The organism is Phaeobacter sp. JH20_02 (genome assembly GCF_048056915.1).
GTDB lineage: Bacteria > Pseudomonadota > Alphaproteobacteria > Rhodobacterales > Rhodobacteraceae > Phaeobacter > Phaeobacter bryozoorum.
Map to the genome: position 1 here is coordinate 1 of NZ_JAYMVP010000028.1, position 837,421 is coordinate 837,421.

Sequence of the window (837,421 nt, forward strand, 5' to 3'; positions counted from 1 at the left end):
TCCACAGCTATTGACCATTGACGCGGCGGCGGAGGAATTGGGTGTACCTAAAGGATCGCTAAAAACCGCCGCCCAAGAGCATGGGTTCCTCGTCAAGATGGGCCGTGCCACTCGCATTGATAGAAACGATTTTCCGAAATTGGTGAAAGCATGCCAAGACCAAGCAAGGGCGCCCGCCTGCACAAATTCAAACACCGGCCGTACTGGTACATCCGGGACACCGGAAGGCCAGACCAGTCAACGGGCTGCACAAGCCGCGCAGATGCTGAAAAAGCGCTCGCTGCCTACATCGCGACCAAAGGACGGGAAGGTTCTGCGAATGAGCCCGCCAACGTAACCTGTGGGGAGGTTCTCGCAATCTACGCTGAGGAATATGCCCCGACCGTCGCGGCGCCAGAGAGGGTCGGATATGCGATCGATGCCCTGATCCCATTTTGGGATGGGCTGAAACTGAGCCATGTGAAGGGCGAAACGTGTAGGCGGTACGCAAAGACCCGAAAGAAGGTTGTCAAACGTGATCCGGACACCAAAGAACCCATCGAATACGCTCCTATCTCGCCAGGGACAGTGCGCCGTGAGTTAGGAGTTCTGCAACGGGCTATCAACTACGCCCATGCTGAGGGCTATATTACTTCTGCACCAGCCGTCACACTGCCGGGTAAGCCAGAGGCGACTGAACGCTGGCTGTCCCGTGATGAGGCTGCCAAGCTTCTCTGGGCGGCCTACCGGGGCCACAAGGCTTCCCACCTCGCCCGTTTTATCCTGATTGCGATCTACACTGGAACTCGCAAGGACGCCATTTTGCGGATGGGTTTTGAGCCAAACACCGTTGGAGGTTGGTTTGATCTGGACCGGGGCATCATGTTCAGGCGCAGTGATTCAGAGCGGCAAACCAACAAGCGGCGCACACCAGCACGCATCCCCCGCCAGCTGGCGGCCCACCTGAGGCGCTGGCGTGATAGCGGAAGCAAGTGGGCTGTCGAATATCAGGGCGCACGTGTCGGCGACATAAAGCGAGCCTTTGCAAAAGCCGTGCAATCCGCCGATGTTACCCCTTGTTCCCCACATACGTTAAAACACACTGCGATCACCTGGGCGCTTCAAAACGGTGCAAGTGTCTGGGATGCTGCCGGTTTCTTTGCGACCAGCGCCGAGACCATCGAAAAAGTTTATGGGCACCATTCGCCACACCACCAAGAAAGCGTCCTGCGTGCCGTAGAGCGGCGTTAGTTTCTGTTACGCGTAACAGTTACATCCATTTCGAACACATCCAGACTGTAAACAAAACGTAGGCAAAACGGGAATAAAACATGAATACTGGCTCTGGCGCTGCCCTCCGAAGGCAGAGGCCAGAGGTTCGAATCCTCTCAGGTGCGCCATCTCTCACACCATATTTCGCATATGCAACGATGCCGCTGGCGACTGTGTGCTGTGCTTGTGTTGCGCGGGCTGTGTGGCAAGGGCTTGCCGGTCCAAGGGCCATAAGTGGACGCTGTTGCGCCCTCGCACTATTATTGGTTAATCCCGACAAATCCGGGGCGGGAGAGAGCGGCCTGCGTCCATTCAGGAATGGTTTTACCCGTGGGTCGCTCGTTTTAGCGCCAATCGGGACGCCGCAGCCCCGCGCCAGACAGCTTGCGAAACAACTGGATTTCCAGGCAAAAAAAGAGGCCAGACCAGTGGTCTGACCTCTTATAGCTTGTATGGGCGGCGAGTCAGGCGCGACGGCGACGGCTGCCGGCGCGACCACCACGACCGCGGCTTTCCTCGCCCTCTTTTGCGGGCTCTTTGTTGGCCTTGATCCATTCACCACCGTGAGGATCGTTGTTGGTCAGCAGGTTGGCGGCGCGGATCGCTTCCATCTCCTTGCCCGGACGTGGCTTGGTGGATCCAAGACCGAACATCTGAACAAAGGCCTCGTCTTCCATGCCCTCGGGCAGGATGATCCCGGCGGCCTCCACTTCGGCTCTCTTTTCGGCAATCTTCTTCTGGGTTACCGGCAGTGCCACCGGGTTCATGATCGCAGAGGTCATCCCCGCGCCCATCGCCATCGGCAGGAAAGCATTATTGATGCCGTGACGGTTCGGCAGGCCAAAGGAGACGTTCGAGGCACCACAGGTGGTGTTCACGCCCAGTTCTTCGCGCAGACGGCGAACCAGTGCAAAGACCTGCTGGCCTGCGGTCGCCATCGCGCCAATCGGCATCACCAGCGGGTCAACCACGATGTCATGCGCAGGAATGCCGAAATCTGCGGCGCGCTCGACGATCTTCTTGGCGACGGCAAAGCGGACGTCGGGATCTTCGGAGATGCCGGTGTCGTCGTTGGAAATGGCCACGACCGGCACGTTGTACTTTTTGACCAGCGGCAGCACGTGCTCCAGGCGCTCTTCTTCGCCGGTGACCGAGTTCAGCAGCGGACGGCCCTCGGCGGCCTGCAGACCGGCTTCAAGCGCGCCGGGCACCGAGGAGTCGATGCAGAGCGGCGTGTCGGTAAGACCTTGCACCAGCTGGACGATCTTGGTCATCAGCGGCGGCTCGGTCTCGTTCGGGTTCGGGTTGGAGTTGTAGACAACGCCCGCGTTGATATCGAGGATGTTGGCGCCGGCCATCACCTGCGCAATCGCGTCTTGTTCAACGGTGGAGAAATCGCCGGCTTCCAACTCGGCCGCGAGTTTCTTGCGGCCTGTGGGGTTGATCCGTTCGCCGATCACACAGAACGGCTCATCAAATCCCAGGATTGCGGTTTTTGTCTTAGATTCTACGACGGTACGGGTCATTTTTTATCCTTGGGAATTGACCGGCTGCGCTGCTGCGCCGCCGTTGTTGATGGCCCAGGTGGCGTTGGTCTTGATGCCACCCAGCGGGAAGAAATGCACATTGGTGATGTTGAAATCGGGGTTGGCGGCCTTGTGGGCAGCCAGCTCGGCAATCACATCTGTCGGCTCATAGGGCAGCAGCAGCTTGGAGACATCCATCGCGCGCTTTTGCAGCACCTTGAGGGACGGACCAACACCGCAGGCGATGGCGAATTTGATCAGCGTCTGCAGTTTGGCCGGGCCGGCAATGCCGATATGGATCGGTAGATCTACGCCTGCAGCCTTGATGCTGTCGGCCCATTCGATGATCGGCTTCGCCTCAAAGGCGAACTGGGTTGCCAGCGCCATCTTCGCATCGGTGCGTTCGGAGAATTTCTGTTTCCACAGAAGCGCATCCGAGACGTTCTTCATGCTGCCGTCAGGATCGATATCCTTGTTGCCTTCGGGGTGGCCCGCAACATGCAGATTGGTGAACCCGGCCTTGTCGAACAATCCGGTTTCCAAGAGCTGCATGGAGCTGTCAAAGGCACCATGAGGTTTGGCAACACCACCGGCCAGCAGCAGCGCCTGCTTGACATCGGCCTCCCCCTGATAGCGGGCGATCCAGTCGGCCAGCGTGGCTTCGTCCTGGATGATCCGCGCGGGAAAATGCGGCATCACCGGGTAGCCTTCGGCATTGAGCCGCTTGGCGGTTTCCACCATTTCCTCGATCGGCGTACCTTCGATATGGGCGATGTAGACGCGGGTGCCTGCGGGCAGCAGATCGCGGAAGCTCTCGACCTTGGCCGCGGTGCGGGGCATCACCTCGATCGAGTAGTTTTCCAGAAAGGCCTCGACCTCGGGGCTGCTGGGCTGCGCTACGCCAGCATCGCGTTTCTTGAAGTTCAACAAAGCCATCGTGGCCTCCCAAAAAGATGTCAGGCTCATGCCCATCCGTCGTTAGCGATCAGTGTCTTGAGCCGGTCCTGATCATAATCCGCTTCCAGACGCTTGGCCTCGGCCTCGGCGATATCGGCCGGTTCACCATCCATGGCGTAGGGCGCAGCCTTGCGCCATTCCGCGAGATAGGCGTCGGCGTCCTTCGCGTTCACCTTCATTGCCGCACGGTCGATGGCTTGTTCAAACCGCTCTTCCAATTGGCGTTTGGCCCCGCGACGGCCTTTGCCGACGATGATCTGTGCTGGGATGTCGCGCCAATATACGATGGTGACGTCGGGCATTGCCTGAGCTTCCTTTGCGTCTGTGTAGTTGCGTTTCTAGTGTGGCATCGCCGGGCGCGTTCGTCGGATTTCGACCTGACATTGGTTCTGAGCGACCTTTTCCGGGTCGCTTCTGGATAGCAACGGCGGGCCGGGCTGGCTACCGGGCAGCGCCCTCATAATATTCAACAGCTTTATGAATTTGATCGGCAAAGCGCTCAAAACCGTTCAAGAAACGTCAATTCGTCAATCGGCAAATCGTCATCGGGGCATTCGGGCCACCTTGCACGTGGCGGTCAGCCCACATATGCTTGGATCAACACGATTATCGGAGGGCGTGAATCATGGCGCCCAGGCGTTCCAAAGGTGCGGGCGCATTTCCCCGAGTGGTAGAGAGCCCTGCACCGGCCCGCCCAGATCCTGATGCGCTCTATGCGGCGCTCGATCTGGGGACAAATAGCTGCCGGATGCTGATTGCCCAACCCAAGGGCAGCGGCTTCCATGTGGTGGACAGCTTTTCAAAATCGGTGCAGCTTGGCGCCGGTTTGGAGCGGACCGGGCGCTTGTCGCGCGCGTCGATGGCGCGCACTATCCAGGCTCTGCGTATCTGTCAGCAAAAGCTCAAACGTAACCGGGTGAAACGGATGCGGCTGGTCGCGACTGAGGCCTGTCGTCGGGCGAAGAACGCGCGAGAGTTCATTCGTCAGGTGCGCCGCGAGACCGGTCTGACGCTGGAGATCATCCAACCCGAGGAAGAAGCGCGTCTGGCAGTGATTTCCTGCGCGCCGTTGGTGTCGACCAAGACGGATCAGCTGCTGGTGGTCGATATTGGCGGCGGCTCCACCGAACTGGTCTGGATCGACATCTCCTCGATCCCGCGCCGCGACCGGCCATCCGCCATCATGCGGCTGCACGCAGGGTTTCATCCCGTTGAAAGCCCCTTTCCCGCGGCCAAGGTTGTTGACTGGATCTCAGTACCACTTGGGGTCGCGACGCTGCGCGATCAGTTCCACGACGTCGAGGATGACGCGGCCCGTTTTGCCCTGATGAGCTGGTTCTTTGAAGAGAACCTCGCCGATTTTGCGCCCTATAAGGACGAGCAGACCCGACAGGGCTTTCAGATCGTTGGCACCTCTGGCACCGTCACCACCGTTGCCGCCTCGCATCTGGGGCTGAAACGCTATGACCGGACCAAGGTGGACGGGCTGCGCATGACCAGCGATCAGATTGACAAGGTTATCCGCTCTTATTTAGAACTCGGCCCTCAGGGGCGCCGCAGCGACCCGCGTATTGGCGAAGACCGTCAGGCGCTGATCATGTCGGGGGCGGCAATTCTACAGGCGCTCTTGCGGTGCTGGCCGACGGACAGGTTGTCCGTTGCGGACCGGGGCCTGCGCGAAGGCCTGCTTTATGCACAGATGAGCGCCGACGGCGTTCTGGAAGACGGGCCGTTCTGACGGCCACACACAGGATATGAGCGTCCGACAGTTGGCCCCGATGCGGCCACGGACGACAGGGAACAGCAAATATGGCAAAGACACCCACGGGAAAAACACCCACTGGCAAGAACACCTCCGGGCGCGGACAGCGTGACCTGAAGGTCAAGGTCAAGACTGCCCGTGGGCGTAAACTCAGCTCCACCCGCTGGTTGCAGCGGCAGTTGAACGACCCTTATGTGAAACGCGCCCAGGCAGAAGGCTACCGTGGGCGCGCGGCCTATAAGATCATGGAAGTCGACGATAAATTCCGCTTCCTTGTGAATGGCGCGCGGGTGGTCGATCTGGGCTGCGCCCCGGGCGGCTGGGCGCAGGTAGCGGTGAAGCGGATCAATGCGCTGGGGGAAAAGCCGGGTAAGGCTGTAGGCCGCATCATCGGCGTTGATCTGCAGGAGGTCGAGCCGCTGGCGGGTGCCGAGTTCCACCAGCTGGATTTCATGGACGAAGGGGCCGACGACAAGGTCAAGGAATGGCTTGGTGGCAAGGCAGATGTGGTGATGTCGGATATGGCAGCTGCCAGTTCCGGTCACAAGCAGACCGACCATTTGCGGATTATCTCGCTTTGTGAAACCGCGGCCTATTTTGCCTTCGACGTTCTGGAAGAAGGCGGTACCTTCGTGGCCAAGGTATTGGCCGGCGGGGCCGAGGGTGATCTGCAAAAGCTGCTGAAGCAGAAATTCACCAAGGTTTTCCACGTCAAACCGCCATCGTCACGTTCGGACAGTTCGGAAAAATTCGTGGTTGCAACCGGGTTTCGCGGTGAGCCTTCGGATGCGTCTGACGATTGATCTCTAACCGGGCTGTGGCCGGGCGCATGGCAACCGCCGCCCTGCCCCGGCTTTCAGGTCTGGGCGATCAGCTCCCGCGCTGAGCGGTGCTGGAAAACGACCGCAGCGCCAGCGCCTGCAAGGCGATGGTTTCCAGTGAGGTGCCTTCAGCGCGCAGCGTCACGCGCGGGCTGTCCTTCTCGATGCAATGAGGCGCCGCGACAGGCTGTTTCAGCAGGCGTTGCACCAATTGGCGGGGCGGAAGTTTGCTTTGCAAAAGACGCATCTGTTCCTCGTACCGTATGAACGTTCGGGCTGTTCTCATCGAAGAATAGACCGGCCACTGGGCCAGCATCGTGGCTCAATTGTGGCAGAACTGCCTTATTGTTGCGATTTTCGAAACAATTTCACTTCAGGCACGGGCTGGTGCACTCGGACGGTTGCAAACGCCTGCGACAGGTCAGGAGGTTGGATGCAGCAGCACCCCGTTGAGTTCCGCGCCAAGGATCAGAATGGCTGAGTTCAGATAGAGAAAGATCAGCGCCGCCATAGCCCCCGCCAGCCCTGCATAGGTGGCCGAATAGGCCGCAAAACTGCTGATGTAGATGGCAAAGGCGAGGCCGGCCGCCCACCACAGCACCACTGTCAGCAGCACCCCCGGCAGCACCTGTGAGAGCCGGTGACGCTTCGCCGGGAGCAGCATGTGGAAGGCAAACACAGCAACGAGCGGGATCACCGCAACCAGAACCCCGTTCAGACCGCCCTCCCAGTTGCCTCTCAGCGGGACTTGCGGGAAGAAACTGGCCAGATGGCGCGCATAAAGCGGCAGGATCAGCTCAAACACCGCCGCCGCCATAATGCCCGCGCCCCCCAGGATCACCAGACCAATGCACAGGCCCCGGGTCTTCCAGAACGGCCTGGTATCGCGTTCATGATAGGCCTGCACCATTGCCAGACGCACCGCATCCACCCCGTTGGAGGCAAAGTAGATAGCGATGACACCACCCAGCGTGACCACCCCGGTGGAAGATGTGGCAAGCACCGAGTAGACCTCCCGCACGATGGGATCCGAGACGCTTTCCGGCCAGGAGCCAAAGACCAGCTCCACCAGGTTTTCCAGATCAACCCCGCCCGACAGTGACCCCGCCACCGCACCGGTGAGCGCCACGGTAAAAAGGATAAAGGGAAACAAGGCGAGCATCAGTGACATGGCGATATGGCTGCTCAGCACCCAGCCGTTCTTGTCGTTGAACCGCTTGGCGGCCAGATACAACGCATAGGCGCCGGGTTTCACATAGGGTCGCATGCTCATGGCCTGACGGTCTCATAGCTCGCGTCTAAAAACCAGCCCTTTCAGGGAGATATAGCCAAGCCCATCCGCCGGATGTAGGTTTGGCCAGAAGATATGCGACAGGGAGCGCGGCGATGGCCTGGATTGCGATAAGCACATCGGCAGTGCTGATGATGTGGGTGCTTGCGGGTCTGGCCTCTCTGAAGGCGGCCCGCACCGCCCGCACGCCGCAAGGGGCTATCGGCTGGGTGGTATTTTTGCTGTCCGCTCCGCTTGTGGCGCTGCCGCTCTATCTGTTTTTCGGGCAACGCCGGTTTTCGAGGTATCGCGCCACCCGGCGCGAGGCGGAGCGGGTCCTGAACGCGCTGCGCGTCTACTCAGATCTTCACACACAGGACCGCGATCAACTGGCCGCGAACCAGGCCCCCTTCGAACGGCTGGCCGGTTATCCGGTTTGCCGGGGCAACGGGTTTGAGCTGCTCAAAAACGGCGCTGAAATCGCCGATACGATTATCGAGGCCATTGATGCGGCAGAGGATTACGTTCTGGTCCATTTCTACATCGTGCGCGATGACAAGATCGGACAGCGGTTCAAGACCGCCTTGCTTGACGCACGCGCGCGCGGCGTTGCTGTCTGGTTCATGACGGATGCGGTGGGCAGTCACGGGCTGTCAAACCGATACCGCGAGGCGTTGGAGGCGGCAGGTGTCAATCAGGTTGACCCCAGCACCCGCCCCGGCCCGAAACATCGGTTTCACCTGAACTTCAGGAACCATCGCAAGACGGTCATCGTCGACGGGCGTGTCGGCTTTACGGGCGGAATGAATATCGGCGATGAATACATGGGGCGCGACCCGACCTTTGGCGCTTGGCGCGATACGCAGGTGCGGTTGACCGGCCCGGTCGTGCAGCAGCTACAGCTGGGCTATGCGGAGGATTGGTTCTGGTTGACCGAGGATCCGATCCTTGACCTGCTGACCTGGGACTGCGCCCCGGTTGAGGGCACAGGCAAACCCGCGCTGGTGGTCGAAACCGGGCCGGGAGACAGTACGATCAACGGCTCGATGCTGTATTTCTCTGCCATCTCCGCAGCGCGTTCCCGGATCTGGCTTGCCTCGCCTTATTTCGTGCCGGATCAGGATGTTGTGGCTGCGTTGAAGAACGCTGCCATGCGCGGGGTCGATGTGCGCATCCTCTTGCCCGAGACTGCGGATCATTACGCACCCTGGCTGGCTGCCTACGCTTATTTTGACGACCTGCGCGAGGTTGGTGTCAAAATCTATCGGTATCAGGCCGGATTTGTGCACCAGAAGGTTTTTGTCGTGGATGATACCATTGCGGCGGTGGGCACGATGAACCTCGACAACCGTTCTTTCCGGCTGAATTTTGAGAGTATGGCGCTGTGCTTTGATGCGGAAACGGCAGAACAGGTGGCGCAGATGCTGGATGAGGACATGGCATCGTCAATGCTGCTGGAGACGGATCTGGACGCGCAACCGGTGACCATCCGCTTTGGTGCGCCTGTCGCGCGCCTGCTGGCGCCAATCCTATAGGGCACCATGCCGGAGGCGACGGGTCAGCGTACTCTCACCGGCGCGGTATCTTCCAGCAGAAACACCTCTCGCAATGCAGCCACCAGAAACGCCGTGCTGATGCCAAAGGCAAAGAGCCCGGTAACCGCGCCGAACGCGGCAAAGATCCGCATCCCCTCGCCAAGGACGATATCGCCGTAGCCGAGGGTGGTATAGGTCGCGAGCGAGAAATAAATCGCAGTATTCCAGTCACCTATGGCACCAGAGAAAATCAGCGCCGTGGCCCAGATCCAGACCTGCAGCGTATGGGCAAAGACGATCAGCCCGATCGCAACCGCCAGCACTGCGCTCATCTGCACAAAGCGCCGCCCACGTTGCAGCACGCCAAGCCGTCTGCGCAGAACATGGATGCAGAACACCAGCAATCCAGCCTCCACGACAAGGCAGATCCCGAGGTACAGGCTGCCGAGCAGCAGCTGCTGGATGAGTGTCATATCCCTGCCCTCATTCGTTGACCTTGCGCCGATGGATCTGTCGATCAGCCGCGATCGGCTCGGCTCACGGCTCCGATTTTGGCGCAGTCTACGAAATCAGCGCTGCGACATGCAATCGCGATAGTACTGTTTGACCAGCCGCTTGCGCTGCGCCTCGGGCGTGTTGAAGTAATCATCGCGGTCCTCGGCTTCGGAACCGCTGCGTGATCTCGCGCGGCGCAGCTTGCCCTCCTGCACACTGATCCCGATCCGAACTGTCCCGGAGAAAGTGATCCCGGCGCGATCATTGCCCAGCCGCAGACCGTCAGGGGCATCACTGCGCGGCGCGCCGGCGTAGGCCTCCGCCCGGCTGCGGCAGAGCGCTTCGCGGCTGCCGGACGCCGTTTGCGCCACGGCGACCTCCGTCAGCGGGACCGCTGCCAGAGCGGCCAGAATGGCAGGTGCCAGACCTCGCGATGACCAGCGGAATGGCAGTGAGAACAGCGACATGGCGTAGCCTTTGTTGAGCCCAACCCCATTATTGCATGGGCAAGCTTCAAATGGGGCCTACATCAGGGCGCGTCAATGTTATCTGTTGTCTTGGGCCGGGATCCCCGGAAAGGTCAGCCTGCAAGATCAGCCTGTCTGGTCGCGGGATGTATCGCGGCGCAGTCGGACAAACCATAACAACCGCAAAAGGTTATACGCCGATGCTAATCATTGAGGAGGTCAGCAAGTCCTATTCGGGGCCGTCCGGCGCTGTTCCGGTTTTGGACCGTGTCTCGCTGGATCTGGCCGCCGGGTGCAGCCTCGCACTCACCGGAGACAGCGGATCCGGCAAAAGCACGTTGCTGCATCTGGCGGCCGCGCTGGATCAGTTCGACCGCGGCCGCATAGTGGTGGATGATGTGTCCCTCGCCGGGCTGGATGACACCGGGCGCGCGGCGCTGCGGCGACGACATGTGTCCCTTGTGTTTCAGCAGTTCAACCTGATCCCGGCCCTGACCGTTGGTCAGAACATCAGCCTGCATGCCCGGCTGGCCGACACGGTTGATGCCCCTTGGATCGAGGCATTGACCCGTCGGCTGGGGCTGGCCGAACTACAGGGGCGCTACCCCGAACAGCTGTCTGGCGGACAGCAGCAGCGGGTCGCTATTGCCCGCGCGCTGGCGCTGCGCCCAAAGCTGCTGCTGGCGGATGAGCCGACCGGTAATCTGGACGAAACGTCAAGTGCTTCGGTCATGGAGCTGATGCTGGATCTCGTGCGGGAAACTGGCGCGGCGCTGCTGCTCGTCACCCATTCGCAGGCCATTGCGGGCTTGCTAGACAGGCAAATCCACCTCAGCAATGGCCGCCTGCGTGAGGCCGGGACATGAGAGCGGCTGCATTCTCCGCGATCCTGTCTCACTGGCGCCAGCACCCGCTGCAATTGGCCATGCTGATCACCGGTCTTGCGCTGGCCACCGCGCTCTGGTCTGCGGTGCAGGCGATCAATGCCGAGGCGCGTGCAAGCTATGCCGAAGCCGCAGCGCGCATCTCCCCATCCGGACAAAGCTATCTCGTGAATCCAGTGGGAGATATTAATATTTCCCAATATGTTGCGCTGCGACGTGAAGGTTGGCAGCTCTCGCCGATACTGATCGGTTACCTCACAAACCAACAAAAAGGCCCCGACCGAAGGCGCCTTGAGATGGTGGGCATTGATATCCTCTCGCATCCGATGATGGAACGGCTGAGCGAAGCCGGAACCGCGACGGAATCCGACGGCGACACATCCGTGGCGCTTTCCCCGGCGGATCTGCTGCTGGCACCCGGTCACCTGTTCTTGCATCCCGAGACGGATATGACCGGCCTCGATCTTGATCTGCCTCCGACAACGCGCAGCACAGCGGTCCCCCGAGACGTTTTGATCAGTGACATAGCGACTGCGGCGCGACTGCTCGCGCGACCGGATGCGATCAGCCGCCTGATGGTGCTGGATGCGCAACCCGGCGGGCTCAGATCGCTGGGCGAACTGGTACCTGACCTGCGTTTGCAGAGCGCATCAACCGGCGCGGATACGGCGCAGCTCACCCGCAGTTTTCACCTCAACCTCACCGCCTTTGGGCTGCTGTCCTTTGCGGTGGGCCTGTTCATCGTACAGGGCACCATCGCATTGGGGGTTGAGCAGAGACGCGGCATGTTCCGCAGCCTGCGCAGTTTAGGGTTACCGCTCAACACTCTGGTCTGGCTTGTTTTTGCTGAACTATTGGCAATCACGCTTGTGGCGGCGTTGCTTGGCCTGATCCTTGGCTATCTGATCGCGGCGGCTCTCCTTCCCGGTGTCAGCGCAACCCTTTCGGGGCTGTATGGCGCCTCGGTCGATGGCAGCCTGAACCTTCGTCCGGGCTGGGTGCTTTCTGGCCTTGCGATGGCCTTGGCAGGCATGATGCTGGCCGGTGGTCAAAGCTGGTACAGCCTGTCGCGATTGCCCATTCTTGCAGCGCCAGCTGCAACCGCGCGCGGTCAGCAGGCGCTGCGTGGCCATCGGCTCTCTGCTGCGACCGGTGCGCTGATGGTGCTGGCGGCGGCAGCAATACCGGTGCTGTTCGACGGGCTGCTGGCTGGCTTTGTCTTTCTCGGCTGTCTGATGCTGGGGGCCGCGCTGCTGCTGCCGCTGGCGCTATCGCGGCTGGCCTTGGTCGGAACCCGAATGGCGCGTGGCCCGGTGACGCTCTGGTTATGGGCGGACATGCGCGCGCAGCTGCCGGGTCTGTCGCTGGCGCTGATGGCACTCCTTCTGGCGCTGGCGACAAATATCGGTGTTGGCACAATGGTTTCCAGCTTTCGCCTCACCTTCCTTGGCTGGTTAGATCAACGGCTGGCCTCAGAGCTCTATATGACGCTTCCGCGCGACGAGATGGCCGATGAGGTGCTGCCCTGGCTGGCGGAGAGGGGCATCCGCGCCCTCCCAATCCGCCACAGTGATGAGCGCTACAGCGGCGCCCCGATGGACGTTTACGGTGTGGTCGATGATGCCACCTATCGCGACAACTGGCCGCTGTTGCAGGCCGACGCAACCGTCTGGCAGCAGGTGGCCGACGGCAGCGGTGCGCTGATCAACGAACAGCTGGCGCGCCGTGGCGACCTGGAAACCGGAGATCTGCTGCAGATTGCACCGGATTGGAACATGCGGATAGCAGGCGTCTATTCCGACTATGGCAACCCCAACCCGCAGGCGATTGTCGGTCTCGCCACCCTGCTGGAGCATCGCCCGCTGATCGAGAATCGCCGTTTCGGCCTGCGTCTGCCGGTTGAGGACGTGGCGCGCCTGCGCCGTCAGCTGCAACAGGATTTCGATCTGCCGCCCAGTGCCTTCATCGACCAGAGCGCGCTTAAACGGCAGTCGCTGGCGATTTTTGACCGTACTTTTGTCGTGACCGGAGCGCTGAACCTGCTGACTTTCGGCGTCGCTGGCTTTGCAATGCTGACCAGCCTGCTGACGCTCTGGAGTCAACGTCTGCCGCAGCTGGCGCCGATCTGGGCGATGGGGCTGACACGCCGTCAACTGGCCAGATATGAACTTCTGCGCAGCGTGATCCTGGCCGGGCTGACGGCCCTGCTTGCCCTGCCTCTCGGCCTGCTGCTGGGCTGGGCATTGCTCGCGGTTGTCAATGTCGAAGCCTTCGGCTGGCGCCTGCCGATGTTTCTGTTTCCGCTGGACTGGCTAAGGCTGTTCCTGATGGCGCTGGCGGCGGCCGCGCTGGCGGCGGCCCTGCCGGCACGGCGGCTGTCAAAGCTGAAACCCGCCGATCTGCTGAGGGTCTTTGCCAATGAACGCTAAGCCTGCTCTCCAAGCGATTTTCTGCGGCCTTGTCGCGGTGCTGGTGCTGGTCATCCGGCTTGCCGGTCCGGCTGCGGCGCAGGGGTATGCCGGGCTCGGAACCGAGGTGGACGGGTTTGCAGTACCTGCACGCGGCACCCAGCTGATTTTTCCGCGTGATCACGGCGCCCACCCCGAGTTCCGCATCGAGTGGTGGTATCTGACCGCCAATCTGACCGGAGATGACGGGCGTGACTACGGGGTTCAGTGGACGCTGTTCCGGTCTGCCCTGCAACCGGGTGATGCCCGTTCGATGCCGACCGCATCCGCCTGGGAAGACCCCCAGATCTGGATGGGCCACGCCGGTCTGACGACGCCCGACGCCCATTTTCACGCCGAGCGGCTGGCGCGGGGTGGCATTGGGCAGGCCGGTGTCACCACCGCTCCGTTTGAGGCCTATATCGACGATTGGTTCATGCGCGGCCGCGATGCCGGTCTGGATGCGCTGAGCCTGCGCGCGACCGGGCAGGATTTTCGCTATGATCTCTCTCTCACAGCCAATGGTCCCTTGGTCTTGCAGGGGGATGGCGGCTATTCGGTGAAATCGGCGGATGGACAGGCCAGCTACTATTATTCCCAGCCGCACTATCAGCTGAGCGGCACATTGCAGCTGCCCGGCGGCCCGGTGCAGGTGACCGGAGAAGGCTGGCTGGACCGTGAATGGTCAAGCCAGCCCCTGTCTGAGGATCAGAGCGGCTGGGACTGGTTTTCGCTGCGCTTTGATAGTGGCGAAAAGCTGATGGGGTTTCAGTTGCGGGGCAGCAGCCTGTTCACCTCAGGCACATGGATCGCAGCCGATGGCACGCCCTCTCCGCTGGAGCCGGGGCATCTTCAGGCGACGCCGCGCGGGCTGACACAGGTTGCCGGTCGCGCGGTCCCAACGGAGTGGAACCTGCGCCTGCCCGAACGCAGCCTCGATATCGAAGTCACCGCGCTGAACCCGCAGGCCTGGATGGCGATGTCCTTTCCCTATTGGGAGGGACCGGTGCGGATCACCGGCAGCCACAGCGGTAAGGGATATCTGGAGATGACAGGTTACGCGCCGCCTCCCGACTAAAGGCAGACCGGGCGCATGGGCGACGGAAAAAGGGGCGCCCGATCGGGCGCCCCTTAAATACGGAGATATGCGGTTAGAATGCCTGCGGATCAGCGCACCACATAGACCGAACAGGTGGAATGGCGGATCACCCGCGCCGCATTGGGTCCCAGCAGATAATCCGACAGCTCCGGCTTATGCGCGCCGATCACGATCAGATCGGTTCCCGCCTTGTCCGCGACCTTCAGGATTTCCTGATAGGCTTTGCCGGTGGCCACCAGATGCCGCACCTTGGCGTTGCGTTCGGCGCCGAGGACCTCCTCGCAGAGTTTGCCCAGATGATCTGCGGTTTCCTTTACCGCGCGTTCATGGTGGTGCTCTTCGAAGAACCCCGAGACCCAGCTTTCGCCAAAATCGGGCAGCACATTGACGACATCCAGCTGCGCGCCATCCAGATCGGCCAGTCGGGCCGCCTCTGCCAGCACCTTGCGGTCCGTCGTGTCGCCGTTCAGTTCCAGCGCGCAGAGAACAGATTTACTCATGCCATAGCCTCCTCTTTGCGGGCACGGCCCGTCTGCATCAGGGCAACAAGCCCCAGCAGCAGCAGCGCCGGGATAAAGATCAGCTCCTTGGGCAGCTGATCCGACGGCACCTGCACCGAGGTCAAGGATACCGGGTCATCCAGATAGAAATCAAACCCGTCCAGCATCGGCTGCGCCGGGGTGCCGAACATCGGCTCTTCCAGTTTGACAATGCCGTCTTCTTCCAGCGGCAGCAGTCCGAACTGATCGAGGCTTGTCTGCCCGCCCTCTGCGCCGACGGTCAGAACCAAAGTGGTTTCGGTCATCTCGCCAGTGTCGAAATCGGGACCCGCCACTTTCACGCGCACTTCGGTGCCTTCGGGGACATCGTCGAGCGCGGTGACCAGTTCGGCCGGCTCCACCTGCGTGAACGGCGGCTGGATGTAATCCATGAAGAAGCCGGGACGGAAGATTGCAAAGGCAATCGCCACCAGCGCCACGCTTTCATAGATCCGGCTGCGGGTCAGGAAATATCCCATGGTGCCGGCAGTAAAGACAAGGATTGCAATGGTGGCGGTCACCGCAACCAGTATCCCCTCGGCCCAGGTGACATCAATCAGCAGAAGATCGGTGTTGAAGATGAACACAAACGGCAGCGCCACGGTGCGCAGGCTGTAGAAGAAGGCGATGAAGCCGGTACGGATCGCATCGCCCCCGGAGACAGCCGCCGCGGCAAAGCTCGCAAGGCCCACAGGCGGTGTCACATCCGCCATGATGCCGAAGTAGAACACAAATAGATGCACCGCGATCAGCGGCACGATCAGACCGGATTGCGCCCCCAGTTCCACCACAACGCCCGCCATCAGCGAGCTGACAACGATGTAGTTCGCCGTCGTGGGCAAACCCATGCCGAGGATCAGGGACAACAGCCCTACCATCACCAGCATCAGGATCAGGTTGCCGCCCGACAGGAACTCAACCAGATCGGCCATGACCTGACCAACGCCGGTGAGGGTCACCGTGCCTACGATCACGCCGGCTGTTGCTGTTGCCAGCGCGATACCGATCATGTTGCGCGCACCATCTACCATGCCGTGCCACAGGTCGTTGAGCCCATCCATGAAGTTGTGCAGCAGGTTGCTCTGTCCGCGGAACAGCGCCTTCAGCGGTTTCTGGGTGAGCAGGATCACGAATAGCAAGGCGGTCGCCCAGAAAGCCGACAGTCCCGGCGATTTCTGTTCGATCATCAGGAAGTAGACCAGCACGATGATCGGCAGCAGGTAATGCAGACCGGCCTTGTAGATCTCGCCAACCTCGGGCAGTTCGATGTCCTTGGCGTTGGGGTCATCGGGTTCAAGGTCGGGAACCTGCGCTGCCATATAGACCAGCGCGACATAGACCAATGCAACCAGACAGGTGATGATCAGGCCGGCTGCGCTTGGAGCGACGGCTTCGATCGCATCAACCGGGAATTGGGTGCCATAGCACAGCCCCGCAAACACCAGGAAGAAGCTCAGCATCCCCAGCGCCGTGCGCATCAGGTTTACTTCGCGGTTGCCCAGGGTCGGCATCTTCCGCTTTACCGCTTCCAGATGCACGATGTAGATCAGCGCGATATAGGAGATCGTCGCCGGCAGGAACGCATGGGTGATCACCTCGACATAAGAAATACCGACATATTCCACCATGAGAAACGCAGCCGCGCCCATAACCGGCGGCATGATCTGGCCATTGACAGAGGAGGCAACCTCTACCGAACCGGCCTGCTCCGAGGTGAAGCCAACCCGCTTCATCAGCGGAATGGTGAAGGTCCCGGTGGTCACGACATTGGCAATCGAGGAGCCGGAGATCAGACCGGTTGCGGCCGAGCCGACCACCGCCGCCTTTGCCGGGCCGCCGCGCAGGTGACCAAGCGCGCCAAAGGCCATCTTGATAAAGTAATTGCCCGCACCCGCCTTATCCAGAAGTGCACCGAACAGCACGAAGAGAAACACGAATTTCGTCGACACCCCCAGCGCGATGCCAAACACACCTTCCGAGGTGATCCACATCTGCTCCATCGCGCGGTCCAGCGATGCGCCTTTCCAGCGGATCACATCGGGGACCAGCTCGGATGAGCCGAAGAAAACATACAGCAGGAACACAGAGGCCACGATTGCCATCGCCGGGCCAAGGGCGCGGCGCGCGCCCTCAAACAGCAGCACAAGACCGATCGCAGCAAAGACCGTGTCGATGTCATCACCCTTGCCACCGGCATTCACGATCTTCTCGTAGAAGATATAGCCATAAAGTGCGGTAAATGTGCCCATCAGCGCCAGGATCCAGTCCTGAACCGGGATCCGGTCCGTCGGGCTGCTCTTCAGCGCGGGATAGGCCGCATAGGCGAGAAAAATGGCAAAGGCCAGATGGATCTGGCGCGCATTGTTTACGACGCTGCCCGGTAGCACGAGATTGGCAACCGGAGAGGCCAGCAGCACCTGAAAGACCGACCAGATGCAGGCCACAATGGCCAGGAACAGCCCTACGCTGCCAATCGGGTTGCGGGCGCCGGAGTCTGATGAGGCAACAAGAGCCTGAAGCTCTTCCTCCGACAGCGGACCTTTGCCCTGTGTTTCACTTGTCATGATGGTTCCCCTCGAAAGCTCGTACCGCTTGGGTGCAGGTACTGCTCCACTTGTTCTTGACACCCCGGTCAGCGGACGTGGAGACCGCAGGTGCAAAACGGGGCGCCATGGCGCCCCGTTCGATCAATCGGTCTGGTTATTCAACCCAGCCCTGTTCTTTGTAGTACTTCGCCGCGCCGGGATGCAGCGGTGCGGACAGGCCCGCAGTTGCCATTTCCTCAGGCTTCAGGTTGGCGAAGGCCGGGTGCAGTTTTTTGAAGTCTTCGAAGTTTTCAAAGACCGCTTTCACCACGGTGTAGACCGCCTCGTCCGAGACCTGATCAGAGGTCACGAAGGTCGCGCCAACGCCGAATGTGCTCACATCCGCGTCGGAGCCACGGTACATGCCGCCGGGAATGGTTGCAGTCCGGTAGAAGGAGTTGTCAGCGATCAGCTTTTCAACCGCTTCGCCATCCACGGTCACCAGGACGGAGTCGCAGGCGGTGGTGGCTTCCTGGATCGAGCCGGAGGGGTGGCCAACGGTGTAGACCATGGCGTCGATCTGGTTGTCGCAGAGCGCTGCGGATTGTTCGGCGGCCTTCAGCTCGGTTGCTAGCGCAAAGCTGTCCATGCCCCAGCCTTTGGCTTCCAGCAGCACTTCCATGGTGCCGCGCTGACCGGAACCGGGGTTGCCGATGTTGACGCGCTTGCCCTGGAGGTCGTCGAAATTGGTGATGCCGGCATCGGCACGCGCCACAACGGTAAAGGGCTCCGGGTGAACGGAGAACACGGCACGCAGACCTTCAAAGGCGCCCTGCTCTTCGAATTTGGAGGTGCCGTTATAGGCGTGGTACTGCCAGTCGGACTGCGCCACACCGAATTCCAGCTCACCATCACGGATGGTGTTGATGTTGTAGACGGAGCCACCGGTGGATTCCACGGAGCAGCGGATACCGTGCTCTTTGCGGGTCTTGTTGACCAGACGGCAGATCGCGCCACCGGTCGGGTAGTACACGCCGGTCACACCGCCGGTACCGATTGTGATGAATTCTTCTGCCATCGCGGCAGGTGCCATGAAGGCGGTAGCCACAAGGGCGCTAACGGCCAGCTTGGTGTTGGTCATATGTAGTGTTCTCCCACGTTTTTGTCTTCGAAACCGTAGAGCCGCACACGGCGCGGCTGGGGTCGTTGAACCCTTGGGGACATGTAGACGCCAGGTGTGTTTTGTCGCGCGTTCTGGCAACAATTTCCGGCAGGTCCAGCGGTTAAAGCGTTTCAGGCGCATCAGACCAAGTCAAGGCTTACGATCTGCCCGTGGTCCCGCAGGCACGAGGTTTCAGCGTATCTGATACCAATCCCGGAATATTCCCCCGCATCCACATCCATTGGATTCGGCGCACTGTGGCAGATTGTCACACCTATGTGCAACCCAACTTCGCCATTCAAACCCCTTTGATGACGATATTTTCTAGAAGATTTCTGGAATTGCCGCCGCCATAAAAGACTGGATCCGACACCGCAAGGGGCAAAAGCGTAATACCCTCCCCGTTTATGTGCCCCTGCCACCTAAGCGTGCCTTCGGTCGTTGCCCGGTGCGGTATGTGAACATCACTGCCGATTGTGCTTTGCGAGCGTGAGATTTCACGCCTATGTCCGAAACCGGCTGCGATGGCGGCTTGCCGAAGACTGCGCAAGGACGCAAGATACCGCAGAGCGCACCGCCTTGGCCCGCGGCCAGGCATATGCGTCGAGACAGCCCGCAGCGCATTCCATGCCCCGGACATCCGGACCCACCCATCAGCCACCTGCAGCAGGCCAGCAAAAGGACAGTCCCAATGAACTATCACCGACCAACCAGCTTTGCCGAAGCGGCGGAGCTGGCGGCTTCAGCATCGGGAGTTACCCGTGTTCTGGCCGGCGGCACCGATGTGCTGGTGCAGATGCGCGCCGATATCGTCACGCCGGATACGCTGATCGACATCAAGGCGATTGATGGCGTCCGCGACATCCGCAAGGAAAGCGATGGCAGCTGGACCATCGGCGCCGCGGTGGCCGGAGCCGAAATGTCCGAACATGATGACCTGTCCGCCGCATGGCCGGGCGTGGTCGAGGCGATGGACCTGATCGGATCCACCCAGGTTCAGGGCCGGGCCACGCTTGTCGGCAACCTCTGCAATGCCTCCCCTGCCGCCGACAGCGTGCCGGCTATGGTTGCGGCAGGTGCATCGGTCAGCATCACCGGACCTGACGGCAATCGCCGCGCCGCGGTCGTGGATATTCCGGCAGCTCCCGGCAAGACCACGCTGAAGCCCGGCGAGTTGATCACGGCGGTGCATCTGCCGCCCGCCGTGCCCGGTCAGGGCGACGCCTATCTGCGGTTTATCCCGCGAACCGAGATGGACATCGCCGTGGTCGGCTGTGGTGTCTGGCTTCGGCTGGAGGGCGACACCGTCGCGGATGCCCGCGTTGCCCTCGGAGCTGTCGCGCCCACGGTACTGCTGGTGCAGGCCTGTGCCGATGCCCTGATCGGCTCCAGGCTGGACGACGCGGCCTTGGGGCGACTGGCCACCGCTGCCTCTGATGCCTGCTCACCGATCACCGACAAACGCGGCACCATTGCCTTTCGCACGCAGGTGGCGGGCGTAATGGCCCGCCGCGCCGCAGAAACCGCCTATGCCCGCGCCAAGGGAGACAAAGCATGAGCACGAAGATCCACGTCTCGGCCACCGTCAACGGCGATGCCGTCGATTACCTCTGCGATCCGCGCGAAACGCTGCTTGATGTGCTGCGCGACCGTTTGAACCTTACCGGTGCCAAGGAAGGCTGCGGCACCGGCGACTGTGGCGCCTGTTCGATCACTCTCAACGGGCGGCTGGTCTGTTCCTGTCTGGTGCTCGGCGTCGAAGCCGCAGGCCAGGAAATCGCCACCGTCGAAGGCATCGCTGCTGGCGAAACACTGCATCCGCTGCAACAGAAGTTCATCGACCACGCCGCGCTGCAATGCGGTATCTGCACGCCGGGCATTCTGGTCGCGGCCAAGGCGCTGCTGGAGAAGAACCCCGACCCCAGCGAGACCGAAGTGCGCTATTGGCTGGCGGGCAATCTGTGCCGCTGTACCGGCTATGACAAGATCATTCGCGCCGTCATGGACGCGGCGGCAGAGATGCGGGAGGCATCATAATGGCTCTGGATCAACGCAAGACCGATTTCACCCAGGTGGGCACCCGTCCCAACCGCCCCGATGGTCTGGACAAGGTCACGGGCAAGGCGCGCTTTGGCGCCGATATCACGGCACCGGGAATGCTCTTCGGGGCCATCCTGCGCAGCCCTCACGCCCATGCCCGGATCAAACATATCGACACCAGCAAGGCCGAGGCGCTGAGCGATGTGAAGGCGATTGTCACCCGTGCCGATTTCTCGGACGCCATCAAACCCGCGCCGGGGCTGGAAGGCGAACAATGGAATGTGCTGGAAAACGTGATGGCGGGCGATACCGCGCTCTATGATGGCCATGCCATCGCGGCTGTGGCAGCCACCTCGGCCCTCGCCGCACGTGACGCGCTGAAGCTGATCGAGGTCGAGTATGAGGTGCTGCCCCATGTGACCGATGTCGATAAGGCGATGGCCAAGGATGCACCGGTGATCCGCGAGGGCGCTGCCGATTACTCTGTGCCGGAGGGGATGCACCCAAACGTGGTGCGCTACCACGAAAGCGGCCATGGCGATGTCGAGGCGGGCTTTGCCAAGGCCGATCTGGTGGTCGAGGAGCATTTTGTCACCGAGGCCACGCATCAGGGCTATATCGAACCCCATGCCTGCCTTGCCCAGCTGGGACAGGACGGCAAGGGTGAACTGTGGTGCTGTACGCAGGGCCACTGGTATGTGCAGAAGAACTGCGCGGCGCTGTTGGGGATTGAGACATCGCAGCTGCGCGTCACCGCCTCGGAAATCGGCGGTGGCTTTGGCGGCAAGACCACGGTGTTCATCGAACCTGTCGCACTGGCCCTGTCGCGCAAGTCCAATCGCCCGGTCAAACTGGTGATGAGCCGCCCCGAGGTGTTCCGCGCCACCGGCCCCACCGCCTCGACCTCCATGGATATCAAGATCGGCATGACCGCTGATGGTATCATTACCGCAGCACAGGGCACCTTCCGCCTACAGGGCGGTGCCTTTCCGGGTGCGCCTGCGGATATGACCGCAATGTGTGCCTTTGCGCCCTATGATCTGAAGAACGTCCAGCAGATTGGCTATGACGTCATGAGCAACCGCCCCAAACAGGCGGCCTATCGCGCGCCCGGCTCTCCGATGGCGGCTTATGCGGTGGAATCTGTGATTGACGAGCTCTGCCGTAAACTGGATCTCGACCCAATCGAAGTGCGCTTGAAAAATGCCGCGCGCGAGGGCACCAAAGCCTCCTACGGGCCAAAGTTCGAACGTATTGGTCTGGTCGAAACGCTGGAGGCCGCCAAGGCACATCCGCACTACAGTGCCCCGCTGAAACCCGGTCAGGGGCGCGGGATCTCCTGCGGCTTCTGGTTTAACCATGGTGGCGAAACCTCGGTGTCATTGTCGCTGTCAGAGGATGGCACCTGTCAGATTTCTGTTGGCACGCCCGATATCGGCGGCTCCCGCGCCTCCATGGCGCTGATGGCGGCAGAGGTTCTGGGCATTCCCTATGAGAGCATCCGCGTCACCATCGCCGATACTGCCACGCTTGGTTATAATGACGTCTCCCACGGCAGCCGGGTGACCTATGCCAGCGGCCTTGCCACGATCAAGGCGGCAGAGGATGCCGTGGCCAAGCTCAGCAAACGCGCCGCGGCCAAATGGGGTATCCCCGAGGATGCTGTGAAATGGGAGGACGGCCATGCCGTGCCCTCCGGTCCCAATGCGGGCAACTTCGACCCGATGCCGCTGGCGGAGATTACCCGCGACATGGGCAAGACCGGTGGACCGATCTCGGGCCATTTCGAGGCGACGCCCGAAGGGGCCGGCGTCTCCTTTGCCACCCATATCGTCGATGCGGAGGTGGATCCCGAAACCGGCAAGACCGCTGTGACGCGCTATACGGTCATTCAGGATGCGGGCAAGGCGATCCATCCCACCTATGTCGAAGGTCAGTTTCAGGGCGGTGCCGCACAGGGCATCGGCTGGGCGCTGAATGAGGAATATATCTACGGCGAGGACGGGCGGTTGCAGAATGCAGTATTCCTCGACTATCGGATCCCCGTCGCCTCGGACCTGCCAATGATCGACACGGTGATTGTCGAGGTGCCGAACCCCGGTCATCCCTTCGGCGTGCGCGGTGTCGGCGAAACCTCGATCTGTCCGCCTCTCGCGGCCATCGCCAATGCAGTCTCTGCGGCGGCGGGGGTGCGGTTGCATGCGCTGCCGATGTCGCCACCACGGATTCTGGCCGCCCTGGATCAGCAGCGCGCCAAGACGGGCTGAGGCGCCGCAATGGCACCTGAGTACAGCGCCACAGGTCAGGGCGCGGGCACGCCGCGCCTGACCGTACACCTCTGGTCGGGCCTGCGACGGTTTGCAGATGGGCAGGACGCTGTGGAGGTTCAGGCCACCACAATCGGCGCGATGATCGCAGCGCTCAAATCTGCCTATCCCGCACTTGCACCGGCTCTCGACGCAGGCGTATCCGTTGCCGTGGACGGCCGGATCATTGCTGCCAGTCTTGATGAACCGCTCCGGCCCCAGAATGAAATCTACCTCATGCAGAGGTTGCGCGGCGGCTAGCTGCGCAAGAGGATTGCACTTTACCGCCAATGCGCTAGGACGGCATCAGCGGCGGCGCTGGGCCAGCCATCAACGGAGGACACCGCAGTGAAGGTCAACGGCACACATTATCGCTCGCTCTGGTGGGACGAGGATCAATCGGTTCTGATGATTATCGACCAGCGTTGGCTGCCCCATGAGTTTCGCATTCAGCCGGTTGCAACACTGGATGATTTCGCGACCGCCATCGTCGAGATGCGGGTGCGTGGCGCGCCGCTGATCGGAGCCACCGCTGCCTATGGCATGGCGCTGGCGGCCGAGCTTGATCCTTCGGACGGTGCGCTGGAGGCCGCTTGGGAGCAGCTCAATGCGACCCGCCCCACTGCGATCAACCTGCGCTGGGCGCTAAACCGCTGCATGGAGGTCCTGAGTCCCCTGCCCGAGGATGAGCGTGCTGACGCCGCACTGAAACTGGCCCATGCAATCGCCGATGAGGATGTTGAAATCAACCGGCGCATCGGCACTTACGGGCTGACCCTGATCCGTGAGATCGCACAGAAGAAACCCGCAGGTGAGCCGGTGCGGCTGCTCACCCATTGCAATGCAGGCTGGATCGCCACGGTTGACTGGGGCACCGCCACCAGCCCGATGTATCAGGCCCATGATGCCGGAATTCCGATCCATGTCTGGGTCGATGAGACCCGCCCGCGCAATCAGGGCGCGCTGACCGCCTGGGAACTGGGCAGCCATGGTATTAGCCACAGCTACATCACCGACAATGCCGGCGGTCATCTGATGCAGCACGGACAGGTCGACCTGGTGATCACCGGCACCGACCGCACCACGCGTCAGGGTGATGTCTGCAACAAGATCGGCACCTATCTGAAGGCACTGGCAGCCCATGACAACGGGGTGCCCTTCTATGTCGCCCTGCCCTCGCCGACCATCGACTGGACGGTGACCGATGGCGTTGCCGAGATCCCAATCGAGGACCGCGACAGCCGCGAGGTAAGCCATGTGCAGGGCGTGCTTGATAGCGGCGACATCGGGCTTGCGCGTGTGACACCGGACGGCACGGTCTGCGGCAACCCGGCCTTTGACGTGACCCCCAATCGGCTGGTCACCGGGCTGATCACAGAGCGCGGCATCTGCGATGCCTCTGCCGACGGGCTGGCGGCGCTGTTCCCCGATCTTATCCGCAAGGCCGGGTGACCGCGCCATGATCAGACCCGCCCCGGATGACAGCCGCGCCCTGCGTCAGTCCATCATTGATGCTTGCCTGGAGATGAACCGGACCGGCATCAATCAGGGCACCTCCGGCAATATCTCCCTGCGGATCGCCGGGGGTGACATGCTGATCACCCCGTCCGGCATCCCTTATGAGGCGATGAGCCCGGAGATGATCGTCCGAATGCCGCTTGCGGGCGGGCCTGATCCCGAGGATGCACAGCCGGCCCCGTCGTCGGAGTGGCAGTTTCATCAGGCGCTGCTTGCGGCGAGGCCGGAGGCGATGGCGGTCGTCCATGCCCATCCGGCGCATTGCTGCGCTCTCGCCGTGAACCACATGACGATCCCGGCCTGCCACTATATGGTCGCGGCCTTTGGCGGAGATGACGTGCCGCTGGCGGATTACGCGCTGTTCGGTACGGCTGAATTGTCGGATCATGTCGTCCACGCCATGGCCGACCGCCACGCCTGCCTGATGGCAAACCATGGGGCCCTTGTGACCGGTGATACGCTGGCGCGGGCGATGTGGCGCATGGTGGAGCTGGAGAGTTTGGCGCGGACGTACATACTGGCCCGCAGCATCGGCACACCAAAACTGCTAAGCACGGCGCAGATGGAGGAGGCGCTTGCTGCCTTCGCCACCTACGGGCTGAAACAGGCCTGACCAGCCGAGTCGCCATTGCGCGATAATCGAACATCTTCCCGGCCCGGTCGAACGACCAGCGGGCAAGATGACCGCTGTCACGCCATTCCTCCCAGTTAGATGGCAGTTTTTGGGCCTTCGTCCGTCTTATCCCGGAAACGGGCGTAAATTCCCTTGCGTTAGCGCAAAAGATACGACCTCATATCAGGGAATTAGGAAGAAATATGACTGACCCTCTGATTTTCGACGGCCACAACGATGTTTTGCTGCGATTGCACAATCGCGATATTTCATCCGGCGTGGACGGGTTCCAAGGCAACGGCGGGCGCCAGATTGATCTGGCCAAAGCGCGCACGGGCGGCTTTGGCGGCGGCTTCTTTGCGATCTATATTCCGGATGGCCACAGTCTGGATAGCGAAGACGAGATGATGGCAGACAGCTATGATATGCCGCTGTCGGCGGCGATCAGCTGGCCCGATGCCGCCCCTGTCGCGCTGTCGCAGGCGTCCCTGCTGTTTCAGCTGGAAAGCGACGGCGCGCTGAAGGTCTGCCGCACAACCGAAGATATTCGCGACTGCCTCTCGACCGGGATGATGGCGGCGGTGCTGCATATGGAGGGCGCGGAGGCAATTGATCCGGATTTCCACATGCTCGACCTGCTTTATCAGGCCGGGCTTCGCTCAATCGGTCCGGTGTGGAGCCGCCCGACAAGGTTCGGCCATGGCGTGCCCTTCCGGTTTCCGGGATCACCCGATACCGGTCCGGGGCTGACGGAGGATGGCAAACGGCTGATCCGGCGCTGCAATGATCTGGGTGTTATGATCGACCTGTCGCATCTGAACGAGGCCGGTTTCTGGGATGTGGCCAGGCTGAGCGCAGCGCCGCTGGTGGCCACCCATTCCAATGCCCATGCGCTGACGCCGCACAGCCGCAACCTCACCGACCGCCAGCTGCACGCGATCCGCGACAGTGACGGGATGGTCGGCCTGAACTTTGCGGTCGCCTTTCTGCGCGAAGATGGCCGGATGGACGAAAACACCCCGATTGACCGGATGCTGCGCCATATCGACCACCTGATCAGCCAGCTCGGCGAGGATCGGGTTGGTTTCGGCTCGGATTTCGACGGGGCCACCGTGCCGCGGGAGATCAGGACCGTTGCAGGCCTGCCCGCGCTTCGCGCCGCTCTGCGTCACCACGGTGTGGATGAGACGTTGATGAAAAAACTATGTCACGACAACTGGCTGCGGGTTCTGGATGCCACCTGGCGCAGCCCGAAAACGGAGGCGCGCAGCTGACCGGTGCGCGCTCCGGTTCAGACCCACACAACAACAAGACGCTGACAACAGCGCGATATTCCAAGATCAAAAACACAATAGGGAGTTAAAGATGAAAACCATTCATACCCTTCTTGGCACCGCCGCGCTGGGGCTGGCGATTGGCCTCACTCCGATGGCGACCATGGCTGAGACGCCCGCCAATATGCTGGTTATTGCCAACCGCATTGACGATATCACCACGCTGGATCCGGCGCAGAGCTTTGAATTTGCGGGTGCCGATGTGATCCGCAACATCTATGGCAAGCTGGTCAACTTTGACCCCTCCGATCTGGATGCAGGCTATCAGCCCGATCTGGCCGAAAGCTGGACAGTCTCCGAGGATGGCCGCACCATCACCTTTACCATGCGCGAAGGCGTGACCTTCCAGTCCGGCAACCCGGTCCGGGCCGAGGATGCGGCGTTTTCGCTGAAGCGCGCGGTCATTCTGAACAAGACGCCGTCCTTCATCATCACGCAGTTTGGCTTTACGCCCGAAAACGTCGATGAAACCATCAAGGTTGATGGCAATACGCTGTCTATCACCACCGACAAACGCTATGCGACCTCCTTTGTTCTGAACTGCCTCACGGCGACCATCGGCGCCATCGTCGACAAGGAACTGGTCATGGCCAATGAGGTCGATGGCGATATGGGCAACAATTGGCTGACCACCAATTCGGCAGGCTCCGGCCCCTACAGCCTGGCCAGCTGGAAGCCGAAGGAAAGTGTCACCCTGAGCGCAAACCCCTCGTATTATGGCGGTGAGCCAGAAATGAAGCGCGTCATCGTGCGCCACGTTCAGGAAAGCGCAACCCAGCGCCTGATGCTGGAACGCGGTGATATCGATGTGGCCCGCGATCTGACGCCCTCGGATGTGGACGGTCTGGCCGGTGTTGAGGGTGTCGAGGTGCTGCGCGAAATGCGCGGCCGCCTGATGTATGTCTCCTTCAACCAGAAACACCCGGAACTGTCGAAGCCGCAGGTCCGTCAGGCGCTGAAATATCTCATCGACTATGACGGTATGGAAAACAGCTTCCTGAAGAACTGGTATGTCGGCCACCAGAACTTCCTGCCGAAGACCTATCTGGGCGCTGTGGACGAAAACCCCTTCTCGCTCGATGTCGAAAAGGCCAAGGCGCTGCTGGCAGAGGCCGGTGTCGAAAATCTGGAGCTGACCGTCGGCGTACGCGAAGCGCAGGAACGGCTGGAAATTGCACAGTCGTTGCAAAACACCTTTGCACAGGCCGGGATCACGCTGAACCTTGAGGTTGGCACTGGCAAACAGATCCTGGGCAAATACCGCGCACGCGAGTTGGATATCTATCTGGGCGCATGGGGCCCGGACTATCCTGATCCGCATACCAATGCGGGGACCTTTGCCTATAACCCGGATAACTCGGACGAAGCCAATGCAACCGGTCTTCTGGCCTGGCGCAACGGCTGGGACACCGGCGGGCTGACGGAAAAGGTTGCCGCCGCCGTGGTCGAGGGCGACACCGACAAGCGCGCCGAGATGTACCACGAAATTCAGGCAGAGTTCCGCGACACAGCCCCCTTTGCCATCATGTTCCAGCTGATCGAACAGGCTGGCATGGCCGACAATGTCGAAGGGCTGAGCCTCGGCGGGGCGATCACCTCTGTCGCCTACTGGGACGTGACCAAGTAAAATGGCGAATTTCGCAACAGAAACGGAGCGGCGGCCCTGGCTGCCCCTCCCCCCTTGGGCGCGCGGCACACTGGTGACGCTGTCGTCCATCGCAGTCACCATGCTGGGCCTCTTGTTCGTGACCTTCCTGATTGGTCGGGTGATGCCCATTGATCCGGTGCTGGCCATCGTGGGGGAACGCGCCACCGAGGAGCAGTATAATGCCGCCTACCGTGAGCTGGGTCTGGACCGGTCGCTGGCTATTCAGTTTTTCTACTATGTCACCGATGTGCTGCGCGGTGATTTCGGAACCTCGCTGCTGACCGCGCGGGATGTCTCCTCCGATATCGCACGCGTGTTTCCGGCGACCTTTGAACTTGCCACTATTGGCATTCTCTTTGGCTGCATTCTGGGCGTGCCGCTGGGGGTCATCGCCGCCGTACGCCGGGGCAGCTGGATCGACCAGATTGCCCGCGTGATTGCACTTGTGGGCTATTCCATGCCGATCTTCTGGCTCGGCCTGATGGGGCTCTTGCTGTTCTACGGCATTCTGGGCTGGGTCGGCGGCCCCGGACGTCAGGGTATTTTCTACGAGGATATGATCCCGTCGGTCACAGGCATGATCCTGGTGGACTCGCTGATTGCAGGTGATTGGGGCGCGTTTCGCGACGCGTTTTCTCATATCGTGCTGCCCGCCGCGCTGCTCGGCTATTACAGCCTTGCCTATATCAGCCGCATGACGCGCTCGTTCATGCTCGAACAGCTCTCGGCGGAATATATCACCACCGCCCGCGTCAAAGGCATGAGTGAATGGGCCGTGGTCTGGACGCACGCATTTCGCAATATCCGCGTGCAGCTGATCACCGTGATCGCCCTCAGCTATGCCAATCTGCTTGAGGGATCGGTTCTGACCGAAATCATCTTTTCCTGGCCGGGGATCGGCAGCTATATCACCACCGCACTTTTGTCGGCTGACATGAATGCGGTACTGGGCGGTACAGTTGTTGTGGGGCTCGTGTTCATCTGCCTCAATATCTTCTCCGATCTTCTCTACAAAGTCTTTGATCCGAGGTCGAAATGAGCCTGTCATCGCAAACCCCGGCCCCTCAGCAGGGCCTGCGCGCCTGGCTGCTGACCGACACGCCGAGATCGCGGCGTCAGGCCCGGCTGGCGGCGCTCTATCAGGGCTGGCTGTCGCTCAAGCAGAACCATATGGCGATGGTCGGGCTGGCCATCCTGATTTTGTTGATCTCCATCGCGCTGCTGGCGCCGATGATCGCGCCCCATGACCCATATGTGCAGAATCTCGCCAATCGGCTGCAACCGTTGGGCAGCGAGGGGCATATTCTGGGCACGGATTCCCTTGGTCGTGATATCCTCAGCCGGTTGATCCATGGTGCCCGCATCACCCTCTATATCGTGGCGCTGGTGGCGCTGATTGCACCGGTTGCGGGCCTTCTTGTTGGCACCGTCTCCGGCTACGTCGGCGGCTGGGCCGATATCATTCTGATGCGGATCACCGATATTTTCCTGGCGTTTCCACGGCTGGTGCTGGCGCTGGCCTTTGTCGCTGCTCTTGGCGCCGGGATTGAAAACGCGGTACTGGCGATCTCGCTCACTGCCTGGCCGCCCTATGCACGGATGGCGCGGGCCGAGACACTGACGATCCGCTCCTCCGACTATATCAGCGCGATCCGCCTGCAAGGCGCAGGCCCGCTCAGGATCATCATCAAACATATCTGGCCACTCTGCATCTCCTCGCTGATCGTTCGGGTGACGCTCGATATGGCAGGCATCATTCTGGCCGCCGCCGGTCTGGGCTTCCTCGGCCTTGGCGCCCAGCCACCAAGCCCGGAATGGGGCGCGATGATCTCCGAAGGGCGCCGGTTCATCCTCGATCACTGGTGGGTGGCCACCATGCCCGGTCTTGCCATTTTTGCCGTTTCGCTGGCGTTCAACCTGCTCGGAGATGGCCTGCGCGACGTATTGGACCCAAAGGACAGCGCCTCATGAGCCCGCTTCTGGATATCGAAAACCTCTGGGTGCGATTTCCCACCCGCAATGGCATCTTTGACGCAGTGCGCGGTGTGTCCTTCTCGCTCGGCCGTGAACGGCTCGGCATCGTTGGGGAAAGCGGCTCCGGCAAGTCAATGACCGGTCGCGCCATCCTACGACTGATCCGGCCTCCCGGCATCGTCGAAGCGGATCACATCAATCTGCACGGCGAGAACCTGCTGGCAAAATCGGAGCGCGAGATGCGCAAGGTTCGCGGCGAACAGATCTCCATGGTGATGCAGGATCCCAAATTCTCGCTCAACCCGGTGATGACCATCGGCGATCAACTGATCGAAGCCCACCGCCTGCACAGCAAATCCACCAAGACCGAGGCCTATGCCAAGGCCTTGGAAATGCTGGAGGCTGTGTCGATCCGCGACCCGGAGCGCGTGATGACCGCCTACCCGCATGAGATGTCGGGTGGCATGGGGCAACGGATCATGATTGCCATGATGCTGATCCCAAACCCGGAAATCCTGATCGCGGATGAGCCGACCTCGGCGCTGGATGTCTCGGTGCAGGGACAGGTGCTGTCGATCATGGATCGGCTGGTGAAGGAACGCGGCATGGGGCTGATCTTTATCAGCCACGATCTCAATCTGGTGTCGCAGTTCTGTGATCGGGTGCTGATCATGTATGCAGGCCGCATCGTCGAGGTCTGCGACGCCGATCAGCTGCACGAAGCGCAGCACCCTTATACACGAGGTCTGCTCGGCAGCCTGCCCCGATTTGATGCTCCGCGTCCTCGGCTTGAGGTGCTGCAACGTGATCCCGCCTGGCGGGATGCGCCCAGCGTGGAGGGTCGCAGATGACAATGGCGCTGGAAATCAATAACTTAAACGTCTATTTCGGCGACCGTGGCGCATTGGTCCATGCCGTGAAATCGGCGTCTCTGGCGGTCGAGATCGGCGCCAGTTTCGGCCTCGTCGGCGAAAGCGGCTCAGGAAAATCCACTATCCTGAAAGCCATCACCGGTCTCGCGCCGCAGTGGAATGGTGAGATATCGGTTGAGGGCAAACGGCTTGGACCGACCCGTGACCGCGCATTTTACAAGACCGTTCAGATGGTGTTTCAGGATCCCTATGCCTCGCTGCACCCGCGTCAATCCGTGGATCAGGTGCTGTCGGAGACACTGCATCTGCACGGGTTCCGCGACATCGATGCACGGGTGGAACAGCTGCTGCAGGATGTCGGCCTTGGGCCGTCGTTCCGCTTTCGCTATCCGCACCAGCTGTCCGGTGGTCAGCGGCAGCGCGTCGCCATCGCCCGCGCGCTGGCCCCACGGCCGGATATCCTGCTGCTGGACGAGCCGACCTCGGCGCTGGATGTCTCGGTACAAGCGGAGATCCTGAACCTTCTCAGCGATTTACGTGCCGCGCATGGGCTGACCTTTGTGATGGTGTCTCATGACCTCGCGGTCGTTGCGCATATGTGTGATGCGGCGGCGGTGATGCAGCATGGCGAGATTGTAGAGGTGCTCAGCATTGATGCCATGCGCGCCGGGCAGACACAGCACCCCTATACACAAACGCTGCTGCGGGCCTCCGCCAATCGGGTGGCCTGAAATGGGGCTGTCAGGGGTCTGACAGAGAGCTGCCAAGCGGGCGACGCCCCTCGGAATGCGCCGCGCACGGGACGGTAACCTGAGATTAAGGCCAAGATAGTAGGCTTGACGCGCGTTTGAACAAGGATGCGTGTCATGGTGGCCACGCCGACCCCCTATTCGCTGTCCGGACCGGGTCCGGGGATGACGGTTGCGACCGTCTCCTCTGGTGTCCTGCATGGCGTGACCTACCCAAAGGTTGGCGGCCAGACCGTCCAGCTGGGCGAACTCCTCGGCGCGCTCAGCCATGCGCTTGATCTTACAGAAGGCCAGCCAGAGGGTCATTGCGTAAGATGCTGCTGGATCGGCATGCAGGTCGCCGATTACCTCGATCTGTCGCAGGAGGATCGCGCTGATCTCTACTTTACCCTGCTTCTGAAGGATCTCGGCTGTAGCTCTAACGCCGCCCGCATCTGCGCGCTCTACCGCACGGATGATCTGACCTTCAAACGCAATTTCAAATTCGTAGACGGAACCACCCGGCAGAAGCTCGAATTTGTCCTGCGCCATACCGGCCAGGGCGACAGCCGGTTGAAGCGGTTGAAAACAGTGACCGGCGTGATTGGCCGCAGCGGCAGTCTGGCGACTGAGCTGATCCAGACCCGCTGCGATCGCGGCGCGGAGATCGCCCGGCTGATGCGGTTCTCCGAACAGGTCGCAGAAGGGATCGCAGGGCTGGACGAGCATTGGAACGGCGGCGGCCACCCGGCCGGCATCAGCGGTGACGAGATTCCGCTGTTCTCGCGCATTGCGCTGATGGCTCAGGTCACCGATGTGTTCACGCTGCAGATGGGCTCAAAAGCCGCCGCTACCGAGCTGGAGGAGCGTGCCGGAAGCTGGTTCGATCCCGATCTTGTTCCAGTGTTTACCCGGGTGATCCGGTCCCCCGGTTTCTATGACGCATTGACCAGCAGTCGACTGGAAGCGAGCGTGTTCTCGGATCGCTCCGCCCGGGCGACCCTCACGGTTGATGAAACCTATCTCGATGAAATTTCCTACGCTTTTTCAAAGGTTATCGACGCAAAAAGCCCCTTTACCTACGGCCATTCCGAACGGGTCGCCCATTACACGGACATGATCTGTGAACAGTTGGGCCATGATCTGGTGCATCGTCGCTGGATGGTGCGGGCCGGACTTCTGCATGATTTGGGAAAGCTGGGGGTATCCAATGCAATCCTCGACAAACCGGGCAAGCTTACGGAGGAAGAGTTCGCCTGCATGAAGCTGCATCCCGTGCTGGGACACGACGTTCTGCGGCGGATTTCAGTCTTTGAAGACGTGGCGGAGGTGGCAGCGGCCCATCATGAACGGCTCGATGGGAAAGGCTACCCGCATGGGCTTGCAGCCGCCGATCTCACCACCGACATGCGCGTGCTGACGGTTGCTGACATCTTTGACGCGCTGACCGCGGACCGGCCCTATCGCTCGGCACTGCCGCTGGAAAAGGCCTTTGAGATAATGGATGATATGCAGGGAACGGCCATAGATCCGGCGATATATCACGCCCTGAAGGATGCCATAGCCGCCAGCCCCTGGCCTGCCCGCGAAGAGCGGCCATTCTCACCAAAACTCTAGCGCCCCAGATGCTTATCTGGGGTTTGTCAGCAGTCCACCGGATGCAGGCAAAACGGCGCTGGAGACAACAAAAAAGCAGAGAGGCAGCAATCGCGCTCTCTGCTTTTCATGGTACCCAAGGCCGGACTCGAACCGGCACGCCCGCAAAGGCGGGGGATTTTGAATTCCGAAGTTATTCTTCAAAATCAAGGTGGTTGTACTCAGGAAAAGCTGGGCGGCGTCGATGTGATGCCGTCCGGTACCCAACCCCGAAACACACCAATTTGTGCATCAGTGCGGCCCGGTCAGCTCTGCGATATCCTTCAGCTTCCCGGCATTGCATCGGGCGGTCGCGCGCCAACCATAGGTCAGCTCTATCAGCCCGCCCTCTGATCGTGCGCCCTTCACCGGTTCAGAGCAGGGCGTGGTCAGCTCAGCCGGTATCGGGCGCTCGACATAGACAGGCACCGGTTCGGGCTGGCTACAGGCGGTCAAAAGCATCGCCGAGAAAATCAGACAGTGGCGCATCATACCCCTCCATTTCGCGCAGGCGGCGCAGGTCCGCATCCAGTTGGCGCTGTTCGCTCTGCATCCGCTTGATGTGGGCGTCCAACACATCAGCCGCCTGCCGCGCATCCTCGACCTGCCGTTCGGTGACCCAAAGGCGGCGCTTGGCTGCGTCCAGTTCGTCCTGTACCGCGGCACGGCGCCCGGACTGCCACCAGCCCCAGCCAGTTGCGGCCAGGGCGGCGATAAGGGCAGTGATGGTCAGAGCGTTGCGGATCACCCGTTCACCGCCTTGAGGCACATCGAGCGCTCGCTGATCCGGCGGTTGGTGAGACCCCGCAGCACACGACCCCCGGCTCGGTTCCAGCGCGGCAGTTCTTTGCAGGCACCGACCAGATCCCCGGCGTTGGCCTTGCGCACGAGCGTTGACCGACAGGCCGCCCCTGCCCCGACATTGTAGGTCCAGGACAGAAACGCGATCTTGGCGCCGGTCGGAACATCGGCCTTCAGACAGCGGTCCAGCTGGGCCTCATAGCTGCGGAGTTCCAACGCGAACATCGCGTCACACTCTGCTTTGCTGTAGCTATCTCCGGGGGCCACGCCTTTGGTTTCGCCGTAGCAGACGGTCCAGACGCCCACGGCATCGCGATATGCCTCCGTCCGAAGGCCTTCCCACCCGCCGATGAATGCGGTCGCCAGAGCAGCACTTGCTGCGGCTCCCATGACTGTTTTGCGCGCCTTACCCACGGTAGGCACCCCACTGGGTCATAACCCGGGCCACGGCAGTCAAACCGGCCAGCGCAATCATCAAGCCGGAATAGATCTGAGACGGGATCCCGGCCTCGAAGAACGGCAGAACCGCCTGAACCACGCTGAGAGCGATCATCAGGTAGAGGCCCCACATGGACCAAGCTTCGAGGGCAATCTTTTGCCAATCGTGCGTCAGTTTCATTTTCTTCCTCTGGTGGTGCGCTAACGGGTGCGCTTGTGAACTTGTGCAATCATTGGGTGTTGGGTAGAGGTCACAAATGCCCGGAGTATTTTCCCGATCGACCGATCAGATTATTGAGCTGAAAAACCCGCTGCTGGTGCCGTGGACGGATGCCACGCGTTCCGAACGATCTGCCACAGTGTTCGGTGCTGACGGGACGCTGTGTTCTGAGGCGGTGTCGTGGAAGGAACCAGGTGAAGCGCGCTCTGCCCTTCCTGACGTCCTGCCAGATCCCGCAACGCACTTGGCTGGCCGCTACCTGTTCGGGGGGATATTGCAGCCCCACTTCGGCCACACCCTCGCGGAAAGCACCGGGCGGCTATGGGCGCTCGATCAGGCAGGCGATATTGACGGCATCCTGTTCTTTGCGCGGGACGTGAAAGCAGCGCGGCCCCGTTTGATAAATCCGGCCAAGGCGGTGTTGGAGACTTTTACGCAAGGGCGCCGTGTTGAGATCGTGACGGAACCTGCGACGGTTGATCAGCTGGTGATCCCGGAACAGGGCTTCGGCCTAAAGGACATGGCCGCTGGAACGCCGGAGTTCGCCGCCTTTGTCGATCGCGGGGTACGCCTGCCCTCCAACCCGCAGCGCAAGATCTACATTTCCCGCAGTCGCTTCCCAAAAAACGGCCGGTTCCTGTTCGAGGATCGTATCGAGCAGTATCTGGCGGCAGAGGGCTATCTGATCTTTCACCCCCAAGAACACAGCATGAGTGAACAGATCGAGGCCTACCGCACGGCAAGTCATGTGGTCGCCAGCGATTGCTCAGCGATGTTTCTGGCGGGGTTCGCTGTGCCGCGGGGCTGTCAGGTCGGGATCATCAATCGACGGCTCATTGGCGCCACCTACAGCCTGGAGCAGATGTTTCGCCTGCTGGCCGGGTGCGAGGTGTTTCCCTTCCGGCAGATCGTGCGTCAGTGGTGCCAGGTCGGTGCGGAGGACAACCCGCTAAAAGATCTGTCGTTGCTGGACATGACCGCGCTGTCGGAGGGGCTGCGCAGCGCGGGGTTCATATCGGGCACAGATTGGCCCCAGCCGTCCGACACCGAGATCAAAGATGAGGTCAGCTTTTGGTCTCGCGATTTCGGGAAGCAGTTCCGCGAAAAGGACTTGGCACGAGCCGAGCGGTAGAGATGAGGTGAGACGTGGCGAAACTGATCCTGCACATCGGTCACAGAAAAACCGGATCCAGCGCTATCCAAAGCTGGTTGGCCGTCAATGGCGCCAAACTCAGGGACGCGGGCTTTGCTTACCCGGAACACGGATCGTTTGGTGAGGCCCAGAAAGGGCACGTGACGCAAGGCAATGGCCGATTGATCTTTGATCCTGGCTTCACGCTGAAAACAGACACGCTGCTATCCAACGAGGGGCTGTTTATGACGCTCTCGCAAGACGGCGCACTGGACGAGATGATCAGTCGACGTGCACCGGATCTGCATGTGGTCCTGTATACGCGGAATGTCTTTGAATACTTGGTGTCGTCATGGGGGCAGAAGGTGAAGACCGCCGGCCTTCCTGAGGATCTCGACAGCTACCTACTGGGCTACGAGGATGATCACTACAGCACGATCCCGTTTTGGATCAACGCGGCGGCATCGGACGGGTTCAAACTCAGCATCAGGAACTATTCCGCCCGCAAGAGCGATATCATCCGCGACTTCCTTACCACTTGCTTTGGCCCGGAATTTGCGACGTCAGCGAATGTGTCGGACGTGAGGTCGCCGGTGAACCGGTCCCTCACTGAATCCGAGACCCAAGTGCAGCTGCTATTCAACCGATACATGGGCAAGCGCTCGCGGCGGCTGATCAGCTACCCGCTTGTGCATGAACTGCCTGATATCCGTGCTGGCAAGGCGGTGTTTTCAGAAGCGGCCTATGATGCCGTGCGCGGCCAGATCTCCGGCACCATCGCTGAGGTGAACGAGTTTGTCGCGGAAGAAGACCGGATCGAGATTGAGCCGTACGAGAAATATGCGCCTGCTGATGCTGCGCCCAACAACACCGTTACCCTGACCCACGATCAGCTTGAAGTGATCATCCGCAACGTCTGCGCTCACATGGCCGACCGGAGCCTTGGTGTCGAGGATGCAGATGTTTTGCGGGATGTGGCCATGATGTTTGAAAAAGGTGGGACGCCTGATCTGGTACAAGCCGCTGACCTGATGGCGCTGGCAGAACGAGCGCGGCCCAATGGCGGGTTTATCCGCAAGAAAGCCGCGCAATTTAGGAACATGCTTGGCCGTTACCGGGGCTGAGCGCTAGGGATACCAGCGCGTTTCGGTCGCCCACAGTGGGTGGCACCGATGGAAGACAACCACATTAGACATTTCGAGTTGTTCGGCTGTCAGTTGTACCAGCCAAGGCCCGAACTCGAATACACCCGCTCCGCGATCCCGAGTGCCTTCCTCGAATGTGATGGCTGCGACCGTGCCTATCTCGGTGCGAAATTCGATACCAGAGAAAGTGCAATCCCGCAGTTTCACACTGCGCCCTGTTATCCTCACATAAGTTGGGCCGCTGGGTGTGATCTTATCAAAGCTGGTTTCGCCTGCCACAGGGAAAAGGTAGCCTTCGACCTGCCCACCGACAGCTGACCCAAACACAGCAACGGCCATAGCAAAGGCGGCGATGAGCGCGTTCTTAGTCAATGCTGAACCCTCCTTTGAGCGCATACGCGATCGCACCCATGATCATCGCGCCGACAACAAGCCTGACCAGCCACCGGAGGATATCTTCGATTGAATCGAGGCGCTTCTCCACATTGGTGCGATGGACCTCATCCACGGCGTTGCTCATCTCAAGCGCTTGCAATCGACGTTCGATGACACGTCGCCATTCATCTTCGGTCATGCGCCACCTTGCTGCTTGATGATTGCTGTGAGGTCCATGGTTAGGGCCGAGTGAACACTATCGGTTGCAAATAGTCCGAACCCGTAAGGCCGCTGACCTGCCATTCTGTTGTCCATGATAGGTTATCGCCACTGCTCTGGAAAAAGACCTCTGCGGGTGCGTAGGCAGTTTGAGGGCACGCCCAAACAAACTCGTTAATTGACAGAGGGGTTTGGAAGTCCCACCCGATCATACCTCGGCTGTTCGCGACGGGGCTGTCAGGTACGGTATTTGTGTATTGAGCAATCCACTGAGAAGATCCGCTCGCGTCGAAGGCGTTTTCGTACACGAAAGACGAGCCTAGCTCAGAAGAAGCAAACCCGCGCGCTGTGGCTAAACTGGGGTCGGTTAAATCAGCGCCACCGGCAGTCCCGCGCAACTCGAGATTTGATGCGCGGACGCCACTGTTATCTGCTGCGGATGTCATCGCGCCGGATACGACACGCCAATATCTAGCCGGAGTACCACCCCCGCCCTGGCTCGCCGCAGCCAACAACGCCCTTCGTTTTAACAGCGCCATACCAGCCCCCTATGTTGCCGCCACGGCTTTGGATGCCGTGATGACTGTGATCCCGTCCTGATACTCAAACATCAGCTCGGTACGATCCCAGAAGGTGCCAGCGGGGATGGCAGTCGCGCCCGCGCCGCCGTAATCTGTTTCCGACCAATACATCGTGCCGCGCACCGTCAGAGTGAGGTTGTGCAGATGGCCGTCGACCAGCAGCAGCCGACACACCTCACCATTGTTGATCGCGCTCATGTTGAAGCTGACATCCCCGGTTTTCACGATCTTGACGGAAATACCGTTGGTCCGATCCCAAACATGAGCGCCGGAAAACGAGGACAAGTCTTCGATTGTCGATCGCGCGTGTCCGTCCGCACCGTCCACAAGCAAGCCGCCTCCGTTTGATGCCTGTAGCAAGGGCGTATTGTTCCCATCGTTGGTCCCGTCAGGAGACCTGCCACGCAACACGATCCCGGCGACAGGATCGGCGACGGTGCCAACAGTCGCGTCTGCCGCGTTGTTCTTCCCGGGCGAAAGATTTCCGCTGCCGTCGACAACCCAATCGCCTAAATTGGTGCCGCCATCCAAGTCGGAGAGGTCAACGGTGAGATTATCACCCACGGATCGGCTGACGGTCAGGACATTTGTCGCGGCATCAAACGTCAGGCCATCTGCAACACCATCAGATCCGCCGCCTCCACCTCCGCCATAATTTGCCACAGCAACGTATTTATCCAGAACATCGACCCACAGGAATTCCGTGATCTGGAACGCCCCCGCCCCGATGGTCAAAGGCCCCACACAAAGTGGACTGTTCACCACGTCGATCTTTGTGCCGGCATCCGAGCTTAGGCAGGCCAGCCAGAAACGCCGCGCTTCCATCTTCTCCACAGTCAGGGTGCAGGCGTATCCGGCAGTGTTGACGTAATACAGGCAGTCTTGTTGCGGGGTGAAGTTGTGCGGCTCATCAGGCAGCCGGATCGTGGAATCAACACCAACGGGATATTCGCCGGAATATGAAGCGGCAGCACGAAGCAGAGAGGCCATCGCCCGCGGATCAGGCTCAAGCGAGGCACTGAATAGGTCGCCGTTGCGCATTTGGTGGCTGTTGTTCACATCCTGCGCCGCGCCATATGGCCCCTCAGGCCCGCCGGTGCTGATGAACTCGACAGGTACGCCGCGCAGTTCGTCGTCGGCATTCCGGTTGTTGGCGGCATGGACGCGAATTTGGAGCTCTTTCTGGCCGGTTGCCGCGTCATAGTAAACGCTCTCGACCCATACCGGACCTTCAAGGCTGTTCGAAGTTGCATCCAGATCCAGAGTGGTCACGTAGGTCCATGCGCCGTTGATGGGGTCAGTGGCTGAGTGGATCTCGATATCCCGGTTTCTGCTGTTCTTGATGCACATGTACCACGTGCCGTCTTGTGCCTGCATAAGATCAGGCTCCAGCATCGGCGTCGTGCTTGCCCCAACATTCATGGCAATCGGCGGGCCGACCACCATGGCCTGCGCGCCGGGTGTACTGGTGATGCTCAGCACCTCGCAGATATGCGGGCGCATTGTCACCGGGGTGCCGTTTGTTGGCTCATCAGGCAGCTGCGTTCCGAGGCTGGCCGTCATCCATACCGCATCGCCGATATTGTGGAAACGAGGCCCCCAAATAACGCCGACAGGCTGTGCAGCGCCGGGGATTGTGGTCCCTCGGACGCCCCCGTACTGGTTGCTGCCCGTAATCTGACAGTTGATGATTTCAGGCTCGCCTAGACCGTTCATGAAGTAGAACGAGAAGTCATAGGGTTCCCCGTCGCCAGCCGTCACCGGCACCATGAACTGCCCTTCCTGCCGTGACCAGAACGGCTGCGCATCTCGCCCGCCTGTTTTCGCCCCACCAGCCCCGCGCGGAATCGGGAATTGGTTCAGACGCCGCATGATGCTGCTGTCCCGACCGATGAAAAGCTGCTGCTCCGTCTCCGTCTGGTTTTTGAAGAATGTTCCCACGAAAAGGTTATCCGGGAAGTCTCCTAAGAGGCGCAGACCGTCGACACCGAACCGCCAAAACGCGCTCTCAAGGCCCGTCGCCGTGGCATCAATCGTATAGCTCTGACCATAGCAGGACACCCACTGACCGTCGCGCAGATCGCCCCGCAGGATCGCGGCGCGCAGCTTGTAGATATCGGAGAACTCCGGCCCGATCTCGAACGCTTTGACCCCGCCAGCGGTCACAATATCCGGGTCAGTCTCAGTGGGATGGGCAACGATGTAACGGGTGTTCTCAGTTTCCGGTGAAAGGATCGTGCCAACGGTGTAGCTCTCAGTCGGATCAGCCAATAGTGCCTGACCGGTGCGAAACGCCTTGATCATGGTCAGTTCGTCGTCTGGCACCCCCGCATCACGCGGCTCGACCAGCTGGATACCTGTTCCTTCAGCATTGATTGCCAGAACCTTGCCAGCCGTCAGTGGAACCGGGTCGATGGCTTTGAAGAAGCGAAGGCTCCGGCGGCTGTTGCGGAACAGCTCAGCCAGAACCGACCAGATCCGCCCCAGTTCGACATTGAACTTCTGAACGAGTTGACCGCTGTTCAGGTAATTCTGCTGGCGCCAAGGTGTGAGCGCACCATCAATGATAATGATTGAGCCTTCGCCCAAGGGGGCATCGAACGTGAGCGTCGCGTTGTCGTCAAACCCGTCGTTGAAACTGGTTGAGAGCGTCCAATCCTCCCGCGGCGCATCATTGACGTAGACAGCCAGCCCGTCTGTATCGAACAGACGGAAATCGAGATCAAACGGGCCCGCGCTCGCAGAGGCCAGTGTGATGGTCGTGGAACGATCGGATTTTGCAACGGTAGCCATGAGCGAGACTTTGCCCGCCATGACTGCCTAACAAATGCACATGTGGCTTTAGGAGAGCCGGAGAGCCGTCACACGAGCGCCATAGGTTGCTCCGGCGACGCTTCCATTGGTGGTGTTGTAGAACTTGAACGACACGGTGTTGGCGGCTGAAATCCAAGCCTGACATGTCAGACCATGCGCCAGTTCGCCCGTGAGCGCCCACACCAGCTGATCCGTGACTGCCGCATCCGCAAGGGTTGCTGTCACAACCTCAGAGGCACCTGCTGCAATCGAGATAGGCGAAAGGCTCACCTCGCCATGCAGTACGCTCTCTAGCGTGGCCCCGCCATCAAATCCAATGGTAGCGTCGAGAGCAGTGAGGTTCTCAATCTCGCTTGTGCCGAAATTGTGGTCGCCGCCGTCCTTGGCAACGCCTTTGAGCAGCGTCGAACGCTTGGCTTTTTTGCTGGGGTTGGTGCCGGCGGAAACGTCGTAGATCACCAGCTCGTCATTGTCGCTGATATCTGCCTCTGAAAGCTCGTTTAGCCCTGTGATCTCTGTTGACATGGTGACCTCATTGAATGACGCGACAATCCGTCAGGACGCCGCGCCACCCAATGCACATCAGCCACCGAGAATACCTGAGATATCTGGGGCGCGGTCAGGCGTCGGGCTTCCGGGCATCCACCACGAGGAGTTTCCGTCCCGGTTTTCACGCGCTTGAGCCCGTTTCTTGATCTTGGCCGCGCTTTCAGGATCCAAGAGCATCTGCAACTGATCCCATAGCAACCGGTCCATGGCAGGGCCGATAGCCGGGGTCTGCCCCATTGGCGTATATCTGCGCCCGATATCCGTGAGTTCCTTGGCAAAGTTGGTGTCTTGGCCTGTTGCAAACTCCCAGGCGTTTTTGATGGTCAGGTTCCAGACGTCACCAATAGTCTGCGGGACCGGACCCGCGACATAGGCCGGGAAGCCCCCTCCCCAAGACGCCTGACCTGTCGACACAATATCGCCGATGATACCTAAACCGCCGCCCTTGAGAGTCGCCTTCCCCCAGAATGCCGGACTGGTCATATCCATCGGATCATTGCCTTTGATGATCTCGCTCAGCTGGAGAGCAATCCCGCCCATGACGGTTGCTCCAGCAGCAAGGTTCATCGCATACCCAATTTTACCGCTGAGCGTTGGCTGAGCCATCGTGCGCCGGAACTGGTTGACGGTGAATGTCATCGCAAAGCTCTTGAACATCAGACCTGATTTCCAGATCTCGTAAGGCAATGTTCCTGGGGGCAAGTCTGTCGAGCCTGGGTCCAGCATCCCTCGCGCCAAGAGGCTCTGGGTGGGTACGGCGAACTCAGTCTGTTCCTCGATCATGCCTTGGACTTTGAAGAAGATCTCGTCAGCTCGATCGCGGGGAAGGTCCGTGGCTTCTCGCCAGTACAGCGGATCAACAAAGGTGGCACCATTTCCGGCAGTGAACATCGCCTCTGGGGCAGTCAGCGCGCCCCATTCGCCTTCTGTCAGCCCGGAATCCCGCAGGAATTTCCCAATCGGATGATCAATATCGGCGAGTTTCTTTCCCGCCTGCCCCGCCATCACTCCGCCCATCTCCCACTGGAATGCCATACGAGCGGAATCGGTCCAGCCAGAAAGCCCCTGAATGCGCATCGAGGCGCTGGAAAGGCGCTCTGCGATCTCTGAGGGCGGAACCTCGCTCTGGAACCGTGCCAAGGCAATACCGGGATCTGCCAGCGTGTCCGCTACCCAATGCGCGCGCAGTGCCTCTCCTCCTGATAGTTCGTTGGCCATGATCTCAACATGCCGGCGCATGACATTGGTTGGGCTTGCGCCGACAGCTTGGGCCGCCAACCGCATAGTGTTCAGGTCCGAGACCGAAGAGATGATTGCGCGATCGAGAAATGCCGACGTCATCACGTGGCGGGCGCTGCTCATGAAAGTCGACACATAGTCCTGAAACAGAGTCTCTGGCATTCCGCCGCCGCTCTCGACTGCGAACATGCGTCGCGCATGGTTACCGTTGCCTTCGACCTTCTGTGGGTCCAGCCCTTCGTCACGTGCGCGCTTCATCGCCAGCTGCTGCTGGTACTCGACACCGAGGCCAGGGTTTGGCCCAAACTCGCGCATCGCCACAATATCCCGGCTCATCTTGTGGACATGCCCCATCAGGCTCTTGAACGGATCACCCGTGCCGTATGCCTTGTTGTAGGCGATCCAGTCGTCAGAGGTTTTGAAATGCAGGACACGGCTTTCCGCGCGGCGCCGGTAGAGCGCAGAACCCTTTGGTCGCCCATAGACGGCCTCACGGCTTTCACGGCCATAGGCGATATTGTCGTAGATCTCGCGAAGGAAACGCTCCTGAGTTTTCAGATCCGGCGCCGGTCCACCTTCGGCCTGAAACGGACGGCCGGTCAGGTGATCTTCGATGCGTGTCCACTCGATGCCCTGATGGATATCTGAAAACCATCGGTCGAACCCAGCCTTCGTGACAGCGCGACGGCTGTGGCTATGAGGGATGCCGTAGTTGTCCAGCTTGCCGATAATGCCACCGGCCTCGTTGAACATGAGCCGCATATCCTCCAGCGCCTCACCCACGCCTTTTGCCAGCGCTGCCGCCGCAGCATCGCCAGTGCTTTCCCCATGCAGCTCAGCCAAGAGGTTCCGCATTTGAGCCGGTTTGGTCACATTGCCCAACAGGTCACGGTGATGATCTCGAAGGAATGAGGCCAGACGCCCGTTGAAGCGACGAACGAGGCCTCGCGCCTTGTAATCCAGATCCTCGACGGTGCGGGTTTGGTGCTTGGCCAGATCCGGGGCCGAAGATACGCCTTGCTGGAGCTTTCGGTTATTCGCCATTTTCGCCTGAAAAACGTGACGTGTCTCGCCCGCCTCGCGCCGGAATGCCTCTTTCACATCTTCTGCTGCCATTGCCTCGGCATTGTTGCGACTATGGCCTTGGCGCTCGTACCGGTCCCGCAGATCCTCCCACATCCGCTGGGCGCGCTCGCCGCGTTCACGATCAGCACTGCCCTCGTCAATGGCGTCCTTTACACAATCCCAGAAACTCATGTTTCCCCTCCAGGTGCCATGCCACAAAGATCAATACGGCTGCTGAATTGGTCGCCCTCGTCCAGATAATCCAAGACGTCCTGATCAGTCCGCAACACACGGCCATCCTCGGTCAACATATCAACCACGGTCGGCCCGTTTGACTCGATCTCATCACGGAACGAAGACGCGACATTTTGCTGAATAGTGCGGGCTTCCGGGCTGGCAGGATCATCGAACATATCAGTCTGGGCCCGCGCTCCCAGATCGAAAAGCCCATTATCGGCAGCGGCATCGCCACCGCGCATCGGCGCGCCCTGCCGTGCCTCAAGTTGTTGGCGTTGGCTTAGCGGCTCGATGCCGGTGGCGACGACTTGCTCCCCGGCGGCTGTTTGCTCTGTTCGAGTTTCTGGAGGATCTTCTGTCCGCGTTCCGCTCGTGCCTTCTGTGCCGGTGTCGCTGTTGGATCGTCCAGCACCGTCTGTGCCTTGTCCATCATTGCGCGGCGCCTCGGGCGCATCTGGGAAGGGGATTTCATCAAAGGCGTCCTCTGGCAGCGGTGCAGTGGCGAGCTCAATCTCGCGTTCTGCGATACGTTCTACCAGATATTCAGCCTCGCCACCACGGGTTTGCAGTTGATCAAGGATTTCGGCCCGCTCCTCCTTTGTAAGGAAGGTCAGACCGTTGCGTTCCAGATACCTGTCGAGGTCTTGCTCAATCTCCAAGCCCGCGTTGTTGCCGTGGACAAACTCATATTCATTGAGATCAACGAACATCCCGCCTTCGGCCTCAGCACCGGCGGTGTAGTCATCAGCGGGGTTGCCATCACCTTCCCGCAGATAAGCCTCCAGATCCGCCTCTCTTGCCTCGACCTCGGCCCGGGACTGCAACCAGCTGCTGTCCCGATCAAGATCTCGACCAAGCACTTCAAGGAAACCATCCCGATCCAGATATGGTGAGCCTCGCTGAGTGCCTGTAGCCTCAATGATGCCTGGGAATTCTGCCTCCAGCTCATCAGCCACCAGATTGTCGAAATCCTTGCGGCCGTTGCGAGAGAACAGACCGGGCATTGTCTTCGGCGTGATGCCGCTAGCCCGCAATTCATCTGCGGCCATACCCTCTGGATGAATTTGGAGGTTTTCCCCGCCACCCTTGTGATTGTCGCGAAGAAACTGCGCCAGGGGTCGGGCCGCACTCCGGTCCGCTGCCCTTGCCTCATCGACAGCTGATTGCAGACCAGAGAGAAGATCAGGCTCTTCCTGTGGCGCTGATGGGGCAGCATCTTGGATCAGCGGGGGGCGTTTCGGGTTAATCGGGTTTTCCAGCAAGTACGGTGCCGCCTGCGCCTCGTCTTGCAACTGCCGGATCTGTTCGAATGGCTGCGGTGTGTCGCTGGTCAGAATGTCCTCGACCTGATCAACCATCGCCCGTGCGCTAAATTCGTCATAGCCGGGGATTTCTGGCACCCGGTTGCGCATCTGGAAATAGCTGATGCCACGGGCACCACCCTCAACCAGCCCTCCAAGGGCACCACCAGCCACAGCGGCGAGGCTCAGCTGGGTCACAACATCAGGATCCGGGATATCCAGCCGCTCCGCCATTTCGAACTGTGACGGCAGAAATGCGGCTTCAGCTGCGGTGTTGATCATCGCTTCCTGACCAATCGTCCGCCAAATCGAACCGCCACCACCGCCCAGGGCAAGAAAGGGAAGGTTTTTCACATCCGCGGTGATCCCGATCATGCTGCCTAGAAAGCTGACGACGCCAGATCCGCCAGGCATCATATCCAGCGTTGCGCGCGCATCCTCGTATTCGGCCTGAAGCTCCGCATTCGCCTCTGCGGTGATCACGTCATCCGAGAATTCAACATCTGCCCAGGCTTCGGGTTGATCAGCTGACGCCTCGCCAGCCAGCTCAAACACTACTGCCTCCATGTAGTCAGGCATATGAGACGGGCGCCGGTCCATCATCCGCGTGAATATTGAAATCGACTGCTCAGATATGCCCTGATCCCGCGCGCGTTGCTCTATCGCTTCGGCACCAAGACGATCAGCCAGCTCCCAGCCCTTTGATGCACGGGTTTTCACCGTCGTTCTGCGGGCGATGAAATTGGCATCGTTTTCAAGACTGGCCACGGTGATAGCGGCGCCAAGGCCATCTGAGAAACCTGACGCCAGATCAACGTCGTCGTTTCTGGCTTTGATGGTCGGCGCTTCAGTCGGCTGGTTGAGAAAGAAGGTCACTCGCTGGCCTCCATGAACTTTTGGAGATCAAAGATCAGAACGTTCCCATTGCCATCCTCAACATCCAGCTTTGCCGCGCCGTTGGTGACCTCCAGACGATACAGGTTTCCGCCAATCGAGACAGGGCGCACCATGTCGTTGTCGACGTACCTGCTGGGGATCGGTTGGCCGTTGATGCGCGGACGGAAGTCAACGGCGGGCATATCCGCCGTTCTCTGTTCTGCTGCCGTGACTGCTTCTTCAATGCTTCCATAGGACGGCAAGCCCTTACGAGTGATCGGGTCGATTGCTTGGCCGCTACCAAAAGCGGCCTCTAGCGCAGCATCATCGCCAAGGATTGTCCCACCCTCTCCGACTGTCGGGACATTGTAGAACCGCCCGTCCGGCCCCTGTTCGGTTATTGTCTTTTCGGAGTACGTTTCGCCGTTGTGGTACCAGATCGGACGCCCGTCCTGGGTCGTCGTGCCGGAATTCAATGGGCCACTTCTAGCTGCTGATGCGAGCCACAGAGCAGATGCATTGCTTTCCTCGGGAAGACCTCCAAACAGGGCTGCTCCGAGCAGCGCCATTCCACCGCCAAAGCTGCCATCGGTAGGGCTGCCGCCGAGAGCCAAACGCAGCGCACTGTCCACTTTCTTGCCAGCAACTCCTACCGGTAGGAGCGTCTGGTGCCCCATGACGGCCTGAACACCACCCGTGACCTCGCCACGCTTGTTTTTCGATTGTCCAAGAACGGTCTGGATCGACTGTTTCATGAGATCGCTTGCGGCATCGGAGGTCGGGTCGATCCCCTGAGCCTGAGAAGCGTAGAGAGCCTTGGCCGCTTCCATCAATTCCGCCTGTGCTTCTATCCCGCCTGAGATACCCTGAAATGCTGTAGCAACCTGGCCGTCAAAAGCTGTAATACTGTCCGATTTCGGCGGCAGTTGAACCATGTTTTCGGCGATCATTTGCTGACCTTGGAGAATAGCTTGCGCCACTTCGGGCCGCCCCCCTAAAGCCTGCATTTTGCCCGCGAACATCGTCACTCGGTCGCCGCCGATTTCATCGAACACACGAACTGCATCCTGCCCGAACCCGGCAACAATCGCCCCTGACATCGCAGCCACGATTGCCGGGTCCGTGCCCTTGCCCATCAGCACACCCAGCTGATTGGCTTCTTCCTCGCTCAGAAATGAATTGGTGTCCGTGTATCCAGCAGCACGTAGCCGGTTCATGTATTCCCGCCGCGCAGAAAGAGCGTCCACGAATTTTCCGGGATCCTCTGGTGTCAGGTCCGGGAGCGGCGGCGGCGGCGTTTCCAGAACTTCGGAGGCACGTTTGACAGGATCATCGGCCCAAGCCTTCCGGTTTTCCTTCGCCATTTTTGCAGCTGCATCGGCAACGTCGATTTCCCATTTTTCGCCAACTGGCCCCTCCATGATACGGGCGATTTCTTGCGCCTGCTGATCCGGTGTCATTTGCAGAAACCCAGGGGTGTTGTCCCTGAGAGCCACGAATGCCTTTGCCTCACGGGCCAGTTCCGGGTGTGCCGCCACAGCTGCCGGGTCAGACAGGATTTCCTCCCCTTCGGCCTGACGCCCTGCCTTGGCGGCGTCAGTAATCAGGTTGAGAGTGTCTTTGACCTCGCTGTTGCGGGCATCTCTCCGCCGCTTAATTAGCGCCTGAGCCGTATCCTCAGCCTTGAGGAACACATTTGCGGATTGCTCTGGGGTCCACGCTACGCCCGGTAGTGCCTCGCGGGCCTGTAATACGTTGTCCAGACGCCGCTGAGCGGCATCAATCTCAGATGGGTCGCCGGAAGCAATTGCCTCCGCATATTCGCCAGACCAACGCTCCATCAACGCACGGGACGAATTGTTGGCGCGCGCCCGGGTCTCGGTGTGCTTTGCGTCCATGATACCGAGACTGGTTTTGCGGGCAGCATCTGAAAGGACATCCCGCAGATCGCCGGCTACCTCTGGTGCGGCTCCTTTGACCACCTCATCAATGTAGGCCTGCGCGGCCTCTGTATAGCCCTCAGGGTCGTACTCGTACTGGTTGCCTATATCGTTCAGCGCAATGGACGCCTGATTGATGGTTTCAGCTTGATATGCAACACGAGCAGCGGCGTCATGTGCCTGAAGGATGGGGCCTGCATAGGGTGAGAACCTGCGTAGCTGAACTGAGCCGTCGCGCGCTCTGATCGAGACGCCGGTTTCGCCCCCTGCCAAAGCTTCATCACCCTTGCCGCCCCTCAGTGCTGCAACGAAGCGATCGCCATACCCCCCAACAGTTGTACCGAGAACATCTTTGCGCTCCTCTTTTCCTACGCCGCCGGGACCGGCAAACCATGCCTGAGCCGCACCTCTTTCTCCGTATTTTGCGACATAGCCACCGAACCGATGATCAAAAATCTGATCTTGAATTTCCCCTTTGGAGAGAAACTCATCGGCGGAGACCTCTCGGCCTAAAGCAGCCTTAGACCACGGGCCAATGTTGGCCTCCATAATCTGGTATCGGCCTAGCGCGCGACCCAGTTTCGGATGTGTGGGACCGATCGCCTGATAATCGCCACTACCTCGGCTTTCGATCGACGCAATCGCATCACGGTAGTTACCGCCCTGCAACCGGTCATCACCGCCTCCGCCGGAAACTGACCCGTTCCCGAAGTCCTGACGCGCGCGTTGGCGCCCCAGCTCTTTTCCCTCGCGTTCCATCTGCTCGACGGCAACTGGTGCTGTCCGGTCGTAGAGGTCATTCAACCCATCTGCCAAAACGCGGAAAGTCGCGCCTCCATCTGGCGCGACCTGTCGAAACTGAGAGATTGGATTGCTGCGAACGATCTTCTTGATTTGAGCCATTATCCGCCACCTCGGTTTGTTCGGTAATCGTGGAGGTCAAAAAGCGATCCACCCGCTTTAAAGCCCCCCTTCCAAAGGGATGCGCGCGCTGCACTCCCTGCATTACGTCCGCGCAGGCTCCAATCAGCGGCCTCCGAATTGCGGTTGCCAAAACCAACCCTGCGCTCGCTGTCTCGGACACGGCGCAACTCGTTCACCACCTCAAGGGTGCCGACATTGGGCCGTTGTTGGTTCGCCCCGAAGGTTGCCCGCATTGAGCCCAATTCGCCGTCCAGGCCTTCCCTGTGGCCGGTGTCCTCCTGCAAGGCGCGTGTCCGCCCGATGTATGAATTGATGCGCGCGTGTTCCTGCTCACCCTTTGCCTGCTGATAGCCAGCGAGACCTGTGGCACCCGCTGATGCAGCGCTAAGCGCCAGTGTTGCTGATACTGGATCCATTACGCTTGCACCCTCTGACCTGTGGCCAGCACCCGAAATGGGCCGGGCCGACGTTTTGCCACCTGAATGAACGGGTGATCTCTGTTGCCGTAAATCGCGAAACGCCTGATCTCAGTCCGCGGCGTGGGAGGCTTGTCAAGGTCGTCACCAATCCGATACGCCTGCACCGTCTTGGTCTTGCTGTTGCAAGTGACCTCGTAGCTGAGGGTGCCCTGGACTGAGACGATGAATTGCAGGACGCGCGCGGTCAGCGTTCCGATCCGAGGACTCTCAATGCTCTCAACTGGCCAAGGCGCCAGCTCACATTCGAAATTGAAGCCGATCTGGCGTTCACCAACAACGGAAGCGCCGGGATCTACCGTGCCGTCGGGCTGAACCACGAAGTCGCCGAAATCCCACCCCTCAGCATAATAGGAGATGGTTTCACCGATCAGATGGGCCGCTGATGGGGATGAGACGATGATGGTTTCACCGTTCGCGGTGAGGTTCTGACCATTTACGGTCAGCAACTGTGCATCGGTCGTGTCATCGGTCGTGGTCGCGCAATCAAGGAATGCGTCGTCAGAAAAGCGCTCCAGAAAGCGTGATGTTGTGCCGCCGACGTCGCGGTCAACGATGGCCCAATAGCCGCCAAAAAGCGGGGCAACATTGACGAAACGGCCATTTGTGACCCACGGGGCAAAGCCCACTGCCTCATCCCTGATGCTCTGCTGCCAGGACACCGCCGCGACTGTGCCGTCTGCGTTGACCACAAACATGAATTTTTCCGCAGCTGGAGAGCGAAGAGCGGGGCCACAGAGCGCGCGCGGTGTTTTGATTAGGTGATCATGATAGGTGGTCATCCGTTTGACCGACCATTTCAGATACACGTTACCATCCAGAAATGCGGCGGAGATCCCCTCGCCCGACGCATCCACAAACATGATGCCGTCTTCGACCTTCACGGGTTTGATCTCATTGCAGCCGGTGTCATCCACCAGAACCGGGTTGAAGGTGCTAGGAGAAATCACCCCGTTGTCCCGCGCCGGCACATTGTAGACACCACTGTCCGAGAACAGGATCAGGTCACCCATATTGACGGCATGAAGCCACCGGGGCGCGCCATCGCCGACCTGCCGCAGGATTGCGTCATCATCCTTGGCGCCTACGTTCCAGTCCTCGATCCGTCGTGTAGAGGACAGGCCAACCGCGTCAGGGACTTGCGGAAAATCGAGAAACACCAGCCGCCCGGCGACCTGCCCGGCAGACCCAGGGTAGCCCCGCAACGGAGACATCAGCGGTTCATCCCAAACGGGTGAGGGAAATGGCGCTGCATCCGCCTTTGTCGTGATCACCGACGCTCCAGCAGGGCCAGACAATTCCTCGCCCACGTCTGGCCCTTCAAAGAACGTGGTGGTGACCACCTGAAGCAGGTTCCCATTGAACCCGACGATCAGCCCCTGAAAATTGGTATCATTGCCGGTCACCGCTTCGCCGACGCGAAACACGGTTGCATCGTCAACGCCGATTTCGAAGCTGGGGGGCAGCTGGCTCACCACCGTGCCCCTCAGCACTGAGGCATTCGTGCGACCGGTGATTTCGATTTCACGTGAACCGTAGCGGATGCGCTGGCCGATGTAGGCATTGGTCCAGATCGGCTTTGCAGCCCGGATGGTGATATTTCCGGTTGCAGCTGAGGGCTGGATTGGCGCGTCTTGCACATACGCCCAATACGGCTGCGCAAGCTCCCCGCCCGCAGTTTCTGTGAACGCAAAATCCGAGAACGCCCATGCGCCGTCGTCATATGAAAGGATCCAGACCCCATCGGTTCTGTGGCCTAAAACGACCTTGTTCCGAAACGGGCTGATCCAGACCTCTTTGCCGACCGTCCAAGGGACAGGAGAAACCGTGTGGACCAAGTCCGCGCGGTCATCCACGATCTCAAGAGAGTCGTCGTTGACGATAAGGCCGAACCGCAGACCGCTTTCCGGCCGGATCTCCTCGACATTTTCGGCTGTGCTGAGCATCCGTTCAAAGAAGGTGCCGGGGCGAGCCTCAGCTGTACGAGATGCCAACCCCTTCATGTTCAACGCCGACCGGACCGACTGCTGGCGCAGCTCCAGATCATCACCTTCAAGGAAATCCTCGCGGACCTCCATATAGGTGAAGCTCCGCTGCATGATTGTCTGTTTCAGCCTAGCCACGGCGACCTCTCCGGGCCAACGCGATCGGGCCTTTCTTGTAGGGCGGTTGAGCCGAGCGGGCCTTTGATGAATTGGTACGCGCCCGCTGGAAGTAGGTTTCCGCCTCTTGCTCCAGCACCGCGGCGTCTCCGTATTCTTCCTTGATCGCGCGGGAAATCACCGCCTCCAGTTTCTTCTGGACGCCCCGAGAAAAGTTGGCCGACCAGAGATCTTGCCCAGGGGCATCGACATACTCGATCACGCACCCATCAGGGCTGTTGAGATAGACATAGGCGCCATCCTGAACCCATGGGACTTCGACGCGGCCGCAGGTTGGATCTTGCAGCCAGAGGCGGCGCACGTGCAGTGCGTCGGATGGGATCAAGAAGCCGTCATCATACCCGAAGAGGCCATCTTTTCGGGTGATCAGCGTGGCCTGCTTCCTGGTGAAATAGTAGTTTCCATCCTCCAGCTCAGACTCAACGATACCCGGCCAGTTGCGGGCAAGGGTCTGAAATTCAAGAGAGCCGTCATTCTCGACAACGATCTCCTCCTGCCCTTGGGCCAAGAGCGCGGCATTCATGATTTCGAGCATGGAATATTGGTGCGACATGGGCGGATATTCCGCATCGCCTGTCGGCCACCAAATGCACAATTGCAAAAGGGGCCACCAAAAGGCAGCCCCTCGCATGATCCTCCTGACCTTTGGAGGAGTTCAGAAGTGGAGGATCAATCCTCGTCGTCGAGGATCTCCACTTCATCAAGCTTCCGCTCGATGAGTTCGATCACCTCGGAACGCTTCATCTGTTTTTGGGTTTTCACCCCCAGGTTCAGCATCATGACCTTGAGCTCCTGCATCGAAAGATCAGACAGGTCAGTTTCTACCTTCACCTTCTGCGGCTCTTGATCGGGCAGGATCCGATACATGCCACCAGATTGCCGGATGTTCTCCAAGGCTGTTTGATATGAAACCTCAAGGGCGCCAGCAGCCTTGATCGCTTTGAAGTTCTCGCGCTGTTCACTGTGGGTCGCGGCTTCCCCCTTCGCGCGCCAGTCGGGGTTGGAGCCAATTTTGACCATCTTGGGCATTGCTTAAAACTCCTTCGAAATATGGGCGCCAAACCCAATAGACGGCGACGTTCCCGACACATCCAAGTGCAGGTCGATGTACTGGAACTGCATCCGGTTTTTCTCAGACCGAGCGCGCATCACCAGCTGGTCTCCAGCAACCGTGTCCACGGTCTCAACCGGTACGGTGCCTGCATCACCGAGTTCCAATGTGTCGAGGATCACACCGTCAGAACGATCAGCCTGGTTGGACCCAATCAGGCGATAGGTATAGGATTCGTTACCTGCCGAAACCTTGCAGCTTTCGATGTTGATCACGCAGATGAAATCCGTGGCGGCCGCGCCACCTTGGTCCCACTGAACACCGATATAGCCATCAGCGGTTACAGCTGCTTCACCAAGCTCACGCTTGATAAGACCTGGGGCCGCGTCGATTGCGAACATTTTCATCGTCATCATTCTGCTCCTTATTTCACGATAGGCGCATTTGCGATGGAAGAGAGACGCAGAGCGCCGAAGGGATCCTCCACAGTCATGCCGACGTCATGCTCGATGTTTGTCCGGTACCAGACACCACCCTCGGTGAGGCCCATATCTTGGACTTCCATCGGGCTTTGTTCGATGGCGCAAACACCCGTTTCATCAAAGCGAACCGGATAGATCGAAGAAGTAGCAGCAGCGCCGCCGCCGAACCCGACCTCATTGAAGGGCAGGAATTCGCCAAACTTTGAGACGCCATATCCGGTGAAAATACGGATGCCGCGGTAATAGACCTGCTCTTCGCCAAATTCCTGCGGCTTGACCTGAATATATCCGCCAACATTGGTGTCACGCTGGGCGGCCGGGAAGCGGTCCTTGATTGCTTTTGGCATGATCAGCGCGTTACAGCCTTCGACCAAACCAATCGCACGGTCCAGCTGAGAGAGAGACAGCGCGCCGCCGCCTGAAGCCTGAGAGTTTGCAACGACACGGCTCATGTAGTTGCTGCCATCTACCGAGGCGCTACCGGTTCCAACGGGGCGCAGGCGCGCCTTGAGGCCGGTAAACTCACGCGGCTGCGACTGGTTGTCACCAAACATGAAAGTATTGGCCCAGATCGACGCCTTCTTTTTGATCTGCATCCGCTCTTCAGTGGAGCGACGGTCGGTGCCGTGACGGGCGATCAGGCGGCGATCAACATCAATGTTGCCCGCAATTGGGTAGGTTTGTTCTACCCGATCAACCAGCAGACCGTAGCCAGCGGTAGGTTCTTCGTTCAGAGCGCGAAAGCCCATATTCTCAGGAAGGGACGCTTCTTCCTGATAGCGATATGCGCCGGATGGTGCAGATTTGAAGGGGATAACGCCCATGAAATCGACTGCTTCAGGAAACAGCTCGATGGTTGCGCGGACCTTCAGATCCTCTTGCCCCTTTGCGTATTCGGGAAGGGTGTGAACAGTCATTCAGAGGTCTCCTGGTTACTTTTCGGCCTGCTGATTGGCCATTTTCAACCGCTCAAACGGAGACATGTTTTCGGTGTCTGCGCCTGTTGGTTGGGCGGGAGTAGTTGAGGGGCCGCGCGGGCGGAGCAATGTCTCAAGGGCTTTGACTCCTGCGGCGGTGGTAGTGGCGGCTTTCAAAGCGCTGGCCTGATCGGCCGGCAGTTTTGAATCGATGGCTCGGGAAATGTTTGAGATGCGAGCGTCAGCACTCGGACCCAATGATTTATGTTCAGAGATCGAGGCTGAGTAGATCTTGGAAAACTCGGTGGCCTGATATTTTGCCAGCACACTGAGCAAATCCCCGGCAGCGCTTTTGGGTAGGTTGTGCTTGTGCATCATGCCGCCCAGCTCCTCAAAAACTGGGGCAAGATCCGGATCGTCTGTCTTCAGCTCGAACTTGAAATCATCGGGCAATTCCAGTTCGCCAAAGTCGATTTCGTCGGGTACGGCGAATTCGTATCCTGTGGCATCCTCAGGAACGTCGGCCAAGGCTTCCTGATGGATGGCTTGCGCGGACGCCATCTCTTCGTAATGAGCGCCGAAACCCTCGAAGTCAGGACCGCCGTCGCCGCGAAACTGTTCAGGAATGAATGAAAAGTCAGGTTGAGCCGACGAGGGCGCCCCCGCTGGCGGATCACCGGCAGGCGGGTTTCCGGCCGGAGGATCACCCGCGGGGGCGCCCTCGTCGGCTGGTGCCAGTGTCGGTCGAATGTGCTTCCAATGCTGCATCAATTTCATCGCTCAAGATCCTCCTAAGATCGAGAGGAATAAAACTTTGAGCGTTGCTTGCAGCCAATGCACCTAGATCATTGTCCACAGGAAATGTTCGTTCTAGGGTGGATTTTTCCAGCAATTCCAGAACTATAGCACCTTCATCGGTTCGAAATACTGCACGAACCGCTTGAACGGCTTCGCTGGCAAGATCTCTGCGGCCGAGACGAAGCAGCATGTTGATGTAGTCGATGATCGGCCCAGGCTCACTGATCCTGCGTGGTAGTACCATCTGCGGGCCCCTCCTTCAATACAGTCAACTCATCACCAGAAACTCGGATATGGTTCCTAAGAGTTGCTGGAACGTCGACATACTCACCCATCGCTTCACCGAAGACTGCAAATCCGGTGTCCAGATTTGACTTCGAAACCATCACTTTGTCTTGGTTCTGGGCTTTTTGAAGCGGCGAAACCGGTTGAACTGAGATGACGTCCTCGTTGTGGGTTAGCTCGGCATCCAGCTTACCGTCATCCACAGCGATTTTTTCAACGCGCTGGATGAAGGGGAGAAAGAACTCTTTCCACAGAGGTGCAGAGGGCTTTCCGATCCGCACCTGAACCCTGCGCCGCTCGTCAATCCACTGCGACGCTGTGGGCGGGGTATCGCCGCGCTGACGCGGGCCATCTTGGTAAAACCTCTCGCGAAGACGCTCTTCCAGGCGGTCTTCAGAGAAGAACCCCATATCGAGGTTCACGCCGCGCTGAAGTTCAAAAATCTGCTCTCTGGTGAACCCTCTTGCCGCAGGATAGGCACGGCCTGCTTCAACACCCTCCGACATATCAATGAACCCGTCGTCAGCATAGATCAGCGTGTTCTTAAGGGATTGATCAAGCCCATCCAACACGGCTTCATCCACGGCATTGTAGACCCGCATATCTGGGAGTGCTTTCCAGCCAGGCCCGCGCCCCCAAGGGCGCTTTGGTTGCGGATTAAAGCGCCCGACGAGCAATGGGCAGGACCCGGCCAGCGGGCCAAGTTCGATAGCGGTAGGCGGTGAAACCCGATTTCCATCAATGGTCACTTCGCATCGCCACCTTGGGTTTCCGGGATCTTCCCAGTCGACCCAGAACCCCCAGCACACCTTGCACATCGCACCAGGCTTTTTGATCTTGTCCTTCAGCTTCGGCTGTTCCAACGAAATATCTTCCCACCCATTGAACAACGCGGGAAGTGTGGACGCGGCAACCATTTTCTCTCTGAAACGGTCCAAGATCCCGAGATGGCCTTGAACAATCAGAAGTTCGTCAGGGGGCACAGTTTCTACAAACAGAGGCTGAGCGAGATGCCCCTTTTCCACCCACATCGCGACGGTGCCATGGTTCGCCTCGAACATAACCTGAGGTGAAATGTCATTGTAGTTCGAGCCTTGGATCAGATCAAAGATCGTCTCTTCCCGCTCTGAGACCAACTCCAACACCTGCTTTGCGGCATCCTCTGGCACCGGCGCGGTGACAAGGTAATCCGTCCATCGTGTCTCTGAGGGCGTGAAGTATGTGACGAGATCAGATGCAAAGTCCGTCGCCAGTTCTTCAGGTAGAGAGATAAAGGTCTCCGGCTCGTCTTCAGTTACAGAGAAGGGTGTCCGCGAGAAGTCCTTCTCACGACCAGGGCAGATGAAGGAGTAGATCTCCTCGATCAACGGCCGCGCTGCATCCCGCCATTTCTTGGCAGCAGCGTATCGGGTACTGAATTCTTTTGTCGGTTTGAATTGTGCTGACAAGGGTTCACCGTTCCCGGTTGGGCTTGGTCACAGCCTTGGGTTGGGGTGTCGGCGTCCCGCCTGTACCGGGCCGCCCAAACATTGAGAGGGATTGCAGGCCATAGACGCCACCAAGATCTGTGGTCAGACCTTCAGCGGTGCCCTGGGCGGCGCGGCGGTTTTCCAGAAGAGAAATACGACGATCACGGGTGCGCGCCTTCCGATCCTCTGGATTTTCCTTGTTCGACTTCATGGATCACCTCTGCATTGCACTGCTGCAAAATCCGGCGAAACCCGTCTGGCGTATATGCACGTTTGCCGATCAGCGCGGCACATTGGGTGACACAGTTCATGGGACCGTGAATTGGAACCGCGAACTCGGCGGGCTCATAGGTCATCCGGTAGATGATCGAAGATCGCTGGTATCGCTCGGCGAGAAGCTGATTTACCTCGTCATGCAAGTGGGTGATTTTGAGATTGGTGAGGTGCCGTCCCGGGTCGAAGAAGAACCACGTTTCGTCAATGGTGAACCCGAATGCCTCGACGTGGCCAAAGGCGGATGACCACTTCTCGGCGCCGGTCAGCAGTTCGCGCAACGTCGCTGGCCGGTGAAACGCGAAGTAGATCTTAGCGACGTCCACGGCGAAGGCTCACTTTGCGCTTTTTCACGGGGGATGGCCGAGGTTTCTCGCGCGTCGGGTTCTGGATTAATGCGAAACCTTCGCCGCCGCCGATCAGTGCGTTCTCAACCGCCTCTGCGATGTGGGAGTATCCATTTTTGACGGGCCGTGGTGAATACATGCCGGCAACCCCTTTGATTTTGGCGTAGTGGTAACCGCCCGCCAACGCGCGCTTGACCATCAGGCAGCTCTTGTTCACCAGAAATCCGTTGCGCCTGTCGAGGACGCTTTCCACGGTGGATCGCCGTGTGTCGGGATCATTGTCCGAGGTCGACGGCAGGATTTCCATTCCCAGATTGAAGAATACGTCGCCCGCGGTGATCTCACTGGCCTGAGTTCGATCCAGCATCCGCGGATCCCCCCAGAACTCGGCACCCATGCCGGGATATTTCTGAGAGAGATGGCGGCGAACGCGGGGGGCAAAGAGTGCGGCGCTCTCGTTGTCACCGATCAGCTCTGATAGTACCCGCCAGCAGCCGTTGACGTTCTGAAGAAATGCGGCCGCAGGATCCCGGCCCCCATCCAGTCCTACGATGATGGGTAATCCCGGCACCGGTTCGTGATCCCGGTCATGGACGTGATCAACCTCCGAAAACGTTGGGTAGACGGCCTTGCCGTGAAGATGGAGGCCGACCTTGTTGAGAACGCGTCGATCAATCCAGCTTTTCTTTTTCCCTTGGATCTTCTCCATATAGGTTTCGCGCAACCATCGCTGGTTTTCGGCCAGAGGGTTCGGCTCATAAACCGGCTTGCCCTCGACCATTTTCTCCAGCAACCCGGGCGGCTGCACCAAGAACGACCAGTTTTCCGGTTTCTCGTAGGCGCGGGCTTCATCCTCGGTCATCTCAGGCGGCAGGGGAATGTCACCGCGCATGTATGGCACCCAGTGGCCTTCGACCGGGGCGTTCATGTCCATCCAGCCACCAAACCACGTCGCACCGGCGCCGTTTTTCATCGACGGGTAGCGGCCACAACGGGACAGCAGTTCATCAATCACCTCTTTCTCGGTGAACTGACCTTCGTTCTTGAAAAAACCGGTGATCTCGTAGGAGGCGCAGACCTGTTCGGCCACATCTGCATCCGGGATCGCAAGGAAAATCACCTCGCAGTCCACTTTGGTGCCGTCATTGGAAGGATGATCGCGGCGCAGATGGTGGTTCATCGGTTCCGATCGAATGAACTGGCCCCAGATATCCTCGGGAAACCAATCCAGCCATGTCTTCACCGTGGTTTCCCGCAATTCCTTGTAAGTCTCGCGGGTGATGATCCAGCGCGTACGGCGCACATTGTCGTAATCAGGCTCTTGCTCACAGGCCAGCGCCCAGATCTTGTGGCAAGAAGCCGTGGAAGTGCCGGATCCAATCGGGCCCTGCACATTACAAAAGCGGTCCCGGTTCCAGAAGAACTCATTCAGGACCGCTCCATCAGGCTCGTATAAGAAATTGCCGCGCTCTGTGACCCGTAGCATGATCCCTCCTTTGGTCAGGAGGGAAGATCACCCTTCACGCAAGCCTCTCAGATGCACCCGCAAGTTCAGCCTGTCGGAACCACAACCCCATTCACCACCGCAGCCGATCCTTCCGACAGCAAAACCCGCTCAGCATTCTCATATCGCAGCCCAAGCCAACCCATCTCAGCCTTAGCCTGGCGCGAGGTCATCGACTTCTTCCGCAACGCCGCCAGCAACACCACAGCATCCGGCCGCAACATATCCGCACCCTTTGGGGACTTCTCAGGTTTCGGTGCCACAGCACGTTTCGCAATCGGCGGCATTTTTGCCTTCACCGGAGTATCCAATCCCAGCTTTTCAGCCACCGCATCCGCAACAAACTCGGTCCGCTCACCACGCTTCGGAAAACGACGATCGACCTCCGCAATCAATTCCTCGTCCAGGCGAAATGAAAAAATTTTCGTGGGCATGTCCAAACCTCCAAGGTGTATTACAAACCCAGCTGTAAGGATCAGTTTTTGTATTACAGATGCACCGTGTAATACAGTTTGCAGCCCCATTGTATTACAAGCACCAAACAAGAGTGGGCCGCGTGAGAGGGGGTGGACTACAGCATTTCGCGCGCGCGTTTTTACCCCCCACCCCCTTATAAACAACGCCCCCCGCCCCGATCCTGTCTGACCATCATGCCCCCTGTGCAGGTGCAGAAACTTGGCTGGTACTCATCGGCGCGAGTAACCAAAGGTTCGCATTGCCTTTATTTATATAGCTATTCGCCATCTTCTGCGGGGGATTGGGTATCTCCTCCGGCCCGTATTACAACCACTTCCTGATCTGGGCGGGCGTATTCGTAGCCGGTCGGAGCCTGATTATTGACCTGAACTGCCACATTTACGGCGTTTCCTTTGCTCTCGCCCCTGAGAAACTCCACCATTCTCGCCCTTACAGCGTCTGACTTGCTGGTGTCCAAAAGTTCCCTTGCGACCTCTAAGGCTCTGGCTTTGTGTATCTTTTCGAGTTCTTCAACCTCTTGAACGTATTCTTGTTTCATTGTGAGCATGAGCGCACGGACGTGAGGTTGCTTGATTGCTTTGAAGATAGAGGACAGGGCCATACCCGAGCGCTCCGCGCATTCGGCCCATGTGTATCCTTTTCTTATCCGCATGGAGAGGACTTCACGGGTTCTTTTAGTGACCCTGCGGCGTTGCACGGGAGTTACTGGCTCTTTGGTGGCCTTGTCGATTGGTGCGGGTGTGTTCATGTGGTGAGGGTATCCACAGGGGAAGGGCTGCGCCCTATGCACTTGTGGAGGTGTTGACGTGGTGTGTGGGGGTGTTGATGATACCGGAGAGCGCGGACAGCAGGGACATAGCGAGGAGACCCGCCCTGCATCGGGCCAGATGGGCTGATCACCATTTGCCGCGCCCAATCCTTACCCTGGGCAAAGAGAAAGGGGCCTTGCGGCCCCCTGTGGTGTCTTGCTGTTGGTGTGTGTCAGGTCAGGAAGATCTTGACCACGGCCACAATAGCAAGCGTGATCGAGGCCCCCACGACCAGCGGGTAAAGCACCGTTTCGCGGTTGATTTTGGCGGTTTCCGCCATCAGCTTGGCAATCCGCGCTTGTGTCTCTGCGTTTTCCAAATCGTCGCCATTCATTGCTTGATCAGTCATATCATACCTCAGTGATGCACGACGGCCAAGCCGCCATGAGTTTCCGCCAGTTCGTCGGCATAGGCAGCGGCCACGGCGTGGCAGCTAATCCGGCGGCTTTTGTGCATGGCGAAGCTGGCCCCGCAGATGGTGTTCCGTTGCAGGTATACGCGGAAGCTCTGCCCCTGCTCTTCGATATGAACGGCGAAGGCGGCGGCGGTGTTGTACGGGCTGGGCATCAGATCATCCCCCTGCTCAAATCGCGGTTCAGTTCGCGCGCGCGGCGCAGCAGGTGGCAGATTTCGACGCGTTCAGCATATGAGAGGATCGGGCGGCCGATCTGGTAGCGGCGCATTTCCCCCGCTCGGTTCAGAAGGCTTGCGACCTTACAACGGGTTGTATTGCGAGTGATTGCCATAGGTCTGTTTTCCTTTCGTGTTGGTGGTGCCGGGGTTCCGTCCCGGCATGACCTCAATCTAGGAAACTTCTTTTCCTTTTGCAACCCTATATAGTCCGTTTAATTTCCTTATTGGGGTTGATTGCGCAATCCCTCTTTCCTATATTGAGTGCATCGGAGGCGACCGGAACTCGCCTCAATCTGAACCACGAGAGGAAAAGCCAAATGACCACCGTCAACACAGATATCGCGCCACGCGCTACCATTACCCAGCTTGTCGGGATCCGGGATCGCGCACTAAGGCGCTATGAGGCGCTGCTGAGAGAGGCACGGGAAATCAACACCCTGATTACCACACTGAACCAAGAGAGCCACAGGCTGCCGACTATCACCACCACGATTAACCGCAGCGGATACAGCAGCGATACGTCGGTTGAGAGCTACCGGAAAAGCTTGGACGCTGGTGCATGGGATCACCTTATGGACAAAACCGAGCTTCGCGACCTGATGAGCGCGAACCAAAAAGCAGATCTGCGTAAGCAACTGTCCGAAGATCCGCCAGAGTTCACACTGGAGGCAGCGATTGCCACCTTCGAAGATATGCGAGGCCGCGCAGGGGAGATATTCCGGCAGGGTCTGATTGATGTGTTTGAAGCGCTTCCCCGCGACTTCCGCAGTCACGACGGGTTCAAGATTGGCGGACGCTGCGTCATGACCGGCGCGGTTTCATGGTGGAGTGGGCGCGCAAGCTGGCAATACTGCACCTACAACGACCGACGGAGCCAACTTGGCGACCTTGACCGCACCTTTCACTGTCTGGCCGGTAAAGAATGGTCCCTTAACGCAGCTGACGTTGCCGCCAAGGCTATGAAGGATGGCGAAACCGAGGTTGAAACCGAGTTCTTCCGGCTCCGCTGGTTTCAAAATGGCAACGTTCATGTGTGGTTCATCAACAAGAACACGACCCGCGATGCCAACAAGCTTCTTGCCGAGCACTACGGCGCGAAACTTGGCAAGATGCACCTTCATCCTGACCAACGCGCCGCCTGACCCATCTGTGACGCGCCCAGCAATGGGCGCGCATCACATGGGACGGAACCCCATGAAGCCACCACGACGAAAGGCGACGACATGAAGAACTGGCACGAATTTGCATCTGAGATCGAAGACAACGACAACTCAACCAGAGCCGCACGGGCCTTGAGAGCTATCTATCCGGCCTATGACGACGACACCGCAGCTACGGCGGTACGCGACGTGCTGACCGACCTGCGGCACCTGTGTGATCTGATGGGCTGGGATTTCGCTCAAATGGATAAGGAAGCCCACCGAGGCTATCAGGTTGAACTCTCCGATTGCGGCGGTCCAGCTGTAAACCCCGCCTTTTCTTCCGCCATCGAGCGCGACCTACAATGACCCAACTTTTCGACACCGAGGAAACCCCGGAGGGCACACAGGCGCTTCTTCCCGGCGTGGAGCCCATCACCACACGGGACCGGCTGCACCGGGCCCAGGAACGCCCCTTGAGCGGAGGCAACGCGCCTTGCGACGTCGGCCTATTTGACGACTCGGCCAAACAGCTTGATATGCTGGATCTGATTTGATGGATAAGGTGCCCTGCACCCCCTCTTTCGAGGCGGAACGGGTGCAGGGCGATTGCCACGAAAGGAACGAGGCCTTGACCAATTACACGGAAATCACTGCCGAGGAAAGGTTTACCGCGCTCGACCAGATGGCAACTCAACTGTTCGGAACCGCGCGCTGGAAAACTGAATTCGCCAATCGCTATGACTTGACCCGGCAGGCAGTTGGTGAATGGAGCCGCAAGGGCGCACCGGTCTGGGCTTGTGTGGCGCTGGCCGATGCTCTGGCCGCGCAGAACTGGCAGCGGGTCCGAGACGTTGTGAACGCCGAAACGGAATAGTCACCGCCCGGAGCGGCGCCGGTTCTCCAGCCGGAAACGCTTTTGCCGCGGGCCTTGCTTTCCTCGGCTTTCGGCCACCACGCGGCGGGTGTAGGTCGGCAGGTCGCGCGGTCTCAACACCAGCTCAAACCCCAGTGAATTCGCCCACTCGATCAGGATCTGCGCGTTAGGCACCTTCGACGGCTGGTCTTTTTCCATCTTGGCGAGGTGGTCACCCGACATACCTGATACCTCCTCGACCTCGCGAATGGTCAATCCCAGCCCCTCACGGCGCGCGCGCAGGATCTCGCGGATATCGTCATATTCCGCAATATCACGGTCCAACAGGTCACGACGCTTGCCGGGATCCACCCTTGGAATTGGCTTGCCCTGGGCCAACTTGGCGCGCAGCCCGCAGCCCTGAGAGGGACACTTGCATATCGCGTGGTCCTCGGTGACGGTCTCGATATGCCAACCCGCTTCTTCCAGCGCTTTCAGAAACTTAGTGTCCATCCTGACCCGCTCGCTTGATCTCGTTGATCATGTATTTCTTGAGGTTGATGATGTGGTAGAACATGGCGCCTTGATTGCCACCTTTGCCCTGCATCGCCATGACCGCCGCGCGCTCCTCCTCGGCCACACGCTCGACCTCCTCCACAGTTGTGCAGGCGCTCAGGCGTTCCTTGATGCGGTTTGCTTCAGCGAACATCAGAACATCCTCTCCTGCCCGTCATCCAGATCCCAGAACCGGTTGGTGCCCATATCGCAGGCGACTTTGACGCTGCCGATCTCGCCCATCCGGGCCTTGCCGATGATGATTTCCGCCATGTCCTTCCACTGCGCATATTCTTCCTCCCAATCCGCCCGGTCGGATGGATCTTTGGGCGGTGTGCAACGTGGGGGTGTCAGGAAATATTGAGGCCGGAAGACGAACAGCACATTGTCAGGCGCGTTTTCCAGATCACCGGAACCCCGCAAATGGGCCAGACTGGGCCGCGCGTCCGACCATTTGTCCCATTTCTCCAGCTTGCCCAACGTCCGGTCCACCTGTGCCAGCGCCAGCACATGCACATCCAATTGTTTGGCCACGTTTTTGAGGTCGTTCGCGATCTGAGAAAGGCGCTCAAAGCTGGTTTTCTCACGTCCGCGCATCAGCTGGATGTAGTCGATGATCAGCAGCTTGAAGCCACGAAACTTGCCCTCAGGCTGCCATTTGTGCTTCAGCTTTTTACCCTCTGACAGGACGGCCGGCACATCGCGCACCCGGCCAGAGAATATTTCGAGAGGCAGGCCTTGCAGCTTCACCGCTGCCTCAACCACCTTGTCGAAAGAGGCCTGAGACATTGGTTTGTCGTAGGTGTCGTAGTTCAGGCCGCTCTCGATGCTGTTGATCCGGTTGCACAGATCCTCTTCAGGCATTTCCAAAGTGACAAACCCGACGCCATAACCCTCTTTCGCCGCTGAATGCGCGATATGCAGCGCCAGCGCGGTCTTACCCATCGAGGTTTGCCCTCCCAGGATCGTGTAGCGCTTGGGGGCCAGTGTCACCTTGTCGTCAAGCGCGCGGAGACCCGTTGGAACGCCAATCAGGTTGCCCTTCTTGATCTCGTGCAGTTGGTCGATGGAACGCATCTGGGCCTTGGAAAACGACATGGTGCGTGGATCAGCTGACGTCTCCGCCCGGTCCATCAGCAGCAGTTCCACTTCGGATGCCACGTCGTTTGCGGAGCGGCCACTCCGCAGATCACCCGATAGCTCGTCAAACCGGCCAGCCATAGTCCGACGTTGATGCATCTCGGACAGCATCAGCGCGTATTCCTTGACCGCAAAGCCACCGACAGAAGCCCCCATGAGGCTTCGCAGGTAAGCTGCGCCGCCCAGCTCCGCAAATCCGTCGTGATAGACCATATCTGCGGCCAAGGTAGTGGGCGTCACGATGTGATCGCCTTCCATCCTGCCAGCAAAATTCTGCCAGATATCGGCATGAACAGGGTCCGCGAAATGCTCTTGCTTGGTGATACCGCTGATCTCGTGGAACCGGTCATTGTTCGCCAGCAATGCGCCCAAGAGCTGCTGCTCTGCCTCGATCGACTGAACCGCCGATATCTCGTTATTCTGCTGGTTCATCCCGCCGCCTTCCGAAACTTGGAAAGCCAATAAGCGGCCACCTCATCAGGCGCCCCGTTTTCCGTCAACGAGGGTGGACAGCGGCCATCCGACAGCGCGTTCTGCTGGGCTGCGCTCAGATCCTCCCAGCGGAACCCCTGCCCGCCAGCGCGCACAAACGGCTCCCACCCTGGCTGACGCAACCACGGCAGCGGTCCCTTCAGAAATTGTGGATCCCTGACCGAGGCGATGTAGGCCTTGGTAGCCTCGTTCAGCGCGCGGGGCGATATCTTCTCAGCCTTCGGGTGCTTGCCCGTACAGGCCTGCCGGTAGACCTTGAGGCAATCAGCCTTGCCCGCCTTTCGCGCGTGGCTTGGCCAGATCTCTCCCCAGAATTCGTCAAACGCTGAATCGATATCTGCCAGATCGTTCTTAGCCTTCGGCGTTTCGGCTTTCTGATCCGTTTCATTCTCTGCTGAGAAAAGATCATCAGCCCCCCCTGGGGGTTTGGGGGTTTGTTTTATATCTGGTTTTATATCTGGTAATGGTTCGCCCTCAGGGGCAATTGTCTCTGCCCTTTTGGGCAAATGCAGTTGTACCAATTGGGCAAATGCATCAGAGCATTTCGGTAGTGCATACCACTTCGTCCGGTCGCGCGCATCGGCATTGAAATTGCCGCTGTCCAGAAGTTGCTTTTCCTCCAGCTTTTCCAGGGCCAGACGAACTTGTTTGGGCGTCAGGTACGGAAACAGGTCGCCGAATTCCTTAACACTGTTGTAGGTCCATACATTGCCGTCGCGGACATTTCGGCCTTTCACCGCATTGCGCTCACACCAGAACATGATGTTCTGAAATATCACTGCGGCATTCAGACCAACCAAACCGGCGATTTTCGGGTCAAAACTGTGCCGGCTCACTGGAAGAACCTCATACCCGATGCTGCGATTAGGTTAGCTCTTTTGTCAGTCATCGCTCGTTCCTCTCGTTCCGCCTGGGCAGGGCTTCCAACCCCGTTTGCCCAAGAATTCTCTTGCCTTGAGTGGTCCAGACTTCCCCGCCCGGCTTCAGGATTGTCACCACGAAACCTGTTGGCGTGACCCCGAGGGCGTATCGCGTGCGCCCGTCAGGAAGCTGGAAGAAATAAATGCTCAGGAACTGATCGCCCCGGATCGTTCCCACAAACCGCGCCACGGCCTCGTCCTGCTCCAGGATCGCGTAGTGCAACCCGCGCAGTAGGACGCCCGGGCAGACACCGGGGCACCGCTCCAAAGCTCTCTGCATCGCGTGTGTCGGGAGCATTAGAACAATCCCCCCACCGGCTTTGCCTGATAGCTCCGACAAAACGTCGCGCAGGCCCAATCCCATGTGGCAGCTGCATCGGCAGCGTCAGGATCATTGTCGACGTCCCAGCCCATCGCCATGCAGCGTCGGATCACGACGTCCTTGATCGCCGCCTTCTTCGCCTTGTCGGACTTCAGATGGGGGAAATCTCTTGTGGTCAGCGCCTTGCCGACGAAGTGCTTGCGGACTGTTCCGCTATGGGCAGCCTCAAACTTGACCCCACGGTTCCAGCAGACGGCCTCCACACAGCCAAACAGTTTGATCAGGAAGGCAGAGGCGTTCTTTCCCCCAATGGCCGCCTCACCCACCACCAAATCAGGCTTGTGGTGGACAATGAGGCCCTGCGTCATCTTAAGGGCTTGGGAGAGCCGTCTGCCCTGAGACCCCTCGCCCAAACTCACAGACCATGCCCTGGGGTCTGCGCCGGATGAACCGACGCAGATACCCGTTGTGCTGGCGATATCGAGTGCCAGGATCTTCATGCGACCAAACCAGAGAGGATCGCGGTGGTGCTGAGCAGCTTGGCCTTGGTTGACAGGGCCGAGAACAGATCCTTCTCAACCTGACGTGCTTTCATCCGGGCAAACTGTTCACGCTCGAAACGCTTGGCGCTCTCCAAGGCGGCAATACGCTGGGCCGGGTTGTCGGTTGCGAACCCGCTCATGCTGCGCCGCCTTGATCAAAGTCGATGGGGGTTTCGCCCTCGCCCTGCCCGAACGGAACAACCGTGTCATCACCCATGGCCTCATCGACCTCAGCGTTGAACTCGGCCGTCTCCGGGTCTTCTGGCTCGGACTGTTCAGCGGGTGCGTTGTCTGGCGCTTCTTCTGGTGCCTCGGACGGCCCTTCCAGGTTCATTTCACCCGAACCCTGACCCGCGACAAACGCTTCAACCATCGGCAAGCCTGTATTCAGAGAGCGGATGATATCCATCGCCTTGGCCTGACCATCCGCCTTGTCGTTGGTTTTCATGATCTGCCGCAGCCATGCGAACGCCTTAGAATTCAGCGACGTGCTGTCCAGAAACTGCCCAATCTGCTGCCGGGTTTCGCCAGCTGAGGACGCGCGCTTCCCATCCTCGGCGTTGAACTCAGCGATCTTGCCGATCAGTTGATCATGCTCGATATCCGGTCCGTTCATCGCGACACGGACCTTCTTTCCTTCGTCTGCCATCATGGCCTCCTACGAAACGACAGGGCACCGCGCCCCGCCTTTGAAAAACTTGAGAAATTGAGAAATGCCGCGCAGAGTGATCCCGTTTGAAACGGAGGGATTTGAATGCGTGGATTTGTAGTGTGTGGATTGCTGCTGGCTGGGTGCGTTGAACCGCAGGAAACGGAACACGGATGTCCAATTCGATACACGGAACTGGGCCGCGCCTTCACCCGCGCCTGTATCGCTGAATACGAAGCGGAAAAGGCGAGGCTGCAAGGCCGAACAGTCACCGAGTGCTATGAGACCGCAAGCGGAATGACTTGCGTTTCTGGCTGAATCCAAAGACTTGAAGTGCGCGCCGGATGTACCAGACCCGACGCGCACAGCCACATCGTCACAATGGAGAACACCGACGACATGGAACCCGAAGAGATCAAGTTTAAGGTCAGACATTTCTTCACTCCGCCCTTGTAATGTGTTCAGTCTGAACACACCTTTGATGTTCAACACCGGGAGTTAAGCCGCTGCCTCATCGCTTCTCATTTTCGCAAGATGCTCATAAGACAGGTCGATTTGTCTGCGTTGAGCTTCTGTCACGAGTTCAACGTCGCGATCTGCGGGAAAGAAGTTTCTCCGCTTCCACGTGTTGACCGTGCTCTTCGAGACATCGAAAAAACGACCGAAGGCCGCAGGGCCGCCAAAGCTGTAGATTATGTCAGATACGGTACGCATGACTCCATATAGTTTTCAAATTGAATACCAGTCAAGCCCAATCAATTTGAGGCCTACCGATCTGGGGCCTCGAAGGCAGTATGCCGACATGTCAGATCACACCACACCACCCCGCAAGTTACAGCAGGTCGATAGAGACGCGTTCCGACTGCGATTGAACTATATCCGGGAGCGTACAGGCCTGTCGGGTAAGGATTTTGCCGAGTCGATCGGCATATCAAAATCCAACTACTCACAGGTCGAAAAAGGAAACCGGATGTTAACCGTCGATCAGATCTACAATATTTTTGTGATCTATGGTGTTCCTATGGAATACTTGATCGCAGGTCAGGAGACAAACCTACCCGAAAAGTTCAGAATCAATCTCTAGGGGGCTTCTGAGTGCAGTTGCCCGCCAGCAATATTCGGTAGACACGCTCCAGCGGCAAGCCTCGCTGTAACGCCCTCAAGAGCAAGTCAATTTTCTCACACTCAGTCATAAGAATCCCCAGGGTAAATTCATTTCATCTACAGATAGAACTCGGAAACCATAACGCACGTATTCTATTTGAATACTTTTTTCTTGACGGTGTTCAAAATGAATACTAACTTGACCTCAACACACGAGGTGAAGCATGGCGAACACAACCAAAGACAACGGAGGCAGCCCTGTACTGGCGGTGACCAATGGTCCGCTGGTTGAGGACTGCCTCTGCCCACACTGCCAAGACACTGGCCTGACCTACGAGGGCAACGGCCACCGGATGATCGGCTACCCGTTTGCGGAAAAGCACGTCTCCGTTTCCTGCTCATGCGCGATCGGTCAGCTTCTGGACGCTCTGGAACCCGGCGCCATTGAACGTGAACGTGAGGCCATCGCTATTGCAGATGACCTGATGCGGGAGGCAACGGCATGAGCGCTCACACCTCAATCATCGAGCAAGCCCGTCAACTGGCGGCAGGCCCAGAGGCCATCGAACTGGCTGAACAGGCTGGCTACATCGACGGATTTCAGTCGGGCATCCGGTCAGAGCGCCGCTACGAGAAGATCAAAGACGTTGGCGATACCGTCGCTTGGAGTGCTCTCGCTTTCTGCGCTGGCCTCGCTGTTGGCCTGCTGATCCTGGCCCCACCTTTCTAATCACTCCCCGCGCTACCCGAGGGCCCCCATCCCTGCCTCTTAGCGCGCAACTCGGCGGGCGGTTCGCCACCCACTCACGGAACGGCACTTTTGCCGCCCGCCACCTTTCTTTTGCGAGGACGATATGACCGAAACGACAACCACCGAACTGACGAAGATCCCCGAGAAAGCTCAGATCCCCCAGTATTTTGGCAAGGAAGGTGGGATTGAGGAGCTCGTGACGCTCATCGAGACAGAGGTTTCTGCTGTCCACTGTGACTACTCAACCGACAAAGGACGCAAGGCTGCCCGAAGCTTGGCGGCGAAGGTGTCACGGTCAAAGACGCTGATCGATGCTGTCGGAAAGGAGATGACAGAGGACTGGCGTGAAAAGACCAAGAAGGTGAACGATCAACGCAAGGTAGCCACCAGTCGCCTTGACGAGTTGCGGGACAAAATCAAAGCGCCGGCCGACGAATTTGAGGCAAAAGAAGCCGAGCGGGTTAAGGCTCATATGCTGGCTTTGGACAAGTTTTCACTTGAGGCTCTCTCCTCTCACGACAGTTCAGCTGAGTTGCAGGCCAAGATCGACCTTATCGAAGCCACTGAGATCAGCTCCGACTGGGAAGAATTCGAAGGTGATGCGCGCCAGCAAAAGGCCGCTGCACTGGACAAGTATCGTGATGATCTGGCCATTGCTCAGGCCCGCGAGGCTCAGGAAGCCGAACTTGAGCAGCTGCGCGCCGAAAAGGCCGAACGCGAACGCAAAGAGGCCGAGGAACAAGCGGCCCGTCAGCGTGAGCAGGAAGAGCGTGAAGCCAAAGATCGTGCTCATGAAGAAGCCGAACGCGCGCGGATTGCAGCTGAGAAACGAGCCGAACAGGAAAAAGCCGATGCCGAAGCGCGCCATCAGCAGGAACTGAAAGAGGCTAAGGATGCCGCGGATAAAGCTGCGGCCGCCGAACGCAAGCGGATCGAGGACGAGAAGCGCGCCGCCGAAGAAGCCGAGGCGCAGCGCAAGGCTGACGCCGACCACCGCAAAGCGATTACTGCGGAAATCGTGGCTTCAATCACCAAGGTTCAGCCCCGCTCCTACGAACATCTGATTGAATTGATGATCGACGGCAAGATCCCCCATGTGAAGGTGGCGGTCTGATGACCTTCGATGTTCGCACACTGGCTCCAGGCGAATTAATAAGGGAACCCGGTTTCTACAATATTCCCTTGGATGTGCACCATGGTCAGCCTTGCGATGGCCCTAGCGTCACCAGCGGCATTTTGCGCCGTATGGAGCTGGAATACCCAGGTGATGTGTGGGCATTCCACCAGTTGAACAAAGAGCGGATCTGGGAGAGGGAGGACACAGACGCTCTGCGCCTTGGTCGCGCTATGGCAGCCTATGTGGAGGGCGGAGAGGATGAGGTGGATCGTCACTTTTATGTTCTCCCAGATAACCGCCCCAACCGCCCGACCCGCGCTCAGCTGACTGCCATCAAAGAAGGGCGTGGAAGCCAGTCAGGCAATCGCTCCGTCGCTTTCTGGCGCGAGGTGGATCAAGACCCTCGTGACAAGATAACCGAAAATCAAATGCAGATGATCCGCGACATGGGCAAGGCCCTCGCCATCGATCCAATGGCGGTTTCGCTTCTGGGAGGAATGCCAGAGATTACGATGGCTTGGAAGGATCCGGCGACTGATCTTTGGTGTCTCGCCCGTCCCGATCAGGTCTCAGAAGATGGCTACGCAGGCGACTATAAGAAGATCAGCCCTCAAGGTGCGCCCTTCGACAAAGATCTCTGCTATCGCGCGATCCGCAAGCACCGCTACGACATGCAGATGGGCTTTGCCCATGAAGGGTACGAGGTCCTGACCGGCAACCAGCCTGAGGCAGTGGGTCTCATATTTCAGTCAGACCGACGGCCACACTTTTGTATCCCAGTCGAGATCCCTGAGGAGGAGGTGTCGATTGGCCGTTTTTACAATCACAAAAACCTCCGTCGTTTTCGCGAATGTCTGGACAGCGGCCACTGGCAGGAACCCGGGGAACACCCAGGCATCTTCCGTTGGTCGGATGATGAGCGCGAGAGAATTCTCGAAGAGATGAACACAGCAGGAACAGCACCATGAACGACAAACCATTGACCAACACCGCCCCTATTGAAGAGCGCATCGAAGGGTCGTTCGACAAAAGCGCGATGGCTCTCACAGAGGTTTCCAGCAGTGTCGGTGGATTGACCTTTAAGGATATGGGTCAAGTCATGGAGTTCTCTAAACTTATGTCCGTCTCTCGCCAAGCCGTTCCAAAACACCTGCGCGGTCAGCCGGGCGCCTGCATGGCCGTTTCGTTGCAGGCCCTTAACTGGCGTATGGACCCGTTTGCCGTCGCAAACAAATCCTATTCGGTCAATGATCGCATCGTCTACGAGGCTCAGTTGATCCAAGCGGTGATTGAGCAACGTGCGCCGATCAAAGGGCGCCTCAAGGGTGATTTCATTGGCGAAGGCGCAAAGCGACAGTGTCGCCTTTGGTGTCTGTCAGAAGAAGATGGCGAGCGGATCGAGTACACTTCCCCTGAGATCGGCAGCATCACCACCAAGAATAGCCCGCTCTGGAAGTCCGACCCTGATCAGCAGCTTTGGTATTACAGCGCTCGCGCCATGTGCCGACGCCATTTCCCAGATGTGCTTTTGGGTGTCTACGAGAAAGAGGAAATTGCCCACGCACCTGAGCTCCGGGACGTGACACCTAAGGAGGGCGGGTTTGCTGCGCGCGCCCAGGCCGCGCGCCGTCAGGACAGTCCTCCCGAAGAAAATCACGACACCCAAGGCAAACCCCTCGACGGCGAAATCCTCCCCGCCGATGAGGATGCGGCCCCTGTCGAGCAGGAGCAGCAGGAGGACGGTGGCACCACAGAGAGAACGTTTGAACACGACGAAGGTGCCACCGCCTTCACCCAAGGCAAGACCGCCTCAGATTGCCCGCACGAGGACGATCCTCAGCGGACCAATTGGATGGCTGGCTGGAACGAGGCCTACAACGCAGCTGAACAGGAAGGCGGTGAAGCATGAGCGATCCTACTGAAACTCATATTGAACTGGAGCAACAGCGGCGCCGAGACGAACGCACACACGAGTTGCGTATGACGGGTGTAATTGCAATCACAATCCTACTGTCGCTACTCCTGATGGGCTCGTGCGCTCAGAATATCTGGAGCTGAACTATGAGCGGCTTCATCACCCCGGAACAGGCCCGAAAGCTGGCCTGTCCCCTCGCCCGCGTCCACGGTGACGGGGATCAAGGCAAATGCCGTGCGGAAAAGTGCATCATTTGGCGTTGGTTGCCTCACTCCGCAGAAGATCCGCGGTTCCTCAGCGCCATCAAGCGCGAGGAAGCCGTGCTGGCCCAGCTGAAAGCGGACGAGACCGGACAGAAGGCCAAGCCTCAGCACCTGTACCACAAGAAGGCCGTGGCAAATGTCATGCGTGATCCTGAGGCCTACGGGGTGGAGGTGGAGTCTCAGCATGGATACTGCGGCTTAGGCGGGAGACCGGAGCAGTGACCCAGCGCGGCATGTCAGACGAGCAGTTGCTCAATGCGCTGCATCTGCGGGACCATGACGGCCTGACCTGTGGAGAACTCGCACAACGGTTCAGGGTTTCTCGTGGTTCTATGATCGGTGCGATGTATCGCATCGACCAAGACACTGACAGGAGCGATCCAGACGGCAACAAAAACGGCGGCATGAAGCCGAAGTGGTGGAAGCGATGATCCAGCACCGCCCCCATCTTCTCCCAAAGATCCGTTCTGAGGGTATCATGGATGCCGCAGAAGGTGCGCCTTGCACCCTTCGGATTGCGTCGTTCGTTCCCGGCCGCAGATGTGCCGGCCATGAGACCACAGTCGGCTGTCACCTCCCGATTTGGGGCAAGGGCAAAAGCACCAAGGTCACAGACATGGGGGTCGCTTTCGGCTGTTCCGCCTGCCACGCAATCATCGACGGTGTTGATCAGGAAGCGCTTCGCTATCTGGAGAAGAAGTTTGGCGCCGCGATGATGACCCGGATGCTCCACGGGCTCACCGAAACCCACGCGCTGCTGATCGACCATGGCGTGATCGTCATCCCTGATGCGGTGATCGTATGAGTGATCTGCCCGAACTGTTTCGAGAGATGGCCAGGGCCCTGCCCTACGCTCTCGCCATTTGTATCGCCGCCGCTCTGATCGTCGCCGCGTCAGCCGCAGCATCTTACTTTTAAACCCGCCCTGGCCTTGATCCGTGAGTGAGCCAGGGCGGGAGAAAGGGGCCGATGTGCCCCCCCTTTGATGGAGAGAGATATGCCCAACGGAGACGGAATAACAAACTTTCACTGGCTTGAACACGCAACGGGCAATGGCGTTGCATGGTCCATGATCGGCATCCCAGCTGCTCTGGCGTGGGTCGCAGCTGCGCTCTGCTGGTTCCTTGAGCCGCGAATTGCCGCCGAGGTCTCACCTCTGGCGTGGGCGATGTGGGCCGCGCTTGGCTGGTATGGACTGCTGTTCATTATCTTTGGCGGCTGGCTGGCCCTGCTTGCCATCGCCGCAGCCCATTAACCCACCCAGCCCCGGAGGCACCATGGCCACACTGCATCTGCCCTTGAAGGGCGAATATTTCGATCAGATCAAGAGCGGCGAGAAGGTCGAGGAATACCGGCTGGCTACGCCCTTCTGGACCAAGCGGATCGAGGGTCGTGAATATGACGGGATCGAACTCGCCAAGGGATACCCGCCGAAAGGCGACACCAGCCGCCGGATCACGCGCCCATGGCGCGGCTATCGCAAGACCACAATCACGCATCCGCATTTTGGCCCCGATCCGGTCGAGGTCTATGCGATCCGCGTCAACCCATAAATCCCCGGAGAATGAAATGACCGAAGCCGCCACTTCGATACGCCACCACATCAAGGGACTGGTTCACGCCCAGTCCGAGCTTATCCAGATGCTTGATCACCTCGACCAGCACGGCAAAGTTCTGCGCGGCAAAGGCGGACGGGTGGCCGAAAGTTTGCGTGAAATTGCCGCCGATCTTGATCTCGACATGGCGGCGGCTCCCGCCTTCCCCGATTAATCCACCTAACCCCGAAGGAGAAATACCCATGTTCGGAATTTTGAAGTCAGCAGTGAAGGCGGCTAGCGCCGTGGTGGATGTGCCGGTCTCGGTGGCGGCTGATGTCGTCACTCTGGGCGGCGCACTGACGGACAAGGACAAGCCCTACACCGCCGAGGCTGCAGAGCGCCTCGTCAAGAACGTCAAAGACATGTCGGACCCCGAGTCCTGAAAACGCCGGAGACCGCATGGCACCCCAGAAGCCCCGCTTCAATGACCGGATCATCAAGGATGGATTTCCCGATGGCTGGCACGTTCAAGACAGGCTGGATAGCAATGAAGCCCTGCTTATCCGCAAGTCCGATTTTGCCTTTGGCGGGTCGCTTTGCATCTGTACTCGTCCGCGCGCAATGCCAACCGACGAATGGCTGACCACGGCGAAGATCATCGCGCACGGCTTTGATGCTGAGAACGACAAGCGGGCCGAGGCGTTTAGCGCCGCGAACCGCGCCGAAACCTGAATCAAACAATCCCCGGGAGACTGACATGGCCGAAAACAGCGGCATCGAATGGACGACCCACACCTTCAATCCTTGGACCGGTTGCACCGCAGTAAGCGCCGCCTGTGATCACTGCTACGCCGAGGGTTGGGCAAAGCGTAGTGGTCATGTTCAGTGGGGGCCTCATGGTGAGCGTCGTCGCACAAAGACTTGGGGCGCCCCTCTGAAGTGGGATTGTATAGCCGGAGAAACCGGCACTCGTGTTCGTGTGTTCTGTGCAAGTTTAGCCGACGTGTTCGACAACCATAGAAGTATCAAGCCTGAGTGGCGGCAAGAGCTATGGGAGCTGATCCGCATCACGCCGAATATCGACTGGCTATTACTGACGAAGCGCCCACAGAATATCAAAAAGATGCTCCCTGCTGGCTGGGGTGATGGGTGGCCGAATGTCTGGCTAGGCACCACTGTAGAGAACCAAGTCGAGGCGGAGCGCCGCATTCCCGCTCTGCTGAATATCCCTGCGAAAGTCCGCTTCCTGTCCTGCGAACCTATGCTTGGACCTGTGCAGCTTGATCGGATCTGTCAAAGCGATGCAAAAGATCGCGCAGCTTACGAGCGTGGCGAGGTCGAGAGCATTCCTGGCCATTATATCAACGCACTAGAAGGTATCGCTTGGGATGACGAGAACGGCACCTTGAATGGTGAGGTCTTTGACTGCGATCTCAACGATGGCCCGCGGGTCAATTGGGTGATCTGCGGCGGCGAAAGCGGCCCGGGCTCTCGGCCTATGCACCGCGACTGGGCGCGCAGCCTGCGAGATCAATGTGCAAGAGCAGGCACTGGCTTCCATTTCAAGCAATGGGGAGACTGGCTGCCTGGCCCAGGTTTCGCATGTCCCGACGATTTGCCTAAGGACGGTTGGCATCACTTTGACCCGGATTGTTCCGCCAAACGCGTCGGGAAGAAAAAGGCCGGTCGTAGTCTGGACGGCCGTGAATGGAACGGCAGCCCTCAGTTCAACAACAGCGACAATTGAAAGGAACAGCACCATGACCCATCCCGTTGACACACACGTAGGCAAACGCATCCGGCACCGTCGCTGGCTCATCGGCATGACGCAGCAGCAGCTGGCGGATCTATCCGGCGTCAAGTTCCAGCAGATCCAGAAATACGAGACCGGCGCCAACCGGGTTAGCGCTTCCCGCCTTTGGCAAATCGCGGATGCCCTTGGTGTGGCGATCAGTTTCTTCTTTGAGGGGCTGACCGACGCCGCGCATCCGACAGGCGATGAGGGTAACACCCCAAATGATCTGATGGGCGACAAGGAAGCAATGGATCTCGTGCGGTCCTACTACGCGATCCCCGAGAACCAGCGCCGTCGTTTGTTCGATCTGGCGCGCGTGCTCAGCGACGTTGCTTGAGCCTCTGAACGGAGAACACACATGACTGACACAAGCAAAGAGGCGCGGCATCAAGACGCCGCTCGGAACCTCATCCTTAATCGCGCTATTAATGATTTGGAGCAGATTATCAACAATCACGACCCAGAGACAGACGTCCCGATCAAAGACGGTGCCTGGGATCGCCTCGACAGGCTTGCTTGTGAAATCGAGTGCCGAGAACGCGACGCCCTCCGCGCCCAGCTACAGGCGGCACGGGAAGTTATCGGGCGGGCAGGCCGTCACGCCGACGTCATCCGCGGGGCGGTCGAAAGCAACCAAGTTGTGGATAAGGACGTGCACGGGGTTGCGAAAATGATCCGCGATTACTGCCGCACCGCCCTCAAGTCCACCAGCACTGAGGGGGAAGGGTGATGGCTTATGCCCTAGAAAACGAATGTCGCGCCGCAGGGCTAGACCCAAAAGAGGTCTACCGTATCGCCGCCCGCATTGACCAAGCGGCGCGCGATGCCCGCAAATTGGGGTTGGAAGTGTTTGGCGGTTCAACGTCTGGGACCCTCAGAATTATAACTGCTGGCCCCCCTCTTGTTGTCGCCGAAATGAACAGTGGCGCTTGGAATGGCGGCGATGGAGCTACTCATACAGGGGATGACGGGCTGACATACGGGGAATATTGACATGACCGACCTGATTAAAGCAGCGGATGCGCTGGCGGAGGAAATAGAGATCCGTCTCGAAAATGGCTGTGAAATTTGCAACGGCGATTGCAGCGTGGCAAACCCACCTGTGCAAAGCTGTCCGCAACAGCGCCGCTTGCAACGCCTCACCGCCTACCGCCAAGCCCGTGAAAGCGCGGATGGGGTGAAGGTAGCGAGGAAAGCGATGGGGTTAATGCTAGAGGGAATTAGGAAAGGCGGACTTGACACTGAGATGGGCCACCACCTCATTGACGATATTTTTTATCCAGCAATTGACTCGTACATCAAAGCAGCACTGGAGGATTGAGGATGGAAGCACAGGACTTCATCCACCATGCGCGCGCGGAGACAATGCTCGAGGACTTCGCGCGTCTTCGTAAAGCGATCCGCACTGATCACGACATCGAAGCCGCAGATCGCGCGCTAGACAAGTGCGAGCGCTGGTTTGCCTGCATCAACCCGAACCCTAAAGAATACGCTCTGAATAAGGAAGTGGAGAGGCTGCGGGATATCTGCCGAATGGCCCTGCCGTTGATCCGGGCAGCCAACCTCGAGGAAGTAACTGAGACCCGCGACTGGCACGAGATCGAAAGTAGGATCGCGGCCGCCTTGGCTAAGGAGAACACCTGATCCATGAGTGTGCAGTCTCTTTTCGTGAAGGAAGCGGAAGTTGCAAAACTCCTCGGCCATGACGTGAAGTGGCTGAGGGCGAATTCTACCACGCTTGAAGCGCAATACGGCCTGCCGGAGATTGATCCGGCTATCGGTCTAAGACACCGTGAGGCAATTGAGGAATGGGCGCGCGAACGCAACACCAGAAAGGCGAAGTCGCGACCAGGGCGGTTACAATCAACCAACCAAGAGGATCAAAATGGGTTTTGATAAAAGCGTCTGGGACGATAGCGATCCCAGCTATGCGCCTTGCATCAAGCACCGCAAAGACCGCGGGACTTACTTCTGGCGCCCTCCGAAAAAGTATCTGGATGCAGGGTATGCGGTGAAGACATACGCCCTGCCCGGCTGCAAAGGCGATGGACTTGATCATGATCGAGCCCGCCAGTGCCGCGCGCTCACCCGCGAAATGCTGGAATGGTACGACGGAGAGACCAACGGCCGGCAACCCGGAACATGGGGCTGGCTTATTGCTCGATACAAGCACGACCAGTTCAGCGGGATCCACGAGGTCCGTCCAACCACACGTGCGGATTACCTCAAGGCGCTGGCCAGGGTGGAGAACGCCATCAGCAATGTCCTCATCGAGGAGACCAACTACGAGCGCATGATGACGTGGCGCCGGTCGATGCAAGAGAAGGGGCGATCAGTCCACTACATCAAGAAGTGGTTCACGCATTGGGGTCTCGTCAATTCCCACGGGATCAAGATCGGCGAGACGAAATGCCGTGAACTCAAGATCATCCGCGAGGAAATGCGTCTCAAGAACCCGGCCAGCCGCAGCACTTGTATCTCGCGTGATCAGGTGAATGCGGTCGTTGCCGAAGCCGACAAGCGTGGGCAATGCCATGTCTCACTGTCGGTCCTAATCCGGTTCGAGTTCATGTTGCGCGGTGTCGATGTTGTCGGCCAATGGGAAGACGTCAACGGTCGTGAGGGCGGCATTCAGGACGGTGGCAAGATGTGGGTCGACGGCCTGACCTGGGATATGATTTCTCAGGATCTTTCCAGCCTCACCAAGGTGATCAGCAAAACCCGTGACAGCCTGCCCGAACCCTACGTCTACGATCTGAGGAACACCCCCGACATTCAGCGACGGCTGTCGGAGGTTCCAAAAGAGCGTCGGCGCGGGCCGGTCATCACCCTGCCCAACGGTCGGCCACCAAAGAACGGTGTGGTTACACGAGCCTTCAAACAGATCATCCGAGACCTGAAGCTGCCGGAGGAACTTCAGATCCGAGACACACGGGCTGGCGGGATCTCTGAGGCCAAGGGAATGGTTGATCCGTACAGCCTGAGGGATGCTGCACAACACACTCAGGTGACCACAACAGACCGTTATGCGCGGAACCGATCCGAGACTGCGAACAAGGTGGTTTTTATGAGGAACGGAGGCACATGAAGGAACTCTTTAACTACACCCCTGAAACTGGAGAGTTGAAGTGGCGTAGGCGTCCAATCTCGATGTTCAAAACGCTGCACAGTCAGAATGTATGGAACTCCCAAAATGCTGGTAAGGCAATTTTGAAACCAAGCGTTCGCGTATCGGGAAGATCATACAGGACTGCACGTATCGTCTGGTATTTCATCCATGGATTGTACCCTAAATCACATGTCGATTTCATAAATGGAGACCCCTTAGACTTCAGGGAAGATAACTTAGTGCTACGCAGCGCCAGTGATCTTGCTGAGAAGCGCAACTTACCGGCACACAGTACATCCGGCATAAAGGGTGTTTACTATTGCAGGCGTCGTAATAAGTGGCGGGCTCACATCAAGAAGCACGGCAGAAAGATCGCTCTGGGAGACTACGAAAAAAAGGAGGATGCGGTAGCTGCCCGCTTGCTCGCTGAGCAGGAGATATTTGGTACGGGTGGTGGGAATCGAACCCACAATTCCTTTCGGAAACCGGATTTTGAATCCGGCGCGTCTACCAATTCCGCCACACCCGCACATAGGATTCTTACTACCGAGTAACCGCGCCGAGTAACCGCGAGTACCAACAGACCAAGAAACCTATAAAACTCAATACTATACAGTGCATCCACAAGAGATTTTGAATCCCCTGCGTCTACCATTCCGCCACTTGGGCCTCTGCCCCGTTCCTACCCAAGCCAAAGGCCGAGGTCCATAGGCAAATCGCGCGGCTGGCGGCAAAAAAACATCTGCCTGCCGACGGCTGTGCAGCGGGCAACCATCGTGGTTGACCTGCTCATCCCGACGTGGCACCGCTCAGGGCGGATTGCCAGGGAGAGCTTCACAGGATGCTGCGTGCGCTATATCACCGAACGATGGCCTTGGCCGACCACCCAAAGGCGCTGTGGTGGCTGGCCGGCGTTGCCTTCATCGAAAGCTCGGTCTTTCCCATCCCGCCGGATGTTCTGATGATCCCGATGATCCTCGCGCGCCCATCACGTGCCTGGCTGGTTGCGCTGGTGGCTCTGGTCGCCTCCGTGGCTGGCGGATTGCTCGGCTACGCCATTGGCGCATTTTTCTACGACAGCATCGGCCAGCCGGTGCTGGCCGCGATGGGCAAGGCAGATGCCATGGCTGAATTCAACAGCCGCTTCAATGATTTTGGGTTCTGGGCGGTGCTGATCGCCGGGATCACGCCTTTTCCGTATAAGGTCATCACAATCATGTCAGGCTGGACCGGGATGCCAATCGCAACCTTCGTTGTGACCTCCATTCTGGCCCGTGCGCTGCGGTTTTTTGTGGTTGCGGGCTTGCTGTGGCAGTTTGGCGCGCCGATCCGCGATTTCATCGAACGTCGGCTGGGGCTTGTCTTTACGGTCTTTGTGGTGTTGTTGTTCGGCGGGTTTCTTGCAGTGAAGGTATTGTAAACATGAGCCGAATTCTCATCCTGATTGCCAGCGCCGGATCTGCTGCACTGCTGCTTGGTGCCTTTGGATTTCAATACATCGGCGAGATGGCCCCCTGCAAACTGTGCATCTGGCAGCGCTATCCGCATGGCGCAGCTGTCGTCATCGGTGCTCTGGCACTGGCGGTACCGCTGCTGATCCTGCCCTACCTTGGCGCGCTGGCCGCGCTGGCGACTGCCGCCATCGGTGCCTATCATACCGGGGTTGAGCGTGGCTGGTGGGAAGGTCCGAACTCCTGCACCTCCGGCCCGATCGGCAATCTGAGCTCCGAAGATCTGATGCAGCAGATCATGTCGGCACCGCTCGTGCGCTGCGACGAGGTCCCGTGGGAGCTGTTCAGCCTGTCGATGGCCAGCTGGAATGCGATTGCCTCGCTGCTGCTGGCGGTGATCTGGATTGCCGCAGCCAACCACATGCGCAAGAACCGGATCTGATCCCGACGCAGCCAGTCACCGGGAGCCGATGCACAGAGCCCCGGCCGCAGCTCTCCACGCGGCGATCTATCCTTTTCAGCTGTCTTTCTTTGTGGCGAGCAGAAGATTGGTCTCGCTGCTGACCACACCTTCAAAGGTACGGATCTTTGCCAGCGCGGCATCCAACGTTTCCAGCGTTTCGGTGCCCAGCTCGACGATCAGGTCCCAGCGTCCGTTGGTGGTATGGATCGCCCGCACCTCGGGCAGCCCCTGAAGCTGGCGGGTGATGCGGCTGGTGCCGCGCCCCTCGATACCGATCATCATAAGACCGCGAACCGGGTCGCGCAGCACATCCTCTTTCAGCACTACGGAAAAGCCAAGGATATCGCCCTTGGTCTGCAGCCGCTCGATCCGTGCCCGGACGGTGGTCCGCGACAGGTTCAGCTGCAAGGCAAGATCGGAGAGTGAGGCGCGTGCGTTATGGCGCAGGGCGGCAATCAGCCGTTCATCCGTTTTGTCCAATCTGATCTCCATCTTGACGATTTGCCCTACTATATGAGCGAAATGATTGCTGGATTCCACCTCAAATCGGAGCTTTCTAAGAGTATTCACTTTTCGCAGAGGAGATATGCGCGTGACATCCAAGACCTGTATTCTGATCGGCGCTCCCGTAGACAGTGGCAAGCGGCGTGCAGGGTGCCTGATGGGGCCGGATGCCTATCGCACCGCCGGTCTGGGACGTGCCATCGAAAGCCTGGGTCACAAGGTGATTGATCAGGGCAACCTGCGTCCGGCCAGCCATGAGGCCGACACCAATGACGGTCTTGTCTTTGCCCGCAATGAAACCATTGGCTGGACCAACCGCCTGATCCGCGCTGCGGAAGAAGCGATGAAGGACGGCCTGCCGATTTTCCTGGGCGGAGACCATTCCCTGTCGCTCGGATCCGTTGTCGGTGTTGCCAACCACGCCGCCAAGGAAGGCCGTCCGCAATTCGTGCTGTGGCTCGACGCCCATACAGATTTCCACACGCCGGCCACCTCCGACAGTGGCAACCTGCATGGCACGCCGGTGGGGTATTTCACCGGCCGTCCGGATTTTGCGGGCTTTCCGAAGGTGCAGAACCCGGTGCCGCAGGAAAACGTCTGTATGATCGGTCTACGGTCGGTCGACACCCCGGAGCGGCTTGCGCTGGAGGCGAGCAACATTCATCGTCACGACATGCGCGAGATTGACGAGAACGGCATTGCAGGTCCGCTCTCGGCCTTTCTCAACCGCGTGGCCGAGGCCAACGGCATGTTGCACGTCTCGCTGGATGTCGATTTCCTCGACCCCTCCGTGGCGCCGGCTGTCGGCACCACCGTCCCCGGCGGCGCAACTGTCCGTGAGGGGCATCTGGTCTGCGAGATGCTGCATGATTCCGGGTTGATGACCTCGCTCGATCTGGTCGAGCTGAACCCGTTTCTGGACGAACGCGGGCGCACGGCCCATCTGATGGTCGATCTCTGTGCCTCAGCCCTGGGTCGGCGCGTGTTTGATCGTCCGACGCGAAGCTATCAATGAGCCAGCATCAGGCTGCGCCCGCCGAGTACGGCACGCCCCTGCGGCGCGCCATTCCAACAACTGAAACCGCTGGCGGGTCAATGCGCTGCATGCTGGCAGGCATCCACCTTAGCCCCCGTGAAAGGACCCGGTCATGACCCAACCTTCGGACAAGGCGCTTGTGCCTTTTGTAAGCGTCGACAACATGATGCGCCTCATTCACTCGATCGGTATCGACACCGTGATGAGGGACCTCGCCGATTACATCGAAGAGGATTTCAAACGCTGGGAGCTGTTTGACAAGACGCCGCGGGTTGCCAGCCATTCCGACGTCGGCGTGATCGAGCTGATGCCGACCTCTGATGGCGAAGCCTATGGCTTCAAATACGTCAACGGCCATCCGAAGAACACCTCAGAGGGGTTGCAGACGGTGACCGCCTTTGGCCTGCTCGCCGATGTCTACACAGGCTATCCCGTGCTGCTGACCGAGATGACCATCCTGACCGCGCTGCGTACTGCCGCGACCTCTGCGATGGTTGCAAAACATCTGGCCCCGAAGGGCGCCACAACAATGGCGATGATTGGCAATGGCGCGCAGTCGGAGTTCCAGTCGCTCGCCATGCAGGCAATCTGCGGGCTGAAATCGGTTCGCCTCTACGATATCGACCCGGCGGCGACCGCGAAATGTGCCGCCAACCTTGCTGGCAGCGGCCTCACCGTGGTGTCCTGCGCAACCCCCGAAGAAGCGATTGAAGGCGCGCAGATCCTGACCACCTGCACCGCTGACAAGCAATATGCCACCATCCTCACTGACAACATGGTCGGCAGCGGCGTCCATATCAACGCCATCGGCGGTGATTGCCCCGGCAAAACCGAATTGGCACCGGGTATCCTGACCCGCTCCGATGTCTTTGTGGAATTCCCGCCGCAAACCCGCGTCGAGGGCGAGATCCAGCAGATGCCGGAGGATTTTGAGGTGACGGAACTCTGGCAGGTGATCCTTGGCCAGAAACCCGGTCGCCGGGATGACAAGCAGATCACCCTGTTTGACAGTGTCGGCTTTGCAATCGAGGATTTCTCGGCCCTGCGCTACATCCGCGACCGGATCAAGGACACGGATTTCTTTTTGGAGCTGGACATGCTCGCCGACCCGGACGACCCGCGCGATCTCTTCGGCATGGTGCAGCGCGCCAAGGGCTGAAATCGGGATCTTCTCTCGCAGCTATTCTAAGGAAAAAGGCCCCGCCTGTCCGGTCGGGGCCTTAGTTTATTTTTGAACGACTGATGAGATTCAGCTGTCCAGTTCGCTATCCCAATAGAGAAAATCCATCCAGGTTTGATGCAATTCAGGCTTCGGACGGGGCAGACGGCGGGCGATGGCATCCAGCTCATGCGGACTGGGGGCAAAGGGTTTGCGGCGCAGTTTCAGTCCGACCTGCTGCGGTTTCAGGTTGCCCTTGCGCAGATTATCGGCGCTGCAACAGGCCACGATATTGGTCCAGGACGAGGCCCCGCCCTTGCTGCGAGGGATCACGTGATCAAACGTCAGATCCTTCGCCGCAAAGCGCTTGCCACAATACTGACAGCAGAATTCATCACGCAGAAAGACATTATAGCGGGTAAAGGCCACTTTCTTGCGCTTGCGATACCGCTTGAGGGCGACCACGGCGGGAACTTCAAAGGAGGCAGAGGCCGAATGAACCGCCACATCTTCGTAGGTTTTGACCTGTATGACCCGCTCCTGATGGACGGCGACAAAAGCATCCTGCCAATTGCAGACGGATAGCGGCGCCCAGCTGAGTGGCTGCATATCCGCGTTCAGAATCAATGTTCTGAGATTACCAACGGCGACGGTCATACTGCACCTCCTCGTTTCAACAGCGGTGGCCTGCGCCCGGACCAACGCCGTTGACCAGGGCGGCGCAGCAGTCTGTTTCCAGCCTGCCGGATCGTCCCGGTATTGAAAAAAACAAAAGCGCGTGGAGCCCACGCGCTTGTCTTCAAATCAGGTTTCTTGCTGCCAGTGCTCCGCAGGGATACCGACAGATGGCACGGGTAAGGCCAGACAGGTATTCGCAGCCCGATCTGCGGCCGCGTCCTCACCCCGGTGTCATTCTGCGGCGCAACAGGACCACGGATTGCAGTCCGCGCCGGAGGCGCGACATATGCTGTGATCTCTTGCTGATGGATCTGCATGTTCTGCAACGGCTCAACCGCCCTGTCTGCCTGCGTTTCGACACCAGAGCGGGGAGCCCGCCCCTGCTTTGATTTAACTATATATCGTGTCAGTCAGCTGGCAAGCCCCCATTATCAATGATCGCAACGGGGCACTGACCTCGCTTCGCCTCAAGCGGTAGGATGATTCCGTGACAGCGGCATGACAGCTGCTGGCGGGTCGGCGGTCGCGAAATCCCCTATGCGAAAACACTGTCGGCAACGCCGCTGCCCTTGCCAGCCTGCCGGGGGCTGCCTATTGCAGACTGATGACCAGATTGATCCGTTTCAACAAACCCTTCGATGTTTTGCCCCAGTTCACCGACCGCGGCAGCGAGGGCAGCCCGCGCGCCACGCTGAGCGACTGGATTGACCTGCCCGGTGTCTATCCCGCCGGGCGACTGGATCGCGACAGCGAGGGGTTGATGCTGCTGACCGACCAGGGCCGCTTGCAGGCGTGGATCTCGGATCCGCAGCACAAGATGCCGAAAACCTATTGGGTGCAGGTCGAGGGGACACCGGATGCGGCCGCCATTCAGGCGCTTGCAGAGGGTGTTGAGCTGAAAGATGGGCTGACCCGACCAGCCAAGGCCGCATTGATCGACGAACCGGAGGGAATCTGGGCGCGGACCCCACCAATCCGGGTGCGCAAATCCGTACCCGACAGCTGGATCGCCCTCACCCTTCGCGAAGGCCGCAACCGGCAGGTACGGCGGATGACAGCGGCAGTGGGCCATCCGACACTGCGCCTGATCCGGGCGGCCATCGGCATCTGGACTCTTGACGGGCTCAGCCCCGGCACCTGGGAAGATCTGGAGGTGCCCAGCATCCCCGGTCCGCCAAAACCCAAACCCGCCCCGAACCGGCAGGCGATTGCCCGGCGCAAGGCGGTAGGCGCAAAAACAACCCCGTCAGACCCGCAAAAGCCGCCCCGCAAACCACGAAAGCCGCGCAAGCGCTAGGCTGCACGGCTTTCGACGGCGTTTTGTCTGGCAAACCGCTCTGGCGGATCAGAGGCTCAGCTTGTCGCGCATGAAGGCCAGCGCCACGCTCAGACCGTCGGGCGCGATGCCGTGGCCTGTGCCCTTCATGATATGGGCAAAGACGTCCTGAAATCCGGCCTCCCCCAGAGCTTCAGCTGCCTCTGGCAGAGATTGCGGCGGCACCACGTCATCGGCGTCGCCATGCACCAGCAATACCGGCATCTTCGAGACAACTTCGTCCTTCAGCGTTTCGGGCGACAGCAGCCGGCCGGAGAAGGCAACGATTCCAGCCACCGCATCTTCGCGACGCGGGGCCACATGCAGGCTCATCATGGTGCCCTGGGAGAATCCAAACAGCACCACCTGTTCCGGCAGCACATCCTCATCCACCATCAGCGCATCCAGAAAGGCATTCAGATCTTCGATGGAGGCCATCATGCCGCGCATCGATTCCTCTTCGGAGGAGCCGTCGATCCAAGGGATCGGGAACCACTGGAAACCAAAGGGCGTGCCTGCGCAGCGCTCCGGGGCGTCCGGGGCCACAAACAGCGTATCAGGCAGATGTTCCCCCAACGGGTCCGCCAGCCCCAGCAGATCGGCCCCATTGGCGCCATAGCCATGCAGAAACACCACCACAGATCGGGTCTGCCCCGACAGGGGCGCCTTGCGTTCAGCTGTCAATACTCGTGTCATCGGATCCCTTCCCTGTCCTTTGCCACCCGGTAATAGGCCCAGAGCACGCGCGCCGCAACCGACCGCCAGGGTGACCAGACTTCAGCTATGCGGCGCATCTCGGCGGGTTTTGGCCGCTGCGGCAGATCGAGCAGGATCCGCGCACCCTCTTGCAGGGCCAGATCACCATGGGCAAAGACATCCGCTCGACCAAGCGAAAACATCGCATAGATCTCTGCGGTCCATGTGCCAATACCAGACACTTGCGTCAGGATTTTGATCACCTCGGCATCGGGGAGCTGGCGCAGCGCGTCAAAATCAAGTCCCGCTGCCGCAAGAGCATGGGCATAGCGGATCTTCTGACGGCTGAGGCCAACCGCGCGCAGGTCGTCCTCGCTGGCGGCGGAAACAGCAGGCGCAGTGTCCAACCCGGCTCCGACCATCCGGCCCCAGATCGCATTGGCGGAGGCAACGCTCACCTGCTGACTGACAATCGCGCTGAGCAGTTCGGCAAAACCCTCCGGTTTGCGGCGCAGCGGCAGGGGCCCGCAGAGGTCGATCGCGCGGGCAAAGCGCGGGTCGCTTGCGGCCAGCCATTGGGCGCCCTCACGCACACAGGCATCGCTGGTGATGATCCGCCCGATTGCGGCCGACCGGGCGTCACCGCCAAACTGACCGACCGGAGTTTGCGATCCTGTCATTCTACGGCTCCTTTGCGTCTTTTTCGCGCGCATAGCGCACCGATGCAGCATCAATCTTGCCCTGTCGGATTTTCGGGGATACGCATCTGCCATGACAGACAGCCTCCCCCTCCCCGACGACCGCATCGCCAAGCGCAATGTTGTCATTCTCGTGCTCGCGCAGGCCTTTCTGGGTGCGCAGATGCCGATGATCTTCACCATTGGTGGTCTCGCAGGTCAATCGCTTGCCAGCAATGCCTGTTTCGCAACGCTGCCGATTTCGCTGATTGTGGCCGGTTCCATGCTGGCGGCAACGCCGATTTCGGCGATCATGCAGCGCTACGGACGTAAGGCGGGGTTCTTTGTTGGCGCCGCTGGTGGCACATTGGGTGGGGTCATCGGGGCTTATGGGCTCTACCTCGGCTCGTTTCCGATCTTTCTCCTCGGCAGTTTCCTCACCGGCATCTACATGAGTGCACAGGGATTTTACCGTTTTGCCGCCACCGATACCGCCTCTGATGCGTTCCGGCCCAAGGCAATTTCCTATGTGATGGCTGGCGGTCTGCTCTCCGCGATCATCGGCCCGCAGATCGTGAAGGCGACAAGCCAGGCCTTTGTGATCCCTTTCCTTGGCACCTATATGGCCGTGGTCGCCGTCAATGTGCTGGGCGCAGTCCTGTTCCTGTTCCTGAAAATCCCGAAACCGCCGGTTCCCAGCGAAGATGCGCCCCGGGGGCGCAGCCGGATGGAGCTGTTGCGCAACCCCACCATCGCGGTTGCAGTGATCTGCGCCATGGTGTCCTACGCGCTAATGAACCTGGTGATGACGTCGACACCGCTGGCCGTTGTTGGCTGCGGCTTCAGCGAAGGCAGCGCGGCGGATGTCGTCACCGCCCATGTGCTGGCGATGTATGTACCGTCCTTCTTTACCGGGCATCTGATCGCGCGTTTCGGTGTCGAAAAAATCGTCGGCGCGGGCCTTGTGATCCTGGGCGGAGCTGGCGCTGTTGCCCTGCAAGGCGTTGATCTGGAAAATTTCTTTGTCGCGCTGGTCCTGCTGGGTATCGGTTGGAACTTTGGCTTCATCGGCGCAACCACGATGCTGGCGGGTGCTCATGAAAGCTATGAACGCGGCCGGATGCAGGGGCTCAACGATCTGCTGGTCTTTGGCGGTGTCACCTTTGCCTCGCTGGCTTCGGGCGGGTTGATGAATTGCTCTGGCGGCAGCCCGGTCGAAGGCTGGACCGCAGTCAATATGGCGATGGCACCCTTCTTGGTGCTGGCGGGCGGCGCGCTGTTGTGGTTGGTGCTGAAACCGCGTCCTGTTCACGGTCACTGATCTCCGGCGAGCCGAGACCGCACGACATGAAAAGACGCCTGACGGGGAGCCGCAGGCGTCTTTCTTATCTGGTCCTATCCGGCGTCTGATGCCTTACCATCGCCCGGTGGAGACCCGGTAGATCAGGCTGGCACGGCGGCGGAACTCACTGGTGCCCAGGGTCCCGTCGGCCACCCGCCGAGGCTCGGTCACCGCCTGTTGCAGGATCGCGCTGGCCTGCCAGCCCGGCAGCAGTGCGGGCAAGGCGGATTTTGCGATTGCAGCACGATTGGAGCGAGCGTCCTTCAGCGCTGCAAGACCGCTCTCCGCCAGCGCGCGCACCCCCTCCGGCGTGCCATCCAGCAGCGGGACGCGTTTCTCGGCAACCAGCTTAGGAATTGCCCGCAGCCAGTTGGCGACGCCCACGCCATAGGCGAAGCGGCGCACAAGCGTCTCATCCCGCGCGCCCAGTGTCGCCGCTGCCATCCACATGAGTGCGCCCGTCGTCTTGTCGATGTGATCCGCCAGCGCTGCCTCATCCTCGAAGGGGTCGCGGTAGATGTCCCAGCGCCGCGCCTCTGCCATGGCATCAATATGCACCGCAAGGTCAGGCCGCAGCACCGCCCCCAGTGGCGTTGCGACGTAATGCCGTCGCACCGGGCCACCGGCCGCAATCTCTGTCCCGACATCGCGCCACCACTGCACGCGCATCTCGGCAATCATCGACTCCGCCGAGGCCCAGGGCGCCCGCGCCAGCTCAAGGTTGAAGGCGTAGAGCGTAAACAGCGCCGCCCGCGCTTCAACCGGCGCAGCCATCACCGTGGCAAAGCGATCCGGGTCGCCCTTTTGCACCAGATCGGCGCAGGCGGTCACATCATCGTCAAATGCAAGCATCAAGCCGCGCCGCCCGCCGTGTCAGTGTCCCGCAGCAGCTTCCAGCGGATCGCATCCAGCAGCGCTTCAAAGGAGGCGTCGATTATGTTGGCACTGACGCCGACCGTCGACCAGCGCCGCCCCTTGCTGTCTTCGCTGTCGATAATGACCCGCGTGACAGCCTCGGTGCCGCCCTGGGTGATCCGCACCTTGAAATCGACCAGCCGCATGTCATCCAGCGCCTTGGAATACTGGCCGAGATCCTTGGTCAGCGCTTTTGCCAGCGCGTTGACCGGCCCGCGGTCGCTGCCGGTCTCATCGAGGGATTCACTGACCGATAACAGCTTCTGGCCGTCCACTTTCACAACAACAACCGCCTCGGAGAGCGACACCATGCGGTTGTATTTGTTCTTGCGCCGCTCGACCGTCACCTTGTACCGCTTCACCTCAAAGAAACCGGGCAATTGCCCCAGTTCCTCGCGCGCAAGGATCTCAAACGAGGCCTGCGCGGTATCATAGGAATAGCCCTCGGCCTCACGGGTTTTGATCCGCTCCAGAATACGCGCGAGGGCCGGGTTGCCGGTCTCGACGCTCAGGCCCGCCTCGGACAGGCGCCGGCGCAGGTTCGACTGACCTGCCTGATTGGACATCGGGATGATGCGCGTATTGCCGACCAGCGCCGGGTCGATATGCTCATAGGTGCTTGGATCTTTCAGGATCGCGCTGGCATGCAGCCCCGCCTTATGCGCAAAGGCCGACGCCCCGACATAGGCGGCCTGTTTCGTCGGCACCCGGTTCAGGATCTCGTCCAGCATCCGGCTGAGCGCCGTCAGAGTGCTCAGGGCCTCCCGGCTGACACCGATGTCATAGCGATCGGCATAGGGCTGCTTCAACAACAGCGTCGGGATCAGCGTTGTCAGATTGGCATTGCCGCAGCGCTCGCCCAGACCGTTGAGCGTGCCCTGAATCTGCCGCGCCCCGGCGTCGACTGCCGCCAGCGAACAGGCCACCGCATTTTCGGTGTCATTATGGGTGTGGATCCCCAGACGCTCCCCCGGCAACCCTGCCGCGATCACCTCCTTGACGATGCGGCCCACATCCGCCGGAAGGGTGCCGCCGTTGGTGTCACAGAGCACAACCCAACGCGCGCCGGCCTCAAGCGCTGTGCGACAGGCCGCAAGCGCATAGTCCGGATTGTCCCGGTATCCGTCAAAGAAATGTTCGGCATCAAACAGCGCCTCGCGCCCCTCGGCCACCAGATGGGCGACGGAGGCGCGGATATTGTCGAGGTTTTCCTCAAGATCGATCCCCAGCGCATGGGTCACGTGGTAATCATGGCTCTTGCCGACCAGACAGACCGCGGCGGTGCCGGCGTTCAGCACCGCCGCCAGCACATCATCATTTGCCGCCGAACGCCCGGACCGTTTGGTCATGCCAAAAGCGGTCATGGTGGCCCGCGTTCTGGGGGCGGTTTCAAAGAAGCCGCTGTCCGTCGGATTGGCCCCCGGCCAGCCGCCTTCGATGTAATCCACCCCAAGCCCATCCAGTGCGGTTGCGATCCGAACTTTCTCAGCGGTGGAAAACTGCACGCCCTGCGTCTGCTGCCCGTCCCGCAAGGTGGTGTCATAAAGGTAAAGACGGTCTTTGGTCATGGCTGGCCTCATGGCTTGGCAAAGTATGGTCGTTGCCCCGTCATGAGGGCCTCTGCTGTCTGTTGGATCTGCCGCAGGCGGGCCCGGCGCCCACCTGCGAGGATCCGTATCGGGGGCTAGATCGCGCTGAGTTTTTCGGGGTCGAAATCCGGCCCCGGCACCAGCTGGACCCCCTCCTTGGACATCCGCACCTCGACGCCTGCGGTAAGATAGGCGGTCTTCAACCGGTCGACCTCGGCGAAATCCTTGGTTTTCATTGCGATCTCTCGAGCCTCGAAAAGCGCTTTTTCATAGGCGCTTAAATCAATATCTTCACCTGCCGCCCAGGCCCCCATCTCATCACTCAGCAAGCCCATCAGTTCGGCCGATGCAAGTAGATCCGCCGCGGCACCAGCCGAGGCCAGCCTGTGCAACTCCGCAAGCGCACCCGCTGTATTCAGATCGTCCGACAGCGCCTCCAGAACCGCGGCAGCAGCGGTGGGCGCGGGCTCGATGCCCGCGGTCAGCGCCCGCCATTTGCGCAGCGTTGCCTCCGCTTCCTTTGCCTTCTTGTCGGTCCAATCCATCGGTTTTCGATAATGGGTTTGCAGGAATACAAGGCGGATCACCTCGCCCGGATAGCCCTGATCCAACAGGTCGCGCACGGTGAAGAAGTTGCCCAGTGATTTGGACATCTTCTTGCCCTCGACCTGCAACATCTCATTGTGCAGCCAGATTTTTGCAAAATCGCCCTCGGGATGGGCGCAGCAGCTTTGCGCAATTTCATTCTCGTGATGCGGGAACATCAGATCATTGCCGCCACCGTGAATGTCGAAACTCGCGCCAAACAGCTCGTGGCTCATGGCGGAGCATTCGATATGCCAACCCGGGCGCCCCCGCCCCCAGGGGCTGTCCCAACCCGGCAACTCATCGGTGGAGGGCTTCCACAGTACGAAATCCATCGGATCGCGCTTGTTATCCGCCACTTCAACCCGCGCGCCTGCGATCATGTCATCCACTGAGCGACCGGAGAGCGCGCCGTAGTCCCTGTAGCTCTTGACCGAGAACAACACATGGCCTGCCCCGTCGGCATAGGCATGGCCCTTGGCAATCAGCGCTTCGATCATGTCAATCATCTGCGGGATATAGGCGGTTGCGCGCGGCATATGATCCGGCTCCAGCGCGCCCAGTTCAGCCATATCCGCCAGATACCAGCTGATGGTTTCCTCAGTCCGCTGCTGCACCAGCTCTTCCAGCGTACCCGGCGCACCTGCTTCCTTGCGCGCCAGAGCGGTTGCGTTGATCTTGTCGTCCACATCAGTGAAGTTGCGCGCGTAACTCACGTGGTTTGCGCCATAGATATGACGCAACAGACGATAGAGCACATCGAACACCACGACAGGGCGCGCATTGCCCAGGTGGGCGCGATCATAGACCGTCGGCCCGCAGAGATAGAGGCGTACATCGTCGGGATTGATCGGGTTCAGCACCTCTTTGCCGCGGGTGCGTGTGTTGTGCAGCTTGATCGTCGTCATCACAAATCCTTCGTCTGACCGGAACGCAAGGGCGCCTCAGGCCAATCTCCCAACGGGTGCCGCAGATCAGCGGCGCGCAGCGCGGGCTTAGCAACTTGTTCAAAAGAAGGGAACGACAGAAACCAGCCCGCTGAGTTTTTCAGCAGGTAATGCAGCAGGTAATAATGTTGCACAGCCGGTTCATGGGATTTGCATAACACAAGGCAGTAGCTCCGCCAAGCCTGCAAATCGACCACAGGAGGACACCGCGGGTACGGGGCGATCCGGGCGGGGTATCTGCACATGAAAACGGCGCGCCCACCGAAATGGACGCGCCGCTATCATCCCCGGGGGGATAACATCAGAACTGGTAAGAGGCGCGCAGCGACACGGTGGTCGCATCGGCGCTGATGCCGGTGCTGCCCAGGTTGTCGAAGTCATGCTCCAGAACTTCGCCGCCGACGGTCCATTGATCGGTGACACGATAGGCCACGCCAATGCCGTAGAATTCACCGGTTTCATCACCGACGGAGGTATCAACCTGCGCCACACCGCCGGTCACATAGGCCAGCACCGGGCCGAAATCATAGCCGGCCTTGACCTTGCCGCGCATCACCGAGTCCACAGTGGCAGCGCCGCCGCCCAGATCCACATCGGTGGCGTCATAGTCGATTTCCCCACCCAGCACGAAGCGGCCGAAGTCATAGTTGTAACCGGCATGAACACCGTAAGAGACGTCATCTCCCGACAGGCCATTGCTGGTGTCTGCGTCCAGCTGCCCAATTTGGCCACCGATATAGGCACCGGTCCAGTCACCACCGTCATTGGCAACCACAACGGGCGGTGCGGCAGGTGCTGGTGCCACGACGGGCTCTTCCAGATTGCCGGCAAAGGCCGGAGTGCTCAGTGCGGCGGCGATAGCGGCCATGGATACGATACGAGTCATCTCGACTTCTCCTTGTCTGTCTTTCGACATCTGTCTTTGCTTGGACGCGCTACTCTCGCGTCTGCCTCACCTAAAGAAGATTGCCGGCCGCTTTGTTCCAGCCCCCTGCGGATTTTTTGGAGATCTTGCGCGCCTATTGGCCCAAAATCAGGGCTCAGGGCAGGTTCCTGCCGATAGGATTGAGGCGCGGATCTGCCGACTGGCAAGACTGCGCCCGCCCAACCGCCAACGGGCCAATTGCCGCTCATGCCCGAAAAGGCGTCATCCTGATCGACAAGGGTGGATTTTGCCGCGCCGAACCTGACGAGATCAGGAACCGCCGCGGCGCGGAAACACGATGGGCGTGGTGCGGCGGGTGTCAGCCGCTAGAATTGAAATGACGCGCGGATCGACAGGATATCACGCGCTGGTGCCTGAAGCGCCGCGCCGTCATTGGCGTCCTGATGCAGGTATTCACCGCTCAACCGCAGCGCCCGGTTGAGAGAATAGCTGACGCCCAGCCCGTAGACCGCGCCATTGTCGCTGTCTGTCGCTGTTTCGCGACGTGCTGATCCGATGGTGACATAGCCCAGTGTTTCGCCCATGTCATATCCGGCCCGCAGCTTGATCCGGTGTGTCTGATCCTCTGCCAGGCTGTCGCCTGCCCCACCGCTACGATCAACCTCGACCTCTCCCCCCAGGATGACGCGGCCAAAGTCGTGATCATACCCCAGATGCAGACCGGGCGCGCTGGTGGTGGTGCCGTCAGACGCGACACCGGTCACCCGAGCCATGGAGGCACCCAGAAAGAACCCGCTCCAATCGCCAGCGCCAACCGGCCCCGCCACCCCGATGCCCAGCACCAGACCAGCGGCTGCCCCACGCCACAGATGGCCAGAACCATCCGACCGGCGTGCCGGACCCGCTGACAGGCGGTTCTTCAACGTGGTGCGTAATATGGCCGGTATCATCGGCGCTGCCCTTTTCTGGCTGCGCGCTGCTTCAGCGCGCGTGACGACCCATCTGCGACCAGTATCCTCCAGAATGTTTAACACTCGGTTCAGTATGATCCTGTCTTGAGATTGCCCGAAATCGCGCCTTTGGTGCAGATGAAAACCGCATCGTAATCTCATTGATTAATTAGATTTTTTCCAAACCCGCTCGCAGCTGCCAGCGGTCGGGAATTCCAGACCTGCGTGAAATTTCTGTCGCAAATTTCACATTGGTCGCAAATGGAACAGAATCGCCCCCCTTCTGTGCAACGATGTCCAGAGTGAAGCGGAGTGTCGACATGACAGGCATCCAGATGGAACCACAGTCAGGCGAGCGATGGATCATCAGCCTGATCGGCCGCACGATCGGGGCGGCTCGCGGACGTGCGGCACGGGGGCGGCCACAGCGGATCTGAACCCATCAGATCCGACCCCAAAACCTGAGAGACCCCAATGACAGATCAATCGAACTCCCCTCGTGCGGCCCGTAGCGGCGGACGCGCTGCCCGTCGTGCCGCCCGTGCCGCGCCGCTTGCCGATCACCTGCGCCCGGTCCGCCCCGGACTGGAAGGCGGGCAGTACCGCCCCCTCAGCGATGCCGGCGTCGAACGCATTCATCAGGCGGCCCTGGACGCGCTGGAACAGATCGGGCTGGCAGATGCACCACCAACCGGTGTGGCCTATCTGACAGCCGCAGGATGTATCCAGGGCGAGGACGGCCGCATCCGGTTTCCGCGCGCTCTGGTGGAAGATACAATTCGCAACGCCAATCGCAGTGTGACCCTCTATGGTCGCGACCCGAAGAACGACCTGCATCTCTCTGGCAACAAAGTACATTATGGCACTGCGGGTGCGGCCGTCCATCTGGTCGAGATCGACGGGCGAAACTACCGCGAATGCACCGTTCAGGATCTGCACGATGCCGCCCGTATCTGCGACAGGATGGACAATATCCACTTCCTGCAACGGCCCATGGTGGCGCGCGATATCACCGATAACCTCGAGATGGATCTGAACACTATCTACGCCTGCTGCTCCGGCACGACCAAACATGTGGGGACGTCGTTCTCGGATCCCGCCTTTGTTGCGCCGGCGATGGAGATGCTGCACATGATCGCGGGCGGAGAGGCGGCCTGGCGCGAACGGCCTTTTGTCTCCAATTCCAACTGCTTTGTTGTGCCGCCAATGAAATTCGCCACCGAAAGCTGTCAGGCGATGGAGGCCGTGATCCTTGCAGGTATGCCGGTTCTGCTGCTGTCTGCCGGACAGGCCGGCGCCACCGCGCCTGCGCCGATAGCCGGCGCCATTGTTCAGGCGGTTGCCGAATGCCTCGCCGGGCTGGTTTACGTCAACGCGGTAAAGCCCGGCGCGCCCGCGATTTTTGGAACCTGGCCCTTTGTCTCCGACCTGCGCACCGGCGCGATGTCCGGCGGCTCCGGCGAACAGGCACTGCTATCGGCGGGCTGTGCACAGATGCACGCCTTCTACGGGCTGCCCGGTGGCGCAGCAGCGGGTATTGCCGATGCCAAGATGCCGGATATGCAGGCCGGCTGGGAGCAGATGTGCTCCAACGTTCTGGCCGGATTGTCAGGACTGAACATGGTTTACGAGGCCGCCGGAATGCACGCCTCTCTGCTCGGCTTCTGTCTGGAGTCGCTGATCCTCGGGGATGATCTGATCGGGCAGGCCCTGCGCTGCGTCCGCGGCATCGAGGTTGACGAAGATTCGGTCAGCCTGGAGACAATCCGCGCCACCTGTATGGGCGGGCCTGGGCATTATCTGGGGTCGGACCAGACATTGGGACGTATGCAGACCGACTATATCTACCCGGCTCTGGCCGATCGCACATCGCCAAAGGAATGGGTGGAGATCGACAAACCTGATCTCGTGGCCAAGGCCATTGCGCGCAAGCTCGAGATCCTCGCGGAGCCATCGCAGGCACAGTTCGATCCGGTTCTGGACAAGGCGATACGTGAGCAGTTCAACATTCACCTGCCCCGCTAAGCCATTGAGATAGTTGACGGGCAAAGGCCGATTTGCCCGTCACCCCATGCCTTGGATTACAGCGCCTTCAGACGCTGCCGCAGATACTCAAGCCAGCCGCGCAGCGTGGTGCTGCGGGCAAATTTCCGGGCGACGTAGCGCAGTTCCTTCTGTCGCAGCGCCTTGCTGACAGAGGCACTGACCTGCCCGTCGTGCATGCGATTGGCAATGATGGTCCCCTGCACAATGACCGGGTCGCCGTAGGTGTCCCACAACCGTTTATACAGGTCGACATCCATCAGCCAGATCAGCTGTTCGTCAAACTCCAGCGCCGAAGCGCGGCGCATTGCGAGCACCGAGGGGCTTGAGACGGTATTCTTGCCAAAATGCAAACGCGCGCTCAGACGGGGCACCATCGGGCGCAGGATGCTGCTGCCATCCCGCGTCACACCAGAGCCGCAAAGACACCAGTCAGCGCCCTGCCCCATTGCATCATGAATATGGGACAATCCATTGGAATCAATAATCAAATCATCCTGAAACAACACTTTGATCACCTCACCCGTGGCATGGGCCATAGCGTTGTTCACATTGGCGGAGGCCTGCCGCAGCCCCTCGCGGTTCCACAGATGCGTGATCGACAGACGATCCTCGTAGGATCGACAAACATCCTCTACCGCGGTGTCATCGGATTGATCGGAGACGACGATATCAAAGTCGGTAAAACTCTGATTGCAAAGGTGCTCAAAGGAGTCCTGAAGGTAGCGCGCACCGTCGCCGCCCATTGCGTAGGCCGGAATGCAGAGGGTGATGGCGGGCATGTCAGGCTCCTTGGCCGGGGGTTTTGCCCTGCCTAGCAAAGCCAGATCACAAGTCCAAGCCGCGGCAGCGCCTAGACGCCCAGATAGCGGTCTTTCAAGTCGGGCGTCAGCGCGGCCATGCCGCCGGTCCAGACGGTCACCCCCTTGTTCAGGATCACCGCGCGATCCGCCACGGCCGCCAGTTCGCGCAGGGTCTTGTCCACCACCAGGATTGCAAGGCCGCTATCGCGTTTCAGTCGGGCAATGGCGGCCCAGATCTCCTGACGGACCACCGGGGCCAGACCTTCGGTTGCCTCATCCAGTATCAATAGTCTTGGGTTGATCATCAGCGCGCGTCCGATGGCCAGCATCTGCTGCTCTCCGCCCGACAGGGAGGACGCCGTCTGATCGCGACGCTCCGCCAAACGGGGGAAAAGATCCGCAACCATGGAAAAATCCCATGGGCCCGGACGCGCCGCGGCGGTCAGGTTCTCCTCCACTGTCAGCGGTGCAAAGCATCGCCGCCCCTCCGGCACCAGACCAACGCCGAGCCTTGCAATTTTGTGCGATGGCAGTTTGCGCAGGTTCTGTCCGGCGAAGGACAGCGTCCCGTCGCTTGCGGGCAACATTCCACAGATGGTCTTGATCGTGGTTGATTTGCCCATCCCATTGCGCCCCATCAGCGCGACAACCTCACCTTCGCCGATCTCCAGATCGACCCCAAACAAGGCCTGAGACGGACCATAAGAGGCCGTGACGTTCTTAAGCGATAACAGCGTCATACCGCCTCCTCCTCACCCAGATATGCGCGGCGGACTTCGGGGTGGTTGCGGATCTCATCGGTGGTGCCGGTTGCGATCACCTCTCCGTAGACCAGGACGCTGATCCGATCAGCAAGCGCAAAAACCGCATCCATATCGTGTTCCACCAACAGGATTGGCGCCTCCTGTCGCAGCTGGTCGAGAAACCCGGTAAGCGCCTGTGATCCGCCAGCGCCAAGCCCGGCCATGGGTTCATCCATCAAAAACAGCTTAGGCGCCATGGTGAGCGCAACGGCCACCTCCAGCTGGCGGCGCTGCCCATGAGAGAGATCTGCCGTGCGCCGCGCTGCCTCATTGCTCAGTCCGACACGGTCCAATGCGTGCTCTGCCTGTGCCACCAGCGCCTTGTCCTTCATGACATTGCCCAGGAACCGGAACACGCCGCCCCGCGCGCCCAATGCGCCAAGCACCGCGTTTTGCAGCACCGTGAACTCCATCGCGAGGGCCGAAATCTGAAAGGTCCGGCCCAGCCCCATCCGCGCCCGCGCCACGCGATCCAGTTCGTCAACCGGCTGGCCTAGCAGGGTGATTGATCCGCTATCCGGTCGAAGTTCACCGGATATCTGTTTGATAAGTGTGGATTTCCCTGCTCCATTTGGACCGATCAGCGCATGAATTTCCCCCGCCCGAAGATCAAGCGATATGTTCTTGCTCGCCTGCAATGCGCCGAAGGATTTGCTGAGATTGCTGACCTTCAGAACCTGCTCTGACCTCTGCACCTCAGTCATGGGCGACCTCCCGTCCGCTGATTGCGCCGATCACGCCGCCGCGGGCATATAGCACGATGATGAGCAACAGACCGCCAAGGTAGATCTGCCAATAATCGCTGATCCCGCCGAGGAAGTGTTCAAGCAGGATGAACAGCGCCGCGCCGATGACCGGACCAAACAGGCGGCCAACCCCGCCGATGATGACAAAGATCATGATCTCGCCGCTGGTGTGCCAGCTGAGCATGGTCGGGCTGACAAAGCGGTTCAGATCCGCAAATAGCGCCCCCGCCAGACCGGTGATCGCGCCAGAGATGACAAAAGCCGTCAGCCGCAGTTTGTAGGGCGTAATCCCGACCGTCTCCACCCGCGCCTCGCATTGCCGCGCAGCTGCCAGCGCCAGACCAAAAGGCGCCCGCGCCAGACGCGACGCAAACCACAGCGCAGCACATAAGATCACATAGCAGACCAGAAAGAACTGCAATGGAACCAATGTGTTGAGGCCGGGGAATTCATTGCGCACCCAGATCGACAGACCATCCTCGCCACCATAGGCGGTCCAGCTGATGGCGAAGTAATACAGCATCTGACCAAAGGCCAAGGTGATCATGATGAAATAGACACCCGATGTGCGCAGGCTAAGCGCACCAATGACCAATGCAGCAAAGGCACTGACAAGAACCGCGACCAGCCAAATGACCGGCATCTGGTTGGTGCCTTCTATCAGCATCGGCCACTGTACCAGCGGCTCGTAGTTCTGCGCATGGGCGGCAAGGATCCCCATCGCATAGCCGCCAATTCCAAAGAACGCCGCGTGGCCCAGGCTGACCAGCCCGCCGATGCCAAGTGCGATGTTCAACCCGACGCCTGCCAGCGCCAGGATTGCCACCTTGGTGGCGAGCGTGATCACAAAGGGGTCGCCGGCGAAATGCGCCCAGAGCGGAATTCCCAACAGCAGCAGGATCACCGCCGCGTTCAACAGTTTTTCGTGCGCCATCAATGCTGTCCCCCATATAGACCGGATGGGCGCACCAACAGGATTGCGGCCATCAGGATGTAGATCAGCATCGACGCAAGCGATGCTCCGATGGATGTCGCGCTTGCAGGTTCCATGAACAGGCCAAAGAACTGCGGCAGGAACACCCCGCCAAGTGTATCCGTCAGCCCGACGAGAAGCGCGCCGACCAGCGCCCCCTTGATCGAGCCGATGCCGCCAATGACAATCACCACAAAGGCCAGGATCAGCACGGGCTCTCCCATGCCGACCTGGACCGACTGGATGGCCCCGACCAATGCGCCGGCGAGGCCCGCAAGCGCTGCCCCAAGCGCGAAGACCAGCGTGTAGAGCTTTGAAATATCTACACCAAGTGCGGCGATCATCTCGCGATCATTCTCACCTGCACGGATCTGAATGCCGATGCGCGTGCGCGCGATCAGCCAGAACAGACCAGCCGCCACCACCAGCCCGATCAGGATGATCGTCAGCCGGTAGAGTGGATATTGAATACCGCCCGGCAGGGTGACGGGCCCCGACAGGTAGCTCGGCACATCGAGGAACAGTGGAAAGGAGCCAAAGACCCAGCGTGTGCCTTCGGAAAATATGAGGATCAGCGCAAAGGTCGCCAGCACCTGATCCAGATGATCCCGATCATAAAGCTTGCGGATCACCAGAAGTTCGACCAGCGCGCCGGCGGCTGCGGCGGCAGCGAGACTGGCCACCAGCGCAAGCACAAAGGAACCGGTCCAGCCCGCGACAATGGCAGCGGCAAAGGCGCCAACCATATAAAGCGCACCATGCGCCAGATTGATCAGCCCCATGACGCCGAAGACCAGCGTCAGGCCAGCCGCCATGAGGAAGAGCATCACCCCGAACTGCAATCCGTTCAGGATCTGCTCCAATATTAGAATGAGGGACATGTGACAGTTCCACCAAGGCAGAGGCAGCGTGCCTCCGCAACAACTGGGTTTGTGATATGCGGGCCGGTGTCCTCCACTGGCCCGCATCACTCAGATGGTTTTACATCTTGCAGTCTGCCGCATAGGCGTCGGCGTGATTTTCCAGACCTGTTGCGATGATCTTGTTGGTGTAGACATCGCCTTCCTGAATGACTTCACGAACATAAATGTTCTGGATCGGGTGATGGTTGTCGCCGAATTTGAAATCTCCCCGGACGGAATCGAACTCTGCCGCCTTCAGCGCGGCGCGGAATGCGTCTTTGTCATCGACACTTGCCTTGTCCAGCGCGCTCAGGATGAGGTTGGCAGTGTCATAGCCCTGGCTTGCATAGAGCGACGGCAGACGCTCGTATTTCTGCTGAAAGGCCGCAACAAAGGCCGTGTTGGCTGGGTTGTCGAGATCCTTGTTCCACTGCGAGGTGTTCTTGATCCCAAGCGCGGCGCCGCCGACTGCCTGCAGGATCCCCTGATCAAAGCTGAAGGCCGGACCTACAACGGGCAGATCGACACCGCTGTCGGCGTATTGCTTGAGGAATGAAATCCCCATGCCACCGGGCAGGAAGAAATAGACGCTGTCGGCACCGGATGCGCGGATCTGGGCAATCTCTGCGGCATAGTCGGTCTGGCCAAGCTTGGTGTAGGTCTCGCCCGCCAATTCGCCTTTATACATGCGCTTGTAGCCGGTCAGCGCGTCCTGACCTGCGGGGTAATTCGGGGCGAGGATGTAGCTGTTTTTCAGGCCCGCGTCATTGGCATAGGCACCTGCTGCCTCGTGCAGGTTGTCATTCTGCCAGGCGACGTTGAAATAATTCTCATGGCAGCGCTTGCCCGCCAATGCGGAGGGGCCTGCATTGGGCGACAGGTAGAACACGCCCTGAGCCGTCGCCGCGGGCACCACTGCCATTGCAAGGTTGGACCAGATGATCCCGGTCATGATGTCAACCTTTTCGGACTGGATCATGCGGTCGGCGATCTGTACGGCGCTTTCTGGTTTGCGCTGATCATCCTCGATGACCACCTCAATGTCGTCGCGGCCGGCCTGTTCCATTGCCAGCATGAAGCCGTCGCGCACGTCGACACCCAGTCCAGCACCACCGCCGGATAGCGTTGTGATCATGCCAATCTTTGTCTCGGCGCCGGCGGCCAAGGCCAGCGTCGAAACCGCTGCGGCAAGCGCCATGGTCTTAAGTGTCGTCATTGGTCCATCTCCCTGATCTATCTGAGCAATGAAGGTCACTTCTGTGGTGACTCTTCGCTGCTTACTCTTTCCGATTGGACCGCGCGGCGCCAGCATTTTGCGGGAATGTATGGCATTGCCACGATGACAGCGGTCAGCATATGGCTGCCGTCCAGATCCCCGCACACCCATCGGGCTGCGCTCCGTCCACCGGCCGTTGCACCGGCCGCTTTGGCAAGCCTAGGCCGAAGTGGATATTTATTTCAAGATTAAAATATCTAACCTTAAAACTTACGGGAGCTGACGCGCCTCCTGACGTGACACGTCCATGCAAGCGAGGTATTCGTTCCGCCCTTGGGGAGAAGGCCTGTGGTCAGCGCAGGCGCCCCGCCCCCGCATTGCCATGAATACAGGCTGTTGAACCGCCCGATAAGAACGGCTGAATACAACCCTGTCAGGCAATTCACTCAACCGGCCTTGCGTCTCCGCCCGTTTGGTAAGGCATTATATTCAGCGGTGGAATCCATTGCACCTAGATCCGCAAGCAGAGCCGCTACCATGACGATTGACGCCAGGTATCAGAAGATGTGGAGCCATCATTTGCAGCGACATTGCGGGATTAACGCCCCTTGCGGTGCAAGTGTCAGCCGGAGCTGAGCTGACGCAGTTGCTTTGGCGCGGGTTCTGGGGCGGTGCAGCTGTTGCGCTGCCGTTCCAACCCGTCTGTATAGCGCTTCACCAGTTCGATCTGGAAGCGAATCTCATGGACACGATCCGCAAGCTGCCGGCTGAGCGAGCCGATTGCGGTTTCGGCATCGACCAGACCCGCCTCGGTCGCCGAAAGGACATTCAGCAATGGCAGCGCAAGATCGGTGAGCACCTGTGCGCTCACCTCACGCGTCAGATCTTCAAGCCCGGCACCAAAGCCCACGTCGGGGCGGAACGCATAGCCAATACCGCCAAGGCTGATCCGGAACCTGATAATAATGGACTGGCTGCCGTCATCGTCGACCGTTGTCAGGATATGCGCCCCGGCAAGGACGAGCCCCGGAACTTCAAGTATCAGCGAGGGCAGCGATATCACCTGTGTGTCGCCCGACAGCATCTTAACGCAGTCGTTCAACCCCTCGGCGATCGAGTCGCAAAAGACGTCCTCCAGCGCCAGTGATTTGACGAAGGATGTGCGATTGCGGAATGTCGGGCTGACCACTTCGCAAGAGCGGACAAAGGGCAGCTGCCCCTTCTGAGCCATAAGGTTCACGATGAACCTGCGCTGATCCTCTCCAGCATCCATATTGTCAGTCATGGCAACAACGTTCATTACACCCAACCTGTATAACTGGAGATGTCTTTAATATGTAGTTAGGAGTAGTTTACAAACCGTTTAAGCAGCGTAGTTTGGAGTAACATTCCACGTCAAGCTTTATACAACCATTAATTGCATTGTGTTGCCTCCTCGATTGCTCAACCGTGACGGTAGACACATCGTCCGGTCAAAACCACAGTCCGATCGGGATTTGCCATGGACCTGACATCGATCTAGAGGATAAGAGGTTTACATAAGGTAGACGATAGGCACGCATATGACAACGCAAACGAAGAATGACCTGACAATCATCGGAATCGGGTCGTCCGCTGGTGGACTGGAAGCCATCCGAGAGCTCGTCGCGACTCTCCCGGTGGATGCGCCTGCCGCCTATGTTGTTGTGCAACACATGTCACCACACCACAAAAGCCTGATGACCGAGCTGGTGGCGCGGCAGACCCAGCTGAAAGTTGGCACCATCGAAAACGGCACCGTGCCGGAAGCGAATGTCGTGTATATCACGCCGCCCAAAAGCGATGTCATCTTCTCCGAAGGCCGTCTGCATCTCTTGCAGGATCCGAATGCCGAACCCGGCACCCCGCGCCCCTCGGTCGACCGCTTTCTGGTCAGCCTGGCGGAGCAGAACGGCGACAACTCTATGGCGATCATCCTGTCCGGCACCGGCAGCGATGGGGCCTATGGTGTGCAGGCCATCCGCGAGGCCGGCGGCATCACCATTGCACAGGACGCCGAAAGCGCGAAATACGACGGCATGCCGGTAGCAGCGGTGCAGACCGGCTGCGTTGATCTGGTGCTGCGGCCGCAGGATATTGGCACCAATCTACAGAAGATCCTTTCCTCGCCGCGTGACTTTTCCTCGTTTCGCCACGAAAACAGTCTGAGGGATTCACCGGTTTCGGATCTGTTGCAGATCCTTCTTGCGCGCACCCGCGTCGATTTCCGCGACTACAAGCAGACAACAATCAGCCGTCGTATCGAGCGGCGGATGATCGCCCTGGGGATCGAAACCCAGGAGGAATACACGCAGTTCTGCCGCAACAACCCCCATGCGGTGGATGCGCTGTTCAAGGATCTCCTGATCTCCGTCACCCGGTTCTTTCGTGATCGCGAGGAATTCGAGCTTCTGAAGACTCTGCTGCCGCAGTTGATCAAGGATCGCGGCCCCGGCCCCCTGCGGATCTGGGTTGCGGGTTGCGCCACCGGCGAGGAAGCCTATTCCATCGCCATGGTCGTGTCAGAGGCGCTCGGCAATCCGACCAACCAGCTGAAGTCACGGGTCCAGATCTTTGCCACGGATATCGACAAGGACGCGCTGAAGACGGCCCGTAAGGGAGTCTATAGCCTCGCCGCACTCAACGACATCCCCTCGGAGCTGGCTGACAAATACCTTATCCGGCAGACCGATGGTGTCCGGGTGGTCGATAATCTGCGCAATGCGGTTCTGTTTTCGGACCACAACGTCTGCCAGGACCCGCCATTTCAGAAGGTGGACCTGATCTGCTGTCGGAACCTACTGATCTATTTTGGCAATCCGCTTCAGCAAAAGGTCATGTCGCGCTTCCACTACGCGATGTCACCGCATGGTCTGCTGTTCCTCGGCACCGCAGAAAGCGTCGCCGGATCGGATGAGCTGTTTGTGCAGGACCGCTCAGCCAGTCATGTCTATCGCAAACGCTCCCTGCGTGCCCATCAGTCGCAGCAGCCCTATAACATGCCGTCGATCCCGATGATGGTGCAGCGTCCAACCATCAAGCCGCCATCGCAGCAGGCGCCATCAACCGATCGCCAGCTGTTCGAGGCGCTGGCGCAGTCGCTGGGCAAGAATTCCCTGCTGGTGACCGAAGATTTCTCCATCGCGCGTGTCTATGGCTCGGTCAGCCAGTTCATTGAGGTGAATGAGACCAGTTCGCTGCGGATGCACCTTGATCTGCTGCGCAGCCCGCTGCGCGAAGAAGCCCGCAGCCTGATCACCATCGCGTTGAAGAACGGCTCCCATAAGGGCGGTGTCCGCCACCTTCTTGCCGAGACTGACGATGAGGAAATCCGGCTCGACGTCTACCCGATCGTGGCCAAGGAGATCAGCGAACGTGCAGCGCTGGTGGTGTTCACCCCGGTGACCGTAGACCGGTCCAAGATCGATCAGGCTCCGTTCGTCGGCGAGGAAGGTGACGCGACATTTGAGCGGATCCGCAATCTGGAGAATGAGGTTGCAACCACCCGCGAAGCACTGCAGCAGACCATCGAGGAGCTTGAAACCTCGAATGAGGAGCTGCAATCGCTGAACGAAGAACTGCAATCCACCAATGAAGAGTTGCAGGCCACCAACGAAGAGTTGGAAACCTCCAACGAGGAGCTCCAGTCCACCAACGAGGAGCTGATCACCGTCAACGAGGAATTGCAGGTGACGGCGTCCGAGCTGAGCGGACGCACCGGCGAGCTGATTTCTGTGCTCGAAAGCACGCCCTTGGCGATCGTTGTTGCCGACAGCGCGCTTCAGATCACTCAGGCGACTTTGGCGGCGACCCGGATGTTCAACATCCGGCGGCCCATCTCCAGCCCGCACATCAGCCAATGCGCCCTGCCCGAAGGATTCCCGATCCTGGCGCCGATCTGTAGCGAGGCGCTGCGCCTTGGCCAGACCGTCACCGAGGAATTCACTTCGCGCGGCACCCGTATCCGGCTGACCTGCTCGCCCTACTTCGATGTCAACGGGCAGATCCTTGGCGTCACCATGGTGGTGTCGGAATTCCCCGGCATGGCGCATGAGATGGAGATGATCCTCGACAATTCGAAACTGCTGTTGCTGAACCGGACCCGCAGCGGTGAAATCCTGCGCATCAGTGAGGCCTATGCTGAGCTGCTGGGCCTCAGCCGTGACAAGGCATTGTCGAAAAATGTGTTTTCACTCATCAAAGACAATGACGCGGGCAAGGAGATGTTCGAGCAGGACGACGCGGTCCTGGACGAGCCCGAAGGCTTTGACAGTGAATTGCGTCAGGTGACACTGGCCGATGGCGGCGAAGAGCGCTGGATCAACATGGACCGGCATCGCTTCCCGCACCATATCACCGGAGAGCCGACGGTTTTCACCATCGGCACCGATGTCACCGAAACCGTCGAGGCCCGCCAGCGCGCCGAGGCGCTGCTGGCACAGGCCGAACTGGTACAGGAGATGGTCGGGATCGGTTTCTGGTCCATCGATTCCGGTTCTCAGGCCCCTTATTGGTCACCGAAGGTCTATGAGATCCACGGTGTGACGCCAGAGAACTATGTGCCGGATATCGACAGCGCGATTGCCTTCTTCCATCCCGATGATCGCGAGGACGTCAAACGCAATGTCGCCGAAGCCATCGAAAGCGGTGAAGGCTTCCGCTTTGTCAAACGCCTGATCCGCAAGGACGGCGTCGAGATTCGCGTCGAAAGCAAAGGCATGGCGATCCGCGATGACAACGGGGACGTCACCAAACTGGTCGGCATCTTTCGCGAGGTCGATGCCGACGCCAGCTGACGGCAGTTCATGACACGCCCGCAGAGCCAATCACCGGCTCTTGGCGTCGTGGCCACACCATCTGCGACGAAAAGATCAAAAGCCCGGAGCGCATCTTGCGGTCCGGGCTTTGTGTTATCCAAATCAACACCGGCTTTTCGTGAAGGATGCTGCGTATTCCTCAGCGGCGGTTGTGGGCCCGCTTTGACCGTTTCTGCGCTCCGTCCCAAAGCCCGTTATCCGGCAGAACCCTGTCGTTCTTCAGGCAGCCGGTGTAAAGTCCATCGTCCAGTTGGTTTCCCATGTGGTTCCATCGTCGGTTGAAAACGCCTGCTCCCATCGCGGCACCGGCCCTTTTTTCCAAAGAAATCTGACTATTATAGGCTGCCCATTCAACACGTCATTGGCGCGAAATTCGCCGATATCTCCTGTGAATGCACCTTTTACCGGCGTATCAAGCATGTGGGGTGATCTACCGTCGAGCCACCAGATTGCCCACACCCCTGAACCAGGATCGAAGCTTCGCAACGCAATCGCGCGATAAGGCTGCCCAGGAAACCCGACAAAGTTGTCTTCAATATTTCCATTGCCTGCAAGAATTGGCTGAGTTTGCGAAAGGCCATCGAAAACCTCCCAATCATCGCAGCCGGTTAGCCGCTCCTTCAAGCGTCTGTGCTTTACAGTCCAAGACCCGAACATGAAGTCAAAATCATTCTCAACAGCGGTTGTCGCCGTGGGGTCGCGATCGGTGTGCATGGTGTCTCCCTTATCTTTCGTGACAAGAGTGCTTATGAACGACATAACATGACACTTCGTGTCATGTTTTTGAAAGAGCAGATGAAATCTTCGCGTTTACTGTCAATTTTGTTGCTTCTCCAAACCCGCGGCCTGATGACGGCACAGCAATTGGCCGATGAGTTTGAGGTCAGCTTGCGCACGATCCACAGGGACATCGATCAGCTGAGCTATGCAGGTGTTCCGGTTTTCGCCGAGCGGGGACGAGGCGGCGGGTATCGGTTGATGGATGGATACCAGACCCGTTTGACAGGCCTTGATGCGGATGAAGCACGCAGCCTGCTGCTGGCCGGGCTTGGTTCCGCATTGGATGATCTGGGTTTGCTGAAAGCTGCGAGCCAAACAGAGCTAAAAATCATGGCTTCGCTTTCTGGTCCCGCGCGCGATCAGGCCGTTGTTGTTTCCGAGCGGTTTTTGTTGGATCCGCAGGGTTGGTATCGAAAGAAGGACACTGCTCCATTTGTGTCTGAGGTTGCCTCTGCGGTGTGGAATGAACGGCGACTGTCGATAGAATACGAGAGCTGGAAAGGCGTCGTGGACCGCGTTGTATCGCCCCTGGCGATTGTCCTGAAAGCCGGTAACTGGTATCTCGTTGCGCTCGTCGAAACCCCACGTGTCTACAAGATTGCAAATATCCGGAGTATCAAGGTTCTTGACGACACGTTCTCACGCCCGACGACTTTTGATATCAGCGCCTTTTGGAACAGCTGGATCGCAGATTTCGAGCACCGGCTGAAGTCTCAATCCGTTGCACTTCATGTCAGTTCAACAGGCCTGCGCATGTTGAACGAAATGGGTTTTGCACCGCAGTCCCCTGCTCTGATCCCGAAACGAAAAGGATGGTTCTGCGTAAACGTACAAATGGAGGTTGGCGTAAAGGCCATCCGTGACGTTCTATCTCTGGGTGCTGAGGCCGAGGTCCATGGACCAGCCGCATTTCGCGAAGAGGTGATCGCTGAGGCCCGCAAAGTTATCGATCTATACGTATCGTGATTTCGCCGAAGCCCACGTAGTGCAGATAGGGGGCACCCTATGCCACGGCACCGAACTCCCGCTTGGCCCGCCTGCCGACCTTCAGCACATACGGCTCCCGAAGATTACTTCGGGAGCCGTTTTGTATTGGCCTCAAAATACCAGCGGGCGGTGGCGGGGCCTGCGCGATGGGATGCGCCGGGGCGCACGGATGGCTGCCGCTTTCCTACCTTTGCCAATCGGTCAGGGCTGGCGCTGCATTGGGTCGAGGTTGCTATACGACCTTCAGCCGTCTGCCTGCGGTCAGCCCATCGGCCGCTTCGGTGATCGCCTGCGCATCAATGCCGAAGTGGCGATAGAGATCGGCGATGGTGCCGGTCTGACCGAAATGCTCGACCCCCAGCGGAATGCTCTGATGGCCCTGCACACTGCCCAGCCAGCTCAGCGTCGCCGGGTGGCCGTCGATCACCGTGATCAGTTTACAGTGACGCGGCAGCTCCGCCAGCAATGCCTCGACATGGCTTTGTGCCTGCGGCACACCGCGCGCCCGGGCCCGCTGCGCAGCAGTCCAGCCTGCGTTCAGCCGGTCGGCCGAGGTCACCGCCAGAACGCCGACATCGCGGCGTCCCTCGCCGATGGCGGCAGCGGCCTTGATCGCCTCCGGCGCAACCGCCCCCTGATAGGCAATCACCACATCGCAGTTCGGCCCCGGCTGCTTCAGCCAATAGGCGCCATCAATCGCGCCCTGACGGAAGGCGTCATCAACCCGCTTGCCCGGCTGTTCAATCGGGTTGGTGGTCAGGCGCAGATAGACCGAACCGCCGGTCTCATCCCGGAGCCAGGTGCGTTCATCCGGATCGCCCTCGCCGTCGCGCTGAAGATAATCAAAGGCCCATTCCATGATCACCGCCAGCTCATCCACAAAAGCCGGCTCAAAGGCGGCCAGCCCGTCCTGGCTCATCCCGATGAGGGGTGAGCCGATGGATTGATGCGCACCGCCCTCCGGCGCCAGGGTCACGCCGGAAGGCGTGCCCACGATCATGAAGCGGGCATCCTGATAACAGGCGTAGTTCAGCGCATCGAGGCCACGCGCCACAAAGGGATCATAGACCGTGCCGATAGGGATCAGCCGCTTGCCAAACAGCGATTGCGACAGGCCGGCAGCCCCCAGCAGCAGGAACAGGTTCATTTCGGCGATGCCCAGCTCGATATGCTGGCCTTCTGGCGTGAACTCCCACTTCGCGGTTGAGGGGATATTGTGTTCGATAAAGGCATCCGCCTGCGCCTTATGTGCGAAGAGCTTGCGCCGGTTCACCCAGGGGCCAAGGTTCGTGGTCCCCGTCACATCCGGCGACATGGTCACAATGCGCGCGGCAAGGTCGCTGTCACCTTTGGAGAGATCATCGAGGATCTTGCCAAAGCCCATCTGGGTCGACATCTCGCGGTCGGTTTTCACCTCGACTGTCGGCACCGGCAGGCGGGCATCGTGATAACGCCGCGCCCCTTTTGCAAAAAACGGCACCTGATCCAGAAAACTCTGCAATGCAGCGGGGTTCTGCACGGTCGCAAAGGGCTCCCACTCCTGCCCCTCGGCAACCCCCATATAGCGCTGCCATTCGGCCATCTGGGTCTTGTTCATCAGCCCGCCGTGATTGTCCTTGTGGCCGGCAATGGGTGTGCCCCAGCCCTTGACCGTATAGGCGAGGAAACAGACCGGGCGGTCATGGTCGATGGCGGCAAATGTCTCGGCCATGGTCGCAACGCAGTTGCCGCCGAGGTTCTCCATCAAGGCTGCCAGCTCTGCATCGGAGCGGCGCTCGATCAGCGCGCTGACGTCGCCCTGATCGCCCAGATCATCCAGCAGATGCTGACGCCAGACAGCACCACCCATGAAGGTCAGCGCCGAATAGGTCTGATTGGGACAGTCATCAATCCACTGGCGTAGCTTGTCACCGCCCGGCTCCTCAAAGGCGGCGCGCTGCAAGGCGCCGTATTTCACCTTTACCACATCCCAGCCGAAGGCGTCGAAGATCTTCTCGATCCGCTGAAACAGCCCTTCGCGCACGATCCCATCCAGCGACTGGCGATTATAGTCGATGATCCACCAGGTGTTGCGCAGGTCGTTCTTCCATCCCTCCTGAAGGCATTCGTAAACATTGCCCTCGTCCAGTTCGGCATCGCCGACAAGCGCGACCATCCGCCCCTTTGGCGCATCGGATCCCCAGGATTTCGCGGTAACATAATCCTGGACCATCGACGCAAAGGAAGTGATCGCCACCCCAAGCCCCACGGAGCCGGTGGAGAAATCCACGTCATCAATATCCTTCGTGCGGCTCGGATAGCTCTGCACGCCACCAAAGCCCCGGAAGTTTTCCATCTTCTCGCGGGTCTGGTTGCCCATCAGATACTGGATCGCATGAAAGATCGGCGAGGCATGGGGTTTCACCGCCACCCGGTCCTCTGGCCGCAGCGCGCTGAAGTAGAGCGCGGTCATGATCGACACCATAGAAGCCGAGCTGGCCTGATGACCGCCAACCTTGATGCCGTCCGCCTTGGGGCGCAGGTGGTTGGCGTTGTGGATCATCCAGTGGGACAGCCACAATAGCCGCTGCTCGATCGTCTTGAGCGTTTCGGAGGAAGGTATCGGCGCGGCCACTGAAGAGGTCATGGGTCAACTCATTGATTAGGTGAAGATACTCTCCCTCCCGCACGAATGCGGAGGGGACCTGTCAAATCTGGCGGAATGAAACACCCCACCAGGGGCCGCCATACTCAGGCGGCGGCGTAAGCGTTATGCGAGGACAGCGCCTGCATCAGATCGTCGATGATATCATCGACACCTTCAAGCCCAACTGACATCCGCAGCAGCCCCTCGGCAATGCCATGTTCTGCACGCTCTTCGGGGGTATAGGTCGAATGGGTCATGCTGGCCGGGTGCTGGATCAGCGTTTCGGCGTCGCCCAGCGACACCGCGCGCTGGACCAGCTCCAGCCGGTTCATCATGGCGATACCGCCAGCCTTGCCACCAACAACCTCAAAGGGGATCATCCCGCCAAAGCCCGACATCTGCCGCGCGGCCAGTTCATTCTGTGCAAAGCCGTCAAGGCCAGGGTAATAGACCCGCTCCACCGCCGGGTGGGATTGCAGCGCCTCAGCCACCTTGCGGGCGGATTTGCAGTGACGCTCCATCCGCAGTTCAAGCGTCTTCAAACCGCGCATCAACAGCATCGCACTAAAGGGTGACATCACCGCACCGGTCATATCCTTCAGCCCGACAAGACGGATCTGGGTGACGTCCTCCTTTGAGCCGACAACCAGACCGGCGATCACATCGCCATGGCCGCTGATGAATTTCGTTGCCGAATGCACCACGATATCGGCGCCCAGTTCGATCGGGCGTGTGATCACCGGCGTGGCAAAGGTGTTGTCGACAACCACCTTTGCGCCAGCTTTATGCGCGATCTCGGAAATCGCCGCGATGTCGATCAGGCGATTGTTGGGATTTGCCGGGGTTTCGAAATAGACCAGTTTGGTTTTCGGGCTGATCGCCTCTGCCAGATTTGAGGGATCTGTCATATCGACCAGACGCACATTGACGCCAAATCGTGGCAGCCCGTGGGTCATGAAGGAAAACGTGCAGCCATATAGTGTCTTGTCTAGGATGATTTCATCCCCGGCCGCTAGAAACGACCACAGGGTCGAGGTGATTGCGCCCATGCCGGAAGCGGTCGCAAGCCCGGCTTCGCCGCCCTCAAGATTGGCGATGCGCTGCTCCAGATGGTCAAGTGTCGGGTTGGAAATGCGGCTGTAGAAATGCCCCTCGCGCTCACCGGTGAACATCTCGCCGCCCGCCTCAGCGGAGTCGAAGGTAAAGGTCGAGGTCAGATAAAGCGGCGGGTTCAACGCCCCCTGCTGCGACTGCGAGTCATAGCCATGGTGGATTGCACGTGTCGAAAAGCTGGAGTCGGTCTTTTTCATGAAAATCACCCTAATGTGTTTCCAGCATCTTAGGATGGTCAGCTGGGCGATTAGTTGCTAATTTACCTTCAGACAGAATAAGGATTGGCATAATATGCCAGAGAAGCCAAAATTGGACGCGACGGACAGACGCATCATACGGGCCTTGCAACGCAATGGGCGGATGACGAATCTCGATCTCGCGGCGGAGGTCAACCTCTCGCCCTCTCCCTGCCTGCGCCGGCTGCGCATTCTTGAAAGCAGCAATGTCATTCAGGGCTATAGCATCGACGTTGATGCCAAGGTCTATGGCCTGCCGGTCACGGTCTTTGTGCGGGTCAGCCTGGAGAACCATACCGAAAGCGTGGTGGCCAACTTTGAACGCCAGATCCGTGGCACGCCTGAGGTTCTGGAATGTTTCGTGATGACTGGCCTTGCCGATTATCTGCTGCGTGTGGTGGTGGCCGATCTGGAAGATTACGAACGCTTCGTACGCGCGCGCCTGCATCCCATCGGCGGCATCAGTTCGATTGACACCAGTTTCGTCTACGGTGTGGTGAAAAAGACCGCCGTCTACCCTGAGGTTGATAGCTCTCAAAGCTGATCATCCGGCAGGGTGCCCATTTCGCAGATAGCTGGCAAAGATGCGCAAACCGCCGGTCTACATTCTTTAAAAATCGCGACCGTTCGATATACTGCCCCCCTACTGGCGGCAGGACATCATCCATGCAAAGGCCCATCCCAACAACGTTTCCAAAGATCTCGACGCGACTGACAGCTTTCGCCTTTGCCGATGTGGCAGACTACACACGGCATATGGAGATCAGCACAACTGAGACTGTCCGTCGCTGGTGCGAGCTGCGCGACACCGTGCTGCTGGATGAGCTGAAACGCTATGGCGGCGTGCGTCGGTCGGATGCCGGGGATGCGCTTCTGGTCGAATTCACCAGCGCCACGGATGCCGTGCTCTGGGCGATGGCTGTTCAGGATCGGTTGCGCCAGCAGGTCACCGAAGAGAACCCGATGGAAATCCGTATCGGTGTCAATATCGACGATGTGATCGACGATGAGGGGACAGTGCAGTCCGACGGTGTTGTCATCGCCTCGCGCATTCATCAGCTCGCCAATCCGGGCACCGTGGTGGTCACCAAAATGGTCCGCGATATCGTCCGCGGGAAGCTGTCGCTCAGGTTTCACGACCTCGGCGCGCCGCTGTTGAAGAATATTGACCGGCCCGTCCACGTCTATCAGGTCCTCAGCAGCAGCGGCGACAGTGTTCTGCTACATCCTCATGCTGACTGGAAAAACCGCCCGACGCTGGCGGTCCTGCCGTTTCAGGATCGCGGTGCGCAGGCCGAGGAACAGTATTTCGGCGATGGCATCACCGAGGAGATCATCTCCGGCGTCTCCCGCAGCCGCACCATGTTCGTCATGGCGCGCACCTCGACGCTGCAATTCCGCAGTAGCAAGGAAAACCCTGCCAAGATCGGCCGCAATCTGGGCGTCGCCTATCTGCTGACCGGCTCCGTCGACCAGCATGGCGACCAGCTCCGCATCTTTGTCGAATTGATGGATGTTCTGCGCAACCGGGCGATCTGGGCCCAGACCTATCGCGGTGACCTGCAGGATCTTTTTGCCTTTCAGGATGAAATCGCCTCCAGCATTCTGGCCATGCTGGAACCCAAGGTGCTGTCGACCGAGGCGGAGCATATCAGCGCACGCAGCACAGAGAGCCTGGACGCCTATAAATGTGTCCTGCGGGCGCTGGCGCGGCTCTATCAGCTGGATGACTACAGCTATGAAGAGGCCATCGCTCTGTTGAAGCGTGCCGTGTCTCTCGACCCTAATTACCCCCAGGCTCACGCCTATCTGGCCTGGTGCATGAATTTCTTTCTGGCAGAAGGGTATTCCCACAACCCGCGCGACGATATTCTGACCATGATCAACCATTCCCGCCGCGCGGTCGAGCTGGACCCTGATGACGCGCTGACCCTGTCGATCCGCGCCCATGTGCTCAGCCTGCATGAGAACAGTCCCGAGGATGCGCTGGAACTCTTCGAGGATGCGCTGGCCCATAACATGAACCTGCCGCTGGCCTGGGGGCTGAGTGCGACGACATATGCCTATCTTGGCGACGGCGCCGAGGCCCGTGAACGGTTGCTCAATGTCTGGCGACTGGCGCCCTATGATCCGTTGAGCTTCTTCTTCCTGACTGCTGCGGGCCTTGCTGAATTTGTCGATGGCAACATGCCTGAAGCGATCCGGTTCCTGAAGAACGCCCGCCGCAACAAACCGCGGTTCATGGCCAGCCTCCGGCTGCTCGCCGCCGCCTTTGCGCTCAGCGGGCAGACCGAGAGCGCCCGCAAGGTGGGCCGAGAAATAATCGAACTGGATCCGGGATTTTCGGTATCGAAATTTGCGACCTGGTATCCGCTGAAATCAAAGGAAGCCCTGGGTCGTCTGACCGATGGTCTGACACGCGCAGGGCTGCCTGATTAGGATTTGGAACAACAATGATCGGGGCAACCCGACAAGCAGGAAGGACATCAAGAGGCAGACCGGCAGAGCACCAACACGCGCAGTCACACAGTTTGTTTTTAACACGTATTCAACGGTTTAAGGGGGATTACTGATGGCTGGACATGGCAACTCGCAAGCGTCGTCGAACGGGCTTGGTCTGGGACTTGGGCTCGGTCTTGGTTTGGGCAATGGTCTTGGGCTTGGCAACGGCCTCGGCTTGGGCAATGGTCTGGGGCTGGGTAACGGCCTGGGATTAGGACTTGGCAACGGGCTGGGTTTGGGCGCAGGTCAAGGACTTGGCCTGGGTCTCGGCAATGGTCTGGGCCTCGGCAACGGTCTGGGGCTTGGCGCGGGTCTGGGATTAGGGATTGAGGATAACGGCTATCTTCTGGGCAATGGCGCAGACGTCGGCATCGGCATTCTGCGCAGCTACTACGCAACGCCCAAAGAGCTGGGACTTCTGCCCTGGACGCTGGATTTCAGCCCGGACAACAACGGTGGCGATCCCTTCCCGCTGTCGATGATCATCACACCCTATCAGATCCCAAAGGACAAAGGCACACCGCCGCAACCGCAATACCCTATCGCGCTGGAATGGATCACCGAGGACTGGGATCCTGCTCTGCGGTTCTGGGCGCTGCCATTTGACCCGAACCTCGGGGAATGGCTGCGGGCGGCGGACAGATCCGAACCCGGCACCATGGCAGCACTGGAATTCGCATCGCAATACCAGAACTGGCATCCCGCCCATGTCGGCGACCGCTGGCTGGAACAAAACGATCTGCGCTGGCGCTATGTCCAAACCGGAACCCCAACGGACTCTCAGGACGCCGCCAAGGAGGCCTTTGAGATCATCGTCGCCGAGCTGGAAGTGCTCAAGATGTATATGGAGGATGATCGTCAGCAATATATGGTCGAATGCGACATTCAGGCCGATGGCCTGCCGGCCTATCTGATCCATTTTTTGGGGGCCAACAGCTTTGATCACCCCTTCACGCTGAAGCTTATTGATCTGGGACTGGCGGTCGGCAATGTCGCCTATATGAGCTACAAAGCCCATTACAAGCGGGTCCGCCCCTCAATTCTGCGTCCGGGGCTAACCGTGCCATTTGGTCCGCCTGCCCATCCTGCCTTTCCCAGCGGCCACGCCTTTCTCGCCCATTTCCTGTCGCTGCTACTGCTGGAGGTTCCGGGCATCGCACAGCGATTTGGCGTGGTGAGGGGCTATGAGTCCGATGGCACGGGAACCAATATCCAGATCCCGGCAGGCACTCTGATGCGCAAGCCGACCTATGACGATCTGCTTGGCACCAACGTTATCGCCTCGCCGCTGCTGACCATGGCCAACCGGATCGCGGTGAACCGCGAGCGGATCGGCGTGCACTACCCGTCGGATTCAACCGCGGGCCGCCATATCGCGGCGGGGATCTGGTATTGCATGATGGACCGCGCGCCGGTTGATCCGAACGCCGGGCCAGTCCCTTGGGCACATCTCAATGTTCCGACGCTGCACCGTATCCTTGACAAGGCCAAGACAGAATGGCCGACACCGTGGGTTTCGGGCGAAATCGCCTGAGCTCCGGGACCTCTTGGCTTCCGACCCTAGCCGATCATGTGCAGGCCCAGATTGTTGTCACAGGCGACCAGATCGACAAGGGCCTGCACCGTCTGTGGCGGGGTTTCGCCTGCGCCGATCTGCGGCGCCAGTCCCGCTGCGGGGTCGGTGTTGGCGCGGTCATTCACATGGGTCAGCTCATAGAAAAACACCAGCTGCAGCCCTGCGGGTGCTGCATTGCGCGTATCTTTACAGAGCTGCGTGATCTGCTGCGCGTCATTCTGCGTCAGATCCGATGCTGCCTGCTGATCCGGGCCGATGTCACAAGGCCCCAGCGCAAGCGGATGCGGACTCCAGAGGATGCTTCGGTCCATAATCTGCGAGATCGGTTTATCGTTCAGGACCCAGCCGCCCCAGACGCGCAGCCCTGCACCCTGCGCCGCGACCGTTCCCCGGTTACCGAGATCCGGCACCGGTCCCGGCATCACCCAATCAGCATCCTGCGCCCAGTGCAGCGAGACCGGCAGATAGCTGCCGCGCCCCACTGTCACCGGGCCATCACCAGTTGGAAAAACATCGGCGCGGCGATCGAGGATGTAGATATCCACCACCGGGGCCGCTCCTGCCTTGCTGCTGATCTTCTCCGGGTTCGCCGGAAACATGCCCATGGTTTCAAAGGCCCATCGTGTCACCTTGTGCGAGGTTGCCGGCTGCCACTCCGCCCCGCCTCTGGGCAGCGGAACCAACGCCGGGGCACCCCAGCCTGCGGCTTCCATCCCAACCTCCAGCATTTCAGCGCGCGACGGCGATTGCGCCAGACCTGCCATTGCCTGCAGCAGCAGATACAGCGTCATATCGGAGGCGCGGGTGCGTTGCCCCCAATCGGCGTCGCTCCCTGCCAGCGTATCGCCGCCAAGCGCGCGGTAAAGCAGGAAACATGACGACGACAGGATCTGCTCCGTCAGATAGGCCTTATGCTCGGTGCCGGACTTGGGCGGATCCTCAACAACCGAGCGGTTCAGCAGACCGTACCAGCCCCAGCCCATGGCCGGGGTGCGATCATGCCGCCGTGGCGCAAAGACAAACGGGAAGGTCCAGCCCCGCATCCGTGCATCGCCCGGATAGGCCGGGCTGGACAGATCCGACAACGGGTCAAAGAAAACCGCCGCCAGGGAATCGCCGGCGCTATGGGCGAAATCGAACTCAAGCTGCCCGATCCGCGCCGCCAGCAGGTAATGACCGAATTCATGCAGCATCCAGCGCCCGCTGCTGGCGATGCCCAGCGGCTCCAGCTGGCTATCTGGCGTCCCCGGCTTGACCCTGGCCCAGCGGTTGAGATTGGCCAGCGCCAGATGCATGTCGATGCTCGGCTTGCTCTGCTGGGCGGCATCTGGAGCCACGTCGTAACGCACCTGCGCGTTGATTGTCCGACCGCTTCTGCCGGGTCCGGGCACGATGCCCGAGCGGTAATGCACGGCCAGCGGTCCGTCCGCCGTCGCAACATAGGCATCCGGTGCCAAACCCAGCCCGCTCATGCTGTCAAAGAACACCGTGCTATGCCAATAGGCGCTGATTGCGGTGGACAGGTTGCGGCGTGGCGGCACATCTGACACATCCATCGGCGGCAGCGGCTTGGGCAGATCGCCGTGACCATCACCCGGCACAAAACGCGGGCAATTGCGCACCACATAGGCCGGTCGCTGCATCTTCATCCCCAGATCCAGCTTAATCGCGCGATTTTCGCGGAACAGGTCAAGGATCTTGTCCGGCCGCGTGGGGCGCCGCCAGGACAAGGGCGGCGCCGGGTGCCCGCGCCAATCCGGTGGCGGCACCGGGAACACCCGCACAAATGGCTCCAGCTCCGGCACCCGGGGGCCACCACCTGCCACTGCATGGCTCACCAGCGGCACCCGCGTCACCGACACAACTTCGACGCTGTTCTGAGCGAGGTCCTGTAACCGCAGACGCACCGTCAGCCGATAGCTGAGCGGCGCGCCGCGCGTTGTCTCCTGCCCGCGCGCCAGCAGGACCAGCGTCATCTCCCAGGCCCCCGCAGCGACATTGTCCTGTTCCGCCGAAAACTGGATATCCTGCAACAACAGCGACCGCGCCTCCACCCCCGCCTGTTTGGCGATAGTTTCCTCAAGCATCGACATCATGCGCGGCGCTGATACGACCGGGGGCGCGGCGCCGCCCGTGTCGCTGTCCGCAGTATCATCGGTGGTCGATGCCGTCGGCAAATCGCCGGTATCCGTAGCGGCCTGCGGTTCGGCCGTTGCAGGATCATCTGCAGCCTGAAACCCGATCGGAACGCTTGACAATGACTGCGCCAACCGGCTCAGAATGGACTGTTTTTCGTCAGCACTGCTGTTGGCCAGGATCGCCGACAGCGCGCGATTTGCACCGCCTGGGAATTCAGCTGTCAGACCGCGGATGATCAGATCAAAGCCGTGTGTTGTCTGGCGCACCTCAACCGGCACCCGAAATCCTGCTGAGGGAAACCGCATCAGGAACGACGAGAGCAATGGGTTCTCGATCCCCTCGGTCGCGACCAGGATCACGGTGCCCGGCATCGCGCCCTTCGGATTGCGTGACATGTTCCAACTGGCAATCTGCCCTTTCAACCGGGTCGACGGCCCATCAATTTCCGGCCAGATATCGCACCAGTGAAGCAGGCTTCCAGCGGAGGCGACACCTGCAATCAGGTCCAGCATCGGGTCCGCCGCGCCCAGAGGCGGAGTTGTCGCGTTCACATAGGCTCTCAGGTGTTTCAGATAGTCGGCCGCCGCGCCGGTCAGCGCAGCCAGATTGATCGGCCCGTCAGCCGCCCCGGCGGTGGCCTCTGCGACATAAGGGGCCGTCGGATGTGAAATCAGCCGCGACGGGCGGCGCGAACCCGGATACTGGCGCTCGTACCGCAGCCAGGCCTTCACCGTGCTGCTGGCAAGATTTGCCGACGGCGGCCAACGTCCCGGAAATGTCACTTTCGCCATGTCGTCCCCCTTCGAGCACACGCCCTTGGCGATGCTCTGTCTGTGTCAAAATTATCGCTCGACACCCTCAGGGATGGCCCATTTGCGGGGGAACACCGCCGCACTCAGCCGCGCGGTCCCGCCTCTTCGGCTCTGGTATTTTCGATCTCGTCTCTCCTGCTGAGATTGGCTTGTCCAGCCGCGTCTCCCGACACCCGCAGCGCCGGTCGCTTTGCAAGATCGAAAGATCCCCATCCGGTAAGCCTACCACAGTTTCGATGCGGAAAGTAGCCGCGCGGCAGCACGCCCCGTATCGCCGGACGACGGAATATTGATGGCCATCACGCGGCGCAGACCGCCAATCGCCCCAGCCCCGCCACGGCCAAAAACCCTGCGCGATCGAGCTGTCAAAAAAATTGAGGCGAGGGCATTTTTTCTCTGGACGCGCCAGAATGCACGCCATATATCAGCCCCACATTCCGGCGTAGCTCAGCGGTAGAGCAGTTGACTGTTAATCAATTGGTCGTAGGTTCGATCCCTACCGCCGGAGCCAAAGTTTCCAAGGGCTTAGCGTTCATTCGCTAAGCCCTTATTTGGTTGATGTCGGGATTTTTTACGGTGTCATCGCGTCGATATTTCGCGATAATGTCGGCCGCCCTGCGACGCCCGGCGCAGGTACAGTCCGGGCCGAGCGGGGCTCACCAATGTCCGGGCCAAGGCGCTGCACTAGCGGCAGATGGATGGGTGATCGGACCGGTTTTTTTCAGGTGCGCACCGTGCTCAGGACAACAGCGGTGTCGGCAATTGTTTCAGCCCTGACACATGGCCCAACTGCAAGGCGCCCATGGGCAACAGACAGGCCTGAAGCGCGTGGTAGATATCCGGCTTGCCGGTAAAAATCGTCTGGGTCACCTGCCCCGCCTGGTCAATCTCGGGATACCAGCCACCGCGCTCTTCATCAATGAAATGGGCCTGTGCAAAGCTCCAGAGGCGGCGATACCACAGCTCGTCCTCGGCCCGGGCGTCCAGCCTGATCAAAGCGGCAACCGCGCCGATGGCCTCGGTTACCGGCCACCAGAAGCGGTTGGTCATCGCAACCTTACCCTCAAAGTCAAGCGTATAGGCAAATCCGCCATCCGGCAGCCAGGCGTCCGCCAGGGCCCGCTCGATCAGCTTCCGGGCGCGGCATGGAACGCCTGGATCCTGCCGTCCGGCCAGATCCCAGTGCTGCAACAGCAGCCGCCCCATCTCAAAGGAATGGCCCGGCGTGGTGCCCGCAGGCCGAAACATCGGATCACCGGCATAGGGGCGATCAATCTGCCACTCCTCGGTATAATGCTCTGGCAGTCTCCAGCCGTCCTGCCCGGCGATATCACCGACAAAAAAAGCCAGAATATGCCCCGCTCGCTCGAGGAACATCGACTCGCCGGTGGCTTCGTAGGCTGTCAGCAGCGCCTCGACCCCGTGCATATTGGCGTTCATGCCGCGATAGGATGAAAACGGCGTCCAGTCCCGGTTCCATTCATCAGCAAAGCGCTGCGCCTGCGGTTCCCAGAATCTGTGGTCCAGCACCTCGGCGACATCCGACAGCAACGCATCCGCACCTGGATGCCCGGCCAGCTTGGCAGTTGAGGCCGCCAGCAGCACGAAGACATGCCCATAGGCCAGTTTGCGATCATCAGCGACCGTGTCGCCCTTCATCGCCCAAAGATACCCGCCATGGACGGGATCGCGATGATGACTGTTGAGATAGGCGATGCCATGGTCAATGATCCGGTCGGCACCGGCATAGCCGCAGATATGCGCCAGCCCGTAGGAATGCACCATACGCGTGGTTGTGTGCAGCTCCTGTGTGTTGTCCGGCAATGGCTGACCGGCGGCATCAAGGGTATGGAAGCCCGGTCCCTTGCCCAGACTCGCAGAAAAGAAACCCAGTTGCCGGCGAGCATCCGCTATCAGAAAAGCGCGGTGATCCGGGTCGTCCAGCCAGAAACCGGCTGCATCCAGCGCTCCGGCAGGGTTCGGCGTGACCATGGCTACTCTCCTTTGTGTCGCACGTCAGGCAGCGGGCCGGATGGCCCTGCCATTTGCGTTGAAGATATGAGCATTCTGCCGCTGCACCCGCAATCCCAGCCGATCCCCGTTTCGGACCGGGATATTGCCATGTTTGCGCACGAGAAGCGGCCCCAGCCCATCGACATTGGCATAGATGTTTGTGTCCGATCCCAGACGTTCAACCACATCTGCAACCGCAGTCAGATCCCCCTCACCCGGTGCCACCACATCCAGATGCTCCGGTCGGATGCCCAGATCCACAGCTGCGGCGGTGTCGCGCAGATGATCCAGTGTAAGCATCATGCCATTGCGGGCCATCACCCCGCTATCGGCCCCGGATACCGGCAATATGTTCATCGTGGGAGAGCCGATGAACTGCGCCACGAACTTATTGGCGGGCCGCTCATAGAGATCGAGCGGCGAGCCGACCTGCTGAATATCGCCTCCATTCAACACCACAATGCGGTCCGCCAGCGTCAGCGCCTCGACCTGATCATGGGTCACATAGATCATCGTGGCGCCCAGTTGCTTGTGCAGCCGAGCAATCTCCAGCCGCATCTCCACACGCAGCGCCGCGTCCAGATTGGACAGCGGCTCATCAAACAGGAACGCGCGCGGATCACGGATGATGGCGCGCCCCATGGCAACGCGCTGGCGCTGCCCGCCCGATAGCGCCTTGGGCAAGCGATCCACCAGTTTCGACAGGCCTAGGGTTTCGGCGGCCTTGGCGACGCGCGATCTGCGCTCCTCTGCCGGTTCCTTGCGGATCTCCATGGAAAACCCCATGTTCCGCGCCACATCCATATGCGGATAAAGCGCGTAGGACTGGAACACCATGGCAATGTCGCGATCCCGTGGCCGCACGTCATTCATGCGCTGCCCGTCGATCTCGAAGTCGCCAGACGTGATCGGCTCCAGCCCTGCGATCATCCGCAGAAGGGTAGATTTGCCGCAGCCTGATGGCCCGACCAGAACGATAAATTCACCGTCCTGAATATCAAGATTGATATCGCGCAGCACCTCAACAGCGCCATAGCGTTTCGCAACATCTCTGAGTTCGATCCGTGCCATGATCCGGCCCCCTATCCTTTGACCGCGCCGGACGTGAGGCCCTGCACCAGGTAGCGTTGTATGAAAATGAAGAACAGGCAGCTTGGCACCAGCGCCAGCACGCCAGCCGCCATCATCTGCCCCCAGTCCACCGAGAATTTCGACACGAAGGTCAGCAGCCCGACCGGGAAGGTCATCGCGTCATTTTTTGAGATCAGCATCAGCGCAAACAGCAGCTCGGACCAGGCGGCGGTAAAGACAAAACCAAGCGTCGCCCCCAGCCCCGGCAGGGTCAGCGGAAACACCACCGTGCGCAGCGCCTGAAACCGGGTGCAGCCATCCATCATCGCGGCCTCTTCCAGATCCTTTGGGATCCCGTCAAAGAAGGATTGCATGAGGAAGGTCGCAAATGGGATGTTGAAGGCGGTGTAGACCACGATCAGCGAGGTGAGCGAGTTCAGCAGGCCCAGATCAGCCACGATCTTGTAGATCGGCGCGATGATCATCAGCAGCGGGAACATCTGGGTGATCAGCATCACACCGATGATGATCCGCTTGCCCGCAAAGACAAATCGCGAGAAGGCATAGCCCGCCCCGGCTGCAATCAGCGTGGTGAAGAACGCCGTGCCGAGCGAGACTGTCAGAGAGTTGCGGAAATAGGCCAGGAACTCGGTCTCAAACAGCACGGTGGCGAAATTCTCGAACGTCACTGCACTGGGCAGCATCCGCGTGCCCTCGGAAAAGATCAGCGCATCGGGCGTAACGGCGATTTTCATCAGCCAGTAGAGCGGAAACAGCGCAAAGCCGAGATAGAATGCGATGGCGGCATATTTCCCAAGCGCCAGCGCTGGATGACGTCTGGATGAACGCGCGATATTAGCCATGGTGATCCTCAGATCTTGACCAGCCGTCTGCGCATCCACAGCAGGATGACAGCATAGGCCAGAAGGATGATCAGCAGCGCCACCGCAATGGTCGAGGCATAGCCGAAGTCCAGTTTGCGGAACGCGGTGGTAAAGATGTAGGTGGACAGGATCTGCGTTGAATTGGCCGGACCACCCCCGGTCATCACAAAGATCAGATCGGCAAAATTGGCGATCCAGATGGTGCGCAGCATCACCGTGATGGCAATCATCGGCGCCAGGAACGGTAGGGTGATCTTGGTAAAGCTCTGCCACGCGCTGGCGCCGTCGATTTCGGCAGCCTCGTACAGCTCACCCGGAATGGACTGCAGCGCAGCCAGCAGCGTGATGGCGAAAAACGGCACGCCAAACCAGATATTGGCGGTGATCGGCCCCCAGATCGCCAGATCAGGATCACCCAGGATATTGTAGGGCTCCGACAGCACCCCAAGCGCGGCCAGCCAGTGCGGGATCGGTCCGATCACCGGGTTGAACAGCCAGGCCCATGTCAGGGCTGACAGAAAGGTCGGCACCGCCCAGGGCAGAAACACCAGCGCTTGAAACAGCTTCTTACCAAAGAACTGCGTGTTCAGCAGCATCGCCAGCCCCAGCCCGAGAAAGAACTGAAAGAAGATCGACCAGAACGTCCAGAAGAAGGTGTTCTCAAGCGCGATCCAGAATTTGCGATCCGTCCAGAGCTTTTGATAGTTTTCAAACCCGACCCAGCCAGTGTCGAAAGGATTCAGCAGTTCAATGGCCTGAAACGAGTAGGACACCCCAATCACCAGCGGCATCAGCATGACGCTGCCGATCAACAGGATCATCGGCGACAGGTAGAGAAACGGCTCCACCATATAGTGCCAGTAGAGCGAGCGCCGTGCCCCGGTTCCCCCGGGCACGACGTTTTTTTGGGCGCGCGCAATCACTGCTTTGCCTGCCATTTCGCATATTCGCCGGTCAGGAAATCCGCCCATTCATCGGCCAGATCCTGTGCGCTGCGCTGACCAAGAAGCGCTTCCTGGCTGGTTTCCAGAACCACGGTGCTTGCAAAATAGCCCCATTTCTCCAGAAAGGTCGGCATGGTGGTCGGCTCATACTGCTCACCGTTCAACTCCTTGAACCAGCCTGCAAATTGCTCGGTCTGGAAATAGGGGTCCTGATCGGCGCCCTTATGGACCGGGATCACACCAACTCGCTTGGCCCAGGTGCCATTGGCCTCAGGTGCAGACAGCGCCGCCACCAGATCAAAGGCCTCGTCCTCATGCTTGGTCGCATTGAAGATCGACCAGCCTGCAAAACCGATGGTCGGGAATGCCTTGCCGGAGGGGCCGACAGGCATCGGGATCACCGCAAAATCCTCGGCTGGCATCCGCTCCGAAATCGCGATCAGCGCGTCAGGATCCTGATCGAGGAAAGCGCAGGTGCCAGAATAGAAACCGGCGACGATCTCATTGAAGCCCCAGCTGACCGCATCCTTCGGGGCATAGCCCTTCTGGTAGAGATCAAGCATGAACTGGATGCCCTCGACCGAGCCTGGCTCATTCATGCGGCTCTTGCCATCATCGGTGAAGAAGTCATTGGTGCCGTTCATCGCAGCCGCCATCATCACCCAGCCGTTGGTGCCACCCGGACCACCGCGCAGGCAGTAGCCTGATTTGCCGTCCAGTTCCGATACCGCAGCCGATGCCGCCATGAAGTCTTCCATGGTTTCGGGCGGTTCGACACCGGCTTCGGCCAGCAGTTTCTTGTTGTAGAACATCGCGCGCAGGTAGAACCCGTAGGGGATCATGTAGAGATCACCCGCCTGGCTGCCCATTGCAATCGTCTTGTCTGTCAGCGTTGCGCCATGCTCCCAGTCGGCGACATGATCGGCGAGGCTTGCCAGCTGGCCGGAGCCTGCATAAAGCGCCTGCCAGGTGTCGGGCATTTCGACAACATCGGGGATATCGCCGCCGGCAACCATGGTCGCCAGCTTCTCAAACGCCTGCCCCCACGGCAGGCTGATGATTTCGACGGAAACATCGGGATGGGCGGCCTCGTAGCCGTCAACGATGCTCTGCAGCACCTTGGTGCGTTCCGGGCTGGTGATCACCTCAACCAGCTTGAGCGTCGTCTCCGCGTAGGCGGCGCTGCCCATCAGCATGGCCGCCGTCGTGATCCCTGTCAGAATTTTTTTCATGTTGTCCTTCCCCTTGTCGTGTGACGGTACACACGGCCCTGTCAGACCGTGCTAGTCGCGAGGGCGGATGTGATATCCGCCCACAGGTCCTCGGCCTCCTCCAGCCCGAGGTTCAGCCGAACGAGGTTCGGCGAAACTCCAAAACGTTGCATCGAGTTCTCTTCGCCGATCTGCGCAAGCCCGACGCGGGCCGGCAGGATCAGGCTTTCAAATCCACCCCAGCTGACGCCCAGCCGGAAATGGGTCAGCGCGTTGGCAAATGCCGGGATATCCACGCTGTCATCAAATTCGACCGACATCAGACCGGACCGCCCGGTGAGACCCGGCACGTCGTTTGGGCCCGGAGAATGCACCCGGCGCACCTGCGGCAAGGCCGAAAGACGGTCGATAAAGAGCGTCGCCGTGGCCTCGTGCTGGCGCATCCGCACCGCCAGCGTGCGCAGGCCTCGGGTCAGCAGAAACGCCTCGAACGGCGCCAGCTTGCCACCCAGCAACGGCAACGTGAGATCACGGATCCGGTCGATATTCGCCTGCGAAGACACCACCACCCCCGCCACGGTATCGGAATGGCCGGAGATATATTTCGATGCTGAATGCAAAACGATATCAATGCCTTGGGTCAGGGGTTTTTGAAACACAGGGCTGGCCCAGGAATTGTCGATCATCGTCAGCACGCCATGCCGTTTTGCATGGGCTGCAACCTTCATGAGGTTCAGAGGCTGGAACACCACCGAGCTGGGGCTTTCCAGATAGGCCAGCCGCACGCCCTTGAGCAGGTCCGGCTCCTCTTCCAGCTGCCTCGGCGCGTAATAGTCGATTTCAACCCCAAAGGGCCGCAACAGCCGTTCCATGAAACGATAGCTGTCGGGGTAGACATGTTCGACGCAGGCAATCCTGTCACCCGGTTTCACAAAGGCAAGAAGCGTCGAGGAAATCGCCGCCATCCCGGAGGCAAATCCGCAGGCCGCCTCGCCCTGCTCGGCCTTGGCCATCAACCCCTCAAAGGCCGCCACCGTCGGGTTCTGGACCCTTGTGTATATCGCCGTATCGCTGCGCCCGGCCATGCGATCTTCAAACGCTTCGTAGCTGTCAAAACTGAACAGCGATGTTTGTACTATCGGCGGGGTGATCGCGCCGTTGCGATCCTCCAGAACAGCCGCCATCAACGTGGCCAGGCCCAGGTCCTCAGTCATCATGTCCCTCCACCATCGCCTGCATCGACTCGCGGATCTCCGCTTCGACCATGTCGAGAATGCGCTCCATCACTTTCATCGCCTCCTCCTCATTGCCCGCGACCACCGCTTCGGCCAGCGGCAGGTGCAGCGGGATCGAGGATTCCCCCAGATGCGGCTTGCCGAATGGCGCCTCGTAGACCTCGTTGAATCCATGCTGGATCTGCTGGATCAGCTGACCGAACAACGGGTTGCCGCAGGCCTCCTGCAGGGCTTCGTGAAACCGGTAATCGGAGGCGCGCCAGTCCTCTCCGGCACCGTGAATCGCGATCAGCTCGGTCACGCGGCCCATGATGATACGGGCGCTTTGCGGGGTGATGTTGCGGGTTGCCAGGCGGACGGTTTCCAGTTCCAGCGGGCGCCGAACCGCATGGGTTCGCATAAGGCTCTCGGCCTCCAGCTTGACCATCACCGGCAGATGGATGGCATTTGACACCACCTCCGTCGCCAGTCGCGTCCCGGCCTTCTTGTTGCGGGTCACGATGCCCATGTTCTGCCAGGCGGTCAGCGCCTCGCGCACCTTGGACCGGCCTACGCCCAGCTGACGGGCGATCTCCACTTCTGGCGGCAGGCGATCGCCCACACCCAGCCCGTCAGCCTCGATCATGCGGATCAGCGCTTCAAGGACATCCCGGCTAGTGCTGCGCGCCGGAAGCGGCGCCATGTGATGGGCTGTCTGGTTCGGATCACGCGCTGCCATGCTGTGCCTTTCATGCGATCTGGCGCTGGCCAGACCCGGTTCCTGTCACAGCATGGCAATAATGTCGGACATTATCAACAGTATTGTCGGACATTATATAAACGCGAATATTCAATGCGTTACAAAGACATGTTAAGGCACCACGCAGAGATCGGAGCCGGATCGGAACAGACGCTCTTGCAAATCAACCGGCCCCTGCTGACGTCGATTCGATCCATCTGCCGCGCCGAATACGGCCCGAATAAACCACCCGGGCACCTGCCGCACATCGGGCCAAAACCGCTTGCACCGGCATTGAGTTCCAATCACTCTGCGAAAATCCTGGCGAGGATTTGTCTGCGCCAAGCGGTCCCGTCAGATGTCCCAAGCCGATACGGGCCCGCCAGATTTGAGACCTCAGTTTCTACCGTAAAAAGGATTTCGCGTGCCCGTAACCAGCCCTCACCCGACCCGTCCGTCTTCCCGGTTCCGGCTGCGCACGCCATGGCGCGCGGTTGCGGCGATGTTTGTGCTGAACGGCGCCCTGTTTGGGATCTGGGCGTCGCGCATCCCGGCCGTCGCCGACAGCCACGAGCTGACGCCCGGCGCGCTGGGGTTGCTGCTGTTGCTAATGGCTGCAGGCGCGATCCTCTCCTTCCCGCTTGCCGGACGGGCGGCAGATCGGATGGGGGCCGCCCATGTCACCCGCCGGGTGGCGCTGGCCTATGTCCTCGGGCTGGTGCTGCTGGCGCTGGCGCCGAGCCTGCCGCTGCTGGCGGCCGCGCTCTTTGTCTTTGGTGCCGCCCATGGCAGCATGGACGTAGCGATGAACGCATGGGCAAGTGAGGTGGAGAAACGTGCCGGACGGCCGATGATGTCGTCCTTTCACGCGATGTTCAGCCTTGGGGCCGGGCTTGGTGCGCTGTCTGGCTACGGCGCGGCCTCCGTCGGGGCAGAAATCCCGCTGCATTTCCTGCTCGCCGGGGGGATCGCAGCGCTTCTGACGCTCTCTGTCGCACAGATCCCCTGGACTGCCGACCCCGCCCCCAAGAATCCGATGACAAAACCATCGCTTCTGCCCCGTGGACCGCTGGTTGCGGTGGGATTTGTCGCCTTTTGCGGAGCCGTTGGCGAAGGCGCGATGGCCGACTGGAGCGCGATCTTTCTGGTGCTGACGACGGGCGCCAGCGAAGCGGATGCCGCGCTTGGATTTGCCGTTTTCTCGGTCGCTATGGTGGCAATGCGGCTGATCGGCGATCTTGTGGTCGCGCGGCTTGGGGCCGTCAGCGCCGCGCGCATGGCCGGTGCCAGCGCCTGTCTTGGCGCATTGATCGCGGTGGTGTTTGGCAGCTACGCTGCTGCCATGATTGGCTTTGCCCTGATGGGTATCGGCTATGCGCTGGTCATGCCGCTCGCCTTCAGCCGCGCGGCCAGTGATCCCGAACTTCCCGCAGGCGCTGCCATCGCCAGCGTCGCGACATTCGGCTACGGCGGCATCCTGATCGGCCCACCCATGATCGGCATTACCGCCGAGTTGCTGTCGCTGCCTGCCGCCTTTGTGATCCTTGCAGTGCTTTCAGCGTTTATCGTTATATTTTCAAGGGTTCTAAAACGCAGCTAAACCAAGCTCCGGACCAAAAAAGAAAAAAGGGAGGCACTGTGGCCTCCCCCTCCCAGGTGCACGGATCAGGTGGTTCTTGTTACCGCCCGAGGTTGTTGCCTGTGTCCCGATCCGTGTCGGGGTGAGCGCACCCACCCCGGGTTTCCGACCGGCGCGACAGCATCGCCGCGACGGTCACAGTCCAATTCCATCAGCACTCAGCTACAGCCAGAGGTGCCGCCGCAGGTGTTGCATTTCATGCAGGTGCCATTGCGCACCAGCGTGTAATTTCCGCAATCGCCGCAGGCCTCGCCCTCGTAGCCCTGCATCTTGGCTTTGGTGCGGGCATCCATGCCGCCGGACGCGGCAGGCGCAACGGCTGATGTCTCAGGTACCAGCGACTGCAAGGCAGCGACCGGATCGCCCCCGATGTTGGCCAGCAGCTCCGTCTGCCCGCCCTGCAATACGACCAGTTCCTGCGGCAGACGCTTACGCAGATAGCCGGTGGAGGAAATCTGTTTCAGCACCTCCAGCGACCGCGTCGCAGCGGTTTCGCTCAGTTCCGAGAGATTGGAGACACCCTCTTCCTCGCCCCGGCCCAGATCGTCAAAGCTGGCGCCTTCCGGTTTGACATGAGCCAGATCGGTCCGATCGAGATAGCTGACCGCCAGCTCACGGAACACATAGTCCAGAATGGAGGTCGCATTCTTGATCGAGTCATTACCCTGCACCATGCCCGCGGGCTCAAACTTGGTGAAGGTGAAGGCGTCGACAAACTCCTCCAGCGGCACGCCATATTGCAGGCCAACCGATACCGCGATGGCGAAATTGTTCATCATCGCCCGGAAACCGGCACCTTCCTTGTGCATGTCGATGAAGATCTCGCCAAGGTTGCCATCCTCATATTCGCCGGTGCGCAGGTACACTTTATGGCCGCCAACCACCGCCTTCTGGGTATAGCCCTTACGGCGCTGCGGCATCTTGGTACGATGCGATTTCACGATTTCCTTGATGACCACCTTCTCGACGATCTTCTCGGCAAGGGTGATGGCCTTTTCCTGCTGCGACCCGCTTTCGAGAATTTCGGCCGCCTCATCGTCGTCCTCAACAAGTGCCGCCGCCAGCGGCTGGCTCAGCTTGGAGCCGTCGCGGTACAGCGCATTGGCCTTCACCCCCAGCGACCAGCTGAGTTCATAGGCCTTCTGGCAATCCTCGATGGTGGCGTCATTGGGCATATTGATGGTCTTGGAGATTGCACCGGAGATAAAGCTCTGGGCTGCGGCCATCATCAGGATATGGCTATCAACCCCCAGATAACGCTTGCCTTTCTTGCCACAAGGATTGGCGCAATCAAAGATGTGATAGTGCTCTTCCTTCAGATGCGGCGCACCTTCCAGCGTCATGGATCCGCAGACATGGTCATTCGCCGCCTCGATATCGCGCTTGCTGAAGCCCAGATGGCGCAGAAGGTCAAAGGTCGGATCGTTCAGCTTTGTCGTCGGGATGCCCAGAACACCGGTGCAGAAATCCTCGCCCAGCGTCCACTGATTGAACACAAAGCGGATATCAAAGGCCGACTCCAGCGCCGCATCGACCTTCGCAAGCTCATTGGGGCCAAAGCCGTGACCGGCCAGCGAGGTGTGATTGATTCCCGGCGCATTGCCGATGGTGCCATGGCCCACGGCATAGGAGACGATCTCTTCGATCTGGGCCGGGGAATAGCCCAGCCCCTCCAGCGCGGCGGGGACCGAGCGGTTGATGATCTTGAAATAACCGCCGCCGGCCAGCTTCTTGAACTTCACCAGCGCAAAGTCCGGCTCGATCCCGGTGGTGTCGCAATCCATGACCAGGCCAATGGTGCCGGTTGGGGCCACCACGGTGGCCTGCGCATTGCGGAACCCGTGACGTTCGCCCAGCTCCAGCGCCTCGTCCCAGCTGCTCATCGCCAGTTCCGCCAGACGCGGGTCCGGGCAGTTGGCACTGTCAAGCGGCACCGGCTTCACGGCCAAGCCTTCGTAGCCGTCGACCGCGCCGTGCGCGGCTGCGCGATGGTTGCGGATCACCCGCAGCATGTCGCTTGCGTTTTGCTCGTAGCGGGCAAACGGCCCCAGCTCGGAGGCCATCTCGGCGGAGGTGGCATAGGACACGCCGGTCATGATCGCGGTCAGCGCACCGCAAAGCGCGCGCCCTTCGGCGCTGTCATAGCCGTAGCCCATGTTCATCAGCAGGCCGCCGATATTGGCATAGCCAAGACCCAGCGTGCGGAAATCATAGGAACGCTGCGCGATTTCCTTGGACGGGAACTGCGCCATCATCACCGAGATTTCCAGCGTCACCGTCCACAGACGGCAGGCGTGCATGTAATCCTCGGCCTGGAACACCCCGTCCTTGAGGAAGGTCAGCAGGTTCAGAGACGCGAGATTACAGGCGGTATCGTCCAGGAACATATATTCCGAACAAGGGTTTGAGCCGCGAATCTCACCGTCGGAGGGGCATGTGTGCCACTCGTTCACTGTGTCGTGGAACTGGATGCCCGGATCCGCGCAGGCCCAGGCCGCATGACCGACCTTTTCCCACAGATCCCGTGCCTTCACGGTTTTGGCGACCTTGCCATCGACCCGGTTGATCAGCTGCCAGTCGGCGTCCTTCTTCACCGCATGAAGGAAGGCGTTGGTGACCCGGATCGAGTTGTTGGAGTTCTGACCGGAAACCGAATTATAGGCGTCGCTGTCCCAGTCGGTGTCATAGGTCGGGAATTCAATCGAGGTATGCCCCTGCTTGGCATAGTCCAGCACGCGCTTCACATAGGTCTCGGGGATGGCGACCTTCTTGGCTTCGCGGATTGCCTTTTTCAGCCCATCGTTGACGGCCGGATCATAGGCGTCAGCCTCGGCCCCGTCCCAGCTGCGAATGGCCTCGAAGAGACCGTTCAGCATCTTCTCGTGCATCTTGGAGCCTGCGACGATGGAGGCCACCTTCTGCTCTTCGATCACTTTCCAGTCGATGAACTGTTCGATATCCGGGTGATCTGCATCGACGATCACCATCTTGGCGGCGCGACGGGTGGTGCCACCGGATTTGATCGCCCCGGCTGCCCGGTCACCGATCTTGAGGAAGCCCATCAGGCCAGAGGATTTGCCACCGCCGGATAGCGGTTCGCCTTCGCCGCGCAGATGGCTGAAATTGGTGCCGGTGCCGGAGCCATATTTGAACAACCGCGCCTCACGAACCCAAAGATCCATGATGCCGCCGTCCTGCACCAGATCGTCAGAGACCGACTGGATAAAGCAGGCATGGGGCTGCGGGTGCTCATAGGCGCTGTCAGATTTGGTCAGCTGGCCGGTTTTGTAATCGACATAATGGTGCCCCTGTGCCGGGCCGTCGATGCCATAGGCCCAATGCAGACCGGTGTTGAACCACTGCGGGCTGTTCGGCGCGGCGCGTTGGGTCGCCAGCATATAGCGCATCTCGTCGAAATAGGCGCTCGCGTCTTCCTCGGTTGAGAAATAGCCGCCTTTCCAGCCCCAGTAGCACCAGGCGCCGGCCAGACGGTCGAACACCTGTTTGGAGGAGGTCTCGCCGCCAAATTCCACATCATCACCGGCCGGAACCGAGCGCCATAGGAACTCGGGCACGCCTTTTTCACGGAGCTTTTTCAGTTTGCTCGGGACACCGGCTTTACGGAAATATTTCTGCGCAATCACATCGCTGGCGACCTGGCTCCAGCCCGCCGGAACCTCGACGCCCTCAAGACGAAACACAATGGTGCCGTCTGGATTGCGGATCTCCGACGTTGCAGGGACAAAGTCCAGATCGGCATATGCGTCCTGCCCAGATTTTGTAAATTTCCGTTCAATCTTCATGCCATCTGCCTCTTTTTTGCAGTCCCACTGTCACAAATCACGCCTTTTGGCCGACGCGTCTCTTCTCGTTCTTCGCCGCAAAACACCCTGCTGCGCACCTCACATAAGATGCGTGCCAGGGCCGAGGCCCCATATCCGCCAGCGCTAAATGCTTTGCTTGGTCTGGTGTAGCACCGGGTGAAATCCACCATATTTTGTGCTGCATCATCCGACGTACACAATTTGACGTATTCAGGCATATGGGGTCAACGGCATTTTTAGGCTTTCGTAACCATCTTTTTCGTTGACGATAGCTTAATGGTCTGCGGTCGATCACGAAGCTGCGATTCAGAGTTGATCACTTTACCTGGCACGGTCCCAAGAGCCCCATCCATCCGACGCGATAAATCCCCTTGCGGAGAGGGGCTTGCCGCATGTCACGCCGCAGCAACGGCAGCAGCGGACTCTTCTGAAACAGAAATCACTCAACCAGGCCGAGGGTTGAAAAAATGAAATACACGCCCTCCAGATAGAAGGCGTGCCGAGGTGTTTTTTTTCCCTGTTGGCACGAAGCGTAAAAGGAAATCGACGCCAACGCGCGTCAGTTGGTTAAGCAACCCTTAACAGACATAGCGAGACGCCTGATTTGGTCATAATTTGGAAACCAGTCCGAATCTCCTCAGCGAGCCCTCAGGGACTGAACAGCGCCCCTGCCCGTCCGCGGATGACGGATCTGCGCCCCCATCGGATCGGTCAGCTGGAACGCGAAACGCCGACAGCCCTGTGACAGGCATGTCGGCGTCTACGTCACATCCAGATGGATGAAATGGTCGGGGCGGCGAGATTCGAACTCACGACCCCCTGTACCCAAAACAGGTGCGCTACCAGACTGCGCCACGCCCCGGACCGTGCGCCTTCCTAGCGTTGCCGATCTGATTTGAAAAGCCCTAACAGGGCCAAATTGCGCCTGTCGTTGAAAAAACTTCATGGCGCAGCTGGGTGCCGACTGAAATCCCATAAAGCGCGGCAAGACCGCCGTTGATTTCCAGCACGGCATAGACGTTGTCACCACCCGGAATCGGCGTCAGGTCCCCGGGAATGGCGCGATGGTGAATATGGCGCACCGTGCCGCTGCTGTCGACAAACAGCATGTCCAGCGGAATGAGCGTATTCTTCATCCAGAAGCTGGCGCGCTGCGGCGCCTCATAGACAAACAACATGCCATTGCCACGCGCCATATGGGGCCGGTGCATCAACCCCTGCGCGCGTGTTTCTATGGTATCTGCGATTTCTACAGAGAACTGCGCCTGCCCCCAGGGGCCGCGCAGGCTGACCAGATCATGGCGGCAGGCCTCTTCGGCCTGCACCGCCCCGGCCGCCACAATCGCAGCGACCGACATAATAGAGAGAGCGGCGGCTCTGGCTCCTGTTGTCATCCTGTCTGACAATCGGGTCCAGGCGCGCCGCATCACCTTAGTCCTGCTTTTCCAGAAGCGCCGCTTCCCAGGCCAGCACCTCGACCGCCATGCGGCCGCGTTTGCCGTCGATCACCCGCATCCCAAGCGCCTCCCCCGGTTGCAGTTCCGACAGACCCGACTGGCGCAGAACCTCGACATGAAGAAACACGTCTTCGTCGCGGCCAAACACATTGGCAAAACCAAAGCCCTTGCCTTTGTCGAACCATTTCACCCGCGCGGGTACCAGTGGCTCGGCGCTCAGCGTCTCGGCATCAATCTCCGCGAAATCGCTCAGAACTGGACTGTCGTCGCGAACCGGCGGCGTGATCGACAGGACTTCCACCGCCTGAACACCACGCTCGGTGCGATGCGTCACCAGTTCAACCTCGGCCCCGTCCGCGATGGAACTCTGGCCGAAGTTACGCAGCACGTTCACATGCAGCAGGATATCTGGTCCGCCCTCATCAGAGACGACAAATCCGAACCCTTTGGTCGGATCGAACCATTTCACCAGCCCGCGTATTTGCTGCAGACTGCTCAAGTCTTCTGCCACTGCTGTAGTCCACCGTGTTCTTCAGTTTTTAACCAGTAGGTGATGCTCTATTCTCGGTTCTGAGTTCAAGCCAAAAACGGACACCAATATCACAATTCTGCTATTTTCCGATAGTGACCTAAGGGCACAACCGCTCCACCGTCCAAAGCGCTTCGGGTGTTTCGCGCCGCCAGACAAAGCGATCATGCAGACGAAACGCGCCATCGGCCCAGAACTCGATCTCAAGCGGCGTCAGGCGGTAACCGCCCCAGAACGGCGGGCGCTCGGGATTTGACCCTTTGGTGGCTGTGACCTTGGCCACCTCCGCCATCAGAGCACCCCGGCTCGACAAGGGGCGCGACTGCGCCGAGGCCCAGGCCCCCAGTCGGCTCTTGAGGGACCGGGATTTGTAATAGGCATCGGCCTGCGGGCCGTTCTCGCGACTGATGATCCCGCGCGCGCGCATCTGGCGTCGCAGCGATTTCCAATGCATGACAAACGCCGCCTTGCCAGCGCCATCCAGCTCCTGCGCCTTGGCGCTTTCGTAATTGGTATAAAAGACAAAGGCTGCGTCCTCGATCTCTTTCAGCAGGACCATCCGGCAATTGGGCAACCCATCGGCATCCACCGTCGACAACGCAATCGCATTGGGATCGTTGATCTCGCTCTCTTCCGCCTCGCTCAGCCAGCTGCGCGCGATGGCAAAGGGATCCTCCCCCGCAAAGATACCGCTGCGATCGGACATGGCGCACCTCTTGGACTGTTATTATATGGGTCTGGCTGGCGCGATAATGCGCATGGCTGACAGCAACCTAGGCCGAGACAGGTCAAACGACAAGAGACAGCGCTCTTGAAGCGCCTCGCCTGACAGACTAAACGTCGTCTAATTCGAATATCACAGGCGGAGAACCTGCATGTCTAGTCAACTGATGGCCGGCAAACGTGGCCTCATCATGGGCCTTGCCAATGATAAATCCATCGCGTGGGGCATTGCCAAAGCCTGCGCCGACGCCGGCGCCGAGCTTGCGTTTTCCTACCAGGGCGATGCCCTGAAGAAACGCGTCGACCCGCTGGCGGCGCAGCTTGGCAGCGATATCGTCCTGCCCTGCGATGTGGCCGATGAGGGCTCCGTTGATGCGCTGTTTGCAGCGCTGGAAGAAAAATGGGGCAAACTGGACTTTCTGGTGCACGCCATCGGCTTTTCCGACAAGAACGAGCTGCGCGGTCGCTATGTCGACACCACCCGTGGCAACTTTCAGATGACCATGGATATCTCGGTCTACTCCTTCACATCGGTGATGCAGCGCGCCGAGAAGATGATGTCCGAGGGCGGCAGCGCGGTCACACTGACCTATTACGGCGCCGAACAGGTGATGCCACATTATAATGTCATGGGTGTCGCCAAGGCCGCGCTCGAAGCATCGGTCAAATACCTTGCCGAAGATCTGGGCAAGGACGGCATCCGCGTCAATGCGATCTCTGCCGGACCGATCAAGACGCTGGCCGCCTCGGGCATTGGTGATTTCCGCTACATCATGAAATGGAACGAATATAATTCGCCGCTGCGCCGCAACGTGACCATTGATGACGTGGGCAAATCCGCGCTTTATCTGCTGTCGGATCTGTCCTCCGGCGTGACCGGCGAGAATCTGCACGTGGATGCCGGCTATCACGTCGTCGGGATGAAGGCGGTTGACGCCCCTGACATCGATGCGGCAACCGGGCGCAAATAAACACGGGTCCAGCAGATGCTGCGCGCATCTGCACCACAGAGAATGACACAGCAGGCGCGCGGCCCACGCGCGCCTCTTCCAATGACAGGGACCCACCATGACACTCGCCGCTTTTACCGCTTCCGTCCTCCTGTGCCTGATGGCCGCCATCAGCCCCGGCCCCGCCGTTCTGATGGCTGCGCGCGTTGGCCTGGCCCATGGCTGGCGCAGTGGTCTGGCGCTGGCGATTGGCATCGGTGCGGGTGCGGTGTTCTGGGCCTCCGCCGCGCTCTTCGGGCTGAACCTGCTGTTTGACTATGCCCCCTTCCTGCTGACCCTGCTGAAAATCGGCGGCGCCATGTTCCTGATCTACATGGCCTGGAACATGTGGCGCCATGCCAGTGAACCGATGTCGCAGGACAGTGACGCCCAATTGCCGCAGACTGCTTTTGCGGCCTTCCGTCTTGGGATCTTCACCCAGCTGGCCAACCCCAAGCCGGCCGCCTTTTTCGGCGCCGTTTTTGTCGGCACCGTTCCCGAAGGCAGCAGCAGCCTGGCCCTTGCCGCGCTGCTCACCTGCATCTTTCTGGGTGAAGTCACTTGGAACACCCTCGTGGCCCGTATCTTCTCCTTTGAGAAAACGCGCCGCGGGTATATCAATCTGAAACATGTGATCGACCGGGTCTTTGGTGGTCTGCTGGCCGCCCTCGGCGTCAAGATCGCCGCCCTCTGAGGGCAGATGCACGATCCCGGACGCCAGACCCTAACAGGAGCATCAAAAACATGACCGATCGTCTGCCTCATGAAAAAGGCTTTCATATTTCCTGGGACCAGCTGCACCGCGACAGCCGCGCACTGGCGTGGCGTCTGGACGGGCAAGGCCCCGACGAAGGCGCCTGGCGTGCCGTTGTCGCCATCACCCGTGGCGGCATGGCTCCGGCCATGATCGTCAGCCGCGAACTGGATATCCGCATCGTCGACACGATCGGGGTGAAATCCTATCATCATCAGGATCAGGGACAGGCCGAGGTGCTGAAAGCCCCCGACGCCGAACTGATGGGCAACGGTGAAGGCGTGCTGATCATCGACGATCTGGTCGACAGCGGCAAAACTCTGGAACTGGTGCGCCAGATGTATCCCAAGGCGCATTTTGCCACCGTCTATGCCAAACCCAAAGGTCGGCCGATGGTCGATACCTTCATCACCGAGGTGAGCCAGGACACCTGGATCTTCTTCCCCTGGGATATGGCGCTGCAATATGTCGAACCCTATCGCGGGACCGACTGATCATCGACCGACGGATCACCAACCGTCACACAACGCATGGAAAGACGCACCTTCGGGGGCGTCTTTTTTCGTTTCCGCGCCGGGGATCTGCTGGGATTTTTCCGGCGCAGGTCAAACCCCCTTGCAAAACCGGCGCAGTTGCGGCGGAGTGGCCAAAGCGCGCCATGGCTCTGGCCGGTGACGCGCCGACGCAAGACAGGACACCCGATGCCACAGGCCCGTTTTCCCCACGCCCGCACCAAAGACACCTTTGTCTCGCCCATTGTCGATTCCCGGCGCTGGTTGGAGGGGCTGAACCTGCCTGCTGACATGCCGCTCCTTAATCTCAGTCAGGCGGCGCCTGCGGACCCGCCCCCCGAGGGGCTGCGCCGCGCCATCGCCGAGGCCGCCCTTGGCGACGACAGCAGCCACCTTTACGGGGCGGTACTGGGCCGGGACAGCCTGCGCGCCGCGCTCGCCGCAAAAATGGGCCGCCACTATGCGGCCGACCTCACGGCGGGTGATGTCGCCATCACCTCCGGCTGCAATCAGGCCTTTGCCGCGACCATCGCGGCGCTTTGTGGTGAGGGTGATCAGGTCATTCTCCCGACCCCCTGGTATTTCAATCACAAAATGTGGCTCGACATGCAGGGGGTCGAAAGCTGCCCGCTGCCGGTCGGCGCAGCCATGCTGCCCTGCCCGGATGCCGCTGCAAAGCTGATCACCGACCGGACCCGCGCCATCGTTCTGGTCACACCGAACAATCCCTGCGGGGTCGAATATCCCGGCGGTCTGGTACAGCGGTTCTATGATCTTGCCCGTGCCCATGGTCTTGCCTTGATCGTGGATGAGACCTACCGCGACTTTGACAGCCGGGATGGCCCACCCCATGGGCTGTTTCAGGATCCCGGCTGGTCCGACACGCTGATCCACCTCTATTCTTTCTCCAAGGCCTATCGGCTCACCGGGCACCGGCTGGGTGCCGTGGCCGCGCATCGCGATCACCTGCAGGAGATGGAGAAGTTCCTCGACACCGTCACCATATGCCCGGCGCAGCTTGGTCAGGTCGGCGCGCTCTGGGGGCTGGAAAACCTCGACGACTGGCTCGCCGCAGAGCGTCAGGAACTGCTGCGCCGCCGCGCTGCCATCGAGTCCGGGTTTGCGCCGCTGGCGGCGCGTGGCTGGCAGCTGCTCGGTTGTGGCGCCTATTTCGCCTATGTGGCCCACCCGTTTGACCAGCACAGCGACCCGCTGGCCCGGCGTCTGGTAAAAGAGGCAGGTATCCTGATGCTACCCGGCAGCATGTTCACGCCCAAGGGTGATCCATCGGGCGCGCAGCAATTCCGCATCGCCTTTGCCAATGTCGACACATCCGGCATCCGGACCCTGTTCGACCGGCTGGCAAACTGGGCCCCGTGAGCTGAGGCCTCCGCAATCTCACCCTCTCACCCGCTCTGAACGCAGGCACAGATCAGTCGTCCCTTGCCCCTTTCAAGGTGGCAGCGTATTCAGAGCCTCGACATTTCAGCATTCCCGGCTGCCCCGTGCAGTCCGGCGACCGGCAATACGAGGACATCATGGCTGCAGGCATGAAAAAACTATCAAATACATTTGTCTGGATCCTGATGGGGATGCTGATCATCGGCCTCGCCGGCTTTGGTGCGGTCAATTTCACCGGATCGGTGAACTCGGTTGCGGTGGTCGGAGATCAGGAGGTCTCGGTCGATGACTACGCCCGCGAATTGCAGCGCGAACAGCGCGCGCTGGAGGCCCAGACCGGCCAGCGCATTCCTATCGCGCAGATGACAGCGCTTGGTCTTGATCGCGTGGTACTGGGACGGTTGATCGCCATCGCCGCACTCGATCAGGAAAGCAGCAATCTGGGCCTGTCCATCGGCGATCAGAACCTGTTCGACGAAATCAGCCGGATCCCGGCGTTCCAGGACGGCAGCGGCGCCTTCAATCGCGACACCTATCAATATGCGCTGGACAATATCGGCCTGAGCGAAGCCGCCTTCGAGGCCGACCTGCGTCGCGAATCCGCCCGCACCCTGGTGCAGGGTGCGATCATGGCAGGCACCGAAATGCCCGACACGCTGCGCGACACGCTCACCAGCTATGTCGGCGCCCGTCGCAGCTTTGACTGGCTGCCGGTCAGCCCCGACAGCCTCGCCCTGACGGCCGTCGACCCCAGCGAAGAAGAGCTGCGCAGCTTCTACGAGGCGCATATCGATCGCTTCACCCTGCCCCGCACCAAGGTCATCACCTACGCCGCCCTGCGCCCCGATGCGCTGGTTGACGAAATCGAGATCGACACCGCCGCGCTGGAACAGCTGTTCAACGAGCGCAGCAATGAATATCAGGTGCCCGAGCGCCGTCTGGTGGAACGTCTGGTCTTTGCCAACACCGAAGCGGCCGCCAGCGCCAAGGCGCAGCTCGACATCAATGGCAGCACGTTTGAAGCACTGGTCGCCGATCGCGGTCTCAGCCTGCAGGACGTGGATCTGGGCGATGTGACCATGGGCGACCTCGGCGGCGCCGGACAGGACGTCTTTGCCGCGCAGGTCGGCGATGTGGTTGGCCCGCTCGACAGCGATCTCGGCCCGGCCCTGTTCCGCGTCAATGGCCGTCTTGAGGCACGCGTGACCAGCCTTGATGATGTCAAGGACGAGCTGCGCGCCGAGCTTGCAACCGACCGCGCCCGCCGAGTGATCGAAACCCGCGCCGAGGACATCAACGACATGCTCGCCGGTGGTGCCACGCTGGAAGAGCTGGTCAACGAACCCGGCATGGAGCTGGGCAAGATCGACTGGCACAACGGCAGCACCGATGGCATCGCCGCCTATGACGGGTTCCGCACCGCCGCTGCCGCTGTCAGCACCGAAGATTTCCCCGAGGTCGACTTCCTCGAAGATGGCAGCCTCTTTGCCATCCGCCTGGATGAACAGCTTGAGCCACGCCCCGAACCCTTTGCAGAAGCTCAGGACAAACTGCGCGCCGCGTGGCAGGAGCAGCGCCTTCAGGATGCCACCGTCGCCGAAGCCGAGCGTCTGGCAGACCTGCTGAAGAGCGGCGATGCGCTGCCCGAGGGCGTTGAGCTTACATCCGAAACCGGCCTCACCCGCGCCGCCTATATCGACGCAGCCCCGCAGTCGCTGATGGCCCGAGTCTTTGATCTGGCCGAAGGCGAGGTCGCCGTGGTCAGCGATGAAAGTGCTACTGTTGTGGTGCGCCTCACCGAAACCCTGCCGGTGGCCGACACGCCTGAGATGGCTGCGCTGGCCGAGGCGATGGGCACCCAGCTGGATCAGGCGCTTGCTCAGGCCCTGTTCGAAGCCTTCGTGCAGGACGCCCAGACCCGCGCCGCGCCGCGCATCGACCCGCAGGCGCTCAATGCCGTGCAGGCCAACTTCCAGTAATCAAGGCAGATCCAGATGGCCCTGACCCCCGATTTCGAGACCTTTGCCAAAGCCTATGAGGCCGGTGAAAACCAGGTTGTCTACACCCGGCTTGCCGCCGACCTCGACACGCCGGTGTCGCTGATGCTGAAGCTGACAGGCGCCCAGAAAGACGCCTTCATGCTGGAGTCCGTCACCGGCGGTGAGGTGCGTGGGCGCTATTCGATCATTGGCATGAAACCGGATCTGGTCTGGCGTTGCCACGGGGAGCGCTCGGCCCTGAACCGCTCGGCGCGGTTTGATGCAGATGATTTCACCGCTCAGGACGGCAACCCGATGGACAATCTGCGGGCGCTGATCGCCGAAAGCAGGATCGAGCTGCCCGATGACCTGCCGCAGGCGGCGGCCGGTCTTTTTGGCTATCTCGGCTATGACATGATCCGGCTGGTCGAACATCTGCCGAACGTGAACCCGGATCCGCTTGGCCTCCCCGATGCGCTGATGCTGCGCCCCTCGGTGATCGCCGTGCTCGACGGGGTCAAGGGCGAGGTCACAGTGGTCTCCCCCGCATGGGCCAGCGAAGGCCAGTCGGCCAAGGCCGCCTATGCCCAGGCTGCCGAGCGGGTGATGGACGCGATGCGCGATCTGGAACGTGCCATGCCCGCCGAGAGCCGCGACCTTGGCGACGCCGACGAGGTTGCGCCCCCGGTGAGCAATTTCACCAAAGAGGGCTATATGGCCGCGGTGGAGAAGGCCAAGGACTACATCCGCGCCGGTGACATCTTCCAGGTGGTGCCGGCACAGCGCTGGACACAGGCCTTCCCGCAGCCGCCTTTCGCGCTTTACCGCTCCCTGCGCCGCACCAACCCCTCGCCCTTCATGTTCTACTTCAACTTCGGCGGTTTCCAGGTGGTCGGTGCCAGCCCCGAAATCCTGGTCCGCGTCTTCGGGCAGGAGGTCACCATCCGCCCGATCGCCGGCACCCGCCCGCGCGGCGCCACGCCCGAGGAAGACAAGGCGCTGGAACTGGATCTGCTGGCCGACAAGAAAGAGCTGGCAGAGCACCTGATGCTGCTGGACCTCGGGCGCAACGACACCGGCCGGGTGGCGAAGATCGGCACCGTGCGCCCCACCGAAAAATTCATCATCGAACGCTACAGCCACGTGATGCACATCGTCTCCAACGTCGTGGGCGAGCTGGCGGAGGACAAGGACGCGCTGGATGCCTTCTTTGCCGGCATGCCCGCAGGCACCGTCTCCGGCGCGCCAAAGGTGCGCGCGATGGAAATCATCGACGAACTGGAGCCGGAAAAACGCGGCATCTACGGCGGCGGTGTCGGCTATTTCTCGGCCGGCGGCGACATGGACATGTGCATCGCGCTGCGCACCGCCATCGTCAAGGACCAGACCCTTTACATCCAGGCCGGCGGCGGCGTTGTCTATGACAGCGACCCGGAGGCGGAATATATGGAGACCGTCCATAAATCCAACGCGATCCGCCGTGCCGCCGCAGATGCGGCCCGCTTTACCGGCAACGGCAACGGCTAGGCGCGGACAGAACCGCAGCCCCCGAGTTTCTGCGCGCCCGGCATCTCATGCGCGCGGCATCTCGGCCGCCTGTCATCTTTCCCAAAATACTCTCGCCGAAGGCAAAAAAGGCGTCCCTCGTTCAGAGGGGCGCCTTTTTTACGCGGGCTCAGCCCGGCGCGCCGATCACTCGGCCTGCACCTGCGCCCGCAGCGAGGCCGACACCGGCGCCAGCGCCACCCGGTTGGCACGATCCTGAAGCCCCCAGATCAACAGCGCCGAAATCGTATCCGGCTGTACCCGACCCAGCATGATCACCGCACCTTCCTGCCCGGCGCGGAAGGCAGCCTGATCCAGAAACCGGCGAATGGCCCGGGGATCCTGTCCGGCGCCATCGAAATCACGGAAGACCACACCGGCCGGCACCCCCTCACGCAGCGCCAGTTTCTGCACGGTATTCAGACCGGCATCCTGCGTCACCATCCCGTAGCCCATCGCGCCAAGCGCCGTGGCCATCTGATCGGCCAGCGGGCGGTTGCCCTGAAACCCGGTCTCGACCCCTTCCAGCACGGCGACAGCCTCCGGCAGGGTCTCCAGCCAGACCTGCAAGGCTGTTTCGGCATCCTGTGGCCCCGCATCGCGCGGCAAATCCGCCACCACCATGACCTCGAAACCAGCCGCGCGATGGCGGGCCATCTTGGCTGCGGCCTCGGGATCTTCGGGATCCAGCGCAAAGGTCAGCGGATAGGGGAAATCCTGCAAGGCTTCGGCGCCAATGGCCTCCGCATCGTCAATCAGGACAATCGACATCAGCGCGCGCCCGTCCTCCGGGGTAAAGGGCTGGGCATTCTGCTCAAACGGCACCCCGGCGGATGGCGTCGCAATCTGGCTGCCAGCGGCAGGGGCCTTGGCGTCATCGCGTTCGGTCAGCGGGCGCACCGGCGTGCCGATCTGCGGACGGCCAGCACTCTCAGAGGCTGAAGCGGATGGTTCTGGCGTGGAATTGGTGGTCGGCAGATCCGCAATCCGCCGCGTCGCTGGCGCCGTCGATGCTGCTGACCCGGTTCCGGCACTTTCTGGCTGGCCGACGCTTTCTGGCTGCGAAGGCTTGGCCTGGGCATCACTGGCCGCTGGCTGAGTGCCCACCTGCGCTGGTCCGGCGCGGCCGGGCGCCGGCAGTACAGGTGTCGGTGTCGGCCCGGGGGCTGCCCCAAGCGCCGGACCTGACGCCCCGCCCGTGGCTGGGCTGCTCAGCACCGGATCACCGGTTGTAATATTCGGCACCGGCAGACGGCTGGCGGCTGCGCTACCGCTTGGCTCCTCGTCGCTGGGTGCAGCTGTTGCCGCGGTGCGGCTGTCGCCACCCGGATTGGCCTCAGTGCCCTGATCCGGGGTGGAGGCCAGCCGGGCTGGGGCTTCGCTTGCTGCCGCAGGCACCGGCGGCTGCGCCGGATCCGACACCACGACAAGCCTCTGCTCCTGGCTGGGCGCATTGGGGGCCGGCAAGGCCTCAACTGGGGTAACAGGCGCATCGCGCCCGACATCAATGGCAGGCGCGCCGACACCGCCCGGAGCAGCACGGGTGCCGCTCCCCAGTTCGGTGCCAACCTCAGGACGTTCCGCCGGACCCGTATCGGCATCGGCCAGCGCCGCCAGATCATCGCCCACGACCTGCGGATCCAATGCGGCGGGCGGTGCCTCCACCAGATCTGGATCGGTGCCGCCACCGTCAACCGGCGTTTCCGCCGCCGGAGCCTGCACGACGCTGCGCGCCGGTTCAGCCACGCTGACCTCGACCGATTTGGGCAACGGCACCGACAGCGACCACACCACGGCGCCGCCTGCGGCCACCAAGGCCCCGAAACTCACGCCTCCAAGAAACCCTCGCATCTCTGTCCTGCCTCTCGTTGCCTTCTGGAACCGGTCGCATTCTGTCGGTCAAGCCGCCCCAACACCCCGTGGCCCGATTGGCCTGGCCGCTGCTGGTGATGTGCACTTGACGCTGCCGCGCAACCCTGAACATGTATGTCGCGACCACTATACTGCGGCGCGGCCCCGGCCCGCCAGCCCTTAAACGAGCCCCGCGACTATGCTGCTGCTGATCGACAACTACGACTCCTTTACCTACAACCTCGTGCATTATCTGGGCGAATTGGGCGCTGATGTGCAGGTCCATCGCAATGATGCGCTGAACGTACAGGATGCGATGGCGATGAACCCCGCCGGCATCCTGTTGTCGCCTGGGCCCTGCGACCCCGATCAGGCCGGCATCTGCCTGGCCCTTACCGAAGCCGCCGCCGAAACCCGGACCCCGCTGATGGGCGTCTGCCTTGGCCACCAGACCATCGGTCAGGCCTTTGGCGGCAAGGTCGTGCGCTGCAAGGACATCGTTCACGGCAAGATGGGCACCATGCACCACAACAACACCGGACTATTTGCCGGTCTGCCCTCCCCCTTTGAGGCGACACGCTATCATTCGCTGGTGGTGGAGCGCGACAGCCTGCCGGACAGTCTGGAGATCACCGCAGAGCTGGAAGATGGCACCATCATGGGGCTACAGCACAAGACTCTGCCGATCCACGGCGTCCAGTTCCACCCGGAATCCATCGCCTCCGAACACGGCCATGCGCTGCTCAAGAATTTCCTCGACGTGATGAAGGTGCCCGCATGAGCAATCAGATGAAGCCGCTGATCGACGCCGCTGCGGATCGCCCTCTCAGCCGGGCCGAAGCAGAGGCCGCCTTTACCCATCTGTTCGAAGGCAATGCCACGCCCAGTCAGATGGGCGGCCTGCTGATGGCCTTGCGCACCCGTGGCGAGACGGTCGATGAATACGCCGCCGCCGCCGCCGTCATGCGCGCCAAATGCAATCCCGTGGTGGCACCTGCGGGCGCGATGGACATTGTCGGCACCGGCGGTGACGGCAAGGGAACGCTCAATATCTCCACCGCCACCGCCTTTGTCGTGGCCGGTGCCGGAACCGTTGTCGCGAAACATGGCAATCGCAACCTGTCGTCAAAATCCGGCGCTGCGGATGCGCTTGGCCAGATGGGCATCAATGTCATGGTCGGCCCGAAAGTGGCCGAACAGGCGCTGCGCGAAGCAGGCATCTGCTTCATGATGGCGCCGATGCATCATCCGGCCATCGCCCATGTCATGCCCACCCGGCAGGAGCTGGGCACGCGCACGATCTTCAACATTCTCGGCCCGCTTACCAACCCGGCCGGTGTCAAACGCCAGCTCACCGGCGCCTTCAGCCGCGATCTGATCCGCCCGATGGCCGAAACCCTCGGGCAGCTGGGATCCGAACAGGCCTGGCTGGTGCATGGCTCCGACGGCACCGATGAGCTGACCATCACCGGCATCAGCTGGGTTGCGGCACTGAACCCAGGTGGCAATGTCACCGAAATGGAGATCCACCCCGAGGACGCAGGCCTGCCGGTTCATCCGTTTGAGGCAATCGTCGGCGGCACACCCGAAGACAACGCAAAGGCGTTTGAGGCGCTGTTGTCAGGCGAAGCATCCGCCTACCGGGACGCGGTGTTGTTGAACTCTGCCGCCGCCCTGCTGGTGGCAGGCGCCGCGGATGATCTCAGAACCGGCGTCGAAATGGCGCGCAGCAGCATCGACAGCGGCGCCGCACGGGGCAAGATTGAGGCGGTCGCGCGGATCACCACAGCAGCCGCTGACAGCAAATGACCCCAGACCTCCCCGTTCCGGGTGGCTGGGGTGACCTGCCGTTTTTTGCCAATGATTATGCAAGCATCGCCAAGGCGGTGGCGGATGACCCACGTCAGATCCTGCCGCCCGTGGCGCAGCGGCTGGCGGCGCTGGAACTGACGCCGCCCGACCGCACCCGCGTTGTCATCCTCGGTCAGGATCCCTATCCGACGCCGGGTCATGCTCATGGTCTGGCCTTCTCGGTGGAGCCGGATGTCCGCCCCTTACCGCGCTCCTTGAACAATATTTTCAAGGAGTTAAGTGCTGACCTTGGTGTCGAGAAACCCAATGGCGACCTGCGCGGATGGGCCCGTCAGGGTGTCTTGCTGCTCAATACCGTGCTCAGCGTGCCCACAGGTGAGGCCAACGGCCACAAGCATCTGGGCTGGCAGGCGCTGGCCGATCAGGTGCTGGCCCGGAGCAGTCAGCGCCCGACGGCCTACATATTATGGGGTAAACAGGCCCAAGGGCTTGAAAAACATATTCAACCGGGCGATCACCTTATTCTGAGGACGGCCCATCCTTCACCCCTCTCGGCGCGCCGCGGCTTTTTCGGATCGCGCCCGTTTTCGGCGGTGAACAGCTGGCTGGCCCAACGCGGGCAGCCGCAGATTGATTGGAACGCGTGACCGGAGGCGTCAAGATGACTGAAACTGTGCTGGACAAGATCAAGGCCTACAAGCTGGAAGAGGTCGCCGCCGACAAGGCCGCCAAACCGCTTGAGACGGTCGAGGCCGAGGCCCGTGAAGCCGATCCGGTGCGCGGCTTTGCCAAGGCGTTGATGGCGGCCGGCCGTCAGGGTTATGGGCTGATCGCCGAGATCAAAAAAGCCAGCCCCTCCAAAGGCTTGATCCGCGAAGACTTCGATCCCGCAACCCTCGCCAAAGCCTATGAGGACGGCGGCGCAACTTGCCTGTCCGTGCTGACTGACACACCCAGTTTTCAGGGGGCAAAGCCGTTTTTGCCAGCGGCCCGCAATGCCTGCGCCCTGCCGGTGCTGCGCAAGGACTTCATGTATGATACCTATCAGGTGGCCGAGGCCCGTGCCCTTGGCGCCGATTGCATCCTGATCATCCTCGCTTCCGTCTCCGACATGCAGGCCGCCGAACTGGAGGCCGCTGCCTTTGAATGGGATATGGATGTGCTGCTTGAGGTTCATGACGAGGAAGAGCTGGACCGCGCCTGCAAGCTGAAATCGCCTCTCCTCGGCATCAACAACCGCAATCTCAAGACCTTCGACACCACGCTCGACACCACGCGCACCCTGTCGCGGCTGGTGCCTGCGGATCGCACCATCGTCTGTGAAAGCGGTCTTGCGACGCCCCAGGATCTCTCCGACATGGCGCGGTACGGCGCCCGCAGTTTCCTGATCGGCGAAAGCCTGATGCGCCAGGCGGATGTGACCGCCGCAACCCGTGATATCCTCGCAAACCCGCTGATGCCGGGGGCCATGTGATGGCGCTTACACATTTCGACGGCAAGGGCGATGCCCATATGGTCGACGTCTCCGACAAGGCGGTGACGGCACGGATCGCCACCGCCGAAGGCCACATAAGCATGGCGCGCGAAACCTTTGATATCATTTCGGAAGGTCGGGCAAAGAAAGGCGACGTTCTGAGTGTTGCCCGGCTGGCAGGCATCATGGGCGCCAAGAAAACGCCCGATCTGATCCCGCTCTGCCACCCGCTTCCGGTGACCAAAGTTGCCGTCGAACTGTCGCTCGATCCGGACCTGCCGGGGGTGCGCGTGGAAGCCACCGTAAAAACCACGGGCCAGACCGGCGTCGAGATGGAGGCGCTTACGGCTGTCTCCACCGCCGCGCTCACCGTCTATGACATGGCCAAGGCGGTGGATAAGGCGATGCAGATCGGCGGCATTCGCGTAACATTGAAAGACGGCGGGAAATCAGGCCGTTACGAGGCGTAGATGATCTCAGTATCCGAGGCCCTCGATACAGTTCTGAAACTGGTGTCCCCGATGCGGGTCGAAACGGTGCCGCTGCGCGCCGCAGCCGGTCGCGTTCTGGCGGCGCCGGTCTCGGCCAATCGCGACCAGCCGCCCTTCGCTGCCTCCGCGATGGACGGCTATGCGGTAAAGGCCGCCGAGGTTGAGCGTGACGCCATGTTCAAGGTGATCGGAGAAAGCGCCGCCGGTCATGGCTTCAAGGGCCGCGTCGGCCCCGGTCAGGCGGTCCGTATCTTTACCGGAGCGCCAGTGCCCGAAGGCGCTGATTTTGTGGTTATCCAAGAGGATACAAGCCGCACCGGATCCCTGATCACGATCTCGGATCATCCGGGGCCCGGCAACAATATCCGTCCCAAGGGCGGCGATTTTCAGCTCGGCAGCACGATCACGGCGCCGCGTCTGCTGTCGTCTGCCGATATCGCGCTGCTGGCCGCGATGAACATCGCCGAGGTGCCGGTGCATGTACGTCCGACCGTTGCCCTGATCTCGACCGGCGATGAACTGGTGCTCCCCGGCGATACGCCCGGCCCCGACCAGATCATCGCGTCCAACACCTTTGGCCTCGATGCGCTGCTCACGGCGGCTGGCGCCCGCGTCCGCATTCTGCCAATCGCCCGCGATACCGAAGGCAGCCTGCGCATGGCCCTGGATCTGGCCCGCGAGGCGAATCTGATCGTGACCATTGGCGGGGCCTCGGTGGGCGATCATGATCTGGTTGCCGGGGTGACCGAAAGCCTGGGTATGGCGCGCGCCTTCTACAAGGTTGCGATGCGCCCGGGAAAGCCGCTGATGGCCGGGACACTAGGCCGGTCCGCCATGGTCGGCCTGCCGGGAAATCCCGTGTCTGCAATGGTTTGCGGCCATGTCTTCCTGTTACCGATGCTGCGCGCCATGCAGGGGCTCCCGCCCCATGGTCCGCAACCGGCCGAGGCCCCCCTAGCGCAGGACCTGCCGGCCAACGGCCCGCGTACCCATTACATGCGGGCGCGGCTCAGCGCGGCGGAGCTGCATGTGTTTGACGATCAGGACAGCGCCCGGCTGACATTGCTTGCCGAGGCCAACGCGCTTGCCATCCGTCCCGCCAATGATCCGCCCCGCGCCAAGGGCACGATGCTTGCCTACCTTCCGATCTGATCGGATACGGCGATGCACGCCGGCGGATTTCACTTTGCCAACAATTCAGCATCAATTCGGCTGCGTTTGACAGGTTTCATGCGACATGCCGTTGACACAAAACGGGAACATGCGTAGAACAAAGCGAAACATCGAGCGGCTGAGAGGGATGTCATGCTGACGAAGAAGCAACTGGACTTGCTGGATTTCATCAACACACGTCTGCAAAAGGATGGCGTCCCCCCAAGTTTTGACGAGATGAAGGTGGCGCTTGACCTGCGCTCGAAATCGGGCATCCACCGGCTGATAACCGCTTTGGAAGAACGCGGATTTATCCGCCGCCTCGCACATCGTGCCCGCGCGATCGAGATCATCCGCCTGCCGGACAGCCTCGGCAGCGCCCAGCAGATGACAGAGGCAGCGCCATCCGAACCGGCCAATCAGGTCTCCGCCCCGGCAATGATCGCCGCGATGGAGCTGCCCGTGATGGGTCGCATCGCCGCCGGTGTCCCGATTGAGGCGATTAACCAGGTCTCCCATCAGGTCGCGGTCCCGGCCTCCATGCTGTCAGCCCAGGGGCAGCATTTCGCGCTGGAGGTCCGTGGTGATTCAATGATCGAAGCCGGCATCAATGATGGCGATATCGTTGTCATCCGCGAAACCTCCGTGGCTGACAATGGCGATGTGGTGGTTGCGCTGGTCGATGGACAGGAAGCCACGCTGAAACGCATCTACCGCAAAGGCAGCACCATTGCGCTGGAGGCGGCAAACCCGGCCTATGAGACCCGCCAGTATCCGCAGGATCAGGTAAAGGTGCAGGGCCGCCTTGTCGGACTCATCCGCACCTATTGACCAGAGGGGCGCCCTCGAAGATTACCCGCCCCAAGAAACACGCCTTTGAAAGAGGCTGTCGAGGATTATCACCTGTCGCGCTGTGGAGTATGGCTCCACAGTCGGTCACCAACCACGTCGCTCGCCGAGATCCAGCGCCCGTCCGGTTGCAGTTGCACACTGCCAAGGGTGCGCAGGCTATCAGCATCAAACACCCTGCAGCCCCCTACCGGTGACAGTGGGGTAGCGCTGACCAGCACCGCGTCCGCCGAGCAATCGCTCAGCGCTTCTGCGGCCGCCTTGCCAATCACGTGGATCAGCTGCTGATCAGAGATCGCGAGATACGCCGACACCGATTTGCCCGCAACGCTGGGCGCCGCCACCGCGATCCGCTGCCACAGCAGCGCACGCTCGGCCTGGGTTAGCAGGCTGCCGTCGTTCTCCGCCCATCGCTCGGCCGCATAGCCATGCCCCTTTGCGCGGGACAAGGCGCGGCCCTGCGCTGTCATCACGCCAACCAGCCCACCATTTGGCGCGATCAGGACCACGGGTCGGGGATGTCCGTACCAGAGCCCCGCTACCGCCAGCAGAACCGGCAGACCAACCCAGCGCAGCCGCCCGCGCCAGAGGGCAAGCAGCAGCGCGCCGAGGGCAACCAGCGGCAACACCACGGCGGGCGGCATCTGGACCGCACCCTGCGCGCCCTCCAGTCCGGCCACCCAATTGGCAACCGACAGGATCCAGCGGATGCCGAGGTCCATCAGCGCCAACCCGACACCGGATGCCCCGACCGGTGCGAGGCAGAGCGCCAGCACCGCCGCAGGAACCACCAGCAACCCCATAACCGGCACCGCCAGAACATTGGCCAGCAACCCGTAGTGAGACAGCATATTGAAATGCGCCGCCCCAAAGGGCGCCGTGGCAACGCCCGCAACCAGGGACGACAGCACCACCCCACCCACCATCCGCAGCCAGCGCGCGCCACCCGGCGCAACGTGATCCCGCAGCGCGCCGAAGACGACCACCAGCGCCGTTGTCGCCGCAAAACTCATCTGAAACCCGGGGCCAAGCAGGCTTTCCGGGCGGATCGCCAGGATCACCAGTGCCGCAAGCGCCACCGCCCGCAGCGACAGGGCGCGCCGATCCAGCAGCACCGCGCCCAGCATCATCGCAACCATGACATAGGCACGGGTACTGGCCACCTGCATGCCTGACAGCAGCAGGTAGGCGCTCGCCGCAAGCAGCGCAGCAACCGCGGCCAATTTCTTGGCGTTTACCCGCTGCGCATAGGCCGGAACCAGCGCCATCAGCAGCCGCAGGCCGCCAAAGACGACGCCCGCCAGAAGCCCCATGTGCAGCCCTGAAATTGCCAGCAGATGTGCAAGGTTGCTGGCTCTAAGCGCCTCCAGTTCCACCTGCGGGATGGCAGAGCGATCCCCGGTGGTGATGGCCGCGGCAAAGCCACCTGTGGCTTTCGGCATCTGGTCACGGATACGGTCGGAAATCCGCTGTCTCAGCTGCTGTACGGGCAGATCAGACCGGCTCGGCTGAACGCGCAGAACCGGCACCCGGGTATAGCCAACAGCCCCCAGACGCTGAAACCAGGCGTGCCTGCGAAAATCAAAGCCATGGGGCTCCACCGGTCCCTGCGGCGGCATCAGATGTGCGGTGGTCATGACCCGGTCGCCGATACCCGGCAGCGCGGCCCCGACCGGCAGTGACAGCCGCACCCGTGCCGGAGTGGCCCCAGCCGCCAGACGGTCCAGCACAGGCTGATCGAGGGTGATGCGCAGCCGGTCCCGGGCGGAGCGATCTATCGCGATTACCCGCCCTTCGACCGGGCCGTAATAGCGAAAGCTCAGCACCGGGGCAGCAACCGAATGGGCGCGCATCCCGGCGGCAGCAAAGCCGAGCGCGATCGTCACAATCGCCCAGCCCAGAAACACCAGCCCGTCCTGCCGGTCACCACGCCGCAACAGCAGCGCCCCACCCAGCGCAACGCCGCCCAGGCCGAAATAGTGAACCGCCACAGGTTCAAACCGCAGAGAAAAGAAAAAACCGATCCCGGTGCCGAACAGGACCGGCACCCAGGGAAACAGCTCCCCGCGCTGGGATTGCAGCAGACTGTCAAGAATGCCCAGGGCGCGCATGCTTGCTCCTTGCCTTCTGGCTCGGTAGACAGGCGACAAAACTACCCTTTCCATGGTTTCCAAAAGGTAAATCACCCCCATGTCCAAACCGGTCGTCACCCGTTTCGCCCCCTCTCCCACCGGCTATCTGCATATCGGTGGTGCGCGCACCGCGCTGTTCAACTGGCTTTATGCCCGTGGGCGCGGCGGCAAATTCCTGCTGCGTATCGAGGACACCGACCGCGAGCGCTCCAACCCCGAGGCGACCGCCGCCATTCTGCAGGGCATGGCCTGGCTGGGTCTGGATCACGATGGCGAGGTGGTCAGCCAGTTCGAAGGCGCCGAACGTCATGCCGCCGTTGCGCGTGAACTGCTTGAGGCGGGCAAGGCCTATAAGTGCTTTGCAACGCAGGACGAAATTGCCGCGTTCCGCGACCAGGCCAAGGCCGAGGGCAAATCGACGCTCTATCGCTCGCCGTGGCGTGACGCCGATTCCAGCAGCCATCCCGATGCGCCCTATGTGATCCGCATCAAGGCGCCGCAGCAGGGCAGCACCGTCATCCGAGACGAGGTTCAGGGCGATGTCACCATCAAGAACGAGCAGCTTGACGATATGATCCTGCTGCGCTCGGATGGGACGCCCGTCTACATGCTGGCCGTGGTGGTGGATGATCACGATATGGGCGTCACGCATGTCATCCGGGGCGATGACCACCTCAACAATGCCGCGCGCCAGATGATGATCTACGAAGCCATGGGCTGGGATGTTCCGGTCTGGGCCCATATCCCGCTGATCCATGGCCCTGATGGCAAGAAACTGTCCAAACGCCACGGCGCCCTCGGCGCGCAGGAATACCAGGCGATGGGCTATCCGGCTGCGGGCATGCGCAACTATCTGGCGCGTCTCGGCTGGAGCCATGGCGATGACGAATTTTTTACGGATGAGCAGGCCCGTGACTGGTTCGACCTTGACGGTATCGGCAAAAGCCCGGCACGATTTGACACCAAGAAGCTCGAAAACCTCTGTGGTCAGCACATTGCGATCAGCGATGATGCTGCGCTGCGGAATGAGCTGCAGGCCTATCTTGCCGCTGCTGGCAAGCCACAGTTAAATGACGTTCAGTCAAACGATCTTGAACGTGCGATGTATTGCCTCAAGGACCGAGCCAAGACTTTTCCGGAGCTGCTTGAAAAGGCTCATTTTATTCTGGCTTCACGCCCGCTCGATCTCGACGAGAAGGCGGCGAAGGCCCTGGCATCTGTATCCGACGGTATACTGAGTGAATTGACGCCGCAGCTGCAAAATGCTAGCTGGTCCCGAGACGATCTGGAGGCGCTTCTGAATACATTTGCAGAAGCACGGGATACCAAGTTCGGCAAACTGGCAGGCCCGTTGCGGGCAGCGCTGGCAGGCCGTGCGGTAACACCTTCAGTTTTCGATATGATGCTGATTCTGGGCCGGGACGAAACACTGGCCCGACTCGCCGACGTTGCCGACTGACCCCATCGTTAACCGCTGGGTAAGCCGGTACAGCTATGACCTCACCTGCGCGGTTGCCGTGCAGGTGCTGCCTGCACAAGGCGGGGGCCTCCCCCGCTTTCGCGCCTGTATCAGGAAGGGACATCTATGACCGATACAAAGAAAACCGCCCAGCTCAGCCTGAATGGCGAAACTTACGAGCTTCCCATTTTTTCGCCGACGACCGGGCCCGATGTTCTTGATATCCGCAAGCTCTACAGCCAGGCCGGTGTGTTCACCTATGATCCCGGTTTCACCTCGACCGCAAGCTGCGACAGCACGATCACCTATATCGACGGCGGCAAGGGTGAGCTGCTGCACCGCGGCTATCCGATCGACCAGCTGGCATCCAAATCGCACCACCTCGAAGTCTGCTACCTGCTGCTTTATGGTGAACTGCCGACCGCAGCCCAGCTGGAAGATTTCGAGACCCGCGTGACCCGTCACACCATGGTGCATGAACAGATGCACAACTTCTTCCGTGGCTTCCGCCGCGACGCGCATCCGATGGCAACCCTGGTGGGTGTTGTGGGTGCAATGTCGGCTTTCTATCACGACTCCACCGACATCAATGACCCCTGGCAGCGTGAAGTGGCCGCGATCCGCCTGATCGCCAAACTGCCCACCATTGCTGCGATGGCCTATAAATATTCCATCGGCCAGCCGTTTGTGTATCCGCGCAACGATCTGGATTACGCGGCCAACTTCCTGCACATGTGTTTCTCGGTTCCGGCAGAGGAATATCACGTCGACCCGATCCTCGCCCGCGCGATGGACCGGATCTTCATTCTGCACGCCGATCACGAGCAGAACGCGTCGACCTCGACCGTGCGTCTGGCGTCATCGTCCGGCGCGAACCCCTTTGCCTGTATCGCTGCGGGCATCGCCTGCCTCTGGGGTCCGGCCCACGGCGGCGCCAACCAGGCCTGCCTGGAAATGCTGAAGGAAATCGGCTCCGTTGACCGGATCCCCGAATTCATCGAACGCGCCAAGGACAAGAACGATCCGTTCCGTCTGATGGGCTTTGGCCATCGGGTCTACAAGAACACCGATCCGCGCGCCAAGGTGCTGAAACAGTCCGCCGATGAGGTTCTGGAGCTGCTGGGCGTTGAAAACAACCCGCTGCTGCAGGTCGCCAAGGAACTGGAGCGCACTGCGCTCAACGATGAGTATTTCATCGAGAAGAAACTGTTCCCGAACGTCGATTTCTACTCCGGCATCATCCTTGAGGCGATGGGCTTCCCGACCTCGATGTTCACACCGATCTTCGCGCTGTCGCGCACCGTCGGCTGGATTTCGCAGTGGAAAGAAATGATCGCGGATCCGCAGAACAAAATCGGTCGCCCGCGCCAGCTCTACCTCGGCGAAACCGCCCGCGATTACGTCGACATCGAAAAGCGCTGACCGGCAGCCGGTCTGCCCAGACCTCGCTGACCATCACAGATATGTGCCCTGCCTCCTAGGAGGCAGGGCTTTTTCATGGCGCCGACCTTGCAACCCCCAAGGCGCGCGCCCGCGCCGCAGCGTAACACAGCTTTAGATTGCAGGTCCGCGCCTTTCGGATAGGTCAACAATCAAAAGGTTAGGTCCGGGATGTTTCCAATGCAGAAACCTGGTTAACCCTTTTCATCGCATTTTACTCAACTACGAAGGGTTTCGATTGACGAAATATGACCTCGGCAATAGGCATAATCGCAATTGTTAATTAAACCTTAACGGGAGACGCACCGTGCTAATGCTTATGACAATGTTGGGGGTCGGCCTGCTGGCGGGTGTGATCATCAACGATTCCGACGATTCAGACAGCAATGACTCCAACGCAGATGAAAGCGGTAACGAGGAAAACGCGACCGTGATCGAGGGCAGCGAGGGTGCCGACCTGCTGTTCGGCACCACCGGCAGCGAAAACCTGCTTGGCGGTGAGGGTGACGACAACATCGACGCACGCGGCGGTCCCGATACGATCGAAGGCGGCGCAGGCGACGACCGGCTGGACGGTGGCTCGGCAAATGACAACGTCTTTGGTGGCGATGGTGATGACACTCTCATCGGTGGCAATGGCGATGATTTCATGCGCGGCAATGCCGGTGACGACACGCTGATTGACACCCGCGGCGCGGATCATCTGGTCGGCGGTCAGGGCAATGACCTGATCATCGCCGCAGGCATTCTGGACGAAGGCGCCTATGAAGACATCGTTCAGGGCCGCGAGACGCCGACCTCCGCAGCCGAGGTCAACGCCCTGCTGAACTTTGACTACACGGCCGATCAGGACGCTGCTGGCGATACCATCAATGCCGGTGCCGGTGACGACTCCGTGCTCTTTGGTCTCAACGATACGGTGACCGGTGGCAGCGGCAACGACAGCTTCGAAACCGGAGCCTGGCTGACCGAGGATGAACAGGCGACCATTACCGATTTCACGGCGGATGATGACCGGGTGGTCTATTACTACGACGAAACCGAAGACGAGCCGGAGCTGGAGGTGATCACCCGCGCAAATGAGGACGGCGGCACCGATGCCTATCTCGTTGCAGACGGCGAGGAGGTTGTGCGCCTGATCAATGCCGGTGCCAGCTTCAACCTGGCCGAACATGTCGCCCTGGTGGCCCGCAGCAGCTGACCAGGTGATCTGCCGGGCCGGGTCAATTGATCCGGCCCGGTCCGGCAGGACCCTTGGCGCAAAAAGAAACCCGCCCCCGCGCAGTCGATGCGCATCAGGGGCGGGTTTTGCATTTCAGGAACGGCATCAGCCGATCACGGATTGCACCGTCTTAGCGGCCTTCGAACTTCGCGGGGCGTTTTTCCATAAAAGCGGTGACCCCTTCCATGAAGTCCCGGGTCTTGCCGCATTGGCCTTGCAGATGGGCCTCCTCAGACAGCTGCTCCGGCAGGCTGTTGCCATAGCCATCGCGGATCGCGCTCTTGATCGCGCCGAACGCACGGGTCGGGCCATTCGCCAGATAGGCCGCACGGGCGCGCCAATGGGCGTCAAATTCGGCGTCGGGAATGGCTTCCCAGATCATGCCCCAGTCGCTCGCCTGTTTGGCGGAGATCTTATCGGCGAACAGCGCGGCCCCCATTGCCTTGGCCATGCCCATCTGGCGCGGCATGAACCAGGTGCCGCCGGCATCCGGCATCAGGCCAATACGGGCAAAGGCCTGCATGAAATAAGCGCTCTCGGTGGCGATCACCACATCGGCGGCCAGCGCCAGATTGGCCCCCGCACCCGCAGCCGGGCCGTTTACCGCGGCAATGGTGGGCACCGGGCAGTTATAGATCGCCTCCAGCATCGGGGTGTATTCATCCCGCAGCGTCCGCTCCAGATCCAGCTTGCCCTGGCTTGCGGCGTCGGACAGATCCTGCCCCGAACAGAATGACACGCCGGAACCGGTCAGGACCACCGCACGGGCCTCTTTGCCCGCGCGCTGCATCGCATGGGTGATCTCCGCCCGCGTCAGACCGGTCAGCGCGTTCATCTTGGCGGGTCGGTTCAGCGTCACAACGGCCAAGCCGTCTTCCAGCGAGAACAGAATTTCCTTGTAATCCATCAAAGGGCCTCGTGGTTAAAGGTTTTTCGCAGACTTGCCTATGCAAGCCCGCAGGAAAAGGCAAACGCCGCGTAACCTCTTACTGCAAAACCACCCGCGGGGGGGCTCTGGCCGGCGCTGTGCCGCTGCGGTTGTATGGGCGGTCCAATCGCCCCCCCCCCGCGCGGCACGTCTTGGAGGCTCAGTCTTTCAGGATGCGATCGAGCTGCGCACGTTCCTGCGCGCTAAGGCTGTCGGCGCCGGGGTCCTCCGCCTCCGGCGTGCGGCTGCGGGCGCGGATATAGCCCCCGGCCAGCAGCAGCGCCATCACCAGCATCAGCGGACCGGCGGCATAAAGCAGCCAGTTGGCACCGTTTGCACGCGGGCTGAGCAACACATATTCGCCGTAGCGCTCCACGATGAAGGCCATCGCCTCGGCGTCGCTGTCACCGGCCACCAGCCGCTCGCGCACCAGCAGGCGCAGATCACGGGCCAGATCGGCATTGCTTTCGTCGATATTCTCGTTGCGGCAGACCAGACAGCGCAGATCCTTCGACAGCTCACGCGCGCGACCTTCCAGAACCGGATCATCAAGAATTTCGTCAGGTTCAACCGCCAGCGCCGGGGTGCCGGTGGCAACCATCGGAGCCAACAGCGTCAACGCCAGCAACAGCCGGGCAAGAAACAGCCGTGTCATTCGGCGGGCACTCCTTCACGCGGGGCGCGGCGCGCCCCTGCCGCAACGCGGAAACGACGGTCAGTCAGACTCAGCAGACCACCCAAGGCCATCAACAGGCAGCCACCCCAGATCCAGTTCGCCAGCGGTTTGATATAGGTCCGTACCGTCCAGCCACCATTGGCCTGCTGGTCGCCGATCACCACATAGAGATCGCGCAGGAACCGGTAGTCTATCGCCGCCTCGGTGGTCGGCATCCGCGACACCGGATACTCACGCTTCTCCGGGTTCAGCAGCGCCACAAACCGCCCTGCCCGGGTCACTTCGATATCCGCCATGGTGCTGAAATAATTCGGCCCCTGCACCCGGCGCACGGCCTGCAGCTCCAGCGTATAGGCGCCGACGTCGAAGGGCCGGTTCACCTCGGCCACGCGAATGTCTTCGTCCTGCCAGGCGGTCAGCCCGGCGATGGCAAAGATGGTGACACCCAGACCGGCATGGGCCAGCGCCTTGCCCCAATCCGCACGCGGCAGGCGCAACAGACGCTGCCAGCGCCCGGTCGCGCTGCCCCGCAGCCAGAGGTCAGCAAAGGCGCCAACCACGATCCACACCCCGAGGAACAGCCCGATCGGACCCAGACCGGACCGGCCGGTCTGCATCGCCCAGGCCAGCACGCCAAACGCCACCGCCAGCGCAAAGACAAAACGCAGCCGCCAGGCCGTGCGCGCCAGAAGGCCGCGTTTCCACGGCAGCATCGCACCCACCGGCAGGATCGCGCCGAGCACCACCATGAAGGGGGTGAAGGCAGCGTTGAAGAACGGCGGACCCACACTCAGCTTGCGATCAAAGGCCATCTCCGCCACCACCGGCCAGAGCGTGCCGAAGAAGACGACAAAACAGCTCACCGCCAGCAGGATGTTATTGGCCACCAGCGCGGTCTCGCGGCTGACGAGGCCAAAGACCCCCTTGGCCTGCATCGCCTGCGCACGCAGCGCAAACAGCAGCAGCGCGCCACCGGTGAAAATCGCCAGAATATAGAGGATGAACACCCCGCGCTCCGGGTCGCTGGCAAAAGCATGGACCGAGGTCAGCAAGCCGGATCGCACGATAAACGTGCCAATCAGCGAAAAGCCAAAGGCAAGAATGGCCAGCAGGATGGTCCAGCTTTTCAGGGCTTCGCGCTTTTCCACCACGATGGCGGAATGCAGCAGCGCTGCCGCCAGCAGCCAGGGCATGAAGGAGGCATTTTCCACCGGATCCCAGAACCAGAAGCCGCCCCAGCCCAGCTCGTAATAGGCCCACCAGGACCCCAGCGCGATACCGATGGTGAGAAAGATCCAGGCCGCCAAGGTCCAGGGCCTGACCCAGCGCCCCCACGCGGCGTCAATCCGCCCCTCGATCAGCGCCGCCACGGCAAAGGAAAACGCCATGCTCAGGCCGACATAGCCGAGGTAGAGGAACGGCGGATGAAAGGCGAGACCGGGGTCCTGCAACAAGGGGTTCAGCCCCTGCCCGTCAAACGGCGGCACCGCAAGGCGCAGGAACGGGTTTGAGGTAAACAGGATGAAGGCAAAGAACGCCACGCCAATCGCCGCCTGTACTGACAGCACCCGGGCCTTCAGCGTTGGCGGCAGGCCATTGCCAAAGACCGAGGCCACGGCGCCAAACAGGCTGACAATCAGCACCCAGAGCAGCATCGACCCTTCGTGATTGCCCCAGGTGCCGGAGATTTTGTAAAGCATCGGCTTGGCGGAATGGCTGTTCAGCGCCACCAGCCGCAGCGAGAAATCTGACGTGATAAAGGCCCACATCAACGCCCCAAAGGAAAAGGCGGTAAAGAAGAACTGCGCCTGCGCCGCAGGCTCGGCCACCGACATCCAGCCGGGCCAGCGGAAATGGGCGCCAACCAAAGGCACCACCATCTGCACGGTGGCAATCACAAAGGCAAGGATGAGGGCGAAGTGACCGAGTTCTGTAATCATAGCCTATCTATAGGGCGATCCGGCAAGGCCGCCAATCGCAATCGGCGCGTCCTCACGCCGCAGTGTGCGCTGTTCTGAGGGCACAGGCATCGCGTGCATCATCCCTGTCACCTGGCTGCTCGGGAGAGGGCCATCCAGTCCTCCAGCGCTGGATTTTCAACGAGATCATAATCACTTGCGTCGACATCACCATGCAGCACCGGTGAGTTTGCCGATGCCGGGGCCTGAGGGTCGGCGCGGCGCAGCGCGTCGATCCGGGCGACATTCGCCGCGACCGCTGGAACCTGCGCGAGGCTTTCGGCGATCTCGCGCTGGAACCCCTGGCTTTTGAGCTGCTGGCGTGCCCCGAAATAGAAGGAGACGATCACGCCCAGCAACCACCACAGCGGCTCCGGGACCAGCGCCAGCCCCTGCATTCGGGCCGCAAACCACACGGGATCCACCATCGCCGAGCCGAGCAGCGCCAGCGTCGACAGCGCCAGCAAGGGCCGCGGCAGCCGGTTCAGCCCGTCCATCCAGCGATCGAACCAGCCTCGGGGCGCGCTGCCGCCGCCACGGGCAAATTCCGCCGCCAGCTGGGCCAGCGCATCCGCGCGGCGCGCCTGATCCCGCTCCGCACCGGCTTCGGCGTTCTCGCGAAACACCTCCAGCGTTTCGACAACGACATTCCGCTCCCGGCCGAACAGGCCCCGCAGCACATCCGCAATCAGCCCCATGTCGCCACCCGTGCCTGAAATTCTGCCGGGCTGAGGTGATATTGCGGCGAGATGAAGCTTTCGGCCCGCAGGATCCAGCCACCCTTGCCGCCCTTGCGGGTTCGGGCATATTTGCGGCTGGCCGGACGCCGGTCGGCAATGCGAAAGTAATAGTTCCGCCGGGCCACGCCATAGGCGTCCCGCAGCGCAACGCGGCCGATCTTGGCCGCCGCGCGGGCCGCCGTGGCGGTCTGCGGGCCGATCCGCCCATCCACGGCCAGCTCATAGCCCATCTGCACCAGCAGGCGCTGCAAAATCCGCACCGCATTGGCGCCGGCATTTACATACATGTCAAAGACCGAGGGCTGAAGCACCTCCGGCAGCGCCGCAATCCGGGGCCGGTCGAAGTAATGCCGGATGTAGAGATCCACCGCCTGCGCCTCGCTGACAGCCGCAACATCCGCCTTGTCGATGTCCCCATCGCCGGTCAGATCCATGCCGAGGCGCTGGAGCGTGCCGAGGGTTACACCGTGTTTGGTGGCGCCGCCGGGATCATCCGGGTCGTCCACATAGCCGCCTTCGCGGGCAATGATTTCCTGAGCGATGGCTTTGATGTCCTGCATGGGTCAGTCCCTTTGATTGGTTCGGGACACCAGCATGACAATGAAAAATGAGCGCACCCGGACCTCGGCGCGCGCTCGGATCGCAACACCCGATCCGAGCGCGTGATCGGGTGTCAAGACAACTGGAGGATCAGCTCTCCGGGGCCTGATACACGCCTTGTTCCTTTAGCGCGTCCATGACCTCTTTCGGCATATAGGTCTCATCATGTTTGGCAAGTATTTCAGAGGCTTCAAACACGCCATTGATGTAGCGACCGGTGCCGACCATACCCTGGTTCTCAGAGAACAGATCCGGCAGCACACCGGTATAGGTGACCGGGACCGAGGCGCCGCCATCCGTCACCACAAAGCGCAGCGTCTCGCCCTGACCACGCACGATGCTGCCCTCCTCGACCAGCCCGCCGATGCGAAAGACCTCGCTTGCCTCCGGTGGCGCCGCAATCACCTGGCTGGGCGAGCGGAAGAAATTGATGCCGTCGCGCATGGCGTAGCCAATCAACGCCGTCGCCACCACCAGCGCCACAGTTGTGAGCGCGATGATCTGGATACGGCGTTGTTTCTTCAGTGACTTCATCGGAGCCTCTTGGGTGCGGTCCGGCGCCGGAGGGCGCCAGACAATCGGGTATCAGGGGAACAGCGGCGCCATCATCAGCCCCGTGGTTTCCTCTTCACCTAACATCAGGTTGGCGTTCTGCAAGGCTTGCCCGCTGCTACCTTTTGTCAGGTTATCAAGTGCCGCAACGATGATGGCGCGGCCTTCGATGCGGTCTGCAGCGACCCCGATGTGGCAGAAGTTGGAGCCACGGATATGCCGCGTGGAGGGCGCCTCACCAAAGGGCAGCAGCTCGATGAAGGGCTCATCCGCATAAGCGCTGGCAAAGGTCTGATGGATCGTCTGCGCGTTCCCTTTGACATAGACGGTGGCAAGAATGCCGCGGTTGGCCGGCACCAGATGCGGGGTGAACTGCACCTTGACCGGGCGGCCTGCGATCTTGGAAAACTCCTGGTCAAACTCGCCCAGATGGCGGTGCGTGCCACCGATGGCATAGCCGTGGTACCCTTCGCTCAGCTCGGCGTGCAGCAGGTTTTCCTTCAGGCTGCGGCCAGCGCCGGAAACGGCGCACTTCAGGTCCAGAATGATGTCATCGAGATCAATCACCCCGGCCGCGATCAGCGGGCGCAGCGCAAACTGGCCAGTGGCCGCATTACAGCCGGTGCCGGCCACCAGCCGCGCGGATCTGATTTCCTCGCGGTAGAATTCGGTCAGGCCATAGACCGCCTCTTTCTGCTGCGCCAGCGCGGCATGGGGGTTGCCGTACCATTTTTCATATTCCGCAGGATCGCGCAGCCGGAAATCCGCCGACAGATCCACGATCTTCAGATCCTGCGGCAGGGCGGCAATCACGTCCTGGCTGGTCTTATGCGGCAGCGCGCAGAAACACAGGTCAATACCCGCAAAGTCGATTTCGTCAATCTTGCAGAGCACCGGCAGATCCATATGGCGCAGATGCGGGAACACCTCGGCCATGGTCATGCCTGCCTTACGGTCGGCAGAGAGGGCGGCAATTTCGATCATGGGGTGCTGATCAATCAGCCGCACCAGTTCAGCGCCGGTGTAACCGGAGGCGCCCAGAATAGCTACTTTATGGGTCATCATGGACCTCTTTGAAACAAGGGAAGAACGAGATGCCGCGTCGAGATTGCGGCAGTGATAGCAAAGACGGTGGTGACCAGAGTTGCGGCAGATCAAACAATCGCCGAAATCCGCTCACCGGCGCGGCTCAGGCCGCCTGAAAGATCATCTCTCGTCGCAAGAACTGCGTGGCGCGATCGCTGACGCGGCTCGGCACACCGGTGGTGTAGAACCCGCCCTGCCCCGCGCCCATCATATGGGGATGACGCTCCAGATAGTCGGCAAGGCTCTCGGCCACCAGTTTGCCCTGGCTGAACACCTGAACCTCGTCGCCCAGAGCCGCCTGAAAGATATCTTCCATCAGCGGGTAATGGGTGCAGCCAAGGATCGCCGCCTGCGGCTGTGGCATCTTGCGCTTCAGCGCATCGACATGGCTGCGCACCAGCGCCTCGGCAAGGATCATGTCGCCGTCTTCGATGGCATCCACAACACCACCGCAGGCCTGCGCCTCGACATCGACGCCGATGGCGCGAAACGCCAGTTCACGCTGGAACGCGCGGCTGGAGACGGTGGCGGGCGTTGCAAACAGCGCGACATGTTTCACCGCAACTTCGCGCGGCGGCGAATTGTCGCCCCACTGCCGCTCGGTCAGCGCTTCGATGAGAGGGACAAACACACCCAGCACGCGCTTGCCCGCGGGCAGCCCGCCTTCCTGCATCCGGCGCAGCGCCGCCGCCGAGGCGGTGTTGCAGGCCAGAATGACCAGATCGCAGCCCTTGGACCACATGTCTTCAACTGCGGCCTTGGTCAGCTGGTAAATGTCTTCGGCATCGCGCACGCCATAGGGCGCATGGGCGCTGTCCGCGTAGTAGAGGAAGTCCACATCCGGCAGCCGCTCCTGCGCGGCATTCAGAACCGTCAGCCCGCCAAGGCCGGAATCAAAGATACCTACAGCCATCTGTCTCTCTCGCTCACCGCTCAGGCGCGGTGTTTCTCCTCAAACTCATACCCATAGTCATAGGATTTGAGTGGTTTCGGAGACAGCTCATACGTGGCTTTGCGCAGGAAATCCATCATTGCTTTTGCGTCACCTGCCAGCGGATCGAGGATCTCGCGCCCGATCGGGCTGCCGATGGCGACCCGGACCGGCGTATCCACCCGTTTGCGAAACTCCTTGATCAACAGGCCCATACGCAGAGTCGGGTGGACATGGCTGGCGATCTGGAACAGCCGGGAGGTATGCCCGTCGAAGTAGATCGGCACCACAACCGCGCGGGATTTGGCGATCATCCGCGCAGTAAAGCCACGCCAGACCGGATCCATCGGCGGCACCATCGGCCGCAGAAAGGGCCGCGCGGCGGTGGACACCGTGCCGCCCGGAAAGATGCCGATCGCGCCGCCCTGACCCAGATAGTCCAGCGCGGTCTTGCGGGTCTCCAGATTGGTCTTTAGTGCCGCCTTGGTTTCGGCAAAATCAATCGGCAGGATAACGCGGGACAGATCGTCGGCCTTGCGAAACACCTGATGCGCCAGAATGCGGAAATCGCCCCGCGCCTCGGACAGGATATGCCCCAGCATCAGACCATCCAGAATACCGTAGGGATGATTGGCGATCACCACCACCGGCTGATCCTTCGGGATATTGGCAAGCGTACCTCCCAGCAGCTCCAGCTGCAGCCCGTAGCGGTCGCGCATGACAGTCCAGAAGCTCTGCCCGGCGGCGACATCCGCCTCATAGCCTTCGGCACGTTTGATCAGCTGTAGCCGCCCGGTGGCATTCTCCATCACCCGGATCATCGCCCGTCCGGGCCGGGTCTGGGCGGAATTTGCATAAGAGAGATCTCGTGCGCTTCGTATCGCTTCACGTCGTGATCCAGTGTCTCTGGCATAACTGTTCATGTTGCCGGGCGTGCTGCGGATGGACGACATAGCGAACCTCGTGGTCTCAGTCTCTGGTTTACGCAAGGGCAGCGAAGCCCCCGCTCCGGCTATAGGGCCTGTGCCCCGGTCTACACAACCAGGGTAACGGCGATGCGACAGCGGGTTGGCAATCTGTGTCTTTCCGGTTCCAGATCCCCCGGATCAACGACAAAGGGCGCCCCCGATCCGACCGGTGGCGCCCTTCCGAAGTGGTCTGGCCCAAGTGGCTCGGCCAGAACGACCGCCAGCAGCGGCCCGCGTTATTCCGCGGCCGTCTTCAACTCGCTGCCGCCCTGACGCAATGCGGCCAGCAGCTCCTCGCGGCGTTTGGCGGCCTTGGTCTCGTTGGCCTGTTTCACCGGACCAAAGCCGCGGATTTCCAGCGGCAATTCCGCCAGCGCAATCAGCGGTGCCATGATCTCAGGCGATGCCTTGGGCAGCCATTCCTTCATGTCGGCCTCATACTGGCTGATCAGCGCCCGCTCCATTTTGCGCTCGGCGGTATAGCCAAACACATCCAGCGGCGTGCCGCGCAGACCTTTGAACTTTGCCAACAGCCGCAGCCAGCGTTCCAGACCCGGACCAAACTTGCGCTTTTTCGGGCGCCCGTTCGGATCGGTGCCAGTCAGCATCGGCGGCGCGAGGTTGTAGGAGATCTTCAGATCGCCCTCGAACTCGGCCTCGGCTTTCTCACGGCTCGACAGCAACAGCCGCGCCACCTCATATTCATCCTTGTAGGACAACAGTTTGTGGTAGCCCTTGGCCACAGCTTCCTTCAGCGCTTTGTCAGAAATGCCGTCCAGCATCCTGCCATAGCGCTTGGCCAGACGCGGCCCCTGATAATCGACCAGCTGGGCACTGCGGAAAGCGATCTGATCCTCCAATGTCTTGGGCAGTTCGACCACATTGGGGGCGATCAGCTTCTGCACCTCCTGCGGATATTGCACCGCCCAGCGACCGATATCAAAGGCGCGCAGATTGCGCTCAACCGCAGCCCCATTGAGGGTGATCGCCTCGCGGATGGCCTCCAGGCTGATCGGCAGCAGACCGCGCTGCCAGGCGGCGCCAAAGATCATCATGTTGGAGAAGATCGAGTCGCCCATGCTGGCGCGCGCCAGTTCGGAGGCGTCAAAAAGATCCAGACGATCCCGCAGACGGGCCTCAAGCGCGACCTGAAGCCGATCACTCGGGATCTGGAAATCCGTGTCGCGGGTGAAATCACCGGTGATGATCTCATGGCTGTTCACCACCGCACCGCTCTTGCCGGTTTTCATCAACCCGATGGTTTTTGCCCCGGCAGACACAACCAGATCGCCGCCGATCAGCGCATCACATTCGCCAGTGGCCACGCGGATGGCGCTGATGTCTTCGGGCCTGTTGGCAATGCGGCAGTGGATATGCACCGCGCCGCCTTTCTGGGCGAGACCGGCCATCTCCATCATGCCAGCGCCCTTGCCATCAATCTGCGCGGCCTGCGCCAGCACGGCACCGATGGTGACAACGCCGGTGCCACCGACGCCGGTGATCACCACGTTGTGGGTGCCATTGATGCTCGGCAGCTCAGGCGTGGGCAGGTCCGGCAGGTCTAGTGCGGCGGTCGGCTCCTTGCGGATCTTTGCCCCTTCGATGGTCAGGAATGACGGGCAGAAGCCTTTGACGCAGCTGAAATCCTTGTTGCAGGACGATTGATCAATGGCGCGTTTGCGGCCCAGTTCGGTTTCCTTCGGCACGATGGAGACGCAGTTCGATTGCACCCCGCAGTCACCGCAGCCCTCGCAGACGTCGGAGTTGATGAACACGCGCATGTCGGGATCGGGGAACAGGCCCTTCTTGCGACGGCGGCGTTTTTCGGCGGCGCAGGTCTGAATGTAGATGATGGCGGAGACGCCTTCGACCTTCTCAAACTCCTTCTGTACCACCATCAGCTCCGCACGCTCATGCATCCGCATACCTGCCGGGAACAGCTTGGCGTCGACGTCTTCCTTTTCGTCATAGACCACCGCGATGGTTTTCACGCCCATCGCCGTCAGCTCATGCGCGATCTGCTGGGCGGTCAGCCCGCCCTCGGCCTCTTGTCCGCCGGTCATGGCGACCGCGTCATTATAGAGGATCTTGAAGGTGATATTGGTGCCTTCGGCCAGCGCCGCGCGAATGGCCTGCACGCCGGAGTGGTTGTAGGTGCCGTCGCCAAGGTTCTGGAACACGTGCTTGCGGTTGGAGAACGGCGCCTCGCCGACCCAGTTCACGCCCTCGCCGCCCATATGGGTGAAGCCGGTGGTCTCGCGGTCCATCCACTGCACCATGAAATGACAGCCAATCCCGGCATAGGCGCGGGAGCCATCCGGCAGCTTGGTCGAGGAGTTATGCGGACAACCCGAGCAGAAATAGGGCAGACGGGCAGCGATTTCCTCGGCATTGTCGGCACGCTTCGCCTCATCCAGCGCCGAGAGACCAGCACGGATCGCCTCGGTCTCGCGGCCCTCTTCGATCAGGATCTGGCCGAGTTTCTCGGCAATCATGATCGGGTCGAGCGCATATTTCGTCGGGAACAGCTCGTCGCGGTGCATCCCGCCTGCGCCGCCCTTGTACCAGCCGTAGACGCGGCGGCCCTTGCGCTCGTCAAACAGGGCTTCCTTGATCTGGATCTCGATCAGCTTGCGCTTTTCCTCGACCACAACGATCAGGTCCAGATCTTCGGCCCAGGCGTTGAACCCCTTCATGTCCAGAGGCCAGGTCTGGCCAACCTTATAGGTTGTAATCCCCAGCCGTTCGGCCATGGTCTCGTCGATGTTGAGCAGCGACATCGCGTGGACCAGATCCAGCCAGTTCTTGCCCGCCGCGACAAAGCCGATCTTGGCGCCCGGCTTGCCCCACATGCGCTTGTCCATCTTGTTGGCGTGGCTGAAAGCCTCCGCCGCAAAGCGCTTGTAGTCGATGATCCGGTTTTCCTGACGGAAACGGTCATCATCCAGACGAATGTTCAGGCCATCGGCCGGCATGTCGAACTCCGGCGTGACCAGCTGCATACGGTCCGGGTTGCCATCGACGACCGATGTCACCTCGATCGTGTCCTTCATGGTTTTCAGACCAACCCACAGCCCCGAAAAGCGGCTGAGCGCAATGCCGTAGATCCCGTAATCAAGGATTTCCTGCACGCCAGCCGGGCTGACGATGGGCAGGTAACAATCCATCAGCGACCATTCCGACTGATGCAGCACGGTGGAGCTTTCGCCGGTGTGGTCATCGCCCATCGCCATCAACACGCCGCCATATTTCGACGAGCCGGCCATATTGGCATGGCGGATGGCATCGCCAGAGCGATCGACCCCCGGCCCCTTGCCGTACCACAGGCCAAAAACGCCGTCATATTTGCCCTCGCCACGCACCTCGGCCTGCTGGGCACCCCAAAGGGCGGTCACGGCGAGATCCTCGTTCAGACCGAATTGAAAGGTGACATCGCTTGCGGTCAGATGTTTTTCCGCCCGCTTCATCTGCATGTCGACAGCGCCAAGCGGCGAGCCGCGATAGCCTGTCACCAGACCAGCCGTATTCAGCCCCGCCGCCTTATCCCGGTGTTTCTGCATCAGCATCAGACGCACCAGCGCCTGGGTGCCATTCAGCATCACCGGTGATTTTGTCAGATCGAATTTGTCGTTCAGAGAAATCTTCTGCGTGCTCATCCTGGGCCTCCCCAACCTCGATTAGCTTGCACTGCTTGGCGATATATTAGGTCATAATTGCTGACCTGTATACTGTTTTCTGCCGGAATATGTTTCTGACCGCCCTATCAAATTGAAAGTTTCGATACATTTCATATAGGCTACATCAGAGGCATCGAAAGTGACGGGTATGGATTGGGATAAGCTTAGAATATTTCACGCGGTGGCGGACGCAGGCAGCCTCACCCATGCAGGCGACAAGCTGAACCTGTCGCAATCGGCAGTCAGCCGACAGATTCGCGCATTGGAAGAGAGTCTGAGCTCGACGCTGTTTCACCGCCACGCGCGGGGGTTGATTCTCACCGAACAGGGGGAGCTGCTGTTTGACGCGACGAAATCGATGTCAAAACGGCTGGAAGCCGCCTCTGCCCGCATTCGCGACAGCGAGGAAGAGGTGTTTGGCGAATTGCGCGTTACCACCACCTTTGGCTTCGGCACCCTGTGGCTGGCGCCGCGCCTGACCAAGCTTTATGAACATTACCCCGATCTCAAGATCGACCTGATGCTGGAGGAGCGGGTTCTTGACCTACCCATGCGCGAGGCCGATGTGGCGATCCGCATGAAGGAGCCGAGCCAGGCCGACCTGATCCGCAAGCGGCTGATGACGGTGCAGATGAAGCTTTATGCTTCCCGTGCATATGTCGAACGCAACGGCGCGCCGGAACAGGCGGAGGATATCGCAGATCACCGGCTGATCTGCCAGAACCCGCGCTCGGCGCAGGTTGGCTCCGCTGCGGTCCTGGTACAGAAACTGATGACCTATAACCCCTCTTCGCTGCTCACCGTGAACAATTACTTCGGTGTCTTGCAGGGCGTTATCCACGATCTGGGCATTGGCGTTCTGCCCGATTACGTGACCGAGGACTTCCCGGATCTGGTGCCGGTGCTTCAGGAAGAGGATACCAGCGACGTGCCGGTCTACCTCGCCTACCCGGAAGAATTGCGCCACTCCCGGCGGATTTCCGCATTCCGCGATTTCGTCCAGAATGAGATTATTGCACATCGCAAGCACATGAAAGAACTGGGCAAAATCTAGCCAGACCCGAGCCATGCGCACAGCGCATAGCGGCCTTGCCATTTTCCAGGTCTGTTAACTCTTGATCGAGGCGCGCTGCCCCCCTAAATCACATCTCGAAGGCAGCGACGCTGTCGCCCTTCATACCTCCCTGTTGGACTTCGGCCGAGCTTAGTGCTCGGCCTTTTTTTTGGTTCAAACGTCGACGGCGTGATCCGTAGGACTGGCCGCCGGATCAAGGCATCGCTCGGCGTTATCCTTACGTTCGGCACTCACAGGCCGACTGGCAATGACTGGTCTGCATGTAGCGTCGCCAGCGACCCGCCTGCCGTCAACGGGCCTGCCGCCGCGCGCGATATTCAGGCAGCACATTTCCCCGGAACGCCGCAATTTTCACCGCAGCTGCTGGAAATCCGATCAGCCTGTGCAGATCACCGCCGATATGCCGATCACCCCCATCATCGCGCGAAAAAACTCAGGAACCTTTTGTCGGTCTCCTCCGTTGAGCAGCCAGAACGCAAGACAAATGCAACTGACTTGAAGGAGAGCCACTATGCTCCGCATGACCTCTATCGCCGCCCTGATCGCAATGACCGGCGCCGCCAGCGCCGAGGTGCTGACCGAAAACGCCACCCCGAACGATGCGGGCGAGACCTTTCTTGAAGAAAACATGGAATTCATGGGTGCCCCCGTGGTTGACGTCAACGGTGTCTTCCTGGGCAAAGTTGTTGAGGTCGGCACCGAGCCGGGCCCTGACCGCAAGATCCTGGTGGAGTTCCGCGACAGCTTCTCCGACAAGCTGAGCGGCATGCGCTTCACGCTGGACGGCATGTGGGAAACCGATGGCGTGCTGCGCATGGGTCAGACCACGGGCGAGTTGCGCACCATGCTGGAAACCTTTGCCAGCGAAAACCCTGAGAAACTTACCGACGGTTCCGTTCTGAACTGATCGCCACCGTCTGAGGGTCACGCCCCGCAGCAGCGCGGGACCGGGGACCATCACAAGGTCAGAGCCGTCGTGGCTCTGGCCTTTTTCATGGGATCTGGCGCGTCGCCCGCACCGTGATGCGCGCCCCGCCGTGCCGAAATCCGCAGCATTGGCACGGCCAGGCCGGCCGCCGCCTGCAAGTCTGCGCTTTTTCCTTCCCCCTTGGCCCTGCTTGCCCTAAAAGGCGCGCAATCGCAGCCATTGGGGACGTTTACGGATGCAAGAACCCGCCATCACGCCTGAACTGATTGCCAACCACGGGCTGAAGCCCGAGGAATATGATCTGATCCTCGACATCATCGGGCGGGAGCCAACCTTCACGGAGCTGGGGATTTTCTCCGCGATGTGGAACGAGCACTGTTCTTATAAGTCCTCCAAGAAATGGCTGCGCACCCTGCCGACCGAAGGCCCCCAGGTGATCTGCGGCCCCGGCGAGAACGCAGGCATCGTGGACATTGGCGACGGCGATGCCGTTGTTTTCAAAATGGAAAGCCACAACCACCCCTCTTACATCGAGCCCTACCAGGGCGCGGCGACCGGGGTTGGCGGCATTCTGCGCGACGTCTTTACCATGGGTGCACGCCCCATCGCGTCAATGAACGCGCTGTCCTTTGGCGAACCCTCCCACCACAAGACCCGGCGACTGGTCAACGGCGTGGTTGAGGGCATCGGCGGCTATGGCAACTGCTTTGGCGTGCCATGCGTCGGTGGTGAAGTGCGCTTCCACCCCGCCTATAACGGCAACTGCCTTGTGAACGCCTTTGCCGCCGGTCTGGCCAAGACCGACGCCATTTTCTACTCCGCCGCCTCGGGCGTTGGTATGCCGGTGGTCTATCTCGGTGCCAAGACCGGTCGCGACGGCGTTGGCGGTGCCACCATGGCCTCGGCGGAATTTGACGACACTATCGAAGAAAAACGCCCCACCGTGCAGGTCGGCGACCCCTTCACCGAAAAACGCCTGATGGAAGCCACGCTGGAGCTGATGCAGACCGGCGCGGTGATCTCCATTCAGGACATGGGCGCCGCGGGCCTCACCTGCTCTGCCGTGGAAATGGGCGACAAGGGCAAACTGGGCGTCCGTCTGGATCTCGAAAACGTGCCGCAGCGCGAAGAGAACATGACCGCCTACGAGATGATGCTGTCGGAATCCCAGGAACGGATGCTGATGGTGCTGAAGCCGGAGCTGGAAGCCGAGGCGCGTGCAGTGTTCGAAAAATGGGATCTCGATTTTGCCATCGTCGGCGAAACCATCGCCGAGGACCGCTTCCTGATCATGCACAACGGCGAAGTGAAGGCCGATCTGGTGCTGTCGAAACTGTCCTCCACCGCGCCGGAATACGACCGCCCCTGGGTGGAAACTCCCGCGCCCGAGGCGCTGAGTGATGCCGATGTGCCGACCATTGATCCGATCGACGGGCTAAAGGCGCTGATCTCCAGCCCGAACTATGCCGGCAAGCAGTGGGTCTATGAACAATACGACACCACGGTGATGGGCGACACCGCCCGCCGCCCGGGCGCAGGTTCCGGCATCGTGCGGGTCCATGGCACCGACAAACAGCTGGCCTTCACCTCCGACGTGACGCCGCGCTACGTCAAGGCAAACCCCTATGAGGGCGGCAAACAGGCGGTGGCCGAGGCCTACCGCAACCTGACCGCTGTCGGCGCCAAACCCCTGGCCACCACCGACAACCTGAACTTCGGCAACCCCGAAAAGCCCGAGATCATGGGCCAGTTCGTCGGCGCGATCAAAGGCATCGGCGAGGCTGTGGCTGCGCTGGACATGCCGATCGTCTCCGGCAACGTGTCGCTCTATAATGAAACCGACGGTCAGGGCATCTTGCCCACCCCGACGATTGGCGCCGTTGGCCTGATCGCGGCAGGCGAAGAGGCCATCACCGGCGAAGTTCGCGACGGACATATCGCGCTGTTGATCGGCGAAACCATCGGCCATCTGGGCCAGTCGGCGCTGCTGGCGGAGGTTTTCAACCGCGAGGACGGCGACGCACCGGCAGTGGATCTGGAAGCGGAAAAGCGCAATGGCGAGTTCATCCGCGCCAACCGTGAGCTGATCAAGGCCTGCACCGATCTGGGCGATGGCGGTCTGGCGCTGGCGGCGTTTGAGCTGGCCGAAGCGGCCGGTGTTGGCGTCCAGCTCGACGCAGGCGACACCCCGACGGTTTTTGGCGAGGATCAGGCGCGCTACCTCGTGGCCTGCAACTTCGATCAGGCCGAGGCCCTGATGATGGCCGCAGGTCAGGCCGGTGTCACCATCACCACCGTCGGCAAATTCGGCGGCGACATGGTGAAAATCGGCGGCTCCGAAGCGCCACTGGCCGAGTTGGCAGACATCTTCCGCAGCAGCTTCGCTGCTGCCGTTGCCTGAGCGCAGGCCGCGTTGGGGCATGGTCCTCGACACGATGATACCGGGTGGGATGGCATCGCCGTCCCACCCATTTTTTTGATGTCTCGCAGGTGACCCCATGCCCCTGTCCGGCCAAACTCCTGATATCGACCTCCCCGAACTGACAGCAGATTGCAGCCGCTGCGCCGCGCTCTGCTGTGTGGCCTACCCGTTTGAGGAGGACGAGGATTTCGCGATCCTGAAGGAGACCGACACCCCCTGCCCCAACCTCTCGCCGCAGTGTTTCTCCTGCTCTATCCACGAGGATCTCGACACCCGTGGCTTTGGCGGCTGTATTGCCTATTCCTGCGCGGGCGCCGGGCAGCGGGTGAGCGAGGTGCTGTTTCAGGGCGAGACATGGCGCGACGATCCTGACCTTCTGCCGCATATGACCCACGCCCTGCGTGTCCTGCGCCCCATCCATGAGGCGCTGTTGATCCTGCGCGAGGCAGCCGGCCTGCCGCTGCCGGACGCGCTGCGGGCCGATCTGAATGTTCTGATGGCGACGCTGGCGGTCAGCAACGGGCGCACAATCTGGGACTTTGAGGAGCCGCAGGTCCAGGAGGCCCTGGCCGAGGTGCCCGCCTTCATCCCGCGCCTTGCTCCCTATGTGACGCTGCGCGGCTAATCCGCCTTGCAGAGGCCCCCGCCGCACCCTACATTTTTGATAAGCTAGAAATAAGGACACCCCCCAATGCCGATGCAAGCCCAAGAAATCGAAGACCTGCTGCGCGAGACATTTCCCGATGCGGAAATCCAGGTTGGTGGCCATGACGGTGTGCATATGTCCGCGATGGTCATCGACGAGAGCTTTCGCGGCAAGAACCGTGTCCAGCAGCAGCGCGCCGTCTATGCAGCCCTGAAGGGCAAGATGGACGGCGCCAACGGCGAGCTGCACGCGCTGGCCCTGACCACCAAGGCGCCTGAGTAACCTGCCATGTCGGTGTTCATGTCTCTTCTGATCCTCGGCATTGTTGTCATGACGGCGGTTGTTGCCCTCGTTGGGCAGCGCCGTGCGCCGCTGGAGGAGGATGACAACGACCCGAATTACCACACCCTGCGCTCCGACTATCAGTCGGGGATGGGCGGCGGTTCCATGCGCACATGGAAGGTGCCCAAGGACCCGGACGAATACGCCCGTTTCTTTGTTCCAAGAGGGAAAAGATAGCCGCAGAGCCGCTCGCCGCGCCAACTTAGCGCCCCGGATTGGCAAGCCGCATGTAATTGCCTATATCATGGCCAACTGATCAACGGCACATTCGCCGAGAGGAAGACGAAAATGACCGACGTAAAAACCCGTATTGATGAAACCGTCAAAGCCAGCGACGTGGTGCTCTTCATGAAAGGCACCAAGGACATGCCGCAATGTGGCTTCTCTTCCCGCGTGGCTGGCGTGCTGAACTACATCGGCGTCGAATACACCGATGTAAACGTGCTGGCGGATGAGGAAATCCGCGCGGGCATCAAGGAATATTCCGACTGGCCGACCATTCCCCAGCTCTATGTCAAAGGCGAGTTTGTCGGCGGCTGCGATATCATCACCGAGATGACCCTCTCCGGTGAACTGGACGGCATGTTTGCTGAAAACGGTGTCGCCTTTGACAAGGATGCCGCAGACAAGATCCGCGAAGCCAACGGCTAAGCCTGTCCCCGCTGGCCTCTTGTTGTGGCTGTCGACCAGAAGATCCGCACCCTCGGCGTTGGCCGGGGGTGTTTTTTCATGCACCGTTTGGTTCCAATATCATAGAAAACCGCCGCAATGGGGCTGACCCATGCGGCGGTTTCAAATCTGAGCGTCGCGGTTCGCGGCCTGTCAGCCCGCGGCCGCCTGCTCTTCCAGTTCCTGCGCCAGCGCCTCGCTGCGGGCGGCCAGCTCGGCGAGGGTCTCGGTCACCAGCGGCGGCACCACCGGTACCTCGATCCGCTCAGGCTCCGGTGCTGGGGCGGCGCGCAGCTCGGCCAGCTCGGCGGTGCGCTCTGCCAGTTCGGCCTCAACCTCCTTGATGCGATCCTCGACCGCTGCGGTTTTATCCGCCAGCATCAGCCCCGCCATCAGCAGCATCCGCGCCTCGGGCATACGGCCAATCTGGTCCGACAGCACCTGAGCCTCATCGTCCAGCATCTTGGCCGCCGAATGCAGATAGCTTTCTTCGCCTTCCTGGCAGGAGACTTCGAAACCGCGCCCCCCGATATGAATCGTAACCTCGGGCATCATACATCCTCCCCTTCGGGCATGGGCTGGGCGGTTCGCGGCTGCGTGATCGGCGCCTGGGGCACCTGGGGCGCCGCGGATGCAGGCATCACATCGACGGGCGCCGCCGTCTGCGCAATCGGCGCCGCCTCAGTCGGGGCTGCGGGGGTTTCGCCCTGCGCAGGCTCAGCCGCCAGCAGGGGTTCCAGTTTGGCCAGCACCGCATCGACCTCGGCCTGATCGCTGGCGCGCGCTGCGGTCAGCGCGTCGATATCGGCCTGGAGCGCTGCATTGATCAGCGTCGCATCACCAACTCCAGCGGCATTTGCGTCTCGCAGCGCCGCATTGGAGGCCCGCAGCTGATCATTGCTGTGGCGCAGCTCCTGCAGCGTGGCATCCAGACGCAAGAGCGTCTCATTCTGCTGCGCAATCTCTTCGGCACTGGGACCTGCGGGCCGCGCCGCAAGGGTGGCCGTCGCCTGGGCCAGCTCGTCCTGAGCCCGGGCCAGCTGACCGCGCAGCGCCTCCGCTTCGGCCTCAAGCGCGGCTGTATCCACCGCCGCCCCCAGATCATCGGGCTGCTCGGCCAGCTCTTCCTGTAGCCGCGCCAGCGAGGCCTGCGCCTCATCCAGCTGATCCTGCAAGGTTTCGCGGGCGGTGGCCGCCTCGTTGCCCTGCACTTCCAATTCCTGTTTCAGCCGCGCCACTTCGGACTTCAGCGCGTCTTTCTCGGCGGTATTGCCCACCTCGTTGCGCAGCAGCTCGACCTCGGCCTGCAACGCCGCCAGCTCACCGATATCGGCGCCCTGCGCGGGGGCAGCATTGGCCTCAGCCTCCTCCAGCTTGGCGCGCAGAACCTTCAGCCGTTCTTCCAGCTGGGCATTGGCGATCTTTTCCTCTTCCAGCGCGCGGCTGAGGTCGCTCTGCGCAGCAGCCGTCCGTGACTGCGCCTCTGCCTGGGCCTGCGCATGCGCCTCTGCCGAAGCCTGTGCGCCGGCCTGCAATGCTGCGGCACCTGCGCCAATCCGGTCCATTGCCGCCAGGATCCGACCCTGCAATTCTTCGATCTGCTCCATGCCTGCCCCTTTACGACCCCGTGAGTATCTGCCGGTCTTTTCCGCCGGACCCTGCGCCGCGCCATCGCCCCGTTTTTCCGCTCGTCTCCGCAAACGGAGGGCGAATCAAGAGGGATCCGGCGCTGCACATCCAGCTTAGTTCATGCAGGGATAAATTACCCCCTGTTTGCTTTCAACCACTTGCAGCGTCAACTTCGCGCAGGAAGCCGCGCAAACGCTTGATCTTTGCCATATCACTGCTATTGAGCGCTCAGTCTGCCGAAAACCCAGAGGAAAAATCCAGTGGATCTGACAGCCCTGCGCAACGCAAACCCCGAACATTGGACCAAGGCTGCGGCCATCCGTGCCCTGACCCTTGATGCCGTTGCCGCGGCAAATTCCGGCCATTCCGGCATGCCGATTGGCATGGCCGATGTCGCCACCGTCCTGTTTGAAAAACACATGAAGTTCGATGTGGCGAACCCCCAGTGGCCAGACCGCGACCGGTTCATCCTGTCCGCCGGTCACGGCTCCATGCTGATCTATTCGCTGCTCTATCTCATGGGCGATGCACAGGTGACGCTGGATCAGGTCAAGAATTTCCGCCAGATGGGCGCGCTGACAGCCGGTCACCCGGAAAACTTCCTGATTGATGCCGTCGAAACCACCACTGGCCCGCTGGGTCAGGGCATTGCCAATGCCGTTGGCTTTGCCATGGCCGAGGAAATGCAGCGCGCGCATTACGGCCGCAAGCTGGTCGATCACCACACCTATGTGATCGCAGGCGACGGCTGCCTGATGGAGGGCATCAGCCAGGAGGCCATCGGCCTTGCCGGTCGCCACTCGCTGGGCAAGCTGATCGTGCTCTGGGACAACAACAACATCACCATCGACGGCACGGTTGAACTCTCCGACCGCACCAATCAGGTGCAGCGCTTCAAGGCCTCCGGCTGGCAGGTCATCGAAATCGACGGTCACGATCCCAAGGCCATCGACGAGGCCCTGACCGCGGCGAAGAAATCGAAGAAACCCTCGATGATCGCCTGCAAGACCCACATCGCGCTGGGTCACGCTGCACAGGACACCTCCAAAGGTCACGGTGCGCTGACCGACGCCGAGCAGATGAAGGCCGCCAAGGCCGCCTACGGCTGGACCACCGGCCCGTTTGAGGTGCCCGCAGATGTGAAATCCCAGTGGGAAGCCATCGGCCAGCGCGGCGCCGCCGAGCGCGAAGCCTGGGAAGCCCGTTTTGCCGAAGCCTCGCAGCAGAAACAGGACCGCTTCAACCGCGCCTATGCGCTGGATGCGCCCAAGAAGCTGTCGGCCACCATCAAGGCGCTGAAAAAGCAGGTCTCCGAAACCCAGCCGAAGGTGGCCACCCGCAAATCCTCCGAGATGGCACTGGAAGTGATCAACCCGATCATGCCGGAAACCGTCGGCGGCTCTGCTGACCTCACCGGCTCCAACAACACCAAGACCGGCGATCTGGGCGTCTTTGACACGGATAACCGCAAGGGCCGCTACGTCTACTGGGGCATCCGCGAGCACGGCATGGCCTCGGCGATGAACGGCATGGCGCTGCACGGCGGGATGCGCCCTTATGGCGGGACTTTCTTCTGCTTCACCGACTACGCGCGTCCGGCGATGCGTCTGGCGGCCCTGATGAAGATCCCGACCGTCTTTGTCATGACCCATGATTCCATCGGCGTTGGCGAAGATGGCCCGACCCACCAGCCGGTGGAGCATCTGGCAATCTGCCGCGCGACCCCGAACACCTATGTGTTCCGTCCCGCCGACACCGTGGAAACCGCAGAGGCCTGGGAAATCGCCCTGACCTCGAAGGACACCCCCTCGGTGATGACCCTGACCCGTCAGAACCTGCCCACCGTGCGGACCGAGCATAAGCTCAGCAACCTGACCGCCAAGGGCGGCTATGTTCTGGCAGAGGCCGAGGGCAAGCGTCAGGTGATCCTGATCGCCACCGGTTCTGAGGTCTCCGTCGCGCTGGAGGCGAAGGCGAAGCTGGAGGCCGACGGCATCGGCACCCGCGTTGTCTCCATGCCCTGCATGGAACTGTTCGCCGAGCAGGACGAAGCCTACCGCCGCAAGGTCCTGCCCGCAGGCCCCGTCCGCGTGGGTATCGAAGCCGCCATGCGCGCCGGCGGCTGGGATCGCCTGCTGATGGGCGAACGCGGCCAGGAAAAGAAAGCCGCATTTGTGGGCATGGACCGCTTCGGCGCCTCCGCCCCCGCAGGCGAGCTGTTCGAGAAGTTCGGCATCACCGCAGACCACACCGTTGCCAAGGTGAAAGAGCTGCTGGGGTAATAGCTGTCATAACGCGAAAATACGAAGGGCACCCAATCGGGTGCCCTTCTTTGTTGTCGAGTGGCGACTGTGTGGGACTTTGCTGCCACTCGCTTTCTGGGGACGGTCAACCGCAGGCCGCCTATTGCGGTCTCTGAATTAGCGGATATTACTCACCCTTAGGGGAGTACTGAAATGGCACTAAAACCTGGCACCTGCCAGTTATGCATGAAACACCGTCCGCTTGCGCTTTCTCACGCTATTCCGAACGCATTGATTAGAGATATTCAGCGTCGCAACAATGGTCAGACCATCGTCCTCACCGGATCGTCACCGCATCATCGCCGGTCTAACGAGAGCGGCGGAGATCACCTGCTATGCGAGCACTGCGAGAGCAAATTGAACACTTGCTTCGATGCTTACGGCGTTCGCTGGATTAACCAAGCGCGGCAACAGCTCGACAAGTCGCCGCGCGACGTTCGGCGGGAGGTCGACCCTCAGCGCATGCTCGGATTTATTGCGTCAGTCCTGTGGCGCGCCGCTATCTCAAGGAACGCCGTTTACAGTTCGATGGAGACTGACTATGGCGAGCGCATGCTATTGCGTAGGGTTTTTGAGACGCAAGATGATCGCTACGCCTTCGCGTCAATGTCCGTCTCGAACTTGATCGACAGCAAGAATCTCTTTCCTCCCGTCGCGCTTCGTGATGTCGTTACCCCGCCTACGAGCTGGCAAACGGTGTCGGCAGGGCGAAGACTGCGTGCATTCTTCTTCGTCGCGAACGGTTTGCTTCTCGGTCTCACAATGCCCCCTCCGAGCAGGGGAACAGGGAGAAAGACTTTCTGGGCTGCCGATACTTTCAAGCCGAGGATCCGCGACCAAGACATCCGCAAATTTCCGCCTATCCAACACATTCTAGCATTACCGGTCCAGCGCAAGAAGTCATGATCGCGATCGTATACTTGCAGTTTCCGCACCTAGCAGCCATTGTGAACACCGCAGCATTGGTAAGGAAGTGCTCAAAGCAAACATAGCTGCAATCACCGGTAGGCGATCAGTGCGCAGCTTTCTTCCCCGACACTGCCGTAATCACCGGTCCCACAACCTTGGTCGCCAGCGGGATCAGCAGCAGCCCCCAAACAACCCCAAACACACCGTCCATCGCCGCCTTGGCAAGCCATTCGGCAAAACCCTCCCAGGCGGAAGGCACCGCGTGACCGACGGCGTAGGCCCAGTCGTGGATGTGATGGCCCAGCCAGCCAAAGCCCAGCACCTCCAGCCCGTGGATGATGATGGATCCGCCGACCCAGAGCATTGCGGCGGTGCCGACCACCGACAGGATCCACATCAGCACCGGCATGAATTTCACCAGCCCACGGCCAAGACCGCGCCCGATGGGCGTTGGTGCGTTGCCCGCAAGATACAGCCCCACATCGTCCATCTTCACGATGACCGCAACCGATCCGTAGACCGCCAGCGTCACCCCGATGGCGACCACTGCCAGCGTTGCTGCCTGCATCCACACAGTTGGTGCCTCGATCGCGGCCAGCGCGATGGTCATGATTTCCGCCGACAGGATGAAGTCGGTCTTGATCGCGCCCTTGATCTTCTGCTCTTCCAGATGGCCGGGATCCTTGATGCTCATGTCTTCGTCAATGGCGTGGCTCGCATGGGGGAACAGCACGTGAAAGATCTTCTCGGCCCCCTCAAAACACAGATAGGAGCCGCCGAGCATCAGCAAGGGCGTGATCAGCCAGGGCGCGAAATTCGCCAGCAGCATGGCGACCGGCAGCAACAGGATCAGTTTGTTGAACAGCGACCCACGGGTGATGCGCCAGATGATCGGCAGTTCGCGTGCCGGGGCAAAGCCTTGCAGATACTTCGGCGTGACCGCCGCATCGTCGATGATCACGCCCGCCGTCTTGGCGCCCGCCTTGCCCGCCGCCGCGGCCACATCATCCACCGAGGCCGCAGCCACCTTTGCGATGCCTGCCACATCATCAAGCAAAGCCAACAAACCGCTCATACCCGGTCCCCTTTTCCATTCGCGCGCATTTTGGCCCACCCTATCCTATCGCCTATCAGGTACAAGCCGTTCAGCGCCCGCTTTGTTCCCGATGGCGTTCAATCCGGGGCGCCTCGCACATCCGCCGCAGGGCCGTGAAAACCGTTATCGCAATCAGTCAATTTTGTTACCGCAACCAGTCAAGTTTTGCGCTAACAGTCTGGAATAAAGCCATTTTTAAGCTTTTGACCCGAGGGAATGGCAGCTATAGCGGAGGCAATTCTTGCTCGCTTGGAGATACGCATATGACCATCAAAGTCGGGATCAACGGGTTTGGCCGCATCGGCCGCTGCACCTTGGCGCATATCGCAGCCTCGGGCCGGGACGATATCGAAGTGGTCAAGGTCAATGCCACCGGCCCGCTGGAAACCGCAGCGCATCTGCTGAAATACGACTCCGTGCATGGCCGTTTCCCCGGCGAGGTCACCTTGGGTGAAAACACCATGAACCTCGGCCGTGGCGATATGCAGATGTTCTCCACCTATAATATGGACGATCTGGACTGGTCCGGCTGTGACGTGGTGCTGGAATGCACCGGCAAATTCAACGACGGCGAAAAGGCCAAGGCGCATCTGGCGCGCGGCGCCAAGAAGGTTCTGCTGTCCGCCCCCGGCACCAATGTCGACAAGACCATCGTCTTTGGCGTCAATGACGACAAGCTGCGGGCGGGCGACCGCATGGTCTCCAACGGCTCCTGCACCACCAACTGCCTCGCCCCTCTGGCCAAGGTGCTGGATGAAACCGTCGGCATCGAAAGCGGGATCATGACCACGATCCACGCCTATACCGGCGATCAGCCGACACTGGACCGCCGCCACGACGATCTCTACCGCGCCCGCGCCGCTGCCATGGCGATGATCCCGACCACCACCGGTGCCGCCAAGGCGCTGGGTGAGGTGCTGCCAAACCTGAAGGGCCGTCTGGATGGCTCTGCGATCCGCGTGCCGACACCGAATGTCTCTGCTGTGGATCTGACCTTCCGCTCCAGCAAGCAGACCAGCGTCACCGAAATCAACGCCATCATGAGCGAAGCCGCCAAGGGCCATATGTCCCGCGTGATCGGCTATGAACCCGCGCCGCTGGTCTCGATTGATTTCAACCACACGGAGCAAAGCTCGATCTTCGCGCCGGATCAGACCCGCGTCGTGGAAAACAGTCTGGTGCGCGTTCTGGCCTGGTATGACAACGAATGGGCCTTCTCGGTGCGTATGGCGGACGTCGCTGTCGCGATGGGTCGTCTGGGCTGACCCCGGCACCACGGCCTCTGTGCGCAGCACTTGGCCCGTATGGCTTGTAAGACACCGCCCGGTCAGGCATATCTGGCCGGGCGTATCTTGTTTACCCCGGCCCCAGACCCATCATGACCAATAGAATTGCCCTGTTCCTTGCGCTGCTGATCCTGGCTGGTCTGGCCGTGGATCTCTGGCTGTTTGGCACCGGGCATATGGTGTTTCTGGGCAAGCGCCTGTTTGAACTGATCGACTGGATTGCCTTCTGGCGCTGATCCGGCGGCGCCGCGCAGATCAGGAACAGGTCACAACACAGTGTTTGCAGACATAAAAAAGCGGCCACGAACCGGGCCGCTCCCAATGTCGCATCTCTATCGCCGCAGGCTGACTATTTCGCCAGCTGGCGGCTCAGCTCGCTCTTGACCATCGGCGTGACGAACTTCGAAACATCGCCCCCCAGCCGGGCGATTTCCTTCACCAGCTTGGAGGCAATTGCCTGATGGCGCGCCTCGGCCATCAGGAACACCGTCTCAACCGAGCTGTCGAGCGCCCGGTTCATGCCAACCATCTGGAATTCATACTCGAAATCCGCCACCGCGCGCAGCCCGCGCACGATGATCTGCGCGCCCACGTCGCGGGCGCAGTCGATCAGCAGGTTTTCAAACGGATGGGCAACAATCTCGGTGCCGGTCTGTTCGCTGAGCTTGGCGCATTCCGCCTCGATCATGGCGACACGCTCTTCCAGCGAAAACAGCGGCCCCTTGTCCCGGTTGATCGCAACGCCGATCACCAGCTTGTCCACCAGCGCGCTGGCCCGGCGGATAATATCTATATGCCCCAATGTGATGGGATCGAATGTGCCGGGATACAAGCCAATACGCATGGGGCCTCTCCTGCCTGCTGGTTGGTTGCGCGCAAGCAAACATTTTTGTCATCAGGGCGCAAGAGCGTGGAAATACCGACCTGCTCCTGCGCCGTGACGTCAGCCGTCCGATGCGGGAGGACACCGCATCAGACGCGGGGCCACAGCCCCGGGTGCCAGGATCCTGAGGTCAGTGCCCCATGATCATGCCTGCAAGGGCGTCTTTCTCCATCGCGACCTCGGCCAGCTGCGCCTTCACGACATCGCCCAGCGACACCAGCCCGATCAGCTTGCCATCTTCGACCACCGGCATGTGGCGAAAGCGGCCTTCGGTCATCTGCTGTAGCACGTCCTCGACGTTGGACTGGCTGGTGCAGGTGACCAGCTTGCGGGTCATATATTCACTGGTGGCCTTGCTCAGGCAGCCGGAGCCGCTGCGGGCCAGCTCGCGCACGATATCGCGCTCGGACAGGATACCCTCGGCGGTTTCGCCATCACTGGAGACAACAACAGTACCGATCTTGTGCTCGCCCAGCAATTTGGCGGCCTCGGATATCGTTGCCTCGGGAGCAATGGTGACCACCCCAGAGCTTGCCTTGGACTTCAGAATCAATTGAACCAGCATAGGCGCTCCTTTTTGTAATTTTATTACGTACCACCAAGGGTTGCCCTAACCCGGCATCAAGTCAAGCCTTCCAGCCGGACCACCTCGTCGCGTATGCCTTTTGACAACGCCTGGGCAAACCGGTTCAGCCGGTCGCTGCGCTGATCCCCCTGGTGGCGCACCAGATAAAAACTGCGCGTCAGGCTGATCTTGTCGGTCAGAACCTTGCGCAGGGAGCGGTGCGACGGCAGCGTGAAATCATGCGCGACGCACAGCGCCGTACCCTCAGCCGCCAGTTTTATCTGTACCGACACCGAATTGGAGGCCAGCGCCACCCGGTCCACCCCAAGATCATTGAGATAATCCAGCTCCCGGTCAAAGATCATGTCAGGAATATAGCCGATCATCTTGTGATCCTTCAGATCCTCCAGCTTTTCGATCGGCGGATGGGCGCGCAGATAGTGGCGCGATCCCACCAGATGCAGTTTGTAATCGGTGATTTTCTGCACCAGCAGCTGGCCTGCGGTGGGCGCGCTGACGGTCACCGCCATATCGGCCTCCCGGCGGCTGAGGTTGATGACCCGTGGCAGCGCCACGATCTGGATATCCAGGTCCGGGTTCTCGGCCCCGATTCTGGCACAGACCTGCGGCAGCAGATAATTGGCGCTGCCATCCGGCGCACCGATGCGGATCTGGCCCGACAGCGTGTCACTGGGGCCGACCAGCGCCTCCTGCCCGGCCCGCATCGCCTGTTCGGCAGCCTCGGCATGGCCCAGCAAACGGTCCCCCGCAGCACTCAGCGCATAGCCCTGCGGGGATTTCACGAACAGCGGCGTGTCCAGCGCCTCCTCAAAGCGCGAGATCCGCCGACCCACGGTGGCCGGATCCATCTTCAGGATCCGCCCCGCCCCCGACAGGCTGCTTTCGCGCGCCACTGCCAGGAACACCCGCATGTCATCCCATTGTGGATCCATGAGCTTTTCCCTCTTCTGCCGTCAACATTCTGTTAACCTTTGCGTTCCTGCAAAGCCTCTTTGAGATCTTTCCTCTTTTCCAGTGTTTTTTGCAAGCCTACGATACCGGCAACTGGAATGTAGGAGGATCCGATGAAAGAACTCGGCCATTTTATCAACGGCAAGCTGGTGTCTGGCACCTCGGGCCGTTTTGACGATGTCTTCAACCCGGCAACCGGCGAAGTGCAGTACAAATGCCCGATGGCCAGCGCGTCGGAGACCACCGATGCCATTGAAAAAGCCGCCGCGGCACAGCCCGCATGGGGCGCCACCAACCCGCAGAAGCGCGCCCGCGTGATGATGGCGATGGTTGGCCTGATGAACCGCGACATGGACAAGCTGGCCGAGGCGCTCTCGCGCGAGCACGGCAAGACCATCCCAGACGCCAAGGGCGACCTGCAGCGCGGCCTGGAAGTGATCGAATACTGCATCGGCGCGCCGCAGATGCTGAAGGGAGAATTCACCGACAGCGCCGGCCCCGGCATCGACATGTACTCCATGCGCCAGCCGCTGGGTGTTGTCGGCTCAATCATGCCGTTCAACTTCCCCGCCATGATGCCGCTGTGGCACGTCGGCCCGGCGCTGGCCTGCGGCAACGCCGTGGTTCTGAAACCGTCCGAGCGCGACCCCTCCGTGCCGCTGATGCTGGCCGAACTGTTCGTCGAGGCAGGCCTGCCCGAAGGCGTGTTCCAGGTGGTGAACGGCGACCGCGAGGCGGTTGACACCATTCTGGACAGCGAAATCATTCAGGGCGTGTCCTTCGTGGGCTCCACCCCGATTGCCCAGTACATCTATTCCCGCGCCACCGCCAACGGCAAGCGCGCGCAGTGCTTCGGCGGCGCCAAGAACCACATGATCGTGATGCCCGATGCCGATCTGGATCAGGCCGCTGACGCGCTGGTTGGCGCAGGCTTCGGCGCGGCCGGCGAACGCTGCATGGCAATCTCGGTTGCGGTTCCGGTCGGTGAGGAAACCGCCGACAAGCTGATCGAGAAGCTGATCCCGCGGATCGAAAAGCTGAAAGTCGGCCCCTACACCGCCGGCGACGACGTGGATCTGGGTCCGGTTGTGACCGCGGCGGCCAAGGAGCGTATCCTGGGCCTGATCCAGTCCGGCGTTGACCAGGGCGCCACGCTGGTGGTCGATAACCGCGACTTCAAACTGCAGGGTTACGAGGACGGGTTCTTCGTCGGCGCCCACCTGTTCGACCATGTCACCCCCGACATGGACATCTACAAGCAGGAGATCTTCGGTCCGGTGCTTTCCACTGTGCGCGCAAGCACTTACGAGGAAGCATTGAAGCTGGCGATGGATCACGAGTACGGCAATGGCACCGCGATCTTTACCCGTGACGGCGACACCGCGCGCGACTTTGCCTCCCGCGTGAACATCGGCATGGTGGGTATCAACGTGCCGATCCCGGTGCCGCTGGCCTATCACACCTTCGGCGGCTGGAAGAAATCGATGTTCGGTGACCTGAACCAGCACGGGCCCGACAGCTTCAAATTCTACACCCGCACCAAGACGGTGACCTCCCGCTGGCCTTCGGGCATCAAGGAAGGTGGCGAATTCAACTTCAAGGCGATGGACTGACCTGTCGCCCCAAAACGAGAAAAGGCCCCGGACATTCCGGGGCCTTTTTCCATGGCGCCGCGCGCTCCCGCCCAGATAGAGCGGCAGGCGGGCGTTATTCGCGGCACAGGGCCAGAAAAATAAGGGCTTCGACCAATTTATGCTTGTTCCGCCGCGTAACTCGTCTATCCGGTCATGGATGGACAGAAAAACGGCAGGCGCATGAGCACGACAGACGAATCCAACCAGCCGCAGGCGGCTGCGAAATCCGCCCGCGACTGGGTCAAGATCCTGGCCCAATACCGCGACCCAAGCCCCCTGCGCAGCAGCTTTGAGCTGGCAGTGACGGTCGTGCCCTTCCTGCTGCTCTGGGCCCTGGCCTGGTGGTCGCTGTCGATCAGTTACTGGCTGACGCTGGCTATCTCCGTTCTGATCGCCGCCTTCCTGCTGCGGCTGTTCACCATTCAGCACGATTGCGGCCATGGCTCCTTCTTCAGCAACCGTCGGCTCAGCGACTGGACCGGTCGCATCATCGGGGTGCTGACCCTCACGCCATATGATGTCTGGCGCCGCACCCATTCGATCCATCACAACACCCATGGCAATCTGGGCAAACGCGGCATGGGCGATATCCACACCATGACCGTGGCCGAATACCACGCCGAAAGCCGCTGGGGCCGACTGATGTATCGGCTCTATCGCCATCCGGTGACACTTTTTGCCATCGGTCCCGGCTATCTGTTCTTCCTGCAAAACCGTATCCCCTACGGTCTGATGGGCCAGGCCCGCTACTGGATCAGCGCCATGGGCACCAATCTGACCATTATTCTGGCGCTGGCGGTGATCTGGTATTTCGGCGGGCTGATGCCGCTGCTGCTGATTTTTGTGCCCGCCACGCTGCTGGCTGCCACCGCCGGGCTGTGGCTGTTCTACGTCCAGCATCAGTTCGAGACGACACAGTGGGAGCAGGAAGAGGACTGGCACCTGCATGACGCCGCCCTGCATGGCAGCTCGCATTATGTTCTGCCGCCGGTGCTGCAATGGATCAGCGCCAATATCGGCATCCACCACGTTCATCACCTTTATAGCCGCATTCCCTTCTACCGGCTTCCCCAGGTGCTGCGCGACCACGCCGAACTGGCCGAGGGCAACCGGATGACCATCCGCGAAAGCCTCGCCAATGCGCGGCTGCACCTCTGGGACGAGAAGACCAAGCGCCTGCTGTCCTTTGCCCAGGCGCGCCAGCTCTACGGCTGACCCTCACCGGCGCCCAGGCGCCGAAAGAACGGCAGACTTCCGCCACTCACGGTCTCACCGGGCTACACAACCCTGTGAGACCGGCTGAATTTCGCGACCTGCCCCTAGGAAATTCCGCAGCACTACCTAGTTTGCCAACTAACGTCCGAGCAGACTGTCGAAGGATACCATGAGCAACTTTCGTATGACCCGCCGCGCTGCCCTCACCGGGATTGGCGCCACATTGGCCACCCCGGCGCTGCTGCGCGCCCAGTCGAGCGACGCCTTTCCGGTGGAAGAGCCAAAGATCGAAACCGAAATCCCGGTGAAACGCAATATTTCCTCCTTCCAGCAGCAGGCCTGGCAGGATCACTTCGATGATCTGGGCGTGGGCTGCATGTTGGCCGATATTTCCTCGCGCGCGCTGCATTACTGGGGGCCGGATGGCGAGACCTACCGGCTGTTCCCCTCCTCGGTGCCGATGACCGAGGAGCTGACCCGACGCGGCTATACCGAAATTGTGCGCAAGGCGGAGAACCCCAGCTGGACTCCAACCGCCTCCATGCGCGAGCGTGACCCGACACTGCCGGTCCGCATCGACGGCGGCGACCCGGGCAACCCGCTGGGCACACGTGCGATGTATCTCGACTGGCCGGCCTATCTGGTGCATGGCACCCATGACACCCGCAAGATCGGACGGCAAAGCTCCTCCGGCTGTATCGGCCTTTACAATCAGCACGTCGAATCGCTTTACGAGATGGTGAAGATCGGCACAAAGGTGCGCCTGCTCTGATCCATCCGCCCGCAGGCGGCGGCCGGTCAAATATCCGTCGGCCTGAGCGCCGGTCGGCCACCATGGCAGATCCCCGCGCCACGCGGATGTCATAACAAAAACGCGCCTCCGGCAGACCGGGGCGCTTTTTTTTCCTCTTTGGCGGGTCGCTTTTTCGACGGCAGGCTTTGCGCCGGAAGCATCGCCGGCTCAGCAAATGCGGATCCCGGTCAGCGACGCCACGGATGGAGGGTTAGACCTTGCCCTCCGCAAGGCTTAAATGATCCGGCTTCAGCCCATCGTCATAGCGCTGGATCGCCTTTGTTAGAAGCGCCTCGAAATCGCGGACATATTGCTCGGTATCATACAGCGGCGTGGTGGCGATATTCGCCTTCAGCTTCTCGCGCAGCGCCTGTCGTTCCTCGGCGTTCCGGGCCAGCCGCAGCGCCAGCGCGCGATACTCCTCCTCCGTCTCGGCAATCAGCTCAGGACAACCCACGGCGGTGACGACGCTCGCCGCGACCCGCGCCGCAAACTGCTGCCCCAGTTTGGTCACCACCGGCACGCCCGACCACAGCGTCTCACTCGCCGTGGTGTGGGCATTACAGGCAAAGGTATCAAGAAAGATATCCGCCAGCGGCAGACGCGCAATGTGATGGGGAGTAGGACAACGCCCGGCAAAGACGATCCGATCCGCCGGCACACCACGAGCCTCCGCCTCCTTGCGGATGTTATCACGGATCACACCAGGCACTGCAAGGAACCACAGGACACTGCCATCGACCTCCTTGAGCAGGTCCATCCAGATGTCGAACTCCGCCGGGGAAACCTTGTTATGGTTGTTGAACGAACAGAAAACCACCGCATCCTCGGGCAGCCCCATATCCGCGCGGGTCGGTCCGGTCTCGGGATGGGGACGACTGTTGTCATTTACCTGATAGCAATTCGGCATATACAGGATTTTTTCTGAGAAATGGCGCCGCCCCTCTTTTGGTACGGTGACAGCGTCAGCGACGAAATAGTCCATCGCGGGCATTCCCGTGGTGCCTGGGTAGCCGAGATAGGAGATCTGCACCGGTGCCGCGCGAAAGCCGAATATCGTTGGCCTTGCGTCTTTGGTGTAGCCTTTCAGATCGATCGCGATGTCCAGACTGTCCCCCCGGGCCAGCTCCGCGACATCCTCGTCTTTCAGGTTATGGATCGGCCGGTAGCAGTCGGCAGCGTCGAGCACGCGCTGACGCATGACATCGCTTGGTTCGCGGCTGTAGTCATAGATGTAGATTTCGTAGTTATCACGGTCATGCAATTCGAAGTGGCGCGCCATCAGGAACATGGTCGCGTGATTGAAGAAATCGCAGGAGAAATAGCCAATCCGGATCTTGCGACCAGCCACCGGAGTCCTGTTGAACTTACGGGCCACTTTTCGTTCGGAAATCGTCACCTTGTTCTTCGTCTTGCTCACCACGCGTTTCTTCTGGAACGCGGCGTCATCGACATAGAGCAGCGTGGTGAACGGATCGCCGTTGGCCGGGTCGTTATCGAGGATCCTCAGCTTGTTCTTCTGATCCTTGTAGACGGTCCAGTCGCAAAGGTTCATCTGCGACTGCACAAGCCGGGAGACATTCATCGCATTTTCCGGGTCGATCTGATAAACCGCCTCAAAGAAGCCAACGGCATCTGTCAGCTTGTCCATCAGAAACAGAATGGTCCCGATCGCGCTGAGCCATTTCGGATTGGTCGGCTCAAGTTTAAGCGCGCCCATAAGATGCTTCAGCGCCAGTTCGTATTTTTTCTCCTGCATGAAGCTGGAAGCAATCTCCGCATGCAGCGTCGCGTTGTCCGGCTCAAAGGCAAGCGCGCGGGTCGCAAAGTCGCGCGCGCGTGGATAGTCAGCCTCGATAAAGGCACGCCCCGCCTCTGCTTTCAGCGCCAGCGCCGGCGATGGCGCCGGAGTTTCCAGCCTGCGACGCGCTGATTTCGGAAGATGTTTGGTGCGCAATGGCTTGTTCATCGAAAGTCTGCCCTCAGCTGATCATCCGTGGCGGGCGATGCACCACGGTTTTTGACAAATTTCGGTCAGTTTGGAAGAAAATACCTAAGAAACGGTTCACTTTCAGCCAGATGGCGCCCCTTGCGTCAATGCCACGGTCAACCATCGGCAAACGCCGCCGGACCGACATTTCTGCACAGCAGCTTTGCACCGCTGCGGCTTGCCCTGCTGCCCTTGGGTCGCTAGAAAATAAACAACCGTTCAATTCATGACGACCCCGGCGGGTCAGATCCGGGCCGGGCCGCGTTCACATCAGGGAGGATATGCTGTGGATTTCGCATTGACCGAGGAACAGACCGCCATTTTCGATATGGCTTTCGCCTTTGGACAGGAGCATATCGCCCCCTTCGCCCGCCAGTGGGAGGCCGAAGGCACCATTCCGAAATCACTCTGGCCGCAGATCGGCGAGCTGGGGTTCGGCGCGCTTTATGTCTCCGAGGAAACCGGCGGCGCGGGGCTGTCCCGGCTGGATGCCACATTGGTCTTTGAGGCGCTGTCGATGGCCTGCCCGTCTGTTGCCGCCTTCCTGTCGATCCACAATATGTGCGCCAAGATGCTCGACAGCTTTGCCAGCGACGAGATGAAGGCCCGGATCATGCCCGACATCCTGTCGATGCAGACCGTGCTCAGCTACTGTCTGACCGAACCCGGCTCCGGCTCCGATGCCGCCGCCCTCAAAACCCGCGCCACCAAGACCAACGAGGGCTACACCCTCAACGGCACCAAGGCGTTCATCTCCGGTGGCGGCTACTCTGACGCCTATGTCTGCATGGTGCGCACCGGCGAAGACGGCCCCAAGGGGATCTCCACCGTCTATGTCGAAGATGGCACGGCGGGCCTCAGCTTTGGCGGGCTTGAGGAAAAAATGGGCTGGAAGAGCCAGCCCACCGCGCAGGTCCAGTTCGACGACTGCACGATCCCGGCCAATAACCTGGTCGGCGAAGAAGGCAGCGGCTTCAAATACGCGATGAAGGGTCTCGACGGCGGGCGCCTGAATATCGCCTCCTGCTCGCTCGGGGCTGCGCAGCAGGCGCTGACCATGACCCTGAAATACATGTCCGAACGCAAGGCCTTTGGCAAAACCATCGACCAGTTCCAAGGCCTGCAATTCCGCCTCGCCGATATGGAAATCGAATTGCAGGCGGCCCGTGTGTTCCTGCGTCAGGCGGCGTGGAAGCTGGATCAGGGCGCGCCGGATGCCTCCAAACACTGCGCGATGGCAAAGAAATTTGTCACCGAAGCAGGCTCCAAAGTGGTGGATCAATGTTTGCAGCTGCATGGCGGCTATGGCTATCTTGCCGATTACGGCATCGAAAAACTGGTGCGTGATCTGCGCGTCCACCAGATCCTGGAAGGCACCAATGAAATCATGCGGGTGATTACCGCGCGCCATCTGCTGGCGGAAAACCACTGAGGCTGACATGAGCGATATTGATATCCGCATCACCGGCCGCGCCGGGCGGATCACCCTGACCCGTGGCAAGGCGCTGAATGCGCTGAGTTATGACATGTGTCTGGTGGTCGATGCCGCCCTCAGGGCCTGGGCAACGGATGACGCAGTCGATCTGGTGGTCATGGACGCCGAGGGCGAAAAAGCCTTCTGCGCCGGCGGTGACATTGCCGAACTCTACCAGACCGGCACCAGTGGCGACTATGACTATGGTCGCCGGTTCTGGCGCGATGAATACCGTATGAACGCCCGGATCTTCGAATACCCCAAACCGGTGGTCAGCTTCCTTCAGGGGTTTGTCATGGGTGGCGGCGTCGGTCTTGGCTGCCACGGCACCCATCGCATTGTCGGCGACAGCACACGTATTGCCATGCCCGAGGTCGGCATCGGCCTCATCCCCGATGTGGGCGGCAGCCTGATGCTGGCTCTGGCGCCCGGTCGGCTTGGTGAATATCTGGGCCTCACCGGTGCGCGCATGACGGCGGCGGACGCGATCTACGCAGGCTTTGCCGACCATTACATTCCCGAGGCCAGCTGGCCTGCGCTGATTTCGGAGCTTGAGCAGACCGGCCGTGCCGAGAGTCTCGAAAGCAGCGCAGAGACCGCCCCCGAAGGGCAGCTGGCCGCGCTGCGTGCCGACATTGACCGCAGCTTTGGCGGCGAGGCGCTTGGCGATATCCTGACGGCGCTCAATCATGACGCCAGCAGCTTTGCCGAGGACACGCTGAAAACCCTCCGCCGCAATTCGCCGCTATCAATGGCCTGCACCGTCGAGCTGCTGCACCGGATGCGCCTTGGCAGCATGAGTATTCGCAAAGCGCTGGAACTGGAGTATCGCTTTACTCACCGCGCAATGGAAAAGGGCGATTTTCTGGAGGGCATCCGCGCCCAGATCATTGACAAGGACCGCCAGCCCAAATGGCAATATGCAGATCGTGAAGTGCCTGCTACCGCTGTCAGCCAGATGCTGATGCCACTGGCCCGCGACACGCTGCAGTTCGAGGAGGAGTAAGACATGAACATCGGATTTATCGGTCTCGGCAATATGGGGGGGCCAATGGCCGCCAATCTGGCCAAGGCAGGCCACACCGTCACCGGCTTTGACATGGCGGATGTCTCGATCGAGGGCGTCACCATGGCGGCCTCCGCCGCTGAGGCCGCGACCGGCGCAGAGGTAGTGATCACGATGCTGCCCAACGGCGAGATCCTGCGCTCGGTTGCCGATGACGTGATCCCCGCAATGGCGACCGGTGCTACATTGGTTGACTGCTCTACCGTCGACGTCGACAGCGCCCGCGCGGTCGCCGATCGTGCCGGGTCGGCCAATCTGATGTTTGTCGACGCCCCGGTTTCCGGCGGTATTGGTGGCGCATCGGCCGGCACGCTGACCTTCATGGCCGGTGGCAGCCAGGCCGCCTTCGACGCCGCCAAGCCGCTGTTTGACGTGATGGGACAAAAGGCTGTGCACTGCGGCGATGCCGGCGCCGGTCAGGCCGCCAAGATCTGTAACAACATGATCCTCGGCATCACCATGATCGGCACCTGCGAGGCTTTTGCCCTTGCCGACAAACTGGGTCTCGACCGTCAGAAGATGTTCGATGTGGTCTCCACCTCCTCTGGCTACAGCTGGTCGATGAACGCCTATTGCCCCGCGCCGGGGGTTGGCCCGCAATCACCTGCCGATAATGACTACCAGCCCGGTTTTGCCGCAGAGCTGATGCTGAAGGATCTGCGCCTGGCCCAGCAAGCCGCCCATAGTGCCGATGCCGACACGCCGATGGGGGCGCTGGCGCAGGCGCTTTATTCCATGTTTGTTGAGGAAGAAGGCGGCGCAGGCAAGGATTTCAGCGCCATGCTGCCGCGCTTCGCGGCCCGCAGCCGCCACGATTGAACCGACAGCTGAGCCTTTTTGTCTCCGCCAGATCCGGCCCCCCTTGACCTGACGCCTGCCTCAGGGTTCGTAAAAAACATCCAGACGCCGCACCCATTCCGGGCTGCGGCGTTTTTCTCTGATTTGGCGTTATTCACGCATTTTGATGCTGGCCCCCTTAGGCGCTTTACAAGCGGGGGAATTAAATAAAATGATCAACAGTTTGGCGGGAAAGCTTCGTTAACAGGCAATTAATTAACAGATCTTCACATTAGGAAATGTAAAATTATTATTTTTACGCAAGGCGACGCGTTAACTTTTTCCTAGACGCATGAATATTCATATGTCAACCTACGAATAGATCAGCCAAATATCTGATCCCCCCTGACGATGCGGCTAAAAACGGCCACTCTCTCTGGAAGCAATCCGGGCCCTATTTCGTTAATTGGCAGTAGGCCGATAGCGTATAGACATTAATACGGCAATTATCAGGAAAGGACCGACCTATATATAAGCGACACTTTGCGAATACGTAAGAAACGACACTGAACCCCCACCGGTATCGTCTATTTCGTCGCATTTACACAGGTTCGCTTGGCTTCTGAGAAGAAGACTTCCACGCCAATTGGATTAAACGATTTTGGTTTGCGGCATCTGCTGCCTGCGCCCCTCGTCCGCAGGCTCTCCCCCACCCCCCCGAAGGGTGCCGCGCCGTCCCAATCCAGCTCTGTGGAAAGCGCCGCTGACAGAATGTCGGCGGCGCTTCGTCTTTTTAGGCTTCGTCGTTTCAGGATACCGTTTCGCAGGACATTGGCAGGATCGGTTCAGCGCGACAGGGACTATGTCCCGCCATAGACTGACCGCCGCGCCTGGCGGATCACTCCGCCGCCAGGCTGCGCGCCTTCAGGATATCCTTCAGGTAGTGACCGGTATGGCTGCCCTCGGTGGCGGCAACCTCCTCGGGCGTGCCTGCGGCCACGATCTGACCGCCGCCGTCACCACCTTCAGGACCGATATCAATGATCCAGTCGGCGGTTTTGATCACATCTAGGTTATGCTCGATCACCACGACGGAATTGCCCTGATCGACCAGCTCATGCAGCACTTCCAGCAGCTTGCGTACATCCTCGAAATGCAGACCAGTGGTCGGCTCGTCCAGAATATAGAGCGTCCGCCCGGTTGAGCGTTTGGCAAGTTCCTTTGACAGCTTGACCCGCTGCGCCTCGCCGCCGGACAGGGTGGTCGCCTGCTGGCCCACCTTGATATAGCCAAGGCCGACCCGCATCAGCGCATCCATCTTGTCACGGATGGACGGCACCGCCTGGAAGAACTGCTGCGCATCCTCCACCGTCATATCCAGCACATCGGCAATCGACTTGCCCTTGAACTGGATCTCCAGCGTCTCACGGTTATAGCGTGCGCCCTTGCAGGTTTCGCATTCGACATAGACATCCGGCAGGAAGTGCATCTCGATCTTGATCACCCCGTCACCCTGACAGGCCTCGCAGCGACCGCCCTTCACGTTGAAGGAAAACCGACCCGGTTTGTAGCCGCGCGTCTTTGACTCCGGCAGCCCTGCAAACCATTCGCGGATCGGGGTAAAGGCACCGGTGTAGGTCGCCGGGTTTGACCGTGGCGTCCGGCCAATCGGGCGCTGGTCGATGTCGATCACCTTGTCCAGATGCTCCAGCCCCTTGATCGTCTCGCAGGGCGCCGGTGTCTGACGCGCGCCGTTCAATCGCATGGAGGCGGTCTTGAACAGCGTCTCAATCGTCAGCGTGGATTTGCCGCCGCCAGAGACGCCGGACACACAGAGGAATTTGCCCAGCGGAAACTCCGCCGTCACCTCTTTCAGGTTGTTGCCGGTGGCCTTCACCACTTTCACCGATTTGCCATTGCCCTTGCGCCGCTCGGCGGGGACCGCGATCTCACGCTTGCCGGACAGATATTGCCCGGTGATCGAGGCTTCATCGGCCGCGATCATCTCCGGCGTGCCATGGCTGACCACCTGGCCGCCATGCACCCCGGCACCCGGACCGATGTCAAAAACATAATCCGCCTCGCGGATCGCATCCTCGTCATGTTCGACAACAATCACCGTATTGCCCTGATCGCGCAGGTTTTTCAGCGTCTCCAGCAGCCGGTCATTGTCGCGCTGATGCAGCCCGATAGAAGGTTCATCCAGCACATAGAGAACGCCCGTCAGACCAGAGCCGATCTGCGACGCCAGACGGATCCGCTGGCTTTCGCCACCGGAGAGCGTGCCGGCATTGCGGCTGAGCGTCAGATATTCCAGACCGACATTGTTGAGGAACCCCAGACGTTCGCGGATCTCCTTCACGATGGCGCGGGCGATTTCCTGTTTCTGCGTCGACAGGTGGTTGGGCACATCCTCGATCCAGGCCAGCGCCTCGCGGATCGACATCTGCACCACCTGCCCCACATGCAGCCCGGCGATCTTGACCGCCAGCGCCTCTTCGCGCAGTCGGTAGCCTTCGCAGGTGCCACAGGGGCGGTTGTTCTGATAGCGTTCGAACTCCTCGCGGATCCAGCTGGAGTCGGTCTCGCGGTAGCGACGTTCCATATTGGGGATCACCCCCTCAAAAACCCGCGTCACCTCATAGACACGACCGCCCTCATCGTAGCGGAACTTGATTTCCTCATCGCCAGAACCGTGCAGAAACACCTGCTGCACCTTATTGGGCAGGTCCTTCCACTTGGTGTTCTTGTCGAACTGGTAATGTTTGGCGATAGCTTCGATGGTCTGCAGGAAATAGGGCGATTTGCCCTTGCGCCAGGGCGCCAGCGCGCCGTCATAGATCTTCAGGTTCTGATCCGGCACCACCAGCCGCTCGTCAAAAAACAGCTCAACCCCCAGACCGTCACATTCCGGGCAGGCCCCAAACGGCGCGTTAAAGGAAAACAGCCGTGGTTCGATCTCGGGAATGGTAAAACCGCTGACCGGGCAGGCAAAATTCTCGGAAAAAGTAATCCGCTCCGGCGTCGGCGCTTCTTCGCCCTCGGCCGCACGCGGGGCGGTTTCCAGAATGGCGATGCCATCAGCCAGATCCAGCGCGGTGCGCAGGCTGTCGGCCAGCCGGGTTTCCAGACCCTCACGGACCACCAGACGATCAACCACCACATCAATGTCATGGCGGAACTTCTTGTCCAATGTCGGCGGTTCATCCAGCTCGTAGAATTCGCCATCCACCTTCACGCGCTGGAAGCCCTGCTTGCGCAGCTCGAGGAACTCCTTGCGGTACTCCCCCTTGCGGTCCCGCACGATGGGCGCCAGCAGGAAACCACGGGTACCCTCCTCCAGCGTCATGATGCGATCGACCATATCCTGCACCTGCTGCGCCTCGATCGGCATTCCGGTGGCGGGCGAATAGGGCGTGCCCGCGCGGGCAAACAGCAGACGCAGATAATCGTAGATCTCGGTCACGGTCCCCACAGTCGAACGCGGGTTCTTCGAGGTGGTCTTCTGCTCAATGGAGATCGCAGGCGACAGGCCGCTGATGTGATCCACATCCGGCTTTTCCATCATGTCGAGGAACTGGCGCGCATAGGCCGACAGGCTCTCGACATAGCGGCGCTGGCCTTCGGCATAGATGGTATCAAACGCGAGGCTGGACTTGCCCGAGCCGGACAGGCCGGTGATCACCACCAGCTGATCGCGCGGGATATCCACGTCGATGTTTTTCAGGTTGTGCTCGCGCGCGCCGCGCACTTCGATCGATTTCAACTCAGCCATACTGCCCCCAGATTCAACGCCAGCCGCCCTTGCGACCGGTGTCCGACCCTACAGATAGGGACTGCGCGCCGAGTCTCCAATAGAAAAAAGAGAACAGAGGGCGAACGCCTTCAGATAGCTGCCCTTTGCGCCCGCCGCCGGGCCAGCATCACATGCACGGCCAAGCCGCCAAGGAACAGCAGCAGCGCCATCCCCATCATCCCGTGGTATCCGCCAAGCGCAACAGCCGCCACCATCAGCGGCGTGCCAATGGCATTGCCCATATTGCCGGCCTGGCTCATCGCGCCATTGGATTGCGCCTGTTCTGCCGCCTCAGCATTCAGCTGCGGCACCGAGGCAAAGCTGGCCCCCTGCACCAACCCAAAGGCCACCGCCAGCGCCATGCAGGCCAGCGGCAGCCCCGGCATCAGCAGCAGCCAGACCGCGCCACCAGCGGCCAGCAGGAACCCCGCCTGCACCACCCGCACCGCCGCCACCCGGCGCAGCAACCAGACCCCGAGTGTCATCGAGGTGGCAATGCTGACCAGCGGCATGGCGCTGACCACGCCGACCCGTACGTCCGCATCCAGATGCGGCGGCAGGACCGTCAGCAGCGCCACGAAACAGGTGGTATAGAACAGCCAGCCCGCCGCCGGGGCCACTTTGGCCGGAGAGCGGTAGATCTCAAGATGCAGGCCAGGCAGCTCCGCCAGCTTGGGCAGCGGCAGACGCGGCGGCACCTGCACCGATTTCAGCACCCGCCCCAGCACCAGCGCCAGCACCGCCATCACCAGCGCATGGGCGCCAAACAGCGACAACAGGCCGAACCCGGCAACCAGCGGCAGGCCGAACCAGACCAGCAGCGCAAAGGACACGCCAAAGAAGGTGCTCCAGATCGACAGCGCCGTGCCACGGTGGCGCGGGCTACAGATCTGCGGGATCAGTGTTGGGGCTGCCACCACGATCCCCAGATGCGACAGACCTTCGATCAGCCGTGTTGCCAGAAACAGACCATAAGGCAGATGCAGCGCCTGAAGCGCCGACATCGCCGCCCCGATCCACAGCGCCCAGACAAGGCTGCGGCGATAGCCGAAGGAGGCGACAAACCCGCCCGCAACCACGCCCAGCAGAATGCCCAGCACCCCGACCATGGTCACCGTCAGGCTCAGCGATGACCCCGCAGCCGGATACAGCAGCCCCAGCTGATCAAAAATGATCGCGATCTTGCCGTATTGCGCCGCCGCCCCCAGGCCGGCGACCCAGATGATCATCACCACGCCCCAGCGGGTCTGCGGTTCCTGGAGGTGGGGGGTGTTCATGGGGCTGCCCTCATTGCAATTGCGCCTGGCGCTTGGAATCCGCCAAAACCGGTCGAAGCGCATGGCATAGCGCGCCCCACTGCAAAGCACCAGCCGAGCGATACATCAAACACGACCCCCCGGACGCAGAAACGCCCGAAGCATGGCCTCGGGCGTTTCTGTCATCTCAATCAATCAGGCCAAAAGACCAGATTACATATGGATCACCCGATCAAAGGCATCGAGCACGCTCTCATGCATCATCTCGCTCAGCGTCGGATGCGGGAAGACGGTGTTCATCAGGTCTTCTTCGGTGGTCTCGAGCTGGCGACCCACCACATAGCCCTGGATCATCTCGGTCACCTCGGCGCCAACCATATGGGCCCCCAGCAACTCGCCAGTCTTGGCGTCAAAGATGGTCTTCACCATGCCCTCGGCCTCCCCCAGCGCAATCGCCTTGCCGTTGCCGATGAAGGGGAAGCGGCCGACCTTGATGTCATAGCCCAGCTCCTTAGCTTTCGCTTCGGTATAGCCAACTGAGGCGACCTGCGGCTGGCAGTAGGTGCAGCCTGCAATGCTTTCCGGCTTCACCGGATGCGCGTGCTTGCCCGCGATCAGCTCGGCCACCATGACGCCCTCATGCGACGCCTTATGCGCCAGCCAGGGCGCCCCTGCGATATCGCCGATGGCATAAAGGCCATCGACACCGGTGCGGCAGTATTCATCGGTCACGACATGGGTCCGGTCGACCTTGACGCCCAGACCTTCCAGCCCCAGCCCCTCGACATTGCCGACGATGCCCACGGCGGAAATCACGGTGTCAAACTCCTGTTTCTCCACCTTGCCGCCGACCTCAATATGGGCGGTGACTTTGCCCTTGCCGCGGTCCAGCTGCTTGACCATGGCTTTCTCCATGATCTTCATGCCCTGTTTGACAAAGGCCTTCTTGGCAAAGGCGGAGATTTCCGCGTCCTCGACCGGCAGCACCCTGTCCATCACCTCAACAACCGTGGTGTCAGCGCCCAGCGTGTTGTAGAAGCTGGCAAATTCAATGCCGATGGCGCCGGAGCCGATGACCAGCAGCTTCTTCGGCATCCGCACCGGTTGCAGCGCGTGTTTGTAGGTCCAGACCAGATCGCCGTCCGCTTCCAGCCCCGGCAGCTCGCGCGCACGGGCGCCAGTTGCCAGCACGATATTCTTCGCCGCCAGTTCCTGCGTGCCCTTTTCGGTTTTCACCGACACTTTGCCCTTGGCCGGGATCGTCGCCTCGCCCATTACCACGGCAATCTTGTTCTTCTTCATCAGATGGCCAATGCCGCTGGACAGCTGCTTGGCCACCCCGCGCGAACGTTTCACCACAGCGTCCAGATCATAGCCGATGTTGTCTGCCTTCAGGCCGAAATCCTTGGCCCGCTCCATCAGGTGGAACACTTCCGACGAGCGCAGCAGCGCCTTGGTCGGGATGCAGCCCCAGTTCAGGCAGATGCCACCCATATGTTCACGTTCGACAATGCAGGTCTTCAACCCCAGCTGGGCGGCACGGATGGCGGCAACATAGCCCCCCGGCCCTGCGCCGATTACGATCACGTCATAGGTTTCTGCGGCCATGGTGGTTCCTCGCCATACTGGATCAAAAACTAGTTCACCGTTAAACTATTTCTCACGGCACTGCAATCACACTATGCAACCGCATAGGAGCCATGCAAGAAACAGCGACGCCGCACCCCGTTCCTTGGGGCGCGGCGCAAAAACAGTGTCAGGGCAGGATGCGTTTCAGGCAAGCCCGAAAGGCAGCCGCCTCAGCCTGCGGCCTGAAGACTGCGCATGGTGCTGCCATAGCCACCGGCCATGACGTAATCCATTTCCGGCGCGGTGCTGCTGCGCGCCAGCGCCTCGTTCCGATAGGGGAAACGGCCGAACTGGCGGATCACCTCGCGGTGGGCGCGCGCATGCAGCAGATTGGATGCACCGTTCATGGGCATCCGCTCCAGCATCAGCCGCACGCAGCGTTCCTGATCGCACAGGTTCTCCGAATGCATCAGCGGCAGGTAGAAAAACTGCCGCTGCGGTTCGTCGATCTTCATGTCCCAGGACTTGCTGATCGCACATTTCGCCGCCGCCAGTGCCAATGTATCCGACGAGAAGGCCTGCGCCTGCCCCCGGAACATGTTGCGCGGAAACTGATCGGTCAGGATGATATAGGCCAGAACCCCCTGCGGGCTGCTGCGCCAATGGTCGCATTTGCCGGCACAGGCCGCCTCCCATGTTGGCTGAAACCGGCGCCGGATCTCCTCATCCAGCGCGTCATCCTGCATGTACCACCCCTTCTCTCCCGTGCTTACAAGCCAGAAGTCCAGGATCTCCTCGGGACCTGTCATAGGTCTGCCTCCACATAGATACCGTTCTGAAATTCAGACTTTTTTGCAGAGATTTTACAAGGGCAAGCCCGTCACGATTTGCGTCATACACGACAGTTTCGTGAAAAACTTGCCACAGTTCCCGTGAGTTAGCGCAATCAGCTCGCTTCGGCGGCGGCTTCTTGCTCCTCGATGTCCGCCTCGATGGCATATTCCTGGGCGAACTCAACCGCAACAGGAGAGGCCGTCGGCGACATCGCAGACATGATCCCGGTCTCTTCGGTGGGAATCGCCGGGCGCTGGGTTGTGCGATAGGCAGCATAGACCGCCAGCATCAGCAGCAGCAGCGCGGTAAACAGGAAGAACCCCGGCGCACCAAAGACCTCATCCCCCATCAGCCAGCCGGTGATCAGCGGCCCGGCGACAGCACCCAGCCCGTTGATGAACACCAGCCCACCCGAGGCCGCCGCCATGTCGTCATAGTCGAGATAATCGTTGGTATGGGCAATCAGCAGCGAATAAAGCGGGTTGGTCATGCCCCCGATCAGGAAGGCCGCAATCAGCAGGAAACGGAAATCAGCCCCCAGGATCATCGCCCCGATCGCAGCACCGCCGGCAACCGCCGCGCCAAACAGGATCAGGATCCGCCGATCCATCCGGTCTGACATCCACCCCAGCGGGTATTGCATCAGCACAGCCCCCACATAGAAGGTCGCAACGAAGATCGAAATCTGCGTCAGGCTCAGCCCGGCCGCAGCGCCATAGACCGCGCTCATGCCAAATTGCGCCGAGAACACGCCCCCCAGCAGGAACATGCCCACGCAGCCCAGCGGCGAGGCATCCATCAACTGGCGCAGGGTCATCGGCTTGGTCCGGTCAAAGGCCGGGGTCGGCGAGATCGACAGCAGAATGGGGGCAAAGGAGACCGAAACCACCACCGAGGCGATGACAAAGGTCTCATAGCCCGAGGGATCGCCGACCAGCAACAGCGCCTGCGCGCTGACGATGCCGATCATCTGCACGATCATATAGAGCGACAGCGCCTTGCCCCGGTTGGCATTGTCAGAGGCATTGTTGAGCCAGCTTTCGGCGGTGACATACACGCCGGAGAAACAGAAACCGATCAGCACCCGGCCCAGCATCCAGGCCACCGGGTTGGTGATTGCCGGATAAAGGATCATCACCGCCGAGATGAACGAGGCCAGCGCCGCAAAGACCCGCACATGGCCGACCCGCCGGATCATCTCCGGCGCCAGACGCGATCCGCCCAGAAAGCCGACAAAATAAGCCGACATGACAAAGGACATCTCGAGGGTAGAAAACCCCTCGATCTCACCCCGAACGCCCAGCAGGGTCCCCTGAAGACCGTTGCCGACCATCAGCATACCCATACCCAAAAGCAGCGCCCATGCGCTCGACAGCACCTGCCACATTGCCCGTCTCTCCTACTTCGCTTGTCCGTACCAGAGCGCGCCGAACGGGCTCTGGGCCCGCTCCGGGGTCCTGGTGAATTGGTCACGGGCATCGCAATCGCCCGGCGCCGTTATGAACAGGGTCTTATGGCAGCTTCATGACCAAGAGACCCCAAAAACCGGGTGTGCCCATCGCAAACCCGGTGACAATTGGATCCGGCAGGACCATAGCCCAGACCAGTTAAAAATGCTTCTCGCTGAAATTATCCCTCAGGTCTGCGACATCTCCGCCACCGGCGGTATCAAAAGCGACGCATCGCCATAGGAAAAGAAGCGGTAGTTTTCTGCCAGCGCATGGTCATAAATCGCCCGGATCCGGTCCTGCCCCATCAGCGCCGAGACCAGCATCAACAGCGTCGATTTCGGCAGGTGGAAATTGGTCATCAGCGCATCCGCCACATGGAAGGTGAAACCGGGATAGATGAAGATGTCGGTATCGCCTTCCCAGGGCTCGATTGCACCGCTCTGCCCGGCGCTTTCGATCAGCCGCAGCGCCGTGGTGCCAACCGGGATCACCCGGCCACCTGCGGCCTTGGTTGCGGCAATCTCGGCGGCGGCCTCGGCGCTGACGCGGCCCCATTCGGCGTGCATCCGGTGGGTGGTCACATCCTCGACCTTGACCGGCAGGAAGGTGCCTGCCCCCACATGCAGGGTCACATAGCTGATCTCGACCCCCATGGCCTTCAGCTCTGCCAGCAGCGCCTCGTCGAAATGCAACGAGGCTGTCGGCGCCGCCACCGCGCCGGAATTGCGCGCCCAGACGGTCTGGTAATCGGCCTTGTCCTGCTCATCCGCTGGCCGCTTGGCCGCGATATAAGGCGGCAGCGGCATCGCCCCCGCCTCGGCCAGAGCCGCATCGAAATCGGTGCCACTCAGATTGAACGTCAGGTAGCCCTGCCCGTCCTCGACCCGCTCCAATGTCGCGCTCAGCGCCTCGGAGAACACGATCTCCTCGCCCGGTTTGACCTTCTTCAGCGGCTTCAGCAGCGCCGCCCAGCTGCCATCGGCGCCGGGATCCAGCAGCGTGACCTCCACCTTGGCGGCCATCGGCCCCTGTGCGGTGTCGCGGTGGCGCAGCCCGCTCAGCCGCGCGGGAATCACCTTGGTGTCATTCAGCACCAGCCGGTCACCGGGGCGCAGCCACTGGCCCAGATTGGCAACACGCGCGTCGCAGATGCTATCGCCCTCGGCCACCAGCAGCCGCGCGGAACTGCGCGGCACTGCCGGACGGGTGGCAATGCGGTCATCGGGGAGGTCGAAGTCAAAATCACTGAGTTTCATAGGCTGCGATATAGGCTGTTGCGCGGCCCTTGGCCAATAGGTTTTGCACCTTTGTCCGCGATCGGCACACCGCCCATGGATCGCCTTGGAATGGCCCATGGATGGTCCGATGGCAGCGGGTCGCCCTAGCGGTCTTCGCCCGGCGAAACCGAATAGCTCGGCCTGTCGCGTTCGGCGCGTGGCACGGCGGGGGCTGGCGGCTCCTCCCCTGGCAGCCGCGGCGCCGGTCCGCGAAACAGCTCGCGGAACATCCCCGGCGCCAGCCCCGACAGCGGGTTCACCTGCACCTGAGGATCATCCGCCGTGCCCTTCAGCGTAAAGGCAAAGCCGATCAGCCCCTCACCCTTGCGGGTAAAGACGCGGCCGATGGCGTTGAGCAGATAAATCGGCGAGACCACCCCGCGCATGTTCAGCACGCTGCGCTCCAGATCGTAATTGCCGTCCATCGACAGGCCGATCGACGGCCCCACCGCGCTGCTTTCATGGACAATCAGATGGGTCGCCCCCAGCCTGAACCTCGCCTCCACCGTGGTGAACAGAATGCCCTGCCCGGCCAGCGCGTCGATCAGCCCGACAACGCTGACCGCATTCAGCAGCGCCGCCATTGCGGGGGCGTCCTTGATCCGCGTGTTCTTGACCTCGATCTGGCCGTCATATTCGCCGGGGGCGCCGGGGGCCGGCACCAGCGACATGTCGAATGTCCCGCCAGAGCCATGGCGCAGCACCCCCGCCGCGCGGAACACCCCGCCGGCATCCTGAGACTGGATCCGGGTGGCAAAGCCGCCATCCTTGGGCACCACCACGCCGCTGACCCCGGTCTGCCCGTTCAGCGCCGCGGTGAAGTTGCCGTTGAGACCGCCAGTGGTGGAAAACCGCCCGGCAAAACCGGTGAGCGCGATACTGTCGGTGACCTGCATCCGGTCCAGTTGCAGGCTGATCGGCCCGGTGCCGCCAGAGGCACCACCGCTGCTGCCACTGCCGCCGGAACCATCGGGCATCTGCCGCAGATCCAGCACCCCGTTCAGCACATTGATGGCCGGCGACCGCGCGCCGCGCCCCACCAGATCGACAGCGCCCCGGAACCAGCCCTGCAAGTCGACGCGGTCAAACCGCGCCCGGCGCAGACCACCGCCCGGCTCCAGCGTGATGGCACCGGCCGCCCGCAGCCCCGCCGCCTCCAGCGACAGCGCCTGCACATCCGGCGTCTCCCCAAGGGTCGCGCTGAGTTTCAGCTGGCCGGTGCCTGCCTCGCTCAGCCGCCAACTCAGCGCCGGAATGCGCAGCCCCAGCCCCGCAAGATCGCTTTCCAGGGTCAGCCGCGGCGCCTGCCCCTTGTCGATCACCACCTCATAACGGCCTTCGCCGCGTCCGAATACCGATCCCGCAGGCAGGCCGATATCAAACGTATCAATCGTGTTCTGCGACAGTTCGATGGTGCCGCTGACCCGCACCGGCGCGGCCCCGCCCGCAGCCGCAACCGCCCGCTCCGCCGCCGGTCCCACCGCCTGCCGCCAGATCAGGCTGCCCGGCACCCCGGAAAGCGCGCCGCCGCCCTCGATCTGCACATGGTCCTGATTGCCGCTCAGGCTCAGGGCCTTCGCCGCCACGCGCTGACCCGGCACCAGCACATCGCTGCTGACATCACGCAGGCGCCCCCGGTAGTGATAGGTGATCTCCTCGGGCGTGACACCCTTGCGCAGGGGCACCGCCAGCGTGCCGCTGATCGCAACCTGCCCCGTCGCCAGATCCACCGGCAACCCGGCCTTGTCCATCACCGACAGCGGCGGACGGTTGAGCAGCGACAGCGCCGCCGTCACCGGGCCTGTGGCCTCGATCCGGGCAATCCCCGGCGCGCCGTCCTTCACCGAAGTGTCAGGAATGATGAACGACGTACCCGCCGCATCCACGCGCCCGCCCTGATCCGCCGTCACCCAGCCCTTTGTCGCCATCACCACCAGACGGTTGCCATAAAGGCTGAACTGCCCGGCCGCATCGCGCAGCGGCGGCAGCGTCTTCTGAAACCGGACCGCCGCCTCCTCGAATGCCAGATCCAGATAGACAAACGGCTTTGCCGTGCCCTGGCCACGCAGCGCGAAATTCACATCGCGCGCATAGCCTGCCAGCAGGTTCTCGCGCACCCATTCGCGCGGCTTTGGCGGGGCTGCGGCAGGCCAGACCTCTTTCAGCCGCTCGGCGGTCATCCGGTTGGCGCGTCCGTTCAGCGCGTAATCCCAGCCGGTCTGCCCCGCCGAAATCTCGCCATCCAGCAGGATCCGCGTCTCACCGTCACGCACCAGCATCTCGCCCAGACGCAGCCGAAACGGCGCCATCTCCAGCTTGAAATCCGCCGTCACCCCCGCCAGATCCAGCGGCGCCTCATAGAGTTTCGCCGGATTGAGGCTCAGGTCCTGAAACCGCAGCTGCCCCACCAGATCGGTGAGCTGGCCGTTCTCCACCCCGATCAGCCGCGCCCGCCCCTCCATCGAGCCGGAGCCCCAGCCGCTGTTCACCGACAGCTCGTTGAACTGCAGCTCCTGCCGCGCGGGCAGATAGGTGAAATAGCTCTGCGCGCCGGTGATCGGCACCGGGCGGGTGGCGGCGGTGGGCTGGATCACCCCCTCGCCAATCTGCAAGCTGGCAGAGACCGGCAACAAGGCACCCTCGCTGCTGATGGCACCGCGCAGAGAGCCCGAAATCGGCGCGTCCAGAACATCCAGCCAGCCGAGCGCGGCGCTCTGGGCTGCGATATCCTTGCTCGCCACCGAATTGACCAGGACACCGAAATCCGCCGCCTTGTCGCCAATGGCTGACCTGTAATTCGCCTCGACCGTGCCGACATAATCGCGCCCGCTCAGCAGCGAGAACCCGGCGGCCAGCTCAATCTCCTGTCCGCTGCGGCCCATGCGGATGCTGCCGCCATCCAGCGTCCAGACCCGACCCAGCCGCGCGTCCTCATAGCGTAGGGTCAGCGCCTCGGTCTCCACCGCAACCAGCGCCGACAGCACCGGCAGTTCCAGCTGCCGGTCCCATTGTTCGATTAGCGCAGGCAGGGTGGCGGCCTGCCGCAGCGGCGCCTCCCCCTCGGCCAAACTCAGCGCCAGACCGCCGCTGTTGTCGCGCCGCAGCGTGCCGTAAAGACCGCTCAGCATGATCGTCTTGGGTCGGATCTGCCCGCGCAGCAGCGGCCGCATCGCCAGCGAGGCCTGCGCGTCCGCCAGCCGCGCCACCCGCGCGCCGGTCTCATCGCGCAGGGTCACATCGCGCAGGCTGACACGGGGCCGCCAGCCCCGGTTCACCACCAGATGAATGGCACCGAATTCAATGCTCAGACCGCCGAGGTGCTGCTCGATCCGCCGCTCCACCCGGTCGCGCAGCCAGTCCGGCGCATCTATGCGCGTACCCAGCCCGAGAAAGACAACCCCGCTTGCCAGCAGCGCTAGCAGCACGGCGGTGATGGTCGCACTGCGCAGCATCCGCCGCAGCAGTCGACGTTGGGGCCGCGCGCGCTCCGTCGCCGCGGGCGGCAGATCAGCCCCTGCCGCCGCAGGAATGCCCAGATCCCCGGCCGAAATCCCGTCCGACGCACGAGGCCCCGGCACCGGCACCGCCTGTTCCACCGGTTCTGCCGGTGGCGCCTCATCGGGGCCCAGATAGACAACCCCCTCCGGCGGCGGCACGGCGCGCGCAACAGCCACATCCTCATCCGCCGCAACCCCATCGGGTGCAGCCTCCTGCGGGGCCTGCGCCGACACAGAGGAAGATGGCTCCCGCTCGGGATCCACCGCTATGGGTGAGACCGGTTTAATCCTTGCTTTCCCTTTGCCCGTGATGGCCTAACTATGGCACGCAAACCCTGCGAAACCGTTTTGGAGACCTTAACTTATGCTCGCCCCCTCAGACCCAGCGCCCTCCTTTAACCTGCCCCGCGACGGCGGTGGCACCGTGACGTTGGAGGAGCTGCGCGGCAAGGCCGTTGTCCTGTTTTTCTACCCCCGCGATGATACCCCGGGCTGCACCAAGGAATCCATCGGATTTTCCGAGCACCTGCAGGCCTTTGCCGATGCCGGAACCGTGGTCTATGGCATCTCCAAGGATCCGGTTGCCAAACACGACAAATTTGTCGCCAAACACGGGCTGACCACGCCGCTTCTGTCCGACGCCGACGGCACCACCTGCGAGGATTATGGCGTCTGGAAAGAAAAGAACATGTACGGCAAGAAACACTGGGGGATCGAACGCTCGACCTTCCTCATCGACGCCGAGGGCAATATCGCCCGGATCTGGCGCAAGGTGAAGGTTGACGGCCATGTCGCCGAGGTGCTGGAGGCGGCGCAGGCGCTCTGAACGCGGCCCCATCCCGCCAGCCATTCCGCCCACCGTGCCGGCCGCCCCGCTGATCCAGATCGGCCTGACGCGGGGCCGCCTATCGGGTTGCGCGCCACAGCCGCCGGTGGCAGGGAGGGACAAGAGCAGCCCACCGCCAGTAACGGACCCGCCCAGATGACCAGCGACGCCCCGCAGACCGCAGCCGAGACCACCGCCCCGCTCACCCTTGCGCAGATGGCGCAGCAGGTGCTGACCACCGCAGACGGGCGCGAGAAAACCGCGCTGTCGCGTCGCCACGCCGCGCACTGGTTTGCCTCGCGCGCCGGTGATGCGGATAAGATCGAGATCGGCACCGCCAACCCGCCGCTGCACCCGGCCCGCCCCGAGCGCCCGGAGCTGCTGAACCCCCGCGATGTGCCGCGCCGCCGCCCCGGATCAGAGGCCGGCCGCAAGGCGCTGCTACATGCGGTAGCCCATATCGAACTGAATGCGGTGGATCTGCACTGGGACATCATCGCCCGCTTTTCTCATGTGCCGATGCCGCTTGGCTTCTTTGACGACTGGGTCAAGGCGGCAGATGAAGAATCGAAACATTTCAATCTGATGTGTGATTGTCTTGAGGCACTGGGCAGCCATTACGGAGATCTTCCGGCCCATGCCGGCATGTGGCGCGCCGCCGAGGACACCGCCGAGGATCTGATGGGCCGGCTCGCTGTCGTGCCGATGGTGCTTGAGGCGCGCGGCCTGGATGTGACCCCCGGCATGATCGAGATTTTTCGCAAGGCCAAGCTCACCCAGGCGGTTGACGCACTGGAGGTGATCTACGCCGAAGAGGTCAGCCATGTGGCCTATGGATCGAAATGGTTCCATTTCCTCTGCGGGCGCGACAATCTGGACCCGAAAGAGGTCTTTCACGATCTCGTCGGTCGATATTTCCATGGCCATCTGAAACCGCCCTTCAACGAGGAAAAGCGTGCCGAGGCCGGCATCCCGCCAGATTTCTACTGGCCGCTCACCGAAGATATCCCGATGAAGCCCCCGGCCCTGCGCTAGGCCACCCACAGCCGCAACAGGCGCGGGGCGCGACGCCATCGGCTCCGCGAAGTGGCCAATAGCGCGCTCCCAGCGGCCTGCGCAGGACGCCGCAGACGGTCCAGCAACCTGACCTGAACACCCCTCCGATCCGGTAAGCCTGCCCCATGTCGGCAGGCCGACCGCCGCAGCCCCATTACCGGCCTCACACCAAGGATCGGGCGGCTATCGGCGATTTTTCGCTCATTCACCCGCTGATCTTCGTCCTGCCGCGCGGTTTCCGCGCCCTCCCGCCGAACACCGGGCCAACAGGCTTGCCCAAATTCCTCCGGCTGGCTATTCCCTTTCGCCATGGCGCGTATCTGCGCGTCCAGGCACTGCGACAGGGGCGCTCCGCGGGGGACCGGAACCGACCGTCACACCGGCAGGAGGAGCGCCGGTACAGGCAGTGCGACAACTGGGGCAGGACAAGGACCAAAGCGTGCGAACACGTCTGGCAATCAAAATTCACGCATTTCTTGAACGTCGTTTCCCGGAGCGACGTGTGTTCCTTAAATCCGACACGGATACCCGTTTCATCCGGCTGCGCTCCGAAACCCAGCTCATCGCCTTTGCCGGCATGGCGCTGCTGGTGGCCTGGTCCATCGTCGCCACCGCCATCGTGCTGATGGACAGCATCGGTTCCGGCAATTTCCGCGAACAGGCCAAGCGCGACCAGATGACCTATCGTGCGCGGCTCAATGCGCTGTCGAGCGAGCGCAACGACCGCGCCGCCGAGGCGCTGGCCGCCCAGGAACGGTTCAACGCCGCTCTGACGCAGATTTCCTCCATGCAATCCGAGCTGCTGGCCTCCGAGACCCGCCGCCGTGAGCTGGAAACCGGCATCGAGGTGATCCAGACCACTCTGCGCCAGACCATGAAGGATCGCGAAGCCGCCCGCGACGCCCTCGCCGCGCTGAAACAGGAAACCGCCGCCGACAGCCCGGCCCAGCTGATGGCCGTCAGCGCGCCCGTGCAGATGGAATTCATGGCCGAGGCGCTGGCCGAAACCGCCGCGGAGCGTGACCAGATCGAAGCCAATGCCCAATCCGCGCTTGAACAGCGCGACGCGCTGGAGCTGGAACTGCGGCTGATGGATGAGCGCAACGATCAGATCTTCCGCCAGCTGGAAGAGGCGATGGAAGTCTCCGTCGCCCCCCTCGACAAGATGTTCCGCAGTGCCGGAATGCCCACCGACCGTATCCTTGAACAGGTCCGGCGCGGTTACAGCGGTCAGGGCGGTCCGCTCAGCCCTTTAGCCCTGTCCACGCGCGGTGAGGAACCCACCCGCGAAGAGCGCAGAGCCAACGACCTGCTGCACCAGATGAACCAGCTGAACCTTTATCGGCTGGCCGCGCAGAAGGCGCCTTTCGCCTCGCCGGTGAACCTCAACCTGGTGCGCCGCAGCTCCGGCTTTGGTTATCGTCGCGACCCCAAAACCGGCGGCCGCCGCCTGCACAAAGGCTCCGATTTCGCCGGACAGACCGGCACCGATATCTTTGCCACCGCCGATGGCGTGGTGACTCATGCCGGCTGGCAATCCGGCTACGGAAAACTTGTGACAATTCAACATGCCTTTGGCATTGAGACGAAATATGCCCATAATTCGAAACTCCGCGTGAAGGTCGGTCAAAGGGTCTCGCGCGGGGATCACATTGCTGATATGGGTAACACCGGACGGTCCACCGGGACCCACCTCCACTACGAGGTTCGGGTCAATGGCAACCCCGTAAACCCGATGATCTATATCAAGGCTGCGAGAAATGTTTTCTAAAAGCAAAATCAACGAGCCCGGCCAGAAAGCGGCCGAAGCAACCCCTGCGGCACCTGCGCCGTCTTCCGCTCCGGTTCCGCCCGCCAGCGATTTCAAGGCCACCGCGCCCAAGGCCAAGCCACCGGCCTCCGTGCTCAGCTCGGATCTGCACATCACCGGCAACCTCAAGACCACCGGCGATATCCAGGTCGAAGGCACCGTCGAAGGCGATATTCGCGCCCATCTGCTGACCATTGGCGAAAGCGCCACCATCAAGGGCGAAGTGACCGCCGATGACGTGGTGATCAATGGACGCATCGTCGGTCGTGTGCGCGGCCTGAAGGTGCGCCTGACCTCGACCGCCCGCGTCGAAGGCGACATCATCCACAAGACCATCGCAATCGAAAGCGGCGCCCATTTCGAAGGCTCCGTGCAGCGTCAGGACGACCCGCTGAACCCCGGCAAAGCCGCAGCGCCCCGCGCCGCAGCCCCGGCACCGGCCCCCTCCGCCGCCGTCTCCGCAGCCACCGCCGCGCATAAAGCCGAGGGCTGATCCGAGCCTTCCATTGGCCGTATCGACAAAAAATCAACGCCGCAGGTTCCGCCTGCGGCGTTTTTGCTGCGCCATGGTCATCTGCCCGTCTGACCCGACTATCCCAGCATGCGGACGCGACGTCGCCCGGTGAATGCAGCGCGATTCTTAGGCGCGGATCTTGCAGGCATAGGTTGCTCACTGTACGAGACCGTTAAAGTTGCAGGCATTTGGTCTGCTGCATCTCTCATCAGGATCTCTTTCTGTTATGGCAATTTTTACTGTAAATGATCCCACCGGAACGCTGACCCTGGATGGCATCAACGATCTTGGGTTTTCAGGTCTCAGCCTGAGTAGCCGAACCAGCAACCGGCTGTACTTTACCTCCCCCAGCGATACCTCGGTCACCCTGACCGGAACCTTCACCTCATCCTCTCCCTACCTGTGGACCGTGAACTCCATGTCCGTGGCGACCGGCAGGACAACGGTCTATTCCTTCAGCGAATTTTCGATGAACTTCTATCGGTTCGCCTCGTCCAGCGGCAGCGCTCTCGAAGCTGCGCTGCTGACCGGTGATGATACCATCACCTCCAACATGACCGAGGGCAACCGCTGGCTGGCCTATGGCGGCGACGATGTCATCAGCCTTGGCACCGGCAATGACTATGTAAATGGCGGCACTGGCACCGATCGTTTGATCATCAACGACAATTTTGGCCGCGCTTCCGCGTCGTCCTTCTATGGAACTATCACGCTGGAGTCCGCCGATGGCCGCGACACGCTGGTGTCGATCGAACAGCTGCAATTTGCCAACCGCAGCTTCGCGCTGCGCACCGGCAGCAGTTTCGACAACACGCTGAGCGGCGATCAGGATGCCCAGCTGACCAGCGACATGATGCTTGGTGGACGTGGCGCCGATACGCTCTCTGGCCTCTCCGGGCGCGACATGCTGCTGGGCGAAGAAGGCAACGATCGCCTGCTCGGCGGCACGGGCCATGACACGCTGAAAGGCGGCGATGGGGATGATCTCCTGCTTGGCGGCACTGGGCGTGACTGGCTGGCTGGCGATCTTGGCGACGATATTATCGTCGGCGGGTCCCACGGTGACAAACTCATCGGCGGCGGCGGTAATGACCAGCTGCGCGGTCAGTCAGGTCACGACCTCCTGCGCGGCAACTCCGGCCAGGATACACTCCTGGGCGGCCAGGGAGACGACCGCCTCTATGGTGATGGCGGCAGCGACCAGCTGATCGGTCAGGAGGGTGACGATACGCTGACCGGCGGCGCTCACGCCGATATCTTTGTCTTCCATCGTGGCTATGGCAGCGATGTCATCACCGATTTCACCCTTGGCGAGGATCTTATTCAGATCGGGCGTGGCGCGGATGGGGTCGAGGATCTCACCTTCACCCAGCTGGGCGCCGATGTTCAGATCGCCTTTGCCGATGTCACCATTCTGGTCGAGAACAGCACGCTTGAGCAGATCGAGGCGGCGGACAATTTCCTCTTCTGAGCGATATCGCAGATCAGCACTGGCCACGGGCGCCCCCAATCGGGGCGCCTTATTCAATACTGCAGGCGACAAGTCCGCCGTGCACACGGTGCAGAGTTTTCGCAACAGAATTAACAAAGGTTAATTATTCGTTAACCGGAGACTTCCCCGATCCAGACCCGCCCCCTAGGTTTCCGACAAAAGCATCAAAAAGATGCAACGGGCATTCAGGCAGCAGGTCAGACCATGGCAGAGCTTTTTGTAGCGGCCGCGTCAAATATGGCGCCGCCGTTTGATTTCAATGACTTCGACTTTACCAAAGTGGCTGTTCTCAGCACATCCGAGACCCAGATCGCCGTGCAATACCGCGACTTTGTGCTGGTGTTTCAGGGCAGGTTCACCTTTGACGAGACCGGCAATCTGACTGCGGACAGCCCGCTCAACAGCTTTGCCCTGTTCCACCACCAGACCCTGATCCTGTCGGTCAGCGGCTTCAGCCTGCCCTCGCAGATGATTGCCACCAGTGACCTTTATTCGCTGCTGGCACTGGCGCTGGCGGGCGATGACACCATCACCTCGGCCTGGAACGGTGGCGAGCGGATCCAGGGGTTTGGCGGCAACGACACCATTCAGGCAGGCGGCGGCAATGATACCATCATCGGCGGCCCCGGCGAGGATGAGCTGCGACTGGCGGAGGGGATCACCAGCTACAGCTTTGCCTTTGACGACATCGCAGGCGCGCAGCTCACGACGCGGGCCGGACAGGACCTGCTGCTCAGCGTGGAGACAGTCCGCCTCGCCACCCAGACCCTGCATATTCAGGAAGGCGGCAGCGCCGACGATATCCTGACCACCCGCAACGCGGCGGAGAGCAACAGCTCCGACATGATCCATGGCCGGGGCGGCAATGACAGCATCACCGGCGGCGCGGGTAAGGATTTCCTGCTGGGCGGCACCGGCGCCGACACCCTGTCGGGCGGGCGCAACAATGATTTCCTCGACGGCGAGCTGGGGGACGATCACCTCTCCGGTGAGGCCGGTCACGACAACCTGCGTGGCAGTCTTGGCAATGACACGCTGATCGGCGGCGCTGGCAATGACACCCTGCGTGGCGACAACGAGATTGGCCCGGCCGAAAATGCCAATGACCTGCTGATCGGCGGCAGCGGCCACGACAGCCTTGACGGCAACGCAGGCCACGACACGCTGAGGGCCGGTAGTGGCGCCGACACGCTTGATGGCGGCGACGGCAATGACCGGCTTGACGGTGGCAACGGGCGCGATCTGATCACCGGCGGGACGGGCGACGACAGCCTGACCGGTGGGCGCGGCAATGACACGATGACCGCCGGTACCGGCAGCGACCGGCTCAGCGGCGGCGGTGGCCACGACGTGATGCGCGGCGATGCCGGCGATGATCTCCTGCTGGGCGGGCGCGGGCATGACACGCTGTTTGGCAGCGACGGCGCCGACCGGCTCATCGGTCAGTCCGGCCATGACCGCCTGACTGGCGGCAGCGGTGCCGACAGTTTTGTCTTTGGCCGTGGTTCCGGTCAGGACACCATCACCGATTTCCGCCTTGGCGAGGATGTGATCGAGATCACCCGCGGTGCAACCCGCATCGACCACCTTGGATTTGCACAGCTCGGCGCGGATGTGCGCGTCACCTTCGCCAATGTCTCCCTGCTGGTCGAAGACGTGACCGTCGATCAGCTGATGGATACCGATAACTTCCTGTTCTGATTAGGTACCGCTCTCAGAATATGGCTATGGGCGCGCCTTTGCCGGTGAGCCCTCTTTTTCGGGCAGAACTCGGTTGAGCACCGCCTCCTCACTCCAGCATCCAGCGCCCCTTGGGCCAGAAAGCATGATAGGCAAAGGCAAACATCACGTCATGGGCCAGATCCGCACCGTTCTGTCCCCGCACCCGCACCGATCCGACGTCGCGCCCCTTGCCCAGCTGCCCGGCATCCAGCGCCGAGGCCTGCCCGGCCCGCCAGCTGAGGACCACCCCCGCCTCGCGGATTTCCCCGGCCTTGGCCAAGCGCGCAAGGGGCCAGGCCCGGTCCCCCACCCGCACCACACGCGCCAGCGGCGCGATACCATGGGGCGGCGGTGCGCCATCATATAGAAACGGCCAGTTCGACCGGTCATAGCCCTGATAGGGATTGCGACCATAGCTGCGGTTGTGGCGCGGCTCAGCCATCACCAGACCCTTTGGGTAGGCGGCGCGAAATGCCTGCCAGCTGTCCAGCCAGCTCGGCAGCTGCCGCAGCTCCCGGCCCGTCATTTCGCCCACGATGCCGGTGCCCGTGGCCTGCTGCCACCAGCTCTCGCTCTCGCGGTCATACATCACCATATCGGACTGGCGCAGCTTGCCGGTGACGCCAAAGCTCAGGGTGCGGCCAGCCACCCGCCGGTCAAAGCTCATGGCGGAATTGCACAAGGGACAATAGGTGATCGCAACCGGCATGCCACCGACCCGGTCATTGACGATTTCATGCCAGATCAGATAGCGCAGCGGATAGGCCCGCGCCGCCTGCCCCGGCAGATCCAGCACCACCACCGGTTCGGCGGGGCTCAGCCCCGTCACCTGCGCCGCCGGGTGAAACGCCGGATCGCTCAGCGCCGGAATGCCATCCTTTGGCGGACCACCGGATTTGATCTCATCCCAGCTGGCCACGGCGGAGCGGCTGAAATCGGTCTGCGGCCACTCCCGCGCCCATTGCGCCGGATCAGCCACCGCCTTAACAGCGCCCAGAATCACCAGCAAAGCCGCCAGCACAGCGCCGACCGTCCCGGCGCGCAGCGGATCCCGTTTCCCTATCGCCAGCCGTGACATCTCTGCGCTCCCCCTTGACCTGCGACCAGCTTCGCAACTGATCTTGAGGCGCACAGCCTGCCGCAAAATCCCCTCACATGCACCGCACAAGCCCGTGACAGGCGCGCGTATCCCAGGCTGAAACGGCAAACGGCCCGCACCACGCAGGGTACGGGCCGTTGCAATATATATCAGGTCAATCCGGCAGGCCGGATCGCAGGATCACTCGGTCACTGTGACGGTTTTCATCACATCGGGCTGGCCGACAACGGCGCCGTTCTGACTGCTGCTGCCGCGCTTGATCGCGTCAACCACATCCATGCCCTCGGTCACCTTGCCCACAATGGTGTACTGACCATTGAGGAAATGCCCCGGCGCAAACATGATGAAGAACTGCGAATTGGCGCTGTCGGGATCCTGTGAGCGGGCCATGCCGACGACACCGCGATCGAACTCCAGATCGGAGAATTCGGCCGGCAGGTCCGAGCGCTCGGAACCGCCCATGCCTGCGCGGCGCATATCGCCACCCAGCTTGCCGAATTCCACATCACCGGTCTGCGCCATAAAGCCTTCGATCACACGGTGAAACACCACGCCATCATATTTGCCCTCGGCTGCCAGCGCGGTGATCTGCTCGACATGTTTGGGGGCCACGTCCTCGAACAGGTCAATCTTGATGGTGCCATTGGCGCCCTCGCCTTCGACCGCGATCTCCAGACCGCTGGCCAGCGCAGGCCCCGCCATCAGCGCAAATACCGCTGCCAGCTTATACATCGGCTGCCACCTTGACGCTGATCATGCGGTCGGGGTTCGCAGGCGGCTCGCCACGGGTGATCGCATCGACATGTTCCATACCTTCGATCACGCGGCCATAGACCGTGTACTGACCGTTCAGGAAATGGTTGTCCTTGAAGTTGATGAAGAACTGCGAATTGGCCGAATCCGGGTTGGCGGAGCGCGCCGCGCCCAGCGTGCCACGGTCATGCGGCAGCTTGGAGAATTCCGCCGGCACATTCGGCAGGTCAGAGCCGCCGGTGCCTGCCATGCGCAGGTTGAACCCGTCTTCCATATCGCCGTGCTGCACGTCGCCGGTCTGCGCCATAAAGCCGTCGATCACCCGGTGAAACGCCACATTGTCATATTCACCGCCACGGGCCAGCTCTTTCATGCGTGCGCTGTGCTGGGGGGCCACATCGGGCAGCAGCTCGATCACCACCTTGCCGTCTTTCAGCTCCATGATGATGGTGTTTTCGGGATCCTTGATCTCGGCCATGTGGCCCTCCTGTGCTTTGCATTCGCCCGATAGTTAAGCCCCGCGCCGCCGATTGCCAAGGGAGCTTTGGTCACGGAGCATTGACTGGGCGGCAAAAAGCCCCGAAACATCGCGCCAACAGCGCCAGCCCGCCTCCGCGCGACTGGCCTCGCACAGCACGACCAACACACGCGACCAACAGAAGGATATGATCATGGGCTGGACCGCACTCGACAAGATGGACCTGGCAGGCAAGCGCGTTCTGGTGCGCGTCGATATCAATGTCCCGGTCGAGGATGGCCGCGTCACCGATGACACCCGCATTCAGCGCGTCGCCCCAACGGTCAAGGATATCCTCGCCAAGGGCGGCACCCCGATTCTGCTGGCCCATTTCGGCCGCCCCAAGGGCAAGGTTGTCGAAGAGATGTCGCTGCGCCCGCTGGTGCCCGCACTTGAGGCCGCGTTCGACGCGCCGGTGACCTTTGCCGCCGATTGTCGCGGCCCCGCTGCCGAGGCCGCGCTGGCGGGCCTGCCCGCAGGTGCCGTGCTGCTGCTGGAAAACACCCGCTTCCACGCGGGCGAGGAGAAGAATGACGCCGCTCTTGCGGCTGAGATGGCCCAGCTGGGCGATATTTATTGCAACGATGCGTTCTCCGCCGCCCACCGCGCCCATGCCTCGACCGAGGCGCTGGCCCGTCTGCTGCCCGCCTGTGCTGGCCGCCTGATGGAGGCTGAGCTGACAGCGCTTGACGCAGCCCTCGGCCAACCCCAGCGCCCGGTCACCGCCGTGGTTGGCGGTGCCAAGGTCTCCACCAAGCTGGAACTGCTGGGCAACCTCGTCGGCAAGGTCGACAATCTGGTGATCGGTGGCGGCATGGCCAATACCTTTCTCGCCGCACAGGGCATTGATGTCGGCAAGTCGCTTTGCGAGCACGATATGGCCGACACCGCCCGCGAGATCCTGACCAAAGCCGAGGCCGCAGGCTGCAAGATCATCCTGCCCGTCGACGTCGTCGTCGCACGCGAATTCAAGGCCGGGGCCGACAATGAAACCGTCGCCGCCGACGCCTGCCCCGCCGATGCGATGATCCTCGACGCAGGCCCGCAGACTGTCGCTGCCGTCGCCGATACACTCTCCGCCTCCAAAACGCTGATCTGGAATGGCCCCATGGGCGCCTTCGAAATCGCGCCCTTCGATGCCGCCACCAATGCCGCCGCACAACAGGCCGCCAGCCTCACCAAATCCGGCGCGCTGGTCAGCGTGGCAGGCGGCGGTGATACCGTTGCGGCCCTCAATCAGGCCGGGGCTGCGGCTGATTTCACCTATATCTCCACCGCGGGCGGTGCCTTCCTGGAATGGATGGAGGGCAAGACCCTGCCCGGCGTCGCCGCACTGGAGGGCTGACCCGAATCTGCGACCTGTCGCAGGCCAGAGGCCGGTATCGCCGCCAAAAGGTTAAGATCGCGGTGACCCGCAAGATCCGTTAACCACTTGTTAACACCTCGCACCCCTGCCATCCGGTTGGGGTGCGTTTTTGCGTCAGAATGTTCATAATTAACAATTTTCACCTTTCACAAACCATGATGCCTGTGGCAGTATTGTTGCAGACGCCGGGTAAACCGGCGCGAGACTTGAGCAGCAGATCATACAGGCCATCACCGTGACCCGAACCAATCGACCCTCTCTGGGTGCATTCGTCTTTTCCACGATTGCATTCGCGCTGAGCGCATATTTCACCTTCGCTGCCGTGCAGGGGGATTTCGGGTTGTTCAGGCGGGTCGAGATCCAGGCCGAAGTGGAAGCGCTGCGTCAGGATCTCGACCAGCTGAAGCGTGAGACCGCGCAGATGGAGAACCTCACCCACCGGCTGTCCGATGATTACCTCGATCTGGACCTGCTGGATGAACAGGCCCGCTCCGTTCTGGGCCTGCTGCGCTCGGATGAAATCGTCATCCGCTAAACAGCCACCCCGGCGCAAACCGCTCTGAAACATGTGATCGCCCGCAGCCTCGCTCGCGGGCGTTTTGCTGTCCGGCGGGCGCAAGGCTGCGCCGCGCAATGCCAGCCGATACCCCATGCTGCAGGCCAGCCCCCGATCAGCCCTCAGGTCAACGCCCCGGAACACCGCTGAAACACTGGTGAAACACCATCGCCTTTACCCCTTGGTGACGGCACGTCATAATAACACTCGCATGACGTAACAAAATCCATTATGAACTAGTTTAGCATTAAACTATCTAGCCTTAAGGGGGAGCCCGCCACTATGGCTGCGAGAAAAAGTGTCAAGAAACCAAACGTTTCTGCCGAAGAGCTACTCGAGTACTACCGCGAGATGCTGCTGATCCGGCGATTCGAGGAAAAGGCCGGCCAGCTCTATGGCATGGGTCTGATTGGCGGCTTCTGCCATCTCTACATCGGACAGGAAGCGGTTGTTGTCGGCCTTGAGGCCGCCGCCGAAGAGGGCGACAAACGCGTCACCTCCTACCGCGACCACGGCCATATGCTGGCCTGTGGCATGGACCCCAACGGCGTCATGGCCGAGCTGACCGGCCGCGAAGGCGGCTACTCAAAGGGCAAAGGCGGCTCGATGCACATGTTCTCGAAAGAGAAACATTTCTACGGCGGCCACGGCATCGTCGGCGCGCAGGTGCCACTGGGCGCAGGCCTCGCCTTCTCCGACAAATACAAAGGCAACGACCGCGTGACATTCGCCTATTTCGGTGATGGCGCCGCCAACCAGGGTCAGGTCTACGAGACCTACAACATGGCCCAGCTCTGGGATCTGCCGGTCGTCTTCGTGATCGAGAACAACCAATACGCCATGGGCACCTCGGTGCAGCGCTCGACCAAATCCCCCGCCCTGTGGAAACGCGGCGAAGCCTACGGCATCAAGGGCGAGGAAGTGGACGGCATGGATGTGCTGGCCGTGAAAGAGGCCGGCGAACGCGCCGTCGCCCACTGCCGCGCAGGCAAAGGCCCCTATATCCTTGAGGTCAAGACCTACCGCTACCGTGGCCACTCCATGTCCGACCCCGCCAAGTACCGCACCCGCGAAGAGGTGCAGAAAATGCGCGAGGAACGCGATCCCATCGAACAGGTCCGCGACATGCTGCTCACCGGCAAACATGCAAGCGAGGACGACCTCAAGGTGATCGACAAAGAGATCAAGGACATCGTCAACAAATCCGCAGACTTCGCCAAGGAGAGCCCGGAACCGGCGCTCGATGAACTCTGGACCGATATTTATGCGGATGAGCTGCCGCAAGAAACCGCCTGAGGGGACGTAATACGATATGGCAACTGAAATCCTGATGCCCGCCCTGTCGCCGACCATGGAGGAAGGCACCCTGGCCAAATGGCTGGTCAAAGAGGGCGATACAGTAAATTCCGGCGATATTCTGGCCGAGATCGAAACCGACAAGGCGACGATGGAATTCGAAGCCGTTGACGAAGGCGTCATCGGCAAGATCCTGATCGGTGAAGGCACCGAGAACGTAAAGGTCAACAGCCCGATCGCCGTTCTGCTGGAAGAGGGCGAAAGCTACGACCCCGATGCGGCCCCCGCAGCATCCGCGCCCTCCACAAGCGAAGCGCCGGCGGCAGAGGCACCCGCGGCGCCCGCAACCGCCGCCGCTGCTGCCGCAGCCCCCGCCGCACCCGAGGTGGACACCACCCCGGACTGGCCCGAGGGCACCGAAGTGGTGCAGACCACGGTCCGCGAAGCCCTGCGCGACGCCATGGCCGAGGAAATGCGCCGCGACGGCGATGTCTTCCTGATGGGCGAGGAAGTCGCCGAATATCAGGGCGCCTATAAGATCTCTCAGGGTCTGTTGGACGAATTCGGCTCCAAGCGCGTGATCGACACCCCGATCACCGAACATGGTTTTGCCGGCATCGCCACCGGTGCGGCCTTTGGCGGTCTGCGCCCGATTGTGGAGTTCATGACCTTCAACTTCGCCATGCAGGCGATTGACCACATCATCAACTCTGCCGCCAAGACGCTCTATATGTCCGGCGGTCAGATGGGTGCACCGATGGTGTTCCGTGGTCCCAACGGTGCCGCTGCCCGCGTGGGCGCGCAGCACAGCCAGGATTACGCCGCCTGGTACATGCAGATCCCCGGCCTGAAGGTGGCGATGCCCTACTCCGCCTCCGACGCCAAGGGTCTGATGAAAACCGCGATCCGCGACAACAACCCGGTGATCTTCCTCGAGAACGAGATCCTCTACGGCAAATCCTTTGAAGTGCCGAAGCTGGATGATTACACCGTTCCCTTTGGCAAGGCCCGGATCTGGCGGGAAGGCACTGACGTCACCATCGTCTCCTTTGGCATCGGCATGACCTATGCGCTGGAAGCGGCGGAGAAACTGGCCGAGGATGGCATCAGCGCCGAGGTCATCGACCTGCGCACCCTGCGCCCGATGGACACCGGCTCCATCATCAAATCGGTGATGAAGACCAACCGTCTGGTCACCGTCGAGGAAGGCTGGCCGCAGGGCTCTGTTGGCAGCTATATCTCCTCTGTGGTGATGCAGGAGGCCTTTGATTACCTCGATGCCCCGGTGATCACCTGCACCGGCAAGGACGTGCCCATGCCCTATGCCGCCAATCTCGAAAAACACGCGCTGGTCACCACCGATGAGGTGATCGAAGCGGTGAAACAAGTGACCTACCGGTAAGGAGAGACAGCGATGCCCACAGAAATCCTGATGCCCGCCCTCTCTCCCACCATGGAGGAAGGCACCCTTGCCAAATGGCTCGTGAAGGAAGGCGACACCGTCGCCTCCGGCGACCTGCTGGCAGAGATTGAAACCGACAAGGCGACGATGGAATTCGAAGCCGTCGACGAAGGGGTGATCGGCAAGATCCTGATCCCCGAAGGCAGCGAAGGCGTGAAGGTCAACAGCCCCATCGCCGTGCTGCTGGAAGAGGGCGAAAGCGCCGACGACATCGGCGCCACCCCGGCTGCCCCCACCGCCGCGGCAGACGAGGCCGCCCCGGCGGCGTCCGAGGAAGCCGCCCCGGCCTCTTCCCCGGCGTCGGCAGAGGCCGCCGCTGCGGCAACACCCGCGCCCGCAGCCCCGCAGGGCGCCGATGGCAACCGCATCTTTGCATCGCCCCTGGCGCGCCGTATCGCGGCTGACAAAGGGCTGGATCTGGCCGCCATCTCCGGCTCCGGCCCCCGTGGCCGCATCGTGAAGGCCGATGTGGAAAACGCCAAACCACAGGCCGCCGCCGCCCCGGCAGCAGCCACTCCGGCAGCCGCCGCAGCCCCTGCCGCAGCCGCCGCCCCCACAGGCCCCTCCGCCGATCAGGTCGCCCGCATGTACGAAGGCCGCAGCTATGAGGAGGTCAAACTGGACGGCATGCGCAAGACCATCGCCGCCCGCCTCACCGAGGCCAAGCAGACGGTGCCGCATTTCTACCTGCGCCGCGACATCCAGCTGGATGCCCTGCTGAAATTCCGCGGCGAGCTGAACAAACAGCTCGAGGGCCGTGGCGTCAAACTCTCGGTCAACGACTTCATCATCAAGGCCTGCGCCCTGGCGCTGCAGGCCGTGCCGGATGCCAATGCCGTCTGGGCCGGTGACCGCGTACTGAAGATGGAGGCCTCCGATGTGGCGGTCGCCGTCGCGATCGAGGGCGGCCTGTTCACACCCGTTCTGCAAAACAGCGAGACCAAATCACTCTCGACGCTGTCGACGGAGATGAAAGACCTCGCCAAACGCGCCCGCGACCGCAAGCTTGCGCCGCATGAATATCAGGGCGGCAGCTTTGCGATCTCCAACCTCGGCATGTTCGGCATCGACAATTTCGACGCCATCGTGAACCCGCCGCACGCAGGCATCCTTGCCGTCGGCGCAGGGGTGAAGAAACCGGTTGTCGGTGCGGATGGCGAACTGGCCGTGGCCACCGTCATGTCGGTGACCATGTCCGTCGACCACCGCGTCATCGACGGCGCCCTTGGCGCCGAACTGCTGAACGCGATCAAGGACAACCTTGAAAATCCGATGATGATGCTGGCCTAAACCGCCACAGGTCAAAGGACGAGCAAAAGGAAAGGACCGGCGCAGCGCTCCGGTCCTTTTTTGTGGAGCGGGTGCCTTGTTCCAAAGGCCAGCTTAAGCCTCCCGCGCGCGGGCGCAGCTGGACGGCTGCCAGAGACAGCAAAGCGCAGTTAGTGACCTTTGCAAAATCTCGGGGTCTGGCAATCAGGCGGCGATCCCATGCTGCATGAGCGATGGCAGGAACAGACCTTCGCTGCACGTGCAGCCGCCGAGCATCATCTAACGAACGGGATGCGAACGAAAGGAGACTTTGAAGATGGCAACTCGAACGTCCGTTAGGTTGTATGCCAAAGGTCATTGAAGACTTTCAACTACCCGCCAGAAGTTTGCCCAAGCCGCTTTCATTTCGTCGGGTATTCCGCTTTCATCACCCATAATGAATTGTTCAGGGGTAACCCAATCGATATTCAGTGGGAGCGCTGCTGCGCACAACAGACCGATTTGCTGCCCTTTCAACTCAGCACCAAGAATTTGCGGCAGGCTTTCCAGTCCAGATGCTAACTCGGCCAGCTCCGCCACCATAGGACCTAGTTCCGCTCGTTCCGAATCTTCAGGAAAAGCAACAACAAGCATTTCAATTTGGGATAAGTCTTGCTCTCTTTTGCCTCCACAGGCCCACTTGATGGCCAAAGGCTGAAGCACAAAGTCGAACCCGAAAAATACATTTTGAACTGGATGCTGAGTTGGTGCGGATGTTGCTGACCCTGCCGTAGTAACGCAAAGCACAAGCAGCCCAGATAACAAAAATGAAATGCGTAAGTGCACGGCCTCTCCTTCAATACTACACTGGTTCGGACAGCCCAAACATTGCATCTCGAAAACCGGATGCCAATCGGGAAAGCCGCCATTCATTCACAGCGCAGCATCTGTAAAAGAGGGCTCCGAAGCCGACTTGCGGCGCTGCGGCGGCAGGGTTGAAGCGAATCCGCACCAGATCCAAGCGGATAGACGACGCCAGGCAGCCCAATCACGACATTCAGGCAGGGCGCAGCGCAGGGGCCGCTGCGAGCGCGAAAGGTCTCCTGAAAGCGGACCTTCAAGCCTGTACAATTGATCCAGGCGATACTGCGATCAGTGTAGACGTCAGCGACGCGCAGATAGCGACCTTTGCAAAGTCTTGGGATCTGCCAGCCGGGCGGCGGTCCTATGCTGCACGAGCAATGGAATGGAGCGGACCTTCGCCGCAGGTGCAGCTACCTACTATCATCGAACGGACGGGATGCCGGACGAAGCAGCCTTTGGCACCTAAAAATCCAAAGTCTGCTTTGGAATGGGTGCGCGAACTATTGATTATGGTTGTCGATCACCTTAACCGATCCCCATGGAAGAATTTATTCAACGATTTGAGAGTGATTTCACCCTTGCAGAATTTCCACATGGGATGTTCTACAAGTTCGACATAGGGCTCCGATTTGAACTTGGCGGCGAGGGAAGTCCTACTTCCCGACCTCTGAAGCGCTTCGCACAAGCATTTTCACGAGCTGATGCAGTTTCCTCAAGCTTGTTCAACAAATCATCGTCGCTGTGGCTGCTGTCGTCTACATATGGAACTGAACGTCCAGCAAAAAGAAGACTAAAACCCTACAAGTTATGTGGCCTTACCAAGTCATCATTTGAATATCTTGGTGCCACCCCGCAGAAGGATAGCGATCACGTCGATGCGCCTGGTTCAGATCTGTTTCGCCATTGGGATGTAGCTAAACTTGTTGATAAAGAGCAACTTCGGAAAGTTCTTTGGCTTACTCTGGGCTCAGAACTCGGCATAAAACCAACGGTGCATGCTGACACATATATCGTTGATTTTGAAAAGAGCATCGCGCTCCATCCCTATGATGACCGAGGAATGGACGTTGTATCGATGGACAAGGAAAATTTGGCTCACCTGTATGACGATCATAAATCATGGCTTCTTGAGCATGACGCTTCAAGGATGAAAGCTGTATTCGAAGGCTGAAGCCGCTAAAGCGGTCCTTATGAATAGATCGCAGCATTCGGAACTTTGGGCTGCCTGGCGTGGTCTGGTAGAATCGTCCTGGTGAAGTTTCGCTGCAATCCTGTCGCCGCACCGCCGTAAGGCGGCTCCGAGCCCAAAGTTCCTGATGCTGCGTGATGCATGAATGTCCTTTTTCTTGTGAACTGACGACAAACGAACCAAGCTGTTCAGTGGCTAAAAAAATATTGGTGAGGTTCATGCTAAAGAGATTATTCGATTTATTTTTTGGTCAAAAACGCTTCGTGCAAAGCAATGATCCGTTGGAAAAGTACTTTCGCATGCAGGAGCAGGGCGAAAGAATCTTGCGCTCAGTCGATAACCCTCGTGATCTGAACAAGATTGAAGGACAAGTCAGAGCAGAACTGAATTTACATTATCGATGGTCTTCTGACAGGGGCGATATTGGTAAAGCCGCACGCGAAGAGCTCTGGGCCGTGCAAAATACCCCCAACCTTCCTTTTGTATTCATGTTTCATGGCGATGGCCGCATCAGACAGGAAGCTCTCCGAAATCTGGAAGGCCCACTGCCCACGCCTGCCAATGTCTATGGGCTGTTTTGGCGCTTGAACGATTGGGTGCCTCAGGTGAATCAAGCAGCCTATGATGCGGTTGAAAGGGTCATGCCGCGCACTTCGGCGGACGTCATTATTCCCGCGCTAACCGCAATACTGCCACATCTCAATAGCTGGGGGCGCTGGTCCCGTAAAGGACCCGAAGCAGTTCATAGAACCCTATCCAGACCAGATGTTTCGGCAAAACTTTTAGAGAATGTCAGGACGACACGACAACCACGTCTGGGTGAAGTATTCCGCGAACTCTGCCGAAACGAGCGGATAGATCAGCATATAAGCGATGTATTTGCGACAGCACCGCTCCCGCATATTAGAACAATGGCCCTCGACATGCTTCTTTCACAAAGGGCTCGCTGGCCTACAGGCGAAACGGTTCGCATTTGGACTGACCGTTCGATGGATGAGTATCGAACCGAGCACGTTTTTCGAGAACGCGAACTATCAGTAGCGGTAGACCTCATGGATCTCCTACGCGCCGGTGCCTCAGATCGTTCGGCGATGGTTCGCAGACGTGCAGCCGAGGGACTTATAGCTCTGCGGCATGATCCAGATTTGCAGCAAGAACTGGATTGCGTCGCAGCCATTCTGCACAACGACCCAAACATCGGCGTGAGAACTAGGATTGAGTTTTTCCGTCGAAAGCAGGCGGAAGTATGAGGCTGAGGTTCACCAGCAAAGCTGACGTTCGACTTTGGAAAAGCAGCGACCGTTTTGTCCGCACTGAGTGAGTTCACCGGTTCCAAGAGCTCGCAGCTGCAGCGAACGACCGGAACGACGGGCTGCGCCGCAGCAGAAACCCTCGGCCAGTTGCGTCAAACGGCTGAGTTTGCAAAGGTCACTAACTGCGCTTCGCGGACATCAGCTTAGAGCGCAGCATAGCCTGGCCCTACTGACCAGACTTGAAGGTCTGCTTTCCGGAAGCCTTTCGCGCTCGCAGAGACCCCTTCGCTGCGCCTTGCATGAATGTCGCGATTGGGCTGGGACAGCGACTTACCCGACCGGCAACCATCCGCACCTCCCACACCCCACCAAAAAAGGGGCCGCCAGCGCTGCCCCTCTCCATCGTCATTTTTCCAAAAATACTCACAAATGCACCGATGGCGGCACGCGCACCGCCCGCCATGCCCAGACCTGCAAAGCGGCGTGGCCTACTGCGGCTTGTCGCCGCCCAGCACCTGGTTCATGCTGACCGACGGCTGGTCGCAGCCGGCCTCACCGACAATCTTGGCCGGCACGCCCGCAACGGTCTTGCAGGGCGGCACCTCGGCCAGCACCACCGATCCTGCCGCGATACGGCTGCAATGGCCCACCTTGATATTGCCCAGCACCTTGGCGCCAGCGCCGATCAGCACGCCATTGCCGATCTTCGGGTGCCGGTCTTCCTCTTCCTTGCCGGTGCCGCCCAGGGTCACCGAATGCAGCATGGAGACATTGTCGCCCACCACCGCCGTCTCGCCGATGACGATGGAATGCGCGTGGTCGATCATGATGCCCCGGCCAATTCTGGCCGCCGGATGGATATCAACGCCAAAGATCTCCGAAATCCGCATCTGGAAGAAATAGGACAGATCGTAATCGCCCTGCTGCCACAGCCAATGCGCCACCCGATAGGCCTGAACCGCCTGATACCCCTTGAAATAGAGGATCGGCTGCAACAGCCGGTGGCAGGCGGGATCGCGTTCATAGACCGCCATCAGATCGGCGCGCCCGGCGGCAATCAGATCCGGGTTTTCGTCATAGGCCCGGTCGACGATCTCGCGCAGGATCACCATCGACATCTCATTGGAGCAGAGCTTCGCCGCGATGCGATAGGACAGCGCCTTCTCAAGCGAGGTATGATGCAGGATGCAGGCATGGATCAGCCCGCCCATCAGCGGCTGGCGGCGCACGGCGTCCTGCGCCTCGGTGGTGATCTGATCCCAGACGGGATCAACGGAACTGACGGCCTGGCGCGTCTCAAGCATGGCTCTGCCTCCTGTGTTGCAACCAGAGTACCTCCCCCAGCGCAAAAAGGCCAACCGCAAATCCGTGATGAGAGCCATCGGATCTGCTGATCTTTTGCCCCGGCTGCGCAGTCATGCACCGACAGCCCGTTGTTTTTATTGGTGATCACCCGTCGCACCAGCTCCCGTGCCCCGATGCACAGGGGCTGTGCAGGCCCGATATTGACGGTGCCACAGGCTGTCAAATGGCCGCCCGGCACAGACGCTGCCAGCGCCGTTGAGGCGCCGCAACAGCCGCATCACAAGGCATCCGGCAGCCGCTAGCCCGGATTATGCCTGATATGACGCGCCAGCTCAGCCAGCACCAGCCGGGTACAGGCCAGATAGTCCGGCGCGTCATAAAACGGCTCATCCGCCAGCGGGAATTTCCGCGCCGCAGCACTCAGGGAGCCATCGCCCCAGCGCGGACAGAGCCGCCGGTGGCGGCGCAGATGGCGCACCGCCTGCGCCGCCCCGGCAAAGATCCGCTGGCACAGCGCGCGCCGCTGCGCCGGGGCCACCGCCAGCAGCGCGCGGGCGGTGCTGGTGATATCACCGGGCAGGATAGGCCGTCGCATCCCCGCCCCGCCTCAGACCAGCCGCAGGGCGGTCACCGCACCCGCCCCGTAGCGGGCCGAGACCTGCGCCACCTCGATACGATCTCCCGGCACCACCGCATCCGCTGTCTGGGCCGCCAGCGGATAGCTCCAGCCGGGAGCGTCCAGCAATTCTTCGCGCAGAATCTCGCCGCCGCGCAGGATCCGCAGGCGGTAGCGCTCCAGATCCTCGCCCAGCGGGATCTCCGCCAGATCCCAGCGGTCGCCGTCGATGCGGCTGCGGCGGATCCAGTCCAGCCCGACCGCGCCGCTGCCCAACACGCCTTTCTGGCGCAGATGCACCGGCGCATAGGGGCGCAGCCCTTCACCGGCAAAGGCCGCCTCCAGATGCACATAGCTCGGATCATCAAAGGGGCGCCGGGCGGTGCCGATACGGTAATGACGGCTGAGGCCGCGCTGATTGGCAGCCAGTGTGATCTGCTGCGGCGTGCCATCCAGCGCCACCACATAAGAGCCCTTCGGCCAGGCCACCGGCATCCGCGCATCGCTGCCCTGCTGCCCACGCAGCCGGTCGCGCAGCAGATAGCGCCCCGGCGCGATCAGCTCGGCCTCGCCAAATTGCATCAGCTCCCAATTGCCGGGGCTGCCATCGCCGATGGCCACCAGATTGGCGCCATTCAGCACCGCCAGCCGGTCCCGGCTCTGCAATTGGCCAGAGATCATATCAACTTCCAGATCGTCGCCCCGCTCCCAGCGCCCCGGCGCGCCCGCAGGCAGCACCGTATTGGTGATGGCAATGGTTGAAGCCGCGGCCAGCACTTCCTCCAGTGCATAATCCGCATCACTCTGTGCGCCGTATAGGGCAACGCTCCCCGGCCAGGGCTGCGCCGTCACTGCCAGATGCGGCGCATGGGGCACCTCATCGCCGCCAATCAGCGGCAGGTCCATGAACAGCGGCAGCACCGGAACCGGTGCCGCAAAGGCGGTGACACCGGGCAATTCCTCCGGCACTGGTGCCGGGTGGTAGTTCTCCGGCTCGATCCGCACCGCCTCGATCAGCTGCGCCGCGCCCTGTTCGACCCGGTCGATCCGGTAACGGGCCTGCGCACCGCTGCCGACCTCCGCACCCGCCTCTGAGCCGACCTCCGGGCCTGCCTCTGCCCCGGCAAGCGGCAGGCGGATCACATCGCCCGCGCCCAGCGCCATGGCGGAGGGCGGCAGCTCCAGCCGCAGGGTATCGCGGGCCATGCGGGCCTCGCTCAGCCAGCGCTCGACCACCTGCCGCCCCTCGGCGCGGGTCAGCGCCATCGGCAGCTCATTGTCGCTGACCGCATGGGTCGCCTCATCGGGCAGCACCGCCTCCTCGCCGCGCAGATCATGGCGCCCGCCCCATTCGACAAAGCGCAGACGCATCCGTCCGGCCAGCTCGGCCTCCGGCGCGCGGGTCTGTTCCAGCACCCCGTCCAGCTCCTGCCCCTCAACCAGTTGCGCCAGATCCAGCGCTGCGTCCTGTCGCCCATTGCGCAGGCGAAACCGCAGCAGACCATCGCGTTCGATGGCATCCACCCCGTGGCGCAGCAACAGCGGTTGCAACGCGGCGCGGGCCTCACCGACATCGCTGATCGCATAGCCGCGCACCAGCGCAGGCAGGTCACTGACATCAATCGCCGCAACACCCGAGGCGGCACAGATCTCCTCCAGCACCGAGGCCAGCGTGCGCTGCCCCACCCGCCCGTTCAGCCAATGACCACGCAGATAGTTCTCCCCGTCGCTCCAGACCTCCACCGCATTGGGAAACACCGGAAAAGGGCGCGCGTCCCAGGCCCAGACATAGGCGTTCGACATATCCAGCATCGGGCCACCATAGACCTCGGAGGCGGGGTTTTTCCCCTCCTCCTGCCAATAGCCCAGCAACGCGCGCAGATAGGCCAGCTGCATCATGTCATCGCGCTGCCCGTTGGAGAATTTCGGCAGTTTGGATTCCGAGCTTTTGGGATCCAGAAACTTGTTCGGCTGGTTGGAGCCCTTGTCGATGGCGGCACAGCCCAGTTCGGTGAACCAGATCGGTTTGCTCTGCGGCTCCCATGCGGTGGGCAGCGCGGCACGTTGCCCGTTGATCCGGTCATGATGCGGTTTGGACCACCAGCTGCGCAGATCCTTGTAGCGCCAGATCCACGGCTCATCATAGGCGCCATCGGTGATCGGCGTACGGATCTGGGCCGCCTCGGCCTCGGGCGAGTGGTAATACCAGTCATAGCCCTCGCCGCCCTCGATATTGGCGCGCAGATACGCCAGATCATGGATGCCCGGCGCCCCGGCCCGGGCGTCCAGATGATCCTCCCCCTCGCGCCAGTCGGACAGCGGCATGTAATTGTCGATGCCGATGAAATCGATCTGCTCATCCGCCCAGAGCGGATCGAGGTGGAAATAGCGGTTCCCCTCCGGGCTCTGGTAGCCCCAGTATTCCGACCAGTCGGCGGCATAGCCGATCTTGGTATCCGGCCCGAGGATCTGGCGCACCTCCTGCGTCAGCGCCCGCAGCTCTGCCACCGCAGGAAAGCCTGCCTCATCGCGGATCTGGGTCAGCCCGCGCATCTCCGAGCTGATGCAGAACGCCTCAACCCCGCCCGCCGCGGCACAAAGCGCGGCATTATGCAGGATAAACCGCCGCAGCCCCCAGTCCTCAGACGGGCCGCTATAGGTGACGCTCCCGTCAGCCACAGTGAAATCCGCCGCCGTTGCCGTACCAAAGAACTGCTGCACCTCAGCCCGCGCCATAGCCGTGCCATCGGGGCTGCCGGGCTGGCCCGGTGCAAGTGACAGGGTGATCCGCCCGCGCCAGGGCAGATGCGCCTGACCCGGCTCACCGCTCCAGGGATCTGGCAGATCATTGCCCGCCATCTGATCCATCAGGATAAACGGATAGAACATCACCCGCTTGCCCTGCGCCTGCATTGCGCGAATGGCCTCGATCACCGAGGCATCGGTGGGGGTGCCGCCGTAGATGGGTCTGTCATCCTGCCGCGCGATCAGCTCGGCCTCGGTCCGGGTCAGCCCGGCCACCGACCAGGGCATATTCGCCCCCTCGATATGCTGGCGCTCCACCTTCGGTTTGACGCTACACACGCCGCAGCGCAGATCATTGCCAAACCACGACACAATCAGCGAGGCCGCGCCACAGGCGGGCAGCTCCTCGCCAAGGGTCGTCAGCGAGGTGACCAGATCGGTCTCCCCCGAGGGGCTGTGCGAATTGGCGGGTTTGGCCTGTCCCGGCCCGTGGTCGTAATGCACCGGCGTGCTGGCCAGCGCGTATTCCCCGGTCCCCGGCATCAGGGCAACCCCCTGCACCAGCTGCGGCAGATCCAGATCATAGGTGCTGGAGGCCGGTTGCTCGGCACGCAGCACCTCGAACGAGAATTGCGGCACCCGGTTGCCAAAACGCTCCAGCGCCAGGTTCTCCATCACCACATAGGCGGTGCCACGATAGGCGGGCACCTCGCCTGTGCCCTCCACCGCCTCGATCACCGGATCGGGCAGCTGGTCCATGGTGCCGCGATAGACGGTCATGTTCAGATCCTTGGGCGCGACCTCCTCGCCATCGGCCCAGACCCGCCCGATAGAGGCCACCTCTCCGGCGCAGACCGCCACCGCCAGCGAGACATCATAGCTGTAGCTGGTGACCTTGGGCTGGCGCCGACCGCCGCCCTTGCCGCCGCCACTGGTGGTGGAGGTCTCGCGGAACTGAGACGCCCAGATCACCTGCCCGCCCACCCGCATCCGGCCATAGACCTGCGCAATCGGCTGGCCATCGCTGGCATGGGTCAGGCGAAAGCGTTCCACCCGGCCGGTCTCCACCGGCTCACTGCCCGCGCCCAGCAGGCGGCTGTCGATGGCGCGTCCGACGGTGGCGCCAAGTGCGCGGCCAATAGCTACCGAGGAGAGACCCGCCACAGCCCCCCCAACCGAGCCGCCAAGGGCCGCCCCCGCCGCAGAAAGAAGAATGGTCGCCATCACGTCACCTCATCAGCATCAACATCAGGAAAGGAAAACCGCGCCACGATCCGCCGTTGCCACGGCTGGCTCAATGCGCTCTCGACCACACCGTGGCCGCAATAGGCATGGATGAACCGCGGCATGGCGCCGGTTTCAGTTTGCAGCGCGATATGTTTGGCCACCGCCCCCCGGCGCATCCGAAACAGGATCACGTCACCGGCGCGCGCCTCATGCAGCGGTCGGGGGCTGAGATGGCGCAGCGCCGCCTGCCACAACGCCTCCTCGCCCTGGGGTTCGGACCAGTCCATCGTATAACCCGGCACCGCCTCCGGCTCCTGGCCGTAGACCTCACGCCAGACCCCCCGGATCAGGCCGAGGCAATCGCAGCCAGCACCGCGCCGGGCGGCCTGATGCACATAGGGCGTGCCCAGCCAGCCCCGCGCCGCCGCAACCAGCTCGGCGCGCGATATCCCTCTCGCGCCGCTCATCTGCGGCTGCCGCCGGTGTTATTGCCGCTCTGGCGCGGCACGCTCATCACCCAGTCTTCGCCGGGGATATCGGGAAAGCCCTGAAAATTGACGCCATTGTTGAACTTCAGCCGGCAGGTCTTCAGCCGCTTGTCGCAGCCCGCTGCCAGATGCAGCAGATCGCCGGGTCGGATCTGCGCCCGCAGCGGCTCCCAGAGGGTCAGCTGGCGGTGCTCTGCGTTCGGATCCGGCGCGGTGGCGTCCTGTCCCAGCCGCCCGACCTGCTGGCGGTCCTGCTTGATCCAGCCCCACAGCCCCTCAGCCGCACCGCTCATCACCGTGAGACGGCCAGAGGTGAACCAGTTCGGCTCAAACCCCGGCAGGTCGGCAAATCCGAAATACTGCCCCTCGCGGATCTCTTCGGCGGCCAGCTCCAGCGTGTAACCCGGCGTCGTCATGTCAAAGCGGCAGGCGCCATCGCCCAGAACCGCCGTGCAGGGTTTCTGGTAGATCCGCCCCATCGGCTGGTTAAGCGCCTCCGTCAGGCCGCGCAGCTCCGCCTCAAAGGCACCACCGGCACGGCGGATCTGGCCAAAGCTGCCGCGAAACTGCAACCAGCGCACCGAGACATCGGCCCAGTTCACCAGCCAGCAGCGCACCTCGGCGCCGTCAAAACGCCCGGCATCGATCTCGTCCTCGCGGATGGCGGCATCGCTCAGCGCACCCAGCGCCTCTGTATTATCGACCGCCAGCCCGGTGGCCTGTTGCAGGCTGCGCGCGGTCAGCCCGGTGCCTGCGCGAAACAGCAGACCGGCCTCGCCCTCGGCGGCACTTTCGAACCGCAGGTCGCGGTCATGATCGGTAAAGCCGAACCGCACGCCATCGCTGCGGGTCACCAGCCAGCAGCGGCACAGCGTGGTCAGACCGCTGGCCACGTGAGATTGAAACGCCTCGCTTACCCCCGCCATCAGACCCGCACCTCCACCACTGGGACATTGGGCACGTCGCCCGCCTGAAAGGACGCCACGCTGGTCTGAATGCGATCGGTGTCAAAGCGCACCGGCACATCGAACTCAAACCCCGCCTTCACCGACAGTCCCGCCTCTGGCGGATGCGCCAGCGTGATGGTGCCAAGGGTGCTGTCGAGCGTGTAGTCTACCGTCTCCTGCAAAGCGTCCTGCTCAATCCCGATGCGCACGCTGCCCGCCACCGGTTTCGTTATCGGACGCTGATAGGCAAAGCTGCCGGAACGATAGGTTTTGCTCAGCTGGAACACCTGCTGCACCCCGTCGCCGATACCGATCACCTGATCCCCAAACGCCACCTCCTGCGTGGCGCGGGCGGATTTGTAGTCGGACCAATCCTTCCAGCGGAAACCGTACATCTGGCCCTGCCGCGCCTCGAAAAAGGCAATCAGCGCCTCGATATCCTCAAGCCCCCTGAGGCCCAGCCCCGCATCATAGCGGCGACGCGAATGCGCCCAGGGGGTGTTGCGTTCCTCATGCCCGTTGGCAAGCGTCACCACATCGGTGCGCCGCTCCGGTCCGCCGATTGAGCCGAAGCTCAGCGATGCGGGAAATCTGACCTCGTGAAAATTCATCTGCTGTCCTCCGGCTCAGCGGTTGCGATTGCCACGCGACAGGGCGCGGCTCAGCTGGGCGGCGATCTGGCCCTGACTGCGTTGGAACCCCTGCACATCGGGGGTCTGGATATTCATCACCACCGAGGTGGCCCGCCCGCCCTGGCTGCGCACACCAAGCGCACCATCGGCGCCACGGGTCAGCGGCAGGATCGCCTCTGGGCCTGCCTCGCCCATCAGCCCGGTGCCGCCGCGCATGGGAAAGCTCACCGGGCCGCTGACGATCCCCCCCTTGGCAAAGGGCATCACCCGGCCTTGTAAAAACGCCGCCCCATCGGCAAAGGGGAGAATGCCGCTCATCAGCTTGCCCACCCCATCCGACAGCAGCCCGCCAATATGGGAAGTGACCGGTTTCATGGCCGCCGAATAGGTGGTCTGGATCATCGACTGCGCCATGGTATCCAGCGCATCCGAGAGCTTCATGCCGTCAAAGACAACACCGTCAAAGGCGCGGCGCAGCCCCTTCGACATACCGCGTTCCAGGGTCTCGGCATCCTTGCCGGTGGCGGCAAAGGCGGCGCGCACCCGGCGCAGTTCGGCATCGAATGTGGCCGCCATGCCCGCCGCATCGCCAAGGCTGTCGCTCAGCGCCTCGCCCTGCTGTTCCAGCTGGTTCAGTCCTGTGTCACTCATCGCTTACGGCTCCTGTTTCTGGGGATCTCGGCGCGGCGGGATCGGGAAATGCGCGCATCAGCTGGTCCAGCCCGGCCCGTCCCAGCGGCGCGACGCCGCTGTCCTGCCCCAGCATCAGCCGCAGCTCGGCCGGGGTGAGGCGCCAGAACTGATCCGGCGTGAGCCGCAGCCCCGCCAGCCCCGCCCGCATCAGCGCCGGCCAGTCAAGGCCGGTGCTCTGTCTGTCTGTGGAGTGCTGCCGGGGCGTCATGGGGCCACCGGTCCGGGCGGCGGCGCGCCCGCCTCTCCCGGCAGCGCAAAACTGCGCGCCAGGAGCTGTGCGGCGACCCGTGCGGCCTGCATCGGACCGCCGTCGATATCGGCAACGGCCAGATCCGCCTCGCTGAGCCGGTGGCCGCCGCCCTGCACCCCCGCCGCCAGCAGCGCCAGCACATCCGCCGCCGAGAACCCGCCGCTTTCAAACCGGGTCACCAGATCAATAAGCGATCCCGTCCCAAGCCGCGTTTCCAGCGCCGCCAGCGCCCCGAGGGTGAGCTTTAACGCCAGCACCTCGCCGTTTACCGCCAGCAGCACCTCGCCGGCATAGGGATTGGCCGCACAGGCGTTAGCTACCGGGGTCGGCTGTTCCGAGGGGGTCATGGTCACCCCCCTCAGACGGCGGTGAAGACCAGCGCGCCGGCGCTGGCGAGCGCAAGCTCATAGGTGGCCTCGCCATTGTGGCTGCCGGCATATTCCAGGGCGGTGACCTGAAACGGGCCTTCGACGATGCCAAAATCGGGGATGATCACCTGAAACGCGGGGGTCAGCCCCTCAAAGAACAGCTGGCGCGCCCGCTCATCCGTCCCGGCATCGCGAAAGATACCGGAGCCGGAGATATTGGCCGAGCGCACCCCCGCGCCGGACAGCAGCTCGCGCCAGCCGCCCTGGCTTTCCAGACTGGTGACATCGACGCTTTCGGCGTTGAAGCTGATGCGCGTGGCGCGCAGCCCCGCAATGGTTTCGAACTGACCGTCGCCGGTCATGTCGATCTTGACCAATAGATCCTTGCCGTTTTGAACACTCATAGCGGTGATCTCCTGTTGCTGAGTGATGGGACGTCGCGCCAATTCAGATCAGCCTTGCCGCGCAACGCATTGTAATTAATGTTTGATTTTCACCAAACCGACCGGGTATCAGCTGTCCTCCAGCCGCGCGGTGAAGCGCAGGCGGATCTCGCGGCCGCCGGAGGGTTTGCGGCTGGCGCTGGCGCGGTCGAACCACAGGCCCACCAGTCGCCCGCGCGTCAGGCTGAGCGAGGCGCTGGCGAGGCTGTCGCAGATGCTGGCCGCAATGGCCTTCGCACCGGCAAAGCCCGCGATATCGGTATGGACGGTGATCTCCACCCGGTGGCGCGCGCCGGCACCACTGCGGTCGGAGCGGTCCTGCACCTCCTCGGGGCCTAGGGTCACATAGGTCTGCGGCAGGCTGCCTGCTGGCAGCGCGTCATAGATGGCGCCGCTCAGCGCGGTGGTCAGCGCCGGGTCATTGGTCAGGTGCTGAAACAGCGCCTCCTGCAGCGGCAGGGCCAGGGCATAGGTCATGCGGTGGTCTCCTCGGTGGCAAAACAGGTCAGGTAGCGGCCGTCAGGGTCGCCTTCGGCCACTGCATCAATGCGAAAGATCCGGGCACCATCGCGCAGCCGCTGATCCGGCCGGGGCCGCGCCGGGCTGCCGGTGGGATGGGCGCGCAGGGTGATGCGGTAGCGTTGCAGTGACAGGCTGGTGCCGGAGTGATCGGTGCTGCGGCCACTGAGGGCACGCATCTCGCACCAATGGTGGCCAAGCAGCTGCCATGCCTCAAGAAACCCGCCAGCCCCATCCGAGGTGCGGCGCGGATCCTCCAGCGCCAGACAGCGGTTGAGACGTGGTGTGGAGCGGGCAGCGGGGCGGGATAAGGTGCGGCGGCTCATGCGCCTGCCCCCGGTCCAAAGCTGCGGCCAAACCCAATCCCATGCCCGCCGCCGACGCCCAGGCTCACCCGTAGCGCACGATAGCGTTCGATCAGGCTGGTGACGCCAAAGGGCATACAGCCGCCCTGCAACCTCGTGTCATCGCGAAACTCATAGTAATGCGCCGCCAGCATCAGCACCGCCTGCGCCAGATCGCCGGGCAATGCCGACCAGCTGTTGGCCATGCCCGCCCGCATCAGGATCCGCGCCGCACCACCGCTGGCAATTGTGGGCAGCACCCCGCCAACCGGACGCAGCCGGGGCTGCTGGCTGTCGGGTTCCAGCCGGTAGCGACCGGGTGGCAGCACGGTCTCGACCCCGGCGGCATCGCTCAGCGTGACCGAATGTATCTGCTGCACCGGTGCAAGCGGCAGCGCCTGTAGCTGGGGATCCCGCCAGGCGGCGAGCGTCAGCAGGAAATCCCGCGCCAGAAGCACCCGGCCGGTGCGTGCCTCGATCGCCGCGATGGCAGCGCGCAGGAAGCTGATCAGCACGGCCTCCTGCACCCCCGCCTCGTCAAAGCCGGTGCCCAGACGCAGATGCGCCTTGAACGCCTCTTGCGGCAGAACCGCCTCTGGCACCGGTGTCACTTCATTCAACATCATCTCTTCACTCCAACGGCTGTTCGTTCGGGGGCTGCTCGGGCTGGCTGTTGCCGGATGGGTCGGGGCGGATGCGCGCCGGGCTGCTGCCGCTGGACGGAAGGGGAGCAGCTGGACGACAGCGGCCTTAAGGCGCGCATCCGCAGACGGAACCGGGCTGCCGGGTCCGCCATCGGTCCAAGCGTCAGCTCAGGCCGAATTTCAGCAGTTTGATGGCGGCAAAATCGCTGACATCGCCGCCGACACGTTTGGTGGCATAGAACAGCACATGCGGCTTGGCGCTGAAGGGATCGCGCAGCACCCGCAGGTCGGGGCGTTCGGCGATGGTGTAGCCGGCCGCAAAATCGCCAAAGGCCACGGCATAGCCGTTCACACCGGCGTCAGGCATGTCCTCGGCAATGACCACCGGATAGCCCATCAGCCGCGCCGGTTCCGCCGCTGCCAGCCCGTCGGACCACAGGAAGCGGCCATCGGCATCCTTCAGCTTGCGCAGGAGGCCTGCGGTTTTGGAGTTCATCACAAAGCTGGCGTTGGCCCGGTACTGCGCGCCAAGCGCATAGACCAGATCAATGATTGCATCGCCATCGCCGATATCGCCCTCCACGCCGGTGGTGACATAGCCAAGGTTGCCCCAGCTCCAGCTGTCATTGGCCACCACCGGGTGGTAGAGGATGCCGGTCGGTTTGTCGTTGCCATCGCCATTGATGAAGGAAGCCGCCTCGGCGCGGGAAAACTTGTCGGCGATCCGGCCAGCCAGCCAGCCCTCGATGTCAAAGGCGCTGTCGTCCAGCAGCCGCTGCGAGGCCTTGGGCAAGGCGCTCAGCTCATGCAGCGGGATGGTGATGCGGTCGATCACCGGGGTTGCGGTTTCGGTTACCGCCGCCGTCTCATTCGCCCAGCCGTGACCGACATCGCCATGGTCGATCAGCACATCGTAGGAGGTTGCCTCCACCGTCACCACCGAGGCGACGGCGCGGATCGAGGCGGTGCTGTTCAACACGGATTTGACCGTATCGGAGGTCTGCGGATCCACCAGGTAGCCGCCATCGCCATTGACGGCGGTGGCCATCGCCTTGGCATCAAGATCAAGGCCACGCAGCGCGGCGTCATCGCCGGACCGCAGATAGGCATCAAAGGCTTTCTGATGAGGCGCGCCGCCTGCCTCGGCAGCGGCCAGAGGGGGACGATTGGCAAAGTGGGATTTACGATCCAGCATGGTCATACGCTCTTCTGTCTGTTTCAGTTTCAGGGCAATGTCGTCTTTGAACCCGTTGAAATCATGCACGAAGTCGGCAACGGCCTGTTTGACCTCCTGCGGGGCTGCATGGGAGTGGGCCGTTGGTTCCGGGTGGGATTGGGGATGGCTCATCTGTCTGTCCTTTTGGGTCGATTGAGGAAGGCAAAAGCGGGGCGCGACCGCAGCGGCGGCCGGGGCCTGCATTCAGCCGAGCGGCGTCAGGCTGGCACCGCTGCGCAGCAGGTCGATCACCTCCCGCCAGATCTGCGGGGTATCGTCCGGGGCGATGGCGCCGCGCTCTGCGGTCTGCGATTTGGCGGCGGCCCCGGCTGGGCTGACGCGGGCTGAGGACAACATCGGGAAGGTCACCAGCGAGACCTCCCAGAGGTCCAGCTCACACAGGGAGCGCCCGCCGCCTTTGCGCGCCGTGGCGCGGCGGGTCCGGTAGCCGATCGACAGCCCGTCCAATGCGCCGACAGCGATCAGCGCCGCAGCCTCGGCGCCCTTTTGGGTGCGGGTCAGGATACGGCCCCGGACATGCAGGCCGCGGGCATCCTCGCGGACCTCATCCCAGACGCCGATGGGCTGTGCGGGATCGTGCTGCCACAGCATCTTGACCGCGATCCCGGCCTGCGCCAGACGGTCGAGCGACGCCTGATAGGCCCCCGGCTGCACCATGTCACCGCCAGCGTCGACGCAGCCAAACAGGCTGGCATATCCGCTGATCATGACCATATCGTCGGCCTCGTCGCCAATGGTCAGATCCTCGCCGAAGCGCGCGAACTTATGCTCCAGATGCGCATGAGATGGCATCAGCTTCTCCTTTTATCTCTTTGAATTTCGTTCAATTACTGAACCACAAGAAAGGATTGGAAGGCCTGCGCCAGGATCACGGCGGCAACGCCGTAAACGGTGAGCCAGAGGCGTTTTTCCATCCGCTCCATCATCATCTCCAGCCGGTCGAGACGCCGGTTCATCGCCTCCTGCTGGATCTCGGCGATGCGCTCATGGGCGGTGAGCCGCAGACCCGGTGAGCATTCAAACGGCGGTATCGGGATTTCAGTCATCCGCCATCGCCTCCTCTTGCGGGGGCAGGCCCAGAAGGCTGCGTTTTTCGGCCACGCTGAGAAACTCCGCGGCGGCCACGCGGCGCCACTGCGCCTCGCGTTCGGAGGCCAGCGCAGGCACCTGATCAAGGTCCGGTTTCAGGGTGACCGCAGCCCCCTGATAGCGCGACAGCCAGTCCGACAGCGTCGCGGTGACACGGGTCACAAGCGGCAGCACGGTGAGCCGAAAAAAAGCGCGGTTGGCCTCCTGATAATTGGCATAAGTTGCATCGCCCGGCAGGCCCAGCAGCATCGGCGGCACCCCAAGCGCGAGGGCAATTTCGCGCGCGGCGGCGTCCTTGGTCTGGTGAAATTCCATATCCGATGGAGAGAAGCCCATTGGTTTCCAATCCAACCCGCCTTCCAGCACCATTGGACGGCCGGCATTGCGCGCGCCCTGAAAATTCATTTCGATTTCTTCACTTAGACGGCGAAACTGATCCTCAGCCATCAGCCCCTGACCATCGCCTCCGGTCCAGACCAGAGCGCCGGAGGGGCGGGCTGCATTGTCCAGAAGCGCCTTGGACCAGCGCGAGGCCGAGGTATGCACATCCACCGCCATGGCTGCGGCCTGCATCGGCGACAAACCGTAATGATCGTCCTGCGGATGAAAGCTGCGCAGATGGCAGATCGGGGCGCAGGGCATGGTCACATCAAAGCGGTGTTTGCGCCCCGACACGCTGTAGTCATAGGCCACCGGCCAGCCATCGCTGCCGGGCACCACGGTCATGCGGTCAGGGCGCAGCACATGCAGCTCGACCGGCAATATGTCGCGACCGTCGGGATCGCAGACCGCCTCAATATAAGCGTTGCCCGACAGCAGCAGGTGGCCGAACAGCGCTTCCAGCAGCTCGGCGCGGCCCTGCGCGGCATTGGGCCGGGCCAGCAGCGTCAGCAGCGGGTGGCTGTCGTAGCGCTGTGCGCCGTCCTGCAACACCAGCGGCAGCGCGGCGGCGGCCTCGGTGATCATCTTAACGGCACGGTAGCCCACGGGATTGCCGACAAAGCCGCTGCGGGTCAGTGAACTGCTGTCGCGCGGGCTCCAGCCGGTGCTGCCAGTGCCACCGTGCCAGGCCACCACACGGGCGGCGGCGCTTGCCTTGGTTTCGACGGGCTGTTGCTTGCGCCGCAGAAGGTCAAAGACCATGGGGCCACTCCTTTGCTTGAAGGGGGCGAACCATGCCCCTGTTTGCTGCGATCCTTTATGACGGCGGGGGTTGAAGAAGATTTGAGCAAGGCGCGCGCAGGGCACGCAACACCTGCGCTAAACCTTTGATCCAACTAAAAAACGCCCGCATGACTGCGGGCGTTTTGCGTCTGATCTGATGACCGGTGGCCCGCCTATAACATGCGCGCGCGGGGCAGCCTGTGGCGGGTCGCAGGGGTCAGGATCAGCTCCTGCACCGCCCAGACCAAGGCATCCAGCCGGTCCGGTGAGCCCTGCCCCAGATAGCCACGCGGGGTCATCTGGCAGAGCTGATCCTCCAGCGCGCCAAGCCCCGGCAGGTGGCGCACCCGGCCCTGTTCATAAAGCGCCGCGACCGGTTCGGCCCGTGCCCCCTTGCCCCGGCTGGCGTGCAGCGCAGTAAAGGGCACCAGCGGGTCGATCTGGCGCAGCAGGCTTTCGACCAGGGCACCGCCCTGATTGACCTCCGCCACCACCCGGTCGGCGCTGTAGCGGTCGCGCGCATCAATGGCGGCCTGCGCCCAGGTCAGCGGTCCGACGCCCTGCACCGTGCAATCCGCGAGCACATAGGCGCACCAGTCCTGCGGCGGTCCTGTGAGCGTGGCACCCACCACGAGGATGCCGCAGGCGTCGGAGTGTTTGCCGGCGCTCACCGCCGGGTCCACCGCCACCACCACCCGGTCCAGTGCCGGGGCCTTTGCGATCTGCGCCGCAACCAGCCCGGCATTGGTCCAGAGCGCGCCATCGACATCCTGCAACAGGATGCCGTCCAGCTCTTGTCGGCCTAGCCGTGACCCGGCATAGCGGCTGCGCACCTCGGCGATAAAGGAGGCGGCGAGATTGGCACGGTTGGCCTCGGTCGCGGCATGGGTCTGCACGGTGGAGGGGCTGGCCAGAAGGTCTCGCAGCACGCCCACATTGCGCGGTGTGGTGGTGACGCAGACGCGCGGCTCCTGCCCCAGCCGGAGCGCAAATTGCAGCATGTCCCAGCTGTCCTGCCCGCGTTTCCATTTGGCCAGCTCATCAGCCCAGGCGGCATCGAACTGCGGGCCGCGCAGCGCCTCAGGGTCATGGGCCGAAAACGCCTGGGCGGTGGCGCCATTGGGCCAGATCAGCCGCCGTTCGGTGGCTTTCCACGTCGGGCGGCGGTCGCGGGGTGTGCAGGCGAGGATGCCGCTGTCGCCCTGGACCATGACGTCGCGCACCTGATCGTAGGTTTCCCCGAGGAGGGCGATGCGGCGGGCGCGACCAGCGGACAACGGTGTTGCCCCTTCGGCCAGCGTACGCACCCATTCGGCGCCGGCGCGGGTCTTGCCTGCCCCGCGTCCGCCAAGGATGACCCAGCTGCGCCAGTCCCCCGTCGGCGGCAGCTGGTGCGGCAGCGCCCAGAGATCAAAGACATAGGGCATCGCACAGAGGTCATGGTCGCTGAGCCGGTCCAGAAACATCTTCTGCGTCGAAACTGGCGCGCAGGCGAGCCAGCCGCTCTTCGATTTCACTGCGGGCGGCGTCGATGTCGAGCCCGGCTGCGGCCTGATGCTGTTCACTTTGTTCGACAAGGGTTTTCTCCACTTTCTGGCTGTCACGGATCAGGCTTTCCAATTTGGCGATACGCGGCGCGCTGCCGGCGTCGTCTGCATCGCAGGCAAGCCGTTCGAGCATCTGCTCGGCCTCCTGCCGGAGCCGTTCGATGGAATTATGGAGGGAGAAAAGAAGATCGGCGGTCTTTGCCAGCCGATTTTCCGGGGTATAGGTGCTCATGGTTGGGGCCTCATAGTCATGGGACCTCCGTTCGGAAAATCGCAAGGCCGCCCCACAAGCGCGATCCATGATCGGGCGTCCTGCGGGCGGATCTGCCAATTTCCCAGCTGCCTGTGAACCCTGCCACAAACCAGCGCAAAAGTCAAAGCTGGCAACCTGAAGTATCGGACGCAAGCTGCCGGATTTGTTAAGTAAATTTCAGATTAACCTACCATAAGGTTAACGGTGCCGCACAAAAAAGAGGACGCCGAAGCGTCCCCTTTCAGATCTGATCCATGATTGGATTGCGCCTAGTTGCTGTTGCCCTGCGCTTCAATCTCGCGCCATTTGGCGACATTGCGATTGTGCTCCTCAAGCGTGACGGCAAAGGCGTGGCCACCGGTGCCATCAGCGACGAAGAACAGGTAGTCGCCCTGATCCGGGTTCACCGCCGCCTCAAGGCTGGCCATGCCGGGGTTGGCGATTGGCGTCGGCGGCAGCCCTTCGATCACATAGGTGTTCCACGGGGTTGCCCGGCGCAGCTCGCTCTGGCGCAGGCCACGCCCGAGGACACCCTCGCCCCGAGTAACACCATAGATCACCGTCGGGTCCGTTTGCAGCCGCATCCCGCGGTTCAGCCGGTTGGTGAAGACCGAGGCGACCTGACCACGCTCCTCTGCCACGCCGGTCTCTTTTTCGATGATCGACGCGAGGATCAGCATCTCTTCGGGGCTGGTAACCGCTGCGCGGTCCGAGCGGCCCTCCCAGGCGGCGTTGATGCGCAGCTCCTGGCGCTCCTGCATCTCGGCCAGGATCTCGGCGCGGTCATCACCGGGGGAGACCTCATAGCTGTCGGGTGCCAGCATCCCCTCCGCCGGGCGCGTGCCCGGATCGCCGTCGAGGATATCCATGGCTTTCAGCGATTCGACCACCTGCCAGCTGGTCACGCCTTCGGCCAGCGCGATGCGGTAACGGGTGTCGGCATCGGCTTTCTTCTCTTCGTAGACAGCGGGCACCTCATCGACGCCGGGCACAAATTCCGCACGCTCGACAAAGCGGTTGGTGGCCGGGTCCAGCTCGCGCACCTCGGCCAGCACGCGGGTCACGCCCACGCGGTAGACGATTTCGGTGCCACAGCTGCTGGCGCCGCCGCGGGTGATCTGATCGACGATCTCGGCCATCGAGGCCCCTGCGGGCACCAGATAGCTGCCGGCCTTCAGCGCATCGGTTTTCTCGGCGTAGCGCACACCAACCCGGAACAGCGGGCCGGAGTTGATCGCGCCCTGGCTCTCCAGATCACGGCTGACCCGAGACATCGTGCTGCCGGACGGCACCCGCAGGCAGATCGCGCTGTCCAGCGGACCTTCGGAGGTATATTGCGACTGCCCCCAGAGGATGACGCCGCCCAGAAGGAACAGCATCACCACCAGGACCGTCAGCATGTTTGAGGCGAGGTTGCGCCACATCACTCAGGCTTTCCGAACAGGACCGACGCATTGGTGCCGCCAAAGCCAAAGGAATTGGACAGCGCCACCTTGATCTCGCGCTCGCGTTTCTGGTTCGGGGCCAGATCGACAGCGGTTTCAACGGCAGGGTTGTCCAGGTTGATGGTGGGCGGTGCCACCTGATCGCGGATCGCCAGGATCGAGAAGATCGCCTCAATCGCGCCAGCCGCACCCAGGAGGTGGCCGGTGGCGGATTTGGTCGAGGACATGGTGACCTTGCCCGCCGCATCCCCCATCATCCGCTCAACCGCGCCCAGTTCGATGGTATCGGCCATGGTCGAGGTGCCATGGGCATTGATATAGTCGATGTCCTTCGGCTCAAGCCCCGCATTGGCCAGCGCCGCGCGCATCGAGCGTTCGCCGCCTTCGCCGTCCTCGGAGGGAGCGGTGATGTGGTAGGCATCGCCGGAGAGACCATACCCCAGCACCTCGGCATAGATCTTGGCGCCACGGGCCTTGGCGTGGTCGTAATCTTCCAGCACCACGATGCCGGCGCCCTCACCCATCACGAAACCGTCGCGGTCGGCGTCATAGGGGCGCGAGGCGGCCTTTGGGTCATCGGCGCGTTTGGTGGACAGCGCCTTGCAGGCGTTGAAGCCGGCAATGCCGATTTCGCAGATCGCCGCCTCGGCGCCGCCTGCGATCATGACGTCGGCGTCGCCGGATTTGATCAGACGGGCCGCATCGCCGATGGCATGGGCACCGGTCGAACAGGCGGTCACAACAGAGTGGTTCGGCCCCTTGAAGCCAAAACGGATCGAGACCTGACCGGAGATCAGGTTGATCAGCGCGCCGGGGATAAAGAAGGGCGACACCCGGCGGGGGCCTTTTTCCTTGATCATCAAGGCGGTGTCGGCGATCGAGCTGAGGCCACCGATGCCAGAGCCGATCATCACGCCGGTGCGCAGGCGGCTCTGCTCGTCCTCGGGTGTCCAGCCGGCGTCACGCACGGCCATATCAGCCGCGGCAATGCCATAGAGGATGAAATCATCAATCTTCTTCTGGTCTTTTTTGACAACCCAATCATCGGGGTTGAAAGTCCCATCGCTGCCGTCGCCACGCGGAACTTCGCAGGCGTAGGTGGTGGCGACACCGCTTTCTACCGCATCAAAATGCGTGATCGGACCCGCCCCGGACTGACCGTCCAGCAACCGCGACCAGGTCTCTTCGACGCCGCTTGCCAGCGGTGTGACCAGGCCCAGTCCGGTAACTACTACTCGACGCATTTCTTGCACTCCTCTGCCTCGGCAATTTGACTCCAAATAGCTTGGATTGGCGCAGAGGTGCAAGAGCCGGTGGTCTCCGGTTGTTTTGCGATAATTTAATGACAGCCTTAGATTGCGGTTAACTTGGATAATGTACCTTTTGGTTGTTCTTTGGTTTCGTAGTCGCGACAGTACCGATATGGCGCGCCTGCGAACCACTATGCGGCGCCCAACAGACGGGGCGCAGGATCCAAGGTCAGCGGCTGTGGGGCAAGATGTGAATGGTGCACATAGAGTTCTTGTTTGGACGCCCTGCGTCACCTGATCCTGATCTACGAAGGGTTCGGCGGATGGCACACCGCCGCCCTTCGCGCATGTGGGGGCTGGGCGTATTTGCGCTGCTGTTGCTGGTCAGCCTGCTGCTTGGCGCTGAACCGCTGGCCGCCCGCGAATGCCGTGTCTTCAACAAACTGATGACGCTGACGCTCGCCGGTGAAGATTTTCTCGACTACCTGCGCACCGGCAGCAATTCGCCCGCCGTGCAGGAAATGGAACGGTTGCTGGCAAAGACATCAAAGACCGAGCTGCATCTCGCGATGCAGAGAGAAAAGATGGACGATCTGCTGAAGGCGACCCATAACCTGATTGCCCAGCACCGCAGCCTGCTGCGGGTCCTGGCGCTGAAGGACCGGCGCCATGCGGAACGGGCCTCTGTCAAACTCTTTGCCAGTGAAACCCTGGCGGCCTATCGCCGGGAGCTGGCGCGTATGCCCTGCTCTCGTGCAGGCAGTAGCGGGCAGGATGGCGGCGGCCTTGGCGCCTTGCCCGCGCTGGGACAGATTTCCAGCACCACCGCGGCGGCCGGTTCACTGGGTCTGGTGGCGCTTGGAGCGCTGTGTTTTGTGCTGTTTGAACGGCGCATGACCACGCTGAGGCGGCGCCGCAAGCGCCATACCTGCAACCTGGACTGCACCCTTGTGCACAACAATGATAACGGGGTTGCGGCGACCCTGCTGGACATCAGTCAGGAGGGGGCGAAGGTCAAATCCGAAGCGCGCCTCGGCGCCGGGGATATCATCGTGCTGGACCTGCCCGGCGATGCGCCGCAGATAAATCTTCACGGTCGGGTGCAATGGTGCAATGCCAACTATTTTGGCCTGCAGTTCAAGGAGCGTCTCACACGCGATATGGTGAAGGCTCTGGCGGGTTTTCGCAGGGCGCCCAGAAAATCCAAACGGGAGTTCGGGCGCGACGGGACGCCTGCCGAGCTTGAGCCACATGGCGCGGTGTCTGGCTGACGGATCGGCATGGCCGGAGCGACACTCTGCGGCGTGGTCCTTCGTCTTGATGATGTCACAAGGGGGGCGGCCTGTCTTGGGCTCGGCTGCTATCGCGGGTCCCCGGTCGCGGCGAACCGGCAACAAGCGCGCGGCAAAGATCGCGCGGGCGGGCGGCGGACGGGCGTCCGGCTGGCGTCTGGCTGGCGTCTGGCGGACCATGATCGCGGCCATGATCGCGAATATGCAGACAGATCCCACGTGCGATGCCTTGCGGAGCCGACCTCGCGAACCGGTGGCACCCCTGTGGTAGTGGGATGGTGGCGGTTGGTGCCGGATGGTGGCAGATGCGGACCATTGGGGCAGGACGTGCTTCGCTCCGCAATCAGTCGGCGAAGCAGACAGATCTTCCGCCGGTATAGACCATGCAGGAAGCGCGCGCGCCGGTTTGGTGAATTTCAGGCAGAGACCACAGCTCCGGCCCGCTTATGTCGCGATCAGCGGTGCATCGGCGGCGTCGAGAGGTCGGTTCGACAATTCCGGTCCATTGGCAGCGATCTCGACCGGATCCTGTGTAGACAGCGCCGAACCAGCTCAGCCGCGCCGGTCATGCGCCCGGTGCTGCAAACCCACGTCGGCCTGCCCGCTCCCCAAGGCAGCCAAGACACGCAGGCTGCGCTGAAATCAAAAGGGCTGCGCAGTCCTGACGACACCGCAGCCCATTGGTCGATGCGGCAGCAGTGCCGCCCGAGACGTGCCGCCGACCTAGCGGAATTCGGCAACCGGCTCACGCGTGGGGCGGGCCGCCTCCAGCGCCTCCGCCACGGTCAGGGTCTTGCGGAACAGCGCCCGCCCGACCAATGCGCCGGAGATCGAACCGATGTATTTCAGCCGCGCCACGTCATCGGCGGTGCGGACCACACCGCTGGCGATCACCGGCGTGCGCGCTTTCTCCGCCAGCCCTGCGATCAGCCCCAGCTGCGCCTCGACATCGGTCATATCGCTTTCGATATCGGTGATGATGATGCCCGCAAAGGGACAATCGGCAAAGGCGTCGATAAAGGCTTCGGGCGTGAACGAGCCGGCCTGACGCCAGCCGTCGGTCATCACCTGCCCCTGCCAGACATCCACCGCCAGCACGATCTGATCGGGGTGAAGACGGGTCAGCGTGCGCACCAGTTCGGGGTCGCGGGCGGCAAGCGTGCCGACCACCACACGGCCCGCCCCCTTGTCGATCCAATGCTCTATATGCTCGCGCGAGCGCATACCGCCGCCCAGCTGAACCGGGATACCGGCGGTGCGGATGATTTCCTCCACCAGCTCGGCATTGCGGTTGTCGCCTTCGATGGCATCAAAATCGGTCAGATGCATCCATTCGGCACCATCGGCGGCAAAGCCGCAGGCGGTGGCAACCGGGTCCACGTGCCAGATCATGGCGGTGTCGAGCCGCCCCTTGTCCAGCGTCACGCAGCGGCCGTCCTTCAGTTCCATCGTGGGGTAGATCATCATCGCAATGCCCTCCTGTCGTCGGCAGTTTCGCCAAGGCTAGCACGGAGACCGATCACCCCTAAGGAGAAAACCCGACCTCGCGGAGGTCGGAAACGTCCAGAAACGAAAAACGGCGCCTTCCTGCCCGGAAAGCGCCGTCTGTGATCGTCACCGATTGGGTGGGATCAGGAAGCTTCGCTGATGAATTTCACCGCATCGCCAAAGGTCTGGATGGTCTCGGCCGCGTCATCGGGGATCTCGATGCCGAACTCTTCTTCGAAGGCCATAACCAGCTCAACGGTGTCCAGGCTGTCTGCGCCCAGATCATCGATGAACGACGCGTTCTCGGTCACTTTGTCTTCTTCAACACCCAGGTGTTCCACAACGATCTTTTTTACGCGGTCTGCGACGTCGCTCATGTCAATTCCTCATCTTTTCAGGCATTCGCCCGGTTGTCAGGCATTCGCCCGGTTCTGCCCTTGCCCGCTCGGGGCGGCGTGGTTGTGCCCGATGCGGGCGGTCGTGTCCCGCATAGCGGAACCGCCCCTGCCGGTCCGGCATGGACCCGCAGATGGCGAATATGCGCCGCCTATAACACAGACCGACGCAGAGGCAAACGGTTTCGCAGCATCACTGCACCCGCCTGCCCGGTGCCTGTCGCCTGAGGCTCAGGCAACAGGGTGAGCATTTGGCCACAGCCGCAGCCACATGCAAGGCTTGTGGTGCATATTTTTACGCAACCCATCACCGCCGCAAGTCATTTTCCGTTATTTTGCAGCGGCTTTCAGCTGGTCATCCATCCTGAGGATGGCCGTATTTCGCCCTGGATAACCGGGCCAGCTGCGGGGCGGGATCGCAAAACCCCGCGACCAATCTTGTGCGATGCCGCGCTGGCGGCACCGAAAATCCCCCACGGCCTGAGGCATAGAGGCCACATCTGACGCGGCGGCCGGAACGCAAAACCCGCCACCGGAGGACCGGCGGCGGGACCAGGTGACTCGGCGTCACCACAAAGCTTAACCGGGGTCTCGGCGGCCCCGGTTGCAGCCCGGATCGCGTCCCGGGATCACAGCATGGCCATGCCGCCGTTCACATGCAGGGTGGTGCCGGTGACATAGCCTGCCTCGGCGCTGGCCAGATACAAAACGGCGGAGGCGATTTCCTCCGGGGTGCCCATCCGACCACTGGGGATCTGGGTCAGGATCGCGTCTTTCTGGGCGTCGTTCAGCTTGTCCGTCATGGCGGTGGCGATAAAGCCGGGAGCCACGGCATTGACGGTAATGCCCCGGTTGGCGACCTCATAGGCCAGCGATTTGGACATGCCGACCATACCGGCCTTGGCGGCGGCGTAATTGCCCTGACCGGGGTTGCCGGTGGCCCCCACGATGGACGAGATATTGATGATCCGGCCCCAGCGCGCCTTCATCATGCCGCGCAGAACACCCCGGCACAGGCGCATGGTCGAGGTGAGGTTCACCTCCAGCACGCTGGCCCATTCCTCATCCTTCATCCGCATGAACAGATTGTCGCGGGTGATGCCGGCATTGTTGACCAGAATATCCACCGAGCCCATCGCCGCGATCGCCTGTTTCGGCAGCGCCTCGACCGCCTCTGCATCGGAGAGGTTGCAGGGCAGCACATGGGCGCGCTCGCCAAGTTCCGCCGCCAGTTCCTGCAGCGGGGCCTCGCGGGTGCCGGAGAGGCCCACGGTGGCGCCAGCGGCGTGCAGGGCGCGGGCGATATCGCCGCCAATACCACCAGATGCCCCGGTGATGAGGGCAGTTTTTCCAGTCAGATCAAACATATGATTTCCTTTGTCTCATCCCCGGCCCGCGGTCCGCCGTTTTCTTTGGAAGACAACGGGCCGGAATATTAATGAAATTTCCGCGTTCAGCCCGCGGTGATGGCTGCCACGTCCTCGGCGGTGCCGATCTGACGGCAGGCCAGATTGCGGTCGATTTTGCGGATCATGCCGGAGAGCGCCTTGCCCGCGCCGATTTCCCAGAATTCGGTCACGCCTTTGGCGGCCATCGTCTGCACGCTTTCGCGCCAGCGCACAGAGCCGGTCACCTGCTCGACCAGAAGCTGGCGGATTTCAGCCGGATCGGTGACCGCATCCGCGCGGACGTTGGCGATCAGCGGAACCGCAGGAGAGGTGATCTCGACCCCGGCCAGTGCCTCAGCCATGACATCGGCGGCAGGCTGCATCAGGGCGCAGTGGAAGGGCGCGCTGACCGGCAGCATCACGGCGCGTTTGGCGCCTTTTTCCTTGGCGATTTCAGCGGCGCGTTCAACGGCGGCCTTGGCGCCGGAGACCACGACCTGAGTGGGGTCGTTGTCATTGGCGGCCTGACAGACCTCGCCTTGTGCGGCGGCGTCTGCAACGGCGCGCACCGCCTCGAGGTCGAGCCCCAGAATGGCGGCCATCGCGCCCTCGCCGACCGGCACGGCGCTTTGCATCGCCTTGCCGCGAATGCGCAGCAGGCGCGCGGTGTCGGCGACGGAAATCGCCCCGGCTGCGGCCAATGCGGAATATTCGCCAAGGCTGTGACCGGCGACAAACGCCGCCTTGTCGATGCTGACACCCTCAGCCTCCAGCGCACGCATGGCGGCGAGCGAGGTCGCCATCAGCGCCGGCTGGGCGTTCTGCGTGAGGGTCAGGGTTTCGATATCGCCCTCCCAGATCAGCTGGCTCAGCGCCTCTCCCAGTGCGGCGTCCACCTCGTCAAAGACCGCTTTGGCTGCCGGATAGGCCTCGGCCAGGGCTTTGCCCATACCGATCGTCTGCGCGCCCTGCCCTGGAAACACGAATGCAATTGTCATCTGAGACCTCATCTTGTCTGCATATCTGCGTTGCATCGGGTTTAGACGCAGGTGACGCTGCGTACAAGCATAGCCTTCGCGCGGGCGCACCGGTGCTGTGCATCAGCTGACAGAGATGCGTGTTGTGTCAAACCGCTGAAGGGATAGGGTATTCCTGTCGCCCCCTATAAGAAGGTCTCATCGCCCGTGTCCTCCCCTGCCCGCGCCCCCGCGCTTCGCCAGAATACCGCCCGCCACTATGGCAGCGTTGCCAAAGGTTTTCACTGGCTGACAGCCCTATTGATGCTGGCGGTGTTCCCGCTTGGTTATTTTGCCAATGATCTGGCGCACCATATTCAAAGCCCGGAGTTTGACGGCGCACAGGCCACGCTGACCCGCGCGGCGCTGCTGTTTTCACTGCACAAGACCCTGGGGTTGGCGTTGTTCCTGACCGCGCTGCTGCGCATTCTCTGGGCGCTGAGCCAGCCCAAGCCGGTGCCGCTGCACCCGGAGCGGCGGGCCGAGACGCTGCTGGCGGAGGTGGTGCACTGGCTGCTTTACGGGGCGCTGGTGGCGGCCCCCCTGACCGGCTGGATCCATCACGCCGCAACCACGGGATTTGCGCCGATCTGGTGGCCCTTTGGTCAGAACCTGCCGTTTGTGGCGAAATCTGAAACCTTGGCGGCGCTGTTTGGCGGGCTGCACTGGCTGTTTGTCTGGACCCTTGCGGTGGCTTTGGGGCTGCATATTGCCGGGGCGCTGAAACATGAGGTGATCGACCGCGACGCCACGCTGCGCCGGATGCTGCCAGGACGCGCGCCGGAGGTGACGGTGCCAGAGCAGATCCCCCATGGGGCGGCGCCGGTGCTGGTGGCGCTGGCGATCTGGGTCCTGGTGCTGGCCGGCGGCGGCGCCTTCGGCCTTTATGCGCCGCACAGCCATGGCGCGCCGGGCGCCACCGCACATGAGGCTGGATCCGAGGCCACAGATGGCGGCGATCCTGCCGCAACGATGGCGTCTGACACGGCCGGCAACTGGCGGGTCGAGGATGGCACATTGGCGCTCACCATCGTGCAGATGGGCAGCGAGGTGCGCGGCCAGTTCGACCGCTGGCAGGCAGTGATTGATTTCGAGGACCCTGCCGCCCCCGGCCCCGCCGGCGCGGTCACCGTCACCGTGGCGATCCCCTCGCTGAAGCTCGGATCTGTCACCGATCAGGCGATGGGGCCGGATTACTTTGACAGTTCCACCTATCCCACCGCAGAGTTCCGCGCCGAGATCGAGAAGCTGGCGGAGGGATATATCGCTGAGGGCACCCTGCGGATCCGCGATCAGGAGGTGCCGCTGCGCCTGCCCTTCACGCTGGATCTGAACGGTGACACCGCCACAATGTCCGGCAGTGCCGAAGTGAACCGGCTGGATTTCAACATCGGCCAGGGCGTGCAGGACGAAAGCTCGCTTGCCTATGCGGTGACCATCGCTGTCGACCTGACCGCCAGCCGCGCCGCCCCCTGACGGATGTGGGCACAGATCAGGGGGGATGGCCGCCGCGTGCCCCCATGGGGACATATAGTCCCGCAGGTTCCGGCCCACTTAAGGTATTGTGCCGCGCGGCAGCACCGGTGATGCTGCGAAGATGGCCACCGAAATCGAGTTCTCTTTTGCGGCACTGAACCCGTCGGCGCGACGGCACATTCGCGTGTTTCAGATACACCAGTTCCTTGACCGTTTTGCGATGGGGCTGACGGTTGCCGTGGTTGCTCTGGCCTTGACCGACCGGGGCATGGACCTGTTGCAGATCTCGTTTCTCTTCGGGATCTACGCGCTCACGACGATGGCGATGGAGCTGCCGTTTGGTGGCCTTGCCGACAGCATCGGGCGCAGGCCGGTCTTCTTGACGGCGGTTGTCGCCAGCCTGATCTCGCTCGTGCTTTTTCTCTCTACGAGCGATTTTTATGTTCTGGCGCTGTCGTTTGCATTCATCGGCTTTGGCCGCGCGCTTCGGTCGGGCACGCTGGATGCCTGGTTTGTTGAAACCTTCAAAGCCGCCGCCCCCAATGTCGATGTCCAGCCCGCACTGGCCAAAGCGCAATGGGCCAATGCCGTAGGTTTGGCGATTGGCGCCATTCTGGGAGGTCTTCTGCCCGATCTCTGCGGCGAGGTCGCAAAACGCCTTGGGTTCAGCATTTATGATGTGTCCTACCTTGCGAGCGTCGTCGTGATGTCGGGCGTGTTTGTTTTCACGGTACTGGCCATTGTCGAAACACCGCGCCCGATGAGCGCCACGGCTCTCAAGCACGGCTTTGCGAATGTACCGATGGTGATCGGGGACGCGAGCCGTCTGGCCCTCAGACATCCGGCTCTGTCGATCCTTCTGGCAGCGCTGGCGTTCTTTTTGATGGCGACCAACCCTGTTGAGGTGATCTGGCCGACCCATGCAAAGCCGATGCTGGACGAGCGCTATGCAAACACCGTCATCGGTATCGTCACTGCCAGCTATTTCTTCGCCATCGCTTTCGGCGCGTCCCTGTCCGTGCCCATCAGCCGGATTTTCAAACGGCGGCACGCCATGACGCTGGCGGCAGGTTTTGCCTGTCTGGCAGGGGTTCAGATCGCATTGGCGCTGCAAGGCAGCATCGTCGGCTTTGTGACGGTGTTTGTCCTCTATTCCGTGCTTCTGGGGGGCTGCGAAACCCCGGCCAGCAGCATCCTGCATCGCTGCGTTGGCGACGGTCAACGCTCGACCATGCTGTCTTTGCGGTCGCTGATCCAACAGTTGGGGGCCGCATCGGGCCTGATTCTGGCCGGAGCTGTCGCCGATATCTACTCGACACCGGTCGCCTGGATCGTCGGTGCGGTGTTTCTGGTGATTGCGATGATGCTGATCTTGGTGTTGGTCAGACGGCTGGCGGCAGCCGCCGAATAGCTGACTGGTGCGCGCCCACTCGTACAGGGACGAACTTATAGGGACAAAAAAACCGCCACCCGGCAAGGGGCGGCGGTTCTGGATCGGTAGGTGGCGGAGGTGATCCCTCCGCCGTGCGGTCTGATTATTCGGCCTTCATCGCCTCGACCGAGATCTTCACCTCGACCTCGTCGCTGACGAAGGGGGCGAATTTGCCCAGCTCGTAGTCCGAGCGCAGCAGGGTTGTGGTGGCGTCGAAACCGGCCCAGGGCTTGCCCGCCATCGGGTGTTCGCCGACCTGGTTCAGCTTGGCATCCAGAACCACGGATTTGGTGACGCCGTTCAGGGTCAGGTCGCCGGTGATTTCTGCGGTATTCTCGCCGGTTACCTTGATGCCGGTGGATTTGAAGCTGATCATCTCCGCATCATCGGCGCCAAAGAAATCCTTTGACATGAAATGGTCAAAGCGCGCTTCCCAGCCAGTCAGCATGGATTGCGCGGGCATCGACACCGAGACGCTGGAGGCTTCGGGGTTTTCCTGATCAAAGGCGATTTCACCCTCAAACCCCGAGAACATGCCGTAGGTGGTCGAGAAACCAAGGTGATTGTAGCTGAACACCACCTGGCTGTGGCTCGAATCCAGCTTGTAGGCTTCAGGGGCGGCAAAGGCGGTGGTGGCGGCGGCCCCCATCAGGGCGGCGGCAAAGAGAGTGGTTTTCATAATCTTGGCTCCGTTGGACCGTGTGACTTCGTTTCCCAGTTGAAGACTTTGTCATCAGAAAGGAAAGCCCGCAAAAGCCAACACTATCTGTGTTCAGATGAACAACCCAAGCCGCATTGACGCACAGAGGCAGGTTCTCGCGCAGTTGTGATGTCGGCAGGCGGTGGCGGCGGGTCAAGGCGTTCGGCCAGAGATCTGGAGCGCCTAGCTGAAGATCGGCAGGGCGCCGCTCAGCTGATCGCGCAGCCGCAGGCGGGTTTCGGTGCTGTCGATCGGCAGCTCCATCAGCACTGCGCCGTCGATATCCAGAACCGAGATGGCATGGGCGGAGAGGCGCACGCCGCCAAGGCTGCTATAGCTGCGCCGCAGGACAATCCGCGGTGCGCCGCGCCGTGTCTTGCGCAGGATCCTCAGCTCGCGCCGGATCGGGTCGAAACAGGCCTCCGGCTGGCTGTCGGGGTGATGCGAGGTCAGCAGGATCAGGCCGACAAACAGAAAGGCCACGGAAATCCCGATCCGGATCAGCGACATCTGCGGATCGAAGCCTGCGTCAGGCAGCAGCCAGAGGCCGGTGGCGCCCATCACCATACCGCCCCCAAGAATGCGCAGCAGCAGCGAGCGGACCGGCCAGTTGGCCTGCATCTGAAGGTTCATTGGTGCCGACCGGGCCAGATGGGCCAGCCGTCTGGCGGCAGGAGACTGAGAGGACGCGCGCCGCATGACCTTGCCAAATCGACCCGGCTGCATGGGCTGAAAACCGATCTCGGATGGTTCGAGGATGCTCATCTCTGGTCCCTTTCACTCTTAACGCGGTCTGTCTGTCCTGCCTTGCCTGTGACGCCTGCTGCGCCTGTTGGTCTGTGACTGGCGGGATGGTTAACACTTGATTAACCAAGATTGACGCCAGCATTGGGGCTGAAATGGGGCGGAGTTGCGGTAAATACGGGCCGTGCTCCGCCGTGATGGGCAGCCCTTTCGTCTACGGGCCTCAACAGGGCATATGCAGATGCAGCCGCCCTGCCCCCGCTTCCGTCTTGACCCCTCCGGGCTAGCGCGCGGGGTCTGATCGGGCCGCTGGCGAAAGAGGTTCGCCCTGTCGGATCCGTGGCCCATTCTCAGCTTTGCATGCAAAGCTTTGCATAATTTTGCTAAAATTTGGTTCACAGGCTATGGATCAAACCCCAGCGACCACTGGCAACGTGGGTGCAGAGGGACATCTTGAGGAGCACAGGGGCACGCGGCGGGAAACGGGCCTTGCCCTTTTGGTCTGAGCCTGTATATGGGGGCTTCCTTCCGCGACATTTTCGATCCGCGCAGACTCTCGTGACAGGGCAGCGGAAGGGACAACCGCCCCGTCTATGAAATGCGCCTAGACAAAAACTGGAGTTCACATGCCACTCTACGAGCATGTCATGATTGCGCGTCAGGACCTGTCCAACTCGCAAGCTGAAGGCCTCATCGAACATTTCGGTGCTGTTCTGTCCGACAACGGCGGTAAGCTGGTCGACAGCGAGTACTGGGGCGTCAAGACGATGGCCTATAAGATCAACAAAAATCGTAAGGGCCACTACTCCTTCCTGAAGACCGATGCTTCGGCAGCGGCGATCCAGGAAATGGAGCGTCTGATGCGCCTGCATGATGACGTGATGCGCGTTCTGACCATCAAGGTTGACGCACATGAAGACGGCCCCTCGGTTCAGATGCAGAAGCGCGATGAGCGCGACACGCGTCGTGAGCGCCGCTGATCAACGCTTGAGAAAAGGACGCTAAACCATGGCAGCCAAACCGTTTTTCCGTCGTCGTAAAGTATGCCCGTTCTCGGGCGACAATGCGCCGAAAATCGACTACAAAGACACCCGTCTTCTGCAGCGCTACATTTCCGAACGTGGTAAGATCGTGCCGTCGCGCATCACCGCCGTTTCGGCAAAGAAGCAGCGTGAACTGGCCCGTGCTATCAAGCGCGCCCGCTTCCTCGCCCTGCTGCCCTACGCCGTGAAGTAAGGAGATAAGCACATGCAAGTTATCCTTCTGGAACGTGTGGCCAAACTGGGCCAAATGGGCGAAGTCGTGGACGTAAAGCCCGGCTATGCTCGCAACTTCCTGCTGCCGCAAGGCAAGGCGCTGACCGCGTCGCAGAACAATATCGCTCGTTTTGAGGAACAGAAAGCGCAGTTCGAAGCGCGCAATCTGGAAACCAAGAAAGAAGCGGAAGCTCTGGCAGAGAAGCTGGACGGTCAGCAGTTCATCGTGATTCGCTCCGCGTCTGACGCTGGCGCCCTCTACGGCTCCGTCACCCCGCGTGACGCCGCAGAAGCCGCCACCGCAGAAGGTTTCTCGGTCGACAAGAAGCAGGTTGCCCTGCTTTCGCCGATCAAGGAACTGGGTCTGCACAGCGTTGTTGTGAAGCTGCACCCTGAAGTCGAAGTTCAGATCAAACTGAACGTTGCGCGTTCGGTCGAAGAAGCTGAGCTGCAAGCCTCGGGCAAATCGATTCAAGAGCTGGCCGCTGAAGAAGAAGCCGCTGCTGAATTCGAAATTTCCGAACTGTTCGACGATATCGGCTCTGCCGCATCCGACGACGACGATGCAGCCCCGGCCGCAGACGACGAAGAGACCAACGCCTGATCGGCATTGGATCTATCCGAGATCGAGAGAGGCCGCCCCGGATCGGGGCGGCCTTTTTCATATCTGCGGCGGCCGCAGCTGGATTGCGCTGCTGACAGATCAAAATCGCCTCAAACTCTCCGCAGAAACTGCGGCGCGGGTAACCTCGTCTTTGCCGGTTTCTGCAAGCCTAGATCCCGCCCTGAGCGATCGCTCCGGGAGCGCGTGTTTGTGCGCACGTGTGGTTGTGACTGTCGTGCCAGGCCTGCGTCTGGCGTCTGGGGGTAAGCATGGAAGAGGATCTGATCCGGGAAGAAACGGCGCTGCGGCGACGCCTGCTGCTGCGGCTCTTGCGCAACTTCAGCTTTGAAAACCCGAAATACAGGGGCGAACCGATCAGCAATCTGGTGCCACCGGAGCTGATCACCGCCGAGCTGACCCGGCACAACCCTGACCGGGTGATCCAACCCTGAACCATGCGGGCGTTGCAGACGGGGCCACGAAGGCTCGGCCCCCGCAGCCCCTTTGCATGGGCGTCCCAATCGGGCCGCAGGCACGGGAGCCGTGTTGGGACAGGGCAAGGCCCGGTTCATGCGCGCGTGGATCATGCGGCAGTCGATCAGCGCCGACAAATTCTTAGCCGTTAAAATTTGATCCATCAGCGCCCGCCCTGGCCGGCGCACCCTGACCGGTCATGCGGATCGCCGCGCCGGGGGTCCAATCCCGGCTGATGGCCCGGGATTGCGGGCGATCATCGGACAGCCTGCCACGGTCGGGGGATATCCGCCGATGGGTTCCCGCGCCATTTGCCCAAGCCGCAGGCGCGCCCTAATCTGCCGCCGATCCGGCGTATTCGGGGTTTAGACAGGCAGTATCCATGATTGATCGCAGAACGGCTCTGGCCATTATTCTCAGCCCGCTGGCCCTTGCCGCCTGTGGCGAGGCACCCGCCGCAACCGAGCGCGCCGCAACGCCGCCGCTCTATCCCAACGAGACGCCGGAGCTTCGCCGCAAGATCAATTTCTGGGCCGACCACTATGAGGTGCCGCGCCCGCTGGTCCACCGCCTTGCCATCCGCGAGAGCACCCATCGGCCCTGGGCGGTCAACCGGCCCTACTACGGGCTGTTGCAGATCCTGCCGGCCACTGCCCGCTCCATGGGGTTTCGCGGCAAGCCGAAGGATCTGCTGGATGCGGATACCAACCTGAAATATGCGGTGAAATATCTGCGCGGGGCCTGGCTCCTCTCCGATGGCAGCTACGATCAGGCGGTAAAACACTATTCGCGCGGCTACTACTATGCCGCAAAACGGCGGGGCATGTTGCGCGAAACCGGGCTGCGCCCCTGATCAGACCGCTTGAAAACCACGATATCACAAAGAGTTATGATATCTTACGCGGCAGCTTGCCACTCTGATTGTTAGCGCAAAACTGTCACGTGACCGAAGGCGTTTTTCTGCTAGCATGGATGTCTGTAATAAAAAGACGTCGGAGTGAAAAATGCCTATTCAACTAGATCGCCGGTCCTTTCTGGCCGGCAGTGCCGGTCTGATCGCGCTGCATCCGTTTTCGGTTCAGGCGGCCTCCAATCAGGTGCATCTGCGCCTGATGGAGACCACCGACCTGCATGTGCATGTGTTTCCCTATGATTATTACGCCGACAAGCCGCGCGACACTGTCGGGCTGGCGCGCACGGCCTCGCTGATCGGCGATATTCGCGCCGAGGCGACCAATTCGCTGCTTCTGGACAATGGCGACTTCCTGCAGGGCAATCCGATGGGCGATTACATCGCCTATGAGCGCGGCATGAAGGAAGGCGACACCCATCCGGTCATCCAGGCGATGAACGCCGTGGGCTTTGACGGCTCGACGCTGGGCAATCATGAGTTCAACTACGGGCTGGATTTCCTGATGAAATCCCTCGCCGGGGCCGAGTTCCCGGTGGTCTGCGCCAATGTCGCCACGTCCACCGGTGCCGGCCCGCGTGACGACAAGACCCTGCTGCCGCCCTATGTGATCCTGGAGCGCGAGCTGACCGATGGCGCGGGCAACCGTCATCCCATCAAGATCGGGCTGATTGGCTTTGTGCCGCCGCAGGTGATGAACTGGGACCGCCGCCATCTGGAAGGCAATGTGCAGGCCCGCGACATTCTGCAATCCGCCCGCGCCTATGTGCCGGAGATGAAGGAAAAAGGCGCCGACATCATTATCGCCCTGTCACATTCCGGGATCGGCAGCGCCGATGAGACCGACGGGATGGAGAATGCCTCGGTGCCGCTGGCAGCCGTCGAGGGCATCGACGCCATCATGACCGGCCATTCGCATCTGGTCTTCCCCTCCTCCACCTATGCGGATTTTGCCGGGGTGGATGTCGATAAGGGCACCATCCACGGAACCCCCGCCACCATGGGCGGTTTCTGGGGCAGCCATATGGGTCTGATCGACCTGATGCTGGAGCGGGACGGCAGCGGCTGGCGCGTGGTGGGCCATGCCTCAGAGGCGCGCCCGATTTCGCGGCGCGAAGAGGACCGGTCGATCACCGCCCTGGTCGAAAGTGCCCCTGCGGTGCTGGCAGCTGCGCAGAAAGAACATGATGAGACACTGCAATATGTCCGCCGCGCCGTGGGCAAAACCGACGCGCCGCTGCACAGCTATTTTGCACTGGTCGCCGATGATCCCTCGGTGCAGATCGTGTCGATTGCGCAGACCTGGTATATCGAACAGATGCTGAAGGGCACCGAGCATGAAGGCCTGCCGATCCTGTCAGCTGCGGCCCCGTTCAAGGCCGGCGGTCGCGGTGGTGCGGAGTATTACACCGACGTTCCAAAAGGCGATGTGGCGATCAAGAATGTCGCCGACCTCTACCTCTACCCCAACACCGCCCGTGCGGTGCGTGTGACCGGCGCGCAGGTTAAGGACTGGCTGGAACGCTCTGCCGGCATGTTCAACCAGATTACCCCCGGCGAGGCCGATCAGGTGCTGCTCAATCCCGCCTTCCCGAGCTACAACTTTGACGTGATCGACGGGGTGACCTATCAGATCGACCTGTCGCAGCCCTCGAAGTTCGGACCGAAGGGGGAGCTGGAGAATCCCGACGCCAACCGCATCGTCAATCTCGAGTTCAACGGCGCGCCAATCGATCCCGCACAGGAGTTCATTATCGCCACCAACAACTATCGTGCTGGCGGTGGCGGTGCCTTCCCCGGCGCGATGGGGGATACCATCGTGTTCGAGGGGCCGGACACCAACCGCGATGTGATCGTGCGCTATATCGTCGAGAAGGGCACCATCAGCCCGCGCGCCGATGCCAACTGGCGCTTTGCCCCGCTGGCGGACACCTCGGTGCTGTTCGACACCGGCCCCAAGGCGGCGGCCTATGTGGACAGTGTCGAGAGCATTGCAATTGAACCTGCGGGTGAAGGGCCGGATGGCTTTGCACGCTACAGAATTGCGCTGTGAACAAACTGTTTCCGATTTGTGCAAAATGAAATGATTCTCGCCGCCCGGCCAAACTTGGTCGGGCGGCATATTTAGGCGCACACGCCCCGCTTGCACACAAGTTATTGAGGGGCGCCCTAAAGGTTAATTTTTACAAATTTCGAGCAAATTTGCGCTCTCCTTACTGCTTTTTAGGCATTTGTTTGCCAAATTTCCGCCCCCTTCTTGCGGCAGAGTTTTCCGACATGCGAGGTGTCGATCAGCGCTGCACAACAGCGACCCGCATCAAGACGGTTGATGAGCAAGAGGAGCAGTTCCGATGCCAAACGGCAGTTTCAACGATTTTCGAAATGCGCTTCTGGCGTTTGAATCGGGCTGGGACCGGGACCGCTACAATGCGGGGCACATCAGCGACGCGCAGCTGACGCAATGGGTCGGCGCGCCAGTCAGCAGCTTCTATCCCGGCCTCAGCAGCTGGGGCCAGCTGAGCGACACCCAATGGCGGGACATGGCCTATCACTCCACCAATTCGCTGGGCTTTGTCGGCTATCAGTTCGGCGAGGCGCTGCTGATTGACCTCGGTTATTATCAGGACGACGTTTACTACCTGGGCGGTGATACCATCAACCGCTGGGATGGCACCTGGACCGGGAAAAATGGCGTCAACAGCCTGGATGATTTCAAATCCCACGCCGCACAGGACACCGCCATCAATGAGGCGTTTGGCTATAACTTCGAGATGCTGAGCTACTATCTCGGTCGGCAGGGGCGCAGCATCAGCGATTTTGTCGGCGAGACCGTGACCTATCGCGATGTCAATGGCGCCATGGTGGATGTTACCCTATCGCTGACCGGGCTGATGGCTGCGGCGCATCTGCGCGGTGCTTCGGGGCTGGCGACGCTCTTGCTGAGCGATACCGCCTCGACCGATGAATACGGCACCTCGATCCTGAAATACGTGAAAGATTTCGGCGGTTACGACAGCCCCACGGCCGACGCGCTGATTGCCTTCTGGCAGGATCGCAAGGCAGGCGGCACCGCACCGCTGGACATGGGCGAGCCGCAGCCAAGCGAGCCCGTCCTGGTTGGTGAAACCCTGCTGGGCACCGTCAGCCGGGACATTCTGGATGGAACCGATGCAAATGACCTGCTGTCAGGGCGCGGCGGCAACGACCGGCTTGCAGGCCGCGCGGGTGATGATGATCTGCGCGGTGGCGGCGGGCGCGACCGGCTGATTGGCCAGGGCGGCGATGACAAACTCAACGGTTCGCACGGGGCCGACACGATCCGCGCCGGTGCGGGCAATGACACATTGATCGGCGGCAATGGCAATGACCTGCTGTTTGGTCAGGGTGGTAACGACCTGATGATCGGGGGCGATGGGGCCGACACATTTGCCTTCGGCAGCAACCACGGGCGCGCCCGTATCCGCGATTTTGAACTGGGCACGGACAAGATCGACATCCTCAGCGGAGCACAGAACATCAATCAGATCGATTTTACGACCAGAGGTGATCACGTCGTGATGTCCTTTGACAATGTTGTGGTCACGGTTGAAAATATCACCGTCGAGGAACTGGCCAGTTCCGATAATTTTCTGTTCTGAGCGGGTACCACCGCAAGACCATCAGGTGATCTGGCAACCGAGAGGTCAAACAACCGAGTGATCAGACAACCGCCCTGGAGTTCGCCTCCACGGCGGTTTTCTTATGCCTTAGACCGCTCCTACTCCGCCCCGCGCTCACCGCCAAACAAAAAGGCCGCCCCCTGAGGGACGGCCCTGCGCGTTGGCACACCTCGGATCCGCGCCGGGCGGGATCCGGGATCTGACTTATTCTTCTTCCAGAGCTTCGACTGCGGCCTGCAGGTCGTCCTTGGACACTTCTTTCTCGCTCACTTTGGCCTGCTCGGCGATGTGATCGATGACCTTGTCCTCGAAGATCGGTGCGCGCAGCTGCTGCTGCATCTGAGCGTTCTGCTGGATGAACTCAAAGAACTGGCGTTCCTGGCCCGGGTACTGGCGTGCCTGGCTCATGATGGCCTGGGTCATTTCCGCATCGGTCACTTCGACCTCGGCTTTCTGGCCCAGCTCGGCCAGCAACAGGCCCAGACGGACGCGGCGCTCTGCCAGTTTGTTGTGCTCGTCAGTCGGCTCGATTTCACCGTGGTTGTGATCGTGAACCTCGGGGTTTTCCTCGTGCCACAGCTGATGTGCGATCTGCTTGGCTTCGGCTTCGACCAGCGAGGGCGGCAGGTCGAAGGAGACCAGATCGTCCAGCTTGTCCAAAAGGCCACGCTTCATCACCGCGCGGGCCGCACCGGCGTATTCTGCTTCCAGACGCTCGGAGATCTGACCTTTCAGCGCGGCGAGGTCCTCGGCGCCGAATTTCTTCGCCAGCTCGTCGTTGATCTCTGCTGCCTTGGCGGCTTTGACCTCTTTCACGGTGCAGGTGAATACGGCTTCCTTACCGGCCAGATGCTCGGCCTGGTACTGCTCGGGGAAAGTGACGGTGACGTCTTTTTCGTCGCCTGCCTTGGTGCCGACCAGCTGGTCTTCGAAACCGGGGATGAAGGAGTTGGAGCCCAGCACCAGCGGGTAGTCTTCGCCTGCGCCGCCGTCGAAGGCTTCGCCGTCTACCTTGCCGACGAAGTCGATCACAACCTGATCGCCATTTTCAGCGGCAGCACCCTCTTCGCGGGCTTCGAATTCCTTGGCGGTCTCGGCCAGGTTGGCCAGCGCCTCGTCAACTGCGGCGTCGTCTGCTTTGACCACCAGCTTTTCCAGCTCAACGCCGGAGAGATCAACTTCGGGGATTTCAGGCAGTGCCTCATAGGACATCTCGACGTTGACGTCGTCGCCCTCTTTCCAATCTTCGTTGGTCATCTTGACGTCGGGCTGCATCGCCGGGCGGTCACCGCTTTCCTCGAAGTGCTTGTTCATCGCACCGTCGATGGTTTCCTGCATGGCTTCGCCGATCAGACGCTGGCCGAACTGCTTCTTCAGCAGCGCCATGGGAACCTTGCCCTTGCGGAAGCCCTTCATCTCGACTTCGGGCTGTGCCTCGACGAGTTTTTCATTGACCTTCGCATCCAGCTCGGCGGCGGTAACGGTGATCGCGTAGCCGCGTTTCAGACCTTCGTTCAGCGTCTCGGTGACCTGCATCATATTCCCCATAGAGATTCGGGGCGCGCGCGCGGGCGCTCCCCCAGACAATTTGTGGCCTTCTATTTGCACAAGCGCGGCGGCGCAAGAGGGATTGCCCCCGCAGCCGCCCGGTCAGCGCCGGTTGCGGCGTTTTTTGGCCCCGAAAACAGAAAACACGCCCCAAAGGACGTGTTTTCCATAATCCGATTGCGCGGATACCGTTCAGGGCGCAGCGGATGGCCCTGCCCTGGCCCTGGCGATCAGAACTTCCAGCGGGCGCCTGCCATGATGGTGGAACTGTCCTGATAGCTGGTCCCAGAGGTGTCCGCATAGGAATAGTCGCGGTAGGCCACATAGGTTTCCAGGTTCAGACCGTCGAAATTCTGCACCGCTGCAACGCCCCAGGATTCAGCGTTGTCGCCACTGGTGACCATATCCGAGCCGTCATAATAATCGATGGCAAAGGAGGTCGCGCCCACGGCCAGGAAATTCGCGGTATAGCCCAGCTTGGCAAAGGCATAATCGCCGCCGGTGTCGCGATCCCCTGCCGCAACCGCAAGCGAGACTCCGCTTGGTTCGTGCAGCGTGGCAAAGGAGGCCACGATATCGCGGGTTTTGGTGCCCGGTCCGTTTTCGTTCCAGACCGCCCCCAGCGCGCCCTGAATGGCGAAATCACCAAGATCGTCGTTATTGTACCGCACAGCGATATCATAGGCTTCACGGTCGGAGTTTGAGCGCAGGATCTCTTCGCCGTAAGAGGCCGAGACGGTAAAGCCGCTGAATTCCGGCGTATCATAGCGCACCCGGCCAAGCCGCCCGCCATCGAAGCTGCGGAAGGCCGAGCCGATGTTGACGCCTGACAGCGTACCGGTGGAGGTGCGGAACAGGAAGCCGCCAGCGGAATCCCCGATGGCAGACGTCTGAATGACACTGGTGCCGGAGAAATCGGATTCTGCCAGCCCGTCAGAGGCCATCGAACCCTGACCAAAGGAGAAGGTGCCGTAGCGCGGTGTTGCGTATTGAATATCGACCTTGCGGATCCGGGTACGGTCCCAGCTGATGTTCTGCGGACGGCCGTTCTGGTTCACCCCATCGGAGGAGCGCAGCCCAAGAGCGGTTTCGAAATTGAACCGCAGGGTGTTCTCGCCAAAGGGCTGTTCAAGCCAGAAGCCGATGCGCGAGTTGGAATTGGCGTTGTCCACCAGCGCGCTGAAATCGTCACTGCCATCGTCGAACGACTGGAACGAGGGGTTGAACTGACCATAGTAGCGGAAGCTGCCGCCGGAGCTGTTCTCGTAGGTGGGCCCGGCAAAGGCGGGAACCGCCAGCCCGGCAACAAGACCGGACATCAGGGCTGTCACCCCAAGGTGAGAGGCAATTTTGGTGTTCATGAGGAGATGCTCCAATATTGTTCAGGGCGGCTCCCTCTCCATCCCTGAGAGGCCGACCTGTCACAGGTGCTATCACGCGATTTTCTGGTGCTGCACTCTTGAAATAAGCCGCGCCGGTTCCCTTGCCAGCTGTGGGCGGAATTCTCGCTCGATTGTGATCACCCGCTGCGCGGCATCGCGCCGATCGGTCCGGAATTTCTGCGCCGCCCAGCTGCCTCAGGCTGACCAATCGGGCGGGAACATCGCTCCCCCCAGAAAACGTCGACATTTTGGTGGAATATTCAGTGAAACATGCCGTCAAACGGCGGATTTCCACAGTTTATTAAGGGGCACTCGTTAGCTGTGGCAGATCGACAAAGCAGGTACCCAGACTATGAGATTCAAAACTTCCATCAAGACGGCCATCTTTCTGATCGTCTTTCTGGCCAGCGCGGTCATGTTCGCGCTCATCGCCCTGTCGCGATACACCGATCAGCTGCGCACGGGGATCGAGACTGAAGTGGTCGCCGTGGAGGGGTTTGCAAAGACCCTCGCCGAGGCCAGCAGCGATTTTCAGAACGCCCGCATTGTTGAGATGGGGTTTCGCCTGAAGCCGAGCCAGGAGGTGATCGCCACCCAGGCTGAGACCATGGCGCATCTGCGCAACCGGCTGGAGACTGCAAGGATGCAGATCACCGAGTTGGATAACATGAGTGAGGCTGCACAGACGCTGAGCCTGCTGGCCAGTGAAATCGCCGCCTATGAAGCCGGGTTTGCCGACGTGGTCGCCAGCCAGGAGCGGTTGGGCTTTGACGAGACCGACGGGCTTCAGGGGGCGCTGCGCAGCTCTGTGCGGAGCATCGAAAAGGCATTGGAAGACACCGCAGAGCCCGAGATGAAGGTGAAGATGCTGATGATGCGGCGCCATGAGAAAGATTTCATCATGCGCCACGACACAAAATACATTGACCGGCTGAACGCCCGCGTGGATGAATTCCGTGCGTTCCCCGGCAGCTATTACAAGAACATCTCGCAGCGGGCCCGGATCGGCAGCCTGTTGACCGCCTATCAGAACTCCTTCAACGCCTATGCCGAGGAGACCAAGGTGATCGACGGCCACTATCAGGCCCTGAATGAAATCGAAACCGCTAGCGCGCCGATCCTGGCCAAGATGAACGACCTCACCTCGGCCCGGCTGGACAGGATCCATGCCAGCGCCGCCGAGGCCATCGCCACCGCCAATGCCAATGCTATGAAGGCAGGCTTTGGCGGGCTTGGGGTCTTTGTCGTGGTGGCATTTGCCCTTGCCATCGGGATCTCGCGTCCGCTGTCGCGGGTCAATCTGGTGCTGCAAAAGATCATGGCGGGCGATTTCTCCACTCCGGCGCCGCAGTCGCGCATCAAAGAGGTCTCGACCATTGCCGCCGCCGTGGAGGACCTGCGCGCCGACAATGAGATGAAGGACAAGCTGACCCGCGAAATTGCCGAGGTCATCAGCGCCTGCGCTGCCGGAGACTTTTCCAAACGGTTGCAGATCGGGGACGCCAGCGGCTCCTTTGCGGATCTGGGCCGCGGTGTGAATGCCATCGGCGACGCGGCAGAGGGCGGCCTCGGCGATATCCGGCAGGTGCTCGACACGCTGGCGGCAGGCGACCTCACGCAGCGCATGCCCGACGGCCAGAAGGGGATTTTCAAGGAAATCGCCGATGCGGTCGACAACCTCAGCGACAGCCTCACCAGCATGGTGCGGCAACTGTCGCACAGCAGCGAGGTGCTGAATTCCACCGCCGCAGAAATTGCGGCCGCCGCCGAGGACGCCTCGCGCCGCGGAGAAACCTCCGCCGCCTCCCTGGAAGAAACCGCCGCTGCGCTGCAGACATTGGACGACACCGTGCGCGGCACCGCCGAAGGGTCGGATCAGGCCAAGGATATCGTGCGCGACGCCTTTGCCCAGGCGCGCTCCACCAGCGAACTGGCCAGCCAGACCATCAGCGCCATGCAGCGGATCGAGGATTCGTCTGGCGCGATCGCCAAGATCACCGACCTGATCGAAGATCTTGCCTTTCAGACCAATCTGCTGGCGCTGAACGCCGGGGTCGAGGCCGCCCGCGCGGGAGAAGCAGGCCGCGGCTTTGCCGTCGTCGCCTCCGAGGTGCGCGGCCTCGCACAGCGTTCTGCGGACGCCGTGCAGGAGATCAACGCGCTGATTGAGGTCAGCACCCGCGAGGTTGCCCAGGGCGTGAAACTGGTCGATCAGACCGGCACCGCGCTGGCCTCGATCCAAAGCTCGGTCGAAGCGGTGGTCGGCAAGGTTGAGCAGATCGCCGCCACCACGGTCGAGCAGTCCAATGGTCTGTCAGAGGTCAACACCGCCGTCGTCTCCCTGGACCAGAATGCGCAGAAGAACTCCGCCATGCTGGAGCAGACCGCCGCCGCCGGTCAGATGCTGCGCGAGGAGGCGCAGACATTGGTCCGGGCGATCTCCGGCTTTACCATCAGCCCTGCCAGTACCGGACACCGCGATGCTGAACCCATCGCCGACAGCTGGGCGCAACCGGCCTATGACGATGAGGATATGGCCTACGCCCAATCCGCCTGATCAGACGGTCTGACCGCACTGCCCCAGCTGGCGCGGCGGTCGGACCTGAGGCTGGCCAAGGCGTCAACGACCGGTGTCGCAGTCTGATGAGCCCAGTTCCGCCCCCTGACCTGCTGCCCCCTGAAACGCCCGCCAACCCGGGCGTTTCGTCATATCTGCCAAAGATATCCTCCAATGGGTCGATCCGCGCCAGTCAGGCAGCGGCGCAGGTGCCGATCAAAGACCGGCGTGGTCAGATCGAGACGACGCAGATCAGCCAGAGCACCACGCACGGCATCCACCGCCCCGCCGATGGCGACATCGTCCTCGGTACAGATGCCGCGAAGGGCAAAAGTCAAAGCTGGTGCCAAAGGGGTAGACCGGCCCCAATAGGCCGGGTCATCCCAGGGGATCTGTGAAAAATGGTGCGGGTGGAGCGCACCGTCATTCTGTACGACTGTATCCGTTTTTGTTTGCTCATCCACTGATATCAGGCCATAAATTCCACAGGCTGTCGCATTCTGTCCGCCCTTGTCCGATTGCAGCGGGGGCCGGTTTGGGGGCCAAAGTGGGGGCCAAGCATGGCGAGAAACAAGCTCAAGGCAGTAGAAGTTAAGAACGGCAGCGGCAAGCTGTTCGACGGCGCGGGGCTGTATCTGCTGAAAAGACAGGCCGACAAGGGCCGCTGGATCTACCGCTACAAACACCAAGGGCGAAGCCGAGAAATGGGGATTGGCCCCTACCCCGCCGTCAGTCTGGCGGAGGCGCGCAAGTCTCGCGATGCCTGGGAAGTCGTTTTAAGGTCCGGCGAGGATCCGATTGCGGCCCGCGACCGGCAGCGGGTGGATCAACGCGCGGAGGCCAGCCGATCAGACCCGACATTCGCAGAAGCCGCAGAAACCACATTCGAAGCAAAGAAGGCGGGGCTGCGGAGGGATGGCGCAAGCGGGCGATGGCTAAGCCCGATCCGGCTTTACATGATGCCGGCCATTGGCGGGATGAGAATGTCCCAGATCCACCAGACGGACATTCACCGGGCACTGGCGCCGATCTGGCGGAAAAAGCACCCGACCGCAGAGAAGGCCATTCAGCGGACCAAGATCATATTTGAGCATATGCGGTTTTCAGGCGTTGAATGCGATCCGTTCATGGTGGACATGGCGAAGCATATGCTGGGCGAGGTGCGGCACCAGATCAAAAAGACGCCCGCGTCAGCATGGCAGGATATCCCCCGGATCTATGCCGCCCTGAACCGCGATGACGCTTCCCATCTCTGCCTCCGCTTCAAGATCCTGACGCTTGTACGATCCGCCGGAGTGCGAGACGCTCGGTTTGCCGAGATAGACGGCGACGTCTGGACGGTGCCAGAAGACAGAATGAAGGGCAGCGAAGGCAAGGTTTCTGACTTCCGCGTCCCGCTGTCATCAGCAGCGCTTGAGGTGGTTGCAAGGGCGGAGAGGTGGAAGCGCAGCGCCTATATGTTCCCCGGCGGCCGATCCGGCGGTATCTCTGACGTCGCTATCGGGAAGGTATTCAAGAAGATCGACCCGACCGGAACCCCCCACGGCCTGCGCACCAGCTTCAGGACATGGGTTCAGGACACCGACGCCGCGCATTATGATGTTGCGGAAACCGCCTTGGCCCATATCATCGGCGGGAAAGTCGAAAGAGCCTATGCCCGGTCTGACATGCTGGAGCGCAGACGCTCACTCATGGAGGCATGGGCGCAGTTCGTGACAGGGGCAAAAGAAAACGTGGTGCCTATTCGGGGCGGGGCCGGGTAGCTATCCGGTCTCGCTCCTATCCGGACAGGTTGTGCAGGACGTAAAGCCCGACGCCGATGAAGGCGCACACCTCAATGAAAATAACCGCCTCGTGCATCACTTGCTCCTCAGTTAGACCCTGCCGCGCAGACCATCCAGCGCAGTTTGCAACGCCCAGTGAACTGAGCGTCCGTTATCAGCCGCCGACAGCTTGCCGGTGCGCCAGTCATAGGCTACCGCCCCAGTATGCGATCCTGGTAGCCGGTTCAGCGTGATGTGAAACCGCATCGTCACCTCCTCGCTCCTATTTAGACCTCAAGTCCTTGATTTCCATTTCGCCAGCGTGAACCAATTCCGAGAGATGGCGCAGCATGTCAGCCGCGCGCTTCACTCGATGCAGCTCTATGCCGAAGCCCTTGGCACCCTCGATCATTTCATCCAGCTTCGCGGCGATTTCTTCGACGTCCGTGTGCGGTGCTTTATCTGGCATGCCATTCTCCTCAGTTGGACTCATCAGGTGGCGCCAATATGCTACGGATGAACGCATCGGCGCATGCCGGGCATTTATCGCGCTTTGGGTCGGGCCACGTAAGCACCGCAGGGATGAACCGTGCGCCACATTCGCCGCATGGGCGCTCCGCCGGTATCGGCACTCTAACGCTCACATCCTCGCTCCTTTTTCAGACAAACTCACGCGACGACGCCGGGGTCGCGGTTCTCAACATCCCACGCCTGCTGCCAAGCGTAGTAGGCGGCTCGGCTAATCTTCGGCCCCTCGATCTTCTGCATCGCCCTCCAGACAGTATTGCCACGCTCTCCCGCCGCCAGCATTTCCTTCGCCTTCTCGACCCGCTCCGGGGTCATGGCCACCGGCCTGCCGCCGCGCTCTCCGCGTTCCCGCGCCCGAGCGATCCCAGCCTTTGTGCGTTCGCGGATCAGATCGCGCTCCAACTCGGCAAAGACGGCCAGAAGGCGGATCATCGCCTCGCCCATTGGGCCTTTCGTGTCGATGCACTCCGTCAGGCTGACGAACTCAACGCCGCGATCCGTGAGAGTTTCGAGCGTTTCGAGAATGCCGCCAAGGGTGCGCCCCAGCCGGTCCAGCTTCCAGACGACGAACTCGCTGCCCTCGTGTTGGCAAGTCTTCATGGCGCGGATGAACATCGGGCGCTTCATGGTCCCGCCGCTGGCCTTATCCACGAAGATCAACTCGCGCGGCACCCCATACGCCTCAAGCGCGGCAATTTGCATGTCGGGGTTCTGGTCATGCGTCGACACGCGGGCATAGCCGATCTTTCGGACAGGTCGGTTTTCGGATTCAGACGCCACTTTATTACCTTGGTTTCGGGATGGTCAGATTTCAATCTGGACTACTTTTAGGATTTTTCGCTTGCCCGGTCAAGCAGGGCATGGCATAAGGTTCCCAGACACCTAATTAGACACCCAAGGGGGGACGAACATGCAACAGCAAGATCATGAGAAAATGGCGCGTGACGCTGGCTGGCACCAAGGCGCATTCGGCGGATGGTGCCGCGAGACCAAGGATGACGAATGGGAAAACGAACCCGGCGAAATCCTACATGAAGAAACGGCGGAAGATGTCTGCCGAGAGTATGGCCTGACGGCCAAGTCCAGCTAACCCCGGAGGCCGATATGGCGAAAACCGAACTCCCTAAATACGACTACGTGTTCAACCCCGAGGATTGGGAGGTGACCTATCACGACACCTGCGAACTGGGTGAGCGATACGTCGATGACAGCGATCGGGGCACAGTGTTTGAAGCGCAGACCCTGATTGAGGGTCCGAAAATCTACGGCGCGAGAGTGCCTACCTCTTTCGATGAGGATGGCGACTGGGACGGCGAAGAGACCCAGTGGTTCGCAACCAAGGAAGAGGCTGTGACAGCAGCAAACCGCAAGGCTGACAACCTCTCCACCTAACCCCCTCTCTGCGCGTAGCCCAACTGGATAAGGCACGGAACTTCTATTTCTGAGATTGCGGGTTCGAATCCCGCCGCGCAGTCCAACCCCGAAACGCACCGGAGACTGAAATGCCCGTAACACTGATAAGAGCCCATGCCGATTGCGACGGATGCGGTGTGCGTGTGCAGACCGATTTGGATGCTGCAGATCAGGCGCGGTCTAACCGCTCCCTGCATTCAATCGCGGCAGACTACTTCGCCGGTGATCCCGCCTACTCCGTGCAGGGGGCTGAGAAAATCCTCTGCGGGCGCTGCACCCAGATAGTTGACCGTTTCGTCACTGAAGACCGGAACGCCACCGACGACGAGATTAAGGCCGCACTGGCCTAATCCACCAGACGCAGGAGGAACCATGCCCAATTGGGGACCAGACCACTGCTCAATGTGCAGGTACAGCGAAAGCCTTTGCGGTGATTGCTACCGGCAAATGCTGGCTGAAAGCACAGACCGGAGATGTGAAGGCGGCGGCGTCGATCTGCACGGTGAGTGCATCGAGTGCGATGCGATCCAGGGCGAAGCCTGCCGTAAGCCCAAAACCAAATGTCCACAAAAGACCGAGAGGATCCAGTATGAGCACTCTGACATTCGGCGCGCTGCGCCAAGCGAACAACACGCGCCAGATGGAATGGCCCGGAAACGACAAGGCCGATGTTGCCTTCCGAGCGATCGAGGCCGCCGGAGAATTCGGCGAGGTCGCCGAGGCGGTGAAAAAATATCTTCGGCACGAGCGCGGAATCAAGGGCAGCATCTGCGCGCCCGAGGACGTCGCCGATGAGATGGCCGACGCGGTGATCGCCCTCGACCTGCTGGCCGCCGAGATGGGCATCGACCTGAGCGAAGCGGTCGCCCGGAAATTCAACCGGACCTCGGTGAAGTACGGGATGCAGACCCGCCTCCCCGAACAGTCCACATAACCCCAACCCCGAAACGCAAAAAACCCCGCTCACTGACGGGGCTTACACGTTGCAGTCATACGGGTATCAGTTCTCGTCACCCATGATAGCCAATTGTCCGGCAGCGCCTCAGGATCACCGGGCATCGTCGCCCTCGCCTCCCCGTAGGAGCCACATCCCGCGTCACCAGCTGTCAGAGTTTCGCCGCAGCTGCTCAATGTCATCATCGCGGCTATTACCGCGCAGATCTTCCACTGCCTCACGACCGGCCTCCTTTCGCTTTGCGCTGTCTTTCAGCGTCTCGATGTAGGTTTCTTTGCGCCCCTCTGCCTTCTGTGACCGCCCATAGGCCCAGATAGCCGCGAGGAACGCCCCAGCGGCCACCAGATAGCCCCAGAAGCGTGACAGGAGCCGGGTAATCATTGGCGCTTCTCCGGGGCAGTGACGGACGCCCAGAAGCCGAGAACGGCCATGATGACACCCACCAACGACGGCCAGCCAGCGGCGCCGATCAGAGCACGCAGGAGTGCGGCCGGATCTTCGGCGGCCATAATGACCGCCAGCACCGGCCCGATCGCTGTCAACAGGTGGCGGAGAGCGCCCTGCACTTTGGGATTTCGCAGTTTGTTCATGTCATGCCTCATTTGTGGAAATTGGAGTGCCGCCGGGGGTCAGGAAAATGCGGTGGCCTGTAACCGGGGTGCCAATCGGCCAACGCGCCGACAGCAGCCGGGATTTGGCGATCCGGGTGACGGTGACGGCGTTTGCCTGATTGCCCCCGAGGACGTGGAAATGCGTGTCGTCTTCGCCGTGATAGAACCCTACGTGACCGGCCCAATGGCTTCGGCTGATCCGCCAGAACACCAGAGTGGCCCCGAAGACGGGATCGCACTCAGCTCCCCAGTGCTGCCAGTTGCGGGCGCCAAGCGGGTTCCCAGGCAGATCAATGCCTGCATCCGCCGCCCGGTGACAGGTCGCAACGAATGCGCCGCACCACGGGATATCGCGCGGGTCGATCCACGCCACAGAGGCGTCAAACCAGCGGCGCAGGGCTGCGGTGTTGCGCTGCTCATGCAGGCCGCGCACCTTGGCCGCCTCAGCCATCCATGGCAGGTCTGATCGCTCTTGCACCGCAGGCATCAGCGCCGCGCGTGTCAGCGGGCCGACATAGGGCCGCGCGCGCAGGCCAATCGACCGCTTGAACGCGACAACCGCGGCGTCCGTGCGGGGGCCGCGCAGGCCATCATGTGGGCCGGGGTCAAATCCCAGCTCAGAAAGCCGCTCCTGCAGCCAGAGTGTTTCGGCGTTCATGGCGTCACCTCGAATGTGTTGCTGGTGCGTCTGACCTCGCGTGCGCGACCCTGCGTCGGATGGATGCGCCAGAGCGTGTTCACCCGGTATTCGCCGGGCGGCAGGTGGAGCGGATCCGCCCATGTCCACCAGCAGAGATCGAGCTTGTCGGGCAGCTGGTTTTCCGGCCGGTAGTCATTGGCTCCCCGATAGGTGCGATAGGTGGCCCAGCCATAAGACGCACGCGCCATGATGGTCACGGTCCACTCAGCCTTGAATGGCCTGTTGATCTCACGATCAAACTGCATTTCCGGACAGTCACCGGCTGAAGCATCGGTGACCCTTACCTCCCCGGCCTGAAACCACCAGCTGGTGGGTAGAGCGCTGGTCATGAGGCTCAGCGCAAGCACCACCCCCCACGCCGTGATGATGAACTTGCCCCAGGTCATTTCTTGCCACCCCGCAACAGTCGGACTGCATCCTCGATGCCGAGGGAGAGCACCTGCCGGGCGATATGCTCACCCGTCAACGCGATCAGCGCACAGACGGCATAGGTGTAGATCTCGCCGTCCAGCTCCAGCCAGTCCATCAGCGGCTCTGTAAACACCAACGCGCAGCTGATCGCTGACGCCGTGGTGGTGACGGCACCGAAGATCGTAATCTGCGGCGATGCCCGCAGCTTGAGAAGAATGGCGGCGATCATCGCCAGCCAGAATTCCGGTGAAAACAACAGGTCTCGCATGTGCCTATGTCAGCTCCATTTGTGGATGGTGACGGCCAGCACCATTGCCAGCCTGCGGATGCGCCCCACGCCATCGGCGCGGAGGGCTTCGGAAAACGGTGCGGCCGCGCTGACCCGGCCCCATCCGAGGACGTGAATGGCGTAGTCATGCAGCGCTGCAGCTTTCAGGTATCGCGGGTTGTGCCGGTCAAAGATCCACCCGGCCCAGCGGGGGATCGAGACATCAAAGGGGAACCCCTGCGGCACGTACAAAAAGAGACCGGACCCTTTGGCTCCGATCTCCCATGCGATTGCTTTGGTGGTGTGATAGCCCGACCCGCTGCGGGCGCACCAATCAGGCGGCTGGCCAGCCATCCAGAACGGTCTGCGCGCCATTGGGGAGATGACCCAATCCAGCAAGCAGCGCCAGCCCCGGCGCTACCTCAGGATCATCCCGTTGCACCTGTTCGGCCATATCCAGCATTATCCACATCGCTTTCAGCTCTGGTGCATCCCGCGCAGCCACCAGCATGTCGGGGGTCATGCCGCCAAGAAACATGCACAGCCGCATGAAACCGATCTTGGTCAGCGGCTGATAGACCGGATCCGGCACCGGGATATCCTCAATGCCCCAGGCGGCCCCGTCCCAGGTCAGGCGCTGGGTTTCCGGGGCGTGATCAGGCTGCGGCGGTGCCGCGACATAGCCCGCATTCGCGATTTCCTCAGCGGTGAAGCTGGCCGGATCGGTGCGGCTGCGCCCGTCGCTCAGACGAATGCGGAAAGGGAGCGGCGCAGGATAGCTGCCGCTTTTGGTGTAATTGGTCATTGCGTCACCTCAGAAATCGAATTGATAGAGCTGTTCAACGCCATCGCTGACCCAGATTGAGGTCTTACTGGCAGGATTCATCGCGAATGTTCTGCCATTCACGATTTCGCGGACACCCGGAAGCCGATAACCAGTCGCGACCGCAGTGCGCAGGTCATAGGGCGTGGCAATCACGTATTCATAGAGAGCGTATGCCGTGCCAATCAGAACAAGGGCGCGGGCACCTTCATCAAAGAACTGAATGTCGTATGGCTGCCCATCAACGAGTGGGTCTGTACTGGTCAGCAAGGTTCCCGCAGCCGTCGCTGTCGTCATGTCCCATTGGGTGCCCAGACTGTACTGCCGGATCATGCTGGAGCCTTGCGAGACTGCATAGGCCCAGTAGCCATTCCCACTGATGCGCAGCGCCGTGTTTCCCGAAATCGCGCCAGATCCATCATAGGATGCAGTCGACAGGTCAAAGGGGACCGCCAGAGTCCACTGTTCCACATTCACGCCGCTATCCATGGCGTAGAGTTTTGAACCATCCTGCGAAATCTCAACCCCAACCAGACTACCGATGCGGCCAGACATAGCGAGGCTATCATTTGGGTCGGATGCACTTGAGACATCCCAGCCGGTTGCGAGGGCGAACCGGTGAACAGTGTCGTCAGCAATGTCAGAAACATAGGCGTTTAGCCCGTCCCGCGAAACGGTTAAACCGGATAGCGATGAGATCTTGCTGCTTACGCTGAAGGTAGCACCTGGTAGAACTCCAAACTGGAATGGGCCAACCGGAGTTTTCCCACGCCCACCGGCCCGCAACATGCGATCCCCGCGCATGGTGCCAATCATGCCGCCCATCAGAGATCATACTCCAGGGCACTGAAGCTCAGCACCGCGTCACCTGCGGTTGAGGCTTCGGCCTGCACCTGATCGCCCGCGCTGAGGATTAGGGTGCCGCCCATCGGATAGATCGGGCCGGTGCCGTTGGGCCTGATCGTCTCGCCCTGACAAAGCTGCGTGACCGCATCGCCATCCGACGCATCCAGCCACTGGACTGTGACGTCCACCTCATTGTCGGGATCGACCGGGGTGATCTGAAGGTGCGAGACCATCGCATAGCGACCGGCAGGCACGGTGTAGACCGTCGCCATCGCATCGAGCGCGAGGCGTTTGGATACGGGAAATTGTGACATCGGGTTCTCCTTAGAAATTCGCGGCGAAGACCAGCGCGAGGCGGGCCATTTCATCCTTTGCCTGCGCGACCGGGTTCAGGTTGTACCAGTTGGCGGGATCTGCGGCAGGATCGATGGCCGAGGTGAAATCGGCCTTGGCGCGGTAGGTCAGCCCATCCGTAGGCGACCAGACCGCATCGCCATCGCTGTAATCACCAGCGGCCCAGCGATCCGCGTTCACGCCGCTTTCAAACGCGGCGCTGGCCCCTGCCACCGCTGCGGCCTGCGTGGCCACCTGCTCTGCCGCTGCATTGACCTCCTGCGCCTGCTGATTGCTGGCAAGCGCGCGGGCCGGGATCTCGCTCAGGAAGCTGTCAACGTCGGCGGAAAAGGTATCCGGAGTGTCAGACCGGCTTGGAACCTTGGTGAATGCGGGAACTTGGGTGACAGACATCAGGTCACGCTCTCCACTTCTAGTGAAAGTTTGGAAATCGACGGGGTCTCATACGGAAAACCGAAGTCGCGCGGGTAGCCATAGGTGATGGTGCCGCCGCGCGTCGGATCACCGATGTAGATGCATGGCACGTCGGCGACATCTTCTAGAAAATCTGCAACGTAATCGTTGTTGCGGGTCTCGACCGCGACCTCATAGGTGACCAGCTTGGCCTTATTGCGCGAGACAATGTTGAATCTGCCGAACTGGTCACGCTCTTTGGTGGAGAAATTCAGCAGATCGCGGCGGGTCCCATAGACTGCTTCGCCGATAATGCGCTGACGCCCGATGAACGCGCCGCCGACACTGACCTCCGCTCCGGCCGCACCGGTTACGGTGATCGTGACAGGTTGAGAGTACGACGGCAGATCAATGAAGGTCACATCCCGCCGTCTCAGGATCGGCGAAAAAAAATACTCCCAGTAGTCGACCACCTGGCTGTTATCCAAGAGGCTCCTGGTTTCGTCGTAGAGGGTGCCGCCTGCCCCATCATTCACGGTCACCCGTGCGGACAGTGCGTCGAGGTTAAGCAAGGTGACTGAATTCACGATCTCAGTCGGCTGGATTGTCACCTCAATCTGATCCACGCGCACAGTTTGTGAGTGGTAAAACTCATCAAACATCTGAAACCGATTGACCACGCCAATGCGGATCCATGTTGGCGGATCCGCGTCAACGCCGGTGACAGGATCATCGGCGGTCTCGATCACAGCGCGGTAAAGGTCATTGCCAATACGGCGCTCTTCACCCTCTGGCGTGGTGCCCGCTGTCCATTCGATCTCGGACAGCGGGACATCCGTGGTCAGGTTTGCGTCGGTGACATCAATAGGCTGGATGATGATCATGCTGCCCCCTTGGTGGTCAGGCCATCCCGCTCAACACGCTTCAGCGAACGTTCAGTTGCGCCAGTCGCCTTGGAAATTGGTCCGAGATAGCCAGCCATCTCTTCACGCAGGGCCCGGATCTCGCCAACGGCCTCAAGGGCGCCACCAATTGTGCCGTTTTCTCCGGCCGCGCGTGCTGCACCCGGGCGACTGTTGACAACCTGAGTGCGCTCCAACGCCTTGATCTGCGCGATGCGATTGGCTTCCTTTTGCGCGCTGGCAACCGCGGCAACACCAGCTGCCATATGTCCAATGGATCCACCCAGCGCATTCACGGCGCCGACGACGTTAAAAACACCTTCGCTGATGCTGGGCAGACCAGCGGATGGATCCAAAGTCGCCGCGACCATCTGCTCCATATTGAGACGAATGGTTTCCAGCTCTTCCATGCGCGTTTCGATCCGCTCAGACACGAGCGTGTATCGCTCCGCGGTGTGATTGAGCTGAGTGACCGCATTTTCGACATTGATGGCTGCAATATATTCGCCCATTGCCAGCTCATAGGTGCGCTGCCCGTCTGCCAGGATTTGGTCAAGGCGCTGAATTTCCGCCTCATGCTGCGATTGGGCGAGCGTGATCTGTTGCTCCAGCGCGCTGACGGCCATGTCAGCAGCTGTCATTTCGGTCTGCGCCGCGTCACCGCGCTCCGAAACAATGTTTGAGGTGCGATAGTAGTCTGCCAGATAGTCGGCATAGTTGGAGAAATCAGCAGAATTATCTTCGCCCAGCACGCTGAGCGCATCAGACAGGCGATCTGGATCAGAGCCGCCGTTTTGCACATACATCAGTGCGCGGCGGCGCTCCACCTCGCGCCCTTCCGAATCGATGCGGCGGCGGTCGCGGATGGCATCATCCAGGGTTTCGAACAGTTGACGGGATTTCTCTGCCGCGCCCTCCAATGTGCCAAGGCGCCCCTCCAGCTGATCCATCAGGGCGGTATGGCTGGCGGTTATAGTAGCCCGCTCAGCACCGACCGAGATTTGCAGGCGCTTGAGGCGGAGTTTAAGCCTATCGCTGATGATGCCTAGTCGCCCCTGCATTTCATCGACGGCCTCTTTGATGGCCCCTGTCAGCTCTGCCAGCGCATCACGGATGTTCTGCTCTTTGAGCCTGCGCGCCTCGGCCTCCGCCTGTGAGAGGGCATCACCTACCCCATTGAGCGCATCTGCTGCCTGTTGCGCCGTACCATGGACAACCGAAAATTCATCAGACAGGCCAATCAGCGTCACGTAAGCCTCGCGACCTTCCTCGGTCGTGCGGTCCAGACCTGCCACCAAACTGCGAAAAGCCTCATGGGTTGTTGGCAGGGTCAGGTTCAATTGTTCAGCAGCTTCGTCCAGCGCCTCCTGTGCGTACTGCTGCTGCTTGGCCAGCCGCTCGACATCGGTGAACATAAGCTCAAAGTAGCTGCCGACACTGACAGTGAATTGCTCCACACCGCCAAAGGCATCCATGAGTGCTGACGCGCTTTCGGCCGCCTTGAGACTGCCTTCGAACAGTGATTGGTTCAGCAGGCCAAAGCCCTCATTGGCCGAGATCAGTGAGCCGCCAAGTCGTGTCAACGTGTCATACGCGCCCTCGCCTGCCTTTGCGTAATCCTCTGTTTCCAAAACAAGGTCCGCCATGCCATCGCCCAGGCGGGTCAGCTGATCCTCGAAGGCCTTCGCGATCTGTTCTTCACTCCCTGCATTCGGGCCGGTCAGCCAGATCGTGAAACCATCTGCTGTGAAGTCATCAATAGCTGTCGAGGCCAAGCCAAGAGCGGCTGCCATTTCCTCAACGCTGCTACGAACCGCAAGCGCACCGTCGTCAAGCATACTTTGGATCTCGGGCCGAGCCGTGTGGTTGACCTGCTTATCACCGCGCAGGAAGCCACCGTCCCAGAAGTCAAATTCAAAGCCGTCAAAGCCCTTGGGCCCGAGCGAACCACGCACCGCGCGCCCGTCGTATTCTCGCGATAGCCCCTTGGCAAGCAAAGCGATCCCGCCAGCCACAATGCCAAGCGCGGGTAGCGCTGCCCCTAACGCCCCTAGACCGCTGGACGCCCCGGTGACAAGACCGCCAAGATTGGCAAAACTTGATCCAAGGCCTCCGCCCGTGAAAATCCCACCCAGGCCGGACATGACGCCCTGCGCGATCTGACCTCCTCCCAGAAGATTTGCCCCAAGGTTGATAAGGCCACCGCCCCCCCCGCCGAGAATGCCACCGCCGCCACCAAGCCCGCCTGCGGCTGAGGCAGCAGTTCCAGCAAGCGACCCGCCGAACCCAAGTGAAAGCATGATCCGGTTCTTGGCTGCCGTGCTGATCATCTGGATCAACCAATTTTTGAAGGTCTGACCGATATCTTTGAGCGTGCCTTCAAAACCGTTGAACAGCCCCTCGGTCAGAGTGTCCGTCAAATCACCCACCAAAGGCAGGGAATCCGCCAGCTCAACATTCAAATTCGCAACGGCCTTAGCCATTTCATCTTTGGACAAAAGCCCCTGCAGCTTGGCCAACTCTGCCAGCTCACGGTTGTAGGCGGCTATGGGGTCAAGGGATGCTCGTACCGCATCGGCTTCTTTCTTCAACTGGTTGGTGGCTTTGCGGCTTGCCGACCCCGTCTTTTTCAGATTGCGCTCACGACTGCGTGCGGCCTCGCGCTCTTTGTCCAAGACAGCATCCAAGGCAATGCCATGCTCAAACTGATACTGCTCGGCATCAATGGCCTGGCGTTCCAGCCATGTGGCCCCCTCGCGCCGCGCATCGAATTCCAGCTCTTTCCGAAATCGCTCTGCTTCAATCGCTGCGCTACGGATAGACTTGCCCGCCTTAAGTGCGTCGACCTCAGCTTGCTTGGCCGCATTTGAAATCAGCCCTCCGCCAATGGCAGATAGCGAGGACATGATGGCTTGGATCTCTGCATTCACACCGGCCATCGCACCAGCCCAGATATATGCCTGTGCAGTCGCTTCTTCCGTATTGGCTACAGAGCGACTTGATGAGGTGATGATCGCTTCGAGTTGCACAACCGCATCCGCCAGCGCCGAGGGTAGCTTTTGACCTTCGGGATAGAATTTGCGGATGACATCCAAGGCGTCCTTCGCCTCACGCTGGATATCCTCCAAACTCTGGGCGCCCCGTAGCTCGTCAAACCCCTTCTTGATGAGTGTAACCTGTTCGGGCAGCAAGCCCACGGCTTGAGACGCCGCATAGGCATCGTCTTCCAAGCTCTCAAAGTTCTCGCGAAACGTCTGGATTTGCTCCGAAGTGGCCTTCATCGCGGTATTCCGCTCGAGCGCATCAAGCGCATCTTCCATCGCAGAAATAGCAGACGCGGCCTCTCCAAGATCCACAAACAGATCAAAGTTGTCAGTCTGAAGAGCATCCAGAGCGCGCCGGACAGAAACCCCGCTGAGGTATTCGTAGGTTTCCTTTACATCTTGTGCAAAAGCCCCGAATTCTTCAACAAGATCCATAGTGCTGGCCCGAGCGCCGTCAGCGTACCGGCTGTAGTCATCCAGCGCCCCTACGAGGTTGTCGAGAGCCTCGGTATTTAGCTTCGATCTTTCTTCCAGCGAAAGCGATGCGCTCCCCAAATCGAACAAAATTGGCACCAGCGCCCCACCAACCGCAACCGCTGTCCCAAGCCATGGAAGTATGGTGCCAATGCTACCGCCGAGCATACTGAAAGCGCCTGCAGCTTGAGGAGCCTGCTGTGAAATTGCGCGAAACCAACCAATCATCGGGCCAGAAACAAAAACGTCTTGGATTTGAAAGCCGACCTGATTTGCAACGAGACCGAATTTCGACATACCCTTGCCCGCCCGAGCAGAAGCGCCGCCAACGCCCTGCATCTGATCTTTGAGCATTTGCAGGGTGCTGGCCCTTTCCTTGTCGGAGATCAGTCCAGCTCTGTGGGTGGCATTCAAAGTTTCAGTGGCGGCATCAAGCTGTCTGGTGGCCGCATATGTTGGGTCAATAGATGCTTTCAACCTGTCGTAAGCTTGCGATTGCCGATCCAACTGGCCCACCCACGCTTTTGCAGATGCAGAGGCTGTCCTCGATGCCTTGTCAACACCAAGAAGGGCATCAAGTTGCTTCTGCGCTGCGGTGGCAGTTTTTTCAAATCCAACGTCATATGCCCGCGCCATCGCCTCAGCTGATCGCACAGCATCACGAGAAGTTTCTTCAAACCCGCCGCCCAACATTTTGAGGGCTGATCGTGCTTTTTTAGCGCCAGCATCAAACGATGCGGCGTCAAGTGATGCAGACGCTCGCAGCGCCCCAACTTCAATGGCCATAATGACAAACCTATTGCGTGTTCTGACCCGTCCAACTAGCGTTAGGCGGGTTTTCTCTGAGAGAGGCTATCGTGAGGTCAGCAACAATAATTTTGGCACTTTCGGTGCTTGGACTTGGTGCGTACTGGCCATACCGAAGCGCTGAGAAAATTATCGAACCTGCGAAATATGATCCGTCGTGCGAAGCGGAGGCTCGAAAGCTATTGAGGCAACTTCAAGTCTCTAAAAGCCGGGCCAACTCCAACCTGAACGATTTGCGCAGGGAGTTTGGGGTTAGTGCGAGTGATATTCGAGATAACGCGAGGTATGTGGCTGGAATGTATGCAGGGCAATTGGAGCGGCTGCCCTGCTACAACCGATGACACCGGCCCCTTACCCGTGCTGCGAAACCGATTGTCACCCTGCCAACGCTGACAGGCTGGCGTTCAAGTTGTCAGACAAGCGCTGACGTTCCATCTCGACACCGGGATCCTCATCTGGCCGATCATCAAATGCGGGTGAGACCTTCATCGGCTCTCGCCCGCGCGCCAGACCTTGCACATAGGCCGCGCTCATCGCCCGGAGCTGCTTTACTTCCCACGGCTCAAGATCCAGCCCTGCTGCCAGTGAAAAGGCGTTGATCTCCGTCCAAGCGATTGGTGCCGCGCCGCCCATCTGATCGAAGCTGCACCACCCAAGAGCCTCTGGCACCATCATATCGAGCAGATATTCCACTCCGCTGACATCTGGCAGAGCAAGGTCAATACCCTCTTTCTGCCAGATCTTCAGCCGGTTGGACTTCCACTCATCGGGGCGCGCAGATAGAAACCCTGCCTGTTCGGCATAGAGCGTCAGTCGGCGGAGGCGTTTCCCAAGTAGTTACCGCGCTTGGCAGAGAACGCGGCGACCTGCTCGACAAAGGACATCTCACCTTCTTGGGCGTTCATACGATTCAATCCAAAAAGCCAGGCCGCATCAGCCTTGGTCGCCGGAGCCTTGCCCTTGCGAACGTTTTTGAAACCGAGAACCCGTGGCACCATAGCCTCGACCATGCGCTCATGCACTGCCTCAAGGGTGTTCTCGTCATAAGCTTTCTCATCGCCATCGTCAGCTTCAGCCCGTGCCTTCTGGCGAGCGCGTGCGGCGGCCCGAACTGATGGCGCCTCGCCCCCCAGGACAACGACCAAGCAAGGTTTACCGTTATCAACGGTGGGGTCATCGGGGTTGTCAAACAGTGGTTTCAAGGTCGCCGGGTGCTTCAGGTGGCATTCTGCGCCTTTTTCAGCAGCCGAAACGCTATCAAACTGGTTGAAGTCCATTATCTTATCCTATCGGTTCGTGGTTCATTCGGGCCGGGGGATCGAACCACTCTCCGCCCGGCCCTTCCGCTCAAATGAGCGGATCTTGATCAGCTCTTAGGCGGCCTTTTTGAGGATCTGCTCAGGCGTCAGCTCAATTGAGGTGGTGGCCGTAACCACATCATCCACGCCGCCGATGTTTGGCTTGAACGACATCACCAGACCCACAAGATAGAAGATCGTTCCATCCTGAAGCGTGATCGCCATATAAACCGGGTCATCGCTTTCAAGCGCGGTTTCCATCGCAGTTTGCCCGGCGTCGTCGGGATCAAGTGCAAGGCTGGGGTTCAGGTTGCCATTGTTATAGCTCCCCTTGCCCTTCTTGGTGCCCCGCGTTGACAGCGGGTTGTGTGTCACGAGGGCCCATTCTTTACCGAATTCGCCCACGTTGGTGATTTCACCAACCGGGATGAAGGTGAGGGCGTCAAACCCTGCGGTGTCATGGGTTGCGGGCGCCGCGGCAGAAATGCCGAGCGTCACCCCAGAGGCGGTCTGGTGCGCCATATCTGTTTCCTTTCAGTATAGAGAGAAAGCGCCTTGGGGCGCGGGTAGATAGGCCTTGGCCTATTTCGTGGGGATCACCTTCAGCGGCCCCGTGAACTCGGCCAGCACTTCGCCATCAGCCTCGGTCGCCTCGGCTACCTTGCCCTGGTAGGTCACGCCATTGGCAGAGGTGAACTGCAGCAGATCGCCGGGCTTTGGCTCCGGGCCCCGGTACAGCGCGGCCGGGTGTGAGGCCTTGTTCGTCTCCATCGGCAGGCGGATCAGCTTGACGCCCGTCGCGACAACGGGTTCCGGGTTGGATTTAGCCGCAGATCTTTGGCCCGCCGCAGCAGGTTTCTGGCTGGTCATGATGTGTGTCCTCTGATGTGGGGTGTGCCGCCGCAGATTTGCGGCTATTCGCGATAGGTGATCGCAAACGTGAGTGAGACTCTGTGGGCAGCACTGGCATCGGTGCTGTTACTGTCTCGTGCGGCCGTCAGACGCGCGCTGACAACGGGCCCGCCGCTAAAGCCTTCAAGCGAAGTCCGCACCTCTCGGCTGGCAATCATCGCCTGACGGTAGGTTTTGCCCCAGCAGTCGATCTGTATCGAGCCTTGCATGAGGCCCTTGCTGTTCAGGGTGTGGTATCGCCTGCCAGACATGCGCGACATCGACACCAGCGGCATGGTTTCGCCATCCTCGAAGTAGCCCCATTTCACCGGGCAATTCACTGCCGCAGCAAGCAAGACCTGAAGATATTCCTCCATCACAGCCCCCTCTTGGCGCGGCGCGCCAGTGTAGCCTCCAACTCGCTCCGAATCTCAGCAGCCAAGCCCTGAAGGATGTCGCCCTTGTAGGCCTCCCACGACGGGGTGAGCGACGGTGTCGGGGCCACAGCACCCACATACTTGCCGCTTTTGTGGTAGCGCGGCTCGGTGCCCCATTCGCGTAGATGTGCATGCGGGGCAGATCTGGTCGCACCAACGAACATGGTGACCGCGCTCGAACCGACATCTGGTTGCGGCTGGCCGTTTTTGAGCCTCGATGAAACCGCGAATGCACTATCGTCGGCCCCGGGCCAAAGGTAATTCGCCATTTCCGCAACTGGCTGCAACTGCTTGGCCAGGGCGCGCCGAACAACCGGCTTTGATACAGCTTTCGGCAATGCGGCCAGATCATTGTCGAGTTCGCGCAAACCCTCCATTTTCAGCAGGGTTTTCACGAAAGGCTCTCGCAAACAATGTCCAGATATTGCCGCGGCTTGTCCCGGTTTGGCTCTATTGCTCGGATGTCGTACGTGATGCCTTTTCCGATATCTCGCATTTGCCATTTGGTTTTTATGGCCAGCGCAGGGGGTGATTGGCGGATCGTCGCGACAATTGTTTGCCGACCTGTCAAACGCGCTGCTTGAACACTCTCACCGCCGCGCAGGAACTGAAAAAAAGCACGAACCCGGAGGCGCTCAACAGGTGTCCAGTCTTTGCCTCCTAAACCATCATCGGTGCCGATCAGTTCATCGAAAGCCACGCGTTCGATCAGCAGCATCAGACTGCCATCCAACGATAGGGCTGGATCAGGGCTGAGACCCCCATCGGGAGGGCCTCACCCGGCTGCGCTGTTCGGTTTTCATACCAGGTCGCAGCAAGCGCCTTCACGGCAAGTTTCAAATTAGCTGGTACATCTACTGCGGCGCCAAAGCCGCATGTGAACTGCACTGCGATTGGCGCCGGGTTGCTGCTTTCCAGCGTCGGAAGGTCAAAACTATCGGCCAGCGAAACCAGCGTGCCGCTCGCGATAGGCAGGACAGCGATGTCATCCGCTGTCACCGACTGTTCTGCCCCGCCCGCATCAGCGTAGCTGATAGCCACGGCCGAGACGTCGGGCACCGGCAGGCAGATTTCTCGCGACCAAGCCGCCTGCTGAACCTGCCACGTCTGCGAGACCATGGCCCGCCCCAGAATCCCCCGAAATCCGTCCAGATGCGCCACAGCAGCGTCACGCAGGCCGGTCAGAAGGTCATCATCATCGGCAAAGTCAACAATCGCCTGGGCCTTCACCTCGTCCAGTGTGACGGGGCTTTGAGCCGGTGGTGTGATGAGAATGGGGCGGAACATGTGCGCTTACTTCTTCGCCGGTTTGCCGTACGGACCGGGATCAAGACCCAGATCTTTCGCCATTTCCGATGTCATCGATTGGCGGGACGCAGGCTTTGCATCCGCCGGTTTGGCCTGTTTGGCCGCAGTCTGCTTGGTTTCAGCCATCGGGTTCTCTCCTGAGAGGGTTGTAGGCGGGCCATTACAGCCCGCCGAAGATCACCGCTTAGGAAGCGGCCATTTCCATAACCTTGATGCACTCCGGGTTCACCACGCCGCCGCCGACGCGCTTGGTGGTGTAGAAATGCACGTAAGGCTTGTTGGTGAACGGGTCGCGCAACACGCGGACGCCGGTCCGGTCAACAATCAGGTAGCCGCGACGGAAATCACCGAAGGCGATGGGCAGGGCAGAAGCAACAGCATCCGGCATGCCCGGCATTTCTGTGACCGGGTAAGCCAGCAATTGCGAGGGCTGGCCCGCCTGCGAAGACGGCTGCCAGAGCTGTCGGCCTTCGGCATCGCGCAGCTTACGAACCTTGCCCATGGTGCTGCGATTCATCACGAACCGGCAATTGCCAGTGTAAGCGGACGGTACCGCGTAGATCAGATCCAGCAGTTCGTCTTCAGTCACTGCAGCAGCAGCGGCGGCGGTTTTCTTCTCGATGGCCCCCAGCGGATTTGCCGATGCGTTGCTGCCGCCGGTCACATAGGTCAGGAAACCGCTCGGCTTGTTCGTCCCGTTGCCGGAAATGAACGCCAGTCCTTCCTGGTAGGAGAACTCTGTTTCGACCTCACCCGCGATCCAGGCTTCCAGGTCCACTTCGGCATCATCCAGCATCTGCTGCGTTGCTGCAGGGTTGGCGTAAATTTCGCCCGTGGTGAAGGTCATGGAACCGAAAGTCGCGCTGCCGGTTTCGCCGCGTGCGGCGGTTTCGCCGACCCAGCCCGACGCGGTGCCGCGCAGGTTGAACAGCTTGGTGAAGCCGTTGCCGGAAATCGACTGGGTGCTCGCGATCTGACGCATCGCCGAGACTTCGATCAGCTTGTCGGTGATGGTGCGGTCCCACTCGACAGGAGCCAGATAGCCGCCCTCGTCGGAGGCGCCCTTGTTCAGGTTGGCCTGAACTTCACCCTTGCGGAAGTGCGCGCGGAAAGCCTCGGAATACTCCGGGTCCTTCACCTGGCCAGGGCCAGTGCCGTTGGCAGCCATCGCGGCAAGCTTGGCATTGGCCTGATCAACCGCGGCTTGCAGGTCGGACACGCTGGCGTCAATGCGCTTCATCTTTTCGGTCGTCACCACGTCGTCAAACTTGGCTTTGACCTCTTTGTCCTTTTCGGACTGGGTGTCTTTGAACGACTGCCAGTCCTTCTGAAGGTCAGCAAGAATTTTGGTCACGTCACCGCCTGCATCTGCACGAACGGCGACGATCCCGCGGGGTTTCGCGGGGATCATGTGCTTGGACATGAGTTGTCTCCTGATTTTAGACTTTGAACAGGCCCGAAACGAGGGCCGCGATTTCGTCAGCGTCGTGCGTGACGGTCAGGGCAGCGTCCTGCATGCCCCCCTTTGCATCGGCCAGAAGCGCGCGGCGTTCTGAGCGAGGCATTCCGGTTTTTGCGAGGCGCGCATCAATGCGGCGGGTTGCATTCACGCCCTTGGCGGCCTCTGCCTTGGTTTTGTCTTCAGAAACAGCGTCCGCAGGAAGGAGCCCAGTGGCAAGACCGGCCTCTACGGCCTGCTCGCCGTTGAACCACGTCTCGTTGTCCATCCATTCTGCGGCCTTGGGCTTTTCGACCCCAGCACGGTCGGCATAGAGGGTCGCCATAGCGTCATCGAACGGCTCCATGGTTTCTGCCGCTTCCTTGAGATCGTGGCGGTTGCCCATCGCCACGACCCAGGCGTTATGCACCATGAGAAAACCAGCTTTGCCGATCTCGATTTCATCTCCAGCCATGGCAATGACCGACGCGGCCGACGCAGCTAACCCGAGGATGCGCACCGTGACTTTGTGCGGGTGCGCACGCAGCGCGTTGTAGATAGCAACCCCCTCGAAGAAATCACCGCCGGGGCTGTTGATCTCAACAACAACGTCTTGTGACCCAATTGACCGTAGGGCCGCCGAAATACGCTTGGAGGTGACACCACCGCCAGTCCAAAAATCCTCTCCGATCACGTCAAGGATTGTGATTGTGTTATCCGATGCCGCTTGCGGTGAAAGCCCCGCGTTCCAGCGTTCCAGCGCGTCTGCATCAGGTTCGAAAGCGCAGACGCTGGGAAGCCGCCCGGCTTGTATCTCAGGGAGTTTTCGAAGGCTCATTGCTTGCCCCTTTCTGTGCACCCATAGACATGGGCAGATCATCACGTTGCGGAAGGTCCATCCACTCTCGCGGCTCATCGGGGTGAAGCCATGGTTGATGCCCGCCAGCCCCAAGGCCTTTGGCGAAAAAGTCAGCTTGGTCCTTCATCGACCCGCGAAGTAGCCCGCCAGCGTTGAATTTCGCCTCGTATCGGTCGGCCTCGTCCTCCGTCAAAAGATCGCGCTCAATCGCCTGCTGCCACGCCTCAAACCACGGGTTCAGCGAATACCGAACGAAGAATTGCCCCAGAACGTCGATCCCCGACCCCCAAGAGGTTTCGTCCATCATCAGGAGGGGGCGCGGGACACCGAAAACCCGCGCGATTTCCTCGATTTGGTGCTGGCGCTGCTCCAGGCCCTGGGCATCCTTGCCAGGCGCTTGAAACGGCGTCATGTCCATGCCCTCTTCGAGAATTTTCCACTTGTGCGCGTTGTCTGCGCCCTCTGCTTCCTGCATGCTTGCCTTTAGGCGCTCGAACACCTCGGGCGAAAGCGTAGATTTGTGCTTCAAGACGCCGCCAACGATCATGCCTTTGCTGAACATCCGTGTGGCGGCTCGTTCCGCCGATAACGCCAACCCAATCGCCTCTGCCGCCTGATTGACCAGCGAAAGCCCGGTGATCCCATCCTCCGAAAGACCGTATCGAAGGTGCAAAATCTCATCCTGCGAATATGTAACCTTGCCACCGTCCTTTCTGGTGACGGTATAGGTCAGAGACCAGTCGGCGTTTTGCTCTGGCTTGCAATTTGCGAGCGGGACAAGCTGGATGATCCGCTGGCCGCTGCGGACCTTGAGTGCGAACGCGTCGCCCTTCGTCAGCGCGCGCTGCTGCATCACAGAGCGGAACTCAAAGGCCGTTTGCCACGCATTCGGCTTGCGGTGCAGAAGCCGGTGGACAGGGTGGTCCGCTATTCCCTTGGTTGCCTTGTCCTTAAGGTGCAAGGGCAGCATTCCGATGGAGAACGACAGCAGAGACACCGACCTCAGAACGGCAGTATTCTTGAGCGCCGTCTTGGGCGAAACCGACATTCCAGACGCCGTGGCAGCCGTAGTCCCTCCTCGAATAAACTCGTAAAATGCAGGGTCGTTCAAACCAGAGAACGACATGCTGTCGCCAGCCATGGCATGCGCCGATCTCGCCGCATGCTGCTCTTCGCCGCGAGGGCGGAAAAAGTCGAAAATGCCCATGTGCGCCTCAGAAGCTCAGTATTCCTCGCGCCTCATAGACGCTGGTTGTGTCTTTCATCGCCGCGGTGGCGGATCCCACGGCCATCGCCAAGGTGACAACCCCGTCGATCCGGCCACGCGACCGCGATTTGTCGAACATGCGGTTGCTGAACCCGTCTTCGCGGATGATTGCGTTGCGGGCGCAAATGCTGGTCAATTTGTTCCGGTCGATGACCACTGTGCCTTTGAGCATGTGATCTTCAAGCTGTGTGATCGAGGTTGGCATGCAGAGAAATTTGGCGTCAAAGCTCACGCTGTGACCCTGTTTATGGCGCACGACCTTGAGGCCGGAGCCCGCCTTGTCGTCACCCTCTTCGATCCAGTAGCTGAATCCAGCGGTGTCGAAGGCTTCGCAGAGCTTTTCCATATGTGCGCTGTCGATTGCCATCTGCACCACATTATGGCGGCCACAGAATTCAATGATCTTAGCCGCGATGAAGCTGTAATCAATCACGCGTCCTGGCGTGATTTCGATCAGGTTCGCTTCTTCCAGTTCACGGTAAGGAATTGCATCAGCAGTGGAACGCTCTTCGACCTCAAATTCACGCGTCCAATACCAGTTCTTGACCTCGATCTTTTCCCCCTCCCACGCGGCTGTTAGCGCGGTCAGGTCGTTTTTCTCTGACAGATCAAGCGCCAGATGCGCTTTGCGACCTCGCATGGCCTTCTCATCAACAGCGCCTTGGACTTCCTTCCATGCCTGTTCGGACGTCCAAAATCCTGCCGAACCAACGGGGATCCCGAAATAGAGGCGTTTGGTCGTGAGTTGCGTGCTGATCTGCTGCTTGGCTGTAACGACCAGCTTGCGCACATTGTCGATGGGGTATGTCAGGCCCAGAGCTGGCAGCGCCTTAATCCAGCAGCTTTCGTCGTTCAAAGGGTCATCGCCTTCGTCAACTCTGGCGATATATGCGAAGACACTGTCATCTGTGAAATCGCCGGTCACAACCTTTTGGCAAAACTCGCTGTAGTCTGTACCGACCTGCTGATCTGCACTTGGAGTATTGGTGCCAAGCATCAAGATGCTGTCGCCGTGCTTCTTCGTAACGGCCGCCCGCCACATCTCGATGGCCTTATTGGACTTCATCTCATGGATTTCGTCACCAGCCACAAGAATGGGCTTTGGTCCCGAAATCGCGTCACCGCTTGCGATTGGCTGCATCGAAGAACTGGAACCAGGGTGCTCAACCTTGTAAGCGAGATCACCCGTGCCGCGGATCACGAACTCATCGTCTTCAAGCGTTTCACCTTCACCATCTGGCATCGGCGCGCGCAGCATTGCAACTGCATCCCGAAACATCACCCGTGCAGTGTCCTTGGTCTCTCCGATGCAGTAGACTTCGGCCCGTTTCCTCCCGTAGAAACCACAAAGATAGATGCCGATAGCTGCCATCAGGGGCGATTTCGCTTGCCCTTTTCCAGTCTCAAGCCAGACGAAACGGAACCGAATGTAGCCATTTTGATCCCGCCAGCCGAAGACCGATCCGACCACGAAAGCGTGCCAGGGCAGAAGGTGGAACGGCTCTCCCTCTTTTGCTCCTTCGGTGATCGTCAAAAAGGCCGGAAACCAATCCAGCGCGTCCTCCGCCTCCTTCAGATTCCAGACAAGACCTCTGGCATGGCGGGTTTCCATGTCCTTCAGGTGTCGTTCACATTGAGCGCGGACGAATTTGCCAGCTACAATCTCACCGGAAACAACACCCCTTGCATATTCAGTGGTGCGATCAATGACTGGCTTCACGATTCTTTTTCCACCGCTCTGATGCGGTCATCTTCTCCGGCTTCTTGGGGCTTTCCGACTTGGCGCTGACACTTTCAGGTGTAAGCGCGAGAGACTTCTCAAGCTTTGCAATCTGGTCAGCCATGTTTTTGACTTGGGACCATAGCATATTGGCAAATTGGCCACCGTTTTCGGCCTTCTTCACCGGCCCTTCTGCCAGGGCTAGTGGCTGATAGTGCAAATATTCGACGGTAACCCTGACCAAACGATCAGTCGTCCGTGATCGTACCCTGTTCCAAAGGCCGCGACCGTCAAGGTCAGCCTTGTATTCCTCCCAAAGCACCTTTGCTTGCGCTGCCATTGCGGCCCCTTCGTCGTGACCGGCAAAGATATCGTCGTATCGGGGGCGCTGAATTGCTGCCATTGGGACACCCCCCTTTTTTCACAGCAGATATTGCGCACGCAGGAGCGGCGATAGGTTTCCAGTATGGAGGCCTGAACTTTCGACCTCCCCCCCGCCCTCAGAACGGCGCGGAGCGGCCAGAAAAAGCCCACCACAGGGGCAAAGCGCCTTGCTCGCTCACCACTCCTGCCCAACACGCTCCTTGGCTTGTGCGATGAGCTCAGCGTCTCCAGCGTGGGCGGCTTCGATTGATGCGCAGTGGGTGAAGTGGCAACCGGAACAGACCAGCGCGAGGTTCGTCAGTTCGAAAGCAAGATCTGGGCGCAGGCGCCAGGGGCGGAGGTGATCCACCACAGCAGCGCGCTTGCCGGTTTTACCGCGGAGGCTTGCCGGTATCGGCTGGCAGCACATCCGGCACTTTCCGCCTTGCTGTGCATAGAGAGTGGCTGCGAAGCGGTCACGGGCTGCGCTGCCCTTGCGGCCCGAGAATGGGTGTCGGGTCACTGGCCCTCGCGCTGCGCAACCTTCTGATTCAAAATATCCGCGATCCGAACCAGATCGATATAACCGCCATCGATGGCGCTACTAGATGGATTGTCAAAGTCGAAGTAGCCCTGCTGCGATCCATGCAGTTCATCATCTGCCTGCAAAAACGCCTGTGCCAAGTCTTCCGCAGTGATCTGAATTTCCATGCCTATGCATCTCCAATGGATGGCCGCGCCTGGCGGATCAGGTCGGGCATTGACGTGACAGCGCCGAATTCTACCCAATCAAGCCCGGCGAAGTCCGATACGGTAGCCGCAGGCGCTATCGAAATGCAAACATTCGACACTGCCGACGAGCGTGAAACTGTAGGCAACGGCAGCAACGAAACCAAAGCACTGGCGGCCGTTGTCTTCAGAAATCCGCGCCTGTTCATTCGCTGCTCCCTATGAAATGGCAGGCTTATGCGGCTGATGTGCCGCCGCGATGTCGTGGCACATCCTCGCCAATGCAGTAGCACCGCGAGGGCCTCCGGTTTCCCGTCTCGCGGTACACTCGCCTCTAACGCTCGTTGACGCTCGGAGGGTCACCAGCATGTGTCTGGATGTGGCGGTGATACCATATCCTGTGCGCCTACACAATACGGCGGACCAATCCAGATCGATCCTCACCACGAACCACGCCAGTCGCGGTCACCAGCTCGAACCAAACTCGGCCAGCCTCGACAGCGACCACATCAACCAGGAAGCCAGACAATGGACCGCCGGAGATGCATCCCTTCTCTCCAGGCACAGGCATCACAGCTGCCAGTCTTGCCGCTCGTTGGCGCTCTGCCTCAGTGGGCAACCCCATCACGCTCATGACCTGATCCTGTGACAAACGGACTGGCCTGCCGTGCTGAGAGAAAACACCGACGATCACCCGGCGGCGGCGCATAACATCCCAGTTTGGCTCATAAGGGAACTTTACGTAGATGATGCCTGGCAGAATTGGCACCGTCCGCTTGTGCTTCTTCCCAGCAATGTGCCGAACCCTCTCTTCGGTCGGATACTGGACCTCGCACCCTGCGGCCTCCAAACGGCCTGCGGTGTCGGCCTCCTTTTGCGGTGGGGTAATCAGCGCATGCCAGACCGGCTCGCATGGCTTGCCCACCAAGCCTCGAACAGATTTGAACGGCCAAGGGTCGCCAATGTTCCAATCATGCTGCATGTGCTGTTCCCTCCAGTACCGCTTTGGCCAACGTGCGCATTCGTGTGTCATCAAGTGGCGTTGCGCTTTCAATCGCGACAAACGGGTTCAGGATCCCGTGTGATTGGGATGCCTTGAGCCCAAGCGTGGACATGATGACCGGATCGGATCCGCCCTCTACGTGGAGGAAATGAGCTGTGACAGGATGGGTCTGTCCGCGTCGCCTCACCCGGCCGGTGAACTGTGTATGGACCTGTGGCGACCAGTCAAACTCACCGTAGACGACATGGCGACATACGTGCTGCAACCCATCCAGACCGGCGCCCGACCGCAACGACATTATCATCAGACTGCTCTGACCGGAGAGAAACGCCTGCTTGGCCTGCCGCTTTCGTGCTTGGGATTCCGAACCGGTGTACATAACCGGATTGAGATCGCCCAGCGCGTCCAGCCATATGTCGTAAACTCCACGATGCCAGCCCGCCAAAAGGACAGACTCTCCACCCTCCACGAGAGTTCGGACGTAGGCAGCAACGGCGCGAGCTTTGGCAATGCCAGTCTCCTGCCTCAGCATCACGTCCAGCTCCCGGGCCGCTTGCCCGCGCTCATGGAACCCTCCGGACAGGACGCGCTGGGCAAGTCTTATCTGGAGTTCCCGATTGCTCTCAGCGTCCCCTTCATTCCACCCCACCTCTGTAACGACCTTGGAAAGTGCTGGCAGCGTGCGAGCCACTTCTGGGTCTTCGTTGGTACGGCGCAAGGCAATGCCTTCATCGATCAGGAATGCGCCCAGCGCGGCCGGGTCTTTCACTATCCAGTGTGATCCATGAGAGGTGCACCAGTTGATCACGAACTCATGCCAAGTTCCCAGCGCACCAGGAGCGATGAACTCAACGACGTTCCAGATTTCTGCTCCATAGTTGTAGATCGGGGTCGCAGTGAGGCCGATATGGTAGTCAGCGGCATCACAGAAAGCCTTGGCACCTCTCCCCTTGGCGGTTTCTGTGCCATGCCGCAGCTCTTGGATCTCGTCAAAACAGACGGTCTTGATCCCCAATGTCTCAGCGTAATCAGCCCATGCCGCAATATTGGAGTAGCGGAACAGATAGACATCGGCAGCGGGCAGATCTCGAACCTTTCGGTCTTTCACTTCACAGGCCGACAGGTGGGTAAAGCGCTCAATGTATTCCTTGACCCATTGGGTGGAGAGGTGAGGCTGCACCACTACGGCGGCAGGCAACCCCCATCCATCAGCAACAGCCGCGAGGAACGAGACGGTCTTGCCGAGCCCTACATCATCCAGCAACAGAAGCGAACCGGTGCTCTGCAACATCTCAGCAGCGCGGATCTGGTATGGTTCTGCCTCCTCGCCTTCCTTGAAACCCGGTTTGATACCCGGTTGATAGTCCGGTCGCTTCAGCTCTTCGATCCGGCTCTGCGTCTGATTGTAGACGCCCAGCTGTTCCGAAAGGCGGTCCTCGGCATCCTGAGTCAGGTCAAGGGGATAGCGCTGCATGAACCAGTCCAAGTCAGCTGCGAAGCTGGGGCGGTCCCGGAGATCAAACGGTGGCGTTGAGCCAAACGGAATGCCCTTGAACACGTCTTTGAAGCGCAGGGAGATATGCGGCTTCAGATCTGACACACGCCACGTGCCGTTGTGGAAATCTACCGCGCCGTTCATCCCAGCCACCCTCTTGTCAGGGAGGCTACGAAGAGAGGCTTCCCTTTCACATCAGAGATAGAGCCGGGCCATGCGTCAGCGGTGGCAAGTACAACAGCCTCAACCTCTTCATGCTCGGCATAGCGCTCCAGCTGCTTGAGGATCTGAACGCGGCTCTGGTTCTTTTTCACCTTCACTTCGATCGCAACCGAACCGGCCATCAGGTCCACGCGATCGCGCGCACTCAACCGAACCTCGCGCTTCACGTCGGCAATGGTGTCGCGCAAGGCAACGTGAATGCTGTCTTGGGCCACGGTCTCAGAGTTCACACTGATCCTGTTGCTTTCGATGATGCGGGCGATCTTTCCCGCAAGCATGATCGGGGTGCTTTTGCTGCTCACGATACGTTCCCTCGATGCTCGATTAATGCCCCTGCACTGTCTCCTAGCGCGGAAGCGTGAATCCGTTCGGCAACCAGCCTCACTTCATCGATATGCGATTTAATTCCACCCAGGACCGACACTGCCGAAACCGTGCAGGTGCCCGCTGCCCAGACGCGTTGCGTCTGGGCCAGCAGCTTCCGCAGCATGGTCACTTCTGCCTTGAGATCCTCGACCATTCCCATGGATCAGCCTTTCGCACGGGTGATCAGCAGTTCAATGCCTTGGGCGGCAAGGATCGACCTTACCAGTTTGAACTTGTCGGTCTCATGCCCCTTGCGATCCTCAACGACGGTGACGCCCAGCACGTTGTCGACGTAGACGAAATCCGCCTTGTAAACCCGATGCTGGTTGCCGCTGTCCGTCATGATCGGGCCATCCCGGCCGATGAGCGGGATTGGGGCCTGACGGCGCAGACCACAAATCGCACCGCTCGCCTGTAGCAGCTTCAACTCTTCCCAGCGCTGGGCCTCTGTCTTGCTATCGTGGGTGATGCCGTCAGCGGTCGTGGTGCGCTTGGTGCCGCGCACACGGCGTCGGTCTTCCCCCTGCCCCTCCGCAGCGCGCTGGGCGGCCTTGTAGTCTGCAGCTGTCATGCGTTCCATGTGTCTGCCTCACCCCATGCCCAGCGCTTCTTTGTACATTTCGAGGACCGCCTCTTCCTCGGCGATATCGTCCTTGTCGCGCTTCCGCAGGGCGATCACCTTACGCAGGACCTTGGTGTCGTAGCCGCGGGCCTTGGCCTCTGCCATAACCTCCTTCTGCTGATCGGCGGCCGCTTTCTTTTCCTCTTCCAGGCGCTCAAACCGTTCAATGAACTGGCGCAGCTCGCCCGCGGTTACACGGTAGCTGTCGCTTTTTTCGTCTTCGGTCATATCCATCGTGCCTGCTCCTTTGTCTGGTTTCTCTTTTGGTTCCTGAGACAGCTCAGCGCCGCTCGTCAGAACGGGATTTCGTCATCATCGATGTTGTGGTCTCCGCCGTACTGGCCGCCATGACCAGCATCGGACCCGTAGCCGTCACTGTCCTGATTGGCCCCATAACCTCCCTGGCCATCGCCAGAGCCACCGTTTCGGCCGTCCAGCATGACCAGCTTGCTGCCAAGCCCTTGCAGGACCACCTCCGTGGAGTAGCGATCCTGCCCGCTCTGGTCCTGCCACTTGCGCGTCTGCAGCTTGCCCTCGATGTAGACCTTGGAGCCTTTGCGGAGATACTGCTCTGCAACGCGGACCAGCCCATCGCCTAGGATCGACACAGAATGCCATTCGGTCTTTTCCCGTCGCTCTCCCGTGTTCCGGTCTTTCCACGTCTCAGAGGTGGCAATGCGGAGGTTGCAGACCTTTCCGCCATTCTGGAATGTCCTCACCTCTGGATCGCGGCCGAGATTGCCGATCAGGATCACCTTGTTGACCGAACCTGCCATTAGCGTTTGCCTCCTTGGCTTGCCGCCAGATGCATGCCCGCGAACTTGAGAGCCGCTGCCATGTCGGCGGAATGGGGGTGTTTCTTGGGCTGCTTGGCAAACCGCGTGTGGACTTCATAAGCCCCGCGGATCTCTTCGATCGTGCGCAGCGTGAATGTCTTGGCCACCTCGCCGATCAGGCCCTGCGCCGGGTGCGTGATGGCGCAGCTGCCAGTGGCGAAGTTGACCTCAACCGTGATCCGGCCAAAGGTCTCCGAAACGGGGGCTTTGCTGCTCATGCCTGGGCACCCCGCTTCTGTGGCTCTAGGACCGCGCGGATCTTCTCAGCCCCTTTGCTCACGGTCGAATGATCTGTCTGGAACGCACCGGCGATCTCGTTGGCCGACAAGCCCAACTCCATCAGCTTGAACCATGCAAAATGCCTGGCGCGCACCAACGGCTGCTGTCGGGCCTTTCCCGTGATCTCGGTTGTCAGGATGCCCGTCGCAGCTGCGACCTCGGCCACCACGATCTGCACGACCTTGGACACCTGCGGATGAACCTTGGCAGCCTGCTTCTTGAGGTCAGCGGCCCAGAGCTCCCGGGCAACCTCGTTCTCGAGCATGGCAACGGCTTTCAGCGCGTTTAGGCTCATAGCGCGATCCCCGCTTGCAGGCAGTCCTGCGGCGTCACCAGCCCGGCTGTGATGCACTCACCAGCGGCGTGGGCGGTGATGCTGCGGCAGAGGAAGGTTTTGCCCTCGAGGATGGTTTTTGCCCGAGCCTGCAGGATCTCATCGCGGCTGGCGACCTTGGCGGACACTGGCACATTCCGCTGCCAGAAATCACCGGCAAAGAAATTCTGGCTGAGCTTCACCCGGCTTTCGTCGTAGCTGGCAGCTTTCTTGGCGTATGCCTTCACAGCGGCCAGCAGATCCGCAGGGTTTGCGCCTCCCTCGATCAGCGCCCTTGCAGCTTCTTCGGTGGCCAGCTGATCGCCCTTGCGGGGATACGCTGCCCAAATCTCATCCAAGACCAAATTCAAATCTCGGTGGTGCGAGGCGTCAGCCGCGCAAGGTTCTTTTACTGGTTCTTTTACTAAGGTTTGTGTCTCAATTTGAGACTCGGAAATCGCGTTTTTTGAGACTCGGGAATCGTCATTTTTGAGACACGGCTCCGTGTCGCATTTTGAGACATGGCCCTCTGATTTGTTCTCCTTTTTCCCCACGCCTTTCCGCGTCTCATTTTGAGACACGGCATGTTCAACAACCGGTGGGTTGTCGAAATTCAGGCCCAAGATGTAGAATGTCGAAAGAGCCTTGTTGGTGCGCGGGTTTACCCGGGGGACACGCCGAATGAGGCCGCATGTCTCCAAATCCTCCAAGTGCCTGTTGACCGTTGCACGGGACATGTTGCAATCGGCCGCGATCAGGTTCTGATCGGGATCACACTGCAAGGTGTCTTTGTTGTGCCGGTCAGCCAGTTGGATCAGGACTACCCACGGCCCAGGCTTCAAGTGGCGCTGCTCAAGGGCCCAGCTTACTGCCTTGTGGCTCATGCTCTCAACTCCCCACGGCGGCCCCGATCTGGCCAATAGCTGCCAGAAATGTCTTCCCCGCTCTTGGCGGCCTCAGCCTCGTCGGCGCGACGAACAGCAAGCGTTGCGTTTTTCACTGAGCTCAGCGACACGCCCAGCGCGTCCGCGATTTTCTGAGGGGCAATGCCCTCGCAACGCATTGCCACCATTTCGAGATACCGCTCATCAGCGGCCCGGCCTCTCTGGCCCCCGCCTTGTGTCATTGCTGCCTCCAGTAGAAATCAGCGTGAATTGTCATTGAAACGCCGCAACTGATCCCGCAGCGAATAGGCTGGTGGCGGCTGGTCATCGTCCCACCTCTGGCAACTTTGCCTCCAAGTCGTCAAAGTGGTGCGCCAGCCGCCGCAGCTCTGTCCCCATGCCCTTCTCAATGTGGCCGGTGAACAATGGCTTTGCCTCTCCCCCTTCGACATCGGGGAAGAGACTGAATGTCCGTCCGTTCTCTCTGTGAACGGTTGTCCTGACCACCACGTGGCCGATACGGAAATAGCTCTGGTCCAGGATCCGCTTGCGCTCAGCCATTGCTGTGACCTCCGGAACTGGCAGCTGCTGCCCCGTCCTCATCGGGATCAGGGCCGCTGCGCATAAGGGCCTCTGCCTCTTCCCGGATCTTCCGATGCGCCGCCTCGGCTTCCCCGGCTTCGCGCGCGATTTCGGCAAGGTCTCCCCCCTCGATCGCTGCGGAAACAGACTCGCCCGACTCTTTGGCAGCACGCGCGGCCAAGACGGGCATTGGTATGCTGGGAGGCAGATCGCCTTCATCTGCTTCGCCGTAAGGCAACAGGATGCGCTTATCACCGGTGATCCTGATCAGCGCAAAAAGGTCATAAATGTCGAAGGCGCGACTGCCGTTCATTTTGCGGGAGAACCCGCCGTAGTCCACTTCGCTGTCGTCTAATTCTCGACCTGCCCAAAACTCTGCGAGCTCTCGCGCAGCGCAGTTTTGCTTTCCCGGAAAGTGCCGAACGACCAATCCGCGGAACAGTGTGTGAAGATAGTTTCGCTGGTTCGCCATGCTGGGCAACCTCATTGTTTTGGCTATTTGCCTTTCCTCGATCAAGTTGTGGAGAGGAGACAGGAGCTAACTATGGAGAGAAGGCCGAGACAAATTGACTGCTCAGACGTCAATGTCTGGAGAAGGCGAAGGCCACTTGCCTTCTCGCTGGCTCAGAACAGCCGCATGGTAGTCTCGGAGTTTCTGAAGCCGGGTTTCATCCTGCTTTTTTCGGCGCTTGGTTCTCTCATAGACCATTGCATCGCCGCACGCTCGGAGGCCGATAGTGGTCTCCTTGAGCCCGGTATCAGATGCAATGCGCTCAATCAGTTTGATGATGTCAAGTTTAGGCATATCGGCAACATTTGGCATATGCCAACTTTTGTCAATCGGCAAATGCCAAATTGCCCTTGGCAACTGCCAAGATTATCATAACAGCATGACGAAGAGCGCGTTCTATCAACGGCTAGAGGCCAGAATGAAAAGCGAAGGCATGAGCATTGCTCAGCTTTCTCGCGTATCTGGTGTGCCCTACCACCAAATTCATACTTGGGGACGGCGTGAGAATGCGGTGCCAAACGCAGGCGCACTCGAAAAAGTCGCAGCTGCGCTCAAGGTTCCTTCAGCTCACCTTCTGAATGGAGACAACTTTGAAGAAAGTCATTCTGGTCTGCTTTCTGAAGTGCAAGATCTACTGACCCACCTATCACAGGAAGAGCTTCGTGTCTTGAAAGCCGCTGCAGAAGCGATGCGCGCCGGGGGCCATCAGGAAGATCTTTGATCTCGCGCAATAGCTCAACGGCACTCCTGATCGACCTCATTTCGTCCTTCAAGTTCATTTTCCACCGCGGCTAATTTGTACTCAATAATTTCGCCTCTAGATTGTTGACTGGCCAATGGTCGTGTGTCAACAATCCGCACATAAGTTGTCATACGTCCATTTAACGAGGCGCATTATGTGTGAAATGAAGAGAGTTATCGGAGAACGGATCAAAGCCGCGTGCGACCTGTCAGGGATCAGCCTCAAGAAGGCTTGTGAGGCTGCCGGGGTGAACTACAACACCACTTTCAATCAAATTCGGCTAGGCCGAGACATCCCATCCTCAACTGTCGGAGAACTGTCCAGGGCACTCGGTGTTCCTCTCAATTTTTTCTTTCCACAGCCAACAAGCGATGACAACAAATTGGAGAGCGATGGTGTCAAGCTCGCAAGGAAGGTCAACCTGCAGAGGGCAAAAGTCACCAGAGCTGGTTTTGATGTGACTACAGATCACATCCTTGATTGGTACCGAGAGGAAGGCGCGAAGCTGCGGAACTGGCAGTGGTTTGCAGATCAGGTGGACCTATACAAGCCAATCGATGACACTGATAGGATAATGCACCCAATCAGCTTTGGCAGTAAGAGTATCACCATGGAAAGACTGCTTTTTTCGTCTCACGAGGACTATTATCAGACTGTTGGCTCGATTTGCCAAAGCAGAATTGACCATGCCATGCGGTCTCACCGCGCACTGGAGAACGTTGGCTTCATTGTATCAGACGAAGTGATAAATGAGGTCATCAAGGGCCAAAAAGTCGTCGCTGGTTACAGAAAGATCACGATGCGAGTTGATGACGACCATGACCTTCCTGTAACAGCGGTCTTCTCCAAGCTAACTTGGCTTAAGGGTTAGCCATCAAGTACAGTCATGCTTCCCTGCGTGAGGAAAATCTGATCATTCGAGAGACCCTTTGGCGGAGGGTCACTCCAGCAAACTGCACCCTCGATCAAATCGGTGAAACGGTACACCCGCGCTAGCGGTCGATGCTTGGCATTGATTATGGTGAAAGCTGTATCCCATTGCCACATAGAGTGCGCTTGGAGCTTTGCGAACTCGATAAATGCTCTCAGTCTTGAGATGTTGCCTTGCACATTCTCTGCCACCTGAACCCCGCCGAAGTATACAACCCTTCCATGTATTAGCGCATCAACCTCGGCACGCACCCCAAGAACCAAGCTGGAACGACAAGGGTACTTCTCAGCGCAGAAATCGCGCCAGTATTCCTCAAACCCTCCATCAGTTATCTCAGTGAACCTCGCGGAGATGCACGCGACAAAGTGCCTCCCCTTCTTTAGCGCGAGCCAGAACGCCAACCCGTTCGAGATCTGATCCAGTTCCACTTCAGAAACAGGGTGCGATCCATCCTTCCCCACATCTTGCATCATCGCTTCAATCGCATCCGCGCTATCAACCAAGCACACTTCGACACCACTCTCTGAGAGCTTAAGCCGCAGCTCTTCCAGTCGGCGAGTAATTCTTTCTTCGTTCATGATTTCTCCTCGTACAAAATCCAGAGCACACGCACTGGATGATGGAGGATTGCACCTGCGCGCTTAGGCTGACTACGATAAACGCCTTGCTGCGATACCGTACGTCACATAGGGAAATTGGCATTTGCCAATTATTGGCTTGCAGTTTGGCAAATGCCAAATTAAGGTTCTCCTCAACCAAGGGAGAATCGCAATGAAGAACGTACCCTCAGAAAGTTTGGTTTCAGACGGCCAGCTGCGCGCCATGGCGGGCAATGATCCCGTGACATCTTTGGCCACCTGCACCGATGAAGAGTTGGCGGCCATGGCCCGGCATATGCTTCCAGAAATGGCAGGTGAGCTGCTCGCCTATCGACTGGCAGAGCAACTGGACACGGTGGCGCGCCCTCGTAGGACGCCAACCCTTTTGGCAGGCTGGCTCATCAACAAGCTGCCCGCCCATGTTGTGCGGCAGTAGCACCATGGCATCGCCCGTGACCCACCAAGAAATCCACGCCGCTGCCCTAGATCTGGAGCACCGCTCCTGCTTTGGCCGCCGGACTCTGATCCGGACCAACGGAGGCAAGGTATCACCGGCGATCTACGAGGGCGGCAGTGGCTGGCAGATCGAGATGCTTGGCATCGAGGGAACCGGCCCTGATGTGAATGCAGCGATCTCCAGCTGGATCCGGGCTGCTCGCGTCCGCTGCAACCTTGACCCGGCGCGGCGCGCGACGGACTGGCGCCACGATTGCCCCTACAACGGCCAGCCGCCACTTCCTGAACACTCCCCCCTTGCCGAAGCCTGAAACCTGCTGACGCAAGAACTGGCTGGGGCTAAGGCCCCGGCCCCTTTTGAACAACGCGGGCAGTCCCGCTCCACTGGGCGCGGCAACACCCACTCACGGCAACCGGCCGCGCCCAAGTGCAGATAGATCAAAGGAACATCGCTATGCCTCATCCCATCGACATCCACGTTGGAAAACAGATCCGCCAAGCTCGTCTCCTGGCAGGGATTTCGCAGCAAGAGCTCGCAAACGCCGTGGGTATCAAGTTTCAGCAGATCCAGAAGTATGAAACTGGCGCAAACCGGGTGAGCGCGTCCCGCCTCTGGATGATCGCCAATCACCTTGAAGCAAAAACGTCGGATTTCTTTCCCACAGAAGACGCCACACCTGACGCCGACCACGAATTGAACTCCGATGAGATCAAGATCGTGCGGGCGCACCGGGCCGCAAGCCCAATGGGGAAAGCAGCTCTCAATGTCGTCGCCGCAGGGCTGGTTGGCCTCAACGGCGATATGCCAGGCAACGCCGCAGCCATCGCCGCTGAATAATCCCAACCCTCACCATGCTGGCATCGCGCCCAGCGCGTCTACACAAGGCCCCGAACTCAGGAGCTCGCTCGCCAATGAGAAAGCTGGAAATAAACCTGTACGATTCACACATCGGAATCTGGCAGGAGGACCCCAACGACCCGTCCTTCAAGGAGGAGGTTTACGGCGGCCTTATCCTACTGCTGCGCGATCGAGGCTGGACCGCCCATAAAGATCCGGAGACCAAACGGAACTGGGCGTCTTTGAGCCCAAACACCCGTCAAGCAGCGAAAGGCAATCTGCGCGCGCATATTCAGACTGCTGGGAGATGCGTGGAGCTCGAAATCTGGTCATCAATCGCGCGGCAAGATAACCGCAACGGCCGCCGTTATGACTTCGACAAGTTCAAGAGGATGCCTTTCCTTGATCAAAAAAGCTTCATCCTCGAACGATCAAAGCTCCTTTCTTGGCTGCAGGACAATTTCGTAACTGCCATCAAAGACCGATCCCACGAGCCCAAAAGCGCAGACGAGAAGCTTGCTCAGAAGTACGACGAGTGCACTCACACGGACCCCGAACTCGGGCATCCGAACTGGCATGCCGACTACAATCGCAAGAGCGCCGATGGACGCCTCCTTGAGCATGGGGAGGTAGTTTGGTTCGCAGGCCCGGATGGCCGCCTGCGCCGCGGGCAGGCGTTCTACAATTTGAACAACATGTGGTGGGTCAAGGTATCACCCTACGAACTGACCAACATGGCCTGCTCTAGGCTGTTCTCTAATCAGCCAGACGATCTGCGCCGCAAGCGGAACACAAGAGCACGCCGAGCCAAACTCGAAAGCCTGATCTCTGCTGCAATCGCTCGATCGGACTTCCTACGCGCCCACGAGCTGCATCTGGTCCTGTTCGGCGATCAGCCAGTCTACCGAATTTGGTCTCGGAAGAAAGACGCCTACTACGGTCCGAATTGCTGTGGCTATTCGACCGACGCGAACCGGGCCGGTCGCTATACCTGCGAAGAGGCAGAATCCGAGGTCCGCCGCGTTCCACATGTCCTTTCCCTTGTCACACCAGACGGCCAACACGTCCGTTTTGATAAAGCCGCCTGATTTATTCAGCCGCCACCGCGACCCAGTTGCTGAGTGTCTGAACGGAGAACTACGTCATGAAAAACAAGCTGTCCGACCTGAATAATCACCTCTTTGCCCAGCTTGAACGGCTGTCCGAGGAAAACCTGACCAGCGAGCAGATCGAGGGTGAGGTCAAAAGGACTGAGGCAATCGTATCGCTCTCCGATCAGATCGTAGGCAACGCTGACCTACAGCTGAAAGCCGCGAAACTATTTGCTGAACACGGATACGCCGTTCTGCCCCACCTCCCCCAGCTCGGAAAGTCAGAGGCATGAAAGGTCACGCCATCAAATACACTGCGCAGGAGCTGGCTTGGCTTGAGGCCAACCGGGGAATGGTGATCAGCGAATACCACCGCGCATTCCAGGAGCGCTTCAAACGTCAGGATGTTTCGGCCAACAATTTACACGCCCTGCGGAAACGAAAGGGCTGGAAGACCGGGCGTACTGGACAGTTCCAGGCGGGCCAGAAGCCGCACAATAAAGGCAAGAAGATGCCTTTCAACCCAAACAGTGCGCGCACCCAGTTCAAGAAGGGCAACCTCCCACACAATGCCAACCACCTCGGCCACGAGAGAGTGTCGAAGGATGGGTATGTCGAGATCAGCATCGATGAGCGCAACCCGCACACGGGGTACGAACGCCGTTATGTCCTAAAGCATCGCTATCTTTGGGAGAAAGCCCACGGCCCCGTGCCGGAAGGCATGTGCCTTAAGTGCCGCGATGGCAACAAGACAAACACGGACCCTGAGAACTGGATTCTGATCCCCCGGGCGCTCCTTCCCAGACTAAACGGCGGGAAGTCCGGGAAGCTCCCAAAGTATGACAGGGCAGAGCCTGAACTGCGCCCCACCATCCTCGCGGTCGCCCAGCTCAGCCACGTGGTGAAACAGGTGAAGCCGGGGGAAAACCATGACTGACACAAGCAAAGAGGCGGTGCTGGCGCTGTCAATTCGGTTTCATGACCAAGTATCAAACATTGTTGATGCTTTGGAAGATGAAGGCGACCGGGTTTACTTGGGCAGCACCAACGATGCTGACACGCTGCGCGACATCGCGCAAACCGTGCAGGCGATCCAATGGGAAAAGGATGAGCCGCCCGTTGATTGGCACAAGCGTGTCCAAGAACTCCTATCCGAACGCGACGCCCTCCGCTCCCAGCTACAGGCGGCACAGGAAGTTATCGAGCGGGCAGGCCGTCACGCTGACGCCATCCGTGGGGCGGTCGAAAGCAACCAGGTCGTAGATAAGGACGTGCGCGGGGTCGCGAAAATGATCCGCGATTACTGCCGCGCCGCCCTCAAGTCCACCAGCACTGAGGGGGAAGGGTGATGGTTGATTTCGAACACTTAGAGCCGGGCGACCCGTGCCCTGAAAATGGCTGCTTGGGCACAATGGATGTTGGGCAAGTTGAAGGCTGCTCCTGCCATTTAAGCGCGCCATGCTCCGCATGTGAAAACTCTGGTTTGGTTTGCAGTGAGTGTGGGTTCGACAGCGCTGCGGAGTGGAAGGCCGAAAGAGACGTGGAGCGCGAAACACTCGCTGATGATGAAACCAATCTTCGCGCAGAAACGCGGGGTAAAAGGCGTGACCAATTCACATCGACGCACACGGCGAACGCTTTCAACAGCACCCCGTTCACTGCTTGCTGCGGCATTGCGGCAATCGGAACTGATCGATGCCCGAACTGCGAAGCCTTAATCACGCACCACGACGACGGCTTAAGCGCGCGCCGTCGGGAGGTGGGGCCGGGCAATTGCCTGATGTGCGGGAAATCTCGCGCAAAAGCGCTGCATCTCGGTGGCTGCCGTTGCTGAGCCTGAAACCGTGAAACCGCATAAGGACACAGTAGGAGACCCCCAATGACCAACCTGATTAAAGCAGCGGATGCGCTGGCGGAACAGATGCGGCTTATTGAAGAGGAAGCCAAACGAACAATTGAGTGGGATGAAGAAGACCCGATCAGAATGCTGGACTGGTTCGACACTGAGTGGATCAATTCCCTCACCGCCTACCGCCAAGCCCGTGAAAGCGCGGAGGACGCCGATGTTCATAGACGGCTAAAGGAGATGCTATTTGAGCTAATCGGTAGCGTCCAAAATCCGGTCGAAGATCCTGTAAGGGAGGACGTATGTTACGGAGGCGTTTTGGTTGAAGACGGGAAGAAAGCATACCTCAAACTTGTCTTTGAGGAACCGACAAACGCCGCCCGTGAAAGCGCGGATGGGGTGAAGGTAGCGAGGAAAGCGATGGGGTTAATGCTAGAGGGAATTAGGAAAGGCGGACTTGACACTGAGATGGGCCACCACCTCATTGACGATATTTTTTATCCAGCAATTGACTCGTACATCAAAGCAGCACTGGAGGATTGAGGATGGAAGCACAGGACTTCATCCACCATGCGCGCGCGGAGACAATGCTCAAGGACTTCGCGCGTCTTCGTAAGGCGATCCGCACTGAACACGACATTGAAGCCGCTGAACGCGCTCTGGACGATTGCGAACGTTGGTTTGACTGCATCAACCCCAACCCGAAGACGGCCGACCTGCAAGAGGAAGTGGAGAGGCTGCGGGAGGCCAACGCAATCCTGCGCGCGAAAGTATCCGGTGCTATCTACGTTTGCCCTGAGTGCGATATTGCAGGCTGCAAGCACGTCCGCGCTGCCCTGGCTAAGGAGGACACCTGATGGATCACACCCCCGATATCTACCTAGCAACAGACGAGAGCGCAACAAGTGAACTCCGCTGGTATTGGCCCTCAAAAACGGAACGCCGCCTGCAACAGAAATGGAAAGGCAGGCGAGATCGCGAGCCATTCGAGGAATGGCGGGACGTGCCGAATGTTTCGGAGGACACCTGATGTCGAGAGGAAACCTGTGGTTTTGGGCTGTTATCGGCATGGTCCACACTGCGATTAGTATTGTTGATATCGCCTACCAGTACCGGCGGGGGCAGCTCTGCGAAGCGCCCCCTGAACGCGACATCGTACATCAGATATCCTATGAAAGAGCAGATTGCAGAGGGGGCACATGATGGCAGATCAGATCATCACCGACGAAGTGAAGTATGTGACCGCAACGCAGGCCATCAATTCCCCGCGCTGGCCGTTTGGCCGCGACAAGTTCTATCGCATGGTGCGGCACGGCAAGATCACGCCCAGCACCCCCTTCGAAGGGTCGCGCCCGGTCTATTCCGTGGCCCAGATCGACGGGCTATTTCAGGCCCCCAGCGAACAATAAAGCGGGGGCCAGAGTGGGGGCCAAAACCCTAAAACTGGAAAATTATCCAGCAATATCAAGGGGTGATTGGTGCGGGTGGAGGGACTTGAACCCCCACGCCTTGCGGCGCCAGAACCTAAATCTGGTGCGTCTACCAATTTCGCCACACCCGCATCCTGTCGGTGGTCACAGCCACCGTGAAGCGCTCAATAGCAAAGCTTTTTGACGGATGCAAAAGGGAAAGCGCGGTTCGGGCGCAACTTTTTCACCCGCGCCCTGCCCCGGCTATCCGGTTCGCCCCTCAAGCCTGCGCAACACGCGAGGGATCTGCTCGGGCAGATCCTCGGCAATCAGCCCGGGGCCGAATTCCAGCCCGCATTCGACGTGAATATAGGCGGCGGTCTCGGACGCCTGCATCGGGGAAAACCCGCGCGCCAGCAGCCCGGTGATGAAGCCTGCCAGCACATCGCCCGACCCGGCGGTGGCCAGCCAGGGCGCGGAGCGCTCGTAATGGGCGGAATTGACCGAGCAGCGCCCGTCCGGCGCGGCGATCACCGTATCGGGCCCCTTGAACAGCACCACGCAGCCCGCGCGTCTGGCCGCCTCACGGGTGGCGTCGACTTTGGAATAGGCGGGACCGGAGGTGGCGGGTGCTGCCAGTTTTTCTGCGATATCCGGGAACAGCCGGGCAAACTCGCCGCCATGGGGCGTGATCACGCAGGTGTCGTGCAGGGCCTCAAACAGGACGTCGGGTTTCAGCTCGAACCTTGTGAGCGCATCTGCGTCCAGAACAGTGGCGCGTTTTTCCTTCAGCACCGCCATGACCACCGCCTGGGTGTCGGCCCCGCGCCCCAATCCGGGGCCAAGGCAGACCGCATTGAACCGCTTGTCCTCCAGAAGCTCGCTGACCCCATGCGCGCCGTCGATCTGCCGCAGCATGATCGCCGTCAGCTGACTGGCATTTTCCATCATCGCCGATCGCGGCGAGCCGACGGTCACCAGCCCTGCCCCGATGCGAAGCGCTCCGCGGGCGGCAAGACGCGCGGCACCGGTTCGACCATGTCCGCCGGAGAGGATGAGGGCGTGGCCGTGGGTGTATTTGTGATGACCGCTTCGCTTCGACATTATCTGTGGCGCAACCGAGGTCACGACGCCGCCAGTTGCGGCACCTTGCCCTGTTTTCAGGCCGATGCTTTTTACCACGACCCTGCCTGACTGCTCGGGTCCATCTGCCAGGACATGCGCCAACTTCCGGCTGTGAAAGGTCACCGTGAGATCAGCGCGGATTGCCTCAAATTCCCGTGCCGGTTCCTTACTAAGCAGCAGTTTGCCCGAGTCCGTGCACGCCCCGCTGGGTAGGTCAATTGAGACCACGCGGGGCGCCGGGAAAGCACCCGTTCTGGAGCTTTCTGACAGACGCCACTCGGTTATCTCGGTTAGCCGGCCAAACGAATTGAACGTCTCGACCGGCCGCGTAAGTCCAGTTCCAAACAGCGCATCAACAAGAAGAGTGTTTTCCCGGTGCTTTGCAGGATCCAGTGCAAATGCGCCACTCCCAGTGTCGACATATGGAACGACTGTTCCCAGCTCCCACCACCGCTCATAATTCACCCGCGCATCCGTCGGCAGCTTGTCCGGGTCTCCATAAAGGAACACCTCCACCTCCCAGCCGCGCTGCTTCAACAGTCGCGCCACAACAAAACCGTCGCCGCCATTGTTGCCCGGCCCGCAGAGTACCACGGCACGGTAGGGTCCTTCGGCACCGTTCTTCTGGCCAGAAATATCCCGGGGGGAGGCCGCAGGCCGGGGGGCAGCGCCCCCCATTTGGCTAGCCGCAGGCCCCGCCAGCTCCGGCCATTCCTCGAAAATGGCCTCGACCACGCCCCGCCCTGCCCGCTCCATCAGCTCCAGACCGGTGACCTCGCCAGAGCCGATGGCGGACTGTTCAATGGCGCGCATCTGGGCAGCGGTCAGCAATTCGCTCATTCCTTTGACCTCTCGATTGGGGCAGCAAACGGTGACGCGGATTCAGAACTGCGCATAAAACGGGCGCACTGCCTAATTTTTAGGCACATCCGATGAAATCCTGCGCAGTTTCGCCGCAGCGCTTGCAGCTCTTGTTGTCGCGGCTCAGTAGAAGTGATCTGACCTCTCTCGACAAGGTTGCGAGGAGTCACCCCGATGAAAAAGATCGAAGCCATCATCAAGCCGTTCAAACTCGACGAGGTGAAAGAAGCCTTGCAGGACGTGGGCGTACAGGGTCTTTCGGTGATCGAGGTCAAGGGGTTTGGCCGTCAGAAAGGTCATACCGAGCTCTACCGTGGCGCCGAATATGTCGTCGATTTCCTGCCGAAGGTGAAAATCGAGGTGGTTCTGGACGATGATCAGGTTGATGCCGCCATCGAGGCGATTGTGGCAGCAGCCAAGACCGACAAGATCGGCGACGGCAAAATCTTTGTCTCGCCCGTTGAGCAGGCAATCCGCATCCGCACCGGGGAAACCGGTTCGGACGCGCTCTGAGCCTGACCACATAATACTCGGCTGTCCCTGTCGCCGCGCGGCAGGCCAGCCCGGACACTCTCAAGACAAAAAGATCAGAAGGACCATTGGAAATGAGCGCAGACGCAGTTCTGAAGATGATCAAAGACGAAGATGCCGCCTATGTCGACATCCGTTTCACCGATGTGCGGGGCAAGCTCCAGCACGTGACCGTGGACGTCGACCTGGTGGATGAAGATTTCCTCGAAGAGGGCTTCATGTTCGATGGCTCCTCCATCGCCGGCTGGAAGTCGATCGAAAACTCCGACATGAAACTGATCCTCGACACCAGCTCGGCCTATGTCGATCCGTTCTATGCCGAAAAGACCATCTGCATCCATTGCTCCGTGGTTGAGCCCGATACCGGCGAAGCCTACCCCCGCGATCCGCGCGGCACCGCGCAGAAGGCAGAGGCCTATCTGAAATCCTCCGGCATCGGCGATGTGGCCTATATGGGCCCCGAGGCAGAATTCTTCCTGTTCGATGATGTGCGCTTCTCCAACACCATCAACAAAGTCTCCTTCGAGGTCGACGCCACCGACGCCTCCTGGAACACCGATACCGAATATGAAATGGGCAACATGGGCCACCGTCCGGGTCTGAAGGGCGGCTATTTCCCGGTGAACCCAATCGACGAAGCCCAGGACCTGCGCTCCGAAATGCTCTCGACCATGAAGCGTCTTGGCATGAAGGTGGACAAGCACCATCACGAGGTGGCCTCGTGCCAGCACGAGCTGGGCCTGATCTTTGACAGCCTGACCAAACAGGCCGACGAGCTGCAGAAATACAAATATGTGATCCACAACGTGGCACATGCCTACGGTAAATCCGCAACCTTCATGCCGAAGCCGATCTATGGCGACAACGGCACCGGCATGCATGTGAACATGTCGATCTGGAAGGACGGCAAGCCGCTGTTCGCGGGCGACAAATATGCCGATCTCAGCCAGGAAGCGCTGTATTTCATTGGTGGCATCCTGAAGCACGCCAAGACCCTGAACGCGTTCACCAACCCCTCGACCAACTCCTACAAGCGCCTGATCCCCGGCTTTGAGGCCCCGGTTCTGCGCGCCTATTCCGCCCGCAACCGCTCCGGCTGCGTGCGGATCCCATGGACCGAGAGCCCGAAGGCCAAGCGCGTCGAAGCCCGTTTCCCAGATCCGGCCGCAAACCCCTACCTGGCCTTCTCCGCCCTGCTGATGGCCGGCCTTGACGGGATCAAGAACAAGATTGATCCGGGCGAAGCCATGGACAAGAACCTCTACGACCTGCCCGCAGAAGAGCTGGCCGGCATCCCCACCGTCTGCGGCAGCCTGCGCGAAGCGCTGGAATCGCTGGCGGCCGACCATGACTTCCTGTTGCAGGGCGACGTGTTCACCAAGGACCAGATCGAAGGCTATATCGCCCTCAAGATGGAAGAGGTGGAAACCTACGAACACACCCCGCATCCGGTGGAATACGGCATGTACTACAGCTGCTGATCCCCGATCACGCAGGCTGACTGGGCGCTCCCTTCGGGGGGCGCCTTTTTCATATGCGCCGCAGCAGCTCAGCTCGCCGTCGTCCTCGTCAGATGTGGGTGGCTGCGACATATGATCATGGCGCTCCGCCGACGCGATATTGCGTGCAGGCCCAACGGGGCGACTTTTGATTTGACATCCCCCCGCCGCTCGGTCTCCATCGCCGCATGATCCTTGCTGTTCTACTGCCCATCGCCATGCCGATCGTGGCGCTCATCTGCCTTTTTGCGGCCTACCGGCCAAATCGCATCTCACGCGCGCTGCTGGCGGCGACGGGCTGGGCTTTGCTCGCGCTGACCGGGTGGTATGTTGCCCGTTTCATACTTGGCCTTGCTTAGCGGCGGCCCGCGTCATACCGGATTCCGGCCACCCCCGCCGCTGACACGCTCCCCTTACGTCAACTGATCGGAAACACTGCGAGTGATTGGCGGCGATTGGCAATCGCTGCGGCATCAATGTGACCATTCCCCGCCCATGTTTCGCCCCATTCGTCGCGTGACAGCAGGTCGACTGGCAATAAATATCAACATTTTCAAAATGATAGCTAGAGTCATCGACGCATTCAAATAACCTAAGGATTATTTTACCAATCGCCTGTCGCCGCCTCACTTTCCACCATTTCAAATTTTAACTTAATTGTTGAAACATCTGAGCGGAGGATCCCGACGGTGACACAGTCAGTTCAGTACAAAGGCAAGCTCGGCTTTGAGGCCCGACACCCGGAGGCCTTGTCCAGCAGCTCGGCCTCGGTGGTCGATACGCTGGAGGAATATGGTCACGCCGTGCGGCAGTTCCGATCCCGCAGCCCCAATCTGATCCTGCTTGAGTGCGATCATTATCGCATTGAACTGCGCTATCTGCGCCATCCGATCAAGCCGACGCGGGCCAACAGCGCCGATGCGGACTGCACCGAGACGCGGCTGCGCAGCGCGCTGAATGTGACGCTTATCCCGAACCATCCTGACCATTGCGACGCCGAGCTGAGCGAGCTGCTGCTGGCGGTGGTCCTGCGCCGCCTGACAGAAGAGCTTGAGGTGGCGACGGTGGATTGGCTGGACACCCCCGTCACGCTGACCCGGGCGGCCTTTCTTGGTGCGTTTTCGGACGCTGCAGAGGTCGAAACACCCTCCGAGGCGGCTATGCCCACCCCGCTAGACGGGTCAGCAGACGGGACTGCAACCGTACCGCCGGAGGTGTTGCTGACCGTATCACCAGTGACCGCGCCGACAGACGCCGCGGCTGACACCTCCGCCGTTATTGCGCCGCAGATCGCTGCGCCGGACGCGTCGCAATCCGCAGCCGATCCCAAACAACGACCCCAGGGACGGCTGCGCGGCCGGGCCTGTTTCGAGCCGGTCGATGTCACCGCTGCACAGCTTGCCGAACATTGCGCGGCCATGCTCGACTCATCGGAACTCCGCGCCACCGGTCGCCACGCCATCGAGGCGCGTAACAGGGCGCGGGCACGCACCAAGGCCATCCTGCAACATCCGCGGGCTGCCCACTACGACATGGCCCGGATCGGTGGTCTGCTGGCGGCAGTGCCGCCGCGTATGCTCTCGGCGGTGGCCCATATTCTGCACAGCCCGCAGCTGCGCGGCCATCTGCATATCATCTGTGGCGCAACTGCGCTGCTGGCCCTGCAAAGCTCGGCTGCCATCGCCTTCTAGAGCCGCACCCGCTCTAGGCCGATGCAGCCGGTGCCCCCCATTGGGCCAAGACATCCGCACGGGCCAGCACGCTCGTGTGGATGCTGAAAACAACCGCGCGACTGCGCGGCAGCCGCAGAATCGTCTGCCGTTCGCTGCGCAGATACCCGGCGTCATCCGCCGCCGGACGTGGACGATCCCCGCTGACCCGGCGCGGCTGATGCAATGTGGGATCGGCGTACCACAGCGCATTGAACCGCCACATCGGACGGCCCTGCTGGACCCCGTCAAACAGCCGCTGCACCCGCGCCGCAATGCCCGCATCATAGCTGTCGACAGGCGCATGGATGGCGATCAGCGGACGCAGGTATTTCTCCGCCAGGGTCCAGTTCGCCGGGAAGCACAGCACCGCCCCGGTCAGCACATGCTCATCCGCCCCCTGCGGTTTTTCCAAAATGCAGAAATCCTGCTGCGCGATCCGCCCCAGCGTGCCGAGGGGATCCTCCCAGACCAGCTGCACCTGCACCCCGTCAGGCCGGAGCACATGGCCTGGCCGAGACGGCGCAGCCTCCGGGTAGAGCTGCGCCAGAACCGCCTCCAGCAACTCGCAGGCAGCGGGCATCGCCCCCGGCCCGCATTGCAGAACCTCCGCCCGCTGAGTTGTCAGCAGCCGCTCCCGCTCCGTCATCTGCGCGGCGAAGGCGGCATCGAAATAGAGCCAGTCTTCTGGCGCCAGCGGCTGGATGCCGGGCAGCTTGCGCTCTTCCAGGGGATTATACGGCAGGCGGGTTTGCAGAATCTCATTCATGCCACCTTGTAGCAAGCAAAGCCTGCCATTTCATCCGCCAGCTTGCGCATCAGCCTGAAAACGACCGTCCGAACAGTCGTATTTGGCAGCGACACCGGCGCAAGCCCCGCGCCACTTTGGACAGATCTGTCCAGAGATGGAGCCGGAGATGAACGAGCACTACCGCGACACCCGCAAGATTGATCCCACGCGCGGCGCCACCCTTGGCGACAATACGCCCAACGATCAGGACCGGGTCGAGATCGGCCCCACCCAACTGGCCTATCGCGAATGGGCCGCCGCAGGGTTGCAGCTGCCTGATCTTCAGGCGATGCGCCGCTACCGCTGGGAGCGGCTGACCCGGTTCATCAACGATCGCGACTACGGCGGCCTCCTGGTGTTTGACCCGATGAACATCCGCTACGCCACCGACTCCACCAATATGCAGCTGTGGAACACCCATAACCCGTTTCGCGCACTCTTGATCTGCGCTGACGGCTACATGGTGATGTGGGACTACAAACAGGCGCCTTTCCTCAGCGAATTCAACCCGCTGGTGCGCGAACAGCGCGCCGGGGCGGATCTGTTCTACTTTGATCGCGGCGACAAGGTGGATGTGGCGGCGGATGTCTTTGCCAATGAGGTGCGTGAGCTGTTGCGCGCCCACAGCGGCGGCAACAGGCGGATCGCGGTGGACAAGATCATGCTGCACGGGCTGCGCGCGCTCGAAGCACAGGGGCTGGAGGTCTTCCCCGGCGAGGAGCTGACCGAGAAATGCCGCGCAGTGAAAGGCCCCGATGAGATCAGCGCTATGCGCTGCGCCAATCACGCCTGTGAAACAGCTGTCGCCGCGATGGAGCGCTATGCCCGCAGCGCCATCCCCGGCGGTCAGATCAGCGAAGATGACGTCTGGGCAGTGCTGCACGCCGAAAACATCCGCCGGGGTGGCGAATGGATCGAAACCCGGTTGCTGACCTCTGGCCCGCGCACCAACCCGTGGTTTCAGGAATGCGGCGGACGCGTCATCCAGAACAACGAAATCATCAGCTTTGACACCGATCTGGTCGGCTCCTACGGGATCTGTATCGACATCTCGCGCAGCTGGTGGATCGGCGACCGCGCGCCGCCTGCCGATATGATCTATGCGATGCAGCACGGGGTTGAGCACATCCGCAGCAATATGGAGATGCTGAAACCGGGCGTGAATCTGCAGGAGCTGTCGCGCAGCTGCCATCTGCTGGATGCTCAGTTCCAGAAACAGAAATACGGCTGCATGATGCACGGTGTCGGGCTCTGTGATGAATGGCCGCTGGTCGCCTATCCCGATCAAATGGTCGAGGGCGCTTTCGACTATGAGCTCGAGCCGGGCATGGTGCTCTGTGTCGAGGCACTGGTCAGCCCCGAAGGCGGCGATTTCTCGATCAAGCTGGAGGATCAGGTGCTGATTACCGAAACCGGCTATGAGAACCTCACCACCTACCCGTTCGATCCGGCGTTGATGGGCACGGCGGGCGGGAAGTGACCCGCAGGGCGTCGCGCAAAGAGCCTGGGCAGAGCGCCCACTGGCGGGCGCTTCCCCGCTGCGGGAGAGACCGCTGAACCTGAGGCGCCGTCAGGTGCCTCCGCTTTGCCACCGGGCGAGTTTATCTTTCAGGATCAGCACACTGGGCGCGGAACTATATTGCGACAGCTCTGCCAGCGGCACCCAGGCCAGCGCCTTTGATTCCGTAGTGGCCCGGATTTCGCCTGCCTCGGCCCGAAACAGGTAGCGCACATCGTAGTGCAGATGCGCCGCTTCGCGGCCATTGGCCGGGATTTCGTGAATGTCGATGTCGAACACCTGCTCCCCAATACGGCTGATCCGGCTGAGCCCGCTTTCCTCATAGGCCTCTTTCCAGGCGGTGAACCCTGCATCGGCGATGCCGTCGCAATGTCCGCCCAACTGTAACCACCGGTCCAGTTTGGCATGATGGGTGAGCAGCACCGCAGAGAGATCCTGCGACAGCACAAAGGCGGATCCGGTCACATGGCCGATTGCCGGATCCCGTTCAAACGCCCTTGGCTCGCGCGCGCAAAACGTGGTCAGGCGCTGCCACATCTGCCGGTCACGCGCATCCAGCGGGGTGAATGCGCCGATCCCCGCGCAGTGATCCAGGGTCGTATTTGTTGTCAATATCCCTCACCTTCCCGTGACGTCGGGGCCTGATGGCTTGTACCTGCCCGGCTGTCGCCGCACCTTAGGGCGACCCCCAGATAAAGGCCATTCCTATGCCCACCGAACGCATTTCCTTTTCCGGTCACTCCGGTGACCAGCTGGCTGCGCGACTGGATCTACCCGAAGGGCCGATCCTGTCAACGGCGCTGTTTGCGCATTGTTTCACCTGTTCCAAGGACATCCCGGCGGCGCGGCGTATCTCGGCCCGTCTGGCGGCGATGGGAATTGCCGTCCTGCGGTTTGATTTCACCGGTCTGGGTCATTCCGATGGCGAGTTTTCCAATACCAACTTCAGCTCAAATGTCGCCGATCTGGTGGCAGCGGGACAATATCTGGCGGGGCGCGGGCTGGCGCCTGCGCTGCTGATCGGTCATTCGCTGGGCGGCGCTGCGGTGCTGCGCGCCCGTGCAGGCCTGCCGTCGGTGCGTGGCGTGGTGACGCTTGGCGCGCCCTCCGATCCGGCCCATGTGGCGCATCAGTTTGGCGAGGCGCTGGAGCAGATTGAGACCGAAGGTGCGGCCGAGGTCTGCCTTGCCGACCGCCCGTTCCTGATCCGCAAGCAATTCGTCGACGACATCCGCAGCGAGGCGCTGACCAGCGCCGTTGCTGATCTGGATGCCGCGCTTCTGGTGATGCATGCGCCGCTGGATGCCACCGTCAGCATCGACAATGCAGCAGAGCTGTTCATGGCGGCCAGACACCCCAAGAGCTTTGTCACGCTGGACGATGCCGACCACCTGATTTCGCGTCCCCGTGATGCCGAATATGCCGCTGACCTCATCGCCGCCTGGGCCGGGCGCTATATCGACCTGTCGCCGCCTGCTCCGCCCCCCGGTGCCCCCGAAGGCGTGCTGCGCGTCACCGAAGCGGATCCGAACGGCTTTTTGCAGGATATCCAGTCCGGCCCCCGTCATCACACCTACGCCGATGAACCGCTGGCCTATGGCGGCAGCAATCGTGGCATGACACCCTATGGGTTTATCGCCGCCGGTCTCGGCGCCTGTACCTCCATGACCATCCGCATGTATGCCCGGCGCAAGGGCTGGCCGCTGGAAGGCGTCAGCGTCGATGTCTGCCATGACAAGGTCCATGCGCAGGATGCCCTGCCCTCGGGTCCGGCGCAGATCGACCAGTTTACCCGCGTGATCTATCTGACCGGCCCCCTAAGCGCAGATCAACGCGCCAAGCTGATGGATATCGCCGACCGCTGTCCGGTGCATCGCACGCTGGAACATGGCGCCAAGGTGACGACGCGGCTGGATCAGGCGGAGGTTGAGGTGGATCCGGCACATCTGCCGTTCTGACCCTGCGCTGACGGCGGCATTTGTTGGGCGGGCGGATGTCGCCGCTGGCTGCCGGCCCCGTAACGGATGCCGTCTGCCTCCCTATCAGTGGCGCAAAACGCACCGATGCGCCGGATGCGGGACATAAGACAGCTGAAATCGGGCGCTTTCTGTCGCGGGCTGGCTCCGCGCCCTTGCCCTGTGAGGCGCGCTGCTCTAAGACGCGCGGCATCATCCGCTTCCCTTCTGCCCTGCTACAATAAGGTGCTGCTGCCCATGATCCCCCGCTATTCCCGTCCTGAAATGGTTGCCATCTGGTCGCCGGAAACCAAATTCAAGATCTGGTACGAAATCGAGGCACATGCCTGCGAAGCCATGGCGAACCTCGGCGTGATCCCGCGCGAGAACGCCGACGCGGTATGGAAAGCCAAGGACGTGGAATTCGACGTCGCCCGCATCGACGAGATCGAGGCCGTGACCAAACATGACGTCATCGCCTTTCTGACCCATCTGGCCGAACATGTCGGCTCCGAGGAAGCGCGCTTTGTACATCAGGGCATGACATCTTCGGACGTGCTGGACACCTGCCTCAATGTGCAGCTGGTGCGTGCCGCCGACATCCTGCTCGGAGGCGTCGACAAGGTGCTCGCCGCGCTGAAGAAACGCGCGCTGGAGCACAAGGACACTGTGCGCGTCGGCCGCTCCCATGGCATCCACGCCGAGCCGACCACCATGGGTCTGACTTTTGCCCGTTTCTATGCCGAAATGGACCGCAACAAGCAGCGTCTTCAAAATGCCCGCGCCGAAGTCGCCACCGGCGCAATTTCCGGCGCGGTTGGCACCTTTGCCAATATCGACCCCCGTGTTGAAGAACATGTCTGCGAGCAGCTCGGCCTCAGCCCCGAGCCGATCTCCACACAGGTGATCCCGCGCGACCGTCATGCAATGTTCTTTGCCACGCTCGGCGTCATCGCGTCGTCGATCGAGAATATCGCAGTGGAAATCCGCCACATGCAGCGCACCGAGGTGCTGGAAGGCGCCGAATTCTTCTCGATGGGCCAGAAAGGCTCCTCGGCAATGCCGCACAAGAAGAACCCGGTTCTGACCGAAAACCTCACCGGCCTTGCGCGCCTGGTGCGGATGGCGGTGATCCCGGCGATGGAAAACGTGGCGCTGTGGCATGAGCGCGATATCTCGCACTCCTCGGTGGAGCGCGGCATCGGCCCGGATGCGACCGTGACCCTGGATTTTGCGCTCAACCGTCTGGCCGGCGTCATCGACAAGATGCTGGTCTTCCCTGAGAACATGCTGGACAACATGAACAAATTCCCCGGCCTCGTTATGTCGCAGCGGGTGCTGCTGGCGCTGACGCAGGCGGGTGTCAGCCGCGAGGACGCCTATTCCATGGTGCAGCGCAACGCCCTGAAGGTCTGGGAAGATCGTGTTGATTTCCGCGAGCTGCTGCTGGCGGATGCTGATGTGGTTGCCGCCCTTGGCGAAGAGGCGATCAACGAGAAATTCGACATGGGCTATCACACCAAACACGTCGACACGATTTTTGCCCGGGTGTTTGGCGACTAAGCCAACCTGTGATCTCTGTGATTGCACAGGCCGCTCTGCCACACGCAGGGCGGCCTTTTTCGTGCCGCTGCGCTCACTGTCTTGTTATCCCGCCCCTGTGGTCCACCCTCTAAGGTGAAGACACCTCAGGCCGCAGATCCGCGGCGCGCGCGACAAAAGGACAATCCCATGCCTGCCATCCCGACACGAACCGCCCTCTTCGCCCGCTCTCTGCCCGCATCGGTGCTGCGGGCCAGCTGTGCCGCGCTGCCTGCGCTGGCGCTCTCGGCTGCTTTTGCCACCGGCTTTGCAGGCCAGTCATTGGCGGCAGGGAGCGATGACAGCGCCGCGCCAAAGCCCACCAACACCACCAAGACCTGCAAGGGCGCCAAGGTCTGGGACGATCAGAAACAGCGCTGCGTCGCGCCCAAACACTCCTCGCTCGACCCGGATGAAATGTATGACGCCGTGCGCGAACTCGCCTATGCCGGGCGCTATGGCGACGCGCAGGCGGTGCTGGCGGCGATGCCTGACCAGATGGATAGCCGGGTGCTGACCTATTGGGGCTTTACCTATCGTAAGCAGGGCTATCGGGACCAGGCCATGTCCTATTACACTCGTGCCATTGCGCTGGATCCACAGAACCATCTGGCGCGGTCTTACATGGGGCAAGGGTTTGTAGCTGAAGGAAAATACGGTCTTGCGCTGGAGCAGTGGAAACTGATCCGCGCCGCAGGCGGCAGTGGCAGCTGGGCCGAGGTCTCGCTGCGCGAGGCGCTTTTGTCGGGACAGACGCAAAGCTATTGATTTTCAGCATTTCTTTACGGCTTGCGCCCTAGATTGGAGACAACAGAAAGAGAATCTTTTTGGCTAGGGCTCATAAATGCAGAATGAAAATGCTTTGGCGCTTCCCATGGCGGCCTCCTCAGATGACTTTGGCGATTTCTCCGCCCCGGCTCCGCTTGGCGGGATGGATTTCGGCGGCGATTTCGGCGGCGGCGATATGGGGATGGGCGGCATGGGTGGCGGTGCGCTGGATATGCCCGCAATGGGCGGTGGTATGCCCGCCGCCAAATCCAAACTGAGCGGCAAGGCCAAAGCCGCCATTGTGGTCCGCCTGCTGCTGAACGAAGGGGCCGATATCCCGCTGGAATCGCTGCCGGACGATTTGCAGATCGAATTGACCCAGCAGATGGGCCGCATGGGGCTGATCGACCGCACCACCCTGCATGAGGTGGCCGGGGAATTTGCCGAAATGCTCGACAACGTCGGCCTCTCCTTTCCCAATGGTCTGGCTGGTGCGCTCTCCGCGATGGAGGGCAAGATCAGCCGCCAGACGGCCAGCCGCCTGCGCAAGGAGGCCGGCGTGCGCCAGTTTGGCGACCCGTGGGAGCGTCTGCGCGCCTTGCCGCCAGAGGAGCTGGCGGAGCTGGCTCAGGCCGAAAGCACCGAGGTCGCCGCTGTCCTTCTGTCCAAACTCGACACCACCAAGGCGGCGCAGATGCTGATCCACCTGCCCGGTCCCGTGGCCCGCCGCATCACCTATGCCGTCAGTCAGACCGCCGCCGTGACCCCGGATACAGTGGATCGCATTGGCCTGTCCCTCGCCGCGCAGATCGAGGCGCGGCCCGAGGTCGCCTTTGAAGAGACGCCGGGCCAGCGCATGGGGGCCATCCTGACCCAGGCGGCAGCGGGCAAACGTGACGAGGTGCTGACCGCGCTGGATGAGGAAGACGAGGAATTCGCCGGTGACGTCCGCAAATCGATCTTCACCTATGCTCTGATCTCACAGCGCGTCAGCCCCGTCGATGTGCCCAAGATCGCGCGCGTTCTGGCGCAGCAGGATCTGGTCACCGCCATCGCCTTTGCCACCGACGAGGACGATGTGGAATCCAGCGAATTCATGCTGGCCAATATGTCCAGCCGGATGGCCAACAACATCCGCGAGGAAGTGGCCGAACGGGGCAAGGTCAAGCGCAGCGTTGGAGAAGGTGCCATGGGCACGATCGTCAACGCATTGCGAGAGCTGGTGAATTCCGGCGAGATCGAGCTGCGCGCCACTGACGAGGACGAAGAGGACTGATCTCAGCGCCCGCAACGGCGGCGCGGCCCAGGGCCGCGTCCACCGGATCTGAGCGGACGTATGGCCAAGAGCTGCGTTGCCGATCACGGGGTCGGTTGCTTGTGCCTGTTGGCGCCGCCGTTTATGGTCGCGGCTGATTTTGCTTTCCTCAATTGCAGGCCGACCGGACATGCCCGTTGATCCCTCCACCCTGTCCCCAGGCCGCCGCGCCAGCTACTACGCCAGCAATCTGGCGCTGCGCGCGATCATCGGCGCGCTGGGTCTGATCCCCTATGACAAACGCATTCCGGCGATGGGCTGGGTGATGCGCAAGGCTGCACCGCTGGCCGGGTTTCACAAACGGGTGCGTGACAATCTCGCGCTGACCTGCCCCGAATTGCCGGAGGCGGAGGTGGCGCGTCTCTGCGATGAGGTCAGCGACAATGTCGGGCGCGTGGTGGCGGAACTCTACGCCGGGCAACCGTTTCTGGAGCGCGCCTGGGCGGCGCCGGTCTCCGGCCCCGGTCTGGCGGCGCTGGAACGCGCCCGCGCCGAAGGGCGTCCGGTCATTCTGGTCACCGGCCATTTCGGCAATTACGACGCCGCGCGCGCCAATCTGATCAAGCGCGGCTTTGCCATGGGGGCGCTCTATCGTCGGATGGCCAATCCCTATTTCAACGACCACTATGTGCGCGCCATTGAAAAGACCGGCAAACCGATGTTTGAACAGGGCAAACGCGGCATGATGGAGATGGTTCGCCACCTGAAACAGGGGGGCATCATTGCCATCGTGGCGGATCTGCATGCCCATGGCGGGGTCAATATCGACTTCTTCGGCGAACCCGCCGTGACCTCCATCGTGCCAGCCGAACTGGCGCTGAAATACAAGGCTGCGATGATCCCGGTCTACGCCATTCGCCAGCCCAACGGGCTGGATTTCGAGATCATCGTGCAGGAAGAAATCGCCCCATCGGATCCTGTCACCATGACCACCACCGTCTGCAAACGGCTGGAGGAACTGGTGCGGCAACATATGGGGCAATGGTTCTGGATCCACCGGCGGTGGAAACCCTATGTGCCGATCCCGAAACCCACACCGGCAGACCGGAAACCGGACGCGACCTGAGCCTGCCCGGGGTGCTGCGGTGTGCGGTCTTCGTCTGGCCTGGCTCAGGTTTGCCCGGCCCACTTCAGCCTGTCTCAGTTCAACCTGTCTCAGTTCAGCCTGGCTGCGGCCAGGATCGCACCATAGGGCGCCTGCTGTACCAGCAGCGCGGCCGGGCGGGCATCGGTCAGCGTCACAGTCAGCTCCAGCGTGCCCTGCCCGTCCCAATCCGCCACGCGGTCGATCTGTTCGACGACATTGGCGTAATCCAACCGACGGCCCGCCAGCTCCCCGCGTGAGATATCCACGGTTTTCAGCGGCGCATAACGCACCAGCTGCACCGAGATCGGCCCGGACAGAACCGGCGCGGTATCCGCCCGGCGCAACGCGACAGCGATGCCATCAGCGGCGCTGCCATCAATGCGGATCGACACCTGGCTGGGCCGGGTCTGATGGCTGGCGATAACCTCGGTCAGCTCCATCGCATTGGCGCCGACAACATCGTCCTGACCATTGACGATCATCTGCGGGGTATAGACCATCTGGCGCCCGCCGACGTGGGCGTATCCTTTCTGGCGGCGGGTGTGGGCGGGATCGGCGAACTGATCTTTCCAGCCGATATAATCCCAGTAATCCACATGCAGCGCCAACGGCAGCACATCAGGCCGCGCCGTCAGCTGCCGCAGCAGCGCATCAGCAGGCGGACAGGAGGAGCACCCCTGCGAGGTGAACAGCTCCACCACCACCAAATCGGTGGCCGCGCCAGCGCTCTGCGCGGCAGCCCCGGTTGGCAGCGTCATCCACACGGCCAGAAAAAGCGATGCGACCCATTTCATACAAGATACCCTTTTTGCTCTGGCTTATGGATCTAGCGGGCTGAGCCTGAAATGACCAATCAATCATTCTTGAGACGCCCGTGCGCGGTGCTGTTTAGGGTGAAAATTCCACCTTGGCGCAAATTTTGTGTACTATTGCATACAAAAATGCTGCCTGCGGCGTTTCAGCTATTGAATGCACGCCCGACCTGTTGCAGATAGCCGGTAGCGAATTCCCTGTTTTCACATCCCAGAGGGAGGCCAAACATGCCTATCACCGTCGGACAGGACAATGCCAAGACGCGCCGCAAACTGAGCGCGGGTGGCAAGTCGATCTCCTATTACTCGATCCCCGCCGCAACCGAAGCCGGTCTTGGCGATTTTGCCAAGCTGCCTGCCGCGCTGAAAGTGGTGCTGGAAAACATGCTGCGGTTTGAGGACGGCGGCTTCTCCGTCTCCACTGACGATATCAAGGCCTTTGCCGAATGGGGCGCCAATGGCGGCAAGAACCCCCGCGAAATCGCCTATCGTCCGGCCCGCGTGCTGATGCAGGATTTCACCGGCGTTCCCGCCGTTGTGGACCTTGCCGCGATGCGCGACGGTATCAAGGCGCTGGGTGGCGACGCCCAGAAGATCAACCCGCTGAACCCGGTTGATCTGGTCATCGACCACTCGGTCATGATCGACGAGTTCGGCAACCCGCGCGCGTTCCAGATGAACGTCGACCGCGAATACGAACGCAACATGGAGCGTTACCAGTTCCTGAAATGGGGTCAGGGCGCGTTCAACAACTTCCGCGTTGTGCCCCCGGGCACCGGCATCTGCCACCAGGTGAACCTGGAATATCTCGCCCAGACCATCTGGTCCGATGAGGATCAGAACGGTGAGATGGTCGCCTACCCCGATACGCTGGTTGGTACCGACAGCCACACCACCATGGTCAACGGCGCGGCCGTTCTGGGCTGGGGTGTTGGCGGTATCGAGGCCGAAGCCGCGATGCTGGGTCAGCCGATTTCCATGCTGATCCCCGAGGTCATCGGCTTTGAGCTGACCGGCGCCATGGTCGAAGGCACCACCGGCACCGACCTCGTACTGAAGGTTGTGGAAATGCTGCGCGCCAAGGGCGTGGTTGGCAAATTCGTGGAATTCTACGGCACCGGTCTTGATACGCTGCCGCTGGCGGACCGCGCCACCATCGCGAATATGGCGCCGGAATATGGCGCCACCTGTGGCTTCTTCCCGATCGACGAAGAAACCATCCGCTACCTGCGCAACACCGGCCGCGACGAAGACCGTATCGCGCTGGTCGAAGCCTACGCCAAGGAAAACGGCTTCTGGCGTGATGCGGATTATGCCCCGATCTACACCGACACGCTGAGCCTCGACATGGGCACCATCGTGCCTGCGATCTCCGGCCCGAAACGCCCGCAGGACTATGTCGCCCTGACCGGCGCCAAGGCGGCGTTCCAGAAGGAAATGGAAGAGACCTTCAAGCGTCCCATGGGCAAGGAAGTCGCCGTCAAGGGCGAGGACTACACCATGGAAAGCGGCAAGGTCGTGATCGCCTCGATCACCTCCTGCACCAACACCTCGAACCCCTATGTGATGATCGGCGCGGGCCTCGTGGCGCGCAAGGCCGCTGCCCTCGGCCTGGATCGCAAGCCCTGGGTCAAGACCTCGCTGGCACCGGGCTCGCAGGTTGTGTCCGCCTATCTGGAGGCCGCAGGCCTGCAGGAAGATCTGGACAAGATCGGCTTTAACCTCGTGGGCTATGGCTGCACCACCTGTATCGGCAACTCCGGTCCGATCCAGCAGGAGCTGTCCGATGCCATCGCCGAAGGTGATCTGGTGGCGACCTCGGTTCTGTCCGGCAACCGCAACTTCGAAGGCCGTATCAGCCCCGATGTGCGCGCCAACTATCTGGCCTCGCCGCCGCTGGTTGTTGCCTATGCGCTGGCGGGCACCATGGACATTGATCTGGCGTCAGATCCGATTGCCCAGGACAAGGACGGCAAGGATGTCTACCTGAAGGACATCTGGCCGAGCCAGAAGGAAATCGCCGATCTGGTCGAAGCAACCGTGACCCGCGAAGCCTTCCTGTCGAAATACGCCGATGTGTTCAAAGGCGACGAGAAATGGCAGGCGGTGGACACCACCGACGCCGAGACCTACGACTGGCCGGCAAGCTCCACCTATATCCAGAACCCGCCCTACTTCCAGGGTATGGGCTCTGAGCCGGGTACCATCTCCAACATCAAGGACGCAAAAACGCTCTTGATCCTCGGCGATATGGTCACCACCGACCACATCTCCCCGGCGGGCTCTTTCGCGACCACCACCCCGGCTGGCCAGTATCTGCTGGACCGTCAGGTGCAGCCGCGTGAGTTCAACTCCTACGGCTCGCGTCGTGGCAACCACGAGATCATGATGCGCGGCACATTTGCCAACATCCGCATCAAAAACGAGATGCTCGACGGTGTCGAAGGTGGCTATACCAAAGGCCCCGATGGCGAACAGACCTCGGTCTACGAGGCCTCCATGGCCTATCAGGAACAGGGTACCCCGCTGGTTGTCTTCGGCGGCGAACAATATGGTGCGGGCTCCTCGCGCGACTGGGCGGCCAAGGGCACGGCCCTGCTGGGCGTCAAGGCGGTCATCGCCGAGAGCTTCGAACGTATCCACCGCTCCAACCTGGTTGGCATGGGCGTGATCCCGTTTGAGTTCACCGGCGGCGACACGCGCAAGACGCTGAAGCTCACCGGCGATGAGACGGTCTCGATCCACGGTCTGGACACCATCAAGCCGCAGCAGGAAGTTCCTTGCGACATCACTTACGGCGATGGCACCACCAAGACCATCACCCTGAAGTGCCGCATCGATACCGCGCCCGAGATCGAGTACATCGAACATGGCGGCGTGCTGCATTACGTGCTGCGCAACCTCGCCAAATCCTAAGGCAGGCGCAGGTCACAGCATCTGAGCGATCAACGCGGGTGCCCTTCGGGGCACCCGTTTTTGTTTTCAACACGATGAATTCAGGCATAAACTCGCGGGACCAATCGGAATCATCGCATCAAGATGCCGTTACGTAAACTTCGAACTGGACGGCGGGCTGCCGGCCCGTCTAGGATTTATCAACAGATCTAGCAGCCGCGTAACGACGGCACTGCCAGATGCAACAGGTTGTGCTCAGCCGCCCCCAAGACGCACTAAACTCAGACGGATGCCCAGTGAACGACACTCCTTAAAAAGAAGCTATCATTGTCACCATCACGGCGATCCCCGACCTCTACGACGAGCTGGTCGCGGCGCTGCAAAAACTGATGCCGGAAACCCGTCGTTTTCAGGGCTGTATCCAGGCCCATCTCCTGCTGGCACCAGAGCGCGGCGAGGTGGTCATTTTCCAGATCTGGGAGAACAGCGAGGTCCAGAGCGCCTATCTCACCTGGCGGGCAGACCGCGGTGATTTTGATCGGCTGGCAGAGTTCATACAGGACGAACAGATCTTCCGAACCTATGAGCTCGGCTAGGATCGGATCCTGCTTGCCCCGCAAGGCCTGCGCCGCCTGCCGATGGCAGCCGCATCAGTTGGCTGCCGCACGCTCCAGTGCCGGGCGCAGGGTGCTGTCGATCACCCGCTGCGTGATGGGACCGGCAAAACGCAGGATGATAGTGCCCTTACCGTCGATGACATAGGTTTCCGGCACGCCATAGACACCCCAGTCCAGCGCCATCCGACCTGCCTCATCGCGACCGATGGCCGTATAGGGATTGCCCAGCTCGTTCAGAAAGCCAACGGCATTGTCTTCCTGATCCTTGTAGTTCACCCCGTAAATCGCCAGCCCTTCCTTGGACAGCGCGTCCAGGCTCGGGTGTTCCACCCGGCAGGGGCCACACCAGCTGGCCCAGAAATTCACCAGTTTCACGCTGCCGTCACGCAGCGTGGCATCGTCGAACCCGGGTTCACCGGGAAAATCGGTCAGCACAACCGGCGGCGCGCTCTGACCTTCGCGCGCTGAGGGCAGGCTTTCGGGATCATCGCGGAACATGCCAGCCAGAAACAGGGCCACCAGCCCGCCAAAAACCAGAACCGGCAGCGCCATCACGGGAGAAATCTTAGCCACGGGGCGCACCTCCACGGGTCTGCATCTGTTGTTCCATTGCCTGCATCTCCCGCCGTATCCGGCGACCACGGGCAAAGGTGATCACCAGCAGTCCGGCCAGCAGAACCAGAGAGGCGCCGTAGGAAGACAGCACTTCAACGGCATATTTTCCAAGATCGGGCATTATGCGTCCATCCTTTCACGCAGCATCAGCGCACGGATCCGGCGAGCGCGGATTTCCGTGCCGGTCCGGTAGAGCACCAGCGCCAGAAACATCAGGCCAAAGCCGATCATGCAGACATAGAGCGGGTTGGAGAACGCATCGGCCACATTCTCCTCCTTGTCGAGCGAGAGCGACGCGCCCTGATGCAGACCCTGGTTCCAGAAGTTCACCGCATAGCGGCTGAGCACCGCAAAGACCGAGCCGACAAGACACAGGATCGAGGTGAGATCCGCCGCTGTGTCCGGATCCTCGATCGCCTCCCACAGGGCGATATAGCCAAGGTAGAACAGGAACAGCACAAGGAATGAGGTCAGCCGCGGGTCCCAGACCCACCAGGTGCCCCACATCGGCTGGCCCCAGAGCGCGCCGGTCACCAGCGCGATCAGCGTCATCACCACCCCGACGGGCGCTGCGGCACGCGCGGCCAGGGCACTGACATGATGACGGCGCACCACCCAGATCAGCGAGGCCACCAGCATCATGAACCAGGCGTTGATGGCGATCAGCGCCGAAGGCACATGCAGGAAGATGATCTTCACCGTGGACCCCTGCCGGTAGTCATCTGGTGTGAAGAAGAACCCCCAGACCAGCCCCACACAGGTCAGCACGGCAGCTGTGACCCACAGCGCGGGCAAGACCCGCTCCGAGGTGGTCAGGAACTTCTTTGGATTGGCGTATTCCCAGATCGACATGGTGGCTATTTAGCTCTTGCTTGAAGGGATCTCAATTCATTCATCCTAGCGCAAATTGACGCGCAGCACGGCGGCACTGGCAAAGGGCAGCAGCGCCAGCGAGGCGGCCGAGATACCGGCCAGCATCAACAGCGGCGTCTCTACCGCCATGCCCTCGGCCCCCCGGCGCGCCGCCTCGGCTCCGAAGATCAGCGTCGGCACATAAAGCGGCAGCACCAGAAGCGACATCAGCAGACCGCCCCGCTTCAGCCCGACAGTGAGCGCCGCACCAAAGGTGCCGATCACCGACAGCGCGGGCGTGCCCAACAGCAGCGAAACCACCAGCCAGAGAAACCCCTGCCCCGGCAGGTTGAGCAGAACCGCGAGCACCGGTGCTGCCAGAACCAGCGGCAGCGAGGTGGTGATCCAATGGGCCAGCGCCTTGATCGTCACCACCGCTTCCAGCGGCAGCGGCGCCGTGGCCATCAGATCCAGCGTCCCATCCTCCCAGTCCAGCGCCAGCAGACGGTCCAGCGACAACAGGCAGGCCAGGAGCGCGCCCAGCCAGAGGATGCCGGGCGCGATACGGCTGAGCAATTCGGACTGCGGCCCCACCGAGAATGGCACCAGCACGGTGACAATCAGGAAAAACGCCAGCCCAAGCCCAAAGCCGCCGCCGGCACGCAGCGCCAGCTTCAGATCCCGCAGCAACAGCGCCCTCACAGGAAGGCTCCGTCAAAATTGTCGAGATCCGGCAGCCTGGCCCGAAAACGGCCCACATCCAGCGTGTCGCCATCCAGGCCAAGATCGATATGCGTGGCGATCAGCGCCGCGCCGCCACCGGCCAGATGCTGCTGCACCACCTGTGCAAACTGCTGCACCGAGGCCCGGTCCAGACTGACGGTCGGTTCATCCAGGATCCAGTAGCGCCGCCCCGTCACCATCAGCCGCGCCAGACCCAGGCGGCGTTTCTGTCCGGCCGACAGCGCCCCGGCCTGCCGGTCGCGCAGACCCCGGAGGTCAAAGGCATCCAGCGCGGCATCAATCGCCCCGGTGGCAAAAATCGCCGCCCAGAACCGCAGGTTCTCCGCCACTGTCAGCGTCAGCTTGATCCCGTCGGCGTGGCCGGCATAGGCAAAATCCTCGGCGCTGCCGTCGCCGTCAAAATTGATCTCACCCGCCAGCGGCGGTTGCAGCCCGGCGATGGTGCGCAGCAGCGTGGTCTTGCCGCTGCCGTTTGGCCCCCGCAGGATCAGCGCCCGGCCCGGTGTCAGCGCAAAGCTCACCCTCTCCAGCACCGGAACGCCGCCGCGCGCGATGCTCAGCCCTGCGATGGTCACTGTCATGAAATCCGCCTACCCATTTGGTTCTGCTTCGAAAAAGCCGATCCGGCGGCCGCTGTCCTTGCGCCAGATCAAGCCCAGGCCTGCACGTGCGACAGTCAGACCGCAAGCGCCGCAAGCGCGATGCGGCGGCCCTCGGACAACAGCACGTTATAGGTCCGGCAGGCGGCGGGGGAGTTCATCGCCTCAACCCCGATTCCGGCCCCTTCCAGCTGCTGGCGCAGACCGGCGGGGATATGGGCCACCTCGGCGCCGGTGCCGACGAACAGCACATCCACATCCCCGGCAAGCGCCAGCAATGGCGCGCTGTCCTCATAGCCGCCCCAGTCCGTGGTCCCCGTGGCCCCGGTCAGGATATTGCCGTGATGCACCTCACCGCCAACCCGAAAGAACCCCGGCCCATAGCCATCAATTGGCAGGGCATCCGTATAGGCAACTTCGTTCAAACGCATGGCGTGCATCCTTTGTACGTGGTCGGGTGGTGGGCGGGCGACCCTGCCCTGCCCGGCTGCATAACATGTCCGCCACCGCGACAAAATACCAGCGCCGCATATGCCGATAAAAAGAGGCCGCAACCCATGGGGCTGCGGCCTTTGACCCGTCGCTCGGTCTGAACTCTCAGGCGTCGATATTTGCGAACTGGTTGCCTGCGGTGTTCGACGGCTTGGTCCAGTCGCGTTTCACACCCAGCCACAACAGGATGGTGGAGGCCACGAAGATCGACGAATAGGTGCCGATGATGACGCCCCAGATCATCGCAAAGACAAAGCCCCGGATCACATCTCCGCCCAGCACATAAAGCGAGATCAGCGCCAGCAATGTGGTCACCGAGGTCATCACCGTCCGGCTGAGGGTTTCGTTGATCGAGATGTTCAGAACCTCGGCCAGTGGCTTTTTCTTGTAGCGACGCAGGTTTTCACGCACCCGGTCGAAAACCACCACAGTATCGTTCAGCGAATAGCCGACGATGGTCAGCAGCGCCGCGATGATGGCCAGATCGAACTTGATCTGCAGTTCCGAGAACACGCCAATGGTCAGCACCACATCGTGGACAAGCGCGGCAACAGCGCCAAGCGCGAACTGCCACTCAAAGCGCAGCCAGATATAGATCAGAACCGCACCAATCGCGAGGGCGACCGCCAGCACCGCCGTCTGTACCAGCTCACCCGAGACCTTGGGGCCTACAGATTCCACCGAGACGAATTTGATCCCCGGTGCCACCGTATCCAGTGCTGCATTCACATCCGCGATCACTGCGCCGGAAATCGACTCGCCATCGCCCTGCGCCTGGATGCGCACCATGGCCACATGCTGGTCCACGTCAAAGGTCGGATCGAACACCTCGCTGATGGTGATGTCCCCCAGCTCCAGCGGTTCCAGCGCGCCGCGATAGGCGCCCACGTCGATCTCGGTCGTGCTTTCGGTCCGGATGGTGGTGCCGCCGCGGAAGTCGATGCCGAAATTCAGCCCCTGCAAGGCAAAGGAGGCAAAGCCGACAACGATCATCAGCGCAGAGATGCCCAGCCACAGTTTCCAGAGTCTGAAGAAATCAAACGAGGTATTTTCGGGAATTAGTTTCAGCCGCATCTCAGACCTCGATTGTTTTCGGACGACGCCGTTCAAACCACATCACGATGATCACCCGCGTCACGAAGATCGCGGTGAAGACCGATGTCAGAATCCCCAGCCCCAGCGTGATCGCAAAGCCGCGCACCGGGCCAGAGCCCATGGCGAACAGGATCACAGCGGTGATGAAGGTGGTGATATTGGCGTCAAGAATGGCGCTCAGCGCCTTGGAATAGCCTTCGTCAATGGCCCGTGCAGGACCTCGACCGGCCTTCAGCTCCTCGCGGATCCGTTCAAAGATCAGCACATTGGCATCCACCGCCATACCGACCGTCAGAACAATACCCGCAATCCCCGGCAGGGTCAGCGTCGCACCAATCAGGCTCAGCGCGCCAAAGATAAGCGCGATATTGAGGATCAGCGCGATATTGGCAAAGACCCCGAACAGACGGTAGCTCAGCGCCATGAACACCAGCACCCCGACAAAGGCGACGATGGTCGCAACCTTGCCCGCGTCAATGCTGTCCTGCCCCAGTTCCGGGCCAATTGTGCGTTCCTCAAGGAACTCCAGCCCCGCAGGCAGCGCACCTGCACGCAGCAGGATCGCCATATTGGTGCTTTCCTCGATGGTGAAGTTGCCGGTGATAATGCCAGAGCCACCCGGAATATGCGACTGGATCACCGGGGCGGAGACCACCTCCTCATCCAGCACGATGGCAAAGGGCGAACCGATGTTTTCGGCCGTATAGTCGCCGAACTTGCGCGCACCGGTGGTGTTGAAACGGAAGCTGACCGCCGGGCGGCCGTTCTGATCAAACGACGGCTGCGCATCCACCAGCTCCTCACCGGTCACAACCGGTGCAGCCTCAACGGTGTAGAACACACCGTCTTCGTCCAGCGACGGCACGACTTTGTTGCCGACACCCGCATTGGCATCGGCGTCCGTGCCGCGCCCCACGACGGGGTTAAAGGTCAGCTGGGCGGTGGTGCCGATGATCGCCTTCAACTCAGACGCCGACCCGATGCCGGGCACCTGGATCAGGATCCGGTCGCTGCCCTGGCGCTGAATGGTCGGCTCGCGGGTGCCCACTTCGTCGATCCGGCGGCGGATGATTTCCAACGCCTGACGCACGGTGCGGTCATCAGAGGCCAGCTTCTCCTGCTCGCTCAGCTCTACGGTCAGAATGTCACCGGTCCCGGACACGGTGATATCCGTGGCCCCGGCGCCAGTCAGGCTGGTGATCGGATTGGCCAGACCACGCACAACCTCCAGCGCGCGGGCCATGCCCTCGGGCTGAGAGATCTTCAGACGAATCTGCCCTTCCGGTGCGGGCTGGCGGCGAAAGGTGCCAACCTCGCCGCGCTCAGGGCGCAAAGCGTCGCGCACTTCGGGCCAGAGCGCATCCATGCGCGCGCCGTAGACGTCGGCCACCTTCACCTCCGCCAGAAGATGCGCGCCACCGCGCAGGTCCAGACCAAGGTTGACCAGCGACGACGGCATGAACGACGGCCATTGGCCCGCCACGTCCAGCCGCGCGGGGCTTTCGCCCTTCGCGATTATTTCGGCGGCGGCGTCATTGGCCTGCTCGACGCGCGTGTAAAACGCATTTGGCAGGGCAAGCAAAAGGCCGGTCACACAGACCAGCCAGATGAGAACCCGCTTCCAGAGATCAATTTGCAGCATTGCCCTGCCTTTTCAGTTGGTTAAGCGGGGATACTTACGCTGCCGGCTCGGTCTTGTTCAGAACCTGCGCGATGGTGGATTTGATCACGCGGATTTTCACACCCTCGGCGATTTCCACTTCGATCTCGCCATCGTCCTTGACCTTGGCCACCTTGCCGATGATGCCACCCTGGGTCACCACCTGATCGCCCCGGCGCAGCGCCTCGACCATCGCCTGATGGGTCTTCAGTTTTTTCTGCTGCGGACGGATCAGCAGGAAATACATGATCGCAAAGATCAGAATGAGCGGGAGAAACTGGGCGAGTGCGCCACCTTCCATGGGATATTCCTTCTGTGTGACAGGCGCTTCAGACGCCCTTAATTTTGCAGGGGAACCTATGCGCTGGCCCGGGGCTTTGCAAGGCTAACGGGGCCAGTTGCGATACCGCAAACGCAGTTGACCCATGGCGGGAGCGATGAGAGGGTGAAAGCGCATTTTTCAGCAAGGTTATTTTCGTGCTCAACACCTATCTGGCGATTGTCAGCCACCCGCTGTTTTTCACCTTCATTGCGCTGTGTGGCGGGGTCTATGCGCTGCTCTGGGCGACAAGCCTCAAACCCTCCGCGCTCCCGCAACCATTGGTTTCGCTGCGCCGACACTACGTCAGCGGGCTGTTGATCGTGGTTGGCATACTCTTCGTCCTCGCGATGACATTTTATCTGGTCGAAATCGGGCTGAGCGTACGCCGTCTTGTCGATCTTCTTCGCGGTGAGCTTGCCAAGACGGAACCAGGGGCTGAGGAAATACGCTTTCTCGCTCACAGCATCGGCATCTTGGTCGCCATACTTGCAGGCTCCGCCACCATATTCTTTGCTTCGATCCGGGTGTGGACGAATGAACGGAACACGACGGCAACCGAACAGGGGCTGATCACGGACAGGATCAACAAGGCCGTTGAAGGGTTGGGGGCCGAGAAAACGGTGAAGCAGCAAAGACAGGGTTCCGAAGGCGCTTTGCTCTATGAAGATGACATTAATGGTAATCCAGATCTGAAGAAGCCGATCATGGCGGAAGTCACCAAACCAAACATCGAAGTCCGAACTGGGTCGATTTTGGCGCTGGAGAGACTGGCGAAAGAGAATTTGGATTTTCACATCCAGATTATCGAGATCCTCTGCGCCTATGTCCGAAACAATGCGATGTGTGACGATCCTAGCCCCACAGGGAAGCTGGAAAGAGTTCCTTCACTGAGGGACGACATCCAAATGGCCATAAAAGCAATCGGTCGGCGTGGACAGAAGGGAAAACAAGCAGAAGCTTTTCTGCGCTTCAGACTGGACTTACGAAACTGTAATCTTTCCGGTGCGGACTTCGCTACACGCGATTACTCGGGAGCAATGTTCCACCACAGTCTCATTGAGGGCGCGAACTTTATGAGGGCGAATTTCCAAGGCGCTGAGTTAAACTACTGCACTCTAAACTATTCGAGATTTCTCGATTGTGATCTGACAGGCGCGATCCTAGTACATGCGACACTTAACCAACCGGTCGGTTCACTTCACTCCAATCATCTTGGATGGGCAACTCTGCGGGGGCTTGATGTCTCAGGTGCTGATTTATCAGGTGTATTCAACCTCGGCGACAATATCCAAATGAATACAATTTTCGGCACGAGTGATACCAAACTTCACGAACGCTACACTCGGCCAAACAGAAATGGCAGCATTTCTGAACTTAGGATGGAATTGGAGTATGCAAAAGATGACGGAGAATCCGAACGCGCCGATGACCTGTCACGCAAATTGTCTGAAAAAGGATTTAGATCTTGGTCACCATATAGTTCTGACGACGGTGTAACCCACTCTCTACAACGACCTAATGATCAAACTGGACCTCTGCCACTTCCCTTTTCATGGAAGACACAAATGAGCTAATAACTTCGCCAACCACTAGCGCCCCCTTCCCCTTCCCGCCCCCATCCGGCATATGCTGGCGGCACTGATTCAACGCTTTAGGAGCACCCCCATGCATGACATCCGCGCGATCCGCGAGAACCCTGCCGCTTTTGACGCCGCTTTGGCGCGGCGTGGGGATGCGGCGATGTCCTCTGACATCCTGGCGCTGGATGAAACCCGCCGGGCCAAAATCCAGGCGGCCGAAACCGCTCAGGCCGACCAGAACAAGGCGGCCAAGGCCATCGGCGCGGCCAAGGCCAAGGGGGACGATGCCGAATTCGAGCGTCTGCGCGCGGAAGTGGCCGGCAAGAAAGCCGAAGTCGCCACCCTGCAGACCGAGGCCAAGGAACTGGACGCCAAGCTCACCGATGTGCTGGCCCGCATTCCCAACCTGCCCGCCGAGGACGTGCCCGAGGGCGCGGATGAGGACGACAATGTCGAGGTCAGCAAATGGGGAGCGATCCCCAATTTCGCCTTTGAACCGAAAGAGCACTTTGAAATCAAGGGCGTCGCAGCTGCGATGGATTTCGAAACCGCCGCCAAAATCTCCGGCTCCCGCTTTGTGCTGCTGAAGGGCGCCGTGGCCCGTATCCACCGCGCGCTGGCGCAGTTCATGGTCGACACCCATGTCGATGAGAACGGCCTGACCGAGGTGAATTCCCCGGTTCTGGTGCGCGATGAGGCGATGTATGGCACCGACAAGCTGCCCAAATTTGGCGATGACAGCTATCAGACCACCAATGGCTGGTGGCTGGTGCCCACCTCCGAGGTGCCGCTGACCTATTCCGTTGCGGGCGACACGCTTGATGAGGCCGCCCTGCCGATCCGCATGACCGCGCATACGCTGTGTTTCCGCTCCGAGGCGGGCAGCGCTGGCAAGGACACCTCCGGCATGCTGCGTCAGCACCAGTTCGAGAAGGTGGAGATGGTCTCTATCGTCCACCCCAGCCAGTCCGATAATGAGCAGAAGCGTATGCTGCGCTGCGCCGAAGGGATCCTTGAGAAACTGGGCATCCCCTATCGCACCGTCGTGCTGTGCACCGGCGACATGGGCTTTGGCGCGCGCCGTACCTTTGACATCGAGGCCTGGGTGCCGGGGCAGAACACCTACCGAGAGATTTCCTCGGTCTCCACCACCGGTGATTTTCAGGCCCGCCGCATGAACGCCCGGTTCAAACCTGCGGACGGTGGCAAGCCGGAATATCTGCACACGCTCAATGGCTCCGGTCTGGCGGTCGGGCGCTGCCTGATTGCGGTGCTGGAGAACGGTCAGCAGGAAGACGGCTCCGTCAAACTGCCCGAGGTGCTTGCCCCCTACCTGGGCGGTCGCCTGACCCTGACGGCGGCAGGTGATCTGGTTTAACAGCGCACTGCAACCTGTTAATAAAATATAAAAGCCGGCGCACCCCAGCGCCGGTTTTCCTTTTTCTCGCGAGACGCGCCTCCGGTGAGGCCTATTTCTTCCTGCCCTTTGCGGCAGCGGCAGAATCGTCCTGTTTCTTCGCACTGGCCTTCTTGCGGCCTGCCTCCTTCTTGCCGGTCTCTTTCCGGTCGGAGGCTTTTTTCGCAGGTTCCTTCTTGGCGTCTTTCTTGGCGCCGTCTTTCTTAGCGCTGTCTTTCTTTGGATTGTTCTTGGCCTCAAGGATCGCCTTGGCCTTGGCCTTTTCCTTCTCGATGGCGCGTTTTGCCTTGGCCTTCACCCGCTTTGCCTTGGCTTTGGCCTTCACCTTTGCGGCGGCGAATTCCTCCGCCAGGGCTGCGGCCTGTTTGGCGGCCTTCTTGGCCTTGGTGACGGCCCTCTCCGCCTTGGCCTCCGCCGCGCGGCGGGCGGCCTCGGCCGCAGCAAGCGCCGAGCTGAGCTGCGCGGCATCGCCCGTCTGGGTATCCGCGCCATTGCGCGCCGCTGACGCGGGCGTGGCGCCATTGGCACGGTGATCCGGTCCGGTCCCGGCGCCCTTCGCGACCTGCTGCGCCTTGCGCGCCTCGGCCACAAGCTTCTGCGCGCGCAGCCGGCCGATACGCGGGATCCGGCTCAGCTCCTCCGGCGTTTTTCCGGCAACCGCCTCAACCGTGGCGCAGCCGTTTTGTGCCAGAACCTGCGCCAAGGCAGGACCGACACCGGGAAGTGTTGCAATGGATGTCATGAGGTCTCCTGCCTGTTGGTCGCCTGCATCCCACCCGCCACGGCGACCGATCCTGCCGCCTGCTGCGGGAATGGCACCAGCCGCTGCTGCTCCTCATCCCAGAGTTTCAGCCCCATGGCGCGGACCGCCTCGCCAAATTTGATCCTGCGCGGAGCAATCTCCGGCGGCAGATTGTGGTGGCACCGACGCAGCCGGTAGCTGGGAATGCGGGCGTTGAAATGATGAATGTCATGAAGCGTGATATTGGCGACTGCAAAGTCAAAAAACCAGCCAAAATCGAGGCACGATGATCCCTGAAGGGCGGCCACCTGCGGATTGAGGTCCGGCCGACGATCCCAATAGGTGTCCTCAAAATTATGCTGGAGATAGACCAGAAACACCCCGATCATCCCACCAAGAAAGGAAAACCCCAGCCAGATCAGCACCCCGGCCATCCCCGCGATGGCATAGAGCAGCGCGAGCAGCAGCACGATCACCACATTGTGCAGCACCACCCCCAGGACGCCAAAGCGCAGCGTGTTCTTCGGCCAGCGATAGCGGATGAAATAGGTGAACGCCGCCCCCAGCGGCACCAGCACAAACGGGTTGCGATACAGCCGATAGACCAGCCGCTGCGCCCAGCCCGCCGCCTGCCATTCGCGCAGCGTCATGGTGTGGATCTCACCGGACTCGCGGTGTTCCAGATTGCCAACATAGGCGTGATGCTCATTGTGGTTCTGTTTCATCACCTCAAACGGCGCAAAGGTGAAGGGCGACAGCACATGGCCTGCGACTTCGTTCTGCCATCGGGTTTCGAACAGAGAATGATGCCCGGTGTCATGTTGCAGCACATAAAGCCGCACCGCCGCAAAGGCAAAAACCACCCCGGCAGGCGCCATCAGATACCAGATGTCGGCGTAGCGGATCGCCAATGACAGCGACAGGAAATAGACCGCAAACGTCCCAAAATAGCTGAGCGCCGCCAGCCGGTTATCCTTCTCGCAATAAGTCCGCGTATATGCTCTCAGATCCATGAAATGTTCCTTAGAGACGCAGTGTGACGCTGAAATGACGATGGTCTGAGGCAGATTGCCCGTGGCCCGGCGACGTTCAGACCGCCACTGTGAATACCCCGCAATACCCCGACGCGGCGCCCCGCATCTGACGGTCCGGCCGCCCGACCGGCATCAGATTGCGCAGAGAAGCCACCCCGGCTTTCAATAATCTATGGTGAAGCCTAGCAAAGCCAATGGCTTGCGGTCAAATGGGGCCAAGGTCGCAGGCGTGAAGCCGCGCGCCCCATGAAAAAAGGCAGCCCTCGAAGGGGCTGCCCGAAATCTCATCCTGCGATCAGCACGGCAACGCTCAGCTGCGGCGGCCTTCCAGATGTTTGCGCAGCTTCGACGGCGGCGCTTTTTTCTTGCCCTTGTAGGGGTTCTTGTCCGACTGCGAGCGCAGCGTCAGACGAATAGGCGTGCCCGGCATGTCGAAATCCTGCCGCAGCCCGTTGACCAGATAGCGATTATAGCTCTCGGGCATCTTGTCGGGATGCGAACACATCACCACAAAGCCCGGCGGACGGGTCTTGGCCTGGGTCATATAGCGCAGCTTGATCCGTTTGCCCTGCGGGGCTGGCGGCGGGTGCTGTTCCAGCATCCCCGTCAGCCAGCGGTTCAGCGCCGCTGTTGGCACCCGGCGGTTCCAGACGTCATAGGCACGCATGATGGCCGCGTGCAGCCGGTCCAGCCCCTTGCCGGTCTTGGCCGACACGGTGATCAGCGGCGCGCCGCGCAGCTGCGGCAGCAGCCGGTCAAAGGCCTCTTTCAGATTGCGCAGTTTTTCCTGCTTTTCGTCCTCGATGTCCCATTTGTTCACCGCAACCACAACCGCGCGGCCTTCACGCTCGGCCAGATCGGCAATGCGCAGATCCTGTTGTTCAAACGGGATTGCCGCATCCAGAAGGACCACCACAACCTCGGCAAATTTCACGGCCCGCAGACCGTCCGACACAGAAAGTTTCTCAAGCTTTTCCTGCACCTTGGCCTTCTTGCGCATACCTGCGGTGTCAAAGATCCGCATCGGCACATCCTGCCAGTCGATCTGTAGCGAGATCGCATCGCGGGTGATCCCGGCCTCGGGCCCGGTCAGCAGGCGATCCTCGCCGAGGATCTTGTTGATCAGGGTGGATTTACCCGCATTCGGACGCCCGACAACCGCCACCTGCAACGGTTTGTTGCGGGTCGGCATCGGCACCGAGAGGTCATCCTCCTCGGCGTCCTCATCCAGCACGACGTCAATCTCCGGGCTGTCGTCCTTGGCGCGTTTTTCAAACTCATCCGCCAGCGGCATCAGCTGCGCATAAAGGTCGTTCAGACCCTCACCATGTTCGCCGGACAGGCGGATCGGCTCTCCCAGCCCCAGCCCCCAGGCGTCCAGAACACCGGCGTCGGCGGCATTGCCCTCGGCCTTGTTGGCGGCCAGAATCACATGCGCGGATTTCTTGCGCAGGATTTCGGCAAACATCTGATCAACCGGAGTCACACCAACGCGGGCATCGACCATGAACAGACAGATATCGGCCATATCGACCGCCCGCTCGGTCAGGCGGCGCATCCGCCCTTCCAGCGAGTTGTCGGTGGCATCTTCCAGACCGGCGGTATCCACCACGGTAAAGCGCAGATCGCCAAGACGCGCTTCCCCTTCGCGCAGATCGCGCGTGACGCCGGGCTGGTCATCCACCAGCGCCAGCCGCTTGCCGACGAGACGATTGAACAGTGTGGATTTGCCCACATTCGGGCGGCCCACAATAGCGAGGGTAAAAGACATCAGACCAACTTTCTGCGATTCAGACGCGCCCCATAGCGCATCTGCGCGTGCCCTGCCAGAGCACATCGCTGTTTAACCCTCTCCTACCGCATCAAAGCGCTATCGGAAAGCGTGCAATTGCCCCTTGGTCGACACGACATAAAGCGTGCCGCCAGCCACCACCGGCGCGGTGCTGGCACCGCCCGGCACCGCAACCGTGCGCAGCAGTGCTCCGCTTTCGGGGCTGAAAAAGCGCAGCAGCCCATCATTGGAGGCGACAACCACCTGCCCCCCGGCCACCACCGGGCCGTGATGCGCCACGATGGCGCCCCGCTTGCGGGGTTTGTCCTTCAGGTATCCGGGCAGATCGGCCGCCCAGATCGCCTCGCCGCTGTCCGCGTCCAGCCGCAGCAGCTGCCCCAGATCGCTGATCAGGAAAACACTGCCCGCAACGGCCCAAACCGGATCCACCGCGCCATGGGGGGCGGTCCACAGACGATCGCCAGCCGCCAGATCAAAGGCCGCAGTACGCCCGGACTGGTTGCCGACATACATGCGGTTGCCGGACACCACGGGCGAGCCGGTCACATCGCTGATCCGCGAAATCGTCCGCCCGATCCGCTTGCCCGCAACCGAGGCGTTCCAGCGGCGCAGGCCGCCCTTGCGGAAGGTCGCTGTAAGATCGCCGGATCCAAAGGCAAAAATCGCCAGATCGGAGGTCACCGCAGGCGCAGGCGCGCCCAGGATGTTCGACGGGCTCGGGGTGGCCTGGATCTGCCAGGCAATCCGGCCATCCTTGGCATGGACCGCCCAGCCGGTGTCATCGCCGGCCACAAGATAGATCAACCCGTCGTGCACGGTGGGCTGCCCCGAGCCGGTCGCCTCAAGCTCCTGCCGCCAGAGGGTCGCGCCGCTCGCCGCGTCCAGCGCGGTCAGCACGCCATAGCCGGAGGAGACATAAACCACGCCATTGTCAAACGCCAAACCACCGCCGGTGGCCTGACCGGAGCTGTCGGAGGCAGGCAGCAGCTCGCTCTGCCACTGCAAGGCCCCGTTTGTGGCAACGGCGGAAACTCTGGCGCCGCTGTCCAGCGTATAGATGCGGCCATCGCCGACAACCGGCGTGGCGGTGATGCGCTGACGACGGCTGTCGCCCGCGCCGATAGAGGTAGACCAGATCGCGTTTGGAGCGGCGGCAAGCGCCGGGTGGACCGGCCGCAGCCCTTCGACACCGGGGCCCTGTGGCCAGCTGGTGTTGCTGCGTGCCGCAGGCAGGGCAATGGCGCGGGTTTCATTGGTCACCACGGCGACGCTGTCATCGCGCAGATCCAGACGTTCACCGCGCAGGATGACCTCAGGCTCGGTGCAGGCGGACAGGACCAACGCCAATGCGGTTCCTGCCAGAATGCCCCTTGCTCCCCAAAAGCTTGTTACTGCCGTCATTACCCTGCCCCGTTACTGCACTTATACTGCACGTTTCTCGCTGCGCCCGTCAGCGCAGATATTGTCCTCAGCCTTCTGGTGCCGCGGCCGGCTCCAGCGCTCCCCCAAGCGCCACAATCACTTGCGAGGCACGGTCTTTCAAGTCCGAGGTGACCGCCGCCGACGCAATAATGTCGCGCAGACGGGTGATGGCGGCCTCGGCATTGCCGTCTTCGATGTCGATCAGGGCCAGCTGTTCCTGCGCCAGCAGCGCCAGCGGCGCACCGGGCTGGGCCAGCGCCTCGAACTGGATCCGGCGGTCGGCGATGGGCAGGCTGTCCTGCTGCAGGCCAAGCGCCTTGAAGGTCGCGATATGGCGATAGATCACTGGCATCTCGCCATTGCTGGCCACCGCATTCAGCCGCTCAACAGCGGCCGCGCGCTCGCCTGCGTCGGCCAGAGCACCGGCCTGCAACAGCTTCAGCACCGTATCGCCTCCGGCGGTTTCAGCGGTGATGGCATCCAGCGCATTGGCACGGGCCGCGCTGTCGTCGCTGTCCAGCGCGGCGATCATCTGGTCACCCAGCGCCTGCGCGGCGGCCTCGGTCTGGGCGCGGTTGTATTCGCGCAGCGCCGCCCCGCCCACGATCAGCACCACGGCCACGCCGCCAATCCAGCCATAACGTTTGAGTATCTTGAACAGGCGATCGCGACGGACCTCTTCTGTCACCTCATCGATAAAGCTGTCGGTGTCGCTCATGAAAATGTCCCTGGCAGATCCGGCAACCGCCCCCGCGCTTGCCGGAAAGTTTCCTGTGTTCTGCTTCTCTTACAGTGCAACCGGTGCCAAGCCAAGTGGCCCTGTTGTGCCCGATCCCGCACAAACCGCTCCAAAAAGGCAAAAAATGTGAACTGAACTACAGAGTTTAGTATGGACAATACCTATATCGCCCATATCACTTAGCGCGAGTTCGCCTGAACATGCCGAATTAATGGTATGGTTGTTGAGTGGTTCTATATGTCCCGGATGGGATGACTATGAATTTAGGAAGGCCCAAGATGCGTATAATTCCCCTGATAACTGCTGCTGTTGTAACGGCAGGCTTGTATTATGCCGTGATCGAGCGGGATGCGCTTCTTGCCTTCGCCCGGGGGGAGCAAAGCGACGTGGACGCGGCGGCTGCCCCATCTGATGCGGACGCTGCGGTCCCGGCCGCTGACGCCGCTGATCCAACCGGAGCCGTTGCAGCGGCGGCGGCATATACCAAGGAGACCGGCAAATCGCCGGTCGGGGTTGTCGCCATCCGCAGCAGCGCCCGTGGTATCGACAGCGCTGTCGTGCTGCGTGGTCAGACCCAGGCCATCCGCGAGGTTGAGGTCCGGTCTGAAACCACATCCACCGTCCTGTCCGAACCGCTGCGCAAGGGTGCGCAGGTGAAGGCTGGCGATCTGCTGTGCAAGCTGGATCCCGGCACCCGCCCCTCAGCCCTGCTGGAGGCGAAGGCCCGGCTGAGCGAAGCGAAAATCCGCGTCCCCGAGGCCAAGGCCCGGCTGGAAGAGGCCCGCGCGCGGCTGCGCGAGGCGCAGATCAATCTGACCGCTGCGGCGAAACTCTCCGAAGGGGGCTTTGCCTCTGAAACCCGGCTGGCTTCGGCGCAGGCTGCCGAGCGCTCTGCGGTGGCGGGCGTGGCAACGGCGGAAACCGGGCTGGAAACCACCAGCGCGGGCATCGAAGCCGCCTCGGCACAGGTTGCCGCCTCTGAAAAGGAACTGTCGCGTCTGGATATCCTCGCACCATTTGACGGGCTGCTGGAAAGCGACACCGCCGAACTGGGCAGCCTGATGCAGCCCGGCAGTCTTTGTGCAACGGTGATCCAGCTCGAAACCATCAAACTGGTCGGTTACGTGCCAGAAGCCGAAGTCAACCGTGTCACCATTGGCGCCATGGCCCGCGCCGAACTGGCAAACGGGCGTCTGGCTGCGGGCAAGGTGACCTTTATCAGCCGCTCAGCCGATCCCACCACCCGCACATTTGAGGTGGAAATCACCGTGCCGAACCCGGATCTGGCGATCCGCGACGGCCAGACTGCCGATATCGTGATCTCCGCCGAAGGTTCCAAGGCGCATTACCTGCCGCAATCCTCGCTGACGCTGAACAATGACGGCCAGCTGGGCGTGCGCGTGGTCAAAGAGGATCGGACGGTCGGATTTTACCCCGTCAGCCTCCTGCGGGATGAGGCCAGCGGTGTCTGGGTTGGCGGCCTGCCTGAACAGGCGGATGTGATTGTTGTCGGGCAGGATTTTGTTGTTGCGGGCGTCGCTGTTGAGCCCACGTATAAAGAGGTTACCCAATGACCGGTATCGTCAGCTGGGCCGCAGAACGGGCCCGTATGATCCTGGCGTTCATCGCCATTTCGCTGCTGGTCGGCGGCTTTGCCTATGCCAGCCTGCCCAAAGAGGGCGAGCCGGATATCGAAATCCCGGCGCTGTTCATCTCTGTCCCCTTCCCCGGCATCTCCGCCGAGGATGCCGAGACCCTGCTGGTCAAGGTGATGGAGACCGAGCTGGCCGATCTCGACGGGCTGGACAAGATGTCCTCAACCGCCGCCGAAGGCTACGCCGGTGTGGCGCTTGAGTTCGACTTTGGCTGGGACAAGACCGCGATCATGGCAGATGTCCGTGACGCGATGGATGCCGCCGAGGCCGATTTCCCCGAGGGGGCTGAAAAATACACCATCAACGAAATCAACTTCTCAGAATTCCCCATCGTCATCGTCAACCTGACCGGTGCCGTGCCCGAACGCACGATGGCCCGTATCGCCAAGGACTTGCAGGACGATCTTGAGGCGCTGGAACCGGTGCTCGAAGCCGGGATCGCCGGCAATCGCGACGAGATGGTCGAAGTACTGATCGACCCGCTGCGGCTCGAAGCCTATAACGTCACCGCGCTTGAACTGATCACCGTTGTGCAGAACAACAACCAGCTGATCGCCGCCGGTGAGGTGGAAACCAATCAGGGCACCTTCTCCGTGAAGATCCCGTCATCCTTTGATGATGTGCGCGACATCTACGAGCTGCCAGTGAAGACCAATGGCGACCGCGTGGTCACCCTGGGTGAGCTGGCCACGATCAATTTCACCTTCGAGGATCGTCGCGGCACCGCGCGGTTCAACGGCGAGGACACGGTGGCGTTGCAGGTGGTCAAGCGCAAGGGCTACAACCTGATCGACACTGTGGATCTGGTCAAGGTAACCTTGGCCGAGGCCAAGACCAAATGGCCGCCCGAGCTGAAGGCCGCCGTCTCGGTCGGCACCTCCAACGACCAGAGCCGCGTCGTCGGCTCCATGGTGAGCCAGCTGGAAGGTTCGGTCCTGACCGCTGTTGCTCTGGTGATGATCGTGGTGCTGTCGGCGCTTGGCAGCCGTGCCGCGCTGCTGGTCGGTTTTGCAATCCCGACCTCCTTCCTTTTGTGTTTTGCCTTCCTTGCGGTGATGGGCGTGAGCATCTCCAATATCGTGATGTTCGGCCTGATCCTTGCGGTGGGTATGCTGGTGGATGGCGCCATCGTGGTGGTCGAATACGCCGACAAGCGGATCAAGGAGGGCACCGGCCCGATGCACGCCTATGTCGAGGCGGCGCAGCGGATGTTCTGGCCGGTGGTTTCCTCAACCGCGACCACGCTCTGTGCCTTTCTGCCGATGCTGTTCTGGCCCGGTGTCCCCGGTGAATTCATGGGAATGCTGCCGGTCACGCTGATCTTCGTGCTCTCGGCATCGCTGGTGGTGGCGCTGATCTATCTGCCCGTCATGGGCGGTGTCACCGGCCGCATGAGCCGCCTGTTTGAAAACCTCTCCGACGGGCTGCGGGCGGTTGCACCCTGGTGGCTGCGGGCCGCTCTGGTGCCGGTGATGCTCTGGGGTATGTTTGCAGGGGCGATGCAGATGCTCAACGGGGGCTATCTGCTGCCCGCTCAGGTACCCGATACCGCCGCGCTGATCTTTGGTGCGCTGGTCTTTGTGCTGGCGGCCTTCGGGGCCTCGGTCACGCTGGGCGCGGCCAGTCTGCACCGGACCGAGAAATCAGTCGATGCCGGCTACAAACACACGCCCTTTGGCCATTTCATCAAATTCATCGTCGGCAATCCGGTCATGCCCATCGTCACCATCGGGGCGATCGCCTTTGCCATCATGACCGTCTTCACCATGTTCGGTCAGAACAACTACGGCGTTGAATTCTTCGTCGAATCCGAGCCGGAGCAGGCCACCGCCTACGTGCGCGCCCGTGGCAATACCTCGCTGACCGAAGAGGATGAGATGGTGCGCCAGACCGAACAGGTGATCCTGTCGCATCCGGCGGTCGTGAATGTCTTCTCCTTTGCCGGTGAAGGCGGGCTGAACACCGATGCCTCGGGCGCCCAGACCCCACCCGATACCATCGGTCAGGTCCAGTTCGAGATCATCCCATGGGAGGACCGGCCGACCCAGACCGAAAGCTGGTTCAACGGCTGGTTCACCCGCGAGGTGACGGCAACCGAGTTCGACGGCGATACGGTGATCGAGGAGATCAACGCCGAACTGGCCAAGCTGCCGGGCTTTGAAGCGGAAATCCGCGCGCTGGCGCAGGGGCCCGCCTCCGGCAAACCTGTGCACCTGCGTCTGAAAGGCGACAGCTGGGACACGCTGACCGCCGCCACCGAGCAGGCCCGCGCCCAGTTCGAGGCAACCCCCGGTCTTGACCTGATCGAGGACAGCCTGCCGCTTCCCGGTATCGACTGGCAGATCGACGTCGATGTCGAAAAGGCCGGGCGGTACGGCGCCGATGTGGCGACCGTTGGCGCCATGGTGCAGCTGGTCACGCGCGGCATCCTTCTGGACACCATGCGCGTCGACAGTTCGGACGAGGAAATCGAAATCCGCGTTCGCCTGCCCGAAGAAGACCGCGTCCTCTCCACCCTTGATGCGCTGAAACTGCGCACCGAGGACGGGCTGGTGCCGCTGTCGAACTTCATCACCCGCCATCCTGTTCCCAAACTGGAAAAAATCAGCCGCGTCGAACAGCAGCGCTATTACGACGTGAAGGCGGATATCGAACCGGGCCTGTCAAAGGTCATCACCACCGAGACCGAGGACGGCAAGGAGCAGACGCTGGCCTATGTCAAATCTCTCCCCGAAGGAACCGCGAGCGGCGAGTTGACCGGCCCGGATGGCACAGTGTTCAGGCTGCGCAGTCTTGAAGGCGCGGCCACACAGGAGGCCCTGCAATCGGCACTGGAGGATGGCGCCCGTGTTGTAGCGCTCAACGCCAACGAGCGCATTGCCAAGCTGACCGAGTGGCTGGAGAGCGATCCGCTGCCCGCCGATATCACCTGGGAATGGACCGGCGATCAGGAAGAACAGGCCGAATCCGGCGCCTTCCTGATGAAGGCCTTTGCCGGGGCGCTGGGGCTGATGTTCGTGATCCTCCTGGCGCAGTTCAACAGCTTTTACAATTCCATCCTGGTTCTTCTGGCGGTGGTGCTGTCCACCACCGGCGTGCTGATTGGCATGATGGTCATGCAGCAGCCGTTCTCGATCATCATGACCGGCACCGGCATCGTGGCGCTGGCAGGCATCGTGGTGAACAACAATATCGTTCTGATCGACACCTATCAGGAATACGCCCAGAAGATGCCCCGGATCGAGGCGATCATCCGCACCGCTGAGGCGCGGATCCGTCCGGTTCTGCTGACCACCATCACCACGATGGCCGGTCTGGCACCGATGATGTTCGGGCTCAGCCTCGATTTCATCAATGGCGGCTATTCCATCGACAGCCCGACCTCGCTGTGGTGGAAACAGCTGGCGACCGCCGTGGTCTTTGGTCTGGGGATTGCCACCGTGCTGACGCTGCTGGTGACACCCTCGCTGCTGGCGATCCGGGTGTGGCTGTGGATCTATGTCGCCGCCCTTGGCCGCCTGCTTGCACGGCTTACCGGTGGGCGATCCAGCCAGATCGCGCGCGACATGCGCCTCGCGACCAAGGCCCGCACCCTGCCCACCACCGAGATCCTGTGGGAGCGTGAAGGCAGGCTGGACAATGAACGAGACCCAGCGATGTCGGCGCCCGAAGCCGCACAGACCAGGCCGGACGGGGTCTGGGGGAAAGAGGAGGACAAACCACCTTCAACACCGCTGCGCGCCGCCGAATAACCAGCCAACGCCCCGCCTCCGCGGGGCGTTGTGCGTTTGTTGGGACCAAAGCGCAGCCATCGGCGGCCAGCGACCAATCCGCCGCATCTGCATATTTTGGTGGTAATGAGCGGCCAGCTGGGCCAGCCTGAAGACATTCCGCCGACCGCAGCACCAGCCGGGCGCCAGAAGACAGCCGCGCGGTTCCAGCCAGCCCCGCCAGCAGAGAGGACCCATCAGATGCCCGATTTCAACGATATGTTCGAACTCACCATTGCCGACGTCGATCTGATCGAAACCGCGCTGCAACGCACGCGGGACGCACTGGCTGACGGCAGTCAGACCGTGCAGGGCATCGCCGGTCACAACCGCGCCGACAGCCTGCGCCAGATCCACGATCTGCTCGGACGGCTTCACAATCAAAAGATTTTCTACAAACCAAAGGACGGGGTCTACGTCAGCGGCTAGCCGCGCCGCAGACCCCCCTTATCCCCCGCAGGGTGATCAGGCGGCGTCCTGATCCGATTGCTGGCGCTGCCACAGATGCGCGTAGCGGCCTTCGCTGGCCAGCAGTTCGTCATGGGTGCCGCGCTCGGCGATCTCGCCCTGTTCCAGCACAATGATCTGGTCGGCCTCTGCAACCGTGCTCAGACGGTGGGCAATGGTGATCACCGTCCGCCCCTGCCCGGCGCGCGACAGCGCCTCCTTGATCTCTTGTTCTGTGTCGCTGTCCAGCGCCGATGTCGCCTCGTCCAGCAGCAGGATTGGCGGGTTCTTCAGCAGGGTGCGGGCAATGCCCACCCGCTGCTTCTCACCGCCCGACAGCTTCAGGCCCCGCTCGCCGACCTGCGTCTCATACCCCTCAGGCAGCCGCATGATGAAGTCGTGGATCTGCGCATCCCGCGCGGCCTGTTCCACCTCTTCCTGCGTGGCTCCGGCACGGCCATAGGCGATATTGTAGCGGATCGTATCGTTGAACAGCACGGTATCCTGCGGCACCACGCCAATCGCGGCATGAAGGCTCTTTTGCGTGACATCCCGCACATCCTGCCCGTCAATGCGCAAGGCCCCGCGGGTGACATCATAGAACCGGAACAACAGCCGCCCGATAGTGGATTTGCCCGACCCGGTAGACCCAACGATGGCCACGGTCTGCCCCGCCGCCACCTCAAGACTCACGCCTTTCAGGATCTGCCGGTCGCTGTCGTAGCCGAACTCCACATTCTCCAGCGTGATGGCACCGCCGTTGACCTGCAACACCTTGGCATCCCCCCGATCCTTCACATCCGGGTCCTGTTCGATCAGATCGAACATCTCGCCCATATCCACAAGGCTCTGACGTATCTCACGGTAGACGGTCCCGAGAAAGTTCAGCGGCACGGTGATCTGGATCATATAGGCGTTGACCATGACAAAATCGCCCACCGTCAGATTGCCCTGCTGCACGCCGATCGCGGCCATCACCATCACCACCACCAGACCGCCGGTGATCACCAGGCTCTGGCCAAAGTTCAGGAATGCCAGCGAATAGGCAGTCTTCAGCGCGGCCTTGGCATAGGCCCGCATCGCCACATCGTAGCGCTCGGTCTCGCGATCCTCGGCGCCGAAATATTTGACCGTCTCATAGTTCAGCAGGCTGTCGATCGCCTTCTGGTTGGCATCGGTGTCCTGCTTGTTCATCTCGCGGCGCAGCTTCACCCGCCATTCCGTCACCGCAAAGGTGAACCAGACATAAAGCCCGACAGTGACCGCCACCACGACCAGATACCAGATGTCAAACAGCACCGCGAGGATGACGGCAACCAGCACCAGCTCCAGCACCAGAGGCCCGATGGAAAACAGAAGAAAGCGCAGCAGGAACTCCACGCCTTTGACGCCACGTTCGATAATCCGGCTCAGCCCGCCGGTTTTGCGGGTGATGTGATAGCGCATCGACAGGCGGTGAATATGGCGAAAGGTCTCCAGCGCCAGACGCCTCAGTGCCCGTTGACCGACAGGCGCAAACACCGCATCACGCAGCTGCTGAAACCCGGTGGTCAGAACCCGCGCCACGCCATAGGCCACCGTCAGACCAACAGCCCCCAACGCCAGAGGCGGCACGCCTTCTCCCGCGAGGCTATCGACCGCCCCCTTGTAGAGCATCGGCGTATAGACCGCGACCAGCTTGGCCAGGATCAGCACCGCCAGCGCCGCCACCACGCGGTATTTGACCCAGGCCTGATCCTTTGGCCACAGGTAGGGAAAAACGCGGCGCAGGGTTCGCAGGCCGGAACGGCGCTCCTCCTGCGCAGTGGTCATATCGCTGTCCGTCATCACATGTCCTTGTTGCAAGACCTCTGACATAGGGCCGTGCCGACCATTTGGCCAGCATGGCCCTGCGCCGTATCCCGACTTTTGGCCCGACTATTATCCCGGCCTTTGCGCAGCCCCCCCGCGCGGCGACAGTCGTCTTATTGCACCGGCACCGAGAATACCTGACCGGGGTAGATCAGATCCGGGTTGCGGATCGCCGCGCGATTGGCATCAAATACCCGCACATACAGCAGCCCGTCGCCATAACGTTCGCGCGAAATCGCCCAGAGCGTATCGCCCTCCTGCACCGTGACCAGGCGCACCTGAGGCTGCGTGCCGGTTGGGGCGGCATCGGGGGCAGCTGCGGTTTCGACAGGCGGTTGCAGCACCTCCGGCGCTTCCCGTTTGAACGGGGTTTCAAGCCGGCTCAGCACCTTGCCCTCGGTATCCAGCGCATCCAGTCGCAGCGCGTAGATCCCCGGCGCCACATTGGGCAGAATACCGGACCAGCGGCCTTCCTCATCCACCGGCAGATCGGCAATCGCCGCATTGTCGAGATAGGCGCGCACCACCGCATCCGCGCGCACCCGCCCGCTCAGCACCACGGAGCCCGCATCATCATAGGAAATGGTCTCCAGCGCCACGGTATCGGGCGCCTCTGCCAGTCGCGGCGTGGGGGGCTGGACCAGCGTCACGCCGCTGGCATCGGACCGCAGCACCGCCACCTGTTCCGGTGCGGCGGCGGCTGGCGCGTCCTGGCCCGTGGTCTGCGCCACATCCGCCGCAGCGGCCTCAGCCACCTCGACTTTGGTTTCCGCCACCTCGGCAGGTGCCACCGCACGATCCTCAGCCGGGCTGTCCACCGCAGCCTGCGCAACATCTGCGGGATCTGCATCCGGTTCTGCGGCCAGCTCTGCCGCCACCGGTGCGGCAGGTGCAGCGCTCACAACAGGAGAGGCTTCAGCTGTTTCCGTTGCAGCGGTCGTTACCTCGCTCTGGACGACCTCAACCTGCACCGCCTCACTTGCCAAGGCCTCACTCTGCACGGCCTCACTCTGCACGGCCTCAGCCTGCGCAGCCTCGCTTTGAACGGCCACGGTCGCGGTTTCCTCGGCGGCCGCATCGGCTGCGACATCCGCTGCCACCGGCGCCTCGGCGACCGGGGCCTCAACCGCGTCGGCCTGTGCCACCTGCACCGGCGCGACGGGCACGACAGGTGCCAGAATGAACTCTGCATCAGAGGCCGCAACCGCCTCCCCCAAGCTGGCTGTCAGCGAAATCACCTGCGGCTGATCCGAGGGCGCAACCGAGGTGAACAGCACAAAGCTGCCATCCGACGGCACCGTCAGTGTCTCCAGCACCGCACCGTCCAGCATCAGCGAGATCACCGATCCCGGCGTCGCCCGACCGGCAACCATCCCGCTGCCATCGGTCTCAAATCGTGCAAGATCCATCTGCGGGGCTGTCGGCGTCACGGCGGGTGTTTCAGCAGGCGTCTCATCTGCCGATGGCGCGGCCTCGACGGCGCTGGTCTCTGCTGCCCCTGCCACACCCACCTCGGCCGCCTGCTCCGCATCCGCGCGCGGCGCCGCTTCGACAGGCGCTTCACCGCCCGCAGGCTGATCGACCTCGGCCGGTGCCGTCGCATCCGTCGCAGCCACTGTCACCTCGGTTTCTGTCACCGTCTCTTCGGGCGCATCGCTGCCCACCTCGGGCGAAGCCAGCTTGCGATCTGAGGCGGAGACGCTCGGCGTGATCACCACCTTGTCGCCATTGGCGGCGGAGCCATCGCCGCCCGCGCCGCGCTCACCACCGCCCCATTGCAGGAAAACCACCCCGCCCAGCACCGCGACCACCGCAGCAGCGCCCCCGATGGCGATGGCGGATATGCCACCTTTGCCCGTTACATCCGTCATTCCATTCCTTCCCTTCCGACCCCGAAAAGACCTCCACCGGTCGTCCTCGGGTCCGATCCTGCGGGATGTCCCCCCCGCTTGCTTGAGCCAGCCATACAATGCCGCTATCAGGGACCAAAGGACGACTTATTTCCCCGCCGAACACAACAAAAAAGGTGACTGCCATGCGTATTCATTCCGTCTGTGTGTATTGTGGATCGCGCGATGGGATCCGTCCGGCCTATGCCGAGGCCGCCGAGGCGCTCGGAACCGGCCTTGCCCAACAGGGCCAGCGGCTGGTCTATGGCGCCGGCGACGTCGGGCTGATGGGCCGGGTGGCGCGGGCGGCACAGGCGGCGGGCGGGCGCACCTTTGGCGTCATTCCCGAACATCTGGTCCGCCGCGAGGTCGCCAAGACCGACCTCAACACCTATGTGGTCACCGAAACCATGCACGAACGCAAAAAAGTGATGCTCTACAACGCCGATGCCGTGGTGGTGCTGCCGGGCGGTGCCGGCTCGCTTGACGAGCTGTTCGAGGCGCTGACCTGGCGTCAGCTCGACCTACACCGGAAACCGATCCTGGTCCTCAACATCGACGGCTACTGGGATCCGCTGAAGGCCCTGGTGGAGCATGTGGTGGCCGAAGGGTTCGCGGGGGCCGAGACAACGGCGGCGCTCACCTGGGTCACCAGCGTCGAGGATGCGCTGACCGCGCTGCGCGGCTGATCTCGACGACAAAAAACGCGGCGCATTCCTGCACCGCGTTGGTCTGTAAATTTGCCAGATAAATGCGTTTCGCGCACACCGCGGGATCAGGCGGCCAGCTCCTGCTGGACAATCTTCTCGATCTCGTCGATCGGGTGGTTGGTCAGCGTCTTCGGGATCTCCGCCAGCACCAGATCCTGAACCTCCTTGTGCAGCTTGTCGCGCAGATTGCCGAGCACCTGCGGCGAGGCGACCAGAACGATCTTGCCCAGTTTGCCCTTGTGCGCCCGCTCATAGAGCAGCTCAGCGATATCGTCGGCAAAGCGCTCCTTGGCCAGCTCGTGCCAGTCGGTATCATCCAGCGCCGAACGGTGGCCGACACCGCCGTCGTGCATCCGGCCGGGACGGTTGGCCGATTGTTCGATATCGGAGGGATTGTCCTGCTCTTCCTTGCGGCGCACCTCCAGATGCGGGTTCTGCGCATCGGTGGTGTTTTGCAGCAGCAATGCCTTTTCGCTGTCGGTCACCAGAACATATGTGCCGTGGTCTAGCTGAGCCATTATTGGTCCTCCTGCTCGTTGGATTTGGTCACCCGTGTCGCACCGGCAGGGCGTTCCTTGGCACGTTTTTCCTCGTCCTCGGTCGCCACCTCCCGGGCCAGTCGGCCACCGGTGCGCCCGCCATGCGAAACGCTGCCCTCGGCGCCCAGGATTTCCTTGGTTTCCTGACGGCCATCCTTTGATCTCACGCGGTCTGCCATGTCGGTCCTCCATTTTTATCGGGGTTCACCAACACAACCGCCAAAGAGGCGTTTTGTTCCCCCCTCAGCCCGCCCCCGCGCAATAAAGAAAGGCCCCGTCCGATACCGGACGAGGCCCAAGATCAATCACTGATCCCAAAAGATCACATGCGCGAAGCGACGTTTTCCCAGTTGACCAGATTGTCGAGGAAGTTGGTCAGATAGGCCGGACGCTTGTTGCGGAAATCGATATAGTAGGAATGCTCCCACACGTCACAGCCCAGCAGTGCTGTCTGACCAAAGCAGACCGGGTTCACGCCGTTTTCGGTCTTGGTCACCTTCAGGCCGCCGTCGGTGTCCTTGACCAGCCAGGCCCAGCCGGAGCCGAACTGACCCGCGCCTGCGGCAGAGAACTCTTCCTTGAACTTGTCAACGGAGCCAAAGCTGTCGACCAGAGCCTTTTCCAGCTCGCCCGGCATCTTGCTGTCGCCCGGACCCATCATTTCCCAGAACTGGTTGTGGTTCCACAGCTGGGAGATGTTGTTGAAGATACCGCTCTGGGCGACGGCATTTGCGTCATAGGTGCCCTTGATGATCTCTTCCATGGACTTGCCGTCCCACTCGGTGCCGGCGATCAGCTTGTTGCCGTTGTCCACATAGGCCTTGTGGTGCAGGTCGTGGTGGTATTCCAGCGTTTCTGCGGACATGCCTTTGGATGCCAGCGCGTCATGGGCATAAGGAAGATCGGGAAGTTCAAAAGCCATCTGGGCCCCCTGTATTGTCTGTTTCGTTCCTAGGCAGATACATGCGGCTGGTGCCCCCATTGGTCAAGGCCAAGCCGGGGAAACAGCTAAAAAATAACCCGGTCAGCGCGAAAAGAGGCAGCCGCCGCAGGCCGTTAGACGATCGGCAACGGATCCTGCACTGCGGGCTTACTTGCTCAGCTTGACGTTGCTGCGGGTGCACGGCCCGCTGCCGGACGGACGGTTATCATAGCCATGCACACGCGCTGTAATCGACAGCTTCATACGCGGCTCATCCATCGTGGCCGAATAGCTTGCCTTGGCAGACCCCGAACGCGCATCAATATTATTGACGGTCCACTTCAGCTTGAGCCGGTTTTTGGAACGCAGATCGTAAGGCACGATCATCGGGGTTTTCTGTACGCTGGCAATAACGCCATCCATCACGCCCGTGACTTTCTGGTCATGATCGACAAAGACCAGAACACGCGGCGACAGCCATCCGTATTTCTCATAGGAGGTGATCTGGCAATCATAGGTCACCGGTGCCGCGACAACGGGCGCTGCGGCAAATAGGGTGCAGGCCGCCACTGCGGCTCTGATCAAAGATTTCATCGGGAATGCTCGCGCTCTCAGGAAATGGATACAGCCGCTATATCGTCAATCGCGCGCAGGTTGTGAAGTCTTTTCTATGGAATTGCCGCTACGATGCAGCCGCGACATCATCAGCTAACTTGTGACCTGGGCGCATTGGCCGATGCCGCGTGGCGATTTCTCCCCGACGCCACCGGAGATCACCTTTACCGACAGTTTCTTGTTCTGGGTGTTGAACACCGCGCGATAATGGGTTTCCACCGCGCTCGCGCCATTGCCGACGGAGGCGCTGGTGACCGTCCAGCTGACCCGGTAGGAGATATCGCTGATGCGGAAAAACCCGGCCTTCAGCGGGCGGCCGGACAGCGCACTGACATTGCCGGAATGCACCACTTCCGCCGACCATTCATCGTGGAAACGCAGGCTGATCAACGGCGGGATCCACCCTCGGCCAGACAGCGATTTCACCTTGCAGGTATAAATCCCTTCCAGCGCCGCCGCCGGGGTCGCCAGACCGGTGCCAAGTGCCACGCAGGCAGCAAAGCCCAGCGTCCTTGCAATTGGCAGCAGCAGGTCAGCGACCTTGAACATATTAACCTCCCACCAGTTAATACAGCATAGCCCGGCTATGCAGCAGACAGATAACTCCCGAATTGGCGGTGATCATGAATCACAAATGGTGAAGAACCAACAAAGCCAAGTAAAAAGTGCCCCCGGAAATCCAGAAGCACTTTACCTGCACGTAAAACGCACCACAAGGCTAAATTGCCTTAACCAGTTAACGCACCTACCTTAGATTGTGGATGAGCGGCGGTGCATAACAAGTTGTAGACATATCCGCCCACTGAGCGGAAGCAAACGATGTGAAATGCACCGTTATTGTCGAGCCAGAAGGCCGCCGCCACCTGCGCCATGCGCGTGCGGCGAAACTGGCCCGGTTTAAAGGCCTCAGCCGACATATCGACCGGGCAGATTTTCGCCAGAACTTCGCGGGCGCTGTCACCGGACAGGCGGAACAGACCACGGGCGTCGGAGACATTGACGGCCAGCGCATGTTCGCCTTTCAGCGCCTCTGCCAGATCCGCAACCTTGGCGTCAACCTCGCCGTAAGGCACCAGCAGCAGCAGCTCGTCCGGCGACATCCAGGCCACACCGCCCTGCTCGGTCAGGGAGATCTGACCGCTGGTCGGCACATCCGCCCCGGTGGCGGCCTTTACCGCCGCCCTCAGGGTGGCAGAGGCCAGATCGCCGCGCAGGGTGATCATCCCCTGCAACCCGCTGTCCTCGACCTGTGCCAGACCGGAGAATTTCGCCCCATTCATTGCGCTGACAGGATCAGACATTCTGCTTCTCCCCTTCCTTGTCGTAAAAGACCTGATCGACGATCTTGGCCTTGTAGATTGTCCCGTCGGTGCCGGGGAACTCGATCACCTCGCCCATCCGCTTGGGACCATGCTTGACCAGACCCATGGCAATGCCACGGCCCAGATTGGCGGAATAATAGGTCGAGGTGACGCGCCCGATGGTGTTTTTCTGGCCATTGGCGTTGACACCATTGCCCACCGCATAGGCGCCATCCGGCAGGACCGACCCGTCTACGGTTTCCAGACCCACCAGCTGCCAGCGGTCGGGATCGGCCATATGGCTGCGGGAATGCGCGCGTTTGCCGAGGAAATCCTCTTTCTTCTTCGACAGCGCCCAGTTGAGCCCCAGATCCTGCGGGATAACGGTCCCGTCAGTCTCGTCGCCGATCATGATAAAGCCCTTTTCGGCCCGCAGGATGTGCAGACATTCGGTGCCATAAGGCATCACCCCGAATTCCTTGCCCGCCTCCATCAACGCAGTCCAGAACGCCTGACCTTCGGAGGCCGCAACCGCGATCTCGTAGGACAGTTCGCCCGAGAAGGAGATGCGGTAGGCCCGCGCCTTGAAGCCGCCGATTTCCCCATCACGCCATTCCATGAAGGGCAGCGCCTCCCTGGAGACATCCATACCGCCGCCCGCTTTTTCGTTCAGCTTTTCCAGCACCTTGCGGGCGTTGGGGCCAACGACGGCGACCTGCGCCAGCTGTTCGGTGACATTGGCAACATAGACTTTCCAGTCCCACCATTCGGTCTGCAGCCATTCTTCCATGTGGCCATGGATCCGCTCGGCACCGCCGGTGGTGGTGTGGCAAAGCCAGGTGTCCTCGTCGATCCGGGCAACCACGCCGTCGTCGATCAGGAAACCGTTCTCCGAACACATCAGACCATAGCGGCATTTGCCCGGCTTCAGCGTCGACATCATGTTGGTATACATCATGTCGAGGAACTTGCCCGCATCCGGCCCTTTGACGACCAGCTTGCCGAGGGTCGAGGCATCCAGCAGGCCGAGGTTCTCGCGGGTGTTCTTCACCTCGCGGTTCACTGCGTCATGTAAGCTCTCGCCGGAGCGAACATAGGCGTAGGGGCGACGCCACTGGCCAACCGGTTCCCAATCCGCCCCATTGCTGTCGTGCCAGTCATACATCGGCGTCTTGCGCAGCGGCTGGAAGATCTCCCCGCGCGCCTCACCGCCGATCGCCCCCATCGAAATCGGGTGATAGGGCGGACGGAAGGTGGTGGTGCCCACTTGCGGGATTTCAGACCCCAGCGCATCAGCAAGGATCGCCAGACCGTTGATATTGCTCAACTTCCCCTGATCCGTCGCCATGCCCAGCGTGGTGTAGCGCTTGGTATGTTCGACGCTTTCGAACCCTTCGCGCGCGGCCAGCTGCACATCCGACACTTTGACGTCGTTCTGATAGTCCAGCCAGGTTTTCATCCGCAGCTTGATGTCGGCCTTGGCAGGCATCAGCCAGACCGGCTCCATCGCCGTCTCTGTCGGGGCATCACCAACGGGCGCGGTGCCTGCCTTGACCTTGCGACCAGCAGCCTTGGCCGCCGCCTCGCCTGCGGCCTGCGCATCGCTCAGCGCCTCCGCCAGACCAGCGGCGCCATTGGCAGCCCCCGCCGCAATCACAAAACCCTTGCCATCCGCACCCAGCGGCGGACGGGTTGCATCGGGGCGGAAGTTCGCATGGGTCTGATCCCAGACCAGCTTGCCACCGCAATGGGACCACAGATGCACCACCGGCGACCAGCCGCCGGACATCGCGACCGCATCGGCCTCGACCTCCTCCTGAGCACCGCCCTCGCCGTTCTGGGCACAGATCGCCACCGAGGTGACGCGCTTGCCGCCTTTCACCTTGGCAATGGCCCGGCCACATTCGACGCGGATGCCCAGCTGACGAACCTCTTCCATCAGCGCGCCGCCGCCGCTGTCGCGGGCATCCAGCACGCGCACCACCTCGACACCCGCAGCATGCAGCGCAATCGCGGTGCGATAGGCGTCATCATTGTTGGTGGCCACAACCACTTTCTGGCCGGGTGTCACCCCCCAGTTCACCGCATAGTCGCGCATCGAGGCCGCCAGCATCACGCCGGGAACATCATTGCCCGCAAAGGACAAAGGCCGTTCAATCGCACCGGTCGCCGTCACAATCTGGCTGGCCCGGATCCGCCACAGACGGTGGCGCGGACCACCCTGCCCCGGCGCATGATCGGTCAGACGCTCATACCCCAGCGCATAGCCGTGATCATAGACGCCCGCGCCCATGCAGCGGTCGCGCAGCAGCACATTGTCCATGCCCCGCAGCTCGGCGAGGGTTTTCTCGACCCAAGCGCCGGGTTCCATCCCGTCGATGGTGCCGCCATCAACTGGCGCGCGGCCACCCCAATAGTTGTGCTGCTCCAGCAGCAGAACCTTGGCACCGGACATCGCCGCAGCCTTGGCCGCCTGCAAACCCGCAACACCACCACCAATCACCAGCACATCGACGAAATAATAGAAATGCTCGTAGGTGTCGGCGTCCTTCAGCTCCTTGTCGGGCGCTTTGCCCAGACCGGCGGACTGGCGGATGATCGGCTCGTAGACATGTTTCCACAGCGGACGCGGGTGGATGAACATCTTGTAGTAGAACCCCGCAGGCAGGAACCGCGCCAGCGCGTTATTGGCCACGCCCACGTCGAACTCAAGGCTCGGCCAATGGTTCTGCGACTGCGCCGACAGGCCCGAGAACAGCTCGGTCGTGGTGGCGCGCTGGTTGGGTTCAAACCGGTCGCCGGTGCCCAGACCCACAAGGGCGTTGGGCTCTTCCGGGCCAGCCGCAACCAGACCGCGCGGGCGGTGATATTTGAACGAGCGGCCAACCATCATCTGGTCATTGGCCAACAGGGCCGACGCCAGCGTATCGCCTGCATAGCCCTTCATCCGCTTGCCGTTGAAGGTGAATTCGATCGGTTTGGAGCGGTCGATCAACCGGCCGTTTTTGGCAAGGCGCGTGCTCATGTGGCGGACCTTTCGCAAGAGAGGGCGACGAAAAGGGAGGTAACGTTCAGACAGGCGATCATTTCAGATCCCGCCATGTCCAGCCGGGACGCTTGGCCGTGACCGCATCCAGAATGTCCTTGGGCGGCTCGGTGGTCTGGGCGCTGTAGGTGCCAAAAACCTCAAGCGTGGTGGTGCAGCGCGCAGCATGGAACCACTTGCCGCAGCCATTGGCATGGCGCCAGCGCTCAAAATGCACGCCCTTGGGGTTTTCGCGCATGAACAGATAGTCATGAAACTCGTCATCCGACGAGCCGGGACCAAAACGCTTCAGATGCGCCTCGCCACCAGCGGCCAGTTCAGTTTCTTCGGCTTTGACGCCGCAATAGGGGCATTCAAGGATCAGCATTGTGCTTGCTCCGTAAAATTGAATTCTGCAGCGTTAGTGCGCCACACCGGCGGCGACGCTCTCGTCGATGAATTTGCCTTCCTTGAAGCGCATCATCGAAAACTCTTCGGCCAGCGGCGAATGACCTGTGGCCATCAGCTCCGCCATCGCCCAGCCAGAGCCCGGGATCGCCTTGAAGCCGCCGGTACCCCAGCCTGCGTTGACAAAGATATTGCCGACCGGTGTCTTGGAGATCAGCGGCGAGCGGTCGCCGGTCACATCCACGATCCCGCCCCACTGGCGCAGCATCTTCAGACGGCTGACCATCGGGAAGGTCTCGTTGAGCGCGCGCACGGTTTCCTCGATATGATGGAAAGATCCGCGCTGGGTGTAGTTGTTGAACCCGTCGGTGCCGCCGCCGATGACCATCTCGCCCTTGTCGGACTGCGACATGTAGCCATGCACGGTATTGGCCATCACAACCACATCCATGCAGGGTTTGATCGGCTCGGACACCAGCGCCTGCAACGCCACGCTTTCCACCGGCAGACGGAAACCCGCCATGTCCGACAGATGCGAACAATTGCCCGCAACCACCATGCCCAGCTTGTCGCAGTCGATGGCGCCCTTGGTGGTGTCGACGCCAACCACGCGGCCATTCTCATTGCGCACGCCGGTGACTTCACACTGCTGGATGATGTCCATACCCATGTTGGAACAGGCCCGCGCATAGCCCCAGGCCACCGCATCGTGGCGCGCGGTGCCGCCGCGTTCCTGCCAGAGGCCGCCCAGAACCGGATAGCGCGGCCCTTCGAGGTTGATGATCGGCACCAGCTCCTTCACGCGCGCAGGCTCAATCCATTCGGTCTGCACGCCCTGCAGGGCATTGGCATGGGCGGTGCGCTTGTAGCCGCGCACCTCATGCTCGGTCTGCGCCAGCATGATCACGCCGCGCGGGCTGAACATCACGTTGTAGTTGATGTCCTGGCTCATCGTCTCATAGAGCGAGCGCGCCTTCTCATAGATCGCCGCCGAGGGATCCTGCAGGTAGTTGGAGCGGATGATGGTGGTGTTACGCCCGGTATTCCCGCCGCCCAGCCAGCCCTTTTCCAGAACGGCGACATTGGTGATGCCGAAATTCTTGCCAAGGAAATAGGCTGTGGCCAGACCATGCCCCCCGGCCCCGACGATGATCACATCATAGTGGCGTTTCGGTTCAGGCGAGCGCCAGGCGCGTTCCCATCCGGTGTGGTAGCGCAGCGCCTCACGCGCGACAGCAAAGGCAGAATAACGTTTCATGGGCGAATCCGTGGTTCGAGACTGCTACCGGGTATGCACCACAGATCGCCCCGGGCTGCGCCGTTTATCGTCGCAATCGTGCATGGTTGCGACATGCGGACCCAAAGACGACGCGCCGCCGCCGCTATGCCAGCCGCTTTGCTCGAAGCTGTAGGCTGAGCTTTGCCTGTGCTTTGGCGCGCAGGCGGCCCTCCGACCAGCCGGGACAGCGCGCCGCAGCAGTTAGGCCTTTTTTCCGCGCCTGCGCCCCTATACATGAGTGTGAAACTGCGGGAGCCGCCATGACCTTCTGGATTGTCATCAGTCTTATCACGCTGGCCACGGCCATTCTGCTGTCCCTTGTGCTGCTGCGGGGCCGTGACAGCGGCGCGCCTGCTGCGGCCTACGATCTTCAGGTCTATCGCCAGCAGCTGCGCGACGTGGACAAGGATCTGGCGCGTGGCGTGCTGCAGGAGGGTGACGCCGAACGGGTCCGCACAGAGATTTCGCGCCGCATCCTGACCGCCGATGCCCAGGCGCAGGCCGCCGCCACCGGCCGCTCGCAGCCGCGCCTGCTGACCGGCGCAACCGCTGTTGTGCTGACCGCTGGGATCTGCGCCGGCACCTATCTGCTCTATGCCAATCTCGGGGCACCCGGATACAGCGATCTGGGCCTGCAGCTGCGGATTGATGCCGCCGCCGAACGCGCCGCCAGCCGCCCCTCGCAGGCCGAAGCTGAGGCCGACGCCCCCGCCCGCCCCGAACGCGTGGTGGAACCCGGATATGCGACCCTGGTCGATCAGCTGCGCGAAACCGCCGCCGCCCGCACCAACGACGCCCAGGGCCAGGCGCTGCTCGCCCAGCATGAGGCGAACCTCGGCAATTTCGCCGCCGCCGCACAGGCCAAGGCCAATTACATCCGCATCATGTCCAGCGACGTCGAGGCGCGCGATTTCGGCGAACTGGCAGAGCTGCAGATCATGGCCGCAGGCGGCTATGTCTCCCCAGAGGCCGAGGACGCCCTGCGCACCGCACTGACGCTCAACCGCTTTGATGGCGGCGCGCGCTACTACTGGGGGCTGATGATGGCGCAGATCGGCCGCCCGGACCTCGCCTATGAGGTCTGGAGCGAGACCCTGGCCATGGGACCGGAGGGCGCCCCCTGGATCACCGCCATCTCCGCCCAGATCGAGGATATCGCCTATCGCGCCGGGGTCGACTATACGCCGATCGCCCCGGGCAGCAGACCGGCCCCCGGCGGACCCCCGGCGCTCTCGGGTCCCAGCCAGGACGATATCGCCGCGGCCGGGGAGATGAGCGCGCAGGAACGCCAGCAGATGATCCGCGGCATGGTCGAGGGGCTGTCGCAGCGGCTGGCCGACAGCGGCGGCACACCGCAGGAATGGGCGCGGCTGATCGGCGCCCTTGCCGTGCTGCAAGAGACCGAGCGCGCGCAGGCGATCTACGCGGAGGCACAAGAGGTCTTTGCCGAGATGCCAGAGGCGCTCGCCACCATCACCGAAGCCGCGAAAAATGCAGGACTGACCCAATGATCCATGACGACTTCGAAGCCTTCGCCGCAGCCGTCCCCGCCTTCACCCCGATTGCGGGGCTGGATTTTGGCGACAAAACCGTTGGTGTCGCCATCTCCGACCGTATGGGCACCGTGGCGACGCCGCTGGAAACCATCCGGCGCAAGAAATTCACCCTGGATGCCGACCGCCTGTTCGAGATCGTCAAGACCCGCGAGGTCGGCGCCCTGCTGTTGGGGCTGCCGCGCAATATGGACGGCTCCGAAGGGCCGCGCTGCCAGAAAACCCGCGCCTTTGCCCGCAATCTGGCCAAGCTGACCGAACTGCCGATCGGCTTCTGGGACGAAAGGTTGAGCACGGTCGCCGCCGAAAGGGCGCTTCTGGAGGCGGATACGAGCCGAAAGCGTCGCGCAGAGGTGATCGACCATGTTGCCGCATCGTATATCCTGCAAGGGGCGCTGGATCGCATGCGCCATATCAAGGCGGGATAAAACGCATGAGTGACGAGGTCTGGAAACGTGACGAGGTGCAGTCCCCCTGCATCCAAATCTGTGTCGTCCACCCCGAGGCGCGGATCTGCACCGGCTGCTATCGCTCCATCGACGAAATCACCCGCTGGTCAAAGATGAGCAACGAAGAACGCGCCGAGCTGCTCGCAGCCCTGCCCGACCGCGCCAAGGAGCTGACCAAGCGCCGCGGCGGCCGCAGCGCCCGCCTAAACCGCAGCTAACGCGGCGCGCGGCACATGTCTCGCGGCAACGGATAACGGGCTGACAGCGCTCGGCTTTTGCCCGCCAATGGTTGCGCACGCCCCGGTAACCTTCTGAAAATCATGCGGAATAACTGCTGACCCATTGTTTCGCACGCGAAACATTCAGGCAGGGATGCTGACCTTTTATCTGCCGGCACCTCATTCATCGGTACCTTCGATTCTTACCGAAATGCTCCTGACGGTGGCAGTTCGGACAGAGGGCAATCATGTTTTCCTCAACATCAGCACCGCCTTCGCTTAGCCATTTTTTGTGATGCACCTCCAAAAACCACCCACCATTTGGGGTTTCGAAAGACTTGTTTTGACACGCGCCACAGATACCGTTGGCCCTCTGTCTCACTCGTTGACTAACTTCGGAGTTTCGAACGAACCGGTTGCTCACGCCCTTTCTGAGAGCTGGCCCCGCTTGACCACCTGTAACATCGGGAAAAGCAAATCCATTGCGTTTCTCCGCCATGAAGGGTGGTACGTATACACGATGCGGAGCAATCAATTCATCTGCATCGAACCCTCGCATACCAAGGCGGCGCTGCCGGAGTTCATCGAACCGAACAATATGATATCCAAGGGTCGATAACTCGCCTTGGAACCGTTGAGATGTAAAATTGTTCGGATCAATATTTTCGCCCACTAGGCGCAATGCCATACGCACCACCGGTTTTAGATCCCATAGCTCAAAATCAATACGGCATAGAATGTAGGTGCTGGTTGACGGCGTGTATTTGACACCATGGTGGTTCCCGGCCTTAAAGCTCTCCAAAGCCTGCCGCAGGTGCTGAGCCTCGACACCATATTCTCTAAGTGACTTCACCCAACGTCCTTCCCAACTAAAGTGATCTCAACACTGAAGAACCCAATGATGCCCTCTACTCCCACTCCGCCAGCCACCTCTGGGTCCAATCCGCCAGCTCGGGGCGGAAATAGGCGATCATGCGGCCCTCTTCGGGGGCGCTGGCCCCCTCGGGCCATGGCGCGACACCATGCAGGCACAGCCGGTGCATCAGATAGGCCTCACCGGGGCGGGCTGAAACCGTGATCCTTGGGCAGGTGTCAAACACCTCCCGGCGGGCAGCGGCATAGGCGTCGGTCACATCCACTTCGCCCCATTGCTGCGCAGGGACGCCCTGAAACAGCGCCGCAAAGGCGCGGCGCATGATCACATGGCTGCCCTCCCAGATCACCAGCGGCGAAGCATCGGGACTGCTGACATTCAGCGGCAGCCCCAGCACCCAGGCATGGGGTTCCTCGACCCGGCGGCGGCGGGTCTCCCCGAACATCTTCACCCCGTCCACATGCGCCGCGTCGCGGTTGATCCGGTAGCGCAGCGCCGCCTCCCCCTCACCTGGGCGCGGCCGTGGATAGCCCGGGAAGACAGAGGAGACCTGCGCGCGATGCAGATCCGGCAGGCCGCCAAGATGGGCGCTGATGAAGTCGATGGCGGGGCCGGCCAGCGGCGGCCCCTCCGGCAGCTGGCCGCGCCCGTCATTGGGCAGCGCATCAACACCGATGAACCAGGTGCCCTCACATTGCAGCCAGTCGGCATTGGTCGGATCGTTGAGGGTCCGGATCCCGGCCTGATGGGCGTGGCGCGCCCAGGCCAATGTGGCAGCATGGGCCGGAAAATCACACCACCCCTTTGTCAAGAACCGCTGCCAATCCATTGCAAAACCTTACCAATACCTGAAATCAGAAGCCCAGAGACTTGCGCAGCATATTGAGCGCGACAAGGATCAGAAAGACTGCAAACACCCGTTTCAGCGGTTTCGGATCCATCGCATGGGCCAGCTTCACCCCCCAGGGGGCGGTGATCAGCGTCATCGCGATCACCACCACAAAGGCAACCATATTGACCGCCCCCAGCGTCAGCGGCGGGCGCGCCGACGGATCAATCGGCAGGAACAGAAAGCCAATCACCGACGGCACTGCAATGATGACACCAAAGCCCGCCGCCGTGGCCACAGCCCGGTGAATGGGCGTGGCATGCAGGCTCATCAATGGCACGCCAAAACTGCCGCCGCCGATGCCCATCAACACCGACAGGAACCCGACCATGGGGGACAGGATGATGCGGCGCGCGCCCTTGGGCATCTCGTTGTCCAGCCGCCAATCGGAGCGGCCAAAGGCCATGTAACAACCAATCACCAGCGCCAGCACGCCAAACAGCGCCTGCAATGTGGTTGACCGCAAAGAGGCCGCAACGGTGACTCCGACGATGGCGCCGATGGCAATTCCCGGCCCCCAGCCGCGCAGGATGTCCCAATCCACGGCACCCTTCTTGTTGTGGCTCATCACCGAGCGCAGAGAGGTCACGATGATCGTCGCCAGAGACGTTGCCAGACACATCTGCATCAGCTGGTCGCCCCCATAGCCCAGCGTCTGAAACACGTAGAAAAACGCAGGCACCAGAACGATGCCGCCGCCAACCCCCAGCAGGCCCGCCAGAACCCCGGCCACCGCGCCTGTCACGATCAAGAGACCGGCTATCTGCGCCAGCACGGCAGGCTCCGGCCACAGGGTGGCAGTGGTCACAAGACTGGTTGTCAGGGCTGACATCGGCGGCTCTCCTCTTACCCGGATCAGCGACCGCAGACCGACCCCATCCGCAGCGGATATGGGCGGCTGTCTTGCGCTGACATTCCCATCCCCTAGCATGGGCGGGCAAAAATTGTCTCAGGAATTCGTGCGGCTTAGCAGCTTGTGGCGGTGACCCGTGGTCGCAGGGCTGCGCCGGTGGATCCGCGCCCTGCCCCTCCGCGCGCCGGTGGATCAGGCCGCGAGGCCTGTCACCTGCTCCAGGGCGGTCTCCACCAACCTTGTATCTGCGCCCGGCCGGCTGGCGCCTTCGGACAGCACCCGCCGCCAATTGCGCGCTCCCGGACGGCCTGCAAACAGCCCCAGCATATGCCGGGTGATCTGATGCAATCGCGCACCTTGCGCCATCTGATCGTCGATATACCCCAGCATCTGCCCGACAACCGCGACCGGATCGGTTCCGCTGCCGCTGCCAAAAATGAGCGGATCCGCCTGTGACAGGATATCGCTGGGCTGATGATAGGCGGCGCGACCGATCATGACGCCGTCAAGGCCCCGTTCCAGATGCAGAAGCGCATCCTCCAGCCGTGCGACCCCACCGTTGAGCGAGATATGCAGCTGCGGGAACTCCGCCTTCATCTGATGCACGATCTCGTAGTCGAGGGGCGGGATATCCCGGTTTTCCTTGGGGCTCAGTCCCTTTAGCCAGGCTTTGCGGGCGTGGATCGTCACCCGCTCGCAGCCCGCCGCCGCGATCCGTTCAAGAAAGGCAGGCAGCACCTCCTGCGGGTCCTGGTCATCAACGCCAATGCGGCATTTCACCGTCACCTCGACATCGACCTTTGCCCGCATCGCAGCAACACAATCGGCCACCAGATCCGGCGTTTTCATCAGCACGGCGCCAAAGGCCCCCGACTGCACCCGGTCGCTCGGGCAGCCACAGTTGAGATTGATCTCATCATAGCCCGCCTCGGCGCCGAACACGGCAGCCTGCGCCAGCTCCTCCGGGTCAGAGCCGCCCAGTTGCAGCGCCACCGGATGCTCTTCGGCACTGAAGTCCAACAGATGCAACGCCCCGCCCCGCACCAAGGCAGGTGCCGTTACCATCTCGGTATAAAGCAGCGCCTCACGGCTCAGCAGCCGGTGCAGATACCGGCAATGGCGGTCGGTCCAGTCCATCATGGGCGCCACAGAAAGACGCGCCGCGTTCCGAACTTCGGAAAACCTTTTTTCTTCTTGGTTTTTCGAGTTTTCCATTGTCACCGTTTCCCTCGATCTGGCCCGATTCAGCCCCGTTATCGGGTGCGGCGCTACAGACTGTAGCACCGACGGCGCCGTGTAGCACTGTTTCCACCCCAAGTTCCAGCACCCGCCTGCAAGCGCTGCTAAGCCATTGTCCCCATCTGTTCTGCCCCTGACGACGAAAGCGGACTGATCAGCTGGGGCCGATCAAATGGATTGGGCGCGTTCTGGAAACAGTCCGGGTTTTCTAGAAAAATTTAGCTAAACATTGACCATCATTATTAACCATTTCCGGGCAATTTGGCCCAATTTTCTCCATAAATCTATTGATGCCCTGCTTTCGTGCTAGACGATTTGAAATCCGTTAATTCACGATTTCCGTTGTACGAAGGAAAGATGATGCCCGTAAATCCGGTGAGCCCCGTCAGAGGAACAGTCAACGCAGACACGATCATCGGCACGGCGGGCGCGGATACGCTCGTTGGGCTGGGGGGCGACGACAGCCTGATCGGAGATGCGGGCAATGATTCACTTGTCGGCGGCAGCGGGAATGACACGCTGCGGGGGGGGCACGGCGACGATACCCTCATAGGCGGTGACGGCGATGACGAAATCGAGGGGCTATACGGCAATGATGTGATCGACACAGGCGCGGGGAATGACCATGTTTTTGGCCGCGACGGTGATGATCTTATCTTTGGGCGCAGTGGTGACGACCATCTGATTGGCAGCATTGGCACCGACACTGTCTATGGCGGCGACGGCAATGACGTGCTGGCCGGCAGCCAGGGCAATGATGAGATCCATGGCGGGAACGGAAACGACATCGCGTTCATCGGTACGTTCGAAGACTCCGACCGGATTTTCATGGATGCGGGCGATGATATTGTCGATGGCGCCCTGGCCGGTTCGTCGTTTTATGCAGAAGGCGGCTCGGGCAGCGACACGATGACCGCAGGTGTTGGCAACGACACGCTGCTGGGCGGCAGCGGAGATGACCTGCTGAGCGGCGGCAGCGGCAATGACCTGCTTTCCGGTGGCGGCGACAGCGATACGATTTCCGGCGGCGATGGCGACGATATCTTTCTGATCCAAGACGTGCCGGGCCGCCTTTTGATCACCGATTTCGGCGCAAATGGCGCTGCGGATATGATCGATCTGTCGGAGCTGACTGGCTATGGTTCAGCGGAGGCGGTGTCGTCCGGCATGACCTTCGGTCCCTATCAGACCACGTTGAACCTCAATGTCACCGGTGGGGAGCTGGTGATCACGATCCAGCATCAAACACCCCTGACGGCGGCGGATCTTGGGCTGTCTGGCGCCTTGACCGGTACCGACACCGGCGAAGGTCCGACCGAATTCGGCGGCGGTGATACCGGAAGCGGTGGCACAGGCCCCGACACACCTCCGCCTGATGTCGACACAGGCACAGGCACAGGCACCGGCACAGGCACAGGCGGAACTGGCGGAACTGGCGGAACTGGCGTCACCTATACACTGGCCGGGCAGGACGCTGCGATATTCGTGGTTGATCCTGACACTGGCGATGTCTCCTATCAGGATTGGTTCACGCCAAATTACGAAGAGGTCTGGGACCTGGACCGGGACCATATCTATGAAATCTCTGTCATCGGGACGGATGCGAATGGTGCCGAAGTCAGCCAGCAGAACCTGGAACTGGTTGTCAGCGAAACCGGTGCCACCTGGCAGGACGCCACTGGCGACATCCCCAATCCTGGCAACGGCAGCTCGGATCAGCAAGACCCCGGTGCAGGCGTCTGGGAGGGAGATAACGCTGCCGGTGTAACCTACACGCTGACGGGGCAGGACGCCGCGATATTCCTGGTTGATCCTGACAGCGGCGATGTCTCCTATCAGAGCTGGTTCACGCCCAACTACGAAGAGGTCTGGGATCTGGACCGGGACCATATCTATGAAATCTCCGTCATCGGGACCGATGCGAATGGTGCCGAAGTCAGCCAGCAGGACCTGGAACTGGTTGTCAGCGAAACCGGTGCCACCTGGCAGGAAGTCGGAGGAGACACCTCCGATCCTGACGACGGTGTTACCGAGCCGGGTGATCCTGTGCTGGAGACGGATTACCTCAATGGCGATGCCGATGATGAGCTGTTGACCACCTTCGATGCGTTGGCCGACCGGTATCTTGACGCAAGGGGTCATGCCACAGCGCCGATTTTCAATGGCTCGGTTGACTGGCATTCCAGCGTGCATGCCCATCTGGCCAATGTTGCGGCCTATGAGGCCACTGGCGATCAAGCCGGGTTGCAGGCCTTTGCCGATGACCGTTTTTCCGCCGAGGACGTGCAGGGCGAAATCGACCTCACCCATAACGACCCTTATGGCTGGGCGTGGCTGCTGAAACTGGACACCAAGCTTCAGGACAATGGCATCGACAACCTGGCACCTGCCGGTGATCATTTTGCCGCCGAACTGGAGGCCCGTCTGTCCCAACGCATTGAAGCCGGAACTTCCGATGCGGGTACGGGCTCCTACGGTGATGCAAACTGGCAGATCGCAAATCTGATCCAATACGCCCAGCATCAGAACGATGCGCCGGCTGAAGCACGTTACATGCAGATGTTTGAGCAAATTCAGTCGGATACGAATGTATCCGGGGAGACGGAAATTGATGACGGCGATTTCTTTTCGTCGCTTTCGCTCTCGGCCTATGCCCATGTGATTGCGGGAGAAACAGATACGGCGCTGTTTGACGACATCCATGCCCAGATGTTGCAGAGCGTCACCGATGGTTCGCTTGAAGAGCTGCTCGATACCGAAGGTGCACGTCTGGATGCGGGGATCGGGTTTTCGCATTCGGCTGGTATCGCGATCTCTTCGGCCTATGGCTATTGGGCGATGTTTGCCGAAACAGAGAACCCGGCCTTTTATCATGCCTATTCGAATGTTGTGGAATGGACCGAAACTTATGCTGCGGAAATGGGCGCCAACATCGGGCCTGGCCATTGGCTGCCAAACTTCGCGTCTTTTGCAGCCGACCTGCCGACGCAGCTGCCGGTGGCTGACCCGGATGGCAGCCTGACCACGCAGATTGATGACTGGGTGCCCGGCGCCGGCGGCGATGGTGCAGATATCCTGATCGGCGGCAATGACAATGATCTGCTTTCCGGAGGGGCGGGCGATGATCTGCTGGACGGCCAGGGCGGCAAGGATACCCTGGACGGCGGCACTGGCGATGACACCCTGCGTGCCGGTTTTGACGATGGCACCGGCGATGTCTTTATCGGTGGCGCGGGCAGAGATACCTATGACATCGCAAATTCCGATGTCAGCGTTTATGGGTTCAATATCGATCTCCGGGATGGCACGGATCAATACGGCAATACCTACTCCGGTATCGAGAACATTCTGGGCAGCGATACGAATGATCGGTTGCTTGGGAACGGCTCGCGCAACTATCTGCATGGCGGCAATGGCAATGACACGCTTTCCGGGCGGTATGGCGCTGATGTGCTCGACGGCGGCAATGGCAAGGACATCCTGCGGGGCGGCCACGGCAACGACACGTTGCGCGCGGGTTTTGACGACGGAACCGGCGACGTGTTTGATGGTGGTGCGGGGAGCGATACCTATGACATCGCGAATTCAGATGTTCGCGGCTATGGCTTCAACATTGATCTCAACACAGGAACGGATCAGTACCACAACAGCTACACCCGCATTGAAAACATTCTGGGCGGCACCGCCGATGACACATTGCGTGGCGACGATGCGGACAACTACCTGAATGGCGGCGACGGCGATGATATCCTCAATGGCCGCGCGGGTGACGATGTTCTGACCGGCGGCGCTGGGAACGACGTCTTTGCCGTGACGGCGGATACCGGGTCAGTGCAGATCACCGACTTTGGGCAAAACGGCGACGCTGATCAGATTGATGTCTCTGCTCTGACTTCTTTCTTCGCCGATCCCCAAGCCCTGATGGCAGCCTTGAGCCATTCCGACGGGCAGACCAGTTTCAATATTGAGCTTGATGAGGGAACCAGACTGGTGACGATCCAATCCGATCAGGAGCTTGAGGAAGAAGACTTCATCTTCTGATCGGGAGAGTGGCAGGCAGGGTTCGAAAGCTGCCGTGGTCGCTGTAGGCGCCGCACCCTGCCAGCGTCCAGGCGGCTGATCGGTCAGATCAGCGGGCGCGTTTCGGGTTTTTCCAGATCGACAAGCGCCAGGTCTGCCAGCGCCTGAAGATCCGTGATCGACAAGAGCCCGTTCTGCCATTCGGCAAGGCCCGCATCCCGCAGCACCTTAAGCCGCTTGTTGGTGTGGACCAGCGACAGACCAAGGGCATCCGCCAGATCCTGCTGACGATAGGCCAGCGGAACCGTATTGCCGACCTCAAGACCGACAGCGCGCAGCCGCAGGTAGATTTTCACCAGCGCCCAGGCAATCCGCTGCGAAGCGTCGCGCTGCCCGAGCGAAGCGATGGTCTCGCCGAGGAAATGCTCCTCCACGGCGGCGATCCAGGTCAGATCATAGGCCCGCGCCGGGTTCTGTTCAAACAGGCGAAAGGTCTCGGACCGGCGAAACACGCAGAGCGTCATCGCGGTTGTGGCCTCGACCGAATGTTTCATCTCCCCCATAAGACCGGCCTGCAAACCGATGAAATCACCAGGAAAAATAAAGTTTATCACCTGCCGACGGCCATTCTCCAACGTGGTGTAGCGGGTCCCCATCCCTTTTAGCACGGTGTAGAGCTGCGGGCTGTTTGACCCTTCCAGCAGGATCGTGGTGCCCGGATCGACAACCAGTTCGCCGGTCTTGAACCCTTGGGTAAACGCCAGCTCCTGCTCCGTCATCGGCGTGAACACATCACGATGCCGCAGGGGACAATCTTTGCAATCGGTGGTCGACACTGGATTATTCCCTAAATGGTATGTCACAGATTAATGCGAGCAGGCTGAATTCGGCGCAGAATGCACGAAACGAAGGTCTATCAGCTTATGCAAGACGATGTTCCGGTCAATACGACCGCTGCGGAAACCCCAATTTATATCATTGCAACACAGGATCATCTGACCACCTGCGATATCTCAGATACAATTCATGAATGCGAGACCAACGCCGAGGTGCTGTGCCATCCGTCGATTGACGCGGCCATGCCGGATATCTGCAAGAGCCACACTCTGGCCGTGGTCTTTGCCGAGGTCGGCAGCGCACAGATCGACCAGCTGAAACTGGACGAGATCATTGCGGCGCGGTCTGGCACATTGGTTCTGATGGGCACCCGGGCCGAGGCTGAACTGGAGCTTGCCGACATAGGCACCTACCCCTGGCCCGTGCTGTTTCGCCCGTTTTCGGCGTCAATGATCAAGAGCTGGCTGACGCCGCGGCGCAAGGGGGCCAGGAAACCTGCCGGGAACAATTCGCAAGCTGAAACGTTGTCTCCTCATCTGCGGATCGTGGACTAACCTTTTGGAGGAGAGAGAGAATGCTTGGTTGGGCAATTACATTTCTGGTCGTGGCGCTGATCGCGGCCCTACTCGGATTTGGCGGCATCGCCGGGGCATCGGCAGGCATCGCCAAGATCCTGTTCTTCATATTCCTGGTGCTGTTCGTCGTGGCCATGGTCATGCGCGCACTCAAGGGTAAGCCGCCGGTCTAAACGCCGTCTGGCCAAATGCCGCCGGTTTAAGCCCCGCATGGGCTGGCATCTCATGACCTGATAGCCGGTGTTACATGTCTCGGCGCGCCAATGCCCATTCTGGGTCAGCGGCGCGCCGTTTTTGCTTTTGCACGCGGCTGCTCAGCCGGCCGCCTTGCCGGGAAGATATCCACCGATTTCCGCGCTCGCCTGTTCCCACTCGGCCATGAGGGGCATCAGATCGGGCATGGCGTCCATCTCCGAATGTTCAAGCGTCAGCAGGGCCTCCCGCAGCGCGGTAAAGCCCAGCACCGCGGCGGAACCAGCGAGCCTGTGTGCCTCCTGCCGGTGCGCCTGCCCCAGCTCATCTGCCGCGCGCAGATCGGTCAGGAACTGATCGACCTCGTCACTGTAGCCGAGCAGGAACTGCGCCCCACGTTCAGCACCAAGTGCATGAAAAAATTGCGTTATGTCCGATTGCCCCTCGGCTGGCTGCGGTGCAGGCTGCGCCATGGGCATTTGGCTGGGAGGCGCGGCAGGCAGCTGTGCGGGCGGCTGTCCGGCGACCTCTTTTGCGGCGCTGCGTTGCATTCTGGCGCGGCGTGAAATCACCTCTGCCAATGCCTGCTTGCTCACCGGCTTGGTGACCACTTCGGCAAGCCCGCCTGCCAGGATCCGTGCGTGATCCTGCTGCCCGACATGGGCCGTCAGCGCGACAATCTGCGTGCCCTCCGCCAGCGCCTCGGCGCGGATGCGGCGGGTGGCCTCGATCCCGTCTACTTCAGGCATGCTGATGTCCATCAGGATCAGGTCAAAATCCTCGCGCCGTGCGGCCTCCACCCCTTCGGCGCCCCCCTCGGCCAGCACCACCTCATGCCCAAGCGTGATCAGCATCCGTTCGACAAGAATACGATTGATTTCATTGTCTTCGACCACAAGGATCCGCGCGCACTGTGCCTCATCCGCGGCTGTATCGCCGGGCTGCGGAGACGTCTGTTCCGCATTCGCAATCAGCGGCGTATCGGGGGTCGCCTGACCGATCCGCCCGCGCCCGTCCGAGGCCGGCAGTGGCAGCGAAATGGTGAACAGGCTGCCCTCCCCCAGTTCACTTTCGCAGGTGATCTCGCCCCCCATCGACACCACGATACGACGGGTGATCGCAAGACCCAGACCGGTGCCTTCGCTGCTGCGCGCATAGCTGGCGTCCAGCCGGATGAAATCTTCAAAGATCCGGTCCAGATCATGCTCAGCGATGCCAGCCCCGGTGTCGGCAATGCAGATCTCCACGGTATCGCTGCCCCTCACCCGCAGCACGTCGATTGACACCGCGCCATCGGTGGTGAACTGCAACGCGTTTTCAACAAGGTTGACCAGCACCTTCTTCAGAGCGACGGGGCGGCCGAGGACTTCGTCACAGGGGCCAAGGCTGCAATGCAGGCTGAGATCGTTGCGGCCGCGGCGCGCCACGGCCTGATGGGAATCGACCAGTTCCTGCACCAGATCGCAAAGATCGAAGATGCGCTGATGTTCATATTCGACGCCGGTTTCCAGGTGTGACAGCTGCAGGACGTCGTTGACATGGGCCATCAGGCGATCGCCGGAGTCGCGGATCGCCGACAGGTATTCACGCTGATCAGCGGTGAGTGGCGTGCCGTCCAGCAGCTCAACCGCGCCCAGAACACCGGTAAGCGGCGTCCGCATTTCGTGGCTCATCACCGTGAGGAGATCCGCCTTTGCCCGTTCACCGGCCAGCGCCTCATCGCGGGCGCGCGTCAGCGCCTCCTCCGCAGCGATGCGGTCAGAAATATCGCGCAGGTAGCTGACAAAGACGGTTTCTTCTGCCGACTGGCTGGCGGTAATCGACAGTTCCACCGGAAAGATCTCGCCGGATTTACGCTTTGCTTCCAGCTGGATACGCCCCTGCCCGATGACCTTGGGCGTCGCCCCGGACCGATAGGCCTGCATGCCCTGCTCATGGGCGTCGCGCAGGTGATCGGGGACAATCAGATCCGCCATATCGGCGCCCGTCGCCTCGCCCCGCGAATAGCCAAAGATCGTCTCGGCGGCGCCGTTGACCTCCTGAATGCGCCCGTCGTCACCAACCACCAGAATGGCATCCAGCGATGATGTGATCATGGCGCGCATCCGGCTGACGGCAAAGCGTGTGCGCTCCGCCAGCCGCTTGCCGCGCTGGTAAAGCCGCCCCATCATCAATGCCGTCAGCCCCAGCGCCACACAGAGCGCGAGGACCACCCACGCCAGCCGGGACAGGATCGCAAAGAGGTTGAGGCGTTTTTCCTCGGTTGTGCGGGCATGTTCCGTCAACCCGGCCAGCGCCAGGACACGCAGATCGGCGCGATTGTCCCGCAGCATGTCCCGCACCTGGGGCAGCCCGAACAGGAGCGCCTCATCCGGGCCGTCGATATAGGTGATCAGCCGGTCGATCCGCGACATGACCCGCGCCAGAACCCGGGCGTTTTCGGGTTCGTCCCGCACCGGTTTGAAGGTGCGGCTTTCGCGGATGGTGGCGACCCGGCTGTAGAGGATGTCGAATTCGCGGCGGACCTGAGACAGATCCTGCTCACTCCGGGCGGAGAGCACCGCGTTTTCCAGTTTCAGCTGTTCGATTTCGGCCTGTGACAGGGTCCATTGCAGGCTGTCGGTGGCGGCGGTTGACAGGCCATCCAGACGCACCAGCACCTCGCGCCCCAGCCGAACGGACTGCACCGCGAGCAAGGCGAGAACCAAGCCCACGGTGATGAGGACGCTGCGCGACAGCAGAGGGTTTTCCCTGAGCCGCACCTATGAAAGACCTGTGCCTATGCCTGTTCGGGTCATTCGCCTATCGTGATCTCCTCAAGCTGCCAGATGCTGCGGGAATAAACCGCCTCAGTACGGTAGGTCGGATCGCTGTCGTAGGGGTAGACAATCCACAACGGGCCCTTGTCGCGGACCGACATTGTTGCGCCATTGCGCTCATAGGCGACCATTGGCCCGCCATTGGTGGCGTCTGAAACCGGAATCTCCACGGCATAATCGTTGATTGCCCGTGCCACGACGACACCGGCCTGATGTTGATCCACACCGACATGGGCCAGCAACGCAGCCAGGCTGACACCGGTAAAGGCCTGTTCGCCGGAGGTCCAGATGGTACGGGTATCGAACTGGGCGACCGGCAGGCTGCGCAATTCATCCATCGAGAATACGAACTGCAGCGTATCGCCGCCGTTCTGGGGTTTGACGGCAACGGTCAGAACCGTCTCGCCGGATTGGGACGCCCGGGCGTCCTGAGGGGCCAGACCGCAGAGCAATGTGACCGCTGCAAGCAGGGCTACAATGTGGAGGTGCCAGTATTTCATCGCGTCTATCCTTTTGCCTGTGCCATTCCGCCGATTGCGGCCCCGCTACCGGGTGATGCACATTCTTGATCTGGGTCGAACCTGTCACAAACCGCCGTCCAGAGCATCTGTTCCTGCGGATAGACTGCTATTCTTTGGTATAGGATTCGTAACCAGCGCTGCATTTTTTTGGCAATTCCGGCCGATTTTATGCCTCCACGGCCGCAATGATGCGGGGAATACCTGCCTGTACAAAGTCCGGGTAACCTCAAATGGCGCCCCTGCACGCGCTGTGGTTGCGTGGAATTGACTTTTTATCAACCAAATTGAGGGTATGCTGACGTTCAGGCCGGTACTTTGCAGGAGCTTACATGCGTATTCTATTGGCGGACGACCACGACATGGTGCGTGAAACCATTTCCGCTTATCTGACATCAGAAGGCGGCGCGGCAGTAACCTCGACCGTCGATCTGCCCGGCGCGCTGAGCGAGATCGAAGAGAACGGCCCCTATGATCTGGTCCTGCTGGATTACAATATGCCAGGAATGCAGGGGCTGGATGGTTTGGGAACGGCGCTGAAGGCCAATGGCGGCAAGGGGGTTGCGATCATCTCCGGCAGCGCGCCGACCCGGACTGCTCAGGAGGCTCTGGATGCCGGGGCGATTGGCTTCATTCCCAAAACCATGGGCGCCCAATCGCTGCTGAACGCGGTCCGCTTCATGAGTGCCGGCGAAATCTATGTGCCCGTTGAATTGATGCGCAAGGAGGCCGAGGCCCCGGCCCATCCGCTTGCCGAAAAACTCAGCCCGCGCGAGATCGAGGTTCTGGACGGGCTGTGCCGCGGCCTGTCGAACAAGGAAATCGCCCGCGAGCTTGAGTTGCAGGAGGTGACGATCAAGCTGCATGTGCGCACGCTGTGCCGCAAGCTGGAGGCCAAGAACCGCACCCAGGCCGCTCTCACCGCTAAGGAAGCAGGCCTGTTCTGAGGGCTGCGTTGACGGGCAGCTCTCGGCGCCACAAATGACTGCGCCTTTATGTGGGCATGATCGCTGGATCCAACTTGAGGGGGCTGCGATGGGTGGGGCCTGTGGTTGGTGAAACGTATCCGGTAAAAACTGTTGGCTCTGCCCAGCGAGGTCGGCCTGTCGTGAGACGCCGCAGGCGTGCAGAGCTGTGTCTGGGTCCGCGTCTATGTCGGAGCTGGATCGGTGTCCGGCTATGGATCGGTGTCCGGGTCGGGACCAGTCTCCGGGTCAGGACCAGACGCCGGGTCTGAGCCGTAGGTCTGTGTCGCAGGGCTGTTGATCCCGAAACCGATGCGACGAATCGTGTCCGCTCGATCTGCCAGGAGGTGGAAAGCCGCCTTCGGCAGCTGCCACTTGTTGCGGCGCCCATCCTGCGAGTAGGCGCCTGCGACGGCCCCGATACAGTTGCAACCTCAGCCGGTGGGCACCTATGCGGTGGTCGATTACCTGACGTGGCCGACCACTTGACGTGACCTGGCTGCATCGCGGCTGGCCTTTGCACTCAGAAAACCGGCGCGCGCCTAAGGTACGATGGCCCAGCGGATCAGCGCCGCGACACAGGCCAGCACCCCGACGCTGACACACCAGATAACCGCAAACCACAGCAGCCGCCCCAGCGGGTGATGCCTGACCTTTGCTTCGGGACTGGCGCTGCCGGGGGGTGTGGTTGCCCGCTCAGGAGGCTGTTCGGAGGTGCTCAATGATAGCCCTCCTCCGGGTTGATCTTGCCGCGAAATACCCAATAGGCATAGGCGGTATAGGCCAGGATCAGAGGCACCAGCACCACCGCGCCGACCAGCGTGAACATCAGGCTTTCATCCGGGGCGGCGGCCTCGGCGATGGTCAGGCCCGGCGGCACGATGAACGGGTAGAAGCTGATGCCGATGCCGATGAAACCCAGCACGAAGAGCCCAAGTGCTGCCAGAAACGGCTGGGCGTCGCGCGCGCCCTTCAGCCCCTGAAACAGCGCGTAGCTGCATGCCACAACCAGCCCCGGTACCAACAGGCTGAACAGGCTGCCCGGCAGGTTGAACCAGCGGCGGAAATACTCCGGGTCCTGAAACGGGGTGAGCAGGCTGACCAGAGCAATTGCCGCTAATGTGACGACGCCGAGCCAGCGCGTATAGCCGCGCATCTGATGCTGTAGGTCACCCTCGGTCTTCATGTAGAGCCAGGTCGCACCAAGCAGCGCATAGCCGGTCAGCACTGCCAGGCCGGTGATCAGCGAAAACGGGGTCAGCCAGTCCCACCAGCCGCCTGCGTAGGCGCGGCCCTCGATCTCGATCCCCTGTACCAGCGCGCCCAGCGCGATGCCCTGCATGATCGCCGCCACAACAGAGCCGCCAAAGAACGCGACGTCCCAGACGCCACGCCAGCGGGTGGTGCGCCAGCGGTATTCAAAGGCGACACCGCGGAACACCAGCGCCAGCAACATCAGGGTGATCGGCATGTAGAGCGCCGGCATGATCACCGCATAGGCCAGCGGGAACACCGCAAACAGCCCGCCGCCGCCCAGCACCAGCCAGGTTTCATTGCCATCCCAGACCGGGGCGATGGAGTTCATCATGGTGGCCCGATCGCGTTCGGAACCGGCGAAGGGGAACAGGATCCCGACGCCAAGGTCAAACCCATCGAGCACAACATAGGTCAGCACTGCAAAGGCAATGATTCCGGCCCAGATAAAGGAGAGTTCAAACAGCATAGCGAAGACCTTCGTCAGTTGCCTTGTGGGGTAGGTTCATCGGTGAAATCGGGATCGACCTGCTGCGCCGGGGTGATCCCTGCGGCCCGGATCGGCCCGTCGCGCAGCCCCAGGTTCCGGGTGGCAGGTACTTTGTTCATCATCCGCAGGATGTAGAAAGTTCCGGCGCCGAAGATGAAGAAATAGACCACAATGAAGGCCGTGAGCGAAGCGGCGACTGCCGGCGCTGCCACCGGTGCCAGACTGTCGGACGTGCCCAGCAGCCCGTAGACGGTGAAGGGCTGCCGCCCGACCTCTGTGGTGATCCAGCCGGCCAGAACCGCAACAAAGCCCATCGGTGCCATCAGGATCGAGGCCCGCTGGAGCCCGCGGTTTTCATAGAGCTGCCCGCGCAGACGCCCCCAGAGCGACCAGAGCGCAAGGCCGAGCATGGCAAAGCCAAGGCCGACCATGACCCGGAAGCTCCAGAAGACGATGGCTACCGGCGGCTCATCTTCATCGGGGATCGTATCGAGTCCTGCCAGCGGTGCGTTCAGGTCATGTTTCAGGATCAGGCTGGAGAGTTTGGGGATTTCAATGGCATAGTCGATTGTCTTGGTCTCGGCATTGGGCAGACCAAAGAGGATGAGCGGGGCGCCGTCGGGATGGCTGTCAAAATGGCCTTCCATGGCCATCACCTTGGCGGGCTGGTGTTCCAATGTGTTCAGCCCGTGCATATCGCCGGCCACGATCTGCATCGGCGCCACCAGAACCAGCATCCACATCGCCATGGAGAACATCCGCCGCGCCGCCACATCGGTCTTGTCGCGCAACAGGTGCAGACTGCCGACACCGCCCACCACCAGTGCCGTGGTCAGGAAGGCCGCCAGCACCATATGCACCAGACGATAGGGGAAGGACGGGTTGAAGACGATCTGCCACCAGTCCTGCGGTACGAATTGGCCCACCTCGTTGATGGCATAGCCCGCCGGCGTCTGCATCCAGCTGTTCACACTCAGGATCCAGGTGGCCGACATCAGCGTGCCAAAGGCCACCATGGCGGTTGCAAACATATGCAGCCCATCGCCCACGCGGGCACGGCCAAACAGCATGATCCCGAGAAACCCGGCCTCCAGGAAAAACGCCGAAAGCACCTCATAGGCCATCAGCGGCCCGAGCACCGGGCCGGTCTTGTCCGAGAACACCGACCAGTTGGTGCCAAACTGGTAAGACATCACGATGCCCGAGACGACCCCCATACCAAAGGCAACGGCGAAGATCTTTTTCCAGTATTCGAACAGCGTGTAATAGGTGTCGTCCCGGGTCCGCAGCCACAGCGCGTTCAGCACCGCGAGGTAGCTGGCAAGCCCGATGGAAAACGCCGGGAAGATGATGTGAAACGAGACGGTGAACGCAAATTGCATGCGTGCCAGTGTCTCGGCTGTCAGCCCATCGAACATATCTGGTCACTTTCCTAGAAACTGCGCCGCCCGCCTCGGTCTGGCCTGCCGGACAGTGGCGGAGCGAGCGATCCATTGGCACAGAAGTTAGTACGCGGTGGAGAAGTTGCAGGTGGCAGAAAGCCGCAGCGCGGCGACAGGTCTCAGTTATTCCAAGCCTATTCCGCTATGCTAGGCCTGGCGCAGCCACGCGGCACGCGCGGGTTCAGGACCATCAGGGGCGGATTTACCTGCCGGTTCCCCCGCCCCCCACCAGACCGGACCTGCGGAGCGCGGGCGGCGGCACAATGGCGCAGGCAGAAACGGAGATGCAGATATGACCGAGGCACAGGCCCCCTGGATAGAGCGCTTTCCCGGCTTGGCCCGACTGGATGACAAGACCAAGGCGCATATTCTCGCGCAGTCGTCTCAGTTGAGCCTGCCCCGGGGCACGGTGATCTTTGGCCCCGGCAAATCCCCGGAAAACATGCTGTTCCTGCTGGATGGCACCGTACGGGTGCAGCAGGTTTCCGAGACGGGCCGCGAGATCCTGCTGTATCGGATCAACGCGGGCGAAAGCTGCGTGCTGACCACCGCCTGCCTGCTGGCCTATGAGGACTATGCGGCAGAGGGTATTGCCGAAACCGCAGTAACCGCAGCCATCCTGCCCCGTGCAGTGTTTGACGCGCTGGTCGCCGCCTCTGCGGATTTTCGCAGCTTTGTGTTTTCGGCCTTCTCCAAACGGATTACCGATCTGTTTCTGGTGATCGACGAGGTCGCGTTTCAGCGCGTCGATGTGCGACTGGCACAGGCGCTGCTGGATCTGGCCGCGGCTGGCGATCACCTCGCCGTGACCCATCAACAGCTGGCGGTCGATCTGGGCACCGCGCGCGAGGTGGTCTCGCGGCAGATCCAGGAGTTCCAGCGTCGCGGCTGGGTGCAACTGGCACGCGGCCGTGTCGATATCCTCGACCGCGCGGCATTGCAGCGGCTGATCGGGCGCTGACCCGGCACTGATCCGGCACTGATCCATGGGCGGGTCAGCGTCGCGCCCCGGTGGGGCGTCCCTTCAGAACCCAAGGCTGGCGGCTGGCTGCGGGTGGCGCGCAGCAAGGGTGACTTAGTCACAGACATCTGCGCAGAACCGGCGTTTTCTGGTGCGAGACATCGCAAAGGAGTGACCAGATGACCAGAAACATAGGTACGCTTGACCGGGCCATTCGGCTGATGCTCGGTGTTGGGCTGATCGCCGCCCCCTTTCTCAGTGATTATGCCATCTTTGCCGCAGCTTGGGCGAAACTGCTGTCGGTGGCGCTTGGCAGTGTCATGCTGCTGGTGGCGCTGACGCGCAGCTGCCCGATCTATACGATCCTTGGCCTGCGCAGCTGTCGGCGCTGACCGGTTGCGGCGCGCGGCGCTGTCGCGTCCTGCGCGCCCTTGACCCGACGTGATGATCACTGTTCAACATCACGCCAAGCGCCCTGAGCGCCAAACGCTACCGAACCGCCCCCCGGTCCGGTGTCACGCGAAGAAAGACCTGAATGCCTCCTCTGCTGATCCGCTATGTGCCGCTGCTGACCTGGGGGCGGGCGTATAGCCGCCTGAACCTCACCAATGATCTGATCGCTGCGGTGATCGTGACGATCATGCTGATCCCGCAATCGCTGGCCTATGCCCTGCTGGCCGGATTGCCGCCCGAGGCCGGGCTATATGCCTCTATCGTGCCGATCCTGCTTTATGCGGTGTTTGGCACCAGCCGGGCGCTGGCCGTCGGACCTGTGGCGGTGGTCTCGCTGATGACGGCCGCCAGCCTGAGCGAGATCGCAGCGCAGGGCAGCATCGGCTACGGGGTTGCAGCACTGTCGCTGGCGGCGCTATCCGGCGCGATCCTGTTGGCGATGGGGCTGCTGCGGCTTGGGTTTCTGGCCAATTTCCTGTCACATCCGGTGATTGCCGGTTTTATCACCGCCTCCGGCGTGTTGATCGCCACCAGCCAGATCAAACATGTGCTGGGGGTGAATGCCGACGGGCACACGCTGCCCGAACTGCTCCTGTCGCTGGCACAGAACCTGCCTGAGCTGAACTGGCCGACGGCACTGATCGGGGTTGGGGCGACGGGGTTTCTGGTCTGGGTCCGGCATGGGCTGAACCCCGCCCTGCGTGCGCTTGGGGTCGGCGCACCGCTGGCCGGGTTCCTGACCAAGGCCGGACCGGTCGCCGCCGTGATTGCCACGACGCTTGCGGTCTGGGGGCTGGATCTGGCGGAGCGCGGGGTCAGAATTGTCGGGGCCGTCCCACAGGCGCTGCCGCCCTTCACCCTGCCGGATCTGTCTCATGAGCTGCTGGGGCAGCTCATATTGCCGGCGGTGCTGATCTCGGTCATTGGATTTGTCGAATCCATCTCCGTGGCGCAGACCCTGGCGGCGAAACGGCGCCAGCGTATTGACCCGGATCAGGAGCTGATCGGCCTTGGCAGCGCCAATCTCGGCGCGGCCTTTACCGGCGGTTTCCCGGTGACGGGGGGATTTTCCCGCTCCGTCGTGAATTTTGATGCCGGCGCCGAAACCCCGGCTGCGGGGGCGTTTACCGCCATCGGGCTGGCCATTGCCGCCGTGGCGCTGACGCCGCTGATCTACTTCCTGCCAAAAGCGACCCTGGCGGCGACCATCATCACGGCGGTTCTTGGATTGGTCGATTTCTCCATCCTGCGGCGGAGCTGGGCCTATTCGAAGTCGGATTTTGCCGCAGTGCTGGCCACCATCACGCTGACCCTGCTGCTGGGGGTCGAGGCCGGGGTCACCGCCGGGGTGCTGCTGTCGATCCTGCTGCATCTTTACAAATCCTCGCGCCCGCATATTGCCGAGGTCGGGCGGGTGCCGGGCACCGAGCATTTCCGCAATGTCCTGCGTCACGAGGTGGAAACCCACCCCAGCCTGCTGACGCTGCGGGTGGATGAGAGCCTGTTTTTCGCCAATGCGCGATTTCTGGAGGACTGCATCCACCGGCGGGTCGCCGATGATCCGCAGATCGACCATGTGGTGCTGCAATGCTCAGCGATCAATGACATTGACCTGAGCGCGCTGGACTCGCTGGAGGAGATCATGCACCGGCTGTCGGAGATGGGGGTCACCCTGCATCTGTCGGAGGTTAAAGGACCGGTGATGGACCGGTTGCGGCGCGGCGATTTTCTGACGCATCTGAGCGGTCAGGTCTTCCTCAGTCAGCACGACGCGGTAGAAGCCCTATGCCCGAAAGATGCGGCGATGCGAATCTCAGCCCCCGGGCTGCACGGCGGATAATCTGGTGCCGGACACAGACAGCGGGCCGCTGACTGTCGCGGCCTGCTGTTCGGCGGTTGGCTATGCGCGGATTGCGACCGGCGAGAGGTTTTCGCGCCGCTCTGATCGGGTCAGGCAACCACCTGGACAAACTTGCGCTTCGACATTCTGGCACTGCGCGCCGGGGCCACTTCGACCAGGCGCAGCGGACGGATACCGATATTGTCGATTCGCTGGATTTCGCCACCGCTGGTGAGGCTCTGATCACGCCAGACCATCCGCACCCGCTCATCCGAGGTCACCATCGCGGAGCCTTCGACCACCCGCCAGTAGGTGCCAAGGGTCGCAACAGACAGCGGCAGGCTCTGCCCCGGCAAGACGGTCAGATGTTTGACAATGTGATGAGCGCCGGTGTCGAGGGTCTCGCTGCGGCCCCAGCTTTCGGTTTCGATTTCGCTGCTGTTGCGGGAGGCGCCCTCGCTCAGCTGATCGGCGTACCAGCTGGCCAGGCTCGCAGCGTCGCTGACACCGGTTGCGGTCTGGGTCAACTCGGCGGGGCCCTGCGCGCCATCCTTGCGGCTGTGCGGCATGGTCTTGCACCAGGTCGCCTCGCCCGAGACGCTGCCGGCCAACCAGGCCTCCCACTCGGCGTCGCTGGCAACTTCCGGTTCCACCTGCCAGGCCGACATCTCGTCCCAGCCTGCATCCATTTCGACCACGGACAAGCGCGCGGCATGGCACAGGATCGCGCTTTCGAAGGTGCTGCTGCGGGCCCGACGGTAGCTGTCGGCATCAAGCGCGAGGATCCCGTCGACCTTCATACCGCGGGTGGCGGCAGCCTTTGCGGGCATCAGAATGCGGGCGGCGTGTTTCTTGTAGGCGGCCATCAAAGTGTCGAGCCGCGCCAGATAGATACCAGTGCTCCAGAGTTTGGCGGCAGGCTGATCACGCCAGCCATCAAAGGCCGGGTTGCGCTGATCGAGGAAGCTGCTGACCGGGCTGGCGCCTTCTGCGTTGAGGCTGCGTGCACATTCGATATAGCCGTGGCTGCGGCAGGCGCGATCGGTCTGCACGCCAAGCATCACGATATCGCCGTTCTGGGCCGACTGCATCCCCTGAGCCAGAGCATCCTGAAGCTGATCCGCATCGTCAAAATCCTGACCCGCAGGCAGGATCAGCACCAGGCTGTCGGCAGCCGCCTTCAGGCTGTGCAGCGCTGCAATTGTGCCGGCAGCGGTTTTGGTGGCGCCCGGCTCCAGCAGCAGCTGGCCCGCGACCTTCATCGCCTCCATCTGGGTGGCCGCCACCTCGGCAAAAGCGCCGCAGGTGAGCACGGTCGGGGCGTGGAATTCGGCAGTGGCAACGGCCGACAGCAGGGTCTGGAAGCGGCTTTGGACACCGGCAGCATCCTCAAAGTGCATCGGCACCATGTCGGCGCCATTGGTGACATCGGCGTCTGTGGCTCCGGCGAGAACAATGGGATAGATCATGCTGCATTCCTTTCGGCGTATCGTGGCGTGTCTGGCTTGAACCAGGGATGGCGTGTTGATCTCACACTAGGGAAGTCGGTGCTTGCGATCTTCTATCCAGTGGGCGTTTTGAAGCGCGAAAAAGGATAGTACCCGCACAACCTTAGCGTTGGGCCTTGGCACAATTCATCATAGAAATGTTTCAAATTTCCTTAAAATACGGTCGTGACAGGCAGAGATGCCTTGAGTATGTTCCCGATATGTCCGCATCTGCCTCCACCCCTGTGTCGTCGATCCGCAATCTCGGCCCCGCCTTTGAAGAGGCCTGTCGCAAGGCAGGGATCACCTCGGCCGAGGCGCTGCGCGCCCTGGGGGCCGATGCCGCCTACACCCGCCTGCTGGAGGCTGGCAACAGACCGCATTTCATCGGCTATTATGTTCTGGTGATGGCGCTTCAGGGGCGGCCCTGGAACGACTGCAAGGGGGCGGAGAAGGCGGCGCTGCGCAAGCGGTTCGATGCGCTGAAGGCGGGCAGTTTCGATGCCAATCGCTCGGCTCTGGAACGGGCGCTGGACGAGATCGGCGTGATCGAACGGCGCTGAATCCGGGAACATTTGCCGAATGATGCGCGTTGTCCTCGCAACAGCAACCGCACATCCGGGAGAATTCTCATGGATCTTATCCGCATCATCGCCGCCGTCATCCTGCCCCCGCTGGGCGTCTTTCTACAGGTCGGTCTGGGCAAGCATTTCTGGCTGAACATCCTGCTGACCCTGCTTGGCTATATTCCGGGTATCGTCCATGCCGTCTGGGTCATTGCGCGGGAGCCGCAGCATGCCTAACCTGCAGATCCCGCAGGAAGACCGCCTGCAATCGCTTGAGCGGCTGGCCCATGGGATGGACCGCGCATTTCGCTTGCCGGTGATCGGCACGCGCATCGGCTGGGACAGTATCCTGGGGCTGGTTCCCGGCGTCGGCGACGCGCTGGCGCTGGCGCCTGCGGGGTATATCGTGCTCTCGGGCTATCGCATGGGGGCCTCATCCGGGACGCTGGCGCGGATGGTCGGCAACATCGGCATCGACGCGCTGATCGGTACCGTGCCCCTGATCGGTGACATTTTCGACATCGGCTGGAAGGCCAACCTGCGCAATGTTGCCCTGCTGAGGCGGCATCTCGAAAAAAAGACGATGGCGGGCGAGCCTCTGGCCAAACGGCTGGCCCGCAGAGGGTTCGACCATATCAACGCCCCAACCCGCAGAACACTGAAGGCCGCCCGTGATCTACCGCGTCGGCTGCACGCGGGCCGCGCGCGCCCGGCCGCAGAGCCGCGCCACGGCTGATCGCTGCCGCTTACTGGCATCATGACCATCTGATACCCGTGACCGCAAGAAAAAGGCCGCGCCGGATGATCCGGAGCGGCCTTTTCCAATTTTGGTCAGGCTGAAACAGCGGTGGCTTAGCCGACCAGCTCCAGACCGGAGAAGAAATAGGCGATTTCAACCGCTGCGGTTTCCGGTGCGTCGGACCCGTGAACGGAGTTTTCGCCGACGGATTCGGCGAATTCGGCGCGGATGGTGCCGGGAGCCGCGTCTGCGGGGTTGGTCGCGCCCATGATTTCGCGGTTCTTCGCGATGGCGTTTTCACCTTCCAGAACCTGCACAACAACCGGCTCGGAGGACATGAATTCGCAGAGTTCGTCGTAGAAGGGACGCTCAGCGTGGACAGCGTAGAACACGCCGGCCTGCTCTTTGGTCATGTGGATGCGCTTCTGCGCGACGATGCGCAGACCTGCGTCTTCGAATTTCGCGTTGATCTTGCCGGTCAGGTTGCGACGGGTTGCATCGGGTTTGATGATCGAAAAGGTACGTTCCAGAGCCATTTGGCATACTCCTGCAATTTGGGTCGCGGGATGGACCTCCCGGGACCGGAAACTTCGCGCGCCGCCTAGCATGGCTTGCGCGCCATGGGAAGGGGGTTGTTGCACTGCCGCTGCCCCGTGCGGGCCATCGGCGGGCCAAAGTAGCAGGCCAGAGTCGCGACATATATGTCCGTTCGGACGCATCGCGGCACGCTTTGGCCCATTGGACGCCCCGAGGCCAATTGACAGCACCGGGTCACTGGGTCACACCGCTGCCATGTTACGTATCAGCGATATCTCCTATGCGGTCGAAGGCCGTCTATTGTTCGATGGCGCCAGCGCCACGATCCCCACAGGCCACAAGGTCGGATTGGTGGGCCGCAACGGCACCGGCAAGACCACCCTGTTCCGCCTCATCCGCAATGAGCTCTCGCTGGAATCCGGCAGCATCTCGCTGCCCAGCCGGTCGCGCATTGGCGGTGTCGCGCAGGAGGCGCCAGCCTCGGGTGTGTCGCTGATCGATACGGTGCTGGCCGCCGATACCGAGCGCGCCGAGCTGCTGGCGGAGGCCGAGACCGCCCAGGATCCGGGCCGGATTGCCGAAATCCAGACCCGCCTTGCCGATATCGACGCCTGGTCCGCCGAAGCCCGCGCCGCCTCGATCCTGAAGGGGCTGGGGTTTGACTATGAGGCGCAGCAGCGCCCCTGTTCGGATTTCTCCGGCGGCTGGCGGATGCGGGTCGCGCTGGCGGCGGTGCTGTTTTCGCAGCCCGATCTGCTGCTGCTCGATGAGCCGACCAACTATCTGGACCTGGAAGGCGCGCTGTGGCTGGAGGCCTATCTGGTCAAGTATCCGCACACCGTGATCATCATCAGCCACGACCGCGAGCTGCTGAACCGCTCAGTGAATGGCATCCTGCATCTCGAAGATCTCGGGCTGACGTTTTATTCCGGCAACTATGATCAGTTTGCCCGCCAGCGCGCTGCCAACCGCGCCAATCAGGCGGCACAGGCAAAGAAGCAGGACGCCCGCCGGGCGCATTTGCAGGCCTTTGTCGACCGGTTCAAGGCCAAGGCAAGCAAGGCCAAACAGGCGCAGAGCCGCGTCAAGATGCTGGAGAAGATGGAGACCATCCGCGCGCCCGAAGACGCCGCGCGCACAGTCTTCACCTTTCCCGAACCCGAAGAACTGTCGCCGCCGATCATCGCCACCGAGGGCGCATCGGTGGGCTATGACGGCACCACGATCCTGAGTCGGCTGGACCTGCGCATTGATCAGGACGACCGCATTGCGCTTCTGGGCAAAAACGGTGAGGGCAAATCCACCCTCTCCAAGATGCTGTCGGGCCGGCTGGATGTAATGACGGGCAAGATGACCCAGTCCAGCAAGCTGCGGATCGGCTTCTTTGCCCAGCATCAGGTCGATGAGCTGCATATTGACGAAACCCCGTTGCAGCATCTGCAACGCGAACGCCCCAATGAGGGCCAGGCCCGTCTGCGCGCAAGGCTGGCAGGCTTTGGTCTCGGGTCGGATCAGGCGGATACCGAGGTCGGGCGCCTCTCTGGTGGGCAAAAGGCGCGTCTGTCGCTGCTGTTGGCCACCCTGCCCGCGCCGCATCTGCTGATCCTCGACGAGCCGACCAACCACCTGGATATCGAAAGCCGCGAGGCGCTGGTGGAGGCGCTGACCGCCTATTCCGGCGCGGTCATTCTGGTCAGCCACGATATGCACCTGCTCAGCCTTGTTGCCGACCGGCTGTGGCTGGTCTCCGGCGGCACGGTGAAACCCTATGAGGGCGATCTGCCCTCCTACCGCGATCTGCTGCTTACACGGGACAAACCGGCGGGCAAATCCAAGGCCAAGGCGGAAAAGCCCAAACGCCCGTCGCGCGATGCGCTACAGGCGCTGCGCGCCGAGGTGCGCAAAGGCGAGGCACGGCTGGAGAAGGTCAGCGAAATGCGCGACAAACTGGCCAAGAAACTGGCCGATCCTGCCCTCTATGACGAAGATCGCAAGGATGAGGCGCTGGTCTGGCAGCGCAAATACGCCGAGGTGATGGAGGCGCAGGACCGGGCAGAGGATCTGTGGCTGAAGGCGGTTGAAAAACTGGAAAAGGCAGAAGCGCTATGATCGATACCGCCTTTCTGATCACCTCCTTTGTGACGCTGTTCGTGATTGTCGATCCGATTGGATTGACGCCGATCTTTCTGGCGCTGACCCAGGGCATGACGCCAGCGCAGCGGCGGGCGATTGCCCTGCGCTCCACCATCACCGCTGCGGTGCTGCTGGCGGTGTTTGCGGCCTTTGGCGAGGCGGTGCTGGGGTTTGCCGGGATTTCCATGGCCGCCTTTCGCATCGCGGGCGGCGTTCTGCTGTTCCTGACCGCGCTCGACATGTTGTTTGAACGTCGCAACAAGCGGCGCGAAGACCGCAGCGAGGAAGATGACTTTGACGATCCCTCGGTCTTTCCACTGGCGATCCCGCTGATTGCCGGGCCGGGCTCAATTGCCACGGTGATCCTGCTGACCGGTCAGCAGCCGGGGTTTGCCGGATTTGCCATGGTGATGGCGGTGGTCTTTGCAGTGCTGAGCATCCTGTTGCTGATGTGCCTGTTTTCCGGCCTGTTTGAACGGCTGCTGGGCAAGACCGGCATTACTGTTGTGACACGGCTGCTGGGGATGCTGCTGGCCGCGCTGTCGGTGCAATTCGTGCTGGACGGGTTGCAGGCCTTTGGATTTGCCGGGGGCTGAGCCTCTCGCAACTTTCCGGGTGCCTCCCCATATTGAGGGGAGAGATCGGCGCAAGGCAGGAGAAACAGGTTGGACGGCATCGAAACTCCACGATTGATCTATCTGGTCTTGCTGCTAGTCGCGGTTGGCTCTTGGGTGTTTGTGCAGAACCGGCAGGGGCTGGGCAAAACCGTGCAGCAGCTGGCGATCTGGGCGTTCATCTTTCTTGGCGTGATAGCCGGTTACGGCCTGTGGGAGGACATCCGCAGCACGGTGCAGCCGCAGCAGGTGGTGATGCGCGACGAGGGGCGCGTGGATGTGCCGCGTGCGCGCGACGGGCATTATTATCTGACCGTCGATGTCAACGAGGTGCCGGTGCGCTTCCTGGTCGATACCGGCGCCAGCGCCGTGGTGCTGAACGGTGAAGATGCCCGACGGGTTGGCATTGATCCCGAAAGCCTTGCCTATCTGGGACGGGCGCGCACCGCCAATGGCGAGGTGCGCACTGCGCTGGCCACGGTCAAGAGCATGTCGCTGGGCGGCATCACCGACCGCGACATCACGCTTTCGGTGAACGAGGGGCAGATGGATCAGTCGCTCCTGGGGATGGATTACCTGCAACGCTGGTCCAGCATCGAGATCCGCAACGGATCGCTGATCCTGACGCGCTGAGGCCAGCGCCGCCCCCCTTTCGCGGGTTGATACCTAGGCGGTTTTCTCGGCCTTTTTCTCCCAGCGCCCGCTCTCTTCGGACCAATATTGCGCTGAGCATCCCGCATCGGTGAGGGATTTCCACTGCACCCGTGCGCGGGCCACCGCGTCCGGGTTGGTGCCGTCAAACAGAATGCAGACCCGCTCCAGCGCGGCAACCTCCTCCGCCGTGACCTCGGCGCCATCCACCGCCATCAGGCAGCTGGTACCGGGCACCGGCGTCGTCTCATGGCTGAGCAGAACGGGCTGAAGCGCATCATGGGGGCCGCCGAGAATACCATGCGGAAGAAACTGCTCCTCCGGTCCAAGCCACAGCCGTTCGTCCAGCTGCGTGATCCGCGGCAGGTCCACCCCGCGCACGACAATGCGCCACCCGGCGCCAAGCGCCTTGTCGAGGAGGACCGGCAGCGTCTCTTCAAGCGAACGCCGGGTCAGATGGTAGAAATAGGCCGCCCCCATGGTCTGTATCTCTGCCTGTCTCAGTCCGTCTCGAACATATTCTGCACCAGCCGGTTCAACGCCATGACGCCCCAGCCGGTCGCGCCTTTGGGGGCGTAGTCGGTGTCTGTCTTGACCGAGGCGACGCCTGCGATATCCAGATGGATCCAGGGGGTGTCTTCCTTGACGAAACGTTGCAGGAACTGCGCGGCGGTGATCGACCCGGCCGGGCGTCCACCGATGTTCTTCATGTCGGCAATGCGCGATTTCAGCATGTCGTCATAGGCCTTGCCCAGAGGCATCCGCCAGGCGCCCTCACCCTCGGCTTCGGCGGCTTTCAGGAAGCGGTTGCAGAAGGTGTCGTCATTGGAGAAGACGCCCGCGTTTTCATGGCCAAGGCCGATGATAATGGCGCCAGTCAGGGTGGCGAGGTCGATCATGCCCACCGGTTTGAAGCGCTCCTGCGCGTACCACATCACGTCGCAGAGAACCAAGCGCCCCTCGGCGTCGGTATTGATCACCTCGACGGTGTCGCCCTTCATGGATCTGATGACATCGCCCGGGCGGGTCGCATTGCCAGACGGCATGTTCTCGACCAGCCCGACAAGACCGACCACATTGGCTTTCGCCTTGCGCAGGGCCAGCGCCCGCATGGTGCCCGCAACAACGCCTGCACCGCCCATATCCATGGTCATGTCTTCCATGCCCGCGCCCGGTTTCAGCGAGATGCCGCCAGTGTCAAACACCACGCCCTTGCCCACCAGCGCCAGCGGTGCGGCATCGGTTTCGCCGCCGTTCCACTGCATCACCACCACTTTCGACGGGCTGTCGGACCCCTGCCCCACGCAGAGCAACGTCCGCATGCCCAGCTCTTCCAGCTGGTCCTCGTCGAGCACCTCAACCTTCAGTCCGAGGCTTTCCATCTCCGCCAGCCGATTGGCAAATTCGGTAGTGGTCAGCACATTGGCCGGCTCATTGACCAGATCGCGGGTCATGTGGACACCTTCGGCCACGGCTGCCAGCGGGCCATAGGCGGCCTCGACATCGGCGGGGGATTTATGGGCGATCACCACCTCGGCGTCGGAGGGGGCCTTGTCGCCGGTCTTGTGATCGTCAAAGCGATAGTCGCGCAGCGCCATCCCCAGCGCCAGATCCGCAGCGCGTGGCATGGAGCCTGCCATCACCGTCACCGATTTTCCATCGCTGCGCGCGGCCAGCTTGGCGCCGGCCTTGCGCGCCTCGATCGCGCTGATCTTGCGCGGGGTGACCAGAATATCCAGCGCCTCGGCTTTCATGCCAGCGGGCCAGGCCAGCGAAATCACATCGCCCGCCTTGGCCTTCTCAAAACCTTTTGCTTCAACCAGACGTGCCAGCGCCCCTTTGGTCAACCGGTTTGCCGTGCGCGCTGCCTGCCCCAATGTCCCCTCCGGGGTGATCTGAACCACCACACGGCCCTCAATCTCGGAGAGGGTCTTGGGATCAAATTCGACAAAACGTGTAGGGGTCAGCGGACGCATGTGCGGGGCTCCTGTCAGGGTCAATTCCTCAATCCCCAACAGGTAGCCTGCCTGTGCGACAATGACTAGGGCCAGATATGGTTTGACCGCCGTCGAAGGATGCGCTGAACGGGCTAGCGGGCGGCCACCGGCCGACTGTCGCGCGTCCGCAGAATGCAGTTTTCCCCGGCCAACAAATCCTCTAAGGTCTCCTCAAAACAAGGGCAGTAGGATCTGGGGGGATCGCGTGTCACGATACGACAGATATGTGCTGTCCCAATACCTGCTGTTTTTTGGGTTCTTTGCCTTGATTCTGGTGGCCGTATTCTGGATCAACCGCGCGGTGGTGCTGTTTGACCGGCTGATCGGCGACGGGCAGTCGGCCTTGGTTTTCCTGGAATTCACCGCCCTTGCCCTGCCGAATCTGGTGCGTATGGTGCTGCCGGTTGCGGCCTTTGCCGCATCGGTCTGGGTGACCAACCGGCTCAACAGCGAAAGCGAACTGACGGTTCTGCGGGCCACCGGCACCAGCCCCTGGCAGATGGCGAAACCGGCGCTGGCCTTTGGCCTGATCACCGCGCTGATGATGTCGATCCTTACCCATGTTCTGCTGCCTGCCTCTATCGCGACGCTGGAGCAGCGCGAATCCGAGGTCGCCCGCAACGTGACGGCCAAGCTGCTGAGCGAGGGTGATTTCCTGCATCCGGCGCGCGGCGTCACCTTTTACATTGGTCGGATTGACCCCGATGGGACGCTCAATGACGTGTTCCTGTCCGATCGCCGCAACCCGGCAGAAAGCGTCACCTATACCGGCGGCAAGGCCTATCTGGTGCGCGACGACGACAGGACCCATCTGGTGATGGTTGATGGCATGTCACAGCGTATCGACGCTGAGACCCAGCGCCTGTCTTCCACCATTTTTTCCGATTTTTCCTATGATATCAGTAGCCTTGCCAACAAAGCTGAAGAAAAGACCCGCAATATCCGCGCCATCCCCAGCCTTGAGTTGCTGCGCGAGATGCCGAAGCTGATCGCCGATGGCCCCTATAGTGCCGGCGCGCTGGCCGAAGAGCTGCACCTGCGGTTTGCCCGTGCCCTGGTCTGTGTCGCTGTGGTGCTGATCGGCTTTGCCTCCCTGATGCTGGGCGGTTTCTCGCGATTTGGGGTCTGGCGGCAGGCGCTTCTTGCCTTTGTGCTGCTGATCTTTGTCGAGGGGCTACGCGGCGTGGTCTCCGAGCCGGTGCTGCACAACGCCGATTTCTGGCCGCTGATCTACCTGCCGACGCTGATCGGGCTGCTGGTCGGGCTGGCGTTTCTGCAATTGGCGGCCAAGCCGCTGGGACCGCTGCTGGCGCGGCGGCGCCATAGCCGCCAAACCCGCAGGGAGCGCGCCACATGACACTGGACCTGTATTACGCGCGCCGCTTTTTGCAATGGTTTGCAGTGATTTGCGGCGTCCTGTTAACGCTTGTGATGTTGATCGACCTGAATGAGCAGATCCGCCGGTTTGAGGCGCAGGACCTGTCGCTTGGCCAGCTGTTCGGCCTGACGCTGCTCAATACCCCTGCGGCGCTGAGTGAATTTCTGCCGTTGATCATGATCCTCACCACCATCGTGCTGTTCATCGGGCTGGCGCGCAGCAGCGAGCTGGTGGTGACCCGCGCCATTGGCCGCTCGGGCATCCGCGCGCTGGCGGCTCCGGTGCTGCTGGCGGCGCTGATCGGGGTGCTGGCTGTCAGCACATTGAACCCGATCGTGGCGGCGACCTCCAACCGCTACCGCGATCTGGCGGAGACCTACCGCAACGGCGGCCCGGCGGCGCTGTCGCTTACCGGTGAGGGCTTGTGGCTGCGGCAGGGCGGCGCGTTGGGGCAATCGGTCATCCACGCCACCGGCTACAGCGGCGATACCGGCGATATCACGCTCCATGATGTGACGATCCTCTCTTACGGCCCCGAAGGCCGCCCGATCCGCCAGACGCTTGCGGAACAGGCGACGCTGGATGGCGGCGACTGGGTGCTGACCAAGGCCAAGGTCTGGCCGCTCATCGTGGGTGTGAACCCCGAGACCAACGCCGAGCGGCACCCGACACTGCGCCTCTCGACCACGCTGACATCGGAGCGGATTCGCGACACGCTGGGCACTGCGACCGGGATCTCCGTCTACGATCTGCCCGCCACGATCCGCGAGCTGTCCGAGGCCGGGTTCTCCACCAAGCGCTATGAGGTCTGGTTACAGGTCGAACTGGCGCGACCGCTGTTCCTGATCGCCATGGCGCTGGTTGGCGCCGCCTTTACCATGCGCCATACGCGGTTTGGCGGCACCGGTCTGGCGGTTCTGACAGCGGTGCTGCTGGGGTTCGGGCTTTATTTCCTGCGCAATTTCGCCCAGATCCTGGGGGAAAACGGCCAGATCCCCGTGGCGCTGGCCGGCTGGGCACCGCCGGTGGCAGCGATCCTGCTGACGATGGGGTTACTCTTACATGCCGAGGACGGATAACATGCGCCGCGCCCTGCTACTCTCGACGGTTCTGCCCTGGCTGGCGGTTGGCCAGCTGGCGCTGAGCGATGTCGCCCATGCCCAGAGCGCCCGCCCCGGCGCCGCTGCGCAATCGGCTGATACGCCCGCAATTCTGGTGGCAGACCAGCTGTTCATCACCCCGGATCGTACCCTGGTGGCCGAAGGCAATGTCGAAGCGTTCCAGGGCGATGTCAGGCTCCGGGCGCGGAAGATCACTTTTGATCAGACCCAAGGCGCCCTGCAGATCGAAGGCCCCATTCGCATCGACGAAGGCGGCGACATCACCATTCTGGCTGATGCTGCCGAGCTGGACCGGGATCTGCGCAATGGCCTGCTGGTCGGCGCGCGCATGGTGTTTCAGCAGCAGCTGCAACTGGCCTCCCTGCAGATGACCCGCGTTGGCGGCCGCTACACGCAGCTTTACAAAACCGCCGTCACCTCCTGCCATGTCTGCACCGACGGGCGGCCGCCGCTCTGGCAGATCCGAGCCGAACGGATCACCCACGATCAGCAGGAGCGCCAGCTCTATCTGGAGAACGCCCAGCTGAGGATCTTGGACACGCCGGTGTTCTATTTCCCCGGCATCCGCCTGCCCGACCCGACGCTGGAGCGGGCCAATGGATTTCTGATTCCGTCGATCCGCACCACCTCGAACCTCGGCACCGGGGTAAAACTGCCGTATTTCCTGACCATCGGCCCACATCGTGACCTGACGCTGTCGCCCTACCTGTCGTCGCGTACCCGGACGCTGGACATGCGCTATCGTCAGGCCTTCCGCCGTGGCGAGATCGAAATCAACGGCGCCTATACCCGGGATGAGCTCTACCGGGGCGAGGATCGCGGCTATGTCTTTGCCGAGGGGACCTTTGACCTGCCCAATGCGTTCAAGCTGCGGTTCGATCTCAAGACGGTGTCGGATGATGCCTATCTGGTCGACTACGGCCTGCGTGATCTGGACCGCCTCCGCTCCGAGGTTGTGGTGACCAAGGTCGAGCGCGACAGCCTGTTCCGCGCCAGCGCGATTTCCTACAAGACACTGCGCGATAGCGAAAATCAGGATCTGATCCCGTCCTCCGTCGGCAACCTCTACTATGAGCGGCGTTTTTTCCCGACGCAGATCGGCGGCGAGCTGCGCCTGTCACTGGAAACCCACGGTCATAACCGAACCTCCGACATCCGGGGCAACCTGACCGATCCGGGCGGCCGCGATATTGGCCGGGCGACATTTGATGTGGACTGGAACCGCAGCTGGCGCTTTGCCAACGGGCTGGTGGCGGACTGGTCGCTGGGCGCTGCGGCGGATGCCTTTGCGGTCTATGACGACGATGTCTTTGCCAATAACACCTCGCGCTTCAGCCCACGCAGCGCGCTCACCTTCCGCCTGCCGATGACCCGGCGGGAGCAGTCCGGCGCCACGCAGTTTCTGGAACCGATCCTGCAGATCGGCTGGACTGATACCGGCGATACCGCTGTCCCCAACGACGAAAGCAATTTCGTGGAGTTCGACCGGGGCAACCTGCTGGATCTGTCGCGGTTTCCGGCCACCGATGCGCGCGAGGACGGGGTGACGGTGGCTTTCGGGCTGAACTGGGCGCGGTTCTCGCCCAGTGGCTGGCAGGCCTCGGCCACCATCGGGCAGGTGTTCCGCGACAGCGACGATGGTCGGTTCACCAAGAGCTCCGGCCTCGGCGGCACCTCCTCCGACCTCCTGATGGCCGCGCAGCTGAAGCTGAACGATGATCTGGCGATCACCACGCGGGGCCTGTTGAACGGCTCACTCAACTTCTCCAAGGCGGAGGTGCGCGGCGACTGGATGACCGACCGCAGCCGCCTGACCGGCACCTATATGTGGCTGGGCACCGATCCCGCCGAAGGCCGCGCCGAGGAGGTCTCCGAACTCTGGTTCGACGGTGCCTATGAGGTCAGCCCCGGCTGGACCGCCAGCGCCAATCTGCGCTACGACATCTCTGACGCCCGGGCCACCCGCGCAGGCCTCGGGCTGGTCTATTCCAACGAATGCGTGACGGTCGATCTTTCGGTCAACCGGCGCTATACATCGACAACAAGTGTTGAGCCGACAACGGATTTCGGCTTTACCATCGCGTTAAACGGGTTTTCCGTGGACAGCGGCAGCAAGAAGTACAGGCGATCATGCAAAAACACCTGAGTTTCCGGCCCCAAGATGCGGCCCCCTTCGTTCAGCGACTGACCCAGACCGCAACAGCCGTGGCGCTGGTAGCGGCGGTGATCTTCGCCCCCGCCCCCGCCGCCCTGGCACAGGGGCTGTTTGCCCCGGCGGTGACGGTGAATGACGCAGTGGTCACAAATTACGAGCTGCAACAGCGCGCCCGGTTCCTGACCCTGCTGCGCGATCCGGGCGATCCGCTGGAAAAAGCCCGCGAAGACCTTATCGAGGACCGGTTGAAACTCGACGTTCTGGCCCAGGCCGGGATCGAGCCGACCGAAGAAGAAATTGTCGCAGGTATGACCGAACTGGCCGGCCGCGCCAATCTCAGCCTGCAGGAATTCCTGAATGTGCTGGGTCAGAATGGCGTTGCACCTGAAACCCTGCGCGATTTCACCCGTGTGGGCATCGCATGGCGCGAATATGTTGCCGCTCGCTATCTGGCACAGGCCCGCCCCAGTGAGGAAGAGATCGACCGCGCCATGGGGCTTGCCGGTTCCGGTGGTGTCGAGGTGCTCCTGTCCGAGCTGATCATGCCGATCAACGCGCAGAATGCCGCCCAGGTCGAGGATATCGCCCAACAGGTCAGCCGGATCACCACCACCGGCGCGTTTTCGCAGGCCGCGCGGCAATATTCGGCCACGGCCACCCGGCAAAGCGGCGGACGGCTGCCCTGGATGCCGCTGACCAACCTGCCCCCCCAGCTGCAACAGGTCGTCCTGGCGCTGCGCCCCGGTGAAGTCACTGCGCCGCTGCCGCTGGATGGCGCGGTTGCCCTGTTCCAGCTCCGTGATCTGCGCGAAACCAGCGGCGCCGCACCCAGCTACGCCGCCATCGAATACGCGGCCTACTATCTGCCCGGAGGCCGCACCCCCGAGGCGCTGGCCGCTGGCACCAAGGTGGTCAATGCGGTTGACAGCTGCGATGATCTCTATGGTGTGGCCAAGGGTCAGGATCCCTCTGTACTGGACCGCGAAACCCTGGCGCCGGGTGAGATCCCGCAGGATATCGCCATTGAACTTGCCAAGCTCGACCCTAATGAGACCTCGCTGGCGCTGACCCGCAACAATGGCCAGACCCTGATGCTGCTGATGCTCTGTGGCCGCACCGCTGAAGTGAACGCCGAAGCCAGCCGCGAAAGCGTCGGCAATGCGCTGACCCAGCAACGGCTCGGCGCCTTTGCCGACAGCCTTCTGGAACAGCTGAAAGCCGACGCGCGGATCAGCGGAGAATGAGCCGCCCTGCCCGCCCCTTGCCCATCGCGCTCAGCTGTGGGGAGCCGGCGGGCATCGGCCCGGAGCTGGCGGTCAAAGCCTGGCAGGACTTGCGCGACAGTTGCCCGTTCCTGTGGCTGGGCGATCCGCGACACCTGCCCACGGGAACAGACTGGCAAGAGATCGACAATGCCGCTGAGGCCGTCGATGTCAGTGCCAGCGCTATGCCTGTGCTGCGGGTCGACTTTGCCGCCCCAACCGTGCCCGGACAGCTCAACCCCGACAATGCCGCCGGTGTCATCCGCGCCATTGAGGCCGGTGTCGCGCTGGTGCAATCCGGCGAGGCCAGCGCGCTCTGCACCGCGCCGATCCACAAGAAGGCGCTGATTGACGGCGCCGCATTTGCCTACCCCGGCCATACCGAGTTTCTCGCCCATCTGGGCGGCACGCCAAATGTCGTCATGATGTTGGCAAGCCCGGAGCTGCGGGTGGTGCCCGCCACCATCCATATCCCCCTATCACAGGTCCCGCAGCAGCTGACGGCCGACGGCCTGCGCCGCACGATTGAAATCACCGCGCAGGGGCTGCGGGACCAGTTTGGCCTGGCCCACCCCCGGATTGCAGTTGCGGGGCTGAACCCCCACGCCGGTGAAGATGGCGCCATGGGCCACGAAGAGCTGGATTGGATGCGCGGGCTGATTGCCGATATGCAGGGCGGCGCCTATACGCTCTCTGGGCCGCACCCTGCCGACACGATGTTCCATGCCGCTGCACGCGCGCGTTATGACGCGGCGATCTGCATGTATCACGATCAGGCGCTGATCCCGATCAAGACGCTCGATTTCGATCGCGGCGTCAATGTCACGCTGGGGCTGCCGTTCATCCGCACCTCGCCGGATCACGGCACTGCCTGCGATATCGCCGGTCAGGGGATCGCCAACCCCTCCAGCCTGATCGAGGCGCTGCGGCTGGCGCAATCCATGGCACAGCGTCGGACCCCAAACGCGGCCAGCAGCACTTGAAACTTCTTCTGGCCGGAAATATCCCCGCCGGAGGCATGAAAATCTAAGGCGCAGCCGCTGCGCCCCGTCCCAAGGTACAGATGATATGAGCGCTATCGACTCCCTTCCTCCCCTGCGTGAGGTGATCGAGACCCACCAGCTCTCGGCGCGCAAATCGCTGGGGCAGAATTTTCTTCTGGATCTGAACCTGACGGCAAAAATTGCCCGCCAGGCCGGCGACCTCAGCGAATGCGACGTGCTGGAAATCGGTCCCGGTCCCGGCGGTCTGACCCGCGGTCTGCTGGCCGAAGGCGCGCGGCGCGTGCTGGCGGTGGAGAAGGACAGCCGCTGCATCCCCGCACTCGCAGAGGTGGCCGCGGCCTATCCGGGCCGGTTGCAGGTCATCGAAGGTGACGCGCTGGAGGTGAACCCGCTCACCCATCTGACACCGCCCATCCGTATCGCCGCCAACCTGCCCTACAACGTCGGCACCGAACTGCTGGTGCGCTGGCTGACACCAAAGGCCTGGCCGCCCTTCTGGCAGAGCCTGACGCTGATGTTCCAGCGCGAGGTCGCCGAACGGATCGTCGCGCAGCCCGGCAGCAAGGCCTATGGACGACTGGCGCTGCTGGCGCAGTGGCGCGCCGATGCCCGCATCGTGCTGTCGCTGCCGCCCGAGGCCTTCAGCCCGCCACCTAAGGTCCATAGCGCGGTGGTGCATCTGAAAGCGCTGGAGGCACCCCGGTATCCGGCAGATGCCGGCACCCTGAACAAGGTGGTGGCCGCCGCCTTCAACCAGCGCCGCAAGATGCTGCGCGCCAGTCTCAAGAGCGTGAGCCCCGATATTGAGGATCACCTTGTGGCGGTGGGCATTCCACCAACCGAGCGGGCGGAACAGGTCGGGCTGGAAGCCTTCTGCGCGCTGGCGCGAAGCCTGAAGAACGAATCCTGACCAGCCACGCCAGACAGGCAACGACATCCATCCCAGTCTGTCCGCAATGTGACTGACAAGAGAAAAGCCCGGTCTCAGCTGAGACCGGGCTTTTTATCTATCCCTGTATCCTTCGATCCGGTCGAACGGCCGGTCTGCGGATTATTCGGCCGCTTCGGGAGCGTCTTCAGCCGTGGGTTTCGGCTTGGGCTTGCGCCGAGGTGCTGGTTTGCGTTCCGGTGCCGCGGCCCCATCTGCTGCCGGGGCATCGGCGCCCGCCTTGGGCGCGTCCGCGTTTGCCTCATCTGTCGAGCCACTGTCAGGCTTGTCGCCCTCAGCTTTGGGCTTGCGGCTGCGCGGTTTGCGCGCTGCTGGCTTTGCCGGTTTGCTGTCGCCGTCGCTGTCGGCGGCGGACTGATCGCGGCTCTCGGGTGTTTCCACCAGGCCACTGTCACCATTGCCATCGCGCGGATCCATCACGTCGGGCTGGGGCGCGGCGGACGGATCGTCGGAGCGGCTGCCCGCCTCGCGTTCCTGGCGCTCCAGACGCTCTGCGCGTTCACGGTCCCGCTCAGCCTGACGCTCGCGGTTCTGGCGTTCCTGCTCTTCGCGACGCGCATCAATTTCGCGTTGCGCTTCGTTCAGCATGCGCAGGTAATGCTCAGCATGCTGTTGGAAATTCTCGGTGGCAACGCGATCATTACTCAGCTGGGCATCGCGCGCCAGCTGATTGTATTTGTCGATGATCTGTTGCGGCGTTCCGCGTACCTTGCCTTCGGGGCCGGAGCTGTCGAACACGCGGTTGACAACATTTGCGCCTGCTGGGCGGTTCCGGTTCGACTTGGAACGCGAACGTGATTTGGACGATCTCATATGCCTAACGTCAGCCTTGATTGTATTTGTCGTGGATCCATACCAGCGCGCCTCTGCGCCGGATCATCGACCATTTTGGGCTTGATGTCGCCGGGAGGTATTCTTTACCTCACCCTAAAGCGACTTCTTTGAGTAATCATGTTCCGCCCTTTCAGACAAGGGGGTCCAGGCGATTATCGGTGCTTTTTCTTACGAAACTGCAAATTCAGGCCATTTTCACGGGTTTAGGAGCTGTTTTGGCCACAGCTGCGGCCACAGACCACCCGGTCGCGCCCATCCATATCCGGCAGGATGCGGACCTCTTTCAACCCGGCCGACAGCAGAAGATCACTGACCGCCGTACCCTGCGTCGGGCCGATCTCCAGAAAGACCCGCCCCCCTGCGGCCAGATGATCGCCGAGATCGGCGGCGATGGTCCGATAGGCGCCAAGCCCGTCGCCGCCATCCGTCAGCGCCATCTCCGGCTCATGGGCGCGCACCTCATCCGAAAGCTCCGGCATTTCGTCAAGCGCGATATAGGGCGGGTTGGAGACAATCAGATCGAACTTCCCCTCGACGGCGGAAAACCAGTCCGACTGCAGGATTTCGGCACGCGCCTCAACCCGGTGCAGCACCGCATTGGCGCTCGCCTGAAGGCAGGCAGCTTCGCTCAGATCGACGCCAACGCCGGTCGCGGCACGCTGCTCGGCCAGCAGGGTGACCAGAATGCAGCCCGAACCAAGGCCGAGGTCCAGCACCCGCGAGAACGGTTCGGCCAATGCCGCCTCGATCAGGGTTTCGGTTTCAGGACGCGGATCCAGCACATCGCCGGAGACCTTAAAGCGGCGGCCATAAAACTCCCGCTCGCCAATCAGCTGAGACACCGGCACCCGGATGGCGCGCAGGGCGATGAGCTGCTCATAGCGCTCGGCGATTTCAGGCGCCAGATCTTCGGGCGCGATCAGGGTCACGCGGCTGGCCTCGATCCGGGCGGCATGGGCCAGCAGGATCCGCGCATCACGCGCCGGGTCCGGCACACCGGCCGCGCGCAGCCGGGCCGCAGCGGCAGCCATCGCCTGAGCGGCTGTCTGAGGCGCGTTCATTGGCCCATCTCGGCCAGCAGCCGCGCCTGATCGTCCGCTGTCAGCGCGTCGATGATCTCGTCCAGATCGCCCTGCATGATCTGGTCAAGCTTATAGAGCGTCAGGTTGATACGATGATCCGACATCCGGCCCTGCGGAAAGTTGTAGGTACGGATCCGCTCCGACCGGTCGCCAGAGCCGACCTGACTGGCGCGATCGGCGGACCGTTCACTGTCGATGCGCTGGCGCTCCAGATCGTAAAGCCGCGTGCGCATGACCTGCATCGCGATCTCGCGGTTGCGGTGCTGCGATTTCTCGGAGCTGACCACAATAATACCGGTGGGAATATGGGTGATCCGCACCGCGGAATCGGTGGTGTTCACATGCTGGCCACCGGCCCCGGAGGCGCGCATGGTGTCGATCCGAAGATCCGCCGGATCAATGCGCAGATCGACATCCTCCGCCTCGGGCAGCACCGCAACCGTGGCGGCAGAGGTGTGGATGCGCCCGCCGGATTCGGTCACCGGAACGCGCTGCACGCGGTGGACACCGGACTCATATTTCAACCGGGCAAAGACGTTTTCGCCTTTGACATGGGCGACCACCTCTTTCAGCCCGCCGAGTTCGGTTGTCTGTTCCTCGATGATGTCAAACCCCCAGCCCCGCGCCTCGGCGTAGCGCTGATACATGCGCAGCAGATCCCCGGCGAACAGGGCCGCCTCATCGCCGCCGGTGCCGGGGCGGATTTCCAGAATGGCCGGGCGGCTGTCGGCCTCATCCCGGGGCAGCAGCGCCAGTTGTAGCGCATGTTCGGCCTCGGGCAGCGCCGCGCGCAGCTGGGGCAGCTCCTCCTCCGCCAGCGCCGCCATATCGGGATCGGCGAGCATGTCTTCTGCTTCCTGAAGATCGGACAGCAGGCGGCGATAGGCGCTGATCTGCTCGGCAACCGGGCGCAGATCGGAATATTCCTTGGCCAGAGCCGCAATATCGCCGCCTGCGACACCCTCTGCCATTGCGGCCTCAAGATACTGAAACCGTTGTAAAATCTGCTCGAGGCGGTCTTCGGGGATCATGCGTGCAATATCCGTATCGATCTGTCTTTTGCGCAAGGCTGCCCTTGTGATATGCTAGGGTCATGCAACATGCCAGTCCTCATATTGCGGGAAAGGATCATGCGCAGCGCCGCCTGCCTGAGCTTGGGTGGCTGCCCCCTGCGACACCAGGCCTGCCCCGCTCTTTGCTGTATCTGCTGGGGTTTGCGCTGTCGTGGAGCGCAACCGCGTCGCCCATTCAGGCCGATGTTGTCGCGCCAAATGGGCGCACGATCGACTGTTATTGCACCGACAAGAGCGGCAGCCGGGTTGAGCTGGGCGAATTTGTCTGCCTGCAGGTCGACGGGCGCATGTTCACGGCCCAATGTCAGATGTCGCTGAATGTGCCGATGTGGCGCGAAGTTCAGGCGGGCTGCCTTGCGGCTGAGGCTGATACGGCGCCGGCCATCTCGACGGCTGCGGAGCCGCTGCCGCGGATCTGATCCCACCGATATGCGTTTGTTGAGATTGGCCTGTCATATCAGACCGGGCAGCATACGCGGCCGGGGGATCCGCATCAGGGCACTATTGCGGTGCGGGCGCCATCTGCGCGATCCAGCTGTTGATCCGGTCATTGTTGGCGCCCAGATCGGAGCGGCCAAACCGCAGACGGGCATAGACTTTCAGCAGATCGCCATCCTGCCGCGCGGTGGTGTAATCGGGAAAGCCCAGAAACCGCGTACGCGTCACATAGGTGACCATCTCATCCTCAACCGAACCGGCCAGCACACGGGTGCGCGGAGCGTTGCTGGCAACGTTGTGGAACCGCTCCAGCCCGTCCTCGCCACTGCGCAGCACCCGGAACACGCCACCGCGAAAGGTCTTGTCTTCGGTGAATTCCGGCTGGGTGTTCCAGTCCAGCGGATCGCTGGGCGCCAGTCGGATAAACCCGAGCACCACAACGACTGCCGCGATGCTCAGCCAGACAAATATCATCACTCGACCCATATGGTCCGCTCTCCCTCGTGGCGGCTGCCACTGGACAGCCGGCCTTATTTGGTTGTCACACCCGGCAGCACACAGAGCAGCTCATACAGCAGGTTGGCCGCTGTCAGCGCCGTGTTGCCCGACGTGTCATAAGGCGGCGATACTTCGACCATATCGCAGCCCACAATATTCAAACCCCGCAGGGCGCGGATCAGTTCCAGCGCCTGCGGTGTGGTCAGCCCACCGATTTCCGGCGTGCCGGTACCCGGTGCATAGGCCGGGTCCAGACTATCGATATCATAGGAGACATAGACCGGCCTATTGCCGATATCGCGACGAATTTCCGCACCCATCCCGTGCAGGGAGCGGTTCCACAGCTCGCTTGCGGGGAAATGCTGAAACCCCCAGCGCTGCGCCTCCTTGAAATCATCCGCCCCGTAGCCTGTGCCGCGCAGGCCGATCTGATAGGTCTTGTCCGCGACGATCAGCCCCTCTTCATAGGCGCGCCTGAAGACCGTCCCGTGGGTCTCGCGCTCACCGAACATATCGTCGTTCACATCCGCATGGGCATCGACATGGACCAATGCGACAGGCCCGTATTTTTCCGCAATCGCGCGCAGGATCGGCAGGGTGATCGAATGATCGCCACCCATCGCGACCGGCGTCACGTCGCTGGACAAGATGGCGCTGTAGCTTTCCTGAATGATGCGCAGGCTGTCGGGCAGCGAGAACGTGTTGATCGCCAGATCGCCGATATCGCCAATGTTCAGACTGTCAAAGGGCGCCGCACCGCTGGTCATGTTATAAGGCCGGATCATCGCGCTTTCGGCGCGGATCTGCTTTGGCCCAAAGCGGGTCCCTGAGCGCCAGGAGGTGCCGATATCCATCGGCACACCCAGAATGGCCACGTCCAGCCCCTCCAGAGAGGTCGCCTGCGGCAGCCGCATAAAGGTGTTCGGCCCGGAGAACCGCGCCAGATCATTGCCGCTGATCGGCTGGTTATAGTCAGTCATCGGCCCGTAATTCTCCAGCTCAGAAGACAGATAATGCTCATGGCGACATGCGCGCCTGCGATGGCGGTGGCGCCGGTGGTGTCAAAGGGGGGCGACACTTCGACCACATCGCCGCCCAGGATGTTGATACCGCGCAGGTTTTTCAGGATGGCTTCGGCCTGCGCCGAGGTCAGACCACCCCAGACCGGCGTGCCGGTGCCCGGCGCATAGGCCGGATCCAGACAGTCGATATCGAAGGTCAGGTAAACCGGCCGGTCACCCAGCACGTCGCGGATACGGCGCGCGGTTTCGTCCGGGCCAATCTCATGCACGGTGGGCGCGTCGATGGTGGGCACGCCGAGATTGTCCTCATTGGTGGTCCGAATACCCACCTGAACAGAGGTCTTGGGGTCAATGATGCCGGATTTCACCGCCTTGTAGAACATCGTGCCATGATCGACGCGGCTGAAATCATCATCCTGCCAGGTGTCACTATGGGCATCGAAATGCAGCAGCGAAATCGGGCCGTATTTCTCGGCATAGGCCTTGAGGATGGGGAAGGACACATAGTGGTCGCCACCGATGGCCACCGAAGCCGTATCGGTCTCCAGAATGCCGCGGATGTGCTCGGTGAGCGTGTCGGGGAAGGCCGCGACATTGGCGTAGTCAAAGGCCAGATCGCCGTAGTCGACAATCGCCAGCTCGCTTGCCGGGCAAATGTCCCAGCCATAGGGGGCATCGGGGCTTTGCAGGGCCGAGGCTTCACGCACCGCGCGGGGGCCAAGCCTGGTGCCGGGGCGGTTCGTCACCGCCTGATCAAAGGGAATGCCTGTGACGGCAATATCCGCATGGGTCAGGTCCTTGGTGTAGCGGCGCCGCAGAAAGGACGTCGCCCCGCCAAAGGTGTTCTCAAAGCTCAACCCCTTCAGGTCGTCGCGGGTGAAGGCCTGATCGACCTGTTTCTTTGCGTCTTCTAGCGCCATGCAGACTGCTCCCTCTTCTCGGGTTGTGGCCATCTCCTAGCGAATGCGCGTGGCCTTGTCATCTGAAAGCCCCCGCGCTGTCGCCAGATCAGCTTGCGGGCTGTGCTTTCTCGACCAGACGGGCAAAAAACGAGGCTCCGACCGGTGCGATATCGTCATTGAAATCGTACTTTGGATGGTGCAGCCCGGCACTATTGCCCTGGCCCAGAAACAGATAGGCGCCGGGACGGGCCTGTAGCATATAAGAGAAATCTTCCGCCCCCATCTCGCGGCCGGCCTCGGCCTCGACATGCTCCGCGCCTGCGATCTCGGCCGCGACGGAGACCGCAAAATCGGTCTTGGCCGCGTCATTGATGGTCGCGGGATAACCGAACTCATAGTCCAGTTCCGCCTCGACCCCGTAGCTGGCCGCCTGCCCGGCCACGATCTCACCCATGCGCCGTATCACCATTTCCTGCACCCTGGGATCAAAGGTGCGCACGGTGCCGTTGATATAGGCCGTATCGGGGATCACATTGTCCACCGTGCCGGTGTGGATCTGCGTCACCGACACCACCAGATCATCCAGCGCGTAATGGTTGCGCGAGACGATGGTCTGGATCGCCTGGGCGATGCCGCAGGCCGCCATCACCGGGTCGCGGGTTTCATGGGGCATCGCGCCATGGCCGCCAACGCCCTGAATATGGATATGGAAACTATCCACCGCCGCCATCAGCGGACCCGGAGTTGTCATGAAATGCCCCTCTGGCAGACCTGGCGCATTGTGCAGCGCGTAGACCTCACCGATGTTGAACCGTTCCATGATCCCCTCTTCGACCATGATGCGCGCACCGCCGATGGCCTCCTCGGCGGGCTGGAAGATCAGCGCCACCCGGCCCTTGAAGTTGCGTGTTTCCGCCAGATATTTCGCCGCACCCAGCAGCATCGTCGTATGCCCATCGTGGCCGCAGGCGTGCATATTGCCGGCATGGGTCGAAGCATAGGCCGCACCGGTCTCCTCCGGGATCGGCAAGGCGTCCATGTCGGCGCGCAGACCGATACATGGGGCATCCGCCGCGCTGCTCTCCTGACCGTTGATGATGGCCACGATGCCGGTCTTTGCGATCCCTTCATGCAGCTCGTCAACGCCGAAGTCCCGCAGCCGTTCCGCCACGAAGGCCGCTGTTTTCGGCAGATCCAGCGCCAGCTCGGGGATCTGGTGCAGATGCTGCCGCCAGGCTGTCATGTCCTCGGCATAATCGGCAATTCGGTTCACAACCGGCATGGGGGTGGACTCCTTGGTCAGACTCGGGATTGATGCATCTGACACAAGAACAAGAGCCGCCGCAATGCCCGATACCAACCTGATCCACGATGAAACCGCCGGTATCGACCGGCTCCTGCAGATCATGGCGTGCTTGCGCGACCCACAGCATGGCTGCCCTTGGGATATTGAACAGGACTTTGCCAGCATCGCGCCCTATACCATTGAAGAAGCTTACGAAGTTGCCGATGCAATTGAGCGCGAGGCCTGGGATGAGCTGAAGGGCGAGCTGGGGGATCTGCTGTTCCAGTCGGTGTTTCATGCGCAGATGGCGGCGGAGGCCGGGCATTTCACCTTTCAGGATGTGGTCACCACCATGTCCAACAAGATGGTCGCGCGCCATCCGCATGTCTTTGGTGACGAGAGCCGCGAGAAATCCGCCGACCAGCAGACCGCTGACTGGGAGGCGATCAAGGCCGCGGAGCGCGCAGGCAAGGCGCAACAGGGGACGCTGGACGGTGTGGCCGTCGGCCTGCCCGCCCTGCTGCGCGCCTACAAGCTGCAAAAACGCGCCGCACGTGTCGGCTTTGACTGGCCGTCGGCGGACAATGTGATCGCCAAGATCGTTGAAGAGGCCGCAGAGCTGGTAGAAGCCCGCGATAGCCTGAGCCAGGCCGAGGTGGAGGAGGAATTCGGCGATCTGATGTTTGTGATGGCCAATCTGGGCCGCCATCTGGGGGTGGAGCCGGAAGCCGCCCTGCGGGCCGCCAATGCCAAGTTCACCCGCCGCTTTGAAGGGGTCGAGGCCAAGCTCTCCGACCGCGGCAAACGTCCCGAAGACAGTGACCTGGCGGAAATGGACGCGCTCTGGGACGAGGTAAAGGCAGAGGCGCGCGCGGCCACGCCATCCTGCGATGACTGACGCGCTGCCCACCGCGCGGTCTGTCGGGCCACGCGCCTTGTCCGCTCTCACCGCCAGCCCCATATCCTAAAGCATGTTGCGTCTAACCCCCATCCTTCTCGCCGTGATCTACGGGTTGGTCATGTACCGCCTGTCGGTCTGGCGCACCCATCGCGCCCTTGATCAGCAATCGACCGAGCTGGCCGATGCCCGCCTGCGCCAGCTGACGGATCGAATGGCAGCGGCGCTCGGCATCAGCCATATCCCGGTCTATATCTACGAGGTCGATCCGGTAAACGGGCTGGCGGCGCCGGATGGCCGGATCTTCATCACCCGTGGGTTCTATCGCAAATACCGCAATGGCGAGGTCAGCGATGTTGAACTGGCGTCGGTGATTGCACATGAGCTGGGCCATGTGGCGCTGGGGCACGCGCGAAAACGCATGATTGATTTTTCCGGGCAGAACGCGCTGCGCACGGCGCTGATGCTTATCATCGGCCGTTTCGTGCCCTTTGTCGGGCCCTGGATTGCCAATGTGCTGACCTCACTGCTGGCGGCGCGGCTGTCGCGCAGCGATGAATATGAGGCCGATGAATATGCCGCAGCACTGCTGACCAAGGCAGGGATCGGCATCGCTCCGCAGAAAAGCCTGTTTCGCAAGCTGGAAGAGCTGACACAGGCCCGCAGCGGCATGGCGCCCGCCTGGCTGATGAGCCACCCCAAGACCGAGGAGCGTATTGCCGCGCTGGACCGGCTCGAACAGCGCTGGAGTAAGGGAAAGAGCTGAAGATAAACCCGCAAGCCATTGTTTTAATGATATTTACCCAATATCAAGCGCAGCTGGGCGCGTCATCCCCCTTGGCCCGTGCGGCCGCCATCCCCATCTGTGGGCAACCATTCCGCCGTTGTAGGCGTTTCAGTCAGATATGTCCCAGCGGACACAAGACCTAACGACCCGCCTGGGCGGGCTCCCGGAGACCTACCATGCGCTATTCCGTTCTTGACCTTGCCCCCGTACCCGAAGGCCATGACATCGCTCAATCGCTGCGCAACAGCACTGATCTGGCACAGCGGGCCGAGGCCTGGGGATATCACCGCTACTGGCTGGCGGAGCATCACAATATGCCGGGGATCGCCAGTGCCGCCACCGCTGTTCTGATCGGCCATATCGCCGGACAGACCAAAACGATCCGGGTCGGTGCCGGGGGAATCATGCTGCCCAACCACGCCCCCTATATGGTGGCCGAAGCCTTTGGCACGCTGGCCAGCCTATATGGCAACCGCATTGATCTTGGGCTGGGACGCGCGCCCGGCACGGATCTGCAGACGGCCCGCGCCCTGCGTCGGGGGTTGCAAACCGGTGAGCGCAATCCCGATACCTTCCCGCATGATGTGATCGAGCTGATCAACTACCTTGGCCCCGAAACACCCGAAGCGCGGGTGCGGGCCTTTCCGGGACAGGGCACCAGGGTGCCGCTGTGGATCCTCGGCTCCAGCCTTTATGGGGCGCAGCTTGCGGCACAGCTGGGGCTGCCCTATGCCTTTGCTTCGCACTTTGCCCCCGCCGCGCTGGAGCAGGCGCTGGCCGCCTATCGCAGCGGCTTTCAGCCATCAGAGCATCTCGACGCCCCCCGCGCCATGATCGCGGTCAACGTCTTTGCCGCCGATACCGACCGCGAAGGGCAGCGGCTGAGAACCACCATGCAGCAGGCCTTTGCCCGGCTGCACGAAGGCAAACCCGGCAAGCTGCCGGCTCCGGTGGAGGATATCACCCAGCATATCGCCCCGCCGGTGCTGCACGGGGTGAATGAGGCGCTGCGGATTTCCGCGACCGGCAGCAAGGCCACGGTGGCCGCCGAACTGTCTGGTATTCTTGAGCGGTATCAACCGGATGAGATCATTCTGACCGGGCAGATCCATGACCACGATGCACGGCTGCGATCCTTTGAGATCGCCGCTGCGGTGCTGGGCGACATCTGAGCCGCGCCAAGGTCTCAGCGGCCGAGCACGCTAGGCCGACAGCGCCTTCGCCACCCTTGGCAGCCGCGCCTTCTTCAGCAGCGGGCGCAGCTCCCAGCCGCCGCCTGACAGCCGGTTTGCCTCGGCGAGCACAGCCGCAGCCACGCCCGAAATCCCGTCCGGATCCTGTCGCCACAGATCATAAAGCAGCTGGTCCGGGCCAATCCGTTCCAGCCCCTCCTCGGCAAGCGTGTGGCGTGGGAAGTCCTTGTTGTTGACGGTCACGATCCCGTCGGCATGGCCGGCGATGGCGGCGGCCAGCACATGGATATCGGCCACGTCCGGCAGCCAAAGCCGTGCTTCAACCGCCGCTGTCGGGGTGACGGCAGCCTTTGGCCAGGCCGCAGAGATCAGCGCGATCTCTGCCCGCGCCTGCGGCTCCCCCGTAGGACCGATCTTGCGCGCTGCCAGCGCCCATTCCTCAAGGATGCGCTGTGACCACAGCGGGGTGAAATGGCCAATCCGGGCCGCCCCCAGCAGCATCTCACGCATCACGGTCGGATAGAGGACACAGGCGTCCAGCAGCAGTTTCATGGCCTGATCAACCGCAACAGATCAGTCGAGCCGGAAGAACACAGCCTTCAGATAGCCGCTTTCGGCCAGCTGAGCCAGCTGTGGATGATCCGCCCCGGCATACCCGGTGTGCAGCAGCTGGCTGCGCCGCCCGCCGCGCCCGATGCCACGCGCCGAGGCATTGCGGAACCGGCTGAGGTCAGCCGCATGCGAGCAGGAGCACAGCCCCAGATAACCACCCGGCGCCACCAGAGGGGCGGCCAGTTTGGCAATCCGCTCATAGGCCCTCAACCCCGCCTCAAGCGCCTGTTTCGACGGTGCGAAGGCTGGCGGATCGCAGATCACCACATCAAACTGCGCCCCTTCTTCGGCGAGCTGGGCCAGCACCTCAAAGGCATCGCCCTGCCGTGCGTTGAACCGATCGCCAAAACCGCTGGCACCTGCGCCGTCCCGCGCCAGATCCAGCGCCGGAGCGGATCCGTCTACACAGGTTGCCGTCGCCGCGCCAGCCGCCAGCATCGCCAGACCAAAGCCGCCGACATGGGAAAACACGTCAAGCACATTTGCGCCCGGCCTGACCAGCTTGGCGGCAAAGGCGTGATTGTCGCGCTGGTCGTAGAACAGGCCGGTTTTCTGCCCGCCGGTCAGATCCGCCATATAGGTGGCGCCATTCATGGACACTTCTACCGGCGCCTCGGGGGCGGTGCCGCGCAGGGCAGTGCTGATATCGTCCAGCCCTTCCAGGCTGCGCGTCCGGCCCGAGGCGTTTTTCAATACGGTTGTCACCCCGGTCACCGCCACCAGCGCCTCGGTCAGCGGTTCGATATGGGCTTCGGCCCAGGCGGCATTGGGCTGCACCACGCAGGTATCGCCAAAGCGGTCGATCACCACGCCGGGCAGACCATCGGATTCAGCATGGACCAGCCGGTAGAACGACGCATCATACAGCTGTTCGCGCAGCTCCAGCGCGCGGCGCAGCCGGGCGCTGAACCACTCCACGCTCAGCTCGGCCTCAGGATCGCTGTCCAGCATCCGCGCGATGATCTTGCTTTCGGGGTTGACCGCAACCAGCCCCATCTGCGTCATCGCGTCGTCTTCCAGCACCGCCAGGGTGCCGGGTGCCAGTTTCCGGGTGCGCCGGTCGGTGACCAGTTCATTGGCATAGACCCAAGGAAAGCCGTGGCGCAGGGCACGGGCATTGGCTTTGGGTTTCAGTTTTACGCGGGCGCGCTCGGGCGCGGAGGAAGATGCTGTCATGCGCCTCTCTTACTCCCAACGACGCGCGGTTGAAAGGGCATCCGCAACGCAGAGACGATGCCTTGGTCGCGTCAGGCTCTGCGGCCCGATCCCGCGCGGCGCAAGTGAGTTCACCGCGGGCGGGAACGCCAGCCGCCGCGCCTGCGAGGCCTATCGGCAGCCTCCTGCCCCTCGCGCAGAACAGCCGTCATCGGGTGATCGGGATGCACTGCCGCCAGCTGCTCCACGAGCGCGATGGTTGCCACACGGCTGTCGACCCCATCAGGCAGGCTCAGCGCCCAATCCAGAAAGATGCTGCGGCATTCGCCCTCGCCAATCCCCTCGATACGGTAGCTTTCCCGGATCAACCCCTTGGGATCCAGACGCGCCAGCTGCGCCGCATCAACCGTCGCCTCATTCGTCATGGCCTGTCGCCCCCTCTCTCTCCAATGCGGCGGCGATGATGTCACCGCATCTGCCGTAGCTCTCGGTCAGCGTCGCCTCCAGCGCGGCGAGATCGTCATAGCCGGTGCTGCGACACAGAAAGAGCGCGCCGCCCTCTCCCAATGTCCGTGCATCAATTGCCTTGCCCGAGACCAGCCGCGCCGCCGTCTGTACCGACCAGAATAGATCATAGCCGCGCTGCAATTCCGCTGCATCTGCGGCATCCAGCCAGCCACAGGCGACAGCGCCCGCCAGTCCGGCGGCCACGTCCTGCCCGGTGGCCTCGCTCAGCAGGACCCCGGCCTGGGCGATCAGCTCGATATCCATCAGCCGACCCGCGCCGGTCTTGGCGTCCCAGGGACCTGTCGGCACCTTGGCAGCGGCCAGACGGGCGCGCATTTTGGCGACCTCGGGCAGGATCGCCGCGCGGCTGCGCGGCGCCCCGAGAAAACCCGCTCGAAATGCGTTGATATCCTGTGCCAGCCCCTCCGCACCCGGTGCAGGCACAGCCGCCATTACCCGCGCCCGGGTCAGCGCCAGATGTTCCCAGACCCAGGCGTCATTGCGCTGATACGCGCAGAAGCTCTCGAGGCTCGTGGCCACCGGGCCTTGGGTGCCGGAGGGTCGCAGCCGCATGTCCACCTCGTAGAGCTGCCCCTGCGACATACGCGCAGTCAGCGCCGTGATCAGCGCCTGGGTCAGCCGCGCATAATACGGGCGTGTCGCCAGCGGTCGCGGCCCCTCCGAGGCCTCCGCGGTTCCGGGGTCATAAATCACGATCAGGTCGAGATCCGACAGCGCATTGATCCGCCCCGCACCAAGCGATCCCATGGCCAGAACCGCCGCCCCGCGCCCCGGAGGCGTTCCGTGTTTCTTTGCAAACTGCTGCAGGACAACCGGCGCCACCCCGGCAATCACCACCTCGGCCAGTTCGGCATATTGCGCCCCTGCGGTGGCAGCATCGATCAGCCCGCGCAGATGATGCACCCCGATACGGAAATGCCACTCCTTGCACCAGCGCCGGGTGGCATCCAGCTGGGTTTCATAATCCTCTTCCTGCGCCAGCACCGCCGCAAGCGACTGGCAGAGCCCCTCCCGCTTGGGCCAGTCACTGAAGAAAGAGCCGCCGATCACAGCATCGAATACCCCGGAATTACGCGACAGATAGCTCGCCAGCGTACCAGAGGTGCCGACAATATCTATCAGCAAATCAATCAGTTGCGGGTTGGCTTCAAAGAGTGAAAACAGCTGCACACCGGCAGGCAGCCCCGCCAGGAACCCATCCAGCGCCACCAGCGCCTCGGCCGGCTGGGCGGTGCGGGACAGCCGCGCCAGCAGCTCCGGTTTCAGCCGCTCGAATATCTGCGCACCGCGCGCCGAGCGTAGCGCAGGATAGGTCGGCCAGCGCGCCAGGATATCGCCATCCAGAGCCTCCGGCACCGCCGCGGCCGGTTGCGGCCTTGGCACATCCGGGGCAAAGAACCCCTCGGTCAGCTCATGCACCTCCTGCAACCGCCCACGGATCTCCGCCTGCAGCGCCTGCGGGTCGCGGTCCATCAGACAGGCAATCCTGGCAATGCCATCTTCGGACTGCGGCACCCGGTGGGTCTGGGCGTCATGCACCATCTGGATGCGGTGCTCCACCTCGCGGTGGGCAATGTAATGCGCGCTGAGCCGCGCGCAGGCCTCCTGCGGCACCCAGCCCTTGGCCGCGAGCGCGGTCAGCCCGTCGAGCGTGCCGCGCTGACGCAGGCTCTCATCCCGCCCGCCGGCGATCAGCTGCCGGGTCTGGGTAAAGAACTCGATTTCGCGGATGCCGCCACGCCCCAGTTTCATGTCATGGCCGGGCACCGTCAGTGGCCCGCCGGTCCCCTTGTTTTCGCGGATCCGCAAACGCATGTCATGGGCGTCCTGAATAGCCGCGAAATCCAGATGCCGCCGCCAGACAAAGGGGCGCAGCGTCTGCAGGAACTCGGCCCCCGCCTTCAGATCCCCGGCGCAGGGGCGCGCCTTGATATAGGCGGCGCGCTCCCAGGTGCGCCCGAGGCTCTCGTAATAGCGCTCCGCCGCCTCCATCGCCATGGCCACCGGTGTAACCGCGGGGTCGGGCCGCAAGCGCAGATCGGTACGGAAGACATAGCCGTCGGCAGTGCGTTCGCTCAGTACCGTGCACATGTTGCGCGTCGCCCGCACCATGCCGTGACGCGCCTCATAGAAGTCGGCCGGATCAAACCGTGTCTCGTCAAACAGGCAGATCATGTCGATGTCGGAGCTGTAGTTGAGCTCATAGGCGCCCATCTTTCCCATGGCCAGCAGGGTCAACCCGCCGGCGGTCTCCACATCGGCCTCGGTCAGGCCCGGCAGTTTCTGACGGCGGATCAGTGCGGCAATTTCCGCCTTGATCGCCCGATCGGCGCAGAGTTCGGCAAATTGCGTCAGCGCCGTGGTCACCTGCATCAGATCCCAGGCCCCGGCCAAATCGCAAAGCCCGCTCAGCAGCGCAAGTCGGCGCTTGGCCTGCCGCAGCCCCGGCTTCAGCTGATCCGGTGCCAAACCGCGCACAGCCTCCATGATCTTACCAAGCCCAGCCAGCGGATCCGCCAGTGCGGGCGCCAGCCAGGTGGCCTCGCGGGTGATCAGCTCCTTCAGATAGGGGCTGGAGCCCGCCGCCCCTGCGACCAGGCGCGCCTCATCGCCGCCAAGGTCCGGCACAAGCGCAAGCGCATCGCCGGCCAGATCCGCGTCAAATGCCCGTGGAAGGCGCTGAATATCAATCGACTGTCCCATCCGCAGACACTGGGGTGAGACGCCGCCGTCGTCAATTGAGGAAACCACCCTTTGGCCCTGCCAGAGTTCAAAAGGTTACGTTAGGTAAGGAATACCGGAATAGCCCTTTTATGAATGAGACATTAATGCTGTTACTGCGGCTGCGCTCAAGTTCCGGGGGCATGTCAGACAGCGTCTTAGTAACCAGTGAACCAGTGACCGACCGGCACCCTAGTATTGCCAAAATGGCGATACAACGCGTGTTCAGGTCATCGGATATGTATCACAAAGTCTGACAGCAAAGCGCAGCCGTTTATCTCCCCTTAGCCAAAAAATCATCAATTAACACAAACATATCAACAGGTTAATTGTTTCGATCTGCGAAAATGTGAAAAATGTTTACATGCAGGCTTGAAACCGTGCGGGGGCAGTCCGATATTCCATAATGTGAAGCGCATTTACATGGACGCCGAACCTCGCAACGTTAACCTGGAGACCCCGATGACGAGTTACACCTCTACCGCCCCGCACCCGTCCGAACAGGGCTGGTTTTCCCGCAGTGAATCCTGGCTCGACAGCAAAGGCAAAGGCGCCTGGATTGCCGCCATGGTCCTCGGCTTCGTCTTTTTCTGGCCGGTTGGCCTCGCCCTGCTGTTTTACATGATCTGGAGCAAGCGCATGTTCTCGAAATCCTGCACCACACGCCGTAAATCCTGGGCCCGTCATGGCATGTCCGCGATGACCCCGTCCGGCAACAGCGCTTTTGACGCCTACAAGGCCGATACGCTGCACCGGCTGGAGCAGGAACAGCATGATTTCGAAGCCTTCCTGCAACGTCTGCGGGCTGCAAAGGACAAGTCCGAATTCGATCAGTTCATGCACGAACGCGCGCTGCAGAACGACGATGAGGCCATCGAAATCGATGATGCAGAGGATGACGCGGACAGCCCGCGCAGCAAGCGTCACTGACCAGCGCCAGCTCCGCCCGCATTGGGCGGGGCCTATCCCGGCGGGAGCGGCCTGGCGCCATAGCTGATGATCAGCCCTCGTGTCAGCCGCCACCCTGGCCAGACGGCCAAACCATGAGCCCGGTTCCCCGCCCCGGTTCTTTCGACCCCGTTATCGCGATAAGGAAGCTTTGATGACCGCCCTGCCCGATCCAGACTACCAGGCTGATTTCTATCAGCTGGTCCCTGCCAAACGTCTGTTTGCCTGGCTTATCGACAGCCTTTTGATCACCGTTCTTGCCAGTATCGCCGTGGTTTTCACCGCCTTTACCGGGCTGTTCATCTGGCCGCTGCTCTATCTGGTGATCGGTTTCATCTATCGTGCCGCAACCATCGCTTCTGGTTCCGCGACCTGGGGCATGACCGTCGCAGGCATCGAATTGCGCGACCTGTCGGGACGCAAGCTCGACGGCCAGGGCGCCTTGCTGCATACCGCCGGATATACAGTCTCCATGGCCTTCCCGCTGCTGCAGGTGATCTCCATCCTCATGATGCTGATGTCCGCGCGCGGTCAGGGGCTGACGGATGCGGTGATGGGGACCGTCATGCTGAACCGGCGCCGCTGATCCGCCGTCTGGTTCAAGGCGAAGATGGGCAATCTGTAAACCTTAATCCCAACTGGCCTCTTGGCGCAGTGCGATGGCATTGCTATCATTCAAGATAACCCTGTGGCCAGAATGCCCCGATCTGTCAGCGGCTCCGTGATCAGTACTCGGCGCCCGCGCGACACTCGGGGCCATTTGTGCCAAGCCCAAACGGACACCTGACCGCCTGATGCGCCACACTCTGCCGATTGCCCCACAGTTCTACGTGACTGCGCCGCAGCCCTGCCCCTATCTGGCAGATCGGATGGAGCGCAAACTGTTCACCGCCCTGCAGGGCGATGGTGTCGAACAGCTCAACAACAGCCTGTCGCAGCAGGGATTCCGCCGCTCGCAGAATGTTCTGTACCGGCCATCCTGCTCCGATTGCTCCGCCTGCCTGTCTGCCCGGATCAATGTCGCCGCCTTCACCGCCAGCCGGGGGCAGAAACGCACGTTGAAGCGCAACGCCGGGCTGGATCGGCGCGCGACCTCTCCCTGGGCAACCGAAGATCAATATGCGCTGTTCCGCAACTACCTCGACAGCCGGCACGCCGATGGCGGCATGGCCGATATGGATGTCTTCGAATATGCCGCCATGATCGAGGAGACGCCCATTCGCAGCCGCGTCGTCGAATATATCGACCGCGACAGCAACGCGCTGACGGCGGTGTCGCTGACCGATGTGCTGGAGGATGGGCTGAGCATGGTCTATTCCTTCTATCGGCCCGATCTGCCGCAGAACTCGCTCGGCACCTTCATGATCCTGGATCACATCGACATCGCGCGCGAGGCCGGGCTGCCCTATGTCTACCTCGGCTATTGGGTGCCAGGCAGCGCCAAGATGGGCTACAAGGCGAAGTTCACCGGGCTTGAAGTCTATCATCGCGGCGCCTGGCAGCCGATGACCGATCCCGACGCCTTTGATGACACGGCGCATCCGCTGTCGACCGATCCGATTGCGGAACAGGTCGCTAATATTCACCTGCCGGAATCGCGCAGCCACAGCAGGTAACCCAATGCAATCTCTTCATGCCGTGACGCTGATCGTCCCGGACTACGACAGCGCGCTCGCGTTTTACTGCGGCACCCTCGGATGGCAGCTGGCCGAAGATGTCGATCAGGGTCGCAAGCGCTGGGTCAGGATCCTGCCGCCGGGCGCCCGTGAGGGCAGCCTGATCCTGGCCCGGGCCGACAGTGATGCCCAAAAGACCATCATCGGCAATCAATTTGGCGGCCGCGTCGGATTGTTCCTGCACACCGATGACTTCGCCCGAGACCATGCCGCCATGCTGGCCGCAGGCGTCACCTTCGACGAAGCACCCCGCCATGAACCCTACGGATGGGTTGCGGTCTGGCGCGACCCGTTCGGCAACCGCTGGGATCTGCTCCAGCTCACCTGAACCGCAGGGCGCCGGTCCCATTCGGCACCACCCCTTCAGCTGCCATCGGCAAACGGCTGCATGGCCGATCTTCTGGCGTCAAATATCCCGGGGTGAATGCGCCTCATGGCGCAGAGGGGCAGCGCCCCTGTTTCTGCTTTCGCCCCGGTGCCGACATAAAAAAAAGGGCCCCGCAAAGCGGGGCCCTTTGTCGTCTTTGGCTGATTGCAATCAGTTTGGCATCAGCGCCGGCACGATGGTCACGATGGAGGGGAACATCCACAGGATCCCCAGACCCACCACCTGGATCAGCACAAATGGCAGGATCCCGCGATAGATATGGCCTGTGGTCACCTCCTTCGGTGCCACCCCGCGCAGATAGAACAGCGCAAATCCAAACGGCGGCGTCAGGAACGACGTCTGCAGGTTCACCGCAACCATGATGGTCACCCACTTCGGATCGAAGGAGCCGCCGTAGATCACCGGCCCGACAATCGGGATCACGATGTAGATGATCTCCAGGAAGTCGAGCACGAAGCCAAGGATGAACAGCACCACCATCACGATCAGGAAGACCTTCAGCTCGCTGTCAAAGCTCTTGAGGAACTGCTGGATATAGTGTTCCCCGCCAAAGGAGATCACCACCAGATTGAGCAGCTGCGAGCCGATCAGGATGGTGAAGACCATCGACGTGACCTTGGCCGTTTCGCGCACCACCGGTGTCAGCACCCCGCCCTTGAACAGCACCCAGCAACCGTAGAGCAGCCCGAAGAGCGCAAAGAGATAGGCGCCATAGGCCACACCAAAGGCGATGATGGTCTCTGCCGAAACCCCATCCTGCCCATTGATCCGCAGATCGAAGTTGACACCAACCAGGATACAGATCGCCACTGCAAGGGTTGCCCAGATGATGATCCAGCCGGATTTCCCCTGGTCCTGCAGCTTGCGGTAGGCCGCCAGCATGATGGCGCCACCAGCCCCCAGCGCCGCAGCGGGCGTCGGGTTGGTGATGCCGCCCAGAATGGACCCCAGCACCGCAATGATCAGGATCAGCGGCGGGAACACCACGCGGATCAGATCATTCTGTGAACTGCGCACCGCCGCGACCTTGCACCCATAGAGCGCCAGGAGGCTTGGCAGCGCGATCAGCAGCACGGTGACCCCGGGCGTCGTGGTCGGTGAAATTGCCACGATATCGACCAGCGCAATCAGCAGCACGCCAATCGCCCCCAGGATCAAGGGCTTGGGATCCCGCGAGGGCGAAACCCCGCGACCAACCGCCAGCGTCAGCCCCATCAGCACCATCAGCACGGTCAGACCGGTGCCAATCGGAGCCGCGGCTTCGATCTTGGCGACACGGGCTGCGGCCATCTCGTCCTCGGTCAGCTTGGTTGCCTGGGCAACGCCGCCTGCGTCGTCGATGCTCTTCTGCTCGGCGACGGCGGCATCCCAGGCCTCCTGGCCATGCAGGTCAATCATTGCCGCCTGACAGTCCGCACCCACATTGGTGCGCAGCGATGCCGTCTGCCCCGCATCGGAGAAGGTCGAAACCGTGATGTTCTGGCTACCGATCAGGTTCACCTGGCCCAGCAGCAACGCACCGGCAATCAGCGCCACCGGCACACCGAGGAACCAGGTGAGGCCTTCGCCACGGGTGATCGGCTCGCCAGTACCGCCCTCAAGCACAACCGCCGGAGCTTTTTCCGGATTCAGCAGCGCATAGCCAAAGGCATAGAGCGCATAAAGAAGCGCCAGCAGGATCCCCGGCAGCAGCGCGGCCTGGAACAGCGTCCCGACCGAAACAACCGCTGGCTCACCCAGATAGGTCAGCGCATCGGAGCAGCCGAATTCCTGCGCACGGGTTTCCTGTGCGGTGGAATAGAGATCCCCCGCAAGTGTGCCCAGAAGAACGATCACGATGGAGGGCGGAATGATCTGCCCCAGCGTGCCCGAGGCGGCGATCACACCGGTCGCCAGTTCCGGCGAATAGTTGTTGCGCAGCATGGTGGGCAGCGCCAGCAGGCCCATGGTCACCACGGTTGCGCCGACGATCCCGGTGGAGGCCGCAAGGAAAGCGCCCACAACCACGATGGAAACTGCCAGACCGCCGGGCAGCGGACCAAAGACGCGCGCCATGGTGGTCAGCAGGTCGTTGGCGATCTTCGACCGTTCCAGCGTGATGCCCATCAGGACGAACATCAGCACTGCCAGCAGGGTCTCGATCGAGGCACCGGCCAGAACCCGTTCGTTCATACGGTTCACGACAAAGGAGATGTTGCGGTCCATCGCAACTTCCCAACCCTGCGGGAACACCGCCTCGGCGACCCGTGGCAGTTCAGGATATCTGAACACCGATATGACATCCGGCTTGACGCCGGAGCCCACCAGGTCGCGATAGACCTGCGACGAGGTGTCGATGGCCTGGTGAACCAGGATCCCGGCACTGTCGAGCGCCGCAATGATCCCGAAGGAGATGATGCCGGCTCCGCCAATGGCAAAGGCCACTGGAAAGCCGGAGAGAATGCCTCCGAAAAGGCAGAAGAAGACAATGATCAGGCCGATTTCAACGCCATCAAGTCCGAATAGCATGGGGGCTGTCCCTTATTTAATGCGCGCCTTCATAGGCTTCTTCACCTTCACCAAGGCTGTCCTTGTCGAGGTGTTTGTTCTCGCTGCCGGGGCCTTCCACAAACTCAAGATACGAGCGGTAGAAAAACGCGATGGCATGCAGGAATACGATACCGGCGAATGTCACCAGAAGGATCTTGAACAGGAAGTATCCGTTGAACCCATTGGGGCTGAAGCCGATAGTCTCGATGTTCCAGCGCAGCGCGCGGGATTTCATCACCAGACGCTCCAGCGTGTCCGAGGCCGAGGGCTTCGGCACGATCAGGTGGCGCCACAGGAAGTACCAGCCATACATCCAGGTCAGCACGGCAGCGGGCATCATGAAGATCAGCGATCCCAGCATGTCCACCACCCGCTTGGCCCGGAAGCTGATGCCGGAGTAGATCAGATCGACCCGCACGTGGCCGCCCTGCACAAAGGTGTATGTGACACAAAGGCAGACCACCAAGGCATTGTAAAGCTTCAGTTCTTCTGCGAACCAGCTGATGTCTTTTTCCAGCGCGATACCCAGACCAAAGCTCATGTCCGGGCGCGCAAACACCCGCTGCATGAAGACGATGATGATCTGTTGCAGCACCATCAGAAGACCTGCCCAGGCAAACAGCCGACCCAGCGTGTTGGCAAAGCCCTCCAGTCCGCGCACGACCCCCCACATGATGGAGCGGCGATACATGCCGACCGCCGTCAGCACCAGAAACGCGGTGAAGACAACAAAGAAGAACTCAACCGACCCGCCATAGTAGACGAACCGCATGATGGAAGCCTTGTCCGACCAGTCGAGCCAGAGCTGCGGGTTGGCGACGGCATAGCCGAAGTTGTAAAAGGCGCCCGCGATGTTCTGTACCAGCCAGATCAGGCCGTCCAGTAAGGTCCCGAAAAAGGAAACGCCACTTTCGTCCTGCATTTTTCCCTCGAATAAATGCGTGCAGCGCGGGCGGTCTGGATCGTCATCATAGGGATAATAATCAGGCCGCACGGATCCTGGGACCCGATGGACACTTATGGCGCGAGCCATCCGTGTCGGCTGCTATTGCGAAAGGATCCCCCGCCGATGCGGAGGATCCGATTGAACCCACTCTTTGGGCGGTTAGCCGAGAACGCGGTCGCGCTGGGTGCGATAGGCACCTTCAGATTTGGTGATCCAGCCCGAAGAGGCTTTCATCGACGCTTCGACGCTGTTGCGGATTTTTGCGAACAGCTCGTCACCCATGAACTCGTCCAGGGTTTCCTTGGTCGCGGAGCCAAAGGCATCCCAGACGCTGTCAGGGAATTCCAGGGTCTTCACGCCACCGGTCTGCAGACGCTGAAGAGCCGCACCGTGGTTGTTCATGAACTGCGACAGGCTCCACTGGTGACCTTCGGCCGCCGCGATTTCGATGATTTTCTGATGCGCGGGCGACAGGCTGTCGAACACGTCACGGTTGGTCGCCACGGACAGCGCCGCACCCGGCTCATGGAAACCGGAGGTGTAGTAGACCTTGGTGATTTCCTGGAATCCCATCTTCTCATCTGCCCAGGGGCCGATCCACTCGGTGCCGTCGATCGCACCGGAGGACAGCGCCTGATACACTTCGGAGCCGGGAATGTTCTGAACCGATGCGCCCAGTTTGCCGAGCGCCTTGCCGCCCAGACCCGGCATACGGAACTTCAGACCGTTGAAATCTTCGGGGCTGTTGATTTCCTTGTTGAACCAGCCGCCGGCCTGAGGGCCAGTGTTGCCGCCAAGGAAGGATTTCAGACCGAAGATCTGGCCCAGCTCATCATGCAGGGCCATGCCTTCGCCCTGGTAGTACCAGTTCACCAGTTCCTGCGGCGTCATGCCGAAAGGTACGGCAGTGAAATAGGCATAGGCCGGGTGCTGGCCGGTGAAATAATAGTCGGCACCGTGGTACATGTCGGCCTGACCTGCGGTCACCGCGTCAAATACCTCAAATGCACCAACCAGTTCGCCGGAAGCTTTGAGGTCGATGGTCAGGTCGCCATCGGACATGGCGGTGATCGAATCTGCGACGCGCTGTGCGGAGTCATGAACGCCCGCGGCGCCACGGCCCCAGGTGGTGACCATGGTCAGGGTACGCTTGCCCTGCGCATAAGCCGGTGCGGCCAGAGTGGTTGCTGCAGCGGCGCTGCCCCCCAGCGCGGATGTCTTCAAAAAGGAACGACGATCCATAGGTTTCTCCTCCCATTTAATTGGATTGCCCCGGGTCTGTGCCCGAGGCGGGTCTTGTCGAGTGACGCAAGCCTAGCTGTACGCTGCGTCATGTGAATACCTACTACTGCGTAGAAAACCGCATTTTGGACAAATTATTTGGCCAAAATCTGGGCAGCCTGTGACAACCGCCAAGGCCGATCCCGAGATTCGCGCGCTGAGCGCAGCTGTGGGGGCTTTGATTCTCCGGGCGGATTGCGTAACGATTCGACCATGCAGCTGATCCCCCAATTCTTGCGACCCAACTACGCCCAGAAGCTGTCCCTGCTGGCGACGCTGCCGCTGATCGTGGCCGGGGCCGCCATTGCCGTGCTGGTCTCCGTGCAGTCGCGCGCATTGGCCGAACGCGAGATCAAAGCGTTGGAACAGCAGCTGTTGCAGGCCAAGATGGCCGAGCTGCGCAACTATGTGACCCAGGCCCGCAATGGGTTTTCGCACATCTACGGTCTGGCGGCGCCAGATGACGAGGAGGCCAAGGAAAAGGTCACCCAGATTCTCAGTGCAATGATCTATGACCGCGACGGGTTTTTCTTTGTCTATGACTACGACGGCACCAATCTGGTTAGCCCGCGCCAGACCGAGTTCATCAACAACAACTGGAAGGGGCTGACCGATAGCCGCGGCACACCGGTCGTGGATGAATTCATCCGCTTGGCCCGTCAGGGCGCCGGATGGCACACGTTTATGTGGGAGAAACCCTCAACCGGCGAAGAGGCGCAGATGGTTGCCTATGTGCTGGGCTTGCAGGACTGGCAATGGGCCATCGGCACCGGGGTGTTCATTGACGATGTGCTGGCCTCTGTCGCAGCCTCGCGCGCCGAAGTCGAGACCCGTGTGCGCCGTACGTTCTACTACATCGGTGGCATCACCCTGTTTGCACTGGGGCTGGTCTTTGCCTCCGGCATGGTGCTGAACATCCGCGAGCGTCGTCTGGCGGACGCCAAGTTGAAAGAGCTGACCCAGCGGGTTTTCGACGCCCAGGAGGAAGAGCGCGGCCGGGTGGCGCGCGAGCTGCACGACGGGATCAGTCAGCTCCTCGTCGGGGTGCGCTACGCGCTGGACAACGCGCGCAGACGCCTGTCGCGGGGAGATTTTGACCGGGTCGAGGATCCGCTGAACAAAGGGATCTCGCATCTGGGCACCGCCATCACCGAGGTGCGCCGCATCAGCCGCGACCTGCGCCCCGGTGTGCTGGATGATCTCGGCCTTGGCCCGGCGCTGAAGGCACTGACCGATGATTTCGCCGCACGCACCGGCATCGAGACCCGTTTCAGCACTGTCGTGTTCCGCAACCGTCTGGACGGGGATGCCAAGATTGCGCTCTACCGGATCGCGCAGGAAGCGCTCACCAATATCGAACGCCACGCCGAGGCGACGGAGGTCACCATGGATCTGCGCGGGCACGCGCGCGGTGCCACTATGCGGATCACCGACAATGGCCGCGGCCTGCCGCCGGTTCAGGACCGCAGCGGGCCCGGCATCGGGCTGCGCAATATGCAGGAACGAATCGAACAGCTTGACGGCACCCTCAGGATTTTGTCATCACGGGGCACGCAAAGCGGCACCGTGATCGAGGTCCTGCTGCCGCTGAGCCATCTGCTGCCCCCGGGTGATGCCTCCAAACCGGCGTCCAAGCGGGTGTCCTGAGCCAATCGGCGCTCTTGCCAGACTGTCGCCGCCGCACCGGTGGATGCACGCGACGGGCTGGACCGCGCCACGCCAAATGAGGGGGGAGACCATGCCAAATACCATTCGCGTTCTGATCGTTGACGATCACCCGATGGTCGCCGAGGGCATTCAATCCATCCTTGAAAGCTATGACGATATCGAGGTTGTCGGCATCCCCGGCAACGGCGAAGAGGCGGTGGCCGAGGCCCGCGCGCTGAAACCCGATGTGATCCTGATGGATCTCAATATGCCGAAACTGGGCGGGTTGAGCGCCACGGAAATCATCCTCGAGCAGACCCCTGCCACCCGCATCCTGATCCTGTCCATGCACGACAGCCCCGAATATATCTCCAGCGCGCTGGCGCATGGGGCCATGGGCTATGTGCTGAAAGATGTCCCAACCGAGGAGATCCGCCAAGCCATCGACACGGTGATGCGTGGCGAGACCTATCTCTGCACCGGCGCCGAAGGCTCGCTGAAGCCCAAGGACGACCCCGCCCGCGAGGCGCTGACCGGACGTGAGCAGACCATTCTGCTCGAACTCGCACAGGGCAAATCCAACAAGGACGTTGCCCTGGTGCTGGATATCTCGGTGCGCACCGTGGAAACCCATCGCAAGAACATCAAACGCAAGCTTGGCATTTCCTCGACAGCCGGTCTCACACGCTACGCGCTGGAACATGGCGTGCTGCAGGGCACCGGTCACAGTTTCTGACCCGCCCACCCCGCCGCCTGGTGGCAGAGCTAAAATTGCGCCGCAATGCAGCAGAAACTCCCGCAAACTAGGTCCGATCCGCCTCGCAATTTGGCAAAACGCCGCCGCGCGCGATCTGACCTTGGCCTTTGGTTCAGGGAGATTTTCGACTTTAGGGCCGAAATGGCCTGATTTTCAGCCGTGCGAAAGGCGAAAATGTCGCCAGGAACCCCGCCGACGCAACAAAATGTCCGAAACTGGGGTATTTTCGGTTCATTTCCCTGTTGACGCCCCCGGCCACCGGTCCTAAGGTCCGCTGCAACGCTAAAGGAGCCAACACGATGAATATCCTAGTCGTAGTCGTAGGAACCACGCGCATGGGCCGGTAACGGTAGACCATAATCGAACCCATGCGCCTCCGACCAGAAATCGGGGGCTTTTTTTATGCGAAACGGACGATGCCGCCAATTGGAGCTAAAGCAGATGAAACGTGAGATGACCGGCGCAAAAATGGTTGTTCAGGCCCTGAAGGATCAGGGGGTGGACACTGTCTTTGGCTACCCCGGCGGTGCCGTTCTGCCGATCTATGACGAGATCTTTTTGCAGAATGATATCCGGCACATTCTTGTGCGCCATGAACAGGGCGCGGTTCACGCCGCCGAAGGCTATGCCCGCTCAACCGGCAAGCCCGGTGTTGTTCTGGTGACCTCCGGTCCCGGCGCCACCAATGCGGTGACCGGCCTGACCGACGCGCTGCTGGATTCCATTCCGCTGGTTGTTCTCACCGGTCAGGTTCCAACCTTCATGATTGGCTCCGATGCCTTTCAGGAAGCCGACACCGTGGGCATCACCCGCCCCTGCACCAAACACAACTGGCTGGTGAAAGACACCGAAAAGCTGGCCAGCACCCTGCATGAGGCCTTTCATGTCGCCACCGCGGGTCGTCCCGGTCCGGTGCTGATCGACATTCCCAAGGATGTGCAGTTCGCCACCGGCACCTATCAGGGGCCGAAACCCGCCGCGTCGCATTACCAGCCGCCGGTGAAGGGCGATCTGGAGGCCATCACCGAGCTGGTGGCGGCTATGGAAACCGCAAAACGCCCGGTATTCTACACCGGCGGTGGCGTGATCAACTCCGGCCCCGGCGCCAGCCAGCTGCTGCGCGAGCTGGCCGAGGCCACAGGCATTCCGGTGACCTCCACGCTGATGGGGCTTGGGGCCTATCCGGCCTCGGGCAAGAACTGGCTCGGGATGCTGGGGATGCACGGTCTTTACGAGGCCAATATGGCCATGCACGGCTGCGACCTGATGATCAATATCGGCGCCCGCTTTGATGACCGCATCACCGGTCGTCTGGATGCCTTCAGCCCGAAATCGACCAAGGCGCATATCGACATCGACCCCTCGTCGATCAACAAGGTGATCCGCGTCGATATTCCGATCGTCGGCGACATCGGCCACGTGCTGGAAGACGTTCTGAAAGTCTGGAAGAGCCGCGGCCGCAAGGTGAACAGCGCTGCCATCGCAAAATGGCAGGAGCAGATCACCGAATGGCGCAATATTCGCTGTCTGTCCTACACCGCCTCGGAGACCTCCATCAAACCGCAATACGCGCTGGAGCGTCTGGAAGCCCTGACCAAGGACCGCAACCGCTACATCACCACCGAAGTGGGGCAGCACCAGATGTGGGCCGCACAGTACCTCGGCTTTGAGGATCCCAACCGCTGGATGACCTCCGGTGGTCTGGGCACCATGGGCTATGGCACACCGGCCTCGATCGGCGTGCAGGTCGCGCACCCCGATGCGCTGGTGATCAACGTCGCAGGTGAGGCCTCCTGGCTGATGAACATGCAGGAGATGGGCACCGCCGTGCAGTACCGCCTGCCGGTGAAACAGTTTATCCTCAACAATGAACGTCTGGGCATGGTGCGCCAGTGGCAGGAGCTGCTGCACGGCGAACGCTACAGCCATTCCTGGTCCGAAGCCCTGCCCGATTTCGTCAAGCTCGCCGAGGCCTTTGGCGCCAAGGGCATCATCTGCAAGGATCCCAAGGATCTGGATGATGCGATCATGGAGATGCTCGACTATGACGGGCCGGTGATCTTTGACTGTCTGGTGGAGAAGCACGAAAACTGCTTCCCGATGATCCCCTCGGGCAAGGCGCATAACGAAATGCTGCTGGGCGATGCCGAGACCCAAGGCGTCATCCAATCCGGCGGCGCGGTGCTGGTTTAACCCGGTTCAGGAACAGATACAGCGGGGCGCTATCGCCCTGCCCCGATTTCTAGGAAAGGGACGTAAATGTCTGCCCTACACATCAAAAAAGGCTCCACCAGCCATTCTGCCTATAACCTGCGCCCGAATTTTTCGGATGTTCAGGAACGCCACACCATCACCATTCTGGTGGAAAACGAACCCGGTGTTCTGGCCCGTGTGATCGGCCTGTTCTCGGGTCGGGGTTACAACATCGACAGCCTCACCGTGGCCGAGGTCGATCACACCGGCCATCTGTCGCGCATCACCATCGTCACCACCGGCACGCCGCAGGTGATCGAGCAGATCAAGGCGCAGCTGGGCCGGATCGTTTCGGTACATGAAGTCACCGATCTCACCGTCGCAGGCCCCTTTGTCGAGCGGGAACTCGCCATTGTGAAAGTGGTCGGCGAAGGCGACAAGCGCGTGGAAGCCATGCGGCTGGCGGATATTTTCCGCGCCAAGGTTGTCGACACCACGCTCAACAGCTTCATTTTTGAACTGACCGGCGCACCGGACAAGATCGACGCCTTTGCCGAGATGATGCGCCCGCTGGGCCTGACCAAGATCGCCCGCACCGGCGTAGCTGCCCTGCTGCGCGGCAATTGATCATTCCGACAGGATGACAAAAGGGCTGCGCCATCGCGCAGCCCTTTTTCGTGTCCCATACAAACTGATCCGATCACGCTCCTGCGGCGGATCCGCTCTGTAGATCAGCTACGGATCAGCTTTCGATCAGCGCTGCGCCGTTTCGCCTGCGCGCGGGCGTCACGGGCCTGTTTGTCAGGGAAGGACAAAATGGTCGCGCTGGACGGCTGGCTATCACCGGCACCACGAACAGGCGCTTTTACCTCATGGGCGTTATGCTCCGGGTAGACCGAGGGATCCACAAACAAGGGATCGTGGCGCGCGTCCTCCCAGGTCATCACCGTCGCCTCAGAGCGGCTGTTGGGCAGCGATTGGCTGGCTTCATGCTCGGCATCGCCAAGCTTCGCCGCCAGTTCCGGACTCTGGCTTTCTTGGATGACATGCAGATCGCTGGCGAACCGCAACGCGCCCTTGGTCTCAACCCGAAAAGCGACGCAGTCACCCTTGCGCAGCTCTATGGGTTCATCGAGCGAGGTCCAGCGATAATATACCAGATCACCGTGATTTTCGCTCCAGATCACCGCCTGCCGCAGATCGTAGTCCGTCCAAAGAACGACGCCAATCATATCATACCTCACATTGGTCCCGAGCTATTCTGGGATAAATCATGGCAAAGGAACACCAAAAACCTGTAACAAGATCTGTGTCAATTTGTGTCCGGTTTGCGCAAAATTGATGCTGGATAGCGTCAGATCCTCATGTATTATCTACAAGGGTATTAGGGAGTCCCTAGGGAAACCACAAGATCTGGTGTAACACCCGGTCCACGACACAGAGGGAGCCAATCTTGAACCAGGCCGATCGTTCGCCGGCGGAACTGCGCAATATGTTCGGTGCCAACCTGCGTCAGCTCGCCAAGGGCTACCGCTCAATTTCGGATCTGTCTCGACGCCTCGGGATCAATCGCACCCAGTTCAACCGCTACCTGACCGGCGAGAGCTTCCCCCGCCCTGACGTGCTGGACCGGATCTGCAATTTCTTTGACGTTGATGCGCGGATTCTGCTGGATCCCGTCGATCAGCTCTCCTGCAAAGGGCAGATCCTTCAGGGGCCGTTCCTCGGCGATTTTCTTGGCCCCGGCGTTGCCAATGTGACCGAGGCATTCTTTCCCTCCGGCCTCTATCAGTTCGTACGCCGCAGCTTTGTACGCACGGATCGCTATATCCTGGGGTTGGCGCTGGTCTTTCGCACCGAAGGCATCACCTACCTGCGCGGTTATGAAGCGAAATCCGCCATGCGCTACCAGGGCCTGCCGTCGGATCCGCAATCACGGGAGTTCCGTGGCTACGCCTCGGCCCATGATGATGGGGTAGCCTTCCTGCTGTCGCGGCGTGGCGGGCGGACCTCCTCCTTCAACTATCTTGCCAATGTGCCGTCAATGCAGGCCAACATCTGGGCAGGCTATGTTGCGCGCACCAGCCGCGAAAGCGACACGTCGGACCGGGTAACCCGCATGGTCTATGAACATCTCGGCCAGGATCCCGCCGCCATCCTCGGCGCCGCGCGCCGGGCCGGGTTCATAGAACAGCATGAGCTGAGCCCGTTTCAGCAGCGGTTGCTCGGCGTGGGAACCCGGTTTCGCTAGCTGCCGCTCAGGCCACGGTCGCGATCAGCCGATAGATATGCCAGCTGGCATGGCCGAGCAATGGCAGCACCAGAAACAGCCCCAGAAACCCCGGCACCATGGCCAAGAATGTGGCTATAGCAATGCCTGCGGCCCAGACAAGCATCACCAGAAAATTGGCCTGCACATAGGAAAAACTGGTGATCATCGCGGTGACAAAATCCACCTCACGATCCAGCAGCAGCGGCAGGGAAATCACTGTGATCATGTAAAGCAGCAGCGCAAATACCGCCCCGACCAGGCTGCCGACCAGCAGCATGGCTATCCCGTTTGCCGTCAGGAAAACCTCGGGCGAGCTGGAGATATTGGTCATCGTCGAATGGCCCAGAAACAGCGCAAAGATCATATGACCAAGGAAGAACCAGAACAGGAAGACAATGATGATGATGGCGCAGATCGACGGCAGCTGACGGCGGCTCTGTTGCAGCACAACGCTCAGGATCGCGCCAAACCCCAGCGCCCGCCCCTGTTCCAGCCGGTGCGAGACCTCATATAGGCCGACCGCGGCAAAAGGGCCGACCAACGGAAAGCCGATGGCCGCCAGAACCAGCCAGAAGGTTGTGCCGGTCGCAACCGTGATCCAGGCCATGATCCAGCCCGCCAGTACATAGACCGCGGCAAAGAACAGCCCATAGCCCGGTTTGGCCCGAAAATCAGCCCATCCGCGCCGCAATGCCTGCCCCAGGGTCGACAGGGTCATCGGCTGCAACTGCGGCACGCCAAAGGCTTTTTCGTCCATATGAGGATCTCCTTACAGGGGCGTGTCCGAGCACGGCAGCTCGGGCGGGCGCCGCTCTGGCCAGCGGGTCGCAAGATGATACTGCTGCCCCAGCGCCAGCAGGTCACGGTCGCGGCCATGGGCGGAAAAGATCTGTAGTCCCATCGGCAGCTGACCAGCTCCAAACCCCGCCGGAGCCGCCAGACAGGGCAGGCCCAGCAGGCTGACCGGTGTCACCACCTCCATCCAGCGGTGGTAACTGTCCATCGCGGTGCCGTTGATCGCCTGCGGGTGCTCAAGCGTGATATCAAAGGGCCAGCATTGCGCGGTCGGCAGCACCAGTGCGTCATACTGCGAAAACAGACGCGCCGCGACGCGTTGCCAGTCCGACCGCAAATCAGATGCTGCCTGAACCTCCTGCCCGCTCAGCGCCATTCCCCGTTCCAGCTCCCATTGGGCGCTGGCTTTCAGCTGTTGCCGCTGCCCGGAAAACACCCTGAGACCAGAGGCCACGGAAAAGGAGCGCAGCGTGCTCCAGCTCTGCCAGATCCGCTCCGCCGAAAAAGGCGGTGCAATCGGCTCGACCAGATGCCCCAAGCCGCGCAGCACCTCCAGCGCGGCCTCGCAGGTCTCCAATATGCCCGCCTCCATCGGATAGGCACCGCCCCAATCCGCAAGCCAGCCAATGCGCATCGGTCGCGCGGCAGGCAGGGGGGCGACACCATCCGCCGCCGCAAACCCGGTCGAGAACGGTTGACGCGGATCGGGACCGGAGAGAACATCCAGCAGCAGCGCCAGATCCTCGGGGCTGCGGGCCATCGGCCCATTGGTGGACAGCGGATGCAGGAACAGATCGCCGCGCGGCTCATTCGGAACCCGCCCCCAGCTGGGACGGAAACCGTAGACATTGCACCAGCCGGCAGGGTTGCGCAGAGATCCCATCATGTCGGACCCGTCCGCCAGCGCCACCATCCCGGTCGCCAATGCCACCGCCGCGCCGCCGGAGGAACCGCCGCAGCTGCGGCTGCGGTCATAGGGGTTGGCCGTCGCCCCGTAGATCGGGTTATAGGTATGCGACCCAAGGCCGAATTCCGGGGTGTTGGTCTTGCCGATGATCACAGCCCCCGCCGCCCGCAACCGCGCCACCATCAGATCGTCCGTCTGCGGCACGAAATCTGCGAGCAATGGCGAACCCTGCGTCGAAGGAACACCAGCCACATTTGCCAGATCCTTGACCGCCATCGGCAGCCCGTTCAGCGGCCCCCGCGTCTCTGCCCGATCGGCAGCGGCCGCCTCGGCAAGCAGCACGTCTCGCGCCCGCAGGGCCACAATTGCATTGACGCTCGGGTTGATCGCCTCGATGCGGTCCAGCGTCTCCTCCATCAGCGCCTCTGCGCGACGACGCCCGGTCGAAAGATCGCGCAGGATCTCGCGGGCGCTGGTCTGGATCTGGGTCATCTCCGGGGGCTCCTGGCTGGCAGATGATGTCAGCCTAGCCGCAGAAAAACACAAAGAAAACCCGCTTGCCGAGGCAAACGGGTCTGCAAATTCTCAACCGGGGGTGCTGCTATCGCAAAGCGGCAGGATGCCGCGTCGAAATCACTCGCCCTGCGCTTCCGAGCGGCTCTTTCCGGCGACGTTCAACGCCAGCGTTGCCGCCATGAACCCGTCCAGATCGCCGTCCAGCACACCTTTGGTGTCGGAGGTCTCGTGCTGCGTGCGCAGATCCTTCACCATCTGGTAGGGCTGCAACACGTAAGAACGGATCTGGTTACCCCAGCCGGCATCGCCCTTGGCCTCATGGGCGGCGTTGATATCAGCGTTCCGGCGGTCCAGCTCCAGCTGATAGAGCCGCGACTTCAGCGCTTTCATGGCGATGTCACGGTTCTGGTGCTGCGACTTCTCGGAGGAAGTGACCACGATGCCGGTGGGCACGTGGGTGATGCGGACCGCAGAATCGGTGGTGTTGACGTGCTGGCCACCGGCACCGGAGGAGCGATAAGTGTCTACCCGAATATCCGACGGGTTCACCTCGATCTCGATATTGTCGTCCACCACAGGGTAGACCCAGACCGAGCTGAACGATGTATGACGCTTGGCTGCGGAATCATAGGGGGAAATCCGCACCAGACGGTGCACACCGCTTTCCGACTTCAACCAGCCATAGGCGTTGTGGCCCGAAATCTTGTAGGCGGCGGATTTGATCCCCGCCTCTTCGCCCGCGCTTTCGGACTGAAGTTCAACCTTGTAACCCTTTTTCTCTGCCCAGCGGACATACATCCGTGCCAGCATCGACGCCCAGTCGCAGCTCTCGGTGCCGCCTGCGCCTGCATTGATCTCAAGGAAGGTGTCATTGCTGTCGGCCTCGCCATCCAGCAGCGCCTCCAGCTCCTTTTCGGCGGCCTTTTCCTTCAGCGCCTTCAGCGCGGCCTCGGCATCGGCGATGACCTCATCGTCCTCTTCCATCTCGCCCAGCTCGATCAGCTCCATATTGTCGCTGAGATCCTGCTTGATGGATTTATAGGTGTCGATTGCATCAACCAGCATCTGCCGGTCGCGCATCAGGGCCTGCGCCGCCTCGGCGTCGTCCCAAAGGTTGGGATCCTCAACGCGGGCGTTGAACTCTTCCAGGCGGAACTCTGCGGTTTCCCAATCCAGACGCTGCGCCAACAGCTCCAGCGACTTTTCGATATCGGCCACGATGTTCTGAGTTTCGGCGCGCATGGCAATCCCTTGAAATCACGTATCAGGCCTGCGTGATAAACCACCCGCGCCCTGCGGGCAAGCCGACGCAGCAGGCAGCAGCGCGATTGGCGCACCACGCCACCGCAGAGCATAAAACGGGCGGGGCCATGATTTCCACGCCCCGCCCGTCAGATAGGTTCTGCCCAAAACAGTCGGCGTCAGTAAAGCCCGCCTGAACTGATGGTGCCAAAACTCGCCTTCGGTCCCAGAACCGCCGTGCCACCATCCGATGTGGTCACCCGGCGCGCTGATTGCGCGGCTTCCTCAAACAGCGGCAGGTTAGATCCCATCGCAAAGCCACCGTCAAATGCCAGGCCAAAGATCGGCTCGGCGCCATCGCGGAAATACTCCGCCACCACATTGCCCCCCGAAGCCCCATCGGCAAGGCGCGCCCCGGTATAGCGGTCGATCTTGATGAAATGGCCACCCTCCGGCACCGCAAACTTACCACCGCCATATTTGGCCGTGGCTTTCTGCATGAACTGCTGGAACACCGGACCACACATGGTGCCGCCATAGGCCCCGCGGCCCATCGGACGTGGTTGGTCAAAGCCCATGTAGCAACCGGCCACGATATTGGAGGTAAAGCCCACAAACCACACATCGCGCGAGTCATTGGTGGTGCCGGTTTTGCCTGCGGTCGGCACCGGCAGGTTGATCACGCTGGAGGCGGTTCCACGCTCCACAACGCCCCGCATCATCGAGGTGAGCTGATAGGCGGTGATCGGATCCATCACCTGCTCGCGGTTGTCCACGATCCGGGGCGCCTGCCCCTGTGCCAGCGCAGGCGAGGCGCAGTCCACGCAGTCACGGTCATCATGGCGATAGATGGTCTCGCCCCGGCGGTCCTGAATGCGGTCCACAAGTGTCGGCTGCACCCGTTCGCCGCCATTGGCAAACATCGCATAGGCCGCGACCATCTTGTAGAGTGTGGTTTCCTCGGCCCCCAGCGAGTTGGCAAGGAAAGCCCCCATATTGTCATAGACCCCAAAACGCTCCGCATAGCCTGCAACCACCTCCATGCCGACCTCCTGGGCCAGTCGGATGGTCATCAGGTTCCGGCTCATCTCGATTCCGGTCCGTAGCGGTGTCGGGCCGTAGAACTTGTTGGTGGAGTTCTTGGGGCGCCACAGCCCCTGCGGGGTGTTGATCTCGATCGGGGCGTCCACAACGATGGTCGCAGGGCTATAGCCGCTGTCCAAAGCTGCCGCATAGACAAAGGGTTTGAAGCTGGAGCCCGGCTGGCGCTGCGCCTGTGTGGCGCGGTTGAACACCGAATGCTGGTAGGAGAACCCGCCCTGCATGGCCAGAACCCGGCCCGTATTCACATCCATCGCGACAAAGCCGCCCTGCACTTCCGGCACCTGACGCAGCGACCAATGTTGCAGTGCGCCGTCCTTTTCGACCGCGCGGACCAGCACCACATCCCCGGTGGCGAGATTGTCCTTGAAGCTGCCCTTCATCCATTTGATGTCAGAGCGCGGAACCGAGCCGATTTCGGCCACCTCCTCGACGCCTACGCTGATGCTCTGGTCACCGACCTCCAGCACAACCGCCGGATGCCATTTGCCGCCCAGTTCGATATCACGCGGCACGGCAGCAGCGCTGAGCGCCGCGCGCCAGCTGTCTTCGGATGCCAGCAAATCGGCGTCCAGCGTCACGCCAGTGCCCCGCCAGGTGCCACGCGACCGGTCATAGTCCTGAAGACCCGCACGCAGCGCAACAGCGGCCTCGGCCTGCATCTCCTCGTCGATCGTCGCCCGCACCGTAAAGCCGCCGGTGAAGAATTCGCCCTCGCCAAAATCCTCCGAAAGCTGACGACGGATTTCATCGGTAAAATAATCGCGCGGCGGCAGCGCGGTGCGGAAGCTCTCAAAATCGCCATTCTGCACCGAGCGCAGCGGCAGATCGACCTCGACCTTGTAGACCGCATCAGAGATATAGCCGTTTTCGCGCATCTCGCGTAGCACGTAGTTGCGGCGGGTCAGCAGGCGGTCCTTTTGGCGGACCGGGTGATAATCCGACGGCGCCTTTGGCATGGCGGCCAGCGTCGCGGCCTCATGCGGGGCCAGTTCGCTCAGTGTCTTGTTGAAATAGGTCTGGGCGGCTGCGGCCACGCCATAGGAGTTCTGCCCCAGAAAGATCTCGTTCATGTAAAGTTCGAGAATGTCTTCCTTGCTCAGGGTATCTTCCAGACGGGAAGCCAGGATCAGCTCCTTCACCTTCCGCTCCGCCTTGCGGTCCCCGGAGAGCAGGAAGTTCTTCATCACCTGCTGGGTGATGGTGGAGGCGCCGCGCACGTTCGACCCGCGCGAGCGCACCGCCTCGACCGCCGCCGCGGCGATGCCGCGCATGTCATAGCCCTTGTGGCTGTAGAAATTCTTGTCCTCGGCCGAGATGAAAGCCTGTTTGACCAGATCGGGAATTTCCTCGGAGGGCGTGAACAGGCGGCGTTCCTGGGCAAATTCGTCAATCAGCTGCCCCTCGCCGGAGTAGATCCGGCTGATCGTCGGCGGCTGATACTGCGCCAGCGATTCATGGCTGGGCAGGTCCCGGCCATAGATCCAGAACACCGCACCAATGGTCAGCGCGATCATCGCGATGCCCAGCGTGATGGTGCTGAAGATGGAACCAAAGAACGATAGAATATATCTGACCACTGTAGAGCCTTTCTCGCGCAGTGCCGCCTATATAGGTGCAGCGGCGCGTGGGGTCAAAACGGGAAACGGCATATTGATGCCGCTGACCCGGAGAAAACAGGGGGAAAGCGGCGCTGGCCGTCCCCGGATATCAAACGCCGCTGGGCCAGATCCGTTCCGCCTGACCGGCGATCCCGGCGAGCGGCAGCTACTGACGCACCAGCGGGCGGGTCTCATCATCGGCAATACGCCAGGACAAAAGCCCATTCAGGATGCCCCGCGCCGTGCGTTCGCGCCACTCCGGGTCCATCAGATTGGCCAGATCGCGCGGGCTGGACAGGAATCCGATTTCCACCAGCGCCGAGGGGATGTCGGCCGATTTTAGCACAGAAAAGCCCGCCTCGCGCAGCGGTCGGCGGTTCATTGCCCCACCTTGGGTCTTGAGCCCCTTGACCAGCGCCCGGGCCAGCGCCTGACTGCGCGGATGTGTCTCCACCCGCGCCAGATCCAGCAGCACATCGGTCACCCGGTCATCGACCTGACTCAGATCGGTCCCCGCGAGCAGATCACCGCGTTCATGACGTTCCACCAGCGTCGCCGAGGCCGCATCAGAGGCGTCTTTCGACAGCGTGTAGACCGTGGTGCCATGAGCGCGCCCTTCGGACAGGCTGTCGGCATGAAGCGACAGGAACAGATCCGCCTTGGCCTGATGCGCCAGCGCGATCCGCCGCTCAAGCGAGACGAAGTAATCGTCGTCGCGCGTCAGCTGCACATTGAACTGGCCCGACCGCACCAGCATCTCGCCCAGTTCGATGGCGAATTGCAGCATCAGATCCTTCTCCTGCACCAGACCGCCCTGAACAAAGGCCTCCGCCCCCGGATCAATGCCGCCATGACCCGGATCAATCACCACCAAGAGCGGCGCCAGCGAATCCTTATCCTCGGGTGCGATCATTGGCGTCGGTGCGGGCAGATCCCAGCGGGCATCGCGCGGCGCGCCGGTGGTTTTGGCAAATTGCTCCGCGCTCGTTTCGCGCAGGGCAACGGTCAGCCCCGCAGCCGCTGTCACCGGATCAACCTCCATCGCCGCCGTCTCGACCTGCATTGGGCGCGTCAACTCCAGCACCAGCCGCGACCAGCCCGGCACATAGGTGCCAAACTGCGCCGTCCGTATGCCGTCCTCTGTCACCAGCGCCTCGGCGCCGAGGCCGCTCCAGTCGACCTCCTGAAAATCCAGCACCACGCGCGGCGGGCCATCCAGCGTGAACAGCCGATACGGCACCCCCTGGCTCAGCGCCAATGTCACATCCACCCCCGAGCGGCGATCGGCGGCGCGGCTGTCCTGCGGCAGGATCCGCGCCAGACCGCTGAAGCCCTGCCCGCTGATCTGACTGCTGGCAGCAGCTGTTTCCTCAGCGACAACCGGCGGCGTCATCGCGATCACCAGGGCCGGCAGCAGGGCTGCGAGGGCTTTTATAGGTCTGCTCATGGCTGTTGCTCCGCCCGTTTTTTTGTATTGCCCGGCCATAAGGACACAGGATGGCCGCGCGGCTGGTGGCGGCACGGCTTTTGGCCAAAGACTAAGCCATCGCGAGGCCTGATTGCCAGCCTCATCCGCTTGCCCCGCACGGCCTGCCCTTTCGCGACGCGCTCTCAGACCCGACGCTGCTCCATAAAGCTCATGAGCCGCGCCAGCCCCTCTTCGATATCCGCCGTCGACCGCGCATAGGAGAACCGCAGGGTGGTCGCGCCGCGCTTGGGATCGAAATCCAGCCCCGGCGTCACCGCCACCCCGGCCTGATCCAGGATCTCCTTGGCAAAGGCGCGGCTGTCATTGGTCAGCTCGGAAACATCCGCATAGACGTAGAACGCCCCGTCCGGTGGCGCGATCCGGTCAAACCCGGCCTTTGGCAACCCCTCCAGCATCAGCGCTCGGTTGCGCGCATAGACCGCCAGATTCTCCTCCAGCTCCGCACCGCAGTCCATCGCCGCAAGCGCGGCAACCTGACTGGCATGAGGCGCGCAGATGAACATGTTCTGCGCGATGCGCTCGACCACCCGTACGTGGTCTTCCGGCACCACCATCCAGCCCACGCGCCAGCCAGTCATGGAGAAATATTTGGAAAAGGAATTGATCACATAGCACTCATCAGTCACCTCAAGTGCGGTGACCGCTTTCGCCTCATATTCGATGCCGTGATAAATCTCATCCGAGATAAAGGCCGCCCCCTGCCCCTGGGCCGCATCAATCAGCGCCGCCATCGCATCCCGGTCCAGCATGGTGCCGGTCGGGTTGGCCGGTGAGGCCACCATCAGACCCGCCAGATCCAGCCCCGCCAGATCCTGCGGCACCGGTTGCAGGCGGTGATCAAGCGAGGTTTCGATATCAACAGGCGTCAGCCCCAGCGCATGCAGAATCTGACGGTAGGAGGGATAGCCCGGCGCACCGATGCCGACCCGGTCGCCACTGTCAAACAGCGCGGTAAAGCTCAGCAGGAACGCCCCCGAAGAGCCCGGCGTGATCACCACCCGCTCCGGATTCAGATCAACATTGTACCAGTCGCCATATAGCTGCGCGATCCGCTTGCGCAGCGCCGGCAGACCCAGCGCCACCGTATAGCCGAGGCTGTCGCGATCCAGCGCCTCCGCCAGCGCCCTGCGCGCGGCATCCGGCGCGCCGGTTGAGGGCTGGCCCACCTCCATATGAATGATATGGCGTCCAGCTTCCTCGGCCCGGCGTGCGGCGTCCATCACATCCATCACAATGAAGGGATCCACGTTGGACCGGCTTGAGTTTCGCATGTTGATCTCCCATGGTGCGGCCATGACCTTTGACCGCTTCTCCCGCCTCGCGTCAATCCCGGCTCTGGCCCTTGCCGCGCTGTGTTTCGTCGCGGGGTCACTGGCCCCCGCGGCGCAGGCGGCCTCGATCTCGCTGCTGCGCGATCCTGATATCGAACACGGACTGAACGAGCTGGCAGCCCCGGTGCTGCGCGCCGCCGGGCTGAATGCCAAACGGGTGCGGGTGCTGGTGGTCAATGACGGCTCCTTCAATGCTTTCGTCATCGATTCCCAAACGATTTTCATACATTACGGGCTGATCCTGAAAGTGGACCGCCCCGAGATGCTGCAGGCCGTGATCGCCCATGAGGCCGCGCATATCACCAATGGCCACCTGTCCCGGCGGATGCAGAACATGCGCTCTGCGCGATCTGCGGCGGGGCTTGGCGCAGCTCTTGCGGTGCTGGCGGCTGCCGCTGGCGCCGGGGAAGCCGCCGCCGGAATCGCGCTTGGCACGCAATCCTCCGCGCTGCGCGGCTTTCTGGCTCATACCCGCGCCGAGGAAGCCTCTGCCGACCGCACCGCCGCAGGCATCCTGCAACGGGCCGGTGTCAGCCCGCGCGGACTGGTCGATGTGCATAAGATCTTTGCCGGGCAAGAGCTGCTGAGCCCGGTCAATCAGGATCCCTATATGCGCTCGCATCCGCTCAGCCGCGACCGGATCCGCGCCGCCGAGGCCTATCTGGCGAGCCACGGTGACAGCGCCAAACCCGATGCCAACGCGATCTATTGGTTTGCGCGGGTGCGCGGCAAGCTGTCAGCCTTTACCCGGTCACCCAAATGGACTCTGCGCCGGATCGGGGATGAGCCTTACAAGGATGTGCGCCTGATGCGCGAAGCCATCGCCCATCACCGTCGCAACGATCTGAACAAGGCCCTGCGCGCCATCGACGGCGCCCTCGCGATCCGCCCCTCCGATCCCTATTTTCAGGAGCTGAAAGGCCAGATCCTGATGGAGAACCGCCGCTGGCAGCCGGCACTTGCCGCCTATGGCCGGGCCGTTCAGAAGGCGGGGCGTGATCCGCTGATCCTCGCCAGCCTTGGACGCGCGCAACTGGCGGCGGGCCAGCCGAAAGCGGCGCTGAAATCCCTTGAGGCCTCCCGCGCGCAGGATTTCCGCAACGCCAACATGCTGCGGGACATGGCGCAGGCCTACGCGAAACTTGGCCAGTCCGGCATGGCAGCACTGGCCACCGCCGAGCGCTATGCGCTACAGGGTCGGCTGAAGGATGCGGGTCTCCATGCCAAACGGGCCACCGCGCAGCTGCCCACCGGATCCCCTGCCTGGCGACGTGCACAAGATGTGCTGATTGCCGCCGAACAACACGAAAAAAGGAAATCGAGATGACCCGTATTGCCCGCCTTCCCGCCCCGGCGCTGCCTGTTCTGTCGGCGGCCGCCCTGTCGCTTGGGCTGATGATCGCTCCTGCCGCTTCGGCGCTCGACCTCGGCAAGATGAGCGCCGAGGAACGCGCCGCCTTTGGCGCCGAGGTGCGTGCCTATCTGCTGGAGAACCCGGAAGTGATCCTGGAGGCTGTCAACAAGCTGGAACAGCAGCAGGCCGCCGATGAGGCCGCCCGCGACGATGCGCTGGTGGCCGAGAATATGACCGCGCTGCATGATGACGGGTTTTCCTGGGTCGGCGGCAACCCCGAGGGCGATATCACGCTGGTCGAATTCATGGACTACCGCTGCGGCTACTGCCGCCGCGCCGCGCCAGAGGTGGAAAAACTGGTCTCCGGCGATGGCAATATCCGCCTGATCATCAAGGAATTCCCGATCCTCGGCGAGGCTTCCGTGCTGACCTCGCGGTTTGCGATCGCCACCAAGATGGTCGCCGGGGATGAAGCCTACAAGATGGTGCATGACGCGCTGATCACCCTCGGAGGCGAGCCGAACGAAGGCACGCTGCGCCGTCTGGCAGAGGGGCTGGATCTGGACGCCGATGCGATCCTCGCGCGGATGTCAGATCCCGAGATTGCCCGTCAGCTGCAGGAAACCCGCGCGCTGGCCCAGCAGCTGGCGATTTCGGGCACCCCGACCTTTGTCCTCGGCGATGAGCTGCTGCGTGGCTACCTGCCCGCCGATCAGATGGAAATCATGGTCGCCGAGATCCGCGAGAACCGCAGCTGATCTTTTTCTGGGGGTGTGACGCAGGTTGCCCCCTATATGCAGGGCGGACTGGGGGCCAGCCCCCAGACCCCCGGAGTATTTCTGGAAAGATGACGGGCGAAACAGACACGAGAAAAGGGCGCTGATGTCATCATAGCGCCCTTTTGCTCATCTCGTTGTCAGTTGGTGGTCGCGGATCTATTCCGCCGCGGCGGCCTCTGCATCCAGCTGAGCCGCCTTTTTCTCTACCTCTTCGACGATGTGATCCACCATCTGATCATTGGACATCTTGTGGCTGGCCTTGCCGGCCAGATAGACCATGCCGGCTCCCGCGCCGCCGCCGGTGAAACCCACGTCTGTCATCAGCGCCTCGCCCGGGCCATTCACCACACAGCCGATGATGCTGAGGCTCATCGGGGTCTTCACATGTTCCAGGCGCTTTTCGAGCGCCTCCACCGTCTTGATCACATCAAACCCCTGACGCGCGCAACTGGGACAGGAGATGATATTGACGCCACGGTGGCGCAGGCCGAGGGATTTCAGGATTTCAAAGCCCACTTTCACCTCTTCCACCGGATCGGCGGAGAGGCTGACCCGCAGCGTGTCACCGATGCCCATCCACAACAGCTGGCCGAGGCCGATGGCGGATTTGATGGTGCCGGAGACAAAGCCCCCGGCCTCGGTGATGCCAAGGTGGATCGGCGCATCGGTTGCCTCGGCCAGCTGCTGATAGGCGGCGGCGGACATGAAAACGTCGGAGGCTTTGACCGAGATCTTGAACTCGTGAAAATCGTGATCCTGAAGGATACGGATGTGATCCAGACCGCTCTCCACCATCGCCTCCGGGCAAGGTTCGCCGTATTTGTCGAGGAGGTGTTTTTCCAGCGAACCGGCATTGACGCCGATGCGGATCGAACAATTGTGGTCGCGGGCCGCGCGGATCACTTCGGCCACGCGTTTTTCATCCCCGATGTTGCCCGGGTTGATGCGCAGGCAGGCAGCGCCAGCTTCGGCGGCCTCGATGCCGCGTTTGTAGTGGAAATGGATATCGGCAACGATAGGCACCGGGCTTTCGCGAACGATTTCCTTCAGTGCCTTGGAGGAGGCCTCATCCGGGACCGAGACCCGGACGATATCGGCGCCAGCCTCCGCTGCGGCCTGCACCTGGGCCACCGTCGCGGCAACATCCGTGGTCAGCGTATTGGTCATCGTCTGCACCGCAATCGGCGCATCGCCACCCACAGGCACATTGCCGACATGGATCTGGCGGCTCTTGCGGCGTTCGATGTGGCGCCAGGGGCGAATGTGGTTGATCGACATGAGGTCCGGTCCGCGCTGTTCAGGGTTCCGGGCATAGATACGCGCAGTCTCGCGCAGCTTCAATGGGAGGCGGGCAATCCTGAAGGTCGCAGGCCAGATGTCGCAATCACCCCGCGTGGCCCATGAGGGAGGCCCGGGCTCAGAAAGGTCAGCTGTACGTCAGAGGCAGGTCCGACGCCCCGGGTGGAAACATCCGGGCCGGACGGGGCCTATTCGCCCGTGGTCTCGGTCACGGGAACGGTGAGGCTGCTGGCCTGCAATTCAGCGACCAGCGTGGCCAGTGCGCTGTTGCGATCCTCGCTCAGATCGGCCAGCGCAAACCGTTCGGTGAGCGCATCGGAGGACAGCACGACGTTCTTCGTCACCTGCCCCCGTTCGCCGACCGGTCCGTAATGGGCGCCGTTCACTGCGAAGTAAATCGCTCCGCTCTCGCCGGTGCGCAGCAGCGGTGCTTCTTCGGTGGCGGGAATTTCGAAATGCTGACCCGGCTCCATGATGGTTTCAAAGATCACGCTGCCATCCACGGCAGTGACCTGAACCCAGGACGGGCGCACGGCGACCATCTGCAGCGCGGGCGCGGTCTCTTCCACGACCTGCGGCATGGCGGGCAGCGGTGCTGCCGTGCTGAGGCTGGCATCTGCCAGCGCAACCGAGGGCAGCTCCGGCATGACAAAATTGCCGAAGCCGCGTGGATCAAGCGTCGCGATCGGGCCGTCGCGCGGCACCATGACCGGCACGTCCAGCGCCTGTGGGCGATAGAGCCGATCCAGCGCCTCAAGTGCGGGATCTTCGTTCTGGGCATTCCCCTCGCGGGCAGCCCCGGCCAGCGGATCCAGATCAGCCAGCACGATGGGGGTCTGATCCACCGGCGCCATCTGCACCTGCTGGACCTCTTTCAGAACCGCCCAACCGCCGTAGCCAATGCCGCCGATCAGCGCCACCAGCACCGCAAGCGACCCCACCGCGCGCAACTCGATCTGGCTGAAGACGCTGCTGGCTGCGGGTACGAAGGGAGTATTGGGAGAGGTGAAGGCATCGCTGCGCAGCCCACCCATGCCGGTTGCAATCGGTTTCCCGGCGGATTTGCGCACTGATGCCTCGGCGGACATGCCATGGGCCACCTGGAAACCGCTTTCCTGGCAGAAGGCGTCAAATGTGGTGTCGGGATCCATATTGAGATAGCGCGCATAAGAGCGCACGTAACCCGCAATAAAACCCGGCGTGTCAAAGACAGTCGGGTCAGAATTCTCAATCGCGGCGATGTAGGAGGCTTTGATCCGCAGCTCACGTTGGACATCCAGCAGCGACTTGCCCATCGTGGCCCGTTCACCGCGCATAATGTCACCCAACCGAAGCTCGTAATCATCAAAGCTGCGAGGCCTTGGCGATTCGTCGTGCGTCTTCGATTTGCGCTGAGTAAGGCGCCCGATCATGCCTGCTGTCCCATTTTAGCCTGCCGCATTCGACATTCAGGACGTCATGGATCCGCGGAATGCGATTCGCCTGCGCCCTTTGATTATGGTCATACTACCACAATCTTACCATTTTGACACAGCGCTATGATTCAGCCCGCCATTTCGGCACGATTCAGCGCACAATGCGACCAGAGCCCATCCATTGCCTTGACCAGGGCGTCAATCTCTTTGGGACCATGTACCGGGGATGGGGTAAAGCGCAGCCGCTCGGTGCCGCGCGGCACTGTCGGGAAGTTGATCGGCTGCACATAGATCCCGTGATCCGACAACAGCATGTCGCTCAGCTTCTGGGTATGGACCGGGTTGCCGACGATCACCGGCACGATATGGCTGCCATGGTCGATGATCGGCAGGCCAAGCCCCTTCAGCCGCATCTTCAGGATCCGTGCCTGCAACTGGTGCTGTTCGCGCAGTTCCGGCGCCGTCTTCAGATGCGCAACCGAGGCCGCCGCCCCTGCCGCTACCGCCGGGGCCAGCGACGTGGTAAAGATGAAGCCCGGCGCATAAGATCTTATGGCATCGCACATTTTTTCCGATGCGGCGATATAGCCGCCCATCACGCCAAAGGCCTTGGCCAGGGTTCCGTTCACAATGTCGATGCGATCGATCAGCCCGTCGCGTTCGGTCACACCGCCACCGCGCGCGCCATACATGCCAACCGCATGAACTTCGTCGATATAGGTGAGCGCGCCAAATTCATCAGCCAGGTCGCAGATCTCGGCAATCGGGCCAAAGTCGCCATCCATGGAATAGACCGATTCAAAGGCGATGAGTTTGGGGGCCGCAGGATCCGCCGCCGCCAGCAGCTCCCGCAGATGCGCAACATCATTGTGGCGGAAGATGCGCTTGGCCCCGCCATTGCGCCGCACACCTTCGATCATCGAGGCGTGGTTCAGCGCATCGGAAAAGATGATCAGACCGGGAAACAGCTTGGGCAGCGTGCTCAGCGTGGCATCATTGGCGATATAGGCCGAGGTGAACAGCAGCGCCGCCTCTTTCTGATGCAGGTCCGCCAGCTCGGCTTCCAGCTGTTTGTGATAGACCGTGGTGCCCGAGATATTGCGGGTGCCGCCGGAGCCTGCACCGGTGGCATCAATGGCCCCATGCATTGCCTCCAGCACAACCGGGTGCTGACCCATGCCCAGATAATCGTTGCCGCACCAGACCGTTATGTCCTGTTTACTGCCGTCGGGACGGGTCCAGACCGCATGTGGAAACTGACCGTTCTGCCGTTCGATATCAATAAATGTCCGGTAGCGACCTTCGGTGTGAAGCTGAGCAATCGCTTGGTCGAGTTTCGCGGTATAGTCCACCGGCATCTCCATGGCATAGTTGGCACCAGCGGATCTGGCGCGAGCTGTGGTCGGGCTGATATATTCACGTTACCGAATAAATAACCCGATCCCTCCGTTTGATCAATCAAATACGGTGAAGGGGCCGGTCCAGCCTTGATGCAGGTCAAATAGACCTTTGCGCCGACGGCAGCAAGAATTGTAACGCCCGTTTGACGCTACAAACCGACGCATATCACAGGCTTATCACTGGCACATCACAGGTGGGCGGCCTCTGGCCCCTGCCGACGGGCACTGTTAGGCTTCGCGGCGAGCCAATCATCAATTGCAGGAGCCCCCTGACCATGTCCTTGAACGACGTCCTGAACCGGATTGACAGCGACCTTGATGCCGCGACGCAGCGGCTGATGGATTTGCTGCGCATCCAGTCGATCTCAACCGATCCCGCCTATAAGGCCGAATGCGACAAGGCTGCCGATTGGCTGGTGGCGGATCTGCAATCCATCGGCATCGAGGCGGCAAAGCGCGTCACCCCCGGCCACCCGATGGTGGTGGGTCACGTCGGCCCTCAGGATGAGGCGCTGCCGCATGTGCTGTTCTACGGCCATTACGACGTGCAGCCGGTGGATCCGCTGAACCTCTGGACCACCCCCCCGTTTGAGCCGCAGCTGGAAGAGACCGCGCGCGGCACCGTCATTCGCGGCCGTGGCGCCTCGGATGACAAGGGCCAGCTGATGACCTTTGTCGAAGCCTGCCGCGCCTGGCAGGCGGTCAATGGCACCCTGCCCTGCCGTATCACCTTCTTCTTTGAGGGCGAGGAAGAGAGCGGCTCGCCCTCTCTCGTGCCCTTCATGGAACAGCACGCAGCCGAGCTGAAAGCGGATCTGGCGCTGATCTGCGACACCTCGATGGTGTCGCGCGGGGTGCCGTCGATTTCCTCGCAGCTGCGCGGCATGCTGAAGGATGAGCTCACCCTGATCGGCCCGCGCATCGACCTGCATTCCGGCCATTACGGCGGCCCCGGCCTCAACCCGCTGCGCGAAATCAGCCGCATCGTCGCGTCCTTCTATGACGAAGACACCGGCAAGGTCGCGGTTGAGGGCTTCTATGAGGGCGTGCATGAGGTGCCGGAAGAGCAGCTGCGCCAGTGGGAAGGCTGCGGCTTTGATGAAAAGGACTATCTCTCCAACGCAGGCTATACTCAGGCCCACGGGGAAAAGGACCGCTCGGCTCTGGAACAGCAATGGGCCCGCCCAACGCTGGAGGTGAACGGCCTCTGGGGTGGCTACAACGGTGCCGGCTCCAAAACCGTGATCCCGTCTGAGGCGCATTGCAAGATCACCTGCCGTCTGGTCGGCGACATGGACCCGGATGCGCTGCGCCTGAAGATCCGCAAACATGTCGAAGACCGGCTGAAGCCTGACTGCAAGGTGGTCTGGGACAATGACCTGGAGGGCTCGCGTGCCTCGGTGATGAATATCGCCCGCCCTGAGTTCGAAGCCGCCCGCGGTGCGCTGTCGGATGAATGGAACCGCGAAGCCGTATTCTGCGGCATGGGCGGCTCGATCCCCATTGCCGGCTTCTTCAAATCCATCCTCGGTATGGATGCGATGCTGATCGGCTTTGCCAATGAAGATGACGCCATCCACTCCCCAAATGAGAAATACGATCTGGAAAGCTTCCACAAAGGTATTCGCTCCTGGGCGCGGGTGCTGGATGCTTTGACCACGAAATAACAAGGCCAGTGGTGTGCGTTCCGGCGCGCACCACATCTCGACGGGGCAATCACAGTAACGCCCCCCACAAACGCAAAAACCCCGCCGAAGCAGGGAGCGTTCATCCACAAATTTAGGGGAGAAAGTGGCGCGGTTGACGGGGCTCGAACCCGCGACCCCCGGCGTGACAGGCCGGTACTCTAACCAACTGAGCTACAACCGCGCATGGGCCTTTCGGCAAATCAGGCAGCAGCCTGACCTATATATCCCCTCCGGGGCGGACCCTGAACGACAGGGCATCGTATGAAAGTGGCGCGGTTGACGGGGCTCGAACCCGCGACCCCCGGCGTGACAGGCCGGTACTCTAACCAACTGAGCTACAACCGCGCATTTACTTTCATCTGGATCCCTTAACCCGGATCCGGGGCGGACAGCAGTGGCGCGGTTGACGGGGCTCGAACCCGCGACCCCCGGCGTGACAGGCCGGTACTCTAACCAACTGAGCTACAACCGCTTGCTGTTCCATCCAACGTCGCCGCTGAATGTTGGGCTGTAATATTCGCAGCACCGAGGGATCGTCAAGCGGTGTTTTGGCATTTTCTCCGGTTTCCGTGAAAAAAAACAAAGCCACCGCCAAATTACCGCCTAACCCATTGTTTTTCCGAAATTCCCATCTGGCGTCCCGCCGGACACCAGGGATAATCGATCAGGAAAATCACAGCCAACCTCAGATCCGCGGATCACGGAGCCACGCGGCGACAACAACAGCGCCATCCAGCCGCAAGGTGCCGCAGACAGCACCGATGGCGCGCCGTACCAGAGCCGCGCCAGCGGTTAGTCCTGATCAGTTGGAGATCACCATGACAACGGCCGCGCCCCGGCCCTGCTCACGGATAAACTGCATCTGATTTCCAGAGACACCGATTTTCTGGCAGTCCGTCCCCCGCTCCGGCTGCTTGCCGATGCGGACATTGCGGCACCACAGGGCGCCATTCCACTGCCAGGCGCCAACCAGCTTGCCCTGGTTGGTCTTTCCCTTGATTTTCCCGTTGGGCAGGATCTGCATACTGCCCCAATCGGCGCTGAGGGTCTTGCCACCGACAAGAGCGAGAAACTCCGCCTCGGTCTTGATTGGTTTGTAGGACCCGGCCTGCCCCGCTGCGGGCAGACAGAACAGGACAGAGACCACGACTGAAAGGATTGCAAAATATTTCACGACATAAACTCCACGTCATATACTCGGTAAAAAAACTCCCCTCCGGCGGGCAATTCACCGAAGGAGCGACATGAGCCTACTGCGAAACCATATGTCTCGCAACTTTGGCGCTGGCAGAGCTTATTGATATGGAATTCAAGGGGGGGATGGTGGGTCGTGAGAGGCTCGAACTCCCGACATCTTCGGTGTAAACGAAGCGCTCTACCAACTGAGCTAACGACCCGGTGAGCGCGGATTTAGAGAATGCGCGCGCTCTGCGCAAGAGGCAAATCGCAAAAATCTGCGAAAAAATTCCCGCCCCTAGCGCAGCACCCGCTCCATGCCCTGCGACAACTCGTAGATGCAGCCCTGTTCATTGGGCAAGGCGGCCATTTCCGCGCGCGACAAGCCGCAGATCACCCCGCGCAGGACCTGCCCCCACAGCCCATGCGCCACCACAACGGTCGGCTCACTCAGCCCGGTCAGGAAATCCGTGATCCGGGCCTGAAACGCAGCAAAGCCCTCGCCCTGTGGCGCCGCACAGAACAAATCCAGATTAAGCGGGTTGGCGGCGTAGATATCCGGGTATTCAGCCGCGACCTCGGCACGGGTCATGCCCTGAAACACGCCGGCCTGCGCCTCGGCCAGCCGGGCGTCCGTGACATAGGGCTGACCGCCAAGCGCGATCTGCGCCGTCTGCTGCGCCCGCCCCAGCGGCGAGACATAGCAGGCAGGCCCCTGTGCCAGAATCGGCGCCATCAGCCCCGCTTGCTGCTGCGCATGCTCAATCCCCAGCGGACTCAGCCGCGATTCCAGCTGTCCCTGAATGCGCCCTTCGGCGTTCCATTCCGTCTGCCCATGCCGCAGAAACCAGATCTTCGGATAGTCCATGCCCGCCCTCGTTGATGCCCGACCCTCGGGCCCTTGCCTAAACATCTAGACAGGTTTCTCCGGCCTGAGAAGAACCAAGCGCGAAACGCGACACCACGTCCGCACCACAAGACGCAGAGGTCAGCTAATCGGCACTGCAAAAGGAGGATGGTGGGTGATAAGAGATTTGAACTCCTGACATCTTCGATGTGAACGAAGCGCTCTACCACTGAGCTAATCACCCTTGGCGGCGGTCATACCGCCGGTCGCGCGTCGCTGCAAGAGGGGGGTGATGAAAAATCCCGCTGCGCTGCGATTTTTGCGCCGCACGGGCGCTGCCCCCTCCTACTCCAGCGGCAGCACATTGCGGCAGATCATCGTGCGCAGGGTAAAACTGGACCGGGTGTTGCGAATGCCGGGGACCCGCATCAGACGATGCTCCAGAAACTGATCGAAATCGGTCAGATCCTGCGCCACGACCCGCAGCAGAATATCGCGGCTGCCGGTCATCAGATAACATTCCATCACCTGATCGAACCGCCGCACCGCCGCCTCAAAGGCCTGCAATCCCTCGCTGGACTGGCGTTCCAGCTCCACCGCGACAAAGATGGTGACCGGCAGGCCAACCTCGGCCTGATCGACCCGCGCTGAATAGCCCGAAATCACGCCGCTGTCCTCCAGATTGGCGACCCGCCGCGCACAGGGCGTCGCAGAGAGGCCGACTCTCTCCGCCAGCTCGGCGATCTTCATCCGACCGTTCTCCTGCAGGGCGGCCAGAATCCTGCGATCAATCTTATCCACGTGTTTCCCCCTAATTTTGGCCCGATATTAGGGAAAACCACCAACAGCATCAATAACTGCGACGCATTTTGGAGGAAACCGGCGGTTGCGTGGCGGTATTCTGCGGTGAAATGGAGGAGCAATCCAAAGATGACAGCCACAATCACCCCCGTCGCCACCTCGACACATGAAGAAATCTACCGCGTCGAGGATGCCTCGGTTGGTCTCACCGGTTTTATCGCCGTGCATTCCACCCTGCTTGGCCCGGCGGCCGGCGGGCTGCGGATGCGCCCCTACGCCAGCGCCGATGACGCGCTGACCGATGTCAAACGCCTGAGCGAAGGCATGACCTACAAAAACGCCGCAGCAGGCCTCGCGCTTGGCGGCGGCAAGGCGGTGATTATGGGCGATCCCGCCACCCAGAAAACCCCGGAGCTGCTGCGCGCCTTTGCCCGCGCCATCGACAGCTTGGACGGGCGTTACATCACCGCCGAGGATATGGGCATGAGCCCCGCGGACATGGCCATCCTGGCCGAGGAAACCAGCTCCGTCGCCGGGCTTGCCGATGGTGAATATGCCTCCGGTGACCCCTCACCCATCACGGCGCGCGGCATCTTCAATGCGATCCGCACCGCCTGGGCGCATAAGACAGGTCAGATCGACCTCAGAAACCGGGTTGTTTCGGTTCAGGGCCTGGGCCATGTCGGCTGGTATCTCTGCGATTTTCTCAACAAGGCCGGCGCCAAGCTGATCGTCACCGATGTAAACAGCACACAGGTTGAACGCGCAGTTGCCGCCTTTGGCGCCACTGCTGTCGCCCCCGATGAGATCTACGCGGTGGAGGCCGATATTTTTGCCCCCTGCGCGATCGGCGGCATCCTCAACAGCGAAACCATTCCGCAGCTGAAGGTTGCCCTGGTCGCAGGCGGTGCCAACAATCAGCTGGCCTCGGCCGAGGATGCAGCCGCACTGCACAAACGCGGCATCCTCTACGCGCCCGATTTCGTGGCCAATGGCGGCGGCATTATCAATGTCGCCACCGAGATCCTGAAAATCGGCAACCGCAACAGCTTTGTGGCCGAACGGCTTGAGGCGCTGGAGGTCACCATGGCGGCAATCCTGAAGCAGGCCACCGCCGATGACGTCAGCCCCGACGCCGTGGCCATCGCCACCGTGCAGGCAAAAATGGCGCCTAAAGCGGCCTGACCCGGCATCGCGACCCTGTCGCCCGCCCCGAACATCCAAGATGCGCTGCCCAATGCAGCGCCTTGGATCAAGCCCGCCGAATAAGAGCGGGCGCCAGACGGAAGAACCCGAAACCTCGGGAAAACAATAATAAAACCTGATTTGGGCGGCCCTTTGCGGTCGCCCTTTTTCTTGCGAGGCCTGCGGGGAACCCCTGAGAGGCACTGACTGCCGCTATGAAGATCCCCTTTGAACCAATCCTCCCCCCGCGCGTTAGGGTAAAAGCAGCCGACACAGACCGACGGAGGACATGATGGCCCTGTTCCACCCCGACAATCGCAATCGCAGCGACCGCCACAAGAAGATCTACGCCTATTGTGAAATCGTCTACACGATGGTCGATGTCTCCGCTGCGGTGCTGTTTGTGATAGGTTCGATCCTGTTCTTCAACGACGCAACCGTCACCCCCGGCACATGGCTGTTTCTGGTAGGATCCATCCTCTTCGGCCTGCGCCCGACGATCAAACTCTACCGTGAATACGCCTATCTGCGACTTGGCGATTATGACGATATCACCCGCCAATGACACGGCCCGCGCCCGCGTCTCCGCCAAGCCACCGCCCGGCGGACCGGCCAACAACCGGTTTCTCGTCGCCCTGTCGTATCAGGCCAGCGTATCCCCTGCTTCGGCAATCAAGCGGCCCAACAATGCGGCGAACTGATCTATTTCTTCCTCTTCCCACCGTCGACGAACCGACAGGTCGCCTGCTTCAAGAAGGTCGCAAGCGCATCTCACAGGACATAAGGCAGATGGGCGCCCCGGATAAGGGACGCCCATCTATTGTTACCTATTGCGGATTGATCTCAACAGCTTAGGGGCAGCACCCGTGGCCTGGATCAATGCGCGGTGGCGCTGGCGCCATCCTCGGGAACACCCAATGCTGCCTTGGCAGCGGCGGCGGCCTCTTCTGCCGCCTCATCCCATTCGATGGGTTCGGGCGTATCGGTCAGCGCATGTTTCAGCACCTCGGAGACGTGGCTGACGGGGATGATCTCCAGCCCCTCCTTCACGTTATCCGGGATATCCGGCAGGTCTTTCTCATTCTCCTGCGGGATCAGCACCGTCTTGATACCACCGCGCAGCGCGGCCAGCAGTTTCTCCTTCAGACCGCCAATCGCGGTCGCATTGCCGCGCAGCGTCACTTCGCCGGTCATGGCGATATCCTTGCGGACCGGAATCCCAGTCAGCACCGAGACAATCGCCGTCACCATGGCCAGACCCGCGCTTGGGCCGTCCTTCGGCGTTGCGCCATCCGGCACGTGGACGTGGATGTCCAGCTTGTCGAATTTCGGCGGCTTCACCCCAAGTTGCGGCGAAATCGAGCGGACATAGCTTGAAGCCGCCTCGATCGACTCTTTCATCACATCGCCCAGCTTGCCAGTGGTCTTCATCCGACCCTTGCCCGGCAGGCGCAGCGCCTCGATGCTCAGCAGCTCACCCCCGACCGAAGTATAGGCAAGACCGGTGACAACACCGACCTGATCTTCCTTCTCGGCGAGACCATAGCGATACTTCGCAACCCCAAGGAATTCATCCAGATTCTCAGGCGTGACAGAAACGCTCTCCGCCTCTTTCTTGACGATCTTGGTCAGCGATTTCCGCGCCACTTTGGCGATCTCACGCTCCAGATTCCGCACCCCCGCCTCACGGGTATAGGTGCGGATGATCTCGGTCAGCGCCTCATCGGTGAGTTCGAATTCCTTGGCCTTCAGACCGTGGTTCTTCACCTGCTTGGAAATCAGGTGCTGCTTGGCGATCTCACGCTTTTCATCCTCGGTGTAACCGGACAGCGGAATGATCTCCATCCGGTCCAGCAGCGGCCCCGGCATGTTGTAGCTGTTCGAGGTGGTCAGGAACATCACGTTCGACAGGTCATATTCCACTTCCAAATAGTGGTCCATGAAGGTCGCGTTCTGTTCCGGGTCCAGCACCTCCAGCATCGCCGATGCCGGATCACCCCGGAAATCCTGCCCCATCTTGTCGATTTCATCGAGCAGGATCAGCGGGTTGGTGGTCTTGGCCTTCTTCAGCGCCTGAATGATCTTGCCGGGCATGGAGCCGATATAGGTCCGGCGGTGACCGCGGATCTCGGACTCGTCGCGCACGCCACCCAGCGAAATGCGGATGAACTCGCGACCGGTTGCCTTGGCCACCGATTTGCCCAGCGAGGTCTTGCCGACACCCGGAGGGCCAACAAGGCAGAGGATCGGCCCCTTCAGCTTGGCCGAGCGCTGCTGCACCGCGAGATATTCAACGATACGTTCCTTGACCTTCTCAAGCCCGTAGTGATCGGCGTCCAGAATATCCTGCGCCCGGCTCAGATCTTTCTTCACGCGGGATTTGGTGCCCCAGGGCAGGGCCAGAATCCAGTCCAGATAGTTGCGCACAACCGTGGCTTCCGCCGACATCGGCGACATGTTCTTGAGCTTCTTCAGCTCGGCCTCGGCCTTTTCGCGCGCCTCTTTGGAGAGTTTGGTCTCGGCAATCTTGGCTTCCAGCTCGGCGACTTCGTTAGAACCGTCCTCGCTGTCGCCCAGCTCCTTCTGAATGGCCTTCATCTGCTCATTCAGATAATATTCGCGCTGGGTCTTCTCCATCTGGGATTTGACGCGGGTCTTGATCTTCTTCTCGACCTGCAGCACCGACAGCTCGCCCTGCATCAGGCCATAGACCTTCTCCAGACGTTCGCTCACCGACAGGGTTTCGAGAAGATCCTGTTTGTTGTCGACCTCGATCCCCAGATGACCGGCGACCAGATCGGCCAGCTTGGCCGGTTCCGTGGTCTCGCCAACGGCGCTCAGCGCCTCTTCCGGGATGTTCTTGCGGACCTTGGCATAACGCTCGAACTCATCGCCGACCGTGCGCAGCAGCGCCTCCACGGTGGTGACATCGCCGGGAATCTCGCTGAGATACTCCGCGCGCGCTTCAAAGAAGTTGTCGTTGTCCAGATATTCGGTGATTTTCACCCGCGCATGACCTTCGACCAGCACCTTCACGGTGCCGTCGGGCAGTTTCAGCAGCTGCAGCACATTGGCCAGCACGCCGACACTGTAGATGCCATCGGATTGCGGATCATCTTCCGCCGGGTCGATCTGACTGGACAGCAGGATCTGCTTGTCGTCGGTCATCACCTCTTCCAGGGCACGCACCGATTTTTCCCGCCCGACGAACAGCGGCACGATCATATGCGGGAACACAACGATATCGCGCAGCGGCAGGACGGGGTAGGATGAATTGAGTGGCTCTTGCATACTCGGTCCTTTGGTTTGGCAAGACGCCCCCGCCCCGATTATCGGCAGCTTCGGCGCGTCTCCTCATTGGCTGTTTATCTGGTGCAGCGGTGTTGGGATTTCAACCGCCGTGCCTCAATGTTTGGTGTCACATTGCCCGCAGCGCGCCCGGACCACAAGGGCGCAAATGCAGCTAGGGTGAGCAAATGGTGAAGGCCGCGCGCGGCAGCCTCCGCCGATGACCGAACCCGCAGCATCAGCGCCGCATCAGGGTGATCACCCCGCGTTCCAGCCGCCCACCCGGTCCGGTTTCGCGGTAGGTGCCGCTCATCCGGGTCTGATCAATCAGGAACAGACGGATATCCTGCCGCAACACGTCTCCGGTGCCGGTGTCGCGTTCTGATTGCAGCCTCAGTTGCAGCATCTGCTCCACCCCGCAGGGCAGCCGCCCCACGCCCAGCTCATCGAAGAAGACCTCCGCACCATCCGCCAGATCGCCGCGGCCGACGCTTTCGGCCCTCAGCCCCGTGCCCGGCTCAGGTGGCGCCCGGTCCAGCACGCCGATGGGGATCACCCCGGACACGGCAGAATCCGCCACCAGACGGCCATTGCGAAATCTCAGTGTCAGCACCTCACCCGCGCGCTGCGGCAGCGGTTGCATATCGACGCGGCCGCCAACCGGCAGCCCGGTCTCCCCCGGCCCCTTCTGCACAAACCACTGGCCCCGCAGCGCTTTGGAGCCGCCCTTGATCAGATCGTCAAATGCGATCCGGCAGCCATCAAGCGGTGGTGCCTTGAAAAAACTGGAGGCCTCGGCCAGAGATCCCGGCGCCTTAGCTGCCTGATCCGACTGCGCCACAGCGCCAGAGGCAGCCACAAGGCCGCCCAGCAGCACCACGCTCCCCCATGACTGAAACCAGCTCATCGCGACCCTTCCCGTTTTGGCGGAATCTAGCAGCGAGGTCTTCATAACCGGTGAACGCGGACCGGGATCATCCCTACCAAAGATCGCAGCAAAAAGCGCACGACATCAGGCCGTTGCCTTGGGTGCAGTCGTGCTCTGGCAATCCTTACCGCTGCGCGGCCGACGTCAGATGCGCCAGCGACCCCGGCTGCTCCCCATAGGATCCGCCATGGTCCAAAAGCGCAAAAACAGCAACGCCCGCCGCCAGCAAAATCATCAGCGAACAATGCGCCAGTCCAGTCGAAGCGGTGTCATTCATCGGATCTCTCCGCTTGGGTCGTTATGTGCCTGATTGACAGATCACCGCTGATTTGTGGCGCAAACGTGTTCAGGGCAGGACCCGCCGATGAACATTCGCTCAAGTTTTCGACAATCCGGGCGCATCCCCCTTGCTGGCCCCTACAATGGCTCAATATCGCCTTCGGCACGGGTGTCGTGGAAATCCTTCTGCCAGGCCTCGAAGGTGCCCGCAGCAATCGCGTCCCGCATGCCGCCCATGATTTCCTGGAAGTAATGCAGGTTATGCCAGGTCAGCAGCATCCCCGAAATCATCTCGTTGCTGCGGAACACATGGTGCAGATAGGCGCGGGAATAGTTCGAACACGCCGGGCAGCTGCACTGCTCATCCAGCGGGCGCGGGTCATCCTGGTGGCGGGCGTTCTTGATATTGACCACACCGTAGCGGGTAAACGCTTGCCCCGTGCGACCCGAGCGCGATGGCAGCACGCAGTCCATCATGTCGATACCACGGGCCACCGCACCGACGATATCATCAGGCTTGCCCACCCCCATCAGATAGCGCGGCTTGTCCTCAGGCAGGAAACCGGGCGCATAATCAAGACAGTCAAACATCGCCTCCTGCCCCTCGCCCACTGCCAGGCCGCCAACCGCATAGCCCTCGAATCCGATCTTCTTCAGCGCCTCGGCGCTTTCTTCGCGCAGATCCTGCTCCAGCCCGCCCTGCATAATGCCGAACAGCGCATGGCCCGGACGGTCGCCAAAGGCCTCGCGCGAGCGCTCCGCCCAACGCATCGACAGGCGCATCGACTCGGCGATCCGGTCGCGGTCCGCAGGCAGCGCCGGACATTCGTCAAAACACATCACGATGTCCGAACCGAGCAGGCGCTGGATTTCCATCGACCGTTCCGGCGTCAGCTCATGTTTGGATCCGTCGATATGGCTTTTGAAGGTCACACCCTTTTCCGTCAGCTTGCGCAGACCCGCCAGCGACATCACCTGAAACCCGCCCGAGTCCGTCAGGATCGGCCGCTCCCAGTTCATGAATTTGTGCAAGCCGCCCAGACGGTCGATCCGCTCTGCCGTGGGGCGCAGCATCAGATGATAGGTATTGCCCAGCAGGATATCCGCCCCGGTCGCACGCACGCTCTCCGGCAGCATTGCCTTCACCGTTGCGGCCGTGCCCACGGGCATGAACGCAGGCGTGCGGATCTCGCCGCGCGGCGTATTGATGACACCGGTGCGGGCCTTGCCATCGGTGGCTTTCAGGTCAAATGAGATTTTCGGCGCCATGTTCTCTTCCTTGGGCTGTCTTGTGCGGGGTCCCGCCGCTGCGGGGAATTTCCTACGGGATCATCTGCCACCTGAACCCTGCTCCGCCGCGATCCGGGACCATACCGGCAGAGCCTGCCGGATGTGCCTTATCCCGGCGCGGTTTTCAAGCCTGCATGACCGCAGCCCGCGCCAAAGCCCCGGCAGCCCTAGCCAGCCCCCACCCCGCACGCCACGGATGCGCCGCAGACGGGGCCGTTCCCCTTGCCTGCCACCACCGCACACGCCATAGAGAAGAGGAACGGGGCGCCGTCCCCCCACGCTTGAATCCCGGGTCTACGACCCCCAACTGCATACCATAGCATACAAATTTATTGCGAGGCATAATGACCGAAGAACTCCTGCTGAGCCTGCTGACGCAGAACATCATCTATATCCTGGGCGCGATCTTCCTGATCATCCTGATCCTCAAGGGCGTCCGCATCGTACCGCAGTCCGAAAAATACGTGGTCGAACGCTTTGGCCGCCTGCATGCGGTGCTTGGCCCCGGCATCAACTTCATCGTCCCGCTGCTCGACTCCGTCGCCCATAAGGTCTCGATCCTGGAACGCCAGCTGCCCAACGCCAGCCAGGACGCCATCACCAAGGACAACGTGCTGGTGCAGATCGACACCTCGGTGTTCTACCGCATTCTGGAACCGGAAAAGACCGTCTATCGGATCCGCGACGTTGACGGCGCCATTGCCACCACCGTGGCCGGCATCGTGCGCGCCGAGATCGGCAAGATGGACCTGGATGAGGTGCAGTCAAACCGCTCGCAGCTGATCGGTCAGATCCAGCATCTGGTCGAAAGCGCCGTTGACGACTGGGGCATCGAAGTGACCCGCGCCGAGATCCTCGACGTGAACCTCGATCAGGCCACCCGCGACGCCATGCTGCAGCAGCTCAACGCCGAGCGCGCCCGCCGCGCCGAGGTGACCAAGGCCGAGGGCCAGAAACGCGCGGTCGAACTGGCCGCCGACGCCGAGCTCTACGCCGCCGAGCAGATCGCCAAGGCCCGCCGCATTCAGGCCGATGCCGAGGCCTATGCCACCGGGGTGGTCGCCAAAGCCATTGCCGAAAACGGTCTGGAGGCCGCGCAATATCAGGTGGCCCTGAAACAGGTCGAGGCGCTCAATGCCCTTGGCGCAGGTGAAGGCAAACAGACCATCCTGGTGCCCGCCAATGCGATTGAGGCCTTCGGCAACGCCTTCAACATGCTGAAAGGGGCCGGAAAATGACGGCCCTGCTCTCGGTCTGGTGGGTCTGGATCGCGATTGCCATCGGCCTCGCCATCGTCGAGGTGCTGGCGCCGGGCTTCATCTTCCTCGGCTTTGCCGTCGGCGCGGTGCTGGTGGCCCTGCTGCTGGTCGCCACCCCCGCAGGCAGCATCACCCTGCCGGTGCTGCTGCTGATCTACGCCACCCTCTCCCTGATCGCCTGGCTGGTCTTGCGCCACTTCTTCAAGGGCCCCAAAGGCCAGGTGAAACACTTCGACCACGATATCAACGATTGAACAAAGCCCCGTCCGGTCTGCACTGGGCGGGGATCCCCCTAGCCTCACCAGTCCCGCAATCCAATACAACAGCCGCAACCGTCAGGCTCAGCAGTGTATAGATAGCGACATTCGGAGCTGGCGCCCGTCTCCCCTGCTGGAACGCAACACAGCGTCCGAAGCGGCCAGAGGCTATGTTGTCTTGCAAGACTCTCCTCTCTGCAAATCCTGTCCAGCGTCCAGTCTGCAATCGGATGTTATGCAACTGCGATCCGGCTGCGGCTCGAAACCTTTTTCTGCTCCGGGTCGGCCTGCTCTGCCGTTGCGAAACGTCTACCCGCGACATGCTGATATCACACGGAGATATGCCCCCAATTGGCGGGCAACGCCGATCAGCTGGACGTGGTCGCGCTCATTTCGGTCGCAAAGCCACTGAGCTGACGGAGGGCTTTCAGGTAGGGATATCCTAATCTAGCATGTGATCGTCGGTCATATGACCGCGCATCCACACAAGGAAAGACCAGAGCGAATGAAGAGACTTGCCCTTGATGCAGCAGACATCCGCATTCTCAGCGCGCTCCAGCAGCATGGGCAGTTGAGCAAGGCCAAGCTGGCAGAGCTGAGCGGGCTTTCCGCGACCCCCTGCTGGGCGCGGCTGACCCGGTTGAAAGCGGGCGGATACATTCGCGGCTATCATGCCGATATCGCGCTGGAGCGGCTCGCAGATTTCGCGCAGGTGATTGTGACGGTTTCCCTCAGCCGTCATCGAAAGGCTGATTTTGAGCGCTTTGAAGCTTTTCTCAACAGCCGGGATGAGATCATTGATTGCATCGCCACCGGTGGTGGGGTCGATTACATCATGAAGATCATCAGCCCCAGCCTCGCCGCATTTCAAGACCTGATGGAAGATTTCCATGCCGAAGACCTCGGCATTGACCGCTACATGACCCATTTTGCCACGCGCCAAGTGAAATCAGCTTTGCCGAACCTCTCGAAATTGGCCGCTGCAAATCCGAAATTGCCGCTCTGGCCCAATCGGTCCTGATATGGCCCCGCAAACGGCCTGAATGGTCTGAGAAGTGATAATCTTCGGACCACTTTTGCCGCCTCTCCTGGACTACATCTCGCAAAGGTTTTGACAGTCTCCGATCAAAGCGGTCGGGGACAAAACGGGAGGTAGTTCCAATGCAAGCAGATGATTTCGGTTTCGGCACACAGATCCGCAAGTCGCCCTATTTTGACGCGACAGTGCGTTGGGGCGCGCAGGGGTTCTCCGTCTACAACCACATGTATATCCCGCGCGATTTCGGTGATCCCGAGCAGAACTTCTGGAACCTCGTGAATGACGCGACACTCTGTGATGTGGCCGTTGAACGGCAGGTTGAAATCACCGGTCCTGACGCGGCGAAATTCACCCAGATGCTGACCTGCCGCGATCTGTCCAAGATGGCGGTCGGCCAGTGCAAATACATCCTGATCACCAATGCCGACGGCGGCATTCTGAACGATCCGGTCCTGCTGCGTCTTGCCGAGAACCATTTCTGGATCTCTCTTGCTGATAGCGACATTCTTCTTTGGGCGCAGGGGGTTGCGGTCAACTCTGGCCTTGATGTCACGATTGGTGAGCCGGATGTCTCGCCGCTGCAATTGCAAGGCCCCAAATCCGGCGAGATCATGCGCGCGCTGTTTGGCGACGGGATCATGGACCTGCGCTACTACTGGCTGCGCGAAGTCGAGCTGAACGGCATCCCGCTGATCGTGTCCCGCACCGGCTGGTCCAGCGAGCTGGGCTATGAAATCTACCTGCGCGACGGTTCCAAAGGCGATCTGCTGTGGGAAACCATTATGGCAGCCGGTCTGGAATTTGGCCTCAAGCCCGGCCACACATCCTCCATCCGCCGCATCGAAGGTGGGATGTTGTCGTATCACGCGGATGCCGACATGGGCACCAACCCCTTTGAGCTTGGGTTTGACCGGTTGGTGAACCTCGACATGGAGGCTGATTTCATCGGCAAGGCCGCGTTGCGCCGTATCAGGGACGAAGGTGTCAGCCGTAAGCAGATCGGCCTGATCATCGACGGCGATCCTCTTGCGGGTCCCAACACGACATTCTGGGACATCAATTCGGGTGGCGAAGCAATCGGCAAGGTCACCTCTGCGGTTTATTCCCCGCGTTTGGAGCAGAACATCGCCTTGGCCATGGTGTCAGCGGAACACGCCAACATCGGTGCACAGGTTGAGGTCGTCACGAAATCCGGCCCCGTCCGCGCAACAATCTGCGAGCGCCCGTTCTATGATCCCAAAAAACAGATCGCTGCCGCTTAACGTCCTGCTACATGAAAGAATACCGAAATGTCAGATCTCGCGATTGAGCTGCACTGGCAGCGCGCAGCGCCCGTATTGCAAACCGGTGCCTATTCGAACGAGCACACCGTGCAATACAACAACCGCTATGACCTGCTGGTCGATTCCGCCCCTGATTGGGGCGGAAACCCGGAGAACACAAACCCCGAACAGGCCCTCGCCTCGGCGCTATCGAGCTGCCATATGATGACCTTTCTTGCGCTGGCCGCAAAGGCGGGCTGGCCGGTGGCAAGCTACCACGATTATGCCGAGGCCCATCTGGGCAAGAACCCCAAGGGCCAGATGTCGGTAACGCGGATTGATCTGCATCCGGTGGTGCGTTTTGACACCGGCTTTACGGTGGGCGACGCCGAACTGGCGCAGATGCAGGACCGCGCGCACCGCTACTGCTTTATTGCGAACACCCTCGCCGACAGTGTCGAAATCAACATTCTTTAGCGCTCGAATAAGGGATACCCCCCGTGACCACATCTGACATCCTGCTGCGCGTTCTGGACGGGACCGGAATATTGCGCCTGACCTTGAATGACGTGCGTCGGCGCAATGCCTTGTCCGAGGCGATGCTGGCGGAACTCGGTGCTGCGTTTGCAGCCGCCGGGACCGATCCGAATGTGCGGGTCATTGTCCTGGCGGCCAATGGCCCTGCGTTTTGTGCAGGCCATGACCTCAAGGAAATGACCGCTGGGCGTTTGAACGGAGATGGTGGGAAAGCCTATTTTGCCCATGTCATGTCCATGTGCGCAGGCGTGATGCAAGGCATCGTGAATTGCCCCAAACCCGTCATCGCTGAGGTCACAGGCATCGCAACGGCCGCAGGCTGCCAGCTGGTCGCAAGCTGTGATCTGGCCATTGCGGCGGACACGGCGCAATTCAGCACACCGGGTGTTCACATCGGGTTGTTCTGCTCGACCCCGATGGTGGCGCTGTCGCGCAATGTGGCGGACAAACACGCGATGGAAATGCTGCTGACCGGTGACATAACCTCAGCCGCGCGGGCCGCCGAAATCGGCCTTGTGAACCGCGTCGCGGCACCTGACGCGTTGCAAACGGTAACGATGGAGTTGGCGCGCAAGATTGCGTCAAAATCCAGCATGACGCTGGCAACCGGCAAACGCGCCTATTACGCCCAGCGCGAGATGTCGCTGCCCGATGCCTACGATTACGCCTCTGCTGTGATGGTCGATAACATGCTAGCGCAAGACGCCGAAGAAGGCATTGGTGCCTTCTTCGAAAAGCGCGCGCCCCAATGGCAGGACGCCTGAGCCATGACCGCAAACCCCTATAATACCGATCTGGACCGCAATCCTGCAAACCATCAGCCGCTGACGCCGCTGACATTTCTGGAACGCGCGGCCTCGGTCTTTCCTGATCACACTGCGATCGTGCATGGCCCGTTGCGGCGCAATTATTCGGCGTTTTATGCGCGATCACGTCAGTTGGCCTCTGCTTTGGCACAGCAAGGCATCGGGCGCGGTGACACGGTGTCGGCCCTGCTGGCCAATACGCCCGCAATGCTGGAATGCCACTACGGTGTTCCCATGTGTGGCGGGGTCCTGCATTCCGTGAACACACGGCTAGATGCGTCGGTGATTGCGTTTCAGCTGGACCATGCCATGTGCAAAATCGTCATCGTAGACCGCGAATTCATGCCCTTGATGCAGGATGCGCTGGCGCTGGCAACAGTGCGCCCGCTTGTCATCCAATACGACGACGCTGAATTCTGCGGACCCGTTACCGAGGCAGATGCGCAGGATTACGAGGCCTTCCTGTCGACGGGCAATCCTGAATTCGACTGGCTGATGCCGCTGGATGAATGGGACGCGATTTCGATCAACTACACATCGGGGACGACAGGCGATCCAAAGGGTGTGGTTTCGCACCACCGTGGTGCCTATCTGCTGGCGCAGGGCAATGCGCTGACGACGTCGATGGCGAAACATGCGGTCTATCTGTGGACGCTGCCAATGTTCCACTGCAATGGCTGGTGTTTCCCATGGACGCTGTCGGCGATCATCGGCACCCATGTCTGCCTGCGTCAGGTGCGGGCAGGACCAATCTGGGCCGCTTTGGCAGATGAGCACGTCACCCACCTGTGCGGCGCGCCAATTGTCATGTCGCTGATGATCTCGGCCCCCGAGGCCGAAAAGCGCCAACTTGATCATACCGTGCAATTCTTTACCGCCGCCGCCCCGCCGCCGGAGAAGCTACTCGCGGATATGAAAACCTCAGGCTTTGACGTCACGCATCTCTATGGGCTGACTGAAACCTACGGCCCTGCCGTGGTGAATGACTGGCATCAGGACTGGTCCGATCTGCCGCCCGCCGAGCAGGCAAAGCTGAAATCGCGCCAAGGCGTGCGCTATCTGCCGCTGGAAGGATTGGATGTGCTGGACCCGGACACCATGCTGCCCGTGCCGTGCGACGGGAAAACCATGGGCGAGGTGATGTTTCGCGGCAACGTCGTCATGAAGGGGTATTTCCGCAATCCCACAGCCACCCAAGAGGCCTTTGCAGGCGGCTGGTTCCATTCCGGCGATCTCGGCGTGCGGCACGCGGACGGCTATATTCAGCTGAAGGATCGCTCCAAGGACATCATCATTTCGGGCGGCGAGAATATTTCGTCCATAGAGGTGGAAGAAGCGCTTTATCGTCACCCCGCCGTCGCGATTGCTGCCGTGGTGGCCATGCCGCACGAAAAATGGGGCGAAACGCCCTGTGCTTTTGTGGAACTGGCTACAGGTGAACATGTAGATGCCGCCACACTGCGCGCGTGGTGCAAGGACCAGCTTGCGCCCTACAAGGTGCCCGGACAGTTCGTGTTCATGCCGATCCCGCGCACGTCAACCGGCAAGATCCAGAAATTCATCTTGCGCGATCAGGCCCAGAAGATCGCGGAAAACGCACATGCAGGTCAAATGACACCGGCTCAGTAAGCCGGTGTCAATTGCGATCCTGTCAGGCTGGCAAAACCTTTGATCGTTGCTCGCCCAATCCGTCGATACCCAAGGTCACAACCTCCCCGCCGTGCAGATACCGCTGCGGGGATTGACCCATCCCCACGCCCGGAGGCGTGCCGGTTGAAATGACATCCCCCGACTGCAGGCTCATGAACTGGCTGCAATAGGACACGAGGTGCGGGATCTTGAAGATCAATGTCGCGGTTGATCCTGTCTGCATGCGTTTGCCATCCACATCCAGCCACATCCCCATGTTGTCCATGTCTGCGATCTCATCAACTGTGACGAGCCAAGGCCCTGTTGGCCCAAAGGTATCGCAGCCTTTGCCCTTGTCCCACGTGCCTGCCCGATTGAGCTGAAAATCGCGCTCTGACACATCGTTGATCACACAAAACCCTGCGACATGGTCCATCGCGTTGGCCTCGTCGATATAAGAGCCCGGTTCGCCGATCACGACGCCCAATTCGACCTCCCAATCGGTTTTGACCGAACCGCGCGGGACCTGAATGTCATCATTCGGGCCGACCACCGCAGAGGTCCATTTGTTGAAGATGATGGGTTCTTCGGGGATCGGCATCCCCGCCTCTTCGGCGTGATCGGCGTAGTTCAGGCCGATGCAGACAAATTTGCCGATATTCCCGACACAGGCCCCAAGGCGCAGATCGCCCTGTGGTGTGCCGTCAACGAGCGGCAGCGTTTCCGGGTCCAGCCCGTGCAGCGCCTTCAGGCCAGCGGGGCGCAATGTCTCACCAGAGATATCCGGGACCACGCCCGACAGATCGCGCACGCGGCCTGACGCATCCAGAAGTCCGGGTTTTTCTGCGCCGGGCGCGCCGTAGCGGAGAAGCTTCATATCGTGTCCTCATAATTATGACTTGAATATCGTGTCATCAGGCAGCGCCACGTGCCGCCCACAGGGCGCCACGGCGGATAATCTCGGTGACTTGCGGCACCTTCAGGTCGTCCAACTCGTGGCCGATTGAGCAATAGAAGACGCGGCCCATGTCCCAGCGGCGTTTCCAGACAACCGGGATCACGGTGCCTTCGATCAACCACAGATGATCGCCCGAAAACGTCGTGGTCGCCAGGACCTCGTTCGATGGATCGACGAGCATATGGTATTGCTCGGTCGTCAGGCGGAAACTCTTGATGTCTTGCACAATCGGATCGTCGGGTTTGCAGATGGTCACATCGTAATCAATATGGTCTTCGCGCGGCTGCAGGTTGTCGGGCCATCCGGGCGGATGAGCCACAAACTGACCGCCGATCAGGAAATGATAGGTCGGGCGATCACGGAACGCATCCCCCATATGCCCGTGCCAACCAGCCGCCAACAAACCGCGCCGCTTTCATGGTGTATCCTTTCGCATGTAGGTCGATATCGACGCCATATCGCGGGCGCCATAACCTGCCTTTTCCGCCTCGATCAATTTGGCCAGTGTGGTTCGGCCTTGCGGCATCGCAGTGCCACGTCGATCTGCAAGCTGTGCCGTCACCTCCATGTGTTTGCGGGCCAGTGCCACGGTAAAGGTGACATCGTGATCTGCCTCGTTCAGATAGAGCGGCCGCCGGTATTTGAGCATTGGCGCACAGGCCGCAGAGGCAGCGATCACATCGAATGCCTGCTCAGACGTGATGCCGGAGGCTTCGGCCAGGGTCATCGTTTCGGCAAGCGTCTGAATAATCCCGTGGATCAGCGAATTCACCGCCAGTTTCATCACAGCCCCTGCCCCGGACTGACTGAGATAGATGGTTTGTCGGCTCACCGCATCGAATACGGCCGCGAGGTCCGCATCATCGTCACGGCAGCCGGCCATGATCAGCAGGTCTGCATCCGCGGCAGCTTGTGTCGCCCCGCAAACCGGCGCATCAATCACCCAGATATTCTCTGGCGCCGTTGCGAACAGATCGGCGATGTGGTCAGGCCTCATCTTGCCCATTTCCACCAAGGTCGCGCTGCCTGTCGAGGCAAACAATCCGCCGCGTCCGAGATGCACTGCATAAGAGGCCGCGTCATCGGCCAACATCGTGACAACGATGTCGGCCCGCGCCGCCAGATCCACAGGGGTCAGCACTGCCAGACAGCCTTCGGATTTTGATCCGACCCGGCGATCAGGCCTTCTTTGATATCCTGCAATCCTATCAGGGATATCGCACCTGCTACTACCGCAGGTTCAACGTCGGCCGCGCGACCCCATGGCATAATGACGCCTATGTGAAGGCGCGCGAATGGATTGATGCCTCCATCGCGACGATCAAACCCGGCGTCTCCACCGACAAGGTGGCCGAGGTTTGACCAACAGCCCAGAAGCTCGGCTTTGCAAATGAAGATCAGGGCGTTGGGCACCAGGGCTGCCGCAGTATGCGCCGACTTTTCCCATATGGGTCAAGCCGGGGCCGAGGACGTGATAGGCTTTGCCGCCGGCGCGGTGCTGGTGGCCCTGCTGCTGGTCGCCACCCCCGCAGGCAGCATCACCCTGCCGGTGCTGCTGCTGATCTACGCCACCCTCTCCCTGATCGCCTGGCTGGTCTTGCGCCACTTCTTCAAGGGCCCCAAAGGCCAGGTGAAACACTTCGACCACGATATCAACGATTGAACAAAGCCCCGTCCGGTCTGCACTGGGCGGGGATCCCCGAGCAGCCAATCGACATTTGGGAGACCACTGAGCAGCGCCCGCGCGCCGATGTAGTCGCACCTGACCGTCGGTAACGAACAGATCGAGCGGGTGCCCTGGCTGTCGCAGATGGCATGCAGCTTGGTGTTCATTCTACACTTGCCTCGCCCCCTCTCTGGACATTGCTGCGCAATGCCCTGCCGGGCAAGGGATCAGGCGGCCGCACCTCCCTTCGTCGGGGAATTGATCCACTGGATCAGTTCCTTATCCTCCATAGTTCGCGGCCGTGCTGGTCGCTGTGCGGTGGGCTTTTAGATACGTCGCGTCAATCATCACGGCCTGTTCTTCGCCGTGCCCGGCGGCCGGCCCCGCCATCATCCGCGCGAAGATGCCTTTCTCGCTCCAGCGCGTTCAGCGGCTGTAGAGAGACTTATGCGGGCCGTACTCCCGAGGAGCATCGCACCAGCGCAACCCATTGCAGTTGATAAAGATATTCCGCTCAACACACGTCGGCCATCAACGCAGGGCTCGCCGTGGGACTTGGGAAAGAAGGGCTCAAGGCGAGCCATATGCGCATCCGTCAGCCAAAAAAATCAGACAATTCACCGCTCCGTTTTCGGAACCGTGAATCACGCGTTGCAGCAGAAACCTTCTGATCCTGTCCCTAGGCCTCTCGTTTGGCAGACACCATCAGCCACCATCCAAGTAGCGGAAAACCAACAAGCTCGAAGGCGAACGAAGGGGCAATGGCAGCGCTGAATACCCCGCCGGTGTCCATGGCGCTAAGTCGGAACAGACCCGCAACTGCAATCATCGCCGACAGAATGATCAAGGTTGGGCGAAGCTGGCGCATTGCAAAACCTCCGATCATGAACACAGCACCGACGCCAAACCAGACACCACCAATAAATCGTATGTGACTATCTTGAGCATGGAATGTTGCCGCATCGGTGATCGAAACGAAGTCACGTGTCGATTGCCATCCCAGTGTCTTTATCCCGCCAAGGCCGACGTTCAAACCTAGGAGGACGATGACGGCACCAATGATCACGACGACCGCGTTCAGTAGTTTGATCTTCTTCATTTCATGTCTCCTAGAGGTTGGCGCTGAGGCTGAATAATAATTGGTACGCGTTCCATATTAATGAAAACTTGACATTGCAAGATTTATTTGGGACGCGTTCCAGATTAAATTGGAGTGTCCAACCATGGCTAGACGCGCTGGCAGACCTCGCCGAAGCGAGACCGATATCCTTGGATTCCAGGCAAAAATTGGGAAGCACGCGCTTGAGATTTACCAAGCAGAAGGCTTCGAAGCGATTTCAATCCGGCGTCTGGCGAAGGAGGTTGGATGCGCGCCGATGACGATCTATGCGCATTTAGAGGGCAAGACAGATATCCTGCGATACCTTTGGGCGGACGTCCTATCGGACATGTCAGATGAAATCCGGAAGACGCTAACGGATATCGCTGCTCCATATGAACGGTTGCAGTCGGCGGCACAAACATTTGTCGCCTATTGGACCAATCATCCCGATCATTTTCGACTTGTCTTTATGTCCAACGACGTGAACCGCGCGGATGTCAGTACCTTCGTGAGCGATGAGAAGACCCTGGCACATTTCGCAGTCTTTTCAGATTTGATCCGAGAGGTTCTTCCGGACGCAGCCGATGTTCAAGTGAGGACCGACACGCTCATATCGGGAATGATCGGCATTGCTCTTTGCATGAACACTATCCCTGATTACCCTTGGGTCGATGCACCACTGATGACCGAACGTTTATTAAAAAGCGTCGTTGCATAAGCCGATAGGCAGTTTCGGAATGAGACAGACTTCCATGCGATCAGCAGCATTAGACACAGTGGGCCGGTAGCATACTTGAGGCGATGCGGCGCCGAGAGACCAGCCCAAGCTTGTCCCGGCTCAGGCCCGCCGAAATCACCCAATGCCGCACCTTAGACGGACCGTGGCTTTCAAAACTAGCGGTTGCGCTGCTACCCAGCTTTGACAGCGGCGCAGGACGGGACGGGTCGCCGTTGCCATAGCATCACGATGATCGCTGTCACCACGATCTGAACAGATGCGAAAACGAACATGGCCGACAGCAGGCCGAGCCTGTCCGCCAGTGCGCCGCTGGCAATCACGGGCAGCGAGAAGCCGAAATAGGCATAGACGAAGAGACCCGCCGTCGCCCGCGCCCGATCATCCGGCGCATGTAACGAGACCTCTGCCAGAGCGGCGAGATAGGTAAAGCCATAGCTGGCCGCACTGGTGATGCAGGTGCCGATCAGAACAAATGCCAGAACCTTCAACCAGACACCGGCCAGAAGAATGAGAAAGCCGAGCGGGATCAGGACAAACCCGAGGGCGAGCGCCCGTTCGTTGGTCATGCGGCGGGCAATCGGCTGGCACAGAAAGCCCACAAAGATCGCAAGAAAGATGACAAGGCCCGTCCAGCCGCCAAGGTCGTTCGCGGCAAGTTCCAGCGGAACAACCGCAATGGTCATGCCTGTCGTGGACCAGGCCAGCGCCATCGCGGCCCCGAAGACCCAAGCGCCAGCCGGGAACACCGGCAGGCGCAGAACCGATACCGGCTTGGGCGTGTCGACCCGCGGCAATGCAAGGACAAGGACCGCAAGCACCGGTGCTGCCACAAACAGCGCGATATAACTCGCAGGCAGCAAACTTGGCCCCTGCACACCAAGGCTGATACCGGTCGCCAGAGCGCCACCACCAAAGCCGAGAGATGTTGCCGAGGTGACAATCAGAGCGGCGCTCCTTGCGCGCTCCGCGCCGCGAATTTCCGTCATATAGGCGGTTCCGGCAGTCGTCGCGAGACCTGTCCCGATCCCGAGCAGGAAGCGCGCGATGACCAGGCTTGTCCAGCTTGGCACCTGCACCAGCAGCGCGGTTGCGACGACTCCGAAGATCAGCGCCAGTGCAATCGGAACCCGGCGACCGATCCGATCCGATAGCCCGCCCACCAGCAGCAGCGTCGGCATGAGACCTCCGACATAGGCCGCGAACGCGACCGTCACTGCCGTCGCCCCAACGTCGCTTTCGGCGGCATAGACATCATAGAGTGGAGCCTGAAGGTTCACGGCGAATGTCACCGTGAACAAGCCAAAGGCAAGAAGCGAAATCGGGATGAGTTTGGACATGGGGTGGACCTTGAAGGTTGACTTCAGATCGGAATGCCATGAGCCTTTAAATATGACAATTTTTCTATTGTACTAATGACAGTGAAGAGATGAGGAAATCCAGATACATACGCTTGGCCGACATGCTCTCGGCAGTGATCCGGCAGGGCAAGCTTGCCCCGGGCACGAAACTCCCGACACATCGGGCGTTTGCGGAGCAGTTCAACGTCGCCCTCGCCACGGCGACGCGCGCCTACGGGGAGCTTGAACGCCGCGGGCTGATTATCGGCGAGGCTGGTCGCGGCACCTATGTGCGCGACCTTGACCTGCCGACGACGCTTGGTGTTCGACAGACCGTCAGCGATGGTCTCGTAGACCTCGTCTTCAACATGCCGGGTGACGCAGCCGATGCAGATATGCTGCGTGCTGGCCTTCGGCGGCTTGCGACCACGGGTGATCTTGAGGCGATGCTGCGCTACCAGCCCCATGGCGGACGCACCCACGAACGCCGGATCATCGCCGAAAATCTCACATCAACGCTTGGTCCCATTGATCCCGAATGCCTGTTGGTCACCTCCGGTGGCCAGCATGGATTGGCCATCATCGCCCTTGGGCTATTTCAACGCGGTGACGCCATCGCCACCGACACGCTGACCTACCCCGGCTTCAAATCCATCGCGACATTGCAGGGGATTGACCTTATCCCGGTGGACGGGCGGGACGGCGTGATGAGCCCGGATGATCTGGACAGACAGTGCCGCGACCGAAAGATCCGGGCAATCTATCTGATGCCCACCGTCCATAATCCCCTGGGCGCAGTCATGGACGAACCAACGCGCCACCGTCTGATCGGCGTCGCGCGCAAACATGATCTTCTGGTGATCGAGGACGCTGCATACGCCTTTCTGGAGCCGGACCCGCCGCCGAGCCTCATCTCGCTTGCGCCGGAGCGTACCGTTCATGTGGGCGGCTTCTCCAAGAGCCTCGCCACGGGGCTACGCCTGGGATACGTGATCGCCCCTGCAAACCACTGCGACAGACTGCTTGAAGCGATCCGGGCGACGACTTGGAACACCCCGGCGCTCATTTCCGGTCTGGTCACGGGCTGGGTGGAAGATGGCACGCTGGTGGCTTCGGAGGAAAACCGCAGACGGGATGGCGCTGAGCGCCAGCAGCTCTGCCGGACCGCGTTGGGTGGCGCGCGCATCCTGTCGCACCCGAATGCAGGTTTTGCCTGGCTGCCGTTGGAGAAGGGTGTCCGCGCCGAGCCTATCGTCACACGTCTGAAAGAACACGGCATCTCGGCATCGGGAGCAGACCCCTTTGCGACAACCGTTGCTGTGCCACAGGCATTGCGGCTCGCTTTCGGTGGCATTTCAAAGAGTGAGTTGAGGGAGGTTTTCCAGACCGTCCGAAAAGCCGTCGAGGAAACTTCGATAGCCTAGGGAAGCTCCGGCACCGGCTGTCGAGCGAATACCGCGAACTGACGTTTGCCGCCGGTTCATCTTTGGTGCCGCTTGCTGACGGCACATCCGGCAAAGGGGGGAATGAGCATTGGCAGCCGTGTCATGCCAAACATCCAACACTCCGCACCCATCCGAAAGGCAGGGCTTCAGACACGGGCGGCCTCATCGGCCAGAAACGCCCCCTGACACCAGACACGTATGGCGCATGGACAGTTGCAACCGCAAACCGTGCGAAAGCAGGCACCTTGATGTGGTGCCTGCTTCGATTGCTATAATGGTCCCCTAGGCAAACAGGATGTCATCTGATCCCAAAATGGTGATCGTCACAGTTTCCGTATCCAGACCGCCATCGCCGTCATCGACCGTGTAGGCGAAGCTGTCTGTGGCCGTCTCCCCGCTGTTCAAATGCTCGAACATACCGTCGGCGGAATAGGTGAACGTGCCGTCGCCGTTGTTGATGACGTTGCCAAGGGTGCCGCTGTCATCAACCGTGAACACAAAGGTATCGCTGTCAGGATCGGTGACATCCGCCGCAACCGTAACCGAGGGGCTTGGGCCATTCAGGGTCGAGCTGAAAGAAGCGCCGTCGACACGCAGATCATCCGTCCGCAAAAACTCGTAGTTCAGCGGGCCGACCGAAATCTGGGCATCCACCGTGACACCGCCTCCAAGATCCAGGCCTGAGATGTCCAGCTCGATGCTGTCGATGTTCTGATTGGTGTCGGCAAACAAAATCCACTGAGGGTTCGACAGGTCGACATCGCCGTTGCCCCCGTTGATGACCCAATCGGTCGAGGCGATTGTCTGTCCCGTCCCATCCACGAACACCTCGCCCGCGAATGCCCAGCCGGTGCTATTGGGGTTGGGCTGGACGATCACGCCGTTGCCCTCGCTGAGATACTGCGCGGCGATCTGATCAAAGGTGAAATTCGCGCCCCCGTCGCGCTGGATAGACGCCGCCGTGCCCGTGTCGAAATCGTAGACATAGAAACGCCCGATATTGGGGATCGTTTGGGCCCCGACGCTGTCGGAACTGGCGACCTGCGGATCTTCGCCAACCGTGCCGGTCACCGCTTGTGCCACCGGGGCGTCGTTTGTGCCGTTCACTGTGAACGACAGGGTTTGCGTGTCAGAGCCGCCGTTGCCGTCCTGCACGGTCACGTCATACTCGATCATCAGCGTCTCGCCCGCGGCCAGATAGGCCGCATCCACCGCGCCTATGTCAAAAGCCCAGTCCACGGAGCCGGACGCTTGCGCTGCGGTGCTGTTCACGCTGAGTTCGATCAGGGCCAGCGCCTGCGCCGAGGTCAGCCCGCCTGCATCGCCCACAAAGCGCACCGCATCAATCTCTGCCGTGTGCTCATCCGTGACATCGACATCGTTGAATTCAATCGTGCCCTGACGGGTGATCTCCATATCGTAGTCAAGGCCGACAAAGTAATTGGTCTCGTTGTCACCATCACTCGCCAGAAACAGCTTGAGACCCAAAGACGGATCAATCGCGTTGGTTTGATCGGGTGTTGAGGACGCCGGGTCAAAGCCATCGAACGTGCCAATCAGCGCACCCGAACTGCTGAACACCGAGATGACATCGCTGAGGCCGTCGAGGACGATTTCGAGGCTAAAGGTATTCTGCTGCCCGCCGCTCAGATTGAGTAGGTTCAGCTCAATCGCACCATCCTGTAGCGAGTCTCCCGGCTGCGAGTCCGTCTTGAGTTCGCCGTTATACAGGCGTCCCGCCCTGCTGTTGACAGAGAAATACGACACCTGGCCGACACCATCGGTGAGACCAAAAAAGACGTCCTGATCGCCGCCTGTCCGTGCGACTTCACCCTGAACAGTCACGACGACTTTGTCGTTCGCCTCCAACGCGCCTTGCTCGACAATATCAAAAACGGTGTGTGGCGCACGCCTGTCTTCGGTGTTGATATTCACCCGCATCGCATCCTGACCGCCGACCGTCTGGATCGAAGCCGTGCCGCTTGTGGGATCAAAGGCCTCGATGAAATCTTGCGCGTCAAAGCTGCCGGTTGTGGTAAAGCCCGCGCCGATCTCTTCCACCAGATCAGAGTTCGCGACATCGATGATCGGCGCGTCGTTCTGGCCGGTGATGGTGACAGTGACCGTCTCAGTGGAAGTGCCGCCATTGCCGTCATCCACAGTGTAGGCGAAGCTGTCGGTTGCTGTCTCTCCAACCGCGAGGCTGTCAAACGCGCCGCTGGGGCCATAGCCAAACGTGCCATCGCCGTTGTCGGTGACCGCGCCAAGCGTGCCTGTGGTGTCGACGCTGAACGTGTGGCTGTCAGCGGCATCGACATCTGTGAAGTCCGCCGCAATGGTGATGGCAGGACCGTCTTCGTCGGCAGTATCGGTTACCGCCATGGCAACCGGCGCGTCGTTCTGGCCGGTGACGGTGATCGTCACGGTTTCGGTCGCAGTGCCGCCATTGCCATCATCCACAGTGTAGGTGAAGCTGTCGGTTGCTGTCTCTCCAACCGCGAGGCTGTCAAACGCGCCGCTGGGGTCATAGCCAAACGTGCCATCGCCGTTGTCGGTGACCGCGCCAAGCGTGCCTGTGGTGTCGACGCTGAACGTGTGGCTGTCAGCGGCATCGACATCTGTGAAGTCCGCCGCAATGGTGATGGCAGGGCCGTCTTCGTCGGCAGTATCGGTTACCGCCATGGCAACCGGCGCGTCGTTCTGGCCGGTGACGGTGATCGTCACGGTTTCGGTCGCAGTGCCGTCATTGCCATCATCCACAGTGTAGGTGAAGCTGTCGGTTGCTGTTTCTCCAACCGCGAGGCTGTCAAACGCGCCGCTGGGGTCATAGCCAAACGTGCCATCGCCGTTGTCGGTGACCGTTCCCAGCGTAGCACTCGTGTCGATGCTGAATGTGTGGGTGTCGGTGGCATCCACGTCCGAGTAATCAGCCGAAACGGTGACGGCCGGGCCGTCTTCGTCAACGGTCGCAGACACGGCCATGGCTACAGGGGCGTCGTTTTGTCCTTCGATCACAATATCATAGGTGACAGTTGTGATATTGCCTTCGTCATCCGATATCACCAGCGTCACGGTTTCGGTTGTGCTCTCGCCCGCGCCGAGACTGTCGTAGGCGGTCCCGGGATTAAAGGACAGGCTTGCACCGCCGCCGACCCCGATTTGGCTGGTCTGGCTGGCTCCACTGTCCTGCGCGGTCAATGTCCCGCCGCCGGTAACACTTGCCGATACCAGTTCCACCGATGTCCCGTCCAGGTCGTAGTAATCCACCTGGAACTGCAGCGCGTCACCTTCTGACGTGCTCAAACCATCATCGCGCAGGATCACCAGAGGCGCGTTGTCGCCCGCCAGATCAAATGTGAAATCGTCGAATTGCAGCACTTCAAAACTGTGCAGGAAATCGCAGCCGTCCTCGCCCTGGACATAGGTCCAGGGTCCACGGCCAAAACCTGAAACCTGATAGTCCAGCACAGAACCGGAAAAAACCGCAGTGTCCCGTCCCTTGCCACCAAACATGACATCGTTGCCGCCGCCGCCTTCTACGGTGTCGTCACCTCGTCCGGTATAGATACGGTCACGGTACTCGGAGCCGGTGACCTCATCGTTTCCCCGGCGCGTCCAGATGAATTGTCCACGGGATGCGTCCGACGCATCTACTTCCATATCAGTATTTCTCAGATAACCACGACCGCGATATCCCATGGTGATACTCCGTTATTGTCATTGGACAGCTTTCGGGCCCCATCCCCTAGCCTTCCTGCGACCTCTGATCCGAGACCAGAAACACGCAAAAACAAGCTAATTTTTAATAAGTTAAGGATGGGAGCGACAATCACCCGAACGGGTGATTTTTATGGGCGAAACAGAAAGTTATTCCATTGGAAACAGTAATGCGTTCAAAATAACCCAAATGAGTTGGGGGAGATAATGAGAACCACCAATCGGGTTATGAGCGGCTGGCAGCTTTTCTGTTTCAGCGTTCTCAGCGCACCATTGGCCATGGTCAGCTTCGCAATCGTGAGCTTTGCGCCAACCTTTTACGCAATAGACATGGGGCTGGGGCTGGCGGTTGTAGGGGCCGTGTTTATGTTTGGTCGCTTGTTTGACGTGTTCACGGACCCGCTGATTGGTGCGCTGAGCGATCGGACCTTCGGCGCACGCGGCCCCCGAGTACCGTGGATGCTGTTTTCTTTCCCCGGGGTTTTGCTGTTTGCCTGGTTACTGCTCTCGCCTCCGGACGGGGTTGGTCCGGTGTATCTGTTCTGTGTGATCTCCGGCTATTTGCTTTTTGTGACCGCTTTTGATGTGCCTTACTCCAGCATTGGTTTGGAGATTTCTCCCAATGTGCACGAGCGCTCGGTGCTGGCTGGCACCAAGGCTGTGTTTCAAATCCTGGGCGCCCTGGCCGCGTCACTGGCGCCCGTGATCATTGGGGCGCAGATGGGTCTGTCGCTGCGCACATTGGCGCTGGCCTTTCTCATAACGATGCCCGTCGCGATGGCGTTTTTTCTGATCTGGGCGCCGCGACAGCAAAGCCGGGAGGCCCGGACCCGTTTAAGCCTGTGGACTGCGTGGCGTAACTGCTTGCAGGAGCGCGCGTTTCGCAAGCTGATGATTGCGTTCTTTGCCGTGCAGGCAGCCAACGCGATGACGGTCGGCCTATTGGTGCTGTTTGTCAGCCATGTTCTGAATTCACCTGCGGTGGTGGGTCAGATGTTCTTGCTGCTGCTGGTGGGCACGGCAGTCTTTGTGCCACTGTGGATCTGGCTTTCCAGCATGATCGGCAAGCGCCGAACTTGGACAGTCGCGATCACGATTTGCGCCGGTGTCTTGTCGGGCTGCTACATGGTTGGCGCCGGCGACATCCTATTGATGCAGGTGATCTGTGTCGGCCTGGGGGCCTGCATGACCTGTGATGCGGTGATGCCAACGTCGATGCTTGCAGATATCGTCGCTCGGGATGAAGCCGACAGCGGCCACCCAAGAGCTGCCAGCTATTTGGCCCTGAAAAACGCGGCTTCCAAGATGGCCTTTGTTGCGCCAATGGGGATCGCTTTTCCGATCCTGGGTTTGGCCGGTTTCGACAAATCCGGCGTAAATGGCCCGGAGACCTTTGGCATCCTGCTATTCTTCTTTGCCGGGCTTCCCGCTGTGCTGCGGCTGGCGGTTGCAGGATATCTCTGGCGCCGGGCAGGTGATGTGACGGTCACAACCACCCCAGCATGAGCCAGGCCCTTGTTCCACCGACCCCGGTCGAAATACGGGCAGAAGAAGCCCGTATGTTGCGAGAGCGGGCCAGAGGTTCCGCCCGCTTCGCCTTTACTCTGATTGCCTTGATCGCCGTCAGCCTCGCCTCCGTGCATCTCTACCGCGAGGCGGTCCTATGGGCGGGCCTTGCTTCGATCATGGTGGTGATCACGGTTCTCTACGCGCGCGCTTGGCCTCAGGCAGAGGAGACCCCGGAACAGGTTGATCGGTACCTGATGGGCCACATCGCGATCTCAGCCTTTACCGGCCTGGTTTGGGGCATTTGCGCGATCCAGCTGGCCAGCCCGACATCTGAACTCCAGACTTTTATGGCGGGGCTGTTTCTGACATCAATCACCGCCGGTGGGGTCATGGCAGGAACCGTGTACCGGCCTGGCTACCTCGCCATTGCCATATGCTCACTCCTGCCGTTCGGCCTGTTTCTCTTGATCACAACAGATGGCGTGATCCGTATCTATGGCGGGTTCATCCTGTTCTATTTCAGCTTCTGTGTCGCCACCAATTTAACGGCCAGTCAAAAGACAAGGGATGCGCTCGCAGCCCAATTGGTCAGTCGGCAGGCTGAAAAGGCTTTGGAGCAATTTGCCGAAGCCGCCAGGCACCAACACGCGGCCAAACGTTCCCTGAAGGCAATTCAGCACGACATGACCCAGCCTTTATTGGCCCTGCGCAACTTCCTGGCCGAGATGGATCGCCAGGCCACTTCGCCGGAACAGGCGGTCTTGGTGCGCCAAATCCGATTTGCATTGATCAGTCAGGAGGCGCTGGTCGAGGAGCTTTCGAATGTGGAGCAACCCGCATCAAGACTGACGCATACCGAAATCGACGTGGCAGATCTGCTGTCTCGGCTGGACGAGGAGTATCGCCCGCAATTTGCCGCACTAGGCTGTGATTTCGTAGTAAAAAATGATCTGGGGATCATCGAGAGTGACCGCCCCAAGCTGGAGCGTATCCTGCGAAATTTCCTGAGCAACGCAGTAAAATACGGGGCCTCCGGCGGGTATGTGCAGCTGTCGGTTTTCGTGACCGGCGACGAGAGCTGGTGGCAGGTCACGGATCGGGGCAGAGGCATGACACAGGACCAGATTCAGGCGGTGCGCCAACGCGAAAACCTGCCCGCAACCCGCAATGGTCAGGGGTTGGGACTGGGCATCGTACGGGAACTTGCCCAAGAGCTGGGCGGCACATTTGAGATCAAGTCCAGCACAACCACAGGCACGCAGGTGTCGCTGCGACTGTCACACCAGCCTGTCGAGGTCGCGCGCGATCAGGCCTTTGTCCTGGTTATTGGACAGGATACCCTTCCGAACATGGGCGCATGGGCGGATCTGGTCTCGTCCTGGTACTGGAAATTTGCCCATGCGGACACCTGCCAAGGAGCGGCAGACGCGATCACGCTGCTGGGACAAGTCCCCGATCTGATTGTATTGGATCCCGTCGCCGGGCAATCGTTTTCCGAAAGCGAAATCAGTGACCTACAGAAATTCGCACCGACGACCTATCTCTTGCGTGCCCCTGTCGGCGATGCGCACGGTCAAGACAGGAACGGGATCGAATTGCCGGACCGGGAAGTCAACTTGCGGCGCGCGCTGGAAAGCCGCCTTCAGAACAGCGCCAATTCGCGCGCCCTTTGAACCGCTGCGGCACGGTTGCCCACAGAGAGTTCCCTGAAGATCGTTTTGGCATGAGTTTTGACAGTGTTCTCGCTGATTGAAAGGGCGCCGGCGATGCTCTTGTTGGTGTGGCCTTCCGCCATCATCGACAATATGCGCTGCTGTTGCGGCCCAAGCTTCGGGCGGACGATCGTGTCCATTCCATCAGATTGGAACATCGTACGACGGGCGCCATTCTCAATAGATTTGGCCGGTAGCGGCCCCTCATCGACGGCAGCAAGGATCGCGTCCAGTAAAACCTGCTCTTCACACGATTTGTGGACAAAGCGAAACGCTCCGACCATCTGGGCATTGGTCCGTGTTTTCGCATCTTCCGACGCCGACAGAACGATCACCTGAACGCCAATATTGCGCGCGCGCAACGCGCCGATCAGCGCGATCCCGTTGAAAGGCTTCATCGCCAGATCAGTGATGACCACATCCCAGGTTCGACCGCTGTCTATCTCTGCCAAAAAATCGGTGGCCGTCGTGAAACTCGTCACGTCCAGGTCCAAAGCGCTGCTCTCGAACACGTAAGAGAGCCCCTGCAGGAAAATCGCATGATCATCAATTATGGCGAGGCGGATCGAAGCAGTTTCCACTCATTATCCCCCTTTCAGTTATCTGTTTTTGGACCAATTTCTATTGAAAATCTTATTTGATGCAGAGAGCAATTCCATTGTTACGGAGTGCCGCATTTTTCTTCAGCAAGTGACCTTTTTAGAAGTTGAAGGACAACTCTCACCCTCGATCAGCGTTTTGCCCCACAATGAACGGCTGCCTTATTTGCAAAAAACAACCCCAATCGTGGCGCATGTGCAGCCTGGTCAGCCAGGCTCCCCTGTCCATGCCTGCATCGGGCCGGAACCCGCCCCGGCCCGCTCATCCCTCAGTTTCACCAAGCCCCCAATCTCGACCATCTCGTAGCTGCCACCGATCCGCCACTGGACCCCCGGCCCCGGCTTCCCTATATAAACAGTCAGGAAACGAACCGAGGCCCGAATGACCAACGCATCCGAACCGCTGGAAGGCACACCGCTGATCGCCCCCTCCTCTGTCAGCCACGAGCTGTACGAGCCTGTGGTGGACGCTTGCCGGTCCGTCTATGACCCCGAGATCCCGGTCAATATCTACGAGCTGGGCCTGATCTACACGATCGACATCTCTGCCGAGAATGACGTGAAGATCATCATGACCCTGACCGCCCCCGGCTGTCCCGTGGCCGGCGAGATGCCGGGCTGGATCGTGGATGCCGTCTCGCCGGTGCCCGGCGTCAAGAGCGTCGATGTTGAACTCACCTGGGAGCCGCCCTGGGGCATGGACATGATGTCCGATGAGGCCCGCCTCGAACTGGGCTTCATGTGAGCCCACGCAGGAACGATCTGGCCTGATCCTGCGGTCGCCCATCGTTGCGTCCGCACCGACCATCCGCAACGCGGCAGCGCTTCTGGCCTGCCGCGTTTGTCATATCCGCCGCGAGGCTGCACTCCCTGCCGCCATTGCCGACCGCCCAGACGCCCGAGCCGACGCCCGACCCGACGCCCCGTGGCCGTCCCGTGGCGCGATCATAACGCAGGATAAATGCGCCTCCCCCTGCCCGCCCCCCTTGCCCCGAGGGCGCATCCCCCCGTAATATCGGCCTTATTATTGGCGGCACCTCAGCCGCAGCCGCCCGATCCTCCGCGACAGCTGCCCCGGCAGCGCGCAACACCACCCGCGGGCGCGCGCACCCAATTTGGAGTTCCATATTTTGCCCCGCATCTTCGCCTGCCCGACGTCGCTGATCGCACTTGCCCTTGCCGCACCGCTCCTGACCGGCCCTGCCCTGACCGGCCCCGCCCTTGCCGACACCGCGCCCGAGGCGATGAGCCTCAGCTACGGGCCGCGCCCCGCGTATCTGGTCGCAGCCCTGCCCGAAGGCCCGCTGAAAACGAAGCTGCAATCCTGCGCCGCGCAGACCCCGCATGCCACCGAGTTCTCCATCGCGCATCGCGGCGCGCCACTGATGTTTCCCGAACACACGGTTGAGGGCAACCGCGCCGCCGCCTCCATGGGCGCCGGGATCCTGGAATGCGACGTGACCTTTACCAAAGACCTGGAACTGGTCTGCCGCCATTCGCAGAACGATCTGCACACCACCACCGATATCCTCACCAGCCCCCTCGCCGAGCGCTGCACCCAGCCCTTTACCCCGGCCAGTGCCGACACCCCCGCCACCGCCGAATGCCGAACCAGCGATCTGACGCTGGAAGAGCTGATGACCCTGCAGCCAAAGATGGACAGCAGCGACGCCACCGCCACCAGCGCCAAGGCCTTTCAGGGCGGTCTGGCCCCCTGGCGCAGCAATCTGCATCAGGGCGAGGCAACACTGCTCAGCCATGCCGACAGCATCGCCCTGTTCCGCGAGCTGGGCGCCCGTTTCACGCCCGAACTAAAGGCGCCCGCCGTCGCCATGCCCTTCAACGGGATGACACAGGAATCCTATGCGCAGAAACTGATCGACGCCTATGTCGCCGCCGGCATCCCTGCGGCGGATGTCTGGGTGCAGAGCTTTGACCTCAGCGATATCAAATACTGGCTCACCCATACGCCGGAGTTCGGCCGTCAGGCGGTCTATCTCGACGACCGCTTTGCCCGCCATGACGCCGATGAGGGGCAGATTGATCCGATGGATCCCGCAACCTTCCGACCCTCGATGCAGGAGCTGAAGCAGATGGGCCTCAATTACATCGCCCCACCGATCTGGATGCTGCTGACGCTTGATGGCGACCGGATCGTGCCCTCCGCCTATGCACGGGCCGCGCAGGAGGCCGATCTGAACATCATCACCTGGACGCTGGAACGCTCCGGTCCGCTGACCAGCGGCGGCGGATGGTATTTCCAGTCGATCTCGGATGCGGTGACCTCGGATGCGGCCGTCTACCAGGTCCTTGATGTTCTGGCCCAGGATGTGGGGGTTGTCGGCGTATTCTCCGACTGGCCCGCAACAGTCACCTATTATGCCAATTGCATGGGGCTTTGACCCCTCCCCCCTTGAGCCTGCGCCATCGCCCCCCTAAATTGGAGGTAACGCGCGATAGTGGAGACAGAGATGTTCGGCATTCCCGGCAAACAAGCGGTGACCATCACCGACAAGGCAGCGGCCCAGATCGCCAAGCTGATGGACAAGGGCGGCCATTCCGGCCTGCGCATCGGCGTGAAAAAGGGCGGCTGCGCCGGCATGGAATATACGATGGAATATGTCGACACCCCCGATCCCAACGATGAGGTGGTCGAACAGGATGGCGCCCGTGTGCTGATTGCACCGATGGCGCAGATGTTCCTCTTCGGCACCGAAATCGACTATGAGGTCTCGCTGCTGGAGGCCGGGTTCAAGTTCAACAACCCCAATGTCTCCGAGGCCTGCGGCTGCGGGGAATCAATCAGCTTCAAGGATATGCCCGCAGGCTGACCTGCCAGCCCCGATGGACTGGGGCAGATGCAGATCACAACCCAGACGTGCAGCCTGAAAAAAATAGACGCCCCATTGCCGTTTTTCGCAGCCTTGGCGCGCAACTTCGGTAATGTTCAACATGTGCAGGCCACAGGCTCCATGCGAACAGGCGAATTGTTCCCCAATCCGAACAATGCTAGGACAGGCCAAGCAGCAAGCTGTCCCCCGTCAGGGGCATGAAGGCAGCACCGATTTTGAGGGAGATACGCAGATGCGTCGCAAGATGGTCGCAGGCAACTGGAAAATGAACGGCACCGCAAGTGCGCTGACCGAGCTGGGCAATCTGGCCTATAGCTGCAAGTCGGCCAAAGCCGAAGTGGTGATTTGCCCCCCGGCAACGCTGCTCTACCGGGCAGCCAATGTCTGCGTCGACAGCAAGGTCGACATCGGCGCCCAGGATTGCCATAGCGCGACCTACGGTGCCCATACCGGCGACCTCAGCGCCGAAATGCTGCATGACGCCGGGGCGAGCGCGGTGATTCTCGGCCATTCCGAACGGCGCGCCAATCACGGCGAGACCGATGACATGGTCCGCGCCAAGGCCAGGACCGCCATTGCAGCGGGACTCACCGCGATCATCTGCGTCGGCGAAACGCAGGACCAGCGCGAGGCCGGCAAGACGCTGGAGGTGGTTCGCGCCCAGCTGGCAGGCTCGCTGCCGGACGACACCAGCGGCACGAGTGTGGTGGTCGCCTATGAACCGGTCTGGGCTATTGGCACCGGCAAAGTGCCCACGGTCGAACAGATCGCAGAGGTGCACAACGACCTGCGCGCAAGCCTCGTCAAACGCTTCGGCGGTGAAACCGCCAATGCCATCCGCCTGCTCTACGGCGGCTCGGTAAAATCCAGCAATGCCAAGGAGATCTTCGCGGTGGCCCATGTCGATGGCGCGCTGGTCGGCGGCGCCAGCCTCAAGGCTGCGGATTTCGCCCCCATCGTCGCGGCTCTCGACGCCAGCGACTGAACGCGCCTGACGGCGCGGCCTCCGGCGGGAGTATTTGGGGAAAGATGACATCGCCCCGTGCCCGCTTTTCACCTTTCGCAAAATACTCTGGGGTGAATGCGCGCCAGCGCAGAGGGGCAAAGCCCCTGACATAACGCCAGACAGAAAAAGGCCCGGGAACTGCTCCCGGGCCTTTTCATATGCGGGGGGATGCGCCGCAGCGCTACTTCGTTATGATCTCCGGCCCCATCACCGCATTGGGCAGCACCGTCGATATCCACGGGATATAGGTGATCATGATCAGGAACACGAAGAGCACCGCCAGGAACGGCAGCGCAGCCCGCACCACCGCCATCATCGGCATCCCCGCAACCCCGGAGGTCACAAAGAGGTTCAGACCAACCGGCGGGGTGATCATGCCGATCTCCATGTTGACCACCATGATGATGCCCAGATGAATGGGGTCGATCCCCAGTTCAATCGCAATCGGGAACACCAGCGGCGCCACAATCACCAACAGCCCCGACGGCTCCATGAACTGACCACCGATCAGCAGGATCACATTGACCACGATCAGGAACATCACCGGACCAAAGCCGGCCGACAGCATCGCGGTGGCAATCTGCTGCGGCACCTGCTCATCGGTCAGCACATGTTTGAGGATCAGCGCATTGGCAATCACAAACAACAGCGTCACCGTCAGCTTGCCTGCCTCAAACAGGGCATGGCGCGTATCGGCGTGAAAGAAGGACGGGATGAAATAGACCACGGTCTGCCCCAGCATCTTGGGCAGCATGGTCACAAACTGCCCCAGATCCTTCGGTTTTGGCGCCGATTTCAGCGGCCCCATGTCGCGGTAGACAAAGGTCGCGACAAAGAAGGCATAGACCGACGCCACAGCCGCTGCCTCTGTCGGGGTGAAAATCCCGCCATAGATGCCGCCCAGAATGATCCCGATCAGCAGCAGACCTACCGAGGCATTGGCCGCCGAGGCTGCAACTTCCCCCCAGCCCAGCCATTCGCCCTTGGGCAGGTTCTTCACCTTGGCCATCACATAGATGGTCACCATCAGCATGAACCCGGCCATCAGGCCCGGAATGACGCCCGCCAGGAACATCCGCCCCACCGAGACCTCAACCGCCGCCGCATAGACCACCATCACAATCGACGGCGGGATCAGGATGCCCAGCGTGCCCGCGTTACAGATCACACCGGCCGCGAACTCCTTGCTGTAGCCGACCTGACGCATCCCGGCGATCACGATGGATCCGATGGCCACCACGGTGGCCGGTGACGACCCGGACAGGGCTGCAAACAGCATACAGGCAAAGACGCCGGCAATCGCCAGACCACCCGGCAGATGACCGACACAGGCGATCGAGAACCGGATGATCCGCCGCGCCACGCCGCCGGTGGTCATGAAGCTTGACGCGAGGATGAAGAAGGGGATCGCCAGCAGCGTGAAATGCCCCTCAAAGGCTTCAAAAAGCGTGCCCGCAACCGACGCCAGCGAGCTGTCGGAATAGATCAGCAGGAACAGCGTCGAGCTGAGGCCAAGCGCCACCGCGATCGGAACCCCGATCAGCAACAGGCCGATGACCATGGAAAACAATAGGACGACATCCATCAGTCGTGCTCCCCCCGCTGCGCCTGAACCTCGGCAATTTCATCTTCGACCTCATGGCTGGCCACCAGACGATCGACATCGCCGCGCAGGATCTGCACCGCCGCCTGACCAAAGCGCAGCAACATCAGCAGCATCGACAGCGGCAGCACCACATAGGGCACCACTTTGGGCAGTTTCTCGTAAGAGTCGCCGTAGTTGATCAGCTCTTCGAGAAATCCGAACACCGCCACCATCGGCACATCCTGCACCTCGTAGAAGCTCTGGCTGCGCGCTGACATGTCAAAACCGGTGGGAAACCAGCGCCCGGAGGTGGGTGGCAGATCGGCAAACACCGCCCAGTAGTCATAGGCCCCCTTCAGCAGCAGCAGCGAGAACACCAGGCAGCAGCCGACCGAGATCAGCCCGATCGCCCGGCGCGCCGGCGCCGACACCATGTTGAGGATCGCATCAACCCCCAGATGCGCATGGACCTTCACCGCATAGGATGCGCCCAAGAGCACCAGCCAGGCAAACAGGAACACCGTCAGCTCCAGCGCCCAGAGAATATTGGAATTGAACACAAATCGCGCCACCACATTGGCAAATGTGATCAGGGTCATCAGCCCCAGCAGCAGCGCAATCAGCGTCTCTTCGAGTGTATTGATAAGCCCGGTCGGGCCAGGTTTTGCCCCCGCCATATCGCTCTCCCTCGATGTTTGGATAATGGGATACCGGCGCGGATGGCGCACCGTGCAAATTGGGGCGGCGCGTCAGTCGCGCCAGCCCCGGATCTTCAGCCTGTGGCCTTTACATGCCTGCGTTGATCGACTGTGCCGCGTCGATCATGTCCTGACCAACGTCGCCTGCGAATTTCTCCCAGACCGGCTTCATCGCCTCGACCCAGGCCGCGCGCTGCTCGGGCGTCAGCTCACGCACCACGCCACCGGCATCAATGATTGCCTGACGCGCTTCGGCGTTCACCTTGGTGGATTCGGAGTTCCGCGTTGCCGTGACCTCGCCAAGGATGGTCAGGAACTGCTCACGGACAGCAGGCTCCAGGCTGTCGAGCCAGTCAACAGAAGTCACCACCAGATAGTCCAGCGCGCCGTGGTTGGTCTCGGTCACACCGTCCTGCACCTCAAAGAACTTCTTGCCGTAGATGTTGGACCAGGTGTTCTCCTGCCCGTCCACAACGCCCTGCTGCAGCGCGCCGTAAACTTCGGAGAAGGCCATTTTCTGCGGGCTGCCACCGATCGCTTCCATCTGCGCCACCAGCACGTCCGAAGACTGCACGCGGAATTTCAGCCCATTGGCATCCGACGGCGCGATCAGCGGCTTGTTGGCCGACATCTGCTTCATGCCATTGTGCCAATAGGCCAGCCCCTGCAGACCGCGGCGCTGCATCGAATCCAGCATCGCCTGACCATTGTCAGAGGCCTGGAAAGCATCAACCGCGTCGATGTTCTTGAACATGAACGGCAGGTCGAACAGGCGGAACTGCTTGGTGAATTTCTCGAATTTCGACAGGCTTGGCGCGGCCAGCTGCACGTCGCCCTGCAGCATCGCTTCCAGCACCTTGTTGTCATTGTAAAGCGTGGAGTTCGGATAGACCTCCAGACACATGGTGCCGTTCATCTCTTCGTTGATGCGCTTTTCCAGCAGCGAGGCGGCAATCCCCTTGGGGTGCTTGTCGGTATTGGTCACATGGCTGAACTTGACGACGATTTCGCCTTCCTCACAGGCCGCCATGGCGGCACCGGCACTCATGGTCAGCGCCACGGCGGTGGCAGCAGCAGTTACAAATTTCATGTCTTTCCTCCCAGAATATCTCCTTGGCCTTTGCAACAGCAAAGACCCCGACGGCAGCATCACGGCGCTGGCCTCTCCGCTCAAGCCTTTGTTACAGCGTCACGAGACTGGAAATTTATGAATTTATAACAAAAGCTTACCGAACCAATCTCAGGTCACCTCTCAGCGACACCACCATGGTTGTGCGAATTCCCGCACAGGGAGGCGGCCCTGCTGTGCGGATTTCCGCACATTCTGCGCGTGCGAGAGACGCGGCCCGAGATGCGGTCTTGGGAATCAGCGCCCGTCATCTTTCCATAAATACTCAAATCCGACGCCCGCACCGGGCAGAGCCAGCGGCGCCGGGGCGTTGCACAGGCGCCGCGCGCCCTGCCCGCGTTTGATTAACCCGCAGCTGTCACATTGGGCCGGTCGCGACATCCGGGCCGTCTGACACACGGTCCACCGATCCGGGGCATCTGGCACATGCCCCGGCAGGAGACCGGCCCGCGCCCCGCAGCATGCAGGGTACAGGCGTCCAGACAGCCATGGTTGACGGACATGGGCCCCGGCTGACACCCGCGCCCATCCCCCTCCGCCTATGCGCCCTTAGGGGCCATCCGGCGGCGCCGCCATTCACTGCCCTCGCCGCCCGATCAGGCATGGCGAGAAACAGCGAAAGACACAGCAGACCGCGTTCAGCGGCGATAGTCCTCAGGCCGGATGCCATAGCGCGCCAGCTTGTCATAAAACGTCTTGCGCGGCAGCTTCAGGGCTTTGGCCGCGGCAGAGGCATGGCCATTCTGCCGCCCCAGCGCCGCTATGAGCAAGGACCGCTCGACCTGCGCCAGCTGCTCGGCCAGCCCCAGTTCCGCCGATTGCGCCGCCTCCTCCGGCATGCCGAGGACAAAACGCATGGCCGCCGACATCAGCGATCGCGCATTGCCCGGCCAATCCTGCGCCATCAGCGCCGCCAGATGGTCCGGTGGAATATCCGGTACGGCAATGCCCGCCTGCTCTGCCGCCTGCGCCACGTAATGGCTGAACAGCACCGGGATATCCTCGGGCCGCTCCGACAGCGCCGGAATGCGCACCCGCATCACGTCCAGCCGATAGAACAGATCCGCCAGAAATCCGCCACGCGTCACCTCTTCGGCCAGATCCGCGACAGTCCCAACCAGAACCCGCGCCTCCACTCGCTGTTCCAGCGCCTCCAGCATGGCATATTGCGTCTCTTTCGGCAGGGCGGCGATTTCATCCAGGTAAAGCGATCCGCCCGCCGCCTCGCGGCACAGATCCGCAAACCCATCAGGGGTCAGCCCCGCCGCCGGGCGTTTCACAAACGCGCCCTGACCACGCGGCGACATCAGGTGAATGACCTCCGCCACCTTGGAGATCCCGCCACCCGGTGCACCGGTTACCAGCACCTCGGCCCCGGTGGCCGCCACCGCGCGGGCACGGGCGCGCAGCTCCGCCACCTGCGCCGAGGTGCCAAAGATCATCCGCGCCGCCGCATCGCCGCTTTCCAGCCGCGACTTCAGTGCGCGGTTCTCCCGCACCAATGCCCGCGTCTTCAGCGCCCGGCGCACCACCGTCATCAGATCCGCAGTGGCGCAGGGTTTTTCGAGGAAATCAAACGCCCCCTCCGCCATCGCCTGCACCGCCATCGGGATGTCACCTTCGCCGGTCAGCAGGATCACCGGCAGATCACTGTCCACCTCGCGCACATAGCGCAACAGGTGAAACCCGTCGCGTCCCGGCATCCGCATATCCGACAGGATCACCCCGTCAAAATCGGGCGTGATCAGATCCTTGGCCGCCACAAAGGATCCGACCGTGATCGCGTCACACTCCGCCAGCTCCAGCGTCTGGCCAAGCGCCGCCCGCACCGCTGCATCATCGTCCACCACCAAGACACGATTGGTCATGCCACCTCATCCTGTTGTTGCGGCTCGGCACCTGCCTGCGCGCGCCAGCGGTCCAGCTCCACCGTGAATTCGGCACCATCGCCGGTGTTGACGCCCCGGATATCGCCGCCAAAGCTCTGTACCAGCCCGTAAGAGATCGACAGACCCAGCCCCATGCCATCGGCGCTGCCAACCGCCTTGGTGGAATAAAATGGCTCAAAGATCTTCTCGGGTTCCTTCAGCCCCGGACCGATATCGCGCACCGTCACCGCCAGCCGCGCAGCAGCATCCCCGCCGCGGGTCTCAATCGCCATCCTGATCTCGCGGCGCTCCTGATCCAGCATCGCATCGGCGGCATTGTTGATCAGGTTCACAAACACCTGCGACAGCCGCACCTCGCCGCCCCAGGCAAAGACCGGCTCCGCAGGCGGCTGCCAGACCAGCGCCACCCCGTCCTGCCGCAGCCGCTGCTCCGTCAGCTCGGCGGCGGTATTGATCACCTGCACCAGATCGACCCGGCCCATCGGTTCGTTTTCGTTGCGGGCAAAGGCACGCAGGTTCTTGATGATCCGCGCCATCCGACCGGCCATCTGCGCAATCCGGCCCAGGTTCTCGCCCGCCCGTTCCGGCTTGCCGCGCGCCACAAAAGCCTCGCCGTTCTCGGCATATTGCTGGATCGCCATCAGCGGCTGGTTCAGCTCATGGCTGATCCCCGCCGACATCTGCCCCAGCGCCGACAGCTTGCCCGCCTGCACCAGCTCCTCCTGCGCGCGTTTCAGCGCCGCCTCCGCCTCCTGACGTTCCTGCACCTCGCGGGTCAGCCGCATATTGGTGGCCGACAGCGCCCGCGTGCGCGCCTCGACCCGGCTTTCCAGCGCCGCATTGGCCTCCGCCAGCGTGCGCCGCCGTTCCAGCGCCAGCGCCAGCATCGTGCCCAGCGCCAGCACGATCGCCGCCATCGCCGCCGCCTGCAATCCTGCCAGACGCTGCGCCGGGGCCACATCCACCAGGATCTCCCCCACCATGCCGATCTGCGGCAGGTTCACCGCCTGATGCAGCGCCCGCTCCGGCAGATAGGGCGACCAGCGCAGATCCCAGATCTCATGCGGCCCTTCGAGCCAGGACCGAAGCGCCACCTGTCGCCCATCGGGCGGCGACAACCCCGGCCCGTCGGTGCTGCGCTGCCAGAACAACAGCTCCCGCCGGTTGGCGATAAAAACTTCACCGCCGCGATTGGTGAAAAACACTGCCGGGAGCGAGCCGCGCCAGGTCTGCTCAACATCCTCGACATCAGCCACCACCACCAAGGCGCCGCGCACCCGGCCATCGCCGTCGAAATCAGGGGCCGCATAGACATAGGCCCGCCGCCCATCCGGTTGCAGCACATCATATCCGGTGCCCAGCGCCCCCTGCATCGCACGGTGGAAGTAGCGGCTCTGGGTCACATCGCGCCCCATCACACCCTCAGCAGCGACCACCACCCGCCCCGCCCGGTCGACAAAGAACACATCCAGCGCCGCCGTCTTGTCCGCCACCTCGCGCAGCAGCCCCTGCGCCGCCGCCCGTGCCTCGGCGCGGTCCAGCTGCTTCAGCGTCGGGTGATCAGCCATCAGCACGGCGAGCTCCTGATAGACCTGCAATTGCGTGGTCACCCGGTCCGAGGCCAGCGCCAGATCCGCTGCACTGCGTTCGGCAAGCGAATCAAGCGCTTGGCGATAGCCCAGCCGGTAGACACCCGTTGCCACAGCCGCCACCGCCCCCAGAAGAAGCGCCAGAATGATCCAGCGATGTGCGTGAAACTGCGTCATTGGCCGCACAGTAGCAAAGCCCCCCTTGCATTGACCAGCCGCCTTGGCAAAAGCTGCGCGGATGAAGACATTGACCCAATCCCCCACCGACCCCGATTTTGTCCAATCCCCCTACGGTTTTTACGCCGAGGCCCGCGCGAACGGACATCTGCATTACTGGCAGGACTACAAGATGGTTGCGGCCTTCTCGCACCCGGCTGTTCATACCCTGCTGCGCGACCGCCGCTTTGGCCGCGAGATCCCGCCGGAGATGGCGCGCGAAAGCCCCGCCCATCTCGCCCCCTTCCTGCAGGTCGAGGCGCATTCGCTCCTGGATGCAGAGCCACCCCGCCACACCCGCCTGCGTCGCCTTGTCTTGCGCGCCTTCACCAGCCGCGAGATCAAGGCGCTGGCGCCCGGTCTCGAAACCCTCTGCCACGAGCTGATCGACGCCTTCCCTCAGGACGCGCCCTTTGACCTCCTGTCCACCTATTGCACTCAGGTCCCGGTGATCGCGATCTGCCGCCTGCTGGGCGTGCCCGAGGATATGGCGCCGCAGCTCCTGGACTGGTCGCACAAGATGGTCGCCATGTATCAGGCCTCCAAGACGGTTGAGACCGAACATGCCGCCGCGAAGGCCAGCCAGGAATTCATCGACTTCCTCACCGCCTATGTGGACGAACGCCGCAAGACCCCGGGCGAGGATCTGATCACCCGCCTCATTCAGGCCGAGGAAGACGGCGAAAGCCTCTCCACCGATGAGCTGATCGGCACCTGTATCCTGCTGCTCAATGCCGGGCACGAGGCCACGGTGCATTCACTGGGCAATGGCGTGAAAACCATGCTGCAACAGGGCTGGGACACAAGCTGGCTTGCTCCCGACGGCATAGAAGGTCTGGTTGAGGAAATCCTGCGCTATGACCCGCCGCTGCATATGTTCACCCGCTACGCCTATGAAGAGGTCGAGATGTTCGGCCATAGCTTCCAGCGCGGCGATGAGGTGGCGCTGCTGCTGGCGGCGGCCAACCGCGACCCCGAAATGCTGGAGGATCCCGAGCGCTTCGATCCCACGCGCCCGGCGAAGGTGAACACCTCCTTTGGCGCAGGGCTGCATTTCTGCGTCGGCGCACCGCTGGCGCGGATGGAGATGCAGATCGCCCTGCCGATCCTGTTCGAGCGTTGCCCGGACCTGAAACTGGCCGCGGCGCCGGAGTATAACAACACCTACCATTTCCACGGGCTGACAGGCCTGATGGTTCAGGTCTGATCCCCGACGTGGCGGGCCGGCGCGGCCTGCCACAACACCACCGCCCCCCTCAGGCTGGGCTTCGCGGCCGTCCAAAGATCAGCACCGCAGCAGCGACAACAGCCATAGCCGACGCACAGCGGATCACGGTCTGAAAGTCATAGGCCTGCGCAATCAGCCCGACCGCCGGGCCCGCCATCACCCCGCTCACCATCAGTGTATTCCAGTAGATCGCCGTCGCGCGGGCGGGTGTGTCAGGCGCAAAGGATTGCACATAGCTGATGCCAAGGCTGGCATAGAACCCGTAATACAGCCCCTCCAGCGCCGCCCCCGCCAGCATCTGCGGAAAGCTCTGCACCGCCGCCAGCAGCTGGATCGTCACAACCGCCAGCCCGGTGACCGCCAGCAGCGCCCGCCACATGCCGATGCGCGCAATCACCCAAGGGGTGGCAAAGATCGCAATCACCTCGACAAAGGTCTTGATGCTAAAGGCAAACCCCGGCGCATAGCCGGGCAGCCCCACCTCTTCGACGTAAAAGATCGGCAAGGCGGAAAACGTCAGCGAATGCGCGCTCGACAGGCAGAACACAAACCCGGCCGCCAGCCACAAACCCTGCGGCGCCACTGCGGTCTGGCCGGCGCTGTCCTGCGCCGGCGCACGGCCCGGCATCGCGGTGATGTCACGGGGCAGCGTAAACCACCACAAAGAGATCCAGACCATCGACACCGCAACAGCCATCACAAACACCGCCCGAAGACCAATCCCATCCGCAATCAGAAACGTGACAGCCGGGCCGATCATCCAGGCCGTTGAAGTCGTGGCCCGCATATGCGCATTGAACCGCACCCGCTCCACCTTGTGACGCTCGGCCAGACTGCCGCCCAGGCTGAACATGGTCGACACCGCGCTGGAACTGATCCCGAACCCCAGGACACCCGCCGTCAGCACCACCCAGAGCGCGGGCAGCAGCGCCAGCGATCCGGCCGCAAACACAAACCCCGCCGCGGCCAGTCCGATCAAGGGAAACACCCGCGCGCCGGCATCGATGCGGCGGGCAAACTGCCGGTTGGCCACCAAGGTGAGGCTGATCGCCATCCCGGCATAAACGCTGATGATCCAGGGCTCATACCCCAATCCCCTGACCAGGAAATAGCTCATGAAGGGCACAATCATGGCGGTGCAGATCGTGCCGCAGAACAACAGCAGCAGAAACATCAGGCGTGCCGTCACCGCACCCACAGGTGCCGCAGAGGATGGGGAAATGGCCATGATCAAGTCAACTCAACTGCAAATGCCTCACCCTTGCCGGAGCGTCCCCGCTGCGCAAGCCCAGCGTCCAGACTGGCTGCCCCGCCGCCCCGTCATCTTTCCAGAAATACTCCGGGGGATGTGACCTGCGCCGCAGGCGTGGGTCACGAAAAAGGGGGCAGCGCCCCCTTTCCTTTGGCGCCATCAGACAACCGCGCGCTATTCCTCTGCGATGGCTTCTAGCGGCAGCAGGGTGGTGGATTTGATCTCCTCCATCGACAGCAGGGCCGTGACATTATGCACCCGTACCTCGGAAATCAGCGCCTGATAGAAGTTGTCATAGGCACGGGCGTTCTTCACCCGCACCTTCAGGATATAGTCGATATCCCCCGCCAGCCGGTGCGCCTCCTGCACCTCCGGGCGATCCTGCAACGCCTTCAGGAACTTCGCCTGCCACTCCGCCTCATGGGCCGAGGTGCGGATCAGCACAAAGAAACAGGCCTCAAACCCCAGCGCCTCGGCATCCAGCACCATGGTCTGCCGCCCGATGACGCCCGCCTCGCGCAGCTTGCGAATGCGATTCCACACCGGCGTCTTGGAACTGCCCACACGGCGGGCGATTTCATCCAGCGACTGGCCCGCATCGCGTTGCAGCTCCGCCAGAATTTTCCGGTCCGTGCCGTCGATCCGCACTGTCATTCCTGTTTTCTCCTTGTTTGGGGATCAACCCGCCTGCATCTGCCGCCAGCTGGAACAATCTTCCTTATTTGCCGCGCCATATAGCGGATAAGGGGGAATATTTCCTATATTCAGGGGTAAGTCAAACAAACCAGACGAGGCCCCAGATGACCGGTCCAGACACCAGAACGCCCCCTGCGCCGCTGCCGAAGCCCGCGCAGGCCTGTGGCTCCGTCGCCGCGACGTCGCTGGTGGCAGGCGAGGTCGCCTTTGCCGGCTCCGGCCCCGGCGATCCTGACCTCCTGACGCTGAAGGTGGCGCGCGCGCTGTTGCAGGCGGATGTGATCCTCTTTGACCGTCTGGTCAGCGCCGAGATCATGGCCCTTGCAGGTCCGCAGGCCCAGCTGGAAGACGTCGGCAAGGAAGGATTCGGCCCGCAGGTAAGCCAGGAGGAGATCTGCGCCCGCATGGTGGCCCATGCCCGTGCGGGCAAGAAGGTGCTGCGCCTGAAATCCGGCGATCCCACCGTCTATGGTCGTCTCGATGAGGAACTCACCGCCTGCGAGGCTGCCGGTGTCGCCTATCAGATCCTGCCGGGTATTACCGCCGCCTCCGCAGCCGTGGCCTCCATCGGCCAGAGCCTGACGCAGCGCGGGCGCAATGCCTCGGTGCGGTTTCTGACCGGCCACGACATGAAGGGCTTTGCCGATCACGACTGGGCCGCTCTCGCCCGTCCGGGTGAGGTTGCCGCCATCTACATGGGCAAGAAATCTGCGCGTTTCGTGCAGGGCCGCCTGATCATGCACGGCGCCGACCGCGCCACGCCGATGACCATTGTCGAAAATGCCTCGCGCGCCAATCAGCGGGTGATCGAAACCACGCTGGATCGCCTGCCCAACGATCTTGCCGCCGCCGAACTGACCGGCCCGGCGCTGACATTCCTCGGCCTTGCCCCGCGCGCCAGCGCCCAGGCCCTGACAGATTTGAAAATGGAGCTTGCCTGATGCCCCGCCCCTTTACCCCGAAAATCATCACCGCCAACGACCTGCTTGAGGGCGACGTGATCTATTTCACCGACACCAACGGCTGGAGCCGCGAGCTGAAAGAGGCCGAGCTGATCGAAGATGAGGCCGAAGCCCAGCTGCGCCTGCTCGAAGCGGAGAAAGACGCGCAGCATGTGGTGGGCATCTACCTGACCGATGCAAAAGCGGGGGCTGACGGCCCCGAACCCACCCATTTCCGCGAAGATTTCCGCCGCACCGGCCCATCCAACTATCGCCACGGCAAGCAGGAGGCCGCAGCAAATGTATAAGTACAACGATTTCGACACCGCGTTCCTCGCCGAACGCAACGCCCAGTTCCGCGCCCAGGTGGAGCGCCGCATTGACGGTTCTCTCACCGAGGATGAGTTCAAGCCGCTGCGCCTGATGAATGGTCTCTATCTGCAATTGCACGCCTATATGCTGCGGGTGGCGATCCCCTATGGCACGCTGAACTCTGACCAGATGCGCACCCTCGCGCTGCTGGCGGAGAAGTGGGACAAGGGCTATGGCCATTTCACCACCCGTCAGAACATCCAGTACAACTGGCCCAAGCTGCGCGACGTGCCCGATATGCTGGACGCGCTGGCCGAGGTTGGCCTGCACGCGATCCAGACCTCCGGCAATACCATCCGCAATGTGACCTCGGATCATTTCGCCGCTGCCGCCAAGGATGAGCTGACCGACCCCCGCCCCTATGCCGAGCTGATCCGCCAGTGGTCCACCGACCACCCGGAATTCCAGTTCCTGGGCCGCAAGTTCAAGATCGCCATCACCGGCAGCTCCAACGACCGCGCCGTGACCCGCGCGCATGACATCGGTCTGCGCATGGTCGAACGCGAAGGCGTTGCCGGGTTTGAGGTGATCGTGGGCGGCGGCCTTGGCCGTACGCCGCTGATTGGCAAGGTGATCCGCGATTACCTGCCGCAGGCCGATCTGCTGCCCTATCTGGAATCCGTGCTGGCGGTCTACAACCTGCTGGGTCGGCGCGATAACAAATACAAAGCCCGCATCAAGATCACCGTACTGGAAAACGGCATCGACACCATCCGCGAGATGGTGGAGGAGCGGTTTGAAGAGCGTCGCAAGACCTTTGACGGCACCGATCAAGTGCTGCTGGAGGAGATCAAGGCCCATTTCACCCCGCCCAAACTGCGCGGCGGCAATCTGGAGACCTATCTGGCCGCCTATGATGCCGATCCGGTGTTCCGCTCCTGGGCGGATACCAATCTGGCCGAGCACCGCGATGACAACCACGCCATCGTCACCATCTCGATCAAGGCGCATGGCCAGACCCCCGGTGACGCCACCGCCGCGCAGATGCGGGCAATGGCCGATCTGGCAGAGCGGTTCGGCTATAACGAGCTGCGCATCAGCCATGAGCAGAATGTGATCCTGCCGCATGTGCATAAATCGGACCTGCCGGCCCTGCACGCCGCGCTGAAGGACCACGGGCTGGCCACCGCCAATGTCGGGCTGATCTCCGATATCATCGCCTGCCCCGGCATGGATTACTGCGCGCTGGCCACTGCCCGGTCGATCCCGGTGGCGCAGGAGATTGCCACCCGGTTTGAAGAGCTGAAGCTGGAACATGAGGTGGGTCATCTCCAGATCAAGATTTCGGGCTGCATCAACGCCTGTGGTCACCACCATGTCGGCCACATCGGCATTCTTGGCCTCGACCGCGCCGGGGTGGAGAACTACCAGATCACCCTTGGTGGCGACGCGACAGAAACCGCCGCCATTGGCACCCGCACAGGCCCCGGTTTTGCCTATGATGAAATCGTGCCTGCGGTGGAACGGCTGATCACCGCTTATCTCTCTCTGCGCGACAGCGCCGAGGAAACCTTCCTCCAGACCTATCGTCGCGTCGGCATGGATCCGTTCAAGGCCGCGCTTTACCCCGAGGCCCAGAAAAAGGTTGCTTAGCACCATGGTCAATGCAGCGGCACTACCGGCTGACACACACCAAGGCCCCAGCAGTGCGCATCAACTGGCACTGGCAACAAAGGTGGATGCGCTCAATGCGCGCTTTCGCCACCATTCTGCCACCGCGGTGATGGAAGGCGCGCTGAAGGATGCGGGCCATATCGCGCTGGTCTCCAGCTTTGGCGCGGAATCGGTCGTGCTGCTGCATATGGCGGCGGTGATCGACCCGATGACGCCGGTGGTCTTTGTCGATACCGAATTGTTGTTCACCGAAACGCTGGTCTACCAGCAGGAGGTGAGCGAGCGGCTGGGCCTGCGCAATGTGCAGGTGATCCGCGCCGCTGATATCGCCGAAAAAGACCCCTATGGCGCGCTGCGGTTCTCGGATACAGACGCCTGCTGCGCCCTGCGCAAGACGGCACCGCTGCAAAAGGCGCTGGCGGGGTTCGACGGCTGGATCACCGGACGCAAGCGGTTCCAGGCAGGCACCCGTGCGGCGCTGGAGTTCTTCGAGGTGGAAGAGGCCGCCACCGGCCCCACCGGTCGGCTGAAGATCAACCCCCTCGCCCATTGGGCGCCGCAGGATGTGCGCGCCTATATGGATGAAAACAGATTGCCCCGTCACCCGCTGGTGGCCAAGGGCTACCCCTCAATCGGCTGCGCCCCCTGCACCTCGCCCGTCAAGGAAGGCGAAGATCCGCGGGCCGGGCGCTGGCGCAACCAAGACAAGGAAGAATGCGGCATCCACGTGGTGGATGGCAAATTCATTCGCACAGGAGCCTGATAGATGAGCGTGATTGTGACCGATACGGGCTTTGGCCCCGACAGCTGGACAGCGGGCTTTGACAGCGACACCGCCATTGAGATGCAGCCTGATGCCGACCCTTCGGCGCTGTCCAACCAGCTGCCAGGGCTGGAGATGATCCGTATTCATTTCCCCAGCTTTGCCGATGGCCGGGGCTTTACCCTCGCCCGGCGCCTGCGGCTGGCAGGCTACACCGGCCGTCTGCGCGCCTATGGCCATGTGCTGGCCGATCAATATGCGATGGCGCGGCGCTCCGGGTTTGACGAGGTGGAGATCAGCGACGATCTGGCCACCCGCCAGCCCGAGGACCAGTGGCTCGACCGTGCCAACTGGCAGGCGCATGACTATCAGGCCCGCCTGCGCGGCACCGCCGCGCGCTGAGCCACCCCCTTCCGCTTCATGGGACGACCCGCTGTCGGCCCGGCTCCCTTGCGCCCTGCGCGGAGCCGGTTTCGCAAAACAGGGGGTTTTCCTGACCTGTATCAAAGACTAATCAGAGGTGCCGGCTACTCCTCCGGCAGAGCAACCGATGAACGAGATGACCCCCGTGACTGAAGCTGTGACCGACATTGCCAACGATCCGAAACCGGCCAAAGCCGTACCGGCCCTGCCCGACGCCCAGACCGTGACCGAGGTCAAGCACTGGACGGATCGGCTGTTTTCCTTCCGCGTGACCCGGCCTGCCTCCCTGCGGTTCCGCTCGGGCGAGTTTGTGATGATCGGTCTGATGAACGATCCCGACCCCAAGACCGGTAAGGTGAAACCGCTGCTGCGCGCCTATTCCATCGCCTCGCCCAGCTGGGACGAGGAAATGGAATTCTACTCGATCAAGGTGCAGGACGGCCCGCTGACCTCGCGTTTGCAGCACATCAAGGTGGGCGATGAGATTATCCTGCGCCCCAAACCCGTCGGCACGCTGGTGCATGACGCGCTGGTCCCCGGCAAACGCATCTGGTTCTTTGCCACCGGCACCGGTTTTGCGCCCTTTGCCAGCCTGCTGCGGGAGCCGGAAACCTATGAGAAATTCGATGAGGTGATCATCACCCACACCTGCCGCGAAGTCGGGGAGCTGACCTATGGCGCCGAGCTGATCGAAAGCCTGAAGACCGATGAGCTGCTCAATGAGGTGATTGGCGAAGGCTTCTGGAAGAAGATCAAATATTACCCGACCACCACCCGCGAGGAGAGCCCCAAGATGGGCCGGATCACCGATCTGATGCGCTCGGGCGAGGCCTTTGCCGATCTTGGCGTGCCGCCGCTGAACCCCGAAAGCGACCGCGCGATGATCTGTGGCAACCTGGCGTTCAACCTCGAATTGAAGGACCTGTTTGAAAACACCTATGGTCTGGAAGAAGGTGCCAATTCCAAGCCTGCGCATTTCGTGGTGGAAAAAGCCTTCCTCGACTGATCCGCAGCGACGGCACTGATGTAAAAAGGCCCCCGCCAGAGTTTGGCGGGGGCCTTTGTCGTCTGGCACATCTGCCCGCGTTACTGCGGCAGCGCGTCCTTGATGCGTTTCAGCGTCGCTTCCAGCAGGGCCGGATTGTCACGCGCCTGACCCAGGGTGGTGACCAGCAGCGCCTTCTGTGTCGCCTCCATCGAGGAGTCCTCGATCATCGCGATCACCTTGTCATAGTCAAAGCCCGCAGGCGTCAGCAGCGCGTCTCTGGCGGCTTCGCCGTTCTCTTCAGCCGCGGCCGTTGCATCGGAGGCGCCATCCGCCACGCTGTCGCCTGCCGCCTCGGCGGTTTCGGCGGCGTCATTGGCAACATCCTCTGCCGCCTGGCCTGCCGCAGCTGCCGTATCGGCAACTGCATCACCTGCCGCCGCTGCCTCGTCACCCGCCGCATCCACAGCAGCCGCAGTGCTGTCCTGCAACTGATTGGCAGTGTCGGTGACACCTTCGGCAATCTCGTTCACGGTTTCCTCGGTCGCCTCGGCAACCGCTGCGGCCGCATCGCTCACGGCCTTTGCCGCCGCATCGACGGAGCTGTCGACAGCGCCTTCGACCTCTTCGGCGGCGGTGGCCACATCATTCTCGATTTCGGCAGCGACCTCTGCGGCAGTCTCACCGGCAGGTTCTGCCTCCGGTGTCACCACAACGGTTTCAGTCGCAGGCGCGCCGGTTTCGGGATCGGTCCCCATGGAGGAGACGTAGAAATATCCGCCCAATGCGACGGCTCCCACACCCAGGCCAATGACGATCGGTTTCATGATGGATCTCCTTATCTCTCCATATGCCCCGCAGCATGGCAAGGCTTATGGCTTAGCACTTGGGGCTAGGCGCCTGAAACTACAAGGGGAATAAATGGCAGGCGCCGCCATCGGCCAAACACCGCCAGTCTGGCCCACCCCGGCCTGCCGACATCAGCGCAAGGCAGAATTAACCCTTTGATGACGCTGTTCTGTGCAAACAAACCTTGAAAACAGCGGTATGCGCAGTCATACCCGCAATTGACTTGAATCGCAGGCCCGGGACCGTTACTTTCCGGGCACTTTTCCGAAGTGACAGAAGGATAGACGTCATAGCCCGCAGACCCCATAATGCGCCGCCGCAACGCGACACCGGCCCGCGCATCAACGAAAAAATCCGTGCTCCTGAGATTCGCCTGATCGGCGCTGAGGGGGAAAACGTTGGCGTGGTCCACCCCGCCAAGGCGATGCAGATGGCAGAAGAGGCCGGTCTCGATCTGGTCGAGATTTCGCCCAATGCCACCCCGCCCGTGTGCAAGATCATGGATTACGGCAAGTTCAAATATGAACAGCAGAAGCGGGAAAGCGAAGCACGCAAGAAGCAGAAGATCATCGAAGTCAAAGAGGTGAAGTTCCGTCCCAATACGGACACCCACGACTACGAAGTGAAGATGCGCAACGTGTACAAGTTCCTGGAAAACGGCGACAAGGTAAAGATCACCCTGCGCTTCCGTGGCCGCGAGATGGCCCACCAGAACCTGGGCCGCGACCTGCTGCTGCGTGTTGCAGAAGACATCAAGGAACTGGGCAAGGTCGAAAACATGCCCAAGATGGAAGGCCGTCAGATGATCATGATGATCGGCCCCCTGCCGCAGAAATAACCGCGATCACACGCGCGACCGTTCGAACCCCGCCCCAATCGGAGCGGGGTTTTTTCGTCGTCGCGGCAATGGCTTGCACCATTGGCGCCGATGATATTTTTTCGCGCCACACGGCTTAGATGTATTTTATGGTCACGTTTTATTTACGCCCGCAGCTTACCTGATAGAGGACGATCGGTCGCCGCCGACAATAAAATCACCGCCAAATATGGAGCCTCCCTTGAAGCCTCTCAGCGACGTCCAAAACAGTGCCTTCATGGCCATCGCGCCCTGCCGCGCCGCCTCTCTCGCGCTGGTGGTGCTGGCCAATGAAGACACCCAGCACGCGCCCGACACGATGAAAGACCTGCTGGACCAGTCGGTGAGCCGGATCAGATCCGCCTATGAGATGCTGACCCAGGGCCTGGACAAGCTGCTGGCCGAAAGCGAATACGAACTGCCCGAGGATCTCTGCCTGCAACGGAAGAAATCCATCGACGCGCTGACCCCTTTTGCCGAGGTGCTGAACACGAAATCGGATGCCGAGGTGCTGAAGCGGGTACGCGACATGCCCTCCCTCACGGCGCAGGCGCTGTACAAGGTCGAACCGGAGGTCTCCGCCTTTCTGATCGACATGACCAAAGACATGTTCGACGCGCAGAAAGCCCGCGACAGCGCCCGGGATGACGGGATGCGCGAAGCCATCGAAAACGCCGAAACCGTCGGCCGTCATATTCAGCTGATTGCCTTCAACGCCTCGATCGAGGCCGCGCGCATCGGCGATCAGGGCAAGGGCTTTGCCGTCATCGCCTCGGAAATCCGCAACCTCTCCGGGCGCACCCAGACGCTGCTCGACACGATGTCCGGCTACCTGCGCGCCTGATAATCATCGCCGCCGGCAGTCAGTACCGGCCCAGATAGAAACCAGATAGCAAACGGCCCCGGCAGATCGCCGGGGCCGTCTTGCCGTTTCGCGCTGATGGCTCAGGCCGCAGCCGCCACCGCCCGTTTGGTGATCACGCCGACCAGATGCGCGCGATAGGCCTTGCTGCCGTGCAGATCGCCGATCATGCCCTCTGCATCCACGCTCAGCCCCTCCATCGCTGCGGGCGCGAAATTCGCCGACAGCGCCGCCTCAGCCGCGCTCCAGCGGAACACGCCCTCCTCCGAGGCGCCGGTGACTGCCACCCGCACACCGTCAGAAAACCGCGCCACAAACACCCCCACAAGGGCAAAGCGCGAGGCAGGCTGGACGAATTTCTCGTAATGCGCCGCCTGCGGCACCGGCATGCGGATATTGGTGATGATCTCACCTTCCTCCAGCGCGGTGGTGAACAGCCCCTGAAAATAATCATCCGCCGCAATCTCGCGGGTGTTGGTCACAATCGTGGCCCCACTGGCCAGCGCCGCCGCCGGATAACAGGCGGACGGGTCGTTATTGGCCAGCGAGCCACCGATGGTGCCACGGTTGCGCACCGCCGGATCGCCGATATGGCCCGCCAGTGCCGACAGCGCCGGATAGCTCTTGGCGGTTGCCGCCTCGACCTCGGCATGGGTGGTGGCGCCGCCGATGGCGATGGCATCGCCATCCGGGCAGACACCGCGCATCTCGGCAATCCCGCTCAGGCTCACCAATGTGCTGGGCATCGCCAGCCGCTGCTTCAGCGTCGGAATCAGCGTCTGCCCACCGCCCAGAGCCTGGGCATCCTCCGCACCCAGCGCCTTGACCGCATCCGCAATGGTTGCGGGTTTCTCGAATTCAAATTCATACATCTTCGCTTCCTTCCCAAAGAGCGCATGAGGCCCTTCTTCTGGCTAGAAATATCCCGGGGGTATGGGGGCAGCGCCCCCATGAGCCCTTAGCCGTTCATCGCCGCCCAGACCCGTGCAGGGCTCAGGGGCATGTCGATATGGGTGACATCCTTGCCTGCGGATTGCAGCGCGTCCACCACCGCATTGACCACCGAGGGCGGGGTGCCGATGGCGCCGGCCTCGCCGCAGCCCTTCACACCCAGCGGATTGTGGGTACAGGGCGTCTGGCAGGAATGATCGACCTTGTAGAACGGCAGATCATCGGCCCGTGGCATGGCGTAATCCATGAAGGAGGCGGACAGCAGCTGCCCGTCGTCATCATAGACACAGGCCTCCAGCAGCGCCTGACCGATGCCCTGACCAATGCCGCCATGCACCTGACCATCGACGATCATCGGATTGACGATATTGCCAAAGTCATCCGCCGCGGCAAAGCTTTCGATGGTGACCTTGCCAGTGTCGGGATCGACCTCCACCTCGCAGGCATAGGCGCCCGAGGGATAGGTGAAATTCGCCGGATCATAGAACGCGGTTTCCTCCAGCCCCGGCTCGATATCCTCCAGCGGGTAGTTATGCGGCACATAGGCCGCAAGGGTCACATCGCCCCAGGCCAGCGACTTATCGGTGCCTGCGACGGTGAACTGGCCGTCCTTCAGTTCGATATCCGCGTCCGAGGCCTCAAGGATATGGGCGGCGATCTTCTTCGCCTTGGCGATGATCTTCTCGGTGGCACGGACCATCGCAGATCCCCCCACCGCCAGCGAACGCGAGCCATAGGTGCCCATGCCCATCGGTGCCTTGTCGGTATCGCCATGTTCGATCTCGACCATATCCTCGGGGATGCCGATCATCTCGGCGATCACCTGGGGGAAAGACGTCTCATGCCCCTGCCCGTGGCTGTGGCTACCGGTCATGACAACAATGCCGCCGGTGGCATTGACCCGCACGGTCGCGCTCTCATAGAGGCCTGCACGGGCGCCAAGCTGCCCGACAAGGTTCGAGGGCGCGATGCCGCAGGCCTCGATATAGCAGTTCACCCCAAGGCCCCGCAGCTTGCCCTTGGCCTCGCTGGCGGCACGGCGCGCGGCAAAGCCGCTGAGATCGGCGATCTCTTCCAGCTTGTCCATCGTGGCGTGGTAATCGCCGGTGTCATATTCCACCGCAACCGGTGTGGCATAGGGGAATTCGGTGATGAAGTTCTGGCGGCGCAGCGCGATCGGATCAACCCCCAGCTCACGCGCCGCCTTATCAATGACGCGCTCCAGCTGATAGGTCGCCTCTGGCCGACCCGCCCCGCGATACGCATCAACGGCAACGGTATTGGTGAACACCGCCTTCACATTCACATAGATCAGCGGCGTCTTATAATTGCCCGCCATCAGCGTGCCATGCAGCCAGGTCGGGACCGAGGGGGCAAAGGTCGACAGATACGCGCCCATATTGGCGTAGGTCTCGGTGCGCAGCGCGGTGAAATTGTTGTCGGCGTCCAGCGCCAGTTCGATCTTGGTCACGTGATCGCGGCCATGGGCATCGGACATAAACGCCTCGGACCGGGACGAGGTCCATTTCACCGCCCGGTTCAGAGCCTTGGCAGCAAAGGTGCAGAAGGCCTCTTCCGCATAGTGGAAGATCTTGGAACCAAAACCCCCGCCCACGTCCGGGGCCACCACGCGCAGTTTATGTTCGGGGATGCCCAGCACAAAGGCGCCCATCAGGAGACGGATCACATGCGGGTTCTGCGAGGTGGTATAAAGCGTGCTGTCGCCGGTGGCGCGGTTGAAATCCCCCACCGCCACGCGTGGCTCCATCGGGTTCGCGACCAGACGGTTGTTGACCAGCTCCAGCGTGGTGACATGGGCGGCGTCCTTGATCGCCTGATCCACCGCCTCGCGGTTATCCTCGACAAATCCCCAGTCATAACAGAGGTTTGAGGTCAAATCATCATGCACCTTCGTGGCGCCATCCTTGACCGCTTCTTTCATGTTGATGACGGCGGGCAGCTCTTCGATGTCGACCACAATCGCCTCGGCGGCATCACGCGCCTGTTCCGGGGTCTCGGCCACAACGGCGGCGATGGGATCGCCGACATGGCGCACCTTGCCCTGGGCCAGCACCGGATGGGCCGGTTCCTGCATCACCTCGCCAAAGCGGTCGGTCACCTGCCAGCCGCAGGGCAGCCCGCCGACACCTTCGAAGTCCGCGCCGGTGAAGATGCGCACAACGCCGGGCATGGCGGCTGCATCGGCGGTGTCGACCGAGGTCAGCCGACCATGGGCCACATCCGAGCGCAGGAAATGCACATAGGCCTGGCCGTTGAGATTAATGTCATCCGTGTAATTGCCGGTTCCGGTCAGGAACCTGATGTCTTCGCGCCGTTTCGGGCTGGCGCCGATGCCGCTATCCTTTGGCATTGTCCAAATTTCCTCCCTGGACGGTCTGCGCAGAGGCAGACCTCTTGGTCATGCTGTGGTTCAGTCGTGGGTCCTTTTGCAGCTGCGGCGGGCGTTATTCGGCCGCCAGCGCAGAGATATCCTGACCCGAGGCCGCCATGATCGCCTTCACGATATTGTGGTAGCCGGTGCAGCGGCACAGGTTGCCCTCAAGGTATTCGCGGATTTCCTGTTCGCTGGGTTTTGGATTGTCCTTCAACAGCGCGGCTGCGGACATCACCATGCCCGGCGTGCAGAAGCCGCATTGCAGCCCGTGGTGGTCCTGAAACGCCTGTTGAATGACGTTGAGCGTGCCATCGGGGGCGGCCTGCCCTTCGATGGTGGCGACATCTGCGCCCTCGGCTTCGGCCGCCAGCATGGTGCAGGATTTCACCGCTTTGCCATCCACATGCACGACACAGGCGCCGCATTGGCTGGTGTCGCAGCCGACATGGGTGCCGGTCAGCCCCAGATCTTCTCGCAGGAAACTGGACAGCAGCGTGCGCCCTTCGACCTCTCCGCTGGCAGTCCGACCGTTTACGGTCATTGTGACTTTCACCATCAACTCCTCCCTTGGCTCGCAAAAACTCGCTGGCCGAAGTTAAGCACGGGGAGCTTGCCGGCGCGAAGCCCTAATCGCATCGCCACGACTAAAGTCGCAGGTGCAGCCGCAGGTCGGGGTCAGAGATCGCTGCGCCTTGGGCGGGGACGTGTGGGGATTTCCTTCAAGAGGCCGCCGACGCCCATGGCGGCTATATCGGCGCTGCTGACCTCGATGCCGCAGACCAGCCGTTCCAGCACCCAATCCGCCCCATTGAGCGCAGGCGAGCGCGCACAGCCCGGCAGGCCCAGCACCGGCCGACCGGACAGTTGGCCGAGAAACAGCAGGTTGCCGGGATCCACCGGCATTCCAAAGCGCAGAACCTCTCCGCCCGCCCGGCGCAGCGCCGCGGGCGCCACATCCAGGGGATCCGAGGTGGCCGAAGCGGTGAGGATCAGGATCAGATCGCTATCATCGCCAAGGCTCGCAAGCGCGGCGGCCAGCTCCGCCTCGCGGTGCGGCACCACCTGCCGGGGCGCCATCGCCATGTCGAACCGGTCGAGCCGTCCGATCATCGCGGCGCGCCCCTTGTCCGGGGGCGTCTGCGCGCTGGTGCGCGTCTCGATCAGGGTGGCGCGGCGCAGCTGTGGCGGGATCAGGCGGATCGCCCCGGCCACATCGCGGGTGGCGGCCGTCAGCGCCTCATCCGGCACGGCGTAGGAGATGATTTTGGCGGTGGCGACCATACCGCCGGGATCGGCGCGGTGGAAATCGGGCACCGTGGCCAGCGTGATCATCGGATCGACCGCATTCAGCGCGTTGATCCGTTCGGCATCGACCCGGATCAGACCGGGACCAAGCGCATGAAGGTTGACCCGCCCTGCCCCGGCACCGGAGATGCGCAGCCCCAATGCGGCAGGATCCGGCAACAGCGCCTCGGCCAGCCGCTCTGCGGCGCGGTCTTCGTGGATATCCCCCGGTTCCAGCTGCGCCACGGTCAGCGCGCGGTGGCCGGCGGCGGCAAGGTCAGCCAGATCCTGCGCTGCCAGTCTGGTGCCCTTGGCAATGCGGTGCTCCGCCCCCTGCAGTGAATGGGCCAGATAGCATCCCGACGCCTCATTGAGGGGCACCTCGCCAAAGATCATGGGCGCCGCCCCCGCAGAACCGCCGTCATCTCGGCGATGATCGACACGGCGATTTCCGCCGGGCCTGCGGCACCGATATCAAGCCCGATGGGACCGTGGATACGGGCGAGCGTCGCCTCGTCAAAACCAGCCTCCTGCATCCGTGCAATCCGTTTGGCATGGGTGCGCGTCGAACCGAGCGCGCCGATGTAGAAACAGTCCGAGCGCAGGGCGGCCTCCAGCGCGGGATCGTCAATTTTCGGATCATGAGTAAGCAGCACCACCGCGCTGCGCCCATCCAGACCAAGCTCGGCGATCGCCTCGTCGGGCCAGTCCTCGATCAGCCGTTCATTGGGGAACCGGGCCGCCGAGGCAAAGGCCGCGCGCGGGTCGAGGATGACCGGATCGTAGCCGGCAATCCGCGCCATCGGCACCAGCGCCTGGGTGATATGCACCGCCCCCACCGCGATCAGGCGCAGGGGTGGGTTGTGAACGGCGACAAAGGTCTTGCCGTCCTCTTCGACGCCGGAGCGGTCCATGCGTTTGCGCTCGGCGTGGGCGTCGGTCTCCAGCCGCCCGGCACCGCTGTCGAGATCAACCACATAGGCCAGGGCGCGGCGGGCCGCGCGGGCAGCGACCAGATCGGCCAGCGTTGCCTCTGACAGGGAGCCGCCCACCGGTTCGACCAGAATGCGGATGGTGCCGCCACAGGCCAGCCCGACCGCAAAGGCATCACCGTCGCTGACGCCGAACTCCAGAAGCTGATGCCGCCCCGAGGCGATCGCCTCCTGCGCGGCCAGGATCACCGCGCCTTCGACGCAGCCCCCCGAAACGGACCCTTCGATCCGGCCATCGCTGGCAACCGCCAGCTGCGCGCCGGCGCGGCGCGGCGCGGATCCCCAGGTTTCGACCACCGTGGCCAGCGCCGCCCCGCCGCCGGTTGCCCGGCCCGCGCGATACCACGCCAGGGCGGTTTCGGGGATGGCATCAAAACGCTCGATACTGGACGCGATGCTGGGCGCGATACTGGACATGGGCATCTGGAACCTCGGGGTTGCGGCGATTGCCGTATGTGGTCCATGGCAGGTGGCATTCCGGCCGCAGACGGGACGCGCCGAGTCTAACGCCGCCGCCCCGCAAGCGGGATCAAAAACACGCGCGCAGCCCTGCGACTTTGGTCGCAGGATCAACACCCGTGCCGCTGTCGGATCTTACTTCAGTTTGGAGAGCTTGTCCTGCAACTCGGCCAGCTGCCGCTTGATATCGTCCAGCCCGTCGCCGTCTTCGCCGCTGTCACTGTCGCCGGATGATTTCGCAGCGCCGGGCCAGTTGCCGGAGAACCCGCCGGTCATCGCCTTCAGAAACGCCTGCTGCTGCGCCTTCATCGCCTCGAACCCCGGCATCTGCGCAATCGGGTTCATGGCGTTCATATTCTCGACCATCTTGCTCTGGTTTTCGCGCAGCATCTCAAAGGAGCTTTGCAGGAACTGCGGCATCACCCCGCCACCGGGCACCATGTAGCTGCGCACCAGATCGTTCAGCACATTGACCGGCAGAATGTTTTCACCCCGGCTTTCGTGTTCGGCGATGATCTGCAGGAGATACTGGCGGGTCAGGTCGTCCCCGGTCTTGAGGTCAACGATCTGCACCTCACGCCCCTCGCGGATGAAACCGGCGATATCCTCCAGCGTGACATAGTCGCTGGTCTCCGTATTGTAGAGCCGTCGGCTGGCATATCGTTTGATCAACAAGGGTTTATCCTGATCCGACATGTCATTTCTCCCCAGACATGATGCATTGCAGCAAAGCCTATGCGAGCGCAGAACAAAAGGGAAGCGTTACGCCGGAACGCGCAACAAATGATCGTCGGATCCAATATCAGCGGGCTGGCCATCGCGGGCGGCCCCAGGCGGTCTGTGGCGCCAATGAAAAAGGGGCAGGTCCGGTGACCTGCCCCCTTCGGTGCAAAGAGATTTCATTGGGAGGAGTGCAAAACCCCTTTGCGGATGCGCTCAGCGCTTACTTTGCTGCGGCTTTTTTCGCAGCGGAGGTCACGTCGTTGGTGGCCTTCTTCACAGCGGCGGACGCTTCTTCGGACATGTCCTTGCCAGCCGACATCAGCAGCTCAACGGTGTCCATCTGAACCTTTTTCGCAACTTCGGCGAAGGCGGCCATGTTCTCGGCGGCCACTTCAGCGGAGGCGGAGGCGAAATCGGTTGCTGCCTTGGCATAGTCAGCAGGCTCGGCCTGTGCCTTGGAGACGTCGCTCAGCTTGGTCAGGGTTTCCTTGGCCCAGCTGTTGGAAATCTCGGCGGATTTCTCGGCAGCCTGCAGGGCAACCTGGGACAGTTTTTCGTTCAGGGCTGCGGTCGATTTGAACGCATCTTCCATCGCGGTTGTGTCAACCGGGAATGCACCCATCATGTCTTTCATCATCGCGGTAAAATCTTGGGTCTTAGCCATTGTACTGGTTCCTCTTGGTTACGCGGCCAGAACGTTCTGCCGCCTTCGCATGACCCCAATATTGTTTCTGCATCGCAGCATTTCAAGGTTTTTCTTGCTGCGATGCAGAATAATTTGCGAATACCCGGAAAATCAGGGCTTTGCGGACCGCTTTGCCTTTACCCGGACGTAGTCGCCGGGGGCCGGTGTCAGCGGGGGATGCTGCGAATCGCCCGGTTCGCGGGCCTCGACCTGCTTGCCGGAGCGCTTCTTCAGCCAGCTTTCCCAGCGTGGCCACCAGGAGCCTTCGTGAAAGCTCGCCGCCTCTTTCCAGGTTTCTGCGTCACCTTTCATATCGGGATTGGTGTAATGGCCGTATTTGTTGCGGGTCGGCGGGTTGACGATGCCCGCGATATGGCCTGACTGCGCCACAACGAAGCTCTTGGAGCGCGAGCCCATCTGCTGAACACCGCGGTAGCAGTCTTTCCAGCGGGCAATATGGTCGGTCTCGCAGGTGATTGCCATCACCGGCACGGTGACGTCGCGCACATGCAGGGTATGGCCCATCAGCTCGAACCCGTCGCGCACGAACTCATTGCGCTGACACAGGCCACGCAGATATTGCATCGCCATCCGCCCCGGCAGGTTCGCGCCGTCACCATTCCAGTACAGAAGATCAAAGGCCGGCGGCGTCTCCCCCATCATGTAGCTGCGGATCGCAGGCCCGTAGACCAGATCGTTGGAGCGCAGGAAGGAGAAGGTCCGCGCCATGATATACGAGCGCAGCAGGCCGTTGTTGGTGATCTCCTCCTCGATGCCGTCGATGAAATCATTTTGCAGGAAGGGCGTGAACTCCCCCTGATCGGAGAAATCCGTCAGCGCGGTAAAGAAGGTCGCCGATTTGATCGAGGTGTCGCCGCGCTGTTTCAGCAACGAGAGCGTCAGGCACAGCGTGGTGCCCGCGATACAGTAGCCAACGGCATTGATCTGTTTCACCTTGCAGATCGACTTGGCGGTTTCGATCGCGGTCAGATAGCCCTTCTCGATATAATCCTCCAGACCGAGGTCCGCCTGATCCTCGCCGGGGTTGACCCAGGACACCACAAACAGCGTATAGCCCTGTTCGGTCACCCATTTGATCAGGCTGTTCTGCGCCTTGAGGTCGAGGATGTAGAATTTGTTGATCCACGGCGGAAACAGCACGATGGGGGTTTCATGCACGGTTTCGGTGGTCGGCCGGTACTGGATCAGCTCCATCATCTCGTTGCGAAATACAACCTCACCGGGTGTGGTGGCAATATTGCGACCGATCTCAAAGGCGGTCTCATCTGCCAGCCGCACCACCAGTTCGCCGTCGTTGGCCTCCAGATCGGCAACCAGATTCTCCAGCCCCTTGATCAGTGACTGACCTTCGGTCTCCACCGCTTTTTCCAGCGCATCGGGGTTGGTTGCCAGAAAATTGGTGGGAGCCATCATCTGCACGATCTGATCGGCGAAATAGCCAAGGCGGCGTTTGTCGACATCTTCCAGATCATCGACCTCGGCGACGGCGTTGCGAATTGCCTCGGCATTGGTGAGATATTGTTTCTTGATGTAGTGAAAATAGGGGTTGGACTGCCACATCGGATTGGCAAAGCGGCGGTCATCGGGCGCGCCCTCATCGGCGTCCTCGGGGCTGTCGCCCTCCATGGATTTGGCCAGAAGCGCCTGGGCTTCGGCGAAATTCACCACCGCCTGCCCCCAGTAAGACACCTGTTTTTCCAACAGCTTGGCGGGGTTTTTGGCCATTTCGGCCCAATAGGCGGTTGCTGCGCGTGCAAAAAGCTCTTGATTCGGACCGTCCAGAGAAGGGGGGTGAGATTTTTTCTGAGCCAGAACATCCATCAGGCGTTTTGAAAGTTGCTCAACCTGCTCCATATTTTTTTTAATTCGTTCAATATGTTCCGGCGAGACTGCCGGATCCGTACTGTCGCTTGTTGTCATCTTAACAAATCCCCCGTAATCTTTCTGCTATGCAGAATACTGTCCGCCCATCATACGACAAAGCCATGAAACGTCCGATGGGTTGTGACACAACCGCACGTGGATTCAGATCGGATCCAAGCGGCCAACGCAATGGAGATATAACATGCGTTACATGATGTCGTACGATCTGATGGAAACAATGCGTAACACCAATCAGTGGTTGGGGGCCACCGCCCTGTCGATGGCATCGAACCCGGCGCTGGCCGCAATCCCCAATCCTGCCATTGCCTGGATGGCCGCCTGGGGCGAGGTGACGGAGCGCAGTTTTCAGCGCATGGTGACCAAACCGGATTGGGGCATCTATACCCAGACCTGCGCCGATGGCCGCGATCACGTGGTGGAAATCGACACGGTGGTTGAGCGCCCGTTTGGCGATCTGATCCATTTCCGCGTCGCAGGCCGCGCCGAGCAGCCGCGCAAGGTTCTGCTGGTCGCGCCGATGTCGGGCCATTACGCCACCCTGCTGCGCTCCACCGTCAAAAGCCTGATCGAGAATTGCGAAGTCTATGTCACCGACTGGCATAATGCCCGCGATATTCCGGTTTCAGCGGGCAAGTTCGACATTGAGGATTACACGCTATATCTGGTTGATTTCATGCGTGAAATGGGCCCCGACACCCATGTAATCGCGGTCTGCCAGCCGGCCCCGCTGACGCTGGCCGCCACCGCCTATCTGGCAGAGCAGGATCCGGGCGCGCAGCCGTCGTCGCTCACCCTGATTGGCGGACCGGTGGATCCCGATGCAACCCCGACGGATGTGACCGATTTTGGCCGCCGGGTCACCATGGGCCAGCTGGAAGAGACGATGATCCAGCGTGTCGGCTTCAAATACAAGGGCGTCGGCCGCAAGGTCTATCCGGGCCTGTTGCAGCTCAGCTCCTTTATGTCGATGAACGGCGAGCGCCATTCCAAGGCTTTCATGGATCAGATCCAGCGGGTCAGCCGGGGGGAAGCCTCGGATCATGATGCCCACAACCGGTTCTATGACGAATATCTTGCCGTGATGGACATGACGGCGGAGTTCTATCTGTCGACGGTGGAGCGGGTGTTCAAGGGCGGCGAGATTGCCGGCAACAACTTTGTTGTCGCCGGTCACAAGGTCGATATGGGCAAGATCTCCGATGTGGCGGTCATGACCGTCGAAGGCGCCAATGATGATATCTCGGCCCCCGGACAATGTATCGCGGCGCTGGATCTCTGCACCGGTCTGCCGGAGGTAAAGAAGGCCAGCCATGTGGAGCCGGGTGCGGGACATTATGGCATCTTTGCCGGCCGCAGCTGGCGCGACAATATCCGCCCGCTGGTGATCGAATTCATGAACGCCAATGCCCGCACGCCGAAGAAAACCGCAGCAAAACGCACCAAGGCGACCGCCTGACCGGCGAGGCTGAGGCCAGACCAAATAAGACGGGCGACCAGCCCTGACCAAAGCCCATTTCAGCCCAAGGACCATTTCAGCAATGGCCGATCCCCTGAGTTTCGCCTGTGACTGCGGCCAGATCCGTGGCGCGCTGTCGCCAGAGGCCCGCAAGACCGGCACCCGCGTTGTCTGTTTCTGCGCCGATTGCCGCGCCAATGAGCTGTACCACAATCAGCCGGACCCCGCCCCCGGACCGGTTGATCTGTTTCAGGTCAATCCCGATGGGGTGACCTTTCATCAGGGGCAGGATCTGCTGCGGGTGATGCGGCTCAGCCCGAAGGGGCTGCTGCGCTGGTATGCGGGCTGCTGCGGCACCCCGATGGCCAATACGCTGGCCAAACCCACCCTGCCCTTTGCCGGGATGCGGTCGGACCGGTTTGCCGACCCATCCGCGCTTGGCAAGGTGCGCGCCCGCGCCTTTGTTCCGAAGGCAGGCAAACAGCCCCGCACCGAAGGCGCCGCACGGATGGTCATCTCGCTGCTCAGCCGGATGATATCGGCGCGCCTCTCGGGCCGCTGGAAAGAGACGCCATTCTTCGACATCGACAGCGGTGCGCCAATCAGCGAACCGGAGGTGATCAGCAAGGAGGCGCGCGCGGAACTGCTGCGCAGGTAGCGCCGTGCCCTCATTACGGCCGACCGGGCCGCGAACCGCACAAGCTTTGCAGGTTAACCGATTGGATCTGATGGCTTTAGTGGGTTGGTGAGTGTCAGGGGCGGCAACGGTTTTGACGGCGATGCCGCCGCAGGTTCCGCCGGTGGCGTCGATATCCGCTGCGGCTGGGTTGTGGCGGCAGCGCTCTGACGGTCTGCGGGCAGATCCGCCGGGCAGCCCAGCTGCCGGTCCTCCTCCGCCAGCCACTCCGCAATCGCCCCGGTCACCTGATCCGGCTGTTCCAGCGTCGGCAGATGTCCGGCCTCCTCCACCACATGAAGGCGCGCATTGGGCATCAGCGCGGCCATGAATTCATGGCGTTTCAGCGGCGTCAGCCGGTCCTGCGCTCCACAGAGGATCAGGGAGGGCCCTTTGAAACGACGCAGTGCCGCCTGCTGATCGGTGCGCCGCTGCAACGCCCGCGCCTGCGCCACGAACAGCTCCGGCCCCAGTGCAAGGGCCTGCTCATAGATCGAGCTCAGAATATCCAGCCGCTGCGGCGACGGGGCCAGGCACTCCACCGGCAGGCAGCTGCGCAGCACATCCGCCAGACGACCGCTGCGGGCCGCGATGATCAGCGGCTCCCATTCGGCGGCCTGGGCAGGCGTGTCGGGCAAGGGGCTGGTGGAGATCAGGCAGAGCCGGCTGACACGCTGCGGCGCGCGGCGCAGGATTTCCATTGCAACAATGCCGCCCATCGACAGCCCGGCCAGTGAAAACCGCGTCGGCAGCCGGGCCAGCAGATGATCGGCGATCAGCTCGATCCGGTCGCCGCCGAGCAGCGGCGCAATCATCGTCGGCACCACCCCGGACAGTGCCCGCAGCTGCGGCAGGAACACCTCGGCATTGCCCATCAGACCGGGCAGCATCACCAGCGGGGCGCCAGCGGCGCGCTCTGCCGGGGCCTGCGAAGGGCGGCTCATGTTCTGCGGTGCGTCGCCTGACCGGTCTGTCACCTGTGCTTATCCCTCGGTTTGGGCGCCATAGCCGTTCCAGCGGAACGCGCCGTCATCGGACAGCGGCGAGAACGGGTTATGCGCGATTTCCCAGATATGGCCGTCCGGGGCGCGGAAATAGCCGATGGTGCCGCCCCAGAACACCTCTCCCGCCGGGCGCAGCACCGTGGCGCCTGCCGCCTCCGCCCGGGCCATCAGCGCAGCGACATCTGCCGCAGTGCGGGTGTTATGGCTCAGCGTCATCGCGCCGGTGCCCAGCTCATCCAGCGGCAGGCCAATATCCTCGGCCAGCGACGCCAGCGGATAAAGCCCCAGCGTCTGCGACATCAGATCAAAGGCAATGACCCCATCGGGGCTGTCTGCGCGTTGCCAGCCAAGCGCCTCATAAAAGGCCGCCGCCCGCTCCATATCCGGCACGCCCAGTGTGATCAGGCTGATACGTTGCTCCATCGGATCCTCTCCTGCCCTTCTCCTGCCTCTGTCCTGCTGCTGTCGGGTTGCCCCCTTTCGGGCCGCCCTGCGCTATGTGGCAGATCTTGTGGCAGATCATCCCGGACATTCTGCCATAGCCTGCGTCAGCTGTCGCGTGGTGGATGCAGGTCACTACATCAGAACCTGCGCGCCCGCCCCGCCACTCAACCTAGCCGATATCTGGCGCGCCAGATAGCCTCAGCACCTCCGCCACGGCGGTTTCGATCAGCGCCAGACAGGCCGGGTCGGAGAACCGATGGTCGGCGTCCTTCACCAGATGCAGGCGCATATCGGCGCAGGTGGCATGATCCAGCAGCCGCAGCGCGGTCTCGGTGCTGACGGCGGTGTCGGCGGTGCCCTGCAGGCAGCGCACCGGCATCGCCAGCACCAGCGGATCGCGCAGCACCAGATGGTTGCGCCCGTCCTCGATCATCCGTTTGGTGATCACATAAGGCTCCATGTAGTCGCTCGGCAGTTCGACCTGCCCGCGCGCCTCCAGCTCCGCCTTCTGGGGATCGGTGAAATTGGCCCAATAGCCATCCTCGGTGAAATCCGGCGCGGCGGCGATGGTGACCAGCCCGGCCACCCGCTCGGGCATCGCCCGCGCCAGGAGCAGCGCCTGCCAGCCCCCCATGGAGGAGCCAACCGGCAGGATCGCCCCTGTGGTCAATGCCTTTACCGCCGCCAGCGTATCCTGATGCCAGTCGCCGATGCAGCCCTCTTCAAAACGGCCGGAGCTTTCGCCGTGGCCGGAATAGTCAAACCGCAGAAACCCGAGGCCCCGCGCCCGGGCCCAGGCCTCCAGATGCACCGCCTTGGTGCCCTCCATATCGGATTTCAGCCCCCCCAGAAACACCAGCGTCGGCGCATCCTTGGCCGCGCCGGTGGCCGGGCTCAGGTGATAGGCCAGACGGCGGCCGCTGTCACAGTCCAGAAATTGGGTTGCTGCCATGGTCTCCCCCGCGATGCAGTCCGGTCATTATGCTGATGTCAGATCTGCCACGGCAGCCGCGCCGCCGCAATGGCCGGTTTCACCGCAGGAGGCACCGCCGGCAGATGGCTGGCGCCCGGATGCCGCCGCCCCGACCGCCTGATGCCCTTGCAGCCAGCCGCAGCCCTGCCTAGGGTCCGCGCGACATCAGAACCGCCGCAAATCAGGAGCCTCCCTTGACCCGTGCCCTCCGCCTTCTCTGCCTCGGGCTTCTCTGCCTGCTGATCCTGCTCGCCACTCTCTGGGGCGCGCTGGCGCTCTGGTACCGGCTGCCCGTGGACGGCCTCTGGCGTACAGCTGCGGCATCCGGCTTTGCGGGCCTTGGTCTGGCCACGCTCTGGGCGGTGATCCGGGGCCGTGCGCTGCGCGGGCTGGCCACCTTCTGCCTGGCGCTGGCCGCGCTGATCTGGTGGTGGGCAAGCCTGACCCCGCCGGCCGCGGCAAACTGGTCCCCCGATGTGGCCCGCCAGGTCACCGGCACCCGCGATGGCGATATCCTGACGCTGACAGATGTGCGCAATTTCGACTGGACCACACCGACCGACTTCACCCCGCGCTGGGAGACCCGCAGCTATGATCTCAGCCAGCTGACCACCGTCGATCTCTTCATGTCCTATTGGGCCGGACCGGAGATGGCCCATATGGTGGTCAGCTTCGGCTTTGCCGATGGCGCCCATATCGCCTGGTCGGTCGAGGTGCGCCGTCAGGTCGGCGGCGGCTTCTCCCCCGTCGCGGATCTTTTCAAGACCAATACGCTGGTGCTGATCGCCGCCGATGAACGCGATGTGGTGGGCACCCGCACCAATGCCCGCGGCGAGGATGTGCAGCTGTTTCGCATCAATACCGACCCCGACACCGCCCGCGCGCTGCTGATGCAATATGTCGAGGCCGCCAACCGGCTGGCCGCACAGCCGCAGTGGTATAATTCACTCACCTCGAATTGCACCACCGTGGTGATGACGATGATCCGCACCATCCTGCAGGATGTGCCGCTGGACTGGCGGCTGCTGGCCAATGGCTACCTGCCGGAATATGCCCATGAACAGGGCGTTCTGGCCGCAGGCTACAGCACCGAAGACCTGCGCGAACGCGGTAGCATCACCGCCAGGGCGCAGGCCCGGGGCATCACGCAAGACTACTCAGCCCTGATCCGCAAAGGTGTCCCAACCCCCGCCCGCTGATCCAGCCCCCCTGATCCAGCCCCCCCTGATCCGGCTGCTGCATCTTCTGGCGAAAAATATCCCGGGGAGCGCGAGGGGCTGGCCCCTCGCCTGCTTGACAGCCTCGCATACCCCTGCCAAACGGGCAGAACACCATAACCCGCAACCGGGCGTTCTGTGGGCGCCAAACCGACGAGGAGAGCCGATATGGCCCAAATCTCTCTCACCTTCCCCGATGGCAATGCACGCTCCTATGACGCAGGCGTAACACCTGCGCAGGTGGCCGCTGACATCTCGACCTCGCTGGCCAAAAAGGCCATCTCCGCCACCGTCAACGGGCAGCACTGGGATCTTCAGTGGCCGATCGACGCGGACGCCGCAATTGCCATCCACACCATGAAGGATGAGGTTCAGGCCAATGAGCTGATCCGCCACGATCTGGCGCATGTGATGGCGCGCGCGGTGCAGGACATCTGGCCCGACACCAAGGTGACCATCGGCCCGGTCATTGAAAACGGCTGGTATTACGACTTTGATCGCGCCGAGCCCTTCACCCCGGAAGATCTCGGCGCCATCGAGAAAAAGATGAAAGAGATCATCAACAAACGTGATGAGGTCCGCACCGAGGTCTGGGAGCGCGACCGCGCGATCCAGCATTACACCGACCTGAACGAACCCTATAAGGTCGAGCTGATCGAGAGCATCCCCGGCGACGAGCCGCTGCGCATGTACTGGCATGGCGACTGGCAGGACCTCTGCCGCGGCCCGCATCTGCAGCACACCGGCCAGCTGCCGGGCGATGCGTTCAAGCTGATGAGCATCGCAGGCGCCTACTGGCGCGGCGACAGCAGCCGCCAGATGCTGCAGCGGATCTACGGCGTTGCCTTCACCGGCAAGGAAAAGCTGAAGGCGCATCTCACCATGCTGGAAGAGGCCGCCAAACGCGACCACCGCAAGCTGGGCCGCGAGATGAACCTGTTCCACATGCAGGAAGAGGCGCCGGGCCAGATCTTCTGGCACCCCAACGGCTGGCGCATCTACACCACCCTTCAGGACTACATGCGCCGCATGCAGGACCGCGACGGCTATGTCGAGGTGAACACCCCGCAGGTGGTGGACCGCAAGCTGTGGGAGGCCTCGGGCCACTGGGAGAAATACCAGGAAAACATGTTCATCGTCGAAGTGGATGAGGACCATGCCCGCGAAAAGGCGATCAATGCGCTGAAGCCGATGAACTGCCCCTGCCATGTGCAGATCTTCAACCAGGGCCTCAAAAGCTATCGCGACCTGCCCCTGCGCATGGCCGAATTCGGCAGCTGCGCGCGCTATGAACCGTCGGGCGCGCTGCATGGCATCATGCGGGTGCGCGGGTTCACCCAGGACGACGCGCATATCTTCTGCACCGAGGATCAGATTGAGTCTGAAACCGCAAAATTCATCGCCTTCCTGTCCAAGGTCTATGCCGATCTCGGCTTCCATGACTGGACCATCAAGCTCTCGACCCGCCCGGAAAAACGGATCGGCAGCGATGAGAGCTGGGATCTGGTGGAAAAGGCGCTAGGCGATGCCTGCAAGGCGGCGGGCTATGACTACGAGCTGCTGGAGGGCGAAGGTGCCTTTTACGGTCCGAAGCTGGAATTCACCCTCACCGACGCCATCGGGCGGAACTGGCAGTGCGGCACCCTGCAGGTGGATCCCAACCTGCCCGAACGGCTGGATGCGAATTTCATCGGCCAGGACGGCAACAAGCACCGCCCCTTCATGCTGCACCGCGCCACGCTGGGCAGTTTCGAGCGCTTCATCGGTATCCTGATCGAGGAACACGCAGGCAAGCTGCCGTTCTGGCTGGCGCCGCGTCAGGTGGTTGTCGCCTCGATCACCTCCGACGCCGATGACTATGTGAACGAGGTTGTTGAGACCCTGCGCGCCGCCGGTGTGCGCGCGGAGGCCGACATCCGCAACGAGAAGATCAACTACAAGGTTCGCGAGCATTCGGTGGGCAAGGTGCCGGTCATCCTCGCCGTCGGCCACCGCGAGGTCGAAGAGCGCACCGTTTCCGTCCGCCGTCTTGGCGAAAAACAGACCAAGGTCGAAACCCTGGAGGCTGTAACAAAAGCGCTGGCGGTTGAGGCAACTCCGCCGGATCTTCTGTAACATTCCTGCGGTCTTTTGCTGATCTTTGCCTTTTCACCGGCCCCCACTTGCGGGGCCGGTTTCTTTTTGCGCATGGTTTTAAGGGTTCAGCAGCCACTTCACTGTAATAAGCGGTCACGACTGCTGACGCCCGCGTGAGACACAGGCTCGTGAATTCAAACACTTCTCAGGCTGAGCTAATGTCTGACCTGTAACAACCGCCTCGCAACCAAATTCCAAAGAAGGAAGACACCGATGTCCAACACCGCAAAATCCCTCGCCGTCGCTGGTGCCGTTGCTGCCGCACTGACCTCTGCCATGGTCACCCCGGCTGCCGCCCAGTCCAAAGAGAAATGCTATGGCGTCTCCCTCGCCGGTCAGAACGACTGCGCCGCCGGTCCCGGCACCACCTGCGCCGGCACCTCGACCGTCGACTATCAGGGCAACGCCTGGACCCTGGTCGATGCCGGCAGCTGCAAAGGTATGGAACTGCCCGCTATGGCCGATGGCAGCGACCGCAAGGGCTCGCTGGAGCCGCTGGAACGTGACCTGCCTGCATAAGCACAGGCCAGACCAGCGGGGCGGGGGATTTCTCCCGCCCTTTTTGTAACCGGATCAGAGGACCTGTCATGCTGGATGCCGCCCCTTCCCTGCCCGCCGCAGCCGGTGTTGGCTACAAGCCGCAGCATTTCGCCGATATTCTTGCAACGGTCGGCGCTGAGCGGCCGAGCCCGGTAAAATGGCTGGAAATCCACGCCGAAAACTACATGGGCGACGGTGGCCGCCCGATCGCGCAGCTGCGTCATCTGGCTGAACAGTTTGCCCTGTCGGTGCATGGCGTCGGCCTCTCTATCGGCGGCGAAGGGCCGCTGGACGCCGATCATCTGGCACGGCTGACGCATCTGGTGGGCTGGCTCAATCCTGCCAGCTTCTCCGAACATCTCGCCTGGTCCACCCATGACAGCCATTTCTATAACGACCTGCTGCCGCTGCCCTACACGGATGCCACGCTGGCGCGGGTCTGCGATCATATCAATCAGGTGCAGGACGCCATCGGGCGGCGGATGCTGCTGGAAAACCCATCCAGCTACCTCGCCTTTGCCGAAAGCAGCTGGTCCGAGCCGGAATTTCTGGCCGAGATCACCCGCCGCACCGGCTGCGGGCTGCTCTTGGATGTGAACAACGTCTTTGTCTCCGCCACCAATCTCGATTTTTCGCCGCAGGGCTATATCGACGCCTTTGCGCTGGATCAGGTTGGTGAAATCCACCTTGGCGGCCATGATGAGGATCAGGACGACCACGGCAAACCGCTGCTGATCGACAGCCACGGCGCCGAGGTGGTGGATCCGGTCTGGGCGCTGCTGGATTATACGCTGGCAAAATCCGGCCCCAAGCCTGTGCTGGTCGAGTGGGACACCGATGTGCCCGCCTGGCCGGTGCTGGAGGCCGAGGCCGCCCGTGCCGCAACCGCGCTAGAGCGGGTGCCGGCATGACTGTCAGCCAGACAGAATTCGCCCACGCCATGATGGATGCGGGCAAGCCGGTGCCTGAGGGGCTGCTGGATGCGACCGGCCAGCCGGCCGGGCGGCGGTTCAGCGTCTATCGCAATAATATCGCGGTCTCCCTGACCGAGGCGATGCACAGCGCCTTTCCCCTGATCGGCAAGCTTCTGGGCAAGCAGAACCTCGACGGGCTGGCGGGCATATATCTGCGCGCCCATCCGCCCTCCTCGCCGCTGATGATGCACTATGGCGCTGAGTTTCCCGCGTTTCTCGCCGGGATGGAGCAGCTGAAACATCTCGGCTATCTGCCCGATGCGGCGCGGCTCGACCTTGCCCTGCGCCGGGCGTATCACGCAGGCGACGCCACTGCGGTTGACCCGGCGCGTCTGGCAGCGCTTGCACCCGATCAGCTGATGGCGACCCGGCTGACACTGGCCCCCGCCGTCACCCTGCTGCGCTCGCCCTGGCCGATCTATGACATCTGGCGCTTCAACACCGAAGAGAACGCGCCCAAGCCCCGCCATATCGCGCAGGACGTGCTGATCACCCGGCCCGAATTCGACCCCATCGTTCAGGAGCTGCCCGCCGGGGGCGCGGACTGGATCACCGCCCTCATCTCTGGTGCCACGCTGGACGAGGCGCTGACCGCCGTTCAGGCCGACCAGCCGGATTTCGACCTCTCACACCCGCTCGCCCTGTTGCTGCAAGGCGGTGCAATCATTGACCTAGACCGCAAAGGATAACCGATGCACGCGCTTGTTTCCTCCTATACCTCGATCTTCGGCAAGGCTGACCGGCTGTCCGATATCATCGTCCCGACCCTGGCCCGGCTGGTCTTTGCCGCGGTGCTCTTGGTCTACTACTGGAACTCTGCCGGGCTGAAGACGGATGGTTCGATTTTCTCGCCCTCTGCCGGCGCCTTTGGTCAGATCTTCCCCAAGGCCGCCGAGGCGGTGCTTTATGATGTCAGCCAGCTCAATATCTTTCAGCGGCTGGTGATCTTTGCCGGCACTGTCGCCGAATATGTGCTGCCCGCGCTGATCCTTGTTGGTCTGCTCACCCGTCTGGCCGCTCTTGGCACCATCGGTTTCATCTGGGTGCAGACCATCGTCGATGTGACCGGCCATGGCGTGAAACTGGGCAGTCTCTTTGACAACGCCATTGGTCTGGTCGACCAGCGGGTGATGTGGACCTTCCTGCTGCTGGTGCTGGTGTTCAAGGGGGCTGGTCCGCTGTCCCTTGATGCGCTGGCGCGGCGCGCCACGGCGCCTGCCACCGCCTGATCCGGCCAGTCCTTAAACATAAAAAGGCGCCCTGCATCCGCAGCGGCGCCTTTTTTCATTCCTTGCGTTCGATCCGGTTCAGAAATGCGCCTTCGGCTCATCCGGTTTGCCGGCAGCAAGCGCCAGCAGCCCGCCAAGAAGCGCCAGCGAGATCGGGAAGATGGTAAAGACATTAAGCCCGAACCCGGCGTATAGCCCCGCCGCCGAGGCCAGCAGCAGCACCCCGCCCCAGAGCGCCCGCGACAGCGCCATCGCGCCACCGGCCAGCGCAAGGATGGGCGAGATCACGGCCAGGAGCCGCAGTTGTTCGACATCGTCGACCTGCCGGGCCACCCCGTCGATTTCGCCAAAATACTCCACGGCGGCGGTATAACCATAGCCCGCAAACCCCACCACCATGCCGATCAACCCGGCCACGATGCCCAGCACCAGCGCTGCATTGCGCATTGCCGCTCTCCTTACCTAATCCGATATGCAGATGGGGGTTCTAGCCCTCGACGCCAAGGGCGGCCTTGGTTTTGGCGTCCCAGCCGAGGTGCAGATCCTCACCGGATCTGATCAGCGGACGTTTCATCAGCGTCGGATGCGCCGTCAACAGATCCAGCGGCTCCCCCGCCCGCTCTGCCTCGCTCAACCCGCGCCATGTGGTGGAACGTGTGTTGACCAGCCGGTCGCCGAACTGCGCCAGTGCGGCCTGCAAAATCGCCTCCGGCACCCCATCGGCGCGCACATCCACCAGCTCCGCCTGCGGCAGCTGTTTCAGCGCCTTGCGGCAGGTGTCACAGGTCTTCAATCCATAGAGTTGCACGTTTTTTCCTTTCCCGAGGGGGCGGCTCAGCACAATTTATGGTAGAGCCGCACTGTTTTGCTTGATTTTTACATGGTCCGTGCAAAAGTTGAAACCGGGTTGGGACAACTTCCCCGGCCTGTTTTGTCTGCGCACTGCGGCAAAACCGATCACCCCGCTCTGCGCCGCGAAATTATCGTGTATTCAGGGCGGCTCACTAGCAGGAAGGAGACACGGGAACATGGCGAGTGGCACCGTGAAATGGTTCAATACAACCAAGGGCTATGGCTTTATCGAGCCTGAAGGCGGCGGCAAGGATGTGTTTGTGCACATCTCTCAGGTTGAGCGATCCGGGCTGACCGGGCTGACAGATAATCAGAAAGTCGATTTTGAAATGACCGAAGGGCGTGACGGTCGCCAGATGGCCAGCGACATCCGCCCACTGTGACCACACTCCGGCTGCGCCGGGGTTCCCCCTTGCGCGCAGCCACTCCGTCGCCTGCGACAGCGCATCACCTAGCGCATCACAAAGGGATCCGGGATCGGATCGTCGCTGGTGCGCAGCCAGACCGTCTTTACCCTTGTGTAATCCAGCGCCGCCTGTAGCCCGCCCTCGCGGCCATGGCCGGATAGCCCGTGCCCGCCAAAGGGGGCGATGGGGCTGACCGCGCGATAGGTATTGACCCAGACAATGCCGGCACGAATGCCGCGGATCATGCGATGGGCACGGGTCAGATCGCGGGTAAACACCCCGGAAGCAAGACCAAAGGCGGTGTCATTGGCCAGCGCCAGCGCCTCGGCCTCGGTGTCAAAACCGCACACCGACAGGACCGGGCCAAAGAATTCCTCGCTCAGACAGGGCGCCTGCGGCGCGTTGCTGCAATCCACGATGGTTGGCGGAAAGAAATGACCGGCCTGCGGCAACGGCTGCCCGCCAGTCACGATCCGCGCGCCCGCCGCAACCGAGGCCGCCAGCAAATCCTCCGCCCGGCGCATCTGCGCGCCGGTGCAGAGCGGGCCGATCTCGGTCTGCGGCGCGTCCGGTGCACCGATCCGGGCGCTTTCGGCCTTTTCCGTCAGACGGCGCAGAAAATCCGCCTTGATCCGGTTTGAGATGATCAGCCGGGAGCCCGCAACGCAGCTCTGCCCGGTGGCGGCAAAGATCCCGGCGACCTGCGCATTCACCGCACTGTCGATATCGGCGTCCTCAAATACGATGAAGGGCGATTTGCCGCCCAGCTCCAGCGAGGTGGAGGCAAGGTTCTCAGCCGAGTTGCGCACCACCTGGCGCGCGGTCTCCGGCCCGCCGGTAAAGGCCACGTGGTCAATCCCGGCATGGGCCGTCAGCACCGCGCCACAGTCGGCGCCAAAGCCGGTGATCACATTGAGCACCCCCGGCGGAAAACCGGCCTGATCAAAGATGCGGGCGAATTCCAGCATCGGCGCCGGGGCTTCCTCCGATGCCTTCAGCACCACGGTACAGCCCGCCGCCAGCGCCGGGCCGATCTTCACCGCGGCCAGAAACAGCTGCGAATTCCACGGCACCACCGCCGCCACCACCCCAAGCGGCTCGCGGCGCAGCCAGACTTCCATATCCGGTTTGTCGATCGGCAGATGGGCGCCTTCGATCTTGTCGGCGAGGCCCGCGTAGTAGCGGTAATACTCAGCCACATAGGCGATCTGGGCCGAGGTTTCGCGAATGATCTTGCCGGTATCGCGGGTCTCGATCCGGGCCAGGGTCTCGGCGTTTTCGGCAATCAGATCCGCCAGCCGGTAAAGCAGCCTGCCACGCGCGGTGGTGGTGATGCCCGCCCAGTCCGGTGCGTGGAACGCGGCACGGGCCGCTGCCACGGCCGCCTCCACATCCGCCGCGCGGGCCTCTGGCATCATCGCCCAGACCTCGCCGGTTGCCGGATCGCGGCTCTCGAAACGGGCGGAGCCATCCGAGAACACCCCGCCGATATACTGCTGGAACTGCTGCATGGTGATCCCCTTCAGGCAAAGGCCGGCATGACGTCGCGAATGAACCGTTCAAGCGAGGCGCGCTTGCGCTCAGAACTCATGCCGCTGTCGATCCAGAAACTGTATTCATCGTACCCCAGCGCCTCATAACCTTTGATCCGCGCAATCGCATCTTCGGCGGTGGCGATCACATTGTCACGCAGCATCGCCTCGGGCGAATAGAACGGATGGGCGGCAATTTCCGCCTCGCTCAACGGCGCGATCAGCCCCTGCGATACGGGCCGTTCGTTTTTGAACCAGGCGCCGAAGTAGCAGTAAAACCGGTTGATCTCCTCCGCTGCCTGCTGGGCGTCGGCGGCATCGGCGGCAATATAGGTGTGGTTCAACAGCATGATATCCGGGCGCGGCATATCCCGGAATTTGGCGCAGGCGGCCTTGAAGGTCTCCATCAGCCGGGTGATTTCCTCATCCCCCTGCCACAGCGGTGTCACCTGCACATGGCAGCCATTGGCAACGGCAAATTCATGGCTGTTGGGATCGCGGGCGGCGACCCAGATCGGTGGGCCGCCCGGTTGCAGCGGTTTGGGCGAGGATGTGGTGGCCGGAAAGGAATGATAGGCCCCCTCCTGCGCGTAATCGCCCTGCCACAGCCCCCGTAGCGCCGGGATCAGCGCGCGCATCCGCTGGCCTGCGTCCCAGGCATCCATGCCCGGCACCATCCGTTCGTATTCGTAGCTATAGGCGCCGCGCGCAATGCCGAGCTCCAGCCGCCCGTCCAAGATCATATCGGTCATCGCCGCCTCCCCTGCAAGGCGGATCGGATGCCAGAACGGCGCGATGATGGTGCCGGTGCCAAGCCGCACGTTGCGGGTCTGGCGCGCCAGATCGACAAGGTTCAGGAAGGGGTTCGGCGCGATGGTGAAATCCATTCCGTGATGCTCCCCGGTCCAGACCGCGTGCATCCCGCCCTGATCGGCGATTTTGGCCAGGGTGACGAAATCATCGTAGAGATCCCGCTGGTCCTGCTCCGCCGACGTGCGTTCCATATGGACAAAAAGAGAAAAGCGCATGATGCCACCTGCCGTTATGCGATCTGGCGGATTTCGCCGCTGCGTTGATTGCCTGAATAGATGCCGAAATCGCCGAGAGCCGCCTCGCGGGTGAAACGGTCCAGCATGGCAAGGATCGCCGGATCGCTGACATCGTCCAGCGCGCTGCTGTCCAGCGGCACAAAGACCCCGCGCGACGGGGTGCCGGTGGCGCCATGGCACAGAAAGGCGATATGCTGGCGTTTGCGGGCAACGTCCTCATAGATCGAATAGACAAAGCCCGGCTCGCCGCTCAGCCCTGTTTCGGCGATCAGTCGGCGCATGGTTGCGGCAGCGCCTTCGGCATCGACCAAGGCCTCCGGCAACGTAGATCCGCCGTATCCGTCATCGACCAGCAGCACCGCGCCGTCGCGCTCGATCAGGGCCGAGATCACCAGATCTGGACCGGCCACCGCCGCCTCTGCGGTCATTGCAGGCGTCACATAGGCACCGCGCGCATAGCCAAGCCCGGGGCTGGTGCCGGTGCCAAAGGCGCGGACCTCGCCGATCAGGATCACATGATCGCCCGCCTCAACCGTCTTGTGCAGGCTGCAATCGAACCAGGCCGACACCCCGTCGATCAGCGGCGAGCCCGCAGGCCCCCGGTGCCAGCTGATGCCCGCAAACCGGTCCTCAGCCGGGCGGGCAAAGGTATTGGAAATCTCGATCTGCGTCTCCGCCAGCACATTGACGGCAAACCCCTCGCCGCCGACCAGCGCGCCGTAGTTGCGCGAACTATTGGCCAGACAGACCAGCAGCAGCGGCGGATCCAGCGAAACGGAGGTAAAGGAATTTGCGGTGAACCCGATGGGTCGACCCCCGGCATCATGGGAGGTGACCACCGTCACCCCGGTCATGAAGCTGCCAAAGGCCTGGCGCAGGGCGCGTGGATCAAGGGGTGTCATGACGGATCCTCCTCAGGGGTGGGCGTGGCGAGCCAGTCGCGCAGATGGGCGGTGACCAGATCCGGCGCGGTCAGGTTCACCATATGGCGGTGCCCGGTGATGGTCACCGCACGCCCCCGGCGCACCCGCAGCGCCATGGCCTGCGACATCTCAGGCGTGGAATTGGGATCGCCATCGCCGGTGATGGCCAGAAATGGACAGGCAATCTCGGCCAGCCGCCCGGCATAGGTCGCATCGCCCCGCGCAAAAGCCGCATAGGCGGTGGCGTAGCCTGCGGGATCAACCGATTTCAGCCAGCCCGCAACCCGGTCGCGGGCGTCGATATCGGTCGGGCTGTCGCCGAACCAGCGGGCCAGCGGCGTGTCCAGATCGCAGCGACCCGCAGCGATCTCAGCGGCGCGGGACTGAACGGCCGCCCGCGCCGCCGGATCACGGCAGAAGACGCCGTTCAACAGCGCCACCCGTGTGGTCAGCGCCGGGTGGCTCACTGCGAAACCGGTCGCGATCAGCGCCCCCATCGAATGGCCCGCCAGGCTGACCGGGCCGAGGTCCAGCGCCCGCAGCACATCCCTGAGCCAGGCCACGAAATCCGGCAGTTCGCTGTCCGCAGGCAGCGGCGCGCTGCCGCCATGCCCCGGCAGATCCGGCGCAATCACCCTATGGGTCCGGCTCAGATCCTCAATCTGCGGTCCCCAGGCTGCCGATTGCATTCCGACACCGTGCAGGAGCACCAGCGCAGGCCCCTGCCCGCAGTCGCGCAGCGCGACGCTGCGGGTGGGCTCAGACAGCTGCAGGGTTGTCGACATCATTGCCAAGCTCTTTCAGATCCTGATAGCGGTCGCCGATCCGGTGATGCGGCCGCCCGCCGATCGACGCGCCAAGCGCGATCAGCACCTCATCGGCACCGGGCGCATCGGCGACGGAGGTCTGGATGGTGAGGTAATGCGACCGTCTGCCGCCATCGCATTTATCCATCAGCGGGATCATCAGCGGCGCATTGGCAGGCCCGCGCGTATTGCAGAATGACAGGTAGGATTTGGCCCCCACAGCGCTGCGGTAGGGATTGCCGAATTGCAGTGTGTGGATCAGGGCGGAGGCATGTTCCACCTCGCCGTTCATCCCGACGATCGCGGATTTTCCATAGCCCTCGACCCGGTCACCACCGCCTGCGGCCTCCAGAATCATCCCGGTCAGCAGGGTGCCCAGACCGGGCGCGCAGTCCCGGATCTGCGGCGTCAGATCCTCGACAAACCCCTGCCCTGCCCAAGGATTGCGAATAACGGCGATGGCGGCAATCAGCGTCAGCGGCACCGGCGCCGCCTTACCGCCTTCGATCAGGGTCTTTTCGACGTGAAGCAGGGTTTTGCGGATGATGGCGGGCATGGGAATCTCCTGATCGGCAGCTCTGCGGTATCATGGTATACCATTATACGGTATGTCAATCATACTTGCCGCAGCCCAGACGCGCTGCTATGGAAATCCCATGGAACCCAGCCAGACAACGCTCCGCAAAATCGAAAAAGCCCCGCAAACCCTGCGCGATATCGTGCAGGAACGGATGCGGGAGGCGATCATCGACGGCCATTTCGCCCCCGGTGAGCGGCTGGTGGAACGCCCGCTCTGCGATCAGCTGGGTGTGAGTCGCACCGTGATCCGCGAGACGATCCGCTATCTTGAGGCTGAAGGGCTGGTCGAGATCATCCCCAATCGCGGCCCGGTCGTGGCCCGCCTGACCTGGGATCAGGCGCGGCAGATCTACGATGTGCGCCGCCAGCTGGAAGCGGCAGCGGCAGCGGCCAGCGCCGAGGTGCAGCGGCCGGAGTTTGCCGCCGACCTCAGCCGGGCGCTTGCCGAGGTTGAGGCGTCGATGAGTGACACCGAATGGGGCCATCTGCTGCGCGCCACCACCGGCTTTTACCAGCTCATATTCCTTGAGGCCGGCCATACGATTGCCTGGGATATCGTGCAGCGGCTGAACGGTCGGATCAGCCGGTTGCGCGCCCTTACCATCGCGGCAAAGGACCGCGAAACCTCCGGCATGAGCCATATGACCGCCATTCACGATGCCATTCTCAGCCGCAACCCTGAGGCCGCGCGCCGGGCGGTTGAGACCCATATCGCCGATGCTGCCCGCACGGCCGAACGCTTCCTGAAGGAGCCAGCAGATGAGCCGTCCAACGACACCTGACACACCCGGCGCCACAGCCCACCGGACCAGCACCTTTGACGAGGATCTGTTCCTGAAGGGTCTGGAGCAGCGCAAGGCCACCCTTGGCGCGGAATATGTGGAAAAGAACCTCGCCGCCGCGGATGAGTTCACCCGCCCCTTTCAGGAGGCGATGACCGCATGGTGCTGGGGCTTTGGCTGGGGCGATGACACGATAGATGCCAAGACCCGGTCGATGATGAACCTTGCCATGATCGGCGCGCTTGGCAAGATGCACGAATGGGAGCTGCATTGCAGGGGGGCGGTGAACAACGGTGTCAGCCGCGAAGAGATCCGCGCGATTATCCACGCGGTTGCGATCTATTGCGGCGTTCCGCAGGGGCTGGAGTGTTTCCGCGCCGCCCGGACGGTTCTGGACCAGACAGACGCGGGCTGACACCGCAGCCGCACCGGCCCGCAGAAGCCAGTCCTGCCCCCTCCTCACAGCGCAACGTCAACAGGCCAAGAGCCGACAGCGAGGTACCTTCTCAGATGTTTCAATCCGGTCAAACCGTTCAGTCCAGCCCCCGCACCCCGCTGATGGGCAAGGGCACCGCCCATCGCGCCAGTCTCGGCTTTATCCTGATGTCCACCGATCTGGCCTGCGAAACCGACCTCTTTGCCATGGCGCCCGAAGGGGTCGGCGTGCATATCACCCGGCTCAGGACCGATGATTACACCACCAACGAGACCTTGGCGCGGCACATCGACCACATGGCCGAGGCGGCCAGCCGGCTGCAACCGGATATGAACCCCGAGGTCATCGCTTATTGCTGCACCTCCGGCTCGATTGTCTGCCGGGAAGAGAACGTCTTTCGCGAAATCCGCAAGGGCGCGCCGCAGACGCAGCCGATGACCATTGTTACCGGCGTCATGGACGCGCTGCGCGAAGTCGGCGCCAAGCGGATCGTGGTCGGCACGCCCTATCTTGACGATATCAACACCGCCGAGGCGGAATATCTGCTGGCGGCCGGGTTTGATATCCTCGACATTCAGGGGCTGCGGCTGGAAACAGGTCTGGAATTCGGCCGGGTCGAACCCTCCTACTGGAAGGAATTTGCGCTGGAGATTGATCAGCCGGAGGCCGATGCGATCTTTCTCTCCTGTAGCGGCATTCGCGCGCTTGAGGTGGTGGATGAGATCGAACAGGCCGCAGGCAAGCCGGTGATCACGTCCAATCAGGCGCTGATGTGGTCCTGCCTGCGCCGGGCCGGAATCACCGATCAGTTGCAGGGGTTTGGGCAGATTTTCCAACATCCCGGCCACGCGCTGACGCCAACCCTCTGACCCCGACACTCTGCCCCCGGCCGGTGCCCTCCCGGTGCCGGTTTCTGAGCCCTTAACGCCCGACGGGCGGTCCACCTGCAAAGAAGATCACTATGACAGCACCTCTCGCGATGCGCGGATTTCCCGAAACAGAATACGCCGCCCGTACCAGGCGGGCACAGGCCCGCATGGCCGAAGCCGGTTTCGACGCGCTGCTCTTGATGACCGAACCCGACGTGCAGTATTTCACCGGTTTTCAGACGCTGTTCTGGCAAAGCCCGACGCGCCCGTGGTTTGTGCTGATCCCCGCCAGCGGCAAACCGATTGCCATCATTCCCGAAATCGGCGCCAGCCTGATGCGGCGCAGCTGGCTTGACGATATTCGCTGCTGGTCGGCGCCCGCGCCCGAAGATGACGGCATCAGCCTGCTGGTCGAGGCGCTGTCGCCGCTGAAGACGCTTGGCGTGATGAAGGGACATGAGACCCATCTGCGGATGCCGCTGGGCGACTGGGAACGGCTGATGGACGCCCTGCCCGACCTTCGCATTGCCGACGCAACCGGGCTGGTGCAGGGGCTGAGGATGGTGAAATCCCCGGCGGAAATCGACAAGCTCGCCCGGATCTGCGCCATTGGCTCTGCGACCTTTGCCGCGGTGCCGGAATTCGCCCGCGAAGATGTGCCGCTGGACGAGGTGTTCCGCGCCTTTCGCCGCGAGGCGCTGGCGCAGGGGGCCGATGGCGCGCCCTATGTGGTCGGGGCCAGCGCGCAGGGCGGCTATGCCGATGTGATCTCGCCGCCCGATGCCACACCGCTGGCGGCAGGGGATATCCTGATGCTGGACAGCGGCATGGTGCTGGACGGCTATTACTGCGATTTCGACCGCAACTGGGCAATTGGCCATGCCGATGACACCGCGCGCCGCGCCTATGATGTGCTGTGGCGCGCAACCGAAGCCGGGCTCGCCGCCGCCCGCCCCGGCAACAGCTGCCGCGATCTGTTTCAGGCGATGTCTGCGGTGATTGCAGAGATGGACGACAGCGGCGGCGACATTGGCCGTCTGGGTCACGGGCTGGGGTTACAGCTGACCGAACAGCCCTCACACGCCGCCTTTGACACCACCGAGCTGCAAGAGAACATGGTCCTGACGCTGGAGCCATCGCTGTCCTATGGCCACGGGCTGATGATGGTCCATGAGGAAAACATCGTGGTGACGCCGCAGGGGGGCCGCCTGCTCAGCACCCGTGCGGCGCCAGAGCTGCCGGTGATCTGAGCTGTGACAGACCGGCGCGCGGCACAGACCTAGCGGCGCATGTACTCCACCACCACGCAGGCCGGTGCCTCGCTGCGGATCTGGGTCTGGCTGGCGATCCCCCACTGCCCGGCCCGGAACGGCGGGAAATAGGTATCGGCGTCCTCGACCTCGGTCTCGACCTCGGTGATCAGCATCCGGTCAGCGATCTCCATCAGACCTTCGTAGATCCGCGCGCCGCCAATGCCGTAAATCCGGTGATAGCCCTGCGCGCGCGCCTCCGCCAGGGCGGCCTCGATGCTGGGGCAGACCAGATCGGCGGCACCCGGGTTTGAGGACACCACCAGATTAAGCCGGTTCTTCAACGGCTTCACCGGCAGGCTGTCCCAGGTATTGCGCCCCATGATCAAAGCCCCGCCCAGCGTTTCGCGCTGAAAAGACTTCAGATCCTCGGGCGCCTGCCAGGGGATCGTATTGTCCTTGCCAATGGCGCCATTCTGGTCGCGGGCAACAATAAGCGTGATCATGTCAGTCCTCTCTCAAACCGCAACCGGAGCTTTGATGCCCGGATCGGGGGTGTAATTCAGCACTTCGAAATCGTCATATTTGAAGTCAAAAATGGAGGGCACCTCGCGCGTGATGCGCAGCTCCGGCAGCGGCTGCGGCGTACGCGACAATTGCAGGGTCACCTGATCCATATGGTTGGAATAGATATGGGCATCACCGATGGTATGGATGAAATCCCCCGCCTCATAGCCGGTCACATGCGCCAGCATCTTCAGCAGCAGCGCATAAGAGGCGATGTTGAACGGCACGCCGAGGAACATGTCTGCCGACCGCTGGTAGAGCTGCAGGTGCATCCGCCGCCCCTGCACCCGCACCTGCCACAGGGTATGGCAGGGCGGCAGCGCCATATCGGGCACGTCGCCGGGGTTCCAGGCGGTGACAATCAGGCGGCGGCTGTCGGGGCTTTTGCGGATCATCTCCACCAGCTGCGCAATCTGATCGACCGTGCCCGCCCGATAAAGCGGCTCATCGCCACTGGTGCCGGGGACCAGCTCAAGCCGTGGAAAATGCCGCCACTGATGACCATAGACCGGCCCGAGGTCGCCGTTCTCATCCGCCCATTCGTCCCAGATCGACACGCCATTGTCCTTCAGGTAGCCGATATTGGTGTCGCCGGACAGGAACCACAGAAGCTCGTGGATGATGGAACGCAGATGCAGCTTCTTGGTGGTCACCAGCGGGAATCCATCGGCCAGCGGATAGCGGGTCTGCATCCCGAAACAGGAGATGGTCCCGGTGCCTGTGCGGTCACTGCTGGCCTCGCCGTGTTCCAGAATATACTGCAGGGCCTCATGGTACTGGCGCATTGCGATCTCTCCCTCGTGATCTGCCTGCCGTCGGGGCGCAGAGCGCGCCCGCAGGTTTTCTCCTCTGTCTAGCCTGCCGCCGCCCCCGATCTCAAGAGTGTGTAAGCCGCAGCCGCAGGGCGCCCCGCACCCAGACACCTGCCCAGACAGTCGGCCAGACAGCCGGCCAGACACATGCCCGACATCCACTCGGACATCTGCCCCCAAAGTGGCGCAGCTGATCCACACCCTAGCGGCTTGCCCTGCCCCGCGCACCCCGCAACAAAAAGGTCACCGATGCGCCACGGTCGGCTGCGGACAGCCCAGGCGGCGCGGCAATTCAATTGACTTTCCGCAACCATGACAAGACACTGCCGCAAACAAAGAAAATTTGAGGTCAGTTCATATGAAGCGGGCAATGCTTGGACTTGCGGCAGCAACGCTGCTGTCGGCATGTGGCGGGGGCACCAACCCCTTTGACACGGGGGATGATACCGATGGTGGCACCACCGATCCGATTGTCCCCGAAGTGCTGGCATCTGACGTTGATAGCGTCGCCTATGACGCCGCTGCGGGCACATTGGTGATCAGCGGTCTCAGCCTTGACGACACACCGTTTTCCGCCAACTACCGCCGCCGCCCGGCGCTCGACCGCGAGGGCTATCAGGCCTATACCGCGCAGGACAGCTCGCTTGACCGTCATGTCACCGCCTATGTCCGTGAAATCGAAAACGGCGGCTTTGCAGTGGCCGTCGCCACCGGCGGTCAGTTCTCCTATTATTTTGCCGGCACCAGCTTTGGCCGTCGCGGCGGCTATTCCGCCCCGACCGAAGACGTCGCCTCCGGAGGTGTGGTGAGCTATGCTGGCACCTACGTGGGCCTGATGAACATCGCAGGCGATGGCGGCGATCTGCTGCCCGTCGCCCCCGGCACTCCGGCTGACATTCGCCCGGCCCAGTCGGCCGAGGTCACCGGCGATGCCTTCGTCAATGCCGATTTCCGCGACAATGTCGTCAATGGCACCATCTACAACCGCCAGATTGAGCCGACCACAGCGGGCGGCACCCCACAGACGCTGGTAACACTCGACCTCGCGCCCACCGATATTGCCGACAATGGCACCTTTACCGGCACCGCCTCGCAGGTGGTCAACGGCACCCGCACCAATGTCGGCACCTATGGCGGCATCTTCGCCGGGACCGATGCCACATCGGTTGCCGGGTCCGTCTTTGCCCAGAACCACGTCGAGAATATCGACGGCATCGAGGAATACGGGATCTTTGTTCTGGGCCAATGCGGCACCGCAGAAAGTTCGGCCGTCTGCGATCAGCCGGTACCCTGATCTCATGCGGCGCTGTCTGGCCGCAGCCCTGACGCTGGCGCTGCTGCACGCAGCGCCGGCAACGGCGACCGAGCCGACCCCCGAACATCATCTCAGCCTGGAACAGGGCCGCCTGCTGGCGGCGCATTCCCTTGGCACCGGCAAACCGGAGCTGACGCTGGACCTGACCCGCGCCCTCTTGCGGGCCGACCGGCGCGATCACCTGGCCTGGTACCTGCGGGCCGCCGCGCAGGCGCAGCTGAAATCGCCCGGCGCCGGGCGCCGCTCTGCGGCGCGCGCCTATCGCTTTGCCCCTGACAGCGCAGGCAAATTCCGCGCAGCCCAGCTGGCCGCACGGCTGGCGGTGCAGGACGCCCGGCCGACGCTGGCGCAGGTCTGGCTGCGCCGCACCGCCATTCACGCCCCCGATGAGATCAGCGAAACACGCATCGCCGCCGACTATAAGGTCCTGCGGCGGATCAACCCCTGGTCCTTCCAGCTGCGCGGTGAGCTGAAGCCCTCAAACAACGTCAACAACGGCGCCGACAACACGCTGGAAGTGATCGACGGCGTGCCGACACTGGGCCGGTTTGGTCCCCGGTCGGTGGCACTGGAGGGGACCGTCGCCGTGCTCGATGCCGCGATCGGCTACCGCCTGCGGGAAAGCCGCAGCAGCCTCACCACGCTGAGCGCGCGCGGCTATGTCCAGCGGGTGGCACTGTCGTCAGCCGCCAAGGCCAAGGCCGCCCCCCTCGCCCAGCAGTCCGGCACCACGGTGCCGCGCAACAGCGAATTCGGATCGACCTACGGCGAGATCACCCTGACCCATGCCTTTGCCGCTGGCCCGCCCGAACGCAAAGGCTCCGCCGCCCTCGGGCTCAGCTTTGGGACCGCCTGGTATGGCGGCGACAAAAGCTATGATCTGGTCAAACTGACCGCCCGGCGCAGCTGGCAGCTATCGGCGCGCACCGGACTGACACTGGATGGCATGGCAGAACAGCGGCTCGACCCGCGCGGCCCCTCGCAGGATGGCGAGGTGTTCGGCCTGGGCCTCCGTGTCAATCGCGCGCTGAAAAATGGCGATCAGATCGACGTCAGCCTTGCGCTGCGCGACAGCAGATCGGGCCATGTGAACACCTCCAGCCGCAGCGCCACGCTGCGGCTCGGCTATCACTTCGCCAAACCGCTGGGGCCGGCCAAAATCAGCACCGGACTGATCCTTGGCCAATCCGACTACCCGCAGTTCATCGCAGGCTTTCCCGCCCGCTACCTGGCCGATGGCCGCGAAGACCGGTCCTATTATGCCGATGTAAACCTCTTCTTCGAGGACTACGACTATGCCGGATTTGCCCCGACGCTGCGCCTGCGCGCGGGCAAAAAAGACAGCAATCACAGCCGTTTCCAGTCGCGCGAGCTATCGCTCTCGCTGGGTGTTCAGTCCAAATTCTAAGCGGATCCCGCAATCGCTCTGGTCACCGGCTCCGGACGCATTATGGTCAGGGGCCTGAGATATCTGACACGAGGCCGCGCCCCTGGGCCAGCCATCCTGACATGAGGAACACACCGATGCCGCTGAAATATCTGCACACTATGGTTCGCGTCAAAGACCTGGAGACATCCATGGCCTTCTACCAGCTGCTGGGTCTCAAGGAGACCCGACGCTACGACAGCGAAAAAGGCCGCTTCTCGCTGATCTTCATGGCCGCCGAAGGGCAGGAAGAAACCCCGATCGAGCTGACCTATAACTGGGACGGCGATGATGGCCTGCCCAGCGACAGCCGCCATTTCGGCCATCTGGCCTATGGTGTGGATGATATCTATGCCACCTGCCAGCATCTGATGGACAATGGCGTCACCATCAACCGCCCGCCGCGCGACGGCCACATGGCCTTTGTCCGCTCGCCCGATAATATCTCGATCGAACTGCTGCAGAACGGCGACGCGCTGGACCCGGCAGAACCCTGGGCCAGCATGGAAAACACCGGCAGCTGGTAAGCCGCAACCGCCAGGAGGGCAGCACCATCATCGCGCGCCCTGTCCTCCCGGCGCCTGACCTCTGCGGCATATCTGTGCCGCCCTGCGCGCAGGCCGCCAAGCCGTACCGGACGCCCCAGCCGCACCGCACTGTCCCAGCCGCACCATCAGGGCATGCCAACCCGCAGGGCACGCAAAATTGCACCAGCCGGTTGCCCCGGTGGTGTGTCAGCCATGCTGCTTTCCGAAAAGATGGTCCAAGCCTGATGGGCCTTCTGGTCCCCGGATCCGCTCCGCTCCCGGCCTTCTGCCCGGTCAGCGTCGGTATGGCTTGGTCAGATCAGCTACCGCGCAGCAAATCAAAAGGGTCAGGCATATCGGTGATAGTCGGCGTTCTGCCGAGAGGGATATGCGTTGCGACCGATGGAACACGCCCCGTTTCAGGCGTGCAAAACCCGGCTCAATAGATGTAGCGGATCTGGTCGGACCAGTAACGCTCCACCCGCTTCAGCGAGGCTGTGATATCCGCGATGCCCTCGCTGCTGATCACACCTTTGCCTTCCAGGCCTTCTGCGTGGCGCGAGAACAGCGCCGCAACAATATCACGAATCTCGCGACCGCGCTCGGTCAGGCGCACCCGGACCGAACGGCGATCAATCTCGCAACGCTGGTGGTGCATATAGCCCATCTCGACCAGTTTCTTCAGGTTGTAGCTGACATTGCTGCCCTGATAGTAGCCGCGTGATTTCAATTCGCCCGCCGTGACCTCATTGTTGCCGATATTGAACAGCAGCAGTGCCTGAACCGCATTGATCTCCAGCACGCCGACACGCTCAAACTCGTCCTTGATGACGTCCAGCAGCAGACGGTGAAGACGCTCAACCATTGCGAGCGCCTCAAGGTAGCCAGTCATGAACCCTTTGGTGTCCTGCTGGCCGATTGGCATTTCCATACTCATCCGCATCTCCGACTCGATGGTGTCTGAGAGCAACAATGCGGAAAATTCCCGAAAAATCCGTTAAGCTGAAATTTTATTCTTTTTGATGGGTTTGCGCTATGTCGTCGATCAGCGCCGAGAACCGATCCGGCGCCGCCACCTGCCCCGTCACCCACTGGTACAGATCCTGATCATTCTCCTGCAAAAGCAGGTCGTAGAGATCAAGATCCGCCGGGCCCATCGTGGCCAGTGTCCGCTCGGCATAGGCGGAAAGAAGAATATCCATCTCCTTGATTCCGCGCCGCATCGAGCGCATCTGCAACCGCTTCAGCCGGTGGGCAGGCAGTTCGCTCATTGTGCGCTGCCTTCCATCACCAGGCGCAGGCGTTTTTCCAGCCGCGCCGCCCGGTCAGCATTGCTGCGCAGATCCTCGCGCAGCTGGCGCAGCTCGGTCATCACCGCCGCCAGATCCTGCGGCATCTGTTCGCCAGCCGGGGCTTCCATGCCTTCGCCCTCGCCGGTCAGCAGCCAGCGCATCGACACATTCAGCAGCCCCGCCATCATCGACAGCTTGTTGGCGCGCGGTTCCGACAGATCCTGTTCCCAGCCGGTCAGGGTTGATTTCTTGATGCCCAGCCGACGGGCCAGCTGCGCCTGGGTCATGCCTGCTGCATCGCGTGCAGCGGCCACCCGGTCACCAAAGGTTGCCGCGTCGGGGCCATACCAATTCATGTCGTCGTTGCTCATTTGCCCGCTCCTGTTGGCCTATCGGTTTGTCGGTCTCCTGATCCCGCTTGATCGGAAGTTAGCGGCACCCTATGACAGTTCTAGATGACATTCAAACAGAGGTCTTTCCATGCAATTTCTGTCCGATAGCCTCTCCCGCGTCAAACCGTCACCCTCGATCGCCGTCACCACGCTGGCCGCTGAACTGCGTGCGGCCGGCCGTGACGTGATCGGCCTGAGCGCCGGTGAGCCTGACTTTGACACGCCCGACAATATCAAGGACGCCGCGATCCGCGCCATTCAGGCAGGCAAGACCAAATACACCGCCCCCGACGGCATCCCCGAGCTGAAGCAGGCGGTCTGCGATAAATTCGCCCGCGACAACGGGTTGGAGTATACCCCGGCGCAGGTTTCGGTTGGCACCGGCGGCAAGCAGATTCTCTACAATGCGCTGATGGCAACGCTCAATCCCGGCGATGAGGTGGTGATCCCGACCCCCTATTGGGTGTCCTACCCGGATATGGTGCGGCTGGCCGGTGGCACGCCGGTCTGTGTCGACTCCTCGCTGGACACCGGGTTCAAGATCACCCCGGCCCAGCTGGAGGAGGCAATCACGCCGCAGACCAAATGGTTCATCTTCAACTCACCCTCGAACCCGACCGGGGCCGGCTACCACCCGGAGGAGCTGAAGGCGCTGACCGAGGTGCTGCTGCGCCACCCGCATGTCTGGGTGATGACCGATGACATGTATGAGCATCTGGTGTTCGATGATTTCACCTTCTGCACACCGGCGCAGATCGAACCGCGGCTCTATGACCGCACGCTGACCTGCAATGGCGTCTCCAAAGCCTATGCGATGACTGGCTGGCGGATCGGCTATGCCGCCGGTCCCAAGCATCTGATCGACGCGATGCGCAAGATCCAGTCGCAATCCACATCGAACCCCTGCACCATCAGCCAATGGGCCGCGGTTGAGGCGCTGAATGGCACCCAGGATTACATCCTGCCCAATACCGCTGTGTTCCGCCGTCGCCGCGATCTGGTGATTTCGATGCTCAGCCAGATCGAAGGCGTAGCCTGCCCGGTGCCGGATGGGGCCTTCTATGTCTACCCCTCCATCCATGCGCTGATCGGGCGGACCTCTGCCGGGGGCGTCAAGATCACCGACGACGAGGCCTTTGCCAAGGCGCTGCTGGCGGAGGCAAATGTGGCCGTGGTCCATGGCGCCGCCTATGGGTTGTCGCCGAACTTCCGCATCAGCTACGCCGCGGCCGATGACGTCCTGACCGAGGCCTGCCGCCGCATTCAGGCCTTCTGCGCCGCGCTGCGCTGAACGGAGCGTTTCGCATGGCTGCCTCCCTGCCGGACTATTACTTTCGCCTGCGCGACAACGGAGCCTTTGTGTTCCGCGTCGATAGTGAGAACCGGCAACGGCGGCTGGACATGGATCAGATCGCCGTGGTGAAGCTGCGCAGCGGCGAGATCCGCGCCCATGGCGACCGTGACCTCAGTGCCGAGGATCTGAACGCGATCCGCAGCTGGATGGATCAGCGCCGCGAGACGCTGGCCACGCGCGAGATGGATGACATTCACCGCACCATCGAGCATCTGAACAGCACCGCCCATTGGGCACAAAGCAAGGCCAGCGCCGCGCAGCTGGAGGAGATCACCGACCAGCTGCTGCTCGCCATGCACGACCTGCGCTCGGTGCTGGTGCGCAAGAAGGCCGATCATCTGGCCCGTGGCGCCAAGGACAGCGACCCCTCCTGATCAGCGTGGGCATGACCGGCCATCGGTGGCGCCGGATCTGAACATCACCCGATGCGTACGCGCGGATCTTTGGCGGCTTGCACATCATGCGTGTCGCGCCGCCGCTCCTTACGTCCTCTGTCGCTGGACGCCACCGCCAGCCCTTCGGTGAGGGGTGGGTTGCAATGGCAACCATAAGGCGATTAATATTTTTATCACACAATCATTATAGGAACCATTGGCGGCAGTTTCGGACTGTAGCGCGATCACCCCGGCCCCCTGTTCTGGTCCTGCGCAGATCCGCCACTGCCGCCACTGTTACCAGTATCATTCAGTCACAACAGGATTCCCGATGACGTCATATATTTCGATCATGCCCGCTTTTGCCGCCCTGACCCTCGCCAGCGGTGTCGCACTGGCCGCAGACAGCGCGCAGACCGTCAAGGACAGCGAAATCGACCGGCAACGTGCGGCACTGGCCATGAGCACCTTCGGGGCCGGATTTGGTCCGCAATCACCGCGCGACATCGACATGGTCGAGGGGCAGAACCTGCGCGTCTTCAGCGCGGCACCGCCCGCCACCGAGATGAACCTCTGCAATATCCATTTCCATGAAAACGCAGAACATCGCGGCGGTGAATTCACCAGCTACGCGGGCAATGGCGATGGCAAAGGCTATGGCACCGGCTATCAATACGACGGCACGCTGAGCGAGGCGGAACTGGCGCCGCTGGACAGCCCCATCGGCGCCGAGGGCGGCCACGGCGATCTGCAACCGGGCGACACCATCGAGGTGCATTACGTCCACACCACCGCGCAGGTGACCCCGGGGCCAACGCTGGGCGCCTGCCTCAGCGATGCGATCAAGAACCCGCAGCTGCGGGTTGAGGCGCAGGTCTATGTGCTGGTCAATGACGAAAACGCCGCCGATTTCACCGAGCTGACCCGTCTCACCGTCCGAAACAACCTCTATCAGGCGCAGAACATCCCGGCCAATTCCGGCACCCCGATCAGCTATGCCGGCTCCACCACCGGTCCGGGGTACAATACCACAGGCTCCCCGTTTCAGGTCACCTGGAGCGTCCGGCCCAAGGTGATCCGCGTCAATATCCACAGCGTCGGCACCTGGCTCGAGCATAATTATTTCAACGAGACCCACGCCCATGGCGTCCGCAATCTGGTGACCAACCCCGATCTGCTGGCACCGATCAGCAACTAGCCCGCGCCGCCACGGCTACCGGTGGTCGCGGTGATGACCCGGCAACAGGACCAAAGGGGGCGATAGCGCCCCCTTTCCGGTGCGCGGCTGACAGGTGCCTCGCGCCGTTATCCGGTGGTCAGCGTTGCGGAGGGGGCGCCCACCCGCTTGATCGAGCGGCGCCAGAACCGGATCATCAGGAACAGCCCCGCCGCCGACAGGCCGATCACCAGCCCCAGCCAGACGCCAAGCCCGCCCATGCCGAAGGTAAAGCCGAGCAGATAAGAGGCCGGTATCCCGACCGCCCAATAGCTGAGCCCCGCAATCACCATCGGCACGCCGGTGTCCTGCACACCGCGCAACAGGCCCAGCGCGATGACCTGCATACCATCCATCAGCTGAAACAGCGCCGCCGCCGCCAGCAGCACGCCGCCGATCAGCAGGATCTCGGCCTTCTGCGGGTCGGCGCTGTCCAGAAACAGCGACATCAGCGGGCCGGGCACTGTCAGGAACAGGACAATCGCCACCGACGATACCAGCAGCGACATCAGCGTCACCACCTTGCCGCCGCGTGCCAGATGCTCGCGGTCGCCGCGGCCATAGGCATTGCCCGCCCGGATGGTCGCCGCATTCGACAGCCCCAGATGCACCATGAACGTCAGCCCGCCCAGCGAAATCGCGATACCATGGGCCGCCAGCGGCACCGTGCCCAGCCAGCCCATCATCATCGCCGAGGCCGCAAACAGGCTGGCCTCGGCCAGCGTGGTCAGCCCGATCGGCAGCCCCATGCGCAGTACCCGGCCCAGCATCTCCCAGTCCGGACGCTGGAAATTCTTCAGCAGCTCATGCTCCGGCAAGGCCTTCAGCGCGTAGACCAGCACCAGCACAAAGGACAGGCCATTGGTCACCAGCGAGGCCAGCGCCGCCCCGGCAATCCCCAGTTCAGGTGCGCCCCAGTTGCCAAAGATCAGCGCATAGTTCACCAGCCCGTTCACCACCGCCCCAAAGACCGACAGCCACAGCACGATCTGGGTCCGTTCCAGCGCCGCCAGATAGGATTTCGCAACCATGTAGAGCAGTGCCGGAAACAGCGCCCAGCCTGCAATCCGCAGGTATTCCGCCGCGTCATGCGCCACCTTCTCCTCCTGGCCCAGCAATAGCAGGATCGCCTCTGACCACCACAACAGCGGCATCGCCAGCACCCCGTAGACCAGCGACAGCCAAAGCCCCATGCGGGTAGAACGCCGGATCTGACGCTCTTCGCCGGCACCGGCTGCGGCGGCCACCATCGGCATCACCGCAAAGGCAAAACCGGATCCGAACAGGAAGATCGAGAAGAAATAGGACGAGCCCAGCGTCACCGCCGCCAGCTCATCGACCCCATACCAGCCCAGCATCACCGTATCGGTCAGCCCGATGGCAAACTGCGCCACATGCCCGCCAATCAACGGCAGGCCAAGCACGGCAATGGCGCGACTATGGGCGAGGAGTGTGTTCGGGGCGGGCGCGGGCAATCTCTGTGTCATATGCAAGCCTTAGGCACGGGTCGACAGGACGGCAAGCCTCATTTCCGCTCCGGTTGCAATCTGCCCGCCGGCTTCTGCCGTGCCGGTCATGCGCGCCGTCTTATGCGTACGATCTGCGGCAAATGTGATATGCTGGCGGTGCCGATCATCGCCAGCAAGGAGCGCCTGCATGTCCGATCTCACACGCCAGCTGATCCCTGATGCGCAGGCCTTCCTGACGGAGCTGTCGCAGAACAACAGCCGCGACTGGTTCCAGACGCATAAGGCCCGCTATGACGACCAGCTGCGCCGCCCAGCAGAGGCGCTGCTGGCTGAGGTTGCCGATTACCTGCGCCCGCATCATCCCGGCATTCAGGGCAAGCTGTTCCGGCCCCAGCGCGATCTGCGGTTTTCCAGGGACAAGACCCCCTATCACACCCATCTGCATATGCTGTGGAAGCTGCCGCTGCTGCCGGGGGCCGGACTGTTCTTTGGCATCGACCCGGCCCGGCTGCGCGTCGGCGGCGGTGTCATGAGCCTTGACGGTGCTGCGCTCAGCCGCTGGCGCATTGCGGTTGCGGGCCGGCCGCTGGTCCGGGTCTATCCGACGGCAGGCCTCGACCAGATCGACGGGCGCCGACAGCCCCCCGACAGCGGCTTTGCCGATGAGCTGGCGGCGCTGCTGGATATCCTCACCCTCAAGGGGTTTCGACCCAATGCGGCTGAGCTGAAACGGGTGCCGGGGCCACAGGATCAGACCCATCCCCACGCCGATCTCCTGCGCCGCAAGTCGCTGACCCTGTGGTCTGATCTCGACCTCACGTCGCCGGTGGATCCAAAGGCCGCGATCTGTAGCGCGGCCCTCGTGCTGGCACCCGTCTTCACCCTGTTGCGCCCGATCCTGACCAAGCCGGTCGCTGCCTGATCGCCGGGATCAGCTGTGGCCCCAGTCCTCCGGGTTGTCGCTGTTGTTGGGGCTCAGCCCCAGCACATCCCCCCGGATTGAACAGCCCAGCCCCAGCACGGTGCGGTTGGCATAGGAGAAATAGGCGCAGACCTGATTGATCTCCAGAATCTGCCCGTCATCCAGACCGGCGGCCCGCAGCGCATGGATATCCGCCTCGATCAGCGCGGCCGGGGCTTCGGTCAGCTTGCGCGCATAGACCAGCCCGGCCCGCTGCGCCGGATCCAACGGCGCCAGCTGCGGGTTGCGCGCCTCGATCGCGGCGCGGATCTCCTGCCCCCGCGCTTCATCCGCCAGCAGCCGCTGGAGGCCGGCAAAATGGTGCTCCACGCAATAGGCGCAGTCGTTCAGGGACGAGACCCAGACTCCCAGCACCTCCAGATACCATTTCGGCAGGCTGTTGCCGCTGTGGTGCAGCACATTCTTGTAAAGCGCCATATGCCCTTCCATCGAATGCGGCCGCAGACTGTGCACCATCATGATGTTGTCGACATTGTTGCCCGGCCCGGTCACCCGCTCGTAGAGCTTTTTCAGCTTGCCGGTTGCCTCTTCAAACGGAACGGTCCTGATCCAGGCCATGTCACTCTCCCTGATTGTCTGACCCGGAGAGTAGCGGGATCTGACGTGGCGGAAAGACGGAACCGAACGTCACAGATGTTACGCAAGGCGGCACCGCCGCCCCGCGCCTGCCTGCCCCCCGGCAGGCGCGTTCACCGGCGCAACAAGACGCAACGGCAATCATCTATCGCGCCGGGCGCCAAGCCGCGCCGTCACGCCTGCGCCCGCCCAGGCAGGCGCGGGGCTCATCGCTTTACGTCGCCGCCTCCCGCGCCACCGCGGCAATCGCCGCCCGCACATCCGCCGCGCGGCTGCGGTGATTGGTGATCGCCGCGCGCAGCATCACGCGGCCATCCGCACGGGTGGTCGAGAACACCGCCTCGCCGCTTTCCTGCAGGGTCTGGGCAATATGCGCGTTGATCACAGACTGCGCCTCCGGCGCCAGATCGCTGCGCGCGGTGAAGACGCAGATATTCGATACCACCGGCGCGCCCAGTGCCATCAGCGGCTGCGCCTCAATCTCAGCCGCCATCAGCGCCGCCAGCTCGCAATTGCCGGTGATCGCCTCGCAGAACGCCGCCTCGCCATAGGTCTCAAGCGCCGTCCAGACCTTCAGCGCCCGGTTGCCACGGCTGAGGTCAATGCCATAGTCGCAGAACCACGGCTCACCGCCCGCCAGCCCGCGCTCGGCGCCTTCCAGATAGGCAGGCCGCGCCGCAAAGGCCGCGCGGTGCTCGTCCTCATTCCTGAGCAGCGCCATGCCGCAGTCATAGCCCACATACATCCATTTGTGGAAATCCAGCGCGATGCTGTCGGCCCGGCCGATCCCGTCGCTCAGCGACCGGTAAGGCTCCGCCGCAATCCGCGTCCAGGCGCCAAAGGCCCCGTCCACATGCAGCCAAAGCCCCAAATCCGCTGCCGCATCGGCCAAGGCATTCAGATCGTCAAACTGCCCCAGATCCACGGTGCCCGCATTGCCCACCAGCAGAAAGGGCAGCGCGCCCCTGGCCCGATCCTCGGCCACCATCCGGGCCAAGGCCGCGCAGTCCAGCCGGCCATCGACCAGCGGCACCTTGCGCAGATTGTCCGAACCGATACCCAACAGCTCCACCGCCTTCAGCGAGGCATTATGCACGCCCTCGCCCGCATAGGCGGTCAGCCGCACCGCGCCCTGGCCGGTCTTGCGGACATCCTTCAGCACCCGCAGCCGCGCCGCCTGAAAGGCAATCACCGTCGCCTGCGAGGTGCCGGTCACCAGAATGCCGCTGGCCCCCTCCGGCATCCCCATTTTGCGGCGCGTCCAGTCGACAACCGCGCGCTCCATGTAGTTCGCGCCATGGTCGCGCCCGCCCATATTGGCATTGACCGCCGCCGCCGCAACCGAGGCGATCAGATCCGTCGCCAGACCCGATCCCTGCACCCAGCCCCAGAACCGCGGATGGGTGTTGCCACCGTGATAGGGCAGCACGTCCCGGATGATCCGGTCGACCGTCTCTTGCGGCCCCAGCGCCTCCGCCGTCACCGCATAGCGCGCGTCAATATCCTCCGGCACCGGCTGCCAGGGGCGCTCCGCTGCCTCTTGCATCTGGTCCAGCGCCGCCTCCAGCATCCGCTGCGCCTCAGCGCGGAACACCGCCCAATCCTGCGTCTTGATCCCAGTCTCAGCCACCCGCGCGCCCTCCTCCTGCCTGCCGTTGCCCACAGGTGTAGCCCGCAAGCCCAGGCACCGCACGAAGAATATCGCCGCAGCCCGGTTGCCCGGCCTTACCACCGATGAACTGATCGCCGCGCACCCTGCCCTGCCTTATCCACAGCCCCTTGCGTGCCTCTTCCACCCGGCCCCAACACCTGCCATAATGGCGGCCAATCAAAACCAACCAAGAGCAGCCCCGCATATGGCCGACGACCTCCTCAGCACGCCCGCTTCTGAGACCTATGACGCTTCCTCGATCGAGGTTCTGGAAGGCCTCGAACCGGTCCGCCAGCGCCCCGGCATGTATATTGGCGGCACCGATGAGCGCGCGCTGCACCATATGGTCGCCGAGATCCTCGACAACTCCATGGACGAGGCCGTCGCGGGCCACGCCAACCGGATCGAGGTGACGCTGCACGCGGATTTTTCCGTCACCATCTCCGACAATGGCCGTGGCATCCCGATTGATCCGCACCCGAAGTTCCCGGACAAATCGGCACTTGAGGTGATCCTCTGCACCCTGCACGCAGGCGGCAAATTCTCCGGCAAGGCCTATCAGACCTCGGGCGGGTTGCACGGCGTCGGCTCCTCCGTGGTGAACGCGCTGTCGGATTCCATGGTCGTGCAAGTGGCCAAGAACAAGGAACTGTTCGAACAGCGTTTCTCCCGCGGCCTCCCCCAGGGTCCGGTGGAAAAAATCGGCGCCGCCCCCAACAAGCGCGGCACCTTCGTCACATTCCACGCCGATGAGCAGATCTTCGGCTCCCACCGGTTCAAGCCCAAGCGCCTGTTTACCCTCGTGCGCTCCAAGGCCTATCTGTTCTCCGGCGTCGAAATCCGCTGGAAATCGGAAATCGACGACAATGAGACCCCGACCGAGGCCACCTTCCACTTCCCCGGCGGCCTTAAGGACTACCTGACAGAGGTGCTCGGCAAATCCTCCGTCTACGCCGACCAGCCCTTTGCCGGCAAGGTTGAGTTTCGCGAGAAATTCAACGCGCCGGGATACGTGGAATGGGCGATCAACTGGACGCCGTCCCGCGACGGCTTCACCCAGTCCTACTGTAACACCGTCCCCACACCCGAGGGCGGCACCCATGTGGCGGGCTTCTGGGCCGCAATCCTAAAAGGGATCAAGGCCTACGGCGAGCTGGTCAGCAACAAGAAGGCTGGCAACATCACCCGCGACGACCTGATGGCGGGCGGCTGCGCGCTGGTCTCCTGCTTCATCGCCGATCCCGCCTTTGTCGGCCAGACCAAGGACCGCCTGTCGACCGAGGCCGCCGCCAAGATGGTGGAAAACTCGGTCCGCGATCATTTCGACAACTGGCTGGCGGCTGACACCAAATCGGCCGGCGCCATCCTCGACTTTCTCGTGCTGCGGGCTGAGGAACGCCTGCGCCGCAAGCAGGAGAAAGAGACCCAGCGCAAATCCGCCACCAAGAAACTGCGCCTGCCCGGCAAGCTGACCGACTGCACCTCCAAGGACCGCGCCGGCACCGAGCTGTTCATTGTCGAGGGTGACTCCGCGGGCGGTTCCGGCAAGGGCGCGCGCAACCGGGTCAATCAGGCGCTGCTGCCGCTCAAGGGTAAGATCCTGAACGTGCTGGGCGCGGCCTCCAACAAACTCGGCTCCAATCAGGAGATCAACGACCTCTGCGAGGCGCTTGGCGTCGGCCTTGGCACCAAATTCAACCTCGACGATCTGCGCTATGACAAGATCATCATCATGACCGACGCGGACGTCGACGGCGCCCATATCGCCTCGTTGCTGATGACCTTCTTCTTCACGCAGATGCGCCCGCTCATTGACGGCGGCCACCTCTACCTCGCCTGCCCGCCGCTGTTCCGCCTGACCCAGGGTGCGCGCCGCGTCTACTGCCTCGATGAGGCGGAGCGCGACAAATGGCTGGAAAAGGGCCTCGGCGGCAAGGGCAAGATCGACGTCTCCCGCTTCAAGGGTCTTGGCGAAATGGACGCCAAGGACCTGAAGGAGACCACGATGGACCCCACGACCCGCAAGCTGATCCGTGTGACCATCGACGAGGACGAGCCGGGTGAAACGGGCGACCTGGTCGAGCGCTTGATGGGCAAGAAACCCGAGCTTCGTTTCCAGTATATTCAGGAAAACGCGAAGTTCGTGGAGGAGCTGGATGTATAAATTTCACACCATATGCTTGCATTAGTTCATCCGCCCCCTACATGTAGTGGACCCGCACAAGTGCGGGAGGAAGGAGCTTCTCTTGGAAGCGTTTTTCTTTCTCCCTGACTTGAGGCAGGAGGTGTAGTGGCCTCTTGGAGCGCCCGAAAGGGAAACCGGGTTAGGATCAAATTGTTGCCTCTGCGCACTACCAACGAGGTCCGCAATAAAGCGGATTGCCCAGGAGGACTGGCTCAAACCCAGGACCCGAATGTGGCGATAGGGCTCGCCGCCCCGCGGATAAGGTCTGAGGCGTCTCGTCTGGGCGCTCTTGTGAAAGTGGTCGGCCCTCGCGACTATTGCGAGACAACCCCGCCTCTGATCATCTGAAAGAGACGAGGCGCCGAACCCACATTATCAAAATCCTGTTGCTTCATTGCTTTCCTGCTTCCCTCCCGCACCACAAGGCCCGCGCCTGACCTTGGGGAGGCGTGAAGCGCCTTCCCGGGGGGAAGGTCAGGCGCGGGCCGTGCGGCTGGCGCCCCACGTCCCAAAGGGGAACTCCGCTCCCAATTCACCTTCCCCAAATACTCCCGCCCCCTGCCCGGCAGGCGGCTTTGCCGCCGAGAGGGGGAAGGCATCCCGCCTATAGGTCTGCGCCTGCCGGGGGCTGGCACGCGGCCCGGTCAAGGTGGCTCGTACCCCCGTTGCGCCAGCCCCCGGACCACCGCACGCCCCTTCCACCTTCGCTTAAACCCGATCTGCCAGGCTGATCCCGTCGCGACATCCGGGGCGGACTGACACCCCGCCCCACCACCTGGAGATCGGACGCCACGGCCACCAACCGGGGCGGTTCGCAGATATCTCGCGAAGATGGGCAATCCCCATCCCACCCTCCGCCTCTGGCCCCAGTGGAGACATTGGGCCCTTGGCGGCGCCGCCTGCTCTTTGCTGCCCGCAGCAACTACCCGCTCCCCACCACGCGGGTGACATCACAATCAGGACATCCCCCGCCGCGCCTCTGGGCATCACCGGCCGCGCGGTGATAGCGCTTGCCTGCAAGGCGCTGGTCTTTCTACACTTCCCCTGAGCCAGCCCACCCCGGACCCACCCGCAGGAGCCGCCGCCATGATGACCATCGCCGACAATCAGCTGCTGCTGATCCTCCTGTGTTTCGGCGCGGGCAGCCTCGGCACTGCGCTGCTGTTTCGCCATCCTGCAGGACACCGGGTCTGGCGGCTGGCGGATCTGGGCTGGGTGGTGCTGGGCGGTATCGGCGCGCTGGTCGCTGTGCTGGCGGGCATCTACAAGGCCGATACCGGGCGGCTGGAACGGCAGATCGACATCGCCTATGCCGCCACCGCCTCTTTTGACCGCGACGCCGCGCGCTTTCGCCTGCGCTTCTGCGATCCGGCCTATGACAGCGATATCGCCACGCTCTGCGACAAGATCGAGTTTCTCTCCGCCTCCACCGCGGGCAATGCCGAGCTGCCGCTGTTCATCGCCGTCACCGATCAGGTCACCCCGCTGCAGGGGCTGCGACTGATCTTTGGCCGCGCCGAGCACACGCCTGAGATGATGGAAATGGCCGCCAAGGCGGATGCCTTCGATCCCGCCGCCTTTACCGTTTTTACCGCGCTGGATGCCCCGACCAAAGCCGCCGTCGACACCCTGCGCCGCAAGGTGCCGACCATTGCGGGCGATTTTCTGATCCTGGCCCGCGCCTATGACGCGCTGATCGGGCAGATCACCCAGCTCAAGAGCGAATGGGAATATCTTCAGGACAACGCTCATATTCTGGTGTTGCAGATCCTCGCGCTCTGCATGGTGGCCTTTGCCGCGCCGTTCCGGCTGGGCAAATCGGTGGTGGATCTGCGCTAGGTCCTGGCCTTATCAAAACTCACCGAACTGGCCATTTCGACAAGGTCACATTCCAGGCTAGGCTGACCGCGACAGACCCTTTCAGATTTGCGAGCCCAGCCATGCGCGACAACGCCCCTGCCGATAGCCCGACCACCCAGTTGCCCAGCGTCTGCCCGCTGGATTGCCCCGACACCTGCAGCCTCAGCGTCAGTGTCACGGATGGCGAGATCACGGCGGTGCGCGGATCACACGCCAATCCGCTGACCGACGCGGTGATCTGCAACAAGGTGGCGCGCAGTTTTGCAGGCTTCGTGCATGGTCCCAACCGGCTGACCCAGCCGCTGCGCCGCAGCGGCCCGCGCGGCAGCGGCAGCTATGAGCCGATCAGCTGGGAGCAGGCGCTGGACCTGATCCACGCCGGGTTCATGCGCGCAATCACCGCCCACGGCGCGCAATCGGTGCTGCCCTTCAACTACGCAGGCCCCCACGGCGAGCTGGCCGGCGGGTCGATGGACCGGCGGTTTTTCTACCACATGGGCGCAACCCGGCTGAACCGGGGGCCGCTCTGCGGCGGGGTGCGCGGTGGCGCCTATGAGAGCCTGTTCGGCCCCGCTCCCGGCACGCCGCCACAGCAGCTGCTGCATTCGGATCTGGTGCTGGTCTGGGGCAATAACATTACGGTTTCCAACCTGCATATGGCGCCACTGCTGAAACAAGCCCGCGCCAAGGGCACACGGCTGGTGGTGATCGACCCCAAACGCACCAAGATTGCCGAACACTGCGACCTGCATCTGCAACCGGTGCCGGGCACCGATGTGGTGCTGGCGATGGCACTGGCGGCTGAGCTGGAGCGGCGCGGCGCGCTGGACCATGAGTTTATCGCCCAGTGGACCACCGGATCAGAACCATACCTGCTGGCTGCCCGCAGCTATACCCCCGATCAGGTGGCCGAGGTCTGCGGCATCCCGCTGGCGCAGTTCCACCAGCTGGCGGATTGGATCGCACAGGCCCGCTGCATGTCCACCTCGCTTGGCAACGGGATCGAACGCGGACGCTCAGGCGGCTCCGGCCTGCGTGCGGCCATGGCGCTCCAGGCGCTGACCGGCCATCACGGGCGGCTGGGCGCCGGGGTGCTGGCCAAACCCGGCCTCGCCGCCCCCAAAACACAGGACCGCTTGCAGGCCAGCCACCTGATCGACCCGGACACACGGGTGTTCAACATCGTCGATGTGGCGCGCAAACTGTTGGACCAGAACATGCGCATCCCGGTCAAGGCGGTGATGATCTACAATCACAACCCGGTCGCCACCCACCCCGATCAGGCCCGCCTGATCGAAGCGCTCAGTCAGGAGGATATCTTTATCGCGGGCTGCGATGTGGCGATGACCGATTCCATGCGGATGTGCGATGTGATCCTGCCCGCCGCCAGCCATTTTGAATATGACGATGTCTATGGTGCTTACGGCCAGAACTTCATCCAGCGTGCCGCGCCGGTCATTCCGCTGGTGGGCGACAGCCTGCCCAATACCGAGATTTTCCGCCGTCTGGCCGCGCGGTTCGGCTATGACGACCCGCTGTTTCAGGCCAGCGATGCCGAGCTGATGGATCAGGCGCTGGACGGCAATCATCCACAGCTTCAGGGCCACCGCCCCAGTGAAATCCCCCTCGACCGGGCGCTGGAAATCACCGCCGCCGAGGGCGCCGCACCAATCCTCTGTGATACGATTGCGCCGGCCACCGCCTCGGGCAAGATTGAGCTGTTCAGCGAGGACTACGAGACCCGCTACGGCTTTGGCGTGCCGCGCTATGATCCGGTGCCGCGCAGCGCCCCCTTTGTGCTGATCACGCCGTCCTCTGCGAAACGCACCAATGCCACCTTTGGCGATCAGCCACCCTCAGATGGGGCCGAACTGGTCGAAATGCACCCAAAGGATGCCGCCAGCCGTGAGCTGACCGATGGCGATCTGCTGGAGGTCTTCAACGATCGGGCCACCGTCACCCTGCGGCTGAAAATCAGCGATGCCACCCGTCCCGGCGTGCTCTACAGCCCCAAGGGCACCTGGCGCGCCAGCAGCGCCACGGGTCTGACCGTGAACGCGCTGATCCCCGCCGATATCCGCACCGATACCGAGGATGGCGCCTGCTATAACGAGACCTTTGTGGACCTGCGCCGCGCTGCCAGCTGACCACGCGACAAAGCTCGCAAAACCAGTTCCCACCCAGGCGCAACTTGTCCTAGGGTGGGTCCATGATCGCGCGGTTCTGTCTTGTCCTGGGGTGCCTTGCCCTGCTGTCCTGCGGGCGTCCGCTGTCCGAAGGCGAGCAGCAGTTCCTCAGCCGTATTCACGGGCCCGAACTGGATATGAACCGCCTGCGCATCGTCAAGGGCGCGCCGCTCTCGCAGGTCACATTTCGCCGCAAGCCACGCCCCCGCGTGACCTGCCGCGAACGCATCCTGCCGCCCGTAAAAGATGAGATCGTCACCTCTTCCCCCGCCGCACTGGCGCTGTTCAACCGCATCTTCTTCGTGCGCGACTGGTATATCGACGACTACATGCCCGCCTACCCCAAGCGGCTCTATCTGGTGGAGGCGATGCTGCTGGCCCATGAGGCGACCCATGTCTGGCAATGGCAGCAACGCGCCAAGACCGGCTATCACCCGCTGCGCGCCGCCGCCGAACACCGCGCGACGGATGATCCCTATCTGTTTGATCTGAAAGGCGACGACCGCTTCATCGACTTTGCCTATGAACAGCAGGGCGCGATTGTCGAAGAATACGTCTGCTGCCGTGCGCTGGACCCAACCGGCGCGCGCACCAAGCGGCTGCATGGAATGCTGAAGGCGGCGATGCCCGTCTCAGACCTGCCGCAAAGCCGCGAAAGCGATGTCTACCTGCCCTGGAAAGGCGCCGAGCTGGGCGGTATCTGCGCCTGACCGATGCGGCTCAGAGCCCCGGATGGAGCTGCCCGCCGTCCAACCGCACCACCCGGTCCATGCGCTCTGCCAGCTCCAGATTATGGGTGGCAATCAGCGCCGCCATGCCGGTCTCGGCCACCAGCTCCATCAGCACCGCAAAGACCTGATCGGCGGTAGCAGGATCGAGGTTGCCTGTCGGCTCATCCGCCAGAAGCAGACGCGGCCCGTTGGCCAGCGCCCGGCAAAACGCCACCCGCTGCTGCTCGCCGCCCGACATCGCCGCAGGGCGATGCCCGGCGCGGTCGCTCAGCCCGACCCGCGCCAGCAGATCCTGCGCCCGCGCCTCTGCCTTGGCCTGACTGATGCCATTGGCCAGCTGCGGCAACACGATGTTTTCCAGCGCGGTGAACTCCGCCAGCAGATGATGGAACTGGTAGACAAACCCCACATCCTGCCGCCGCACCGCCGTACGCCGCCGCTCGGATTTGCCGGTCAGATCCTGCCCGCCAATCCGCACCGTGCCGCGATCGGGCGTGTCCAGCAGGCCGGCCGTATGCAGCAGGGTGGATTTGCCGGCACCAGAGGGCGCCACCAGCGCCACGATTTCTCCGGGCTTCACCGTCAGATCAATGCCAGTCAGCACATCCACCTGCGTTGGCAGGCCGTGGTTGTAGGATTTGCCGACCTGGCTCAGCTGCAATACGGCAGATTGCGCGCCTGTCTGCGTTTCGGGGTTATTCATAGCGCAGCGCCTCCACCGGGTTCATCCGCGCCGCGCGCCGGGCCGGGAAAACGGTGATGACAAAGGACAAGGTCAGCGACAGCGCCACCGCCGACAGCACATCCGCCAGCCGCAGCTCGGCGGGCAGCGCATAGATGCCCCGGATCGCCGGATCCCAGACCCCGCCCCCCATCACATAGTTCACAAAGGAGAAAATCGGATCAATGTAGATCGCGAATAGACAGCCCAGAATGACCCCAAGCACAGTGCCGATCACGCCGGTGCAGGCCCCACAGAGAAAAAACACCCGCATCACCGACCCTTCGCTGAGGCCGATGGTGCGCAGGATGCCGATATCGCGGCCCTTGTTCTTGACCAGCATGATCAGCCCGGAGACGATATTCATCGTGGCAATCAGCACCAGGATCGACAGGATGATGAACATCACATTGTCCTCGACCTCCAGCGCGCGCAGGAAGCCACCCGAGGCATCGCGCCAGGTCCAGACCCCGATACCCGGGGCAACCTCATCCCCGGCCTGCAACAGCGGCAGCACCATGCGATCGACGGTTTCGGGATCCTCCACCATCACCTCGATCTCATCGGCAAAGCCTTCGCGGTTGAAATAGCTCTGCGCCTCGGCAAAAGGCATGTAAAGCCGGGTGCGGTCGATGTCATAGCGCCCGGCGGTGAAGATATAGACCACCTCATAGGCATTGACGCGCGGGCTGGTGCCAAAGGCGGTCTTGACCCCATCGGGGGAAATCAGCTTGATCCGGTCGCCGACGCTCACGCCCAGTTCACGGGCCACGCCAGATCCCAGCGCCACGCCTTCGTCAAACCGCGACAGGTCACCAATCGCCGCCTCGCTCTGGGCAATCCCCGGCAGGCTGGCGATATTGGCCGCAGAGATGCCAAAGACCTCAACCCCGGCGCTGCGCTGGCGTAGGCTTGCCATCACCTGCCCTTTGATCAGCGGCGCGCTGCGGATCACACCCGGCACCGCGGCGGCGGCCTCGGCCAGGGCGTCATACTCTGTCAGCTTGCGGTCCAGCTGGCCCTGTTCGGTCACCGTGCCATGTGAATAGAGCGTCACATGCGCATTGGCCCCCAGAATGGTGCCGACAAATTCCGAGCGGAACCCGGTGCGCACCGCCAATGTGGCAATCAGCGCAAAGACGGCAAGCGCAATGCCGATGAGGCTGATCCAGGTCATCACACTGACGCCCCCTTCGGCCCGGCGCGCCCGCAGATAACGCCAGGCGATCAGCCATTCAAAACGGGAAAACGGGAGTGGTGTGGCCATAATGATCCTGCCGGGCAAAGTTCAGCGCAACCTGTGCTGCCCACGGCCCGAGGTCAAGATCTGGTTTCCGCCCCGGCAGCATTCCCCGGCGATGACACCAATCCACCGCCATCGGCCGGGCGCTGGTTTTTTTGGCAAAATTCCAGGCCCAGACGCAAACGGTCCGCACCAATGGGGCGCGGACCGTGCTGATCGTTCCATAAGGGCGTGTCGCGGGCTATGCGCCGCTTCAGAAGCCCCGGCCGGTCTGGTGGTTGGCATAGATCTCCACGATCTTCTGCACTGCCGCCTCGGGCGAGAGTTCCTCGCTTTCGCCGCTCCGGCGCGAGGTGAGTTCGACCACGCCGTTTTTCAGACCACGCGGGCCGACGGTGATGCGCCAGGGCAGACCGATCAGGTCCATGGTGGCGAATTTACCGCCTGCCCGTTCCTTGCGATCATCATAGAGCGGCTCCAGCCCGACAGCTGTCAGCGCGTCATAAAGGCTCTCGCAGGCGGCGTCGGCTTCTTCGTCGCCCTGTTTGAGGTTCACGATCCCGCAGTGGAACGGCGTCACACCTTCGGGCCAGATGATGCCCTTTTCGTCGTGGCTGGCCTCGATGATGGCGCCAAGGAGACGCGAAACGCCGATCCCGTGCGAGCCCATGTGGACCGGCGACTGCTTGCCATCGGGGCCTTGCACATTGGCACCCATCGCTTCGGAATATTTGGTACCAAAGTAGAAGATCTGGCCAACCTCGATCCCGCGCGCCACCCGGCGACGGTCTTCCGGCACCTCGTTGAACAGCGCCTCGTCATGGGTTTCATCGGTGCGGGCATATTTCGAGGTAAACTCCTCCAGCACACCCTGACACTGCTCGACGCTGTCGTAATCAATTTCGCGATCGCCAAAGGTCAGATCGGTGACTGCGCTGTCATAGAACACCTCGCTCTCGCCGGTCTCGGCCAGAACCAGGAATTCATGGGTATAATCGCCGCCAATCGGCCCGCCATCGGCGCGCATCGGGATCGCCTGAAGCCCCATACGCTCGTAGCTGCGCAGATAGCTGACTAGATGACGGTTATAGGCGTGCAGCGCGTCCTCTTTGGTCAGGTCGAAGTTATAGCCGTCCTTCATGTAGAATTCACGGCCCCGCATGACGCCAAACCGCGGGCGGATCTCGTCGCGGAATTTCCACTGGATGTGGTAGAGCGTCAGCGGCAGATCCTTGTAGCTGCCGACATGGCTGCGGAAGATATCGGTGATCAGCTCTTCGTTGGTGGGACCATAGAGCATGTCGCGGCCATGGCGATCGGAGATCCGCAGCATTTCCTGACCATAGTCATCATAGCGCCCCGATTCCTTCCACAGATCCGCCGATTGCAGCGTCGGCATCAGCATCGGGATATGACCCGCGCGCATCTGCTCTTCATGGACGATGGTTTCGATCTTCTTCAGCACCTTGAAGCCCAAGGGCAGCCAGGAATAGATCCCGGCAGAGGACTGCTTGATCATGCCGGCGCGCAGCATGTAGCGGTGGCTGACGATCTGGGCTTCGGAGGGGGTCTCCTTCAGCACGGGAAGAAAATAGCGGGACAGGCGCATGGCGGTCTCATTTATCAATCTGGGTTCGCAAGCGGTCTAAGCCATCGACGCGCCTCAGGCAATCGTGCTTTGCGTTTCGGCACATGGCTGACCGGGCGAATGACCTGACCGCCCCCCCTGCGGGAACCGGTGGCCGGTCATTGGGGTTGCATCGACGGGGCGCATGGGCGAAGACTTCTGCCCAAACAGGCCCCTAGGATCAGGCTGAGAGCAGGACGCAACACATGGCACTTCCGGCACAGAAGCAATTGAAATACTGGGGCATTGCCGCCGTGGTCTTTGCGGTGACCATGTGGGCACTGGGCGATGTCCTGCTGCCGTTTGTCCTGGGCGCCGCGATTGCCTATCTCCTTGATCCGATTGCCGACCGGCTGGAAGCGGCGGGGCTCAGCCGCACGGCGGCCACCGCAACCATCACCGTTGCGGCGGTACTGCTGTTCGTGGTGCTGTTGCTGGTGGTGGTGCCGACGCTGATCTACCAGATGATCGACCTCGCGCAGGTGCTGCCGGAGGCCTTCAAGAACCTGCGCGACTTTGCCCAGAAACAGGCCCCGTCCCTGTTTGACGAGGGCAGCCGTGCCCAGCAGACCATCGTGTCCATTGCCCAGACCCTGCAAAGCAAGGCGATCAGCGTGCTGGAGGGCGTTGTCGGCTCCGCGGTTTCGCTGGTCAACGTCATGGTGCTGTTTGTGATTGTTCCGGTGGTCGCGGTCTATTTTCTGGTCGATTGGGATCGCATGGTTGCGCGGATCGACGAGCTGCTGCCGCGCGATCACGCCCCCACCATCCGCGAGCTGGCCGCGCGCATCGACAAGGTGCTGGCCTCCTTTATCCGCGGCATGGGGACGGTCTGCCTGATTCTCGGCACCTATTACGCGGTGGCGCTGATGCTGGTGGGGCTGAACTTCGGTCTTGCGGTGGGGTTCATCGCCGGTCTGGTCACCTTTATCCCCTATCTCGGCGCCCTGATCGGCGGCGCGCTGGCCATCGGGCTGGCGCTGTTCCAGTTCTGGGGCGACTGGTGGTCGATCGGCATGGTCGCAGGCATTTTCGTGATCGGTCAGGTGGTTGAGGGCAATCTGCTCACCCCCAAGCTGGTTGGCAATTCGGTTGGGCTGCATCCGGTCTGGCTGCTGCTGGCGCTGTCGGTCTTTGGCGCGCTGTTCGGCTTTGTCGGCATGTTGATCGCGGTGCCGGTTGCCGCCGCACTCGGGGTGATTGCGCGGTTCCTGGTTGAGCGCTATCTGGACAGTCGCCTGTACCAGGGCAAAGCCTTTCACGACGCGGACTGAACCTGACCCATGGCACAACAGCTGAGCTTTGACCTCCCGGCGAAACCGGCGCTTGGACGGGACGATTTCTTTGTCGCGCCCTCCAATGCGATGGCGGTGGCGATGCTGGATCCCGCCTTTGCCTGGCCCGGCGGCAAGCTGGTGCTGAGCGGGCCGAAACGCTCCGGCAAGACCCATCTGGTGCATGTCTGGGCCAGCAACTCCGGCGCGCGCATCCTGCCCGCCTGGCAGCTGACCAAGGCGGATGTGCCGCATCTGGCTGACGGCCCGATCGCCATCGAGGACGTGCCGGATATTGCCGATAACGCCGAGGCGCAGGATGCCCTGTTTCACCTGCATAATCTGGTTCTGGCCAATGGCCATGCGCTGATGCTGACCGGGCGGGCCGCACCGCATCTGTGGGCGATGTCGCTGCCCGATCTGCAAAGCAGGGTCGAAGGCGCGACCCATGCCCAGCTGCAACCGCCGGATGACGCGCTGCTGTCGGTGGTGCTGGCAAAACTGTTCAACGACCGGCAGATCACCCCGAAACCCGATGTGATCCCCTATCTGGTGGCGCATATGGACCGCTCCTTTGCCGCGGCCTCGCAGATCGTCGAGGAGCTGGACCGCCTGTCCCTCGCCGAAGGGCGGATGGTGTCGCGGGTGCTGGCGGTCGAGCTGATGTCGGACCGCCCTGCCCGAACCGCGCGCAGCCCGTCGCGGCCTGCGGAGAAACCAGCCGCCACCGCATCAGCCGATGCCGCAGACAGGTCCGGCGCTGCCGCAGCCTGCGATTGACCCGGCTTTGCCGATCCCCCATCCTGACGACACGTAACGGAGCCAACATGCACGTGACACCGGAGCCTGCCACCGCCGATTGGGGGCCTTTTGGCCGACCCTTGTTTGACGATCCGGGCGCCCGCGCCCTGTCACGGGTGGGCGTGGTGGATGTCGGCTCCAACTCGGTGCGGATGGTGATCTTTGACGGGGCCGCCCGTAGCCCCGCCTATTTCTACAACGAAAAAATCATGTGTGCCCTGGGCGCTGGCCTGTCGGAGACCGGGCGGCTGAACCCGGAGGGGCGCATCCGCGCCCTGTCGGCGCTGCGCCGGTTCCAGCATCTGGCCGCGGGCATGGACATGCCGCCGCTGTCGGTGGTGGCCACTGCGGCGGTGCGCGATGCCAGCGACGGGCAGGATTTCTGCGACGAGGTGCTGCGCGAAACCGGGCTGAAGATCTGGGTCATCGACGGTCAGGAAGAGGCGCGCCTGTCTGCGCAGGGCGTGCTGCTGGGCTGGCCCGGATCCTATGGTCTGGTCTGCGATATCGGTGGCTCCTCCATGGAGCTGGCAGAAATCCATGACGGTGAGGTCGGCAAACGGGTGACCTCCTCACTCGGCCCGCTGAAACTGCGCGACGTTGCGGGAGGCCGGCGTGGCCGCAAGGCGCATATCACCGAGGTGATGGAGGGCCTGCGCAGCGAGATGGGCCAGCAGAACGACCGGCTGTTTCTGGTCGGCGGCAGCTGGCGGGCGATTGCGCGGATCGACATGGCGCGGCGCGGCTACCCGCTGCGGGTCCTGCATGAATACCGCATGAGCGCCCAATCCGTGCGCGAGACCCTGCGCTATATCGAGACCCAGGACCTGGAAGAGCTGCGCGCCGAATGCGGTGTTTCCAGCGCCCGGATGTCGCTGGTGCCCTATGCCGCCGATGTGCTGTCGCGGCTGGTCAAGACCTTTCGGCCCAAGGATATCGCCGTCTCCAGCTATGGCATCCGCGAGGGGCTCCTCTATGAGCAGATGCCCCAGCGCCTGCGCGACCGCGATCCGCTGATCGAAGCCAGCCGCTTTGCCGAGCAGAAGGATGCCCGCATCCCCGGTTTTGGCCGCACGCTGTATGAATTCGTCTCGCCGCTGTTCAGATCCTCCGACCATGCCAAGACCCGGCTGGTGAAAGCCGCCTGCCTGCTGCATGACGTCAGCTGGCGCGCCCATCCCGACTATCGCGCCGAGGTCTGTTTCGACAACGCCACACGGGCCAATCTGGGCGGGCTGAAACACTCCGAACGGATCTTTCTCGGCCTTGCGCTGCTGCACCGCTATCGCAACAAGCGGCAGGGGACGGCGTTTGAATATCTCTATGATCTTCTGGACGAGCGCGGCAAGAAAGAGGCCGAGATCCTGGGCAAGGCGATGCGGTTCGGCGCCATGCTGATGGTCAGCAAGGATGGCGACATCGGCAAGCTGGTCTGGCAACCGCGCAAGAAACACCTGCTGCTGGAACTGCCGGCCGAGGCGGAGCCGCTGTTTGGCGAGGTTGCCGAAGCACGGCTAAGTTCCCTTGCCCGGTCGCTGGAGGCAGAGGTACGGGTGAAGATCCGCAAGTAACCGCTGGCCTGCCCCGCATCGGGTCAGACCCTCCCTTGCCGCTCTGGGCCGATCCTCAGCGCGTCACAGGTCGGTTGTGCCTTCGGGCAGATCGGTGTCCGGGCTGGCCTGCGGGGATCCACCCGGCGGCACGTCTGGAGCGTCCTGCGGCTTGCGGCGAATGATGATATCGCCATTGGGCAGGATTTCGGGACGTTCATAAACGCTCCAGTCCTCGACCTTGCCCGCAATCTCGGCCAGTGCAGGCCCCATCTCCGACAGGAACCCTTGCAGGCTTGGCCCGAATTCATCCGCCAGCGCCTGAAGATCGTCAAGCGCGGGCGCCATTTCCTGACGCAGCCCCTCCCAGAACAGCTCTGCCCCGCGCTGCATCAGGCTGCTGCCTTCGTCCTCTGGCGCGGGTGCGGTTTCGGCAGCCACCGGCGCTGTCAGCGGCAGCACCAGCAGCCCCGCAAGCGCAAGGCCGCGCATCGACTGAGGCGTCATTCGGAACCTAGGCATCATGTCATTGCCCCCTTTAGGGTTGGACGGGATTGCTTGCCGTCAATATAGGCGAAACACGCCAGGATTGAAGTGGCGACCACCACCGGCGGCGTCGCGCAGCCCCCGGTGCCGCCGGTGAACCTTTGAGGGCCTTCACCCAAGATCGAGATCAAGGCTGACTGGAAAGTGATCGGAGGCCGCCAGCAGCGCCTCGCGCAGATCGATATCCTCATAACAGGCGGCATCCTCGAACGGGTGCCAGATCCGCCAGCTCTGCGCCGATTGGCGCAGCCCGGAGGAGACCATGACATAATCCAGCAAGGCACTGAAATAGCGTTTGTTTGCCTTGTCATAAAAGCGTGCCGTGGTGGGCATTACCCGCAGCCGGGGTTGCAGCAGGCTCTGGGCGTTCGGATCATAGAGATCGCTCTCCATCACAATCTCGACCGAGGAGCGATTGAACAGCTGCTCATAGTCGTCAAGCCCCGGCCCGTCATTGAGATCGCCCATCACGATGACATCCCGCCCCTCGGCCAGAAGCTGCTCAACCCGGCGGCGCAGCCAGATCGCCTGTGCCAGCTGTTTGCGCCGGTTGGCAATCGAAAGGCTGACCGCGTGCCCTTCGGAGCGCGCGCCATGGGGCGCTTTCGATTTCAGATGCGCGCCGATCAGCGCCACCTCGCGCCCGCCGTTTGTGGTCAGGGTCAGCTCCAGCGGCGGTTTGGAAAACCGCACCGCATCCTTTTTGGCATCAATATCCAGATCAATGTGAAAGACACCGTCGAAACGCGGTGCCTCGGTGGTTTCCGCCGGTGTATGGGCCACCCGCAGCACCTGCGGATCGTAGAGAAAGGCAATTTCCTGCTGGGTGTCATTGGCAAAACCGATCAGCGCGTCGGTGCTGCGCAGCCCCGCCTCTCGCGCGAAATGTTCCAGCGCGCGCACGGTCTGGCGGCGACCATTGGTATCCGGGGCCTCGATCACCATGATGCCATCGGCATCGAGGCGTTGAAACACCCGCGCCAGCGCGCGTGTCTGACTGCTGCGATCCACCCCGTAGCGGCCCGAACTGCCAGCGTCCATCAGCAGGCGGTCCCCGGCGTCAAACAGCGAGGAGAACCATTCGACGTTATAGGTGACGAGCCGCATGGGCCGCACATCCGTTGATTTCATCCCAGGCGCGGTTGATGTCGATCATCCGCTTTTCCGCCAGCCGCACCGCCTCTTCGGGGACGCCACGGGCCATCATCGCATCCGGGTGGGTCTCTCGCACCAGCTTGCGCCAATGTTTGCGGATCTCCTCGCGCGGCATCTCTGGGGTCACCCCCAGCACCGTGTAGGGATCGCGCGGCGCATCGGCAACAAACCGCGCCCTCAGCGCCATGAACTGCTGCTCGCTCTGACCGAAGATGCGGCTGACCTCGGACAGGAATTCGTTTTCGCCGGGATGATAAAACCCATCCGCCATGGCGATGTGAAACAGTCCTTCCATCAGATCGCACAGCGTCTGCGGGTCATTGGCAAACATCTTCTGGATCCGCGCGGCATAGTCCTGATAGCCCGCAACATCGGTCCGGGCGAGATCAAACACCCGCGCAGCACCTGCCTCATCCTCCGCCGCGATCTGGAACACCTCGCGAAAGGCGGTGACCTCGTCGCGGGTGACCTGCCCGTCCGCCTTGGCCATTTTGGCACCAAGCGCAATCACCGCGATGGCAAAGGCAACGGTGCGTTCCGGTGGCGCGCGCAGGCTGTCGAAGACATCGCTGAGGCTCTGGCCAGAGGCCAGCGCAGCGAGCGCTTCGGTGATGCGGGTCCAAAGTGACATATGGCCAGCCTAGCCTGCTTTGGCCGGACTGTCAGCGGGGCCAACCCCTTTGGGAGAGAGAATTTTCTGCATCAGCACCAGATCCAGCCACTGGCCCCATTTGTAGCCGACCTCCGGCATCCGTCCGACCTCGACAAATCCCATGGCCGCGTGAAAGCCAAGTCCGCCTGCATTGAGCGCGCTGATGCCTGCGACCAGCACGTGGATGCCGTCCCGGCGCGCGACCTCCTCGATGGCGGCGATCAGCGCCCGGCCGGTGCCCCGGCCACGGGCCGCTTCGGTGAGGTAAATCGCATGTTCAGCGGTGCGGGCATAGCCGGGACCGGTGCGAAACCCGCCAAGGCTGATGTAGCCAAGGATCTGGCCCGCCTCCTCGGCCACCTGCACATAGGTGCCTTTCTCGGCGATCTCATCGCTGACCTGCGCGCCGGTCTTTTCCGCCGTGGTGAAGGTGATCAGCGTGTCGCGGATGATCTGGTTGGTGATCGCGGCGATTGCCTCTGCATCCGCTGCGGTGGCCGCCCGGACGATCATCGCAGCACCCGGCGCCCGTGGGGCGTGTCGAACTCAGCCTCGAAGGCGGCAGGGCCGCTGTGGATCTCGACCCGAGGATCATCAAACGGCAGCGCCTGCGCCAGTGCTGTGCTGTCCGGGTGCGACAGATGCAGGCGGCGCAGGGTGCAGCCCTGCGGGACCAGCGCGGCGGCGGGATGGGGGCTGTGCCATTGCATCAAGGCCGGGAACATATTGTCGAACGGCAGGATGCCATCAGCCGGCACCGCCATCTGCCAGCTGAGATCACCCCGTTGCAGATCGACAATCTCGCCCGTGCCCTCCGGGGCTGCCGCCAGCGCAGCCGTGAGATCGGCGCAGCGGCAGATCCAGTTGGTGATCCGTGCGGGGCCGTGGCGGCGGTCCAGATCGAACCAGCGCGGGCTGCGCTGCGGTGTGGCGGCGGGGTCGATGGCAATGGCCTCGAGATAGAGGCCATCAGCAAGCCCAAGAAGCCGGTTGTGGGTGCCAAAGACCGCATGGCTGCCGCCCGGCTGCATCGGCACGCCGAGGCTCTCCTCCACATGGGCAACCGCCTCTTCCAGTGTCGCGGCCGAAACGGCCAGATGATCGAGTTCCATGACATGCTCCCCGCTGATGGCGGCGAGACTAGCCACCCGCCGCCGGGGTGCAAGCGGCAATGTTGGAACCACGTGCGGGCGCCCCCAACACTGGCGATGTGACGGCAGGTGGCTGCCCAACATCCGGGCACAGATACATCCGGGCACAGATAGGAGGCAGCAGCTCTCCCGCCCGTCGGCGGCGGCGTCACAGACGCCCCCGCTCCCGTTGGGCATGGCATCGCGCATCGCGCGATGTCGGCAGCCAGCCGGACAGGCTGGCTGCCGCGCCCAAGGCCGCAAGGGGGGATTTGCCCATCTGGCAAAGGCCCCCGCGGGCGCGGGAGCGCTTATGAGCATGGGCAAGGCGGTCAGGCCGCAGCGCCGCCCTTGCCGGGCCGCAAATGCCGGCGGACCTGATCAGCCGCGCCGGTTACCCACCCTGGCGGATCAGCTTCAGGATGTCCTGCGCCGCTTCGGGAATATTGGTGCCGGGGCCAAAGATCGCCTTGACGCCATTGTCATAGAGGAACTGGTAATCCTGCTGCGGGATCACCCCGCCACAGATCACGATGATATCCTCGGCGCCCTGCGCCTTCAGCTCCTGCACCAGCTGCGGGGCCAGCGTCTTGTGCCCTGCGGCCTGCGACGAAATCCCGACCACATGGACGTCATTGTCGATGGCGTCCTGCGCGGCCTCTTCCGGGGTCTGGAACAGCGGGCCGACGTCAACGTCAAAGCCGATATCGGCAAAGGCGGTGGCGATCACCTTGGCCCCCCGGTCGTGACCGTCCTGCCCCATCTTGACCACCAGAAGACGCGGGCGACGGCCCTCTGCCTCGGCAAAGTCTTCGATGGATTTCTGAATGGCGGCAAAGCCTTCGTCGCCCTCATAGGCGGCGCCATAGACACCGGCCAGGGTCTTGACCTCGGCGCTGTGACGGCCGAATTCCTTTTCCATTGCCATGGAGATCTCTCCGACTGAGGCCCGCGCGCGGGCGGCTTCGACGGCGGCGGCCAGAAGGTTGCCACCTTCCTTTGCGACGCGGGTCAGATTGTCCAGCGCGGCCTCGCAGGCGGCGCTGTCGCGGCTGGCGCGGATCTGTTCCAGCCGGGCGATCTGGCTGTCGCGCACCTTGACGTTGTCGACATCCAGAATGTCGATCGGATCTTCCTTTTCCTTGCGGTATTTGTTGACCCCGACGATCACCTCTTCGCCCCGGTCGATCATCGCCTGACGACGGGCCGCGCTTTCCTCGATGCGCAGTTTCGGCATGCCGGAGGCCACGGCCTTGGTCATGCCGCCCATCTCCTCGACCTCTTCCATCAGCGCCCAGGCTTTCTCGATCAGCTCATTGGTGAGGCTTTCGACATAGTAGGAGCCAGCCAGCGGATCGACCACATTGGTGACGCCGGTTTCCTCCTGCAGCACCAGCTGGGTGTTGCGGGCGATGCGGGCAGAGAAATCGGTGGGCAGCGCGATGGCTTCGTCCAGCGCGTTGGTGTGCAGCGACTGCGTGCCGCCAAGCACCGCCGACATCGCCTCATAGGCGGTGCGGATCACGTTGTTGTAGGGGTCCTGCTCCTGCAAGGACACGCCCGAGGTCTGGCAATGGGTGCGCAGCATCTTGGAGCGGTCGGATTTGGCGCCAAAGTCGGTCATCACCCGGTGCCAGAGCGTGCGGGCGGCGCGCAGTTTGGCGATTTCCATGAAGAAATTCATGCCAATCGCAAAGAAGAAGCTCAGGCGGCCTGCGAATTTGTCGACATCCATGCCTGCCTCAATCGCGGCGCGGACATATTCGCGACCGTCCGCCAGCGTATAGGCCAGCTCCTGCACAAGATTGGCGCCGGCTTCCTGCATGTGATAGCCGGAAATGGAGATGGAATTGAATTTCGGCATCTCGTTCGAGGTATATTCGATGATGTCCGAGATGATCCGCATCGAGGGTTCCGGCGGATAGATATAGGTGTTGCGGACCATGAACTCCTTCAGGATATCGTTCTGAATGGTGCCTGCCAGCAGCGCCTTGTCATGGCCCTGCTCTTCGCCCGCGACGATAAAGCTGGCCAGGATCGGGATCACTGCGCCGTTCATCGTCATCGAGACCGAGACCTGATCCAGCGGGATGCCATCAAACAGGATTTTCATATCCTCAACGCTGTCGATGGCCACACCGGCCTTGCCGACATCGCCCATCACGCGGGGGTGGTCGCTGTCATAGCCGCGGTGGGTGGCAAGGTCGAAGGCCACCGAAACGCCCTGCTGCCCGGCCGCGAGGTTGCGGCGGTAGAAAGCGTTGGATTCCTCAGCCGTGGAGAAGCCCGCATATTGGCGGATGGTCCAGGGGCGACCTGCGTACATCGTGGCCTTCACGCCCCGGGTAAAGGGGCCAAAGCCGGGCAGCGTGCCCATATGAGGCAGATCCTTGCTGTCGGCCTCAGTATAAAGCGGTTTTACATCAATGCCTTCCAGCGTATTCCAGGTCAGCGCGTCCAGCGGGCGTCCGCGCAGCTCTTTTTCAGCCAGAGCCCGCCAATCGTCGGTTTTGGTCGTCATCGGAAGTTCCTCTTGTCAGGTCGTATGAGGGCGGGTTCGAGCCCACCGCATGTTTGTCAGGGTCACGCATCAGCTCTGCCAGACCGTCCGCGCCGCCTTGCAGCCACATCAGATCATCGGCGTAGCGCTCGCGCAGCGCTGCGGATTGAATGTCGGAAAACGGGGTCCAGCGGCCCTCGCCGCGCGGCAGGTCGCGGGCGACGGCTGCCGACAGGCGATGCCGCAGAGTCGGCAGCCCGTCTGAGCGGTTGAGACGATCCGAACAGGTGAACCGCGCCAGCCGCGTCCCGGTCAGCAGCGCCATCTGCACCTCTGGCCGGTCGCCATAGGTTTCATAGGGCAGCACCCGGATGCGGGCATTGGGCATGGCGCAGGCAATATCGGTGATCACATCGCGCCAGCTGCGCGGATGGGCGGCGATCCGCCCCAGCAGCGCGGCCGAGGGCAACGGGTGGCCATTGGTCACCATCCGGGTCAGCAGCGAGGTCCAGAACCGCTCCGGGCTGCGCAGGTTCAGCATCACATCGCGCACCTGCCCGTCAAAGGCGGCATCGAACCGCGCCATACGCACGCCGATGCTGCCATATAGCTGGCTCTGTTGCAGCAGGTCATTGGGACTGCCCATCATATTGGCGTCGCTGATCAGCAGCCGCGTGCTGCCGCTGGCGGCCTCGGTCGCGAGGCGCAGGCGCAGACGACCACGGGCGCGGGTTGCCAGGTCACGGCCCGTCACCGGGGCCGGGCCGGGATGGATGCCGTGGAACAGCCCGTCGCGGGTCTGGGCCGGTCCCCAGACCGCCAGCCCGTCACGGCGCAGCGCCGTTTCATGATGGGCAAGAAAGCCCTGAAAATATCCCGTAGCGCAGCGATGTGCGCCGATGTGCAGCATGATATCCATAGCCGGTCCCTTCCCGTTGGTGGCGCCGCGCGAGGCGGACAGCCCGGTTTGCAGAGGCCGGGAGGATGACATGGGCAGGCTGACAATAGGGTTAACAGCGGCTTTGGCCCCGAAGTGCGGGGTGGATTTTTTTGCCCGGCAAGCCGGATTGCCCATCGCAATTGGCGGGGCGGAGCATATATTCATCGCTACAGGAGAGCCGATGAAACAGTTGTTTGTCTTTGGAAAAACCCGATTTTGGCCCGCAGTCCCAGCTGCGGGCGCCGCGTTGGCGCTGCTGCTGGCGCTGCCCGGCCCGGCCATGGCGCAGGAGCCTGCAACAACCGAGGCCGCAGATGGCGCGCGCGGTGAGACCGCAACGATGATGGTCGAAGGCACCGATCCCGCCAGCGCCGCGCAGGAGCTGCCGCAGACCGCAGAAAACCTGGCGCAGGATCCGATCACCCAGCTGATCCGCGCCGGTGACAGCGTCGATCTGGACAGTCTCCTGTGGGTATACCGCCCCATCGTGGTCTTTGCCGACAGCCCTGCCGATCCGCGGTTCCACGAGCAGATGGAGCGGCTGACCGACGGCGCCGAGGCGCTGCTGGATCGCGATGTCATCGTGCTGACCGATACCGATCCAAGCGTGACGTCTGCGCTGCGCAAAACACTGCGGCCGCGCGGGTTCATGCTGGTTCTGATCGGCAAGGACGGCGGCGTCAAACTGCGCAAGCCGCAGCCCTGGACCGTGCGCGAGCTGAGCCGGACGATCGACAAATTTCCCGACCGGCTGCGCGAGGTGAAGGAACGGCGCGGCAGCTGAGCCGCCGCCGATGCACCGTGCCCCGCACCCGCGCGATGAAACGCGCCGTGATCCGGGGCCGCGTCCCGCAGCGGCTGGGTGGCAGATCGCAGGCCCATCACACCGCCCCGCCCTGCGCGTAGAACAGACGCCTGTTGGTGCGGTCCACCACCGCCATGAACCGGGCGCGTGGCTCAAAGATCAACACCGATGTCGGATCGAGCAGCGCGATCAGATAGGCGCGGCTCACCTCCTCCAGCATGCAGTCCTTGCCGACGATCCCGGCGGCAAAGATGCCATTTCCGCGCCCCTGATCCATCGTCATCACCTGAACCGAAACCATATTGGGGGACAGTCCGGGCACCTCAAAGGCGACGGGTTTGTCGTCATCGAGATGACGCAGCCCCGCCCGGACCGACCGTGCCTTGGTCAGCAGCGATGAAATCCGGGTGGCCTTGATTTCGAACACGCCTGCGGCGCAGTTGCGGCGGGAGAAGTAATACTGTGTCTCCCCCAGCTGCACCCAGTCGCCGACGGCGGCACGGGCCGCCGCCTCATCTTGCATGGCACAGCCCGCCAGCCCCGAAAGGACCAGCGCCAGACAGGCGACACGCGCCAGTTTGCGATATGGCTGCACCAACATCATCTGGTGTTATTCGAATTCCATGATCACTTCGTCAACGGCGAGGCTGTCACCGGCGGCGGCGTTGATCATGCTGACGACGCCTTTCCGCTCGGCGCGCAGGATGTTCTCCATCTTCATCGCCTCGATGGTGCAGAGCGCCTGACCTTCCTGAACCTCGTCGCCGACTTCGACCTCCAGTTTCACCACCAGACCCGGCATCGGGCAGAGCAGCAGTTTGGAGGTGTCGGGGGCGACTTTCTCGGGCATCAGCTTGGCCAGTTCCGCCTGTCGTGGCGTGCGCACATGAACCTTCAGATCGGCCCCGCGCGAGCGGATGCGGAACCCGCCGGAGATCTTGCCGACCTTCACCACCAGAGCATCACCGCCAACCGTCAGCCGGGCGAGTTGATCGCCCGGGGTCCAGTCCGAGGTGACGCGCAGGGTGCTGCCATCGTCAAACCGCACGGTGGAGCCGTCGCGGTCAGCGTCGATGATGACGTTGAAATCCATACCCTGAAGCGAGACCACCCAGTCGCTGCCGACCTTGCGTTCGTGGTTGTCCATCCGGCCCGACACGCGGGTGCGGCGGATTTCGGCAACCCGGTGCATGGCGGCAGAGGCGGCGGCAATCTTGCGCAGATCCTGCTCCGGCAGCTCCACCCCGACGAACCCTTCGGGATATTGCTCCTCGATAAAGGCGGTGGTCATGGTGCCCGCGATAAAGATCGGGTGATCCATCACCGCGCTGAGGAACGGCAGGTTGTGACCGATGCCTTCAACCTCGAAGCCGTCAAGCGCATCGCGCATGGCGGCAATCGCCGCCTCGCGTGTCGGCCCCCAGGTGCAGAGCTTGGCGATCATCGGGTCATAATACATCGAGATCTCGCCACCCTCAAAGACGCCGGTGTCATTGCGCACGGCGAGTTCGCCCGCAGGGGCGTCGCCCTGCCATTTGCCGCTGTCATGCAGCGGGCCTGCGGCGACTTCGGCGGGCGGACGATAGCGGGTCAGGCGGCCGATGGAGGGCAGGAAACCCCGATAGGGATCTTCGGCATAGAGGCGGTTCTCGATGGCCCAGCCGTTCAGTTTGACGTCGTTCTGGGTGATCGACAGCGGCTCACCGCCGGCAATGCGGATCATCTGTTCGACCAGATCGACACCGGTGATCAGCTCGGTGACCGGGTGTTCGACCTGAAGGCGAGTGTTCATTTCCAGGAAGTAGAAATTCTTGTCGCCATCGACGATGAATTCCACCGTGCCAGCGGAGGCGTAGCCCACCGCCTTGGCCAGGGCGACGGCCTGTTCGCCCATGGCGCGGCGGGTGTCCTCATCGAGGAAGGGCGACGGCGCCTCTTCGACGACTTTCTGGTTGCGGCGCTGGATCGAGCATTCGCGCTCCCCCAGATAAATGCCATTGCCATGGCCATCGCAGAGCACCTGAATTTCGATATGGCGCGGCTGGGTGACGAATTTCTCGATGAAGATCCGGTCGTCGCCAAAGGAGTTCGCCGCCTCGTTCTTGGAGGATTGGAACCCTTCGCGGGCCTCATCATCGGACCAGGCGATCCGCATCCCCTTGCCACCACCACCGGCAGAGGCCTTGATCATCACCGGATAGCCGATCTCGTTGGAGATTTTCACCGCCTCGTCAGCGTCGGCAATCAGGCCCATGTAGCCGGGCACGGTGGAGACGCCAGCCTCCTGCGCGATCTTCTTCGAGGTGATCTTGTCACCCATGCTTTCGATGGCGCCCACCGGCGGGCCGACAAAGGCGACGCCTTCGGCGGCCAGCGCCTCGGCGAATTTGGCGTTTTCCGACAGGAAGCCATAGCCCGGATGCACCGCCTGCGCACCGGTTGCACGGATTGCCTCCATCACCTTGTCGATGACGATATAGGACTGGTTGGCGGGCGGCGGGCCGATGTGGACAGCTTCATCAGCCATTTCGACATGCAGGGCCTGCTTGTCGGCGTCCGAGTAGATGGCAACGGTCTTGATGCCCATCTTGCGGGCGGTCTTGATGACCCGGCAGGCGATTTCGCCCCGGTTGGCAATCAGGATCTTTTCAAACATTGGCTGTCCCTTGTCTTCGGTGGGTGACGGAGCCCTGCCCCGTCACGGTCTTGGCTTCGTCAGAACACAAAAAAGGCCGCGCCGGAGGGGTCTCCGGGTGCGGCCTTTGTGCGGTGATATATATGTGGCGCGCGGCCACCGCCCCTGCGGCGAGGCGGTCAGACGGCGTTGCTGTCAGGGCATGGCTGCGGCGATACAGGCGCGTGCCTGCGGCGCCACCGGCAGGCCTAGCACTTGCGCGGATTTTCCTTGCAGTAGATGACGTTGGCCGCAGCACCAACAGCGGCACCTGTGACCAGGTTGCCGTTGAGCAGCGCCGAGCCGACGGCACCGGCACCGGCACCGTAAACAACCTGTTCGCCGGTGGTGTCGCCACAGGCCGCAAGCGCGGTGCAGAGGCCAAAAGCCGCAAGAATGAGTTTTGCCTGCATTGGAATGATCCTTCGTTTTGTGATCCAAGCTCTGCGCAACTGTTCGCAGCACGGTCCAGAGCAAACAAGGATTTCTGTTGCGGATCAGGGGAATGCGCAGAAGCCTGCCAAACACTGGGGGGCAATTGGCAAGCTTCCGCCTTTGCATCCAAGGAAAAAATGGGCAGGCCGCGATTGGGGGGGCAAACCTGCCCTTCCAGGCGAAGGGGCTGGATCAGATGCACGACAGGCTGACCTGTCACGACCAGAGTGCACAGCCCGCGCCACAGAAACATCCCCTGAGTTGCAAAACACGCCAATTTGGCGAGAAGTTGCGCAAACCGGGATCTGCCCTGCAGGATTACGCCGAAATCGGCCCGGAATGCCCGGCTCGCGCCGCATATAGTGTCACCGCCCCGCGATCTGACCCTCCCTGCGGCCGGGTTTGCCGCGGGGCTCGCCACATCGCGCAGGGGCAAGAGATTCGCCGGGACCCGATCACAGCCACCGCGCGGCGGTCGCGCGAGGCGACGACAGCTCTGCACAGGGATATGGTCGGGCCCGGCAAACATCTCAGCGCGCGCTCCCGTCGAAGACTTCGGGAAAGGACAGCTGGGCAACATCGACATTGATGACCAGCAGCGCCTCATAGCTTTCGGGATCAAACGGGTCTTCGGCCGGGATCACCTCGCGGCCGAACAGCCAGCTCAGACGACCTGCATCCAGATTACCACGTTCAAAGGGCTGATCGCCAAAGCAGTCCCACAGCGCCTGCATGAAGCCCGCATCGGCGCGCCGGTCTGCCGGGCGACGGTCGCGGAACCGTTCGCGACGGGTGATCGGCGTAACCCCCTTGGGGTTGGGACGGCGGATGACGAATTGAAAATCGGTGCCCGGCAGACGGCCGGGGAAACCGCGGTGTTTTAGCATGATGGTGCCTCCGATCCGGCACCCCGCGGGACGGTAGAGTCCGGCCGCAGGGCCGGACCCCTGTCGTGATTACTTGTATTTGCCGGTGTAAACGGGCTCAGCCGAAATCGGCTCGGGCTCGACAACGACGTATTCTTCTTCCTGCTGTGCGCAGGCTGCGGCGGCTGCAAGCAGGCCCGCCAGGGCAACGAGTTTGATGCTCTTGGACATTTCTGTCTCCCAATTGTGTCTTTGAAACCTGCGCGGGCCACGGCCGGCGCCTGCCTCATCCTCAAATAACAGATCACGCTCATGTGATCTGACGAGAGAGTAGCGGAGATGTGCGGGGTTTCACATCCCAAAGCCGGATCCGACGACACTTCGGCGGGCAAAGCTGCAAAAAAGCGCCAGTTTTCAGCCTGCATCGGCGTCTTTGTGACACCGGGGGACACCAGAACCGGCGGCAGCTGCCGGGCTGTAGCGGCCCGCAGCCCGCGGGGCAGACAACAGATCATCAGAATGCCTCCCAGATGCAGCTGTCACCCTCGGGGCGGTAGCTTTCAAAGAACTGTGTCGCCGCCGCATCCGCCGCCCCAAAGGGCACTTCGCGGTCCGACAGCGATATCACCACCCGGACCGGCTCAAGCCCATGCTGGTGCAGATAGGCCAGAACCAGGGTCTGGCACAGGTGATCCATATCCGGGGCGGCCTGTTCATAGCTGATCAGCGCCGCGTCGCGGGCAATCTGCGGCGCAAGAAAGCGAAAGCGCACCCAAAGCTCGCCGGTGCTGTCGTCCAGAAGAACCTCATGCAGATCGACCTCCTGCCCCGATGGCAGATCAATTGGCAGCGATCCGGCCTGCGCAGCCGCGCCAAGGGCAAGCAGAACCGAGACCCCGGATGCCGTCACGGCAGATTTGATGACAGGCCCAATACCGCAGCCCCGACCCCAAAAACGATGGGCTCCTCCTGTCGGGGCTGCAGGCGCTGCACACGCGGTGCGCGCTGTCCGATATGAGCTGGCGCGGATCATGTGTCAGATTCGGTTCCGGTGTCAAACAAAGATACAAATGTGGGCGCAAACATCTGAGATTGTTCAAATTGATCACATTTTGCGAACAATCCACCCGATATGCCGGCGATTGGTTCCAGCCCGCTGATTTCCAACAGGCTTTTGCCATCGGGGTGGCGGCAGATCGCGGCATAGGCAGGCGCTGACATCTGAGTTGTATCCTCATCACCCCTCGCAACCAAGGCGATATTTACCTTTGGCCGCAAGGGTCTGGGTCAGGAAATCCGGAACGGGTCCGGGTGTTACAGCGGGATATTGTCGTGTTTCTTCCACGGGTTTTTGAGCTGCTTGCCCCGCAGCGACGCAAAGGCACGGCTGACGCGTTTGCGGGTGGATTGCGGCATGATCACCTCGTCGATGAAGCCGCGTTCCGCCGCCACAAAGGGATTGGCAAAGCGTTCTTCGTAATCCTTTGTGTGCTCGGCAATCTTGTCGGCATCCGCCAGATCAGCGCGGTGGATGATTTCGGTCGCACCCTTGGCCCCCATCACGGCGATCTCCGCCGTCGGCCAGGCGTAGTTGAAATCGCCACGCAGATGTTTGGAGGCCATCACGTCATAGGCGCCGCCATAGGCCTTGCGGGTGATCACGGTAACCTTCGGCACCGTCGCCTCGCCATAGGCAAACAGCAGCTTTGCCCCATGTTTGATGACGCCGCCATATTCCTGGCTGGTCCCAGGCAGGAAGCCCGGCACATCAACCAGCGTCAGGATCGGGATCTCGAAACAGTCACAGAAGCGCACGAACCGCGCCGCCTTGCGGCTGGAATCGATATCGAGACAGCCCGCCAGAACCATCGGCTGGTTGGCAACAACACCCACGGTCTGCCCTTCAAGGCGGATAAAGCCGGTGATGATGTTCTTGGCGAAATCTTCCTGAATTTCGTAGAAATCCCCCTCGTCCGCGACTTTGTGAATCAGCTCCTTCATGTCGTAGGGCGTGTTGGGATTCTCTGGAATCAGCGTATCGAGCGAGGCTTCGACGCGGCCCGGCTCATCAAAGAAGGGGCGAACCGGCGGTTTTTCGCGATTGTTCAGTGGCAGGAAGTCGACCAGCCGGCGGACCTCCGCCAAGGCTTCGACGTCGTTTTCAAAGGCGCCATCAGCCACCGAGGACTTCTTTGTGTGGGTCGAGGCGCCGCCCAGTTCCTCGGCGGTGACGACCTCGTTGGTGACGGTCTTCACCACATCGGGGCCGGTCACGAACATGTAGGATGTGTCCTTCACCATGAAGATGAAATCGGTCATCGCGGGCGAGTAGACCGCGCCGCCGGCACAGGGGCCCATGATGACGGAAATCTGCGGCACCACGCCCGAAGCCATGATGTTGCGCTGGAACACCTCGGCGTAGCCCGCAAGCGAGGCGACACCTTCCTGAATGCGCGCGCCACCGGAATCGTTGATGCCAATGACCGGCGCGCCATTCTGCACCGCCATATCCATGATCTTGCAGATCTTTTGCGCGTGGGTTTCCGACAGAGAGCCGCCGAACACCGTGAAATCCTGACTGAAGACATAGACCATCCGGCCATTGATGGTGCCCCAGCCGGTAACCACGCCATCGCCCGCCGGGCGCTGTTTTTCCATGCCGAAATCGGTGCAGCGATGCGCCACGAACATGTCGAATTCTTCGAAACTGCCCTCGTCCAACAGCAGCTCGATCCGCTCGCGCGCGGTCAGTTTACCGCGCCCATGCTGAGCGTCGATCCGCTTTTGTCCGCCCCCCAGTCGCGCTGCGTTGCGACGGTCTTCCAGCTCGGAAAGGATATCTTTCATGGCCATGCCCCCTGTTGAATTTCAGGCGACCATAGACGCTGCACAGGAGAAGCCAAAGTCAATAATGGCAAATTTGCAAAGCATTTGCGTAACAGATGCGCTAATTTGCAAACAGGCACAGAACCGCGCAGAAACCGCCGAAGCGGCGGGTGTTCTTGATGTGCTGACCGATGTGCTCGTATCACCGGGGCCGAGCAACGGAGACGGAACACCCCCCATGTTACACCCTTCCCAGATCATACAGGCCATGCAGTTCGACGGGTTCTACACCCGCAATCCGATCAACACGGATAACGCCCCCCGGCTGACCATCACCTATCAATTCGCGGGCAGCTCCGCGCCCGGCGATCTGCCGACCGGCAGCACATATTCCGGCTGGCAGAGTTTCAGCGCCGCGGAACGGGCTGCCTTTGCCGAGGCGTTCGACCATATCGAAACCTTCCTGAACGTCGATTTTGTCGAGGTGCGGGGCGCGGCTGATCCCGACCTGAACCTCGGCTCCGTCACCATCCCCGGCAGCACGGTCGGGATCGGCGGCTACAGCATGAGCTTTCGCGGCAGTGATATCAGCAGCTGGGACGGCTATGCGGTTTTTGACAACACCCTGGATATGTCACAGGACAACCGTGAAAGCCTCATCCTGCATGAACTGGGACATGCTCTTGGTCTTCAGCACACCCATGATTCAAGCCTGCCCGAAGGCTATGACAGCAACCTCTATTCGGTGATGTCCTACCGCGAGAACCCGCTGAACGGTCAGGACAGCGATGCGATGATGCTGTTTGACGTGCTGGCGCTGCAGGACATCTGGGGTGCCGTCGATTACAGCACCGGCAACTCTACCTATCGCGGATCGCGCACCGACACCGTGGATGTGATCTGGGACACCGGTGGCCGCGACACCTTCAACGCCAGCGACCGCAGCACGGCGGTGACACTGGATCTGCGCGAGATGCATTTCTCAAGCTTTGACACCGAAAGCGATGTGACAATTGCCCATAGCGTCACCATCGAGAACGCCATCGGCGGGCGAGGCCGGGATTTGATCATCGGTAATGACGCCAACAACCGGCTGGTCGGCGGCGGCGGACGGGACACCCTGCGCGGCGATGGCGGCAATGATGCCTTGAACGGCAACAGCGGGATTGACCTGCTCGTCGGTGGCGGCGGCAATGACCGCCTGAACGGCGCCGGCGGCAATGATCGTCTGGTGGGCAACAGCGGCGCCGATATCTTCATCTTTGCCCGCAATGGCGGCAATGATACCATCCGCGATTTTCAGGACGATATCGACACGCTGCGCATCGTCGGCCACGGCAGCAGAACCGAGGTGCTCGCCCGCGCCAGCGAGGTGGGCGACGATCTATACTTCGACCTTGATGGCAACAACAGCGTCACGCTGCGCAATATGACCCTGGATCAGATCAGCGACGATCTGCTGGTCTGAGGCTGCGCATTATGGACAATCGCCGCGGTGTGACCTAATTCGTTCACATGCGAACCATTCCGCGGCGATTTCTGGACCGTCGGTCCAACCCCAATATCGGCACGCTGATCCTGCTCTCTGGGCTGTCGGCGCTGGCGATGAATATCTTTCTGCCCTCCCTGCCCGGGATGGCCCGATATTTTGATGCCGATTACAGCCTGATGCAGCTGTCGGTCGCGCTGTACCTTGCCGTCAGCGCGGCGGTGCAGATTTTTGTCGGGCCGATTTCCGACAAGCTGGGGCGCCGCCCGGTCATCCTGTGGGGCGTGGCGCTGTTCTTGCTGGCGACGCTGGGCTGTCTTTATGCGCCGACGGCGGAGATCTTTCTGCTGTTTCGGATGTGTCAGGCGATTATCGCCTCTGCCATGGTGCTGAGCCGTGCCGCCGTGCGCGACATCTACGACAATGATGCCGCCGCCAGCATGATCGGCTATGTCACCATGGGCATGGCGGTGGTGCCGATGATCGGCCCGGTGATCGGTGGCGCGCTGGAAGAGACCCTCGGCTGGAAAGCCAATTTCTGGCTGCTGATGGTGCTGGGGGCGGCAACATTCGCGATTGCCTATCTCGACCTTGGCGAAACCGCCCGCAAGAGCGGCAAGACCCTGATGGCGCAGTTCCGCGAATATCCCGAGCTGCTGCGGTCGCCGCGGTTCTGGGGCTATTCGCTGGCCTCGGGCCTGTCGTCGGGCGCGTTTTTTGCCTATCTGGGCGGCGCGCCTTTTGTCGGCACACAGGTCTATGGTCTGTCTGCTGCCGAGCTTGGGGTCTATTTTGCCTCGCCGGCCGTGGGGTATTTCATCGGCAATTTCCTGTCCGGTCGCTATTCGACCCGGATCGGGCTCAATCGGATGGTGCTCTGGGGCTGTCTGATCAACGGCATCGGCGTGGCGCTGTCGCTCACACTGGCGCTGGCGGGTGCCGACAGCGTCTATTCCTTCTTTGGCTTCATGACCTTTGTCGGGCTGGGCAACGGCATGGCGATCCCCAATGCCACCGCCGGTGCGATTTCGGTGCGGCCCCATCTCGCGGGCACCGCCTCAGGGCTTGCCGGTGCGATCATGATTGGCGTTGGCGCCGGGCTTAGCGCCTATGCGGGCTACCTGCTGGTGCCGGGATCGACGCCGGTGCCGCTGCTGACCATCATGCTGGCCACCGCTGTTCTGGGCTTTGTGTCGATCCAGGTGGTAATCCGCCGCGAGAAAAACCTCGGGATCTGAGCGGCAGCAGCGCCGCCCTGCCCGGTTCGGGTGTTCGCATAACGCCCTCCCATCATCACCTTGCACTTTCCCCGCCAGCGCGTCCGATGGGCGTGCCGCTCTTGCACCGCATGATTTGCAATTCTACAGTTGTAATATCCAATATTTGCAAAGGGGACACCCATGGCGCAACAGAAACTCTATGCCGGAGCCAAGCTGCGGGAAATGCGGCTGCGCCTGTCGCTGACGCAAAAGGAGTTCGCCGCCAAGCTGGGGGTCTCCCTGCCCTATCTCAACCAGATGGAAAACAACAACCGCCCGGTTTCCACGACCGTGGTTCTGGCGCTGGCGCAGGAATTCGGGCTGGATGTCACCGAGCTGTCCACCGGTGACAGCGAACGACTGGTCAGCGACATGCGTGAGGTGATGGCCGACCCGGTTTTTGCCGATGCGGCAGTACCAATGGCGGATCTGCGGCTGACGGCTTCCAACGCGCCGGCGCTGGCGCGCGCGCTGCTGACGCTGCATCGCGCCTACCGTCAGACCCATGAGCGGCTGGCCTCGCTGGATGAGGCGCTGGGGCGCGAGGATGCGCGCATTCAGGCTTCGCCCTGGGAAGAGGTGCGCGATTTCTTCCATTATTGTGACAACTACATTGATGCGGTGGATCGCGCGGCAGAGAATTTCAGTGGCAGGCTAGACGCCCGCAGCGCCGCCATCGCCGCATTGGATCAGGCCGGGATCAGCGTGGTTTTCGGCGATATCGACGGGCTGCGAAAGTTTGATCCGGCTGGCAAGGTGCTGCGGTTGTCCAACCGTGCCTCACCGCAGACGCAGCTGTTCCAGCTGCTGTTGCAGGTGGCGCTGCTGCATCAGAACGACCTGCTGGAGGCCACGCTGGACTTTGCCAAGTTTCACAGCGAGGCGGCCCGCTCGATCGCCAAGATCGGCCTCGCCAACTATTTCGCCGGGGCCGCGATGATGCCCTACCGGCAGTTTCTGGATGCCGCCGTGGACTGCCGCCACGATCTGGAGCTGCTCGCCACCCGCTTTGGCGCCTCGATCGAACAGGTGGCGCATCGCCTGTCCACATTGCAGCGCCCCGGCGCCAAGGGGGTGCCGTTCTTCTTTGTCCGGGTTGATCAGGCGGGCACCATCACCAAGCGGCACTCGGCCACGCGGCTGCAATTTGCTCGGTTTGGCGGCGCCTGCCCGCTGTGGAATGTGCACCGCGCCTTTGAGACGCCGGGCCGGTTCCTGCGGCAGCTGGCGGAGACGCCGGACGGGGTGCGCTATATCTCATTGGCGCGGGATGTGTCGAAACCGGGCGGTTCCTTTGGCTCTCCCGTCCGGCGCTACGCGATTGCCCTGGGCTGCGAGGTGCGCCATGCCGACGCTCTGGTCTATGCCGATACGCTGGATGTGAGTCAGGACAGCGCCTATGAGCCGATTGGCATCTCCTGCCGGATCTGCGAACGGCGCGATTGCCATCAGCGATCGGTGCCACCGCTGGAACGGCGGCTGAGCATCAACACCGACCAGCGCGGCGTGCTGCCTTATGAGGTGAGCTGAAAGGATGCGGAAAACCCAGCCACGGTGCCCAGCAGGACCTGAGCGCCCCGGCAGAAAAGTTTCTTGCAGAAACAGGGGCGAGCCTCCAAGCTCGGCAGCCAGATACGAGTGTCCCCCGGAAAAGAGAGTAACCACATGAAAATCCCAGCTATTGCCGCCAGTTTCTTGTTGATCGGTGCGGTCCATACCAACGCGGTCGGTGCCCAGACACTGGAGCAATGGGGGGCCTCTGATTACTGGGATGTTCTGATTGATACCTCACTGGGCGACGGCTGCCTGATCCAGTCGGAATTCACCGATGGATCCGTTGTCCGCATCGGTTTTGACCGCACCGAAGGCACGGGCTATGTCACTGCCTTCAACATGGGCTGGGGCGACATCGAGGAAGGGGCCTCCTATCCGGTTCTCTTCTCGCTTGACGGTCAGGATTATGATGCCGATGCCACGGGCATCTATCTTGAGGATGTGCCCGGGGCGGATATCGCCTTTGACAACCCCGATTTCCTGTTCGACCTCGCGATCAAACAGACGATGACGCTCTACACGACCGAGGGCGAAGTCATGTCGATTGACCTCACCGGGAGTTACAAGGCGCTTGAAGCGGCAATCGAATGTCAGGAAGAAATGGGCTGAGCGATATCTCGGCCCCGATCTTCGGCATGATATCGCAGGAATAATCGCGCGGGTGACAGGAAAAGAGGGGCACCGGCGGCGCCCCTCTTTGCTGTTGTTGGCTGGGTTTCTTACGCCTTTGACAACATGCCCCAGATCTCATCCTTGAGGGCGGCGCGCTGTTTGCGCAGGTCGGCTTCGGCAGTTTCGGACATCGGCTCGACATTGGTTTCGGCGCGATGCACCGCGCGGTTCACCGCGTGATAGCTGTCCGCAAGCTTGGCAAAATGGGCGTCCGATTGCTTCAGCGCATGGATCTGCGACTGCTTGTCGGGGAATTCTTCGGCCAGTTCGTGGGGGGTATTGGACATCTGCTCGCTCCTTGATTTTTCAGCGTCAGACGGACCTTAGCCAGCCCTGCCCCTGCCCACTTTGACGCGGATCAAACCGGCAACTTCGTCCGACTAAAAAACGCCCGCGCAACGGGGTGCAGCGGGCGTTTCAGGGCTATCCCCCGGCTGTTCAGCGCTGGGAGGTTTGCCAATTCGGGTTGAACCAGGCCTGCGCGTTTGACGACGGCAGGCGGCGGCCGAGGATGTGATCGGAGGCTTTCTCGCCGGTCATGATCGAGGGGCCGTTGAGGTTGCCGTTGGTGATCCGCGGGAAGATCGAGCTGTCGGCGACGCGCAGGCCGTCGACGCCGATGACGCGGCATTCGGGATCAACCACCGCCATCGGATCCTCCACCGCGCCCATCTTGCAGGTGCCGCAGGGGTGATAGGCGCTTTCGACATGTTCGCGGATAAAGCCGTTCAGCTCGTCATCCGATTGCAGCCCATCGCCGGGCTGGATTTCATATTTCACGAACGGCTTCATCGCATCCTGTGCAAATACCTCGCGGGTCAGGCGGATACATTTGCGGAAATCCTCCCAGTCCTTCTCGGTCGACATGTAGTTGAACAGGATGTTCGGCGCATCCTTGGGATTGCTGGAAGCCAGCGTGACCTCACCGCGCGAGTCCGAGCGCATCGGGCCGACATGGGCCTGAAAACCGTGGCCCTCGGCTGCGGCCTGACCATCATAGCGCACCGCGATGGGCAGGAAGTGGTACTGGATATCCGGGTAATCGACGCCCTTGTCCGAGCGGATGAAGGCGGCGCTTTCGAACTGGTTGGAAGCGCCCAGACCGGTTTTGGTGAACAGCCACTGCGCCCCCACCATCGCCTTGCCAAGCAGGTTCCAGTATTTGAACAGGGTAATCGGCTGTTTGGAGGCGAACTGGAAATAGAATTCCAGATGGTCCTGCAGGTTCTGGCCCACGCCGGGACGGTCGACGACAACGTCGATGCCATGCTCGGCCAGATGTTTGGCCGGACCGATGCCGGAGAGCATCAGCAGTTTGGGCGAGTTCAGCGAGGAGGCCGCAAGAATGACCTCGGCGTTGGCGCGGATCACCTCGATCTTGCCGCCCCGCTCGACCTCGACGCCGACGGCGCGCCCTTCTTCAATGACCACCTTGCGGGCAAAGGCGCGGATCAGATCGCAATTGTCACGCTTCAGCGCGGGCTTCAGATAGGCATTGGCGGCGGACCATCGCTGACCCTTGTAGACGGTCATTTCCATCGGACCGAAGCCTTCCTGCTGCTCGCCGTTGTAATCCTCGGTCACCGGATAGCCGGCCTGTTCGCCCGCCTTTACAAAAGCCGCGTGCAGCGGGTTGTCGCGGGGGCCGCGGGTCACATGCAGCGGGCCGTCGGTGCCGCGCCAGTCCGCATCGCCGCCATGGCCGCGATCGTCCCAGGTTTCCATACGTTTGAAATAGGGCAGCACGTCGGCATAGGACCAGCCTGTCGCCCCGGTCTCGGCCCAGTGGTTGTAATCGCCTGCGTGGCCGCGCACATAGACCATGCCGTTGATCGAGGAGGAACCGCCGATCACCTTGCCGCGCGGGCAGACCAGTTCGCGACCGCCCAGATGCGGTTCCGGCTGCGATTTGTAGCCCCAGTCGTACATCGACATATTCATCGGGTAGCTCAGCGCCCCCGGCATCTGGATGAACGGTCCGGCATCACTGCCGCCATGTTCGATCACCAGAACCGATTTTCCTGCCTCGGACAGGCGGTAAGCCATGGAACAGCCGGCAGAGCCGGCACCGACAATCACATAATCCGCGTTCATTGCGTCTCTCCATTGCGGATCCGGGTTGGGTCAAGGATGCCTGTGGCACCGCGCCATGGCGCGGCCTGTCCTTGAGGCACCCCGAATCTGCCTCATCATTGTTGTGGTCCGCCGAGGACGCGAAGCGCCCTCAGCGGGCCTCTCAGCATCCCCTTCCCTCTTGCCCTTTTGGGCAACGGGGCGGGTGGGTGGGCGTTGCCCAAAAGGGCAATCAGAACGCCGCTTCGACGTCGCCCATGCGGACGTAGACCGATTTCACCTGGCTGAAGTGCTTGATCGCCTCTTTCGAGTTCTCTCGCCCCACACCGGAGGCCTTCACGCCGCCAAACGGCGCCTCGACCGGCGCGTCGTTGTAGGAGTTGATGAAGCAGCTGCCCGCCTCCAGCTGGCCGATCACCCGGTGAGCGCGGCTGAAGTCATTGGTGAAGACGCCCGCCGACAGGCCGAATTCGGTGTAATTGGCCCGCGCGATCACCTCTTCCTCGGTGTCGAAGTCGAGGACCGACATCACCGGGCCAAAGATCTCCTCGCGGGCGATGGTCATATCGTCGGTCACATCGGCAAAGACGGTCGGTTCGACAAAGAAACCATCCATGTCTGCGCGCTTGCCGCCGCAGATCAGGCGGGCGCCCTCTTCTTTGCCCTTTTCGATGTAGCCAAGCACGATGTTCATCTGGTTTTCGGTGACCATCGGGCCAAAGCTGGTGGCCTCATCCATCGGGTCGCCGAGGATTGCGTTGCCGGTGCGTTCAGCGAGACGGGCGAGGAATTTCTCCTTGATGCCCTTCTGCACGAACACGCGGGTGCCGTTGGAGCAGACCTGACCGGAGGAATAGAAGTTGCCATTGATGGCGCCGCCGACGGCGTTTTCCACATCGGCGTCGTCAAAGATGATCAGCGGCGACTTGCCGCCCAACTCCATTGTGACATGCTTCATGCCCTCAGCTGCCGCCGCATAGACTTTCTTGCCGGTCGGCACCGAGCCGGTCAGCGAGACCTTGTCGACGCGCGGGTCGGTGACCAGCGCAGCCCCGACCTCGCCCATGCCCTGAATGACATTGTAGATACCGGCCGGAGCGCCCGCCTCATGCAGGATCTCGGCCACCTTCAGAGCGCAGAGCGGCGTGGTCTCGGAGGGTTTGAACACCATCGAATTACCGCAGGCCAGCGCAGGCGCGCCTTTCCAGCAGGCGATCTGGGTCGGGTAGTTCCAGGCGCCGATGCCGACACACAGGCCCAGTGCCTCGCGGATGGTATAGACCCAGTCTTCGCCCATCGGGATGTGCTCGCCGGTGAGGGAGCCTGCGAGGCCGCCGAAATACTCCAGCGCGTCGGCGCCGGAGGTGGCGTCGGCCACCAGCGTCTCCTGTAGCGGCTTGCCGGTGTCGTAGGTTTCCAGCACGCTGAGCTCGTGGTTGCGCTCGCGCATGATGTCGGCGGCGCGGCGCAGGATGCGGCCGCGCTCGGTGCCGGTCATCTTGGCCCATGCCTTTTGCGCGGCTTTGGCGGTGGAGAGCGCCTGTTCGACGATTGCGGGCGTGGCCGCGTAGACCGTGGCGATCTGCTCGCCGGTGGCGGCATAGATCACCGGGATCGGGGTGCCGCTGGTGTCTTCGACATATGCGCCATTGATGAAATGGCTGGCTTTGGGCTGTGCGGGGTGTGTCATGATTTTATGCCTCCGGCGGGGATATTTAGGGCCAGAAGAACTGGCGTAGGAGTGTGTGAGTGGTCTATTCGCCGCGAGGAAAGCGGTTGCCGTCCTCAACGTCGTTCAGATCCATATGGTTGCGCATGTAGCGTTCGGATGCTTTTTGCAGCGGCTGGTAGTCCCAGGGGAAATAGCCGCCCTGGCGCAGGGCTTCGTAGACGACCCAGCGGCGGGCCTGACTGGCGCGCACCTCTGCGTCGAAGGTCTCAAGGTTCCAGCGGGCCTCGGATTTGGCGCGCAGGGAGTTCAGCGTGCCGGCATGGGCCGGGTCCGCTGCCAGATTGGTCAGCTCGTGCGGGTCGGCCTCCAGATCAAACAGCTGGTCGGGATCGAGCGCGCAGCGGGTGTATTTCCATTTGCCATAGCGCAGGCAGACCAGCGGCGCATAAGAGGCCTCGGCTGCGTATTCCAGGGCGACGGGTGCGCTGCGCTCCTCCCCAAGGGCCAAAGGCAGCAGGTTCTGCCCATCCGTCCAGGGTTCGATCTCTGCCATATCCACACCGGCCAGCGCGCCCAGCGTTGGCGTCACATCGAGGGTGGAGACCGGGGTGTCGATCCGGCCCGCGGGCAGGTCCGGCGCGCAGATCATCAGCGGCACCCGCGCGGAGCCTTCGTAGAAGGTCATCTTGAACCACAATCCACGCTCGCCCAGCATGTCGCCATGATCGGAGACAAAGAGGATGATCGCCTCTTGCCGAGTGGTTTCCAGCACCTCAAGGATCTCGCCGATCTTGTCATCAAGATAGGAGATATTGGCGAAATAAGCACGGCGGGAACGTTTGATGTCCTCTTGCGAGATATCAAAGCTGCGCCAGTCGTTGGCGTCGAAAATCCGTTTGGCGTGGTTGTCGTGGTCGGCGTAGGCCATTGCCGGGATTTCGGGCAGCAGGTGCTCGCAGTCCTCGTAAAGGTCCCAGTACTTGCGGCGCGCCACATAGGGGTCATGAGGATGGGTAAAGCTGACGGTCAGCGCCCAGGGGCGATCGTCCTTGCCACGGGCCAGATCGTAGAGCTTGGCCTTGGCGTGATGGGCGACCTCATCGTCATATTCCATCTGGTTGGAAATCTCGGCGATGCCTGCGCCGGTGACCGATCCCATATTGTGATACCACCAGTCGATCCGCTCTCCCGGTTTGCGGTAATCCGGCGTCCAGCCGAAATCGGCCGGGTAGATGTCGGTGGTCAGCCGGTCCTCGAACCCGTGCAGCTGGTCGGGGCCGACAAAGTGCATCTTGCCGGAAAGGCAGGTGTAATAGCCCGCACGGCGCAGATGATGGGCGTAGGTGGGGATGTCGCTGCGAAATTCGGCGGCGTTGTCATAGACGCCGGTGCGCGAGGGCAGCTGGCCGGACATGAAAGACGCCCGCCCCGGCGCGCAGAGGGGCGAGGCGGTATAGGCATTGGCAAAACGGGTGGAGCGGGCGGCCAGTTTTTTCAGGTTCGGCGCATGCAGGAACTCGGCGGGACCATCGGGGAACAGCGTGCCGTTCAACTGGTCAACCATCACGATCAGGATGTTCGGGGCAGTCATATGTCGAAGCGCTCCTTATGGTCTGCGATGCGGCCTGTGGCCGGGTGATCTGGGGTGACAGATTGGAGAGAGCCAAGGCGCGAGGCCCATGGCGCAAAAGACCAAACCTGTCGGATATCTCGGTGCGGCGATGCCGCGAAAGGCCCCGGCCCTGCCATCTGGCGGGCCGGGGCGCCCGGTTTTTAGTGGGCTGTCTTGATACGATCGAAATCGAGGGTGTTTTCCTCAGGCGAGGCAGTGATGGCCGCAACTTCGCTGCGCTTCTTCACGAAGATGTAGATCAGGCAGGCGATGTAGATGCCGATCACCACGGTGCCGACCCACTGGATCTGCAGCCACTGGCTCTGGAAGGCCAGGGTCAGGGCAAAGAGCGCCACGGCGTTGCCAAGCACGTAAGGCAGCTTGCCCAGACGTTCGGCGCTGAGGTTCATGTTGTCGGTGTAAAGGCGGATCAGCGAGTCAAACGAGTTGATCACGAAGAGGATGCCAACAACCGTCATGGACCAGTTGATCAGACCAGCGGTGGGAATGGTGTTGAGGTGGTAGAAATACAGCACCGAGAACCAGACCGCGAGCGGGATCGACGGGAACACCAGCAGTGAGGCCAGCAGCTGCCATGTGGTCAGGCCACCGACAAAGCGCGAGGTGAACTGGCCGATCATGATCGACCATGCAAACCACCAGAACAGGTAGAATTCATGGTATTCGGTCAGCGGCAGGATGAATTTGTGGATATTACCGAAGTAGCCGCCGATATTGCCGGCCGTGCTGACAAACTCACCCAGCCCCATGCCGGCATAGGCCCACATGCCGAGGATCAGCGCGAAGAACAGGAAGGTGGAGGCCACCGACAGGATACGGACGTATTTGATATCGGTCGAGGAATAGGCCGCCGCCAGGATCACCAGGAAGCAGATCACATAGAAGGCCGGGATGACCGTCTCGCCGTCGCCGACTTCGGCGATGTAATATGGCATGTAGATCAGGAACAGCGCGCCGGTGAAGGCGCAGGTGGTGATGATCACCAGATTGTTCAGCAGCTTCACGATGCCGATTTCAAAGAACTTCACCCGCGGCTCGATGGCGCAGAAATAGAAGGCGGTCAGGAAGTAGAACGCCCAGATCAGGAAGCCCCAGAAGCCAAATTCGAGCGCCAGCGGATTGGTGAAGGCATAGGCGGGCTCTGTCGCCGTATCCGCGTAAAGCGGGAAGTCGAAGGCGAGTGGGAACATGATCAGCCCCACATCCAGACCCGAGGTGAAAAGAATAGCGATGAAGGTGAACAGCGGCACCGGGGTGACCCCGACGATGCGCATGTTCCACCATTTGATCACGCAGAAAATCACCAGCGCAAAGGCCAGCAAGATCCCGGCTGAGATGATTGTTGTCATACGTCCCTCCCTTGGATGGGCGTTGGTCGCCCTTTTGACGTGTGCGACAGACATAGCAGAAAACGGGAGGTCCCCAAATAGTTTTTAAATGACCATTCAAGATCCGGAATAGTCATAACAGGAGTTGAAACGCAGACCGAGCTGGCGCAAGACTTCTATATGGCTAGAAAAAGAATTCGCGACATCCGGAACGAAGAGCTGATCGAAGCAACCATCGTTGCGGTCCACCGCCGCGGCTATGGTGTTGTTACCATGGCGGAAATCGCGAAGGAAGCGGGGGCCTCGGCAGCCTCGATCAACTATTATTTCGGCTCCAAGGAAGGGCTGATGGAGGCCACGATGCGCCATCTGCTGAACAAGCTGCGCCTGGCGATGATTCGTGGATATGCCACGGCGCAGACGCCAAAAGAGCGGCTTTATGCGGTGATGGACGCCAATTTTGACGATGATTTGTTTCGTGTCGCGCCCTGTAGCCTGTGGATGCAGTTCTGGGCCAGCGCGCCTTATTCGAGTCGTCTGTCGCGGCTGCACAGAATCAACCGCAGCCGCGTGCGCAGCCATTTCCGGGCCGAGCTGAAATGCCTGTTGCCACAGGACCGGGTCGAAACCGCCCGTCAGGCGCTGCAATGTTATATGGATGGCGTCTGGCTTCAGGCGGCCCAGTCCGAAACGCCGCTGGATCCCGAACAGGCGCGCCGGGCGGCACATCGGGTTGTGGATCTGGCGATCGGCTGACAGCCAGTGAGCCGGACCGTTGCCCGACGATCTGGCCCGTCGACCGGATGGCAGTTCAGTTCAGCGGCAGGTCCTGACGGCGATAGTGCAATCGGCTGTCACGCGGCATGTAGCCCAGCACCAGATCGGTCTCCGTCAGGGAGAGGATGCGGTAACAATGGGTCGGCCCGCCGTCCTGGGCCTGGGCGACGAGGAACGGGCCCGCACCCGCAGCATCAGCGCAGGCGGTCTGCACCGAAAGCAGTTCGGTCATGGTTTCGACCGAGCCGTAGAAATTGCGCCGCGCCGCCCCTTCGACCACAAAAAGATCAAAGGCATCCGACTGTGAGACCCACCTGCCCGCCAGCTGAGTAAGCAGGGTGTCATATCGGGTCTCGTCCCGCTCTGTCAGCGCGCTGATGCTGGCCTGGATGACGCGATCCCCGATCGCCAGACGATTGCCAGCCACCCGCACCGGAGCGCCTGCATCCAGCGTCAGCAGACGCTCGATGATGGCAGGCTCTGTCGCGCCGTCATTGATGACGCAGATCTGCCCCTCCTCCATCACCAGCTTGCAGATCACCCGCCCGTCGCTCTGCCGGACCTCGCAGCCCTGAAAGGTGACATCCCGATCAAACCCGCTGTCCGGCGGCGCGGTGGCACCTGACGCCGCGCTTTCAGGCGGGGCGTGACGCGGGCGGGAATGTTCGCTGAGCTGCGCCACATAGGCGATTTTGGCGCCGGGGGCATCGGTGGTGGTGGCGGGCGCCTGGGTGTCGATCTTGGCAAAAAATGCGCTGTCATAGCCACGTATGGCGCAATCATGGTCGCCATAGATGGTGAACTCATCCGGCGCGGTGCAGAAGGAAATCCGCTCATCCTGAAACTGCCAGTCCTGTGCCTCGCTTCGGAAGTAGTAGAAGCGGTTGCGCAGCGGGGCGTCGATCACCCGCTCGCAGGTGGCGGGTGGCAGCTGCCACCAGCCACGGGAGATCCAGCGCCCGTCATCGCGGAACGCCAGGCTGAGCGACTGCGGCACTGCGGTGTCATTGCAGATCTCCAGCCCGACATGACCGGTGTCGGCCCAAGCCGATTGCACCAGCGCCGCCGGTGCAATCAGAAGAGCCAAGATCCATCGGACGCGCATGTCGTTCACCTCTATTCTCGAATTATTCCGGTGTCCCTATCAGTGCTCTGTGACGGTTTTGCGAAATCAGACCTTTGTGGCGAGGCTGGCAGGTGTCAGCGCCCGGCGTTTCAGCACCGCCTCCCGCCAGGTGATGAAGCTGACAGCGGCCAGGATCAGGCAGCCACCGGCGACAACCCAGATATCCACCGCCTCTTCGAAGACGAGGGCGCCGAGAAGTGTCGCCCAAAGCAATTGTAGAAAGGTTACCGGCTGGGTCACCGTCACCGGCGCTGACGCAAAGGCAAGCGTCATGGTGAAATGCCCCGCTGTCGCAAAACAGGCGACCGCAAAGAGGACAGCCAGCTCCCAGATGTTCGGGGTCACCCAGACCGCGGCGGCAAAGGGAGCCAGAAACACCGTGACCCAGATCGACAGCATCGCCACGACAACCACCGGGTTGGTGCCATCAACCGTTGTTTTGGCCAGAAGGTAGGACGCGCCAAAGGCCAGCGCGGTAAAGAGCATGGCAAGATGGCCTGCCTCTACCTCGCGAAATCCGGGGCGCAGGATGATCAGCGCGCCCAGCAGCGCCACAAGAATGGCGCCCACACGGCGCAGGGCCATCCGTTCGCCCAGAAAGAGAGCGGCACCGATGGAGACATAGATCGGCGACAGGTAATTCATCGCCGTCACCTCGGCCAATGGGATCTGCGTCATGGCAAAAAACCACAGGATCACCCCCAGCGTATGCACAAAGCCGCGCATGGCAAACAGCCCCCAGAGCCGGGCGGTGAGCCGCGACCGGCGCAGCGTCGCGACCATCGGCACCAGAAACACCAGCCCCATCAGGTAGCGCAGAAAGGCCGATTCCGCAGGCGGGATGCGATTGCCGAGGTATTTGACAAGGGCGGTCACCGCGACAAAACACAGCCCCGTCACCAGCATCCAGAACACCCCTTTTACCGGGTTGCCGACGGGGGGCGCCGGCGGCCTTACGGCGGCGGCGGCGGCGGCGCTGTCGGATGTGGGGTGGTCGTCGGATGGAGTGGTCATGGCGCGCATGAGAGCACCGGGGCGGTCGCAGAACAACCCTTCACATATGAAATATGTTCTTGTCCCGGGCGGCACGACCGGGTTTGTGCGTGACGCGCACAGAGGCGCATCAGAACCTGTATGACACCCCGCACTGTCACATCATCAGCAGCTTGATGGCGATGGCCCACATGGTCAGCCCCACCAGCACGTCCAGCAGCTGCCAGGCTCGGGGTCGGGCAAAGACCGGTGCCAGCAGGCTGGCCCCGTAGCCAAGCGTGAAGAAGAAGACAAAGCTCGACAGCGCCGCACCAAGGCCAAAGACCAGCGGCTGCGGATATTGCGCCGAGATCGAGCCAAGCAGCACCACGGTATCGAGATACACATGCGGGTTGAGCCAGGTCAGCGCCAGCACCGTGGCCAGCATCGGCCAGAGTGTCACCGGCGCGCCCTGCCCGTCTGCGCTGTCCAGATGCGCGCCGCCGCGCCATGCCGACCTGAGGCTGCGCGCGCCATACCACAGCAGAAAGGCCGCGCCGCCAAGTCGCATCGCCAGCTCGAACCACGGCAGTGCCAGCGCCAGCGAGCCGAAGCCCAGCACTCCTGCGGTAATCAGCAGCGCATCGGAGCTGGCGCAGGTGAGGCAGATCCAGAACACATGCTGGCGTCTGAGCCCCTGCCGCAGCACAAAGGCATTCTGCGCGCCAATGGCCATGATCAGGCTCAGGCCGAGAAAGAAACCGGCAATCAGGCTGGAAGGCATGGGATCTGTCCTTTGTTATCTTGGTGCAGGCGGCCTGGTCCAACAGGTGACCTGGTGGTGGTCGTGGTCTGTGCTTTGACTAAGGCGCTGAGCGGGTGTAAGCAAATTAATCTGACTTACCCAAATTAAGATCTGCTAATGCAATTCGATCCCAATCACCTCGCCGCGCTATCGGCTGTCTTGCGGCTCGGCTCGTTTGAGGCGGCCGCGCAGGCCTTGCGGGTGACGCCGTCGGCGATCTCGCAGCGGATCCGGGCGCTGGAGGATCGCATTGGCAGCAGCCTCGTGCAGCGCGGCAGCCCCTGTCTGGGCACCGAGGCCGGTCTGCGGATCGCCAAACATGCCGAGGATGTCGCCCTGCTGGAGGCGGCAGTGTCCGACGATCTGCGGCTGGAGCGCGCGCCCGGTGCCTCGCGGCTGCGGGTGGCGATCAATGCCGACAGTCTGGCGACCTGGTTCGTTCCGGTGATGGCGGCCTGCGAGGGGCTGCTGTTTGATCTGGTGATCGACGATCAGGACCACAGCGCCGACTGGCTGCGCCGGGGCGAGGTTTCGGCAGCGGTGACGGCCCGCGCCAAGCCGGTGACCGGCTGCGATGCCCATCCGCTGGGTGCGCTGCGCTATATCGCGACCACCTCGCCTGCGTTCCGCGACCGCTGGTTTGCCAGCGGCGTGACCCCGGAGACAGCGTGCCGCGCGCCCTGTCTGATCTTCAACGCCAAGGATCAGCTTCAGGCGCGCTGGCTTGGCGCACATGTGGGGCCGGGGATTGCGCCACCTGCGCATTTCCTGCCGTCGAGCCAGGGATTCGTCGATGCGGCGCTGGCGGGCGTCGGCTGGGGGATGAACCCCGAGCAGCTGGCTGCGCCCTATCTGATGGCCGAGCAGCTGTGCCCGCTGATCCCAGACACCCCGCTGGATGTACCGCTGACCTGGCAGGTGAGCCGGGTTCTGGCCCCGGCCCTTGCCGATGTGACCCGTGCCGTGCTCAAATCAGCCCGTCGGCATCTGACGCCGATCTAACCACCGGGGGCACGAATACAGTGCCAGAGGACCACAAAGGCAACAGAACGGACGGCAGGTTATCCAGCCTGAAGACAGATCCCGCCCGCAGCTCGCCGGAGCGGCTGCATATGCTGACGCTGGGCCGCAGTTTCCTGTGGCAGCTGGTGTTGCCACGGCTGCTGGTGCTGCTGACATGGGCGCTGCTGAACACGGTTGTCGTGCTGCCGCTTCGGCTGCTTTATGCGCTGGTGCTGATTGATGGGCTGTTGCTGCTGTGGCAGGCGCGCAGTTTCCTGCGCAGCGCCGATGCCCATATTCGCGACACCGGTCATCTGGCGCCGGTCTGGGGCGGCTATCTGGCCATTCTCTTCGCCGGTTTTGCAACGGTGACCCTGTGGTGGGACGCAGTGCTGATCGCAACCACCCCGAAGGAGCCGGATTATGCCGAAACCGAACGGCTGGCGCGCGAGGCGCTATATGATCTGTCGATCACCCCGGATGGGCGTCGGCTGGTCTTTGCCGGGGAAATCCCGCATGGGCTGACGCGCCGGGTGGCGGCGATGATGGCCGAGGCCCCTGCCCTGCGCGAGGTGGCGCTGAGCGGTCCGGGCGGGCTGATCTATGAGGCGCGAGGTGTGGCCCGGCTGATCCGGGAGCGCGCATTGGACACGGTGGCCGAGGGTCCCTGCGCCTCGGCCTGCACCTTGGTCTTTGCCGCCGGAGAGGAGCGCAGGCTCGCCAAGGGAGGCAGCCTTGGGTTCCATTCTTATGCGCTGGCCTTTCCCGGTGGGTTGCCGCAGGTCGATCTGAACCGCGAACAGGCCCGCGACCGCGATTTTCTGATTGCACAGGGGGTCAGCGCCGATTTTGCCGAGCGGCTGTTTGCCACCGACCATCGCCAGCTCTGGACACCGGATGCGGACGAGCTGCGGCGCGCAGGTGTGCTGACCCGGCCCTAAGGCGCGGGTTTATTGCAGCGATTTGGTCATTCGGTAGTTGTGCAGCATCACGCCGCGCCGTTCGAAATCGCGCCGCCCCTCATCGCTGAAGCCCTGCCGGGTGAAGAAGCGCTTTGCTGCCTCGCTGGCCTCGACATAGAGGATCTTCAGCCCCAGATCGCGCGCCCGGATCTCCAGCTGACGATAGAGCGCCACGCCGACGCCTGTGCCCGCCACATCCGGGTGGCAGTAGAAACAATCAATATGGCCGTCCTGCTCCAGCTCGATAAAGCCCTGCGGCTGATCGCGGCCGTCAGCCGCAACGAAGATGACCCGCCCGTCCAGAGCGCGGCTTTGCCAGACCGTGGCGGGGGCGGCTTCCGGGCTCCATGCGGCGCATTGAGCGGCGGTGTAGTCCTGCCGCGCAACACCATGCACGGCGGCATGAAAGATCTGCGCCACTGCGGCGGCATCTTCGGCGCGGAACTCTCTGATCTGCATCGGGCGGCCTTTCTACAGCATTCCCAAGGGGTCAAAGAAAAAGGCCCGCCGGGCTGGCGGGCCTTGAAAATCGCATCGGACGCTGGCTCAGAGCTGCGCCATCACCTCGTCGGAGGCTTCAAAATTGGTGGTGACCCGCTGCACGTCGTCGTCATCTTCCAGCGCATCCACCAGCTTCATCAGCTTCTGCATGCCTTCGAGATCCAGCTCGGTTGTGGTGGTGGGTTTCCAGACCAGCTTGGTCGATTCAGATTCGCCCAGTTCAGCCTCAAGCGCGGTGGAGACCTCGTTGAGGTCGGTGTCGGCGCAGTAGATCAGATGCCCGTCCTCGGCGCTTTCGACATCCTCGGCACCGGCTTCGATGGCGGCCATCATGACGGTATCGGCATCGCCGACAGCGGCGGGATATGTCACCTCGCCCTTGCGTTCGAACATGAAACCCACGGAACCGGTTTCGCCGAGGTTGCCACCGTTCTTGGAGAAGGTGGAGCGCACGTTGGAAGCGGTGCGGTTCTTGTTGTCGGTCATGGTTTCGACGATCACGGCGACACCGTTGGGGCCATAGCCCTCATAGCGGATTTCGTCGTAGTTCTCGGCGTCGCCGCCGGTGGCTTTCTTGATCGCGCGGTCAATCACATCCTTGGGGACGGACTGGCTTTTGGCTTCCTTGACGGCCAGACGCAGACGCGGGTTCTTGTCCGGGTCGGGGTCGCCCATCTTTGCGGCGACGGTGATTTCCTTGGAGAGTTTCGAGAACAGTTTCGACCGCGCGGCGTCCTGACGGCCCTTGCGGTGCTGGATGTTCGCCCATTTGGAATGGCCTGCCATGGTGCATCCTTGCTAATTCAATTTCGGATCTGGCGCCCATATAGCCCCGACACCGGGGGGCTTTCAAGCGCCCCATATCCGGCCCGGCGCACCATGCGGGCGGTGACAGCCGTGAGCCGCACTGCATCCGGCGTGCAGGGAGGCGCTTGTCCCGCAGCGCGCAACCGCTAGAGTGGCGCCATGACATTTGACCAGATTGTATTGTTCGCCCTCTTCGCTGCTGTCTTTGGCCTGCTGCTGTGGGGCAAGTATCGCTATGATATCGTGGCTTTTTCCGCATTGATGGCGGCGGTCCTGCTGGGGGTGGTGCCTGCCAATGACGCCTTTGCCGGATTTGGCCATCCGGCAACATTGGTGGTGGCACTGGTGCTGGTGGTTTCGGCCGGGCTGGTGCGCTCGGGTGCGGTGTTTCTGATCACCCGCACGCTGGTCGACAGCAGCCGCAATCTGGGCGCACATATCGCGCTGATGGGTGGTATCGGTGCGGTGCTGTCGGCCTTTATGAACAATGTGGCGGCGCTGGCGCTGCTGATGCCGGTGGACATCCAGACCGCGCGCAAGGCCGGGCGGGCGCCGGGGATGAGCCTGATGCCGCTGTCCTTTGCCACCATTCTGGGCGGTATGGTGACGCTGATCGGCACGCCGCCCAATATCATTATCGCGTCGATCCGGGCCGAAACTCTGGGCGAACCCTTCGGAATGTTCGACTTTGCCCCGGTGGGCGGCATTGCGGCGCTGGCGGGGCTGCTGTTTGTGGCGCTGATCGGCTGGCGGCTGATCCCGCTGCGCCAGAATGCGGCCGGCGACTCGGAGGCACAGCTGTCGCAGTATATCGCCGAGCTGACGGTGCCCGAAGGATCGGGCCTGATCGGTCAGCGTCTGGGCGAGCTGGACGCGGAGGCCGACAAGGCCGATGTGGCGATCCTCGGGTTGATCCGCGACGGCAAGCGGCTCTATGGGCGCGCGGCGGGTCAGCTGCTGCGGGCCGGTGATGCGCTGGTGCTGGAGGCCACGCCCGAGGCGCTGGATGAATTCCGCACCGCCGCCTCGCTCGATTTTGCCGATGCCGCCCGGCAGGAGAAGCTGGGCGCCGCCGGTGATGGGCTGGAGCTGGTCGAGGTGGTGGTGCCGGAAACCGCCCGTATCAAGGGGCGCAGCGCGCAGGCGCTGGGGCTGGCCTGGCGGCAGAACACCGTGCTGATGGGGCTGGCGCGGCAGGGCCGCCGCCTGACCCGGCATATCCGGCAGGAACAGATCGAGGCGGGGGATATCCTGCTGCTGCTCTGCCCGCGTGATCGCGGCACGGATGTCACCGAATGGCTGGGCTGCCTGCCGCTGGCGGAACGCGGCCTGTCGGTCACTGCCAATGACAAGACCTGGCTTGCCATCGCGCTGTTTGCAGGCGCGGTGCTGGCGGCCTCGCTGGGTATCATCTACCTGCCGATTGCGCTGGGGCTGGTGGTGGTGGCCTATGTGCTGACCAAGATCCTGCCGCTGGCGGAATTATACGACCATATCGAATGGCCGGTGGTGGTTCTGCTCGGCTCGATGATCCCCTTGGGGGCGGCGCTGGACAGTGCCGGCGGCACTGCGCTGATCGCCGAGAGCCTGCTGACGCTGACCGCGGGCATGCCCGCCTGGGCCATTCTGACCGTGCTGATGGTGGTCACCATGACGCTGTCGGATGTGTTGAACAACACCGCCACGGCCATTGTCGCGGCCCCGGTCGGGATCCAGATGGCCAATGGTCTGGGCGTGTCGCCGGATCCGTTCCTGATGGCGGTGGCGGTGGCGGCCTCGGCGGCGTTCCTGACCCCCATCGGGCATAAGAACAACACGCTGGTGCTGGGTCCGGGCGGCTACCACTTTGGCGATTACTGGCGCATTGGCCTGCCGCTGGAGGTGCTGATCATCGCGGTCTCCATCCCCGCAATCCTGCTGTTCTGGCCCCTGTGATCGGCGCTGTGATCGGCGCTGTGGCGCTGCTGTGACCCAACGGCAGGGACCGCAGGGTTTGCGCCGCGCCCCTCTGCACGCTTAGGCTGATCCCACAACCGGGACCAACAGCGGAGGCACGCCATGGGACAGCCGACGGACAACAGCGCAGATGTGATCATCGTCGGGGCCGGGCTGGCCGGGCTGGTGGCGGCAGCCGAACTGGGCGACCGGGGCAAGCGGGTGATCCTGCTGGATCAGGAGCCTGCACATTTCCTGGGCGGTCAGGCGCATTGGAGCCTGGGCGGGCTGTTCATGATCGACACGCCCGAGCAGCGCCGCATGGGCATTCGCGACTGTCCCGATCTGGCGCGGCGCGACTGGTTCGGCAGCGCCCAGTTTGACCGCCCCGAAGACCATTGGCCGCAACGCTGGGCGCGCGCTTATCTGGACTTTGCCAGCGGCGAGATGCGGGCCTGGCTGCATGGTCTGGGAATGCGCTGGTTTCCGGTGGTTGGCTGGGCTGAACGGGGCGGTGGCGACGCCGAGGGGCATGGCAATTCGGTGCCGCGCTTTCACCTGACCTGGGGCACCGGACCGGGGGTGGTCGCCCCCTTTGCCGCGCGGGTCGAGGCCCATATCGAGGCTGGTCTGATCCAGCCGCGCTTTCGCCATCAGGTGAGCCATATCATCACTCAGGGCGGCACTGTCAAAGGTGTCTCCGGCGAGGTCTTGGCGGCAGATGACGCGCCGCAGGGGGCCCGCACCAACCGTCAGGAAATCGGCGAATTCGAGGTCTATGCTCCCTCGGTGCTGGTCGCCTCGGGCGGGATTGGCGGCAATCTGGATGCGGTGCGCCAGAACTGGCCGGTGGAGCGGCTGGGACCTGCACCGCGCCGCATGGTGGCGGGCGTGCCCTTTCACGTCGATGGGCGGATGATCCCGATTGCGCAGGCGGCGGGCGGCCATGTCATCAATGCCGACCGGATGTGGCATTACACCGAAGGGCTGCGCAACTGGGATCCGATCTGGCCCAACCACGGCATCCGCATTCTGCCCGGGCCATCGTCGATGTGGTTTGACGCCAGAGGCGACCGGCTGCCTGCGCCTTATCTGCCGGGATTCGACACGCTGGGCACGCTGCGCGAGATCCTGAAGACGGGCCATGATTACAGCTGGTTCATCCTGAGCCAGAAGATCATCCAGAAGGAATTCGCCCTGTCGGGGTCCGAACAGAACCCCGATCTCACCTCCGGCAAATGGGGCGAGGTGCTGCGCGCCCGGCTGTTGTCGCGGGGCATGGCCCCTGCCCCGGTTGAGGCCTTCAAGAAACATGGTGCGGATTTTGTGGTGGCCGACACGCTGAGCGAGCTGGTGGCGGGCATGAATGAGATCGGCGATGTCGCGCTGGAGGAAACCCACCTGCGGCGTCAGATCGAAGCGCGCGATGCCCAAGCCGACAATCCATTTGCCAAGGATGCGCAGATCATCGCCATCAATGCCGCGCGCAACTACCGGGGCGACCGGCTGATCCGCACCGCCAAGCCGCATCGGATTCTGGACCGCGCCAATGGGCCGCTGATCGCGGTGCGGCTGAATATCCTGACCCGCAAGTCACTGGGCGGTTTGCAGACCGATCTTGACGGGCAGCTGATTGGCGCCGATGGCACGCCGGTGCAGGGACTGTTTGCCGCCGGAGAGGTCGCAGGCTTTGGCGGTGGCGGCTATCACGGCTACAATGCGCTGGAGGGCAGCTTTCTGGGCGGCTGCCTGTTTACCGGCCGTCAGGCAGGCCGGTCCCGCGCCATCGCATGAGCGGCCAAAACCTGCGGTAACTTATGTTTAACAAACCCTTACCGGCCGTTGTTAAAGCGGCCAGAAGAAGGGGATGAGGATGGAGGCCAGAAGGCCGACGCTGAAGTTCAGCGGAATGCCAACGCGCAGGAAGTCGGTGAATTTGTAGCCGCCCGGACCGTAGACCAGCATATTGGTCTGATAGCCGATTGGCGTCGCAAATGAGGCCGAGGCCGCAACCATGACCGCAACCACCAGCGGGCGCGGATCAATGCCCATGGCCTGTGCCAGCCCGACCGCAATCGGCGTGACCACCACCGCCACGGCATTGTTGGAGACCAGCTCGGTCAGGATCGAGGTCAACAGATAGACCGCCCAGACCAGTAGGAACGGCGGCAGCAGCGACAGCGAGGGGGCCACGGCATCCACGATCAGACGCACCGCACCCGAGCTTTCCAGGGCGGCCCCGATCGCGAGCATGGCAAAGATCAGCGTCAGCAGGCGCCCATCGACAAATGAGAAAGCCTCATCCGCGTCGATGCAGCGGGTGATCAGCACGGTGGAGACGGCCAGCACCGACAGCAGCAGGATTGGCGCCACATTGAGCGCGGCGAGCAGCACGATCCCGATCAGCGCGGCAATGGCGATGGGGGCGTGGCGCCGGCGATAGGCGCGCACCGAGGGTTGCGAGACGGCGGCCATATCCATATCGGCGGCCAGTCGCTGGATATCCTCGACATTGCCTTCCAGCAGCAGGGTATCGCCTACGCGCACCACCAGATCCTCAAGCTGCACACCGATGTTCTGATTGCGCCGATGCACCGCCAGCACATAAACGCCATAGCGCCGCCGCAGGCGCATCGCGCCGAGCGACCGTCCCACCATGCGGCATCCGGGGGTGATCAGCACCTCCACGGTTGTGGTTTCCACGGTGGAGACCTGATCGACGCGCTTCAGCTCCTTGTTGCGTTGCAGGCTGAGGAGTTCGGTCATCTGGGTGCGCAGCACCACGCGGTCGCCGACCTGAAGCTCAACCCCTTTCAGCGCGTTGCGCAGCGAGATATCGCCGCGAATGACATCGACCAGACGGACGCCGGGCCGTTTGAACAGCTGCACGCCGGTGACTTCGCGGCCGATCAGGTTGCTGTCCGGGGGGATCACTGCCTCGGTGAAGAACTTCATGCGGGACCGGTCGCTGAGCAGGCTGGCCATGCTGCTGCGATCCGGCAGCAGGCGCGGCGCGATGAAGCGCAGGTAGATCATGCCCCAGATCACCAGAATGATACCAAGCGGTGTCACTTCGAAGATGGTGAAAGGCACCAGCCCCTGCGCCCGCGCGACACCGTCAACCAGCAGGTTGGTAGAGGTGCCGATCAGCGTCAGCGTGCCGCCCAGAATGGCCGCATAGCTGAGCGGGATCAGCATCTTGGAGGCGGAAACGTTCATTGTGCGGGCGATCTGGATGAACACCGGGATCATCACCACCACTACCGGCGTATTCGACACCACCGCCGAGGCGGCTACGACAAAGACCATCAAGAGCGCAATGGCCAGTTTCGGATTGACCTCGGCCTGTTTGCGGGCCTGCGCAGTAAAGGCATCCAGCGCACCGGTGCGCACCAGCGCGCCCATGATGATGAACATGGCCGCAATGGTCCAGGGCGCCGGGTTCGACAGCACGGGCAATGCCGCCTGATAGGGCAGAACGCCGGTTGCCAGCATCGCCGAGACACCGGCCAGCGCCACCACCTCGGTCGGGAAGGTTTCCCGCAGGAAAGCGGCAAACATGGCCACCACGATCAGCAACGTCAGAACCGCGCCACCGGTTTCGCCAAGGGGAATGAACTGCATCAGGGGTAAAGACATCCAAGAGGTTGAGAGATCAATCATCGGCGACCTGAAAGAACTGCGCGAACCGCCTCGCATATCGCGCGGCCCAAGGGAGTGAACCTGATCCGGTCACCGGAGGCAAGTGTTTCGCAACACGATGGGAGCATCTGGTCCCTATTTAGCGGTCCTTTGCGAATAAGCTTCGGAATTTGAGGGGTTTGGCGGGCGAATATCCCGCCCCGCCTGCCCAGATTTCGCGCATGGAACGGGCGGGGTTGCCGTGGCCTGCACTAGGGGGCCTGGATCGGGTGGCCAGCGTCAGGGAGTTGCCTGCTCGAGAAGGCCGCCGACCCGGATCATGCGGATCGATTTGGCCGCCCCGGTGCGATCATCGGTTTCGACAAAAACACCCGACAGGGTTGCCGGGCCTTCGGCCGGGGTAAAGCGGTTCTTGGGCATGCCGGTGAGAAAACGGCGCATCGGTTCGGCTTTCTCCATGCCGATCACCGAATTGTAATCGCCGCACATGCCAGCATCGGTCAGATAGCCGGTGCCCTCCGACAGGATCTGCGCATCGCCCGTCGGCACATGGGTATGGGTGCCCACCACCAGCGACGCGCGGCCATTGCAGAAATGGCCCATCGCCATCTTCTCGGAGGTGGCCTCGCAGTGCATATCCACGATCACCGCCTGCGCCAACCCACCGCGTGGGTGCGATTTCAGCACCGCCTCAACGGCGCCGAAGGGATCGTCATAGGCCCGTTTCATGAACACCTGCCCCAGTGCCTGCACCACCAGCACCTTGCGCCCGCCCGGAGCATTGAACAGCCGGTAGCCGCGCCCCGGCGCGTTTTTGGCAAAATTCAGCGGCCGGATGATGCGCGGCTCTTTCTCAATGGCCTGCAACATGTCCTTCTGGTCAAAGGCATGATCGCCAAGCGTCAGGCAATCGGCCCCGGCATCCAGCAGCAGCTTGGCGTGTTCGCCATTGAGCCCCATACCGTTTGAGGCATTCTCGCCATTGACCACGACAAAATCGAGCCGCCAGTCCTTGCGCATCTGCGAGAGGTGTTCGGAAATGGCCTTGCGTCCCGCACGGCCCATGACATCGCCAAGAAATAATAGTCGCATTGCCGCGTGGTACGCCGTTGCAAGGCTCAGGACAAGAGCCGCGTTGCGGGTGCAAAACTTTTTGAAAAGTTTTGCCAAGGTTTTTTGACAAACCCTTGGCCCGTCGCAGCGGGTGTCAGCTGAACTGCAACACCCGGCTTTCGGTGATCAGCATGTCCAGCGGCTGGTCGGTGGGCTCCAGCGGCAGGCTTTCGGCCTCCTGCGCATCAAAGGCAAAACCGATGGCGAGGGTTGGACGTTTGGCCCGCAGCAGTTCCAGAGTGCGGTCATAAAAGCCGCCGCCATAGCCCAGCCGCCCGCCGCGCGCATCAAAGGCGACCAGCGGCACGATCAGGATTTCCGGTTCGAAATAGTCATCGACCTCCGGCACCTTTGCCCCAAAGGGACCGTCACGCAGCGCGCCATCAGGCTGCCAGCGGCTGAAGTTTAGCGGTGTATCCTTGGCCTGGATCACCGGCACACCAACAGGGCCATGGGCGGCGGCTTCCGCCATCGCAGGAAGCGGGTCGATCTCGGTGCGGATCGGCATATAGCCCGACAGCGGCACGCCGCGATAGCCTGCCAGCACCTCCGAGAGATGCCCCGCCACACCGGGTTTATTCATGTCAAAGGCGGCCTTGCGGCGCTGAAAGGCCGCCTTGCGGGCGTCGGCCTTGATCCGGGTGAGGTCATCCATGGTGCGGCTCCTGTCAAAGCAAGTGAACACCACCCGGACGGGCGGCAACAGCGGGCAGGATCAGAGCAGCAACACCCCGGCCAGCCCGAGAAAGGCAAAGAAACCAACGATATCCGTGACCGTTGTCACAAAGGCGCCGGAGGCCAGCGCCGGGTCGACGCCGATTTTCTCCAGAATAATCGGCACCGCTGTCCCCGCCAGCCCTGCGACGACCAGATTGATCACCATAGCGACGGCGATCACGACGCCCAGCATAGGTGAGCCGAACCACAGGATGCCGACAACGGCCATGATCAGCGCAAAGGCGAGGCCGTTCACCAGGCCCACTAGGACCTCCCGCCGGATCACCCGCCAGACGTTGGAGCCGGTGAGGTCGCGGGTGGCCAGTGCGCGCACCGCCACGGTCAGCGACTGGGTGCCGGCATTGCCACCCATCGAGGCCACAATGGGCATCAGCACCGCCAGCGCCACAAATTCCGCAATCGTCGCCTCGAACTGGGCAATCACCAGCGAGGCCAGAATCGCCGTTGCCAGATTCACCGCCAGCCAGGGAAAGCGTTGCTTCGTTGTGGCCATGACCCGGTCGGCCAGGCTGCCCTCACCGACACCGGCCAGACGCAGGATGTCTTCTTCATGTTCCTCATCCAGCACGATCATGGCGTCATCCATGGTGATGACACCAACCAGCCGCCCCTCGTCATCGACAACCGGGGCCGAAATCAGGTGATACTGGTTGAAGGCATAGGCGACGTCTTCTTCGTCCTGATCGGCGGGAATGATCTGAAAGGTGTCTTCGACGATCTCGCTCAGCCGCACCTCCCGTTTCGAGGACATGATACGGCCAAGCGTGACATTGCCCACCGGGTGCAGCCGCGGGTCGACCAGAACCACATGGTAGAACTGATCCGGCAGGTGTTCGGATTCACGCATGAAATCAATCGCCTGCCCCACCGTCCAGTGGTCGGGAGCCATCACCACCTCGCGCTGCATCAGACGGCCAGCGGAGTTCTCCGGGTAGCTCAGCGATTGCTCCACCGCGACCCGGTCGGCATCTTCGAGCGTATTGAGGATGGCCGCCTGCTGAGGCTCTTCCAGATCCTCCAGAAGGTCGACCACATCATCGCTTTCGAGGTCGCGCACCGCCTCGGCCAGAACCTGCGGCGCCAGCAGCGAAATCACCTCTTCGCGGATCGATTCATCCAGTTCCGACAGGATCTCGCCGTCGAATTCGCGGTCATAAAGGCGGATCAGGCGGCCACGTTCGTAGGCGCTGATCTGTTCCAGAAGGTCGGCGATGTCAGCAGCGTGCAGCGGCTCCATCAGCTCGGTCAGCTGAGGCTGGTCATCGGCCTCCACCGCCTCCAGAATCTGGGCAACCCGTTTGCGGTCCAGCTCGTAGGCATCCTCGAATGTGGCATCGACTGGCTCTTTTTGGTCATCTGCGATCATTCCGAGGCCCCTTTTGGTGATTGCTTCTGGAATAAAAGAAGCTGTTACCGAAAAACAATGACAATGACGTAATTTACCGTCGATGTCGCTGCGCGTATCCTGCGCATCGCAGTTTGGCAAGAAAGGACCGCGTTGGATGCAGGCAGAATTTATCTTACGGGGGCAGGTCCTGTCATTTGCGGGAGACCCGTTTGAGGGCGACCACCCTGAGGCTGCGGCGACGCTGCATGAAGCGGTGGCGATTGGTGGTGGCAAGGTGCTGGAACTGGGCGCGGCTGATGCGCTGCGCAAGGCCCACCCCTCCGCCAGCCTGGTGGATCACGGCGATCACCTGATCCTCGCCGGCTTTGTCGATGCCCATGTGCATTTCCCGCAGACCGCGATCATTGCCAGCTGGGGCAAGCGGCTGATCGACTGGCTGAACAGCTATACTTTCCCCGAGGAGATGCGTTTTGGCGACCGTGGCTATGCCGATGAAATCGCAGGCCGCTATCTGGATCTGACACGGGCCAATGGCACCACCACGATGTGCAGCTACTGCACCATCCACCCCGAAAGCGTGGAGGCGTTTTTCAGCGCTGCGCAGGCGCGCGGGCAGCGCGTGGTTGCGGGCAAGACCTGCATGGACCGCAACGCCCCCGAAGGCCTGCGCGACACCGCGCAATCGGCCTATGACGACAGCGCTGCATTGATTGGCCGCTGGCATGGCGTGGACCGGCTGTCCTATGCGATCACGCCACGGTTCTCGCCCACCTCGACCCCCGAACAGCTGGAGGCGATGGGCGCGCTTTGGGCCGAGCACCCAGACTGCCTGATGCAGACCCATCTGAGCGAGCAGACCGACGAGATTGCCTGGGTGAAATCGCTGTTTCCCGAGGCCCGGGACTATCTGGACACCTATGAGCAATTTGGCCTGCTGGGCGAACGTGGCCTCTACGGTCATGCGATCCATCTGGAAGACCGCGAGCGCGCCCGTCTGCGCGAGGTTGGCGCGGCGCTGGTGCATTGTCCAACCTCCAATACCTTCATCGGGTCTGGGCTGTTCGACATGGCCGGGCTGATGGCTGAGGGGCAACGCATTGGTCTGGCGACGGATACCGGTGGTGGCTCCAGTTTCTCGATGCTGCGCACCATGGCGGCGGCCTATGAAATCGGCCAGCTGCGCGGCACGCCGCTGCATGCTGCACAATTGCTGTGGCTGGCCACCCAAGGCTCGGCCCGCGCGCTGCGCATGGAGGCCCAGATCGGCAATCTCGCCCCCGGCATGGAGGCCGATCTGGTGGTCCTGGATCTGGCCTCGACCCCGGCGATTGCGCAGCGCTGCGCGGGCGCGCGCGATCTCTGGGAGGCGGTCTTTGCCACCATCATGATGGGCGATGACCGGGCGGTGACCGAGGTCTGGATCAACGGCGCGCGCAGCTGAGCCGGGCACCGAGGGGGAAAGAGGCGCTGATGCGCCTCTGCCTCCGGCGGGGATATTTCGGGCCAGAAGATGAGCGCCGCGCGCTGTCGCCGATCTGGTCAGCTGTCGTCAGGCCAGCTGCATCAGCCGTGTGGTGGCTTTTTGGTGCCGTTCAAGAAGGTCTGGCAGATCCACGGTCGCCAGCATGGCGTCGCGGATGATCTGGCGCCCTTCGACAAAGAGATGTTTCACCTGCGTCGGCCCCGCCAGCAGCAGCGCCGCCGGATCCCAGCTGCCGCTGGAGGCGATGCCGGTCACGTCCCAGATCGCGATATCGGCACGTTTGCCCACCGCCAGCTGGCCGACATCGCGCCGCCCCAGCACCTCCGCGCCGCCACGGGTGGCAATCTCCAGCGCCTCATAGGCGCTCATGGCATCAGCCCCCTGTGCGACCCGCTGCAAGAGCATCGCCTGACGGGCTTCGCTGATCAGGCTGGCCATATCATTGCTGGCCGATCCATCCACGCCGAGACCAACCGGCACCTGCGCATCGCGCATGGCGCGCAGCGGCGCGATGCCGCTGCCAAGGCGGCAGTTGGAACAGGGGCAATGGGCAACGCCGGTTCCGGTCCGGGCAAAGAGGTCGATTTCCCCGGCATCCAGTTTCACGCAATGGGCATGCCAGACGTCGGGGCCGGTCCAGCCCAGATCTTCGGCATATTGGCCGGGACGGCAGCCGAACTGCGCCAGGGAATAGGCGATATCCTCGTCGTTTTCGGCCAGATGGGTGTGCAGCATCACCCCCTTGTCGCGGGCCAGAAGCGCAGTGTCGCGCATCAGTTCGCGGCTGACGGAAAACGGTGAACAGGGCGCCAGCGCCACCCGGCACATGGAGCCTTCGGCGGGATCGTGGAACCGGTCCACCACCCGGATCATATCGTCGAGAATGGCGCGTTCCTCCTCGACCAGACTGTCCGGCGGCAGGCCGCCCGCGCTTTCGCCGATGCTCATGGCGCCGCGCGTCGGCTGGAAGCGCAGACCAATATCACCCGCCGCCTCGATGCTGTCCTCCAGCCGGGTGCCATTGGGATAGAGGTAGAGGTGATCGGAGGTGAGCGTGCAGCCCGAGAAGGCCAGTTCGGCCAGCCCCAGCTGGGCGGAGACATGGATGTCATCGGGGGTGAAGGCCGACCAGATCGGATAGAGCCGTTTGAGCCAGCCAAACAGCAGCGCGTCCTGCGCGCCGGGCACCGCGCGGGTGAGGTTCTGATAGAGATGATGATGGGTGTTCACAAGGCCCGGGGTCACCACGCAGCCCCGGCCGCTGATCCGCTCGCCCTCTGTGGTGAGATCGCTGCCGATCTCGGCGATCACCCCGTCGCGGATCCGCAGATCGGCATGGGTCAGCTGGCGGCGCTGATCATCCATTGTCAGCGCGATATCAATATCTTCGATCAGAATTTCAGGCACAGGTCACACTCCGTCAGGCCGCCCATTTCGGTTCAGAAGTGTGATGGCGCGCCGACAGAATATGGGCAAAGGACTCGGCGCGTGGCCGAACCCTAATGGATTGCCCGAGGTCGTTTCAAGTGGTTTTGCGGATCAGGGCAAGCGCCGCGGCATGAAGCTCGGCGGTGGCTGCGGCCAGGACCTGACCGCCCTCATGCGCAGGCTCCCCCTGCCAGTTGGTCACCACGCCACCGGCGGCCTCGATGACCGCGATCGGCGCCTGGATGTCGTAGGCGTTGAGCCCGGCCTCGATCACCAGGTCACATTGCCCGGCGGCCAGCAGCGCGTAGGCGTAGCAATCCATCCCGTAGCGGGTCAGCTGCACTTCGCTGGCGACCCGCTGGAAGGCGGCGCGTTCCGCTGCGCTGCCGACTTCGGGAAAGGTGGTGAACAGCGTGGCCGCCGACAGATCCGATGTCTTGCGGGTGCTGAGTGCGACCTCCCCCAGCGGGCCGGTCAGACTGGCCCCTTCGGGCGTGCCAATGAACCGCTCACCGATATAAGGTTGATCAATGATGCCGAGGAAAGGGCCATCCGCATCGCCAAGGGCAATCAGCACCCCCCAGGTCGGGGTGCCGCTGATAAAGCCACGGGTGCCGTCGATCGGGTCCAGCACCCATATGCGCCCGGACTGGCCACGGGTCTCGCCGTATTCCTCGCCGAGGATGCCATCGTCGGGCCTGAGTTGCGAAAGCACCGCGCGCATCGCCTGTTCGGCGGCCCGGTCGGCGATGGTGACGGGATCGAAACCTTCGTCCAGCTTGTTGTCGGATTGCAGCCCGGCTGAGCGGAAATAGGGCAGGATCGCCTGACGTGCGGCATCGGCCATCCGATGGGCAACGTCCAGATCTGAAAACGCGGCTGAAGTCATACCCGAAGGGGTGACATTCAACCGCGCATATTTCAAGCCCCAAGCCCCCACTTGAGGCGGGAAAATCAGGCTGCGTCGCTGAGCACGCGCGCCAGTTCGAACAGACGACGGCGCTGGTTTTCAGGAATCGCATAGTAGGAGCGCACCAAATCCAATGCCTCCTTGTCGCCCATCAGATCGTCAGGCACGCGTGCCTTGTCCGACGCCGGGGCATCATCATCTTGCAGACCTTCAAAAAAGAAGCTGACCGGCACGCTGAGCGCGTCGGAAATATCCCAGAGCCGGGAGGCGCTGACCCGGTTTGCACCGGTTTCATATTTCTGGATCTGTTGAAATTTAATACCAACCAGCTCTGCGAGCTGCTGTTGCGTCATGCCGATGAGCCACCGGCGATGCCGGATACGTTTCCCCACGTGCACGTCCACTGGATGAGCCATGCGTTTCTCCTAAGATTTACAAAACTGGGTGCCACCCTAACCGCCTTTTTAAACCCCCGCCCACCCGGCAAATACCGCGTGGTGCCAATGTTGCCAAAAAACCCGACGGGTTTCTGGACAAACGACAAGGCGCTCCCATTGGAGTTGAGTGTACGACCTTAACGGTTGAATTCAAGCGTTCACTCTCGCCGGGGTCAGCACCTGCGCGGCAAACGCATGATTTCATGTACCAATTTTATTTCACTTTTTTGCATGTTTTACACATGTTCTCCACCTCCCCATAAATAGTGAGGTGATCTGAAGGCGAATCTGGCATGGTTTGGCCATTCAGAATCACCTTACCCCATGCCAGATATGGAAAAATGATATGCGCGCCTACAGTGTCAGCAGTTTTGACATTTCCCCGACTATCGCAGAAGTTGACGTAGGATCACCGGGAAGCGGAGAAGTTGCAGTTGCAATACACGCCTGTGGGTTGAACTTTGCCGATCTTCTTCTGCTCCGTGGCAAATATCAGGATACGCCGGACCTGCCATTTATTCCCGGTTTGGAACTGGCGGGCGTCATTCAGGCGCTTGGCCCTGATGTGGAGGGGCTGGCGGTTGGCGATCGGGTGGCGGTGTTTTCCGGTCAGGGCGGGCTGGCGGAGGCCGGGGTGTTTGCGGCCGATCGCGTCACGCGGATCCCCGATGAGATGTCCTTTGCCGATGCGGCGGCGTTTCAGATCACCTATGGCACCGGACTGGTTGCGCTGGATCACTGTGCGCGGTTGCAGCCGGGGGAAACCCTGCTGGTCACCGGCGCTGCCGGTGGTGTCGGGCTGACGGCTGTGGAAATCGGCAAACGTCTGGGCGCGCGGGTGATCGCCCATGCGCGTGGAGCCGAGAAGCTGGCCGTGGCCAAGGCGGCGGGCGCGGATCATCTGATCGACGCCGACGAGGATCTGCGGCAGGCGGTCAAGGATCTGGGCGGGGCCGATGTGGTCTATGAGGCGATTGGCGGCGATGTCTGGCAAGCGGCCTTTCGGTCTACCAACCCGGGCGGGCGGCTGCTGCCCATCGGCTTTGCCGGCGGCGAGGTGCCGCAGATCCCGGCGAACCACCTGCTGGTGAAGAACCTCAGCGTTATCGGGTTTTACTTTGGCGGCTACCTGAAGAGCCACCCGGCGGTGGTCAGGGGCGCCATCGCGCGGCTGATCGACTGGTATCGTGACGGCTCGCTGCGCCCACACATCAGCCACCGCCTGCCGCTGGAGGAGACTGACGCAGGGCTGGAGCTGCTGCGCAACCGCAAAGCCACCGGCAAGGTGGTGATCATGATCCGGCCAGAGGCCTAGGCGACGGCAGCCGCCGCCGCGCAGGGCAACCGCAGGGCGCGATCCCTAGGGCGCAGGTGTCAGGCTGCGGTCCAATGGGATTGCGCCGCCGCCAGCGGGGTACTGATGTTGCGAAAGGCCTTCCGCACCAGAAAGGCCAGTTCAGTCACCATCGGAGAGCCAGAGGTCTCTGCCCCATAGAGGTTGATCAGCTGGATCGGCAGATCCGGCAGGCTGCCACCGTGGTCGATCTGTAGCAGATGCGGCGGCTCGGTGCCCTCGATCATGGTGTGGATCGCCAGATCGGCGCTGACCGTCGCCTCGATGGTGCGGTCGCTATCGGTCTCCACCACCATTTCCCAGGCGATACCGGCGGCGTCCAGCGCGCTCACCACCTTGGGCCGGAAGGTGCAATAGCGGCCAAAGGCCAGTTTCAGCGGTCGCTGCCGCCAGGCTGATCCATTGGGCGCACCAATCCAGCACAGCGGCCGCTTGGCCAGCGTTTCGCCGTTTTCCGAGGTGGCGGTTTCGGTGGTCAGGATCAGATCGCATTCACCGCGCGAAAACTGCTCCTTCAAAGAGCGGGTATAGCTGGAGATCAGCTGCACCTTCACCCGTGGGAACGACGCATTGAAACGCTGTAGCACCTGCGGGATCGCCGGGTAGACAATGTCATGCGGCACCCCAAGAACGATTTCACCTTCATAGGCCTGATCGGTCAGTCGCCCGATCACCTCGTCATTCAGCGCCACCATCCGGCGCGCATAGGCCAGCAGCTGCTCGCCCGATGCGGTCAGCGCAATGGTGCGGCCAGAACGGTCCAGCAGTTGCAGGCCCAACAGCTCCTCCAGCCGCTTCAGCTGCATGGAGACCGCCGATTGGGTCAGATGCAGAAAACCGGCCGCGCGGGTCACCCCGCCATTGTCCGCAACCGCCACAAACGAGCGCAGCGTGGTGATATCGAGATTTCGCATCATCACAATCCCTGATGGTTTAAATCATAAACATTCGTTTTTCATATCAATCACACTCCGCCATATACATCAATAGAATTGATCAGACACTGCAACCTCATCAGAGTTCCAGAAAAGGACAAAAATCATGACCTATATGGACAACAGCCTGCGCAACTGCACCTGCGCGCCCCGCCGCTCGTTCCTCGCAACCGTTGCCCAACGCCTCGCCATCTGGCGCGAACGCCGGATGCTGGCCACGCTTGATCAAAGCGCGTTGGACGACATGGGCATCAGCAAGACCGAAGCCCAGGCAGAGGCCCGCCGCCCGATCTGGGACGCGCCGAGCAGCTGGCGGCGCTAGACCCGGCGCCAGCTGCTCGCAGCCGCCACCCGACAGAAGACAACAAAGAGGTCCGCGCTGCGGGCCTTTTGCACCCCCAACAGTCTGCCCCCCGGATCAAGGTTGGGAGACAAGGAACTCTCTGGGACCGTCACCGGAGGTGTCGCCGACGCACAACCGGCGGCCACCTGTGGCGATGCCGTGAAGATGGAATCTTTGTGCGTCTTTTGTGGGTTCATATGTTAGCCTGCAACAGGGTCGCCTAGACAGCACCAACAGAACCGCACGCCCAAGTTGTGAAAACTGCCTCAGGGCGATCTCAGAGGGGGCGCGGACCCGGATCCGGAACACTTTGGTCTGGTTCTGTGCAAGCCCTCGCCAAACATCCCAGGTTTTTTGTCGATAATTCCACCGAAACTTCGGTCTACGGCCTTGAACCGCGCCCCGCTTCACCCGATATTTGCGAGGAACGCCAGGTCTCTGCACGCAGCAGGAAACCTGCGCGAGGGAGTTTAAAGACGGAGACCATGATACATGGCACAGTTTGACACCATCCGGTCCACAGCGGGCGCACGCTCTGCGGAGATCGATGCGGGCCTGCGCGCCCATATGAACAAGGTCTACGGCACCATGGCCGTGGGCACATTCATTACATTTCTGGCTGCCTGGGCCATCTCCGGCCTGGCGGTGACCTCCGATCCGGCCAATGCCGCAGCCCAGCTGAGTGCCGATAAATACCTGACCAGCATCGGCTATGCGCTTTACGCCTCGCCGCTGAAGTGGGTGATCATGTTTGCCCCGCTGGCCTTTGTGTTTGGCATCGGCGCCGCCGCGAACCGCATGTCGGCCGCGGGCGTCCAGCTGCTGTTCTACGTCTTCGCCACCGTGATGGGCTTGTCGATCAGCTCGATCTTCCTGGTGTTCACCGGCGAAAGCATCGTGCAGGTGTTCCTGATCACCTCCATCGCCTTTGCGGGCCTGTCGCTGGTGGGTTACACCACCAAGAAAGACCTCTCCGGCATGGGCGCCTTCCTGATCATGGGCCTGATCGGCCTGATCGTGGCGTCTATCGTCAACATTTTCCTGGCGTCGTCGGCAATGGCCTTTGCGATCTCGGTGATCGGCGTGCTGATCTTTGCGGGCCTCACCGCCTATGACACCCAGCGGATCAAGAATGACTATCTCCAGCACGCCCATATGGGCGACCAGGAATGGCTGGCGAAATCCGCGATCATGGGCGCACTGAGCCTCTATCTGGACTTCATCAACATGTTCATGATGCTGCTCCAGCTGCTTGGAAACCGCGAATAACGCGTCTCCTTCCAGAGCCAACCAAGACCGGGGCGGATCATCACGATCCGCCCTTTTTCTTTGCCCGCGCTGCGGTTGCGGCCGGGACATGTCACGCAACGAATTTGAGACACCGATGAGATTGATTGATATCGCCCCAAAAGAGGCGCACCGCATTGTCCCGCTGCTGCAAGAGCTGCACGCGCTGCATGTCACCCACCAGCCTGACCGCTACCCGGCCGATCCTGATGGTGCAGCGCTGGCCCGCTGGCTTGAGACATGGCTGAGCGAGCCAAGCCTGACCGCCCGCGCCGCCGTCAGCCCGCAGGGGCGGATCATGGGCTATGTCATCTATGGCATCGAGGAGCGCCCTGCCCTCCCCGTCCGCAGGGCCGAGACCCGCGCCATGCTGCACCATGTCGCCGTCGCCAAGAGCTGGCAGCGCATGGGTGTCGCAACCGCGCTGATCACCGATATGAAGCGTTCTGTGGCGGCCAAGGGCGTTCCGGTGATCGCCACCACTTACGCCTCCTTCAACACCGCCTCTGCGGCGCTGATGCAGCGTATGGGCCTGCTGCCTGTGATGGTCATGGCCGAGTGGCGCGGCTAATCTGCGGCCACAACGAAAAACAGGAGGCGACCCCACCGTCGCCTCCTGTCATGGTCGCTCCCCCGAGCCGACCTGTGGTGCTGTGAACTTCCGAAACCGCGCGCTTCTGGCGCTGCATCCCGGACCCACTCTCTCACCCACATCCCAGGACATATGTGACGGCCAAATGTGGCATTTTCGGGCCGATCCGGCGCACCGTCGGTGTTTTCATTTACCGAATTTTCATAAAATGCGCGCGACCGGCAGCCCGGCCAGCGGCGCCCGGTCAGTGGCGCCCGGTCAGTCAGGCAACAGCGCGGCCACACGAAAAAGGGCCGCACCCTGGTGCGACCCTTCTGATCTACTGTCCCGAATATCGGGGGCGGTGTCGCGGCCGGAGGCAGCGCAACACCAAGAGGCTTATTTGATTTTGCCTTCTTTGTATTCAACGTGCTTGCGCACGACCGGGTCGTACTTACGCACAACCATTTTCTCGGTCATGGTGCGTGCGTTTTTCTTGGTCACGTAGAAGTGGCCCGTGCCCGCGGTCGAGTTCAGGCGGATCTTGATTGTGGTCGGCTTCGCCATGGTATTCTCCTGCGTCCGAAAAGGCAGGGGCCTCTCGGTAAATTCCTATATGAGCGTGCGCTTTTACCTGCACCACCCCGCGAGTCAATAGGATTCGAGGGGATATTTTGCGCAGAGGGCCTGTAAGCCGGATTTTGTTCCAGGGCCAGGGCCCCTTCGACGACCATTCATCTAGGATGCACATTGCTGCGCACCTCCAGCTGCCAACCCGACCCCTCTTGGCCAAAACATGCCTAGCGGCGGTATCGGCTGACGCCGACCGGCCCGCGCGGGGGTCCTATTTGGCATTGCTCCCGGTGGGGCTTGCCGTGCCGCCCCTGTTGCCAGCGGCGCGGTGGGCTCTTACCCCACCGTTTCACCCTTACCCACATGGGATCACCTGACAGGCAGGCGCATATGGGCGGTCTGTTTTCTGTGGCGCTCTCCGTCAGATCGCTCTGCCCGGGCATTACCCGGCACCGTTGTTTTGTAGAGTCCGGACTTTCCTCGCGACGCCTTGCGGCCCCCCGCGGCCGTCCGGCCCTCTGCGCAGGGGTTGGCGTAGAAACTACTGCGCCCAAGGTCAAGCGGATAGTGCACCGGGGGCGTTGCCCCCTCGCGCCTGCGGCGCTCACCCCCAGGATATTTGCGCCAGAAGATGCCGGGACGCTCTCTATCTTCTGGCGTCAAATATCCCGGAGCGCGAGGCAGAGCCTCGCTCAGGCCTCTGCCCGGGACGCATCGGTCAGCAGCGACAGGACGTCCCTGTCGGTCAAGGGACCGGTCTGCCATGGCCGGAATCTGAGGCGCACCGCCTGCAGCAGGGTGGCGTCATCCACATCCGCCGTAAAGCCACGCCGCCGCGCCAGAGCGCGAAAGCGGTCCATCCCGACGTCGGTCTCTGGCCGCGCCGCAGCACCCGGCGCGGCGCTGGCCAGCCCCTGTCTGGCCAGCCGCGCCCAGTCAAAGCGGGCGCCCGGGTCACATTTGCGCCCCGGCGCCATGCAGGAATGCCCGATCACACCGGAGGCCGGGATCCGCCAGCGCAACAGCACAGCCCGCAGCAGCCCCTCCAGCCGGTTCATCTGGGCTGCAGAAAACGGATGATCGCCCCGGTTGTCCAATTCGATCCCGATCGAGCGGGAGTTGATATCCTCCTGCCCGCACCATTCCCCGGCGCCGGCATGCCAGGCGCGGTCGGCCTCCCTGACCATCTGCCACAGCCGTCCGTCAGCGGCGATCAGGTAATGGGCCGACACCTCGTACCGCGGGTCGCAGAGCCGCTCCAATGCGGCCTCGGCACTGTCCATCGCGGTGTAATGCAGCACAACCAGATGCGGCGTCAGATCATGGCGGCGCGCATTGAAATTGGGACTGGGATGCCAGATGGCATCCGTCCCGGTGTCAGCAGAGGTCGGCGGAGGTGTCATGAGGCGCCAGCCGCCTCAGTTCTGCACCGCAAGTCGATAGGGCGCTGGATCCCAGCCGCAGGCGTAGCCGTCCCCATCGGGATCAAGCGCCTGGCGGTCACGTTTCGGGCCGCCCGCTTCGAGAAAGGCAATCTGGGCCAGTTCCGGCGAGGCAAATCCGGCGCAGTTGCGCGAGGAGCGGGCCGCCAGGTTGAAGCCGGAGCGTGAATAGATCCGCTGCCCACGCGGGTTGGAGGTGCTGAGCGCATAGCGCACGATATTGGGATCGCGGTCGCCGCTGCGTTCGGGCACTGCGGTGGGGCTGACCACCTGATACTGGGCGCGCTGACGGGCCAGACGCTCGGCATCGCTTTCGATGCTTTGGCGCGAGGCGACCGCATCGAAATCATTCTCGTCGGAGATCCGCGGATTGCCCGCAAGGGCCGGTGCCGGGTTTGACGGGCTGGCCTCGATCGGTGCGGTGCCCGAGTTGCCGCGTGCAGCCGCGAGGGCCGCGGCGGTTTCGCGGGCAATATCGTCGCTGCTGCCGGTCGCGGGTGCGAGGGATCCGGCACTGCTGCCTGCGGCTGCGATGCGGGGGGCGGGCTGCGCGCTGCCCGGCAAGCTCTCGGTTGCGACGCGGACCGGCGGCACCAGCGGATCGCCATTAATCGTGGTGCCTGTCGCCGGTGCCCGGTCAAAGGGGCTAGAGCCAAATCCGATCTCGGGGCCACTTTCAGGCACCGGAGGCTGGCACGCGGCCAGCAGCACAAGACTGCTGGTCGCCAAGATGGACCGGAATAGACGCATGATCACCACCTGTTGGTTCTGCTCAGATCAGGACAGGGTTTACCACCATTGGGCCGGCTTGGCCACAAAACCGGCGGCCCCTTCCAGCGCATAGGCCGTATTCAGCAGATCGCCCTCTTCCCAGGGGCGGCCAATCAGCTGAAGCCCCAGCGGCAGGCCCTGCGCATCAACACCGGCCGGAACCGAAATGCCGGGCAGACCGGCGAGGTTCACGGTGACGGTAAAGACGTCATTGAGATACATCTGCACCGGATCCGCGTCGATCATTTCGCCGAGGCTGAAGGCGGCCGAAGGTGTCGCCGGGGTCAGGATCGCGTCAATGCCCTGGGCGAAGACGTCTTCGAAGTCTTTCTTGATCAGGGTGCGGACCTTGCGGGCGCGGTTGTAATAGGCGTCGTAGAAACCGGCCGAGAGAACATAGGTCCCCACCATCACGCGGCGCTGCACCTCATGGCCGAAGCCTGCGGCGCGGGTTTTTTCGTACATTTCGGTAATGCCATCGCCCGCCTCCAGCGCCGCGCGCTGGCCATAGCGCACACCGTCATAGCGCGCGAGGTTGGAGGAGGCCTCGGCCGGGGCGATCACGTAATAGGCAGGCAGGGCGTATTTGGTGTGCGGCAATGAGATATCGACGATCTCGGCCCCGGCGGCACGCAGCATCTCGGCGCCTTCGGACCAGAGTTTCTCGATTTCGCCGGGCATTCCATCCATGCGGTATTCACGCGGGATACCGATTTTCTTGCCCTTGATATCGCCGGTCAGCATCGCCTCGAAGTTCGGCACCGCCAGATCGGCGCTGGTGCTGTCCTTGGGGTCGTGGCCGCACATCGCCTCAAGCATCATTGCCGCGTCGCGCACCGATTTGGTCATCGGGCCCGCCTGATCCAGGGAGGAGGCAAAGGCCACCACCCCCCAGCGCGAGCAGCGCCCATAGGTGGGCTTGATGCCAGTGATCCCGGTAAAGGCGGCCGGCTGGCGAATCGAGCCGCCAGTGTCGGTGCCGGTGGCCGCAAGGCACAGATCCGCAGCCACGGCCGCTGCGGAGCCGCCGGAGGAGCCGCCCGGTGTCAGCTCGGCAGTATCATTGCCGCGCCGCCAGGGGCTGACCGCGTTACCATAGACGGAGGTTTCATTGGACGAGCCCATGGCGAATTCGTCCATGTTCAGCTTGCCCAGCATGACAGCGCCTGCATCCTGCAGCTGCTGCGATACGGTGGATTCATATTCGGGCTTGAAACCCTCCAGAATGCCGGAGGCGGCCTGGCTGGCGACACCTTTGGTGCAGAACAGATCCTTGATGCCGATCGGCAGGCCGCACATGGCGGGCGCATCGCCCGCCTTGATCCGTGCATCTGCTGCCTTGGCGCGCTCCAGCGCGATTTCGGGTGTCTTGTGCACAAACGCGTTCAGGGCATCTGCGGCCTCGATGGCCTTGAGGCAGGCCTCGGTCAGCTCGACAGAGGTGGTCTCGCCCTTGCGCAATGCGTCACGGGCTTCGGACAGGGTGAGTTTATTGAGTTCGGTCATGTCTTATTCAACCACCTTGGGCACTGCAAAAAACCCTTCGCGGGCATCGGGGGCATTGGCCAGGATCTTGTCCTGCTGATTGCCATCGGTCACCTCGTCGACGCGGCGTTTCAGGCGCTGCGGCGTCACCGACGTCATCGGTTCGACGCCCTCAACATCCACCTCGTTCAGCTGCTCGATAAAGCCGAGGATGGTGTTGAACTCATCCGCCAGTGCTGGCAGCGCGTCCTCTTCGACCTTGATACGGGCCAGTTTGGCCACTTTTGCGGCGGTGCTTTGGTCAATCGACATGGAAACCCTCATCTCGTGTTAGGACGCATTTACCGCCGCACCGCCGCCGCCGCAAGCCTGTGGCGGCGCGAAACCCCGGTGAAATCGGCGTGACGGAGCGCGGGCGAGTGGATTTTTGCACCAAGCGCGATAGGCTTAGGCCAAGACGATTTGCCAGCGGGGCCGATCGTAACAGTATTGAGGGAGACAGAACATGAAGATCATCTGGTTGGGCCATGGCAGTTTTCGCATCCAGACCGCAGGGCAGGTTCTGCTGGTCGATCCCTGGCTCACCGGCAATCCCATGCTCGCCGAGGACCAGCATGACGCCGCGATCACCGGCGCCACCCATATCATTCTGACCCATGCGCATTTCGACCATGTGATCGACGTGCTGGCGCTGGCGCGACGCCTGGATGTGCCGATTGTGGGGCAATATGACCTGATGGGCATCTGGGGCGAGACCGAGGAGGTCACCACCATCGGCTTCAACAAAGGCGGAACCGTCAATCTGGACGGGCCGCAACTGGCGATGGTGCCTGCCTCGCACAGCTCGACCTTTGCCACCCAGGACGGGCTGCGCACCGGGGGCAGCGAAGTCGGCTACATGCTGATGAGTGAAAACAAGACGCTCTATATCTCGGGCGATACCGGGTTGATGGCCGATATGGACTGGATGGGGGATTACTACAAACCCGACATCGGCATCCTGAGCGCGGGCGGGCATTTCACCATGGATATGGCGCAGGCGGCCTATGCGGCGACACGGTATTTCAACTTCAAGACCGTGATACCCTGCCACTACCGCACGTTCCCGATCCTTGAGCAGAGCGCGGAGAAACTGGCCGAGGCGCTGCCGGATGTGACGGTGATCGAGCCGCAGGTTCTGGACGTGATCGACGTCTAGCCGACAGGGCTCCCGCCCGGACCCCGGTCTGCGGTGCAGATCCGGCCCCGTTGGGCATGGCGCCGCCCCGGCCGGGGCGGCGCGGGCACGCGCGAAAGCCTGGTAGCGCGCTGACCTCAAAAGCGCGAAGATCACGCGTGCGGCCTTATCACTCGCCGCCGGATAAGGCCGGGGATTGAAAGCTGGCGCGCGCCCTGGCCGCCTGCGCGCGGCAGATGCAATGCTGCGCGTGATCATTGACCAGCCCCATCGCCTGCATGAAGGCAAAACAGGTGGTGGGGCCGACAAATTTCCAGCCCCGTTTCTTCAGCTCTTTTGACAGCGCGATGGACTGCGGCGTGATAGAGGCCGTCTGCGGCGGCACCTGCGCATCGGGACCGGGTTCAAACCGCCAGAAAAACGCCGCCAGCGAGCCCTCCTGCCTGACCATCTCCTGCGCGCGCCGGGCATTGTTGATCACCGCCTCGACCTTGCCGCGATGGCGGACAATGCCTGCATCCTGCAACAGGCGCTCCACATCTGCCGGGCCAAATTCCGCCACGCGGTCCCAGTCAAAACCATGGAAGGCGGCGCGGAAGTTCTCGCGCTTGGCCAGAATGGTCCGCCAGCTCAGGCCGGATTGAAAGCTCTCCAGACAGATCTTTTCAAACAGGCGGCGATCATCTGCCACCGGATAACCCCATTCCTGATCGTGATAGGCCAGAAACTCGGGCGCGGATCCAGCCCAGCCACAGCGCAGCTGCCCGTCATCTGCCAGATATTCCTTGCTCATCACTCGCCCCCCTTTTCGGCAGTGCAGGCCGCTCATATGCTGGCCCGCCGCGCCGCCACGCTACGGGCAGGAAATCGGCGCGGTCAACCGTCCCCGGCGCGACGCGCCGCAAAGAACTCCTTCAGCAGGGTTTCGGCCGGCTCTGCGCTAATGCCATCGTAAACCTCGGGCGCGTGATGAGCCTGCGGGTGCGAGAACACGCAGGCACCATGGGCGACGCCACCGGATTTCGGATCGGACGCCCCGTAGTAAACACGCCCGATGCGGGCGGCAGCAATCGCCGCCGCGCACATCGCGCAGGGTTCCAGCGTCACGTAAAGGTCGTGACCGGTCAACCGCTCGGAACCGGCGGCGGCGCAGGCCGCACGGATCACCAGCACCTCGGCATGGGCGGTGGGGTCGTTCAGTTCGCGGGTGCGATTGCCCGCCTGTGCCACGACACGGCCATCCGGCGCGATGAGTACGGCGCCTACCGGCACCTCGCCGCGCGCGGCGGCTGCGCGCGCCTCGGCAAGGGCAATATCCATATGAGAACGAAACGGCATAGCTCTCCCTGCCCCAGAATGGGAGCTTTCGCAACCGCGCGGAATGATCTATGGCCTCAGGTATGAGCAAAACACCATCCTCCCCCAAGGGCCAGCGCCCCGCAGCGGCGAAACCAGCCCGCGCCAGCAAGAAACCGACCGCCCCCTCCGCAACCGGCGAGAGCCCGGACGGCGACCGCATCGCAAAGGTGCTGTCGCGCGCCGGTGTTGCATCGCGGCGCGAGGCCGAAAAGATGATCGCCGAAGGGCGTATCGCCGTGAACGGCAAGGTCATCGACAGCCCGGCGCTGAATGTGGTGTTGGGCAAGGACCGGATCGTGGTGGATGGCATGCCGATGCAGGATCCGGAGCCGCCGCGCCTGTGGATGTATCACAAACCAGCGGGGCTGGTGACCACTACCAGCGACGAGCTGGACCGCCGGACCATCTTTGATGAGCTGCCCGAGGACATGCCCCGTGTGATGACGGTCGGCAGGCTTGACCTCAACTCCGAGGGGCTGCTGCTGCTGACCAATGACGGCGGCATCAAGCGGCAGCTGGAGCTGCCGTCGACCGGCTGGCTGCGCCGCTACCGGGTGCGGATCAACGGCCGACCGAAGGACAGCGATTTTGAACCGCTGCGTCAGGGGCTCGTGATCGAGGGAGAGAGATTTCAACCGATGACGGTCGCGCTGGATCGTCAGCAGGGCGCAAACGCCTGGCTGACCATTGGCCTGCGCGAAGGCAAGAACCGGGAGATCCGCCGCGCCATTGAGGATATCGGGTTCACCGTAAACCGCCTGCTGCGCCTGTCGTATGGGCCGTTCCAGCTGGGCAATCTGAAGCCAGGCGAAGTCGAGGAGCTGCGTCCGCGTGTGGTGCGCGATCAGCTGGGTCTGACCGGTCCCGAGACCGAGGAAGACGACAAGCCCAAGCGCCCAGGCCGCCCGGTACGACAGCGCCCCGGTGCCGCGAAACCGGCGGGCAAGCCAGCGACGAAAGCCGGCGCAAGACCAGCGACAAAACCAGGCGGCAAGCCCGTCGGAAAACCTGCCGGAAAACCGGCGGGCCGTTCATTTGCAGGCTCGGACCGCTCTGGCGACAGACCCGCAGAGCGTTCAGGCGCCCGGCCCGCCGGCCGGTCCGGTCCTGGCGGCGCGTCCGGCGGCCAGTTTTCAGGCAAGGGCAAACCCGCTGACCGGTTCGCCGGAAAGCCCGGCGGAAAACCGGCGGGTCGCAGCACCGAGACGCCGGGCGGCAGACCGACCGGCAAGCCGACTGGCAAGCAAGCTGGCAAACCGACCGGAAAACCGATGGGCAAGCCGACAGGCAAACCGACCGGAAAATTCGGCGGCAAACCCGCAGGCGGCGGAGCTGGCCGTGATGCGGGTCGCAGTTCAGCCCCACGCGGTGGCGGCAAACCGCCCCGGCGCTGAGCCACCGCCAAAGACGGCCCTGCGGCGAAGGCCTGAGACTTCCCCCTAGCAAGATGGCGCTGCATATCCTAAGTTTCCAATTGCTTGGAGCGCTCATCTCGGGGGAATAAACGTGCAGAAACTCGCCTTTGTGGCCTTGCTGATCCTGATGATCGGTCTGGCAACCGGCTGGCTGGTCGGAGGCTGATGGCATGGCGCGGCGTTTTGGCGGCAAATACAGTCCCGACGAACAAGAGCGGAAAGCCGCCGATGAACCGGCGTCGGTCGGCGCGGGCTCCAGTTCTGGCAGCTATCGCAATGCCCGCGTCGATCCGGTCGGAGCACGCGCCAATCTGATGGCGCTGCCTGCCGGTCTGGTCGCGCTGATGTCCGTTTTTTCGGGGGCTGCCGGTCTCGCCTTTGGGCTGCTTGCGGCCGCGACATGGGCCGGATCGGCCTATCTGCTGCGCGACGGGCTGAGGGCCGAGGCCGCTTATGACGATCGCAAGGTCGCCCGTCGCCCTGCCCTGCCCCGAAAGATCCTCGCCGCGCTGCTCTGCGGTGTCGGCGCGCTGTTTGCCGCCTGGCGGCAGGACCCCGGCGCGCTGACGGCGCTGATCTATGCCGCAGCGGCGAGCGGCCTGCATCTGGCGGCCTTTGGGCTTGATCCCCTGCGCGACAAGGGCGCCGAGGGCATCGACGATTTCCAGCGCGACCGGGTCGCCCGTGTCGTCGAAGAGGCGGAAACCTATCTCTCGGCCATGAAGGATGCTGCTCTGCGCGCCCGTGACCGCGAGGTCGAACAGCGGGTTGAGGCCTTTCAGGAGGTGGCGCGCGATCTCTTCCGCACGGTTGAGGAAGACCCCCGCGACCTGACCGGCGCGCGGCGCTATCTGACCGTCTATCTGATGGGCGCGCGCGACGCCACGATCAAGTTTGCCGATATCTATACGCGCAGTGGCGACCCCCGGTCGCGCGAGGATTATCTGGCGCTGCTGCGCGACCTTGAGGAAAACTTTGCCGCCCGCACCCGCAAGATGCTGCTGGAGGACCGCACCGATCTGACCGTTGAAATCGACGTGCTGCGGGACCGTTTGCAGCGCGAGGGCGTTCACCTGGACCCCCGCTGACACAGCCATAAGGAACTTCGACATGTCCAAGACGACCCAGACGAAAGCCGCCCAGGAGGCTCAGCTGATCTCCGAAATCACCGCGATCGCATTGCCGGAGCCGACGGCCGAAATCCAGTCTCTGGATCAGGCCGACGCCGCCACCAGTGCAGACATCCAGTCGCGCATGGCGCAGATCGACATGTCCGACAGCAACTCGATCATCAACTTCGGCTCCGGTGCGCAGGCTGAATTGCAACAGATCAGCCAGGCCATGCTGACCGATGTGCGCAACAAGGATGTCGGTCCTGCCGGCGATTCGCTGCGCAATATCGTCACCACGATCCGGGGCTTTTCGGTGTCCGAACTGGATGTGCGCCGCAAGCGCAGTTTCTGGGAGCGGCTGCTGGGTCGCGCTGCGCCCTTTGCGAAGTTCACCGCTCGGTTTGAGGATGTGCAGGGCCAGATCGACCGCATCACCGACAATCTGCTTGGCCATGAGCATCAGCTGCTGAAGGATATCAAGTCGCTTGATCTGCTCTATGCCAAGACGCTGAGCTTCTATGACGAACTGGCGCTCTATATTGCAGCAGGTGAGGCCAAGCTGGCCGAACTGGACAGCAAGGAAATCCCGGCGCTGGAGGCGGCAGTGGCCGCCGCACCGGAGGCCGATCAGGTGATGCGCGCGCAGGAGCTGCGTGACATGCGCGCGGCCCGCGACGATCTGGAACGTCGGGTGCATGATCTGAAGCTCACGCGCCAGGTGACGATGCAGTCGCTGCCGTCGATCCGGCTGGTGCAGGAGAATGACAAATCGCTGGTGACCAAGATCAATTCGACGCTGGTCAATACCGTGCCGCTCTGGGAGACCCAGCTGGCACAGGCTGTTACCATCCAGCGCTCCGCCGAGGCGGCGGCGGCGGTGCGCGATGCCAATGACCTCACCAATGAGCTGCTGACCTCCAACGCGGCCAATCTGCGCGAAAGCAACAAGATGATCCGGCAGGAGATGGAGCGCGGTGTCTTTGATATCGAAGCGGTGAAACAGGCAAATGCGGATCTGATCGGCACCATTCAGGAAAGCCTTCAGATCGCCGATGAGGGCAAGGCCAAGCGCGCCGCCGCCGAGGCGGAGCTGAAGAAGATGGAAGCGGAGCTGCGCGACACGCTGGCCTCGGCAAAGGCGCGGCGCGACGGGGTCGGCGATACCGCCGCCACGGCGGTTCCCGGCACCGCATGACCGCAGCCGCGCCGATATCGCAGCGCGCCCGAAGGCGACGGCTGGTGCCGGTGCTTGTCGGCGCGCTGGCCGGGACTGCGTTCCTGATGGGATGCGATCCCCTCGCTCAGCGCACCTCGCTGGTGCCGCCGACACGCCCGGCCAATCTCGCCCCGCAGCCCAAGCCGCCCTCCGCCGAGAGCCAGCGGCTGGCCCGCTACTATGGCGCCCTCCAGCAGGACCTGCTGACGCGCGGGCTGCTGCGGACCGATGGGGGCGGGCCGGAGACGCCCTATGACGCCGATGATCTGCGCCGGAATTTTGAGCAGATCGCCTTTTACGACGAATATGGCAGCAGCAATCTGCGCACCTCCGGCGCGCTTGGGCGCTGGGACGGGCCGGTGCGTCTGCGGGCCGATTTTGGCCCCTCGGTCAGCGCTGAACAGCAGCAGAAGGATCGCGCCACCCTTGATGCCTATGCCGCCCGGCTGGCCCGGATCACCGGCCATCCGATCAGCACCACCACCAGCCGCGCGCGCGCCAATTTCAACGTGATCTTTGCAGGCGCCGACGACAGCGCCTATGTCGCCGGCCGCGTGCGGGAGATCCTGCCGTCGATCAGCGACGCCGACCTAGAGGTTTTTGCCAACCCGCCGCAGAGCTACTATTGTCTGGTGCGCGCCGGGGGGCTGCAGGCGGATCCATCGTCCTATATGCGCGGGGTCGCGCTTATCCGCGCCGAGCACCCGGATCTGGCGCGGCGCAGCTGTATCCACGAGGAAGTTGCCCAGGGCCTTGGCCTGCGCAACGACAGCCCGCAGGCGCGCCCCTCGATCTTCAACGATGATGACGAATTTGCGCTGCTGACCAGCCAGGATGAGAAACTCCTGAAAATCCTGTACGATCCACGCCTGCGCACCGGCATGTCCGCCGATGAGGCGCGGCCCATCGTGCAAGCCATCGCATATGATATCATGGGAGAGCCGCAGTAGCGGCTCCGCATTTGCCGACCCCGATGCCCCGGCATCGCCGAAAGAGGATGAAGACAATGGGTATTTTCGACTTTCTCAAGGGAGAGTTCATCGACGTCATCCACTGGACCGACGACACCAATGACACGCTGGTCTGGCGGTTCGAGCGCGAAGGCCACGCGATCAAATACGGCGCCAAGCTGACGGTGCGCGAAGGTCAGGCGGCGGTTTTTGTGCATGAAGGTCAGCTGGCCGATGTCTTCACCCCCGGTCTCTACATGCTGGAGACCAACAACATGCCGATCATGACCACCCTGCAACATTGGGATCACGGCTTTCAGTCGCCGTTCAAATCCGAGATCTACTTTGTCGACACCACCCGGTTCAATGATCTGAAGTGGGGCACCAAGAACCCGATCATGGCGCGCGATCCGGAGTTCGGGCCGGTCCGTCTGCGCGCCTTTGGCACCTATAGCATCCGGGTGGTGGACCCGGCCCGGTTCCTGAGCGAGATCGTCGGCACCGATGGTGAGTTCACCATGGATGAAATCTCCTTCCAGATCCGCAATATCATCGTCCAGCAGGTGAGCCGGGTTCTCGCAGGCTCCGGCATTCCGGTTCTGGATATGGCTGCAAATACCGCCGATCTGGGCAAGCTGGTGGCGGCTGAGATTTCCGCCACGGTGGCCGAATACGGCATCGCGATCCCCGAGCTCTATATCGAGAATATCTCGCTGCCCGCCGCGGTCGAACAGGCGCTGGACAAGCGCACCCAGATGGGAATCGTCGGTGATCTTGGCCGTTACACGCAGTTCTCCGCCGCCGAGGCGATGACCGCCGCCGCCCAGGCGCCCAATAGCGGCATGGGGGCCGGAATGGGCATGGGGATGGGCATGGCAATGGCCCAGCAGATGGCGCAGATGGCGCAGCCGGGTGCCGCCGCTCATGCAGCGGGTCAGACCAGCGGTCCCTGGGGCGCGCGGCCCGCACCCGCTGCGCCGCAGGCCGCCGCGCCGGTGGCGCCGCCGCCTCCACCGGTGGAACATGTCTGGCACATCGCCGAGAACGGTCAGACCACCGGCCCCTATTCCAAGGCCCGACTGGGGCGAATGGCACAAGAGGGCGGATTGCGCCGGGACAGCCTGGTCTGGACACCCGGTCAGGACGGCTGGAAGGCGGCAGGCGATGTCATCGAACTGGCGCAGCTGTTCACCATCATGCCACCGCCGCCTCCGCCACCGCCGCCCGCACCGCCGGCTGGCTGACATCACACAATCCCGAGGGCGCTGCGATCATCGGCGCCCTTTCTCAGGACAGACCGCAGCCCCTGTGCCACGAAGGACCTTCTGCATATGACCCGACGCAGCGCGCTCAAATGGCTCCACTGGCTGAGCCTTGGATTGATCCTCTATTTCTTTCTCGTGGAACCGGAGGAGAACCGCGCCGATCCGGGGCTGGCGCTGGCCACCCACGCGGGCGTCGGCCTGCTCCTTGCCGTGGTCGTGCTGATCTGGACGCTTGTCTATCTGCGCAAAGGGCTGGCCGGGCGCGCCGGTCCCAAGCTGCCGGGCTGGGCCAAACGGTTCCACGGGTTGAACCACCGTGTCTTGCAGATCGGCCTGCCGGTCATGGTCGCAACCGGAGCGCTGGCCGGGGTGTTGGCTCCCTTTGCGATCCGCGCTTTTGGGGTGTTGCCGATCAATCCGGCCGCAGGCAGCCGCACCCTGCATGAGCTGGCTGAAGAGCTGCATGAACTTGCATTTGATGCGCTGCTCATTGTCATCGTCCTGCATGGGCTGTTCCATCTGTGGCGCCATTTCCTGTTGAAGGACAACGCCCTGCGCATCATGGTGCCGAAACTGCTGCATAGATATCTTTGAGGCTTCCCCACGTGACCCAGCCCCCACCGCCGCCGCCCTCCGGCCTGTCGCCTGCCGAGAGCTCCGCCAGCGCCGAGACGCAGGCACCGCTTGAGGAACATCGGTTCCCCTGCGAGCAATGCGGCGCGGATTATCGCTATGATCCGGAAAACGGCACGCTGACCTGCGATCATTGCGGCCACCGGGAAGCGATCCGATCCGGCCCGTGGCGGGGTGGCAGCCTGCGGGAGCTGGATTTCGAGACGGCGCTCTCCTCGGGTCTGGCCGAGGCCGACATGGAAGAAACCCGCGTGTTGCGCTGTCCGAACTGCGCCGCGCAGGTGGAATTTGACCCAAAGGACCATGCGGGGGAATGTCCGTTCTGCGCCACGCCGATGGTCACAGACACCGGGATCCACCGTCATATCAAGCCCAAGGGCGTGCTGCCCTTCGCCTTTGATGAGCGCAGCGCCCATAAGGCGATGTCGGACTGGCTGGGCCAGCTGTGGTTTGCGCCAAGCGGCCTGCAACAATATGCCCGCAAAGGTCGACGCATGGACGGCATCTATGTTCCCTACTGGACCTTCGACGCCGACACCCGCTCGCAGTATCGCGGCCAGCGCGGCACCGTTTATTATGTCACCGAAACCGTGATGGTCGACGGCAAGCGCCAGTCGCGGCAGGTGCCGAAGATACGCTGGCGGCCGGTCTCGGGGCGGGTGCAGCGGTTCTTTGACGATGTGCTGGTGCTCGCCTCCAAGAGCCTGCCGAAAAAGAACACCGATGCGCTGGAGCCCTGGGACCTGTCGGCGCTGGAGCCTTACCAGCCGCAGTATCTGGCCGGGTTCCGGGCCGAGGCCTATGCGGTGGAACTGGCCGATGGCTACGGCGAGGCGACTGCGCGGATGCGCCGGGTCATCGAACGCGACGTGCGTTTTGACATTGGCGGGGATCGGCAACGGATCGAACATATCGACAGCGATTTTTCCGATATCACCTTCAAACATGTGCTGCTGCCGGTCTGGCTGGCCGCTTATAAATATCGGGGCAAGACTTATCGTTTTGTGGTCAACGGGCAATCCGGTCGGGTACAGGGAGAACGCCCCTATTCGGTATGGAAAATTGCCGCCGCCGTTGCTCTGGCACTGCTGATCGGCGCTGCTGTGGCCTATTTCGGATCACGCTGACATTCCGCGCCGAGACCACGAGCCCCCCGAAGCCGACATAAGGATCCACCATGACCACCCTTCCTGCGCTTGATGCGCTGTTCAGCCGCCGTCACAGCTGTCGCGGCTTTCGCCCCGATCCGGTACCCCGTGCGGTTATCGAGGATATCCTGCGTTGCGCCCAGAAAGTGCCCTCCTGGTGCAATGCCCAGCCCTGGCAGGTGACGCTGTTCAGCGGCGCGGCGACGGATGCGCTGCGGGTGGCCCTGGCGGAGGCGGTCGCAAAGGATCCTGTTGCCCCCGACCTCCCCTTTCCCGGGCGGTACAGTGGCGATTACAAGGCGCGGCGACAGGCCTGCGGCTGGGCGCTTTATGAGGCGGTTGGTGTTGAACGCGGCGATCGCGCCGCCTCTCACCGGCAGATGATGCGCAACTTTACGCTTTTTGACGCCCCCCATTGCGCGATCCTGACCAGCCCCAAGGAGCTTGGCCCCTATGGTGCGCTGGATTGCGGTGGCTTTGTCACCGGGTTCACGCTGGCCGCAACCGCAGCGGGCGTTGCCAGCATCGCGCAGGCCGCTGTTGCCACCTATGCGCCGATGCTGCATCAGCTCTGCGACATACCGGAGGATCGAAATATCCTTTGTGCGCTGTCTTTCGGCTATGCCGATCCCGACCACCCGGCCAACCAGTTCCGCACTGAACGCGCTGAACTGCACGACTTCACCACCTGGCGCGACTGACGCCGTATATCACTGAGTAGGATAATCCATGCGTGCCCTGATCCAGCGAGTGTCCGAGGCGTCTGTCACCGTCGACGGCGATATCATCGGTGAAATCGGTGAAGGCCTGCTGATCCTGATCTGCGCGATGGCGGGGGACAGCGCGGCCGAAGCGGATCAGATGGCGGCCAAGATCAGCAAGCTGCGGATTTTCCGCGATGAGGCGGGCAAGATGAACCGCTCGGTAAAGGATATCGGCGGCGGCGCGCTGGTTGTCAGCCAGTTTACGCTGGCCGCCGATACCCGCCGTGGCAACCGGCCCGGCTTCTCCAATGCCGCCGCGCCGGATCTGGGCCGCGCGCTTTACACCCGGTTTGCCGATCAGCTGGCGGCGCTTGAGGTGCCTGTGGCGCGCGGGTCCTTTGGGGCCGACATGCAGGTTGCGCTGATCAACTCCGGTCCGGTGACCATCTGGATGGACAGCGCGGACTGGTGAACTGCGCTTTTCTGCGGGCGGATTGCGGATAGGTTGCGGATGTCGTTTTCCGTCATGTCCTGACGCGCCCATTGGTGCCAAAGCAAGCATCCGAAATCGCGAAAATGCGCCAGATCGGCCATCGCGCCCGCAGCTGCGGCCTGTCGCAAAACCGGCTCGGATCACCCGTTTTGGCCGAAAATCAGGCGGGGGCCACCATCCATTGGCGAAATACGGGGTGCGGCGGCGATAATAATTGGCATCGCGAGTGCATTGGTTTTTTCCACATATTGTCCCACCAGCCATTCACTTCTTACCAAATACGACATACCAGTTCCAAAAGACGACGGGATCACCGTCTCTTTATGCCTTCGCCATCCCCGCCTGCGCCAGAAAGCACGCTAATAAGGGTTGCGAGGTCGCAGCAAATGCGCAAACCTTGAATGACAATTCAAGAAATGACGTGTTCAGCGTCTAGATACGACAGGGAGTCCGCAATGAAAGACCAGATTGATTTCATGACGCAAAGCGTCACCTCCGGGAAAATGACCCGGCGTGAATTCATGGGCAAAACCGCCGCACTCGGCATCAGCGCCGCAGTAGCAGGCAGCCTGTTTGCCCGCGCCGTCGAGGCCGCAGGCCCGGTCAAAGGGGGCACGCTGAAGCTCGGCTCCATCGGCGGCGGCAGCACCGACTCGCTCGATCCCGCCGTGGCCGCAAGCCAGGTGCCCTACCACAATCTTTATCAGTTCGGTGAAACGCTGGTGAACGTGACGCCCGAAGGCGGCATCGAAAACCGTCTCGCCGAAAGCGTCGAAGCCAGTGCAGACGCCAAGACCTGGACCTTCAAGATCCGCAAGGGCGTTGAATTCCACAACGGCAAGGCGGTGACGGCCGAGGACGTGATGCGCACCATGGAGCGCCACTCCAACGAGGACAGTAAATCGGGTGCGCTCGGCATTATGCGCGGCATCGAAAGCATGAAGGCCGATGGCGACAACTTCGTCGTCTCGCTGACCACGCCGAACGCCGACCTGCCCTATCTGATGGCCGATTATCACCTGATGATCCAGCCTGATGGCGGCTTTGACAACCCGGCAGCGGGCATCGGTTCCGGTGCCTATATGCTGGTCGCCGATGAGCCGGGCGTGCGCCATATGTGGAAGAAGAACCCCAACTACTGGGATGACACCCGCGGCCATGTTGATGAAGTCGAAATCGTGGTAATCAACGACGCCACCGCCCGTATGGCGGCGCTGCAATCGGGTCAGGTACATATCGCCAACCGTGTTGAGCCCAAGGTTGCAGGTCTCCTCGACCGTGCACCGAACCTGACCGTGCGCAACGCAGCCGGTCCGGGCCACTATGTGTTCATCATGCATTGCGACACCGCGCCGTTTGACAGCAACGAGCTGCGCCTGGCGCTTAAATATGCCATCAACCGTGAGGAAATGGTCGATAAGGTTCTGCGCGGCTATGGCTCCGTCGGTAACGACATGCCGATCAACTCCGCCTATCCGCTGTTTGATGACAGCATCCCGCAGCGCCCGTTTGATCCGGCCAAAGCGGCAGAGCACTACAAGAAATCCGGCCATGACGGCAGCCCGATCACCCTGCGGGTGTCGGATGTTGCCTTCCCGGGTGCATTGGATGCAGCCCAGCTGTTCCAGCAGTCGGCCAATGCCGCCGGTATCCCGCTGGAACTGAAGCGCGAGCCCGGTGATGGTTACTGGTCCGAAGTCTGGAACGCCCAGCCGTTCTGTGCCTCCTACTGGGGTGGCCGTCCGGTGCAGGATCAGATGTATTCGACCGCTTATCTGTCGACCGCAGACTGGAACGACACCCGCTTCAAGCGCGAAGACTTTGACCAGCTGTTGTTTGCCGCCCGCGGCGAGCTGGACGAAGCCAAGCGCAAGGCGCTCTACAGCCAGATGGGCATGATGGTGCGGGACGAAGGCGGTCTGATCTGCCCGATGTTCAATGACTTCATCGAAGCGACCAGCAGCAAGGTTCAGGGTTGGGTGGTGGATTCCACCGGCGACACTATGGCCGGCAAATGGTCGCATAAGTGCTGGTTGGCCTGATAGAGGTCCATGCCATGCACCCCGTTTTGAAACTTGTGTCCCAGCGCCTCGCGCTGGGACTGATTCTCTTGATCGCCGCATCCGTGCTCATCTTCATGGGCACCTTGATCCTGCCCGGCGATGTGGCGCAGTCCATTCTGGGCCAGTCGGCCACGCCCGAGGCACTTGCCAACCTGCGCGAGGAACTGGGGCTGAATGAACCGGCTGTTCTGCGCTATTTCGACTGGCTGTTCGGCGCCCTGCAAGGTGATCTGGGCACCGCCCTGACCAATGGTCAGGACATTGCAACCAGCATTGGCCGCCGTCTTGGCAACACGCTGTTCCTGGCGTTCTGGGCTGCCGTGATCTCGGTTCCCTTGGCGATCTTCCTGGGCCTTCTGGCGGTACGTTACCGCGACCGCTGGCCTGACAAACTGATCTCGGCCGTGACATTGGCCTCGATCTCGATCCCGGAATTCCTGATTGGCTATCTGCTGATCTATTTCGTTGCGGTGCAGATGGGCTGGTTCAGCTCTGTCGCAATGATCAATGAATCCATGAGCCTGCTGGAAAAACTGAACGCCATTGCCCTGCCCGTCGCGGTGCTGACACTGGTGGTTCTGGCGCATATGATGCGCATGACGCGGGCGGCGATCCTCAATGTGATGCAATCGGCCTATATCGAGACGGCGGAGCTGAAGGGGCTGAGCACCTTCAACGTGATTGCCCGTCACGCCTTTCCCAATGCCATCGCACCGATCGTCAATGTGGTGATGCTGAACCTCGCCTATCTGGTGGTCGGCGTCGTGGTGATCGAGGTGGTTTTTGTCTACCCCGGCATGGGTCAGTATCTGGTCGACCACGTGTCCAAGCGTGACGTCCCGGTGGTGCAGGCCTGCGGTCTGATCTTTGCCGCCGTCTACATCGTGCTGAACATGATTGCCGACATCGTGGCGATCCTGTCGAACCCGCGTCTGAGGCATCCGAAATGAAGAATATCCCTATCTCTGCAATGATCGGGCTGTTCTTCACGGCCCTCTACTTCCTGATGGCGATCTTTGCACCGCTACTGGCCCCCTATGGGATGGCTGAAATTGTCGGTGACGTCTGGGAGCCGCGCTCGGCTGAGCATCTCCTTGGCACCGACAATATCGGTCGTGATCTTCTCAGCCGGATGATCTATGGCGGACGCACCACCATCTTCATCGCCACTGCGGCCACCATCCTGTCCTTTGTCACCGGATCGGTGCTGGGCTTCTTTGCCGCCGTTGCCGGTGGCTGGGTGGATCAGGTGATGTCGCGGCTGGTCGATCTGGTGATGTCGATCCCGACGCTGATCTTTGCCCTTGTGGTGCTGTCGGTGATGCCGGTGACCGTGCCGGTTCTGATCGTGGTCATGGGTCTGCTGGACTCCACCCGCGTCTATCGTCTTGCCCGTGCGGTTGCGGTGGATATCGAGGTGATGGACTACGTCGAAGCCGCGCGTCTGCGCGGTGAGAAAACCGCCTGGATCATCTTCCGCGAAATCCTGCCCAACGCGCTGTCACCGCTGGTGGCCGAAATGGGCCTGCGGTTCATCTTCATGGTGCTGTTTGTCTCGACGCTCTCTTTCCTCGGCCTTGGCGTGCAACCGCCAGAAGCCGACTGGGGCGGGATCGTGAAAGAAAACAAGGAAGGCATCGTCTATGGCATTCCGGCGGCACTGCTGCCTGCCATCGCCATCGCCACCCTTGCGATCTCGGTCAACCTTGTCGCGGACTGGGTCCTGAACCGCACAACCTCGCTGAAAGGAGGCCGCGGATGAGCGAACCTCTTATGAAAGTGCGCAATCTCAAGATCGGCGCAACTGTCTACCCGCCGGGGGAAAAGCCCCATGACATCGAAATCGTGCATGGTGTCAGCTTTGATCTGCAACCGGGCAAGGTGCTGGGGCTGATCGGCGAATCCGGCGCCGGAAAATCCACCATCGGTCTGGCCTCCATGGCCTATGGCCGGGGCGGTGTGAAGATCACCGGCGGCGAGGTCTGGGTGAATGGCCGCGATATCCTGCAATCCAAACTGCGCGATATCCGTCGCCTGCGCGGCGGCGAGGTCACCTATGTCTCGCAATCGGCGGCGGCCTCGTTCAACCCGGCCAAGAAGATCATGGAACAGGTGATCGAAGCGGCGGTTGAGCAGGGCAAGTTCTCCAAGAAAGAGGCCGAAGCCCGCGCCCGCGCGCTTTTTGCCAAGCTGGGTCTGCCCGATCCAGACAATATCGGCGAGCGCTATCCGCATCAGGTCTCCGGCGGTCAGCTGCAACGCTGCATGACGGCGCTGGCGCTCTGCCCGGAGCCGGATCTGGTGGTCTTTGACGAGCCGACAACGGCGCTGGATGTGACGACCCAGATCGAGGTGCTGATGGCGATCAAGGAAGCCATCCGCGACACGGGTGTGGCTGCACTCTATATCACCCATGACCTTGCGGTGGTGGCACAAGTGAGCGACGACATCATGGTGCTGCGCCACGGCAATATGGTGGAATACGGCCCCGTCGATCAGATCATCAACGCCCCGCAGGAGGAGTACACACAGGCGCTGGTCTCGGTGCGCTCCATCACCCATGAGGAAAAGGCCCCGACCTCGGAGCCGGTGCTGAGCGTGCGCAATATCACCGCGCGCTACCAGGGCACCAAATTCGATGTGCTGCATAATGTGAACGTCGACCTGCACCCCGGTCAGACGCTGGCCGTGGTCGGAGAATCCGGCTCTGGTAAATCGACACTGGCACGGGTGATCACCGGGCTATTGCCACCACGCGAGGGTGATATCGAGTTTGCCGGGCGCCGGCTGTCCTCCGATCTGGCGGGACGCACCCGCGAGGATCTGCGCGAATTGCAGATGATCTATCAGATGGCGGATGTGGCGATGAATCCGCGCCAGACCGTCGGTACGATCATCGGCCGTCCGCTGGAGTTCTACTTTGGCATGAAAGGTGCGGAGAAGCGCAAACGGATCATCGAACTGCTGGATGAGATCGAGCTGGGCGAAAGCTTCATCGACCGTTACCCGGCGGAGCTGTCGGGCGGACAGAAACAGCGGGTGTGTATTGCACGAGCGCTGGCGGCGAAGCCCAAGATGATCATCTGCGACGAGGTCACCTCGGCGCTGGATCCACTGGTGGCCGATGGCATTCTGAAGCTGTTGCTGGAACTGCAAAAGATCGAGAATGTCGCCTATCTGTTCATCACCCACGATCTCGCCACGGTGCGGGCGATTTCGGATAATATCGCGGTGATGTATCAGGGCCGCGTCCAGCGCTATGGCGGCAAGACCGAAGTGCTGTCGCCCCCCTTTGACGATTACACCGATCTGCTGCTCAGCTCGGTGCCGGAAATGCGGCTCGGGTGGCTGGAAGAGGTCATCGCCAACCGCAAAATGGAAAGTGCGGGCAACTAGCAGCCCAGCACCTGATATCCCCCCGTCGCAGGCAACTGCGGCGGGACGCACTCAAAGGCGGCCGCAGGAACACTCCTCACGGCCGCCTTTTTAACTCACCTTTACAAGACCTTGGGTTCTGCGATGGACAACAAACTTCTCCTTATCATCTTGGACGGGGTGCCGTGGCGCAACTTCCGTCGGCTGTTTGGCAATCTGGAAGGCTGGGTCGACAGCGGCGAAGCGCGGGTCTGGAAACACCGTTCGGTGCTGCCCTCGATCTCCGCCAGCTGCTATGCCTCGATCCACACAGGTGTTGCCCCCGCCGAACATGGCTGCACCGGCAATGGCAATGTCTTCCGCTTGGGCCACAAGGATGTGTTCAACCAGGTTCGCGAGGGCGGCGGCGTAACCGGTGCGGTGGCGCATAGTTTCTGGTCCTCCTTCTTCAACCGCCACCCCTATGACCCCGTGCGCGACGTTGAATATGACGAACCGGACAGCGCCACGATCAATCACGGGCGGTTCCATTCGATGACCGGCTACGGGCTGGACAACCAGATGACCCCGTCGGACGTCGATCTGTTTGGCACGCTGACAAACCTCTGCCTGCGGTTCGGGCTGAACTACGGAATGCTGCACACCTGCACGCTGGACAGCATGGGGCACCGGTTTTTCCACGATTGCCAGCAAATGGACCACGCCTGTTTCGTCATGGATGAGATGCTGGCGCCGTTTATCTTCAAATGGCGTGAAATGGGCTATGAGATCATCGTCACCGCCGATCACGGGCAGGATGATCGCGGCCACCATGGCGGGCGCAGCGCCCTGCAACAGGAAACCGCGCTGTATTATTTCGGCCCGGCCGAAGGCCCGGCGGAAGATGTGGTGATCGACCAGCGCCAGCTGGCGCCTACCATCCTCAGCCGCCTTGGTGCGCCCATCGCCGACACGATGAAGGCAAAATCTTTCCTCAGCTGAGGATCCATGGCAGGCTTATCGGACCGTCGCCGCGATCAACAGGAGCCTGCCATGCCCATCCGCTATCTCACACTACTGTTAACGCTGCTGCCCTTGCCCGCGTTTGCACAGGACGGCTGCGATGATCTGTGGTTCACGCGAAATCTGATCATGGACCGTGCCGGCTATTGTTTTGGAACGGTGCTGGGCCAAAGCGTTTTCGACAATAGCGATTGCCTCGGAAAATCCGTCGCGCTTGACCCGCAGAGCAACCGGCAGGTGCAGGACATCCGCGCGCTGGAGAAGTATCACGGCTGCAAGGTCAACACCGGGCGCAGGCAGTTGACGCTGAACGATACGCATCTGCGGCGGTTGCTGGTGGATCTGCCGATCCGCGATGAATTTGAAGGCGCCTGTCTGGGTTGGCTTGGCGCTCCGGTCCCGCTCCATTCCGGCCATAGTGCGGGCACCGCCCGTATCGGCACGATCCAACCCGGCGACACCATCGGCTATGCGCATCTTCCAGTGGGCAACTGGTCCTATGTCACCACCCACAGCAGTGACTGGCGGGTCAAGAGCGGCGGCTGGTACAACCGCGCAGCCGCCCCTGAAAACTGCCGCGATTTCGCAGGCTGATCATGTGCCAGGGGCCGGGCGACGACAGCGCTCACTCATAGGGCCAGAGCCCCTGCCCCAGCGCCTCCACGGCGACGGAGATCCGTTCGAAACTGTCACGGGCGCGGCCGACGCTGTGGCGGGCGCGCAGATAGCCATGGACCAACCCCTGTTCGTTGATCCAATGCGCTTTGCCACCGGCGGCCATGATCTTGTCGCGGTAATGGCGGGAATCATCACGCACCGGATCACAGTCGGCAGTGATCAGCACCGTTGCGGGCAGGTTGGAAAAATCGGTATCGGCCAGCGGTTCGAGGGTCGGATCGCCCGTCGTCTGCGTGCCTTCCGGGCGGCGAATTGACCCGTAGTAGAGGATATCATCCCGTGTCAGCATCGGCGCCTGCGCGTGTTCCAGATAAGAGCCCTGATTGATATCGCCACCAAAGGCGCCGTAGATCAGCACCTGCCCCACCAGCCCGTCAATACGTCCGCGCGCATGATGCGCCACGGCGGCACAGAGATTGGCACCGGCGCTGTCACCAGCCAGAACCAGATCCCCCTCAAAACTGTCGCGGATCCACTGCAAGACCGCCCAGGCGTCCTCGAAGGCCGCAGGGTGGCGATGTTCTGGGGCCAGACGGTAATCCACCGCCACAACGCGATAGCCGCTCTGGGCGCAAAGCTCGGCGCAGACGTCATCGTGGCTGTCCAATCCACCAACGACAAAGCCGCCGCCATGGCAGTACATCACCGTGCAGCCCGGCTCTCCGGCGGTGTAGATCCGCACCGGCACCGCCCCCACCAGCCGATCCTCGCAGCGGACCACATCCGGGCGCGCGACACGGAATTCAGCGGCCATGTCATCATAGACCTTGCGCTGTTCCGTGATCGACAGATCCACCGCATCATCCGGGTAACATTCGCCGGTTTTGCGGATAAAGGCCCAGGTTTCTTCGTCGATCAGTCGCTCGTAGTTCATCTCACCCGTTCCCTATCTTCATAGTCCGTCGAATGAGATTAGCAGCGCCGAAATCAAAAACCATGCTTTACAAATGAAAAAAGCGCCCGCGTGGGGCGCTTTCTGATGCTGGGGTGGCGCAGTGCCATCCGCCGCTCTGGGATCAGCCCTTTGGCATCGGTTCCCAGGGGCGGGTAAAGACACCAAGCACATCCGAAATATCGGAGGCCGAAGCGCCATTGGCCTCAACCTGGGCGACCAGACCGCGGCTTTTGTCGTCGACCACATGTTCGACGCGCGCAGGCAGGCCTGCCTTCAGCAGGGCCTCATTGTAGATCCGGGTGATGGCATTCTTGCGCAGATCAGGTTTGAACACCTTGCCCACGGCCGTCTTTGGCAGCTCATCCATCACCGTGACATGTTTCGGGATTGCCGCGCGTTCATGCACGTGGATCTTGCAATAGGCCAAAAGATCCTCCGGCGTCACGCTTGCGCCATCCACCAGCTCGACAAAGGCACATGGCACCTCGCCGGCATGGGCATCCGGCTGGCCGATTGCACCCGCAAAGGCGACGGCCTCATGCCCCAGCAGCGCCTCTTCGATTTCGGCCGGATCAATATTGTGGCCGCCGCGGATGATCAGATCCTTCGCCCGGCCCGTGATCCAGAGATAGCCATCCGCATCCAGACGGCCCAGATCGCCGGTGCGCAGATAGGTGTCCTTGTAGAACAGACCTTCGTTCTTCTCGACCTCGGTATAGGTATGACCGGCATAGACGCCGGGGCTCGAGATACAGATCTCACCGATCTCATCCACACCCAGCTCGACCATATCGCCATTGGTTGCCTTCACGATCTTGACGTCAGTGTAGGGCAGCGGAATGCCGATCGAGCCGATCTTCTTTTCGCCCTGAACCGGGTTGCAGGAGACCAGGCAGGTCGCCTCGGTCAGGCCGTAACCTTCGACAATGCTGACGCCCGTTGCGCTTTCGAACCGTTTGAACAGTTCGACCGGCAGTGGCGCCGAGCCGGAGAAGGCCGTCTTTACGGTCGAGACATCGGCATCGACGGGCCGCTGCATCTTGGCCGAAATTGCAGTGGGCACGGTGATGATAAAGGAAATCTTCCAGCGTTCGATCAGCTTCCAGAAATTGTCAAAGACACCCTCGCCGCGATAGCCCTGCGGTGTCGGGAACACCACATGCGCCCCCGAGGCCACCGCCGCCATCAGGATCACATGGCAGGCAAAGACATGGAACAGCGGCAGCGGGCACATGATATTGTCATCTGCGGTAAACAGCAGCTTGCTGCCCAGCCAGCCGTTGTAGTTCATGCCGGAATAGGTGTGCTGCGCCACTTTGGGCATCCCGGTGGTGCCGCCGGTGTGGAAATAGCAGGCCACCCGGTCGCTGTCGGAATCCGCGAACGTCAGCTCGGTCGGATGCTTGCGCAGCTCTTTGTTGAAATTCTTGTAATCCGCATGGGCCAGCTTGTCCTTGCCCTCAAGCTTGGGGCGGATCATCGGTACAATCCAGGATTTTGGCGGCGTCAGATAGCGGTTGAGGTCAATTTCCAGAACCGTGTTCACCTTGGGCGCATGGCGCACCGCCTCCGCCACCTTCTGGGCGACGTCGGTCTTGGGGAAAGGCTTCAGCGTCACCACCACCTTTGCCCCGGTTTCGCGCAGGATCGAGGCGATCTGCTCCGGCTCAAGCAGAGGGTTGATCGGATTAGCGATGCCTGCCACAGCGCCGCCGAGCAGGGTCACGACGGTTTCATTGCAGTTCGGCAGGATATAGGCGACCACATCCTTTTCACCGATCCCCATGGACCGGAACATATTCGCCGCCTGGGTCACCTTGTCCTTCAGCTGGCGCCAGGTCAGGGTCTCGGCCTTATCCTTGGGACCAGAGAATATCTGGTAGCTCACCGCGTTGTTGTCGGGAAATTTCCCGGCCGTACGGGACAGCAACCCATAAAGCGTCGTCGGCATATTCCGCTGCCCAAAAGGCATCTCGTTCGTTAGTGCCAAGCAGTCCGCAGCCGTGGCAAATCCCATTGGTTTCCTCCCCTAGTCCCCTTGTGCCGGGGAATTTCAGTTAACACAAAATGATTTGAAACGACCCGCCGCGCAAGCGCGCCGACAGGGTCACGTCAAGGAAGCCTGCGCTTTGACGCAGCGACATTTGAAGTTTTTCGACCTTGAAGCCGAAATTCGGCTCATTTGAGACCGGGTCTGCCTATTCCGCAGCCAGCCCATCGGTGAACTGAAGCCGTGCAAGACGCGCGTAAAGCCCGCCTTCGGCAACCAGCTGATCGTGGCTGCCGGTGGCCACGATACGGCCCTCTTCCATCACCACGATGCGATCTGCCTTTTTCACGGTTGCCAGTCGATGCGCCACGATCAAGGTGGTGCGGCCCTGGCTCAGCTCATCGACAGCGGCCTGTACCAGTCGTTCGCTTTCGGCATCCAGTGCGGATGTGGCCTCATCCAGCAACAGCACCGGCGCGTCGCGCAGTATCGCGCGGGCGATGGCGATCCGTTGTTTCTGACCGCCCGACAGCATCACGCCACGTTCCCCGACCTGGCTGTCATAGCCCTCTGGCAGCCGAGTGATAAAGTCATGGGCGGCGGCCGCACGGGCGGCGGCCTCGACCTCGGCGTCGCTGGCCTCGGGACGACCAAAGCGGATATTGTCCCGCGCCGAGGCGGCAAAGATCACCGGGTCCTGAGGCACCAGCGCGATATGTCTGCGGAAAGCATCCCGTTGCAGGTCCCGCAACGAGACACCATCCAGACAGACCGCACCATCAGTGGGATCGTAGAACCGCTGGATCATCTGGATGATGGTTGTCTTGCCCGCACCGGAGGGGCCGACAAAGGCAACCGTCTCGCCCGGCTTCACCGTCAGGGAGACGTCGCTCAGGGCCGGAATCAGCGGACGGGCGGGATAGCGGAAGGACACATTGTCAAATCGGATTTCGCCCCGCACCGGTTCGGCCAGCGCCTGCGGACGCGACGGATCCTGCACCTCATCCACCGCCGTCAGCAGCTCCACCAGACGTTCGGTTGCGCCAGCGGCCCGTTGCAATTCGCTCCAGATCTCTGACAGCGCCGCCACCGAGCCTGCAACCAGCACCGCATAGATCACGAACTGGACCAGGGTGCCTTCGGACATGACCCCGGCGCGCACATCGTTTGCGCCCATCCACAGGACGCCAACCACGCCGGAGAACACCAGAAAGATCACGATCACGGTCAGGAAAGCACGGGTCTGGATCCGCCGCATTGAAACGTCAAATGCGGTTTCGGTCATCCGGCTGAATTCGCCCCGGCTGGCGCTCTCATGCGTATAGGCCTGAACCGTCTGTACCGCGCCCAGCGCCTCACCCGCGTTGCCGGAAGAGGCCGCGATCCAATCCTGATTCTCGCGGCTAATCTTGCGCAGCCGCCGCCCCAACACCAGAATCGGCACGATCACCGCAGGCACGATCAGCAGAACAAGGCTGGTCAACTTGGCCGAGGTCAGCAGCATCAGCACCAGACCGCCGCCAAAGATCAGCATATTGCGCAGGGCAATCGACACCGACGAGCCCAGCACCGACTGGATCAGCGTTGTATCCGTGGTGATCCGGCTCAGCACCTCTCCGGTCATGATCTGCTCGAAAAACGCCGGGCTCATGCCGATGACGCGGTCAAACACCGCCTTGCGGATATCTGCAACCACCCGCTCTCCCAGCCGCGTGACCAGCGCATAGCGCAGGCCCGTGCCCACGGCCAGCAGCGCCGCAATCACCAGAGCAGCGGCGAAATACTGGTTCAGCAGCTCAGCATCGGAAACCCGGAAGTTATCGACCACCCGGCGAACCGCCAGCGGCAGCGTCAGCGACAGGCCCGCGGTGAGCACGAGTGCTAGCGTCGCGGTGGCCATCAACAGGCGGTAGGGGCGCATAAAGGGCCAGAGGGCAGACAGGACACCAATCTTGCGCGATTTCTCGCGCTCTACATCCGCAGTCGGGACCGCTTGATTGCCCGCCATGTCAGCTCCTTCGACGTTCCGTGTGGCAGGCTCTGTCGCCTGCGCATCGCCAAGGTTCATGACCCCGCAAACCCCTGAGGTCAAGCGCACAGAGGCCGTCAAAGCCTGTCATACCGCCGCATGAATGGTTCGGCACCGCCCTGAACACCCCAGAGAGATCTTCTGCGCAGCTACCGGTCTGATCTATGTCGGAAATCCTGGAGCGGGTAGCGGGAATCGAACCCGCACCTTAAGCTTGGAAGGCTCTTATGATACCATTTCACCATACCCGCTCAGGGAATTTGGTCTATAAATCGGTGCTTTCGGAGCGTCAAGCGGCTGTGGCGTGAAATCGTGAAATTTCATCTGGAAGAGCCGGATTAATCGGCATCTCTCCCCTGACCACATGTCCGCTCAATTGCCAAGCACCCGGCCAATCCAACCTTTGCGCGGCGCCTCGTCCCGGCTGGCGTCGGGTGTCCCGGCCTCCTCCGCTGAGGCATCTGTTTCGACCGAACTATCCCCTTCGACGGCGGTCTGGAACCGCTCGAAGAACTGGTCGGCCATCTTTTTGGCAAACCCGTCGATGATCCGGCTTCCAAGCTGGGCGAGTTTGCCGCCGACCTTGGCCTCGACCTCATAAGTCAGCAGGGTATGCCCGTCGTCGCCATCGCTCAGCGTCACATGGGCGTCGCCCTTGGCGAACCCAGCCGCGCCGCCCTTGCCCTCCCCCCGCAGGGTCAGACTATTGGGCGCATCGAGATCGGACAGGGTCACAGTGCCACGGAATGTCGCCTTAACCGGGCCGACCTTTTGCACCACAACCGCCGTGAAACCCTCCTCGGCCGATCCCTCCATTTCCTGGCAGCCGGGCACCGCATCCTTCAGCGTTTCGGCATCCAGAAGCCCCTGCCAGACCTCGGCGCGCGGGGCAGCGATGCTGCGGGTATCGGCAAGTTTCATAAGCCTATTCCTTTTGCTGGCGATACATCGTGTTGCGGGCACTGGGACGCCCCTGCTGGCGCCTGCATAACGCAATCCGGCTGCGCGCCGATATGCGACATTGGTTGCAGATCAGACGGCGACGGTGCGCGCAACAAGGATAGCACAGGCCTACGCTCCCGCCAGACGCGAAATCACGGCCGTTGCATCTTCGCGAGCCGTCTTAGACTTTTCGCCTATTGGTCGCGGCTTGCAGCTGCTGCTAGCATGAGCGGCATGGCGGGCGCGTGGCTTTGGCGCGCGATGTGACCCGCGATTGCCCGGCGCAGACCATGGACCATTGGCATAGGCTTGAGGAGTGTGATGACCCATTCGCCCGCCCCAGATCATCCCCAGCGACCTCGCACCCCGGATGCGCAGGACCCGGCAGGCTTTGTGACCGCGCTGATCGTCGAGGATCACCCGCTGTTCTGCGACGCCCTGGCGATGACGCTGCGCGCCACGGTTGGGATCACCAGCATCGCAACCGCCGCGACAGTGGAACAGGCCATTTCCGAGGTTTCGGACACTCCTGCTCCCGATGCGGTGGTGCTGGATCTCAACCTGCCCGATGCTCAGGGCCTCGACGGGCTGATACGGCTGCACAATGCGACGACCGCGCCGATCCTTGTGGTATCGTCGATGGCGGACAACCGGGTCATCAGCGCAGCCATCCACGCCGGTGCCGCCGGCTTTGTGCCCAAGCACAGCCAGCGCGAGATCTATATCGACGCCTTTGACGCCATCGGCAGGGGCACGCCTTTCGTCCCGCCCGGCTATGTGCTGCTGCCGCGGGACAGTGAAACGCAGGATGCGACCGGGCGTCTGGCGACGCTGACCAATCAGCAGGCGCGGATCCTGCAACTGATCTGCGCGGGCAAACTGAACAAGCAGATCGCCTATGACCTGTCGATCGCCGAAACCACGGTAAAGGCGCATGTCACCGCGATCATGCGCAAACTCGGGGTCCAAAGCCGGACCCAAGCGGTTCTGATTGCAAAGGAAACAAGCTTTGCAAACGTCTTGCAAGATCTGGGCTGAGCTGCCTACCATCCGACATGACGCGCCCCGCCCCCTTCCCTGACACGGCTGATCCCCGCGCAACGGCGCAGGCTTCAGACCGGGTCTCTCTGCCCGCCATGGCGGGGGCGCTGCACAATGCGGATCGCATCACCCGCACGGGACGGGCAGCGGCAGACTCCCCTGATGCGCTGGCGACATTGGCCGGAACGCTGGCGCCGCTGGACGAGCTGGAGCTGGTCATCCTCTTTGTCTCGCCGCGGGCCGATATCCATGCGCTCAGCGCGGCTGCGGCGCGGCAGCTCGCACCGGCCACTGTTGTTGGATGCACCACCGCAGGCGAGATCGGCGAAGCTGGCTATACCGACGGGGAGATCATCGCAATCGGCCTGCCGCGCAGCCATTTCTGCGCACGTGTGCTGAGCATCGAAGATCTGAACACATATGATGCCCAGTGCCAGATCGACCAGATCATCCGCAACCGCAACGACATGGCGCGAGAGACGCCGCAATGGACCTCCGAATTCGCCTTTCTGCTGATCGACGGGCTGTCGATCAAGGAGGACGCGCTGACCGCCGATCTCGCACCCGGTCTGGGCCCCGTGCCACTGTTTGGCGGCTCCGCAGGCGATGGTACCGATTTTGGCGCGACCTATGTGCTCTGTGACGGCATCGCGCGCCAGAATGCGGCGGTGTTGCTACAGATCCGCAGCAATTGCCCGGTCAAGGTCTTCAACACCGACCATCTGGTGCCCACGGCCCAGCGCATGGTGGTCACCGGTGCCGATCCCGCCCGTCGGCTGGTCTATGAAATCAACGCCGAGCCGGCCGCGCGCGAATATGCACGGCTCCTGGGCAAGGATCCTGAACAGCTGACCACTTTCACCTTTGCGGCCCATCCCGTCGTCGTGCGCCTGGGTGGCCAGCACCATGTGCGCGCCATTCAGCAGGTCGCTGAGACGGGCGATCTGGTGTTCTTTTCCGCCATCGACGAAGGTGTCGTGTTGACCCTGGCCGAACCCCTGGACATGGTCGATCACCTCGACCGCGCCCTAACCGCTCTTGGCGAAACACAGACCCCGGATGTGATCCTTGCCTGCGATTGCCTCCTGCGACGGATGGAAGCCCAGCAAAAACAGCTCACGCCGCAGATCTCATCGCTTCTTGCCAAACATCGCGCTGTCGGATTCTGCACCTATGGCGAACAGGTGAATTCCATCCATGTGAACCAGACGCTGACAGGGGTTGCCATCTATCCGCCCCTGGCCTGCGACCCACCGGCACGATCATGACGCAAGGCCTGATTGATCCGCGCGACTCGCTGGAGCGGCAGAACGAAAAACTGCTGAAAATCACCGCAACGCTGATGCGCCGGGTGGAACAGAACACCGATGCCTCCGGTCTCGCCTATGCGCAGTTCGAACGCGCCGTTCTGCTGGAAGAGGAAATCCGCAGCCGCACCCGCGATCTGGAGCGAACGCTGGACCTTCTGAACCTGTCCAATGCCAAACTTGCCGAGGCCAACCGCGAGACCGAGGCGGCGCGCGCCAATCTCGCCGATGCAATCGAAACCGTGCAGGAGGGGTTTGCCCTCTTTAATCCGCAGGATGTACTGGTGATGTGCAACAGCCGATTTGGGATGCACATGCCCGACATCCATGCGCGGCTGCGGCCGGGGCTGGCATTTGAGGCCTATGTCAATCTGGTCAGCGGCAGTTCGGCCCTGTCGCTGCCCGCCGGGACCACAGCCGCCGAATGGGCCGCGCGCAGGCTGGCCCGGCATCAGGACCGCAGCGTCATGTTCAACGTTCGCATGACCGGGAACCGCTGGCTTCAGGTCAGCGAACACCGCACCTCCGACAGTGGCACCGTCATCCTGCAAACCGATGTCACCGACATCATGCGCCTTCAGCACCAGGAACGTGAACGCATCCTCGACGATCAGGCCCGGCTCATCCGCGCCACTTTGGAACACCTGAACCAGGGGGTCTGCATCTTCGATCAGCAGGCGCGTCTGGTTGGCTGGAACCGGCTCATGGGAGAGCTGCTCTCCATTCCGATCAGCCGGTTTCGCATCGGCAGCCGCTTCGAGCGGATCTTCGAACATCTGCGTGCGGAGTTCACATTTGAACAGGCCGATATGGCCGATCAGGTCACCCTCTGGACCCGGCCAAAAGCAGATCCTGCACCGGATATCCCTTCTGAACGGATGCGATCCGGCCCAGCGATACGGGTGCCGCTTTCCTTCGACGTGCAGCAGGGCATGACACGGGTCCTGACGGTTTTTATGCAGGAAATGCCCGACGGCGGTTTCGTGATCAGCTTCACCGATGTCACCGCCGAACGGACCGCCGCGCGCGCGATGAGCGAGGCCCGTGACACGCTTGAACAGCGTGTGCTTGACCGAACGCTGGAGCTGGAAGACGCGCTTCAGGCCGCCGAACGCGCCAATGCCTCAAAGTCGCGCTTTGTGGCCGCCGCCTCCCATGACCTGCTGCAACCGCTCTCGGCGGCAAAGCTCTTTGTCGCAGCGCTGCAAAGCGAATTGCCGACAGGCGGTTCCCGCGAAACCCTGAACAAGGCGGCAAATGCGCTGGACAGTGTAGAGACACTGGTCTCAGCGCTCCTTGATATTTCGCGACTGGATTCCGGCCGCGCCACACGGCATGTGACGTCCGTCGATCTCGACGACCTGCTGCTGCAACTGCATGACGAATTGCGCCCGATGGCAGATGCCAAGGGCCTCTCGTTCCGCCTCAGGCTCAGCCAGACGCGGGTGCTGAGCGATGTGACCTACCTGCGGCGCATCCTGCAGAACCTGATATCAAATGCGCTGCGCTATACCAGCCGGGGGGGTGTGCTTGTCGGCATCCGCCCCCGCCGGGACTCGGTCCGGGTTGAGATCTGGGACACCGGGACCGGCATTCCCGACGAGGATCGCACGCTGATCTTTGCAGAATTCCAGCGGCTGAACGCCACGGTGAGCGCCGCTGACGGCATGGGCCTTGGCCTTGCGATTGTGGAACGCGCCTGCGGGTTGCTGGGCCATCCCCTGACGCTCAGATCCCGTGTGGGGCGCGGAACGGTCTTTGCCGTTGATCTGCCCCGTGACACCGCACGGCTGCACCAGTCACATCAGTCGGAGCTGTCCGGCGCTCGCATGGCCGAGGTCGCCCCTTCCGGGACAGCCTCCCCGGATCCGGCAGCTGTGCCCTTGGGGCAGCTGATCGCGCTGCTGATCGTCACCGATCCCGATCTGCGCCACGCATTGACCCTGACGATGGAGCAATGGGGGATCGATGTCTTGCCCTGTGCCAGTGAAGAGGATGCCCGCGCCTTGCTGACGGAAATCGACGTCACACCGGATGTTCTGGTGATTGACCTGCAACTGGGGGCGGACCAGAACGGCGCCGAGGTGATCGCCCGCCTCAACCGCGACCTTGGCGCGCTGCCCGCCTGCCTGATCTCCGCCGACCGCCGCCCGCAGGTCGCCCGGCTTGCCCAAAACACAGGTGCCAGACTGTTCACAAAACCCCTTCAACCGGAGCAGCTGCGCAGTTTCCTCGACGATCTGCGACAGCCGCCTCAATGACGCCCATGGCTTGCCCCCAGCCCCAGCGGTGGCGAGGCCATGGCGGCCCGCAGAAGATTGATCCAGCGCCCCCGCCCTGCCGTAATGCCATCGAAACACCCGCAGGCGACCCGCAAGGTCGATGCCCTGCCAGCCCCCTCCTACAGCCGAAAGGCTCCTCCAGATGACCGATCCCGCCCCCCTGCCCCCACATCGCCTGACCGCCGTGATTACCGCGCATGGCCAGCCCTCCGATCCGGCGCCCCAGGAACGCGCGCTGGCCAATCTGGCCGATGCCGTCGCTGCGCTGTTGCCCGACTGGGATATCCGCTCGGCCACGTTGTCCACAGCTGATCGACTGGAACAGGTGACACCAAAGGGCGCGCTGATCTATCCGTTCTTCATGGCCAACGGCTGGTTCACCGGCTCGGTGCTGCCCAAGCGGCTCCAGGGGCATGATGTTCACCTGTTACCCCCCTTCGGTCTGGACCCGGCCCTGCCGGAACTGGCCTGCAAGGCGCTGGCCACGGCCTGCGAGGCACGCGGATGGTCGCTGCCCCGGACCCGCATCCTTCTGGCCGCTCATGGGTCGGCCCGGGGGCCCAAGGCCGCCGAAGCCGCCGAGGCCTTTGCAGCCGCCATGCGCCACCACCTGCCGGGCACGGATCTGGTCACAGGCTATGTCGAGGAAGATCCGCGTATCGCGGACGCCGCCCGCGATCTTGCAGCGGCCAAACCTAAACACCCGACCCTCTGCCTGCCGTTCTTTGCACAATCCGGCGAACACGTCCGCGACGATATCCCCGAGGCGCTGGCCGATGCCAGTTATCCCGGCGACATATTGCCCGTGCTCGGGGCGCTGCCCGGCGTCCCCCAGCTGATCGCCGACGCCCTAAGGCAGGCTCTCCTCGGGCCAAACCCGGCAGGAGACAAAGCCGGTGGGATCTGACCACCCCCCCCCGCAGCCCGGCGTAACCGTCCCCCCGTTGTGACACCCCGTAGGGCTACGGACAGCCCCCAAGGCAGCCTGCCCCGCTGGCGCCCCCGGCAGATCGACACTCAAGGCGGCACTCCAGCCCATTGCGGCCGCAGAATTTTTCAAAATTTCCCGCCGGTTCTGCGCACGCCCCCTTGCACCGTCCCCCGGCATGTGATTAATCACGCCTCACACCACCGGTAAGGCGAGTTGGCGGAGTGGTGACGCAGCGGATTGCAAATCCGTGTACACCGGTTCGATTCCGGTACTCGCCTCCAGACGTCAGATTTGACAGCGCGATGCGCGACAGCTTTGACTGTTTTGCTCGCATCGCCTCTGAAGGCGGATCTGGCACTTCCCTCCAGGCGGTCAGCTGAACTCATCGGCACTGCGCCTGCCCCCCCCCCCCGGATCAGACCGATGTGGATGTCGGCACGCGCTGCCAATAAGCGGGACCGCAGGCGTTTTGTTCCAGAAACCGATAGCGGGCCGTTCGGCGGTCCGAGCTCAGGTGGATCTCCGGTGCGCTGCGGTCTTCGAAACGATAGGGCAGCACCGAGCGCAGCTCTTGGGAATGCTCCTCAACTGCCCGGATCACCCAAGGCCGCGTGAACATGACCTCCCGTGTCGCCTCCTTGGGGCGCTGAAAGCCCTTGGAGGCCGGGAAGCTGATCTCCCCCTCGATCACGATGCCCAATGATCCGAGGAAATCGCGGTAGTCTTCCTTCAGACGTTCGACCCGGATGATGTGATCGGCGACACAGACACCGTTCACGGAATAGACATCGAAATCCTGCGGCCAGCGACCGTCGTTGACAAATCTCTTGAAGCGCGGCTCAACCGGGCGTTCGGGGCGCCTGTTTCCCTTCCAGAAGAATGACGAGATCGCCTTTTCCCACGGGTTCCGCTCGGTGCAAACCACATCATAGTCGACGATCTGCTCGCCATATACCCGCAGCGCATCGCTGTATCTGGAATGGTTCTGCAGTTCGATGGTCTCGCCGGAATTGATATTCACGAATTGTGGGTTTTCGATCCGCGCCGCACAGTCGCCGCGCTGATATTCCTCGCGCGGGCGCAGCCTGGTGATCACATCCTGTGGCCCGCAATAGGCGCTGATGGCCAGCTCGATCGAGCTGCCCGCGGTCTTGCCGGGCTTGACGTAAACAAAGTTGTGCTTGTGGCTTACAATCATTTGAACGCGCCCTGAAGGTAGGTTATCGTCCGCTTATGACATGTGGGGTCACCTCAGGCAATGATCGCAAGCAGACGGTCAAGTGGCTCCGGTAGTTAGATAAAAACGAGTTTGAGGACGTGCGGGCGGCCTGGGCTGTCCCTGCTTAATCAGAGGGGCTCTGGTGGCGATACGCCCCTTCGCGAACCTCTCGCAGTCACGAGGATGAGTGTCGAACAGGGCATTGCCGGACAGAAAACCGTTTTGCAGGCTCAGCTTTGCAGCTGGCAGCGGTCGCGCGTCGGATCTCGCGGCCCCGGACGGTAGACCAGCGCCCCTTCGACAGTCCCAGAATAAGAATGAAGCAGTGCGCAATACTATGTCTGACCTCCCGGTAATCGCCTCCCTCTGGATTGGTGGCAATCTCAGCTATCTTGAGCAAACCTGTCTGAAATCCTTTGCCGATCACGGGCATCGCACCCTGCTCTATACCTACGAGACGGTCGACAACTGCCCGCCGGGTGTCGAGCTGATGGATGCAAACCGGATTTTCCCGGCGTCGGATTTCATCCGCCACAAGGTCTCCGGCTCGCCTGCGGTTCATGCCGACGCCTTTCGCTACAAGATGATTTCCATGCAGAATGTGATCTGGGTGGATGCCGATGTTCTCTGCGTCAAACCCTGGGATTTTCAGGACCAATGGGTCTTTGGCTGGGAAAAACCGGGACGGCTGGTCTGTAATGCAGTTCTGGGATTGCCCCGGTTTTCGCGGACGCTACAGCGGCTGAACACGTTCTGCGAAAACGAATACCCGATCCCGCCCTGGGTCAAGGGCGAGGAACGCGCGGCCCTGGAAGCGGCTCATGCGGCTGGCAACCCGGTTCATGTCTCCGAATTGAAATGGGGCGTCTGGGGGCCGTCGGCGCTGACCTATTTCCTGAATGAAACCGGTGAGATGGCGCATGTGAAACCGCAGATGGCCTTCTTTCAGATCTCTTTCAAAGAACGCCGGAACCTGCTGTCACCGGGCTATACCGTAGAGAAGAAGATCGACGAGGGCTGCTATGGTGTGCACCTGTGGAACCGTCGGCTGAGCCGACGCCTGATCACCCATGAAGGCGGCATTCCTCATCCCGACAGCTATCTCGGCCGCGCGCTGGTCCGGCATGAAATCGACGCCGCCGCCGCACCGATCCCGGACCGGCCCCCACAGGGCAAACCCACTCAGGCCGAACTTGCCAAAGCCGCGGCTGCAACCGCAAAAACCCCGGCTCCGGCGCCACGGGCAGCAGCACAACAGACCGCGCATCCCCTGCTCAAAATGCCGCTGGATCGTCTCACGCAGAGCGCCCATTACCAGCGGGCGATCGACAATCTGGAGCTGCGGACCGAAACACTCGGGGATCGCCTCGCGCCGCTGGCAGAGCCGGTTTCCCACGACAATATCCTGATCCTCACCTCGATGAAGAACGAGGCCCCGTTCATTCTGGAGTGGATCGCCTATCACAAGGCAATCGGGGCGAAACACTTCCTGATCTACACCAACGACTGCCGCGACAATACCGATGAAATGCTGGACCGTCTGGCAGAACTGGGGCTGGTCACCCGCGTTGACAATCCCTGGGATCCGGCCTCCGGCAAGAAGCCCCAGCATGTCGCGCTGGAGGACGCCATGAGACAGCCTGCCTTCAAGGCTGCGGATTGGGTTCTGACCATTGATGTCGATGAATTTGTGAACATCCATGTCGGTGACGGCAGATTTGCCGATCTGTTCAGGGCCGCTGGCGATCCGAATGTGATCTCCTTTACCTGGAAATTCTTCGGCAATGGCGGGGTCGGCACCTATGAAGACCGCCCCATTACCGAACAGTTCACCCGCTGCGCGCCCGAGTTCATCCCAAAACCCCGGCTTGGCTGGGGGTTCAAGAGCATGGTGCATAAATCCGCGCCCTACACCAAGATAGGCGTTCACCGCCCGCTGAAGATCGACAACGAAGACAACGTCTCGCAGGTGCGCTGGGTCAACGGGTCCGGGCGCGTCATGCCTGATATGCTGCTCACCAACAACGGCTGGCGCTCCACCAAACGCTCGCTTGGCTATCGGATGGCGACACTGAACCACTATGTGCTGCGGTCGGCCGACAGTTTCCTGGTGAAACGGGATCGTGGGCGGATCAACCATACCGAACAGGATCAGGGGATCGACTATTGGGCGCGCCGCAACTACGCCTCGGAAACCGACGGGCGGATGCTCAATCGCCTGCCGATGATGCGGGCCGAACTGGATCAGCTGATGGCGGATCCGCAGCTGGCACGCCTGCACAAAGAGGCCGTGCAATGGCATAGGGCCAAAATCGACGATCTGAAATCTCAGCCGGAATACGCCAATCTATATGAAAACCTGACCGAGGTCGCGCGCCCGGATGCGATCTACCTCACCAAGCTTGAGGATCAGGCCGAGGCAGGCACCCCGGCAGGTGTGCAGATCCCCGAACCGGAGGCGCTGCTGCTCTCTCCCGCCCAGATCAAGGCCAAGACCCGGCTGCTGAAAGAGATGGTGCAGGGCAAGATCCGCGTTGCGGACCTGAAAACACGCGAGGCCGAGCTGGGAGCCGATATCGATATCGCCGACCTCGCCCAGAAGATGCAACGCCCCTCTGCGCCTGCCCCGGCGCCTGCCAGCCGCGTGGTCACGATCGCGCCGGCCGCCACCAATGCCCAGATCAAAAATCAGGGCGCCCTTGATCGTTCCGCCGTCAGGCGTCCGGACGCGCCGGACAGCGCCCAACCGATGACCGGTGATGCACGGTTCACCGACATGCGTGCCCATGCCGCCCAGCGTGCCGGCTTCTTCTGGGAGGACAAGGACAACGCGCTGTTTTACGAGCCTTCTGGCAAGCGGCTGGTGGTCAGCTTCGACAATATCCATGTCGTCCAGCAAAAGGAGGGCCAGCGCTGGCCCTGGGGTTACAAGCTGCTGTCGCAGACCATGGGCTGTTCGGTGCTTGGCGTGATCGGCGCCAAGCGGAACTGGTTCCGCAACCCCTTTGTGCATGACAGCTTTGACCAGCTGCGCGACAGCGGCTTCTTTGCACAATTTGACGAGGTTCTGTTCTATGGCGCCTCCATGGGGGCCTTTGGCGCACTCACCTATTCGCAATGCGCACCAGGCTCCAAGGTCTTTGCCATCGCGCCGCAGACCACGCTCGACCGTCGCATCCTGCCGGATGACAACCGCTGGGGCTGGACCGCGCGTCTGGATTGGGAGGACCGTTATGCGGATGCAGCGCAGGCGACCCAATCGGCAGAGGATGTCGTGGTCCTGTACGACCCCTATTTCGCGCCGGATGTGGAACAGGTGAACCGGCTCACAGGTGACAATATCCGCAAGATGAGGATGCCGTTCTTCGGCCACCAGCTGCCGCAGGCGCTGGCCAATATGAACATCCTCAAACCGATGCTGAACGAAATCTGCGAGGGCCGTTTCACGTCCCAACGGTTCTACCAACTGCTGCGCGCGCGTCGCGACCTGCCCCGATACCAGCACGACCTCCTGATGAAGGCCGAGGAGAAAAACCACAGGAAACTGGCCATTCAGGTCTGCGAATACACGCTGAAGAAACGCAATGCGAAGAACATTCGCAACTCGCTGGAACGGCTGCGTGCCGAACTCGCCGAGGCAGAGGGCTAGGTCATGACAACACGCCCCGCAAAGACGGCTCAGCATCTGATCATCACCTGTATGAAAAACGAAGGCCCCTTCATCCTGGAATGGGTCGCCCACCACCGCGCCCTCGGGTTCGATCATATCCTGGTTTTCACCAATGACTGCGACGACGGAACTGTCGAGCTGCTCGATGCGCTGGCGGCCCGTGGCTATGTCACCCGGATGGACAACCCCTATCAGGAGATGGGCAGCGGCTATAATCCGCAGAAAGGCGCGTTGAAATTCGCAGAAGGTCTTGATCTGGTCCGGGAGGCCGAGTGGGTTCTGGTCTCTGATGTGGATGAGTTCGTGAACATTCACGTTGGCGACGGCGACCTCGACAGCCTTTTTGCTGCCACCGGTGATCCAGACATGATCTCGATGCAATGGCGCCTGTTCGGCAACAGTTTCCGCGATTCCTATGAGGACGTGCTTCTGACACAGCAGCATACCTATTGCGCGCCCAAATACTGCCCTGCCCCGATCCAGGCCTGGGGCATCAAAACCCTGTTCCGAACGCGAGGGGACCATGTCGCCGGAGGTTATGACCGCATTGGCGTCCACCGTCCGCTGAAACGGCGCATAGAGGGGATGCCGAATTGGGTGGCAGGCACGGGAAAACCGGTGCCCGAGGATATGGCCGATCAGGGCTGGCGTTTCGGCATTCGCGACCACGGCTACGACATGGTGACGCTGAACCATTACGCCGTACGCAGCACCGAAAGCTTCCTTGTCAAACGCGACCGTGGCCGGGTGAACCATGTGGAGCGCGACCAGGGGCTGGCCTATTGGATGCGCATGAATTTCAACATGGAACAGGATCTCTCCATCCAGCGCCGCCTTCCGGCAACGAAAAAGGAACTGACCCGGCTCAAACGGCTCAAGGGGATCAAGGCGCTGCATGACGCTGCGGTCACCGCCCACCGCAGCAAGATCACCGAGCTGATGGCGCGCGACGACATGAAGGCCTTCTACGAAGAGATCTCCTCGGCAAAGCTGACGCTGCTTTCACGGCATCTGAATTTCGTCTCCCGTGCCCAGTTCAACGATGGCCCGGACGCAATCTCTCCCGACCTGATACGGCGGCTGGAACAGGTGCCTGTCCTCTAGCAGCCGGGATCCCGAGGCGGATCCCTGCGCTACTCCGCTTTCAGGCGAAACCGCTGGATCTTGCCGGTTTCGGTTTTCGGCAGGGCGTCGATGTAGACGATATCGCGGGGATATTTATAGGGCGCGATGGTCGCCTTGACGTGGTCCTGAAGCGCCTTGGTCAAAACATCCGACGGGCTGCTGCCCTCGGCCAGCACCACATGCGCCTGCACAATCTCTCCGCGCGCCTCATCCTTGGCGCCAATGACCGCGCATTCGGCCACCGCCTCATGCGACAGCAGCGCCGCCTCGACCTCCGGGCCTGCGATATTATACCCGGCCGAGACAATCATATCGTCATTGCGCGCCGCAAAATGCAGATAGCCATCAGCGTCCATCACGAAGCTGTCACCGGTGATGTTCCAGCCATCGCGCACATAGCTATCCTGACGCGTATCCGCCAGATAGCGACAACCCGTCGGCCCCTTGACCGCCAGCCGGCCAACCTCACCGCGCGGCGCCTCTTTGCCCTCCGCATCCAGGACCCGCACCTGATACCCCCGGACCGGCTTGCCAGTACAGGCCGGGCGATGATCGTCGAACCGGTTGGAGATAAAGATATGCAGCATCTCCGTCGCCCCGATCCCATCCAGCATCGGTTTGCCAGTCTGCGCCATCCAATCCTCATAAACCGGCGCGGGCAGCGTCTCGCCCGCGGAAACGGCCGCCCGCAGCGACGACAGATCGGCCCCCTCCTCCATCGCGCGCAACATCACCCGATAGGCGGTTGGCGCGGTAAAACAGACGGTCGCCCGGTATTTCTCGATAATCTCGATGAGATTCGGTGGCGAGGCATTCTCCAGCAATGTCGCCGCCGCCCCGAACCGAAGCGGAAAAATCGCAAGCCCGCCAAGACCGAAGGTAAACGCCAGCGGCGGCGAGCCGACAAAGATATCTTCGGGCGTCACGCCCAGTACCTCCGCCGCATAGCCATCCGCAATCATCAACAGATCACGGTGGAAATGCATGGTCGCCTTGGGCGCGCCGGTGGTGCCCGAGGTAAAGCCCAGCAGCGCCACATCGTCCCGGCCCGTGGCCACAGCCTCGAAACTCACCGGCTTTTCCAGCGCCAGCCGGTCCAGCTCTGCATCATGGTTGGAGGTGCCATCAAACCCCACAACGGACGTCAGATATGCCGAGGTCTTGGCGCAGCTCACCAGCTCCTCCATCAGCCGCGTGTCGCAGAGCGCATGGCTGATCTCAGCCTTGTCGACGATCTTGGCCAGCTCCCCCGTCCGCAGCATCGGCATGGTGTTCACAACCACCGCCCCCGCCTTGGTCGCTGCCAGCCAGCAGGCCACCATGGCCGGGTTATTGGCCGAACGGATCAGCACCCGATTGCCCGGCTTCACCCCCAGATCCTCCACCAGAACATGGGCCAGCCGGTTGGTCCAATCGGCCAGTTCCTTGTAGGTGCGTCGCCGCCCGTTGCCGATCAGGGCGGTATGGTCGCCAAATCCCCTGGCCACCATGGCATCGGTCAGTTCGACCGCGGCATTGAGCCGCTCGGGGTAGTCGAACCCCTCCATCAGGAACTCCGGCCACTGATCTGCCGGCGGCAGGTTATCGCGGGTGAATGTGTCGATATGTGCGCTTGGTCCCAGCATCTCAGCCCCCTTTTTGAAACGCGGAAATCGCCTGACGGGCGATCACCACACGCTGCACATCCGAAGCCCCCTCGTAGATCCGCAACGCTCTGATATCGCGATAGAGTTCCTCGACCTTCTGGCCCTGCCGCACGCCGTCACCGCCATGCAGCTGTACCGCCCTGTCGATGACCTGCTGCGCCTGGTCGGTAGAAAACAGCTTTGCCATGGCGGCCTCGCGGGTGATCCGCGCCGCGCCGCTGTCCTTGGCCCAGGCGGCGCGGCAAACCAGCAGGGCGCTTGCATCCACATCCAGCGCCATGTCGGCGATATGGCCCTGTACCATCTGCAAATCCGCCAGCGGCGCGCCCTGCACATGGCGCGTCGTCACCCGTGCCAGCGCCTCGTCCAGCGCCCGGCGGGCAAACCCCAGCGCAGCCGCAGCCACGGTGGAACGGAATACATCCAGCACCGACATCGCAATCTTAAAGCCGGCCCCCGCCTCCCCCAGCAGGGCGCTGCGCGGGATCCGGCAATCTGTGAACCTCAGCCTCGCCAATGGATGCGGCGCCAGTGTCTCCAGCCGCTCCACCACCTCAAACCCCGGCAGGCCCGCAGGCACCACAAAGGCCGAGAGCCCCTTCGCCCCCGGTCCCTCGCCGGTACGGGCAAACAGAGTATAGACATCGGCAATCCCGCCGTTGGAGATCCAGGTCTTCTCCCCGTTCAGAACGTAATGATCGCCATCCAGCGTCGCGGTCATGGTGGAATTCGCCACATCAGACCCCGACTGCGGCTCCGTCAGGGCAAAGGCCGCGATCGCCTTGCCCGAGCGGGTCAGCGGCAACCACTCCTGCTGCTGTGCCGCGCTGCCAAACAGGGAGATCGCCCCGGTCCCCAGCCCCTGCATCGCAAAGGCGAAATCCGCCAGACCGTCGTGCCGCGCAAGCGTTTCGCGGATCAGGCAGAGCGTGCGCACATCCAGCGCCTCTCCGGCCATGGCGCCGGAATGCTGCGTCCAGCCGCCTGCACCAAGCGCCGCAACCAGCGCCCGGCAGGCCGCGTCGGTATCGCCATGATCGATATCCGCCAGCGCCCCGGCGGCCCAGCTCTCCAGCTCCTCCGCCAGCGCCCGATGGCGTTCTTCGAAAAACGGCCAGCTCAGAAACGTCCTATCCGCCATATCGCTCCTCCCGGGACAGGGCAGCGCCTGTCATCTTTCCCCAAATACTCCCGCCGGAGGCCTCTGCGCCCTCCTCCGGCGCCGCGGTCTCCGGGGGTCGGATCAATCCCCTTCAAACAGGGGTTTTTCTTTCTTCACAAAGGCCTGATAGGCGCGCTCGAAATCGGCCGTCTGCATGCAGATCGCCTGCGCCTGCGCCTCGGCTTCGATGGCCTGTTCGATCGACATCGACCATTCCTGCGCCAGCATGGTTTTGGTCATCATATGACCAAAATTCGGACCCGAAACGATCCGCTCGGCCCAGTTGCGCGCCTCAGCCATCAGCTCGTCAGCCGCCACGATACGGTTGTGAAACCCCCAGGCATGGCCCTCATCCGCGCTCATGGATCGCCCGGTATAAAGCAACTCCGCCGCCCGTCCCTGACCGATGATCCTCGGCAGGATAGCACAGGCCCCCATGTCGCAGCCCGCCAGCCCGACGCGGGTGAACAGAAAGGCCGTCTTGGCCTCGGGCGTGGCGATCCGGATATCCGAGGCCATCGCGATGATCGCACCGGCCCCGACACAGACGCCGTCCAGCGCGGCGATGATCGGCTTGCCACAATTCACCATCGCCTTGACCAGATCGCCGGTCATGCGGGTAAAGGCCAGCAGCTCCTTCATCGACATCTTCGTCAGGGGGCCAATGATATCATGCACATCGCCACCGGAGCTGAAGTTGCCGCCGTTGGGTGCAAAAACCACCGCCTTTACGTCGTCATCGTAATGCAGCTCGCGAAACCAGTCGCGCAGCTCGGCATAGCTCTCAAAGCTCAGCGGGTTCTTCCGCTCGGGCCGGTTCAGCGCAACCGTTGCGACACCCGCGTCAACAGAGCACAGAAAAAACTTGGTATCCGTCGAGATCATCCCTTGCGTCCTTCATTCTCAAGCCGTTTAGCCACCTGATCCAGCGCGTCGGACAGTGTCTGCACCTCCGCCTCCTGCACGCTGTCAAACATCCGGTCGATCCAGGCCTCATGCGCGGCGGCCTGGCGGGCAAATTCCGCCACCCCCGCCTCGGTCAGCCGCACCCGGCTGGCGCGCCGGTCACCGGGCACCTTTTCACGCTGCACGTGGCCATCATCCACCAGCCGCTCGACGATGCCGGTCACATTGCCGTTGGAGACTTTAAGCACGCCGGAGAGTTCACTCATCTTCAGCCCGTCAAGATGCTGGCTTAGCGCTGCCATCACGTCAAAACGCGGCAAAGTCGTGCTGAACTCCTGCCGCAGGTTCTCGCGGATTTCGCTTTCCACGGCGCGGGTGGCCTTCAGAACCTTGAGCCACAGACGCAGCCGGTCCTTGGAGCGGTCGGTCTGCATCAGATCTCGCCTCCGGTGATCGGCAGCGCACTGCCATTGATGGATGCGGCAGCCGTCCCGGCCAGATAGAGCGCGGCATCCGCCACCTCCTCCGGCTGGATGAACCGCCCCTGTGGATTGCCTGCACGCAGGGATTTCGCCGCGTCGTCAGCGCTCATGCCGGTGGTCGCCACAATGGTGGCGATCGACCGCTCCAGAAGCGGCGTCTCAATGAACCCCGGACAGATCGCATTCACCGTGATCCCGCTGCGCGCCAGCTCCTGCGCCAGCGCCCGTGTCAGACCGATGACCCCGTGTTTGGCCGCACAATAGCCCGCGACATAGGGGTATCCCTTCAGTCCGGCAGTGGAGGCCACGGCGATCATCCGTCCCCAGCCTTCGGCCTTCATATCGGGCAGCGCCGCCTGCCATAAGTTGAAAACCCCCGACAGGTTGACGGCAAGCGCCGCTGCGAAATCGCCCTCATCCATTCTGGCAAAAGGCTTGGAAGGTGCCGCACCCGCGTTGGCAATGGCAATGGTGATCGGGCCCTGCTGTTCACGGGCCACCGCAAGCGTCTCGCGGACCGCCTCGGCATCGGTGACATCACAGGCCAGTGGCAGGCCATCCACCTCGGCGGCGACGTCCTCCAACGGCGCCTTGCGCCGCCCCAGCAGCGTTAGCCGCGCACCCTGCGCCGCAAAGCCCCGCGCAAGGGCGGCGCCCACGCCAGAGCCGCCGCCGGTGATCACCACGTGTTTCCCGCAAATCTCGCTCATGCCCGGATCACCTCCGCCTCGCGGTCGGCCAGACGCCAGGCCTGATCGCGCCCGGCCTGATAGGGCAACGGCCAGTCTGCATGGCGATCACCGATCCGCGCCGCCTCATGCAGCGTCCAGTAGGGATCTGCCAGATGTGGCCGCCCGACACAAACCAGATCCGCGCGGCCGGCCATCAGGATCGAGTTGGCGTGATCCGCCTCATAGATATTGCCCACCGCCATGGTCGCAATGCCCGCATCATTGCGGATCCGATCCGAAAACGGTGTCTGGAACATCCGGCCATAGACCGGCCGTGCCTCGGGTGTGGTCTGTCCGGCGGAGACGTCAATGATATCCGCGCCCGCAGCGGTGAACATCCGTGCAATCTCGACCGCCTCTTCCGGCGTGACGCCTTCATCGCCGACCCAATCGTTGGCGGAAATACGCACGGACATCGGCTTGCTTGCAGGCCAGGCTGCCCGCATCGCCTCAAACACCTCCAGCGGGTAGCGCAGACGGTTTTCCAGCGCGCCGCCATACTCATCGGTTCGAATGTTGGATTTGGGCGAGATGAAGGATGAAATCAGATAACCATGCGCCGCGTGAAGTTCGATCATGTCAAATCCGGCGCGATCCGCCATCTGAGCTGCGGCCACGAATTGCGCCTTGATGGCCTCCATTTCCTGCGCTGTGATCTCGCGCGGGGCCGGATTATCCTCAGTCCACGCAATAGCAGAGGCCGAAACCGTCTCCCAGTTCCCCTCCGGCAGCGGCGCGTCCATGGTCTCCCAGCCCAATTGGGTGGAGCCTTTGCGGCCCGAGTGGCCGATCTGACAGCAGATCTTGGCGTCGGTCTCGCTGTGTACGAACTCCGTCAGCCGTGTCCAGGCGGCCTCATGCTCGGGCGCGTAAAGCCCCGGACAGCCGGGCGTGATCCGCCCCTGCGCCGACACACAGGTCATTTCGGTATAGACCAGCCCTGCTCCGCCCTTGGCGCGTTCGCCGTAGTGGATCAGATGCCAGTCGGTCGGGCAGCCATCCTTGGCCTTGTACTGCGCCATCGGCGACACCACGACACGGTTCTTCAACTGCATCTCCCGCAGCCGGTAGGGGGCGAACATCGGCGGGCGCACCGGGGCATACTCGCTGGCACCCGCCCGCGTCTGGAACCATTTCTCGGCAGAGGCCAGCCAATCCGCATCCCGCAGGCGCAGGTTTTCATGGGAAATCCGCTGCGACCGGGTCAGCAGCGAATAGTTGAACTGCACCGGATCCATATCCAGATAGCGTTCCACATCCTCGAACCACTCCAGGGAGTTGCGCGCCGCCGATTGCAACCGCAGCACATCCAGCCGCCGCTCCTCCTGATAGCGGACAAAGGCCTGTTCCAACGTCGGTTCGGTGCTGATGAACTCCGCCAATGCGATGGCGCTGTCAAAGGCCAGTCGCGTGCCCGACCCGATGGAGAAATGCGCCGTGGCCGAGGCATCGCCCAGCAAGACCACGTTCTGATGATACCATGTTTCGCAAAGCACACGGGGGAAGTTGATCCAGACCGCCGAGCCGCGCAGGTGATCCGCGTTGGAAATCAGCGCATGCCCATCCAGATGATCGGCAAAAATCGCCTCGCAGGTGCGCAGGATCTCGTCCTTGCTCATCGCCTCAAAGCCCCAGTTTTCCCAAGTCTGGGCCGAGCATTCAACGATCACCGTCGCGGTGTCAGCGTCGAACTGATAGGCGTGGATCCACATCCAGCCATGCTCTGTCTTCTCAAAGATAAAGGTAAAGGCATCATCGAATTTCTGCTGTGTGCCCAACCAGATAAACTTGCAAGGGCGCACATCGACGTTTGGTTTGAAATGCGCGGCAAACTCGGTTCGCACCCGCGAATTCAGCCCATCGCAGGCCACGACCAGATCATAATCCGCCTGATAGCTCGCGGCCGATCCGACTTCGGTTTCGAACCGCAAATCAATACCCAGTTCGCGCGCCCGCTCCTGCAGGATCACCAGCATCGCCTTGCGACCGATGCCCGCAAACCCATGCCCGCCCGACACGGTCCGCACGCCGTCATGCACCACGGCGATATCGTCCCAATAGGCGAATTTATCGCGGATCCGCTCGGCGCTGACAGGATCATTGGCGGCCAGATTGTCCAGCGCGTCATCAGACAGCACCACACCCCAACCAAAGGTATCATCGGGCTTGTTACGCTCAAAAACCGTGATTTCGGCATCCGGCTGACGCAGCTTGGTCGAAATCGCGAAATACAGGCCAGCGGGGCCGCCTCCCAGACAGGCGATTTTCATGGTGCCACTCCCCTATTGCGATCAAAGCTGAGCACAGGATAAGCGCACGGCAATAAATTTCAAGCTTAAACTTTTAAACTTGAAGCTTTTGCCAGACCTGCAGGAGATCCGCGTTAAGGGAATATTCATCTCCGCCCTGCAATACTGGCAAGAGCATGACTCTTGCCCCGGTTTTCTCGGACGCCATCGCCATGGGCGCGGGAAACCCAAGCTATTCAGCCATAATTTCCCGATAAGTTTCAAGTGGATAAGCCCCACAATTGATGTAGAGAACTTGCCTCAAACGAGTCATCCGATCTCCCGCAAAACCACAATTAATTCAATGTTTTCAGATAGATAAAACAACCTAAACAACAGGGACGGCGCTGTGGATAAGTTGGGGGACAGTTTGGGCATTCTCAACCCAAACGAGACACCCTGCCGGGACATTCAGAACCGACAAAAATATCGAGATAAGTCAAGTTTGGAAGGTATTAACAAAATGTTAAAGAGTAAATTCGATTGCGCAGTCACGATTCATCAAGACCAAACCAGAGGCACCAGCCAGACCCGTTACCTACGGCTATCCACAACACACTCATAGGCTGCAGCCTCTGACCTGATCCTCAGTCAAAAAAACCGCGCAGCCTCGGCTGCGCGGTCCCAATGCAGACTATGGTGCGAAGGATCCCGGCTCAGAGCTCTCGCAGATATTGCATCACAGCCGGCCGCACCGTTTGCTCGCCTCGGTGGCGTGCGTCGGCAATGATTTTGCGAATAGCATTCAGATCCACCCGCATCAGCAGCGATTTGACCGGGCCAACCGAGGCAGGTCGCATCGACAGTACCCGCAACCCCATGGCCGCAAGGCAGACCGCCTCAATCGGGCGCCCGGCGTCCTCGCCGCAAAAGCTGAGAGGAGTCCCGGAAATCTCGCAACGCTCAACGATTTGCGCGATAAAGCTCAGGTAGCTCACATTCAATGTGTCGTAACGCTTGCGCACCCTCTCGTTTTCACGGTCCGCAGCAAAGAAAAACTGCTTGAGGTCATTGCCGCCGATCGACAGGAATTCGACCTCGTCGAAAAACTTCTGCGGCGCAAAGGCCAGCGACGGGGTTTCCAGCATGGCCCCGACTTCCAGTTTTTCCGGCAGCGGATGCCCGAGGCGCCGTTCGCGTTCCAGCGTCTTGGCGACCTCGGCCTTGGCGGCGCGGAACTCCTCGAACTGCGCCACAAACGGGAACATGACCGTCAGCGGACGCCCGTTGGCGGCGCGCATCAGCGCCTGCAACTGCATCCGCATCACACCGGGCTTGTCGAGACCAACCCGGATCGCCCGCCAGCCAAGCGCCGGATTCGGCTCATCGGTCGGCTTCATATAGGGCAGCACCTTGTCCGACCCGATGTCCAGCGTGCGGAACACCACCCGCTTGCCGCCAGCCGCATCCAACACCCGCTGATACAGCGCCACCAGTTCGGATCGTTTTGGCATCTGGTTGCGGACCAGAAACTGCAATTCAGTTCGGAACAGCCCGACGCCTTCGGCACCGGAGTTTTCCAGCGACGGCAAATCGGCCATCAGCCCGGCGTTCATCAGCAGGTTCACACGTGTGCCGTCGCGGGTCAGCGCCTGTTTGTCACGGATCGAGGCATAGCGTTCCTGCGCCTTGGCCTGCATCGCGATCTTGTCGCGAAAGGCCCCCACAACGGTGTCATCCGGCCGCAGATGTACCACACCCTGCTCCCCGTCCACCATGATATGGTCGCCGTTCAGCGCCTCGGTGGTGATGCGTTTGGTGTGAACCACCAGCGGAATGGCCAGCGCGCGCGCAATGATCGCCGCATGAGAGCCGACAGAGCCTTCCTCCAGCACGATGCCACGCAGGTTGCGGCCATATTCCAGCAGTTCACCAGGGCCGATGTTCCGTGCAATCAGCACCGGGTCCTCGGGCAGCTCTGCACCGGTTTCACGGCCCTGCCCGGTCAAAATCCGTAGCAGCCGGTTGGACAGATCATCCAGATCGCTCAGCCGCTCGCGCAGATAGGCATCCTGCACCTGCCCCATGCGCGCCCGCGCCTGGGACTGTTCTTTCTCTACCGCCGCCTCGGCACTCAGACCGCGGCCGATGTCCTCTTCCATCCGCCGCATCCACCCTTTGGAATTGGCGAACATCCGGTAGGCTTCCAGCACCTGCAACTGTTCCTTGTCACCGGTCTGGGAGACCTCCAGCATCTTGTCGACGCCGACCCGCAGCTCCTCGACCGATTCATGCAGGCGCTCAAGCTCGCGGTGCGGGTCATCGGCAATCGGATTGGTCACAACAACGCGCGGCTCATGCAGCCAGACGTGGCCTTCAACAGCACCTTCCTGCGCGATGGTTCCCCGCAGCAGAACCGGTTGCTGGTGCAGGGGCGACAGTGCCGCGCCCTCGCCAACAAAGGCGCCAAGCTCGGTCATTTCGGCAATCACCATCGCCACCACTTCCAGCGCATAGACCGCATCGGCGGAGAATTCGCGCGCGTCCTTGGACTGCACCACCAGCACGCCCAGCATCTCGCCAAGCCGCTGAATCGGCACCCCCAGGAAAGAGGCATAACGCTCCTCCCCGGTTTCCGGCATATAGCGGAACCCCTTGGCGTTGGGGGCATCCGGGGTGTTGACCACCTTGCCATAGCGCGCCACACGGCCCACCAGCCCCTCGCCGATCCGCATACGGGTCTGGTGTACGGATTCAACGTTCAGACCCTGAGTCGCGCAGAGCTCAAGCGTCTCCTCGTCCCGGAACAGATAGACCGAGCACACCTCGCTGCGCATGCTATCGGCGATCAGCTGGGTGATCTTGTCCAGCCGGGCCTGACCGGCATCATCACCGGCCATCGCCTCGCGCAAGCGCATCAACAGATTGCGACTTTCGGATTCGGTCGTCTTTACCATGGGGGCCGTTCACACAGGTTTCGGTGTCAGGCAGCCAGGTCCAGATCAGGCCGCCTTGTCCAATTCAAAGGCATCATGCAGTGCTTGCACTGCAAGTTCCATGTATTTCCGGTCGATCAGAACCGAAATCTTGATTTCGGAGGTGGTGATCACCTTGATGTTGATGCCCTCGTCCGACAGCACCTTGAACATCTTGGCTGCAACCCCTGATTGTGAGCGCATACCGATGCCAACCACCGAGACCTTGGCAACATCACGGTCAGCCAGCAGTTCGGCGTAGTTCAGCTCGCCCTTCTGCTTTACCGCCTGCAACGCCTGTTCGGCGCGCGCCACCTGATCGGTCGGGCAGGAGAAGGTCATATCGGTGCGACCCTCGGCCGAGATATCCTGAACGATCATATCGACGTTCACACCTGCATCGCTCAGCGCGGTAAAGATATGTGCCGCGATGCCGGGACGGTCGGCGACCGATTGCACGGTCAGCTTGGCTTCGTCACGGGAATAGGCCACACCGGCCACAACATTGGATTCCATGATTTCCTCCTCGTCGCAGACCAGGGTTCCGGCCTCGTCGGACTGTTCCTCAAAACTCGACAACACGCGCAGCTTCACCTTGTAGCGCATCGCCAGTTCAACAGAGCGGGTTTGCAGGACCTTGGCGCCCAGCGAGGCCAGCTCCAGCATTTCTTCAAACGCGATCCTATCCAGTTTGCGCGCCTTATCGCAGATCCGCGGGTCGGTGGTATAGACCCCGTCCACATCGGTATAGATATCGCAGCGCTCCGCCTCAAAGGCCGCGGCAAAGGCAACAGCGGTGGTATCCGACCCGCCCCGGCCCAGCGTGGTGATACGGCCTTCAGGGCTGATCCCCTGAAACCCTGCAACCACGGCGACGCGCATGCCTTCGCCGAACTTCGCATTGATGTTCTCCGGCGGGATCTCTTCGATCCGGGCCTGACTGTGGGCACTGGTGGTTTTCAGCGGCACCTGCCAGCCCTGCCAGCTGCGCGCGGGGATATCCATCTCCTGCAGCGTCAGCGCCATCAGACCCGCCGTCACATTCTCGCCCGAGGAGACCACAGCATCATATTCGCGCGCATCAAACAGCGGCGAGGTCTCATTGACCCAGCCGACCAGCTCATTGGTCTTGCCCGACATGGCAGAGACGATAACGATCACGTCATAGCCCTTGGCCACCTCAACGCCCACGCGTTTCGCCGCGCGGCGGATGCGGTCCAGATTGGCGACAGATGTACCGCCGAATTTCATCACAAGAACGGGCATTGGGCAAAACTCTCCGTGCGCTTGCGGGTTTCAACTCCCCGCCTCTTATGCGAGCGGCCCCACAAGGGCAAGCCTGCGGATTGTAGCGATACACGCAGAAACGCCGGTGCAACACGCAATTTTGATGCGTCAAAGCGGCGCGTTTCGGTCGATCTGCCTAGTTGCGCCAAAAACGGATGGTCAGAATGGCATAGACCGCCATCAGCTCCAGCCGCCCGATCAGCATCGCCGCACTCAGGATCCACTTGGCGCCATCGTTCAGCGTGGAGAAGTTGCCCGCAGGCCCGATCCGGTCGCCAAGGCCGGGGCCGATATTGGCCACAGCCGTTGCCGCCCCCGACACCGCCGTCACAAAATCAAGCCCGGTCAGCGCCAGCGCCCAGGCCACGATCCCCAGCGTGACCACAAAGAACATAAAAAAGGAGATCACCGAGCTCAGCACCTCGGCGTCCACCGCCCTGCCCTGATAGCGCGGGACAAACACCCCATGCGGCGAATGAATGCGCTGGATCTGCACCCGGATCGAGGCGAACAGCAGCTGATAGCGGAAAATCTTGACCGAACAGGCGGTTGACCCCGCACAACCGCCAATCAGCCCGATAAAGAAGAACAGCATCACCAGAAAGCTGCCCCACTGCATGTAATCAACGCTGGCGTAGCCGGTGCCGGAGATGATCGAGGTGATATTGAACAGCGCCTCGCGCACCGCCTGCTCGGGGTGGTGAGGAAACACATAGACCAGCACACAGGCCGTCACCACGACAAGGATCAGGATGGTGGCCAGAAAGGTCTGGATCTGGCTGTCACGAAACAGCGGCTTGGAATGGCCGTTGACCATCTGCACATAGCGCACAAAGGGCAGCGCCGCGAGGATCATGAACACCGATGCAGCATATTCAGGCGCGCCGGTAAAGGTGCCGAAAGACGCATCATAATTGGAGAAACCACCGGTGGAACATGTGGTCAGCGCATGCACCAGCGCGTCAAAGGGCTGCATCCCCAACAGCATATAGACCACCATGCAGGCCACGGTCAGGCCGACGTAGATCAGCGAAATCTGCTTCGCGATTGCCTGCGCGCGTGGCAGGATTTTCCCCATCGTGTCAAAGGCTTCGGAGCGGAAAATCTGCATGCCGCCAACCCGCAGCTCCGGCAGGAACACCATGGCCACCACGATGATGCCGATGCCGCCCAGCCATTGCAGGATGCCCCGCCACAGCAGCAGTCCGCGCGGCAGACCATCAAGGCCCGAAATCACGGTGGAGCCGGTGGTGGTAAGGCCGGACATCGCCTCGAAGAACGCATCGACAAAGCGCAGTTCAGTGGCGCCCAGCATCAGGGGGATCGCCCCGAACACCGGCAGCGCCACCCAGACCAGCGTCGTCAGCAGAAAGGTCTGCTGGATCGTCAGCCCCTCGCGCACCCCATTGGCACAGGACAGCGCAATCAGCCCGCCACCGAGGATGGTGATGACGGCACTTTCGAGAAAGACCGGCCATTCCCCCTGCCCGTCGTATAGATCGACAGCCAGCGGGAACACCATGGTTGCCCCAAGGATGGCCACCAAAAGGCCAATGACATATCCAACCGGACGCAGATCCAACATGCGCGCACCGTTGGCCTCCACCGGGCGGAGTGTCAAGAGACTGCGCGACTGTTGCGACCCGGGGTTAGGGTTTTGTCGACTTCTGTGACACCGTGCCGACCTTTGCCGTCATCGCACTGGCCGACGTGCCGGCCCCCCCGCCCTGACCGGTCATCAGCGCCTGAGTTCTGGTGGTTCCGGCCTGTTTCGCGCCAACCGGCGACAGCTGAGCCCGCGCAGCGGGCTGCGATGCAGGCGAAGATGCCGGGGCCGGATCCTTGGCGGGCATCGCTGCCGGTTTCGACGGCGCGCGGGTGGTTTTGCGGCTTGGTCCGGCGGCGGCGGCCTTGGCGGCGGGCGTATCGGGTGTCACGGCAGCAGCAGCGGCAGGGGCCGCAGGTTTTGCCACATCCGCTTCGCTCGTCGCGACCTTGCGCTTGCTGGAAAAATCGGACGCCCCGGCTGTATCCGCCTTGTCGGTGGGCTGCGGCGTTGGCGCAACCGTCGGCGTGCTGGTCGCCGCCTTGGTCCGTGCCGGGCGGGTTTTCTTGCGGGCAGGCTTGCGCTGCGGGGCGGGCTTTGGTTTTGCGGCCGCAGGTTTCTCCGCAGCGGTTGCGGCAGGCTCGGCACTGCGGCTGGCTGCCTCCGTGCTGCGCGCGGCGGTGGTCTTGACACGGGTCTGGTTCAGCCCCACCGCAATCGCATGGCTGGCAACCGCCATCTGCGCGGCGGGCATTGCTCCCATCAGGGCCACGGCCCCACGCCAGAACCGCATCTGGCGCCCAACAAGCGTACCTGCCAATGCAGCAGGTGTCCGGGGAAGGTCGGTGAAGTCGAGTAGAGGGATCATCAAAATCTCCTGTTTGGCGGGTGGCATCCGCCGCGATATGGCTGCGCCAGACATCAGGGCCAGAGATCAGACGGCCTTGCTGGCGCAGATGAACAAGAGACATTGGTCTGACCATCTTCCGAACCCGGTAAGCTCGGCGCGACAGCCCTGGCACGAGGCCCCCTCCGCCCCTCGGACAGGGGGAACGACGCAGCGCGCACCCCCACAGGTTGCAACTCTATCTGATTCCTTTTGCATTGCAGCATAAATAATGCCGCATTGCAGAGTCGCCCGTAAAAAGCGCGAAAAACCGCCGCCTAATCAGGCAGCGGTGTCGGGTCTATGTCGGAAAATGGGGCGACAGGCACGATTGGCGTCCTGCGCGCCCGGATCACCCCTGATGGATCAGGGTTGCGAACATCCGCGGGTCGATGCTGCGCGCCGCAAAGGTCGGCCCCTGCGTCAGCACGCTGATCGCATCATGGCTGTGCAGGCTCTCCTGATGGCTGGCCACCACCCGGAAGTCGCCGATACGGGAATCCGATTGCAGCGCCTCGCAGAACAGCCGCGCGGCATCTTCGACAAAGATCGGATTGGCCGCGTTCAGCTCGGCAAAGGCCTGCTCATCCTCGCGCTTGACCATGACCTGGGTCTCGGTCGGCACCGCGCGGCGGCAATGGTCGATCACATCCTCGAACCACAGAACCGGCGCGCCCGGCTCCTGCACCAGCGAAATCCGCGCCACCGAGCGCTGCGAATGCGGCGTCGCCAGCTGGCCACGGGCACTGCGGGCATGTTCGCTCAGCTCAAGCGAACAGGGACAGGTCGAGGAATAGACGTAATCCAGATGGATGATCTTCGTCCGCTCGCCATCGTGATCCACGATTTCCAGAGCGATATCATAGTATTGATAGCCCGACAGGCCCGAACGCAGGCTTTGCACCTTCACCGGGAAGGAAAACCGCATCTGCAAACGTGCATCAAGGCTTTCGAGATCGGTGAGGTAATCATCAAGCGCCGCTTCCATCACTTCAAAGCTGAAAGTGCGTTCAGCGTGTTTGTAAAACGACCGCATGATCCGGGACATATTGATGCCCTTCTTGTCGGCATCCAGGCTGACGGTGCCGGTCACGCTGGTTTCCAGCGTCAGATCGCCATTGTCGCGGGTGTGAAAGCGAATCGGCAGGCGAAAATTGGAAATTCCGACGTGCTGGATCTGCTCATGGGCGCCGCGGATCAGGCTGGACGGCCCGTTCTGCAGGTCCGGCAGGGTCGCACGATAGCTGCTATCGGCCTCAAACTCCTCAGGGTAGTGGCGCGACAGATCGGGATAATTACCAATAGGTGTATCCGGCAAAAGACGTGCAATCACAGGGTTTAGTTGAGCAATTTCGGTCTCGGTTGCCGTGCTGGCCCATTTGCGCAACAGCTCGAGTGCATCCTCTGCATCTGCTCGATCAGGCGCCTTGGTCAGATTACGCGAGTGAGAGTTCATGAAACAGAGACCTCCGCTGACGCTGCCCGATCATCAGGCAGCAGGATTAGTTTTAGTCTGTTACGCAGCAGATCGCAAAACAGATCATTCAAAAGCGTCGTGTTTTGCGCATTTACGGCGATTGACGCCAGATCCTTTTGGATCACGCTTGGCATCGGGGGCAGCGGCGACGCGCGCCCTGCCCCCTTATCGCCGTCGCTATTCAGCCGCAGCTTCAGCCGATCAGGCCTCCGCCACCGCCAGGGCCTGTGTCAGATCCGCGATCAGATCGGCGGCATCCTCAAGCCCGACCGAAAACCGGACCAGACCAGGCGTAATGCCCAGTTCGGCCTTCAGCTCATCAGACAACCGCTGATGGGTGGTGGTGGCCGGATGGGTGGCGATGGATTTCGCATCGCCCAGATTGTTGGAAATCACCGGGATGGTCAGCGCGTTCAGGAACCTGAATGCAGCCTCCTTGCCGCCCTTGAGGTCCAGCGACAGCACCGTGCCGCCCTTGCCGCCCAGCTGGCGCTGCACCAGTGCGTATTGGGCATGGGTCTCAAGGCCGGGATACATCAGCCGGCTGAGTGCGGGATGTCCGCTCAGCGCCTGCGCCAGTTCCAGCGCTGTATCGGCCTGGGCGTTGACCCGCAGGGAAATCGTCTCCAGCCCCTTCAGCAGCGTCCAGGCATTGAACGGGCTGAGGCTGCCGCCGGTGTGCTTCATATAGGGTTCAACGGTGCCCCGGATGAACTCGCGCGTGCCAAGGATGACGCCGCCCAGCACCCGTCCCTGCCCGTCGATATGTTTGGTCGCGGAATAGATCACCACATCCGCGCCCTGCGCGATGGCATTGGAAAACACCGGCGTCGAAAACACGTTATCGACCACCACAGTGGCCCCGACCTCATGGGCCAGCTCGGCCACTGCGGCGATATCGATCACCTCAAGTGTCGGGTTGGACATCGACTCGAAAAACACCGCCTTGGTGTCAGGGCGCAGCGCTGCGCGCCACTGTTCAAGGTCGGTGCCATCGACAAAGGTCACCTCAACCCCGAACCGGGTCAGGATCGTCTCGAGAATATAGAGACAGGAGCCAAACAGAGCCTTGGCCGAAACCACATGGTCGCCTGCCTTCAGCATCGAGGTCAGCGCGCCATTGACCGCCGCCATGCCGGATGCGGTGGCAAAGGCGTCCTCGGCCCCTTCCAGCGCGGCAATGCGCTCTTCGAACATCGCCACCGTCGGGTTGCCATAGCGGGCATAGATGAATTCATCGGGGCCGGTCTCGATAAACCGCGCCTCGGCCTGTTCGGCGGTGTCGTAAACAAAACCCTGCGTCAGGTAGATCGCTTCGCTGACCTCATTGTACTGGCTGCGACGGGTGCCGCCATGCACCAGTTTCGTGCGCTTGTTCCAGGTCTCGCTCATCTTCTGTCTCCTTGCGCGCGTTGCGCATTAAAAAACCCCCGTTCGGCCAAGCGAAAGGGGGTCCTTCACATCCTGACCTCTTTAGCGGGATTGTTTTACGTGGCCCGCAATCCGGTAACAAATCGCCACGATATATCCGTCCCGGATAAGCCCAAACCGCCGTTTGGTCAAGTCCGCAGCGCGCAGATCGCGACACCCAGCGACACCACCGGGACGGGTCGCTGCGGCCCTGCCCGCGTCACTCGCTCTCGTCCACCTCGGCGTCCGGCATCGCATAGGCCTGAAAGACCCGCGCCTGTGTCATGAAAAAGGCAAACATCGCCAGCGACAGGCCAAAGGTCTTGAAATAAACCCAGGTGTCGGTGCTCTGCGTGCGCCAGATCAGCTCATTCAGGAGTGCCAGCGCGAAGAAGAAGTAACACAGCCGCCGCGTCAGGATCATCCAGCCTGCGTCCTGCAGCGGCATCAGCTCATCCATCGCCACCTTCAGATAGCTTTCCCCCCGGATCAGACCAATCGCCAGCGCACCGCCCAGCAGCACATAAAGGATCGTCGGCTTCATCTTGAAGAACCGCTCATCATTGAACCAGACCGACAGCCCGCCAAACAGGATCACAATCACCAGCGTCCCGACCTGAAGTCTGGAAATATGACCGGTCAGCCGCCACAGTGCCAGGCTCGACAGCACCATCAGCGGAATGAAGGCCGCCGTCACCACGATAAAGCCCTTGTACTCCTGCCCGCCGATCATCAGCAGCTCATCGCGCAGGCGCAGGTAGCCGACAAAGAACAGCACCAGCGGGCCGTATTCCAGCACCAGTTTAAGGGTTCGGTTGATCGGTTTTCCCGCCATTTCTATTCCTGTTCCTAACCTGAATTCACCGGCGGTGATCGCCGAGGCCTGGCCGCTGTGCCAGCCGGATCAGCCGCCCATCTCCACTATCACGGCCCCCAGCGCGATCAAAGCCATCAGGGCAATCCGTCGCGGCCCCACGGTTTCCTTCAACACCAGCCAGCCGATAAGCGCGGCAAAGACCGTGGAGGTTTCGCGCAGCACCGCCGCCTCTCCCACCTTGTCCAGCCGCGTGGCCAGCATGACCGCCCCAAAGGAGCCAAAGGCGATAAGCCCGCCCAGCAGCCCCTTGGCCATCAAAGGGCCGGGGTCCGGGCGCGGCACCATCGCCCGCCAGCGCAGATAGGCATAGGGCGGCATCGCCAGCCCGTCGATGAAGAAGAACCACGCAAGAAAGGTGAACGGATCCGCCGTCGCGCGAATGCCATAGGCGTCATAGGTGGTATAGAGCGCCACAAAGACGCCGGTCGCCACCGCCAGCGCCAGGGCGCTGCCCAGGGTTTCGCGATTGTCGGTCAGATTGCGGTAATTGTAGAGCGCCAGTCCGAAAATCCCCGCCAGCAGCACCAGAACCCCCAGCCACTGCACCGCTGTAAAGCCTTCGTCAAACAGCATCGACGCGCCCAGCACGGTGAACAGCGGCCCGGTGCCGCGCACCACCGGATAGACCACCGTGTAGCTGCCCTTGCTATAGGCCAGCCCCTGCAGGATCTTGTAGAGCACATGGATCAGCCAGACGCCCGCAAAGATCGGCCACATATGCGGCTCGGGCCAGGGCACCACGAACAGCGCCAGCGGCAGGGCCATCAACCCATAGGAGAAATCAATTGCACCGCGCGACAGCCAGGGGTCATATCGCCCCTTTTGCAGCGCTCCGAACACCGCGTGCAGGATCGCCGCCATCAGCGCCAGCGCAAGCGCCGCATGATGCCCCGCCTCGGTCCCCTCCAGAGAGATCAGCCAGTCGCTCAACCGCAGTACCTTTGCTCCAGAACAGATCGCCGGGGGTTTTCCACCCCCGGACCCCCGAGGATATTTTCAGCCAGAAGATGCGGCTGGCGCGCGCGGCTCAGGAGGTTTCCAGCCCGGTCAGGGCGGCCGCAAATTCTTCGGGATCAAACGGGGCAAGGTCGTCGATCTGCTCGCCCACACCGATGGCATGGATCGGCAGGCCGAATTTATCCGCCAGCGCCACCAGCACACCCCCCTTGGCGGTGCCGTCCAGCTTGGTCATCACCAGCCCCGACACATCGGCCAGTTTCTGGAAGGTTTCCACCTGATTGAGCGCATTCTGCCCGGTGGTGGCATCCAGAACCAGCAGGGTGTTATGCGGCGCGGTCTCGTCCTTCTTGCGGATCACCCGGACAATCTTTGCCAGTTCTTCCATCAGATCGGCGCGGTTCTGCAGGCGGCCGGCTGTGTCGATCATCAACAGATCCGCCCCCTCTTCCTGCGCCCGTGTCATCGCATCAAAGGCAAGGCTGGCAGGATCCGATCCCTCGGGCGCGGTCAGGACCGGCACACCTGCACGGTCGCCCCAGACCTGCAACTGCTCCACTGCCGCAGCGCGGAAAGTGTCGCCTGCGGCGATCACCACTTTCTTGCCCGCGGCCTTGAACTGGCTGGCCAGCTTGCCGATTGTGGTGGTCTTGCCGGAGCCATTGACACCCACCACCAGCACCACCTGCGGGCGTTTCTGGTAGATTGGCATCGGGCGGGCGACCGGTTCCATGATGCGGGCCACCTCTGCGGCCAGCAGCTCCTTGATCTCACGCGTCGAAAGCCGCTTGCCAAACCGGCCCTCGGCCATATTGGCAGTGACACGCAGCGCGGTATCGACCCCCATGTCGGCGGCAACCAGAAGATCCTCCAGCTGCTCCAGCATGTCGTCATCCAGCGCGCGGCGCGGCTCATCCGCCTTACCGCGCCCTATCAGACGCCCCAAAAGCCCAGGCGTTGCCGAAACCGGGTCCGGGGTCGGCGCGGGCATCGGCTTCATCGCCGGTTTCGCCATCGGCTCTGCTGTGCGGGCGGGCTGTTCGGGTGTCTCTGCGGGGATCTCGGACGGCGCTTCAGACGGCACCTCCACTGGCGGCGCCTCTGGTGCCTCAACAGGCTGTTCAGACGGCACCTCGACAGGCGGTGCGGATGGCGGCACCTCGGGCGTCTTCTCCGGTGTGGGCTGTTGTGCGGCCGCGCCCTCTTCGACGATGGCATCAAGCCCTTCCTCAAGCTTGTTCGACGACTTGAACAGCCGGTCCTTCAGTTTTGAGAAAAACGCCATGTCGGTCTCCGCATATTGGGTCTGTGCGAGTTGTCACGCGGACACCTAATGCGGTTTTGCGGCAAGTGCAAAGCACCTCGGTGCACCAGCTGCCACAAAACCGATGCAGGAGCCGGCCTAAGCCGCTACAGAAACGCCAGCAGAAACCCCGCCTGCGCCCCCCAGTAGAGCGGCCAGACCGCATAGGGCGTGAACCGCCGCGCCGGGTGATCCTCGGCCAGCACAAAGGTTTCAAAGGCCAGAACGATATCGGACGCCATGAAGGCGAGCGCCGCAGGCAGTACCAGCGCCAGCCCTTGCAGACTGCCCCCCAGCGGCAGGGTCAGGGCTGCCAGCCCCATACTGATGATGATCGGCACATAGGCCAGCACCGGAGCTTTCAAGGCACCGGCACGCGGCGCCAGCAATCGCGCCATGGCAATGCCCGCCAGCGCCAGCACCACAACGCCGATCAACTGCGGCATCTGCAATAGCCGCGCGGCCTCGCTGCTGTCCTGACCGAGGAACAGAAACACATAGACCAGATGCCCCGCTGCAAAGGCCCCGACCCCGGCCATGAAAGCGCCTTCGCCATCCCGCGACAGGCAGAAATCGCCAATGGCACAAAGCCCAAGCGCGAGGGTCAGCAGCACTGGCCCACCGCCAAGCCAGGCGGCAATCGCCAGCAGCAGCACCGCCAGGGTCTTGGTCGCGCTGCGCAACACGCTGGTCGGCCGCGCCGTGAGCCCCAGATACAAAAGCGCAAATAGCGCCGCCGCGCCGATCAACGCATCCCCCATAGGACTGTTTCCCAATTCCGGCATCCCACTCTCTCCCCTCGCTCTGACCAATGACCTCAGCCGCACCGATCTGCACCGATCTGCACCGGGCAACCACCTGAGGCTGCGGCTTTTTTCCGCACCGATGTTGCCCAGCACACCGGCCCCGGTCAAAGGTGACGCCGCGCAACCCTGCGCCCGCGCCGCCGTGCCCGAGGCATCGCGCGATTCTGCCTGTCATCGCCCCCGCTGCGGAAACCATGGTCAGGGCGATACGGCTCTGGCACAGTCGATCCATGCGAATGCTCTGTCTGATTCTCTCGGCGATCCTGTTGAGCAGCGCCCTGCAGGGCCGTCCGGCCGCCGCCGGTGCGCCTCTGACAGCGGATCAGTTCGACCGCTACACCCAGGGCCGCACCCTGTTCTATGGTTTTGATGGCGTGCCCTATGGGGTTGAGCGCTATCTGCCCAACCGCCGGGTGATATGGTCGTTTCTGGATGGCCGCTGCCAGAACGGCGAATGGTATCCGCAGGCCGATCAGATCTGTTTTGTCTATGACGAGATCGGCACGCCGCAATGCTGGCAGTTTTCATTTGGCGACAACGGGTTAATTGCCCAGTTCGAAGGCGACCCGGAGGCAACCGAGCTTTACGAGGCGGAGGAGCTGGGCCAGGAGATGCTCTGCCTCGGCCCGGACGTCGGCGTCTGAGCGCGCGCCAGAGGCCGGCTCAGAACAGGGAGCCTTGATCCCCCGGGTCTGATGTGTCGCTCTTCTGGCTGGTCGATTTGGACCGGTCGTCCGCCGATGGCGCAACGGAGACCGCATCGGATATGACGGCAGGGGCTGCTTCGCCGCCTGCGGTCGTTGTTGCGGTCGTTGTCACGGTTGGGGTCACCTCGATCTCGGCGTCGGCAAATTCGATATGAAGCCGCGCCTGCGATGCCGCCTCTGCGGCGCGGGTGATCACCGTCTCGCCGCTGCGCACCACCGCATAGCCGCGCCGCAGCGTGGCCTTGTAACTCAGAATATCCAGCTGACGCCCGGTTGCCTCCAGCCGTTGCCGCTGCCGGTCCAACCGCTGTGCCTGCACGGTATCGAGCCGCTGGACCAGCTGGCCGAGGCGGTCCTGCTGACGCGCAAGATCCTGCCGGATCGGGCGCAGGCTTAACCTTGAAGAGAGGTTGCGCAGCCGGTCGCCACGGGTGCTGACCAATTGGCGCAGGGTGCTGGGACGCAGCGCAGCTGCCGCCTCGCTCAGCCGCAGGCGGCGACGCTCAACCCCCCGGATCAGCGCATCGGGCAATTTGTCCCCCCACAGATCCAGCCGCTGACGCGGGGTTTCCAGCAATGTGTCGGGTTTGGGCAGCGCGCGGGCCAGATCATTGAGCCGCTGGCGCCGCTGCTGCACCGCCAGACCAGCAGACCGCACCAGCCGCGCGCCCTGATTTTCGGTCCAGCCCATCAGCTCCAGCCGCACCGGCACCGCCAGCTCTGCCGCCGCCGTCGGTGTCGGCGCCCGGCGGTCGGACACAAAATCAATCAGCGTGGTATCCGTCTCATGCCCCACGGCAGAGATCAGCGGAATCTGCGAGGCTGCGGCGGCGCGGGCGACGATTTCTTCGTTGAACCCCCAGAGATCCTCGATCGAGCCACCACCCCGGGCCACGATGATCAGATCGGGCCGCGGCAGCGCGCCCCCCGGTGTCAGCCGGTTGAAGCCGTCGATGGCGCGAGCCACCTCCGGCGCGCAGGCCTTGCCCTGCACGGCGACCGGCCAGACCAGCACCTTGCGCGGGAAGCGGTCGCGCAGCCGGTGCAGGATATCGCGGATCACCGCACCCGATGGCGACGTGACCACGCCGATGATCTGTGGCAGATAGGGCAGCGGCTTCTTGCGTTCCGGCGCAAACAGCCCCTCGGCCTCCAGCTGCATCTTGCGCTTTTCCAAGAGCGCCATTAGCGCTCCCTGCCCGGCAACCGCCACCTCGTCGACGTTCATGTTGTACTTGGACTGCCCGCCAAAGGCCGTCAGCCGACCGGTGACCACGACCTCCAGCCCCTCCTCCGGCACCACCGAAAGGCTGGAAATCTGCCCCTTCCAGGTGGTGCAGGCCAGCACCGAGCGGTCGTCCTTGATGTCATAGTAAAGATGCCCGGACCGCGCCTTGAATACCCGGCCCACCTCGCCGCGCACCCGGATCCGGCCGAAAGTGCCCTCCAGCGTGCGTTTCACCTCGCCGGAGATTTCCGAAACGGTGAATTCGGGGGCATTCTGCCCGGGCCGGTCAGCCGGGGTGGGATCGTCAAACAGGTCGGACATCGGCGGGCTGCTCTCCTGCGTCACAGGTGGTTCTTGTTTTGAAGTCGCGCGCAGCATAGAACCCGCCGCAAGCAAGGCAAGCCCCGGCAACCGCCGACGGCGCCATTGGTGCAGGCAGATCGGAGAACACGGACATGAACATCCTTATCCTCGGCAGTGGCGGGCGGGAACATGCGCTCGCCTGGGCGGTGATGCAGAACCCCAAATGTGACAAGCTGATCGTGGCACCGGGCAACGCGGGCATCGCCCAGATCGCCGATTGCGCCACCTTTGATATCGAGGACGGCGGCACCGTGGTGAGCTTTGCCGAGGAAAACGCCATCGACTTCGTCATCGTCGGGCCCGAGGCACCGCTGGCCGCAGGTGTTGCCGACCGGCTGCGCGAGGCGGGCCTTCTGGTGTTCGGCCCCTCCGAGGCCGCCGCAAAACTGGAAGCCTCCAAAAGCTTCACCAAGGAAATCTGCGACGCGGCAAACGCTCCCACTGCAGGCTACGGCCATTTCACCGACGCGGACGCCGCCAAGGCGCATGTGCGCGAGCACGGCGTGCCGACAGTGGTCAAGGCCGACGGTCTGGCGGCCGGCAAAGGCGTCATCATCGCGATGACCGAGGAGGAGGCCATGGCCGCCATCGACGACATGTTCGGCGGCGTCTTCGGCGGTGCCGGCGCCGAGGTGGTGATCGAGGAATTCATGGAAGGCGAAGAGGCCTCCCTCTTTGTGCTGGTGGATGGCGAGGACGTGCTGGCAATCGGCTCCGCGCAGGACCACAAGCGCGTCGGCGAAGGCGACACCGGCCTCAATACCGGCGGCATGGGCGCCTATTCTCCCGCGCCGGTGCTGTCGGCTGAGGTCGAGGCAAAGGCGATGGAAGAGATCGTGAAGCCCACCATGCGGGTGATGGCGGAACGCGGGATGCCCTATCAGGGCGTGCTCTATGCGGGTCTGATGATCAAGGACGGACAGCCGCGGCTGGTGGAATACAACGTCCGCTTTGGTGACCCGGAATGCCAGGTGCTGATGATGCGCCTCGGCGCCCAGGCGCTGGACCTGATGCAGGCCGCCGCCGAGGGCCGCCTGGGTGACGCGCAGGTGAACTGGGCAGATGACCATGCGATCACCGTGGTGATGGCGGCAGAGGGCTATCCCGGGTCTTACGAAAAATTCACCGAGATCAAGGGCCTGGACGCGCTGCCCGAAGACAGCAGCAATATGGTGTTCCATGCGGGCACCAAGGAACAGGACGGCAAGGTGCTCGCCGTTGGCGGCCGGGTGCTGAACGTGACCGCCCGTGGCGCTTCACTGCAAGAAGCCCGCGACCGCGCCTATGCGATGGTTGAGGGTGTCAGCTGGCCGCAGGGCTTCTTCCGCCGCGACATCGGCTGGCGCGCGCTGAAGTAAGACCGGCCGAGCAGGCACTCCCGTCTGTTTCAGAACCATCACAGATGGCTCGACACAGTTGGGCATGGCCGGGCGCTGCTGCGCCCGGCGGCGCAAGCGGCAAGCCCCGACGCCCAGTGAGGATACCGCACGCCGGGCTGTCCAGACCCGCCCGGTCGAATCCGACAGGACACCGCGCAAACTCCCCCCAGTCTGACGTTTTCGGCCACGTGCAGCGGTGGGGCGGGCCCTAGGCTGCAGGCGCGCCACGGCGAGCCTCCCCTTTCGGGACCGGCACTCTCAGTTCCCGGTCTCGGATCCCCCGTCAGCCAGCTGCGCAATTGCCCTAGTCCCGCCTTTGAGCGAAGCGGAGTCCACTTTCGATGATCCTACGCGACAAACCCGGCCTGATGCAGCTGCTGTTTGCGCTGCGCGGCTCTGTCCTGCCCCGCATTCTGCCCCGTATCCTCGGCCTCTCCGCCCTGTCGGCGCTGGTGCTGTGGATTGACGCCGATATCACCCGCCTGCCCCATACCAATGCCGCGCCTTTTGCGGTCTTTGGCATCGCGCTCTCGCTGTTTCTTGGGTTTCGCAACAATGCCGCCTATGACCGCTGGTGGGAAGGTCGCAAGCTCTGGGGACAGCTGGTCGCGGACCTGCGCTGCCTCAGCCGTGAGGTGGACCTGTTTGTTGCCGACCCGCAGAACCGACGCCGGATCCTGCGGCTGGCCCTTGCGTTTTTGCATCTGCACCGCATCAACCTGCGCAAAGAACGCGACACCAGCGCCGCAACCCGCTGGGCAGGCGACGATTTCACCACCGCGCCACATCCGCCCTGCGCAGCGCTCGACGCCGTTGCCGCGACGCTCGCCACAGCCGCCGACGATGGGTTTGCCCGCAAGGCGCTGGCCGAACGCACCGCCAGCATGGCGCTGGCTCAGGCGGGCTGCGAACGCATTGCCACCACGCCGCTGCCCTATGTTTATTCGCTGCTGGTGTTTCGCACGACCTACCTCTATTGCCTGCTGCTGCCCTTTGCGCTGATCGACAGCGCGGGCTGGCTGACGCCGATTTTCGTCGGCATTGTCGCCTATGTCTTCTTCGGCCTTGCGGAGGTGACCGAGGAGCTGTCTCACCCCTTTGGCGAAACGGTGAACGGCCTGCCGCTGGATGCCATCTGCCGGACCGTTGAACGCAGCCTGGCCCCAAAGCTGGGCGAGGAGGTACCGCCACCGCTGCAACCGATCGACTATTACCTCTCCTGACACCCCGACAGGATCAGCATGCCGGCTGGCAAGCACCTGTTTTCACGCTGCCTTCACTCCGCTAAGATCCTTGTAACATCGACCGCCCCCGCTCCCGAAGGCTCAGCCCTGCCGCGCAGCTGCGGTCGCCGCGACAGGCAGGACATATGCAGGAACAGCAGGACCAGATGACGGCCAATAGCCAGCAGCCCCGCCCCGGCCTCGACGTCGGCACAGCGCCCATGGGCGATCCCGGCGCCGAGACGCTCGACCAGCTCTTTGCCACCCGTGACCTGATGCAGCTCGCCTATGATTTCCTGCCGGTGGGGATCGTTGTCACCGAAAACCGGGTCCTGCGCGACTGCAACCGGCGGTTCTGCGAGATGTTCGGCTACACCCGGCTGGACCTGCTCGATCAGCTCTTTGCCTTTCTCTACCCATCGCAGGAAGAATTTCTCAACCTGCGCAACCGGGGAAATGACACATTGGGAGCCGGCGCACCCTATTGGGACGAACGGGTGATGCGGCGCAAGGACGGCAGCCTGTTCTGGGTCCGGGTCCGTGGCCATAGCTTCACACCGCAAGAGCCGCTGGCACGCGCGGTCTGGAGCTTTGCCGATCTGTCCCGATCCCGACCCTATCAACCCCTGACCCGGCGCGAACGCGAGGTCTATTCGCTGCTGTGCGAAGGCAAGACCAGCAAGGAAATCGCCCGAAGTCTGGAGCTGAGCTACCGCACCGTCGAGGTTCATCGCGCCCGGCTGTTGAAGAAGGTCGGCGTCAGCAATACCGCCGCGCTTTTCTCCTCTCTGGGTGACATCGACGGCGCCCATGTGGTGGGCACGCCCAGCCCGTGACCGCGTGAAATGCGCTCGCAATCGCACCGGGGCCCGCAAGATCCAACCGCTGTCACGGGCTGGGCGCGGGTTGATCCGCCATAGCCCTCCCCGGTTCCGGTTCCGGTTCCGGTTCCGGTTCCGGTTCCGGTTCCGGCAAAGATCGCGCCTCATGCCGCCGAAGTCTATCACGGGGCCGAGCGTCGGCACAAATTCCGCAGGCGGGGCCGATCAGATCAGCCCGCGTCCCTGATCGTACCGGGTAAGGCGCCAATGTCACGAAGGGTGACCGCAGGGGCCGACGCTGGCCCGGCACCTTTGTCGCACTGCCCGCGCGCTATCGGAACAGCGTGAAGACGGGATCGCTGAAGCCGCTCGACGCCAGATCACTGTTCAGCCCGCTCAGCAGCAGGAAGCGGTTTCTGAACTCGTCCAGCTTGTCAGGCTTCAGAAGATCCGCCGGATGGCTGGTGCCAAAAGACGACTGCGCACGTTCTTTCATTTCATCAACCTGGCGATCCACGTTCAGCTGGCCAAAGCTGGATGGCAGGCCCAATGCCGTCTCAAACACCGCTTTCAGCGGCGGTGAGCCGATGATGCCGAACCAATGGGCATCTTCACTGCCACCGGCATCCGCGATCGCTTGCAGCTCGCGCTCCAAGGCAAGGGCAAGGCGCATGTTCGGGTCACTCTCCCCGATGGCGGCCTCAAAATTCCGATCATTGTATAGACCCGCGATCTCCTCAGCGAAACCAGCGGGATAGGTGCGGTCATTGGTACCGGGGTTAAAAGCAAAGGCATGCGCCATGGCCTTCAGATTCGGATCCCGGTGCAGGTTTGCATAAGAAATTTCGGAGGACAGATCCGATTCAAAAGCCCTGATCATCACGTCAAAATCAAGTTCCCGCTCACTGATGTTGAACACATCCAGCCCCGCCTCAAAAGCATCGAAATCAAATACGAACCGCCGTGGCAGCTCATAGTTCTCCAATTTACCGTCGACCTCATCGGCCAGCACCTTCATCCGGCTTGGCGCGGTGGGCCATTCGTTCTGAAACGCCTCGGCAAAATTATAGAACGCAAGATTTCCGGGCTGATTCACAAAAGAGCTTGGGTCCGAGAGATCGGACTCCAGCACATCACGCAGATAATCCTCGCCTGGGTTGCTCAGGTAGAACTGCTCCAGCGCATCCGCGAGCAGTTCAGGCTGAGACAGCAGCTCGTCGGGGCTGGTGAAACTGTTAATATCGGGGATCCCGAAACCAAAGGCGCGCGACATCGCCAGATAGCGCGGGTCCTCCTGCTGGTTGACGGGCGATTCCGGATCATAGGGGTTTGATTCCAGCATCCGCTTGAGGAAGATCGAGTTGGTATATTCCAGATCGAAACTGTCCACGACTGCCTTCAGCAGATCCTCATTGGCCAGCAGCTCATCCGCATTGGCCGGACCATTGCCATCGTTCACGGCGAGGAATTCGCCCACCAGCGCCTCCATGCTGGTGCTGTAATCCGGCGGCCGGTTGAATTCGAACGCCTTGGCAAAATCCGCCAGTTTCGTATCGCTCAGCCGGTTCACAAAAGAGTTCGGATCGGTGGTATCGGATTCCAGGACCCGCATCAGAAAGAACTCGTTACCGGCGTATTTCTTCAGGCCAAAGTCATCCAGAGCCTGATTGAGCAGGGTCTGGTTCGACAGTAGATCCTCCGGGCTGGCGACAGTCACATAGGGTTTTTCTATGCTTGTGCTCGGCAGCTGCGGGCCGCTCTCACTGCCAAAGCCAAAGGTCTGCGCAAGACCAAGATAGCGGCTGTCGTTCAGCCGGTTGGCAAAAGAGGTGGGCTCAGACAGATCTGATTCCAGCACCTTCTTGATGAAGGCGCGGTTGTTGATGTCCTCTTCCAGACCAAAGGCGCCCAGGGCAACCTTCAGCACATTATAGTCGCCGAGCAGCTGATCGGCGGTCTGGATATTGTCGATTTTCCGCGTGAAGTCCTGCACCGCGCGATCAATGATCGGCGATTTTTCAAAAATCTCCTGCTGCTGGGCGCGGGTTCGGTCCAGAAAATTCCATCCGGCGATACCGGTTCCCAGCACATAGGGTGAAAAGGTCACGCGCCTGTCTCCTGCTTGCAAACGGGTTCCGCCACCGGCTGCGACAGCGCAATCCGGGGGGTCTTGATCAAGAGAATACGCGCAAAGTGGTGAACAAATCTGCAACGCAGGGGCGCACTGCGGCAACAGCCGGCAAGAAAATAAACCCAACTTTACCGAAGCGGCGCCGAGCATCTGCCGCCTGCCCGCTCAGTCGGCCTGAACCGGCCCCTCGCACCGCAGCGCCGCCGTCAGACCCGTCGCAGGCGAATATGCACCAATTTCCCGGCTGATCACGCGACCAGCCACAAGGGTGCTGACCATGATCCGGCTCCACCCGGCGTCCACAGTCAGCAGCTGCGGGCCATCGCCGCAGTCCCGCAGCCCCGAGGTGATGAAACCCTCCCCGATGCGATGGTTCGTCAGCCCGGACCGCTGTGCGACCTGATGCAGCGCACCGTCGCGATAGCGCCAGATCCGTAGGGTTTTCGCCAGATGAGGACGGTCGATATAGGCGATCTCGATATGGCCGTCGCCATCCAGATCAGCCGCCGCGATCGGGGCCAGCCAGCGAAATCTCGTGCCGATATGCGGCGTCGCTGCCATCTTGCGCAGCGCCCCGTCATGCAGACCATAGATCGCCAGCTGCGCGCCCCTGCCCGGATCGCTTTCGACCACCACCACCTCGGGCAGCGCATCGCCCGTCACATCCCAGAGCCGTGGCGCCAGGTCCTCGAAGACCGCGCCAGCGACCGGCAGGGCCACACGATGGCGGGTGCCCCGGCTGTCCTGCACCACCAGGGCCGAATACTCGATGTGATCGCCCAGCACCCCATGCGGATAATGCGCGGTGGGTGCGGCGAATTCAGCACTCGTCAGCCGGAGCGGATCCTGCGCCGCCGCAGCCGAAACCATTGCGGACAGCAGCCCGCCTGCACAGATCGCCCGCGCCAATGCGCCAGGAATGGCAGGGCCCGCCCCGGATCCCGCCCGCCACGGGCGCAGCGCCTGACCTGCGCGGCGTCGAGACAGGGGCCAGACACGCCACAGATGACGCCGCGCCTGCGGCCCCAGCCGCATCAGATCTGTTTTTCGGGCATATGCACCACGAGACCGTTCAGATCATCCGTCACCTTGATCTGGCAGGTCAGACGCGAGCGCGCGGGATCCGGCTCATAGGCGAAATCCAGCATATCCTCTTCCATGTCGTCCTTGGCGGGGAGCTTCTCAACCCAGGCGGCATCGACGTAGACATGGCAGGTCGAACAGGCGCAGGCGCCGCCGCAATCCGCTTCGATCCCGGGAATATTGTTGTCGCGCGCCCCTTCCATCACGGTCAGGCCATTGGCCACATCCACAACATGTTCGGCACCATTGTGTTCGACATAAGTGATCTTTGCCATCGTCAGCTGCATCCTTTTTCGCGTTGCGTCCGAGGTTGTAGCCAACCGCTGGCCACCGCGCCAGTCAGAAACCACCCGCGGGGCAAAACTCCTGCGCCGCGTTGCACCAGGCCCCCGCCCTCCCTGCGTCCTCCCCCTTTGGGTTGGTGGCCGGTCACGCGCCTTAGCTGAGCCATCAGAGGATGGAACACCAACAGGCCCGGCGATAACGGGGCTTTGCGCTGGGGCGCGAACTGCGGTAGCCTAGCCCCGGATGCGCTCCGACGCGGGGCCATCCCGGCATCACGGCTGCCGGTATTTCGACACAGGTGTTTCGACACGGGGACTTTGTTCATGTCTGACCTCTTGCGCCCGCACGGGCCCTGGCTGGGGCAGGCCTTTTTGCGGCATATCTGCCGAGGCACAGTCCTGCCGGCCACGGCGGGGCTGGTGGTGCTGCTTGCGGCCTGTACCGCGCCACAGACCGGTGGCAGCAGCCTGCAGGTGTCGCGCAATGCTCCCGCCGCCCCGCCCGGCGCTGCCCCCGGCAGCTGCTGGGGCACCCATACCACACCCGCCGTGATCGAAACCGTCACCGTGCAGGTGATGACCCGACCGGCCAGAACCGCCGCCGACGGGCAGGTGCTGGAACCGGCGCGGTTTCGCCGCGAGACCCGACAGGACATCGTGCGCCCCCGCCGCGAAAGCTGGTTTGAAACCCCCTGCCCGGTGGATATGACACCGCAGTTCGTCGGCTCGGTCCAGCGCGCCCTGGCGGTGCGTGGCCTCTACCAAGGCCAGATCACCGGCATCCTGGATCGCGACACCCGGGCCGCCGTGCGCAAATTTCAGGAACGCGACGGGTTTGACAATGACCAGCTGTCACTGGTCAGCGCCCGCAGACTGGGGTTGGTAGCCGTTGAGAACTGATCCCCGCCCCGCCCCGTCCCCTAGCACCGAAGGTCTGATATGAGCCCATCGCCAGCCACCGGTGCCCTGCACAGTTCGGGCAGCTCCTCCGGCAACAGCACCGGTCGCGCGGCCTCCTCGGCCCGCCGCAAATGGCTGTTGCCCGACCGCGGGTTCCTCTCTGGTGCCTCCGACCGGTTGCTGGAAATGCTTGACAGCCAGGCCAGTGAAGTCCTCCTGCAGGCTGGCGAAGAACTGTTTGAACAGGGGGATGAGGGCGACGCGCTCTATGCCATCGTCAGTGGCGCGATTGAATTCTCCACCCTGTCCTCTGCCGGGCGCAAACTGTCGCTGGACATCATGCGCCCCGGTGCCGTCTTCGGCGAGATCGCCCTGTTTGACCCCGGCCCCCGCACCGCGACCGCAACCGCGCTGGAGCCCAGCCGCCTGCGCCGACTGCGCAGCGGCGACGTGCTCGCCAAGCTGCAACACCATCCCTCGCTCGCCGGAGATCTGCTGCGCCTCGCCGGTCAGCGGATGCGCTGGATGAACACGCAATACAGCGAACAGGTGTTTCTGCCGATGCCGGTGCGGCTGGCGCGCAAACTGCTGTATCTCACCACCGAAGGCGGCGACGGGCGGCTGTCGCTGTCACAGAGCGAGCTGGCTGAATTTGTCGGCGCCACCCGCGAGGCGGTGTCCAAAACCCTGTCGCAGTGGAAACGCAGCGATGTGATCGACATCAGCCGTGGCGGTCTTACCATCCGCGACCGGGCTGCGCTGCGGCTGCTGTCGGACCCCGACATCGGCTGACAAAGCCGCAGGCTCGGATCTCCGCAGGCCCCGGACCCTCCCGCCGCACCTTTTCCCAAAGACTGCCCTCGCCAGCCGGGGAGCCCGCCGCGCGCGGGACCGGCAATCGGACAAATCTTAATCCATTGTGAACTGGGTTACAGACCAGACCGCTCCGGGCAGGGCATGGTCATGACAGGATGCCGTTATCCGTTCCATCCCAACGGCATCCTGTCCCATCAAGAGCCATGTGTCACGGCACATGGCTCGACGGGACCCAGGGACATCCGCCGGGCGCAACCGGGGACCAATGCGCCATCTGGGGCGGCGGATATCTACGAACAGCTTGTTGGATCGAACAGAAGGTGCCTGGGGGGTGCCTGGGGTCATTGGACCCATGTGCAGACGCCTCCCGTCGGCGTGAGTCCGTGACACGCCGGACCTGTGGGCCGGGGGCAATTTCGCCACCCTGTGATGATCCACGCAAAAGGGCCGAGCATCCCTGCCCGGCCCTTTTGTTTTTGTATCTGCTTGTTATGGTATCTGCCTTACGCGCACGTCAGGCGCCTGTCTGCGGCCTGTCTGTGGCAGGTGACCGGACAGATCGGGCCGCCCACCGACGGGCGGCCCTTGACGGATCACTCCGACAGGTTCAGCGCCACGAACCGCGGCTCACCGGCACGGCGCACCAGCAAGAGCAGCGACTTGCGACCGGCTTCCTTGGCTTCGTCGATACGCGCTTCCAGCTCACTGATCGAGGTCAGTTTCTGCTGGCCCGCCTCGGTGATCAGATCGCCGGCACGCATGCCTTTTTCCCAGGCTTCTGAACTTTCATCCACCGAGGTGATCACCAGACCATCCATGCCATCGGGCACGTTCAGCTCGCTGCGCTGCTCATCGCTCAGACGGCTGACGGTCAGACCCAGCAGCTGTTTCTCCGCCGTATCCGGCGCGCTGTCATCACCAGCGGCAGGCGTGCTCTGGCGCTGCGCATCTTCGCGACGGCCAAGGGTCACCCGCAGGGTTTCGGTCTTGCCTTCGCGGAATACCCGCACCCGCACGGCTTTACCGACTTCGGTATTGCCGACCTGACGCACCAGACCGCGGGTGTCCTTCACATCGACCCCGTCAAAGGACAGGATGACATCACCCGCCAACAGGCCGGCCTCTTTCGCCGGGCCTTCAGGCACATCGGTCACCAGCGCGCCCTTGGCACTGTCCAGCCCCATTGCCTCGGCCACATCGGTGGTCACATCCTGAATGCGGACGCCCAGCCAGCCGCGGCGGGTTTCGCCGAACTCTTTCAGCTGGTTCACCACCTTGCTGACCACATTGGAAGCCATCGAGAATCCGATCCCGATCGAGCCGCCATTGGGCGACAGGATCGCCGTGTTCACACCGACGACCTGACCATCCATGTTGAACAGCGGTCCGCCGGAGTTGCCCCGGTTGATCGCCGCATCGGTCTGGATATAGTCGTCATAAGACCCCGACAGCTCGCGGTTGCGCGCCGACACGATCCCGGCAGACAGCGAGAAGCCCTGCCCCAGCGGGTTGCCCATCGCGACAACCCAGTCGCCAACGCGGGCCAGATCACTGTCGCCAAATTTGACAAAGGTCAGCGGCATCGGCGCATCGACCTTCAACAGCGCGATATCGGTGTTGGGATCAGTGCCGACCACCTTTGCGGGCAGCGGCTGCGACGGCTGGCCTTCACCGGGGAAGAATTCGATCTCGATCTCATCGGCTTCTTCGATCACGTGGTTGTTGGTGACGATATAGCCATCTTCAGAAATCACAAACCCCGATCCCAGCGCCGAAGAGCGGCGCGGACGGTCGCCCTGATCGCCGTTGCGGTCCTGAAACTCCCGGAAGAAATCCTCAAAAGGTGAGCCCTCGGGCACGATGCCCTGCGGACCGGTGCGTCCCTCAACAACAGTTGTCGTGGTGATATTCACCACCGCCCGGCTCACCTTGTCGGCCAGCGGGGCCAGGCTTTCAGGCCGGGCCTGGGCGATGGCCACCTGCGCCAGCACCATCAGGGTGCTGATCATGGCCAGCCAGAGCAGGCGCCACTGCGTCGCCTGCTGCGCGGGGGCGCGGGCAAGGGCGCGGGCGCCGCTGATTGTGTTGTTCTTTGCCTGTGGCTGCACGAAACTACTCCTTAGTTGTCGCCATATTCCATATCCTGCGGCGGGCCTGGGCGGGCGGGCGCCCCTGGATCCGCTGCGGGTCATGGGCGTTAATGTAGTCTTTCCAAGAACCGTCACAACGAATGTTGCACGTATTCAATTCGAAGTGAAACCCGGTGAGCTGCCGCCGGGGAAGCTTTTACAGAAAAGGGGCCAGCCTCACGGCCAGCCCCTGTCTGATGTCTCGTCAATCCACGCAAAGCTTCTGCGGGCCGATCATTGCTGCGCAGCCGCTGCCGGTTTGCCGCTTGAGGATTTCAGATAGTTGAAAAACTCATTGTTCGGCGACAGCACCATGGTGGAGTTCCCGGCCTGCAACGAGGTCGCATAGGCATTGAGCGAACGGTAGAATTCAAAGAACTCCGGGTCCGCGCCATAAGCCTGCGCAAAGATTGCGTTGCGTTCGGCGTCCGCTTCACCGCGGATGATCTCCGCTTCGCGCTGCGCATCTGAGACCAGCTCAACCACGGTCCGGTCAGCCTGCGCCCGGATCCGCTGGGCGGCCTCGTTACCACGGGCACGCTCATCGGTCGCTTCGCGCACACGCTCCGCCCGCATCCGCTCAAAGGTCGCGTCGAGGTTTTCGGTAGGCAGGTCGGTCCGCTTCAGCCGCACGTCGATGATGGTGATCCCCAATGAACGGGCATCGCTGATAGCCCCGTTGCGGATCCGCAGCATCAGCGCCGCCCGGTCCGAGGACAGGATATCGTTTGAGCTGACAGAGCCGAGAATCTCACGGGTTTGCGCCCGCAGGATCGAGTCCAGCCTGTTTTCAGCCGTTGCGATACCGCCGGCACCCACCGCCTGACGGAACCGGTTCACATCGGTGATCCGATAGCGGGCAAAGGCGTCAACCACCAGACGGCGGTCATCCGAGGGGGTGATTTCCAGCGGGTCGATATCCCGGCTCAGGATGCGGTCGTCATAACGCACCACTTCCTGGATCAGCGGGATCTTGAACGCCAGTCCCGGCTCTTCCTTGACCGAGACAACCCGGCCAAACTGCAGAACCAGCGCCTTTTCGCGCTCGTCCACGATAAACACCGACGACAGCACCGTGATCGCCACGATCACCAGCGCGGGCAGCAAGAGAGTTGATTTACGCATCAGTTGCTTCCTCCACGGCGCAGTTCATTGAGCGGCAGATATGGTACCACGCCCTGACCTTCGCCGGTTTGCTCATCCAGGATGATCTTGTCGACGCGGCTCAGCACCTTCTCCATGGTCTCGATATAGAGACGCTTGCGGGTCACATCCGGGGCCTTTTCATATTCGGTCAGAACCGCAGAGAAACGGCTGGCTTCACCTTGGGCTTCGTTCACGACACGTGCACGATACCCTTCGGCTTTTTCCAGCAGTTCCGCCGCCTGACCACGGGCCTCGGCCAGTGCGTTGTTGGCATAGGCATCCGCTTCGTTCTGGCGCCGGTCACGTTCCTGTTCAGCCGCCTGAACATCCCGGAACGCCGCGATCACCGATGCCGGCGGGTCCGCCTTGTCAAAGTTCACCCGGATGATGTTGATCCCACTGTCATAGTCATCCAGCGTGAACTGGATCAGATCCTGCAAGCGCGAGGCAATCGCGCCCCGGTCCCGGTTCAGGATCGGCGCCAGTTCGGACTGGGCAATAATCTCGCGCATTGCCGATTCCGACACCGCGCGGATCGTGGTACGGGCATCGCGCAGATTGAACAGGTATTTCGCCGGATCGTTGATGTTCCAGACCACCTGAAAGTCGATATCCACGATGTTCTCGTCGCCGGTCAGCATCAGCCCTGCATCGGAGCTGATACCGCCACCGACGCCGATGTCTTCGGTCTGTTCACGGGTCACCGGCAGGATTTCCTTGGTCACCAGCGGCCAGGGCGCGAAGTTCAGGCCCGGCTGCCCGGTTGCGGAATACTCCCCAAGGAACAGCTCAACCGACTGTTCTTCCGGCTTCACGGTGTAAAAGCTGGCAAAAGCCCAGAAGCCAACCGCAGCCAGCGCGCCCAGCGCAAGGGTGCCCTTGGTCAGCTGCGGGCCACCGCCGCCGCCGGCACCACCGCGACCGCCGCCGCCGGTGCCACCACCGCGACCGCCCATCAGAACGCGCAGCTGCTCCTGGCCTTTCTTGACCAGCTCGTCGATCTCGGGGATCTGACCTTCATCAGGACGACGTCCGCCGCCCCGGTTGTCGTCACCGCCCTGGTTGTTGCCTCTGTTGCCTGAGCCGCCAGAAGAGCCGCCGCCCCCCCAGGGGCCACCATTATTGCCCGCCATATGTGTCCAATCCCTATCTTGCCGCCCATCGCGGCTTGGTGTTCTACCTGTGTGTTCTGCCTGAAAAATCAAGCCGTCCGCACCGGTGTCTTCATCGTGACCAGCTCTTCCGACATCGTCGGATGCACCGCCACGGTGCGATCAAAGTCTTCTTTTGTTGCGCCCATTTTTACGGCGATGCCAGCCAGCTGGATCATTTCACCCGCGCCGGGGGCGACAATATGACATCCCAGCACCTTGCGCGTCGCCTTGGAGACGATCAGCTTCATCAGCACCCGCTGCGCCCGCCCGGCAAAGGCCTGCTGCATCGGCTTGAAGGAGGTTGCATAGACCTCGATCTCCTCCTGCTCTGCCGCCGCTTCCTCGCTCAGCCCCACGGTGCCCATTTCCGGCTGGGTGAAGATCGCCGTCGGAATAAGGTCATGGTCCGGGCTGGTCGGATTGCCGTTGAACACCGTCTCGACAAAGGCCATGCCCTCGCGGATGGCGACCGGTGTCAGGTTCACCCGGTTGGTCACATCCCCCACCGCATAGATCGAGGGCACGCCAGTCTGGCTGTACTGGTCAACCACGATGGCGCCCGCGCGATCACGGGCAACGCCCAGATCCTCCAGGCCGAGGTTGTCGGCATTGGGGCTGCGCCCGGTGGCGAACATCACCTGATCGAACAGGTTCTCATCGCCATTGGTCGCTTTCACCCAGATCTTGTCGCCCTCTTTGCGCATCTCCAGCACATTGGTGCCCAGATGCAGATCAATACCGGACTGGCACATCTCTTCGGAGATCAGCCCGCGTGCCTCATCATCAAAGCCGCGCAGGATCTGCGCACCGCGATAATACTGCGTGGTCTTGACCCCCAGCCCGTTCATGATGCCGGCGAATTCGCAGGCGATATAGCCACCGCCGACAATCAGCATGGTTTCGGGCAGTTTCTCCAGATGGAAGATCTCATTCGAGGTGATCGCCAGCTCCGAGCCGGGGAACTCCGGCGTGATCGGCCAGCCACCGGTGGCAATCAGGATGTGTTTTGCCGTCTTGCGGGTGCCATCGGCCAGTTCGACCGTATGGGCATCCGCCAGTTTGGCACGCTGATCAAAGGTCTCGACCTCGTTGTTCTTCAGGATGTTCCGATAGATCCCTTCCAGCCGGTCCAGTTCGGCGTGCAGTTTGGTCTTGAACCGATCCCAGTCAAAGCTGCCGGGCGACAGATCCCAGCCATAGGCCTGCGCGTCCTCGACCATCCCTGCGTATTCGCTGGCAAACACCATCAGCTTCTTCGGCACACAGCCCCGGATCACACAGGTGCCGCCGTAACGGTCTTCCTCGGCCAGCGCCACCTTCACGCCCTGCTGCGCAGCCACCCGCGCCGCACGCACCCCACCGGAGCCGCCGCCGATAACAAAGAGATCGTAATCAAAGCTCATATAAGTCGCCCTTCTCATATCTTGCGCGAGGTATCCCATAGCGCAGAGGTAATTGCCAGTCTCGCAGGTGGGGACACTGCGCCCTGATTGTTATGCCCAGGGGCGGTTTAGTCGCGAAACCGTGAAAAGCGCGTGAAGAGACCGAGACGCTTGTGACAAAGCAGGCTAATCTACAACCGCCTTGCCGTAAGACGAGGACCAATCCGGCCAGTACGAGGCGAACGCAGCCTGAAACCGCCGTGTTTCAATTGTATCAGCGTTTTCCAATGGGCATCGAAGTTTGGTCAATGAGCCGTCTTCAGCGCGCACGAGAATCGACGCATACCGGTATCGCCGAAAGGGCACGAGACGCAGATCCGATGCCTTTTCCTGAACAGCGACAACTCTCGACCAAGGGATCCTAGCGGAGGATGAGCAGAGGCCTGTGCGTGTCGTAATTCCCTTTGCAGAGACCTCTGCCCAGCTGAGAGGGATCCCATCCCACAGAAAGCACAAAAGCGTCAGCAAATACAGATAGGTCAACGGCGCTAGATAAGGGACCTCGAAATCGGGCTGATCCAGCACCCACCAATTGTTTTTCTGCGACACCGAAGCGATGAGCAGTGCAAGCGAGAACACAAGGAACGGTGTTGCCGGGACACGCAGCCTCACCGACAGGGAAACCGGCCGGTCCCACGTCTCAGGATCGGCAGCCGATATGTTAGATGTGGTTTGCATGTCGGTGGTCGTCATATGGTTCCAGATATCGCGGTGGCCGACAAAAGCCCAGCCGTCTGGCCCTATCCGTTGCACCTCAATCCATCAGATCCGTGAACAGATTCTCGGTCTCGACAAAATCCAGCCGGTCGATTTCCACCGTACCCTCATTGATGTCGCGCACCTCGACCCTGCCATCGCCATAGCCGACCACCACGGTGTCACAGATATCGACGAACAGCCCGTTCTCGACCACGCCGGGGATCTGGTTCAGCACCAGCGCCATCTGCCGCACGTTGCCGATCCGGTTGAGATGCAGATCCAGAATATGGTTGCCCTCATCGGTCACCAGCGCCGCATCGCCGTTCATCCGCAGCGTTGTCTTGCGGCCCATCACGTCCATCGCCACCAGTGTCTCCTCCAGCAGCGCCTGCGTGGTCTGCCAGCCAAAGGGGATCACCTCCACCGGCAAGGGAAAGGCGCCGAGCGTCTCGACTTCCTTGGCCTTGTCGGCGATCACCACCATCCGGTCCGAAGCAGTGGCGACGATCTTTTCCTGCAACAGCGCGCCGCCGCCCCCCTTGATCAGGTTCAGATCCCGGTCGAACTCATCAGCGCCGTCAATGGTCAGATCCAGCCATTTCGCCTCATCCAGCGAGACCACCTCGATGCCCACTTCCAGCGCCAGCTCCGCCGTACGGCGCGAGGTCGGCACGCCCTTGATCCGCAGCCCGTCGGTCTGCACCATCTCACCCAGACAACGCACCAGCCAGGCCGCCGTCGACCCGGTCCCGAGACCAACCCGCATCCCGTCCTCGACCATCTCCGCTGCCCGTTTGGCGGCAACGAACTTGGCCTTGTCGATAGGCGATAGTTCTCCTGTCATGGCAGCATCTCCCTGAAGCTATCTTCTGGTGGTATAAGCCTAATCCGCCCCCGGCGCGAGAGGCCAGCGCCCGCACGCACGATTTCGCAACACGGGCATAAAATGCAGTTCCAGAATACGGGCAGAAAAACGGGCATGATACCCGGCAGGATATCTGGCCAGACGATCGTGGCAGGTCAGCGCGATGTGCTCAGGATCTCGGCAAGCGTCGCGTAATCCTCCCGGTAGTCGAAGGATCCGAACTGCCCGCCGATCCGCACCGCCAGATAGAACAGCACACTCAACAGCAGGGCCGCCGGCACCGTCACCAGCGCCAGGGGCCAGCGCTGTGTCACCGCGTCATGCAGCATCGCGACAAAGAACTTCCAGTCGCAGCGCGCCCGGTCCCAGCGATCACCGCCCACCGCATAGCCGAAATCATGGTGCCGCCAGCTGGCATCGCAGAAAAACCAGCTTGCGGTGTCGGTAATCAGCGCCCGCAGGCGATCCGGCAGCCAATAGGGGCCAACCCCATTGCCGAACCGCAGTTTCTGGGCCTCTGTCAGGTCATCAAAAGAAGGGCGCGACATCCGCTCTCACCTGTTTATCCTTACAGCCAATTCCGCATATTGCGCCGCACAGTAGGATCACGGATATCGGGAATTCAACCGTCCGGCGCATCATTCGCGCCGCCACCTGTGCCAGCTTCTGCGCAAACTGCGTGTTTCCTATTGGAAACGTCGGAAACGGGCGTTACCCATGGCGGCGGAGATCTTAGAATGGTTCCACGATGGACAAGTATCGCCTGCATTACGCCCCCGACAATGCCTCGCTGGTGATCCGGCTGGCGCTGGAAGAGATGGGCCTCAGCTATGACACCGCGCTGGTCGACCGCCGCGCCGGTGCGCAGAATGGCGCTGCCTATCGTGCGCTCAACCCCACCGGGCTGATCCCGGTGCTGGAGACCCCCGACGGTGCGATCTTTGAAACCGCCGCCATCCTGCTGTGGCTGGGCGACACACACCCCGAGACGGCGCTGGTGCCCGCCCCCGACAGCCCGCAGCGCGCCGCCTTCCTGAAGTGGCTGTTTCATGCCTCCAACACGCTTCATGCCGATCTGCGCATGTTGTTCTATCCTGAAAAATACATCGGTGCGGCGCCGGACGACCAGCGCCGGCTTCAGGCCATGCTAAAGGTCCGCATCGCGACGCATCTGCGCAATCTGGACGCCGCCTGCGCAACCGTGCCGCCCCTGTTCATCGGTCCCTCCGCCAGCGATGATCGCGCCGGTCCCAGCGCACTTGCGCTCTATCTGGCCTGCATGATGCGCTGGATGGCGCTCTATCCGCGCAACAGCGACCGCAGCTGGTTCCGGCTGAGCGACACCCCGGACCTCGCCCGGCTGCTCTCCCGGCTTGAGACCCGCGCCAGCACAGTTACTGCCGCCAGGGCCGAAGGCCTTGGCCCGACCCCGTTTACACAGCCACATCTCGCGCAGCCGCCAGAAGGATCAGCGACCTAATGTTTCTCTCCGTCTTCGACATGTTCAAAGTGGGCATTGGCCCGTCCTCCTCTCACACGATGGGGCCGATGGTGGCCGCCGCGAAGTTTCTGGACCTGATGCGCACCTCGCCCTTCGACTTTCACGGGCTGCGCGCCTCGCTGCATGGCTCGCTTGCCTTCACCGGTGTCGGCCATGCCACCGACCGCGCCACCATCCTCGGGCTTGGCGGCTTTGTCGCTCATGACTATGACGACGCCAAGGCCGAGGCCTTTCTGGCGGAGCTGGACAAGACCCATAAAATGCACCCCGAGGGTCTGGGCGCGCTGCATTTCGACCCCAAGGCCGACATGATCTTCGATTATGATCACGCCCTGCCGGGCCATGCCAACGGCATGATCCTGATGGCCACCGATGCCCAGGGCGACGTGATCCTGAAACAGGTCTACTACTCCATTGGCGGCGGCTTTGTCCTCACCGAGGAAGAGCTGACCGCAGGCAAGGCCACCGACGAAGGCGATCCGGTCCCCTACCCGTTCAAATCCGCAGCCGAAATGCTGGAGATGGCCAAGGCCAGCGGCAAATCCATCGCCCAGATGAAACGCGCCAACGAAATCGCGCGCGGCTGCGAAGAGAGCCTTACCAAAGGCACCGCCCGCATCTGGCAGGTGATGAACGACTGTATCAACCGCGGACTGGAGCGCGACGGCATCCTGCCCGGCGGCCTCAAGGTGCGCCGCCGCGCCAAGGGCATTCACGATGCGCTGCTGGCTGAACGTGGCATGAACATCAACGCGCCGCACACCATCAATGACTGGATGAGCGTCTATGCGATGGCGGTGAACGAGGAAAACGCCGCCGGCGGTCAGGTCGTGACCGCCCCCACCAATGGCGCCGCAGGCACCCTGCCGGCGGTGATCCGCTACTATCTCGACCACGTACCGGGCGCGTCCGAATCCCATGTTGAGGATTTCCTGCTGACCGCCGCCGCCATTGCCGGGCTGGTCAAATACAACGCGTCCATTTCCGGCGCCGAGGCCGGCTGCCAGGCCGAGGTCGGCTCCGCCGCCGCGATGTCGGCCGCAGGTCTCTGTGCGGTGATGGGCGGCACGCCCGAACAGGTGGAAAACGCCGCCGAGATCGCGCTGGAGCATCACCTCGGGATGACCTGCGATCCGGTCAAAGGCCTGGTCCAGGTCCCCTGCATCGAGCGCAACGGTCTGGCGGCGATCAAGGCGGTCTCCGCCGCGTCGCTGGCCCTGCGCGGCGACGGCCAGCACTTCGTGCCGCTGGACGCCTGTATCGAGACCATGCGCCAGACCGGCGCCGACATGCACGACAAATACAAGGAAACCTCCCTCGGCGGCCTCGCCGTGAACGTGCCGAACTGCTGAACCATAATCCCACAGGATCGGGCCCATTGCGGCCCGATCCACGCAGGGGTTTCGCAGCCGGATTCAACCCCTACTTGCATCCCCCCGCCACCACGCCTAGCGTGGCGTTATGACTCATGACCGCCCCTCACTAGGCATCCTGCTCATGCTCGGCTTCTGTATCGTCGCCCCCTTGGGTGACGCGGTGGCCAAACTGCTGGGCGCTCATATCCCCTTGGGGCAGCTGCTGTTTGTCCGCTTTGCCGCGCAGGTCCTGCTGCTGGTGCCGCTGATCTGGGCCACAGGGCGCCTGTGGCGGATGCGGGGCCGCGTGCTCTGGCTGACCTTCCTGCGCACGCTGCTGCATATCGCGGGCATCGGCGCGATGTTCACCGGCCTCAAATACCTGCCGCTTGCGGATGCGGTGGCCATCGCCTTTGTGATGCCCTTCATCATGCTGCTTCTGGGCAAATACGTGCTTGGCGAAGAGGTCGGCATGATGCGCCTCTTGGCCTGCATCGTCGGTTTTGGCGGCACGCTTCTGGTCATTCAGCCCAGCTTTGCAGCCGTTGGCCTGCATGCGCTCTGGCCCCTGATGGTTGCCGTGGTCTTTGCCCTGTTCATGCTGGTCACCCGCCAGATCGCCAAGGACACCGATCCGGTTGGCCTTCAGGCGGTCTCCGGCACCATGGCCTGTGTCATGCTGCTGCCGGTGCTGCTGCTGGGACAGGTCACGGACATCCCCGCCCTGTCGCTGGTGACGCCAAGCGCCGAACAATGGGGGCTGCTGGCCGCCATCGGCAGCCTCGGCACCGCCGCCCATCTGCTGATGACCTGGAGCCTGCGTTACGCGCCTGCCGCGACTCTCGCCTCGATGCAATATCTGGAGATTCCGGTGGCCGCACTGTTTGGCTGGTGGATCTTTGCCGACCTGCCCAATGGCATCGCCGCCCTAGGGATTGTGATCACCGTTGCGGCCGGCCTCTTCGTGATCCTGCGCGAGCGTCAGATCCAATCCCGCAAGAGTGCCGCCGAGCGGGCTGCGCTGCTCACCCGCGACCCGCCCATCGCGCCGGAACAGCCGGCCGTCTGACCCGCCAGCCTCAGCCAGCAGCCAGCGCACCCACCACCACGCCCAGCCGCGCCCGTGGCAGGATCACCAGCAGCCCCGGCCCATCGGCCCGGATCCGAACCGGCCCCGTCGCCCGGTTGGAGGTCCCGACCCGCGCCATCGGATCCAGCTGCAAGCCCTCGATGGGCCATTCCAGCCCCTCCGACCAGCCGCTCACCCGCTGCATCGGAAACAGCGAGACCACCTCCCCCGCCACCAGCGGCAGGGCGATCTCGCCGCGCAGATGAAACACCACCTCCTGCGGCCCCAGCAGCACGCAGGGGCTGGGATGTGGCTGCATCAGCGTATTGAACCCGGCCAGCTGATGATCAATCCGCCCGCCCAGAAACCCGACCCCCAGCACCACCGGCGCAGAGATCGCGCGCAGCGCCTTGTCGAAATCCGTCGTGGTCTGCTCGGCCACATGGTGCAGCGTGCCGGGGGCGAGCTGCGCCTGCACATCCGCCGACAGCGAATCCAGATCGCCAATGACGGCGACCGGCCGATGCCCCGCCGCCAGCACATGGGCTGCGCCGCCATCCGCCGCCACCAGCACCGGTGCCAGCGCCAGCGCCGCCTCCAGATCCCCGGGATCCACCGCGCCCGCCCCGACCAGGGTTACCGGCTCAAACCGTTCAACAATCAGCTCTTTCATGCTGGGATTACTCGCAGAAAAGGAAACAGACCACAATGTGGACACAAAATGATACGATCAATTGCACGGATTCGGGCGCAATTTGACCCCCTGGGCGGTCAACGTAGACGGCACTGACTTTGGCGAGGACACCTATCCGATGGTACAGAACAATAAGGTTTTGACAGTCTCCTACGGGACTTTTTCCTGCACATTGGAGGGGTTCGACGATTCATTCGGCACGATGAAGGCCATTGCGGAGTATTTCCGCGATCTGGCCTCCGATGACCGCTACTTCGGGGCCGAACCGCCGCAGCCGGACGCCGAAATGCTGGCGCGCATCGCCCAGCGTGAGGTCGCCCGCCAGGTCGAGGCGCGCACCAGCGCCGAGGGCATCCACCTGCGCGCCGCCACCCTGCCGCCGCCGCCGCAACAGACCGCACCGCCGCAGAGCGCAACACCGCCCCGCCCCGCTGCCCAGCAGCCCAGCGAAGAAACCTCGCAGCATCGCGCCACCGGCGCCCTCGCCGCCCCTGCTGCCCCGGCCCCTGTCAGCGCTGCCGAACCGACAGACCCCACCGCCCGCACCGCCCCGGCCAGCGCGCCCAAAGCCCGCGCGCCGCTGTCAGAGCCCTCGGCGACGCCTGTGGCTGAGGTGAAGTTGCAGCCGGTCCAGCAGACCGCACCCACCTCTGCCGCCGCCAGAATCGCCGCGGCCCCGGCAGCCGCTGCCGCCTCGGCCCTCGCGGCCCAGGATGCCCCAGACGATAGCGGTACGGCCGCCACGGCCGATGCCGAGACCAACGCCGAAAGCATCGCCGCCAAGCTGCGCCGCATCCGCGCTGTTGTGGCCAAGACCCCGGTTGATGAGTTCACCGAAGACCAGCACGCCGAACAGGCCCGCGAAGAGGCGGTCAAGGAAATCACCAACGCGCTCTCCGCCGATCACGATGCCGTCGACGCTCCGCGCGCCGCAGATGGCCAGATCGCAGCGCAGGAGCTCGACGAAAACGACGAGGATGACGCCGCCATCGCCGCTGCGCTGAACCGGCTCGACCTCGGCAACACCCCGTCAGTTCCTGCCACACCCAGCGTGCCCAACGTCCCCGAAGGCGCCGAAGAATTCTTCGCCGACAGCAGCAGCGCCACGGATGACACCGAGGCCGACAGCCTTGAGGGCGATCTCGACGAGAGGGTCGCGCCCCTGTCGGAAACTGCCCAGCCACAGCCTGCGAAGGCAGAGGTCCAGCAGGCAGAGGTCCAGCAGGCCGAGCGCGCCCCGGAAGAAACCTCAAAGAGCGAGACCGCTGCCGAGACCCCAGCCGCGCCCGAAACCGCCGCGCCCCGCAAACGTGGCCGCGTGCTGCGGATCAAGCGCCGCGATATCGAAGGCGCCATGGCCGATGGCACGCTGGAAAAACTCGACGACACCGCCGCCGCGACTGTGCCCGATACCCCTCCGGCGACACCCGCCGCCCCGGCGCCCGAGGCCGCCGAAACATCCGAGGCCCGACCAGAGACCCGCCCAGAAACCCACAGCAGCCTCTCACCCGATGACGAGGCCGAACTGCTGGCCGAACTCGCCGCCGTCGAGGCCGATCTGCTGGGCAGCGATGATGATGAGGCCTTCTTTGACGACGAGGATGACGAGGACGAGGACAGCGCCGCACCGGCCGCAGCTGTGCGCGCCTCGCCTCGCACTGACGCACCGCTCAACAGCGCCGCAGAGGCCGCCGCCGCCGTGGCGCCCGGCTCCCGACGGGGCGCCACCAGCACCGCCGACAGCGATATCGCCCGTCTGATGGCCGCCGCTGACGAACGCCTGGAAGACCCCGAAAACACCACCTCGCGCGAAACCTACAGCCAGCTGCGCGCGGTCATGGCTGCGGCCTCGACCGAGCGCTCCGCCGGTGGCGCGCTGGAGGCCGAGGACGACGCCCAGGTCTACCGTGACGATCTGGCCAGCGTGGTGCGCCCGCGCCGCCCCGAATCCCGCGAGACCGCTGACCAGCGGCCCGCCAAACCGGCGAGCCGCCCCGCACCGCTGCAACTGGTCCAGGAACAGCGCATCGACGACAGCGCCGCCGCCCCCGTGCGCCCGCGCCGGGTCTCCGCCGCCGTGCTGGCCGAAGAGGCCCCGCGCAACAGCGGCAGCGACGGCGGCTTTGCGGCCTATGCTGCGAAATCCGGCGCCGTGGAACTGGCCGAACTTCTCGAAGCCGCCGCCGCCTACATGAGCTTTGTCGAAGGCCGCGATCACTTCTCGCGTCCGCAGCTGATGAACAAGGTCCGCGATGTCGATGGCACCGACTTCAACCGCGAGGACGGGCTGCGCAGCTTTGGCCAGCTCCTGCGCGAGGGCAAGATCGAACGCGCCGACAATGGCCGCTTCACCGCCTCCGGCCAGATCGGCTTCCAGCCTGGCAACCGCGCCGCAGGCTGATCCCCGACCCAGATGACACTAAAAAAGGCGGCCCCCAAAGGCCGCCTTTTTAGATTGAGACCAGCCCGGCGTGACACTGCCGACCTGTCATCTTTCCCGAAATACTCCGGGGTGAATTGACCGTCAGGTCAAGAGGGGCAGCGCCCCTCCCCGGCTGTCATCCCGGCGCCTCAGCCCTGATCCTGATCCGCATCATCCGGATCCGCCTTGCCGACACCGCGAAAGACGAATTTGAACGGCAGAATCCACAGGACACCCAGCAGCACATAGACAATCAGCTCAACCAGCAGCGACGGCCGGTCCAGCCAGCTGATCACATTGACCGCCAGCACGATATAGACCGGCATGCCAATCAACAGGATCACCAGCGCCCAGCGCCGCCGCGCCTTATAGCTCAGACCACCCTCGCCCGACATCAGTCGGCAAAGGGATCGGTCACCAGAATGGTGTCGTCCCGCTCCGGGCTGGTGGACAAAAGCGCAACCGGGCAGTCGATCAGCTCTTCCACGCGCTTGACGTATTTGATCGCATTGGCAGGCAGGTCGTTCCAGCTGCGCGCCCCTTCGGTGCTCTCGCTCCAGCCCGGCATCTCTTCATAGATGGGGGTGCAGCGCGCCTGCTGGTCGGCTGCGGTCGGCAGATAGTCCAGACGCGCGCCGTCCAGCTCATAGCCGACACAGATCTTCAGCGTCTCGAACCCGTCCAATACGTCCAGTTTGGTCAGCGAAATGCCGGTGATGCCGGAGGTGGCACAGGTCTGACGCACAAGGCAGGCATCAAACCAGCCACAGCGGCGCTGACGGCCGGTGGTGGTGCCGAATTCATGACCACGGGTGCCCAGACGCTCGCCATCCGCATCCGGGGTGCCATCCGCATTCAGCAGCTCGGTCGGGAACGGGCCTTCGCCCACACGGGTGGTATAGGCCTTCACGATGCCCAGCACATAGTCGATGGAGCCCGGACCAATACCCACACCGGTTGCCGCCTGACCGGCAATCACGTTGGAGGAGGTCACAAACGGGTAGGTCCCGAAATCAATATCCAGAAGCGCACCCTGCGCCCCCTCAAACAGGATCCGCTTGCCCGCCTTGCGCTTTTCATTCAGCACTTTCCACACCGGTGCGGCAAAGGGCAGGATATCCTTGGCGATCTCTTTCAGCTGCGCGATCAGATCGTCGCGATCCACGGCTTCGATGCCCAGACCCTTGCGCAGCGGATCATGGTGCTGCAACGCACGATCAACACGCGCGACCAGGGTCGCCTCATCCGCCAGATCCGCGACACGGATCGCACGACGGCCCACCTTGTCCTCATAGGCCGGGCCGATGCCACGACCGGTGGTGCCGATCTTGGTGCCCTTGGAGGCCGCCTCTTCGCGCGCCCGGTCCAGCTCGCCATGCAGCGGCAGGATCAGCGGCGTGTTCTCCGCAATCATCAGCGTCTCGGGAGAGATATCCACGCCCTGGGCGCGCACGGTCTCGATCTCCTTCATCAGATGCCAGGGGTCCAGCACCACGCCGTTGCCAATGACCGAGAGCTTGCCGCCACGCACCACGCCCGAGGGCAGCGCGTGCAGCTTGTAGACCTTGCTGTCGATCACCAGCGTATGACCGGCGTTATGGCCGCCTTGAAAACGCGCAATGACATCAGCGCGTTCGCTGAGCCAATCGACAATCTTGCCTTTACCTTCGTCACCCCATTGGGCGCCGACTACCACGACATTGGCCATCTCAGGTCCTCATGTATGCTGGTTGAAACCGACGCTCCGTATAACGAGACCGCGCAGACAGGGGAACCGGTTTTTCGTCGCAGGCGCGGGAATCCACGGCAAAGCCCCCTGCTGCGTGGCGAAAATGGACGATCAGGCCGCCGCGCAGCGCTGTTGTGCGTGGAGCGCCCGTCGCAGGGCCGTTGCGTCCGCAGCGCGCGCCCTCTTCACCCCTTCGGGACCAGGATATGTCAGTCTGGACGCGGATCGATCCCCCGCGTCAGGGTCACTTAAGCCCGGCGCACCCACACGCACAGGAGACCGGCCCCGATCCCATCGGGGGCGTGTCAGGATATCCTGCCTGCGCAGGCCCCATCCGGGCCTGTCCACCTCCACCGGCGGCGCCGCCATCCCTGTTTTTGGCACAGCGCGAGACCGCAACCGAGACGAGACCGACAAACAGACCCGAACGACACAGGCCGGAACGACCCAGACCCGGTGCGGATCTCCCCGCGCCGCACCATCAGCCGTGGCGGTGGCGCCCCGAACCGGTGCAGCTGCGCCCGGCCCTCCGCAGACGATATTTCCGGCCACTCGCCCGACTAATCCGCAGGCAGCTCAACCGGCATGCCATGTGGCGTCGACAGATAGGCCGCCTCCCAGCGGGCGCGCATCCCCTCGGCATCGACAGGGGCCACCCGGCCTGTCTCTGCCAGAAACATCTCCAGCGTCTCCAGCCAGACGGCAAAGTAATCCTCGCCCCCGTTCAGATCGCGCTCCAGCCCATAGCGGCGCAGGCTGGCAGAAAACCGCGTCACCCAGTCGCCCCAGGACAACGCCCCACTTTCATTCAGATGCACCGTCAGCGCAAAGACCTGCGCATGCCACGGCTGTTCAAAGGCCGGTTCCGGGCGCTCTGCCACCGGCGTGTCAATTCTGCTCATGCCGGCTCCAGATAGCTTTGCCACAGGTCCAGAACCACCTCGTCGCGCGGATGCTCCGGCGCGCTCCACAGCTCGGCCGCCGGGAACACCACCGCATAAAGCGGCTCCGGCGCCTCCCCCAGACCATGTGCGGCACTGTCCGGCAGAACATGCGCCCCATGCAGGCGCAGCACGCGACCGCTGGCGCCCACTGCATAGTCGGGCAATCGGGTGTGACCGCCCGCCACCAGCCGGTTGCCACCGGGGCGGCGACAGCGCACCGCATCGCCGGGGGCAAAGACCACCGGCACATCAGAGGGCCGGTCCGCCGGTCCGCCCTTGGCGAGGGTTGCGGCCACATCCGATGCCTTCAGCGCACGGGCAGCGAGCGGATGCGGGGCCACGGCCTCTGCGCCCGTGCCGTCTTTCTGACGCCCCCCTGCCTCGGCTGTCGCCAGATCCGCGCGGCTCAGCACACCCTTTTCCACCAACAGCGTCGCCAGACCGGCCAGCCATTTCTCGTAGTAGGAAAACCGCGTGTAATCCTTCGGTGCCAGCCGCTCGCGGGCGTGGCGCGAGGTGTCGATATTCCACTGCCCCAGCGCGCCGCAGGCCAGCGTCACCGCCAGGGCACGGGCGTGCCAGTCTTCGGCAAAGACCTCTTCGGCAAAGACCGGGGCATCCTCTGCCTCGGGCACCACCGGCCCGTCCCCGAATCGCCCGCCCATGTCATGCAGCCTGCTCATGTCGCTGCCTCCTCGGGCAGCTGCGCCAGACCGGTGCCGATCATGCTGTCGCGGCTGACCAGCGCCGCCAGCGCGTCCTCGCTCAGCCCCTCACTGCCCGCAGGCCGCATCGGCAGCACCAGATAACGGACCTCAGCGGTGGAATCCCAGACCCGCACCGCGGTGCCGTCGGGCAGGCTCACGCCGAATTCCGCCAGCACCTTGCGCGGCTCGCGTACCGCTCGGGCGCGGTAGGCGTCGGATTTGTACCAGCCCGGCGGGATCCCCAGCAAAGGCCAGGGGTAACAGCTGCATAAGGTGCAGACGACGATGTTATGCTGCTGCGCAGTGTTCTCGACCACCACCATATGTTCACCCTGACGACCATAATACCCAAGCTCCGCCAGCACCGGATCGGCATCAGCCAGCAGACGCGCCCGAAACTCAGGATCAGCCCAGGCCCGCGCCACCACGCGGGCGCCATTGGCCGGGCCGATACGGTTCTGATAGGTATCGATAATTTCATCCAGCGCCGCCGGATCAATCAGCCCCTTTCGGGTCAGCACCGTCTCCAGCGCCTTGACGCGCAGGGCGGGGTCCGGGGGCAACAGGCTATGCGGGGCGTCTGCGTGATCATGAGGCATAGGGCGAGACTGCCCGCAGCGGTGCAAAGCTGTCCAGTCACAATCCGTCATGATCCCGATCACCAGCCGTGATGCCCGCGCGCAGCCGCGGCAGCCGGACCTCTCATGCGCCGTTTTCTGCGGATTTGATGCGCCCGAAACGCCGCAGGTCCGCCTTCTCCGCCCTTCGGCAAACTGAGCCCTTGCCCCTCAGAGCAATCTTCCCTATTTACCGCCCGATACTCAGCCAACCGCCGTAGGATCCTATGGAAAACGTCGTACTCATCATCCATCTTCTTCTGGCCCTGGGGCTGATTGCCGTTGTCCTCTTGCAGCGCTCCGAAGGCGGCGGCCTTGGCATGGGCGGCGGCGGTGGCGGGGCCATGTCCGGCCGTGCAGCAGCCACCGCGATGAGCAAGGTGACTTGGATCCTGGCCGTGGCCTTCATCGCCACATCCATCACGCTGACCATTCTGGCAGCACAGAAATCCGCAGGCTCTTCGGTTGCAGATCGCCTCTCGGCGCCTGCCGCAGAAGGCGCTGCCGACACACCCGACACCCCGCTGGGCAGCGACCTGCTGCCGCCGGTGCAGGGTGACAATGCACCGCTGGTTCCCAGCGCAGACTAATCCGGCCACCCGGCCCGGACCCTCGGATCAGCCCGACAGCCAATTGCGCTTCGGGCAGATCCGGCAAGACCAGAGCGTCTGACGCGGGATTCGCGAGGATCCACTACACTTAGAATGAACAAAAGCAGCCGTAACAGCATCTTGCGGCTTGCTTGCGCATTTTGCGCGAATCCTTTATATGTAAAGCCCCGTGATGCTGCGGTTTCTGCAACCGCCGGGCAGCTGAATTCTGACTTCTCACGGGGGCAGCCGAACAGACATGGCGCGTTTCATTTTCATTACTGGCGGTGTTGTATCATCTCTGGGCAAAGGGCTGGCATCCGCCGCTCTTGGGGCACTTTTGCAGGCGCGCGGCTATTCCGTCCGCCTACGCAAACTGGATCCCTATCTGAACGTCGATCCGGGCACGATGAGCCCCTTCGAACATGGCGAGGTCTTCGTCACCGATGACGGTGCCGAAACCGATCTCGACCTCGGTCACTACGAACGTTTCACCGGCGTGGCCGCCCGCAAGACCGACTCGGTCTCCTCGGGCCGGATCTATTCCAACGTGCTGGAAAAGGAACGTCGCGGCGACTACCTCGGCAAGACCATTCAGGTCATTCCGCATGTGACCAATGAAATCAAAGACTTCATCTCCATCGGTGAAGATGAGGTTGATTTCATGCTCTGCGAAATCGGCGGCACCGTCGGCGACATCGAGGGGCTGCCCTTCTTTGAAGCGATCCGCCAGTTCGCCAATGACAAGGCGCGTGGCCAGTGTATCTTCATGCACCTGACCCTCCTGCCCTATATCAAGGCCTCCGGCGAGCTGAAGACCAAGCCGACCCAGCACTCGGTGAAGGAGCTGCGCTCCATCGGTCTGGCACCGGATATCCTGGTTTGCCGCTCCGAAGGGCCGATCCCGCACAAGGAACGCGAAAAACTGGCGCTGTTCTGCAATGTGCGCGCCGACAGCGTGATTGCCGCGCAGGATCTGAAGTCCATCTACGAGGCCCCGCTGGCCTATCACCGCGAAGGTCTCGATCAGGCGGTTCTGGATGCCTTTGGCATTGCGCCGGCCCCGAAACCCAATCTGACCCGCTGGGAAGATGTGGCCGATCGCATCTACAACCCCGAAGGCGAGGTCAAAATCGCCATCGTCGGCAAATACACCCAGCTGGAAGACGCCTATAAATCCATCGCCGAGGCGCTGACCCATGGCGGCATGTCCAACCGCGTGAAGGTAAAGATCGAATGGGTCGATGCCGAGCTGTTCGACAAGGAAGACGCCGCCCCCTACCTGCAAGGCTATAACGCCATTCTGGTGCCCGGCGGCTTTGGCGAGCGCGGCACCGAGGGCAAGATCAAGGCCGCGCAATATGCGCGCGAGCACAAGCTGCCCTATCTCGGCATCTGTCTGGGTATGCAGATGGCCGTCATCGAGGCTGCGCGCAATGTCGCGGGCATCGCGGAGGCCGGCTCCGAGGAATTCGACCATGAGGCAGGCAAGAAACGCTTTGAACCGGTGGTCTATCACCTGAAGGAATGGGTGCAGGGCAACCACACCGTGGCGCGCAAGGTCGATGACGACAAAGGCGGCACGATGCGTCTGGGCTCCTACAACGCCACGCTGGCCGAAGGCTCCAAGGTGGCCGAGGTCTATGGCACCACCCGGATCGAGGAACGCCACCGTCACCGCTATGAGGTGGACACCAAATACCGCGAGCAGCTGGAAGCCTGTGGCCTGAAATTCTCCGGCATGTCGCCGGATGGTCGCCTGCCGGAAATCGTCGAATGGACGGATCACCCGTGGTTCATCGGCGTACAGTTCCACCCCGAGCTGAAGTCGAAACCGTTTGAGCCGCACCCGCTGTTTGACGATTTCGTCCGCGCCGCCAAGGAAGCCTCGCGGCTGGTCTGATCGGCACAGCGCCCGACGCATCGGGCCTGACTGAAACACACCAAAAGGCAGACCACCCCGGTCTGCCTTTTTTGCGTGCGAACGCCTGACGGATATGCCTGCCTGCGATGTTTCGCCGAACCGCCGCCCGGTCGCGTCACTGTTAGCGGAGGCGTTAGCGCAACCACTTGATACAGATAGTTGTTTCCTGCCGCAGGCGCGGTATAGACGATGCCAGACAGACAATCCCTTTTCGTGGAGACCCGACCTATGGCGCAAGAAACCTCGACCCAGACTGCTCAGCTCGATCGCATCGCAAACGGCAAGGGCTTCATTGCGGCGCTCGATCAGTCCGGCGGGTCAACCCCGAAGGCGCTGGCGCTTTATGGCGTGACCGAAGACGCCTACAGCAATGACGACGAGATGTTCGGCGAAATCCAGAAAATGCGTGCCCGCATCATCACCGCACCGGATTTCAACAGCGAAAAGATCCTCGGCGCGATCCTGTTTGAAAAAACCATGGATGCCGAAATCGACGGCATCCCGGTGCCTGCCTACCTGTGGGACAATTGCGGCGTAGTGCCTTTCCTCAAGGTCGACAAGGGCCTCGCGGATGAGGCGGACGACGCCCAGACCATGAAACCGATGCCCGATCTTGATCAGCTGCTGTCGCGCGCGGTACAGGCCGGGATTTTCGGCACCAAGATGCGCTCGGTGATCAAGGGCGCCAATGCCACCGGCATCAAGAACGTCGTCGGCCAGCAGTTCATCGTCGGCCGCCAGATTGCCGCTGCCGGTCTGCTGCCGATCATCGAACCCGAAGTGGACATCAACTCCGCCACCAAAGCCGAGGCGGAAACCCTGCTGAAGGCTGCGATTCTGGACGAGCTGAACGCCCTGCCCGCCGACACCAAAGTGGCGCTGAAACTGACCATCCCCACCGAGGCCGGTCTCTATGACGATCTCGCCGCCCATGCCAATGTGGTGCGCGTTGTTGCGCTGTCCGGCGGATATACCACCGATGACGCCTGCGAAAAGCTGGCCAAGAACAGCACGATGATCGCCTCCTTCAGCCGCGCCCTGACCGAAGGTCTGAATGTCGCGATGAGCGACAGCGACTACAACGCAGCGCTTGGCTCCAACATCGACAAGATCTACCGCGCCTCGATCTGACGATCACGCCGCCCCTGACGGGGACAGACAACAAGGTAAAGAGCCGCGCCGGTCAAATCCCGGCGCGGCTCTCTTTCATTGCACTGACTGGCTGACGTCGGCCTCAGTCGAATTTAGGCGCGCGGTTCTGCATCTGGGCGGCGACCACTTCCATCTGCTCAGGCTTGCCGATCAGACCGACCTGAACACGGGATTCCTCCAGCAGCACCTCGGCGCGATCCGCGCTGGCCTCGGCCGTCTCGATCAGCGTTTTTGCCGCGCGGATGGCGGCGGGGCTTTGCCCGGCGATCACTGTCGCCAGTTCATGGGCGCGGGCGATGGGATCCTCGGCCAGCTCGGTGACCAGCCCCCAGTCCAGCGCCTGCGGCGCCGACACTTTCTCCGCCGTATAGGTCAGCCGCCGCAGCACATCGGAGCGCAGCAGCCGCGGCAAGAGCACCATGCCGCCCATATCCGGCACGATCCCCCATTTCATCTCCATCACTGAAAACCGCGCATCGGGTGCAGCAATGCGGATATCGGCCCCCAGCGCCAGTTGCAGACCGCCGCCAAAGGCCGCGCCGTTGATCGCCGCAATCACCGGCATCGGCAGGCGACGCCAGACCATTGCCACCTGCTGCACCTGATTGGCATCGCCATGAGAGCGGCTCATCAGCCACTCTGTCGGGTCTTTCATCCCCATCTGGGCAAAGCTCATCAGATCAAGGCCGGCGCAGAACGCCTTGCCCTCGCCCGAGAGCACAACCACCCGCGCCTTGCTGTCCATCAGGCTTTCGCCAGCGGCAATGATCTCTTCGATCATCTGGCTGTCCAGCGCGTTCATCTTGTCACCGCGGGTCAATGTCACCCGTGCAATATGGTCTTCGATCTCTACCGATACCCGTGCCATCTCGGCGCCCTCCTTCTTGGAATTTCCGTTGGCGGCAGACTGCCCCGGATCCCGGCAGTGATCCAGCGTAACGCCGGGGCAAAGCGACGCGCTTGCCCGGACGCACCGGATCACGTTATCTCAGCCCATGACACAGCCACGCTACACCCCGCTTGCCCACTCCCTCCCCGCCTCTGTCCCCTTTGTCGGGCCGGAAACCCAGGAGCGCCAGCGCGGCGCGCCCTTCACGGCGCGGCTGGGCGCCAATGAAAACATCTTTGGCCCGTCGCCCAAGGCGATTGCGGCCATGCAGGCCTCGCTGGGCGAAATCTGGAAATATGGCGACGCCGAGAGCCATGACCTGCGCGAGGCGCTGGCCGCGCATCACGGTGTTGCGCCCCAGAACATCATGATCGGCGAAGGTATCGACGGGCTGCTCGGCTATCTGGTGCGGCTGCTGATTGGCGAAGGCGATGCGGTGGTGACCTCGCTTGGCGCCTATCCGACCTTCAACTACCATGTCGCGGGCTTTGGCGGCCTGTTGCATACCGTCCCCTACAAGGACGACCACGAAGACCCCGCCGCGCTCTTTGCAAAGGCCGCCGAGGTGGATGCCAAGCTGGTCTACCTCGCCAATCCCGACAATCCGATTGGCAGCTGGCACAGCGGCGCTGATCTGCTGGCCGCGATGGACGCCCTACCAGAGGGCTGCCTGCTGCTGCTGGATGAGGCCTATATCGACTGCGCCCCCGAGGGCACTGCCCTGCCGATAGATATCGACGATCCCCGCGTGATCCGCACCCGGACGTTTTCCAAGGCCTATGGCATGGCCGGTGCGCGGGTGGGCTACGTGCTGGCAGAGGCCGGGCTGGTCAGCGCCTTCAACAAGGTGCGCAACCATTTCGGTATGAACCGCACCGCTCAGATCGGCGCATTGGCGGCCCTGCAGGATCAGGCGTGGCTGGCCGAGGTGCTGGGCCGCATTGCCACCGCACGCGACCGGATTGCGCAGATTGCCCGCGACAATGGGCTAACGCCCCTGCCCTCGGCCACCAATTTCGTGGCCATCGACTGTGGCAGTGACGGTGCCTTTGCCAAATCGGTGCTGGAGGGTCTGGTGGATCAGGGCGTGTTTGTGCGGATGCCCTTTGCGGCGCCGCAAAACCGCTGCATCCGGGTCAGCTGCGGGCCGGAGGATCAGCTGGACGCCTTTGCCCGCGCGCTGCCCCTCGCGCTGGAGCGGGCGCGCAACGGCTGAGGCTGCGTCAGGGCCTGCTGCGGATCACCCGCAGCAGCTGCCTCTCTCTGATGTGTCTGCAACAGATGCCGCGCCACCCCCGGCGATCACCTGTGAGGCCGCCTCCAGCGCGCCGGATCCATGCGGGATCTCCAGCGCCTTCAGACCGGCATCAACCCCGCCCAGCAGCCCCATGATCATCTGACCGTTCACATGGCCCATATGGCCCAGCCGCAGGAACCCGTGCCACTCCGGGCTGTTCGGCGGCGCCATGCCAAGGCCGATGCCCAGCGTCAGCCCAAGGGTCTGTTCCACCCAATTGCGCAGGCGCGTGCCGCGATCGCCACCGATGTGCAGCGATGTGACCGCGTTTGACCGCAAAGCGACCTCCTGCACATTCATCCGCAGCGGGCCACCTTCGCCCCAGCGGTCACAGGCCGCCCAGATCGCCTGCGCCAACAGGTGATGGCGCGCCCAGACGGCCTCCATCCCCTCACCGTGGATCAGATCCAGTGCGGCCCGCAGACCATAGAGGTGATGCGTGGGCGCGGTGCCGCCGAAATACTGGTAGAATTCCTCCGGGTTGGCACGCGGCTGCCAGTCCCAATAGCGGCTGACCCGTGGCAGGCGGGCGCGGGCCTCCGCCGCCTTTGGCCCGAAGAAGACAAACCCCATGCCCGCAGGCACCATCAGCCCCTTCTGGCAGGCCGAGACCATCACATCCACGCCCCAGTCGTCCATCTCGAACCGGTCACAGCCAAGCGAGGCAATGCAGTCGACCATCAACAGCGCCGGGTGGCCGCAGGCATCCAGTGCCGCGCGCATTGCCGTCACATCATTGCGGATCGCGCTGGAGGTATCGACATGCACCGTCAGAACCGCCTTGATCCGATGGGCGGTATCGGCGGCGAGATGGCTGGAGATCTGGTCCATGTCCCAGGCCGAGCCGGTGCCGAAATACAAAAGCTCCACCTTGATGCCGAGCGCCTCCGCCGTTTCCGACCAGCCAATGCCAAAACGGCCCGAGGCGGCGACCAGCACCGTGTCACCCGGCTGAAGGGTGTTCAGCAACGCCGCCTCCCACGCGCCGTGACCGTTGGAGATATAGATCGCCACATCATGATCGGTGCGCGCCACCCGGCGCAGGTCCGGGATCAGGGTTGCCGTCATCTCCACCAGTTCACCGGCGTAGATATTCGGCGACGGGCGGTGCATCGCCTGCAACACCGCATCCGGCATGACCGAGGGGCCGGGAATGGCCAGATATCCGCGTCCCGCGGCAAGGGAAACACCCGCTGTCATGCTGCACTCCTATGTTTATCTGGGCAAACTGTGACGCGCGTCTGCGGTGGCTGCAACCCCTTGCAACGGCGCCGCACGCGCATTTGACGCAGCGGTTTTTACCGCCGCCCAGAGCTGGCCCATCGGCTGCGAAACCCGCGCCATGCTTGCACCTTTTCCCCCAGCTGCTTAAATGGCTCAGGCCTGACGTGGATGTCAGCGCCAGAAAAAACCACATCGGTTGTGATCCTTGCCCCAGACTGACCCCAAGACGACGCCCCCATCCGCAACGCCGGACACGCCGGACGCCCCTGCGGTGGATGCCGCCCCCTCGCCCAGGCGGGCGATGGCACCCGCCACGGCAGAGGCCCCGGCCATCAAGTCAAAGCCCGAGCACATGTCCTCGCGCGAGCTGCTGGGCTGGTTGTGGCGCGGCTATCTGCGCCATTACATGGGCCTTCTGGGACTGGCGATCGTCTTCATGCTGATCGAAGGCGGCACCGTCGGCGGCCTCAGCTACATGATGCAGCCGATGTTCGATCTGGTGTTTGTGGCGGGCAATACCACGGCGCTGTTCTGGGTCAGCCTGGCGTTTCTGATCATCTTCTCCATGCGCGGGATTTCCAGCGTCTGTCAGAAGGTCATTCTCAGCAAGATTTCCCAGACCTCCGCCGCCCATATGCGCAAGGACATGCTGGCGCGGCTGATCCGGCAGGATCCGTCCTTTCATCAGGTGAACCCGCCCGGTTTCCTGATCCAGCGGGTGCAGAGCGATGTGATGGCGATCAATTCGGTCTGGCAGGCGCTGATCACCGGTGCCGGCCGCGATGTCACGCAGATGGTGGCCGTTCTGGCTGTGGCGATCAGCGTTGACTGGCGCTGGACCGCGATCATGCTGGTCGGCCTGCCGATGCTGCTGTTGCCGCTGGCCGCCGTACAGCGCTATGTGCGCCGCAAGGCCTCGCAGGCGCGCGATCTGGGGGCCTCGCTGTCGACCCGGCTCGACGAGATCTTTCACGGGATCGTGCCGATCAAGCTGAACAATCTCGAAGACTACCAGACCGATCGTTTCGGCGGCCATATGGACCAGTTTGTCCGCTCCGAAGTGCGCGCCTCTTTTGGTGTGGCCTCAACCACCGGGATGATCGACATCATGGCCGGCTTGGGCGTGATGGGCGTGGTGCTTTATGGCGGCGCCGAAATCATCGAGGGCAAGAAGACCGTGGGCGAGTTCATGAGCTTTTTCACCGCCATCGGTCTGGCCTTTGACCCGATGCGCCGGCTGGCCTCGATCAGCGGCACCTGGCAGGCCGCGGCGGCCGCCATGGAACGCATCAAGGAACTGATGGACTCGCCGATCAAACTGGTGTCGCCGGAGACGCCGGTGCCCGCCCCCAAGGGCCTGCCCGAGGTGGCGCTGAGCGATGTCACCCTGCGCTATGGCGACTCGGATGTGTTGCGCGAACTGTCGCTGGTGGCAGAGGCCGGCAAGACCACCGCGCTGGTTGGCGCCTCCGGGGCCGGGAAATCCACCATCTTCAACCTGCTCACCCGGCTGGTGGACCCGCAGGAAGGATCAGTGACCGTGGGCGGCGTCGCCGTGCGGGACATGGATCTGGATGATCTGCGCGGGCTGTTCTCGGTGGTGACCCAAGAGGCGCTGCTGTTTGACGAGACCCTGCGCGAAAACATCCTGCTGGGGCGCACTGATGTGAGTGATGCGCGGCTACAGGAGGTTCTGGAAGCCTCGCATGTGGCCGATTTCCTGCCAAAGCTCGCCAATGGGCTGGATACGCTGGTGGGTCCGCGTGGCTCGGCCCTGTCCGGTGGCCAGCGTCAGCGGGTGGTGATTGCCCGCGCGCTGCTGCGTGACACGCCGATCCTGCTGCTGGATGAGGCGACCTCGGCGCTGGATGCGCAATCTGAAAAGGTGGTGCAACAGGCGCTGGAGAAACTCTCGGGCGGGCGCACCACGCTGGTGATCGCACACCGGCTGTCGACCATCCGCAATGCCGACAAGATCGTGGTGATGGAACGTGGCCGTGTGATGGATCAGGGCACCCACGAGGAACTGCTGGAGCGTGGCGGCATCTATGCCGATCTCTACCGGTTGCAGTTTCAGGACGGCAAAACGCTGGTGGACCGCGCAGGCGTCGCCGCGCAGGCGCCCAGACAGTTCAGCGAAGGCGGCGACCAGCCGCGCTGGTTCCAGAAACTGGCCCGGCGCATGTTCGGCTAGGCCTTGCCCGCCTCGCGACCTACATTGCCTTCGTGATCTTTCAGGAGCCTGACCCATGACCAACCGCCGCATCCTGCGTCTTTCCGGCGCTGACACCCGCGACTTCCTTCAGGGGTTGATCACCAATGATGTCGCCAAGGTGGATCAGGGGCTGGTCTATGCCGCCCTGCTGACCCCGCAGGGCAAATATCTGGCGGATTTCTTTGTCGCCGCTGATGGCGATGACCTGCTGGTGGACGTGGACGAAAGCCTCGCCGCGGGGCTGGCGAAACGGCTGACAATGTACCGGCTGCGCGCCAAGGTCACCATCGAGGAAACCGATCTGGCCGTGCGCCGGGGCACCGGGCCGGCGCCTGAGGGCGCGCTGGCGGATCCGCGCCACCCGGATCTGGGCTGGCGCGCCTATGGCACCGAAAGCGGCGAGGACGGCAGCAACTGGGACGCCATCCGGGTCGCCCATTGCATCCCCGAAACCGGCATCGAGCTGGGGCCGGAGAGCTACATTCTGGAAGCCGGTTTTGAGCGGCTGAACGGCGTCGATTTCCGCAAGGGCTGCTATGTCGGCCAGGAGGTCACCGCCCGGATGAAACACAAGACCACCCTGCGCAAAGGTCTTTCCACCGTTGCCATCGAGGGCAGCGCGCCCATCGGCACCGAGATCCGCCGCGCCGACAAAGCCGTCGGGACGCTGTTCACCCAGTCGGGCGAACACGCGATTGCCTATCTGCGATTCGACCGTGCGGGCGACGATATGTGTGCGCAGGACGCACGGGTTCACTGGCAGGTTAAGACCTGAGGCGATTCCGTGGCCGCCACCCGAGATCGTGACGCGACGTCATATCGGGAGCGCGGCCTCGGGCGGCTATGTCTCAGACATCATTTCACGAGGATAATTTCATGCGATTGCTCCCCTGCCTTGCCCTGACGCTGCTGCCCCTGCCCGCGTTTTCCAGTGACTACTGGGAATATCAGGACTGGTCCGTCGCCGCCGATATGCGCGTCACCGAAGAGCACGATTGGCGCGATTGCACCGCCTGGACCGGCGGCGACGGGCTGCCGCTGCTGCGCCTCACGGTGACCGAGGGCGATGTCGGCCCGCCTGAAACCTACCCCCAGCTTGAGCTGTTTGAGAGCGCCGCGCGCCATTATCCGACGCAGGTTCAGAACGGTCAGGCCATCGGCTTTATCATCGACCAGAAGGCGGTGTTCTACGGTATCGCCGATGCCGAGATCAACGAGGAAGGCATTGCCGAAGCGCGCGCCATGGTCCGCTGGATGGATGCGCTGAACACCATTCTCTGGATGCAGGACGGCGATCGGATGGAGGTGCGGACCGTGGTGCCCTATGGCGCGGGCGAGATGGTTCTGGATGCCTCTCTGGCCGGGTTCACCGCCGCCTATGGCAAGATGATGGACGAATGCGGCCACAGCCTGGAACTGCGCAAGATTGAAATCGACTACAACTGATCGGCTCTGCCATCTGTTGTGACACCATGAAAAACCCCCGCAGGACAGCCTGCGGGGGTTTTCATTTGCTGAAGCTGTTGGCGCTAACCGCTTAGGCGCGCTCAGAATATTCCATGGTCTCGGTATTGACGACGATCATCTCATCCTGGCCGACAAAGGGCGGCACCATGACCTTGACGCCATTGTCCAGGATCGCAGGCTTGAAGGAGTTGGCAGCGGTCTGACCTTTGACCACCGGCTCGGTCTCGACAATCTTGCAGGTGACTTTCTGCGGCAGCGTTGCGTTCAGCGCCTCGGATTCATGGAATTCCACAACGATGGTCATGCCGTCCTGAAGGAACGGGCGGCGATCGCCCAGCAGATCGGCGGGCAGCTCGATCTGCTCATAGGTTTCGGCATCCATGAACACCAGCATGCCGTCGCTCTCATAGAGGAACTGCTGGTCCTTCTGTTCCAGACGGACCTTTTCGACCTTGTCGGCGGAGCGGAACCGCTCGTTCAGTTTGGAGCCGTTGCGCAGGTTGCGCATCTCGACCTGGGCAAAGGCGCCGCCCTTGCCGGGCTTCACGTGATCGACTTTGACAGCGGCCCACAGACCGCCGTTGTGTTCGAGAACATTGCCGGGGCGGATCTCGTTACCGTTGATTTTGGGCATGACAAAAATCCCTCTCGGGTGGTTGATGAACTGTTAACCGCCCCTATATCTGGCAGGGAGTCGGCTGGCAAGACAACGATATGTCGTGTGAGGGACCGGGGAGCCATGCAAATTGCGCATAAAAGATATGCGTATGAAGGCTATCCGAATCGTCACAATTCCGCCATAAGGAGCGCTACGCCGAAATTGCAATAGCAAGAACAAAAAGGAAGCACGATGCGAGATTTCGTTGACGGCACCGCATATAACAACGAGCAAGGCAACCGGGCACGCAAGCTGTTTGCGGCGGTGGTATTGGCTGCGCTGGACGATGCGATTGCTGATGACAAGAAATACGGTAACGGCCCCGAGCAGATCGCTCGGTGGGCACGGTCGCGCGACGGGCGCGAAGTGCTGAGCTGTGCAGGCATCGACCCGAACGAACGTGTGGTCGGCGGCCTGATGGAATTTGTGGGCCGGGGTGTCCGTACCTCTGTTGCACTGTCGCGCGAAGAGAGCGAACGCCGCAACGCGGCACAGGCCGAAGCGGCCTGATCAGACCTGCCAGTCTGACGGACAGTTAACCGTCAAAGAAAAGCGCGTCCTGGGGGGCGCGTTTTTTCTTTTGCGATGGCGGTTTCATGGCGAAATCGGCCGCTCGCCGGGCTTTTCATGGCCCGAAAAATCCGCCATGGCTGACAGGTGACAGATCACACCAGCAACAGCGGGAAAGAGGCGGCCATGACAGCACGGGCCATCATGATCCAAGGCACCGGCAGCAATGTCGGCAAATCAATGATTGTCGCGGGGCTGGCGCGTGCCTTTGTGCGCCGGGGCCTGTCAGTGGCGCCATTCAAACCGCAGAACATGTCCAACAATGCCGCGGTCACGCCCGAGGGCGGTGAGATCGGCCGCGCGCAGGCGTTGCAGGCACGGGCCGCGATGCGCCCGCCTCATACCGATATGAACCCCGTGCTGCTGAAACCGGAGACGGAGACCGGCGCGCAGGTGATCGTACAGGGCAAGCGGCGCGGCACCCAGGCGGCAGGCTCCTTCATGCGCGACAAGACCGGCCTGCTGGAGGCCGCCTTGGAGAGCTTTCGCAGGTTGGCGGCGGATGTCGATCTGGTCCTGATCGAGGGCGCCGGATCCCCGGCGGAGACCAACCTGCGCCGGGGTGATATCGCCAATATGGGATTTGCCTGCGCGGCGGATGTGCCGGTGGTGCTGGTGGGCGACATTCACCGGGGCGGCGTGATTGCACAGATCGTCGGCACCCATACGGTGCTGGAGCCGCAGGATCTGGCGCGGATCAAGGGCTTTGCCGTCAACCGGTTCCGCGGCGACCGCAGCCTGTTTGATGCCGGTCGCGATGATATCGCCGCACGCACCGGCTGGCCGTCGCTGGGGGTGATCCCCTGGTTCTGGGAGGCCTGGAAACTGCCGGCCGAGGACATGATGGACATCGCCTCGCACCGGGGGGGCGCCTGCAAGATCGTGGTGCCGCAGCTGGAGCGGATGGCGAATTTCGACGACCTCGACCCGCTGGCGGCAGAACCCAATGTCACGGTTGAGATCGTGCCCGCCGGGCGCGCCCTGCCCGGCGACGCGGATCTGGTTCTGATCCCCGGCAGCAAATCCACCATTGGCGATCTCACCTATCTGCGGGCGCAGGGCTGGGACATTGATATCCTGGCGCATTACCGGCGCGGCGGCCATGTGATGGGGCTCTGCGGCGGCTACCAGATGCTGGGGCAGACAATTGATGATCCTGATGGTGTCGATGGCCGACCGGGCAAGGTGGCCGGGCTGGGCCTGTTGGATGTGCATACCGTGATGGCGGGCGAAAAGCGGGTGACGCTGACCGAAGCGGTGACCCGCGACGGCAATCTGCCGGTCAGCGGTTACGAGATCCACATGGGCCGCACCGATGGCGCGGATTGCGCCCGCGCCTGGCTCAGCATTGAGGGCCGTCTGGAAGGGGCCGTATCGCCGGATGCGCGCGTGCGCGGCTCATATCTGCATGGTCTGTTCAGCTCGGATGCGTTCCGGGCGTCGGTCCTATCTGGTCTGGGACATGAGAGTGTCGCAGGCTATGACGACGGGGTCGAGGCCACGCTGGATGCGCTGGCGGCCCATCTGGAGGACTGCATGGATCTGGACGCGCTGCTGGCGCTGGCCGAACCGGTCCGGGGCGCATAGGCGCGATGAGCGCAGCTATGGTGTCGCCAGAGACGCGCGCCAGTGGATCGGTTGGGATCTGATCAGAGCAGGTTCTGGGCCGACAGGGCGCGGTGGATCTCGCGGCGCACCAGTTTGCGGACGTTGCGGGTGATCCGCTCACCCAGGGCGCCCTGCAACTCCTCGCGGACGATTTCAGAGACCAGCTCGCGCAGGGCCTGTTCATCCAGAATGCCCTCGTCGGCGCTGAACCCCGCCAGCGCCTCCAGCGCGGTGTCGGTGACAGCGGTTTCGGCCAGATCGCGGTGACCGTCGGGGGGACTGTCAGGGGCCTGCGCCGCAACTGCGCCCTCCGTGACCTCCTCCGTGATCTCTTCCGGGTCTTCGCTGACGGGCGTCTCCTGCGCCTCGCGGTGCGAGCTATCAGCCTCTATCCCCGCCTCCGGTTCTGCGATCTGATTCTCCTCCGGGGTCTCGGCCTGCGGTGCCGAAGCGGCCAGCTGAACCTCCTCAGCGGCCTCCGCGTCACTGTCCTGATCCTCCCAGGCGAGGGTCTCCAGATCGCTGCCGGCATAGGGCGTATCGCGGGAGCCATCCGGCTCCCAGAGCACGGGGCGGGCTGAGTTTGCAGCCTCCATCTCGGCCAGTTTCTGCACCACGGCGCCCACCTTCGGGTTCAGCTGGGCATGAGGTTTCACCACAACCGCTGGCGCCTCTGTCTCGGGCCGGCGTTCGGGTGCGTGGCCGGTGGTGGCCGCCGCCTGATAGAGCGTGGCAGAGGGGTCGGTCCAGGGCGCGTCGGCGCTGCGCGCAGCAGCAGCCGGTTGCGGCGCGGGCTTCGCCGCATCAGCGGCAGCCTTGGCGGCATCAGCGGCGGTTGCGGCGGCGATACCGTTGAAAAACGCCAGATCCTCATGGTCGGGATCATTGTCATGCAGCGCCAGCCCCTGCGCGATACGGTCCTGCGGCTCATCCCAGAACTCAATCGCATCAACGGCCATCAGCGCCTCGAAACGCGCCTTGCCGGATGTCGCGGCATCAGAGGCCTGCTGCGAAACCGGTGCGGTGTCCGCGTCCTTGGCATCCTGGGTGATCGGCCTGTCAGCCACGAATGTATCGGCAATCGGCGTATCGGCGATGGGCGCAAGCTTGCTCTCAGGGACGCGCAGGGCCGGTGTCAGAACCAGCCGTGTTACCGGCTGGCTGCTGTTGGCGGTGTCCGTTTTCGGCTGCACGCCCGTGTTGCGGTGGATCCGCTGCGGCTGGGCGATCTGGGCGGCCAATGCCACCTCGCCCCCCTTGCCAAGCCGGGGATCAGCCGTGCGACTGTCCTCGCTCACCAGACGGCGGATCGATGACAGGACGTCTTCAATTTCAGCTTGGGTAACCGGTTCGGACATTTTTGCTTATCACTCTCGCCTCTTGAGGCTGAGTGTAGCGATCTGTCCCGGTTCAGACAACCGTGTGAATTAAGCGGTTTTTAAGGAGGCCCGCCGCTGCGGACCCCCGGTCGAGCGCTCTGCGAGGTCTCAGTTCTTGCCCAGAGCGCGCATCACACGGTCCAGATCCTTGCTGCGCTGGCTGACATGGGCCGGCGCATCCTTGACCAGATTGTAATAGAGCGTCGGATCGTAGATTTCGACAGCCAGACCAAGGTGTTCTGCGGTCAGAAGCCCCTGCGCCTGCAACAGCGCATAGGCCGCCAGCACCTGATTGGCGCGGGACTGCACGCGGTCGGTCTGGGCGTTCAGCAGCTCCTGCTCGGCTTCGAGCACGTCGAGCGTGGTTCGCGCGCCCAGCGTTGCCTCCTCGCGGACACCGTCAAAGGCGACCCGCGCGGCGCGGACGCGCTCATTCGAGGACACCAGGCTGGCGCGCGCGGTTTCCAGTGCCACAAAGGCCGCCGATACATCCTGTGTCACGCCGCGCTGGGTGGTGATCAGGGCACCGCGTTCGGCCTGAAGACGGGCAATGCTGGCACGGCGCGCCGAGGCCAGAGAGCCGCCGGAATAGAGCCGCTGTGACAGCGTCACGCTGGCGCCGGAAGTGTCGCGCGTTCCCGGCCCGCTGGCGTCAGAGGCATGGGTGGCATTGGCTCGCAATGTGACCGATGGCCCGAGGTTGCGGGTGTTGCTCTGCGAGGCGTAATCCGCAGCCTTTACCGCGTGTTGCTGCGACAGCAGGCTGGGGTGATTGCGCATCGCGATGGCTTCTGCCGATTGCAGCGAGGCCACGCGCTGCGGCAGCGGCGGCTGGCCGGCAATCGTCCCCGGCGCATTGCCGACAGCCTGAACATAGGTCGCACGGGCATTGCGCAGGTCGCCCTGGCTTTCGATCAGGCTGGCCTGCGCGCCGGCCACGCGGCTTTCGGCCAGAGCCACATCGGTCCGGGTGACTTCGCCCACTTCAAAGCGGTCATTGGCGGCGCGCAGTTCCTCGCGCAGCAGCCGCAGGTTGTTGCTGCGCAGCGCCACGGTCTCCTGTTGCAGCAGCACGTTCACATAGGCCTGGACGGCGGCAAAAAGCACCTGCTGTTCAACGTCGAGCAAGGCCTGACGCGTCGCCAGAACGGTCTCCTGCGCGGCGAGCTGGCTGAGCCGGGAGACCCCGTTGTCAAACAGCAGCCAGCTGACATCGATGCCGGTAGACAGGGTCGAATCATGGTTGGAGCTGGCAATGGTGCCGTTGCCATTGCGCACATACTGACGCTCTGCCCGGGCAACCCAGTCGACCACCGGACGCAGGCGCGCCACTGCGGCGGCAACGTTTTCGTCCTGCGCGCGCAGCAGGGCGCGGTTCTGTTCCAGCAGGCCGCTGGTCTTATAGGCGCCGATCATCGCATCCGAGAGATTGTCGGCAGCAGCCTGTTTCGGAGCACCCAGCAGCAGTGCCGCGCTTCCTGCGAAGACGAAGGCCTTAACCAGGTTTGCCGTCAGTTTATTGCTCATCTTAAGCCTCTTGTGATCCGGCCTACCGACGCGGCAGTGCCGTTCTGCTCTCTCTGGCGCACAGGGGTCTCAGGCGCCGATCTGTCACGATCCGCCCGGACCAAGGTCAGCGCGGATCACCTGTGAACTCTCTGACGGATCAGAGAGCGAATTCTTCAACAGCCGCAAAACCGGGCAGCACCGGGGCGCCCGCATTAAAGGCCAGACGCCAGGAGATCTGGCCGCCGGTCTTATAGCCGACTTTGACCTCTCCCAGCGGACCGGACATGAAGATTGCTGCCATCCGGCCGCCATCCTTCAGCTGATCCAGCAGCGCCTCCGGCAGGGTTTCCACCCCCCCCTCGACGATCATGACATCATAGGGGCCGTGTTCTGCGGCGCCCTCGACCAGCGCACCGGTGTGCACGATCGCATTGTCGGCGCCAACGGCCGACAGCTGGCCCTGCGCTTCGCTCGCCAGGGTCTCGTCTTCCTCGACGCCGATCACCATCTGCGCCACCCGCGCGATCACCGCAGTGGAATAGCCCAGACCGCAGGCCACATCGAGCACCAGCTCATCCGGCTGCACGTCAACCGCATCCAGGATCTTGCCCAGGGTGCGCGGCTCCAGCAGCACCCGACCGGGTCCGATATCCAGATTGCCATCGGCATAAGCCGCCTCGCGCTGCGCATCGGCAACAAAGGCTTCGCGCGGCACGGCCAGCATGGCTTCGATGATCGGGAACTTGGTGACATCCGACGGGCGGATCTGCGTGTCGACCATCATGCGGCGACGTTCGGCAAAGTCAGTCATATGCTAAACTCATCTGTTCAGTCAGTTGCTGTGGTTGTGCCACATCCGGGACAGGGCGGCAACGGGCGGGCGCGCATTTCTGCTGCGTTGTGGCGGGTGAGACGCCTATTTCTTTTTCACGAATTTGGTCAGGATGACGATGCGCTGCCCCTCGACCCGGCCTTCGATATGTTCGGGGTTGTCGGCAACAAGGGAGATATTGCGTACGGCGGTGCCACGTTTGGCGGTAAAGCCTGCGCCCTTCACCGGCAGATCCTTGATCAGCACCACGCTGTCGCCGTGGGCCAGCGGCGCGCCATTGCTGTCGCGGTGGGCGCCGGGCTGAGGTGCCGCATCGACCCAGGCGCGCGTGTCCTCGTCAAGCCAGAGCTGATCGGAGAGATCCCGCGCCCAGTCCTGATCCGACAACCGCGCCAGCAGACGGGCCGCCAGCACCTGAACCGCCGGCGTTTCTGACCACATCGCCGAGGACAGGCAGCGCATATGTGCGGGATCCGGATCGCCCGTCACCTGCGCAGCGCAGGTCTGGCAGATGGCAACCTCGTCCAGCTGGCCCTCGGGGGCGCCAGCGACCTCATGAGCGACAAGCGGCGTTTCGGCGGCACATAGGGCGCAGGACATCGGCAAAGCTCCTTCAGGACAGGGTTGCCCCTGCTTTAGGCGAGCGGACCGACAATGAAAACCGCGAAAGAAAAGCGCCCGCGTGGAGGCGCGGGCGAGTTGGGATGCAGCACGGAGACCTGCTGCGGGTCCACAGGGGAACGGGGGTACTCGTAAACGCAAACTTGCGGAGGCGGGGGAATGCGGGCTCGGTTGGAGGTACCCGGCCTGCATTTCCGGCCTGCATTTCCGGCCTGTATCGCCGGCGCGGGCGGCTAGCCTGCGCAGGAGGCGCAGAACGGCGTGGTCGGATGCTCGCGCAGGTGGCTGTCGGTGATGCGATCACCACAGATCTGGCAGTAGCCATAGGAGCCTTCGTCAAGCCGGGCCAGAGCGCAGTCGATATCCCGGCGCAGTTCCAGCCATTTGCGGCTGAGCAGCGCCTCCGACGGCTGCGCGACTGCCGGGCTGGCGCGGCGCGGCGTCATCGGTACGACGTTGCCCGCGGCATCCCCGAAAGCGGCGCCAACGGCAGGCAGGCCATTGCGAAGATGTGTCAGTATGTCTTTTTGAGCGGCGTGGTTCATTGAGAAATCCTCCCCGGATCGGTGACAGGTTGTGCTGACGAAAATTGATCGACCCGACTCAACCTATGCGGTTTTGACCGAAAGTGGTACTCACCGGATATGGGGGATGGGGTCGGCGCGGGCGACGGGCGGCCGGGGCGGCGGCGGTCGTGAAAATGCCGCCGATATATCGCCCCGCAAACCACTGGAACGCGCGCCGCGCGCTTGCTATCTGTTGGGCAAGATCGACCACGGGAGACATGCGATGATCCGAACCGCCCTGACCGCCCTCGCCCTGACGGGCGCGCTGTTTGGCCTGACCGCCTGCGAAACCACCAAAGGCGCCGGCCGCGACATTTCCAAAGCCGGCCAAGCCATCAGCGGCGCCGCACAGGACGTGCAGAACAGCTTCTGACGACGGGATGCGAAAGATGTGGAAACGCCCGGTTTGCCGCCGGGCGTTTTTGTTTGGCCTGCGGGGCCTCAGATGCCGAGCATCGCCTTGGCCTCGGCCAGGGTCTGAACCGAGGCATCATGGTCGCCCGCGTCATGCAGGCTCTGCCCCTCGTCGCGCAGTTCCTGAACGGTTGCCAGATCCGCCTCCGACAGTTCGGTGCCCGCGGCAAGTGCCGCGTCGATGGCGGCAATATCGGCAGGGCACTGCCCGGCCAGAAGCGGCGACGCCAAGAGGGTGATCGCGGCGGCCAAAGTCAGATGTTTCATGGTGTTCTCCTCCCCAGATGAACGGGATTGAGGATAGCATGGAACGGGTGCGGTTTCAGCGGGTTGGTACGGAGAGGCCGCGAATGGGCGGAGAGTGGCGCATGGGGCGATGGCGGTGGTGGGCAGGATTGTCCACCCTACGGCGTCGGATCAAAACGCGGAGGGCAGCGCCCGGCCCGGCGGGGTGGGAAGCGAAGCGCCCGCCCCGTGGGGGGCGGGCCGGGCGCTGCCCGGCCTTGCGGCCGGGCGGAAGAGAAGGACCCGCATTCAGCCACAGGTGTTTGTTAAGCAGTCACTTATCTTGGTACATAGAAAGAGCAAATCTCAGCGCATCACCTTCCAAATTCATTTTGAATGGTCCCTGAATGTACTTCACTCCAAAATTAGCAATCTTTTTGCCCTTTGGGTTGTTCCAGAACTTTGGGCGAAGCTCTCTCATATAGCGAAATTCTGGATAACCAAAATTGGAGTGAAGCTTTGAAACAGATTGATACAAGCTAAACGCAGTCAAATCTGCCAGAGAAAGTAAGATTTCATCTTTCTTGGCCTGCGCCTTTATTCGATGTGGAGCTATTCTTGACAGGTAACGCGCCCGATCGTCGTGCGGTGTATCCTGCATAGTTCCTATGAGGTTCCTGAGCTTCTTGTAATCATGCTTCTTCTCCTCAAAAACAATTTCCACCTGCTCCGGGCCGATACCTGCCTGTGACATGAAGTGGCCCAAGCGCTCTAACAAGTATGCTGCACATTTGTTGTAGTAAGCCTCGGTATCCTTCAAGTCGGCTATTTGTTTCGTGTAACTCCCGAGCGTTTCCTTCTTAGAAACAAGCCCAAAAAGCAAAACACGCATACTCTGAACCTTTCGACAGAAGTATGCGGTCTTTAGGTGAACGAGATCTGTGCTGTGAAGCTGCTTGACCCCGATTTCACATTGAAACGAGGTCAAAGCTTGCCTTATTTCATCTTGGAACTTCACAGGTACAAGGCAGGCTCCAAACACTAGAAATGGGTCAGAGCCACGCACCCGTTCTTCAGTGCGAAACTTTTTGACGTCCTGATCGCCGCTCTCGTCCACGTAGAGCACATACTTGGTTGATGGTTTCATTTTACATAATAAACAGACAGTTGTGCTCCAAACCGTACAATAGCCCTTTCTAGAGTCCAGAGAATTTTCACTTATTTGGTGCATCCGCGCAATTGGCCGCACCCACCGATTTAACCGCTCGGCTTTTACAACCAAAGGGCAGCGCCCGCCCGTGGGCACGGATCGGGCGCTGCCCGGCCTCTCGGCCGGGCGGGAGATTGACAATCGCCGGAAATAGAAAACGGGGCCGAAGCCCCGTCTTGCAACTGTTTGAATAGGTCTCGTTTCCGCCGCAGAACGCTAGGGGGCGGGCACGCAATTGGCTGCGCCAACCGCTTTCGCCCGCGCGCCTTGAAAATGGCCAGCTTTAGCTGTCCATTTTCAAGGCGGAAATGAACGCTTCCTGCGGGATGTCGACCTTGCCGAACTGGCGCATCTTCTTCTTGCCCGCTTTCTGCTTGTCCAAGAGCTTGCGCTTCCGGGTGGCGTCGCCGCCGTAGCATTTGGCGGTCACGTCCTTGCGCAGCGCCGAGAGGGTCTCGCGCGCGATCACCTTGCCGCCGATGGCGGCCTGGATCGGGATCTTGAACATGTGGCGCGGGATCAGGTCCTTGAGCTTTTCACACATGGCGCGGCCCCGCAATTCGGCGCGGTCGCGGTGCACCATCATCGACAGCGCATCCACCGGCTCATCGTTGACCAGCACCGACATCTTGACCAGATTGTCCTCGCGGTAGCCGGTCATCTGGTAGTCGAAGGAGGCATAGCCCTTGGTCACCGATTTCAACCGGTCGTAGAAGTCGAACACCACCTCGTTGAGCGGCAGGTCATAGACCACCATGGCGCGGGAACCGGCGTAGGTCAGGTCTTCCTGAATGCCGCGACGGTCCTGGCAGAGCTTCAGCACATCGCCGAGGTATTCATCGGGCACCAGAATGGTCGCCTTGATGCGCGGCTCCTCAAGGTGGTCGACCTTGGACATATCGGGCATGTCGGCGGGGTTGTGCAGCTCGATCATCTCGCCCTCAACCCCTTCCTTGCCCTTCATGTAGACATGGTAGACCACGGAGGGCGCGGTGGTGATCAGCTCGATATTATATTCGCGTTCGATCCGGTCGCGGATCACCTCAAGGTGCAACAGACCAAGGAAGCCGCAGCGGAAGCCAAAGCCGAGGGCCGCGGAGGTTTCCATTTCAAAGGAGAAGGACGCGTCATTCAGCGCCAGCTTGTCGATGGCGTCGCGCAGGTCTTCGAACTCGGAGGAATCCACCGGGAAGAGACCGCAGAACACCACGGGCTGTGCCGGTTTGAAGCCCGGCAGGGCGACCTCGGTGCCGTTGCGGTCATTGGTGATGGTGTCGCCGACGCGGGTGTCGCGCACCTGTTTGATGGATGCGGTGAGGAAGCCGATCTCGCCCGGTTCCAGCTGGTCCACCACCTGCATGGCCGGGCGGAACACGCCGATGCGGTCGACGTGATGCAGGGTGCCGTTCGACATGAATTTGACCCGCATGCCCTTTTTCAGGACGCCGTCCATGATGCGGACCAGAACGATCACACCGAGATAGGCGTCATACCAGCTGTCCACCAGCATCGCCTTCAGCGGCGCGTCGCGGGTGCCGGTTGGCGCGGGGAGTTTCTTCACGATGGCTTCGAGCGTCTCGCGGATGCCCTGCCCGGTTTTGGCCGAAACCCGGATCGCCTCGGAGGCGTCGATGCCGATCACATCCTCGATCTGTTCGGCGACGCGGTCACAGTCAGAGGCCGGCAGGTCGATCTTGTTCAGGACCGGCACGATTTCATGGTCGGCGTCCAGCGCGTGATAGACATTGGCCAGCGTCTGCGCCTCAACCCCTTGCGAACTGTCGACCACCAGAAGCGAGCCTTCGACCGCGCGCATGGAGCGGGAGACCTCATAGGCGAAATCGACGTGACCGGGGGTGTCGATCAGGTTCAGCACATAGGTCTCGCCATCATCGGCCTTGTAGTCGATGCGGACGGTGTTGGCCTTGATGGTGATGCCGCGCTCGCGCTCGATATCCATGGAGTCGAGCAGCTGCTCCTTCATATCGCGGTCCTCAACCGTTCCGGTCTCCTGAATGAGCCGGTCAGCGAGAGTGGATTTGCCATGGTCGATATGGGCGACGATGGAGAAATTGCGGATGTGAGCGAGGTCTGTCATGCAAGGGGATATGATTTGGTTTTAGGGTTTGGTCAAGGTGGATTGGAGGGTAGAATTGGACGATCATTTTTATCGCGTAGAGTTCCCTAAAGTGATCCGCAAGTTGGGCTATGTCTCTTCCAGAAGCAGAAAGATCCTTTTGGGCCGCCATGTGCTGCGAAATCTGGGCTTACGGATGGCGGAATTCTCCGAGGGTTCTCCTGAACCTGACACCGATCTGCTGCGTATTCTGCGAGTTCTTCAGGGGTCCCAGCTCCCATCTTCGGAAGCAACTGAACTGTTCTCTGCTCCGTATACGCCCAATGATAGGCCAGAGGAAATTTCCCTAACAAAACGGAAGTCCCATACAGTGGCTTCGGTTCGCTTCTTTGGAGGCGGATCGTCACTTCACTTCCCGCAATCTGAAGGGCATCATAGCACGTTTACCAACGAGACGTCAGAATTGTTGCATTTGGCTGACCGAATTTTTTCTAGAGAAGTCAGAGACACTACCAAATCTACCAATTTGAGCACCAAGCGCATCGTTGATGAGCGGAGCGCTTCTCTGGCTTGGTAGGTGGTGGTGCAGTTGCGGCAGGGGTCAATTTTGGCCCCAAGTTGCTTGAACTCGTAAAAATTGGCCTGCGCCTGCTCGGTGTTCTCTGAACAGGCCCCCGCCCAGTCCCAAGGTCAAACCGCGCCTGCCCTCCCCACACCGCCAAAACGCCGCAAATTCGTCTGGCCTCCTGCGGGCGGGTCGAAAATACGCTATACTGTGGCCATTCCGCGAGACGCGCGCCCCCGCTGCGGGGGATCCCACTGCTCAGGAGGACACCGAAATGGATGCCATCAGAACTGCCGAATATGCCCGAGCGCTCTATTCAGCGCATGGGGACAAGGCCGAGGCCGAAGTGGCGCAGAAAATGCGGCGTTGTCAGGAGGCTGGCAAAACCGCCGAGGCCGAGGACTGGAAGTCGGTCCGCCAGATGATCCTGTCCCTGCGCGGGCCAAATCAGTCCTGACCTGCGCCCGCTGGCCGCTCGGTCGAACAGCTGCCCGAACGGGGGGGCCGGACTATCGGACCGGGCCGCATCGCCATAGCAGATCACCAGAGGGGCCGGCGACCGATGGGCGCGGCGGCGGCTGGGCTGTGCCCGGGCCGCGGCGGAGGCCCTCTTGCCCGTTGGCGGGTTTCCGCCGAGGGCTAACCAGCTGTTTACCTAGATTGAAAGCCTCCGCCGCTTGCGTCATAGTCCCGGCACACGCGGGCATCAGACCCGTTCAGATCAGAGCACTTGCAGATTTCTAGGGACAATGAAGATGAAGCTACTGCTGACTGCCACGCTATGCGCTGTGATGATCACCGGTGCGATGCCTGCCCCCGTCGACGCCGGCGCCATCGAGAAGGCCTGCCGCCAGTCCAACCGCGCCGCAGCCTCGCCGTCACTCTGCCGCTGCATTCAGTCGGTGGCCAATGCCAGCCTCAACCGCAGCGAACGCAAGACCGTGTCGAAATGGTTCAGCGATCCGCATCAGGCCCAGGTCGTGCGCCAGTCGAGCCGCAGCTCGGACGAGCGGCTGTGGAAACGGTACAAATCCTTCGGTGAAAACGCAGCCCGGGTCTGTAGCTGATCCGCTGCGGCGGGGTGAGTTCATCACGTCCAACCCGGCGCCCGGATGACACCGGGTGACATCGGATAAGACGCCCCGCAGGCAGAGGCTATCACGGACCGCAGCTGAGCAGACGATGCGCATCGCCCCTCCCCTTTCCCATCGACGGGACGCAGAACGGCGCCCGCACCATCAGGCAGGACCGCAGATATGTTGATGAAAGGGGTGACGCTGCGCGGGCTTGAGGTGTTCGAAGCGCTGGCCAAGACCGGGTCGGTGGCACAGACGGCCGCGCTCACCGGGCTGAGCCAGCCTGCGGTCAGCCAGCAGCTGCGCAATCTGGAAAGCGCGCTGGGGGCGGAGCTGGTCAACCACGGCCGCCGTCCGATGGTGCTGACCCCGGCGGGGCGCAATTTCCTGGCGCGGACGGAGGCGGTGCTGACCGAGCTGCGTCTGGCGCAGAGCGAATTGAGCGTGGTTGACCTCAACCACCTGTCGACGCTGTCCATCGGTCTGATTGATGATTTCGACAATGATCTGACCCCGCGTCTGGCCACCACGCTGGCCGAGAGCCTGGTCAACTGCCGTTTCAAGATGATCACCGCAGGCAGCCACGACATTCTGGACGCACTGGACGCGCGCGAGCTGCATATTGCCGTGGCGGCCACCTCCGGTGCGCTGCGCGAGGGGATCACCGAATACCCGCTGGTGCGCGATCCCTTCATGCTGGTGGCGCCGCGCGGGATGCTGCGCAAACCGGAGGCGGAGATGGATATCCTCAGCGCCCTGCCGTTTCTGCGCTATGAGAGCAGCCAGCTGATTTCGCAGCAGATCGAGGCCCATCTGGCGCGCCAGAAGCTGCTGTTTGAGGAACGGTTCGAAATCGGCTCGCATCTGTCGCTGATGGCGCTGGTGGCGCGGCGGATCGGCTGGGCGATCACCACGCCGCTGGGCTATATGCGGGCTGGCCGGTTCCATGATGAGATCGAGGCCTTTCCGCTGCCCTTTGGGGCGTTTTCGCGGCGAATTTCGCTGTTTTCCAGTGCCGATTGGGCCGACCGGGTGCCGCGCGACGTGGCGCAGACGATGCGGCGGCTGGTGCAGGGCCATATGATTGACCCGGCGGTGCACCGCCTGCCCTGGCTGGCCGGTGAGCTGAAGGTGCTGGAGGACTGAACCCGCCTTAGCGCAATGTTCTGGCCAGCCCGGCTGCGGCGGCTTCGATCAGATCGAGGCATCCGTCAAAGTCGCGGGTGTAATAGGGATCCGGCACGTGATCGGCGCCATGATCCGGGGCGTAATCGGTGAACAGCCTGACCGGCGTCGTGGCTCCCTCGGGGCGCAGCGCTTCGATATCGGCGAGATTGTCGCCATCCATTGCGATGATCAGATCAAAGCGGGCGAAATCCTGTGGTGTGAACTGACGCGCGCGCAGATCCGACAGATCAATCCCCCGCGCCCCGGCTGCGGCCTGCATGGCGCCATAGGGCGGCGCGCCCACATGGTAGCCTGCGGTGCCGGCGCTGTCGGTCCCGACCTGCGGGCAGAGCAGTCGAAACACGCCTTCGGCGGCGGGGGAGCGGCAGATATTGCCAAGACAGACAAAGAGAATGTTCTGCGTCACGGATGCGGCCTTTGCTGGATGCGCCGCGATTTGGCGCGAGGGGAGAGGCCCATGGTAACGCGCCCGCAGAAAAAGAAAATGGCCAGCCCAAGCGGCGGTCTGCGCGGGCTGGCCAAAAAAGGGCTGTGGTTTCAGATCAGACGGGCGATCAATGCGAGTGTTTCATCGCACCGTGATCTGCCTTGCGCTCCAGATCGACGGGCACGGTCACGGTGACCTCACCGGCCTTTTCGAACACGAGGGTAAGATCGACCGTATCGCCATGCTCCAGCGGTCTGGTCAGCCCCATCAGCATCACATGATCGCCGCCACGTTGCAGCATATGGGTGGCACCGGCAGCAACGGCAAAGCCCTCCTCGACGTGCAGCATCTGCATGACGCCGTTTTCGCCTTCCTTATGGGTGTGCAGCTGCACCAGCTTTGCGGCGTCGCTGCTGGCTGCGATCAGGCGGTCGTCGCTGTCGGAGGCGTTTTCGATCATCATGAAGGCAGCGCCGCTCTTGGCGGCTTTGGAGGAGACGCGGGCGTAGCTGTCTGTCACGGTGATGTCGGCGGCAAAGGCGGCACCGGCAAAACAGATGGCAGCGACGCTGGCGGCAAAAGTGGTCTTGAAGGTCATTGGTCGTGATCCTTGATACGTAGGCTTCGGAATTCAGGTCTGGTGGAGCGCGCTCAGACCGCGCGCAGAGGCACCAGTTCCGGTGGACCACGGGCCCAGGCCGCCAGCCGCACCATGGGCAGGATCGCGGCGGATTCGCCCAGATCGCGCGTCAGCTGTCGCGGCAGGGTACTCTGCGCCGGAAGCGGCAGCGACAGCGCAAGATCGGCGGTGAAGGTCAGGCATTCGGGGCAGTCCATCGGCGGCGAGACCGGCTGGCCGTCGCTGTCGATATAGACCATCACCGGCCCGGTGCCGGTACAGATCACCATCTGCCCCGTAGCATCGCGCATACCCGCCTGCGCGCTGACGCCGGTGACGGCCATCAAAGCGATCAGGGCCAGAGCCAGATATGAACGCAGCAAGGTCATTGTGCCGCGAGATATGCGCCCGCGACCGCGCCGCTGCAAGGCGAAAAAGGGACGCAGGCAAAGCAGGCGCGACCGGCGAGACAGGCACACCAGTGACACATATGAAAACGCCGCGCATGAGGGTCATGCACGGCGTTTCGAAATCTTGTCCCTGCCCGCTGCGGGCCGGGTCTGGCGATCAGGCCTCGGCGGCTTGTGCCTTGGCGATCTCTTTCTTGACCTTCAGCGCTGCGGTGGACAGCTCTTCGTCCTTGGCTTTGGCCAGGAATGCGTCCAGACCACCACGGTGATCAACGGTGCGCAGAGCAGCCGCGGAGATGCGCAGCTTGATACCACGACCCAGAGTCTCGGACTGGAGGGTCACGTCGTTCAGGTTCGGCAGAAAGCGACGTTTGGTTTTGTTGTTGGCGTGGCTGACATTGTTGCCAGTCATCGGGCCTTTTCCGGTCAGTTCGCAACGGCGCGACATAGGTTCATCCTTCGTATCTGGGGCGCCCGTGGATCATTGTTCGAATCGAGCACCAAATTACAAGGGGCGCGGCCATTGGCTGCGCCCGAAAACTGGTTGGATGCGTTTAGGAGGAATCGCGTGCAGGGTCAAGCCATATGAAACGGATTTATGGGACAACCCGTGCACAACCTCCCAGCGGGCTGTTTCAGCACCCAAGGTCTGCGCCCTCATAGCCTGTCTGAGGCGCGGACTCCAGCGTTTATCACAGCATCTGCGCCTGCCGCAGTATCCACTCCCGGCAGCCGGTGCGGACCTCAACCGACGCCCAGCCCGGCCAGCAGATCCCGGGCCGCCGCCGCCGGCGTGATCTGCCCTGCCGCCACATCTTCGGAGAGTTCGGCCATGCGGCTCCGCGCCCAGGGGGTTTCCAGCCGTGCCAGCAGCGCCTGACGCACATCCTCGCCAAACCAGTAGCGGGCCTGTTCGGCGCGGCGGCGCTGCCAGTGGCCATTGGCGCGACGCCAGTCGGCCAGCGCCTGCATGTCGTCCCATGCGGTCTCCAGCCCGTCCTTTGTCGCGGCAGAGACCATCAGCGCCTTGGGGAAGCCATCGGGATCCTGCGGACGTTTGCGCAGCAGGCGCAGCGCCCCGGCATAATCGGCGCAGGTGCGGGTGGCGGCCGGTTTCAGATCGCCGTCGGCCTTGTTCACCAGAATGATGTCGGCCATTTCCATGATGCCGCGTTTGACGCCCTGCAATTCGTCGCCCCCCGCCGGCGCCAGCAGCAAGAGAAACAGATCGGACATTTCCGAAACCACGGTTTCTGACTGCCCGACCCCGACGGTTTCGATCAGCACCACGTCAAAGCCCGCCGCCTCGCACAGCGCCACCGCTTCGCGCGAGCGGCGACCAACGCCGCCCAGATGGGTCTGGCTTGGCGAGGGGCGGATAAAGGCGTTTTTTTCGCGGCTGAGATGTTCCATCCGGGTCTTGTCGCCCAGAATCGATCCGCCCGAACGGGTCGAGCTGGGATCAACCGCCAGCACCGCGACCCGCAGGCCTGCCGCGATCAGCATCATGCCGAAGCTTTCGATGAAGGTGGATTTCCCCACCCCCGGCGTGCCGGACAGGCCGATGCGCAGAGCCTGACGGTTTTCGCGGGCCAGACTGTCCAGCAGGCGGGTGGTGGCCTCGCGGTGGTCGGCGCGCCCGCTTTCCACCAGCGTGATCGCTCGGGCCAGGGCGCGGCGTTCGCCATTCAGGATCCGCGCGGCCAGATCGTCGATATCCAGCGGACCCCTGCGGTCTGCCGTTGTGCCGCCTGTTCCACCGGAATTGCCTGCTGCTGCCATGGTGGCCCTCTCCCCGCTCCTAGGTTTGGGCATTGATGGCGCAGCCGGGCGGCGCTTGTCCAGTGAACATCCGTCGCAGGAGGACAAAGCCGGTGCGCTCGGCGCTGGACCACGCCCGCGCCATTGGCGATAAGGCGGCATGACCAGATTGCCCATTGATGACGCCCTGCCCGAGTTGATCGCTGCCCTGCGCCGCCAGTCGCGTGCCGTGTTGCAGGCGCCACCGGGCGCCGGCAAGACCACGCGGGTGCCGCTGGCGATGCTGGAAGAGCAGCTCTGCGAGGGGCGGATCATCATGCTGGAGCCGCGCAGGCTGGCAGCGCGGGCCGCGGCGGAACGTATGGCCGACACGCTGGGCCAGCCGGTCGGCGCAACCGTCGGCTACCGGATCAGGGGTGAGGCGAAGGTGAGCGCCGAGACCCGGATCGAAGTGGTGACCGAGGGGATCCTGACCCGGATGCTGCAATCGGACCCTGATCTGCCCGGTATCGGCGCGGTGATCTTTGACGAATTCCACGAACGGTCGCTCAATGCCGATTTTGGTCTGGCGCTCTGTCTGGAGGTGGCCGGAGCGCTGCGCGACGATCTGATCCTGCTGGCGATGTCTGCCACATTGGATGCCGCACCCGTCGCGGAACTGATGGCGGCGCCGCTGATCACCTCCGAGGGGCGCAGCTATCCGGTTGAAACCCGCTGGCTGGACACCCCCCTGCCCGCCGACAGCCGCAGCGGACGCGGTCCGAGGCGGCTGGATGCGCTGGTGGATCTGGTGCTGCGCGCCGAGGCGGAGACACGCCCGCCCGGATCCGGCGGCAAAGGCGGGTCCGAGGCCAAGGGTGGCGGCATTCTGGTGTTCCTCCCCGGCGAGGGCGAGATCCGCAAGGCCGCTGCCGCGCTGGCGACCCGGCTGCCGGGAGATTGCGTGGTGCGTCCGCTATATGGCGCGCTCCCCTTTGCCGAGCAGCGCGCCGCGATCCAGCCGGATCCTGTGGCGCGCAAAATCGTGCTCGCGACCTCGATCGCGGAAACCTCGCTCACCATTCAGGACATTCGCGTGGTGGTGGACATGGGGCTGGCGCGGCGCAGCCGGTTCGACCCCGGTTCCGGCATGTCGAGGCTGGTGACCGAACGGGTGACCCGTGCCGAAGCCACCCAGCGGCAGGGCCGTGCGGGCCGTGTTGCAGCTGGTGTTGGGTATCGGTTGTGGACCAAGGGCGAGGATGGCGCGCTGGCCGCGTTTCCGCCGCCGGAGATTCAGGCCGCCGACCTTACCGCGCTGGCGCTGGAACTAGCGCTCTGGGGGGCGGACCCTGGCGATCTCCCGTTTCTGACGCCACCGCCAGATGGCGCCCTGCAGGAGGCGCGCGCCTTGTTGCGGATGCTCGGGGCGCTGGACGACGAGGGGCGGATCACCCCCCATGGCAAGGCGCTGGCCCGGCTGCCGCTGCACCCGCGCCTGGGGCATATGCTGGCGCGCTTTGGCGCTGATGCGGCACCGCTGGCGGCGCTGCTGGCGGAACGCGACCCGTTGCGCGGCGCGCCGGTGGATCTGGCGCTGCGGCTGGAGGCCCTGAGGGATGCCAAGGGGTTTCAGCGTCGCCGGAGCTATCAGCTGAACCTCCCGACGCTGGAACGCATCAAGGGCGAGACCAAGCGGCTGGCCCGGCAGGCGCGCGGTGGGGCGTCCTCTGCGTCGGCAAGCGCTGCGGTGATGGCCGCCACCGCCTACCCCGACCGGATCGGCCAGCGCCGCAAGGGCGATGCGCCGCGCTATGTGTTGTCCGGTGGCAAGGGCGCGGTGCTGCCACCCGAGGACAGTCTGGCGGCGACGCCGTTTCTGGTGGGGCTCGACAGCGATGGCAACCCGCGTGAGGCGCGGCTGCGGCTGGCCGCACCGATCGCCCTGTCGGAGCTGCGCGCCGAATTTGCCGATCAGATCAAACCGCAGCTGACCTGCGCCTGGTCCAAACGCGACCGCCGGGTGGTGGCGCGTCGTCAGCAGTGTCTGGGCGCCATCGTGCTGGAGGATCACATCTGGAAGGATGTTCCGGCGGAGGCTGTGGCGACGGCGATGCTGGACGGCGTGCGCGAACTGGGCCTGCGGCTCAGCGGTGCGGCGGCGCGGTTTGTGGCGCGGGTGCGATTGTTGCAGGCCGATGGCGAGGATCTGCCGGATTTCAGCGAAGAGGCTTTGCTGGCGACGCTGGAGGATTGGCTGCTGCCGATGATGGACGGGGTGCGCAGCGCCGAGGACTGGAAACGCTTTGACCTGCTGCCTGCGCTGCGCGCGGCGCTCAGCTGGGAGCAGACGCAGAGGCTGGACCAGCTGGCGCCGCCGCATTTCACCACGCCGCTGGGGCGTCGGGTGCCGATTGATTATGCCGAGGAGATCCCGGAAATCTCCGTGCGCCTGCAAGAGATGTTCGGCGTCACCCGCCACCCTACCGTGGGTGGCGTGGCGCTGAAGGTCTCGCTGCTGTCACCGGCGCAGCGGCCGATCCAGATCACCCGCGATCTGCCCGGTTTCTGGTCCGGCTCTTATGCCGATGTGCGCAAGGATATGCGCGCCCAATACCCCAAACACCCCTGGCCCGAGGACCCCACGCAGGCGGATCCGACCCTGCGCGCGAAACCCCGGAAATAGCCAAAACTGATGCCGGAACGCGTGATTTCCCCGCGAATTCACGGAACTTTGCGCCTCTTTGGCGCAAAAACCCGCCGTTTCGCAATCTCGGCCTCTTGAATTCCGGCCCCATCATGCCAAGATTGTTCCAAAGCAAAAATGTGCCGGGCATCCAAGCGCCGGCAGCAGAAAGCTGAGCAGCAATGAAGCATATGATGTCCAGTGCCTGGGAGGAGTACCTCCGGCCAATGTTTTTCCGCCCCAAACGGCTGCAAGTCGCCGCCATGTGCTATCGCGATGGTGCCGAGGGCCGAGAAGTGCTGATGATCACTAGCCGGGGCACCGGTCGCTGGATTGTCCCCAAAGGTTGGCCGATCAAGGGCAAGAACGGCCCGCAATCCGCGCTGCAGGAGGCCTGGGAAGAGGCCGGTGTGCGTGAGGCCCGGATCGAGGGTGAGCCGGTCGGCACCTACGAATATGTGAAATTGCAGGACAATGGCACGAAGGAAACCGTGCACACGCTGGTCTATGCGGCAGAGGTCATTGAGCTGGCCAAGGATTACCCCGAACAATCCGAGCGGACCCGCAAATGGATGTCGCCGGCCGCCGCTGCGGATCTGGTGGCCGAGCCTGAATTGAGCGAATTACTGCGTCAATTGTAACAGTTCCGTGATGGAAATATGACAAACCCCTTGCATGACTGCAGAGGGGACGCTAGGCGCGTGCGCAACTTTTGAATCGGGATCGATACAATGAGCGACGCACCGCAGCGACCGCAGTGGAAGACACTGGACCGGGATCTTAACCGGATTTCTCAACTTGAACTGGCGACATCCTATGTGTCGCGCCCGCTGGTGGCCCCCGGCATCGCGCTGGTCTTTATCGCGCTGGCCGGCGTTGGCGCGGCGGTGTTCCTCGGCTCGGCGCCCTCCAGCTTTGTGGTGATCGCCGCGGCGGCCTTCGGGGCCTATATGGCGCTGAACATCGGCGCCAATGATGTGGCCAACAACATGGGCCCGGCGGTGGGCGCCAACGCGCTGACCATGGGCGGCGCCATCGTGATTGCCGCCCTCGCCGAAAGCGCCGGTGCGCTGTTGGCAGGCGGCGATGTGGTCTCCACCATCTCCAAGGGCATCATTGATCCGGCAAGTGTTGCCAGCGCCGATGTGTTCATCTGGGCCATGATGGCGGCGCTGATTTCCTCGGCGCTCTGGGTGAACCTTGCGACATGGATTGGCGCGCCTGTCTCGACCACACATTCGGTTGTGGGCGGCGTCATGGGCGCTGGTATCGCAGCAGCCGGGTTCGGCGCCGTGAACTGGCCTACGATGAGCAAAATCGCTGCCAGCTGGGTGATCTCACCGGTGCTGGGCGGGCTGATTGCGGCCGGGTTCCTCGCCTTTATCAAGGCCAAGATCATCTATCAGGACGACAAGATCGCCGCTGCACGGCGCTGGGTTCCGGTACTGGTGGGCATCATGGCGGGGGCCTTTGCCTCTTATCTGGCGCTGAAGGGGCTGAAAAAGATCATCAAGATCGACCTGGAGATTGCGCTGCTGATCGGGGCCGCTGTCGGCGCGATGAGCTATGTGATCACCGCACCGCTGATCAAGCGCCAGTCGGAGGGGATGGAGAACCGCAACAAATCGCTGAAGGTGCTGTTTTCGATCCCGCTGGTGATCTCGGCTGCACTTCTGTCGTTTGCTCATGGCGCCAATGATGTGGCCAATGCGGTGGGTCCGCTGGCGGCGATCGTGCACACAACGGAATTTGGCGATATCGCCTCCAAAGTGGCGATTCCGACCTGGGTCATGGTGATCGGGGCCTTTGGCATCTCCTTTGGCCTGTTCCTCTTTGGTCCCAAGCTGATCCGCATGGTCGGCAGCCAGATCACCAAGCTCAATCCGATGCGCGCCTATTGCGTATCGCTGTCGGCCGCGATCACCGTGATCGTGGCCAGCTGGCTGGGCCTGCCGGTCTCCTCCACCCATATTGCGGTGGGGGCTGTGTTTGGCGTCGGTTTCTTCCGGGAATGGCATATGGAGCGCCGCCTGCGCAACAGCTCCGCCACCCAACCCGAAACCAAGCGGATTGCACCGGAAGAGCGCCGTCGCCGCAAACTGGTGCGCCGCAGCCATTTCATGACCATTGCTGCCGCATGGGTGATCACCGTGCCCGCCGCGGCACTGCTGTCGGGCTGCGTGTTCCTGGCGCTGACCGCGATCACAATGTGATCCCAGCCCTGGGCTATAGTCCCGGCCCGAAGCCCCAGCCTGAAATGGAAAAACCGCCGCATCCTGGCCGGATGCGGCGGTTTTTTGTTGGCCTATTCGCGGGATGAGGCGAGTGGTTCAGGCCCCGAGGCAATAGCGCATGATCGCCTTTTGTGCGTGCAGGCGGTTTTCAGCCTCGTCAAAGATCACCGATTGCGGGCCATCCATCACGGCGGAGGTGACCTCCTCTTCGCGGTGGGCCGGCAGGCAGTGCATGAACAGCGCATCGGGTTTGGCATGGGCCATCAGCGCATCGTTCACCTGATAGCTGCGCAGCATATTGTGGCGGCGCTCCTTGGACGACTGACTGTCGTGCATCGAGACCCAGGTGTCGGCCACCACCAGATCGGCGCCCTCGACCGCTTTCTGGGCGTCGCGCTCGATGATGACCTGCGAGCCTGCGTTGCGGGCGAGGCCGATGAACTCAGGCTCCGGGTCGAGCTGGGCCGGACCGGTGAAAGTGAAATCAAAGCCGAATTGTGCGGCCGCATGCAGGTAGGAGGCGCAAACATTGTTGCCGTCGCCGCACCAGACGACTTTCTTGCCCTTGATGGGGCCGCGATGCTCCTCATAGGTCAGCACATCGGCCATGATCTGGCAGGGGTGGGTGCGGTCGGTCAGCCCGTTGATCACCGGCACCGAGGCATATTCGGCCATTTCGGTCAGCACGGTTTCATCAAAGGTGCGGATCATGATCATATCGACATAGCGGCTGAGCACGCGGGCGGTGTCGGCGATGGTTTCGCCGTGGCCGAGCTGCATGTCGCTGCCCGACAGCACCATGGTCTGCCCGCCCATCTGCCGCACGCCCACATCAAAGGAGACGCGGGTCCGGGTCGAGGGTTTTTCGAAGATCAGCGCAACCATCCGGTCCTTCAGCGGCAGTTCATCGTCAAGGGCGGCCTTCGGGCGGCCCTGGCGGGCATCCTTGGTGATCCGGGCCTGGTCGATGATCCCGCGCAGATCGGCGGCATCGGTTTTGTGAATGTCGAGAAAGTGGTTCATGTCGGATATCGCTTTCGGTTGTCTTTGGAGGCGGCGGCACCGCATCCCTGGGCCGGTCAAGGCGGGGGCCAGCCCCCGCACCCCCGGAGTATTTCGGGAAAGATGACGGCTAGGCCTCGGCGCTGGCGGTCAGCGCGGTGGCGGCCTGATCGAGACGGGCGAAGGCCTCTCCAATGTCCTCATCGGTGAGGGTCAGCGGCGGCAGCAGGCGGATCACATTGTCGGCGGCCGGAACCGTGACCACCTCGGCCGCATAGCCGGCATTGACCACGTCGATATTGGCCGCCACGCATTTCAGCCCCAGCATCAGGCCGGTGCCGCGCACCTCCTCGAAGACCTCGGGATGGGCGGCCACCAGCCCTTCGAGTTTCTGACGCAGGAGACCTGCCTTGCGGTTGACCTCGGCCAGAAAGGCAGGGTCGGAGACGTGATCCATCACCGCGCAGCCCACCGCACAGCCCAGCGGGTTGCCGCCATAGGTGGAGCCATGGGTGCCTGCGGTCATGCCGCTCGCAGCCTCCTCCGTGGCAAGCACTGCGCCCAGCGGGAAACCGCCGCCGATGCCCTTGGCCACCATCATGATGTCGGGGGTGATGCCTGCCCATTCATGGGCAAACAGCTTGCCGGTACGACCCACACCGCATTGCACCTCGTCGAGGATCAGCAGCAGGCCGTGATCGTCACAGATCTGACGCAGCGCCTTCAGCTCTGCATCCGGCACCGGGCGGATGCCGCCCTCGCCCTGCACCGGTTCGATCAGGATCGCGGCGGTCTTGTCGCTGATGGCATCGGTGACCGCATCGAGATCGCCGAAGGTAAGATGGACAAAGCCGGGCAGCATCGGGCCGAAGCCCTTGGTCATTTTTTCAGAGCCCGCGGCTGAGATGCCTGCGGCGGAGCGGCCATGGAAGGCACCGGAGAAGGTGATGATCTCCACCCGCTCGGGCTGATCGTTTTCATAGAAATACTTGCGCGCCATTTTCACGGCGAGTTCGCAGGCCTCGGTGCCGGAGTTGGTGAAGAACACGGTGTCGGCAAAGCTGTGTTCCACCAGCCGGTCGGCTAGCGCCTGCTGCTGCGGGATGTGGTAGAGGTTGGAGACATGCCAGAGGTTTTCGGCCTGTTCCGTCAGCGCCTTGACCAGAGCCGGATGGGCGTGGCCCAGCGCATTGACCGCAATGCCGGCGGCGAGGTCCAGAAAACGTCGCCCGTCAGCCTCGATCAGCCAGGCGCCCTCGCCCTTCACAAAGCTGAGCGGCGCGCGATTATAGGTTGGCAGAACGGAGGGGATCATCTGGATCTTCCTTTTGGGCATGATGGGCCAAGCAGTGACGCAGCCGGGCCGCGGGGTCAACGATTTTGGGCGTGATTCTTGAGGTCTTGGGGCATGCCGATGAGCTTTGATCAGGCACGCGGGATCGGGGCCGGTTACGCGCTTTGGCGTCGGCGTCGCAGCAGGGAGATATGTGCAGCGGTGATCATGACCGCGTCCATAACGGAGGTTTTGACAAAAGAAAAGACCATTTGTGAAGCCATATGCGACAAAGCGGCACCCCGGGGTGCCACAGTCGGCGCTCTTGCTCGGGGCCGGCCGCTTTGCCGGTGTTATGCGCGCCGCCAGCGGTCCAGCCGACCCATGCCGCGGGTGAAGGCCCAGGCCAGAATGCGCGGCATCCCCTTGGCTTCAAGCGCATCGACGCAGTGGGCCTGAAACTCGGCAAGGCTGGCACCGGGGTGCCGGAAGCTGCCGTTTTCATAACAGAGTGAACAATATGTCCCGCTGCGGCTGCCGTCCGCCTCGCTGCCGCCGCCCTCGGGATCCTTGCTGAGCGGCATTCCGCAGCTTTGACACTTGGGACCCATGTCACACCTCTTGATCCGGTTTCACTTCCGGATTATGCTCAAAACCATGGAGTTGAGTCAATTGTTTTCAGGGAGGCCACAGGGTGCGGATCGGTGAACTGGCGCGGCTGAGCGGTGTCAGCCGTGACACGCTGCGATTTTACGAGCGTCAGGGGCTGATCCATTCGGCGCCGGGAGCGGAACCGACCAACAGCTACCGGGATTATCCTGAGGAGGCGCTGATCACGCTGGAACAGATCGCCGATGCGCAGGCCGCGGGCATCAGCATTGCGGATCTTGCCATCCTGCTGAGCCAGCTGGAAGCGGCGGAGCCGGAGAGTTTCGATGGGGTTGCCTTTCTTGACAGCCGGATTGCCGAGGTCGAGGCCCGTATCCAGCGGGCGGAGCGGTTCCTGACCAGCCTGCGCCAGGCCCGCGATGCGCTAGAGGCGGCACCGTTTCGACGCTGAGCAACCCGTTTTGGCTTGCCAAGGCGGCACCGCTGGCGCATCGCTGGCCCATGCACCGGACCATATCGCCCAATCCCGCTCTTGCCGCCGTCTTCATCCTGGTGGCCACAGTTTTCATCGCAGGCACCACCCTGATCGCAAAGGCTTTGGGGACCGAGGCATCGGGTGTGCCGCTGCATCCGCTTCAGATCAGTTTCGGGCGCTTTGCCTTTGCGTTTCTGGCGATCACGACCGTGGTCGCGCTGCGGCGACCCCGGTTCACCCGCCCGCATTGGGGGCTGCATCTCGGGCGCACCAGCTTTGGCTGGATGGGGGTGACGCTGATGTTTGCCTCGGTGGCCTATATCCCGCTGGCGGATGCCACCGCGATCACCTTTTTGAACCCGGTCTTTGCGATGCTGCTGGCGATTCCGCTGCTGGGAGAGCGGGTTGGTCCCTGGCGATGGGCGGCGGCGGCGATTGCGCTGCTGGGCGCGATGATCCTGCTGCGCCCGACCCCGGCGAGTTTTCAGCCCGCCAGCCTGCTGGCGCTGGCGGCGGCTGCGGTGATGGGGCTGGAGCTGATCTTTATCAAGCGGCTGGCCGGGCGCGAGCGGCCGTTGCAGATCCTGTGGGTCAACAATCTTCTGGGCACGGTGATTGCCTGTAGCGCGGTGGTCGCGGTCTGGCAGCCTCCCTCGGCAGAGCAATGGGCGCTGATGGCGGCGCTCGGCTGTATGATGGCCTGCGCTCAGGGCTGTTTCATCAACGGGATCGCGCGGGCGGATGCGTCATTTGTGGCGCCTTTCAGCTATGCGACGCTGATCTTTGCCACGCTCTATGATCTTGCGGTGTTTGCGGTGGTCCCGGATGCGGTCACCGTGCTGGGGGCGGTCATCATTCTGGCGGGCGCGGCGCTACTGGCCTGGCGCGAGGGACGACAGCGCCCCCCGACCCTGCACGTGGATCCGGGCGCGCAGGCGGATCAGGATTTCAGCCGGTAACCGCTGCGCAGCATCAGCCAGGCCAATGTGCCGATGGCGAGGCTTGCGAGGCTGCAGACCACAAGCCCGAGCACCGGCGAACTGTCGGAGGTGCCGATCACGCCGAATCGCACGCCGTCGATCAGGTAGAACACCGGATTGAGATGCGACAGCAGCCGCAGCACTGGTGGCAGCGACTGCACCGAGTAGAACGTGCCGGAGAGAAAGGCGAGCGGCGTCACGATGAAATTGGTGATCGCTGCCATCTGGTCGAACTTCTCGGCGAAGACCCCGGCAACAATGCCAAGCCCACCGAGGAATACCGCGCCCAGCACCACAAAGAGCAGCGCTATCAAAGGGTGTTCCGGCACCACGCCAAGCACCAGCATGAGGCCAGTGCCGATGCCGAGGGCCACCAGAACGCCTCGCGCGACCGCGCCGGCCAGATAGCCCAGCAGGATTTCAACCCCGGACAGCGGCGGCATCAGCGTGTCGACGATATTGCCCTGCACCTTGGTGATCACGATGGAGGAGGAGGTATTGGCAAAGGCATTTTGGATCACCGTCATCATCATGATGCCGGGCGCCAGAAATACGATGAAGGGCACGCCCATCACATCGCCCCGCCCCGGCCCGATGGCAATGTTGAAGATCATCAGGAACAGCGCGGCAGTGACCATTGGCGCCAGCAGGGTCTGGGTCCAGACCACCAGAAACCGGGTAACCTCGCGCCGTGCCAGGGTGCGCAGGCCAAGCCAGTTCACCCGCCCGAACCGGCGTTCTCCGAGGGCGATACCTGGTGAGACAGGTGACTCTGCCTGTGCTGCGGCCCCTGCCGGGGTCTGCGGTGTATCCTGTGCCATGTCCGACCTCTTTCACTCTGTGCGGGCCAATCCCCCACCGGTCCGGCGACCTCGGGGGTGGTCACGGCCTTCGTAACCGGTCGCAGGCGCGCGTCAACCCGTGCTGCGCCCTTTGCCGGGGCTGATCGTCGAGCCTGATGGATAGGCTTGTCGCCGCAGATGGCCCGGCAGACCCCTGACAAGCGCAAGACGCTCTTGTAACTCGGGGCGCAGTGATTAGAATAGGGGCTTGTTACGGAATTCGATGGCGGCCGCAGGTTCCTGGGGCCGCTTTTAGCTTGGAAAGGCAACAGATGTCCTGGACAGACGAGCGCGTCGAACTGCTCAAGAAAATGTGGGGCGAAGGGCAATCTGCAAGCCAGATCGCCAAGGAACTCGGCGGCGTGACACGCAACGCCGTGATTGGCAAGGTGCATCGCCTGGGACTGTCCAACCGCAACAGCGGTACGGCCAAACCGGCAGCCGAGCCCAAGGAAAAGCCCGCCGCCGCGCCAAAGCCAGCGCCAGCCGCCGCCGCTGCGGCTCCGGCCAAGCCCAAGCCGCAGCCCAAGACCGAACCGGCCCGCCCGGTAACGCCCGAGCCTGCGGCCACCGGCGACGCCCGGAGCGCAACGCCTGCGCGCCGTCAGATCATCCCGGCCGGACAGCCGCTGCCGCCGCAGCCCTCGGCCAATGAGATCAGCCCAGAAGCGCTGGCCAAGGTCAATGAGATCGAGAAGAAGGCCAAGAAGCTGTCGCTGATGGAGCTGACCGAGCGGACCTGCAAATGGCCCGTAGGTGACCCCGCGACCGAAGATTTCTGGTTCTGTGGCCTGCCGGTCCAGCAGGGCAAACCCTATTGCGAAGCGCATGTTGGCGTGGCCTTCCAGCCGATGAGCGCGCGCCGCGACCGCAAACGCTGAACCGCCTGAAACCACCTGCCAGCTGGCCTTGGGTCTGAGCGGCAGGTCGTGTGATGTGAAACAGCGCCCCGGATGTCTCCGGGGCGCTGTTTTCATGCTGGGGGGAAGCGGTTCGAGGCCCCTCCCCCCGCGCCCGCAGGCGGGCGATCAGATCGGATCAGCCTTTCTCCGGCGCCGAGGATGTGAAGTTGGGGATCACGCTCTTGGAGGCATCGGCGGGTTCGATTTCGGGCCAGTTGCCCTCGGCGAGGTTGATGTTGCCGGGAATATCCGCTTCCCAGAAGCCGACGACGTTCTTGGTGATGTTGAGATAGAGTTTGTCATCCACGATGCGCCAGAGGTTCGGGTTGCCCGGAACCTTGCCGCCCTTGGAAACGCCATAGGCACAGTGGCCATCATATTGCGGCGCGTAATACTCGGGGTTGGCAGCAAATTTATCGCGGTTCTCGGCGCTGGAGAAGGCGAAAGTGGCGCCGTTATGCTCAACTGTGAAGGCGGCATTGCCGGGCACCGCTGCGGGCTGGGCGTTGCCGACAGGGTTCTGCGCCAGATCACGATAGGCCACCACATCGTAGCCCGAAACGGCAAAGCCGGTGTTGTCGACATATTGATCCCCGGCAAAGGCAGGCAGACCAAAGGAGGCAGCGGCCAGGGCGGCAAAGAGAATGCGTTTCATAGACTATCCTTTTCAAAGGCGCGGGCCATCGGACCCGACAGAAGCGGAACGCCGACCATCCGGGCCGGGCTGTTCAGACAGTAGCCAGAGATCGCAGGCGATGCGAAGGGGGGCTCACGTCCCTGTGTCCAGTGCGGAGCCGCCGTGATCTGACGCGGGGATTTGTTACAACCGGCAGGCCGCAGCCCTCCCCGGTCAAGAAAAAGTGTATGCCGCAGACCTTCCAGTCATTGGAATTTTGCGCGACCTGATTATCTGTTGCAGGATACGGCGCGGCCCCCCTGCTGGGGGACGCTGCGCCACCATCACCTGATCCATTCAAAAACCCTTTCATAACAAGGCCAACAGATGAGTGACACAACCTATACCCCACCGAAAGTCTGGACCTGGGACCAGGAGAGCGGTGGCCGCTTTGCCTCGATCAACCGCCCGATCGCCGGTGCCACCCACGACAAGGAGCTGCCGGTCGGGAAACACCCCTATCAGCTTTATTCGCTGGCCACGCCCAATGGGGTGAAGGTCACGGTGATGCTGGAGGAGCTGCTGGCTGCAGGTCACAAGGGGGCTGAATATGACGCCTGGCTGATCAATATCGGCGAAGGCGACCAGTTCGGGTCCGGCTTTGTCGAGGTGAACCCCAATTCAAAGATCCCGGCGCTGATGGATCGTAGCGGCGACACGCCGGTGCGGGTGTTTGAATCCGGCTCGATCCTGGTGCATCTGGCGGAAAAATTCGATGCCTTCCTGCCAAAGTCCGGGGCCGCGCGCGCCGAGGTGATGAACTGGCTGTTCTGGCAGATGGGCAGCGCGCCGTATCTCGGCGGCGGCTTTGGCCATTTCTACGCCTATGCACCGGAAAAATACGAATACCCGATCAATCGCTTCTCGATGGAGGCCAAGCGTCAGCTGGATGTGCTGGACCGCCAGCTGGCCGAGACCCGTTTCATCGCCGGTGAGGATTACACCATCGCCGATATGGCGATCTGGGCCTGGTATGGTCAGCTGGTGCTCGGGCGGCTTTATGAGGCAGCGGAATTCCTGGATGTGGAAAGCTATACCCATGTGCTCCGCTGGGCCAAGGAGATCGATGCGCGTCCGGCCGTGTCCCGTGGCCGCATGGTGAACCGTGCCTTTGGCGAGCTGCACACCCAGCTGCGCGAACGCCATGATGCGTCGGATTTCGACACCAAGACGCAGGACAAACTGGAACCGGCAGAAGCCGACAGCTGACCGCGGGCGGGGTCGGCCCCGCCTGCCACCACGGCTAAAGACACTGGGCATCGCGATACCTAACGGCGTCGCGATGTTTCTGTCTGAGACCTGCCGCCCTAGCTGAGCCGGGGCGGATTTTCAGGATCCCGTCCGGGGGCGGAGGGCAGTTTCGGTTCTGCCGGTTGCGGCAGATCGAACCGCAGTCCCACCTGCGCCAGCCGCGCCGCCATCGCATCGCTGCTGGCAAAGAAACCCACATCCAGCGCACCCGCCTCAACCCCGGAGAAGGTCAGCGCCTCTCCGACCGCCTTGGCCAGCGCGGGCTGCGCGGCGTCCCTGGCATCGACAAAGCCCAGCAGATGCCCCTGCCCGCCGCCGCGATAGTTCAGCCCGACCAGATAGGCGGCCTGAGCCAGCCCAACGGCGGTGGCCAGCTTGGTGTCCAGCGCGGTGACCAGCACTTCCGGCAGGCCTCCGGGGGCGGTGATCGCCTCGATTTCGGCATCAACCTCGGCAGGCATCTGGCCGAGCGTCTCATGCAGCCAGGCCACCGCCTCGGCCGGGATCAGGATTGCCGAAGGTGCCACATCCAGGTTAACGCCAAGGCCGATGTTTGCGCCTGCGCCCTGCCCTGCCAGCATCTGCACCACAACCCGCCCCGACAGCGCGGCATAGGGCACGATGCGACCGGCGAATTCCGCGAGCCGGTCCTCACGGTCAAAAACCAGCGCAAAGGTGCCCTCCTCCGTCTCGAACAGCTCGGGCGCGATACTGTCGCCCTCTGCCTCGCGGGCCAGCATCAGGAACAGCTCGCTATCAGCCAGCCGTTCGTAGAACCGCAGGCGGGCCGCGTCATCCTGCGGCGCGGCCAGCATCGCGGCATGGCTGGTGTCCAGAGGGGTGGCTTCGGTCATGTTATCAGCTCCTGAACCCGGGCGCGCAGGACCGGCAGCAGATCGGTCTCGAACCAGGGATTGCGTTTCAGCCATGCGGTATTGCGCCAGGACGGATGTGGCAAGGGGAAGTCCTGCGGCGCGTGGTCCCGCCAGCTCTCCACCCGCGCCTGAACCGGCTGTTTGCCACCCAGGTGATAGCTGTGGGCATAGGCCCCGACCAGCACACGCAGGCCGATATTGGGCAGGTTGGTGATCACCCGGTCGTGCCAGGTATTGCGACAGATGGCAGGCGGCGGCAGGTCGGCTTTCTTCGGCGAATAACCCGGAAAACAAAAGGCCATGGGCACAATGGCCACCAGCGACTGGTCGTAGAATTGCGCCTCACTCAGACCCAGCCACTCACGCAGGCGATCCCCGGAAGGATCGGTGAAGGGGCGGCCGCTGTCATGGACCCGCGCGCCGGGCGCCTGACCTGCGATCAGGATGCGGGCGGCGCTGTCGAACCAGGCGACAGGACGCGGGCTGTGTCTGGTGCTGGTGGCGGCAAAACGCGCAGCACAAAGGCGGCAGGCGCGAATCTCCTGTCGCAGCTGATCAATTGTCGTCATATCCGACCCTGCCATCCACGCCTCAGGCCCCGTTTTTCACCCCGCGTAACCGGTGCCCAGGGCCTCTGTCATCCGGCATCGACCGCCATCTTCCGATCAAAGCCCCGTCACTTGGTTAAGGGAGCGTTGCCAAAACCCGTAACAATTGGACATAATATGGTCCAAATAGCAGCCTATGTCGTTAACACAAATCTGTTAGTGCAGTCATAAGGCCGCCGGGATCCGCCTGGCGCATGATAAGGATCAGAGACCCCGAACGGGGCCGAGAGCAGCACCGGAACCCGCGATGCTTGAGTTTGAAAACGTGAGCAAGTCCTTCTGGACCGGCACCCAGCGCAAGGTGATCCTTGACCGGGTGTCCTTTCGCGTTGAACTTGGTAAATCCATGGGGGTGCTGGCGCCGAATGGCACCGGCAAGACCACATTGATCAATATGATGGCGGGGCTGGAAAAACCCGACGAGGGCGATATCCGCCGGGGCTGCCGGATTTCCTTCCCCCTCGGCTTCATGGGGGGCGTTATCAACCGCCTCTCGGCGATGGCCAATGCCCGCTATATCGCCAATCTCTATGGGCTGGATCCCGATTATGTTGAGGCCTACTGCCGCTGGCTCTGCGGTCTGGGGGAATATTTCGACCAACCGGTCGGCACCTATTCCTCCGGGATGCGGGCGCGGTTCAGTTTTGCACTGATGCTGGCGCTGGATTTTGATATCTTCCTCATCGACGAGGGGATGCCCAGCACCACGGATGTGGAGTTCAACAAGAAGGCCGGCGCCATCCTGCAGGAGCGGCTGGAAACCACCACCATCATCATGGTGTCGCACCAGCCCAAGACGCTGGAGAAATTCGTCCGCTCTGCGGCTGTTCTGGTTGATGGCCAGTTGCATATGTTTGAAACCTTGGAAGAAGCGAAACAGCTCTATGACTACCAAACCCAAGGCGAGTAAATTCCGCGTCCGCCGGAGCGGCACCACGGCAGCGCAGCCTGCCGCCGCGCGCCCCGTGCCGCCACCGGGCGCCGCTCAGGCTGGCGCTGGCGCCCTGTCTGCAAGTGCGGCGAGTGCGGCGAGTGCGGCGAGTGCGGCGAGCGCTACACCGGATAGCGCTACGGTCAAACCGACAGCCGCAGATGAGCCTGTCATCATCAAGGAACCCGCCGCCGCGCAATCCGGCGACGCGAAACCCGGCAAGCCGTCCACCAATCTGGATGACATCCGCAAGGAAGGGCTGACCGGCCGTCAATTGCGACTGGCGCGCCGCATCGCCCAGAAGAACAACCTGGCCGCCACCTCTGATTTCGACGCGGTCCGCCAGCTGCGACTAAAGGGCATCGATCCGTTCCAGCGCGCCAATATGCTGGAGCTTGTGGTCCAGCCCAACAAGGCCCAGCCGACGGGCAGCCCGCCTGCCCCGGGCGGCGTGCAACTGCCGCAGACAGTCCCCGTCGACAAGATATCCCTGCCCGCCCAAGAGCTGAGCCCTGCGGAGCGGCGCAACCGGGAAATCAAGCAAATTCAGCGCGATATTGCGCGCCGCCGTCGCCGCCGGTTGCTTCTGCTGGGCGCGCGTCTGGCGTTTTTCGTCATGCTGCCCACGCTTCTTGCGGGATATTATTTCTACAGCGTCGCAACGCCGATGTATGCCGCGAAATCCGAGTTCCTCGTGCTCAAGGCTGACAGCGCAGGCAGTGGTGGCGGTCTTGGCGGGTTGCTCAGCGGCACCCAGTTTGCCACCAGCCAGGATTCGATCGCGGTCCAGAGCTATCTGCAATCGAAGGAGGCGATGCTGCGGCTGGACCGCGAGATCGGATTCAAGTCGCATTTCACCCAAGAGTGGATCGATCCGATCCAACGGCTGAACGACAACCCCACCAATGAGGAAGCCTATAAGACCTATTCGCGCCACGTGAAGATCGGTTACGACCCGACCGAAGGTGTGGTCCGCATGGAAGTCACTGCAGCGGATCCGCAGATCTCGGCGGAGTTTTCGCGCAAGCTGATCAGCTATGCGCAGGAAAAGGTGAACCAGCTGTCGGTGCAAAAACGCTCCGATCAGGTGGGGGATGCCGAAACCGCGCTGGAGATGGCCGAAGAAAAACGCCGCAATGCCCAGGAAACACTGGTGCGGCTGCAACAGCGCGGCACCGTGCTGGACCCCGAAGGCGTGATCATGTCGCTGCGTTCGCAGATCAGCACCTTTGAACTTCAGCGCCAGGAAAAGGAGCTGGAGCTGGCGGCCCTGCTGGACAATACCCGCCCAAATCAGGCCAAGGTGGATGGCGCGCGCGCCGATATCGCGCGGCTGAACAGCCTGATCCAGCGGCTGAACGATCGCATGATTGACGCCTCGGCCGGCGAAAACTCGCTTGCCAGCCTGACGGTGCAGATCCAGATGGCGCAGGCTGATCTGGCGACCCGCGATCTGATGCTGCAATCGGCGCTGCAACAGGTTGAACAGACCCGCATGGAGGCAAACCGCCAGGTGCGCTACCTCACCACGGCGGTAGAACCCGTGCCCAGCGAGGAAGCGACCTATCCCCGCCGATTTGAAAATACGATTTTGGCATTCCTGATCTTTTCCGGTATCTACCTGATGTGCTCGCTTACTGCGTCCATCCTCCGAGAACAGGTTTCGTCATAACGCCATGAAAAATATTTCCGTCGCCGATCTCAGCATCGGCAATGACCGCCCGCTGACCCTGATTGCAGGACCCTGCCAGCTGGAAAGCCTCGATCATGCCCGCATGATCGCGGGCCAGATGAAAGAGGCCTGCGCCAGATACGGCGCGCAATATGTGTTCAAGGCGTCCTACGACAAGGCCAACCGGACCTCGCTCTCCGGCAAACGCGGGCTGGGCGTCGATGAGGGGCTGAAGGTGCTTCAGACCATCGCCCGCGAATTTGATGTGCCGGTGCTGACCGATGTCCACACCGAGGCGCAATGCGCGGTGGCGGCTGAGGCCGTGGATATCCTGCAAATCCCGGCGTTTCTGTGCCGCCAGACCGACATGCTGCTGGCCGCAGGCAGGACCGGCAAGGCCGTGAACATCAAGAAGGGCCAGTTTCTGGCGCCCTGGGATATGGCCAATGTCGTCGCCAAGGTGGAAAGCACCGGCAATGAGAACATCCTTCTGACCGAGCGCGGCACCTCCTTTGGCTATAACACGCTGGTGGCTGACATGCGCTCGCTGCCGCAGATGGCGCAGGGCGGCTACCCGGTGGTGATGGACGCCACCCATTCGGTGCAACAGCCCGGTGGCAAGGGCGGCTCCACCGGTGGGCAGCGCGAATTTGCGCCGCTGATGGCGCGGGCAGCGGTATCGCTTGGCATTGCGGCGGTGTTCATCGAAACCCACGAAGACCCGGATAACGCGCCCAGCGATGGGCCCAACATGATCTACCTCGACCAGATGCCGAAGCTGATCGAGACGCTGATGCGTTTTGATGCCCTGGCCAAGGCCGATCCCATCCGCATCTGATTGACAAGAGAGCCGAGTGACATGACCAAACCCATCCCCGAGGTGCGCCCGAACACCTGGAGCTTTCTGCGCGATCCGATGATCACGCCCACCGGTTTTCGCGAATATGACGCGCGCTGGAAATACCCCGAGGAAATCAACCTGCCCGGCATGACTGCGCTGGGGCTGGGACTGGGCACGCAGATGCACAAGCGCGGCATCCCGCCGGTGATCGCCGTGGCCAATGACTATCGCGACTATTCCGTCGCCATCAAACAGGCGCTGATCATCGGCCTGATGCAGGCTGGCATCGAGGTGCGCGATATCGGCCCGGCGCTGTCGCCGATGGCGTATTTCGCGCAGTTCCATCTGGATGTGCCTGCCGTGGCCATGGTCACCGCCAGCCACAACCCCAACGGCTGGACCGGGGTCAAGATGGGCTTTGAACGCCCGCTGACCCACGGCCCGGACGAAATGGGTGAGCTGCGCGATATCGTCCTGAATGGTGAGGGCGTGGCCCGTCCCGGCGGCTCCTATCAGTTTGTGGATGGCGTAAAAGAGGCCTATCTGGACGATCTGGTCGGGGATTTCAAAATGTCTCGCCCGCTGAAGGTGGTCTGCGCCACCGGCAACGGCACCGCCTCGGCCTTTGCGCCGGAGCTGTTTGAGCGCATGGGCGTTGAGGTGGTCGATAGCCATAACAGGCTGGATTACAGCTTTCCGAACTACAATCCCAATCCTGAAGCGATGGAAATGCTGCACGATATGTCCGCCAGCGTAAAAGCCTCGGGCGCTGACATGGCGCTTGGCTTTGATGGCGACGGCGATCGCTGCGGCGTGGTGGATGATGAGGGCGAGGAGATCTTTGCCGATAAGGTCGGCGTCATCATGGCGCGTGATCTGAGCAAGATTTACCCGAATGCGACCTTTGTGGCGGATGTGAAATCCACCGGGCTGTTTGCCTCCGACCCCGAGCTGAAGGCCAATGGCGTGACCGCGGACTACTGGAAAACCGGTCACAGCCACATGAAACGCCGGGTGAAGGAGATCGGCGCGCTGGCAGGGTTCGAAAAATCCGGCCACTACTTCCTCGCCGAACCTGTGGGCCGGGGCTATGACTGCGGCATGCGGGTCGCGGTCGAGATCTGCAAGCTGATGGATCGCAACCCCGACAAGAGCATGTCAGACCTGAGGAAAGCACTGCCCAAGACCTGGGCGACGCCGACCATGTCGCCCTATTGTGCCGATACCGAGAAATATACCGTGCTGGAGCGGCTGGTGGAGAAACTGGTCGCCAAGGCCGAGGCGGGCGAGACGCTGGCAGACCGCCCCATCAAGGAAGTCGTCACCGTGAACGGTGCGCGTGTGATCCTGGATAACGGCTCCTGGGGGCTGGTGCGGGCATCCTCCAATACGCCGAACCTCGTTGTGGTCTGCGAAAGCAGCGAGAGCGAGGCCGAGTTGCGCCAGATCTTTGCCGAGATTGACGCGGTCATCCGCACCGAACCGCTGGTCGGGGACTACGATCAGACCTTTTGATCATTCCGGCAGCTGAGATAAAAACGCCCGCCATTGGCGGGCGTTTTTTGTGTTGTCGGCGCTGTGGGATCTGGCCACTCGAATCTGGCGGCTGGATCAATCGCCGCCCAGAAGCCGCAACAGCTGATCCTTGGCCTCTTTCTCGATCCGGTCGCGGATGGCCTCATTGATGTCCTGCTCCGGCGCGATCTCTGTATCCAGCTCTTCGGCCAGCTTTTGGCGCAGGCGATCCTTGGCCTGTTGTTCCACCGCGTCGATTTCCGGCTCCAGCGCGCGTTTCAGATCCGGCCGAATCTTGGGATCGCTCCAGGGACCGGTGATCGCAACGGGGATCGACAGACGGGTGCTGCCGTCGCCGCGTTGCAGGCTCGGGGTGAACAGGTAGTCCAGATCCTGAGCCCCCAGCCCGATGCGGCCTTCTCCTTCGGCGCGCAACCCGCGCAGGCTCAACAGCAGATCCTGATTGAGCAGATTGCCGCCCTCGATCGTATAGCTGGCGGTCAGCCGGTCAAAGAGGGTGCTGCCGCCATTGCCGCTGCCGCTGCGCATCAGCTCTTCCAGATCGAAGCCGGTAAAGAACCCCTTGCCGACCTCCAGCCAACCTTTGCCGCTGAGCGAGGACATGATCTCTGCCACCGAATTGCCGACCCCCAGATATTCCAGCTCGCCCAGCGCCTCACCATTGAGGCGGTCATAGCCCATGGTCTGCCCCAGCGCCTGTTCCAGCCGGATATCCTGAAAGCCCAGCTTGCCGCCGACCGACAGCCCGTTGCGGTTGTTGACCACCAGCTGCCCCTGCAACTGACCGTCAAAGACCGTGGCTGGCTGGAATTTCAGAACCGCACGCGACCGGTCAAGGGTCAGGTCCAGCGAGCTGGGCCCGAGGCGGACAGATCCGGTCTCCACCCCCTGCACCTCCAGCGAAATCGCGGCATTGAGCGCGGCGAGCCAGCTGAAGTCCATCGGCGTGCGCGACCAGCCATCGCTGATCGGATCGTCACCATTGCCCGCAGCGGCGGCGGCCGGCAGATCGGCCTCTCCCGAGGGCAGCAGCGCCGACAGATCCAGCTGATCCCCGCTGAGCCGCGCCGTCACCATCGGCACATCGCCCAGCACCACGTCGGCAGCTCCGCGCAGCCTGTTGGCATCCGCCTCCAGCGTCAGATCCCGCAGCGCCAGCCGCCCGTCGGGGGTATAGGTGAGATCAGACCCGATGAGCCAGCTGTCCACCGCCGGGGTCTCGATCCCCTCTGCCGCACCAAGCACCGCAAGGCTGCGCGCCAGATCGGTGCTCTTGCCGGTCACCCGCCCGGTGGCGGCGCCATTGATATCCGCCCGCCCGTCAAAGCGCAGCTCCGTATCGTCAGCGCTAAGCGACGCCCCGACCGAGGCCACCTGACCCGCGAGGAAGGCCTCGAACGTGCCGATTTCGGCGGCGATCTGCACCGGCGCCCCGGCCGGGCGCAGCGTCACATCGGCAATCACGGTGCCCGTGGGATCAGGCCATTGCAGCGCCAGGTCGACCTGTTTCATCTCAATCGGGGTTTCGCCATGGGGGGCGTATCGCAGGCTGGCGCCGGTGAGGGTCAGCGCCTCGATGCTGATCGGCAGGCTCTCCATCGTGCCGGAGGGGGCCGCCGGGGTCTCCGCCGCGCCGGATGCGAGTGGCTCAAGCACCCAGTTGCCGGTGCCATCCGCGCCGGTGCTGAGGTTCAGCTGCGGCAGGACAGCCGACAATTCGGTGATCCTGACCTGACCGCGCAGGAGATCCGCCGCCGCAACCCCAATGGTCAGCCGTTCCGCCGTCAGCATCGGCTCAGGCCCGGCCCATGGCGCGTTTGACAGCGCCACACGGTCTGCCTTCACTCCCAGCGTCGGCCAGAGCGTATATCCCACGCGCCCGCCAAAGGTGACCGTGCGACCGGTCTGCTTTTCGATCTGGGTTGCCGCCAGCTGGGCCAGCTTCTCCCCCGGCAGCAATAACAACCCAGCCAGCAGCAGCACCAGCGCCACCACCAGCGCCGCAATGACCCGGATTATCAGCCTCATCACCCCACTCCTCTTGCCTTGCCCCCGTATTCCCCACGGGGTTTTGCGCAGCTTACCGCCTGCGCGCAGGGGTGCAATGCAGGAAGCCCCCGCGCAGCATCAAAGGTTTGCATGTTTGCATCAGAGGTTTATCGCAACCGGAACCGCTGGCGCAGGCCCAGACGCCCGAGGGCGACAGCGCAGGTCACAGCACGAAATCGCCCGCTCTTCGCGTCTCACTTGCGCTCGGGATCACTATGGCTGTTCCGCAGGTTACGGGCTCTGGCCTGCCACCTTCAACACAGGAAGCGCGATATGCACCGCCCCGCTGCACAGGTGGTGACGCTGAATACCCCTGTTTTCCTTGCCTCCTGCCGCAGTCCTGATATATGCGCGCGCATGACACAGACACCCGGTTCAGCCAACCCGCCCAGCCTCCGTCCCGACCTTGCCCCGGAACCGCAGTTCCGCGACAAACCCCGTGACGGCCAGCCGACCCTCGGCATGGTGTCGCTTGGCTGCCCAAAGGCGCTGGTCGACAGCGAGCGGATCCTGACCCGGCTGCGCGCCGAAGGCTACGGCATCTCGCCCGATTACGCGGGCGCGGACGCGGTGATCGTCAACACCTGCGGCTTCCTCGACAGCGCCAAGGCCGAAAGCCTGGAGGCGATCGGCGAGGCGCTGAAGGAAAACGGCAAGGTGATCGTGACCGGCTGCCTCGGCGCCGAGCCGGATTACATCCGCGAGCATCACCCGCGCATCCACGCGGTCACTGGCCCGCATCAGTATGAACAGGTGCTGGACGCGGTGCATTCCGCGGTGCCACCCGCCCCGAACCCATATGTAGACCTCTTGCCCGCAACCGGCGTCCGGCTCACCCCGCGCCATTTCAGCTATCTGAAGATCTCCGAGGGCTGCAATCACAAGTGCAAGTTCTGCATCATCCCGGACATGCGCGGCAAGCTGGCCTCGCGCCCGGTGCACGCGGTGCTGCGCGAGGCGGAGAAGCTGGTGGAGGCCGGAGTGCGCGAACTCCTGGTGATTTCGCAGGACACTTCCGCCTACGGCCTCGACCGCAAGTATTCCGCGCATCCCTGGAAGGATCAGGAGGTGCGCAGCCATATCCTTGACCTCAGCCGCGAGCTGGGCAGGCTGGCCCCGGCAGAGGACCTCTGGGTGCGGCTGCACTATGTCTACCCCTACCCGCATGTACGCGAGCTGATCCCGCTGATGGCGGACCCGGACAATGCGCTGCTGCCCTATCTGGACATCCCCTTCCAGCACGCCCACCCGGACGTGCTGCGCCGCATGGCACGGCCCGCGGCGGCGGCCAAAACGCTGGACGAGATCCGCGCCTGGCGCGCCATCTGCCCGGACATCACCCTGCGCTCCACCTTCATCGTCGGCTTCCCCGGCGAGACCGAGGCGGAGTTCCAGCACCTTCTGGACTGGATGGACGAGGCGCAGCTGGACCGGGTCGGCTGCTTCAAATACGAAAACGTCGACGGCGCGCGCTCCAACGATCTGCCGGACCATGTGCCGGAAGAAGTAAAGCAGGAGCGCTGGGAGCGGTTCATGGAGAAGGCCCAGGCGATCTCCGAGGCCAAGCTGGCGGCAAAGGTTGGCCAGACGATGCAGGTTATCGTGGACGACATCGACGAGGACGGCATCGCCACCTGCCGCACCAAGGCCGACGCACCGGAGATCGACGGCAACCTGTTCATTGATGAGGGAACCGAGGGGTTGCAGGCTGGCGATCTGGTGACTGTCGAGGTGGACGAGGCCGGGGAGTATGACCTGTGGGGCGTTAGGAGGGCTTAGTCCCCCCGAACGCCGGGCAGCTATTGTGCCCGTAGCGCCTCTACCTCTGCTTCATCTTCGATTGATTGAACACTGACGTCCGTTTGTGTTTCCCGAATTCTTGGCGCAGGTTTCCTCCACGGAGACAGGTCTTGGCCAACCTCTCGATAGAATTTTGGAACGATGGTCTCAAGCTCTGCGATAAAATTTGTTTGCTGGGTAAATTTTGCTCCCAACCGCTTTGCAACGTAGATATGAAAACTGACAACTTGAAGCCCGTTTTTGTCTTTCTCGCAGCGGTCGGGATCGGCAACCAATTCCGTTAAGGGAAAATGGGTGTCTTCGCTGCGACCCGGCCAAGTCATGCGAACAAACAGATCGTCAGTGGCGTCGCTTCTCAATTGTCGCAGCAACCAATTCAAACGGGCTTTCGACGACTTCTTGTCCTCAGGCGCTCTGAGTGTCATTCCCGCTTCAATTGTCCGGCGGTTAAGATCTGCTACGACCTCCAGAGGTGCGGCAGCATTGGGGATGTCAAAGCAGATTTGTAATTGATGAGTTTCCCTCAGCTGGTTCAATTCGTCTTTATGGCGGTCTGCCGGATTTTTAGCGTGTTTTCTGTTCAGGCGCTCTTTTACGCTTGCCTCCGTCTGCCTGCTCAAGATCAAGGAAAGATCTTTCGTTTCCTGATGCCAGGCTTCCAATACGGCGACAGCCTCCGACGATTTTGCCAGTATCTTGCCACCCGCAGAGACCAGCTTGTTTAACTCTCCCCATTCCGGCGGCATTCGATCGAAACCACGAATACCCGCGCTTTCATGGGTCAGAAACCGCCTCAGCTCATTCAGCAGCACACGCTGATCATCGTCGGCCACGCCGTCATTGCTGATCAGCAAATCCACAGCCGTCAGAACAAACATCCATGACCAATGAAAAACAGGGATCTTAGAGCGGCTTTTGCGCACATCTTCTAGCGGATGGTTCGCAGGCAAGGTCGCAAACTGATTGGAAATTGTGATGACGCAGTCGATTCCGTTATCCTTGGCGAGGTTCCGATATTTTTCAATCTGCTCTGCTGTCAGCGGATTATTCCCAATCTTCGCCTCCACCATAGCGCGCCATTCGCGTGAGCCATTTCTCACAATGATCAACCCATCAGGGCGGTCTTTGCCCCCACCTTCTTGGCCGTGAAAAACAACCTCGGTAAATGTCTCGACCGACGTTCGTTTTCCCGCTCTCTGCCCCAGAGAGGCCAGAAGCTCCGATGCAAGTTCCTCAACTTTCGAGAGGCAAGCGAGAAGAATTGAGGTTGTGCGGCCCTCTTTGGAGTTGTTGGACAGAACCGGGAAAAGGCGCGCAGGCTCTCCTTGTTTTAGATATTCTGGTCTGTCCATGGTGCCTCCAAGCCGCTCTCGTAATAAGGTGGTATTATCATTTTCTACAATCCTGGAGTGATTTTTCACAACTTTAGATTTATTGCAAAGGTTGGATAGACCGCAGCAACATTACCCCTTGCCGCGTTGTTGGTTGGACGGGGTGGACCGGGATGGATTGTGGCGCGTGGAGTTTTTGGGCTGCCTGTGACCATCTGCCCTTCGTCCGGCGGCGCGGCGCCGCTATATCGTCAGGTATCAGTGTTCAGCAAAGAGGCACCCACCATGCCGACCCCTCAGGATGACAGCACGGAGGTTCTCTACAACGGGGAATGTCCGGTGTGCAGTATCGAGATCCGCCATTATGCCAATCTGGCGGAGCGGCGGGATTTGCCGCTTAGGTTTGATGATCTGAACTCGCAGGATCTGGCGCTGTGGGGCGTGGATGCCGATAGCGCGGCGCGACGGCTGCATGTGCGCCATCGGGGCGAGGTGCTGAGTGGCATCCCGGCGTTTCTGGTGCTTTGGGCGCAGATGCCGGGATATCGCTGGGTCGCGCGGATCGTCGGGTTGCCCGGTCTGCGCCAGCTTGCATCGGCGGCATATGATCACCTGCTGGCGCCGACGCTCTATCGCTGGCACCGCCTGCGGCAGCGTCGCGGGTCGTAGCTGCGATACGTCAGTCGCGCAGCACCATCAGCTGATCGGCATTGCGGCAGCCGGGCATCGGCGCCTGTGATCGCTCGCGGGTGGCAAGGAAGGCCTCGCAGTGCAGGGTCGCGTCGCAACTGCGGCAGCGGGTGATCATCGCGGCCCAGTCCTCGGGAGGGATCCGGCCTGCGGCCAGCGCAGCGCTCAGCTCAACCCCCGCAGCCTGCCCCATCCGGGCCATCAGGCGCAGGTGATGGAGCGGATCGCCCAAGGGCCGCATCCTAGCGCTCCTGCTCTGTCTCCGCATCGTTCAGAAAGGCCAGCAGATCGCGGTTGCGGCAGAAATCCGGCGCGTCGGCGCCTGGGCGGCCCCCCTTCGCCAGCCAATTTCGGCAGGCACCGACGCCGCCGCAGCGGGTGCAGCGCAGCACCGCCTCGGCGATCTCGTCAAATCTCAACCGGCCCGAGATGGCTTCTTCCTGTAGGTCCAGCCCCACGGTTGTGGCCATGCTGTCGAAAAGATCGGCATGGGTCTTCAGGTTGTCCCTGCGGCTCTGATCGGTGTAGGTGGTCATCTCGGCGCCCTCGGAAATCATTCATTCTGAGGGCAGCTTAGCCATCTCCGGCGCATTGCGATTTGATGCAGGTCAAAAGGGCGCGTACCCGGCGGTCAGCTGCTCCTGGCCGGGTCGAGATAGGCGCGCACCGCGTCCTGAACCCGGCGAAACCGGTCGCCGCCCAGTTTCTTGCCGCCATACCAGCGGGTGACGATGATCAGGTGATCGCAGAGCCCCTCGCGCTCCATCATGCGCAGGATGACCATACCGGCGCCGCTTTCGCCGTCATCGGCCTTCAGCGCGCCGGTGGGCAGCTGTGCGGCCCAGGTGTTATGGGTCGCCTTGGCATAGGAGCGGTCGGATTTCAGCGCCGCCAGCACGGCGTCGATCTGCTCGCGGCTGGTGACCCGCGCACCGCTGACCGCATAGCGCGAGCCGCGATCGGTCAGCACGACGCCCAGCTGCCTCAGCGAGGCGACGGCTTGGTCCAGATCGCTCAATTCAGGTTATATTTCTGGATCGTCTGATTGACCACGCGCACCCGGTCCGGGTTGGCCGGATGTGTGCCCAGAAAGCGATCGCCCGGATCCGGCAGCCGGTTGAAGAAGCGCACCCCGATGCTGGGACGATACCCGGCCTTATGGGTGATGATGGTACCCAGCTCATCCGCTTCCAGCTCGAAATTCTTCGAATAGGTGCGCGCGCCGACCACCGCGCCAAGATCCTGGGCGCGGGCCACATCCGCCGCGCTGGCGCCAGAGACGCTGGCAAGTCCCGCCAGCAGGATCGAGCCTGCCACCGCGCTTTGTCGTTTGCGCGCCAGATGGCCGCGAATATGGTGGGCCGCCTCATGTGACATTACAAAGGCCAGCTCATCCCGATTGGCAATCTGCCCCAGCATCCGCTGGGTGAAGGTGATCACCGGACGCCCGGACCGGTCCTGGCTCTGATAGGCATTTGGCGGGGCATTGGGGTTGGGGTCGATGCGGATCAGGAAATCACAGTTCAGACCCGGCGCACGCGCCCGGCATTCCCGTTCAGAGACGGGCTCGACCACGCGGGTGACCGCCGCAAAGGCGCTGCGCCCCTCGGCCGGGGACAGGCCCTGAACCGGCGCGCCAGAGGGCCGCGCGGTGGGCGCAGACCCGGTGTCAACCACAACATCACAGGCCGCAAGCCCCATGGTGATGGCACATCCCATCAACAGCAACACCCGACGCATGACATCTCCTTTGCTTTGTCTGTGCCATCTTATCGCGACAGCGGACCGAGGATCAATTGCATGAAGCTCCGGCGGCTGCAATCTGCTGCAAGATCACGTGATGCGACAAAGCCTTGTCAGCGGGGGCGGCCCGGTGGCAAGCTGGGGACATGTTTACCATTGAGCATGAATTCGACGCCACCGTCGTTACGCTCGTCGATGACGAGGCCACCCCGCTGATGGAAGATGTCTCCATCAATATTTTCACAGAATGCGTCACGGTCGAACAGCTGGACCCGCGCACCGACCGGGTTCAGACAATCACCCTGTCGCACAATCAGGTCCGCGATCTTGCAGCGGCGCTGGATCTGCCTGAGGGGGTCTATCGCTTTGCCCGCGATGATGAACCCGAGGCAAAGGGCTGAGATCCATCAGGAGCTGGTGAGGGCGGGCCCCATGGTTGGCGGCGCAGGCCCGGACCCGGAGACCTCAGCGGCGGTAGGCAAAGACCTTCTCCCGAGAGGTCGCGCCGCGCAGCAGTGTCAGCTGCGAGGGGGCAATACCCATCGCGCGGGCCAGCAGCAGCTGCACCGCAGCCGTGGCCTTGCCGTTCTCGGGCGCTGCCGTCACCGTGATCTTGAGCACACCCGCCTGCCCGCAGCTCGCCGCCCCGGCAGGGATAACGGCGTTGCGCGACGCTTTTGGCGTGACGCGGACGGCAATCTCTGCACCGGCGATGGCCAGATGGCTGAGATCGGGGAGGTCTTTCTGCTTTGGCTTGCCCATAGCGGGGTGATCGCGCGGATTGCGGGCAAAATCCATAGACTTTGGCGCTACGACCGGGATATTTCCTGCCTCACACCTCATGTTTGGATCCGGCTGCGGTCCGTGCCTGTCCCCGCTCCGGGCAGGCCAGCTCTGCCAAATTCTCGGATCCCCCTTGAAATCCCGCGCCGCCCTGCCGACATGGGGCGATAGATGTAAAAAGGTTTCACATATGCCCCCTCGCAATGATGCTGCCCTGGCGTTTCTGCTGTCGCGCCGTTCCCGCCCGGCCAAGACGCTGGTGGCCCCGGCCCCAAGCCGCGAGGCGCTGATGCCGCTGTTGACCGCAGCCGCACGCACGCCCGATCACGGCAAGCTGGAGCCCTGGCGTTTCATCGTGATCGAGAAACCCGCGATGGCGCGGCTGGCAGAGCTGACCGGCAAGGCGGGCGAACGACTGGGCAAATCGGCCGAGGATATTGCCAAGGGCCGCAGCCAGTTTGAACTGGGGCAACTGGCGGTCGCCGTGGTGGAGATCCAGAAGGCGAGCCCGAAGATCCCGCCCATCGAGCAGACCTACTCCGCCGGGGCCGTCTGCCTGGCGCTGTTGAACGCGGCTCTTGCGGCCGGCTGGGGCGCCAACTGGCTGTCAGGCTGGGCCAGCCATGATCCCGAGTTCTGCGCCGAAGCCTTTGGCCTGCTGTCGCATGAGCGGATTGCGGGCCTGATCCATATCGCCACCGAAACCAACACACCGCCGGACCGCCCCCGCCCTGATCTGGCGACGCTGACCACCTGGATGGACCAATGATTTTGACAGATTTCTCAAAGGCGCTGAGCCAGATCGGCGATCCCCGCTTTCGCCGGGTCCTGTTTCTGGGCATTGGCCTGACCGTCGCGCTGCTGGTGCTGGCCTATGCGGCGTTTCTGGCATTGATCCAATGGCTGGTCGGTCCGGATGCGACGCTACCGCTGATCGGCCCGGTCACCTGGGTCGATGATCTTCTTTCGATCACCTCGCTGCTGCTGATGCTGGTGCTGTCGGCGTTCCTGATGGTGCCCGTGGCCTCGGCGATTACCTCGATGTTTCTGGATGAGGTCGCACAGGCGGTAGAAGATCGCCACTATCCCGGTCTGCCACCGGCGACCAAGACACCGTTCTGGGATGGCGTGCGCGATACCATCAATTTTCTCGGCGTTCTTGTCGTCGCCAATGTGCTGGCGCTGGTGCTTTACGTGATGCTTGCCCCCTTTGCGCTGTTTATCTTCTGGGGGCTGAACGGGTTCCTTCTGGGGCGGGAGTATTTCACCCTCGCCGCCGCGCGCCGCATTGGCCTGCCGGAAGCCAAACGGCTGCGGCGCAAGCATCTGGGGGCGGTCTGGATCGCCGGTGTGCTGATGGCCATGCCGCTGTCGATTCCGCTGGTGAACCTGCTTATCCCGATCATCGGGGCGGCGACCTTCACCCATCTCTTCCATCGGCTGACCCGGCACGAACTGTCGGCAGGCTGAGCCGCGCGGAGCAAACCGGGGCGGCAAACCGGAGGACAAACATAAAACAGGCGGACCCCTGCCCGCCTGTTGTGATGCCAAAGATATGCTGCGCCGGGTTATTCGGGATCCGGCAGCCGGTCGAACCAGTCAAAATCATTCACCGTGATCCAGCCGCTAAGGATGATCGTTGCAACGATCGCCCAGATGACGGCAGCGGCAATGGTGGTGATCACGGCCTTCTGCTTTAGATAGTGATGCTCGGGCGCACCGGCGTGGGTGCCGGGCACGATCTCGCCAAGGTCGCCCTGCGTCTGAATGCGGATCGGGATCACGATCAGGAACGTCATGAACCAGATCACCGCATAGAGAACCAAACCGGATGTCACACCCATGATAACTGTCCTTCTGAGACCCCCGCCCCACTGCGGAGGGTTAGGGAGCAGATAGCGTCAAACCTGTTCCAATTCCACCAGGCAGCCGTTGAAATCCTTCGGATGCAGGAAAAGAACCGGTTTGCCATGGGCGCCGATCTTGGGTTCGCCCGATCCAAGCACCCGCGCGCCTTCGGCCTTGAGCCGGTCGCGGGCCGCCAGGATATCATCCACCTCGTAGCAGATGTGGTGAATGCCCCCGGCCGGGTTCTTTTCCAGAAACCCCGCAATGGGAGAAGTGTCGCCCAGAGGGTAGAGCAGCTCGATCTTGGTATTGAGCAGTTCGATGAACACGACGGTGACGCCGTGATCGGGCTCATCCTGGGGGGCGCCGACCTTGGCGCCGAGGGTGTTGCGATACTGTGCCGAGGCGGCATCAAGGTCCGGTACGGCAATTGCGACGTGGTTGAGGCGGCCAATCATGGTGCGGTCTCCTGAGTGAACTGATTGCCAAGACTTATCAAAGAGCCATGGCCTGCGGACAAGTGCGCCAATCCGCGCGGCAGAATATTTCCTGCAATAACGCTTCGTTGCGTCGATTTTTGCGCGGTAATTCCATTCAACCTTAGGCTGCGACCTGGATGTTAACCAGCTGTTAGCCCCGTTTCCCTAGCGTTGAGTCGTATCCAGTCAGGAGCCTTAGTCATGGACGATTCGGAACTGTTTGCTGCTGCCCACCGCCTGCCCACCACCAAACGACCTTTGTTGGGGCTGACCATTCTTGTGGTGGAAGACAGTCGATACGCCTGCGAGGCGATGCGTCTGCTGTGCCTGCGCAGCGGTGCGCGGATCCGCCGGGCCGATTGTCTGAAATCCGCCCACCGGCATCTGAAGGTCTACCGCCCCTCGGTCGTTATTGCCGATCTCGGCCTGCCTGATGGGTCGGGCGCCGATCTGATCCGCTCCATGGCGGAGGCCTCGCCGCGTGTCGGCGTGATCCTCGGGATCTCCGGTGATGAAGCAGGTGAGGCGATGGCGATGGACGCCGGGGCCGATGGGTTTCTGGCAAAACCGATCACATCGCTCGCCGCATTCCAATCCGCGATCCTGTCGCGCCTGCCCGCCGAACGCCAGCTCTCCGGCCCCAACCAGCTGACCGATGAGGTGATCGAGCCGGATCTCCTCGCCTTTCAGGATGACATGTCCCATGCCGCAGAGGTGCTGAACGAAGCTGAGGAAGGGCAGACATTGGACTATGTTGCGCAGTTCCTTGGTGGTGTGGCCCGCAGCGTTGGCGACTCACATCTGGCAGGAGCCGCCGCAGATCTGGCCGATGCCCGCAGCAGCGGACGCCCCGTTGCCGCCATTGCCGCCCGTGTCGCCGGGCTGGTTCAGGAACGTCTGAAACAGAAAGTCGCCATCTGAGATGATCGAAATCGTTCTCATCGCCTCAACCACTTTGGGCATTGTCCTATATCTTCAGGCGCGGTTCTCGGCCCGTGAAATCCGCCGTAACCGCGACCGGACATTGGGATCGCTGGTCATCCTTGATCGCAGCGACCGCTGATCTGCCGCGCCACGGGACCACCTGATCCTGGCTGACAGGTCACCCCGTCCGCACCCTTGCTGACAGATCGTTGGGCGAGCATCCTTGCTGACAGGTAGCCCGGTCAGTCTATTGGATGACAGATCGCACGGTCGCTATCGCGGTCGGCAACTGCGCAGCACCCACATAGCGGCGCAAGGCGACAGATCGCGCGAGCCGACACACTCTCGGCCCCGCTCCCATTGATCGCTGACTGGCGGCCCAGTGGCGGAGCCGCAAGCCGCCGCAGCGGTCAGCGCATCCCCGTCAGCGCCGCAGCACCCCCGAATCAGCGCCCAGCTCGACGCCGGGAAAAACCACATCTGCAATCTGCTGGGCGTCGGTGCCGATCATACCGCGCATGATCCAGCCCATATGGGCCCGCACATCACCAGTGGGCATCAGATCACGGCGATCAAACAGCGCCGCCTCCTCAAGACCCGGCCACAACCCGTGGACCCGGCCACCCCGGATCGCGCCACCGGCCAGCACCATCGCACCGCCGGTTCCGTGATCGGTGCCGCTGGTCCCGTTTTCGCGCACGGTGCGGCCAAATTCGGTCATCGCCACCACTGCGGTTTTGTCCCAGATCCCCGGCCCAAGATCGCGGTACAGTGTCAGAATGGTATCGGACAGGCGCTCCAGCGCCCGTGTGAGCGCGCCGGTCTGACGGTTGTGCGTATCCCAGCCGTTGATCGAGAAAGCCGCAATCCGGCTGTCACCGCGCAGCTGCTGGGCCGCATAGCTGGCAATCCGCTGATGCGGTCGGGATCGTACCTTGGCCTGCCCCATGCTTCCCGTTGCCTCTGCGCTCCCGGCGCCGTCCGCATCCATGAGTGCGCTGTCGGCAAGGTCGAGCGCCTCTGCCAGAGCGGCATGAAACAGCGGATCCTGCTCCATCATCAGACCGGCCAGACGTTCGGCCTGCGGGCTGAGAGCCATTTCCGCATCCGGCGACCAGTCGGACACCGGGGCCGCGCCCTGCAACAGTTTCATTTCCCCCTGCCCGATGGCAAAGGCGGTGCGCGCCTCGACACCGGGCGTGATCTGCAACAGCCGGTTCAGCCATCCGTCGCGGCGCTGGTGCAGACCCGGCGTCCCGGCTTCCAGCAGATCCTGACCATCAAAATGGCTGCGCTTGTCACGATAAGGCGTTGATACCGCGTGAATAAACCCGAGCTGCTCCGCCCGCCACAACGGCATCAAGGGGGCAAGTCCCGGATGCAGGGAAAAATAGCCATCCAGATCGAGCCCGCCATTTTGCGGCCCTCCCCTGAGGCTCGACCGCAGGCCGGCATAGGCCGGATCACCATAGGGCTGGACCACATCGATGGCATCCATGCCGCCGCGCAGGATGATCACCACCAGTCGGCTGTCCCAGGGGGCCGCAGCAAAGCTCACGGGGGTCAGCAGCGGGCTTGCCGCCAGCGAACAGCCAATCAGACCGAAGCGGGCGAGGAAACCGCGCCGGGGCAGGCCAGAGGGGCGGGATGGGCCAGTGAACCCATGACGCGGTGTCTCGGTCATCTCGATCTCCCTCTCAACGCCGCTGAAAGGCGGGTGAGGCCAGGATCAGTCCTATCGCCTCCCGCTCGGTTTCGGCAGCTGTTGCGACGAACCGCAGCTGCGCGGTTTCCCGGCCGCCAAGGGCGCTTCGCAGCAGCTGAAGCGGCGCGGGCAATGGTCCTGCGCCTTGCACCATCACCTGTGTCGGCACCGACATGCACCAGCGCAGCCGCTCCGCCAGAGCCTGCGGCGTGATCCAGGTTGCATCGGCCTCGGGCCAGCCGTCGGGACCGTTGGAGACCTCCCAGCGCTGGCCCATGCGCTGCATCGGACGCAGGAAGAACCGGTTGACCTGCGCCCGGCTCAGCCCGGTCAGCGCGGCAGCTGGCAACGCCAGCGCCCGACAGGCCGAGGCGAGATAGGCAAAGGGCGGTTTGACGTTTTCAAGGTCAGGTTGCCAGGCCGCCGGATGCTCCAGCAGCGCCGCATAGACCTGCGTCAGATCCCCCGATGTCGCCCGGTAGCGGGCCGCCAGATGGGCGACCAGTGCCGGGTCCGGCGTGTCACGGGTGAAATGCACCGCCAGTTTATGCGCCAGATGATCCGCCGTGGCCGGGTGGCGCGCCAGATCCCGCAGCGCCTGTTTGATCGCAGCCAGACCGGTGACCTCGGCATCGTAGCGCTTTCCCAATAGGGTCTCGGCCCCCGGCTCGGCCCATCCCGGCGCAAATTTGAAGCCTTCGGTGGTGTCGTAGATCATGCCGGTGAACAGCTCGGCCAGCTGGCGCACATCCTGTTGCGTATAAGGCCCGCCAACGCCGAGCGTGTGCAGCTCCAGCACTTCGCGCGCCAGATTCTCATTGAGCCCGACCACCCGCCCCTGACGCTGCGCGACCCGTTTGGCGCGGCGACTGTTGGGGCCGGTGGACCGGTGCTGGTCCAGATAATGCAGCATCAGCGGGCTGGTCACAGCTGCAATCAGCAGATCCTCGAACCGCGCGGCAATATGCGGGCGGATCGACGTCTCGACATAGGGGGTGGCAGCGTAGCGCAGCGCGGCAATCTTGCCCTGCGCGGTGAAGTGATCCGCCCAGAACAGGGCAAGCCGTTCGCGAAACCCATGCGGCGTTGTCACGCAGCGCAGCAGCCGTCGAACGAACCAATCCGCCTGATGGTCCCGCATCAGGGCGCGCTGGTGTTTCAGATCCCTGTCGCGCATCTCGAAATCCGGGCTGCCAGCGGCCGCCTTGCGGGCGCGGCGGGCGGCGGAATAGGCCCGAGCATCCCCCAGCGCAGCGTCAAAACCAGGGATCGGCCAGGTCTGCGCCGCATGATCCGGGGCCTGAAGGTCAGCAAGCAGCCGCTCCGGCCCGGCGGCAGGGGCATGCAGCGGCGACAGGCCGCAGCCGAAACGGATCTCCGCCAATTCCCCGTCAAAGCGCATCGCTTTCCCCGCTCATGAGCTGTTGCAACCCGACAAGAGTAAGATATCGCAGCGCCGACACCAGCTGAATTTCTTCAGGCACGCAACTCTCTGCTCATGGGCGCACTGCGGGCCGCCAAGATCGCGCCACAACTCGACGGAGCTGCGGTGCCCGCCGAATCAAAACAGGCCCGGACATCTGTCCGGGCCTGTTTCAGACTGACCTCCAGAGGTTACTGGTCCTGTGGAATCACCCGCAGCCCCAGCTCCATCAGCTGCTCGCTCAGCGGTTCCGACGGGGCCGACATCATCAGATCTTCGGCGCGCTGGTTCATCGGGAACATGATGACCTCGCGGATGTTGGCCTCATCGGCCAAGAGCATTACCATGCGGTCGATACCGGCCGCGCAGCCGCCGTGCGGCGGGGCGCCGTACTGGAAGGCGTTGACCATGCCGCCAAAGCGTTTTTCGACCTCTTCCTTGCCGTAGCCGGCGATTTCAAAGGCCTTGAACATGATCTCCGGCTTGTGGTTCCGGATCGCGCCGGACACCAGTTCATAGCCGTTGCAGGCGAGGTCGTACTGGTAGCCCTTCACGGCCAGCGGATCGGACAGCAGCGCGTCCATGCCGCCCTGCGGCATCGAGAACGGGTTGTGCTCAAAGTCGATCTTGCCGGTTTCCTCGTCCTTCTCGTAGATCGGGAAGTCGACGATCCAGGCAAAGGCAAAGCGGTCCTTGTCAATGAGGCCCAGCTCCTCGCCGATGACGGTGCGCGCCTTGCCTGCGACGCCTTCAAACGCCTTCGGCTTGCCGCCGAGGAAGAAGGCCGCGTCACCAACGCCCAGGCCCAGCTGCTGGCGGATCGCCTCAGTGCGCTCCGGCCCGATGTTCTTGGCCAGCGGGCCAGCCGCTTCCATGCCGTTGTCGCCGTCGCGCCAGAAAATATAGCCCATGCCCGGCAGGCCTTCGCCCTGGGCAAACTTGTTCATCCGGTCGCAGAACTTGCGGGAGCCGCCGGTCGGTGCCGGGATCGCGCGCACTTCCGTGCCTTCGTTTTCCAAGAGGTTTGCAAAGATCGCGAACCCAGACCCGCGGAAATGCTCGGAACAGTCCTGCATCTTGATCGGGTTCCTGAGGTCCGGCTTGTCGGTGCCGTACCATTTGGCGGCATCCTTGTAGGAGATCTGCGGCCAGTCGGCGGCTGCGTCCACCTTGCGGCCGCCGCCGAATTCCTCGAACACGCCCGCCATCACCGGCGCGATGGTGTCGAACACATCCTGCTGGGTGACAAAGGACATTTCCATGTCGAGCTGATAAAAATCCGCAGGCGAGCGGTCGGCGCGCGGGTCCTCGTCGCGGAAGCAGGGCGCGATCTGGAAATACTTGTCAAAGCCCGACACCATCATCAGCTGCTTGAACTGCTGCGGCGCCTGCGGCAGCGCATAGAATTTGCCCGGATGCAGGCGCGACGGCACCAGGAAGTCGCGCGCGCCCTCGGGGGAGGAGGCGGTGATGATCGGGGTCTGGTATTCGTTGAAGCCGATGTCCCACATGCGGTTGCGGATCGAACGGATCATGTTGGAACGCAGCACCATGTTGCGCTGCATCTTCTCGCGACGCAGGTCCAGATAGCGATAGCGCAGGCGGGTTTCCTCGGGGTATTCCTGCTCGCCGAAGACCATCAGCGGCAGTTCCTCGGATTTGCCCAGCACCTCGATATCGCGGATAAAGACTTCGATCTCGCCGGTGGAGATTTTAGGGTTCACCAGGCTCTCATCACGGGCCATGACATTGCCGTCGATGCGGATACACCATTCGGAGCGGACCTTCTCGATCTCGGCAAAGACCGGGCTGTCCGGGTCGGCCATGACCTGGGTCACACCGTAATGGTCGCGCAGGTCGATGAACAACAACCCGCCATGGTCGCGGACGCGGTGGACCCAGCCCGAGAGGCGGACGGTTTCACCGACGTTGGATTTGTTCAGTTCGGCGCAGGTATGGCTGCGATAGTCGTGCATGGGGTGACCTTTCATTATACCGGTCTCATGTCCGGGAGGGCCGTCAATCGGGAAATGCGCCAGAACGGCGCGGAATTCGTCCGGGGTGGTACACTAGGTTGCGACGCCGTTGTCAAGCAAACTGGGCGGATTCGGCAGCCGCGAGCCCCCAATAGTGCCTGTTGCGCGCCCGAGCGAGGGTCTCCCGCCCTCTACGGTCTCATCGCGGACGCGCTGAGGCCTCCGACGTTGGGCCGGACGCCGTGCCTCTGGCACGGCGTCGGTTGCGTTCTGCGGAACCGCAGCGCACCCAATGGTGCGCTGCGACGCCCAAAGGGCAAGGGTCCGCTGGCGTCAGCCAGAAGGGCGGCTTGTCCGCGGGAGCGCCCCCGTCACACCAGACCTGCCGGGATCAGCCCGCGCAGGGAATTGCCCATATGGATGGCCTTGGCACACCTCAGGTCCTCAAGACGCAGCACCGCCTCCGTGCATTCCTCCCGCTCCAGCATCACCTGCCGCAGGATACCCGGCAGCAGGCCGCAGCTGAGCGGCGGCGTGATCACCTGCCCGTCCGGGCGGGTTACAAAGATATTGGTGATGGTGCCCTCGCAAACCTCGCCCTGCTCGTTCAGGAACAGGAGTTCATCCACGCCTTCCGGCAGCGTGGCCCGCGCCGCATCGTAGACCGCGCGGCGGGTTGTCTTGTGCTGAAGCCAGATGTCACCTGCCTCCAGCCGGGCGTCCGCGATAAGCAGCCGCCAATCCGAGGGGCTGTTTCCCAGAGCGGCCGTGGTCAGCGCCAATTGCCCCTCCGCGTCCAGCGTCAGGCGGCAGCGCAGCGGCACCGTATCGGTGGCTTCCGCCAGAACCGCCTCCGCCCGCTTTGGATCGAAAGCGATCCCGAACAGAGCCGCGCTGCGCGCCATCCGGGCCAGATGCAGCCGCAGGTGACGAAAGCCCTGCCCCGGATGCCAGCCCAGCGTCTCGATCAGGCCGAAAGCGGGATCGTTCTGGAGGGTGTCACGCGGGCAAAGCGGGCTTTCCATAGGGCTTCCTCATATTCTGCATCTGCGGTGCTGTCCCAGACCACGCCACCGCCCACATTGAGCGTCGCACGGCCCGCGTCCAGCATCAGCGTGCGGATTGCCACATTGAATTCTGCCCGGCCGTCCGGCGCCGCCCAGCCGATGGTGCCACAATAGATGTCGCGCGCCCAGGGTTCCAGTTCCGCGAGGATTTCCATCGCGCGAATCTTGGGGGCGCCGGTGATGGAACCGCAGGGAAACAGCGCGGCAAAGATCTCTGCAAGCCCCGCGTCGGGCCGCAATCTGGCGCGGACGGTGGAGACCATCTGATGCACCGTGGCGTAGCTCTCGACCGCAAACAGCTCCGGTACATGCACAGACCCGGTCTCGGCGACGCGTGAGATATCGTTGCGCAAGAGGTCCACGATCATCAGGTTTTCGGCGCGGTTCTTCTCATCTTGGCGCAGAAAGTCGCGGCGGCGGGCATCCTCCAACGGATCGTCGCTGCGCGGCTGGGTGCCCTTCATCGGGCGGGTCTCGATGCCCCCTTCTGCATCGGTGCGGAAAAACAGCTCCGGCGAGCGTGACAACAGGTCCGGCAGCCCCTCCTGTTGGACCAAGGCACCGTGGCCGACGGCCTGTCTGGCCTGAAGCGCGGCATAGATGTCTTCGGATGTCCCATAAGCGTCGGCATCAATCGGGAAGGTCAGGTTGGCCTGATAGATATCGCCCTGGCCAATGTTGCGGTTCACCTCTGCGAAGGCTTCGGCGTAGCGGTCAAAAGTCCAGCGGGGGGTAATTCCTTCAAGACCAGCTTCGCTTTCCGCCTGCGGTCGGGTCCGGCCCCCAATGTTCTGCGCTCGCGGTTCCGCATAGACCCCAAAACAAATGAGCGGCAGCCGCCGCCCCGCAGGCATCCGGCCCGCCAGTTTTGGCTCCAGCGCATAGCCCAGCTCATAGGACGCATAGCCCGCCAGCCAATGGCCGGCGTCGCGCGCCGCATCCAGCGCCGCCAGCGCGGCAGGCACGTCTTCGGCCCGCTCTGCGCGGATCATGCGCAGCGGCGTTTCAAAACATGTCCCGGCCCCCATCGGCCCCTGATCAAAGCGAATCCGCACGTCAGCCTGCTCCGTCGTTATGACCTCTCCACATATATCCGTTCGCTATGCGAACAAAACCCACGGATGCGGCATTTCCAATTCGGTTTCCGATCCCCCTTGAACCTTTCGGTGCGGTCCCTATAACGCAGGACAATTTGGGCGCACGGGGGTGCCCATGACTCGCGCAAATCAGAGGGATTCAGGCCATGCCGAAAAGAACCGATATCCAATCGATCATGATCATTGGTGCGGGGCCGATCATCATCGGCCAAGCCTGTGAGTTTGACTACTCCGGCGCGCAGGCCTGCAAGGCGCTTCGTGAAGAGGGCTACCGGGTCATTCTGGTGAACTCCAACCCGGCAACGATCATGACCGATCCGGGTCTGGCGGATGCCACCTACATCGAGCCGATCACCCCGGAGGTGGTCGCCAAGATCATCGAAAAGGAACGTCCCGATGCGCTGCTGCCGACCATGGGGGGACAGACCGGTCTGAACACCGCACTGGCGCTGGAAGAGATGGGTGTGCTGGCGAAATTCAACGTCGAGATGATCGGCGCCAAGCGCGAAGCCATTGAAATGGCAGAAGACCGCAAGCTGTTCCGCGAAGCGATGGACCGGCTTGGACTGGAAAACCCCCGCGCCACAATCATCACCGCCCCGAAGAAAGCCAACGGCAGCGCCGACCTGGATGCAGGCGTGCAGATGGCGCTGGACGAGCTGGAAGACATCGGCCTGCCCGCGATCATCCGCCCGGCCTTTACCCTTGGTGGCACCGGCGGTGGCGTCGCCTATAACCGCGAAGATTACATCCATTTCTGCCGCTCCGGCATGGATGCCTCGCCGGTCAATCAGATCCTCGTGGACGAGAGCCTGCTGGGCTGGAAAGAATATGAAATGGAGGTGGTGCGCGACACCGCCGACAACGCGATTATCGTCTGCTCGATCGAGAATATCGACCCGATGGGCGTGCACACCGGTGATTCGATCACCGTGGCCCCGGCGTTGACGCTGACCGACAAAGAATACCAGATGATGCGCTCTGCCTCGATTGCGGTGCTGCGCGAAATCGGCGTGGAAACCGGCGGCTCCAACGTCCAATGGGCGGTGAACCCTGAGGATGGCCGCATGGTGGTGATCGAGATGAACCCGCGTGTGTCGCGGTCCTCGGCGCTGGCGTCGAAGGCAACCGGCTTCCCGATTGCCAAGATTGCGGCCAAGCTGGCGGTTGGCTTTACGCTGGATGAGCTGGACAATGATATCACCGGCGTGACACCGGCGTCGTTTGAGCCGACGATCGACTATGTTGTGACCAAGATCCCGCGCTTTGCCTTCGAGAAATTCGCAGGCTCCGAGCCCTATCTGACCACGGCGATGAAATCCGTGGGTGAGACCATGGCCATTGGCCGCACGATCCACGAGAGCCTGCAAAAGGCGCTGGCGTCCATGGAGACCGGTCTGACCGGCTTTGACGAGGTTGCCATTCCCGGCGCCGAGGATGGCACCGATGGCAAGGCTGCGGTGATCAAGGCCATCAGCAAGCAGACCCCCGATCGGATGCGGACCATTGCCCAGGCGATGCGGCAGGGGTTGTCGGATGATGAAATCCAGGCCGTCACCAAGTTCGATCCCTGGTTCCTGGCCCGGATCCGCGAAATCGTGGAGGCAGAGGCCGAGATCCGCGCCGAGGGCCTGCCAAAGGATGAGCATGGGTTGCGCCGGGTCAAGATGCTGGGCTTTACCGATGCCCGCCTTGCGAAACTCACCGACAAGAGCGAGACCGACGTGCGCCGCGCCCGCCGTGATCTGGGCGTCAAGGCCGTCTTCAAGCGGATCGACACCTGCGCCGCCGAATTTGAGGCCCAGACGCCTTATATGTATTCCACCTATGAGGCCCCGGCCTTTGGCGATGTGGAATGCGAGGCCCGGCCGAGCGACCGCAAGAAGGTTGTCATTCTGGGCGGTGGCCCAAACCGGATCGGCCAGGGGATCGAGTTCGATTACTGCTGCTGCCATGCCTGTTTCGCGCTGACCGACGCGGGCTTCGAGACCATCATGATCAACTGCAACCCGGAAACGGTGTCGACCGACTATGACACCTCGGACCGGCTGTATTTTGAACCGCTGACCTTTGAGCATGTGATGGAAATCCTCACCAAGGAGCAGGAAAACGGCACCCTGCACGGGGTGATCGTGCAGTTCGGCGGCCAGACCCCGCTGAAGCTGGCCAATGCGCTGGAAGAGGAAGGCATCCCGATCCTTGGCACCTCGCCCGACGCCATCGACCTGGCCGAGGACCGCGAGCGGTTCCAGGCGCTGGTCAACCAGCTGGGGCTCAAGCAGCCGCATAACGGCATTGCCTCGACCGACGCGCAGGCGATTGAAATCGCGGCTGAAATCGGCTTCCCGCTGGTGATCCGCCCGTCCTATGTCCTGGGTGGCCGCGCGATGGAGATCGTGCGCGATATGGACCAGCTCAAGCGCTACATCGCCGAGGCGGTCGTGGTCTCCGGCGACAGCCCGGTTCTGCTCGACAGCTATCTCTCGGGCGCGGTGGAGCTGGATGTGGATGCGATTTGTGATGGCACCGACGTGCATGTCGCAGGCATCATGCAGCATATCGAAGAGGCCGGGGTTCACTCTGGGGACAGTGCCTGCTCGCTGCCGCCTTACTCGCTGTCCAAAGAGGTGATCGCCGAGGTCAAGACCCAGACCAACGCATTGGCCAAGGCGCTGAATGTGGTTGGCCTGATGAACATCCAGTTCGCGGTCAAACCTGACGCCGACGGCAATGACGTGATCTACCTGATCGAGGTCAACCCGCGGGCCTCGCGCACCGTGCCCTTTGTGGCGAAATCCACCGACAGCGCCATCGCCTCCATCGCGGCGCGTGTCATGGCGGGTGAGCCGTTGTCGAACTTCCCCAAGCGCCCGCCCTATGAGCCGGACGCAGGCTATGACGTGAACGTGCCGATGGCGGATCCGATGACCCTGGCCGACCCGGACATGCCGTGGTTCTCGGTCAAGGAGGCGGTGCTTCCCTTTGCCCGCTTCCCCGGCGTCGACACCATCCTCGGCCCCGAGATGCGCTCCACCGGCGAAGTCATGGGCTGGGACCGCAGCTTTGCCCGCGCCTTCCTGAAGGCGCAGATGGGGGCTGGCATGGTGCTGCCATCCTCGGGCCGGGCCTTTATCTCGATCAAGGATGCCGATAAGGGCACTTTGATGCTGGACGCCGCAAAAATCCTCGTGGAACAGGGCTTTACCCTGGTTGCCACACGCGGCACCCAGAGCTGGCTGGATGAGCACGGCGTGCCCTGCGAACTGGTCAACAAGGTCTATGAGGGGCGCCCTCATGTGGTGGATATGCTGAAGGACGGCAACGTCCAGCTGCTGATGAACACCACCGAAGGCGCGCAGGCGGTTGAAGACAGCAAGGAGATGCGGTCCGTCGCGCTCTATGACAAGATCCCCTATTTCACCACCGCAGCCGGTGCCAATGCCGCCGCCCGCGCGATCAAGGCGCAGGCAGAAGGTGACGTTGAAGTAAAGAGCTTGCAGGGCTGATCTGCCGAGGCAGGCAGAGATCGAACCTATTGGAAGGCCCCGGACCTGCGTCGGGGCCTTTTCTTTTGCCCTCGCCGCAACAGGCGGCCTGCTGGGAGGGCTGGGCAAAGGTTCGGACATAGGAAAACCCCGGAGCCGAGGCTCCGGGGTTTTTGGCTGATCAGGGATGGCCCGCCTCCTACAAACGCTTTTGTGGGAAACGGAGCGGAGGCCGGACAGCCCGTGCTCAGCCCGCGCGGCGCATCAGCGCACGCAGCGATCCATCAAATGGGGTGGCCAGTGAAACCCGTTTGCGACCCATCTGCGCCTTGGCAGAGATCACCGAGACCAGCCGCGGGGTGCCGCCCGGACGCATCTGCAACACCGGCGAGCCGGAGGCGCCATATTCGACACGGCAGGAGGTCACCAGCGTCGCGCTGCGGGTGGACAGGATCTGGCAGTCTTTTTCGCGGGCCGGTCGGGTGGCCTGGTTCACGGTATAGGACAGTACATCCACGCTTTCCCCCGGTGTCGGCGCAGCGGCAAGCACGAAGGGGCGGATCTCGCTGCCGGAGATCGGGCGGTCCAGACGCAGCACCGCAATATCGCTGCCCGCTGCGCTGTTGCTGGACCAGCTGTGACGATAGCCGGGATGAACAACAGCCTTCACCACACGGCGTGACGCCTTGGCCCGGCGGCCATTGAGGCCGGCCTCGAACTTGATATTGCGCGGGTTTACCGCCTGCCCGGTCTGCGGATTATAGAGACAATGTGCGGCGGTCAGCACCAGATTTGGCGCGATGAGGCTGCCGGTACACATATTGCGCCCGCCAATATTAAGCCGTCCGACAGCTTCCCAGCCCTCGACGGCGCGCACGCCTGCGGATTGCGCCTCGGCAGGGAGGCTAAAGGTTGTACTCGAAATAAAGGCGGCGGCGATAAGTCCGATAATGCGTTTCATGGTCCACTCCAGTTTTTCCCACATCGCCATCATCAGGGTCTGCTGGGGCTGGAATGCGGCTTGGAGTTGTAGGGAGCTGTCAGAAAGACGTGCAGAATGTGACGTGATTAACGTCCGGTTAACGCGGCCGATATTTGCGGCCATCACTGCGCCACATCTCTATATTTTCCTTAACCTTCCTGAACACTTTTAGAATAATTCCACGTAAACACATGAATAATTGTAACTTTTCCAGCAAGGATTTTGGTGCGTTTTTTCCTGTGTCTGCTGATGTCGCATCGGAATTTGGAAAGGAATCATCGGGATTGAGGCGGAATTGGGTCGGCCATTTCCCCAATTGAGGCGTCACCGGGCGACTCGCTCAATGCGCGAGAATCTTAAGGCAGATGTCTGCCCTCCGCCTCTGCCTTGCCCCTGCCCTGACGCGCTGCGGGGGCCGCGATGGCAGGGTTCTCCCGTGATACCTGACGCCACTGCACGCATCATGCGGACGACACGCTGTCAGCCGCACAGGGTCGCGCACAACCTGAGAGAGATCATTCGCATAGAAAAAGCCCCGGTTCTGCAACCGGGGCTTTTTCAGAGTTCAGCGGGGCGGGATCAGGCTGCGGCAGCCTGTTCGCGCTTTTCATCCCGGGCAAAGAAGATCAGGTAGAACACCGGCGCGGCCACCAGTGTGAGGATGGTGGCAAAGGCCAGCCCCCCCATGATGGTGATCGCCATCGACACGAAAAACGCGTCGGTCAGCAGCGGCACCATGCCAAGGATGGTTGTCACCGCCGCCAGCATCACCGGGCGCAGACGCGACACCGATGCCTCGACGATGGCCTCCCGCAGGGGTTTGCCCTCGGCCCGGACCAGATCGATTTCCTCAACCAGCACGATGCCGTTCTTGATCAGCATGCCAGAGAGGCTGAGCAGGCCCAGAAGCGCCGTGAAGGTAAAGGGCATACCGGTGCCAAGCAGACCAATCACCACCCCGTTGACCGACATCGGCACCAGCAGCCAGATGATAATCGGCTGACGGATCGCGTTGAACAGCAGTACCGAGATAAGAACCATGATCAGGATCGTCACCGGAAGCTGCTTGCCGAGGCTGGCATTGGCATCGGCTGAGTTCTCATGCTCGCCACCCCACTCCATGGTGTAGCCGGTCGGCAGCGACATCGCCTCGATGCTGTCCTTCACCTGGGCAAAGACGGTGGCTGCGGTCAGTTCCGCCCGGATATCGGCACCAACGGTCAAGGTCGGCACCCGGTCCCGACGATGCACGAGGGTGTTCTCCACCACCACATCGACCCCGTCGACCATCTGCTCAAGCGGGATGAATTTGCCCGCCGCCTCTGAGAACACCAGCTGGTCCATCAGATTATAGGAGCTGTCGGCAGGTCGGCGCAGGACGATGGGGATCAGGCGATCCCGCTCCCGGAACACGCCGGTGCGCAGACCGTCGGTCGAGAATTGCAGCGCATCAGCGATGGCATCGCGCGACACACCGGCTGTCTGTGCCCGATCGGTGGCATAGATCGGCTTCAGTGTGATCTCCTGCTCGCGCCAGTCCTGACGCACACTCAGGATGTCCTGCGACGCCTCTTGCAGCCGTTGCATGGCCTCGTCGCCCAGCTGGCGCAGGACGCGCGGATCAGGGCCGGCGAAACGGACCTCGATAGGCGCCCCCCCACCGGGGCCAAAGACCAGCCGCTTGGTGCGGAATTCGCCTTCGGGGAAGCGTCCCTGGCCGAAGTCCTCCAGATCCGCCTGCAGAGCCGGGATGCCCTCAAGGCTCGTTGCGCGGATGATCAGATGGCCATAGCTGGGGTTCGGGTCTTCGGAATCATAGGTCAGCATGAAGCGCGTGGCCCCCTGCCCGACAAAGGTCGCGACCGTCTCTACATCGTCCCGTTCGGCCAGCCAGTCCTCAAACACACGCATATGCTCGGAGGTTGTCGCAATCGACGTACCCTGCGGCAGCTTGTAATGCACAAAGAACAGCGGCGTGTTGGAGTTGGGGAAGAACTGCTGTTTCACCTGACCAAAACCGATGAAGCACAGCACCGTGATCGCAAACAGACCCGGCACCACAAGCCAGCGCAGCCGCAGGGACAGGCGCAGGATATTGCCATAGGTGCGGAACAAGAGGCCGGAATAGGCATCCTGATCGTCGCCGGTACCCTGTTTGAAAAAGTAATGCCCCAGCAGCGGCGTCGCGGTCAGCGCCAGCAGCCAGCTGAGCAACAGCGAAATCCCGATCACCGCAAAGAGCGAGAACATGAATTCACCGGTTGAATCCGGGCTGAGACCAATCCCCGCAAAGGCCATGATCCCGATCACCGTCGCGCCCAGCAGCGGGATCTGGGTTTTCGATGCAGCCTCATGCGCGGCCTCGCGTGAGGTCCGGCCCCGGGCCATGGAGATCTGCATCCCCTCGGCCACGACGATGGCATTGTCCACCAGCATCCCCATCGCAATGATCAGCGCCCCGAGCGAGATCCGTTCCATTTCGATGGCGAAGATATTCATGAACATCAATGTGCCAACAACCGTCAGCAGCAGGGTGGCGCCGACAACAACAGCCGCGCGCCACCCCATGAAGACCGCCAGCACGATGACAACGATACTGACCGACATCGCGAGGTTCACAAGAAAGGCATTGGAGGCCTCGTCTACGACCACATGCTGCTGATAGATTGGCTTCAGCTCCACACCATAGGGGATGTGTGTGCTCAGCTCCGCCAGCCGTGCATCAACCCGCTGGCCGACCTCAACGATGTTTTCAGTCGCAAGGCCCGCAACCCCCATGGTAAAGGCCTCGACCCCGTCAAAACGAATGATCTGCGAGGGATCATCGAGGCGGCCGCGATGCACATCCGCCATATCAATGATATTGATGACCTCCCCCTGAGAGCCAATCGTCAGCCCGGCGATTTCCGTCACCGAGTCCGAGCCTTCGGGCGCGCTGATGCGTGTCTGGGCAGGCCCGTTGTCGACCTGACCGGCAGAGCGGACGGAATTGGCGGTGGCCAATGCGTTCGAAACCGCGCCAATCGGAATATTCTGGTTGACGGTGATCGCCATCTTCGGCTCGACAAAGATCGCCTCTTCCGGCAGGCCCGCGATTTCGACGTCGGCGACGCCATCAACGGCAAGAAGCTCTCGGCGCAGGAATGTCGCCAGCTGGTGGCGTTCGGCATCCGTGAAGCCTTCGGCGGTAACGGCGTAGAAGACCCCGAACACATCACCGAAACCATCGTTCACAAAAGGGTCGCTGACGCCGTCGGGCAGGTTCCGCGCCGCGTCTTCGACCTCTTTGCGCAGCTTGGTCCAGAGGCCCGGCAGTTCGGTGCCGTCAAAGGTGTCCTGCATTTCGACATCGATGCGCGACAGGCCCGGCTGATTCATCGAGGTGATCTGCTTCACCTCCCCCATCTTCTGGATCGCTGATTCCAGTGGCTCTGATACTTCCAGCGCCACCTGCTCGGCGCTGGCGCCGGGGTATTGGGTAATGACTACAGCCTGTTTGATGGTGAAGGCCGGATCTTCGAGCCGCCCGAGGTTCAGGAACCCCCAGATACCGCCAAACAGCGCGGCCAGCATGATGATCCACGTATAAAGCGGCCGATTGATCGACCCGCGTGCAATATCCATCTGATCCGCCCTCAGTTGGTGAAGCCGGTGAAGCGACGCACGGCCGCCCCGTCAGCAAGCGCGCTGCCACCGGTCAGCACGATTTCTTCGCCACCGTTCAGCCCCGAGACGATCTCGATCTGGCCGCCGTCGGTGGCCGAGGTTTCGACCCTGGTCCAGGTGACGGTGCCCTCATCCGCGCCCTTGGGTGTAAATAGCATCACCCCGGTGTCGCCGTTGGCGGCGGGCACGATGGCGGTTGGCGGGACCACAATCGCAGACATTCCGGTATCTACGGTCACCCGCACAGAGGTCGAGGCCCCGGGGAAAATCTGGCGGTCCTCGGGCGGGTCAAGACGGAAGGTCACGCGATAGGTCTGGCCAACGCTGCTGGCCTCGGCGTCGAACTCAAGGATTTCCAGCGGGTAGGTCTTGTCGCTGCCGGGGAAGCTTGCCGTGATGGTCAGCGCGTCATTGTCCTCGCCTTGCTGGAACAGAACCTCGGGCACATCGACCTCGATATGCAGCTCCGACATGTCGTGCAGGCGCACAATCGGGCTGCCGGCGCTGACGGTGCTGAACAGGGCGACCTCACGGCTGGACACCAGGGCATCAAATGGCGCGTTCAGCGTTGCATGTTCCAGCGCATAATCGGCATCCCTGAGCGCAATGCGGGCCAGTCCGGCCTGGGTTTCGGCATCGTCGATGGAGACCTGGCTGACCGTGCCGGTCAGCTTTTCCAGCCGCGTGACGGTTCGGTCCGCCTGCTCTTTTTGCAGCTGGGCCTGTCCCAGTTTCAGCTCGAACGGCTCCAGATCCAACTCCGCGACCAGAGCCCCCTTTGGCAGGAAAGCCCCCTCAGTGACAGGGAATTTCACAACCTGTCCGCCGACCTGAAACGCCAGATCCACCGTCTCTTTTGCCGCGACCTGACCGAAGAACTCGCGCTGGATCGGCACCGCGCCTGAGCGTGTTTCCATCAGTTTCACGGGTTTCAGGACGTTCTGGGCCAGTGTTGGCGTGGCCACCAGTAGCAACGCGGCGACCCCGGCGATGACTCTCGAACTCAGCTGCATGGGTTACTCCTTCCGACGCGGCTTCGCGTCCGCTTTAATGACTGTGTCATGAATCTTGGCCGACAAGGCCGCAAATTGTTTGATTTCCTCCGGGTCCAAACCGGAAATACGTTGGAACAGATCCGTCATCGCCTCGACCAGATACTGGCGTTTGGCGGCGCCGTCGGGGGTGAGCGACAACAACCAGGCGCGCCTGTCCTGCGGATCCCTGCTGCGGCGGATCAGACCCTGCCGTTCCAGCCGGTCGGCGGCCGTGGTCACCGACGAAGGCACCGTCTGCAACATCCGCGCCAGCTCTCCCATCCGGCAGGGCGTGCCCAGACGCACCAGCACATGGCATTCCATCCGGCTCAGGTCTGGCAGGTCAACGGTGTCTTCGATGCAGGCGTCGATGCGCCAATAGAGCGCAAAGACACCCAGCATGGCGCAGACCTCCGGGCAGGTCTCAGCCTGATTGCCGTCCGTCGCGGTATCGCCGTCAGTTTGGGTGTCGCTGTCGTTGCCGGTTTGTCGAATCATACCACCATCGCCTTCATCGCGCATATACTTCAAATTTCGAACCATTCAAGGAGGGAAGCATTTTATTCATATCAACAATGCTCCGGGACGCCCTGATCAGGTTGACGTAGGGGCTGCGCCCGTAACGCCAAGGGCCTTGCCCTTGACCTCACTGGGGGAAGATGCCCAGATATGCAGCACTTTTGAAAACCACCCGAAGGTCCAGCTCATGTATACACCCGCCATCACCGGCACGGGCGTCTTTACGCCGTCACAGACAATCACAAACGCCGAGCTGGTCACAGCCTTCAATGCCTATGCCGATAAGGTCAATGCCGAGAACGCAGAGGCGATTGCAGCGGGTGAGATGGATCCTCTGGCGCATTCCTCCGAAGACTTCATTCTAAAGGCCTCCGGTATCGAACAGCGCTACGTGATGGACAAGAGCGGTATTCTTGATCCTGAGGTGATGCACCCGCTGCTGCGTCAGCGCAGCGATGACGAGCCATCCATCATGGCCGAAATGGCACTGGATGCCGCCAAGAAAGCACTGAAACAGGCCGGCAAGACTGCGGCGGATGTCGACGCCGTCATCTGTGCGGCCTCCAATATGGAACGTGCCTATCCGGCGCTGGCAATCGAAATTCAGGATCTTCTTGGCATCGAAGGCTTTGCCTTTGACATGAATGTCGCCTGTTCCTCCGCCACCTTTGGGATTCAGGCGGCTGCCGATATGGTGCGCTCCGGCTCCATTCGGTCGGCGCTGGTGGTCAATCCCGAGATCTGCTCCGGCCATCTTGAGTGGCGCGACCGCGATTGCCATTTCATCTTTGGCGATGTGGCAACGGCCACCCTGATCGAGCGCAGCGAAGACGCCAGCGGCCCGCATTTCGAAATCCTGTCGACCCGCTGCGCCACCAGCTTTTCCAACAATATCCGCAACAACAATGGCTATCTGCGCCGGTCGCGCCCGGATGGGGTCGCAGATCGTCGGGACATGCAGTTCATGCAGAACGGGCGCAAGGTCTTCAAGGAAGTGCTGCCGATGGTCAGCCAGCATATTGCGGATCACATGGAGGCCGAGGGCGTCAGCAACACCGAGCTGAAACGGCTCTGGCTACATCAGGCCAATAAGACGATGAATGATTTCATTGGCAAAAAGGTCCTTGGCCGCACGCCAGAGGCCGGTGAACAGCCCAATATCCTGCAGGATTACGCCAATACATCCTCGGCAGGGTCGATCATCGCCTTCTCCAAATATTCGGATGATCTGGCCGAGGGCGATCTGGGGCTGATCTGCTCTTTCGGTGCCGGTTATTCGGTAGGATCGGTGATCCTGCGCCGCGCGGCCTGAGCCTGCCGGAGCAGTTACCAAACGAATTCGGGCCTGCCGATCCTGGCAGGCCCTTTTTCAGTCTCGCCTTCAGCTCGGGTCCGGCGCTATTTCTGCGACACCCGCTGGTGCACGGCCTCGGCGTCCTCAACCCGCTCTGAGTAGCGGTCGACCAGGTAGTCCTTGCGACCGCGAGTCAGCCAGGTGAATTTCACCAGCTCTTCCATCACATCGACAACGCGGCGATAGAACGGGCCTTCGGGCAGCCGGTCCCCCTCGGCAAATTCCAGCCACGCCTTGGGAATCGAGGATTGGTTGGGGATGGTCAGCATCCGCATCCAGCGGCCCAGAATACGCATCTGGTTGACAGCGTTGAAAGATTGCGACCCGCCGGAGACCTGCATCACCGCCAGCGTCTTGCCCTGCGTGGTGCGAACACCGCCTTTCAGCGACAGCGGCAGCCAGTCGATCTGTGTCTTCATGATGCCCGTCATAGCGCCATGCCGTTCCGGGCTGGACCAGACCATTCCATCGCACCAGACCGCAAGATCGCGCAGTTCGCTCACCTTGGGGTGATCTTCGCTGCCGGTGTCATCGGGCAATGGCAGCCCGCTCGGATCGAAAATCCGCGCCTCGCAGCCCAGCGCGCGCAGGATCCGGGCTGCCTCCTCGGCAACCTTGCGTGAGTAGCTGACGGCCCGCAGGGAGCCATAGAGCAGCAGGATCCGGGGCGGATGCTGCGGGTCACCTGTCGCTGCCAGGCGGGCGATATCAATCTGCGGCAAGGCCTCGGCGATGAGCGCCGGCAGATCCTCCGCCACACGCCCGTCAGCCGAAACAGCAGGCCCCGTCGTCAGTGTCTCAGCCACTTTCTTCTTCCAGGTGCAGTTTCATATCGAGAAGCACCTGCTGCAGCATCACCGTTTCGCGCAGCAACCGCTTGGCCTCATTGATGGTGATGATCCCATCGGCCATGGCCTCCTGATATTCGCTCATCAATGTGGCAAAGCGCTGGCTGAGCGCAATCACATCCGCATTGACGCCACCGCGGCGCGCCTCTGAGGCCGGGCTGGCCTGACAGTAGGACAAGGTGATGTTCTTCAGATCCGCCAGACCGGAAGTCACATGCGGGAAGGAGGCCGCAGCTTCCAGTTTGGCAACGGCGTCGACGGGCATGAACCGATCGACATGTTCGGCATTATCCGAGTAATACCGCCCCAACGTCGCCTTGGATTTTCCTGTGATCTGGCAGGCCGCCTCGATCCCCACATCCTTGACCAGAGCCTCGGTGTGCTTTTTTAGATAAGTACCTATGTCTGCCATATAAAATCTACCTGCATATGACCGCGACCCCATCGGGGAAGAAACGCGTTAATTTCCCATTCACGACACTTAAAGGAAATGCAAAGCTATTTCTATCCCTAAGGTTTTTAAGGGACTTACCGCGCTGTTCCGGGTCGCGAGACAGGGAAACGCGCTGGGGGCGGAGGCGTGTTTCGTGGGCCTTCGCTGGTGGGCAATTTCCGTCCAGTTGGCGCCCTGCCGCAGGTGTCATGTGGTTCGTTTCTCGGGTTGTTTCGCCGCGAACCGGCATCCGCGCGCAGGGCGTTTTATCCTCAGACCGGAAATGCCGTCGGCTCATCGGGCAATCGGTGAAGAATTGGTGAAGAAAACCGTTTCCTCCGACCGGCTCTGCGGCTAAATCAGCGCCATGGCCAAGCTTTACTTCCACTACTCCACCATGAATGCCGGCAAATCGACGGTGCTCTTGCAAGCCTCGCATAACTACCGCGAGAACGATATGGACACCTATCTGCTGACCGCAGCGCTGGACAACCGCGCCGGTCAGGGGCGGATCGCCTCCCGCATCGGGATCGGTGCCGAGGCTGACATCTTCCGGCCCGGTGAGAACCTGTTCGACAAAGTGACAGAGCGACTGGCAAGGGGCAGTGTTGCCAGCATCTTTGTCGATGAGGCGCAGTTTCTGTCGCCGGATCAGGTCTGGGATCTGGCGCGGGTGGTCGACGATCTGCGGGTGCCGGTTTTGTGCTACGGGCTGCGGGTCGATTTTCAGGGCAAGCTGTTTCCCGGCTCCGCCACCCTGCTGGCACTGGCCGATGAAATGCGCGAAGTCCGCACCATCTGCCACTGCGGTAAAAAGGCAACCATGGTGATCCGGCAGGATGAGAACGGCCAGACCATCACCGAAGGCGCGCAGGTGCAGATCGGCGGCAATGAAACCTATGTATCGCTCTGCCGTCGCCACTGGCGCGAGGCCACCGGCGATCAGCCCACCTCTGCTGCGGGCTGATCTGAAACGGCCTGCACCGAGCGGAGGCCGGGCGCGTCTGACGCCGCGCGGGGCGTTAGACGCCCCGACGCGATACGCTGGCGGTTACACAGGCAGTTACACGGGCGAAATCAACGGCCGACCAGCAAGGAAGGCGGCGACATTGTCCAGCGCCAGATGTCCCATGGCGCTGCGCACCTCCTCGGTGGCGGTGCCCAGATGCGGCAGTAGCGTGACCTGCTCCATCTGCCGCAGGGCCTCCGGCACCTCCGGCTCGAATTCATAGACATCCAGACCTGCCCCGCCGAGCGCGCCCGCCTGAAGGGCGGCGATCAGCGCCGCCTCATCCACCACCTCGCCGCGCGAGATATTGATCAGCAGGGCATGAGGGCGCATCGCCGCCAGAACCTCCGCGCTGATCAAATGCCGCGTCTCCGCACCGCCGGGCACTGCAAGCACCAGCACATCCACCTGAGCCGCCAGAGCGGTCAGGCTTTCCGCGCGCGACACCGGGAAGCCGGGAGATTTGTCGCTGCGCGCCAGATAGCTGACCGACATGCCAAAGCCGAAGTGACAGCGCCGCGCGATGGCCTCACCGATGCGGCCAAAGCCGACGATGCCCACATGTTTGCCTGTCAGATGCATCCCCAGCATCTGGGTGGGATGCCAGCCCTGCCAATCGCCGGAGCGGACCAGACGTTCGCCCTCGCCGGCACGGCGGGCGGTCATCAGCATCAACGTCAGCGCAATATCAGCGGTCGCATCGGTAACGGCGCCGGGGGTGTTGCTGACCACGATCCCGGCCCGGCGCGCGGCCGCCACGTCGATATGATTGAAGCCAACGCCGAAATTGGCCAGCAACCTGCACCGTGGCTGCGGCACGGCGGCAAAACTGCCTGCGTCGAACTGGTCCCCCAGGGTCGGCAGGACGATGTCGAAATCACGCAGCGCACGCTGGCGCTCATCGGCGTTCAAAGGGCTGGTCTGCTGGCGGATCTCGACATCGAATTCCGCCCGCGCACGCGCCTCAACCGCCGCTGTCATTGGCCGGGTAATCCAGAGTTTGCCGCTCAATGCATCCGCCCTCCCAATGGGACCGGTCCATCCGGACCAATCAGAACAATCTCTCCGGTGGCATCCGGCAGCCCCAGCACCAGCACTTCGGACATGAACTTGCCAATCTGGCGGGGCGGGAAATTCACCACGGCCATCACCTGTTTGCCCAGCAGCGTTTCCGCCGTGTAGTGGGCCGTCACCTGCGCCGAGGTTTTCTTGATGCCGATGTCATCGCCGAAATCCACCCACATCTTGATCGCGGGTTTGCGAGCCTCGGGGTAGTCCTCGGCGCGCACCACCTCGCCCACGCGCACATCGACCTTGAGAAATTCGTCAAAACTGATGTCAGCCACGGGACAGCTCCCTCGACCGGTTGGTGGCTGCCGCCACGGCGCGGCGCAGCAGCGGCGGAAAGCCGTCGGTCTCATCCATCAGCACCTCCAGCGCGGCCTGGGTCGTGCCATTGGGGCTGGTGACATTGACCCGCAGCTGCGCTGGCGTTTCCTCGGAGGCTTCTGCCAGGGCACCGGCCCCTGCGACGGTGGCCTTGGCCAGCTGCATCGCCAGATCGGCAGGCAGCCCCTCAGCCTCGCCAGCAGCGGCAAGGGTTTCGATCAGATGGAAAACATAGGCCGGGCCGGAACCGCTGACGCCGGTGACCGCATCCATCTGCGCCTCGCTCTGCAATCGGACGGTCTGGCCGATGGCCTGCAACAGCGCATCGGCGCGATTTATATCCGCCTCGGTCGCGCGCATGTTGCCGATGAGCGCGGTAATGCCACGCCCGACGGCGGCAGGTGTATTCGGCATGGCGCGCACGATCGGCGTCTGCGCCCCCAGAAGCGATTCATAGGTAGCGATCGAGGTTCCGGCAGCAACCGAGATAAACAGCGTCTCGCCATTGCCCAGCTGTTGCAGCTGCGGCAGCGCCTCTCCCATCATCTGGGGTTTGACAGCAATCAGCACGATCCCCGGCGCCCGGTCACCGGTCTCTGGCAAGGGCGCATTGAGATGTACACCAGTCTGGCGCAGCCAGTCGGAAGGATTGGGATCAATCACCCAGACGGTATCCGGGTCAACACCCCGGTCAAGCCATCCGGCCAGCATTGCCGACCCCATCTTGCCGCAGCCCAAGAGCGCGATGCCCCGCGCTGCGATCTGTGATACCTGCATCTTTCCCCTCCCCTGATCGGATCTCCGGCACCATGCAGCGCCGGTTCGGGGAAAGGTTTACGCGCGCCCGTAAGCCTCTGCAATGGCGACCTGAAGCGCGTCGCGCGGCGATTGTCCGCCCCAGACCATCAGCTGGATTGCCGGATAGTAGCGCTCGCAATTGGCGACAGCGGAGTTGATCAGCGTGTCGATCTGCTCAGGGCTTGCCACCTGTCCGCCGGTCAATACCAGCCCATAGCGATACAGCATCAGCTTGTGATCGGGCCAGAAGGTAAAGCCACCGGCCCAGCACTGATCATTCATCTCGTTGATCAGCTCGTAGAGCCGCGGCAGCTGTTCCTTCGGCGGCTCCATCTCAAAGCTGCATACCATCCGCAGGGTTTCTTCATAGCCGGACCACGCCAATGTCAGCGAATAGGTGCGCCACTGGCCTTCCACCGCCATGGCGATCTGATCGTCGCCTATGCGGTCAAAGTCCCAATCGTGGTCCGAGGCCAAGTGTTCGACGATGTCGATAGGGTGAATTTCGTCTTCCAGAAAATGTTCGGAAAGAGCCATGTTGCCACCTCTCTGATCTCTAGCAAAAGAGATGCGGGGCACCCCCAATTGCTAGCGGCCTGCTCAATAAGGAGAGGGATTTACCCGTCCTCCTACCAGATATGGTGGAGGCACCAAGGCCGTCTGGCAACCCTTTATTTGGGGATAACTGCAATAAGTTGTGGACGAAAGGCGATGACCCTCAAAATATCGTGACAGTGCTGTGAAGAGAGGCAGCTGCGGGATCCTGCTGCGCCGGGTGGGAGTCTGCGACGCGGGCTTGGTCGCAAAAATGGCGCGCCACCCGGACCGGGCCGCACGCCGGCAAATGTTGCAGATCGGATATTTCAGCGCCGGGCGGCGGGCTGTGCCTGCCGCTCAGCCCTGGAACCGGATCACGCGGATTTATCCGCTTCCAGCGCGTCGAGCCGGGCCTTCAGTGCTTCGTTTTCTTCACGCGCCTTCTGCGCCATGGCGCGCACGGCGTCGAACTCCTCGCGGGTCACGAAATCGCGATCGGCCAGCCAACGGTCGATCAGCCCCTTCATGGCGGTCTCCGCCTCTTCCCGCGCGCCATGGGCCACACCCATCGCGTTGGTCATCAGCTGGGAAATATCATCCATGATCTTATTGCGCGTCTGCATTGTCTTCTCCATGTCTGCCTTGACCCCTATATGGTCATCAACACCGGCGGCGGCAAGCCGTTGACACCGCAGCCCCCGCAAAGGCATTGACGGCACATGCACGCATTCATCCTCCAATTCCCCGATCTGACCCCGGAAATCTTCACAATCGAGCTGTTCGGCAGCCAATTCGCGCTGCGCTGGTACGCGCTGGCCTATATCGTCGGGATTGTCATCGCCTGGCGGCTGGCGGTCGCGGCGCTGCGGCGCCCCGCGCTCTGGCCCCACGCACAGCCCCCGATGAAACCGCAACAGGTCGAAGATCTGCTCACCTGGATCATCCTCGGCGTCATTCTGGGCGGACGGCTTGGCTATGTGCTGTTCTATCAGCCCGGCTACTACCTTCAGAACCCGGCCGAGATCCTTCGCATCTGGCAGGGGGGCATGGCCTTTCATGGCGGTCTCCTGGGGGTGATCATTGCCACCTGGATTTATGCGCTGCGCCACCGGATCCCGCGCCTTCAGATCGCTGATCTGGTGGCACATACGGTGCCGCCGGGCCTCTTGCTGGGCCGACTTGCCAACTTCAACAACGCCGAGCTCTGGGGGCGGGCAACCGATCTGCCATGGGGGGTCGCCTTTCCCGGGCGCGCGGCGCAGTCCTGCGGGCAGGCGCTGGGGGAGATCTGCGCGCGCCACCCGTCCCAGCTCTATGAGGCGCTGCTGGAAGGGCTGATCCTTGGTGCGGTGCTCTTGTGGCTGGTCTACCGGCGCGCGGCGCTGACCCACCCAGGCCGGGTGACCGGCGTGTTTCTGGCAGGCTATGGCGCGGCGCGCTTCGCGGTTGAATTCATGCGCCAGCCCGACGCCCAATTCGTAACCGCAGAGAATCCCCTGGGGCTGGCCTGGCATATCGGCGGCTACGGTCTGACCATGGGACAGCTGCTGTCGCTGCCGATGATCGCCATCGGCCTCATTCTGGTGCTGCGCAGCCGACGCATGGCGGTGATTCCGGCATGAGCCTGAGCGACCATATCACTGCCCGCATCCGTGCCGAGGGGCCGATTTCGGTCGCGGATTACATGGCCGAGGCGCTGCTGCATCCAAGCTATGGCTATTACACCACCCGCGACCCGCTGGGGGCCAAGGGGGATTTCACCACAGCCCCGGAAATCAGCCAGATGTTCGGAGAGCTGATCGGGCTGGCGCTGGCACAATGCTGGCTGGATCAGGGCCAACCTCAGCGGTTCACATTGGCCGAACTGGGTCCCGGTCGCGGCACCCTGATGGCTGATCTGCTGCGCGCCACAAAAGGCGTGCCCGGGTTTCACGCCGCCATGCAGATTGCCCTGCTGGAGGCCTCCCCCACCCTGCGCGCCCGTCAGGCGAGGCAACTGGCAGGCCATGACCCGGTCTGGTACCCGAATATCGCCGAGCTGCCCGAGCAACCGCTGTTTCTAATCGCAAATGAGTTCTTTGATGCGCTGCCGGTGCGGCAATTTCTGCGCGATGGCGATGGCTGGCGCGAAAAATCAGTGGGTCTTCAGGATGGCACGCTCAGCTTTGGCCTTGGCGCGGTGGCGCCACAGCCTGCACTGGCGCATCGCCTTGAGGACACCCGCGACGGTGATCTGGTCGAGCTGTGCGAAGCCGCGCAACCGATGGTTCAGACCATCGCCACCCGGATCGCCCGCTACGGCGGAACCGCGCTTATTGTCGATTACGGCGATTGGCGTTCGCTGGGGGATACGTTGCAGGCCCTGCGCGCCCATGCGCCAAGCGATCCGCTGAAGGATCCGGGCAGCGCCGATCTGACCACCCATGTCGATTTCGAAGCGCTTGCACTGGCTGCGAAATCTGCGGGCTGTGCCTATAGTCGGCTGACCCCGCAAGGCGTGTTTCTGGAGCGTCTGGGCATCACCGATCGGGCACAGGCGCTGGCGGCGCGGCTAAACGGCGACGCGCTGCAATCTCTGATTGCGGCGCATCGACGGTTGACGCATCCTGAGGAAATGGGAAACCTGTTCAAGATACTCGGGATTTTCCCCGAAGAGACCGCACCCCCACCGGGATTGAACGCATGACGCTGGAAATTCTCATCTCCGAGCTGCTCAATGGCACCAAACACGGCTTCTTTACCCGTCGCGGCGGGGCCTCTTCGGGTATTTTTGCCGGATTGAATTGCGGGCTTGGCTCATCGGATCAGCGCGAAGCGGTGCAGATCAACCGGATGCGCGTCGCCGCAGCGATGGAGGCATCGCCCGAGGCGCTTGGCCGGGTGAATCAGGTGCATTCCGCCAATGTCCTGACCATCTCCGATCCCCGGCAGGACAATATTCAGGGCGATATTCAGGCTGATGCCATGGTCACCAATGTGCCCGGCGTGGTGCTGTCGATCCTGACCGCCGACTGCCAGCCGGTTCTGTTTCACGACCCGGAGGCCAATGTGGTCGGCGCAGCTCATGCCGGGTGGCGCGGCACGCTTGATGGCGTGCTGGAGGCCACATTGGACGCGATGGAACAGCTGGGCGCGCGGCGGCAGTCCACCCGGGCGGTCATCGGCCCGTCGATCTCGCAGCGCGCCTATGAGGTCGGCCCTGAGTTCTTTGACGACTTCATGATGCAGGATCCGGAAAACGCACGGTTCTTTGCCAATGGCGAGGGCGATCGCTACCTCTTTGATCTGCCCTCTCTGGGTCTGCACAAACTGCGCAGCGCCGGCGTGGCCGAGGCCGCATGGACCGGGCATTGCACCTACTCTGACCCGGAACGGTTCTATTCCTTCCGCCGCGCGACCCATCACAAAGAGGTCGACTACGGGCGCCTGATCTCCTGCATTCGCCTGTAGGCGCCGCGACCTGCAATTCGCGGCCCAATGTGACCACCGAAGCGCGCCCGCGCGGGGGCTGAGTGCGCGCGGATCACTGCGGCGTTCCTGTGATTTCCACAGATCGGCCACATTCCCGGCGCATTGGCAGGCGACAAAAGACGGGACTAAAGCGCGGGCCGCAGAATGCTGCCCCGCTCCTACAGGAGACGCCTCATGAAACCAAAATCGCGCTTCATCAAATCCATTGTAGCTGCCGCCAAGACCGAAGAGGTGCGCCTACCCTGGACGCGTGGCGCCACCCGGCAGATCGCGATTGAGCGGCGTCGCGAGACTCTCCGGCGCCCGGCCCAGGCCAAGAGCGCCTGAGATCATTGAAGAGGCGTCCCTGCAATCTCGACGGCCCGCTCTCACGACGGGGCCGGGAATACCCGCCTGACACCGTCCACCGGTGATCACCTCCGGCGGCGGCCTCTGCCCAAGACAGGACCGCCGCATTTACCTGCCCGATTGGGCGCATTGCCCCGGACCGCGCGTATTGCGACCGGAGCGCCCGACAGGGACCAAGCGATTCCGGCGCGCCTTCTGCTCATCGCGCTGCCGGGGTTGATGCAAGTACAGTCATGAGAGAGGCACGTTCGCCATGACCATACCCCAGTCGCTGCGACGCGCAGCTGCCAATGCGGTCGAAGCCAATGCTCTGCTACAGGACCCTGCTGCCCAGCGCGGCGGGACGCGGCCACAGCTGCGCCGTTACGATGTCTGTAGCCTGCTGCCAAACGGCCAGATCGCCGAGACACGCCATGTCGCACCGTCGCTGCCATTGTTCGAAGACGCCTTTACCGCCTTTTGCCGCGGATCCCTGATCGAGACCACGCAGGGGCCCATTGCAATCGAGGATCTGCTGCCGGGCGATGAGCTGATCACCTTTGATGGCGATCCCCTCCCCCTGTTGTGGAAAGGCAGCACCAGCCTTGTCCCATCGCGCAGCGGGCAGCACGGTCGCAGCCACCGGCTGACCAGCTTTACCGCCGATAGCCTTGGCGAGGCAAAGCCGATGTCGACGGTTGTCGCAGGCCCCGCCGCGCGGCTGTTGCAACGGGCACCTCTGCCGGGGATCAAGCTGGACAATGCCGCCTCGCTGGTTCCGGTGCAGCAATATCATGACGGGATGAGTATTTTCGAAACCGCGCCCCCGACCGCCGTGGACCTCTTTCATCTGTGCCTGCCGCGCCATGCGGCGATCAGTGTCGGCGGTCTGCCATTCGAAACCTATCACCCCGGCCCGGAGGCCCTGAAACTGGTGAGCCACGCCATCCGCACGCTCTATCTGAACCTGTTTTCGCATGTCGAATCGATCGCAGGCTTCGGCCCGCTGGCCTATCCCCGGATCCTGCTGCAAGATCCCGATATGAACTAAGCCGGGTCCGCCGACCGCTGCGGCGGTCGCCCCAAACGAAAAAAGCGCCCGCATTGCGAGGCGCTTTTTCTGATCAGACTGGCCTGACCGATTTCTGCGAGGCTCTGCCCCTCAGGCTTCGCGCGCGAGCCGTTGCTCCAGCACATCAAAGGGAACGCCGGGTTCGTCCTTGGCCCCCCGGATCACCAGCGACGTCTTGACGCTGGCCACATTCGGCGTCGTCAGCAGATCGCCGGTCAGAAAGCTCTGGAAGGTGCTGAGATCGGGCGCGACGCATTTCAGGATGAAATCCACCTCGCCGTTCAGCATGTGGCACTCGCGCACCAGCGGCCAGTCGCGGCATTTCGCTTCAAAGGCGCTCAGCTCGGCCTCGGCCTGGCTCTCCAGCCCCACCATGGCAAAGACCTGCACTTCGAACCCCAATTCGCGTGCGTTGACCTCGGCATGGTATCCGCGGATCAGCCCGGCCTCCTCAAGCGAGCGCACCCGGCGCAGGCACGGCGGTGCGGAAATACCCACACGCTTGGCCAGTTCAACATTGGTCATACGACCGTCGGCCTGCAACTCCGACAAAATCTTGCGATCAATCGGATCAAGGCGTGTTGTGACCATCTGGAAGCTCCTGTTGAATTTTCCGTTTGTTATACCAGCATCCGTAGCGCACGCAATATTATTTCAGGCGCGCGCAACAATATTTGCCGTTGATAAGATGAGACCTCAGCATCTTAGCCCAGGCATCAAAACCGGGGGCATCCGACATCGCTGAAGCCGGGGCTTTAAGACATCGCCGGGTGCAGTTATATGCATTGCCTGACGGCGGCAAGACCGCCCTTTCATCGACTGGGGAAATGAGATGAGCGACACGCGCCACACCAAGGTTCTGATCATCGGGTCCGGCCCGGCAGGCTACACCGCCGGCGTCTACGCCAGCCGCGCCATGCTGGAGCCGATTCTGGTTCAGGGCATTGAGCCGGGCGGCCAGCTGACCACGACTACCGAGGTAGAGAACTGGCCTGGCGACACCGAGGTTCAGGGCCCGGATCTGATGGTGCGGATGCAGGAGCACGCCAAGACGATGGGCTGCGAGATCATCGGGGACATCATCACCGATCTCGACACCACCTCGCGCCCATTCGTGGCCAAGGGTGACAGCGGCACCGTCTACACCGCCGATGCGGTCATTCTGGCAACCGGCGCGCGCGCCAAATGGCTCGGCCTGCCGTCCGAGGAGAAGTTCAAGGGCTTTGGCGTCTCCGCCTGCGCGACCTGCGATGGTTTCTTCTATCGCGGCCAGGAGATTGTGGTGATCGGCGGCGGCAATACCGCTGTGGAAGAGGCGCTGTTCCTGACCAATTTTGCCTCCAAGGTGACGCTGATCCACCGCCGCGACGAGCTGCGCGCAGAGAAAATTCTGCAAGACCGCCTGATGAAGAACGAGAAGATTGAGCCGCTGTGGTTCCACCAGCTGGAAGAGGTGATCGGCACCGAGAACCCGCTGGGCGTCGAGGGCGTGCGGGTGAAGAACGTGAAGACCGGCGAAATCACCGAAATCCCCTGCAAGGGCGTCTTTGTCGCCATCGGCCATGCGCCTGCCAATGAATTGGTCAAGGACGTGCTGGAAACCCACAATGGCGGCTATGTGAAGGTAACGCCCGGCACCACCGAAACCTCCATCCCCGGCATTTTTGCCGCTGGTGACCTGACCGATCACAAATATCGTCAGGCGGTGACCTCCGCAGGCATGGGCTGCATGGCGGCGCTGGATGCCGAACGCTTCCTCGCAGAGCAGGAGTGAGCGCGGTGGCGCATGATTTCGACACCCAGAAGGCCGAGACATTCTCGGCCTTCTCCGATTTGCAGGCCGAGGGTGACCTGCCGTTTGAGGCGGATCTTGATCTGTTCTTTGTCGCTGAAGAGGCCAAGGACTGGATGCCCCTTGCCGAGGCACTGGCCGATCTGGGCTTTTATACCCAATGGGCAGAGGCCGAGGGCGATGATCCCGCCACATTGATCGCGACGATGCCCGAACAGATCCTGTCCGCAGCAGCGATCTGGATGGTCGAAGAGGTCGCAACCCGGACTGCACTTGACCATGGGTTTCGGCCAGACGGCTGGGGATTTGCCGAGGATTGAGCCCAAGGCGGCCCCGACTGCCAGACCCCTGTCCCGGCCCGCCGGAGACAACAGACCGCCCGTTCCGCTTGCGTTGCAATAGGGGAACGGCGGTCTTTTTCACGAAACTCAAAAGGGTTTTGACTTTGCTGCGACTGCAAAGCATGACATGCGTTCACCCGTGAACACACTTTGAGTCGACCCGATGCCATCCCGATCCACACCACTCAGCCATGAGGACGAAGACCTGCTCTTTCGTATCCTCAGCCAGCTCGACAAGGCGCCAGACGCCTCGCAGCGGGCCACGGCGACGGCTGTAGGGATATCACTTGGGCGGCTCAATGCACATCTACGCGCAGCCGCAGAAGCCGGTCTTGTCAAGGTCAGCCATCGCGCAGGTCCCGACAAACGTCAACGCTTCGCCTATGCGCTTACCACCCGAGGTGCTGCCGAAAAAATCCGGCTCACCGATCAGTTTCTCGCCCGCAAGTTCGCCGAATACGACGCGCTTCACGCTGAACTCACTGGGACCACCAGTGGCCTCGTCCCCTTCAAGTACAGGACCAAGTTGATGCAGAATAATCTTGCCCCCATCCCGGAGCTTTATGTCTCCTATGACTCCGCCCAAAAGCTGAAGGTCGAGGCCGCAGAGCTGAAGAGCCATGACCTGAGCCCGCGCCAGATCTGCGATCTGGAGCTGCTGATGAACGGCGGCTTCAACCCGCTGAAAGGGTTTCTGAGCGAAGCAGACTACAACGGCGTTGTCGAAAACATGCGCCTTGCGGACGGCACCCTCTGGCCGATGCCGATCACGCTGGATGTGTCCGAGGATTTTGCCGCATCGCTGGAAATCGGCGAAGACATCGCCCTGCGCGATCAGGAAGGTGTCATCCTTGGCACCATGACCGTGACCGATCGCTGGGAGCCGAACAAATCGCGCGAAGCCGAAAAGGTGTTCGGCGCCGATGACGACGCCCATCCGGCGGTCAACTACCTGCATAACACCGCAGGCAAGATCTATCTGGGCGGCCCGGTGACCGGCATCCAGCAGCCCGTCCACTATGATTTCCGCGGACGTCGCGACACTCCGAACGAGCTGCGCGCCTATTTCCGCAAACTGGGCTGGCGCCGCATCGTGGCCTTCCAGACCCGCAACCCGCTGCACCGGGCACATCAGGAACTGACCTTCCGCGCTGCGCGCGAGGCCCAGGCCAACCTGTTGATCCACCCGGTTGTCGGCATGACCAAACCGGGCGACGTCGATCATTTCACCCGCGTACGCTGCTATGAGGCGGTGCTGGACAAGTATCCGGCGGCCACCACATCCATGTCGCTCTTGAACCTGGCAATGCGTATGGCCGGCCCGCGCGAGGCGGTCTGGCACGGGCTGATCCGCAAAAACCACGGCTGCACCCATTTCATCGTTGGTCGCGATCACGCAGGCCCCGGCAAGAACTCCGCCGGTGAAGATTTCTACGGCCCTTATGATGCGCAGGATCTGTTCCGCGAGCATCAGGAAGAAATCGGCATCGAAATGGTCGACTTCAAACACATGGTCTATGTGCAGGAACGCGCCCAATACGAACCCAACGACGAGATTGAAGATCGCGACAATGTCACCATCCTGAACATCTCCGGCACCGAACTGCGCCGTCGCCTGCAAGAAGGCCTGGAGATCCCCGAGTGGTTCTCCTTCCCCGAGGTTGTGAATGAGCTGCGCAAGACCAAGCCGCCACGTTCCAAGCAGGGCTTCACCGTATTCTTCACCGGGTTCTCCGGCTCCGGCAAATCCACCATTGCAAATGCTCTGATGGTCAAGCTGATGGAAATGGGTGGCCGTCCGGTGACCCTGCTCGATGGCGACATCGTGCGGAAAAACCTCAGCTCCGAACTGGGCTTCTCGAAAGAGCACCGCGACCTCAACATCCGCCGCATCGGCTATGTGGCCTCCGAGATCACCAAGAACGGCGGCATCGCCATCTGCGCGCCGATCGCGCCTTATGCCACTACCCGCCGCGCCGTGCGTGAGGATGTGGAGCAGTTCGGTGCTTTCCTGGAGGTGCATGTTGCGACCTCGATCGAGGAATGCGAGCGCCGCGACCGCAAGGGTCTCTACAAGTTGGCTCGTGAAGGAAAGATCAAGGAATTCACAGGGATTTCCGATCCCTATGATGTCCCCGTTGATCCGGAGCTGCGTGTCGAGACCGAGAATGTCGACGTCGACAACTGCGCCCATCAGGTTCTGCTGAAGCTGGAGAACATGGGGCTGATCGCAGGCTGATCCACCCGCAAGACTGACAGAAGGCCGCCCGATCGGGCGGCCTTTTTCGACTCAAACATGGGGTTAAAGGCTGGCCCGAAGCGCCTCCGCCGCGCGGCGCTCAATACTGCCATATCGCGCAGCCTCCGGCTTAAGCGCCCTGAGCGTCGGCAGCCGCGCCGTGTAATCATCCTGCGATATCATCGCGATGGCCGCGCGTATCTCTTCGCCGGTCGAGCAGATCATCATTCCGGCAGGATCAAAGAAATCGCTGATATTCGGGCAGCCCCAATAGATCGGCACCGTTTCGCAGAGAACCGCGTCGATGAGCTTCTCCGAAAAATAATTCCGTTCGCGGACATTCTCGATCACCACACTATAGCGGTAGGGCGCCAGCCCGTCGGATTTTGTCTCAAACGGCTGGTATCCACGCCCGAGGATGGCCACCTCGGGCGTGCTGCGCCTCAGATGTTCGACCACGTCATGGCGCAGCTTGTGGCCCGGATGGTTCCGCTTGGCTGAGGCGATGATCGAAAGATCGGCACGTTTTTCTATCGCCAGCTCCTGCCACTCAGGCACCCATGTGGTGCCGAAGGGCAGGAAAAGCCCGTTGCCAATGCCCGCCAGCAAGTCCTCATTATAGCTGAACACCCGAAAGAACCGCCGCCAGGTCCAGGGCAGCAGCCGGTGGTGCAACGACGACATGATTTTGGGCTCCATCACCATCATGGAGATCCCCGCCCGACAGGGCCAGCGCCCCGGCAGGTGCATTCCGGTTTTTGCCCAGACAATCAGATGGTCTTGCGCTGCAAGATCCGAGACCCGCCCGCCGATCAGATCGCCGGGGCAACCGAACGGCCAGTGCAGGCCTGCAAGCTCGCGATTGGCAAAGGCCCGGTTCAGCTTTGCCCCATAGGGCACCACCGCAATGGCAGGCTCGCGCGTCACAGTCCGCCCTCTGTCAGCCGAGGTCTGGCAGATCTACGGTGCCGCGCATCAGAACATAGCCCCGGCCCGCCACCCGCACGCCCTCAATCGCATCCGCCGGGCCAACCCGCGTCACCACAGCCTGACCGGGACGGCCAAGGCCATGTCCCTGCTCGGCAATGAAACGGTCGGGCTCCATCAGACCATGGTGCCACAGATAGGCGGCCATGGCGCCGGTCGCCGAGCCGGTAAATGGATCCTCCGGCGGGCTCGGCGGGGCCATCAGCAGCCGCGAGAATGTGTCCCCCTCGGCGGTGGCACCGCTCAAGGTCACCAGAAACGGTTCCATCATGTCGATTCCGTCGGCACCCATTGCCGCCCCCAGCCGGGCCAGCGCCGGCACATCCAGCGTCGCGGCCTCAAGCGCGGCACGGTCCCGCAACACCGTGATACAGAACGGCAATCCGGTCGACACCCGCTGCGGTCGGCCAACAATCGCCTCCACCGGCAGCGAAACCGCCGCCGCGACCAGCTGCGGATCGGCAAAGGCGCCGAATTCTGGCGCGATCTGGGTCATTTCAATGAGATCATTCGCCATGCTCACCCGCACCAGACCGGCTCCGGTCTCCAGCGTGATCGCATCGCCCTCCATCAGGCCACGGTCGCGCAAGGCTGCCACGGTGGCAATGGTCGGATGGCCTGCAAAAGGGATCTCGCGGCTGGCGAGGAAATAGCGCACCCGCACATCGGCAACCTGTGACGGGCCGGTGAAGGTGCATTCCACCAGCGAGGTCTCGCGCACATAGGCCATGCAGATCTCATCGCTCAGCCCGGCGCCGCCATGGACCACCGCGCAGCCGTTGCCACCAAAGGCCCGGCCCGAAAAGGCATCTACCCAGTCAAAATCGTATCGCAATGTACCCTCCCCGGCGTGATCACGGTCCTGCGTCAGCAAGATCACGCCGCACGCGGCATCGCAAGCGGATTTGGGTCCGGAGTTGCCGCCTGCCCCTTTGATTGCACCTGCGCGCAGCGCCTGCCGGACAGCCCGAGAGCCCCGCCGCAGCTGTCACCCACCCAACAAAAAGGGCGCCATGGATATGGCGCCCGATCCGCTTGCAATCACCTGCGCGGGCGTTGCTCACGCCGTGCGGCAATATCTATTAGTGCACCGGCACCGGCGCATAATCATGCTGCCGCGCCAGAACAAAGGCCATTTTCCGGTCGCTGACCAGGGCCAGCTGTTCACCAGCGGCATCATGCACCGCATAGAGGTGGCTGCGCCCGGCGGCACCGGCCTGAACCTCCGCAGGGAGATCCGCGACATCAACCGCCTTGACATAGACAATGCGGCTGTCGGCATCGTTGAACTGATAGGCTGTATGCATCTGTCTTACCCCTTCTTGATATTGATCGTCTGAACCACGGTTTCGGGCCGCGATCGGGTCAGGTCGACATGCAAGAGGCCATTTTCCATAATGGCCTCCCCCACCTCGACCCCATCCGCCAGCACAAACATGCGCTGAAACTGCCGCGCGGCAATGCCCCGGTGCAAAAACACCCGGCCATCGCTGTCATCGCTCTGGCGTCCCCGGATGACCAGTTGACGGTCCTCGACGGTGATCGCCAGATCCGCCTCGCCGAAGCCGGCCACCGCCAGCGTGATGCGATAGGAATGATCTGAGGTTTGTTCGATATTATAGGGAGGATAGCCCTCGTTCCCGGATTTGGCCGAGCGTTCCAACAGGCGTTCCAGCTGCTCAAATCCCAACATATGCGGATACGAGCCAAGTGTGAGTTTAGACACGGGTTTCGTCCTTGATTCTAAAGCGACGTATGGTGACGGCCCCATTATGGCGACCGCTTCCCTAAGAATATGGATGTTTTATCTGTTTTCACAAGCCCAAGGCACCGCGGCGCTGGCGCAAAAGCCTCTAAAAGCGTAATATTCGCCAAAGATTAACCCGCCAGCCGACGAGTCGCCAATGAACGCACCAACCGATATCTCCATGAAAACCGACGATGTTTTACAGGTGGAGCTGGAGGTATTTCGCAGGCAACACCGCGATCTGGACGAAGCAATCGTGGCCCTGCAAGAGCGCGGGACCAGCGATCAGCTGACCATTCAGCGATTGAAGAAGCAGAAGCTGATCCTGAAAGACAAGATTGCCTTGATCGAAGACCGGCTGACACCGGATATCATCGCCTGATCCCCCATCCAGCCAACGCGCCCGACAGCTCCAATGCCGCATTGCGCGATGCACAGGGTTCTCTATAGTGCGCGCTTCCTCCAACCCAGCGGGTTCGCAGGCCCGCGGCATGACAGGATCCGAGCCTATGCCAGAGCATACCGCCGACATCAAAGTGGGCATCATCATGGGCAGTCAGTCCGACTGGCCAACCATGAAAGAAGCCGCCACCCTCCTCGACGAACTGGGCGTGCCTTATGAGGCCAAGATCGTCTCGGCCCATCGCACCCCGGACCGGCTGTGGAGCTACGGCAAATCTGCAGCCGAACGTGGTCTGCAGGTGATCATCGCAGGCGCCGGCGGGGCCGCCCACCTCCCCGGTATGGTCGCGTCGAAAACCCGCATTCCGGTGGTTGGTGTGCCGGTTCAGACCCGCGCCCTCTCCGGTGTTGATTCGCTTTATTCCATCGTGCAGATGCCCAAGGGCTTCCCGGTTGCGACCATGGCCATCGGCGCCGCCGGTGCAGCAAATGCCGGATTGATGGCCGCCGGAATTCTGGCCTTGCAGGATCCCGAACTTGCCCGGCGTCTCGACGACTGGCGCGCGGCTCTTTCCGCTTCGATCCCAGAGGAACCGGTTGATGACTGATCGTTTGAACACAGGCGCCACCATCGGCATTCTCGGTGGTGGCCAGCTGGGCCGCATGTTGTCGGTCGCCGCCTCCCGTCTCGGCTTTCGCACGCATATCTTCGAGCCGAGTGCAAATCCCCCGGCCGCAGATGTCGCCCATAAGGTGACAACCGCGAGCTATGAGGACGCGGACGCGCTGGCAGGCTTTGCCGCCTCTGTTGACGTGATCACCTATGAGTTCGAGAACATCCCGACGTCGGCGCTGGACCTGCTGGAACAGCACAAGCCCATCCGCCCCGGCCGTGAGGCCCTGCGGATCAGCCAGGACCGGTTGACCGAAAAGACCTTTCTGCAGGATCTCGGCCTGAGCACCGCAGCTTTTGCCGATATTTCCGATCAGGCCAGCCTAGACGCGGCGCTGGCAACAATCGGCACCCCTTCGATCCTGAAAACACGCCGCTTCGGTTATGACGGCAAGGGGCAGGCCCGGATCAAGGCGCCTGAAGACGCAGCCACCGCGCTGAGCGAGATGGCAGGCGCCCCTTCGATCCTGGAAGGGTTTGTCACCTTCAGCCATGAGATTTCAGTGATCGCCGCGCGCGGCGTCAGCGGCGAGATCGCCTGTTTTGATCCCGGTGAGAACGTTCACCGCGACGGCATTCTTCATACAACGACAGTGCCCGCGCGCCTCAGCGCCGGACAGCGTATGGACGCGGTCCTGATGGCAGGCAAGATCCTGAACGCGCTGGAATATGTGGGCGTCCTCGGGGTCGAACTCTTTGTCACGCCACAGGGGTTGATCGTGAATGAAATCGCTCCCCGGGTGCATAATTCCGGCCATTGGACGCAGAATGGCTGCGCCGTGGATCAGTTTGAACAACACATCCGCGCAATTGTTGGCTGGAGCCTTGGCGATGGGCAGCGCCACAGCGATGTGGTGATGGAGAACCTGATCGGTGCCGATGTGGACCGGATCCCTGAGCTGGCTCAGGAAACCCGCTGCGCCATCCATCTCTACGGCAAGACCGAAGCCAAGCCGGGCCGCAAGATGGGCCATGTGAACCGGGTGCAGCTGCCACAGACCTGACTAATTGGGGCTCTGCCCCAAACCCCGGGATATTTTGAGCCAAAAGATGGCGGCAGGGCAGTAAAAGCGGCCCCGCCGGTTTTACGCGCCGCAAAGAGGGCCATCCGGCCTGATGCGCGGCGCTCCCCTCCCGGCGACGCGGCGGATCTGTCAGACCAGAAAGCGGCCTGCCACATCGCCGTTCATATAGCTGACCCTGCCGCCCGAGAGCGTGGCTGCAACACCACCCTGGGCTTCAAGGATCACGAGATCGGCGCGTTGTCCGGGCCTTAGCTCTCCGCGATCCTCCAGCCCGAGGATACGCGCCGGGCCTGCTGACACCAGCCTCCAGGCTGAGGCAAAATCCAGAACACCGGTTTTCTCAAGCATCAGAGCCGCCCGGCGCGGACTGGGGTAGTGATAGTCGGAGGCGAGCGCATCGCAGAGCCCCATGGCGATCAGATCAAGCGCCGAGGCATTGCCCTTGTGTGAGCCTCCGCGCACCACATTGGGTGAGCCGAGGATGACAGGGTCGCCCGCTGATGTCGCGGCCTCTGCGGCCTCCATTGTTTCGGGAAACTCGGAGATCCGCGCGCCGCGGTGGCGCCAGGTGATGCGGTCATCCGCTGTATGGTCATCATGGCTGCCCAAACAGACGCCTGCGGCCTGAAGCTTTGCGGCCAGCTGATCCAGCGCCGCGGGCACTTCGGGTCTGCGGGCATGCATCTGCTGCAACATCTGCCAGTGAACCTCCGGATTACGCCCTGCCTTGAGCGCCTGGCCGGTCAACCGGGGGGGCTTTTTTCCTTGCGCAAGCCGGTCATGAGGTAGGTGATCGTTGAAGACGACATAGGGGACCTGCCACCCCGCGATCTGTGACGGCAGATCATCGTAGGCCTCTAGCAGGTGGATTTCAAACCGCAGCTGCGGAATCAGATCGGTAACGACACGGGGTTTTGCGGATTTGATCCCTTCAAAGACCTGATCTGCAAAGTCGGGACCGCGCAGCCCCCCCTCCCAGGAGTAGAACTGGGCAAGAACACCGGTTGTGATGCCGTTTGCCGCCAGTTCTGCCTCTGCGGCGATCACCCCTTCGAGCATCTGTTTCATGGCACCGCGCCGGGGCGCGAGGTGACGTTCGAACCCATCGCCGTGACAGTCAACGATCCCCGGAAGGATCCGATATCCGGTCAGGTCAATCTGCCGCCCCGCCCGCTCGGCCTGGATCCGACCTGCTGCCAGCGCCAGCACGCCACCGCGCTCCATCCCGTCCGGGCGCAGTACATCTGCACCGGTCAATGTAAGTTCAAGCGTGCTCATGGCCGAGCCTCCCCTTGCAGCTGATCCCCATCGGCGCTGCACCGACCACCGGCACAGGCCTCCTCTATTTCACCCGTGATGGACTCAAACCATGTCAGATCGGGGTCAAAGCGCCCCCTGTCGAGGAAATGCAACGCCTGCGCTATAACCTGCGGATTATTCATCATGAAAGTATGGGTCACGGGCAACACGATGTGATCCGCCATGCCCTCCAGATATGTGCTCAGCACCGACACCTTGCCGTCATCCGGCCCCGGAATGATGGCCGAAAACACCGGGTTGAGCGAGAAGCGCCCGGCGATGATCCCAACCGGGAAACTGGCAGCAGGCAGCTGGTTGGGCAGGCTGTCCTCGCCGGTTCCCAGCTGCAGCCCCGCAGGCCCGTTCAACAGGCCAAAGACCTCCCAGTCGCCCAGTTCGTCCACCAATTCGCTGCCGTGGTTGGGAGGGGCCAGCATCACCACCCGCCCCAGCGCCTCCGGCCGGTTTTCCCGCAACCAGTGGCGCAGCAGGATGCCGCCCATCGAATGGGTGATAAAGTGGATCTGCTCGCCTTGTGATATCTGCTCCGCACATTGCCCGACCGCATCCGGCAGCGTCTCCGCGGCAAGCACCGCCACCGGTTTGTCGGTTGACGGGTACCCGGGTGTCACGACCTTGACGCCGCGCGCCTCCAGCACCTGCCCCATAACCGCCAGCGAGATTTCGCTGCGCGCCAGACCGTGCAGCAGGATCGCGCAATCTGCACGGGCCAATCCCGGAGCAAGACACAGGATCGCGGCGACACATGCCGAAATACTGGCTAAGAAGGTGGTGGAATGTCGGGTCATTGTGCTCGCGGTCTCAAGGGGTCGTGACACCGCAGATAGGGGCATTTCACCTCAACGGAAAGAGCAGACCGCGATTCCCAGAGCCGTGACGCGGCGCCTTAGCCCTCTTTGCCCGCCGGGATGCCCGCCGCCCGCCTGCGCCCCGGCCCAGACAGGACGACGATTGCAATACCGCCCAGAACAGCGATCGCGCCAATGGTCAGCTGCAGGCCAATCACCTCTCCCAGCACAACCGCACCGGCAAGGATCGCGATCACCGGCACCGACAGCTGAACCGTGGCAGCCACGGCGGGCGCAAGCTGTGGCAAGACGTGATACCAGAGCGCATAGCCAAGGCCCGAGGTTACTGCGCCGGACACAATGGCCAGCACCACGCCCCATGGAGAGATGACGACGTCCGCGCCGAAGATCAGCACTGCGGGCACCATGATCACGCTCGCCGCCGCGAAATTCACAGCCGTTGCCGCCAGTGGTGCCTTTGCGCCCCGTCCGAGCAGACTGTAGCCCGCCCATCCAAGACCGCCCAGCGCCATCAGGCATGAGGCCCCCAGCGGCGCCGCTGGCACACCGTCGGTCGGCCAGACCACCGCAGCAAGCCCGACCAGAGCAATTGCCGCGCCAGCGACCTGCCCCGGCGCGACCGGACTGCCCCGCAGCGCCCCCCACAGAAACATCGACACCTGCACCACGCCGAACAGGATCAGCGCGCCAAGCCCTGCATCCAGGTCCTCATAGGCGATGGAGAACCCGACGATATAGGTCGTAAGCGCCGCCGCCCCCCAGAAGGTCTGGCGTCGATCACGTCTCAGCGACAGCCCGCTGAGGGCACAAAGCCCAACCAGCGTGACTGCCCCGGACAGCACACGCAAAAGGCCAAAGCTCGTGGCCTCCATATGCCCGCCTCCGATGGCCAGTCGGCTGAGAATGGAATTGGCGGCAAAGGCCACCATGGTGAGGAAGACAAGAAGAAACAGGCGCATGAAATGGCTGCTATCGTGCAAACCAACTTCGGACCAGTGATATTTTCGTGTCAGAGATCTATCTTCGACTGAACATGTGCCCCGAAGCGCCTCTAACCCTTAAAGACATTCTCCCGATGCCAGCGGAGATATGATCTGTGTGGTTTGAATGCGGGGTTCACAGGCTCAATCAATCGCCGGTCCGGCAGCAGCAAACGATCCAGCGTCGCGTCATCCACCGCCTTCTTCGCAACAAGCACCTCATGGTCGTCACTGATCGACAGAAGACCTCGGTCAAACATCCAATGCACCGTTCCCGACAGGGCCAGCCCATTGCGCACCGTGTCCGGACCAGATTCCGAAACCGGCACGATATGGGCGGCCTCGACCTCCGGCCGCCCGCCGCCATTGCGCAACTCCAACCCCGACACCGAACAGCGGCCGCCATAGGCATGTTTGACCTGTCTTGCAAAACTACGATCCCGGAAGGCCCGCTGGGACAGTAGCATTTCGCGAGGTCCATTTGGGGATTCAAAAGCGACCTGTGCTTCGGCAAAACCAGGCTCCGCGGCGAAATCCCCGGTTCGCGGAATGGCATTCGGCTCTTCGCGCGCAGTCAGGCCGGCATTGGTAATGCGCGCAAAATCCGCGTCGGAGATCAGCCGCACCGCGCTTGTGTTGCTGCCGCGCGACCGTGGCAGCCCGGTTTCATAGGGTCCTTGCCCCTCTACCCATCGGGGAACAAAATTCTCAAAGGACAGCTCGCTGCCTGTGTCCAGCAGCGCATAGGCCAATGCTGGGTCCTCAGGGTCATCCTGCACCTTCAGGACACGCTGTACAGAATGGTACCCTTTACCGCCGCCGCGCCGCCCCTCGTAGAAGATGACCCAGTCGCCCACGGTTTGCTCGACCCGGCTCAAATAGAGCTTCTTCGGGAAATGATACGCTTTGCCAGGCTGGTCGTCATAACCCGAATGCGAGGACTGAATAAAAACTGCTTTGACCATGGCGGCAACTTTAGGCCTTTGTTTCGAAAACGAAAAGAGAAGAGACAAGAGGCATCATCCCCTCTTTCTGGCCAAACATGCCGACGCTGCGACACCCCCCCCCCCTCATTCACCTTTCCAAAAATACTCCCGCCGGAGGCAGGCCCGCAAGGCGGGCCTTCTCTCTCCCCGCCGAAACGAAAAGGGGCCGCCCGAAGGCAGCCCCCAATTCTTCCAGTCATCAGCGGTGGGCTTCCGGCGAATTGGCCCAGATAACAAACCTGCAGCCAATCGCCTTTAGCCTCATCCCAAATCCCAAGGGGATTTGTGATTACATCATGCCGCCCATGCCGCCCATGCCGCCCATGTCGGGCATGCCGCCACCTGCCGCGCCTTCTTTGGCGGGCTTGTCGGCAACCATGGCTTCGGTGGTGATCAGCAGGCCTGCGACCGAGGCTGCATCTTCCAGCGCGGTGCGGGTCACTTTGGCGGGGTCGATCACGCCGAAGGAGAACATGTCACCATATTCATCAGTCTGGGCGTTGTAGCCAAAGCTGCTGTCAGAGGATTCACGGATCTTGCCCGCAACCACGGCACCGTCAACACCGGCGTTCTCGGCGATCTGGCGCAGCGGCGCTTCGATGGCCTTGCGAACGATCATGATACCGGCGTTCTGGTCGGAGTTTGCACCTTCCAGACCGTCCAGTGCCTTGCCGGCCTGAACCAGAGCAACACCACCACCAACGATGACGCCTTCCTGCACGGCTGCGCGGGTTGCGTTCAGAGCATCGTCGACGCGGTCTTTGCGCTCTTTCACTTCCACTTCGGTCATGCCGCCGACGCGGATCACGGCAACACCGCCTGCCAGTTTGGCAACGCGCTCTTGCAGCTTCTCACGGTCGTAGTCAGAGGTGGTCTCTTCGATCTGGGTGCGGATCTGGGCAACGCGTGCTTCGATCTCGGCCTTCTCGCCAGCGCCGTCAACGATGGTGGTTTCGTCTTTGGTGATTTCGATTTTCTTGGCGGTGCCCAGCATGTCCATGGTGACGGACTCGAGCTTCATGCCCAGATCTTCGGAGATGACCTGGCCGCCGGTCAGGATTGCGATGTCCTGCAGCATGGCCTTGCGGCGATCGCCGAAGCCCGGTGCCTTGACAGCAGCAATTTTCAGACCGCCGCGCAGCTTGTTGACAACCAGGGTTGCCAGCGCTTCGCCTTCGACGTCCTCAGCGATGATCAGCAGCGGTTTCTGCGACTGGATCACCTGCTCAAGCAGCGGAACCATTGCCTGCAGCGACGACAGTTTCTTCTCGTGCAGCAGGATCATGCAGTCGTCGAGTTCTGCAACCATCTTGTCGGGGTTGGTGACGAAATAGGGCGACAGGTAGCCACGGTCGAACTGCATACCTTCGACAACAGTGGTCTCGGTTTCCAGACCCTTGTTTTCTTCGACGGTGATAACACCTTCGTTGCCGACTTTCTGCATCGCGTCAGCAATCTGACGGCCGATTTCTGCTTCGCCGTTGGCGGAGATGGTGCCAACCTGCGCAACTTCGTCGCTGTCTTTCACGTCGCGGGCCGAGGCTTTGATCGCTTCAACAACCTTGGAGGTTGCCAGGTCGATGCCGCGCTTCAGGTCCATCGGGTTCAGACCGGCTGCAACCTGCTTCAGGCCTTCTTTGACGATGGCCTGGGCCAGAACGGTTGCGGTGGTGGTGCCGTCACCGGCTTCGTCGTTGGTGCGGGAAGCAACTTCCTTCACCATCTGGGCGCCCATGTTCTCGAACTTGTCTTCCAGTTCGATTTCCTTCGCCACGGACACGCCGTCCTTGGTGATGCGCGGTGCGCCGAAGGATTTGTCCAGAACCACATTGCGGCCTTTCGGGCCCAGGGTCACTTTCACGGCGTCGGCCAGAATGTTGACGCCACGCAGCATACGGTTGCGGGCATCGGTGTCGAATTTGACGTCCTTAGCAGCCATTTTTTACTCTCCTAGAGAAATTCTGTGGGTTTAAGCGATCAGGGATCAGAGCAGACTTGGGAAAAACCCGGTGTCTTACTCGATGATGCCCATGATGTCGCTTTCCTTCATCATCAGCAGCTCTTCGCCGTCGACGGTGACCTCGGTGCCGGACCATTTGCCGAACAGGATCTTGTCGCCAGCCGAAACAGCCATTGCGATCAGCTCGCCGCTGTCCTTGCGTGCGCCTTCGCCGGTTGCGACGACAACGCCTTCGCTCGGCTTTTCCTTGGCGGAATCAGGGATGATCAGACCACCGGCGGTTTTTTCTTCGCTTTCGGTGCGACGGACCAGCACGCGGTCATGAAGCGGTTTCAATGCCATCTTTGTAGCTCCTTAAAGGCTCAAAGGTTGTTGTCTCGCCCCCCTGCTCCCCGCAGAGGGTGTTAGCACTCAATACTGCCGAGTGCTAACGAAGGAATAGCTAGGCAGGGCGTGCGGTCCTGTCAACAGGTTGGTTGGGAAATTTTATGGCAATATTCTGCCGCGGCCATCACGCAGGGCCCACCTCGGCCGCTGTCCCATCGTCGGCCCCCAGCGCTTCCCAGCTATGCGCCCAATGAACCAGCCCCGCCTGACCGGCCTCGGTCAGTTGATAAATGCCGGTGGCGACCCGCATGAACCAGCCATAGTGATTGCTCGCCATGATCCGGGTGGCCTGTGGGACGCCCGCTGCCCTGGCCACGGCGGCCCCCTTGCTCGGCCCGTGGTCTGCCAGATGGGCGGCACAGCGCAAGGCGTCCTGGCGATAGGCGGTCACGATCCCGTGGCGGGTGGCCCCACCGGCATTCGGATCCCCCTGCAGGCGCTGAAATTCGCGCAGCAGCCGCGCCTGTTTCTTGGCCGATTTTCGCGGCGCGTAAGGCCCCGGATCACACTGGACCTCCGTCCGACCATCCGGCAGAACCGTGATCAGCCCCAGCCCCAGACGCCGACACATCGCCAGATTGTCCTTCAGCACCCGCCGCGCCTGGCGGCCAGCGGGTTTCGGCACAGCGATATAAACGAGGTCGCTCAGCGCAAGCCGCGTGATCGCCTGATGGAACAGCGACAGTGAAAACCGCAACTTCAGCTCGACAATAACCGGTGGTTCATCGCCCCGGCAGGCCACCACATCAGCGGCCCCCACCTCCCCCTTCACGGTATACCCCTGCTGTTCCAGCAGGGCCTTCACGGGCGGATAAAGCTGATCTTCGCGGGTCATGGCGCAATGCTACCCCCAGCCGCAGCCGAGGAAAAGCCATTCGCCAAATCAGGGCAATGATCCGCAGCCATTGGCGCTCTTGGCGCGCCTGCGCTGCCCTGATCTGCACGGACGGCATAGCTGCATTGACGAGACAACGGGCCGGGGTGACAAGATCGCCGCCCCCACCTATAAGACGCGCAAAATTCCGGCATCTGCATAGGACACACTTCAATGACTACCTTCGTCTTCGGCCATAAATCCCCCGATACCGATTCCACCGGCTCCGCCATCATCTGGTCGTGGTATCTGAACCAGATCAAAGGCGTCGAAGCCGCTCCGAAACTGCTGGGCGAGCCCAACACCGAAGCGGCCTTCATGCTGCAACACTGGGGGCTGGAAAAGCCGGAGATCATCAGCGATGTGGCCGATGATCAGCCTGTCGTCATCGTCGACACCAACAACCCGGCTGAACTGCCCGCCAATATCAATGGCGCTGACGTTCGTGCGATCATCGACCATCATAAACTGGTCGGCGGGCTGGAAACCAAAGGCCCCATCGACATCCGCATCGAGCCGGTCGCCTGCACCGCGACCATCATGTGGAAAATGATCGGCAGCGATCTTGCGCAGGCACCGCGCGACATCAAAGGCGCGATGCTGACCTGCATTCTGAGCGACACGCTGGAATTCCGCTCGCCGACCACCACCCAGGAAGACAAAGCCGTGGCCTATAGCCTGGCCGAAGATCTCGGCGTCGATATCGCGACCTATGCCGCCGAGATGTTTGCCGCGAAATCCGATGTTTCGGCCTTCTCCGACGCAGAGCTGCTGCGGATGGATTCCAAGGAATACGCGGTCGAAGGCACCAAATTCCGGGTCTCGGTTCTGGAAACCACCGCTCCCGCCGTGGTGCTGGATCGCAAGGCGTCGCTGATGGAAACCATGACAACCGTCGCTGCCGAAGATGGCGTTGATCAGGTTCTGCTCTTTGTGGTGGATATCCTGAAGGAAGAAGCCACTCTTCTGGTGCCCAACGACCTGGTGAAAACCCTCGCGGCCAAGAGCTTTGGCGCCACAGCCGAGGGCGATAGCGTTGTGCTGCCGGGGATCATGAGCCGCAAGAAACAGATCATCCCCAATCTGGCAATCTAAGGCCCGGCGCCTTCGAGCCTATGAAATGCGAAAGATGCGGGTTTTCTGAGGTGGCCCGCATCTTTTATGATGGACCTGCAGTAGCCGGCGATCCGATCTTCGGGTGATACCACCGCGTGTTTCGATCGACCGGCAACCAGGTGCTGGTAGCACGCGCAGAGCGATCGCCACCCTCTTGCGGATCCCCCCGGACCTCTGTTTGCCGCATCTGTCGTGCGCATTGACCAATTGCTGTGGTTGCCCGTGTCGCGGTCCTCGGATGACACTCCAGCAAATCACGCCTCAGGGCGAAAGTAAGTCACGGATACCTAAGTCATCCCAGCCCGCCCCGGTGCAAAAGGGGCCAAAGCGCCGCGACCGGCGTCAGCGCCTCGGCAAAGGAGCCAGCACCGCCAGAGGTGACGTGTATCTATCGACCGGCATTGGCATTTCCGTCATGCAAAGGCATTGGCGCAGGCAATCCTGCCATAAAGTCGCGGGCGCCCGATTCGCTCACAGGCATCGGCTGACCGAGGCCGGTCGGTTCAGATTGCACCGGGCGAAGCTGACGCCCGATCCCAGGTGACAGGCCGCCACGCGCGGCAGGCGGCAAGCCTGAAACCGGCGCGTGGTCAGCTGTCTACCGTGCCCCACAGACGACTATCAGGCGCTCAGGCCGTCAGGCCGTCAGGCCGTCAGGCCGTCAGGCGAAATTGGCAACCGCATCCCGATCCGCCCAATCGTCACCGGCATCCCCTGCTTTCGACCCCACGGACTTGTGCAGCGATGCGCGGTCGGTGTCCCAATCATCGATACCGTCGCCGGAAACAGGCCCATGGGCGGAGACTTCGTTATAGTCTTCCCAACGCTCCTCATCCGGGTGACCTGCCTCGACAACGGCCGCTGCGCGCTCCGCCGCTGAGGGTGCGCGGCCTGCGGCACCATCTGCTGAGAGCAGGACAAACTGGCTGACGATCTGGTTCAGACCATAGGTCTCGCTGTTCATCTTCAGGATGGCAGCGCCGGATTCCTCAACCATCGCGGCATTCTGCTGAGTGACATTGTCCAGCTGGGCAACACCGATGTTGATTTCGTTCAGCCCCTGCGCCTGTTCACCGGATTCCGAAGAGATACCAGAGACAAGCGTGGCGATATTGACCACCTCGCCGACAACCTGCGACAGGGCCTTGCCGGCGCTATCGACCTTCTCCACGCCCTCTTCCACTGTTCTGGTGCTGGCCGAAATCAGCGACTTGATCTCATTGGCGGCATCCGATGACCGTTGCGCCAAAGCGCGCACCTCGGAGGCGACGACGGCAAAACCGCGGCCGACCTCACCTGCCCGCGCCGCCTCGACACCAGCGTTCAATGCCAGCAGGTTGGTCTGGAAGGCAATGTCGTCGATCACGCCGATGATCTGCGAAATCTGCCCGGACGAGCGTTCGATCTCATTCATCGCCTCGATCGCGCCCTCCACGACCCGGCCGCTGTTTTCAACATCCTTGCGCGCGGAATCCACAGCGCTTTCGACGGCTTTGGCGTTCTGGGCGGAGTTGTTGACACTGACCGTCATTTCTTCCAGTGCGGCAGCCGTTTGCTCCAGCGTGGCCGCCTGGCTTTCGGTGCGGGCAGACATGTCTTCAGCACCGGACCGGATTTCATCGGATTGCGCCTGGATCGCGGCGCTTGCCTTGACCACCTGGGCCATCACCTCATTCAGTTTATCGACCGTTTCGTTATAATTCATCCGCAGCGGATCATAGGCCTCGCCAAAGCTCTCTGCGATGCGAACGCTGAAGTTCCCGGACGCCAGCGCCTGCAGGCCCTGACGCAGCCGGTCGATGACATGCTCACCCTCCACACGCAGGGTATTCTGTTTCTCCAGCTCGCTGATGACCCGGGCCGACACACGGTCGATATCGCGGGCAATCTCGCCAAAATCGTCACCGCGCATCCGCTCAGCGACCTTGATGCCAAAATCCCCTTCTGCGACTTCGCGCAGGGCTTCGCGCAGCCGATCAATCGGGCGCACAATGTTCATGGTCATCTTGCGCGCGTTATAGAGCGTCACCAAGACCAACAGGGCGGATGTTCCCAGGAGGACATAAAGCAGAAGCATGTCATGTGCCCGCGCCGCCTTTGCGGTTTCGACCGCCGAGGTTTCAATCCAGTCACTCAACGGGTGCAATTTCTCATTGAGGGCCGCGTAACTGTCCTGAAAGGCATCGACAGCAGCCTCCGCGGCGACCGGGTCGGTGACGGCCAGCTCTGCCAGGGCGACGCCCTGACCGACAAAGGTATCAACCTCCGCCACCATCCCCTCGACCTGCGTCAGCGCCTTTGGTGGCAAGGAATCGTTTTTCAGCAATTCCAGATTCTTGCGAAGCTCCTCGCTGGCCTGGACCACTTGTGCGCGCAGCGCCTCTTTCTCGGCTGCGGTCGCATGATCCCCGGCAAACACGAGATAGATCACTTCCGAGTGCAACTCTTCATGCAGGAGGTCGACCTTCAGCTCGTGGCGCACCGTTTTGGTTACATCAATCTGCCGCTCAAGCTCCAGTTCGCTTTGCCACAGGCTGTAGACAGATATCAGAGCCAATATAACAATCGCAAAAACGGATACCGCACCCGAAATAATAAATCGGGTTTTTGTTGACATCGTTCGAAACATTACCGCACACCTCTGGGTTGTAGCCTCGACCTGTTCTACGCCTCTGTTGTTAAAAAACCGGAAACATCGCCGATCTGGTCAAATTCCGCAGGCTCTGGCATAGCTTGAACAGCCGAAATCCCATGTGAAAGACCTGTCCCATGACCCGACTCATTGCCTCCCTCGCCGAGGTCTCAAGCCAGTACAAAGCCCTGTTTGTCGATCTTTGGGGCTGTGTGCACAACGGTATCACCGCCTACCCCGAGGCCGTGGCTGCCTTGCAGGCCTATCGCGCGGCAGGCGGTGTTGTTGTGCTGGTGACCAACTCGCCCAAGCCAAGGGCGGGGGTTGCGGCACAGCTTGGCGACTTCGGCGTCCCTCAGGATGCCTATGACACCATTGCCACCTCCGGCGATTCCGCACGCGCCGCCATGTTCAGCGGTGCCGTTGGCCGCAAGGTCTATTTCATGGGTGAATGGGAGCGCGATGCCGGCTTCTTTGAGCCGCTGAAGATGCTGGACGATCCGATTGATGTGACCCGCGTTCCGTTGAAGGAGGCCGAAGGCATTGTCTGCTGCGGCCCCTTCGATACGCAGGCCGACCCGGATGTGAACCGCCCGGATTTCCTTTATGCCAAGCAGATGGGGCTGAAACTACTCTGCGCCAATCCCGATATCGTGGTTGATCGCGGCGAGACGCGCGAATGGTGCGCCGGGGCGCTGGCGCGGCTTTATACGGAAATGGGCGGCGAGAGCCTGTACTTCGGCAAGCCCCACCCGCCGATCTACGATCTGGCGCGGCGGCGTCTGGCGGAGCTGGGCCTGGATATCGCCGACCGTGACATATTGGCGATCGGTGACGGCCCCCACACCGATATCTCGGGCGCAATGGGCGAAGGTCTGGACTCACTCTTCATTACAGGTGGACTTGCAGCAAAAGAGACCAAAACCGACCACCAGCCCGATGAAGCCGCGCTAAGCACCTATTTGGAAAAGGAAAAATCTGCACCGACCTATTCTATCGGCAGATTGCGCTAACGGAGAAAACACTTGCCTTTCTGCGACTGCAAAGTAATAAAGTTGCCGTAACAAGTCTGCATTTGCCCGATTGTTTCAGGTTCGACCCGCGACCCGTAGACAGCACCGCGCAATTTTTCGCAGAGCAACGGCAACAGGAGAGGCATATGTTGGACAATTTTCCGCGCGGAACGATCTGCATCGAAGATATCGAAATGGGGATGGTCCGCTATCTGCGCAAAGAGGTGACGGACAAGGATATCGAGATGTTTGCCGAGGTCTCAACGGACCACAACCCGGTGCATCTGGATGAAGATTACGCGCAGGACACCATGTTTCAGGGGCGCATCGCCCATGGGATGCTGACTGCCGGGTTGATCTCTGCCGTAATTGGCGAGCAACTGCCCGGCCATGGCACCATCTACATGAGCCAGTCCCTGAAGTTTCTTGCCCCCGTCCGCCCCGGCGATCTCGTGCTTGCGGAGGTCGAGGTGACCGGCATCGAGATCGACAAACGCCGGGTCAAGCTGGATTGCCGCTGCATGGTGGAGGGCAAGAAGGTGCTGGTCGGCGAAGCCATGGTGATGGCGCCGTCACGCAAGTTCGACTGACGCGATGGCCGCCAAGCTGTGGCGCCCCGTGGCATGGCTCTTGCAAGCGCGCCCCGGCGCGGCTAGGCAGTGGCCATGCGCATTATCCGTGACTTTCAATTCGTAGATCCAAAGGATCGTGGGGCCTCTGCCGCCATCGGCAATTTCGATGGTGTCCATCGCGGCCATCAATCGGTCATCGACCTGGCCCGCGACGCTGTGCCCGAGGCGCCGCTCGGGGTCCTGACCTTCGAACCTCACCCGCGGGAGTTCTTCGCCCCCGATGCCCCGCCGTTTCGCCTGATGTCGGCCGAAGCCCGGGCATCGCGGCTGGAAAAACTGGGGGTGGAGCGTCTCTACCAGTTGAATTTCAATGCCGCCCTCTCCGGTCTCACGCCCGAGGGCTTTGCCCGCAAGGTGATTGCCGACGGTCTAGGCCTGCGTCATGTCGTCGTCGGCTCGGATTTCTGTTTCGGCAAGGGTCGCGCCGGCTCTGCCGACGATCTCCAGCGTTTTGGCGACCAGATGGGGTTCGGCGTCACCGTGGCGCCGCTGATGGAATATTCCGAGGACACGGTCTCCTCCACCGCCATCCGCCGCGCGCTCAGCGACGGGCGGCCGCGCGATGCCGCCAATATGCTCGGCCATTGGCACCGGATCGAAGGCGAGGTCATTGGCGGCGAACAACGCGGCCGCGAATTGGGCTATCCCACCGCGAACATGTCGATCGACGGGCTGCATCAGCCCGCCTTTGGCGTCTATGCCGTGCTGGTCGATGTGCTGGATGGCCCCTATCGGGGCAGCTATCATGGCGCAGCCTCCGTCGGAGTGCGCCCGATGTTCGATGGCAGCCATCCCAATATTGAAACCTTCCTGTTCGATTTCACCGGCAACCTCTACGGCGCGACGCTGTCTGTGGGGCTGGTCGAATACCTGCGCCCGGAAATGACCTTTGACGGGCTGGAGGGGCTGCTGGCCCAGATGGACGCTGATTGCATCACGGCGCGCCAGCTGTTGGCGGCGCTATGAGCCAGGGCATTGACCGCAACGGGCTGGGCAAGCGCTTCTGGGAAAAGAAGCCGCTGACAAAGCTCAACAACCGCGAGTGGGAAGCGCTCTGCGATGGCTGTGGCAAATGCTGCCTGAACAAGCTGGAGGATGAAGACAGCGGCGAAGTGGCGCTGACCCGGGTTGCCTGCCGTCTGCTGGATGATGCCACCTGCCGCTGCGCCCACTACGAGAACCGCCATCAGTTTGTCCCCGAATGTATCGTGCTGAAGCCCGACAATCTGGACACCCACGCCTATTGGATGCCACAGACCTGCGCCTATCGCCTGCTCTGGGAAGGCAAGCCGCTGCCCGACTGGCACCCGCTGATCACCGGTGATCCTGCAAGCGTGCATGAGGCCGGTGTTTCGGTGCGGGGCTGGACCGTATCGGAATTCGACACTCCCGAAGAAGACTGGGAAGAGCATATAATCGAGGAGCCGCTCTAAATGCATTTCGCCTCTGACAACTCCGGTCCGGCCAATCCTGAAATTCTGGCAGCCCTTGCAACGGCCAACACTGGCTATGCCATGGGCTACGGTGCAGATGACGAGATGGCACAGGTCACCACCCGCATCCGCGAGATCTTTGACGCCCCGGACGCAGCGGTCTACCTCGTCGCAACCGGCACGGCCGCCAATGTACTGGCCCTTTCGACCCTGTCGCAGCCCTGGCAGACGCTGTTCTGCACCCGACAGGCCCATATCAACGTCGATGAATGCAACGGGCCTGAGTTCTACACCGGCGGCGCCAAGCTGACGCTGGTGACCGATGCTGACAAGATGACCCCCGCCGATCTGCGCCAAGCCCTTGAGGGCGAGGAAAATCGCGGCGTCCACGGGCCGCAGCGCGGTCCCGTCTCGATCACGCAGGTGACGGAATTTGGCACGGTCTATTCGGTCGAAGAGCTGCGCGCGCTCTGCGAGGTTGCAAAATCCTACGGTCTGCCGGTGCATCTGGATGGTGCACGTTTCACCAATGCGCTGGTGACGCTGGGCTGCACCGCCGCCGAGATGACCTGGAAAGCAGGCGTGGATGCGGTGTCTTTTGGCGGCACCAAAAACGGCTGCATGGGGGTTGAGGCGGTGATCTTCTTTGACCCTGCCAAAGCGCAGGAGTTCGAATATCGCCGCAAACGCGGGGCGCATCTGTTCTCCAAGCATCGCTATCTGTCAGCGCAGATGCTGGCCTATCTGACCGATGATCTCTGGCTGCACAACGCCCGCGCGGCAAATGCCAAGGCAGCGCGTCTGGCGGCAGGGTTGCGCAGCAAAGGCGCCCGGTTCAGCCATGATCCGCAGGCCAACATGATCTTTGCCGCCCTGCCACGCGCCACCCACCAGCGGCTGTTCGACGCCGGCGCGGTCTATCACCTTTGGGACGGCGGCCTGGAAGGCGCAGCGGACGAAGAGGTCACCGCGCGGTTCGTCTGCGACTGGTCCATAGAAGACGACCAGATAGACGCGTTTCTCGCGCTTCTCTGACACGTATCGCGGTTGGGCCGCCACCTCCTAATGGGACGCCGGTTTGCCGCCCACCGGCGGCTCCCGGTCACATCGGCTCAGCGGTCATCGCAGGCCCGCCACCCGGAGCGCTGCCACCCCCGGCGCCAGCACCCATGAAGCTCTGGCGGCTCAGAAAATGCCGTGCCATGGCGTCGGCAAATCCTGTTTTGCGATAACCGACACCAACCACCCGCGTTACCGGGTCGACGTCCGAAATCTCCCGCAGCACAATGCCCCTGTGAGCATCGCCATGGGACATTGGCATCAGCGCCATTCCCAAACCGGCAGCCACCAGATCCATCAGCTGGGCATCATGTATCGCGCTGGCCGCCACCCGCAGCCCCGTCCCGCCGTCATCCCGCGCCAGTTCAGCCAGATACCGGTCCGCGCTGGGGCAATAGGGGCGCGCAATCAGGGCCTCATCCGCAAGATCTGCCAGCGTCAGCTGCGGTTTTGCCACCAGAGGATGCCCAGAGGGCAGACCGAGACCATAGCGCTCCTGCCAGAGCGGATGAAAACCGCAGCCCCGTGGCAGGCAGCTCTCAGCCGCAAAATGCAGATCCGCCTGCGTGGGATCCTCGGTAAACTGAAACTGCGCCTGTGGTTCCGCCCGCCGGATCCGGGCCAGCCCATCCTCAAATGCCGCCATCAAGACGTCGGGCGCACAGAACACCCTTACCGTTTGCGCGACATGCCCCTTTAGCCGCGCCTCAAGCTGGCTCATCTGCGCCAGCACCCCACCTGCCTGCTGATAGAGTTCATGCCCGAGCGCGGTTGGCGTCAGACCATCCCGGCCGCGCCGAAACACCGGGCCGCCATACCGTTGCTCAAGTCGGGCAATTGCCGCCGAGACCGAGGGCTGGCGCACCTCGCAGGCCCGTGCCGCAGCACTGAAGGTTCCCATTTCATAGGCAGCCCGGAAATATCGTAGCGGTGTCAGATCATCCATAGCTTCAAACTATAACACGGATAGCCTTCAGAGCAATTCCCTATAGTTGGTATCTTTGCCATCCTGTCGGCACCACTCAACAGGAGAGCATCATGTCCGCAACCACCCTCGCCCCCGCGCCCCAAGCCGCAACCGCCCCCGAAATCGAGCAGTTGCTGCGCCTGTTCGAGGCAGGCGACCCCGCCCTGATGGGCTTTATCGCGCCGGATATCGATTTTCGCATCGACCATTACCGCGACAGCGATGGCGTCGACGTCAGCTGGCAACAGGCCACCGATATCGAGGGCTTTGGCGTGATCCTGTCCCGGCTTGGCCCCGAAGTTTTCCCTCAGGGAACAAAAATCGTGGATCTGACATCACAGGATCTGGGGGATGGCTGGTATAACACCCGGTTCCAGCAGCGCTATCACTACGCGGTGCGGGATCGTATGGTGGAAAGCGTGACCTTCATCCTGTCCCATCAGAAGGACGGCAAGATTGACTATTTCCGCGAAACCGTCACCACGGTGACCGATCTCTGAGGCCAACTCACGCGCCCTGACGTCGCAAGCTGAAAAACCCGAAGCCGCCTCTGGCGCGCTTCGGGTTCTTGCTACGGGAACGCCCCCTCGGGACCGTGCAGCATCGGCTAGGGCCTAGGCCTGCGCCAGCGCCACGTCCGGCCAGAAGCTTTGCAGCAGAGCCGCCGTCTCGGCCGGATGTGTGATCGGCAGCATATGTCCCGCCGCCTCGACCCTTCGGCAGGTCACCTCCGGCAGTCGTGCGGCAAGAGCGCGAATGACCTCATGCATGATGGGCTGGCTTTTGCCGCCATCAATCAGCAGACAGGGCATCGTCAGCAGCGCCAGCTTATCCGGTTCCAGCACGCCCAGCATATCGTCGTAGATCTGCGTATCGCAGGCCATCACCGCCGGAAAACTGCGGACCATGGCGCTGCGGGCGCTTTCGGGCAAATCTGGCCATTTCGGATGGCCTGCTCCCCAGGCCCGGTTGAACAGGCGTGTCGCCTGCTCCACATCGCCGTTGAGATAGGTTTCGCGAACGGTCATGTGGTCCCGGCGCAGCGCCTCAAGCGCCTCGGGATCGGTCGTCGTCGCTGTCCCCAGCGAAAAAAACACAGGTTCGATCATCACCAGAGAGCGCACCAGGTCAGGCCGCATCTGCGCCATTGCCAGCGCCACCGTGGCACCAAAGGAATGGCCCAGCAGGTCAATCGGCCCGTCCTTGGCAAGGTTCTCCGACTCGATCAGGGCCAGCCCGGCCTCGGCATTGCGCAGTTGCAAAAGCCCCTCACCGTCCCAATCGGGACTGCGCCCGTGCGACAGCATGTCGAAACTTGAGATCGTCACATGTTCTTCCAGAATGGTCGCCAGACCACGCCAGGCACCGGAATGGGCAAGGGAGCAATGGACTCCCAGAACCTGCCGATTGCCGCGACCAAAGGAATGGGTGACCACGGGCTGCGCCAGCCCGGCCGAGATTTCCGCCATCATGACTGCCCTTTTGCGGTCGCGATGCCACCGTCAACCAAGGTCCTTCTTCGCTGCTCCTCTGCGCAACTCCAGCAGGTTTCCCCTGCCCTGTCGTTTGCCACCATGGGCCTGTTCTCCCGCATTAAATCTAGGCGCGACGGTACGCCCATGCTAAGCGGGGTTCAACATCACGAATCTGTCACACTGCCATTGCTGCCTGGGGATAACAGCCAATGCCGACTTTGAACGAACCCAAGCTGATTGCTGGGAACGCCAATCTTCCGCTTGCCGAAACCATTACCCGCCGCATGTCAATGCACCGCGGCGTTGATCAGGGCCTCGTAGATGCCCGGGTCGAGCGGTTCAACGACGGCGAAATCTTCGTCGAGGTTTATGAGAACGTCCGCGGTGAGGACATGTTCATCATTCAGCCGACCTCGAACCCGGCCAATGACAACCTGATGGAGCTCTTGATCATCGCAGATGCCCTGCGCCGCTCCTCTGCCCAGCGTATCACCGCCGTGATCCCCTATTTCGGCTATGCCCGCCAGGACCGCCGCACCAAGGCCCGCACGCCGATCTCGGCCAAGCTGGTGGCGAATATGCTGACCGGTGCGGGCATCGAACGGGTTCTGACAATGGACCTGCACGCGGCCCAGATCCAGGGCTTCTTCGATATCCCCGTCGACAACCTCTATGCTTCGCCGATTTTTGCTCTGGATGTGAAAAACCAGTTCAAGGACAGCATGGACGAACTCATGGTCGTGTCACCGGACGTCGGCGGTGTGGCCCGCGCCCGTGAACTGGCAAAGCGCATCAACGCGCCTCTGTCGATCGTCGACAAACGCCGCGAGAAAGCCGGCGAGGTCGCCGAAATGACCGTGATTGGCGATGTCACCGACAAGATCTGCCTGATCATCGACGACATGTGCGACACAGCCGGCACCCTGTGCAAGGCGGCGCAGGTGCTGCTCGACAATGGGGCCAAGGAGGTCCACGCCTATATCACCCATGGTGTGATGAGCGGCCCGGCTGTTGAGCGCGTGACAAACTCGGTGATGAAATCGCTGGTGCTGACCGACACCATTCAGCCGACCGAAGCGGTCCTTGGCGCGCCGAATATTCGCATCCTGCCGACCGCGCCCTTGTTCACTCAGGCCATTCTCAATATCTGGCACGGCACCTCCGTGTCCTCTCTGTTCGAGGACAAGACGCTGGTTCCGATCTACGAGTCGCTGTCGCGCAACGGCTAAACCGCGCCGCCAATCGGCCAAGCTCTTTGACCCCACACCCGGAACCCGGCGCGTGGGGTTTTTCGTCTTGCCGCTATCGACGGCACGCCGCCCAGCACGTTAGGCTTGGCGCGTGGCTTAAAGCGGGGAGGCAGGAGGATGCAGCACCATCAGGGCAGCTGCCTGTGCGGCGCCATCCGTATCAGCGCCTCCGGTGCGCCGCTCCGGGTTGGCATCTGCCATTGCAGCGACTGTCGCAAGCACCATGGCGCGTTGTTCTACGCGGCTGCGATTTTCCCGGCATCGGCTGTCACTGTTGATGGCAGGCCGCAGCATTACAGGGGGCGCCATTTCTGTGGTATCTGCGGCTCGTCGGTTTTTGCCCGAAGCGGCGATGAGATCGAGCTGCATCTGGGTGCGCTCGAAACCACGGACGGGCTGCTGCCAAGCTATGAAGGCTGGTGCCTGCGCCGCGAAAGCTGGCTGCCCGCGTTTCCGGGTCTGACCCGTTTTGACCGCGACAAAGACCCGTGTTAGGGAACGTCCCAGTCATCGGCAAAGGGCAGCGTTCCGATCGCCAGCCAGGAGGCCCGGATCCGCGCGACGCGGCTGTCATTCCAGGTGCGAAACACCACGTCAAATCCTTGGTGGGTGACCTTCTCGGCGACCAGCTCCGCCCGGATGGCGGCCCCTGAATCGATGTCCACCAGCGAGCTGGAGAGATGCACCGCAGGCAGTTCGGCAAAGGGCTCGGAAAAGCGCACCTCGCGACGGCGTTCGCGCGGGCCGGTTCCGGTCCACATGCTGCCGCCATTCTCGAACTCCGAGAAGATCTCGATATCGCCCTGATCCACCCCAAGGCGGGGGCTCTGTACACGTTTCATACTGTTTCCGCCGCCTGAACCCCTGCCCGATCTCTTCCCTGCCCGCTCTGCGCACCGCCCGACCTGCGCAAAGCCTGGCGCACGGGGCGCGGGCGAGTGCGCCGCCTGTCCTGCAACTCTGCCAAAAAACAAAACCGGCCCGCAAGGGGCCGGTTTATCGTGTTTTGCCATGGCTCTGACGGATCAGAGGCTCATGTGGGTGCCCAGGGCTTCCATGTCAGCGAGCAGCTTGGCCGCGTCTTCGACGAGACCATGCGGTTGATCGGTTTCCTGCACGGTCTTGTAGGTCGTGCGGGCCTCTTCAATCAGCTCGTCCAATTGCGCGCGCGTCAGCTGGTCCATGGGGATTGCCTTTTCAGCAAGGACAGACAGACCGTCAGCGCCGATTTCAGCAAAGCCACCGGTGACCAGATATTCCGATGTGCCTTGCGGGCCTTCAACCCGCAGGACACCCGGACGCAGCGTGGTGATGGTCGGCGCATGGTTGGCCATAGCCGTCATGTCGCCTTCCGCGCCGGGGATCATTACCGCGGTCACCGGGAGCGACGCCAGGCGGCGCTCCGGGCTCACGAGGTCGAATTGCATCGTATCAGCCATCAGGGCCCTCCTTAGGCCGCGTCAGCAGCCATTTTCTCGGCTTTAGCGATCACCTCGTCGATGCCGCCAACCATGTAGAAGGCGCCTTCGGGCAGGTGGTCGTATTCGCCAGCCACAACGGCTTTGAACGACGCGATCGTGTCCTCAAGCGGAACCTGCTTGCCGTCTGCGCCGGTAAAGACCTTTGCAACGTCGAACGGCTGGGACAGGAAGCGCTGGATCTTACGCGCGCGGGTCACGGTCAGCTTGTCCTCTTCGGACAGTTCGTCCATGCCGAGGATCGCGATGATGTCCTGCAGCGACTTGTAGCGCTGAAGGATCTGCTGAACGTCGGAGGCCACAGCATAATGCTCTTCGCCCACGATGGACGGGTCCATCAGGCGCGATGTGGAGTCGAGCGGGTCAACAGCCGGGTAGATACCCAGTTCCGAGATCGAACGGTTGAGAACGGTGGTCGCGTCCAGGTGGGCAAAGGTGGTTGCCGGTGCCGGGTCGGTAAGGTCGTCCGCGGGAACATACACAGCCTGGATCGAGGTGATCGAGCCGTTCTTGGTGGAGGTAATGCGTTCCTGCATCGCACCCATGTCGGTGGCCAGCGTCGGCTGGTAGCCCACAGCCGAAGGAATACGGCCGAGCAGAGCCGAAACCTCGGAACCCGCCTGGGTGAAGCGGAAGATGTTGTCCACGAAGAACAGAACGTCGGTGCCCGACTGGTCACGGAACTGTTCCGCCAGGGTCAGACCGGTCAGAGCAACACGGGCACGCGCACCCGGAGGCTCGTTCATCTGGCCGTAAACCAGGGCCACCTGCGATTCTTCCAGGTTATCGGGCTTGATAACGTTGGATTCGATCATCTCGTGGTAGAGGTCGTTGCCTTCACGGGTCCGCTCACCAACACCGGCGAACACGGAGAAGCCCGAGTGCACTTTTGCGATGTTGTTGATCAGTTCCATGATCAGAACGGTTTTGCCAACGCCGGCGCCGCCGAACAGACCAATTTTACCACCCTTGGCGTAGGGGGCCAGCAGGTCAATCACCTTGATGCCGGTTACCAGCACTTCGGATTCGGTGGACTGGTCGCTGAACTCGGGTGCGGGCTGGTGGATCGAACGGGTCTCCGCTGCGTTCACCGGGCCCTGCTCGTCCACGGGCTCACCCACGACGTTCAGGATGCGGCCCAGGGTCGCGTTGCCGACGGGGATCGAGATCGGTGCGCCGGTGTCGGCAACAGCCTGACCGCGAACCAGACCTTCGGTCGCGTCCATCGCGATCGTACGGACGGTGTTTTCACCGAGGTGCTGGGCAACTTCCAGAACCAGGGTCTTACCATTGTTGTCGGTGGTCAGCGCGTTCAAGATCGCCGGCAGGTGGCCGTCGAATTGCACGTCCACAACGGCGCCGATGATCTGGGTCACCTTGCCTTTTGCATTTGCCATGTTTCGTCTCCGGTTTTCTTTTAGAGCGCCTCGGCGCCCGAAATAATTTCAATCAGCTCGTTGGTGATCACGGCCTGACGCGAGCGGTTGAACTCGATGGTCAGCTTGTCGATCATCTCGCCCGCGTTGCGGGTCGCGTTGTCCATCGCGCTCATCCGGGCACCCTGTTCGGAGGCCCCGTTTTCCAGCAGCGCTGCAAAGATCTGCGTTGCGACGCCGCGCGGCAGCAGGTCGGCCAGAATGGCCTCTTCGCTGGGCTCGTAGTCATAAACCGCAGAGCTGGTCGCAGCCGCGTCTTCCGTGGCATCGAACGACGCCGGGATCACCTGCTGGGCTGTCGGCACCTGGGTCACAACGTTCACGAACCGCGCATAAAAGAGCGTCGCAACGTCGAATTCCCCGGCATCAAAGCGGGCCAGAACGTCCTTGGCGATGTCCTGCGCATTGGCATAGCCAACACGTTTGACGTCGCTCAGATCCACGTGGCCGACAAAATATTCGCCAAGGTCGCGCTTCATCGCGTCCCGGCCTTTTTTGCCGACTGTCAGGATCTTGACAGTCTTACCCGCCGCCTTCAGCGCCTGGGCTTCCACCCGGGCCAGCTTGGCGATGTTGGAATTGAAGCCCCCGCAAAGCCCGCGTTCGGCGGTCAGCACGACCAGGAGATGAACCTGATCGCTACCGGTGCCGGCAAGCAGTTTGGGTGCAGAATCGCTGCCACCGACAGATGCGGCGAGCCCGGCCATAACGGCATTGAACCGTTCGGCATAGGGACGTGCATCTTCGGCGGCCTCTTGGGCGCGGCGCAGTTTTGCGGCCGCGACCATCTGCATGGCCTTGGTGATCTTGCGGGTCGATTTGACCGACGCGATCCTGTTTTTAAGGTCTTTAAGGTTAGGCAACGCCTGATCCCCCCTTAAGCGAAGTCAGCTGCGAACGCGTCCAGAGCTGCTTTGATCTTGTCGGCTGCATCACCCTTGATCTTCGGGTCATCGTTGGTGATCCAATCCAGCAGGTCCTGGTGCTTGCTGCGCAGATGCGCCAGCAGGCCAGCCTCGTAACGGCCGACTGCTTTCACGTCGACTTTGTCGAGGTAACCGTTGGTACCTGCAAAGATCACACAAACGATCTCGGCGTTGGTCAGCGGTGCGTACTGCGGCTGTTTCATCAGCTCGGTCAGGCGGGCACCACGGTTCAGCAGCTGCTGGGTCGCGGCGTCCAGATCGGAGCCGAACTGAGCAAAGGCTGCCATTTCGCGGTACTGAGCCAGTTCCAGCTTAACCGGACCAGCAACGGATTTCATTGCATTGGTCTGAGCCGAGGAACCCACACGCGACACCGACAGACCGGTGTTCACAGCAGGACGGATGCCCTGATAGAACAGTTCGGTTTCCAGGAAGATCTGACCGTCGGTGATGGAGATCACGTTGGTCGGAATAAACGCGGACACGTCGCCGCCCTGGGTTTCGATCACGGGCAGCGCGGTCAGCGAGCCGGCACCGAATTCTTCGTTCAGCTTCGCGGAACGCTCCAGCAGGCGGGAGTGCAGGTAGAAAACGTCACCAGGATAGGCTTCACGGCCCGGCGGACGACGCAGCAGCAGCGACATCTGGCGATAGGCCACGGCCTGCTTGGAGAGGTCATCATAAACGATCAGCGCGTGCTTGCCGCTGTCGCGGAAGTATTCGGCCATCGCGGTCGCGGCGTAAGGCGCCAGGAACTGCATCGGAGCCGGTTCGGACGCGGTTGCGGCAACCACGATCGAGTATTCCATCGCACCGGTTTCTTCCAGCTTCTTCACCAGCTGGGCCACGGTCGAGCGCTTCTGGCCGATCGCGACGTAAACACAGTACAGTTTCTTGGATTCATCATCACCAGCGGCGTCGTTGTAGACTTTCTGGTTCAGGATGGCGTCCAGCGCAACGGCGGTTTTACCGGTCTGACGGTCACCAATGATCAGCTCTCGCTGGCCACGGCCAATCGGGATCATCGCGTCAACCGATTTCAGGCCGGTTGCCATCGGCTCGTGAACCGATTTACGCGGGATGATGCCCGGTGCCTTCACGTCGGCAACCTTGCGTTCGGATGCGTTGATCGGACCCTTGCCGTCCAGCGGGTTGCCCAGACCGTCGACTACGCGGCCGAGGAGCTCGGGGCCAGCGGGAACGTCCACGATGGAGTTGGTGCGCTTGACGGTGTCACCTTCTTTGATGTCACGGTCGGAGCCGAAGATAACGATACCGACGTTGTCGGATTCGAGGTTCAGCGCCATGCCCATGATGCCGCCGGGGAATTCTACCATCTCGCCGGCCTGGACATTGTCGAGACCGTAGACGCGGGCAATACCGTCACCAACGGACAGCACGCGGCCAATTTCTGCCACCTCGGCTTCTTGACCAAAATTCTTGATCTGGTCTTTCAGGATCGCAGAAATTTCTGCTGCTTGGATACCCATTTATCCGACCTCTTTCATTGCGTTCTGTAGGGAGTTGAGCTTGGAGCGGATCGAGCTGTCGATCATCTTCGAGCCCACTTTAACGACAAGACCGCCAATGATGCTTTCATCGACGGTTGCATTGATCACGACCTTTTTCCCGGTGCGTTCGGCCAGTGTCTTGGCCAGCTTTTCGCTCTGGGTCTTGGTCAGCGCCTTTGCCGATGTGACATCGGCGGTAATCTCACCACGGGTTTCGGCCAGGCGTGCGCGCAGAGCCTCAAGCAGCGCAGGCACCACAAACAGGCGGCGCTTTTCGGCCATCAGCGACAGCGCATTTGCCAGAACCGGGGCCAGGCCCATTTTCTTGGCAATTGCGGTGATCGCAGCCCCCTGCTCCTGACGCGACACCAGGGGTGACGTGATCAGGTCGCGGAGATCTTCACTATCCGCCAGAGCGGCAGACAGGTCATTGATGCTGGTTTCAAGGCTATCAAGCGCCTTGCTCTCTTCGGCGATCTCAAAGATCGCGGTGGCATAGCGCGCGGCAATGCCTGCGGAGATCGAAGCTGGTTCGGACACGTCCACCCTTCCGATATTGGCCCCGGTTGGCTAACCCTTGCAGGTGGCGTCCGGGGGCGTGAGGTCTCCCCACAATCTGGTGGGGCGTCAAAATCAGCGTGGATGTAGCAGAGCGTTGGCAACCTATCAACTGCCTTGGACAGCGAGGTAAAAAAGGAAGTTTCAAGCGTTTTCAAGTGATTAGGCAATAACACTCGATGAAACGACAGAACATGCGTCAAAAAAACCGACTTTAGGCGTCAATTTTGCGATTCCAAATCAGCAAAAATCACGCCCTGAGGACAAAAAAACCTCCAAACCGTCGAAAACGAGCACTGAAAGCGCGATTTTGAACCATATGCGGGGAATCAAGCACCAGAGCACCCGAAGCCGCCTTCCGCAAGGTCACCCTGCGCCACCTGCCAAAGATTAAGAACCGCCTATTTCATAGCCTCTCATCGCGCCCCATTTTGCGCCACCTGTCCAGCCCGCAGACGTCGCGACGCCGCGTCGTTTGCAGGCGACCTGCCGTCACCCTCTGCATATGCCGCAAACGACATCGACGACCGCTCGGACGCATCCGCCCGCCCCTGAAATCGCCCCCGTCACGCCGGTTCGGGCATCGGATTGGACAACCCTTCCAGCACCCGGATCGGGTTGGGACGGCGCAGGCGGGTCATCTCGCCGCGCTGGACATGCACCTGCTTGCTGACCTCCACCAGAAACGCACCGCCCCCCAGCATCGCCGGAAGACGATCCCCCATCCGCTCAAACAAAGGCCCGGACTTCAGCCAGAAGCGGCGCTGACTGGGCGGCAGATAAAGCGCGGCTGAGTGCCGCTCGACGGTGAACTGATGCAGGCGCAGCTGATTTTCCACCTGGCTCAGCGTATAGGGGCGGCCAAAGCCAAACGGGGTCACATCCGAGCGCGCCCAGAGACCGGCACGGTTGGGCACCACAAAGACGGCGCGCCCCCCAGGTCCCAGCACCCGCCAGCATTCCTCCAGCAGATGCGACGGCCGGTCCGAGGTCTCCAGCCCGTGCAGCAGCACCAGCCGATCCACATGCCCGGTTTCAATCGGCCAGGAGGTCTCTTCGCAGAGCACCGAAACATTGGGCAGCCCGGCCGGCCATTGCATCACCCCCTGCGGCCCGGGCATCAGCGCAATCACCCGCCGCGCCTCTGCCAGATAGGGGCGCAGCAGCGGTGCCGCAAACCCAAACCCCGCGACCGTCAGCCCGGCCGCCTCGGGCCATAATTCCAGCAGCCGACCGCGGATCGACGCCTGCGCCGCCCGCCCCAGGGTGCTGCGATAGTAGAAATTCCTCAGATCCTGAACATCAACATGCATTGCGGGCGTCCGTTGCTTGGGCCAATCTGAGGCCAGTCGCCGTCAGTTTACCCATCGAGAAGCGAATGACCATGCCCCTTGAAATCGTCACCCTGCCCTGCCTGTCCGACAACTATGCCTTTTTGCTACACAATGCGGCCACCGGTCAGACCGCGCTGGTTGATGCGCCGGAAGCGGAGGCTATCAAGTCGGAGCTAGACAGGCGCGGCTGGGGGCTGGATCAGATCCTGCTGACTCACCACCACTGGGATCATATCGACGGAGTCGCCGACCTGCGTGCATCCTATGACTGCCAGATCGTCGGCGCGCGCGCCGATGCCCATCGCCTGCCGGATCTAGATCTGGCGGTGGCCGAGGGAGAGACCTTCAGCTGCCTCGGCGAGGAGGTCCATGTGCTGGATGTCTCCGGCCATACCCTCGGCCATATTGCCTTTCACCTCCCGGCGTCCTCAGCGGTTTTCACAGCCGACAGCCTGATGGCGCTGGGATGTGGCCGCCTGTTTGAAGGGACTGCCGACCAGATGTGGCAGAGCCTGCAGAAACTCGCCGCCCTGCCCCGCGACACCACGGTCTATTCCGGCCATGAATACACCCAGTCCAATGCCTGCTTCGCGCTCACCATCGACCCGGACAACCCGGCTCTGCAACAGCGCTGCGCGGCGATTGATGCGGACCGTGCAGAAGGGCGACCAACAGTCCCGTCACGCCTGCAGGAGGAGCTGGACACCAACCCGTTCCTGCGGGCCCATCTCGACAGCGTCAAGGATGCCCTTGGCATGGGAGGGGCGCCGGCGACCAAGGTCTTTGCTGAAATCCGGGCGCGAAAGGACAAGTTTTAGGCGCCCCGGCTGCCGTTTCACGGCACAGTCACGAGAAATGTGACAAGAAATTGCAAGAAAGAACTTGAAGCCGGGCACGTATCAACCAAACTCTAATACTATCAGGACATGGTTGGACTGTGGAAGGCTAGGCATCCGTCCCACAGCCTCAACGCCAACCCAAGACCAAGAGGAGCACGCCCGTGCCTTCATTCTCGAGCACTTTGGAACAGGCCATTCACGCCGCGCTTGCGCTGGCAAACGAACGGCGTCACGAATTCGCAACCCTGGAGCATCTGCTTCTGGCCCTGCTGGATGAGCCGGACGCGGCCCGCGTCATGCGCGCCTGCAGTGTCGACCTCACCGAATTGCGTGCAACCCTTGTCGAATTTGTCGATGAGGATCTCGCCAATCTGGTCACCGACATCGACGGCTCCGAAGCGGTGCCGACCGCTGCCTTCCAGCGCGTGATCCAGCGCGCCGCCATCCATGTTCAAAGCTCCGGCCGGACCGAGGTGACGGGCGCCAATGTGCTGGTCGCCATCTTCGCCGAGCGCGAGAGCGACGCGGCCTACTTCCTGCAGGATCAGGACATGACCCGCTATGACGCGGTGAATTTCATCGCCCATGGCGTGGCCAAGGATCCGGCCTTTGGTGAGTCCCGGCCCGTCACCGGCTCCCCCGAAGTCGAGGAAGAGCCCCAGCCCACCACCGAGGGCGACAAGAAAGAGAGCGCGCTGGCGAAATACTGCGTCGATCTCAATGAAAAATCGCGCGAGGGCGACATTGACCCGCTGATCGGGCGCAGCCACGAGGTTGAGCGCTGCATCCAGGTTCTGTGCCGCCGCCGCAAGAACAACCCGCTTCTGGTTGGCGATCCCGGCGTTGGCAAGACCGCCATCGCCGAAGGTCTGGCGCGCAAGATTGTCGCCGGTGAAACGCCCGAGGTTCTGTCGGAAACCACCATCTACTCGCTGGATATGGGCGCGCTGCTGGCGGGCACCCGCTACCGCGGCGATTTCGAGGAACGTCTGAAAGCCGTCGTTACCGAGCTGGAAGATCACCCCGATGCAGTTCTGTTCATTGACGAAATCCACACGGTGATCGGCGCAGGCGCCACCTCCGGCGGGGCTATGGACGCGTCCAACCTGCTGAAGCCCGCGCTTCAGGGCGGCAAGCTGCGCACCATGGGGTCCACCACTTACAAGGAATTCCGTCAGCATTTTGAAAAGGACCGCGCCCTGTCACGCCGGTTCCAGAAAATCGACGTGAATGAGCCTTCGGTTGAGGATTCCATTGAAATCCTGAAGGGCCTGAAACCCTATTTCGAGGACCATCACGGCATCCGCTTTACCAGCGATGCGATCAAATCTGCGGTGGAGCTCTCCGCCCGCTACATCAATGATCGCAAACTGCCGGACAAGGCGATTGACGTCATCGACGAGGCCGGTGCCGCACAGCATCTGGTGGTCGAAAGCAAACGCCGCAAGACCATCGGTGTGAAGGAGATCGAAGCGGTTGTCGCCAAGATCGCCCGCATCCCGCCCAAAAACGTCTCCAAGGACGACGCCGAGGTGCTGAAGGATCTGGAGCGCTCGCTGAAACGGGTGGTCTTTGGTCAGGACAACGCGATCGAGGCGCTGTCCAGCGCCATCAAACTGGCCCGTGCCGGTCTGCGCGAACCGGAAAAACCCATCGGCAACTATCTCTTTGCAGGCCCAACCGGCGTCGGCAAGACAGAGGTCGCCAAACAGCTCGCCGATACGCTGGGTGTGGAGCTTCTGCGGTTTGACATGTCCGAATACATGGAGAAACACGCGGTTTCCCGCCTGATCGGCGCGCCTCCGGGCTATGTCGGTTTTGATCAGGGCGGGCTGTTGACCGATGGTGTTGACCAGCATCCCCACTGCGTGCTGCTGCTGGATGAAATCGAGAAGGCGCACCCGGATGTGTTCAACATCCTGTTGCAGGTCATGGATAATGGCCAGCTGACCGATCACAACGGCCGCACCGTGAACTTCCGCAATGTCGTGCTGATCATGACCTCGAATGCCGGCGCATCCGAGCAGGCAAAGGCCGCCATCGGCTTTGGTCGTGACCGCCGCGAAGGCGAGGATACAGCCGCCATCGAACGCACGTTCACCCCGGAGTTCCGCAACCGTCTGGACGCGGTGATCTCCTTTGCACCGCTGCCCAAGGACGTCATCCTGCAGGTGGTCGAGAAATTTGTCCTGCAACTGGAAGCCCAGCTGATGGACCGCAATGTCTCGATCGAACTCACCCGCAAGGCGGCAGAATGGCTGGCTGACAAAGGCTACGACGACCGCATGGGCGCGCGTCCTCTGGGCCGTGTCATTCAGGAGCACATCAAGAAACCGCTGGCGGAAGAGCTGCTGTTTGGCAAACTCTCCAAGGGGGGCCTGGTCAAGGTCGGCATTAAGGATGGCAAACTGGATCTCAGGATCGAAGGCCCGGCCAAGCCTCGCATCTCGGGGGACAGGCCGCCGCTGCTTACGGCCGAGTAACAGCCAATGCGTCTTCTGCCCCTGGCATTTCTCTCCTCGCTCGCCGCGCCCGTCGCGGCGAGCGATCTCGTTCTGGACTGGCCGGTCGATTGCACCCTAGGCGACAGCTGCCAGATCCAGCAATATGTCGACCGCGCCATCGGACCGGCGACACAGGATTTCACCTGCAATACCCTCACCTATGACGGCCACAACGGTACGGATATCGCCCTGCCCTATCTCAGCGACATGGAGGCCGGCGTCACTGTCTTTGCCGCGGCGGATGGCACCGTGGTCGGCAGCCGCGACGGGATGGAGGACCGCTATTCCAGCGGGCCGGACGACCCCGCGATCGAGGGGCGGGAATGTGGAAACGGGGTTCTGCTGCGCCACGGCGGCGGCTGGGAAACTAAGTATTGCCACATGAAACGTGGGTCCATCCAGGTCAGCTCCGGCGACAGGGTCACGGCCGGCACACCGCTTGGGGAAATCGGCCTCTCCGGCAGCACCCAGTTTCCCCATCTGCATCTTTCCGTGAGCAAGGATGGTGTCACCATAGACCCCTTTGGCCCCCGGATGGACCAGGGCTGCGGTGCCGACATCGGCGCGCCGCTCTGGGCCGAGGAGATCACCTATCAGGCCGGCGGCTTTCTGGGCAGCGGCTTTGCCGACCATGTTCCGAAATATGCCACGGTCAAGGCCGGGATCGCCGATCAGTCGCCGCTGGCATCCGGCAGCGGCACAATCGTGTTCTGGGCCTATGCCTTCGGCGCCCGCAGCGGTGACCAGCTGGTGCTGCGTATCGACGGGCCGCAGGGCACCCTGCTGGAGCAGACCGAACCGCTGGAAAAAACCCAAGCGCAGCTGTACCGCGCCGCGGGCAAACGGATCCGTGGATCGGGGCTGCAACCCGGCCGCTACATCGCAACCGCGACACTGCTGCGCGACGGCCAGGTCGTAGATGATCAGCGCCAGGAAATGACGGTGAAATAGGGCTTCACCGACACGGCGGCGCCAAGCCCTCTTGGCCTTGCCGCTCTCAGCGGCTAATCTGCTGCCACGGTCGGCAGACACCGAGGCGTCGCTGCTCCCGCATGGGAGAGCTAAACCTGCCATATCACCGAACGGTTTCCATTGCAGATGGCGCCGCGTCGTCAGGACAGCGACCAACGACCCGCACAGGCGCCGATTGGATGCAATATGACCCGAAAACCGCTTCCCCTACAGGTGGATGACCTGTCCCATTTCTCCCGCGCCTTGTCCCGGCAACTGGGCGAGGCCAGCCCCTCGCATCTGACACTGATGAACATGCTCGCCCGCGCCGCCGGTTTTCAGAACCTGCAACACCAGCGCGCCATACAGGCAGCGGCCCGACGGCTGACGAAAACCACAATGGCGCCGGCGGCTGATCATCGGCTGATCGAGCGCACGCTGGGCCATTTCGATGATCACGGGCGGCTGCTGCGCTGGCCGTCAAAACGCGCCGTGCAGACGCTTGCGCTGTTTGGGCTCTGGTCGGTCTTTCCGGCCGACAGGGCGTTGCAGGAGGCGCAGGTGAATGCGCTGCTGATCGGCGAACATCGCTTCAGGGATCCCGCAACCCTGCGGCGCACCATGATTTCCTGTGGATTGCTGACCCGGCAACGCGATGGCAGCGACTACAGGCGTATCGAACAGGAGCCCACCGCCGAAGCCAAAGCACTGATTTCGCGACTAGCAGCCCGCCGCAAACAGCGCACCCAGGCAGCAGCGCAGATCACGCGCCGGTAGCACCGGCAATGGCACCTCAGCGCTCGGTGAATTTCAGCTCGATCCGGCGGTTCTGCGCCCGTGCGGCCGCAGTCGGGGCTGGATTCACCGGCTGATATTCACCAAATCCATTGGCAGACAGGCGCTCGGGCGGGATGCCCAGCGCCTGCACCATGTAGCGCACCACCGACAGCGCGCGGCCCTGGCTCAGCTCCCAGTTATCGGCAAATTTCGGGTGCACCCCCAACGGGGTGTCATCGGTGTGCCCGTCAACCCGGATGATCCAGTTGATTTCCGGCGGAATGGCCGCTGCCACGGTCTGCAGGATCCCTGCGACCTTGGCGATTTCAGCCCGCCCTTCCAGCGACAGATCGGCGCTTCCGGGGGCAAACAGCACTTCCGAGGCAAAGACAAAACGGTCGCCTTCGATCCGCACCCCTTCCTGATTACCCAGCACATCGCGCAGCCTGCCAAAGAACTCTGAACGATACTGCTCAAGATCCTGCGCCTTGGAGCTGAGCTGCTCTGCCTCAGCCTCCAGTCGCTTGCGCTCACTCTCTTCCAGCAGACGACGTCGGCGTTCCTCGGCGGCGGCCCGGGCCAGGGCAGCGTTCAGATCCTGACCAAGGTTCTGCATCTGCACCGACTGTGCTGCATCACGGGCTTTGTAATCGTCCAGCAGAGCCTGCAAACCGCCAAGCTGTTCGCGCAGGGCGGCGACCTGCTGGTTCAGCAGTGCGGTCTGACGCCGCGCCTCCTCGGATATGGCCTGCTCGGCGTTCAGGCTCTCGCGGGCCTGTGCCAGCAGGGCGGCACGCTGCTCTGCAAGGCTCGCCAGCTCGGCGCTTTCGGCGGCCTGATCCTTGCCGTCGCTCAGGGCCGCCAGCAATCGCTGCTGCAACAGATCCCGATCCGCAGCAGCTGCATTGGCCTGTTCCAATTTGCCCAGCGCCTCCAGCAAGCGCTGTTCCAATTCGGCCTGCGCCGCCGTGGTGGTTTCAAGATCCGATTGCGCGGTGTCACGGCTCTGCCGCAGCCGGTCCAGCTCTTCCTGCAATGCCGCCACCTCGCTGTCGGCGCGTGTCTGTGTGGCATCGAGCTGCGCCAAGACACGGGTCAGCCGCTCGGCCAGAACATCCCGGTCCGCGCTCGCTGCCTGTGCGCTGTCGAGCGCGTCCAGAACCTCGGCCAGCCGCGCATCCAGCTGGTCCTTGGCCGTTTCAGCAGCGGCAAGCAATGTCAGCGTATCCTCGGCGGCCTGCCGCTGCGCCTCAAGCGCGAGGGTCATGGCGGTCAGTTCGGCATCCGCATCTTGCAGCCGGTTGCGCAGCGCCTCGGCGGCAGCCGCTTCCGCAAGGCGCGCTGCCTCGGCAGAGGTGAGCTCCGTTTCCAGCTGCTGCGCCGCTGCCGTGGCATCCGCCGCCGTAGTCTCCAGATCGGCAACAAGTGCCTCCAGCGCCTCGCGTTTGGCCGCAGCCAGCCGGGCCGCCTCCGTCTGGGCGTCGATTTCACTGCGGCTGGCAGCCAGCGCCTGCGAGAGCGCGTCACGCTCGCCTTCCAGTTCAGACTGCGAGGCCTGCAAGGCCGCGCGCTGTGCGGTCAGATCACTGATCGTGGCATTGGCCTCCTCCTGGCGAAGCAACAGCTGCGCAACCTGCGCCTCAAAATCGCTGATCTCTCCGCGCGCCGCCGACAGCTCCGCCTCGGCAGCCTCAAGTGCGCCCTGCGTGGTGCCGAGCGTCGCCGACAAGGCGCCAAGACGGGCCTGCAACTGGCTGTTGGCCCGCTCCTCCAGCCCAAGCGCATCCGCCAGCGCCCCGACTTCCGCGGCCAGTTCATCCAACTGGCTTTCCTGCCCCGAAATCGTTTCGCGCAGGACAAATTGAACCACCATGAAGATGGTCAGAAGAAACATCAGGACCAGCAACAGACCCGTCATCGCATCCACGAACCCGGGCCAGATCGAGGCCTGAAAACGTTGTCCGGTGCGACGTGACAGGGCCATCGCTTAGTCCTCGGAGCCGCGTGCGGTGCGACCCAATCCACGCGGTCGGGCAAAGGCTTTGACCAGGAGGTCGATATCCTTGCGCAGCTCCGCCAGGCTCTCCTGACGGCCGGCGGAGATTTCTTCGAGGATGCGCAGCATCTGGACGTCGATAGAGCGCAGCCGCATCCGGCTTTCGGCATCCAGCCCGACATCGCCATGGGCGCGCATCAGTTCGGTCAGGGCCTCCTGCCCCACTGCGACCCGCTCCAGCGCCCGGGCCGTGCCTTCGGTTTGGTCCTGCCGCCGGTTCATATCTGTAATCGCATCCACCAGCTCGGACAGTTTCTGATCCACCCCGGCGCGGGCTTCGGAGGTTTGCACAAACATCGACTGCAACGCGTCCATCTGCTCGGTCATGCTGTCCAGCACACCTGCAAGTGCCGTGTTTTCACCGCCGCCTGTCTCCTCGCCTGAGGAAAAGCTGACGCGGGTAAAAGACGACAGCCATTCTTCAAGCTCACGGTAGAACCGGTTCTGACCATGGCCTGCGAACAGCTCAAGCAGCCCGACGATCAGCGATCCCGCCAACCCCAGCAAAGACGAGGCAAAGGCAACGCCCATGCCGCCCAGCTGCGCCTCAAGCCCGGTCATCAGCCGGTTGAACACTGCGATCCCTTCCTCGCCTTCCTGCGGGGCGAGGCTGCGGATGGTATCGACCACCGCTGGCACCGTGGTCGCAAGACCATAGAACGTCCCCAGAAGGCCAAGGAAAATCAGTAGGTTAACGATATAGCGTGTAATTTCACGCTCTTCGTCGATCCGGGTCGCAACGGAATCGAGGATAGAGCGGGTCGATGATGAGCCAAGCTGCATCCGCGCGCCCCGCGACCGCAACAGTGACGCCAGCGGTGCCAGCATCGACGGCGGGCGAACATCCTCTCTGGCGACCCCGGCAGCGAAAGCCTCAATCCAGCGCACCGACCCGATCAGTTGCAGCACCTGCCAGAAACAGGCCATCACGCCGAAAACAAACACCAGACCGATAAACCCGTTGAGCCAGGGGTTGGCTTCAAACACCGGCAAAACGCGCGGCAGCGCCACAAAGGCCCCGAACCCTGACAGCCCGAGAGCGATCAGCATCATGATAATCTGGCGTACCGGTTGGGAAAACTGCGGTCTGCTTTCGCGGTCTGGCTGCGCCATAGCTGTGGCTCCTGACACTTTTTTTGGTGCTCTTGCAGAACCGGAGCCTATAGGCAAATCCTCAAAAGAGCCAAGGCTTTATGACGCAAGATCCCGCACACGCGCCGCAAGCCAATCCAAATCAGCGTCGCGAAGCCCGATCTCCGCCAGATGCTCGGCCGTATTGAACAGATATTCGGTATTGGGGCCACGTCCCCCAACCGCTTCGGCAATGATCTGCGCCTGAGTTTCGAGGCTAATGCCGCCGCAATATTGGATATGATCGGGATCAATCACATAGGTCACGGCGGTAACTTCCCCGCCGCTGGCCAGCTGCACCGTCAGATCCTTCTCCACATAGGCCGAGGAAATCAGCTCCCGCGCCCGTAGTTCCAGCAAGGTCTGCTCTTCGTGGCCAGCCTCGACCGCCAGCGCGATTCCGGTACAGGCCGCCCCTTCGATGGCATCCAGCGCCAGCACAAGACCGGGTTTCTCCTCGCTGCCGCGATGATGGATCGACTTCATGCAGAAGGACCGCGCATAGCCCGGCAGGGTCGCAACTTCGCGGCGGGCCACCGGAAAACCCGGATTCCACAACAAAGATCCGTATCCAAATACCCACATGGTCATGACGCTGGCCCTTTTTTGATCGCGGTCTATAAACATCAAATCCCACGTCCAGAAAAGAGGCCGAATGATGATCCGTTGGACAAAAATGCTGCTCATTTCGGTCTCCGTCTGGAGCCTTTACTGGGCGGTTGCCGCCTGGGGCCTGCGTCAGGGGCTGGATGGCTGGTTTGCCGAGCAGCAGCGGCAGGGTTGGCAGGCCGATTATGCCACGCTGCGCACCTCCGGCTATCCACTCTATCACCATCACCGGATCACCACCCCGGCCCTCGCCGATCCGGGCACCGGCACCGCATGGCGTGCCGATTGGCTCGACATCCGCAGCCTTGCACTCTGGCCCGGCACCGTGACGCTTCTGCTGCCGCCAACACCACAACGGTTCTCCTATTTCGACAGCACCGCGATCCTGCACGCCGAGGGGCTGCGGGCCGAGCTGCAACTGGCACCGGGATCCGCGCTGGACCTGGAACAGCTGCACATGATGGCCAGAAACTGGACGGTACAGAGCAATGGCAAACCCGAGCTGAGCGGTCAGGCGGTCCTGTTGGAGATGACGCGGACCGATGCGCAGAACCACTACCAGATCCACGCCGATGCGCAGGGTGTGTCCCCTCACCCGCTGTTGCGCCAGCGGTTAGCGGCGACTGAGGGGCTTCCCGAGCGGCTGGAGACGGTCACGCTCGACATGAATGTGGGGTTCGACACCAGCTGGAACCGCAGCGCGATTGAGCTGCGCCGCCCGCAGCCGCGCCAGATATCGCTGCATCTGGCCGAGGCCCGCTGGGGCCCGATGCACATCAAGGCGACAGGCGAGCTGCGTCTGGATGAGACCGGCCTGCCAGAGGGCGATCTCGCGCTTCAGGTTGAAAACTGGCAGGACATCCTGCAAATGGCCGAAGCCTCAGGCAGCCTGCACCCGACTGCGCGCTCCGGGATTGAGCGGGTTTTGCGGGTCTTTGCCGGGCTTGGCGGCAACCATCGCGACCTTGATCTGCCGCTGACTTTGCGTTCCGGCTATGTCACGCTCGGTCCGCTGCCGATCGGTCCAGCGCCCCGTCTGATCCTGCGCTAGCGGCAATAAGGACCACCGCGATGGCGGGCGACGTCCAGATGGAAATGATCCAGATGGTACCGGTCCGAAAGCGGCCCCAGCACGGTGCCAAACGGGCCACAGGCACCTTTCCACATTTTCCGCAGCCCCTTGCGCGTGGCGCGCGCGGTCCAGCCCTTCAGCACCGTGATCACCTTGCCGCTCTCCAGAACGAAGCCCGAGATATCAATCGCCTTGGCCCGACCATGTTCTGAGATCTTTGCGCCCGGCCGGTTGTTCCGGGTGCGGCAGGAATAATGCGCCGCCACCCTCAGGGCCACCACCTTGTCACTCCGGCCAAAGGCCTTGACCACATCCCGCTCCACCCATTTCTTGAGCGCGCGGGCGGTGTCGCAGGTCATCACCGACTGCTGGCTGAGCGTCACCCCGGCAACCGAGCGCACCCGCACCGCGTTCTTTGCGCCGCAGCCGTTCAGACGCCCCGGTACGGCACCCACCTCTGCTCCCTGAATGTCGATATCACCGCAGACCGAGGTCTTGCGGCGTTTGCGTTTGCCGAACAGGATTTTCTCCGCCAGATCGCCGGGCCGCAGATGTGGACGCAGAGAGGCCTCTGGACCGGTCGGCATCATCGGCAGGCGCAGCGCAGCCATGGCGACGGCCTGTTCAGACGGCGGTCGCCCTTGCGGGCGCAGATCCGATGAAACGGTGACCGCAGCAGCGGCGGGCGTCGGCGTCAAAGCGGCGACAGCCGCCGGATCCGGGCGCGCATTGGGCCGCAGCGAGCGGTCAGGCGCATTGGCCGCAGTGGCCCCGGCGCTGACGGCGATCATGACGATCAGCCCGGCTGCCGTCACAACCGCTTGCGCCCCCGACCGCCAGCCGCGCCTCATGACTTGGTCTCGCGGCCGAAGTTCGGCGCCGCCGTGTCCTGCCCGGCCTCGATAATGCCCCGGCGGATGGCCCGGGTGCGGGTGAAATACTGGTGCAGATGCTCCCCATCCCCGGTGCGGATGGCCCGTTGTAGGGCAAACAGCTCCTCGGTGAAACGTCCCAGAATTTCCAGCGTCGCATCCTTGTTGGTCAGGAATACATCCCGCCACATCGTCGGATCGGAGGCGGCAATTCGGGTGAAGTCACGAAATCCCGCAGCCGAGTATTTGATCACCTCGCTGTCGGTCACCCGGCGCAGGTCATCAGCCACGCCAACCATCGTATAGGCAATCAGATGCGGCGCATGCGAGGTCACCGCCAGAACCAGATCATGGTGATCCGCGTCCATCTCATCGACGTTGGAGCCCATCCCCTCCCAGAGCCGGCGCAACCGGTCCACCGGGGCGCGCTCGCAGCCCTCTACCGGCACCAGCAGGCACCAGCGGTTGTCATAAAGCTCGGCAAACCCGGCCTCGGGCCCGGAATGTTCGGTGCCCGCCAATGGGTGGGCCGGCACGAAATGCACCCCGTCGGGGATATGCGGCAACACCGCGTCGATCACATGGCGTTTGACCGACCCCACGTCGGAAACCGTGGCACCGGGTTTCAGCACCGGCGCAATGTCCGCCATCACAGCATCCATCGCCCCCACAGGCACACAGAGCACGACCAGATCAGCGTCCCGCGCCGCCTCCGCAGCCGTCTCGCAGACACGATCACACAGGTTGATCCGGCGCGCGGTGTCGCGGGTCTGTGCGCTGCGGGCATAGCCGGTGATCTCGCCTGCCAGCCCGCCACGGCGAATGGCATGTGCCATGGAGGAGGCGATCAGGCCAAGACCAATCAGCGCGATGCGGTTGTAGATCGGCGCGCTCATGCCGCGCCATCCTTGAACGCCTTCACAGCCGCAGCCAGTTGCTTGCATGCGGTCTCATCACCCACGGTGATCCGCAGCGCTGCGGGCAGCTTGTATCCGCTCACCCGGCGCACGATCAGCCCGCGCGACTGAAGGAAGGCATCGCAGGCGCCCGCTTCTTCCGGGCTGGCAAAGCGCGCCAGAATGAAATTCGCACAGGAGGTGTCTGAGGGCACACCCAACTCTGCCAGCGCCTCGGCCAGCCAGCCGCGCCACCTGGCGTTTTCCTGACGGCAATGTTCGGTATACTCCGTATCCCGCACCGCTGCCTCCGCCCCAGCAAGAGCGGTGGACGACAGATTGAACGGACCGCGCACCCGGTTCAGCACGTCAATGATGACTTTCGGCGCATAGCCCCAACCGACCCGAGCGCCACCCAGCCCGTAGATCTTGGAGAAGGTGCGCGTCATCACCACATTGTCGCGGCTGGCCACCAGCTCAGCCCCAGCGTCATAATCTTCGACATATTCCGCATAGGCGCCATCCAGCACCAGCAGTGCCCCCCGTGGCAGACCATCGGCGAGCCGGGCCAGATCAGCGGTGCCGATCATCGTGCCGGTGGGATTGTTGGGATTGGCGATGAACACCAGCCGCGTGCGCTCGCTGCATCCGGCCAGCAGCGCATCGACATCGGTGACGCGTTCGCGTTCCGCCACCTCGACCGGGGTCGCCCCGGCCGCCAGGGCGCTGATGCGATACATGGCAAAGCCATGCTCGGTGAACAGAACCTCATCCCCCGGCCCCGCATAGGCCTGACAGAGAAAGGTGATAATCTCGTCACTGCCCGCCCCGCAGATGATCTGCTCCGCCGGCAGGCCGTAGACCTCGCCAATCGCCTGACGCAGGGCGCTGTGATCGGAACTCGGATACCGGTGCATCTGAGAGACCGCCGCCTGCATTGCCTCAATGGCTTTCGGGCTTGGCCCCAATGGGTTTTCATTGGAGGAGAGCTTGGTCACATTGCTCACCCCTTTCACATGGGCAGCCCCGCCCTCATAAAGGGCGATGTCCAATATGCCAGGCTGCGGCGCGATGTGGGTCATGGTAGATGCTCCTTGATGCCGCCTCGTAATAACCGCCTTGGCAGCAATGGGAAAGCGGCAAGACGCCTCTTGCCGGATTGCAATGTCCCGGTCTTGTCCGTTGGCTGCACTGAGTGATTGAACTCCGCCATGCCCGCCGCCATGATGGTGCCATGACCCATAAGCTGGATAACATCGACCTGGCCCTGCTGCGCGCCCTGCAGCGTGACGCCAGCCTCTCGCAGCGCGATCTGGCAGAGCAGGTCGGCCTGTCGCAGAACGCCTGCTGGCGACGCCTGAAAACCCTGAGCGAAAGCGGCCTGATGCAGGGCACCACCGCCCGTCTGGACCGCAAGCAGCTGGGGCTGGATCTGGTGGTCTTTGTGATGCTGCGCACACGTCACCATTCGGCGGAATGGTTGCAGACCTTTCGCCGCCATGTACTGACCATCCCCGAGGTGGTCGATTTCCACCGCATCGGCGGCGATTACGATTACCAGCTGAAGGTCGTGACCGAGGATATGGCCAGTTACGACAAGGTCTACCAGCGCCTGATCGAAGGTGTCGAGCTGGACAGCGTCACGTCGTATTTCGCCATGGAAGCCATCGCCGAAGGACGCCCGCTGCCGCTATAGCCGCAGGCGCCCGCAACCGGTCACCGCCAATCCGCAGTCCTGTCAGCGGCCAAAAGCCTTGTTCGGCATCCAGGTGACACGGCTGCCCTGCGGCCCCATGCGCATATGCAGGCAGGAGGTATTCAGCCGCTGAAAATACAGCACATGGATCGGATACCAGCCGGCCTGCGGCACCTCCACCTGCTGGGCAAAGGTCTCCTGACAGGTCTGCCGACCATCAAATTTGCCGACCACCTTGCCGCCGATCGTCGCCCGGATGCCATCATTGGTGAGGAAATCAATCGTATAGATGCCCGGCGCATCAAAACGCACATAGCCACGGATGTCAGCCGCGACATGCTCCGAGCGTTTGGAGGTGAGGGCATTCTGCCCGATACTGGTGTCGCGATAATCAAGCCCCTTGAGCGGCGGTCCGACCTCGGCTCCGGCCTCCAGCGCCTTGGCAGCGGCGCGCAGCGTCTTGACGTCGTCGGGATAGGCATAGCGCACCGACAGACCCGGCTTCAGCCCCGTCGGTTGCGGGTTTGCCGGGGTCAGGCGCAGGGGCGCCGCCCATGAGAGTGTTGCTGTGAGTGTTGCGGTGACAGCTGCCATCGCAGCCATCCCCAGAATACGGGTCATTTTCATCGTCTACCTTCCTGTTCATCACCTCTGAGCGGGCGTCTGCAAAAAGGATAGGTCCGCAAAGGGGCAGCTGGCAATCGCAAATGGCGGCAGCGGCGGGTGGCACCTGTCACCCCAGGCGATCACCAGTGACACTCCGCTGCGGTGGCAAATGAAAAAGGGGCCGCCAGATGGCAGCCCCTTTCTGTCGTGTCCGGTTCGGACAGGACTTAGTTCTTGGCGTAGAATTCGACGACCAGGTTCGGTTCCATCACAACCGGGTACGGCACGTCGGACAGGCCCGGTGCGCGCACGAAAGTGGCGGTCATCTTGGAGTGGTCGGCTTCGACGTAGTCAGGAACGTCACGCTCTGCCAGCTGAACAGCTTCCAGCAGTGCGGTCATTTGCTTGGACTTCTCGCGAACCTCGATCACATCGCCTTCCTTCACGCGGTAGGAGGGGATGTTCACGCGCTTGCCGTTGACCAGAACGTGACCGTGGTTCACGAACTGACGGGCCGCAAAAACGGTTGCAACGAATTTGGCACGGTACACAACCGCGTCCAGGCGGCGCTCCAGCAGACCAATGAGGTTTTCACCGGTGTCGCCTTTAACACGCTCAGCTTCGGCGTAGATGCGACGGAACTGCTTCTCGGTCAGGTCGCCGTAGTAGCCCTTGAGCTTCTGCTTGGCGCGCAGCTGGATACCGAAATCGGACAGTTTGCCCTTGCGGCGCTGGCCGTGCTGGCCGGGGCCGTATTCACGACGGTTCACCGGGGACTTCGGACGGCCCCAGATGTTTTCGCCCATACGGCGGTCAATTTTGTACTTGGCAGACGTGCGTTTGGTCACGGCTGATCTCCTTCAGTTTTGGTCGCACCCCAAAGGGCTGCATCGAAGGGCGTTGTCCTCTTGCTCCGTGTCGCGAAGGACCGGATGATCCTTGCGCTCTTCGGGCATGACAGGCATTCCCTTGCGGGAGCCGCCAACACCAATGAAGCCGCGTGTATAGACGAGGGCGAGAGAGAGTCAACCAGCTTTTCCGCCCCTATCACGCCTTGCCAAAGGCAGAGGGAAAAACGGCTCCGCCAGCGGCGCAGTCGCACGGTCTCAGCGCGCGGCCGACAAGCGGTCAGGCTGCTGCATGTCGCAGGATTGCCGCCTCCGGCTGGCTGAGATTGCGGCGCGCGAATTCGCCATAGCGCATCGCATCGACTTCCAGATCCGGCAGCTGCTGCAACAGCCGGGCGCGATCCTCATCGCGCAGCGCGCTCAGCGCCGCCTGGGCGGGGTGAAAGCTCTCCGTCTCGACCCCATTGGCCCACAGCACCTGATGCTCCGCCAACAAGACATGAATATAGGTGACCTCGCGCAGCTGCGTATCGACCGTAATCTCGCGACCATTGATCAGATCGCGCGCCGCAACCAGCACCTCGGGCGTGTTGAACAGGCTTTGCACATGCGGCCCCCGCAGCAGCATGCGATGGCTCGGCGAGACCAGCAGATCCGCATCGGGCCGCTCGATGCCAAGCGCCCCTCCCCTGATCCGCACCGGGCGCAGCTCGGGCGCGACGAACAGACGTGCGCCGGTCATCCGCCGCGCGCCAATCCACTGGATCTGCTGGGCGCCGCTGTCGCGGGTCTGGATCCAGTCGCCTTCCCGCAGCTGTTCAACCGGTACCGCCCCTGCAGGGGTGCGCAGCATGGTTCCGGGGGTAAAACAGATCACGCCGGTATGCGACCGCACATCGCGTCGGTCGCCTGTGTCCAGCCGCACATCGACGACCCACAGATCCCTGTCGTTCGGAGGTTGAGAATCGACAAACATCAACAGCGGCCGCTGCACGGGCCCGACATCAATCAGCGTCACCGTGTAATTGCGCCGCCCGTCGGTCACCACGAAATAACGATCCCGCAGCACCGTCTCCGGGCGGTCCTCCTCCGGCCGGGCAGCCGGGCGGTCCCGCCCCTGCGGTCCGGGTTCGATCGCGAGCCCGACCAACCGGCGCACGGACCGCGCCGCATTGCGCCGCAGATCCCGCTCCGCATCGCCAGGTTCCAGCTCCAGGAGATTGCCAGGCCCGTCGACCCGCAGCGGCGCCCCGCGCCAGCGCCAGCTTGCCCCGGCGGCCAATGCCGACACCGGCGCCCCCGGCAGACCATCCACTTCGGTCTGCCCCCACGAAATGACGTAGGTGCCTCGAAAGCCTGTTTGCATATGCTCGACTGCCTGTCTCTGGCGGTATTGTTGTTAAACCAACGTTAACAGAAACCGCCCGCCCACAAAAGCCACATCACCAGAACGGTTCACAGGCCCTCATCCTTTATGGTCAAAGAAATGCAGCCGACGATTTCAAGACAGCTCATACGAGGAAGGACGAAAGGGATGGTGGTTGTCGGCTGGCAGGACTGGGAGCGACAAGGGCTGGAGCATTGCGTCTGCCGTGAGACCCCGCAAGCGTTCTCAACAGACTGGCCTTGGCGAGCGCTTCGCCCAAAAAATCGTTTTCCAGCGTCAACTGGCCTATCTTCGCGTGCAACGATTTGACATCGATCTCGGTCTCCTTCGACGCCTTCGGCTTGTCGTTAAAAACGTCTGTCACGCGGCCTAGGAGCTGGTCTTTCCATTGCTCGACCTGGTTCGGATGAACGTCAAACTGCGTCGCCAATTCGCTCATCGTTTTGTCGCCCTTCAAAGCTGACAATGCGACTTTCGCCTTGAATGCAGGGCTGTGGTTCCGTCTGGGTCGTCTGGCCATCGTCGCTCCTTCGTCCCGGCACGCTGCCGGATCAGGAGCGGGAAATCCACCTAACTCAACTGTCCATATTTCTCGGGCCAAATCTGTGTTTCCACACATCCAGTGCTACGAACGCCAGAAGCGCCCCTTGGGGCGCCATGTTGT

810 protein-coding genes, 12 tRNA genes, 1 other RNA gene, 4 pseudogenes and 1 riboswitch are annotated in these 837,421 nt (G+C 61.9%); of the genes and pseudogenes, 360 read left to right on the forward strand and 467 right to left on the reverse strand.

Annotated features, from left to right (window positions below):
* The first annotated feature begins 150 nt into the window (after positions 1-150).
* Entirely contained in the window at positions 151-1,230 is a 1,080-nt protein-coding gene (locus VWY34_RS13970) for a tyrosine-type recombinase/integrase (protein ID WP_260081073.1), read from the forward strand.
* 485 nt (positions 1,231-1,715) lie between these two features.
* Here VWY34_RS13970 and VWY34_RS13975 read toward each other — a convergent pair whose 3' ends face one another.
* Genes VWY34_RS13975 through VWY34_RS13985 form a run of 3 tightly spaced genes read right to left on the reverse strand, consistent with a single transcriptional unit; the run spans position 1,716 to position 4,036 of the window.
* A complete protein-coding gene (locus VWY34_RS13975) occupies positions 1,716-2,777 on the reverse strand; it encodes a methyltetrahydrofolate cobalamin methyltransferase (RefSeq protein WP_340545597.1) in 1,062 nt (353 codons plus the stop codon).
* A gap of 3 nt (positions 2,778-2,780) precedes the next feature.
* The gene (locus VWY34_RS13980) at positions 2,781-3,713 is read right to left on the reverse strand and encodes a methylenetetrahydrofolate reductase (RefSeq protein ID WP_340545598.1); all 933 of its coding nucleotides are present in this window, start codon (positions 3,711-3,713) and stop codon (positions 2,781-2,783) included.
* Positions 3,714-3,739: 26 nt separating this feature from the next.
* Complete coding sequence (locus VWY34_RS13985) at positions 3,740-4,036, reverse strand: virulence factor (protein WP_340545599.1); 297 nt, start codon at positions 4,034-4,036, stop codon at positions 3,740-3,742.
* Positions 4,037-4,359: 323 nt separating this feature from the next.
* On the opposite strand from VWY34_RS13985, the gene VWY34_RS13990 reads away from it, so the two are divergent.
* On the forward strand, positions 4,360-5,472 hold the full coding sequence (locus VWY34_RS13990; RefSeq protein WP_340545600.1) for a Ppx/GppA phosphatase family protein: 1,113 nt from the start codon (positions 4,360-4,362) through the stop codon (positions 5,470-5,472).
* Between the two features lie 71 nt (positions 5,473-5,543).
* The gene (locus VWY34_RS13995; RefSeq protein WP_340545601.1) at positions 5,544-6,299 is read left to right on the forward strand and encodes an RlmE family RNA methyltransferase; all 756 of its coding nucleotides are present in this window, start codon (positions 5,544-5,546) and stop codon (positions 6,297-6,299) included.
* Between the two features lie 67 nt (positions 6,300-6,366).
* On the opposite strand, the gene VWY34_RS14000 is transcribed toward VWY34_RS13995, so the two are convergent.
* Both VWY34_RS14000 and VWY34_RS14005 read right to left on the reverse strand, forming a co-directional pair.
* A complete protein-coding gene (locus tag VWY34_RS14000; protein ID WP_416545861.1) occupies positions 6,367-6,525 on the reverse strand; it encodes a hypothetical protein in 159 nt (52 codons plus the stop codon).
* Between the two features lie 213 nt (positions 6,526-6,738).
* Positions 6,739-7,590: a YihY/virulence factor BrkB family protein gene (locus VWY34_RS14005; protein ID WP_340545603.1), complete on the reverse strand. Its 852-nt coding sequence runs from the start codon at positions 7,588-7,590 to the stop codon at positions 6,739-6,741.
* Between the two features lie 113 nt (positions 7,591-7,703).
* On the opposite strand from VWY34_RS14005, the gene cls reads away from it, so the two are divergent.
* Positions 7,704-9,122, forward strand: a complete 1,419-nt coding sequence (gene cls / locus VWY34_RS14010) for a cardiolipin synthase (RefSeq protein WP_416545863.1) — start codon at positions 7,704-7,706, stop codon at positions 9,120-9,122.
* Between the two features lie 23 nt (positions 9,123-9,145).
* On the opposite strand, the gene VWY34_RS14015 is transcribed toward cls, so the two are convergent.
* On the reverse strand, positions 9,146-9,595 hold the full coding sequence (locus VWY34_RS14015) for a potassium channel family protein (protein ID WP_340545605.1): 450 nt from the start codon (positions 9,593-9,595) through the stop codon (positions 9,146-9,148).
* Positions 9,596-9,691: 96 nt separating this feature from the next.
* The gene (locus VWY34_RS14020) at positions 9,692-10,084 is read right to left on the reverse strand and encodes a hypothetical protein (RefSeq protein WP_340545606.1); all 393 of its coding nucleotides are present in this window, start codon (positions 10,082-10,084) and stop codon (positions 9,692-9,694) included.
* Between the two features lie 200 nt (positions 10,085-10,284).
* On the opposite strand from VWY34_RS14020, the gene VWY34_RS14025 reads away from it, so the two are divergent.
* The 3 genes from VWY34_RS14025 to VWY34_RS14035 are packed head-to-tail and all read left to right on the forward strand — an operon-like array spanning position 10,285 to position 14,493.
* Complete coding sequence (locus VWY34_RS14025) at positions 10,285-10,950, forward strand: ABC transporter ATP-binding protein (protein ID WP_416545865.1); 666 nt, start codon at positions 10,285-10,287, stop codon at positions 10,948-10,950.
* A complete protein-coding gene (locus VWY34_RS14030) occupies positions 10,947-13,397 on the forward strand; it encodes an FtsX-like permease family protein (RefSeq protein WP_416545867.1) in 2,451 nt (816 codons plus the stop codon). Before VWY34_RS14025 ends, VWY34_RS14030 begins: the two co-directional genes overlap by 4 nt.
* On the forward strand, positions 13,387-14,493 hold the full coding sequence (locus VWY34_RS14035; protein ID WP_416545869.1) for a lipocalin-like domain-containing protein: 1,107 nt from the start codon (positions 13,387-13,389) through the stop codon (positions 14,491-14,493). Before VWY34_RS14030 ends, VWY34_RS14035 begins: the two co-directional genes overlap by 11 nt.
* Positions 14,494-14,582: 89 nt before the next feature.
* Here the strand turns inward: VWY34_RS14035 and VWY34_RS14040 are convergent, their stop codons facing one another.
* The 3 genes from VWY34_RS14040 to VWY34_RS14050 all read right to left on the reverse strand — a co-directional run bounded on the left by VWY34_RS14040 (position 14,583) and on the right by VWY34_RS14050 (position 18,719).
* On the reverse strand, positions 14,583-15,014 hold the full coding sequence (locus tag VWY34_RS14040) for a universal stress protein (protein ID WP_340545610.1): 432 nt from the start codon (positions 15,012-15,014) through the stop codon (positions 14,583-14,585).
* Positions 15,011-17,617, reverse strand: a complete 2,607-nt coding sequence (locus VWY34_RS14045; RefSeq protein WP_340545611.1) for a TRAP transporter permease — start codon at positions 17,615-17,617, stop codon at positions 15,011-15,013. Before VWY34_RS14045 ends, VWY34_RS14040 begins: the two co-directional genes overlap by 4 nt.
* A gap of 136 nt (positions 17,618-17,753) precedes the next feature.
* Positions 17,754-18,719, reverse strand: coding sequence for a TAXI family TRAP transporter solute-binding subunit (locus VWY34_RS14050; RefSeq protein ID WP_340545612.1), 966 nt, complete (start codon positions 18,717-18,719; stop codon positions 17,754-17,756).
* 712 nt (positions 18,720-19,431) lie between these two features.
* Between VWY34_RS14050 and VWY34_RS14055 the strand changes: the two genes are divergently transcribed.
* The 13 genes from VWY34_RS14055 to VWY34_RS14115 all read left to right on the forward strand — a co-directional run bounded on the left by VWY34_RS14055 (position 19,432) and on the right by VWY34_RS14115 (position 33,390).
* Positions 19,432-20,298: an FAD binding domain-containing protein gene (locus tag VWY34_RS14055; RefSeq protein WP_416534913.1), complete on the forward strand. Its 867-nt coding sequence runs from the start codon at positions 19,432-19,434 to the stop codon at positions 20,296-20,298.
* On the forward strand, positions 20,295-20,777 hold the full coding sequence (locus VWY34_RS14060; RefSeq protein WP_340545614.1) for a (2Fe-2S)-binding protein: 483 nt from the start codon (positions 20,295-20,297) through the stop codon (positions 20,775-20,777). The genes VWY34_RS14055 and VWY34_RS14060 overlap by 4 nt, the downstream gene beginning before the upstream one ends.
* The gene (locus tag VWY34_RS14065) at positions 20,777-23,047 is read left to right on the forward strand and encodes a xanthine dehydrogenase family protein molybdopterin-binding subunit (RefSeq protein ID WP_416538770.1); all 2,271 of its coding nucleotides are present in this window, start codon (positions 20,777-20,779) and stop codon (positions 23,045-23,047) included. Before VWY34_RS14060 ends, VWY34_RS14065 begins: the two co-directional genes overlap by 1 nt.
* A gap of 9 nt (positions 23,048-23,056) precedes the next feature.
* Positions 23,057-23,347, forward strand: a complete 291-nt coding sequence (locus VWY34_RS14070) for a MoaD/ThiS family protein (RefSeq protein ID WP_416545871.1) — start codon at positions 23,057-23,059, stop codon at positions 23,345-23,347.
* Between the two features lie 87 nt (positions 23,348-23,434).
* Positions 23,435-24,538 (forward strand): S-methyl-5-thioribose-1-phosphate isomerase, encoded by a 1,104-nt coding sequence (mtnA, locus tag VWY34_RS14075; protein WP_416545873.1) that lies wholly within the window; start codon positions 23,435-23,437, stop codon positions 24,536-24,538.
* Positions 24,539-24,545: 7 nt separating this feature from the next.
* On the forward strand, positions 24,546-25,217 hold the full coding sequence (locus tag VWY34_RS14080) for a class II aldolase/adducin family protein (protein WP_416545875.1): 672 nt from the start codon (positions 24,546-24,548) through the stop codon (positions 25,215-25,217).
* A gap of 203 nt (positions 25,218-25,420) precedes the next feature.
* Positions 25,421-26,491 carry a dipeptidase gene (locus tag VWY34_RS14085; RefSeq protein WP_340545619.1) on the forward strand — a complete coding sequence of 357 codons (1,071 nt, stop codon included), beginning with the start codon at positions 25,421-25,423 and terminating at the stop codon, positions 26,489-26,491.
* Between the two features lie 91 nt (positions 26,492-26,582).
* On the forward strand, positions 26,583-28,178 hold the full coding sequence (locus VWY34_RS14090) for an ABC transporter substrate-binding protein (protein WP_340545620.1): 1,596 nt from the start codon (positions 26,583-26,585) through the stop codon (positions 28,176-28,178).
* 1 nt (position 28,179) lies between these two features.
* Entirely contained in the window at positions 28,180-29,238 is a 1,059-nt protein-coding gene (locus tag VWY34_RS14095) for an ABC transporter permease (RefSeq protein WP_340545621.1), read from the forward strand.
* Positions 29,235-30,170, forward strand: coding sequence for a nickel transporter permease (nikC, locus tag VWY34_RS14100; RefSeq protein ID WP_416545877.1), 936 nt, complete (start codon positions 29,235-29,237; stop codon positions 30,168-30,170). Before VWY34_RS14095 ends, nikC begins: the two co-directional genes overlap by 4 nt.
* On the forward strand, positions 30,167-31,024 hold the full coding sequence (locus VWY34_RS14105; RefSeq protein ID WP_340545623.1) for an ABC transporter ATP-binding protein: 858 nt from the start codon (positions 30,167-30,169) through the stop codon (positions 31,022-31,024). Before nikC ends, VWY34_RS14105 begins: the two co-directional genes overlap by 4 nt.
* Complete coding sequence (locus VWY34_RS14110) at positions 31,021-31,776, forward strand: ABC transporter ATP-binding protein (RefSeq protein WP_416545879.1); 756 nt, start codon at positions 31,021-31,023, stop codon at positions 31,774-31,776. Before VWY34_RS14105 ends, VWY34_RS14110 begins: the two co-directional genes overlap by 4 nt.
* Before the next feature lie 135 nt (positions 31,777-31,911).
* Positions 31,912-33,390 (forward strand): HD-GYP domain-containing protein, encoded by a 1,479-nt coding sequence (locus tag VWY34_RS14115; protein WP_416545881.1) that lies wholly within the window; start codon positions 31,912-31,914, stop codon positions 33,388-33,390.
* A 270-nt stretch (positions 33,391-33,660) separates the two neighbouring features.
* On the opposite strand, the gene VWY34_RS14120 is transcribed toward VWY34_RS14115, so the two are convergent.
* The 4 genes from VWY34_RS14120 to VWY34_RS14135 are packed head-to-tail and all read right to left on the reverse strand — an operon-like array spanning position 33,661 to position 34,828.
* Positions 33,661-33,870: a hypothetical protein gene (locus VWY34_RS14120; protein WP_416551577.1), complete on the reverse strand. Its 210-nt coding sequence runs from the start codon at positions 33,868-33,870 to the stop codon at positions 33,661-33,663.
* On the reverse strand, positions 33,851-34,156 hold the full coding sequence (locus tag VWY34_RS14125) for a hypothetical protein (protein WP_416551575.1): 306 nt from the start codon (positions 34,154-34,156) through the stop codon (positions 33,851-33,853). Before VWY34_RS14125 ends, VWY34_RS14120 begins: the two co-directional genes overlap by 20 nt.
* Positions 34,153-34,599, reverse strand: a complete 447-nt coding sequence (locus VWY34_RS14130) for a lysozyme (protein ID WP_416551573.1) — start codon at positions 34,597-34,599, stop codon at positions 34,153-34,155. The genes VWY34_RS14125 and VWY34_RS14130 overlap by 4 nt, the downstream gene beginning before the upstream one ends.
* Positions 34,600-34,615: 16 nt before the next feature.
* A complete protein-coding gene (locus tag VWY34_RS14135; protein WP_416551571.1) occupies positions 34,616-34,828 on the reverse strand; it encodes a hypothetical protein in 213 nt (70 codons plus the stop codon).
* A gap of 76 nt (positions 34,829-34,904) precedes the next feature.
* Between VWY34_RS14135 and VWY34_RS14140 the strand changes: the two genes are divergently transcribed.
* Positions 34,905-35,999 (forward strand): glycosyltransferase family 61 protein, encoded by a 1,095-nt coding sequence (locus VWY34_RS14140; RefSeq protein ID WP_416551569.1) that lies wholly within the window; start codon positions 34,905-34,907, stop codon positions 35,997-35,999.
* A 14-nt stretch (positions 36,000-36,013) separates the two neighbouring features.
* Positions 36,014-37,123 carry a hypothetical protein gene (locus VWY34_RS14145; RefSeq protein WP_416551567.1) on the forward strand — a complete coding sequence of 370 codons (1,110 nt, stop codon included), beginning with the start codon at positions 36,014-36,016 and terminating at the stop codon, positions 37,121-37,123.
* 3 nt (positions 37,124-37,126) lie between these two features.
* Here the strand turns inward: VWY34_RS14145 and VWY34_RS14150 are convergent, their stop codons facing one another.
* From VWY34_RS14150 to VWY34_RS14250, 21 genes are all read right to left on the reverse strand, one after another.
* Positions 37,127-37,516 carry a hypothetical protein gene (locus VWY34_RS14150; RefSeq protein ID WP_416551565.1) on the reverse strand — a complete coding sequence of 130 codons (390 nt, stop codon included), beginning with the start codon at positions 37,514-37,516 and terminating at the stop codon, positions 37,127-37,129.
* Positions 37,509-37,718, reverse strand: a complete 210-nt coding sequence (locus tag VWY34_RS14155; protein WP_416551563.1) for a pseudouridine synthase — start codon at positions 37,716-37,718, stop codon at positions 37,509-37,511. The genes VWY34_RS14150 and VWY34_RS14155 overlap by 8 nt, the downstream gene beginning before the upstream one ends.
* Positions 37,719-38,286: 568 nt before the next feature.
* Entirely contained in the window at positions 38,287-41,112 is a 2,826-nt protein-coding gene (locus VWY34_RS14160; RefSeq protein WP_416551561.1) for a hypothetical protein, read from the reverse strand.
* 48 nt (positions 41,113-41,160) lie between these two features.
* Positions 41,161-41,658 (reverse strand): hypothetical protein, encoded by a 498-nt coding sequence (locus VWY34_RS14165; RefSeq protein WP_416551559.1) that lies wholly within the window; start codon positions 41,656-41,658, stop codon positions 41,161-41,163.
* A gap of 57 nt (positions 41,659-41,715) precedes the next feature.
* On the reverse strand, positions 41,716-44,178 hold the full coding sequence (locus tag VWY34_RS14170; protein ID WP_416551557.1) for a hypothetical protein: 2,463 nt from the start codon (positions 44,176-44,178) through the stop codon (positions 41,716-41,718).
* On the reverse strand, positions 44,175-46,400 hold the full coding sequence (locus VWY34_RS14175; RefSeq protein ID WP_416551556.1) for a hypothetical protein: 2,226 nt from the start codon (positions 46,398-46,400) through the stop codon (positions 44,175-44,177). The genes VWY34_RS14170 and VWY34_RS14175 overlap by 4 nt, the downstream gene beginning before the upstream one ends.
* A complete protein-coding gene (locus VWY34_RS14180) occupies positions 46,397-49,243 on the reverse strand; it encodes a hypothetical protein (protein WP_416551554.1) in 2,847 nt (948 codons plus the stop codon). Before VWY34_RS14180 ends, VWY34_RS14175 begins: the two co-directional genes overlap by 4 nt.
* 436 nt (positions 49,244-49,679) lie before the next feature.
* Positions 49,680-51,863, reverse strand: a complete 2,184-nt coding sequence (locus VWY34_RS14185; protein WP_416551552.1) for a hypothetical protein — start codon at positions 51,861-51,863, stop codon at positions 49,680-49,682.
* Positions 51,856-52,425 carry a hypothetical protein gene (locus VWY34_RS14190; protein ID WP_416558554.1) on the reverse strand — a complete coding sequence of 190 codons (570 nt, stop codon included), beginning with the start codon at positions 52,423-52,425 and terminating at the stop codon, positions 51,856-51,858. Before VWY34_RS14190 ends, VWY34_RS14185 begins: the two co-directional genes overlap by 8 nt.
* A gap of 146 nt (positions 52,426-52,571) precedes the next feature.
* Positions 52,572-52,931 (reverse strand): hypothetical protein, encoded by a 360-nt coding sequence (locus VWY34_RS14195; RefSeq protein ID WP_416551548.1) that lies wholly within the window; start codon positions 52,929-52,931, stop codon positions 52,572-52,574.
* Between the two features lie 3 nt (positions 52,932-52,934).
* Positions 52,935-53,366: a hypothetical protein gene (locus tag VWY34_RS14200; RefSeq protein WP_416551546.1), complete on the reverse strand. Its 432-nt coding sequence runs from the start codon at positions 53,364-53,366 to the stop codon at positions 52,935-52,937.
* A gap of 11 nt (positions 53,367-53,377) precedes the next feature.
* A complete protein-coding gene (locus VWY34_RS14205) occupies positions 53,378-54,352 on the reverse strand; it encodes a major capsid protein (protein ID WP_416551544.1) in 975 nt (324 codons plus the stop codon).
* 15 nt (positions 54,353-54,367) lie between these two features.
* Complete coding sequence (locus tag VWY34_RS14210) at positions 54,368-55,129, reverse strand: hypothetical protein (RefSeq protein ID WP_416551542.1); 762 nt, start codon at positions 55,127-55,129, stop codon at positions 54,368-54,370.
* Positions 55,056-55,394 (reverse strand): hypothetical protein, encoded by a 339-nt coding sequence (locus tag VWY34_RS14215; protein ID WP_416551540.1) that lies wholly within the window; start codon positions 55,392-55,394, stop codon positions 55,056-55,058. Before VWY34_RS14215 ends, VWY34_RS14210 begins: the two co-directional genes overlap by 74 nt.
* Positions 55,369-56,883 carry a portal protein gene (locus VWY34_RS14220; RefSeq protein WP_416551538.1) on the reverse strand — a complete coding sequence of 505 codons (1,515 nt, stop codon included), beginning with the start codon at positions 56,881-56,883 and terminating at the stop codon, positions 55,369-55,371. The genes VWY34_RS14215 and VWY34_RS14220 overlap by 26 nt, the downstream gene beginning before the upstream one ends.
* Before the next feature lie 182 nt (positions 56,884-57,065).
* The gene (locus tag VWY34_RS14225) at positions 57,066-57,503 is read right to left on the reverse strand and encodes a hypothetical protein (protein WP_416551536.1); all 438 of its coding nucleotides are present in this window, start codon (positions 57,501-57,503) and stop codon (positions 57,066-57,068) included.
* On the reverse strand, positions 57,490-59,010 hold the full coding sequence (locus VWY34_RS14230) for a hypothetical protein (protein ID WP_416551534.1): 1,521 nt from the start codon (positions 59,008-59,010) through the stop codon (positions 57,490-57,492). Before VWY34_RS14230 ends, VWY34_RS14225 begins: the two co-directional genes overlap by 14 nt.
* 65 nt (positions 59,011-59,075) lie before the next feature.
* Positions 59,076-59,468, reverse strand: a complete 393-nt coding sequence (locus VWY34_RS14235) for a ribbon-helix-helix domain-containing protein (protein WP_416558555.1) — start codon at positions 59,466-59,468, stop codon at positions 59,076-59,078.
* A gap of 293 nt (positions 59,469-59,761) precedes the next feature.
* The gene (locus VWY34_RS14240) at positions 59,762-60,052 is read right to left on the reverse strand and encodes a hypothetical protein (protein ID WP_416558556.1); all 291 of its coding nucleotides are present in this window, start codon (positions 60,050-60,052) and stop codon (positions 59,762-59,764) included.
* 434 nt (positions 60,053-60,486) lie between these two features.
* Positions 60,487-60,663: a hypothetical protein gene (locus VWY34_RS14245; protein WP_416551528.1), complete on the reverse strand. Its 177-nt coding sequence runs from the start codon at positions 60,661-60,663 to the stop codon at positions 60,487-60,489.
* An 8-nt stretch (positions 60,664-60,671) separates the two neighbouring features.
* Complete coding sequence (locus VWY34_RS14250) at positions 60,672-60,881, reverse strand: hypothetical protein (protein WP_416551526.1); 210 nt, start codon at positions 60,879-60,881, stop codon at positions 60,672-60,674.
* A gap of 383 nt (positions 60,882-61,264) precedes the next feature.
* On the opposite strand from VWY34_RS14250, the gene VWY34_RS14255 reads away from it, so the two are divergent.
* The 4 genes from VWY34_RS14255 (at position 61,265) to VWY34_RS14270 (ending at position 62,963) form a co-directional block, all read left to right on the forward strand.
* Complete coding sequence (locus VWY34_RS14255; protein WP_416551524.1) at positions 61,265-62,089, forward strand: DUF4942 domain-containing protein; 825 nt, start codon at positions 61,265-61,267, stop codon at positions 62,087-62,089.
* Positions 62,090-62,170: 81 nt separating this feature from the next.
* Complete coding sequence (locus VWY34_RS14260; protein WP_416551522.1) at positions 62,171-62,455, forward strand: hypothetical protein; 285 nt, start codon at positions 62,171-62,173, stop codon at positions 62,453-62,455.
* Complete coding sequence (locus VWY34_RS14265; RefSeq protein WP_416551520.1) at positions 62,452-62,643, forward strand: hypothetical protein; 192 nt, start codon at positions 62,452-62,454, stop codon at positions 62,641-62,643. Before VWY34_RS14260 ends, VWY34_RS14265 begins: the two co-directional genes overlap by 4 nt.
* Entirely contained in the window at positions 62,643-62,963 is a 321-nt protein-coding gene (locus VWY34_RS14270; protein WP_416551518.1) for a hypothetical protein, read from the forward strand. Before VWY34_RS14265 ends, VWY34_RS14270 begins: the two co-directional genes overlap by 1 nt.
* Here the strand turns inward: VWY34_RS14270 and VWY34_RS14275 are convergent, their stop codons facing one another.
* From VWY34_RS14275 to VWY34_RS14320, 10 genes are all read right to left on the reverse strand, one after another.
* Complete coding sequence (locus VWY34_RS14275) at positions 62,964-63,455, reverse strand: helix-turn-helix domain-containing protein (protein ID WP_317959833.1); 492 nt, start codon at positions 63,453-63,455, stop codon at positions 62,964-62,966.
* Positions 63,445-63,651: a hypothetical protein gene (locus VWY34_RS14280; protein ID WP_317959832.1), complete on the reverse strand. Its 207-nt coding sequence runs from the start codon at positions 63,649-63,651 to the stop codon at positions 63,445-63,447. Before VWY34_RS14280 ends, VWY34_RS14275 begins: the two co-directional genes overlap by 11 nt.
* Entirely contained in the window at positions 63,651-65,069 is a 1,419-nt protein-coding gene (locus VWY34_RS14285; RefSeq protein WP_416551515.1) for a DnaB-like helicase C-terminal domain-containing protein, read from the reverse strand. Before VWY34_RS14285 ends, VWY34_RS14280 begins: the two co-directional genes overlap by 1 nt.
* The gene (locus VWY34_RS14290; RefSeq protein ID WP_416551513.1) at positions 65,066-65,965 is read right to left on the reverse strand and encodes a hypothetical protein; all 900 of its coding nucleotides are present in this window, start codon (positions 65,963-65,965) and stop codon (positions 65,066-65,068) included. Before VWY34_RS14290 ends, VWY34_RS14285 begins: the two co-directional genes overlap by 4 nt.
* A gap of 49 nt (positions 65,966-66,014) precedes the next feature.
* Positions 66,015-66,347, reverse strand: a complete 333-nt coding sequence (locus VWY34_RS14295; protein WP_416551511.1) for a hypothetical protein — start codon at positions 66,345-66,347, stop codon at positions 66,015-66,017.
* Positions 66,347-66,871: a hypothetical protein gene (locus tag VWY34_RS14300; RefSeq protein ID WP_416551509.1), complete on the reverse strand. Its 525-nt coding sequence runs from the start codon at positions 66,869-66,871 to the stop codon at positions 66,347-66,349. Before VWY34_RS14300 ends, VWY34_RS14295 begins: the two co-directional genes overlap by 1 nt.
* On the reverse strand, positions 66,868-67,053 hold the full coding sequence (locus VWY34_RS14305; RefSeq protein WP_416551507.1) for a hypothetical protein: 186 nt from the start codon (positions 67,051-67,053) through the stop codon (positions 66,868-66,870). The genes VWY34_RS14300 and VWY34_RS14305 overlap by 4 nt, the downstream gene beginning before the upstream one ends.
* Positions 67,050-67,562, reverse strand: a complete 513-nt coding sequence (locus VWY34_RS14310) for a hypothetical protein (protein WP_416551505.1) — start codon at positions 67,560-67,562, stop codon at positions 67,050-67,052. The genes VWY34_RS14305 and VWY34_RS14310 overlap by 4 nt, the downstream gene beginning before the upstream one ends.
* Before the next feature lie 9 nt (positions 67,563-67,571).
* Positions 67,572-67,997: a hypothetical protein gene (locus tag VWY34_RS14315; protein ID WP_416551503.1), complete on the reverse strand. Its 426-nt coding sequence runs from the start codon at positions 67,995-67,997 to the stop codon at positions 67,572-67,574.
* A gap of 63 nt (positions 67,998-68,060) precedes the next feature.
* Positions 68,061-68,276 (reverse strand): helix-turn-helix domain-containing protein, encoded by a 216-nt coding sequence (locus VWY34_RS14320; RefSeq protein ID WP_416551501.1) that lies wholly within the window; start codon positions 68,274-68,276, stop codon positions 68,061-68,063.
* A gap of 88 nt (positions 68,277-68,364) precedes the next feature.
* On the opposite strand from VWY34_RS14320, the gene VWY34_RS14325 reads away from it, so the two are divergent.
* The 22 genes and pseudogenes from VWY34_RS14325 to VWY34_RS14430 all read left to right on the forward strand — a co-directional run.
* Positions 68,365-68,646, forward strand: a complete 282-nt coding sequence (locus tag VWY34_RS14325) for a helix-turn-helix domain-containing protein (RefSeq protein ID WP_416558557.1) — start codon at positions 68,365-68,367, stop codon at positions 68,644-68,646.
* 244 nt (positions 68,647-68,890) lie between these two features.
* The gene (locus VWY34_RS14330) at positions 68,891-69,172 is read left to right on the forward strand and encodes a hypothetical protein (RefSeq protein ID WP_416551497.1); all 282 of its coding nucleotides are present in this window, start codon (positions 68,891-68,893) and stop codon (positions 69,170-69,172) included.
* Positions 69,169-69,396 (forward strand): hypothetical protein, encoded by a 228-nt coding sequence (locus VWY34_RS14335; protein ID WP_416551495.1) that lies wholly within the window; start codon positions 69,169-69,171, stop codon positions 69,394-69,396. The genes VWY34_RS14330 and VWY34_RS14335 overlap by 4 nt, the downstream gene beginning before the upstream one ends.
* A 124-nt stretch (positions 69,397-69,520) precedes the next feature.
* Entirely contained in the window at positions 69,521-70,531 is a 1,011-nt protein-coding gene (locus tag VWY34_RS14340; RefSeq protein ID WP_416551493.1) for a hypothetical protein, read from the forward strand.
* Entirely contained in the window at positions 70,531-71,502 is a 972-nt protein-coding gene (locus VWY34_RS14345) for a PD-(D/E)XK nuclease-like domain-containing protein (RefSeq protein WP_416551491.1), read from the forward strand. Before VWY34_RS14340 ends, VWY34_RS14345 begins: the two co-directional genes overlap by 1 nt.
* Positions 71,499-72,443 (forward strand): Rmf/CrpP family protein, encoded by a 945-nt coding sequence (locus VWY34_RS14350; protein WP_416551489.1) that lies wholly within the window; start codon positions 71,499-71,501, stop codon positions 72,441-72,443. Before VWY34_RS14345 ends, VWY34_RS14350 begins: the two co-directional genes overlap by 4 nt.
* Before the next feature lie 152 nt (positions 72,444-72,595).
* The gene (locus VWY34_RS14355) at positions 72,596-72,934 is read left to right on the forward strand and encodes a hypothetical protein (RefSeq protein ID WP_416551488.1); all 339 of its coding nucleotides are present in this window, start codon (positions 72,596-72,598) and stop codon (positions 72,932-72,934) included.
* Positions 72,931-73,143, forward strand: coding sequence for a hypothetical protein (locus tag VWY34_RS14360; protein ID WP_416551486.1), 213 nt, complete (start codon positions 72,931-72,933; stop codon positions 73,141-73,143). Before VWY34_RS14355 ends, VWY34_RS14360 begins: the two co-directional genes overlap by 4 nt.
* Positions 73,144-73,190: 47 nt before the next feature.
* Entirely contained in the window at positions 73,191-73,517 is a 327-nt protein-coding gene (locus VWY34_RS14365; RefSeq protein ID WP_416558558.1) for a nuclease domain-containing protein, read from the forward strand.
* Positions 73,518-73,781: 264 nt separating this feature from the next.
* Positions 73,782-73,967, forward strand: a complete 186-nt coding sequence (locus VWY34_RS14370) for a hypothetical protein (RefSeq protein ID WP_416558559.1) — start codon at positions 73,782-73,784, stop codon at positions 73,965-73,967.
* Positions 73,968-73,989: 22 nt separating this feature from the next.
* A complete protein-coding gene (locus tag VWY34_RS14375) occupies positions 73,990-74,265 on the forward strand; it encodes an ASCH domain-containing protein (protein ID WP_416551482.1) in 276 nt (91 codons plus the stop codon).
* Between the two features lie 16 nt (positions 74,266-74,281).
* Positions 74,282-74,482, forward strand: coding sequence for a hypothetical protein (locus VWY34_RS14380; RefSeq protein ID WP_416551480.1), 201 nt, complete (start codon positions 74,282-74,284; stop codon positions 74,480-74,482).
* Between the two features lie 28 nt (positions 74,483-74,510).
* Positions 74,511-74,693 carry a hypothetical protein gene (locus VWY34_RS14385; protein ID WP_416551478.1) on the forward strand — a complete coding sequence of 61 codons (183 nt, stop codon included), beginning with the start codon at positions 74,511-74,513 and terminating at the stop codon, positions 74,691-74,693.
* Positions 74,694-74,709: 16 nt separating this feature from the next.
* The gene (locus VWY34_RS14390; RefSeq protein ID WP_416551476.1) at positions 74,710-74,982 is read left to right on the forward strand and encodes a hypothetical protein; all 273 of its coding nucleotides are present in this window, start codon (positions 74,710-74,712) and stop codon (positions 74,980-74,982) included.
* A gap of 25 nt (positions 74,983-75,007) precedes the next feature.
* Positions 75,008-75,997 carry a DUF5131 family protein gene (locus VWY34_RS14395; RefSeq protein ID WP_416551474.1) on the forward strand — a complete coding sequence of 330 codons (990 nt, stop codon included), beginning with the start codon at positions 75,008-75,010 and terminating at the stop codon, positions 75,995-75,997.
* Between the two features lie 13 nt (positions 75,998-76,010).
* Positions 76,011-76,382, forward strand: coding sequence for a helix-turn-helix domain-containing protein (locus VWY34_RS14400; protein ID WP_416551472.1), 372 nt, complete (start codon positions 76,011-76,013; stop codon positions 76,380-76,382).
* Between the two features lie 21 nt (positions 76,383-76,403).
* Positions 76,404-76,775: a hypothetical protein gene (locus VWY34_RS14405; RefSeq protein ID WP_416551470.1), complete on the forward strand. Its 372-nt coding sequence runs from the start codon at positions 76,404-76,406 to the stop codon at positions 76,773-76,775.
* A gap of 264 nt (positions 76,776-77,039) precedes the next feature.
* Positions 77,040-77,366 carry a hypothetical protein gene (locus tag VWY34_RS14410; protein ID WP_416551468.1) on the forward strand — a complete coding sequence of 109 codons (327 nt, stop codon included), beginning with the start codon at positions 77,040-77,042 and terminating at the stop codon, positions 77,364-77,366.
* Positions 77,367-77,368: 2 nt separating this feature from the next.
* Positions 77,369-77,689 carry a hypothetical protein gene (locus tag VWY34_RS14415; RefSeq protein WP_416551466.1) on the forward strand — a complete coding sequence of 107 codons (321 nt, stop codon included), beginning with the start codon at positions 77,369-77,371 and terminating at the stop codon, positions 77,687-77,689.
* Positions 77,690-77,692: 3 nt separating this feature from the next.
* Complete coding sequence (locus tag VWY34_RS14420; RefSeq protein WP_317959805.1) at positions 77,693-77,941, forward strand: hypothetical protein; 249 nt, start codon at positions 77,693-77,695, stop codon at positions 77,939-77,941.
* The gene (locus VWY34_RS14425) at positions 77,931-79,133 is read left to right on the forward strand and encodes a hypothetical protein (protein WP_416551464.1); all 1,203 of its coding nucleotides are present in this window, start codon (positions 77,931-77,933) and stop codon (positions 79,131-79,133) included. The genes VWY34_RS14420 and VWY34_RS14425 overlap by 11 nt, the downstream gene beginning before the upstream one ends.
* Positions 79,134-79,195: 62 nt before the next feature.
* Positions 79,196-79,402 (forward strand): annotated as a pseudogene (locus VWY34_RS14430) (HNH endonuclease); the annotation flags it as partial.
* A 194-nt stretch (positions 79,403-79,596) separates the two neighbouring features.
* On the opposite strand, the gene VWY34_RS14435 reads toward VWY34_RS14430, so the two are convergent.
* Positions 79,597-79,683: transfer RNA gene (locus VWY34_RS14435), tRNA-Leu, on the reverse strand.
* Positions 79,684-79,995: 312 nt separating this feature from the next.
* Between VWY34_RS14435 and VWY34_RS14440 the strand changes: the two genes are divergently transcribed.
* Both VWY34_RS14440 and VWY34_RS14445 read left to right on the forward strand, forming a co-directional pair.
* Positions 79,996-80,574 (forward strand): YqaA family protein, encoded by a 579-nt coding sequence (locus VWY34_RS14440; protein ID WP_416545883.1) that lies wholly within the window; start codon positions 79,996-79,998, stop codon positions 80,572-80,574.
* A 2-nt stretch (positions 80,575-80,576) separates the two neighbouring features.
* Complete coding sequence (locus VWY34_RS14445) at positions 80,577-81,047, forward strand: disulfide bond formation protein B (RefSeq protein ID WP_416538778.1); 471 nt, start codon at positions 80,577-80,579, stop codon at positions 81,045-81,047.
* A 75-nt stretch (positions 81,048-81,122) separates the two neighbouring features.
* Here VWY34_RS14445 and VWY34_RS14450 read toward each other — a convergent pair whose 3' ends face one another.
* Positions 81,123-81,548 (reverse strand): Lrp/AsnC family transcriptional regulator, encoded by a 426-nt coding sequence (locus tag VWY34_RS14450; protein WP_340545642.1) that lies wholly within the window; start codon positions 81,546-81,548, stop codon positions 81,123-81,125.
* 112 nt (positions 81,549-81,660) lie between these two features.
* Between VWY34_RS14450 and rocF the strand changes: the two genes are divergently transcribed.
* The gene (rocF, locus tag VWY34_RS14455; RefSeq protein ID WP_416545885.1) at positions 81,661-82,587 is read left to right on the forward strand and encodes an arginase; all 927 of its coding nucleotides are present in this window, start codon (positions 81,661-81,663) and stop codon (positions 82,585-82,587) included.
* Positions 82,588-82,720: 133 nt separating this feature from the next.
* Positions 82,721-83,767: an ornithine cyclodeaminase gene (locus VWY34_RS14460; protein ID WP_416534901.1), complete on the forward strand. Its 1,047-nt coding sequence runs from the start codon at positions 82,721-82,723 to the stop codon at positions 83,765-83,767.
* Positions 83,768-83,857: 90 nt separating this feature from the next.
* On the opposite strand, the gene VWY34_RS14465 is transcribed toward VWY34_RS14460, so the two are convergent.
* Positions 83,858-84,424 carry an HNH endonuclease gene (locus VWY34_RS14465; protein ID WP_340545645.1) on the reverse strand — a complete coding sequence of 189 codons (567 nt, stop codon included), beginning with the start codon at positions 84,422-84,424 and terminating at the stop codon, positions 83,858-83,860.
* A 625-nt stretch (positions 84,425-85,049) separates the two neighbouring features.
* On the opposite strand from VWY34_RS14465, the gene VWY34_RS14470 reads away from it, so the two are divergent.
* Positions 85,050-85,742: a pseudouridine synthase gene (locus VWY34_RS14470; protein WP_416545887.1), complete on the forward strand. Its 693-nt coding sequence runs from the start codon at positions 85,050-85,052 to the stop codon at positions 85,740-85,742.
* 48 nt (positions 85,743-85,790) lie between these two features.
* Here VWY34_RS14470 and VWY34_RS14475 read toward each other — a convergent pair whose 3' ends face one another.
* Both VWY34_RS14475 and VWY34_RS14480 read right to left on the reverse strand, forming a co-directional pair.
* Complete coding sequence (locus VWY34_RS14475; protein ID WP_340545647.1) at positions 85,791-86,456, reverse strand: alpha/beta hydrolase; 666 nt, start codon at positions 86,454-86,456, stop codon at positions 85,791-85,793.
* Positions 86,453-87,136, reverse strand: coding sequence for a DNA-3-methyladenine glycosylase family protein (locus tag VWY34_RS14480; protein ID WP_416545889.1), 684 nt, complete (start codon positions 87,134-87,136; stop codon positions 86,453-86,455). The genes VWY34_RS14475 and VWY34_RS14480 overlap by 4 nt, the downstream gene beginning before the upstream one ends.
* A gap of 91 nt (positions 87,137-87,227) precedes the next feature.
* Here VWY34_RS14480 and VWY34_RS14485 point away from each other — a divergent pair, with 91 nt between their 5' ends.
* A complete protein-coding gene (locus tag VWY34_RS14485) occupies positions 87,228-88,454 on the forward strand; it encodes an MFS transporter (RefSeq protein ID WP_416538780.1) in 1,227 nt (408 codons plus the stop codon).
* A gap of 93 nt (positions 88,455-88,547) precedes the next feature.
* On the opposite strand, the gene VWY34_RS14490 is transcribed toward VWY34_RS14485, so the two are convergent.
* From VWY34_RS14490 to VWY34_RS14510, 5 genes are all read right to left on the reverse strand, one after another.
* Positions 88,548-89,327 carry a squalene/phytoene synthase family protein gene (locus VWY34_RS14490; RefSeq protein ID WP_416545891.1) on the reverse strand — a complete coding sequence of 260 codons (780 nt, stop codon included), beginning with the start codon at positions 89,325-89,327 and terminating at the stop codon, positions 88,548-88,550.
* Positions 89,327-90,958, reverse strand: a complete 1,632-nt coding sequence (gene cimA / locus VWY34_RS14495) for a citramalate synthase (RefSeq protein WP_416545893.1) — start codon at positions 90,956-90,958, stop codon at positions 89,327-89,329. Before cimA ends, VWY34_RS14490 begins: the two co-directional genes overlap by 1 nt.
* Before the next feature lie 116 nt (positions 90,959-91,074).
* Positions 91,075-92,472, reverse strand: coding sequence for a cysteine--tRNA ligase (cysS, locus tag VWY34_RS14500; protein WP_416545895.1), 1,398 nt, complete (start codon positions 92,470-92,472; stop codon positions 91,075-91,077).
* A 340-nt stretch (positions 92,473-92,812) separates the two neighbouring features.
* A complete protein-coding gene (locus tag VWY34_RS14505; RefSeq protein ID WP_340545653.1) occupies positions 92,813-93,397 on the reverse strand; it encodes an outer membrane protein in 585 nt (194 codons plus the stop codon).
* A 365-nt stretch (positions 93,398-93,762) separates the two neighbouring features.
* Positions 93,763-94,347: an outer membrane protein gene (locus VWY34_RS14510; protein ID WP_416545897.1), complete on the reverse strand. Its 585-nt coding sequence runs from the start codon at positions 94,345-94,347 to the stop codon at positions 93,763-93,765.
* Between the two features lie 474 nt (positions 94,348-94,821).
* Between VWY34_RS14510 and VWY34_RS14515 the strand changes: the two genes are divergently transcribed.
* Positions 94,822-96,372 carry a trimethylamine methyltransferase family protein gene (locus VWY34_RS14515; RefSeq protein ID WP_416545899.1) on the forward strand — a complete coding sequence of 517 codons (1,551 nt, stop codon included), beginning with the start codon at positions 94,822-94,824 and terminating at the stop codon, positions 96,370-96,372.
* Positions 96,373-96,428: 56 nt separating this feature from the next.
* Here VWY34_RS14515 and VWY34_RS14520 read toward each other — a convergent pair whose 3' ends face one another.
* The 7 genes from VWY34_RS14520 to VWY34_RS14550 form a co-directional block, all read right to left on the reverse strand.
* A complete protein-coding gene (locus VWY34_RS14520; RefSeq protein ID WP_416545901.1) occupies positions 96,429-97,172 on the reverse strand; it encodes a glycosyltransferase family 2 protein in 744 nt (247 codons plus the stop codon).
* A 71-nt stretch (positions 97,173-97,243) separates the two neighbouring features.
* Positions 97,244-97,933, reverse strand: coding sequence for an ABC transporter ATP-binding protein (locus tag VWY34_RS14525; RefSeq protein ID WP_340545657.1), 690 nt, complete (start codon positions 97,931-97,933; stop codon positions 97,244-97,246).
* Positions 97,930-98,700: an ABC transporter ATP-binding protein gene (locus VWY34_RS14530; protein ID WP_416540141.1), complete on the reverse strand. Its 771-nt coding sequence runs from the start codon at positions 98,698-98,700 to the stop codon at positions 97,930-97,932. Before VWY34_RS14530 ends, VWY34_RS14525 begins: the two co-directional genes overlap by 4 nt.
* Positions 98,693-99,676, reverse strand: a complete 984-nt coding sequence (locus VWY34_RS14535; RefSeq protein WP_416545903.1) for a branched-chain amino acid ABC transporter permease — start codon at positions 99,674-99,676, stop codon at positions 98,693-98,695. The genes VWY34_RS14530 and VWY34_RS14535 overlap by 8 nt, the downstream gene beginning before the upstream one ends.
* Entirely contained in the window at positions 99,676-100,596 is a 921-nt protein-coding gene (locus tag VWY34_RS14540; RefSeq protein ID WP_340545660.1) for a branched-chain amino acid ABC transporter permease, read from the reverse strand. Before VWY34_RS14540 ends, VWY34_RS14535 begins: the two co-directional genes overlap by 1 nt.
* Before the next feature lie 100 nt (positions 100,597-100,696).
* Positions 100,697-101,833: an ABC transporter substrate-binding protein gene (locus tag VWY34_RS14545; RefSeq protein WP_416534892.1), complete on the reverse strand. Its 1,137-nt coding sequence runs from the start codon at positions 101,831-101,833 to the stop codon at positions 100,697-100,699.
* A gap of 622 nt (positions 101,834-102,455) precedes the next feature.
* Positions 102,456-103,133, reverse strand: coding sequence for a hypothetical protein (locus VWY34_RS14550; protein WP_416545905.1), 678 nt, complete (start codon positions 103,131-103,133; stop codon positions 102,456-102,458).
* Between the two features lie 262 nt (positions 103,134-103,395).
* Between VWY34_RS14550 and VWY34_RS14555 the strand changes: the two genes are divergently transcribed.
* Positions 103,396-106,647 carry a chemotaxis protein CheB gene (locus VWY34_RS14555; protein ID WP_416540138.1) on the forward strand — a complete coding sequence of 1,084 codons (3,252 nt, stop codon included), beginning with the start codon at positions 103,396-103,398 and terminating at the stop codon, positions 106,645-106,647.
* 240 nt (positions 106,648-106,887) lie between these two features.
* On the opposite strand, the gene VWY34_RS14560 is transcribed toward VWY34_RS14555, so the two are convergent.
* A complete protein-coding gene (locus tag VWY34_RS14560) occupies positions 106,888-107,382 on the reverse strand; it encodes a DUF1579 domain-containing protein (protein ID WP_340545664.1) in 495 nt (164 codons plus the stop codon).
* A 48-nt stretch (positions 107,383-107,430) separates the two neighbouring features.
* Here VWY34_RS14560 and VWY34_RS14565 point away from each other — a divergent pair, with 48 nt between their 5' ends.
* Positions 107,431-108,414, forward strand: coding sequence for a helix-turn-helix transcriptional regulator (locus VWY34_RS14565; RefSeq protein WP_416545907.1), 984 nt, complete (start codon positions 107,431-107,433; stop codon positions 108,412-108,414).
* 253 nt (positions 108,415-108,667) lie between these two features.
* On the opposite strand, the gene VWY34_RS14570 is transcribed toward VWY34_RS14565, so the two are convergent.
* Positions 108,668-111,061 (reverse strand): transketolase-like TK C-terminal-containing protein, encoded by a 2,394-nt coding sequence (locus VWY34_RS14570; RefSeq protein WP_416545909.1) that lies wholly within the window; start codon positions 111,059-111,061, stop codon positions 108,668-108,670.
* A gap of 104 nt (positions 111,062-111,165) precedes the next feature.
* Entirely contained in the window at positions 111,166-112,371 is a 1,206-nt protein-coding gene (locus VWY34_RS14575; RefSeq protein ID WP_416538794.1) for a methionine gamma-lyase, read from the reverse strand.
* Between the two features lie 94 nt (positions 112,372-112,465).
* Between VWY34_RS14575 and VWY34_RS14580 the strand changes: the two genes are divergently transcribed.
* From VWY34_RS14580 to VWY34_RS14590, 3 genes are all read left to right on the forward strand, one after another.
* Positions 112,466-112,954, forward strand: a complete 489-nt coding sequence (locus VWY34_RS14580) for an Lrp/AsnC family transcriptional regulator (RefSeq protein ID WP_340545668.1) — start codon at positions 112,466-112,468, stop codon at positions 112,952-112,954.
* A 122-nt stretch (positions 112,955-113,076) separates the two neighbouring features.
* Entirely contained in the window at positions 113,077-114,849 is a 1,773-nt protein-coding gene (locus VWY34_RS14585; protein ID WP_416545911.1) for an adenylate/guanylate cyclase domain-containing protein, read from the forward strand.
* Between the two features lie 133 nt (positions 114,850-114,982).
* On the forward strand, positions 114,983-116,446 hold the full coding sequence (locus tag VWY34_RS14590; RefSeq protein ID WP_416545913.1) for a phosphatase PAP2 family protein: 1,464 nt from the start codon (positions 114,983-114,985) through the stop codon (positions 116,444-116,446).
* Between the two features lie 26 nt (positions 116,447-116,472).
* Here VWY34_RS14590 and VWY34_RS14595 read toward each other — a convergent pair whose 3' ends face one another.
* Positions 116,473-119,418 (reverse strand): hypothetical protein, encoded by a 2,946-nt coding sequence (locus VWY34_RS14595; protein WP_416545915.1) that lies wholly within the window; start codon positions 119,416-119,418, stop codon positions 116,473-116,475.
* A 457-nt stretch (positions 119,419-119,875) separates the two neighbouring features.
* Here VWY34_RS14595 and VWY34_RS14600 point away from each other — a divergent pair.
* Positions 119,876-119,950: transfer RNA gene (locus VWY34_RS14600), tRNA-Asn, on the forward strand.
* A 227-nt stretch (positions 119,951-120,177) separates the two neighbouring features.
* Here the strand turns inward: VWY34_RS14600 and VWY34_RS14605 are convergent.
* Genes VWY34_RS14605 through VWY34_RS14635 form a run of 7 tightly spaced genes read right to left on the reverse strand, consistent with a single transcriptional unit; the run spans position 120,178 to position 127,515 of the window.
* Positions 120,178-121,431 carry an AGE family epimerase/isomerase gene (locus VWY34_RS14605; RefSeq protein ID WP_416545917.1) on the reverse strand — a complete coding sequence of 418 codons (1,254 nt, stop codon included), beginning with the start codon at positions 121,429-121,431 and terminating at the stop codon, positions 120,178-120,180.
* Positions 121,432-121,455: 24 nt separating this feature from the next.
* Entirely contained in the window at positions 121,456-122,523 is a 1,068-nt protein-coding gene (locus VWY34_RS14610) for an ABC transporter ATP-binding protein (protein WP_340545673.1), read from the reverse strand.
* 11 nt (positions 122,524-122,534) lie between these two features.
* Positions 122,535-123,386: a carbohydrate ABC transporter permease gene (locus VWY34_RS14615; protein ID WP_416534881.1), complete on the reverse strand. Its 852-nt coding sequence runs from the start codon at positions 123,384-123,386 to the stop codon at positions 122,535-122,537.
* A gap of 8 nt (positions 123,387-123,394) precedes the next feature.
* The gene (locus tag VWY34_RS14620; RefSeq protein WP_340545675.1) at positions 123,395-124,345 is read right to left on the reverse strand and encodes a carbohydrate ABC transporter permease; all 951 of its coding nucleotides are present in this window, start codon (positions 124,343-124,345) and stop codon (positions 123,395-123,397) included.
* Positions 124,327-125,583 carry an ABC transporter substrate-binding protein gene (locus VWY34_RS14625; RefSeq protein ID WP_340545676.1) on the reverse strand — a complete coding sequence of 419 codons (1,257 nt, stop codon included), beginning with the start codon at positions 125,581-125,583 and terminating at the stop codon, positions 124,327-124,329. Before VWY34_RS14625 ends, VWY34_RS14620 begins: the two co-directional genes overlap by 19 nt.
* Positions 125,584-125,624: 41 nt before the next feature.
* Positions 125,625-126,776: an aminotransferase class I/II-fold pyridoxal phosphate-dependent enzyme gene (locus VWY34_RS14630; protein WP_340545677.1), complete on the reverse strand. Its 1,152-nt coding sequence runs from the start codon at positions 126,774-126,776 to the stop codon at positions 125,625-125,627.
* Complete coding sequence (locus tag VWY34_RS14635) at positions 126,769-127,515, reverse strand: FadR/GntR family transcriptional regulator (protein ID WP_340545678.1); 747 nt, start codon at positions 127,513-127,515, stop codon at positions 126,769-126,771. The genes VWY34_RS14630 and VWY34_RS14635 overlap by 8 nt, the downstream gene beginning before the upstream one ends.
* A 424-nt stretch (positions 127,516-127,939) precedes the next feature.
* On the opposite strand from VWY34_RS14635, the gene VWY34_RS14640 reads away from it, so the two are divergent.
* Positions 127,940-129,115, forward strand: a complete 1,176-nt coding sequence (locus VWY34_RS14640) for an MFS transporter (protein WP_340545679.1) — start codon at positions 127,940-127,942, stop codon at positions 129,113-129,115.
* A gap of 197 nt (positions 129,116-129,312) precedes the next feature.
* Here the strand turns inward: VWY34_RS14640 and VWY34_RS14645 are convergent, their stop codons facing one another.
* From VWY34_RS14645 to pdxH, 5 genes are all read right to left on the reverse strand, one after another.
* Entirely contained in the window at positions 129,313-132,957 is a 3,645-nt protein-coding gene (locus tag VWY34_RS14645) for a vitamin B12-dependent ribonucleotide reductase (RefSeq protein ID WP_416545919.1), read from the reverse strand.
* A gap of 806 nt (positions 132,958-133,763) precedes the next feature.
* Positions 133,764-133,840, reverse strand: a tRNA-Pro gene (locus VWY34_RS14650).
* A 43-nt stretch (positions 133,841-133,883) separates the two neighbouring features.
* Positions 133,884-134,336: a DUF192 domain-containing protein gene (locus VWY34_RS14655; protein WP_416545921.1), complete on the reverse strand. Its 453-nt coding sequence runs from the start codon at positions 134,334-134,336 to the stop codon at positions 133,884-133,886.
* A gap of 73 nt (positions 134,337-134,409) precedes the next feature.
* Positions 134,410-134,946: a cold-shock protein gene (locus VWY34_RS14660; RefSeq protein WP_340545682.1), complete on the reverse strand. Its 537-nt coding sequence runs from the start codon at positions 134,944-134,946 to the stop codon at positions 134,410-134,412.
* A gap of 118 nt (positions 134,947-135,064) precedes the next feature.
* A complete protein-coding gene (gene pdxH / locus VWY34_RS14665; RefSeq protein ID WP_416545923.1) occupies positions 135,065-135,670 on the reverse strand; it encodes a pyridoxamine 5'-phosphate oxidase in 606 nt (201 codons plus the stop codon).
* A gap of 169 nt (positions 135,671-135,839) precedes the next feature.
* Here pdxH and fabI point away from each other — a divergent pair, with 169 nt between their 5' ends.
* From fabI to trpE, 6 genes are all read left to right on the forward strand, one after another.
* Positions 135,840-136,658: an enoyl-ACP reductase FabI gene (fabI, locus tag VWY34_RS14670; RefSeq protein WP_340545684.1), complete on the forward strand. Its 819-nt coding sequence runs from the start codon at positions 135,840-135,842 to the stop codon at positions 136,656-136,658.
* Between the two features lie 97 nt (positions 136,659-136,755).
* A complete protein-coding gene (locus VWY34_RS14675; protein WP_340545685.1) occupies positions 136,756-137,370 on the forward strand; it encodes a LysE family translocator in 615 nt (204 codons plus the stop codon).
* Positions 137,371-137,420: 50 nt separating this feature from the next.
* Positions 137,421-137,924: a xanthine phosphoribosyltransferase gene (gene gpt / locus VWY34_RS14680; RefSeq protein WP_340545686.1), complete on the forward strand. Its 504-nt coding sequence runs from the start codon at positions 137,421-137,423 to the stop codon at positions 137,922-137,924.
* Between the two features lie 207 nt (positions 137,925-138,131).
* Complete coding sequence (locus VWY34_RS14685; protein WP_416534874.1) at positions 138,132-139,322, forward strand: aminotransferase; 1,191 nt, start codon at positions 138,132-138,134, stop codon at positions 139,320-139,322.
* 158 nt (positions 139,323-139,480) lie between these two features.
* On the forward strand, positions 139,481-141,322 hold the full coding sequence (locus VWY34_RS14690; protein WP_416545925.1) for a SurA N-terminal domain-containing protein: 1,842 nt from the start codon (positions 139,481-139,483) through the stop codon (positions 141,320-141,322).
* A 15-nt stretch (positions 141,323-141,337) separates the two neighbouring features.
* Positions 141,338-142,849 (forward strand): anthranilate synthase component I, encoded by a 1,512-nt coding sequence (gene trpE, locus VWY34_RS14695; protein ID WP_416545927.1) that lies wholly within the window; start codon positions 141,338-141,340, stop codon positions 142,847-142,849.
* A gap of 165 nt (positions 142,850-143,014) precedes the next feature.
* On the opposite strand, the gene VWY34_RS14700 is transcribed toward trpE, so the two are convergent.
* The gene (locus tag VWY34_RS14700; RefSeq protein WP_416545929.1) at positions 143,015-144,718 is read right to left on the reverse strand and encodes a divergent polysaccharide deacetylase family protein; all 1,704 of its coding nucleotides are present in this window, start codon (positions 144,716-144,718) and stop codon (positions 143,015-143,017) included.
* A 199-nt stretch (positions 144,719-144,917) separates the two neighbouring features.
* Between VWY34_RS14700 and VWY34_RS14705 the strand changes: the two genes are divergently transcribed.
* From VWY34_RS14705 to lexA, 7 genes are all read left to right on the forward strand, one after another.
* A complete protein-coding gene (locus VWY34_RS14705) occupies positions 144,918-145,499 on the forward strand; it encodes an anthranilate synthase component II (protein WP_416534870.1) in 582 nt (193 codons plus the stop codon).
* A complete protein-coding gene (gene trpD, locus VWY34_RS14710; protein WP_416538808.1) occupies positions 145,496-146,527 on the forward strand; it encodes an anthranilate phosphoribosyltransferase in 1,032 nt (343 codons plus the stop codon). Before VWY34_RS14705 ends, trpD begins: the two co-directional genes overlap by 4 nt.
* Entirely contained in the window at positions 146,524-147,177 is a 654-nt protein-coding gene (locus VWY34_RS14715; protein ID WP_416545931.1) for a uracil-DNA glycosylase, read from the forward strand. Before trpD ends, VWY34_RS14715 begins: the two co-directional genes overlap by 4 nt.
* 14 nt (positions 147,178-147,191) lie before the next feature.
* Entirely contained in the window at positions 147,192-148,004 is an 813-nt protein-coding gene (trpC, locus tag VWY34_RS14720) for an indole-3-glycerol phosphate synthase TrpC (protein ID WP_416534868.1), read from the forward strand.
* The gene (gene moaC / locus VWY34_RS14725) at positions 148,004-148,474 is read left to right on the forward strand and encodes a cyclic pyranopterin monophosphate synthase MoaC (protein WP_340545695.1); all 471 of its coding nucleotides are present in this window, start codon (positions 148,004-148,006) and stop codon (positions 148,472-148,474) included. Before trpC ends, moaC begins: the two co-directional genes overlap by 1 nt.
* Positions 148,475-149,647, forward strand: coding sequence for a gephyrin-like molybdotransferase Glp (glp, locus tag VWY34_RS14730; RefSeq protein WP_416545934.1), 1,173 nt, complete (start codon positions 148,475-148,477; stop codon positions 149,645-149,647).
* A 153-nt stretch (positions 149,648-149,800) separates the two neighbouring features.
* A complete protein-coding gene (gene lexA, locus VWY34_RS14735) occupies positions 149,801-150,478 on the forward strand; it encodes a transcriptional repressor LexA (protein WP_340545697.1) in 678 nt (225 codons plus the stop codon).
* Positions 150,479-150,546: 68 nt separating this feature from the next.
* Here the strand turns inward: lexA and VWY34_RS14740 are convergent, their stop codons facing one another.
* Entirely contained in the window at positions 150,547-152,607 is a 2,061-nt protein-coding gene (locus VWY34_RS14740) for a ComEC/Rec2 family competence protein (protein ID WP_416545936.1), read from the reverse strand.
* A 79-nt stretch (positions 152,608-152,686) separates the two neighbouring features.
* Between VWY34_RS14740 and gltX the strand changes: the two genes are divergently transcribed.
* From gltX to VWY34_RS14755, 3 genes are all read left to right on the forward strand, one after another.
* Positions 152,687-154,087 carry a glutamate--tRNA ligase gene (gltX, locus tag VWY34_RS14745; RefSeq protein WP_416549065.1) on the forward strand — a complete coding sequence of 467 codons (1,401 nt, stop codon included), beginning with the start codon at positions 152,687-152,689 and terminating at the stop codon, positions 154,085-154,087.
* A 126-nt stretch (positions 154,088-154,213) separates the two neighbouring features.
* Positions 154,214-155,509 carry a citrate synthase gene (locus tag VWY34_RS14750; protein WP_340545700.1) on the forward strand — a complete coding sequence of 432 codons (1,296 nt, stop codon included), beginning with the start codon at positions 154,214-154,216 and terminating at the stop codon, positions 155,507-155,509.
* A 337-nt stretch (positions 155,510-155,846) separates the two neighbouring features.
* Positions 155,847-156,728: a calcium-binding protein gene (locus VWY34_RS14755; RefSeq protein WP_416545938.1), complete on the forward strand. Its 882-nt coding sequence runs from the start codon at positions 155,847-155,849 to the stop codon at positions 156,726-156,728.
* A gap of 151 nt (positions 156,729-156,879) precedes the next feature.
* Here the strand turns inward: VWY34_RS14755 and VWY34_RS14760 are convergent, their stop codons facing one another.
* From VWY34_RS14760 to VWY34_RS14805, 10 genes are all read right to left on the reverse strand, one after another.
* Entirely contained in the window at positions 156,880-157,656 is a 777-nt protein-coding gene (locus tag VWY34_RS14760; protein WP_340545702.1) for an enoyl-CoA hydratase-related protein, read from the reverse strand.
* A gap of 181 nt (positions 157,657-157,837) precedes the next feature.
* Complete coding sequence (locus tag VWY34_RS14765) at positions 157,838-158,332, reverse strand: cytochrome c-type biogenesis protein (protein ID WP_416540117.1); 495 nt, start codon at positions 158,330-158,332, stop codon at positions 157,838-157,840.
* The gene (locus VWY34_RS14770; RefSeq protein WP_416545940.1) at positions 158,329-160,293 is read right to left on the reverse strand and encodes a heme lyase CcmF/NrfE family subunit; all 1,965 of its coding nucleotides are present in this window, start codon (positions 160,291-160,293) and stop codon (positions 158,329-158,331) included. Before VWY34_RS14770 ends, VWY34_RS14765 begins: the two co-directional genes overlap by 4 nt.
* Before the next feature lie 107 nt (positions 160,294-160,400).
* Positions 160,401-161,009, reverse strand: a complete 609-nt coding sequence (locus VWY34_RS14775; protein ID WP_416534861.1) for a holin family protein — start codon at positions 161,007-161,009, stop codon at positions 160,401-160,403.
* Entirely contained in the window at positions 161,000-161,611 is a 612-nt protein-coding gene (locus VWY34_RS14780; protein WP_340545706.1) for a holin-associated N-acetylmuramidase, read from the reverse strand. The genes VWY34_RS14775 and VWY34_RS14780 overlap by 10 nt, the downstream gene beginning before the upstream one ends.
* A gap of 130 nt (positions 161,612-161,741) precedes the next feature.
* Positions 161,742-162,185, reverse strand: a complete 444-nt coding sequence (gene ccmE / locus VWY34_RS14785) for a cytochrome c maturation protein CcmE (protein WP_340545707.1) — start codon at positions 162,183-162,185, stop codon at positions 161,742-161,744.
* 51 nt (positions 162,186-162,236) lie between these two features.
* Positions 162,237-163,265 carry an N-acetyl-gamma-glutamyl-phosphate reductase gene (gene argC / locus VWY34_RS14790; protein ID WP_416540114.1) on the reverse strand — a complete coding sequence of 343 codons (1,029 nt, stop codon included), beginning with the start codon at positions 163,263-163,265 and terminating at the stop codon, positions 162,237-162,239.
* Between the two features lie 127 nt (positions 163,266-163,392).
* Entirely contained in the window at positions 163,393-164,202 is an 810-nt protein-coding gene (locus VWY34_RS14795; protein ID WP_416545942.1) for a glutamate racemase, read from the reverse strand.
* 20 nt (positions 164,203-164,222) lie between these two features.
* Positions 164,223-165,143, reverse strand: a complete 921-nt coding sequence (locus tag VWY34_RS14800) for a lysophospholipid acyltransferase family protein (RefSeq protein WP_416546472.1) — start codon at positions 165,141-165,143, stop codon at positions 164,223-164,225.
* A gap of 281 nt (positions 165,144-165,424) precedes the next feature.
* Entirely contained in the window at positions 165,425-168,844 is a 3,420-nt protein-coding gene (locus VWY34_RS14805) for an indolepyruvate ferredoxin oxidoreductase family protein (RefSeq protein ID WP_416545944.1), read from the reverse strand.
* A 169-nt stretch (positions 168,845-169,013) separates the two neighbouring features.
* Here VWY34_RS14805 and VWY34_RS14810 point away from each other — a divergent pair, with 169 nt between their 5' ends.
* From VWY34_RS14810 to grxD, 7 genes are all read left to right on the forward strand, one after another.
* Positions 169,014-169,919 carry a LysR family transcriptional regulator gene (locus tag VWY34_RS14810; protein WP_340545711.1) on the forward strand — a complete coding sequence of 302 codons (906 nt, stop codon included), beginning with the start codon at positions 169,014-169,016 and terminating at the stop codon, positions 169,917-169,919.
* Between the two features lie 532 nt (positions 169,920-170,451).
* Entirely contained in the window at positions 170,452-170,847 is a 396-nt protein-coding gene (locus tag VWY34_RS14815; RefSeq protein WP_340545712.1) for a hypothetical protein, read from the forward strand.
* A gap of 256 nt (positions 170,848-171,103) precedes the next feature.
* Positions 171,104-173,269, forward strand: coding sequence for a phosphoribosylformylglycinamidine synthase subunit PurL (gene purL / locus VWY34_RS14820; protein ID WP_416545946.1), 2,166 nt, complete (start codon positions 171,104-171,106; stop codon positions 173,267-173,269).
* Between the two features lie 97 nt (positions 173,270-173,366).
* Positions 173,367-173,915, forward strand: a complete 549-nt coding sequence (locus tag VWY34_RS14825) for a hypothetical protein (RefSeq protein WP_416545948.1) — start codon at positions 173,367-173,369, stop codon at positions 173,913-173,915.
* A gap of 66 nt (positions 173,916-173,981) precedes the next feature.
* Positions 173,982-174,218, forward strand: coding sequence for a BolA/IbaG family iron-sulfur metabolism protein (locus VWY34_RS14830; protein WP_340545715.1), 237 nt, complete (start codon positions 173,982-173,984; stop codon positions 174,216-174,218).
* Positions 174,219-174,236: 18 nt separating this feature from the next.
* Positions 174,237-174,455, forward strand: a complete 219-nt coding sequence (locus VWY34_RS14835; protein ID WP_340545716.1) for a hypothetical protein — start codon at positions 174,237-174,239, stop codon at positions 174,453-174,455.
* Between the two features lie 111 nt (positions 174,456-174,566).
* Positions 174,567-174,929, forward strand: a complete 363-nt coding sequence (gene grxD, locus VWY34_RS14840; protein WP_340545717.1) for a Grx4 family monothiol glutaredoxin — start codon at positions 174,567-174,569, stop codon at positions 174,927-174,929.
* A gap of 171 nt (positions 174,930-175,100) precedes the next feature.
* Here the strand turns inward: grxD and VWY34_RS14845 are convergent, their stop codons facing one another.
* Complete coding sequence (locus VWY34_RS14845) at positions 175,101-175,499, reverse strand: cell division protein ZapA (protein ID WP_416534854.1); 399 nt, start codon at positions 175,497-175,499, stop codon at positions 175,101-175,103.
* Positions 175,499-176,554 carry a hypothetical protein gene (locus VWY34_RS14850; protein WP_416545950.1) on the reverse strand — a complete coding sequence of 352 codons (1,056 nt, stop codon included), beginning with the start codon at positions 176,552-176,554 and terminating at the stop codon, positions 175,499-175,501. Before VWY34_RS14850 ends, VWY34_RS14845 begins: the two co-directional genes overlap by 1 nt.
* A gap of 282 nt (positions 176,555-176,836) precedes the next feature.
* Between VWY34_RS14850 and tkt the strand changes: the two genes are divergently transcribed.
* Together tkt and VWY34_RS14860 are read left to right on the forward strand one after the other, a co-directional pair.
* Positions 176,837-178,858, forward strand: coding sequence for a transketolase (gene tkt, locus VWY34_RS14855; RefSeq protein WP_416545952.1), 2,022 nt, complete (start codon positions 176,837-176,839; stop codon positions 178,856-178,858).
* 174 nt (positions 178,859-179,032) lie between these two features.
* Positions 179,033-179,785: a hypothetical protein gene (locus VWY34_RS14860; RefSeq protein ID WP_416545954.1), complete on the forward strand. Its 753-nt coding sequence runs from the start codon at positions 179,033-179,035 to the stop codon at positions 179,783-179,785.
* A gap of 106 nt (positions 179,786-179,891) precedes the next feature.
* On the opposite strand, the gene VWY34_RS14865 is transcribed toward VWY34_RS14860, so the two are convergent.
* Positions 179,892-180,863, reverse strand: coding sequence for a DUF808 domain-containing protein (locus VWY34_RS14865; RefSeq protein ID WP_416545956.1), 972 nt, complete (start codon positions 180,861-180,863; stop codon positions 179,892-179,894).
* A gap of 284 nt (positions 180,864-181,147) precedes the next feature.
* Between VWY34_RS14865 and gap the strand changes: the two genes are divergently transcribed.
* Positions 181,148-182,149: a type I glyceraldehyde-3-phosphate dehydrogenase gene (gene gap, locus VWY34_RS14870; RefSeq protein ID WP_340545723.1), complete on the forward strand. Its 1,002-nt coding sequence runs from the start codon at positions 181,148-181,150 to the stop codon at positions 182,147-182,149.
* Positions 182,150-182,262: 113 nt separating this feature from the next.
* Positions 182,263-182,406, forward strand: a complete 144-nt coding sequence (locus VWY34_RS14875; RefSeq protein ID WP_340545724.1) for a hypothetical protein — start codon at positions 182,263-182,265, stop codon at positions 182,404-182,406.
* 113 nt (positions 182,407-182,519) lie between these two features.
* Here VWY34_RS14875 and coaD read toward each other — a convergent pair whose 3' ends face one another.
* The 3 genes from coaD to VWY34_RS14890 all read right to left on the reverse strand — a co-directional run bounded on the left by coaD (position 182,520) and on the right by VWY34_RS14890 (position 184,571).
* Positions 182,520-183,014, reverse strand: a complete 495-nt coding sequence (coaD, locus tag VWY34_RS14880; protein ID WP_340545725.1) for a pantetheine-phosphate adenylyltransferase — start codon at positions 183,012-183,014, stop codon at positions 182,520-182,522.
* 169 nt (positions 183,015-183,183) lie between these two features.
* On the reverse strand, positions 183,184-183,618 hold the full coding sequence (locus VWY34_RS14885) for a CBS domain-containing protein (protein ID WP_340545726.1): 435 nt from the start codon (positions 183,616-183,618) through the stop codon (positions 183,184-183,186).
* 56 nt (positions 183,619-183,674) lie between these two features.
* Positions 183,675-184,571 (reverse strand): LysR family transcriptional regulator, encoded by an 897-nt coding sequence (locus VWY34_RS14890; protein ID WP_416534849.1) that lies wholly within the window; start codon positions 184,569-184,571, stop codon positions 183,675-183,677.
* A 132-nt stretch (positions 184,572-184,703) separates the two neighbouring features.
* Between VWY34_RS14890 and VWY34_RS14895 the strand changes: the two genes are divergently transcribed.
* From VWY34_RS14895 to VWY34_RS14905, 3 genes are all read left to right on the forward strand, one after another.
* The gene (locus VWY34_RS14895) at positions 184,704-186,203 is read left to right on the forward strand and encodes a CoA-acylating methylmalonate-semialdehyde dehydrogenase (RefSeq protein WP_416545958.1); all 1,500 of its coding nucleotides are present in this window, start codon (positions 184,704-184,706) and stop codon (positions 186,201-186,203) included.
* A gap of 201 nt (positions 186,204-186,404) precedes the next feature.
* Positions 186,405-187,439, forward strand: a complete 1,035-nt coding sequence (locus VWY34_RS14900; RefSeq protein ID WP_416545960.1) for a fatty acid desaturase — start codon at positions 186,405-186,407, stop codon at positions 187,437-187,439.
* Positions 187,440-187,608: 169 nt separating this feature from the next.
* Positions 187,609-188,211, forward strand: a complete 603-nt coding sequence (locus VWY34_RS14905) for a L,D-transpeptidase (RefSeq protein WP_340545730.1) — start codon at positions 187,609-187,611, stop codon at positions 188,209-188,211.
* Positions 188,212-188,443: 232 nt separating this feature from the next.
* Here VWY34_RS14905 and VWY34_RS14910 read toward each other — a convergent pair whose 3' ends face one another.
* Positions 188,444-190,201, reverse strand: coding sequence for a UDP-N-acetylglucosamine-peptide N-acetylglucosaminyltransferase (locus VWY34_RS14910; RefSeq protein ID WP_416545962.1), 1,758 nt, complete (start codon positions 190,199-190,201; stop codon positions 188,444-188,446).
* A gap of 307 nt (positions 190,202-190,508) precedes the next feature.
* Here VWY34_RS14910 and VWY34_RS14915 point away from each other — a divergent pair, with 307 nt between their 5' ends.
* From VWY34_RS14915 to mmsB, 3 genes are read left to right on the forward strand one after another with little or no spacing between them, the layout of a single operon-like run.
* Complete coding sequence (locus tag VWY34_RS14915) at positions 190,509-191,654, forward strand: acyl-CoA dehydrogenase family protein (protein WP_416545964.1); 1,146 nt, start codon at positions 190,509-190,511, stop codon at positions 191,652-191,654.
* A 7-nt stretch (positions 191,655-191,661) separates the two neighbouring features.
* Entirely contained in the window at positions 191,662-192,702 is a 1,041-nt protein-coding gene (locus VWY34_RS14920) for an enoyl-CoA hydratase/isomerase family protein (protein WP_416545966.1), read from the forward strand.
* A gap of 3 nt (positions 192,703-192,705) precedes the next feature.
* Complete coding sequence (gene mmsB / locus VWY34_RS14925) at positions 192,706-193,581, forward strand: 3-hydroxyisobutyrate dehydrogenase (RefSeq protein WP_416545968.1); 876 nt, start codon at positions 192,706-192,708, stop codon at positions 193,579-193,581.
* Positions 193,582-194,437: 856 nt separating this feature from the next.
* Here the strand turns inward: mmsB and uvrA are convergent.
* The 7 genes from uvrA to VWY34_RS14960 form a co-directional block, all read right to left on the reverse strand.
* Positions 194,438-197,314 carry an excinuclease ABC subunit UvrA gene (uvrA, locus tag VWY34_RS14930; RefSeq protein ID WP_340545735.1) on the reverse strand — a complete coding sequence of 959 codons (2,877 nt, stop codon included), beginning with the start codon at positions 197,312-197,314 and terminating at the stop codon, positions 194,438-194,440.
* Positions 197,315-197,424: 110 nt separating this feature from the next.
* Positions 197,425-198,675 carry an MFS transporter gene (locus VWY34_RS14935; protein WP_416545970.1) on the reverse strand — a complete coding sequence of 417 codons (1,251 nt, stop codon included), beginning with the start codon at positions 198,673-198,675 and terminating at the stop codon, positions 197,425-197,427.
* Between the two features lie 129 nt (positions 198,676-198,804).
* Entirely contained in the window at positions 198,805-200,199 is a 1,395-nt protein-coding gene (gene lpdA / locus VWY34_RS14940; RefSeq protein WP_340545737.1) for a dihydrolipoyl dehydrogenase, read from the reverse strand.
* A 191-nt stretch (positions 200,200-200,390) separates the two neighbouring features.
* Positions 200,391-200,969 carry a DUF924 family protein gene (locus VWY34_RS14945; protein ID WP_416545972.1) on the reverse strand — a complete coding sequence of 193 codons (579 nt, stop codon included), beginning with the start codon at positions 200,967-200,969 and terminating at the stop codon, positions 200,391-200,393.
* Positions 200,970-201,106: 137 nt separating this feature from the next.
* Positions 201,107-202,381 (reverse strand): MFS transporter, encoded by a 1,275-nt coding sequence (locus VWY34_RS14950; RefSeq protein ID WP_340545739.1) that lies wholly within the window; start codon positions 202,379-202,381, stop codon positions 201,107-201,109.
* Positions 202,382-202,630: 249 nt separating this feature from the next.
* Entirely contained in the window at positions 202,631-203,701 is a 1,071-nt protein-coding gene (gene queA / locus VWY34_RS14955) for a tRNA preQ1(34) S-adenosylmethionine ribosyltransferase-isomerase QueA (protein WP_416545974.1), read from the reverse strand.
* A gap of 125 nt (positions 203,702-203,826) precedes the next feature.
* Positions 203,827-207,483: a DUF3971 domain-containing protein gene (locus VWY34_RS14960; protein WP_416545976.1), complete on the reverse strand. Its 3,657-nt coding sequence runs from the start codon at positions 207,481-207,483 to the stop codon at positions 203,827-203,829.
* 100 nt (positions 207,484-207,583) lie between these two features.
* On the opposite strand from VWY34_RS14960, the gene VWY34_RS14965 reads away from it, so the two are divergent.
* The 6 genes from VWY34_RS14965 to VWY34_RS14990 all read left to right on the forward strand — a co-directional run bounded on the left by VWY34_RS14965 (position 207,584) and on the right by VWY34_RS14990 (position 214,618).
* On the forward strand, positions 207,584-208,045 hold the full coding sequence (locus VWY34_RS14965; RefSeq protein WP_340545742.1) for a peroxiredoxin: 462 nt from the start codon (positions 207,584-207,586) through the stop codon (positions 208,043-208,045).
* Between the two features lie 156 nt (positions 208,046-208,201).
* The gene (locus VWY34_RS14970; RefSeq protein ID WP_416545978.1) at positions 208,202-209,080 is read left to right on the forward strand and encodes a ferritin-like domain-containing protein; all 879 of its coding nucleotides are present in this window, start codon (positions 208,202-208,204) and stop codon (positions 209,078-209,080) included.
* 460 nt (positions 209,081-209,540) lie between these two features.
* A complete protein-coding gene (locus VWY34_RS14975) occupies positions 209,541-210,872 on the forward strand; it encodes a DUF5930 domain-containing protein (protein ID WP_340545744.1) in 1,332 nt (443 codons plus the stop codon).
* Positions 210,862-211,404 carry a bactofilin family protein gene (locus VWY34_RS14980; RefSeq protein ID WP_340545745.1) on the forward strand — a complete coding sequence of 181 codons (543 nt, stop codon included), beginning with the start codon at positions 210,862-210,864 and terminating at the stop codon, positions 211,402-211,404. Before VWY34_RS14975 ends, VWY34_RS14980 begins: the two co-directional genes overlap by 11 nt.
* Before the next feature lie 247 nt (positions 211,405-211,651).
* Entirely contained in the window at positions 211,652-212,896 is a 1,245-nt protein-coding gene (locus VWY34_RS14985) for a calcium-binding protein (RefSeq protein WP_416545980.1), read from the forward strand.
* A 225-nt stretch (positions 212,897-213,121) separates the two neighbouring features.
* Complete coding sequence (locus tag VWY34_RS14990) at positions 213,122-214,618, forward strand: calcium-binding protein (protein ID WP_416545982.1); 1,497 nt, start codon at positions 213,122-213,124, stop codon at positions 214,616-214,618.
* A gap of 88 nt (positions 214,619-214,706) precedes the next feature.
* On the opposite strand, the gene VWY34_RS14995 is transcribed toward VWY34_RS14990, so the two are convergent.
* The 3 genes from VWY34_RS14995 to VWY34_RS15005 all read right to left on the reverse strand — a co-directional run bounded on the left by VWY34_RS14995 (position 214,707) and on the right by VWY34_RS15005 (position 216,969).
* The gene (locus VWY34_RS14995) at positions 214,707-215,717 is read right to left on the reverse strand and encodes a DUF3179 domain-containing protein (protein WP_416545984.1); all 1,011 of its coding nucleotides are present in this window, start codon (positions 215,715-215,717) and stop codon (positions 214,707-214,709) included.
* Between the two features lie 201 nt (positions 215,718-215,918).
* Complete coding sequence (locus VWY34_RS15000) at positions 215,919-216,470, reverse strand: peptidylprolyl isomerase (RefSeq protein WP_340545748.1); 552 nt, start codon at positions 216,468-216,470, stop codon at positions 215,919-215,921.
* Positions 216,463-216,969 (reverse strand): peptidylprolyl isomerase, encoded by a 507-nt coding sequence (locus VWY34_RS15005; RefSeq protein ID WP_340545749.1) that lies wholly within the window; start codon positions 216,967-216,969, stop codon positions 216,463-216,465. The genes VWY34_RS15000 and VWY34_RS15005 overlap by 8 nt, the downstream gene beginning before the upstream one ends.
* 193 nt (positions 216,970-217,162) lie before the next feature.
* On the opposite strand from VWY34_RS15005, the gene VWY34_RS15010 reads away from it, so the two are divergent.
* From VWY34_RS15010 to VWY34_RS15030, 5 genes are all read left to right on the forward strand, one after another.
* Positions 217,163-218,353: a phosphoglycerate kinase gene (locus VWY34_RS15010; protein ID WP_416545986.1), complete on the forward strand. Its 1,191-nt coding sequence runs from the start codon at positions 217,163-217,165 to the stop codon at positions 218,351-218,353.
* A 256-nt stretch (positions 218,354-218,609) separates the two neighbouring features.
* Positions 218,610-218,909: an FtsB family cell division protein gene (locus VWY34_RS15015; RefSeq protein ID WP_340545751.1), complete on the forward strand. Its 300-nt coding sequence runs from the start codon at positions 218,610-218,612 to the stop codon at positions 218,907-218,909.
* A gap of 303 nt (positions 218,910-219,212) precedes the next feature.
* Positions 219,213-220,226 (forward strand): pyruvate dehydrogenase (acetyl-transferring) E1 component subunit alpha, encoded by a 1,014-nt coding sequence (pdhA, locus tag VWY34_RS15020; RefSeq protein ID WP_340545752.1) that lies wholly within the window; start codon positions 219,213-219,215, stop codon positions 220,224-220,226.
* 16 nt (positions 220,227-220,242) lie between these two features.
* The gene (locus tag VWY34_RS15025) at positions 220,243-221,628 is read left to right on the forward strand and encodes a pyruvate dehydrogenase complex E1 component subunit beta (RefSeq protein ID WP_340545753.1); all 1,386 of its coding nucleotides are present in this window, start codon (positions 220,243-220,245) and stop codon (positions 221,626-221,628) included.
* A 12-nt stretch (positions 221,629-221,640) separates the two neighbouring features.
* Entirely contained in the window at positions 221,641-222,978 is a 1,338-nt protein-coding gene (locus VWY34_RS15030; RefSeq protein WP_416545988.1) for a pyruvate dehydrogenase complex dihydrolipoamide acetyltransferase, read from the forward strand.
* 333 nt (positions 222,979-223,311) lie between these two features.
* Here the strand turns inward: VWY34_RS15030 and VWY34_RS15035 are convergent, their stop codons facing one another.
* A complete protein-coding gene (locus VWY34_RS15035; RefSeq protein WP_416545990.1) occupies positions 223,312-223,869 on the reverse strand; it encodes a hypothetical protein in 558 nt (185 codons plus the stop codon).
* A 469-nt stretch (positions 223,870-224,338) separates the two neighbouring features.
* On the opposite strand from VWY34_RS15035, the gene VWY34_RS15040 reads away from it, so the two are divergent.
* Together VWY34_RS15040 and VWY34_RS15045 are read left to right on the forward strand one after the other, a co-directional pair.
* Positions 224,339-224,971 carry a DUF3885 domain-containing protein gene (locus VWY34_RS15040; protein ID WP_416545992.1) on the forward strand — a complete coding sequence of 211 codons (633 nt, stop codon included), beginning with the start codon at positions 224,339-224,341 and terminating at the stop codon, positions 224,969-224,971.
* A gap of 209 nt (positions 224,972-225,180) precedes the next feature.
* Complete coding sequence (locus VWY34_RS15045; protein WP_416545994.1) at positions 225,181-226,239, forward strand: hypothetical protein; 1,059 nt, start codon at positions 225,181-225,183, stop codon at positions 226,237-226,239.
* A 491-nt stretch (positions 226,240-226,730) separates the two neighbouring features.
* On the opposite strand, the gene cysE is transcribed toward VWY34_RS15045, so the two are convergent.
* From cysE to fabF, 21 genes are all read right to left on the reverse strand, one after another.
* Positions 226,731-227,546 (reverse strand): serine O-acetyltransferase, encoded by an 816-nt coding sequence (gene cysE, locus VWY34_RS15050; protein WP_340545780.1) that lies wholly within the window; start codon positions 227,544-227,546, stop codon positions 226,731-226,733.
* Between the two features lie 299 nt (positions 227,547-227,845).
* Positions 227,846-228,142, reverse strand: a complete 297-nt coding sequence (locus tag VWY34_RS15055; RefSeq protein WP_340545781.1) for a hypothetical protein — start codon at positions 228,140-228,142, stop codon at positions 227,846-227,848.
* Between the two features lie 12 nt (positions 228,143-228,154).
* On the reverse strand, positions 228,155-232,132 hold the full coding sequence (locus VWY34_RS15060) for a baseplate multidomain protein megatron (protein WP_416545996.1): 3,978 nt from the start codon (positions 232,130-232,132) through the stop codon (positions 228,155-228,157).
* Positions 232,132-232,602 carry an NlpC/P60 family protein gene (locus VWY34_RS15065; protein ID WP_416540066.1) on the reverse strand — a complete coding sequence of 157 codons (471 nt, stop codon included), beginning with the start codon at positions 232,600-232,602 and terminating at the stop codon, positions 232,132-232,134. Before VWY34_RS15065 ends, VWY34_RS15060 begins: the two co-directional genes overlap by 1 nt.
* Positions 232,599-233,549 carry a DUF2163 domain-containing protein gene (locus VWY34_RS15070; RefSeq protein WP_416545998.1) on the reverse strand — a complete coding sequence of 317 codons (951 nt, stop codon included), beginning with the start codon at positions 233,547-233,549 and terminating at the stop codon, positions 232,599-232,601. Before VWY34_RS15070 ends, VWY34_RS15065 begins: the two co-directional genes overlap by 4 nt.
* Complete coding sequence (locus VWY34_RS15075; protein WP_260079401.1) at positions 233,549-234,181, reverse strand: DUF2460 domain-containing protein; 633 nt, start codon at positions 234,179-234,181, stop codon at positions 233,549-233,551. The genes VWY34_RS15070 and VWY34_RS15075 overlap by 1 nt, the downstream gene beginning before the upstream one ends.
* A 15-nt stretch (positions 234,182-234,196) precedes the next feature.
* The gene (locus tag VWY34_RS15080) at positions 234,197-234,853 is read right to left on the reverse strand and encodes a phage tail tape measure protein (RefSeq protein WP_416546000.1); all 657 of its coding nucleotides are present in this window, start codon (positions 234,851-234,853) and stop codon (positions 234,197-234,199) included.
* Positions 234,846-235,103 carry a rcc01693 family protein gene (locus VWY34_RS15085; RefSeq protein ID WP_260079403.1) on the reverse strand — a complete coding sequence of 86 codons (258 nt, stop codon included), beginning with the start codon at positions 235,101-235,103 and terminating at the stop codon, positions 234,846-234,848. The genes VWY34_RS15080 and VWY34_RS15085 overlap by 8 nt, the downstream gene beginning before the upstream one ends.
* The gene (locus VWY34_RS15090; RefSeq protein WP_416546002.1) at positions 235,100-235,492 is read right to left on the reverse strand and encodes a gene transfer agent family protein; all 393 of its coding nucleotides are present in this window, start codon (positions 235,490-235,492) and stop codon (positions 235,100-235,102) included. Before VWY34_RS15090 ends, VWY34_RS15085 begins: the two co-directional genes overlap by 4 nt.
* 11 nt (positions 235,493-235,503) lie before the next feature.
* The gene (locus VWY34_RS15095; RefSeq protein WP_061048939.1) at positions 235,504-235,917 is read right to left on the reverse strand and encodes a phage major tail protein, TP901-1 family; all 414 of its coding nucleotides are present in this window, start codon (positions 235,915-235,917) and stop codon (positions 235,504-235,506) included.
* 108 nt (positions 235,918-236,025) lie between these two features.
* Entirely contained in the window at positions 236,026-236,433 is a 408-nt protein-coding gene (locus VWY34_RS15100; RefSeq protein WP_416534155.1) for a DUF3168 domain-containing protein, read from the reverse strand.
* Positions 236,430-236,801 (reverse strand): head-tail adaptor protein, encoded by a 372-nt coding sequence (locus VWY34_RS15105; RefSeq protein ID WP_416546004.1) that lies wholly within the window; start codon positions 236,799-236,801, stop codon positions 236,430-236,432. The genes VWY34_RS15100 and VWY34_RS15105 overlap by 4 nt, the downstream gene beginning before the upstream one ends.
* On the reverse strand, positions 236,798-237,445 hold the full coding sequence (locus tag VWY34_RS15110) for a head-tail connector protein (protein WP_340545789.1): 648 nt from the start codon (positions 237,443-237,445) through the stop codon (positions 236,798-236,800). Before VWY34_RS15110 ends, VWY34_RS15105 begins: the two co-directional genes overlap by 4 nt.
* Positions 237,446-237,626: 181 nt before the next feature.
* Positions 237,627-238,811: a phage major capsid protein gene (locus VWY34_RS15115; RefSeq protein WP_416538895.1), complete on the reverse strand. Its 1,185-nt coding sequence runs from the start codon at positions 238,809-238,811 to the stop codon at positions 237,627-237,629.
* A gap of 72 nt (positions 238,812-238,883) precedes the next feature.
* Positions 238,884-239,492: an HK97 family phage prohead protease gene (locus tag VWY34_RS15120; protein ID WP_416542192.1), complete on the reverse strand. Its 609-nt coding sequence runs from the start codon at positions 239,490-239,492 to the stop codon at positions 238,884-238,886.
* A 35-nt stretch (positions 239,493-239,527) separates the two neighbouring features.
* On the reverse strand, positions 239,528-239,746 hold the full coding sequence (locus tag VWY34_RS15125) for a GTA head formation protein, RCAP_rcc01685 family (RefSeq protein WP_014874871.1): 219 nt from the start codon (positions 239,744-239,746) through the stop codon (positions 239,528-239,530).
* Positions 239,739-240,932 carry a phage portal protein gene (locus VWY34_RS15130; RefSeq protein WP_416546006.1) on the reverse strand — a complete coding sequence of 398 codons (1,194 nt, stop codon included), beginning with the start codon at positions 240,930-240,932 and terminating at the stop codon, positions 239,739-239,741. The genes VWY34_RS15125 and VWY34_RS15130 overlap by 8 nt, the downstream gene beginning before the upstream one ends.
* 194 nt (positions 240,933-241,126) lie before the next feature.
* Positions 241,127-242,419, reverse strand: a complete 1,293-nt coding sequence (locus VWY34_RS15135; protein ID WP_416546474.1) for a DNA-packaging protein — start codon at positions 242,417-242,419, stop codon at positions 241,127-241,129.
* Positions 242,391-242,732, reverse strand: coding sequence for a recombinase (locus tag VWY34_RS15140; protein ID WP_340545794.1), 342 nt, complete (start codon positions 242,730-242,732; stop codon positions 242,391-242,393). The genes VWY34_RS15135 and VWY34_RS15140 overlap by 29 nt, the downstream gene beginning before the upstream one ends.
* A 290-nt stretch (positions 242,733-243,022) precedes the next feature.
* Positions 243,023-244,177 carry an endolytic transglycosylase MltG gene (gene mltG, locus VWY34_RS15145; protein WP_340546325.1) on the reverse strand — a complete coding sequence of 385 codons (1,155 nt, stop codon included), beginning with the start codon at positions 244,175-244,177 and terminating at the stop codon, positions 243,023-243,025.
* Complete coding sequence (gene fabF / locus VWY34_RS15150; RefSeq protein WP_416546008.1) at positions 244,177-245,442, reverse strand: beta-ketoacyl-ACP synthase II; 1,266 nt, start codon at positions 245,440-245,442, stop codon at positions 244,177-244,179. The genes mltG and fabF overlap by 1 nt, the downstream gene beginning before the upstream one ends.
* A gap of 329 nt (positions 245,443-245,771) precedes the next feature.
* On the opposite strand from fabF, the gene VWY34_RS15155 reads away from it, so the two are divergent.
* Positions 245,772-246,719: a PilZ domain-containing protein gene (locus tag VWY34_RS15155; protein ID WP_340545796.1), complete on the forward strand. Its 948-nt coding sequence runs from the start codon at positions 245,772-245,774 to the stop codon at positions 246,717-246,719.
* A 744-nt stretch (positions 246,720-247,463) separates the two neighbouring features.
* On the opposite strand, the gene VWY34_RS15160 is transcribed toward VWY34_RS15155, so the two are convergent.
* The 4 genes from VWY34_RS15160 to fabD form a co-directional block, all read right to left on the reverse strand.
* On the reverse strand, positions 247,464-248,207 hold the full coding sequence (locus VWY34_RS15160; protein WP_340545797.1) for a 1-(5-phosphoribosyl)-5-[(5-phosphoribosylamino)methylideneamino] imidazole-4-carboxamide isomerase: 744 nt from the start codon (positions 248,205-248,207) through the stop codon (positions 247,464-247,466).
* Positions 248,208-248,371: 164 nt separating this feature from the next.
* Positions 248,372-248,605 (reverse strand): acyl carrier protein, encoded by a 234-nt coding sequence (locus VWY34_RS15165; RefSeq protein ID WP_005982462.1) that lies wholly within the window; start codon positions 248,603-248,605, stop codon positions 248,372-248,374.
* Positions 248,606-249,252: 647 nt separating this feature from the next.
* Positions 249,253-249,990 (reverse strand): 3-oxoacyl-ACP reductase FabG, encoded by a 738-nt coding sequence (gene fabG / locus VWY34_RS15170; RefSeq protein WP_340545798.1) that lies wholly within the window; start codon positions 249,988-249,990, stop codon positions 249,253-249,255.
* Between the two features lie 86 nt (positions 249,991-250,076).
* Complete coding sequence (gene fabD / locus VWY34_RS15175; protein ID WP_416542187.1) at positions 250,077-251,009, reverse strand: ACP S-malonyltransferase; 933 nt, start codon at positions 251,007-251,009, stop codon at positions 250,077-250,079.
* 186 nt (positions 251,010-251,195) lie between these two features.
* Between fabD and VWY34_RS15180 the strand changes: the two genes are divergently transcribed.
* The gene (locus tag VWY34_RS15180) at positions 251,196-252,503 is read left to right on the forward strand and encodes a cytochrome b/b6 domain-containing protein (protein ID WP_416546011.1); all 1,308 of its coding nucleotides are present in this window, start codon (positions 251,196-251,198) and stop codon (positions 252,501-252,503) included.
* Positions 252,504-252,624: 121 nt separating this feature from the next.
* A complete protein-coding gene (locus VWY34_RS15185) occupies positions 252,625-253,914 on the forward strand; it encodes an MFS transporter (RefSeq protein ID WP_416546013.1) in 1,290 nt (429 codons plus the stop codon).
* Positions 253,915-254,038: 124 nt separating this feature from the next.
* On the opposite strand, the gene VWY34_RS15190 is transcribed toward VWY34_RS15185, so the two are convergent.
* A complete protein-coding gene (locus VWY34_RS15190; RefSeq protein WP_416538903.1) occupies positions 254,039-254,614 on the reverse strand; it encodes a YceI family protein in 576 nt (191 codons plus the stop codon).
* Positions 254,615-254,818: 204 nt separating this feature from the next.
* Positions 254,819-255,400, reverse strand: coding sequence for a hypothetical protein (locus tag VWY34_RS15195; RefSeq protein WP_340545803.1), 582 nt, complete (start codon positions 255,398-255,400; stop codon positions 254,819-254,821).
* 605 nt (positions 255,401-256,005) lie between these two features.
* Between VWY34_RS15195 and rpsF the strand changes: the two genes are divergently transcribed.
* The 7 genes from rpsF to VWY34_RS15230 all read left to right on the forward strand — a co-directional run bounded on the left by rpsF (position 256,006) and on the right by VWY34_RS15230 (position 262,261).
* Positions 256,006-256,359: a 30S ribosomal protein S6 gene (rpsF, locus tag VWY34_RS15200; RefSeq protein WP_340545804.1), complete on the forward strand. Its 354-nt coding sequence runs from the start codon at positions 256,006-256,008 to the stop codon at positions 256,357-256,359.
* 28 nt (positions 256,360-256,387) lie between these two features.
* Positions 256,388-256,615, forward strand: a complete 228-nt coding sequence (rpsR, locus tag VWY34_RS15205; protein ID WP_005982441.1) for a 30S ribosomal protein S18 — start codon at positions 256,388-256,390, stop codon at positions 256,613-256,615.
* A gap of 12 nt (positions 256,616-256,627) precedes the next feature.
* Positions 256,628-257,239, forward strand: coding sequence for a 50S ribosomal protein L9 (rplI, locus tag VWY34_RS15210; RefSeq protein ID WP_340545805.1), 612 nt, complete (start codon positions 256,628-256,630; stop codon positions 257,237-257,239).
* A 269-nt stretch (positions 257,240-257,508) separates the two neighbouring features.
* Entirely contained in the window at positions 257,509-257,691 is a 183-nt protein-coding gene (locus VWY34_RS15215) for a peptidyl-tRNA hydrolase (protein ID WP_340545806.1), read from the forward strand.
* A gap of 404 nt (positions 257,692-258,095) precedes the next feature.
* On the forward strand, positions 258,096-258,566 hold the full coding sequence (locus tag VWY34_RS15220) for a lytic transglycosylase domain-containing protein (protein WP_340545807.1): 471 nt from the start codon (positions 258,096-258,098) through the stop codon (positions 258,564-258,566).
* 151 nt (positions 258,567-258,717) lie between these two features.
* Entirely contained in the window at positions 258,718-260,676 is a 1,959-nt protein-coding gene (locus tag VWY34_RS15225; protein ID WP_340545808.1) for a bifunctional 2',3'-cyclic-nucleotide 2'-phosphodiesterase/3'-nucleotidase, read from the forward strand.
* 298 nt (positions 260,677-260,974) lie between these two features.
* A complete protein-coding gene (locus tag VWY34_RS15230) occupies positions 260,975-262,261 on the forward strand; it encodes a calcium-binding protein (RefSeq protein ID WP_416546015.1) in 1,287 nt (428 codons plus the stop codon).
* A gap of 225 nt (positions 262,262-262,486) precedes the next feature.
* On the opposite strand, the gene tig is transcribed toward VWY34_RS15230, so the two are convergent.
* Both tig and VWY34_RS15240 read right to left on the reverse strand, forming a co-directional pair.
* Positions 262,487-263,818, reverse strand: coding sequence for a trigger factor (gene tig / locus VWY34_RS15235; protein WP_340545810.1), 1,332 nt, complete (start codon positions 263,816-263,818; stop codon positions 262,487-262,489).
* A 242-nt stretch (positions 263,819-264,060) separates the two neighbouring features.
* Complete coding sequence (locus VWY34_RS15240) at positions 264,061-265,191, reverse strand: porin (RefSeq protein WP_416546017.1); 1,131 nt, start codon at positions 265,189-265,191, stop codon at positions 264,061-264,063.
* Positions 265,192-265,564: 373 nt separating this feature from the next.
* Here VWY34_RS15240 and VWY34_RS15245 point away from each other — a divergent pair, with 373 nt between their 5' ends.
* Complete coding sequence (locus VWY34_RS15245) at positions 265,565-267,769, forward strand: methyl-accepting chemotaxis protein (protein WP_416546019.1); 2,205 nt, start codon at positions 265,565-265,567, stop codon at positions 267,767-267,769.
* 149 nt (positions 267,770-267,918) lie between these two features.
* Here VWY34_RS15245 and VWY34_RS15250 read toward each other — a convergent pair whose 3' ends face one another.
* Positions 267,919-268,107 carry a hypothetical protein gene (locus VWY34_RS15250; RefSeq protein ID WP_416546021.1) on the reverse strand — a complete coding sequence of 63 codons (189 nt, stop codon included), beginning with the start codon at positions 268,105-268,107 and terminating at the stop codon, positions 267,919-267,921.
* Between the two features lie 222 nt (positions 268,108-268,329).
* Between VWY34_RS15250 and VWY34_RS15255 the strand changes: the two genes are divergently transcribed.
* A complete protein-coding gene (locus VWY34_RS15255; protein WP_416551460.1) occupies positions 268,330-269,532 on the forward strand; it encodes a tyrosine-type recombinase/integrase in 1,203 nt (400 codons plus the stop codon).
* Between the two features lie 111 nt (positions 269,533-269,643).
* Here VWY34_RS15255 and VWY34_RS15260 read toward each other — a convergent pair whose 3' ends face one another.
* The 3 genes from VWY34_RS15260 to VWY34_RS15270 all read right to left on the reverse strand — a co-directional run bounded on the left by VWY34_RS15260 (position 269,644) and on the right by VWY34_RS15270 (position 270,840).
* Positions 269,644-269,799 carry a hypothetical protein gene (locus tag VWY34_RS15260; protein WP_416551458.1) on the reverse strand — a complete coding sequence of 52 codons (156 nt, stop codon included), beginning with the start codon at positions 269,797-269,799 and terminating at the stop codon, positions 269,644-269,646.
* Between the two features lie 16 nt (positions 269,800-269,815).
* Positions 269,816-270,001, reverse strand: a complete 186-nt coding sequence (locus VWY34_RS15265) for a hypothetical protein (protein ID WP_416551456.1) — start codon at positions 269,999-270,001, stop codon at positions 269,816-269,818.
* 200 nt (positions 270,002-270,201) lie between these two features.
* The gene (locus tag VWY34_RS15270) at positions 270,202-270,840 is read right to left on the reverse strand and encodes a recombinase family protein (protein ID WP_416551454.1); all 639 of its coding nucleotides are present in this window, start codon (positions 270,838-270,840) and stop codon (positions 270,202-270,204) included.
* A 130-nt stretch (positions 270,841-270,970) separates the two neighbouring features.
* Between VWY34_RS15270 and VWY34_RS15275 the strand changes: the two genes are divergently transcribed.
* From VWY34_RS15275 to VWY34_RS15295, 5 genes are all read left to right on the forward strand, one after another.
* On the forward strand, positions 270,971-271,150 hold the full coding sequence (locus VWY34_RS15275) for a hypothetical protein (protein WP_416551452.1): 180 nt from the start codon (positions 270,971-270,973) through the stop codon (positions 271,148-271,150).
* 14 nt (positions 271,151-271,164) lie between these two features.
* A complete protein-coding gene (locus tag VWY34_RS15280) occupies positions 271,165-271,452 on the forward strand; it encodes a hypothetical protein (RefSeq protein WP_416551450.1) in 288 nt (95 codons plus the stop codon).
* An 8-nt stretch (positions 271,453-271,460) separates the two neighbouring features.
* A tRNA-Arg gene (locus VWY34_RS15285) sits at positions 271,461-271,537 on the forward strand.
* A 25-nt stretch (positions 271,538-271,562) separates the two neighbouring features.
* Positions 271,563-271,823, forward strand: a complete 261-nt coding sequence (locus tag VWY34_RS15290; protein WP_416551448.1) for a hypothetical protein — start codon at positions 271,563-271,565, stop codon at positions 271,821-271,823.
* Between the two features lie 239 nt (positions 271,824-272,062).
* Positions 272,063-272,407 (forward strand): MazG-like family protein, encoded by a 345-nt coding sequence (locus tag VWY34_RS15295; protein ID WP_416551447.1) that lies wholly within the window; start codon positions 272,063-272,065, stop codon positions 272,405-272,407.
* A gap of 162 nt (positions 272,408-272,569) precedes the next feature.
* On the opposite strand, the gene VWY34_RS15300 is transcribed toward VWY34_RS15295, so the two are convergent.
* From VWY34_RS15300 to VWY34_RS15425, 26 genes are all read right to left on the reverse strand, one after another.
* Positions 272,570-272,809: a hypothetical protein gene (locus tag VWY34_RS15300; protein WP_416558560.1), complete on the reverse strand. Its 240-nt coding sequence runs from the start codon at positions 272,807-272,809 to the stop codon at positions 272,570-272,572.
* Positions 272,806-273,018 (reverse strand): hypothetical protein, encoded by a 213-nt coding sequence (locus tag VWY34_RS15305; RefSeq protein ID WP_303568171.1) that lies wholly within the window; start codon positions 273,016-273,018, stop codon positions 272,806-272,808. Before VWY34_RS15305 ends, VWY34_RS15300 begins: the two co-directional genes overlap by 4 nt.
* 1 nt (position 273,019) lies before the next feature.
* Positions 273,020-273,697, reverse strand: a complete 678-nt coding sequence (locus VWY34_RS15310; RefSeq protein WP_416558561.1) for a TIGR02594 family protein — start codon at positions 273,695-273,697, stop codon at positions 273,020-273,022.
* Complete coding sequence (locus tag VWY34_RS15315; RefSeq protein ID WP_416558562.1) at positions 273,694-274,125, reverse strand: hypothetical protein; 432 nt, start codon at positions 274,123-274,125, stop codon at positions 273,694-273,696. The genes VWY34_RS15310 and VWY34_RS15315 overlap by 4 nt, the downstream gene beginning before the upstream one ends.
* Positions 274,122-274,418, reverse strand: coding sequence for a hypothetical protein (locus VWY34_RS15320; protein WP_416558563.1), 297 nt, complete (start codon positions 274,416-274,418; stop codon positions 274,122-274,124). Before VWY34_RS15320 ends, VWY34_RS15315 begins: the two co-directional genes overlap by 4 nt.
* Positions 274,419-274,427: 9 nt before the next feature.
* Positions 274,428-274,772 carry a DUF1353 domain-containing protein gene (locus VWY34_RS15325; protein WP_040182849.1) on the reverse strand — a complete coding sequence of 115 codons (345 nt, stop codon included), beginning with the start codon at positions 274,770-274,772 and terminating at the stop codon, positions 274,428-274,430.
* The gene (locus tag VWY34_RS15330; RefSeq protein WP_416558564.1) at positions 274,753-275,223 is read right to left on the reverse strand and encodes a hypothetical protein; all 471 of its coding nucleotides are present in this window, start codon (positions 275,221-275,223) and stop codon (positions 274,753-274,755) included. The genes VWY34_RS15325 and VWY34_RS15330 overlap by 20 nt, the downstream gene beginning before the upstream one ends.
* A gap of 9 nt (positions 275,224-275,232) precedes the next feature.
* Positions 275,233-276,066, reverse strand: a complete 834-nt coding sequence (locus VWY34_RS15335) for a hypothetical protein (protein ID WP_416558565.1) — start codon at positions 276,064-276,066, stop codon at positions 275,233-275,235.
* A complete protein-coding gene (locus VWY34_RS15340) occupies positions 276,066-276,401 on the reverse strand; it encodes a hypothetical protein (RefSeq protein ID WP_303568182.1) in 336 nt (111 codons plus the stop codon). Before VWY34_RS15340 ends, VWY34_RS15335 begins: the two co-directional genes overlap by 1 nt.
* A 10-nt stretch (positions 276,402-276,411) precedes the next feature.
* Complete coding sequence (locus VWY34_RS15345) at positions 276,412-276,834, reverse strand: hypothetical protein (RefSeq protein ID WP_416558566.1); 423 nt, start codon at positions 276,832-276,834, stop codon at positions 276,412-276,414.
* Positions 276,834-277,718: a hypothetical protein gene (locus VWY34_RS15350; protein ID WP_416558567.1), complete on the reverse strand. Its 885-nt coding sequence runs from the start codon at positions 277,716-277,718 to the stop codon at positions 276,834-276,836. The genes VWY34_RS15345 and VWY34_RS15350 overlap by 1 nt, the downstream gene beginning before the upstream one ends.
* On the reverse strand, positions 277,715-282,040 hold the full coding sequence (locus VWY34_RS15355) for a tail tape measure protein (protein ID WP_416558568.1): 4,326 nt from the start codon (positions 282,038-282,040) through the stop codon (positions 277,715-277,717). The genes VWY34_RS15350 and VWY34_RS15355 overlap by 4 nt, the downstream gene beginning before the upstream one ends.
* Positions 282,041-282,436: 396 nt before the next feature.
* On the reverse strand, positions 282,437-282,754 hold the full coding sequence (locus VWY34_RS15360) for a hypothetical protein (protein WP_260081039.1): 318 nt from the start codon (positions 282,752-282,754) through the stop codon (positions 282,437-282,439).
* A gap of 116 nt (positions 282,755-282,870) precedes the next feature.
* Positions 282,871-283,338 (reverse strand): hypothetical protein, encoded by a 468-nt coding sequence (locus VWY34_RS15365; RefSeq protein WP_260081040.1) that lies wholly within the window; start codon positions 283,336-283,338, stop codon positions 282,871-282,873.
* Positions 283,339-283,434: 96 nt separating this feature from the next.
* Entirely contained in the window at positions 283,435-283,881 is a 447-nt protein-coding gene (locus VWY34_RS15370; RefSeq protein WP_102874270.1) for a hypothetical protein, read from the reverse strand.
* 60 nt (positions 283,882-283,941) lie between these two features.
* The gene (locus tag VWY34_RS15375) at positions 283,942-284,229 is read right to left on the reverse strand and encodes a hypothetical protein (protein ID WP_416542037.1); all 288 of its coding nucleotides are present in this window, start codon (positions 284,227-284,229) and stop codon (positions 283,942-283,944) included.
* Between the two features lie 44 nt (positions 284,230-284,273).
* Positions 284,274-284,627 carry a tail completion protein gp17 gene (gp17, locus tag VWY34_RS15380; RefSeq protein WP_260081042.1) on the reverse strand — a complete coding sequence of 118 codons (354 nt, stop codon included), beginning with the start codon at positions 284,625-284,627 and terminating at the stop codon, positions 284,274-284,276.
* The gene (locus VWY34_RS15385) at positions 284,627-285,082 is read right to left on the reverse strand and encodes a hypothetical protein (protein WP_260107400.1); all 456 of its coding nucleotides are present in this window, start codon (positions 285,080-285,082) and stop codon (positions 284,627-284,629) included. Before VWY34_RS15385 ends, gp17 begins: the two co-directional genes overlap by 1 nt.
* Positions 285,079-285,405: a head-tail adaptor protein gene (locus VWY34_RS15390; RefSeq protein ID WP_416558569.1), complete on the reverse strand. Its 327-nt coding sequence runs from the start codon at positions 285,403-285,405 to the stop codon at positions 285,079-285,081. The genes VWY34_RS15385 and VWY34_RS15390 overlap by 4 nt, the downstream gene beginning before the upstream one ends.
* A complete protein-coding gene (locus VWY34_RS15395; RefSeq protein WP_260081045.1) occupies positions 285,405-285,974 on the reverse strand; it encodes a head-tail connector protein in 570 nt (189 codons plus the stop codon). The genes VWY34_RS15390 and VWY34_RS15395 overlap by 1 nt, the downstream gene beginning before the upstream one ends.
* 6 nt (positions 285,975-285,980) lie before the next feature.
* Positions 285,981-286,121, reverse strand: coding sequence for a hypothetical protein (locus tag VWY34_RS15400; protein WP_260081046.1), 141 nt, complete (start codon positions 286,119-286,121; stop codon positions 285,981-285,983).
* Positions 286,122-286,179: 58 nt separating this feature from the next.
* On the reverse strand, positions 286,180-287,418 hold the full coding sequence (locus VWY34_RS15405; RefSeq protein ID WP_416558570.1) for a phage major capsid protein: 1,239 nt from the start codon (positions 287,416-287,418) through the stop codon (positions 286,180-286,182).
* A 16-nt stretch (positions 287,419-287,434) separates the two neighbouring features.
* Positions 287,435-288,349: a head maturation protease, ClpP-related gene (locus VWY34_RS15410; RefSeq protein ID WP_416558571.1), complete on the reverse strand. Its 915-nt coding sequence runs from the start codon at positions 288,347-288,349 to the stop codon at positions 287,435-287,437.
* Positions 288,249-289,499 (reverse strand): phage portal protein, encoded by a 1,251-nt coding sequence (locus tag VWY34_RS15415; RefSeq protein ID WP_416542034.1) that lies wholly within the window; start codon positions 289,497-289,499, stop codon positions 288,249-288,251. The genes VWY34_RS15410 and VWY34_RS15415 overlap by 101 nt, the downstream gene beginning before the upstream one ends.
* A gap of 7 nt (positions 289,500-289,506) precedes the next feature.
* On the reverse strand, positions 289,507-291,279 hold the full coding sequence (locus VWY34_RS15420) for a terminase large subunit (RefSeq protein ID WP_416558572.1): 1,773 nt from the start codon (positions 291,277-291,279) through the stop codon (positions 289,507-289,509).
* Positions 291,263-291,682 (reverse strand): P27 family phage terminase small subunit, encoded by a 420-nt coding sequence (locus VWY34_RS15425; RefSeq protein ID WP_416558573.1) that lies wholly within the window; start codon positions 291,680-291,682, stop codon positions 291,263-291,265. Before VWY34_RS15425 ends, VWY34_RS15420 begins: the two co-directional genes overlap by 17 nt.
* 467 nt (positions 291,683-292,149) lie before the next feature.
* On the opposite strand from VWY34_RS15425, the gene VWY34_RS15430 reads away from it, so the two are divergent.
* Positions 292,150-292,596, forward strand: a complete 447-nt coding sequence (locus tag VWY34_RS15430) for a hypothetical protein (protein ID WP_416558574.1) — start codon at positions 292,150-292,152, stop codon at positions 292,594-292,596.
* A 181-nt stretch (positions 292,597-292,777) separates the two neighbouring features.
* Here VWY34_RS15430 and nusG read toward each other — a convergent pair whose 3' ends face one another.
* The 13 genes from nusG to VWY34_RS15495 all read right to left on the reverse strand — a co-directional run bounded on the left by nusG (position 292,778) and on the right by VWY34_RS15495 (position 299,778).
* A complete protein-coding gene (gene nusG / locus VWY34_RS15435) occupies positions 292,778-293,353 on the reverse strand; it encodes a transcription termination/antitermination protein NusG (protein ID WP_416558575.1) in 576 nt (191 codons plus the stop codon).
* Positions 293,343-295,013 (reverse strand): SNF2-related protein, encoded by a 1,671-nt coding sequence (locus VWY34_RS15440; RefSeq protein WP_416558576.1) that lies wholly within the window; start codon positions 295,011-295,013, stop codon positions 293,343-293,345. The genes nusG and VWY34_RS15440 overlap by 11 nt, the downstream gene beginning before the upstream one ends.
* Positions 295,010-295,393 (reverse strand): hypothetical protein, encoded by a 384-nt coding sequence (locus VWY34_RS15445; RefSeq protein ID WP_416558577.1) that lies wholly within the window; start codon positions 295,391-295,393, stop codon positions 295,010-295,012. Before VWY34_RS15445 ends, VWY34_RS15440 begins: the two co-directional genes overlap by 4 nt.
* The gene (locus VWY34_RS15450) at positions 295,390-295,617 is read right to left on the reverse strand and encodes a hypothetical protein (RefSeq protein WP_416558578.1); all 228 of its coding nucleotides are present in this window, start codon (positions 295,615-295,617) and stop codon (positions 295,390-295,392) included. Before VWY34_RS15450 ends, VWY34_RS15445 begins: the two co-directional genes overlap by 4 nt.
* 3 nt (positions 295,618-295,620) lie before the next feature.
* Complete coding sequence (locus tag VWY34_RS15455; protein ID WP_416558579.1) at positions 295,621-296,028, reverse strand: DUF1064 domain-containing protein; 408 nt, start codon at positions 296,026-296,028, stop codon at positions 295,621-295,623.
* 18 nt (positions 296,029-296,046) lie between these two features.
* The gene (locus VWY34_RS15460; RefSeq protein ID WP_416558580.1) at positions 296,047-296,313 is read right to left on the reverse strand and encodes a DUF2312 domain-containing protein; all 267 of its coding nucleotides are present in this window, start codon (positions 296,311-296,313) and stop codon (positions 296,047-296,049) included.
* 59 nt (positions 296,314-296,372) lie between these two features.
* Positions 296,373-296,855 carry a single-stranded DNA-binding protein gene (gene ssb / locus VWY34_RS15465; protein WP_416558581.1) on the reverse strand — a complete coding sequence of 161 codons (483 nt, stop codon included), beginning with the start codon at positions 296,853-296,855 and terminating at the stop codon, positions 296,373-296,375.
* On the reverse strand, positions 296,855-297,133 hold the full coding sequence (locus VWY34_RS15470) for a hypothetical protein (RefSeq protein ID WP_416558582.1): 279 nt from the start codon (positions 297,131-297,133) through the stop codon (positions 296,855-296,857). Before VWY34_RS15470 ends, ssb begins: the two co-directional genes overlap by 1 nt.
* A complete protein-coding gene (locus VWY34_RS15475) occupies positions 297,130-297,489 on the reverse strand; it encodes a helix-turn-helix domain-containing protein (RefSeq protein ID WP_416558583.1) in 360 nt (119 codons plus the stop codon). The genes VWY34_RS15470 and VWY34_RS15475 overlap by 4 nt, the downstream gene beginning before the upstream one ends.
* The gene (locus VWY34_RS15480; protein WP_416558584.1) at positions 297,486-298,391 is read right to left on the reverse strand and encodes a helix-turn-helix domain-containing protein; all 906 of its coding nucleotides are present in this window, start codon (positions 298,389-298,391) and stop codon (positions 297,486-297,488) included. The genes VWY34_RS15475 and VWY34_RS15480 overlap by 4 nt, the downstream gene beginning before the upstream one ends.
* Positions 298,392-298,715: 324 nt before the next feature.
* Positions 298,716-298,952, reverse strand: a complete 237-nt coding sequence (locus VWY34_RS15485; protein WP_416558585.1) for a hypothetical protein — start codon at positions 298,950-298,952, stop codon at positions 298,716-298,718.
* Positions 298,945-299,445, reverse strand: a complete 501-nt coding sequence (locus VWY34_RS15490; protein WP_416558586.1) for a hypothetical protein — start codon at positions 299,443-299,445, stop codon at positions 298,945-298,947. Before VWY34_RS15490 ends, VWY34_RS15485 begins: the two co-directional genes overlap by 8 nt.
* Positions 299,446-299,547: 102 nt before the next feature.
* On the reverse strand, positions 299,548-299,778 hold the full coding sequence (locus tag VWY34_RS15495) for a hypothetical protein (RefSeq protein ID WP_416558587.1): 231 nt from the start codon (positions 299,776-299,778) through the stop codon (positions 299,548-299,550).
* An 85-nt stretch (positions 299,779-299,863) separates the two neighbouring features.
* On the opposite strand from VWY34_RS15495, the gene VWY34_RS15500 reads away from it, so the two are divergent.
* Together VWY34_RS15500 and VWY34_RS15505 are read left to right on the forward strand one after the other, a co-directional pair.
* Positions 299,864-300,205 (forward strand): helix-turn-helix domain-containing protein, encoded by a 342-nt coding sequence (locus tag VWY34_RS15500; protein ID WP_416558588.1) that lies wholly within the window; start codon positions 299,864-299,866, stop codon positions 300,203-300,205.
* A gap of 184 nt (positions 300,206-300,389) precedes the next feature.
* Positions 300,390-301,097, forward strand: a complete 708-nt coding sequence (locus VWY34_RS15505; protein WP_416558589.1) for a hypothetical protein — start codon at positions 300,390-300,392, stop codon at positions 301,095-301,097.
* On the opposite strand, the gene VWY34_RS15510 is transcribed toward VWY34_RS15505, so the two are convergent.
* Positions 301,094-301,735, reverse strand: coding sequence for a hypothetical protein (locus tag VWY34_RS15510; RefSeq protein WP_416558590.1), 642 nt, complete (start codon positions 301,733-301,735; stop codon positions 301,094-301,096). The two genes, VWY34_RS15505 and VWY34_RS15510, sit on opposite strands and share 4 nt — an antisense overlap.
* A 139-nt stretch (positions 301,736-301,874) precedes the next feature.
* Here VWY34_RS15510 and VWY34_RS15515 point away from each other — a divergent pair, with 139 nt between their 5' ends.
* From VWY34_RS15515 to VWY34_RS15565, 11 genes are all read left to right on the forward strand, one after another.
* Positions 301,875-302,192 (forward strand): hypothetical protein, encoded by a 318-nt coding sequence (locus VWY34_RS15515; protein WP_416558591.1) that lies wholly within the window; start codon positions 301,875-301,877, stop codon positions 302,190-302,192.
* A 16-nt stretch (positions 302,193-302,208) separates the two neighbouring features.
* Complete coding sequence (locus tag VWY34_RS15520) at positions 302,209-302,523, forward strand: hypothetical protein (protein ID WP_416558592.1); 315 nt, start codon at positions 302,209-302,211, stop codon at positions 302,521-302,523.
* Positions 302,524-302,666: 143 nt separating this feature from the next.
* A complete protein-coding gene (locus VWY34_RS15525) occupies positions 302,667-303,050 on the forward strand; it encodes a helix-turn-helix domain-containing protein (protein WP_416558593.1) in 384 nt (127 codons plus the stop codon).
* Positions 303,051-303,124: 74 nt separating this feature from the next.
* A complete protein-coding gene (locus VWY34_RS15530) occupies positions 303,125-304,138 on the forward strand; it encodes a hypothetical protein (protein ID WP_416558594.1) in 1,014 nt (337 codons plus the stop codon).
* A gap of 56 nt (positions 304,139-304,194) precedes the next feature.
* On the forward strand, positions 304,195-304,434 hold the full coding sequence (locus tag VWY34_RS15535) for a hypothetical protein (protein ID WP_416558595.1): 240 nt from the start codon (positions 304,195-304,197) through the stop codon (positions 304,432-304,434).
* The gene (locus VWY34_RS15540) at positions 304,431-305,078 is read left to right on the forward strand and encodes an HNH endonuclease signature motif containing protein (protein ID WP_416558596.1); all 648 of its coding nucleotides are present in this window, start codon (positions 304,431-304,433) and stop codon (positions 305,076-305,078) included. The genes VWY34_RS15535 and VWY34_RS15540 overlap by 4 nt, the downstream gene beginning before the upstream one ends.
* A complete protein-coding gene (locus VWY34_RS15545) occupies positions 305,071-305,490 on the forward strand; it encodes a hypothetical protein (RefSeq protein ID WP_416547647.1) in 420 nt (139 codons plus the stop codon). The genes VWY34_RS15540 and VWY34_RS15545 overlap by 8 nt, the downstream gene beginning before the upstream one ends.
* A 530-nt stretch (positions 305,491-306,020) precedes the next feature.
* Complete coding sequence (locus tag VWY34_RS15550) at positions 306,021-306,530, forward strand: hypothetical protein (RefSeq protein WP_416547649.1); 510 nt, start codon at positions 306,021-306,023, stop codon at positions 306,528-306,530.
* A 2-nt stretch (positions 306,531-306,532) separates the two neighbouring features.
* A complete protein-coding gene (locus VWY34_RS15555) occupies positions 306,533-306,844 on the forward strand; it encodes a hypothetical protein (protein WP_416551677.1) in 312 nt (103 codons plus the stop codon).
* The gene (locus VWY34_RS15560) at positions 306,844-307,017 is read left to right on the forward strand and encodes a hypothetical protein (RefSeq protein ID WP_416551679.1); all 174 of its coding nucleotides are present in this window, start codon (positions 306,844-306,846) and stop codon (positions 307,015-307,017) included. The genes VWY34_RS15555 and VWY34_RS15560 overlap by 1 nt, the downstream gene beginning before the upstream one ends.
* A gap of 172 nt (positions 307,018-307,189) precedes the next feature.
* Entirely contained in the window at positions 307,190-307,396 is a 207-nt protein-coding gene (locus VWY34_RS15565; protein ID WP_416537056.1) for a hypothetical protein, read from the forward strand.
* A 67-nt stretch (positions 307,397-307,463) separates the two neighbouring features.
* On the opposite strand, the gene VWY34_RS15570 is transcribed toward VWY34_RS15565, so the two are convergent.
* Positions 307,464-307,548, reverse strand: a tRNA-Leu gene (locus VWY34_RS15570).
* Positions 307,549-307,660: 112 nt separating this feature from the next.
* Entirely contained in the window at positions 307,661-309,361 is a 1,701-nt protein-coding gene (locus tag VWY34_RS15575) for an NAD(P)H-hydrate dehydratase (RefSeq protein WP_416546101.1), read from the reverse strand.
* A 195-nt stretch (positions 309,362-309,556) separates the two neighbouring features.
* On the opposite strand from VWY34_RS15575, the gene VWY34_RS15580 reads away from it, so the two are divergent.
* From VWY34_RS15580 to VWY34_RS15595, 4 genes are all read left to right on the forward strand, one after another.
* A complete protein-coding gene (locus VWY34_RS15580; RefSeq protein WP_014874894.1) occupies positions 309,557-309,895 on the forward strand; it encodes a P-II family nitrogen regulator in 339 nt (112 codons plus the stop codon).
* A 92-nt stretch (positions 309,896-309,987) separates the two neighbouring features.
* Positions 309,988-311,394, forward strand: coding sequence for a type I glutamate--ammonia ligase (gene glnA, locus VWY34_RS15585; protein ID WP_340545814.1), 1,407 nt, complete (start codon positions 309,988-309,990; stop codon positions 311,392-311,394).
* Positions 311,395-311,600: 206 nt separating this feature from the next.
* Positions 311,601-311,771, forward strand: a complete 171-nt coding sequence (locus tag VWY34_RS15590; protein ID WP_416538911.1) for a hypothetical protein — start codon at positions 311,601-311,603, stop codon at positions 311,769-311,771.
* Between the two features lie 330 nt (positions 311,772-312,101).
* Entirely contained in the window at positions 312,102-313,103 is a 1,002-nt protein-coding gene (locus tag VWY34_RS15595; protein ID WP_416546103.1) for a hypothetical protein, read from the forward strand.
* 13 nt (positions 313,104-313,116) lie between these two features.
* Here VWY34_RS15595 and VWY34_RS15600 read toward each other — a convergent pair whose 3' ends face one another.
* Positions 313,117-313,890, reverse strand: a complete 774-nt coding sequence (locus VWY34_RS15600) for a heme-dependent oxidative N-demethylase family protein (RefSeq protein WP_416546105.1) — start codon at positions 313,888-313,890, stop codon at positions 313,117-313,119.
* Positions 313,891-314,038: 148 nt separating this feature from the next.
* Here VWY34_RS15600 and dddP point away from each other — a divergent pair, with 148 nt between their 5' ends.
* Positions 314,039-315,391, forward strand: coding sequence for a dimethylsulfonioproprionate lyase DddP (gene dddP / locus VWY34_RS15605; RefSeq protein WP_416546107.1), 1,353 nt, complete (start codon positions 314,039-314,041; stop codon positions 315,389-315,391).
* Between the two features lie 90 nt (positions 315,392-315,481).
* Here dddP and VWY34_RS15610 read toward each other — a convergent pair whose 3' ends face one another.
* Positions 315,482-315,967: an NUDIX hydrolase gene (locus VWY34_RS15610; protein WP_416546476.1), complete on the reverse strand. Its 486-nt coding sequence runs from the start codon at positions 315,965-315,967 to the stop codon at positions 315,482-315,484.
* A gap of 170 nt (positions 315,968-316,137) precedes the next feature.
* Here VWY34_RS15610 and VWY34_RS15615 point away from each other — a divergent pair, with 170 nt between their 5' ends.
* From VWY34_RS15615 to VWY34_RS15635, 5 genes are all read left to right on the forward strand, one after another.
* Positions 316,138-317,388, forward strand: a complete 1,251-nt coding sequence (locus VWY34_RS15615; RefSeq protein ID WP_416546109.1) for an alpha/beta fold hydrolase — start codon at positions 316,138-316,140, stop codon at positions 317,386-317,388.
* A 255-nt stretch (positions 317,389-317,643) separates the two neighbouring features.
* Positions 317,644-318,948, forward strand: a complete 1,305-nt coding sequence (gene purB / locus VWY34_RS15620; protein ID WP_416546111.1) for an adenylosuccinate lyase — start codon at positions 317,644-317,646, stop codon at positions 318,946-318,948.
* Positions 318,949-319,116: 168 nt separating this feature from the next.
* The gene (locus tag VWY34_RS15625; protein ID WP_416546113.1) at positions 319,117-319,734 is read left to right on the forward strand and encodes a tetratricopeptide repeat protein; all 618 of its coding nucleotides are present in this window, start codon (positions 319,117-319,119) and stop codon (positions 319,732-319,734) included.
* Between the two features lie 76 nt (positions 319,735-319,810).
* Positions 319,811-321,010 carry a flagellar motor switch protein FliG gene (locus tag VWY34_RS15630; RefSeq protein ID WP_416540043.1) on the forward strand — a complete coding sequence of 400 codons (1,200 nt, stop codon included), beginning with the start codon at positions 319,811-319,813 and terminating at the stop codon, positions 321,008-321,010.
* A gap of 169 nt (positions 321,011-321,179) precedes the next feature.
* Positions 321,180-322,115, forward strand: coding sequence for a lysophospholipid acyltransferase family protein (locus tag VWY34_RS15635; RefSeq protein ID WP_416534177.1), 936 nt, complete (start codon positions 321,180-321,182; stop codon positions 322,113-322,115).
* Between the two features lie 89 nt (positions 322,116-322,204).
* Here the strand turns inward: VWY34_RS15635 and VWY34_RS15640 are convergent, their stop codons facing one another.
* Positions 322,205-322,930, reverse strand: a complete 726-nt coding sequence (locus VWY34_RS15640) for a DUF1223 domain-containing protein (protein ID WP_416546115.1) — start codon at positions 322,928-322,930, stop codon at positions 322,205-322,207.
* Between the two features lie 246 nt (positions 322,931-323,176).
* Here VWY34_RS15640 and acnA point away from each other — a divergent pair, with 246 nt between their 5' ends.
* Both acnA and VWY34_RS15650 read left to right on the forward strand, forming a co-directional pair.
* Positions 323,177-325,864 (forward strand): aconitate hydratase AcnA, encoded by a 2,688-nt coding sequence (acnA, locus tag VWY34_RS15645; RefSeq protein WP_340545825.1) that lies wholly within the window; start codon positions 323,177-323,179, stop codon positions 325,862-325,864.
* 314 nt (positions 325,865-326,178) lie between these two features.
* Entirely contained in the window at positions 326,179-326,439 is a 261-nt protein-coding gene (locus VWY34_RS15650) for a putative quinol monooxygenase (RefSeq protein WP_416546478.1), read from the forward strand.
* 54 nt (positions 326,440-326,493) lie between these two features.
* Here VWY34_RS15650 and VWY34_RS15655 read toward each other — a convergent pair whose 3' ends face one another.
* From VWY34_RS15655 to yajC, 9 genes are all read right to left on the reverse strand, one after another.
* Positions 326,494-327,033, reverse strand: a complete 540-nt coding sequence (locus VWY34_RS15655) for a DsbE family thiol:disulfide interchange protein (RefSeq protein ID WP_340545827.1) — start codon at positions 327,031-327,033, stop codon at positions 326,494-326,496.
* On the reverse strand, positions 327,026-327,196 hold the full coding sequence (ccmD, locus tag VWY34_RS15660) for a heme exporter protein CcmD (protein ID WP_416538919.1): 171 nt from the start codon (positions 327,194-327,196) through the stop codon (positions 327,026-327,028). Before ccmD ends, VWY34_RS15655 begins: the two co-directional genes overlap by 8 nt.
* Positions 327,196-327,927, reverse strand: coding sequence for a heme ABC transporter permease (locus tag VWY34_RS15665; protein WP_416534182.1), 732 nt, complete (start codon positions 327,925-327,927; stop codon positions 327,196-327,198). Before VWY34_RS15665 ends, ccmD begins: the two co-directional genes overlap by 1 nt.
* 45 nt (positions 327,928-327,972) lie before the next feature.
* On the reverse strand, positions 327,973-328,629 hold the full coding sequence (ccmB, locus tag VWY34_RS15670; protein ID WP_340545830.1) for a heme exporter protein CcmB: 657 nt from the start codon (positions 328,627-328,629) through the stop codon (positions 327,973-327,975).
* On the reverse strand, positions 328,626-329,252 hold the full coding sequence (gene ccmA, locus VWY34_RS15675; RefSeq protein WP_340545831.1) for a heme ABC exporter ATP-binding protein CcmA: 627 nt from the start codon (positions 329,250-329,252) through the stop codon (positions 328,626-328,628). The genes ccmB and ccmA overlap by 4 nt, the downstream gene beginning before the upstream one ends.
* Before the next feature lie 95 nt (positions 329,253-329,347).
* On the reverse strand, positions 329,348-329,701 hold the full coding sequence (locus VWY34_RS15680) for an Mth938-like domain-containing protein (RefSeq protein ID WP_340545832.1): 354 nt from the start codon (positions 329,699-329,701) through the stop codon (positions 329,348-329,350).
* Positions 329,702-329,867: 166 nt separating this feature from the next.
* Positions 329,868-330,836: a protein translocase subunit SecF gene (gene secF / locus VWY34_RS15685; protein ID WP_416538922.1), complete on the reverse strand. Its 969-nt coding sequence runs from the start codon at positions 330,834-330,836 to the stop codon at positions 329,868-329,870.
* A 1-nt stretch (position 330,837) separates the two neighbouring features.
* Positions 330,838-332,499, reverse strand: coding sequence for a protein translocase subunit SecD (gene secD / locus VWY34_RS15690; RefSeq protein ID WP_416549112.1), 1,662 nt, complete (start codon positions 332,497-332,499; stop codon positions 330,838-330,840).
* A gap of 34 nt (positions 332,500-332,533) precedes the next feature.
* Positions 332,534-332,818: a preprotein translocase subunit YajC gene (yajC, locus tag VWY34_RS15695; RefSeq protein ID WP_340545835.1), complete on the reverse strand. Its 285-nt coding sequence runs from the start codon at positions 332,816-332,818 to the stop codon at positions 332,534-332,536.
* 176 nt (positions 332,819-332,994) lie between these two features.
* Here yajC and VWY34_RS15700 point away from each other — a divergent pair, with 176 nt between their 5' ends.
* Positions 332,995-334,413 carry a pentapeptide repeat-containing protein gene (locus VWY34_RS15700; protein ID WP_416546119.1) on the forward strand — a complete coding sequence of 473 codons (1,419 nt, stop codon included), beginning with the start codon at positions 332,995-332,997 and terminating at the stop codon, positions 334,411-334,413.
* Positions 334,414-334,504: 91 nt separating this feature from the next.
* Positions 334,505-335,797 carry a serine--tRNA ligase gene (serS, locus tag VWY34_RS15705; protein WP_416546121.1) on the forward strand — a complete coding sequence of 431 codons (1,293 nt, stop codon included), beginning with the start codon at positions 334,505-334,507 and terminating at the stop codon, positions 335,795-335,797.
* 91 nt (positions 335,798-335,888) lie between these two features.
* Here serS and VWY34_RS15710 read toward each other — a convergent pair whose 3' ends face one another.
* The 5 genes from VWY34_RS15710 to VWY34_RS15730 form a co-directional block, all read right to left on the reverse strand.
* Positions 335,889-336,578 carry a helix-hairpin-helix domain-containing protein gene (locus tag VWY34_RS15710; protein ID WP_416546123.1) on the reverse strand — a complete coding sequence of 230 codons (690 nt, stop codon included), beginning with the start codon at positions 336,576-336,578 and terminating at the stop codon, positions 335,889-335,891.
* Positions 336,575-337,591 carry a fatty acid desaturase gene (locus tag VWY34_RS15715; protein WP_416540033.1) on the reverse strand — a complete coding sequence of 339 codons (1,017 nt, stop codon included), beginning with the start codon at positions 337,589-337,591 and terminating at the stop codon, positions 336,575-336,577. Before VWY34_RS15715 ends, VWY34_RS15710 begins: the two co-directional genes overlap by 4 nt.
* A gap of 331 nt (positions 337,592-337,922) precedes the next feature.
* The gene (gene der / locus VWY34_RS15720) at positions 337,923-339,383 is read right to left on the reverse strand and encodes a ribosome biogenesis GTPase Der (RefSeq protein ID WP_340545839.1); all 1,461 of its coding nucleotides are present in this window, start codon (positions 339,381-339,383) and stop codon (positions 337,923-337,925) included.
* Between the two features lie 99 nt (positions 339,384-339,482).
* The gene (locus VWY34_RS15725) at positions 339,483-340,805 is read right to left on the reverse strand and encodes a PQQ-binding-like beta-propeller repeat protein (RefSeq protein ID WP_416538926.1); all 1,323 of its coding nucleotides are present in this window, start codon (positions 340,803-340,805) and stop codon (positions 339,483-339,485) included.
* A 67-nt stretch (positions 340,806-340,872) separates the two neighbouring features.
* Positions 340,873-341,544 (reverse strand): hypothetical protein, encoded by a 672-nt coding sequence (locus VWY34_RS15730; RefSeq protein ID WP_416546125.1) that lies wholly within the window; start codon positions 341,542-341,544, stop codon positions 340,873-340,875.
* Between the two features lie 299 nt (positions 341,545-341,843).
* Here VWY34_RS15730 and VWY34_RS15735 point away from each other — a divergent pair, with 299 nt between their 5' ends.
* The 3 genes from VWY34_RS15735 to VWY34_RS15745 all read left to right on the forward strand — a co-directional run bounded on the left by VWY34_RS15735 (position 341,844) and on the right by VWY34_RS15745 (position 347,419).
* Entirely contained in the window at positions 341,844-343,139 is a 1,296-nt protein-coding gene (locus VWY34_RS15735; RefSeq protein ID WP_416546127.1) for an efflux RND transporter periplasmic adaptor subunit, read from the forward strand.
* A complete protein-coding gene (locus tag VWY34_RS15740) occupies positions 343,136-346,972 on the forward strand; it encodes an efflux RND transporter permease subunit (protein ID WP_416546129.1) in 3,837 nt (1,278 codons plus the stop codon). The genes VWY34_RS15735 and VWY34_RS15740 overlap by 4 nt, the downstream gene beginning before the upstream one ends.
* Before the next feature lie 219 nt (positions 346,973-347,191).
* Positions 347,192-347,419 (forward strand): hypothetical protein, encoded by a 228-nt coding sequence (locus tag VWY34_RS15745; protein WP_340545844.1) that lies wholly within the window; start codon positions 347,192-347,194, stop codon positions 347,417-347,419.
* A 36-nt stretch (positions 347,420-347,455) separates the two neighbouring features.
* On the opposite strand, the gene VWY34_RS15750 is transcribed toward VWY34_RS15745, so the two are convergent.
* The gene (locus VWY34_RS15750) at positions 347,456-349,264 is read right to left on the reverse strand and encodes an ABCB family ABC transporter ATP-binding protein/permease (RefSeq protein WP_416534190.1); all 1,809 of its coding nucleotides are present in this window, start codon (positions 349,262-349,264) and stop codon (positions 347,456-347,458) included.
* A 137-nt stretch (positions 349,265-349,401) separates the two neighbouring features.
* Entirely contained in the window at positions 349,402-351,159 is a 1,758-nt protein-coding gene (locus tag VWY34_RS15755; protein WP_416546131.1) for a LysM peptidoglycan-binding domain-containing protein, read from the reverse strand.
* A 164-nt stretch (positions 351,160-351,323) separates the two neighbouring features.
* Between VWY34_RS15755 and VWY34_RS15760 the strand changes: the two genes are divergently transcribed.
* Positions 351,324-351,866, forward strand: coding sequence for a TIGR00730 family Rossman fold protein (locus tag VWY34_RS15760; RefSeq protein ID WP_340545847.1), 543 nt, complete (start codon positions 351,324-351,326; stop codon positions 351,864-351,866).
* 86 nt (positions 351,867-351,952) lie between these two features.
* Here VWY34_RS15760 and VWY34_RS15765 read toward each other — a convergent pair whose 3' ends face one another.
* The 9 genes from VWY34_RS15765 to VWY34_RS15805 all read right to left on the reverse strand — a co-directional run bounded on the left by VWY34_RS15765 (position 351,953) and on the right by VWY34_RS15805 (position 359,955).
* Entirely contained in the window at positions 351,953-352,405 is a 453-nt protein-coding gene (locus VWY34_RS15765) for a host attachment family protein (RefSeq protein ID WP_340545848.1), read from the reverse strand.
* Positions 352,405-352,605, reverse strand: a complete 201-nt coding sequence (locus VWY34_RS15770) for a hypothetical protein (RefSeq protein ID WP_340545849.1) — start codon at positions 352,603-352,605, stop codon at positions 352,405-352,407. The genes VWY34_RS15765 and VWY34_RS15770 overlap by 1 nt, the downstream gene beginning before the upstream one ends.
* A gap of 143 nt (positions 352,606-352,748) precedes the next feature.
* The gene (locus VWY34_RS15775; protein WP_102896828.1) at positions 352,749-353,348 is read right to left on the reverse strand and encodes a superoxide dismutase; all 600 of its coding nucleotides are present in this window, start codon (positions 353,346-353,348) and stop codon (positions 352,749-352,751) included.
* Positions 353,349-353,516: 168 nt separating this feature from the next.
* Positions 353,517-353,942 carry a hypothetical protein gene (locus tag VWY34_RS15780; RefSeq protein ID WP_416534192.1) on the reverse strand — a complete coding sequence of 142 codons (426 nt, stop codon included), beginning with the start codon at positions 353,940-353,942 and terminating at the stop codon, positions 353,517-353,519.
* Positions 353,943-354,056: 114 nt separating this feature from the next.
* The gene (locus VWY34_RS15785; protein ID WP_340545851.1) at positions 354,057-354,512 is read right to left on the reverse strand and encodes a hypothetical protein; all 456 of its coding nucleotides are present in this window, start codon (positions 354,510-354,512) and stop codon (positions 354,057-354,059) included.
* 179 nt (positions 354,513-354,691) lie between these two features.
* Positions 354,692-355,264 carry a sarcosine oxidase subunit gamma gene (locus VWY34_RS15790; RefSeq protein WP_416546133.1) on the reverse strand — a complete coding sequence of 191 codons (573 nt, stop codon included), beginning with the start codon at positions 355,262-355,264 and terminating at the stop codon, positions 354,692-354,694.
* Complete coding sequence (locus tag VWY34_RS15795; RefSeq protein WP_416546135.1) at positions 355,257-358,289, reverse strand: sarcosine oxidase subunit alpha family protein; 3,033 nt, start codon at positions 358,287-358,289, stop codon at positions 355,257-355,259. The genes VWY34_RS15790 and VWY34_RS15795 overlap by 8 nt, the downstream gene beginning before the upstream one ends.
* Positions 358,290-358,347: 58 nt before the next feature.
* The gene (locus VWY34_RS15800) at positions 358,348-358,677 is read right to left on the reverse strand and encodes a sarcosine oxidase subunit delta (protein ID WP_340545854.1); all 330 of its coding nucleotides are present in this window, start codon (positions 358,675-358,677) and stop codon (positions 358,348-358,350) included.
* Between the two features lie 33 nt (positions 358,678-358,710).
* A complete protein-coding gene (locus tag VWY34_RS15805; RefSeq protein WP_340545855.1) occupies positions 358,711-359,955 on the reverse strand; it encodes a sarcosine oxidase subunit beta family protein in 1,245 nt (414 codons plus the stop codon).
* A 281-nt stretch (positions 359,956-360,236) separates the two neighbouring features.
* Between VWY34_RS15805 and ccmI the strand changes: the two genes are divergently transcribed.
* Genes ccmI through VWY34_RS15820 form a run of 3 tightly spaced genes read left to right on the forward strand, consistent with a single transcriptional unit; the run spans position 360,237 to position 362,196 of the window.
* Positions 360,237-361,487 carry a c-type cytochrome biogenesis protein CcmI gene (gene ccmI, locus VWY34_RS15810; protein WP_416546137.1) on the forward strand — a complete coding sequence of 417 codons (1,251 nt, stop codon included), beginning with the start codon at positions 360,237-360,239 and terminating at the stop codon, positions 361,485-361,487.
* Complete coding sequence (gene ruvX, locus VWY34_RS15815) at positions 361,484-361,957, forward strand: Holliday junction resolvase RuvX (RefSeq protein WP_340545857.1); 474 nt, start codon at positions 361,484-361,486, stop codon at positions 361,955-361,957. The genes ccmI and ruvX overlap by 4 nt, the downstream gene beginning before the upstream one ends.
* 5 nt (positions 361,958-361,962) lie before the next feature.
* Positions 361,963-362,196, forward strand: a complete 234-nt coding sequence (locus tag VWY34_RS15820; protein ID WP_340545858.1) for a DUF1289 domain-containing protein — start codon at positions 361,963-361,965, stop codon at positions 362,194-362,196.
* Positions 362,197-362,380: 184 nt separating this feature from the next.
* On the opposite strand, the gene VWY34_RS15825 is transcribed toward VWY34_RS15820, so the two are convergent.
* The 4 genes from VWY34_RS15825 to dusA all read right to left on the reverse strand — a co-directional run bounded on the left by VWY34_RS15825 (position 362,381) and on the right by dusA (position 366,027).
* Positions 362,381-363,049, reverse strand: a complete 669-nt coding sequence (locus tag VWY34_RS15825) for an HNH endonuclease (protein ID WP_416546139.1) — start codon at positions 363,047-363,049, stop codon at positions 362,381-362,383.
* A 55-nt stretch (positions 363,050-363,104) separates the two neighbouring features.
* Positions 363,105-363,899 carry a hypothetical protein gene (locus VWY34_RS15830; RefSeq protein ID WP_416546141.1) on the reverse strand — a complete coding sequence of 265 codons (795 nt, stop codon included), beginning with the start codon at positions 363,897-363,899 and terminating at the stop codon, positions 363,105-363,107.
* A gap of 25 nt (positions 363,900-363,924) precedes the next feature.
* Positions 363,925-364,791 carry a sulfite exporter TauE/SafE family protein gene (locus VWY34_RS15835; RefSeq protein WP_416546143.1) on the reverse strand — a complete coding sequence of 289 codons (867 nt, stop codon included), beginning with the start codon at positions 364,789-364,791 and terminating at the stop codon, positions 363,925-363,927.
* Between the two features lie 213 nt (positions 364,792-365,004).
* A complete protein-coding gene (dusA, locus tag VWY34_RS15840; protein WP_416534199.1) occupies positions 365,005-366,027 on the reverse strand; it encodes a tRNA dihydrouridine(20/20a) synthase DusA in 1,023 nt (340 codons plus the stop codon).
* Between the two features lie 384 nt (positions 366,028-366,411).
* On the opposite strand from dusA, the gene VWY34_RS15845 reads away from it, so the two are divergent.
* Positions 366,412-370,092, forward strand: a complete 3,681-nt coding sequence (locus VWY34_RS15845) for a DUF2891 family protein (protein WP_416546145.1) — start codon at positions 366,412-366,414, stop codon at positions 370,090-370,092.
* Between the two features lie 83 nt (positions 370,093-370,175).
* Here VWY34_RS15845 and VWY34_RS15850 read toward each other — a convergent pair whose 3' ends face one another.
* Positions 370,176-370,850 (reverse strand): Crp/Fnr family transcriptional regulator, encoded by a 675-nt coding sequence (locus VWY34_RS15850; RefSeq protein ID WP_416534243.1) that lies wholly within the window; start codon positions 370,848-370,850, stop codon positions 370,176-370,178.
* 117 nt (positions 370,851-370,967) lie between these two features.
* Here VWY34_RS15850 and VWY34_RS15855 point away from each other — a divergent pair, with 117 nt between their 5' ends.
* Both VWY34_RS15855 and VWY34_RS15860 read left to right on the forward strand, forming a co-directional pair.
* Positions 370,968-371,462, forward strand: a complete 495-nt coding sequence (locus VWY34_RS15855) for a hypothetical protein (protein WP_416546147.1) — start codon at positions 370,968-370,970, stop codon at positions 371,460-371,462.
* 20 nt (positions 371,463-371,482) lie between these two features.
* A complete protein-coding gene (locus tag VWY34_RS15860; protein ID WP_340545865.1) occupies positions 371,483-371,656 on the forward strand; it encodes a DUF1328 domain-containing protein in 174 nt (57 codons plus the stop codon).
* Between the two features lie 141 nt (positions 371,657-371,797).
* On the opposite strand, the gene VWY34_RS15865 is transcribed toward VWY34_RS15860, so the two are convergent.
* Together VWY34_RS15865 and VWY34_RS15870 are read right to left on the reverse strand one after the other, a co-directional pair.
* Entirely contained in the window at positions 371,798-374,437 is a 2,640-nt protein-coding gene (locus tag VWY34_RS15865; protein WP_416546149.1) for an ATP-binding protein, read from the reverse strand.
* A 32-nt stretch (positions 374,438-374,469) separates the two neighbouring features.
* Positions 374,470-374,994: a molybdopterin-dependent oxidoreductase gene (locus VWY34_RS15870; RefSeq protein WP_416546151.1), complete on the reverse strand. Its 525-nt coding sequence runs from the start codon at positions 374,992-374,994 to the stop codon at positions 374,470-374,472.
* A 350-nt stretch (positions 374,995-375,344) separates the two neighbouring features.
* On the opposite strand from VWY34_RS15870, the gene VWY34_RS15875 reads away from it, so the two are divergent.
* Positions 375,345-375,959: a response regulator transcription factor gene (locus VWY34_RS15875; protein WP_340545868.1), complete on the forward strand. Its 615-nt coding sequence runs from the start codon at positions 375,345-375,347 to the stop codon at positions 375,957-375,959.
* A gap of 560 nt (positions 375,960-376,519) precedes the next feature.
* Here VWY34_RS15875 and VWY34_RS15880 read toward each other — a convergent pair.
* Genes VWY34_RS15880 through VWY34_RS15890 form a run of 3 tightly spaced genes read right to left on the reverse strand, consistent with a single transcriptional unit; the run spans position 376,520 to position 379,139 of the window.
* Positions 376,520-376,699 carry a hypothetical protein gene (locus VWY34_RS15880; protein ID WP_416546153.1) on the reverse strand — a complete coding sequence of 60 codons (180 nt, stop codon included), beginning with the start codon at positions 376,697-376,699 and terminating at the stop codon, positions 376,520-376,522.
* On the reverse strand, positions 376,696-377,700 hold the full coding sequence (cydB, locus tag VWY34_RS15885; RefSeq protein WP_416546155.1) for a cytochrome d ubiquinol oxidase subunit II: 1,005 nt from the start codon (positions 377,698-377,700) through the stop codon (positions 376,696-376,698). Before cydB ends, VWY34_RS15880 begins: the two co-directional genes overlap by 4 nt.
* A gap of 14 nt (positions 377,701-377,714) precedes the next feature.
* Positions 377,715-379,139: a cytochrome ubiquinol oxidase subunit I gene (locus VWY34_RS15890; protein ID WP_416546157.1), complete on the reverse strand. Its 1,425-nt coding sequence runs from the start codon at positions 379,137-379,139 to the stop codon at positions 377,715-377,717.
* A 316-nt stretch (positions 379,140-379,455) separates the two neighbouring features.
* Here VWY34_RS15890 and VWY34_RS15895 point away from each other — a divergent pair, with 316 nt between their 5' ends.
* From VWY34_RS15895 to VWY34_RS15905, 3 genes are all read left to right on the forward strand, one after another.
* Entirely contained in the window at positions 379,456-380,124 is a 669-nt protein-coding gene (locus VWY34_RS15895; protein ID WP_416546159.1) for a Crp/Fnr family transcriptional regulator, read from the forward strand.
* A 179-nt stretch (positions 380,125-380,303) separates the two neighbouring features.
* Complete coding sequence (locus tag VWY34_RS15900; protein WP_416546161.1) at positions 380,304-380,516, forward strand: DUF2892 domain-containing protein; 213 nt, start codon at positions 380,304-380,306, stop codon at positions 380,514-380,516.
* Positions 380,517-380,659: 143 nt separating this feature from the next.
* Complete coding sequence (locus VWY34_RS15905) at positions 380,660-382,417, forward strand: SulP family inorganic anion transporter (protein ID WP_416546163.1); 1,758 nt, start codon at positions 380,660-380,662, stop codon at positions 382,415-382,417.
* A 110-nt stretch (positions 382,418-382,527) separates the two neighbouring features.
* Here VWY34_RS15905 and VWY34_RS15910 read toward each other — a convergent pair whose 3' ends face one another.
* The gene (locus tag VWY34_RS15910; RefSeq protein WP_416546165.1) at positions 382,528-383,886 is read right to left on the reverse strand and encodes an alginate biosynthesis protein; all 1,359 of its coding nucleotides are present in this window, start codon (positions 383,884-383,886) and stop codon (positions 382,528-382,530) included.
* Positions 383,887-384,125: 239 nt separating this feature from the next.
* On the opposite strand from VWY34_RS15910, the gene VWY34_RS15915 reads away from it, so the two are divergent.
* From VWY34_RS15915 to VWY34_RS15925, 3 genes are all read left to right on the forward strand, one after another.
* Entirely contained in the window at positions 384,126-384,467 is a 342-nt protein-coding gene (locus tag VWY34_RS15915; protein ID WP_416534210.1) for a TfoX/Sxy family protein, read from the forward strand.
* Positions 384,468-384,536: 69 nt separating this feature from the next.
* Positions 384,537-384,707, forward strand: coding sequence for a YqaE/Pmp3 family membrane protein (locus tag VWY34_RS15920; RefSeq protein WP_014874958.1), 171 nt, complete (start codon positions 384,537-384,539; stop codon positions 384,705-384,707).
* On the forward strand, positions 384,700-385,206 hold the full coding sequence (locus tag VWY34_RS15925) for a DUF4112 domain-containing protein (protein WP_340545876.1): 507 nt from the start codon (positions 384,700-384,702) through the stop codon (positions 385,204-385,206). The genes VWY34_RS15920 and VWY34_RS15925 overlap by 8 nt, the downstream gene beginning before the upstream one ends.
* 116 nt (positions 385,207-385,322) lie before the next feature.
* Here VWY34_RS15925 and ndk read toward each other — a convergent pair whose 3' ends face one another.
* A complete protein-coding gene (gene ndk / locus VWY34_RS15930) occupies positions 385,323-385,745 on the reverse strand; it encodes a nucleoside-diphosphate kinase (RefSeq protein WP_340545877.1) in 423 nt (140 codons plus the stop codon).
* Positions 385,746-386,001: 256 nt separating this feature from the next.
* Here ndk and VWY34_RS15935 point away from each other — a divergent pair, with 256 nt between their 5' ends.
* The 3 genes from VWY34_RS15935 (at position 386,002) to VWY34_RS15945 (ending at position 389,126) form a co-directional block, all read left to right on the forward strand.
* Entirely contained in the window at positions 386,002-387,855 is a 1,854-nt protein-coding gene (locus tag VWY34_RS15935; RefSeq protein WP_340545878.1) for an ABC-F family ATP-binding cassette domain-containing protein, read from the forward strand.
* On the forward strand, positions 387,852-388,475 hold the full coding sequence (locus tag VWY34_RS15940; RefSeq protein WP_340545879.1) for a MarC family protein: 624 nt from the start codon (positions 387,852-387,854) through the stop codon (positions 388,473-388,475). Before VWY34_RS15935 ends, VWY34_RS15940 begins: the two co-directional genes overlap by 4 nt.
* Before the next feature lie 69 nt (positions 388,476-388,544).
* The gene (locus VWY34_RS15945; RefSeq protein ID WP_416542149.1) at positions 388,545-389,126 is read left to right on the forward strand and encodes a retropepsin-like aspartic protease family protein; all 582 of its coding nucleotides are present in this window, start codon (positions 388,545-388,547) and stop codon (positions 389,124-389,126) included.
* 33 nt (positions 389,127-389,159) lie between these two features.
* Here VWY34_RS15945 and VWY34_RS15950 read toward each other — a convergent pair whose 3' ends face one another.
* On the reverse strand, positions 389,160-389,624 hold the full coding sequence (locus tag VWY34_RS15950) for a DNA polymerase III subunit chi (protein ID WP_416546167.1): 465 nt from the start codon (positions 389,622-389,624) through the stop codon (positions 389,160-389,162).
* 20 nt (positions 389,625-389,644) lie between these two features.
* Positions 389,645-391,120 (reverse strand): leucyl aminopeptidase, encoded by a 1,476-nt coding sequence (locus VWY34_RS15955; protein WP_416546169.1) that lies wholly within the window; start codon positions 391,118-391,120, stop codon positions 389,645-389,647.
* A 226-nt stretch (positions 391,121-391,346) separates the two neighbouring features.
* Between VWY34_RS15955 and lptF the strand changes: the two genes are divergently transcribed.
* The 6 genes from lptF to rsmA all read left to right on the forward strand — a co-directional run bounded on the left by lptF (position 391,347) and on the right by rsmA (position 398,971).
* Positions 391,347-392,498 (forward strand): LPS export ABC transporter permease LptF, encoded by a 1,152-nt coding sequence (gene lptF, locus VWY34_RS15960; RefSeq protein ID WP_416534214.1) that lies wholly within the window; start codon positions 391,347-391,349, stop codon positions 392,496-392,498.
* Positions 392,495-393,598 carry an LPS export ABC transporter permease LptG gene (gene lptG, locus VWY34_RS15965; RefSeq protein ID WP_340545884.1) on the forward strand — a complete coding sequence of 368 codons (1,104 nt, stop codon included), beginning with the start codon at positions 392,495-392,497 and terminating at the stop codon, positions 393,596-393,598. Before lptF ends, lptG begins: the two co-directional genes overlap by 4 nt.
* Before the next feature lies 1 nt (position 393,599).
* Positions 393,600-395,786: an LPS-assembly protein LptD gene (locus VWY34_RS15970; protein WP_416538950.1), complete on the forward strand. Its 2,187-nt coding sequence runs from the start codon at positions 393,600-393,602 to the stop codon at positions 395,784-395,786.
* Entirely contained in the window at positions 395,771-397,039 is a 1,269-nt protein-coding gene (locus VWY34_RS15975; protein ID WP_416546171.1) for a peptidylprolyl isomerase, read from the forward strand. The genes VWY34_RS15970 and VWY34_RS15975 overlap by 16 nt, the downstream gene beginning before the upstream one ends.
* Complete coding sequence (gene pdxA, locus VWY34_RS15980; protein ID WP_416546173.1) at positions 397,036-398,040, forward strand: 4-hydroxythreonine-4-phosphate dehydrogenase PdxA; 1,005 nt, start codon at positions 397,036-397,038, stop codon at positions 398,038-398,040. Before VWY34_RS15975 ends, pdxA begins: the two co-directional genes overlap by 4 nt.
* Before the next feature lie 85 nt (positions 398,041-398,125).
* Positions 398,126-398,971 (forward strand): 16S rRNA (adenine(1518)-N(6)/adenine(1519)-N(6))-dimethyltransferase RsmA, encoded by an 846-nt coding sequence (rsmA, locus tag VWY34_RS15985; RefSeq protein WP_340545888.1) that lies wholly within the window; start codon positions 398,126-398,128, stop codon positions 398,969-398,971.
* A gap of 141 nt (positions 398,972-399,112) precedes the next feature.
* Here the strand turns inward: rsmA and VWY34_RS15990 are convergent, their stop codons facing one another.
* The 3 genes from VWY34_RS15990 to prfA all read right to left on the reverse strand — a co-directional run bounded on the left by VWY34_RS15990 (position 399,113) and on the right by prfA (position 401,957).
* Positions 399,113-399,823, reverse strand: a complete 711-nt coding sequence (locus VWY34_RS15990) for a DUF4167 domain-containing protein (RefSeq protein ID WP_416546175.1) — start codon at positions 399,821-399,823, stop codon at positions 399,113-399,115.
* Positions 399,824-400,047: 224 nt separating this feature from the next.
* Positions 400,048-400,905 carry a peptide chain release factor N(5)-glutamine methyltransferase gene (gene prmC, locus VWY34_RS15995; protein WP_416546177.1) on the reverse strand — a complete coding sequence of 286 codons (858 nt, stop codon included), beginning with the start codon at positions 400,903-400,905 and terminating at the stop codon, positions 400,048-400,050.
* The gene (gene prfA / locus VWY34_RS16000; protein ID WP_340546327.1) at positions 400,902-401,957 is read right to left on the reverse strand and encodes a peptide chain release factor 1; all 1,056 of its coding nucleotides are present in this window, start codon (positions 401,955-401,957) and stop codon (positions 400,902-400,904) included. The genes prmC and prfA overlap by 4 nt, the downstream gene beginning before the upstream one ends.
* A 173-nt stretch (positions 401,958-402,130) precedes the next feature.
* Here prfA and VWY34_RS16005 point away from each other — a divergent pair, with 173 nt between their 5' ends.
* Positions 402,131-402,418, forward strand: coding sequence for a hypothetical protein (locus VWY34_RS16005; RefSeq protein WP_416539169.1), 288 nt, complete (start codon positions 402,131-402,133; stop codon positions 402,416-402,418).
* Between the two features lie 82 nt (positions 402,419-402,500).
* Here the strand turns inward: VWY34_RS16005 and VWY34_RS16010 are convergent, their stop codons facing one another.
* The 4 genes from VWY34_RS16010 to VWY34_RS16025 form a co-directional block, all read right to left on the reverse strand.
* Positions 402,501-402,923, reverse strand: coding sequence for a DUF1499 domain-containing protein (locus tag VWY34_RS16010; RefSeq protein ID WP_340545891.1), 423 nt, complete (start codon positions 402,921-402,923; stop codon positions 402,501-402,503).
* A gap of 44 nt (positions 402,924-402,967) precedes the next feature.
* Entirely contained in the window at positions 402,968-403,915 is a 948-nt protein-coding gene (gene speB / locus VWY34_RS16015) for an agmatinase (RefSeq protein WP_416546179.1), read from the reverse strand.
* The gene (gene speB / locus VWY34_RS16020) at positions 403,912-404,877 is read right to left on the reverse strand and encodes an agmatinase (RefSeq protein ID WP_416546181.1); all 966 of its coding nucleotides are present in this window, start codon (positions 404,875-404,877) and stop codon (positions 403,912-403,914) included. Before speB (VWY34_RS16020) ends, speB (VWY34_RS16015) begins: the two co-directional genes overlap by 4 nt.
* 88 nt (positions 404,878-404,965) lie before the next feature.
* Positions 404,966-406,141 (reverse strand): M20 aminoacylase family protein, encoded by a 1,176-nt coding sequence (locus tag VWY34_RS16025; RefSeq protein WP_416546183.1) that lies wholly within the window; start codon positions 406,139-406,141, stop codon positions 404,966-404,968.
* Between the two features lie 64 nt (positions 406,142-406,205).
* Between VWY34_RS16025 and mazG the strand changes: the two genes are divergently transcribed.
* From mazG to VWY34_RS16040, 3 genes are all read left to right on the forward strand, one after another.
* On the forward strand, positions 406,206-407,042 hold the full coding sequence (gene mazG / locus VWY34_RS16030) for a nucleoside triphosphate pyrophosphohydrolase (protein WP_340545895.1): 837 nt from the start codon (positions 406,206-406,208) through the stop codon (positions 407,040-407,042).
* A 73-nt stretch (positions 407,043-407,115) separates the two neighbouring features.
* Positions 407,116-407,808: a M48 family metallopeptidase gene (locus tag VWY34_RS16035; RefSeq protein ID WP_340545896.1), complete on the forward strand. Its 693-nt coding sequence runs from the start codon at positions 407,116-407,118 to the stop codon at positions 407,806-407,808.
* 197 nt (positions 407,809-408,005) lie between these two features.
* Positions 408,006-409,001, forward strand: coding sequence for an LLM class flavin-dependent oxidoreductase (locus VWY34_RS16040; protein WP_416546186.1), 996 nt, complete (start codon positions 408,006-408,008; stop codon positions 408,999-409,001).
* Positions 409,002-409,031: 30 nt separating this feature from the next.
* On the opposite strand, the gene VWY34_RS16045 is transcribed toward VWY34_RS16040, so the two are convergent.
* From VWY34_RS16045 to VWY34_RS16060, 4 genes are all read right to left on the reverse strand, one after another.
* Positions 409,032-409,574: an RSP_2648 family PIN domain-containing protein gene (locus VWY34_RS16045; RefSeq protein WP_416546188.1), complete on the reverse strand. Its 543-nt coding sequence runs from the start codon at positions 409,572-409,574 to the stop codon at positions 409,032-409,034.
* A 21-nt stretch (positions 409,575-409,595) separates the two neighbouring features.
* Positions 409,596-410,810 carry an RSP_2647 family RNA methyltransferase gene (locus VWY34_RS16050; protein ID WP_416546190.1) on the reverse strand — a complete coding sequence of 405 codons (1,215 nt, stop codon included), beginning with the start codon at positions 410,808-410,810 and terminating at the stop codon, positions 409,596-409,598.
* Between the two features lie 110 nt (positions 410,811-410,920).
* Positions 410,921-411,214: a hypothetical protein gene (locus tag VWY34_RS16055; protein ID WP_340545900.1), complete on the reverse strand. Its 294-nt coding sequence runs from the start codon at positions 411,212-411,214 to the stop codon at positions 410,921-410,923.
* On the reverse strand, positions 411,204-414,020 hold the full coding sequence (locus tag VWY34_RS16060) for a bifunctional [glutamine synthetase] adenylyltransferase/[glutamine synthetase]-adenylyl-L-tyrosine phosphorylase (RefSeq protein ID WP_416546192.1): 2,817 nt from the start codon (positions 414,018-414,020) through the stop codon (positions 411,204-411,206). The genes VWY34_RS16055 and VWY34_RS16060 overlap by 11 nt, the downstream gene beginning before the upstream one ends.
* A gap of 480 nt (positions 414,021-414,500) precedes the next feature.
* On the opposite strand from VWY34_RS16060, the gene VWY34_RS16065 reads away from it, so the two are divergent.
* The 4 genes from VWY34_RS16065 (at position 414,501) to VWY34_RS16080 (ending at position 416,990) form a co-directional block, all read left to right on the forward strand.
* Positions 414,501-414,968 (forward strand): DUF2852 domain-containing protein, encoded by a 468-nt coding sequence (locus tag VWY34_RS16065; protein WP_416534228.1) that lies wholly within the window; start codon positions 414,501-414,503, stop codon positions 414,966-414,968.
* Positions 414,969-415,140: 172 nt separating this feature from the next.
* Positions 415,141-415,572 carry an RDD family protein gene (locus VWY34_RS16070; protein ID WP_416546194.1) on the forward strand — a complete coding sequence of 144 codons (432 nt, stop codon included), beginning with the start codon at positions 415,141-415,143 and terminating at the stop codon, positions 415,570-415,572.
* 208 nt (positions 415,573-415,780) lie between these two features.
* Positions 415,781-416,602, forward strand: a complete 822-nt coding sequence (locus VWY34_RS16075) for an arginyltransferase (protein WP_340545904.1) — start codon at positions 415,781-415,783, stop codon at positions 416,600-416,602.
* Between the two features lie 4 nt (positions 416,603-416,606).
* Positions 416,607-416,990, forward strand: a complete 384-nt coding sequence (locus VWY34_RS16080; RefSeq protein ID WP_416538961.1) for a VOC family protein — start codon at positions 416,607-416,609, stop codon at positions 416,988-416,990.
* Positions 416,991-417,200: 210 nt separating this feature from the next.
* Here the strand turns inward: VWY34_RS16080 and VWY34_RS16085 are convergent, their stop codons facing one another.
* From VWY34_RS16085 to VWY34_RS16095, 3 genes are all read right to left on the reverse strand, one after another.
* Positions 417,201-419,558 carry a TRAP transporter large permease gene (locus VWY34_RS16085; RefSeq protein WP_416534231.1) on the reverse strand — a complete coding sequence of 786 codons (2,358 nt, stop codon included), beginning with the start codon at positions 419,556-419,558 and terminating at the stop codon, positions 417,201-417,203.
* 16 nt (positions 419,559-419,574) lie between these two features.
* Complete coding sequence (locus tag VWY34_RS16090) at positions 419,575-420,501, reverse strand: TRAP transporter small permease subunit (protein WP_416534232.1); 927 nt, start codon at positions 420,499-420,501, stop codon at positions 419,575-419,577.
* Positions 420,502-420,684: 183 nt separating this feature from the next.
* A complete protein-coding gene (locus VWY34_RS16095; protein WP_340545908.1) occupies positions 420,685-421,767 on the reverse strand; it encodes a TRAP transporter substrate-binding protein in 1,083 nt (360 codons plus the stop codon).
* Between the two features lie 252 nt (positions 421,768-422,019).
* On the opposite strand from VWY34_RS16095, the gene VWY34_RS16100 reads away from it, so the two are divergent.
* From VWY34_RS16100 to ilvN, 4 genes are all read left to right on the forward strand, one after another.
* The gene (locus VWY34_RS16100; RefSeq protein ID WP_340545909.1) at positions 422,020-423,453 is read left to right on the forward strand and encodes a cache domain-containing protein; all 1,434 of its coding nucleotides are present in this window, start codon (positions 422,020-422,022) and stop codon (positions 423,451-423,453) included.
* A 91-nt stretch (positions 423,454-423,544) separates the two neighbouring features.
* The gene (locus VWY34_RS16105; protein WP_416546196.1) at positions 423,545-424,189 is read left to right on the forward strand and encodes a response regulator transcription factor; all 645 of its coding nucleotides are present in this window, start codon (positions 423,545-423,547) and stop codon (positions 424,187-424,189) included.
* Positions 424,190-424,651: 462 nt separating this feature from the next.
* A complete protein-coding gene (locus tag VWY34_RS16110; protein ID WP_340545911.1) occupies positions 424,652-426,403 on the forward strand; it encodes an acetolactate synthase 3 large subunit in 1,752 nt (583 codons plus the stop codon).
* A gap of 66 nt (positions 426,404-426,469) precedes the next feature.
* Positions 426,470-427,030: an acetolactate synthase small subunit gene (gene ilvN, locus VWY34_RS16115; protein ID WP_340545912.1), complete on the forward strand. Its 561-nt coding sequence runs from the start codon at positions 426,470-426,472 to the stop codon at positions 427,028-427,030.
* A 104-nt stretch (positions 427,031-427,134) separates the two neighbouring features.
* Here ilvN and VWY34_RS16120 read toward each other — a convergent pair whose 3' ends face one another.
* Positions 427,135-427,635, reverse strand: a complete 501-nt coding sequence (locus VWY34_RS16120) for a hypothetical protein (RefSeq protein WP_416549113.1) — start codon at positions 427,633-427,635, stop codon at positions 427,135-427,137.
* A 260-nt stretch (positions 427,636-427,895) separates the two neighbouring features.
* On the opposite strand from VWY34_RS16120, the gene VWY34_RS16125 reads away from it, so the two are divergent.
* A complete protein-coding gene (locus VWY34_RS16125) occupies positions 427,896-428,654 on the forward strand; it encodes a helix-turn-helix domain-containing protein (RefSeq protein ID WP_340546329.1) in 759 nt (252 codons plus the stop codon).
* A gap of 7 nt (positions 428,655-428,661) precedes the next feature.
* Here the strand turns inward: VWY34_RS16125 and VWY34_RS16130 are convergent, their stop codons facing one another.
* The 6 genes from VWY34_RS16130 to VWY34_RS16155 all read right to left on the reverse strand — a co-directional run bounded on the left by VWY34_RS16130 (position 428,662) and on the right by VWY34_RS16155 (position 437,597).
* Positions 428,662-429,432 (reverse strand): DUF2189 domain-containing protein, encoded by a 771-nt coding sequence (locus VWY34_RS16130; protein WP_416546198.1) that lies wholly within the window; start codon positions 429,430-429,432, stop codon positions 428,662-428,664.
* Positions 429,433-429,444: 12 nt separating this feature from the next.
* Positions 429,445-430,869 (reverse strand): amidase, encoded by a 1,425-nt coding sequence (locus tag VWY34_RS16135; RefSeq protein ID WP_416546200.1) that lies wholly within the window; start codon positions 430,867-430,869, stop codon positions 429,445-429,447.
* A gap of 141 nt (positions 430,870-431,010) precedes the next feature.
* Positions 431,011-432,135, reverse strand: a complete 1,125-nt coding sequence (prfB, locus tag VWY34_RS16140; RefSeq protein ID WP_340545916.1) for a peptide chain release factor 2 — start codon at positions 432,133-432,135, stop codon at positions 431,011-431,013.
* Positions 432,136-432,314: 179 nt separating this feature from the next.
* Entirely contained in the window at positions 432,315-434,816 is a 2,502-nt protein-coding gene (locus tag VWY34_RS16145) for a penicillin-binding protein 1A (protein ID WP_416546202.1), read from the reverse strand.
* 187 nt (positions 434,817-435,003) lie between these two features.
* Positions 435,004-436,284 carry an N-acetylmuramoyl-L-alanine amidase gene (locus tag VWY34_RS16150; protein WP_416538966.1) on the reverse strand — a complete coding sequence of 427 codons (1,281 nt, stop codon included), beginning with the start codon at positions 436,282-436,284 and terminating at the stop codon, positions 435,004-435,006.
* 164 nt (positions 436,285-436,448) lie between these two features.
* The gene (locus VWY34_RS16155) at positions 436,449-437,597 is read right to left on the reverse strand and encodes a pyridoxal phosphate-dependent aminotransferase (protein ID WP_416546204.1); all 1,149 of its coding nucleotides are present in this window, start codon (positions 437,595-437,597) and stop codon (positions 436,449-436,451) included.
* Between VWY34_RS16155 and VWY34_RS16160 the strand changes: the two genes are divergently transcribed.
* The gene (locus VWY34_RS16160) at positions 437,596-438,984 is read left to right on the forward strand and encodes a M48 family metalloprotease (protein ID WP_416546206.1); all 1,389 of its coding nucleotides are present in this window, start codon (positions 437,596-437,598) and stop codon (positions 438,982-438,984) included. The genes VWY34_RS16155 and VWY34_RS16160 overlap by 2 nt on opposite strands.
* Positions 438,981-439,769 (forward strand): DsbA family protein, encoded by a 789-nt coding sequence (locus VWY34_RS16165; protein WP_416534240.1) that lies wholly within the window; start codon positions 438,981-438,983, stop codon positions 439,767-439,769. The genes VWY34_RS16160 and VWY34_RS16165 overlap by 4 nt, the downstream gene beginning before the upstream one ends.
* A gap of 177 nt (positions 439,770-439,946) precedes the next feature.
* On the opposite strand, the gene ispG is transcribed toward VWY34_RS16165, so the two are convergent.
* From ispG to hemA, 3 genes are all read right to left on the reverse strand, one after another.
* Positions 439,947-441,068, reverse strand: coding sequence for a flavodoxin-dependent (E)-4-hydroxy-3-methylbut-2-enyl-diphosphate synthase (ispG, locus tag VWY34_RS16170; RefSeq protein WP_416539806.1), 1,122 nt, complete (start codon positions 441,066-441,068; stop codon positions 439,947-439,949).
* Between the two features lie 209 nt (positions 441,069-441,277).
* Positions 441,278-442,501: a helix-turn-helix domain-containing protein gene (locus VWY34_RS16175; protein ID WP_416546208.1), complete on the reverse strand. Its 1,224-nt coding sequence runs from the start codon at positions 442,499-442,501 to the stop codon at positions 441,278-441,280.
* 131 nt (positions 442,502-442,632) lie between these two features.
* The gene (gene hemA, locus VWY34_RS16180) at positions 442,633-443,856 is read right to left on the reverse strand and encodes a 5-aminolevulinate synthase (RefSeq protein WP_340545923.1); all 1,224 of its coding nucleotides are present in this window, start codon (positions 443,854-443,856) and stop codon (positions 442,633-442,635) included.
* A 323-nt stretch (positions 443,857-444,179) separates the two neighbouring features.
* On the opposite strand from hemA, the gene VWY34_RS16185 reads away from it, so the two are divergent.
* Complete coding sequence (locus VWY34_RS16185; protein WP_416546210.1) at positions 444,180-445,571, forward strand: M20/M25/M40 family metallo-hydrolase; 1,392 nt, start codon at positions 444,180-444,182, stop codon at positions 445,569-445,571.
* A 125-nt stretch (positions 445,572-445,696) separates the two neighbouring features.
* On the opposite strand, the gene VWY34_RS16190 is transcribed toward VWY34_RS16185, so the two are convergent.
* The 8 genes from VWY34_RS16190 to VWY34_RS16225 all read right to left on the reverse strand — a co-directional run bounded on the left by VWY34_RS16190 (position 445,697) and on the right by VWY34_RS16225 (position 448,416).
* Positions 445,697-445,773, reverse strand: a tRNA-Asp gene (locus VWY34_RS16190).
* Positions 445,774-445,860: 87 nt separating this feature from the next.
* Positions 445,861-445,937 (reverse strand) — tRNA-Asp (locus VWY34_RS16195).
* 50 nt (positions 445,938-445,987) lie between these two features.
* Positions 445,988-446,064 (reverse strand) — tRNA-Asp (locus tag VWY34_RS16200).
* A 330-nt stretch (positions 446,065-446,394) separates the two neighbouring features.
* Positions 446,395-446,766: a hypothetical protein gene (locus tag VWY34_RS16205; RefSeq protein WP_340545925.1), complete on the reverse strand. Its 372-nt coding sequence runs from the start codon at positions 446,764-446,766 to the stop codon at positions 446,395-446,397.
* Between the two features lie 147 nt (positions 446,767-446,913).
* Positions 446,914-446,989: transfer RNA gene (locus tag VWY34_RS16210), tRNA-Val, on the reverse strand.
* Positions 446,990-447,066: 77 nt separating this feature from the next.
* A complete protein-coding gene (locus VWY34_RS16215; RefSeq protein ID WP_416536883.1) occupies positions 447,067-447,636 on the reverse strand; it encodes a histidine phosphatase family protein in 570 nt (189 codons plus the stop codon).
* Positions 447,637-447,784: 148 nt separating this feature from the next.
* Positions 447,785-447,859 (reverse strand) — tRNA-Val (locus tag VWY34_RS16220).
* 101 nt (positions 447,860-447,960) lie between these two features.
* On the reverse strand, positions 447,961-448,416 hold the full coding sequence (locus VWY34_RS16225; RefSeq protein WP_340545927.1) for an Lrp/AsnC family transcriptional regulator: 456 nt from the start codon (positions 448,414-448,416) through the stop codon (positions 447,961-447,963).
* Positions 448,417-448,545: 129 nt separating this feature from the next.
* On the opposite strand from VWY34_RS16225, the gene VWY34_RS16230 reads away from it, so the two are divergent.
* From VWY34_RS16230 to VWY34_RS16240, 3 genes are all read left to right on the forward strand, one after another.
* Positions 448,546-449,601, forward strand: coding sequence for a Leu/Phe/Val dehydrogenase (locus VWY34_RS16230; protein ID WP_416539810.1), 1,056 nt, complete (start codon positions 448,546-448,548; stop codon positions 449,599-449,601).
* 292 nt (positions 449,602-449,893) lie between these two features.
* Positions 449,894-450,166 carry a YrhK family protein gene (locus VWY34_RS16235; RefSeq protein ID WP_416546212.1) on the forward strand — a complete coding sequence of 91 codons (273 nt, stop codon included), beginning with the start codon at positions 449,894-449,896 and terminating at the stop codon, positions 450,164-450,166.
* Positions 450,144-450,302, forward strand: coding sequence for a hypothetical protein (locus VWY34_RS16240; RefSeq protein ID WP_416546214.1), 159 nt, complete (start codon positions 450,144-450,146; stop codon positions 450,300-450,302). The genes VWY34_RS16235 and VWY34_RS16240 overlap by 23 nt, the downstream gene beginning before the upstream one ends.
* A 175-nt stretch (positions 450,303-450,477) precedes the next feature.
* Here the strand turns inward: VWY34_RS16240 and lon are convergent, their stop codons facing one another.
* From lon to tgt, 4 genes are all read right to left on the reverse strand, one after another.
* Positions 450,478-452,892, reverse strand: coding sequence for an endopeptidase La (gene lon, locus VWY34_RS16245; RefSeq protein ID WP_416535159.1), 2,415 nt, complete (start codon positions 452,890-452,892; stop codon positions 450,478-450,480).
* 235 nt (positions 452,893-453,127) lie between these two features.
* Positions 453,128-453,796: a hypothetical protein gene (locus VWY34_RS16250; RefSeq protein WP_416546216.1), complete on the reverse strand. Its 669-nt coding sequence runs from the start codon at positions 453,794-453,796 to the stop codon at positions 453,128-453,130.
* A 145-nt stretch (positions 453,797-453,941) separates the two neighbouring features.
* Positions 453,942-454,094 carry a hypothetical protein gene (locus VWY34_RS16255; RefSeq protein ID WP_416546218.1) on the reverse strand — a complete coding sequence of 51 codons (153 nt, stop codon included), beginning with the start codon at positions 454,092-454,094 and terminating at the stop codon, positions 453,942-453,944.
* A 140-nt stretch (positions 454,095-454,234) separates the two neighbouring features.
* Positions 454,235-455,365, reverse strand: coding sequence for a tRNA guanosine(34) transglycosylase Tgt (gene tgt, locus VWY34_RS16260; RefSeq protein ID WP_416538975.1), 1,131 nt, complete (start codon positions 455,363-455,365; stop codon positions 454,235-454,237).
* 365 nt (positions 455,366-455,730) lie between these two features.
* Between tgt and VWY34_RS16265 the strand changes: the two genes are divergently transcribed.
* The 7 genes from VWY34_RS16265 (at position 455,731) to VWY34_RS16295 (ending at position 462,175) form a co-directional block, all read left to right on the forward strand.
* Positions 455,731-456,624 carry an SPFH domain-containing protein gene (locus tag VWY34_RS16265; RefSeq protein ID WP_340545933.1) on the forward strand — a complete coding sequence of 298 codons (894 nt, stop codon included), beginning with the start codon at positions 455,731-455,733 and terminating at the stop codon, positions 456,622-456,624.
* Positions 456,621-456,899, forward strand: a complete 279-nt coding sequence (locus VWY34_RS16270; RefSeq protein ID WP_416546220.1) for an NfeD family protein — start codon at positions 456,621-456,623, stop codon at positions 456,897-456,899. The genes VWY34_RS16265 and VWY34_RS16270 overlap by 4 nt, the downstream gene beginning before the upstream one ends.
* A 508-nt stretch (positions 456,900-457,407) precedes the next feature.
* On the forward strand, positions 457,408-457,923 hold the full coding sequence (locus VWY34_RS16275) for an Lrp/AsnC family transcriptional regulator (protein WP_416539814.1): 516 nt from the start codon (positions 457,408-457,410) through the stop codon (positions 457,921-457,923).
* Positions 457,924-458,063: 140 nt separating this feature from the next.
* Positions 458,064-459,203 carry a glycine cleavage T C-terminal barrel domain-containing protein gene (locus VWY34_RS16280; RefSeq protein ID WP_416546222.1) on the forward strand — a complete coding sequence of 380 codons (1,140 nt, stop codon included), beginning with the start codon at positions 458,064-458,066 and terminating at the stop codon, positions 459,201-459,203.
* A 27-nt stretch (positions 459,204-459,230) separates the two neighbouring features.
* Positions 459,231-459,680, forward strand: coding sequence for an OsmC family protein (locus VWY34_RS16285; protein ID WP_340545937.1), 450 nt, complete (start codon positions 459,231-459,233; stop codon positions 459,678-459,680).
* 23 nt (positions 459,681-459,703) lie between these two features.
* Complete coding sequence (locus VWY34_RS16290; RefSeq protein WP_416546224.1) at positions 459,704-460,504, forward strand: enoyl-CoA hydratase; 801 nt, start codon at positions 459,704-459,706, stop codon at positions 460,502-460,504.
* Positions 460,505-460,507: 3 nt separating this feature from the next.
* Positions 460,508-462,175 carry an acyl-CoA synthetase gene (locus VWY34_RS16295; RefSeq protein WP_416546226.1) on the forward strand — a complete coding sequence of 556 codons (1,668 nt, stop codon included), beginning with the start codon at positions 460,508-460,510 and terminating at the stop codon, positions 462,173-462,175.
* 22 nt (positions 462,176-462,197) lie between these two features.
* Here the strand turns inward: VWY34_RS16295 and VWY34_RS16300 are convergent, their stop codons facing one another.
* The 3 genes from VWY34_RS16300 to VWY34_RS16310 are packed head-to-tail and all read right to left on the reverse strand — an operon-like array spanning position 462,198 to position 464,349.
* Complete coding sequence (locus tag VWY34_RS16300) at positions 462,198-463,052, reverse strand: fumarylacetoacetate hydrolase family protein (RefSeq protein ID WP_416546228.1); 855 nt, start codon at positions 463,050-463,052, stop codon at positions 462,198-462,200.
* A gap of 37 nt (positions 463,053-463,089) precedes the next feature.
* On the reverse strand, positions 463,090-463,536 hold the full coding sequence (locus VWY34_RS16305) for a ThuA domain-containing protein (RefSeq protein WP_416549114.1): 447 nt from the start codon (positions 463,534-463,536) through the stop codon (positions 463,090-463,092).
* Between the two features lie 12 nt (positions 463,537-463,548).
* Positions 463,549-464,349 (reverse strand): NAD(P)-dependent oxidoreductase, encoded by an 801-nt coding sequence (locus VWY34_RS16310; RefSeq protein ID WP_416546480.1) that lies wholly within the window; start codon positions 464,347-464,349, stop codon positions 463,549-463,551.
* Between VWY34_RS16310 and VWY34_RS16315 the strand changes: the two are divergent.
* Positions 464,232-464,492, forward strand: a pseudogene (locus VWY34_RS16315) (M24 family metallopeptidase); the annotation flags it as partial. The gene VWY34_RS16310 and the pseudogene VWY34_RS16315 overlap by 118 nt on opposite strands.
* Positions 464,493-464,580: 88 nt before the next feature.
* A complete protein-coding gene (locus VWY34_RS16320) occupies positions 464,581-464,796 on the forward strand; it encodes a hypothetical protein (RefSeq protein WP_416546232.1) in 216 nt (71 codons plus the stop codon).
* A gap of 32 nt (positions 464,797-464,828) precedes the next feature.
* Here VWY34_RS16320 and VWY34_RS16325 read toward each other — a convergent pair.
* Both VWY34_RS16325 and VWY34_RS16330 read right to left on the reverse strand, forming a co-directional pair.
* Positions 464,829-465,383: pseudogene (locus tag VWY34_RS16325) on the reverse strand (IS5 family transposase); the annotation flags it as partial.
* Between the two features lie 95 nt (positions 465,384-465,478).
* Entirely contained in the window at positions 465,479-465,898 is a 420-nt protein-coding gene (locus tag VWY34_RS16330; protein ID WP_416546234.1) for a DUF4345 domain-containing protein, read from the reverse strand.
* A gap of 124 nt (positions 465,899-466,022) precedes the next feature.
* Here VWY34_RS16330 and VWY34_RS16335 point away from each other — a divergent pair, with 124 nt between their 5' ends.
* Positions 466,023-466,619: a TetR/AcrR family transcriptional regulator gene (locus VWY34_RS16335; RefSeq protein ID WP_416546236.1), complete on the forward strand. Its 597-nt coding sequence runs from the start codon at positions 466,023-466,025 to the stop codon at positions 466,617-466,619.
* A gap of 191 nt (positions 466,620-466,810) precedes the next feature.
* On the opposite strand, the gene VWY34_RS16340 is transcribed toward VWY34_RS16335, so the two are convergent.
* Entirely contained in the window at positions 466,811-467,977 is a 1,167-nt protein-coding gene (locus VWY34_RS16340; protein WP_416546238.1) for an MFS transporter, read from the reverse strand.
* Between the two features lie 89 nt (positions 467,978-468,066).
* Here VWY34_RS16340 and VWY34_RS16345 point away from each other — a divergent pair, with 89 nt between their 5' ends.
* On the forward strand, positions 468,067-469,401 hold the full coding sequence (locus VWY34_RS16345; RefSeq protein WP_416546240.1) for a PLP-dependent aminotransferase family protein: 1,335 nt from the start codon (positions 468,067-468,069) through the stop codon (positions 469,399-469,401).
* Positions 469,402-469,704: 303 nt separating this feature from the next.
* Here the strand turns inward: VWY34_RS16345 and VWY34_RS16350 are convergent, their stop codons facing one another.
* A complete protein-coding gene (locus VWY34_RS16350) occupies positions 469,705-473,082 on the reverse strand; it encodes a VCBS domain-containing protein (RefSeq protein WP_416549116.1) in 3,378 nt (1,125 codons plus the stop codon).
* Positions 473,083-473,346: 264 nt separating this feature from the next.
* On the opposite strand from VWY34_RS16350, the gene VWY34_RS16355 reads away from it, so the two are divergent.
* Positions 473,347-474,645: an MFS transporter gene (locus tag VWY34_RS16355; protein ID WP_416546244.1), complete on the forward strand. Its 1,299-nt coding sequence runs from the start codon at positions 473,347-473,349 to the stop codon at positions 474,643-474,645.
* Positions 474,642-476,321, forward strand: a complete 1,680-nt coding sequence (locus tag VWY34_RS16360; RefSeq protein ID WP_416546246.1) for a sensor histidine kinase — start codon at positions 474,642-474,644, stop codon at positions 476,319-476,321. The genes VWY34_RS16355 and VWY34_RS16360 overlap by 4 nt, the downstream gene beginning before the upstream one ends.
* On the opposite strand, the gene VWY34_RS16365 is transcribed toward VWY34_RS16360, so the two are convergent.
* Entirely contained in the window at positions 476,291-476,941 is a 651-nt protein-coding gene (locus VWY34_RS16365) for a response regulator transcription factor (protein WP_416538990.1), read from the reverse strand. The genes VWY34_RS16360 and VWY34_RS16365 overlap by 31 nt on opposite strands.
* Positions 476,942-477,341: 400 nt before the next feature.
* Here VWY34_RS16365 and VWY34_RS16370 point away from each other — a divergent pair, with 400 nt between their 5' ends.
* From VWY34_RS16370 to tpiA, 4 genes are all read left to right on the forward strand, one after another.
* The gene (locus tag VWY34_RS16370; protein WP_340545951.1) at positions 477,342-477,704 is read left to right on the forward strand and encodes an SUF system Fe-S cluster assembly protein; all 363 of its coding nucleotides are present in this window, start codon (positions 477,342-477,344) and stop codon (positions 477,702-477,704) included.
* Between the two features lie 385 nt (positions 477,705-478,089).
* Complete coding sequence (locus VWY34_RS16375; protein ID WP_416546248.1) at positions 478,090-479,361, forward strand: glycerophosphodiester phosphodiesterase family protein; 1,272 nt, start codon at positions 478,090-478,092, stop codon at positions 479,359-479,361.
* A 69-nt stretch (positions 479,362-479,430) separates the two neighbouring features.
* Entirely contained in the window at positions 479,431-479,790 is a 360-nt protein-coding gene (locus tag VWY34_RS16380) for a HesB/IscA family protein (RefSeq protein WP_340545952.1), read from the forward strand.
* Positions 479,791-480,043: 253 nt separating this feature from the next.
* A complete protein-coding gene (gene tpiA, locus VWY34_RS16385) occupies positions 480,044-480,796 on the forward strand; it encodes a triose-phosphate isomerase (RefSeq protein ID WP_340545953.1) in 753 nt (250 codons plus the stop codon).
* A gap of 202 nt (positions 480,797-480,998) precedes the next feature.
* Here the strand turns inward: tpiA and VWY34_RS16390 are convergent, their stop codons facing one another.
* The 5 genes from VWY34_RS16390 to VWY34_RS16410 all read right to left on the reverse strand — a co-directional run bounded on the left by VWY34_RS16390 (position 480,999) and on the right by VWY34_RS16410 (position 487,884).
* On the reverse strand, positions 480,999-482,402 hold the full coding sequence (locus VWY34_RS16390) for a TRAP transporter large permease (protein ID WP_416538994.1): 1,404 nt from the start codon (positions 482,400-482,402) through the stop codon (positions 480,999-481,001).
* Entirely contained in the window at positions 482,402-483,079 is a 678-nt protein-coding gene (locus tag VWY34_RS16395; protein WP_416541426.1) for a TRAP transporter small permease, read from the reverse strand. Before VWY34_RS16395 ends, VWY34_RS16390 begins: the two co-directional genes overlap by 1 nt.
* Before the next feature lie 109 nt (positions 483,080-483,188).
* Positions 483,189-484,190 carry a DctP family TRAP transporter solute-binding subunit gene (locus tag VWY34_RS16400; protein ID WP_340545956.1) on the reverse strand — a complete coding sequence of 334 codons (1,002 nt, stop codon included), beginning with the start codon at positions 484,188-484,190 and terminating at the stop codon, positions 483,189-483,191.
* A gap of 677 nt (positions 484,191-484,867) precedes the next feature.
* The gene (locus tag VWY34_RS16405) at positions 484,868-486,097 is read right to left on the reverse strand and encodes a sigma-54-dependent transcriptional regulator (protein ID WP_340545957.1); all 1,230 of its coding nucleotides are present in this window, start codon (positions 486,095-486,097) and stop codon (positions 484,868-484,870) included.
* Positions 486,094-487,884: a sensor histidine kinase gene (locus VWY34_RS16410; RefSeq protein WP_416546250.1), complete on the reverse strand. Its 1,791-nt coding sequence runs from the start codon at positions 487,882-487,884 to the stop codon at positions 486,094-486,096. The genes VWY34_RS16405 and VWY34_RS16410 overlap by 4 nt, the downstream gene beginning before the upstream one ends.
* A gap of 61 nt (positions 487,885-487,945) precedes the next feature.
* Here VWY34_RS16410 and VWY34_RS16415 point away from each other — a divergent pair, with 61 nt between their 5' ends.
* On the forward strand, positions 487,946-489,130 hold the full coding sequence (locus tag VWY34_RS16415; RefSeq protein WP_416538995.1) for a cytochrome P450: 1,185 nt from the start codon (positions 487,946-487,948) through the stop codon (positions 489,128-489,130).
* Positions 489,131-489,179: 49 nt separating this feature from the next.
* Here VWY34_RS16415 and VWY34_RS16420 read toward each other — a convergent pair whose 3' ends face one another.
* Both VWY34_RS16420 and VWY34_RS16425 read right to left on the reverse strand, forming a co-directional pair.
* Positions 489,180-490,379, reverse strand: a complete 1,200-nt coding sequence (locus VWY34_RS16420; protein ID WP_416546252.1) for an MFS transporter — start codon at positions 490,377-490,379, stop codon at positions 489,180-489,182.
* A gap of 198 nt (positions 490,380-490,577) precedes the next feature.
* Positions 490,578-491,057 carry an Lrp/AsnC family transcriptional regulator gene (locus VWY34_RS16425; RefSeq protein ID WP_340545961.1) on the reverse strand — a complete coding sequence of 160 codons (480 nt, stop codon included), beginning with the start codon at positions 491,055-491,057 and terminating at the stop codon, positions 490,578-490,580.
* Between the two features lie 146 nt (positions 491,058-491,203).
* Between VWY34_RS16425 and cobA the strand changes: the two genes are divergently transcribed.
* The 6 genes from cobA (at position 491,204) to VWY34_RS16455 (ending at position 496,218) form a co-directional block, all read left to right on the forward strand.
* Positions 491,204-492,040, forward strand: coding sequence for a uroporphyrinogen-III C-methyltransferase (gene cobA, locus VWY34_RS16430; RefSeq protein WP_416546254.1), 837 nt, complete (start codon positions 491,204-491,206; stop codon positions 492,038-492,040).
* Complete coding sequence (locus tag VWY34_RS16435; RefSeq protein WP_260081637.1) at positions 492,040-492,348, forward strand: DUF2849 domain-containing protein; 309 nt, start codon at positions 492,040-492,042, stop codon at positions 492,346-492,348. Before cobA ends, VWY34_RS16435 begins: the two co-directional genes overlap by 1 nt.
* Entirely contained in the window at positions 492,341-494,005 is a 1,665-nt protein-coding gene (locus VWY34_RS16440; protein ID WP_416546256.1) for a nitrite/sulfite reductase, read from the forward strand. The genes VWY34_RS16435 and VWY34_RS16440 overlap by 8 nt, the downstream gene beginning before the upstream one ends.
* Before the next feature lie 4 nt (positions 494,006-494,009).
* Complete coding sequence (locus VWY34_RS16445; RefSeq protein WP_416546258.1) at positions 494,010-494,789, forward strand: phosphoadenylyl-sulfate reductase; 780 nt, start codon at positions 494,010-494,012, stop codon at positions 494,787-494,789.
* Between the two features lie 3 nt (positions 494,790-494,792).
* A complete protein-coding gene (locus VWY34_RS16450) occupies positions 494,793-495,191 on the forward strand; it encodes a DUF934 domain-containing protein (protein WP_340545965.1) in 399 nt (132 codons plus the stop codon).
* Between the two features lie 148 nt (positions 495,192-495,339).
* Positions 495,340-496,218, forward strand: a complete 879-nt coding sequence (locus tag VWY34_RS16455; RefSeq protein WP_340545966.1) for a ferredoxin--NADP reductase — start codon at positions 495,340-495,342, stop codon at positions 496,216-496,218.
* Between the two features lie 80 nt (positions 496,219-496,298).
* Here the strand turns inward: VWY34_RS16455 and VWY34_RS16460 are convergent, their stop codons facing one another.
* A complete protein-coding gene (locus VWY34_RS16460; RefSeq protein WP_416546260.1) occupies positions 496,299-497,024 on the reverse strand; it encodes a hypothetical protein in 726 nt (241 codons plus the stop codon).
* A gap of 311 nt (positions 497,025-497,335) precedes the next feature.
* On the opposite strand from VWY34_RS16460, the gene infC reads away from it, so the two are divergent.
* Both infC and VWY34_RS16470 read left to right on the forward strand, forming a co-directional pair.
* Positions 497,336-497,884, forward strand: coding sequence for a translation initiation factor IF-3 (infC, locus tag VWY34_RS16465; RefSeq protein ID WP_374015615.1), 549 nt, complete (start codon positions 497,336-497,338; stop codon positions 497,882-497,884).
* 220 nt (positions 497,885-498,104) lie between these two features.
* Positions 498,105-498,746, forward strand: a complete 642-nt coding sequence (locus VWY34_RS16470) for a methyl-accepting chemotaxis protein (RefSeq protein WP_416542105.1) — start codon at positions 498,105-498,107, stop codon at positions 498,744-498,746.
* 101 nt (positions 498,747-498,847) lie between these two features.
* Here the strand turns inward: VWY34_RS16470 and VWY34_RS16475 are convergent, their stop codons facing one another.
* The 8 genes from VWY34_RS16475 to phaC all read right to left on the reverse strand — a co-directional run bounded on the left by VWY34_RS16475 (position 498,848) and on the right by phaC (position 508,194).
* A complete protein-coding gene (locus VWY34_RS16475) occupies positions 498,848-499,636 on the reverse strand; it encodes an FAD binding domain-containing protein (RefSeq protein ID WP_416546262.1) in 789 nt (262 codons plus the stop codon).
* 86 nt (positions 499,637-499,722) lie between these two features.
* Positions 499,723-502,086, reverse strand: coding sequence for a xanthine dehydrogenase family protein molybdopterin-binding subunit (locus tag VWY34_RS16480; protein ID WP_340545971.1), 2,364 nt, complete (start codon positions 502,084-502,086; stop codon positions 499,723-499,725).
* A 94-nt stretch (positions 502,087-502,180) separates the two neighbouring features.
* Positions 502,181-502,666 (reverse strand): (2Fe-2S)-binding protein, encoded by a 486-nt coding sequence (locus tag VWY34_RS16485; protein WP_340545972.1) that lies wholly within the window; start codon positions 502,664-502,666, stop codon positions 502,181-502,183.
* Positions 502,667-502,785: 119 nt separating this feature from the next.
* Positions 502,786-503,790: a molybdopterin-binding protein gene (locus tag VWY34_RS16490; RefSeq protein ID WP_416538999.1), complete on the reverse strand. Its 1,005-nt coding sequence runs from the start codon at positions 503,788-503,790 to the stop codon at positions 502,786-502,788.
* Positions 503,787-504,803, reverse strand: coding sequence for an XdhC family protein (locus VWY34_RS16495; RefSeq protein WP_416546264.1), 1,017 nt, complete (start codon positions 504,801-504,803; stop codon positions 503,787-503,789). Before VWY34_RS16495 ends, VWY34_RS16490 begins: the two co-directional genes overlap by 4 nt.
* Before the next feature lie 177 nt (positions 504,804-504,980).
* A complete protein-coding gene (phaR, locus tag VWY34_RS16500) occupies positions 504,981-505,541 on the reverse strand; it encodes a polyhydroxyalkanoate synthesis repressor PhaR (RefSeq protein WP_340545975.1) in 561 nt (186 codons plus the stop codon).
* Positions 505,542-505,788: 247 nt separating this feature from the next.
* Complete coding sequence (locus tag VWY34_RS16505; RefSeq protein WP_340545976.1) at positions 505,789-506,232, reverse strand: phasin, PhaP; 444 nt, start codon at positions 506,230-506,232, stop codon at positions 505,789-505,791.
* 132 nt (positions 506,233-506,364) lie between these two features.
* The gene (gene phaC, locus VWY34_RS16510; RefSeq protein ID WP_416535188.1) at positions 506,365-508,194 is read right to left on the reverse strand and encodes a class I poly(R)-hydroxyalkanoic acid synthase; all 1,830 of its coding nucleotides are present in this window, start codon (positions 508,192-508,194) and stop codon (positions 506,365-506,367) included.
* Between the two features lie 145 nt (positions 508,195-508,339).
* On the opposite strand from phaC, the gene phaZ reads away from it, so the two are divergent.
* Entirely contained in the window at positions 508,340-509,614 is a 1,275-nt protein-coding gene (gene phaZ, locus VWY34_RS16515; RefSeq protein WP_416542102.1) for a polyhydroxyalkanoate depolymerase, read from the forward strand.
* Between the two features lie 82 nt (positions 509,615-509,696).
* The gene (locus VWY34_RS16520) at positions 509,697-510,272 is read left to right on the forward strand and encodes a DUF6151 family protein (protein WP_416546266.1); all 576 of its coding nucleotides are present in this window, start codon (positions 509,697-509,699) and stop codon (positions 510,270-510,272) included.
* A 53-nt stretch (positions 510,273-510,325) separates the two neighbouring features.
* Here VWY34_RS16520 and VWY34_RS16525 read toward each other — a convergent pair whose 3' ends face one another.
* The 3 genes from VWY34_RS16525 to VWY34_RS16535 form a co-directional block, all read right to left on the reverse strand.
* Positions 510,326-511,234, reverse strand: coding sequence for an alpha/beta fold hydrolase (locus VWY34_RS16525; RefSeq protein WP_416546482.1), 909 nt, complete (start codon positions 511,232-511,234; stop codon positions 510,326-510,328).
* 39 nt (positions 511,235-511,273) lie between these two features.
* The gene (locus VWY34_RS16530; protein ID WP_340545981.1) at positions 511,274-511,717 is read right to left on the reverse strand and encodes a VOC family protein; all 444 of its coding nucleotides are present in this window, start codon (positions 511,715-511,717) and stop codon (positions 511,274-511,276) included.
* Between the two features lie 190 nt (positions 511,718-511,907).
* Positions 511,908-512,690 (reverse strand): alpha/beta fold hydrolase, encoded by a 783-nt coding sequence (locus VWY34_RS16535; RefSeq protein ID WP_416546268.1) that lies wholly within the window; start codon positions 512,688-512,690, stop codon positions 511,908-511,910.
* 215 nt (positions 512,691-512,905) lie between these two features.
* Here VWY34_RS16535 and VWY34_RS16540 point away from each other — a divergent pair, with 215 nt between their 5' ends.
* From VWY34_RS16540 to VWY34_RS16565, 6 genes are all read left to right on the forward strand, one after another.
* Positions 512,906-513,910: a DUF4105 domain-containing protein gene (locus VWY34_RS16540; protein WP_416546270.1), complete on the forward strand. Its 1,005-nt coding sequence runs from the start codon at positions 512,906-512,908 to the stop codon at positions 513,908-513,910.
* A 186-nt stretch (positions 513,911-514,096) separates the two neighbouring features.
* Positions 514,097-516,043, forward strand: a complete 1,947-nt coding sequence (gene thrS / locus VWY34_RS16545; RefSeq protein WP_416546272.1) for a threonine--tRNA ligase — start codon at positions 514,097-514,099, stop codon at positions 516,041-516,043.
* A 234-nt stretch (positions 516,044-516,277) separates the two neighbouring features.
* Positions 516,278-516,583: a DUF2282 domain-containing protein gene (locus VWY34_RS16550; RefSeq protein WP_416546274.1), complete on the forward strand. Its 306-nt coding sequence runs from the start codon at positions 516,278-516,280 to the stop codon at positions 516,581-516,583.
* Between the two features lie 68 nt (positions 516,584-516,651).
* Complete coding sequence (locus VWY34_RS16555; protein ID WP_416535194.1) at positions 516,652-517,515, forward strand: DUF692 domain-containing protein; 864 nt, start codon at positions 516,652-516,654, stop codon at positions 517,513-517,515.
* Positions 517,512-518,267 carry a putative DNA-binding domain-containing protein gene (locus tag VWY34_RS16560; protein WP_416546276.1) on the forward strand — a complete coding sequence of 252 codons (756 nt, stop codon included), beginning with the start codon at positions 517,512-517,514 and terminating at the stop codon, positions 518,265-518,267. The genes VWY34_RS16555 and VWY34_RS16560 overlap by 4 nt, the downstream gene beginning before the upstream one ends.
* Positions 518,268-518,270: 3 nt before the next feature.
* On the forward strand, positions 518,271-518,807 hold the full coding sequence (locus VWY34_RS16565; RefSeq protein WP_260102340.1) for a DoxX family protein: 537 nt from the start codon (positions 518,271-518,273) through the stop codon (positions 518,805-518,807).
* Positions 518,808-518,885: 78 nt separating this feature from the next.
* Here VWY34_RS16565 and VWY34_RS16570 read toward each other — a convergent pair whose 3' ends face one another.
* Positions 518,886-519,254 carry a hypothetical protein gene (locus VWY34_RS16570; protein ID WP_260102341.1) on the reverse strand — a complete coding sequence of 123 codons (369 nt, stop codon included), beginning with the start codon at positions 519,252-519,254 and terminating at the stop codon, positions 518,886-518,888.
* A 40-nt stretch (positions 519,255-519,294) separates the two neighbouring features.
* Positions 519,295-519,615 carry an arsenate reductase family protein gene (locus VWY34_RS16575; RefSeq protein WP_416546278.1) on the reverse strand — a complete coding sequence of 107 codons (321 nt, stop codon included), beginning with the start codon at positions 519,613-519,615 and terminating at the stop codon, positions 519,295-519,297.
* A 220-nt stretch (positions 519,616-519,835) separates the two neighbouring features.
* Here VWY34_RS16575 and VWY34_RS16580 point away from each other — a divergent pair, with 220 nt between their 5' ends.
* Complete coding sequence (locus tag VWY34_RS16580; RefSeq protein ID WP_340545989.1) at positions 519,836-520,042, forward strand: cold-shock protein; 207 nt, start codon at positions 519,836-519,838, stop codon at positions 520,040-520,042.
* Positions 520,043-520,110: 68 nt separating this feature from the next.
* On the opposite strand, the gene VWY34_RS16585 is transcribed toward VWY34_RS16580, so the two are convergent.
* From VWY34_RS16585 to VWY34_RS16605, 5 genes are read right to left on the reverse strand one after another with little or no spacing between them, the layout of a single operon-like run.
* On the reverse strand, positions 520,111-521,577 hold the full coding sequence (locus VWY34_RS16585; protein WP_416546280.1) for an aldehyde dehydrogenase: 1,467 nt from the start codon (positions 521,575-521,577) through the stop codon (positions 520,111-520,113).
* Between the two features lie 11 nt (positions 521,578-521,588).
* Positions 521,589-522,626: an LLM class flavin-dependent oxidoreductase gene (locus VWY34_RS16590; RefSeq protein WP_416546282.1), complete on the reverse strand. Its 1,038-nt coding sequence runs from the start codon at positions 522,624-522,626 to the stop codon at positions 521,589-521,591.
* 14 nt (positions 522,627-522,640) lie between these two features.
* On the reverse strand, positions 522,641-523,549 hold the full coding sequence (locus tag VWY34_RS16595) for a flavin reductase (protein ID WP_416546284.1): 909 nt from the start codon (positions 523,547-523,549) through the stop codon (positions 522,641-522,643).
* Positions 523,546-524,358, reverse strand: coding sequence for an alpha/beta fold hydrolase (locus tag VWY34_RS16600; RefSeq protein WP_416546286.1), 813 nt, complete (start codon positions 524,356-524,358; stop codon positions 523,546-523,548). The genes VWY34_RS16595 and VWY34_RS16600 overlap by 4 nt, the downstream gene beginning before the upstream one ends.
* Entirely contained in the window at positions 524,330-524,932 is a 603-nt protein-coding gene (locus tag VWY34_RS16605) for an amino acid synthesis family protein (protein ID WP_340545994.1), read from the reverse strand. Before VWY34_RS16605 ends, VWY34_RS16600 begins: the two co-directional genes overlap by 29 nt.
* A 100-nt stretch (positions 524,933-525,032) precedes the next feature.
* Here VWY34_RS16605 and VWY34_RS16610 point away from each other — a divergent pair, with 100 nt between their 5' ends.
* From VWY34_RS16610 to VWY34_RS16625, 4 genes are all read left to right on the forward strand, one after another.
* Positions 525,033-525,737 (forward strand): GntR family transcriptional regulator, encoded by a 705-nt coding sequence (locus tag VWY34_RS16610; protein ID WP_416539014.1) that lies wholly within the window; start codon positions 525,033-525,035, stop codon positions 525,735-525,737.
* Positions 525,715-526,152, forward strand: a complete 438-nt coding sequence (locus tag VWY34_RS16615; protein WP_416535201.1) for a carboxymuconolactone decarboxylase family protein — start codon at positions 525,715-525,717, stop codon at positions 526,150-526,152. Before VWY34_RS16610 ends, VWY34_RS16615 begins: the two co-directional genes overlap by 23 nt.
* A gap of 95 nt (positions 526,153-526,247) precedes the next feature.
* Positions 526,248-527,042 carry an arylmalonate decarboxylase gene (locus tag VWY34_RS16620; RefSeq protein ID WP_416542091.1) on the forward strand — a complete coding sequence of 265 codons (795 nt, stop codon included), beginning with the start codon at positions 526,248-526,250 and terminating at the stop codon, positions 527,040-527,042.
* Positions 527,043-527,134: 92 nt separating this feature from the next.
* Positions 527,135-528,292: a M24 family metallopeptidase gene (locus VWY34_RS16625; protein WP_416539015.1), complete on the forward strand. Its 1,158-nt coding sequence runs from the start codon at positions 527,135-527,137 to the stop codon at positions 528,290-528,292.
* Positions 528,293-528,321: 29 nt separating this feature from the next.
* Here VWY34_RS16625 and VWY34_RS16630 read toward each other — a convergent pair whose 3' ends face one another.
* Complete coding sequence (locus tag VWY34_RS16630; protein ID WP_416546288.1) at positions 528,322-528,798, reverse strand: dihydrofolate reductase; 477 nt, start codon at positions 528,796-528,798, stop codon at positions 528,322-528,324.
* A 12-nt stretch (positions 528,799-528,810) separates the two neighbouring features.
* Positions 528,811-529,644 carry a thymidylate synthase gene (locus VWY34_RS16635; RefSeq protein WP_416546290.1) on the reverse strand — a complete coding sequence of 278 codons (834 nt, stop codon included), beginning with the start codon at positions 529,642-529,644 and terminating at the stop codon, positions 528,811-528,813.
* 385 nt (positions 529,645-530,029) lie between these two features.
* Here VWY34_RS16635 and VWY34_RS16640 point away from each other — a divergent pair, with 385 nt between their 5' ends.
* The 3 genes from VWY34_RS16640 to VWY34_RS16650 all read left to right on the forward strand — a co-directional run bounded on the left by VWY34_RS16640 (position 530,030) and on the right by VWY34_RS16650 (position 532,939).
* Positions 530,030-530,965, forward strand: coding sequence for a thymidylate synthase (locus VWY34_RS16640; protein WP_340546001.1), 936 nt, complete (start codon positions 530,030-530,032; stop codon positions 530,963-530,965).
* Between the two features lie 4 nt (positions 530,966-530,969).
* Entirely contained in the window at positions 530,970-532,394 is a 1,425-nt protein-coding gene (locus VWY34_RS16645; protein ID WP_416546292.1) for a hypothetical protein, read from the forward strand.
* Positions 532,395-532,510: 116 nt separating this feature from the next.
* Positions 532,511-532,939, forward strand: a complete 429-nt coding sequence (locus tag VWY34_RS16650; protein ID WP_340546003.1) for a VOC family protein — start codon at positions 532,511-532,513, stop codon at positions 532,937-532,939.
* 439 nt (positions 532,940-533,378) lie between these two features.
* Here the strand turns inward: VWY34_RS16650 and VWY34_RS16655 are convergent, their stop codons facing one another.
* The 3 genes from VWY34_RS16655 to VWY34_RS16665 all read right to left on the reverse strand — a co-directional run bounded on the left by VWY34_RS16655 (position 533,379) and on the right by VWY34_RS16665 (position 534,602).
* Complete coding sequence (locus VWY34_RS16655; RefSeq protein ID WP_416535690.1) at positions 533,379-533,876, reverse strand: MarR family winged helix-turn-helix transcriptional regulator; 498 nt, start codon at positions 533,874-533,876, stop codon at positions 533,379-533,381.
* A 73-nt stretch (positions 533,877-533,949) separates the two neighbouring features.
* Positions 533,950-534,210, reverse strand: coding sequence for a succinate dehydrogenase assembly factor 2 (locus VWY34_RS16660; protein ID WP_340546005.1), 261 nt, complete (start codon positions 534,208-534,210; stop codon positions 533,950-533,952).
* Positions 534,207-534,602 carry a helix-turn-helix domain-containing protein gene (locus VWY34_RS16665; protein ID WP_416535692.1) on the reverse strand — a complete coding sequence of 132 codons (396 nt, stop codon included), beginning with the start codon at positions 534,600-534,602 and terminating at the stop codon, positions 534,207-534,209. The genes VWY34_RS16660 and VWY34_RS16665 overlap by 4 nt, the downstream gene beginning before the upstream one ends.
* A 109-nt stretch (positions 534,603-534,711) precedes the next feature.
* Here VWY34_RS16665 and VWY34_RS16670 point away from each other — a divergent pair, with 109 nt between their 5' ends.
* The 3 genes from VWY34_RS16670 to VWY34_RS16680 all read left to right on the forward strand — a co-directional run bounded on the left by VWY34_RS16670 (position 534,712) and on the right by VWY34_RS16680 (position 537,549).
* Positions 534,712-535,914: a pyridoxal phosphate-dependent aminotransferase gene (locus VWY34_RS16670; RefSeq protein WP_416539018.1), complete on the forward strand. Its 1,203-nt coding sequence runs from the start codon at positions 534,712-534,714 to the stop codon at positions 535,912-535,914.
* Positions 535,915-535,928: 14 nt separating this feature from the next.
* The gene (locus VWY34_RS16675; RefSeq protein ID WP_416546294.1) at positions 535,929-536,351 is read left to right on the forward strand and encodes a hypothetical protein; all 423 of its coding nucleotides are present in this window, start codon (positions 535,929-535,931) and stop codon (positions 536,349-536,351) included.
* Between the two features lie 331 nt (positions 536,352-536,682).
* The gene (locus VWY34_RS16680) at positions 536,683-537,549 is read left to right on the forward strand and encodes a delta-class carbonic anhydrase (protein WP_416539020.1); all 867 of its coding nucleotides are present in this window, start codon (positions 536,683-536,685) and stop codon (positions 537,547-537,549) included.
* Between the two features lie 107 nt (positions 537,550-537,656).
* On the opposite strand, the gene VWY34_RS16685 is transcribed toward VWY34_RS16680, so the two are convergent.
* Positions 537,657-539,054 (reverse strand): MATE family efflux transporter, encoded by a 1,398-nt coding sequence (locus VWY34_RS16685; protein WP_416546296.1) that lies wholly within the window; start codon positions 539,052-539,054, stop codon positions 537,657-537,659.
* 9 nt (positions 539,055-539,063) lie between these two features.
* A complete protein-coding gene (locus tag VWY34_RS16690; protein ID WP_416546298.1) occupies positions 539,064-539,225 on the reverse strand; it encodes a hypothetical protein in 162 nt (53 codons plus the stop codon).
* Here VWY34_RS16690 and VWY34_RS16695 point away from each other — a divergent pair.
* Entirely contained in the window at positions 539,224-539,958 is a 735-nt protein-coding gene (locus VWY34_RS16695; RefSeq protein WP_340546012.1) for a DUF2461 domain-containing protein, read from the forward strand. The two genes, VWY34_RS16690 and VWY34_RS16695, sit on opposite strands and share 2 nt — an antisense overlap.
* 9 nt (positions 539,959-539,967) lie before the next feature.
* On the opposite strand, the gene VWY34_RS16700 is transcribed toward VWY34_RS16695, so the two are convergent.
* Both VWY34_RS16700 and VWY34_RS16705 read right to left on the reverse strand, forming a co-directional pair.
* Entirely contained in the window at positions 539,968-540,576 is a 609-nt protein-coding gene (locus tag VWY34_RS16700) for a carboxymuconolactone decarboxylase family protein (RefSeq protein WP_416539022.1), read from the reverse strand.
* 232 nt (positions 540,577-540,808) lie between these two features.
* Positions 540,809-542,224, reverse strand: a complete 1,416-nt coding sequence (locus VWY34_RS16705; RefSeq protein ID WP_416546300.1) for a pyridoxal phosphate-dependent decarboxylase family protein — start codon at positions 542,222-542,224, stop codon at positions 540,809-540,811.
* A 226-nt stretch (positions 542,225-542,450) separates the two neighbouring features.
* On the opposite strand from VWY34_RS16705, the gene parE reads away from it, so the two are divergent.
* The 4 genes from parE (at position 542,451) to VWY34_RS16725 (ending at position 549,186) form a co-directional block, all read left to right on the forward strand.
* On the forward strand, positions 542,451-544,409 hold the full coding sequence (gene parE, locus VWY34_RS16710) for a DNA topoisomerase IV subunit B (protein WP_416539024.1): 1,959 nt from the start codon (positions 542,451-542,453) through the stop codon (positions 544,407-544,409).
* A 1,107-nt stretch (positions 544,410-545,516) separates the two neighbouring features.
* Complete coding sequence (locus VWY34_RS16715) at positions 545,517-546,269, forward strand: hypothetical protein (RefSeq protein WP_416546302.1); 753 nt, start codon at positions 545,517-545,519, stop codon at positions 546,267-546,269.
* Between the two features lie 101 nt (positions 546,270-546,370).
* Positions 546,371-548,437 (forward strand): molybdopterin-dependent oxidoreductase, encoded by a 2,067-nt coding sequence (locus VWY34_RS16720; RefSeq protein ID WP_416546304.1) that lies wholly within the window; start codon positions 546,371-546,373, stop codon positions 548,435-548,437.
* 62 nt (positions 548,438-548,499) lie between these two features.
* Entirely contained in the window at positions 548,500-549,186 is a 687-nt protein-coding gene (locus VWY34_RS16725) for a hypothetical protein (protein WP_416546306.1), read from the forward strand.
* A 10-nt stretch (positions 549,187-549,196) separates the two neighbouring features.
* Here VWY34_RS16725 and VWY34_RS16730 read toward each other — a convergent pair whose 3' ends face one another.
* The 3 genes from VWY34_RS16730 to proS all read right to left on the reverse strand — a co-directional run bounded on the left by VWY34_RS16730 (position 549,197) and on the right by proS (position 552,780).
* Positions 549,197-549,910, reverse strand: coding sequence for an ABC transporter ATP-binding protein (locus tag VWY34_RS16730; RefSeq protein ID WP_340546020.1), 714 nt, complete (start codon positions 549,908-549,910; stop codon positions 549,197-549,199).
* Positions 549,903-551,195, reverse strand: a complete 1,293-nt coding sequence (locus VWY34_RS16735) for a lipoprotein-releasing ABC transporter permease subunit (RefSeq protein ID WP_416546308.1) — start codon at positions 551,193-551,195, stop codon at positions 549,903-549,905. The genes VWY34_RS16730 and VWY34_RS16735 overlap by 8 nt, the downstream gene beginning before the upstream one ends.
* Before the next feature lie 229 nt (positions 551,196-551,424).
* Positions 551,425-552,780 carry a proline--tRNA ligase gene (proS, locus tag VWY34_RS16740; protein WP_416539031.1) on the reverse strand — a complete coding sequence of 452 codons (1,356 nt, stop codon included), beginning with the start codon at positions 552,778-552,780 and terminating at the stop codon, positions 551,425-551,427.
* A gap of 224 nt (positions 552,781-553,004) precedes the next feature.
* Here proS and VWY34_RS16745 point away from each other — a divergent pair, with 224 nt between their 5' ends.
* Genes VWY34_RS16745 through VWY34_RS16755 form a run of 3 tightly spaced genes read left to right on the forward strand, consistent with a single transcriptional unit; the run spans position 553,005 to position 556,444 of the window.
* Positions 553,005-554,072, forward strand: coding sequence for an AI-2E family transporter (locus tag VWY34_RS16745; RefSeq protein ID WP_340546023.1), 1,068 nt, complete (start codon positions 553,005-553,007; stop codon positions 554,070-554,072).
* Positions 554,073-554,081: 9 nt separating this feature from the next.
* Positions 554,082-554,852 (forward strand): DnaA ATPase domain-containing protein, encoded by a 771-nt coding sequence (locus VWY34_RS16750; RefSeq protein WP_340546024.1) that lies wholly within the window; start codon positions 554,082-554,084, stop codon positions 554,850-554,852.
* Between the two features lie 47 nt (positions 554,853-554,899).
* On the forward strand, positions 554,900-556,444 hold the full coding sequence (locus VWY34_RS16755; protein ID WP_416535123.1) for a Ppx/GppA family phosphatase: 1,545 nt from the start codon (positions 554,900-554,902) through the stop codon (positions 556,442-556,444).
* A 63-nt stretch (positions 556,445-556,507) separates the two neighbouring features.
* Here the strand turns inward: VWY34_RS16755 and VWY34_RS16760 are convergent, their stop codons facing one another.
* From VWY34_RS16760 to VWY34_RS16790, 7 genes are all read right to left on the reverse strand, one after another.
* On the reverse strand, positions 556,508-556,948 hold the full coding sequence (locus VWY34_RS16760) for a hypothetical protein (RefSeq protein ID WP_416546310.1): 441 nt from the start codon (positions 556,946-556,948) through the stop codon (positions 556,508-556,510).
* A 132-nt stretch (positions 556,949-557,080) separates the two neighbouring features.
* On the reverse strand, positions 557,081-558,076 hold the full coding sequence (locus VWY34_RS16765; RefSeq protein WP_416546313.1) for an endonuclease/exonuclease/phosphatase family protein: 996 nt from the start codon (positions 558,074-558,076) through the stop codon (positions 557,081-557,083).
* On the reverse strand, positions 558,057-558,755 hold the full coding sequence (locus VWY34_RS16770; RefSeq protein ID WP_416546315.1) for a TerB family tellurite resistance protein: 699 nt from the start codon (positions 558,753-558,755) through the stop codon (positions 558,057-558,059). The genes VWY34_RS16765 and VWY34_RS16770 overlap by 20 nt, the downstream gene beginning before the upstream one ends.
* Before the next feature lie 9 nt (positions 558,756-558,764).
* Positions 558,765-559,289 (reverse strand): GNAT family N-acetyltransferase, encoded by a 525-nt coding sequence (locus VWY34_RS16775; RefSeq protein ID WP_416546317.1) that lies wholly within the window; start codon positions 559,287-559,289, stop codon positions 558,765-558,767.
* Positions 559,286-559,888, reverse strand: coding sequence for a VOC family protein (locus tag VWY34_RS16780; RefSeq protein ID WP_416546319.1), 603 nt, complete (start codon positions 559,886-559,888; stop codon positions 559,286-559,288). The genes VWY34_RS16775 and VWY34_RS16780 overlap by 4 nt, the downstream gene beginning before the upstream one ends.
* 412 nt (positions 559,889-560,300) lie before the next feature.
* Entirely contained in the window at positions 560,301-562,427 is a 2,127-nt protein-coding gene (scpA, locus tag VWY34_RS16785) for a methylmalonyl-CoA mutase (protein WP_416535118.1), read from the reverse strand.
* Positions 562,390-563,325, reverse strand: a complete 936-nt coding sequence (locus tag VWY34_RS16790) for a hypothetical protein (protein WP_416535117.1) — start codon at positions 563,323-563,325, stop codon at positions 562,390-562,392. The genes scpA and VWY34_RS16790 overlap by 38 nt, the downstream gene beginning before the upstream one ends.
* Positions 563,326-563,527: 202 nt before the next feature.
* Here VWY34_RS16790 and VWY34_RS16795 point away from each other — a divergent pair, with 202 nt between their 5' ends.
* Complete coding sequence (locus VWY34_RS16795; protein ID WP_374015580.1) at positions 563,528-564,130, forward strand: DUF4174 domain-containing protein; 603 nt, start codon at positions 563,528-563,530, stop codon at positions 564,128-564,130.
* A gap of 97 nt (positions 564,131-564,227) precedes the next feature.
* On the opposite strand, the gene VWY34_RS16800 is transcribed toward VWY34_RS16795, so the two are convergent.
* The 7 genes from VWY34_RS16800 to VWY34_RS16830 all read right to left on the reverse strand — a co-directional run bounded on the left by VWY34_RS16800 (position 564,228) and on the right by VWY34_RS16830 (position 570,973).
* On the reverse strand, positions 564,228-564,752 hold the full coding sequence (locus VWY34_RS16800; protein ID WP_416546321.1) for a hypothetical protein: 525 nt from the start codon (positions 564,750-564,752) through the stop codon (positions 564,228-564,230).
* Positions 564,753-564,761: 9 nt separating this feature from the next.
* The gene (locus VWY34_RS16805; RefSeq protein ID WP_416546323.1) at positions 564,762-566,807 is read right to left on the reverse strand and encodes an acetyl-CoA carboxylase biotin carboxylase subunit; all 2,046 of its coding nucleotides are present in this window, start codon (positions 566,805-566,807) and stop codon (positions 564,762-564,764) included.
* A gap of 227 nt (positions 566,808-567,034) precedes the next feature.
* Positions 567,035-567,238, reverse strand: coding sequence for a hypothetical protein (locus tag VWY34_RS16810; protein WP_340546034.1), 204 nt, complete (start codon positions 567,236-567,238; stop codon positions 567,035-567,037).
* A 552-nt stretch (positions 567,239-567,790) separates the two neighbouring features.
* The gene (locus VWY34_RS16815; protein WP_416535115.1) at positions 567,791-568,147 is read right to left on the reverse strand and encodes a hypothetical protein; all 357 of its coding nucleotides are present in this window, start codon (positions 568,145-568,147) and stop codon (positions 567,791-567,793) included.
* Between the two features lie 69 nt (positions 568,148-568,216).
* On the reverse strand, positions 568,217-568,357 hold the full coding sequence (locus tag VWY34_RS16820; RefSeq protein ID WP_014880466.1) for a hypothetical protein: 141 nt from the start codon (positions 568,355-568,357) through the stop codon (positions 568,217-568,219).
* Positions 568,358-568,640: 283 nt separating this feature from the next.
* Complete coding sequence (locus VWY34_RS16825) at positions 568,641-569,036, reverse strand: DUF6497 family protein (RefSeq protein ID WP_260104883.1); 396 nt, start codon at positions 569,034-569,036, stop codon at positions 568,641-568,643.
* Positions 569,037-569,440: 404 nt separating this feature from the next.
* Entirely contained in the window at positions 569,441-570,973 is a 1,533-nt protein-coding gene (locus tag VWY34_RS16830) for an acyl-CoA carboxylase subunit beta (protein ID WP_416535113.1), read from the reverse strand.
* A gap of 217 nt (positions 570,974-571,190) precedes the next feature.
* On the opposite strand from VWY34_RS16830, the gene VWY34_RS16835 reads away from it, so the two are divergent.
* The 4 genes from VWY34_RS16835 to VWY34_RS16850 all read left to right on the forward strand — a co-directional run bounded on the left by VWY34_RS16835 (position 571,191) and on the right by VWY34_RS16850 (position 575,863).
* Complete coding sequence (locus VWY34_RS16835; RefSeq protein ID WP_416546325.1) at positions 571,191-572,420, forward strand: M10 family metallopeptidase; 1,230 nt, start codon at positions 571,191-571,193, stop codon at positions 572,418-572,420.
* 47 nt (positions 572,421-572,467) lie between these two features.
* Positions 572,468-573,679, forward strand: a complete 1,212-nt coding sequence (locus VWY34_RS16840; RefSeq protein WP_416546327.1) for a multidrug effflux MFS transporter — start codon at positions 572,468-572,470, stop codon at positions 573,677-573,679.
* 162 nt (positions 573,680-573,841) lie between these two features.
* Positions 573,842-575,230 (forward strand): helix-turn-helix domain-containing protein, encoded by a 1,389-nt coding sequence (locus tag VWY34_RS16845; RefSeq protein WP_340546039.1) that lies wholly within the window; start codon positions 573,842-573,844, stop codon positions 575,228-575,230.
* A gap of 135 nt (positions 575,231-575,365) precedes the next feature.
* On the forward strand, positions 575,366-575,863 hold the full coding sequence (locus VWY34_RS16850; protein ID WP_416546329.1) for a hypothetical protein: 498 nt from the start codon (positions 575,366-575,368) through the stop codon (positions 575,861-575,863).
* A 110-nt stretch (positions 575,864-575,973) separates the two neighbouring features.
* On the opposite strand, the gene VWY34_RS16855 is transcribed toward VWY34_RS16850, so the two are convergent.
* From VWY34_RS16855 to VWY34_RS16875, 5 genes are all read right to left on the reverse strand, one after another.
* On the reverse strand, positions 575,974-576,213 hold the full coding sequence (locus VWY34_RS16855; protein ID WP_340546041.1) for a YdcH family protein: 240 nt from the start codon (positions 576,211-576,213) through the stop codon (positions 575,974-575,976).
* 151 nt (positions 576,214-576,364) lie between these two features.
* The gene (gene betA / locus VWY34_RS16860) at positions 576,365-578,020 is read right to left on the reverse strand and encodes a choline dehydrogenase (protein WP_416546331.1); all 1,656 of its coding nucleotides are present in this window, start codon (positions 578,018-578,020) and stop codon (positions 576,365-576,367) included.
* Between the two features lie 211 nt (positions 578,021-578,231).
* A complete protein-coding gene (gene betB, locus VWY34_RS16865; protein ID WP_416546333.1) occupies positions 578,232-579,689 on the reverse strand; it encodes a betaine-aldehyde dehydrogenase in 1,458 nt (485 codons plus the stop codon).
* A 64-nt stretch (positions 579,690-579,753) separates the two neighbouring features.
* Entirely contained in the window at positions 579,754-581,262 is a 1,509-nt protein-coding gene (betC, locus tag VWY34_RS16870) for a choline-sulfatase (RefSeq protein ID WP_416539042.1), read from the reverse strand.
* A gap of 182 nt (positions 581,263-581,444) precedes the next feature.
* A complete protein-coding gene (locus tag VWY34_RS16875; protein ID WP_416542073.1) occupies positions 581,445-582,653 on the reverse strand; it encodes a BCCT family transporter in 1,209 nt (402 codons plus the stop codon).
* 159 nt (positions 582,654-582,812) lie between these two features.
* On the opposite strand from VWY34_RS16875, the gene betI reads away from it, so the two are divergent.
* Positions 582,813-583,388, forward strand: a complete 576-nt coding sequence (gene betI / locus VWY34_RS16880; RefSeq protein ID WP_340546046.1) for a choline-responsive transcriptional repressor BetI — start codon at positions 582,813-582,815, stop codon at positions 583,386-583,388.
* 55 nt (positions 583,389-583,443) lie between these two features.
* Here the strand turns inward: betI and VWY34_RS16885 are convergent, their stop codons facing one another.
* The 3 genes from VWY34_RS16885 to VWY34_RS16895 all read right to left on the reverse strand — a co-directional run bounded on the left by VWY34_RS16885 (position 583,444) and on the right by VWY34_RS16895 (position 586,291).
* Positions 583,444-584,514, reverse strand: coding sequence for a DUF1036 domain-containing protein (locus tag VWY34_RS16885; RefSeq protein ID WP_416546335.1), 1,071 nt, complete (start codon positions 584,512-584,514; stop codon positions 583,444-583,446).
* 66 nt (positions 584,515-584,580) lie between these two features.
* Positions 584,581-585,558: a DMT family transporter gene (locus VWY34_RS16890; protein ID WP_416546337.1), complete on the reverse strand. Its 978-nt coding sequence runs from the start codon at positions 585,556-585,558 to the stop codon at positions 584,581-584,583.
* A gap of 127 nt (positions 585,559-585,685) precedes the next feature.
* Complete coding sequence (locus VWY34_RS16895) at positions 585,686-586,291, reverse strand: LysE/ArgO family amino acid transporter (RefSeq protein WP_416539044.1); 606 nt, start codon at positions 586,289-586,291, stop codon at positions 585,686-585,688.
* Positions 586,292-586,429: 138 nt separating this feature from the next.
* On the opposite strand from VWY34_RS16895, the gene VWY34_RS16900 reads away from it, so the two are divergent.
* Positions 586,430-587,314: a LysR family transcriptional regulator ArgP gene (locus VWY34_RS16900; RefSeq protein ID WP_416546339.1), complete on the forward strand. Its 885-nt coding sequence runs from the start codon at positions 586,430-586,432 to the stop codon at positions 587,312-587,314.
* A gap of 110 nt (positions 587,315-587,424) precedes the next feature.
* Entirely contained in the window at positions 587,425-588,255 is an 831-nt protein-coding gene (locus VWY34_RS16905) for a hypothetical protein (protein WP_416546341.1), read from the forward strand.
* 9 nt (positions 588,256-588,264) lie between these two features.
* Here the strand turns inward: VWY34_RS16905 and VWY34_RS16910 are convergent, their stop codons facing one another.
* On the reverse strand, positions 588,265-588,735 hold the full coding sequence (locus VWY34_RS16910; protein WP_416535105.1) for a GNAT family N-acetyltransferase: 471 nt from the start codon (positions 588,733-588,735) through the stop codon (positions 588,265-588,267).
* A gap of 87 nt (positions 588,736-588,822) precedes the next feature.
* Positions 588,823-589,563 carry a YebC/PmpR family DNA-binding transcriptional regulator gene (locus tag VWY34_RS16915; RefSeq protein ID WP_340546053.1) on the reverse strand — a complete coding sequence of 247 codons (741 nt, stop codon included), beginning with the start codon at positions 589,561-589,563 and terminating at the stop codon, positions 588,823-588,825.
* A gap of 180 nt (positions 589,564-589,743) precedes the next feature.
* Here VWY34_RS16915 and VWY34_RS16920 point away from each other — a divergent pair, with 180 nt between their 5' ends.
* Both VWY34_RS16920 and VWY34_RS16925 read left to right on the forward strand, forming a co-directional pair.
* Positions 589,744-591,519, forward strand: a complete 1,776-nt coding sequence (locus tag VWY34_RS16920; protein ID WP_416546343.1) for an SLC13 family permease — start codon at positions 589,744-589,746, stop codon at positions 591,517-591,519.
* 123 nt (positions 591,520-591,642) lie between these two features.
* Positions 591,643-593,313 carry an FAD-binding dehydrogenase gene (locus VWY34_RS16925; RefSeq protein WP_416546345.1) on the forward strand — a complete coding sequence of 557 codons (1,671 nt, stop codon included), beginning with the start codon at positions 591,643-591,645 and terminating at the stop codon, positions 593,311-593,313.
* A 51-nt stretch (positions 593,314-593,364) separates the two neighbouring features.
* Here VWY34_RS16925 and VWY34_RS16930 read toward each other — a convergent pair whose 3' ends face one another.
* The 4 genes from VWY34_RS16930 to mgtE form a co-directional block, all read right to left on the reverse strand.
* Positions 593,365-595,143, reverse strand: a complete 1,779-nt coding sequence (locus tag VWY34_RS16930) for an SLC13 family permease (protein ID WP_416546347.1) — start codon at positions 595,141-595,143, stop codon at positions 593,365-593,367.
* A 297-nt stretch (positions 595,144-595,440) separates the two neighbouring features.
* Entirely contained in the window at positions 595,441-596,253 is an 813-nt protein-coding gene (locus VWY34_RS16935) for a TIGR00282 family metallophosphoesterase (RefSeq protein ID WP_416546349.1), read from the reverse strand.
* Between the two features lie 115 nt (positions 596,254-596,368).
* Positions 596,369-596,929 carry a 5-formyltetrahydrofolate cyclo-ligase gene (locus VWY34_RS16940; protein ID WP_340546058.1) on the reverse strand — a complete coding sequence of 187 codons (561 nt, stop codon included), beginning with the start codon at positions 596,927-596,929 and terminating at the stop codon, positions 596,369-596,371.
* Positions 596,930-596,989: 60 nt separating this feature from the next.
* Positions 596,990-598,378, reverse strand: coding sequence for a magnesium transporter (mgtE, locus tag VWY34_RS16945; protein WP_416535100.1), 1,389 nt, complete (start codon positions 598,376-598,378; stop codon positions 596,990-596,992).
* Between the two features lie 136 nt (positions 598,379-598,514).
* On the opposite strand from mgtE, the gene guaD reads away from it, so the two are divergent.
* On the forward strand, positions 598,515-599,801 hold the full coding sequence (gene guaD / locus VWY34_RS16950) for a guanine deaminase (RefSeq protein ID WP_416541370.1): 1,287 nt from the start codon (positions 598,515-598,517) through the stop codon (positions 599,799-599,801).
* A 108-nt stretch (positions 599,802-599,909) separates the two neighbouring features.
* Here the strand turns inward: guaD and VWY34_RS16955 are convergent, their stop codons facing one another.
* The 3 genes from VWY34_RS16955 to VWY34_RS16965 all read right to left on the reverse strand — a co-directional run bounded on the left by VWY34_RS16955 (position 599,910) and on the right by VWY34_RS16965 (position 602,597).
* Entirely contained in the window at positions 599,910-601,250 is a 1,341-nt protein-coding gene (locus tag VWY34_RS16955; RefSeq protein WP_416546351.1) for an 8-oxoguanine deaminase, read from the reverse strand.
* 115 nt (positions 601,251-601,365) lie between these two features.
* Positions 601,366-602,160: a histidinol-phosphatase gene (gene hisN, locus VWY34_RS16960; protein WP_416541433.1), complete on the reverse strand. Its 795-nt coding sequence runs from the start codon at positions 602,158-602,160 to the stop codon at positions 601,366-601,368.
* Positions 602,161-602,225: 65 nt separating this feature from the next.
* Positions 602,226-602,597, reverse strand: coding sequence for a helix-turn-helix domain-containing protein (locus VWY34_RS16965; RefSeq protein WP_340546062.1), 372 nt, complete (start codon positions 602,595-602,597; stop codon positions 602,226-602,228).
* Between the two features lie 367 nt (positions 602,598-602,964).
* On the opposite strand from VWY34_RS16965, the gene VWY34_RS16970 reads away from it, so the two are divergent.
* Positions 602,965-603,933, forward strand: a complete 969-nt coding sequence (locus VWY34_RS16970; protein ID WP_416535097.1) for an NADPH:quinone oxidoreductase family protein — start codon at positions 602,965-602,967, stop codon at positions 603,931-603,933.
* Positions 603,934-603,992: 59 nt separating this feature from the next.
* On the opposite strand, the gene VWY34_RS16975 is transcribed toward VWY34_RS16970, so the two are convergent.
* Complete coding sequence (locus VWY34_RS16975; RefSeq protein WP_416535096.1) at positions 603,993-604,886, reverse strand: LysR family transcriptional regulator; 894 nt, start codon at positions 604,884-604,886, stop codon at positions 603,993-603,995.
* A 127-nt stretch (positions 604,887-605,013) separates the two neighbouring features.
* Between VWY34_RS16975 and VWY34_RS16980 the strand changes: the two genes are divergently transcribed.
* The 3 genes from VWY34_RS16980 (at position 605,014) to VWY34_RS16990 (ending at position 607,108) form a co-directional block, all read left to right on the forward strand.
* Entirely contained in the window at positions 605,014-605,229 is a 216-nt protein-coding gene (locus tag VWY34_RS16980) for a DUF1127 domain-containing protein (protein WP_416546353.1), read from the forward strand.
* Between the two features lie 513 nt (positions 605,230-605,742).
* A complete protein-coding gene (locus VWY34_RS16985; RefSeq protein ID WP_340546067.1) occupies positions 605,743-606,519 on the forward strand; it encodes a Bax inhibitor-1 family protein in 777 nt (258 codons plus the stop codon).
* 115 nt (positions 606,520-606,634) lie between these two features.
* The gene (locus VWY34_RS16990; RefSeq protein WP_416546355.1) at positions 606,635-607,108 is read left to right on the forward strand and encodes a GNAT family N-acetyltransferase; all 474 of its coding nucleotides are present in this window, start codon (positions 606,635-606,637) and stop codon (positions 607,106-607,108) included.
* Positions 607,109-607,507: 399 nt separating this feature from the next.
* Here the strand turns inward: VWY34_RS16990 and rpmG are convergent, their stop codons facing one another.
* The 6 genes from rpmG to gatC form a co-directional block, all read right to left on the reverse strand.
* Positions 607,508-607,675, reverse strand: coding sequence for a 50S ribosomal protein L33 (gene rpmG / locus VWY34_RS16995; protein ID WP_007814563.1), 168 nt, complete (start codon positions 607,673-607,675; stop codon positions 607,508-607,510).
* Between the two features lie 107 nt (positions 607,676-607,782).
* Positions 607,783-608,203: RNase P RNA component class A (gene rnpB, locus VWY34_RS17000), an RNA gene on the reverse strand.
* Between the two features lie 170 nt (positions 608,204-608,373).
* Entirely contained in the window at positions 608,374-609,084 is a 711-nt protein-coding gene (locus VWY34_RS17005; RefSeq protein WP_416546356.1) for an N-acetylmuramoyl-L-alanine amidase, read from the reverse strand.
* Between the two features lie 15 nt (positions 609,085-609,099).
* Positions 609,100-609,873, reverse strand: a complete 774-nt coding sequence (locus VWY34_RS17010) for a hypothetical protein (protein ID WP_416546358.1) — start codon at positions 609,871-609,873, stop codon at positions 609,100-609,102.
* Between the two features lie 39 nt (positions 609,874-609,912).
* On the reverse strand, positions 609,913-611,400 hold the full coding sequence (gene gatA / locus VWY34_RS17015; protein WP_416546360.1) for an Asp-tRNA(Asn)/Glu-tRNA(Gln) amidotransferase subunit GatA: 1,488 nt from the start codon (positions 611,398-611,400) through the stop codon (positions 609,913-609,915).
* Between the two features lie 3 nt (positions 611,401-611,403).
* On the reverse strand, positions 611,404-611,691 hold the full coding sequence (gatC, locus tag VWY34_RS17020; RefSeq protein ID WP_008561736.1) for an Asp-tRNA(Asn)/Glu-tRNA(Gln) amidotransferase subunit GatC: 288 nt from the start codon (positions 611,689-611,691) through the stop codon (positions 611,404-611,406).
* Between the two features lie 193 nt (positions 611,692-611,884).
* On the opposite strand from gatC, the gene VWY34_RS17025 reads away from it, so the two are divergent.
* Positions 611,885-612,577 (forward strand): metal-dependent hydrolase, encoded by a 693-nt coding sequence (locus VWY34_RS17025; protein ID WP_416546362.1) that lies wholly within the window; start codon positions 611,885-611,887, stop codon positions 612,575-612,577.
* A 148-nt stretch (positions 612,578-612,725) separates the two neighbouring features.
* Here VWY34_RS17025 and VWY34_RS17030 read toward each other — a convergent pair whose 3' ends face one another.
* Complete coding sequence (locus VWY34_RS17030) at positions 612,726-613,349, reverse strand: DNA-3-methyladenine glycosylase I (protein ID WP_416546364.1); 624 nt, start codon at positions 613,347-613,349, stop codon at positions 612,726-612,728.
* An 83-nt stretch (positions 613,350-613,432) separates the two neighbouring features.
* On the reverse strand, positions 613,433-613,894 hold the full coding sequence (locus VWY34_RS17035; RefSeq protein ID WP_340546073.1) for a nucleoside deaminase: 462 nt from the start codon (positions 613,892-613,894) through the stop codon (positions 613,433-613,435).
* 62 nt (positions 613,895-613,956) lie between these two features.
* Here VWY34_RS17035 and VWY34_RS17040 point away from each other — a divergent pair, with 62 nt between their 5' ends.
* The 9 genes from VWY34_RS17040 to dtd all read left to right on the forward strand — a co-directional run bounded on the left by VWY34_RS17040 (position 613,957) and on the right by dtd (position 622,830).
* Positions 613,957-615,309 (forward strand): pseudouridine synthase, encoded by a 1,353-nt coding sequence (locus VWY34_RS17040; protein WP_416546366.1) that lies wholly within the window; start codon positions 613,957-613,959, stop codon positions 615,307-615,309.
* A 191-nt stretch (positions 615,310-615,500) separates the two neighbouring features.
* Positions 615,501-616,418 carry a 5-bromo-4-chloroindolyl phosphate hydrolysis family protein gene (locus VWY34_RS17045; protein ID WP_416546368.1) on the forward strand — a complete coding sequence of 306 codons (918 nt, stop codon included), beginning with the start codon at positions 615,501-615,503 and terminating at the stop codon, positions 616,416-616,418.
* Positions 616,419-616,440: 22 nt separating this feature from the next.
* The gene (locus VWY34_RS17050; RefSeq protein WP_416535086.1) at positions 616,441-617,637 is read left to right on the forward strand and encodes a toxic anion resistance protein; all 1,197 of its coding nucleotides are present in this window, start codon (positions 616,441-616,443) and stop codon (positions 617,635-617,637) included.
* An 86-nt stretch (positions 617,638-617,723) separates the two neighbouring features.
* Positions 617,724-618,608: a DUF2927 domain-containing protein gene (locus VWY34_RS17055; protein ID WP_340546338.1), complete on the forward strand. Its 885-nt coding sequence runs from the start codon at positions 617,724-617,726 to the stop codon at positions 618,606-618,608.
* Positions 618,609-618,664: 56 nt separating this feature from the next.
* A complete protein-coding gene (locus tag VWY34_RS17060; protein ID WP_416539063.1) occupies positions 618,665-619,852 on the forward strand; it encodes an SPFH domain-containing protein in 1,188 nt (395 codons plus the stop codon).
* Between the two features lie 87 nt (positions 619,853-619,939).
* Complete coding sequence (locus VWY34_RS17065; RefSeq protein ID WP_416546370.1) at positions 619,940-620,467, forward strand: cytochrome b/b6 domain-containing protein; 528 nt, start codon at positions 619,940-619,942, stop codon at positions 620,465-620,467.
* 11 nt (positions 620,468-620,478) lie between these two features.
* Positions 620,479-621,633 carry a TFIIB-type zinc finger domain-containing protein gene (locus VWY34_RS17070; protein WP_416541359.1) on the forward strand — a complete coding sequence of 385 codons (1,155 nt, stop codon included), beginning with the start codon at positions 620,479-620,481 and terminating at the stop codon, positions 621,631-621,633.
* A 50-nt stretch (positions 621,634-621,683) separates the two neighbouring features.
* On the forward strand, positions 621,684-622,355 hold the full coding sequence (locus VWY34_RS17075) for a nitroreductase (protein WP_416546372.1): 672 nt from the start codon (positions 621,684-621,686) through the stop codon (positions 622,353-622,355).
* 28 nt (positions 622,356-622,383) lie between these two features.
* Entirely contained in the window at positions 622,384-622,830 is a 447-nt protein-coding gene (gene dtd, locus VWY34_RS17080; protein WP_416535081.1) for a D-aminoacyl-tRNA deacylase, read from the forward strand.
* 161 nt (positions 622,831-622,991) lie between these two features.
* Here the strand turns inward: dtd and VWY34_RS17085 are convergent, their stop codons facing one another.
* Entirely contained in the window at positions 622,992-623,138 is a 147-nt protein-coding gene (locus tag VWY34_RS17085) for a hypothetical protein (protein WP_340546082.1), read from the reverse strand.
* A gap of 168 nt (positions 623,139-623,306) precedes the next feature.
* Between VWY34_RS17085 and VWY34_RS17090 the strand changes: the two genes are divergently transcribed.
* The 6 genes from VWY34_RS17090 to VWY34_RS17115 all read left to right on the forward strand — a co-directional run bounded on the left by VWY34_RS17090 (position 623,307) and on the right by VWY34_RS17115 (position 629,885).
* A complete protein-coding gene (locus VWY34_RS17090) occupies positions 623,307-624,893 on the forward strand; it encodes an ABC transporter substrate-binding protein (protein WP_416546374.1) in 1,587 nt (528 codons plus the stop codon).
* Positions 624,894-624,907: 14 nt separating this feature from the next.
* The gene (locus VWY34_RS17095) at positions 624,908-625,864 is read left to right on the forward strand and encodes an ABC transporter permease (RefSeq protein ID WP_340546084.1); all 957 of its coding nucleotides are present in this window, start codon (positions 624,908-624,910) and stop codon (positions 625,862-625,864) included.
* Positions 625,861-626,676, forward strand: a complete 816-nt coding sequence (locus VWY34_RS17100) for an ABC transporter permease (protein WP_340546085.1) — start codon at positions 625,861-625,863, stop codon at positions 626,674-626,676. Before VWY34_RS17095 ends, VWY34_RS17100 begins: the two co-directional genes overlap by 4 nt.
* Complete coding sequence (locus tag VWY34_RS17105) at positions 626,673-628,310, forward strand: ABC transporter ATP-binding protein (RefSeq protein WP_340546086.1); 1,638 nt, start codon at positions 626,673-626,675, stop codon at positions 628,308-628,310. The genes VWY34_RS17100 and VWY34_RS17105 overlap by 4 nt, the downstream gene beginning before the upstream one ends.
* A gap of 123 nt (positions 628,311-628,433) precedes the next feature.
* Positions 628,434-629,270 carry an alkaline phosphatase family protein gene (locus tag VWY34_RS17110; protein WP_416546376.1) on the forward strand — a complete coding sequence of 279 codons (837 nt, stop codon included), beginning with the start codon at positions 628,434-628,436 and terminating at the stop codon, positions 629,268-629,270.
* A gap of 51 nt (positions 629,271-629,321) precedes the next feature.
* Positions 629,322-629,885, forward strand: a complete 564-nt coding sequence (locus tag VWY34_RS17115; protein ID WP_340546087.1) for a DUF4453 domain-containing protein — start codon at positions 629,322-629,324, stop codon at positions 629,883-629,885.
* A 31-nt stretch (positions 629,886-629,916) separates the two neighbouring features.
* Here VWY34_RS17115 and VWY34_RS17120 read toward each other — a convergent pair whose 3' ends face one another.
* The 5 genes from VWY34_RS17120 to VWY34_RS17140 all read right to left on the reverse strand — a co-directional run bounded on the left by VWY34_RS17120 (position 629,917) and on the right by VWY34_RS17140 (position 635,804).
* Entirely contained in the window at positions 629,917-630,843 is a 927-nt protein-coding gene (locus tag VWY34_RS17120; RefSeq protein WP_416546378.1) for an alpha/beta hydrolase, read from the reverse strand.
* Between the two features lie 142 nt (positions 630,844-630,985).
* Entirely contained in the window at positions 630,986-632,881 is a 1,896-nt protein-coding gene (locus VWY34_RS17125; protein WP_340546089.1) for an acyl-CoA synthetase, read from the reverse strand.
* A gap of 181 nt (positions 632,882-633,062) precedes the next feature.
* The gene (locus tag VWY34_RS17130) at positions 633,063-634,862 is read right to left on the reverse strand and encodes an ABC transporter transmembrane domain-containing protein (RefSeq protein ID WP_340546090.1); all 1,800 of its coding nucleotides are present in this window, start codon (positions 634,860-634,862) and stop codon (positions 633,063-633,065) included.
* A 198-nt stretch (positions 634,863-635,060) separates the two neighbouring features.
* Positions 635,061-635,134: transfer RNA gene (locus VWY34_RS17135), tRNA-Gly, on the reverse strand.
* Between the two features lie 121 nt (positions 635,135-635,255).
* Positions 635,256-635,804 (reverse strand): CoxG family protein, encoded by a 549-nt coding sequence (locus tag VWY34_RS17140; RefSeq protein ID WP_416546380.1) that lies wholly within the window; start codon positions 635,802-635,804, stop codon positions 635,256-635,258.
* Between the two features lie 465 nt (positions 635,805-636,269).
* Between VWY34_RS17140 and VWY34_RS17145 the strand changes: the two genes are divergently transcribed.
* From VWY34_RS17145 to VWY34_RS17165, 5 genes are all read left to right on the forward strand, one after another.
* A complete protein-coding gene (locus VWY34_RS17145) occupies positions 636,270-636,863 on the forward strand; it encodes a LuxR C-terminal-related transcriptional regulator (protein ID WP_416535137.1) in 594 nt (197 codons plus the stop codon).
* A 17-nt stretch (positions 636,864-636,880) separates the two neighbouring features.
* Entirely contained in the window at positions 636,881-638,134 is a 1,254-nt protein-coding gene (locus VWY34_RS17150) for an FIST N-terminal domain-containing protein (RefSeq protein ID WP_416546382.1), read from the forward strand.
* Entirely contained in the window at positions 638,131-640,434 is a 2,304-nt protein-coding gene (locus VWY34_RS17155; RefSeq protein WP_416546384.1) for a PAS-domain containing protein, read from the forward strand. Before VWY34_RS17150 ends, VWY34_RS17155 begins: the two co-directional genes overlap by 4 nt.
* Before the next feature lie 163 nt (positions 640,435-640,597).
* A complete protein-coding gene (locus VWY34_RS17160; protein WP_416546386.1) occupies positions 640,598-641,362 on the forward strand; it encodes a sirohydrochlorin chelatase in 765 nt (254 codons plus the stop codon).
* A gap of 231 nt (positions 641,363-641,593) precedes the next feature.
* Positions 641,594-641,667: transfer RNA gene (locus tag VWY34_RS17165), tRNA-Cys, on the forward strand.
* A gap of 134 nt (positions 641,668-641,801) precedes the next feature.
* Here VWY34_RS17165 and VWY34_RS17170 read toward each other — a convergent pair.
* On the reverse strand, positions 641,802-642,584 hold the full coding sequence (locus VWY34_RS17170) for a hypothetical protein (protein ID WP_416546410.1): 783 nt from the start codon (positions 642,582-642,584) through the stop codon (positions 641,802-641,804).
* Between the two features lie 358 nt (positions 642,585-642,942).
* On the opposite strand from VWY34_RS17170, the gene VWY34_RS17175 reads away from it, so the two are divergent.
* Complete coding sequence (locus VWY34_RS17175; RefSeq protein WP_416546412.1) at positions 642,943-646,254, forward strand: glycosyltransferase family 2 protein; 3,312 nt, start codon at positions 642,943-642,945, stop codon at positions 646,252-646,254.
* A gap of 3 nt (positions 646,255-646,257) precedes the next feature.
* Positions 646,258-647,379: a glycosyltransferase family 2 protein gene (locus VWY34_RS17180; protein ID WP_416546414.1), complete on the forward strand. Its 1,122-nt coding sequence runs from the start codon at positions 646,258-646,260 to the stop codon at positions 647,377-647,379.
* Positions 647,380-647,408: 29 nt separating this feature from the next.
* Here VWY34_RS17180 and VWY34_RS17185 read toward each other — a convergent pair whose 3' ends face one another.
* The 16 genes from VWY34_RS17185 to VWY34_RS17260 all read right to left on the reverse strand — a co-directional run bounded on the left by VWY34_RS17185 (position 647,409) and on the right by VWY34_RS17260 (position 668,058).
* Positions 647,409-649,025: an AMP-binding protein gene (locus VWY34_RS17185; protein ID WP_416546416.1), complete on the reverse strand. Its 1,617-nt coding sequence runs from the start codon at positions 649,023-649,025 to the stop codon at positions 647,409-647,411.
* A 1-nt stretch (position 649,026) separates the two neighbouring features.
* Positions 649,027-650,187 carry an acyl-CoA dehydrogenase family protein gene (locus tag VWY34_RS17190; protein ID WP_416546418.1) on the reverse strand — a complete coding sequence of 387 codons (1,161 nt, stop codon included), beginning with the start codon at positions 650,185-650,187 and terminating at the stop codon, positions 649,027-649,029.
* 102 nt (positions 650,188-650,289) lie between these two features.
* Positions 650,290-651,093 (reverse strand): enoyl-CoA hydratase family protein, encoded by an 804-nt coding sequence (locus tag VWY34_RS17195; protein WP_416546420.1) that lies wholly within the window; start codon positions 651,091-651,093, stop codon positions 650,290-650,292.
* A complete protein-coding gene (locus tag VWY34_RS17200; protein ID WP_260104930.1) occupies positions 651,090-651,548 on the reverse strand; it encodes a MarR family winged helix-turn-helix transcriptional regulator in 459 nt (152 codons plus the stop codon). The genes VWY34_RS17195 and VWY34_RS17200 overlap by 4 nt, the downstream gene beginning before the upstream one ends.
* Entirely contained in the window at positions 651,548-652,306 is a 759-nt protein-coding gene (locus tag VWY34_RS17205; RefSeq protein ID WP_416546422.1) for an SDR family NAD(P)-dependent oxidoreductase, read from the reverse strand. The genes VWY34_RS17200 and VWY34_RS17205 overlap by 1 nt, the downstream gene beginning before the upstream one ends.
* Positions 652,303-654,597: a bifunctional salicylyl-CoA 5-hydroxylase/oxidoreductase gene (locus VWY34_RS17210; RefSeq protein ID WP_416546424.1), complete on the reverse strand. Its 2,295-nt coding sequence runs from the start codon at positions 654,595-654,597 to the stop codon at positions 652,303-652,305. The genes VWY34_RS17205 and VWY34_RS17210 overlap by 4 nt, the downstream gene beginning before the upstream one ends.
* A 674-nt stretch (positions 654,598-655,271) precedes the next feature.
* Positions 655,272-657,512, reverse strand: a complete 2,241-nt coding sequence (ptsP, locus tag VWY34_RS17215; protein WP_340546109.1) for a phosphoenolpyruvate--protein phosphotransferase — start codon at positions 657,510-657,512, stop codon at positions 655,272-655,274.
* Between the two features lie 45 nt (positions 657,513-657,557).
* Complete coding sequence (locus tag VWY34_RS17220; protein ID WP_340546110.1) at positions 657,558-658,796, reverse strand: aspartate kinase; 1,239 nt, start codon at positions 658,794-658,796, stop codon at positions 657,558-657,560.
* Between the two features lie 157 nt (positions 658,797-658,953).
* On the reverse strand, positions 658,954-660,402 hold the full coding sequence (locus VWY34_RS17225; RefSeq protein WP_340546111.1) for a TrkH family potassium uptake protein: 1,449 nt from the start codon (positions 660,400-660,402) through the stop codon (positions 658,954-658,956).
* A gap of 64 nt (positions 660,403-660,466) precedes the next feature.
* The gene (locus VWY34_RS17230; RefSeq protein WP_416546426.1) at positions 660,467-661,231 is read right to left on the reverse strand and encodes a hypothetical protein; all 765 of its coding nucleotides are present in this window, start codon (positions 661,229-661,231) and stop codon (positions 660,467-660,469) included.
* A gap of 370 nt (positions 661,232-661,601) precedes the next feature.
* The gene (folE2, locus tag VWY34_RS17235) at positions 661,602-662,705 is read right to left on the reverse strand and encodes a GTP cyclohydrolase FolE2 (protein ID WP_416546428.1); all 1,104 of its coding nucleotides are present in this window, start codon (positions 662,703-662,705) and stop codon (positions 661,602-661,604) included.
* A 222-nt stretch (positions 662,706-662,927) separates the two neighbouring features.
* On the reverse strand, positions 662,928-664,118 hold the full coding sequence (metZ, locus tag VWY34_RS17240; RefSeq protein ID WP_416535064.1) for an O-succinylhomoserine sulfhydrylase: 1,191 nt from the start codon (positions 664,116-664,118) through the stop codon (positions 662,928-662,930).
* 60 nt (positions 664,119-664,178) lie between these two features.
* Positions 664,179-664,257: riboswitch (SAM riboswitch) on the reverse strand.
* A 99-nt stretch (positions 664,258-664,356) separates the two neighbouring features.
* Positions 664,357-664,971: an inner membrane-spanning protein YciB gene (locus VWY34_RS17245; RefSeq protein WP_416535063.1), complete on the reverse strand. Its 615-nt coding sequence runs from the start codon at positions 664,969-664,971 to the stop codon at positions 664,357-664,359.
* Between the two features lie 69 nt (positions 664,972-665,040).
* Entirely contained in the window at positions 665,041-665,943 is a 903-nt protein-coding gene (locus VWY34_RS17250) for an EamA family transporter (protein ID WP_340546116.1), read from the reverse strand.
* A gap of 97 nt (positions 665,944-666,040) precedes the next feature.
* Positions 666,041-667,255, reverse strand: a complete 1,215-nt coding sequence (gene ftsY / locus VWY34_RS17255; RefSeq protein ID WP_416546430.1) for a signal recognition particle-docking protein FtsY — start codon at positions 667,253-667,255, stop codon at positions 666,041-666,043.
* A 125-nt stretch (positions 667,256-667,380) separates the two neighbouring features.
* Positions 667,381-668,058, reverse strand: coding sequence for a lysoplasmalogenase (locus VWY34_RS17260; protein ID WP_416546432.1), 678 nt, complete (start codon positions 668,056-668,058; stop codon positions 667,381-667,383).
* Positions 668,059-668,309: 251 nt separating this feature from the next.
* Here VWY34_RS17260 and VWY34_RS17265 point away from each other — a divergent pair, with 251 nt between their 5' ends.
* On the forward strand, positions 668,310-668,723 hold the full coding sequence (locus VWY34_RS17265) for a hypothetical protein (RefSeq protein ID WP_340546119.1): 414 nt from the start codon (positions 668,310-668,312) through the stop codon (positions 668,721-668,723).
* Positions 668,724-668,742: 19 nt separating this feature from the next.
* Here VWY34_RS17265 and xseA read toward each other — a convergent pair whose 3' ends face one another.
* Entirely contained in the window at positions 668,743-670,335 is a 1,593-nt protein-coding gene (gene xseA / locus VWY34_RS17270) for an exodeoxyribonuclease VII large subunit (RefSeq protein WP_416546434.1), read from the reverse strand.
* A 134-nt stretch (positions 670,336-670,469) separates the two neighbouring features.
* On the opposite strand from xseA, the gene purD reads away from it, so the two are divergent.
* The 3 genes from purD (at position 670,470) to VWY34_RS17285 (ending at position 673,815) form a co-directional block, all read left to right on the forward strand.
* Positions 670,470-671,735 carry a phosphoribosylamine--glycine ligase gene (purD, locus tag VWY34_RS17275; RefSeq protein ID WP_416546436.1) on the forward strand — a complete coding sequence of 422 codons (1,266 nt, stop codon included), beginning with the start codon at positions 670,470-670,472 and terminating at the stop codon, positions 671,733-671,735.
* A 362-nt stretch (positions 671,736-672,097) separates the two neighbouring features.
* Positions 672,098-672,979 (forward strand): bestrophin family protein, encoded by an 882-nt coding sequence (locus VWY34_RS17280; RefSeq protein WP_416546438.1) that lies wholly within the window; start codon positions 672,098-672,100, stop codon positions 672,977-672,979.
* Between the two features lie 221 nt (positions 672,980-673,200).
* Positions 673,201-673,815, forward strand: a complete 615-nt coding sequence (locus VWY34_RS17285) for a LuxR C-terminal-related transcriptional regulator (RefSeq protein WP_416539173.1) — start codon at positions 673,201-673,203, stop codon at positions 673,813-673,815.
* Between the two features lie 316 nt (positions 673,816-674,131).
* Here the strand turns inward: VWY34_RS17285 and VWY34_RS17290 are convergent, their stop codons facing one another.
* The 3 genes from VWY34_RS17290 to VWY34_RS17300 form a co-directional block, all read right to left on the reverse strand.
* On the reverse strand, positions 674,132-675,907 hold the full coding sequence (locus VWY34_RS17290; RefSeq protein ID WP_340546123.1) for a DUF1217 domain-containing protein: 1,776 nt from the start codon (positions 675,905-675,907) through the stop codon (positions 674,132-674,134).
* A 189-nt stretch (positions 675,908-676,096) separates the two neighbouring features.
* Positions 676,097-676,966 carry an FG-GAP repeat domain-containing protein gene (locus VWY34_RS17295; protein WP_416546440.1) on the reverse strand — a complete coding sequence of 290 codons (870 nt, stop codon included), beginning with the start codon at positions 676,964-676,966 and terminating at the stop codon, positions 676,097-676,099.
* On the reverse strand, positions 676,966-677,289 hold the full coding sequence (locus tag VWY34_RS17300; protein ID WP_340546125.1) for a 2Fe-2S iron-sulfur cluster-binding protein: 324 nt from the start codon (positions 677,287-677,289) through the stop codon (positions 676,966-676,968). Before VWY34_RS17300 ends, VWY34_RS17295 begins: the two co-directional genes overlap by 1 nt.
* A gap of 333 nt (positions 677,290-677,622) precedes the next feature.
* On the opposite strand from VWY34_RS17300, the gene VWY34_RS17305 reads away from it, so the two are divergent.
* Positions 677,623-678,198: a peptidoglycan-binding domain-containing protein gene (locus VWY34_RS17305; protein WP_416546442.1), complete on the forward strand. Its 576-nt coding sequence runs from the start codon at positions 677,623-677,625 to the stop codon at positions 678,196-678,198.
* 39 nt (positions 678,199-678,237) lie between these two features.
* On the forward strand, positions 678,238-678,990 hold the full coding sequence (locus tag VWY34_RS17310) for a Crp/Fnr family transcriptional regulator (RefSeq protein ID WP_340546127.1): 753 nt from the start codon (positions 678,238-678,240) through the stop codon (positions 678,988-678,990).
* A 617-nt stretch (positions 678,991-679,607) separates the two neighbouring features.
* Here the strand turns inward: VWY34_RS17310 and VWY34_RS17315 are convergent.
* The 7 genes from VWY34_RS17315 to VWY34_RS17345 form a co-directional block, all read right to left on the reverse strand.
* Entirely contained in the window at positions 679,608-681,122 is a 1,515-nt protein-coding gene (locus VWY34_RS17315) for a Do family serine endopeptidase (protein WP_416546444.1), read from the reverse strand.
* 255 nt (positions 681,123-681,377) lie between these two features.
* A complete protein-coding gene (gene hflC / locus VWY34_RS17320) occupies positions 681,378-682,268 on the reverse strand; it encodes a protease modulator HflC (RefSeq protein WP_416546445.1) in 891 nt (296 codons plus the stop codon).
* A complete protein-coding gene (gene hflK, locus VWY34_RS17325; protein ID WP_061049028.1) occupies positions 682,268-683,422 on the reverse strand; it encodes an FtsH protease activity modulator HflK in 1,155 nt (384 codons plus the stop codon). Before hflK ends, hflC begins: the two co-directional genes overlap by 1 nt.
* Before the next feature lie 68 nt (positions 683,423-683,490).
* Positions 683,491-684,846, reverse strand: a complete 1,356-nt coding sequence (gene gor / locus VWY34_RS17330) for a glutathione-disulfide reductase (protein ID WP_340546130.1) — start codon at positions 684,844-684,846, stop codon at positions 683,491-683,493.
* A 165-nt stretch (positions 684,847-685,011) separates the two neighbouring features.
* The gene (locus VWY34_RS17335) at positions 685,012-685,578 is read right to left on the reverse strand and encodes a hypothetical protein (protein ID WP_416546447.1); all 567 of its coding nucleotides are present in this window, start codon (positions 685,576-685,578) and stop codon (positions 685,012-685,014) included.
* A gap of 61 nt (positions 685,579-685,639) precedes the next feature.
* Positions 685,640-686,428 carry a ribose-5-phosphate isomerase RpiA gene (rpiA, locus tag VWY34_RS17340; RefSeq protein ID WP_340546131.1) on the reverse strand — a complete coding sequence of 263 codons (789 nt, stop codon included), beginning with the start codon at positions 686,426-686,428 and terminating at the stop codon, positions 685,640-685,642.
* 176 nt (positions 686,429-686,604) lie between these two features.
* The gene (locus VWY34_RS17345; RefSeq protein ID WP_416546449.1) at positions 686,605-686,997 is read right to left on the reverse strand and encodes a hypothetical protein; all 393 of its coding nucleotides are present in this window, start codon (positions 686,995-686,997) and stop codon (positions 686,605-686,607) included.
* Positions 686,998-687,197: 200 nt separating this feature from the next.
* Here VWY34_RS17345 and VWY34_RS17350 point away from each other — a divergent pair, with 200 nt between their 5' ends.
* The 3 genes from VWY34_RS17350 (at position 687,198) to VWY34_RS17360 (ending at position 690,374) form a co-directional block, all read left to right on the forward strand.
* The gene (locus tag VWY34_RS17350) at positions 687,198-687,929 is read left to right on the forward strand and encodes a glutathione S-transferase family protein (RefSeq protein ID WP_416546451.1); all 732 of its coding nucleotides are present in this window, start codon (positions 687,198-687,200) and stop codon (positions 687,927-687,929) included.
* Positions 687,929-689,302 carry an L-serine ammonia-lyase gene (locus VWY34_RS17355; RefSeq protein ID WP_416546453.1) on the forward strand — a complete coding sequence of 458 codons (1,374 nt, stop codon included), beginning with the start codon at positions 687,929-687,931 and terminating at the stop codon, positions 689,300-689,302. The genes VWY34_RS17350 and VWY34_RS17355 overlap by 1 nt, the downstream gene beginning before the upstream one ends.
* Before the next feature lie 109 nt (positions 689,303-689,411).
* Positions 689,412-690,374, forward strand: a complete 963-nt coding sequence (locus VWY34_RS17360) for a DMT family transporter (RefSeq protein ID WP_340546135.1) — start codon at positions 689,412-689,414, stop codon at positions 690,372-690,374.
* Positions 690,375-690,384: 10 nt separating this feature from the next.
* Here the strand turns inward: VWY34_RS17360 and VWY34_RS17365 are convergent, their stop codons facing one another.
* Positions 690,385-691,047 carry a thiamine diphosphokinase gene (locus VWY34_RS17365; protein WP_416546455.1) on the reverse strand — a complete coding sequence of 221 codons (663 nt, stop codon included), beginning with the start codon at positions 691,045-691,047 and terminating at the stop codon, positions 690,385-690,387.
* A gap of 139 nt (positions 691,048-691,186) precedes the next feature.
* On the opposite strand from VWY34_RS17365, the gene VWY34_RS17370 reads away from it, so the two are divergent.
* The gene (locus tag VWY34_RS17370) at positions 691,187-693,469 is read left to right on the forward strand and encodes a chemotaxis protein CheA (RefSeq protein WP_416546457.1); all 2,283 of its coding nucleotides are present in this window, start codon (positions 691,187-691,189) and stop codon (positions 693,467-693,469) included.
* A gap of 170 nt (positions 693,470-693,639) precedes the next feature.
* On the opposite strand, the gene VWY34_RS17375 is transcribed toward VWY34_RS17370, so the two are convergent.
* The 5 genes from VWY34_RS17375 to nthA form a co-directional block, all read right to left on the reverse strand.
* Complete coding sequence (locus VWY34_RS17375; protein ID WP_340546138.1) at positions 693,640-693,885, reverse strand: DUF2842 domain-containing protein; 246 nt, start codon at positions 693,883-693,885, stop codon at positions 693,640-693,642.
* Positions 693,885-695,198: an adenylosuccinate synthase gene (locus VWY34_RS17380; RefSeq protein ID WP_340546139.1), complete on the reverse strand. Its 1,314-nt coding sequence runs from the start codon at positions 695,196-695,198 to the stop codon at positions 693,885-693,887. The genes VWY34_RS17375 and VWY34_RS17380 overlap by 1 nt, the downstream gene beginning before the upstream one ends.
* A gap of 581 nt (positions 695,199-695,779) precedes the next feature.
* A complete protein-coding gene (locus VWY34_RS17385) occupies positions 695,780-696,121 on the reverse strand; it encodes a nitrile hydratase accessory protein (RefSeq protein WP_416546459.1) in 342 nt (113 codons plus the stop codon).
* Positions 696,118-696,846 (reverse strand): nitrile hydratase subunit beta, encoded by a 729-nt coding sequence (gene nthB, locus VWY34_RS17390; RefSeq protein WP_416541259.1) that lies wholly within the window; start codon positions 696,844-696,846, stop codon positions 696,118-696,120. The genes VWY34_RS17385 and nthB overlap by 4 nt, the downstream gene beginning before the upstream one ends.
* Positions 696,843-697,469, reverse strand: a complete 627-nt coding sequence (nthA, locus tag VWY34_RS17395) for a nitrile hydratase subunit alpha (protein WP_416546461.1) — start codon at positions 697,467-697,469, stop codon at positions 696,843-696,845. Before nthA ends, nthB begins: the two co-directional genes overlap by 4 nt.
* A gap of 245 nt (positions 697,470-697,714) precedes the next feature.
* Here nthA and secG point away from each other — a divergent pair, with 245 nt between their 5' ends.
* The 3 genes from secG to VWY34_RS17410 all read left to right on the forward strand — a co-directional run bounded on the left by secG (position 697,715) and on the right by VWY34_RS17410 (position 701,132).
* Positions 697,715-698,077, forward strand: a complete 363-nt coding sequence (secG, locus tag VWY34_RS17400) for a preprotein translocase subunit SecG (RefSeq protein WP_340546143.1) — start codon at positions 697,715-697,717, stop codon at positions 698,075-698,077.
* 259 nt (positions 698,078-698,336) lie between these two features.
* Complete coding sequence (locus VWY34_RS17405) at positions 698,337-699,980, forward strand: CTP synthase (protein WP_340546144.1); 1,644 nt, start codon at positions 698,337-698,339, stop codon at positions 699,978-699,980.
* Positions 699,981-700,229: 249 nt separating this feature from the next.
* A complete protein-coding gene (locus VWY34_RS17410; RefSeq protein WP_416535046.1) occupies positions 700,230-701,132 on the forward strand; it encodes a fructose bisphosphate aldolase in 903 nt (300 codons plus the stop codon).
* 103 nt (positions 701,133-701,235) lie between these two features.
* On the opposite strand, the gene VWY34_RS17415 is transcribed toward VWY34_RS17410, so the two are convergent.
* A complete protein-coding gene (locus VWY34_RS17415; RefSeq protein ID WP_416535045.1) occupies positions 701,236-702,021 on the reverse strand; it encodes a crotonase/enoyl-CoA hydratase family protein in 786 nt (261 codons plus the stop codon).
* A gap of 127 nt (positions 702,022-702,148) precedes the next feature.
* Between VWY34_RS17415 and VWY34_RS17420 the strand changes: the two genes are divergently transcribed.
* Positions 702,149-703,258: a pyridoxal phosphate-dependent aminotransferase gene (locus VWY34_RS17420; RefSeq protein ID WP_416546463.1), complete on the forward strand. Its 1,110-nt coding sequence runs from the start codon at positions 702,149-702,151 to the stop codon at positions 703,256-703,258.
* A 24-nt stretch (positions 703,259-703,282) separates the two neighbouring features.
* On the opposite strand, the gene VWY34_RS17425 is transcribed toward VWY34_RS17420, so the two are convergent.
* Positions 703,283-704,539 carry a pyridoxal-phosphate-dependent aminotransferase family protein gene (locus VWY34_RS17425; protein WP_416548764.1) on the reverse strand — a complete coding sequence of 419 codons (1,257 nt, stop codon included), beginning with the start codon at positions 704,537-704,539 and terminating at the stop codon, positions 703,283-703,285.
* 376 nt (positions 704,540-704,915) lie between these two features.
* Between VWY34_RS17425 and VWY34_RS17430 the strand changes: the two genes are divergently transcribed.
* From VWY34_RS17430 to VWY34_RS17440, 3 genes are all read left to right on the forward strand, one after another.
* Positions 704,916-706,757 (forward strand): ABC transporter ATP-binding protein, encoded by a 1,842-nt coding sequence (locus tag VWY34_RS17430; RefSeq protein ID WP_416535135.1) that lies wholly within the window; start codon positions 704,916-704,918, stop codon positions 706,755-706,757.
* Between the two features lie 55 nt (positions 706,758-706,812).
* Positions 706,813-707,553 carry a folate-binding protein gene (locus tag VWY34_RS17435; protein WP_340546149.1) on the forward strand — a complete coding sequence of 247 codons (741 nt, stop codon included), beginning with the start codon at positions 706,813-706,815 and terminating at the stop codon, positions 707,551-707,553.
* A gap of 101 nt (positions 707,554-707,654) precedes the next feature.
* On the forward strand, positions 707,655-708,224 hold the full coding sequence (locus VWY34_RS17440; protein WP_340546150.1) for a hypothetical protein: 570 nt from the start codon (positions 707,655-707,657) through the stop codon (positions 708,222-708,224).
* A gap of 91 nt (positions 708,225-708,315) precedes the next feature.
* Here VWY34_RS17440 and efp read toward each other — a convergent pair whose 3' ends face one another.
* Entirely contained in the window at positions 708,316-708,879 is a 564-nt protein-coding gene (efp, locus tag VWY34_RS17445) for an elongation factor P (RefSeq protein ID WP_340546151.1), read from the reverse strand.
* Between the two features lie 216 nt (positions 708,880-709,095).
* Here efp and VWY34_RS17450 point away from each other — a divergent pair, with 216 nt between their 5' ends.
* A complete protein-coding gene (locus VWY34_RS17450) occupies positions 709,096-709,413 on the forward strand; it encodes a DUF6280 family protein (RefSeq protein ID WP_008207990.1) in 318 nt (105 codons plus the stop codon).
* Between the two features lie 186 nt (positions 709,414-709,599).
* A complete protein-coding gene (locus VWY34_RS17455; RefSeq protein WP_416548763.1) occupies positions 709,600-711,060 on the forward strand; it encodes a cobyric acid synthase in 1,461 nt (486 codons plus the stop codon).
* 62 nt (positions 711,061-711,122) lie between these two features.
* Here the strand turns inward: VWY34_RS17455 and VWY34_RS17460 are convergent, their stop codons facing one another.
* The 5 genes from VWY34_RS17460 to VWY34_RS17480 form a co-directional block, all read right to left on the reverse strand.
* On the reverse strand, positions 711,123-712,439 hold the full coding sequence (locus VWY34_RS17460) for a hypothetical protein (RefSeq protein WP_416546465.1): 1,317 nt from the start codon (positions 712,437-712,439) through the stop codon (positions 711,123-711,125).
* Between the two features lie 129 nt (positions 712,440-712,568).
* On the reverse strand, positions 712,569-713,987 hold the full coding sequence (locus tag VWY34_RS17465; RefSeq protein ID WP_416546467.1) for a TolC family outer membrane protein: 1,419 nt from the start codon (positions 713,985-713,987) through the stop codon (positions 712,569-712,571).
* 139 nt (positions 713,988-714,126) lie between these two features.
* Entirely contained in the window at positions 714,127-714,780 is a 654-nt protein-coding gene (locus VWY34_RS17470) for a protein-L-isoaspartate O-methyltransferase family protein (RefSeq protein WP_340546155.1), read from the reverse strand.
* 105 nt (positions 714,781-714,885) lie between these two features.
* Positions 714,886-715,401 carry a PhnA domain-containing protein gene (locus tag VWY34_RS17475; RefSeq protein WP_416546468.1) on the reverse strand — a complete coding sequence of 172 codons (516 nt, stop codon included), beginning with the start codon at positions 715,399-715,401 and terminating at the stop codon, positions 714,886-714,888.
* Between the two features lie 254 nt (positions 715,402-715,655).
* On the reverse strand, positions 715,656-715,967 hold the full coding sequence (locus tag VWY34_RS17480) for a TraR/DksA family transcriptional regulator (protein WP_340546157.1): 312 nt from the start codon (positions 715,965-715,967) through the stop codon (positions 715,656-715,658).
* Positions 715,968-716,181: 214 nt separating this feature from the next.
* Between VWY34_RS17480 and VWY34_RS17485 the strand changes: the two genes are divergently transcribed.
* On the forward strand, positions 716,182-716,361 hold the full coding sequence (locus VWY34_RS17485) for an entericidin A/B family lipoprotein (protein ID WP_416539104.1): 180 nt from the start codon (positions 716,182-716,184) through the stop codon (positions 716,359-716,361).
* Between the two features lie 68 nt (positions 716,362-716,429).
* Here the strand turns inward: VWY34_RS17485 and VWY34_RS17490 are convergent, their stop codons facing one another.
* The 3 genes from VWY34_RS17490 to lepA all read right to left on the reverse strand — a co-directional run bounded on the left by VWY34_RS17490 (position 716,430) and on the right by lepA (position 719,935).
* On the reverse strand, positions 716,430-716,669 hold the full coding sequence (locus VWY34_RS17490) for a hypothetical protein (RefSeq protein ID WP_416546470.1): 240 nt from the start codon (positions 716,667-716,669) through the stop codon (positions 716,430-716,432).
* Positions 716,670-716,961: 292 nt separating this feature from the next.
* Positions 716,962-717,774, reverse strand: coding sequence for a DUF3800 domain-containing protein (locus tag VWY34_RS17495; protein ID WP_416544168.1), 813 nt, complete (start codon positions 717,772-717,774; stop codon positions 716,962-716,964).
* A gap of 346 nt (positions 717,775-718,120) precedes the next feature.
* Positions 718,121-719,935, reverse strand: coding sequence for a translation elongation factor 4 (gene lepA, locus VWY34_RS17500; RefSeq protein ID WP_340546161.1), 1,815 nt, complete (start codon positions 719,933-719,935; stop codon positions 718,121-718,123).
* A gap of 55 nt (positions 719,936-719,990) precedes the next feature.
* On the opposite strand from lepA, the gene VWY34_RS17505 reads away from it, so the two are divergent.
* The 4 genes from VWY34_RS17505 to VWY34_RS17520 all read left to right on the forward strand — a co-directional run bounded on the left by VWY34_RS17505 (position 719,991) and on the right by VWY34_RS17520 (position 722,701).
* On the forward strand, positions 719,991-720,491 hold the full coding sequence (locus tag VWY34_RS17505; RefSeq protein ID WP_416544169.1) for a hypothetical protein: 501 nt from the start codon (positions 719,991-719,993) through the stop codon (positions 720,489-720,491).
* A 262-nt stretch (positions 720,492-720,753) separates the two neighbouring features.
* Positions 720,754-720,936, forward strand: coding sequence for a hypothetical protein (locus tag VWY34_RS17510; protein WP_027246833.1), 183 nt, complete (start codon positions 720,754-720,756; stop codon positions 720,934-720,936).
* Between the two features lie 298 nt (positions 720,937-721,234).
* A complete protein-coding gene (locus VWY34_RS17515) occupies positions 721,235-721,546 on the forward strand; it encodes a hypothetical protein (protein WP_340546163.1) in 312 nt (103 codons plus the stop codon).
* 189 nt (positions 721,547-721,735) lie between these two features.
* On the forward strand, positions 721,736-722,701 hold the full coding sequence (locus VWY34_RS17520; RefSeq protein ID WP_416535035.1) for a LysR family transcriptional regulator: 966 nt from the start codon (positions 721,736-721,738) through the stop codon (positions 722,699-722,701).
* A gap of 7 nt (positions 722,702-722,708) precedes the next feature.
* Here VWY34_RS17520 and VWY34_RS17525 read toward each other — a convergent pair whose 3' ends face one another.
* The 5 genes from VWY34_RS17525 to meaB form a co-directional block, all read right to left on the reverse strand.
* Complete coding sequence (locus tag VWY34_RS17525) at positions 722,709-723,149, reverse strand: low molecular weight protein-tyrosine-phosphatase (RefSeq protein ID WP_416535034.1); 441 nt, start codon at positions 723,147-723,149, stop codon at positions 722,709-722,711.
* A gap of 148 nt (positions 723,150-723,297) precedes the next feature.
* Positions 723,298-723,768, reverse strand: a complete 471-nt coding sequence (locus tag VWY34_RS17530) for a copper chaperone PCu(A)C (RefSeq protein WP_416535033.1) — start codon at positions 723,766-723,768, stop codon at positions 723,298-723,300.
* 53 nt (positions 723,769-723,821) lie between these two features.
* Complete coding sequence (locus VWY34_RS17535; RefSeq protein ID WP_340546167.1) at positions 723,822-724,178, reverse strand: DUF2946 family protein; 357 nt, start codon at positions 724,176-724,178, stop codon at positions 723,822-723,824.
* 178 nt (positions 724,179-724,356) lie between these two features.
* The gene (rpmB, locus tag VWY34_RS17540; RefSeq protein ID WP_260088093.1) at positions 724,357-724,647 is read right to left on the reverse strand and encodes a 50S ribosomal protein L28; all 291 of its coding nucleotides are present in this window, start codon (positions 724,645-724,647) and stop codon (positions 724,357-724,359) included.
* A 296-nt stretch (positions 724,648-724,943) separates the two neighbouring features.
* The gene (gene meaB / locus VWY34_RS17545; protein WP_416541918.1) at positions 724,944-725,981 is read right to left on the reverse strand and encodes a methylmalonyl Co-A mutase-associated GTPase MeaB; all 1,038 of its coding nucleotides are present in this window, start codon (positions 725,979-725,981) and stop codon (positions 724,944-724,946) included.
* Positions 725,982-726,120: 139 nt separating this feature from the next.
* On the opposite strand from meaB, the gene hrpB reads away from it, so the two are divergent.
* From hrpB to VWY34_RS17560, 3 genes are all read left to right on the forward strand, one after another.
* Positions 726,121-728,625, forward strand: a complete 2,505-nt coding sequence (gene hrpB, locus VWY34_RS17550; protein WP_416544170.1) for an ATP-dependent helicase HrpB — start codon at positions 726,121-726,123, stop codon at positions 728,623-728,625.
* A 182-nt stretch (positions 728,626-728,807) separates the two neighbouring features.
* Complete coding sequence (locus VWY34_RS17555; RefSeq protein ID WP_340546169.1) at positions 728,808-729,266, forward strand: NUDIX hydrolase; 459 nt, start codon at positions 728,808-728,810, stop codon at positions 729,264-729,266.
* A gap of 90 nt (positions 729,267-729,356) precedes the next feature.
* Positions 729,357-730,838, forward strand: a complete 1,482-nt coding sequence (locus VWY34_RS17560; protein WP_340546170.1) for an inorganic phosphate transporter — start codon at positions 729,357-729,359, stop codon at positions 730,836-730,838.
* A gap of 117 nt (positions 730,839-730,955) precedes the next feature.
* Here the strand turns inward: VWY34_RS17560 and argF are convergent, their stop codons facing one another.
* The 3 genes from argF to VWY34_RS17575 form a co-directional block, all read right to left on the reverse strand.
* Positions 730,956-731,882 carry an ornithine carbamoyltransferase gene (gene argF, locus VWY34_RS17565; RefSeq protein ID WP_416544171.1) on the reverse strand — a complete coding sequence of 309 codons (927 nt, stop codon included), beginning with the start codon at positions 731,880-731,882 and terminating at the stop codon, positions 730,956-730,958.
* A 109-nt stretch (positions 731,883-731,991) separates the two neighbouring features.
* Complete coding sequence (locus VWY34_RS17570; RefSeq protein ID WP_340546172.1) at positions 731,992-733,176, reverse strand: aspartate aminotransferase family protein; 1,185 nt, start codon at positions 733,174-733,176, stop codon at positions 731,992-731,994.
* A 311-nt stretch (positions 733,177-733,487) separates the two neighbouring features.
* The gene (locus VWY34_RS17575; protein WP_340546173.1) at positions 733,488-733,745 is read right to left on the reverse strand and encodes a zinc ribbon domain-containing protein; all 258 of its coding nucleotides are present in this window, start codon (positions 733,743-733,745) and stop codon (positions 733,488-733,490) included.
* Between the two features lie 83 nt (positions 733,746-733,828).
* On the opposite strand from VWY34_RS17575, the gene VWY34_RS17580 reads away from it, so the two are divergent.
* Positions 733,829-734,194 carry a MerR family transcriptional regulator gene (locus VWY34_RS17580; RefSeq protein ID WP_340546174.1) on the forward strand — a complete coding sequence of 122 codons (366 nt, stop codon included), beginning with the start codon at positions 733,829-733,831 and terminating at the stop codon, positions 734,192-734,194.
* 50 nt (positions 734,195-734,244) lie between these two features.
* Positions 734,245-735,177, forward strand: a complete 933-nt coding sequence (locus VWY34_RS17585; RefSeq protein WP_416544172.1) for a DMT family transporter — start codon at positions 734,245-734,247, stop codon at positions 735,175-735,177.
* On the opposite strand, the gene VWY34_RS17590 is transcribed toward VWY34_RS17585, so the two are convergent.
* The gene (locus VWY34_RS17590) at positions 735,159-736,019 is read right to left on the reverse strand and encodes an ABC transporter permease (protein ID WP_416544173.1); all 861 of its coding nucleotides are present in this window, start codon (positions 736,017-736,019) and stop codon (positions 735,159-735,161) included. The genes VWY34_RS17585 and VWY34_RS17590 overlap by 19 nt on opposite strands.
* A gap of 293 nt (positions 736,020-736,312) precedes the next feature.
* Here VWY34_RS17590 and VWY34_RS17595 point away from each other — a divergent pair, with 293 nt between their 5' ends.
* Complete coding sequence (locus VWY34_RS17595) at positions 736,313-736,921, forward strand: GcrA family cell cycle regulator (RefSeq protein WP_340546177.1); 609 nt, start codon at positions 736,313-736,315, stop codon at positions 736,919-736,921.
* Positions 736,922-737,078: 157 nt separating this feature from the next.
* On the opposite strand, the gene VWY34_RS17600 is transcribed toward VWY34_RS17595, so the two are convergent.
* The gene (locus VWY34_RS17600; protein WP_416544174.1) at positions 737,079-737,597 is read right to left on the reverse strand and encodes a YHS domain-containing (seleno)protein; all 519 of its coding nucleotides are present in this window, start codon (positions 737,595-737,597) and stop codon (positions 737,079-737,081) included.
* 348 nt (positions 737,598-737,945) lie between these two features.
* Between VWY34_RS17600 and yghU the strand changes: the two genes are divergently transcribed.
* The gene (gene yghU / locus VWY34_RS17605; RefSeq protein ID WP_340546179.1) at positions 737,946-738,827 is read left to right on the forward strand and encodes a glutathione-dependent disulfide-bond oxidoreductase; all 882 of its coding nucleotides are present in this window, start codon (positions 737,946-737,948) and stop codon (positions 738,825-738,827) included.
* 98 nt (positions 738,828-738,925) lie between these two features.
* On the opposite strand, the gene VWY34_RS17610 is transcribed toward yghU, so the two are convergent.
* Together VWY34_RS17610 and VWY34_RS17615 are read right to left on the reverse strand one after the other, a co-directional pair.
* Positions 738,926-739,723, reverse strand: coding sequence for an SseB family protein (locus VWY34_RS17610; protein ID WP_340546180.1), 798 nt, complete (start codon positions 739,721-739,723; stop codon positions 738,926-738,928).
* On the reverse strand, positions 739,720-740,313 hold the full coding sequence (locus VWY34_RS17615) for a uracil-DNA glycosylase family protein (protein WP_416544175.1): 594 nt from the start codon (positions 740,311-740,313) through the stop codon (positions 739,720-739,722). The genes VWY34_RS17610 and VWY34_RS17615 overlap by 4 nt, the downstream gene beginning before the upstream one ends.
* Before the next feature lie 286 nt (positions 740,314-740,599).
* Between VWY34_RS17615 and VWY34_RS17620 the strand changes: the two genes are divergently transcribed.
* The 4 genes from VWY34_RS17620 to VWY34_RS17635 are packed head-to-tail and all read left to right on the forward strand — an operon-like array spanning position 740,600 to position 745,311.
* The gene (locus VWY34_RS17620) at positions 740,600-741,262 is read left to right on the forward strand and encodes an ABC transporter ATP-binding protein (RefSeq protein WP_340546182.1); all 663 of its coding nucleotides are present in this window, start codon (positions 740,600-740,602) and stop codon (positions 741,260-741,262) included.
* Positions 741,237-742,955 carry a capsule biosynthesis protein gene (locus tag VWY34_RS17625; RefSeq protein WP_416544176.1) on the forward strand — a complete coding sequence of 573 codons (1,719 nt, stop codon included), beginning with the start codon at positions 741,237-741,239 and terminating at the stop codon, positions 742,953-742,955. The genes VWY34_RS17620 and VWY34_RS17625 overlap by 26 nt, the downstream gene beginning before the upstream one ends.
* A gap of 4 nt (positions 742,956-742,959) precedes the next feature.
* Entirely contained in the window at positions 742,960-743,793 is an 834-nt protein-coding gene (kdsA, locus tag VWY34_RS17630; RefSeq protein WP_340546184.1) for a 3-deoxy-8-phosphooctulonate synthase, read from the forward strand.
* Between the two features lie 21 nt (positions 743,794-743,814).
* Positions 743,815-745,311 (forward strand): phosphomannomutase/phosphoglucomutase, encoded by a 1,497-nt coding sequence (locus tag VWY34_RS17635; RefSeq protein WP_340546185.1) that lies wholly within the window; start codon positions 743,815-743,817, stop codon positions 745,309-745,311.
* 96 nt (positions 745,312-745,407) lie between these two features.
* Here the strand turns inward: VWY34_RS17635 and VWY34_RS17640 are convergent, their stop codons facing one another.
* Positions 745,408-747,360, reverse strand: coding sequence for an AsmA family protein (locus VWY34_RS17640; protein WP_416544177.1), 1,953 nt, complete (start codon positions 747,358-747,360; stop codon positions 745,408-745,410).
* 378 nt (positions 747,361-747,738) lie between these two features.
* On the opposite strand from VWY34_RS17640, the gene rimO reads away from it, so the two are divergent.
* Positions 747,739-749,160: a 30S ribosomal protein S12 methylthiotransferase RimO gene (gene rimO / locus VWY34_RS17645; protein WP_416544178.1), complete on the forward strand. Its 1,422-nt coding sequence runs from the start codon at positions 747,739-747,741 to the stop codon at positions 749,158-749,160.
* Positions 749,161-749,180: 20 nt separating this feature from the next.
* Here the strand turns inward: rimO and VWY34_RS17650 are convergent, their stop codons facing one another.
* The gene (locus tag VWY34_RS17650; RefSeq protein WP_340546188.1) at positions 749,181-750,533 is read right to left on the reverse strand and encodes a hypothetical protein; all 1,353 of its coding nucleotides are present in this window, start codon (positions 750,531-750,533) and stop codon (positions 749,181-749,183) included.
* Positions 750,534-750,797: 264 nt separating this feature from the next.
* Here VWY34_RS17650 and VWY34_RS17655 point away from each other — a divergent pair, with 264 nt between their 5' ends.
* Positions 750,798-751,181 carry a thiol-disulfide oxidoreductase DCC family protein gene (locus tag VWY34_RS17655; protein WP_340546189.1) on the forward strand — a complete coding sequence of 128 codons (384 nt, stop codon included), beginning with the start codon at positions 750,798-750,800 and terminating at the stop codon, positions 751,179-751,181.
* A gap of 10 nt (positions 751,182-751,191) precedes the next feature.
* Here VWY34_RS17655 and VWY34_RS17660 read toward each other — a convergent pair whose 3' ends face one another.
* From VWY34_RS17660 to VWY34_RS17675, 4 genes are all read right to left on the reverse strand, one after another.
* Positions 751,192-751,443, reverse strand: coding sequence for a DUF6455 family protein (locus VWY34_RS17660; protein ID WP_416535019.1), 252 nt, complete (start codon positions 751,441-751,443; stop codon positions 751,192-751,194).
* A gap of 1 nt (position 751,444) precedes the next feature.
* Positions 751,445-751,759 carry a DUF6455 family protein gene (locus VWY34_RS17665; protein WP_416539121.1) on the reverse strand — a complete coding sequence of 105 codons (315 nt, stop codon included), beginning with the start codon at positions 751,757-751,759 and terminating at the stop codon, positions 751,445-751,447.
* A 74-nt stretch (positions 751,760-751,833) separates the two neighbouring features.
* Entirely contained in the window at positions 751,834-752,220 is a 387-nt protein-coding gene (locus VWY34_RS17670; RefSeq protein WP_340546192.1) for a YigZ family protein, read from the reverse strand.
* Positions 752,217-752,942 carry a M48 family metalloprotease gene (locus tag VWY34_RS17675; RefSeq protein WP_340546193.1) on the reverse strand — a complete coding sequence of 242 codons (726 nt, stop codon included), beginning with the start codon at positions 752,940-752,942 and terminating at the stop codon, positions 752,217-752,219. Before VWY34_RS17675 ends, VWY34_RS17670 begins: the two co-directional genes overlap by 4 nt.
* Before the next feature lie 149 nt (positions 752,943-753,091).
* On the opposite strand from VWY34_RS17675, the gene VWY34_RS17680 reads away from it, so the two are divergent.
* Complete coding sequence (locus tag VWY34_RS17680) at positions 753,092-753,346, forward strand: hypothetical protein (protein WP_340546194.1); 255 nt, start codon at positions 753,092-753,094, stop codon at positions 753,344-753,346.
* Between the two features lie 64 nt (positions 753,347-753,410).
* Here VWY34_RS17680 and VWY34_RS17685 read toward each other — a convergent pair whose 3' ends face one another.
* Positions 753,411-753,707: a DUF167 domain-containing protein gene (locus tag VWY34_RS17685; protein WP_416544207.1), complete on the reverse strand. Its 297-nt coding sequence runs from the start codon at positions 753,705-753,707 to the stop codon at positions 753,411-753,413.
* A 211-nt stretch (positions 753,708-753,918) separates the two neighbouring features.
* Here VWY34_RS17685 and VWY34_RS17690 point away from each other — a divergent pair, with 211 nt between their 5' ends.
* Together VWY34_RS17690 and VWY34_RS17695 are read left to right on the forward strand one after the other, a co-directional pair.
* Positions 753,919-754,497 carry a nitroreductase family protein gene (locus tag VWY34_RS17690; protein WP_416544179.1) on the forward strand — a complete coding sequence of 193 codons (579 nt, stop codon included), beginning with the start codon at positions 753,919-753,921 and terminating at the stop codon, positions 754,495-754,497.
* Positions 754,494-755,198 (forward strand): EI24 domain-containing protein, encoded by a 705-nt coding sequence (locus tag VWY34_RS17695; RefSeq protein ID WP_340546196.1) that lies wholly within the window; start codon positions 754,494-754,496, stop codon positions 755,196-755,198. The genes VWY34_RS17690 and VWY34_RS17695 overlap by 4 nt, the downstream gene beginning before the upstream one ends.
* Positions 755,199-755,296: 98 nt before the next feature.
* On the opposite strand, the gene VWY34_RS17700 is transcribed toward VWY34_RS17695, so the two are convergent.
* Positions 755,297-755,572 carry a DUF1467 family protein gene (locus VWY34_RS17700; protein ID WP_340546197.1) on the reverse strand — a complete coding sequence of 92 codons (276 nt, stop codon included), beginning with the start codon at positions 755,570-755,572 and terminating at the stop codon, positions 755,297-755,299.
* A gap of 57 nt (positions 755,573-755,629) precedes the next feature.
* Complete coding sequence (mce, locus tag VWY34_RS17705) at positions 755,630-756,034, reverse strand: methylmalonyl-CoA epimerase (protein WP_416544180.1); 405 nt, start codon at positions 756,032-756,034, stop codon at positions 755,630-755,632.
* Positions 756,035-756,256: 222 nt separating this feature from the next.
* Here mce and VWY34_RS17710 point away from each other — a divergent pair, with 222 nt between their 5' ends.
* Together VWY34_RS17710 and VWY34_RS17715 are read left to right on the forward strand one after the other, a co-directional pair.
* Entirely contained in the window at positions 756,257-756,976 is a 720-nt protein-coding gene (locus tag VWY34_RS17710) for a response regulator (RefSeq protein WP_340546199.1), read from the forward strand.
* A gap of 1 nt (position 756,977) precedes the next feature.
* Entirely contained in the window at positions 756,978-757,118 is a 141-nt protein-coding gene (locus VWY34_RS17715; protein ID WP_340546200.1) for a hypothetical protein, read from the forward strand.
* Positions 757,119-757,403: 285 nt separating this feature from the next.
* Here VWY34_RS17715 and VWY34_RS17720 read toward each other — a convergent pair whose 3' ends face one another.
* From VWY34_RS17720 to VWY34_RS17740, 5 genes are all read right to left on the reverse strand, one after another.
* Entirely contained in the window at positions 757,404-758,663 is a 1,260-nt protein-coding gene (locus VWY34_RS17720) for a DUF1501 domain-containing protein (RefSeq protein ID WP_416544181.1), read from the reverse strand.
* A gap of 13 nt (positions 758,664-758,676) precedes the next feature.
* A complete protein-coding gene (locus tag VWY34_RS17725) occupies positions 758,677-760,086 on the reverse strand; it encodes a DUF1800 domain-containing protein (protein WP_416544182.1) in 1,410 nt (469 codons plus the stop codon).
* A gap of 212 nt (positions 760,087-760,298) precedes the next feature.
* On the reverse strand, positions 760,299-762,083 hold the full coding sequence (gene aspS, locus VWY34_RS17730) for an aspartate--tRNA ligase (RefSeq protein ID WP_416544208.1): 1,785 nt from the start codon (positions 762,081-762,083) through the stop codon (positions 760,299-760,301).
* A 371-nt stretch (positions 762,084-762,454) separates the two neighbouring features.
* Positions 762,455-763,108, reverse strand: a complete 654-nt coding sequence (locus tag VWY34_RS17735) for an aminotransferase class IV family protein (RefSeq protein ID WP_416544183.1) — start codon at positions 763,106-763,108, stop codon at positions 762,455-762,457.
* Positions 763,051-764,205: an aminodeoxychorismate synthase component I gene (locus VWY34_RS17740; RefSeq protein ID WP_416544184.1), complete on the reverse strand. Its 1,155-nt coding sequence runs from the start codon at positions 764,203-764,205 to the stop codon at positions 763,051-763,053. The genes VWY34_RS17735 and VWY34_RS17740 overlap by 58 nt, the downstream gene beginning before the upstream one ends.
* A gap of 188 nt (positions 764,206-764,393) precedes the next feature.
* Here VWY34_RS17740 and carB point away from each other — a divergent pair, with 188 nt between their 5' ends.
* Positions 764,394-767,753 (forward strand): carbamoyl-phosphate synthase large subunit, encoded by a 3,360-nt coding sequence (carB, locus tag VWY34_RS17745; protein ID WP_340546205.1) that lies wholly within the window; start codon positions 764,394-764,396, stop codon positions 767,751-767,753.
* A 226-nt stretch (positions 767,754-767,979) separates the two neighbouring features.
* Here carB and VWY34_RS17750 read toward each other — a convergent pair whose 3' ends face one another.
* The 4 genes from VWY34_RS17750 to VWY34_RS17765 all read right to left on the reverse strand — a co-directional run bounded on the left by VWY34_RS17750 (position 767,980) and on the right by VWY34_RS17765 (position 773,912).
* Entirely contained in the window at positions 767,980-768,693 is a 714-nt protein-coding gene (locus VWY34_RS17750; RefSeq protein WP_340546206.1) for a trypsin-like serine peptidase, read from the reverse strand.
* A gap of 600 nt (positions 768,694-769,293) precedes the next feature.
* Positions 769,294-772,338: an efflux RND transporter permease subunit gene (locus VWY34_RS17755; protein WP_416544185.1), complete on the reverse strand. Its 3,045-nt coding sequence runs from the start codon at positions 772,336-772,338 to the stop codon at positions 769,294-769,296.
* 11 nt (positions 772,339-772,349) lie between these two features.
* On the reverse strand, positions 772,350-773,393 hold the full coding sequence (locus VWY34_RS17760) for an efflux RND transporter periplasmic adaptor subunit (RefSeq protein ID WP_340546208.1): 1,044 nt from the start codon (positions 773,391-773,393) through the stop codon (positions 772,350-772,352).
* A gap of 3 nt (positions 773,394-773,396) precedes the next feature.
* On the reverse strand, positions 773,397-773,912 hold the full coding sequence (locus VWY34_RS17765) for a MarR family winged helix-turn-helix transcriptional regulator (RefSeq protein ID WP_416544186.1): 516 nt from the start codon (positions 773,910-773,912) through the stop codon (positions 773,397-773,399).
* 208 nt (positions 773,913-774,120) lie between these two features.
* On the opposite strand from VWY34_RS17765, the gene VWY34_RS17770 reads away from it, so the two are divergent.
* Positions 774,121-775,245, forward strand: coding sequence for a beta-ketoacyl-ACP synthase III (locus tag VWY34_RS17770; RefSeq protein WP_416535014.1), 1,125 nt, complete (start codon positions 774,121-774,123; stop codon positions 775,243-775,245).
* Between the two features lie 86 nt (positions 775,246-775,331).
* Here VWY34_RS17770 and arsH read toward each other — a convergent pair whose 3' ends face one another.
* On the reverse strand, positions 775,332-776,093 hold the full coding sequence (gene arsH / locus VWY34_RS17775) for an arsenical resistance protein ArsH (protein ID WP_416544187.1): 762 nt from the start codon (positions 776,091-776,093) through the stop codon (positions 775,332-775,334).
* Positions 776,086-776,547, reverse strand: a complete 462-nt coding sequence (locus VWY34_RS17780; protein ID WP_340546211.1) for a hypothetical protein — start codon at positions 776,545-776,547, stop codon at positions 776,086-776,088. Before VWY34_RS17780 ends, arsH begins: the two co-directional genes overlap by 8 nt.
* 388 nt (positions 776,548-776,935) lie before the next feature.
* Between VWY34_RS17780 and VWY34_RS17785 the strand changes: the two genes are divergently transcribed.
* Positions 776,936-777,535 carry a thymidine kinase gene (locus tag VWY34_RS17785; protein ID WP_340546212.1) on the forward strand — a complete coding sequence of 200 codons (600 nt, stop codon included), beginning with the start codon at positions 776,936-776,938 and terminating at the stop codon, positions 777,533-777,535.
* A gap of 96 nt (positions 777,536-777,631) precedes the next feature.
* Here VWY34_RS17785 and VWY34_RS17790 read toward each other — a convergent pair whose 3' ends face one another.
* From VWY34_RS17790 to VWY34_RS17810, 5 genes are all read right to left on the reverse strand, one after another.
* Complete coding sequence (locus tag VWY34_RS17790) at positions 777,632-778,558, reverse strand: 2-hydroxyacid dehydrogenase (protein WP_416541323.1); 927 nt, start codon at positions 778,556-778,558, stop codon at positions 777,632-777,634.
* 26 nt (positions 778,559-778,584) lie between these two features.
* A complete protein-coding gene (locus VWY34_RS17795; protein WP_340546213.1) occupies positions 778,585-778,923 on the reverse strand; it encodes a tRNA-binding protein in 339 nt (112 codons plus the stop codon).
* The gene (proC, locus tag VWY34_RS17800; protein ID WP_416544188.1) at positions 778,916-779,743 is read right to left on the reverse strand and encodes a pyrroline-5-carboxylate reductase; all 828 of its coding nucleotides are present in this window, start codon (positions 779,741-779,743) and stop codon (positions 778,916-778,918) included. Before proC ends, VWY34_RS17795 begins: the two co-directional genes overlap by 8 nt.
* Positions 779,744-779,800: 57 nt before the next feature.
* A complete protein-coding gene (locus VWY34_RS17805; protein WP_340546215.1) occupies positions 779,801-780,301 on the reverse strand; it encodes a YbjN domain-containing protein in 501 nt (166 codons plus the stop codon).
* Positions 780,302-780,675: 374 nt separating this feature from the next.
* Positions 780,676-780,924 carry an accessory factor UbiK family protein gene (locus VWY34_RS17810; RefSeq protein ID WP_340546216.1) on the reverse strand — a complete coding sequence of 83 codons (249 nt, stop codon included), beginning with the start codon at positions 780,922-780,924 and terminating at the stop codon, positions 780,676-780,678.
* A gap of 96 nt (positions 780,925-781,020) precedes the next feature.
* On the opposite strand from VWY34_RS17810, the gene lgt reads away from it, so the two are divergent.
* The 5 genes from lgt to VWY34_RS17835 all read left to right on the forward strand — a co-directional run bounded on the left by lgt (position 781,021) and on the right by VWY34_RS17835 (position 785,150).
* The gene (lgt, locus tag VWY34_RS17815) at positions 781,021-781,923 is read left to right on the forward strand and encodes a prolipoprotein diacylglyceryl transferase (RefSeq protein WP_416535012.1); all 903 of its coding nucleotides are present in this window, start codon (positions 781,021-781,023) and stop codon (positions 781,921-781,923) included.
* Positions 781,920-782,987, forward strand: coding sequence for a class I SAM-dependent methyltransferase (locus tag VWY34_RS17820; RefSeq protein ID WP_416539131.1), 1,068 nt, complete (start codon positions 781,920-781,922; stop codon positions 782,985-782,987). Before lgt ends, VWY34_RS17820 begins: the two co-directional genes overlap by 4 nt.
* A complete protein-coding gene (gene pgeF / locus VWY34_RS17825) occupies positions 782,984-783,751 on the forward strand; it encodes a peptidoglycan editing factor PgeF (protein ID WP_340546219.1) in 768 nt (255 codons plus the stop codon). Before VWY34_RS17820 ends, pgeF begins: the two co-directional genes overlap by 4 nt.
* Before the next feature lie 195 nt (positions 783,752-783,946).
* Entirely contained in the window at positions 783,947-784,099 is a 153-nt protein-coding gene (locus tag VWY34_RS17830) for a hypothetical protein (RefSeq protein ID WP_340546220.1), read from the forward strand.
* Between the two features lie 274 nt (positions 784,100-784,373).
* Entirely contained in the window at positions 784,374-785,150 is a 777-nt protein-coding gene (locus VWY34_RS17835; RefSeq protein WP_416535008.1) for a Hint domain-containing protein, read from the forward strand.
* A gap of 111 nt (positions 785,151-785,261) precedes the next feature.
* Here VWY34_RS17835 and VWY34_RS17840 read toward each other — a convergent pair whose 3' ends face one another.
* Positions 785,262-785,762, reverse strand: a complete 501-nt coding sequence (locus VWY34_RS17840; protein ID WP_340546222.1) for an Lrp/AsnC family transcriptional regulator — start codon at positions 785,760-785,762, stop codon at positions 785,262-785,264.
* Positions 785,763-786,003: 241 nt separating this feature from the next.
* On the opposite strand from VWY34_RS17840, the gene trxB reads away from it, so the two are divergent.
* From trxB to VWY34_RS17855, 3 genes are all read left to right on the forward strand, one after another.
* Positions 786,004-786,945 carry a thioredoxin-disulfide reductase gene (gene trxB, locus VWY34_RS17845; protein ID WP_416541300.1) on the forward strand — a complete coding sequence of 314 codons (942 nt, stop codon included), beginning with the start codon at positions 786,004-786,006 and terminating at the stop codon, positions 786,943-786,945.
* Between the two features lie 5 nt (positions 786,946-786,950).
* Positions 786,951-787,283 carry a ribonuclease E inhibitor RraB gene (locus VWY34_RS17850; protein WP_340546224.1) on the forward strand — a complete coding sequence of 111 codons (333 nt, stop codon included), beginning with the start codon at positions 786,951-786,953 and terminating at the stop codon, positions 787,281-787,283.
* A 184-nt stretch (positions 787,284-787,467) separates the two neighbouring features.
* On the forward strand, positions 787,468-789,543 hold the full coding sequence (locus VWY34_RS17855) for a bifunctional sulfate adenylyltransferase/adenylylsulfate kinase (protein ID WP_340546225.1): 2,076 nt from the start codon (positions 787,468-787,470) through the stop codon (positions 789,541-789,543).
* A gap of 63 nt (positions 789,544-789,606) precedes the next feature.
* Here VWY34_RS17855 and VWY34_RS17860 read toward each other — a convergent pair whose 3' ends face one another.
* From VWY34_RS17860 to VWY34_RS17875, 4 genes are all read right to left on the reverse strand, one after another.
* The gene (locus VWY34_RS17860) at positions 789,607-790,470 is read right to left on the reverse strand and encodes a hypothetical protein (protein WP_416544189.1); all 864 of its coding nucleotides are present in this window, start codon (positions 790,468-790,470) and stop codon (positions 789,607-789,609) included.
* Positions 790,471-790,483: 13 nt separating this feature from the next.
* Entirely contained in the window at positions 790,484-791,365 is an 882-nt protein-coding gene (locus VWY34_RS17865) for a PhzF family phenazine biosynthesis protein (RefSeq protein ID WP_416544209.1), read from the reverse strand.
* 247 nt (positions 791,366-791,612) lie between these two features.
* A complete protein-coding gene (locus VWY34_RS17870; RefSeq protein WP_340546228.1) occupies positions 791,613-791,837 on the reverse strand; it encodes a DUF1150 family protein in 225 nt (74 codons plus the stop codon).
* A gap of 5 nt (positions 791,838-791,842) precedes the next feature.
* The gene (locus VWY34_RS17875) at positions 791,843-792,256 is read right to left on the reverse strand and encodes an Hsp20 family protein (RefSeq protein WP_072505182.1); all 414 of its coding nucleotides are present in this window, start codon (positions 792,254-792,256) and stop codon (positions 791,843-791,845) included.
* Between the two features lie 178 nt (positions 792,257-792,434).
* Here VWY34_RS17875 and VWY34_RS17880 point away from each other — a divergent pair, with 178 nt between their 5' ends.
* The 3 genes from VWY34_RS17880 (at position 792,435) to VWY34_RS17890 (ending at position 794,356) form a co-directional block, all read left to right on the forward strand.
* Positions 792,435-792,659, forward strand: coding sequence for a YdcH family protein (locus tag VWY34_RS17880; protein WP_340546229.1), 225 nt, complete (start codon positions 792,435-792,437; stop codon positions 792,657-792,659).
* 127 nt (positions 792,660-792,786) lie between these two features.
* Entirely contained in the window at positions 792,787-793,287 is a 501-nt protein-coding gene (gene purE / locus VWY34_RS17885; RefSeq protein WP_416544190.1) for a 5-(carboxyamino)imidazole ribonucleotide mutase, read from the forward strand.
* Complete coding sequence (locus tag VWY34_RS17890; RefSeq protein ID WP_416544191.1) at positions 793,280-794,356, forward strand: 5-(carboxyamino)imidazole ribonucleotide synthase; 1,077 nt, start codon at positions 793,280-793,282, stop codon at positions 794,354-794,356. The genes purE and VWY34_RS17890 overlap by 8 nt, the downstream gene beginning before the upstream one ends.
* 150 nt (positions 794,357-794,506) lie before the next feature.
* Here the strand turns inward: VWY34_RS17890 and VWY34_RS17895 are convergent, their stop codons facing one another.
* The 7 genes from VWY34_RS17895 to VWY34_RS17925 form a co-directional block, all read right to left on the reverse strand.
* The gene (locus VWY34_RS17895; protein ID WP_416544192.1) at positions 794,507-795,655 is read right to left on the reverse strand and encodes an alpha-D-ribose 1-methylphosphonate 5-triphosphate diphosphatase; all 1,149 of its coding nucleotides are present in this window, start codon (positions 795,653-795,655) and stop codon (positions 794,507-794,509) included.
* Entirely contained in the window at positions 795,652-796,485 is an 834-nt protein-coding gene (locus VWY34_RS17900; protein ID WP_416544193.1) for an esterase/lipase family protein, read from the reverse strand. The genes VWY34_RS17895 and VWY34_RS17900 overlap by 4 nt, the downstream gene beginning before the upstream one ends.
* A 98-nt stretch (positions 796,486-796,583) precedes the next feature.
* Positions 796,584-797,465, reverse strand: coding sequence for a DMT family transporter (locus VWY34_RS17905; RefSeq protein WP_416544194.1), 882 nt, complete (start codon positions 797,463-797,465; stop codon positions 796,584-796,586).
* Between the two features lie 92 nt (positions 797,466-797,557).
* Positions 797,558-798,451 (reverse strand): HNH endonuclease, encoded by an 894-nt coding sequence (locus tag VWY34_RS17910; protein WP_416544195.1) that lies wholly within the window; start codon positions 798,449-798,451, stop codon positions 797,558-797,560.
* A 310-nt stretch (positions 798,452-798,761) separates the two neighbouring features.
* On the reverse strand, positions 798,762-800,411 hold the full coding sequence (gene groL / locus VWY34_RS17915) for a chaperonin GroEL (RefSeq protein WP_416534997.1): 1,650 nt from the start codon (positions 800,409-800,411) through the stop codon (positions 798,762-798,764).
* 75 nt (positions 800,412-800,486) lie between these two features.
* Positions 800,487-800,774 (reverse strand): co-chaperone GroES, encoded by a 288-nt coding sequence (locus tag VWY34_RS17920; protein WP_340546237.1) that lies wholly within the window; start codon positions 800,772-800,774, stop codon positions 800,487-800,489.
* A 169-nt stretch (positions 800,775-800,943) separates the two neighbouring features.
* On the reverse strand, positions 800,944-801,654 hold the full coding sequence (locus VWY34_RS17925; protein ID WP_416541308.1) for a DUF2161 domain-containing phosphodiesterase: 711 nt from the start codon (positions 801,652-801,654) through the stop codon (positions 800,944-800,946).
* Positions 801,655-801,867: 213 nt separating this feature from the next.
* On the opposite strand from VWY34_RS17925, the gene VWY34_RS17930 reads away from it, so the two are divergent.
* On the forward strand, positions 801,868-802,788 hold the full coding sequence (locus tag VWY34_RS17930; protein ID WP_416541883.1) for a manganese-dependent inorganic pyrophosphatase: 921 nt from the start codon (positions 801,868-801,870) through the stop codon (positions 802,786-802,788).
* 682 nt (positions 802,789-803,470) lie between these two features.
* Here the strand turns inward: VWY34_RS17930 and VWY34_RS17935 are convergent.
* Positions 803,471-805,438, reverse strand: a complete 1,968-nt coding sequence (locus VWY34_RS17935; protein ID WP_416544196.1) for a methyl-accepting chemotaxis protein — start codon at positions 805,436-805,438, stop codon at positions 803,471-803,473.
* A 140-nt stretch (positions 805,439-805,578) separates the two neighbouring features.
* On the opposite strand from VWY34_RS17935, the gene VWY34_RS17940 reads away from it, so the two are divergent.
* From VWY34_RS17940 to VWY34_RS17960, 5 genes are all read left to right on the forward strand, one after another.
* Positions 805,579-806,454, forward strand: a complete 876-nt coding sequence (locus VWY34_RS17940; protein WP_340546241.1) for a TIGR01459 family HAD-type hydrolase — start codon at positions 805,579-805,581, stop codon at positions 806,452-806,454.
* Positions 806,455-806,600: 146 nt separating this feature from the next.
* Positions 806,601-807,044, forward strand: coding sequence for a MaoC family dehydratase (locus VWY34_RS17945; RefSeq protein WP_416534992.1), 444 nt, complete (start codon positions 806,601-806,603; stop codon positions 807,042-807,044).
* Positions 807,045-807,119: 75 nt separating this feature from the next.
* Positions 807,120-808,052, forward strand: a complete 933-nt coding sequence (locus VWY34_RS17950; RefSeq protein ID WP_340546243.1) for a bifunctional riboflavin kinase/FAD synthetase — start codon at positions 807,120-807,122, stop codon at positions 808,050-808,052.
* Positions 808,049-808,519 carry a YcgN family cysteine cluster protein gene (locus tag VWY34_RS17955; protein ID WP_340546244.1) on the forward strand — a complete coding sequence of 157 codons (471 nt, stop codon included), beginning with the start codon at positions 808,049-808,051 and terminating at the stop codon, positions 808,517-808,519. Before VWY34_RS17950 ends, VWY34_RS17955 begins: the two co-directional genes overlap by 4 nt.
* Complete coding sequence (locus VWY34_RS17960; RefSeq protein WP_416544197.1) at positions 808,520-809,554, forward strand: threonine aldolase family protein; 1,035 nt, start codon at positions 808,520-808,522, stop codon at positions 809,552-809,554.
* 67 nt (positions 809,555-809,621) lie between these two features.
* Here VWY34_RS17960 and VWY34_RS17965 read toward each other — a convergent pair whose 3' ends face one another.
* Entirely contained in the window at positions 809,622-810,524 is a 903-nt protein-coding gene (locus VWY34_RS17965; protein WP_416541312.1) for a LysR family transcriptional regulator, read from the reverse strand.
* 92 nt (positions 810,525-810,616) lie between these two features.
* On the opposite strand from VWY34_RS17965, the gene VWY34_RS17970 reads away from it, so the two are divergent.
* Positions 810,617-811,045 (forward strand): hypothetical protein, encoded by a 429-nt coding sequence (locus tag VWY34_RS17970; protein WP_416541879.1) that lies wholly within the window; start codon positions 810,617-810,619, stop codon positions 811,043-811,045.
* A gap of 114 nt (positions 811,046-811,159) precedes the next feature.
* Here VWY34_RS17970 and VWY34_RS17975 read toward each other — a convergent pair whose 3' ends face one another.
* Positions 811,160-812,014: an alpha/beta fold hydrolase gene (locus tag VWY34_RS17975; RefSeq protein ID WP_416534988.1), complete on the reverse strand. Its 855-nt coding sequence runs from the start codon at positions 812,012-812,014 to the stop codon at positions 811,160-811,162.
* A 215-nt stretch (positions 812,015-812,229) separates the two neighbouring features.
* Between VWY34_RS17975 and VWY34_RS17980 the strand changes: the two genes are divergently transcribed.
* On the forward strand, positions 812,230-813,249 hold the full coding sequence (locus VWY34_RS17980; RefSeq protein ID WP_340546248.1) for a ribose-phosphate pyrophosphokinase: 1,020 nt from the start codon (positions 812,230-812,232) through the stop codon (positions 813,247-813,249).
* Positions 813,250-813,387: 138 nt separating this feature from the next.
* Complete coding sequence (locus VWY34_RS17985) at positions 813,388-813,765, forward strand: GFA family protein (protein WP_416544198.1); 378 nt, start codon at positions 813,388-813,390, stop codon at positions 813,763-813,765.
* On the opposite strand, the gene VWY34_RS17990 is transcribed toward VWY34_RS17985, so the two are convergent.
* The 7 genes from VWY34_RS17990 to VWY34_RS18020 form a co-directional block, all read right to left on the reverse strand.
* Positions 813,762-814,112 (reverse strand): H-type lectin domain-containing protein, encoded by a 351-nt coding sequence (locus VWY34_RS17990; protein WP_416541877.1) that lies wholly within the window; start codon positions 814,110-814,112, stop codon positions 813,762-813,764. The two genes, VWY34_RS17985 and VWY34_RS17990, sit on opposite strands and share 4 nt — an antisense overlap.
* A gap of 183 nt (positions 814,113-814,295) precedes the next feature.
* The gene (locus VWY34_RS17995; RefSeq protein ID WP_340546251.1) at positions 814,296-814,709 is read right to left on the reverse strand and encodes a F0F1 ATP synthase subunit epsilon; all 414 of its coding nucleotides are present in this window, start codon (positions 814,707-814,709) and stop codon (positions 814,296-814,298) included.
* Positions 814,710-814,720: 11 nt separating this feature from the next.
* Positions 814,721-816,145, reverse strand: a complete 1,425-nt coding sequence (gene atpD, locus VWY34_RS18000) for a F0F1 ATP synthase subunit beta (RefSeq protein WP_340546252.1) — start codon at positions 816,143-816,145, stop codon at positions 814,721-814,723.
* A 20-nt stretch (positions 816,146-816,165) separates the two neighbouring features.
* Positions 816,166-817,047: a F0F1 ATP synthase subunit gamma gene (locus VWY34_RS18005; protein WP_340546253.1), complete on the reverse strand. Its 882-nt coding sequence runs from the start codon at positions 817,045-817,047 to the stop codon at positions 816,166-816,168.
* Positions 817,048-817,061: 14 nt separating this feature from the next.
* Complete coding sequence (gene atpA / locus VWY34_RS18010; RefSeq protein ID WP_416544199.1) at positions 817,062-818,600, reverse strand: F0F1 ATP synthase subunit alpha; 1,539 nt, start codon at positions 818,598-818,600, stop codon at positions 817,062-817,064.
* Positions 818,601-819,161 (reverse strand): F0F1 ATP synthase subunit delta, encoded by a 561-nt coding sequence (locus VWY34_RS18015; RefSeq protein WP_340546255.1) that lies wholly within the window; start codon positions 819,159-819,161, stop codon positions 818,601-818,603.
* Between the two features lie 584 nt (positions 819,162-819,745).
* Positions 819,746-820,492, reverse strand: a complete 747-nt coding sequence (locus tag VWY34_RS18020) for a class I SAM-dependent methyltransferase (RefSeq protein WP_340546256.1) — start codon at positions 820,490-820,492, stop codon at positions 819,746-819,748.
* A gap of 65 nt (positions 820,493-820,557) precedes the next feature.
* Between VWY34_RS18020 and gloB the strand changes: the two genes are divergently transcribed.
* The 4 genes from gloB to VWY34_RS18040 all read left to right on the forward strand — a co-directional run bounded on the left by gloB (position 820,558) and on the right by VWY34_RS18040 (position 825,584).
* Complete coding sequence (gene gloB, locus VWY34_RS18025) at positions 820,558-821,331, forward strand: hydroxyacylglutathione hydrolase (protein WP_416544200.1); 774 nt, start codon at positions 820,558-820,560, stop codon at positions 821,329-821,331.
* Between the two features lie 182 nt (positions 821,332-821,513).
* Positions 821,514-823,835, forward strand: coding sequence for an ATP-dependent Clp protease ATP-binding subunit ClpA (clpA, locus tag VWY34_RS18030; protein ID WP_340546258.1), 2,322 nt, complete (start codon positions 821,514-821,516; stop codon positions 823,833-823,835).
* A gap of 6 nt (positions 823,836-823,841) precedes the next feature.
* Complete coding sequence (locus tag VWY34_RS18035) at positions 823,842-824,807, forward strand: M23 family metallopeptidase (protein ID WP_416544201.1); 966 nt, start codon at positions 823,842-823,844, stop codon at positions 824,805-824,807.
* A 207-nt stretch (positions 824,808-825,014) separates the two neighbouring features.
* On the forward strand, positions 825,015-825,584 hold the full coding sequence (locus VWY34_RS18040; RefSeq protein WP_416541874.1) for a DUF2087 domain-containing protein: 570 nt from the start codon (positions 825,015-825,017) through the stop codon (positions 825,582-825,584).
* A 16-nt stretch (positions 825,585-825,600) separates the two neighbouring features.
* On the opposite strand, the gene VWY34_RS18045 is transcribed toward VWY34_RS18040, so the two are convergent.
* The 3 genes from VWY34_RS18045 to VWY34_RS18055 form a co-directional block, all read right to left on the reverse strand.
* Positions 825,601-827,568, reverse strand: a complete 1,968-nt coding sequence (locus tag VWY34_RS18045; RefSeq protein ID WP_340546261.1) for a peptidoglycan -binding protein — start codon at positions 827,566-827,568, stop codon at positions 825,601-825,603.
* Between the two features lie 3 nt (positions 827,569-827,571).
* Positions 827,572-828,753, reverse strand: a complete 1,182-nt coding sequence (locus VWY34_RS18050) for a biopolymer transporter ExbB (RefSeq protein ID WP_340546262.1) — start codon at positions 828,751-828,753, stop codon at positions 827,572-827,574.
* A gap of 78 nt (positions 828,754-828,831) precedes the next feature.
* Positions 828,832-829,362 carry a gamma-glutamylcyclotransferase gene (locus VWY34_RS18055; protein WP_340546263.1) on the reverse strand — a complete coding sequence of 177 codons (531 nt, stop codon included), beginning with the start codon at positions 829,360-829,362 and terminating at the stop codon, positions 828,832-828,834.
* Between the two features lie 67 nt (positions 829,363-829,429).
* Here VWY34_RS18055 and VWY34_RS18060 point away from each other — a divergent pair, with 67 nt between their 5' ends.
* The gene (locus tag VWY34_RS18060; RefSeq protein ID WP_416544202.1) at positions 829,430-830,431 is read left to right on the forward strand and encodes a DUF2125 domain-containing protein; all 1,002 of its coding nucleotides are present in this window, start codon (positions 829,430-829,432) and stop codon (positions 830,429-830,431) included.
* On the opposite strand, the gene VWY34_RS18065 is transcribed toward VWY34_RS18060, so the two are convergent.
* From VWY34_RS18065 to hisC, 3 genes are read right to left on the reverse strand one after another with little or no spacing between them, the layout of a single operon-like run.
* Positions 830,428-831,303, reverse strand: a complete 876-nt coding sequence (locus tag VWY34_RS18065) for an extensin family protein (protein WP_416544203.1) — start codon at positions 831,301-831,303, stop codon at positions 830,428-830,430. The two genes, VWY34_RS18060 and VWY34_RS18065, sit on opposite strands and share 4 nt — an antisense overlap.
* Positions 831,300-832,220 (reverse strand): prephenate/arogenate dehydrogenase family protein, encoded by a 921-nt coding sequence (locus tag VWY34_RS18070; RefSeq protein ID WP_416544204.1) that lies wholly within the window; start codon positions 832,218-832,220, stop codon positions 831,300-831,302. Before VWY34_RS18070 ends, VWY34_RS18065 begins: the two co-directional genes overlap by 4 nt.
* Positions 832,217-833,302, reverse strand: a complete 1,086-nt coding sequence (hisC, locus tag VWY34_RS18075) for a histidinol-phosphate transaminase (RefSeq protein WP_416544205.1) — start codon at positions 833,300-833,302, stop codon at positions 832,217-832,219. The genes VWY34_RS18070 and hisC overlap by 4 nt, the downstream gene beginning before the upstream one ends.
* A gap of 152 nt (positions 833,303-833,454) precedes the next feature.
* On the opposite strand from hisC, the gene VWY34_RS18080 reads away from it, so the two are divergent.
* The gene (locus VWY34_RS18080) at positions 833,455-833,916 is read left to right on the forward strand and encodes an Lrp/AsnC family transcriptional regulator (RefSeq protein WP_340546268.1); all 462 of its coding nucleotides are present in this window, start codon (positions 833,455-833,457) and stop codon (positions 833,914-833,916) included.
* 42 nt (positions 833,917-833,958) lie between these two features.
* On the opposite strand, the gene VWY34_RS18085 is transcribed toward VWY34_RS18080, so the two are convergent.
* The 4 genes and pseudogenes from VWY34_RS18085 to VWY34_RS18100 form a co-directional block, all read right to left on the reverse strand.
* A complete protein-coding gene (locus VWY34_RS18085) occupies positions 833,959-834,543 on the reverse strand; it encodes a PA14 domain-containing protein (protein ID WP_416539151.1) in 585 nt (194 codons plus the stop codon).
* A 206-nt stretch (positions 834,544-834,749) separates the two neighbouring features.
* Positions 834,750-835,370 carry a 30S ribosomal protein S4 gene (gene rpsD / locus VWY34_RS18090; protein WP_072505221.1) on the reverse strand — a complete coding sequence of 207 codons (621 nt, stop codon included), beginning with the start codon at positions 835,368-835,370 and terminating at the stop codon, positions 834,750-834,752.
* A 280-nt stretch (positions 835,371-835,650) separates the two neighbouring features.
* Positions 835,651-836,736 (reverse strand): Hint domain-containing protein, encoded by a 1,086-nt coding sequence (locus VWY34_RS18095; RefSeq protein WP_416544206.1) that lies wholly within the window; start codon positions 836,734-836,736, stop codon positions 835,651-835,653.
* 280 nt (positions 836,737-837,016) lie between these two features.
* Positions 837,017-837,277: pseudogene (locus VWY34_RS18100) on the reverse strand (transposase); the annotation flags it as partial.
* Between the last annotated feature and the right edge of the window lie 144 nt (positions 837,278-837,421).

Excerpts from the sequence above, each read along its gene's own strand:
- VWY34_RS13970 (WP_260081073.1), top strand. The coding sequence starts at position 151 with ATGCCAAGACCAAGCAAGGGCGCCCGCCTGCACAAATTCAAACACCGG.
- VWY34_RS13975 (WP_340545597.1), bottom strand. The coding sequence starts at position 2,777 with ATGACCCGTACCGTCGTAGAATCTAAGACAAAAACCGCAATCCTGGGA.
- VWY34_RS13980 (WP_340545598.1), bottom strand. The coding sequence starts at position 3,713 with ATGGCTTTGTTGAACTTCAAGAAACGCGATGCTGGCGTAGCGCAGCCC.
- VWY34_RS13985 (WP_340545599.1), bottom strand. The coding sequence starts at position 4,036 with ATGCCCGACGTCACCATCGTATATTGGCGCGACATCCCAGCACAGATC.
- VWY34_RS13990 (WP_340545600.1), top strand. The coding sequence starts at position 4,360 with ATGGCGCCCAGGCGTTCCAAAGGTGCGGGCGCATTTCCCCGAGTGGTA.
- VWY34_RS13995 (WP_340545601.1), top strand. The coding sequence starts at position 5,544 with ATGGCAAAGACACCCACGGGAAAAACACCCACTGGCAAGAACACCTCC.
- VWY34_RS14005 (WP_340545603.1), bottom strand. The coding sequence starts at position 7,590 with ATGAGCATGCGACCCTATGTGAAACCCGGCGCCTATGCGTTGTATCTG.
- cls (WP_416545863.1), top strand. The coding sequence starts at position 7,704 with ATGGCCTGGATTGCGATAAGCACATCGGCAGTGCTGATGATGTGGGTG.
- VWY34_RS14015 (WP_340545605.1), bottom strand. The coding sequence starts at position 9,595 with ATGACACTCATCCAGCAGCTGCTGCTCGGCAGCCTGTACCTCGGGATC.
- VWY34_RS14020 (WP_340545606.1), bottom strand. The coding sequence starts at position 10,084 with ATGTCGCTGTTCTCACTGCCATTCCGCTGGTCATCGCGAGGTCTGGCA.
- VWY34_RS14025 (WP_416545865.1), top strand. The coding sequence starts at position 10,285 with ATGCTAATCATTGAGGAGGTCAGCAAGTCCTATTCGGGGCCGTCCGGC.
- VWY34_RS14030 (WP_416545867.1), top strand. The coding sequence starts at position 10,947 with ATGAGAGCGGCTGCATTCTCCGCGATCCTGTCTCACTGGCGCCAGCAC.
- VWY34_RS14035 (WP_416545869.1), top strand. The coding sequence starts at position 13,387 with ATGAACGCTAAGCCTGCTCTCCAAGCGATTTTCTGCGGCCTTGTCGCG.
- VWY34_RS14040 (WP_340545610.1), bottom strand. The coding sequence starts at position 15,014 with ATGAGTAAATCTGTTCTCTGCGCGCTGGAACTGAACGGCGACACGACG.
- VWY34_RS14045 (WP_340545611.1), bottom strand. The coding sequence starts at position 17,617 with ATGACAAGTGAAACACAGGGCAAAGGTCCGCTGTCGGAGGAAGAGCTT.
- VWY34_RS14050 (WP_340545612.1), bottom strand. The coding sequence starts at position 18,719 with ATGACCAACACCAAGCTGGCCGTTAGCGCCCTTGTGGCTACCGCCTTC.
- VWY34_RS14055 (WP_416534913.1), top strand. The coding sequence starts at position 19,432 with ATGAACTATCACCGACCAACCAGCTTTGCCGAAGCGGCGGAGCTGGCG.
- VWY34_RS14060 (WP_340545614.1), top strand. The coding sequence starts at position 20,295 with ATGAGCACGAAGATCCACGTCTCGGCCACCGTCAACGGCGATGCCGTC.
- VWY34_RS14065 (WP_416538770.1), top strand. The coding sequence starts at position 20,777 with ATGGCTCTGGATCAACGCAAGACCGATTTCACCCAGGTGGGCACCCGT.
- VWY34_RS14070 (WP_416545871.1), top strand. The coding sequence starts at position 23,057 with ATGGCACCTGAGTACAGCGCCACAGGTCAGGGCGCGGGCACGCCGCGC.
- VWY34_RS14080 (WP_416545875.1), top strand. The coding sequence starts at position 24,546 with ATGATCAGACCCGCCCCGGATGACAGCCGCGCCCTGCGTCAGTCCATC.
- VWY34_RS14085 (WP_340545619.1), top strand. The coding sequence starts at position 25,421 with ATGACTGACCCTCTGATTTTCGACGGCCACAACGATGTTTTGCTGCGA.
- VWY34_RS14090 (WP_340545620.1), top strand. The coding sequence starts at position 26,583 with ATGAAAACCATTCATACCCTTCTTGGCACCGCCGCGCTGGGGCTGGCG.
- VWY34_RS14095 (WP_340545621.1), top strand. The coding sequence starts at position 28,180 with ATGGCGAATTTCGCAACAGAAACGGAGCGGCGGCCCTGGCTGCCCCTC.
- nikC (WP_416545877.1), top strand. The coding sequence starts at position 29,235 with ATGAGCCTGTCATCGCAAACCCCGGCCCCTCAGCAGGGCCTGCGCGCC.
- VWY34_RS14105 (WP_340545623.1), top strand. The coding sequence starts at position 30,167 with ATGAGCCCGCTTCTGGATATCGAAAACCTCTGGGTGCGATTTCCCACC.
- VWY34_RS14110 (WP_416545879.1), top strand. The coding sequence starts at position 31,021 with ATGACAATGGCGCTGGAAATCAATAACTTAAACGTCTATTTCGGCGAC.
- VWY34_RS14115 (WP_416545881.1), top strand. The coding sequence starts at position 31,912 with ATGGTGGCCACGCCGACCCCCTATTCGCTGTCCGGACCGGGTCCGGGG.
- VWY34_RS14120 (WP_416551577.1), bottom strand. The coding sequence starts at position 33,870 with ATGCTTTTGACCGCCTGTAGCCAGCCCGAACCGGTGCCTGTCTATGTC.
- VWY34_RS14130 (WP_416551573.1), bottom strand. The coding sequence starts at position 34,599 with ATGGGAGCCGCAGCAAGTGCTGCTCTGGCGACCGCATTCATCGGCGGG.
- VWY34_RS14135 (WP_416551571.1), bottom strand. The coding sequence starts at position 34,828 with ATGAAACTGACGCACGATTGGCAAAAGATTGCCCTCGAAGCTTGGTCC.
- VWY34_RS14140 (WP_416551569.1), top strand. The coding sequence starts at position 34,905 with ATGCCCGGAGTATTTTCCCGATCGACCGATCAGATTATTGAGCTGAAA.
- VWY34_RS14155 (WP_416551563.1), bottom strand. The coding sequence starts at position 37,718 with ATGACCGAAGATGAATGGCGACGTGTCATCGAACGTCGATTGCAAGCG.
- VWY34_RS14160 (WP_416551561.1), bottom strand. The coding sequence starts at position 41,112 with ATGGCTACCGTTGCAAAATCCGATCGTTCCACGACCATCACACTGGCC.
- VWY34_RS14165 (WP_416551559.1), bottom strand. The coding sequence starts at position 41,658 with ATGTCAACAGAGATCACAGGGCTAAACGAGCTTTCAGAGGCAGATATC.
- VWY34_RS14170 (WP_416551557.1), bottom strand. The coding sequence starts at position 44,178 with ATGAGTTTCTGGGATTGTGTAAAGGACGCCATTGACGAGGGCAGTGCT.
- VWY34_RS14180 (WP_416551554.1), bottom strand. The coding sequence starts at position 49,243 with ATGGCTCAAATCAAGAAGATCGTTCGCAGCAATCCAATCTCTCAGTTT.
- VWY34_RS14190 (WP_416558554.1), bottom strand. The coding sequence starts at position 52,425 with ATGAATGCCGCGCTCTTGGCCCAAGGGCAGGAGGAGATCGTTGTCGAG.
- VWY34_RS14195 (WP_416551548.1), bottom strand. The coding sequence starts at position 52,931 with ATGCCCAAGATGGTCAAAATTGGCTCCAACCCCGACTGGCGCGCGAAG.
- VWY34_RS14200 (WP_416551546.1), bottom strand. The coding sequence starts at position 53,366 with ATGACGATGAAAATGTTCGCAATCGACGCGGCCCCAGGTCTTATCAAG.
- VWY34_RS14205 (WP_416551544.1), bottom strand. The coding sequence starts at position 54,352 with ATGACTGTTCACACCCTTCCCGAATACGCAAAGGGGCAAGAGGATCTG.
- VWY34_RS14210 (WP_416551542.1), bottom strand. The coding sequence starts at position 55,129 with ATGAAATTGATGCAGCATTGGAAGCACATTCGACCGACACTGGCACCA.
- VWY34_RS14215 (WP_416551540.1), bottom strand. The coding sequence starts at position 55,394 with ATGGTACTACCACGCAGGATCAGTGAGCCTGGGCCGATCATCGACTAC.
- VWY34_RS14230 (WP_416551534.1), bottom strand. The coding sequence starts at position 59,010 with ATGCTACGGGTCACAGAGCGCGGCAATTTCTTATACGAGCCTGATGGA.
- VWY34_RS14240 (WP_416558556.1), bottom strand. The coding sequence starts at position 60,052 with ATGCTCACAATGAAACAAGAATACGTTCAAGAGGTTGAAGAACTCGAA.
- VWY34_RS14245 (WP_416551528.1), bottom strand. The coding sequence starts at position 60,663 with ATGACTGATCAAGCAATGAATGGCGACGATTTGGAAAACGCAGAGACA.
- VWY34_RS14250 (WP_416551526.1), bottom strand. The coding sequence starts at position 60,881 with ATGCCCAGCCCGTACAACACCGCCGCCGCCTTCGCCGTTCATATCGAA.
- VWY34_RS14255 (WP_416551524.1), top strand. The coding sequence starts at position 61,265 with ATGACCACCGTCAACACAGATATCGCGCCACGCGCTACCATTACCCAG.
- VWY34_RS14260 (WP_416551522.1), top strand. The coding sequence starts at position 62,171 with ATGAAGAACTGGCACGAATTTGCATCTGAGATCGAAGACAACGACAAC.
- VWY34_RS14265 (WP_416551520.1), top strand. The coding sequence starts at position 62,452 with ATGACCCAACTTTTCGACACCGAGGAAACCCCGGAGGGCACACAGGCG.
- VWY34_RS14270 (WP_416551518.1), top strand. The coding sequence starts at position 62,643 with ATGGATAAGGTGCCCTGCACCCCCTCTTTCGAGGCGGAACGGGTGCAG.
- VWY34_RS14275 (WP_317959833.1), bottom strand. The coding sequence starts at position 63,455 with ATGGACACTAAGTTTCTGAAAGCGCTGGAAGAAGCGGGTTGGCATATC.
- VWY34_RS14280 (WP_317959832.1), bottom strand. The coding sequence starts at position 63,651 with ATGTTCGCTGAAGCAAACCGCATCAAGGAACGCCTGAGCGCCTGCACA.
- VWY34_RS14285 (WP_416551515.1), bottom strand. The coding sequence starts at position 65,069 with ATGAACCAGCAGAATAACGAGATATCGGCGGTTCAGTCGATCGAGGCA.
- VWY34_RS14295 (WP_416551511.1), bottom strand. The coding sequence starts at position 66,347 with ATGCTCCCGACACACGCGATGCAGAGAGCTTTGGAGCGGTGCCCCGGT.
- VWY34_RS14300 (WP_416551509.1), bottom strand. The coding sequence starts at position 66,871 with ATGAAGATCCTGGCACTCGATATCGCCAGCACAACGGGTATCTGCGTC.
- VWY34_RS14305 (WP_416551507.1), bottom strand. The coding sequence starts at position 67,053 with ATGAGCGGGTTCGCAACCGACAACCCGGCCCAGCGTATTGCCGCCTTG.
- VWY34_RS14310 (WP_416551505.1), bottom strand. The coding sequence starts at position 67,562 with ATGGCAGACGAAGGAAAGAAGGTCCGTGTCGCGATGAACGGACCGGAT.
- VWY34_RS14315 (WP_416551503.1), bottom strand. The coding sequence starts at position 67,997 with ATGTCTGACCTTAAACTTGATCTCTTCGGGTTCCATGTCGTCGGTGTT.
- VWY34_RS14320 (WP_416551501.1), bottom strand. The coding sequence starts at position 68,276 with ATGCGTACCGTATCTGACATAATCTACAGCTTTGGCGGCCCTGCGGCC.
- VWY34_RS14325 (WP_416558557.1), top strand. The coding sequence starts at position 68,365 with ATGTCAGATCACACCACACCACCCCGCAAGTTACAGCAGGTCGATAGA.
- VWY34_RS14330 (WP_416551497.1), top strand. The coding sequence starts at position 68,891 with ATGGCGAACACAACCAAAGACAACGGAGGCAGCCCTGTACTGGCGGTG.
- VWY34_RS14335 (WP_416551495.1), top strand. The coding sequence starts at position 69,169 with ATGAGCGCTCACACCTCAATCATCGAGCAAGCCCGTCAACTGGCGGCA.
- VWY34_RS14340 (WP_416551493.1), top strand. The coding sequence starts at position 69,521 with ATGACCGAAACGACAACCACCGAACTGACGAAGATCCCCGAGAAAGCT.
- VWY34_RS14345 (WP_416551491.1), top strand. The coding sequence starts at position 70,531 with ATGACCTTCGATGTTCGCACACTGGCTCCAGGCGAATTAATAAGGGAA.
- VWY34_RS14350 (WP_416551489.1), top strand. The coding sequence starts at position 71,499 with ATGAACGACAAACCATTGACCAACACCGCCCCTATTGAAGAGCGCATC.
- VWY34_RS14355 (WP_416551488.1), top strand. The coding sequence starts at position 72,596 with ATGAGCGGCTTCATCACCCCGGAACAGGCCCGAAAGCTGGCCTGTCCC.
- VWY34_RS14365 (WP_416558558.1), top strand. The coding sequence starts at position 73,191 with ATGGATGCCGCAGAAGGTGCGCCTTGCACCCTTCGGATTGCGTCGTTC.
- VWY34_RS14370 (WP_416558559.1), top strand. The coding sequence starts at position 73,782 with ATGATCGGCATCCCAGCTGCTCTGGCGTGGGTCGCAGCTGCGCTCTGC.
- VWY34_RS14375 (WP_416551482.1), top strand. The coding sequence starts at position 73,990 with ATGGCCACACTGCATCTGCCCTTGAAGGGCGAATATTTCGATCAGATC.
- VWY34_RS14380 (WP_416551480.1), top strand. The coding sequence starts at position 74,282 with ATGACCGAAGCCGCCACTTCGATACGCCACCACATCAAGGGACTGGTT.
- VWY34_RS14385 (WP_416551478.1), top strand. The coding sequence starts at position 74,511 with ATGTTCGGAATTTTGAAGTCAGCAGTGAAGGCGGCTAGCGCCGTGGTG.
- VWY34_RS14390 (WP_416551476.1), top strand. The coding sequence starts at position 74,710 with ATGGCACCCCAGAAGCCCCGCTTCAATGACCGGATCATCAAGGATGGA.
- VWY34_RS14395 (WP_416551474.1), top strand. The coding sequence starts at position 75,008 with ATGGCCGAAAACAGCGGCATCGAATGGACGACCCACACCTTCAATCCT.
- VWY34_RS14400 (WP_416551472.1), top strand. The coding sequence starts at position 76,011 with ATGACCCATCCCGTTGACACACACGTAGGCAAACGCATCCGGCACCGT.
- VWY34_RS14405 (WP_416551470.1), top strand. The coding sequence starts at position 76,404 with ATGACTGACACAAGCAAAGAGGCGCGGCATCAAGACGCCGCTCGGAAC.
- VWY34_RS14410 (WP_416551468.1), top strand. The coding sequence starts at position 77,040 with ATGACCGACCTGATTAAAGCAGCGGATGCGCTGGCGGAGGAAATAGAG.
- VWY34_RS14415 (WP_416551466.1), top strand. The coding sequence starts at position 77,369 with ATGGAAGCACAGGACTTCATCCACCATGCGCGCGCGGAGACAATGCTC.
- VWY34_RS14420 (WP_317959805.1), top strand. The coding sequence starts at position 77,693 with ATGAGTGTGCAGTCTCTTTTCGTGAAGGAAGCGGAAGTTGCAAAACTC.
- VWY34_RS14425 (WP_416551464.1), top strand. The coding sequence starts at position 77,931 with ATGGGTTTTGATAAAAGCGTCTGGGACGATAGCGATCCCAGCTATGCG.
- VWY34_RS14440 (WP_416545883.1), top strand. The coding sequence starts at position 79,996 with ATGCTGCGTGCGCTATATCACCGAACGATGGCCTTGGCCGACCACCCA.
- VWY34_RS14445 (WP_416538778.1), top strand. The coding sequence starts at position 80,577 with ATGAGCCGAATTCTCATCCTGATTGCCAGCGCCGGATCTGCTGCACTG.
- VWY34_RS14460 (WP_416534901.1), top strand. The coding sequence starts at position 82,721 with ATGACCCAACCTTCGGACAAGGCGCTTGTGCCTTTTGTAAGCGTCGAC.
- VWY34_RS14465 (WP_340545645.1), bottom strand. The coding sequence starts at position 84,424 with ATGACCGTCGCCGTTGGTAATCTCAGAACATTGATTCTGAACGCGGAT.
- VWY34_RS14470 (WP_416545887.1), top strand. The coding sequence starts at position 85,050 with ATGACCAGATTGATCCGTTTCAACAAACCCTTCGATGTTTTGCCCCAG.
- VWY34_RS14475 (WP_340545647.1), bottom strand. The coding sequence starts at position 86,456 with ATGACACGAGTATTGACAGCTGAACGCAAGGCGCCCCTGTCGGGGCAG.
- VWY34_RS14480 (WP_416545889.1), bottom strand. The coding sequence starts at position 87,136 with ATGACAGGATCGCAAACTCCGGTCGGTCAGTTTGGCGGTGACGCCCGG.
- VWY34_RS14485 (WP_416538780.1), top strand. The coding sequence starts at position 87,228 with ATGACAGACAGCCTCCCCCTCCCCGACGACCGCATCGCCAAGCGCAAT.
- VWY34_RS14490 (WP_416545891.1), bottom strand. The coding sequence starts at position 89,327 with ATGCTTGCATTTGACGATGATGTGACCGCCTGCGCCGATCTGGTGCAA.
- cimA (WP_416545893.1), bottom strand. The coding sequence starts at position 90,958 with ATGACCAAAGACCGTCTTTACCTTTATGACACCACCTTGCGGGACGGG.
- cysS (WP_416545895.1), bottom strand. The coding sequence starts at position 92,472 with ATGACGACGATCAAGCTGCACAACACACGCACCCGCGGCAAAGAGGTG.
- VWY34_RS14505 (WP_340545653.1), bottom strand. The coding sequence starts at position 93,397 with ATGACTCGTATCGTATCCATGGCCGCTATCGCCGCCGCACTGAGCACT.
- VWY34_RS14510 (WP_416545897.1), bottom strand. The coding sequence starts at position 94,347 with ATGATACCGGCCATATTACGCACCACGTTGAAGAACCGCCTGTCAGCG.
- VWY34_RS14515 (WP_416545899.1), top strand. The coding sequence starts at position 94,822 with ATGACAGATCAATCGAACTCCCCTCGTGCGGCCCGTAGCGGCGGACGC.
- VWY34_RS14520 (WP_416545901.1), bottom strand. The coding sequence starts at position 97,172 with ATGCCCGCCATCACCCTCTGCATTCCGGCCTACGCAATGGGCGGCGAC.
- VWY34_RS14525 (WP_340545657.1), bottom strand. The coding sequence starts at position 97,933 with ATGACGCTGTTATCGCTTAAGAACGTCACGGCCTCTTATGGTCCGTCT.
- VWY34_RS14530 (WP_416540141.1), bottom strand. The coding sequence starts at position 98,700 with ATGACTGAGGTGCAGAGGTCAGAGCAGGTTCTGAAGGTCAGCAATCTC.
- VWY34_RS14535 (WP_416545903.1), bottom strand. The coding sequence starts at position 99,676 with ATGGCGCACGAAAAACTGTTGAACGCGGCGGTGATCCTGCTGCTGTTG.
- VWY34_RS14540 (WP_340545660.1), bottom strand. The coding sequence starts at position 100,596 with ATGTCCCTCATTCTAATATTGGAGCAGATCCTGAACGGATTGCAGTTC.
- VWY34_RS14545 (WP_416534892.1), bottom strand. The coding sequence starts at position 101,833 with ATGACGACACTTAAGACCATGGCGCTTGCCGCAGCGGTTTCGACGCTG.
- VWY34_RS14550 (WP_416545905.1), bottom strand. The coding sequence starts at position 103,133 with ATGAACGTTGTTGCCATGACTGACAATATGGATGCTGGAGAGGATCAG.
- VWY34_RS14555 (WP_416540138.1), top strand. The coding sequence starts at position 103,396 with ATGACAACGCAAACGAAGAATGACCTGACAATCATCGGAATCGGGTCG.
- VWY34_RS14560 (WP_340545664.1), bottom strand. The coding sequence starts at position 107,382 with ATGCACACCGATCGCGACCCCACGGCGACAACCGCTGTTGAGAATGAT.
- VWY34_RS14565 (WP_416545907.1), top strand. The coding sequence starts at position 107,431 with ATGACACTTCGTGTCATGTTTTTGAAAGAGCAGATGAAATCTTCGCGT.
- VWY34_RS14570 (WP_416545909.1), bottom strand. The coding sequence starts at position 111,061 with ATGACCTCTTCAGTGGCCGCGCCGATACCTTCCTCCGAAACGCTCAAG.
- VWY34_RS14575 (WP_416538794.1), bottom strand. The coding sequence starts at position 112,371 with ATGAAAAAGACCGACTCCAGCTTTTCGACACGTGCAATCCACCATGGC.
- VWY34_RS14580 (WP_340545668.1), top strand. The coding sequence starts at position 112,466 with ATGCCAGAGAAGCCAAAATTGGACGCGACGGACAGACGCATCATACGG.
- VWY34_RS14585 (WP_416545911.1), top strand. The coding sequence starts at position 113,077 with ATGCAAAGGCCCATCCCAACAACGTTTCCAAAGATCTCGACGCGACTG.
- VWY34_RS14590 (WP_416545913.1), top strand. The coding sequence starts at position 114,983 with ATGGCTGGACATGGCAACTCGCAAGCGTCGTCGAACGGGCTTGGTCTG.
- VWY34_RS14595 (WP_416545915.1), bottom strand. The coding sequence starts at position 119,418 with ATGGCGAAAGTGACATTTCCGGGACGTTGGCCGCCGTCGGCAAATCTT.
- VWY34_RS14605 (WP_416545917.1), bottom strand. The coding sequence starts at position 121,431 with ATGGTCACGCCGAACCCTGCCGGAGCGCTGGATGCAGCCGGTTTCTGG.
- VWY34_RS14610 (WP_340545673.1), bottom strand. The coding sequence starts at position 122,523 with ATGGCACGGATCGAACTCAGAGATGTTGCGAAACGCTATGGCGCTGTT.
- VWY34_RS14615 (WP_416534881.1), bottom strand. The coding sequence starts at position 123,386 with ATGGCTAATATCGCGCGTTCATCCAGACGTCATCCAGCGCTGGCGCTT.
- VWY34_RS14620 (WP_340545675.1), bottom strand. The coding sequence starts at position 124,345 with ATGGCAGGCAAAGCAGTGATTGCGCGCGCCCAAAAAAACGTCGTGCCC.
- VWY34_RS14625 (WP_340545676.1), bottom strand. The coding sequence starts at position 125,583 with ATGAAAAAAATTCTGACAGGGATCACGACGGCGGCCATGCTGATGGGC.
- VWY34_RS14630 (WP_340545677.1), bottom strand. The coding sequence starts at position 126,776 with ATGACTGAGGACCTGGGCCTGGCCACGTTGATGGCGGCTGTTCTGGAG.
- VWY34_RS14635 (WP_340545678.1), bottom strand. The coding sequence starts at position 127,515 with ATGGCAGCGCGTGATCCGAACCAGACAGCCCATCACATGGCGCCGCTT.
- VWY34_RS14645 (WP_416545919.1), bottom strand. The coding sequence starts at position 132,957 with ATGAAGATTGAACGGAAATTTACAAAATCTGGGCAGGACGCATATGCC.
- VWY34_RS14655 (WP_416545921.1), bottom strand. The coding sequence starts at position 134,336 with ATGTCGGTCGCTGCGATTGTGGCGGCCGGGGCGGTGCAGGCCGAAGAG.
- pdxH (WP_416545923.1), bottom strand. The coding sequence starts at position 135,670 with ATGTCCGATCGCAGCGGTATCTTTGCGGGGGAGGATCCCTTTGCCATC.
- fabI (WP_340545684.1), top strand. The coding sequence starts at position 135,840 with ATGTCTAGTCAACTGATGGCCGGCAAACGTGGCCTCATCATGGGCCTT.
- VWY34_RS14675 (WP_340545685.1), top strand. The coding sequence starts at position 136,756 with ATGACACTCGCCGCTTTTACCGCTTCCGTCCTCCTGTGCCTGATGGCC.
- gpt (WP_340545686.1), top strand. The coding sequence starts at position 137,421 with ATGACCGATCGTCTGCCTCATGAAAAAGGCTTTCATATTTCCTGGGAC.
- VWY34_RS14685 (WP_416534874.1), top strand. The coding sequence starts at position 138,132 with ATGCCACAGGCCCGTTTTCCCCACGCCCGCACCAAAGACACCTTTGTC.
- VWY34_RS14690 (WP_416545925.1), top strand. The coding sequence starts at position 139,481 with ATGGCTGCAGGCATGAAAAAACTATCAAATACATTTGTCTGGATCCTG.
- trpE (WP_416545927.1), top strand. The coding sequence starts at position 141,338 with ATGGCCCTGACCCCCGATTTCGAGACCTTTGCCAAAGCCTATGAGGCC.
- VWY34_RS14700 (WP_416545929.1), bottom strand. The coding sequence starts at position 144,718 with ATGCGAGGGTTTCTTGGAGGCGTGAGTTTCGGGGCCTTGGTGGCCGCA.
- VWY34_RS14705 (WP_416534870.1), top strand. The coding sequence starts at position 144,918 with ATGCTGCTGCTGATCGACAACTACGACTCCTTTACCTACAACCTCGTG.
- trpD (WP_416538808.1), top strand. The coding sequence starts at position 145,496 with ATGAGCAATCAGATGAAGCCGCTGATCGACGCCGCTGCGGATCGCCCT.
- VWY34_RS14715 (WP_416545931.1), top strand. The coding sequence starts at position 146,524 with ATGACCCCAGACCTCCCCGTTCCGGGTGGCTGGGGTGACCTGCCGTTT.
- trpC (WP_416534868.1), top strand. The coding sequence starts at position 147,192 with ATGACTGAAACTGTGCTGGACAAGATCAAGGCCTACAAGCTGGAAGAG.
- moaC (WP_340545695.1), top strand. The coding sequence starts at position 148,004 with ATGGCGCTTACACATTTCGACGGCAAGGGCGATGCCCATATGGTCGAC.
- glp (WP_416545934.1), top strand. The coding sequence starts at position 148,475 with ATGATCTCAGTATCCGAGGCCCTCGATACAGTTCTGAAACTGGTGTCC.
- lexA (WP_340545697.1), top strand. The coding sequence starts at position 149,801 with ATGCTGACGAAGAAGCAACTGGACTTGCTGGATTTCATCAACACACGT.
- VWY34_RS14740 (WP_416545936.1), bottom strand. The coding sequence starts at position 152,607 with ATGCGCGCCCTGGGCATTCTTGACAGTCTGCTGCAATCCCAGCGCGGG.
- gltX (WP_416549065.1), top strand. The coding sequence starts at position 152,687 with ATGTCCAAACCGGTCGTCACCCGTTTCGCCCCCTCTCCCACCGGCTAT.
- VWY34_RS14750 (WP_340545700.1), top strand. The coding sequence starts at position 154,214 with ATGACCGATACAAAGAAAACCGCCCAGCTCAGCCTGAATGGCGAAACT.
- VWY34_RS14755 (WP_416545938.1), top strand. The coding sequence starts at position 155,847 with ATGACAATGTTGGGGGTCGGCCTGCTGGCGGGTGTGATCATCAACGAT.
- VWY34_RS14760 (WP_340545702.1), bottom strand. The coding sequence starts at position 157,656 with ATGGATTACAAGGAAATTCTGTTCTCGCTGGAAGACGGCTTGGCCGTT.
- VWY34_RS14765 (WP_416540117.1), bottom strand. The coding sequence starts at position 158,332 with ATGACACGGCTGTTTCTTGCCCGGCTGTTGCTGGCGTTGACGCTGTTG.
- VWY34_RS14770 (WP_416545940.1), bottom strand. The coding sequence starts at position 160,293 with ATGATTACAGAACTCGGTCACTTCGCCCTCATCCTTGCCTTTGTGATT.
- VWY34_RS14775 (WP_416534861.1), bottom strand. The coding sequence starts at position 161,009 with ATGGGGCTGATTGCGGATGTGCTGCGGGGCCTGTTCGGCCGGGAGCGG.
- VWY34_RS14780 (WP_340545706.1), bottom strand. The coding sequence starts at position 161,611 with ATGCAGGACATCAAAGCCATCGCTCAGGAAATCATTGCCCGCGAAGGC.
- ccmE (WP_340545707.1), bottom strand. The coding sequence starts at position 162,185 with ATGAAGTCACTGAAGAAACAACGCCGTATCCAGATCATCGCGCTCACA.
- argC (WP_416540114.1), bottom strand. The coding sequence starts at position 163,265 with ATGACCCATAAAGTAGCTATTCTGGGCGCCTCCGGTTACACCGGCGCT.
- VWY34_RS14795 (WP_416545942.1), bottom strand. The coding sequence starts at position 164,202 with ATGGCTGTAGGTATCTTTGATTCCGGCCTTGGCGGGCTGACGGTTCTG.
- VWY34_RS14800 (WP_416546472.1), bottom strand. The coding sequence starts at position 165,143 with ATGAACAGTTATGCCAGAGACACTGGATCACGACGTGAAGCGATACGA.
- VWY34_RS14805 (WP_416545944.1), bottom strand. The coding sequence starts at position 168,844 with ATGAGCACGCAGAAGATTTCTCTGAACGACAAATTCGATCTGACAAAA.
- VWY34_RS14810 (WP_340545711.1), top strand. The coding sequence starts at position 169,014 with ATGGATTGGGATAAGCTTAGAATATTTCACGCGGTGGCGGACGCAGGC.
- VWY34_RS14815 (WP_340545712.1), top strand. The coding sequence starts at position 170,452 with ATGCTCCGCATGACCTCTATCGCCGCCCTGATCGCAATGACCGGCGCC.
- purL (WP_416545946.1), top strand. The coding sequence starts at position 171,104 with ATGCAAGAACCCGCCATCACGCCTGAACTGATTGCCAACCACGGGCTG.
- VWY34_RS14825 (WP_416545948.1), top strand. The coding sequence starts at position 173,367 with ATGCCCCTGTCCGGCCAAACTCCTGATATCGACCTCCCCGAACTGACA.
- VWY34_RS14830 (WP_340545715.1), top strand. The coding sequence starts at position 173,982 with ATGCCGATGCAAGCCCAAGAAATCGAAGACCTGCTGCGCGAGACATTT.
- VWY34_RS14835 (WP_340545716.1), top strand. The coding sequence starts at position 174,237 with ATGTCTCTTCTGATCCTCGGCATTGTTGTCATGACGGCGGTTGTTGCC.
- grxD (WP_340545717.1), top strand. The coding sequence starts at position 174,567 with ATGACCGACGTAAAAACCCGTATTGATGAAACCGTCAAAGCCAGCGAC.
- VWY34_RS14845 (WP_416534854.1), bottom strand. The coding sequence starts at position 175,499 with ATGCCCGAGGTTACGATTCATATCGGGGGGCGCGGTTTCGAAGTCTCC.
- VWY34_RS14850 (WP_416545950.1), bottom strand. The coding sequence starts at position 176,554 with ATGGAGCAGATCGAAGAATTGCAGGGTCGGATCCTGGCGGCAATGGAC.
- VWY34_RS14860 (WP_416545954.1), top strand. The coding sequence starts at position 179,033 with ATGGCACTAAAACCTGGCACCTGCCAGTTATGCATGAAACACCGTCCG.
- VWY34_RS14865 (WP_416545956.1), bottom strand. The coding sequence starts at position 180,863 with ATGAGCGGTTTGTTGGCTTTGCTTGATGATGTGGCAGGCATCGCAAAG.
- gap (WP_340545723.1), top strand. The coding sequence starts at position 181,148 with ATGACCATCAAAGTCGGGATCAACGGGTTTGGCCGCATCGGCCGCTGC.
- VWY34_RS14875 (WP_340545724.1), top strand. The coding sequence starts at position 182,263 with ATGACCAATAGAATTGCCCTGTTCCTTGCGCTGCTGATCCTGGCTGGT.
- coaD (WP_340545725.1), bottom strand. The coding sequence starts at position 183,014 with ATGCGTATTGGCTTGTATCCCGGCACATTCGATCCCATCACATTGGGG.
- VWY34_RS14885 (WP_340545726.1), bottom strand. The coding sequence starts at position 183,618 with ATGCTGGTTCAATTGATTCTGAAGTCCAAGGCAAGCTCTGGGGTGGTC.
- VWY34_RS14890 (WP_416534849.1), bottom strand. The coding sequence starts at position 184,571 with ATGGATCCACAATGGGATGACATGCGGGTGTTCCTGGCAGTGGCGCGC.
- VWY34_RS14895 (WP_416545958.1), top strand. The coding sequence starts at position 184,704 with ATGAAAGAACTCGGCCATTTTATCAACGGCAAGCTGGTGTCTGGCACC.
- VWY34_RS14900 (WP_416545960.1), top strand. The coding sequence starts at position 186,405 with ATGAGCACGACAGACGAATCCAACCAGCCGCAGGCGGCTGCGAAATCC.
- VWY34_RS14905 (WP_340545730.1), top strand. The coding sequence starts at position 187,609 with ATGAGCAACTTTCGTATGACCCGCCGCGCTGCCCTCACCGGGATTGGC.
- VWY34_RS14910 (WP_416545962.1), bottom strand. The coding sequence starts at position 190,201 with ATGAACAAGCCATTGCGCACCAAACATCTTCCGAAATCAGCGCGTCGC.
- VWY34_RS14920 (WP_416545966.1), top strand. The coding sequence starts at position 191,662 with ATGAGCGATATTGATATCCGCATCACCGGCCGCGCCGGGCGGATCACC.
- mmsB (WP_416545968.1), top strand. The coding sequence starts at position 192,706 with ATGAACATCGGATTTATCGGTCTCGGCAATATGGGGGGGCCAATGGCC.
- uvrA (WP_340545735.1), bottom strand. The coding sequence starts at position 197,314 with ATGGCTGAGTTGAAATCGATCGAAGTGCGCGGCGCGCGCGAGCACAAC.
- VWY34_RS14935 (WP_416545970.1), bottom strand. The coding sequence starts at position 198,675 with ATGCGCTTCGACCGGTTTTGGCGGATTCCAAGCGCCAGGCGCAATTGC.
- lpdA (WP_340545737.1), bottom strand. The coding sequence starts at position 200,199 with ATGGCCGCAGAAACCTATGACGTGATCGTAATCGGCGCAGGGCCGGGG.
- VWY34_RS14945 (WP_416545972.1), bottom strand. The coding sequence starts at position 200,969 with ATGACAGGTCCCGAGGAGATCCTGGACTTCTGGCTTGTAAGCACGGGA.
- VWY34_RS14950 (WP_340545739.1), bottom strand. The coding sequence starts at position 202,381 with ATGTGGCAGGTGCTGTCGAGCGCATGGGCGCTGCTTTTGGGTATGGGT.
- queA (WP_416545974.1), bottom strand. The coding sequence starts at position 203,701 with ATGAAACTCAGTGATTTTGACTTCGACCTCCCCGATGACCGCATTGCC.
- VWY34_RS14965 (WP_340545742.1), top strand. The coding sequence starts at position 207,584 with ATGCTCGCCCCCTCAGACCCAGCGCCCTCCTTTAACCTGCCCCGCGAC.
- VWY34_RS14970 (WP_416545978.1), top strand. The coding sequence starts at position 208,202 with ATGACCAGCGACGCCCCGCAGACCGCAGCCGAGACCACCGCCCCGCTC.
- VWY34_RS14980 (WP_340545745.1), top strand. The coding sequence starts at position 210,862 with ATGTTTTCTAAAAGCAAAATCAACGAGCCCGGCCAGAAAGCGGCCGAA.
- VWY34_RS14985 (WP_416545980.1), top strand. The coding sequence starts at position 211,652 with ATGGCAATTTTTACTGTAAATGATCCCACCGGAACGCTGACCCTGGAT.
- VWY34_RS14990 (WP_416545982.1), top strand. The coding sequence starts at position 213,122 with ATGGCAGAGCTTTTTGTAGCGGCCGCGTCAAATATGGCGCCGCCGTTT.
- VWY34_RS14995 (WP_416545984.1), bottom strand. The coding sequence starts at position 215,717 with ATGTCACGGCTGGCGATAGGGAAACGGGATCCGCTGCGCGCCGGGACG.
- VWY34_RS15000 (WP_340545748.1), bottom strand. The coding sequence starts at position 216,470 with ATGTATAAGCTGGCAGCGGTATTTGCGCTGATGGCGGGGCCTGCGCTG.
- VWY34_RS15005 (WP_340545749.1), bottom strand. The coding sequence starts at position 216,969 with ATGGCCGAGATCAAGGATCCCGAAAACACCATCATCATGGAGCTGAAA.
- VWY34_RS15010 (WP_416545986.1), top strand. The coding sequence starts at position 217,163 with ATGGGCTGGACCGCACTCGACAAGATGGACCTGGCAGGCAAGCGCGTT.
- pdhA (WP_340545752.1), top strand. The coding sequence starts at position 219,213 with ATGGCTGCGAGAAAAAGTGTCAAGAAACCAAACGTTTCTGCCGAAGAG.
- VWY34_RS15025 (WP_340545753.1), top strand. The coding sequence starts at position 220,243 with ATGGCAACTGAAATCCTGATGCCCGCCCTGTCGCCGACCATGGAGGAA.
- VWY34_RS15030 (WP_416545988.1), top strand. The coding sequence starts at position 221,641 with ATGCCCACAGAAATCCTGATGCCCGCCCTCTCTCCCACCATGGAGGAA.
- VWY34_RS15035 (WP_416545990.1), bottom strand. The coding sequence starts at position 223,869 with ATGAATGGCGGCTTTCCCGATTGGCATCCGGTTTTCGAGATGCAATGT.
- VWY34_RS15040 (WP_416545992.1), top strand. The coding sequence starts at position 224,339 with ATGGAAGAATTTATTCAACGATTTGAGAGTGATTTCACCCTTGCAGAA.
- cysE (WP_340545780.1), bottom strand. The coding sequence starts at position 227,546 with ATGCTTGAGACGCGCCAGGCCGTCAGTTCCGTTGATCCCGTCTGGGAT.
- VWY34_RS15055 (WP_340545781.1), bottom strand. The coding sequence starts at position 228,142 with ATGCGACGGCCTATCCTGCCCGGTGATATCACCAGCACCGCCCGCGCG.
- VWY34_RS15060 (WP_416545996.1), bottom strand. The coding sequence starts at position 232,132 with ATGGCGACCATTCTTCTTTCTGCGGCGGGGGCGGCCCTTGGCGGCTCG.
- VWY34_RS15065 (WP_416540066.1), bottom strand. The coding sequence starts at position 232,602 with ATGAGCGGCGCGAGAGGGATATCGCGCGCCGAGCTGGTTGCGGCGGCG.
- VWY34_RS15070 (WP_416545998.1), bottom strand. The coding sequence starts at position 233,549 with ATGGCGGGGGTAAGCGAGGCGTTTCAATCTCACGTGGCCAGCGGTCTG.
- VWY34_RS15075 (WP_260079401.1), bottom strand. The coding sequence starts at position 234,181 with ATGAATTTTCACGAGGTCAGATTTCCCGCATCGCTGAGCTTCGGCTCA.
- VWY34_RS15080 (WP_416546000.1), bottom strand. The coding sequence starts at position 234,853 with ATGAGTGACACAGGACTGAACCAGCTGGAACAGCAGGGCGAGGCGCTG.
- VWY34_RS15085 (WP_260079403.1), bottom strand. The coding sequence starts at position 235,103 with ATGACGCCCCGGCAGCACTCCACAGACAGACAGAGCACCGGCCTTGAC.
- VWY34_RS15090 (WP_416546002.1), bottom strand. The coding sequence starts at position 235,492 with ATGACCCCCTCGGAACAGCCGACCCCGGTAGCTAACGCCTGTGCGGCC.
- VWY34_RS15095 (WP_061048939.1), bottom strand. The coding sequence starts at position 235,917 with ATGAGTGTTCAAAACGGCAAGGATCTATTGGTCAAGATCGACATGACC.
- VWY34_RS15100 (WP_416534155.1), bottom strand. The coding sequence starts at position 236,433 with ATGACCTATGCCCTGGCCCTGCCGCTGCAGGAGGCGCTGTTTCAGCAC.
- VWY34_RS15105 (WP_416546004.1), bottom strand. The coding sequence starts at position 236,801 with ATGAGCCGCCGCACCTTATCCCGCCCCGCTGCCCGCTCCACACCACGT.
- VWY34_RS15110 (WP_340545789.1), bottom strand. The coding sequence starts at position 237,445 with ATGATGTTGAATGAAGTGACACCGGTGCCAGAGGCGGTTCTGCCGCAA.
- VWY34_RS15115 (WP_416538895.1), bottom strand. The coding sequence starts at position 238,811 with ATGAGCCATCCCCAATCCCACCCGGAACCAACGGCCCACTCCCATGCA.
- VWY34_RS15120 (WP_416542192.1), bottom strand. The coding sequence starts at position 239,492 with ATGCCATCTCATGCGCATCTGGAGCATAAGTTCGCGCGCTTCGGCGAG.
- VWY34_RS15125 (WP_014874871.1), bottom strand. The coding sequence starts at position 239,746 with ATGACTGAAATCCCGATACCGCCGTTTGAATGCTCACCGGGTCTGCGG.
- VWY34_RS15130 (WP_416546006.1), bottom strand. The coding sequence starts at position 240,932 with ATGGTCTTTGACCTTCTGCGGCGCAAGCAACAGCCCGTCGAAACCAAG.
- VWY34_RS15135 (WP_416546474.1), bottom strand. The coding sequence starts at position 242,419 with ATGTTTCTGGACCGGCTCAGCGACCATGACCTCTGTGCGATGCCCTAT.
- VWY34_RS15140 (WP_340545794.1), bottom strand. The coding sequence starts at position 242,732 with ATGAGCACCTATACCCCGGAAAATCGGCTGGCAAAGACCGCCGATCTT.
- mltG (WP_340546325.1), bottom strand. The coding sequence starts at position 244,177 with ATGTGGCGCAACCTCGCCTCAAACATGCTGACGGTCCTGGTGGTGATG.
- fabF (WP_416546008.1), bottom strand. The coding sequence starts at position 245,442 with ATGCGTCGAGTAGTAGTTACCGGACTGGGCCTGGTCACACCGCTGGCA.
- VWY34_RS15155 (WP_340545796.1), top strand. The coding sequence starts at position 245,772 with ATGGCACACCGCCGCCCTTCGCGCATGTGGGGGCTGGGCGTATTTGCG.
- VWY34_RS15160 (WP_340545797.1), bottom strand. The coding sequence starts at position 248,207 with ATGATGATCTACCCCACGATGGAACTGAAGGACGGCCGCTGCGTGACG.
- VWY34_RS15165 (WP_005982462.1), bottom strand. The coding sequence starts at position 248,605 with ATGAGCGACGTCGCAGACCGCGTAAAAAAGATCGTTGTGGAACACCTG.
- fabG (WP_340545798.1), bottom strand. The coding sequence starts at position 249,990 with ATGTTTGATCTGACTGGAAAAACTGCCCTCATCACCGGGGCATCTGGT.
- fabD (WP_416542187.1), bottom strand. The coding sequence starts at position 251,009 with ATGACAATTGCATTCGTGTTTCCAGGGCAGGGCGCGCAGACGATCGGT.
- VWY34_RS15185 (WP_416546013.1), top strand. The coding sequence starts at position 252,625 with ATGGCCACCGAAATCGAGTTCTCTTTTGCGGCACTGAACCCGTCGGCG.
- VWY34_RS15190 (WP_416538903.1), bottom strand. The coding sequence starts at position 254,614 with ATGAAAACCACTCTCTTTGCCGCCGCCCTGATGGGGGCCGCCGCCACC.
- VWY34_RS15195 (WP_340545803.1), bottom strand. The coding sequence starts at position 255,400 with ATGAGCATCCTCGAACCATCCGAGATCGGTTTTCAGCCCATGCAGCCG.
- rpsF (WP_340545804.1), top strand. The coding sequence starts at position 256,006 with ATGCCACTCTACGAGCATGTCATGATTGCGCGTCAGGACCTGTCCAAC.
- rpsR (WP_005982441.1), top strand. The coding sequence starts at position 256,388 with ATGGCAGCCAAACCGTTTTTCCGTCGTCGTAAAGTATGCCCGTTCTCG.
- rplI (WP_340545805.1), top strand. The coding sequence starts at position 256,628 with ATGCAAGTTATCCTTCTGGAACGTGTGGCCAAACTGGGCCAAATGGGC.
- VWY34_RS15215 (WP_340545806.1), top strand. The coding sequence starts at position 257,509 with ATGGAAGAGGATCTGATCCGGGAAGAAACGGCGCTGCGGCGACGCCTG.
- VWY34_RS15220 (WP_340545807.1), top strand. The coding sequence starts at position 258,096 with ATGATTGATCGCAGAACGGCTCTGGCCATTATTCTCAGCCCGCTGGCC.
- VWY34_RS15225 (WP_340545808.1), top strand. The coding sequence starts at position 258,718 with ATGCCTATTCAACTAGATCGCCGGTCCTTTCTGGCCGGCAGTGCCGGT.
- VWY34_RS15230 (WP_416546015.1), top strand. The coding sequence starts at position 260,975 with ATGCCAAACGGCAGTTTCAACGATTTTCGAAATGCGCTTCTGGCGTTT.
- tig (WP_340545810.1), bottom strand. The coding sequence starts at position 263,818 with ATGCAGGTCACCGAGACGCTGAACGAAGGTCTGAAACGCGGCTACGCG.
- VWY34_RS15240 (WP_416546017.1), bottom strand. The coding sequence starts at position 265,191 with ATGAACACCAAAATTGCCTCTCACCTTGGGGTGACAGCCCTGATGTCC.
- VWY34_RS15245 (WP_416546019.1), top strand. The coding sequence starts at position 265,565 with ATGAGATTCAAAACTTCCATCAAGACGGCCATCTTTCTGATCGTCTTT.
- VWY34_RS15255 (WP_416551460.1), top strand. The coding sequence starts at position 268,330 with ATGGCGAGAAACAAGCTCAAGGCAGTAGAAGTTAAGAACGGCAGCGGC.
- VWY34_RS15260 (WP_416551458.1), bottom strand. The coding sequence starts at position 269,799 with ATGCGGTTTCACATCACGCTGAACCGGCTACCAGGATCGCATACTGGG.
- VWY34_RS15265 (WP_416551456.1), bottom strand. The coding sequence starts at position 270,001 with ATGCCAGATAAAGCACCGCACACGGACGTCGAAGAAATCGCCGCGAAG.
- VWY34_RS15275 (WP_416551452.1), top strand. The coding sequence starts at position 270,971 with ATGCAACAGCAAGATCATGAGAAAATGGCGCGTGACGCTGGCTGGCAC.
- VWY34_RS15280 (WP_416551450.1), top strand. The coding sequence starts at position 271,165 with ATGGCGAAAACCGAACTCCCTAAATACGACTACGTGTTCAACCCCGAG.
- VWY34_RS15290 (WP_416551448.1), top strand. The coding sequence starts at position 271,563 with ATGCCCGTAACACTGATAAGAGCCCATGCCGATTGCGACGGATGCGGT.
- VWY34_RS15295 (WP_416551447.1), top strand. The coding sequence starts at position 272,063 with ATGAGCACTCTGACATTCGGCGCGCTGCGCCAAGCGAACAACACGCGC.
- VWY34_RS15300 (WP_416558560.1), bottom strand. The coding sequence starts at position 272,809 with ATGATTACCCGGCTCCTGTCACGCTTCTGGGGCTATCTGGTGGCCGCT.
- VWY34_RS15305 (WP_303568171.1), bottom strand. The coding sequence starts at position 273,018 with ATGAACAAACTGCGAAATCCCAAAGTGCAGGGCGCTCTCCGCCACCTG.
- VWY34_RS15310 (WP_416558561.1), bottom strand. The coding sequence starts at position 273,697 with ATGAACGCCGAAACACTCTGGCTGCAGGAGCGGCTTTCTGAGCTGGGA.
- VWY34_RS15315 (WP_416558562.1), bottom strand. The coding sequence starts at position 274,125 with ATGACCTGGGGCAAGTTCATCATCACGGCGTGGGGGGTGGTGCTTGCG.
- VWY34_RS15320 (WP_416558563.1), bottom strand. The coding sequence starts at position 274,418 with ATGCGAGACCTGTTGTTTTCACCGGAATTCTGGCTGGCGATGATCGCC.
- VWY34_RS15325 (WP_040182849.1), bottom strand. The coding sequence starts at position 274,772 with ATGGCTGGCCAGCCGCCTGATTGGTGCGCCCGCAGCGGGTCGGGCTAT.
- VWY34_RS15330 (WP_416558564.1), bottom strand. The coding sequence starts at position 275,223 with ATGACCAATTACACCAAAAGCGGCAGCTATCCTGCGCCGCTCCCTTTC.
- VWY34_RS15335 (WP_416558565.1), bottom strand. The coding sequence starts at position 276,066 with ATGGGCGGCATGATTGGCACCATGCGCGGGGATCGCATGTTGCGGGCC.
- VWY34_RS15340 (WP_303568182.1), bottom strand. The coding sequence starts at position 276,401 with ATGTCACAATTTCCCGTATCCAAACGCCTCGCGCTCGATGCGATGGCG.
- VWY34_RS15345 (WP_416558566.1), bottom strand. The coding sequence starts at position 276,834 with ATGTCTGTCACCCAAGTTCCCGCATTCACCAAGGTTCCAAGCCGGTCT.
- VWY34_RS15350 (WP_416558567.1), bottom strand. The coding sequence starts at position 277,718 with ATGATCATCATCCAGCCTATTGATGTCACCGACGCAAACCTGACCACG.
- VWY34_RS15355 (WP_416558568.1), bottom strand. The coding sequence starts at position 282,040 with ATGGCCATTGAAGTTGGGGCGCTGCGAGCGTCTGCATCACTTGACGCC.
- VWY34_RS15365 (WP_260081040.1), bottom strand. The coding sequence starts at position 283,338 with ATGGACTTCAACCAGTTTGATAGCGTTTCGGCTGCTGAAAAAGGCGCA.
- VWY34_RS15370 (WP_102874270.1), bottom strand. The coding sequence starts at position 283,881 with ATGGCGCACCAGACCGCCTCTGGGGTGACGCTCGGCATTTCTGCCGCG.
- VWY34_RS15375 (WP_416542037.1), bottom strand. The coding sequence starts at position 284,229 with ATGACCAGCCAGAAACCTGCTGCGGCGGGCCAAAGATCTGCGGCTAAA.
- gp17 (WP_260081042.1), bottom strand. The coding sequence starts at position 284,627 with ATGGAGGAATATCTTCAGGTCTTGCTTGCTGCGGCAGTGAATTGCCCG.
- VWY34_RS15390 (WP_416558569.1), bottom strand. The coding sequence starts at position 285,405 with ATGCTGCTGATCGAACGCGTGGCTTTCGATGAACTGATCGGCACCGAT.
- VWY34_RS15395 (WP_260081045.1), bottom strand. The coding sequence starts at position 285,974 with ATGTTCCGCCCCATTCTCATCACACCACCGGCTCAAAGCCCCGTCACA.
- VWY34_RS15400 (WP_260081046.1), bottom strand. The coding sequence starts at position 286,121 with ATGGCTGAAACCAAGCAGACTGCGGCCAAACAGGCCAAACCGGCGGAT.
- VWY34_RS15405 (WP_416558570.1), bottom strand. The coding sequence starts at position 287,418 with ATGTCCAAGCACATGATCCCCGCGAAACCCCGCGGGATCGTCGCCGTT.
- VWY34_RS15410 (WP_416558571.1), bottom strand. The coding sequence starts at position 288,349 with ATGAGCCGCGAGAGTGGATGGACCTTCCGCAACGTGATGATCTGCCCA.
- VWY34_RS15415 (WP_416542034.1), bottom strand. The coding sequence starts at position 289,499 with ATGGGCATTTTCGACTTTTTCCGCCCTCGCGGCGAAGAGCAGCATGCG.
- VWY34_RS15425 (WP_416558573.1), bottom strand. The coding sequence starts at position 291,682 with ATGGCAGCAATTCAGCGCCCCCGATACGACGATATCTTTGCCGGTCAC.
- VWY34_RS15430 (WP_416558574.1), top strand. The coding sequence starts at position 292,150 with ATGGGTGTCGGGTCACTGGCCCTCGCGCTGCGCAACCTTCTGATTCAA.
- nusG (WP_416558575.1), bottom strand. The coding sequence starts at position 293,353 with ATGCAGCATGATTGGAACATTGGCGACCCTTGGCCGTTCAAATCTGTT.
- VWY34_RS15440 (WP_416558576.1), bottom strand. The coding sequence starts at position 295,013 with ATGAACGGCGCGGTAGATTTCCACAACGGCACGTGGCGTGTGTCAGAT.
- VWY34_RS15450 (WP_416558578.1), bottom strand. The coding sequence starts at position 295,617 with ATGGGAATGGTCGAGGATCTCAAGGCAGAAGTGACCATGCTGCGGAAG.
- VWY34_RS15455 (WP_416558579.1), bottom strand. The coding sequence starts at position 296,028 with ATGACAGCTGCAGACTACAAGGCCGCCCAGCGCGCTGCGGAGGGGCAG.
- VWY34_RS15460 (WP_416558580.1), bottom strand. The coding sequence starts at position 296,313 with ATGGATATGACCGAAGACGAAAAAAGCGACAGCTACCGTGTAACCGCG.
- ssb (WP_416558581.1), bottom strand. The coding sequence starts at position 296,855 with ATGGCAGGTTCGGTCAACAAGGTGATCCTGATCGGCAATCTCGGCCGC.
- VWY34_RS15470 (WP_416558582.1), bottom strand. The coding sequence starts at position 297,133 with ATGAGCAGCAAAGCCCCCGTTTCGGAGACCTTTGGCCGGATCACGGTT.
- VWY34_RS15475 (WP_416558583.1), bottom strand. The coding sequence starts at position 297,489 with ATGAGCCTAAACGCGCTGAAAGCCGTTGCCATGCTCGAGAACGAGGTT.
- VWY34_RS15480 (WP_416558584.1), bottom strand. The coding sequence starts at position 298,391 with ATGAGCCACAAGGCAGTAAGCTGGGCCCTTGAGCAGCGCCACTTGAAG.
- VWY34_RS15485 (WP_416558585.1), bottom strand. The coding sequence starts at position 298,952 with ATGGCTGAGCGCAAGCGGATCCTGGACCAGAGCTATTTCCGTATCGGC.
- VWY34_RS15490 (WP_416558586.1), bottom strand. The coding sequence starts at position 299,445 with ATGGCGAACCAGCGAAACTATCTTCACACACTGTTCCGCGGATTGGTC.
- VWY34_RS15495 (WP_416558587.1), bottom strand. The coding sequence starts at position 299,778 with ATGCCTAAACTTGACATCATCAAACTGATTGAGCGCATTGCATCTGAT.
- VWY34_RS15500 (WP_416558588.1), top strand. The coding sequence starts at position 299,864 with ATGACGAAGAGCGCGTTCTATCAACGGCTAGAGGCCAGAATGAAAAGC.
- VWY34_RS15505 (WP_416558589.1), top strand. The coding sequence starts at position 300,390 with ATGAAGAGAGTTATCGGAGAACGGATCAAAGCCGCGTGCGACCTGTCA.
- VWY34_RS15510 (WP_416558590.1), bottom strand. The coding sequence starts at position 301,735 with ATGAACGAAGAAAGAATTACTCGCCGACTGGAAGAGCTGCGGCTTAAG.
- VWY34_RS15525 (WP_416558593.1), top strand. The coding sequence starts at position 302,667 with ATGCCTCATCCCATCGACATCCACGTTGGAAAACAGATCCGCCAAGCT.
- VWY34_RS15530 (WP_416558594.1), top strand. The coding sequence starts at position 303,125 with ATGAGAAAGCTGGAAATAAACCTGTACGATTCACACATCGGAATCTGG.
- VWY34_RS15535 (WP_416558595.1), top strand. The coding sequence starts at position 304,195 with ATGAAAAACAAGCTGTCCGACCTGAATAATCACCTCTTTGCCCAGCTT.
- VWY34_RS15540 (WP_416558596.1), top strand. The coding sequence starts at position 304,431 with ATGAAAGGTCACGCCATCAAATACACTGCGCAGGAGCTGGCTTGGCTT.
- VWY34_RS15545 (WP_416547647.1), top strand. The coding sequence starts at position 305,071 with ATGACTGACACAAGCAAAGAGGCGGTGCTGGCGCTGTCAATTCGGTTT.
- VWY34_RS15550 (WP_416547649.1), top strand. The coding sequence starts at position 306,021 with ATGACCAACCTGATTAAAGCAGCGGATGCGCTGGCGGAACAGATGCGG.
- VWY34_RS15555 (WP_416551677.1), top strand. The coding sequence starts at position 306,533 with ATGGAAGCACAGGACTTCATCCACCATGCGCGCGCGGAGACAATGCTC.
- VWY34_RS15560 (WP_416551679.1), top strand. The coding sequence starts at position 306,844 with ATGGATCACACCCCCGATATCTACCTAGCAACAGACGAGAGCGCAACA.
- VWY34_RS15565 (WP_416537056.1), top strand. The coding sequence starts at position 307,190 with ATGGCAGATCAGATCATCACCGACGAAGTGAAGTATGTGACCGCAACG.
- VWY34_RS15575 (WP_416546101.1), bottom strand. The coding sequence starts at position 309,361 with ATGAGCGAATTGCTGACCGCTGCCCAGATGCGCGCCATTGAACAGTCC.
- VWY34_RS15580 (WP_014874894.1), top strand. The coding sequence starts at position 309,557 with ATGAAAAAGATCGAAGCCATCATCAAGCCGTTCAAACTCGACGAGGTG.
- glnA (WP_340545814.1), top strand. The coding sequence starts at position 309,988 with ATGAGCGCAGACGCAGTTCTGAAGATGATCAAAGACGAAGATGCCGCC.
- VWY34_RS15590 (WP_416538911.1), top strand. The coding sequence starts at position 311,601 with ATGATCCTTGCTGTTCTACTGCCCATCGCCATGCCGATCGTGGCGCTC.
- VWY34_RS15600 (WP_416546105.1), bottom strand. The coding sequence starts at position 313,890 with ATGAATGAGATTCTGCAAACCCGCCTGCCGTATAATCCCCTGGAAGAG.
- dddP (WP_416546107.1), top strand. The coding sequence starts at position 314,039 with ATGAACGAGCACTACCGCGACACCCGCAAGATTGATCCCACGCGCGGC.
- VWY34_RS15610 (WP_416546476.1), bottom strand. The coding sequence starts at position 315,967 with ATGTGGCAGCGCCTGACCACGTTTTGCGCGCGCGAGCCAAGGGCGTTT.
- VWY34_RS15615 (WP_416546109.1), top strand. The coding sequence starts at position 316,138 with ATGCCCACCGAACGCATTTCCTTTTCCGGTCACTCCGGTGACCAGCTG.
- purB (WP_416546111.1), top strand. The coding sequence starts at position 317,644 with ATGATCCCCCGCTATTCCCGTCCTGAAATGGTTGCCATCTGGTCGCCG.
- VWY34_RS15625 (WP_416546113.1), top strand. The coding sequence starts at position 319,117 with ATGCCTGCCATCCCGACACGAACCGCCCTCTTCGCCCGCTCTCTGCCC.
- VWY34_RS15630 (WP_416540043.1), top strand. The coding sequence starts at position 319,811 with ATGCAGAATGAAAATGCTTTGGCGCTTCCCATGGCGGCCTCCTCAGAT.
- VWY34_RS15635 (WP_416534177.1), top strand. The coding sequence starts at position 321,180 with ATGCCCGTTGATCCCTCCACCCTGTCCCCAGGCCGCCGCGCCAGCTAC.
- VWY34_RS15640 (WP_416546115.1), bottom strand. The coding sequence starts at position 322,930 with ATGAAATGGGTCGCATCGCTTTTTCTGGCCGTGTGGATGACGCTGCCA.
- acnA (WP_340545825.1), top strand. The coding sequence starts at position 323,177 with ATGCCTATCACCGTCGGACAGGACAATGCCAAGACGCGCCGCAAACTG.
- ccmD (WP_416538919.1), bottom strand. The coding sequence starts at position 327,196 with ATGCCCGATCTTGGAAAATATGCCGTTGAAGTGCTGTCTTCCTACGGC.
- VWY34_RS15665 (WP_416534182.1), bottom strand. The coding sequence starts at position 327,927 with ATGTCGATCTGGGAATACGCCAATCCAAAGAAGTTCCTGACCACCTCG.
- ccmA (WP_340545831.1), bottom strand. The coding sequence starts at position 329,252 with ATGACAGTGACCATCGCAGGGCTGAGCATCGCGCGCGGCGGCGTTCCG.
- VWY34_RS15680 (WP_340545832.1), bottom strand. The coding sequence starts at position 329,701 with ATGCGTTTGAACGAAGTTGCCTATACGGATGCCCTGCCAATTGATGGC.
- secF (WP_416538922.1), bottom strand. The coding sequence starts at position 330,836 with ATGCGGCTGAAACTAATTCCCGAAAATACCTCGTTTGATTTCTTCAGA.
- secD (WP_416549112.1), bottom strand. The coding sequence starts at position 332,499 with ATGCTGCAAATTGATCTCTGGAAGCGGGTTCTCATCTGGCTGGTCTGT.
- yajC (WP_340545835.1), bottom strand. The coding sequence starts at position 332,818 with ATGGAAGGTGGCGCACTCGCCCAGTTTCTCCCGCTCATTCTGATCTTT.
- serS (WP_416546121.1), top strand. The coding sequence starts at position 334,505 with ATGCATGACATCCGCGCGATCCGCGAGAACCCTGCCGCTTTTGACGCC.
- VWY34_RS15710 (WP_416546123.1), bottom strand. The coding sequence starts at position 336,578 with ATGACATCCATTGCAACACTTCCCGGTGTCGGTCCTGCCTTGGCGCAG.
- VWY34_RS15715 (WP_416540033.1), bottom strand. The coding sequence starts at position 337,591 with ATGGATCTGAGAGCATATACGCGGACTTATTGCGAGAAGGATAACCGG.
- der (WP_340545839.1), bottom strand. The coding sequence starts at position 339,383 with ATGTCTTTTACCCTCGCTATTGTGGGCCGCCCGAATGTGGGCAAATCC.
- VWY34_RS15725 (WP_416538926.1), bottom strand. The coding sequence starts at position 340,805 with ATGACGGCAGTAACAAGCTTTTGGGGAGCAAGGGGCATTCTGGCAGGA.
- VWY34_RS15730 (WP_416546125.1), bottom strand. The coding sequence starts at position 341,544 with ATGAGCGACACCGACAGCTTTATCGATGAGGTGACAGAAGAGGTCCGT.
- VWY34_RS15735 (WP_416546127.1), top strand. The coding sequence starts at position 341,844 with ATGCGTATAATTCCCCTGATAACTGCTGCTGTTGTAACGGCAGGCTTG.
- VWY34_RS15740 (WP_416546129.1), top strand. The coding sequence starts at position 343,136 with ATGACCGGTATCGTCAGCTGGGCCGCAGAACGGGCCCGTATGATCCTG.
- VWY34_RS15745 (WP_340545844.1), top strand. The coding sequence starts at position 347,192 with ATGCCCGATTTCAACGATATGTTCGAACTCACCATTGCCGACGTCGAT.
- VWY34_RS15750 (WP_416534190.1), bottom strand. The coding sequence starts at position 349,264 with ATGACGGACAGCGATATGACCACTGCGCAGGAGGAGCGCCGTTCCGGC.
- VWY34_RS15755 (WP_416546131.1), bottom strand. The coding sequence starts at position 351,159 with ATGACGGATGTAACGGGCAAAGGTGGCATATCCGCCATCGCCATCGGG.
- VWY34_RS15760 (WP_340545847.1), top strand. The coding sequence starts at position 351,324 with ATGCGTATTCATTCCGTCTGTGTGTATTGTGGATCGCGCGATGGGATC.
- VWY34_RS15765 (WP_340545848.1), bottom strand. The coding sequence starts at position 352,405 with ATGGCTCAGCTAGACCACGGCACATATGTTCTGGTGACCGACAGCGAA.
- VWY34_RS15770 (WP_340545849.1), bottom strand. The coding sequence starts at position 352,605 with ATGGCAGACCGCGTGAGATCAAAGGATGGCCGTCAGGAAACCAAGGAA.
- VWY34_RS15775 (WP_102896828.1), bottom strand. The coding sequence starts at position 353,348 with ATGGCTTTTGAACTTCCCGATCTTCCTTATGCCCATGACGCGCTGGCA.
- VWY34_RS15780 (WP_416534192.1), bottom strand. The coding sequence starts at position 353,942 with ATGAAATCTTTGATCAGAGCCGCAGTGGCGGCCTGCACCCTATTTGCC.
- VWY34_RS15785 (WP_340545851.1), bottom strand. The coding sequence starts at position 354,512 with ATGTTCAAGGTCGCTGACCTGCTGCTGCCAATTGCAAGGACGCTGGGC.
- VWY34_RS15790 (WP_416546133.1), bottom strand. The coding sequence starts at position 355,264 with ATGTCTGATCCTGTCAGCGCAATGAATGGGGCGAAATTCTCCGGTCTG.
- VWY34_RS15795 (WP_416546135.1), bottom strand. The coding sequence starts at position 358,289 with ATGAGCACGCGCCTTGCCAAAAACGGCCGGTTGATCGACCGCTCCAAA.
- VWY34_RS15800 (WP_340545854.1), bottom strand. The coding sequence starts at position 358,677 with ATGCTGATCCTTGAATGCCCCTATTGCGGCGTCAAAGCCGAAGAAACT.
- VWY34_RS15805 (WP_340545855.1), bottom strand. The coding sequence starts at position 359,955 with ATGAAACGTTATTCTGCCTTTGCTGTCGCGCGTGAGGCGCTGCGCTAC.
- ccmI (WP_416546137.1), top strand. The coding sequence starts at position 360,237 with ATGACCTTCTGGATTGTCATCAGTCTTATCACGCTGGCCACGGCCATT.
- ruvX (WP_340545857.1), top strand. The coding sequence starts at position 361,484 with ATGATCCATGACGACTTCGAAGCCTTCGCCGCAGCCGTCCCCGCCTTC.
- VWY34_RS15820 (WP_340545858.1), top strand. The coding sequence starts at position 361,963 with ATGAGTGACGAGGTCTGGAAACGTGACGAGGTGCAGTCCCCCTGCATC.
- VWY34_RS15830 (WP_416546141.1), bottom strand. The coding sequence starts at position 363,899 with ATGGATTGGCAGCGGTTCTTGACAAAGGGGTGGTGTGATTTTCCGGCC.
- VWY34_RS15835 (WP_416546143.1), bottom strand. The coding sequence starts at position 364,791 with ATGTCAGCCCTGACAACCAGTCTTGTGACCACTGCCACCCTGTGGCCG.
- dusA (WP_416534199.1), bottom strand. The coding sequence starts at position 366,027 with ATGGAAAACTCGAAAAACCAAGAAGAAAAAAGGTTTTCCGAAGTTCGG.
- VWY34_RS15845 (WP_416546145.1), top strand. The coding sequence starts at position 366,412 with ATGCCCGTAAATCCGGTGAGCCCCGTCAGAGGAACAGTCAACGCAGAC.
- VWY34_RS15850 (WP_416534243.1), bottom strand. The coding sequence starts at position 370,850 with ATGACGGAGCAGGAGCTGGCGTTTACCCAAGGGTTCAAGACCGGCGAA.
- VWY34_RS15855 (WP_416546147.1), top strand. The coding sequence starts at position 370,968 with ATGCACGAAACGAAGGTCTATCAGCTTATGCAAGACGATGTTCCGGTC.
- VWY34_RS15860 (WP_340545865.1), top strand. The coding sequence starts at position 371,483 with ATGCTTGGTTGGGCAATTACATTTCTGGTCGTGGCGCTGATCGCGGCC.
- VWY34_RS15870 (WP_416546151.1), bottom strand. The coding sequence starts at position 374,994 with ATGAAATACTGGCACCTCCACATTGTAGCCCTGCTTGCAGCGGTCACA.
- VWY34_RS15875 (WP_340545868.1), top strand. The coding sequence starts at position 375,345 with ATGCGTATTCTATTGGCGGACGACCACGACATGGTGCGTGAAACCATT.
- cydB (WP_416546155.1), bottom strand. The coding sequence starts at position 377,700 with ATGCTGTTTGAACTCTCCTTTATCTGGGCCGGAATCATTGCCTTTGCA.
- VWY34_RS15890 (WP_416546157.1), bottom strand. The coding sequence starts at position 379,139 with ATGTTCGATGGGCTGACAGCCGAGACACTGGCACGCATGCAATTTGCG.
- VWY34_RS15895 (WP_416546159.1), top strand. The coding sequence starts at position 379,456 with ATGACCGAGGCACAGGCCCCCTGGATAGAGCGCTTTCCCGGCTTGGCC.
- VWY34_RS15900 (WP_416546161.1), top strand. The coding sequence starts at position 380,304 with ATGACCAGAAACATAGGTACGCTTGACCGGGCCATTCGGCTGATGCTC.
- VWY34_RS15905 (WP_416546163.1), top strand. The coding sequence starts at position 380,660 with ATGCCTCCTCTGCTGATCCGCTATGTGCCGCTGCTGACCTGGGGGCGG.
- VWY34_RS15910 (WP_416546165.1), bottom strand. The coding sequence starts at position 383,886 with ATGATCTATCCCATTGTTCTCGCCGGAGCCACAGACGCCGATGTCACC.
- VWY34_RS15915 (WP_416534210.1), top strand. The coding sequence starts at position 384,126 with ATGTCCGCATCTGCCTCCACCCCTGTGTCGTCGATCCGCAATCTCGGC.
- VWY34_RS15920 (WP_014874958.1), top strand. The coding sequence starts at position 384,537 with ATGGATCTTATCCGCATCATCGCCGCCGTCATCCTGCCCCCGCTGGGC.
- VWY34_RS15925 (WP_340545876.1), top strand. The coding sequence starts at position 384,700 with ATGCCTAACCTGCAGATCCCGCAGGAAGACCGCCTGCAATCGCTTGAG.
- ndk (WP_340545877.1), bottom strand. The coding sequence starts at position 385,745 with ATGGCTCTGGAACGTACCTTTTCGATCATCAAACCCGATGCAACCCGT.
- VWY34_RS15935 (WP_340545878.1), top strand. The coding sequence starts at position 386,002 with ATGTTACGTATCAGCGATATCTCCTATGCGGTCGAAGGCCGTCTATTG.
- VWY34_RS15940 (WP_340545879.1), top strand. The coding sequence starts at position 387,852 with ATGATCGATACCGCCTTTCTGATCACCTCCTTTGTGACGCTGTTCGTG.
- VWY34_RS15950 (WP_416546167.1), bottom strand. The coding sequence starts at position 389,624 with ATGGGGGCGGCCTATTTCTACCATCTGACCCGGCGTTCGCTTGAAGAG.
- VWY34_RS15955 (WP_416546169.1), bottom strand. The coding sequence starts at position 391,120 with ATGCGTCCGCTGACCCCTACACGTTTTGTCGAATTTGATCCCAAGACC.
- lptG (WP_340545884.1), top strand. The coding sequence starts at position 392,495 with ATGACACTGGACCTGTATTACGCGCGCCGCTTTTTGCAATGGTTTGCA.
- VWY34_RS15970 (WP_416538950.1), top strand. The coding sequence starts at position 393,600 with ATGCGCCGCGCCCTGCTACTCTCGACGGTTCTGCCCTGGCTGGCGGTT.
- VWY34_RS15975 (WP_416546171.1), top strand. The coding sequence starts at position 395,771 with ATGCAAAAACACCTGAGTTTCCGGCCCCAAGATGCGGCCCCCTTCGTT.
- pdxA (WP_416546173.1), top strand. The coding sequence starts at position 397,036 with ATGAGCCGCCCTGCCCGCCCCTTGCCCATCGCGCTCAGCTGTGGGGAG.
- rsmA (WP_340545888.1), top strand. The coding sequence starts at position 398,126 with ATGAGCGCTATCGACTCCCTTCCTCCCCTGCGTGAGGTGATCGAGACC.
- VWY34_RS15990 (WP_416546175.1), bottom strand. The coding sequence starts at position 399,823 with ATGAGATCGTCCAAATCACGTTCGCGTTCCAAGTCGAACCGGAACCGC.
- prmC (WP_416546177.1), bottom strand. The coding sequence starts at position 400,905 with ATGAACGCGCCTCAGACAGCCGCTCAGGCGATGGCTGCCGCTGCGGCC.
- prfA (WP_340546327.1), bottom strand. The coding sequence starts at position 401,957 with ATGATCCCCGAAGACCGCCTCGAGCAGATTTTACAACGGTTTCAGTAT.
- VWY34_RS16010 (WP_340545891.1), bottom strand. The coding sequence starts at position 402,923 with ATGGGTCGAGTGATGATATTTGTCTGGCTGAGCATCGCGGCAGTCGTT.
- speB (WP_416546179.1), bottom strand. The coding sequence starts at position 403,915 with ATGACTGACTATAACCAGCCGATCAGCGGCAATGATCTGGCGCGGTTC.
- speB (WP_416546181.1), bottom strand. The coding sequence starts at position 404,877 with ATGGCGCTAGAAGACGCAAAGAAACAGGTCGATCAGGCCTTCACCCGC.
- VWY34_RS16025 (WP_416546183.1), bottom strand. The coding sequence starts at position 406,141 with ATGCCGGTTGTGAACCGAATTGCCGATTATGCCGAGGACATGACAGCC.
- mazG (WP_340545895.1), top strand. The coding sequence starts at position 406,206 with ATGCCCGATACCAACCTGATCCACGATGAAACCGCCGGTATCGACCGG.
- VWY34_RS16035 (WP_340545896.1), top strand. The coding sequence starts at position 407,116 with ATGTTGCGTCTAACCCCCATCCTTCTCGCCGTGATCTACGGGTTGGTC.
- VWY34_RS16040 (WP_416546186.1), top strand. The coding sequence starts at position 408,006 with ATGCGCTATTCCGTTCTTGACCTTGCCCCCGTACCCGAAGGCCATGAC.
- VWY34_RS16045 (WP_416546188.1), bottom strand. The coding sequence starts at position 409,574 with ATGAAACTGCTGCTGGACGCCTGTGTCCTCTATCCGACCGTGATGCGT.
- VWY34_RS16050 (WP_416546190.1), bottom strand. The coding sequence starts at position 410,810 with ATGACAGCATCTTCCTCCGCGCCCGAGCGCGCCCGCGTAAAACTGAAA.
- VWY34_RS16055 (WP_340545900.1), bottom strand. The coding sequence starts at position 411,214 with ATGACGAATGAGGCGACGGTTGATGCGGCGCAGCTGGCGCGTCTGGAT.
- VWY34_RS16060 (WP_416546192.1), bottom strand. The coding sequence starts at position 414,020 with ATGGGACAGTCGATTGATATTCAGCGCCTTCCACGGGCATTTGACGCG.
- VWY34_RS16065 (WP_416534228.1), top strand. The coding sequence starts at position 414,501 with ATGACGAGTTACACCTCTACCGCCCCGCACCCGTCCGAACAGGGCTGG.
- VWY34_RS16070 (WP_416546194.1), top strand. The coding sequence starts at position 415,141 with ATGACCGCCCTGCCCGATCCAGACTACCAGGCTGATTTCTATCAGCTG.
- VWY34_RS16075 (WP_340545904.1), top strand. The coding sequence starts at position 415,781 with ATGCGCCACACTCTGCCGATTGCCCCACAGTTCTACGTGACTGCGCCG.
- VWY34_RS16080 (WP_416538961.1), top strand. The coding sequence starts at position 416,607 with ATGCAATCTCTTCATGCCGTGACGCTGATCGTCCCGGACTACGACAGC.
- VWY34_RS16085 (WP_416534231.1), bottom strand. The coding sequence starts at position 419,558 with ATGCTATTCGGACTTGATGGCGTTGAAATCGGCCTGATCATTGTCTTC.
- VWY34_RS16090 (WP_416534232.1), bottom strand. The coding sequence starts at position 420,501 with ATGCAGGACGAAAGTGGCGTTTCCTTTTTCGGGACCTTACTGGACGGC.
- VWY34_RS16095 (WP_340545908.1), bottom strand. The coding sequence starts at position 421,767 with ATGGATCGTCGTTCCTTTTTGAAGACATCCGCGCTGGGGGGCAGCGCC.
- VWY34_RS16100 (WP_340545909.1), top strand. The coding sequence starts at position 422,020 with ATGCAGCTGATCCCCCAATTCTTGCGACCCAACTACGCCCAGAAGCTG.
- VWY34_RS16105 (WP_416546196.1), top strand. The coding sequence starts at position 423,545 with ATGCCAAATACCATTCGCGTTCTGATCGTTGACGATCACCCGATGGTC.
- VWY34_RS16110 (WP_340545911.1), top strand. The coding sequence starts at position 424,652 with ATGAAACGTGAGATGACCGGCGCAAAAATGGTTGTTCAGGCCCTGAAG.
- ilvN (WP_340545912.1), top strand. The coding sequence starts at position 426,470 with ATGTCTGCCCTACACATCAAAAAAGGCTCCACCAGCCATTCTGCCTAT.
- VWY34_RS16120 (WP_416549113.1), bottom strand. The coding sequence starts at position 427,635 with ATGATTGGCGTCGTTCTTTGGACGGACTACGATCTGCGGCAGGCGGTG.
- VWY34_RS16125 (WP_340546329.1), top strand. The coding sequence starts at position 427,896 with ATGTTCGGTGCCAACCTGCGTCAGCTCGCCAAGGGCTACCGCTCAATT.
- VWY34_RS16130 (WP_416546198.1), bottom strand. The coding sequence starts at position 429,432 with ATGGACGAAAAAGCCTTTGGCGTGCCGCAGTTGCAGCCGATGACCCTG.
- VWY34_RS16135 (WP_416546200.1), bottom strand. The coding sequence starts at position 430,869 with ATGACCCAGATCCAGACCAGCGCCCGCGAGATCCTGCGCGATCTTTCG.
- prfB (WP_340545916.1), bottom strand. The coding sequence starts at position 432,135 with ATGCGCGCCGAAACTCAGAACATCGTGGCCGATATCGAAAAGTCGCTG.
- VWY34_RS16150 (WP_416538966.1), bottom strand. The coding sequence starts at position 436,284 with ATGAGCAGACCTATAAAAGCCCTCGCAGCCCTGCTGCCGGCCCTGGTG.
- VWY34_RS16160 (WP_416546206.1), top strand. The coding sequence starts at position 437,596 with ATGTTGATCTCCCATGGTGCGGCCATGACCTTTGACCGCTTCTCCCGC.
- VWY34_RS16155 (WP_416546204.1), bottom strand. The coding sequence starts at position 437,597 with ATGCGAAACTCAAGCCGGTCCAACGTGGATCCCTTCATTGTGATGGAT.
- VWY34_RS16165 (WP_416534240.1), top strand. The coding sequence starts at position 438,981 with ATGACCCGTATTGCCCGCCTTCCCGCCCCGGCGCTGCCTGTTCTGTCG.
- ispG (WP_416539806.1), bottom strand. The coding sequence starts at position 441,068 with ATGTCGATCAACCACATTCGCCCCTGGCGCCACATCGAACGCCGCAAG.
- VWY34_RS16175 (WP_416546208.1), bottom strand. The coding sequence starts at position 442,501 with ATGATCGGGCGCCTTACTCAGCGCAAATCGAAGACGCACGACGAATCG.
- VWY34_RS16185 (WP_416546210.1), top strand. The coding sequence starts at position 444,180 with ATGTCCTTGAACGACGTCCTGAACCGGATTGACAGCGACCTTGATGCC.
- VWY34_RS16215 (WP_416536883.1), bottom strand. The coding sequence starts at position 447,636 with ATGGACTATCCGAAGATCTGGTTTCTGCGGCATGGGCAGACGGAATGG.
- VWY34_RS16230 (WP_416539810.1), top strand. The coding sequence starts at position 448,546 with ATGACAGCCACAATCACCCCCGTCGCCACCTCGACACATGAAGAAATC.
- VWY34_RS16235 (WP_416546212.1), top strand. The coding sequence starts at position 449,894 with ATGGCCCTGTTCCACCCCGACAATCGCAATCGCAGCGACCGCCACAAG.
- VWY34_RS16240 (WP_416546214.1), top strand. The coding sequence starts at position 450,144 with ATGACGATATCACCCGCCAATGACACGGCCCGCGCCCGCGTCTCCGCC.
- lon (WP_416535159.1), bottom strand. The coding sequence starts at position 452,892 with ATGCAAGAGCCACTCAATTCATCCTACCCCGTCCTGCCGCTGCGCGAT.
- VWY34_RS16250 (WP_416546216.1), bottom strand. The coding sequence starts at position 453,796 with ATGAGCTGGTTTCAGTCATGGGGGAGCGTGGTGCTGCTGGGCGGCCTT.
- VWY34_RS16255 (WP_416546218.1), bottom strand. The coding sequence starts at position 454,094 with ATGAATGACACCGCTTCGACTGGACTGGCGCATTGTTCGCTGATGATT.
- tgt (WP_416538975.1), bottom strand. The coding sequence starts at position 455,365 with ATGGCGCCGAAAATCTCATTTGACCTGAAAGCCACCGATGGCAAGGCC.
- VWY34_RS16265 (WP_340545933.1), top strand. The coding sequence starts at position 455,731 with ATGACCGAAGAACTCCTGCTGAGCCTGCTGACGCAGAACATCATCTAT.
- VWY34_RS16270 (WP_416546220.1), top strand. The coding sequence starts at position 456,621 with ATGACGGCCCTGCTCTCGGTCTGGTGGGTCTGGATCGCGATTGCCATC.
- VWY34_RS16275 (WP_416539814.1), top strand. The coding sequence starts at position 457,408 with ATGAAGAGACTTGCCCTTGATGCAGCAGACATCCGCATTCTCAGCGCG.
- VWY34_RS16280 (WP_416546222.1), top strand. The coding sequence starts at position 458,064 with ATGCAAGCAGATGATTTCGGTTTCGGCACACAGATCCGCAAGTCGCCC.
- VWY34_RS16285 (WP_340545937.1), top strand. The coding sequence starts at position 459,231 with ATGTCAGATCTCGCGATTGAGCTGCACTGGCAGCGCGCAGCGCCCGTA.
- VWY34_RS16295 (WP_416546226.1), top strand. The coding sequence starts at position 460,508 with ATGACCGCAAACCCCTATAATACCGATCTGGACCGCAATCCTGCAAAC.
- VWY34_RS16300 (WP_416546228.1), bottom strand. The coding sequence starts at position 463,052 with ATGAAGCTTCTCCGCTACGGCGCGCCCGGCGCAGAAAAACCCGGACTT.
- VWY34_RS16320 (WP_416546232.1), top strand. The coding sequence starts at position 464,581 with ATGGGTCAAGCCGGGGCCGAGGACGTGATAGGCTTTGCCGCCGGCGCG.
- VWY34_RS16330 (WP_416546234.1), bottom strand. The coding sequence starts at position 465,898 with ATGAAGAAGATCAAACTACTGAACGCGGTCGTCGTGATCATTGGTGCC.
- VWY34_RS16335 (WP_416546236.1), top strand. The coding sequence starts at position 466,023 with ATGGCTAGACGCGCTGGCAGACCTCGCCGAAGCGAGACCGATATCCTT.
- VWY34_RS16340 (WP_416546238.1), bottom strand. The coding sequence starts at position 467,977 with ATGTCCAAACTCATCCCGATTTCGCTTCTTGCCTTTGGCTTGTTCACG.
- VWY34_RS16345 (WP_416546240.1), top strand. The coding sequence starts at position 468,067 with ATGAGGAAATCCAGATACATACGCTTGGCCGACATGCTCTCGGCAGTG.
- VWY34_RS16350 (WP_416549116.1), bottom strand. The coding sequence starts at position 473,082 with ATGGAAGTAGATGCGTCGGACGCATCCCGTGGACAATTCATCTGGACG.
- VWY34_RS16355 (WP_416546244.1), top strand. The coding sequence starts at position 473,347 with ATGAGAACCACCAATCGGGTTATGAGCGGCTGGCAGCTTTTCTGTTTC.
- VWY34_RS16360 (WP_416546246.1), top strand. The coding sequence starts at position 474,642 with ATGAGCCAGGCCCTTGTTCCACCGACCCCGGTCGAAATACGGGCAGAA.
- VWY34_RS16370 (WP_340545951.1), top strand. The coding sequence starts at position 477,342 with ATGACCAACGCATCCGAACCGCTGGAAGGCACACCGCTGATCGCCCCC.
- VWY34_RS16380 (WP_340545952.1), top strand. The coding sequence starts at position 479,431 with ATGTTCGGCATTCCCGGCAAACAAGCGGTGACCATCACCGACAAGGCA.
- tpiA (WP_340545953.1), top strand. The coding sequence starts at position 480,044 with ATGCGTCGCAAGATGGTCGCAGGCAACTGGAAAATGAACGGCACCGCA.
- VWY34_RS16390 (WP_416538994.1), bottom strand. The coding sequence starts at position 482,402 with ATGGATGTCGTCCTATTGTTTTCCATGGTCATCGGCCTGTTGCTGATC.
- VWY34_RS16395 (WP_416541426.1), bottom strand. The coding sequence starts at position 483,079 with ATGGCGGGGGCAAAACCTGGCCCGACCGGGCTTATCAATACACTCGAA.
- VWY34_RS16400 (WP_340545956.1), bottom strand. The coding sequence starts at position 484,190 with ATGAAATTTGTAACTGCTGCTGCCACCGCCGTGGCGCTGACCATGAGT.
- VWY34_RS16405 (WP_340545957.1), bottom strand. The coding sequence starts at position 486,097 with ATGACCAATCGTGTCTTGGTGGTGGACGATGATGCAGCGGTGCGGGCG.
- VWY34_RS16410 (WP_416546250.1), bottom strand. The coding sequence starts at position 487,884 with ATGACGCAGTTTCACGCACATCGCTGGATCATTCTGGCGCTTCTTCTG.
- VWY34_RS16415 (WP_416538995.1), top strand. The coding sequence starts at position 487,946 with ATGAAGACATTGACCCAATCCCCCACCGACCCCGATTTTGTCCAATCC.
- VWY34_RS16420 (WP_416546252.1), bottom strand. The coding sequence starts at position 490,379 with ATGGCCATTTCCCCATCCTCTGCGGCACCTGTGGGTGCGGTGACGGCA.
- VWY34_RS16425 (WP_340545961.1), bottom strand. The coding sequence starts at position 491,057 with ATGACAGTGCGGATCGACGGCACGGACCGGAAAATTCTGGCGGAGCTG.
- cobA (WP_416546254.1), top strand. The coding sequence starts at position 491,204 with ATGACCGGTCCAGACACCAGAACGCCCCCTGCGCCGCTGCCGAAGCCC.
- VWY34_RS16435 (WP_260081637.1), top strand. The coding sequence starts at position 492,040 with ATGCCCCGCCCCTTTACCCCGAAAATCATCACCGCCAACGACCTGCTT.
- VWY34_RS16440 (WP_416546256.1), top strand. The coding sequence starts at position 492,341 with ATGTATAAGTACAACGATTTCGACACCGCGTTCCTCGCCGAACGCAAC.
- VWY34_RS16445 (WP_416546258.1), top strand. The coding sequence starts at position 494,010 with ATGGTCAATGCAGCGGCACTACCGGCTGACACACACCAAGGCCCCAGC.
- VWY34_RS16450 (WP_340545965.1), top strand. The coding sequence starts at position 494,793 with ATGAGCGTGATTGTGACCGATACGGGCTTTGGCCCCGACAGCTGGACA.
- VWY34_RS16455 (WP_340545966.1), top strand. The coding sequence starts at position 495,340 with ATGAACGAGATGACCCCCGTGACTGAAGCTGTGACCGACATTGCCAAC.
- VWY34_RS16460 (WP_416546260.1), bottom strand. The coding sequence starts at position 497,024 with ATGAAACCGATCGTCATTGGCCTGGGTGTGGGAGCCGTCGCATTGGGC.
- VWY34_RS16475 (WP_416546262.1), bottom strand. The coding sequence starts at position 499,636 with ATGTATGAATTTGAATTCGAGAAACCCGCAACCATTGCGGATGCGGTC.
- VWY34_RS16480 (WP_340545971.1), bottom strand. The coding sequence starts at position 502,086 with ATGCCAAAGGATAGCGGCATCGGCGCCAGCCCGAAACGGCGCGAAGAC.
- VWY34_RS16485 (WP_340545972.1), bottom strand. The coding sequence starts at position 502,666 with ATGGTGAAAGTCACAATGACCGTAAACGGTCGGACTGCCAGCGGAGAG.
- VWY34_RS16490 (WP_416538999.1), bottom strand. The coding sequence starts at position 503,790 with ATGATCTTTGGCGAGGTGCCCCTCAATGAGGCGTCGGGATGCTATCTG.
- VWY34_RS16495 (WP_416546264.1), bottom strand. The coding sequence starts at position 504,803 with ATGTCCAGTATCGCGCCCAGCATCGCGTCCAGTATCGAGCGTTTTGAT.
- phaR (WP_340545975.1), bottom strand. The coding sequence starts at position 505,541 with ATGTCGGATCAGGATAAACCCTTGTTGATCAAACGATATGCCAGCCGA.
- VWY34_RS16505 (WP_340545976.1), bottom strand. The coding sequence starts at position 506,232 with ATGGCTAAGACCCAAGATTTTACCGCGATGATGAAAGACATGATGGGT.
- phaC (WP_416535188.1), bottom strand. The coding sequence starts at position 508,194 with ATGACAACAAGCGACAGTACGGATCCGGCAGTCTCGCCGGAACATATT.
- phaZ (WP_416542102.1), top strand. The coding sequence starts at position 508,340 with ATGCGTTACATGATGTCGTACGATCTGATGGAAACAATGCGTAACACC.
- VWY34_RS16520 (WP_416546266.1), top strand. The coding sequence starts at position 509,697 with ATGGCCGATCCCCTGAGTTTCGCCTGTGACTGCGGCCAGATCCGTGGC.
- VWY34_RS16525 (WP_416546482.1), bottom strand. The coding sequence starts at position 511,234 with ATGAGCCGCCCTTCGCAGGCCCCGGCAGAGCGCGCCGCTGGCGCCCCG.
- VWY34_RS16530 (WP_340545981.1), bottom strand. The coding sequence starts at position 511,717 with ATGGAGCAACGTATCAGCCTGATCACACTGGGCGTGCCGGATATGGAG.
- VWY34_RS16535 (WP_416546268.1), bottom strand. The coding sequence starts at position 512,690 with ATGGCAGCAACCCAATTTCTGGACTGTGACAGCGGCCGCCGTCTGGCC.
- thrS (WP_416546272.1), top strand. The coding sequence starts at position 514,097 with ATGGCCCAAATCTCTCTCACCTTCCCCGATGGCAATGCACGCTCCTAT.
- VWY34_RS16550 (WP_416546274.1), top strand. The coding sequence starts at position 516,278 with ATGTCCAACACCGCAAAATCCCTCGCCGTCGCTGGTGCCGTTGCTGCC.
- VWY34_RS16555 (WP_416535194.1), top strand. The coding sequence starts at position 516,652 with ATGCTGGATGCCGCCCCTTCCCTGCCCGCCGCAGCCGGTGTTGGCTAC.
- VWY34_RS16560 (WP_416546276.1), top strand. The coding sequence starts at position 517,512 with ATGACTGTCAGCCAGACAGAATTCGCCCACGCCATGATGGATGCGGGC.
- VWY34_RS16565 (WP_260102340.1), top strand. The coding sequence starts at position 518,271 with ATGCACGCGCTTGTTTCCTCCTATACCTCGATCTTCGGCAAGGCTGAC.
- VWY34_RS16570 (WP_260102341.1), bottom strand. The coding sequence starts at position 519,254 with ATGCGCAATGCAGCGCTGGTGCTGGGCATCGTGGCCGGGTTGATCGGC.
- VWY34_RS16580 (WP_340545989.1), top strand. The coding sequence starts at position 519,836 with ATGGCGAGTGGCACCGTGAAATGGTTCAATACAACCAAGGGCTATGGC.
- VWY34_RS16585 (WP_416546280.1), bottom strand. The coding sequence starts at position 521,577 with ATGCAGCAGTTCCAGCAGTATATCGGCGGGGTGTTCTCGGATGGCTCC.
- VWY34_RS16590 (WP_416546282.1), bottom strand. The coding sequence starts at position 522,626 with ATGCGCTTTTCTCTTTTTGTCCATATGGAACGCACGTCGGCGGAGCAG.
- VWY34_RS16595 (WP_416546284.1), bottom strand. The coding sequence starts at position 523,549 with ATGACACCCCTTGATCCACGCGCCCTGCGCCAGGCCTTTGGCAGCTTC.
- VWY34_RS16600 (WP_416546286.1), bottom strand. The coding sequence starts at position 524,358 with ATGATGTCGACAACCCTGCAGCTGTCTGAGCCCACCCGCAGCGTCGCG.
- VWY34_RS16605 (WP_340545994.1), bottom strand. The coding sequence starts at position 524,932 with ATGCCCGCCATCATCCGCAAAACCCTGCTTCACGTCGAAAAGACCCTG.
- VWY34_RS16610 (WP_416539014.1), top strand. The coding sequence starts at position 525,033 with ATGGAACCCAGCCAGACAACGCTCCGCAAAATCGAAAAAGCCCCGCAA.
- VWY34_RS16615 (WP_416535201.1), top strand. The coding sequence starts at position 525,715 with ATGAGCCGTCCAACGACACCTGACACACCCGGCGCCACAGCCCACCGG.
- VWY34_RS16620 (WP_416542091.1), top strand. The coding sequence starts at position 526,248 with ATGTTTCAATCCGGTCAAACCGTTCAGTCCAGCCCCCGCACCCCGCTG.
- VWY34_RS16625 (WP_416539015.1), top strand. The coding sequence starts at position 527,135 with ATGACAGCACCTCTCGCGATGCGCGGATTTCCCGAAACAGAATACGCC.
- VWY34_RS16630 (WP_416546288.1), bottom strand. The coding sequence starts at position 528,798 with ATGATCACGCTTATTGTTGCCCGCGACCAGAATGGCGCCATTGGCAAG.
- VWY34_RS16635 (WP_416546290.1), bottom strand. The coding sequence starts at position 529,644 with ATGCGCCAGTACCATGAGGCCCTGCAGTATATTCTGGAACACGGCGAG.
- VWY34_RS16640 (WP_340546001.1), top strand. The coding sequence starts at position 530,030 with ATGAAGCGGGCAATGCTTGGACTTGCGGCAGCAACGCTGCTGTCGGCA.
- VWY34_RS16645 (WP_416546292.1), top strand. The coding sequence starts at position 530,970 with ATGCGGCGCTGTCTGGCCGCAGCCCTGACGCTGGCGCTGCTGCACGCA.
- VWY34_RS16650 (WP_340546003.1), top strand. The coding sequence starts at position 532,511 with ATGCCGCTGAAATATCTGCACACTATGGTTCGCGTCAAAGACCTGGAG.
- VWY34_RS16655 (WP_416535690.1), bottom strand. The coding sequence starts at position 533,876 with ATGAGTATGGAAATGCCAATCGGCCAGCAGGACACCAAAGGGTTCATG.
- VWY34_RS16660 (WP_340546005.1), bottom strand. The coding sequence starts at position 534,210 with ATGAGCGAACTGCCTGCCCACCGGCTGAAGCGGTTGCAGATGCGCTCG.
- VWY34_RS16665 (WP_416535692.1), bottom strand. The coding sequence starts at position 534,602 with ATGAGCAACGACGACATGAATTGGTATGGCCCCGACGCGGCAACCTTT.
- VWY34_RS16670 (WP_416539018.1), top strand. The coding sequence starts at position 534,712 with ATGCAATTTCTGTCCGATAGCCTCTCCCGCGTCAAACCGTCACCCTCG.
- VWY34_RS16675 (WP_416546294.1), top strand. The coding sequence starts at position 535,929 with ATGGCTGCCTCCCTGCCGGACTATTACTTTCGCCTGCGCGACAACGGA.
- VWY34_RS16680 (WP_416539020.1), top strand. The coding sequence starts at position 536,683 with ATGACGTCATATATTTCGATCATGCCCGCTTTTGCCGCCCTGACCCTC.
- VWY34_RS16685 (WP_416546296.1), bottom strand. The coding sequence starts at position 539,054 with ATGACACAGAGATTGCCCGCGCCCGCCCCGAACACACTCCTCGCCCAT.
- VWY34_RS16695 (WP_340546012.1), top strand. The coding sequence starts at position 539,224 with ATGTCCGATCTCACACGCCAGCTGATCCCTGATGCGCAGGCCTTCCTG.
- VWY34_RS16690 (WP_416546298.1), bottom strand. The coding sequence starts at position 539,225 with ATGCAGGCGCTCCTTGCTGGCGATGATCGGCACCGCCAGCATATCACA.
- VWY34_RS16700 (WP_416539022.1), bottom strand. The coding sequence starts at position 540,576 with ATGGCCTGGATCAGGACCGTTCCGTTTGAAGAGGCAACCGGCAAGCTG.
- parE (WP_416539024.1), top strand. The coding sequence starts at position 542,451 with ATGGCCGACGACCTCCTCAGCACGCCCGCTTCTGAGACCTATGACGCT.
- VWY34_RS16715 (WP_416546302.1), top strand. The coding sequence starts at position 545,517 with ATGATGACCATCGCCGACAATCAGCTGCTGCTGATCCTCCTGTGTTTC.
- VWY34_RS16720 (WP_416546304.1), top strand. The coding sequence starts at position 546,371 with ATGCGCGACAACGCCCCTGCCGATAGCCCGACCACCCAGTTGCCCAGC.
- VWY34_RS16725 (WP_416546306.1), top strand. The coding sequence starts at position 548,500 with ATGATCGCGCGGTTCTGTCTTGTCCTGGGGTGCCTTGCCCTGCTGTCC.
- VWY34_RS16730 (WP_340546020.1), bottom strand. The coding sequence starts at position 549,910 with ATGAATAACCCCGAAACGCAGACAGGCGCGCAATCTGCCGTATTGCAG.
- VWY34_RS16735 (WP_416546308.1), bottom strand. The coding sequence starts at position 551,195 with ATGGCCACACCACTCCCGTTTTCCCGTTTTGAATGGCTGATCGCCTGG.
- proS (WP_416539031.1), bottom strand. The coding sequence starts at position 552,780 with ATGCGCCTGTCCCGCTATTTTCTTCCCGTGCTGAAGGAGACCCCCTCC.
- VWY34_RS16745 (WP_340546023.1), top strand. The coding sequence starts at position 553,005 with ATGGCACTTCCGGCACAGAAGCAATTGAAATACTGGGGCATTGCCGCC.
- VWY34_RS16750 (WP_340546024.1), top strand. The coding sequence starts at position 554,082 with ATGGCACAACAGCTGAGCTTTGACCTCCCGGCGAAACCGGCGCTTGGA.
- VWY34_RS16755 (WP_416535123.1), top strand. The coding sequence starts at position 554,900 with ATGCACGTGACACCGGAGCCTGCCACCGCCGATTGGGGGCCTTTTGGC.
- VWY34_RS16760 (WP_416546310.1), bottom strand. The coding sequence starts at position 556,948 with ATGATGCCTAGGTTCCGAATGACGCCTCAGTCGATGCGCGGCCTTGCG.
- VWY34_RS16765 (WP_416546313.1), bottom strand. The coding sequence starts at position 558,076 with ATGCGGCTCGTCACCTATAACGTCGAATGGTTCTCCTCGCTGTTTGAC.
- VWY34_RS16770 (WP_416546315.1), bottom strand. The coding sequence starts at position 558,755 with ATGTCACTTTGGACCCGCATCACCGAAGCGCTCGCTGCGCTGGCCTCT.
- VWY34_RS16775 (WP_416546317.1), bottom strand. The coding sequence starts at position 559,289 with ATGATCGTCCGGGCGGCCACCGCAGCGGATGCAGAGGCAATCGCCGCG.
- VWY34_RS16780 (WP_416546319.1), bottom strand. The coding sequence starts at position 559,888 with ATGGAACTCGATCATCTGGCCGTTTCGGCCGCGACACTGGAAGAGGCG.
- scpA (WP_416535118.1), bottom strand. The coding sequence starts at position 562,427 with ATGACGACCAAAACCGACGATTGGCGGGCTCTGGCTGAAAAAGAGCTG.
- VWY34_RS16790 (WP_416535117.1), bottom strand. The coding sequence starts at position 563,325 with ATGGATATCATGCTGCACATCGGCGCACATCGCTGCGCTACGGGATAT.
- VWY34_RS16795 (WP_374015580.1), top strand. The coding sequence starts at position 563,528 with ATGAAACAGTTGTTTGTCTTTGGAAAAACCCGATTTTGGCCCGCAGTC.
- VWY34_RS16800 (WP_416546321.1), bottom strand. The coding sequence starts at position 564,752 with ATGTTGGTGCAGCCATATCGCAAACTGGCGCGTGTCGCCTGTCTGGCG.
- VWY34_RS16805 (WP_416546323.1), bottom strand. The coding sequence starts at position 566,807 with ATGTTTGAAAAGATCCTGATTGCCAACCGGGGCGAAATCGCCTGCCGG.
- VWY34_RS16810 (WP_340546034.1), bottom strand. The coding sequence starts at position 567,238 with ATGCAGGCAAAACTCATTCTTGCGGCTTTTGGCCTCTGCACCGCGCTT.
- VWY34_RS16815 (WP_416535115.1), bottom strand. The coding sequence starts at position 568,147 with ATGCTAAAACACCGCGGTTTCCCCGGCCGTCTGCCGGGCACCGATTTT.
- VWY34_RS16820 (WP_014880466.1), bottom strand. The coding sequence starts at position 568,357 with ATGTCCAAGAGCATCAAACTCGTTGCCCTGGCGGGCCTGCTTGCAGCC.
- VWY34_RS16830 (WP_416535113.1), bottom strand. The coding sequence starts at position 570,973 with ATGAAAGATATCCTTTCCGAGCTGGAAGACCGTCGCAACGCAGCGCGA.
- VWY34_RS16835 (WP_416546325.1), top strand. The coding sequence starts at position 571,191 with ATGTTACACCCTTCCCAGATCATACAGGCCATGCAGTTCGACGGGTTC.
- VWY34_RS16840 (WP_416546327.1), top strand. The coding sequence starts at position 572,468 with ATGCGAACCATTCCGCGGCGATTTCTGGACCGTCGGTCCAACCCCAAT.
- VWY34_RS16845 (WP_340546039.1), top strand. The coding sequence starts at position 573,842 with ATGGCGCAACAGAAACTCTATGCCGGAGCCAAGCTGCGGGAAATGCGG.
- VWY34_RS16850 (WP_416546329.1), top strand. The coding sequence starts at position 575,366 with ATGAAAATCCCAGCTATTGCCGCCAGTTTCTTGTTGATCGGTGCGGTC.
- VWY34_RS16855 (WP_340546041.1), bottom strand. The coding sequence starts at position 576,213 with ATGTCCAATACCCCCCACGAACTGGCCGAAGAATTCCCCGACAAGCAG.
- betA (WP_416546331.1), bottom strand. The coding sequence starts at position 578,020 with ATGAACGCGGATTATGTGATTGTCGGTGCCGGCTCTGCCGGCTGTTCC.
- betB (WP_416546333.1), bottom strand. The coding sequence starts at position 579,689 with ATGACACACCCCGCACAGCCCAAAGCCAGCCATTTCATCAATGGCGCA.
- betC (WP_416539042.1), bottom strand. The coding sequence starts at position 581,262 with ATGACTGCCCCGAACATCCTGATCGTGATGGTTGACCAGTTGAACGGC.
- VWY34_RS16875 (WP_416542073.1), bottom strand. The coding sequence starts at position 582,653 with ATGACAACAATCATCTCAGCCGGGATCTTGCTGGCCTTTGCGCTGGTG.
- betI (WP_340546046.1), top strand. The coding sequence starts at position 582,813 with ATGGCTAGAAAAAGAATTCGCGACATCCGGAACGAAGAGCTGATCGAA.
- VWY34_RS16885 (WP_416546335.1), bottom strand. The coding sequence starts at position 584,514 with ATGCGCGTCCGATGGATCTTGGCTCTTCTGATTGCACCGGCGGCGCTG.
- VWY34_RS16890 (WP_416546337.1), bottom strand. The coding sequence starts at position 585,558 with ATGCGCGCCATGACCACTCCATCCGACGACCACCCCACATCCGACAGC.
- VWY34_RS16895 (WP_416539044.1), bottom strand. The coding sequence starts at position 586,291 with ATGCCTTCCAGCCTGATTGCCGGTTTCTTTCTCGGCCTGAGCCTGATC.
- VWY34_RS16900 (WP_416546339.1), top strand. The coding sequence starts at position 586,430 with ATGCAATTCGATCCCAATCACCTCGCCGCGCTATCGGCTGTCTTGCGG.
- VWY34_RS16905 (WP_416546341.1), top strand. The coding sequence starts at position 587,425 with ATGCTGACGCTGGGCCGCAGTTTCCTGTGGCAGCTGGTGTTGCCACGG.
- VWY34_RS16910 (WP_416535105.1), bottom strand. The coding sequence starts at position 588,735 with ATGCAGATCAGAGAGTTCCGCGCCGAAGATGCCGCCGCAGTGGCGCAG.
- VWY34_RS16915 (WP_340546053.1), bottom strand. The coding sequence starts at position 589,563 with ATGGCAGGCCATTCCAAATGGGCGAACATCCAGCACCGCAAGGGCCGT.
- VWY34_RS16920 (WP_416546343.1), top strand. The coding sequence starts at position 589,744 with ATGACATTTGACCAGATTGTATTGTTCGCCCTCTTCGCTGCTGTCTTT.
- VWY34_RS16925 (WP_416546345.1), top strand. The coding sequence starts at position 591,643 with ATGGGACAGCCGACGGACAACAGCGCAGATGTGATCATCGTCGGGGCC.
- VWY34_RS16930 (WP_416546347.1), bottom strand. The coding sequence starts at position 595,143 with ATGCAGTTCATTCCCCTTGGCGAAACCGGTGGCGCGGTTCTGACGTTG.
- VWY34_RS16935 (WP_416546349.1), bottom strand. The coding sequence starts at position 596,253 with ATGCGACTATTATTTCTTGGCGATGTCATGGGCCGTGCGGGACGCAAG.
- VWY34_RS16940 (WP_340546058.1), bottom strand. The coding sequence starts at position 596,929 with ATGGATGACCTCACCCGGATCAAGGCCGACGCCCGCAAGGCGGCCTTT.
- mgtE (WP_416535100.1), bottom strand. The coding sequence starts at position 598,378 with ATGATCGCAGATGACCAAAAAGAGCCAGTCGATGCCACATTCGAGGAT.
- guaD (WP_416541370.1), top strand. The coding sequence starts at position 598,515 with ATGCAGGCAGAATTTATCTTACGGGGGCAGGTCCTGTCATTTGCGGGA.
- hisN (WP_416541433.1), bottom strand. The coding sequence starts at position 602,160 with ATGACTTCAGCCGCGTTTTCAGATCTGGACGTTGCCCATCGGATGGCC.
- VWY34_RS16965 (WP_340546062.1), bottom strand. The coding sequence starts at position 602,597 with ATGGCTCATCCAGTGGACGTGCACGTGGGGAAACGTATCCGGCATCGC.
- VWY34_RS16970 (WP_416535097.1), top strand. The coding sequence starts at position 602,965 with ATGCGCGCCTACAGTGTCAGCAGTTTTGACATTTCCCCGACTATCGCA.
- VWY34_RS16975 (WP_416535096.1), bottom strand. The coding sequence starts at position 604,886 with ATGCGAAATCTCGATATCACCACGCTGCGCTCGTTTGTGGCGGTTGCG.
- VWY34_RS16980 (WP_416546353.1), top strand. The coding sequence starts at position 605,014 with ATGACCTATATGGACAACAGCCTGCGCAACTGCACCTGCGCGCCCCGC.
- VWY34_RS16985 (WP_340546067.1), top strand. The coding sequence starts at position 605,743 with ATGGCACAGTTTGACACCATCCGGTCCACAGCGGGCGCACGCTCTGCG.
- VWY34_RS16990 (WP_416546355.1), top strand. The coding sequence starts at position 606,635 with ATGAGATTGATTGATATCGCCCCAAAAGAGGCGCACCGCATTGTCCCG.
- rpmG (WP_007814563.1), bottom strand. The coding sequence starts at position 607,675 with ATGGCGAAGCCGACCACAATCAAGATCCGCCTGAACTCGACCGCGGGC.
- VWY34_RS17005 (WP_416546356.1), bottom strand. The coding sequence starts at position 609,084 with ATGACACCTCCGCCGACCTCTGCTGACACCGGGACGGATGCCATCTGG.
- VWY34_RS17010 (WP_416546358.1), bottom strand. The coding sequence starts at position 609,873 with ATGCGTCTATTCCGGTCCATCTTGGCGACCAGCAGTCTTGTGCTGCTG.
- gatA (WP_416546360.1), bottom strand. The coding sequence starts at position 611,400 with ATGACCGAACTCAATAAACTCACCCTGTCCGAAGCCCGTGACGCATTG.
- gatC (WP_008561736.1), bottom strand. The coding sequence starts at position 611,691 with ATGTCGATTGACCAAAGCACCGCCGCAAAAGTGGCCAAACTGGCCCGT.
- VWY34_RS17025 (WP_416546362.1), top strand. The coding sequence starts at position 611,885 with ATGAAGATCATCTGGTTGGGCCATGGCAGTTTTCGCATCCAGACCGCA.
- VWY34_RS17030 (WP_416546364.1), bottom strand. The coding sequence starts at position 613,349 with ATGAGCAAGGAATATCTGGCAGATGACGGGCAGCTGCGCTGTGGCTGG.
- VWY34_RS17035 (WP_340546073.1), bottom strand. The coding sequence starts at position 613,894 with ATGCCGTTTCGTTCTCATATGGATATTGCCCTTGCCGAGGCGCGCGCA.
- VWY34_RS17040 (WP_416546366.1), top strand. The coding sequence starts at position 613,957 with ATGAGCAAAACACCATCCTCCCCCAAGGGCCAGCGCCCCGCAGCGGCG.
- VWY34_RS17045 (WP_416546368.1), top strand. The coding sequence starts at position 615,501 with ATGGCGCGGCGTTTTGGCGGCAAATACAGTCCCGACGAACAAGAGCGG.
- VWY34_RS17050 (WP_416535086.1), top strand. The coding sequence starts at position 616,441 with ATGTCCAAGACGACCCAGACGAAAGCCGCCCAGGAGGCTCAGCTGATC.
- VWY34_RS17055 (WP_340546338.1), top strand. The coding sequence starts at position 617,724 with ATGGGATGCGATCCCCTCGCTCAGCGCACCTCGCTGGTGCCGCCGACA.
- VWY34_RS17060 (WP_416539063.1), top strand. The coding sequence starts at position 618,665 with ATGGGTATTTTCGACTTTCTCAAGGGAGAGTTCATCGACGTCATCCAC.
- VWY34_RS17065 (WP_416546370.1), top strand. The coding sequence starts at position 619,940 with ATGACCCGACGCAGCGCGCTCAAATGGCTCCACTGGCTGAGCCTTGGA.
- VWY34_RS17075 (WP_416546372.1), top strand. The coding sequence starts at position 621,684 with ATGACCACCCTTCCTGCGCTTGATGCGCTGTTCAGCCGCCGTCACAGC.
- dtd (WP_416535081.1), top strand. The coding sequence starts at position 622,384 with ATGCGTGCCCTGATCCAGCGAGTGTCCGAGGCGTCTGTCACCGTCGAC.
- VWY34_RS17085 (WP_340546082.1), bottom strand. The coding sequence starts at position 623,138 with ATGTCGTATTTGGTAAGAAGTGAATGGCTGGTGGGACAATATGTGGAA.
- VWY34_RS17090 (WP_416546374.1), top strand. The coding sequence starts at position 623,307 with ATGAAAGACCAGATTGATTTCATGACGCAAAGCGTCACCTCCGGGAAA.
- VWY34_RS17095 (WP_340546084.1), top strand. The coding sequence starts at position 624,908 with ATGCACCCCGTTTTGAAACTTGTGTCCCAGCGCCTCGCGCTGGGACTG.
- VWY34_RS17100 (WP_340546085.1), top strand. The coding sequence starts at position 625,861 with ATGAAGAATATCCCTATCTCTGCAATGATCGGGCTGTTCTTCACGGCC.
- VWY34_RS17105 (WP_340546086.1), top strand. The coding sequence starts at position 626,673 with ATGAGCGAACCTCTTATGAAAGTGCGCAATCTCAAGATCGGCGCAACT.
- VWY34_RS17110 (WP_416546376.1), top strand. The coding sequence starts at position 628,434 with ATGGACAACAAACTTCTCCTTATCATCTTGGACGGGGTGCCGTGGCGC.
- VWY34_RS17115 (WP_340546087.1), top strand. The coding sequence starts at position 629,322 with ATGCCCATCCGCTATCTCACACTACTGTTAACGCTGCTGCCCTTGCCC.
- VWY34_RS17120 (WP_416546378.1), bottom strand. The coding sequence starts at position 630,843 with ATGAACTACGAGCGACTGATCGACGAAGAAACCTGGGCCTTTATCCGC.
- VWY34_RS17125 (WP_340546089.1), bottom strand. The coding sequence starts at position 632,881 with ATGGGATTTGCCACGGCTGCGGACTGCTTGGCACTAACGAACGAGATG.
- VWY34_RS17130 (WP_340546090.1), bottom strand. The coding sequence starts at position 634,862 with ATGGCGGGCAATCAAGCGGTCCCGACTGCGGATGTAGAGCGCGAGAAA.
- VWY34_RS17140 (WP_416546380.1), bottom strand. The coding sequence starts at position 635,804 with ATGAAACTTGCCGATACCCGCAGCATCGCTGCCCCGCGCGCCGAGGTC.
- VWY34_RS17145 (WP_416535137.1), top strand. The coding sequence starts at position 636,270 with ATGACGCTGCGCGCCACGGTTGGGATCACCAGCATCGCAACCGCCGCG.
- VWY34_RS17150 (WP_416546382.1), top strand. The coding sequence starts at position 636,881 with ATGACGCGCCCCGCCCCCTTCCCTGACACGGCTGATCCCCGCGCAACG.
- VWY34_RS17155 (WP_416546384.1), top strand. The coding sequence starts at position 638,131 with ATGACGCAAGGCCTGATTGATCCGCGCGACTCGCTGGAGCGGCAGAAC.
- VWY34_RS17160 (WP_416546386.1), top strand. The coding sequence starts at position 640,598 with ATGACCGATCCCGCCCCCCTGCCCCCACATCGCCTGACCGCCGTGATT.
- VWY34_RS17170 (WP_416546410.1), bottom strand. The coding sequence starts at position 642,584 with ATGATTGTAAGCCACAAGCACAACTTTGTTTACGTCAAGCCCGGCAAG.
- VWY34_RS17175 (WP_416546412.1), top strand. The coding sequence starts at position 642,943 with ATGTCTGACCTCCCGGTAATCGCCTCCCTCTGGATTGGTGGCAATCTC.
- VWY34_RS17180 (WP_416546414.1), top strand. The coding sequence starts at position 646,258 with ATGACAACACGCCCCGCAAAGACGGCTCAGCATCTGATCATCACCTGT.
- VWY34_RS17185 (WP_416546416.1), bottom strand. The coding sequence starts at position 649,025 with ATGCTGGGACCAAGCGCACATATCGACACATTCACCCGCGATAACCTG.
- VWY34_RS17190 (WP_416546418.1), bottom strand. The coding sequence starts at position 650,187 with ATGGCGGATAGGACGTTTCTGAGCTGGCCGTTTTTCGAAGAACGCCAT.
- VWY34_RS17195 (WP_416546420.1), bottom strand. The coding sequence starts at position 651,093 with ATGATCTCGACGGATACCAAGTTTTTTCTGTGCTCTGTTGACGCGGGT.
- VWY34_RS17200 (WP_260104930.1), bottom strand. The coding sequence starts at position 651,548 with ATGCAGACCGACCGCTCCAAGGACCGGCTGCGTCTGTGGCTCAAGGTT.
- VWY34_RS17205 (WP_416546422.1), bottom strand. The coding sequence starts at position 652,306 with ATGAGCGAGATTTGCGGGAAACACGTGGTGATCACCGGCGGCGGCTCT.
- VWY34_RS17210 (WP_416546424.1), bottom strand. The coding sequence starts at position 654,597 with ATGAAAATCGCCTGTCTGGGAGGCGGCCCCGCTGGCCTGTATTTCGCG.
- ptsP (WP_340546109.1), bottom strand. The coding sequence starts at position 657,512 with ATGGTAAAGACGACCGAATCCGAAAGTCGCAATCTGTTGATGCGCTTG.
- VWY34_RS17220 (WP_340546110.1), bottom strand. The coding sequence starts at position 658,796 with ATGCCCGTTCTTGTGATGAAATTCGGCGGTACATCTGTCGCCAATCTG.
- VWY34_RS17225 (WP_340546111.1), bottom strand. The coding sequence starts at position 660,402 with ATGTTGGATCTGCGTCCGGTTGGATATGTCATTGGCCTTTTGGTGGCC.
- VWY34_RS17230 (WP_416546426.1), bottom strand. The coding sequence starts at position 661,231 with ATGATCCCTCTACTCGACTTCACCGACCTTCCCCGGACACCTGCTGCA.
- folE2 (WP_416546428.1), bottom strand. The coding sequence starts at position 662,705 with ATGAACTCTCACTCGCGTAATCTGACCAAGGCGCCTGATCGAGCAGAT.
- metZ (WP_416535064.1), bottom strand. The coding sequence starts at position 664,118 with ATGAGCGAGACCTGGAACAAGCGCACGAAACTGGTGCATGGCGGCACC.
- VWY34_RS17245 (WP_416535063.1), bottom strand. The coding sequence starts at position 664,971 with ATGGCGGGAAAACCGATCAACCGAACCCTTAAACTGGTGCTGGAATAC.
- ftsY (WP_416546430.1), bottom strand. The coding sequence starts at position 667,255 with ATGGCGTTTTTCTCAAAACTGAAGGACCGGCTGTTCAAGTCGTCGAAC.
- VWY34_RS17260 (WP_416546432.1), bottom strand. The coding sequence starts at position 668,058 with ATGCCGGAATTGGGAAACAGTCCTATGGGGGATGCGTTGATCGGCGCG.
- VWY34_RS17265 (WP_340546119.1), top strand. The coding sequence starts at position 668,310 with ATGCGAATGCTCTGTCTGATTCTCTCGGCGATCCTGTTGAGCAGCGCC.
- xseA (WP_416546434.1), bottom strand. The coding sequence starts at position 670,335 with ATGTCCGACCTGTTTGACGATCCCACCCCGGCTGACCGGCCCGGGCAG.
- purD (WP_416546436.1), top strand. The coding sequence starts at position 670,470 with ATGAACATCCTTATCCTCGGCAGTGGCGGGCGGGAACATGCGCTCGCC.
- VWY34_RS17280 (WP_416546438.1), top strand. The coding sequence starts at position 672,098 with ATGATCCTACGCGACAAACCCGGCCTGATGCAGCTGCTGTTTGCGCTG.
- VWY34_RS17285 (WP_416539173.1), top strand. The coding sequence starts at position 673,201 with ATGGGCGATCCCGGCGCCGAGACGCTCGACCAGCTCTTTGCCACCCGT.
- VWY34_RS17295 (WP_416546440.1), bottom strand. The coding sequence starts at position 676,966 with ATGCGGCTGGGGCCGCAGGCGCGGCGTCATCTGTGGCGTGTCTGGCCC.
- VWY34_RS17300 (WP_340546125.1), bottom strand. The coding sequence starts at position 677,289 with ATGGCAAAGATCACTTATGTCGAACACAATGGTGCCGAACATGTTGTG.
- VWY34_RS17305 (WP_416546442.1), top strand. The coding sequence starts at position 677,623 with ATGTCTGACCTCTTGCGCCCGCACGGGCCCTGGCTGGGGCAGGCCTTT.
- VWY34_RS17310 (WP_340546127.1), top strand. The coding sequence starts at position 678,238 with ATGAGCCCATCGCCAGCCACCGGTGCCCTGCACAGTTCGGGCAGCTCC.
- hflC (WP_416546445.1), bottom strand. The coding sequence starts at position 682,268 with ATGCGTAAATCAACTCTCTTGCTGCCCGCGCTGGTGATCGTGGCGATC.
- hflK (WP_061049028.1), bottom strand. The coding sequence starts at position 683,422 with ATGGCGGGCAATAATGGTGGCCCCTGGGGGGGCGGCGGCTCTTCTGGC.
- gor (WP_340546130.1), bottom strand. The coding sequence starts at position 684,846 with ATGAGCTTTGATTACGATCTCTTTGTTATCGGCGGCGGCTCCGGTGGG.
- VWY34_RS17335 (WP_416546447.1), bottom strand. The coding sequence starts at position 685,578 with ATGACGACCACCGACATGCAAACCACATCTAACATATCGGCTGCCGAT.
- rpiA (WP_340546131.1), bottom strand. The coding sequence starts at position 686,428 with ATGACAGGAGAACTATCGCCTATCGACAAGGCCAAGTTCGTTGCCGCC.
- VWY34_RS17345 (WP_416546449.1), bottom strand. The coding sequence starts at position 686,997 with ATGTCGCGCCCTTCTTTTGATGACCTGACAGAGGCCCAGAAACTGCGG.
- VWY34_RS17350 (WP_416546451.1), top strand. The coding sequence starts at position 687,198 with ATGGACAAGTATCGCCTGCATTACGCCCCCGACAATGCCTCGCTGGTG.
- VWY34_RS17355 (WP_416546453.1), top strand. The coding sequence starts at position 687,929 with ATGTTTCTCTCCGTCTTCGACATGTTCAAAGTGGGCATTGGCCCGTCC.
- VWY34_RS17360 (WP_340546135.1), top strand. The coding sequence starts at position 689,412 with ATGACTCATGACCGCCCCTCACTAGGCATCCTGCTCATGCTCGGCTTC.
- VWY34_RS17365 (WP_416546455.1), bottom strand. The coding sequence starts at position 691,047 with ATGAAAGAGCTGATTGTTGAACGGTTTGAGCCGGTAACCCTGGTCGGG.
- VWY34_RS17370 (WP_416546457.1), top strand. The coding sequence starts at position 691,187 with ATGGTACAGAACAATAAGGTTTTGACAGTCTCCTACGGGACTTTTTCC.
- VWY34_RS17375 (WP_340546138.1), bottom strand. The coding sequence starts at position 693,885 with ATGTCGGGCGAGGGTGGTCTGAGCTATAAGGCGCGGCGGCGCTGGGCG.
- VWY34_RS17380 (WP_340546139.1), bottom strand. The coding sequence starts at position 695,198 with ATGGCCAATGTCGTGGTAGTCGGCGCCCAATGGGGTGACGAAGGTAAA.
- VWY34_RS17385 (WP_416546459.1), bottom strand. The coding sequence starts at position 696,121 with ATGAGCAGAATTGACACGCCGGTGGCAGAGCGCCCGGAACCGGCCTTT.
- nthB (WP_416541259.1), bottom strand. The coding sequence starts at position 696,846 with ATGAGCAGGCTGCATGACATGGGCGGGCGATTCGGGGACGGGCCGGTG.
- nthA (WP_416546461.1), bottom strand. The coding sequence starts at position 697,469 with ATGCCTCATGATCACGCAGACGCCCCGCATAGCCTGTTGCCCCCGGAC.
- secG (WP_340546143.1), top strand. The coding sequence starts at position 697,715 with ATGGAAAACGTCGTACTCATCATCCATCTTCTTCTGGCCCTGGGGCTG.
- VWY34_RS17405 (WP_340546144.1), top strand. The coding sequence starts at position 698,337 with ATGGCGCGTTTCATTTTCATTACTGGCGGTGTTGTATCATCTCTGGGC.
- VWY34_RS17410 (WP_416535046.1), top strand. The coding sequence starts at position 700,230 with ATGGCGCAAGAAACCTCGACCCAGACTGCTCAGCTCGATCGCATCGCA.
- VWY34_RS17415 (WP_416535045.1), bottom strand. The coding sequence starts at position 702,021 with ATGGCACGGGTATCGGTAGAGATCGAAGACCATATTGCACGGGTGACA.
- VWY34_RS17420 (WP_416546463.1), top strand. The coding sequence starts at position 702,149 with ATGACACAGCCACGCTACACCCCGCTTGCCCACTCCCTCCCCGCCTCT.
- VWY34_RS17425 (WP_416548764.1), bottom strand. The coding sequence starts at position 704,539 with ATGACAGCGGGTGTTTCCCTTGCCGCGGGACGCGGATATCTGGCCATT.
- VWY34_RS17430 (WP_416535135.1), top strand. The coding sequence starts at position 704,916 with ATGTCCTCGCGCGAGCTGCTGGGCTGGTTGTGGCGCGGCTATCTGCGC.
- VWY34_RS17435 (WP_340546149.1), top strand. The coding sequence starts at position 706,813 with ATGACCAACCGCCGCATCCTGCGTCTTTCCGGCGCTGACACCCGCGAC.
- VWY34_RS17440 (WP_340546150.1), top strand. The coding sequence starts at position 707,655 with ATGCGATTGCTCCCCTGCCTTGCCCTGACGCTGCTGCCCCTGCCCGCG.
- efp (WP_340546151.1), bottom strand. The coding sequence starts at position 708,879 with ATGCCCAAAATCAACGGTAACGAGATCCGCCCCGGCAATGTTCTCGAA.
- VWY34_RS17450 (WP_008207990.1), top strand. The coding sequence starts at position 709,096 with ATGCGAGATTTCGTTGACGGCACCGCATATAACAACGAGCAAGGCAAC.
- VWY34_RS17455 (WP_416548763.1), top strand. The coding sequence starts at position 709,600 with ATGACAGCACGGGCCATCATGATCCAAGGCACCGGCAGCAATGTCGGC.
- VWY34_RS17460 (WP_416546465.1), bottom strand. The coding sequence starts at position 712,439 with ATGTCCGAACCGGTTACCCAAGCTGAAATTGAAGACGTCCTGTCATCG.
- VWY34_RS17465 (WP_416546467.1), bottom strand. The coding sequence starts at position 713,987 with ATGAGCAATAAACTGACGGCAAACCTGGTTAAGGCCTTCGTCTTCGCA.
- VWY34_RS17470 (WP_340546155.1), bottom strand. The coding sequence starts at position 714,780 with ATGACTGACTTTGCCGAACGTCGCCGCATGATGGTCGACACGCAGATC.
- VWY34_RS17475 (WP_416546468.1), bottom strand. The coding sequence starts at position 715,401 with ATGTCCTGCGCCCTATGTGCCGCCGAAACGCCGCTTGTCGCTCATGAG.
- VWY34_RS17480 (WP_340546157.1), bottom strand. The coding sequence starts at position 715,967 with ATGAACCACGCCGCTCAAAAAGACATACTGACACATCTTCGCAATGGC.
- VWY34_RS17490 (WP_416546470.1), bottom strand. The coding sequence starts at position 716,669 with ATGAAACATCTGACTTTGGCCGCCGCGATCACCCTCTTGGCGTCGCCG.
- VWY34_RS17495 (WP_416544168.1), bottom strand. The coding sequence starts at position 717,774 with ATGAAACCATCAACCAAGTATGTGCTCTACGTGGACGAGAGCGGCGAT.
- lepA (WP_340546161.1), bottom strand. The coding sequence starts at position 719,935 with ATGACAGACCTCGCTCACATCCGCAATTTCTCCATCGTCGCCCATATC.
- VWY34_RS17510 (WP_027246833.1), top strand. The coding sequence starts at position 720,754 with ATGGATGCCATCAGAACTGCCGAATATGCCCGAGCGCTCTATTCAGCG.
- VWY34_RS17515 (WP_340546163.1), top strand. The coding sequence starts at position 721,235 with ATGAAGCTACTGCTGACTGCCACGCTATGCGCTGTGATGATCACCGGT.
- VWY34_RS17520 (WP_416535035.1), top strand. The coding sequence starts at position 721,736 with ATGTTGATGAAAGGGGTGACGCTGCGCGGGCTTGAGGTGTTCGAAGCG.
- VWY34_RS17530 (WP_416535033.1), bottom strand. The coding sequence starts at position 723,768 with ATGACCTTCAAGACCACTTTTGCCGCCAGCGTCGCTGCCATCTGTTTT.
- VWY34_RS17535 (WP_340546167.1), bottom strand. The coding sequence starts at position 724,178 with ATGACCTTGCTGCGTTCATATCTGGCTCTGGCCCTGATCGCTTTGATG.
- rpmB (WP_260088093.1), bottom strand. The coding sequence starts at position 724,647 with ATGTCGCGCCGTTGCGAACTGACCGGAAAAGGCCCGATGACTGGCAAC.
- meaB (WP_416541918.1), bottom strand. The coding sequence starts at position 725,981 with ATGGCAGCAGCAGGCAATTCCGGTGGAACAGGCGGCACAACGGCAGAC.
- hrpB (WP_416544170.1), top strand. The coding sequence starts at position 726,121 with ATGACCAGATTGCCCATTGATGACGCCCTGCCCGAGTTGATCGCTGCC.
- VWY34_RS17555 (WP_340546169.1), top strand. The coding sequence starts at position 728,808 with ATGAAGCATATGATGTCCAGTGCCTGGGAGGAGTACCTCCGGCCAATG.
- VWY34_RS17560 (WP_340546170.1), top strand. The coding sequence starts at position 729,357 with ATGAGCGACGCACCGCAGCGACCGCAGTGGAAGACACTGGACCGGGAT.
- argF (WP_416544171.1), bottom strand. The coding sequence starts at position 731,882 with ATGAACCACTTTCTCGACATTCACAAAACCGATGCCGCCGATCTGCGC.
- VWY34_RS17570 (WP_340546172.1), bottom strand. The coding sequence starts at position 733,176 with ATGATCCCCTCCGTTCTGCCAACCTATAATCGCGCGCCGCTCAGCTTT.
- VWY34_RS17575 (WP_340546173.1), bottom strand. The coding sequence starts at position 733,745 with ATGGGTCCCAAGTGTCAAAGCTGCGGAATGCCGCTCAGCAAGGATCCC.
- VWY34_RS17585 (WP_416544172.1), top strand. The coding sequence starts at position 734,245 with ATGCACCGGACCATATCGCCCAATCCCGCTCTTGCCGCCGTCTTCATC.
- VWY34_RS17590 (WP_416544173.1), bottom strand. The coding sequence starts at position 736,019 with ATGGCACAGGATACACCGCAGACCCCGGCAGGGGCCGCAGCACAGGCA.
- VWY34_RS17595 (WP_340546177.1), top strand. The coding sequence starts at position 736,313 with ATGTCCTGGACAGACGAGCGCGTCGAACTGCTCAAGAAAATGTGGGGC.
- VWY34_RS17600 (WP_416544174.1), bottom strand. The coding sequence starts at position 737,597 with ATGAAACGCATTCTCTTTGCCGCCCTGGCCGCTGCCTCCTTTGGTCTG.
- yghU (WP_340546179.1), top strand. The coding sequence starts at position 737,946 with ATGAGTGACACAACCTATACCCCACCGAAAGTCTGGACCTGGGACCAG.
- VWY34_RS17610 (WP_340546180.1), bottom strand. The coding sequence starts at position 739,723 with ATGACCGAAGCCACCCCTCTGGACACCAGCCATGCCGCGATGCTGGCC.
- VWY34_RS17615 (WP_416544175.1), bottom strand. The coding sequence starts at position 740,313 with ATGACGACAATTGATCAGCTGCGACAGGAGATTCGCGCCTGCCGCCTT.
- VWY34_RS17620 (WP_340546182.1), top strand. The coding sequence starts at position 740,600 with ATGCTTGAGTTTGAAAACGTGAGCAAGTCCTTCTGGACCGGCACCCAG.
- VWY34_RS17625 (WP_416544176.1), top strand. The coding sequence starts at position 741,237 with ATGACTACCAAACCCAAGGCGAGTAAATTCCGCGTCCGCCGGAGCGGC.
- kdsA (WP_340546184.1), top strand. The coding sequence starts at position 742,960 with ATGAAAAATATTTCCGTCGCCGATCTCAGCATCGGCAATGACCGCCCG.
- VWY34_RS17635 (WP_340546185.1), top strand. The coding sequence starts at position 743,815 with ATGACCAAACCCATCCCCGAGGTGCGCCCGAACACCTGGAGCTTTCTG.
- VWY34_RS17640 (WP_416544177.1), bottom strand. The coding sequence starts at position 747,360 with ATGAGGCTGATAATCCGGGTCATTGCGGCGCTGGTGGTGGCGCTGGTG.
- rimO (WP_416544178.1), top strand. The coding sequence starts at position 747,739 with ATGACACAGACACCCGGTTCAGCCAACCCGCCCAGCCTCCGTCCCGAC.
- VWY34_RS17650 (WP_340546188.1), bottom strand. The coding sequence starts at position 750,533 with ATGGACAGACCAGAATATCTAAAACAAGGAGAGCCTGCGCGCCTTTTC.
- VWY34_RS17655 (WP_340546189.1), top strand. The coding sequence starts at position 750,798 with ATGCCGACCCCTCAGGATGACAGCACGGAGGTTCTCTACAACGGGGAA.
- VWY34_RS17660 (WP_416535019.1), bottom strand. The coding sequence starts at position 751,443 with ATGCGGCCCTTGGGCGATCCGCTCCATCACCTGCGCCTGATGGCCCGG.
- VWY34_RS17665 (WP_416539121.1), bottom strand. The coding sequence starts at position 751,759 with ATGATTTCCGAGGGCGCCGAGATGACCACCTACACCGATCAGAGCCGC.
- VWY34_RS17675 (WP_340546193.1), bottom strand. The coding sequence starts at position 752,942 with ATGCGTCGGGTGTTGCTGTTGATGGGATGTGCCATCACCATGGGGCTT.
- VWY34_RS17680 (WP_340546194.1), top strand. The coding sequence starts at position 753,092 with ATGTTTACCATTGAGCATGAATTCGACGCCACCGTCGTTACGCTCGTC.
- VWY34_RS17685 (WP_416544207.1), bottom strand. The coding sequence starts at position 753,707 with ATGGGCAAGCCAAAGCAGAAAGACCTCCCCGATCTCAGCCATCTGGCC.
- VWY34_RS17690 (WP_416544179.1), top strand. The coding sequence starts at position 753,919 with ATGCCCCCTCGCAATGATGCTGCCCTGGCGTTTCTGCTGTCGCGCCGT.
- VWY34_RS17695 (WP_340546196.1), top strand. The coding sequence starts at position 754,494 with ATGATTTTGACAGATTTCTCAAAGGCGCTGAGCCAGATCGGCGATCCC.
- VWY34_RS17700 (WP_340546197.1), bottom strand. The coding sequence starts at position 755,572 with ATGGGTGTGACATCCGGTTTGGTTCTCTATGCGGTGATCTGGTTCATG.
- mce (WP_416544180.1), bottom strand. The coding sequence starts at position 756,034 with ATGATTGGCCGCCTCAACCACGTCGCAATTGCCGTACCGGACCTTGAT.
- VWY34_RS17710 (WP_340546199.1), top strand. The coding sequence starts at position 756,257 with ATGGACGATTCGGAACTGTTTGCTGCTGCCCACCGCCTGCCCACCACC.
- VWY34_RS17715 (WP_340546200.1), top strand. The coding sequence starts at position 756,978 with ATGATCGAAATCGTTCTCATCGCCTCAACCACTTTGGGCATTGTCCTA.
- VWY34_RS17720 (WP_416544181.1), bottom strand. The coding sequence starts at position 758,663 with ATGACCGAGACACCGCGTCATGGGTTCACTGGCCCATCCCGCCCCTCT.
- VWY34_RS17725 (WP_416544182.1), bottom strand. The coding sequence starts at position 760,086 with ATGCGCTTTGACGGGGAATTGGCGGAGATCCGTTTCGGCTGCGGCCTG.
- aspS (WP_416544208.1), bottom strand. The coding sequence starts at position 762,083 with ATGCACGACTATCGCAGCCATACCTGCGCCGAACTGAACAAATCCAAC.
- VWY34_RS17735 (WP_416544183.1), bottom strand. The coding sequence starts at position 763,108 with ATGGAAAGCCCGCTTTGCCCGCGTGACACCCTCCAGAACGATCCCGCT.
- carB (WP_340546205.1), top strand. The coding sequence starts at position 764,394 with ATGCCGAAAAGAACCGATATCCAATCGATCATGATCATTGGTGCGGGG.
- VWY34_RS17750 (WP_340546206.1), bottom strand. The coding sequence starts at position 768,693 with ATGAAACGCATTATCGGACTTATCGCCGCCGCCTTTATTTCGAGTACA.
- VWY34_RS17755 (WP_416544185.1), bottom strand. The coding sequence starts at position 772,338 with ATGGATATTGCACGCGGGTCGATCAATCGGCCGCTTTATACGTGGATC.
- VWY34_RS17760 (WP_340546208.1), bottom strand. The coding sequence starts at position 773,393 with ATGCAGCTGAGTTCGAGAGTCATCGCCGGGGTCGCCGCGTTGCTACTG.
- VWY34_RS17765 (WP_416544186.1), bottom strand. The coding sequence starts at position 773,912 with ATGATTCGACAAACCGGCAACGACAGCGACACCCAAACTGACGGCGAT.
- VWY34_RS17770 (WP_416535014.1), top strand. The coding sequence starts at position 774,121 with ATGTATACACCCGCCATCACCGGCACGGGCGTCTTTACGCCGTCACAG.
- VWY34_RS17780 (WP_340546211.1), bottom strand. The coding sequence starts at position 776,547 with ATGGCAGACATAGGTACTTATCTAAAAAAGCACACCGAGGCTCTGGTC.
- VWY34_RS17785 (WP_340546212.1), top strand. The coding sequence starts at position 776,936 with ATGGCCAAGCTTTACTTCCACTACTCCACCATGAATGCCGGCAAATCG.
- VWY34_RS17790 (WP_416541323.1), bottom strand. The coding sequence starts at position 778,558 with ATGACAGCGGCGGTTGAGGCGCGTGCGCGGGCGGAATTCGATGTCGAG.
- proC (WP_416544188.1), bottom strand. The coding sequence starts at position 779,743 with ATGCAGGTATCACAGATCGCAGCGCGGGGCATCGCGCTCTTGGGCTGC.
- VWY34_RS17805 (WP_340546215.1), bottom strand. The coding sequence starts at position 780,301 with ATGGCTCTTTCCGAACATTTTCTGGAAGACGAAATTCACCCTATCGAC.
- VWY34_RS17810 (WP_340546216.1), bottom strand. The coding sequence starts at position 780,924 with ATGCAGACGCGCAATAAGATCATGGATGATATTTCCCAGCTGATGACC.
- lgt (WP_416535012.1), top strand. The coding sequence starts at position 781,021 with ATGCACGCATTCATCCTCCAATTCCCCGATCTGACCCCGGAAATCTTC.
- VWY34_RS17820 (WP_416539131.1), top strand. The coding sequence starts at position 781,920 with ATGAGCCTGAGCGACCATATCACTGCCCGCATCCGTGCCGAGGGGCCG.
- pgeF (WP_340546219.1), top strand. The coding sequence starts at position 782,984 with ATGACGCTGGAAATTCTCATCTCCGAGCTGCTCAATGGCACCAAACAC.
- VWY34_RS17830 (WP_340546220.1), top strand. The coding sequence starts at position 783,947 with ATGAAACCAAAATCGCGCTTCATCAAATCCATTGTAGCTGCCGCCAAG.
- VWY34_RS17835 (WP_416535008.1), top strand. The coding sequence starts at position 784,374 with ATGACCATACCCCAGTCGCTGCGACGCGCAGCTGCCAATGCGGTCGAA.
- VWY34_RS17840 (WP_340546222.1), bottom strand. The coding sequence starts at position 785,762 with ATGGTCACAACACGCCTTGATCCGATTGATCGCAAGATTTTGTCGGAG.
- trxB (WP_416541300.1), top strand. The coding sequence starts at position 786,004 with ATGAGCGACACGCGCCACACCAAGGTTCTGATCATCGGGTCCGGCCCG.
- VWY34_RS17855 (WP_340546225.1), top strand. The coding sequence starts at position 787,468 with ATGCCATCCCGATCCACACCACTCAGCCATGAGGACGAAGACCTGCTC.
- VWY34_RS17870 (WP_340546228.1), bottom strand. The coding sequence starts at position 791,837 with ATGCATACAGCCTATCAGTTCAACGATGCCGACAGCCGCATTGTCTAT.
- VWY34_RS17880 (WP_340546229.1), top strand. The coding sequence starts at position 792,435 with ATGAACGCACCAACCGATATCTCCATGAAAACCGACGATGTTTTACAG.
- purE (WP_416544190.1), top strand. The coding sequence starts at position 792,787 with ATGCCAGAGCATACCGCCGACATCAAAGTGGGCATCATCATGGGCAGT.
- VWY34_RS17890 (WP_416544191.1), top strand. The coding sequence starts at position 793,280 with ATGACTGATCGTTTGAACACAGGCGCCACCATCGGCATTCTCGGTGGT.
- VWY34_RS17895 (WP_416544192.1), bottom strand. The coding sequence starts at position 795,655 with ATGAGCACGCTTGAACTTACATTGACCGGTGCAGATGTACTGCGCCCG.
- VWY34_RS17900 (WP_416544193.1), bottom strand. The coding sequence starts at position 796,485 with ATGACCCGACATTCCACCACCTTCTTAGCCAGTATTTCGGCATGTGTC.
- VWY34_RS17905 (WP_416544194.1), bottom strand. The coding sequence starts at position 797,465 with ATGCGCCTGTTTCTTCTTGTCTTCCTCACCATGGTGGCCTTTGCCGCC.
- VWY34_RS17910 (WP_416544195.1), bottom strand. The coding sequence starts at position 798,451 with ATGGTCAAAGCAGTTTTTATTCAGTCCTCGCATTCGGGTTATGACGAC.
- groL (WP_416534997.1), bottom strand. The coding sequence starts at position 800,411 with ATGGCTGCTAAGGACGTCAAATTCGACACCGATGCCCGCAACCGTATG.
- VWY34_RS17920 (WP_340546237.1), bottom strand. The coding sequence starts at position 800,774 with ATGGCATTGAAACCGCTTCATGACCGCGTGCTGGTCCGTCGCACCGAA.
- VWY34_RS17925 (WP_416541308.1), bottom strand. The coding sequence starts at position 801,654 with ATGACCCGCGAAGATCAGCTTTATCCGCCCGTGAAGGCCCTGCTGGAA.
- VWY34_RS17930 (WP_416541883.1), top strand. The coding sequence starts at position 801,868 with ATGACTACCTTCGTCTTCGGCCATAAATCCCCCGATACCGATTCCACC.
- VWY34_RS17935 (WP_416544196.1), bottom strand. The coding sequence starts at position 805,438 with ATGTTTCGAACGATGTCAACAAAAACCCGATTTATTATTTCGGGTGCG.
- VWY34_RS17940 (WP_340546241.1), top strand. The coding sequence starts at position 805,579 with ATGACCCGACTCATTGCCTCCCTCGCCGAGGTCTCAAGCCAGTACAAA.
- VWY34_RS17945 (WP_416534992.1), top strand. The coding sequence starts at position 806,601 with ATGTTGGACAATTTTCCGCGCGGAACGATCTGCATCGAAGATATCGAA.
- VWY34_RS17950 (WP_340546243.1), top strand. The coding sequence starts at position 807,120 with ATGCGCATTATCCGTGACTTTCAATTCGTAGATCCAAAGGATCGTGGG.
- VWY34_RS17955 (WP_340546244.1), top strand. The coding sequence starts at position 808,049 with ATGAGCCAGGGCATTGACCGCAACGGGCTGGGCAAGCGCTTCTGGGAA.
- VWY34_RS17960 (WP_416544197.1), top strand. The coding sequence starts at position 808,520 with ATGCATTTCGCCTCTGACAACTCCGGTCCGGCCAATCCTGAAATTCTG.
- VWY34_RS17965 (WP_416541312.1), bottom strand. The coding sequence starts at position 810,524 with ATGGATGATCTGACACCGCTACGATATTTCCGGGCTGCCTATGAAATG.
- VWY34_RS17970 (WP_416541879.1), top strand. The coding sequence starts at position 810,617 with ATGTCCGCAACCACCCTCGCCCCCGCGCCCCAAGCCGCAACCGCCCCC.
- VWY34_RS17975 (WP_416534988.1), bottom strand. The coding sequence starts at position 812,014 with ATGGCGGAAATCTCGGCCGGGCTGGCGCAGCCCGTGGTCACCCATTCC.
- VWY34_RS17980 (WP_340546248.1), top strand. The coding sequence starts at position 812,230 with ATGCCGACTTTGAACGAACCCAAGCTGATTGCTGGGAACGCCAATCTT.
- VWY34_RS17985 (WP_416544198.1), top strand. The coding sequence starts at position 813,388 with ATGCAGCACCATCAGGGCAGCTGCCTGTGCGGCGCCATCCGTATCAGC.
- VWY34_RS17990 (WP_416541877.1), bottom strand. The coding sequence starts at position 814,112 with ATGAAACGTGTACAGAGCCCCCGCCTTGGGGTGGATCAGGGCGATATC.
- VWY34_RS17995 (WP_340546251.1), bottom strand. The coding sequence starts at position 814,709 with ATGGCTGATACGATGCAATTCGACCTCGTGAGCCCGGAGCGCCGCCTG.
- atpD (WP_340546252.1), bottom strand. The coding sequence starts at position 816,145 with ATGGCAAATGCAAAAGGCAAGGTGACCCAGATCATCGGCGCCGTTGTG.
- atpA (WP_416544199.1), bottom strand. The coding sequence starts at position 818,600 with ATGGGTATCCAAGCAGCAGAAATTTCTGCGATCCTGAAAGACCAGATC.
- VWY34_RS18020 (WP_340546256.1), bottom strand. The coding sequence starts at position 820,492 with ATGCATGTTGATGTTCAGGATCTGAGGAATTTCTACTATCGCAGCACC.
- gloB (WP_416544200.1), top strand. The coding sequence starts at position 820,558 with ATGACCATGCCCCTTGAAATCGTCACCCTGCCCTGCCTGTCCGACAAC.
- VWY34_RS18035 (WP_416544201.1), top strand. The coding sequence starts at position 823,842 with ATGCGTCTTCTGCCCCTGGCATTTCTCTCCTCGCTCGCCGCGCCCGTC.
- VWY34_RS18040 (WP_416541874.1), top strand. The coding sequence starts at position 825,015 with ATGACCCGAAAACCGCTTCCCCTACAGGTGGATGACCTGTCCCATTTC.
- VWY34_RS18045 (WP_340546261.1), bottom strand. The coding sequence starts at position 827,568 with ATGGCCCTGTCACGTCGCACCGGACAACGTTTTCAGGCCTCGATCTGG.
- VWY34_RS18050 (WP_340546262.1), bottom strand. The coding sequence starts at position 828,753 with ATGGCGCAGCCAGACCGCGAAAGCAGACCGCAGTTTTCCCAACCGGTA.
- VWY34_RS18055 (WP_340546263.1), bottom strand. The coding sequence starts at position 829,362 with ATGACCATGTGGGTATTTGGATACGGATCTTTGTTGTGGAATCCGGGT.
- VWY34_RS18060 (WP_416544202.1), top strand. The coding sequence starts at position 829,430 with ATGATCCGTTGGACAAAAATGCTGCTCATTTCGGTCTCCGTCTGGAGC.
- VWY34_RS18065 (WP_416544203.1), bottom strand. The coding sequence starts at position 831,303 with ATGAGGCGCGGCTGGCGGTCGGGGGCGCAAGCGGTTGTGACGGCAGCC.
- VWY34_RS18070 (WP_416544204.1), bottom strand. The coding sequence starts at position 832,220 with ATGAGCGCGCCGATCTACAACCGCATCGCGCTGATTGGTCTTGGCCTG.
- hisC (WP_416544205.1), bottom strand. The coding sequence starts at position 833,302 with ATGACCCACATCGCGCCGCAGCCTGGCATATTGGACATCGCCCTTTAT.
- VWY34_RS18080 (WP_340546268.1), top strand. The coding sequence starts at position 833,455 with ATGACCCATAAGCTGGATAACATCGACCTGGCCCTGCTGCGCGCCCTG.
- VWY34_RS18085 (WP_416539151.1), bottom strand. The coding sequence starts at position 834,543 with ATGAAAATGACCCGTATTCTGGGGATGGCTGCGATGGCAGCTGTCACC.
- VWY34_RS18095 (WP_416544206.1), bottom strand. The coding sequence starts at position 836,736 with ATGCAAACAGGCTTTCGAGGCACCTACGTCATTTCGTGGGGGCAGACC.